The following is a 920,720-nucleotide window of genomic DNA, read 5'->3' on the forward strand; positions in this document are numbered from 1 at the left end:
CATCCGGAGGTGGGGACCGTGACGCTCGGACTGCAGACGTTCGCGGTGCGTTCGGCGCCCGGTCAGGAGTTGGTCGTGTACCAGGCCGAGCCCGGTTCGCCGAGTGCGGATGCGGTCAAGATGCTCGGCAGTCTCGCGGCGAGCCGCACAATCTGAACTATATGTGCGCACGTGCGCACATGTAATGCATACTGTGTGGGTGTCCGTCTTCATCCGGCTGTACACCGCCCAGGTCATCGCACTGATCGGGACCGGGCTGCTGACCGTCGCGCTCGGCCTGCTCGCCTACGACCTCGCCGGTGGCGCCGCCGGAGCCGTGCTCGGGACCGCACTCGCCATCAAGATGGTGGCCTATGTCGTTGTGGCCCCGGTGATGTCGGCACTCACCGTCCGCCTGCATCCGCGGACCGTGCTGGTCGGCGCCGATGCGGTGCGCGCCGCGATCGCGCTGTCGCTACCGTTGGTCGCCCACACTTGGCAGATATTCCTGCTGGTGTTCGTCCTGCAGGCCGCGTCGGCGACCTTCACCCCCGCATTCCAGGCGGTCATCCCGGCGGTCCTCGTCGATGAACGCGAATACACCCGCGGGCTGTCGCTGTCCCGGCTCGCCTATGACCTGGAGGCGATGCTCAGTCCGTTGCTGGCGGCCGCGTTGGTGACGGTGCTGTCCTACTCCGGACTGTTCGTCGCCACCGCCGGGGGATTCCTGGCGTCCGCGCTGCTGGTCGGACGCACGGCGGTGCCGGCTGTGGCGCATCGCGCCGAGCATGGACGCCTGCGTGACCGGATCTTTGCCGGTGCTCGGATCATGTTTTCCCGCAACGAACTACGCGCGTTGCTCGCGATGAACCTCGCGGTCGCCGCGGCCACCGCACTGGTCCTGGTGAACACCGTCGTCTACGTTCGCGGGCTGCAGGGCGGCGGTGACGCCGACGTCGCGGTGACCCTGGCCGTCTACGGCGCGGGGTCCATGGCAGTCGCCCTTTCGACGCCCCGCCTGCTGACCGTCATGGCGGACCGCACCCTGATGGTGATGGGCGCGGTGGGCGCTGCCGCCGGTCTGGTCGTGACCGCCGTGGTGCTGAGCGTGACGATTCCCGGGCCGCCGGTGCTCATGGTGCTGTGGGCGACGTTGGGAGCGTGCACCGCCATGGTCACCACCCCGGCCGGTCGTCTGCTGGCGCGTACCGGGCCGGACCGCCCCGCGGTCTTCACCGCGCAGTTCTCACTCTCGCACGGGGGGTTCCTGCTGACGTATCCGATCGCCGGCTGGGTGGGTGCCGGCGTGGGTCACGGACTGGCCGCCACCATGCTGGCTATTCTCGCAACAGGCGCGGCCGCATCGGCGGTCCGCATCATCGTCTGTGGGAGGGGGCAGCTCGGCGATGGACACGATCCCCAGAATTCCGATCGACGCACCCAGTCTGGTTCACGAGGGCGCCCCGGACCGTGATCGTCTCGACGCCGCCAGCGACACCTTCCGAATGCTGGCCGACCCGACCCGGCTGCACCTGCTCTGGATGTTGACCCAGGGCGAGGCCGATGTCAGCGCGCTGGCCGAGGCCACCGGTGGGTCGCGCACCTCGATCAGCCAACACCTGGCCAAGCTGCGGTTCGCCCGACTGGTCGACACCCGCAAGGATGGCCGCCGCGTCTATTACCGATTACGCGACGGCCACCTGGGCCGGCTGGTGCGCGAGGGTCTCAACCATGCCGATCACCAGGTGACCGGAGAGCCGCCGCACGCCTGAGCCACCATCGGCGCTCTTCGATCAGTCCGGCGGTTCGACCGGTTGGTCGGGAACATCGGGGGTCGGGTCCCCCCGCTCGGCCCGCTCGGCCGCCTGGTTCTTGGAGGACTCGTCCTCCGGCCCGTTCTCATCATCGACGTATACGCCCTTGCCAGTCGGCATCATGTCCCTCCTCTCGGGCCCGGCTACCCGATGCGCGATCGCGTGAAACGGGCCGCGGGTACCCGGACGGCGGGTAACAATTCGGTCACAGTGCAGATCACGATCAGTTAAGGGTTTGCCGCGCTGGTTAAGAAACAGACCGCGATCCTGAATGGATCGAGCCGGACTGCGAGGCACATCACGTGCGGTGGGTGTAACGCCGGCGCTCACGGGGTAGTTCGGTGTGAGCACCGGCCTGGGTGACCAACAGGGCACGCGTACCGTGGTTTTCGGGTCTGGGAAGACATCCGGCGCGTCTAGGGTCATGCGCGCGAAAGTCCGATTCTCGAAGGACACAACACATCATGAAGAACACCATCACGATCATTCGGCGGACATCCACGGGTGCGTTGCTGGGTGCCGCCGCCGCGGCACTCATCGCGGCACCGACGGCATCGGCGGCACCGAACTGCAATCCCGACGCGGTGGCCGGCACCGTCAGTTCGGTCACGGGTGCGGCAAGTGCCTATCTGAACAGCCATCCCGGTGCCAACCAGGTGGTCCAGGCTGCGCGCACCCAACCGCGCGATGTCGCCGCGGCGAACATCCGCGCCTATTTCACCGCCAACTCGCAGGAGTACTACGAGCTCCGCGGCATCTTGGCGCCGATCGGCGATACCCAGCGCCAGTGCAACGTCTCGGTGCTCCCGGCCGACCTGGCGTCGGCCTACTCGGAGTTCATGGCCGGCTGATCGACAGCACCGAAATCGCCGCCCGTACGGTCCGTCCGTGCGGGCGGCGAGTTCGTGAAGACACTCTGTAACCAGTCCCGCTGGCGTCGATAGAAATCTTGGGCGACAGCGGTTTTGGGTGCGACACCGTCGAATCCGTGGAAGGCTCCGTCGACGGTGCGGACCTCGCACGCGACGTCCGCGGCGCGCAGGCGTCTCGCATAGGCGAGATCCTCGTCGTGGAACAGGTCGAGCGTGCCCACCCCGATCCAGGCCGGCGGCAGGCCGCTGAGGTCTTCTCGTCGTGCCGGCACGGCCACCTCGGGATCGGCGGTGCCGAGATAGGCCGACCACCCGAACCGATTGCTCTCGTGGGTCCACAACCGATGGCCGGGAGCATCGAGGTGCGCACCGACCGATCGGTCGTCCAGCATCGGGTACACCAGCAGTTGTCCGGCAGGGTGCACCTCACCGCGGTCCCTGGCCAGCAGGGCCAGCGCGGCAGCCATCCCGCCACCGGCGCTTGCGCCCCCAATCGCGATGCGCCCGGCATCGACGCCGGGCAGACCGGCCAGCCAGGTCAGCGCGGTGTAGCAGTCCTCGAGCCCGGCCGGGTAGGGGTGCTGTGGCGCCAGCCGATAGTCCACCGACGCGACCGTGGCGCCGAGGGCGTCGGCGAATCTGCGGCAGGAGGCGTCGTCCTGGGCGGCACTGCCGATCACGTAGCCGCCGCCGTGGATCCACAACAGCGCAGGGCTGGGCGCGGTCGACTGTCGCGGTCGATACAGCCGCACCCGAACCCCTGAGCTCAGCGTCAGTGGCAGCACACCGTCCGGCACCCGGCGTTCCATCAGCATGCTCATTCGCTGCAGCAGAACAAGATTCGCCTTGGTGACGAGTTTGCGCGGAATGAACCGGGCGATACGGGCGAGTTCGGGGTGGAAGGTGGTCCCGGGGGTGGTCACCTCAGCAGTATGGTCGACCCGCCGGATCGGCAAGGGTCACTTGAGCAATGGATCTCGCGGCAGGCCCAGAATCCGCTCGGCAATGGTATTGCGGGTGATCTCGGAGGTGCCGCCGGCGATGGTCATTGCGCGATTTCCCAGGTAGGCGTTGGTCAACCGTTCGTTGCCGCCGGTCACGGCCGACACCCCGGCCAGTGCCATGCCCAGTTCGGTGAGCCGCTGGGACTGCTCGGCCACCAACAGTTTGGTGACATTGCCTTCCGGCCCAGGCTCGGCGCCGGCGATGGCGCGGCTGACCCGCCGCATGTTGAGCATCGGCAGGGTCAAGGTTTCGGCGATGATCTTCCCGGCGTCGTGCAGGTGGCACACGGCGGTCTCGGTGGGAACGCTGTCGAGAAGGGCGACAAGGTCGGAGATGGTGAATCCGGTCGGAGCGCCCGAGCCCCCGCCGATCGAGACCCGCTCGTTGCCCAAGGTGGCGCGGGCGACCAGCCAGCCCTTGTTGACCTCGCCCACCACATCGGTGTCCGGTACGAACACATCATCGAGGAACACCTCGTTGAAGTGAGAGTCGCCGGTGAGACCGCGCAGCGGGTTGACCTGCACGCCCGGGGATCCCATATCGATCGCCATCATGGTCACCCCGGCGTGTTTGGCTGCGTCAGGGTCGGTCCGCACCGTCGCAAGTCCCCACTGGCAGTGCTGGGCAAGGCTTGTCCACACCTTCTGCCCGGTGACCCGCCACCCTCCGTCGACCTTCTTGGCCGAGGTGCGCACCGCAGCGGCATCCGAACCCGCGCCGGGTTCGGAGAAGAGTTGACACCACAGCACGTCCCCGCGGAGCACCGGCCCGACCCAGCGGGTGCGTTGGTCATCGGTACCGGCCTGGGCGATGGTCAGCGTCACCCAGCCGGTGATCCCCAGGTCCGGCAGATCGATATCGCGGAATTCCTGCTCGATCACCAGCTGTTCGAGCACATCGGCGGCTCGGCCCCAGGGCCGTGGCCAGTGCGGCACTAGGTATCCCGAATCGACGAGGAACGGGCGCCGCTGGTCCTCGGGTAGCGAGCGAACATGCGCGGCAGCCTGGGCTGCCGCGGCGCGATGCTGTTCGGCGGCCGCGGGAACGGGCACCGACACCGCGTCGGTCAGGCCGGTACGTGTCGCGTCGACGAGTTCGGCCAGCGGATCGTTGCCGTCGGCAAGCAGTGCCGACATCGTCCTGGCGCGCCGCAGGTACAGGTGCGCATCGTGTTCCCAGGTGAACCCGATGCCGCCGTGGATCTGAATATTGTTGTGCGCATTGAAAACCTGGGTGTGGATGGCATGGACCGCCGCGACGGCGGCGGGCAGCGCGGCCTCGTCGAGATCATCGCACCGGGCGGCGGTCCAGGTGGCGGCGGTGGTCTGCTCGGCGGCGACGAGCATGTCGGCGGCGTGATGTTTGACGGCCTGGAACGTGCCGATGGTCCGCCCGAACTGCTCGCGCACCTTCGCGTATTCCACCGCCATGCGCAGGGTCGCCCAGCTGACTCCGACGGCCTCGGCGGCGGCCAGGATCCGCAGCACCGTGCGGGCGCGCCGGGACGCCCCGCGTAACACATGGTCGGCGGGGATGCTCGCGCCACGCATGGCCACCGCGCCGATGGAGCGGGTCGGGTCCAGGGTCGGCAGCGGCGTGACCGTGACTCCGTCGGCACGTGCGTCCACCACCAGCAGGTCCTCACCGGCGGAGAGCACCAGCACATCGGCATCCGGGGCGCCCAGGACCGCGGGCCACTCGGCGGTGGCGGTCATGTCGGTCTGCATGTTGACCCGGATGTTCAAGCCGAGTGCCGCGACGGTGCTCCCATCGGCCAGCCCGGGAAGCAGGCGCGCGCGGACCGAGTCCGGCGCGCAGCGGTCGATCACGGTCGCCGCGGCGACGGTGGGCAGGAACGGGCCCGGCATGAGCTCCCCGCCGGCGACCTCGACGACCACCGCCAACTCGGCGAGCCCGTAGCCGGAACCGCCGAACTCCTCGGCGACGGCCAAACCGTTCCAGCCGAGTTCGGCGCCGGCCCGCCACAGTTCTGCGGGAAAGCTCCCGGGATCGGCGAGCGCGACGCGTGCACTTGCACGGCTGTCGACCCTGCGCAGCTGACCGATGGCCGCGGCCGCCAGATCGTGGTGTTCTTCGGTGATGGCCAGCGCCGACGTGCTCATGACTCTGTGAAGTTACCGGTGCAGCTGAGGCACACGAGAGTGATACAGGTCACATTAATGGCACAGGTAGACAGATCCCCCGAAATGTCTGCTTAAGACCGACCCTTCGCGGGTACGCTCGCGCCATGACGGCTCAACCGGCGGAAAAAAGCCCCGGACCTTCTCTTATGCGCCGCGCCCGGTGGTTGATGAACGCCAACCACGCCGACCGCATGCTCGCGCTCTCGGTCGCATCGGCCTCGTTGCCCATCGTCGGCAAGCAGCTCGAACCCCTCGGGGGCCTGGCCGCAATGGGTGTGTGGGGCTTTCGGCAGTTCCCCGAGCTGTTGGCGGCCTCGGCCAAGTCGTGGTTCAGTCCCGGCAACGCCCCCGTCCGCAGGGCCGAGCGCGAACAGACGGTCGACGTGGCCAAGGAAGGGCTTCGCGGTGTCGTCAACCCGGCGGACCTCGCCGGCCAGTGGCCCGCTCCGGAATCCGCGCCGCCCTTGTGGAACACCATGGCCTATCGGCGCGATGTCTTCCGCACCTCGGTGCGCTACGGCGACCACCCGCTGCAGCTACTCGACGTGTGGCGTCCCGCAGAACTCCCACGCGAGCCCGCCCCGGTGCTGCTGTTCATTCCCGGCGGTGCCTGGGTGCACGGCAGCCGAGTCCTGCAGGGCTACGCGATGATGTCCCATCTGGCCCAACAGGGCTGGGTGTGCCTGTCCATCGACTACCGGGTGGCGCCGCATCACCGTTGGCCGCGCCACCTGACCGATGTCAAGGCCGCGATCGCGTGGGCGCGGGCCAATGTCGACAAGTTCGGTGGGGACCGCAATTTCGTCGCGCTGGCCGGTTGTTCGGCAGGCGGCCATCTGGCTGCACTGGCCGGGCTCACTCCCAACGACCCGGCCATGCAGTCCGAACTGGACGACGAGGCCGACACCTCGGTCGACGCTGTCGTCGGAATCTACGGGCGCTACGACTGGGAGGACCGTTCCACCGAGGAGCGTGACCGCTTCGTGGACTTCCTCGAGCGCGTCGTCGTCGGTCGGAAGATCTCGCGGCACCCTGATCTCTTCCGCGCCGCCTCGCCGATCGCCCGGGTGCACCGCGACGCGCCGCCGTTCTTGGTGATCCATGGTTCCGCGGACACCGTGATCCCGGTGGAGCAGGCACGCAGCTTCGTCGACCGGTTGAAGGCGACCTCCGATGCGCCGGTCAGTTACGTCGAGTTCCCCGGAGCCGGACACGGTTTCGACATGACCGACGGGGCCCGTACCGGCGCGATGGCCAAGGCCATCGGACTGTTCCTCGATCAGATCCACCGAAACTCGACGGCACGTCAGGCCAAGGCGGTTATATAGACTCCTCCACCCAGGGAGGGATTTAGCCGTGAAGAGGCTCAGCGGTTGGGATGCGTTCCTGCTGTATTCGGAAGCGCCCAACGTGCACATGCACACCTTGAAAGTCGCCGTCATCGACCTGCACGGACTCGGCGACCGCACATTCGGCGTCGAAGATTTCCGGAATGTGTTGCACGGCAGGCTCTACAAGCTGGAACCGTTCCGATACCAGCTGGTGGACATCCCGTTCAAGTTCCATCACCCCATGTGGCGGGAGAACTGCGATGTCGACCTGGAGTACCACATCCGACCGTGGCGGGTCGCCGCGCCGGGCGGGCGCCGCGAACTCGACGAGGCGATCGGCGAGATCGCCAGCACCCCGCTCGACCGCTCCCGCCCACTCTGGGAGATGTACTTCGTCGAGGGTCTTGCCGACGACCGGATAGCGGTGGTCGGCAAGATCCATCACGCGCTGGCCGACGGCGTGGCATCGGCCAACCTGTTGGCCCGTGGAATGGATCTGCAGGACGGACCGCAGCGCGACCGCGACTCCTACGCCACCGATCCGGCGCCGTCGACGGGCGAACTCGTCAGAACGGCGTTCCTGGACCATATGCGCCATATCGCCCGGGTGCCGGGTCTGGTGAAGTACACCGCCGAGGGCATCGGTCGCGTTCGGCGCAGCAGCCGCAAACTCGGCCCGGAACTCACCCGCCCGTTCACCCCGCCGCCGAGCTTCATGAACCATGTGCTGACCCCCGAGCGCCGGTTCGCCACTGCCAGCCTGTCCCTTGCCGACGTCAAGTCGACCGGAAAACATCTGGGCGCCACCATCAATGACATGGTCCTGGCGTTGGCATCGGGAGCATTGCGCAAACTGCAACTGCAGTACGACGGTAAGGCCGACCACCCCTTGCTCGCGTCGGTGCCGATGAGCTTCGACTTCTCCCCGGACCGCATCTCCGGTAACCGGTTCACCGGGGTGCTGATGGCGCTCCCCGTGGACCTCGATAACCCGCTGGACCGGGTGCGTCGCGCCAGCGAGACGGCCTCGCTGGCCAAGGAGAGCAATCAGTTGATCGGCCCGGAGTTGGTGGCCCGCTGGGCTTCCTACATGCCCCCGGCCGGGGTGGAGGCACTGTTTCGCCGGTTGTCCAACGTCGACGGCCAGAACAAGATCCTGAATCTGAACATCTCGAACGTCCCGGGCCCCCGCCAGCTCGGGCGAGTCGGTGGCGCGACGGTCTCGGAGATCTATTCGGTGGGTCCGCTCACCGCGGCCAGCGGCCTGAACATCACGGTGTGGAGCTATGTGGACCAGCTCAACATCTCGGTGCTGTCCGATACCGCGACCGTCCGGGACCCACACGAGGTCACCGATGCGATGGTGCAGGAGCTGCGGGACATCCGGATCGCGGCCGGTCTCTCCGGAGAGATCACCGTCGACTCGTGAGGTCGGTTCTTCGCGATACTGCTGACACCCCGGTGATGGGTCACAATGACCACATGCGATGGCTGAGGGGACCGGCGCGGATGGCCCTTGCTCGGATTGCCCTGGCGCTGCTGGGCGTGTCGGTGGTCCTGGCAGGTTGCTCGTACGGGCCCTCGACGAGGCCGGCGAAGCCGTCGGATGGTGCGGTGGGCCTGCCGAGCGCAACGGAAGGCTCCGGCGCGGTGTCGATCCTGCCCGGCACGGCCGCGCTCGGTCAGCCACTGATCGCCAAGGGTGCCACGATCACACCGCGCGCGGACAATCTGACGGTGGTCCGGACCGCAGGGGAAGAGGTCGAGCTCGGTATCGATGTGTCGTTCACCGGCGTCACGACCCCGATCGACGCGACCGGCGCCGACGGCGGATTCCGCCTGCACCTCAGTGGCGGGGAGCAGGTCGCGACATCGCGCCCGCTGGAGAGCAAGACCGTGCCGTTGGCGTCTCGGGTGCGCGCCGACGCCAACGGCTGGGTGTTCTTCCTCCTCAAACCCGGAATGCGACCGACACAGCTGCAATTGACCGCCGCCGCGGCGGGCTTCGGGATGCCGCCGGCCCCGATCGCGGTGTGGGCCATGCCTGCCACCTTGCCTGCGCCGTCGTCCGCGATGTCCCCACCTGCCGAGCCACCACCGGACCCCGGCGCGCCGCCGGCGCCGATACCGCCCGGTGATGACGGGGTGCCGCCGCTCCCGCCCGCGCCGCGCGGGCCTGCGCTTCCCCCGCCACCGCAGCTGCCGCCGCCGCCCAGGCTGCCGCCGCCACCGGCGCTGCCCGCCCCGCGGCTGCCGCCGCCTCCGGCATTGCCAGCCCCGCAGCTACCGCCGCTGCCCGCCGGTGTCTGCGGTAACACACCGTTGTGCTGAGCGGTTGATCGCCGAGAATCTCAGCCGCGCAACCAGTTCAGGAAGCGCTCAACCGCCGCGGCGGTGTTGTGGCCGTGTGCCGATCCGAAGAAGTCGAAAGCGTGCTGGGCGTGCGGGATCTCGGCGTAGATGACCGGGGACTTCGACACTGCCCGCAGCGCGGCGACGAAATCGCGGCCCTCCTGCACCGGGATGACCGAATCGTCTGCGCCGTGCAGCACGAAGAACGGCGGCGCGTCCGCGTGCACCAGACTGATCGGGGAGGCGTCGAGGTACACCTGCCGGTTCGTGGTGAACGGTAGTTTGACGATGAACTTCTGCAGGATCGCCACGAATTCGGCTCGGCCGGAACCCGTGTCGGTGAACCAATCGTAACGTCCGTAGATCGGAACCGCGGCCGCCACCGACGTGTCGACATGCTCGAACCCGGGCTGCCATTTCGGATCGTTGGGTGTCAGCGCCGCCAGTGCGGTCAGGTGTCCGCCTGCCGAGCCGCCGGTGATGTACACCGATTCGGGATCACCGCCGTACTCGGCGATGTTCTCCCTGACCCAGGCGATGGCACGCTTGACGTCGACGATGTGATCCGGCCAGGTGTGCTTCGGGCTGATCCGGTAGCCGATGGACACACAGATCCAGCCGTGTTCGGCGAGCCTGCTGAGCATCGGGTAGGCCTGCGGCCTGCGCATCCCGATCATCCATGCCCCACCCGGAACCTGCAGCAGCACCGGCGCTTTGCCGTCGCGTGGCAGGTCCGGACGCATCCAGACATCGGCGAGGTTGGGACCGTGGGGGCCGTACCGCGCTGTCTCGTGCACGTAGCGGCGGCGCGTCCATCCGGTGCCGAAGACCCCGCGGGGTTTGCGTTCGGGTTCCTCGGCCTCCGGATAGTCCGGACCCAGCGCCGCGCGAAGCGGGTCTTCGAAGTACTTCTTGGAGGTGTCCTCGCGGCGTTGCACCACGACGAGCAGACCCCAGGTGAGTGCCTTGAGCACCAGCGAGACACGGCCGTTGCGGGTTCGATAGTGGCCGAGCAATGTTCGTCGCAGCACATCGAGCAGTGAGCCGGTCAGGAACAGCGGCGCGTTCTCCGACGTCGGCCAGCCGAAGGCGAATGTCGGCAAGGTGCTGTAGCCCTTACGCCCGAGTGGGCGTACCGCATTGGCGGCATTGACCAACTCGGCCAGCGCGGCCAACGCAGGACGGGGTTTACGCACGGTCATGCGGTTCTATTACCCACCGAGGCGGTCTTGCAAAGCGCGACGGTCGATCTTTCCGGTGCTGTTGCGCGGCAGCTCGTCGAGGATCGTGATGTCGCGAGGGACCTTGTAATTGGCCAGGTTCTCCCGCACATGCGCCTTGAGCGCGTCGACGGTGACCGTGCCCTGTAGCACCACGAATGCCGACAGGCGCTGACCGAACTGTTCGTCATCGACCCCCAACACAGCGGCCTCGGCGACATCGTCGTGGGTGACCAGCGTCTTCTCCACCTCGATGGGATAGACATTCTCCCCGCCGGAAACGATCATCTCGTCATCTCGGCCGACGACGAACAGCCGGCCGGCCGCATCCAGATAACCGACGTCCCCGGAGTTCATGAAACCATCGTGGAAGTCTTTGTTCTTACCGTTGGTGTAACCGTCGAACTGAGTGGAGTTTCGGACGTAGATCGTTCCCACTTCGCCGGCCGGCAGCGGGTGCAGATCGGGATCCAGAATGCGAATCTCGGTGCCCTCGGCCGGTTTTCCGGCGGTGTCCGGTGCCGCGCGCAGATCGGCCGGGGTCGCCGTGGCGATCATGCCTGCTTCGGTGGCGTTGTAGTTGTTGTAGATCACGTCACCGAACTGGTCCATGAATTTGATGACCACATCGGGCCGCATCCGGGATCCGGACGCGGCCGCGAACCGCAGGGTGCGTCCGCTGTAGCGGTTGCGGACCTCGTCGGGCAGTTCCACGATCCGGTCGAACATCACCGGTACCACGCACAGGCCGGTGGCGCGGTGGGTGTCGACGAGCGCCAGGGTTGCCTCCGGATCGAACTTTCGCCTGGTGATGATCGTGCACGCCATCGATGCGGCGAAGGCCAGCTGGGAGAAACCCCAGGCGTGGAACATCGGAGCGACCACGACCACGGGCTCCTCGGCCCGCCACGGCGTGCGGTCCAGGATCGCCTTGAGCACCTCCGGGCCACCGCCGGAATGCCTTGCCCCCTTAGGGGTTCCGGTGGTTCCCGAGGTCAACAGGATGACCTTGGACTTCTCCTTGGCGCGCTGCGGCTCCCGACCTGCGTACTCGGTGATCAACTTCTCGACGGTGAACAAAGCCGTCGCACTGTCGGTCCAGGCGACCACCCGCGTGGTCTGCGGGGAATCTTCCAGCGCCCGTTCGACCGTCGAGCTGAACTCCTCGTCGTAGATGACCGCACTGGGCCGGCCCGCGGTCTCGCGTTGCCAGACCTCGGCCAGAGCGGGGCCGGCGAATGCGGTGTTGAGCAACAGCACGTCGGCGCCGAGTCGGTTGGCCGCGATCAAGGATTCGACGAAGCCCCGGTGATTGCGCGCCATGATGCCGATCACCTGTGGCTCGCCCGACGGCAGGTCCTGCAGCCCCGCCGCCAGCGCATCGGCACGCTGGTCGATCTCGCGCCAGGTCAGCGCGCCGAGCTCGTCGATCAATCCGACCCGGTCGCCGCAGCGTTGCGCCGCGCTCGCGAAACCCGATGTGATTCCCATGTTCTCGCGTGCCATGGCCGCCGCGATACGCAGGTACTTGTCGGGGCGCAGGGGAGCGATGACACCGGCCCGGACCATGGTGTCGACCAGACCGACCGTCGCGGTGACCCGGTCGACGACAGGGCGGGCGAGGCGCCCGGGGACGTCCTGCAGGCCCATCAGCCGATCACCGGAAGCCGTCGCTCGGCGGCCAACTCGTCCAGAGCGCCCTGCATGACATGGCGCACGTGGGCGTCGACCTCGTCGATATCGGGGTTCTCCCCGAACTGTTCCTCGATGCGGACCGGCGGCAACACCTGCATCGTGATCTTGGCGGGCAACGGGACGTTCAACGGAACCACCGCGGACAGGCCGAACGGGAACCCGAAGGACACCGGGACGATCTTGGTACGCGCCAGTCGGGCGATCGGTCCGAGCCGTTTGGCCAGCCAGGTGCCCCGCGAGAGGTAGAGCTGGGTCTCCTGCCCACCGATGCCGACCATCGGCACGATCGGCACCCCGGCGTTGATGGCGGCGCGGACGTAGCCCTGGCGGCCGTCGAAGTCGATCTTGTTGGCCTCCAGGGTGGGGCGGTAGACATCGAAGTCACCGCCGGGGAAGACCACCACCACACCACCCGAGCGCAGCGCCTCGTCGGCGTTCTCGTGGCTGGCCAGGATGAAACCGGTCTTCTTGAAGAAGTCGCCGGTGGGGCCGATCATCAGCATGGCGTGGCTCAGCGTGTAGACCGGCCTGCCGTACCCGTGGCGCTCGTAGAAGTCGGCCGCGAAGATCGGTACGTCCATCGGGAACAGCCCGCCGGAGTGGTTACACACCACCAGCGCACCCCCCTCGGGGAAGTGCTCCAGTCCGCGGACCTCGGAGCGGTGATAGGCCTTCAGGAACGGCCGCAACAGCCCCATCACCCGCTCGGTGAGTCCGGGGTCGAACTTGGTGATCTCGGTCGGTTCGATATCGGTCGAGCCCATGGCCATGCCTCCGGCGGTCGAAATAGAACGTGTTCTAATTTTGCACGGAATTCCGTCCGGGGTCAAAGGCATCATGGAGCCATGACCGTCGATGTGGCCGCCTACTTCGCCCGGGTCGGGTACTCCGGCGATGGCGCGCCCACCCTGGATACGCTGCAGATTCTGCACGCCGCGCACAACCGGAGCATCCCGTTCGAGAATCTCGATCCGGTGCTGGGCACACCCGTGGTGGACCTCGGTGCCGACGCGCTGTTCGCCAAATTGGTCCACCGCCGCCGCGGCGGATACTGCTACGAGCAGAACGGACTGTTCGGCTACGTCCTCGAGGCGCTCGGATTCGGGGTGGCGCGGCTGACCGGCCGCGTGGTGTGGATGCAGGAACCGGGCGCTGCGCTGCCGGCCGAAACGCACAACGTGCTCGCCGTGAGCGTCCCCGGGCGCGATGGTCGCTACCTGTGTGACGTGGGGTTCGGCGGCCAGACGTTGTCGTCGCCTATCCGGTTGGAGGCCGGACCCGTGCAGCAGACCCGGCATGAGCCCTACCGCCTGGTCGCCATCGGTCCTGATGCCATGCGGCTGGAGGCCCTGGTGCGCGAGAAGTGGCAGGCACTGTACGTCTTCACCACCGAGCCGCGACCGCGCATCGATCTGGAGGTCGGCAGCTGGTACGTCTCGACCTACCCGAAGTCGGTGTTCGTGGCCGGGTTGTCGGCAGCTCTGGTGACCGACGACGCGCGCTGGAACCTACGCGGCAGACAGCTCGCCGTGCACGGCAAGGGCGGCACCGAACGCATCGAACTCGCCGGGGCTGCCGAGGTCGTCGATCAGCTGGTGCACCGGTTCGGGCTGGATCTCACCGGCCTCGGCGATGTGGCGGCCGGCATCAGTCGCGTGCTGGGGAACTGACGAACACATCCCATGGGTCGGCGGCATCCAGCGCCCAGCGGCCCAGCCGGCGCGCATGGGACGCGGTGCTGCCGAACTCATCGGCCCAGCTACGCGCCCGCATGGTGACCGACCACAGCGGATGCTCGATGGTGACCCCGATGGCGCCGTGCAGTTGGTGAGCGATCGTCGTCACCGGAGTGGTGGCACGGCCGACGGCTACCTTCGCCACCGTCACCGCGTAGTCGGCACGGGGATCGGCGAAACCGTACTCGGTGACCGCGGCGGTCGCCAGATCTGTTGCCGCCCTGGCCTGTTCGATTTCACCGGCCATCGATGCCAGCGAGTGCTGGACGGCCTGGAACTTGCTCAACGCCCGACCGAACTGCACCCGGTCGGAGGTGTGTGTCACCGTAAGCGCCAACGCCGCGTCCAGCGCTCCGACGATCTGCACACAGCGGGCCCAGGCGCCGCGGCGCATCAACTCCTCAAGCGCCGAGTCATCGAGGCGGGCCTGCCCGGGCGCCGCGTAGCGCAGCGTGCCGCGTGGTTCGCCGCCCAGGTTGTGCCCGGTGGTGAGTTCGGGATCGTCGATCCACCCGATGTGCAGCCCGTCGTCGGTGCGCGCGACGAGCAGGATCGCCGCATCCTCGGGCCACGGCACATCGCGTGCGACGCCGTCGGTGCCGATGGCGATCGTCAGGGGCCCATCCGGCGCATCGAGTCCCGCCTGCCCGGCCAGCCAACCCGCCAGCAGATCGGTCTCGGCGACGGGCACGGCCGCGGCATGGCGGGCCAGTCCGGCCAGCACCACGGCGGCCTCGGCGGGTCCGGCGTCCTGTTCGGTGGTCAGCCGGGCCAGCCCGGTCTCCTCCACATCGCGCCACAGGTCGGCGTCGAACGTCTCCGGTAACCGACGGTTGCCGAGCCGGGCCTGTGCCGCCTTGGCGCCGATATCGTCGACCAGTTGCTTGAGCTCATCCACTATCGAACCCCCAGTCCCCGGGCGATGACTCCGCGCAGCACCTCGTTGGTGCCGCCGCGCAGGGTGAACATGGGCGAATGCTGCCGGGCCGTGGCCAGCACCGTGCGCAGCCGCTCGGCCGCCGCGTCGTCGCTGACGTAGTCGATCAACTCGGCGCACAGCTCCACCGACTGCTGCTCGAACCGGGTACCCAGATCCTTGACCAGTGCCGCCCGCGTCGCCGCATCCTTACCGGCGGACAGCGCTCGGGCCACCGAGACCGACAATTGGCGCAGCGCCATCGCGCGGCCGAGCAGGTCGCCGACCTCGGCGGCGGTGCGATCGTCGACGGTCTGTTTGCCGAGCGACCGGATGACGTCGATGACGAGCGTCGCGGTGGACAGGATGCGTTCCGGCCCGCTGCGCTCGAAGCCCAGTTCGGCGGTCACCTGGTGCCATCCGTCGCCGATCTCGCCGAGCACGTCGGCATCGGCGACGCGCACCTCGTCGAAGGTGACCTCGTTGAAGTGATGGTGCCCGTCGAGGGTGACGATCGGGCTGATGGTCACGCCGGGGGAGTCCAGCGCGACGATGAACTGGCTGAACCCGGCGTGCCGGTGGTCGGGATCCAGCGCGCTGGTGCGGGCCAGCACGATCGCGAAATGTGCGCGGTGTCCGCCGCTGGTCCACACCTTGGTGCCGCTGATGGCCCAACCGCCGTCGACCCGGGTCGCCTTGGTGGCGGTCGCGGCCAGATCGGACCCCGCACCGTGTTCGCTCATCCCGATCGCCGAGTACAACGTGCCCGCGGCGATTCCGGGTAGCAGGCGGCGGCGCTGCTCCTCGGTGCCGTAGGTCAGCAGTGACGGTGCCACCTGCCGGTCGGCGAACCAGTGCGCGGCCACCGGGGCGCCGGCGCCGAGCAGTTCCTCGGTCACCACGTACCGGTGCAGGAAGCCCAGACCGTGCCCGCCGTACTCGGTCGGGATCGTCAACCCGACGAAGCCCGCGTCGGCCAGCCGCTCACTGAACGCGGCATCCCAACTCGTCAGCCAGGAGTCGATCTCGGGCTGCCAGCCGAACGTGTCTCTGTCGGCCACCAGGAACTGCCGGACCGTGGACCGCAACTCGGCCAGGTCCCCGTCGTTGGCGCACAGCGCATCGAATTCACTCACCGATCGCCAAGTCTAGAACCAGCAGGAAATGTCATGGTCGCCGCGGCTGCCGTGGCAATACGCTCCGTGTCGTGAATGCCCCTCGGCGTGACCGGTTACGCGAGCTGCTCGACGCGGTCATCGATGCGCAGAACACCGATGTTGCCGGCATGGCGCGCAGTAGTTTCGCCTCGGAGTTCCATTTCTCCCGCGAGGTCAGCCGGCTCACGGGTGAGCCACCTGCAGCGTTGCGCCGCCGGGTGATGCTCGAACGTGCGGCCTGGCGATTGCAGCGCGGTGCCGGTGTGGCGGCGGTCGCGGTGGCGGAGGGCTGGTCCTCACCGGAAGTGTTCTCCCGCGCCTTCCGGCGTGCGTTCGGGGTGCCGCCCTCGCAGGCCGAAGCCGTCGGGTTCCGGTTACCGGCGCCCAACGGGGTGCACTTCCACCCGCCGGAGTCGCTGTGGCTGGACTCGCCCGGCGATTCCGCCGCGCCCGACGTCTCGTTGCTGATGATCGCCCACGATATCGCCGATACGACCGAACTCCTCGGTATCGCTGCCGGTCTCGCCGAAGACCAATGGAGACAGCAGATTTCCCCTGGACAGGTGGTGTTGGACTGGGACGGACCGGAACCGAGCGTGGGAGCGGTGCTGGACGCGCTGGTGTGGAGCAAGGAGGTCTGGCTGGCCAGCATCGAGGGGCGCGATCTGCCGACGCGCGCTGGTCAGCGCAGCGCGCGGGCGCTGGCCGCCGATCACGACGATATCGCCGCCCGCTGGACGGCGATGGTGCGCGAGTACGGGGAACAGGGCAGGCTGGGCGATACCGTCATCGATGCGTTGTGCGATCCGCCAGAGTCGTTCCAGCTGTACGGCATCATCGCCCACGTCCTGACCTACTCCGCGCATCGCCGGGAGCTGGTGCGCGCCATGCTTTCCCGCCTCGGTGTCCAGGTGCACCGCGGTGACCCACTGGAATGGATGAGAGGTAACTGAGATGGCATGCGTGTACTTCACGGCGTCCAGCCTCGACGGGTTCGTCGTCGACGAGCGCGACAGCCTGGACTGGCTGCTGACCCGCGATTTCGATGCCACGGGCCCGTTCGGTTATGAGGCGTTCGCCGAGGGTGTCGGCGCGCTCGCGATGGGCTCGAGCACCTATGAGTGGATCGTCGAGAATCAGCCGGGCGACTGGCCCTATCGGCAGCCCAGCTGGGTGCTCACCAGCCGGGAAGGTGTCGTTGCGCCAGGACACCCGGTGCGTACGTTCGACGGCGATGTGGCTCAGCTGTATTCGGCGCTGACCGAGGCGGCCGCCGACAAGGATGTCTGGGTGATGGGCGGTGGCAGGACCGCCGCGCAGTTCGTGGCGGCGGGCCTGGTCGACGAATTGGTGGTCACCTACGCGCCGTGCAGCCTCGGTACCGGTGCGCACCTGTTACCGGTGCGCTCGGAGTGGGAGCTGGCCGAGGTCGACCGCAACGGTGAGTTCGTCTGCGCCCGCTGGCTCAGGCGGCCCGATCCGTCCGCGGTGGCCGGCTGAGCGGGTTGCGGCGGCGCATCGTGGGCCGCCGAACGCCGAGCTTCCCGGTGAATCGACGGCCGGCCACGTTGAGCTCGATCAGCAACATCGGTGCGCCTCCTTTCTGTCTGGTTCAGCTTAGGCAAAGTAACGCCGGTGCACGTCGTGGCTATTTCGCGTATCGGCAGGTGATCGGTGAACAACTGATGAACATCCGGTCACCGTCGAACCTGACGGTTGGGCGGGACTGCGCGCCGTCGCCGGTTTATCCTCACCCGATGGGGCACTACCTTTCCAACGTTCGCGACGTCGAGTTCAACCTCTTCGAGGCGCTCAATCTCGACAAGGTGCTGGCGACCGGCGAGTTCGGCGACCTCGACGGTGCATCCGTGCGGGAGATGCTGGCCGAGGCCGCACGGCTGTGCGAGGGCCCGATGGCCGAGGCGTTCGCCGAAACCGACCGTCAGCCACCGACTTTCGATCCAAAGACGCACACCGTGAGTTACCCGGAACCGTTCAAGGCTGCTCTGCGGGCCTGGCAGGACGGTGAGTGGTTCCGGGTCGGGTTGCATGAGGCCGTCGGCGGGATGCCCGCCCCGGCGGCCCTGACCTGGGCCATCGCCGAGTTCGCCCTGGGCGCCCAGCCCGCCGCCTACATCTGCCATTCCGGGCCGGTGCTGTCGGACATCGTCTACAGCCTGGGTAACGAGCAGCAGAAGCACTGGGCGACGCTGATGGCCGAGCGCAACTGGGGTGGCACCATGGTGTTGACCGAACCGGATGCCGGTTCCGATGTCGGCGCCGGCCGTACCAAGGCGACCCAGCAGCCCGATGGCAGTTGGCATCTGGACGGCGTCAAGCGGTTCATCACCAACGGCGACACCGGCGACATCTACGAGAACATCGTGCACGCGGTGCTGGCGCGGCCCGCGGGTGCAGGTCCTGGCACCAAGGGCCTTTCGCTGTTCTTCGTCCCGAAGTTCCTCTTCGATCCGCAGACCGGTGAGATCGGGGAGCGCAACGGGGTTTACGTGACCGGACTGGAACACAAGATGGGTCTCAAGGCCTCGGCGACCTGTGAGCTGACCTTCGGCCAGCACGGCCGTCCGGCCGTCGGATGGTTGGTCGGCGACGAGCACAGCGGAATCGCGCAGATGTTCAAGATCATCGAGTACGCGCGGATGATGGTCGGCACCAAGGCGATCGCGACCCTGTCGACCGGTTATCTCAATGCCCTGGAGTACGCCAAGACTCGTGTGCAGGGTGCCGATCTGACGCAGATGACCGACAAGACCGCACCGCGGGTGACGATCCTGCACCACCCCGACGTACGGCGATCTCTGTTGACGCAGAAGGCCTATGCCGAAGGTCTGCGGGCGCTGTATCTCTACACCGCGGCGCACCACGACCCCGTGGTCGCCGAGATCGTCTCCGGCGCCGATCCCGACATGGCGGCCCGGATCAACGACCTGCTGCTACCGATCGTCAAGGGTTTCGGTTCGGAGACGGCCTACCGCTACCTGACCGATTCGTTGCAGACCTTCGGCGGATCGGGCTATCTGCAGGACTATCCGATCGAGCAGTACATCAGGGACGCGAAGATCGACTCGCTGTACGAAGGCACCACGGCCATCCAGGCGCAGGACTTCTTCTTCCGCAAGATCGCCCGCGATCAGGGTGCGGCGCTGACCCATCTGCTGGGGCAGGTGCAGTCCTTCCTGGACCGCGAGGATGCCCGCCCGGAACTGGCCGAGGGACGGGCGGCGTTGGCGGCGGCGGTCGGCCACGCGCAGGCCATGGTGGGCGCGCTCATCGGGTATCTTGTTGCCTCCCAACAGGAGCCCCGCGAGCTTTACCGCGTGGGCTTGGGTTCGGTGCCGTTCCTGATGGCCATCGGTGACCTGCTGATCGGCTGGCTGCTGCTGGAGCACGCCGAAATCGCCGTCACCGCACTGGAGTCGGCGTCGGATAAGGACCGGGCGTTCTACCAGGGCAAGATCGGGGCCGCCGAGTTCTTCGCCAGGCACATCCTGCCGCGACTGAGTTCGGATCGCGCCGTCATCGAGGCGGTGCGGCTGGACACCATGGAGTTGCCCGAAGAGGCGTTCTAAAACCTGTGTTACCGAGGGTTGTCTGGGCCCGGATGACCTGACGCAGCGGGAGTGACGAATTGGCTGCTTACGCGACCGGATTGGCAGCCACTTCGTCACTCTCGAAGGGACTCGGGGGACGACGGGCCCGGGTGAGTGGATTCTCAATCCGGTGAACAGACGCAAACTCCCCTAAAACTGGGTGTTTTAGGGGAGTTTGCGTCTGTTCGCCGGAAGGGAGGTGCCCCTCAGCTCGCGAGGAGGCCGGTGACTACTCCGGGGTGTAGCCGAACGGCAGCAGCACGCTCTTGGATTCGCAGTAGCCCGCGATGCCCTCCGGTCCACATTCGCGACCGACACCGGAGTTCTTGTAGCCACCGAACGGGGCGCCCGCGTCGAAGGCGTACATGTTGATCCCGTAGGTGCCGGTGCGGATCTGCTTGGCGATCTCGATGGCCTTGGCGTAGTCGGTGGTGTACACCGATCCGGCCAGCCCGTACACCGAGTCGTTCGCGATGCGCACCGCGTCGGCCTCGTCGTCGAAGGGGATGACCACCAGGACGGGGCCGAAGATCTCCTCCTGGGCGATGGTCATCGAGTTGTCCACGTCGGCGAACACCGTCGGCTGGACGAACCAGCCGGTATCCAGACCCTCGGGGCGGCCTCCGCCGGTGACGATGCGAGCGCCCTCGTCGACACCCTTCTTGATGTAGCCCTCGACGCGCTCGCGCTGGCGCTCCGAGATGAGCGGGCCGATCATGGCGGCCGGGTCATCGGGGGTGCCGGCCGCCATCCCGGCGGCCGCGGCGGCGATCTTCTCGACGACCTCGTCGTAACGCGACCGCGGGGCGAGGATGCGGGTTTGGCCCACACAGGCCTGCCCGGAGTTCATCAGGCCGGAGAAGATCAGCATCGGCAGCGTCGAATCCAGGTCGGCGTCCTCCAGGATGATCGCCGCGGACTTGCCACCCAGCTCCAGCGTGCACGGCTTGAGCTTCTCGGCGGCGATCTTGCCGATCTCCTTGCCGACCGCGCTCGAGCCGGTGAAGGTGAACTTGTCCAGGGCCGGGTTGTCGGTGAGCGCGCGGCCGGTCTCGACACCGCCGGGCACCACCGACAGCACGCCCTCGGGCAGACCGGCCTCGGCGAACACCTCGGCCATCAGGTTGGTGGTCAGCGGGGTCTCGGCGGCGGGCTTGAGCACGATGGTGCAGCCGGCCAGCAGGGCGGGGCCCAGCTTGTTGGCGGCCAGGAAGAACGGCACATTCCAGGCGACGACGGCGCCGACGACACCGATGGGTTCCTTGAGCACCAGGGTCTGGCCGTAGAGCCCGTCGCGGATGTCCTGCCAGGCGAACTTGTCCGCTGCCGAGGCGTAGAACTGCAGGGTCGACATGGCGGCGCCGAACTGCATCATGTCGACGATGGTCTGCGGCTGGCCGGTCTCCAGCTTGAGCAGGTGCTTGAACTCCTCGGCGCGGGCCTCGATGAGCTCGACGGCCTTGGCGAGCACCGCCTCGCGCTCCTTGGGCGACATCCGCGGCCACGGGCCCTCGTCGAACGCCTTACGGGCTGCGGCGCACGCGGCGTCCACATCCGCCTTCGCGGCCAACGGAACCTGGCCGACCTTCTGTTCGGTGGCGGGGGAGAAGACCTCGATGACCTCGGCGGTCGACGGTTCGACCCACTGGCCACCGATGAACAGCTTGTCCCACGTTGTCTTGAACGCCGTCTGTGTCATACGCGTCACATTACCCAGAAAACACCGAAACGAGAACCTGTTGCAGTCAGGGCTGTAGCACCAGTACCAGATTGCTCACCGTGAACTCCCGAAACCCTGGTACCTCGGTCATCCACCACGCCCATCGTGGGTGGTAGCGGGGAAATGCGGCCACCAGGGCGCCGGTCGAGCGGCCCCAGCGCAACCCGTCGGCCGCCGAGACCGCGAACAACGACGAGCCGTAGTCGTTCTTCGGCCGGTGTCCGTGCCTGCGGGCGTACCGGTCGGCGGCGCGCGCTCCACCCAGATAGTGCGTCAGACCCATCTCGTGTCCGCCGAACGGCCCGAGCCACACCGTGTAGGACAGCACTGCCAACCCACCGGGCCTGGTGACACGCAGCATCTCGTTGCCCAACTGCCAGGGATGGCGCACGTGCTCGGCGACATTGGAGGACAGGCAGATGTCGACGCTGTCATCGGCGAAGGGCAAGGCGGTGCCCGACGCGCGGACGAAGGTGCCGGAACCACCCGGCGCTGCCGCTGGGCCCGCGTGCATCTCGCGGGGATCGGGTTCGACGCCGATGTAGGTCATCCCGGCGGCGCCGAACGCCGCGGCGAAATAGCCGGGTCCGCCGCCGACATCGAGCACGGTCCGGCCCGCGGCGGGTGCCCCGGTCGCAGCGGTCCACAGGTCGTCGACCATCTCGACGGTGTCGGTGGCGAGGGCGCCGTAGAACCGGGCCGGGTCGGACTGCTCGAACCGAAAAGCGCTCAGCAGACGGATCGATCGCCGCAGGGTCGCTCGGTGGGCGAAGTCACGGGTGGGCCGCACCCCGCCACCCTACGGTTTCATCCGCGGCTGATCAGCGCCCCGACCGTCGCTGTGGCTGCCGGGCCTCGGCCGCGCTCAGGAAGCGTTCACCCGGGTCAATTGCTCTCGTGCTTTCGAGAGGACCTCGGCGTCGTCGGCGCCGAGGTATGCGGTGACGACGGCCCGCTTCACCGCTTCGATCCGTAGCAGTGCAAACAACGGCAGGGTCGCCAGGTGGACGCCGTCCAGCAGTGGGTCGGTCAACGGCGGCCACCCGTGCAGCCGCCGGAACGGCTTGGGCAGCGCGACGTGGGCGATGGCGGCCGAGCCGACCAGTACCGTGTCGGCGATGGTCGCTCGGATGTCGTCCAGACCGTCCGGGCGCAGTAATGCCAGCGCGGTCCGCAGTTGCACCCGGCCGAACCCAGGACGCCAGGTGAACTTCTCCGACACCGACGCGTAGTACGCCGCAACCTCTTCGGCGGACCGCGGGATCGTCTCGGCGGGCACTCCCATCGCCACCGCCAGTTGCGCCATCTCGGCGAAGTAGCGATCCCGGTCGACGTCGGGCAATCGGGTCGGCAGCACACCGTCGACGAGGTCGAATCGCTCGTAGGCGATCAGCGCGGCATGACTGATGGTCACCGCGGCGAACAGCATGGTGTCGGCATCCGCCGCGGCGTATGGGGTGACGCCGTCGGCTCCCGTGCCCGACAACGGGCGGTGATAGTTGAACAGCCGCCGCGCACAGGAGTCGGCAGCGGCCTTGCTGCCGAACACGATCGGCAGCGGCACCGCCAGGGTGCGGCGCAGCCGGTCGTGGAAGGACCCGCCCTTGCGGGATCGGGAGTCACGCCCGCGTTGACGTTTCCGGTTCGTAGGGAACAGCGGATCGTGATCGAAGAGCACGTTCTGGAAATCGATGTGCGGTGCCTCGAGGAGGTTGGTGATCTGCGCGATCATCAGCGCCGCGGCCGGTGAGGTCAGTACCCGCCAGGTCACGGTCTCTGGTCCGTAATAGCCGGTTCCGTCCGGTTCCAGGGTGGCCACGGTGTGCCGCAATGCCTGCTGAATCATGGGTAGCACCCGCTTCCTATGAAGGGTCTATTTGCTGTTCAAGCGCCTCAATTAACTGGAAGCATATGATTCAAGTTAGGTATGGGCAAGCGTTTGCGCCGGTGTCCCGTGAGAAGATCGGCGCCGTGGCATCGGCGAAGGTCTGGCGGGGGCAGACGCTGCGGGATCGCTCCGCGGAGCGCCGCGCGGTCCTGCTCGACGTCGGCGGCAAGCTCCTCGGATCGGGTGGATCGGCCGCGGTCACCATGCGTGCGGTGTGCCGCGACGCACAGCTGAGTCCCCGGTATTTCTACGAGAGCTTCGCCAGCCGCGAGGACCTTGTGGTCGCGGTGTACAACCAGGTCGAAGAGCGACTGCTGGAGCACATCATGACCGGACGTACCGATCGCCCCAGCACGCTGCGCGAGCTGCTGCTGAGATGCGCCGACTTCTTCGAGGCGGATCCGCGGCGCGCCCGCATCCTGCTACGCGAACCTCTCGGTGACGACACTTTGCGCAAGCACAGCTTCAGCCGAACCCCGGCCTTCGTCACTGCGCTGATCCCCGTGCTGGGCCCCCAGCTCGACGAACTGCTGGCGGACGCGCCCGAGCGGATCCAGATCCTGTCGACGGCGCTGGGTGGCGCGCTGGTGGCGCTCTACCTGGACTGGGCCGACGGGCGACTGAACGTCAGTCGCGAGACCATCGCCGATGCCGCGGCCGACATCGTGACGGGGATGACCGGCCTCGGTGCGCGTTAGGCTGGCCGGGTTATGACTTCAGGCTCGGCAAACGCCCCCGTGCAGCGCGTCCTGCTGCTGTGCTGGCGCGATACCGGCCACCCGCAGGGCGGTGGTAGCGAGGCCTACCTGCAGCGCATCGGCAGCCAGCTTGCCGCCGCCGGTATCGAGGTCACCCTGCGCACCGCGCGCTACCCGGGGGCGGCGCGACGCGACGTGATCGACGGCGTCACCGTCAGTCGCGGCGGCGGCCCCTATTCGGTGTACGTATGGGCCGGGCTGTCGATGGTGGCGGCACGGATCGGCCTCGGACCGTTGCGCCGGACCCGTCCCGATGTGGTCGTCGACACTCAGAACGGTATTCCGTTCCTGGCCAGACTGGCCTATGGGAAACGCTCGGTGCTGTTGGTGCACCATTGCCACCGCGAGCAGTGGCCGGTGGCCGGTGAGCGGACCGGTCGATTCGGTTGGTTCGTCGAATCCCGGTTGTCGCCGCGGCTGCACCGACGCAATCAGTACGTGACGGTGTCGTTGCCCTCGGCGCGCGAACTCACCGAGCTCGGTGTCACACCGGATCGAATCGCGGTGGTGCGCAACGGGCTCGACGAGGCGCCCGCTGCCACCCTCAGCGCGCCCCGCTCGGTGACACCGCGGGTCGCGGTGCTGTCGCGGCTGGTGCCGCACAAGCAGATCGAGGATGCGCTCGACGCCGTCGCCGCGCTGCGCACCGACATCCCGGATCTGCACCTGGACATCGTCGGCGGTGGTTGGTGGAAGCAACGGTTGGTCGACCACGCCGCCGCGCTCGGCATCACCGACCACGTCACCTTCCACGGGCATATCGATGACGCGGCCAAACATGCTGTGGTGCAGCAGTGTTGGGTGCATCTGATGCCCTCGCGCAAAGAGGGCTGGGGGCTGGCGGTCATCGAGGCCGCTCAGCACGGGGTGCCGACCATCGGCTACCGCGCCTCGGGTGGGCTCACCGACTCGATCGTCGACGGGGTGACCGGTTTGTTGGTCGACGGGCCCGACGAATTGGCTGACGGCCTGCGCAGGCTGCTCTCCGACCGGGTGCTGCGCGAGGAACTCGGGGCCAAGGCGCGCATCCGCAGCGCGGAGTTCTCCTGGGCGCTCAGCGCCGATTCCATGCGCACGGTGCTCCAGGAGGTCGCCGGCGGCCGCCGCGTCAGCGGCGTCGTCTGAGCGCCGCGGTCACCCCGGCACCGAACAACGACGCCAACCACACCAGGTGCGCACCGATCAGCAGACCGCGCCCGTCGGCGGGTGACGTCGAGCCGCCCACGTCGTAGAGGGCCAGATCCGCATCGCGGTAGACCACCGGCAGGTCCAGCGGGGCGCCGCCCCCTTCGACGACCACCCACCCCACGCCCGCGGCGGCGAGCTCACGCTGCGGTGCCCCGTCGAGCACCAATTGGGTGACTGCCCGTCCGCGGGCCCCCTCGCCGGGGATGATCTGGCCGCCGATCAGCAGATCGCCACTGACCAGGACGTCGGCGGACACCCAGCGCGGCAGGGGATCCAACACCGGCGCGGAGCCCGCCCAGTCGAACTGCCGCATGCTGTCCGGGGGTAACACCGCCACCGGCCGGGGATCGGCATTGATCAGTGCGGCCACCGCGGGCCACGCCTGCGGATAGTGCACCGCGCGCAGCTGACCGCCGACGCCCCAGGCGAGATCCGGCAGCACCGCGATCAGGGCCACCCCGCACACCACGGCAATCGACCGGCCGAGCCGCGCCACACCCGCGGCCGCCAGCGCGTAGCCGGGTAACGCCAATGCCACCCACTTCTGGCCGTCGCGCAGCACGCCGAGGCCGGGCAGCTGACCGGACGCCCAGGCGAGCACCGCCTGTCCGGGGCCGGTGGCCAACGCCGCGGGCACCAGCACGGCCACCGCCGCCAGGACCAGCAGTGGGCGTGCGCGCGGCGCGGCGACCGCCGTCGGTGCGCCGACCGCGACCACAGCCACCAGGACCAATGTGGCGACGACCGCGAAAACCGTTGTCCGCGAATCGGGTACCGCCTGGGCGTTCCAGATGCCGGCCAGCCCGGCCAGGCTGCCGAGGGTGCCGAGCCCCGGCTCGGCGCGGGCGGCGAACGCGTCCACCCCGGCCCCCGCCGTCGAGCTCAACGACGCCGAGACCACCGTGGCCACCAGCCACGGCAGGGCGGTCACCACGGTCGCGGCCAGCGCCGCGGCGGCCGTGCCCCAGCGGCGGGCACACACCAGGGCCGTCACCGCGGCCAGCAGCACCCCGGTGGGGGTCAGCCCGGCGAGCGCGATCCAGAACACTAGTGCCCAGCGTCGGTGTGCCAGCGCGGCGGAAGCCACCCAGGGCAGGCAGCCATATCCGACCAGCAGGCTCCAGTGGCCCTGCAGGAGACGCTCGGCGACATAGGGGTTCCAGATCGCCAGGGTGGCCGCCACGAGCCTGCCGCCGAACGCGATATCGGGCAGAAGCTGGGCAACCAGGCGCGCCGATCCCCAACCGGCCAGCGTCAACCCGAGGACAAGCAGCGCCTTGACCACGATTCCGCCGTCCAGGACATGCGAGGCCAACGCGATCGCGAAATCCTGCGGCAGGGCGCGCGGCGCGGCATCGGTGAGGCCGAGGGCGGCATCGGTCAGATATGACCGCGGTGTCGAGACGGCATCACGCAGCAGCAGGTACCCGGGACCCAACAGCGGGCCGGTGACAACCAGACTCAGCGCCAGCGAGTAGACCGGCGGAACCCACCGGTGGTGACGGGCCGAGCGGGATGCGGTGTCCGAAATGTCCTCAGTTTCCGCGTCAGACAGGTCGGTCCGGCGGCAGGTCGGTAGGCCGTCGGGTCGGGATCTTCTCGGTCTGCGCTTCGGCCGCGGGCATGGGTCCGGACTCGTCATCGCGGCGGCCGAAGAACCCGCGATCCGAGCCGTCCAGGCCCGGGTCGATCAGGGCCGACTCGGCGCGCAGCGCGAACGATCCCAACAACGCCCCGCCCACCAGAGTCACCAAGCCGAGGGCGGTGAAGGTGATCGGCAGGATCCTGGTCCACAACGCCAGGTGATCGGCCTCGTCGCGGGCGGCCGCGACCTGTGACTCGACGGTCTTCTCGGTGGAGGTCACGTCGAATTCGGCGAAGGTCACCTCGGGCCGCAGCGCATCGCGCGAGTAGTAGTGGAAGCCGTGATCTTCGGCGCGGACGATCGTGCCGGTGATCGGGTCGACCCAGAAGGTCCGCTTGGCCGCGTAGTAGCGGTTCATCGTGATCGGGTCTTCGGGATTCTCGGCCTCGACACCCCACAGGGACGCCCGCGCGGTCACCTCGGAGTCCTCGTCGTTGTCGTAGAGCGAGGAGTACTTGAGCGGGTCGGCGAGCTTGCCGTCGGCGTCATAACCGATGTTCTGGGTGAACCGGTAGGTGGTCAGCCCGTTGACATCTTCTTCGCCGTCGTAGTTCGCGTCGAAAGCCTTCTGTGCGATCGGATCGAAGTAGGGATAGGTCTTCTTCTCGGTGCCGAACGGGAAGCGATAGGACAATCCCTCGTGCGGCAGCGCGATGTTGGTGGGCGGCGCATCATCTTCGATGGTGCGCGGCTTCTGCACCGCACCGCCCGGGTTGGTGTCGCTGGACACCGCTTCAGCGGTGACGCGATCCAGCGTCACGGTGTCGACCATCGCCAGCAGCAGTCCCTTGTCCTGCTGCTGATCGGTGCGGCGCAGCGAGCTACCGACCTGCAGGGTCACGACATCGGCGTTGGCAGGCGCCTCGACCGACAGCTGCTGCTGCAGCGCGACCGGCACGTCCTGGTTGATCACGAAACGTTCCGGTGAGGACAGCGACGCCGGATCCAGCGCCGTGGCTGTGCCCTCGCTGACGAGGTCGGCGTCCAGATTCAGCGGAATCTTGGCGATCTTGCCGTGGGTGTAGGTGGACAGCAGCAATGCCGCTATGAGCAGGGCAGCGCCCAGCCCAAGAAGTCCACATGCGGCAAAGCGCAGGGCCACTGCTCGGTTCAACCCAAGCTCCCTTCGGTCACGGACGACCCTAACAGCACAGGGTAAGTGCGATGTTCATGACGACCTTCACGGATGCCGATCGCCGGTGCCGATCGCCGGTGCCGATCACCGGTGCCATTGTGAGGTCGGCGCCCGGTGGCGGCACACTGACATCATGACTGCCCAGCGATCGACGGCGATCGACGGCGATCGCGCACCGGCGGGCCGGCCGTCGACCTCCGGTGGCACCCGCAGCTTCCTGCCCGCCGTCGAGGGCATGCGGGCCTGCGCGGCCATCGGCGTCGTCATCACCCATGTCGCGTTCCAGACCGGGCACAGCGGCGGGGTGTCGGGCCGACTGCTCGGCCGCTTCGATCTGGCCGTCGCCGTGTTCTTCGCGCTATCGGGTTTCCTGCTGTGGCGCGGGCACGCCGCCGCGGCCCGGGGGCTGCGCCACCGTCCCCCGACGGGGCACTACCTGCGCTCTCGGTTGGTGCGCATCATGCCGGGCTATCTGGTGGCCGTCATCGTCATCCTCACCCTGATGCCGGACACCAACGCCAACCTGACGGTCTGGCTGGCGAATCTGACGCTCACCCAGATCTACGTTCCGCTGACACTGACGTCGGGGTTGACCCAGATGTGGAGCCTGGCGGTGGAGGTGAGCTTCTACCTGGCCCTGCCGTTCCTGGCGATGCTGGCCCGACGGCTCCCGGTGTCGGCGCGCATCCCGACGGTGCTCGGCGTCGCCGCCGCGAGCCTCGCGTGGGGGCTGATCCCGTTCGATCCGCCCTACGGTGTCAATCCCCTGAACTGGCCGCCGGCGTTCTTCTCCTGGTTCGCGGCGGGGATCGTGCTGGCCGAACTCTCGGTGAGCCCGGTGGGGTGGCTGCATCGATTGGCCCGCAGGCCGTTGGTGATGGCGGGTATCGCCGCGGTGGCATTCGTCGTGGCCGCCTCCCCGCTGGCCGGTCCCGAGGGCCTCACGCCGGGCACCGTTGGCCAGTTCGTCGTCAAGATCAGCATGGGTGCGATCGTGGCCGGCGCGCTGCTGGCCCCGTTGGTACTCGATACGCCCGACACCGAGCACCGGATTCTGGGCAGCGCGGTGATGGTGACGCTGGGCCGGTGGTCCTACGGCCTGTTCGTCTGGCATCTGGCCGCATTGGCGATGGTCTTCCCGATCATGGGTTATTTCCCGTTCAACGGGCACATGCCGGTGGTGCTGGTGCTGACGTTGATCTTCGGATTCGCCATCGCGGCGGTCAGCTATGCGCTGGTGGAGTCACCGTGCCGGGAGGCGCTGTGGCGGTGGGAGAACCGCCATCATCGCGCTGCCCCCTTGGACAGCGCGGTGTCCGACGCAGGCGGTCAGTAGCCGCCGCCGTGGTCGAAGATCCGGCGCGGATTGTCCACCAGCATGGTCTGCAGCTGATCGTCGGTGACACCGCGCTGCTTGAGCGCCGGGATCACGTCATTGTGGATGTGCAGGTAGTGCCAGTTCGGTAGCAGCGCGGACACGGTGTCCTCGGGCAGTGCGTCGAAGTAGCACGACGCGTCGTGCGACAGCACCATCTTCTCGGCGTGCCCGCGTTCGCACATCTGCGCCACGGTGTCGACGCGCTGTTCGAACGGCAGGATCGAGTCCACCCCGAACCGGTCCATGCCCAGGTAGGAGCCGTCGGCGATGAGCTCCTCGAGATAGGCCAGGTCGGTGGTGTCCCCGGAGTGCCCGATGATCACCCGGCTCAGGTCCACGCCCTCCTCGGCGAAGATGCGCTGCTGTTCCAGGCCGCGCCGGGTACCGGCATGAGTATGTGTCGAGATCGGGACACCGGTCTCGCGGTGAGCCGCGGCAACGGCCCGTAACACCCGTTCCACGCCGGGAGTCACGCCCGGCTCGTCGGTGGCGCATTTGAGGATTGCCGCCTTCACCCCGGTATCGGCGATTCCGGTGGTGATATCGCCGACGAACATCTCGGTCATGATCTCGGGGCCGTCGAGCATGGTGCCCGGTCCCTGGAAGTGGAAACGGAACGGCACGTCGTTGTAGGTGTAGAGACCGGTCGCGACGACGATGTTGATCTCGGTGGCGGCGGCGATGCGGGCGATCCTGGGGATATAGCGTCCCAGCCCGATAACGGTCAGGTCGACGACGGTGTCCACACCGCGCGCCTTGAGTTCGTTGAGTCTGGCGATCGCATCCTGCTCGCGTCGCGCCTCGTCGCCCCAGGCCTGCGGGTAGTTCTCGGCGATCTCGGTGGTCATGATGAACACGTGCTCGTGCATGAGCGTCACGCCGAGCCGGGAGGTTTCGACGGGCCCGCGTGCGGTATTCAGCTTGGACACCTCGCCGATGCTAGGAGGCCGGCGCGATGCCCGGGCCCGATCACGCGTATCGACATCTACCCGGTACCAGGGGTACCGTTTTGCCGATGGAGCTGTTGGACACCGATACCCCGGACAGTGCTCAGATCGCTCTGCACGCGCGCGCGGTGCAGTTCGATCTCAGCGATGTGCCCGCGCAGTGCGTCTATGGCGATCCCTACGCCAGTCACCTCTACAACGGGCTGAGCCTGCTGCTACCCGCCGGCGAGGAATGGTTCATCGAGCTGCTCAAGGAGGCGCTGCCGCGGATCCACGACGAGAAGCTGCGCGAGGATGTCATCGGATTCATGGGCCAGGAGGCGATGCACGCCACCGCCCACTCCGGCATCTATGAATACCTGGAGCGCCACGGTATCGACCCGACTCCGGTGATCGATCGTGCCAACTGGGTGTTCGGCAGCCTGCTGGGGCCGCGTTCGGTCAAGGGTGCCAAGGCGCACAACTACATGGTCGAGCGGCTGGCCGTGATGGCCGCCCTCGAGCACATCTTCTCCTTCCTCGGCGATTGGGTGCTCAACGCCAAGCGCCTCAATGCCGACACCGCCGACCCGACGATCGTCGACCTGTTGCGCTGGCACGGCGCCGAGGAAGTGGAGCACCGCATGGTGTCCCATGACGTGCTGCGCTACTTCGATCACAACTACGCCCGCCGGGCGTGGGCGCAGGTGGTGGCCGGGCCGATGCTGCTGTACTTGTTGTGGCAGGCCACCCGCTACCTGATGCGTGTCGACCCGAACCTGAAGATGTCGGCGCGTAAGCGCAGGGCGATCTGGCGCGGATTGATCCGATCCGGACGCCGCGGTGTCGCACCGTCGGTCATGCACACCACCTGGCGTGGGCTGCAGTACTTCTCGCCGCGGTACCACCCCGGCGATGTCGGCGACACCGCGCAGGCGGTTGCCTATCTGGCTTCCTCGCCCGCCGCGCGCGCCGCAGTCAAGTGAAGCGGGCCGCTCCGCCGCTTGGTTCACCGATCGATGACAGGGCGACCAATTTCGTGGTCACCCTGCTCGACCGTTTCTGGCTGAACCGAGTCGTCAAGGCTGATTATGCCGATGAGCGGGCAGATCGGACCCCGCACGATCCGATGACGCTGCAACTGCGCGGGCGGGAGATCGTCGCCCATGACAAAGACGTTGTGGCGCTGACTTTTTCCGCGCCGGACGGTGGCGATCTGCCGGGCTGGCAGCCAGGCAGTCACCTCGACCTCCATCTGCCGTCGGGACGCCGCAGGCAATACTCGCTGTGCGGGGACCCGCAGGATCGGGACCGTTACCGTATCGCCGTGCGCAAGATCCCCCACGGTGGTGGGGGATCTCTGGAGATGCACGATCTGCGCGTCGGCGACACGGTCACGGTCCGCGGACCACGCAACGGTTTCCCGTTCATTCCCTATGAGCGGGCGCTCTATATCGCGGGTGGTATCGGCATCACGCCGATCCTGCCGATGGTGCGTGCGGCCCAACGACTGGGCACCGACTGGCATTTCGTCTACTGCGGGCGTAGCGCCGACACCATCCCGTTCCTCGACGAGATATGGCAGTGGGATCCGGAGCGGGTGACGGTCCGCCTGGACGAGGAACACGGGATACCTACGCCTGCGGACCTGCTCGGGCGCGCCGCGCCCGGCGGGGCGGTCTACGTCTGCGGCCCGCCGCCCATGATCGAGACGGTCCGCGGCGATTTCGATCGATCCCCGGCCTCGGCACTGCATTTCGAACGTTTCAGCGCGCCACCGGTCACCGATGGCACCGCGTTCGAGATAGAGATTTCCAGCACCGGTGAGGTCGCCACCGTTGCCGCCGACGAGTCGCTGCTCGACGCGCTCGTGCGGGTACGGCCCGATGTCGCGTACTCCTGCAAGCAGGGGTTCTGCGGGACCTGCCGGGTAGGCGTGCTGTCGGGAACACCTGAGCACCGCGATGTCCGGCTCACCGCCGCCGAGCGGGCGAATTCGATGTTGGCCTGCGTATCTCGTTCGGCGAGCGGGCGTCTGGTCCTCGATCTCTGAGAAGGTCTGCTCACATGGCGCTGGTGAAGGTCTTGACCACCGTCTCCAGCTCGGCCCGCAGCTCCTCGTCGGTGAGCTCGGCGATCCTGGGATCGGTTGTGCAGCAGTAGATGCCGGCCGTCAGTAGTGTCATCGCGACCAGCTGGGTACGGTTGGTGGAGGCACCCGTCAGTAGCTTGGTGAAGCCGTCGACACACTGCCTCATCGATTCATGGGTCACCATCAGCTCGCGCATCGCGGGATCGCCGTAGAGAACATTGGCCACCTGTCGGTGTCGGATGGCCAGGTCGATCAGACCGCTCATCGCGACATCGCGACGCGCCTCGTCGGTGGGCAGGGCGTCGGCGATACGCCGCACGTGCTCGATATCGTCGAGGATCGGCTGGGCAACCGCCAGCACGATGTCGTCCTTGGATTGGAACTGGTAGTACACCGAGGCCTTGGTGACCCCCAGTCGCGAGGCGATCATCTGGATCGACGTGCCGCGAACACCGTGCTGGACGAACAGCTCCAAGGCCGCATCCACCACGCGTTCCCGCGCGAAGCCCCGGGCGGCGACGGGCTTTGCCATGGGTGAGCACCTCCTTGTCTGCAGGTTACCGGCCACCCATGGTGCGACGGCGATCACAGCGAATCCACCGCATCATGTGGGTCACACATAAGCTTCCACTGGTTGATTGAACTCATACGAATGGTTAAGTTCAGTCAGTCAATCGTGTGGCTCAGATCTGCCAAATCGAAGGGTTGGGGCATGAAGGTGCTGGCGCGCAACTGGTTGCCGATGGTGATTGTCGCGGTCCTCTGTGTCGGTGCAGTGGCCGTCTGGCAGATCAGGGGGATCTTCGGTGCCGACCCGGTGATCGTGGTCCCGCAGAACTTCGCCGGCGATGCCGAACGTTTCAACAAGAAGGTCGTGCGTATGGAGGTCTTCGGTAGTCCCGGCGCCGTGGTGGACATCAGTTACCTGGACCTTGATGCGGTACCGCAACAGGCCAAGGGCGTTCCTTTGCCGTGGACGATGATCCTGTCCACGACCGACCCGTCGACGGCGACCACCCTGGTTGCCCAGGGCGATGCGAACTCGCTGGGCTGCCGCGTTTTCGTGGACGACGAGTTGATGGCCGAGCGGGTCGTCGACGGCTACAACGCCCAGACCTACTGCATCGTGAAATCCGCATGAGCGGCAAGCACGCGGACCCCATAACCGAAGAGATTCCGGTTGCCGTGCCCGTCTACCGCTCCGAACATTTCGGCAGGATCGCGAACATCCTGCGCAAGCTGTCGGTGCCGATCATGATCGCCTGGCTGGGACTGGCGATCTTCCTCAATGTCTCCACTCCCCAGCTGGAGAAGGTCGGTGAGCTGCGGTCGGTCTCGATGAGCCCGAAGGGTGCGCCGGCGGCCATCGCCACCCAGCGAGTCGGCGAGGTGTTCGAGGAGTACAAGTCAGACAGTTCGGTCATGGTGGTCCTGGAGGGGCAGGAAAAGCTGGAGGCGCCGGCGCGGGACTACTACGCCGAGCTGGTGAAGCGGTTGCGGGCCGATACCGAGCACGTGGAACACATCCAGGACCTGTGGAGTGATCCGCTGACCGCCACCGGCGCCCAGAGCGGTGACGGCAAGGCCGCCTATGTGCAGGTCTATCTGTCCGGGAACCAGGGCGAGGCCAAATCGAACGAGTCGGTGGCCGCGGTGCGGCAGATCATCGCCGACACCCCGGCCCCCGACGGTGTCACGGCATATGTGACGGGTGGATCGGCGCTGGCGTCCGATCAGCAGGAGGCCGGACACAACAGCATGCGGACCATCGAGGCACTCACGATGGCCGTCATCTTCACCTTCCTGATCATCTACTTCCGGTCGATCATCACCACGGCACTGATTATGACGATGCTGCTGCTCGGTCTGGCCACGGTGCGCGGTGTCATCGCATTCCTGGGTTATCACCACATCATCGGACTCTCCACCTTCGCGACATCTCTGGTGGTCACCCTCGCCATCGCCATCGCGGTGGACTACGCCATCTTCCTGATCGGCCGATATCAGGAGGAACGTGGTAAAGGCGCCGATCGAGAAGTCGCCTACTACAAGATGTTCGGTGGCACCGCCCATGTGGTGGTCGGGTCGGGGCTGACGATCGCGGGTGCGACATTCTGCCTGAGTTTCACGCGGCTGCCGTACTTCCAGACCCTCGGTATCCCGCTGGCCATCGGCATGCTGGTGCTGATCGGCTATGCCATGACGTTCGGTCCGGCCTTGGTGACCATCGGTAGCCGCTTCGGATTGCTCGATCCGAAACGCGTTGTGCGGGCCTCGCGTTGGCGCAAGGTCGGCACGGCGGTGGTGCGCTGGCCCGGACCGATCCTGGTGGCAAGTCTCGCGGTGTCCCTGATCGGCTTGGTCGCCATCCCCAGCTATCAGACCAGCTACAACGATCGCCTCTACATGCCGGCGGACCTTCCCTCCAATCAGGGCTACGCCGCCGCCGAACGGCATTTCTCCCCCACCCGACTCAATCCCGAGGTGCTGATGATCGAGACCGACAAGGACCTGCGTAATCCCGCGGACTTTCTGGTCATCGACAAGGTGGCCAAGAACATCTTCCGGGTGCCGGGTATCGGTCGGGTGCAAACGATCACCCGTCCGGACGGGCTACCCATCGAGCACACCACCATTCCCTATGCCATGTCGCAGCAGAGCGCGCTGAACAAGCTCAACGAGCAGTTCCAGGGCGACCGCACGGCCGACATGCTCAAGCAGGCCGACGATATGCAGAAGAACATCGACAACTTGGAGAAGATGCAGTCGATCACCGTCGAGATGGCAAGTACGACCAACGACATGGTCGCCAAGATGAAGGTTATGGCGATCTCGATCAGCGAAGTACGCGACAAGATGGCCGAATTCGACGATTTCTTCCGGCCGATGCGCAATTACTTCTACTGGGAACCGCACTGCTACAACATCCCGATCTGCTCGGCGATGCGGTCGATCTTCGACGCGCTCGACGGTATCGACACGATGACCGACGGCATCCAGGGAATGATCCCGGATATGGAGCGCTTGAACGCGCTCATGCCGCAGATGACGGCGCTCATGCCCGCGATGATCGACACCATGAAGTCGGTCAAGCAGATGATGCTGACCACGTACCAAACGCAGAACGGCATGCAGCAGCAGATGATCGAGATGCAGAAGGACTCCAGGGCAATGGGGGAAGCCTTCGACACCGCCAAGAACGACGACTCGTTCTACCTACCGCCCGAGGCCTTCGAGAACGCAGACTTCAAGCGGGGCATCGAGCAGTTCATCTCACCGAATGGCAACGCCGTGCGGTTCATCATCGCCCATGAGGGCGACCCCATGTCGGCCGACGGCATCAAGAAGATTGATGCGATCAAGGAAGCCGCCAAGGAAGCGCTGAAGGGCACGCCGCTGGAGGGTGCGCGCATTTACCTCGGTGGTACGGCGTCGACCTTCAAGGACATGGCCGACGGCACGAGATACGACCTGATGATCGCCGGCATCGCCGCACTGGGGTTGATCTTCCTGATCATGCTGATCATCACCAGGGCGATCGTGGCCGCGGCGGTGATCGTGTTCGCGGTCGGTATGTCGCTGTGCGCCTCGTTCGGTATATCGGTGCTGATCTGGCAGCACCTGATCGGGCTTGAGCTGCACTGGATGGTGCTGCCGATGGCCATGATCATCCTGTTGGCCGTGGGCGCCGACTACAACCTGCTGGTCATCTCGCGGCTCAAAGAAGAGGTCGGGGCCGGGGTCAAGACCGGGATCATCCGCACCTTGGGAGGTAGCGGATCGACGGTCACCGCGGCCGCGGCGCTGTTCGCCCTCACCATGATGGCGATGGCAGTCAGTGACCTGAGGGTGATCGGTCAGGTGGGCACCACCATCGGGCTCGGTCTGTTCTTCGACACCGTGGTGGTCCGATCGTTCATGACGCCGTCGATCGCCAACCTGCTCGGCCGATGGTTCTGGTGGCCACAACGCATCCGGGTGCGACCGGTGCCGGCCCCGTGGCCCAATCCGCCACGGCTGCAAACCGATCCAGCGACAGGGGTGACGTCGTGAAGTGGCCGTCGTTGATCGTCGGTGTCCTCGCGGCAGCGGTGGCACTCGCCCCGCCGGCATCGGCGGATCGCGATATCGATTTCGCGCGAGAGCTGCACACCTATGGCATCTACGGTCAGCGCGACCACAACGCCTGGCTGGCCAAGATCGCCTGTAAACGATTGGATCGAGGAGTCGATGACAATGCTCATGAAGCAGCCGCATTCGTCCACACCAATCTCGACGGCGACTCCTCGACGGAGCAATCCTGGCAGTTCCTGGCCGCGGGACTACGAACGTACTGCCCACACCAGCTCGGCCAGCTCGATGCTGCCTCGCGACCCTGAGCGCTCATGGCCGGCGCGAGCGTTGCGTGCAATCGGGATGGTCCTGGCCATCGTCGTTCTGCTCGCGGCCTTCGCCGTCGCGGTCGCGGCACTCACCCGCGCCGACGCCACCGAGGACTACCCGATACCGCGACGCATGCTGCACACGACGTGCACCGCTGAGCAGATCCTGGCCGCCGCAAGGGATGTCGAACCGGTCTACTACGAGCGGTACATGATCGACTACAACAACAAATCGCCAGAGGTGCAGCGGGCGGTGCGTGACCGCATCCACTGGTTCTACTCCATGGATTACGCGGGGCGGCGGGCCTATTCGGAGGACACCGCGACCAACGCGTTCTACGAACAGCTGTCCTGGAACTGGCCCAACTGGGCGAAGATCTTCTTCAACAACAAGGGTGTAGCGGCGCATACCACCGACATCTGCGCGAACTACGCACCCGACGACCCCTCGGTATGGGTGTGGTGATCATCCCGGCCCAGATCGCCGTGAACCCGGTGATTCGGCAAGGCAGTGGGGCCCCCGGAAACGGCCCCGCCAACCTCTTCCGAAGCCCAGCGCCCGGAAATGCGACTTCGCGGCCATGACCTCGCAGTTCTCGCAACGATTCCGCACTGTGCGGCCTCAGCTGGGTGCGAGACAACGGGCCCGGCTCATTGCCTGGATATCGACCGTCACCACAGGAGCGGGATACGCGACCTTCGAACGATTCGCCCGTGGCTTGTTCGATACCGGCAGCGGAGATCTCGGTGATTTCCGAGGTGACCAGATTCCCGGTGAGGTGTATGCGCGACATACCTACTCCAGGGTCCGGGACGAAATCAACGTCGCCCTGCGTCGCTGCGGCCATGGTGACCTCACTGCGGTTGTCGAGGACTGCGCGCGCAGGCACCTCGATGATGCCGTCGCTCCTGCTGTCTGGGGATTCGCGTTCGAAAGAAGCTCACGCGCAGAGGTTTGCGCAGATATCTGCGACGGCCTGGATCGCGAAGGGCTAGCCCTCGCTGCGCGATTGAGCGCCCTGCTCGACGCTCAGCACTAGAAGGACCCCTGGCAGAGGACACGACGTCGGCCAGGTGGGCAGATCCGTCAAGGCGATCAGGCGATTCAGATCGCTGCACCGGTGCAGTCGATAATGCACGTACGGGTGCGGACCGAGCCGAGCATCCTCGGTGGTGCGCTCATTCTCGCAGGGGCCCCCGGTTGAACGTCACGGTGGATGCGGCCAACGCCGCCACCGAGATCAGCGCCAGTAGCTGTACACCGGCGGAGTGGCCGACGTACCCGTCCACCGAGCGCCACGGATTGCGCGACAACACCGCCCCCGCCGCGATCAGCCCACCGGCGGTGAATCCGATGGTCACCTTCTCGGCCAGTCCGGGCCGCCGGGCAAGAAGGTAGCGAAGCCCGATGGCGGCGCCGACCACGACCGCGCCGGCGACACCACTGATCAGCGTGCCCGCCGCGACCGCGGCGGCCACCAGGATCGCCGGTCGGGGCTGCCAGGTCGAAACGGGCTGGGCGCCAACCGATCGCCGGCTCGGCAAGAGGGCCAGCATCGCCAATATCGGTAGCAGGGCCAACCCGCCGAACAGCCCGATCCGGTAGGTGAGGTTCGACGGGAAGGTCAGGTTAACCGTGCCCTGCGCGCCCGCTGGGACGATAAAGCCCTGCTGCCATCCGTTGACGGTGATCGCACGCAGCGAAGTTCCGTCCTCGGTGTGGGCGACCCAGCCGGCATTTCGACTCTCGGGGATCACGATGACCCGGTCGCGGTCCGCGGGCCGCACACGCACCTCGCGATGATCTGCGGTCCAGATGCCGACATCGGCCGGAACCACCTGCGCGGGACGTACTTCGGCGGCACGTGGGGTGCTCAGTGCGATGCCGTCCACCACGAACGTCTCACCGGCGCTGATCACCACTTCCTGCTGCCCCTTGGGCAATGCGATGCCGCCGGTTCGGCACGGCGTGGCGGCTATCGGTTCGTTGTCCAGCAGCGCGCCGACGGTGGTGCGCACCGAGGTCTGCACGAACTGCCCTGCCGCACCGATGATCGGTCCGCGCCCACACGGAACTTCGATGGTTCGCTCACGATCGACCGGGCCGGCCGCGCCGATCGGTCGGCCCGCCGCATCGCGCACCTGTACCTCGGCCAGGCCTGGCGGCTTGAGCTGATCGAACCCCAGCGCGGTGCGGTCGATGACATCGCGCCAGCCCAGAATCGACAGCGTCACGGTGTCGGTCACCGTGGGTGTGAGGTCGATGGTTTGGGGTCCGTCGCCGGTCAGCCGGCGCAGCTGGGGTCCGGCACCGAGGTCGACCGCCACCAGGGTGGGGTGGGCAGGCACATCGGTGATACTCGGAGTGAGCGTCAAAGCCGCGACCTCGGTGCGACGGGGCAGCGACAGGGTCAGGGTCGCCGGTTTGCGTTGTGCGACACCGTTCTGCGGCGCGGTCCAGGACGTGCGCGGATCACCGTCGGTGGCGGCGTAGGCGGATCCCAGAACGTCGATCAGATCGGATTCCCCGGATGCCCGGACCGTTCCGGGGGAATGGATGAGATCTGCCAACCGCGGCCCCTGCCGGGCCCGGACCCACACCGTGGGGGTGGCTTCGGTGTCGGTCGGGATGGTCAGGGTGCGGCTGATGTTGACCGGCTCCTCGGGCGACAGACCCATGGTCGCGGCGCAGTGCACCGCCTCCGGGCCGTCCGCGCAGCCGGGCCTGCCCAGCAGTTCCGAGCCCAGATCCCATTGGGCCACCGCGGCCCCCGGGGGTGGACCGGGGACATCGAGGGTTCGCCGGAGCGGTATCTGGTGCGCGAAACCCGATGCGTCGTACTGGGTGACGCTCAGATCGGTGATGCCGAATTGGACACCCGGCGAGCCGTCGTCGGTGCCGACGGCGGTGATCCGTACCCAAGGTGTCTCACCGAACGGCAAGGCGGCGGCAAGCGGTTTACCCGGCTGATCGAAGCGCAGGGTGGTGCTGCCGTTGACGGTGGACACCTCGATGCGGCGGACCTGTGCGCCGACGGCCGTCGCACTGGGGGTGATGGTGATCGCGGCGTTGGTGACCGGATTGTCGAAATCGATCTGCATCCACTGGCCCACCGCACTCTGCAGAGAACTGGACACCCAGCTGGTCGAGGAGTCCGCATCGATCGCGGCGGCAGGGCCGGCGGCGGGCGAGACATCGGGCAGCGCAGTGGAATCCGCGGCGGAACTGGAGACGCTGAGCCGGCCACCCTCCCAGCGTGCATACAGCGGGTCGGTGCCGGCGGGGTAATCCATCACCCGGTTGAAGGTGTGCCGCAGGTCGCCGGCCGCACGCATCTCCGAGGAGTGGTGGTCCACCCGCCCGTAGTCGGTCTCGCGTGCCACCGGGGTATCGGTGACGGTGACCAGCGGGGTGGGCAAGCCCGCGCGTTGGGCATCGGCGGTCAGCAGCATCGGCCCGAGCGGCTGCTGGCCGGCCAATCGGCGACGTTCTGCGATGCGCAGCAGTGCTTCCGGGCCACCGTCGACGCGTGCGAGCGTGTCGGCGTCGGTCACGTACGGACCGGGGTGGGCGTCGTCGACGCGGTAGATCTCGACCGCCGGATAACGCGGGCGCAATCCGCTGTCGCTGACGAACCCGTCCAGGGTGCCGGGGCCGACGGGGTCACCGAATTCGGCGACCCTGGTCAGTCCGGGGGAGTTGTCCATCACCCGGTGTACGAGCAGCGGACGCGCCGAGCGCGAGGCCTCGGGGTCCAGGTCGTTGCGGACGACCACGAACGAGATGTTCTGCTGGGCAAGGATGTCGGCCAGGCCCGCGGACGGTCGGCCGGCCGCGAACAGGCGCTGTACCGAATCGAGGGCACGGATGGTCTCCGGTGGCGTGAGCGGGATGGAGTCGCGCACTCCCCACGGACTGTGGCCGAGCACCTGCAGCGGTTCGTCGTGGCTGTTGCCCCAGACCTGGGTGGCGAACGGAGCGCCCGGTGCGACCAGGACCCGGCCCCCGTCGGTGTTGTGCTCATCCAGCCATGCCGCGGTGTCGTGCCAGTGCGCCGGGATGGCCTCGAAGCTGCCCGGCGGTGTGAGCCTGCCGGTCCAGGCCAGCGAGGTCCCGGCCGCCAGCGCGGTCAGGATCACGATGCCCACCGCGACCCGTCGGTCACGCTCCGGATGGGCGAAGGCGTCGACCCAGGTGCGGCGGGACACGCTGCCCGGCAGCGGGATCCGGCCCAGCAGGTGCGCAAGGCCGAGGGCGATCGGCAACCGCAGCAGTGGTTCCAGCTTGTGCACATTGCGCAGCGGGGTGCCGTCGGCATCGAGGAACAGTTGCACTCCAGCGGCGATCGGTGACCCGAGCCCACCGGAATAGCCGACCGCCAGTGCGGTGACACCGACGAAGAGGATGAGGATCAACCGGCCGCGGGACGGCATACCGGCCATCGCCAGCCCGGCCAGCCCCGCCGCCGCGACCAACGTGGTGGCGAGCACCGCGACCGATCCGGTCACCAGCGGCGAACCGGCCGTCGCGGTGGGCGCGACGAACGGCGTCCAGCTGTCGGTGCCGCGCAGCATCTCGGTCAGCGACAGCCATCGCGTCGTCACCCCGGAGGATTCGATGTAGTCCAGGAAGGGTGGGCTGATCCGGCCAAGCAGCACCAGCGCGACCGCCCACCAGGTGACGGCGAGCGCGGTGCAGCCCAGCCACCACCCGGTGAACCGCCACCACTGGCGGTTGGGTTTGTGCGCGGCCCACCAGATGATGGCGGCCAGGCACCCGGTGAGCGTCGCCACGGCGTTGACAGCGCCCATCAGGGCGACGGCAGCCGCGGAGCGGGCCGCGAGCAATCGGATCCGCGGATCGCCGCGCAGCACGTAGATCACCGGTAGCAGCACCCAGGGAGCCAGCATCATCGGCAGCGTCTCGGAGGAGATCGCGCCCAGGGTCGTCAACACCCGGGGGGAGAGGGCGAAGGCGCCGGCGGCGACGACGCGTGCGGCGGTCGTGCCGATACCGAGCGCCTCCGCGACGCGCAGTAGGCCCCAGAAGCCGACCGTCAGCAGCAGTGCCCACCACAGGCGCTGGGTCACCCAGCCGGGGACGCCGAGGAGATCACCGGCCAGGAAGAACGCGCCGTGCGGGAACAGGTAGCCGTACGCCTGGTTCTGCGCCTGCCCGAACGGCAGTTCGCTGTTCCACAGATCGCCTGCCCGCGCCAGGAAGCGCAGCGGATTGGCGGTGAGATCGAGTTTGGTGTCGGGCGCGATCCGCCCGGGGGCCTGCAGGAAGGTCAGTACCAGGAAGAACGTGCCGACCAGCCATAGCCACCGCCGCGATAGTGCTGTGTCGGCGAGGGGCGCGCCCGGGCTAGGCCCGGTCGCCGTATTCAACGCGGTTGAGCACCGACGACGCCGGATCCCCGGACTGCACGGGGGGCTTGGTGTCCTGCTGGACCATCAGGGTCACACCGAAGATGGCGGCCGCGCCGAGGAGAAGGCCGACCACCAGGCTGGCAGCGGCGGGCACGACGAACCGATCCATGCGGCCAACCTAGCACGCCGGAACGAACGGGCGAGTGCTGCCCGAAGGGCGTTCCGGCCGCCCGGCCCCCGGGATCGGACCGCCCCGTTACTGTGGGGACCCATGTCGACGTCACGCACCCTGGGTGCCCTGACCGCACTGTCCGCGCTGCTGGTGGCCTGCGCGCCGGCCCCCACCGAGGACACCGCCACGGCTTCGGTCTCGCAGAGCACCGCTGCGACACCGACCAACGCCTCACTGGATCGGCCGCTGCCTGCCGCACCGGGCCCGCAGGTGTGTGGCGATATCGCCTCGCTGTCCACCCGCGACAAGCTGGCCCAGTTGTTGATGGTGGGCGTCAGCAACGCCGCCGATGCGCAGGCCGCCGTGACCGATCACAAGGTCGGCGGCATCATGATCGGCAGCTGGACCGACAAGTCCATGCTCGGTGCGCCGCTCGCCCAGATCGCGGCGTCGGCGAGGGCCCTGCCGCTGGGGGTCAGCGTCGACGAGGAGGGCGGCCGGGTCTCGCGGTTGTCCGCCCTGATCGGCAGCCAGCCCCCGGCCCGGGTGCTCGCCGAGACCAAGTCTCCCGACGAGGTGTACGGCATCGCGCTCGAACGCGGCCGGGCCATGCGCGGACTGGGTATCACCGTCGATTTCGCTCCCGTGGTCGATCTGACGCAGGAGAGCGCCGCCATCGGTGATCGGTCGTTCGGCGACGATCCCGAGACGGTGACCGCCTACGCCGGCGCCTACGCCCGCGGTCTGCGCGACGCCGGCGTCCTGCCGGTGCTCAAGCATTTCCCCGGGCACGGTCGCGCGGCCGGGGATTCCCACACCGGCGCGGTATCGACCCCGCCGCTGGCCGAACTGCAGACCAGCGATCTGGTTCCCTACCGCACCCTGGTCAACCAGCCGCCGGTGGCGGTGATGGTGGGCCACATGCAGGTGCCCGGACTGACCGGCAATGAGCAGGCCAGCCTGAGCCCGGCCGCCTATGGTCTGTTGCGCAACGAATTCGGTTTCGGTGGTGTGGTGTTCACCGACGATCTGTCGAGCATGGCGGCGATCAATCAGCAGTACGGAGTTGCCGAGGCGGTGCTGAAATCGCTGCAGGCGGGTGCGGATATCGCCCTGTGGATCACCACCGCCGAGGTTCCCGCGGTGCTGGACCGCCTCGAGCAGGCCGTCGCCTCGGGTGAGCTGCCGCAGGCGAAGGTCGACGATTCGTTGCGACGGGTGGCGGCGTCCAAGGGCCCCAATCCCAACTGCTAGGCCCATCCGGCCGTAATCTGTTCCGATGGCCGGAGGAACGAAGCGATTGCCTCGCGCGGTACGCGAGCAGCAGATGCTCGATGCCGCGGTGCAGATGTTCTCCATCAACGGCTATCACGAGACGTCGATGGATGCCATCGCGGCCGAGGCGCAGATTTCCAAGCCGATGCTCTACCTCTACTACGGGTCCAAGGAGGACCTGTTCGGGGCCTGCCTCGACCGCGAGCTGAACCGTTTCGTCGACGAGGTGCGCGGCAAGATCGACTTCACGCTGAGCCCAAAAGATATGTTGAATAACGCCGTTCGTGCGTTCCTCGGCTATATAGACGCCCACCGCGCGTCCTGGATCGTGCTGTACAGCCAGGCCACCAGCTCTCAGGCGTTCGCCCACACCGTTCGTGAGGGCCGCGAGCGCATCATCGATCTGGTCGGTCGGCTGCTGCAATCGGGCACGCGCAACCCGGAACCGGATGCCGATTTCAACATGATGGCGGTGGCACTGGTGGGCGCGGGCGAGGCGATCGCCGACCGGGTCAGCTCCGGGGATGCCGATGTGGCCGAGGCGACCGAGCTGATGATCAATCTGTTCTGGCGCGGCCTGAAGGGCAGACCGACCCCCGGCTGACGCCGAATCCGAAGACGATGGCGCGAATTCGATCCTGTCGCGTGATCGCCCTCAGATTCGGCGCCGTCCGTTCAGAGCGCGGCGACCGTCGCGGTCAGGTGCGGGTAGCCCTTCAAGAGGTGTCGCAAGGCCAGTTCCCAGCCGCTGTCGGTGCTCTCCACATACAACCCGGCTTTCGCGGGCAGCAGCACCGGCTTGCCGAACCGCACCGAGTACGTCACCGCATCGGGTAGCTGACCCTCGATGTTCGCCAGTACCGCAGCAGCACTGAACATCCCGTGCGCGATCGCGGTCGGGAAGCCGAACAGCTTGGCGCCCACGGTGCTGGTGTGGATCGGATTGTGGTCGCCGCCGATTGCCGCGTAGGAGCGGATCTGGGAGGCCGAGATGCTCAGCACCGCGTTGGGCGGCGGCAGCTTGGGCTGCTTGGGCGGTTCGGGGCGCGGCTCATCGGACAGACTGGTGCGCTGCTGGTGCAGGAATGTCGTGGTCTGCCGCCACGCCAGGTCGTAGCCCACCTTGATCTCGGTGATGATGTCGACCAGCAGACCCTTGCGGTGTTCGCGCAGATTTTCCGCGTGTACCCGGACGTCCAGGGTGTCGCTGACCGAGATCGGCCGGTACTGGGTGATGTGGTTCTCGGTGTGCACCGAACCCATTGCCGCGAACGGGAAATCGAAACCCGTGGCCAGCGACATCACGCTGGGGAAGGTGAGCGCGAACGGGTAGGTCAACGGCACCGTATCGCCGAAGCGCAACCCCGTCACCCCGGCGTAGGCAGCCACATTGGCCGGATCGATGCGCAACTCCGGTACGTGCACGGTGCGCTCGGGCAGACCGCCGGCGCGCGGGACGAACGGCAGGGCCCCGGCGACCGCGCGGGCCATGTTCAACAGACCGTTGGGCTGGGACATCGTCAGTACCTCCGGTTCTTCGCGCAAGCGCTCATCGGTGCTCCCCGGTTCTTCGCGCAAGCGCTCATCGGTGCTGCCCGGTTCTTCGCGCAAGCGCTCATCGGTGCTGCCCGGTTCTTCGCGCAAGCGCTCATCACGCTCCCAGCAGGGCCTGGCCGCAGACCCGGATCGTGTTGCCGGTCACGGCATTCGAGGCCGGGCTGGCGAAGTAGGCGATCGCTTCGGCGACATCCACCGGTTGGCCGCCCTGGAACAGCGAGTTCAGCCGCCGGCCGACCTCGCGGGTGGCCAGCGGGATCGCCTCGGTCATCTTGGTCTCGATGAACCCCGGGGCGACGGCGTTGATGGTGATGCCCTTGTCGGCCAGGCTGGGCGCCAGTGCGTCGACGATGCCGATCATGCCGGCCTTGGTTGCCGCGTAGTTGGTCTGGCCACGGTTGCCCGCGATACCGGCCATGGAGGACAGCCCGATGACCCGGCCGCCGTCGGCGAGCGCACCGGCGGCCACCAGGCCTTCGGTGAGGGTAAGCGGGGCAACGAGATTCACCGCGATCACCGAATCCCAGCGGGAATCGTCCATATTGGCCAGCAGCTTGTCGCGGGTGATGCCGGCGTTGTTCACCAGCACATCGAGCGTGCCCTCGTGATGTTCCTTGAGGTGGGCGACGATCTGGTCGACCGCGTCGGCGGCGGTGACATCGAGTGCCAGCGCTGTGCCGCCCACCTTCTCGGCAGTCTGCTTGAGTGCATCCTCGGCCGAGGGCACGTCGACGGCCACCACGGCGGCACCGTCACGGGCGAACACCTCCGCGATGGTCGCACCGATGCCGCGGGCGGCGCCGGTCACCACGGCGACCTTGCCGGCCAGGGGCTTGTCCCAGTCGGCGGGAGCGGTCGAGTCGGCGGCGCCCACCCGGAACACCTGGCCGTCCACATAGGCGGACTTGCCGGAGAGGATGAAGCGCAGGGTGGATTCCAGACCGCCGACACCGGGGGCGGCGTCGGCGGCCAGGTAGACCAGCGACACGGTGGCGCCGCGCTGCAGCTCCTTGCCAAGCGAGCGGGTGAACCCTTCCAGCGCGCGCTGCACGATGTGTTCGTGCGCACCGGCCGTCTCGGTCGGGGTGGTGCCGATCACGACGACTCGGCCGGAGGCGCCTAGGTTACGCAGCACCGGGGTGAAGAACTCGTAGAGCTCTTTGAGGTCTGAGGGCTCGCTGATGCCGGTCGCATCGAACACCAGGCCGCCGAACTTGTCGGCCCAGCGACCACCGATGTTGTTGGAGACCACGTCGTAGTCGTCGGCCAGCGCCGTGCGCAGGGGCTCGACGACGCGTCCCGACCCACCGATGAGCAGGGAGCCGTTCAGCGGCGGCTGCCCCGGACGGTAGCGACGCAGCTCTTCGGGCTGCGGGACGCCGAGTTGTTTGGCCAGGAACGATCCGGGCCCGGAATTGACCACTTGGGAGAACAGGTCGGATGCCATGAGGACTAACTTACTCCAGAGTAAGAACTGTGGGTAACATTGGGATATGGCTAACACGAATTCTCGCCGCGCCGCCGTCCTCGGCGGAAACCGGATCCCGTTCGTTCGTTCCGACGGCGCCTACGCAAACGCCTCCAACCAGGACATGTTCACCGCCGTCCTGGACGGGCTCGCCGACCGCTTCAACCTCAAGGGGGAGAAACTCGACGCCGTCATCGGTGGCGCCGTGCTCAAGCACAGCCGCGATTTCAACCTGATGCGCGAAAGCGTGCTCGGCAGCTCGCTGTCGCCCTACACACCGGCTTTCGACCTGCAGCAGGCGTGTGGCACGGGCCTGCAGTCCGCGATCGCGGCCGCCGACGGCATCGCCATGGGCCGCTACGAGGTCGCCGCGGCCGGTGGTGTGGACACCACCTCCGACGCGCCCATCGCCTTCGGTGACGACCTGCGCGGGGTGCTGCTGAGCCTGCGCCGCGCCAAGTCGACCGCCGATCGACTGAAGCTCGTCGGCAAACTGCCTGCCGCACTGGGCGTGGAGATCCCCACCAACGGCGAGCCGCGCACCGGGCTGTCGATGGGCGAGCACGCGGCCATCACGGCCAAGCAGATGGGCGTCAAGCGCGTCGACCAGGACGAGTTGGCGGCCGCCAGTCACCGGAACATGGCCGCGGCCTACGACCGCGGGTTCTTCGATGATCTGGTCACGCCGTTCCTCGGCGTCTACCGTGACAACAACCTGCGCCCCGATTCCTCGGCCGAGAAGCTGGCCAGGCTCAAGCCCGTCTTCGGGGTCCGCAACGGCGACGCCACCATGACGGCCGGAAACTCCACCCCGCTGACCGACGGTGCGTCGGTGGCGCTGCTGTCCTCCGATGAGTGGGCCGCTGCGCACGACATCCCGGTGCTGGCGTACTTCGTCGACGGGGAGACCGCCGCCGTGGATTACGTCAACGGCTCCGATGGGCTGCTGATGGCGCCGACCTACGCGGTGCCGCGACTGCTCGCCCGCAACGGGCTGACCCTGCAGGATTTCGACTTCTACGAGATCCACGAGGCGTTCGCGTCGGTGGTGCTGGCGACCCTTGCCGCCTGGGAGTCCGACGACTACTGCAAGAACCGGCTGGGCCTGGACAAGGCGTTGGGCAGCATCGACCGCGCCAAGCTCAACGTCAACGGTTCCTCGCTCGCGGCGGGGCACCCGTTTGCGGCGACCGGTGGGCGCATCGTCGCCCAGCTGGCCAAGCAGCTCAAGCAGAGGAAAGAAGAAAACGGGGGAGCGACCGGACAACCGGTCCGCGGCCTGATCTCGATCTGTGCCGCCGGCGGCCAGGGCGTGACGGCCATCCTGGAGGCCTGATCCCGCGCCCGACAAATCGGCGCGGAACCCGGATGACCTGGCCTCTTCCATCGTTTCGGTATCAGGGAAAAGTTTTTCGAAAAAAACTTTCCGATCGCTGTAACGCCCGCCGGAGCACTGTCGATACATGGGATAGCTCCGTGTTGCCGTCTGACCCCCCGACCCGACGGCAACACGGGGCTCTTTCATTTTTCCGGCGGTCAGGGATCCTTGGACGCCGTGATCGGGCCCGCCGCGGCCGGCGCGAACAGGCTCCCGGCCAGACTTCCGCGGGTGGTGCGCACCGCGACCAGCGCCCACGTGCACAGCAATCCCCCGTAGGCGAGCACCGCCGCCACCTCGAAGGCGGGCAGTCCGGTGTGGATGGCCAACTGGGTGGTGCCGGTGACGAAGGTGCCGACCGGGAAGGTCAGGCTCCACCAGGTCAGGGCGAACGGCATCCCGCGGCGCAGGGTGCGGAACGTCAGCGCGGTGGCCAGGGCGATCCACAGCACGCAGAAGCCCCATACCGGCACGCCGAACAGGATCGAGAAGATCCCGACCCCGGCCGCCAGGTCGGGCGCGACCGCCAGATGGGCATGGGTCGCCAGCAACCCGGCCACCGTGACCGATTGCCCCAGCGGACCCAGGACGATCCACAGCGTCGGGACCCGCGCAGTCCCCGATGTCCCGTAGAGCGCCAGCCTGCTCCAGATCATCGTGATGATGATCAGCGCCGCGATCAGGGACAGTCCGAACATGGCAAGACAGCCGAAGAACATGGTGGTCCGACCGGTGCCCGGCACCATGTGTGGCAACAGCATCGCGCCGCCCGCGGCCGAGACCATCGGCGGGACGACCGGCATCAGCCACCCCCCGAACGCGGCGTCCGGACCGACGTTGAGCTGGGTGAACATCAGATAGGGAATCGAGACCGCGGTGTAGAGCCCGCCGATCGTGCCGGCCGACCACAGCACCCAGTTGATGTCGACGGCCAGCCGTTCTCCGATGAGATCGGTGCCGACGAGCATGGTGGCGCTGCCGACCGTCATCAACGCCATCGGGGCCGCGCCGTAGAAATGCGCCATCTGTGGGTTGCGGACGTGTCCGCGGGCCACCGTGGGATGGCGGAACCACTGCACACTGACCGCGATGATCAGGGTTACCAGCAGCGTCGCGGCGACCACCCAGACGATCTCGGTGAACACCCGCAGACCCGGCACGTGTACCGGCAGCGTGGCGCCCGCGACCACCAGGATCCCGGTGCCCATCACCGAGGAGAACCAATTGGGGCCGAAGTTCCCCAACCGAGTCCCAGGTTCTGCGGTCGACCGACCGGGCATGATTGGCGTCATGGAGATCAGCATCCTCGGGTCGTTGTCCGGATCGAGCGGCACGTCCCTCATCGACGGTGTCGTGTCGGAATTCGCCCAACTGCGTGACGAAGGGTTTCGTCGCATCTGGATGACGCAGATGCCCTACGAGCCCGATCTGCTGACGGTGCTCGCAGTGGCGTTACGCGAGGTCGACACCATCGAAGTGGGCACCGGCGTGGTGCCGATCCAGAATCAGCACCCGATGCAGTTGGCGCAGCGGGCGCTGACGCTGAGCCTGATCTCCGGGGGACGGTTCATCCTGGGGCTGGGCATGACCCATGCCGCGGTCACCGAGGGCATGTGGGGGATTCCGTGGGATCGTCCGGTGCGCAGGCTCAACGAGTACCTCGACGGGCTGCTGCCGCTGCTCGCCGGTGAGCCGGCGGACGCCGCCGGCGAGATCTACACCACCCGGGGCGCGGTGCAGGTGCCCGCAGCACCGGCTCCGCCGGTGTACATCGCGGCCCTCGGCCCGCAGCTGCTGAAGATCGCCGGCCGCCGGACCGCGGGCACCGTCACCTGGATGACGGGCCCCAAGACACTGTCCGAACACGTCGGACCCGGATTGCGGGCAGCCGCAGCCGGGCGACCGGTTCGGGTGGTGGCCGCCCTTCCGGTCGCCGTCACCGACGATGTCGACGGCACCCGGGCCCAGGCGGCCGAGCAGTTCGCCATGTACGGCCACCTCCCGTCCTACCGCGCCATGCTCGATCGCGAGGGTTATGCCGGGCCCGCCGACGCCGCGCTCATCGGTGACGAGGCCACGGTCACCGCCAGGATCAACGAGCTCTCCGCCGCCGGCGTCGACGAGTACGTGGGTGTCGTCTTCGACCGATCACCGGAGGTCCGGGCCCGTACCCGGGCTCTGTTGCGCACCCTCGACAACACCTGAAATTCACTATGGTGTGATCTTGGTCACGGGGTACAGTCGGTCTCACGACGGGTTCGGGAGTGACTGATCCGAAAGAGCCGGGCAAGAGGTGGAACACCGGCCGCGCGAGATACCGCCAGGTATCAGTGGACGCCCTCAGGTTGATAAACCGAATGTCCTCCCGAACCCGCCCTCATGCGTTCAGCCGGTGGTGAACACGCGCACACGTCGACGTGCCGGTGGCCAGGATGCTGTTCATGGGCCAGGTCATCCCGTTCGATGCGAACCGCGCTGAGCCGGACCGCACGCCGGAGCCGTTGTGGCGCGAGGTGTTGGGCCGTCGCCTGCGAGATACCCGCCGCGCCAAGGGGGAGCGACTGGTGGAGGTCGCCGCGCGCGCCGGGGTGTCCCCGCAGTACCTCTCCGAGATGGAACGTGGCCGCAAGGAACCGTCGAGCGAGATGATCGCCGCGGTATGCGGGGCGCTCGGAGTCGGGTTGGGTCGACTGCTCGGTGGGATCTCGGCCGATCTCACCCGTGCCCAGGGGCGTCCCAGCGACGGCACCGTCCGGATGGCGGCTTAGGCGCGTTCCTGCAGAACCCGGTCGGCAAGCCCGTAGGCCACCGCCTCGTCGGCGTCGAACACCCGGTCGCGGTCGGTGTCGTGGCGTAGCTGCCCGGTGCTGCGGCCGGTGTGCCGGGCCAGGATCGACTCCAGCTGATTGCGGGTGCGCACCACCTCGTCGGCCTGCAGGATCAGGTCGGGGATGGTGCCCCGCCCCTGGGCGGCCGGTTGGTGCAGCACCACCCGGGAGTGCGGCAGCACCGAACGCCGTCCCGGGGCGCCGGCGGCCAGCAGCACCGCGCCGGTGGCGACGGCCTGGCCGATGCATGTCGTCGCCACCGGGGCCTTGATGAACCGCATGGTGTCGTAGACGGCGAGCATCGCCGACAGGTCCCCGCCCTCGGAGTTGATGTAGAGCGCGACCTCCTGCTCGGGGTTGTCGGCCTCCAGATGCAGCAGCTGCGCTATCAACGCGTTCGCGACGCCGGAATCGATGGCGGTGCCCAGATAGACGATGCGTTCGGTGAGCAGATGGCTGTAGACGTCCATGATGCGCTCACCACCGGCCGTGCGGGCGATGACGTTGGGGATGGTATAGGTGCTCATGGTCTACACCCCGATTCCGATGCGCTGCTTGCGGTTCGGTGCGATCTGAGCGAACTCGCCGACGATGTGGTCGACGAAACCGTATTCGCGGGCCTGCTCGGCGGTGAACCACCGGTCATGCAGCGAGTCGGTGAAGATGCGGTCGACAGGCTGACCGGTATCGGCGGCGATGAGCCCCAGCACGGTATCGCGGGTGTGCCGCAGATCGTCGGCCTGCACCTCGACCTCGACGGCCGACCCGGCGATCCCCGCCGAGCCCTGGTGCATCAGGATGCGGGCGTGCGGCAGTGCGAAGCGCTTACCGGCAGCGCCGGCCGAGAGCAGGAATTGCCCTGCGCTGCAGGCCAGTCCGAGGGCGAGGGTGGCGACGTCGGCGGGGATCAGCCGCATCACGTCGCGGATGGCCAGCATGGCGGGCACCGACCCGCCGGGGGAGTGGATCCACAGGGCGATGTCGTCGGCGGAGTCGGCGGCCAGCGTCAGCAGCTGTGCCACCAGCACGGCACCGTTGTCATCGTCGAGGCCGCCGTCGAGGACGAGCACCCGTTTGCGGTACAGGTCGTCGCGCAGTTGCCTGCCGAACAGGGGCGGATTCTGGTTCATGGTGGTGACTCTGCCTGCTGCGGAGTCCTTTTCGCAGCCCACGCTGCTGTGAGCAGAACGGCCGGCATGACTGCCCCGACAACGCAAAAGCCCCCGGCGAATCCGCCGGGGGCTCTTGGTCAGGTGAATCAGAAGGACGCTTCGTCCAGCTCCATGACTTCGTTGTCGAGTGCGTCGAGCACCGTGCGGGTGCTGGTCAGCAGCGGCAGGAAGTTCTTGGCGAAGAACGACGCGGCAGCGATCTTGCCCTCGTAGAAGGCCTTGTCCGCGCCGGTGGCGCCTTCGTCGAGCTTCTCGATCGCGACGGCGGCCTCACGCTGCAGCAGCCAGCCGATGATCAGATCGCCGACGCTCATCAGGAAGCGCACCGAGCCCAGGCCCACCTTGTAGATGGCGCTCTGGTCCTCCTGCGAGGCCATCAGGTAGCCGGTCAGGGTGGCGGCCATGCCCTGCACGTCCTCCAGCGCGGTGGCCAGCAGTGCACGCTCGGCCTTGAGGCGGCCGTTGCCGGTCTCGTTCTTGACGAAGGTGTCGATCTGGCCGGCGACGTAGGCCAGGGCCTGTCCCTTGTCGCGGACGATCTTGCGGAAGAAGAAGTCCTGCGCCTGGATGGCGGTGGTGCCTTCGTAGAGCGAGTCGATCTTGGCGTCGCGGATGTACTGCTCGATGGGGTAGTCCTGCAGGAAGCCCGAACCGCCCAGGGTCTGCAGTGACTCGGTCAGGTACCGGTAGGCGGTCTCCGAACCGAAGCCCTTGACCACCGGGAGCAGCAGGTCGTTGACGCGTACCGCCAGGTCGGGGTCGACATCGTGCAGTGCCTTGGCGACCTCGGCGTCCTGGAAGGTGGCGGTGTACATGTACAGCGCGCGCATGCCCTCGGCGTAGGCCTTCTGGGTCATCAGCGAACGACGCACGTCCGGGTGATGGGTGATGGTGACGCGCGGGGCGGTCTTGTCGGTCATCTGGGTCAGATCGGCACCCTGCACACGCTCCTTGGCGTACTCCAGAGCGTTCAGGTAGCCGGTCGACAGCGTGGCGATGGCCTTGGTGCCCACCATCATCCGAGCCTGCTCGATGACGTCGAACATCTGCGCGATGCCGTTGTGCACCTCACCGACGAGCCAGCCGACGGCCGGGACGCCGTGCTGGCCGAAGGTCAGCTCACAGGTGGCCGAGACCTTCAGGCCCATCTTGTGCTCGACGTTGGTGACGAAGACACCGTTGCGCTCGCCGAGCTCACCGGTCTCCTTGTCGAAGTGGAACTTGGGTACGAAGAACAGCGACAGACCCTTGGTGCCCGGTCCCGCGCCCTCGGGGCGGGCGAGCACCAGGTGCGCGATGTTGGGGAACAGGTCGTCGGCGTCGGCGGAGGTGATGAAGCGCTTCACGCCGTCGATGTGCCAGGAGCCGTCGGGCTGCTGGACGGCCTTGGTGCGGCCGGCGCCGACGTCCGAACCCGCGTCGGGCTCGGTCAGCACCATGGTGGCGCCCCAGTTGTTCTCCGCGGCGATGGCCGCCCACTTCTTCTGCTCTTCGGTGCCGTTGTGCGCGAAGATCTGCGCGAAGCCGGCGCCGCCGCCGTACATCCACACGGCCGGGTTGGCGCCGAGGATGTGCTCGTTGAGGGCCCACAGCAGAGCCTTGGGGGCGGGCATGCCGCCGAGCTCCTCATCGAGGGCGACCTTGTTCCAGCCGCCTTCGATGGTCGCGTTGACCGACTTCTTGAAGGACTCGGGGAGTTTCACCGTGTGGGTGGCGGGATCGAAGACCGGCGGGTTGCGGTCACCGTCGGCGAACGACTCGGCGATGGGACCCTCGGCCAGTCGGGCCATCTCGTTGATCATCTCGCGGGCGGTGTCGGCATCGAGCTCGGCGAACGAGCCCTCGCCGAGCGCCTTGTCGAGACCGAGCACATCGAACAAGGTAAAGACCTGGTCACGGACGTTGCTCTTGTAATGGCTCACGGTTTCTCCTCGGTGAGATCGAAGCTTGTCGGTTGGGTTCTCGTGCGGACTGCGCTAAGTTACCCACCAGTAACTGCCTGAAACTATACCGCTCGGTAACCGCATCTCAAAGGGGTGTCGAGCAAATTGTCGCCAGCGAACCAACCCGGTGGTTGATTGGGCGGGCTCCCGGCCGCCGAAACCGTTTCTGAGCTGCGATTTCAGGTCAAATGTGATGCTCGCCACGAAGGCGTCCAACAAACCTCTAAGGTGAGGCTCATGAGGCGTGTGGTGGTGTGGGGAACAGGGAACATGGGCTCGACGGCGATCCGCTCGGCGGTCGCCTTCCCTGGCCTCGAACTGGCCGGCGTAATCACCTCCAGCGCCGAGAAGGTCGGCCGTGATGCCGCCGAATTCGCCGGCCTGGCCGAGCCGACCGGTATCCGGGCCTGCACCGATGTCGCCGCCGCGCTCACCGACGCCGACGCGGTCGCCTACATGGCTTCCGGCGATATCCGGCCAGAGGAGGCGGTCGCCGATATCGAACGTTGCCTGCGCGCCGGGAAACACGTCGTCACACCATCGCTGTACTCGCTCTACGACCCGGCCTCGGCGCCGCAGGAATGGGTGCAGCGGCTGACCTGCGCCGCGGAGGAGGGTGGCGCCACCCTCCTGGTCAGCGGTGTCGATCCGGGATGGGGCAATGACGCGCTGGCGGTCACCGCGGCCAGCCTGTGTACGCGCATCGACACCATCACCTGCCAGGAGATCTTCGATTACTCGACATACAACCAGCCGGAGGCGGTGCGGCTGCGCTGTGGTTTCGGGGGCGCCATGGACGACACCCCGATGATGCTTCTGCCGAGCATCCCCACGATGGTGTGGGGCGGCAACGTCCGGCTGATCGGCCGCGGCCTGGGTATCGAGATCGACGAGATCACCGAGGAGGTCGAGCGGCTGCCGCTGGAGCAGACCGTCGAGACCGTCATGGGCCCGTTCGAGAAGGGCACCCAGGGGGCCTTCTTCCTCAAGGTGATCGGCTGGTCGCAGGGCAGGCAGCGCGTCATCATCGAGCACATCACCCGGATCCACCCCAGTTGCGCGCCGCAATGGCCACAGCCCGACGAGGGGGTGGGTGATCACCGTGTCATCGTGGATGGCGACCCGCAGCTCACCATCACCACCCGGGCCGACGTTCCCGGCGGAACCCGCGCAGACGGCGGCAACACCACCGCGGCCAACCGGCTGCTCGGCGCGTTGAACTGGCTGGCCGAACAGAAGCCGGGGATCTACGACGGACTCCAGGTGCCGCTGCGTTCGGCGCTGGCACCAGAGGCAGAGGCCGTGCGCTGGACCTGACCATGTGCTGTACGTCGGTTCAGCCAGAACGGGACAACCGATGCCGTGGCTGCACCGAGGTAGGTGAATCGGTCTCACCACCTACCTGGTTGCAGCCGGGACGGAGTGCCCGGTGCGCCGGCTGAAATCAGGTACGTCACGACGCGCAGCGAGGTCCAGGTCGGTTCACCCGAGCTGAACCCCGCTGCACGCGCACCTCAGCCGGCTTTGGCCTCGGATTCGGCAGGAGCCTCGGCATCGGGAAGCTGCGAGACCAGATGCTCGCCGAGCTCACCGATCGTCGGATAGTCGAACACCGCCGTCGGGCTGATGTCGAACTTGCCGCCGAACTGCCCGAACAACCGGTTGCGCAGCTCGACCGCCATGAGCGAGTCGGTGCCCAGATCCAGGAACCGGCTGGTCGCCGCCGGCGGCTGTGCCAGGCGCAGGAAGCCCTGCACCTCACGCTGTAGGAACTCGGTGACGAATCCCGCACGCGCGGCCACCGGTAGCTCCTGGAGCTGCCGGAGCAACTCGCTGTCGCCACCACCGGCCGAATCACCGCTGGGCAGAACCTGATCCAGCAACGGCGGACGGATACCGCCGAGCATCTTTGCGGTCCGCTGCCAGTTCGCCTTGAGCACCGTGGACTGCCCGACGCCGTGCCGGATCGCCTCACCGAGGGCGGCCAACGCGGCCGAGGGCTCCAGCGGCATCATGCCCTGCGCGCTCAAGTTGGCCACCGCGGCCTGTGAACTGGCCATCCCGCCATGGCCCCACGGGCCGAAGTTCACCGCGGTGGCCGGCAACCCGGCTGCCCGGCGCTGCGCGACGAGCCCGTCGAGCAGCGCATTGGCGGTCGCATAGTTCGACTGTGACGGTGAGCCGAGCACCGCCGAGGCCGAGGAGTACAGGATGAAGAAGTCCAGATCCTCGCCCGCGGTCAACCGGTGCAGGTGATGGGCGCCATACGCCTTGGGGCCCAGGGTCTTCCGGAACCGGTCCAGGTTCTGGTCCGGCAGCACAGCGTCATCGAGCACGCCGGCCAGATGAGCGACGCCGGCCAGCGGCGGCAGCTCCCGCCGGATGCGCTCCAGGACCCCCGCCACCTCGGCTTCGTCGCCGATATCGGCCGAGAAGACGTGCACCCGGCAGTGGTAGCGCTCGGTGATGGCATCGATCGCCTGCTGGGTCTCCGCGTCGGGGCTGCGGCGACTGGTCAGCACGATATCGCCTGCGCCGAGCTGTGCGAGATAGCCGGCCGTGTGCAGACCGAGCGCACCGAGGCCGCCGGTCACCAGGTAGGTCCGGTCACCCTGCGGCTGCAGCGGTTTGGGCATCTGGATGACGATCTTGCCGATATGACGCGCCTGCTGCATGCGGCGGAAGGCGGTCCTGGCCTCGGTCAGCGGGTAGACCTCGGCGGGCACCGGCGCCCACACGCCATCGGCCAGACCATCGGACACCTCGGACATCAGACGCTGGATGTGGTCGGGATCGCTCATCATCGTCACGTCCAACGCGATGATCTCGTAGTCGATATCCGGACGCACCGCGGCCATCTGGGCGGGGGTCCAGATATCGCGCTTGGCGATCTCGGCGAAACGCCCGCCCAATGCCGTCGCCCGGACCGTCGCCTCGATGAAGCCGTCGTTGGTCAGGCTGTTGAGCACCACATCCACACCGGCGCCATCGGTGTCGGCCAGGATCTGGTCGGCGAAATCGACGGTGCGCGAGTCGTACACGTACTCGACGCCCATGGCCCGCAGCTTCGCCCGCTTGTAGGTGCTCGCGGTGGCGAACACCGTCGCACCGTGCTGGCGAGCCATCTGTACCGCCGCCAGGCCCACACCACCGCTGGCGGCGTGGATGAGCACCTTGTCGCCCGGTTTGATCTGAGCCCAGTCGAAGGCCAGTCGCACCGTCAGCGCCGCCGCGGGAATGGTTGCGGCGTCGACCGAGCTGATGCCGTCGGGCACGGTCGCCAGTAGCTGCGCAGGCACGTTGAGCCGGCTGGCGAAGGCTCCCTGCATCGAGCCGAACACCCGTTGCCCGACCTCGAACTCGGTGACGTCCTCGCCCACCTCGGTGATCACGCCGCACAGGTCGCCGCCGATCGGCCCCGGATCTCCCGGGTACAGGCCGAGCACGTTGAGCACGTCACGGAAGTTCAGCCCGGCCGCCTCGATCCGGACCTGCACCTCGTGGGGCTCGGGTGCCGTCACGTCCTTCTCGGTCAGGCGCAGGTTGTCGATCGCGCCGCGTTCGGTCGGTGCCAGGACGAAGTCCTCCGACCGCGGCATCGGCAGGTAGCCGTTGCGCGCCCAGTGCAACAGCCGTGGCACCAGGAAGCGGCCCTGACGCACGGCCATCTCCGGCTCGGTGACCGGCGTGCCGAGCGCCGCGGGCAACCAGCTGTCCGCCGAGACGTCCCCGTCGATCATCCGGACCCGCAACATCGGCTGTTCGGCGATCAACGTGCGCCCGAATCCCCACAGCGCGGATTGCACCGGATCGACCGGCTCACCGGGTTCGGTGGCCACTGCGCCGTCGGTGAGGATCCACACACCGCCCGCCAGGGTGCTGTTCTGCTCGGCCAGCGCCGTCTGGGTGGCCGCGAGCAGCGCGCTCACCTCGGCCTCGAGCCGAACGGCCAGCTCTGCGGTCGTCTCGTCGGATTGCGCCGAAGTCCGGCTGCGCCAGACGATCCCGGCGACCGCGGAACCACGCTCGGCGGCCGCACCGAAGGCCTGCTGCCAGGCCTGCGGGTCCGTGGGTGTATCGATGGTGACCGCACCGGGCCGGTGGGCAGCGAGCTCGTCGAATCCGGCGATCAGCCAGGTCCCCGCGGTGTCTTCGGTGGCCGATTCCGGTGCCGCGCCCTCATGCCAGCCGAGGGTGTAGAGCAACCTGGTCGAGTCACCACCGAGGCCACGCAACAAGGCTTCACGCGGTGCCCGCTTGACGGTGAACTCGCGGATACCACCCAGGACGCGACCGTCGCGATCGACGAAATCCAGGTCGAAGACCAATGTTTCGCTGTTGAGCGGACCTTCATGCCAACGAGCCCGGCAGTAGAACCGGTTCGGCATCTTGGCCGCCAGCTGGACCTGCCCGTATCGCAGCGGCAGGAACAGATCGTGAATGCCCTGTTCGGCGGCCAGTACGGCCGGGAACGACGGGAACGCGACACCGGTGCACAGATCGAGCAACACGGGGTGGATCGGTTCGCTGCCGAGATGCTCGGCGAGCTCATCGCCGACGGACACATCGCCGATGGCTTCGCCATCACCCACCCACAGCGAGCGCAGCGAGCTGGACCACGTCGGGCCCCATGCCAGTTCGAGATCGTTGAAGATGTCGAACAATTCCTGCGGACGTGTCCTGTTCATGTGCTCGATGGCCTCGTCGGGCGCGGCCGTCGACTCGTCCGGCTGGTCGATGTCGACACCGGAGGTCAACGTGCCGTCGGCGTTGAGCGACCATTCGGCCTCGCGTACCCCGTACGGCCGGGAGTGCACCTGGAACTTCCAGCCGTCCTCGACCGTGCGCAGGGTCAGCTGCACCTCACGGGCCGCCTTGTCCGGCAGGATGATCGGCTCGTAGAAGTAGACATCGCTCACCCGCGCCGGCGCGCCGGCGGCCGCCAGGGCCATCGACGCGTAGGTGGCGCCGGGAACCACGACGGTCCCGTAGATGACGTGATGGGCCAACCACGGCTGGGTCTTCACCGAGAACACATTGCTGTAGACGGTGTCCCCGGACGCCAGATCCTTGGGGCTGCCGAGGATCCCCGAGGCGGCGGTGCCGCCGGAACTCAGGATCGCCGACGCCTTGGGCCAGTAGCGGCGCCGCTGGAACGGGTAGGTCGGCAGCTCGAGTCGGTGTGCCGGGCTGTGGAATCGGGCCGAGAAGTCCGGACGGTGGCCGCTGATGTAGGCGGTGGCCAGCGCGTCGGCGACCTGACGCTGCGCGTTGGCCCCCTTGCGCAGCGACACGATGGTCCGCGGCGTGGCCGCCGACTCGGGCCAGGACTGCAGGGCGGCCGCGGTCAGGATCGGCTGCGGCCCGATCTCCATGAGCACCGTGCAGCCCAACGCGGCCACCGTGCGCACACTCTCGGTGAACTGCACCGGCTGGCGGGAATGCCGGCGCCAGTACAGCGCGTCGATCGGGGTCTCGGCGCTGAGCACCGCGCCGGTGCGGTTGCACACCAACGGTCGAGACGGCACCGCATACTCGAATTGCGCTGCGAACGACTCGAACTCGTCGAGAACCGGGTCCAGCAACTCGGAGTGGAACGCGTGGCTGGTCTCCAGCCAGGTGCAGCGCGCGCCCTCCTGACTGCAATTGGTGACGATCTGCTCCAGATCCTCGCCCGGACCCGACAGCACCGTGTTGCGGCCGTTGTAGGCCCCGACCGACACCCGCGGGAAAGCTTCGGCGGCGCGTTCGACGTACTGCGGATCGGCGAACACCGCCACCATCCGGCCGCCTGCGGGCAGGCTGCCGAAAAGGCGCCCGCGCTCGGCGATCAGCCGGGCACCGTCTTCGAGGCTGAACACCCCTGCGACACAGGCCGCCGCGTACTGACCGACGCTGTGCCCGAGCACCACGTCCGGTTCGATACCCCAGGACTGCCACAGCCGGGCCAGCCCCATTTCGACGGCGAAGATCGCCGGCTGTGCGAACGAGGTGTGCTTGAGCGTCTCGGCCGCCTCGCGGCCCGATCCGAACAGCACCTCGAGAAGCGGCTGCGGCAGGATCCCGTCGACGGCCTGCGCGCAACTTCGCACGGTATCGGCAAAAACCGGTTCGGTGTCGAAGAGTTCGCGCGCCATGCCGGGGTACTGGCTGCCCTGGCCCGGGAAGAACCAGGCGGTCGTCGGGGGATCGGCGCACTCGCCGCGCACCACTCCCGGTCGCAGCCGGTTGGCCACCAGATCTTCCAGCAGCATCTTGGCCTCGGCAGTGGAGCTGGCCACCACCGCCGCGCGGTGCTCGAAGTGCGACCGTCCCGCGCCCGCGGTGAAGGCCACATCGGTGAGTTCGGCATCGGGGTTGGCGGCAAGCCAGCCCCCGTACCGCTGTGCCAACGCGGTCAATCCCGCCGCCGACCTGGCCGACAGCGGCAGAACGCACAGCGCCTCCCTGGCCGTGGCCTCGGGCTCGACAGCCTGTTCGGCGGGCAGCGCGGCAGGCGCCTCTTCGAGCAGGACGTGGGCGTTGGTGCCGGTGAAGCCGAACGAGCTGACCCCGGCGCGCCGCGGACGACCGTCGGTGTGCCACGGGGTCGCCTCGTCGACAACCTTGACAGGCAGGACGTCCCACGGGATGTGCGGAGACGGATTGCTGAAGTGCAAGGTCTTCGGCAGCATCTCGTGCTGCATCGAGAGCACGACCTTGATGAGTCCCGCGACGCCCGCCGCGGACTCCAGGTGCCCGATATTGGTCTTGGCGGTACCCATCAACAACGGCCGGTGCGCGTCACGGCCACGTCCGTACGCGGCCGCGGCCGCCTGCACCTCGATCGGGTCACCCAGCGGAGTGCCGGTGCCGTGCGCTTCAAGGTAGTCCACGTCACCGCCGCCGAGACCGGCGCGGTCCAGGGCGGACGCGATGAGACGTTGCTGGGCACCACCATTGGGGACCGTCAGACCGCTGGAGGCGCCGTCCTGGTTGACCGCGCTGCTGCGGATCACCGCGCAGATCCGGTCCCCGTCGCGCTGGGCATCGGAGAGCCGCTTGAGCACCAGCACACCGCAACCCTCACTGCGGACGTACCCGTCGGCGGCGGCGTCGAATGTCTTGCAGCGACCGTCCGGCGACAACATCCGGGCCTGCGATGCCGCCACGATGGAGGCCGGGCTGAGCAGGACATTCACCCCGCCGGCCAGGGCCAGATCACAGTCACCGGAATGCAGGGCCTGGGCGGCCTGGTGGACGGCGACCAGCGATGAACTGCAGGCGGTATCCACCGCCATGGCCGGGCCCTCCAGGCCCAGGGTGAAGGCGACGCGGCCGGCGATGGCGTTCAGCGCATTACCGGTGATGAAGTGGGCCTCAAGGTTTTCCACCGAATCGCCCGAGAGCAGGTGCGAGTACTCGTTGGCGCCGACGCCGACGAACACACCGCTTCGGCTGCCGCGCAGGGACGACGGGGCGTACCCGGCGCGTTCGAGTCCCTCCCAGGCGATTTCGAGCATCAGCCGCTGTTGTGGGTCGATCCACATCGCCTCGCGGGGGGAGATACCGAAGAACTCGGGGTCGAATGTGTCGACGCTGTCGAGGTATCCGCCGTTGCGGGTGTAGATCTTGCCGGGCGTCTGCTGATCGGGGTCGTAGAACTCGTCGACGTCGAACCGGTCCTCGGGGATTTCCCTGATCGCATCGACTCCGCCGGAGAGCAGTTCCCAGTATGCGTCGGGATCCGGTGCGCCCGGGAACCGGCAGGCGACCGCGATGACCGCGATCGGTTCGTCGGTGGCCGCCGACGCCAGCGAGACCGGCTGCGCCTCGGTGCGGGCATCCGACCGGTCTTTGAGCTTGAGCACGTCGCCGAGCAGGTAGTCGGCGACATCGGACAGGCGCGGGTAATCCATCGCCAGTGTCGCCGGAAGTTCCTGGCCCACTGCGCCTTCCAGTCGGCGCCGCAGTTCGACCGCCATGAGTGAGTCCATACCGAGGTCGAAGAACCCGGCCTCCTCACGGATATCGGCGGCATCGACCTGGGTCACCTCTGCGACCGCGTTGCGCAGGTACTCCAGCACGATCTTCTTGCGCTGTTGTACCGGTGCGGTGCTGAGCTGACCGACCAGCGGGGTGGCACCCGAGGAACGGGCCGGTGCGCTCACCGAGTCGGGCACCTCGCGGGCCACCTCGGCCAGCAGCGCACGCGAGCCGGTCTGCAGGTACACCGGAAGGAACTTCGACCAATCGACGCGGGCGAGCACGGATTGCACGCTCGCACCGACCAATACGTCGGCCAGGCCGGCCAGCGCATCGGCCGGAGGCAGAGTGCGTACCCCTCGGCGTTCCAGCTGTGCGCGCGCCTGCGGGTCGGCCATGCCGGCCGCCCACGGTCCGAAATTCACGCTGTAACCGGCGATACCCTGCTCGCGGAGCCGCCACGTCAGACCGTCGAGGAAGGCATTGGCCGCGCCGTACGCGCTCTGGCCATAGCTGCCCCACACCGAGGAGATCGAGGATGTGGAGACGAAGAAGTCCAGCGGCAGACCCTCGACGGCTTCGCTGAGATACCAGGCGCCCCAGACCTTGCCGCCGAACACCCGATCCAACTCGGCGGCCTCCAGGGTGGCCAGCGGTGTCGTGCTGTTCTCGCCGGCGGCGTGCACGATGCCCGCAAGTGCCGGCAACTCGGCTCGCACCGTCGCGATCAGGTGGGCGATGTCGTGCGGGTTGGCGACATCGGCGGTCATCACTCGCACGGCACACCCGTGCGTGGCGGTGATATCGGCGATGCGCTTCTGCGCGGCCTCGTTCGGGGCGCGCCGGCTGGTCAGTACCAGCTGCTTGGCGCCGTGCGCGGCAAGGTGCGCGGCGATCTCCAGACCGAGTGAGCCCAACCCGCCGGTGATCAGATAGGTTGCCTCGGAACGCAATTCCAGCGGCTTCGGGTTGGGCTGACCGGTGCGCCGGACCAGGCGCGGAACCCAGACCTGGCGACCGCGGAGAACGATCTGGTCCTCACCGCGGGGCAGGCCGGGAATCTGGCGGATCAGTTCCGCCCACTCCTGGGCATCTCCGCTCACATCGGCGAGCCCACCCCACACCTGGGGATACTCGAGGGCGACCGCGCGGCCGAAACCCCACAGCAGGGTCTGTTCGGGGGCCACCGCATCGCCTTCGGCGACCCGTTGTGCCTGCCGCGTCACGGTCCAGATGGGTGTGCGCACCCCGGCGGTGGCGGCCGCACGGAACAACCGCTGGGTTCCGTCGAGGACCCGGTGCTGCATCCGCAGCAGGGTCTGCATCGACGGGACGGTGTGGGAGTCCAAGGCGGCGACATGCAGGATGCGCACCTCGGGTTCGTCCTGTACCGCCGCGGCCAGATCGGTCACCAGGCGTTGCTCGTCGGCGTCGGAGACCGGGAGTGCCACCAGTCGGTGCCGGTGGCCCATGGCCGCCACGGCATCGACAAGCCCGGCGATGGCCGCCGTGTCGTCACCGATGAGCACCCAGGCGGCGTCCGGTGCCGCCGCGGAGCTTGCGCCACCCTGCTGCCAACGGATCTCGTAACGGGCATCGCTGATCGACTGCGCGTCACGCTGCCGATTGTGCTGTGCGGCAAGCTTGCTCAGGGCATCCATGGTTGCCTGACTGGCATCGGATCCATCGAGCAGCGCGGCCAGTTCGGCGATTCGACCGTCTTCGAGCAGGCGAACGGCCTCGGTGCGCGGGGCGTCGTCGGTCCAACCCGTCCGACCCTTGTCGGCCTGCTTGTCCTTGAACCAGTACTGGCGGTGCTGGAACGGATAGGTGGGCAGGTCGAGCTTGTGCGCCGGTCGGTGCACCACGGCATCGAAATTCGGTAGGTGCCCGGCGACGTAGGCCTGGGCCAATGCGTCGATGACCTGGCGATGATCGGCGCCGTTCTGGCGCATGGAGGCGATCGCCCGCGGCGTGTGGGTCGGATCCGGCCAGGCGCGCATGGCGGCGGCGGTCAGCACCGGCTGCGGGCCGACCTCCAGCAACACCGCGCATCCGAGTTCGGCCAATGTGGCCACGCTCTTGGCGAATTCGACCGGCTGCCGGGCGTGCCTACGCCAGTAGGCGCCGTCGAGCTTTGCGGTCCTGCCGAGCGCGGACCCTGTGCGATTGCACACCAGAATCCGCTGCGGCGCCTTGTATTCGAACTGATTGGCAAATGACTCGAAGGCGTCCAGCGCCGGGTCGAGCAGTGCGGAGTGGAACGCGTGGCTGGTGTCGAGCCAGTCGCAACGCACGCCGGCGTCGGCCAGCCCGGCGATCGCCTTCTCCAGATCTGTTGCGGGACCGGATAGTACGGTGTTCGCGCCGTTGTAGGCGGCAACCGACAGGCTCGGATACTGATCGACCAGGCGCTCGACCCTGTCGGGATCGGCGAAGATGGCTGCCATCCGACCACCGGCGGGCAGCTCACCGAACAGTCGGCCACGCTCGGCGAGCAGTCGGATGCCGTCCTCCATGCTGAAGACGCCGGCGACGCAGGCCGCCGAATACTGGCCGACACTGTGGCCGAGCACGATATCGGGTTGCAGGCCCCAGGATTCCCACAGCCGGGCCAGGCCCATCTCGACCGCGAAGATCGCGGGCTGGGCGTACTGGGTCAGCCGGATCGTCGCGTCACCCTCGGGGGCGTCGAAGATCAGGTCGAGCAACGGGATGTCGAGTGCATCCGCGCAGCGGGTCATGGTGTCGGCGAAGACCGGCTCGGTCTCGAAGAGCTGCCGTGCCATCCCGGCGTACTGACTGCCCTGTCCGGGGAACAACCACGCGGTCTTGGGCGCGTCGACGCAGTCACCGCGCACCAGACCCGGCGCGGGGCGGTCGTCGGCCAATGCACCGAGCAGTTCGCGGGCCGATTCCAATGAGTTGACCACCAGCGCGGCCCGGTGCTCGAGGTGGGCCCGGCCGGCGCCGGCGGTCAGGCAGACATCGGCCAGCGTGGCCTCGGGGTGCTCACCGAGCCAGTTGCGGTACTCCTCGGCGGCCTGGACCAACGCGGCAGGTGTGCGCGCGGACAGCGGCAGCACCATGAACCGCCGGTCGTCGCCGGCGGCGGTCCCGGCAGGCACGGTTGCGGGCGCTTCCTCGAGGATGACGTGGGCATTGGTGCCGGAGAAGCCGAACGAGCTGACCCCGGCCAGTCGCGGCCGGTCCGAGCGCTGCCAGGCGGTCGCCTCCTCGACGACGCGGACCGGGATGCGGTCCCACGGGATGTGCGGGGACGGGTGCTGGAAGTTCAGGTGCTTGGGCAACTCCTGGTTCTCCAGCGCCAAGACCACCTTGAGCACCCCGGCGATTCCGGCGGCGGCCTCCAGGTGGCCGATGTTGGTCTTGGCCGAGCCGATGAGCAGCGGCTGATCGCGGTCCTTGCCGAGGGCGGCCGCGGCGGCCTGGACCTCGATGGGATCGCCGAGGGACGTGCCGGTGCCGTGCGCCTCCAGGTAATCGATATCCCCGGGTGCCACGCCGGCGCGGTGCAGCGCCTCGGAGATGACGCGTTGCTGGGCGACGCCGTTGGGAACGGTCAGGCCACCCGAGGCGCCGTCCTGGTTGACCGCGCTGCCGCGGATCACGGCGCGGATCCGGTCGCCGTCGCGCACCGCGTCCTCAAGGCGCTTGATCACGATGACACCGCACCCCTCGCCGCGGACGTATCCGTCGGCAGCGGCGTCGAACGTCTTGCACTTGCCGTCGGGAGCGAGCATCCGGGACTGCGAGAACGTGATCATGGTGGCCGGGCTCAGCAGCACGTTCGCGCCACCGGCCAACGCCATGTCGCATTCGCCCAACTGCAGGGCCTGGCAGGCCTGGTGGATGGCCACCAGGGAAGAACTGCAGGCGGTGTCGACGGTGACGGCCGGGCCGTGCAGACCGAGCCGATAGCTGATCCGCCCGGCTCCGGCGGCGCCCGAGGTGCCGATGGCCAGGTACGCCTCGACCTCGGGATAGTTCAGCTCCGAGGAGGCCATGGCCAGGTAGTCGTGCGTGGACAGCCCGACGAACACGCCGGTCTTGGTGTTGGCCAATGCCGTTGGCGCGGTACCCGAATGCTCGACCGCGCGCCACGAGGTCTCCAGCAGCAGCCGGTGCTGCGGGTCCATCAGGCGTGCCTCACGGGCCGACACGCCGAAGAACGGTGCGTCGAACCCGGTCACGTCGTCGACGAACCCCGCGCGCCGGGTGACGACCTTGCCCGGCGCTCCTGGATCGGCGTCGAAGAACTCATCGATGTCCCAGCGGTCCGCCGGGATCGGGGAAACCGCGTCGCGGCCGCTGCGCAGGACGTCCCAATACGCGGATGCATCGGTCGCTCCGGGTAGGCGGGCGGCATAGCCGATGATCGCGAATCGGGTCGGCTCGGCGTGCTCGGTCTCGGCCATCAGGTGTACTCCCCGCTTCGGTCTGATGAACTGTGGATGATGAGATACGGGTGCCAGGATCCAGACCCCGTGCAGTGGCCTCGGTTGCCTGTGCAACGATCACTGCCGCTCATCTGCCGGCATTCACCGCCGGTACCTTACTCGGCGGTCAGTATTGCATGTACCGTGCTATCGCACGCGGTTTCATGACCGTCGTCGAGGGCCCCTGCCGGGCGGCCCCGCGTGCCGACAGCCGCTATCGTGAAGTCGCCTTCGGTTTTGCCCATCCGCTCACCGTCGACGCAAAGACATCCGGAGGGACCAGGTTGCACATCGGGAAGATCACGATCGGAACGATCGATGATTGGACGCCGGCCCCAGGTGTCGTGACGTCCTGGCATCCGACCAGCGCGGCGATGGCAAAGGCCCGCCAGGCTCCGGTCAGCTCGGTCCCTGTCAGCTATATGCAGGGACAGCACATCCGCGGCGTCTACGAGCAGGCCGCCAAGGGGTTGGACTACTCGCGGCAGATCATCGCCACCTGCGAGGTCCCCGGAGTCTGCGATATCGATGCGATGAACCACGCGCTGAACTCCTATCTGCGCAGGCATGACACCTATCGCAGCTGGTTCGCCTATGACGGGTCCGGCGATATCGTGCGGCATACCATCGTCGAACCGGCCGATATCGAGTTCGAGCCCATCGTCCACGGTGAGATCACCACCGAGGATGCCCGCAAACACATCGTGGACATCCCGTCGCCGCTGGAGTGGGGGTGCTTCTCGTTCGGGATCGTGCAGAGCGAGGACCATTTCGATTTCTACGCCAGCATCGACCACGTCCATGGTGACGCCGCCCTGATCGGTATCACCATGCTCGAGGCGCACGGCATGTACACCTCGCTGACCACCACCGGTCAGCCCATGCCGTTGCCGGAAGCCGGCCACTTCGACGACTTCTGCGTACAGGAACGCGAACGTACCGCCGCGCTTACCGTCGATTCGCCCGAAGTCCGGGCCTGGATCGAGTTCGCCGAGAACAACAACAACAGCATGCCGGAGTTCCCGCTGCCGCTGGGCGATCCCTCGGTGCCGACGGTGGCCGATATGGTCGGGGAGATGCTGCTCGATGCCGAGCAGACCGAGCGTTTCGACGCCGCCTGCGTCGCCGCCGGTGTCCGGTTCGTCGGCGGCCTGTACGCCTGTACCGCCATGGTCGAGCATGAGCTGACCGGCGCGGCAACGTATTACGGTCTGACACCGCGCGACACCCGACGGACCTCGGACAATTTCATGACGCAGGGCTGGTTCACCGGTCTCGTGCCGCTGACCGTGCCGATCGCCGCGACGACGTTCGCCGAGGCCGCCTGGTCGGCGCAGACGTCCTTCGACACCGGCCTCGAGCTGGCCCGCGTTCCGTATTACCGGGTGCTGGAACTGGCACCCTGGCTGGACAACCCGCGCCCGAACTTCCCGGTGTCGAACTTCCTGCACGGGGGTGCCGCGCCCTTGAACGCCGTTCTCGCGGCGGCCGAGATGGGTTACTCGAACAACATCGGCATCTATTCCGACGGCCGATTCTCCTATCAGTTGACGGTGTATGTGTTCCGCTACGGCGCGGGCACCGCGATGGCGGTCATGTTCCCGGACAACGAGGTCGCCCAGAAATCGGTCACCCGCTACATCGCGACGATGAAATCGGTGATCGAGCAGGTGGCCGAGACCGGGGACTGGGGTCGTTTTGGTTAAGCCGGTGTGCCGGTTCGGTGAGGGGCAGTAGTGGGGGACGTGTGCGTCGGTTAGCCGGTTTTGTGGTGCGGTGGCCGCTGGCCGTCATCGGTATCTGGGTGGCGCTCGCGGTGGCACTGCCACTTGCCGTCCCCAGTCTCAACGAGATGGCGCAGCGCAATCCGCTGTCCATGCTTCCGGGTGACGCGCCGTCGAATATCGCCGCCCGCCAGATGCAGGACGCATTCCAGGAGCCGGGCACCGACGATCTTCTGCTGGTCGTGCTGACCGACGAGGACGGTCTCGGTCCCGAGCACGAGGCGACGTATCGCAAGTTGGTCGACGCGCTGCGAGACGACCAGCAGAACGTCGTCATGCTGCAGGAATTCATCGGAACCCCCGCTCTGCGTTCGACTTTGACCAGCAAGGACGACAAGTCCTGGGTACTGCCGGTCGGTCTGGCCGGAGCGCTGGGTACCCCGCAGTCCTACCAGTCGTTCAAGCAGGTCTCCGACCTGATCGAGCAGACCACCGCGGGCGGCCCGCTGGAGGTTCACCTGGCGGGCCCGGCCGCGACCGTTGCGGACCTGACCGTCGCGGGCGAGAACGATCGCCTGCCCATCGAGATCGCCATTGCCGTGCTGGTGCTGCTGGTGCTGTTGATCGTCTACCGCAACCCGGTCACGATGCTGCTCCCGCTGGCGGGGATCGGCATGTCCCTGGTGATCGCCCAGGCCTCGGTGGCCGGGCTGTCCGAACTGACCGGGCTCGGGGTGTCCAACCAGGCGATGATCCTGCTCAGCGCCATCATCTTCGGCGCGGGAACCGACTACGCGGTCTTCCTGATAAGTCGATATCACGACTTCGTGCGCAAGGGCGAGGACTCCACCGACGCGGTCCGCGCCGCGCTCGGTTCGGTCGGCAAGGTCATCACGGCGTCGGCGGCCACCGTCGGCCTCACCTTCCTGGCGATCAGCTTCGCCGAGATGGGAATCTTCTCCACCGTCGGCGTGTCCTCGGCTGTCGGTGTCTTCGTGGCCTACCTGGCCGCGATGACGCTGCTTCCCGCGTTGCTGACACTCGTGGGCCCCCGGGGCTGGATCGCACCCCGCAAGGAGTTGACCGCGCGGCTGTGGCGTCGTTCGGGAACGCGCATCGTGCGGCGACCGTGGACTCATCTGGTGGGCAGCCTGCTGGTGTTGCTCCTGCTGGCCGGGCTGTCCGGTTTCGCCACCTTCAACTATGACGACCGCAAATCCGTGGCCGATTCGGAGCCGAGTTCGCTGGGCTACGCGGCGCTGGAGAAGCACTTCGACATCAACCAGTCGATCCCGTCCTATGTGCTGATCCACTCGGACAAGGACCTGCGCAGCCCGGCCGCGCTGGCCGATCTGGAGCAGCTCGCCGAGCGCATCACCCAACTGCCCGATATCCAGATGGTCACCGGTATCACCCGGCCGCTGGGATCGGTACCGCCGGAGTTCCGGGCCACCTATCAGGCCGGCATCGTCGGTACCCGGCTCGCCGATGGCGCCAAGATGATCAGCGACGGCTCCAAGGACCTCAACCGGCTCTCCAGTGGCGCGAACACCCTGGCGGGCAGCCTCGGCGATGTCCGCGGGCAGATCACCGATATCGCAGGCAGTCTCAAACAGATGGTCGACGCGTTCGCCGCGCTGCGCGGTCAGTACGGCGGCGACAAACTGGTCAAGAACGTCGATGTGGCGGCCAAGCTGGTGGCCAGCATCAACCGACTTGGCAACTCCATGGGCGTGAACCTGATGGCGACCAGGGACATGTTCGCCTGGGTGCCTCCGGTGTTGGCGGCCCTGCACGGCAACGTGGTCTGCGATCTGGATGTCTCGTGCAGCCAGACCCGCATCCACCTCTCCCGGCTGGCCGCGGCACGCAACGACGGCACGCTGGACGAGATCGAGGATCTGGCCGGCCAGTTGGAGTCGTTGCAGGACCGCCAGTCCCTCAACGCCGCACTGCAACAAGTCGGCACCGCGTTCACCCGGTTGACCAAGGCCATGCAGGCGATGGGCCTGGACAGCCCGGCCGGGGCCGAGGCGACGCTGGCGCAGCTGCAGCAGGGTGCCGAGCGTTCGGCCAGCGGCAGCCGGCAGGTTGCCGACGGCGTGGACCAGATCGTCGACCAGATCCAGCTGATGCGCTCCGGGCTGGACCAGGCCGCGGCCTTCCTGCTGACCATGGCCGAGAACGCCAACTCGCCGGCCATGTCGGGGTTCAACATCCCGCCCGAGGTCCTGCAGCTGGAGGATTTCAAGGCGGCCACCAAGGCCTATGTGTCGCCGGACGGTCATTCGGCGCGCTATCTGGTGTTCACCAAGCTCGACCCGTTCAGCCCGGCCGCGATGGATCAGGTCAAGGTCATCGAGGACGCCGCGCGCAGCGCGTTGCCGAACACCGAGCTGTCGGACGCCTCGGTGTCGATGGGCGGATACCCGGTGGCACTGGCCGACACCCGTGACTACTACCAGAACGACATCCGCTACATCGTGGTCGTCACCGTGATCGTCGTCCTGATCATCCTCATGCTGCTCCTGCGCGCGCTGATCGCACCGCTGTATCTGGTTGGTTCCGTGGTGATCTCGTACTTCGCCGCGCTGGGACTCGGCGTCCTGCTGTTCCAGGTGATCCTCGATTCTCAGCTGCACTGGTCGGTGCCGCCACTGGCGTTCGTGGTGTTGGTGGCCGTCGGAGCCGACTACAACCTGCTGCTGGTGTCCCGGATGCGGGACGAGGCCCCGGCGGGCAGATTCGGCATCATCCGCACCCTCAGCTCGACCGGTGGTGTCATCACCGCGGCCGGTCTGATCTTCGCCGCGTCGATGTGGGGCCTGCTGTTCTCCAGCATCGGTACTGTGGTGCAGGGCGGGTTCGTCATCGGCATCGGCATTCTGCTGGACACCTTCCTGGTCCGGACGGTCACCGTGCCTGCCATGGCCACGTTGGTCGGCCGGGCGAACTGGTGGCCATCTCGACTCACGGCACGAGGGAGCGGTAGCGCATGAGGAAACTTCTCGCGGCGGCCACCGCCCTCCTGACGATCGGGGCGACGGGTCCATCGGGCGCCGCGATCGCGACCGCCGAGCCACCCCCGCCGCCACCGGCCCCGAGCCCGGCGGTCCCCGGCCCGGCAGGCCCGGGCAACGCCCGCACCATCGAGGGTCGCGGCTACGCACTCGGCGGTGCCCACGTGCTCGGCATCCCCTACGACGAATACATCATGCGCACCGGCGCCGAGTGGTTCCCCGGTCTGAAACGTCAGATCGTCGACTACCCGGCCGGTCAGGTTCAGGGCCACACCCTGGAGCGCTTGTTTCCCGGCATCGGGCGTCTGGACGATCAGTTCCCCGGGCTGGGCATCGACGGTCCGAGTTACGGCGAGTCCATCGATGTCGGCGGACCCAACCTGGTCAACGCCATCCGCCAGGGCGGCCCGGGCATGGCGATCGGTCTGTCCGAGGGCGCCTCAGTCCTCGAGGACGTCAAGATCAGGCTGGCCAATGACCCGACCGCCCCGCCCCCGGACCAGCTGGCGTTCGCGACCTACGGCAACCCGGTCGGCAAGCACGCCTTCGGTGAGAGCTTCCTGAGCCAGAACTTCCCGGTGGGCAGCGTCGTGCCGTCGCTGGATTACCGGATGCCGCCCGAGGTGGAGAGCCAGTACGACACCCACCTGTTCGTCTCGGCCTACGACAGCATCGCCGACTGGCCGCAGCGCTCGGACAACTGGATCTCGGTGGCCAATGCCATCGTCGGTCTGGCCACCGGGCACACCGCCGTCGCCTTTACCAACCCGAAAATGGTTCCGCCGCAAAACATCCGTACCACGGTGAACTCGCGCGGAGCACGCACGACGACCTACATGATCCCCGAGGAGCACCTGCCGCTGGTGCTGCCGTTCAAGTATCTCGGCGTGGACCAGAAGACCCTGATCGAGTTGGACAAGGTTCTGCAGCCCTATGTCGATGCCGGTTACACCCGCAACGACAATCCGGCGACGGCGCCGATCACCGTCGACCCGGTGAACGGGTACGACCCGGCCGAGGTCACCGCGCCGGCCACCCAGGCCGCGTTCGGTGGCGGGGCCGATCCGGTATCGCAGTTGATGGCCGGGCTGCAGTACGTCCTGAACAACCAGCCGCCGCCCAAGCCCTAGTTCGTCAGCTACAGACCGGCCAGTCCGACCGCCAGCAGCACCAGGCCCACCACCGCGACCAGTGCCGCCACCGCGCGCCTGCCCTGCCAGCGCAACCAGTCGTTGAACCCGGCGAGCGTGGCCCGGGTGCGCTCGGGTGCCAGAATGTAAGCGATCAGCGGGATTTCGACCAGCGCGAAGGCCACGGTGTTGAACACCAGCAGGGCGGCCAGTTGGGTCCCGACGCTCACGTCGGCGGCACCGATGACGGCAAGGGCAGCCAGATAGTCCACCGAGGGCAGCGCGATGCCAAGCCCCGCCGCTCCGGCCACCCACAGCGAGCGCCCGTCCAGGGCCCGACGCACCCAGTCCGGCGGGGTGCGTGGCTTGCCCTTGGTGACGGCGATGATCGCGGCGACCAGCAGCGCGCCCACCCCGATGACGATCTGCACCTTGGGCAGCGTGAACCGGGCGGAGTCCGGCAGGTGGGCATCCAACACCAGCAGTACCACCGCGCCGACGACGAGGCCCATGGAGAAGCCGCCTGCCAAGAAGGCGGCCAACTGGAGTTGTGGGCGTGGCCGATTCAGCATCACCACCGACATGCCGACACGGAAGGGCTCCAGGCTGACCGCGACAGCCATGACCAGGAGGGTGATCCACATCGGGTGGCGCTACGCGTCCAACCGGACGAACTGCCCCTGTCGGTACAACTGGATACACGCCGAGCGGCGGATCTTGCCGCTGGTGGTGGTCGGGATCGAGCCCGGCTCGACCAACACGATATCGGCAACCTGGAGGCCGTGCGCGCGGGAAATCGCGGCGGTCACAGTGCTTTTCAGGTCATCGAGGCCGTGATCGCGATTCTTCAGCTCGACCACGGTGACCAGTTTCTCGGACTGTTCGTCGGCCACCGCGATCGCCGCCACCCGACCGCGGGTCAGGTCCGACACGGTGGCCTCGATATCGTCGGAGTAGTGGTTGCGGCCGCGCACGATGAGCATGTCCTTGATGCGACCGACGATGAACAGTTCTCCCTCGGAGATGAATCCGCGGTCCCCGGTGCGTAGCCAGTCCGACGCCGGCGCATCGGCCGGACCGTCGACAAGCGTTGCGCCGAAACCCGTTCCGGTCTGGTCGGGCTTGCGCCAATACCCGGCGGAGACGTTCGCGCCGTGCGTCCAGATCTCGCCGACGCTGCCGTCCGGGCACGGCGTGCCGGTCTCGGCGTCGACGATCAGTACCAGCGGGGAGGACTCCGGCAGGCCGTAGCGCAGCAGCGGTGTGCCGCCCGGTGCGCGGACCGCGTGACCCTGCGCCAGCTGATCGGTGTCGAATTCCACGGCCTCCGGCACCCGCCCACGGCTACCGCTGGCGACGAACACCGTCGCCTCGGCCAGACCGTAGGACGGCATCAGTGCTTCCGGCGGGAAACCCAACGGACCGAACCGATCGGTGAACCGCGCCACCGTCGGCGGGTGCACCCGCTCGGCACCGCAGATGATGCTGATGACACCGCCGAGGTTCAGGCCCTCGGTCTCGGCTTCGGTGCTGCGCCGGGCGGTGAGGTCCAGCGCGAAGTTGGGGCCGCCGGTCACCACGTGGGAATGCCGCGCCATGGCCTGCAGCCAACGGACCGGGCGGGTCAGGAAGGCGATAGGGCTCATCAGGTCGGCCTGGCAGCCGCCAAGGATGGGGGCCGCCACGCCCAGCATGAGGCCCATATCGTGATAGAAGGGCAGCCAGGACACCAGTGCGCAGCCCGGCGGGAACACGCCGTCGAACCGGGCCAGGTAATCGGGCATCAGCTGGTCGAAGTTCGCGACCAAATTGGCGTGGCTGATCATCACCCCGGCTGGGGCGCGAGTGGACCCCGAGGTGTACTGCAGATAGGCGATGTCCGGGCGATCGGGGATGTCCGCGGTCTCGATGGGTTCACGACCGTCGAGGTCCAGGGTGTCCACCGATACCACCGCGGTCATCGCGGCCCCGTCGTCGACGTACTGGGTCGCGATATCCGACAGCGCGGCCGTCGTCAGTACCACCGCCGGTTGGGTGTCGGTCACCACGGCACTGGTGCGCTCATCGTGAGAGCCGGGCACCGGCGCCGAGAGCGGGACGGCGATGAAGCCCGCCTGCATGGCGCCCAGGAACGCCACGATGTAGGGCAGGCCCTGCGGGGCGATGATCAGTGCGCGTTCGCCGGGGGCGCCGTGCTGGCTGATCTCCTCGGCCAGGTTGCGGGTGCGGCGGTAGAGCTGACCCCAGGTCAGCGTTTCGGGCACACCGTCGGGATCACGGTCGTAATCGGTGAAGGTGAAGGCAAGGCCGTCAGGTGTGTCACCAGCGCGGTCCCGCAGCACGGTCAGGATGGACGCGTTGGGCATGGGGGTCAGGCTACTCAAAGGTTGTGGTCAGCCTGAGCGTGACCATGGCACCGGGCGAGGATCGAGGCCAAGATGAGGGGGTGTCCTGTCTGCAGGCGGCGTATCCGGTCGCGTTCGGCCAGGCCGATCGAGGTCGTCGGTCACCCCGGCGGCACCGCGCGCGGTCACCCCGATCACGCCGCGACGCACCGTTACATGTGAAGATGGAAGTGTTATGAGTGACACTGAACTGAGCCCGGCCTCGCTGCGTGAGGCATTCGGGCATTTCCCGACCGGCGTCATCGCCATCGCCGCTGAGGTCGACGGCGTGCGGATCGGCCTGGCGGCCAGCACGTTCGTGCCGGTGTCGCTGGACCCGCCGCTGGTGTCGTTCTGCGTGCAGAACTCGTCGGAGACGTGGCCCAAGCTCAAGAATCTGCCGTCGCTGGGCATCAGCGTGCTCGGCGAGTCGCATGACGCGGCAGCGCGCACGTTGGCAGCCAAGACCGGCGACCGCTTTGCCGGCCTGGAGACCCAGTCGCGGGATACCGGCGCAGTGTTCGTGCACGGCACGAGCGTGTGGCTGGAGAGCACGATCACCCAGGAAGTGCCCGCCGGTGATCACACCATCGTCGTGCTACAGGTCAGCGATATCGTCGTCCACGATGTGCCGCCGATCGTGTTCCATCGCAGCACTTTCCGCAAGCTAGGCAATTAGGGCCTGGCGGCCAGCTGCTCGCGGTATCCGCTGACCCGCCGGTCCAGTTCGGCGGCATCACCGGAGCGGCCCTCCTTGCGGGCGAGCTGCGCGCGGACCGTGAGCTCGCGGATGGCGGTACGAATATCGTTGACGCTGATCGTTTCTCGATGTGACATGAGGCTGCCTTCTCATCGCTGATCGGACGGATGTGGTCTGCGTCACCAACCGTACGCCTCATGTCGAGCGCCGCCCAGGTCTCGCGCCGCGGTGATTCATCCACGGTGACTCTGCGCCCAGGGCGCGGGCTACTCGCACTTCTGCGCCATGAGCGCAGAGTCGGCGGCAGGCTAGCGTCTGAAGAGCTTGTTGCCCAGCCAGACGATCGGGTCGTACTTGCGGTCGGCCACACGCTCTTTCATCGGGATCAGCGCATTGTCGGTGATCTTGATGTGCTCGGGGCATACCTCGGTGCAGCACTTGGTGATGTTGCAGTAGCCCAGCCCGAACTCGTCCTGGGCCATCTCCTGACGGTCGACGGTATCCAGCGGATGCATGTCGAGTTCGGCGATGCGCATGTGGAACCGCGGACCGGCGAAGTTCTCCTTGTTCTCCTCGTGATCACGCACCACGTGGCAGACGTTCTGGCACAGGAAGCACTCGATGCACTTGCGGAACTCCTGGCTGCGGTTCACGTCCTCCTGCTGCATCCGGTACTCGCCGGGCTGCAGATCCTTCGGCGGGGTGAACGACGGGATCTGGCGCGCCTTCTCGTAGTTGAAGGACACGTCGGTGACCAGGTCGCGCATCACCGGGAAGGTTCGCAGCGGCGTGATGGTGACGGTCTCGTTCTCGTCGAAGGTCGACATGCGCGTCATGCACATCAGCCGCGGCCGGCCGTTGATCTCCGCCGAACACGACCCGCACTTGCCCGCCTTGCAGTTCCACCGCACCGCCAGGTCGCCGGCCTGGGTGGCCTGCAACCGGTGCACGATGTCGAGCACCACCTCGCCGTCGTTGACCTCGACGGTGTAGTCCTGCAGGTCACCGCCGGACTCGTCGCCCCGCCATACCCGTAGGTTCGCGTTGTAAGCAGCCATGATCAGCCCTTCCGGTCCGGATGTGCGGCCAGTTGGTCATCGGTGTAGTACTTCTCGAGTTCGGACAGTTCGAAGGTCGCCAGCAGGTCGGGCCGCATCACCGGTTGTTCCTCGGGGGTGACGACGACGTCAGGCACCACCGGGTCGCCGGGCTTGTCGCCCGCCCCGCCGACGGTCTTGCAGACCAGCAGCTTGTTGCGCCAGGTGCGGTCCATCTGCGGATGGTCGTCGCGGGTGTGTCCGCCGCGGCTCTCGGTGCGCTGTAGTGCGGCCTTGGCGACGCACTCGCTGACCAGCAGCATGTTGCGCAGGTCGATGGCCAGGTGCCAGCCCGGGTTGAAGACGCGCCCGCCCTCGACGACGACGTTGGCGTAGCGCTTCTTCAGCTCGTCGATCTTGCCCAGCGCCTCCTGGAGCTCACCCTCCTTGCGGATGATGCCGGCCAGGTCGTTCATCGACTCCTGCAGCTCGGCGTGCAGCGTGTAGGGGTTCTCCGGGTTCGCCTTGGGTTCGAAGGGTTCCAGCGCCAGCTCGGTGGCCCGGTTGAGTGCATCCTCGGACACCGTCGGACGGGTCTGCGCGGACAGTGCCCGCACATAGTCGGCAGCGCCGAGACCGGCGCGCCGCCCGAATACCAGGAGATCCGAGAGCGAGTTGCCGCCGAGCCGGTTGGAGCCATGCATACCGCCCGAGCACTCGCCGGCGGCGAACAGACCCGGCGTGGCGGCACCGCCGCTGTCCGGATCGACCTCGATACCGCCCATCACGTAGTGACAGGTCGGACCGACCTCCATCTCGTCCTTGGTGATGTCGACCTCGGCGAGCTCGATGAACTGGTGATACATCGACGGGAGTCGGCGCTTGATCTCCTCGGCCGGCATACGCGATGCGATGTCGAGGTACACCCCGCCGTGCGGGGTTCCGCGGCCCGCCTTGACCTCTTCGTTGATGGCGCGGGCCACCTCGTCGCGGGGGAGCAGATCAGGGGTGCGGCGCGCGGAGTCGTTGTCCTTGAGCCACTGGTCGGCTTCCTCTTCGGTCTCGGCGTACTGGCCCTTGAACACGTCGGGGATGTAGTCGAACATGAAGCGCTTGCCCTCGGAGTTCTTCAGCACTCCGCCGTCACCACGCACACCCTCGGTGACCAGGATGCCCTTCACCGACAGCGGCCAGACCATCCCGGTGGGGTGGAACTGGATGAACTCCATGTTGATCAGGCCGGATCCCGCTCGCAGCGCCAAAGCGTGACCGTCGCCGGTGTACTCCCAGGAGTTCGACGACACCTTGAAGCTCTTACCGATCCCGCCGGTGGCCAGCACGATCGCGGGCGCCTCGAACAGCACGAACTTGCCGGTCTCGCGGTAATAGCCGAAGGCCCCTGCCACGCGATCGCCGTCTTTGACGATCTCGGTGATCGAACACTCGTGGAACACCCGGATGCGCGCGTCGTAGTCGCCGAGTTCGCGCTTGTCCTCCTGCTGCAGGCTGACGATCTTCTGCTGCAGGGTACGGATGATCTCCAGGCCGGTGCGGTCGCCGACGTGCGCCAACCGCGGGTAGGTGTGGCCGCCGAAGTTACGCTGGCTGATCTTGCCGTCCTTGGTGCGGTCGAACAGTGCCCCATAGGTTTCCAGCTCCCAGACCCGGTCCGGGGCCTCCTGGGCGTGCAGTTCGGCCATCCGCCAGTTGTTCAGGAACTTGCCGCCGCGCATGGTGTCACCGAAGTGCACCTGCCAGGAATCCTTGGTGTTGACATTGCGCATGGCCGCGGCGCAACCGCCCTCGGCCATCACGGTGTGCGCCTTGCCGAACAGCGATTTCGTCACCACGGCTACGCGCAGGCCGCGCTCGCGGGCCTCGATCACCGCGCGTAGTCCAGCCCCGCCGGCACCGATCACGACGACGTCGTAGGTGTGCCGTTCCAGGTCACCCATTGAAAATCCTCACTAATCCGTAATTGAGTTGTCAGCCAACGAATCTCAGGTCGGGGAACCAGCCCGCGGCCAGAGACATGACATAGAAGTCGGTGAACATCAGGGTGCCAAGGGTGATCCACGCGTACAGCTTGTGCCGGGTGTTCAGCTTGCTGATCTGCGTCCACATCCAATACCTGACGGGGTGCTTGGAGAAATGCTTGAGCCGCCCGCCCGCGACATGCCGGCACGAGTGGCAGGACACCGTGTAGGTCCACAGCAGCAGCACGTTGACGACGAGTATCAGATTGCCCAGCCCGAAGCCGAATCCGCCGTCGGGCTTGTGGAAGGCGATGATCGCGTCGTAGGTGTTGATCACCGAGATCAGCACGGCCAGATAGAAGAAGTACCGGTGGGTGTTCTGGATGATCAGCGGGAATCGCGTCTCACCGGTGTACTTGGCGTGCGGTTCGGCGACGGCGCACGCGGTGGGGGACTGCCATACCGAACGGTAGTAGGCGCCACGGTAGTAGTAGCACGTCAGCCGGAACAACAGCAGGAACGGCAGGGACACCGCCGCGTAGGGCAACCACCAGACATCCGGAAGGAACTGGCCGAAGTGGCTGGCCTCGGGCACGCAGCCGGTACTGACGCACGGTGAGTAGAACGGGGTCAGGTACCCGTACTCGGCGACGTAGTAGTTGTTCTGCATGAACGCCCGCACCGTCGCGTAGATGACGAACGCGGCGAAACCGAGATCGGTGATCAGCGGAGACTTCCACCACGCATCGGTGCGTAGCGTGCGCTCCTTGATCCGCGCTCTGGTTGGTGAGAAGACGCCGGTACCTTGAGGATTCGAGGTCGGTGCGCTCACTGATTCCCTCTTCTTCTGTTGTGTCGGGGCTCTTCACCCCTGCGGTCTAGCGGCTGCCGCCGAGACCCTCGTCATCGACACCGCTCCAGAAGTCCCTGGAGTAGTCGTGATCGGGGATGGTGATCTTCTCGGCGGCGCGGGGGTGCGCTGGTGCTCCACGCATCTCCAGTTCCGCGGCATCGATGTCCAACCGGTCGATATCGTTGAGCATGCGTTCGGCGTCGTTGACGATGCGGCGCATCGCGGGGGCGTCGCCATATCGGGCGCGCAGCGATGTGACGCAGCGGCGAAGGTTGCCGATGAGTTCGTGCAGTTCGGCAAGCTCGGTCGTGGTGGACAAGGGTGACCTCCTTGGGCTGAAGGGTGTCAAGGATCACAGTACGCATTCGATGTTAGCCACAACACGCACTTGAGAGTGAGACAGATCACGTCTACATCGCAGAAAGGCTCGGAAATGTCGAACGACGACCTCAAGCAGAAGGCGGCTGCACTGCTGGCGCTGCACCGCCCCGGCGACCCCGCGATCTTGCCGACGGTATGGGACGCCTGGTCGGCAAAGACCGTGGTAGACGCGGGTTTCGCGGCGTTGACCGTGGGCAGCCACCCGGTCGCCAACTCCGTCGGCAAGCCCGACGGGGAGGGGATGAGTTACGACGATCTGGTCACCCGGGTCGCCCAGATCACCGGCGCGGTCGATGTCCCGATCTCGGTGGACATCGAATCCGGCTACGGCGAGTCGGCGGCACGGCTGATCGAGGGGCTGCTGTCGGCGGGCGCGGTCGGACTCAACATCGAGGACACCGTGCATTCCGAGGGTGGCCGCATCCGGTCCGATGACGACCATGCCGCGTTGGTCGGGGACCTGCGCAAGGCCGCCGACGCCGCCGGCGTACACGTCGTCATCAATGCGCGCACCGATCTGTTCCTGCGGCAGGTCGGTGACGAGGCCGACCGGTTCGACCGCGCGGTGCACAAGCTCAGGCTGGCCGCCGACGCGGGGGCGGACAGTCTGTATCCGGTGGGGCGTCACGATGACGACACCTATCGTCGCCTCGTCGAGGCGTTACCGCTGCCGGTCAACGCGATCGCGCTGCCGGGCCAGGACGACCCGGCGCGGTTCGGGCCACTGGGTGTGGGCAGGATCAGCTTCGGGCCGTTCCTGCAGGGCGCGCTGACGAGCCGCATCACCGAGCTCGTCAACCCCTGGAAGTAGGTCCTGCCCGACAGAGATGGAACACGGCGAGGCCCCGCGACATCTCGCGGGGCCTCGTTTCGTGCCGCCTACTTGGCGGTGATGGTGATGCGCTGGGGCTCGGTACCGGCGTACACGCCGGCCACCCGGACGGTCAGCACCCCCGCCTCGTAGGAGGCGGCGACGGCCTCGCCGGTGACCTGCGCGGGCACCTTGAACGACCTGCGGAACGCGCCGTAGCGGACCTCGGAAAGGGTGCGGCCCTCGGAATGCTCGTCGCGACGCTCTCCGTGGATCACCAGTTGTCCGCGGTCGAGTTCGACGTGCACGTCCTCGCTGACGGCCTCGGTGCTGAAGCCGGGCAGTTCGAGGCGGACGACGGCGTCGTCACCGTCGCGGACCACCTCGGCGGCGGGATGGAAGTCCGCCGAGACCGGTGCGGGGTTGCCGAAGAAATCACGCAGCCAGACGTCGACCGGCGACGCGGGGCGGGTGCGTACGGGGGTGCTGCTCATCGGGATCGTCTCCTGTTCCTTGTGCTGATGGTGTCGGTGACCAGCCCTGCGCCGGCCCTCTTACAAGAGAACTTGAGTCGGTGGCGCTTAAGTTCCAACTGGGCGTTCGCCGTCAGCGAAGCACTCACACGTTCCGCGCCGGACATGTGAGGAAGCCGTGACGGTCACTTCACACGAGGGCACATTGCGGCAATATCGGCTTTCTACCGTCTCCGGTATGAAGGCAGCCAAGCATGTGATCGTGGTCGGACACGGCATGGTCGGACACCGCTTCGTCGAGGCCCTGCGGGCCCGCGACACCGAGGGCGTCTGGCGGATCACGGTGCTCGCCGAGGAGGCCGACGCGGCCTATGACCGCGTCGGTCTGACCGGTTACACCGAGCACTGGGACCGCGCGCAGCTGGCGCTGCCCGGCAATGACTATGCCGGCGACAGCGCCGTGGCGCTGCGGCTTGGCTTGCCCGCCAAGGCCATCGACCGGGAAGCCAAGACGGTGACCACCGTCGACGGGCAGTGCCTGAGCTATGACGCGCTGGTGCTGGCCACCGGCTCGTACGCCTTCGTGCCGCCGGTGCCCGGGCATGACCTGCCACACTGTCACGTCTACCGAACCCTGGACGACCTGGATGCCATCCGCGCGGGTTCGCTCGCCGCGGCGAAGTCGAAGACACCTGTCGGGGTGGTCATCGGCGGCGGGCTGCTCGGGCTGGAGGCGGCCAATGCGTTGCGCGCCTTCGGTTTGCAGACCCACGTGCTGGAGATGTCGCCGCATCTGATGGCCGCGCAGCTCGATCCGGCCGGGGGCGCCCTGCTGAATCGGATGATCCGCAGCCTCGGTATCGAGGTGCACACCGGTGTCGGCACCGAGACCATCGCGCCGGCGCAGCGCAACAAGCCACTGCGCAAGTCCCAGGACGACGATGCCGTGCGCCTCACCCTCAACGACGGCACCAGCATCGACGCCGGCGTCGTCGTCTTCGCCGCCGGCGTGCGCCCCCGCGACGAACTGGCGCGCGCCGCCGGCCTGGACATCGCCCAGCGTGGCGGTGTGATGACCGACCGTGCTTGTGTGACAAGTGATCCCGATATCTACGCTATCGGCGAGGTCGCCGCCATCGATGGCCGCTGCTACGGTCTGGTCGGCCCGGGTTACACCAGCGCCGAGGTGGTCGCAGATCGGTTGTTGGGCGGCGCCGCCGAATTCGGCGAGGCCGACATGTCGACCAAGCTCAAGCTGCTCGGCGTGGACGTCGCCAGCTTCGGTGACGCGCAGGGCCGCACACCCAACAGCCTCGATGTCGTCGTCAACGATCCGGTGAAGCAGACCTACGCCAAGCTGGTGCTCTCCGATGACGCCAAAACCCTGCTGGGCGGGATCCTGGTCGGCGATGCCTCCTCCTATGGGGTGCTGCGCCCGATGGTGGCCAGTGAACTGCCCGGCGACCCGCTGTCGTTGATCGCACCTGCAGGCGACGGCGGTGCGGGTGCACTGGGAATCGGCGCGCTGCCGGATATCGCGCAGATCTGCTCCTGCAACAACGTCACCAAGGGCGATCTGAAGGAGGCCATCTGCGGTGGTTGCACCGATGTCGCCGGTCTGAAGAAGTGCACGTTGGCCGGCACGTCCTGTGGCTCCTGCGTGCCGCTGCTCAAACAGCTGTTGGAGGCCGAGGGCGTCGAGCAGTCCAAGGCTCTCTGTGAGCACTTCAGCCATTCCCGCGCCGAGATGTTCGAACTCATCCGGGCGACCGAGATCCGCACGTTCTCCGGATTGATCGAGAAGTACGGCACCGGAAAGGGCTGCGATATATGCAAGCCCACCGTCGCCTCGATTCTCGCGTCCACCAGCTCCGACCATGTGCTCGACGGCGAGCAGGCGTCACTACAGGACTCCAACGACCATTTCCTGGCGAACATCCAGAAGAACGGCAGCTACTCGGTGGTGCCGAGATCACCCGGTGGTGAGATCACCCCCGAGCAGCTGATCCTGATCGGCGAGATCGCCAGGGACTTCGACCTGTACACGAAGATCACCGGCGGCCAGCGCATCGACATGTTCGGTGCCCGGGTGGACCAGCTGCCCGAGATCTGGCGGCGTCTGGTCGAGGGTGGCATGGAGTCCGGGCACGCGTACGGTAAGTCGCTGCGCACCGTCAAGAGTTGTGTCGGCAGCACCTGGTGCCGCTACGGGCAACAGGATTCGGTCGATATGGCCGTCGAGATCGAGAAGCGCTACCGTGGTCTGCGCGCACCGCACAAGATCAAGATGGCGGTCTCCGGATGTGCCCGAGAATGCGCCGAGGCGCAGAGCAAGGACGTCGGCATCATCGCCACCGAGCAGGGCTGGAATCTGTATGTGTGTGGTAATGGCGGGATGTCGCCCCGGCACGCCCAGCTGCTCGCCGGCGATCTCGACGACGAGACGCTGATCCGCTACATCGACCGGTTCCTGATGTACTACATCCGCACCGCCGATCGGCTGCAGCGGACCGCACCGTGGCTGGAGGCGCTCGACGGCGGACTGGATCACGTCCGCGACGTCGTCTGCAACGACTCCCTCGGCCTGGCCGCCGAGTTCGAGGAGGCGATGGCCCGGCACGTGGCCGGCTACGCCTGCGAATGGAAGGGCGTCCTGGACGATCCGGAAAAGCTCTCGCGCTTCGTGTCCTTCGTCAACGCCCCCGAGGTGGCCGACCCGACCATCGAGTTCACCGAGTCCTCGGGACGCAAGGTGCCCGTCGCCATCGGTATGCCGAAGTTCACGCCGCAGGAGGACGCGAAATGACCATCACCGATGATCTCAAAGAAATTGCCGCCGAGAAGAATACGGACTGGACGACGGCATGCCCACTGAACCGGTTGCTGCCCAACAGGGGCGCGGGGGTCTTGCTGCCCGGCGGTGTGCAGGTAGCCCTGTTCCGCCTCGACGACGGATCGCTGCACGCAGTGGGCAACATCGACCCGTTCTCCGGCGCGGCGGTGATGTCGCGTGGCATCGTGGGGGACCGGGCCGGTCGGGCCTGCGTACAGACGCCGATCAAGAAGCAGGCCTTCGCCCTGGATGACGGCGTCTGCCTTGATGATCCGGCGGTATCGCTGCCGGTCTACCGGACCAGGGTCACGCCGGACGGTCTTGTGCAGATCGCTGCGTGACGGCGGCCGCCCACTGGGCGTCGCGGCCGGGGCCAGGATGGCGTACCACGTCACCGCGGCGCTGCAGCACGGTCAGGTTGCGATATACCGACTCGATGACGGCGGTTGAATTTCCCTGCCGCAGAACGTAATCGCGCAACTCCGCCGTCGTCATGGGTCGGTCTTCCTGCTGCAATGCGCTCACCAACTGCGCGCGCAAACGCTCACTCTGCCCCACCGAAGCCATTTGCACGATCTTAGCCGAGCAGGTGGGCCGGACCCGAATCGGCTGGTCAGGCCGCGGCCGACAACCGGACGGCGGCGGCGCGGCGGAAGCGGCTGGCGATCAGCCGGACCATCCCCGGGTGGATGCCCAGCGGGTCGGCAACCAGGTCGGCGCCCGAGTTGCGCAACCGGTCCTGGAACAGCCCGTCGGCCAGCAGATAGGATGCCACCGCGATCCGTCCCCCGCGGCCATGTGCGCGTGCCACCTGCACCGCTTCGGCCACCGTGGGCGCGCCGGTGGCGGCATAACCGAGTTCTACCCGGTCGCCGATCAGGGCGGACAGCATGGCCGCGGTCTGCCGCAGGTCGGACTGTGCGCTGCGATCCGATGTGCCCGCGGCGGCCATGACCACCGAATCACCGGGGCGCCAGCCGGATTCCTGCAGCCGGTCGGCAAGCACGCGTACCGTGCCATGGGACGGGCCCAGTGGCGGGGTCACCGTGACGGCCGGGTGCGTGCTGGCCGCGACGTGGGCAGGCACGTCGGCGCGGACATGGTAGCCACCGGCCAGGAAGGCCGGTACCACGACGGCGGGCCGGTCGGCGGGCAGCCGATCGAGTACCTCTGACGGTGTCGGCCCGAGCACATCGACGAACGCCACATGGACCTGGCGATCCAGCAGTTCCGAGACACCTTCGGCCAGTTGGCCGATCATGTCGACACCGCCGGGTTTACGGGTGCCGTGGGCCACCAGCACTGCGGAGACATCGCGATTCATGACACTCCCATCGGGTACTCGTCGACGGCCAGCCGGTATCCCCGCTTGACCACGGTCGACACGATGTTTTTGTCACCCAGCGCATTTCGTAGCCGCAGCACCGCGGTCTCGACGGCGTGGGTGTCGGTGCCGCTGCCCGGCAGGGCGTTGAGAAGGTCTTGCCGCGACACCACCGAGCCCGGCCGGTGAGCAAGAGCGCGGATGGTGGCCATCCCGGCCGGCGGCAGTTCCTTGACCACGTCGTCGACCAGCACGCAGGTGCCGCGGATCTCCAGCAGATGCCCGGCTACCCGCATCCGCCGCGACTGCAGTAGCGGCAACTCATCGGTGATGTGGCGGGCCAGGGCGCCCAGCCGCATGCGTTCCGGGGCAGAGGTGGGCACGCCGAGGCGGACCAGCGGGCGAGCGGTGATCGGGCCGACACACATCGCATGCACGTTGGTGCGCAACGCATCCAGTACAGCCGGCTCCACACCGAGGTCGGCCGCGCGCAACAGCAGGGCAGCCACCGCCGGGGCAGAAGTGAAGCTGACGGCATCGAAACGCTGCTCGGCGATGCCCAGCACCAGCTGATCGAAGGGACCGTTGCGCGGGGCGGGGTTCCATCGATAGACCCGGATCGGCACGACGTCCGCGCCGGCGGCGCGCAACTCGTCGAGGAACTCGGGGAACGGATCCCAATCGTCGTTGGTGCCGTGCAACTGCACGGCGACCCGCATGCCGACGATGCCGCCCTCCAACAGGTAGTGCAGCAGCTCGCGGGAGGACTCGGACTCCGGCGACCATTCCTCGGGCAGACCGGCGGCGCGCAGTGCCCCGGTGGCCTTCGGTCCCCGCGAGACGATACGAGCGTTGCCGAGCGCGGCGGTCAGGTCATGGGCCAGGCCCCAGCCGTCAGCTGCCGCGATCCAGCCGCGAAACCCGATCCCGGTGGTCGCGATCACGATATCGGGTGGGCTCGCGATCAGGGCCTGGGTGTTGGTCCGCAGCTCGTCGTCGTCGGGCAGCGGCACCATCGTGATGGCCGCGGCACTGGTCACGTCGGCACCGCGCCGAGTGAGCAGGGCGGCCAGCTCTTCGCTGCGTCGAGCCGAGGTCACCGCCACCCGGAACCCGGTGAGCGGCGCCCAGTCAGGTCCAGTCATGTCACCTGTGTATTCAGTCGGTGTTTCGGGGCTGTTACCCCGCGATTGCGCGCGGGTGTCGCCGCTGGCCGGGCTGTCGTGGCTGCGGGCGACATCGATGTGAGGTTATGAGCGCTTTGTTGCGTGGGCGCTGCTGGCGATAACCCGGCCGTGAACTTCCGCTCACCGCGGCAACCTCCCGGCGGTGAGGTCCTGACCAGGCATTACCAGACGTCGCCTGCGCGCCAATCACAGCTCAGCTCCGCGCTGGTGTCCAGTTCGACACCGACGGGAAGAACGTACACGCCGCCGTCGTCGTCCGGGGTGCGGGCGATACCGTTCGGTGTCAGCACCGAGGTGGGCCCCTGCCACTGCTGCCAGCCGCGCGGCAGATACAACTGCATCCCGGCCTCCGAGGCACCGAGCGCACCCAGCTGGTAGGCCCCGCGCAACACCTGTTCCAGCGCGTCCATGATCGCGGTGCCCAGGCCCTGCCTGCGCCAGTCCTCGCGGACCGCGACGGCCTCGACGTAGCCGCACCGCAGCGGCATATCGCGATAGAGCAGCCGGCGTTGGATGACGGCGCCGTGAGCGATGAGCGCGCCGCGGTGAAAGATCAGGGCGTGCATGCCGCCGAGCGCGTGCTCCCAGTCCGAATCGTCGAAGGTGCCCGCCGTGTCATCGGCGAAGGCGTCGACGACCATGCGGTGGGCGTCCGCGCGGGTTTCGGCGTCCAGGTCCGCGGTGTGGATCAGCCGCGCGGTGTGGACGTCGCGGACCGCGGTCGGTCCCGGTGTGTGACTGCGCACACAGCCGTTTCTACCATCAATTCTCGTGCGGGTGGCGCGGCCGCGACCAGTGCAGCCGGACCGTCTGGCCGGGGCGCACCTGGCCGAGCTTGTCGATGTCCTCATCGGTGACCACGCCGATCACCGGGTAGCCACCGGTCACCGGATGGTCGGGACCGAGGATCACCGGAAAACCGTTGGGCGGTATCTGGATCGCCCCGCGGGTAGCGCCCTCACTGGGCAGCTGCCGTTCGGGCCGGCGGTGCGCCAGCGGCATTCCCACCAGCCGCATGCCGACCCGGTCGCTGCGGTTGGTCACCAGCCAATTGGTGCGCACCAGGATGTCGGGGTCGACGAACCAGTCGTCTCGCGGTCCCGGGACGACCTGGAGCTCCACGATCTCGGGCGCGATGGCGCCGACGGGAGCCTGGTCGAGCTCGGGAAAGTCGGGGCTGTGTTCCCCGACCGGCAGCACGTCACCGGCGCGCAGCGGTGCCGGGCCGATCGCCGACATCACGTCATAACTGCGTGAGCCGAGCACCGGGGCCACATCGATCCCACCGCGTACCGCCAGGTAGCTGCGCAGTCCGGAATGCGGTGCGCCCAGTGAGATCACCTCACCGTCGCGCGCGTAGTGGATGCTGTTGGTGCCGAAAGGCACTCCGTTGACGGCGGGGTCGGTGTCGGCGCCGGTGACGGCGATGGTGACATCCCCGCCGTGCACGCGGGCCGAGAATCCACCGAAGGTGACCTCGACGGTGGCGTGCTCGCCGGGGTTGGCGACCAGTCGGTTGGCCAGCGTGTGCGCCCGCCGGTCGGCGGCACCCGAGGTGGTCACCCCCATATGCGCCATCCCGGGCCTGCCCAGATCCTCGACGAGGGCCAGCGGGCCGGTGCGCAGTACTTCCAGCGTGACGCTCATGATTGTCGACTCCCTCCGCAAGCGTCGCTCATGCGATCTCCTCGCAGGCTCGGGGTTCGCATCGTGTTTGTCGATTCGCTCCGCAAGCGTCGCTCATGCGATCTCCCGGAACGCGACGGTCATCCCCGGCGTGAGCAGGGCGGGCCGGTCGCGGGTGACATCGAACAGAACTGCCGACGTGCGTCCGATCAGCTGCCACCCACCGGGGGACTCGCGGGGATAGACCCCGCTGAATTCGCCTGCCAGACCGACTGATCCGGCCGGAACGCGGGTCCGTGGCTCGGCGCGACGGGGCACCTGCAGCCGCGGGTCACCACCGATCAGGTAGGCGAATCCCGGTGCGAAGCCGCCGAATCCGACCTGCCACAGCGTGCCGGTGTGGGCGGTGACCACCTCCGCGGTGCTCAGGCCTGTCAGCTCGGCGACCTCGGCCAGGTCGGCGCCGTCATAGGTCACCTCGAGCACGACGTCGGGCTGGGCCGCCTTGCCGTATTCGTCGACGGATTGCTGCAGACGCAGGGACTTGAGCCGTTGCCGGGTGGGTGCCAGGTAGCGTGGGCCCGCCAGCTTCACCAGGATCGTCCGCGAGGCGGGCACGATATCGAGGACGCCGGGCAGGCCGGCGCTCGTCAGTGTGTCGGTCCAGGCCAATACCGCCGCGGTGCCATCGAACTCGAGCAGCAGCGCCTGATCCCCGTAATCGCGAACGGTGCCCAGCTCACCGGGCACGTGGACTTCCGTCGTCACTGTCATCTGCCGAAGCTACCGCCGGGTAACGTCGTTCTCGACGTGTCTGAGCGGTTTGCCAGAGGAGCCTTAGCAAAGGTTCATACGCCCGTTCACGCGGCCGGCTGATAGGTCGGCTCGCGGCGCTTGACCATCGCGATCACGCGGTAGGTGATGGGCAGCAGCACCACCTCCACGATGGTCTTGTAGAACCAGCCCTGGGCGGTGTAGATCAGGAAATCGCTGAACGTGTTGATACCGATGACGCTGGCCGCGATGGCGCAGAACACGACGGTGTCGCCGAGTTGCCCGACGAAGGTTGACCCGACCAGGCGTGCCCAGAGGTGCTTTTCCTTGGTCCGTTCCTTGATCAGTACCAGCGACCAGGCGTTCAGTGTCTGTCCGACGAGGAACCCCGCCATGCCGGCGATGATCAGCCCGGTGTAGGCGCTGACGATGTTCTCCAGGTGTTCCTGGTTCGGATAGAAATCGGCGGCGGGAAGGTAGACGGTCGCCCAGAAGGCGGCGGCGGCAAGGGCATTCATCGCGAAACCGGTGAGGATCGCGCGCCGTGCCGCCCTGAACCCATAGACCTCGGAGAGCACGTCGCCGATCACATAGGTCAGCGGGAAGACGATGAACCCGCCGTCGGTGATGATCGGGCCGAACTCCACGCCTTTGGTGGCGGTGACGTTGGAGATGATGACCAGGGCGGTGAAGACCGCGACGAAAATCGGATAGTAGGCCGAACCGACCTGCGCGTAGGACGGGCCGTGCTGGGTGTCGTTCGGACTGCTCACCCGGATATCTTGTCAGGCCAGCGCGGGTCTGAGCATGGCCGGCAGCTGGTCGGCGACCGCGGGCAGCGACAACGGCGAGCTGAAGGCGATGGCGGCGGCCAGGTCGCGGCCGGTGAAGACGTTGCGTACGCCCCGTTCGGCGATGATGGGGTCGGCCGTCAGCGCGGCGATCTCGGGGTCGTCGGCGCACCAGATGAGCACATCGGCCGCGCCGAGCACCTGTGCCATCCGATCGCGCGGCACGGTGGCGTCGGTGTCGGGCAGCGTGAATCCGAGCTGGGTCAGGAACTCGGTGCGCCAGCCCGGTGGTGTCGTCACCAGATCCCCGCCGTCGAGGCTGCCCTGCAGCAGTAGTGCGCGTTTGTCCTTGAACTGGGGATTCTCGGTACCCGCGGTCGTGAACCGGGTGTCGACATCGGTGATCAGCCGGGTCATCTCGTCGTGTTTGAACACCGCGGCGCCGATGGTTGTCGCCTGGTCCTTCCACGGTTCGAAGAAGGCCTGAGTCCCGGACTGGGCGATCGTCGGCGCGACGTCGGACAGCCGGTCATAGGTGTCGCGGTCCAGGCCGGCATTGGTGGCGATGATCAGATCGGGGTTCAGCGTCGCGATGGCGTCCACGTCGATACCGTTGTCGAGGTTGAGCACCGCCGGTTGGGCGGCGCCGAGCGCCGGGAGCGCCCATGGCCAGGTGGCGAACGGCTGCCCGCCGAACCATTCGGTCACCCCGACAGGGGTGACGCCGACGGCCATCAGGCAATCCTGACCGGTCAGCCCGGCGCTGACCACGCGGGTCGGTGGCGCGGGTACTCGGGTTTCGCCGAATGCGTGCCGGACGGTGACCGACCCGTCGTCGGCGACGGCGCCGGGCCGTTGCTCGGAGCTGCAGGCGGCGGCTGCGGCCGCCGATCCGGCGGCAAGCGCCAGCAGGAAACCTCGCCGGGACCAGGGTGTCGGCACGCCGTGAGCGTACTTCCCGGCGAGCGTGCGTGTCTGCACGATGACACGCCGACGCGGTGGAGAGTTCGCGCACTCTCGCGGCGATGACACCGCGAAGCTTCCCCGGCCGACCGACTACGGGGCGAGCCCGCGCAGCAGCACCGCCAGACCGAACTCGAAGGCATCCTCCGCGCGGTCCGGGCTCGATCCGGCTGCCAGCGCGGCCGCGAGTTGCGGGCCGACGTCGGGGCTGGACCCCCACGGCGCATCGGGCGCGGCGGCGTCCAGCGCAGAGCCGAGGACGAAAGAGTCGATGAGCGTGATGGCGCGCAGGGTGTCGGGAGCGCTGAACCCGGCAGCGGTGAGCGTCTGCGCCAGCGCGTTGTACATCGCGACGGCGTGCGTGCTGGCGACCGGGTAGGCGGTCAGTAGGGGGATCAGCCTCGGGTAGCGGGCGTAGCTGCGACGGTAGGAGCGCATGATGTCGGCGACGACGTCGATCCATGGCCCGTCGGTATCGGGAAGGGTCACTGCGCTCATGGCCTTTTCGCGGAGCAGTTCGATGATCTGCTCGCGTCCGGTGACGTGGTTGTACAACGAGGACGGGCTCACCTTGAGTGAGCGGGCCAGTTCGGGGATGGTGAAACCGCCGGTCCTCTCGACCAGGTCCATTGCGGCATCGGCGATCCGGCCGGTCGACAGAATCGCCACCCTGGGTCGTCCCACTGGTCGATTTCCCTCCGGCTCTTTACAACGGCTTCCCCGCATCCCACAATAAACGAAACTCATTCGTTTTAGGAGCGTCGACATGCTCGTTCTCACCGCCGAGCCCGCTGAACCGCTGTCCCGCACCGCCGAGTCGCGACGGCCGCCGGTGCGCGTCGCACTGGTGCAGCACCGGTGGCGCGCCGATGCCGCCGAGCTGATCGGGGTGCTCAACGACGGCATCGCCCGTGCCGCTGACGCCGGCGCGACCGCGGTGTTCCTGCCCGAGATCACCCTGTTGCGCTATCCCGCCGATACCCGGGCCGGTGCGAATCCCGGTGACTCTGCCGAGAACTTGCTGGACGGCCCGACCTTCTCGATGGCCGCCGAGGCGGCCCGGCGGCACGGGATCTTCGTGCACGCCTCGCTGTACGAAAAGGCGCCAGACGCCGACGGTCTCGGTTTCAACACCGCGATCCTGGTCTCGCCGGCGGGAGACTTGGTCGGGCGTACCCGCAAGATGCACATTCCGATCTCGGCGGGCTACTACGAGGACACCTACTTCCGTCAGGGACCGGCCGAGGACGCGTACCCGGTGTATGCGCCGGAGGGTCTCGGCGCGCGGGTGGGCCTGCCGACCTGCTGGGACGAATGGTTCCCCGAGGTGGCGCGGAGTTACGCGCTCGGCGGCGCCGAGATCGTCGTCTATCCGACCGCCATCGGATCCGAACCCGTGTTCCCCGCGTTCGACACCCAGCCGCTGTGGCGGCATGTGATCGTCGGGCACGGCATCAGCAACGGACTGTTCATGTTGGTGCCCAACCGGACCGGGAACGAGGGTGCCCTGTCGTTCTACGGGTCCTCGTTCATCTCCGACCCATATGGCCGGGTGCTGGTTTCGGCGCCCCGTGACGAGGAGGCGGTACTGATCGCCGATCTGGACCTCGACCAACGGCGTGACTGGCTGGAGCTCTTCCCGTTCCTGCTGACGCGCCGACCGGACAGCTATGGCGCGCTGACCGCGCCGGTGGATGTCGCGCACCCCTATGGCACGGGGCACGCAGCCACGGCGGTGGTCAAGTGAGCGATCGGCCGACCTACCTGATGCCTGCCGAGGGTGCGACGCAGGACCGGGTGTGGATGGCCTTCCCATCCGCCGGATACTCCCTGGGCGACACCGTCGAAGAACAGCACGAGGCACGGTCGACGTGGTCGGCCGTCGCACACGCCATCGCAGAGTTCGAACCGGTCACCATGTTGGTCGACCCCGACGAGGTCGATGTCGCGAAACGCTATCTGTCGCAGGACATCCAGACGGTGGAGGTACCACTCGACGATGCCTGGATGCGCGATATCGGGCCCACTTTCGTGCATACCGATGACGGTTCGGTCGCCGCGGTGGATTGGGTGTTCAACGGCTGGGGCGGCCAGGACTGGGCGCGCTGGGACCGCGACTGCAAGGTCGGTGCGGTGGTGGCCGAGCTGGCCGGGGTGCCATTGGTCTCCTCCCCGCTGGTGAACGAGGGCGGTGGCATCCATGTCGATGGATGCGGGACCGTACTGGTCACCGAGACCGTGCAACTCGACCCCGGCCGCAATCCTGATCTGACGAAGGCTGATGTCGAGAGCGAATTGTTGCGCACCATCGGGGCCACCGACGTGGTCTGGCTGCCGATGGGCCTCACCAGGGATTCGCAGCGCTTCGGTACGCGCGGGCATGTCGATATCGTCGCGACGTTCACCGAGCCCGGTCGCTTGCTCTTGCATACCCAGGGCGATGACGGCCACCCGGATTCCTTGGTATGTACCAAGATTCGGCATTCACTCGGCGAGCGCTTCGAGATCATCGAGATGCCTGCCCCGACGGTCCTCACCGATGACGAAGGTTTCGTCGACTACAGCTACATCAACCACCTCGTGGTCAACGGCGGTGTGATCGCCTGTGCGTTCGGTGATCCCCGCGACCGCGATGCCGCGGCCATTCTCGCCGAGCAGTACCCGGGCCGCCGGGTGGTGTCGGTGGACGCCCGGCCGCTGTTCGCCCGCGGCGGCGGAATCCATTGCATCACCCAGCAGCAGCCCTCCCCGCGCTGAGAACCCGGACGGCCTGGGGCACGTCGGGTGCCCCAGGCCGTTGGGCTGCGATTCAGACCAGGTTGATGGTCACCGGGATGTTGCCGCGGGTGGCCTTCGAGTAGGGGCATACCTCATGCGCGCCGTCGACGATCTGGCGTGCGGTCTCCGGGTCCACGCCCGGGATGCTGACGTTGAGACGCGCCTGCAGCGAGAATCCGCCGTCAACGCTCACCAGGTCCACCTCTGCGTCCACAGCGGTCTGTGCGGGCAGCTTCACCTTGTGTTGTCCGGCAACCAGTCCCATGGCGCTCAGATAGCAGGCCGACCAGCCGGCGGCGAACAGTTGCTCGGGGTTGGTGCCGGTGCCCTCGGTGCCCGGCGCGGTGAGTTGGATGTCCAGGTTGCCGTCAGAGCTGTAGGACTCGCCCTGGCGGCCGCCGGTGGTGTGGGTTGCGGCGGTGTAGACGACGGACATGGTCTTCTCCTTCGAGGGTTCGGCGGCCTGCGCTTTCGCTTCGGCTGATCGGTGCAACCCGACGGCGATTTAGTTCATTCCCGATTCAATCGTGCGCGCTAGAATTGGTCTATGAAGCCGCAGTTTCCCCAGCTCTCCGATTTCCTGTGTTTCGCCGTGTATTCGGCGAATCTCGCGTACGGAAAAGCGTACAAACCGCTCCTGGACAAAGCCGGTATCACCTACACCCAATACCTGGTGATAGTTGCCTTGTGGGAAGAGGATCACCAGACCGTCAGCGGTCTGGGTGAGAAGCTCTTCCTGGAGTCCAACACCCTGACCCCGATATTGAAGCGACTCGAGGGCGCCGGTTACCTCAGTCGGGAACGTTCGGCAGATGACGAGCGCCAAGTTCTGGTCAGTCTGACCGATGCCGGCCGCGCGCTGCGGGAGCAAGGTGTGGAGACGGATCTGATAGCCGCCACCGGGTTGGAGCCCGAGGAACTGCGCGCCATCCAGAAGGGCATGGTGAAGTTGCGAGACAATCTACGATCGCACGTCCGCGAAAACTGACGCTCGGGCATAATCTCGGGCGTGACCGACGTACTGATTGCGGGCGCCGGCCCGATCGGATTGACCGCCGCCATCGAGCTGGCCCGCCGCGGTGTGGCCGTGCGGATCATCGATCCGCTACTCGAACCGCCCCGGTACGCCAAAGCTGTTGGTGTGCAACCTCGGACCCTCGAAGTGTTCGAGCGAATGGGGATAGTGCGCCAGATCCTCGATGCGGGCGTACATTTTCGAGGGCAGATCGCCTACCTCAACGGTGAACGGGTCGGTGACATCGAGCTGACGCTTCCCGACGATGTGCCGTTCCGCTTCATCGGCATACCCCAGTACAACACGGAGCGGGTGTTGCGCCGGGAGCTCACGGCCCGCGGCGTGCGCATCGAACGCGGCGTCCGGTTGACCGGTTTCGAACAGGACTCCGACGGTGTGACCGCCATGCTCGACAACGCGACACCCGTTCGGGCGCAATATCTGATCGGTGCCGACGGAGCACACTCGATCGTCCGCAAGACGCTCGGCCTGAATTTCGAAGGCGCTGCCTTCGAAGAGCAATACATGCTCGCCGATGTCGAGGTGGACTGGACGCTACCGCCCGGCTACGCCGTGCGATCCATGCACAACTCCGAGGGCAAGGTCGACGACCTTCTGGTGTGCATTCCGCTGCCCGGGCGGGGGCGCTACCGGATGTCGATGCTGGTGCCGCCCGAGCTGTCCACCCAGGGTGGGGTGCAGCACGGCTTCGGTGAGGGCACGCCCGAGCTGCACCACATCCAGGCGGTGTTGGATCGGTTGTCGCCGGAGCCGACCACGGCTCGGAATATGCGGTGGTCCTCCGTATTTCGGATCAGTCACCGCATCGTGGACGCCTACGGCCGCGGCCGGGTCTTCGTCGCCGGCGACGCCGCGCACATTCACCCGCCCACCGGTGCGCAAGGAATGAACACCGGAATTCAGGACGCCTACAACCTGGCATGGAAGCTGGCGTTGGCCGTGACCCGCGATGCGGCGGACGGGCTTCTCGACAGCTACGACGCGGAGCGTCGTCCCATCGGTGAGGAGGTGGTCGGACGCACCGTGCGCAGCGCGCGGGAGGGGATCGGCGCCGACTCGACCGATCCCGACTTCGTCATCCGCCGGGAGGCGCAACTGCTGGTGAGCTACGCGGACAGTCCCATCGTGGCCGCCGGTGCCGGCGGCCGGGCACCCGATGCGCGTGGGCTGACCCGCGCGGCCGAAGCCGAGCCGGTGCGACTGTTCACCCTGTTGGCGGGCACCCGACACACTCTGCTGTTGTATGCCGACCCTGCAACGGGTTTCGAGGAGCTGGAGGCCGCAGCCGAGGCCGCCGACCGTGCTGCGCACGGGCTTCTCGATGTATACGTCGTCGCGCACCCCGATGCGGCTGTCGAGGCCACCGTGCTGCCGTTGGTGCGCGACGAAACCGGCGAGTTCGCCGCGGCTTACGGTGTCGACGGACCTGCAGCCGTCGTGGTGCGTCCCGACGGGCATCTGGGCTATACCGGCGCGGTGGAGGCCGACGCGCTCGTGGGCTACCTGAAGCGGACGTTCGTCTAGCGTCCGCGGCCGTCGATCGGAATCCGGACGGCCCGCCAACACGGGCTAGCCCGGGGTGTTCGACCTTGCGGACCCGGCGACGCCGCTTCGCCGGGTCCCGTCACACGCCCGTTTCACTGTGTAGTTGTCAAGGTACGCAGCAGTTTTGGTCGGATATGGCCTCAAGGCGGAGGTGTGTTCGGAGTGGAATCGCAGATGATGGGTGGCTACATACCGGACCCAACCTTTCGCAAAAGGCCAGCACAATGCCCTTCGGGCACGATGGTTCGGCCCTTCGGGCACGATGGTTCGCACAGACCTCGTCGGGGCTGTAGAACCTCTCGGTGACTGGGCCACCGACACGGGCTCACCGGATATCTCGTGGGAGCCACGTACGCTTCGAACTGATGTTCGACGGTACTCCTTGATGTCGAGGTGCGCAAGAAGAATCTGTCGGCGGTGGACGGCCGCGGATGACTCAGGGGATCAACTGCACCTTCAGATGGTCCTCCGACCGTGCCATCGCCACCGCATATCCGGCGGCGGCATCGTCCAACGCCAAAGTGGTGGTGAAGATGCCGTCGACGTCGAGCCGGCCGGCCTGCAACAGCGGGATGAGTGCGGGCCAGGTCTGTTGCACCGGGGCGGTGGTCAGCCGGATCGTGAGGCTGCGGATCAGGCAGGCCAGCGCGGGCAGCGGGTAGGGCTGCAGATCGTGTACGCCCACGATCGACACCGTACCCCCGGTGCGGACGCTGTCGATGGCATCGCTGATGGTGGCGTCCGTGCCGACGGCGTCGATCACGGCATCGGCGCCCAGTCCGCCGGTGGCCTCCCGAATAGATTGCACAGCAGGAGAATCCACGGGAACCGCACCCCATGCGGCCGCGCGGTCGCGACGCGTCTGCACCGGATCGACCGCGTACACGGTGGCTGCGCCGAGGGTCAGTGCGCTGCGCAGCGCGCACATGCCGACCGCGCCGAGGCCGATCACTGCGACGGTGCCGCCGACCGGGATATCGGCGCGTAAGGCTGCCGCCCATCCGGTGGCCAGGTTGTCCGTCAGCAGCAAGGCCTGCTCGGTGCTGAGCCCCTCGGGCATCTTGAGTAACTGGAAGTCGGCCGCGGGCACCGCGAGCAAATCCGACTGTGCGCCGCCGAGCCCGCCGGATCCGAAGATCTGGGGACCGAGCACGCAGCGGATGGGGTCGCGGGTGGCGCAACCCGAGCATTGGCCGCACCCCGCCACCGAGGAGACCAACACCCGGTCGCCCACGTTGAAACCGGCTACCTGCGAGCCGGTTTCGACGATCGTCCCGATCGCCTCGTGGCCGAGCGCCACGGGGTCGGCGAGCGGGTAGTGGCCTTCCAGGAAGTGCAGGTCTGACCCACAGATCGCGGCCGCCTCGACGGCGATGATGGCACCGTCGGCGCCGGGCAGGAGTGGGTCGGGACGGTTCTGGACGCTGACGGTGCCTCCGGCGTCGACCACCACTGAACGCATGCTCATTCCTCCCGGAAGTCCGACCAGACGGGTTCACGCACGGCAGCGTGATAGGTGCTCAGCCGCCAGGGGCTGACGGTGTGGATCTCACCGTCGTCGTTCTTGAAGTACGAGTGTGTGATCGACGGATGTGCCCAGACGGTCTTGCGGATCTCGTCCTGGGATCGCCGGTGCCATTCGGCGGTCGGCTCCGGAAGCGGTTCGATGGACCGGAGCTTCGCGGTGATCAGGTGCTCCAGGCAGTGGTTGATATAGCGCATCTGCAACTCGGAGTTCAGGATCAGACTGCCGCCGTGCGCCAGGTGGGCGCCAGGTCCGTAGGTCATGAAGAAGTTGGGGAAGCCCGGCACGGTGATACTGCGGTAGGCATGCGGCCTGGTGCCCCACACCTCGTGCAGGTCGAGGCCGTCGCGTCCGGTGACGGTGACCGGGAACAGGACATCGGTCGCGCGGAATCCGGTGGCGTAGACGATGATATCGGCGTCATGAGCGATGCCGTCGGCGGTGATCACGCCCGTCTCGGTGATGCGCTCGATGGGGGTGCGGATGAGCTCGACGTTGTCGCGTTTGAGGGTGCTCAGCCAGCTGCCGTTGTCCTGCAGTGTGCGCTTGCCGGTGGCGGGGTAGTCGGGCAGCACCTTGGCCAGCAGGTCGGGATCGTCGCCGACCTGTGTGGTGATCCAGTCGGTGAACATGATTCGCGCAATGGCATTGATCTCGCTGACCGCATTGGCCTGGTCGTCGTAGTCGGGGTCGACCAGCGCGGCGTCCAACCCCTTGTCCGCACCTGGCCACAGCAGCAGGAAGCGATACCAGCGGCCGTAAAACGGCAGGTGCTCCATGGCCCAGCGGACGCCATCGGCCACGGGCTCGTGGTACATGGGATTGGGGAACATCCACTGTGCGGTCCGCTGAAAGACGGTGAGATGTGTGACCTTGTCGGCGATCGCGGGGGCTATCTGAAACCCGCTGGCCCCGGCACCGATCAGGGCAACACGCTTTCCGGTGACATCGACGCTGTGGTCCCAGGCGGCGGAATGGAAGGACGGGCCGGCAAAGGTGTCGGCGCCAGGGAAGTCAGGGATCTTGGGGCGGTTGAGTTGTCCGACGGCGGTGATGACGGCGTTGCCGCTGAATCGCCGGCCGTCGCCGGTGGTGACGTTCCAGCGATCACCATCCCAACTCATCCCTGCGACCTCGGAGTCGAAACGGATGTGCGCGCCGAGTTCGTGGCGGTCCACCACATCGGCGAAGTACTGCCGCAGTTCCGGCTGCTCGGCGAAGAAGTGCTCCCAGTGATTGCTGGGTTCGAAGCTGTAACAGTAGAAGTGGTTGGCGACGTCGACGCGGGCGCCGGGATAGCTGTTCTCCCACCAGGTTCCACCCGGCCCGCTGTTCTTCTCCAGGATGGTGAACCCGATGCCGGCCTGCTTGAGCCGGATGCCGGCCAGGATGCCGGACTCACCGCAGCCGATGACGATGACGTGGAAGTCGTCGGTGTCCACGAGTGGGCGCGGTCGCCGCGGGTCGATCGCGTCGAGATCGAGCTCCTCGAGTACCAGTGGCAGGTTGTCCTCGCCGACGTGCTCGCAGGCGGCCCAATCGAGCATCTCTCGGATCAATTCCGGTGAAAGCGGTTCGGGGACCGGGCAACCGGCGTCGCGATAGGCGGTGATGACGGGGAGGGCCTCGGTGCGGGCACGGGCCTTGTCCTCCTCGGACATGAAACCCTGGACCTCGTTGAGGAAGAGTCCGGCCTGTTTGTAGTCGCGGATGAAACGCGGGTCGCCGGTGATGTGAACCAGTGACAGCAGCAGGGTCGGAATGCTGACCTGCTCCAATGCCGCGGCGATATCGGCGTCGGAGGTATCGAACGGTCGGCCGGCGTGGAAGCTACGCGTCACAGGTGGTTACGCTACGGCGGGTTGCGGAATGAGGCAAGGGTGTGGGTGCACGCCCGGTTGCTATACCTCCGCTACATCCAACGGGCAATCCACGATGGCCCGTTCGACGACTTCTCGTAGCGTCCCGGCGGCGGGGACGTCCAGCCAGTACTGAACGGCAGTGTGGATGGCGGCGATGACGGTCGCGGCAGCCAGCCGTGGAGCCAGATCGACGTGCGGGTCGGTCCCGGTCCGGTCACCGATCTCGGCGGCGATGACCCGCTCGACCTCGATATCGGACTTGCGTTCCTCGGCGAACAACGACGGCTCGGATCGGATGAGGCGAGACCGGGCCATCCAGGTGCGATCCGGCTCATCGGTGAACAGCGCGGCCGCGGCGGCGCGCAGTGCCTCGGAAAGTGGCTCGTCGGCAGGGCGAGCATGCAGTGTCGCGCGGAAGACATCAGCGCGGATCGCGGCGACGCCGACGATCGCGGCCTCCTTGCTGGGGAAGTAGTTGTTGAATGTCCGCGGTGAGACTCCGGCCGCGGACGCGATCTGGTCGATGCGAACCCCTGCGACACCGTGCTCGACCGCAAGGTCGAGAGCTATCGCGCTGAGACGGGCTCGCATCTCCCGTTTCTTGCGCTCGCGCAGTCCCTCGTGACGTGCACGGGATGCCGCATCGGTACCCACCACCTGCGTCCCCCTCTTCACCTGATCGGTCGAGAATAATAGTCGGCCAAGGTGCTCGCACCGTGCGACGATCGTCGCCCGAGCATTCGGGGGATCGGACTGGCCAGCAGGATGTTTCGAGCCGCGATGCCGAGCCTGCTCCGCGGGACCGTGATGTAGGTGAACAAGTGGGCCTGCTTGGCGGCCACCAGCGGCCGCTGGGCGTTCTCGTATCGGTGGAAGGCGTCCTGCGGTGAATCGTGGCGGCTCAGCTCACCGGCGAGGCGATAGGCGCCGGTGAGCGCGAGAAGTGCGCCGGCCCCCGACGCCGGTGATGCGCAGTACGCGGCATCGCCGACCAGTGCGGTACGTCCGGCCGACCACGACGGCATCGAAATCTGGTCCAGCGCATCGAAGTAGAAGTCTCCGGCGGCGTCGGCCGCATCGAGAAGCGCCGGAACGTGCCATCCCGAATCGGCGAAGGCAGCGCGGACGAGGCGGCGCTGAGCGTCGATATCACGATAGTCGTAGCTCAACGGTGCGCGGCTGTGGAAGGTGAAGGTCATCAGCCCTGGACCGGTATTGTCGCGGTACAGAGCCACCGATCTTCCGGGTTCGTTGTAGAAGGTCGTCCAAAAGGGCTCGCCCACAGTGGAATCGATGCTCGCCACGGCATAGTAATGCTGCTTGAACACGCGGAAGTCTTCCTCGGGACCGAAGGTGGCCCGTCGAATCTTCGAGTGGATTCCGTCGGCACCGACCACCGCGTCGAATCGCCGCCCAGGTGTGCGGGCGAAAGTGACGTCCACTCCGGCGTCGTCCTGGTTCAGCTCGGTGGCGGTATCGCCGAAGATGTATTCGACGTCGGATTCGGTGGCGGCGTAGAGCAGCTGCGCGAGGTCGCCGCGGGTGATCTCGATATCTTCGGAGCCGACCATGTTCTCGACCTCGGCGGTCGGGAAGCGGACGCGTTGCCGGTCGGATCGATCGACGAACCGCATTCCGCGGTTCACCATGGCGCGATCCCGCACGTCGGCGGTGAGGCCCATGCGATCGATCACGGTCAGCGCCTCGGAGCGAATGTCGACTCCGTTACCGCCACGTCGGAGTTCGGGTGACTGCTCGACGATGGTGACCTCGAAACCGGCACGGGTCAGCCAGAAGGCGGTGGCGGGACCGGCAATGCTGGCGCCGGCGATCAGGACGCGCGGTGTTGTCATGCCTCCATCCTGCCCAAATATTGCGGATCACGCAAAATTGCGCAAAACGCAAAACGCTACCGCCTCGTCAGGTGAGCGCCTCGACCAGGATGAACACGCCGACGGCGGCGATCGCCGCTCCGGATCCCACCCGGAGACTGCGTTGCGCGCGTGGATTGGTGATCCGCGTGAAAATGCGTGCCGCGACAAGGGCCAACGCGGTGAGGTAGAGAAATGCCACTGCCGCGTCGATGACGCCCAACGCCAGGATCGAGCCGACCGTGAGGTCGGGCGCGTACTGCGGGGCCAGCAGCAGAAAGAACAGTCCCACCTTGGGATTCAGTAGACACGAAACAAGTCCCTTGGTGAAGCTGGCCACTCCGATGCGCACCCGAGTGTCGGAGTCATCGACCAGCTCGCCGGTGTCGAACACCTCGCGAATGCCGAGATAGACCAGGTAGGCCCCGCCGACGAAGTGCAGCACATCGACCAGCCCCGGGTGGGCGCCCAGCAGGCGCGCCAACCCCACCGCGACGGCGCCGGCCCACAGCAGTGAACCCACCGCCGATCCCGCCGCGACGAACACGCCCTCGCGTGGCCGATTCAAGGCGAGTCGCAGTACCAGCAGGGAATCCGGGCCCGGTGAGATGGACAGCAAGAGACACAGCCCCGCGAAACTCAGCGCGGTCTCGATCGTCACGGGCTAGCTGCCCGGTACCGCACCCGGTGCTTCCGTGCGGGCGCGGACAACTCGTCGGATCACCGCGGAACCGCACTCGGTGTGCCGGGGCGCGAGGTCGACGATGCCACTCATGGTTGCCTCTCCATAGGAGTTCTCGGTGGCCACATGAGTATCACGCCGGTGCGCCGGGCCGCACCTGATTTCCGTTCGCCGGATCACTGGCGCGACGCCTCGGCTTCCGGCCGGCGGTGCGCACCGTTCACCAGGCCGTCGCCGACGGACTGCTGTGACACCTACCGGCCGGTCGCCGCGACAACGTCAGTCTCTGATCTCGTTGTCCTCATAAACGATTCGTCCGATCAGCTCGTATCGACGAGGATCGCGCAGCTTGAAGTAGGTGGCCAGCGCAGCACCGAACACGAACAGGCCGATGACGATCCACGGTGTCAACGTGAACAACAGCGTGCCGGAAGCGGTGCCTGCGGCGGTGTCCTTGTGCTGCCACAGCAGATACACCACATAGAGCATGCCGATGCCGCCGAGCCCCGGAGCGACCAACGTCTTGAACCAGTGCTTGGACACCGGATGGTTCTTGCGGATGTGGAAGTAACTGATCACCGAGAACGCACACAGCGATTGGACGATCAGGATGGCCATCGTGCCGAGGATCGCCAACAGGGTGTACATGTGCACGTACGGGTCCATGCCGGCGAACAGGAAGGACAGGATGATCACCAGGGTGATACCGCTCTGCACGAAGGACGCGATGTGGGGTGACCCGTGAGTGGGGTGGGTCGAACCGATGGTCTTCTGCAGACGAGACGACAGGCCCTCGCGTCCCAACGCGTACAGGTACCGCGATGCGCAGTTGTGGAAGGCCATACCGCAGGCAAATGACCCCGACACCAGGAGAACGTTGAAGACCATGATCGCCCATTCACCGTAGGTGCTGCGGACGGGCCCGAAGAAGATCTCCGAGGCGGTGTCGGCGTTCTGGGCGAGTTCGATCGCTCGGTCGGGCCCGGTTCCTGCGATTGCCATCCACGACACGAAGACGTAGAACGCGCCAACACCGAGCACGCTGATCATCGTGGCACGCGGGATGATCCGCTTGGGGTCGCGCGATTCCTCGCCGTACATGGCGGTCGATTCGAATCCGACCCACGACCAGAATGCGAAGAACAGGCCGAGTCCGGCACTCGCGCCGGCGATTCCGGCGGCAGGGCTGAACGCGCCGAGTGGATTGAGGGTCTCTGCCACCGCGAAGCCCTGTGGTCCACCACCACGGAAGAGCACCGCGACCGCACCCAGCGCCAGCATGACGATCTCGGTGACGAGGAAGACCCCGAGCACCTTCGCGGTGAGGTTCACGTCGAAGTAGGTCAGTATCGCGTTCGCCGTGAGCATGAGCAGTGCCGGAATGATCCAGTGCACGTGCACACCGAGCTGGGATAGCAGCATGTTCTGCGCGAAGAAAGAGAAGATGCCGATCAGCGATGCCTCGAACACCACGTAGGCCATCGTGATGAGCCCGCCGCTGGCCATCCCGACCACGCGGCCCAGGCCGTGGGAGATGTACCCATAGAACGCGCCGGTCGTGGTGATGTGTTTGGCCATCGTCGCGTAGCCGATGGCGAACAGGCCGAGGACGACGGTCGCGACGATGTAGCCGGCGGGCGCGTGTGAACCATTTCCGGAGCCCACTGCGATGGGCACGTTACCCACCATTGCGGTGATGGGCGCCGCCGTGGCGACGGCCATGAAGATCACGCCCACCGTGCCCACGGCATTGCGTTTGAGCCGCTGGACGTCGTGAACTGGTGTTTCTCCAGCAGGTAAAGAGTCTGTGGACATCTATAGCGCACCTTCCACGCTGAGGGTTAGGAGCTGGTGTGGCGCAGGCCACATGCAAGCCAGTCGATATTGGCACTACCAATTGAGCTTGGCAATACCCAGAACGAAACCATTGACTTAATTGGTCTACTCGTTTTAGGGTGGGCGGCGTCACAGCTATCCCGTGGCAGTAGAGGAGTCGCATGTACGACTACGGCACGTTCTCGTTCGAATCCAAGGAACAGGTCCTGGAGCAGGCGACGGCCTTCTGGAACCCCGACAAGACGCAGTTCTGGACGGATTCCGGCGTTGATCTGGTGATCGACCGCCGGGAGGGCTACTTCCTGTGGGACATGGGCGGTCGCCGTTTGATCGATATGCACCTCAACGGCGGAACCTATAATCTCGGCCATCGTAATCCCGAAGTGATGCAGGCCATTTCGGACGGTATGGCGCATTTCGACGTGGGAAACCACCACTTCCCGTCGGTCGCCAGGACTGCACTCGCCCAGCGCCTCGTGCAGACGGCACCGGCGTCGATCAAGAAGGTGGCCTTCGGGTCGGGCGGTGGTGAAGCGATCGATATCGCGCTCAAGAGCGCACGGCATGGCACCCAGCGGCGCAAGATCGTCTCGGTTATCAAGGCCTATCACGGGCATACCGGGCTGGCGGTGGCCACCGGCGACGATCGCTTCGCCAAACTGTTCCTCGCCGACCGGCCCGACGAGTTCCTCCAAGTGCCGTTCGGTGACATCGACGCGATCGAACGAGCCCTTGCCCCAGGTGATGTGGCGGCGGTGATCATGGAGACCATTCCCGCGACCTACGGCTTCCCGCTCCCCCCAGTGGGCTACCTCGAAGCGGTGAAGGCCGCCACCGAACGGTACGGAACGCTCTATATCGCCGACGAGGTGCAGACGGGGCTGATGCGTACCGGTGAACTGTGGGCGATCACCAAGCACGGTATCGAGCCAGACATCATCGTGACCGGGAAGGGGTTGTCCGGCGGAATGTATCCGATCACCGCGGCCCTGCTCGGGGAACGTGCCGCGCAATGGCTGGATCAGGATGGCTTCGGGCATATTTCGACCTTCGGCGGCGCCGAACTGGGCTGTGTGGCCGCCATCAAGACCCTGGAGATCTGTACCCGGCCCGAGGTGCGGTCGATGGTCCACTACATCTCGGATCTGTTCGATCACGGCCTGCGACGCATCCAGGCCGACCATCCCGACTGGCTCATCGGGATCCGCCAGAACGGCGTGGTCATCGGCTTGGAGTTCGACCATCCCGAGGGCGCCAAGTACGTCATGCGCGAGCTCTATGACAACGGCGTGTGGGCGATCTTCTCGACACTGGATCCCCGTGTGCTGCAGTTCAAACCGGGTCTACTGCTGTCCCGCGAACTGTGTGAGGACGTCCTGGACCGCCTCGATGTCGCGGTGGGCCGGGCCAAGACAGCTGCCACCGGAAGAAGGGCATCATGAATACCGCACAGTCCGGCCACCTGCTCGAACGTGCCCGCTGGGCAGCCGCGGCCTACGCCGGCTACGATGCGGCCACGGTTTCGGCGATCGTCAACGCGGTGGCCGAGGCCGGATACCGGGAAGCCGAACGACTCGCTGCGGATGCCGTCTCCGAGACCGGTATGGGCGTGGTCGCCGACAAGGTGATCAAGAACCGAGCCTGTTCGCGGGGCATCGTCGATCACTACCGCGGCCGGGACTTCGTCTCACCGCGCGTCGACAACGACCGCAAGATCGTCGAGTTGCCACGCCCGGCCGGTGTGGTGCTGGCACTGACGCCCACGACGAATCCGGTTGCCACCGTGTACTTCAAGACCATTCTGGCGTTGATGACCCGCAACGCCATCGTCATCGCCCCGCATCCGCGGGCCAAACGATGCTCGGCGGATGCCGCACTGATGCTGGCCGCGGCGGCGGAGGCCGCCGGAGCCCCCGACGGCATCATCCAGGTCATCGACGAACCGACCATCCCGTTGGCCGAGGCATTGATGGCCGACGAACGTGCCGATGTCATCGTGGCCACCGGTGGTTCGGCGGTGGTCCGCGCCGCGTACTCCTCCGGCAATCCTGCGCTCGGGGTAGGGCCCGGTAACGTCCCGGTGCTCGTCGATGCGAGCGCCGATATCGCCGCGGCGGCTCGACGGATCGTGGACAGCAAGGCCTTCGACAACTCGGTGCTGTGTACCAATGAGTCCGTCCTCATCGCCGAGGCGGGCATCGCGGACAAGCTCCAATCGGCATTGTCTAGGGCGGGTGCCTACGTCCTCGACGAGGATGGCGCACGTCGCCTGCGTGCCTACATGTTTCCCGGTGGACACCTCAACACCGACGTGGTCGGGCGCGACGCCGCATGGATCGCCGGCCAGGCCGGACTGCGGGTCACGCCGAAGACGCGGGTACTGGTTGCTCCGTTCGGCCAGGTGATCTCGGAGGAGGTGTTGGCCCACGAGAAGTTGTCCCCGGTACTCGGAATGACCACCGTCGCCGATGCGAATCGCGGTATCCGGGCGGCGCGTGCGGTGGTGCGGATCGCCGGTGCCGGCCATTCGGCTGCCATCCACAGCGAGAACCCCTCCGTGATAACCGAATTCGCCACGCAGGTACCGGTCCTGCGGGTGTCGGTCAACGTGGGCAACTCCACCGGGAGCTCGGGCTTGGAGACCAACCTGGCACCGTCGATGACCATCGGTACCGGTTTCGTGGGTCGCAGCTCCATCGGGGAGAACCTGCAACCGGACAATCTGGTCAACTGGACACGGATCGCCTACAACTCCGACGCGGCCGTCCGAATGGCCGAGTTCGGCGGTATCCAGCCGTGGCGTGCGCCGAGCGGCAGTGTTCCTGCCTACCCGCGAGCCTCCAACGATCGCGGTGATGGCGCCCCACCGGTGCAGGCAAGGCGCATGCCGCAGGCCCGTTCGTCCGATCCGAATCTCGATGTCCTGCGCGCCGAGCTGCGCGCACTGGTCGTCGAGGAACTCGCTCAACTGATCAAGAGGTGACCTTGTGGCCGAACTACGTTCCTTCATCTTCATCGACCGGCTCCAACCCCAGACGATGTCCTATCTCGGGACCTGGATCAAGGGTGCACTGCCCCGGGCTGATCAGGCTGCCCAGATCATCGAGGTCGCTCCCGGCCTCGACATCGAAGGTGTCACCGATGTCGCGCTCAAGCACGCCGAGGTCAAGGCCGGAATCCTGGTGGTGGAACGGCAGTTCGGCTACCTGGAGTTCCACGGTGAGACCGGTGCGGTGAAGGCCGCGGCAGATGCCGCGCTGGACTCCCTCGGCGGTGACGGTGGGGCGGCCGTGCGCCCGACGATCCTGGCATCCCGCATCATCTCCAGCATCGATCACCAGCACGCATTCCTGATCAATCGCAACAAGATCGGCTCCATGATGTTGGCCGGAGAGTCGCTGTTCGTCCTGGAGGTGCAACCGGCCTCCTATGCGATCCTGGCCACCAACGAGGCAGAGAAGGCTGCCGACATCAAGGTCGTCGATTTCCGGATGATCGGTGCCACCGGCCGGGTGTATCTGGCAGGCGCCGAAGCCGATGTCCGCCAGGCCGCCGACGCGGCCCGACAGGCCCTGGCGCAGCCATGAGTGTCGACCGTGATGAATTGCGCGCCATGGTCCGGGAGGTGGTGCGCGACGCCGTCGCAAGCCTGAAGACACCGGAACCGGGTCCGCCCGCACCGACCGCGGTGGCCCCCGCGCCACCGGCTTCGGTGGCCGAAGCGATGGGTGTGCAACCCACCGGCCCGCGTGCGTCCGACGGTAAGAACCGCACCGAGACGGTGCGGCTGTCCGACGATGCGGAACTCGACGGATTCGTGCGAAAGCTGCTGCGGTTGTTCGAGAATCCGAAGAACCGCGCGGACCTCAAGGCCGGCCGGCTCCGCTTCCGGCTCGCGTCGAAGACAACCGGTTCGGCATCGGCCGGCCCGGTGCACCGCGTGGACAGCGGAGCGGTCACCGAACGCTATCTGGCGGATCTGGCAGGCGGGACGCTGATCCTCGGCCGCCGCGCGGTGCTGACACCGCTGGCCAGGGAGAAGGCGCGCAGCCTGGGCATCACCATCACCAAGGAGCGGACATGATCACAGCAACTGTCACCGGCAATGTCTGGTCGACACGGCACGTGGCGGGCATTCCGCCGGGCGCCTTCCTGGAGGTGCAGATCGACGGCACGGAATCCCGGTTGGTCGCCTTCGACGTCCTGGGTACCGGCGTCGGAGAGCGTGTGCTCATCGCGCAGGGATCGGTGGCCTCTGGGTGGTTCACCGGCTCGCCACCACCGGTCGATGCGCTCATCATCGGTTCCATAGACGCAACACCCAACAAATAAGGAGAAGTCATGTCCAGCAATGCAATCGGCCTCATCGAAACCAAGGGATACGTCGCCGCACTGGCAGCTGCCGATGCGATGGTCAAGGCGGCCAACGTCACCATCACCGACCGCAAGGAGGTCGGTGACGGGCTGGTGGCGGTGATCGTGACCGGTGAGGTCGGAGCCGTCAAGGCAGCCACCGAGGCCGGTGCCGAAACCGCATCGCAGGTCGGTGAACTGGTGAGCGTCCACGTCATCCCGCGTCCGCACAATGAACTGGGCGCCCACTTCGCGGTGTCCAGCAAGTAGCCATGTCGGGCTCCATCCACACCCAGATACGGGTCTACCTCCTGGTCGAGGATCTGCAACGGCAGTTCGCGGCGTATCTCGGGACTCCGACCCGGGCGCGCGGTTATCCGCCGTACGCGGGTGAACACGCCCTCATCGTGGAGGTGTCGCCGGCGCTGGCGATCGAGCGGGTCATCGACCTGGCACTGCGGGAGGTGCCCGGTATTTCTCCGGGAATCCTCTACGTGGAGCGCCAATTCGGTGTCCTCGAGATCCACTCGGCCGACCTGGAAGAGGTACGCCGGGCAGGTGCGGCGATCCTGGCGGGTACCGGGAACAAGGCCGAGGATCAGTTGCGGCCACGGGTGCTCTATCACGACATCATCGCCGATATCACCGATCAGCACGCTGTCATCCTGAACCGCAATCGGCAGGCGTCGATGATCCTGCCGGGTGAGTCGTTGCTGGTGTATGAGATGACGCCGGCGTTGTTCGCCGCTGTCGCTGCGAACGAGGCCGAGCGAGCGGCACCGGGATTGACGATCGTCGATGTCCAGATGATCGGTGCGGCCGGGCGGCTGTATATCGGCGGCAGCGACGAAGACGTCACCGTCGCCAGGGACCGGATCACCGAGGTGTTGGCGGGTATCGAAGGTCGGGAGCACTGATGACGACGAACATGGAAAGGAGGCGATATTCGTGGCAGCGGTGATCACCGACGATGTTGATCTCGCCAGACGTGCGCTCGGCCATTACGAGGTCTCGGCGGATGCCGACCTGCGGCTGCTCAATCTCTCGGAGAACGCCACGTATCTGGTGACCGATCGTGGCGAACAGTCCATCCTGCGGGTACACCGACAGAATTATCATCGGGCCCACGAGATCGAATCGGAGCTCGACTGGCTCTCGGCGTTGAGCGCCGACAGCGATGTGACGGTTCCTCGCGTCCTGCCCGCCCTCGACGGTCGGCGGGTGGTCACGGTCGACGCGGCCGGCGCGGATCGGCACGTCGTCCGATTCGAGATGGTCGCCGGTGCCGAACCCGATGAAACAGCGTTGACCAGCAACGATTTTCAGTCGCTGGGCCGGATCACCGCCGCGCTGCACGATCATGCCCAACGTTGGCAACGGCCCGCAGGCTTCCAGCGCTTCTCCTGGGACTGGGAGCACAGTCTGGGCGACCGCGGCCGCTGGGGACGTTGGCAGGATGTCGCAGGCGTGGGGGAGGGCGAACTGCACCTCCTCGGCCGCGCGGAGAAGCTGCTGAAGGACAGGCTGCATGCCTACGGCACCGACCCGAATCGCTTCGGGCTGGTGCATGCCGACCTGCGGCTGGCGAACCTGTTGGTCGACCCGGCAACCGAACGGACCACGGTCATCGACTTCGACGACTGCGGATTCGGTTGGTATCTCTACGATTTTGGTACAGCGGTGTCCTTCATCGAGGACGACCCGGCCTTGCCCGAGTGGCAGGAATCCTGGGTAGCGGGCTACCGGAGCCGCCGTGAACTGGGGGCCGCAGACGAGAACATGCTGGCCTCGTTCGTGTTCTTGCGACGGCTGCTGCTCGTCGCGTGGATGGGCTCGCACAGCCATTCCAAGGAATCGGCGACCAAGGCCATCAGCTATGTCGAGGGTAGCTGCGGATTGGCCGAACGTTATCTCTCGTCCAGCGGGCACAATCTCTGACACACAGTGAGGACAACGATGTTTCATTCACTAGCAGGTCGCACCGCGATCGTGACCGGTGGTAGCAGAGGAATCGGCCGCGGGATCGCCGAGGTCTTCGCCATCGCCGGTGTCAACGTCATCATCACCGGGCGCAATCAGGAGGATCTGGATCGCGCGGTGGCGGCATCAGCCGGTGCTACCGGCGCGATCAGCGCGGTACGCGCCGATGTCGCGGATCCAGAGCAGGCGCAGCGGGTGGTCGATGCAGCCATCGAACGCCATGGTGGTCTCGACATCGTCTGTGCAAATGCCGGCATCTTCCCGTCCGGCCGGCTCGAAGAACTGACCCCCGACGATATCGACCAGGTGCTCGCGGTCAACTTCAAGGGCACGGTGTTCATGGTCCAGGCCGCGCTGGGCGCACTGACCGCCAGCGGGCATGGACGGGTCATCGTGACCTCGTCCATCACCGGTCCTGTCACGGGCTACCCGGGATGGTCGCACTACGGCGCCAGCAAGGCTGCCCAACTGGGATTTCTGCGCACTGCGGCAATCGAATTGGCGCCCCGGAAGATCACCATCAATGCGGTCCTTCCCGGGAACATCACCACCGAGGGGCTGGCGGACATGGGCGAAGATTACATCGACCAGATGACCTCGGCCGTGCCCATCGGCAGGTTGGGTTCGGTTGCCGATATCGGGAATGCGGCACTGTTCTTCGCCACCGATGAGGCGGGGTTCGTCACCGGGCAGTCGCTGGTCGTGGATGGCGGTCAGATCCTGCCGGAGTCGCACATGGCCATCGCGGAAATGACCGCGCCCGCCTCCGGTTAGAATTGGATGTACCAATCACACGGATGCAGGGGGAGCGGTGGCGAGTCACAGCGAGCAGTTGCGCCGCCGCATCGTCGCGGATGTGAACGCCGGGGACCCCGGAACCAAGCTGGGCAGCGAACGCGAGCTGGCTGAGCGGTATGGCACCAGCCGGACCAGTCTGCGGCAGGTGCTGGCCGCACTGGAGGAGGCCGGACTGGTGCACCGAGTCATCGGACGCGCCGGTGGGATATTCATCAGCCACGGCCAGGTCGAGCGCAACCTCTCCGACGTGGTGGGCGTGCCCGCCTTCCTGGCCAGCCAGGGCTATGTTGCCGGCTCGCGGGTGCTGTCGACCAAGATCGGCGTCGCCGACCAGACGACCCGGCAAGCGCTGCAGATCGGTCCCGGCGATTACGTCGTCGATATCACCAGGGTGCGGCTGGCGGACGGTTCGCCGATCTCGCTGGAACACGCCCAGTTGCCCGCGGACAGATTCCCGGGCCTGCTCGAACAGCAGCTCGGCGGCTCGCTCTACGAGCTCTTGGAGTCGCAATACGGTCTGGTCAACGGCCGGGCGGCCGAACGCATCGAGGCTGTCAACGCCACCGATGAGGAGGCGAGCCTGCTGGGCATCGAACCGCAGAGCGCGCTCCTGCTCATCACCCGCGTGACACATGACCAGCACGGCACCCCGTACGAGTTCTCGCGAGATCTGTTCCGTGGGGATCGGACCGCGCTGGCCGTGACCGCGCAGGGCAGGGGCCTGACGGGAGCCAAGTCAGGACCAGCCACCATCACGCTACAGAGCCAGACAGGCTGATCTCTCGATCTCACAAGCATTGCACGTCAACGGTTCTGTCCGAATGGTTGCTCGCTCTGGGGCGGAGGCGCAGCGCCGTCGCCTTCGGCTTGTCGGCTGCGCACCAGCTTCAACAGCATTCGGCGTAGTTCGGGGCCGTCATCCCCGATCACGGCAACCAGTCCCGGGTCCTTCTTCTCCCGCTCCACCAGCGTGGTGTACACCCGCCGGCCCGCCGCGGTGCTCGTGACCGTCTTGCGTCGCTCGTCTCGCGGATCGACCTGTCGGCTGACATAGCCGAGACGTTCCAGCCGTTCGACGGTGCGACTGGCCGTCTGGTCGGTGACCCGGCAGGCGTGTGCGATCTCGCGTTGGGTCGCGGGTCCGGTCGCGACCACGTGCAGCACGACCAATCCGGCACTGGACAGGTCATACTCGCCGAGGATGTGCTCCCAGGACTGTTCGACGAGCCGTGCCGCCATCGACAAGAGTCGACCGGTCGGCCAGCCGTCCAAGTCGTCCATCGAGATCTTCCTTCGTCGGCACTTGATATTATTCAGCAGGCTGAACAATATGGTGGGTGTCCGAGACATTGTGTCAGCACCGCAATGGCGCCGAGAAGCGAGCAGAAATGGACGCAGATGACTTCTGATATCTCTACCGAAGGTCGGTCCCGACACCTACGGGCACTGATCGTCTCGCTGGTTTCGGTGGCTCTTGTCGCGGCGTTGGGAGGACTGGCGTCGGCAGACGCGGCAAGCGATTACGGCAATCTCGCCCAGCCGGACTGGGCTCCGCCGCCGAACCTCTTCGGCCCGGTGTGGACCGTGCTGTACGTGTTGATGGGAGTCGCGGCCTGGCTGGTCTGGCGGGAGACTCCGCGGTGGACCAGCCCTGCAATCATCATCTATGCCGTCCAGCTCGTCCTGAATCTGCTGTGGTCACCGCTGTTCTTCGGCCTCGGTTGGCGCGGCGTGGCGCTCGTCGACATCCTGCTTCTCGACGTGGCCGTCGCAGCAACCATCGCCTTGTTCTGGAAGGTCAACCGGATTGCTGCGGTGATGCTGGTCCCCTACCTCGGATGGGTGCTGTTCGCGACGGCGCTGAACTACTCGATATGGTCGCTCAACAGCTGAGACCTCAGCGCAGTCGGCGCATCTCGATCGGCAATCCGTCCGCGGGCGTCGGGCCGGTACCCCACGTCATCCGGGGCTGGTATCCCTTGGGTACCGTCCATACGAATCGCCGAAGCATCTGGTGCATAACCGCTTTGACGTTCATATCGGCGAACTGCTGACCCAGACACTTGTGGACGCCGCCGCCGAACGGTGCGAACGCGTATCGGCTGACGGCAGCGAAATCGGCACCACCGGTGAAGCGATCGGGATCGAAATGGTCCGGGTCCGGCCACCAGTCGGCCAACCGCATCGACGCGTAGACATTGATCGCCACCTGGGCCTTGCGCGGGATGAAATGACCGGCCACCTCGGTGTCCTTCACGGCTTGGCGGAAGAGTGTGCCCGCCGGAGCGTACATGCGCAGGATCTCCTTGAACGCGGCATCCAACAGTGGATGGTCGCCATCCAGACGGTCCAGACCGAGTTCGTCGTCGCGGGTGTGCCAGGCCTCCTCTCGGAGCCGGTGCTGCCAGTCGGGGTTGCGTGCCAACTCGTAGACCAGCATCGAAATCGCGATCGCACTGGTGTCATGGGCGGCCATCAGCAGGAAGATCATGTGGTTGACGATGTCCTGGTCGCTGAAGCGATCACCTTCGGCACTGCGACTGTGGCACAGCATCGAGAACAGATCGGCGCCGTCGCCGGCCCGTCGTGCCGACACCTGGGCGGCGAAGTAGCGCTCCAGGCGTGCACGGGCGCGTAGCCCCCGCGCCCACGTCCCGCCGGGGACGTCTGCACGGATCAACGCCTGTCCGCCACACACCGTGTCATGGAAGTCCTGGGAAAGCCGCTCGGATTCCGCGCCGAGTCGGGCGCCGACGAATACCTCGGCGGCCTGGTCCAGCAGCAGTTTCTTGACTCCCTGGTAGAACGGGAAGCGCTCGGTGGCCGGCCAGCCGTCGACGGTGCGGGCGATCCCCGGCCACATCAAGCTCAGATAGCCGTCGAGCGCGGACCTGGTGAACGCCTGCTGCATGATCCTGCGGTGGTCTCGGTGCTCCTCGAAATCGAGCAGCATGATCCCGCGGTGGAAAAATGGTCCGATCACCGGTGCCCACCCACGGGTACTGGAGAATGCCTTGTCCCCGTTGACCCACACCGTTTCCAACGCGTCGGGGCCCATCAGCTGCACGATCCGAAAACCGACGCCGCCGGCCCAGGACACCGGGCCGTAGTGATCGTAGCGTCGCCGGGCGAACTCCAGCGGTTCGACGATCGAGCTGAGGACATGCCCGATGACGGGAAATCCGTAGTTGCCCATCACGGGTTTCAGATGGGAGTCACCGGGTGGTCGGGCCAGCGCGTGATCGTGGCTCGGGTATCGAGATGTCACCGTGGCGGCCGCAACCTGCAGATGGAGCTTGGCGGCCGCGACGGTATCGCCGGGAAGGATGGCTCTCACTGGCCGATCCTGTCCAGATAGCGGCGCCGGGCATCGGGGTCGTACTCCCCGGGCGGCCGCCGGAAGGTGGCCAGTCGCTTCATCATCTGCAGCACCGGCTCCGGCGCGGCCTCTTCGATGGTGCCCATGGGGGCCAGCCAGCGCGGTACGGTGATCTCGCGGCGGGGACGTTGTGCGCTGTCGGCGATGGCGACGGCGATGTCCTCGGGTTCGCGCGTGGGCAGCAAGTCCAGGGACACGCCCGCGGTCAGCTCGGTGTGCACGGCTGTGGGCATCACTGTGCTCAGTGTGACTGCAGTCGAGGCGATTTCGGCGCGGATCGCTCGCGAGAACGCCGCCACGCCGTATTTGGTGGCGCAGTAGACCGACATGCCCGGGGTCGTCACCTTGGCAGCCATCGATGCCACATTGACGATATGCCCGTGGTTGCGCGCCAGCATGCCCGGCAGGAAGGTGTGCACACCGTTGATCGGTCCGAGCAGATTCACGGCCACCTCACGGTGGTAGAGGCCCAGGCGGGTGTCGGTGAAGGCGCCCATGTACTGGATGCCTGCATTGTTCACCAGCATCACCGGCGGACCGTCGGCTGCGACAACGGTGTCGTGGAATGCGATCACGCTGGCAGGATCGGTCACGTCCAGATGAACTGCGGTGGAGCCGATTTCGGCGGACGTCTTATGCGCCTCATCGATGTCGAGATCACCGATCCAGACCTTGGCTCCCCGGCTGATGAGCTCGACCGCGGTGGCTCTGCCGATGCCGCGGGCGCCGCCGGTGATACAACAGACTGCACCATCGAGTGTGATCATGCCCGGACTGCCTTCTCATCGCTGAACTCGCGCAGGCCGAAGTATGCGATCAGCCGGATCTCGCCGCTGGGCAGGGTCAGTAGGGCGCGGCCGAGGTACAGCCCCGGCGTCAACTCGACCACCTCGTCACGGGTGCGCTTGATGGGGAACGTGCGCACGCTGGGGTTGCGGTACTCGGGCACGCCGTAGTCGAGGGCCCGCACCTTGATGAACGGTGCGATAGCGGCCGTGTCTATCTGGTGATCGAACTCGAATCCGATGGTCTCGTCGCCGCGTCGGCGCAGTCCGGTGTACAGCGGCGCGACGGCGCGCAGCGAGAACCGGCCCAGTGGGGACAACCGATTGAAGCCAGTGCCCGTTGCCATATCGAAGGTCTTTCCGCGCCAGGTCGGGTCGATCTTCATCAGCGGATTGGCCAAATAGGTTTCCGGGATGCCGAACAGTTTGCCGATGATCAGGCCCTCCATCGGGCCATCCGGCCCCTCTGGAGCGTGCCCGTTGGAGAACAGTTCCGCCAGCTGATCGAACCGCCCGTCGTTGCCGAGGTCACGAAGGTAATCCCAGCCCAGTCGGCGGGCCAGGACGGGCGTGGTCTGCGCGGTCAGACGCAGGTCATCGAGGACCGACGAGCTCGTCGGTACGGCTTGGTTCGGCTGCCTCGGGGTGATGGGGGACGCGGTCACGTGCTCTCCTCAAATCCGGCACGAATTCGTGCCACTTATATTCTGGCACCAGACCGTGCCAGAATGTGGAGGTGGTGTCAACGGTCGGCTCGCGGCAGAGCGCTGCCGGGTGCGACGATCTCCTCGTGCCCGATATCCCGCAGCGCAGTTATGCCGGGCAGACCGCCGATGCCAGGCGTAAGCACCGCCGCTCACGGCTGATCGAGGCCGCCGTCGATGCCATGGCCGAGAACGGCTGGCGTGCCATCACGGTGGACAAACTCTGCGCCGGCGCCGGACTCAACAAGCGCTACTTCTACGAAAACTTCTCCGATCTGGACGACGTGGCCACGGCAGCAGTCGACGACATCGCCGCCCAGGTGCGTGATGCCACCCTGGCGGCCGTGGCGATCGTTCTGACCGAATCGCTGGAGACGCAGGCCCACGCTGCCGTGAATGCGGTCGTGCGGACTCTGACGGCGGACCCGCGGCGTGCGCGCGTACTGCTGGGATCGGTGGCGAGTTCCCCTGCGGTGCAACAGCACCGAGGCAGCGTTCTGGCCGGTCTAACCGCGGTCCTGGTCGGCCATGCCCGCACTGTGCACAGCGTCGAATTGGAGTCCGACCCGTTGGCCCGTGTCGCTCCGGCCTTCATCATCGGTGGCACGGCGGACGCGATCCTGGCCTTTGTCGAGGGGAGCGCCGAAGTGAGCATCGACGACCTGATCGACAGCTTGGCCACCCTCTGGCTGATCACCGGTAATGGCGCTGCGGAGGTCGCCCGTGCCCGTCTCGATCAGCTCTGAGCCTGCCAGGCTCGGGCCGCGACGAGCTCGGGTACCAATGTCTCGGTGAGCAGGCGGACATCGTCGACCCCATCGCCCGGGTAGCGCACGCAGGTGGTCGCGGTGGGTACCTCACCGCCCACCGCAACCACGGTGGTCTGGCGCGGACCCGTCCACTCGGCCAGCTGGGCCTCCCATGCCGACCCGGCGAAGACCAGCATCCGCATATCGGTGTTCTTGGTGCGGTACACGTCGACATGGCTCCAATCGCCGGTCTCACAGCCGATGGCCGACCGCCGCGGACCCTCGCGGAACATCAGTGCACCCTGCTGGGCGGACGAGAGTCGGTGCGCCGGTGCGCAGAGATGTGTCTCGACCGGACCCAACAGGCACTCGGAAACTGTGGGAAGCCAGTCTGATTCACTGGTCAGCAGGTGGTCGCTGGCCTGGGCTGCCATCTCCACCGTGGCCGTCAGCTCATCGATGGGTGTTCCCGTCAGCTGGCACTCGAGCGCCAGCAGCAACACCACCGTGTGCTGGAAGCTTCGGCAGGCCACCCCGCCGAGCTCGGGCTCGGCCAGGAGTTCGACAGTGGCCGAGCAGCGTTCGGTGATGGCCGATCCGGCGGTGTTGGTCAGCGCCACCGTCGTGGCGGTGGAATCCAGGCGGTCGAGTGCGTCCAGTGTCTCCACCGACCCGCCCGACGCGGAGGTCGCAACGACCAGGGTGCCCGGCCCCCAGTTCGGCAGCAGCTGGGATGATGCGATGTCGGAGACTGCGCATACGCCACGCGCACGCAATCGTGCCGCGGCGACACCGGCTGCGTACGCGGAGGACCCCATGCCGAGGAAGACGACACGCGATATGTCCTCCGTGATCACCGACGCCCACGGATTCCGCTGTGCCAGAGCCATGGCCAGTTTGGACAACACCTCCGGCTTGCGGGTGAGGTCGGCGGCGAAGGCATCAGGATTCATCGGCTCATCTCGTGCAGTAGGGCGGGTAGGGCGGCATCGGGAACATACATCCAGCGGGGCAGATGGCGACCGGCGTAGACGATCTCACGCAGCACCTGCTGTAACCGCAGGGCGATGAGTGCACCGTCGACATGCAGTTCGGCGTGCCCGTTGTCGGCGAGCCTGCTCAGGTAGGCGTCGTAGAGCGCAGTGCGTGCCGTCAGGTCCACTGGTCGCAACTGCTCGGGTGTGAATTCACCGCGGCGGGCCGCGACGATGCCGACATGTGCCAAAGACTGGATGATCCCGGCCAGGTCGACCGCCGCCGGTGCGGGTAGCACACGCTCGGCCGGGGGGAGAACGGGATTGCCGTCGAAGTCGTTGATCAGCAACGTGTTCGACGAACTGAGGATCTGGCCCACATGTAGATCCCCGTGGGCGTCCAATATCGGTACACCGGCGAGAGCGGCCAGGTCCTGCAGAGTTGTCGCGATGGCGTCGGCGTGTCGGGTGAGAAGGTCGGCCAGCTGGGGATCGGCCAGACGGCGCGCGGCATCGAAGGTCGTGAACGCATTGTCACGCCAACGGCGGGCATCGGTGTCGGTCGCGATGGTGACTGTCGCGGCCAACGCGCAGTGCAGGTCGGCGATCACTTCCCCCAGTGCCGCACAGGTGCGCATCACGGCGGCGTGATCACCGGTTCGCACCGCGTCCAGAAACAGGTCGACGGCCCACGTCCAGCCATCGACCGCACCGGGCAGGTATCCGGTGACCGTTGCCACAAGGGTTTCCGGGCCGTCATCGGGCGCCCAGGTGAGGACCGCCCACGGCGTGGGCATCGCGGTGAAACCCGAAGCGATCAGTTGGGTCAGCCGTCCGGCCGCCGGGTGTGGCCCGCGCTCCAGGTGCGTGGCCCACTTCACCACCGCGGTATCGCCCACGATCACGGACTCGTTGGTCTGGTCGACCCCGACCGCTCGCTCGCCATTCGGCACCCGGCCGTTGGCCCACGACACCACTTCGAAACGGCCGGCCGAGATGCGACCGGCGGTGCCCACGATCAGCTCGAGCAGGGCTTCTGCCGCACCGTCACCGGGGCCGGCGCGACGGATCCCGTTGTCGCGGAACACCGGAACAGCTGAGAGCTCACCGTCGGCGCTGATGATCGCGAGCGCATGCCGATCCCCCAGGGGCAGCACATCGAGCGGGGTGGCGAGCGGATCGTCCGTATCCGGGAACACGGTCAGCTGCGGTGTTCGAGGCCGACACGTTCGATGACATCGGCCGCCACTCGCAGTCCGTCACGCTCGCGGATCTTCTCTCCGATCTGTGAGACCCGTTCGCGTAGATCGTGATCGGCCAGGATGCGGTCCAGGGCGTCGATCAGGTCGCCGTCGGCGAAGTGATAGGTGTCCAGTCGTACCCCGAGGTTCAGCTCGTCGATACGCTGCGCGTTCTCGTACTGATCCCAGAACAAGGGCAGGACGATCAGCGGCTTGCCGAAATGCAGTGACTCGGTGGTGGTGTTGTTCCCGCCGTGCGATATCACCGCATCGACCAGCGGGATGATCCTGGTCTGCGGCAACATCTGCTCACCGACCATGTTGTCGGCCAGCCGGATCTGGTCGGCTTGGGGGCCCTTGCTGACGATGAAGCGATGCGGCGTACGGCCCAACACATCGACCAGTCGTTGCATCAAGGCGACGTCGGCGGCACCCAGCGAGCCGAGCGACAGGTAGACCAGCGCGCTGCCCTCCGGGCGTTGCGCCATGCTCGGCGGAAGTTCGTAGGCGTCGTCGGTCTCTCGAATGCTGGAGTCGACGCGCGTCCAGGAGTCGTCGAGCGCGCGACGATCCACATAATCGGCCTCGGCGGGATAGATGTAGATGGTGGCGGCATTGTCGCGAGGCATGAACTCCAGCTCGGGGAGCTTCGCGGCACCCTGGTCGCGCACCCAGGCATCGAAATCCGCCCACATCGGGCGCAGGACACGGTCGAATTCTGCGCGATAGCTCTCCCATTCCGACGGGTCGTCACTGGGGAGTCCGGAAAACGGCGGCGGCACATCGGGTCCTGGCACCTCCAATGGACTACAGGAGATGAATCGGACGAAGGGCTTGCCGGCGGTGGCCAGCGCGGGGAACAGGATGACATTGTCTTCGACGATCACGTCGGGCTGATGGGTCGCGACGATCTCGCGCAGCCGCGCCTCGCTGTATTTCGCGCCGTCGATCAGCGCCTGGAACGTCGGTGCGATGAAGGACTCGATCTGTTCGATGGTCGGCTTGGCGAACTCGGGTGCGGTGCCGGCGATGAAATCGGTCCAGAACTGTCCGGCGTCGGCGTCGGCGTCCTGGGCACTCGGCTCGGCGAGGTCGACCAATTCTTCGACGAAACCGTACTTTTCGATCTTTCCTGCCCAGGACGACTCGGCGGCGAAGATGATGCGGTGGCCACGCTCCTGCAGCTTCGCTGCGACACCGATGCACTGGTTGGTGGGCCCGTAGGCGGACTCCGGCCAGAACATGATGGTCAGGGCTGTGCTCATCGTTTCTTCCTTTCGCCATGTTCTGTGCGGGGGAGGGGATGGCCGGTCGTCACCCGTGCGTAGTCGAGGATGAGCTCGGTTGAAGCGTCGGCATCCAGGCTGGGATGGCGTGCCACCATTCGATAGCCGTAGGCGTCCTCGAGTGCGACGATGTTGCGGGCGATGGTCAGCGACGGGGAGGTCAGGGTGAAGGTGCCCTGTGCCGCACCGGATTCGAGGATGACCTGGTACATGGCGACCTGGCGATCGAACAACGCCGTGAGCAGCACCCCGTAGGTGGGGTAACGGCCGGCCGCGCCACCGAGTTCGCACAAGAGTTTGACCGCCGGGTCGTCTGAATCCACCGGGAGACCGGATTCGATGGTGACGACCAATCGACGGTCTGGTTCGGCAATACCTTCGATGGCCCGCAGCCGGTCGTCGTAGAAGCGCTCCATCCCGGCGCGGTTGGCCTCGACGAGCAGGGTCTGTACGTCGGGAAAGTGATAGAGGACCGCGCCCGAGGTCAATCCGGCCTCGGCGGCCACCTGGTTGAGCTGCACATCGGCGCCATGTTTCATCACGGCGCGCTGCGCCGCGTTGAGCAACTTCGCGCGTCGTTCTGTACGGCTGACCGGCACGCCCCATTCCCCTCAGTCGGTGTGGACATCACTGTGCCAGATAACCGCCAGCGGTGGGATATAAATTTGAACAGTTACTCAGTTTTTACATCCCAAGACCCGCCTACGTGCGATGTTATGAATAGATGGCATTGAAGTTCAGTGCAAGTATGTTCCCGATGGTTCACCAGAGATACCGGAGCGCATCATGAGACCCGCCGACGAGTTGCGCGATGCCGTGCCGCGGCCCGTCTGGTGGGACGGAATGCAAACGGGACCGCGCAGTGAACCGCTGACCGGTCGGCAGCGTGCCGACCTGGTGATCGTCGGTGGGGGATACACCGGACTCTGGTCGGCCATCGAGGCGTTGACCGAGCACCCCGATCGTCGTGTCGTCCTGCTCGAACAGGACTGGATCGGTGCGGGGGCCTCCGGCCGTAACGGCGGCTTCGTCTCCGAATCCCTGACCCACGGCATCGCCCACGGTGAGGCGATGTGGCCCGATGAACTCGACGAGCTGCAGCGCCTCGGCCGCCAGAACGTCGAGCAGATCGCGGAGTTGCTCCAGCGGCATGATGTCGACGCCGATCTGCGCAGGGTCGGTAAGACCACGCTGGCCAGGACGGCTCACGACGCCGGTGCACTTCGGGCTGCGGTCGCGACGTACACCCGGCGCGGTGAGGACGTGCGCTTCCTCGACCGCGACGAGGTGCGCGCCGATATCCACTCGCCGGCCTTCGTCGGGGGCTTGAGGATCTCGGGCGGCGGGCTCGTCGACCCGATGGCCTTGACCCATGGACTGCGCTCGATCGCGGAGAAGCTCGGTGTCGCCGTCTTCGAGCGATCCGCGGCGACCGGCATCGAACGTTCGGGCGCCGGGCTGACCGTGCATTGCACCCACGGACGTGTCGACACCGCGCAGGTCTTGCTTGCCTCCAACGCCTATCCGCCGCTGCTGCGGCGGTTGCGCGCCTGGGTTCTTCCTGTCTACGACTATGTGCTGGCCACGGCACCACTGACCACAGAGCAGTTGGAATCGATCGGCTGGGCGCAGAACCAGGGGCTCACCGATGCGGGGAATCAGTTCCATTACTTCCGCCGGACCCGCGACGACCGCATCGTGTGGGGCGGCTACGACGCGATCTATCACTTCGGAAATGCCGTGCACAGCCGGCTCGAACAGCGAGATGCCTCACATCGTCTTCTGGCGCAGCACTTCCGACAGACATTCCCGCAACTGGGTTCGCTCCCGTTCACCCACAGGTGGGGCGGGGTGATCGACACCACGAGCCGGTTCACCCCGATCTTCGGGACCGCATACGACGGCAGGCTGGCCTACGCGGTCGGCTTCACCGGCCTGGGCGTGGCCTCGACGCGATTCGGTGCCCGGGTCGCTCTCGATCTGTTGGCGGGCCGCTTGACCGAACGGACCAGGCTGAAGGCGGTTACCGGCACCGCGGTGCCTTTTCCGCCCGAGCCACTGCGCTGGACTGCCGTGCAGCTCACCCGCGCCGCGCTGGCACGCGAGGACGAAACCGGCACGCGTGGAGTGCTTCTGCGCACCCTCGACCGGTTCGGTGTCGGCTTCAACAGCTGAGGAGAGAGAGCCATGACCACAGGACTTTTTCATCGAGGACGCCGGGCGGCCGGATCTGGGCACCAGCGCATGCTCATCGATCCCGCCAGCGGTAAGCCCACCTCGACCGTCACCGAAGCCACGGTGGCCGAAGCGGTCGCCGCGGTGACGGCGGCGACTGAGGCGTTCGGCGACTGGTCGCAACGTACCGCCGCCGAACGTGCGCGCGTGCTGTTGAAATGGGCCGATCTGATCGATGCGCACTCCGACGAGTTGACCGCGATCGAGGTGGCCGAAACGGGGAAGCCGGAAGCGGTCTTTCGCGATGGCGAACTGCCTTTTGCGACGGACAATCTGCGTTTCTTCGCCGGGGCGGGTCGGTCACTTGACGAGACGGGCGCCGGTGTTCTCAGCGCCGGTTACACGTCGATGATCGTGCGCCGACCCGTGGGGCCGGTGGTGGGCATAGCCCCGTGGAACTTCCCGATGATCATGGGGCTGTGGAAGATCGGCCCCGCGCTTGCCGCCGGGAACACCATCGTGATCAAACCGGCGCCGACGACACCGACGAGCACGCTCTACATTGCCGAACTCGCCGTCACGGCCGGTATTCCGCCCGGCGTGCTGGAGGTGGTGACCGGTGGTGACGATATCGGGCAGGCATTGGTGGCCGATGAACGGGTTCAACTGATCTCGATCACCGGATCCACTCGCGCCGGTCGACAGGTGATGTCGTCTGCCGCAGTCCGCGGTGCGCGCGTCCACCTTGAGCTCGGCGGAAAGGCTCCCTGCTTGGTGTTCGAGGACGCGGATCTGGATGCGGCGGCGCACGGTATCGCCATGGGGGCGACCTACAACTCCGGCCAGGATTGCACGGCCGCCACGCGTGTGTACGCCCACACATCGGTCTTCGATGACCTCATGGATCGCCTCGTGCGTGTCTTCGGTGAGATCCGGGTCGGCGACCCACGTGATCCACGCACCGATATCGGACCCTTGGTCAGTGTCGAACATCGTTCCGGTGTACACAATTTCGTGGAACGTGCCGTCACCTCCGGCGCCACGGTCCGGGTGGGCGGTGTCATTCCGGAGGGGAACGGCGCCTACTATCCGCCGACGTTGATCACCGGGGTGCAGCAGTCTGCGGAGATCGTGCAGAACGAGGTGTTCGGTCCGGTGCTGGTCGGGCTGCCGTTCGTCAACGAGGCGGACGCGATTCGGTTGGCCAACGACTGTCGGTACGGTCTGGCCTCGTCGGTGTGGACGACCGATGTGGCGCGGGCGTTGCGGGTCGCACATGCCATCGAGGCCGGTGTCACCTGGGTCAACGATCACCTCCCGATCGCTTCGGAGGCGCCGCACGGCGGCGTAAAGGCCAGCGGTTTCGGCAAGGATATGAGCCAGGCGGCGGTCGCCGAGTACACGGTGGCCAGGCACATCATGGTCAAGCACGCGCCGCGTGCTGCGCACGACTCGTTCCGACCGTCATGAAAAGCACTGTGCTGCAGGAGTGAGAGCGGTAGATGACAGCTCCGGAGTGGTCCTCACGGACGGTCCGGAGCATAGTCGTGTGCGTTGAAGTATCCGAAAAATGTTGATGTGTAAGAATTTTGTTCTATCTGATGCGCTGACGAGCGTGTGGGTCTAGCGTGTGAACCGCACCGGACACCCGTGAGAATTACTCCGGAACAGCGTGATACGCGAAGAAGGCCCTCATTCGGGGCCGCACCTGATCGACACGGCCGACATGGATGTCGGGTACTCGTTTCTGAAAACAATGGAGGATCGCATGGCGACCAGGAATGATCCCGTTGCGCTGCATTCGGTAGACGAAGTGCTGCCTCGGAAGATGCGCTGGTTCGATGGCTTCGCGATGGCCATGACGATGCCTGCGGCGCTCGTGGCGACTTTGGGCGCGTCGATAGCCGGCCTGGGCGGCTGGGGTGCGGCGGTGTTGTGGGCGATCTCGATGGTGATTTCGATGGCAGTGAACTGGATCTACATCGAACTGGCGGCGATGTTCCCCGATGCGTCCGGCGGTATCTCGGGATATGCCGCGGAGGCATGGAAAAGGCGGGTGCCGTGGTTCGCCCCGCTGGCGGGTGTCGGCTATTGGCTGCCGTGGGGGTCGAATCTGGCCACCTACGGCTCCTTCACCGGCCTGCTCGTGCAATCGCAGTGGTTCCCGGATCAACTGTGGTCGATGGACTTCGGGCCGCTGCATCTGAATTTCCCGATCGCCGTCGGGCTGATCGTCATTTTCGTCCTGTACGGGATCAATATCATCGGAGTTCGGGTCACGATGGCCTTCGTCTATGTGACCGCCGCCATCCTGATGGTGCCGCTGGCGGTGTTCGTCATACTGCCGCTCTTCAGCGCCGACTGGGCCCCCATGGACCTGACCTGGAACCTGCACGGATGGGCGGGCCTACACACGGCGATCGTCTGGTTGTACGTGATGGCTTGGACGACATTGGGCATCGAGGTCTGTGCAACGTTCGCCTCGGAATACCGCGACCCGGTCCGCGACACCGCGCGCGCGATTCGCGCCTCCGCGTTGTTCTGCCTCGGGGTGTTCTTTCTCGTCCCGCTCACGCTCGGTGGATTCGCCGGAGAGCAGGCGATCAGCGAGAACCCCTCGACATTCTTCGTCGCCAGCTTCTCGCAACTGACCGGCGCCGGTGCGGACGTGATGGTGTTGTGCCTCATCGCATCCCTGGTGTTGGTGATGTTGACCTCGGTCGCCGACGCCTCCCGGGTGCTGTTCAACATGGGCAAGGAGGGCATCACCGTCCGGGCGGTGGGCAAGCTCAACAGCCGGGGTGTACCGGTGCGGGCTCTGAATGTGATGCTGGTGCTCAACATCGTTCTGTTGGTGGTGCTTCAGCAACCCTTGGCCATCATCGTGACCGGCAACCTGGGCTATATCCTGGCCCACGTGCTGGCGTTGGCCGGCTTCGCGCTGCTGCGTAAGGACCGCCCCGACGCCGTCCGTCCCATCCGGTTACCGCGCGTGTTCGTGCCGCTGTCGGTAGGTCTTTCCGCTCTGCTCGCGGTGCTGCTGGTCGTGGGTGCCACGGGGTTCTCCATCACCGGTTACGGGGGCGTGTTGGAGTTGGGTATCGCATTGTCGATCCTGGCCGCCGGCGTGGTGCTGTGGTGGTTCGTCCAGCGTCAGGATTCCGCGGACGCGCGCGCCGATCAGGGCAGTGCGTAATCCATCGGCGGACCGTTGAGGTTCATCGCCTCGCGATGGACCACTGTGGTGGCGATCTTTTGCTCGCCGCGTGCAACACCCACGATGGACACCTCGTCGTCGACCGCGAAGGCCGCGGAGGTGCCTCCCAGCTGACTGCCACGTGCGGTGACCCCATGGGTCTGATCGTCGACGAGGAAGGTGCGTGCCACGCCGTCTGGCCCCATCGCGGTCAAGGATGTCGGCGACACCGCGATCAACCGACCCTCTTGGATGATCGGCTGGACGGCGTGGGCGACGGGACTGGGAGCGGATTCGGGCGCGGTCGGCGGCTGCGCGCCCACCGCGTGCATGATCAGCGCGGTGGCCACCGCGGCGAACGCAACGGCGAACGAGATCGTCATGCTGATGGTCGTGCTGCGGGGCGTCCGCCGCGCGTGCTTTCCCTGTCGCATGTCTGTTGACCTCCTCCGGCTGAACGCGGGTTACCCGGAGCGGGGTGGCGCGTAAACGCGTCGCTGCGCTGACGGCGCAACGGTGGTCATCGGCCGGGCTGCGCCTGGTCGCCGATGCCGATGGTGATCCGCGGCGAGGCCGCCGGGTCGAGCCACTGCAGCAGCGCCCGCATATCGTCACGGTCGACGGCGATACAGCCCCAGGTGGGCTCACCGTCGGTCACGTGCAGAAAAATGCCGGCCGAGCGGCCGGGAATGCGGGCGGGATTGTGGTCGATCAGTACGGCGTAGTCGTATATCGAGCCCGAGGAGCCCAGGTTCTCCGCATCCTCGGATGGCATGGCCGATGAGCGCACGAGGGTGTTGTAGGTGGGGGAGTCGACGTCCTCGTCCCACCAGTCCTGGTCATCGACCCGGGTGTAGGGCAACGCCGTCCCCGGATCGGGTTCGCGCCCGAACGCCATCCCGAGCGGGAAGGTACCCAGCGGGGTGCGGAACACATCGTCCTGCGGCTCGCCCACGCCCAGTTCGCCGAGATCGGCCGGAATCGGTCCGATCACCTGCTGCCAGTCGTGGCCGACCATCTCGTAGGCGGTGAGCGTCCCGACCGAGGAGTCGGCGCTGGGCGCCTGCACCGTGATCAGCTGCGATTGGGTCGGTTGCGCCGATGCCGGTGGGGTGGCCATCATGCCGAGCAGCATGACCGCGCTGCAGGATGCCATTCGCCGGAGTCCCTTGCCCATACCGTGATGTCCTCTCATGGATGCTTCGACCCCATTGTGCGTGTCCGGCCGGATAGCTTGACCCTCATGCCGACTCAGCGAGATCGATTCGCCACCTCGGGGACCGAATAATCGATTTCCCGACCGATGCCTGCGCGCCTACCCTGGAAGGCCGCACCACGTCGCGCGTGCGGAAATCCAGGGAGTTTGAATTGAGTACCGGGCCGATCGTGCGTACCGAGGCGCTGCCGAAAGCCCCACCGAGTGCGGCGGTGATCATCGCGTTGCTGGTGTTCTCCGCATTCGTCATGATCCTCAACGAGACGATCATGAGCGTCGCGTTGCCGGTGTTGATCGTCGACCTGGACATCGCGGCACGCACCGCGCAATGGCTGACCAGTGGCTTCCTGCTGACCATGGCGGTGGTCATCCCCATGTCCGGGTCGCTGCTGCAACGCTTCTCGGTGCGCACGATCTTCACCTGCGCGATGTCACTGTTCAGCGGGGGCACGTTGATCGCGGCCCTGGCGCCGGGTTTTCCGGCCCTGCTTGCCGGTCGTATCGTCCAGGCCTGCGGCACCGCCGTGATGGTGCCGCTGTTGATGACGACGGTCATGAAACTGATCCCTGCCGAGCGCCGCGGGCAGACGATGGGCACCATCTCGATCGTGATCGCGGTCGCCCCGGCGGTCGGGCCGACACTGTCCGGCATCATCCTCGGATCGCTGAACTGGCGGTGGACGTTCTGGATCGTGCTCCCCATCGCCCTGCTGGCGTTCGCGGCGGGTCTGACCTGGTTACGCGTCGCCGATGATCGTGAACAGCACACCCCGATCGACGCCATATCGGTACCGCTGTCGGCTATCGCGTTCGCAGGCTTGGTCTTCGGACTCTCCGAACTCGGCGGCCACGGCGGCCACGGTGGCCAGGGCGTGCCCGCGTGGATTCCGTTGGTGGTGGGAACGGTCGCCATGCTCGCCTTCGGCGCGCGCCAGCTGCAGTTGCAACGCGTGCAGCGTGCATTCCTGGACCTGACACCTTTCACGTACCGGCGGTTCGCGGTATCGGTGGGTCTGGTGGTCATCGGCTTCATGGGCCTGTTCGGCGCCATCATCATGATCCCGCTGTACGTCCAGGATGTGTTGGGCCGCAGTGCCCTGATCGCAGGGCTGACCAGCCTGCCCGGCGGTTTGTTGATGGGGATGGCGGGTCCGCTGGTCGGGCGGGTGTACGACCGCCATGGGGCGCGCAGGCTGGTGGTACCGGGCTCGATCATGTTGTTCCTGGCACTGTGTGGCTTCGCCCTGATGTCGGCCGCCACTCCGATCTGGGTACTCGTTGTGTTGCAGACGATCATGATGGTCGGTCTCGCCATGATGTTCACACCGTTGATGACGGATGCGCTCGGCGTGCTACCGGACCGGCTCTACTCGCATGGCAGCGCCATCATGACCACCCTGCAGCAGGTCGCGGGCGCTGCCGGTACCGCCCTGTTCGTGACGGTCATGGCCAAGGCGTCCACCGCGGGTGGCGCCCCGGACATGGCGGGGGTACATGCGGCGTTCGTGGCGGCGGCCATCATCGGTGCGGTCGCGGTGGTGGGAGCCTTCTTCACCGCTGCGCAACCGAGCCCGGCCGGCGGTACACCGGTGCACTGACGTACCGGCGGCCGCTTACGCAGTGACCCGGCTCATGATGATCTCGGCGACCGTTCCGACGACGGCGCGGGTCTGGGGGCCGTCGTCGGCCTCGTATCGGTCGTCGTCGGCAAGGTAGCGCGCGCCGGCGATCGACCCGTGATCGGCAGTCACCTCGATCACCTCGGCGGGCCAGCCGATTACCCGCAGTTCCGCCGCGAATTCGATGGAGGCAGACGCCGGCACCACGTCATCGGCATCTCCGGTCAGCAGGGTGAACGGCGTCGGTGTCGCGCCCGCCGGTGCGCCGGACTGCACCACGCCGCCCGAGATCGGGTCATCGGCCCAGAACGCGCCACCGAGGCATACGGTGTGCGCCACAGCGATATCGAGTTCCGGGGCCCGCAACGTGAGGCCGGCGGCGGCGACACCGCCCAGCGACCAGCCGATCGCTGTCAGGGCGCTTCCCGCTGCCTGTTGCGCAGCGAACCGCGCCGATGCGAGCAGATCGGACCGTCCCGCATCGGGGGCGTGGGAATCCCAGTCGGGGGCGATGACGGTCAGACCGCGCTGGGCGAGAACCTCGGCCAGCGGTCGGACGGCCCTACGAGAATCGGTCTGGGTGCCATGCCAGAACAACGCGGTGGTCCCGCCCGCGGGCCCGTACATGTCAGCCGACCTGCCCGGGGCATATTCCACGGTGCGCATCGGCCGGCTCACGAGTGTGCGGTCGGGCTCTGGGCGGACTCCCATTTGGATTCCAGCTCACGACGAACGGGTGTGCCGGCGGCCACTTCGAGCTGGAAGGTCTCGCCGTCGTCGGCCTCGAACGTCACCAGGTAGCCGTCTTCACGATCTTCCTTGTGGACCACCTTGTACTCGCCGGCGCGATCCTGCAGGGCGACGATGTCGCCGGGTGCCGCGTCGTCGATGATGCCGTCGGTGGGTGTGTTGGTCATTGTGCAGCGGTAGCCGGAAATGCGTGTCGCCAAACGCGCGCAGCTCAGCTGGCGTCTTGCTGATGCGACACCTCCACATTAAGGTTTCGGCCAACCGAAATTTTTGAGTGGGGTGAGCGAAATGGTGCTGGTTCGGTCGTGGGCCACCCGCTGCGTGGCGGGCGCGATCGTCGTGCTCGTTGCTGCGGGCTGCGAGGTCGGCACGGACTCCCGGTCAGGGGATCGGCCGACCGTGCTCACCACCTTCACGGTGCTGGCCGATATCGCTGCCAATGTGGCCGGCGAGCACCTCACGGTCGAGTCGATCACCAAACCCGGCGCGGAGATCCACGGCTATGAACCGACGCCCGGTGACATCAAGAAGGCGGCGAGGGCCGATCTGATCCTGGACAACGGCCTGAATCTGGAGGCGTGGTTCGCCAAGTTCGTCGACGGTCTCGACGTCCCGCATGTGGTGGTCAGCGACGGGGTGGCGCCGGTCGACATCGCCGATGACGCGTATGCGGGAATGCCGAATCCGCATGCGTGGATGTCGCCGCTGAACGTCCAGACGTACGCCGACAACATGGCGGAAGCCTTCGCCGCACTCGATCCCGCGCACGCCGAGGACTACCGGGCCAACGCTGCCGCCTACCGCGGGCAACTCCAGCAGGTGCATGACGAACTGGTCACCGAACTCGAGTCACTGCCCGCCGGGGAGCGCGCGCTGGTGACATGCGAGGGTGCCTTCTCCTATCTGGCCCGCGACGCCGGCCTCACGGAGAAGTACATCTGGGCGGTCAACGCCGAACAGCAGGCCACTCCGCAACAGATCGCCTCGGCCATCGACTTCGTCAGGACCAACAATGTGCCCGCGGTGTTCTGCGAGTCGACGGTGTCCGACGCCGCCATGCAGCGGGTCGTGGAGGCCACCGGTACGGCCTTCGGCGGCGTGCTCTACGTCGACTCACTCTCGGCGGCCGACGGACCGGTCCCCACCTATCTCGATCTGATCCGGCACGATGCCGACACCATCGCGAATGCGCTTACCGCCAAACGGGTCTCGTGATGGCCGCTGCGCTTGAGGTGGATTCGATCACGGTGCGTTACGGCACCGTCCTGGCCCTCAGGGATGCGACGGTGACCATCGAACCGGGGCGCGTATGCGGTCTGGTCGGGATGAACGGATCGGGTAAGTCCACGCTGTTCAAGGCGATCATGGGCTTGGCGCGTCCGGACAGCGGCGCGGTCCGGATCTTCGGGCGGGATCCGGCGCGCGCCCGCAAGACGGGCACGGTCGGTTACATGCCGCAGAGCGAGGCCATCGACTGGGCCTTCCCGCTATCGGTTCACGATGTCGTCATGACCGGTCGGTACGGGCGGATGGGGCCGACAAGGCGAGCGCGCGCCGCCGACAAACGGGCGGTCGAACAGGCATTGGAACGCGTCGAACTCGGCGAGTATCGCCATCGCCAGATCGGGCAGCTCTCCGGCGGCCAACGCAAACGGGCCTTCCTGGCGCGGTGTATTGCGCAGGAGGCCGAATTGCTCTTGCTCGACGAACCTTTCGCGGGCGTGGATACCCGCAGCGAAGCGACCATCAGCGCCCTGCTGCGCGGCCTGGCCGACGGCGGCGTGACCATCCTGGTGTCCACCCACGATCTGCGGGCACTGCCCGATCTCGCCGACGAGGCCGTGCTGCTGATGAACACCGTGCTCCTGCATGATCGTCCCGACGTGGTGCTGCAGCCACAGAATCTGGCACGTGCCTTCGGGCTCGGCGCGAACGATGCGGATGACCGATGAGCATCCTGGACTTTCTCGCCGAGCCGCTGCAGCTGGAGTTCATGGTGCGTGCCATCGCGACGACGCTGATCGCCTCGGTCGTCTGCGCCACCCTCTCGTGCTGGCTGGTGTTGATCGGCTGGTCGCTGATGGGGGACGCCGTCTCACACGCGGTATTGCCAGGGGTGGTGCTCGCCTACATCGTCGGAGCCCCATTCGCCCTCGGCGCCATAGTCTTCGGGTTCGCCGCGGTGGCACTCATCGGTGTGGTCCGAGATACCAGTCGCACCAAGGAAGATGCCGCCATCGGGGTGGTGTTCACGACGCTGTTCGCGTTGGGATTGGTCCTCATCTCGATCACCCCGAGCCAGATCGACTTGAACCACATCATCTTCGGCAACCTGCTGGGGGTTTCCCGTTCCGATCTCCTGCAGGTCGCGGTACTGGGCGCGATCGTGCTCGCAGTGCTGGTGATCAAGCGCCGCGACTTCACGCTGTACGCCTTCGACCCGAGTCACGCCCACGCGGTCGGGATCAGCCCGAGGGTGCTCAGCGCGGCGCTATTGGGGTTGCTGGCGTTGACGTCGGTCGTTGCACTGCAGGCGGTCGGTGTCGTGTTGGTGGTGGCCCTGCTCATCACTCCGGGTGCGACCGCGTACTTGTTGACCGATCGTTTCGGTCGGATGTTGGTCATCGCGCCGGCCGTCGCCTCCGTCAGTGCGCTGGTCGGGCTGTACGCCAGTTATTACCTCGACACGGCCTCTGGGCCCATGGTGGTGCTCGTCAACGGCGTCGCCTTCGCCATGGCCTACCTGTTCGGACCTCGGCACGGTCTGCTGGCGACCCGGTTACGTACCGCCGCCAGCTGATTCGGGTCGCGCCGGCGGGCCGGGCACACCCAGCGCCAACACCGCGACATCGTCATCGACCCCGGACCCCAGTTCGGCCAGCAGAGCGCGGATGGCGTCGACGATCCCGGTGGGACGGGTGGGTGAGTGCGTGGCGGCGAAACGGAGCAGGGCCTTACCGTCGTCGTCGAAGCGTTCGGGCCCGGGTCCGACGCGTGCGTCCGGCAGCCCGTCGGTGTAGAGGACCAGGGTGTCCCCCGGCCCGAGATGCATTCTCACGCCGAGAAAGTGCGGATTCTCGATCAATCCGACAGCCTGGCCACCGACGGTGTCGACGTAGTACGCCTGTCCGTCCGCGCCCAGTAGCAGCGGAGGCGGGTGGCCGGCACTGGCGAGCTCGACATCGAAGCCGGACCCACGCCGAGTCAGGTTTCCGTAGACCACCGTGCACATCCGGTGCGCGGCCACCTCGAGCCGCTGCCGGAGCACGCTGTTGAGGTTCTGCAGAACGTGCAGGGGATCCGCGTCGAACACCGCAGCCGAACGCAGCACATACCGGGTCAATCCGGTGATGACGGCGGCGTCGACGCCCTTGCCGGACACGTCGCCGAGGAAGAACCCCCAGGTGTCGGTGGACAGCGGAAACAGGTCGTAGAAATCGCCACCGACGTCTTCGTCGGCCGCGGCATGGAAGTGGTCGGCGGCGTCGAGCCCCGGAGGTGGCGACAACAGCGGTGGGCGTAACGAGCGGCGAAGGGTGTCGGCGAACGAACGCGCCCGTTCACGTTCCGCTTCGGCGCGGCGCCGTTGCTCCAGCAGCTCGCGCTCGTAGGCGCGTCGGTCGCCGGCGTCGACGGCGGTGACGCGCCACAGCTCGGGATTGGCGCCGGAGGCGGGTTTGACGTTCGCGGTCAGGAACATCGGCAGCCGGGAGTCGTCGGCCGCGCGCAGATCGACCGTCACCCCGTCCAGGGCTCCCGTCATCCGCAGCATCGGAACGAAGTGCGTTTCGTAGTGGATCCGGCCACCCACCGTGAGCAGTTCGGCGAAGAACCGATCGCGGAGCGATTCCCGCGGATAACCCAACCAGGCGGCGAAGGTGGCATTGGCCGCGACGATGCGGCCCTCCGACGTCAGCAGCACATGTCCGGATGGCGAATCGTCCCAGAAGTCCGCGCGGTCCGGCTCGGTCATGTCCGGATGGCGAAGTCCGCTATGGCGGCCGCGGTGGCCTCGGGAGCGCTCACATGCGGGCAGTGACCGATCGCGTCGAGGGTGACCAGCGTGCTGTCCGGCACGTGCCGATGCACGTACTCACCCACCTCGCGCGGCGCGATGACATCCTGCGAGCACTCGATCACCAGCGTCGGCACCGGGATCTTCGCCAGGTCGGAGCGATTGTCGGAGAGGAAGGTCGCCCGCGCGAACACCCGGGCCCGGTCCGGGTCCGTTCGGCAGAAGGCCGCCTCCAGTTGGTGGTGCAGATCCGGGCGGTCGGGGTTGCCCATGATGACCGGTGCCATCGAATGGGACCAGCCCAGGTAGTTCGCGTCCATCGATTCCAGCAGTTCGTCGATGTCATCGGGGGAGAAGCCGCCCCGATAGTCGCCGTCGTCGATATAGCGCGGAGACGGTGTCACCATGACGAGCCTGGCGAAGCGATCGGGCCGATCGATGATCGCCAGCGCCCCGATCATGGCCGCCACCGAATGTCCGACGAAGATCACCTCGGTCAGGTCGAGTTCCTCGACGATGTCGAGCACATCGTCGGCGTAGCCGGACAACTGCGCGTACCGGTCGGCATCCCAGGCCGCGGGGTCAGAGGCTCCGGCACCGACGTGATCGAACAGGACTATCCGAAACCGCGAACGCAAACTGTCCACGACCGGTCGCCACAGGTTCTGGTCACATCCGAACCCGTGCGAGAGCAGCAGTACCGGTGCATCGGCACGGCCGAGCTCGGTGATGTTGTTCCGCACGCGCGCCCCCATGATCGCTCAGCATAGGACGCGCCCGGAATCAGCCGGTCACCTGTTGGAATACCGTCACCGACCGCGCGCCGACCTTGCGCGCCGCACCGGCGGATACCGCCTCCTCGGCAACGTCGGTCATGACCGTGGTGTCCACCACCGGCACCCAGGCCTGCCCGAACTCGGACGGCGGAAGCGTGAACTCGATCGGCTCGTGATGTCCGTTGAAGCACACCACGAACGAATCATCGGTCACCCGCTGGCCACGAACATCCAGGTCGGGTATGCCGTTCCCGTTGAGGAAGATCGCGATGGACTTGCCGAAGCCGGTGTCCCAGTCCTCGTCGCTCATCTCCGACCCGTCGGGACGGAACCAGGAGATGTCCGGAACCGACTCGGATCCGCGCCGACGGACCGGACGCCCGTTGAAGAACCTCCGGCGGCGGAACACCGGGTGTTCCGCGCGTAGCTGCGCCAGTTTCGCGGTGAAGTCCAGGAGGCCCTGATCGGCATCGGACCAGTTCACCCACGTGATCTCGTTGTCCTGGCAATACCCGTTGTTGTTGCCACCCTGGGTGCGGCCGAGTTCGTCGCCGTGGCAGATCATCGGCACCCCCTGTGACAGCAGCAGGGTGGTCAGGAAGTTGCGTTCCTGCTGTGCGCGCAGCGCCAGGATCTCGGGGTCATCGGTGGGGCCTTCGACTCCGCAGTTCCAGGACCTGTTGTGGCTCTCGCCATCGTTGTTGTCCTCGCCGTTGGCCTCGTTGTGCTTGTCGTTGTAGGACACCAGGTCGCGCAGCGTGAATCCGTCGTGGGCGATCACGAAGTTGATCGACGCGACCGGTCGGCGCGCGGTGTGCTCGTACAGATCCGCCGAGCCGGTGAGTCGGGACGCGAACTCGCCGAGACTGCCCGCCTCACCGCGCCAGAAGTCGCGCACCGTGTCGCGGTACTTGCCGTTCCATTCCGTCCACTGCGGGGGGAAGTTGCCCACCTGGTAACCGCCCGGTCCCACATCCCAGGGCTCGGCGATCAGTTTGACCTGGCTGACCGTGGGATCCTGCTGAACCAACTCGAAGAAGGTCGACAGCTTGTCCACGTCGTAGAACTCACGGGCCAGCGTCGAGGCCAGGTCGAACCGGAACCCGTCGATGTGCATCTCGGTCACCCAGTAACGCAGCGAGTCCATGATCAACTGCAGGGAGTGCGGATGGCCGACATTGAGGCTGTTTCCGGTGCCGGTGTAGTCCATGTAGTAGCGCTTGTCATCGTCGACGAGCCGGTAATAGGCGCAGTTGTCGATACCGCGCATCGACAGGGTCGGGCCCATGTGGTTGCCCTCGGCGGTGTGGTTGTAGACCACGTCGAGGATCACCTCGATACCGGCCTCGTGCAGAGTGCGCACCATCGCCTTGAACTCCTGCACCTGACCACCGGGGGTCGAGCTTGAGGAGTACTTGGCGTCGGGGGCGAAGAAGCCGATCGTGTTGTAACCCCAGTAGTTGGACAGGCCCTTGTCGATCAGCGTGGAGTCATTGGCGAAATGGTGCACTGGCATCAGCTCGATCGCGGTCACACCGAGCGACTGCAGGTGGGCGATGATCGCCGGATGCCCGATCGCGGCGTAGGTGCCACGAATGGCGTCGGGGATGTCCGGATGTGTCTGGGTCAATCCTTTGACGTGGGCTTCGTAGATGAAGCTGTCGGCGTACTCGCGCTGCGGTGGGCGGTCCACGCCCCAGTCGAAGTACGGGTTGATGACCACCGACTTGGGCATGCTGGCGGCCGAGTCCTCGTCGTTGCGGCTGTCGGGTTCACCGAAGTTGTACCCGAACAGCGACTGGTCCCACTGGAAGGTGCCGTCGATGGCCTTGGCGTAGGGGTCGAGCAGCAGCTTGTTCGGGTTGCAGCGGTGTCCGTTGTCCGGGTCGTGCGGTCCGTGTACCCGATAGCCGTAGCGCTGACCAGGCTCGATGGTCGGTAGAAAACCGTGCCAGATGAACCCGTCGACCTCGGGCAGCCGGTAGCGGGTCTCGTTCCCGTCGGCGTCGAACAGGCAGAGCTCGACCTTCTCGGCCACCTCGCTGAACAGGGCGAAGTTGGTCCCGGAGCCGTCGTATGACGCCCCGAGCGGATAGGCCTTCCCGGGCCACACCTCCTGTGTCGGCGTGGACGGTGTCGGATCGAGCGTTTCCGGCATGTGGTTCCTTCTCTGTCGAACTCTGTCGGACACATCTCGCTGCTCGGCTTCGCTGACGAGCGTGCGCATGGCTCCGGAGCAGGGAGTACCCGTTGACGGCCGTGTCTATTCTGCGAGTTCCGTCACGACCGGTGCCGAGCCATTCGCGCGTGGCCGCGTCGTGACACAACCCTGCACCATCTCCACCGGTCTCGCCACCCGCCGTCATACCGGGCGGGGCTCCTGACGGCGCCACGTGGTACCGAAGGTGCTGTGCAGAAACAGGATTGATGGCGCCCGCGGCACGTCGCTGATTACCCTGACACAATGCTGACCGAATTGGTCTCCCTTCCGGGTGGCACCTACCGAATGGGGTCGACGGCTTTCTACCCCGAGGAGGCCCCGGTCCACACCGTGACCGTCGAGCCGTTCCAGATCGAACGCCATCCGGTGACCAATGCGCAGTTCGCCGAATTCGTCTCCGACACCGGGTATCTCACGGTTGCCGAACGGCCATTGGATCCGGCCGACTTCCCGGGCGTCCCGGCGGCCGACCTGGTGCCCGGTGCCCTCGTCTTCCGGTCGACGCCCGGACCGGTGAACCTCGCGGATTGGCGGCAGTGGTGGGTCTGGGAACCCGGGGCGTGCTGGCGGCGGCCGTTCGGCGGTGACTCGTCCCACGATGACCGCCCGGACCACCCCGTGGTGCAGGTTGCCTACCCCGATGCTTTCGCCTACGCCACCTGGGCGGGCCGACGGCTACCCAGCGAAGCTCAGTGGGAGTATGCGGCGCGGGCCGGGTCCACCACCGCCTATGCCTGGGGTGAGCAGGTACGCCCGGAGGGTCGGCTGATGGCCAACACCTGGCAGGGGCAATTCCCGTATCGCAACGACGGTGCGCTGGGCTGGTCGGGAACCTCTCCGGTGGGCACATTCCCGCCCAATGATTTCGGCCTCGTCGACATGATCGGCAACGTTTGGGAGTGGACCACGACGCGTTTCGGCCGCCATCACCGCATCGACGGTGGCATCGACAACGGTTGCTGCCCGCCGCCACCGTCCGGTGACCCGGCTGTCAGTCATGCGCTCAAGGGTGGTTCGCACCTGTGCGCGCCGGAGTATTGCCACCGTTACCGCCCGGCCGCGCGTTCCGCTCAGTCCCAGGACAGTGCGACCACCCATATCGGTTTCCGCTGTATCGCCTGACAGGTCATCGGCGACGAATAGTTGTTCAGGACAGCGCCATCCATGTCCCGAGGCCGATCATGACCACCGCGATCACGATATCGAGTGCGCGCCAGGTCACCGGATTGGCGAAGAGTCCGGCCAGCTTACGGGCGCCAAGTCCCAGACTCGTGAACCACAGCGCGCTCGCGGCGACGGCACCCGCGCCGAAAAGCCAGCGCTGCTCGTGGTGCTCATTGGCCAGCGATCCGAGCAGCACGACGGTGTCGAGATAGACATGCGGGTTGAGCCACGTCAGTGCCGCCGCGGTGAGCAGCACCTCGACGAGCCGCGTCGGGGTCTGTTCGGTCGGCGCCAGCCCGGCAGGCCGCAGCGCCCGACGCGCGGCCAGCAGGCCGTAGCCGATGAGGAAGGCGGCACCGCTGAGTTTGACGACGGTGACGGCGGTGGGGTGTGCGGTGATGACCGCGCCGATGCCGGCGATCCCCGCGGCGATCAGGATCAGGTCCGAGACGGTGCACAGCGCGATGACCGGCACGACGTGCTCGCCGCGGATGCCCTGACGCAGTACGAACGCATTCTGCGCGCCGATGGCAGCGATGAGCGCCATGGTGGTCAGGAAGCCGATGAACAGCGGTGATGCCATGGTCTCGACGCTAAGCCTCGGCGGCTATCCAGTACAACTAATGATTCTTACTTCAGTTAAGAATTACTTATGCCGCGACGCCGTCGGCCCATCGTGCGTAGCGCGTTTACCCAACTCATAGAACGACTTTCGAGAGATGCCGCGCTCGGCGCAAAACGTCGACGCCCACCCGCGAGGCCGAAGTGTCACCACCAAGACCGCCCGAACCGTCACCGACGTCCCGAGGGATAACACTTGCGCAGAAACCATATCGGGCGTACTATCGAACATAAGTTCGAATGTAAAAGCATCCAGGGTCCGATCAGCACGGGGGACCTGCACCGCGACTGTTGTCGCCGAGGGGTTCGACGGTCCCGAGATGGACCGCCAGAGCCAATTGCCAAAGTCTTCGATGAACTTGCCTGCCCCATCAGAATCCTCGAAAGCCTGGGTATCGGCATGGACGCCACCTACCTCGATTCGTTTGTCGACGCTCTGATCGACGATCTTGTTCCGGTGCCACCGGAGGGTGATGTCGGGCCGGGCTTGGGTCGGTTGGTGGATTGTCCGCGCCCGGTGGTCGATGACGAGGCGTTGTGGGGTGTGTTGGCTGCGGCGGTGTCGGCCCGGAATCTGTTGGACTTTGTGATCGCCGCGGCGGTGGCGGCGGCCGAGCGGGCCGGTGTGCCGGAGAGGCGGCACCTACGCACCGGGGCTGATCTGCTCAAGTTGTTGGGCATGGCCCCGGGTGCGGCGGCCCGGGCGGTACGGGTGGGGCGCGCCGCATCGTCGTTGCCAGCGTTGACGATCGCGCAGCGGTTGGGTGGGATCGGTATCGAGTTCGCCGACGCCGTGGGCAAAGGTGTCGCGCACGTGGAGTCGCGAGCACCGTTGTCCGACGAGGATCGGGCGACGGTGGTGCGTGCGTTGATGGTGCAGACCTCCCCGGCGGAGGTGGCCGCCAAGGCCCGGGCGATCGCCATCGACCGTGTCGCGAGTCTTGCACCGGTCGAGCAGCGGGGGGTGCCGGTCGCCGAGGACACCGCGCTCAATGAGATGACGTTGGTGCAGAACGCTGAGGGCCGGTACGAGGCCACCCTGGATCTGGACGTGACGACCGGGGAAGAGCTGTGTGCGGCGTTGGATCCGTTGTGCCGACCGGTCCCGCTACCCGACGGATCCCCAGACCCCCGGTCCATTGATGCCCGGCGGGCGGAGGCGTTGGGGCAGGTGCTGCGCACCTACCTGTCGCAGGCGAGGCGTCCGATGTCCGGTGGGGTGCTCCCGCACGTCACCCTGATCCGACCGGTGGCCCCGGGGGCGAGTGGGGAGGTGGTGGATCGGTTGGGGTTCGGTGGACCGGTCTCCGCGGCGACCGCGGAGCTGATCGGCTGTGATGCGACGTTGACGTCGGTGATCGTCGACCACGCCGGGGTGCCGTTGGATGTCGGGCGCGCCCAGCGGTTGTTCACCCCCGCGATCCGTAAAGCGCTGGCCGTCCGTGACGGTGGGTGCGCCCATCCCGGGTGTGGGCGGCCGGTGTCGTGGTGCGATGCCCACCACATCCAACCCTGGAGTGCCGGGGGCACAACCAGTGTGGACAACGGGGTGCTGCTGTGCCGGCTGCACCACAGTCTCATCCATCACGGTGGCTGGCAGGTCTACCTCGGCCGCGACCGGCACCCCTGGTTCATCCCACCCCACACACCCGGTGAACGCGAGCCGGCACACCTGCGCTCCCACACCCGCCGCACCATGACCGACCTACCCACCGCCGCATAACCCCAACGCCCCAAAGCCCCGAGGCCCCAAAGCTGAAGCGCACCTTGACAACTACACAGCGAAACCCGGTCCGAGGTATCAGGATGTCTGCGCCGCCTCGTCGGCGGTGATGTTCAACACCGCCTCGTGGATGAGGGCGAGGACTGCATCGAGCACCGCGCTCGCGTGCTTGCCGCGTGCGTAGCTGCGCAGCACCACGCGGCGGGTCCCCAGGCCGGGCACGTCGACCGTCTCCACGCCGTCTTGCGGCATTCCGCGCAGCGCGAGCATCGGGATCAACGTCATGCCCTCGCCGGCGGCCACCAGCGCCAAAGCGGTCTGGGTGCCGAAGTAGCGATGCACGATGGGCTGATCCAGTCCGATGGAGCGGCTCAGCCGCGCGGCCGCCCTGGCCGTCGCCGACGATGGTTCGACGCCGACCCATGGCAGCGGAAGGCGGCCCAGCTCGGTGACATCGGTGGCCAGGGTGCCTGCCGGCACCGCCAGCTTCCACGGTTCGTCGAGCAGGGGTACCTCGACGATGCCGGCCGGCGGCCGCCGCGGGATATCCGCGGAATCCAGTTCGACTATGGCAGCGTCCAATTCGCCATCCTTGAGCGCGCGCATCAGCGGCTCCTGGTCTGCCTCGACGACCTCGAAACGGATGCCGGGCAATTGATGGCGCCACTCCGGCAGCATCGGCGCGATCACGACCGACAGGAAGCTCTGAAATCCGCCGAGGCGCATGGTGCCGTGGATCTCGGCTTCGCCACGCTCCAGTTGCAGCTGTGCCTCGGCCAGCGCGCGTTCGATCTGCTGGGCGGCCTCGGCCAGGATCTGGCCCTCGTGGGTGAGCGCCGAACCGTTGGTGGTGCGGGTGATCAGCACGCGGTCTGTCTCGCGTTCCAATCGGGTGATCTGCTGCGACACCGCCGACGGCGTCATCTGCAAGTCATCGGCCGCGGCGAGGACGCCGCCCTCGCGGGCCACCGCCAGTAGATAGCGCAGTCGGCGCGGATCGATATCCATTCACGAAAACTACACTGACAATACACATCTATTCAATTGTGTTTAATGCATCCGACGTTGATACTTCTGCTGGTTTTGGTTGGCACGAAGGCGGTTTTCGATGATTGCGGCAACCCTTGGTTGGGCCGGGGCGGCAGGTACGTTGTTCGCGTACCTGGCGGTCAGTCGTGGTTGGCTGGGCGGGAAGTCACGCCGCTACGCCGCGCTCAACATCACGGGTGGACTCATGGCGGGCGCCGCCGCGGGGATGTATGGCGCCTGGCCGAGTGCCGCGTCGAACCTCGTCTGGGCGTTGATCGGGGTCGCGTCCTTGTCGACCCATCTGCGGGAGGCGCGCCGACATCGGCTGGTGCTGGTCTCGACCATGCCGGCACCGCGCTACTCGCTTCGGCGGGTCATCGCCGCGCCGTCCGCGCCGGTCGCTCCGGTCGTTGCCGAGGTCCAACCCTGCGCCTGAGCGCACGGGATTACCGCGCGCTTTCCGATGCGCGAATCTCCCCGGGTCGCACAGTGACCTGCGCCATGATGGCGTGAGCGCGTTCGCCGGCTCCGGCTCCGGTGCCGTGCCCGTCACCTCGATGATTCGTTCCGGCGCGACGTTCGACATTGCCGGGGCCATCTCGATCATCGCGCTGTTGCCGTTGATGGTCGCGGCTCCTGGGGTTGGATGCATGAGCCGGCGGCAGCCATGCCGGGACTGAACCGCAGCGGCTAGTCTCGTCGGCGTGTCTGATGACCTCTGGGCCGCCGCGACCCGTCACGCGTTCCTCGACGCGGTGCGTGACGGAACCGTCGCCGCATCATCCTTCGACCGTTGGCTGTCCCAGGACGCGCTGTTCGTCGCCGACCTGCTGACCTTTCAGGCACGCCTGCTCGCCCGTGCTCCGCGTTCGGCACAGGGAGTGCTGGCCGGTGGGTGCGCGGCGTTGGTCGCCGAACTGGACTGGTTCGACGGTCATGCCGCCGACCGCGGGTTGGCCTCGGATCCCGAACCGTTACCGACCACGCTGGCCTACCGGGAGTTGTTACGGCGGCTGGACAACGAGCCGTTCGAGGCCGCCGCCACCGGCCTGTGGGTCATCGAGCGCGTCTACCTGCTGGGATGGACCTCCGCGAAATCCGCCGACTCGCCGTACTCCGAGTTCATCGATCACTGGACGGTTCCGGAATTCGCCGACTATGTCGACGGTCTGGCAGTGCTGGCGCAGCCACAGCACCACGCCGATCTGGTCGACGAGGTGCTCCGGCTGGAGGTCGACTTCTGGAACATGGCCTGGGCGGACCCGTCATGAATCTGTCGGCACAACTCTGGGCGGCCAATGCCGATATCGTCGCCGAGGTCCTGGACAATCCGTTCGTGCGGGGGATCGGTGACGGGTCGCTGGACAAGACCTGCTTCGCCGGTTATGTCGCCCAGGACGCGTTCTTCCTCGAATCCTTTGCGCGCGCCTACGCATTGGCATTGGTGCGCAGTCCCGACACGGAATCGCTGCTGACCTTCGCCGATCTCCTCGCCGGTGTCCGCGAGGAACTGCGCCTGCACGCCTCCTATGCCGCCCGGTGGGATATCGATATGGCGGCCGTACAACCGGCAGCGGCCACACTGGCCTACACAGAATTCCTGCTGGCGACCGCGGCCACCGGCGAAATCGGCGTCATCTGCGCGGCCATGACTCCTTGTATGCGGCTTTATGCCCACATCGGCTCGGCGCTGGATGCCGACTGTGCCGGGCCCTACGCGGAGTGGGTGCGTACCTACGCGGATCCCGAGTTCGATTCGGTGGCAGCGCTTTTGGAGCGGCTGCTCGATCAGCATGGAGAGGACGCCCCGGCGGTCCGGGAAGCCTATCGACGTGCGATGCGCTTGGAACTCCAGTTCTTCAGTGCCGCGTACGACGCCTGAATCCGCCGGGACCGGCGGCTACGCCTGCGAACCGTGGGCGATCGCGTCGACCACCGCTGCGCAGAACGCGGGCAGATCATCGGGTGACCGGCTGGTGATCAGGTTGCCGTCCACCACAACCTCCTCGTCGACGACGGTCGCACCCGCATTTCGCAGGTCGGTGCGCAGGCTGGGGTACGAGGTCAGGGTGCGGCCCTTGGCCACACCGGCCTCGACCAGAGTCCACGGACCGTGGCAGATGACCCCGACCGGTTTGCCCGATTCGACGAACGCCCGGACGAATGCGACGGCATCGTCGTCGGCGCGCAGCTTGTCGGCGTTGACCGTGCCACCAGGTATCACCAGTCCATCGAATTCCTCGGCGCGGGCGTCTTTGACCAGGCGGTCGACCTGGTGACTACCGGACGGTTCCAGATCGTGATCACGAGCGGAGATGTCGCCGTCCTGCAGCGAAAGCAGGGTCACGGTGGCGCCGGCCTTGTTCAGCGCGTCGCGGGGTTCGGTCAGCTCAACGCGCTCGACACCGTCGGTGGCGAGGATGGCAACGCTCTTCTCGGCGAGTACGGCATGTGGATCTGTCATCCGTCCCGGATTCCACGACCGCGACGCAGCCAAACACGCCGAGCTCTCAGAACTGCACGCCGCGGGTCAGCGCACCGTCGACCAGCAGATTGGTCCCGGTGATGAAGCCGGCGGCCCGACTGGACAGGAACACCACCGCGTTGGCCACCTCCGCAGGGGTGGCCATTCGCCCAGTCGGGTTCAGCGCAAGTGCGGTCGCGAACAGTTCCGGGTCGTTCTGCTCGATCGACGACCAGACCCCGTCGGGGAAGTAGGTGTTGCCAGGACTGACGGTGTTGGCCCGCACCCCTTTGCCTGCCAGCTGGTAGGCCAGGCCCTGTGTGTAGTGGATGATCGCGGCCTTCATGGTGCCGTAAGGCCCTGCCGCAAAATCGATCTCGCGCCCCGAGACGCTCGAGATGGTCACGATCGAGCCGTCGCCGCTTGCTTGCAGATGCGGCAGTGCGGCATCGACCAAACCAACCGTGCCCATCAGATCGACCTCGAAGCTGGTGCGCCAGTTCTCCGCCGACTCCGGGATGGCCAGGGCGCTGACATTGGCGACCACACCGTCCAAGCCGCCGAAGGCGTCGGCGGTCGCGTCCACCCAGGCTGCCAGGGCCGCGGTGGCGCCCACATCGACAGCGGTTCCGATGGCGCCACTGCCGAGTTCCTGCTGGGTCGCGGCGACAGCCTCGGAGGTGCGGGCACAGAAGGCCACCGTTGCCCCTTCGGCGAGGAGGCCCTCGACCACCGCCCGGCCGATACCGCGGGTACCGCCGGTGACCGCGAAACGCTTGCCCTTGAGTCCGAGATCCATCGGTCATGCTCCTCAGTAGGTGATGCTGCCCAGAGTCTTTGCCGCAGCACGAAGCTCGGAATGCACACCGCCGTATGCCGCGGCGGTGGGCAACAGCTTCTTCTCGATCTTGGTCACCGAACTGTAGTTCGTGTCGACGACGTTCGCGATCGGTGCCAGCGAGATCTGGGTCAGCAGCTGGTATGCGTCGAAGCGATCCAGCCCGTAGAGTTCGCCCAGCCAGGTGATCATCTCCACCTGCCCGGCCCGCCAGGCCTCCTCCAAGGGTCGGCCCGAGCCGATACACATCAGGTGGGTGTCGGTCTCCAGTCGCGGCCACGCGGGGCCGCCACCCTTGATCAGCTCGACGATGGCTGTGACGTTCATGGCACCCTCCACGGCGGTGCCGCAGGACTCGCCCTCGCCCTGGCGGTAGTGACCGTCTCCGAGGGAGAACAATGCGCCGGGCACATTGACCCGCAGGTAACAGGTTGCGCCCGCGGTCATCTCCGGGGTGTCCATGTTGCCGCCGAACACGTCGGGAACCAGCGAGGTGCGCACCTCACGGCGGGCAGGGGCCACCCCCACCGTCCCGAGCATCGGATTGGCCGGCAGCGCGACCTCGAAGTTGCTGCCGTGGGCCGAGAAGCCGACGGTTCCGGTTGCCGCGTCGTATTCATAGATCCAGGTGCGTTCGGGCAGCGGTTCCTGAAGTGTCGGATTGACCGGGACACCGGTCAATCCTCCGAAGAACGGGATCAGGGTGGATGCACCCCAGCCGCGGGCCGGAGTCAGATCCACCAGATGCACGGCCAGCGTGTCGCCCGGTTCGGCACCCTCGATCCAGAACGGTCCGGTCTGGGGGTTGAGGTCCTCGGTGTCCAGTGCGCTGCTGGCGATATCGTCGGCGCTGGTGATCCGGCCACCGTAAGCATCCTCGGTCCACAGCCGCAGTGCCGTCCCCGGCTTGATCCGCATGACCGGTTCGGCGCCACCGAAGGTGAAGGCGAACTGCTCGGGTGTCGGCACGAAAGTGATGTGGTCCATCCGGCCATCTTTGTCGCACTGCACCCGTGTGCGCCACCGATGCCCGAAAGACACTGCGGTGCAGCGCTAGTGAGCTGACCGACTTTTGGGCTGCTGCCTGCTTCCGATGCTGGTCCGCACCGCCGGGCCGTGAACGTCGAGCCAGCTGCGTTCGGCGGCTTCGATTGCGGGACGCAGTTCGTCGTGCAATGCGGTACCGCGCGCGCTGAGATACACCCGCACCTTGCGGCGGTCGAACTCGTCGACCTCGCGGTACACCAGCGAGCGGGACACCAGCTTGTCGACCACCCGGGTCTGGGTCGGTCCGGCGATCAGCGTGGCGGACTGCAGCTCGGCCATCGTCAATCCGTCACCGGTTGCCAGGGCGTCGACGACGAGCCAGTGATCCAGTCCGAGATCGGCGCCCTGCAGCTCGGCTTCCAGGTCGCTGCCCAGGCGCCGTGCCGCGCGGAGTACGACGAGGGCTGTCGAATGACCCGCACCCGGTGCCGCCGACGCGCTCGACATGACGAACATCCCCTCAAACCCTTGCCGATCGCGTGTGGAGAGCGCGATACTTTCAGTTGGAAACGATAGCAGTTGAACGCGCATAAGCACAGGTGAGGACGAGAAGATGACGGGTCCGCCCTCGACAGGTGGCGACCCCGAGCGTTGGCGGATAGCCATGGTCGTGCCGCTCCAGGGCCCGGGCGGGGTGTTCGGACCCGCCTGCGAGGCGGTGAGCCACCTCGTCGCACAGGACCTCAATGCCGCGGGCGGTGTCCTTGGCCGCGAGGTGCAGATCGAGGTGGTCGACGGGGGAGCGGCCCCCGGCGTGGTTGCCGACCGGATCGACGCGCTCATCGGGTCCGGCCGCATCGACGCGGTCAGCGGGTGGCACATCTCTTCGGTACGCAACGCGCTGGCGCCGGTGGTCGCCGGGCGGGTGCCCTATGCGTATCCGGCATTGTACGAAGGTGGTGAGCGGCGCCGCGACATCTACTGCTGCGGGGAGACTCCGGACGCGCAGATCGCTCCGGCGTTGCGATGGCTGCGCGACAACGTCGGTGCTCGCCGGTGGTTCATCGTCGGCGACGATTATGTCTGGCCGCGCTCGTCGATGGATTCGGTACGTCGCTACGCGCGAGAGCTCGGTCTGGATATCGTCGGCGGTCGGTTTGTCGATCTCGGCAGCGCCGATATGACCGAGGTCGTCCGCGCGGCGGTGGCATCCGGTTGTGATGCCGTTCTGATGCTGTTGGTCGGACACGATGCCATCGAATTCAACCGCACATGTGCCGAACTGGGCGCCGATGCATCGTTTTTGAGGTTCAGTCCGCTGATGGACGAGAGCATGCTGTTGGCCAGTGGTGAGGAAGGTACGCGGCGACTCTTCTCGGCAGCGTCCTACTTTCGCTCGATGGTCGGTGCAGGCCCGATGGAACTGCTGGGCCGCTATCTCGAATTGCATGGTGCTACTGCGCCTCCGCTGAGCGGAATCGCCGAAGCATGTTACGAGGGACCGCAGTTGTTGGCACGCCTGATTCATCGGGCCGGTAGGCTCACCGATATCGCCACCGCCGACGGCCTGTCTTATGAGAGCCCAAGGGGCACTGTGCAATTCCGACACGATGGAACCCTGCAGCCGGTCCATCTCGCCGCGGCCGACGGTTTCGACTTCGAGGTGCTCACCACGCTGTCGCGTCATTGAGCCGATCGCGGCCGCCCGGCCACCCTTGACACTGTGGCCGGGCTCACATACTTTCATTTGGAGATAATCCAGATGAAACCAATGGCGAGGTGTCGAGTGAACAATGTCGGATTGCTCTATGTCGGCGCGGTCCTCTTCGTCAACGGCCTGATGCTGCTCGGGCGGATACCGGCCCGCTCAGCGGCGGTGCTCAACCTGTTCGTGGGAGCGCTGCAGTGCGTCGTCCCCACCGTCATGCTCATCCAGAATGCCGGTGACCCGGCTGCTGTGCTGGCCGCGTCCGGCTTGTACCTGTTCGGCTTCACCTATCTCTACGTCGGCGTGGTCAACTTGGCCGGGCTCGAACCCGAAGGGCTGGGCTGGTTCTCGCTGTTCGTCTGCGGCGCGGCTGTCGTCTATTCGATCCTGTCGTTCACAGTGTCCGGTGACCCCGTATTCGGCGTGATCTGGCTGTCCTGGGCGGTGTTGTGGTTCCTGTTCTTCCTGGTGCTGGGCCTGCGTCGTGAGGAACTGACCCGCTTCACCGGCTGGGCGGTGACCCTGCTCAGCCTTCCCACCTGTGCCGTGCCCGCCTTCCTGGCGCTCACCGGCACCTACCAAACCTCGGGAGCGCTTGCCCTCGGATGGGCGATCGGGCTCGCAGCACTGCTCCTGATCGCCAAACTGCTCAGCCCCGGACCGCGTCAGATTCCCGTGGCCGCTGGTGCGGCATATCGCTGACAGCTACCTCGTGCCGAGCCTATCGATTCGTCAATCCAGTTGTTCGCACACCATTTTCACCAACCAGAAGGAGAAACAGCATGCGTCACGGTGACATCTCGTCCAGTCCGGATACCGTCGGTGTCGCGGTCGTCAACTACAAGATGCCCAGACTGCACACCAAGGAGCAGGTTCTGGACAACGCGCGCAAGATCGCCGACATGATCGTCGGGATGAAGTCCGGACTTCCCGGCATGGATCTCGTTGTCTTTCCCGAGTACTCGACTCAGGGCATCATGTATGACCCCGATGAGATGTACGCCACCGCCGCCACCGTTCCGGGTGACGAGACCGATATCTTTGCCGCCGCCTGCCGGAAGGCGAAGACCTGGGGCGTCTTCTCCATCACCGGTGAGCGGCACGAGGATCACCCGAACAAGCCTCCGTACAACACGCTGGTCCTGATCGACGACACCGGCGAGATCGTGCAGAAGTACCGAAAGATCCTTCCGTGGTGCCCGATCGAGGGCTGGTACCCGGGTGACACCACCTATGTGAGCCAGGGTCCGAAGGGTATGAAGATCTCGCTGATCATCTGTGATGATGGCAATTACCCCGAGATCTGGCGCGATTGCGCGATGAAGGGTGCCGAGCTCATCGTGCGTTGCCAGGGCTACATGTACCCGGCCAAGGACCAGCAGGTGATGATGGCCAAGGCGATGGCATGGGCGAACAACTGCTATGTGGCGGTCGCCAACGCCGCCGGATTCGACGGTGTCTACTCGTATTTCGGTCACTCGGCAGTGATCGGCTTCGACGGCCGCACCCTGGGCGAGACGGGTGAGGAGGAGTACGGCATCCAGTTCGCCCAGCTGTCCCTCTCGGCCATCCGCGATGCCCGACAGAACGATCAGTCGCAGAACCATCTGTTCAAACTGCTGCACCGCGGCTATTCGGGTGTGCATGCCGCCGGCGACGGTGACAAAGGTGTGGCCGATTGTCCGTTCGAGTTCTACAAGCTGTGGGTCACCGACGCGCAGAAGGCGCAGGAAGTTGTCGAGTCGATCACCCGTGACACTGTCGGCGTCGCGGATTGCCGGGTCGGCTCGCTGCCCGTCGAACAGACCGCCGAAGCCTAGGAGTTTTCACGTGCCGTTCCTCACGGACATGTACCACGAGCAGAATGCCGCGCAGGAGGACCGCGCCGATGAGGCCACATCGTCGCCGGATCCGTCGGTGGCGTTCGACCAGAGGCGTTTTCGTGAGCGGCTGGGTAGCAGAATTCTCGGTCAACCCGATGCGATCGACGCCGTCGCTCGTGCGGTGGCGATCGCCCACGCGGGTATCGCCGATCCCGGTCGGCCGCTGGCCAGCGTACTGCTGGTCGGCCCGACCGGGGTCGGCAAGACCGAGCTGGTCCGACAGGTCGCGGCGGAATTGCGTTCGGGACCCGACGACCTGTGTCGCATCGATATGGCGGCGCTGGCCCAAGAGCATTACGCCGCATCGTTCTCCGGCGCCCCGCCCGGCTACGCCGGCAGCAAGGAATCGTTCACCTTGTTCGACCGGAGCAAGATCGAAGGTGACCCGTACACACCGGGCATCGTGCTGCTCGACGAGATCGAGAAGGCCGATCCCACGGTGATCCGCGCCCTGTTGCACGTGCTCGACAGTGGTCATCTGCGGCTTGCGAACGGGCGGGAGACCATTTCCTTCCGTAACAGCTACATCTTCATCACGTCGAATCTCGGCTCCAGAGATGTCGCCGACGGCGTACGACGGCGCGCCCGACGATGGCTGGGTCGGAAGACCGTTGCACACGAGGAGTACTCGCGGAGCCTGGTCGTTTCCGCCGTCGAGGACTTCTTCGATCCGGAGTTCTTCAATCGCATCGACGAAACTGTCGTGCTCGACCCCTTCCGGCCGTCGACAGCGCGACAGGTGACGATGCGTGAGGTCGACCTGGTGTGCCGCCGGCTCGCGGCGGAGTCGGTACGTCTGGATGTGGACGGATCGGTGCTGGATGTGTTGCGCGGCAGTGGTTTCGACCCGGTGTACGGCGCGCGCGGGTTGCGCAGGACCATCCGCGAACAATTGGTCGCTCCGGTGGCCGAGGCCCTCATCGTCGCACGCCCGGCGGGCCGAGAACCCTTGTCGCTGAGGGCGTCAGTGGTCGACGGCCGTGTCGTGGTGGCGGTGTCGCGCCCGGCCTAACCTTCGCGCGGTATCAGCCGCCGGAACTGGGTGACGTGTTCGGGGGTCAACTCGTCGAGAGCGGTCACGCCGAGCAGTCGCATGGTCCGGGTGATCTGTTCGGACAGGATCTCGATCATCCGGTCGACACCGGCCTCTCCGCCCGCCATGAGCCCATACAGGTAGGCCCGGCCGACCAGCGTGAACCGGGCGCCGAGCGCGATCGCGGCGACGATGTCTGCGCCCGACATGATCCCGGTGTCCAGGATGATCTCGGTGTCAGCGCCGACGGCGGCGGCCACCTCGGGCAGGAGGTGAAAGGGGATCGGTGCTCGATCGAGTTGGCGTCCACCGTGATTGGACAGCACCATGCCGTCCACTCCGAGTTCGGTCACCGCCCGGGCGTCGGCAACGGTCTGGATTCCCTTGACGACGAGTTTTCCCGGCCATTGGGACTTGATCCACGCCAGGTCCTCGAACGTGACGGTGGGGTCGAACATGGTGTCCAACAGTTCGGCAACCGTGCCCGACCACCGGTCCAACGTGGCGAAAGCCAGCGGTTCGGTGGTGAGGAAATCGATCCACCATTGGGGTCGTGGGATCGCGTTCAGTACGGTCTTGGCCGTCAATGCCGGGGGAATGGACATTCCGTTGCGCTTGTCGCGCAACCGCGCTCCGGCGACCGGCACGTCGACTGTGACCAGCAGTGTGTCGTAACCGGCCGCGGCGGCCCGATCGACCAGCGCCATGGAACGGTCTCGGTCTTTCCACATGTACAGCTGGAACCAATTGCGCCCGTGCGGATTAGCTGCCTTGACGTCTTCGATGGACGCGGTGCCCATGGTGGACAGTGAGAAGGGGATGCCCGCGCGGCTCGCGGCCCGGGCTCCGGCGTACTCGCCTTCGGTCTGCATCATCCGGGTGAATCCGGTCGGCGCGATACCGAACGGCAGCTCGGAGCGACCGCCCAGGATGGTGCAGCTGGTGTCGACCTTGGATACATCGCGCAGGATAGCCGGGTGAAATTCGATGTCCTGAAAGGCCTGTCGGGCCCGGGCCAACGACAGCTCGGCCTCGGCGGAGCCGTCGGTGTAATCGAAGGCGGCCTTCGGCGTACGTCGTTTGGCGATGGCGCGCAGATCCTCGATGGTCAGCGCACCGGCGAGGCGGCGCGTGCGCGCATTGAACTCCGGCTTCTTGAACTGCATCAACGGAGCCAGGTCGGCGATCCTCGGGACGCGGCGTTGCATGTATCGACCTTTCTACCCGGCGCGGCCGGAGCGCTCTGGCGTAGCCTGCGCCAACACAACCTACCGCAACGGTCCGGGGTCGAGTTCGTCGTCATGTCCCAGGGACACACGCTGCAGGAAAACCCAATTGGGCCGGCAGCGTCACCGCGCCGATCAGCGGGACCCGGCGATCCCGGGTCCCGCCGATCGTGATGTCGCTATTCCAGCACGAAGACCGGAATCTGGCGGTCGGTCTTGGTCTGGTACTCAGCATAGGGCGGATATGCCTGCACGGCCAGTTCCCACCAGTGGGCCCGCTCGTCGCCTTCGACCTCGCGCGCGGTCAACTCGACCACCTTGTCACCGTCCTGCGCGGTGACCTGAGGGTGTGCCTTGACGTTGTGATACCAGGCGGGGTGTGCCGGGTCGCCACCCTTGGAGGCGATCATGGCGTACTTGCCGTTCTCCTCTACCCGCATCAGCGGCACGTAGCGCTTCTTGCCGGACTTCGCGCCGGTGGTGGTGAACAGCACGACCGGTCGGTCGAGTACCTCGACCCCTTCGGTGGTGCCCTGCTCGAGGATGCGTTTGGTCTGTTCGCGGACCCAGTCGGTGGGGCTCAGTTCGGGATTGTCGGCCATGGGCTCTAGAACACCACATCGCGGCGTATTGTTTCCGGTTTCGACGACCGGCTCACCATCTGGGACGCTGGATATATGACCGATGTGTTCATCACCGCCGCCGAACTCGCGGACATGCTCGCTGCCGGCGAGCCGGTGACCGTGCTGGACGTGCGCTGGCAGCTCACGCAGCCCGACGGGCGTGCCGACCATCAGCGCGGGCACATCCCCGCAGCGGTGTATGTGTCCCTCGACGACGAGCTCAGCGATCATGCGGTGACCGGACGCGGTCGTCACCCGTTGCCGTCGGGGGCACAGCTGCAGGACGCCGCACGGCGCTGGGGCGTACGCCGCGGGGTGCCGGTCGTGGTGTACGACGACTGGAACCGAGCCGGATCGGCTCGCGCCTGGTGGGTCCTGCGGGCCGCCGGTGTCGAGGACGTGCGGATTCTCGATGGTGGACTGGGTGCGTGGACTGCCGCCGGGCACTCCCTGGAGACCGGGACTGTCGACCCCGAGCCTGGCGATGTCGTGGTCATCCACGAGGATCTGTACGCCGGCGCGATGCCGACCGTGACCGCCGACGAGGCCGCCGTCCATCCGAATCTGCTCGACGCCCGGGCGCCGGAGCGCTTCCGCGGCGAGGTCGAACCGGTCGACGCCGTGGCCGGCCATATTCCCGGCGCCCGCAACCTGCCCAGCACCGCTGTCCTCACCGAGGATGGCACCGTGCTCTCCGAGGACGAGCTCTCCGCACTGGGCTGGACGTTCGGTGGGAGCGAGCAGGTCGGTGTGTACTGCGGCTCGGGTGTCACCGCTGCGGTGCTGGTGGCGGCGCTGGCCGCCGCGGGAGTGGACGCCGCCCTGTTCCCGGGTTCGTGGTCGCAGTGGTCGGCCGACGATCGTCCCGTCGAGACCGGCTGAGCCGAGCGGCTAGTGGTGCGCGATCATCTTGACCGCGACCACGGCCGCGCCCGCCGTGGTCAGCAGCAGCACCGCCAGCAGTTGCTGCCACCAGAGCAGACCGGCCCGCCGTACCGCGAGGTAGGCGATCAAGGCCATTTCGGCGACCAGGAACCACATCGCGATCCACACCGCGGTGGCGGTATCCATCACCCCGAAGCCCGCAAGCGCCAGGATGAAGGCCGGCGCGGCGGCGGCCTGCATGATCTGACCCGAGGCCGCCAACATCGACCAGGCCGCGCGGCCGCGCGGTGCGGCTCCCTCGACGCTGAGCCGAGCCACGAACTCGGCCAGCAACGCCGCCGCCCACAAACCGCCCGCGGCCACCGCGACATCGAGCACCCGGTACCAGGCATTGGTATCGGCGTCGGTATAGCGGGCCAGGGCGGCCAACGTCGCCAGGCATGAGATCGCGCCGTACAACCGCTCCCGTAGTGCGGCGACGACGTGTTCGACGGGAGGCTCGGCCGTACTCATGACAGCCGCTCCGACAAGAACGCTGCGATCTCCCGTATCGACGCGTCCATGATCGAGCGGTCCCCCTGGGTGTTGAATGCGTGGTCGGTCGGGTAGCCGGTATGGACGACGTCGACGCCGGCCGCGCGTAACCGGTCGGCCACCTCGATCATCTCCGGGCCCAAGGTATCCAGGTCGCCGGTCTGGATGAGCGTCGGAGGCATCTTCGCCGGCAGCTCGTCGTCATAGTACGGCGAGGCGATCGGGTCGGCGTGACTCGCCGGATCCACGAAATACATTCTGGCGGAGAACTTCTGAAGTGTCGGAGAGATGATCGGGTTGGCCTTGGGAGACGTGCGGCCGGTGCGCGTGCAGTCGGCCACCGCGTAGGACAGCACCGCGGCCCGCAAGGCGATGCCCGCCTCGTGGGCGTACTGGGCAAGGTTCATGCTCAATTTGCCGCCGGCACTTGCGCCGCCGACGCTGATGCGGTCACCGTCCCAGCCCTGCTGGTCGGCATGGTCGACCACCCACTGCAGGACGTCGATGCATTCCTGCTCCGCCACCGGGAAGAGCACTTGTGGGGCCGTGTGGTAGTCGATTGCCAACACCGCGCAGCCGACATCGGAAGCCAGGAAACGGCAGATGTGGGCATCTTCAGCGGTGTTGCGCAGCACGAAACCACCGCCGTGGATGTCGATGTGCAGGGGCGGGGCGCCGGGCCCGGCCAGGGGCGCGGACGGATGCGGCCGATAGACGAAACAACGGACCGGCCCGTGCCGGGTCGGCACCGCGACGATATCGGGCGGGCCCACCGGCTGGGCGGGCTTGGGAATGCCCGGCGGACGAAAGACCAGCGGCGCGGTCTGTTGGGCCAGGTAGGCCAGGGCGTACTCCAGCGGCGCGATGCGTGGGTTCGCCATGGCTGTCACCGTAGCGGGTTTCGTGACGGCACGTTACGGACTCCGAATCGCATCGATCGGATGGCTCGACCCGGTGCACACCGTGATCCATGGTGGCGAGATCGGCAAGCAGATCATCCTCAACGCCTTCGACACGAACTGTGTCGCTCATATCACGGCAGGCACATGGCGGCTCCCGGAATCGCAGGCCACCCGGTACAAGGGATCTGGAGTACGGACCCGGCCTTTCGGCATTCCTGGCCTGTGATTTGTGGAGTCTCAGCCGTGACGATGGCGGCTGAGACTCCACAAATCGCAGACGTTGGAACCGGTCGGCTCGCCGCTGCGTCCAAGTCAGCATGCTCGCGGACATCTTGCGTCGCCACGACGGCGTCGTCACCCTCGCTCATGCGCTATCAGCAGGCTTGGGTCAGGACGCTGTCGACTACCGGGTGCGTACCGGTCAGTGGCGCCGGTGCGCGAAGGGGGTGTACTTCGCCGACGATCGTGAGTTCACCGACCGGGCTCGGATCCGCGTCGGCGTATGGGCCTACGGTGACCAGGCTGTCGGTAGCGGACTGACGGCGGCGTGGTGGCAGCGACTCACACAGTTCGCGCCGGACGTTGTCGAGGTCACCGTGCCGAGAGAACGCCGACTTCGCTTCCAGCCCGGCACCACACTGCGTCGCCGCGATCTCGATCCGCGGGAGATCGTCGAGGCCGACCACCTTCGGGTCACCGCTCTGCCGCTGACGGTTGTCGAAGCGGCCGTTCGACGGCGCGGTGGCGCCGCGTTGATGGACGCAGCCCTGCAACGCCACGTCGACCTGCGGGCGCTGTGGAGGGCGCACCTCCACAACAAGGGTCGCCACGGTGAACCGGCCGCGCGAATACTGTTGCGTGCCGCCGAGGACGGAACGCGTTCTGCTGCAGAGCGATTGCTCGGCAAGCTCCTGCGCTCGGCGGGTATCACCGGGTGGAAGGCCAACTATCCGGTCGCCGGCTACAAGGGTGATTATGTGTTCGTCGACCGCAAGCTGATCCTCGAAACCGATGGCTGGGCATTCCACAGTGCTGCTGACGATTTCAACAACGACCGGGTGCGCCAGAATGCGCTGATCCTCGCCGGCTATCTGGTTCTGCGATTCACCTGGCTGGACCTCACCGAATACCCCGATCGGGTCATCGCCCAGGTTCAACGTGCCCTCACGCGGTGATTTGTGGAGTCTCGGCCGCCATGGTCACGGCTGGGACTCCACAAATCGCCGCGCCGCCATGGTCATCGGCGCGGCGGTCTCACGTTGGCCGCCCACCGCAAACTGATCGTCAAGTAGTCCGGCGCACTAGAATCGGTGCATGGCCCGTAACTATGCGACCGCTGACACGGTCACCCGTGACGAGTTGCTCGCCTTCGTCCGGCCGCGCCACCAGATGGTGCTGACCACGTTCCGTTCTGACGGCTCGTTACAGACCTCGCCGGTCAGCGGTGGTGTCGACGAGCAGGGGCGGATCGTGATCGCGAGCTATCCGCAGCGGGCCAAATCGCGCAACATCAGCCGCGATCCGCGGGCCAGTGTGACGGTGTTGTCCGAGGAGTTCCACGGACCGTACGTCCAGATCGACGGCGATGCCGAGTGCATCGATCTGCCGGACGCTGTCGAGCCGTTGGTCGACTACTTCCGCGCCGTCGCCGGTGAGCATCCGGATTGGGACGAATACCGGCAGGCGATGGTGGACCAGGGCAAGTGCCTGCTGCGTATCACTCCTCGACGGTGGGGCCCGGTTGCCACCGGGGGCTTCCCGCCGCCGAGCTGATCGTTCACCTCCGGCCGGCCGGGTCGAAGCCGGAACTGGCGATCGCGGTCGACAATCCGATGCCGATCGGTCCGAGATGGTCGAACAGTGCCGTCGATCCGGTGGCGATACCGTCGGCGGCGCTGTGGGTCTGCACGGCCAGGCCGATGGACGGGCCGTCGGGTAACCGACTCAGCGTCAGGGTGTAGTCGGCGTTGATGAATGCCAGCCCGGCGGTGCTGAAGTTCGCCATCGAAGCGGTGATGTCGACCGCCATCGCCGCACGCACGAACGCCGTCATCGACTCGCCCTGCACCAGCTCCCGGAACTCGCGAACCCAGGCATAGCGCGGTCCGTCGTGCTGCCACGGGAAGTCGGCATCATCGGATGCCCCGTAGGCCCGGATGAACATCGGCATGTTCTCGGCGATGGCATCGGGTTCGTCCGGTATCGGCGGCAGTTCCACCGGTGCGGTCCAGAACCGGCCGGGCGGTTGAACGCTGCGCCGAAGGAACAGCGCGGATGCCCGGGCGACCACGTCGCCGCCCTGGGTCATGGTGGCGTCCATCGAACACATCCGCCGACCGGTCCGCAGCACCGAAGCGTTCGTACGCACCGGCTCGGTGGCCACCCGCCGCAGGATGTCGACCGTCAGCCGGGCCGGATGCAGATCGGGGTCGGCGACCTGCTGCTCGATGGCCCTGGCCAGCAGGCCGCCGATGACCTGTCCGCCCAGGGTGGGGCCCCAGCCACCGTGGGCGACCGGGTTGGGCGCGAACTCGTCCCCGTGGCGCGTCGTGAACGGTGTCGCCGCGGTGTCTGCCATCTCGGCATATTACAAAGATAGGCTGTGTTGTAATGACAAAAGCGGCATCTGGTCGATCCCGGCGCCGGACTCATCCATCGGCTTTCCGGCTGTGAACGCCCCCAACGAATGGTGTTGTGCGTCAAAGAAAGCTGGCCCAGTCCTCTAATCTTGACGGGTGAAACTGGACGGTCAGCAGTTGGCGGCCTTCGCCGCCGTACTCGACCTCGGCAGTTTCGATGCTGCCGCCGAGCGCCTGCACATCACCCCGTCGGCGGTGAGTCAACGGGTCAAAGCCCTTGAGCAGCGGGTGGGTCAGGTTCTGGTGGTCCGGGAGAAGCCCTGCCGCGCGACCCCCGCCGGAGTGCCGATCCTGCGCCTGGCTGCCCAGATCGCCACCCTGGAATCGGAGGCGCTGGCCGAAACCTCCATCGGATCCGCCGAACGCACTCGCATCGCGGTCGCTGTGAACGCCGACTCGATGGCCACCTGGTTCACCGCGGTGTTCGGGCTGCTGCCCGAGGTGCTCTTCGATGTGCGCATCGAAGACCAGGATCACTCGGCCCGGTTGCTTCGGGAGGGTGCGGTGATGGGCGCTGTCACCACCGAACGGGCCGCGGTGCCGGGCTGTCGGGTCCAGTCGCTGGGCGTCATGCGCTATGTCCCCGTCGCATCGGAGGATTATGTGGCGCGGTACCTACCGGAGGGATTCACGGCCGCCGCTGCCGCACAGATGCCCTCGTTGGCGTGGAATCGCGATGACGCTCTGCAGGACAAGCTGATTCGGAAGGCTTTCCGGCGCGATATCCACCGTGCCGTGCACTATGTGCCGACGGCCGAGGGGTTCGGCGCTGCCGTGCGCGCCGGCCTGGGCTGGGGGATGTATCCGGAGCAATCGGTGACCGAGGATTTCGTGCAGATATCGCCGGTCCATCTCGACGTGCCGCTGTTCTGGCAGTCTTGGAAGCTGGATAGCGCATTGGTCGCCTCGATCGGTCGCGCCGTGTCGACGGCGGCTCGCACCCTTCGCTGATCCGGCGCGGAAAAAGGTGACCTACGGCCCGGCGGGCCGTAGGTCACCTTATGGCTTCTCTACGGGTGTCAGCTGATGCCGACGATCTCCTGGGCGATGGCGCTGAGCCGCGTCTGGGCGGCCGAGACGACGCGCTGCCGATTCTTGTGGAACTCCTCGTAGGCGATGATCACTCGGATGTCGGCGGCATCGGAGAGCTCCTTCACCGCGGCCACGGCGTCGTTGACGTTGAGGTCGTCGTAGCCAGCGATCGGCAACTCGTCGGCCTCCAGTACACCGGCCTCGCCACGGATCGTATGCAGCGCATCGGCGACGTCCGCGGCGCCCTCTCGGCGGCTGACCTTCTCGGCGGCCGAGAGCGCGGCATCCCGCGAAGCCGAGAGGGTCTTGACGGCGATCTCTCCGGCCTGGCTGCCGCGACTGAGTGCCTCATCGATGGTGGGCCGAGTCGCCCGGGCGGTGGCGTACACGCGCTCGAAAGCCCGGGTGGCCACGATGCCCGGCAGGTTGGCCAACTTCACCGCAGCGCCGGCCACAGCCTGAATCGGTGTGCGCCGCAAAGCCGCTGGGCCGCCCAGGGCTTCCTCGGCCAAGACCGTGGTCAACCACAGCACGGTTGCACTGTGGGCCTCGATCAGCGAGTCGGCAAGATCCTGCACCTCGCGGTTGCCCGCAGCGACGGACAGCGACTTCACGTAGCGAGCGCGGTCCACGAGCTGATGTTCCAGTGCGAGATCGCCAAGCAGCGCCTCGGCGAAGGGCTCGGCCTGTTCGGTGAGCGCTTTCACAGCGGCAGCCGCGCGGCCCAGCAGTGGGCCGAGAACATCGGGTGACCCGCCCAGTTCGCGGATGGTCGCCTCGATCAGCGCGGCACGGGTCCGTGCGTTCTCGGCGTTGGCGGACAGTTCTTCGCGCACGGCTTCGGTGCGTGCCTGAGCCGTCCGGACCTCGGCGATCTGGATTTCGGTGCTGGTCAATTCAAGGATGGTGCGCAAATTGGTGATGAGCGCGGTCTTGTCAGTCATGCGTATCCCCCTGCACGTGATTCGAATGGATGTATCCGATCGGTCGATCGGACGGTGCGGGTGAGCACCCTCGGCTATCGGCTACCCGGCTACGCCGAAGTTGACACGGTGACACGCCGGGATGTGGTCCACGTCTCGATGGAGGTCTATTACGCTTGTCATAACAGCATGTGACAGCCATTTTATGACAAACGTTATAGGAGCGAATAGTGCGAAACGATGCGCCGACCTCGCGCGACCGGTTGGTCGCCGGAGCGGCCGATCTGCTTGCGCGTCACGGTTTGGGGACGATGACCGTGCGCGAACTGGCCCGTCATGCCGACGCCCCGCTCGGGTCGACGTATCACTACTTTCCTGGCGGAAAGCCCGAACTTGCCGCGGAAGCGGTGCGCTGGGCCGACCGCGAGGCCGGCGCTGTTCTGCGGCAAGGACTTGTCGACGGTCCGATCGCCGGGTTGCGGGAGTTCGTGCAGATGTGGCGTCGCACGCTGGTCGACAGCGACTTCGGCCGGGGTTGTGCAGTGGTGGCGGTTGCGGTGCACGAGAATCCCGGAGACGCGGCGCGGGATGCCGCGGTCTTCGCGTTCAGCAATTGGACGGCCGAACTCTCTGCCGCGTTGCGTCGGTGCGGTGTCAACCGCGGCGCCGCCGCCGATCTGGCGACATTGGTGGTTGCGGCGATCGAAGGCGCCGTGGCGATGTGCCGCGCCGAGCGCAGCGTGCAACCTCTCGAGGCGGTGGCCGCCCAGTTGGAGGGTCTGCTCAGATCCTGACGTGCAGGACCTCACCGAGCGGGCGCCGCGGTGTCGGCGGCGGCACGTCGTCGAGTTCTGAGGCCAACCCGATCCTGACGACGATCTGCGGATGAGCGCGGTTCACCAGCCCACCGACGATGTCGCGGGTGGCCGGGACCTCGGTGAGGTGGCTGAGCGTGCAGGAGGACAGACCGGCCATGGTGGCGTCGAGCAGTAACGACGAGAGCCTCTCACCGCATCGCAGCATGTCCAGCCGGGTGTCCTCCGGGGCGGAGATGACCACCAGCCCAGCCTGGTCTTCGGGGATGTGCCTGCGCCGCTCCGCGTGCTGCGTCACCGGAAAGTTGCGGCCGACGTCGACCCGGTCCGCCTCGGCGGCCGACACGAGTGAGCTGTGCGGAATGCCGTCGGTAACTTCAAAAGGAGATGTCCACCAGCCGATTTCGTGGTGATATGCGCTGTCGTAGAGGCGCAGTGCCTCGGTGAGTTGGGCGGCATCGGCTACGGTGGGCCGGTCCGCGGGATCGATCACATCCACGGCTGTCGCATCGGGGTCGTACGCGGTGTCGAGTAGCAGATCGTAGGTTGCCGGGTCGGCGGGCGCTGCCATGGGCAGACGATCGGTTCGGCGGGCCAGGATCGCATCCGCCTGACGGCGCTGGAATGCGGTGACGGTATCCGCCGGTGCCAGCGTGATGGTCGCCACGTGCAGGTGGTCGCCGGGATCGGGATAGCGATGAACGGTGGTCCGGAAGCCGGCGGCCGCAGCCGCGACGCGGAAATGATCAAGGGCAGCACCGCAACTGATCACCGCCTGACGGCCACCCGTATCGGTGGCGACCAACCGGTCGGTGTCGACGAACAGCTGTACCCCGTCGGGGGTGATGACCCAGCGCCACGGCTGGCTGTTGTGATAGGAGGGTGCCCGGCACGCCAGCTGCACGGCATCTTCCACGACTCGAGCGTTGGCCGCTGTCTGTGATGTTACTGCCATGGTGATCAGTGTGCGGCGGGGGCGCCGGAGTCGGTAGGGCCGGAAGTCCCTTGCCGGATGCGGTGACTGCTCAAGATGTGAATCGGCCCCCGCCACAGACGTGGCGGGGGCCGATTCGTTGTCGGGATGGGGCCCTAGTGGGCCGGCTTGCGATGCCGACCGATCAGGGCGGTCAACCAGCGAACGTCGAGCAACATGTCGTTCCGCCTTTCTATGCGGTCTTGCGAAGGAGGGGGAGCAGGCGCCGCCGGGCGAGGGTGCCTTCGGCGAAGTGATGCAGCGCCTCCGGAACGGAGACCGTGATGGGGAATGCGTCGTCGATCATGTGCAGGACGTCGAGCACAGGTGCGCCGGCAATCAACGCCCATTCGACACCGGCCATATCGCATTCGTCATCGAGTGCGTAGAGCAGTGCAACACCGCGTGCGGACAGGAAGGTCACGTCGGTCAGGTCGAGAACGAACGGCTTCTCGGTCAGGACCAGTCGGCGCACCTGCTCGGTGAGGCTTTCGACGTTGTTGTCGTCGATCACGCCGGATACCGTCACCACCAGGGCTAGATGGCGGCACTGCGCCCGCAGTTCCGCACCGCCGCACTGGACGGCGGGGTTGCCATACCGGAATGCGATTGTCATGGACTGCCTCCCTTCGTGGATCTCTACTGACACCGAAGTTATCCGGCGACTTTAAGGTACTTGGGAGTAGTGATTGAGACTTTGCTAAGAAGATAGTCTGAGAGCAGGGTAAGGTTTCGCTGAGCAAATTGAAACCCATTGTGCTGCAACCAATTACCATGCAACGTTTCAAAAGTGCGAACCACGGGTAATGCGTACCGACCAGTAGCCGACCCGCGCGTTCAGTGCCGCCACTGCGATCCGCCGTAACCATCCCACGGCGAATAGTCGGCAATGAGTTCCTCTTGGACCGGTCGCTGCGCCTCCGGGATGTGCTGCAGATTGACCCGGACCCGGTACCAGATCGAGCTCGGTCCGCGCATTCCGTCTATCAGCACGTCGACGGGCTCGAGGAGATCCGCCGCCTCGGGATGACGCTGCCTCCACACATCCAAGGCCGCCATCGCCTCGTCGCGGGTCTTGGTTCTGGCCACCTCGATGAGCGGCATCGTCGAGGTCCGCCGGCCCGTGCCCTTGGGCGGCTTCTCGGCCGGGCCCAGCCGCTGAGCCAACTCCAGCAATCCGTCCAGGCCTCCGGGATGGTCGTTCATCGCCTCCCATGGATCACCGATCTCGGCGAAGCGCGCCGGCACCGTGGCCACCGTGAACGCCTCCGGGCGACAATCGGGCACCTCGTCCCAGTGCAACGGTGTCGAGACCCGCGCATCCGGGGTGGCTCGCACCGAGTAGGCCGAGGCCACGGTGCGGTCCTTGGCGTTCTGGTTGAAGTCGACGAACACGCGAGCGCCCCGTTCCTCCTTCCACCATCGCGCGGTGGCCAGGTCGGGCCTGCGGTTCTCGACTTCGCGGGCCAGTGCCTCGGCGGCCAGCCGCACCTGTTTGAACGGCCACTGCGGGTGAATGCGCGCATATATGTGGAAGCCACGCGATCCAGACGTCTTCGGCCAGGCTGTCAGGCCGTGGTCTTCGAGCACGGATCGGGCCACGGCGGCGACCTCGATGATCTGCGGCCACTGCACACCGGGCATCGGGTCGAGATCCACCCGCAGCTCGTCGGGATGCTCCAGGTCACCGGCACGCACCGGATGGGGATTGAGGTCGACACAGCCCAGGTTCACCGCCCAGATGAGACCGGCCGGTTCGGTGAACACCGCCTCCTTGGCCGACGTCCCGGATGCGTACTTCAGTTCGGCGACATCGATGAAGTCGGGCCGCTTCTCCGGGGCCCGCTTCTGGAAGATCGCCTCCACTGCGATGCCCTTGACGAATCGTTTGAGGATCATCGGTCGGTCGCGCACCCCGCGAAGGGCGCCGTCGGCAACGGCGATGTAGTAGTCGAACAGATCTGACTTGGTGAGTCCGAGATCGTCGAATACCACCTTGTCCGGATTGGTGACGGGCACCTGCCTGCCCGCGATCTCCACCTGCGCGCGAGCGGCCATCTCCTCATCGTAGGTTCGACCCCGCACAGCGACCGGCGTCACATAAGGTTGACAGATGTCGAACCTGAGCCCGCTGTCAAAGATCCAGGAATCGGTAGGCAAGTACATCGATCGGGGCGCCGCGGAGCTGCACTATGCCCGCAAGATGTTCCAGGCGGGTGCGCTCAAGCTGGAGCCGCCGCGCGATATCGCCGCCTTCGTCAACGATATGAAGCAGTGGGGCGAGATCGGGATGATCCCCGCCCTCAACGCCCGTCGTTACCCGAACCGCAATGCCGTGATCGACGACTTCGGGACCATGACGTTCAAGGAACTCGACGACGCGGTCAACGCCGTCGCCAACGCCTTGTTGGCCCGCGGTATCGGTGGTGGCGACGGTGTCGGCATTCTGGCCCGCAACCATCGGTGGTTCCTGGTATCGGTGTACGCCACGGCCAAGATCGGTGCCCGCATCATCCTGCTCAACAGCGAGTTCTCCGGCCCGCAGATCAAAGAGGTGTCCGAGCGCGAGGGCAGCCGAATCATCATCTACGACGATGAATACACCGCCGCGGTCGCGCAGGCCACGCCCGAACTCGGCAAGCTGCGCGCGCTCGGCGTCAACCCGGACAAGGATGAGCCCTCCGGCAGCACCGACGAGACGCTCGAAGAGCTCGTCACCAAGAACGGCGCCGCGCCGCCGCCCGCGGCCACCAAGAAGTCGTCGATCATCATTCTGACCAGCGGCACGACCGGTACCCCGAAGGGTGCGAACCGCAGCGCCCCGCCGTCGTTGGCGCCGATCGGAGGCGTGCTGTCTTCGGTGCCGTTCAAGTCGAACGAGGTCACCTCGTTGCCGGCGCCGATGTTCCACGCGCTGGGTTTCCTGCACTCGACGATCGCCATGATGCTGGGTACGACGCTGGTTCTGCGCCGTCGGTTCAAGCCGGCGACCGTGCTCGCCGATATCGAAAAGCACAAGGTCACCGCCATCGTCGTCGTCCCGGTGATGTTGTCCCGCATGCTCGATGAGCTCGAGAAGACCTCGCCCAAGCCGAATCTGTCGTCGTTGCGCATCGTGTTCGTATCCGGTTCGCAGCTCGGCGCCGAGCTGGCCACCAGGGCGATGAAGGATCTCGGGCCGGTCATCTACAACCTGTACGGTTCCACGGAGGTGGCGTTTGCGACCATCGCTGGGCCGCAGCACCTTTCGAAGAATCCGTCAACCGTCGGCCCGGTGGTGAAGGGTATGAAGGTCCGGATTCTCGACGACAACGGCAACGACGTGCCCAAGGGTGAGGTGGGGCGTATCTTCGTCGGCAACTTCTTCCCGTTCCAGGGCTACACCGGCGGCGGTGGCAAGCAGATCATCGACGGTCTGCTGTCCTCCGGCGATGTCGGATACTTCGACGACGATGATCTGCTCTACGTCAGCGGGCGCGATGACGAGATGATCGTCTCGGGCGGTGAGAACGTATTCCCGGCCGAGATCGAGGATCTGGTCAGTGGGCATCCCGAGGTGGTCGAGGCGACCGCACTCGGAGTGGAGGACAAGGAGTGGGGCCACCGGCTGCGCTGCTTCGTCGTGCGGGTCGAGGGTTCCACCGTCGACGAGGACACCATCAAGGCCTATGTGCGCGACAACCTCGCGCGCTACAAGGTCCCGCGGGAGGTGGTCTTCATCGAGGAGTTGCCGCGTAACCCCACCGGCAAGATCCTCAAGCGTGAACTGCGCGAGCTGGATATCGACTGACCTCACCTTCCCGGCGAGCGTGCGTGTCTGCTGCCCGACACGCCGCATACCGTCGCGAGTCGACGCACGCTCGCGGGGAGAGGAATACCTCGGGGCGCACGGTGGTCATACCTTCTCGTGAACATCGACCTCTCCGGTAAGACCGCACTCGTCACCGGCTCCACCCAGGGCATCGGCCTGGCCATCGCGCACGGGCTGGCAGACGCCGGAGCGCGCGTGATCATCAACGGCCGCACCCGGGCCCGCGTCGACGAGGCGGTCGCCGAAGTCGGCGGTGAGGCGGTCGGCTTCGCCGGTGATGTGGCCGACGCCGACGGGACCGCCGCGTTGGTGGCGGAATTCCCCGATGTGGACGTGCTGGTCAACAATCTCGGGATCTTCGAGGCCGTCCCGGCCCGGGAGGTGACCGACGAGCAGTGGCGCACCTACTTCGACGTCAACGTGCTCTCGGCCGTCCGACTGATACGCGCATACCTGCCGAACATGATCGAAAAGGGTTGGGGCCGCGCGCTTCAGATCGCCAGTGACTCGGCGATCGTGACACCGGCGGAGATGATCCACTACGGGGTGTCCAAGACCGCCCTGCTCGCGGTGACCCGCGGTTTCGCCAAGGACGCGGCGGGTACCGGTGTCACGGTGAACTCGGTGATCGCCGGGCCGACGCACACCGCTGGGGTGGAGGACTTCGTCTATCAGCTGGTGGACAAGGAGCTGCCCTGGGAGCAGGCGCAGCGTGAGTTCATGCGGCTGCACCGGCCGCAATCGCTGATCCAGCGGCTCATCGAGCCCGCGGAGATCGCCAACATGGTGGTGTATCTGTCCTCGCCGCTGGCCTCGGCGACCACCGGTGGTGCGCTCCGCGTCGACGGCGGCTACGTCGACGCGATCCTGCCCTAGCCGCCACCTGGTGAGCAGACGCATGTACCCCCAAAACCGGCTGGTTCCAGGGGTACACGCGTCTGCTCGCGGAGAAAAGGTGAAGATTACGGGTCGCGGGGCAGGCCCAGTAGACGCTCGGCGATGATGTTGAGCTGCACCTCGGTGGTACCGCCGTAGATCGTGGTGGCCCGGCTGAACAGCAGCCGCTCCGACCATTTACCCGGCTCCTGCTCCTTGTCGCCGATAGCGCCGTCGGTGCCGAACGAGGAGACACCGAACTCGGCATAACCCTGACCGGTCTTCATCGACAGCAGCTTGGAGATCGCGGCCGCGGGCATCGGATCGCCACCGGCGAGTGTCAACAGCGTCGAGCGCAGGTTGAGCACCTTGGCGGCGTACCCCTCGGCGATCAACTTGCCAGCATGGTTCTGCTCGATCTGGTCGAACTGGCCGTCGCGGACGAACTCGACGAACTGGTCCAGGCTGGCCAGGAACGGCGGCTCGGCACTGCCGATCGAGACACGCTCGTTGGTCAACGTGTTGCGGCTGACCTCCCAGCCGCGGTCGACCTCGCCGAGCACCATCGAATCCGGCACGAAGACATCGTCGATGAAGACGGTGTTGAACATCGCGTCACCGGTCAGCTCGCGCAGGGGCTTCACCTCGACCCCCGGCGACTTCATGTCGATCAGGAAGTAGGTGATGCCGTTATGTTTGGGCGCATCCGGGTTGGTCCGCGCCAGCAGCGCGCCCCACTGTGAGAACTGCGCGCCGGTGGTCCAGATCTTCTGACCGGTGATGCGCCAGCCGCCGTCGACCTTGGTGGCCTTGGTGGTCAGGCTGGCCAGATCCGATCCGGCGCCGGGCTCGGAGAACAGCTGGCACCAGATCATCTCGCCGCGGAAGGTCGGCGGCAGGAACTGCTGCTGTTGTTCGTCGGTCCCGTAGGCGACGATCGACGGGATGATCCAGGCCGCGATTCCCATCTGCGGACGAGCCACCCGACCGGTCGAGAACTCCTGGGCGATGATGATCTGCTCGATCGGCTGGGCGTTGCGGCCCCACGGCGCGGGCAGATGCGGTTGCACCCAGCCACCCTCGGCGATGGCGGTATTGCGCTCCTCGCGCGGAATCTCTTTGAGTGCGGCGACCTCTGCGCGGATCTCCTCGCGCAGCTTCTCGGTGTCGGGATCCAGATCGATGTCCAGCTTGCGCAGACCGCCGCCGGTTGCGGTGTCCACGACCTGCTGCGGGTAGTCGGCGGCGCGGCCGAAGCCGGCGGCCAGCACCAGTGCGCGGCGATAGTAGACGTTGGTGTCGTGCTCCCAGGTGAAACCGATACCGCCGTGGACCTGGATGCATTCCTGCGTGGTGTGCTGCACGGCCACCGGAGCGACCGTTCCGGCGACGGCGGCGGCGAACTCGTACTTGGAATCCTCGTTACCGCTGTGGAATTCGTCGATGGCGCGCGCGGCATCCCACACCGCGGCGGTGGCCCGCTCGGTCTCGGCGATCATGCCCGCGCACTTGTGCTTGATGGCCTGGAACTGCCCGATCGGGCGGCCGAACTGCTCGCGGATCTTGGCGTACTCGGTGGCGGTGTCGGTCGCCCAACGCGCCACGCCGACGCATTCGGCGGACAGCAGGGTCGAGATCAACGCCCTGGCGTGTGCGCGGGTCAGGTTCGACAGGACCCGGTCGCCGGCGACCTCGACGGCGTTGACCCGGACATGGGCCACTGGGCGCAGGGGGTCGAGGCTCTTGACCTCTTCGATCTCCAGCGCGTCGGCGTCCAGGACGACCCATTCCTCGCTGCTGTCGATCGAAACGGGCAGCACCAGAATCGCGGCCTGGGCGGCGGCGGGGACGGCCCGCACCTCGCCGCGGATGACCAGCTGCTCGCCTTGGCGGGTGGCGGTCAGGCCGGAGTCGATGGCGTAGGCGGCGATGGTGTCACCGGTAGCCAGACCGTTCAGCAGCGGGGACTCGGCGTCGTGGGCGGCGATGAGCGCACTGGCGATCGCGGACGGGACGAAGGGGCCGGGGACCGCCCCGTATCCGAACTCGGCGAGCGTGATGGCCAGTTCGAGGATGCCGAAGCCCTGGCCGTCGACCTTCTCGGACAGGTGAACTCCCTGCAGACCCTGTTCGGCGGCGGCCTTCCAGTACGGCGGCGGGTTGGAGATCGGCGTCTCCAGTGCCTCGTGCAGGACGTCGGACGGGGCCACCTTGGCCACCAGTGACCGGACCGAATCGGCCAGGTCGTTGTGTTCAGAGTTGATCGCGATGGGCACGCTTAACCTCCATGGGGGCAACTTCCCTATTAACCGGTCGGTTGGTAACCGAGGGTACCCGCGGGGTGACGGTTGTCACCGCCCGCCCCTAGTTCACCTGGTTCACCACGTTAGCGAGGGGGCGGCCGTCCCGGATCCGCCGGCAGTTGCTGAGCGCAAACTCCAGGTAGCGACGCATCGTGTCCGCGGTGTACCAGGTGACATGCGGGGTCAGCACCACGTTGTCGAGGTCGAGCAGGGGATTGTCGGCGTCGACGGGTTCGACCGAGAACACGTCGAGTCCGGCGGCAGCCAACCGTCCGTCGCGCAGTGCCTCGGCGAGCGCCTGTTCGTCGACGATCGGCCCGCGCGCTGTGTTGATCAGCACCGCATCGGGCTTCATCAGCGCCAGGGCCCGCCGGTCCAAGAGATGGTGGGTGGCCTCGGTGAGCGGCAGGTGCAACGAGACGATGTCGCTCTCGGCCAGCAGTTCCGTCAGCGGGCGCCAGCCGGGGTTCCCGTCGTCGCGGGTGCTGGTGTGCAGAACGCGGTCCGCGGGGGCGCCCATCGCGATGACGACGCGCTCGACCTGCTTGGCGATGTTGCCGTAGCCGACCAGCCCGACGGTGCAGCCGCCGACGTCGCGGACCGTCTCGCCGAGGCTGGGATCCGATGGCCAGCCCGTGCCGGCCCGGGTGGCACGGTCGAGGGCTGGTAGGCGGCGCAGTGCGGCGAGCATCAGTAGCACCGTGCCCTCGGCCACGGACGGCGCATTCGCGCCGGGCATGTTGGCGACCGCGATACCGCGGGCGGTCGCGGTCGTCACGTCGATGGTGTTCACCCCGGCGCCCAGCTTGTGCACCAGCCTGCAACGGCGTGCCAGCTCCAGGTCGGCGCCCGACAGTGGGCGCAGCACGTGCCAGATGACTTCGGCGTGCGGGAGCTCGCGATAGAAGGTCGTGTCGTCGTCCTCGGCGCACCACCGGATGTCCAGCCAATCTTGTTCCGGCGCAACCATATCGAGAACTCGCTGGCCGGGCGTGAAATGTGCGAGGACTCTCAACGCCACCGTGTCGCTATCCACTTGGAAATGGTATCGGCCTGCTCGCTGCGCGCGCCGGGGGTGGTGAAGTAGTGATCGGTGTCGATGGACACCAATCCCTTGTCGGTCGAGCCGAGGGCGTCATGGATTCTGCGCGCGTCGGACGGGAAGACGCCGGTGTCCTGGTGGGCGTTGATCACCAGTGCCGGGCAGTCGATCAGCGCCAGATGGGGTTCGGCGCGGGTCTGCGCATGCCGCAGGCTCCACATGCCGATCCAGTTGCGCAGCGTGCATGCCGCGGCGATCCCGCGTGCGGATCGGTTGGCCTTGACCGGTGGCCCGGCGTAACAGAGATTCGGCCGCCGGTTGGTCGGTTCCAGCGTCGGGTCGACCATGCGCGGATCGGCCCAGGTGCGCATGACGGTGAACGGCCGGTCCGAGAACCCGGCGTTCTGCACACGGTTCAGTTCGGCTTCCACCCAGTCCGTGATGGCCTCGTTACGGGCCACTTGGGCGGCGCGGTACCGGGTCACGAAGTCCGGCGAGTAGGGCGGGCCGTTGCGTTCATCGAACATGTCGAGCTCGGGATCGCTGGTGACGGCGTCGTTTTCGTCGATCACCGAGGCGTCCATCCAGGAAGTCAGCACCTCCGGACGGCCAGGATGCGCCGCACTTGCGACGTATCCGTCGGCCGCGGGCAGATCAGCCAGACCCGCGGCCGGACGCATGCCGTCCAGCGGAGTGACATGCTGGTGCCGCGCCTGGGCCTGGTATGCCGCCATCAAGGACCCACCACCGGAATTGCCGAGCAGCACCACGGTTTCGATGTTCTGGACCTCACGCAACCAGCGCACGCCGACCCCGATGTCGACCAGCGCATGATCGAGTAGGAAGCTGCTCTCGAAACCGCGGAAGCGGGTGTTCCAGCCCAGGAACCCGATACCGCGCGTGGCCAGATAATCCGCGAGATAGTGCTCGGAGAAGTCGATTTGATAGTGCGTGGCGATGACTGCGATCTGCGGCTTGCGGCCGACCCCACGGTGATACAGACCCTGACACGGGTGCCCGCCTGCGCCGGCCCGCCGAGCGGTGGGGGAGTCCATCGCGACGAACTCGCGGATCACCCCGGGTGTCGCGCCCTTGGTTGTCATGGCCGGGGTGTCCCCTCGTGATAGATGGTCCGGTGGAAGATGGCGGCGAGGGTGGTGATGCATTTGTCGTCATCGGCTGTCTGGGCGCCCGTGCCCGACAGTTGGGCGTAGCAGAACTGGTGGAGCATGGAGACCAGTGCCACTGCGATCAGTTGGGGGTCGTCACCGGCGCAGAACCCGCGCTGCTGTGCCTTCTCGACCATGTTCGTGATCAACGTGATGGGTAGTTCACAGATCTCGGACCAGTACTGCGCGAAATCATCGCTGACCATCGCCAGCTGGGACACGGCGATGATCTCGGCGAGGCGGTGCCGGTAGGTGTGCCAGTGCGCTGCCGCCGCGGCGTGGGCGCGGGCAGCATCGTCCAGGCCGGGTTCGGCCGCCGCGCGGGCACGCTCGCGCGCTTCGTCGCGGAAGCGGACGGCCCACTCTCGGACCATCGCCTCCTTGGAGTCGTAGTAGTTGTAGAACGACGCGGTCGACCGGCCGGCCTCTGCGGTGATATCGGCGATGGTGGTCGCCAGAATTCCCTTGCGTGCCACGACTGTTCGTGCGGCGGCGTCGATGGCTGCCTGTGTCTGGCGGCCACGCACGGTGGGCAGCTCGACCCGAGCGGTCACATCCCTACCTTCCCGATTCGTTGATCAGATCTGAATCTGATGTTAGATTCAGATCTGGATCTGCGCCAGACCTGGAGGTCGTGATGATCAAGCCCGACAATCCGAATTCCGAGTTCGCCCTCGGTGGCATCAACCATGTCGCCCTTGTCTGTTCGGACATGCAGCGCACCGTGGACTTCTACTCCGGTGTCCTCGGGATGCCGCTGATCAAATCGCTGGATCTGCCCGGCAGGATGGGGCAGCACTTCTTCTTCGATGCAGGCAATGGCGACTGCGTGGCGTTCTTCTGGTTCACCGATGCTCCCGACGGCGTCCCCGGTGTGTCCGCCCCCATCGCGCTCCCGGGGCTCGGTGAGATCACCAGCGCGGTGTCCACCATGAATCACCTGGCGTTCCATGTGCCCGCGGAAAAGTTCGACGACTACCGGGAGAAGCTCAAGGCCAAGGGTGTCCGGGTCGGACCGGTGCTCAATCATGACGACAGTGAGTGGCAGGCCTCCAAAACCCTGCACCCGGGTGTCTACGTCCGGTCGTTCTATTTTCAGGATCCCGATGGCATCACCCTGGAGTTTGCCTGTTGGATCAAGGAATTCACCGATACCGATGCGACGACGGTGCCGAAGACCGCGGCGGACCGCCGACCGCGAGCGGTCGTTTAGATACCGCCGCGAGCGGTCGTATAGATACCGCCGCGAGCGGTCGTTTAGATACCGCCGCGAGCGGTCGTGTGAGCCGTTCTAACTCTGGCGCGGGTCGGGGAAGCTGTTCAGCATCCCGGTGAGCAGATCGATCAGTTCGGCGCTCGTGAGGTCGATGGCCCCGCTGAGCCAGCCGCTGATCGTCTGGCTGACGCCGCCGACGACGAAATGGGCTATCGCGTCGACCTGCGCGGTCCCGGCTTTCGGGAGTACTTCCCCGGCGTGCTGGGCGGCCAGCACGGCGAAGAATCCGCCCAGTTCGGTGCGTTTGCGGATGAGTACCGCGTTCGATGAAGAGGTATCGAAGAGCAGTCTGCCGACGCGGGCATCCGCCCCGATGGTCTCGACAAGGTTGGTGATACCTGCCCGGTTCTGCTCGCTGGGTGGCGCGGCCGCCACCGCGGCCTGTGTGGTCGCCGCGATGGCGCCGATCACCGAGTCGAACACCGCGGCGACGAACTGATCCTTGTCGGTGAAGGCCTCGTAGAAGTGCCGGGTGGTGACTCCGGCCCGGCTGCAGATGGCACGCACCGTGAGTTCGTCGTCTCCGCTGCCGAGCAGGTCGAGACCGGCGTCGAGGAACCGTCGCCGACGCTCGGCCAACCGCTGCGGTGCCGCGACACCGCGGTACGGCCGAACCTGGGGCATGAACCCATATTGACACCTGTCGAAACTGCGCGGCAAGATGGGCGGCAATATCGGGAAACACTCGTTCTCACCTTTGGGGGCAATCAATGGCGATCGTCGAACGAGGCATCAGTGACACCTCGCGCCAGCCGTCTGCGCCGCGTCGGCGAGGCCGGGGGGCTTCGGTCGGCGACGGATTGATGGGCGTGGCACTGCTGGCGGGTCCGGCCAACGTGATCATGCAACTCGGGCGCCCGGGCGTTGCGTACGGCGTGATGGAGAGCAAGGTGGAGAGCGGGCGCATCGATCGCCATCCGATCAAGCGGGCGCGCACCACCTTCACCTACCTGGCGGTGGCAGGCCGCGGCACCGACGACCAGAAAGCGGCGTTCCGCCGGGCCGTCAACAAGGCGCATGCCCAGGTGCACTCGACCGAGGACAGTCCCGTCCGGTACAACGCCTTCGACAAGGATCTGCAGCTGTGGGTGGCCGCGTGTCTGTACAAGGGATCGGTCGACGTACGGCGGATCTTCATCGGTGAGGTCGACGACGAGACGGCCGACCAGCACTACCGCGATGGCATGGCCCTCGGCACGACCCTGCAGGTGACACCGGAGATGTGGCCCGCCGACAGAGCGGCGTTCGACGCGTACTGGGAGCAGCAGCTCGACCAGATCCACATCGACGACACCGCCCGCGAGTTCCTGTATCCGATTGCGGTCGCCCGGTTGCGCGGTCTGCGTTTGCCCGGCCCGCTGCAACGGCATGCCGAGAACCTGGCGGGCCTGATCACCACAGGATTCCTGCCGCAGCGGTTTCGTGACGAGATGCGATTGCCGTGGGACCCGCAGCGTCAGCGCCGGTTCGATCAACTGATGAGCGCGTTGCGCTTCTTCAACAACATCGCGCCGGGCCCCGTCCGGCAATTTCCCTTCAACGTCTTGCTCATGGACCTCGACCGGCGCATCCGCACGGGCCGACCGCTCGTCTGAGTAGACGCCGCCATAGTTTGCTGATCTCGTGATCGGGCCAGTGCGCGCGCTGAGGGCCTTCGCTGTCGTGCCACCCGGCGGTGACGTTCCACACCCGTGCCGCTCATGTCAGACGTCTCGACAGTTAGTTTATGCAATGCTAACTTCTGCGGAGTTAGCGTAGGCATACTTAAGGAGACGGCAGGGGGTGTGAGCCCCCCTGCGACCACCACATGGATACCGTCAGTACATCGATTGCGCCCATCGCCGGGGGAGCGCGCGTCGACCGCGACGTGGTGAGCAGGTTCGCGACCTGCTGCCGGTCGCTCGGGCTGTCGGTCAATGACCGTCGACGACCGGCAGATCTCACCGCGGCGCTTTCGGGTTTCACGGAGCTGACGCGCATCGCGGGCGACCAGTGCGACGCGTGGATCGGGCTGGCCGCCACCGGAGCAGGCGTCGGCGCCGACGCCTGCCGCATCATCGGCGAAATCTGGCGCACCATGGGCACCTTCGGTGTGCTTAGTCGCGAGATCGAGTTGGGCGCGGGCGACCTCGGTTTCGGCTATGACACCGGCCTGTACCTCCGGTTCCGGGCCGCCGACCGTGACGACATCACCCTCGCCTATGCCGCCGCACTGGCGGAGACGGGCGATCTCCCCGCCGCCGATCTGCTCGTCGAGGAACTGATCGGCCGGCGGCCTGCGTGGTTACAGGCGCGTTGGGTACGGGTCGCCCTCTATCACCGCAGCCGGCGCTGGTCGGATGTGGTGCGCGTGCTGACCCCCGTGGTGAACAACCCCCACCTCGACGAGCACTATGCCCACGCCGCCCGGGTGACCCTCGGCATCGCGCTGGCCCACCTGGGCATGTACGCGCCTGCCCTGTCGCATCTGGAGAATCCCGCCGGCCCTGTCTCGGTGGCCGCGGTCGACGGTGGCCTGGTCAAAGGGTTGTGCCTGCGCGCCGAAGGTGAGGACGACGAATCCGAGGATGTGCTCGCCGAGTTGTACGCGGCCAACCCCGAGCACAGCGGTGTCGAAGAAGCGTTGCTGGACAAATCTTTCGGGTTGACCACCACCACCGCAGCCCGAATCGAGGCCCGCGCCAATCCATGGGACCCGGACACCGAACCGGGCGAGGCCGACTTCGTCGATCCGGGGGCCAAGGAACGCAAGGCCCATCTGCTCGTCGAGGCAGAGGCCGAACTCGCCGACTTCATCGGGCTGGAAGAGGTCAAGTATCAGGTGGCCCGGCTGAAAAGCTCGGTGGCCATGTCGATCCGCCGCCAGGAACGCGGCCTGGCCGTCGCCCAGCGCGCCAACCACCTGGTGTTCGCCGGCCCACCGGGAACCGGCAAGACCACCATCGCTCGGGTGGTCGCGAAGATCTATTGCGGGCTGGGCCTTTTGAAGAAGGAAACTGTGCGCGAGGTGCACCGAGCCGACCTCATCGGTCAGCACATCGGCGAGACCGAGGCGAAGACCAACGCCATCATCGACAGCGCGCTCGACGGTGTGCTGTTCCTCGACGAGGCCTACGCACTGGTTTCCACCGGCGCCAAGAACGATTTCGGCCTGGTCGCCATCGACACCCTGCTGGCCCGGATGGAGAACGACCGCGATCGACTGGTCGTGATCGTCGCCGGCTACCGTGCCGACCTGGACCGCTTCCTGGACACCAACGAGGGTCTGCGGTCGCGCTTCACCCGCAGCATCGACTTCCCGTCCTACAACGCAGCCGAACTCGTCGAGATGGCAACCCGGATGGCCGAGAAGCGCGACAGCGTCTTCGAGCCGGCGGCCCACGACGAGATGGAGGCGCTGTTCACCCACCTCGCCGCCAGTTCCTCCCCGGACGCCACCGGTACCGCCCGGCGCAGCCTGGACATCGCCGGTAACGGCCGATTCGTCCGAAACCTTGTCGAGCGCTCCGAAGAGGAACGCGAGTACCGATTGGATCACTCCGATTCCGACGACTTCACCGATGAAGAACTGATGGCCATCACCGCCGAAGACGTCAGCCGCTCCGCCGGACCGCTACTGCGTGGCCTGGGCCTGGCATTGCCGCAGGCCGCCGGATGAGCGAGCAGGAGCGCCGCGAATTCGCCTCTCGCACACCGGTCAACGAAAACCCCGACCGCGTCGCCTACCGCCGCGGTTTCGTCACCCGCCACCAGGTGTCCGGATGGCGATTCATGATGCGCCGGATCGCCTCTGGTGTGGCACTGCACGACACCCGGATGCTGGTGGACCCGCTGCGCACCCAGAACCGTGCGGTGCTCGTGGGTGCGCTGGTCTCGGTCACCGTGGTCGCCGGCTGCTTCGTCTTCTCCCTCATCCGACCCGGTGGCGACGCCGGTAGCGCGACGATCCTGGCCGACCGGGACACCTCCGCGCTCTACGTACGCATCGGTGATGTCGTGCATCCCGCATTGAATCTGACTTCCGCCCGGCTGATCGCAGGGCAGGCCGACAACCCCACGACCGTCAAGAGCAGCGAGATCGACCGGTTTGCCCGCGGTAATCTCATCGGCATCCCCGGCGCCCCGGAGCGCATGGTGCAGAACCCCTCTCGCGACGCGAACTGGACCGTCTGCGACTCGGTCTCCGACAATGGGGCCGGTGTCACCCTGATCGCCGGTGTTCCAGACGAACAGGGCGAAAACGCCGCGGCGATGCCGGCCGGCCGCGCGGTGCTGGTGCGCAATGTCGGCGCCGTGAACGCGGGAACCTGGCTGCTGTGGGGCGGCAAGCGCAGCCCCATCGACCTCGGTAACCGCGCCGTGACCGCCGCCCTCGGGCTAGGCGCGACCATCCCGGAGCCACGTGTCATCGCCCCCGGCCTGTTCAACGCGATCCCTGAATCAGCACCACTGGTCGCGCCCGTACTGCCCGGCGCCGGGGCGCCGCCGCAGTTCGATCTGCCCGTCCCCGCGCCCGTCGGTGCGGTGGTCGCCGCATTCGACTCCGACAACACCCTGCGTCACTACGTCGTGCAGATCGACGGGCTGCAGCCCGTATCGCCGGTGCTGGCCTCCATCATGCGCAACACCGACTCCTTTGGCCTGCAGCAGCCACCGCGACTCGGCGCCGACGAGATCGCCCGATTGCCGGTGGCCGGTGGGATCGACACGGCCGCCTATCCGGGCGACGAACTGACCCTCGTCGACGCCGGACAGGCACCGGTCACCTGTGCGTATTGGTCCAAGCCCGCCGATGCCACCGCGGGCAGGCTGAGCCTGCTCTCCGGAGCCGCACTGCCGTTGCCACCGGGATTACACACCGTGGACCTGGTCGGTTCGGGGAGCGCGGCCACTGCCGAGCGCGTCGCGCTGACACCGGGCACCGGATACTTCGTCCAGTCCGTTGGATCCGATCCCGGTTCTCCGCCTGCCGGTTCGGCCTTCTGGGTCAGCGATACCGGTGTGCGTTACGGGGTGGACACCACCACCGACGCCAAGACCGTCGAGGCACTCGGCCTGAACCCACCCCCGCTGGCCATCCCGTGGTCGGTGCTCACCCAGTTCGCCCCGGGCCCGACACTGTCGCGGGCCGACGCGCTGGTCGCACACGACGCCGTGGGAGCCATGGCCGCCGATGGAGAAAACTGATGAGTCGCTTGATCTTCGAGGCGCGCCGCCGACTGCCCATCCCTGAGGTCCGCAAGGGCACCATCACCATCGAGGCGCCGCCGTCGTTGCCTCGTCTGGTGCCGCCATCGCTGTTGCGTCGGGTGCTGCCCTATCTCATCGTCATCCTGATCGTCGGCATGATCGTGGCGCTGTTCGCGACCGGGATGCGGATGATCTCACCGACCATGCTGTTCTTCCCGTTCGTCCTGCTACTGGCGGCGAGCGCGCTGTACCGCGGTTCGGACAACAAGCTGCGCACCGAGGAGGTCGACGCCGAGCGCGCCGACTATCTGCGCTATCTGTCGGTGGTGCGCGACAACGTCCGTGCCCAGGCCGCCGAGCAGCGCGCCGCGCTGGAGTGGTCGCATCCCGAACCGGGTTCGCTGTCCGCGATGCCCGGATCCCGACGCCAATGGGAGCGCGACCCGCACGACCCCGACTTCCTGGTGGTGCGTGCCGGTGTGGCCGATGTGCCGCTGAGTACTCCGCTGCGGGTCAAGGACACCGCCGACGAGATCGACCTGGAACCGGTGGCACATACCACCCTGCGCGGTTTGCTCGACGTGCACCGGACGGTGCGCAACGCCCCGGTCGGTATCGACCTGGCCAAGGTCTCGCGCATCACGGTCCTGGGAACACCCGAGGAGGTGCGCGATGCGATGCGCGCCTGGGTGGCGCAGGCGGTCACCTGGCACGACCCGGCGGTGCTGAGTGTCGCGTTGGCAACACCCGACCTTGAGGCCGCCGACTGGTCCTGGCTGAAATGGCTGCCCCACAACGATGTTCCCGGTCGTGTCGACGGTGTCGGACCCGCCCGCTACCTTGCGCCCAACGTCGATGCGCTGCGGGCGCTGCTGGCGCCCGCACTCGACGAGCGCGATGCCTTCGGTGGCGACCCGCTTGAGGCGGGAAAGCACCTCCTGGTGCTCATCGACGATGACGACGCCGACGCCGACGCAGTGGTGGGCCGGGCCGGTGTCGCGGGTGTGACCGTGATCGTGCGGTCGAACACCGAGCCGCATCGTGAGCAGTATTCGGATCCGGAACGCCCCATCCTGAAGGTGGCCAATGGGCGCATCGAGCGGTGGCAGACCGGCGGCTGGCAGCCGTATATCGATATCGCGGACGGCTTTTCGGCTGCACAGGCTTCCAACCTCGCCCGCCGGCTGGCCCGCTGGGACACCAACCCGGACCAGTCGCGCACCGCGGCCACCGGGGCATCGACGTTCACCACGCTCTTCGGGATCGACGATGCCTCGGCGCTCGATGTCGCGAGTCTGTGGGCGCCCCGGGACCGTGACGAGGAACTACGCGTACCCATCGGCGTGACCGCCACCGGCGAACCCCTGATCTTCGATCTCAAGGACGAGGCCGAGGGCGGTATGGGGCCGCACGGCCTGATGATCGGTATGACCGGCTCGGGCAAGTCGCAGACCCTGATGTCGATCTTGTTGTCGCTGCTGACCACCCATCCGGCAGACCGGCTGATCGTCATCTACGCCGACTTCAAGGGTGAGGCGGGAGCCGACATCTTCCGCAACTTCCCCCAGGTCGTTGCCGTCATCTCGAATATGGCCGAAAAGCGCTCACTGGCCGACCGTTTCGCGGACACCCTTCGTGGCGAAGTGGCTCGTCGGGAGCAGCTGCTCAAGGATGCCGGCCGCCGGGTCCAGAACAGTGCATTCAACTCTGTCACCGAATACGAGGGTGCGATCGCGGCCGGACACGATCTTCCGCCCATCCCGACGTTGTTCGTGGTGGCCGACGAGTTCACCCTGATGCTCGCCGACCATCCCGAGTACGCCGAATTGTTCGATTATGTGGCGCGCAAGGGGCGTTCCTTCCGCATCCATATCCTCTTCGCTTCGCAGACGCTGGACGTCGGCCGGATCAAGGACATCGACAAGAACACCTCCTACCGGATCGGTCTGAAGGTCGCGAGTCCGTCGATCAGCCGTCAGATCATCGGCTCCGAGGATGCCTACCGCATCGAATCCGGCCGCGAGCACAAAGGCGAAGGGTTCCTCGTGCCGGCGCCAGGGGCCAACCCCATCAAGTTCCGCAGCACCTATGTCGACGGCATCTACGATCCGCCGCGCAGCAGCCGCGCCGTGGTGGTGCACTCGGTGCCCGAACCGCAGCTGTTCACGGCGGGCTGGGTGGAACCTGCGCCCGATACCGTCATCGTCGACGCCGAGGCCGACGAAGTGCCCGCCCCGCGCAAGCTGATCGCCACGATCGGTGACCAGTTGGCCAACTACGGACCGAAGGCGCCGCAGCTGTGGCTGCCGCCCTTGGAGGAAACGATTCCGCTGGCGGGTCTGCTGGCCCGTACCGAGATCGCCGACGGGCAGTGGCGCTGGCCGCTCGGCGAGATCGACAAGCCGTTCGAGATGCGCCGCGATCCGCTGGTCTTCGACGCGGCGGGCGCCGCGGGTAACCTGCTGATCCACGGTGGCCCGCGGTCGGGCAAATCCACGGCCCTGCAGACATTCATGCTGTCGGCCGCCGCACTGCACGCACCCGGCGACGTCAGCTTCTACTGCCTGGATTACGGCGGCGGCCAGCTCGCCCCGATGGCCGAACTGGCGCATGTCGGCGCCGTTGCGACAGCGTTGCAGCCCGAACTGATCCGGCGAACCTTTGCCGAGCTCGAGCAGCTGCTGCGAGCGCGGCAGGAACGCGGCGCATCGACGCGAGCCGCAGGCCGGTACGGCGACGGCTACGGCGAAGTGTTCCTGGTGATCGACAATCTGTACGCCTTCAGCAGGGACAACACCGACACGTTCAATACCCGTAATCCGTTGCTGGCCAAGGTGACCGAACTGGCCAACGCGGGCCTTGCCTACGGCATCCACGTCGTGATCACCACGCCGAACTGGCTGGAGGTGCCGCTGGCCATGCGCGACGGCCTGGGGATGCGGCTTGAGCTCAAGCTCAGCGATGCGCACGACAGCAATGTCCGGGTCGCCGGTGCCTTGCGTCGGCCCGCCGAGAGTGTGCCCGCCGACCAGCCCGGTCGCGGCCTCACGATGGCCGCCGAACACTTCCTGTTCGCCGCACCGGAACTGGGCTGTATCACGGCACTCAACTCGCGCCACGACGGGCTTCATGCCCCGGCAGTCCGGCTGCTGCCGACACAGCTGCCCCCGTCGGCGCTCGGCGCGGCCTATCTGGGGTCCGAACAGGTGGTGATCGGCCAGCGCGAGGAGGATTTGCGTCCCGTCGCCATCGACTTCGCCAGGCACCCACTGATGATGGTGTTCGGCGACTCCCGCTCGGGCAAGACGACGCTGTTGCGCCACGTGATCCGCACCATCCGCGACAATTCCACCGAACAGGACATCGCGTTCACGGTCATCGACCGCCGGCTGCACCTGGTGGATGAGCCGTTGTTCCCGGACAACGAATACACCCCGAACATCGACCGGATAACCCCGGCCATGCTTGGCCTGTCGGCGTTGATCGAAAAGCGCCGTCCGCCGGCCGGGTTGAGTGCTCAGGAATTGCGCAACTGGACCTACCGCGCCAACGGCGGAGGACAGATCCACTACCTGATCATCGACGATGTCGACCAGGTGCCGGACGGTCCGGCGGTCAGCGGCCCATATGCCGGGCAGCGGCCCTGGAGCCCGCTGCTGGGCCTGCTTGCCGAGGCGGGCGATCTGGGGTTGCGCGTCATCGTCACCGCCAGGGCGAGCGGATCCGCGCACGCGGTGATGACGGCACCGCTGTTGCGCAGGCTCAACGATCTCCAAGCGACCACCGTCATGCTGTCCGGCAGCCCCTCCGACGGCGGCAAACTGCGCGGTGTGCGCTTCAGCAAGCTACCGGCCGGACGCGCCGTGCTGCTCGGTGACAGCGAAGTCGCGACGTATGTGCAACTGGTGAATCCGCTTGTACCCGAGCCGATCGCACCTGCCGGATCGAACGGAAAGGAATACAGCTGATGACGCTGCGTGTGGTTCCCGAAGGACTGACCGCCGCCGGCTCGGCGGTGGAATCGCTGACCGCGAGACTGGCTGCCGCCCACGCCGCGGCGGCGCCGCTGGTCAACGCGGTGCTCCCGCCTGCCGCCGACCCCGTGTCATTGCAGACCGCCGCGGGCCTGAGCGCACACGGTAACGCGCACAGCGCTGTCGCGGCGCTGGCCGTCGAAGAGCTGGGTCGCGCCGGCCTGGGCGTCGCTCAGTCGGGTGCGAGCTATGCCGGCGGTGACGCGCAGGCGGCGGCAAGCTATCTGATCGCCCGCGGCGGCTGACATGACAGCTCCCATCTGGATGGCCCTGCCCCCGGAGGTGCATTCGGCGCTGCTCAGCAGTGGCCCGGGCCCCGGGTCGCTGCTTGCCGCCGCGGGAGCCTGGCAGTCGCTGAGCGCCGAATATGCCGCAGCGGCAGCAGAACTGACCACAACCCTCGGGGCGGTGGCGGCCGGGTCCTGGGAAGGGCCGAGTTCGGAACAGTACATCGTCGCCCACCAGCCCTACCTGGCGTGGCTGGCACGGGCCAGCGTCACCAGCGCCGTTGCCGGCGCTCAGCATCAGACCGCCGCGGCGGCCTACACCACGGCGTTGGCCACCATGCCGACACTGGCCGAACTGGCCGCCAACCATGCCATGCGCGGCGTGTTGATCGCCACGAACTTCTTCGGCATCAACACGATCCCCATCGCGGTCAACGAGGCCGACTATGCACGGATGTGGATCCAGGCTGCCACCGTGATGGGCACCTATCAGGCGGTCTCCGCGGCGACGGTTGCCGCCACACCGAACCTGGAACCCGCACCGCCCCTGCTGGCCCCGGGTGTCGGCGAGGCCGGTGCGTTCACCGCGAGCGGCACCCAGCTGGCGGCGCAGGCCGACGCACTCAATTCCGCTTCGGCGCTCAATAATTCGAACATCATCGTGCAGTTCCTCGAGCAGTACATCAGGTCCCTGCCCGGCGGCGATCTGATCCTGGAGTTTTTTTCCGACCCGGTCGGCATCCTGCGCCAGATGTTCGTCGACTTCCTCACCAATCCGTCAGCGGCACTGGTCACCTGGGGGCCGATGTTGTTCGCGTTGGTCTACCAGGCCATCCTCCAGCCGGTCGGCTGGGGCACCTGGATCGGGGCGGCGCTGGCACCGTTCCTGCTACCGCTGCTGTCTCTCGGACTGGTAGCGCTGGCATTCCTGGCGCTGATCCCCAAGTTCACCGATCTACCGCCCCTGGTGCTCGACGACCCGGTCTCCCCTGGCGCACAACGGGAACCCGCTCTGCCACTGGCCAGCATCGCGCCGGCCGGCGCACCGGCCGGCGCGGCGCCCGCACCGGCCACCCCGACGAGCGCACCGGCCACCGCGCCGGCGGCGGCCCCCGCGGCAGCCGTTCCGGCGATGGCCTACGCCGTCTACGGCGGCCATCCAGGCGGCGGCTTCAGTCCGACCGTCCGCGACGGCACCCAGGCGAAGGCGCCCGCGTCTGGATCATCTGCCGCCGTGGCCTCGGCTGCTGCGTTGTCGGCCGCCGAGCGGCGAAAGCGGCGGCGCAAGAGGGGCGGGGAGATCAAGGACCGCGCATACGCCGACGAGTTCATGGACTACGAGGCCACCGAAGAGGATCCGCGACCACCGCGGCCGCGGCCCGAGCCGACAATCCGCGCGTCCGAGCGCGGGGCCGGCCCGATGGGCTTCACCGGAGCGGTCGGTGTCGAGCAGCCCAGGGCCGCCGGTCTGGCCGAACTGACCGAGGATTCCTTCGGCGGTGCGCCGACCAACCCGATGCTGCCGGGGTCCTGGAGCCCCGATGACTCGCCCACATCGGAAGGGGGACGGCCGCACTGAGAACCCGGTGGGTGACCCCCGAACACCACTTCTACTGATCCCGAATACCTGCGTCCGAAAGGAATATTCATGAGCATGCTCGATGCGCATATCCCGCAGCTGGTCGCCTCCGAGTCGGCGTTCGCCGCCAAGGCGGCCCTGATGCGAAGCACCATCACCCAGGCCGAGGGGGCCGCCCAGGCCTCGCAGGCCTTCCACATGGGTGAGTCGGCGGCGGCGTTCCAGGCCGCCCATGCCCGTTTCATCGAGGTGTCGGCGCGGGTGAACGCGCTGCTCGACATCGCCCAGGCCAACCTCGCGGACGCCGCAGGCACCTATGTCGCCCAGGATGCGGCCGCCGCGAGCACCTACACCGGCATCTGACACCGGCTGCCAAAGGAGAAATCACATGTCCCAGATCATGTACAACTACCCGGCCATGCTGGGTCTGTCGGCCGAGATGAACGGCTACGCAGGAGCGCTCAACACCGTCGGCGCAGACATCGCCGCCGAGCAGGCTGCCCTTTCCGGCGCTTGGCAGGGTGACACCGGGATGACCTACCAGGCGTGGCAGGCGCAGTGGAATGCGAGTCTGGCCGAACTGGTGCGCGCCTACCAGGCGATGGCCAGCACGCACGAGACGAACACCATCGCGATGAATGCCCGGGACCGGGCAGAAGGTGCCAAATGGGGATAGATGGCTGCTAATGCGGTCGAGCTGACCGTCGAGCAGGCCTGGTACATCGCGGAAACGACGGGCTGCGGGTCGTTTCCGTGGGTACTGGCGATCACGCCGCCCTACAGTGAGCCGTCGGCCGCAGAGCCGTTCGCGGTCGAACGGATCGACGAGCTGACCGAGCTCGGCGTGATGTCCGCCGGCCGGGTCGTCAACCCTGCTGTCGCACGGTGGATAAGGCAGACCTGCCAGGCCAGGCAGTGGTTGGAGATGCGCGTCGTGGCCCCGCACGGCGACATGCTGCGCGGCCTCGTCGGCAGGTCCGACAATGCCACCGTGGTGGCATTGCGCAGCGGTGGCCTGGTGACCTTCACCGCCATGGACATCCACGCCGCGCGCGACCTGGTGCCGGTCCTGGTGGCCGGACTCGCGGGCCAACGGCCGGCCGAGTTCGAGGACTTCACCGTGCCGGTCCGGGCCGGCGCTCGTGCCGACGAGAAACTGAGAGCCGGGGCAGATTTGACCGAGATCCTTGATTACCTGGGTATCTCGTCCTCAGCGCGGCAGGTGGTCGAGTCGGTGTTCACCGAGCGGCGCAGCTACGTCGAGATCGTCGCCGGCGAGCACCGCGACGGTCATCGGGTGAGCACCGAGGTCGGCGTCAGTGTGCTCGACTGCCCGGCCGGTCGCATCCTGGCCAGCCCGCAGCAGGCCTTCGACGGCGAGTGGGTGTCCACCTTCGCCCCGGGTAGCGACCGCGCCATCGCCGCGGCGATCGAGAACCTCATCGCCACCCTGCCCGGTGGCCCGTGGTTCACGCCGGCCACGCCCAACCGAGATTTCGACCAGAGAACGGAAAACCGATGCCCGACAACACTGTGATGCCGATCGTGCGGGTGGCTGTGCTGGCCGCCACGGGTGGTGGCTCCGATTCGGCGGGGCGACTGACCGAGCTGGCGCTGCCGGCGGGGTTGCCGCTGCGCGAGATCATCCCGGCGGTCCAGCGCACAGTGCTGCCCACCGACGACGCGGCCGACACTCCGCCGGCCCAACTGAGCCTGGCCCCCATCGGGGGTGCGCCGTTCAGCTTGGATGCCACACTGGACACCGTCGGTGTCGTCGACGGCGATCTGCTCGCGCTGCAGGAGATCCCGGCCGGACCGGCCGCACCGCGCATCGTCGAGGACATCGCCGATGCGGCCGTGATCTTCTCCGCCGCGCGGGAACTGCCCTGGGGCCACGGGCATATCCAGCGCGCCGCGGCGTTCGCCGCCATCGCATTGATCGTGTTCGGCGCCGCGCTGGCGACCTCCGTACGGCTGATCACCGGTCACTCCGCCGGATTGTTCGCCGTCGCCGGCCTGGCCGCCGCGACGGTGGTGGCCTCGTTCGCCGCGCGGGTGCGCCACCCGCACCTCGGCACCGCGCTGGCGTTGACGGCGCTGCTTCCGATCGCCGCGGCCTTCGGCCTTGCCGTACCGGGTGAACTCGGTGCGTCTCAGGTTCTGTTGGCCGCGGCAGGAGTCGCCGCCTGGTCGGTCATCAGCATCGTGGTGTTCGAACGCGGGATCGCCGCCTTCACCGCTGCAACCGTCCTGGGCGTCGGCGTAATGATCTTCGCGGCGCTCGCGACCATCTGGGATATGACCGATGTGCGGATCGGTACCGGGCTGATCGTCTTCGCGCTGCTGGTCACGGTGCAGGCGGCGCGGCTGTCGGCGCTGTGGGCCCGGCTGCCGGTGCCGGTCATCCCCGCCCCGGGTGACCCGACTCCGTCGGCTCAGCCCCTGCGCGTGCTGGAGGACCTCCCGCGCCGTGTCCGGGTGACCGATGCGCATCAGACGGGCTTTCTGGCCGCCGGCGTACTGCTCTCGGTGGCGGGCTCGTTGATCCTGGTCGGCGCGCAGTCCGTATCACCGTGGGCCTGGGTGCTGGTGATCGTCGCGGCGTTGGGTACCACGGTGCGCGCGCGGGTGTGGGACTCCGCGCCCTGCAAGGCATGGTTGTTGAGCCAGTCGTTCCTGCTGCCCGCCGGTCTGCTGGTGGTGTTCGCCTCGACCGACCGCTACACCGCGGCGTGGTGGGCATTGGGAGCACTGGTCGCGGTGGTGGGCTGCTGGATCATCGCCGCGCTGAACCCGCGGCTGGCGGCACCGGAGACCTATTCGCTGCCCGCACGCCGGCTGTTCGGTTTCGCCGCAGCGGCATTGGATGCCTCGGTGATCCCGGTGGCCGCATACCTACTGGGGTTGTTCGAATGGGTGCTGAACCGATGACTTGCGATTTCGGCGCGTTGACGTTCGGTGAGCGAACGTCAGCGCGCCGAAATCGCCGGGGGAGGGGTGTGACTTTCGCCGCTGCGGTCATGGTCGCCCTGGTGGCCAGCCCGGCGGCCGGCGCTGTGACGCCCCCGGAAGTGGACGCCGCCGTGGCACCCCCGCCGGGCACCGCGGGACCATTGCGCACCATGACCCAGCGCAGCGCGTGCTCGGTGACCGGGACGATCCCCGGCACCGATCCCGCCGCGGTGAGCCCCAACCAGCTGTCGCTGGACCTCGACGACGCGTGGCGGCACAGTCGCGGTGACGGCCAGACCGTGGCCGTGATCGACACCGGTGTGCAGCCAGGACCCCGGCTGCCCAATGTCGCTGCCGGCGGCGATTTCGTCGGCGCCACAGACGGACTGACCGACTGCGACGGACACGGAACCATGGCTGCCGGACTGATCGCCGGCCAGCCTGGTGACGACGGCTTCTCGGGGGTCGCCCCGGGTGCCCGGTTGCTGTCCATCCGGCAGACCTCCGGCAAGTACGCGCCGAACCAGCCCGGTGAGGATCCGGCAATCGCCGAGGCCAACAACGACATCGCGACGCTGGCGCGTGCGGTGGTGCGCGCCGCCGACCTGGGCGCCCAGGTCATCAACATCTCGTCGGTGGCCTGCGTGCCCGCGACCACCACCATCGACCAAAGCGAGCTCGGTGCAGCATTGCGTTACGCCGCAGTCGAAAAGGATGTCGTCATCATCGCCGCCGCCGGTAACACCGGCGGCGGTATCGCCGGCGGAACGGCCTGTACAGCCAACCCGCTGACCGACCCGAACCGTCCCGATGACCCGCGCAACTGGGCCGGCGTCACCTCGGTCTCGACGCCGTCGTGGTGGCAGCCCTATGTGCTGTCGGTCGGTGCGCTCGGCTCGGCGGGCGCACCCGCGGCGTTCAGCATGTCCGGTCCGTGGGTGGGCCTGGCCGCCCCGGGGGAGAACATCACCTCGATCAGCAACGGCCCCGACGGGGCTCTGGCCAACGGCCAGCCCGACGAGAAGGGCGAATTGACCCCGGTTTCTGGTACCAGTTATGCGGCTGCCTACGTCTCCGGCGTGGCCGCCCTGGTGCGCAGCAGGTTTCCCGAGCTCTCGGCCACCCAGGTGGTGCGCCGGTTGACCCTGACCGCCCGCGGAGCCGACCGCTCGCCATCATCGCTGGTGGGCGCGGGAACCGTCGACCCGGTTGCCGCCCTCACCTGGGATGTGCCGGGTCCCGGCAGTCCACCACGAACGACCAGAGATGTTGCGGCTCCGCCCGATCCGGTGACGCCCGATCACACCGGGCGCAATATCGCCTTCATCGGTGCGGGTCTGCTGGCATTGATCGCCACCGTGACGGCCGTGACCGCAACTCAACGACGGAAGGACACCGCCGCATGACGGTCCGACTCGCACTCGCGCTGCTGTTCATCGTGGCCGCAGTGCTGGCCTACCCCTACCGCGATGCCACCCAGCAGTGGGTTCTGGGTGTCTCTGTTGTCGTGGTGATTGCTCTCTTCGCCTGGTGGCGTGGGGAATTCGCGACGACCAAACTCGCCCGACGGTGGACGATCTGGCGAGGAAACCGCGGCGTTGCGCGCCGGCCCGCCCGTGCGACCGCCGCGACGGTGGTGCTGGGCATCGAGGATCCGCTGGATGACGAACTGCCGGTCGGGCTGATCGCCGGTTATGCCGATCGTTACGGACTGCGGCTGGACAAGGTGCGCATCACCAGCCGGGAGGCCGGCGGGCGTGTGCAGCATTGGATCAGCATGACCCTGGACGCCGAGGAGAACCTACCCGCACTGCAGGCACGTTCGGCGCAGATCCCCGTCACACAGACCACCGAGACCGTGGCCCGCCGCCTGGCAGACCATCTGCGGGAGGGCGGCTGGACGGTCACACCGGTGCAGCGCGCGCCGCGACCGGTGTCGGATTCGGCCAAGGAGACCTGGCGGGCCGTCACCGACGAGTCCGGTTTCCTGACCGCCTACCGGATTCCGGTCGATGCGTTGGCCGCCACGTTGGACCAGGTGCGGGCGTATCCTTGCGAGGAACGCTGGACGGCAGTCGAATTCGGCCCCGATTCGGTGACCGCGGTGGCTGCGCTGCGCTCGGCGGAACGGCCGACCGGAGTGCCCCCGATCGCGGCGCTCGCTGCGATCGGCGGACTCCAGCGGTCGACCCTGGATGCACTCGACCCCTTCTCTGCAGATCGGTTGCCCGGGCACCGTCGCGCCGGGACGATCGCCGATCAGGTGCGCTGGCCCTCGACGGTGTGACGCGGGAGGGTCAGAACATGTACGGCCGCAGGAATCGGGTCATCCGACGCAAGTAATCTGGCTGGCTGACGTGCAGCACGTGGTTGCCGGGGAACCAGTGGAATTTGCACCGGTCCCAGTGTCGCCAGAGCAGTTCGGCCTGCTGCGGCGGCGCCAGCTTGTCACCGAGTCCGGCGATGATAAGCCTGCGCTCCTTGGGGACCAGTGGCGCGTAGTTCAGCGGTGAATGGAACATCGTCGCGGCATCCGATCGCGACTTGTCCACGTTGCTCAGTCGATTTCCCAGGCGTACAAGCATATTCGCCGGGAACCAGTCGTCGAATGCGGCTTCGGGGGTGACGACCGGGACATTCGGGATGACCGCCTGGATGCGGTCGTCGACCGAGGCGATCAGTGCCGAGGTGTATCCGCCCAGCGACATGCCGGTCAGCGCGATTCGGTCGACACCGGTGTGCTCCAGATAGTCGATGACCGAACGGAAGTCGTGCACCGCCTGGGCCATCGCCTCGGCGAAACCGGGCATGCCATCGGCGAAATAGCCGTATCCGCTGTATGGCGAATCGGCTTCGGCGCGCATCCCGTGGAAGGGCAGCGTGTAGAGCAGTACGTCGTAGCCGGAGCGGAAGAACCACGGCAACGAGAAGAACAGGCCGTTGAACAGGTACGCCGACCCCATGAAGCCGTGAATCAGGCACAGGGTGGGCCGGGGACCGTCGCCGTGCACCCAGTGTTGCGCGTGCACGACATTGTTGCGTGAGTATCCCGCGCGCTGATCGCGAAGTGCCGGGTTGATCGCGCGGAAGCTGCTGTTGAAGCGGATGTTGTAGACCGAGCCGTGGGCGATCGACGATGCCAACAGGTTCGCCGGCCGTGAAGACACCCGAGGTGGTTCGGTCGGCGCGGGGAACGACAGCGTCGGATCATGCTCGGCCGCCAGGTCGATGTAGAACTGCAGCGCGGCATCCTCGTCGCGCACCGAGCCGGGACGCAGCGCCGCGCACGCCAGCTTGGGTAGCATCGCCGCCCCGACGATCGAGGCCACCGTGGTGCGCAACGCCAGGTCGGCAACCGCCGAGGCGTCCACCACCAGCCGCTGCCGGCTGGTCAGATCGACCCGCCTGGGCAGTCCACGGGCGGTCGCATCGGCGCCCGGGATATCGGGGACGGGGATCGGCGGATCGACCGGTTGCGCTTGGTTCACGGCTGCCTCTCTCGGGCTTTCGCGGGCCGACTGATGGTAGCCCGGTCGAACCGACGGTATCGGTCAGTCCGGATCGGGGGCGCCGAAGACCGCCGCGGCGTTGTGGTGGAACACCCCGCGGAGCCAGTCGTCGTCGATGCCGGGCAGATCACCGACGGCGCGCATCGCCGCGGCATAGGTGTAGGGGATGTTCGGGAAATCGCTTCCCCAGAGTATGCGGTGGCCCAGATCGCGTAACCGGGCATACTCGGTCGCCGGGAACGGCATGGTGCGCTCCATGAACGGCGTGAACGCCATGGTGGTGTCCAGGTACACGCCAGCATGTGCGGCCGCCATGTCCAGGAAATCGCTGTACTCGGGCCCACCCATGTGCGCCACGATGAGGCGTAGCCGCGGATGCCGGGCCAGTACCGCGCGGATCGGGTCCGGCCCGGTGTGGGTGCCGGGAGTGGGTCCCGAGCCACAGTGGGTGACCACCGGCGTACCGCTGTCTGCCAGCACCCCCCAGACATCGTCGAGCAGGGCATCGGTGGGGTCGTACCCGCCGACCTGGACGTGGGCCTTGAACACCCGCGCACCGCGTTCGATGGCCGCTGCCACGTACCGAGCGGCACCGGGCTCGGGAAAGAAGGTTGCGGTGGACAGACAGTCCGGGGTGTCGGCGGCAAAACGCGCTGCCCACTGGTTCAACCACTCGGCCATGTCCGGCTTGTGCGGATACACCAGCGAGGTGAAGGCGAGCACGCCGAAGGATCGCAGCGTGGCCAGACGCTCCCGCTCGTCGGCGCGGTAGGTGATGGGCCAGGGCCGTCCGGTCAACGGGCCGGCACTGTCGAAGTACTGCCAGACCTTGTCCATGACGTTCTTCGGCATGAAGTGGGTGTGTACGTCGATGATGCCGGGCAGGCCCAGTCCCTCGACGATCCGGCGCACCTCGGCTGTGTCGTCCATCGCCAGCCATCCTGTCAAAGGCGCCGACCGGGCAGACTCGGGGTATGTGGAATCCCGATACCTATCTGGCGTTCGCCGATCACCGCGGCCGCCCGTTCTTCGACCTGGTGAGCCGCGTGACCGCCGACGCGCCCCGTCGGGTGGTCGACCTCGGGTGCGGGCCGGGAAACCTGACCGAGACGCTGAGTCGGCGCTGGCCGGCGGCATCGGTGTCGGGTGTGGACTCGTCACCGGAGATGGTGGCCGCCGCCGGTGAACGGGGACTCGATGTCCGATTGGGCAGCATCGCGGACTGGTCACCCGAACCCGACACCGATGTCGTCGTCTCCAACGCCGCCTTGCAGTGGGTGCCCGAGCATCGGGAACTGCTGGTGAGCTGGGTGCAGCAGTTGGCGCCCGGGTCCTGGATCGCCTTCCAGGTTCCCGGTAACTTCTCCGCGCGGTCGCATGAGGCGGTGCGCGAGGTGGCACGCGATGCGGCATTCGCCGAGGCCTTGGGCGACATGCCGTTCCGCGAGGAAGACGTGGTGGGTACCCCGGCCGAGTACGCCGGCCTGCTGACCGACGCCGGGTGCACGGTGGATGCCTGGGAGACCACCTACCTGCACGAGTTACGTGGGCAGACACCGGTGTTGGACTGGATCACCGGTACCGCGCTGACGCAGGTGCGCGAACGGCTGTCCGCGCAGGATTGGCAGCGCTACCGGGAGGCCATCATCCCGCTGCTGGCGAAGGCATACCCGGCCCGCGCGGACGGTGTCACGTACTTCCCGTTCCGCCGGATCTTCGTGGTGGCCCAGTTGCGGTGATTTGTGGAGTCTCAGCCGTGATGGCCGCGGGTGAAACTCCACAAATCGCGATCAGTCGAGCAGTGCGATGACCCTGGCGACCAGGTCGTCGATATCGGCACCGGTGGTGTCGACCACCAGATCCGGGTTCTCCGGGGGCTCGTAGGGCGCGTCGATCCCGGTGAGCCCCTTCAGTTCGCCCGCCCGGGCCCTGGCATAGAGGCCCTTGGGATCGCGGCGCTCGCACTCGGCAACCGGGGTCGCGACGTGCACCTCCAGGAACGGCAGCTTGGCCGCATCGTTGAGGGTGCGGGCCAGTTCGCGGTCGGACCGCAGCGGTGAGACCAGGGAGGCCAGCGCCACCACACCGGCGTCGGCGAGCAACCGCGTCAGGTGCCCGACCCGGCGGATGTTCTCGGCCCGGTCACCGGCCGAGAAGCCCAGATCATCGGACAGGCCGTGGCGCAGATTGTCACCGTCGAGCAGGTAGGCCACCCGCCCCGATTCGACCAGTGCGCGCTCCACGGCGACGGCCAGCGTCGACTTGCCGGACGCGGGCAGGCCGGTGAACCAGATGGTGGCACCGCGCTGACCGGTTCTGCCCCAGCGGTATTCGCGATCCAGTGAGGACGGATGCCACTTGATGTCGGAGCGGTTGTGTCCGCTGGGCTTGACCTCGCGGGGCTCTGTGATGATGCCCGCACCGACGGTGTCATTGGACACCTCGTCGATGAGGATGAAGGCACCACTGTCCCGGTTGTCGGCATAGGCATCGGCCACCACCACCGAGCTGGTGCGCAACGTGATCGAGCCGATGTCGTTGAGGGCCAGCTCCACCGGGCCGTCCACCTCGTCGAGTGTCTCGGGATCGAGCTTGGTGTGCAGTTCCTGCACGGTCGCCCGCACGGTGCGGGTGCCCTGCTTGAGCGCCAGCCGGTCGCCGGCGCGCAGCGGCTCGTCGAGGAACCAGCACACCGTGGCATCCAGCTCACGCGCCAGTATCGGCAGCGACGCATTCTCGGCGGCGCTGACGAACACGTCACCGCGGCCGACGTCGATATCGTCGGCCAGCTCGATCGAGACCGACAGCGGCGCAACGGCTGTCGTCCTGTCATCATCGAGGGTGTCCAGCACCGTGACCGTGGAGCGGGTGCCTGCCGGCAGGCTGACCACCGGATCGCCGACCTTGAGGGTGCCGGCCGACAACCGTCCGGTGTACCGGCGGCGCTGTTGAGCGGTGGGTCGCGACACCCACTGCACCGGTAACCGCAGACTGGCCGGATCGGGCTGCGGCGCGGCCAACTCCACCGTCTCCAGATACTCCAACAGGGTGGGCCCGGTGAACCACGGCGTGTTGGCCGAACGGTGCACGACGTTGTCGCCGAGCTTGGCCGCGATGGGGATGACGGACAGGTCGGCACCACCGAGCCGGTCGGCGACCTGCTGTAGTTCGCGCTCCACCGCGCCGAATCGGCCCTCGTCGAAGTCGACCAGGTCGATTTTGTTCACTGCGGCGACAAAATTCTTGATGCCCAACAGCTTTGCGATACGGGCGTGCCTGCGGGTTTGCCGCAGCACGCCGGCGCGGGCGTCGACCAGCAGGATGGCCACGTGTGCGTTCGAGGCGCCGGTGAACATGTTGCGGGTGTAGCGCTCGTGGCCGGGAGTATCGGCCAGGATGTAGCTGCGGGTGTCGGTCGAGAAGAACCGGTAGGCGACATCGATGGTGATGCCCTGCTCGCGCTCGGCGCGCAGACCGTCGGACAGCGCGGCCAGATCGGCCACCCCGTCGGCGTCGGTCACGGCTTCGAGGTGGTCGAGCGGCAGGCTGTCGGTGTCATGCAGCAGCCTGCCGATCAGGGTGCTCTTACCGTCATCGACCGATCCGGCGGTGGTGATGCGCAGTAGCTGACGGGTCGTCATGTCAGAAGTACCCTTCCCGCTTACGGTCTTCCATCGCCGCGACCGAGGTCCGGTCGTCGGCGCGGGTCTCGCCCCGCTCGGACACGGTGGCCGCCGAGATCTCGGCGATGACCCGGTCGATGGTGGTGGCCTGCGACCGGACCGCACCGGTGATGGTCAGGTCACCGACGGTGCGGTAGCGCACCCGCTCCACCGCCGCGGACTCCCCGTCGACGGGTTTGGCGTACTCCGAGACCGCGAGCAGGATGCCGTCGCGCTCGAACACCTCGCGTTCGTGGGCGAAGTAGATCGACGGCAGCTCAAGGTTTTCCAGCTCGATATAACGCCAGATGTCGATCTCGGTCCAGTTCGACAGTGGGAACACCCGCACCTGCTCGCCCTTGCGAATGCGCCCGTTGTACAGCGACCACGGCTCGGGCCGTTGGGCTCGTGGATCCCACTGCCCGAACTCGTCGCGGAAGCTCAGGATGCGCTCCTTGGCGCGGGCCCGCTCCTCATCGCGGCGTGCGCCGCCGAATGCGGCATCGAACCCGCCGGCCTCCAGGGCATCGAGCAGCGTGCGGGTCTGCTGCCGATTGCGTGAGGCGCCGGGCCCCGGATCGGCGACGCGGCCGCTGTCGATGGTCTCCTGCACCGACGCCACGATCAGCTTGTGCCCGGCTCCGGTCGTACGCCGGTCGCGGAACTCGATGACCTCCTCGAAGTTGTGCCCGGTATCCACATGCAGCACCGGGAACGGCAAGGGCAGCGGGCGAAAAGCCTTTTCCGCCAACCGCAAGAGCACGATCGAGTCCTTACCCGCGGAGAACAACAGCACCGGGCGCTGCAACTCGGCGGCCACCTCGCGGATGATGTGCACGGCCTCGGCCTCCAACAACCGCAGCTCGTCGACGCGCTCGATGGCGCCCTCGGCAGAAGTCATGTCGGCAACCCTTCCCGGTGTGCGTCGGCGCGATATCGGTCCACCCACTCGTCCGAACGTTGGTCGGCCTGACGTTCCAGCACCGGCTCGGGTGCCAGCCGCGGATCGAGTCCCAGCCGTTGCAGGACATCGCCGACGACGGTGGTGAGGTTGCGCCAGAGGTAGGGATAGGACACATCGAGGGGTTCGATGCCCTCCTCGGCGAACCAGTTCCGCCAGCCCTCCTCTTGCGCGCGCAGCATGGTGATCACGTGCGCGATCGCCCCGGCGTGATACTCGGCACGGGCGTCGCGCACCGGATCGGGGCGTCCGCGCCAGACCCGGGTCTGCACCGCGCGCCAGAACGAGACGGCCTGGGACACCACATCCGGGCGGTAGACGTGTACCAGGACCGGATCACTGCCGACCACATCGCGGATGGCCGATAGCAGGCCGGTACCGGATCTATCGGGCAGTCCGGCCGCACGGTCGAGCAGCAACGGCGTCTGATTCCACATCAGCTTGCCACCCCAGATCCCGTTGGGGGTCCGGCCGACGGTCTGGATGTAGTCACGCCAGATCGCCGGCGGCGCAAGATCGGGCTTGCCCTCGTCGAGGGGATCGAGCAGGCGCAGGATCGACTCGTCCTCGACTCCGGCGAACCACTGCCGCGGCTGCGGTGATTGGCTGGTGGTCGGCAGGTATTGGAAGAACTCCTGCGGTTCACCGGCGACGCCCGTCGCGCGCAGCGATTCGACGAGCAGAGTGCTTCCGCTGCGCTGCGACGCGAGGACGAGATACGCCTTCGAGTGGGCCATGGGCGAGACTCTAATGGCAATTGTTCCGCCTCGTAGACCTGGTATTCAGGTCACCGCGAGTATAACTATTGCGTTGATTTGGACGTGTCTTCGATGCCCCGTTCGGTCGCTTTTGCCGACCTGCTCAGAGCAGGCCATTCCAGAATGGTCTTGTAGGTCTGGGTGTAGCGCTCCGAGATCCGCGTTCCGGCGAATTCGGACGGGATGACGTCGTTGGTCTGCTGTCGCCAATCGTTGAGCCGCAGCGCCAAGTCGCGTGCCACGGCCTCCATTTCCGCTGGAAGAGGGCCATCGAAGAGGTTACGTGACTCGCCGGGGTCGACCCGCAGGTCGTACAGCTCGCGCGCCGGCCGGGGACCGCTCACCTGCGGTCCGACGGCGGCGCCGGGTGCGCTGTCGGCGATATCCCACGGCAGGTCCAGAAGTGGTCGGGAGGCGTAATTCTCGATATAGGAGAATTCCTTCGTCCGAATTGCGCGAATCGGATCGAAAGAATCGTGATAAGTCTTTGTCGAATACACTTCATCACGCGGTGATTCCCCGGTCCCGACGAAAGCCTCCGCATGCGAGATGCCGTCCACCTCGTCGGGCACCTCGACGCCAAGCAGGTCCAGCAGCGTGGGCACCAGATCGACACCGCTGAACAGTTCGTCGTACGCCCGGGCAGGCACCGCGGACCCGGTCGGCGGCCGCACGATCATGGCGATGCCGGTACCTGCCTCGTACAGCGTCGACTTGGCCCGGGGCAGAGCAGGGCCGTGATCGGTCATGAACACCACCCAGGTGCTGCAGTCCAGACCGGTCTCGGCCAGCGTGTCCAGCAGTTCGCCGACGGCGGCGTCGGCGACGGTGATGGACCCGTAGAAGTCCGCGAGATCCTCTCGGACGGCCGGGGTGTCGGGCAGATAGTCGGGCAGGTCGACGGCAGCAGGGTCGGCCGGTGTGTAGCGGTCGTGTGGGTAGGGCCGGTGCGTCTCGAAGAAGCCTGCAGTCAGCAGGAAGGGTTCGGTCGGCCTGCGCCGCAGCCATCCGGTGGCCTGCTCGACGACGTATTCGCAGTAGGAATTGGAGACGTCGAACTCGTCGAAACCCAGCCGCGAGGGATATGACGTCTCGTGCTGCATACCGAACAACGCGGTGCGCCAACCGGATCGGGACAGGATGGCGGGCAGCGTCTGGACCCCGGCGCGGTACTCCCAGCCGTGGTGGGCCAGGCCGACCAATCCGTTGGTCTGCGGGTAGCGGCCGGTGAACAGGGAGCCACGCGAGGGCGAGCACAGTGGCGCGGTGGCGTGGGCGCGGGTGAGCAGGATGGACTCGGCGGCAAACCTGTCCAGTCGCGGGCTGTGTACGTCGGGGTGGCCGTACACCCCGAGATAACGGCCGAGATCATGCCAGTGCACGATCAACACGTTCTCGCGTCGCGCCTCGGTCACGCGCCACCTCCTGTTCGTCCCTTCGCAATATTCCACAGTGGCGGTCCCGCGCGCACAGCGGTTTTCGCGCAGGCCGATCGTCGCACTGTCGAAGGAGGGGCGAATGCGCTAGTGGCTACGCTATTTCCAGGCGAAGACCGGTTGCTCGAGCTGGTCTACCGCATCGGCGCGGCCTTCCATGCCCAACCACCGCAACTGCAGCAGGACCGCGCCGGTCGGGGCGTGGATCAGGTCGTGGCCCAACGGAATCTGCACCACCGGCCGAGGGCTCTCGGGGATGGTGACGAATCGCGGGGAGTCGGGACGCTGGAGTTGGTGCAGGCCCACCCGGTAGACGGCGACGACCTCGTCGGGGGAGGGAGCGAGGTCCAGTCTGCCGCCGCCCCACAGAACCACCGGGGTGATGACATATCCCGACCTGGTCGGGTAGTCGTCGAGCAGTCCGAGAACCGCATCGCCGCCGAGCTCGACGCCGACTTCCTCGTGCAGTTCGCGCAGTGCCGCATCGATCACCGACTCGCCCGGATCGAGCCGACCACCGGGCAGTGCCCATTGGGCGGCATGCGAATTGAGCCGCGACGCCCGCCGGCACAGCAGGAACGATGCCCCGCCGGACACATCGATCATGCGGCCGTCCAGGCTGTCCGGCATCGGCCGGCCGGCGATCCAGTCCTCGACGGGTGCCGGGTCGACGCGGTCCTCGCCGACGCGTGAGTCGACCAGGGTCACGGCAACGGCGGCGTGCCGCTTGGTCGGGTCGGTGACGGTACGACGGGTGTGGGCTGCGAGGTTGGCGCGGATCCGGTCGCGCAGCGCGGTGTCGTAGGGAACGGTCATGGCGTGACCCTACGGGTGGTAGGGCACCCCGACGGCACGGAAGACGAACTCCGGCGGCACGTCGTAGGCCAGCGACCGGCGCGGCAGCCGCGCCAGCAGGTCCTCTGGCAGCGGTTCCTTGTAGTGCAGCGACAGCGTCCCCGAACAGCGCGGGTCGACCGCGGCGATGTCGACATCGAGCACCAGTCCGGCCACCGAGAGATCGGCGGTGACGGTGCCGGATTGCACGGCGTCCCAGCGCTGGTCGATGGTGCGGCCGGCCAGCTTCGGCATGGTCGACAGGGTGGCCAGCACCCGCTGTTCGGTGATCACCAGGGAACCGGTGAAACTGGAGACGCTGCCTGCGGATCGTTTGCCGGGAACCTGGCCCGAGAACCGGCGGGTCACCGCGACGTACTCGGCGAGGTGGAGAATTCCTTCTGCCTCGACCTCGGCGCGCAGCTCACCGGGAAGTTTGCCGATCCTCAGCCACTTACGCAGAAGTACCGCCATGCAGCGAACCCTACGCCAACCGCCGAGATCGGGTCGTCGGTCACTTACCCTCGATGAGGTGACCAGTTCTCAGCACCGCCTGGCGGCCACTTCTCGACACCGCATAGCGGTCACGGCCGCGGCGATCGTGTTCCTGGTGTCGCTCGGCGGTGTCCTGGGCCACTGGGCCTGGATGACGGATGCGGACTGGACGGTGCTTGACCCGCTGTACCGGTACGGATCGGCTCATCCGGTGTGGGTGGACGGCTGGAATCTGCTCTGCAATGTGCTGCATCCAGCCGTGTTCCGGGTGCTCGCGCTGGTCTGGATCGGGTATGCGCTGCTGCGCGGCCAGTACCACGTCGCCCTCTTCCTCACCCTCACCGTCGAGGCGTCCGCTCTGCTGGTGCTGGTGCTGAAATTGGTGATCGACAGGCCGCGCCCGAACACCGCGCTCGTCGGCGAGATGTCCTCGTCGTTCCCGTCGGGGCACGCACTGGGTGTCGCTGCCGCGGTGACCGCGCTGCTCATGGCCGGCTGGCATCAGCTGCGGCGTTGGCGGACAACGGTTGTGGTGATCGGCGTGCTGAGCGTGGTCGCGGTCGGCGTCGGCAGGGTGGTGCTCAACGTGCACCACCCCTCCGATGTGTTGGCGGGCTGGGCGCTGGGATACCTGTGGACGTTGGCGTGGCTGCCGGTGCTCAGACGTTCCGAGGCAGCGGACGAAACACTGGCAGCGAGCGATAGCGATTCTTGAAGGTCGCCTCCTGGCAGACGATCTCGACCTCGCCGTCGTGGGCGATCCGGGTGGGCCCGTCGACTGCGGTGAAGCTGAACTCGGGCACCCGCAGTTCGTGATAGAGCGGGCTGTGTACCAGGCGGCCGGTCGCCAGCGCGGCAAGGATGCGCGGGGTGGCGAACCTGGGGCCGGTCTCCAGGATGCGGACATCGATCAGTCCGTCGTCCATCCGGACCCGGCGCGACGGGGCGAAGCCGGACGGTGAGTACAGCGAATTGCCAAGGAAGAACAATGATGTCTGCACGGTCTTGTCGTCGTAGCGGATGCGCACGCTGGCATCGCTGCGCAAGGTGCGGAACAGGGCGTACACGCCGGCCACGGGCTTTCCGATCCGCTTCTCCAGTTTTTCGCGGATTCGGACGAATTTCGGGTAGGCGCCGATGCTGGCGGTGTTGACGACGGTGTCGGTGTCGTTGAAGGCGATGGTGTCGACGTAGGCGGCCGACCCGGCGCGTAGCGCCTCGACGGTGGCGGCGACGGTATCGCACCCGATGTCCTTGGCGAAGTGATTGAACGTGCCGCCAGGGAAGACCGCCAGGGGCACCCCGGCCTGCAGTGCGATCCCGGCCGCGCAGGACACGGTGCCGTCACCGCCACCGACGGCAAGCACCTCCGCCCGCCCGGCGGCCTCGCGGAGCTTCTCGGTGATGTCCTCGTCGTCTCCGACCTCGACGATCTCGGCCTTGGGCAGCGACTGTCGGACCTCGTCGAGAATGCGCGCCCCGGTGCCGCTTCCAGAGTTCGGGTTCACGACAAGGATGACGCCATCGCCGTCGGGCCGCGCCTCGGTCTGGTAGCGGCGGGGATTGCCCGCCGTGATGGGCGGTTCCACGATCGTCGGCACGACGGCGGCACCGGCCAGCGCCACGGCGGTGCCGATACCGAAACCGGCAAGCACGTCACCGGGGTAGTGCGCACCGGTGGCGACCCGGGACAGTCCGACCAGGCCGGCCAGCACTCCAAGACCGACACCGAGCGACCGGTTCTCCAGTCCGACCCCGACGGCGAAGGCCGCCGCGCTGGCGGAATGGCCGGAGGGCAACGAGTTGGAGGTCGGCATCCGGCGCGAGCGGCGAAGCAGCGGCACCATCGAATGGTCGGGCCTGGGCCGTTTCCAGATGCGCTTGGCGCCCTGATTGGTGAGCAGGCTGGTGAACGCGAGCGTGAGCACCCCACGCGCGGCCCCGCGCCGCATCGACGGTGATCCCGTAGCCGTGAGCGCCGCGGCGATGGCGAACCAGAGCTTGGAATGATCGGCCGCCGAGGTCAGCCGCGGCATGACCTTGTCCAGGAACGGACTGTCGGACTCGGCGACGGCGTCGAAGATGCGGCGGTCGAGCGTTCCGAGTCCCATGGCCTTCAACCTATCCAACCGGATCGTGTCTGAAACTTGACTTGACCCGCGTGCGCGAGGCGCCGACGATTGACCGATGCGCCGACTGCTCGCCATGGCGTGTGCGCTCTGGTTGGCGTGCGCCGTCGCACCCGTTGCCCGTGCCGCCGACACGCCCTGGTTCGTCGACTCGGTCGGCTCGGCCACCCAGGTGATTTCTGTGGTGGGAGTGGGTCCCACCACCGCCAAGATGGATGTCTGGGAGCGGACCGCGGCGGGCTGGGAACCGATCGGCGTCGGCATCCCCGCCGATATCGGGTCCGCCGGAATGGCCGAGGACATCAGCGAGGGCTCGATGAAGACGCCGATGGGCATCTTCTCGCTGGACTTCACCTTCGGAACCGAGCCCAACCCCGGCGGTGGGCTGCCGCATGTGCAGGTCGGCCCCGATCACTGGTGGGATGGCGATGAGGACAGCCCCACCTACAACACCATGCAGGTGTGCAAGCGCGACGAGTGCCCGTTCGGCATCGAGGGCACCGCGACCGAGAATCTGCAGATACCTCAGTACGCCCATGCCGTGGTGATGGGCGTCAACAAGGCCAGGGTGCCCGGGGCGGGCAGTGCCTTCTTCCTGCACACCACCGGGGGTGGGCCGACCGCGGGCTGTATCGCCATCGACGACGACATGATGGTGAAGATCATGCGCTGGCTGCGGCCCGGCGCGCTGATCGCGGTGTCCAAGTAACTGGTGTCCAGTAACTCCGGTCTCAGATGTTGAGTGCGCGACCGGGTTTCAAGTTGAAGTTCAACCCCTCCAGCGACATCGTGGCGTCATAGGTGCGGTCGTAGGAGGTCGCACTGATCTTCCAGCCTTCGTCGGTGCGCCGGTAGCGGTCGTGGTAGAACGCGGCGCCGATGAGCATGAAGTTGAACTCCGGTGCGATGACGCGATCCTGCAGGTACCAGGTGGCCGACGCCTCGTCGGGACCGTCGAAGGTGATCTCGGGGTGGTCGACGCGGTGTTCGGTGTAGATCGTCGGCCCCAGTGAGGTGCGCATGAAGTCCACGAGGGCGTCGCGGTCGGTGAAGTGCAGTTCGTTGCCCAGCGACGGCCCGTAGTCACCTCTGACGTCCTCGACCAGTGTCTGGGCGAAATCGTCCCAGTGCTTGGAGTCCAGGGCGCGCAGGTAGCGGTACTTGACCTGCTTGATGTCGTGCATATCGCGTGCAATGTCTGCCATGCCCGACATCACAACACAGCCTTCGGTCGATGTCTGGAACTCCGGCCAGACCGGCGGTGTCCGGCCTGCCGCCGACCGGGCCGCCGGTTAGGGTGGGCCCAATGAGCGACCCGTTGGGGTTGTCGATCGGCACGACCAATCTGGTTGCTGCTCGGGTCGGCGACCAACCAGTGACACGGCGCGCGGTGCTGACCCTTCCCACCGACGGCGCGCCGGAGATCGGCGTGCCGTCCGGGCGTCCCGGCCAGGTGCTCTCCGGTTTCGTTGAACGGGTGGGCGATCCGGTGCCACTGGTGGCCGCCGACGGATCGTCCTACCTGGCCGACGATCTTCTGGTGGAGGCCCTGGAAGCGCTGGTCGGCCCGACCGGGTCCGGGCAGACGGTGATTGCGGTACCCGCGCACTGGACTCCGGCCACCATGCGGGTCCTGCGCGCGGCATTGCGCGCGAACCCGGTCCTTTCCCCTGGGGGAGCACCGCCACGGCTGGTATCCGATGCCGTCACCTCGTTGACCGCGCTGAACGCCAACCCGGGCCTGAACGCACGCGGGGCGGTGGTCCTCATCGACCTCGGCGGTGGTGGCACCAGCATCACGCTGGCCGACGCCGACGCCGGATTCGAGCCGATCGACGAGACGGTGCGGGTGGCCGACTTCTCCGGTGACCTCATCGACCAGGCGTTGTTGGGTCGTGTGCTCGCCGATGTCAACGACGCGGACCCGGCCGCGACGGCCGCGGTCGGGCAGCTCGGGGTGCTGCGTGAGCAGTGCCGGCAGGCCAAGGAACGGTTGTCGGGGGCGACCGCCACCGAGGTGCCCGTGGACCTTCCTGGTGTCCGCTCGGTGGTCCGGGTGACCAGGGCCGAATTGGAATCGCTGCTGGTCGAGCCCTTCGCCTTGGTGCTCTCCGAACTGGACAACCTGTTGCAGCGCAACAGAATCGGATGGTCGGATATCTCGGTGATCGCCACCGTCGGTGGCGGAGCCAGTATCCCGCTGGTCACCCAGAAACTGTCCGAGCACACCAGGACACCGGTGGTGAACACGCCGCAACCTGCACTCGATGCCGCCTCGGGGCGGTGCTGCGGGCGGCCTATGGCACCGATACCGGCGCGCAGACCGGGATGGCTCCGGCGGTCGGCGCAGATGCGCCGACCAGTCTGGCGCCGGCGGCGGCGATCACCCATGACCCGTCCGGATCGTCGACATTCCGTGCGCTGGCCTGGTCCGAGGACGGCGATGGCGGTAACGAGCCGGTGCCCTACACCGGCCCCGAGGACTATCCGAGTGTCAATCCCTATCTGGCCGACCCTTACCTCGTCGACGAGGCCACCCACGTGGTGTCGGAGCAGGAACCGTCGATGTACGCCGACGAGCCGCGGGGGTTGCCGCGGGTGCCCATGGCGGTCTTCGCCGCGGTGGGCCTCATCTCCCTCGTCGCGCTCGGAGGGGTGGCGATCGCCTTGACCGGAACCTCGGAGAGCCCGGCGCCCACCCCGTCGACCGCCCCGGTGACCGGTGTGTTGACACCGCCACCGGCCGAACCCGCCGCACCGGTGGAGCCGCCGCCCGTCACCGTGACCCAGGCGCCCGCGCCGCCGCCGGAGCCGGTGGCGCCGCGTCCCGAACCGGTCGCGCCGGTGGTCCCCACGACGACCGTCACCACGACGCCGCCGACCACGACGACCACCACGCCGACGACGACCACCACCACCACCACGACGACCACGACGACGACCACCACGACCACCACGACGACGCCGCCGACCACCACGACGACGGTCACCACCACGACTCCTCCGGTGACGACGACGACTGTTCCGCCGGTCACCACCACGCCCGCGGTGACCACCACCCAACCGGCGATGACCACCACATATCTGGAGATCCCTTTGCTGCCGCCGATACCGATCCAGGTGCCCAACCAGGGAGTTCCGGCGGGACCGTGACCCCCGGGTGGGCCCTCACCTGCACCGATAGTTTTTGCGAAGAGTTGAGCCGCCGCGACACGCCGGGTTATAGTCCCGGGGTCAAAGTCACGAATGTGTAACGGGAAGCAATCGCCACGGTCTCGGTGATTGCTGAACCAGTTCGTTAGGTGCGGTGAATGGCGCGACATGGAACGGCGAGCGGCCGCTATCGGTCGTCAGCGGCTCTTGCCGCGATCTTGGCCCCGGCGGCCATCGTGTTCTCGGTCGGCGCCGAGGCCCGCCCCCAGGTGCCCCAGGAGCCCGTGACGGTCGTCAGCGCCGCCGCACCGGTCGTGCCCGGTGTGGAGATCGTCACCGCGCCCGCCGACTTCGCCTGGAACTCGTCGACGGTCTCGGCCGCGGCGCCCGCGACGCCGACCGCACAGCTGGTCGCCGCATCCCGCTGGCGTCCCGACAACCGCCCGCTGCTGCTGCCTCCCGGGGTAGCCCCCGAACACGGACTGCAGGTCAAGACCATCCTGGCTGCTCGCGCAATCAGCGTTGTCTTCCCCGAGATCCGCAGCATCGGCGGCGTCCGCCCCGACGCACTGCGCTGGCACCCCAACGGACTGGCCCTGGACGTGATGATCCCGAATCCGGGCAGCGCGCAGGGAATCGCACTCGGCAACCAGATCGTGGCCTACGTGATGAAGAACGCCGCCCGCTTCGGCATGCAGGACGCCATCTGGCGCGGCACCTACTACACCCCGACCGGGGCATCCGGGTCGGGCGGTTACGGCCACTACGACCACGTGCACGTCACCACGACCGGCGGCGGTTACCCGACCGGCGACGAGGTCTACTACCGCTAGTTCGGTCCGCGGGCCGGTCAGCCGGCAGGCGGATAGGGCAGATTGCTGCTGGTCTGCGGATCCACCTGGACCGGTCGCCCCACGTAGGGAAATGCCCGCTGCGGGCACGCCGCCCGGTCGCAGATGCGGCAGCCGGCGCCGATCGGCACGGTGGCCTCGGCGTCGGCGAGATCGATACCCACCGAATAGACCAGCTTGTCGGCATGGGCCAGATCGCATCCCAACCCGATCGCGAAACTCCTCGGAGTTCCCAGATACCGGCTGGGTGGGGACACCGATGTCTTCGCCAGCCAGAAGTAGCTGCGGCCGTCGGGCATCTGCGCCACCTGGGTGAGGAATTCCCCGGGCCTGGAGAAGGCATGGTGAACCACCCACAGAGGGCAGTTGCCGCCGACCCGGGAGAAGTGGAAGGCGGTGGCGGACTGCCGTTTGGAGATGTTGCCCGCACTGTCGGTGCGGACGAAGATGAACGGGACCCCGCGGGCGTCGGGACGCTGCAGAGTCGACAACCGGTGACAGATGGTCTCGAAACCGACATCGAAATTGCGTGCGAGCTGGTCGATGTCATAGCGCAACGACTCGGCAGCCGACAAGAAGATCCGGTAGGGCAATAGCAGGGCGCCTGCGAAATAGTTCGCCAACCCGATGCGCGCGACATCGCGCGCCTCGGCACTGAGCTGGTCGTCGGTGGTCACGATCGAGGAGATCAGATCCGAGTGCAGTTGCAGCGCCAGCTGGGTGGCCAACTGGAAGGCGCGCTGTCCTGGGAGCAGCCAACGTGCCAGTAGAAGTGTCCGGGTGTCCGGTTCGTAGCGTCGTTTGACGTTGGGCCCGAGGCGATCTCCGCTATCGACGACGACCGATATGGCGAACTCGTCGAACAGTAGCTCGGCCAGTTGCCCGTCCATGCCTCCGATGCGCAGACCGCGCCGGACGAAGAGATCCTCGGCGGCACGGTCGAGCGCGTCGATGTAATTGCGTCGGTCGTAGAAGAAGTCGCGAACCTCCTCGAAGGGCATCGGCTGTTGGGTACCGCCGTGAAGCTCGGAATTGGCGCGAGCGTGCACGGTTTCGAGTTCGGCCACCGCATCGTGCAGTCGCCGGTGCAGGTTGACCACGGTCTGCCCGACCTCGGGCATGCGTGCGACCAACTCCTCGATCTGGGTCGTCGTCGAGGACCCCTCGGCCAGGATCTCGCGGAGGTCGGATACCAGCCGAGCATCGGAATCGGGCGCGAAGTAGTGCGTCGGGAGATCGAAGCGATCCGAGAGCGCGAGCAGTACGGGGACGGTGATGGGGCGCTGGTCGTTTTCCAGCTGGTTCACATAACTCGTGGACAGCCCCAGGGCGCGCGCCAGCGCGACCTGAGTCAGGCCCTTCTCGTCCCTGAGCCGCCGTAGCCGGGCTCCCGCGAATGTCCTCGCCACCACGGCAAACCCTAGCGCACCGGCCTTACACAACATTCGCAAAGTGCGTCGACAATGGACGCAAAATTACGCATTTACAGGTTCTTTCGCATGTCATCGCCGTTTGCGTAGCGTGCGGATCATGCAGAGACATGACGTCCGTACCCGACGCAGCGCCGAGAATTTCCCTCGCACCGAGCACCTCGCGTGGAAGATCGCCGAGGTCGCCGCCGACCCGGTCGCGGTCGAGCCGGCCACCGAGGAAATGGTGATCAACCGCATCATCGACAACGCGTCGGTCTCGGCGGCGTCGGTGACCCGCCGCCCGGTGACGGTCGCCCGCGCACAGGCGCTGGCGCATCCCACGCGCCAGGGTGCCGCCGTTTTCGGCGTCGAGGGCAGCTACTCGGCGGAGTGGGCCGCCTATGCCAACGGCGTCGCGGTGCGCGAACTCGACTTCCACGACACGTTCCTGGCCGCCGAATACTCCCATCCCGGGGACAACATCCCAGCGTTGGTCTCCGTCGGCCAACAGCTCGGGGTGCGCGGTGCCGACCTGATCCGCGGATTGGCCACCGCCTACGAGATCCAGGTCGATCTGGTCAAGGGTATCTGTCTGCACGAGAACAAGATCGACCATGTCGCGCACCTCGGTCCGTCGGCCGCCGCCGGTCTGGGCACCATGCTGCGCCTGGACACCGAGACCATCTACAACGCCGTCGGGCAGGCGCTGCATCTGACCACCGCGACCCGCCAGTCACGCAAGGGCCTCATCTCCAGCTGGAAGGCGTACGCCCCGGCCTGGGCCGGCAAGGTGGCCATCGAGGCGGTGGACCGAGCGATGCGCGGCGAGGGATCCCCGGCCCCGATCTGGGAGGGTGAGGACGGCGTCATCGCCTGGATGCTGGGTGGACCCGAGCGCACCTACACCGTGCCGCTGCCGGACCGGGGTGAGCCGAAGCGGGCCATCCTGGACACCTACACCAAGGAGCACTCGGCCGAATACCAGAGCCAAGCGCCCATCGACCTTGCCCGCCGAATGCGCGAACGGGTGGGGGATCTCGAGCAGATCGCGTCGATCGTGCTGCGTACCAGCAACCACACGCACGTAGTGATCGGCACCGGCTCCAACGATCCGCAGAAGTTCGATCCAGACGCGTCCCGGGAGACGCTGGACCACTCGGTCATGTACATCTTCGCCGTCGCGCTGCAGGACGGTACCTGGCACCATGAGCACTCCTACGCGCCGGAGCGCGCGCACCGTCCCGACACCATCGAGCTGTGGCGCAAGATCTCCACGGTCGAAGATCCGGAATGGACGCGTCGCTACCACAGCACCGACCCGGCCGAGAAGGCATTCGGCGCCAAGGCCGTGATCACCCTCAAGAGTGGTGAGACCATCGTCGACGAGCTCGCCGTCGCCGATGCACATCCGCTGGGCGCCCGCCCCTTCGCTCGGGAACAGTACGTTCACAAGTTCGGCGTGCTGGCCGAGCGAGTGGTGGAACCGGAAGAGCAGCAACGCTTTCTGCAGGTCGTCGACGGCGTTGCCGGTATCAAGTCGGGTGGTCTGGGTGCGCTGAACATCCGGGTCGACCAACGGGTGCTGGACAAGGCGCCGACGATTCCCTCGGGCATCTTCCGATGAGCCTGATGGGTGCGTCGATCTCGGCCGCGGAGAAGCGATCGCGCTTTCGCACCGCACTGAACTCAGGCCGGCTACAACGGTTTCCGGGCGCATTCTCTCCGCTGGTCGCGAAGCTGGTCGCCGAGATCGGGTTCGACGGTGTCTACGTGTCCGGTGCGGTGCTCTCGGCCGACCTCGGACTGCCCGATATCGGCCTCACGACGCTGACCGAGGTGACCGGTCGGGGTGCGCAGATCGCCGCGGCGACGGACCTGCCCACGCTGATCGACGCCGATACCGGGTTCGGTGAGCCCATGAGCGCTGCGCGCACGGTCACCCTGCTCGAGGACGCCGGCCTGGCCGGCCTGCACCTCGAAGACCAGGTCAATCCCAAGCGTTGCGGCCACCTCGACGGCAAGGCCGTGGTCGAGACGTCCGAGATGGTCAAGCGGTTGCGGGCGGCGGTCGCTGCGCGGCGCGATCCCAACTTTGTGATCTGTGCCCGCACCGATGCCGCCGGCATCGAAGGAATCGGTGCCGCGATCGACCGGGCCAAGGCCTACGCCGATGCCGGGGCCGACCTGATCTTCACCGAGGCGCTGCACAATCCGGCCGACTTCGAGCACTTCCGGGACGCCGTCGACACGCCGCTACTGGCGAACATGACCGAGTTCGGCAAGTCCGAACTGTTGACCGCCAGCCAGCTCGCCGACATCGGCTACAACGTTGTCATATATCCGGTCACAACACTGCGGTTGGCCATGCATGCCGTAGAAACCGGACTGCGTGAGATCAATTCGGCGGGAACACAATCCGGCCTGCTGGCTCAGATGCAACACCGAAGCCGGCTCTACGAGCTGTTGCATTACGCCGAATACAACGAATTCGACTCCGACATCTACAACTTCGCACTTCAGGGGGTGGCACCGTGAGCGCTGTCGAAGACAGTCCGCGCATCTTCAAGGGGCTGGCCGGCGTCGTCGTGGACACGACGGCGATCTCCAAGGTTGTCCCGGAGACCAATTCGCTGACCTATCGCGGTTACGCGGTGCAGGATCTGGCTGCCATGTGTTCCTTCGAAGAGGTCGCCTACCTGCTGTGGCACGGCGAGCTGCCAGGAGACCAGGAGCTGGCTCTGTTCACTCAGCGTGAGCGTGCTGCCCGACGGATGGACCGCAGTATGCAGTCCTTGCTCTCCAAGCTGCCCGACACCTGCCACCCGATGGACGTCGTGCGCACGTTGATCAGTTACATGGGCGCCCAGGACCCCGATGAGGATGACAGCAGTCCGAGGGCCAACTACGACAAGTCGCTGCGCATGCTGGCCGTGCTGCCGACGATCGTGGCCGCGGACATGCGTCGGCGTCGCGGTCTCGACCCGATCGCCCCGCACAGTCACATGAGCTACTCACAGAATTTCTTGCACATGTGCTTCGGGGACGTCCCGGAAATGGCCATCGTGGACGCCTTCGAAGCATCGATGGTGCTCTACGCCGAACACAGCTTCAACGCCTCCACGTTCGCGAGCAGGGTCGTCACCTCCACGCAGTCTGATATCTACAGCGCGGTGACCGCGGCCATCGGTGCGCTGAAGGGTCCGCTGCACGGCGGCGCCAATGAGGCCGTGATGCACGACATGCTGGAGATCGGCTCTGCCGACAACGCATCGGCATGGTTGCACGGCAAGCTGTCCCGCAAGGACAAGGTGATGGGTTTCGGCCACCGGGTCTACAAGAACGGTGACTCACGCGTGCCGACCATGAAGGAGTCGCTGATCCGGGTCGCCGCCGTCCGGGACGGGCAGAAATGGTTGGACATCTACAACGTGCTGGAGGCCGATATGGCCGCCGCCACCGGTATCAAGCCGAACCTGGACTTCCCGACCGGGCCGGCGTACCACCTGATGGGTTTCGACATCGGTTGTTTCACACCGATTTTCGTGATGAGTCGGATCACCGGATGGACGGCCCATATCATGGAGCAAACCGCGTCAAACGCTCTCATTCGGCCGTTGAGTGAGTACGTCGGGACCGCCCAGCGACCGTTGGAACGTCGCCGGTGATATCGAAGGTACTGGTCGCGAATCGCGGCGAGATCGCCATCCGCGCGTTCCGTGCAGCAACCGAGATGAACATCGCCACCGTTGCGGTGTACCCGTTCGAGGATCGCAATTCGTTGCATCGGCTGAAGGCTGATGAGTCGTATCAGATCGGGGATGAGGGGCATCCGGTCCGGGCGTATCTGTCGGTGCCGGAGATCATCCGGGTGGCCCAGCATGCCGGTGCGGATGCGGTGTATCCGGGGTATGGGTTCATGTCGGAGAACCCGGAGTTGGCGCGGGCGTGTGTGGAGGCCGGGATCACGTTCGTGGGCCCGTCGGCCGAGGTGTTGGAGTTGACGGGCAATAAGGCGCGGGCGATCGCGGCGGCGCGGGAGGCCGGTCTGCCCGTGTTGGCGTCCTCGGAGCCTTCGGATTCGGTGGAGGATCTGTTGGCTGCAGCGGCCTCGATGACGTTTCCGCTGTTCGTCAAGGCGGTCTCCGGTGGTGGTGGTCGCGGGATGCGCCGCGTCGAGGAGTCGTCGGGGTTGCGTGAGGCGATCGAGGCGGCGTCGCGGGAGGCGGAGTCGGCGTTCGGGGACGGTCGGGTCTATCTGGAGCAGGCGGTGATCAACCCGCGCCATATCGAGGTGCAGATCCTCGCCGATGGTGATGGCAATGTGATCCATCTGTTCGAGCGGGACTGCAGTTTGCAGCGTCGCCATCAGAAGGTCATCGAGTTGGCCCCGGCCCCGAATCTGGATCCGGCGGTGCGGGAGAAGATCTGTGCCGATGCGGTGGCATTGGCACGGCACATCGATTACTTCTGTGCGGGGACCATCGAGTTTCTGCTCGACGAGCGCGGTCATCATGTGTTCATCGAGTGCAATCCGCGGATTCAGGTGGAGCACACGGTGACCGAGGAGATCACCGATGTGGATTTGGTGTCCTCGCAGTTGCGGATCGCTGCGGGGGAGACCCTGGCCGATCTGGGGTTGAGTCAGGACAAGATTCTGGATGCGGGTGCGCGCGGCTTCTCGTTGCAGTGCCGCATCACCACTGAGGATCCGGCCAACGGGTTTCGTCCCGATACCGGGCGTATCACGGCCTACCGCTCTCCGGGTGGTGCGGGTATCCGGTTGGATGGTGGCACGCACACCGGTGCGGAGATCAGCGCGCATTTCGATTCGATGTTGGTGAAGTTGACCTGTCGCGGTCGGGATTTCGGTATGGCCGCCGCGCGGGCGCGTCGTGCGTTGGCGGAGTTCCGGATCCGCGGTGTGACCACCAACATCCCGTTCCTGCTCGCGGTGATCGATGATCCGGATTTCCGGGCGGGCCGGGTGACGACATCGTTCATCGATGAGCGCCCGCAGCTGTTGACCTCGCACACCCCGGCCGATCGTGGCACCAAGATCCTGAACTATCTGGCCGATGTGACGGTGAACAAGCCCAACGGGGCGCGCCCGTCACCGGTGTATGCCGCCGACAAGCTGCCCCCGTGCGACCTGTCGGTGGCCCCGCCTGCGGGGTCCAAGCAGAAGTTGGTGGAGCTCGGGCCGCAGGGATTTGCGCAGTGGCTCAAGGATTCCCCGGCCCTCGGGGTGACCGATACGACGTTCCGCGATGCGCATCAGTCGTTGTTGGCGACCCGGGTGCGCTCCAACGGGTTGTTGTTGGTGGCGCCGTATGTGGCCCGGTTGACCCCGCAGTTGTTGTCGGTGGAGTGTTGGGGTGGCGCGACTTATGATGTGGCGCTGCGCTTTCTGAAGGAAGACCCGTGGGAGCGCCTTGCCGCGTTGCGGGAGGCGATGCCCAACATCTGTTTGCAGATGCTGCTGCGCGGGCGTAACACCGTGGGCTACACCCCGTATCCGGAGCTGGTCACCGAGGCCTTTGTCGATGAGGCGACCGCGACCGGTGTCGATATTTTCCGGATTTTCGATGCGTTGAACAATGTGGACTCGATGCGCCCGGCCATCGATGCGGTGCGCGCGACCGGGTCGGCGGTGGCCGAGGTGGCGATGTCCTACACCGGGGACCTCAGCAACCCTGCCGAGGACCTCTACACCCTGGATTACTACTTGCGCTTGGCCGAGCAGATCGTGGCGGCCGGGGCGCATGTGTTGGCGATCAAGGACATGGCCGGGTTGTTGCGCCCGCAGGCCGCCACGAAGCTCGTGGGTGCGCTGACCGAGCGGTTCGATCTGCCGGTGCATGTGCACACCCATGACACTCCCGGTGGGCAGTTGGCGACCTATCTGGCGGCCTGGACCGCGGGCGCTTCGGCGGTGGATGGGGCCTCGGCGCCGTTGGCGGGCACCACGAGCCAGCCCGCACTGTCGGCGATCGTGGCCGCCACCGCGCATACCGACCGCGATACCGGTCTGGACCTCACGGCGGTGTGTGATCTGGAGCCGTACTGGGAGGCGTTGCGCAAGGTCTACAGCCCGTTTGAGGCCGGTCTGCCGGCGCCGACGGGGCGGGTGTACACCCATGAGATCCCCGGTGGGCAGCTGAGCAATCTGCGGACCCAGGCCGTGGCGTTGGGGTTGGGGGATCGGTTCGAGGAGATCGAGGACGCCTACGCCGGGGCGGATCGGGTGTTGGGCCGGTTGGTCAAGGTGACTCCGTCGAGCAAGGTGGTGGGGGATCTGGCGTTGGCGTTGGTGGGTGCCGGTGCTGATGCCGATGAGTTCGCCGCCGATCCGGATCGCTATGACATTCCCGACAGTGTGATCGGGTTCCTGCGTGGTGAGTTGGGTGATCCGGCCGGTGGTTGGCCGGAACCGTGGCGCAGCAAGGCATTACAGGGCCGCGCCGACGCCAAACCCGAAACCCCGCTCTCTGCAGAGGATGAGGCGGCGCTGTCGGTCGGTGGGCGTTCCCGTCAGGAGACGTTGAATCGGTTGCTGTTCCCCGGTCCCACCAAGGAGTTTCAGGCCCACCGCGACCAGTACGGCGACACCTCGATGCTCTCGGCCAACCAGTTCTTCTACGGGTTGCGCCAGGGCGAGGAACACCGTGTGCAACTCGAACCGGGGGTGGAACTGCTGATCGGCCTGGAGGCTGTCTCCGAGGCCGACGAGCGTGGGATGCGTACCGTGCTGGCCATCCTCAACGGGCAGCTGCGCCCCACCCTGGTCCGGGACCGCAGCATCGCCAGCGAGGTCGCCGCGGCCGAAAAGGCCGACAAGACCAACCCCGACCACATCGCCGCCCCGTTCGCCGGGGTCGTCACCATCGGCGTGGACGCCGGTGACACCGTGCAGGCCGGACAGACCATCGCCACCATCGAAGCCATGAAGATGGAAGCTGCCATCACCGCACCCAAGGCCGGCACCGTGACCCGCATCGCCGTCACCGGCACCGCCCAAGTCGAGGGCGGCGACCTCCTGGTCGTGATCTCGTGACCGGCCCAGTGGCCGGAACGCCGAGCCCTGGCGATGTAGGCTGACCGATGCAACTGGTTTGCTGTGAATCTCTATCACGGCATCGAGCCCCGCATGCTGACTCAGGTGCGGTGCGAGAGGGAACCCGGTGAGAATCCGGGACTGTCCCGCAGCGGTATGTAGGAACGAACGCCGTAACAGGCACTGGTGTCACACACCGGGAAGCCACGGCCACTAGGTGCATCGAGCGGATGCGAGCCTGCGAGTCCGAAGACCTGCCAGCTGCGCCGGGCGCGCCGCGCCCGGCGGCGCATCGCCTCGCGGAATGGGCGGATGTCCGAACAGCGACTGCTGCTGCGTCGGTCGTCTTCCTCAGGCGATGAGCTTCCCGTCGCATCGAAGGACGACCGTCGTGCCGTTGAACACCATCGCTCTGGAGTTGGTGCCACCGAATCTGGATCGTGGGCCCGACCACGTCCGAGATGAAGCTCACAAGATTGTGGCCCTGGCCGCAAATTCGGGGATTTCCGGGCGAATCGGTCACATCATGATCCCCGGGATGATCGAAGAGGACGGTGATCGCCCCGTCGAGATGCAGCCGAAGATGGACGTGCTCGACTACTGGACGGATCTGCGCACCGGTCTCGACGGCGTTCGGGCACTCTGTACCCAGGTGACTGCTTTCCATGACGAGGCAACGGCGTGGCTCCGGCCGATGCGCTGGCGAAGTTCGACGAGCTCGTCACACACCGCGGGGCCATACTGATCCCGACCCGCGAGGCGGAGCAGGACAGATTCGACGTCAAATGCGCCAAGGGCGCAACATTCGGCATGACGCAGCTGCTGTACTCCGACGCGATCACCGGATTCCTGCGTGATTTCGCCCGAACCAGCCCGCATCGACCGGAGATCCTGTTGTCGTTCGGATTCGTGCCGAAGATAGAGGATCGGGTCGGCCTGATCGACTGGTTGATCCGCGATGCAGGTAACGAGACCGTCGCGCGGGAGCAGGCTTTCGTCCGAGAACTGGCCACCAGTGACCCGGATACGAAACGACGGCTCCTCGTGGATCTGTACGAGAAGGTCATCGACGGTGTTGCCGACCTGGGATTTCCGCTGAGCGTGCACTTTGAGGCCCCCTACGGTATCAGCGGTCCGGCGTTCGACACGTTCGCCGAGATGCTGGCGTACTGGTCGCCGTGACGAGCGCACGTGACCGCGACACGCCGATGCGGGTCATGGGCATCCTCAACGCGACACCCGACTCCTTCTGGGCGCAAAGCAGATTCGATACGGCCGATCCGGCGGTGGAGGCCGGTCTGATGATGTTCGACGACGGAGCCTGGGCGGTGGACGTCGGCGGAGAATCCACTCGGCCCGGAGCCGTTCCGGTATCGGTGGACGAAGAGATCGACCGGGTGGTGCCGATCGTCGCCGAACTCGCACATTGCGGTGTGGTGTCTGTCGATACCCGTAATCGTGAGGTCGCGGAGGAAGCGGTCCGGGCCGGAGCCCGCATCATCAACGACGTGTCCGGCAAGCTGTACGACCTCGCCGGGAGACTGAGTGTCGGATATGTGAGCATGCACGCGCATACGGTTCCGGTTCTGGCAGAAGGCTACCCGGAGTATGGCGACGTGAATGCCGAGGCGCGAGCCTTTGTCCAGGGAACGGCTGAATCGGCGTTCACAGCCGGTGCCCGGCCGGTGTGGGTGGATCCGGGAATCGGGTTCGGCAAGTCTGTTGCCGACAACCTCGAATTGCTGCGCCGACTACCTGATCTGTGCGGCGGGCCATTTCCCGTCGTACTGGGGGTGAGCCGCAAGTCTTTTCTCGGTGCGCTGACCGGCCGCGGTGCGGATGGTCGGTTGGCGGCCTCGCTTGCTGTGTTGGGCGCCGCGTGGACAGCCGGAGTTGACACCGTGCGGGTCCACGACGTCCCAGAGACGCTCGACACCATCGCGGTGCTCGAGGCACTTGCTGGAACAGCCCGAGCGCCTACAGTGCCCCTGAGTGCTCAATGAGACCGTGCCCCGGAGCCCGTAAGGACTCCGGGGCACGACTGTCGTCACCGTTCTGCGCGCACCACCTTGGCGGCCTCGACCATGTTGCGGAGCGACTCGCTGATCTCGTCGGTCCTGCGGGTCTTCAAACCGCAGTCCGGGTTTACCCAAAGGCGTTCCACAGGAACCGCTTCCAGCGCCTCACGTAGCGCCACGATTATCTCCTGCTTGGTCGGCACCCGCGGGGAATGAATATCGTAGACACCCGGTCCCACTCCATTGCTGAAGCCCACCGCGTTGAGATCGGTGAGCACCTCCATATGCGATCGTGCGGCCTCGATGGACGTGACGTCGGCGTCGAGGTCGGCGATGGCGCCGATCACTTCCCCGAACTCCGAGTAGCACAGATGGGTGTGCACCTGGGTGTCGTCGCGCACACCCGCAGTGGCCAACCTGAAGGCCTCCACCGACCACGCCAGGTAATCCTGTTTCTCCTTGGAGCGCAATGGGAGCAGTTCCCGCAGCGCAGGCTCGTCGACCTGGATGATGGCGATACCGGCTTTCTCCAGGTCCACCGTCTCGTCCCGGATGGCGAGTGCGACCTGTGCAGCCGTGTCGGCCAGCGGTTGGTCATCACGGACGAATGACCACGCCAGGATGGTCACCGGACCGGTCAGCATTCCCTTGACCGGTTTGGCGGTGAGCGACTGTGCGTAGGCCGCCCACGCGACGGTCATCGGCCACGGACGCGCCACGTCACCGTAGAGAATCGGGGGACGGACACACCGGGACCCGTAGGACTGCACCCAGCCGTTCTGGGTGGCGAAGAACCCGTCCAACTGCTCGGCGAAGTACTGCACCATGTCGTTGCGCTCGGGCTCACCGTGCACCAGCACGTCGATTCCGAGTTCTTCCTGCAACGCGATGACGGCTGCGACCTCGTCTTTCATCTTCTGCTCATACTGAGTCTCGTCGATCCTGCCGGCGCGGAGATCGGCGCGTGCCACCCGAATCTCGGTGGTTTGCGGATATGAACCGATTGTCGTGGTCGGCAGCGTGGGGAGGTTAAGCCGTTTCTGCTGCGCGGTGCGCCGATCGGCGGCGATGCCCCGTCCGGACGCTCCTGCCGCCCGGATGGCGTCGAGCCTGGAGCGGATATCGGTGTTGTTCAACCGAAGGTCGACCTTGCGGGAAGCCGCTGCGGCGTTCGATGTTTCGATCTCCGAGGCGATGGCTTCCCGGCCCTGCGCGAGCCCCTTGGCCAAGGTCACCACTTCGGCGACCTTCTCGGCGCCGAATGCCAACCAACTACGCAATGCCTCATCGAGGTCGGTCTCGGGCTCCAACGCGTACGGGACGTGCAGGGTCGAGCAGGATGTCGACACGACGACGTGGCCGGCCGGACCCACGAGGGTGGCGAGCGTGGTCAGCGCGCTCTCCAGGTCGGTGCGCCAGATGTTGCGTCCGTCGACAATGCCGGCGACGACGGTCTTTCCGGCCAGTTCCGGCACGGCAGAAACGGCGTCCACCGAGCCGTACACCGCGTCGATTCCGATGGCCTCGACAGAGGTGCGGGCCAGGGCAGGCAGCGTGTCGGTCAACTGGCCGAAGTATGTCGCGACGAAGATGGCCGGGCGGTGGGTGAGCGCACCGAGCCGGGTGTACGTGGTCTCTGCCAGTGCACCGACGTCGTCGATGTTGTCGGTGACCAGGATCGGCTCGTCGATCTGAACCCAACCGACCCCGCGTTCGGCAAGGAGCTCCAGCAGTTGGGCGTAGACGCCGACCAATTCGTCGAGCCGCTCGATCGGCGCGCCGGCACCGTCGACGGCCTTGCTCAGCGCCAGATAGGTGATGGGACCCACGACCACCGGTCGCAGCGGGACATCGACCGCCGCCGCCTCATCGAGTTCGGCCAGCAGTTTGCCGGGATTCAGCGAGAAAGTGGTATCCGGGCCGATTTCGGGGACGATGTAGTGATAGTTGGTGTCGAACCACTTGGTCATCTCCAAGGGGGCTACGTCGACGCCGTCATAGGTCCCGCCGCGGGCAGCGGCGAAGTAGCGGTCCAGGTCGTCGTGGACGCCCGCAACACGCGGGGGCAGGGTGCCCAGTAACACCGACTGGTCCAGCATGTGGTCGTAGTACGAGAACGTGTTGACCGGTATCGAGTCGACGCCGGCGTCGGCGAGCTGGCGCACCGTGTCACCCCGCAGGGTGGCTGCCACAGCTTCGAGTTCGGCGCGGTCGATCTTCTTGGACCAGTACTTCTCAACCGCGCGCTTCAGCTCGCGGTTAGGGCCGACACGCGGCGACCCCAGTATGGTGGCGGTGAACGTGGGGGCAGATTGTGTTGTCACACAGAGTCCTTCAACAACGATGGGGAGCCCACCGCCCACAGGAACGTGCAACCGAAGAGGCCGCCGCAGGTATGCCGAGGCCGCTATCGGCCATACGCCCAGTCCACGAGGCGATGCGCCGTCGGGCGCGGCGCGCCCGACACAACTGGCAGGTCTTCGGACTCACAGGCACATACCCAAAGGTATTCCTACTGGCCGTCGCTTCCCGGTGCTGCGCACCAGTGCCGTTGACGGCGGTCGTTCCTGCATACCGCTGCGGGACAGTCCCGGATTCTCACCGGGTTCCCTCTCACCACGGGTAGATACCGATCCCGTGGCTCGATGCCGGCAGTGCTGAGTTCACACCGCAGGCAGACCAGTTGTAGATGGGACTCTACCCGGATCCGCGGGTTGGTAGCCGCTCAGCTGGTAAGACGCTGCAACTGCGGCCTGCGGCATCCGCATGTCGCGGCCCCGGTCGTCGCTGAGATCGCAGTCAGCGAGCCATGAGGTTGGCGCGGCTTTGCGCGAAATCCGCCACGGCTGGTTATGGTCGGCTGTGGCTGAATTCGATCGACGCAGTGCGATGTTGATGCTCGGACTCGGTGCGGCGGCCGCCGCACTCCCCACCGCGACCGCTCACGGCGAGCCGTTGCCCGGTGATCTAGGGCCCGGGCCGGGGGCTCCGACGCCCGAAGCGGCGGCGCCGCCCATCCTGTGGCAGGACGAATTCAATGGTCCTGCCGGGTCACCGCCGAATCCGGCGTCGTGGTTCATCGTGCCGCAGCGTGAGACCATCCGGAACCCGGTCGAATGGGACAAGCCGTTCAACATGGGCCGCTATGTCACCGACCAGGAACACGTCTTTCAGGACGGTAACGGCAACCTGGTCATCCGCGCCACCGAGGGCCCGGGCGCCAATATCCAGGAGAAGTTCGCCAGCGCCAAGATCATCGGTAACTGGCGCGGCGGAGTGGGGACGACGTGGGAGGCGCGCGTCAAACTGAACTGCCTGACCAACGGCGCGTGGCCGGCCTTCTGGCTGCTCAACGACAATCCGGTGCGCGGCGGCGAGGTCGACCTGTTCGAGTGGTACGGCAATCAGGATTGGCCCTCGGGAACCACCGTTCACGCGAGTCTGGACGGCACCCAGTTCCAGACGTTCAAACACCCCATCGACAGCAACTGGCATACCTGGCGGATGACCTGGAAGCCCGAGGGGATGTACTTCTGGCGCGACTACGAGCCGGGCATGGAACCGTTCTGGACGGTGCGCGCGGACTCGCTCAGAGAATGGCCGTTCAATGATCCGGGCTTCACGATGGCTCCGGTGTTCAACATCGCCATCGGCGGCTCCGGCGGCCGCGAGCCCGCCGGCGGCAACTATCCGGCCGAGATGCTGGTCGATTGGATCCGCGTCTTCTAGAACCGCTTCACGCGGACGAGGGGGTCCGGGTGTCCGTGTTGTCTGCCGATTCCGCAGGTCGTTCGCTGTTCACCGTCGGATTTGACGCCTCGTCCGGAGTTGCCTCGCGCTCGCTGGTCTCGACATCACTCGCTGCCTCCTCGGCTGCTTCCTCTTCGGCCTCCGGGTCGACCCCGAACGGGCTGTCGGCACCGGTTTCGGGCTCGAACGTCTGAGGCGACGCCACACCGGGTTCGTCGGGCTCGACCGTCTCGAGGACGACGTTCCCCGATTCGGACGCCGGCTCCTCGATGTCGAGCTCGTCGGACCTCGGTGCGTCACTGTGATCAGCGACGGGTTCGACCTGTTCGGCGATGGCGGTGACCGACACCATCCGGGTTTCGCTGCGCGGGGATGCTGCGGGGGACGAACCGACCTCGGGTACCGGCGGCGCCGGTTCGTCGATACCCAAACAGCTCTCGACCCGGTCTACGACCCACGTGACGGCGTTACCGATGGCCTCGGCAATACCGCGCACGACCCTGGACGTCAGGTCGACCACTCCACCGATGACGTCGACCGCCACCCGGGCAACGGTTTTCACCACCCAGACGGTGGCGTCGATGATGGCGTCTGCCACCGCCAGACCGATATCGACCAGGCCGCTGATCGCCCGGCCCGAGGTCTCCACGATCCAGTTGACCGTGTTCCTGATGGCCTCGATGATCGGGTAGCCGGGGTCCAGACTGTCCAGGAAGTCGCGGATGACCTGCACAGCGGGCTTCTCGCTCCAGTCGGTGTACCAGATGCCGAAATTGTCTTGGTCGCTGGAACTTCCGCTGTTCAGGTCACGCGTGGAGTAGATGAAGATCGGTCCGGTACCGTTCTCGCGCTGCCAGCTTCGGAGGAAGTCTTCAAGGAACTCCGCCTGCTTGTCGGGCGAGTTGTACAGCCAAGGAGCGGAGGGATTGAGCGGGGTTGTCGGTAGGCCGTACTCACTGGCCCAGACCTTCAGGGCGCCGTCTCCGTATTGCTCCATGAGCGCGCGGATATCGCGCAGTTGCAGAATGGGTGAATCCGATTGGGTTGCACCCTCGGAGAAGGGGATGTCGTAGTGGTACGGGTGGAATGAGAACGCATCGAAGAAGCCGTGCGCGCCGTTGTCGTACATCCCCTGGAGAAAGTCGATGGGATTCATGGTGAAGTTGTTGCCGAGCGTGCGTCCGGATCCCAAAACCCCTGCAACCACGGTGATGTCATCATCGGGATCCAGTGGGTCATCATGTGCCTTGATGGCGGTGTAGGCGGCCTTGACCAGTTCGGTGTAACCCGCGGGGTCAACCGGATTGAGGAAGAAACGGCCGTTGGGTTCGTTCCACACCTCCAGCGCCGAGATCTTGCCGGCGTACCTCTCGGCGACGGCCCCGGCGAACGCGGCGAAAGCGCTGGACCGCGGCATACCGGACAGGGGGAGTGTGTCGGGATCGGCCTTGGCCCAGTTCGGGGTTTCGTGAAGCACCCCGAGCACCCCCATTCCGCGGCGGTGAGCCTCATTGATGACGTAGTCGGTATCGCCCCAGTAGAAGTTGCCATCTTCGGTCAGTTGGGTGCTGATCCAGGAGATCCCGATGCGGACGTTCTGAACCCCGAGGGACTGCATCATGTCGAGTTGTTTGTCGATGAGGGCGTGGTCGCCGAGCCGCACCAGGTTGGAGTCGGCTAGCCCGATGGTGGTGGGCATCTGGTCGATGGCGGCAACGAGATCGACAGACGCACCCGCCACACGCGACGCTGGGGCTCTGGGGTCAGCGCCGGTGCAGATGGTGGCCAGCACCACAGCCGAGGCAATGGTGACTGTGGTGCGTTGGCGAAGGGTCCGCAGACATGCCCTGTTCATGACGACTCCCCGCAAGCCGAAATCTGGTTGGCAGTTGCTCAGCCAGTTCTGACATTAGCTCCATACAGGTGCGAAAAATCGGCTTTGACATGGGAAGTTTAGGAATTTTGATGGTGCAGATAAGCCGGCCGGGGTGACGAGTGCGCCACCCCGGCCGGTATTGCCGTGCTTACTCGGTCGACCCGGCGTCCGAGCCCGTGGACCCGTTGACACTGGATCCGGACGAACCGGTGGTGGAACCGTCTGTTGTGGAGCTTGAGTCGGTAGCGGTCGAATCCGTTCCCGAACCCGACGAACGGGTGGTCGAGTCGTTCGTCGCCGTCTCTTGCCCGCCGGGGGTGTCGGTCGTGTCGGCGGTGTCCGGTTCAGACGTGGTCGTCCGTGAGGTGGTCGTCCGCGACGAGGTGCCCTCGGGTTCGGGCTGAGTCGCCTCGAGGACCGCCGCCCGCGACGAATCGGCGCTCTCCAGGGCGGGATCGGTTGCGCTGGTGGGCGCGTCGACCTCGTCATCGTCCGGTGCGGTGGCGGTGCGCAAGGCCGTGGTGGGTGCGGTTGTACCGGCGATGGACTGTGTCGTCGTGCCGGTGCTGTTCGGCTGGCCCCAGGTTGCTGCCCAGTTGGCCGCCGCTTCGGCCAGTGCTGCCTGCCAATTCGACATCGCCTCGGCCACCGGATCCGCCGGCGCCGGCTCCTCGACCACCGGAGCCTCCGGGGCCACCGGAGCGTCCGGCAATTCCTCCGGCGTCGGCAATTCATCCACCGGGATGCCATCTTCTGGAACAGGGCCGTTCTCGGCGATCCAGGCCTGGACCACGGTGGCGGCCTGCTTGGGTGTGTAGTCGTCGCGGAACAGGCCCCAGGTGTCCTCGACTTCGGTCGATCCGGAGTCCCTGTCGACCAGGGAATAGATGAATTGTGGTCCTACGCCGTCGAGTTCGGACCAGGTTGACATGAAATCGTCGATGAACTCGGCCTGCTGGGCCTCGGAGACATAGGAGGTCGGCAGACCGTATTCACTTGTCCACACCGTCTTGTCGCCGTCACCGTATTTCGCCATGAGGTCCTGCATGGCCTGCAACTGTCCGACCGCAGATATCTCGTTGCCGAAGCCGTCGCCGAACTTCCAATCGTAGTTGTACGGGTGATATGACAGCGCGTCGAAGTAGCCCGCCGCACCGGATTCGTACATCGTCGCTACGAAGTCCACGGGGTTGATGTTGATCCCACCCCAGCTGAGTCCGGCGGTGACCACTCCGCCGACGACGGTGCCGCTGGGGTCGACCTCCTTGACCGCGGTGTAACCGGCCTTCAACAGTTCGGTGTAGGCGGCCGGATCGGGGCGGGGACTCCAGAACACGAAACTCTGTGGCTCGTTCCAGATTTCGTATGCGGAAATGCGCGCGGTTTCGGGATCACCTGCGCCGGCGCCGTATCGTTCGGCCAGCGCGCCCATGAAGTCACCGAAGTCCTCCGGATCGCGCGGAGCCCCGTAGGCCGAGTCCTGGACATCCGATGCCCAGGTCGGGGTGCTCGTGACGGCACCCATCACCGCGATACCACGTTCGTATGCGGCGTCGACGACCTTGTCCACCTCGCTCCAGTTGTAGACCCCTGGTGCGGGCTCAACGGCCCGCCACGGCACGAAGATCCGAATTTGGGTGACGCCGAGGGACTCCATGGTGTCCAGTGCGACCTCCACCTCGGCCGGCGTCATGAAGTAGAGCTCGGATTCGGCGATGCCGACGGCGTTGGGAGAGGTATCGATGGCCGCGGCGAGCGCCACCTGGGCTGACACCTGCCGGACGTCCTGCGTCGGTGGGGGCGGCGCTGCGGTCTGGACCGACGCCCCGACCAGGATTACCGTAAACAATGGCGCTGCTACTGAGCAAAGTGGATTTGCTGCTCGCTGCCAGGGCCCCCACATGATGCCTTCTCCTTGCTCCAGATACCTGGTCTCATATGTTTGTGATGCGGATCACTCCGCCTGATATTGGAGAAGTACCCGTGCCATTTTGCGTCTAATCAAGGAAACCCGGAAAAGATGAAGAAGAAGTCCGCCTTCGGGACAGTTTCATGGACTTCAAGTGCACTTATATGCCCGTGAAGGCTTGCTCCGTGAATGGCGTGTAGCCAAAGTGGTGGCGGAGAGCGGCGGTCGAATTCCGCAGAAAAGTACCGATAGTGAAATTATCAAGATTGCAAATTGCGATGGGTGAACAATTGTTCCGAGAGTGCGATACCGCACGGAACCATATTTGCCAGAATTGCCGCCGCGGGCCGAAATGCCCAGTTGACCGGACGTGGGAGTGCTGCGGAGCTTCGCGGCCTGGCGATTCGGACAGTTGGCGAGTGGGGCTACCTATAAACCCAGCTGAGCGCGCACCGCGGTGACGCCCTCGAGCCGGATGTCGTCGCGCCGCTGGGCGCTCCACTGCGCGCTGTCCATGGCGAAGGACAGCATGGTGTCGGGGCTGTCGCGGCGCAGCGCCAGCTCGGCGCCGGTATAGGTGTAGGGCAGCGAGCGGGTCACGCCGAGCGATGCGGGGTTGTCATGCCATGCGCGGGTCGTCGCCCGTGCGCCGCCGAGGCCGGCGAACAGCAGGTGCAGCGCAGCGTGTCGCATCTCCAGGCCGAGTCCGCGACCTTGGAATTCGATGCCGAGCCAGGATCCCGTGCTGGCGGCCCGCAGGGTGGGGAAATGGGTGGCGGACAACGAGCACATCCCCACCAATCGACCGTCTCGATCCGACGCGGCCAGCACGATGTCCCAGTTGTCGGCGCAGGTGTCCGCTCGGCAACGCCAGTAGTACCGCATCGCGTTGCGCTGCAACAGGTTTCTCGGCGCGTCCGTCCATGGTTCGGAAAATGGCATGGTGCTCGGATCGTGGATGCCGCCGGCGGCCAGTTCGGCGAGCTCGAATCCGAGATCGTCGGTGACGTAGGCCAACGTGAGCTGCGGTGTCCGCACACGAAGGTCGAACAGTGGCCAGATCGCACTCATGAGTACATGTCATCGCGCGGTGGGGGCGCAGCGCAAGCTGATATCGAGGTGGGGGCAAGGGCACCGATGTTGGTCCTTGCGACGAAATGGGTATCCGCCGGGCGAGGCGCTGAAGAATGCGGCGTTTGACCTGGGACGGCAGAGGGCATCTCAGCCCGGCAGTGTTGACCCGTTGACCCGCGAGAGGCAAAGATGACTACCGCTTACCCGTTTGACGGCGACTCCCGACTGGTGACCATGGTGACCGACGGCGTCTACGCGCCGCAGGAGGATTCACGGTTACTGGTGGAAACCATGGACAAGAGCGGGCTCGCCCTGGGAAGCAGAGTGGCCGACCTATGTACCGGTAGCGGCGTCGCGGCTATCAATGCCGCGGCGCAGGGCGCCTCGAGCGTCTCGGCATTCGATATCTGCCCACGGGCGGTGCGCTGCGCTCGCGCAAATGCCGAGATCGTCGGTACGTCGGTCGACGTTCACCTGGGATCCTGGGCGCGCGCAGCAGAGTTCGGCCCGTACGACTTGGTGGTCTGCAATCCCCCCTATGTTCCCCACGACCCGTCGCTGAACGCGCTGCCCGCATCGGTCGGCCCCGCACGTGCCTGGGATGCCGGCGGCGACGGTCGGATGGTGCTGGATCCGCTGTGCGCTGCCGTACCCGACCTGTTGGCCGACGGTGGCAGCGTCCTGATCGTGCAGTCCGAGTTCGCGGAACCGCGACGTACATTGGAGGCCCTCTCGGCCGCGGGACTCGACGCCGATGTCGTGGCATGGGAATGGATTCCGTTCGGCCCGGTCCTGAGCGCCCGTGCCCAGTGGCTGGAAGATACGGGACGGTTGCAACCGGGTCGGCGTGAAGAGGAACTACTGGTGATCAGGGCCGACAAGCCATGAGTGACAAAGAGTTTCGCACCGTGCGGGCGGTGCGCGGCGGTCCGGTCCTGGTTCAAGGGCCGGTGTCGGTGGAACTCGCCGATGGCACGACCATCGAATCGGACCGATTCATGGTCGCGATATGTGCCTGTGGGCGAAGCAAGGACTATCCGCTGTGTGACACCAGCCACCGGCGACGCTGCCGCACGTCAGGGGCGAAAAAGGTGAAGGCAACGGAATCGCCTGCCGACAACAACTGACTGATAGATGAAGCGGGCCGGATTCATATCCGGCCCGCTTCTTTGGTAGTGCAGACCCTACTCAGTCGAGCGGGCGTCGCAGCGAGCTCTGGTTCTGGTCCCAGGATCGCAACATGTGATCGGCCAGTTTGTCCTCGACGAGGGCGTGGGCGCGGATTCCAAAAACGACATCGCGATCGAGATGGGGCTCGCGGGCCAGCAGGTCGCCCACCACATCGGTGCGCACGACCTGCTCGTGCACGGCATCGGCTTCGACGTGCTCGGCGTAGAACTCGACGCATTCCTGTGGGGCTGCCAATCTCTGCAGCGCATCGACCAGGCGGCGGGACCCGGGAGGCGAGGTGATCTCGGTGGAGGCGAAGTGCCCGACCGCCGCTCCCCGGTGCCGACGGTGCAAACCGAACAGTGACATGAGGTTCACGGCAGCGAGCGCCTCGGCCGGAACGATATCGATGTAGCCAAGGTACTCGGAATCCAGCTCCGCAGCGTCCATGAGATCTGCAAACAGCTGCTGATGAAGTCGAGTGCCGTTCCCCGCGCCGAACTCGTCGAATTCGACGGCGACGAACGCCGCCTTGGCCTGCCCGATGAGCCGCGGGATGGCCCAGGCGTGCGGATCGCCCTCCTTCAAGTGGTAGATCGAGCGGTGCACGAAGTACTCGCGCATCTGATCCCAGGTGCCCTTGTCTCGCAAATGGTACGAAAGCCCCTCGCCATCAACGGGTTCGACAGAGAGCGCATTCATTTCCGCAAGCGCGGTATCGTCTGGCCCGATGGGGCCGACCTCGCGCTGCACCTCGGCCAGAAACATGCTCTCCAATCGACCGCGCAAATGCAGCAGGCCGGCATCCCACTCCCAGCCGGGATCGACGCCGTCGAACCCCCGGTAGTGCAACTCGTAGCAGACGTACAACGCCAGGTGGAGATCGAGACCATAAGGGTCGGCATCTGCCAGCGAGGCCTCGACCCGTGACAGGTGGTTGACCGGCGCGCGCTCGTTGAGCAGTTCGATGACCGCCAGCGACAGCGGCCCCCGGGGCAGAGGAAGGAGAGGTTCGATACGGGGAGTTGCGAGGGTCACGCGAGGTGAATACCCCTTGTGACGTCGCATTCAATCGTCCAGTTGACGAATATCGACCTCGACCAGGAAGCTTTCCAGCACGCCGGCGGCGTCTCCGATGGCACCGTTCGCCATCACCTCATAGCCGTGCGTGCTGAGCGTCGGTAGACATAGCAGTGCTGCCCGCGGGCACAACCCGGAGGCCTTGCTGTGCGACGCGTCTGATTCGAACGCTCCGAGAACCGCGGGTTGCGGTGCGACTCCCGATCGCGCTGCGGCATCCATCAAACGATCCGCGGTGGGTCGGTCGTACACCGTCAAGGCGTCGCTGTAAGCGACGATCGGTCCGCCGTGCACTGAGGTCCCATATTCCTGCTCGGTGGGACCCACCTCGACGGCGATGGTCACCCCCTCGGGCAGCGTGCGAGCCGCGTACATCCCCCCGTTCGCGCCGACCTCTTCACCTGTGGTGAACACCAGGTAGACATCGGCGGGTAGCTCGATTTCACGAGCGCGCAGTCGCTGCGCCGTCTCCAACAGAACGGCGATCGCAGCACGATCGTCCAGGAAGTAGCTGCCGACGTAGCCGCCGAAGTACACCAGTTCGCGCTTGCTGCGGTGTACGCAGACACGGGTGCCGGCAGTGACTCCTGCCTCGGCGAGTTCGTCGGTGCTGCGGCCGGTGAACGCATACACGTGCGACCAGTCGAGCGCTTTGTCACCCTGATCGGGCTTGGTCTCCCAGATACGGTGACTCTCCTTCGTGGTGTGCTCGGAACCGAGCGTCAGTACCGCTGTCAGGGCCTCGTGTCGGCCCAGCACGGCGACCGGACCCAGTCCGAAGTTCCCGGGATACATGGTGCCCAGCGGCGACAGCCGCAGGGTTCCGTCCGGCTCCACCCGTTTGACGATCATCGACAACTCGTCCATGTGCGCCATCAGACGGACAGCCGGAGCATCGTGATCACCACTTCGGAGCAAGGCAATCACGTTTCCCGCGCCATCTACCCACACATCATCGGCAAAAGGAGCTACCTCGCGCCGACAGATCTCGCGCACCGCATCTTCCTGGCCCACCGGTCCGTAGGCTTCGACCAGTTCCTGCAACAGATCAGTCATGGCCCACACATCGGTGACGCATCGGGGACATCATCAGCCTCCAGGCCACTCGCCGGTCCACCGCTCGAACGCCCGGGCTCCCTGGCGGTCGATGATGGTCTTGACCACGGAGAAGATCGCGCCCTGCAGTGCGGCCGCCGCGATGATCTCCCGAAGCGGGTAGCTGCGTTCCAGCGGTGCCGGTGGGTCGTCGTGTGCTCCAGGTGAGGCGTGTTTCCAGACCTGTTTGAAGATGGCACCGGCGACCAGGCCGCCGATGAGTGAACTGGCCATTCCGACCGGGCGGTACATCATGCGCGCGGTCACGGACGGCTTGTTGTCCGGCATGGGATCTCCTCGGCTCGGCGGCGGCGACGCCAGATGACGACGCCCAGCAGCACAATGGTGGTAGCGAAGATGGTGGCGGCGATCGGGATGACGGCCTTGACCGAGCCGTCGGGTTCAGTGACGGCATCGGTGACGCGTTCCTTGACATCGAACTTCGCCCCTAGGGCCGCCACGGTGTCCGCAACCTGCTCTCTGGTCCGCTCGATGTCGTGTTCGATGGCCTCGATATCGGACTCCGCGCGGGGTTCGGGGCTGTGGTCGGGTCGGCTCATGTCAGCGCCCCCGTACCGCATCGACGTCAGCGCTGACGCTGCTGACCACCTCGTCAGCCGCCACCGGTGCCTGGGCCAGTTGCTTCTTGCCGATCATCGCGGCGATCGCGGCAGCCACGAACAACACCGCGGCCACGATCACCGCCGCCGCCCATACCGGTAGTACCAGCGCCAACGCCGAGACAGCCCCGGCGGTGAGGGCAAGCCAACCGCTGACAGCCAGCAGGCCGGCCGTACTGAACAGGCCCGCGCCGATGCCGGCCTTGGTGGCTCCGCGACGGAATTCCCATTGCGCCAACCGAAGCTCGTCGCGCACCAGACGAGATAGCTGCTCGGACAATTGGGTGATCAATTCCGGAACGGATGCCTGGTGGGTCGGCGGGGTGTCGACGTTCGTCATCACTGGTCCGATCTCTCAAGGGAAATGTGGACGAAGCAGGCATTACCTGGTGTGCGGGACCCTAAACAACGCGTCTGGTTTCACCGGGCTGCGGCCGGGTATCCGCACCCGCCCTCCTCAAGAAAATCGGGACGGTGGCCGTAGAGGCCTGCCCGGTAGCCGTGTCAATGTGTCAGGAGCGTGATGATCAAAGTCGCGTCCGTGCCCGCGTCGCACGTGTACGTGCGCCATCTTTCTCAGCCGGGGGGCTTGGATACCGTTGCGCGCCTGAAGGATCCGGTACCCGATGACCGGCGCAAGGTCCCCGGTGGGTGGTGGCCGCCGGTGATCCTACAACCTGGCTGGATCGAAGCCAATCATGACCGCTTCGACGTGTTTCACGTGCACTTCGGCTTCGATACGATCCCTGCACGCGAACTCGTCGAGGTCGTCGAACAGCTGCGTAGACACCGTAAGCCGCTCGTATACACGGTGCACGACCTGCGCAACCCGCATCACAGCGACCTCTCGCCGCATCGCGAGCAACAGGACGTTCTGGCGACGGCGGCAGATTGGCTGCTCACCTTGACCCCCGGCGCCGCCGATACGGTGGAGCGCAGGTGGGGTCGGTCCGCGCAGGTGCTCCCGCACCCACATGTGTTGTCCAGCAACCGTATCCAGCGACCGCGGTCACAGCGCCCGGAGTTCAGGGTCGGCATGCACGTGAAGAGCCTGCGCGCCAACATGGATCCGCTCGCGATTCTGGATACGCTGGTGGAGACGGTCGCCGAGTTGCCCGGCGGGGTCGTCCAGATCAACGCGCACGACGAGATCTTCGATCCCGACAGTTACTGGTACGCACCCGAGGTGGGGCAGTCGCTGCTGGATTACCGCCGATATGGCCACGTGCGGGTGGTAGTGCATCCCTATTACAGCGACGCCGAGTTGTGGGACTATCTGGAGTCTCTCGATGTATCGGTCCTGCCATACCGATTCGGTACCCACTCGGGTTGGTTGGAAGCGTGTCATGACCTGGGAACGCAGGTGGTGGCGCCCAGCTGTGGTTTCTACGGACAACAGCGTGCCTGCCAGGTCTTCGAGTTCTCTGAGGATCGATTCGATGCCGACTCACTGCACCAGGCGGTGACGCATGCGTATCGGGACTGGGTGAGCGATCCCGGCCACCGTCGGGTGACGTGGGCCGAGCGCCGCCGTGAACGCGTCGACATCGCCGATGCACACGCACGGGTGTATCAGGAGGTGCTTACGTGACGGTATCGCGACGTATCGCACTGATCGCCTCGAATCGCCACCCCATTCGGCAGCCGTTCGCCGGCGGTCTGGAAACCCACGTATGGCATCTGGCGCGTGCGCTGGTGCAGCGCGGCCATCACGTGTCGCTTTTCGCGGGTACCGGTTCCGACACCGGTCTGGCCTGTGAATCGTTGCGGGTGCACGAAATGACCCTCTCCTCCGCTGCGCAGGCCGATGTGTCCATGCCGGCCGCATCTTTCATGGCAGATCACCATGCCTACCTGTCACTCATGCTCGATCTCGCCCGCGGCGACTCCGAGCAGTACGACATCGTGCACAACCACAGCCTGCATCACCTTCCGGTGGCGATGGCACCGATGCTGTCCATCCCGATGTTGACCACCGTCCACACCCCACCCACCCCGTGGCTGGAATCTGCATTGGCCGCAAGCAAGGGCGAAGGAAGCCGCATCGCCGCGGTGAGTCGGCACACCGCCGCCGCATGGCGACACGTGTCCGAGGACATCCGTGTCGTCCCGAACGGGGTGGACACCACGGCGTGGCGGTTGGGAACCGGGGGGCACGAGCTTGTCTGGTTCGGCAGGATCACTCCTGAAAAGGGAACCCACCTCGCCATCGCGGCAGCACGGAAGGCCGCCCGGCCATTGCTGATCGCCGGCCCCATCTCGGATCCCCGCTACTACGAACGTGCCGTGGAGCCCGAGCTCGACGGCCGGATCCGGCACGTCGGGCATCTGGCCAACGCCGAGCTCGTGGCACTGGTCGGGGCGGCTGCGGCGGTGCTGGTGACCCCGATGTGGGCCGAACCCTACGGACTGGTGGTGGCCGAGTCGATGTCCTGTGGCACACCGGTCGTCGCGTTCGACCGTGGTGGTATCGGTGAAATGCTCGATCCGCGAGCAGGCCGGCTGGTGCCTCCCGGTGACGTCGCCGCGATGGCAGCTGCCATCCCGGATGCAGTCGACCTGCCACGTGAACAGGTGCGGTCCCACGCCGTGCGGTGCTGTTCGGAAGATGCGATGGTGCGGACCTACCTGTCGCTGTACACAGACATGCTCACCACGACGGGGGATGCGGACGATGATCGGCTATTACGTGCACCATCAGGGCTACGGACACCTGGCGCGGGCGATGAGTATCACCGAGCGGATGACTCGACCGGTCACGGTACTCACCAGCCGAGAGGTGCCGCGGGACAACCCGTTCACGAATGTGATCGCGCTTCCGCGTGATGACAGCGATGCCACGGTGCACGAGCCCACCGCGCACGGTGCGCTGCATTGGGCCCCCCACCTCGACACCGGCTACAACGCCAGGATGAACGCCATCGCCGAGTGGGTACGCGATGCCCGACCGGAAGCCCTGGTGGTCGACGTCTCGGTGGAGGTGGCGACCTTCGCGCGCCTGCTGGGGATACCGGTGGTGGTGATCGCGCTACCCGGTAACCGCACCGACGCCCCACACGTCCTGGTGCACACCCTCGCCGACCGGATCATCGCGGCGTGGCCTCGTGAGCTCCGAATTCCCGAATGGCTTCGGCCCCACGACCACAAGACCGTCTATGTCGGCGGTATCAGCCGATTCGACGGTCGCCGGGCTCCCGCCCGTACCGCTCCGGGAAACGTCGTGGTGCTTTCCGGCACCGGCGGCGCTGACTCAGCGCAGATCACGGGAGCCGAATCCGCCGACTGGACGTGGCTGGGCGGGCAGCACGGGGAGTGGATATCCGACCCGTGGCCGCACCTGGCCGGGGCAGATCTCATCATCACCCATGCCGGGCAGAACAGCATCGCCGATACGGCCGCGGCGGGTCGTCCGGCGATCGTGATTCCCCAGCGGCGCCCATTCGATGAACAACACTCCACCGCAACGGTATTGGATAGGCATGGTCTGGCGACCATCGCGTTCCAGTGGCCGACTCCCGAGGGTTGGGGCGAGCTGATCCGGCGCGCGCACGGGATCGGCGGCGAGCAGTGGCAACGCTGGCGTGTACACGGGGCAGCTGGTCGCGCGGCCGCCGCGATCGAGGAGACGGCGCGGGCATGCCGGGGCGTGGTGTCGGCATGAGAACCGCGGTCATCACCACCGTCCACGGGCGGGGCGCGCATCTGCAACGCCAACGAGACGGGTTGGCGGCCGGTTCGGTACGGCCCGATCTGCACGTCGTGGTCGCGATGGATGATCCCGACATGCACTCCTGGCTCGAAGGCGAGACGCTGGCCACCGCCGTGGTCGAGTGCGCCGTCGGAGCTGGCGGCCTTCCGCTGGCACGAGCCAGGAACCTCGGCGCAGCAGCAGCTTTGGCCGACGGGGCGCAGCTGCTCATCTTCCTGGACGTCGACTGCATACCCGCCACCACGATGGTGCAGCGCTACCGTGACGTGGGCAAAACACCGTCACACCGCGACGCGTTGCTGTGCGGTCCGGTCGCCTACCTTCCGTCCCCGGGGCCGGCCGGCTACCCGGAGACCGGTCTGGACCGATTGGCCAACCCGCATCCAGCGCGGCCCGCGCCGCAGGCGGATACCGTGCTATCCGGCAGCGATCACCGGCTGTTCTGGTCACTGTCCTTTGCCGTCACCGCACCCACCTGGGGCGTCATCGGCGGATTCTGTGAGGACTACTGCGGCTATGGCGGTGAAGACACCGATTTCGCCCAGACCGCTGCCGCACTCGATGTGCCGTTACGGTGGATCGGGGGCGCCGAGGCGTTCCATCAGTATCACCCCGTCAGCGATCCACCCGTCGAGCATGTGCGCGATATCGTCCGCAACGCCCGAATCTTCCAGCGGCGGTGGGGCTGGCTACCGATGGGCGGCTGGTTGGACCAGTTCGAGTCGCGAGGTCTGATCACACGGGACGCTGCCGGCCGTCCGTCGCTCACCGGCGACGAGTCCTGTTTGGTGCGGTCGACGGCGGGCACCCCGGCGACATGAAGGCTTCAGAGCTGACGACCGCGCCGTTCCGCGCGGGTGCCGCGCTGCGGGACGCCCGGCTGTTTCATCCGAGCGGTGCGCTGGTGCAGGGACGGGTCACGAGGACCGCCGAACCCGGGAAAGGCCTGCCCATTGGCGACGGCCAGGTGATCGGGCGGATGTCCAAGGGCATCGGGACACCGGCCGGATTGCCGGATTTCGCGGGTCTGGCTTTCCGGTCGCACTCGGACGGGAAGCCATGGGATGTGCTGATGGTGTCATCGGCGACCAGGGTGGTGCTGATACCGGCGACATCGTGGTCGACAGCGACCTTCTCCACGCTGATGCCCTTCGGATATCGGGACAAGATCTATTGGCTGCGTGCAGAGCTGGTGTCGCCCAACGACTTTGCCGGACTGGATGTCGCAGAGATCCGCCGCCGACTGCCCGAGCAGTCGCTGGTGATCAGCATCGAACAGGCCGAGGGCTCGGGAAAATTCGGTCCGCTGGCGATACTGGAGTTCGATCGCGACCTCGACGATGCCTGGCCGGAGGGCGTCGCTTTCGATCCCACACTCGATCACGCCGACGGAGTGACATTGCTTCCCGAATGGCTCACGGCGTTACGCCGCCGCGCCTATCGTGGCAGTCGTCAGGGCCGAGACGCTGAGTAGCGGGCCGGACTCTCGGCGGGTTGCCGGACCGGCTCCAAGCGCACCGCCACACCGTTGAGCACCGACATACCCGCCAAAGCCTCCAGATCTTCGGGCCGGTTGGAGGTCAGTTCGTTGACGTTCACGCCGGGATGGGCGTTCGCCAGCCGCCAGCCGCCGCCATGATGTCCCCATCCCTGCGGGATGGCGATGGTGCCCGGCCCGAGATCATCGGTGACCAGGACCTCCAGTTCGACGGCACCGGTTGCCGAAACGACGCGTACCCGACCGCCGTCGACAAGACCGGCCGCCGCCGCATCGGAGGGATTGACCCTCGCGCGCTGGGTGCGGTTACCTTTCATCAGGATCGGGCTGTTGTGCATCCAGCTGTTCTGGGATCGCAGTTCCCGTATCCCGATGGCCAGCAGCGGGAAGTCCACGGTGGTGCCGGGCGCCGTCCCGAGCCGAGCCACCTCGTTGACGATCTGGGGCGGTGCCAGATCGACCTTGCCGCCGGGGTGGGTGACCGCCTCGGCGAGCACACCGTGCGGTGCGTGCTCGGCCAACACGACACCATGCGGGTGTGCGCGCAACCGAGCCGGATTGAGGCCGCCGCGGCGCAGCCCGAACCTGTCACCGTAGGGGCCGACGCGCAGCAGCGTATGCATCATGCGTTGCGGGGTGATGCGCACACCGCGGCCTCGCAGCCACCGCAACACCGGGTTCAGTGGAGCGAGGGCGCCGGTGGCGAAGAGCGACAGCCCCATTCGTTCGGCCAGATCCTCGAAGACCTCCCATTCGGGGCGTGCCTGCCCGTATGCGGGCACCACCGGTTCGGCGGCCTGCAGGAATACTGTGGGACAGCAGGCCGCGTACGCCATCGGGAGGTCGTCGCGCTCCAGAAACGTGGTGGCGGGCAGGATGTAGTCGGCGTGCCGGTTGGTCTCGTTGACATACAGGTCGAGGGACACCAGCAGATCCAATTCCCCCAGCGCGGACTCCAGGGCGGCGCTGTTGGGCACCGACAGCACGGGATTACCCGCGAGCACGAAAAGGGCTCGCAGTTGTCCTTTTCCGCCGGTGGTGATCTCATCGGCCATCAGCGCAGCCGGGAACGAGCCGAAGACATCCGGGAACCCGCCGATGCGCGACGTCTTGGTGTTGTAGCTGAACGCGCCGGACTTTTCCCCGAACTGCTCGACCGGGATCACCTGATGTGACATCAGGGCACCGCCGGGGCGATCCAGATTGCCTGTCGCGGTGTTCAGCGCGTCGATCAGAAAACTGACGAGGGTTCCGTGATGGCCGAGGCATGCACCGGTTCGCCCGTACGCCACCGCGGTGCGGGCGGTGGCGAAGTCGCGGGCCAGTGCGCGGACGGTCGCCGCCGGGATACCCGTGCGGACGGCGGTGTCCTCGGGCGGGAAGTCCGCACAGAGGGTGCGCAAGGTCTCTGCACCGATGGTGTGTGCCTTCAGCGCCGCGCTGTCTTGAAGATTCTCGGCGAACACCACGTGCAGCAGCGAGAGCATCAACCAGGCATCCGAATCGGGGCGGACCGCGACATGTTCGTAGACCGCCGCCGTCTCGGTGCGGCGCGGATCGACGACGATGACGCGCCCGCCGCGCTTGACGATGCCGGCGAGGTCATCCTTGACACGCGGCGCACGTAACGCGCTGCCATGGGAGACAAGCGGATTGGCACCCAGCATGAACAGGAAGTCGGTGCGCGGAAGGTCGGGGAACGGGATCTGGGTGGCGGCACCGTAGAGCAGCTTGCTGGCGACGTAGCGGCTGTTGATGTCCTGCGATCCCGCCGAGTACAGATGGCCGGCCCCGATCCGCTTCATGAACAGTCCCGACCACAGGCTGGCCGCGTACCCGAATGCGGAGGGGTTCCCGAGGTACTCGCCGACAGCGTCGCCACCGTGCTCGGCGAGCACCATGGACAACCGGGTGGCGATGTCATCGAGTGCCTCGTCCCAGCCGACGGTCGCGAAGCTGCCGTCGGGCCGGCGCCGAAGGGGGTGCAACACCCGGTCGGGATCGTTCTGGACGTCGCTGAACGCGATCCCCTTGGGGCAGGCGCGCCCCTGCGAGAGCGGGTGGTCCTTGTCGGGCCTGAGTGAGAGCAGACGGCCGTCCTCGACGGTGGCGATCAGACCGCACAGCGGTTCGCAGATGCGGCAATAGGTGATCTTCTTCTCGGCGGTCACGCTGTCCTCCTCGGTCGCGGACTTCCGCGAGGTGTGCTGGCCGTCACAGTAGGCGGCCGGTGAGGAGGCGAGCAAGCTTCAACGTGGATGTCAGAGATGTCAGAGCACTGTGCCGCTGATTCGCCAAACTCCGTCGTCCTTTTTGAAGACAATCTCGCTACTGATGTTGGTGGTGTGGTTGCGCTCAGATGAATGTCGCGGGTCGGCGAATGATGTGACCAGATAGCCGATGGCTGTCGTCTCGCCGACCGCTTCGACGGTGAACCTCTCGACAGCTGCGGGGCCGTGCGCTTCGGCAGCGACCCGTATCGGGGAGATGATGTCGTATGGCAGATCGGCTTTCATCGGGCCGACTGTCAAGCTCTCAAGGATTTTTCGGTCGTGGCCGTTGACTGCGGTTACGTAGTCCTCGACCACCTGTAGCAACGAACTATGCGCTCTGCGTTCAGCGCGCTCGGTCACAATGTCCGCGTACAGCCAGTATGTGCAAGCGCCGACAAGCGTAGCGATCAATGCTATGGCGACCAGATGCAAGACGTCCTCCCGTTCTTCGAGTCGTATTCGCCGGCAAACGGCGAGCCGACAGAGCAATTCATCTCAACAGGGAGGTCTGCGTATGGCGGTGAGGAGTTCGGGCGGTCGCCAGAACCGCGGACGGCCAAACGCCGTGTCGCCGACTGCGTGACTGAAGCTGGTTCACCGACTAAAAGCTGTCGATCCGGTCTGCGCGCGTCACCGATCGTCAGCACTCCACTTCCTATGGCGAGCGGTCCACGGAACACGCGCCTGCCGAGCCCCTCTGTGGCAGAACCGGCCAGCACTCGGACGTGAACCCGTCTTCCGAGGAGTTCCGTCTCGTGAACGCTCATTGTGCGCACCCACAGGGCATGCACCGGCCCGGACCTGTCGACGGTGGATGCGGCGCCGCCCATGTAGACGCCCCGAGTCCGTGAGCTCCGACGTCTTCGATCGCCAAGACCGATCCGTCCGGTGTCACCCGTGCGTCGCAGAGCAGTGTGTTCATGGTCGTGGCCCCCCGACCTCGTCGCCCCCATGCCTGGTTGGCACATGAATTGCCGTAGTCGACTGACCCACATTTACCTGATTAACACGTCACTCGCAATACGACGTGTGCCTCGCCACGGGCGCTTGACACGCCAGTCAGTTATATGTGAGCGTGACGCTGCGCACGTGTTGAGCTGGGCTGCGGGGGTACCGGGCCGTGTGTAGCAAACGGGGGGTTTGTTGCGTGGTGGCGATGGTTGGTGCCGGTGGTCGGTGCCGTCGCGGGGTGTGGGCGGGTGCGGTGTGCGCGGGTGTGGCGCTGTGGGGTGCGCCGCAGGTGGGTGCGGCGCCGCAGGTGATGCCGGATCGGTGGACGCAGTTTGTCACCGATGACGGGTGGGTGGTGGATGTGAACTCCACCCATGAGGTGATCGACCATATCGACAACTTGGCGGGGGCCTCGAATTCGTGGCAGGCGCGGGTGAGTTTGCGTGCCGAGGCCCGTATCAGCGGGACCGGTGGCACTCCGATTCAGGATGCGCAGTTGGAGGCCGGGTACTTCGTGGGGTGCCGTACTGATTCCTCGGCGGGGGTGGAGGTCGGTGGGGATCTGGGCGTGGACCTCAATCAGCAGGTCGGGGCCGGGGTGTATGGCGGTGGTTTCGGTGAGGGCCAGGGCGGTGCTGGTGGCGGCGGTGGTGGCGGTGGCGGTTTTGCCGGTGCGCAGGCCAACGCGTCGGTCGGGGCGACCGAACATATCGGCGGCTATATCCGGGTGTTGCTCAAACCCGGTGGGCATGTGCAGGTTCCGTTGGATCGGATCAGTCTGCGCAACATGGGCGCGGTGTCGAATCTTCGTGAGCAGAACATTGTCGCCGATGGGTGCGGTGGCCAGGTCAAGATCCAGTCCTACACCACCATTCGGGTGCGCACCGATAACGGCAATGACACCCAAACCCTCTACGGCGAGCCGAAGGACCTGTGATGAACGGGTGTGCACGCTCACTGTTGGTCGCGGTGAGCAACGTTTCGGTCGCAGTGGTCGTGATGGCCGGTGTGTGTGCCGCGCTGGCCGTGCCGGTGTCGGCGGCTGACCCGCCGCCGCCGGTGCAACCCGCAACGCCACGCCCGATGCCTGCCGATCCTGGGCGTATCAATCCGATTGGCGGGGCGCGGGTTTCCTCTACGACACCGCAGGGGGAGACCGCGGGGTTGGAGCCGGCGCTGGCCGCCCAAGCCGAGCGTGGTGAGGCGACCGTGCCGATGTGGGCCAAGGATGGCATCTTCGTCCCGACGCTGCACCCCAACCGGCACCTGGTGCTGCATCTACCCGGTGAGCTGGGGTTGGGGCCGGCGGCCTGGACCGGTGACGGTGGTGGGATCTATGGCAGCAATGACCTTGAGTTCCTCGTGCGCCCGGTCACCGGCGGCGGTGTTGATGTCACCATCACCCGCAAGACGGTGTTCGCGTCCTCGACGATTGCATTCGGGGTGAAACTGCCGGCGGGAACGCATCTGCGCCAAGGTGACAATGTCGTCTTGGTCGAAACCGATGCCAGCCCGGGACGGCCAGCCGCGGTGATCGGGACGTTCAGCGTGCCGGCGGCCCACGACCGTGATCAGAGACCGCTTCCCGTGACGCCGGCTCTGGGTCCGGGATTTGCGCTCGGACAGTCCGACCTGACCATCGATGTGGGACAGGCCAATATCTTTGCCTTCCCGGTACAGATCATGCTGTCCTACCGGGCCTCCGATATCGCCACCACCGGAGCGCCGAGACCGAACTGGGCCGGCATACCCCCGGCCGCCACAGATGCTGTGACGACGGGCGTGCCAGACACCGCCCCCGATGTGCTGCCACCGGCCGCATCGGGGGTGGCCTGCCCGGCCGGCATCAACGACTACCGCAGCCCAGACGGCAGGGTCGCCGACTTCGCCGCCGCGTGCGCGGCGTTGCAGCAATGCGCGGCCACCGCACCGGAGCAGACCTCGCTGACCGCCTGCCAAAACCGGCTACTGGGGCACATGTCGATCGCGTGCGTCAGTACCTTCGGCCAAACCGGACCCGACTACCAAGCCTGCACCCACACCGCCGAAACCGCCGTCACCGCAGCCAAAACCACCATGACCACCCCCACCCGAGACGGTGCCGGCTCGTGACAGGCACACCACACACACCGCCGCCCCACACGGCTGCGCGGCGAGCGTTGGCATACATCGCGATCGTGGCCGTGCTGGTTGCCGGGGCCTTGACGCACACGACAGACACCGGCGTGTCACACCCACGCGTTCTCGGCCTACCCGGTGCCACCGCTGAGCCCACCGGTCCTGGCGGGCCCACCGGCCCAGGCCCTGGCAACGGAACCGGCGGCGGAAGCCAGTTCCAACCCCCCGGCCTACCCCAAGGCGGACCCGGCTACAGCGGCGGCAACTACCCAGCCCCACCGCAAGGCAACGGCATCGACATCAACAACCCCTCCGCCGCACCCGAATACAGCCAAGCCCCCCAATACCCACAACAACAGAACGACCCGTCACGACAACCACCCGTGCACGGCACCCAACCGCCTGATTACGACGCACCACGGCAACAGGCGCCGTCGGCCACCGAGCAGGCGCCGCGGTCAGAGCAAACGGCACCGGAACAGGCTGACCAGCGACGAGGGCCACAGCAGCAGGCTGATCAGCGGTCGGCCGACCGGAACGCCGACAACGATTGCATACTGAACACCTCAGCGGTGACCAACGGGCAAGTGGTGTATTCAGCCAGTCCGGAACTGACTACGGCGGCAAGCCAAGCCGCCCAGTCCTGGGTTGACGCGGGCTCAGTTCCGATCGATGAGGCAGGCGCTTCGATACCGACGCCGACGGTGGTGATCGAGGTCTCCCGCGATCCCACGGTGGGCATCGCCGAATACACCTCTGGCAGCGATACCGCTCCTGCACGGATACGGGTCAACCCGGACAACCTGTCCGCGACCGAGTTGATGTCGGTGTTGGCCCACGAACTCGGCCACGCACTCGGTCTGGCGCACTCTGAGGATCCTGCGGCATTGATGAACCCCGGCGGGCAACCCCAAGGCGGCCCGCAAGCCTCCGATGTCGCGGCGCTGCAACAGGCCTGTACAAGTGGACCGAAGACCCCTGACGTGTCCGAACAACAGACTTGGGGAGCCTGTGGGCGCACCTCACCGGAAGACAAGACTGTGCGCATCTTCGCCCGCGCCCCCATCAATACCCCCGGCCACGCCATGGTCGAAGGCACCTCCACCCTGTACTGCGGCAATCTCAAAAGCGGATACCGCCACATCGCCGACGGCCACGACTTCGACTGGGGTCAGATTGACGGCCGATACAATTGGCGTGACAACGCTGATCACAGCATCGAGGTGGCCTTGCAGCACCCGATGACCGTCTGCTATGCAGAGTCCAACGGAACGTTCGTCATCGGCTACCTGCTCTTCGAGAAGAACATCCTCAAAGGCGGACAATTGACCGGGAAGACGCTGTGGGCGACCGTCGTCATTGACGGCGGCGGCGGCAAGATCATCACCGCTTACCCCTCGTCGACCCCGAGGGGGTGCGCATAGACGTGCTCACCAACCAAGTTAAGGCGCTACGCACCATCATTCTCACCCTGATCATGATCGGAGTGGCCCTCGTGGCAACCAACTGCTCAGGCAACAACAGGTCCGGCCATGCTGACCATCCCGCCGCTGACGTAGTCCGTCTGCCGACCTGCGCCCAGATCGGCGAAGCACTTCACGATATGGTCGCCCATTTAGATCCGGTCGACCTCGTCCTGACACCGGAGGATATCGAAAACGGCACCTCGTGTAGGTGGGATGACAAGCCCTCTGGCACGCATATTTCGATCGGTGTGAAGCACCTTGAGACCGACCTTCAGGAGATCTACGACCAGAAGGGAATCTGGGATCCGTCCACCGCCATGATGCCGGCGTACTCGCTGGCCAAGCCGGACGGCCCGGAACGTCCGAATGCTGTCTTCGTCATCTATGACGGAAGTGCTCAGCGGTACGAACCAGGTTGTGAGGTGAACTTGACCTATTTCACTCCAACGTTCAAGGTTCAATTCGTCGGCGTGGGATACGTGGTGGATCAGGCCAAGGAGTCAACGCTGCGGGTGGCCGGTTTGATGCAGTGAAGGGGCGGACCTGATCGGTGAGCTCTGGCAATCGACCGGCTTGGTGGCGATCGAGCCCACATCTGACTGGCGAAGGAAACGATCCCTTGCCTGGGTCAACGAACCGTGCTGTCGTGTCCTTCGAGACGTTTGATGATCCTTCGATCCCGTGGGGCGCGTTGTTCGTGCGCGCGTTCGATGCTCGATCCGCCGCGATCCATATCAATGTCGCCTTGCTCACCGGTGACCGCCGCGGCGATGCCGCACTGATCGCCCATGAAATGGGACACGCACTCGGACTGCCGGATACCGCGGCCGGCGGCAGTCCTCACCATCGTCACCCCGGTTGTTGGCGCGGCGGTAGTGCTCACCGAGTTGAACTACGGCACCTACGGAAGCGGTGTGCAACTCAGCGCCACCTTGGTATTCATGCTGGTGCTGCTCGGAGGGGACTGCCCCGGGTTCAGTTGACTCGCGGGGTGTGAATTTCAGGCCGCGGTTGCGACTGATGTGTCGAGCAGTTCAAACTCTATCGGGGTGAGTCTGCCGAGTGCGCGTTGGCGCCGGCGGCGGTGGTAGGTCCGCTCGATCCACGTGACGATGAACAGGCGTAGCTCGGCCCGGGTGGGCCATCGTTTTCGGTCCAGCACATTGCGTTGCAGCAGGGCGAAGCACGACTCTACGGCTGCGTTGTCTCGGCAGGTGCCGACGTGGCACATCGATCCGTGCAATCCGTTGTGAGACAGTGCGTGTACGAACTCTCGCGATCGAAATTGTATGGATTCAACTGGTCGTCGCAACACCGCGATGATGGAGGTGGGTTGATGGGCAGACCAGCTGGGTGGATGAAGGAGTTGACAGGGCGATCGCCGATGAAGTCACCGGGGGCGCCGTCGCACCCTAGCCAGGAGGGTGTGGCGGCGTTGCGACGGCTCGGTTCTCGGCAGAAATGATCAGCGGGAACGCAGTGCCACCCGCGTCTGTGTCTGCTCCGCCCCGCACTCCTTCTTGAGCCGACGCAGCAGCAGGTCCAGCGCGCCGGTGTCCGGGACGTATGCCCGCAGCAGATAGTCGTAGGGGCCGGTCATGTGGATGGCGTCGACGACCTGGCGAACCTGGGCGATCCGTGTGGTGAACGTGTCGTTGTCGGTCTCGGCGTCGAGGCGGACATCGATGAAAACTTCCAGGCCACCGCGAGGACCGGGCACGTTCTGGCCGGCGAGGATGGTGTAACCGAGAATGATCCCCTCGGTTTCCAGCCGTCGCACTCGGGCCGCCGCAGCGTTCGTGCTGAGTCCGATCAGGCGGCCGAGCTCACTGAACGAGCAACGAGCATTCTCCCGCAAGATCCCGAGAATTTGCTCGTCCAGATGGTCCACGCCTGCAATATTAGCCGTCCAGCCGCGACTTTATCGGTATGCGCATGGGGGAACGCGCACACTCGGCGGGTGCTGAATGACATTGTGACCATGGCCGTTGCCGGGGTGGTGGCTGGGCTCGGCGTGGCGATGCCGCTGGGCGCGGTCGCGGCGCTTTTGTTGCGTGAGGGACTGGTCAACGGGTTCCGCACCGCCGCCGCCGGGGCCGCGGGTGTGGCGACGGTGGATCTGGTCTACTGCATCGTCGCGGTGCTGACCTGCGCGACCTTCGCTCGGTCGGTCGATGATCACCGCGGCGTCTTCCTGCTCGCATCGGGGGTATTGATCGTCGCGATCGGCGTGCGGCAGCTGTGGCAGGGCATGAGACAGCCGCCGCGAGTCGCACCTGAGGTCGAACGGGCCTCGGCGCCGGCGGCGTTCGCCCGGTTCGTCGGGCTCACCGCGATCAACCCGATCACTTTGGTGTACTTCATCGCACTCTCCGGTGCTGTGACCCACTCCGATGGCTCGTGGATCGGGCCGGTGATCTTCGTGGCCGCGGTCGGCGGTGCCTCGCTTACCTGGCAGCTCCTTCTGGCCTGGGTGGGCTCGGCGTTCGGTGGGGCGTTGAGCCTGCGCGCTACTCGCGCCATCGGCATCATCGCTTCGTTGCTCATCGTCGCCCTGGGCACCGGTGTGGCGATCAATGGCGCTGCCGCACTCGGATAGTCGCCGGCCGGCCCGTCAGCCCACACGGGCGAGCAGCGCCCGGTGATCGGCGCCAGGGATCTCGTGTGCCGTAACGTCCGCGGCGCCGAGGCCGCGCAGCAGGATGTGGTCGATACCGACCACCGGCGGATAAGTCTTGTCCGTCGGGTACGTGGGTAGCCAACCGACGCCCGCGAGCTGCCCAGCGTCGCGGTAACCGCCGGTGAGCAGGTTGCGGAAGCGCACATGGTCGTAGGTGGCGTTGTAATCACCGAGCGCGACGACGGGCCGTCCCTCGGGCACGCCCTGCAAAACAGCTCCGATGCGGCTCAACTCGGAGTCCCAGGTGCCGGCGTCCAACGGGGGCATGGGGTGCAGTGCGAAGAGCTGCACGTCGCCCCGGCCGGGGACGGTGGCGACGGCGGTCAGCGCGGTCATGACGAAACCGGGGACGACGCCCGTGTTCTTGAGCGGGTGGCGGCTGTAGAGCGCGGTGCCGTTGGCCAATGCCGCCGGTCGCGCCAGTGCGTGTGGAAGGTCGGTGGCGATCGTCGACGCGGAAATCCGTTGTGCCGCCTCGTCGGTGACCTCGAAAACGGCGAGGACGTCGACATGGTTGTCGCGCACCAGCTTCGCGAGTGCATCGACGTCGCCCGCCCCGATCTGGATGTTCGCGGTGAGCACCGCGAGGTCTGGCACCGAGGGTGCGGGCTCGCCGCGCCACAGCGGCGCCTGCACCCAGATTCCCGCCACTGTCAGCGCTGCCGCGAGCGCCAGGCGCGGCAGGGCGCGAACGTACAGAAGGCACAGCACCGCGATCGCGATGCAGGCCACCCACAGTACCGGCGACACCGCGGCGGCGGCCACGGTCATCCGGTCGGCGCCGGGCCAGAAGTGCAGCATCAGCGCGAGGAACGCGCCCAGCAGCGCCGCGGTGCCGACGATGCTTGCCGCCTTCCGGAACAACCTCATGTGGACATCCTGCGCGCTACGCCGCTACTCATCCCAGCAGAACCGGTGGATTCCGGTCACACCGTGTCGGGCAGCTCGGTGCCGGTGGCCAACCGGGCGTAGTCACGCATGAGCCGCAGTGCCGACGGTCGGTCCAAGTGGGGATCGCGCGCCACGATCCGGTAACCGAAGTAGTCCTCCATCGCCATCAGCGTCATGCCGATATCGCGGGCAGGGGAGCTCAACACGAATGCCCCGGCCCGCGCGCCGGCGGTCAGCAGGTCGGCGTAGAGCCCGACCTGTCGGTGATAGATCGCCTGGACATCGCTGCGTTGATCCAGCTCGAAGCCTGCGGCAAGGACCGCCCGCCAGATGGCTCGCCACTCGGCGTCTTCGGGGCCGGTGGGCAATCCGGCGGCGATGGTGAGTGCCAGTCGGGTGCGCGGATCGTCGGTGCGGGTTCCGATCTCCAACCGTTGCTCGTAGAAGCGGACGTCGGAGCGCAGGGCGAGTTCGGACAGCAGTTCCGGCATGTCCTTGAAGTAGTAGCGCAGGGCGTTGGTGGTCAGGCCCAGTTCAGCGGCCACATCGGCCAGTCGCAGGGAGGCCAGATCGTGGCGCTCGATGACGGCGATCGCCGCGTCGAGGATCTCGGTGCGCCGCTCCTGCTGGCGGTTGGGTCGTGCCATCGACGCGCTGCTCCCCTCGAAAGTAGTTCGGACCCTATTTTGCCGTTCCTGTTGCGCAGCGCACACGACGGGCGCATAGTTCTTTTCCAATATGGAAAAGAACTCGTGAACGAGGCGGGAAGAATGCGTGCCAGAGATCTCGGCGTGATCATCGGGGGACACCCCACCGGAGCGCACAACGCGATCACCGACGTCCCCGGGGTGCGGGTCGGCCAGACCACCCTGCGGGGCGATGGGATCAACACCGGTGTCACCGTCGTCGTTCCACACGACGACATCTGGACAGAGCCGGTTTTCGCCGGTTCGCACGTCCTCAACGGCAGCGGTGAGCTGACCGGTCTGGAGTGGATCCGCGAATCCGGGGAACTGACCACCGCGATCGGCCTGACCAACACCCATAGCGTCGGGGTGGTCCGCGATGCGCTCGTGGCCGAGCAGGTCCGCGTCCGTGGTGACGGTGCGTACTGGTCTCTTCCGGTTGTCGGTGAGACCTACGACGGATTCCTCAACGACATCAACGGATTCCACGTCCGGCCCGAGCATGTGCGGGCCGCCCTGGAATCCGCTTCCGATGGGCCGGTCGCCGAGGGCAACTCCGGCGGCGGCACGGGCATGATCTGCCACCAGTTCAAGGGCGGAACCGGCACCGCATCACGGGTCCAGGGCTATACCGTCGGGGTGCTGGTGCAGGCCAATCACGGTCGGCGAGAGCGCCTTCGGATCAATGGCGTACCGATCACCCAACCCGATGTGCCGCTGCCGGCCATACCCCCCGGCTACGCACCCGGATCGGGATCGATCATCGTCATCGTGGCCACCGATGCACCGCTGTTGCCGCATCAGTGCCAGCGCCTCGCGCAGCGCGCGGCACTCGCGGTCGGCCGGCTCGGCGGCACCGGCGAACAGTACAGCGGCGACCTGATGCTCGCGTTCTCGACGGGCAATCGTGGCATCCCGCCCTACGGTGCCGTCGAGGGCGCACCGGAGGCGGCCCGCGAGATTCCTCTGCGGATGGTCGGCCCCCAGCTGATGGACCTGCTGTTCGACCTCACCATCGAGGCCACCGAGGAGGCCATCGTCAACGCCATGGTGGCCGCCGAGACAGTGACCGGCTACCGCGGTTACACCGTGCATGCCATCGACCACGATCAGCTCACCTCAGCCCTGCGGGAGAACTCATGACCACTGCCCAGAACGCGCGAACCCAGCGGCTGCCCGGACGTCTCGGACCCGTCGGCATCGTTTTCATGGTCGTCGCGGCAGCAGCACCGTTGACGGTGATCGGCGGCAACATGCCACTGGCGATGGGACTGGGCAACGGCGCCGGTGCGCCCGTCGGCTTTCTGATCGCGTCCCTGGTGCTGTTGGTCTTCAGCGTCGGCTTCGTGACCATGACCCCCCACGTACCCGAAGCCGGTGCGTTCTTCTCGTATGTGACAGTCGGTCTCGGTGAACGGATGGGTAAGGGCATCGCCGTGGTCGCGCTGATCGCCTACACCGCGATCCAGGTGGGCATCTATGGGTACATCGGTTGGGCCATCGGCGATACCGTCGCGTTCTACAACGGCCCGACCATTCCCTGGCCGGTGTATTCCTTCGCGATCCTGGCGATCGTGGCCGTGCTGGGCTACCGGCACATCGAGCTGAGCGCCAAGGTGCTCGGCGTGGCACTGGCACTGGAGATCGGCATCGTCGTCATCCTGGACCTCGCCATCGTCGCCGACCCAGGTCCGGCCGGCATCACGTTCGCCTCGTTCACGCCCGAGGTGTTCACCCAGGGTGTCATCGGCATCGCAATCTTGTTCGCGCTCACCGGTTTCATCGGATTCGAGGCCACGGCCGTGTTCCGTGACGAGGCACGTGATCCCGAGCGCACCATTCCACGGGCCACCTACGCCGCGGTGATCCTGATCGGCGCCTTCTACACCCTGACGGTATGGGCCTTCGTCGTCGCGATCGGGCCGGATCAGGTGGCCGCCACCGCGCAACAGACATTGGACGGCGAAGCCAACATGCTGCTGGACACCACCGATGGCGCGCTCGGCCGCATCGGCCGCGATATCGTCAACATCCTCCTGCTGACCAGCCTCTTCGCCTGCGTGCTGTCCTTCCACAATGTGATCGCCCGCTATCAGTTCGTCCTGTCGCGCAAGGGCCTGATGCCGGCCCGACTGGGCACGGTGCACGGCAGCCATGAGTCGCCCGCCTTCTCCTCGGTGGTCCAGACCGTGACCGCGGCAGTGATCGTTGCAGTGCTCGCCGTACTCGGAATCGACCCGCTGGTCGGTGTTTTCGGGTCCATGGCCGGCGTGGCCACGGTCGGAATGGTCCTGCTGATGCTGACCACCTCCGTGGCGGTGCTGGTGTTCTTCCTGCGGCACCGCGAGCTCGGCGGTGGCAAGTTATGGCAGACGCGACTCGCGCCGGTGCTGGCCGTACTCGGCCTGCTGGGCAGTCTGTGGCTGGTGTTGTCCAACTTCACCCTCGTCACCGGAGGCAGTGTCACCCTCAGCACGATCCTGGCCGCGGTGCCGTTCGCCGGGCTGATCCTGGGCGCCCTGTTCTGGAGGCCGGTACGCAACGGTGTTTAGCGGGCACCCTTCGGTGGGCAATAAACGAGGGTGCCCCGCCGAGACCTGAGCCCACACGTCTTCGTGGTGTTCGGCGCCACCGGAGACTTGGCCGCCAGGATGCTGTTTCCCGGGTTCTACCGATTGGCCGCAGCCGGCCGATTGCCCGACGACTATGTGGTTATCGGCTCGGGTCGCCACGCCCCCGAGGACTTCCGCGATACGGTCGCCGCCGCCCTGCGTGAGGCGATCGATGATCTCGACGACAACGTCGTCGCGGACCTCCTTGCGCGGTCGCGCTTCGTGGTCTCCGAGGCCGACGACGGAGCTGATTTGGCGGACGCGGTACGCCGGAGCCGGGAAGACGTTGGCCCCGACGCCCGGGTGCTGATCTATCTTTCCGTGCCGCCGGAGGCGATGGAACCGATGATCGACATGCTCGGTCTCGAAGGACTGGCCGAGGACGCCCGGGTGGTGGTGGAAAAGCCGTTCGGGACCGACCTTGAATCGTCACGCCAGCTCGACTCTGCCCTCAAGGAAATCTTCGCCGAGACGCAGATTTATCGGGTCGATCACTTCCTGGGTAAGGAGGCGGTGCAGAACATCCTGGCGCTGCGCTTCGGCAACGGATGCTTCGAACCGGCCTGGCGCGCAGGGACTCTGGAGTCCGTCCAGATCGATGTGCCCGAGACGCTCACCATCGAGGGGCGCGGCGGCTTCTACGAGTCGACGGGATGCTTCCGCGATATGGTCACCACGCATCTGTGCCAACTGCTCGGAGTCGTCGCGATGGAACCGCCCGCGCGTCTCGACGAAACCGGTCTGCGCGACGCGAAGGCCGCCGTCTTCGAAGCCATGCGACCGATGGACCCGCAGCGGGTGGTCTTCGGCCAGTACGATGGCTACCTTGACGAGGACGGCGTGGCTGACGACTCGCAGGTCGAAACATTCGTCGCCGCCGAGGTATTCGTCGACACCGAACGCTGGCGTGACGTCCCGTTCTATCTGCGCACCGGAAAAGCTCTTGGCGACAACCGGCGTACCGTCACCCTCACCTTCGCCGCATCGACCGATCTGTTCGGACCCCGACGCAACCGCCTCGTGCTCGAACTGACCGACGAACCGGCCATCGGCCTGCACCTGGCCGCCAAAAGGCCGGGGCCCGGGCTGGACGTGATGGCTGTCGACGCAGGCTTCGGTATGGGCCGCTCCGAGGGCGCAGAGGTGCCGATGGAGGCCTACGAGCGGTTGCTGTTCGACGTGATGCGCGGGGATCAGCTGTTGTTCACCCGCGCCGACGAGGTGGACCGACTCTGGCAGATATGCCAGCCGGTGTTGGACAGTCCGCCGGAAGTACGGCCCTATCCCACCGGATCGTGGGGACCCGACGCGGCCACGGCACTGACCGATTGGCACCTGTCGGATGACTGAGGCGCTCGCGATCTCTCAGCACGGATTGATCGGCGACCTGCGGACCTGTGCGCTGGTCGGCGCCGACGGCACCATCGATTGGTTCTGCGCACCGCGTTTCGACTCCGCCAGTGTGTTCGCCGCCATCCTCGATCAGGACAAGGGCGGCAGCTGGCAGCTCACCCCGTGCACCGACGTCACCCGCACCCAGCAGTTCTACTATCCGGACACCGCCGTGCTCATCACGCGTTTCCTCACCGATGGCGGTGTGGTCGAAGTCCACGACTTCATGCCGGTGCTCGCTCCCGACGAGGAGGCTCATCGCCAACGTCTGGTTCGCCGAATCAGCGGCGTCCGCGGCACCATGCGCCTGCAGATGCGACTGGACGCCCGCCCCGACTACGCCCGTCAGTCCTGCACGGCCGAATACACCGGGGACGGTGTGTTGATCACCGGCGACGGGGTGCGGCTCGGCCTGATCGCCTCCACCGATCTCGATGTCGATGATGGTCCCGAAAACAGCGTCGTGACAGCGGACTTCGAACTTGCATCGGGCGAGACCGCATTGTTCGTCCTGGAGATGCTGCAGGACGGAGACGATGTCACCGCCGACACGATGAGCCGGACCGACGCCCTCTTCGACGCCACCATCGCGTTCTGGCGCGACTGGATCTCCACCTCCAGCTACACCGGCCGCTGGCGGGAGATGGTGCACCGGTCGGCCATCACACTGAAGTTGCTGACCCACGAACCCACCGGTGCGATCGTGGCCGCCCCCACCATGAGCCTGCCTGCACCTGTTGGGGGAAGCCGCAATTGGGACTACCGGTACGTGTGGATCCGCGATGCCGGGTTCAGTCTGTACGCGTTGCTCCGGCTCGGATATGTCAACGAGGCAAGCGATTTCATCCGCTGGCTGTCCGAGCGGATGGGCCAGCGTGACGGTGATGACGACCGCCGGTTGGGCCCGCTGCGAGTCCTCTACGATATCGACGGCAAGCCGCCCGAGGAGCATGAGCTCGACCATTTGAGCGGCCACCGTCATTCCAAGCCGGTACGGGTCGGTAATGCCGCCGCACGCCAACTCCAGCTCGACATCTACGGCGAGATCATCGACTCGGTGTATCTGTTCAACAAGCACGGTCCGGGTATCAGCCATGATGCGTGGCACGACGTGATCGCGATCGTCGACTGGGTTGCCGAGAACTGGGATCGCACCGATGCGGGCATGTGGGAGATCCGCGACGAACCCCAGGCCTACACGACCTCACGGCTGATGTGCTGGGTGGCGATCGAAAGAGCGATCCGGATCGCCCGGGCACGGGGACTTCCCGGTGATCTGGTGGCCTGGTCCAAGGCTCGCGACGACATCTACGACCGCGTCATGACGAAATCGTGGAATCCCGATCTGCAGTCGTTCACCCGGGTAGAGGGCGGTGAGGATCTGGATGCCGGTCTGTTGCTGATGCCGATGGTGAAGTTCCTGTCGCCCGCGGATCCGCGGTTCCTGTCCACGCTCGCCGCGATAGAGAAACATCTGGTGACGGACAGTTTGGTCTTTCGCTACGAGCCTGGCACCGATGGGTTGGACGGCGAGGAAGGCACCTTCTCGATCTGCTCGTTCTGGTACGTCGAAGCGCTCACCCGGGCCGGACGACTGGCCGATGCCCAGTTGGCGCTGGAGAAGATGTTCACCTACGCCAATCACGTGGGGCTGTACGCCGAGCAGGTGAGCGCGACCGGTGACCAGGTCGGCAACTTCCCGCAGGCGTTCACCCATCTGGCGCTCATCAGCGCGGCGATCAATCTGGATCGCGCCCTGCCCTGACCGTCCGAGACGCTCCTCGGCGGACCCGGCGGGTTTGCCAAAACGGCGTCCCGCGTGCGCTTTGTGGCTACTGTCCCATGACATCGCATGTTGTCAGCGTCGGGCTGGAGCGCAGGGGGGTCGTCGATGGAGGCTGTCGAGCGGATGGATGTGGCCAGGACGCGGCGGTCGTGGCGGTATGGCGTAGCCGCGGTCACTCTGAGCGCGGGCCTTGTCGTTGCGCCGATACACGGTGTGGCCTGGGCGGAGGGATCCGAATCGACCGGCGGGACCGGATCGAACTCGGCTCCCGCCGACCCGACGTCCACCCGGCCCGACACCAGAAGCGAGGAGACCAAAAGCCCCGCCGATCGTGGGGGCGAGAAGGGGCTCGAGCCGGTCCGGTCGGGTCTGACCGATCATCGCGAAAGCGATGATGACGATTCGGGCGACCTCACGGACCACCAACCGGAGGCAATCGAGCCCGACGATGACAGCGCCGGTACCCCCGCACCGACCCCCGACGTCGACGTCCCGGCACCGGACGCCGGGGAAGTCATCACGCCCGGCATCACCCCCGATGATGAATCCGGGGAGCCGACCCAGCCCGAACCCGGCTCGGGCCAGCAGCCCGAGCCCACCCGCGATCCGCAACCACCCCTGACCGACTCGACGCCGCAAACCCTGGGGTCGCCCGGCTCACAGACCGAGCACTCCAGAGACGACCGGTTCGACGCCCGGCCCGCCCCGACATCAACTCGTGCCGAGGCCACCGGATCCGTCGGCCTCCTCACCGCTCCGGTGTCGCAACCCGAACTCGGGACCGTCACGTCGGCGGCGGCTCTGGTCGAGGTCCCCACACCCGCCCCGCCACAACCGCTGTCGCCGATCGCGGCGCTGATCGAACTGCCCGGCCGCATCGTCAATGCGGTCCTGCAGTTCCTCGATTTCACCGTGGCCGCGACCGGGCCGCGCAGTCCGTTCCACATCGCGCCGATCAACGATCTGTTGTTTGCCGCATTCCGGGAGCTGGAGCGGTGGGCGGGTCTGCACCAGACCCCGGCGGTACAGCCGGCGCTTCCCACCATGGTCTACACCGGCCCCACCGACCGCCCGACGCCGACGGTCGCGCAGTTCCTCAATGCCTCGACGGCCGCGTACGGCCTGGGCACCACACCCGGTGGCCTGGTCCCGTTGACCGTCAACGGTTTTCAACTGCAGTCGACCAACATCTTCTCCGGGATGTCCGGCAAGGCGTGGGTGACACCGCAGGGCCAGGTCATCATCGCCTATCAGGGCACCACCGGTGGCACCAACCTGCTGTTCAACCCGCTCATCACGATCGCCCAGATTGTCGCCGATCTCCAGGTCGTCCTCACCGATACGACGCCGTGGGCGTTCTACGATGCGTTGGACTTCGCACGCCGGGTCCAAGAGGAAGCTGCCCTGCAGGGCTATGCCCCCGACGACGTGTTCGTCACCGGGCACTCACTGGGCGGGTGGGAGGCGCAGTTCGTGGCGCAGCAGACCGGCCTGTCCGGTATCGGTTTCGAGGCTCCCGGAATGAACACGAGGGTCGACGGCAACGGTGCCACGTCGAACTTCGTCAATATCGCTCAGTACGGCAGTCCGGTGGCCTTCATGTCGACCGATCTGCCTGGGCTGCAACCGTTCCTCCCGCCGTTTGTGGCCGGCGGCGGCCTCAAACCGCACTACGGCCCGATCGTGATGATCGGTGACCGGGCGGCGATGAACCCGATCGTGAACTCCGCGGCCATGTGGGGCACCGGCCTGGTCGGCAGCGTCATCTTCGCGATCGACTTCTTCGCCAACTTCTTTCAGTACCACCTGATGGGTGTGCAGGCCTATCACCTTGATGTCGATCCCGACCCCGGCGTGGTCCCGTGGTTGGGCACGCGTCAGGGAACCGTGCACACCGGCTACGGCGAGCTGACCATTCAGGAGCTGCTGAAGGCCGCTTCCGATGACGGCATCCTGATCGCCCCCTGACTCCGGATCGACTCAGTCGGCGGTGCCGTCACCCGAATCGGCGGCCTCGTCACTCGGTGTCCGGTCGACCGGATCTTCCTTCTTGCCATCCGAATTGCCGGTGACGGCCCCGGTGTTGACCGCTGCGGGCTCATCGGCGATCGAGGGCACCTCCGGATCGGGAGTCGTGAGCTCCTGGCGGATGTCCACCTCGTCGGTCGAGTCGACGACCTCTCCGTCCTCACCCTCGCCCGCGGTGAGGTCGACCTCGACCTCGGGAGCGGAAGTCTGTGCGGGTGGGGCGGGTTCGGTGGTCTCCGCGATGTCGTCCGGTGTGGCCTGCGTCGTGATCGAGTCACCGTCAGCGCCGTCGCTGCTCACCTGCCGGCCCAGCATGCGTGCCGACTCCGTGTGCGGAGCCGCGGTGCCGAGGTCCGGCGGTGCGTCGGTGGTGCCCGTCGTGCTGGCGGCTGCGGGGCGATTGACGCCCAGGATCGACCCCACGAAGCCGACGACAGCCTGGACGACCTGGGTGATCAGGTTCGGGATGAAGGCCAGCGCCTGACTGACCGCCCGCACGATCTGCTCGATGAAGGCCTGCAGGGGGTTGACCACCGGACCGGTCGGCGGGTTGAACTCGGCGATGAGGTTCTTGAGCACGTCGGCGGCCAGCTTGGGGTCCCACGCGTAGGTCCACAGCCCGAGGTTGTCTTCCGGGACGGTGCTGTTGGGTTGGGTGTCGCGGGTCTGATAGATGAACACCGGGCCGGCGCCCTGGACGTTCTGCCAGGTGCGCAGCAGATCCTCGATGAACGCGGCCTGCTGTTGTTCGGTCAGCTGCGAGTTCTGGTAGCTCACGTTCGTCGGCTGGCCGTACTCGGTGATCCACACCTTCAGATTGCCGTCGCCGTTCTGGACCATCAGCGCGCGCATCTCACCGAGTTGTTCGATGGGGTAATCGAACTGGTCGATCTGGGTGGCGCCGTTGGAGAACGGCAGTGAGTACAGGTAGGGGTGATAGGAGATGGCGTCGAAGTAGCCATGCGCCCCGGCGTCGTACATGCCCTGAAGGAACTCGACGGGACTCATGGCCGCCCCGTCCGGGTAGGTCGGTCCGGGTACCACCGAACCGGCCACCACGATCGCCGACGGGTCGGCCGCCTTGATGGATTGGTAGCCCGCCTTGAGGAGCTCGGTGTAGGCGGCGGGATCGACCGGATCGAAGAAGATCCTCGCGGTCGGCTCGTTCCAGATCTCGTAGGTGGAGATGCGTCCCGCGTACTTCTCGGCGAGGACGCCTGCGAAGTCGCCGAACTTCTCCGGATCGGGGTGATTGACCAATTCGGACGATTCGGGCTCGGCCGAGGCCCAGGCCGGTGTGTACAGGATGGTGCCCAGAATGCCCATATCGCGCTCGGTGGCCTTGGCGACCAACAGGTCGAGTTTGTCCCAGTCGTAGACACCCTCTTGGGGTTCGATGGCAGCCCAGAAGACACCGAGCCTGATGCTCTTGACGCCAAGGCTCTCCATCGCGTCGAGTGTCCGATCGATCTGCGCCTCGTCCATGGCGTAGAAGTCGTAGCCTTCGGCGATCCCGATGGAACTCGGTGACTCCGCGATGGCGGCGATCGGCTGCACGGCCAAGCTTGCTGCCCGCGCCGTGAATGCGGTCGCCGGACCGCCGATGCCGCTGACCAGCGACAGGGTCACGCCGGTGCTCGCCGCCACGATGGCCAGGCGTTTCAGTGGATTACGGCGGGGTCGGCCCATGGCTGGTGTCCTCACAAGCGCTGTTGCACAGGAAACTCACAGTAGTGCACTGGGAGGAGGTCAGGCCGGGATTTCGGAGCACTCCAACGGGTTCTCGCAAATATTGACGCCCGTGCACTAACGGTGAGATGGTGCCGCCGCAAGAACATCTGTGCCGAGGTGCCGGTCACCCGTCGAAGTCGACTCCCACCGTGGAACTGGTGGGACGGGACTGGCAGGCGAGGATGCGACCGGCCCGTATCTGCTCGGTGTTGAGCGCGAAGTTCTGGTCCATGGTGACCGTGCCGGAGGTGAGCGATGCCGCGCAGGTCCCGCACGCACCGCCCATACAGGCATACGGGGCGGGGATCCGATTGCGCAGGGCGGCCTCCAGGAGCGTCTCACCGGCATTGAGCGAGACCGTCCGGGTGATGCCGCGCAGTCCGATCGTCAGTTCTGAGGCGACCGAGTCCGACGGTGTGCTCGGTACGGCGAGAGCGTGGAACAGTTCGAGATGAATCCGATCATCCGGCACTCCGGCGCCTGTCAGGTTGTCGCGTAGGTGTGTCACCAACTCCTGTGGCCCGCAGAGCAACCAGCGGTCCACCTTGTCCGCGTCCCTGCCGATGATGCGGCGCACCATCGGATAGTCGATGCGACCGGGAAGTGCCTCGGACGCCGGTTCGGCGGATCGAACGTGTTGCACGCGAAGCCGATCGCCGAAGCGGCACTGCAGATCCTCGAGTTCGGCGCGGAACATCGTCGATTCGGCGGTCCGGTTTCCGTAGATGAGCGTGCAGCGACTGTCGCGTTCGGTCTCCAGAATGCTCGTCAGGGCCGACAGCACCGGGGTGATCCCACTCCCCGCCGCGATCGCCACATAGTCGCTGTGGTTGTTCGGGTCCGGCGGAGGGCAGAAATCCCCTGTGGGAGGTCCCAGTTCGAGTGTGTCGCCGGCGCGCAGGTGTTCGGTGGCGAACGTCGAGAACACACCGTCGGGGATTCGCCGGACCGCGATGGCGAGTTCGCCGGAACCGGTGGAGGTGCATATCGAGTACGTGCGCCGAATGGCCCGCCCGTCCAGTCGGTGATGGACGGTGAGATGTTGGCCTGCGCGGAAACGGAATTGTTCGCGTAGGCCAACGGGAACATCGAAGCTGATCCGGACGCTGTCGGGCGTCAGCGGTTCGACGCTGCGCACGACGACGGTGTGCGTCTCTTCCGTGGAGCGTGGGCCGTACAGGGGAAGCAGACGAGACAGGCTGCCGTTCAATTCTTTCCAGGTCAGATACTGCTCGGCATCGAGCTCCTGCCCGAAGGCCGTGAGCAGGGCCGGGTTATGTTCCAGATAGGCCGCCTCGTTGCGTCGCCACGCCGCGACGTACCGGTGGAACGGGATCGACGGATACAGGTGATGGACCAGGTGGTAGTTCTGCGACAGCAGCAACGGAGTCAGGATCCACTCGGCACCGACGCGATTGCGGGTGGCCCGATAGCGATTCTGCCGGTGGGTGTCGGTCAGATCGTGGTGGGGAAGCCAGTCGAACCACCAGGCCAGCACGAACACCGCGATCCGTTCTGGGATGAGATAGACCAGTGCCAGCTGCCACAGGTGTCCGGAGAATCCGGCGACCGCGACCGCGGCGACCGAGAATGTCACCAAGGCGGCGGTTTCGATGATCTCCGAGCGCGGGCGGGTGTCGATGTTGCGCACCAGAAAGCGCAGATACGGCACGTCCATCAACGGGAAGCGCAGCGGGAGTTGCCAGCGTGGGCCCGCGGTGACGAAGTGGTCTGGATCGTTGTCACCGTCGTTGGTGTTGAGGTGGTGTTGGATGTGGATGAAGGCAAAAGATCTGAACGAGATCAGTGGTGAGACGAACAGCATGGCCGCGCGGCCGAAGGCCGCATTGACCCAGCGGTGGCGGCTGATCGAGTAGTGCGATGCGTCGTGCAGCACGGTGAACAAGACGAAGATCGCTGCGGCGCTGAGCATGATGGTCACGACGGCGGGCAGCCGCGATGTCAGGGCCGCCCAGGACGAGATGCCGAACACGCCGACCGCGGCCACGAAGATGGCGGCTATCGGCCAGGACAGCGTCGGGATCTGCTCGCTGGTGTCGGGCAACGGTTCCGGCGTGGTGGCGGGCGCACCGGAGTGTGGGGCGGGCCGCTGGATGATCGGCTGGTGGTTGGTGATGGACACGGCGTACGTCCTCTTCCGCGACGAGTGAATGTCTCGAAAGTAGGTCTGCCGGAGACCGCGGGACAATGACCCCGCCGCACCTATCCATGTGCTGTGCGCACATCGACGAACCGGTGTTCGGCGGTCAACCGGTCATTTTGCCCGCAGGATAGATGCGCCGAGCATGTCGCAGAGGTGCAGGGCGGCATGCACCTGGGTGCGCCGGGCGGCCACCGGCCCGCCGAGTCGATCCTCTGCACGGCGCACCCGTTGCAGCACCGTGTTGCGATGTACGCCGAGCGCCTCCGCGGCGGTCTTGAGGCTGCCCTGGGCGGTCAGGAAGGCCAGTAGCGCGCTGCGCTCGGCCTCGGTCTTGGCGTCGTCGTGGGCCAGCTCGCCGAGCTCGTCGTGCACGAAGTCGCGAGCTCCGTCGAGATCCTGGGTCATCAGGTCGACCAGGGCGATATCGCCGAAGTAGGTGACCGGTGCCGTCCGCTCGCCGAGCTCGGCGACCCGACGTGCGCGCAGGGCCTCTCGATGGGAGGTCCGGAAACCGGCGGGACCCGGATGAACGGCACCCACGGCGATATGGACGTCCGGGTCGACCGATGACGCCGGCACCCGCAGGCCCGTGGACGTATCGAGCGATCCGGCGGCCCAACCCCACAGACAGCGTGGACCGGCCGGGATGGCCAACGGGCGATCGGTACCCAACGACTTGGCCAAGCGTTGGGCCACCGCGGGCAGGTCGACACCGTTGTCCGCTGTCCAGCAGACGAATCCGAGCTGGCCGCCGGTAAGTCGATGCCCCAGTACGTTTTCGGCGTTTCGCAGGTCGACTCGTTCATCGGCGAGCAGGGCGCGCACCACGTCGCTGCGTTCGGCCCGGTCCCGGTTCTGTCGGCGGTCGAGTTCGGCGACATACTCCGTGGAGACCGAGGCCGAGATGCGATCGATGTACTGGAAGCCGAACCGTTCGACCTCGAGGAACAACCGCAACGATTCGGCGGGATCGGGCACATGGGCCGTGACCGCTTCGGCGAACCTGCCGGTGAAGAATTGGTGGCCCAGGCGATAGAAGCGCAGCATCACATCGAGGCTGTGCCCCCGCGATGCCATCGCTCGGGCGTGCTCGAGCGCGGTGACCGGAGCCTCGGCCGCGGTCGCATCGATACCGTGCCGGACCATCGAGAGCACGGCCTCGAGGTTCGACGAGCATGACCCGAGGGTCAGGCCGCGCAGTTCCGGATCGGCCGCTATCTCGGGAATGTGGCCCGCGAGGTAATCGAGCATGTCATCGGCCAGCACGGACACGTCGCCGAGCAGGCCGGCCGCCACGGCCTGGACCGTCGGCGAACCGTCGGCGGCAGATCGCGGGTCCACGTACCGGACCTTAGTGGTTGCGTGACGCGTCGTTCAGCGCACGCGCACCAAGGTGCGTCCTCGGTTGCCGCCGCCACGGATCCGCTCCAATGCCGCCGGTACCTCGTCGAGACCGACCTCGCCGGCAACCAGCTCCTCGAGCAGCGGCGGGCGCAGGTCGCGCCCGAGCCTGGCCCATACGTCACGCCGGCGAACTATCGGGCACTGCACCGAATCGACTCCCAGGAGCGCGATTCCGCGCAAGATGAAGGGGAAAACCGTGGTGGGCAACGCCATTCCGCCGGTATTGCCCGACGCGGCCACGGCAGCGCCGTATCGCAACGAGGCCAGCACTGCGGCCAGCGTCTCCCCGCCGACGCAGTCGACCGCGGCGGTCCACTTTTCCTTCTGCAATGGCCGTGCCGGGTCGCCGAGAGCCGAGCGGTCCACCACCTCGGCCGCGCCCAGCGTGCGCAGCCAGTCACCGGCATCGGTTTTGCCGGTCACCGCGGTGACCGAGAATCCGAGCGCGGCAAGGATGGACACGGCGACGCTGCCGACACCGCCAGTGGCTCCGGTGACCAGCACCGGTCCGTCGTCGGTGCTGGTCAAACCGCGTTCTTCCAAAGCGATCACGCTGAGGGCGGCGGTGAATCCGGCGGTGCCCACGATCATCGCCTCCCGCATGCTCACACCGTCGGGCAGTGGCACCACCCACTCGGCGGGAACCCGTGCGTACTCACTGAATCCACCGTGATGGGCGACGCCGAGGTCATAGCCGTGCACCAGCACCTCGGTGCCCGCGCCCAGTCCGGAGCTTCCCGGGTCGACGACCGTGCCCGCCAGATCGATGCCTGGCACCAGTGGGTCGATGCGGGCGACCTTGCCGTCCTTGCTGGCGGCCAACGCATCCTTGAAGTTGACACTCGACCACGACACCTCGATCAGGACATCGCCCGCGCCGAGATCCGATATCGGGATCGAGCGGACCTGCAGCACGGTCTCGGGTCCGGTCGAGTCGGCAACGAGGGCGTTCGCCTGGTCGGTCATCTGCTGCTCCTTCTGCACTGGGTGCGTTGCGTTCTTCACCGTCGTACACGCCAGTCACGAGGTGCTGGTCAGAGGGCCACGTTTCAGGAATGTTTCCTGCCAATGGTGCTCGCAACGAGAATATTTACGCCGTTCGCCGTGCGCGTTGTCAGATTTGGGTCCAAGATGGCTACCCGGGTCGCTCGAGAAGCGTAAACGTGGACGGATTCACCCGTGCCGCCGAACCTAGGGAGCCAGATGAGCAAGCTGCGCGATGCGCTGCGCAAGATGACGGTGCTGTCCTGTACGTCGGTGGTGGCCGTGTTCGGCGTCGCCGCGTGCGGGAGCGAGGGGTCCGACGCGTCGGGCGGGGGCGAGATCAACATCTCGATGACGTCGTTCCCGGACTACATCGACCCGCAACTGTCCTACACCTTGGAGGGGTGGGAGGTGCTCTACAACACCTACACCCCGCTGCTGACCTACAAGCACGCAAAAGGGGAGGAGGGCACCCAGGTCGTCCCGGGCCTGGCCACCGACATGCCCGAGATCTCCGATGACGGCAAGACCTACAAGCTGAAGCTGCGGTCGGGGATGAAGTACTCCGACGGCACCGATATCAAAGCATCGGACTTCACCTACGCCATCCAGCGGTTGTTCAAGGCCGACAGCGGCGGTTCGGTGTTCTACAGCGGGATCGTCGGCGCCCCGCAATACGCCGACGGCACGGCCGACGCCATCAGCGGCATCGTCACCGACGACGCGACCGGCGACATCACCATCACCCTCGATGCCGCCAACGGCACCTTCGAGAACGTGCTCGGTCTGCCTTTCGCCGCACCGGTGCCGCCGAGCACTCCACTCTCCGATGACGCCACGAACAGCCCGCCGCCGTCCAGCGGCCCATTCATGATCACCAAGGTCGAGGCGCCCCAGACGCTGACCATGGAACGTAACCCGAACTTCTCGACCGTCCGCGACGCCGGTGCCACCGAGGTTGCCGATGCCCAGGTCGACAAGATCATCGTGACCCAGAACAAGAGCAACACCGCGCAGGTCACCGGTGTCGAGCAGAACACCATCGACTTCATGGTCGACCCGCCCGATGCCGACCGCCTGCAGGAGGTGAAAACCCGTTTCGGCGAACGGTTCCGGCTGGAGGAGTCGATCAACACCTACTACTTCTGGATGAACAACCAGACCGCGCCGTTCAACGATGTGCGCGTGCGCCAGGCGGTCAACTACGCCATCGACCCCGAGGCGCTCAACCGCGTCTTCGGTGGGCGCCTGCACCCGACGCAGCAGATCCTGCCGCCGGGTATGCCGGGCTATGAGGAGTACAAGCTCTATCCCGGACCCGATATGGACAAGGCCAGAGCGCTTCTGGCCGAGGCGAACCCGGCCGACCGCGATATCACGGTGTGGACCAATGACGAGCCCGACCGTAAACGGATCGGCGAGTATTACCACGATGTGCTCAACCAGCTCGGCTTCAACGCGACGCTGAAGGTGCTCGCCGGTGATGTCTACTTCACCACGATCGGTAATCAGTCCACCCCCGATCTGGACACCGGTTTCGGCAACTGGTTCCAGGATTTCCCGCACCCGGACGACTTCTTCCGGCCGCTGCTCAACAGCGCGGCGATCCTGCCGACCAACGGCAACAACTTCTCCCGGGCGTCCTATCCCGAACTGGACGCGAAGATGGACGAACTGCTGACCAAGCAACTCACCGAGGGGGACACCGAGGCGCAGTACGCAGCGCTGGACAAGGCCTATATGGAACAGGCGGCCTGGGCGCCCTACGGTAACGAGCAGTTCACCACGTTCGTCTCCGACCGCATCGACTTCGACAAGACCTACCACCATCTCCTGTTCAATCAGGACTGGTCGGCCCTGGCGCTGAAGTAGGTATGACCACCCCGTCCGACTCGGTGGAGGCGCCGGGGGAACCCGTTGTTCCCCCCGGTGTTCCCGCGGAGCAGATCCGTGGGCGTAGTCCGTGGTATCTGGCCTGGCTCCGCCTGCGGCGCAACAGGATCAGTCTTGCCTTCGGAGCGTTGTTCGTGCTGATCGTGCTGTTCTGCCTGGCCGCCCCGCTGTGGGCCGATCACGTCGCCCAGACCGGGCCGAACGAGAACCACATCACCGACACCGTGCAGATCGACGGCCGCGATGTCGATGTGGTGTCCCCGGACGGCACGCCGGTCGGTCCCGGGTTGCACGGTAGATACCTGCTCGGCGCCGACCAGAACGGCCGCGATGTGATGGTGCGCCTCATGTACGGCGGGCGGACGTCGATCTTCATCGGTGTCGCCGCGGCGGCCATCACCACCGTCCTGGCCGTGCTGGTCGGGTTGCTGTGCGGCTACTACCGCGGATGGATCGACGCGACGCTGTCGCGGGTGATGGATGTGGTGTGGGCCTTTCCTGTGCTGCTGCTGGGCATCGCCCTGGGCACCGCACTGGCTCTGGGTGGATTGAAGATCGGCGCATTCCAGATCGCCGGGGACTCGTTGTGGATCCCGATCATGATCATCGGGCTGGTGTACGTGCCCTATATGGCACGTCCGATCCGCGGTGAGATCCTGGCACTGCGGGAGAAGGAGTTCGTCGAGGCGGCGGTGGCACAGGGTAAGGGCCCGGTGCGCATCATGGTCAGTGAACTGCTGCCCAATGTCGTGTCGACCATCATCGTGTTCTTCACCCTCAACATCGCCAACAACATGCTGCTGGAGTCGGCATTGTCGTTCCTGGGCGCGGGTGTGCGAGCGCCCAACGCCTCATGGGGCACGATGATCGCCGACGGGTACCAGACGATCTACACCGCCCCGCACCTGACCATCGTGCCGGGCTTGATGATCGTGTTGACGGTGTTGTCGCTCAACGTGTTCGGCGACGGGTTACGCGACGCCCTGGATCCACGGGCCATGATCCGGTTGGAGCACTGAGATGCTGCGATTTGTGGTGCGGCGGCTCGTCGGCATGGTCGGGGTGCTGTTCGCGATATCGGTGCTGGTGTTCCTGATCTTCAACGTGATTCCCAATTCCGACCCGGCGGCCCGCATTGCCGGGAAGAACGCCGATCCGGAACTGATCGCCAGGGTCAGTGCCGATCTGGGACTCGACCAGCCGCTCTACGTGCAGTACCTGACGATGATGAAGCAGATCTTCACCGGTCAGCTGACCTCCTACGCCAGCTCGCAGAATGTCGTCGAGCAGATATGGAAGGGTCTGCCTGCGACGCTGTCGCTGTGCATCGGCGCCGCGGTGCTGTGGATGGCGCTGGCGATCTGGTTCGGCTACCTCAGCGCCGTGCACGCCGGCAAGTTCACCGACCGTGCGCTGACCGTGCTCTCACTGGTCGGCATATCGATGCCGGTGTTCTGGCTGGCCGCAATCCTGTTGTACTACTTGAGCTTCAAGGCCGAGCTGTTCCCCACCAGTAGTTACGTTCCGCTGACCAAGGACCCACTGGACTGGGCGTATCACCTGATCTTGCCGTGGCTCACCCTTGCCGTGCTCTACGTCGGTTTCTACAGTCGGGTGCTGCGGTCCAACATGCTCGACGTGATGAACGAAGACCACGTGCGCACGGCGCGGGCGAAGGGCATCAGCGAACGGCAGATCCGCATCAAACATGTGCTGCGCAATTCGATGATCCCCATCGTCACGTTGTTCGGGCTGGATTTCGGTGTCGTCGTCGGCGGCGGGGCAATCCTGACCGAGACGGTGTTCAACCTCAACGGTGTCGGACTGTATGCCGGACAGGCGATCGGCACGCTGGACCTGCCGCCGCTGATCGGGGTCACGATGTTCGGCGCGTTCTTCATCGTGCTGTTCAACACCCTGGTCGACGTGGCCTACGCATTCCTTGATCCACGGATCCGGCTCGGAGAGGCGGCACCGGTATGAGTCCGATACTCGAAGTCGAGGACCTGCGGGTCAGCTTCGCCACTCAGGACGGTGTGGTGGGCGCGGTCGACGGGGTGTCCTTCGCCCTGGAGGCCGGTGAGGTGCTGGCCATCGTCGGGGAGTCCGGCTCCGGTAAGAGTGTCACCGCACAGACCCTGATCGGACTGACCCGTGCGCCGAACGCCACCATCGGTGGAGCGGTCCGGTTCGACGGGCGCGACCTGACCCAACTGGACGACCGTGAATTACAGGGCGTGCGAGGCGAACACATCGCCATGGTGTTCCAGGACCCGATGACATCGTTGAATCCGGTGTATCGGGTGGGGGACCAGATCACCGAGATGATCCGCGCGCACCGCGCGGTCTCCCGTGCCGAGGCGCGCGACCGGGCGGTCGAGCTGCTGCGCACCGTCGGCATCCCCAATCCCGAACGCCGCGTGAAGGATTACCCGCACGAGTTCTCCGGGGGGATGCGGCAGCGCGTCATGATCGCCATGGCGCTGTCGCTGGAGCCGGAGGTGTTGATCGCCGACGAACCGACGACGGCGTTGGACGTCACGATCCAGGCCCAGATCCTGCGCCTGCTAGCCCAATTGAACGCCGAACGTGGGCTGGCGGTGGTGCTGATCACCCATGATCTCGGCGTGGTGGCCGAGGTCGCGGACCGCGTGCTGGTGATGTACGCCGGACAGGTGGTCGAGGATGCCGGCGTCGACGACATCTTCTACGACCCCAGACATCCTTACACGTGGGGGCTCTTCGGTTCACTCACACCGCTTGACGCGCCGCAGCATTCGCGGTTACCGCATATCGGCGGCGCCCCGCCGTCATTGTTGGCACCGCCGTCGGGCTGCCGATTCGCCCCGCGCTGCCCGCACGTCTTCGATGCCTGCGTACAGCTGCCCGCACTCACCCTCGATGACGGCGCTGCCGGGCACCGGGACCGGTGCTGGCTGGACCCGGAACAGAAGACCGCCCTGCGGCTTGTCGACGGGCGCATCGGATTACGTAAGCCGGTGGCACTGTGAGTCCGGGCGAGCCGCTGCTGGAGGTCACCGATCTGGTCAAGCATTTCCCGATCAAGGCCGGCGCGATCATCGAGCGGGAGGTGGCGCGGGTGCGGGCCGTCGACGGGGTGAGCTTGACCCTGCGCGAAGGCGAGACCCTGGGCCTGGTCGGCGAATCCGGTTGTGGCAAGTCGACGCTGTGCCGGCTGATCCTGCAGCTGATGGCGCCCACCTCGGGATCGGTGCGCTTCCAAGGTCAGGAACTGGTCGGCCGGTCCCGCCGGGACCTGCGGCCGATCCGACGGGATATCCAGATGGTGTTCCAGGACCCGTATGCCTCACTCAACCCGCGCAAGCGGATCGGTCAGATCATCGGGGACCCCATCGAGTTGCACGGGTTGGCCAGCGGCGGCGAGGTGAAACGCCAGGTGCAGGACCTGCTGGACCGCGTGGGTTTGGCGCCCGAGCATTACAACCGGTTCCCGCACGAGTTCTCCGGCGGTCAGCGGCAACGCATCGGGATCGCCCGCGCGCTGGCCCTGCGGCCCAAGCTGATCATCGCCGACGAGCCGGTCTCCGCGCTCGATGTGTCGGTGCAGGCCCAGATCATCAACCTTTTCGAGGATCTGCAGGACGAGTTCGGTTTGTCGTATCTGTTCGTGGCGCATGATCTCGGCGTGGTGCGGCACGTATCGGACCGGGTTGCAGTGATGTACCTGGGCAAGATCGTCGAAACGGGCCCGGCGAACGAGCTTTACGACCATCCGTTCCATCCGTACTCGGGGGCGCTGCTGTCTGCGGTCCCGATCCCGGACCCTCGCCGCAACGCGGCGCGCGAGCGCCTGATCCTCGACGGTGATGTGCCCAGCCCGATCGATCCGCCGTCGGGATGCCGCTTCCGTACCCGGTGCAGGTGGGCGACCGACATCTGTGCCGACGAGGAACCTGCGTTGCTCGAGCGGGAGCCGGCGCACGCGGCGGCCTGTCACCATCCGCGCAATACCGAGGCTGCCGTCGGGTCCGCGCCGGCTCAATAGACTGAACGACATGTTCGATCGGCGGATCTTCAGCGACCCTCCGGTGCCACTGAGCGCGGCCCAGGAGCGGACGGCCAAGCATGCGGCGATGCGGGCGGCGCGGGAGGCCCGGCGCTCGTTGCGGACCGCGCGGGGGCAGTACCGGCGCTATCGGACGGTTGCCGGGGAGTGTTATCTGGACTGGCCGCGCTGGCATGCGGAGTACCTGCGGGAGTACCGCGGCGGGCCGATGGTGGACGAGGGTGGGACCAGCGTCAGCACACCGATGTACGGGGGAGGGCTGGGCGCACCCTGACGTACCAGGCACCCACTAAAGCAACAAAAAGTGGCTATAGTGGGTTGACTGCGGTTCGAAGGGTTTGGCAATGCGTATTTTGGTGAGCGGGGCCGGCGTGGCCGGTCTGAGCGCGGGGATAGATCTGGCGCGGGCCGGGCACGATGTCGAGGTGATCGAGCGGGCCGGTCATCTGCGCGTCAACGGCTCGCCGATCGACGTGCGCGGCGCTGCTCTCGACACTGCGCGCAGCATGGGCATTCTCGACGCCGTACATGCACACCGCATCACGATGACCGAGCAGACGGCGTTCCTCGACCGGTCCGGTGCGGTCGTCGCCCACCTGGTGCGCGACGAGATCGACGAGTCGCCCGAGGACGTCGAGATCCCTCGCGAGGATCTGATGAACATCCTGCGCGCGGCCCTGCCCACGACGGCGGACCTGCGATTCCGAGAATCGGTCACACGCGTGGACGACGATGGTGACCGGGTGTCGGTCGGCTTCGCCTCCGGTCGCAACGGCGTCTATGACCTCGTCGTCGGCGCCGACGGGGCGCACTCGGCGGTGCGCCGACTGGTATTCGGGCCGGAGCAAGATTTCACCGAGCATCTCGGCATGTACGTCGCGATTGCCGAGGCGCCCGAACAATCGACGCCGGGCAACCGCACCTCCGAGGTGCTCAACCTGCCCGGGCTGATGGCCGGCGTGGCCCGCTATCGAGACAAGGCCTTGGCACTGTTCGAGTTTCGCTCCGAGCCGCTCGACTACGACTATCACGACCTAGACGCACAGAAACGCATCCTGGCCGACGCCTTCGCCGGCGTCGACGACTGGAAGGTGCCGGAGCTGATCGATGCGGCGCAACGCGATCCCGAACTCTACTTCGACGCGCTCGCCCAGATAAAGATGCCGTCCTGGCACCGCGACCGGGTCGTGCTCATCGGTGACGCCGCGCATTGCGCGACGCCGATGGCCGGACGGGGCACCTCGCTGGCCCTGCTCGGGGCATGGACGCTGACCGAAGAGCTGCGCCGCGGCACCGATCTCGACGAGGTGTTCAGTAGCTACGAGCAGCGGATGCGTCCGGAAGTGTCGGCGGCACAGGAATTCGCCTCCGTCGGAGCCGATATCATTCTGCCCGCCACGTGGGAGGCCATCGAGGCGCGCAACACCCGGCTGCGCGCGGCCCAGCCGCTCTAGGGGGTCGAAGGTGGAAGACAATGCCGAACCGAGCCGGCGCCCGGGTGGCCGTTCGGCCCGGGTTCGCCGGCAGATCATCGAGGTTGTCGTCGAACTCATCGCCCGAGAGGGTGTCGGGGGCTTGAGCTACGAACAGATCGCCGAGCGCGCCGGGGTCAACAAGACGACCGTGTACCGCAACTGGCCGAATCGAGCGACGCTGATAGCCGATGCACTTGTCAGCTTCGGCGACGACGTGGCGCCCCTGCATGATTCGGGCGACCTGGACGCGGACCTGGTCGACTTCCTCGATGCCCTCGCCGTCGCCACCGAAAGCCCGCGCGGGCGCGCGATGCTGAGCATTGTGACCGTAGCCCGGGACAACCCCGAGCTGCGGGCCGTCGTGGACGAGGTTTTCGACCGTCGCGTGGTGATGGTGAAGGACCGGTTGCAGGCGTCGGTGGATCGCGGTGAACTACCCGCGACGGACCTCGCGCTGATCGCCGCGATACTTTCAGGGCCCGTGCAACTGTTCGCCAGCCGTGGCGCCCGCACATTCACCAGGGACGACGCCCGCCGGGTGACGGCAATCGTCCTTGCCGGCGTGCGTGCGACAGCTGGGTCACTCGACGATGCCGGCTAGGACCAGGACTCGTCCAGCTCGCCCAGCGAGGCGATCAGGGCGCTGTTGGCGCGGTAGTCGACGGGGCACGCGATGACGCTGACGGTGTCGGCTGCCAGCGCTTCGCGCAGTGTGGGCAGCAGCTGCTCTGCGGTGGAGATGCGATAGCCGCGAGCACCGAAACTTTCGGCGTACGAGACGAAGTCGGGATTGCCGAAGCGGGTGTCGACATTGTGGCCGATCTCAAGGTCCATCTTCCAACTGATCAGCCCGTAGGCATCGTCGACCCAGACGAGGATCACCATCGGAGTGCCGACGCGCAACGCGGTCTCGATCTCCTGGGAGTTCATCAGGAACGATCCGTCACCGGTCGCCACGAGGACCTTTGCCCCGGGGCGCGCGATCTTCGCGGCGATGGCGCCGGGCACGGACCACCCCATGGTCGACAGTCCGTTGGAGATCAGGCACGTGTTGGGTTCATAGGTCGGGTACAGCCGGGCCATCCACATCTTGAGGGCGCCGGTGTCGACCAACACGATGTCGTCCCGGTCGAGCGCTGCGCGCGTGTCGGCGACGATTCGTGCCGGGGTCAGCGGAAAGCTGTCGTCGGCGCGCCCGCGGTCGAGTTCGGCGGCGAGCAAGCCCCGGATGCGTTCGTCACCGGACGAGTCCGGGCGGTCAGTCCCCATGGCCGCAGCCAGCGCGTCGAGGCTGCGGGCGGTATCGGCATGCAAGCCGACGGCGACGTCGTAGTGGGCGTCGACCTCGGCCGGAAACCGGTGCACGTGAATGATCTTGGCGTCCCCGCGCGGATTGATCCGGACCGGGTCGAACTCCTGCAACTCGTAGCCCACGGCGACGATCACATCGGCCTGGTCGAATCCGAAGTTCACATAGTCGTGGCGCATGAATCCGACGGCCCCCAGCGCGAGGGGGTGGTCGTCGGGTACGACACCCTTGCCGTGGAACGTCGTGGCGACCGGTATGCCGAGCGACTCGGCGAACCGACGGACCGCGGCCGACGCGTCACTGCGCACCGCGCCGTGTCCGGCGAGCAGGACAGGATTGCGCGCAGCCCGCAGAATCTCGGCAGCGCGTGCGATCTGCGCGGCCGACGGATCATCCGGGCGCGGCACGTTGACACGCAGCGGAGAGGAATCGGCGGGGGCGTCCGCCTCCTCGACGTTCTCCGGAACGGCGAGGTACACCGCGCCGGGCCGCTCGGTCTGGGCCAGCTTGAACGCCTTGCGGACCATCTCGGGAACCGACTCGGGCGTCGCCACCAGCGCCGACCACTTGGTGACGGGCGCAAACATCGACACCAGGTCGACGCTCTGATGCGACTCCTTGTAGCTGCGCTGCATCCCCACCTGCGCCGAGAGAGCCAGCACCGGAGCCGAATTGGTGGTCGCGTCGGCCACGCCGAGCAGCAGATTGATCGCGCCGGGACCCAACGTCGCGGAGCACACCCCGGCCCTCCCCGTGAGCCGGCCGTACACCTCCGCCATGAAGGAGGCGCCCTGCTCATGACGGGTGAGCACGTACTCGATCGACGACCGGGACAACGCGTCGATCAGTCGGATGTTCTCCTCCCCGGGGATTCCGAACACGTGGGTGACGCCCTCGTTCTCCAAACACTCCACGATCAATTCCGCGGTACTGCGTCTGCTCTCCGGCATTCCTCCAGCCTGTCACAGAAGCGAGTCGAGTCGAGTTTCACAGCACCGGAAAGGCTTCCAGGGTGCTCCGAGCATGCGCGGTCGCGCGCCCCTGCCGATTCAACAGGCGGCCGAGTTGTTTGGCGGTGTGCAGGCAGATGGCACGGTCGACGACGGTCAATTCGTGCGCGCGTTCCTGCAGGGTGCGCTCGAGCGCGGGCAGGGCGTCCAGGGAACGCAACCAGACCATCAGCAGCAGATTGCGCGGGCCGGTCAGGCTGCAGCACAACCGGACCTGCGGTAGCGCCGAGAGGGATTGCACGGTGCTCTCCAGGTGCTTTGGCGGGGTGGCCGCCCACAGGACAGCCGATACCGGCCACCCGGAGACCGATTGCACAACCTCACACCGCAACCGCAGGATCCCACTGCTCAGCAGGCGATCGGTGCGTCGCCGCGCGGTCGGTTCGCTGATCTCCGTGCGTTCGGCGATCGCGGTGTACGACATCCGGCCGTCCTCGTGAAGCAGTTGGTAGATCCGCTGGTCCACCGGTTCCAGCCGGATGTTGTGGGCGCGGTCCTCCGAATCGGTTCCGGTGTCGAGCGCGCGTTGCTGGTCCGGGTCCAGGCTGCGCAGGCGCCAGCGGCCCGGCTCGACGTGGCCGGCGGTGCGGATTTCGGCGCGGAAGCTGCGAATCCCCGGCATCGGCTCGATCGTGTCGCGGATGTAGGCGGAGATCTCGACCGGCGAGCGTCGCGCCACGACGATGAGCAGTCCGCGGTACCCGGTCACGTGATGGATGTAGACCACCTCGGGCTGGCCCGCGAACGTGTCCTGCACCACGTCGAGTTGTCCGTGCGCGCATTCGATCTCGATATAGGCCAGGCAGAACGTGTTGTGTCGCGGCGGTCCGACCCCGCAGGTCACCCAGGCGTATCCCTCGGTCTGGAGACGTCGCCACCGGCGCGCCACCGTGGCGGCATCCAGATCCAGGGCGCGACCCAAGACCGTCCAGGATGCGCGCGGAGCCACCTGGAGTGCATTGAGCAGGGCCAGATCGGTTTCGTCGACGAAATCCTGCATGGCAACACCGTAGATGGAGTGATTCTGACGGATTCCTGCATGGGCGCGATCACCTCGCCGATCGGCCTTTTGCTGGGACCTATCACCACAGAGGGCCGCGACGCAGGGAGAGCCATGAACGGCAGTGAGAAAGACCGCAACGGGGGTGCCCATGTCGGGGCGGCGCCGTACAGCACCGATCCGCACCACGCTGAGCAGCCGACCACCGGGAGCCGACGTGACCGGATTCTCAACGTCGCCGCGGTGGCGGCGCTGCTCGTATCGATCGTCATCGGCGTCACCGTCGACGGTCCCACCATGTGGGGCCTGTTTCCGCTGGCCACCTACGCCGTTCTCGCACTCTGCGGAATGGACATCGTCATCTCGACGGTGGTGTCGGTGGCATCGGCGCTGCTGATCCTGCTCCCGACGCCGGCCGCGGCGGGGGAGATCCTCGGCGAGTCCCTCGGCGACCAGGTCACCATGATCGGACTGATCATCCTGCTCGGGGCCGGACTGGCAGAGGTGTTGCGCACCACTGGTGTGGCGAGCCGCATCGTGCAGTCGGTCATGCGCGTCGCCGGTGACAAGAGCCGTACCGCGGTGACTCTGGGCATGATGCTCTCGTGCCTGATCCTGGTGTCGGCACTGGGCACGCTGGCCGGCGCACTCGCCATCGCGGTACCGCTGCTGCTGCCGATCGCGGCGAAGCTGGGCTTCACCCGCTCGGCGCTGACGTCGACGATCTTCATCGGCGGCTGCGCGGGACTGGCACTGGCCCCGTTCGCCGGCTCGAACATCGCGGTGATGGACGCCGCCGGTGTCGGATACCTGCAATACGTGGCCTACGGCGCCGGGCCGCTGGCTGTGCTGTCCCTGATCGTCGGGTTGATCGTGGTGCCGTGGATGCAGCGCCGCACCGAAATCGAGGACGACTTCTACCGCGATGACGAGATCGGCACCGACGATCAGATCCAGCACCCGCACGCATCACGGGCCACGATCGTGTTCTCCGTCGGGCTGATCATCAGCGTGCTGTACGCGACCATCACCTCGGCGGGGACCAGCTTTCCGCTGCTCGCACTGCCGGTGCTGGCGATCATCACCGGGCTGGCCGGTGGCCTCTCGCCGGTCGAGGTCGCCGGTCGCGTCTACGCCGGTGCGGCGGCGCTGATGAACATCTTCCTGCTGTTCTGGTTACTCGCCGTGCTGTTCAACGCGATGAACCGCATCGACCCGTTCGGCGTGGTCCTGGCGACCTACGGCGGCGGACTCGAGCACCTCGGCGCATTTCCCTTCGCGCTGCTCATCGCTCTGCTGGGGTGGGTAGGCGTGCCCGGCGCGACCGCGCCGCAGGTCGTCCTGCTGGACAAGCTGTTCGGTGAACTCGCCGGTGCGCTCGGCGTCAGCGCCGGAACCTGGGTGGTGGTCCTGCTGTTCGCGTCAAAGGCCGACACCTACGGACCGTTCCCGAACGCCAACATGGTCGGCGTCATGGGTCTGGCCCGATCGCTGAGCCTGCGCAACATCCTGCTCACCGGCTGGGCGCTGCTCATCCCCGCGGTGTTCATGTACATCGCCATCATGTTCGTCGAAACCCGATAGGTGCCAACATGAATCACGACATCACATATGACATCGTCATCACCGGCGGACGAGTGATCGACGGCACCGGCCGCCCGGCCGAACGAGCGGATGTCGCCGTGACCGGTGACACCATCGCTGCCATCGGGCCGGGCCCGTATGCGGCGACCACCCGGATCGACGCCACCGATCGTGTCGTCGTGCCCGGTTTCATCGACCTGCACTCGCACGCCGATTTCACCGTCGCCGGCCACCCGGCCGCCGAAACCGCGATCGCCCAAGGCGTGACCACGCTGGTCACCGGCAACTGCGGCCAGTCGCCGTTTCCGGTCCGCGACCCGGAAGAGGCACGGCTGTCCACGGCGTTTCGCGACTTCCCGCTGAGTTGGGACTGGACCGATGCGGCCGGCTTCGGTGCGGCCGTCATGGCGGCCGGTCCCGCGGTGAACGTGGGCCTGCAGGTCGGGCACAACGCCCTACGTGTCGCCGTCATGGGCCAGCAGGATCGTGCCCCCGACGCCGCCGAACTCCGCGAAATGTGCTCGCTGATAGAGGAATCGGCGCAACACCCCGGCGTGGTCGGTTTCTCCACCGGGTTGATATACATCCCGGGTCTGTTCGCCGACTCCGAGGAACTCATCACCCTGGTCTCCGCGGCCGCCTCGTGCGATCTGCTGTACTCGACGCATATGCGCAGTGAGACATCCGAACTCGTCGAGGCGGTGCGAGAGGCGATCGACACCGCCGAGCGTGCGGGTGCGCGGCTGGAGATCTCCCACCTCAAGGCCATGGGCCCGGAGAACTGGGGGACGGTCGACGGCGCCCTCGAACTGATCGACGCCGCCCGCGCGCGCGGCGTGGATGTCACCGCCGACGTCTACCCCTACACCGCCTCCAGCACCGACCTGTTCTCCCGCGTGCCCAAGTGGGCCGTCGACGGTGGCCGCCCGGGCTTGCTGGCCCGGCTGGCCGACCCGGTGCAGCGCGCCCGGATCGCCGAGGAGCTGCGATCCCGGTTCGGACGCGATATCGACCCCGACGGCGTCGTCATCGCCGACCTGGCGCCCGGCGAGTTCGACCGCTACGTGGGATGGTCGATCGCGCAGATCGGGCGCGATCGCGGCGTGGACGCCGCCGAGGCGGCTCTGGATGCGCTTGCCGCGCATGGGGGTTCGGTGACCATCATCAACCACGCGATGAGTGAGGACGACGTCCGCGCCGTGCTGGCCCACCCGTGGGTGTCGGTGGCCAGCGACGGCTGGATGCTCGCCCCCGTCGGTCCGGGCAAGCCGCACCCGCGCAGCTTCGGCACCTTCCCGCGCGTGCTCGGCCGCTACGTGCGCGACCAGCCGGCCATGCCGCTGGAAGAGGCGATCCGCAAGATGACCACGCTGCCCGCCTCCCGCATCGGCATCACCGACCGCGGCTCGCTGACCTTCGGCGCGGCCGCCGACATCGTGGTGCTCGACCCCGATTCGGTCACGGACACTTCGACCTACGATGACCCGTGGCAGCTCGCCCGGGGTGTCTGCACGGTACTGGTCAACGGCACGCCCGCATTGCTCGACGGGGAGTTCACCAAGAATCACGCCGGCAGGCTGTTGGAGAAGCGAGGTCCGGAATGACGGGCACGGCAGCCGAGATCGTCGGCGAACTGGTCGACATCGTCGGTCGCGGACATGTTCTCACCGATCCTGAGACGATCGCCAGTTATCGAACCGACTGGACCGGGCGATTCCAGGGGCACACCGACGTCGTGGTGCGGCCGGCCAACACCGCGGAAGTGGCTGCCGTCCTTGGCGTCTGCCATGACCACGGCGTGCCGGTGGTGCCCCAGGGCGGTAACACCGGTCTGGTCGGTGGGTCGGTGCCGATGCGCGGTGAGCTGGTGTTGAGCACGCGGCGCCTCGACGAGATCGAGCATGTCGATCCTGTCGGCCGCACGCTGGCGGCGGGTGCCGGGGTGACCGTGGCGCGGGCACAGCAGGCGGCCCGCGAGCTCGGCCTCGATCTCGGTGTGGACCTCGCCTCGCGCGACTCGGCCACCCTCGGCGGCATCGTGGGCACCAACGCCGGCGGGGTGCGCGTCATCAAGAACGGCGCCACCCGCGCTCAGCTGCTCGGTATCGAGGCGGTCCGGTCAGACGGGTGCGTCGTGACCCGGTGGAAAGAGCTGACCAAGGACAACGTCGGCTATGACCTGCCCGGCCTGCTGGCCGGATCGGAGGGGACGCTCGCCGTCATCACCCGGGTCCTGATGCGTCTGGTGGTCCCCGTGCCGCAGACGGTGGTGGCGCTGGTGGCCCTGTCATCGGTGGACGCGGCGCTGGTGTTGTTGGACCGGGTGCAGCGCCACGGCCTGCGGCTGGAGGCCGCGGAGTTCATGACCGCAGCGGGAGTCGATCTGGTGTGCAGGCACACCGGACTCCGCGCGCCGTTCGGTGACGACGCGCCGATCTATCTGCTGCTGGAAGTTCCGGGTGCGGGCGAGGCGGAGAACGCGTTATCGGCGCTGTTCACCGAGGACGCCGACGCCGTCTTGGACGCCACGTTGGAGGCGGGACCCGCACGCAAGTTGTGGCAGTACCGGGAGCGGCACACCGAGTCGATCTCGGCGGAATCACGCACGCCGGCAGTCAAATTGGATGTATCCGTGCCGCTGCGATTCCTCGCGGACTTCTTCACCACGCTGGATTCCCGGCTGCGGGCCGAGCACCCCGACGTCCGCGCGATCTGCTTCGGGCATATCGCCGACGGCAATGTCCACGTCAACGTGCTCGACGTACCGGTCGAAAAGCAGCACGCCATCACCGATCTCGTGCTGCGGAAGGTGGCCGACTACCGGGGCAGTATCAGCGCCGAACACGGTATCGGGCATGCGAAGGCAGCGTGGATAGAGCTGGGGCGCAGCGCGAACGATATCGACACCATGAAGCGGATCCGAGCCGCCTTCGATCCGGCGGGAATATTGAACCCGCACGTCCTGCCGCGGTGACCGCCCACCCGGCCGCCGGACTGCGCGCCCCGAGCGTTGAGCATGGAGTAGCCGCGCGACGTGTTATGCATGGAATCGCAGGCATACGGAGTGCGGCAAGGCGTGGTCCCCAGGACGGGCGACGCCGTTATCGACGCCACGGAGCACTGCCGGGGGTGATGTGAGTAGATCGGCTTCGGTGACCGGGAAACCGAGCGGCTTGCCGAGATGCTGCGGACGAGAATCGACAGCCTGAAGTAGTTGCTCGCGCTTCTGTTGAACATCTGTGGAGCCGATGACGGGAATCGAACCCGCGTATTCAGCTTGGGAAGCTGATGTTCTACCATTGAACTACATCGGCAGTAGGTCTCTGACCTGCGCATACGCACTCGCTGACCTTGGGCGTGGCATGTCGATGTCACACTCAGTGTTGCAATGAGTTCGCAGCGGCGCTCAGGGCGTCGTCCTGCTGTGAGCATACAACCTCATGGTCAGGGCAGGATCATTGTGTCCGATGTAAGCGGCGATCACCGCGGTGGGAACCCCATCTAGGTGCATCAACGTCGCGGCGGTGTGTCGGGCACCGTGCAGTTTGAGGTGCCTCATCCCACACCGGGCCAGCGCATCGCGCCAGTAGCGAGACAACACGGCGGGGGAGTACGGGTCACCGATCTCGTTGGATACGACATAGGCGCCTGAGCGGTACGCAAGGCCCGCCTCGGTGCGTTCGTCGCGTTGACGATCACGCGCAGCTTGCAAGGCGACCACCAGGCGATCTGGGACCGGCAGCGTGCGCCGTGACATCGCTGATTTCGGGTCGTTCTCGACCGAGCGGCCACCGGCATCAGTCACGAGATGCGGCGGTCGCTCATCTTCAAGGCCGACACCGCGTTTCTGTCGCAGCCTGCGCCGGTATCGCCTGCGGAGTTCCCGCCTGCGGGACTGTTGGCCTATGCCACCGACGCCGGCCCACTGTCGGGGTGACCTCGACGCACTGATCGACGCGGTATCGCAGATGGAAGCACTGCCCGGTGGTGTGGCCACACACATCCTGGCGCATCCCGCCGCGTACGCGACTCTGCGTCAGATCAAGAAGGCGACCGGATCGAACGAAAGCCTCTTGGGCGCAGGCACGCAGCCGGGAGAGAAGTCGCTGTTGGGCATTCCGGTTTTGACCACGAACGCATTGCCGTCTGATGGTGTTCTGGTACTGGACAAGAATTACGTCGTGTCTGCGTATACGAACGTGGAACTCGCTCGGTCCGATGACTTCTACTTCAACTCGATCTCGGTGGCACTGCGGGCTTCGTTCCGCTTCGGTGCCGGGTTGCTCGAAGCTCAGGCTGCGCAGTATCTCGAAGTCGCATAACTCGCGCTGCATCATTCGCCGTGGTGCGCCGACCTCGAAGGCAACGTGTCCAACTCCTCGATGCGTTGCCTTCTTGGTGGACGCGATGACCTTGCAGGCATCACCGGCATCTCACAGTCGCACTGTGCGCCAACAGGTTTGATTGCCTACACGATGCGCGGTCTTGTAACATCGAGCATGAGTGATTCGATGATCGCGCGCGTGAACGACGCATTGAACTTCGACATGACCCGTGTCGATGAACTTGCGTACGTTGCGTGTGTGTCGCAACAACTTGAACAATTGTTTGATGAACTTTGCGAACTTGTTGATGGCAACGACGACGAAGTTCTTCGGCTCGCGCAACGTGCTGTGTCGCTGGCCTTTACGTTCATCGAAACCACCGACGCGTTGCCCGGGAACATCGAACAGTTCTCCGACTGACCACACCGACGTCGCTCGTGAGCGCGTGTGCGCGTGTGCCGTCGCTACCTGGGGGGATGAGGGGGGTGGGTGCCACAGCGCCTCGTAGAGGCTTTGACGCTCACACTGCGTACGGCTTCGCCAAAGTTGAAAAGGAAAGTTTCATCGACCGTCAAAACCGACCCTGTAATGGCGGTACTTCCTTTGGTTTCGCTGTGCCACAATCACGCCCGCTCGTGTGGCCATCTGCGCTGCGTGGGCGTCTGTACGTCCCCGTGAGCGTCTGCGCGTTACGTCGCATGTGGTGCGTCGTGCGTGTACGCGTTGGGCGTCAGAGTTCGAGCGCTGTTTGAATCGCCGAGAGATGGTTCACTAGGCAGCATGTCATACCCATTCCCTGGTAGCTTTAATGCCACACCTGATTTGCTGTATCACTACACAACGGTGTCCGGGCTAGAAGGCATTCTCGCCAGCTCCACGCTTTTCGCGACCCACATCGGCTATCTAAACGATGCTGAGGAAATGAAGCATGGTGTCAAGCAGATTGAACAACTTTTGGCACCGTCGTCGGATCTTGTTGCTGCAGTTGCGATGGAGAACCCTGGCAGCAGCCGCCAAGTCGTCGCGGGCATAAATCGTTTGCGCTCGGAGTTCACGTCGTCTCACCATCAATCATTGGTGAAACAACCCTATGTCACCTGCCTATCGGAGGTCGGTGACCAGCTGAGTCAATGGCGGGGGTACGGGGGCCGTGGTGGATACGCGATCCACTTCGACACGAAGCTTCTGCGGAAAACGGTGCGGCTCAAAGGGCTTGACGGTGCTCATCTTTTCGGTGAGTTCAATCTACTTCAGCAGATCGCTTACCATCCAGACGAGGCATCGGTTTACCTTGCGGGCATTCTCGACCGTTTCGCCGACGCAATAGGTGAGCAACTCGAAGAACCCGAGGGTTCTACGCGGGATGTGATTTCCTTGTCGTACGAGTTCTCGCTGATTGAGCTTCAGAATGCCATCGCGGTCATGAAGAACCCAGCCTTCGATGAGGAGCGGGAGTTTCGGATTGTCTCCCATCCTCCGGATGACACCTGGGACCCAGACAGCTGCTTCCATTCTGCCTCCGACATCGGGCTGATACCTCGTATCAGGCTGTCCTTCCACCCGGGGTGCATCACTGGCGTCACGGTCGGACCTGGGGAAAATATGGAACTGCGAAAGAAGTCGCTCGAGCATTACTTCGAGGTTCACTACGACAAGTATCCGAATGTTCAGGTCATGACGTCCGAAGTTCCATTCAGGCCGATCTAGACTTGTCTAGCAATGGCCACACCAGCCCTTGAGCTAGGTCGGCGACTTCTGATTGATGCTCGGTATGCGATTGAGAAGCTCAGAGACGTAGCCAAGCGCCTCATTGAGAGTCGGTACGTACCCGCTTGGGTGAGCGCACTCGTTGCGTTTGGACAGAAGCCCGTGTAGGGCCTTCAATTCGGACTTCTTTAGAAGCTTGACTTTGTTTGCGACCGCGACCAACTGATGTTCTGTGACGTTTTCTTTCAGATCGTCAACAGTTGTCCACTGCGACCAGTTGGGATACGCCGTGTGAACAGCGACCAGATTATCGGACGCCAACTTCTCGATGAGGAAATCCATAAACGCAGCCCAGGCCATTACTATCGCCGCCCTGTACAGCTTGGCCTCCATAGCGCGGATCGACTCGTTCAACAGCTCCGTCTGGTTCAGATTGAGAATCGTGATCTGCTTGCGCGTCTCCGTAAGAGTCACGATGCGAGATGGCGATGCCTCTTTTGTCGCAAGGAGGACGTGAGCTGCCTGCTCGAAGTTCGAGGCGCGACGCCGAAAATCCTCTACACCCAACGTCACTCGGGGTCCGGAAGCAGATGGGTCTTCATTGCTTTGAAGAATGCCTCAAAGGTCTGCTCGTCCGCGCCTTCGGGGAGCGTCAACTGGACATTGATGTTGACGGTCAGCCCATTCGACGTGGATGGGGTCCGACTGACCACCGCTCCGTTTGGAGGTGTTTCGACCTGCGGTACAGCGGGTGTTTCTCCTCCCTGAGCCGAGGGCGTGGATGCGCCGGATCCGCCATCCGCGGTGAAGTCCGCCTCGGCGACAAGAGCCTTGAAAGTCGCCAGCATCTTGTCTACGACAACCTTGCCAGACGACGTGGAGGTCTTGAATACGTGCTCGAGATCTTCGTTGGAGCGGGTGTGCGCATCCGGGTATACCGCGTAAAGAGATTGATAGCCTGTCTTTATCGCGCGGGCGAGCACTGCTTTGTGCTTGTTCCCTCGATACTCTTGCCAAGCTGGAGTGGGGACGCTGCTGGCATCTATCAACCCGATATAGCGCAGAACCCTCAACATCGACGTGTCATTGCCGCCGGCAAAACCCATGGTCTTCAACCAAGACGAGGTGGCTTTTGCTGGAATCCCGGTTTCTCGAATCTTCTTCAACAGAGGTGACAACCTACCCGGAACGGTGGTGTATGTAGGTTCGTCGTTTGCCACAGTGCCCCCAGTTTGCGCTAAATGAACTGTGAATGATAGCCCACGGGACAGTCAACCTAGCTATTAACACGCGCCGAATAGTCGCCAGAAAGCCCACGCACGGGGCTGACGGGTTGCGTCTGTTCGGGCGGATTAAGATTCGTCGTGCTTCGACTTCTTGGAAGCCTCGCGCTCATCGACCCATTTGGCGAACTTCGCCTTCATCGGCGCGACGTCCTTGGCGGCGAACGCGTAGCGCGATCCTGAGCCAACAGCCTCATGGTCCTTGGACGCGCGCAAGAACACGCGCAGCGTCTTCGGGTCGGTGCCGACCTTCTCGGCGACCTCGCGAGTGGTGAGCGTGACGGGGGTGGGTGTGGTCATGGTGTGCTCCTTGGTTAGTTGGGCTTACTAATGAACGCTAAGAGACCATGAGCGCGAGTCCAAAATAGGACCTTTCGTCGCGCGAGATTGTCACACTCGATATTGCAACCGACGTACGTAGACGTGTCTAAACGACTATGATCGACACTGAACGCAAGAGTGGTGAAAGATGCAGATAGGCAACATCTTTGAGTGTCCCTAGGTGAACGTCACCGGACGTGACCAGGCAACTTGGGAAGCTGATGTTCTGCCATTGAACTACATCGGCCTGTTTGATCAGGAAGGCTAGCACCCAGGCCACACCGATTCACGAGCTGGGGGATCCATGAAACGCCTCGCCGCCGCTTCGGCCGCCGCGCTAAGCCTGAGCATCGCCGTCGCACCGCTCGCCGCGGCCACTCCGCCCGACGGTGACATCGAGCGGACCGAGCTGGCCACCGGCACCGGCGACCAGCCGGTGCAGATCCAGATGACGGGCCCCACCACCCTCTACGTCCAGGAACTCCTGCTGCACCCACCGGCGAGCAGCGGCTGGCACACCCACCCGGGCGTCGAGCACACCGTCATCACCGGCGGGACCGTCACGCTGCAGACCGCCGACCAGTGCGCCCCCACCCCGTACCTCGCCGGCCAGGCCATCGTCATCCCGGCCGGCGTCCCACACGTCGTGCGCAACGACAGCCCGCACGATGCCAATGCGGTGGTCACCTACACGCTGCCGGCCGACCAACCCGTCCGCGAGGACGCGCCAGCCGTCTGCCCCTGACCCGCGGCGGTTAGGCTCACCGCGTGCTGCTCTCCGATCGCGATATCCGCGCCGAGATCGCCGCGGGCCGGCTGGCGCTGGACCCGCATGACGACGATCTGATCCAGCCCTCCAGCATCGACGTCCGCCTGGACAGTCTGTTCCGGGTGTTCAACAACACCCGCTACACCCACATCGACCCGGCGCTGCGCCAGGACGACCTGACCACGCTGGTGGAACCCAAGGAGGGCGAACCCTTCGTCCTGCACCCGGGCGAGTTCGTGCTCGGGGCCACTCTGGAGCGCTGCACCCTGCCCGATGACCTGGCCGGACGCCTGGAAGGAAAGTCCTCGCTGGGTCGCCTGGGCTTGCTGACGCATTCCACCGCCGGGTTCATCGATCCGGGCTTCACCGGGCACATCACCCTGGAGCTGTCCAATGTGGCGAACCTGCCCATCACGCTGTGGCCGGGTATGAAGATCGGCCAGCTGTGCCTGCTGCGGCTGACCAGCCCCGCCGAGCATCCGTACGGCAGCAGCAAGGCCGGATCCAAGTACCAGGGACAGCGCGGACCGACGCCGTCGCGCTCGTATCTGAACTTCCCTCAGCGCTGAACCCGCGTAGGGTTTGTTTCATGCGCTAGCTAATGCCGCCGGATGTAACGACGGTGCTGCTCGTGGCGATGAATAACTAGTTGCCGGTTTGTGTCGACGTTTCGGTTGCGACAAAACGAGCGATGTAGCAAACACTTTGGAGGGGTAAGTGGACATCGTACTTGGTGTGTCCCTGACACCAACGACAGTGCGGATGGTGCTGGTCGAAGGGGAGAAGGGCGACGGCGCGACCGTCGATCACGACGTTTTCGACGTCAGCGCCGCGGCGGGTTCAGCAACGCCCAGCGCGGCCGAGCAGGTCGTCGAGGCCGTGCTCGGCACGCAGGAGAGCGCCGAAGCCGGCGGGCATCACCTGAAATCAATCGGCGTCACCTGGACCGACCACACCGAGGCGGCCGTCCTGCGCGACGCATTGGCCGCGCGCGGACTCACCGACGTGATGCTGGTGTCCGAACTGCACGCCGCGGGTGCGCTGGCCCAGGCCGCCGGCCGCGCGGTCGGCTACGCCTCCACCGCGCTGCTGTTCCTCGACCGCGACACCGCCACGCTGTCGGTGGTCCGCGGTGACGACGGCTCGGTGGTCAAGGTGCTCAGCCGCAGCCTGCACAGCACCGACGCGATGGCCGTCCTCGGGGATATGGCCGCCGCGGTGGCCCGCCAGGACACCCCGCCCGAGGGCATGTTCGTGGTGGGCTCGGGCATCGATGTCGCCGCGGTCAAGGAACATCTGGCCGATCTGGTCGACATCCCGGTCAGCGCACCAGAGGAATCCGGATTCGCCCTGGCCCGCGGTGCCGCCCTGGCCTCCGCCGCCGCACCGATGTACGAGGCCTCGACGGTCGGGTTGGCCTACTCACTGGACCCCGACGGCCCGACCGCGGGTTCGGCGCTGCACACCGCCGACACTCAGCTGGCGGCCAGCGCGGTCCCCAGCTACGCCGAGATCCCCGATGACCTGTCCGGACTGGACGTCGAGCCGCCCGCCGACGAGGAACGCAAACCGTTCCTGCTGATCGGCAGCGCCATGGCGTCGATCTTCGTCGTCGGCGTGGTGGCCCTGGCCATCTCGCTGGCCGTGAGCATCCGCCCGACCGCCGACGAGCGTCCCGCACCCGCGCGGGCCGCGGTGGCGCCCAGCATGCAGGCCCCGGCGCCGGCACCAGAGGCGCTGCCGGTCCAGCCCGCCCCGCCGCCTGCGCCCGAGGTCGCCCAGACGATCAAGGCTCCGATCCCCGTGGTGCAGCAGGCGCCTGCGCCGCGCCAGGTCTATGTCGAAGCGCCCGCCCCGCAGGCTCCGGCCCCGGCACCCGCGCCGGCCGCCCCGCCGCCGGCCCCCGCTCCGGCCGCCCCGGCCCCGGCGCCCGCACCTGCGTTCATCCCGCCGGTGGTGCTGCCGCCGCCGGTGATCGTGCTGCCGCGCCCGCAGTGGCCGGTGTGGACACCGCCGTGGGAACAGCAGCCGCACCGTCCCGACTACTACGACGATGACGACTCCGGCTGGCCGGATTGGACACCGCCGCAGCAGACCCAACCGCAGCCCCAACCGACGCGTCCCCAGCCGCAACCGCAGCAGCCGCAGCCACCACAGTGGCCGCAGCTGCCGCAGTGGCCCGGCGGCGGAAACGGTGGCGCCCCCAGTGCCGGCCCGAGCGGCGCAGGCCCCGGCGCAGGCGGACCGCGTGGTGAATCCGGCTACGGCCGAGGTGATTCGGGTCGCGGTAGTTCAGGTCCCGGCGGCCAGTCCGGTCCGGGTGGTCCCGGCGGCCCGGCCGCACCGGGGAGCAACTGCTTCCTGATCTTCTGCAGCTGAGCCCGGTCAGTCGGTCACGGGCTGGACCTGGATCGGCGGAATGGCGTCCAGGCAATCCAGTGGTCCGGTCGACCCGGAGCGCACGAAGCGATCGATGATGTCGGCGACGCACCCGCTGGGCTCGCTGTCTGGGGTGTGTCCGACATTGGGCACGGTCACGAACGTCGAATGCGGGAACTGGCGGGCGGTCAGTAGACCGTTGGCATCAGGCGTGACGGCGTCCAGGTCACCGGACAACACCAGCACCGGCACGTCGGGCAGCGGGGTGTGGACCTGGTCGGGCCGCTTGTGCTGCGCCGCCGCCGGCCATTTGATGCAGATGTCGCCGCCGTCGTGCTGCGCCTCGGCGAAGCCCTGAGCACTGAACGAGCCGAGATCACCGGCCCCCCGGACCGCGCTCTCGAACTGCTTCTCCCGTTGCGTCTCATCGGATTTTGTGGACCACAGCGGTAGATAGTCGTTGCACGAGATGGCGATGTACAGATCGTCGCCCACCGGTGTGTAGCCAGGCACGCCGAGCTCGGCTATCAGGTCGCGCAGCGCCTCGTCGTCACCGTTGACGTAACTGTGCAGTGCCGCGGGCAATTCGCCGAGCGCCGTCGTCCCGTCCGGATCGGCACCCACCCCGCTGGTGGCCCCCTCGAAGACGAGGTTGCCGAACTCGCCCTCGGTCACCAGGGCGTCGTCGACGGTGATCGGTGACTCACGCAGCGCGGCGGTCACCATCCGCAGATCGGCCACCGCGACGTTGCCGTCGCAGGCCCCGCTGCGATCGCAGATCCGGTGCAACGCCAGGTCGACCGCTTCGGCATTGGGCCGCTGCAGCGGGTCGAAGTGCAGCGGATAGGCACCCGCCAGGACGATCGACTGCACGTGATCGGGATGGCGCTGGGCGTACACCGTCATCAGATAGGTGCCATAGGAGGCGCCGTAGGCGATCACCTTGTCGATGCCGAGATGATCGCGGACCGCATCGAAATCATCGGCGGTGGCCGCGGAGGTGTAGGCGCCGGCGCGGGGGCCGAGATGGTCGGCGCACTGGGCGACGGCGTCGCGCTGGTCGGACCGGGTGCCGATGGCGAAGGCGAAACCGTCGACCGCACAGTCCATCGGCGAGGATTCGCCGATCCCGCGCGGATCGATCAACAGCACGTCGTAGTCCTCGAGGACGCCCGGGGTCAGGGCGGCGACATCGGGACCCCACGCGATCACCGGGACGCCGGGGCCGCCGGGGTTGGGCATGATGGTGCCCGCCGGTTCGGGATTGTCACCGCTGTGGCGCACCAGGGCATAGCCGACGTCGATGGTGCCCAGTTCGGGCGCGTCGTCGAGCAGGGGGCGCTGGATGACCCCGCAGTCGGTGACATGGTGCAGGATGCTCGGGCACCAGTCCGGACTGCTCGACACCGCGGCGGTCGAGACCGGCGGGGAAGCTACCGGGATGGCCTGCCCACACCCCGCCACCATGACCGCAGCCCCCAGCGCGGCGATCCAGTGAATGGTGCGCCGCGACCGTTGTGGTGTCCTGGGCCGGGGTCCGTGGGATATGAGCGTTCCGCCTCCTGCGCGAGTGGTCGAACCGCCACGATAGCCGTCAGAGCTGTTGTTGGCCGGTGACGCCGTTGCGCAACATCCCGTCGAAGCCCTGCCAGAGCAACATGGACACCAACTCGACGACGCGCTCACGCGGTACGTCGCGGTTCTCATACCACCAGGTGGCGACCCCATCGCAGGCAGATTGGGTGGCCCGAGCCAGGATCCACGCCGAATCGTCGACTGTGATGCCGCGCACGGATGTGGTCTCCCCGGCGCCGAGTCGGATCAGATCGGCGATGGCGGCGGTCCCGCGGCCGATGATCTCCTCGACCACCTTGGCGGTCTCGGAGTCGGCGGGCGGGTCGCGGTGCAGGAATCGCCACATGAACGGATCGGCCTCGACGAACTCGAAATAGTTGGAGATGCTGGCGCGCACCATCTCCTCCGGGGTGGCGCCCTCGACGCGGCGCAGTGAGTGCTCCCGCAGCTGGGTGGCGTGCTCCTCGATGACGGCGAGATGTAGTTCGCGCTTGGACCCGAAGTGGTCATAGAGCACCGAGGGCACCACTCCGGCCAGGCTGGCGATGTCCTGCATCTTGGCCTCGGCGAAGCCGTGCTCGGCGAAGGTCTCGACGGCCGCGTCGAGGATGCGCGCACGTCGCTGTGCTGCTGGTATTCGGATCCTTGCCACACCGAATTGTAATTCGGTAGGCTGCGAACGAGGTACCGAACCGCGATTCGGTTAGGGGTGATGATGGCGACAATGCGTGAACGTATCCACTGGATGGCCATGCACGGATTCGTCCGTGGGATCTCGACTCGGTTTGCCCGCCGGGGCGACCCGCAGGGCCGGTTGATCGCCGATCCCGCGATCCGTGCCGACCCGGTCCCGTTCACCGAGGAACTGCGCGCGCAGGGACCGCTGGTCAAAGGGCGAGTGGTCTACCTGTCCGTCGACCACAAGGTCTGCAGCGACGTCCTGCGCTCGGAGGACTTCCGCGTCCTGGCGCTCGGGTCGAATCTGCCCGGGCCACTGCAATGGGTCATCGACCGCACCAAACCCGATGTGCTGCACCCACTCCAGCCGCCGTCGATGCTCTCGGTCGAGGCGCCGCAGCACACCCGCTACCGCAAGCTGGTGTCCTCGGTGTTCACCACCCGCGCCGTGGCGGCGCTGCGAGATCGGGTGCAGGACACCGCCAACCGGCTGCTTGACGACCTCGAGGCCGAGACCGGCACCGTCGACATCGTGGCGCGGTACTGCGGGCAACTGCCGGTCACCGTCATCGGTGACATCCTCGGCGTCCCCGAACACGACCGGTCCCGCGTCCTGGAGTTCGGCGAACACGGCGCCGCCAGCCTGGACATCGGCCTGACCTGGCCGCAGTACCAAGAGGTGAGCGCGGCCGTCCAGGGGTTCAACGATTGGCTGGTCGGGCATCTGCGGCAGTTGCGCCGCAACCCCGGTGACGATCTGATGAGCCAGATCATCACCGCCTCCGAGGCATCCGAGGACGGTCCGCTGACCGAACAGGAACTGGTGGCCACCGCCGGTCTGGTGCTCGCCGCCGGATTCGAGACCACCGTCAATCTGCTGGGCAACGGCATCAGACTGCTACTGCAACACCCGGAACACCTGCAGGCGCTCACCGAACGGCCCGAGCTGTGGCCGATTGCCGTCGAGGAGATCCTGCGCCTGGAATCCCCGGTGCAGCTCTCGGCGCGCATCGCCACCAAGGACCTGGACCTGGCGGGCACCCGCGTGCGCGCCGGGGAAGGGGTGCTGGTCTATATCGCCGGCGCCAACCGCGACCCGAACGTCTTCGACGACCCGCAACGATTCGATATCGAGCGGTCGAATGCCGGGAAGCACCTGTCGTTCTCCGGCGGCAGGCACTTCTGCCTGGGTGCCGCGCTGGCCAGGGCCGAGGGTGAGGTCGGGCTCCGGACGTTCTTCGAGCGCTTCCCCCACGCCGCGCTCGCCGGGGACGGAACGCGTCGCGAAACCCGGGTGCTGCGTGGCTGGGCCACCCTGCCAATCGCCCTCGGCGACACCCGCGCCGCGCTACCGTCGTAAGCATGGACTTCCGAGCCGCCCTGCTCGAACAAACCAGAGACTTCGGCGAACTGATCCGCGCTGCAGACCCGGCGACGCCGGTTGACACCTGTCCGGGGTGGACTGTCAACCAGCTGTTCCGCCATGTCGGTCGCGGAAACCGTTGGTGCACACAGATCATCACCGACCGCCGCACCGAGCCGCTGAATCCGCGCGAGGTTCGCGACGGTAAACCGCCCGAGGACATGGATGCGGCCATCGACTGGCTCAACCAGGGGGCGGTGGCACTGATCGACGCGGTGGAGCAGGCGGGTTCGAACATCAAGGTGTGGACCTTCGTCGGCCCGCACATCCCGGGTTGGTGGATCCGGCGTCGGGTGCACGAGCAGACCGTCCACCTCGCCGATGCCCATCTGGCGCTGGGCACCGAGTTCGACCTGCCCGCCGGGTTGGCCGCCGATGGCGTCAGCGAATGGCTCGACTTGGCGACCGCGGTGCACAAGCCGATTCCGCGCGGACAGTCGCTGCACCTGCACGCCACCGATGACGGCCTTGGCCCGACCGGGGAGTGGACCGTCGTGCACGACGAGGAGGGGCTGTCGTGGACGTACGCGCACGGCAAGAGCGACGTCGCCGTCCGCGGGCGGGCGGTCGACCTGCTGATGGCCATCACCCGCAGACGCACCGCGGCCGATGCCGGGCTGGAGATCCTGGGGGACGCGGGGGTATGGGACGCGTGGTTGGCCGGCTCGCCGCTCTAGAGTGCTCAGCATGAGCACCTCCGAGATCGCCACCGTCCTGGCATGGCATGACGCCCTCAACGCGCGTGACTACGACACGCTGGTGAAGCTCTCCAGCGACGATATCGAGATCGCGACCGCCGACCGCGCCGCCCAAGGGCACCAGGCGCTGCTGGACTGGGCCCAGGAGGGCGTCACCGCCGAGGTGGGCAAGCTCTACGTGCACGACGGGGTTGTCGTCGCCGAGCAGACCGTCAATGGAGCCCCTGCCGCCTCGGCGTTCCGGGTGGTGCACGATCACGTCACCTCGTTGTTCCTACACGAGAGTCTCGACGCGGCGCTGGCGGCTACCGGCCTCACCGAAAAAGACCTCGACGCCTAGATGCGGGGCATCATCCTGGCCGGGGGGACCGGGACGCGTCTACACCCGATCACCCGGGGCACCAGCAAGCAGCTGCTGCCCGTGTACGACAAACCGATGATCTACTACCCGCTGAGCACCCTGATGATGGCGGGAATTCGGGACATCCTGGTCATCACCACCGGCCACGACGCACCGGGCTTTCACCGGTTGCTCGGCGACGGCTCGCAGTGGGGTATCAACCTGACCTACGCCGTACAGGACACACCGGAGGGCCTCGCGCAGGCCTTCGTGATCGGCGCCGACCATATCGGCAGCGATTCGGTGGCATTGGTGTTGGGCGACAACATCTTCTACGGACCCGGGCTGGGAACGGGATTGCGCCGATTCCAGAATGTCAGCGGCGGAGCCATTTTTGCGTACTGGGTGGCCAACCCGTCGGCCTACGGGGTGGTCGAATTCGACGCCGACGGGCGGGCGGTATCGCTACAGGAGAAACCGGACAAGCCGAAATCGCATCACGCGGTTCCCGGTTTGTACTTCTACGACAACGATGTCGTCGAGATCGCCCGTGGACTGCGCAAGTCCGCGCGCGGCGAGTACGAGATCACCGATATCAACCAGACCTATCTGCGCCAGGGCCGGCTCTCGGTCGAGGTACTGGCCCGCGGCACCGCGTGGCTGGATACCGGGACCTTCGATTCCCTGCTGGACGCAAGCGATTTCGTGCGGACCATCGAACAACGCCAGGGGCTGAAGATCAGTGCTCCCGAAGAGGTGGCCTGGCGGGTGGGCTTCATCGACGACGAGCAGCTCGCCGCCCACGCCCAGACCCTGCTCAAGTCGGGTTACGGGAACTATCTTCTGGAGCTGCTGCAGCGTTAGGCGTCGCCAGCACCGCCGCGATGGCCGTCGTCAACGGAACCGAAAGGGCAAGGGCGATACCGCCGACGGCCGAGCGGGCGATCTCGATGGCCACGCTCTCCCCGGTCAGGACATCGCCGAGTGAGCGGTTGGCCACGCTGAACAACAGCAGCAGCGGGAGCGCGCTGCCCGCGTAGGCGAGCACCAGCGTGTAGACCGTGCTGGCGATGTGGTCGCGGCCGACCCGCATGGCGCCGAAGAACACCGCCCGCCGCGAATCGCTGTGCTGCGCCAGCTCGAAGGCCGTCGAGGCCTGCGTGACGGTGACGTCGTTGAGGACGCCGAGGGAACCGATGATGAAACCGGCCAGCAGCAGGCCGGTGATCGACACCCCACCGAGGAACGTCGCGACCGCGTTGTTCTCCTCCTCCGACAGCCCGGTGAGGTGAGTGAGTTCGATGGCGCCCCAGGACAGCGCCGTCGCCAACAGCAACGATGTCAACGTGCCCAGCAGCGCCGCGCTGGTGCGCAGACTCACCCCGTGTGCAAGGTAGAGAACGGCATAGAGGATCAGTGACGACGCCACCAGCGCCACCGGAATGGCATTCGCCCCGTCGCGCAGGGCGGGCAGCATGAACAGCACCAGCACCGCGAAGGCGACGGCGATACCGATCAGGGCGCGCAGACCGCGCCAGCCGGCGACGGCCACGACGACGATGGCGAAGGCCGCCGCCAGCGCGGTGAGCGTCCAGCTGCGCTCGTAGTCGTAGAACGAGTAGATGGTGGTGCCGCTCGGGTCGACGGCGCGGGTGACGCGGATATCGTCGCCGACGACGAGCTGCGGTTGTCCCGGCCCACCGCTGAACTCCAGCAGGGTGTAGGCGCCCTCGTTGGGGCCGGAACCGATCCGGATGAACGACTGGGTGCAATAGGTGTCACCGGTGCTGGGTGGCGGTGCGGAGGTGATGACCGCACCGACCGTGGGCCCACCGCAGGCTGCCTCCGAGACCGACACCACCCGGCCCGCCTCGGTGCTGACACCGCCGCCCGCGGAATTCTGGAACGGCAGCGGGATGTCCAGTTTCTCCTGACTGGGCCATAGCCAGCCCACCCCGATCAGGGTGGCGACGCCGATCGCGATCAGCAGACCGACCACGACCCGGGCGGCCAGCGGCCCCAACGGCGAGGGGCCGCTCAGCGAATGCGAGTGTGAATGGGAGTGGGCCACCCGCAACAGCGTAGGCGGTGTGCCTGCTACTGCCGGTAGCTGACCAGGAAGTTGCCGAGCCGGTCGATGGCGTTGGCCAGGTCGCGCGCCCATGGCAGCGTCACGATGCGCAGATGATCCGGTGTGGGCCAGTTGAATCCGGTGCCCTGGGTGACCAGGATCTTCTCCTGTAACAGCAGGTCGAGTACCAGTTGCTCGTCATCGTGGATGTCGTAGACCTCGGGATCCAGCCGCGGGAACGCGTACAGCGCACCCTGGGGCTTCACACAGGACACTCCGGGAATCGAATTCAGCTTCTCGACCGCGACATCGCGCTGCTCGAGCAGCCGGCCGCCGGGCAGCACCAGATCGTCGATGCTCTGATGGCCGCCCAGGGCAACCTGAATGGCGTGCTGGGCAGGCACATTGGGGCACAGCCGCATATTGGCCAACAGGTTGATGCCCTCGATGAAGCTGCTCGCGTGTTCCTTGGGGCCGGTGATCACCAGCCAGCCCGACCGGTAGCCGGCCACCCGGTAGGCCTTTGAGAGCCCATTGAAGGTGAGGCACAACAGATCCGGAGCCAGGGTGGCCAGGCTGATGTGCTCGGCGTCGTCGTAGAGGATCTTGTCGTAGATCTCGTCGGCCAGCAGCAGCAGCTGATGCTTGCGCGCGAGTTCGACCATCTGCTCGAGGATTTCGCGGCTGTACACCGCGCCGGTGGGATTGTTCGGGTTGATCACCACCAGCGCCTTGGTGCGCTCGGTGATCTTGGATTCCAGGTCGGCGATATCGGGATTCCAGCCCTGGGTCTCGTCACACAGGTAGTGCACCGGGGTGCCGCCGGCCAGCGCGGTCGAGGCGGTCCACAGCGGGTAATCCGGCGCCGGGATGAGCACCTGGTCACCGTTGTCGAGCAACGCCTGCAACGTCATCGTGATGAGTTCGGAGACACCGTTGCCCAGGAAGACGTCGTCGACGTCGAACTTGGGAAAACCGTCGACCAGTTCGTAGCGGGTGAACACCGCACGGCGGGCCGGGATGATGCCCTTGGAATCTGAATAGCCCTGCGCGGTGGGCAGGGCGGCGATGATGTCGCGCATGATCACATCGGGGGCCTCGAACCCGAACGGGGCGGGGTTGCCGATGTTGAGCTTGAGGATGCGGTGGCCCTCGGACTCCAACCGGGAGGCCTGCTCGTGTACCGGCCCGCGGATCTCGTACAGGACGTCCTGCAGCTTGGTCGACTGGGCGAACGTCCGCGGACGCGGCTGCGGGCTCTGATGCCACGTTCGGTCGGGAAGCTGATGGGTACTCACGAGAAATAGTGTCCCACGTGCTGACAACCGGATTTTCGTGCCGCATAACGGTTTGACTGTCACGACGGTAAATTCATGGCCGCTCGACGCCGTTTTTCGCCATTACGGTGCTATTTTCCGATCCATTATGACGTCGATGACACGTTCGCTGACCGCGGCAGCGGGAATTGCTGCCGCAGCTGCCCTGGCCCTGGCTGCGCCCGCCCAGGCCGCACCGCCATTGCTCAATGGCTCCTATTCGGGGGCGGAGGGCGACCCGGACAACGTCTGGGTGATGGCCAGCGCGTGCGATCCTTCCGGGTGCACCGGGACGGTATCGAGTAACCAGGGCTGGTCGACACCCATGACATTGGTCGGCGGCATCTGGAATTTCTCGGTCACCAAACCGGATGGATTCATCTGCCCGGACGGAAGTTATGCCCCGGCAATAGTCCGTATGACTGTCGATCCGGTGACGCTCGGGGGTGTGCTGTCGGCCGATTCGAACGGCGAATGCCCCGGCGGCATCATCAGCGCCACGCCATTCCAATTGAAGGCGCTCTAGCCAACGCCGAACGGCCAGTTATGACACGGCTTTGCGGTGAAAGCGTGTCACAACTGGCCGCTCGGCAGTAGGTGCGGGTTTCTAGCGCTTACCGGGCCGCCGGGCTCCCTTGGCGATGCCCAGACCCTTCACCGGGGGCTCGTCACCCACGACGCGGGCGTCCGCACCGGATCCGTTGGAGCTCGGCGCCGCCGGGGCGGCCTCGGCCTCGGCCGGTTCAGGGGCCACAGCGGTTTCAGGAACCTCAGCGGCTTCCGGAGCCTCGGCCGGCGCGGGTGCCGCGGGTGCGGCGGCGGGCTTGGGCGCGGCGGCCTTCTTCGCCCCGGGACGACGAGCGCCTGCGGCGATACCCAATCCGACGACGGGCGGCTCGGGCTTGGACTCCTCGATCGCGGTATCCGCATCGGCGGTGTCCTGCGTGGTGGCCGTCTCCACCGGGGCCGCCGGTGCCGCTGCCGGTGCGGCCTTCTTGGCCCCCGGGCGGCGGGCGCCGGTGGCGATCCCCAATCCCTTGACCTCGGGTTCGGGCTTGGCGGGCTCGGCCGGTGCCGTCTCCGCCGGGGCCGCGGCGGGTGCCGCTGCCGCGGCCTTCTTCGCGCCCGGACGCTTGGCGCCACCGGCGATGCCCAGTCCCTTGACCGGAGCGGCCGTCTCGGCGGCCGGTGCGGCGTCGGCCGCGGGTGCCGGTGCGGCCTTCTTGGCGCCGGGACGCTTGGCGGCACCGGCGATTCCGAGACCCTTGACCGGAGCGGCGGCGGCCGGAGCCGCGGCCTTCGCGGGAGCGGCCGTCTCCTCGACGGCCGCTTCCTCTTCGGCGGTCTCTTCGACCGCAGGCGCGGCGGCGGCCTCGGCTTCGGCCCGCTTCTCGGCGAGCTCGGCCGACCACTTGGCCGCAGTGCCCTTCTCGGGCAGCGTGTAGAGGCTGGTCTCCAGCGAGGCCAGCAGCAGCTGTGCCACGTCGAGCACCTCTGCCTTCTGGCGGTCGGTCGCGGTGGCCACCTCGTCGACGCCGTCGGTGATCATGACGCGGCAGAACGGGCAGCCGGTCGCGATGGCCGAGGCTCCGGTGTCCAGGGCCTCCTCGGTGCGCTCCTGGTTCACGCGCTTGCCGATGTGCTCTTCCATCCACATCCGGGCGCCGCCGGCACCACAGCACAGGCCGCGATCGGCGTGCCGGGGCATCTCGGTGAGCTTCGCGCCGGCCGCACCGACCAGCTCACGCGGCGCCTCGTACTCCTTGTTGTGGCGCCCGAGGAAGCAGGGGTCGTGGTAGGTGACGTCCTGGCCGACGGGGTTGATCGGGATGAGCCGCTTCTCGCGGACCAGGCGGTTGAGCAGCTGGGTGTGGTGCACGACCTGGTAGTCGGACCCGAGCTGCGGGTATTCGCGGTTGATCGTGTTGTAGCAGTGCGGGCAGGTCACCACGACCTTCCGCTTGGCGGTCTCGACCCCCTCGAACAGCTCGTTGATGGTCTCGACGTTCTGCGCGGCCAGCTGCTGGAACAGGAACTCGTTACCCGCGCGGCGGGCCGAGTCGCCGGTGCAGGTCTCACCGGTGCCCAGCACCAGGAACTTCACACCCGCGGTGGCCAGCAGTTCGGCGACGGCCTTGGTGGTCTTCTTGGCGCGGTCCTCGTAGGCACCGGCGCAGCCGACCCAGAACAGGTACTCGAAACCGTCGAAGGACTCCACGTCCTGGCCGTAGACCGGGACGTCGAAGTCGACCTCGTCGATCCAGTTGGTGCGGTCCTTGGCGTTCTGGCCCCAGGGGTTGCCCTTGTTCTCCAGGTTCTTGAACAGCACACCGAGTTCACCGGGGAACTCGGATTCGACCATCACCTGGTAGCGGCGCATGTCGACGATGTGGTCGATGTGCTCGATGTCCACCGGGCACTGCTCCACGCAGGCGCCGCAGTTGGTGCAGGACCACAGCACGTCGGGATCGATGACGCCGCCCTGTTCGGCGGTGCCGACCAGCGGGCGCAACGCCTGCTCGGGGCCGGAGCCCTCGATGCGCGCGAAGCCGTCCTCGGGCACACCGTGTCCGTGCAGGCTGTCGCCGAGCTCGGCGAAGTCGACCGAGCCCTCCTCGGGCATGGGCTTGCCCTCGATCAGGTAGGGCGCCTTGGCGAACATGTGGTCGCGCAGGTTCATGATGACGAGCTTGGGTGACAACGGCTTACCGGTGTTCCAGGCCGGGCACTGCGACTGGCAACGTCCGCACTCGGTACAGGTGGTGAAGTCGAGGTAGCCCTTCCAGGTGAAGTCCTCGATCTTGCCGCGGCCGAACACCGCGTCGTCGGCGGGATCGTCGAAGTCGATCTTCTCGCCCTTGTGCTCCATCGGCAGCAGCGGGCCGAGGCCGTCGGGCAGGCGCTTGAAGGTGACGTTGATGGGCGCCAGGCCGATGTGCAGGTGCTTGGAATGCAGCACGATCAGCAGGAACACCAGCATCACGCCGATGTGACCCATCAGCGCGATCGTCTCGATCCACATGTTCGCGGTCGGTCCGAGCGGGGCCAGCAGCCAGGCGACACCGTCGGAGAGGAACGCGCCGTTCTGGTAGGGGAAGCGTTCGTCGAGCACGTTCACGGCGGCGCCGCGGAACAGCGCGTAGGTCGCGATGACCAGGAAGATCATGAACAAGATCTCCCAGGCGCCACCGGTGTGCGAGCCGTAGAACCGAGATTCGCGACCGATCTTCTTGGGTTCGCGGGCGATGCGGATGATCGCGAACGTGACGATGCCCAGGAACACCATGAGGGCGAAGAAGTCCTGCAGGAAGCCCAGCACGGCCCAGCGGCCGACGAAGGGAATGTGGAACTCGGGGTCGAACAGGACGCCGTAGGCCTCCAGGTACACCGTGGCCAGGACGAAGAAGCCCCACATGGTGAAGAAGTGCGCGATGCCGGGGATGGACCACTTCAGGAGCTTCGACTGGGCGAAGACTTCCTTGTTCTGGTTCAGGAAGCGGCGGACGAGATCGTCCTTGCGGCCGCGTTCGTCGCCGAGCTTCTGGCCCGAGCTGATCAGCTTGGTGAGCCACAGGACGCGCTTTGCAGCAAACACCAACACGACGGCGGTCATCAGCAGTCCGAGGATCAATCTGCTGATTTCGAGAGTGTGCTGCACGGCGTGCCTCCCAGTGGTTTTCAGTTACTAGCCGGTAACTTGAGCGCGGTTACTCACGGGTAACTTAGGCTAGTTGCCTGCTCATAGTTACATCACCAAAGTTGGCGCCGCTAGCAAGGCTGTCCTAACTAGTCGGTTGGCTACCCTGAGCGACGCCTCGGGCGACCGCTCAGGCGGTTGTTCCGAGCAGCGCGCGCAGCATCGACAGCATCTCCGAACGCGACTCCGCGCCCAGCCGGCGACGGATGCGGGCGACGTGATGCTCGACGGTCTTGGCGGAGATGAACAACTGGCTGCCGATATCGCGGTAGGGCATTCCCAGCAGGAGGAGTTCGGCCACCTCGCGCTCGCGGTCGGACAGTGTCGACGGCGCTGTCGGCCGGGCCGGCGCGGGAGAGGGGGGCGTGGCCGGATCGGCGCCCGGCACCGGGCCGTCGGGTCTGTGGGCAAGATCACCGTCGGATCCGTCCGGGTCCGCCATGGTGATCTTGAGATCGCGGGCCAGTTGCAGCATCACGCCCGAGATGCGCGGATCCGGTGTCTGCAGTGCCGCCTGGCTGGCCAGTCGGGTCGCATCCCAGGTGAGTCCGAACTGCGCCAGGCCGTTGGCGGCCGCGGTGACCTCGTCGACATCGACCTGATTGGCCAACACCCGCAGCCAGGTACGGCCCGCCGCCGCGAGCGCGCGGGCGAAGGTGCTGTGCGGCGCCGCCGCCGTCAGCGCATGCCCGTGTGGTGCAACGGCGTCGGGGGAGTTGGACAGGATGCCGGCGTGCACGCCAGCCCAGTGCAACGGCACCGACCAGAGCACCGGATTGCCGAGCCGGTCGAGCAGGTCGAAGGCGGTGTCGATGTGGTGCTGCACCTGGTCGACCAGGCGCAACCGGGCCGCCGCCACCCACAGCTCCCCGAGCGGCAGCAGAGAGTAGAGGTCCAGCGAGTACTCCGAGAGCACCTCCATGGCGGCATACCAATGCTTCTGCACCCCGCCGCTGTCACCGCTGCGACGCGCGATGGCGGTGCGCAATGCCGCCGCCCACAGCGCATCGCGGCGATGCAACGTCACGCCGTCGGTCGCGGCAACCTCGGCGGTGGCCCCGGCCAGTCGGCCGTCGAGCATCCGCGACCATCCCCACAGCAGCCGGTGTCGGTGGGCGGTGAAGGGTTCGGGGTGTCCTCGGGTCGCCCTGCCGATGATGCTGCGGGCGCGGACCGCGTCGCCACCGTGCAGCGCGGCGAGGGTGACCAGAGCGGACGGGCTGTCGGGGATGACGACCGATATCGGATGGTCAGCGGTGACCGCCTGGCTCAACGTCGCGATCGCGGTCGGGAACGGCGCCGTCAGCGACACGAGCAGGCCCTCGGCCAGTCGGCGCGATGCCCGCGCGGTCGACGTGGGCGGCCCGGAGTCCGGCATCGCCAGGGCGGCGCGGGCCGCCGCCGCGTCGCCGGTACCGATCGCGACCACCGCGGCGGCGGATGCGATGACGGCGTCGGGGTAGGGGCCCAGCCAGGCGAACACGTCGCCGGCCCGTGCGGCACCACCGTCGTGGACGGCGACGCTGGCCGCGATCCGGACCGCGGCGGCGCGCTGGACCGGATCGGTCGCGGAGAGTAGCTCATCGGCCAGCCGTGCCGCGGCCGCGCAGTCCCCGGTGAGCGCGAGCGCGTCGGCCAGTTCGGCACTGAGCTCGGTCGAACCGGCATCGGCGGCCGCACGGTACAACCGGGCCGCCTGCGCCGGTTGGTCGCGGTGGCCGACGGCCAGGTCCGCCAACGCCGCGGCCAGTTGCGGATCGCGCAGCCCGTGCTCGGCCATGGCGAGAGCCAGATCGACTGTCAGCGTGGACATCTGGATCTGGGTGCGCAACAGTGACAGTTCGAGATCGTGATGGCGGGCGGCCCCGACGACCTCGGCGGCCGCCCGGTGCACGGTCCTGACGAAACCGCGATGCCTGCCTGCGGCCAGCAGCCCGCCGGCATGCGCCTCGTCCACGAGCTGTCGGGCCGGGTCGATATCCAGGCCCAGTGCCGCGGCGATGTCATCGGCCCCCAGGCCGGACGCCACCGAGCACAGCAACACGGTGTCCAGGACCGGTTGGGACATCTGGCGTAGCCGCTCCACCAGGGCGAAGCGGGCCGAATCGGCCGGCGGGCGCTGCGGTGCGGACACCGCGGCGTGCACCAGGAAGGGCAGGCCTGCCGTCGCGGTCTGCACCGCCGCGACGAACTCCGGGTCGGGGGAGCCACCGTTCTTCTCGGCCGCGGCGCGGTGGATCTCGGCCCCCGTCCACGGGCCGAGCTGGACTCCGGGTCCCTCTCTGGTGAGGGCAATGGTCAAGGCGCGCAGGGCATCCCGGTGCGCCGAGGGTTCGCAGGCCACCACGACGGTGCGGTCTGTGTCGGCCGCGAGCTCGGTCAACACGGCCAACTGGCCGTCGTCGAGAAGGTGCGCATCGTCGATGACCAGGGCCGCGAAAACGGCTTCCCCGGCCTGCGGGACCCGGCTCAGCACGGGAACCCCGGCGCTGCGCAGCGCGGTGCGCACCGTGCCGAGCAACGTCGTCTTGCCGGTACCGATCCCGCCGGTGACCAGCACCCGGACCGGATCGGCCGGTGCCTGCAGCAGCGCCGGGATCACGGTCGGGCTAGGCGGCGCCGTCTATGACGGGATCCACCGGCTCGGGCGCCGGTTCTGGCGCCGGTTCGGGGGCAGGGGCCGCCGTGGTGGTGACTGTGGCCTGGGTGGTGGTCACCGTGGGCTGGGTGGTCGTCGTCGTGGGCGGCGTCGTCGTGGTCGTGGTGGTGGTGGTGGTCGTCGTCGTTGTGGTGGTCGTGGTGGTTGTGGTGGTCGTGGACGACGTGGTGGACGGCGTGGTCGTCGTGGTGCTGCTGGGCGGGGGCGGCGGTGGCGGCGGGATCTCCGAGGTGGTGACGACGCCGTTCTCACCGGTGACGGTGACCGTCTGGGTGGTCTGCACCGGCTCGGTCGAGAAGCTTGTCGCGGTTTCGGTGACCGGGCCGCTGGGTCCACTGTTGCCGGTCAGGGTGACCGCCAGCCCGCCGACGGCCAGCAGCGCCGCGGCGGCCGCGGCGCCGAACAGCAGCGGCGGCCGCTTGTACCAGGGCAATGGCGCCGGTTCGGCGGGATAGTCGTCCTCACCGGTGGCGAATTCGAGCTGCGGGCGGGCATCGGTGGGGCTTGGGGTGTAACCGGTTTGGTAGTCCGGCCCCTGGTACGGCACGGGCTCGCCGGTGGGGGCGTCCTCGTCCTGCGACCAGGCCAACCCGCCCGACGGTCCCTCCTCGGCGGGGGGTGTCGCACCGGCCCAGCCCATCGTCGGCGCCATGCCGGTCGGTGCCGCATCCGGGGAGGCCACCGGAGCCAACCCGGTTGCGGCGCCGGCCTCCGACGCCAGGTCGGCCACCAGTGCCGCACCCGCGGCCACACCGGCGGCGGCCAGCGGCGCGGTGCTCACCGGCGCCTGCAAGCGTTCGGAAAGTCGCTGCGTGACAAGCGGAATGGCCGCACCGCCACCGACGGTCGCGACCGCCGAGATGTCGCCCGGTCCAATGTTGTTGTGCTGCAACAGCTCGTCGATGGCGCCCAGCAGGCCGTTCAACGGCTCTTCGATCAGTTGCTCGAGCTCGGACCGGGTGACCCGGACCTCGGAGCTGAATCCGGGGAGTTCGGCCGGGACCGCGGTCGCCGTTTCGGCGGACAGCCGTTCCTTGGCGCGGCGGCATTCGTCGCGCAGCCGGCCCAATGATCCGACGGCCGCCGTTCCGGCCGGGTCGGCCGCACCGGCATCGGCGATTCCGGTGATGACGTGGTTGAGCAGCGCCTGGTCGATCTGATCACCGGAGAATTCCGGGTAGCGCAGCGTCGCGCCTATCGGGGCGAGCTGGGCGCCCGCATCGGCGAGCGTCACGCTGGTGCCGCTGCCACCGAGATCGACGAGCGCGACCACACCGGAGGACGGTAGGTTACCTGCGGTGCGCAGACCGGCAAGTGCGGCAATGGAATCCGGCACCAGCGCGGCATTGGCCAGACCCGGTTTGCTGCGCAGCGCACCCTGCAGGGCGGCCACCACGTTGCCCGACCAGTGGGCCGGGACCGCGATGGTGATCGGATTGCCCCCGCCGACGGTGTGGGCCATCGCGTCGAGTGCCTCGGCGAGTACCTGCTCGCCACGGTGTGAGGAGCCGTCGGAAGCGACCAGCGGAACCGGGTCGCCGACCCGGTCGACGAACCCGCCGAGCACCAGGCCCTGGCCGCTCAGGTTCGGGTTCTCGCTCGGGACGCCCACCTCGGGGGCCCGGTCGGTGAACACGGTCAGCACGGACCGTCGGGTGACCGGCGCACGACCTGCGCGGGCCGCCACCAAATTGGTCGCCCCGACGGACAACCCCAGCGAGTCGCTCATGGAGCGGCCCCTCCCTCGTCTTTGCTCATCAGTCCTGCCACACCTTATCGGCTGGGATAGCGCCGACGCGGTAATCCCCCTAACGTGTCGAAACCCCTAACGGACGATCCCCTAACGGCCCGCGTCGGCGAGTGGGTTCAGCACCGATCTCGTGGCCTGCCGTCGTGGATAACATCGGTGCACGAGCGCCAGATGTAACGGACTTCAGGGACGGGGATTGATGAGTAACTCGCTGCTCGACTTCGTGATGGCGGTGGTACGCGACCCCGACGCCGCGGCCAGCTACGCCGCCGACCCGCACCAGGCGATCGCCGATGCCGGCCTGACCGACGTCACCATCGCCGATGTGAACCAGTTGATCCCGGTGGTCAGCGAGACCGTGGCTCCCGCCGCCGATGCCAATGTCTGGGCCACGGGTGCGGCCACCGCGGCGTTCGACGCCTTCGGTATCGACGACGCGGTCCCGGCAATGGTCGATGACCTGCACCATCTCGATATTCCCGCGGTGGTGGACACCGCCCCGGAGCTCCACGGTGTCGGTGGCGCCCTCGACGACGTGTTCACCAGTCAGGACATCCCGGTCGGTCCGGTGATCGTCGACGAGCCGGTCGCCGATCCGGCCTTCGAGCCCGTCGTGGCCGACTGGTCGCTGCCCGAGCAGCCCATCGACCCCGAGCACCACGACTTCCACACCTTCGACTGATCGATCTCCGGACGAGCCCGCCCACAGCCACTGTGGGCGGGCTTTTTCGTGTGCCGATATCCGCCCCGGGGGCATCCCCTAATCCCCTAATGGGGGTGGCCCCTAAACCCCTGTACGGGGTTCGGGCGGGAGGGGAATCAACCCCGTTTCAGCGGGGTCGGCGGATCCATAACGTTGTCTTCAGTTCGCCGGACCATCCAGCGACAGGAACCAAGCCTCCTGAGCCAAGATCGAGAAAGGCACCGAAATGACCACCATCATCGACTACATCCTCGACCTGTTCCGCAGCCCCGACGTGGCCGGCGCCTTCATCGCCGACCCGGAGCAGGCGCTGCGCGACGCCGGTCTGCCCAACGTCACCGCGGCCCAGCTGCACGCCGTCGCCGCCACGGCCGCCCCGGCCGGTGTCGCCCTCGGCGGCGGGGATCCCATCCTGGGCCTGCAGCGCGCGGTTGCCGACCACCACAGCCTGGCCAACTCGTTCGCCCCGATGTACGCCCCGCAGCGCACCTTCGCACCGGAGACCGACATCGCCAGCCACAACCGGACCAACGCCGAGTTCCTCAGCCCGGACCAGAGCTCCGGGGCCAACTCTCAGGTCGGTGGCTTCAACCTGGGCTTCGGTGACATCACCTTCGGCAACAAGACCGCCAACACCGCCACCGACGGCGGCGTCGTGGTCGACGGCAACAACGCGGGCACCGTCACCACCGGCAACGGCAACGTGGTCGGCGACGAGAATGTCACCGGCAAGGACATCGTGGTCGGCGACGACAACGTCACCGGTCACCACAACGTCGTCGGCGACGAGAACGTCACCGACAACTCCGAGGTCGACGTCAAGACCGGCAACCACTCGCCGGTCATCGTGGGCAGCGAGAACGAGGTGCACGACAACTCGCAGATCGCCGGTGACGACATCATCTCCGGCAACAAGAGCCCGGTGCTCAACGATGTCGACACCAGCGGCGGCCACGGCGGCGGCGCGGTGGCCGGCGGCGGACTCCTCGGTGGTGGCAGCGCCGGCGGTGGCGACGGTGGTCACGGCGGTGGCATCACCATCGTCGACAACTCCGGTGAGATCGACAACAGCGCCGACCACACCCTGGTCGACCACTCCGAGCACAACGCCGTCGACAACTCGGTCGACAACTCGGTCGGCATCCACACCAACATGGACACCCACGTCGAGACCAATATCGACGCCGGACTGTTCTAAGAAGATCCCTCCACCGAGAACTGGCGGGGACCGCTCCTGGTCCCCGCCAGTTCGCACGTTTACCGTGGACGCCCAGGAGAGGAACCCCGATGACGACGAACGCGCCGACGAGCTCAGATCCTCGCAAGACGAAGGTCATCATCGAGCTCATCGACCACACCACCAGAATCGCCGAGCTCTACGAGCGCACCGATCTGGTGGCGCGGTTACGGGTCGCCAAGGACAAGATCGCCGACCCGCACATCCGGGTGGTCATCGCCGGACAGCTCAAGCAGGGCAAGAGTCAGCTGCTGAACTCCCTGCTCAACCTGCCGGTCGCCCGCGTCGGCGACGATGAGAGCACGGTCGTGGCGACCGTCGTCTCCTACGCCGAGGAACCGTCGGCTCGACTGGTCCTGGCCGGGCCGGGCGGGCTGGAGTACGCGCCCATCGAGATGGCAGACCTCAAGAAGGACCTGCGCCGGTTGCCCGTCGCACTGGGCCGGGAGGTGCTGCGCGCGGAGGTGGGCGCACCCGCACCGATGCTCAAGAACGGCCTCACCTTCATCGATACCCCCGGCGTGGGCGGGCATGGGCAACCGCACCTTTCGGCGACGCTGGGTCTGTTGCCCGATGCCGACGCGGTGTTGATGGTCAGCGATACCAGCCAGGAGTTCACCGAACCGGAACTGACGTTCATCCGGCAGGCCGTCGAGATCTGTCCGGTGGCCGCCGTCATCGCCACCAAGACCGATCTGTACCCGTACTGGCGCGATATCGTCGGCGTCGACACCGCCCACCTTGGCCGTGCCGGAGTTCAGATCCCGGTGATCCCGGCCAGTTCGGTGCTGCGCGGGCATGCCATCAGCCTCAACGACAAGGAGCTCAACGCCGAGTCGAACTTCCCGGCCATCATCTCGTTCCTCTCCGAGAAGGTGATGTCGCGCGAGACCGACCGGATCCGAGACCATGTCGTCACCGAAATACGCGCCGCCGCAGAACATCTGCGACTCTCCATCGACACCGAGCTGGCCGCGTTGGATGACCCGGCCACCCGAGAGAAGCTCACCGCCGAGCTGGAACGTCGCAAGCAGGAAGCCCAGAACGCGCTCCAGCAGACCGCGTTGTGGCAGCAGCGGCTCAACGACGGTATCGCCGACCTGACCGCAGATATCGACCACGACCTACGAAACCGATTCCGCCACATCACCGCTCACACCGAGAAGGTGATCGACGGTTGTGACCCGACCCTGCACTGGGCCGAGGTCGGTGCCGAGTTGGAGGATGCCGTTGCCACGGCCGTCGGTGACAACTTCGTCTGGGCCTACCAGCGCGCCGACGCCCTGGCCGCCGAGGTGGCCAGGCTCTTCATGGAGGCCGGCCTGGACGCCGTCGAACTACCCCAGGTCAGTGCCCGCGATATGGGCGCCGGGTTCGGTGAGTTCAAATCGCTTGCCCGGCTGGAGGCCAAACCGATCAAGGCGGGCCACAAGGTGGTCACCGGTATGCGCGGCTCCTACGGCGGCATCCTCATGTTCGGCATGCTGACCTCGTTCGCCGGGCTCGGCATGTTCAACCCGTTGTCGCTTGGGGCGGGATTCCTGTTGGGGCGCAAGGCCTACAAGGAGGACATGGAGAACCGGATGCTGCGGGTGCGCAACGAAGCCAAGACCAATGTGCGCCGCTTCGTCGATGATGTCTCCTTCGTGGTGAACAAGGAGTCCCGGGACCGCTTGCGCGCCATCCAGCGTCAGCTGCGCGATCACTACCGCAGCATCGCCGACCAGACCAGTCGGTCACTCAACGAGTCGCTGCAGGCCGCGCTGTCCTCGGCCAAACTCGAGGAGGCCGAGCGCGAGACCAGGATCAAGGAACTGCGCCGTCAGCTCGACATCCTGCGTCAGGTGATCGAGAACACCGACAAGCTGGTGGGCGGGTAGTCACTAAGCTTGTCCAGGTCATGAGCACCAGCGATCACGTCCGCGCCATCCTGGCCGGCACCGTCAACGCCTATCGGGCCGATCCCGCCTACCGGAATCGGCCCGATGTGCATGCCGAACTGGATCGCATCGGCCGCCGGCTCAACCAGCCGATGCGGATCGCGCTGGCAGGCACCCTCAAGGCCGGTAAGTCGACACTGGTGAACGCACTGGTCGGGGAGGACATCGCCCCGACCGACGCCACCGAGGCCACCCGCATCGTGACCTCGTTCCGGCACGGACCCACTCCGAAGGTGACCGCCAACCATCGGGACGGCCGGACCTCGAACGTGCCGATCGCGCGGGCCACCGAGGACGGGCAGCGCGGTCTGACGTTCAGCTTCGCCGGGCTGGACCCGGCCGATATCGAGGATCTCGACGTCGCCTGGCCGGCCGCCGAACTGATCGACGCCACCATCATCGACACTCCCGGCACGTCCTCGCTGTCACGCGATGTCTCCGAGCGCACCCTGCGCCTGCTGGTGCCCCAGGACGGTGTGCCGCGTGTCGATGCGGTCGTGTTCCTGTTGCGCACCCTGAACGCCGCCGATATCGCGCTGCTCAAACAGATCGGTGAGCTCACCGGCGGTGAGACCGGCGCGCTGGGCGTCATCGGGGTCGCCTCGCGCGCCGACGAGATCGGCGCCGGACGTCTCGACGCCATGTTGTCCGCACGCGAGGTCGCGACGCGGTTCACCGCCGAGATGGACAAGACCGGCATCTGTCAGGCAGTGGTTCCGGTCTCCGGGCTGCTCGCGCTGACCGCGCGGACACTGCGCCAGAGCGAGTTCGTCGCACTGGAGAAGTTGGCGGCCGTGGAACCCGCCGATCTGACCAAGGCGATGCTCAGTGCCGACCGGTTCGTCCGCGAGGACGAGTCGTTGCCGGTGGACGCCGCGACCCGCGCGGCGCTGCTGGAACGGTTCGGCATGTTCGGCCTGCGCATCTCGATCGCGGTGCTGCGGGCCGGTATCAGCGATTCGGTGGCACTGGCCGACGAACTGCTGGAGCGTAGCGGTCTGATCGCGCTGCGCGATGTCATCGACCAGCAGTTCGCCCAGCGTTCGGATCTGCTCAAGGCGCACACCGCGCTGTTGTCGCTGCGGCGGTTCGTGCAGGTGAATCCGGTCTACGCGGCCCGACAGATCCTTGCCGACATCGACCCGCTGCTTGCCGACACACATGCCTTCGAGGAACTTCGACTGCTGAGCCAATTACGTTCGCGCCCAACGACCTTGACCGACGATGAGATGGCCTCGCTACGCAGGCTGATCGGGGCGGCGGGTACCGACGCGGCCAGCAGGCTCGGATTGGGGCCGTTGGCACCCGGCCTGGGATCCGACGACGGCCCGCGCGCGGCGTTCGCCGCCACCCAGCGCTGGCGCCGCCGCGCGGAGCACCCGCTCAATGACCCGTTCACCGCTCGGGCCTGCCGGGCCGCCGTCCGCAGCGCCGAGGCGCTGGTCGCGGAATTCCACGCGCTGGGCCGCTAGGGAGCGGGGACCGGGTACAGCGTCCTGGTCTCGTTCTGCCGGTTACGCCGGGTGGTGGTGGTTTCCTCGTCGTCGTCCTCGTCGTCGTTCTGCCGGGTGCGCTCGGTGCGGGTCCGCTCACGGGTGGTGGTCGTGGTCGTGGTCGTCTCGCTGGTTTCGGGTCCCAGGATGTCGCTGGTCTGCGGCGGCACGTAGCTGCTGGTAGTCGAGGCCGACCCGGTGGTGGTGGCCGACGAGGTAGCGCTGCCATCGGTGAAGGTCGGCGTCACATACTCCGGCGGGGGTGTCGGCGTGTTCACCTGGCGGACCAGCGTCAACGTCAGCCACACGACCAGGCCGATGGCGACCAGCGCCGCCACACTCGCGGCGAGCAGGGTGGGCGTTCGCTCATGCCATTTGGGATCGCCCGTCACGGCCACCGATCGTAGCCGTGTGTCAGTCCAGCTGCCCGATGACCTCGGCGGCGAAGAACTCCAGGTGATCCAGATCCGACATGTCCAGTACCTGCAGGTAGACCCGCTGAACGCCGGCCTTGGTGAAGGCGCCGAGCTTGTCGACGATCTCGGCCGGGGTGCCGACCACCGGCGAATTGCCCCGCATCTCGTCCAGCTCACGCCCGATCGCCCCGGCCCGCCGCGTCAGCACGGTCTCGTCGGCGCCGGCACACAGCACGAACGCCGCCGAATACACCAGTGACTCCGGGGCGCGTCCGGCGGCGGCCACCGCGGCCGCGACCCGGTCGAACTGGGCCGTCAGATCCTCCAGCGAGGCGAACGGGATATTGAACTCGTCGGCGAAGCGCGCAGTCAGCGCCGGGGTCCGCTTGGGGCCCGCGCCGCCGATGATGATCGGTACCCGCTGTTGTGCGGGTTTGGGCAGGGCGGGGGAGTCCTTGACCGTGTAGTGGGTGCCGGCGAAATCGTAGGTCTCACCGACCGGGGTGCCCCATAGTCCGGTCAGGATCTGCAACTGCTCGGCCAGCCTGTCGAAGCGCTCGCCCAGCGGCGGGAACGGGATGGCGTAGGCCTGGTGCTCGGCCTCGAACCACCCGGCGCCGATACCGAGTTCGACCCGACCGCCGCTCATCTCGTCGACCTGGGCCACCGCGATGGCCAGCGGACCCGGATGCCGGAAGGTGGCCGAGGTGACCATGGTGCCGAGCCGGATGGTGGAGGTTTCCCGCGCGATACCGGCCAGGGTGACCCAGGAGTCGGTGGGGCCGGGCAGCCCGTCACCTGCCATCGCCAGGTAGTGGTCGGACCGGAAGAACGCCGAATACCCCAGCTGTTCGGCGGCGCGGGCCACCGCGAGTTGGTCGGCGTAGCTCGCACCCTGCTGTGGTTCGACGAAGACCCGGAAATCGATGCTGGACATGGTTTCCACCCTAGCCCGCGGACATCGGTACGACGGCGATCGTGAAGTCGGCCCGCTCGAACAATCCGGGGGTGCAGGCCACCCCGGTGATCCGCTCGGCGAGTGCGAATGCGGCCGCACTGAGATTCAGTGCCGAGACATCCTGGTCGGGATCCAGTGTGAGCCCGATGGCCTTCAGGTGATGCAACGCCGCGTCGGGCTCGTCGCCGGCACGCTCGGCCGGGAACAGCAGATCCAGATCGGTCAGCAGCCGCCCGTCGTGCCACCACGCGAACTGATAGACCGCGTTGATGTTCTTGAAGTGCGCGACGACGGTCCGGCCCACGGTGAGTGGCCGGATGAGTTCGTGTGTGACGCCCAGATATCCGTTCACCTCGGCGATCACCGTCCAGCCGGTTTCGGTGGTGGTGACCCCGATGAGCGCCTCGGTGGGGTTGTAGAACTCGCCCGCGTGTTCGGCGGCGTGCGCCAGCAGCGCATCGATACCGGTTGCCCGATCGATGACGTGACCACCCAGATCGCCGATCACCTGCTCCGGGGTGGCGGCATCGAGCAGTGTCACGCAGTGCGCATCGGCCCAGTCCGGCCGAAACTCCTGCCACCACAGGTAATCCGCGATCGTGGCGCTCATGCCTAGAGCCCGCGGCGGCCGGCTTTCACGGCGGTGATGGTGTCGGCATCCCCGGTGAACTCCACCCGCACGGGTTCGCGACCGGCGGCGAACAGCAGCAATTCGCCGGGCTCGCCGGATACCGTCACCGGGGCGCCCTTGCCCGCGGTGGTCAGCACGACCCCGTCGGGGGTGGCCAGGGACACCTTCGCCGGGGACTTGGCCAGCGTCATCTTGGCGAACGAGCGGACCTGCTTTCGCAGTGCCGTCGTCGTGGACTCATCGAGAACCCTTGGCTCCCAGTTATTTCCCGCGCGCCGCACATCCTCGTGGTGGATGAACATCTCGGCGACGTTGACCAGCGGGTCGAGAAGTTTGAACGGCGAGTACAGCGGCGGTCCGTCGGCAACCTGACCGAGCAGGTCGTGCCAATCGGTGGAGGCGGTCAGCTGGTCCTGTACCCGGGCGGTGTAATCGGCCAACTGTGGGATCAGGATTCCCGGCGCGGCGTCGAGGCGGCGTTCCCGCACGACCAGATGGGCGGCGAGATCGCGGGTGGTCCAGCCCTCGCACAGGGTCGGCGCATCGGGGCCTGCGGCACGCATGGTGGTCACCAGCGCGGCGCGCTCGTTGCGGGCAATGCTCATAGCGGTAGGCCGTTCATCAGTACGTCTCCACACCCTCGATCCGGACGAACATCCCATGCCCGGTTCCGTCGTTGGTGAAACGGGTGCCGTCCTCGGTGGCGACGATCGTCCAGCCCAGCGCGGTGTAGGTGCGGTAGTCCAGTTGCACCGTCGGGATGTCGCCGAGATTTCCTGTCAACCACGTGACTTCACCGGCGGCGGTGATGTTGACCCCGTTGGCGGGGAAACCGTCGACCTCCGGGGAGTTCTCGAACTCGGCCTCGCAGCCGACCGCCCGATCGGAGATCTGGCAGCGCGTCTGGCCTGATTTCGTCTCGATGAAGACGTAGCCGTTCTGCGGGGCCAGGTTCTCGCCGCCCGGCGGCACGGTGACCGGCGGCGGGGCCGGGGCCGGGGTGATGGGCGACTGGGTGGGCGTGGTGGTGGTGCGGTCCGGGCGCGAGGTGGGGAAGTCCGGTTCGGTGCCGGTGGGTCCGGCACCTACCGGGCGGCCCTCGGTGGAGTCCGAACACCCGCCGATCAGCAGCGCCAGAGCGATGCCGCCGCTGCCGAACCACAGCGCTGTCCGTTTCGCCCCACCCGTCACACCTGCGAGGCTACCGTCGCGACGCGGTTACAGGTGCAGGGCGTGCCGGACGAGCTGGGGTAGCGCGCTCACCGCGGCCGGCTCGTTGCCGAAGTTCTCGATCAGGACCACCTGGAGTTCGCCGACGACGCCGCCGAGGATGGCGCCGACGGCGATCATCGTCGGCTCGTCGTCCTTGAACACCGGTCGCAGGATGGACTCGTACTCCTCGTTGGTGAGCTGGCCCATCTTCTCGATGATGGTGTTCTCCAGATCGAGGGTCTTCATGGCGTAGTCCTGCGCCTCCACCAGCGTGGTGGGCAGCCGCTCCAGCACCACCTGAACCAGGCTGTCCTTCAAGGCGTTGTAGCGCTGGGTGCCGACGGCGAGCTTGACCAGTGGAGTGGCCACTCCGGTCTGGGCGTCGATCGCCGCGCTGACCTCCTTGCCGACCAGGCTGAACAACTTGTCCGCGCCCGGTCCGCGCAAGACCCCGTCGAACAGGATCTCCGGGGAGAACAGATCATCGGCCAGGATCCTCGCGTAATCGCGGGTGACCTTGTCACGCTGGGCGTGCAGCAGTCCCTGGAAGGGGATGAAGCCCAGGTACTTCTTCGGCTCGATCGGCCGGAACAGCATGTTCAACGCGATGTAGTCGCTGATGAAGCCGACACCGAAACCGAACGCCGGCATGATCCACGGGTTCTGGAACAGTGCCCACGCGATCATCTGCACGACACCGATGACCAGACCGAAATAGATGCCGCTGCGCCGGACGAACGCCATCGCGTCATCGCCCATCCCGCGCATCAACTTGTTGAGCTTGTCCTTGTTGCGCACCAGTGTGGTGACGGCGAGGAACTGGATGTCGACGAAACGCGGTAGGTCGGCCCGCATCTCGTTGAGCAGTGACTCGACCACGCGGGGGGTCTCGTCCTGGATGCGCTTCTGGATGGCACGTCGGGCCGGATCGGGCAGGGCGTCCCACAGGCCCGGCCGGATCTGCTCGGCGACCTCGCGGGACACTTCGTCGATGGCCTCGGTGAGTGGTTCACGCAGTGCGTCGACCGCCTCCCTGGCGTCGACGCGTTCGAGCAGTTCCTCGGGTTTGAGCAGATTCTGGGTGAGTAGTTCGATGGTCTTCGAGCCGACCTTGCCTGCCCGGCGCGGGACGATGCCCTGCCATCCGAATGGGCCGAAGCCGCGGAACTCCATTGGCCGGTACAGCATTTCGACCGCGACGATCTTGGTGCTCCAGCCGACGAAGGCGGCCACGAACGGCATCGACAGATAGATGAACCAGTTGACCTCGAAGTCGGCGGTGATCTCCCGCCAGGACTGGATGGCGAGCAGGGTCTCGTTAGCCATCGGCGACGGCAGCCGCCCACAGGCCCATGCCGAGCGTGGAAAGGCTCAGGGAGAGCTTCTCCGTCCTCGCGATCAACGGACCCTTCGACGCACCCTTGACCGCCTTGAGCACCATCGGTTCGGCCATCAGCACCTCGTAGTCGGATTTCTTGGACGGGTCCTCCGGACCGGTCTCGACAAGACCAAGGGATAGCAGATGATCGACGTACTGCGGGACCATATGGGGAAGTGCGACATTCGCGGTACGTCCGATGAGGCACGCATTCTGCAGGACGACCTGGTTGCGGGACCGACTGTAGATGTTGACCAGCGGGGAGGAGGTCCCGTCCGACAGCGCACCGACGATGCGGGCCTCGTCGGCCACCAGCTGGTCCAGCAGGCGGTGGTAGAGCTCCTGCTGACTGCCCGCGGTGCTCTGGTCCAGGGCCCTGTCCAGCAGGCGACCCAGTTTGGTGTGCAGCGAGTCGTGGGATGAGGCCTCGGGTTGCGGCAGCGGCCGCGGGGTGGGCTCGACGGCGTCGAGGCGGTTCTTGACGTAGGTGACGACCTGCTCCTCACCCCACGCGGCCAGCTTGAGCCCCGTCTTGGCCGCGTCGACCGCACGATCGGTGAGCCCCAGCGGATCGAACCACTTCGGCACCACCGGCTGCTGTTTCGGGGTACGCACCGCGATCGCGATATCGCCGAGAGGCGTGGAGAAGCGGAACCCGCGCCGGTTGAAACCATTGCGTTTGACCGGCGTCTTGTCGGTGACCACGCCCTCGGAAGGCTGGGCCGGCTCGTCAGGCTCGGGAAGTTCGGGGATCTCCGGCGGCTCGGGTTCGCTGTCGATCACGTGTGCAGGCGGCACGTCGACCGGTACCCGGACCGGGTCGTGATGCGGAATCTGCTCTCTCACCTGTGATCGAACCCCCAATTGCGCGCAACGGATACCGCAGGTTACCGGCTGCGAAGATATCCGTGGGCAGGTGCCATCGCGAAACGGGATCGGTAGCCGCGGTGATGCGATGGGATGGCGGCCCGAACGTCAATCGGAGGCGATCTGGATGAGGCATGTCGACATCACGGTCGACGGCGGACCGGTGCGGGTGTACCTGGCCGGTGACGCGGGCCCGGCGCTGGTGCTGCTGCACGGAGCAATGCTCGACACCGGGCTGGGTGTCTGGCACGACGTCATCGCCGACCTGGCCCGCGACCATCGCGTGTACGTCGTCGACCTGCCGCGACATGGCGGCAGCCGACCGTGGCGCGGCACCCTCGACGACCGGTTCTACCGCCGGTTCATGGGTGAGCTGCTCGATGAGCTCGGGCTGGATCGGGTGGGGTTGATCGGTCTGTCGCTGGGCGGCGGGGTGGCCACCGGGTTCGCGCTCGAGCATCCCGACCGCCTCGATGCCCTGGTTGCGATCGGTCCGGGCGGGCTCGACGCCGTCCGCCCCTACCAATTCCTCACCTGGGTGGGCATCCGGACGCCGGGATTGCTGCGGGCGACCAGCTGGCTGCTGGCCAGGTTTCCCGGACTGGTCCGGTCGTCGCTGGCGGCCACCCTGACCGCGGGTGCGGATACCCCGGGCTTCGACCGCATCGTCGATTCCGCCGTCGAGGAGGCCCGGGCCAAGAACCGTCATGGCGAGCGTGCACTCGACGACTGGCAGGTCCAGGCCTACGGGCCGCGGACGATGCGGGTGTATCTGACTCCCGAGCTGCACCGCCTGGCCGTCCCGACGCTGTGGATTCGCGGCGCGAACGATCCATTGGTCGGCGCCGACGTGCTGGACGCGGCGCATGCCCGGACGCCGGATTCTCGACTGGTGACCATCGCCGCGGCGGGGCACATCGTCACCTACGACCAACCCGCCGAGTTCCTCCGCGTGTTGCGTGAGTTCCTCTCCGACTGTCGAGAGTGACGTTTCGGCTGGTCGGGACGCGTCCGCAACGACCTCTGCGTCACTTTCGGCGAGGTGGGCGGGTCCGGGAACAAATCGCGGCGACGGTGACGTTGACCAGTTCGACAACAACTTGAGTGAATCAGGCTCAACTTCTACTTGACAGGGCGAACCGGTCGGGTGCAGGCTTGAGTGAGGTTCACTCAGATCCTATTCAAGCCAAACAGGAGGCAATGAATTATGGCTCGTGCGGTCGGTATCGACCTCGGGACCACCAACTCCGTCGTCGCAGTGCTGGAGGGTGGCGACCCGGTCGTCGTCGCCAACTCAGAGGGCTCCCGGACCACCCCGTCGGTCGTCGCGTTCGCGCGCAACGGCGAGGTGCTGGTCGGTCAGCCCGCCAAGAACCAAGCGGTCACCAACGTCGACCGCACCATCCGCTCGGTGAAGCGGCACATGGGTAAGGACTGGACCGTCGAAATCGACGGCAAGGACTACACCCCGCAGGAGATCAGCGCGCGCACGCTGCAGAAGCTCAAGCGCGACGCCGAGGCCTACCTCGGTGAGGACATCACCGATGCCGTCATCACGGTGCCCGCGTACTTCAACGACGCCGAGCGGCAGGCCACCAAGGAAGCCGGCCAGATCGCCGGCCTCAACGTCCTGCGCATCGTCAACGAGCCCACCGCGGCCGCCCTGGCCTACGGTCTGGACAAGGGTCAGAAGGAACAGACCATCCTGGTCTTCGACCTCGGCGGCGGCACGTTCGACGTGTCCCTGCTGGAGATCGGTGACGGTGTCGTCGAGGTGCGCGCCACCTCCGGTGACAACCACCTCGGTGGCGACGACTGGGATGACCGGATCGTCGAATGGCTGGTCGACAAGTTCAAGAGCACCAGTGGCATCGACCTGACCAAGGACAAGATGGCCATGCAGCGGCTGCGGGAAGCCGCCGAGAAGGCCAAGATCGAGCTGAGCTCCGGACAGAGCACGTCGATCAACCTGCCCTACATCACCGTCGACGCCGACAAGAACCCGCTGTTCCTCGACGAGCAGCTCACCCGCGCCGAGTTCCAGCGCATCACCCAGGATCTGCTGGACCGCACCCGTGCGCCGTTCCAGCAGGTGATCAAGGATGCCGGCATCTCGGTCGGCGAGATCGACCATGTCGTGCTGGTGGGTGGTTCCACCCGGATGCCCGCGGTCACCGACCTGGTCAAGGAACTCACCGGCGGCAAGGAGCCCAACAAGGGTGTCAACCCCGACGAGGTTGTCGCCGCGGGTGCAGCCCTGCAGGCCGGCGTGCTCAAGGGTGAGGTGAAAGACGTTCTGCTGCTTGACGTCACCCCGCTGTCCCTCGGTATCGAAACCAAGGGTGGCGTGATGACCAAGCTGATCGAGCGCAACACCACCATCCCGACCAAGCGCAGCGAGACCTTCACCACGGCCGATGACAATCAGCCCTCGGTGCAGATCCAGGTGTTCCAGGGTGAGCGCGAGATCGCCTCGCACAACAAGCTGCTCGGCTCCTTCGAGCTGACCGGTATCCCGCCGGCCCCGCGCGGCGTGCCGCAGATCGAGGTCACCTTCGACATCGACGCCAACGGCATCGTGCACGTCACGGCCAAGGACAAGGGCACCGGCAAGGAGAACACGATCAAGATCCAGGAGGGCTCCGGCCTTTCCAAGGAGGAGATCGACCGGATGATCAAGGATGCCGAGGCGCACGCCGACGAGGACCGTCAGCGTCGCGAGGAGGCCGACGTCCGCAACCAGGCCGAGTCGCTGGTCTACCAGACGGAGAAGTTCGTCGCCGAGCAGCGCAGCGCCGAGGGCGGATCCAAGGTTCCCGAGGACACCCTGGCCAAGGTCGACTCCGCCATCGCGGAGGCCAAGACCGCACTCGCCGGTACCGATATCGCGGCCATCAAGGCCGCGATGGAGAAGCTGGGCACCGAAAGCCAGGCATTGGGTCAGGCCATCTACGAGGCCACCCAGGCCGAGCAGGGTGCCGGCGGCGATGCGGGTTCCCAGCAAGCCGATGACAACGTCGTGGACGCCGAGGTTGTCGAGGATGACCAGGAGCGCAAGTGAGCGGCGATGACGCCCGCGGAAGAGCATCGGGCGTAGCCGATTCGCACGAAGGGCCGGTGACCATCACCGACAAGCGGCGTATCGATCCGGACACCGGCGAAGTTCGCGAGCAGGAGCCGAACCCTCAGGGCAATCCTGAGGGCTCGGCGCCCGCCGAGCCCGGCGGTGCTCCCGGAGCCGCCGACGAGAAGGTCGCCGAACTGACCGCCGATCTGCAACGGGTGCAGGCCGAGTTCGCCAACTACCGCAAGCGGGCGTTGCGCGATCAGCAGGTCACCGCCGATCGGGCCAAGGCCGGCGTGATCACCCAGCTGCTGGGCATTCTCGACGATCTGGAACGCGCCCGCAGCCACGGTGACCTGGAATCCGGTCCGCTCAAGGCGGTTTCGGAGAAGCTGGTCACCACCTTGGAAGGACTCGGATTGAGCAGCTTCGGTGCCGAGGGTGATGCCTTCGACCCGTCGCTGCACGAAGCGGTCCAGCACGAGGGTGACGGGTCGGCCCCGGTGGTCGGCACCGTCATGCGTCGTGGGTACAAGGTCGGTGACGTGGTGGTACGCCACGCAATGGTCGGAGTGGTCGACACGGTCGAGAATGCTGACTCCGGCAATGCACAACCTGCACAATCAGAAGACTAGCCAGCGAAGGAGGTGACGGATGGCCCAACGTGAATGGGTCGAGAAGGACTTCTACAAGGAGCTCGGTGTCACCTCTGACGCCGGCAAGGACGAGATCAAGCGGGCCGCCCGCAAGATCCTGGCCGAGAACCACCCGGACCGTAATCCCGGTGACTCCGCCGCCGAGGAGCGCTACAAGGCCGCCTCCGAAGCCAAGGAAGTCCTGACCGACGACGCCAAGCGCAAAGAGTACGACGAGACCCGTCGGCTGTTCGCCAGCGGCGGTTTCGGCCGCCGACCCGGCAGTGCCGGTGGTGGCTTCGGCGGGTTCTCCGGGGACGGAGTGGAATTCAACCTGGGTGACCTGTTCGACCAGGCCGGTCAGGCCGGCGGTGCCAACATCGGTGATCTGTTCGGCGGGTTGTTCGGCCGGGGTGCTCAACAGCCCCGGCCGAGCCGCCCCCGGCGCGGTAACGATCTGGAGACCGAGACCGAGCTCTCGTTCCTGGAGGCCACCAAGGGCGTGGCGATGCCGCTGCGGCTCACCAGCCCGGCTCCGTGCACCAATTGCCATGGCAGCGGCGCGCGTCCGGGCACCAGCCCGAAGGTGTGCCCCGGCTGTAACGGTGCAGGGGTGGTCAACCGCAACCAGGGTGCGTTCGGCTTTTCCGAGCCGTGCACCGAGTGCCGTGGCAGCGGGTCGATCATCGAGCACCCGTGTGACGAGTGCAAGGGCACCGGGGTGACCACCAGGACCCGCACCATCAACGTCCGGATCCCACCGGGCGTCGAGGACGGGCAGCGAATCAGGCTGGCCGGTCAGGGTGAAGCGGGTCTGCGTGGCGCCCCGTCGGGTGATCTCTACGTCACCGTGCACGTCCGCGCCGACAAGGTGTTCGGTCGCGATGGTGACGACCTGACCGTCACCGTCCCGGTTGCCTTTCATGAATTGGCGTTGGGGACAACACTTTCGGTGCCCACCTTGGAGGGAAAGGTCGGGGTTCGGGTGCCAAAGGGCACCTCCGACGGCCGGATCCTGCGGGTGCGTGGACGCGGGGTGCCCAAACGCTCCGGCGGTCACGGCGACCTGCTGGTCACCGTGAAGGTCGCCGTGCCGCCCAATCTGGAGGGTGAGGCGGCCGAGGCGCTGGAGAACTACGCAAAGGCCGAGCGGGCCACCGGATTCGACCCAAGGGCGGGTTGGGCAGGAAACCTGTCATGAGCCGCCAAGAGGACGCCCGGACCTTCCTGATCTCGGTGGCCGCCGAACTGGCCGGTATGCACGCGCAGACCTTGCGCACCTATGACCGGCTCGGGCTGGTCAAACCGCAGCGCAGCTCCGGAGGAGGTCGCCGTTATTCACAGCACGACGTCGACCTGCTCCGTGAGGTGCAACGGCTCTCCCAGGACGAGGGCGTCAACCTGGCCGGTATCAAACGGATCATCGAACTGACCAATCAGGTCGAGGCGCTGCAGAGCCGGGTTGCCGAGCTGACCGCTGAGGTCGACCGGTTGCGCAAACCCAGCACCGCGTTGGTGCTGTGGCAGCCCCGCGGGAAGCGTCAGTCGAGCTGACCGGCAGCGGCACGCATGCGGGCATGCGTGCCGCTGTACGGATCAGATTGCGGCAGCAGCGATTTGTGAATCTTCGTGACCGCGCTGTAGTTCACGTCGACGACGTTGGCCAGCGGTGAAAGGCACAGCTGAGAACACAGCTGGTAGGCATCCATGGTGGAGAGGTCATACAGTTCGGTGAGCCAACGGACCATCTCCACCTGCGAGCAGCGCCAGGCATCTTCCAGTGGGCGGGCCGATCCGACGGTCAGCAGGGCGTCGTCGTGTTCCAGGCGCGGCCACGCGGGTGCGCCGCCCTTGATCAGTTCCACGAGCACCGTGACGTTCATCGCGCCCTCCAGCGCGGTGCCGCAGGTTTCCCCTTCGCCCTGCCGGTAGTGGCCGTCGCCCACCGAGAACAGCGCACCTTCCACATTCACCCCGAGGTATACCGTCGTGCCGGCGCGCAGCTCGGGTGTGTCCATGTTGCCGCCGAAGTAGTCCGGTACCAACGTGGTTCGTACCTCCCGCAGCGCGGGGGCCACCCCGACGGTGCCGAGCATCGGAGCCAGCGGGACGGTCAGGGTGAAATCGGTTTCGTGCGCGGCGAACACGGCGGTCGATCGCGCTCGATCGATCTGGTAGATCCAGGTCTTCTCGGGTAGCGCAGGCTGCAGGCCCGCGGTCCGGTCGGTGCCGGTGAGTGCCCCGAACAGCGGAATGGTGGTCGATGCCGCCCAATCACGCGCCGGCTCCAGTGTCACGATGTGCAACGCCAATGTGTCACCGGGTTCGGCTCCGGTGACGTAGAACGGCCCGGTCTGTGGATTGAGCTCTTTGGGGTTGAGCACCTCACTCGGTTTGTCCGAGCTCGACGTCACTCGGCCCGCGAAGGCATCCTCGGTCCACAGTTTCAGCACCGTCCCCGGCGCCACCTCCATGATCGGATCGGCGCCCCCGAACGTCCATACGTACTGATCGGGGGTCGGGGTGAACTCAACGATGGGCACGCAGGTACTCCTCTGGGGTGACGGTGCGCAGCGCGCGTGGCAACAGGCAGGCGAATGTGGATCCGATGACCAACCACAGCAGTGCCTGGTTGGTCAGCGACGCGAGCCGGAAGTCGGCGAGGACGTCGGCGGGGAAGCCGTGCGGTGTCTCGTCGAACGACGGCAGGACCGACGCGACAAGTGGCACCGCCACCAGATATCCGGCCGTGGCCGCCACTGCCGACGGCCAGCCCCCGATGCGTGTGCGCAGCGCGAGCCCCACCGTCAGCGCCGCACAGGCGATGGCGACAGATCCGGCGATCATGACAAGGTAGGCGGTGGTCCTGGCGCCCACGGTGGCGTCGTCGCCGACGCCGGGTGGGCTCGCCGGATAGGTGAGCAGCGGCACCGCCGAGACGACGCAGAACGCCCCCGCGGCACCAAGTGCCGCCACGGTGCGCGGATCGGCAGGCATGCGCCGGTTGCGCAGCATGTTCAGCAGCACAGCGAGTGCGACGGCGAACAGCGCGCCCATGATGACCGCGAACATCACCGAGCCGACGGCGGCACCGATATTCTCCTGGACTGCCCTGCTGAACACCTCGGGCTCGTGTTCGTGCGCCTCCGCGGCAGGCCCGTGCGTGTGCGTGTGAACGCCCTCCATACCGATCGCCACATCGATGAGCGGGGCGATCTTCACCCGGGTGAAGCCGAAGGTCGCGATGCCGGCGAGGGCGCCGGCGCCGAGTCCCAGCCCGATGAGTCTCTTTTCCATTGTCGGAACCCTCTCAGTGGCAGGGGAAGCCGAGCAGATGGCGGGCGTCGTGCAGGAACTCGTGCACATGGGTGTCCGACCCGAAGACCGAGACCGCGCCCTGGTCGTAGCCGAGGAAGTAGTACGCGATCAGCGCGAGGGCGACAGTGCCGGTCAACCACATTGCCGAGCCGACGGCGGCATCGTCGGTGGGGGTGACTGCAGCCGCCCGTGCGGTGTGTGAAGTGCTCATGAGGGTTTCTCTCCTGACTATTATTTCCACGGAACAAATATTCCGCTGGTGTGTGATGGTCGCCGTCGACCCGGCCTGGCGCAACCGCTGCGAGCGGGAAAACCAGCTCTTGAAACGCATATTTAACAACGGATCGGCCGTGGGTAAATGTCGTGTTACGGATGCCCGGACGGATTGCGACCAGCGATTCGGCCGCGAATACTTCCACATCGAAGTGTTGTGCAGAATAATCAATCGACAGGAGCACCTCGCAAAATGCATGGTCCACACGACGTCGGCGGACGGGACGGGCTCGGTCCCATCGATCCCGCATTCCTGGAGCCGGACATACCCGATTGGCGCTACCCCTTCGAAGGCCGGATGCACGCCGTCACCGCGATGGCGATCGCCAAGGGTGCCTTCAATCTCGACGAGCAGCGGCACGGCATCGAACTCATGGGATGGAGCGATTACACCGATTCGACCTACTACGCACACTGGTTGTTCTCGGTGGAAAAACTGCTCAACGACAAGGGATACATCTCCCACGAGGAGATCGACGCTCGGATGCAGCAACTCGGTGCCCCGTCGATGAACCCACATCCGGAGAAGCCGGAAATGTTGTCCCCGTTCGCCGAAAAGATGGTCGACGTGCTGTGGAAGGGCACGCCCCATGATCTGCCTGCGGATGCACCACCGGCCTACGAGGTCGGTGCGACGGTGACGGTGCGCAACATCCACGAGGTCACCCACAACCGGCTGCCGGGGTATCTCAATCGCGCCACCGGTGTCGTCGCCAAGCAGTACGGGGCCTACCACGACCCCGCGGCCAGCGCCCACCAACAGACCGACGTCCCCCACCAGCTCTACATGGTCCGGTTCACCTCGACCGAACTGTGGGGCGAGGCCGCCGCCGAGAAGTTCGACCTGTACGCCGACCTGTTCGAGGACTACCTCGAACCCGCCAACTGACGAAACATCCAGGAAGAGAACACACATGGACTGGCTTTCACTATCCGATGTCGAGGCGCGGGTGAACGCGCTGGAATAGCTCATGGTCGAGAAGGGACTTGCCGAGCACGAGGCCGTCGACGCCGTCGTGTCGTCCTTCGAGAACGATATGGGCCCGGTCAACGGTGCCAAGGTCGTCGCGCGCGCCTGGACCGACCCGGAGTACAAGGAGTGGCTGCTGCGTGATGCCACCGCCGCGATCGCCGATATGGGATTCACCGGTCTGCAGACCGAACACATGGTGGCGGTCGAGAACACCGCGGAAAAGCACAACATCGTGGTGTGCACGCTGTGCTCGTGCTACCCGTGGACGCTGCTGGGCATCCCGCCGGCGTGGTTCAAGTACCCCCAGTACCGCGCCCGCGTGGTCAAGGAGCCGCGCAGCGTACTGGCCGAGTTCGGGGTGACACTGTCCGACGATGTCGCCATCGACGTCTGGGACAGTAGCGCCGAGATCCGCTATCTCGTTGTCCCGCAGCGTCCGTCGGGTACCGAAGGGCTCTCGGTCGACGAACTGGTCGATCTGATCAGCCGTGACTCGATGGTGGGAACCGCACTGGTCTCCGCGGGGCAGGAGAGCTAGATGACCATCACCCAGGATGTCACCGATATCGTCGGATTCGACGACCAGGACGGCGCGACGGCGCTGCCTCGATCCAACGGCGAGCTGATCTTCGACGCACCATGGCAGGGCCGGCTGTTCGGGCTCGTCGTGCACCTCTGCAAGGCAGGGACCTTCGAGTGGGACGAGTTCAAGTCACATCTCATCGCGGTGATCGACGAATCCGGGCTCAGCGATGTCTGCGACCCGGCGGTCTACTACCGCCAGTTCGGGGAGGCGTTCTGCCGACTGGCCGCGCAGAAGGGCTTCTTCGACGCCCCGACCCTGGAGCGCCGCACCCTCGTCGAGGGGCAGCGGCTGGCGCACGCAGGCCATGAACACGATCACGACCACGACCATGAGCACGACCATGACCATGGGCACGCTCACTGATGGAGAACATGCGATGAGCAAGGCCACTGCGCTGTCCATCAGTGTCGGAATCTTCGGCGCCCTGTCGACCTGGCTGACCGCCGCCGTCTGGCCGCTACCCGTCTGGGTGTTGTTCCTGGCGTGGGCGTCGTTCTTCTTCGTCGGGTCCGGGATCGGTGGGCTGTTGAAGTCGGTGGCGTGCAACTGGACGGGCATCGCCATCGCGACGTGCACCCTGCTGGCGGTCAACGGAACCGAGAGTGCGGTACTGCTTGCCGTCGCCGTCGGGATCGGCAGTCTGGCAATGGTTCAGGTGTCGCGGCTGCCGTGGCTGTCGGCGACGCCGGCGATCGTCTTCGGTTTCGCGATGACCGTCGGCACCATTGCGGCGACCACGCATCCGATCACCACCTCCGGTGTCTCCAATCCGGCGCTGATCGCCGCGACGACGGCCCTGGTGGGCGCGGCCTTCGGCGTGGCGTCGGAATGGTTGGCCCAGATCGTGCTGCGGGCGTGGCCCGTGCCCGGCGAAGCCCCCGATATGGCGCAGCCGGCGTGAGTGTGCGGGTCGTGATGAGGCCGGATATCCTGCACGAACCCAATTATTCGAGATGGAAGAGATGAGCGGGGGAGCGGTGCCGACGACGACCGGTCCGGACAGCGTGTCGGAGGTCCTGTTCCGGGCCGGCCGGTGGTGGTCGGATGCGTTGGCGAGTGGACTGCTGGACGCCGATATCACCAGCATCGACGGGTGGCGTGTGCTCGGATCGCTGCGCGGCGGCGACGGATTCACGATGAGCGATATCGCACTTGCCCTGACGATTCCGCCCCCGTCCCTGACCAGGATCGTCGACAAGCTCGTCGACGGCGGGTTCGTGGTGCGTCGGGTCGATGCGATGGATCGCAGGCGGGTGCTGATCTACCTTTCGGCGCGGGGAAAGACCAAGGTGCGCAAGTTGGTTCGACAGGAGGGCCTGGTCAAATCCGCCCTGATCGACGAATTCGGCGAGGACACCGCGGTCCATCTGATCCGCACACTGGCGCGGGTCAGCGACCTGTCGATGCCCACCCCCCGCTGAACCGGATCGGGTCTGAGCTGTGCGGGCCGCAGGACAACTTTTCCTCGAGCCAACAGTTGCGCAACGCGGCGGTAACGACAGCGGTCGATGATCGAACCCGGATGGTGGCGGGACGGAGATGCGGTGATGTTCGACGAATCGGCACGGATCCGGCGCGACACCATCGACGTCGCGCTCGTGGTGCCGTTCAGCGGATCGGCCGGTATCTACGGTCCGTCGTGTGAAGCCTGTGCCGAACTCGCCATCGCCGATATCAACGCCGGACCGGGACTACTCGGCAGACAGGTGCGATTGATTCCCGTCGACGGAAGTCGCGCGCCGACAGTCGTCGCGGCCGAGATCGCCGCTTTGATCGATCTGGGCGCCGTCGATGCGGTGACCGGCTGGCACATCTCACCGGTGCGCAAGGCGATCGCCGAGATCACCGCCGGCCGGGTGCCGTATGTCTACGGGCCGCTGTATGAGGGTGGCGAGCGCACTCCCGGTCTCTTCCTGACCGGCGAAACCCCGTCCAGGCAGCTGCTGCCGGCGATGAACTGGATGAAATCGGAGTACGGCATCGATCGCTGGGTGGTGATCGGTAACGACTACGTCTGGCCACGGGAGACCGGGTCGACGGCGCGGGTTCACGCCAGGGCGTCCGGGCAACCGCTCCTGGCAGAGATGTATTTCCCGCTGGGTACCGACGATTTCGGGGCGGCAATCCGCCAGATCGAACAGACCGAGGCCACCGGGGTCCTGCTGCTGTTGGTCGGTGGCGACGGTGTCGCGTTCAACCGCCAGTTCGCGGCCGCGGGCCTGGGGCGGGCGGTACCCAGACTGAGCCCGCACGTCGAAGAGAACATGCTGCTGGCCAGCGGGCCCGAGAGCAACGAGGGCCTGTTCGCCGCGGCCGGATACTTCGAGGCGCTGAACACCACTGCCAGCATGGATTTCGCCCGCCACTATTACGGTCATTTCGGGGCCGCGGCGCCGGCCCTGAACAGCATCGGTGAATCCTGTTACGAGGCACTGACATTGTTCGTGACGCTGGTCTCGCGCGCCGGCTCACTGGGCATCGAGTCGATGACCATGGCGGCGACCGACCTGCGTTACTCCAGCCCGCGCGGCGAGGTGCGGATGCACGGCAACCAGATGTCCCAGGACATCTACATCGCCGAGGCGTTGGGGCTGGATTTCGAGGTGCGGGAGAGGATCTCGGCCGCTTGAACGGTGATGCTGAACTCGAACTCCGCGGGGTCGCCCTCGGCCACCCGGTAGTCGCCGCGGCGTAACGCGTCGGTCGGCGCCGCCATGGGCTCGATGGCGACCAGATCAGCACCCGGCGGCGCGAACAGCTGGGCCGCCGGATAGCCGCGACCGAAACGCACCTCGATGCACCGCCCTCCGCCGGCGATGGCGAACACCGCGCCCTCGGGCACCTCGTCGAAACCGTCGTCGAGCGCGCGGTCGGCCAGCGGCTCCGCAGACGCCGGCCATACCTGGTGCTCTCCGGTCGGCAGACCGGCATCGTCGACCGGCAGCCATCGCATGCCAGGAGTGCTCAACACCCAGTCGGCACGTGGCACGTCGGGGATCGTGAGATACGGGTGATAACCGAAGCACAGCGGTACCGCGACGCCGGGCTCCGGCGCCACCGTCGTCGCAATGGTCAGCGTCCGGTCTGCCAGCCGTACCCGCTGGGTCAGCACATGCGGAAACGGGAACGCCGCCAACAGCTCCGGGGTCGTGTACTCCAGGACCGCGAGCAGTTCGTCGGCCGAATGCTGTACCTGCCAGCCGGGGTGCGCGGCCAGGACCCCGTGCATCGGCGCGCCCTGCGGATCGGTCCGCACACCGGGCGCGCCGTCCAACCGCACCGTCGTGGTGCCGACCGCATAGTCCTTGCCGCTCAACCTGTTCGCCCACGGATACAGGATCGGGATGCCCATGGTCTTGCCGTCGGCGATGTAGGCATCCAGGCCGCGGCGCTGACCGAGGAACTCGGTGCCATCCTCGGCAAGCGAGGTGCCGATCATGCCCGCACCGGGGACGAAGGTCGCGCTCAGCGAGGACGACCGATCATGGAGCACCAGGGATTCGGGCATGGCCCGTCCTTTCACGAGAGCGGATCGTGCTGGATGCGCTCCGGTGGCGCACCCTTGGCGATCAGCGCGGCCTTCGTCGCGCTCACCATCTGTGGCCCGCCGCAGATCAGGATCTGCCGGTCGCCCCAGCCGCCGTAGCGTGTCACGACCTCGGGGAGCAATCCGGTCTGGCGCACGTGCAGGCCGCGCGGTGGTGTGTGATCCGGGTAGTCGGCGGCCCACGGCGGATCGGTGGAGAATTCGGACACCGGCGTCACCGACAACCACGGGTTTATCGACGCGATCTGCCACAGTGTCGGCAGATCGTAGAGGTCGCTGGGGTACCGGCCGCCGAAGAAGAGGTGCACGCGCGGGTTCTCCGCCTCCCGGCACAGATCCATGATCAGCGAACGCAACGGGGCCAACCCGGTGCTACCTGCCACCATCAACACGTCACCGGCGTCGCGGTCGACATGCAGGCCGCCGAGCGGGTGCGACAGGCGCCAGCGGTCGCCGACCGTCGTCTCACCGATGATCGCCGGGCTGACCATGCCGCCGATCACGGAGCGGATGTGGAACTCGACGGCCCCGCTGCCGTCATCGGGGATCGCCGGGCTCAGATAACGCCACCGCCGCGGCCACTGCGGAACCTGGACCGTGACGTACTGCCCGGGGTGATACGGCAGCCGCCGGTCCAGTTGCAGCCGGATCACCGAGACATCCCGGGTGGCGCGGATGTGCTCGACGACCGTCCCGTCGCAGAACGGTGGCCCCTGCTCGGCGTCGGCGGCGCCGCGCATCACCCCGATGACCAGATCCACGAAGTCGACGGTCGCCTCGGCGATCCGGCCGTCCCACACATAGGTCAGATGGCCGTGCAGGGTCGCCAACAGCGCTTCCCGCATGGTGTCGTAATGGGCGTGCGTCACACCGTATTTGCGATGATCGCGACCCAGTTGGGCCAGGAAGGCCACCGGTTCCTCGGCGCGCTGGGCGATCATCTCACCGAGTAGCCAACCCAGCGCCTGGCTGAACGCGCGGCGCTGGGGAGCCATGTCCGGCGGGAACAGGTCGCGCACGTTTGTGTCGATGGCGAACCAGCGGGTGTAGAAGCGGCCGATCAACGCGTCCGAATGGGGGCCGTTGGGGTCGACGGCGGCGCGCAGGGTCTGCAGCGCGTCACGGTCATCGAGTCCCACGTCCGCCGAGTTTAGGTGAGTCGCCACCAATACCGACGTACGGCAGGTTGCCGCGATACCGTGTGCACCATCGAGGAGACGACGGCGATTCTGGTGTTCCACCCCGGCGGTGACGGCCCGTTCGAGCGGTGGGCCGACACGGTGCTGGCATCCGCGTCGGACGCGCCCGGTCATATCGCGGCGTGGGTGTCGGTGGCCGAGGAGCCCTTCGAGCCGGCGGTCGCGATGAGCTTCAGCACCTGCGCCGCGGTCGACGACTGGTTGGACAGTGCGCAGTGTGCAGAGGTGATGCGTGCCGGTGCCGCGCTCGGCTGGCGGTCCGCCGCGCCGGCACTGCTGCTTGACGGGACGGGTGCACCGCCACCCGGAGTCAGTGCATTCCGTCATCAGCTCAGGGCGGGCCGGGTCGGCGAATTCCTGGAATCGCAAACCCTTCTCACCGCGGCGGCGAGCGGATTCAGCGGTTACGAGGGCACCTCATTGTTCGTGCAGGGAGGGTTCGTGCAGGGTGAGTTCGTGCAGGGTGCGGAGGAAGCGCTGTCCGTGCTGCGATTCCGGACCGACCGACAGCTGGCCGCGTGGACGTCATCGCGCCAACGGGAGAATGCCCTGCCCGTCCTGCGGTCGAGCCTGCGGGGTGAGTTCTCATCGGTGTCGGGTACCACCGCGTTCGGCACCACGGTGCGCACCGAGGGCGGCCGGGTGCTGATGACGCCGAACTGGAAGTCGGCCATGCTGGTGATGCTGGTTCTCTACCCGACGGTGATGCTGTTGTCGAGATTCCTCGGGCCGCAGCTGGATCGCTCGGGGGCGGACCCGTGGCTGGCGTTGTGGCTGAGTCAGGTGGCCAGCGTCGTCCTGATGCAGTGGTGGCTGATGCCCTGGGCGTCAAAACCGTTCCGGCGCTGGCTCGATCCGGTCGAGGGCTCGGGCTGGCGCAGCAACGTGGCCGGCGCCACGGCGATCGCGCTGGCCTACGTGGTGACGCTGTGGCTGTTCGGGACGGTCCGGTGGCTGCAGTACTGGGACTACACCAACTGACCAAGCCAATCGATTACGCCAACCGGCTATCCCAACCCGTGAATACCCTTGTACAGCACCATGATGCCGATCACGACCAGAATGGCGGCGACCAGCGTGGCGTGCTGGTGCTCCATCCACATCCGCAGCCGACGCAGTGGTCCGGCCAGTCGCTCACCGCTGATCGTGTAGGCCACGATCGGCACGATGACGGTGCTCGCGGCGACCACCACGAAGTAGGGAACCGCAAGCCAGGCGTGCTCGATACCGACGCCGGCGCTGCCGATGGCCAGCCCGGCGGCGATGCAGATGAACAGCACCTTCGGGTTCACCACCGCCAATACCGCCGCGGTCGCTGCCGCGCGGGCCGGGGTCAGGCCGCTGAGCTTGCGCATCCAGGCCGGCGAGTGCTCTGACTTGTGCCGGGTGGCGAACCGGTAACCGCCGAACACGATCAGCGCGGCGCCCACCACCAGCCGCAACCAGGACGCCCAGCCCGGGGGTTCGTCGAACGATCCGACCAGGCCCGAGGCAGCCACGAAAACCGAGGTGAGCACCCCGAGGCCGACCAGCCAGCCGGCCAGGTACGCCAGCCCGGTGGGGCGCGGCCGGGCGCTGTCCAGGGCGAGCACCGCCGGGATGATGGACAACGGGGACAGCGCGATCACCATTGCCAGCGGGGCGAGCTCGGCAAGTAGCGATCCCCAACCTGTGGTCATGCAGCAGAAGGTAGCAAGGTGCCGGTCAGTATTCGCACCACTTCCACCGGCCGCCCTCCCTGGCGAAGGCGATCTCGTCGGCATTCACACCGTGATTTTCGATCACCGCTCGCGCAGTCGAACCGTCGATCTCCAGCTCCAGGATCGTCAGATCCAGTGTGCCCTCGGAACGCGCGTCCTCGAGGTGCTGGTCGGTGAACACGTCCTGGGCCAGCAGATCCGAGCACATCAACTGCCGCAGACCATCGTGATCCCTGGTGTTCCAGGCTGATTCGAACTTCTCGACGAGTTCGGCGACCTGGTCCTGCGGCGACCAGGCTCAGGGCCACGCAGATGAGGACCACCGGCCGTGTCATGGTCGTTGCGAGGACCCTTCGACATCGTTGTGCCCGAGGGTGTCGACGAAGCGGGGGCCGACGCGGGCGAGCTCGTCGCGATAGCCGGTGACCCACGCCCCGAAGGGCCGGTGAGCCAGGTATTCGTTGCGGAACCGGTCGTCCTCGGAGACCTCGGTGGCACAGAAGGCCGGAATGGTCAGGTCGACCACCGGTGCGTTCCGCTCGACCTCGGCCAGCAGCAGCGGGGCGTTGAGGCCGAGGAACCGGTCGATCACCCAGCCGTCCTCGCCGAGCCAGGCCGAGTAGCGGACCTTGGCGATGACATGCTCGGCGCGCGCGACGATCTGCCCGGCGACCATCGGGTCCAGATTGCGTTCGGCCTCGTATCGGGTGCCACCGGCGGCGGGGCCCTTGGCGGTCATGGTGCCGATGGCGTCGTCGCCGAGCGCGTCGATCAGCTCGGCCGGGGTGGCGTCGAGGTTTTCCGGTGCGGAACCCTGCAGACGGATGCGCACCGCGTACCCGTCGGCGGCGAACAGGTAGGCCTGCACGATCAGGGCGGGTCGGGGATCGAGGGCGGCGACGGCGGGCAGCTCTTCGACATAGAACTTGCGCTCGAACTCGAAGTCCCCGAATTCCTGGGATTCGGACATGAACCGACGTTAGTCCCTAGCGGCCACTCCGGCCGGGCGCGGAGACTGTGTGTCACCGACGTCAAAAAAAGATAGACTTGAGCGGAACAGACTCAACCTTGACTGCGTTGCACTACACGACAAGCATTTTTACCAAGCTGCACAACCTAGAAAGGTAGGTGTCGTGGACTCGTTCAATCCGACCACGAAGACCCAGGCGGCACTGACCTCGGCCTTGCAGGCGGCGACCACCGCAGGCAACCCGCAGATCACTCCCGCCCATCTGTTGATGGCGTTGCTCACCCAGAACGACGGCATCGCTGCACCACTGCTGGAGGCGGTCGGAGTAGAGCCCGCGACCATCCGGGCCGAGGCCGAGCGCATGCTCGGGCGGCTTCCCAGCGTCTCGGGCTCCACCTCGCAACCCCAGCTGAGCCCGGATGCGATCGCGGCGATCACCACCGCCCAGCACCTGGCCACCGAGATGGATGACGAGTACGTCTCCACCGAGCACCTGCTGTACGGGCTTGCCAGCGGCGACTCCGATACCGCCAAGCTGCTCACCGGTGCGGGCGCGTCCCCGCAGGCATTGCGTGACGCCTTCGTGAAGGTGCGCGGCAGCGCCCGGGTCACCAACCCGGATCCCGAGGGCACCTATCAGGCGCTGGAGAAGTACTCCACCGACCTGACCGCGCGGGCGCGCGAAGGCAAACTCGACCCGGTCATCGGGCGCGACAACGAGATTCGTCGTGTCGTGCAGGTGCTGAGCCGCCGGACCAAGAACAACCCGGTACTCATCGGTGAGCCCGGTGTCGGCAAGACCGCCATCGTCGAGGGCCTGGCCCAGCGCATCATCGCAGGCGATGTGCCGGAGTCCTTGCGGGACAAGACCGTCGTCTCACTGGACATGGGGTCCATGGTGGCCGGCGCCAAGTATCGCGGTGAGTTCGAGGAGCGGCTCAAGGCCGTCCTGGATGACATCAAGAACTCCGCCGGACAGGTCATCACCTTCATCGACGAGTTGCACACCATCGTCGGCGCCGGTGCCACCGGCGAATCCGCGATGGACGCGGGCAACATGATCAAGCCGATGCTGGCGCGCGGTGAACTGCGTCTGGTCGGCGCGACCACGCTCGACGAGTACCGCAAGTACATCGAGAAGGACGCCGCCCTGGAGCGCCGTTTCCAGCAGGTGCTGGTCGGGGAACCCTCGGTGGAGGACACCGTCGGCATCCTGCGCGGCCTCAAGGATCGCTACGAGGTGCACCACGGTGTGCGCATCACCGACTCGGCGCTGGTCGCCGCCGCCACCCTCTCCGACCGGTACATCACCAGCCGCTTCCTGCCGGACAAGGCCATCGACCTGGTCGACGAGGCCGGGTCCCGGTTGCGGATGGAGATCGATTCCCGGCCCGTCGAGATCGACGAGGTCGAGCGATTGGTCCGGCGCCTGGAGATCGAAGAGATGGCGCTGGCCAAGGAGGAGGACGACGCATCCAAGGACCGGCTGGAGAAGTTGCGGGCCGAGCTCGCCGACAAGAAGGAACAGCTTTCCGAACTGACCACGAGGTGGCAGAACGAGAAGGGCGCCATCGACGTCGTGCGCGAACTCAAGGAGCAGCTCGAATCGCTGCGTGGCGAGGCCGACCGGGCCGAGCGTGACGGTGATCTGGCCAAGGCCTCCGAGCTGCGCTACGGCCGTATCCCCGAGGTGGAGAAGAAGCTCGACGCCGCACTGCCGGTCGCCGAGGCCCGCGAGAACGTGATGCTCAAGGAGGAGGTCGGGCCCGACGATATCGCCGAGGTGGTGGAGGCCTGGACCGGTATCCCCGCCGGGCGCATGCTCGAAGGCGAGACCGCCAAGCTGCTGCGCATGGAGGAGGAGCTGGGCAAGCGCGTCATCGGGCAACGTTCGGCGGTCCAGGCCGTCAGCGATGCGGTGCGCCGCAGTCGTGCCGGAGTGGCCGACCCGAACCGGCCGACCGGCTCGTTCATGTTCCTCGGCCCGACCGGTGTCGGTAAGACCGAGCTGGCCAAGGCGCTGGCGGAGTTCCTCTTCGACGATGAGCGCGCCATGGTCCGCATCGACATGAGCGAGTACGGCGAAAAGCACTCCGTCGCGCGACTGGTCGGTGCGCCTCCGGGCTACATCGGCTACGACCAGGGCGGCCAGCTCACCGAGGCGGTGCGCAGGCGTCCGTACACGGTGGTGCTGTTCGACGAGATCGAGAAGGCTCACCCGGACGTGTTCGACGTGCTGCTGCAGGTGCTCGACGAGGGTCGGCTGACCGATGGTCAGGGCCGCACGGTCGACTTCCGCAACACCATCCTCATCCTGACGTCCAACCTGGGCGCTGGTGGCAGCGAGGAGCAGGTGATGGCGGCGGTGCGCTCGGCCTTCAAGCCCGAGTTCATCAACAGGCTCGACGATGTGCTCATCTTCGATGCGCTGAACCCGGCGGAGCTGGTCTCCATCGTCGACATCCAGCTGGCCCAGTTGCAGAAGCGGCTGGCTCAGCGGCGTCTGGTGCTGGAGGTCTCACTGCCTGCCAAGCAATGGCTGGCCGAGCGCGGTTTCGATGCGCTCTACGGCGCCCGCCCGCTGCGCAGGCTGGTGCAGCAGGCCATCGGCGACCAGCTGGCCAGGATGTTGCTGGCCGGCGACGTGCACGACGGCGACGTCGTCCCCGTCAACGTCAACGCGGCAGGTGACGGTCTGGTCCTGGGCTGACGCCCGACGAACCACTCCGTTGCTGCGCTCGCCCGGGACCGATCGGCCGGCCGACTGGCCACTTATCGCACGGTTTCGCAAAGATTCCGTGCGATAAGTGGCCGCTCGGCGCTGTGGAGACAGTGCGGAGACAGGGTGGAGACAGATTGTGACCACTTCGAGTTCTGGCGAATCCGGGTCCAGCAAGTACGCTGAAGGCGATGGTTCCTCTCTGGTTCACGCTGTCCGCACTCTGCTTCGTGAGTGCGGCAGTCCTGTTGTACGTGGATTTCGGCCGTCGGCGAGGTCTAGGCCGACGCCGTAAGTCGTGGGCGAAGTCGCACGGGTTCGACTACGAACACGAATCCGCCGACATCCTCGACCGCTGGAAGCGCGGCGTGATGTCCACCGTCGGTGACAGCGCCCACGCCCGCAATGTGGTGCTCGGCCAGATCCGCGGCGAGGCGGTCTTCATCTTCGATATCGACGATGTGGCCACCGTGATCGCCCTGCACCGCAAGGTGGGCACCAATGTGGTGGTCGACCTGCGGCTCAAGGACATCAAGGAGCCCCGCGAGAGCGATATCTGGCTGCTCGGCGCGATCGGCCCGCGGATGGTGTACTCGACCAACCTGGATGCGGCCCGGCGGGCCTGCGACCGCCGGATGGTGACCTTCGCGCACACCGCACCGGACTGCGCCGAGATCATGTGGAACGAGCAGAACTGGACGTTGGTGGCCATGCCGGTCACCAGCACCCGCGCCCAGTGGGACGAGGGCCTGCGCACGGTGCGCCAGTTCAACGACCTGCTGCGGGTGCTCCCGCCCGTGCAGCAGTCCGGCACCAACGGCGCCCGCGCCGGACAGCCCGCGCTGGCCCGCCGGAGCGGCTCCCCGAGCCGGCCGCTGGCGGCCCGGCCCGCTGCGCTGCAGAGCCCGGCCGAATTGCCAGCCGGTCGCGGCGATCAGCCGCCGAGCCGCAGCGATGTGAGCCGCTACACCCAGCAACGCCCGCCGGTGCACCAGCCCCGCCAGGCGCCGCACTTCCAGCGGTAGATGCAGGTTCTCATCACCGGCCCGACCTCGGGCATCGGTGCCGGATTCGCCCGCCGCTATGCCGCGGACGGCCATGACCTGATCCTGGTCGCCCGCAATGCCGACAGACTGAGGGCGCTGGCCACCGAACTGGGTGATCGGCACGGTGTCTCCGTCGAGGTGCTCCGCGCCGACCTCGCCGACCGGGCCGGCCGCGATGCCGTCTGCGCACGGCTGCGCGACGGCGTGCAGGTGCTGATCAACAACGCCGGGTTCGGCACCTCCGGTGAGTTCTGGACCGCGGACTACGCGCAGCTCCAGTCCCAGCTCGACGTCAACGTCACCGCTGTCATGGCGCTCACCCACGCCGCGCTGCCCGCCATGCTGGCCGCCGGCACCGGCACCGTCATCAACGTCGCCAGCGTCGCCGGCCTGATGCCGGGTCGTGGATCGACCTACTCGGCCTCCAAGGCATGGGTGATCGCCTTCTCCGAGGGGTTGGCCAACGGCCTCGGCGGCACCGGGGTCGGCGTCCACGCCCTGTGCCCCGGATTCGTGCGCACCGAATTCCACGAGCGGGCCGGTATCGACATGGCCGGAACCCCGTCCTGGTTCTGGCTGGAGGTCGACGATGTCGTCGAGGACACCCTCGCCGGCGTTGCCGACCACGAGGTCGTCATCGTGCCGGGCCTGCAGTACAAGGCGCTGACCACCGGCAGCCGACTGCTCCCGCGAACCCTGTTGCGCGCCTTGACGAAACGAGTCGGCAAGGGCCGTGATCGCACGTGATCCGCACCGCCATCGCGCTGCTGGCGGCCGTCATGCTGGTGGCCGGATGTGCAGCCGGTGATGACCACCAGGGGCCCTTCGGTGCCCAGCAGGCCATCCTCGGCGAGGCCCAGTCGCTGCTCGGCTGGAACATCTCGGTGGCCAATCTGCGCTTCGAGGGCAACCAGGTGCTCGTGGACGTCGACGCAGCCGTCGCCGACGAGAACGCCGACCATGTGGCCGCGGACAGTCTGCGCTTCGGTCTCTACGGCGCGCTGTCGCATCCGCTGGAGGCCACCGCCGTCGGCAGCTGCGACTCGGTCACCGACCTGAACCTGCAACCGGTCACCGCCGCCGATCCCGCCAGGCTCAGCGGCACCGTCTGTCTCGGGCCGCTGCGCGATCAGAGTCAGGTCCGCGGCATCTACGTCTATTCGCCCAAGGACCGGATGCCGAAGACCACCGTCGCCTACCCGGCCGCCTTCCCGCTGGGCCTGGCACCCACACCGGACAACGACACCGGCTTGGTCATCACCTCCACCAGCGTCGACGGATTCGCCGCCGACGGGTCGCAGCTGCGGCCCGAGGCGATCGGTGATCCCGACGCGTTCACCGGTAACGGCTACATGTTGCTCGGTCTGTCGATCGACGGTCTGGCGCAGCGGTATCGGGAGGATTCGCAGAACCGCGGCGGGCCGCTGATGGTGCTCACCGGTCCGACACTGCCGGGCAAGGGCCTCTCGTATGCCTGCTCGGCGTACGGGTCCTCGCTGCTGGTGTTGCCCGACGAGACCCGCGATGCCGTCGCGATCCGGGCCTCACTGTGCACCCAGGGCGAGATCAACGCCGCGCTGCTGTACCCGACCGTCTCGGTGGTCGGTACCCACGCCGCGTTGTGGACCACCCCCGATGACTGAGTCGCCAGGACCCACTGAGTGGGGCGAGAGTCCGGGCGTCGGACCGTGGCAAGGGCCCCTGCCCACCGGAGCGGACGCCGCCCGATACGACCCTGAGCTGCTACGCGCCGGTGACACCCGCAATGTCGTCGACGCATACCGGTACTGGACCCGTGAGGCGATCATCGCCGATATCGACCGGCGCAGGCACCCGTTGCACATCGCGATCGAGAACTTCGGCAGCGACGCCAATATCGGCACCGTGGTGCGCACCGCCAATGCGTTCGCCGTGGACACCGTGCACATCGTCGGGCGGCGCCGTTGGAACCGTCGCGGCGCCATGGTCACCGACCGCTATCAGCGGCTGCGCCACCACGAGGACACCCCCGCCCTGTTGGCCTTCGCCGCCGAAGCCGGGCTGACCGTCGTCGCCGTCGACAACGTGCCCGGCTCGCGCCCGCTGGAGACTGCGGTCCTGCCACGCGACTGCCTGCTGGTGTTCGGTCAGGAAGGCCCGGGGATCACCCCGGAGGCGTCCGCCGGCGCGGCGTTCACGGTGTCCATCGCGCAGTTCGGCTCGACCCGCAGCATCAATGCCGGCGTGGCGGCCGGTATCGCGATGCACGCCTGGGTCCGCACACATGCCGACATAACCGCGGCCTGGTAGGGCAAAATCGTGCCCATGGTCGAGGTATGGGCAAATCGCGCCGCCAGTTCAGAGGCCGCCATCACCGCGCGGCACCTGCGGCGGCTGTGGGGGTTGCCCGGAACCCAACTCGGGGTCACCGCGTGGCCGGCGGCGCGCAAACAGTCGCTCTTCGGCACCTGGCACTACTGGTGGCAGGCGCATCTGCTCGACTGCCTGGTCGACGCCCAGCTGCGTGATCCCCAGCCGCAGCGCCTGACCAGGATCAAGCGTCAGATCCGCGGTCACCACCTTCGTAACAACCTGCGCTGGACCAACAGCTATTACGACGATATGGCCTGGCTCGCCCTGGCCCTGGAACGCTCCGGGAGACTGCTGGGTGTCGGCCGCCCCAAGGCGCTGCGCACCTTCACCGAGCAGTTCCTCAACGCCTGGGTTCCCGAGGACGGCGGCGGAATTCCCTGGCGCAAACAGGATCAGTTCTTCAACGCCCCGGCCAACGGTCCGGCCGGCATCTTCCTGGCCCGGTCCGAGGAGCGGCTGCGTCGCGCGCAGCAGATGGCCGATTGGATCGAGGACACCCTGATCGATCCCGAGACCAAGCTGGTCTTCGACGGCATCAAGGCCGGGTCACTGGTGCGCGCCCAGTACACCTACTGCCAGGGCGTCGTGCTCGGCCTCGAGGTCGAATTGGCCAACCGCACCGGCGACCCCGAGCACGCCGAACGGGTGCACCGGTTGGTCGCCGCCGTCGAACAGCACATGACGAGCGACGGCGTCATCCGCGGTGCCGGCGGTGGTGACGGGGGATTGTTCAACGCCATCACCGCCCGCTATCTGGCCTTGGTGGCCACGGACCTGCCCGGCAGCACTCCCGCCGACGAGCAGGCCCGCGCCACCGCGCGCACGATCGTCCTGACCTCCGCGCAGTCGGCGTGGGACTACCGCCAGACCGTCGACGGGATGCCGCTGTTCGGCCCGTTCTGGGATCGTAACGCCGAGGTGCCGCAGGCGGCGACCAAGACCGCACAGTCGGTGGACGGTGCGGTCAACGCCTCCGAGACGCCCGAACGCGATCTTTCGGTGCAGTTGTCGGGCTGGATGCTGATGGAGGTCGCCCACACCCTGGATGCCGGTATCGCGTGATCCGGCGCAACCCGACCGCCGCGCGCAGCGGCGAGAACACTGCTGCCGGTCTGCTGTTGTTGTTCACCCTGTTGGCCATCCTGTGGTCGAATTCGCCTTGGGCGCACAGCTATACGGATTTCTGGGACACCCACGTCGGGTTGACCTTCGGCAGCATGCACGCCGAGATGAGCGTCAAACACCTCGTCAACGACGCGTTGATGACGTTCTTCTTCTTCCTGGTCGGCCTCGAGGTCAAGAGTCAGTTCGTCATCGGTGAACTGACCGACCGGTCCCGGGCGGCGGTACCGGTGCTGGCCGCGCTGGCCGGCCTGATCGTGCCGGCGCTGGTGTTCCTGTTGTTCAATCCCAGCGGCGACGAGGCGCGGGCCTGGGGTGTTGTCATCTCGACCGACACCGCCTTCCTGGTCGGCGCGCTGGCCATCATCGGGCCCAAGCATCCGTCCCGGCTGCGGACGTTCCTGCTGACCCTGGCCGTCGTCGACGATGTCGGTGCGCTGCTGGCGATCGCGTTGTTCTACTCCGATCAGATCCGGATCTGGCCGTTGCTGCTGTCGGTGGTGCTGATCGCGCTGCTGGCCATGGTGCGGTTGCTGCCTGCCGCACGCGGCCCGGCCTATTTCGTGCTGGGTCTGGGATTGTGGCTAGCCCTGTTGCAGGGCGGCGTGCACCCGACGCTGGCCGGTGTCGCGGTGGCCCTGTTGATCCCGGTCTTCACCCCCGAACGCGACCGGGTGGAGGAGGCCGTCGAGATGATCGGCGTCTTCCGGCAGTCCCCGAACTCCGAGTACGCACGGGAGGCGGCACGACGGCTGCGTGATTCGATCTCCATCAACGAGCGACTGCAGACCGCGTTCACGCCGTACGTGTCCTACCTGATCCTGCCGGTGTTCGCGCTGGCCAACGCCGGCGTGCAGTTCAACATGCAGACCATCGAACTGGCCGTCCGCTCACCGCTGACATGGGGCATCATCGCCGGCCTTGTGGTCGGCAAGTTCGTCGGTATCACCGCGGCGACGGCCATCGTGCGGGCCAGCGGTCTCGGTCAACTGGCGCCGGGGCTGACCCTGCGCCGGGTGGCCGGCGGCGCGGCGCTGTCCGGGATCGGCTTCACCATCTCCCTGTTCATCGTCGACATCGCGATCAGCGATCCGGTCAGCCAGGATCTGGCCCGCGTCGGTGTGCTGGTGGCCTCGGTGGTGGCGTTCGCCCTCGGCTGGTTGCTGTTCGCCATCACCGACCGGCTCAGCCCTCCGGTTGCCGTCGGCGCCACCTTGCTGCGCCCCGTCGACATCGAGCGCGACCACATCGCCGGAAACCCGCACGCGTCGCTCACCCTGGTCGAGTACGCCGACTTCGAATGCCCGTTCTGCAGCCGGGCGACCGGCTCGATCGACGAGGTGCGGGCTCATTTCGGGGACCGGTTGCGCTATGTGTGGCGGCATCTGCCGCTGGAACGGGTGCACCCGCATTCGGTGGATGCCGCCCGAGCCAGTGAGGCCGCGGCGTTGCAGGGGCGGTTCTTCGAGATGGGTGCCCGCATGTTCGAGATGCAGGACCACCTGGAATGGCAGCACATCTACCGCTACGCCGACGGGGTCGGCTGCGATATCGCGAAGTTCGACGAGGATGTGCAGTCGGCCAGGGTGATGCACCGGGTGACCGATGACATCGAGGATGCCGAACTGATGGATCTGGGCGGGACGCCGACGTTCTTCGTCAATGGCGTTCGGCACACCGGGCCGTACGACGCCGCCAGCCTGATCCGCGCGCTGGAGGGTTAACGGCTGCGCCCGCGCGCCGAACCGAAGGCCACCAGCGCCGCTGCCAGGGCGGTGAGCACCAGCCCGGCCACCGTGACGGCCTGCCGGAACTGGCCGGTCTGCACCGTGGTCCAGTTCCCGGTGGCCAGCGAGCCGGTGAACAGCGCCGCCAGGATGGTGCCGGTGACGACGATCCCGATCGCCGAGGTCACCTGTGCGGCGGTATCGGTCAGCGCGGTGCCGAGGGAGGTCCGGTCCTCCGGCAGCCCGCGCAGCACGTTGAGCGCGGCGACCACCCCGACCACCCGCATGCCCGCGGCCACCAGGGCCAGCGACAGGGCAACCCACGGATAGCCGGACCGGCCGAGCAATCCGAACACGGCCAGGCCGACCACCACGGTGCAGGCGCTGAGCCAGGCGGCACGTTCGGGTCCGACGCGGCGGACGAACGGATCGACGAAGGCGCTGCCCGCGATCAACACGAGGACCTGCGGCAGCATGGCGAGCGCGGCCAGCGCCGGTGCCCATCCCCAGTCGAGCTGCAACTGCAGCGTCACCAGATAACCGAGGCCCGCAACCGCCAGCCCGGCGGCTGCCTTGAAGGCCAACCCGCTCGAAACCAACGGGCGTGCAATGATTTCCAGAGATATCAGCGGGAAGCGTGTGTGCCGCTCGCGCATGACGAACAAGGCGAGGCCGGTGACGGCCGCCGCGGTGGTCGCCCACGGCAGCCATGATCCGAGACCGCCGTCGACGAAGAGCGTGGGCGTCAGCAGCGCCAGCACGATCGTCGTGGTCCCCAACGCCGCACCGGGGAGGTCCAGCGGGTCGCGGTGCAGATCGGCCGCGCGGTCGGCCGCCACGCCGCGACCCACCCCGATGATCGCCAGCACGGCGATCGGGACGTTCACCAGCAGGAGCAGCTGCCACGGAGCGACATGGATGACCAGTCCGCCGACGGTCGGTCCGATGGCCAGACCGACCAGGCCGACGGTGGAGATGAGGGTGATGGCGCGCAGTCGCAGGGTGTCCTCGTCGAAGAGTCGGAACGCCAGCGCCATCGAACCGGGCGTGGTCATCGCCGCGGCGACGCCGGTGAGCACTCGGACCGCGATGAGTTGTTCGGCGGTGGTGACGAAGGCGGTGGCCAGGCTGGCCGCGGCGAGCAGGGTGAGGCCGATGAGCATCAGCCGCCGTCGACCGAACCGGTCGGCGAGCGCGCCGAAGACCAGCATCAGCCCGCCGAAAACGACGGCGTAGGCGCCGACGACCCACTGCAGGGCGGTTGTCGAGGCGTGCAGATCGCGGCCGATGGTGGGTAGGGCGATGGTGAGCACCGAGTTGTCGAGCATCTCGAAGAGGAACACCGCGCTGAGCCCCGTCAGGGCCATCCATGCCTGGGTCAGTGACCGGGGAGGGAGAATGCGGGGGGCAACGGACATACGCACTAAGTTAAGTCACTAAACTTAGTGAGTCAACAGATGGGATGGTCATGCCGAGAACTGCGGAGCGCGGGGGGCCGTTGACCCGCCGCAAGATCTCCGACGTCGCCACGATGCTGTTCCTGGAGCGCGGGTTCGACACCGTCACCGTCGCCGATGTGGCGCGTCAGGCCGGTGTGTCCAGCGTGACGGTGTTCAAGCACTTCCCCCGCAAGGAGGACCTGCTCTTCGACCGCGTGGAGGATGCGGTCGCGATCCTGCGCGCGGCGGTGCGCGACCGGGGTGCCGGCGTCGACCCGCTGACATCGCTGCGCGACGCGTCCTTCCGATTGGTCGACGAGCGCCACGCGCTGTCCGGGGTGAAAGCGGGATCGATCCCGTTCTATCGGACGGTGGCCGCCTCACCCGCGCTGATCGCGCGGGCCAGGGAGATCGCCGCGGAACTGGAGCAGACCCTGGCCGCCGATCTGGAGGTGGACGCGGAGTTCGACGGGGACCCGACGCTGTTCGCCGCCCTGTTCATCGCCGGCTACACGACGGTGCTGACCGGGACCGCGCGCCGTGTCATCGCCGCGGACGCACCGGATCCGGTGGTCGAGGATCACCGGGCGCGATTGACGGCGCTCTTCGACGCCCTGCGTAGCGGGCTCTAGCCCTGCTCGGCCAGCGGTCCCTCGCCGGCGTCCTTGACTGCCTTGCGCCGCTTGTACCACTCGATGGCGATGGGCAGCACCGAGAGGATGACGATGCCGATGACGATCGGCTCCAGCAGCTTCTGGATGATCTCGAAGCGGCCGAGCCAGAAGCCCAGCAGCGTCAGGCCGCAGCCCCAGACGATGGCGCCGATGGCGTTGTACAGCGTGAACACCGCGTAGTTCATCTTGGCCGCGCCGGCGGTGATGGGCGCCAGGGTGCGCACGATCGGCACGAACCGGGCGATCACGATGGCGAAGGGCCCGCGCTGCTCGAAGAACACATGCGCCTCGTCGAGGTACTTCTGCTTGAGGAATCGCGCGTTCGGCTTGAACATCGCCGTGCCGACATTGCGGCCGATCCAGTAACCGAGCTGCGCGCCGAGGATCGCCGCGACCGGGATGAAGACCAGTAGCTGCCACAGCTGGAAGTTGACGTCGGCGACGTTGCCCTCGGCCGAGGCGGTCTGGATGCCCGCGGCCAGCATGCCCGCCACGAACAGCAACGAGTCACCCGGCAGGATCGGGAACAGCACCCCGGATTCGACGAAGACGACCACCAGCAGCCCGATCAAGGCCCAGGTGCCGAAGTAGCTCAGCAGGTTGATCGGGTCCATGAAATCCGGCATGAGCGCCAGGGTGGTGGTCATGGGGTTCGAAGATACCGGCTCGACCTTAGGGACAGGCCACGGCGATCCGGTAGCTGGAATCGACGATGCGCGCCGGATCGGCGGAATCGGTACCGCTGCCCGACCCGGTGACGATCCAGGTGGCGTCGTTGCGCAGCACGGTCGGAGCCCGTCCGGCCGTTGCGGGTACCGCGACGCCGAAGGCGTAGGCCAGGGCGACACCGCCGACGTCGCCGATGGTCACCGACCGCACTGTTGGAGCATCCCGACCGGCCTCGTCGTCGGGCTCGTCGTCGGGCTCGTCGATGATGACGGTGACCCCCAGCGATGATTCCCCGATGCTGATGGTGAGCGGGCCGGCATCGTCATCGCACTGCACCGGGCCGGTGGGGCCCGGGGCGCCGTTGACGACGACCTGCGCGGTGCCGGCAGGCACCGAGTCGATCTGAACCGGTGGTGGGGGAGGGGCCGATGCCGCGGTGGGGACGGTCTCGGGCCGGGCCGGCTGCCCGCACCCGGAGAGGGTGCCCGCGATCGCGGTGGCCAGAATGACGAACAGGGTCGGTACCGGCATCGCGCGCATTTCTACCCGAGAGTAACCGGTGTACCCGGCATCCGCCCTGCCGCCGTCGGGGGCCTCTTGAGATACTGCCTGGGACAGCGCACGCGACCCAGGAGGAAGTCCATGCCCATCGCCACGCCCGAGGTCTACGCCGAGATGCTCGGCCGTGCCAAGGAGCACTCGTTCGCCTTCCCGGCGATCAACTGCACCTCCTCGGAGACCATCAATGCCGCTATCAAGGGATTCGCCGACGCGGGTAGCGACGGCATCATCCAGTTCTCGACCGGCGGTGCCGAATTCGGTTCCGGCCTCGGGGTCAAGGACATGGTTGTCGGCGCCACCGCGCTGGCCGAGTTCGCCCACGTCGTCGCCGCCAAGTACGACATCACCGTCGCACTGCACACCGACCACTGCCCCAAGGACAAGCTGGACAGCTTCGTCCGGCCGCTGCTGGCCATCTCCGCCGAGCGCGTCAAGAACGGCCAGAACCCGCTGTTCCAGTCGCACATGTGGGACGGCTCTGCGGTGCCGATCGACGAGAACCTGCAGATCGCGCAGGAACTGCTGAAGCTGTCGACCGAGGCCAAGATCATCCTCGAGATCGAAATCGGTGTCGTCGGCGGTGAAGAGGACGGCGTCGAGGCCGAGATCAACGAGAAGCTCTACACCTCTTCCGAGGATTTCGAGAAGACCATCGACGCCCTCGGCGCCGGCGAGAACGGCAAGTACCTGCTGGCGGCCACCTTCGGCAACGTGCACGGGGTGTACAAGCCGGGCAACGTGAAGCTCAAGCCGGAGATCCTGGCGCAGGGCCAGCAGGTCGCCGCGGCCAAGCTCGGCCTCGCCGACAGCGCCCAGCCGTTCGACTTCGTCTTCCACGGCGGCTCGGGCTCGCTGAAGTCCGAGATCGAGGACTCATTGCGCTACGGCGTGGTGAAGATGAACGTCGACACCGACACCCAGTACGCGTTCAGCCGTCCCATCGCCGGGCACTTCTTCACCAACTACGACGGTGTGCTCAAGATCGACGGCGAGGTCGGCAACAAGAAGGTCTACGACCCGCGCAGCTACCTGAAGAAGGGCGAGGCCGGGATGACCGAGCGCGTCATCGAGGCCTGCAACGACCTGCACAGCGCAGGCCGGTCGGTCTCCGCCGGTTAGGTCACGACAGCCAGGACCGGAAAACAAGAATCGGCGCGTTCCCCAGCCGGGGGGACGCGCCGATTTTTCTTCTGCTCAGCCGTTCTGGCAGATCTTCCACTGGTCGTCGCGGAACTGGAGATCGAAGCTGCGGGTGGACCGGGTCTGCGGGGCATTGGCCATGAAGGTGGTCACGTTGGCCTCGGCATGATCGTCGACCACGACCACCTCGTCGATGCTGGCCACCACGGGGTACTGCTTGGCCGCCGCGACCCGGCGATGGGTGTCGGTCCAGGCCTTGTCGTCATAACGGACATAACTGTCGCGGGTGGCCCCGCAGGTCAACCCCCGCAGCGCGGCCAGATCGCCCTTCTGGATCGCGACATCGAAGTTCTCGATCGTCGAGCGAACCCGATCCTCCTGGGAGGCTGCGCCGTCACTGCCCCTGGTGAGCAGCACGGTGCCGAGGATCGCGACCGCGGCCACGGCGGCGATCACCAGCACCACCGCGATGACCCAGCCCCAGCTGCGCCTGCGCGTGGACGCCTTGGGTGCATCCTCGCGAGGCGGAATCACCTGAGGGGCAGCCACTTTGGAGGTGTCGATCATCTCCGTCGGCGCACCCGCGGCGAAGATCTCGGTCGGCGGCTCGGGCACCGACTGGATGATCTGGGTGGAGCCGTCGAATCCCGACGGCGCGGTGAACCGGCGTTCCGAGGAATCCTCGGCCTCCGATGCGTCCGCGGTGGGCTCGGTGTTCGGGTCCCCGGGTTCTGTTGGGTTCGACATCCCTGCTGCGGTCCTCCCTCGCGAACGCTCTCCGCAAGCCTAGTCACTGGCGGCATATCCCCGCACGGCACAATAGGCCCATGACGCGTATGGGTGACCTGCTGGGGCCGGATCCGGTGCTGCTGCCGGGTGATACGGAGGCCGAAGAGGAACTGGCGGCGGGCGAGGAGCCCGCCATCGTGGCTGCGGCGCACCCGAGTGCGTCGGTGGCCTGGGCCGCGCTGGCCGAGGCGGCGCTGGCCGACGAACAGCCCGTGACCGCGTACGCCTACGCACGGACCGGTTATCACCGCGGGCTCGATCAGCTGCGCCGCAACGGCTGGAAGGGTTTCGGCCCGGTGCCCTACGCGCACGAGCCCAACCGCGGTTTCCTGCGCTGTGTGGCATCGCTGGCGAAGGCGGCCCAGACCATCGGGGAGACCCCGGAGTACGCCCGGTGCCTGGACCTGCTCGACGACTGTGACCCGGGCGCCCGCGCGGCGCTGGGCCTGGCCTGACGGCCCCTTCTCAACAGCCGTGGGCCCTGCAATCGTCATCACCGGTGGGCTCCACCTGGACGGTGGCGTGCTCCAGGCCGTGGGCGGCCAGGACCGCCCGGGCATCGACCAGTACCCGCGAGGAGTCCGCGCTGCTGGTCAGGTGCGCGGTGGCCATGTCCTTGCCCGGAACGAGCGTCCAGACGTGCAGATCGTGCACGCCGGTGACGCCGTCGACCGACTCGAGATCGCTGCGCAGTTCCTCGACGTCGATGTGCGCCGGTGACGATTCGCTGAGGATTCGCAGCGCGGCCCTGGCCAGTGCGACGGCGCGCGGCAGCACCCACAGCGCGACAAGGACGGCGACGACGACGTCGGCGTAGGGCCAGGAGGTGGTGACGGTGACGATGCCCGCGATCAGCACGCCGATGCTGCCGACGGTATCGGCGACGACCTCCATGTAGGCGCCCTTGACGGCGAGGCTGTGCTCGGCGTCCGAGCGCAGCAGCAGCACCACCGCGATATTGGCCAGCAGTCCCGCCAGGGCGACCACGATCATCGGCACGCCGGGGACATCGGGCGCATCGCCGAGGCGCTCGAAGGCCTCGTAGAGGATGAATGCGGCGACACCGAACAGCAGTGCTGCGTTGGCCACGGCGGTGAACACCTCGGCGCGATGCCAGCCGTAGGTGCGCGCCGCCGAGGTCGATCCGCGGCGGGCCAGGAGCACCGCGGTCAGTCCCATGAACATGGCGACCAGGTCGGTGAGCATATGGCCGGCGTCGGCCAGCAGGGCGATGGAGTTGATGCTCAGCGCGGTGACGAGTTCGACGACGAAGAACGTGGCCAGGACGGCCGCGCCGATCATCATGCGGCCTACCCGCGTATCGCTTCCACCATGGCTGTGGTCATGTCCGGCACCCATGCCGCCGAATATATGCGGAAGTATGCATATGTTGCAAGAGTGTCTAGAGCCAGGCGGACCAGAATCGGGTGAGGCCCCCGCCCAGGGAGACCAGCGGGCCGGGGACGCCGGAGAGCTCGACGAACCAGAACACCGCACCGAAGAAGAGCTGGTTGAGCTGCGGCACCAGCAGCACGATCAGCAGGATGACGAAACCCCATTGCTTGACCGGATCCAGGGCGCGCTGGGTGTCGGTGCTCAGATGGGGTTCCAGGGCGTTGTAACCGTCCAGGCCGGGGATCGGCAGCAGGTTCAGCAGCACGGCGGTGACCTGAAGGAAGCCCAGGAATGCGAGGCCGGCCCAGAACACCGCGTGGGCCGGGTCGTAGAACAGGCGCGTCGCGCCGAGCAGCAGGATGGCCAGCACCAGGTTGGCCAGCGGGCCGGCCAGGCTGACCTGCGTGCGTTGGCGCGCCGTCATCCAGGAGGTGTGCAGATAGACCGCACCACCCGGTAGCCCGATCCCGCCGATGGCGATGAACAACATCGGAAGGCCCAGCGAAAGAAGCGGATTGGCGTACTTGAGTGGGTTGAGCGTCAGGTAACCACGGACCTCGACGTTGTGGTCGCCGAACCGCCATGCGGTGTAGGCGTGACCGAACTCGTGCAGACACAGCGACACCAACCAGCCGGCGATCACCAGCACGAAGACCGAGACGTAGGAGAGCGTCTGTACGCGGTCGGCGCACAACCACGCGCCCACCCCGCCCGCCGCGGTCAGCCCGACGATGGCCAGGAAGATCGGGCTGGGGCGCACCGACTGACGCAGAGGTCTGATGTTCACGTCCCGACGCTACCTAGTGCACGGCCAGCCAGCCCTGTGTGTGCCGGTAGAAGGTCGACCGCTTGACCGCGCGGGTGCTCGACTCGCCGTCGCGGACCACCAACGCACCCGGCGTTCCCAGCTGCGCGGCGCGTCCGGTCACCCAGCGGCCCGGCCGCATGCGCCGCGACAGCACGGTGGCGCGCAGACCGGGTTGGTCGGGGATCGGCTCCACCCGGACCCCGGTGACCTCGCCGTCGAACAGCACCGTGTCGTCGACCACCGCCTCACCGACCAATGCCGAATTCGCACCTAACCAGACGGCCGAACCCACGATCACCGACCCCGTTTCGTCCCTGATCAGCGGCACCCGCGTGGCCCGACCGGACAACGCCCGACCCGCGCTCCACGGCCTGCGTACGTGCGCGACCTCGATATCGAGGCGGTCCGCCCGCAGCAGACGCTTGAGCACCGAGGCCAGATCGGCATCAGCGCCGACCACGATGACGCGCCGGAAATCGGTCACCTCCTCGGGTGAAATGCCCGGTAGTCCGCGCAGCGAACGGGGTGTCCGGCGACCGCCGAACAACAAAACGCCCACGTCATTTGTGGCCAACGCAACTCCTACGGCTCCGCTCGGATAGGGTGGGTCACCGGCTGCATCACTTTAAGCGGGAGAAATGCCATGCCGGCAATCGTGCTCATCGGCGCCCAGTGGGGCGATGAGGGCAAAGGTAAAGCCACCGACCTGCTCGGTGGACGTGTGCAATGGGTAGTTCGCTACCAGGGGGGTAACAACGCGGGTCACACCGTGGTGTTGCCGACCGGTGAGAACTTCGCGCTGCACCTCATCCCCTCGGGAATCCTCACCCCGGGTGTCACCAACGTCATCGGTAACGGTGTCGTGGTGGACCCGGGTGTGCTGCTCACCGAGCTCTCGGGTCTGGAGGAGCGCGGGGTCGACACGTCCCGGCTGCTGATCTCCGCCGACGCGCACCTGCTCATGCCGTATCACGTCGCCATCGACAAGGTGACCGAGCGGTACATGGGCAGCAAGAAGATCGGCACCACCGGTCGCGGCATCGGGCCCTGTTACCAGGACAAGGTCGCGCGCCTGGGCATCCGGGCAGCCGATGTGCTCGATGCTGCGCTGCTCGAGCAGAAGATCGAGGCGGCGCTGGACTTCAAGAACCAGGTGCTGGTGAAGATCTACAACCGCAAGGCACTCGAGCCTGCCGAGGTTCTGGAGAACCTGCTGTCCCAGGCCGAGGGTTTCAAGCACCGCATCGCCGATGCCCGGTTGCTGCTGAACCAGGCGCTCGAGGACGGTCAGACGGTGCTGCTGGAGGGCTCGCAGGGCACCCTGCTCGACGTCGACCACGGCACGTATCCGTTCGTCACCTCGTCGAACCCGACCGCAGGCGGTGCGTCGGTGGGCTCGGGTATCGGGCCGACGCGCATCACCACGGTGCTGGGCATCCTGAAGGCCTACACCACCCGGGTGGGCTCGGGCCCGTTCCCGACCGAGCTGTTCGACGAGCACGGGGCGTACCTGGCCAAGACCGGCGGCGAGGTGGGCGTGACGACCGGCCGGGCCCGGCGCTGCGGCTGGTTCGACGCCGTGATCGCCCGGTACGCCACCCGCGTCAACGGCATCACCGATTACTTCCTGACCAAGCTCGACGTGTTGTCCAGCCTGGAAACGGTGCCGGTATGCGTCGGTTACACCGTCGACGGCAAGCGCACCGACGAGATGCCGATGACCCAGGCCGATATCCACAAGGCCGTGCCGATCTACGAAGAGCTGCCCGGTTGGTGGGAGGACATCTCCGGTGCGCGGGAATTCGACGATCTGCCGAAGAACGCCCGCGATTACGTGCTGCGGCTCGAAGAGCTTGCCGGAGCGCAGGTCTCATGCATCGGCGTGGGCCCTGGGCGGGACCAGACGATTGTGCGCAGGGACATCCTGGCGTGACCGACTTCGGGCTGGATCCGCGCCGCGCCGACCCCGAGTACGACCGGCACGGCGGGTTTCCGGTCTTCGAACTCGCAGATCCCGGACCGGGGTTCGCCCGGTTCCTGACGGCGATGCGTCACGCGCAGGACCTCGCGGTATCGGCGAACCCCGATAGTGCGACCTGGGATGCCGCAGCTGATCAGGCCGAACAACTGGTGGCTCTGCTGGAACCGTATCGGGCCGCCGAGGGGGTCGGGCCCGCGAGTCGGGTGCCGTCCTTGCCCGGGGCAGGCAGCTTGTTGATGCCGCCTTGGCAGATCACCAAGTTCGATGCCGACGGGGTGGAACTGACGGTGCAGTTCAGCCGATATCACGTCGGCGGAAACGGCGCCGTGCACGGTGGGGTGCTGCCGCTGCTGTTCGACTCGGTGTTCGGCATGGTGATCCACGCGGCGGGTCGACCCGTCAGCCGGACCGCTTTTCTGCATGTCGACTACCGAGCGGTGACACCCATCGACACGCCGCTCACGGCGCGGGGGTGGGTGCGTGAATCCGAGGGGCGCAAGGCGTTTGTGAATGCCGAGCTGGTCGACGGTGGCGGGAAGCTGTTGGCCGAGAGCAACGGTTTGATGATCAGATTGCTGCCCGGTCAGCCCTGATCGTGTGACCATGTCCGTGTGACGAACAGGCTGACGACCCCGCGGGCTGCCGCGGCGGCCGGGGTGGTTTTCGCGGTGTTGTTCGGGACCGCATTGGTCCTGATCAGACTGGCGCTGCCCGAGGGCGCCGAGTCGGGTACGCAGTGGTTGGTCGAGGGCAGTACGAACCTGGGCGTCGCCGCGAAGATCATGCCGTTCGCGGGGATCGCGTTCCTGTGGTTCATGGCGGTGGTCCGCGACGGACTGGGCGGTTACGAGGACAGGTTCTTCTCGACGGTGTTCATCGGCAGTGGCCTGTTGTTCTTGGCGATGATGTTCGTTGCCGCTGGGGTCGGTGCCGGGCTGGAACGCAGTGGTGCGGCTTTGGATCCAGATGTTGCGGAATTCGGGCAGATGGTGCTGCTGACGGTGTCCAAGACCTACGGACTCCGGATGGCAGCGGTGTTCATGATGTCGCTGGCGATGATCTGGCGGAAGACCGGCCTGATGCCACGATGGCTGGTGACCCTGACCTACGTTGCCGCACTGGGACTTCTGATCGCAAGTGATCTCAGCATGTGGTTGACGATCGCCTTTCCGGCATGGGTTCTGGTGGTCAGCGTTCTGCTGCTGGTGCGGGCCGGGGTGATCGACCTGCACCGCGAATCCCGGGCGGGCTCACGCGCTTAGAAGTCCGGTTGTCCGCGGGCGTGTGCGAGGGCGAGTTCTTCTGCGTTGCGGGTGCGTTCGGCGTTGATGCGGTAGTCGCGGTCGTGTTGTCGGGTGCGTTGGCGTCGTGGGATGTCGGGTTCGCCGTCGCCGAGACTGGGCTCGCCGATGAGGGTGATGTGCCGCGCTCGTGGGATGTCGACGTCAGATGTTCTGTGCGGGAACAGAATCGGCCCCAGTGGCATCGTTGTGTACCGGTGTCCGGTGGGTGAGGTCCATGTGGTGGTGCCGTCGGGGTGGGCTTTGGGGGTCCAGCCGGTTTTCATGGTTTTGAGTAGGTGGTGTTCGCGGCAGAGCGGTCGCAGGTTGCCCGGGTGGGTGGCCCCGGCGGGCCAGGGGGTGAGGTGGTCGAGGTCGCAGCGTTGGGCGGGTTTCCCGCACCCGGGGAAGCAGCAGGTCATCGATGTCATGCGGACGTAGGCGGCCAGTTTCGCCGAGGGGCGGTAGCGGGGTTCGGAGCCCAGGTTGGTTGTGCTGCTCAGGGGTCGGACCCTCGCGCCGGTGGCGATGAGCTCGGCGAGCAGGTGGGCGGGGATGATCGCCCCGTCCAGGGTGATCCCGGCACCCGGGCCTGGTCGAGCGCTGGCGGCCGGGGCCGTGGGTGTCGACGGTGGCTGTGGTTCAGCCCCAAACTGGGTGGGTGCGGGTTCCTCTGGCGCTGCTGGTCCCTGCGTGCCGCTGTCATCAGGCGTGGGCCCGGTATCCGGCTTCGCCCCGTGCCCGGTGTCGGGTTGCTGTCCGGTGAGTACGTAGATGCTGACCGCACCCGCCCGGGGGTCTTTTCCCGATCCGGTGCAGTCTTGGTTCCCGCAGAGGCAGGTGAGTTGGTCGGCGCCGGCCAGGACCGCCGCGAGGGCGTCGGCGCGGCGTTCGGCGACGGTGCGCGGATCGCCCTCGCAGACACTGTGGGCGAGGGTGGTGAGGCGGGTGTCGCTGATCGCGGCGTCGGTGGTGCGCATGCGTCCCCAGAACGACACGACCCCGTCGGGGTCGTCACGGTCACCGAAGTCGATATGGCGGTCTTTGGCGGCGGCCTTGGATCGGATGACCGCGATCGGGTCGAAGGTGTGCACCCAGAAGTCGACCGCGGTGATCAGCGCGCTCTCTGACAATGCGCCGTATTGGTGGGCGGTGCCGGCGATCCCGGCGTCGATCAACGCCAGCGCCTCCTCATCACAGACCAGCTGGGTGCGCCAAGTGATCGCGTTGATCACCTTGGCCGAGATCAACCCTCGCGTGAACACCTCCGCGGTGCGGGGTAGCCGGTCACGTAGGGCCATCGCGATGCGCATCTGGGCGCTGGCGGCGCGCGGGCAGAGGGTGCAGGCGGCGCTGATCTCGGCTTTGGCCAGTGCCCATCCGTCGATCAACTTCAACGCCGACGATGGGTCTTCGTCCTCGCAGTGCCGTGCGGTGACCTCGGCGATCGCGGCCAGCCGCCGGGCCGCCGCGGCCGCCTCGGCGTGGGTGGCATCGGTGACCTCGGCGATGAGCGCCTCTTCGCTCATCCCCGACAAACCCGACTGTTCGAACATATGTGCTATTTTACTCGCGACCCCGACAAGTCGTTTCGAGCATCAAAACCCCAGTTCAGGGGTCTTACAAGGTCGCTGCGACCTCGGCCGTCAGCAGGAAGAGCCCGGCGACCGTCTGGTCGTCGCGGAAGGTGATGCGCGCGACATAGTCGCCGGCCTCGAACTCAAGCGGCGTGTTCGTCGTGGTGAAGTCACCAGCGCGCATCGTGTCGACATCGCCGTGGCCCTCGTAGGCCCCGGCCAACCCGACGATGTGAACCCACGCTTCGGCGAGCCCGGCGTCGGTGAGCCGATCGCGCATGGTCTCGTCGAAGCGTGCGCTGACCTCGGCCCACCGGGCGTTCGCGAGATCATCGATGACGGCCAGTGCCAGCTCCGCGGCCTGTGAAAGTGGGGTCGTGGACATCGCTTCTCCTGTGCGTGGATCGATCGGTTTGCCGAACCTTTGGAACGCGGCCTGGCGGGTGATGCCGAGTACATCGCCGACCTGCTGCCAGGTGTGGCCGGCGGCGCGGGCCTGATGCACGGCCGCGGCCAGCAGGCTCTCGGCGTCCTCCTTGACCTCGCGCGCGACACCGACCGTCGCAAGAGGATCTTGGTCGGCGCTGAGAATCGGAGCAGCGACCAGCTGTCCGAGTCTGCGATGCAGCAATTGGGCGGCGGCGAACGGCGAATCGGTCACTTGTCAATGATTTATTGACAAGTGCTCACCTGTCAAGAGAATCTTTACGCCTCACTCGATGGCGGTGATCGCGCCCGCCGGGCACAACTGCGCGGCCCGGCGGGCGCGCGTTTCCTCATCGGCGGGGACATCGGCGGCGAGCACCACGACGATGCCGTCGTCGTCCTGATCGAACAGGGCGTCGGCGGTCATCACGCAATTGCCCGCACCTATGCAGCACTCCCGGTCGGCCTCGATGCGCATCGTCGTCACCACCGCACCGACAGCGACCGCAGGCCGTAGATGAAATGGAACGACCGGTAGTCGATATCGTCGGCGGATTCGGCCACGGCCAGTCCGGGGAAGCGGCGGAACAGCGCGGGGAAGGCGATGCGCATCTCCATCCGCGCCAGCGGGGCGCCCAGGCAGTGGTGGATCCCGTGTCCGAAGGCCAGATGCCCCGCGGCGCCGCGGTGGATGTCCATTTCGTCGGGGGAATCGACGAAGGCGGGATCGCGATTGCCCGCGGGCAGCGAGGCGAACACCAGCATGCCCGCCGGTATCGTCGCCCCCGCGACCTCCACCTCGGCGGTGGTGAATCGCGGAATCGCGTGGTGCACCACCGAAAGCCAGCGCAGCAACTCTTCGATCGCCGGGCCGATCGCATCCGGGTCGTCCCGCACCATGGCCAACTGCTCCGGCGCGCGCAGCAGCGCCAATGTGCCCAACCCCAACATGTTCGATGTCGTCTCGTGCCCGGCCAGCAGCAAAAGCCCCGCGATGCCTACCAATTCGTCGTCGGTGAGTTCGGCACCGTGCTCGCGGATCAGCATCCCGAGGATGTCCTCACCCGGCGTGCGACGCGCCCGGCTCACCAAGCTGTGCATGTACTCGCGGCTTTGGCGCTGAAGTTCCATCCGCTCGGCTATCGGCAACGCCAGGTCGAGCTGACGCGCCGAGCGTTGCTCGAAGTCGGGCCGGTCCTCGACGGGGACGCCGAGCAGCTCGCAGATCACCAAAGATGGCACCGGCAAGGCGAATTGGGATATCAGATCGGTAGGAGGGCCGGCAGCCGCCATGGCGTCCAGGCGATCGTCGACGATTTCGGCGATCCTGGGCTCAAGCCGTTTCATCCGCCGGATGGTGAACTCGGGAGTCAGCATGCGGCGCAACCGCTGATGCTCGGGCGGATCGAGCCCGAGCAGATTCCCGGCGCGGGCGCGGGCCAGCTCCTCGTCGGACATCGGCGGCGCGCCGGGAAGGGCGAACCCTGGCGGTCGGGAATTGGAGAAGTGTTCGTGATCTGCAAGGACCGCCTTGACGTCCTCGTAGCGGGTGACCAGATAGACCGGATTACCCAACGCGCTGACCACCGACTGAACACCCGCACCATCACGGATCTCGCCGAGTTCGGGCACCGGATCGAAACCGTTGCGCCGCATGTGGACCGGTGGCAGCATTTGGCTGGCTGTCATGTCCACACGCTACGCGCCGAGAACAAAATCCGAGATCAGGGCGTTGACGAGCGTCGGATTCTCCAATGCCGCCAGATGGGCGACACCGTCGAGGACCACGCTCGACGCCGCTGGGATCGCTGCGGCCATCGCCAGCGTCTCGGCCACCGGGAACGTCGCGTCCTCCGCTCCGGCGACCACCAGCACAGGTGTGCGCACGCGACCCAGCAACTCCCGCTGGTCCGGTCGATCCGGCACCACGCTGGCCACCGCCCACGAATTCCCGACGAAATGTGCCTGATTGGCGCCCACCGCGTCCAGGACGTCGACCACACACTGTGCGCAGTCCTCGAATGTGAACGGTGCGGCGAGTTTTTCGCTCGCACCGTGACCCGGTGGGTCGATCAGGACGACCTTGAAATGGTCGCGGAACGCCGCCGCCTGCCCCGACCACATGTCGCCGGTCATCAGCAGACTCGGCCAGAACACCATGGTGTCGCCGGCCCCGTCGACCTGGATCCGCAGCCGCCCCAACCGCGTCGCGACGGTTCGTGATTCCACGGCTCACACGTTAGCGTTGCGGACGCAGCGCCGGCCACCAGATGCGCGGACCGATCAGGGTGAACAGTGCCGGGATGATCACGGTGCGCACCACGAAGGTGTCGAGCACGATGCCCAACCCGACGATGATGCCGATCTGGGTGAGCACGATCAGCGGTAACACGCCGAGCACGCAGAACACCGCGGCCAACACGATTCCGGCACTGGTGATCACCGCACCCGTCGCCGAGACGGCACGCACGATGCCCTGCCGGTTGCCGTACTGCGGGGTCTCTTCCTTGGCGCGCGTCACCAGGAAGATCGTGTAATCCACGCCGAGGGCGACCAGGAAGAGGAAGGCGAACAGCGGAGTTCCGTTGTCCAGCGCGGGGAAACCGAACAGGTGCACACTTGCCCACCCGCCGAGGCCAAGGGCGGCCAGCGCGCTCAGCACGGTGACCGAGACCAGGATCAGCGGTGCCAGCAATGAGCGCAACAGCACGAACAGCACCGCCAGCACCACTGCGAGGATTGCGGGGATGACCACCATCCGGTCGTGGCGGGCCGCGGCGGCCGCGTCCCTGGCCTTGGCGTCGGAACCGCCGACGAGGGCGTCCGGACTGACCGCGTGCACCGAATTGCGCAGGGCGTCAACAGTATCGAAGGCGGCATCGGAGGCGGGCTCGGCCTGCAGGACCGCCGACCACTGGGTCAGGCCGGTATCCGATCCGCCGGTCGGTCGAGCCGACACCACCCCGGGTGTCTGCCCGATCGCCTGGCTGACCGCGGCGGCATCCGAACTCGGGGCGATCACCACCGTCGGGTCGGTCAGACCGCTCGGGAAGTGCTGCGACAGTGTCTCGAAGCCGGCCACCGACTCGGCCTGCACGCGGAACTGTTCGGTCTGGGTCAGCCCGACGGGGGTGCCGACCAGGCCCAGGCACAGCGCCGCCAGCGCGGCCAGGGCGCCGCCGGAGACCCAACCGGGTCGCTGCGCAACCCAGGAGGCGATCCGGTGCCAGGCGCCGTTGTCGGTGAGCGCCTTGGCGCCCACCTGTGGGATGAACGGCCAGAACAGCTTTCGGCCGAACAGGCCCAGGAAGGGCGGTAGTACCAGTAGGACGAAGATGGCGGCGACCACCAGGCCGGCGGCGGCCTGCACGCCGAGGCTGCGGTTGCTCGGGGCGGTCGCGAAGGCCAGCGTCAGCAGTGCCAGCACGACCGTGGCGTTGCTGGCCAGGATGGCCGGGGCGGCAGCCCGCACCGCTACCCGCAGTGCCTCGCGATGGTCCGCGCGTGCGCCCAGTTCCTCGCGGTAGCGCGAGATGAGCAGCAGCGCATAGTTCGTGCCCGCGCCGAAGACCAGCACGCTGGTGATACCGCCGGTCGAACCGTCCGGACTCAGGCCCAGGCCTGCGGCCACCGCGGTCCCGACCACCGAGCCGACCCGGTCGGCGAAGGCGATCACCAGAAGTGGTACCAGCCACAGGATGGGGGAGCGATAGGTGATGATCAGCAGCACGGCCACCACGGCGGCCGTCGCCGCGAGCAGGGTGAAATTGGCCCCGGCAAAGGAATTCGCGATATCGGCGCCGAAGGCGGGGCCGCCGGTCACCTCGGCCTGCAGGCCGTCGGGCAGGCGTTGTGACGTCGAGGTGCGCAGCTCCTGCACGGCATCGTCGAGGGCGAACCCGGAAAGGTCGGCGGGCAGCGGCGCCACCGACAATGCCGCCTTGCCGTCCTCGGAAACCCGTGCGCCCGGCCCGGCCGCGGCGATATCGGCCGCGCCGAGCGGTGTGCCGTCGGTGCGGCTGAACACGATGATCGCCGGAGCCTGATCGCCCCCGGGGAACTGGGCGCGCAGGGCGTCGACGCGCGCCGACTCCGCACTGGCCGGCACGGCCACCGGAGACTGCGATGCGGAATCTCCGCCGCTGAGCAGCGCCATTCCGGCACCCGAGGCCAGGATCACGAGCAGGGCAACAAGCCAGGAAAGTCGACCGGACATGACATCAAATATTTCAGATACTTAACTAATAATCAACCCTTGCCGATATGATCGCGGGGTGACACGTGAGGACCTGGAGCGGTTGATCGCCGGTGACGTCCGTGCCCTTACTGCCGAATCCGACCAGATCGGTCATGAGTTCGCGCGCCGGCATGACGTGAGCGCCAACGACTTCCGGGCGCTGCTGCACGTGATGGTGGCCGACGCCGCGGGGGAGCCGCTGACGGCCGGCGAGCTGCGCAAGCTGACCGGAACCTCGGCAGCCGCGGTCACCTACCTGGTGGAGCGGATGATCGCCTCCGGTCATCTTCGTCGGGAAGCTCACCCCAAGGACAGGCGCAAGGTCATCCTGCGCTACGACGATCACGGGATGGCCGTCGCGACCGACTTCTTTACCCCGCTGGCGAAGATCAACTCCGCGGCGCTGGCGGATCTGCCCGACAGCGATCTGGAGGCGGCGCACCGGGTGTTCACGGCGCTGGTCGGTGCCATGCACAGGTTCCGGACGGTCAACGACGGTTGAGGGTGGCCTCCTCGAGGTCGAGGCCGCGCAGCACGTCGCGCAGGACCTCGTCGTCGATGTTGCCCGCGTCGCGTTCGGCGATGAACACCGCTCGTTCGGCGGCCAGCATCTCCAACCGCAGGCCGCGGAACGCCGAGGCCGGGCTCTGCCCGATCTCCTCCTCGCTGCGCCCCAACCGCTCCCACGCCGCGTTGCGCCGCGCGGTGTTCCACCGGCGCAGCACATCGGCCGCGCTGTCCTGGATCGAGTTGCCCTCGGCGCGCTGCTGCTCGAGCAGCTCGTCGAGGCGGTCGGCCGCCGCGCGGGCCGCCTTGTCCTGGGCTGCGGCCTGCGCCAAGGCATCCGAACGCGCATCGTCACCCTCGACACCGAACCGTCGGATCACCCACGGCAGCGTGAGACCGTGCAGCAACAAGGTGCCGACCACCACCGCGAAGGTCAGGAACACCAGCTGATCGCGGCCGGGGAAGGCGTCCCCCGACAACGTCGTCATCGGCACACCGAAGGCGGCGGCCAACGACACGACCCCGCGCATCCCGGCCCACGCCACCACGAACGTCTCGCCGACCGATGGCCGAGGCGAGCGCAGGTAGGCGAAGACATACACCCACACCAGACGGACCGCGATGGTCGTGCCGAGCACGGCGAGCGCCGACATGGCGATCCTGGCCGGTGAGAATCCCGCCAGCTGGTCCACCACGCTGGGCAGCTGCAGCCCGATCAGCAGGAAGGCAAACGACTCCAGGATGAACTGCAGCGCTCGCCACACCGCGTCGTCCTGCAGCCGGGTGGCGTACCCGGCGTGGGTGGTGGTGCGCCCGCCGAGCAGCACGGCGGCGGTGACGACGGCCAGCACGCCGGAGGTGTGCGCCTCCTCGGCCACCAGATAGACGACGAACGGCGCCAGCAGGCCGATGGCGCTTTCGACGACGGGATCGTCCAGGCGCGCGCGCACGAACGTGATGGCCGAACCGGCGAGGGCTCCGACCACCACACCGCCGGCCGCGGCCAGCACGAAGGTGCCCAGTCCCGACGCCCACCCCGTCGATGCACCGACCGCCGCCGCCAACGCGACCTTGTACGCCGTCAGTGCCGTCGCGTCGTTGAGCAGGCTCTCGCCGCCGATCAGCGTCATCACCCGCCGTGGCAGTCCCAGCCGACGGCCCACCGCGCTCGCCGACACCGCATCCGGCGGGGCCACGATCGCCCCCAGCGTCAATGCCGCGGCCATGGTCAGCTCCGGGACCACCCGGAACGCCACCAGCCCCACCACCAGCGTGGTGACCAGCGGGAGGCCGACCGCCAGCGAGCCGATCGCGCCCGCGTTCCTGCGCATGTTGAGATAGCTGCTCTCCAGGCCTGCCGACCACAGCAGCGGCGGCAGGATCACGAACAGCACCAGATCGGGATCGAGCTCCACACCGTCGAAGCCCGGGATGTACGAGGCGGCCAGACCCGCCACGACCAGCGCCAACGGCGCCGACACGTCGAGGCGGCGGCTCACGGCGGCCAGCAACACGGCGGCCACCGATACCGCCAGCACCGTCACTCCCACCGCATCCACCTATCCTCGGTCACCATGCTCAAGCGTTCACGACGGCAGTCGCCGACTCCGCTGTGTGAGCATCTCCAGGCGATACCCCACAGCGCTGAACCGGCCCCAGTTACTCCCGGCAGGTGCCAGGAATGCGCCGAGCACGGCGAGAACACGTGGGCCCACCTGCGGATGTGCCTGTCCTGCGGTCACATCGGTTGCTGTGATTCCAGCCCGCACCAACATGCCACCGCGCATTTCCGCGAGACCGGCCACCCGGTGATGCGCAGTATCGAACCGGGGGAGTCGTGGCGATGGTGCTATGTCGACATCCGGCTCGGCTGAAAAATCTGGCAGGCTGGTCTGGCGATGACAAGGCACGCCGAAGACGCTGACCCCCACGCCGACCCGAGGGCGCCCGTGGTACTGCTGCGCGAACCCGGTGCGACCGGCCGCGAGCAGGCACTGTCCTTCGAGCGGCTGGGCGCCGTGGTCACCACGAATCCGGCCGACGACGCCGATTTCGTGGTCACACCCGAGCTGGAGCTGGACCGCGAGGGGTTGCGCAGGCTGGCCGCCGACGAGCTGGGGCTGCCGACCGCGCCGTTCTGGTTCGCCGGAACGGCCGCGGAGCTGACCGCGATCGCCGAGCACGCGGGCTTCCCACTGGCGGTCACCCCGGTCGCAGACGAGGCGGACACGGGGCGATCGGTGTTGTTGCGGCCCGAGGATGTCGGTCCGGCCTGGGACCGTGCCGTCGCCGCCGGACACCAGCGGGTGATGGCCGAAACGGTCGTCGAGATCGACGACCAGGTCACCCTGCTGACCGTGCGCACCGCCAGCGCCGCCGGTCCGGTGGTGCATTTCTGCGAACCGATCGGACACCGGGTCGCCGACGACGGCACCGTGTCGGCCTGGCAGCCGCACCGGCTGGCCCCGGCCGCGCTGGACGCCGCCAAATCGATCGGTGCGCGCATCGTGAACTCGCTGGACGGTCGCGGTGCCTACGCGGTGGAACTGCTGGTGCGCGGTGACGAGGTGTACTTCGCCGATGTGCGGCCGCGCCCCGTCGACGCCACCCTGCTGACCTTGCGCACGCACCGATTGTCGGTCTTCGACCTGCATGCGCGCGCGGTGCTCGGACTTCCGGTCGACACCATCATGGTCTCCCCGGGTGCCGCTGTGGTGGGCCGGGCAGGCGACGCTGTGCTCGACGTGGCCGCCGACAAGGCCACGGCGCTGGCGGTGCTGGCGCAGGCCCACGAGGTGGCCGAAAGCGATGTCTGGCTTTTCGGTGACGGGCTCGGCGCGGCATTCGCCACCGCCCAGGACGTCACCATCGCGCGTGACCGTGCGCAACGCACCGCGGTGTCGCTGCGTAGACTCTGGCAGTCGTGAGCGGCGACGAAGCAGACCGGGACAGGCCGACGGCGACGCCCTTCCTGCTGGCCCTCGTCATCATCGTGGTTGTGATCACCGCGATTCTTGTCATCAACCGCGGCGAGGGCGACGGTGATCCCCAACAGATCGGGCGCGTGGTGGTCGCCCAGAACGACGCCCTGCAGCGGCAGGACTATCAGGCGTTCAAGGCACACACGTGTGCGGCCAAGCAGGGCACCGAAAAAGAGGTTCTCGACCGGCAGCGGGATTCGGTGGCCAAGCACGGTGATCGCTATGTCGACGGGGCGGGAAACATCGCCGTCGTCGGCGATACCGCCACCGCCACCGTCAAGTACCACTTCGGCACCGCCGACGAAACGGACACCCAGGTCAGCGCGGACATGATGTTCACGCGCGAGGACGGTCAGTGGAAGGTCTGTTCGCAGGGTCCGGCCTAGCCGTTACGGTAGTGCTGTGTCCACATCCGAGAGCCCGGGTTACGCCGGTGACATCACGCCCGAGCAGGCATGGGAGCTGCTGTCCGACAATCCCGAAGCCGTCCTGGTCGACTGTCGCACCGAGGCGGAGTGGCGGTTCGTCGGCGTTCCCGACCTCGCCCCGTTGCGGCGCGAGGTGGTGTTCGTGGAGTGGAACAGGACCGACGGCTCGCGCAACGACGCCTTCATCGACGATCTCGGTAGGTCAGGTATCGCCCCGGGGGCCCGGCCGGTGGTGTTCCTGTGCCGCTCGGGTAACCGATCCATCGGCTCCGCTCAGGCCGCGACGGCCGCGGGTATCGGGCCGTCCTACAACGTGCTCGACGGTTTCGAGGGCAACCTCGACGAGAACGGTCATCGCGGCGGTACCGGATGGAAAGCCGTCGGCCTTCCCTGGAAGCAGAGCTGAGAGCAGCCATGAGTGACGTTCCCTCCGTGCGTATCCCCGCACCACTGCCCGACGGAGTCAGCCAGGCCACCATCGGCGTGCGCGGCGGCCTGCTGCGCTCGGGCTTCGAGGAGACCTCCGAGGCCCTGTACCTGACCTCGGGCTACGTCTACGAATCCGCCGCCGACGCCGAGCGCGCGTTCACCGGTGAGATCGACCGGTATGTGTACTCGCGCTACGGCAACCCGACCATCTCGATGTTCGAGGAACGGTTGCGCCTCATCGAGGGCGCCCCGGCGGCGTTCGCCACCGCCACCGGCATGGCGGCGGTGTTCACCGCGCTGGGTGCACTGCTGGGTGCCGGTGACCGGCTGGTCGCCGCGCGCAGCCTGTTCGGCTCGTGTTTCGTGGTGTGCAACGAGATCCTGCCGCGCTGGGGGGTGGAGACCGTCTTCGTCGACGGTGACGACCTGTCCCAATGGGAGGAAGCGCTCAGCGTGCCGACCCAGGCCGTGTTCTTCGAAACCCCGTCGAATCCGATGCAGTCGCTGGTCGACATCGCCGCGGTCGCCGAGCTGGCGCACGCTGCGGGTGCAAAGGTGGTGCTGGACAACGTGTTCGCCACCCCGTTGCTGCAACAAGGGATCCCGCTGGGGGCCGATGTGGTGGTGTATTCCGGTACCAAACACATCGACGGCCAGGGTCGCGTCCTCGGTGGTGCCATCCTTGGCGACAAGGAGTACATCGACGGCCCGGTGCAGAAGCTGATGCGCCACACCGGCCCGGCGATCAGCGCCTTCAACGCCTGGACGCTGCTCAAGGGTCTTGAGACGTTGGCGGTCCGGGTCGACTACGCGAACCGCTCCGCACAGCGGGTTGCCGAGTTCCTGGAACAGCAGTCCGGCGTGAACTGGGTGAAATACCCTTTCCTACCGTCACATCCGCAGTACGAGCTGGCGCAGCGCCAGATGCGTGGCGGCGGAACGGTGGTCACCTTCGAGGTGGACGGCGGCAAGGATGCGGCCTTCACGCTGTTGGACAGGCTGCGCGTCATCGACATCTCCAACAACCTCGGCGACGCGAAATCGTTGATCACCCACCCGGCCACCACAACCCACCGGGCGATGGGGCCGGAGGGGCGGGCGGCCATCGGTCTCGGTGACGGCGTGGTGCGCGTCTCGGTGGGCCTGGAGGGCACCGAGGACCTGATCGCCGATCTGGACCAGGCGCTGAGCTGATCGGGATAGGCGATGTCCAAGGGATCGGATGCGAAGAAGGCGCGTCGCAAGAAGCGCAAGACGACCGCTGACACACGGTGGGTTCCCGACGCGGTGATCGAGCAGCTCTCGGCCATCCAGGATGCGGTGGTTGCCGACCTGGCGGAGTTCGACGAGCGAATCACCGAGCGCGGCTGGATCTTCGACGAGGAAGAATCCGATGACGACTACGCCATCTGGTTCTTCGAGCCGTCCGGCGCGGTGGTCGAGGACGGCATCCCGGTCACCTCGTTGTGGCTGGATGCCGCCGAGGACGGTGCACTTGTCCACGTGACCTTCGTCGGAACCACCGACAAGCACAGCTTCACCCACGAGGAGCTGTTCGACCGACTCGAGGCCATCGAGTCCTACCGGAACGGTGACCCGATCCCGGAGTGAGTGACGTGACGTTGCGGCAGCTCCGCTACTTCGCCGTGCTGGGTGAAGAGCTGAACTACCGCCGTGCCGCCGAACGCCTGTTCATCACCCAGCCCGCGCTGTCCACCGCGATCAAACAACTCGAGCACCAGTTCGGCGTGGTGCTCTTCCACCGCAACACCCGCGAGGTCACGCTGACCGACCTGGGCGCGGCATGGCTGCCCCAGGTGCACCAGGCCCTGTCGGGGGTGGAAGCCGTCGTCGACAACCTGCTACTGCTCTCGGGCACCCGGCGCGGTGTGCTGCGCGTCGGCTACCTGATCGGCACCGGAGCCGACCTGTTGTTCCGATTGGTCCGCCACTTCGAGTCCGCCTATCCCGAAGTGACCGTCGAACCGATCGAGTTCGATTTCGCCGATCCCACGGCGGGTCTTGCCGACGGGAGCACCGAGGTCGCGATCATCCGCCCGCCGGTCGACCTGCCCGACCATCGCGTGCTCATCCTGGATTCCGAGTCGTGGGTCGCGTGTCTGCCGCGCGACCACCGGCTCGCCGACCGCACCGAGGTCGGGATCGCCGAGCTGCTCGACGATCCCATCGTGTGCGCCCCGCTCACGGCCGGAACGTGGCGGGACTACTGGCTGGCGATGGACGTCCGGGGCAATCGGCCACCGACCATCGCCGCGGTGGCGGCGACCTACGAGGCGGAGACGACGGCGATCGCGCGCGGGCTGGGGATCAGCTTCACCACCTCGTCGGTGGCGCGCTTCTATGAACGCCCGGGGATCGTCTATGTGCCGATCTCCGACCGCCCGCTCAGTCATACCGCCCTGGCGTGGAATCCCGCGACCCTCACACCGCAGGCAGATGCACTGGTCAGGCTGGTCGAAGCGCGCTGGGGAGTCGGCGGCGCCGATACCTCTGCCCAGCACTGATAAACCCTGCTTATAAGCAGATCAAAACATCAAACTTCCGATGTCCACAGGATGACGGTTGTCTGACCTGGAGGAGTTCGTCCCCACGTCTTGACCTGGAGTGACCATGACCGACGCAATAGCTCCACCCACTCATTCAGATACCCCCGCCGCGCCCGGCTCCGGCAACACGGTCGCCGCGCCCGGCTCCGAAGACGCCAAGCTGGCCGAGCTCGGCTACACGCAGAAGCTCGACCGCTCGGTCGGCACCCTGGCCTCGTTCGCCATCGGCTTCGCCACCATCAGCGCCACCACCGCGGTGTTCACCGGATTCGGTGCGGGCTACTTCACCGCAGGCGCGCCGTTCGTGTGGACGCTGCTACTGGCCGGTGCGGTGTTCGCGCTGTGGACCTTCATCGCCGCCGACCTGACCGCCAAGCTGCCGCTGGCCGGCTACTCCTACCAGTGGATCAGCCGGATCAACGGGCCGAATCTCGCCTGGTTCACCGGCTTCATCGCGCTGATGGGCTGGGTCTGCGGCATGACCGGCGTCGGGTTCATCCTGTCCGGCTACCTCGGCGGGCTGCTCGGCTGGAGCATGACGCAGACCACCCAGATCCTGCTGGCCATCGCCGTGGTGTTCCTCTGCGTGCTCATCAACATCTACGGTGTCCGCTTCGCCACCATGGTCAACAACATCGGGGTCAGTCTCGAACTCGTCATCACCGTGGGCGCCACCGCCCTGATCGCCGTCATCGCCTTCTCCACACCGGAGAACCACCAGCCCATCTCCACCCTGTTCACCGGTGGCGAAGCCGGAGACAAGGACTCCTACATGCTGGCCTGGCTGGCCGCCGCGCTCGGACCGTTCTTCGGTCTGATCGGCGTCGAGTCCGGTGCCGACGTCGCCGAGGAGACCAAGAACGCGCGGCGGGTGGTCCCCAAGACGATGTTCTATGCCTTGATCACCTCGATCGTCATCGAGTTCCTGATGTACGTCGTGTACGTGCTGGCCATCAAGGATCCCGCTGCGGTGGAGGCGAATTCGGCCGCACCGATCGAGGAGATCATCACCCAGCAAGCCGGGCCCCTCGTCACCAAGATCGTCGTCGCCATCGCGCTGACCAACATCCTGGCCTGCCTGCTGGCCAACATCCTGGTGGCCACCCGGCTGACCTATTCGATGGCCCGGGACAACATGCTGCCGTTCTCGCACATCTGGCGCCACGTCTCGCCGAAGAGCAAGGCCCCCACCTATGCCGTCATCGGGTTGGGTTGTCTGTCAACGGTTCTGCTGCTCTCGGCGCTGGTCAACGAGAAGGCCTTCAACTACATCATCGGCATCGCCTCGCTGCTCTTCTTCTTCGTCTACATCCTGCAGACCATCGGCCTGCTCGTCGGCTACAAGCGCGGCACGATTCCCGCGGCCGAGCCCGGCACCTTCGATCTGGGCCGGTTTCGGTTGCCGCTGTACGTCACCGCTCTGGTGGTGTTCCTCGGTGTCGCCGTCACCCTGCTCTTCCTGCCCCAGTTCACCACCAACAAGTGGGTCTTCATGGGCATCGTCGTGATCGCCGCCATCTGGTGGGCCACCGGATTGAAGTCACGGCTGCGCCGTGGCGACGCCGGTGCCGATTACGCCAAGACCCACAACCTCTAGAAAGGACCGCATCATCATGAGCACAGGAACCTCCAACCTCGTGGCCGTCGAACCGGGAGCCATCCGGGAGGACACCCCGCCGGGATCGGTGATCCAGTACAGCGATTACGAGCTGGACCACAGCAGCCCGTTCGCCGGCGGCGTCGCCTGGATCGAAGGAGAGTTCCTGCCCGCGGAGGATGCCAAGATCTCGATCTTCGACACCGGCTTCGGGCATTCCGATCTGACCTACACCGTCGCGCATGTGTGGCACGGCAACATCTTCCGGCTGGGGGACCACCTGGACCGGTTGCTCGACGGGGCCCGAAAGCTGCGCCTGGATGCCGGTTACACCAAGGACGAGCTGGCCGACATCACCAAACAGTGCGTCGCGATGTCGCAGCTGCGGGAGTCCTTCGTCAACCTCACCGTCACCCGGGGCTACGGAAAGCGAAGGGGCGAGAAGGATCTGTCGAAGCTGACCCACCAGGTGTACATCTACGCCATCCCGTATCTGTGGGCGTTCCCACCAGCCGAGCAGATCTTCGGCACCACCGCCATCGTGCCGCGCCATGTCCGCCGGGCCGGTCGCAACACGGTGGATCCGACCATCAAGAACTATCAGTGGGGCGATCTGACCGCGGCCAGCTTCGAGGCCAAGGACCGCGGGGCACGCACCGCCATCCTGCTCGACTCGGACAACTGTGTGGCCGAGGGACCGGGCTTCAACGTCTGCATCGTCAAGGATGGCAAGCTGGCCTCCCCGTCGCGAAATGCGTTGCCGGGCATCACCCGCAAGACGGTCTTCGAACTCGCCGACCAGATGGGCATCGAGGCCACCCTGCGGGACGTCACCAGCCACGAACTCTACGACGCCGACGAACTGATGGCCGTCACCACCGCCGGTGGTGTCACCCCGATCAATTCCCTCGACGGCGAAGCGATCGGTAACGGTGAGCCCGGTGAGATGACGGTCGCGATCCGGGACCGCTTCTGGGCGCTGATGGACGAGCCCGGCCCGCTGATCGAGGCGATCGAGTACTGAAGATCGGGCCGGGGGCCGTCCGCGCTGCTACTTGCCGTCGGATTCGATGACGCCCTGGGCGGCCCTGGCCCGATCCTCATAAGCCTGCCGCTTGGCCCGGTCGAACTCCAGGAACACGTTGTCCAGACCGAGTGCCTTGTTCATCGCGCGCCGGCCCTTGGGTGGCAGCATCTGCGCGGCCTGCGCGGTGAAGCGCAGCGGCGGCGGCACCGAGACGTGGGTCTTGGGCTTGTCGAGCGTCTTGACGATCGCGGCCGCGATCTCCTCGGGCTCGACGGGCTTGATCGCGCCGCCGGACTTGGTGCCCGAGATCAGGTCGGTGTTGGTGAACGGCGGCATGATCACCGAGACGTTGACACCGTGCGGCGCCATCTCATCGGCCAGCGCGGTGGTCAGGCCCACGACCGCGTACTTGGCGCCCACGTAGACCACCTGGCCGGGCAGCGGAATGAGACCCGACAGCGACGCGATGTTGATGATGTGCCCGCTGCGTCGGCGCACCATGTCCGGCAGCGCCAGCTGGCAGCCGGTCAGCACCCCGTAGACGTTGACCTCCAGTGAGGACCGCACCGACTGCTCGGTCTCCTCGAGGAACGGGCCGACGGGCATGACGCCGGCGTTGTTGATCAGCACGTCGATATGGCCGCCACCGTCGGTGCGGGCCTTGTCCAGGAAGGTCTCGAACGATTCGCGGTCGGTGACGTCGAGCGGGTAGCCGGACACCTGGCCGAGCTTGGTGAGCTCCACGACGGCCGATTCCTGCAGTGCGACGTCCCGGTCTCCGATGACGACGCGTGCACCGCGCGCCAGCAAAGCCTTGGCGGTGGCATAACCGATACCGCGAGCGGCACCGGTGATCGCGATGGTCTTGCCCCTGATGTTGTCCATGGCGGCGAACTTTACACGTGTCAAGTTTTTGGCGGAAGAGGGGTTCGCCAGCCGATATTTACGATCAGGACGAGCCGATGGCCGCTCCGGAATGCGCGGAGTCGCGACGCGTTGGACATTCGAGTGATGGCAGGAGCAATGGTGAAGACTCTGCGTTTCGTCCCGGTGCATCAGACAGACCCCCTTGCCGAACCGCTACTGGCCGAACTCGCCGTCGAATACTCCCGGCGCTACGGCGGCACCGAGGCCGGTGTGGCCCGCTGGTTGCGGGCGCACCCGGCCGAGGAGTTCGCCGCGCCGCACGGTGCGCTGCTGATCGGGCTGGACGACGGTGTCCCGGTCACCGGCGGGGCGTTCCAGCGCTTCGATGCCGACACCGCCGAACTCAAACGGATCTGGACCGCTCGTGAACACCGCAAGCGCGGCTACGCCAAGGCCCTGCTGGTCGAACTGGAGACGTTGATCGCCCAGCGCGGGTATCGGCGGATCTATCTGACCACCGGCGACCGCCAACCGGAGGCCGAAGCGCTCTACGAATCCAGTGGCTACACCCGTCTGAGCGAGCCGCTACCGAAACAGGGCGAGAGCTATCCGATCGCGTTCGAGAAGGTCCTGGGGTGACCGCCGCGCTGTCGGTGCTCGACCTGGCCCCTATCTCGGCGGGGGACACCGCCGCGGGTGCGCTGCGCAAGACGGTCGATCTGGCCCAGCACGCCGAGCGGTGGGGATATCGCCGGTACTGGGTGGCCGAGCATCACTATGCGGCGGTGGCCAGCGCCTCGCCCGCGGTGCTGATCGGGCAGCTCGCCGCCGCCACCACGACCATCCGGGTCGGCGCGGCCGCGGTGCAGGTGGGGCACACCACCGCGATCGCGGTGGTGGAGAGCTTCGCGACGTTGGACGCCTTCCATCCGGGCCGCATCGACCTGGGTGTCGGACGGTCCGGCCAGCGCCGCGCCGAGGCCATCCGGCAGACGCCGCGAGCTCAACGGCCGCCCCGGGAGCGCCATGAGGTGGACGGCGTCGTCGTACCGGCACCGTTCGACCTGTCGATCCAGCTACGCAATCCGCGGCTCAAGGGATTGATGGGGACGCTGCAGCAACCCGAGGCCGTCACCCCGGATTTCGGCGATCAGGTGGCCGATATCCTGGCGCTGCTGAACGGCACGTATCAGGTCGACGGCTTCGCCGCGCACGCCAGCCCGGGTGAGGGCACCGCGCTGCGGCCGTGGATCTTCGGCACCAGCAGGGGGCAGAGTGCGCGGGTGGCTGGCAGTCTCGGGCTGCCGTTCGTGGCCGCCTATCACATCGTCCCGGCCACCGCGCTGGAGGCAGTCGAGGCCTACCGCAACGCTTTTCGGCCATCGCAGGTACTCGCCGAACCCTATGTGGTGGTCTCGGCCGACGTGCTGGCCGCCGACGACAGTGCCCGCGCCCACCGCCTGGCCAGAGGCTTCGACCACTGGGTGTACTCGATCCGGGCCGGCGGCGGCGCGATCCCGTACCCCGACCCGGACACCGTGGGCCCGTTGACCGATGACCAGCTGGCCGTGGTGGCGGACCGTCTGGACACCCGCTTCGTCGGATCCGCCGACGAGGTCGCCGAGCGGCTTACCGCGCTGGCGCGGGTCACCGGTGCCGACGAGCTCGTCATCACCTCGGTGGCGTTCGACCACGCCGACCGATTGCGTTCCCATGAGTTGATCGCGACGGCCTGGGGGGAGCTGATTTCGTAAGCTGATGCGGTGTCACTGCTCATCGTCGCACTGCTGATGGTGGTGGGCGCTGTCCTGGTGCTGCTGCTGGGGCTGGGCGTGCGCACCCTTGTCGGTCGCCGGGCCGACGTGGCCGACAGCGCCGAACTCGACGAGAAGATCCTGATGCCGACCATCGTGGTGGCCTGCGGTCTGGTCGTCACCGCGGCCTTCGTGGTCGGCTATGACCTGATCGTATGACCTGATCGTGTGAGACCTGATCGTGTGAGACCTCACGGTTCGGGTGACGGTGTGCACAGCACAGCCAGCGCGTCATTGGTCGCCTGGACGCCGTCGGTGCCGATCAGCGCGGTCAGCCGGGTCCGCAGACGCTCCTGATCGGCTGCGGGCAGCCGCAACACACTGGAGTAGGTGGTGACCATCTCCACCCACTCGGCGCAGGAGTAGTGCGGATGTTCCAGGTACCGGCGACGCTCGTGGCTCAGCCCGGCCGCCGCCAGCAAGGGGTCGAGACCGGCGCCCTCGATATCCGCCGACGGTCTGTTCGGTTGGTCCACCAGACCGGCGTAGGCGCCGGCGAGGGTCTCGGGGGACGGTGCGACGGCCACGATCCGATTCCACACCAGCGCCAGCCTGCCGCCGGGGGCGAGCAGCCCGCGCACCTTGGCCAAGGCGTCGACGGGCTCCACCCAGTGAAAGGACTGGGCGAACACCACCAGGTCGAAAGCCCGGTCCCGCGGATCCCAGTCGGCAAAGGTCGCCTGCTCCACGGACAGACCCTTGGCGGCGGCCACCTCGGCCATCTGCGGATCGGGTTCGACCGCCAGCACGTCGGCGCCTGCCGCGCGTAACTGCGCGCCGGCGATACCGGTTCCGGCGCCCACATCGAGCACGCGGATCCCCTGGTGCACAACGAGATCGGCGATCAGTTCGGCGGGGTAGCGGGGCCGGTGGCGGTCGTAACGGGCGGCCGCCGAACCGAAGGATTCGGCTCGCTGTCGATCGGCGTGCAGCGGGGTGTCGCTCATCGGGCCGCCATCTCGGCCGCCTTGCGGATCGAGCCGCGCCACAGCGGGCCGTGCCCCGGCACCAGCACCTCGGTGTCCAGCAGGCCGAGCGCGGCCAGGCTGCGCAGGCAACCGTCCTGGTCGTGGTTGAAGATCGTCGGCAGCAGCTGCGGGCCGTGCCTGCTACTCAACGGGTGCCCGGTGATCAACGCATCGCCCGCGACCAACACACCGTCCACGACATAGGAACAGTGCCCGCCGGTGTGCCCCGGCGACGGGACCGCCATCGGGGTGCCCGGTAGCGACGCCGCGATGTCCTCGTCGAGGGCCAGCGCGGACGGGATGCCCTCATGGGTCAGCCCGCCCTTGCGGGCCAGCGCCAGCGTCCATGCCAGATAACGCGGCTGCCATGCCCGGGTCAGCACATCGACCGGGGATACCTGCTCCAGGTACTGCCGCTGTGCGTGACCCACCTCGGCAGCATGCGTATACACCGGTGTGCCATGGGTTTTCGCGAACCAGATGGCCGAACCCAGATGATCGACGTGGGCATGGGTGAGCAGGATGGCCCGGACATCCTCTGGGCCGAAGCCGAGCCCGCGCAGCGAATCCAGGACCTCGTCACGATGCCCCGGGTAGCCCGCGTCGATCAGCAACACCCCGGATTCGTCGGTCACCACCGTCCAATTGACGAGGTCGGTCTGGGCGAGGTGAACGCGTTCGGTGACGGCCGTCAGAACCGGTGCCATGGTGTGAGTGTAGAAACTTATATATGGCTGAACTGAAACTGGGCTACAAGGCGTCGGCGGAGCAGTTCGCGCCTCGTGAACTCGTCGAACTCGCCGTCGCGGCCGAAGAGCACGGTATGGACAGTGCCACCGTCAGCGACCACTTCCAGCCGTGGCGGCACGAGGGCGGCCACGCGCCGTTCTCGCTGGCCTGGATGACCGCCGTCGGCGAACGCACCCAGCGCCTGCAGCTGGGTACCTCGGTGCTGACCCCGACGTTCCGCTACAACCCCGCCGTCATCGCCCAGGCTTTCGCCACCATGGGCTGTCTTTACCCGGGACGCATCTTCCTCGGTGTCGGCACCGGTGAGGCACTCAACGAGATCGCCACCGGCTACGAGGGCGAATGGCCCGAGTTCAAGGAGCGCTACGCGCGGCTGCGCGAATCGGTGCGCCTCATGCGCGAGCTGTGGCTCGGCGATCGCGTCGACTTCGAGGGTGAGTACTACAAGACCAAGGGCGCCTCGATCTACGACGTGCCCGAAGGCGGTATCCCGATCTACATCGCCGCGGGCGGACCCCAGGTCGCCAAGTACGCCGGCCGCGCCGGGGACGGTTTCATCTGCACCTCCGGCAAGGGTGAGGAGCTCTACAAGGAGAAGCTGATCCCGGCCATGCGCGAGGGCGCGGAGGCCGCGGGCAAGAACGCGCAAGACGTCGACCGGATGATCGAGATCAAGATCTCCTACGACACCGATCCGGAACTCGCGCTGGAGAACACCCGGTTCTGGGCCCCGCTGTCGCTGACCGCCGAGCAGAAGCACTCCATCGACGACCCGATCGAGATGGAGAAGGCCGCCGATGCGCTGCCCATCGAGCAGGTGGCCAAGCGCTGGATCGTGGCGTCGGACCCCGACGAGGCCGTCGAGAAGGTGGCCGACTACGTCAAGTGGGGGCTGAACCACCTGGTGTTCCACGCCCCGGGCCACGACCAGCGCCGCTTCCTGGAGCTGTTCAAGCGGGATCTGGAACCGCGGCTGCGCAAGCTAGCGTGAGCCCGGTGCTGCTGGTCGCGGTCAGTCGCACCCGGTCGGCGCGGAACAGGTCGTAGGCGTACTCGAAGGGCACGCCCGAGGTGGCCCTGGTCACCCGGGTGATGGCCAACAGTGGTTTGCGACTGCCGATGTCGAGGCACTGCGCCTCGCGGGGGCTGGCGCTGACGACCTCGATGGTCTCGGTGGTGCTGGCCGGTGCCAAGCCATAACGGTTCCGGAACAGCTCGTAGAGCGAGCCGCCCAAGGGTTGCTCCAGCAGATCCACGGCGTGCGCGGCGACGAAACAGGACTGGTCCACCGACAGCGGCACCCCGTCGGCGTAGCGCAGTCTGCGGATGACGACGACCGGCTCGCCGTCCGGGATCTCCAGCGCGACGGACTCGGCCGCGGTCGCCGGTCTGGTGTCGGTCGCCAGCACCTTGGTATGGCTGCTGTGCCCGCCGCTGTGCAGCAGCGCGGGCAGACCGGCCTGTTCGGCCGCGTGGCGTTGGACGATATCGGCACGCACGAAGGTCCCGCCGGCGCGGCCGGTGCGCCGTTCCAGGACACCGGCCTGGCTCAGCGGCAGCAGTGCGCTGCGCAGCGTCGCGCGGGACACGTCGAAACGCGCGGCCATCTCACGCTCGGTGCCCAGCCGCGAACCGGGGCGCAGCGCGCCACTGGACAGCATGGACAGAATCCGGCGGCGCACATCCTCGGCGACCGCTCCCCCCACGGTTTCCTCCACGATCAGGTGACGATCGCGTCCAGCGATTCGGGTAGCACCTGCCCCCCGTCGACGGCGATGGCCTGCCCGGTGATGTAGGCCGCCTCCCTGGTGGCCAGGAACGCGGCGAGATGTCCGATGTCCTCCGGGGTACCGAGCGCGCCGGCCGGGATGGATCGCGCCATGCTCGCCAGATACTCCTCGCCGTTGTCGAGCAGCCCCTCGGTGAGGATGTTGCCGGGCAGTATCGCGTTGACGGTGATCCCCTTGGGCGCCAATTCGATTGCGGCGGTGCGCATGAAGCCCAGCTGGGCGGCCTTGGTGGCGCCGTAGTGTGACCAGCCCGGGTAACCGGTGATGGGTCCGGTGATCGAGGAGGTGAGGATGATCCGGCCCGCTCCCGAGGCGGTCAGCGCATCCAGACAGGCCTGCACGGCGTAGAACGTGCCGTGGACGTTGACCGCCATGATCTCGGTGAGCTGGTCTTCGGTCATGGTGGCCAGTGGGGCGTCCGGGAAGATTCCGGCGTTGGCGCACAACACATCCAGGCCACCGAACGCATCGGTCGCGGCTGCGGCCATCTCGGTACACGATTGCCGGTCGCTGACATCGACACGCACGCCGAGCACCTTGCCCGCGCCAAGTCCGTCCAACGCGGCGACGGCCTCGTCCAAGCCGGCCGCCGTGCGCGCTCCGATCGCCACATTGGCTCCGGCCTTGGCGAACACCGACGCGATTCCGCGGCCTATGCCCTTACTGCCGCCGGTGACCAACACCGAGCGGGACTGCAGGTCGAACATTTCTCTCCTCACCGTAACCAGCTGTGGTCGTTGAGATAGCGCTCGGCGAGCCGGGCGGTACCGAGTGCATAGCCGGGGCCGATCGCGATCGCGGCGTCGGCATCGGCGTGCGAGGCGATCCAGGCGGTGAGCTGGATGCGTCGCAGCATCACGAATGTCGGGATGAGTGCCAGGTGTTCGTCGGCGAGCGTCCGCACCTTCGTGTAACCGCCCAGCCATTCGGTGATGATGCGTTCGGCTTCCGGGGTGTCCTCGATCCAGGAGACCACCGCGCCGAGGTCGGCAAGGTTCCAACCCCAGCCGGCATCGTCGAAATCGATGACGGTGATACCCGCCGATGGCGCGGCCGGGTCGACCATCAGGTTGGACAACCGCAGGTCGGCGTGGATCAGTCCGAATCTGTCTGCGCCGGTGCCATATCCGGCAAGTCTTTCGGTGATCTGGTGGGCCGCTCGCTGAATGCCTGCCCGGTCCGGCTCGGACAGGCCCGGCGCCGCGCGCCAGTCGCCCCAGCGTGCACCGGGGCCGAGGATATCGTCGAGGTCCCAGCGGAAACGGGTGAAATCGGGCGGGGGAGCCCAGTTCAGCACATGCTCGTGCATGATCGCGGTCAGCTCGCCGAGCTGGGCGAAGCCGACCGCATGGGGGACCTCCTCGGCGGTGCATCCCGAGATCAGCGATACGGCGTCGACATGCAGCTCCCGCCCGCCGACCGAGGCGGTGACGACATCCTCGCCGGCGGTCGAGCACACCAGCTCCGGGGTCTGCACCGCGGTGTCGCGGCGCAGCGCGGCCATCCAGGCCAGCTCGGAGCGGATGCCCTGCACGGAGTGATAGCCGGGCCGGTGCACGCGCAGCACGATCGGGTCGTCGTCGCACACCAGGTAGGTCGCGTTCTCGGACAGGCTCAGCAGGCGCAGCACGGTGTCGGGGGCGCGGCCATAGGCGGGTAGCGCCGCCCGGGCGAAGTGCTCATGGTCGGCAGGCAATCCCGGCATGGCGACCAGTGTGGCCCAATGGTCGGGTCCAAGCAGACCAAATCGGTGTTTTTAACGCAGTCGTTGCACCATTCCCAGTTTCGAAACCTTGTCGAAACACAGCTGGTTGACAGCTGAATCTCTCAGTTGACCAAGCGATCTGGGGAGGGTAACAATTGCCCGCGTCGTTCTTGTCGAAGGCATCGGTGCCGACGACCCTTCAAAGACCAGACCAAATATCGGTCTGGGAAATGCCCTCAGATTGGGATCCAATGAGTGAGACTATCCAGCGACTCAAACCGAATGCGGTCGGCTTGGTCGGTGTGCTGTTCATGGCGGTCGCCACGGCGGCCCCCATCACCGCCATGGTCGGCAACGTGCCGATTGCCGTCGGCTTCGGCAACGGCGCCTACGCGCCCGCCGGCTATTTCGTCGCCACCATCGTCTTGACCCTGTTCGCGATCGGCTATGCCGCGATGAGTAAACACATCACCGCCACCGGCGCGTTCTACGGCTACATCTCCCACGGCCTCGGGCGCATCGTCGGGCTCGGCGCGGGCTTCTTGACCGCGCTGGCCTACATGGTCTTCGAGGCGTCGCTGATCGGTATCTTCAGCTTCTTCGGCACCGACCTGTTCTCGTCCCTGTTCGGGGTGGACGTGCCCTGGCTGGTGTTCGCGCTGGTGATGCTCGCGATCAACGCGTTGCTCACCTACTTCGACATCAACCTGGCGGCCAAGGTGCTCGGCGTCTTTCTGGTGACCGAGATCGTGATGCTGGCCGCGATGGCGCTGTCGGTGCTGTTCACCGGCGGCGGACCGCAGGGATGGTCATGGGGATCACTGAACCCGCTCAACGGGTTTCAGAGTCTGTCCGGTGTCGTCGAGGGTGCTGACGGATCCACCATGGCCGTCGTCGGATCCGCCGGTGTGGGGCTGTTCTTCGCGTTCTGGTCCTGGGTCGGTTTCGAGTCCAGCGCCATGTACGGCGAGGAGTCGCGCAACCCCAAGAAGATCATCCCGATTGCGGTCGTGAGCTCGGTGATCGGCATCGGCGCCTTCTATGTCATCGTGTCCTGGCTGGCGATCGTCGGCACCGGGCCGGAGAATGCCATTGCGCTGGCGCAAGATTCGGCCACCGCGGGCGATATCTTCTTCAACCCGGTGCATGACAACCTGGGCCAGTGGGCGGTCGACCTGTTCAAGATCCTGCTGATGACCGGGTCGTTCGCCTGCGGCATGGCATTCCACAACTGTGCCGCCCGCTACCTGTACGCCCTCGGCCGTGAGGACGTCATCCCCGGGATGCGCAAGACGCTCGGCGCCACCCACCGCGTCCACGGCTCACCGCATATCGCCGGCTTCGTGCAGACCGGTTTCGCGTTCCTGGTCGTTCTCTTCTTCGAGTTCACCCATCGCGATCCCTACACCGGTCTGTACGGTCTGATGGCCCTGCTGGGTACCACGGCCATCATGATCGTCCAGGCGTTGGCGGCCTTCTCGGTGATCTCGTACTTCCATGTGCACAAGCGGCATCCGGAGACGGCCAACTGGTTCACCACCTTCCTGGCGCCACTGCTCGGCGGCCTCGGGATGGTGTACGTGGTCTACCTGCTGGCCAAGAACGCGTCGTTCGCGGCGGGAGCCGCGGCCACCGACTGGATCTTCGCCGCCATCCCCTGGGTGGTCGGTATCGTGGGCATCGGTGGGGTGTTGCTGGCGCTCTTCCTCAAGTACAAGGATCCACAACGCTATGCCGAACTGGGCCGTACGGTGCTGGAAGAAGCCCACGAACGCTGACGGGAATCATGTCTTTCTCCAACATCATGGACTCGAACAGCTATCGGGGCGGTCACCTCGGTGACCCCCTGATAGCTGCCCGCGACCGCGTGCTCGGGCCCGCCTACCGGTTGTTCTACGACAACCCGGTGCACCTGGTCCGGGGTCAGGGCACCCGACTCTATGACGCCGACGGCAACTGCTATCTGGATGCCTACAACAACGTGGCCAGTGTCGGGCATTGCCATCCGCACGTGATCGATTCGGTGACAAGGCAATTGGGCACGCTGAACACCCACACACGCTACCTTCACGAAGGTATCGTCGACTATTCGCAGCGGCTGTTGGCGACATTTCCCGACGCGGGATCGGCGGATTCCTATCAGGTCATGTACGCCTGCACCGGATCCGAGGTCAACGATCTGGCCCTGCGGGTCGCCGCCGCCCACACCGGCGCCCGCGGGGTCATCGTCACCACCGAGGCCTATCACGGCAACACCGAGGCGGTGACCGCCATCTCGCCGTCGCTCGGTGGTATCGCTTCGCTGGGCGCCCATGTGCGTGCCGTCGATCCGGATCTCACCGGCGTGGCCGAGGCCATCGCCGACCTGCAGGCATCCGGGTACGGGCTGAGTGCGCTGATCGTCGACACCATCTTCTCCTCCGACGGGATCTACCCGGATCGCAGCGTCCTGCGACCCGCGGTCGAGGCGGTGCACGCCGCCGGGGGCGTCCTGATCGCCGACGAGGTGCAGCCCGGATTCGGCCGCACAGGTGACGGTATGTGGGGATTCGATCGGCACGATGTCGTGCCGGATCTGGTCACCATGGGCAAACCGATGGCCAACGGCATGCCGGTGGCCGCGATGGTGGCCCGCAGCGCGGTGCTCGCACCCTTCGCCGAGAGCGTGCCGTACTTCAACACATTCGGCGGCAACCCGGTGTCCATGGCGGCCGCGGCGGCGGTGCTCGACATCATCGAGGACGAGAAGCTGATCGCCAACGCCGCCACGGTCGGCGAGGCCATGTGCTCGGCTGCCGCGGGGCTGGCTGACCCGCGGATCACCGCGGTGCGCGGTGCCGGGCTGTATGTGGGAGTGGAGCTGGTGGACCGCGAGACCGCACGCCGGGTGGTCAACGGTATGCGCGAGCGGCGCGTACTGATCTCGGTCTGTGGGGCGGGTGGGAACGTCCTCAAGATCAGGCCGCCGATGGTGTTCTCGCTTGCCGACGTGGACTGGCTCATTGCCGAACTCGAGCAGGTACTGGCAAGCTTGGCGGAGTGACCGCGCCCGCTGCTTCGGCCATCTATATCGCCTCTCCCGAGGGCGACACCGGAAAATCGACGATCGCGCTGGGAATCCTGCACCGACTGGCGGCCACGGTCGCGCGTGTCGCGGTGTTCCGCCCCATCACCCGCCAGGGTGACCGCGACTACATCCTCGAGTTGCTGCTGGCGCACACCACGGCCGGGCTGAGCTATGAAGAGTGTGTCGGCGTCGGTTATCAGCAGGTGCACGAGGACCCGGATGCGGCGATCGCCGATATCGTCGAGCGCTTCCACGCCGTCGCCGAGCGGGCCGATGCGGTGGTGATCGTCGGAAGCGACTACACCGATGTGGCGACGCCGAGCGAACTGAGCATGAATGCGCGTATCGCGGTGAATCTCGGTGCGTCGGTGGTGCTCGCGGTCAAGGCGCAGGATCGGACGCCCGCCGAGGTTGCCCAGGCGGTCGAGTTGTGTCTCGGTGAGCTGGCGGCCCAACACGCCCATACCGCGGCCGTGGTGGCCAACCGGTGCGATCCGGCGCAACTGGTCGCCGTCGCCGAGGCGCTCAACGCGCTGGAACCCAAGAGCTACGTGCTGCCGGAGGAACCGCTGTTGGTCGCACCGTCGGTGGCCGAACTGTGTGCGGCCGTGCACGGCAGCCTCACCGGAGGCGACGAGGAGCTGTTGGGGCGCGAGGCGATGGGCGTCCTGGTCGCGGGGATGACGGCCGAGCACGTATTGGAGCGGTTACGCGAGGGGATGGCGGTGATCACCCCCGGCGACCGCTCGGACGTGGTGATGGCTGTGATGGGAGCGCATGCGGCGGCGGGCTTTCCGTCGCTGGCATGTGTGGTGCTCAACGGCGGTCTTGCGCTGCATCCCGAGGTGGCCCGACTGGTGGACGGTCTCGGCTCACGACTGCCCATCATCAGCACCGATCTGGGCACCTACGACACCGCGCGTGCGGTGGCCTACACCCGCGGTCGTGTCACGGTCACAACCCAGCGAAAGATCGATACCGCGCTGACGCTGATGGAAGAACACGTCGACACCGCCGATCTGATTGCGCGGCTGTCGATCCCGATTCCCAGCGTGGTGACACCGCAGATGTTCACCTACCAGCTGATCGACCGGGCCCGGGCCGACACCAGGCGCATCGTGCTGCCCGAAGGGGACGACGACCGGATCCTGCGCGCCGCGGGCCGGCTACTTGCCCACCGGGTGGCCGAGCTGACCATCCTCGGTGACGAGGCGGCGGTGCGGGCCCGGGCGGCCGAGCTGGGAGTGGACATCGCGGCGGCCACCGTGCTCGACCCCAAGACCAGCGAGCTGTGCGACCAATTCGCCGAGCAGTATGCCCAGATGCGCAAGCACAAGGGCGTTACGGTGGATCAGGCCCGCGAAACCATCCATGACGTCTCGTATTTCGGCACCATGCTGGTGCACAACGATATTGTCGACGGGATGGTCTCCGGTGCGCGGCACACCACCGCGCACACCGTGCGACCGGCATTCGAGATCATCAAGACCTTGCCAGGGGTGTCGACGGTGTCCAGCATCTTCCTGATGTGTCTTGAGGATCGGGTGCTCGCCTACGGTGACTGTGCCATCGTGCCGGATCCGACTGCCGAAGAGCTGGCCGATATCGCCGTCTCATCGGCCCGCACGGCGGCACAGTTCGGCATCGACCCGCGGGTGGCCATGTTGTCATACTCGACCGGGACCTCGGGTACCGGCGCCGACGTCGACAAGGTCCGTGCGGCAACCGAACTGGTGCGCGGGCGGGAGCCCGAGCTGCTGGTCGAGGGACCGATCCAGTACGACGCCGCGGTGGACCCGGCCACCGCGGCAACCAAGATGCCCGATTCGGCGGTGGCCGGCCGGGCCACCGTGCTGATCTTCCCGGATCTCAACACCGGTAACAACACCTACAAGGCCGTGCAACGCAGCGCCGGTGCCATCGCGATAGGTCCGGTCCTGCAAGGGCTCAACAAGCCGGTCAACGACCTGTCCCGTGGTGCGCTGGTCGAAGATATCGTCAACACCGTGGCGATCACCGCGATCCAGGCGGCGAACCGATGACCGCGCGTTCGGTACTCGTCCTCAACAGCGGGTCATCATCGGTGAAATATGAACTGGTGGAGCCCGACTCAGGTTTCTCGCTGGCACACGGAATAGTCGAGCGGGTGGTCGATTACGGCGAGGCGCTCAAGCAGGTGTTCGCCGAACTGCCGGACCTGGACGGGCTGGTCGCCGTCGGACATCGAGTGGTGCACGGCGGGAACAGGCTGTACCGGCCGACCCTGCTCGACGATGACACCATCGCCATCATCGAAGAGCTGGCACCGCTTGCGCCGCTGCACAATCCGCCGGCGTTACTCGGTATCGCCGAGGCACGCAAGGCGTTACCCGATCTTCCTCATATCGCCGTGTTCGACACCGCGTTCTTCCACGATCTGCCCGCCGCCGCGGCCGAGTACGCCATCGATCGTGATATCGCCGAGCGCTGGCACATCCGTCGCTACGGATTTCACGGGACATCGCATCGCTATGTCAGCGAGCAGGCGGCCGTATTCCTGGATCGGCCGGTCGGTGACCTGAATCAGATTGTCCTGCATCTAGGTAACGGAGCCTCGGCATCGGCTGTCCGGGGTGGCCGAGCCGTGGACACCTCCATGGGCCTCACTCCGATGGAGGGTCTGGTGATGGGAACCCGCTCGGGCGATATCGACCCGGGCATCATGTTCTATCTGTGGCGGACGGCGCAGATGAGCGTCGAGGACATCGAGACGATGCTCAACCGTCGCGCGGGCGTGTACGGGCTCGGCGGTGAGACCGACTTCCGGGAACTGCACAAGCGCATCGACGGCGGGGACAAGCAGGCGCGGTTGGCCTATGAGGTCTACATCCACCGGTTGCGCAAGTACATCGGCGGTTATCTCGCGGTGCTCGGTAGCACCGATGTCATCACCTTCACCGCCGGGGTGGGGGAGAACGACGCCGCGGTGCGCCGTGACGCGCTGGCCGGGTTGAACGGGCTGGGGATCGAACTGGACGAGGATCTCAACACCGCGAAAAGCCATGATGCGCGCCGTATCTCGGCCGAGGGTTCACCGGTCCAGGTGCTGGTCATCCCGACAAACGAGGAGCTTGCGATCGCGCGATCGTGTCTGTCGGTTCTGTGAACGGCAGGGCCGACATCATCAGAAGGTACTCAGTCAGAAGGTACTCATCGGACGCACGCTGTTGGCCAGGTCGACCAGGGCGTAGCGATGCTCCTGGGTGGGGGCGACGCGGGCGAGCTGCCGCAGTGCTGCCTCCACCCCGAGCTGCAGACCGTGCTGGGTGAACGGGAACCCCAGGATGTGGTTGGTGCTCGCGGAGTTGTCGGCCAGCCAGTCCATGGCAGTGCCGAGCACCAGCGCGCGGATTTGCAACACCCTGGGTTCGCTGTCCGGTAGGGCCTCCACCCGCCGTGCGGCACTGCGGATCTGCTGCTCGGTGACCTCGCTGGTGGAGCGGCCGGAAAGCAACGTCACCGAACTGGTCAACCGGGCGGTGGTGAAATGCCGGGAGGTCGGTGGCACCTGGTCGAGCGTGCGCACCGCGTCATCGCGCTCCCCGGCGGCGGACTGGGCGCGGGCCAACCCGAATCCGGCGGAGATCACGCCGTTGTCGGTGCGCCAGACGGTCTGGTAGAACCGGCGTTCGTCGGAGCTACCTGCCAGCTCAGCGGTGGCCGCCAGCGCCAGCTTCGGTGCCAGCTCGCCGGGCAGGGTGTCCAGGACCTCGGTGAAATGTTTTGTGGCGGTGTCGTAGTCGGCTGTCAGCATGGCCGCGACGCCACGGAACCAGGACAGCCGCCACCGCCAGCCGACGCGCTCGGTCAGGTCGTCGAGTTTGCGGGTGGCCTTGGCGACATCGCCGAGATCGAGCAGGGCGCGGGCCTCCATCAGCGGTAGCTCCACCGAATCCGAGAGGTCCACCCCTTCGGAGTCCAGCGCGCCGTGGCGGGCCGCGCGCAGTGAATCAAGGGTCTGCACGGGCTCACTGAGCACGGTCGCGGACAGGATGGGGGCGCCGACATCGGCGGGATCGACGAGCGGGACCTGCAGCGCCTTGACGATCTCGGCGGCGGTCAGCTTCTCCGAGTGCACCTGCCCGTCGAGGTAGACGTCGGTGTGGGCGACCAGCAGATCCACCCCGAATGTCGAGCGTGGCGGGCTGAACACCGTGGACAGGCCGGGGCGGGGCGCCCCGGTGTCCTGGGCCACCACCTCGCGCAGCACGCCCATGAGCTGACCGGACATCTCCTCGGCGCTGGCGAACCGGCGCCGCGGATCCGGATCGATGGCGCGGCGCAGCAGCCGGCCGAACGAGTCGTACTTGGCCAGGACCGGATCGTCCTCGGGAAGGCCGTCGACATAACGGCCCCTGCGGGTGCGCAGGTTCAGGGTGAGCGCGGCCAGCGTGCGACCGACCGTGTAGATGTCGGTCTGCACTGTCGGTCCGGTGCGGACGATCTCGGGGGCCTGGTAACCGGGTGTGCCGTAGAGGTATCCGAACGAGTTGATCCGCGATACCGCGCCGAGGTCGATCAGCTTGAGCTGCTCCTCGGTGACCATGATGTTCTCCGGCTTGAGGTCGTTGTAGACCAATCCCAGGGAATGCAGGTATCCCAGTGCGGGCAGGATCTCCAGCATGTAGGCGATGGCCTGGGCCACCGGCAATTTGACGCCCTTGGCCTGTTTGAGCGAGGTGCCCCCGACATACTCCATCACGATGTAGCCGACCGGCTCACCGTGCTTGTCGTCGTGCTCGACGAAGTTGAAGATCTTGACGATGGCCGGGTGCGTCACCTCGGCAAGGAACTGACGCTCGGCCATCGCGGTGGCCTGTGCCTCGGCGTCCCCGGAATGCACGAGACCCTTGAGCACCACCGGGCGTTCGTTGACGTTGGTGTCGAAGGCGAGGTACACCCAGCCCAGGCCGCCGTGGGCGATACAGCCCTTGATCTGGTACTGCCCGACCACCATGTCGCCGGGACTCAGCTGTGGCAGAAACGAATACGGGCTTCCGCAATGCGGGCAGGTGCCCTCGGAGCGGCCGGGGCCCTCACGGGTGGCCCGGCCGACGCGTTTACCGCAGTTCCAGCAGAACCGTTTGGATTCGGCGACCACCGGATTGCTCATCAGGGCCGTCAACGGGTCGCGTTCGTAGACCCGCGGCACCTCCACCAGTCCGCCGCCCAGCTTGCGGATCGGTGAGCGCGGTCTGGTGAGCACACCCAGCGTGGTCGCCGACGGCTCGGTGGCGGCAGTGGTGGCGCGGTCGGTGTCGTCGAAATCCGGCCGGTAGACGGCCTGGGTGGCCATCGGCCGCACGGTGGCCACCGACTCGTCGTCCAGATCGTCGAGGTCGGCCAGGCTGGCCGGCTGGGTTCCCGGGTCTTCGCTCATCAGCCGATGTCGTCCATCAGTTGTAGTACCTCGCCACCGGCGGGGCGGGCGTGGGGCCGAGCACCGTCAACCACTTGCGGTAGAGCGTGTTCCAGGTGCCGTCGCGGCGGATGCGCTCCAGGGTGCCGTTGACGAACCGGACCAACCCCTCGTTGTTCTTGTTGATCCCGATGCCGTAGGGCTCGGAGTTCATGCTCGGCCCGACGATGTGCAGATACGGGTCCTGGCTGACCAGGCCCGCCAGGATGGAGTCGTCGGTGCTGACCGCGTCGACCTGACGCTGCTGCAGCGCGACCAGGCAATCGGCCCAGGTGATCACGTCGACCAGGTCGACCGGTGGCTGGATCTGCTGGACCCGTATGCGCGAGGTGGTGCCCTTCACGGCGCACACCCGCTTACCGGACAGATCGGCGGCCTGCCGGATGCGCGAATCGCGGGTGGCCAGGATGCGCTGGTTCGCCGAGAGGTATTCGGTGGAGAACGCCACCCGCTCCCTGCGCTCGCAGGTCATGCTCATCGTCTTCACCACGATGTCGACCTGGTTGTTCTCCAGCGCCTCGATGCGGTCGGCCGAGGACAGGATGCGGTATTCCATCTGCGAAGGCGTGCCGAAGATGTCGCGGGCCACCTCGCCGGCGATGTCGACGTCGAACCCGGTGATCTCGCCGGTGATCGGGTCACGGAACGAGAAGAGATTGCTGCCGATGTCCAGCCCGACGATCAGCCTGCCGCGGTTGCGGATGTTCTCGACGGCCTCGTCGGCCTCGGCGCGGTCGGCGAAAGGCCGCAGGCTCGCGGTGCGGTCGCAGTCGTCGTTGTCGGGCAGCTCGGGCACCGGCTCCGGTGGGGCTGTCTCCATCCCGGCCGGCGTCGGCGGAGCCAGCGTCAGCTCGGGGATGGGATCGATCTGGGGGTTCTGCTGGCACCCCGCCAACAGTGCCGCGGTGACGAGGACACCGGCCAGCCGGGCGATCACCGGTACTCACTCAGCCTCGGCCACAACCCGAGGGTCACCGCGAACGCGGCGATGACCGACAGGGCGGCCGCGCCGACGGTGGTGCCCGAGAGCACCCGGCGGGCATTGACGATATCGGTGCGCAGTTGGCTGCGGCTCTGCTCGATGGAGCGCGACAGCGCTTCGTCGAGGGTGCTGAAGGCCGGGCTGGAATCATCCTCACCGGTCCCGAGCGCCACCTGCGTGGCGGCCTGGTAGTTACCCACCGAGATGTAGGCGTTGATCCGGTCGTTGGAGGCCCGCCACTTGCGAAGTAGGTCGTCGGCGTCGGCGAGGTCGGCCTTGTCGATGTCGTTGTCCGCGGCCAGGTAGGCCTTGAGCTGTTCCTGGATGGTCTCGATGCGCTGGTAGTACGACTGCTTGCGGACGTCCTCGTCACCGCGGCGGACCAGGGCAAGGGTTTCGTCGGCACGGGCCTGCTGGGCGGTGATGGCCATCGTGGTGACGGTCTTCAGCGACTGCGCCGCAGTGTTTTTGGCGCTGCGGCTGTCCGCCGTCGAGATGACCAGAGCGGTACCCACCCAGACCACCATAATCAAGACCGCCAAACCGCCGGCCACGAAACCCATGTTGATCCGGCGCCGGGTCCGCTTGCTGAGCCAACGGTTGGCGAACAACCCGAACAGGATGGTGGCGAGCACCACCAGGATGACCGGGGCGGGAATGCGCGTCGACGCGGTCGTCTCGGTGTCCACCCGGGCCGAGGTCGCCTCGTAGAGTCGCTGGGCTTGCGGCAGGATCTCCGACTGCATAAGTGCCGAGGCCTCGGACAGGTATGACGAGCCGACCGGATTGCCTGCCCGGTTGTTGGTCCGGGCCGTCTCGACCAGACCGGTGTAGACCGCCAGTTCGGCGTTGACCCTGCCGAGCAGTTCGACCATCGGCTCGGTGGTCAGACCCGCCGACGCGCGGGTCACCGCGACGGAGGCGTCGGTGATCGCCTGTTCGTAGCGCTCCCGCACATCCTGCGGTTCGGCACCGGCGATGAAGGCGGTCGCCGCGGCGGCGTCGGCGACCGAGAGCTTGGTGTAGAGCTGTCCGGCGGCGAAGGCCAGCGGCTCGCTGTGGTCGAGCACCGTGGTCAGGGCTTCCTGGCGGTCGGTGATCGTCGTCGAGGTGGCGAAGGCGCACGCCATCACCAACGCCGACAGCACGATGCCGATGGTCAGGATGCGCCCCGGCGTGGTCCACAGGAACCACCAGCGGGGGTGTACGGGGCGCGTCGGCGAACGTGATGCCAGCGGCTCGGTCGACGGGTGTGCCAACTCCACGGTCACGTGTCCGCCAACCTCCTCGGTATTTCTAAGAAGTCTAAGAGACATTGGTGTGACGTGTGGGAATTCGCGTACCCCTATTCTGAACACGTGCGCGGTGACGGTGACGGTTGGGTGTTGTCGGACGGCGGTGCGCACTTCTGGGGCCGACACGGCGCCGCGGGCCTGCTGCTGCGCGCACCGGATGTCGACGGCGGATTCGCGGTCCTGCTCCAGCATCGTGCGCCGTGGAGCCATCAGGGCGGGACCTGGGGGTTACCCGGCGGCGCGCGCGACAGCCACGAGACGGTCGAGGAGGCCGCGGTGCGCGAGGCTGCCGAGGAGGCCGGTCTGCATGCGGGGCAATTGACCGTTCGGGTCACCGTGGTCACCCACGAGGTTCCCGGTTGGAGCTACACCACCGTGATCGCCGACGCGGCGGAGCAGCTGCCGACGATCGCCAATCGTGAGAGTGCCGAGCTGCGCTGGGTGGCCGAGGCGCAGGTCGCCGCGCTCCCGCTGCATCCCGGCTTCGCGGCCAGTTGGGAGCGGTTGCGCGAGGTCACCGCCGAACTGCCGCTCAAGCCCTGAGCGCGGCCTTGAGTGCCGTCTTGAGTGTCAAGGCCGCGGCCTGGGGATCCTCGGCCTCGGTGATCGCCCGCACCACCACGATCCGTGTGGCACCGGCGTCGAGCACCTGCGGCAGCCGTTCGATGTCGATGCCGCCGATGGCGAACCACGGTATGGCCGGCTCGATATCACCGGCCAGCGCGGCAGTGTGGCGCACCAGTTCGAGACCGGGCGCGGGACGGCCGGGTTTGGTCGGGGTCGGCCAGCACGGACCGACACAGAAGTAGTCGATGAGTTCGGCGTCCGCATCGACGAGAGCGCGCGCCACCTGGTCGGTGTCGTGGGTGGACCGGCCGATCAGCGCGCCCGGCGCGATCTCACGGGCCACCGCCAGCGGCAGGTCGTCCTGGCCGAGGTGCAGGACGTCGCTGCCCGCCGCGCGGGCGATATCGGCGCGATCGTTGACCGCCAGCAGCGCGCCGTGGCGGCGGGCCGCGTCGGCGAGCACCGCCAGGGCGTCGAGCTCCTGGCGAGCCTCCAACCCCTTGTCCCGCAGCTGGATGATGTCCACCCCGCCGGCCAGCGCCGCGTCGGCGAACTCGGCGAGATCACCGCGTTCGGTGCGGGCGTCGGTGCACAGGTACAGCGAGGCGGAATCGAGTCGGGACACCCGAGTATCCTTTCAGCAGACACGGGAGTCCCGGGAGCGGGGACTGAGAGTGGGCGCGCACCGGCCTTGACCGTCGAACCTGATCCGGGTCATGCCGGCGAAGGGAGAGGGAGAATGGGCAGTACGTCGAGGGTCGACTCGGTCGGCTCGTTGGGCATCGTGGGCGGTGGCGTCATCGGGCTTGCGGTCGCGCGCCGGGCCGCAGCCGACGGCTGGGATGTGCGGGTGCACCGCACCGAGCAGCGCGGCGCCTCCTGGGTGGCCGGCGGCATGCTCGCCCCGCACAGCGAGGGCTGGCCCGGTGAGGAGGCTCAGCTCGCGATAGGTCTGGAATCGCTGAAGCTGTGGCACAGCGGGTTCCTGGCCGGTCTGCCCGGCGATATCGTCACCGCGCGCCGGTCTTTGGTGGTGGCCGTGGACCGCGCCGATGTCGCCGATCTGCGGACGGTGGCGGACTGGCTGTCCGCCCAAGGGCATCCGGTGACGCCGACGACCACCGCCCGCGATGTCGAACCCCTGCTGGCGCAAGGTATCCGGCACGGGTTCATCGCCGAGACCGAACTGGCGGTGGACAATCGGGCCCTGGTGGCCGCGCTGGAGACGGCCTGCGTCGAGGCCGGTGTGCGCTGGGCCCCGCCGGTCGCCGATCTCGCCGAGGTCGACGCCGATGTCCGGGTGATCGCCAACGGTATCGACGCGCCGACTCTGTGGCCGGGCCTTGCGGTCCGCCCGGTCAAGGGGGAGGTGCTGCGACTGCGTTGGCGTAAGGGTTGTATGCCGTTGCCGCAGAATGTGATTCGCGCCCGAGTGCACGGCAGGCAGGTGTATCTGGTGCCGCGCGGTGACGGTGTGGTGGTGGGTGCGACCCAGTACGAACACGGTCGCGACACCACCGTGGTGGTGACCGGAGTGCGTGATCTGCTCGACGACGCGTGCGCGGTGCTGCCTGCCCTCGGCGAGTACGAGCTCGCCGAATGCGCGGCAGGTTTGCGTCCCATGACCCCGGACGGCCTGCCGTTGGTGGGTAGGCTCGACGAGCGGACGCTGGTGGCCACCGGCCACGGGCGCAACGGATTTCTGCTGGCACCGTGGACTGCCGAGCAGATCGCCAGGGAACTCGCGGTATTCGGAGGGGCACAATGATTCTGCTGGTCAACGGGGAGGATGCCGACGTTCCCGACGGCACTACCGTCGAGGGGCTGATGAGCCGTCTGGGTTTCCCGGACAAGGGCATCGCCGTGGCGGTCGACTGGGAGGTGCTGCCGCGCTCGTCATGGCACACCGTGCTGGCCGACGGCGCCAGGGTGGAGGTCGTGACGGCGGTGCAGGGTGGCTGACGCGGCACCGGTGGGCAGGAGCGCAGCGACCGGGGGATCGGCGTTGTGTATTGCCGGCCGCGAGTTCGGCTCGCGGCTGATCATGGGCACCGGCGGCGCGGCGAACCTGGCGGTGCTGGAGGAGGCGTTGATCGCCTCGGGAACCGAATTGACCACGGTGGCGATGCGCCGGGTGGACGCCGAGACCGGTACCGGAGTGCTGGACCTGCTCAACCGGCTCGGCATCGCGACGCTGCCCAACACCGCGGGCTGTCGCGGCGCCGCGGAGGCGGTGTTGACCGCGCAGCTCGCCCGCGAGGCCCTCGGCACCGACTGGGTCAAGTTGGAGGTCATCGCCGACGAACGCACGCTGCTGCCCGATGCCATCGAATTGGTCAGGGCCGCCGAGCAACTGGTCGACGACGGTTTCATCGTGCTGCCCTACACCAACGACGACCCGGTGCTGGCCCGCAGGCTGGAGGACACCGGCTGCGCGGCGGTCATGCCGTTGGGCTCGCCGATCGGCACCGGACTCGGCATCTCCAACCCGCACCACATCGAGATGATCGTCGACGCGGCGAAGGTGCCGGTGATCCTGGACGCCGGAATCGGCACGGCCAGCGATGCCGCGCTGGCGATGGAACTGGGCTGTGACGCCGTGCTGCTGGCGACCGCGGTGACCAGGGCGGCCGACCCCGCCACCATGGCGTCGGCGATGGCCTCGGCCGTCACCGCCGGGTATCTGGCCAGGCAGGCCGGCCGGATCCCGAAGCGGTTCTGGGCCCAGGCATCCAGTCCGGCGCTGTGATCGAACTGGTCGGACTGACCAAGACCTACGGTCGCAGCCGGGCGGTCGACGGGCTGAGCTGCACCATCAAACCGGGTGTGGTGACCGGCTTCCTCGGCCCGAACGGCGCAGGCAAGTCCACCACCATGCGGATGATCGTCGGGCTGGACCGGCCGACGGCGGGCACCGTCACCATCGGCGGACGCCGTTACCGGGACCTGAAACATCCGCTGCGCACCGTCGGTGCCCTGCTGGATGCGCGTCAGGTCTACCCGAACCGCTCGGCGCGCGCCCACCTGAGCTGGCTGGCGGCGACCAACCGGATCCAGCAGGCGCGGGTCGACGAGGTGCTCGAGCAGGTCGGTCTGACCGCGGCCGCCGGCAAGCCCGCCGGGTCGTTCTCCCTCGGCATGCTGCAACGGCTCGGGATCGCTGCGGCCCTGCTCGGCGACCCGCAGGTGCTGTTGTTCGACGAGCCGGTCAACGGCCTGGACCCGGAGGGAATCCGGTGGATCAGGACGTTGATGCGTGACTTGGCCGCCGAGGGGCGCACGGTGCTGGTGTCGAGCCACCTGCTGGCCGAGATGGCCAACACCGCCGACGAGCTGGTGGTGATCGGCCGCGGCCGGTTGATCACCGCCACCACGATGGCCGATTTCCTGCGCAGGGACGCAGCGGTGCGGGTGCGCAGCCCGCAGCTGGACCGGCTGGCCGCGCTGCTGCCCGAGGCCCGCCGCGAGGGCGATGCGCTGCTGGTGCCGGGCAGCACCGAGCAGATCGGTGAGCTGGCCGCCGAACACGGGATCGTGCTGCACGAACTGAGCGCCCGGCAAACCTCACTCGAGGAGGCCTATCTCGGCCTGACCGATGATGCGGTGCAGTATCGCGGTGGGGGCGACTCGTGATCGGCGCGCTCGAGGCGGAGGCCCGCAAACTGGCCACCACCCGGTCGGCGCTGTGGTTGACGCTCGCCGTGGCGGTACTGGCCCTCGGTCTGGCCGTGATGACAGAGGATCCGTTGCTCGGGGTCGCCAACTTCGGGGTGCCGGTGTTGATGATCCTGGCTGCGCTGACCGTCACCGGCGAGTACCGCACGGCCATGATCCGAACCACCTTCCTGGCCACCCCGCGCCGCACCCGCGTGCTCGCCGCCAAAGCCCTTGTCACCGGTGGATTCTCCGCCGCGGTGGCCGCCGCCATGACGACCGGGTCGATCCTGATCGCGGGGTCGGGCGCGTGGCGCTCGGTGGGCGCGCTCGCGGTGTATGCCGCCGCCGGCGCCGTCCTGGCGGTCGGGGTGGGGGCACTGTTGCGACACACCGCCGCCGCGGTCGCGGTGTTGCTGTTGGTGCCCTTCGTGGTCGAGCCCATGCTCAGCGTCAGCACCGACATCGGGGACACCGTGGGGCCGCTGCTGCCCTTCGTCAACGCCGCCGCGTTCACCGGCGCATCGATATTCGGCTTTCTGCACAGTTTTTCGATGTGGTGGGGTCCGCAGGGTTCGGCGCTGTACTTCGGCGGTGTCGCCCTGGGGATCTTCGCTGCGGCCGTCGTCGTGGTCGAGCGCCGGGACCCCTGAGCTACCGTGGGGTCCATGCAGCGCAGATCACGGTCCCTGGGGGCCCTGTTGGCCCTGACCGCCCTCGTCGCCGGTTGCGGATCGCCGGGTGCGCCCGAGCCGTCGCCGACCGCCGATGCCGACGCCGCCGGCTACGCCGACGAGATCAGCAAGCGTGTGCAGACCGATGCCATGATGGCGCATCTGACCCGGCTGCAGGAGATCGCCGATCAGCACGAGGGTAACCGCGCGCTGGGAACCCCCGGCTACCAGGCCAGCCTCGATTATGTGGTCAACGCGCTGCGCGACAAGGGTTTCGAGGTGCAAACCCCGGAGTTCGAGGTGCGCATCCCGTTCGCCGAGGACCCCACCGTCGAGGTGGCCGGCACCCCGGTCGCGGCCCTGCCGATGAGCTTCACCATCGGCACGCCTGCCGACGGGGTGCGCGGGCCCGTGGTCGCCGCACCCGTCGACGACACCCCCGGTTGCGCCGACGCCGACTACGAGGGGCTGCCCGTGCAGGGCGCGGTGGTGCTCGTCGACCGCGGCTCGTGCCCGTTCAGCGACAAGCAGGCCGTCGCCGCGAAACGGGGAGCGCTGGCCCTGCTGGTGGCCGATAACGAGGACCGTCCCGTCGAGGACTTCGGCGGCACGCTGGGCAGTGGAACCGACGTCAAGATCCCGGTGCTCGGCATCACCAAGAGCGAGGGCGCGCGACTGCGGGCGAATCCGGGCCAGGCGTCGATCCGGCTGACGGCCGGGGTGAACGTCAAGCGCAGCAACAACATCATCGCCCAGACCAGCACCGGCGCAACGGACAACGTCGTGATGCTCGGAGCACATCTGGACAGCGTGCCCGAGGGGCCCGGTATCAACGACAACGGATCCGGGGTGGCCGCGGTGCTGGAGACCGCCCTGCAGATGGGCAGTGCCCCCGAGATCCGCAACGCGGTGCGCTTCGGCTTCTGGGGCGCCGAGGAGGTCGGGCTGGTCGGCTCCGACCGCTATGTCTCCTCCCTGGATGCAGAGGGGCTCAAAGATATTGCGCTGTACCTGAATTTCGACATGCTCGGCTCCCCGAATCCGGGATACTTCACCTATGACGGTAACCAGTCGGCGCCACCGGCCGCCGACGGCAGCGTGCCCCGGGTCCCGGAGGGATCGGCGGGTATCGAACGGATGCTGGTCGGCTATCTCGACGGTGCGGGCAAACCGGCTCAGGACACCAGCTTCGACGGCCGTTCCGACTACGATGCGTTCACCCGGGCCGGAATCCCCTCGGGGGGGCTGTTTTCCGGAGCGGAAGAGAACATGACGGCCGAGCAGGCCGAGCTCTGGGGTGGCCGGGCCGCCGAGCCGTTCGACCCGAACTACCACAAGGACACCGACACCCTGGACAAGATCGACACCACGTCCCTGGAGATCCAGGGTCGCGGCGTCGCATACGCCGCCGCGTTGTACGCCCAGGACATCGGCGGACGCAATGGCGTTCCGGTGCGCGAGGATCGGACCCGTCACGTGCTCGCCGAATCATGAGGCGCCTGTGTGCCGCGGCGGCCACCGCGCTGCTACTGACATCGTGTGGCAGCGCACCCGAGCCCGCCCCGCTGCGGGCCGACGAGCTCGCCGCCGAGGTCAGCGCCGATGCCATCTTCGCGCACCTGGAGCGGCTCGCCGCCATCGCCGATGACAATGCCAACAGCCGGGCCGTCGGCACCGCGGGCTACGACGCCACCGTCGAGTACATCTCGGAGGTGCTGCGGGATAGCGGGTTCGAGATCAGCACGCCGGAGTTCGAGTGGCTGAAGATGGGTGATCCCGGCAACCCGACCCTGGAGGTGGCCGGTCGCAGCTACCCCGTGACACAGGCCTCGCCGCTGGCGTCCACCCCGCGCGAAGGGCTGAGCGGGCTGTCGCTGCGTCCGCGCACCGGCGACGGATGCGAGCGCGCCGACTACGGCAACGTCCGCGGCGCGCTGGCGATAGTCGACGACACCGGATGTTCGGTGGTCGCCAAACAGAACGCCGCGGCGGCCAATGGGGCGGTCGGTCTGCTGGTGGTCAGCGCCGGCGGTACCAAGGGACTGTTCGAACCGGGCTATTACCAGAAGCTGACCATGCCCGTCGCCGTCATCGATCGCACCACCGACGCGGCCCTGCGCCGGACCAACGACCCGGTGCGCCTGATGCTCGACGGCCAGGCCAGCGTGGCCAGATCCAAGAGCGTCATCGCCCAGACCTCCACCGGTGACACCGGCAATGTCGTGCTGGCCGGTGCGCATCTGGACAGTGCGCCGCGCAGCCCGGGCATCAACGACAACGGCAGCGGGGTGGCGGCGTTGCTCGCCATCGCCGATGCGATGGGATCGGCGCCGCGGATCGACAATGCGGTGCGGTTCACCTTCTGGGGGTCCCAGCGGCTGGGCGCCGCGGGCAAGTACCTGGCGGGTCTGGATGACGGCGGCCGCGACGATATCGCCGCGTACCTGGATGCCACCATGATCGGCTCCCCGAACCCGGGGTACTTCACGCTCGACGGTGATCAGTCGGGGCAGGCAAATCCGGCGATCCCCGCCGAGACCGTCCCGGAGGGCTCGGCCGGTATCGAACGCACCCTGGCCGGTTACCTCAACCAGGCCGGTGTGCGCCCGGCCGATATGCCGTTGGACACCGCCGGTGATTACGCGGCGTTCCTCACCGCCGGAGTGCCCATCGGCGGCCTGACCACCGGTGCCAACCAACAGAAGACACCGGTGCAGGCCCGGCTGTGGGGCGGTCGCGCCGGGGCGCCGTTCGACCCGAACGCCGGCGGACCGCGGGACGGGATGGACAACGTCGACCACCGGGCGCTGTCGATCACCGGCCCGGCGATGGCCTTCACCATCGCCACCTACGCCCGCTCCATCGAGGGTGTCAACGGCGTACCGCCCCGAGACCGCCGAAATCGGTAGCCATCGGGCACCATGATCGGGTGGACAACCCCGGCGTGCTCGAACGCCTCGCCCGCCACGCCATGGCGGCACCCAGGCGCGTCCTGGCGATCGCCGCGCTGTGTGCGGTGGCCGCGGCGATCCTCGGGGTGCCGGTCACCCAGGAGCTGAGCGCAGGCGGATTCACCGATCCTGACGCCGAGTCCTCGCACGCGGCCGAGCTGCTGACCGACAAGTTCGGTCAGGGCGACATGCAGTTGCTGATCATCGTCTCCGATCCCGCAGGTGCGATGAGCCCGGCCGCCCGCCGGGTGGGCACCGAGATAGCCACGGCGCTGGGCGAATCCGAGCATGTGGCTCAGGTGAGTTCGGCATGGAGTGCCCCGGCGGCAGCCTCGGCGGCATTGCTCAGCAGGGACGGCACCGCCGGGCTCATCGTCGCCGGTATCACCGGCGGTGAACAGCACGCCCAGGACCACGCCAAGGACCTCACCGACCGTCTGGTCCACGATCGCGACGGCGTGCGGGTGCAGGCGGGCGGTGTGGCCATGGTCAACACCCAGATCACCGAACAGTCCCAGCACGACCTGCTGGTCATGGAATCCATCGCCATCCCGTTCAGCTTCCTGGTGCTGGTGTGGGTGTTCGGCGGACTTTTGGTCGCGGCGGTGCCCGTGATGGTCGGCGTGCTGGCCATCCTCGGTTCGCTTGCGGTGCTGCGGCTGATCACGTTTGCCACCGATGTGTCGGTGTTCGCACTGAACCTGTGTATGGCGATGGGGCTGGCCCTGGCCATCGACTACACGCTGCTGATGGTCAGTCGCTACCGCGACGAACTGGCCGAGGGCGCCACCGCCGAGGCCGCCCTGGTGCGCACGATGGTGACGGCCGGTCGCACGGTCGTGTTCTCGGCGACGACGGTGGCACTGCCGATGTCGACGCTGGTGTTGTTCCCGATGTACTTCCTGAAATCGTTCGCCTATGCCGGGGTGGCGACCGTGGTGTTCGCGGCCATCGCCGCACTGGTGCTCACCCCGGCCGCGCTGGTGCTGCTCGGCGATCGTGTCAAGGGTCGCCGGTCGGGCCCACCGAAGCCGGTTGAGCAGCAATTCTGGTACAGATCAACGAAATTCGTGTTGCGTCGGGCGCTGCCGATCGGCCTGGCCGTGGTGGCGCTGCTGGTCCTGCTCGGACTGCCCTTCACCGGCGTGAAATGGGGTTTTCCCGATGATCGCGTGTTGCCGCCGTCGGCATCGGCGCATCAGGTCGGGGACCGGTTGCGGGCGGACTTCGCCGACAACTCCGCCACCGAGATCAGCATCGTCGTCCCCGAGTCCGACGGGCTGACACCCGAGCAGTGGGACCGTTACCTCACCGAGGTGGCCGGCGCACCGGACGTCCTGGCCGTGGCCGCGCCGGTGCACCGTGCGGGCAGTGCGTTCATCCGGGTGTCCAGTTCGGCCGACCTGTTCTCCGACGGTTCGGCGGCACAGCTGGACCGGCTGCACGCGATCGCCGGACCCGGCGACCGGCCGGTGCTATTGGGCGGGGTGGCCCAGACCGACCGCGACAGCGTGGCCGCCATCGGAGCGACACTGCCGCTGGTACTCGGGCTGATCGCCGTGATCACGTTCTGTCTGCTGTTCCTGCTGACCGGCAGCGTGGTCTTGCCCGCCAAGGCCCTGGTGCTCAACATCCTGTCGCTGACAGCCGCGTTCGGCGCCATGGTGTGGATCTTCCAGGACGGGCATCTCGGCGCCTTCGGCACCACGGCCACCGGCACATTGGTCGCCAACATCCCGGTATTGCTCTTCTGTATCGCGTTCGGCCTGTCGATGGATTACGAGGTCTTCCTGCTCGCGCGGATCCGCGAGTACTGGTTGGCCTCCGGCCGCACCTCCGCCGATGTCGGTGAGAGCGTGGCGCTCGGCCTGGCGCGCACGGGTCGGGTGGTCACCGCCGCGGCGCTGGTGATGTCGATATCGTTCGCAGCGCTCATCGCGGCGAACGTGTCGTTCATGCGGATGTTCGGTCTCGGTCTGACGTTGGCGGTGCTGATGGACGCCACCCTGGTCCGGATGGTCCTGGTGCCCGCCTTCATGCAGTTGATGGGCCGATGGAACTGGTGGGCACCCGCACCGCTGGCACGACTGCACGATCGGATCGGGCTGCACCACTGAGAAAGGGCGGCCCACCTGGGAGTCCCCCGCATGAGTGATATGTCAACTATTCTCGCGGAAATGGTAAGTCTCAGCACCATTGCCGGCGTTCACGGGGTCCTGCCGCCGCATCGCTATACCCAGGACGAGATCACCGAGGCCATCCTGGGACTGCCCGGCTACGAGGGCGCCCACGATGCCGTGCGCAAGCTACACAAGAGCGCGCGGGTGCACAGCAGGTATCTGGTCCGCCCACTGGAGGAGTACGTCCGGCTCACCGATTTCGGTGAGACCAACGATCTGTTCATCGAGCACGCCACCGAACTCGGTACCGCCGCGCTGCGCGGCGCGCTCGACGAGGCGGGACTGCGGCCCGAAGACGTCGACATGATCATCACCACCACGGTCACCGGTGCGGCGGTGCCCTCGCTGGACGCCCGCATCGCGGGCCGGCTCGGACTGCGTCCCGATGTGCGCAGGGTGCCGATCTTCGGGCTCGGCTGCGTGGCCGGCGCGGCGGGTATCGCCCGGCTGCACGATTACCTGCGCGGTGCGCCGGACCAGGTGGCGGTGCTGGTGTCGGTGGAATTGTGTTCGCTGACCCGCAAACACCATCCGACGATGCCGACCGTCGTGGCCGGGGCGCTGTTCGGCGACGGCGCGTCGGCCGTGGTCGCGGTCGGAGCCCGACGCGCCGAGACCATGGACCCGGCCGGCCCGGATGTGCTGGACTCGCGCAGCCACCTGTATCCCGACTCGCTGGATACGATGGGCTGGAGAATCGGCAGCGGCGGTTTCGAGATCGTCCTCAGTGCCGAGGTGCCCGCGTTCGTGGGCCGCTATCTCGGTGCCGATATGACCGATTTCCTTGGCGCACATGGTCTCACCGTGTCCGATATCGACACCTGGGTGAGCCACCCGGGCGGCCCGAAGGTCATCGAGGCCATCATCGACACCCTGGCGTTGCCATCGGATGCCCTGGATCTGACCTGGCAGTCACTGGCCGAGGTGGGCAACATGTCCTCATCCTCGGTCCTGCACGTGCTGCGCGATACCATCCGCACCCGCCCGACGCCGGGCAGCCCCGGAGTGCTGATGGCGATGGGGCCCGGGTTCTGCTCCGAGCTCGTGCTGCTGAGGTGGCGCTGACATGCGCGGGTTCATCGTCCTGATCGTGCTCGTCGCGGTGGAGCGGGTCGCCGAGCTGGTGGTGTCCAACCGGAATCTGACATGGTCCAAGGCCAATGGCGGCAAGGAGTTCGGTGCCGAGCACTACCCGGTGATGGTGGCGCTGCACACCGGACTGCTGGCCGGCGCGCTGGCCGAGGCACGGGTGCGCAAGCGGTGGGTGTGGCCGGCCTTCTGGGTCGTCGTCGGTGCCCAGCTGCTGCGCTGGTGGTGCATCACGACCCTCGGCAAGCAGTGGAACACCCGGGTGGTCGTGGTGTCGGGCGCCCCTCGGGTGACCGGTGGGCCCTACCGCCTCATGCCGCATCCGAATTACGTGGCGGTCGTCCTGGAAGGCGCCGCACTGCCGTTGGCGGGCGGGGCCTGGATCACCGCCGCGATGTTCTCGATCGCCAACGCACTGCTGCTGCGCACCCGGATCAGGGTCGAAGATGAAGCGCTGCAGAGCCTGACATGATCGATCTGCTGGTCGCCGGCGGCGGGCCGGCGGGGCTGGCCACCGCGCTGTACGCCGCGCGGGCCGGGTTGGAGGCCGTCGTCGTCGAGCAGCGAACCGGTCCGATCGACAAGGCGTGCGGCGAGGGGCTGATGCCACACTCCCTGGCCCGCCTGCGCCAACTCGGTATCGACCCCGACGGATACGATTTTCATGGGATCCGCTACCTCGATGGCAGGTATACCGCGGCGGCCCGGTTCGCCAACGGAGCGGGCCGCGGGGTACGCCGCACCGTGCTGCACACCGCGCTGGCCGAGGCCGCCACCGCCGCCGGTGTGCGGATCGTGCAGTCCGAGGTCGGTGAGCTCACCCAGGGGCCGGACTCGGTGTGTGCGGCCGGATTTCGGGCGCGCTACCTGGCGGCCGCCGACGGTCTGCACTCACCGATCCGGCGGGCGCTGGGCCTCTCGGCGGGGGAGTCCGGCCGGCGCCGATGGGGAATCCGCCGACACATCGCGGTGGCCCCGTGGTCGGATTGCGTCGAGGTGTACTGGGGTCGGGGGCCCGAGGCCGGGGAAGCGTACGTCACCCCGGTGTCCGATGACTGTGTCGGCGTGGCGATCCTGAAGTCCACCAGGGGCGGGTTCGATGCGCACCTGGACCGGTTTCCGGCGCTGATGGAACGCCTGGACGGTCTGCCGCACGGGCCGGACCGCGCCGCAGGCCCACTGCGCCAACGGGTACGGGGGCGCACCGCCGGCCGCGTCCTGCTGGTCGGTGACGCGGCCGGATATGTCGACGCGCTGACCGGCGAGGGGATGGGCCTGGCCTTCGGTGCGGCCGAACTGCTGGTCGACTGCGTCGTCGGTGACCGCGCGGGTGAGTACGACCGCCGGTGGCGGCACCTGACCCGGCGCTACCGGATGCTGACAGCGGCGCTGTTGTACGGCACCGGAATCCGGCCCGTGCGGGCAGCCATCACCCCGGCGTCGGCCGCACTGCCCTCGGTGTTCGCCGCCGCGGTCAACGCGCTCGGCGACTAGCACCCAGCAGCGTCATGCCGTGGTAGACCACGAGTGCGGCGATGGACCCCAGTGCGATACCGGTGAACGTCAACGAGCCTGCCTGCCAGGTGAAGTCGGCGATGCCGATGATCAGCGGGATGGCGGCCGTCATCTGGTTGACCGGTTTGGCGAAGTCGACGTGGTTGGTCAGCCAGATCCGGATTCCCAGCACCCCGACCAGGCCGTAGAGCACGATCGTCGCGCCACCGAGCACACCGGGCGGGATGGCCGAGATCGTCGCACCCACCTTCGGGCACAGGGCCAGCACGATGGCCACCACGGCGGCCACCCAGTAGGCGGCGGTCGAGTAGATGCGCGTCGCGGCCATCACGCCGATGTTCTCGGCGTACGTCGTGGTCGCCGAGCCGCCGCCGGCGCCGGCCAGCACGGTGGCCACACCGTCGGCGGCCAGCGCCCGGCCCATCAGCGGATCGAGATCCCTGCCGGTCATCTGGCTCACCGATTTCACATGCCCGATGTTCTCGGCGACCAGGGCGATCACGGCAGGCAGGAACATCGGCAGGACCTCGAGGCGCAAGGTCGGCGTCTGGAACTCCGGCAGGCCGAACCACGCCGCCTGCGCGATCCCGGAGGTGTCCACCTGACCCAGTACCAGCGCCAGCACGTACCCAAGGACGACGGCAAGGAAGATGGCCAACCGGCCGATCAGGCCCTTGAAGAAGGCCAGCGCACCGACCAGCAACACCAGCGTGACCATCCCGACCACGGGACCCTGCTCGAAGTTGTTCTTGGCCGCCGGCGCGAGGTTGAACCCGATGAGCGCCACCACCGCCCCGGTGACCACCGGCGGCAGAACGAGGTCCAGCCAGTGCGTGCCGACCAGGTGGACCACCGCGCCGATGATGATCAGCAGCACACCCACCGCGATCAGCCCACCGAGTGCGCTGCCGGTGCCCTGCGCGGTGACGGCGGCGGTGACCGGGGCGATCACCGCGAAGCTGGACCCCAGGTAGCTCGGCAGCCGGTTGCCCGTGATGAGCAGGAAGGCGATGGTGCCGATACCGGAGAACAGCAGCGTGGTCGCCGGCGGGAAACCGGTCAGCACCGGCACCAGGAACGTCGCACCGAACATCGCCACCACGTGCTGTGCGCCGATCCCGAGGGTGCGCGGCCAGCTCAATCGTTCGTCGGGGGCGACGATATCGGCATCGGGGCCCACGGGCTTCCAACGCGGCGTCACAGACAGCTTTGCCATCAGGACAAGGTAGCCGGGCCCGGTTGCTATTGCAGCAGACGGATGAGCTTCCTGGACAGTGCGGTGTAGGGCGGATAGACCAGCCGGGGATCGGGACGAGTGGACTTGGCCAGCACCGCGCGCCGGTGCGACAGCGCCTCGAAACCCCACCACCCGTGATAGGCGCCCATGCCGCTGGGTCCGATCCCGCCGAACGGCAACTGCGGCACCAGACAATGCATGATCGCGTGATTGACCACCGCGCCGCCGGATTCGGTTTGATCGATCACGTCCTCGGCCAGCTCCGGCGTCTCGGTGAACACATAGAGGGCCAGCGGCCGTGGCCGATGCCGGACGAAGCCGATGGCCTCGGAGATCGAGTCGACCGTGATGATCGGCAGGATGGGCCCGAAGATCTCGTCGGACATCACCGCATCACTGGGCCCCGGATCGAGGATCACGGTCGGTTCGATGCGCAGGGACGCCTCATCGGAGCCGCCGCCGGTGACGACCTGACCACTGGTGTCCGCGATCAGTGCCGTCAACCGATCGAACTGGCGTCGGTTGACGATGGGCAGGTCGGGTGTGGTGCTGAATTCGGCGATCGTGGCGCACAGCATGGTGACCAGCTCCGCGGCGACGGACCGCTCGACGAGGATGTAGTCCGGCGCGATGCAGGTCTGCCCCGAGTTCACCAGTTTGGTGTGCGCCAACCGACGGGCCGTCACCGCGAGGTCGGCGTCGGCGGCCACGATGGCAGGGCTCTTGCCGCCCAGCTCCAGGGTGACCGGTGTCAGGGTGGGTGCGGCACCGGCCATGATCTTCCGCCCGACCTCGGTGCCGCCGGTGAACAGGACATGATCGAAGCCCTGTGCCAGCAGGTCCTGGGTCACCTGGGCGTCGCCCTCGACGACGGTGATCGCCTCGGTGTCCAGATAGCGCGGCACCAGCCGCGCGATCAGCGCGGAGGTGGCCGGGGCGAGTTCCGATGGCTTGATCACCACGGTGTTGCCCGCCGCCACCGCCGATACCACCGGAGCCATCGCCAGGTAGAACGGGTAGTTCCAGGGACCGATCACCAGGACCGCACCCTTGGGGTCGTACTGCACCCAGGCGCGAGCCGGTTGCTGGCTGACCGGAACCGATACCCGACGCCGGCGCATCCACCTGCGAATTCTCTTGCGCGCGAAAGCCGCTTCGGCCTTGGTGGGTTGCACATCACCCATCCAGGCCTCCATGGCCGGGCGGCCGAGGTCGGCGAGCAGGGCGGCCGCGATGGCCTGCTCCTGCTCGTCGCACATGCGCTCGATGGCGCGCAATTGCTCGATGCGCCATTCGGCGGGGCGGGTGCGCCCGGTGTCGAAGACGGTGCGCGCGTGCGGGGTTCGAATCTGTGCGCCCATGGTCATGCCCTAGCGCATTTCCGGTGCGGGGATGACGCCGGCGGCCACGGCCGCCATGCCCCCACCGTCGACGGCCAGTGTCTGACCGTTGACCCAGCCGGCATCGGCCGAGATCAGATAGCCGACCGCACCGGCGATGTCCTCGGGGGTGGCATGCCTGCCGAGCAGCGCCTTGGCGCCGTCGAGGGTGTCCTTGCCCATCGTCTCCTCGAAATCGGCGAGGATCGGGGTCTGCACCGGGCCCGGCAGGACGGCATTGATGCGCAGCCCGCGTTGTGCGAATTCCAGGGCCTTGGCCATCGTGTAGACGGTGGCGACCTCCTTGGAGAAGTTGTAGGCGTTGCCTGCCTGCGGGTTCTCGGCGAACCAGCGCGCGCCCTCGGTGTATCCGTCGGTGGCCAGCAACGCCTGGATGGCGGGCATCCTTGCCGGCCAGCCGAATCCGGCGATCGAGGACACCACGACCAAGGACCCACCATCGCGCAGCCGGTCGATCAGGGACTCGGTGAGGTGGCGCACCGCCAGCACGTTCACCGCGATCACCGTGGCCGCGGGAGCGGTGCCGGGGACGCCGGCGACGTTGATCAGCGCGTCGAACTCGCCGTCGAGCTGGGCCACCGCGGTGTCGATGCTCTGCAGGTCCGCCAGATCGACCGCGATATGGTGCTTGACCGCCGCCGACGGGGTGTTGCGGTCCAGGCTGATCACCTCCGCGCCCGCGGCGACAAGACGTTCGGCGACGGCGTGCCCGATGCCGGATGCGGCGCCGGTGACGATGTAGCGCTTGTGGGATGTGGCGGTCATGCCTGGCTCCTCGTGGTGTCGGTGTAGCGGGCTTTGAGCTTGCCCTTGACCAGTTTTCCGGTGGGTGTGCGTGGTAGCGCATCGACGAAGTCGACGGTGCGGGGTGCCTTGTAGTGGGCGACGCGGTCACGCACGTAGTCGATGAGATCGGCGGCGAGGTCATCGCTCGCGGTGAACCCTGGCCGGAGCGCGACGACGGCCTTGACCTGTTCGCCCATCTCCGGATCGGGAACACCGATCACCGCGACGTCGAACACGGCGGGGTGCATGGTCAACACGTTCTCGGTCTCCTGGGGATAGATGTTCACCCCGCCGGAGATGATCATGAACGATTTGCGATCGGTCAGGAACAGATAGCCGTCCTCGTCGACGTAGCCGAGATCGCCTACGGTGGTCCAGTTTTCGTGCTGGGGATGCTGGGCCTCGCGGGTCTTGGCCGCATCGTTGTGGTAGACGAAGGGCATGGCATCGCGTTCGAAGTAGACGGTGCCGACCTCGCCCGCCGACAGTTCGGCCCCCTGCTCGTCGCAGATGTGGATGGTGCCGAGCACCGCGCGTCCCACCGATCCGCGCTTGGTGCGCCACTGCGCGGAGTTCATCATCGTCATCCCGTGCGCCTCGGTGGCGCTGTAGTACTCCACCAGGATCGGGCCCCACCAGTCGAGCATGGCGTCCTTGACCTCCGGCGGGCAGGGGGCACCGGCGTGGACGACGGTGCGCAGCGAGGACAGGTCATACCGCGACCGGATCTCGTTCGGCAGCTGGAGCAATCTGACGAACATCGTCGGGACCATCTGCGTCATGGTCACCCGATGGGTTTCGATGGCCGCCAGGATCTTCTCCGCGTCGAACTTCTCCATCAGGATCACGGTCGCGCCGAGCGCCTGCATGCCTGCGCAGTACTTCAGTGGTGCGGCGTGATAGATCGGTGCGGGGGAAAGATAGACGGCGTCCGGTCCGATGTCGAAGACGTTCTGCAGCACCGCCAGGACCGGGTCGCCCGGCTCGTCGACCTGGATGGGCAGCAGGTGCGGTTTGATGCCCTTCGGGCGGCCGGTGGTTCCCGACGAATACAGCATGTCCGCACCGCGCGGTTGATCGGTCAGCGGTGGGACTTTCGCGTCCAGCAGTTCGCGGTAGGGCCGGTAGCCGTCGATTTCGGCGCCGAAGCCGTAGCGCGCCACGTCGCCCGGTATCTCGGCGAGCACCTGGCGACCGAGTTCGGCCAGTGCGCCCGAGACGAAGAATGCCTTCGCTCCGCTGTCGGTGACGATGTATCCGGCCTCGGGCGCGGTCAGGTGGTGGTTGACCGCCGTCGCATACAGACCCGAACGCAGCGCGGCCCAGTAGATGACGAACACCTCGGCGGTGTTGTCGGCCAGGATGGCGATGACATCGCCGCGGCGCAGGCCGGCGGCATGCAGCGCGGCGGCGATCTGGGCCGAGCGGGAGTCCAGTTCGCCGTAGGTCAGGGTATCGCCGCCGCCGGCCATGATGACCGCCGGGCGGTGCGGATCAGTGGCGGCGTGAGTTCCGGGAAACACATATCTCCTTGAGGTACAACGTGTCGAGAGTCGATGTGCGGGTGGGTCACCAACGCCTGGCGATCTCCTGCTGGCGGGTCAGGAAGGAGGTGTCGATGATGTGACCACCGATGATCCTGTTGTGTGCGTGGCAAAGCTGATGCGCGGCAAAGGATGTCTGCATGGCATTGACGCGCCCCTGGTTGTCCTGGGCGGTGTTCACCGACTCCTTGGCCAACTTCAGCGCGAACATCGGTTGGTCGGCGATCCGTCGGGCCAGGGTGAGGGTGAATTCACTCAGCTCATCGTTGGGGACGACATGGTTGACCATGCCGAGTCGGTGGGCGTCGGCGGCGGTGACGGCATCGGAGGTGAACAGCATCTCCTTGGCCTTACGTACTCCGAGTTCCCATGGGTGGTTGAAGAATTCCGCTCCCGCGATGCCCATGGCGACCGTGTTGTCGGCGAAGATGGCGTCCTCGGCGGCGATGACGATATCGCACGGCCACACCAGCATCAGGCCGCCGGCGATCACCTTGCCCTGGACCTCGGCGATGGTCGGCTTCGGGATGTTGCGCCACCGTTCGGAAAAGCCGAGATAGATCTCTTTCTCCCGTGCCATGTAGCCCTCGGCGCCATCACATCCGAATCCGCACCAGGTGCCCACCGTGGTGCGTCCGTCCATCGCGCCGTCGAGATCCTCGCGCATATCGTGGCCGGACGAGAAGTGCGGGCCGTCGGCCGCCAGGATGATCACCTTGACCGCATCATCGCGAGCGGCCTGGTCGAATGCATCGTTGAGCGCGTAGAGCAGGTCGGTGTCTTTGGCGTTACGGGTGTCCGGGCGGGCCAGGACGATCCGGGCGATCCGTGGGTCGGGGTTCTCGTAGCGAATACCGACTGTAGACAAGCTGTTTCCCATCAGAAGTGACACGGCATGCTGGCCACGCCGTGGATGAAGTTGCCGCCGAGGAATAGCGGTTCGCCGGCCTGGATGTCGGGCAGGGTGCTCAGCAGTTGCCGGAACAGAGCTCGCAGCTGTGCTCTGGCCAGATTGGCGCCGAGGCAATAGTGTGCGCCGCCGCCGCCGAATGCGATGTGGTGGTTGGGCCGGCGGTTCAGGTCGAAGACATGCGGGTCATCGAAGACCGTCTCGTCGCGATTGCCCGAGGAGTACATCATCACGACCTTGTCGCCGGCGGTGATGAGTTGGCCCGCCAGTTCGTAGTCACGCGAGGCCGTTCGGCTGAATGTCATCACCGGTGTCGACCAGCGAACGAACTCTTCGATCGCGGTGTCGATCCGACCGTCGAAATCTTCGGTGAGCCAGGCGCGCTGGGCGGGAAACTCGGTGAGAGCGCGCATGGTCAGGCTCGTGGTCTGTCGGGTCGTGTCGTTGCCGGCGACGGACATCAGGATCATGAAGGCGCCGATCTCGGCATCGGTCAGCCGCTCACCGTTGACCTCGGCCTCGACGAGGTTGGTCATGATGTCGTCTTGGGGAGACCGCCGCCGATCCTGAGCCATTTCCACGGCGATGGCATGCAGGAACATCTGATTGCCCACCATGACCTCGAGCGGATTCCGATCGCCGAGGAACGTCGGATCCGTGACCGAGACCATCGCATCGGCCGCGTCGCGGACGGCATCGCGCTGTGAGTCCGGCACGCCCATCATGTCCGAGATCGTCACCAGCGGTAGCTTGACCGCGCAGTTGCGCACGAAATCGCAACCACTGCCCGCCTCGGCGAGTTCACCCACGATGCGCACCGAGTTGGCCTCGATGCTGTCGATGAGTCTGTTCACCGCGCGCGGGGTGAACGCGGCCCGCACGAGACCACGGATCTTGGCATGCTTCTCGCCGTCCATGCCAAGGAAAGACAAACTGGCTTCGATGATGTCCTCGGGCACCGGTTCCATGTGGACACCCCTGCTGGAGATGAAGACCTCGCTGTTGCGGCTCACCTCGACGATGTCGGCGTGGCGGACGACCGCCCAGTAACCCGGCTCCGGCGGCAGCGGCATGAGGCTCGCCTCGATCGGGCGCTGCCAGGACACGGGACGCCGGCGGCGTAGTTCGGCGAAGGTGGTCTCGCGCTCCGGGGCGGTCTGCGACCAGAACTCGCGTGCCGAGACGTCGAGATCGTCGAAGGCCGGTTTACCCGGCGCGGTGGGGATGGGGGTCGGCATGGCATTCCTCGCTGTGGACGCTGTCGCGGCGGCCGTCGTGGTGACCGACGCCACATTCGCTGATGCCCAGGACGGTAGGCGTGCACGCAACAATCTGTCAAGACGCCTTGTCTAAGACATACTGTCTCGCAGTTGAATTATGGTGCTACGCTGCGATGATGGGGGCCGCAGAGCGTGTTCGGCAGGAACGGCGAGACGAGTTCCGTCGACGACTCCTCGAGGCGACCGAGGAGTTGCTGCGCGGCGGCGCGTCGTTCACCGAACTCGGCGTCGAACGTCTCGCGGTGGCCGCGGGGAGCTCGCGGCCGACGTTCTACGTGTACTTCAAGGGCAAGACCGAGTTGCTCGCGGAGTTCGCCGAGGACGTGCTCGCCGACGTGGCCGGTGCTCTCGGTCGACTGTGGTCAGGCGATGTCGAACAGATCGGCCCGATGCACATGTTGGATGCGGTGCGCGGGGTCATCGATGCCTTCCGCAGGCACCAACTGGTGCTCGCGGCGGTCGCGGAGGTGGCCGGCTACACCGCGGAACTCGATGCGGCGTTTCGTGAACAGATCGAGCGCAATGCCGAGTACTCGCGCGAATTCCTCGAACGTGAACAGGCTGCGGGTCGCGTGCGCGATATCGACGCGAATGTGACCGCGCGGACGGTCACCTGGATGGTCGAGAGGTGTTGTGCGCAGATGCTGCGCGAGCCCGGCGGGGTCGGAGACGATGACCTCGCGGTGACGTTGACCGAGATGATTTGGGCGGCAATCTATTTGGAGGACGCCGGAGTTCGGCATAGTTGATGCTCGCCGATCACACTGTGCGGCGGCGGACCAGGTACAGGGCGGCGCCGAGCGCGATCACCGCGGACCCGGTGAGCACCGAACCGGTGGGCAGGGTGCACGCGAGCACCGCACAGCCGGCCAGCCCGATCGCCGGGATCAGTCGCCGCGCCGGCCGCAACGTCCAGGCACTGGCATTGGCGATGGCGTAGTACACCAGCACCGCGAACGACGAGAATCCGATCGCCCCGCGGAGATCGACAAACGCCGCCAGGATCGCGACGACGATCCCGACCGCGACCTCGGCGCGGTGCGGTCCGCCGAACCGCGGATGCACCGCGGACAGCCCGCTCGGCAGATGCCGGTCCCGCGCCATCGCCAGTGTGGTCCGGGAAACGCCGAGGATCAGCGCCAGCAGCGATCCGAGCGCGGCCACCGCGGCTCCGACGCGGACCACCGTAGCCAGCTCGGGATGCCCGGCCACCGATACGGCATGGGCCAATGGTGCTGTCGCAGTGGCCAGTCCGGTGCTGCCGAGCACCGAGAGCACGGCGACGGCGACCACCGCGTACACCAGCAGCGCGATGCCCAACGCGATGGGTATGGCGCGGGGAATGGTGCGGGCCGGGTCTCGGACCTCCTCACCGAGGGTGGCGATGCGGGCATAACCGGCGAACGCGAAGAACAGCAACCCGGCGGCCTGCAGAACACCCCATGGGCCGGTATCGGTGCCGATCGACAGATTGGCGGGCGTTCCGGCGCCGCTCAGTACGACCACCACGACGGCCAGCACCGCGAGCACCACCGCGACGATCACCCGGGTGAGCAACGCCGACTTCTGCACGCCCGCATAGTTGACCGCAGTGAGGGCGACCACGGCGGCGACCGCCACCGCGTGCGCGTGTGGCGGCCACGCGTACACGCCGACCGTCAGGGCCATGGCGGCACACGAGGCGGTCTTCCCGACGATGAAACACCAGCCCGCGGTGTGACCCCAGAACGCGCCGAGGCGTTCTCGGCCGTAGACATAGCTGCCGCCGGACTGGGGATAGATCGCCGCCAGACGTGCCGTGGACGTCGCGTTGCAGTAGGCCACCACCGCGGCGATGGCCAGCCCGATCAGCAGCCCGGAGCCGGCGGCTGCCGCGGCGGGCCCGAGCGCGACGAAGATGCCGGCCCCGACCATCGAGCCAAGGCCGATGACGACGGCGTCGAACGTCCCGAGCCGGCGCTGTAACACCTACTTGTTGCGGACGGCGTTGACGCCCAGGTAGCCGACGTAGCCCAGCGCGCCGAGCAGCGCCAGCTTGCGTGTCTTGGGCACCAGCAGTCCCACACCGAGGGCGGTCTCGATGGTGCCGTTGGTCTTGATGTGGCGCGCGGTGTCGTTCGGGAAGGCAGGCTTGGTGATCGACTCGAACAGCTGCGGGGCGACGAAGTGGGCCAGACCGGCGCCGACCAGTGACACCCCTGCGAGCGTGACGCCCGGCGAACTCTTCTTCTCGGTCAACGGATTTCCTCTCGGCGGTTGGTTGATTGCGGTGTCAGTCGATCGCATAGTCGCTCAGGGGGAACTCGGAGGCTTCCCTGATGGCGGTGTCGGTGGTGGTGGGCCGCAACAGCGTGGGCTCACCGGCGGGGTTGTAGTAGTAGGACCGGGCGCCGGCGCAGTTGCCGAGGGTGAACAGCGAATTGCCCAGCAGATCGGTCATCCGGTCCAGGTAGCGGCTGTTCGCCTCCTCGGTGACCTCGAAGGTGCGTGCGCCGCGGCGCTGCACCTCGGAGAACAACCGGTCCATCAACCGCATCTGGTACTCCATGGTGTTGAAGAAGTTCAGCCCGAGGAAGGCGTACGGGCTGGCCAGACTCAGGTAGTTCGGGAAGTACGGCATGGACACGCCCTGGTAGGCCTGGAAACGCGTTTCGCGCCACCACTTCCCGAGATTGCGGCCCTCGCGACCGATGACCTCGATGGCCGGGAAGTTGGCCTCCCACAGGTCGAACCCGGTGGCCAGTACCAGGGTGTCGACCTCGTTCTTGGTGCCATCCTTGGCGACGATGCCGTCGGTCTGGATGTGATCGATCCCGACATCCTGCAGGTGGACGTTGTCCCTGGTGAACGCGCGGTAGTAGCCGTTGCTGAATGTCGGTCGCTTGCAGCCGAAGTCGTAGTCCGGAGTGAGCCGCCTGCGCAGATCCTTGTCCCTGATGGTCAGGAAGCGGTGCAGCTTGGACAGGTCGGCGGCCGAGATGTTGCCGCGTCCGCGGAAGGTCTTGTAGTAGACGACGCCGATGGTCACCATCCACTCGTAGATCGAGTCGGTGAGCCAGCGCAGCGCCCGCTGGGTGGCCGGGATACGGGCGAACAGCTTCTTGGTCCGCGGGCCGAAACGCATATCGATCTTGGGCACCACCCAGATGGGGGTGCGTTGATACACCGTGAGGTCGGTCGCGGTTTTCGCCAGCTCCGGGATCAGCTGCACTGCCGTGGCACCGGTGCCGATGATCGCGATGCGCCGTCCGGCGGGGTCGAAATCGTCATCCCATTCCGCGGTGTGGATGACCTTGCCCGCGAAGCTGTCGATGCCCGGGATGTCGGGCAGCTTGGGCTGGGACAGGAAGCCGGTCGCGGTGATGAGATACCGGGTCGTCAGCGTCTCGGTCGTGTTGTCCTGGGAAGTGATGCTCACCTGCCACGCCTTGGCCTCGTCATCCCAGCGGGCACCGTGGACCACGGTGTTGAACCGGATGTGGCGTCGGATGTCGTACTTGTCGGCCACATCGTCGGCGTACTTCTTGATCTCCGGACCGGTCGAGAACAACCGCGACCAGTTCGGGTTCGGCTCGAAGTAGTAGGAGTAGGTGGTGGTCGGGACATCGACGGCCAACCCGGGGTAGTGGTTCACATACCAGGTACCACCGAGATCGTCCTCCCGGTCGAGCAGGACGATGTTGTCGATCCCCAACCGTTTGAGCTGGATGGCGGCACCTATGCCGGCAAAACCGGCGCCCACGATGACGGCGTCAAACATGGTTGAAACGGTACCTCGCTACTGCTGCAGCGATCCGGTGCGTGGGACGTCGGTGGTGGCGATGCAGGTCACGGCGCGATCGCCGCGCTTCCAGGAGTCCTCGGTGGGGTAGAGCACGAACATGCCCACCTCGGGGTCCTCCATCGCGTCGGGGGAGAACTCCTGCAGGGCGGGTGCACAGCGATCCTGGTAGTCGATGATCGCGGACTGGCCGGGGAAGCTGCCGCCGGGCACGTCGATGACGAAGTACACCTCGCCCTTGTGCGGTTCGGTGCAGCTGACCGTCTTGACCGAGGCCACCAGGCTGGCGTCCGACGGGATCTCCGAGAGGCAGTCGCCCAGCCCGATATCGGCGGCGTTGACGGAGTTCGGGTCGAAGAGATCGGCGAACTCACTGTCGGCGATCTTGTCCTTGTTGGCCGCCACCAGCGCGAACACGGCGATCAGTCCGACAATCCACAGTGCCGAGAGGATGAGGCCCGCAATCGCCATCCCGCGGCCGCCTTGGCCCTTCTTGGCCTTGTTCAAGCCGACGATGCCGGCGACGACGCTGATCAGCACGCCACCGATCACGCCGAAGATCAGCGAGACGACGGCCCACCAGTTGGTGCCCGGCGCCTGCTGCGGCGGGTAGGGCTGGCCGTACTGGTCGGTATAGGGCAGCGGTGGAGGGGGCGGTGGGTACTGGCCGCCCGGTGGAGGCGGGGGATACTGGCCGCCGGGCGCAGGCGGCGGATACTGGCCACCGGGCGGGGGTGGGGGGTATCCCTGGGGCTGCTCCGGCGGCTGCGTCATGAGAGAAAGATAGCCGCGGCGGCGACCGCGAGCGCGGGCACGTCCAAAGTCTTGGAACGAAGATCATGGCGGGTGCCGGTGACCTCGACGATTCGGGTCGGCCCGGCCACCAGATCCGCGGCCGCGCGCAGCTCCTCGATGGTGCCGAACGGGTCCGCGGTGCCGTGGGTGAACACCGTCGGCACGGTGATACCGGGCAGGTGCTCGGTCCGGGACCGTTCGGGCTTGCCCGGTGGATGCAGCGGGTAGGAGGTCAGCGCCAGCACATCGGGCCGCTCGCTGCGGTTCGCGGTGACCATGGATGTCATCCGGCCGCCGTAGGAGTGCCCGCCGGCGATGACCGGCCCGTCGGTCTGGGTGCGCGCCCAGGCGATGGCCTCGGCGATACCGTCCTGATCGCTCGCCGCGGAGTTCGACGGTGGGCCCTTCGGTCTGCGGCGCCGGTAGGGCAGGTTGTAGCGGATGGCCAGATAGCCCCGTCGTGCCCATTCGTCGCACAGGCCGACCAGCAGCGCAGCGTCCCTGTTTCCGCCGGCTCCGTGGGTCAGCAGCACGATGCCCGCGGCGGCTGTCGCCGGTTCGTGGGCGATCCCTTCGATACCGGCGAGGCTCACAATTGCTGCAGCCGGAACAGCGGATTCACCGGGCCGTGGCCGTAACCCAAGGGGTACGCCGCGCGGATGCATTCGGTGATCCACGACTTGCCGAAGGCGACCGCGTCGGGGACCGAGAAGCCATGTGCCAGAGCGGATGCGGTGGCCGCGGCCAGCGTGTCGCCGGCGCCGTGGTCGTGTCCGGTGTCGACGCGAGGTTCGCTGAACTCGTGGAACTCGGTGCCGTCGAACAGCAGGTCGGGGCTGAGTTCGGAGGATCGCAGGTGCCCACCCTTGACCAGGGCCCACTGCGGGCCGAGATCGTGCAGGGCGCGGGCGGCGTCACGCTGGCTGGCCTCGTCGACGACATCGATACCGGTGATCAGGCGGACCTCGTCGAGGTTCGGGGTGACCAGGGTGGCCAGCGGGAACAGTTCGGTACGCACCGAGTTCAGTGCCGACGGATGCAGCAGCGGGTCGCCGTGCATGGAGGCGCACACCGGGTCGACGACCAGGGGCACGGCGCCGGCCAGTCCCTCGGCCCGCCAGGTCTCGGCGACCACACCGATGATCTCGGCGGAGGCCAGCATGCCGGTCTTGGCGGCCTGGATGCCGATATCGGAGGCCACCGCGCTGATCTGACCGGCGATGATGTCCAGTGGGATCTCGTGAAAGCCCTTGACACCCACCGAGTTCTGCACGGTCACCGCGGTCATGGCCACCGTGCCGTGGATGCCGAGCATCGCGAAGGTGCGCATATCGGCCTGGATGCCCGCCCCGCCGCCGGAATCGGACCCGGCGATCGTCATCACCCGCAGCGGGGTTGCCCCTGGACGGGGCAGCGGTAGGAAGTTCATGGCACCAAGGGTAGATAGACCTGATTTCCACGTTCGGCGAACTCCACCGATTTATCCGCCATGGCGTCGCGAATGTCCTGCGTGATCCGCATGGAACAGAACTTCGGACCACACATCGAGCAGAAATGCGCGGTCTTGGCCGGTTCGGCGGGCAATGTCTCGTCGTGGAACTCGCGCGCGGTGTCGGGATCCAGTGACAGCGCGAACTGATCGGCCCAGCGGAACTCGAACCGGGCGGCGCTCAGGGCGTCGTCGCGCTGCTGGGCGCGGGGATGGCCCTTGGCGAGGTCGGCGGCGTGCGCGGCGATCCGGTAGGCGATCACCCCGTCCTTGACGTCCTTGCGGTTGGGCAGCCCCAGGTGTTCCTTGGGGGTGACATAACAGAGCATGGCGGTGCCGGCCTGGGCGATGATGGCCGCGCCGATGGCGCTGGTGATGTGGTCGTAGGCCGGGGCGATATCGGTGGCCAGCGGGCCGAGGGTGTAGAACGGCGCCTCGTCGCAGAGTTCCTCTTCCAGGCGCACGTTCTCCACGATCTTGTGCATGGGCACGTGTCCGGGACCTTCGATCATCACCTGCACCCCAAGGGATTTTGCGATCTTGGTGAGCTCGCCAAGCGTTTCCAGTTCGGCGAACTGGGCGGCGTCGTTGGCATCGGCGATCGAACCGGGGCGCAGGCCGTCACCGAGGGAGAAGGTGACGTCATAGCGCTGCAGGATCTCGCAGAGCTCCTCGAAGTGGGTGTACAGGAACGATTCCTGGTGATGGGCGAGCATCCAGGCGGCCATGATGGAGCCCCCGCGGCTGACGATCCCGGTGACCCGTTCGGCGGTCAGCGGAATGTAGCGCAGCAGCACCCCGGCGTGCACCGTCATATAGTCGACTCCTTGCTCGCACTGTTCGATCACGGTGTCGCGGTAGCACTCCCAGGTCATCTTGGTGGGATCACCGTTGACCTTCTCCAGTGCCTGGTACATCGGGACCGTCCCGACCGGGACGGGGGAGTTGCGCAGGATCCACTCCCGGGTCAGGTGGATGTCCTTGCCGGTAGAGAGGTCCATGATGGTGTCCGCGCCCCAGCGGGTGGCCCAGACCATCTTGTCGACCTCTTCGGCGATGGAGCTGGTGACCGCCGAATTGCCGATATTGGCATTGACTTTCACCCCGAATGCCTTGCCGATGATCATCGGTTCGCTCTCGGGATGGTTGTGGTTGGCCGGGATGACCGCGCGGCCGCGGGCGACCTCGTCGCGCACCAGCTCCGGTGACACCGCCTCGCGTTCGGCGATGAACGCCATCTCCGCGGTGATCTCACCGTTGCGGGCGCGCTGCAATTGAGTGCCACGGTCGCGGATGACGTTGGCGCGCTTGGGCAGTCCGCGCTGCAGGTCGATGACGGCGTTGTGATCGGTGTACGGCCCCGAGGTGTCGTACAGGTCGAAGTGCTCGCCGGTGCTCAGATGCACCCGGCGCGACGGCACCCCATTGGGTGAGTAGACCTTGGAGCTGCCGGCGATGGGGCCGGTGGTGACATCGGAGGTACGGGGGTCGACAACAGCGCTCATTACACATCTCCCTACGCCGGCATTATCCGGTCAGGTTCGTACGGTCGACGGCCCTAGCCGTCCTCTCAGCGCGCTGGTGCGTGCTCCCGTGTGGACCCGTTCACGGTAGCGCATGCTCGTCCGATTGCCGAGCGATCATTTGTATAGCTAATATATGTTTTTGCCGATCGTAGGGATTTGAGTGCCGATGACCCTTGAGCTGGACAAGATCCATGAGCACCCCCGCTACAAGTGGGTCGTGCTGTCGAACACGACGTTGGGCATCCTGCTGGCGTCGATCAACGCCTCCATCGTGTTGATCTCGTTGCCGGCGATCTTCCGCGGTATCGGGCTGAACCCGCTGGACCCGGGCAACATCAGCTACCTGCTGTGGATGCTGATGGGTTATCTGGTGGTCACCGCCGTGCTGGTGGTGCCGTTCGGCCGCCTCGGCGACATGTTCGGCAGGGTGCGGATCTACAACCTTGGCTTCGTCGTCTTCACCGTGGCGGCGGTGGCACTGTCTTTCGACCCGTTCCAGCTCGATGGCGGGGCGATCTGGCTGATCGGGTGGCGGGTGATCCAGGGCATCGGCGGCGCGATGCTGATGGCCTCGTCCTCGGCGATCCTCACCGACGCGTTCCCGGCCAATCAGCGCGGCATGGCGCTCGGGGTGAACATGGTGGCCGCCGTCGCGGGCTCGTTCCTGGGACTGCTGATCGGCGGGGTGCTGTCGGAATGGCATTGGCAGGCCATCTTCTGGGTGGGCGTGCCGATCGGTGTGCTCGGGACCGTGTGGAGCCTGCGCTCCCTGGTCGAGCTGGGGGTGCGCACACCGGGCCGGCTGGATTGGGCGGGGACGCTGACGTTCGGTGTCGGCCTGACCGTGTTGCTGATCGGCATCACCTACGGCATTCAGCCGCATGGTGATTCGAGCACAGGCTGGACCAATCCGTGGGTGCTCGGATCGATCATCAGCGGACTGGCGGTACTGGTGGTGTTCTGTCTGATCGAGTTGCGGGTGGACCAGCCGATGGTCGATATCCGGTTGTTCCGGTCGGCCGCCTTCGGGATGGGGAACCTGGCCGGGCTGATGTCCTCGGTGGGGCGCGGCGGTCTGCAGTTCATGCTGATCATCTGGTTGCAGGGCATCTGGCTTCCGTTGCACGGCTACAGTTTCGAGTCGACACCGCTGTGGGCCGGTATCTATCTGCTGCCGGTCACCATCGGCTTCCTGATCGCGGCCCCGCTGGCCGGGTCGCTGGCCGACCGGTTCGGCGCGCGGCCACTGACGGTGGGCGGCATGCTGCTGATGGCGGTGTCCTTCGTTGCGCTGTTGCTGATTCCGGTGAACTTCGACTACTGGGTGTTCGCGGTGCTGGTGTTCCTCAACGGACTGGGCGGTGGCATCTTCACCGCTCCCAACACCGCGGCCATCATGTCCAGCGTGCCCGCGTCGCAGCGTGGTGCCGCCTCGGGTGTGCGCGCCACCTTCTTCAACGCAGGGTCGTCACTGTCGATCGGAATCTTCTTCTCGCTGATGATCGTCGGGCTGGCCAATGCGCTGCCCTCGGCGATGAGCAGCGGGCTGCAGGCCCAAGGGGTGTCGGCTTCGGTGGCCCAGCAGGTGGCCAACATGCCGCCGGTCGGCAGCCTCTTCGCCGCCTTCCTGGGCTACAACCCGATCGACGAATTGCTCGGGCCCTCCGGTGCGCTGTCGGATCCCGGCGTCAACGCCGAGGTGCTGACGGGTAAGACCTTCTTCCCCGAACTGATCACCGGCCCCTTCCATGCCGGGCTGACGGTGGTGTTCCTGGCCGCCGCGGCGATGATGCTGATCGGGGCGGTGGCCTCGATGTTCAGCGCGGGCCGCTACAGCGCGGATGTCCGCGGTGACGCTGATTCATCGGCTCGGTGACCAGTCACCCACCGCGATACGGGCAGACAGTTCGAAGAGGCCGATGGCGCACCGGTGCAGATGCTCGCCGATCTCGCGCGGTGCTCGGCCGGACAGCGCGCGTACCCAGGTTCCCTCCAGTACCACGGCCATCTTGAAGCCGGCCAGCGCTGTGTACCAATCGATCTCGTCGATGCTTCTGCTGCTGGTGGCCGCGTAGGCCTCGATGACCTGGCGCCGTGACGGTAGCCCACCCGCCGCCGCCAGCCGTTCCCCGGTGGCGACCGGCGCCGGGTCCTCTGGCCAGCAGGCAAGCAGCCAGCCCAGGTCCAGCAGCGGGTCGCCCACGGTGCACATCTCCCAGTCCACGATCGCGGCGACCTCGGGGCGGTGGGCGTCGAGCAGCACGTTGTTGAGGTGGAAATCGCCGTGCATGATGCCCGGTCGAGGGTCGGCGGGCTGGTTGGTCCGCAGCCACTGCACGGTCCGCCCGACATCGGGCAGGTCGCCGGCGTCGGTATCGCCGTGGTCGTATCCGGCCAGCACGCCGACCCACTGGTCCACCTGGCGGTCGAGGAAGCTGCCGGGTTTGGCGAATGCAGCCATCGGGGTGCCGGTCGGATCGAGCTCGCCCAGTGTGGCCAGCGCGCGTGCCACCGCCAGGCCGGATTCATGCCGGGTCGCCGCGTCCGCGCTGTAGTGCTCGCTGATGCCGTCGCCGGGGTTGAAGCCGTCGACCTCTTCCATCAGGTAGAAGACCATGTCCATGACGGTGAGGTCGTCGCAGCATGCGACCAGCCGGGGATGCGGAACTCGCGAGCCCGCCAGCGATGTCAGCGCCGAGACCTCGCGCAGCATCGTGCGGTTGCTCGACGGTCGGGGGTGCACCGGCGGGCAGCGCAGGACCAGCCTGCGGCCGTCCACCTCGAGCGCGATCACCCTGTTCTGGGTCCCGCCGGTCAGCGTGCGGGCAGCGGTGATCGAGTCGCCGATGCCGCGCTCGCTTAGCCAGGTTTGCACCGGGGCGAGGTCGATTTCCAGATTCACTGTGGTGGTGTGCCTTTCGTGCTGTCGACCCGAAGGGTTCGCAGTCGGCGCGTCTCCGCGGATACCGGGGCCAGCAGCTGCCCGGCCGCGACGTCGATCAGGTGGCTCAGGAACAACGCGTGTTCGGTGCGATCGGTACGGGCCCGCAGGGCGAGTTCGACGACGACGAACCGGGTGGTGAGGAAGCGGCGGTGCAGCAGTACGGCTTCGGGTTCCAACAGCGGTTCGAGCAGCGTGCGCCAACGCTGCATGCTGCTGGTGGGGGAACCCACACCGAGTGGTTCGACCGAGGGGTCCGGTCTGGTCAGCAGATCCGACATGGTTCGCAGAAAGCCGGCACCGGCGATGCCCTGATCCAGCTTGGCGCCCAGCGGCCGGACGAGTGCGGCGGCCAGCAGGGCGACGTCGCCGGTTCCGCCGGCCTCATACGCGTCCAGCAGTGCGTGTCGACGGCTCTCGATCTCGGGATTGTGCTTGTCCAGCAACGCCTTGACCAGACCGTCGCGATCCCCGAACCAGTACTGGCCGGCGACGACGTTCTTCGATCCCGCTTCGCGGCTGATCTCCCGCATCGGCACGGCGTCGACACCGCGTTCGGCGAACAGCCGTTCCGCGGCCTCCAGCAACCGCTCGCGGGTCTCCTTGTTCGGGGCGCTCATCCCAGTCCGCTGGCCATGCCGCCATCGACCTTGAGGATGGCGCCGGTGGTGAACGAGGCGTCCGAACCGGCCAGGTAGGCGACGGCGCCGACGATCTCCTCGGGTCGGCCGATGCGTCCGAGTGGTACCGACTGCTCGATCCGGTGCACGGTGTCATCGTTCCAGGCGGCGGTGACGTCGGTGTCGAACGGACCGGCCATCACGGCGTTGACCCGCACGGTGGGGCCGAATGCGCGGGCCAACCCGCCGGTGACGGTGTTCAGCGCTGCCTTGGCGGCCGCATACGGCAGGTCATACGGCTCGGGGTGCACCGCCGCGATGCTGGTGATGTTGATGATGGACCCGCCATCACCCCGGCGCATCAGGTCGCCGGCGCGCACCGCCAGCCGGAACGGGCCGCCGAAGTTGACCCCGACCACCTTGGTGAACAGTTCCTCACTGAGCTCGGGCAGTGACGGATAGTGCGGGGACATCCCGGCATTGTTGACCAGGACGTCGATTCGGCCGAATCGCTGCTCGACGAAATCGATCAGCGCGTCGCACTGGGCCCAGGACGCGACGTGGCAGCCGAAGCCGACGGCGTCCACCCCGTGCGCATCGCGTAGTTCGCGGGCGAGCGCGTCGCAGGCATCGGCCTTGCGGCTGGAGACCACCACGTGATCGCCCGCGGCGGCGAAATGGCGACACATCGCCTTGCCAAGGCCGCGGCTTCCTCCGGTCACCACGACAACTCGTCCGGCCATCTGGCGGGCACCTCCCTCGAAGCGATACAGTCGCATCGAAGTTTAATGCAACTGTATTGGAGTGTAGCTGATGTGGGACTTCTCGACGGAGCCGGAGTTTCAGGCGAAACTCGACTGGGCGGATGCCTTTGTGCGGTCGGAGGTGGAGCCGCTCGACCATGTGCTCGGCGACCCGTATGACAAGAGCGACGCGCGGGCGATGCGGCTGATCGCACCGTTGAAGGAACAGGTTCGCGCCCAACGGCTCTGGGCTTGCCACCTGACCCCCGAACACGGCGGACAGGGCTACGGCCAGGTCAAGCTGGCGTTGCTCAACGAGATCCTGGGGCGCTCGCGCTGGGCGCCATCGGTCTTCGGTTGCCAGGCGCCGGATTCGGGCAACGCCGAGATCCTGGCCAAGTACGGCACCGCCGAGCAGAAGGCCCGCTATCTGCAGCCCCTGCTCGACGGGGAGATCTCGTCCTGCTACTCGATGACCGAACCGCTGGCCGGCGCCGATCCGACCCTGTTCACCACCCGCGCGGTTCTCGACGGCGACCACTGGGTGATCAACGGTGAGAAGTGGTTCTCCTCCAACGCGCGGTACGCCAGCTTCCTGTTGGTGATGGCGGTGACCGATGACGGCCCCGACCGGCACCGGACGATGTCGATGTTCATCGTGCCCGCCGACACCCCCGGGGTGGAGATCATCCGTGACGCCGGGGTCGGTACCGAGGGCGCGGACCATTCCAGCCACGCCTACCTGCGGTATCGCGATGTACGGGTGCCCGCCGATCACCTGCTCGGCGCGCGGGGTGCCGCCTTCGAGATCGCCCAGACACGGTTGGGCGGCGGGCGCATCCACCACGGCATGCGGACGATCGCGCAGGTCCGCAAGGCGTTCGATCTGATGCTGGAGCGTGCCGCGTCGCGCACCACTCGACATGGTCGGCTGGCCGACCTGCAGGCCACCCAGGAGAAGATCGCCGACAGCTGGATCGACATCGAACAGTTCAGGCTGTTGCTGCTGCGGACCGCGTGGTTGATCGACAAGCACGACGACTACCGGGCCGTCCGCAAGGACATCGCCGCGGTGAAGGTCGCCATGCCGCGGGTTTTCCACGATGTGGTGCAACGGGCCATGCAGTTGCACGGCGCACTCGGGATCTCCAACGAGATGCCGTTCTCGGCCATGATGGTCGAAGCGCAGGTGATGGCGGTGGCCGACGGGCCGACCGAGGTGCACAAGTGGACCCTGGCCAAGAGCCTGTTGCGCGATGTGGTCCCGGGGGAGCCGAAATTCGGCTCGGGTCATCTGCCGACCCTGCGCGATGCCGCACGCGAGCACCTCGCCGCGCGGCTCGAGTCGGCGGCGGCCGACCTCTGATGCGCGCGGCGGTGATGTCCGGGGTGGGAGCCCCGCGCCTTGTCGATATCGCGGTTCCCGAACCGTGGCCCGGTGAGGTGCGGGTGGCGGTGCGTGCCTGCGGGGTCTGCGGTTCGGACCTGCACCTGATCGACGGCGATATTCCGGTGCCCGAGATCCCGCTGATCCTCGGCCACGAGGCGTCCGGCGTCATCGACAAGCTGGGGCCAGAGGTGTCCGCCCCGGTGGCACCCGGGGACCGTGTACTGGTCAACCCCATCGTGGTCTGCGGGACATGCCGGGCCTGCCGCGCGGGCCGGACCAACCAGTGCCCCGACAACATCGTGCTCGGGGTGGCGCGCGCGGGCGCCGCGGCCGACTACGTGGTGGTACCGGCGGGCAACGTCCACCGGATACCGGAATCGATCGACTTCGCCACCGCGGCGATCATGGCCGATGCGGTGGCCGGTCCGTTCCATGCCATCCGCACCGCCGGGGTGCGCGCGGGTGACACGGTGGCGGTGTTCGGACTCGGCGGACTCGGCATCCACGCGGTCATGATCCTCAAGCAGGTGGTGGGTGCAAGGGTGGTCGGCGTCGATACCTACGACGCTGCCCTGCAGCGGGCTGCCGGGTTCGGGGTGGATATCGTCATCGATGCCCGGGCGGGCCTGCCGAGCCGGCAGATTCACGCCGAAACCGGCGGGGTCGACGCCAGTTTCGAGTTCGTCGGCCGGGCCGATACGGTCGAACAGGCGGTCCGCAGCCTACGGCCGGGCGGGCTGTGTTCGGTGATGGGAATCGGAACCGACAAGCTCGGCGGCAGCATGTCGGTCTCGACGTTCGTCGCCAACGAATGGACGCTGCGCGGATCCTACGGTTATGTACCCGCCGACCTCGATGACCTGATCGAGCTGGTGGGCAGCGGAACGCTGCGCATCGGCGGGACCATCAGTCATCGCATGCCCCTGCACGAGTACCAGGAGGGGCTGGCCACCCTGCGCGATCGCAGCCGTAACCCGATCCGGGTGGTGATCGACATCGACGACAGGCCGTGAAGCGGGGCCACCACCCCCGCGGTCGAACCTGGTGCGGCGCAATCCGCGCCTACACTCGGGCCGATGACCACCATCCAGCGCCGCGCCTTCAACGATGCGATCACCAAGTTCTGGAGCTTCGCCGCGCCGGCCTATGACACGGCCTGTCTGCAGCGGTTCGTCTACAAGCCCGCCCAGGACGAGGTCATCGAGCAGCTGCGGCAGCGGGGAGCGACCCAGATCGCCGATATCGCGTGCGGCACCGGCATCCTGGCCGACCGCATCCAGCGCGAACTGCGCCCCGACGAGGTCTATGGACTGGACGTGTCCGAGGGCATGCTGGCCCAGGCCCGCAAACGCTCCGACCGCATCCGCTGGAAGACCGCACCCGCCGAGCAACTGCCCTTCGAGGACGGATTCCTCGACGCCGTCGTCACCACCTCGGCCTTCCACTTCTTCGACCAGCCCGCCGCCCTGCGCGAATTCCACCGAGTGCTACGCGCCGGCGGCATGGTGGCCGTCACCACCATGAGCCCGCGGCAGTCCTTCCCGGGGCTGCATGCACTGTCGGCCGGTCTCGGTGCACCGGCGCACGCGCCGACCCCGGAGGCGATGCGCACCCTGTTCACCGACGCCGGATTACAGGTCGCCGATCAGCACCGCGTACGGCGGCCGACATGGACGCCGATCTCGGATCTGATCACCGTGGGCCTGAAGCCTTCGTGAGCCACTTCTGGCCGGCCTTCGCCGCCCGGTGCAGGGCGCCGTACTCACCGAGATAGGCGGCCACGGCACCCACCACCGGCAGCATCCCTACATATCGGAACACCGCCCGCGGGTGCGGACGCTTACCCAGTTCGCCGCCGATGGCGTTGAGAATGCCCGCCAGATGCCACACCTTGGCCAACACATTGTCCGGCCATGGCTCGTCGGTATCGGGGATGGGTGGGTGCGGGATCTCGCGGCCGCACAACACCGAGGCCAGCATGCGCACCGTGTCCCGCCGGTCGGTCACCCCGTACTCGCGAGCCACCGCACACAGGATCAGCGTCTGCGAGGCAAACCCGAGCAGATCCTGGATCGGCAGCCGGCTGGCCAACGCCCCCAGCGCTCCCGGCCACGCGACGGCGACGGTGTCCAGCGCGCCGACCCGCCAGATCCACCAGCCGATGCGCTCATCACGACTCTTCTGCTGCCAGGACTCCGTACCTGGCAGGCCCAGAAACTCCAGGTGTCGACGCACTCCGAGTGGGTCGAACCCGGCGAGCACATCGAGGATCAGGTCCGACAGCGTCGCCGCCCGCGCAAGGACATCGGCGACATCGTTGTCGGAAAGCTCGACCTTGGGTAGTAGATCCATCACGTCAACTCCACGAGTACGGGCGCATGATCACTGGGTGCCTTGCCTTTTCGTTCCTCACGAACGATCTCGGCGTGTGTCACCCGCTGCGCGACGTCGGGTGAACCGAGAATGAAGTCGATCCGCATGCCCTGACGCTTCGGGAAGCGTAGCTGCGTGTAATCCCAGTATGTGTACACGCCCGGACCGGGAGTGAAGGGCCGCACCACGTCGGAGTAGCCGGCATCCAGGATCGCCTGGAACGCCGCGCGTTCGGGTGCCGAGACATGGGTGGAACCCTCGAACACCGCCGGATCCCAGACATCCTCGTCGGTGGGTGCGATATTCCAGTCGCCGACCAGCGCCACCGGGCCGGTCCAGGACGTCGCGGCATCACGAAGCGCGGCAAGCCATTCCAACTTGTACGGATAGTGCGGGTCGGCCAGCGTGCGGCCATTGGGAACATACAGACTCCACACCCGCACCCCGCCGCAGGTGGCCCCGATGGCGCGTGCCTCGGCGACGTCCTGCCAGGAGGGTGCACCGTCGAACCCGATCTGCACGTCCTCCAGGCCGACGCGGGAGGCGATCGCCACCCCGTTCCACTGGCTGAGTCCCACATGCGCGATCTCGTATCCCAGCGCGGCGAACGGCATCGTCGGGAACTGGGAGTCCTTGCACTTGGTCTCCTGCATGGCGAGCACGTCGACATCGGCACGCGCCAGCCAATCGGTGACCCGGTCTACCCGCGTGCGGATCGAGTTGACGTTCCAGGTGGCGATGCGCATCAGACGGGCTCCGGGACCTTGAGTTCGCGCTTGAGCGCGGTGAAATCGGAAATTGTCTTGGTGGTGACATGCGCGACCGGCCGGGCATTGCGGCCGCTGGCCTCGGTCTTGGACACCATCACCACACCGTCGATATAGGGCTGGATGGTGGTGGCGTTCTGCACGGTGGCCACGATGACGAGCTGGAAACCGAACTTGCGGAACGCCTGCAGCGCCTGCTGGGCGAACTGGGGATCGGACTTGGAGAACGCCTCGTCGAGCATCAACTGGGCGAACACCGGCTTGTTGTCACCGCTGTCGGGATTGGCGAGGTTGAAGCTCAGCGCTCCGGCGAGGCAGAACGCCATCAACTTCTCCTGCTCACCACCGGAGTTGTCGCCCGCGTTGCTGTGCGTGCGGATCAACTCCTGGGTGCGCACATCCCACTCGGCGCAGTCGAAGGTGAATCGGTTACGCACGTCGAGCGCATCGCGGGTCCACACCCGGTCCTCGGGGGTGTTGCCCGCCAACCGATTGCGCAACCGCAGGATATCGGCGTACTGCTCGAGGATCGCCTTCTTGTCGCCGAGGCCGACCTCGGCGATGCGCCGCGAGATGGCCTTGACGATCTCGGTCAGCTCGGTCACCGCGGTCAGACTGCGGGGTGTGGCCCGCAGCGTCAGCCGGGTACCGCGGTTGAACTCCACCGCACCCAGACCGGTGTTCACCCGCTCGATCTGCTCGGCGATGCGGCGGGTCTCCTGCTCGGCGATCCGGTGCAACGTCAGGATCGCATCGGGGGCCTGCTCGGTGATCAGCCGCATCATCCGCTCGTAGGCATCGGGGAGTTCGCGCTCGTCGATGTGGCGGCACACCGCGACATAGTCGTGCACCCGCTCGTCGAGATCATCGGAATCGTTGGGTATCGCATCGGGGAACGACGAGTCGTAGGTGGCTATGATGCGGGCCAGCTCATCGTGAGAACGCCTGCGGCTCTCGGTGAGCCGATCCCTCTCCCGCCGGATCGCGTTGAACAGGGCCTCCCGGTAGGGCTCGGGGTTGAGCAGCTCCAGGCTCACCGGGATCTGCGCCGCGTAGCGGTTGAGCAGCTCGGTGGCCTGCTCGGACACCGTCGCCGGATCGAGGCGGTCCTGCAGGTCCAGTAGCCGGGTGCGACGCGAATCGAGATCGTCGCGGCGGGTCTGGATGGCACCTCGCCGGGTCATCAGAACCTGGATATCGTTCCAGCACTCCTCGGCTCGCGTGCTCAGCGCCTCGACATCGGGATTGTCGGCAAGCAGCAACTCGTACTGTTCGCGCAACCGGTCGGCGTGCCCGTCGGCGGTCTCGGTGTCGATATGGCTCCACTGGGGGAACTGTTCACAGATGGCCTTGCAGGCCGCGGCCTGATCACGCCAGTGTTGCCGGCCCGCGGCGATCTCGTCGGCGGCCGTGCGCGCCGCGGCGAACACCTCTTCGGCCTCGGCCAGTTCGGCGGTCAGAGCGTCCAGCTTGGCGGTGATGTCACCCTGGTAGATGTACTCCGAAGGTTTCAGCGGGCGGCGGTCGTCCTTGATGGCCAACCGGTCGGAGTCCTTGTACAGACCGGTGTCGGTGACCGCGCGGCGGAACCTGGCGAACAGATCCGGGCTGTCCACGCAGATGTGATCACCGGCGGCGGCCAACACATCCAGCGCCTCGGCGGCACACGGGTGGGTGGGGTTCACCACGAACAGCTTGCCCGCCAGCGTTCGCGAGGAGCCGGAGGCGGATCGCGCAGACTCCGTATTCGGCTCGGGACGCCGATCGGGGGCATTGACCCGAACCTGGTGCAGCGCCAGCCTGCCCCGCATGTTGTTCTCGTTGACGAAGCGCAACACCTTGGCATAGTGCTGATCGGGAACCAGCAGGCGCAGTCCGACCGAGCGCAGCACCTTCTCGACAGCGGCGCGCCAGCGGTTCTCCTCGGGCCGCAGGTCCATCAGTTCGGCGACATAGGGCAGCGCCGACGGGTCGATACCCAGTGTGGTGCAGATGTGTTCGCGCATCGCGACGGCGAACTCGGGAAGCGCCGACCCGACGTGTTCGACGCGTTTGAGTTCCTTGGCCGCGTGATCGCGGGCCATCCGGGCGGCCTTCTGGGCGTACTCGGCATCGGTGGAGGACTCCCGTCCGCGGTCGAGCTGGACAGCCAGACCGGCGGCCTGCTTGGACAGCTCCTCACGCAGATTCCAGAACTCGTCGGCGGTCTCGGGCACCTCGACACCGTGCGCGCGGACCATCTCCGCGTAGGCGGCGTACCGGCGGGTGACCTCCTCGGCCTGCGCCTCGGCGGCCGCGACCTGGGACTGCAGCGGACCGATGCTGGCGCTGGCCCCGCTGATCTGCGCGTTGAGGGCGTCGCCCTCGGCCTTGGCGAGATTGAGCTGGCGGGTGATATCGCCGTACTCGTTCTCCAGCTGGTCGATGGTGCCGTCCAGCGATTCGATCTGGGCCGGGCACTGCTGTAGGCGCTGGTGATCGGTGTGCGCGCGCACCATCGGCATGTCGACCAGATCGATGATGCCCAGGTCCGAGGATTCGGAGGCATAGCGCAGTTGGATCGCCTCGATATCACCGAGCACCTTGCGCTTGCGCTGGGCAACCGCCAGCAGCTCGCGCGCCTCGACCAGCGGGTCGATCTGCTTGAGTGCCTCGGGAAGTCGGCTCAGGCTGTCCGGTTCGTCGAGCATGAAATCGCGGACGAACTGTTCCAAGCCGCCAACGCTCTTGAGTGACTTGGCCTTGCCAAGCAGCTGCTGGGCCGCCTCGGAGGCCCGGATGCCGATGGCGGCGTAGAGCTGGGCCAAGTACTGCGATTCGACCTTGGTGGAGAACCGCCAACCGTACGATGCCCCGTCGCTTCGCTCGCCCCGGGAGTCGGTGAACACCTTGCTGTCGAAACGTCCCGCCGCCCACCGGTTGCAGACACCCTCGATGTCCAGATCGCCGTCGCCGAGCACGAACCGGCTCGACGAATCCGAACGAGACTCCCCGGTAAGCCATTTGAGTACCAGGCCGGTGATGGTGCGCCCGGTGTTGGAGGTGTAGGTGACCGCGACGGCCGACCAGGTGGTGCCGTCACCGCGCAGATACATCACCTGGCTGGTGCCACCGTCGCTGCGCTGCCCCCACGCGCCGCGGACGTACTTGTCCACGGTGCGTCGCCCGGCGCTGGAGCCCGCGGCGGTGTTATCGCCCGAGGCGTTGAAGTTGCGCCGGTTGAACGGCAGGAATCCGAGTGAGATCGCATCCAGCAGAGAGGATTTACCGCTGCCCGAGGATCCGGCGATCAACGAGCCGCCGGCGTTGATGGGGATGGAGTGGTAGCCGTCGAAGACGCCCCAGTTGATCACCTGCAGGCGGGACAGATGGAACTGCTCGCTCATTCGGCACCGCCTTTCAACAACTGCTCGAACTGCTGCTGCAGTTCGGTGATCACCGAGGCCGTCATGATCGCGGTGATGACGGGGCTGACGGTGTAGGAATCCTCGTCATCGCGGGTGCGGCGCAGGATGTCCAGTCCCGCCAGCCGGGCGATCGCGGCGTCGATGCGCGCGGTGAACGTGACGGTGTCGCGGTCGGTGTCGTTGAGTACCCCGGCGAACAGGCCGTGAACCTCGTCACGGGTGATCAGAAAGCTGACATCGCCGCCGGCGCGCATCATCTGCGCCAGATGCAGCGCCAGGATGGAGTCGTAGGTGCCCAGCGGTTCCCGGCGCAGAAGCTTTGCGCCCCTGGTCGGTTCGTAGCGGGCCTGTTCGATGTAGGCGATGTCGACCTGCGCCGAGATCTGCAGTTGCAGATCCAGTTCAGAGAGCCGCACGGCCAGATCGTTGCGGTACTCCAGGATCCAGCTGTAGATGTCCGGATCGGCCTCGCCGCTGACGTAGCGCCGGGTCAGCAGATGCTGCAGCGCCCAGCAGGCGCGGTCGGGCAACGCGCTGACATCACCGTCGAACCGTGGCTTGCGTGTGCCGGTACTGCGGCCGGAGCGGTCGACCTCGGGCAGGGAGGCGAAATCGACTTCCGGGGTGGAGGTCGTGGCGTCGGTCATGAAGCAACCTCGGTGACGGGTTCGGTGAACATCAGGTGCGGGACCTCCATCTCGCGGTCATGCCCGTCCAGCGAGTGGAAGCGCACGGTCACCGACTCGGTGACCGCGGGGGCCGGTTGTTTGAGCGCCCAGGACCACAGCACGATGACATGACCCAGGTAGGGCGCGTCGAGCATCGCGCACGCGTCCGGAAGGGATACCGGCAGAGCGGAATTGAGCATTTCGGTCAGTGCGGGTGCGTCCACCTGGGTGGTGAGCGAGGAGAACGTGGTCAGATCGACCTCACCCTGGGCGATCTCGGCCGGTTTGGGCGAGGACAGGTCGTTGATGCGGAAGCTCAGTGCGCCGACCGAACTGATGGCGTGCCGGGCCAGCGGCACCTCGATGTCCAGGCGGGAGTCGGTCAGCGACTCCTTGAGCAGCGTGCGCGCGGCGCCGATGGCCTCGTTGAGCTGGCGGGCCACGCCGCGGCTCTGCTCAAGGGTGCCGAAGGCGGTGAACCGCTTGACCCGCTGGGCGCAGCGCTGCTGGATGCGTTCCACCTCGTCGATCTGGTGGCCGACGAGTTCGAAGAAGTTGGCCATCACCTTGCGCAGGGCCGGGTCGAGCTCGGGCAGTTGCGATGCCACGGTGGCGATATCGGCCTCGAACTCGGCGCGCTGCTGCGGATCGTTGATCATGTGCAGGAACGCCCGGTGCGAGTCGCGGCCCGCGGAGTCCCAGGCGGCCTGATAGTCGGCGTACATCTGACGCTGCCGGTCGCGGTATTCCAGGTTGGTGTCGATCGGGTCGTCGAGTGCGGCGGTGGCCTGCTCGATCATGTTGCCGTACAGGCCGATATCGGTGATCAATCGTTCCATCTGCATGGCGATGGCGCGAGCCTCGTCGTACATGGCGACGGTATCGGGCTCCGGGCGGGTTCCCGCATCGAGTTCGTCGAGCTCGGCGTGCAAGGCGGCGATCTCGGCCTCGATACCGGCCCGGATCCGATCGGGATCATCCCCGGCGCGGGTGGCGACCTGCTTGAGCCGGGCGGCGATCCCGTGGATGGACCCACCGGTGGCGATGGTGTCGTTGCGGCGCACGCCGCGCACGAAGTCCAGCGCCCGGCGGGCGTCCTGGGTCAAATAGCAGACGTTGCGCTCGACACCCGCGTGTTGGCTGGCGACCCGGTGCAGCCAGCCCTGGCTGGCCCACGATTTGATCAGGGCGAGGCCGGACTGTTCGCCCGCCTCGTGCAGGGTCTCCAGATCGCGCTCGAGGCGGACGACGAGGTCGGTTTCGCCGACCAGCCCGTCGAAGAGGTGGCGTTCCATCAGCGTGGCGTAGACCGCGAGATTCGACGTGGCCAGCAGGCGCAGCGCGCGGGACGCCTGCACCTCGCGATTGGCATCGAGTAACTCACGCATGGAGCACGAGGCTATCTGCGCGCACGTAGCGATGCCGGTGGTGGAGTGCGAACCCCAGGGACTCATACAGCGCCTGCGCGGGCGCGTTGTCCTCGAGCACCTGCACATATGCCCGGGTCGCGCCCTGTTCGGCGCCCCAGGCCGACAGGGCGGCGAAGACCCCGCGGGCCAAGCCCTGCCTGCGGGCGGATTCCGCGACACGCACGCACGACACGCCGAGCCAGCGGCTGCCGTCCGGTGCGGTGGTCACCGCACCCCGCCCGACGGCGTCACCGACGCTCGCGAAGGTCACCGTTCCGTCGATCACTGCGGTGAGGATTTCCGGCGGCACGTCGCGTTCGTAGATCCGCAGCCACTGTTCGTCGGGAGCCGCTGCCAACGCGACGCCGGGCAGGGGCGGCGCGGGGGACAGATCGTGGACGAGCACGCGGGTCGGCTTCACACCCGGGGTCTTGATCGGCAGCAGCCGTTCGGGCAGCGCCAGCCACGGTGGCAGGGCTCGCCCGGCATACCAGGAGACGATCTGCGACAGCGTTTCTGTCGATGACGAGAACAGCAGTGGGACAGCCGAGTTGGCCCGGCTGGTGTGACCGGATCCGGCCCGCAACAACCAGCCGTCCTGCCAGTGCTGCTCGGTGCCGGGCCAGGCCAGCGCCGCGGCGTGCTCCAGCGCGCGGATCTCGGAGTTGCGCACCGGACGGTGGGACAGCTCACGCACCGAGACCACGTCGGCGGGATCGATCTCGACGTCGTCACCGGATTTCGGACGGACGATCACGGTGGGGGTGAGTGCCTGCAGATGACCGACCACATCGGTCAGGCCCTCGGAGGTTCGGTAACGCAGGGAGACCCTGCTGCCGCGGGATGCCGCGAAAGGCACGGTTAGTGGCCGAAGGGGTCGGGATCCTCGCCGGGCAACCAGCTCAATCCCGGAACCCCCCACTTGTTGGACTTCACCATCCGCTTCGCCGCCCGGGCATGCCTGCCGATCAGACGGTCGAGATAGGTGAATCCGTCCAGGTGTCCCGTCTCGTGCTGGAGCATCCTGGCGAACAGCCCGGTTCCCTCCAGGGTGATCTCGGTGCCGTCGGCGTCCAGACCGGTGACCCGCGACCAGGACGCCCGCCCGGTGGGGAAGGACTCGCCGGGCACCGAAAGGCAACCCTCGTCGTCATCGTCGGGATCGGGCATGGTCTCGGGGACCTCGGAGGTCTCCAGCACCGGATTGATCACGACGCCGCGCCGGCGGGTGGTCTTACCGCGATCATCGGCACAGTCATAGACGAACACGCGTTCGGTGCGCCCGATCTGGTTGGCCGCCAGGCCAACCCCGTTGGCGGCGTCCATCGTGTCGAACATGTCGGCGATGAGCGCCGCCAGCTCGGCAGGTAGGGTCCCGTCGGCGCCAACGGGCACCGGCGTGGTCGGAGTGTGCAGGACGGGATCTCCCACGATGCGGATCGGTACGACAGCCACGATTGGCAAGCTTAAGTCAGCCGACTCGCGGGTAACGATCACGCCTCAAACTCCGGCGCCGTGATTGAATGAGCGCCGAACAACACCAATGTCATTTGCGAGTGAATCGGAAGGGTCCAAACAGCGATATGGATGGCGCCATCGCGCGGACCGGCCAATCCGGAGACGACTCCGAACCTGCGGACGGGCTGACCCGCCGCGAACACGACATTCTGGCGTTCGAACGCCAGTGGTGGAAGTACGCAGGGTCCAAAGAAGACGCCATCAAGGAGCTCTTCTCGATGTCGGCGACCCGGTACTACCAGGTACTCAACGCGCTCGTCGACCGGCCCGAGGCCTTGGCCGCAGACCCGATGCTGGTCAAGCGGCTGCGCCGGGTCCGCGCGAGCCGGCAGAAGGCCAAGGCCGCCCGGCGGCTCGGTTTCGACATCACGTGAGCCGTTAGGCTGGCCCCGATGAACCAGCGAGACTCTTCCGGGCTGCCCCTGCGCGCCATGGTGATGGTGCTGCTCTTCCTGGGTGTCGCGTTCCTGCTGATCGCATTTCAGTACATGGGATCCGATGACGACGACGCCTCGGACGAATCGGTCGCCATCAGCGCCACGACGACCAGCAGCCCCACCTCCAGTGCCGAACCGACGCCTGCGGCCCGCGATGCCGAGGTGCGCGTCTTCAACACCTCCGAGGTCGCCGGCGCGGCCGAGGGAGCGGCCGACCGGCTGCGCAAGGATGGCTGGAACGTCACCGAGACGGGCAACCTCGTGTTGGAGGGTCTGCCTGCGACGACGGTGTTCTTCGGCGGCGAGCCGGGGGAGCGCGAAGCCGCCGAGGAGGTCGGCCGTCTGCTGCAGGCGCCGGTCGAACCGCGGCGCCCCGAACTCACCGAACAACCGCCGGGCGTCATCGTGGCGGTCACCGGCTAGGCTCTCGGACATGCCGATCTCAGCTCCGATCCGTCTTCTTGCCGCCGCCGCTCTGACCGTGCCGATCGCCGCCGCCTGCGCACCGTACGAGCCGGAGGCCACCTCGCCGGGAACCACACCGCCGGTGTGGACCGGATCGCCGTCGCCGAGCGCGCCCGCCGCGGGCGGACACGGCGAGGGTGAGGCACACGGATCGGCGGCCGGTGCCGAGACGCTGACCGCGGAGCTGAAGACCGCCGATGGCACCGACGTGGCAAAGGCCACGATCGACTTCACCGGTGGATTCGCCACCGTGACCGTCGAGACCACCGCCGCCGGCGAGCTGACCCCCGGCTTCCACGGCCTGCACATCCATCAGGTCGGATCCTGTGAGGGTGACTTCACCAGCGCCGGTGGGCACTTCCAGGCCGACGGCCACTCCGGGCATCCCTCCAGCGGCGATCTGAGCTCGCTGCAGGTACGCAGCGACGGTTCGGCCAAGCTGGTCACCACCACCGATGCATTCACCGCAGAGGAACTGCTGGCCGGCACCAAGACCGCCATCGTGATCCACGAGAAGGCCGACAACTTCGGCAACATCCCGCCCGAGAAGTACCAGCAGATCAATGGAACTCCCGGCCCCGACCAGCAGACGCTGGCCACCGGTGACGCGGGCGGTCGAGTGGCCTGCGGTGTCTTCGCCGCGGAGTAAGAACCGCATCGACTTCGCCGGGTCACCCCGGCCGACCGTCGGTGTCGAGTGGGAGTTCGCGCTCGTCGATCCCGTGACCCGCGACCTGTCCAACGAGGCAGCCGCGGTGATCGCCGAGATCGGCGAGACCCCGCACGTGCACAAGGAATTGCTGCGCAACACCGTCGAGGTCGTCACCGGCATCTGTGAGACCGTGCCGGAGGCGATGACCGATCTGCACGACACCCTGGTCCCGGTGCGGCGTATCGCCCGCCAACGCGGGATGGAGTTGTTCTGCGCCGGAACGCACCCGTTCGCCGAATGGGAAATGCAGCAGCTCACCGAGGGGCCGCGGTACGCCGAGCTGATCAAGCGCACCCAGTGGTGGGGTCGACAGATGCTCATCTGGGGCGTGCATGTGCACGTCGGGATCTCCTCCGGGCACAAGGTCATGCCCATCATCACCTCACTGCTCAACCACTACCCGCACCTGCTGGCCCTGTCGGCCTCCTCGCCGTACTGGGACGGTGAGGACACCGGTTATGCCAGCAACCGGGCGATGATGTTCCAGCAGTTGCCGACCGCGGGTCTGCCGTTCCACTTCCAGAAGTGGTCGCACTTCGAACGGTTCGTCCACGACCAGAAGAAGACCGGCATCATCGATCACATGAACGAGATCCGTTGGGACATCCGGCCGTCCCCGCATCTCGGCACCATCGAGGTGCGCATCTTCGACGGGGTGTCCAACCTGGCCGAACTCGGCGCACTCGTGGCACTGACCCACTGCCTGATCGTGGACCTGGACCGCCGGCTGGATGCCGGTGACCAGTTGCCCACCATGCCGCCCTGGCATGTTCAGGAGAACAAGTGGCGCGCAGCGCGTTACGGGCTGGATGCGGTGATCATCCTGGACGCCGACAGCAACGAGCGACTGGTCACCGAGGACCTCGACGACCTGCTGAACCGACTGGAGCCGGTGGCCGACTCGCTGGGCTGCGCCGATGATCTGCGGCGCGTCGAACGGATCTACCGCGACGGCGCCTCATATCAGCGCCAGCGCCGGGTGGCCGAGGAACACGACGGTGACCTGCGCGCTGTGGTCGATTCGTTGATTGGTGAGTTGGAACTGTGAACACCGCGCCGCCGACAGCCATGTTCCCGCTGGAGGCGGCGATGCTGCCGGGTGAGGAACTTCCCTTGCGGATCTTCGAACCGCGCTATTCGGCAATGATCTCGGATTGCTTGGCCGGCTCCGGCGAGTTCGGGGTGGTGCTCATCCAGGCCGGCCGCGAAGTCGGCGGCGGCGACGTGCGCAGTGACGTGGGAGCACTGGCGCGCATCGCCGAGCACACCGATCTGGGCGCCGGGAAGTACCGCCTGCGCGCCGTTCTCGGGGAGCGTATCCGGGTGGCGCAGTGGCTCGATGATGACCCGTATCCCCGCGCGCGCACCGAGGCATGGCCCGACGAGGACGGCCCGATGGTCACCGGCGGGGACATCTCCGATGTCGAAGACACCGTGATGGCCCTGTTCGAGCGGATCGCCGCCGCCCGCGATGCGGTGCTGCCGCCGCGTGAGGTGCTGCTCGGTGGGCCGGAGCCCGGGCAGAGCCCAGGAGATCGGTTGTACGCGTTGGCCGCCCGGATACCGATCGGTCAGGCCGACCGGTACGCCGTGCTGGCCGCCCCACACGCGTCCGCGCGGCTGGCGGCGCTTCGCGAAGCCGTCGAGACGGTGGCGGCACTGGTGGCGTTCCAGCTGTCGGAGTGACTACTCGGGACTGAAGTCCTGGAGACGCAGTCGCTCCAGGGCGGTTCCGTCTTCGAGTTCGTGACGGTCTTCTGGGTGCAGCCAGTAGTGGCGGATCATCCAGTAGAGCGTGGCACCGTGTGGGACGTATCCGTCGAGATGGTGGATCACCAATCGGTCGTCGGATCCCTTGCTGCGCAACACCGCGGGATGGTGGGCTCTGACTCTCGGTGCGATATCGACAATGTCCTCGATGCGGTCCCACGGCACTGCTCGGGTGCGACGTACATCGGCGTACTCCACCCGATCGGCCGAGAGCCGGAGAAATGTCTTATGTCCCCGCGATGCCACCGCGACCGTGCCGTAGAGCGAGAGCAGCAGCACATTGGACATCGCGAAGAATGCCTTGAACTCCTTGCCCTCCGGGACGATCGAGATCGTCTTGCCCGCCAGATACCCGGTCACCGATACGGCGGAGCAGATCGCCAACGCCAGAAAAGCCACAAAGAGCAACGCCATCGCCACCGGGTGTGAACGAAAGGTCGTCCCGGCGGCGGATGCCTCGGCACGAAGGGTTTCCGATCCGAGTTTGCCCACCGCGATAGAGGCGAGAAAAGCGGTGATCCCCGCTGCGAACATGCCCGCCACCGTGGCGGACGTCCAATCGGAAGCGGCTATCGCATCGACGGTTTCGAAGACGCAGTACACCGAGATCACCGCAGCGAACAACACCGCGAACGGGATCAATACCGGCCGGGATTTCCAATTGGTCGGATCGGGCAGTTGCTGATGCGCCAATTCGGGTGACTACTCCGGGTCGGGCAACGGGTTGTGCTTCAACTCGTCGGCAACCAGGCTCTCCTGCACATTCTGTTCCCGGTAGGCGAGCTGGCCGACCCGATTGGCGACCACGGGCGCGGTGAAGAGTGTGAACAGCCCCGCCAGGATGATCATGCCGACATCGGGATGTCCCCGCAGCTGCACCGCCGCACCGGCCAGCACCAGCAGCAGACCGAGCACCTGTGGCTTGCTCGCGGCATGCATGCGGGTCAACGTGTCCGGGAAGCGCACCACCCCGATTGCGGCGGTCAACGCCAGCCCAGACCCGCTGAGGATGAGAACCGCGGTGATGACATCGGCGATGGTCATGAAGCTCTCCGCTCATCCGGATCGCGGTCGGGCACGCGGAATCGGGCCACACTCACCGAACCGACAAAACTGATCAGTGCCAACGCCGTCAGACTGTAGGTGACGGTACTGTCCAGACTGAACGCCGCCCAGGTGCCGATGCCGCACATCGACACCGCCACAAAGGCATCCAATGCCACCAGCCGGTCCAGCGTGGTGGGTCCGGCGAGCAACCGGTAGACGGTGATGGCGGCGGCCGCCGAGAGCATGACCGCCGCAGCGATCCATACGATGTGCATCAACCGTCCTCCTTCGACGCGGAAGGTTGCCAGTCCGTGTCCCGCTCGAACGCCGCCACCATGAGTCGCTGCAGGGTCTCGGCCTGCCGGTAGAAGGCCGCGACAGCCTTCTCCGACCCGACATCCAGGACATGCAGGTAGACCATCCGGCGCTTCTGATCGATCTCCAGGACCACCGAACCGGGGATCAGGGTGAGGATGCCTGCGGCGAGGGCGAGCACCAGATCGGACTTGACGGCAAGGTGGACGCGCAATACCGCGGTCGCCGGTGGTGGTCCCGGTCGGATGGCCAGCCAGGCCACCTGGAACGAGGACACCACCAATTTGACGATGACATAAAGGATCAGGCGTACCAAGGACAGTGGCCGGACCCGCCCCTCGACGGGCACCCGCGGCAGCGGCAGCAGCAGGGTGATCACCAGGGCGACCGCCAAGCCACCCAGGATGTTCGCGGCGGAGAACGTGCCCCACAGCAGCACCCACACCAGCGTCAGCCAGCACAGCGTCCAGATACGTAAGGTGACCTTTCTCATTGCAACACCGCCGAGATGTATTGCTCGCGATCGAGTATCTGTTCGCCGGCTCGCTCGCTGTAGGCATAGATCGGTCCGGCGAACACCGTGAGCGCCAACCCCACCGCGATCAGTGCTCCGGTGGGCAACAGCATTCCCAGCGGCATCCTGCCGACATCGTTGCGATCGGCGAAGGCAATATCGTCGTCATCGTCGATCAAGGCCGCGGGCACCGTGTTGGACAGCTCACCGTCCGGCGCGTCGGCGCGGGCCCGCCAGAACGCCTTGGTCCACACCCGTGTCACCGCGTAGAGCGTCAGCAGGCTGGTGGCCACACTGCCGCCGACCAGGACCCAGGCCAGCGTCGTGCCGGACTGGGCGCCGGCCTCCAGTAGCGCCACTTTCCCGATGAACCCGGAAAACGGCGGAATACCACCTAGATTCAGGGCCGGGACCACGAAGATGAACGCCAGCAGGGGGCTGGCCGCCGCCAATCCGCCGAGGCGCTGCAGCGTCGACGCGCCGGCCTGGCGTTCGATCAGACCGACGACCAGGAACAGGGTGGTCTGCACGACGATGTGGTGCGCGACGTAGTAGACGGCGCCCGACATGCCGAGGGCGTTGCCGAGGGCGACCCCGAAGATCATGTACCCGATATGGCTGACCAGGGTGAACGACAACAACCGCTTGATGTCGTTCTGTGCGATCGCGCCGAGGATGCCGACCACCATGGTCAACAGCGCCGCGACGAGCAGGACATCGTCGAGACCGCCGTCGGGGAACAGCAGGGAATGCGCCCGGATGATGGCGTAGACACCGACTTTGGTCAGCAAGCCGGCGAACACCGCCGTGACCGGCGCGGGCGCGGTCGGGTACGAGTCGGGCAACCAGGCCGACAGCGGGAACACCGCCGCCTTGATGCCGAACGCGACCAGCAGCACCGCGAACAACGCCGTGCGGGTACCGGCGGGCACATCGGTCAGCCGGACCGCGACCTCGGCCATGTTCAGGGTGCCGGTCGCCGCGTACACCAGCGCGATGCCGGTCAGGAAGATCAGCGAGGACACCATCGACACCATCACGTAGGCGATACCGGCACGCACGCGTTCGGCGCTGCCGCCGATGGTCAGCAGCACGAAGCTGGCTGCCAGCAGCACCTCGAAACCGACGAACAGGTTGAAAAGGTCACCGGCCAGGAAGGCCGTGCACACACCCGCGGACAGGATCAGGTAGGTGGGCTGGAAGATCGAAACCGGTTGGCGTTCATCACCGTCGCTGATGCCCTGCCCGATGGCGTAGAACACGACCGCCAGCAGGACGATCGAGGACACCACGAGCATCAGCACCGAGAGACGGTCGGCCACCAGCGTGATGCCCAACGGGCCCATGCCCGGTTCGCTCTGGCCCCACCCGCCGACCTGGACGGCGACGGTGCCGTCACGGTCGACCAGATAGAGCAGCAGGGCGCACACCGCCACGACGGTCGACAGCGCGGTCAGCGAAATCAGTTGCTGAATACGGGGGCTGCGGCCGGCGACCATGGCGATGGCCGCGGCGATGGTGGGAATCAGCACCGGCAGGGGGGTGAGGATCTGCGCGAGGGCCATCAGCGGGATCCCTCCGCGCCCGGCAGGGCGTCGAGTTCGTCGGGTGCGTCGGTATCGCGCGAGGGCACCACATCCGGGATGTCACGGTCCACGACATCCTCGTCGGCGCGTTCGGCGACCCTGGTGTCCTCGGGATCGTTGCTGACCTCTTCGACGGTGGTCAGCTGATACGAGCGGTAGGCGAGGGCCAACACGAAGGCCGCGACACCCATGGCGATCACGATGGCCGTCAGGATCATGCCCTGGGCCAGCGGATCGGCATCGGTCTGCGCGCCGTTGCTGGTGCGCCCGTACACCGGCGGATTGCCCGACGGGCCACCGACATTGAGGATCAGCAGGTTGACGGCATTGCCGATCAGCAGCAGCCCCAACAGCATCCGGGTCAGGGTGCGTTCCAGGAGCAGGTAGACACCGGTGCTGGTGAGCCCGCCGATCAGGATCAGAGGAACGAGGTAGGTGGTCATTTCTGCACCCTTTCCGCATCGACCCGGGCGCCGAGGCTGCGCAGGATGTCCAGAACCAGACCCACCACGATCAGATAGACACCGATGTCGAAGAACAACGCGGTGACGAGCTTGATGTCCCCGAGCACCGGTATGTCCAGATAGAGCACCGCCGAGGAGAGCACCGGGGCGCCGAGCGCCAGTGAGGTGATCGCCGTGCCCGCCGACATCAGCAGCCCGGCGCCGAGGATCTTGCCGGCATCCAGCGGCAGCGTCTCGCCGAGTTCGTAACGGCCACCGGCCAGATAGCGCAGCACCAGGGCCAGCCCGGCGGTCAGGCCGCCGGCGAAGCCACCGCCGGGAGTGTTGTGTCCGGCGAAGAACAGATACACCGAGAGCACCATGATGAGCGGGAAGATGATCCGGGTGGCGACCTCCAGGACCAGCGACCGATGCCGCGGGTCGCGCAGCTCGCTGCCCCGCAGCCAGGTGACATCACCGGCCGCCGGACTGTAGGCGGTCACCAACCCGATGTCGGGCTGGCCCGCGACGCTGGGTTTGGCCTGCGAAACGCGGGGGGCCGCACCGAAGCGCCTGTTGCGGAACACCATCGAGGCCACCCCGGTCGCCGCGACGACCAGTACGGAGATCTCGCCCATGGTGTCCCAGGCGCGGATGTCGACGAGCAACACGTTGACCGTGTTGGCGCCGTGCCCGCGGTAGTAGGCGGCGTCGGGCAGTAGCGCCGCGATGGGTCGCGTATCGCGCGCGGCCATGGCGAACACCGCCAGCGTCGTCACCGCCGCGCCGACCGCCGCCGACAACACCGCTCGTGGCGCGCGGCTGCGGGTGACGTTGGACCGATCGGCCTCGGCGGGCAGCGTGCGCAGCACCAGCACGAAGATCACCAGCAGCAGCGTCTCGACCAGGAACTGCGTCAGCGCCAGATCGGGCGCGCCGTGCAGGGCGAAGATGGCACCGCAGCCGTAACCGGTGACGCCGACCAGCAGCACCGCGGCCAACCGGTTGCGCATCACCGTCGCGCCCAGCGCGGCCGCCAGGATGACCGCGCCGATCACCACCTGCAGAGGGGAATCCCACAGCGCCATCTCGGGCCGGTTGCGGGCACCCAGGGCCAACATGACCAGCGGCAACACCACCAGGGTGCACAGGATGACGGACTGGGTGGCCGGCAACGAACCGCGCTGGGTCTGCGCGGTCACCCGCACCGCGAGCAGGTCGAGCCCGCGCATCACGTCGTCATAGATGCGGTCGGCGTTGCCCAGCGGGGTGAAACCGGTGCGCGCGCGAGGCAGTCGCCGGCGGCCGAAGAACACCGCCGCGCCGGTCACCAAGATGAACACCGACAACAACAGGGGAACACCGAACCCGTGCCACAGCGCCAGGTAGTAGTCCGAACCGCCGGGGATGGTCTTGGCGTAATCGTCGAGCACCGCGTCGATACCCGAGGGCCACAAGCCGAACACCAGGCCTGCGGCGGCAAGGACCGCCGGCGGCAACAGGAACGTCACCGGCGGCCGGTGCATCTCGGTGACCCGGACGCTGGGTTCGGCGGTGCCCTTGTCGGCGAACGCGCCCCACAGGAAGCGCAGCGTGTACATGGTGGTGAACACCGAACCGAACACGATGCCGGCGAGCACGAACGGTGCGGCGCCGCCGAGAACCTCGCTGTGCAGCACCGTCTCCAGATCCGCCTCTTTGGCGATGAAGCCGAAGAACGGCGGTAACGCGGCCATGCTCGCGCTGGCTCCGGTCGCGATGATCAGCAAGGGGCGATGTGCCCGCCCCAGCCCGGCGAGTTTGCGGATATCGCGGGTACCGGTGGCATGGTCGATGATGCCGACCACCATGAACAGCGCCGCCTTGAACATCGCGTGCGCGCAGAGCATGGCCAGCCCGGCCAGCATCATGTCCGGACCGCCGGTGCCGACCATGACGGTGATCAGACCGAGCTGGCTGACGGTGCCGAAGGCCAGGATGAGCTTGAGGTCGTATTCGCGGATGGCGCGCCAGCCGGCCAACAGCATGGTCAGCAGTCCGAGCCCGACCACCATCGGCCGCCAGAAGGCGGTGTCGGCGAAACCGGGGGTGAGCCGGGCAACCAGGTAGACACCGGCCTTGACCATGGCCGCGGCGTGCAGATAAGCGCTCACCGGTGTCGGCGCCGCCATGGCGCCGGGCAACCAGAAGTGCAACGGCAAGATCGCCGACTTCGACAGCGCGCCGACGAGGATAAGCGCGATGCCGACGCTGGCGGCAAGGCCGGTCGGCGGGGCGGCGATCAGTTCGGAGAGCAGATAGGTCCCCGACATCTCACCGAGGACGACGATGCCGACCAGCATGGCCAGGCCACCGAATGTCGTCACCAACAGCGCCTGGGTGGCGGCGCGCCGGCTGGTGGCGCGTTCGGCATAGTGCCCGACCAGCAGGAAGGACAACACCGTCGTGGTTTCCCAGAAGATGTAGAGCAGCAGCATGTTGTCGCTGACCACCAGGCCGAACATCGCGCCGGAGAAGGCGACGAGCTCGGCGGCGAAACTGGGCAGCCGTTTCTCGATGCGGCCCTCGTGATGGTGGAAGTACTCCGCGCAGTAGAAGAGGACGAGCGCACCGATGGACAGCACCAGCACGCTCATGATCGCGGCCAGCGAGTCGAACCGCAGCGTGATGTCCATCGACAGCAGCGGCAGCCACGGGATGTGCACGGTCGGCACGTGCTCGGCGGTGGGCCAGTTCAGGCCGACCCAGATGAGCGACAGCAGTGGAACCAACGCCAGCGGGTAGAACGCGAGGCGCCCCCAGCGGGCCACCAGAAGGGGCGCCACCGCGGTGGCGATGACGTGGGCGAGCAAAACGACGAGCATGGCACTCCGATCGGGTTGGGTCGGGGTGTCAGTGACCGATGAGCACCCGAAGAGGGCGCAGCGGCGAGTATGACCGTTGGTACGAACTCATTCTACGTGCACGGTTTTGAGTTCATCGAACCCAGCCTGAACGGTCAGTGGCCGTCTGCGAAAGCCCGTAGAGAATCGACCTGTTCCGGATCGAGCGACGGCCGCACGTTCTCGCGGGCGGCAGCCACGTCGGCTGCGGTGACGTCGGCGGCGTCGATCGATCGCCGCATCGCGGTCAGTGCGGCCTCGCGCAACAGGGCGACGCAATCGGCCGCGCTGTAGCCGTCGAGATCGTCGGCCAGGGTGTCCAGGTCGACCTCGGGGGACAGCGGTATGGACTTGCCCGCGGTCTTGAGGATATCGCGGCGCGCGTCGGCGTCGGGCGGCTCGACGAACACCAGGCGCTCGAGCCGGCCCGGTCGCAACAGCGCCGGGTCGATCAGGTCCGGTCGGTTTGTGGCACCGAGCACGACGACATCACGTAACGGCTCGATACCGTCCAGCTCGGTCAACAGCGCGGCCACCACCCGGTCGGTCACCCCGGAATCGTGGCTCTGCCCGCGCCGCGGCGCCAGCGCGTCGATCTCGTCGAGGAACACCAGCGACGGTGCCGAATCGCGGGCCCGGCGGAACAGTTCGCGCACCGCCTTCTCCGATGATCCGACCCACTTGTCCATCAGCTCGGCACCCTTGACCGCATGCACGGACAACCGGCCCGAGCTGGCCAGCGCGCGCACCACGAAGGTCTTACCGCACCCGGGCGGGCCGAAGAGCAGGACACCGCGCGGGGGCTCGACGCCGAGCCGGGCGAAGGTGTCCGGATGCTGCAGTGGCCACAGCACCGCCTCGGTGAGCGCCTGCTTGGTGGCGACCATATCGCCGACGTCCTCGAGGGTGACCGACCCGACCACCACCTCCTCGGTGGCCGACCGCGACAGTGGGCGGATCACCGAGAGTGCCCCGGAGATATCGTCCTGGGCCAGTGCGGGCGGCGAGTTGTCGGTGCTGGCCCGCGCGGCGGCTCGCAGCGCCGCCTCCCGGATCAACGCGGCAAGATCGGCCACCACGAAGCCCGGGGTGCGCTCGGCGATGGTGTCCAGATCGAGATCGGCGGCGGGTACCCCGCGCAGCAACACCTCCAACAGGGCCTTGCGGGTCGCGGTGTCGGGCAGGCTCAGCCCGAGTTCGCGATCGCAGAGATCCGGGGCGCGCAGCCGTGCGTCGACGTTGTCCGGGACCGCGGAAGTGGCGATGAAGGCAACACCCTTGGTGGCCACCGCCTTCCGCAATTCGGTGAGGATCAGCGTCGCGACCGGTTCCGGTGCGGTCGGTAACAGGGCGTCGATATCGGTGATCAGCAGCACGCCGCCGGACTGCACGGAGGCCACGGCCGCGGTGACGCTGGCAAGCCGGTCGTCGGCGGCCAGGGCGCCGACCTCCGGACCGTCGAGTTCGACGAGTGCGCGTTCGGCGCACACCGAGCGCACCAGGGTGGCCTTGCCGACTCCGGCCGGTCCGGATACCAGAACACCGAGATGGGCTGTGGCACCGAGCTTTTCGAGCAGTTCGGGTTGGTCGAGGGCGAGCTTGAGCCACTCGGCGAGCTTGCCGGCCTGGGTGTGGGCACCCTTGAGGTCATCGCGCGGGACGGCGGGTTCGGCGGGTGTCTGGCTGGGCTGCGGTGCGACCGACAGGGTGCCATCGCCCCAGCTGACGTTCGAATTGGGTTGCACGCTCACCGTTCCCGCGGGGTCGACACCGGTGACGGTCAGCAGTTCGGAGGTCCAGGTGATACCGACCGAGGTGGTCAACGCGGTCGTCGCGGCCGAGGTCGAGGTGCCCGGACCAAGGTCGCGGGGCAGCAGCGACACCGTATCGCCGACGGTCAGCACTTTGCCGAGCAGCGCCATCCGCAACGTCGCGGAGCTCACCGACTGGGTGGCCAGCCGGGAACCGGTCAGGGTCACCGCGCGGGCACCGTGCACCGTCACCGGGGCCACCACGACGCCGGTGTCCTCGCGCAACCCCGCATTGGACAACGTCACATCGTCGAGCAATGCGACCCCGGCCGGGGTGCCCGCCGGGGCGATCCCCACGACGGCGGCGGTGCTGCGCGACCCCAACAGCGAGACCGCGTCCCATTCGCGGATCCCGAGCGCGGCAATGGCCTCCGGGTGCAGGCGCACCACACCGCGGCGGCTGTCGGAGGCCGACGTGTTCAGCCGGGCGGTGAGCGTCAAGCTCATGGGCGGCCCGGCGGCTTGCGCAGGCCCAGCCGCGACATCGACCGCCGGTGCGGTTGTGCCCGCCGGATCTCGCGGCGCTGGGCCCGGCGCTCCCTGGGCATCGCGTCCCAGGCCTCCGGACGGGCGGCCACCCAGCGCTGGCTGCGCACGGTGAACGGAATGATCAGCACGTAGCCGATGATGATCAGCAGCACCAGCACGTAGGGGAAGAGCAGCAGGGCGGCGGCGGCCGCGGCGATCGCGATGAGCAGGATCGGGGCGGCGTTCGGAGGCATCGACATCGACTTGAGCGCCAGCGTCGGCACCCGGCTGACCAACAGCGCGGCGTTCGCGGCGAACCACAGACAGACGAACCACGGTGCGGTCCACCATCCGTCGCCGAACTGCAGCATGGCCGCCAACGGCCCGATCACACCGACCGCGCCACACGGCGCGGGCATCCCGGTGAAGTACTGCCGGGTGTAGGCGGGCTTGGAGGTGTCGTCGAGCAGCGCGTTGAAGCGCGCCAGCCGCAGCACGATGCAGACCGCGTAGAGCAGCGCGAAGATCCAGCCCACGGGCGAGGTCGGCAACAACGTCACATAGACGACCAGCGCGGGCGCGACACCGAAGTTCACCGCATCGGCCAGCGAGTCGATCTCGGCACCCATCCGCGACTGGGCATCCAGCGCGCGGGCGATACCGCCGTCGATACCGTCGAGGACCGCGGCCGCGCCGATGAGCGCCAGCGCGATATGCGGTTGGCCGTCGAGCGCGAATTTGATGGACGTCAGGCCGCAGCAGATCGCCAGCACGGTCGTCGCGCTTGGCAGGATCTTCATCGCCGCCGGCCGCTGCTTGGTGGGCATCAGGGCAGCTCGGCCAGGATCGTCTCGCCGCCGATGGCGCGCTGTCCGGCCTCGACCAGGATCCGTGAGCCCCGCGGGAAGTACGTGTCCAGCCGGGAGCCGAACCGGATCAGTCCGTAGGTCTCACCCAGTTCCAGGGTGTCGCCGGTCTTGGCGGTGCACACGATCCGGCGGGCCACGAGGCCGGCGATCTGCACGGCGACGATGTCGACATCCTCGGGGGTGCGGATCCACAGGCTGTTGCGTTCGTTGTCCGCGCTCGCTTCGTCCTTGTCGGCCGACAGGAACTTGCCGGGCCGATGGACAACGCCCATCACCCGCCCGGCGATCGGCGCCCGCTGCACATGGGCGTCGAAGATGGACAGGAAGATGCTGATCCGGGCCATCGGGGTGTCCCCGAGACCGAGTTCGGCAGGCGGGACGGCGGTGTCCAGCAACGTCACCAGACCGTCGGCGGGTGCCACGACGGCACCCGGCCTGCTCGGCGGCACCCGCGGCGGGTGCCGGAAGAACAGTGCACAGAAGCCGGCCAGTCCGAGCCCGGTGTTGCGCAGCCAGCGGCGGTTCTTGCCGGCGGCCGCCACGCCGAGACCCCCGGCGATGAACGGGAGGCCGGCCGGATGCAGCGGCGGGACGGTGGAACGGACCAATTCGACGAAGCGTTGGGCTTCTGAGCTGTGGTCATCGGGTGAACGCGCAGGTCTGGCCATGTTGGCTCCCGATTCTACGTTGATTTTCGGGTGGGTCAGCAGCCGGACAGGTCCCACACGTCCAACTGCGTGCCCGCGGCCAGCTGATCGACATCGGCCGGGATATCGAGCAGACAGTTGGCCGAGGCCAGCCATCGCAGGTGATGTGAGGCCGGCGGTCCGTAGCTGGTGACGGTGGTCCCGGCCAGGACGCCGCGACGGAACTGCCGCTTGCCGCGCGGTGAAGTCAACCCCTCGGTGAGGGTGGCGCGTACGCGTGGCCGGTCGGGGAACAGCCCCATGGCCGCACGCAGCGGTGGACGCACGAACACCTCGAAGGACACCAGGGCGCTGACCGGGTTACCGGGCAGCGTGACGATCGGGACATCTCCGACCCGCCCGCAGCCCTGGGGCATCCCGGGTTGCATCGCCACCTTGGTGAACTCGACCTGCCCGCCGAGGGCGTCCTTGACCACCTCGTACGCGCCGGCGCTCACGCCACCGGTGGTGATGATCAGATCGGCATCGGCATCGGCGGCGTGCTCGTCGAGGGCGGCGCGGAAGGCAGCCGGGTCGTCGCGCACCATCGGCGCGGTGATCGCCTCGGCGCCCGCCTCGCGGACCGCGGCCGAGAGCATGACGGCATTTGACTCGTAGATCTGCCCGGGTTCCAGCGCGGCGCCGGGGGCAACCAGTTCCGAACCGGTCGACATCACCAGCACGCGCAGCCGCGGCAGGGTGCTCACCCGGTCCAGCCCAAGTGCGGCCACCAACCCCAGCGCCGCCGGGGTCAGCAGCTGGCCGGTGCGCAACACCGCGGTCCCCGCCGCGACATCCTCCCCGGCGCGGCGGATGTGCTGTCCCGCGACGGTGGCCCGCCGGATCGCGACCTGCGTCGCGGTGGTGGTGAAATCGGCGTCGGTGCCCTCCACCGGCACCACGGTGGTCGCACCGGCCGGCAGCGGGGCGCCGGTCATGATCCGCTGGGCGGTGCCGGGTAGCAACGGGCGGGTATCGGTGCGGCCGGCCGGGATGTCGTCGACGACGGGAAGGGTCACCGGTGTCGCGTCCCCGGCGGTGGCGATGTCGGTGTCGAGCACCGCGAAACCGTCCATCGCCGAGTTGTCGAATCCGGGCAGCGAGATCGCGGCCACCACGTCCTCGGCCAACACCAGACCCAACGCCGCCGCGGTGGGGACCGCGACCGCCGCCCGGGGCCGGATCAGCTCACCGACGATGTGCTGATGCTCCTCGACCGACCGCATCAGAGGTCGATGCGCACGTCGGTCAGCTCCTCGGATACCTGCCACAGTCGTCGGGCCACCGCCGCGTCGTGGGACTGCTCGCTGGAGGTCACCAGCTGCGGGTGCCCCACCAGCCCGAACGAGGCGATCGGGAAGGCGGGACCGTAGTACTGGCCACCGCGCACCGCGGGGTCGGTGGCCGCGCGCAGCGTCGCCAGCGCACCCACCAGCGGCGAGTTGGTGACCAGGCCGGTGAGCGCGCCGACGCCGGGCAACGAGCTGCCCGGGGTGTGCCGCATCAGTTCGGTGTTGGAGATGCCGGGGTGCGCGGCGACCGAGAGGGTCGTCTTGCCGGCCAGCCGCCGGTTGAGTTCGTAGCTGAACATCAGGTTGGCCAGTTTGGACTGGCCGTAGGCCGCCACCCTGTTGTAGGGGCGGTGCTCCCACTGCAGGTCGTCGAAGTCGATCTCGGCCTGGATCCGGTGGGCGATGCTGGCTACCGCGACGATGCGTGAGTTGTCCGTGGCCAGAACGTTTTCCAGCAGCAGTCCGGTGAGGGCGAAGTGCCCGAGGTGGTTGGTGCCGAACTGCAACTCGAACCCGTCGGCGGTGGTCTGCTTGGGCGGGTACATCACCCCGGCGTTGTTGATCAGCAGATCGATGCGCGGATGGTCGGTCTTGATGCGCTCGGCGGCAGTGCGGACCGACTGCAGCGAGCCCAGATCCAACTCGAGCACCTGCAGATCGGCCTTCGGGGCGGCCGCCCGGATCTTCGCGGCGGCCTGGTCGCCCTTGGCGGTGTCGCGCACGGCGATGACGACGCGCGCGCCGCGGCCGGCCAGCACCCTGGCGGTCTCGTAGCCGAGCCCGGTGTTGGCGCCCGTCACGATCGCCGTGCGGCCGGACTGGTCGGGAACGTTCGATTCGGTCCATTTCTGGCTCATGACCTAGAACATACGTTTCCGAGCGTCCGGCCTCGAGCGCGGCGACTTACTTGCGCAGGTTGCGGTAGGCCTGGCCGATGCGGTCGACGACCTCGGGGTGCCAGATGACCTCGCGGTAGGCCAAGGTCTCGTAGGTCAGCGCGGCGATGGGGTCCATCGCCGGTGCGCGCAATGCCATTTCCTTGTTGTTCATCGCCGACGCGGTGGTGGTGGCGGCGATGGAGCGGGCCAATGCGGTCGCCGCCTCGACCGCCTGTCCGGCGGGCACCATGCGGTCCAGTAGTCCGATGCGCAGCGCCTCGGCGGCATCGATGCGGTCGCCGGAGAACGTCAGCAGCTTGGCCTGGCTGAGGCCGACGATCTTCCACAGCGGTGAGAAGTACGGGGTCAGCCCCATCTTGATCTGGGGGTAGCCCATGATCACGTCGTCGGAGCCGATCCGGATATCGGCGAAGACGGCGATATCGCAGCCGCCGCCAAGGGCGGGACCCGCGACGGCGGCGATCGTCGGCTTGGCGTAGTCGAGCAGGGTGCCATAGGCGCGCATACAGGCGTCGGAGTACTTGACCCGCGTTTCCCCGGTGAAGCCGGACTGCAGTTGCAGGTCCAGTCCCGCGCAGAAGACCTTGTCGCCGCCGGTGATGACCACGCAGGCCACCTCGTCATCGGTGCGCCAGTCGTCGAGGCAGTCGCTCATGTCGGCCATCAGCTCGAGGCTGAGCGCGTTGCGCCGGTCGACGCGGTCGAAGGTGATGGTGCCGACACCGTCGGTGATATCGGTCTTGATCTGGGTGTAGTCGCTCATCGGGATTGGTCCTTTCAGGGGTTCAGAGGCCGAGATCGCGGCCGATGATCTCTTTCATGATTTCGGTGGTGCCGCCGTAGATGGTCTGGATGCGTGCGTCGGCAAAGGCCCTGCTGACCGGGTACTCGCGCATGTAGCCGTAACCGCCGTGCAGTTGTAGGCAACGGTCGGCGACGCGAACCTGCAGCTCGGTGGTCCACCATTTCGCCTTGGCGGCCCGCGCGGCGCTGAGTTGGTTCTCGGCGTGCAGGCTGACGCAATGGTCGACATAGACGCGGGCGATGTCGATCTCGGTGGCCAGTTCGGCCAGCAGGAACCTGCTGTTCTGAAAGGCGCCGATCGTGCGGCCGAATGCCGTTCGCTCGCTGACATATTCGAGAGTACGTGCCAGTACTCCTTCCGCCGAGGCGACGGCGGTGATCGCCAGGGACAGGCGTTCCTGCGGCAGGTTGTGCATCAATTGGTAGAACCCGGAGCCCTCGTCACCGAGCAGGTTGGCCGCGGGCACCCGCACATCGCTGAAGCTGAGTTCACTGGTGTCCTGACCGTGCAGGCCCAGCTTGGCCAGATTGCGCCCCTTGGTGAATCCGGGTGTGCCGTCTTCGACGACGAACAGGGACAGTCCCTTGTGCCTGTCGTCGCTGGTGCGTGCGGCGACGATCACGAGATCGCAGTTCTGGCCGTTGGAGATGAAGGTCTTGGCGCCGTTGATGACGTAGTGCGCACCGTCGCGCACCGCACGGGTGCGGATGCCGGACAGGTCACTGCCCGCGCCGGGTTCGGTCATCGCGATGGCGCCGATCAGTGATCCGTCGGTGAGCCCGGGCAGCCAGCGCTGTTTCTGTTCCTCGTTGGTCAGCTCGGTGAAATAGGGCCCCAGAACGTCGTTTTGCAGGGCGATGCCCAGGCCCGCCGAGGCGTAGCCGGACCGGCCGAACTCCTCGTCGAGGACCGCGTTGAACCGGAAGTCCGGCACCCCCGCACCCCCGAACCTCTCGGGGGTGGCGAACATCAGCAGGCCCTGTGCGCCGGCGGCGGTGAACAGCGACCGGTCGACCTTCTTCTCCTCTTCCCAGCGTTCGAAGTTCGGGGCGACGACGGTGTCGATGAAACCGCGCACGGTGGCACGGAACTGCTCGTGGTCCGCGGCGAACACGGTGCGCGGGGCGGTATCGGAAACGGTCTTCACGAAGGATTCCTCAACAGAGTCGGGCCTGGCTGGCGGTGGCGAGATCCGGGATCTGGTGCAGGGCGTACTTCTGCACCTTTCCCGATGCGGTGGTCGGAATCTGCTGCACGACATGCCATTCGACAGGGAACTTGGCCTTGGCCAGGTGTGCGGAGTCGAGGTGGCGCAGATAGCTCGACGGGCCCGGCCACGGGACGCCGTCGGCGAGCACGATCCACGCCCCGACCGCCTCGCCGAGGCGTGGATCGGGCACGGCGGTGACCGCGGCGGCCACTATGTCGGGGTGGGTGAGCAGCGCCTGCTCGATATCCTGGGTGGAGAACTTCTCCCCGCCGCGATTGACGATGTCCTTGCTGCGCCCGGTCATTCGCAACCAACCGTCGTCGAGAACGCCGACGTCGCCGGGATAGAACCAGCCGTCCGCGTCGAACTGGGCGGCGTTGAGGCCGGGGTCGGTGTATCCGGAGAACAACTGGGGCCCTCGGATCCGGAGCTCGCCGGCGCGGCCGTCGGCGAGTGGCCGGCGGTCGTCGTCGACGGCCTGGATCTGCATGCCGGGCAGAACCCGCCCGTCCCATTCGCGGCGTCGTTGCGCAGGATCGAAACGTTCACTGCCGGTGCATATTCCTGCGGTCTCGGTCATCCCGTAGTGCCGGGTGGCGAAGATGCCGACACGCTCGGCGTCGTCGATGAGGCCGGGCGGGATGGCGCTGCCCGCGCACATGTAATGCCCCAGTCGGTGTCCCGGGGCGGTGCCGCCGGCGTACTGCGACACCAGATCCTGCAGGAAGACGGTGGCGCCCATCATCGTGGTGACGCGTTCGGCATCGATGACCCGGACGGCCTCCTCGGGTTGCCAACTGGGCAGGATGACCGCCCGCGCACCGAGGTAGGCGGGCAGGAGCAGACCCGCGACGAATCCGCTCAGGTGTGACAGGGGGGTGCCGACGGCCAGCACGGTGGTCTCGTCGAGGGCGGCGCTGGAGACCATGTTGCGTATCTGGGCCAACAGCGCACGGGAATCCAGGACGGCACCCTTGGGTGCCGATGTGGTCCCCGAGGTGTAGAGGATGACGGCGGCGTCGTCCGGGTCGGCGGGTTCGGGCAGGTCCGGCCCGGCAGTACCGTGCGGATCGGCGTCGGGTAACGGGCGCCACACGCCACTCGGCGGGCCCACCGAGTAGCGAATGGCGGGATGGTGGCCCAGATCGCTTAGTATGCCGTCGATCTCGTGTTGTGGTCTGCGCGAGCCGAGGCTGCCCGCAGCGGCGATCACCGCGGGCCGGGTGTCGGCGATGATCTGTCGGGTTTCGTGTGTGCGGTAGATCGGTATGACGGGAACGTCGATGGCGCCGATCCGGAATGCCGCGACCTGGAGGACGAGCGCCTCCAGGCAGTTGGGCAACTGCACCAGGATCCGGTCGCCACGGGTCACACCGTGGCGGTGCATGTCGGCGGCCACCGCTGTGACCCGGGACTCGAATTCGGCGTAGCTGACTCGGCGTTCGTCGAAACGGAACAGCTCTCGATCGGGGAACCGGGCGGCCCGGGCGGGGATCAGATCGCCCACCCGGCTGTCGGTCCACGCGGTCATGAGTTGACCATACATGTTGTTCGACTTTTTCCTAAAAAACTCGAACAATGTGTACGATATTTCCATGACTGCATACCGATACCTGTTGACCAGCATCGAAGATGGGGTCGGCATCATCCAGCTGAATCACCCCGAGAAACGCAATGCTCTCGGTTGGGAACTGCACGAGGAACTGATCGACGTGCTGGCCGCTTGGGCCTATGACGACCGGGTTGCCACGGTGCTGTTGATCGGCAACGAGGACTACTTCTGCGCGGGCTGGGCGCTGGACGTGCTGCAGGGCACCGAGGGCGAGGAGCGTAATCGGTTCACCGACCTGGCATTACGCTTCATGACCGACCTCTACGACTTCCGCAAGCCGACCGTGGCGGCCGTTGCCGGTGTCGCACCCGGCTACGGCATGGACGTGGCCAACATGTGTGACATCACCATCGCCTCGGAGAACGCAGCCTTCGGCTCAACCCAGGTGAAATACGCGATGAACGGCTTCTATCACGGCATGCTGCGCAAGATGAACTCGCAACGGGCCCGGCGGATGTTCTTCACCGGAGATCCGATCGACGCGCAGGAGGCGCTGCGGGTGGGCCTTGTCGACGAGGTGGTGCCCGTCGGGGCCCTCCGGGAGGCCGCGCTCACCCTGGCCAAGCAGATCGCCGAGTCCGGCGCCGAGCTGACCACCGTGCTCAAGGAGGTCGCGCTGCGGGCGCAGAACATGGACCACATCGGTGCCACGGCCTATGAGCTGCGCGTCACCCAGGACCTGCTGCAACGCGGCCTGTTCGAACGGCGTATCGACGAGGGGCTCAAACGGCTGAAGGCCGGTCGCAGCCGTGCCACCGAGCGGTTCGAGCGGAGCGCCCGATGAGCGCGCCCGCGCAGACCCCGGAATTCCTACGCGATTTCGGGACTCGGTGGGATCATGCCTGGAACTCCCATGACACCGCGCAGGTGATGGCGCTGCTGCACCCCGAGATCGTCTGGGATGACACGGTGTTCTGGCACGAGGTCCTGCACGGTACCGAGGCCGTCACCACCTATGTCGACACCATCTGGAAGATCATGCCGGATGTGCAGTTCCGGGAGGTGCAGTTCTTCACCGCTCCCGACGACGGCCGCGCACTGTTCCTGTTCGAGCAGAGTGGTTCGGCGCCAGCACGATTCGGCGACGGACAGTTCCGTACCCATGGCTGCGACATCTTCCTGGAGTTCCGTGACGGACTGCTCTCGAGCTACCTCGCCCAATACGAGATCACCGAGATGATGCGGCAGTACGGCGCCCTACCGCCGCGCGGTAGGGCGATCGGCGGCAGCTACCTGCTCTCACTGCTGGCCGCCGATCCCGGCGCGCGCTGACCCGACAGCGCGTCCCGGGTGCGCGCCCCCACCTCGTCGGGATGCAGGGGTGCCGGATGTGCGGCGAGGTCCCGCAGCGCCGAATCCAGCTCTGTGCGACTCCACGGGCTGCGGTGGTAACGCCGGTGGATACGGTCGGGGTGGCTCCACACCGAGAGTTCGGAACCGTCGAAGCCCAGGATCTGGCCGGTGATGGTGGATGCCGACGGACCGGCGAGCGCGACGACGATGCGCGCCACATCCGCCGGTGCGCCGAAGACGTCCTGTAGTGGTCCGCCCGGCCCGCCGGCCAGATCCAGCACCGGCCGCGTCATGTCGGTCAGTGCCACCGGGTAGAGCGCATTGACCCGAATATCGTAGCGGCGCAACTCCACCGACAGTGCCCGGGTGAGCGCGTTCACCCCGCCCTTGGCCGCGGCGTAATTGCTCTGTCCGACAAGTCCGAACAGCGCGCTGCCCGAGGTGATGTTGAGGATCGCGCCGCCGGTCCCGCGCATCTGCTGTGCCGCGGCTCGGCACATCAGCCAGGTACCGCGCAGGTGGACGGCGATCACCTCGTCGAACTCGGCCACCGTCATCTTCAGCAGGCTGCGATCACGGGTGATCCCGGCGTTGTTCACCACCAGGTTCACCGGCCCGAAACGGCTGTGGCACCGCTCGACGAGTTCGGCGGCCGTGTGCTCGTCGGCAACCGAGCCCACGACATGATCGAGACCGCCCGTGACCTCGGGAGCCAACGCGTCGATCGCCGTGCGGCAGGCGTCCTCGGAGCGGCCGTTGATCACCACGTTGGCGCCGGCCGCGCCGAGTGCGGCGGCGATGGCCAGCCCCATTCCGCGGGTCGACCCGGTGACGATCGCGTTCATCCCGTCGGTCACTGCGGGTCCGGAGCGTAGAGGGCGTGCCAGATGATGGCGGCCAGGGCCGCCACATGGCGACGGGTCTGGGCGGGTCCTGCGGGCCTGATCTGTTGGTAGAGACCGCGTTCGACCATCCACACCAACCAGGCGGCGGTGCTCTCGGGGTCGATGTCGGCGCGGGCGCCACCCGCGTCCTGGGCGCGGCGGATGTGTTTGGCCAGCTCCACATGCCCGACGGTGAGCAGCCCGTGGAATTCCTCCCGGACGCCGGGATCGTAGACCGATGCTTCGGCCAGCGCGGCAAGGAGTTTGGCGCGCCGCCGGTATGTCTTCACCAGGTCGGTGAAAATTTCTACCAGGGCTGCCTCGGTCACCGCGCCGTCGAGGTCCATCCACCGGCGGGCGGACTGAACCACCTCACCGACGACACCCTGGCCGACGACGCGCAGCAGATGACCCAGATCGTCGAAGTAGCTGTAGAAGGTCGACCGCGATATCTGTGCCCTGGCGATGACCTGCTCGACGGATATCTCGGAGAAGCGGTCCGACTCGGAGAGCAGATCCTCGGCGGCGGTGACGATGCGGCGCACCGACGCGGCGCGCTGCAGTTCTCGCTTGGACGGGCCGCCGGTGCTGGCCTCGGCTGCTGGCATCAGATCACTGTATCCAGGATCGTCGGGTGGTCAGGACAGGTCCCGGTGCAGATCACCGTGCAGTCGGACCAACGCAATGAACTGTCCCAGAGACCAATCCATGGTCTGCACGTCGAGGTGTTGGTGGCCGACCACGATCGACAAGCCCATCGCGGCCAGCCGCGATGCCGTATCCGGATCGGCGACCATGGCATTCACGGTGTCGAAGATCATCTGCCTGCGCATCGAATCGACCTCGTCGCGCACCCGGGCGGCACGCTGTTCGGTGTTGCTCCAGGCCCGCAGCGCCACCTCGGCCTGATGGGGCACCGACAGTGCCAGGCCCCGTAGCTGGTCCAGGCGCGCCGCCGGATCCTCGGTGGCGGTGACCTTGCCGAGCAGCCGTTCGGTCAGCTCGATCTCCCAGTAGGTCAGGAACTGGTCGACGAAGTCGTTCCAGTCGCGAAACCAGTTGTAGAAGGAGCCGGTGGTCATGCCCAGTGACCGGCACAGCGTCGTGACCCGTAGCGCCCCGAAGCCGTCGGCGGCCATCAGATCGAGCGCGCCGCGAAAGTAGTCGTCCCGATTGACGCTGGCCATCGATCTGTTTCCCGTCTGCCGCAGCTGCGATCGGCGCCCATGGCCTCAGCCGGTGATCATGGTAGCGGCGTCGGGTGCCTCGCCACGCCGGTCTGTGCTCCGTCGGCGGCTCACCGTGCCGATTCCGGGGTGAAGCGCACCTGCTGGCGCTTGATGCCGTTGATGAAATTGCTTGTCAGGTAATCGGGTTCGCCGATGGCCTCGATATCGGGCAGACGGCGAAACAACTCGCTGAAGATGGCCTTGAGTTGCAGTTTGGCCACGTGACTACCCAGGCAGTAGTGCGGTCCGCGACCGCCGAAACCGATGTGCGGATTGGGTTTGCGACTCAGATCGAAGCGCTCGGGATCGGCGAAGGCCCGTTCGTCCCGGTTGCCGGAGTTGTAGAACAGCACCACCTTGTCCCCGGCGTCGATGGTGACACCGTTGAGGTCGAAGGACTGCAGCGCGGTGCGCCGGAATGTCATGACCGGACTGGCCCAGCGGATGAGTTCTTCAACCGCGAGGTCGATGCGCCCGTCGAAGTCGGCCAGCAGATACTCGCGCTGATCCCGGAATTCGGTCAGGGCGCGGATGGTGTGTGTGGTGGTCTGCTTGGTCGTGTCGTTGCCGGCGACGCAGAGCAGGACGAAGAAGGACCGGATCTCCTCGTCGGTGAGTTGGACACCGTCCACCTCGGCCTGGACCAGTGCGGAGACGAGGTCGTCGCGCGGCTGTGACCGGCGGGCGTCGATGAGCTCCTGGCAACGGGCGTGCAGCGTGCTGATACCGGTGAACATGGTGGTGAGCGGATCGGTGGCTGAGGTGCTTTCGTCATCCCATGCGGTCAGCGGGGTGGCCGCATCGGTGACTTCCTGGCGCTGCTCCTCGGGGATGCCGATCATCTCCGAGACGGTCCACATGGGCAGGCGCGCCGATACCGTCTCGACGAACTCCACCTCGCCCCGCTCGGCGATGTCATCGACGATCTGGCGGGCCTGATGGAAGATCTGGTCGGCGATCAGGTTGATCCGCCGCGGGGTGAACACCGAGCTGACGATGCGCCGTACCTTCCCGTGCCGCGGCTCATCCATGGACAGGATCGACGATGCCGCCTCCAGGACCTCGGTGGGCATGTCTTCGAAGGTGACCCCGCCGGTGGCCGAGGAGAACACCTGCGCGGTGCGACTGACGGTGACGATGTCCTCGTGGCGGGTGATCGCCCAGTAGCCCGGCGGGGAGGCCTGGCCAAGCAGATCCATCATCGGGCTGCGGATGGGGCGCTGCCAGCTCACCGGTCGGTCCCGGCGCAGCCGGGCGAACAGTGCGTCGCGTTCGGCGCTGGGGCCGTCCCACACCCAGGGCTGCGACAGATCGATGGCGTCGTGCTCGCGCTCGGTGGATGTCAGGGTCATCGCCGGCTCCTCGGTCGCTGGTCGGAACGTCCTGTGCATGACGTGGCTCACATTAACATAAATTAAATTATGTTCAATGGATGCAAGCGGGGGACTGGCCCCGCAGTTACCGACTGGCGCATAAACAGCATTACGATCTGGTGTGGGATCCCGGTGGCCGCCGCGGACCGCGCGCCTTAGTCTCGCTGCATGGCTACCGGCGGAGTGCTGTTCGACATCGATGGTGTGCTCGTCACCTCGTGGCAGCCGATAGCCGGCGCCCGGGAAACCCTGCACGCGTTGGCGGCCAATCAGATCGCCCGTGCGTACCTGACCAACACCACCACCCGGACCCGGGTGCAGATCGCCGATCTGCTGACCGAGGCCGGAATGGACGTCACCCCCGACGAGGTGATCACCGCGGCGGTGCTGACCGCCGACTTCGTCAGGGACCGTTATCCCGGTGCCCGCTGCTTCCTGGTCAACAGCGGAGACATCGCCGACGATATGCCCGGTATCGACCTGCAGGCCTCGGTGGACACCCACGGCGGACCGATGCCCGACACCCCCGACGTGGTGCTGCTCGGTGGCGCGGGTCCGGAATACGACCACGTCACCCTGTCGTGGGTCTACGACTGGATGGCGCAGGGGGTTCCCGTCGTGGCCATGCACCGCAGCATGTCGTGGACCACGGCCGAGGGCCTGCGCATCGACACCGGCATGTACCTGGCAGGCATGGAGGAGGGCTCGGGCCGCAAGGCCACCGCCGTCGGAAAGCCCGCGCCGGAGGGCTTTTTGGCATCCGCCGCACGCCTGGGTGTCGAGCCCGACGAGATGTACATCGTCGGTGACGACCTCAACAACGATGTGCTTGCCGGCCAGGTCGTCGGGATGACCGGTGTGCTGGTGCGCACCGGAAAGTTCCGGCAGCAGACACTGGACCGTTGGGCCGCAGACGAATTCGCCATGCAACCCAATCACGTCATCGACTCGGTCGCCGATCTGCCGGAGCTGCTCGGTCTCTAGCGCTGCGAGGACGAGCGCAGGCTGCGCACCGCATCGATGCGCGCCTTGATCTGCTCACCGGTGGCCGCCGCCAGCACCGGACCGCCGCAGAGCTGACGCAACTCGTTGTGGATCTGCCCGTGGGTCTTGCCCGTGCGGTGATGGGCGATGGACACCAGGGCGTTGAGTTCGCGGCGCAGTTCCTGCAACTGGCCGTGCGTGGTGCGCGGAGGAGGGGGACTGCCGGCAGCGGCGGCCGCCGCGCTGCGCTTCTGGAGTTGCTCATCCTGCCGCTTGCTGAGCAGATCGCGCATCTGACTGGCGTCGAGCAGGCCGGGGATGCCGAGATAATCGGCCTCCTCCTCGCTGCCCGCGGCCGCGGCGGTGCCGAAGGTGGAACCGTCGAAGATCACCTGATCGAGTTCGGCGTCGGCGCCGAGTGACTCGAAACCACGGTCCTGATCGGACTTCTCGTCCTTGGTCTTGTTGGCGTCGGCGATCAGCTCGTCGTCGAGACCGTCGGATTCGCGGTGCGGCTTGCCAAGCACGTGGTTGCGCTGCGCTTCCATCTCGCTGGCCAGCTGCAGCAGGTTGGGCACCGAGGGCAGGAAGATGCTCGCCGTCTCACCGGGGCGCCTGCTGCGCACGAAGCGGCCGATCGCCTGGGCGAAGAACAGCGGCGTCGAGGCACTGGTGGCGTACACGCCGACGGCCAGCCTCGGCACGTCGACACCCTCGGACACCATCCGCACCGCCACCATCCAGGGTGTGGACGCCTCGGAGAACTGCGAGATCCTGCTCGACGCCGTCGGGTCGTCGGAGAGCACCACCGTCGGCTCCTGCCCGGTGATGGTGGTCAGCAGTTTGGCGTAGGCGCGGGCGGTGGTCTGATCGGAGGCGATGATCATGCCGCCGGCGTCGGGCACGTGCTCGCGCTTCTGCATCAGCCGCTTGTGGGCGGCCGCGATCACCGCGGGCATCCACTGGCCCTCCGGGTTGAGCGCGGTGCGCCACGCACGGGCGGTCTGCTCGGCGGTCAGCGGTTCCCCGAGCCGGGCGGCGTGCTCCTCACCGGCGCTGTCCCGCCAGCGGGCCTCCCCGGAGTAGGCCATGAACACCACCGGTCGCACGACATTGTCGGCCAGCGCGTCGGCGTAGCCGTAGACGTGGTCGGCCTTGGAGCGCTGGAAGCCCGCGGCGTCGGTCTCGTAGGTGACGAAAGGGATGGGGCTGTCATCGGAGCGGAACGGGGTTCCGGTCAGGGCCAGCCGGCGCGTCGCGTCGTCATAGGCCTCCCGGATGGCGTCGCCCCAAGACTTGGCATCGCCGCCGTGGTGGATCTCGTCGAAGATGACCAGCGTCTTGTAGTTCTCGGTGCGCACCCGGTGCCGGGTCGGGTGACTGGCCACCTGGGCGTAGGTGACCACGATGCCGTGATAGTCGCTGGAGGTGTGCGAGGCGGAGTTGCTGAACTTGGGATCGAGCGCCAACCCGAACCGGGATGCGGACTGCGCCCACTGGGTCTTGAGATGCTCGGTGGGGACGACCACCACGACCTGGGTCACGGTGCCGTCGGCCAGCAACTCCGAGGCGATCCGCAGAGCGAACGTGGTCTTACCGGCGCCAGGGGTTGCGACAGCAAGGAAGTCCCGCGGCTTGGCCGCCAGGTACTTCACCAATGCCCGACGCTGCCAGCTCCGCAAATCCTGGGTGCTGGGCGCTCCACTAGCCGACACCCGAGACTCCTATCTGGTCGAAGGGCAGTCTAGGGCAAGGGGTTCCGGGTGCGCATATCCGCTGCGCGAGTCCCGCTTCCGGCGGCGTGTCAGACGAAGAAGTTGTCGTTGTCGATGAACCACTGGGTGCGTTCGTCGTCGGTCAACTCGCCGAGGCGGGTCAGGTTCTCGAAGTAGTGCTCGCGTGGCGCGCCCGGAGCAAACAGCATCAACATCGCCGCCGGTGCGTCGGCGGTGTTGCGGAAGCCATGGACCCCGCCCGGCGGGACGTACAGGAAGTCGTTGGGCCCGGCCGTCGACCAGTCGGCACCGTCGTAGATCTCCACGTCACCGGAGAGCACATAGAACGCCTCGCTCATGGCGCGGTGGAAGTGCGGTCCCGGTCCGCCGGCCCGCGGGCTGAGCTCGATGCGGTAGAGCCCGTAGTCGCCGCCGGTCTGCTGTTGGTTCGCCAGGTAGTGGTAGCGCACCAGGCCGAGCGAATCGTGGTCGGCCGGAGCGTCAGCGCGGCGCACCCAGGCGCTGACCTCCGGCTCGTCCGCGGTGTGGCGCGGCGGGGGATAGGGCGGTACGACCAGGGACACGCCCCTCACGCTAGACCGCGAAGCCGACCCCGGTGAGTTCTTCGGACACCGTCCACAGGCGCTGCTGCAGGGCGACGTCATAGGACCGGTCGCTGGAGGCGACGACGACCGGCGCGCCGCGCCATTGCGCCAGGTTCGCCGGCCCGTAGTACTGACCGCCCAGCACGCCGGGGTCGGTGGCGGCGCGCAATGTCGGCAGGGCTCCGTCGGCGGCCGGTTGCGCGGCGACCTTGGTGAGCAGTTCGGTGGCCGGTCGGGCCAGCGAGGGCAGGTGGCGGGCCAGCTCGGTGCTCGACGTGCCCGGATGGGCGGCGACGGCGATGGTGGCGCCGCGCGGTGCGAGCCGACGCTGGAGTTCGTAGGTGAACATCAGGTTGGCGAGCTTGGACTGGGCGTAGGCGCCGATCCGGCTGTAGGAACGTTCCCACTGCAGATCGTCGAAGTGGATGGCGCCGCCCATCTTGTGGCCGTTGCTGCTGACGGTGACGATGCGCGAGCCCGGCGTGTCGAGCAGCGTGTCCAGCAACAGGCCGGTCAGCGCGAAGTGACCGAGATGGTTGGTGCCGAATTGCAGTTCGAAGCCGTCGGCGGTCGTGCTCTTCGGCGGGGTCATCACGCCCGCGTTGTTGATCAGCAGGTCGATGCGCTCATGGGCCGCGCGCAGTTCGGCGGCGGCCGCGCGCACCGACTCCAGTGAGCCCAGATCGAGCTCCTGGACGCTGACGTCACCGGTGAGCTGCGCGGCGGCGCGCTTGCCCTTGTCGGTATCGCGAACCGCGAGGACGACGTGCGCGCCGTGCGCGGCCAGTGCCCTGGCGGTCTCGAACCCGAGTCCGGTGTTGGCGCCGGTGATGACGGCCGTGCGGCCGCTCTGGTCGGGAATATGGTGGGTGGTCCAGCGGGTCATGGGAAGCTCCTGGGGGCGGGCGGGTTTCGGTCATATACGGAACGTGCGCCCCGCTTATCTGGTTCCCGGGAGGTGGTGACGATTCATGCGAGCCGATGCCGCCCGTAACCGCGCCCGAATCCTGCAGGTCGCCTATGAAACCTTCGCCGCCGACGGACTCGGGGTCCCCATCGACGAGATCGCCCGTCGCGCCGGCGTCGGGGCGGGCACCGTATACCGACATTTTCCCGCCAAGGAGGATCTGTTCCGTGCGGTGATCGCCGACCGGATCCGGACGCTGGTCGACCAGGGCCGGGAGTTGGCCGCGGCCGACCCCGGTGGCGGGCTGTACACGTTCCTGAAGTCGATGGTGCTGCACTGGGGCGCGGCCGACCGCGGCCTCGTGGATGCGCTCGCCGGGATGGGCATCGACGCGAATGCGGCGATGCCCGAGGCCGAAGGCGACTTCCTGGCGATGCTGGCCGATCTGGTCGACGCCGGCCAGCGGGCCGGCACCGTCCGTCCCGACGTCACGGTGCCCGAGGTCAAGGCGCTGATGGTCGGCTGCCAGGCCGCCCAGGCCTACAACCCCGAGGCGGCCGGGCATGTCACCGACATCGTGTTCGACGGGCTCCGCCCGCATTTGCCGTCACGCCGATCGCAACCGTAGGAACCGCGGGCCGGCCGCGGCAACATGGCCAGTCATGGTCACCCAGATCGCGGCAATCCCGCATGCCCGGCACGCGTTGCCGTGGTGGCGACGCCCTGGGGTCCTGCGCTCGATAGCGCCGGTCGCACTGCTGGTGCTCTGGCAGCTGGCCAGCCAGAGTGGGTTGCTCTCGGCCAAGATCCTGCCCGCGCCGTCGGCGGTGTTCGAGGCCGGCGTCTCGGTCATCGAGTCCGGAGCGCTCGTCGACGCCCTGCTGGTGTCCGGCCAACGGGCGCTGTTCGGCTTCGTCCTCGGGGCGACGGCCGGAATCGGGTTCGGAATCCTGGCAGGCCTGTCGAAGATCGGTGAGTACGCCGTCGACCCGCCGCTGCAGATGCTGCGCACCATCCCGCTGTTCGGTCTGATCCCGCTGTTCATCATCTGGTTCGGGATCGGCGAGGAACCCAAGGTCTATCTGATCGCGCTCGGTGTCGCGTTCCCGCTGTATCTGAACACCTTCGCCGCCATCCGCCAGCTCGATCCCAAGCTCGTCGAATTGGGCGAGGTGCTCGGGCTGAGCCGCGGGGAACGGTTGCGCCACCTGGTGATCCCCGGTGCCCTGCCGCAGATCCTGGTCGGCATGCGGCAGAGCCTCGGCATCGCCTGGCTGTCGTTGATCGTGGCCGAACAGGTCAATGCCAGTGCCGGACTGGGCTACATCATCAACAACGCCCGAGAATTCCTGCGCACCGACATCGTGATCTTCGGCCTGCTCGTCTACGGGCTGCTGGGTCTGGTGACCGACGCGATCGTGCGCCGGTTGGAGAGCTGGGCGCTGCGCTGGCGGCCGGGTGGGTCGCGATGAGCGCTTGCGCGAAGAGAAGAGAGCACCGATGAGCGCCGTCGTACGTGGGCTGACCAAGCGGTTCGACGGGCGCGCGGTACTCGACGGTATCGACCTGAGCGTGGGACGCGGGGAGATCGTCGCCCTGGTGGGACGCAGCGGATCCGGTAAATCGACCCTGCTGCGGGTGCTGGCCGGGCTGTCTGACGACCACGACGGGCAGGTCGACGTCCACGGCACCCCGACGGTGGTGTTCCAGGAACCGCGGCTGGTGCCGTGGCTGTCGGTGACCCGCAATGTCGCGCTCGGTGACCCGCAGCGCCGCCGCAAACGCGCGGCCGAGGAGAACGCGCGTCGGGTGCTCGGTGAGGTCGGCCTGGCCCATCGCGTCGATGCCTGGCCGTTGACGCTGTCCGGTGGTGAGGCCCAGCGGGCCGCGCTGGCCAGGGCCCTGGTCGCCGAGCCCACCCTGCTGCTGCTCGACGAACCGTTCGGTGCGCTGGATGCGCTGACCCGGCTGGCGATGCACGACCTGTTGCTCGGGTTGTTCGCCGAGCACGGTTTCGGGGTGCTGCTGGTCACCCACGATGTGGCCGAGGCCGTGACGTTGGCCGACCGCGTCCTGATCCTGGACGAGGGCCGTATCGCCCACACGGTCGACATCGACCTGCCGCGGCCGCGCAGCCATGCCTCCCCGGAGGGCGCCGTCCGCACGGCCCGACTGCTGGAACTGCTGGGCGTCGACGTCCTGCAACGACAACACTGAGGAATATCTGGTGAAGATCGCATCGCTGCTGGTGGCTCTGATGATGGCGCTGACGGCCTGCTCGGGCGGCTCGGAGAAGGCCGCGCCGGCGGGGCCCGTCGACCTGTCGACGGTGACGCTGAAGGTCGGTGACCAGCGCGCGATCTCGATCGAGGTGCTGATGAAGGCCTCCGGCCAGCTCGCCGAGCTCCCCTACAAGGTCGAGTTCTCCACCTTCACCGCGGGCCCGCCGTTGGTGGAGGCGGCCAGCGCGGGTGGTATCCATCTGGCCCAGGTGGGCAACACCCCCGGCGTGTTCGGCGCGGCGGCAGGCGCGGACATCAAGTTCGTCGGTGCGCTGCAGGCCACCGGTAAGGGAGACGCCATCCTGGTGGCCGAACGGTCGCCGGTGGCCGGGGTGGCCGACCTCAAGGGCAAGAAGGTCGCGGTCACCAAGGGCAGTTCGGCCAACGCCAACCTGCTGCTGCACCTGAAGAAGGCCGGCCTGGGACTCTCCGATATCGAGCCGGTGTACGTGGCACCCGCCGACGGTTATGCCGCGCTGACCCGCGGTGAGGTCGACGCGTGGGCGGTCTGGGATCCCTACACCGCGATCGCCGAGCAGGAGATCGGAGCGCGGATCATCGCGGCAGCCGACACCGCGGGCAACGGTTACAACTTCTGGGTCGCCTCGACGAGTGCGCTGGACGACGCCGGAGTTAGTGCGGCGATCACCGACTTCCTGGATCGCTATGCGGTGGCCACGAAGTGGTCCGAGGACAATCTCGACAGGTGGTCGGCCGACTACGCGAAGCTGACCGACATCAGCCCGCAGGCCTCCGCGATCACCTGGACCCGGTCTCTCAAGCGGCCGGTCCCGCTCTCCGCCGACGTCGTGGCCTCCGAGCAGCAGATCGCCGACGCGTTCACCGAGGCCAAGGAGTTCCCCGGCGCGGTCGACATCGCTGATTTCGTCGACGACCGGTTCCAGGGTGACGGTGGGCAGTGACCTTGCACTCGCCATGCCCGAGTGCTAAAAATGATGTTGGCACTCTCGATCTGTGAGTGCCAGGTCGGGATGGTGAGGCGGGGAGCACACCCACGCCGTCCGTCGCGGGCACTGAGCCCGACCACAGCTTTGGATGGAGCGACCCGACAAGCGATCGCTCTGACTGTGCATCGAACACACTCGGAGGAATCACTTCGCAATGGCCAAGACAATTGCGTATGACGAAGAGGCCCGCCGTGGCCTCGAGCGTGGGCTGAACGCCCTCGCCGACGCCGTAAAGGTGACGCTGGGCCCCAAGGGCCGCAACGTCGTCCTGGAGAAGAAGTGGGGCGCCCCCACGATCACCAACGATGGTGTGTCCATCGCCAAGGAGATCGAGCTGGAGGACCCGTACGAGAAGATCGGCGCCGAGCTGGTCAAAGAGGTCGCCAAGAAGACCGATGACGTCGCGGGTGACGGCACCACCACCGCCACCGTTCTCGCCCAGGCCCTGGTTCGCGAAGGTCTGCGCAACGTCGCGGCCGGCGCCAACCCCCTCGGCCTGAAGCGCGGAATCGAGAAGGCCGTCGCGGCGGTCACCGAGCGCCTGCTCTCGACCGCCAAAGAGGTCGAGACCAAGGAGCAGATCGCTGCCACCGCGGGTATCTCCGCCGGTGACCAGTCGATCGGTGACCTGATCGCCGAGGCGCTGGACAAGGTCGGCAACGAGGGTGTCATCACCGTCGAGGAGTCGAACACCTTCGGCCTGCAGCTGGAGCTCACCGAGGGTATGCGCTTCGACAAGGGCTACATCTCGGGTTACTTCGTGACCGACGCCGAGCGTCAGGAAGCCGTCCTGGAGGATCCCTACATCCTGCTGGTCAGCTCGAAGGTCTCGACCGTCAAGGACCTGCTGCCGCTGCTGGAGAAGGTCATCCAGTCCGGCAAGCCGTTGCTGATCATCGCCGAGGACGTCGAGGGCGAAGCCCTCTCGACCCTGGTGGTCAACAAGATCCGTGGCACCTTCAAGTCCGTCGCCGTCAAGGCCCCGGGCTTCGGTGACCGCCGCAAGGCGATCCTGCAGGACATCGCGATCCTGACCGGTGGCCAGGTCATCAGCGAAGAGGTCGGCCTCTCGCTGGAGACCGCTGACCTCGCCCTGCTGGGCCAGGCCCGCAAGATCGTCGTCACCAAGGACGAGACCACCGTCGTCGAGGGTGCCGGTGATTCCGACGCCATCGCCGGTCGGGTGGCCCAGATCCGTGCCGAGATCGAGAACAGCGACTCCGATTACGACCGCGAGAAGCTGCAGGAGCGCCTGGCCAAGCTGGCCGGTGGCGTTGCCGTCATCAAGGCCGGCGCTGCCACCGAGGTGGAGCTCAAGGAGCGCAAGCACCGCATCGAGGACGCCGTCCGCAACGCGAAGGCTGCCGTCGAAGAGGGCATCGTCGCCGGTGGTGGCGTGGCCCTGCTGCAGTCGTCCCCGGCGCTGGATGAGCTCAAGCTCGAGGGTGACGAGGCGACCGGTGCCAACATCGTGCGTGTCGCGCTGTCGGCTCCGCTCAAGCAGATCGCCTTCAACGGTGGTCTGGAGCCCGGTGTCGTCGCCGAGAAGGTGTCGAACCTGCCCGACGGTCACGGCCTGAACGCCGCGACCAACGTGTACGAGGACCTGCTGGCCGCCGGCGTTGCCGACCCGGTCAAGGTCACCCGCTCGGCGCTGCAGAACGCGGCGTCCATCGCGGCGCTGTTCCTCACCACCGAGGCCGTCGTCGCCGACAAGCCGGAAAAGGCGTCCGCACCCGCGGGCGACCCGACCGGTGGCATGGGCGGTATGGACTTCTAAGTCCTGTTTTTCGGAAAGCCCGGTCCCGTTCGCGGGGCCGGGCTTTTCCAATGTTCGCCTGACAGTGCCGTCGTGCCTATATATCCACGACGGCGTTGTCAGCCGAACATTGCGTCGGGCCGCGATGCACTCGGCGGCGGATGACGGCCAGAATGTCTTCGACCACCACGTCCCAGCGATACACAACATCCTCATAGGTCAGTCGAATCACCAAGAACCCCAGGCTCGTTGCGACCCTGTCCCTGGTTCGGTCGTTCTGATACTTCGGGAGATGGTGCTCGCGGCTGTCCGCCTCGATGATGAGCCGACGTCCCAGCAGAAAGTCGACCCGCCCGACGCCGGGAATGTCCACCTGGGTCCGGAGCCGGATGCCGAGGGCACGCAGTCGCAATCGGATGATCGTCTCGGTGCCCGACTCACTGCTGGCATCACATCGTTCGGCGAGGTTCAGGCGCGCATAGGGGGAAGCCGCCACGATCGACCGCGCGTCGGCCATCTCGATCATCCGCTTGTTCAGCATCGAGTCCAACACGATGACGAGCTGCTCGGCGTCGAGGCAATTGGCCGCCGAGGCCACTGCGATGTCGACCGGGTCGACGGCCGCGACGATCGGTGGGTCGAGGCGGTATGGGTGGCAGGACCGCACGCCGGGGCGGCGCGCACGTTTGGAATAGCGCACGTGTAGCGCCGGATCGAGAATCCAGACTCGACCCAGGCGCAACGCCGAGGTGCAGCCGAGGACGCCGCCGGCCGATACGGCGCGAACCACCTGCGGATCCGCGGACGGGCTGGCGTACCAACCGCGTCGCAGCCGCATCCAGGTCGGCGGTTGCGCTACCCCCGCCGCACGCAATTGTGCCGCCGACAGCACCCCGCCGTTCGCCGCGAGGGCACGTTCGATTCCGGCCACACTCCGATCTCAGCTCACACGCAAGCCGCACGACAGCCCTCGCCGTCGCCCTGTGGATAACTCAGTGCTTGAGCGGGACGCAGTCGTGCAGGCCGCCGGGGTCGGTGCCGGCGCCCGGCTCGATCGCACTTCGGTGCAGCACAGCGCGAGTGGGGGTCAGACGCACACCGTCCTCGATGACCTGGGCGGTGCCGTCGACGATCAGCGAGTACCCGGTCGGCTCCCGGGGCGGCCACACCACGGTGACGGCCTCGTGCGATTGCGCATTGCGGCGGGTGGTGTTGCCCAGCGGCCCGATCGTGAAGACGCCGTCGGCGAGTACCGGGGTGACAGCAACCGTGTGTGCGCGGAAATCGTCGCCGACGGTGATCAGATAGCCGAACGGGAAATCGGCGAGGGTCTCGGCGAGCTTGTCCAGATCGACCTTCACGCTCATGCGGTCGGCGCCTTCTGCCGGCCGCGGACCAGTCGCCCTGGCCGCGCCGCCGTCGGCACACCGTGCTCGGCGATGACCTCCCCGGACACGATCGTGGCGACATAACCCTCGGCGGCCTGGTCGAGTCGGCGACCGCCGGCGGGCAGATCCGCCTTGACCGTCGGGCGGTGCAATCGCATGGCGGCGGTGTCGAGGATGTTCACATCGGCCTTGTAGCCGACCGCCAGCCTGCCCCGGTCGGCCATCCCGGCGATCCGCGCCGGTACCGCGGTCAACTCGCGGATGACCTGCGGCAACGGCAGCCGACCGGAGGGCCTGTCGCGCACCCAATGGGTCAGCATGTAGGTGGGAAAGCTTGCGTCGCAGATCATCCCGTAATGGGCGCCACCGTCGCCGAGGCCGAGCACGATGTCATCGCGCTGGATCAGTTCGGCCACCGTGTCCAGTGAATGGTCGCGGAAGTTGGCCAGCGTCACCAGCAGCATGGCGTGCCCGTCGTCGTCGAGCAGCCGGTCATAGGCTTCTTCGAGGGGATCGACACCGCGGGCCTTGGCCCGCGCGCCGATCGAATCCTGGGGTGAGGGTTCGTAATTGGGCGGATCGCCCAGTGGATACATGTAGTCCCAGGCCTGGGCGGCGAACATCAAGGGGTGTCCGTCCGAGGCCGGCGTGTCGGTGAGGATGCGTGCGCGCACGTCGGGTGTGCGCATCAGCGCGACCCGCTCGGCCAGCGGCAGGTCGGCGATCTCCCGGTAGGACGGGTACATCACGAACGGGTTGCCCGAGAGCTCGAGGCCGAGCACCAGGCCGATCGGCCGCGGGAAGATCTGCCCGGTCACCAAAGGTCCATCTGGGCCTGCCTGCGCATTGGCCTTCTCGACCATCCGCAGGGCATCGAGATGCAGCGGCGGGCCGGCGTTGCCGATCGCCAGGGTGAAGGTCACCGGCAGCCCGACCTCGGCGGCGACATCGAAGACGGCCTTCAACGCACCCTCGTAGTCCCCGGCCATCAGGTCGGGCACGAACTGCAGCAGCCCGCCACCGGCATCGTCGACGCCGCGGGCGATGGCCTCGATCTCGGCGTGCTGCGCCTCGTAACTCGGAATGGGTTGTCCGCCCGCGGTTTTGTGCAGCGTCAGCCGCGATGAGGCGAATCCGACGGCGCCGGCACGGACGGCTTCCTCGGCCAGCTTGCGCATCATGGCCAGATCCTCGGGGGTGGGAAGTTCACGGTCCACCCCGCGCTTGCCCATCACATAGACCCGCAACGGGGAGTGCGGCAGGAAGGCGGCCACATCGATATCCCGCTGTCGCGAATCCAGCGCGTCGAGGAACTCCGGGAAGGTCTCCCACGTCCAGGGCAGGCCGTCGACCATGACCACGCCGGGGATGTCCTCGACACCGGCCATGACGTCGACCAGCGTGTCGTGGTCCTCGGGTCGACACGGCGCGAACCCGACACCGCAGTTGCCCATCAGCGCGGTGGTGACACCGTGCGCCGAGGACGGTGTCATGCGGTCGCTCCAGATGGCCTGCCCGTCGTAATGGGTGTGCAGGTCGACGAATCCGGGCGTGACGTGCAATCCGGTGGCATCGATCTCGCGGTCACCGGGGGCGTCGACGGCACCGATCGCGCGGATGACGCCGTCGGCGATGGCGATGTCGCCGACATAGGGCTCACCGCCCAGCCCGTCGACGACGGTGCCGCCGCGGATGACCAGATCGAATGTCTTCGCGTCGCCCTCATATGTCATACCTCGAATGTACGGTCGCCTCGTGATAGATCACTTTGGAATCAACTGCGCGGATTGGGAGCGGTCGAAGGCCTTCTACGACAAGGTGCTCGGCGTGCTGGGGTTCACCCGGCAGATGGATTTCGATGTCGCGATCGGCTACGGCGTCGCGGGCAAGCCCGACTTCTGGATCTCGGATATGAACTCGGGGGAGGCGACGGGCCCGAACCGGGAGACACATATCGCGTTCCAGGCCGCCGGCACCGACGCGGTGCGCGCGTTCCACGACGCGGCACTGGAGGCCGGCGCGGAATCGCTGCACGCACCCCGGCTGTGGCCCGAGTATCACCCCGGTTACTTCGGGGCGTTCGTCCGTGATCCGGACGGCAACAATGTCGAGGCGGTGTTCCATGGTGCCGCTTAGGGCCGTGCTGCCCCGGGTACCTTCCCGCCATGTCTGATGCTGCGAGGGAACTGCTGCGCGATGCCTTCAACCGGCTCATCGAGCATGCCGACGAGGTGACCGACGGGCTGTCCGACGAGGTCTCGTCCTGGCAGCCGGTGCCCGGGGCCAACAGCATCGCGTGGCTGGTGTGGCACAGCGCCCGGGGCCAGGATCTTCAGGTGTGCGATATCGCAGGCACCGAGCAGATCTGGACCCGCGACGGGTGGCGGGAACGGTTCGCGCTGGACCTGCCCGGCAACGACATGGGGTACGGGCATACGCCGGATGAGGTGGCCAAGGTGCGCGCCCCGGCTGATCTGCTCGCCGGCTACTACCACGCCGTGCACAAGATGAGTCTGGAGTACATCGCGACCGTCGATGACACCGAACTGGCCCGCATCGTCGACGACGGGTGGGACCCGCCGGTGACGACGTCCGCGCGACTGGTCAGCATCGTCGACGACTGTGCTCAGCACCTCGGTCAGGCCAAGTACATCCGCGGCACGCTCCGGTCGGACTGACCCGAACTTGACAGGTGTCAACCCCGGTGCGAGATTCGTCACAGCCCGGGGCTAGCATGTGCCTATGACTGCAACAGCAGACCGTTCCGACGTGTCGACCATCCTGAATCCAGCAACCGGTGCGGTCGCAGGCCAGGTGCGCTGGACCAATCCTGCCGACGTACCCCAGATCGCCGCCGGCCTGCGCGAAGCCCAGCAGGGCTGGGAGGCGCGCGGCGCCAAGGGGCGGGCCAAGGTGCTGGCCCGCTACGCCGTATGGCTCGACGAGCACCGTGACGAAATCGAGCGACTGCTGATCGCCGAGACCGGTAAATCGACCACCGATGCCGTCCAGGAAGTGCTGTTGATCAGCATCATCCTGTCCTACTACATCAAGACGGTGGAGAAGGCGATGGCGCCCGATCCCCGTCCCGCGCCGCTGCCCTTCCTGTCGGTCAAGAAGATCGCCGTCCACTACCGGCCCCGGGCGGTCGTGGGCATCATCGCGCCGTGGAACTACCCGGTCGCCAATGCCCTGATGGACGCCGTTGGCGCGCTGGCCGCCGGGTGCGCGGTGCTGCTCAAGCCCTCCGAGCGCACGCCGCTGACCGCCGAGGTGCTGCTGCGCGGCTGGATCGACTGCGGCGCCCCCGAGGTATTGGCACTGGCCCAGGGCGCACGTGAGGTTGCCGAGGCGGTCATCGACTCCTCCGATTACATCCAGTTCACCGGATCGAGCGCCACCGGCGTCAAGGTGATGGAGCGGGCCGCCCGCCGGCTCACCCCGGTCAGCCTTGAACTCGGCGGCAAGGACCCGATGATCGTCCTCGATGACGCCGATATCCCGCTGGCGGCCAACGCCGCGGTGTGGGGGGCGATGTTCAATGCCGGGCAGACCTGCGTCTCGGTGGAGCGGGTGTATGTCATGGACTCGGTCTACGACCAGTTCGTCGCGGCCGTCGTCAAGGCGGTGGAGAACCTGAAGATGGGCGCGGGTGCGGGATTCGACTTCGGTGCCCTGATCGACGAGTCGCAGGTCGCCGTCACCGCGCGCCATGTCGACGACGCGCTGGCCAAGGGCGCCAAGGCGCTCACCGGCGGCAAACGCCCCGAGGGCAAGGGCAGCTTCTACCCGCCGACGGTGCTCGTCGACGTCGACCATTCGATGCTGTGTATGTCCGAGGAGACCTTCGGGCCGACGCTGCCGATCATGAAGGTGTCCTCGGTCGGCGAGGCGGTCCGGCTGGCCAACGACAGCCCCTACGGCCTGAGTGCCTCGGTGTTCTCCAAGGATGTCGAGCGGGCCAAGGATGTGGCCGTCCAGCTGGAGTGCGGTGCCGTCAACGTCAACGACGTGATCTCCAACCTGATGTTGCCGACCGCCCCGATGGGTGGCTGGAAGACCTCGGGTATCGGCGCGCGGTTCGGCGGTCTCGACGGGGTGCGCAAGTTCTGCCGTCAGGAGACGGTCGTCGTGCCGCGCACCGCGGCGGGGGCAGGTAGCAACTACTACAACCACACCGTCAAGGCGCTGGCTCGCGGCAACAAGCTGATGACCAAGTTCGCCCAGATCCGTCCGCGCCGCGAAGCCAAGTAATACCCCTGCTGTTCACCCGGGCGTCACCGTCACGTACGTCCGGGTGGATAGCTTCGGCCGGTGACTCTGGATGCCGCCGGCTACGCCGTCCGTGACGATGACGACGACGACCCCGAATTGGTGCTGCTGCCCAGCGGCGACGTGGTCGACACCTGGCGGGAGAACTATCCCTACGACGAGCGGATGAACCGCGCCGAGTACGAGGAGCAGAAGCGGCTGCTGCAGATCGAACTGCTCAAGCTGCAGAAGTGGAGCCAGGCCAACGGTCTGCGGCACGTCATCGTCTTCGAGGGCCGCGACGCCGCAGGCAAGGGCGGGACCATCAAGCGGTTCATGGAGCATCTCAATCCGCGCGGTGCCCGGGTGGTCGCCCTGGAGAAGCCCACCGAGAAGGAACGCACCCAGTGGTACTTCCAGCGCTACGTGCAGCATCTGCCCGCCGCCGGTGAGATCGTGCTCTTCGACCGGTCTTGGTACAACCGGGCCGGCGTCGAACGGGTGATGGGCTACTGCTCATCCAAGCAGCACGCAGAGTTCATCCGGCAGACCCCGCTGTTCGAGCAGATGCTGGTCAACGACGGCATCAGCCTGACCAAGCTGTGGTTCTCGGTGACCCAGAACGAGCAGCGGACCCGGTTCACCATCCGCCAGGTGGACCCGGTGCGGCAGTGGAAGCTCTCGCCGACCGATCTGGCATCGCTGGACAAATGGGGTGACTACACCGCGGCCAAGGAAGACATGTTCTCCTGGACGGACACCGAGACCGCACCGTGGACCGTGGTGAAAAGTAACGACAAGAAACGCGCGCGGATCAACGCGATGCGCCATGTCCTGAGTAAGTTCGACTACGACAACAAGGACTACGAGGTGGTCGGCAGGCCCGATCCGCTGATCGTGGGACGCGCGCTATCGGATTGATCATGAAAGGGGCGGCATGCGTTCTCTGCTGGCCGCTCTGCTCTGGCTGGTCACCACGGCCGGGCTTGCCGTCACGCTGCCGGCGCTGTGGGTCCAGCAGCACGTCGTCAGCGAGGACGGCTACGCCGACCTCGCGGCCTCGGCGGCCAAGGACAGCGCACTGCAGCAGCCGATGGCCGCGGAGCTGACCGACCGGATCACGGCAGCCACCGGAACCTCGGGCACCCAGGCGACCCTGATCGGCGCCGCCGCCAACGGCTACACCTCCAGCGACGTGTTCGGCGGACAGTTCGCCGCGATCAACCGGGTCGCACACCGCTGGCTGTTCACCAACGACGCGCAGGGCCGATGGGTGGTGGACCTGTCCCCGATGCTCGACGACGGTTCGATCCGCCAGACGCTGGCCGATTTCGGTGTACAGCCACCGCAGGATCTGCAGGTCGCGATCACCCAGGACGCCTCCGGCGGACTGCGTCCCGGACAGCTGCGCCCCGCCGCGGTGTGGGGGCCGTGGGCGAGCATCGCGGTGGCGGTGCTGACCGGGGTGTTCGCGTTACTCACGCTGGCCGCGTCACGTCGGCGCGGCAAGATGCTTGGGGCGCTGGGGGTTTCGGGCCTGCTGGTCGGTGCGGCCGGCTGGGCGGGTATCGAGATCGGCCGCCGTTACGTCGACGGCGCGCTGGACCGCACCACGGGCAACATCCGTGAGATCGCCGAGGTCATGGTCGAGCACGCCATCTCCAGCATGCACGTCTGGCTCAATCTCACGCTGACCATCAGCGGCGGCGTCGTGATCATCGGCGTCATCGTGTCCCTGCTCAGCGGGCTCGGGGGAGCCCGTCGGGAAGAAGTGCCGGTCAACCGGAAACGGTGACGCTCACCTGCGCCCGCGGGGCGGCACCCGCTTGCCCGGTCGTGGTTCGGCCAGACCGGCACCCACCTCCAGGTCGTAGAGCGCCGGTTCGATCAGATCGGCCATCTTGTGGATGTCCGCCGCCACCTCCGGGGTCGTGATGAACCCGAAATCGACCGAGTCGCAGTAACTGAAGCACGTGACGTTGAGCGCGACGTCGAACAGCAGCGGCCCCAGCGGCATCAGGCTCTCCACCTTCGCTCCCGCCAGATACAGCGGAAACGGCGGTCCCGGCACGTTGCTGATCACCACGTTCATCGGTGCGATCGAACTGCCGATCCCGCTGGCCGCATATGCCCGTGATGCCAGTGCCAGCAGACCGGGTGGCGTCGTCTCGGTGTAGCCCATGATCTGGTTGGCGGTCAGCGCCTTGGCCATCTCCTTGGCGCCCTGGGTGTAGGCGTAGATCTTCTTGATGCGTTCGGCCGGGTCGGCGATATCGCTGGCCAGGACGACGGTCATCGCCGACACCTGGTTGCCCACGGCGTTGTCGGCATCGGTGCGGGTGGACACCGGCACCTGGGATACCAGCGACTTGTCCGGTAGTTCGTCGCGCTCCTTGAGATAGTCGCGCATCGCCCCGGAAACCAGGGCGAGGACGACATCGTTGAGCTTGACCCCGTAGGCCTCCTTGACCTTCTTCACCCGCTCGAGGGGTACCCGGGCCCCGGCCACCCGTCGGTGCGGCGAGATCGGGGCGTTGAATCGGACTGTCGGAGAATCGAAATAGCGTGGCGGCTTGTTGTCGATGTTGCGCACCGCGATCTGTTGGCGCACCGTCTGTTCGACCAGACGGGCGATCCGGTATGGCGTCTTCACGCCGATGTTGATCAGATCGTTGATCAGCTGCAGTTCGGGTCGCGGCAGCCGCTTGCCGACCAGGGAACGGTCCACGTCGACGGCCGGCGGGCGGGGCTCGGGCGTGACGTCGAAGAGGATCTCGGTCAGACCGGCACCGGAGACGCCGTCGACGACGGAGTGGTGCATCTTGGTGATGATCGCGACACGTCCGTCGCGAAGACCCTCGATCCACCACAGTTCCCACAGCGGCTTGGACCGGTCGAGTTTGTAGGACATCAGTCGCCCGGCGAGCTCGTCGAATTCCTTACGGCCGCCGGGGGCGGGCACCGCGATCCGCCGGATGTGGAAATCGATATCCAGGTCGTCGTCCTCGACGAACCACGGCCGGTCCAATCCCATCGGGGATCCGGTGACGCGCCACCGAAGCTGCGGCAATTCTGGCAACCGGCTAGCGACCAGATCGCGGACCCTCTCGAAGGTGAAATCCGGTGCGTCCGTTGGATCGCACACCGCACAGGCGCCGATGTGCATGTGCCAACCGTTGGTTTCAGCGAACCAGAAGGCTGCATCGACGCTGGATAGTCGGCTCATGGGCATCAGCGTACGGAAGCGCTGCGCTCCGCGGATACGTTATGCGTCAGAGCGACGGGTGAGCGCCTCGGTGATCCCGAGCGCGATGAGGATGTCGGCGACGGTGACGACAAGCCCGGCCCAGTACATCCACTTGATCGTGGCATCGGGTTGGGCGGCGAAGTAGACGAACAGGAAGATCGGCCCGACGATGCCGCACACCAGCGTCATCGCCTGGATGACGAGGTAGCGCTTGAACACCGTGAGCCCGGACATCGGCGCCAGCCTAGCGTCGACGCCTTCGTAGCCTTTTGCGGGCTGCGTCGTGTTTGCCGTAGCCGGGGTTGCGCGATCCTCGCCGGTAGCCCCAGAGATAGCACCACAGCGGGATACCCGCACCCGCCAGCGAGGCGACCGCGGCGATGCGGAAGGGCAACCGGTGGCCGCGAGCGTACGGGAAACCGCGGGAGCCGTCATCGAGGCCGAGGAATACCGCGAAGCCCGCTCCGATCGCCACGAGCACGAATGACGCGGGCCGCCAACCGGTTGCGATCAATGCGAGGGCCGTCAAGCATGATCCCGTGGCCATCAACCACCAGGTGTAGGCCGCCGAGTGGCGACCGTCGTAGGTCTCGGATTCTTTGGGAGAGGAAAGATCTGGTTCCTCACCGTCGGTCGGGTCGGGGCGTGCGTGCCGTACCTCGGCGGAGTAGACGCGGCCACCGACCTTGATGAACGGCGTCTCGACGTAGGCGTAACCGATGGCGACCACGATGCCGAACATGGTGAAGCCGATGACGTGGTACCAGCCCATCGGGACCATCGAGAGGGCCACGCAGCTGACGCCGATGTAGGCACATGTCCAGTACACGGCGCGAGCCACGGATCGGCGTTTGACGCAGTCGGCGAAGATCGCAGCTGCTGCGGCGACAAACGCGCCGATCAGAGCGATCTCCGCCCAGTCGTCAACCGTCATAGTCGGTCAACGACCGATGGTCTGCCACAGATAGCGGTAGATCAGCGCCGAGCGGAACGCCGCCTGCGAGTTGTCCGCCGCGCCGCCATGGCCGCCCTCGATGTTCTCGTAGTAGCTCACCGGGTGCCCGGCTTCCTCCAGCGCCGCGGTCATCTTGCGGGCATGCCCCGGGTGCACGCGATCATCGCGGGTCGACGTGGTGATCAGGATCGGCGGGTACGTCCGATCGGCCGAGATGTTCTGGTAGGGCGAGTATTTGGAGATGAACTCCCAGTCTTCGGGATCATCGGGGTTGCCGTACTCGGCCATCCAGGAGGCGCCTGCCAACAACAGGTGGAAGCGTTTCATGTCCAGCAGCGGGACACTGCAGACCAGGGCGCCGAAACGATCCGGGTAACGGGTCAGCATGATGCCCATCAGCAATCCGCCGTTGCTGCCGCCCTGGGCGCCGAGGCGATCCACCGTGGTGATCCCGCGCGCGACCAGATCGCCGGCCACCGCCGCGAAGTCCTCGTCGACCAGGTGCCGGCCCTCGCGCATGGCCTGGGTATGCCAGCCCGGTCCGTACTCACCGCCGCCGCGGATGTTGGCCAGCACGTAGGTGCCGCCGCGGGCCAGCCACAACCGACCGAGCACGCCGTCGTATCCGGGCGTGCGCGACACCTCGAATCCGCCGTACCCGCCCAGCAGCGTCGGCCCCGTCACGCCGGGGCGGTCGACCACGAAATAGGGAATGGAGGTGCCATCGGCCGAGGTCGCGAAGTGTTGGCTGACCTGCAGTCCGGTGGTGTCGAAGAACCCGGGCGCCGCCTTGATCGGGCTGACCGGTCCGTCGGCGGTACCGTGCAGCAACTGCGATGGTGTCAGGAAACCGCTTGAGTCCAGGAAGATCTCGTCACCATCGGAGTCCGCGCCCGCGATGACGGTGTTGGTGTTGGGCGGCACACCGGCCAGGTCGACCGCGGTCCATGTCCCCGGTGTGACGATCTGCACGTGGCTGGCGACATCGGCCAGCGTGACCAGCACCAGCTTGTCGCGGGTCCACGAGTACTGGTGCAGGCTGGTCCGTTCGTCGGGCTCGAAGACGACCGTGAGATTCTTTGCGCCGGAGAGGAACTCGTCGTAGTCGGCGGCCAGTAGTGAGCCGGCCCGGTAGTTGTCCCAGTCGGTGCGCAGCTCGATGAGCAGCCAGTCGCGATGCACCGACAGCGAGGCGTCGGTCGGTGCGTCGATGCGCACCAGTTGCTCGCCGCGCAACTCGTAGATCTCATCGTTGAAAAAGTCGACCGCGCGGCTGATCAAGGTCCGCTGGTAGCCGGGTGTGCGGTCCACCGATGCCGCGACGATGACGTCGGTCCGCTCGCCCGCGAACACCTGGACCGCATCGGCCAGCGGGGTGCCGCGGAGCCACCGCTTGACCAGCCGGGCGTAGCCCGAGTCGGTCAACGAGTCTTCGCCGAAATCGGTGCCGACCAGCAGGGTGTCTTCGTCCTCCCAGCTGATCTGGGTCTTGGCCTCCGGCAGCTCGAAACCGCCGGGGACGAATGCACGTGTGCGCATGTCGAATTCGCGTACGACGACGGCGTCGGCCCCACCCCGGGAGAGGCTGATCAGGGCCAGGCTGTGGTCGGGTTCGATGACATCGGCGCCGGCCCACACCCAGTTGGTGTCGTCGGCGCGGGCCAGTTCATCCACGTCGATGACGACGTCCCAGTCCGGCTGCTCGGTGCGATAACTCTCCAGCGTCGTACGCCGCCACAACCCGCGCGGATTGGTCTCGTCGCGCCAGAAGTTGTAGAGATACTCGCCGCGCCGGCGGACATAGGGGATGCGGGCATCGGTGTCGAGGACCTCAAGGGCCTCGGCGCGCATCGCCTCGAACTCGTCACCACTCAGCTGTGCCAGCGTGGGTTCGTTGTGGCTGCGAACCCAGTCCAGGGCGGCGTCGCCGGTGACGTCTTCGAGCCAGAGGTACGGGTCGGCGGGGGAGTCGGCAGAAGTCACACAGACATTCATACCCTGCGCGTAGCCTTGGAATATGACCAGCCGAGCCCTCATCACCGCGCCGGCCGCCGATCTGCTGGCCACCCTGCAGAACCAGCACGGGGCATTGATGTTTCACCAGTCCGGCGGCTGCTGTGACGGTTCGTCGCCGATGTGTTACCCCGAGGGCGATTTCATCGTCGGCGATCGCGACATCCTGCTGGCCGTGCTCGATGTCGGGGCCGGGGTGCCGGTCTGGATCTCGGGTCCACAGTTCGACGTCTGGAAGCACACCCAGTTGATCATCGACGTGGTCCCAGGGCGCGGCAGCGGGTTCAGTCTGGAGTCCCCGGAAGGTAAGCGCTTTCTGAGCCGTGGGCGGGTGTTCACCGACTCCGAACTCGACGAGCTCGCCGCGCACCCGCCGATCACCGGTGCCCGCTACGAAGCGGGCGCACGCCCGGACGACCGGGAGACCCGGATCGTGGCCGAAGCGGCCGAGGCCTGCCCGGTGCCCGCGGCTCCGCGCTGAACCGTCAGGGCGACCCGATCAGAGCGTGTTGACGCCCGTCAGCTGGCGAGCTTGCGCAAGGTGAACTGAACGACATCGGTCTGCCGTTTGCGGAATGTCTCGGCGCAGCCGGTGAGGTACTTCATGTAGCGGTCGTAGACCTCTTCGGACTGGATCTCGATGGCCTGCTCGCGGTGGGCGGCGAGGGCCTGCGCCCAACGGTCCAGCGTCAGCGCATAGTGCGGCTGCAGCGACTGCCGCCGGGTGAGCGCGAAGCCACCGGCCGCCGAGACCTCCTCGACCATCTCGACCGACGGCAGACGACCTCCGGGAAATATCTCGGTGATGATGAATTTCACGAACCGCGCGAGTTCGAAGGTGACGGGGATGCCCTCTTCTTTCGCTTTCGCCGGGTTGAACGCGCAGATGGTGTGCAGCAGCATGATGCCGTCGTCGGGCAGGGCGTCATGGGTCATCCGGAAGAAATCCTGGTAGCGGTCGAAACCGAAGTGCTCGAACGCGCCGATCGAGACGATGCGGTCGACCGGCTCGCTGAACTGCTCCCAGCCCTGCAGCAAGACGCGCCGCTCGCGGGTGGAGTCCATGGCATCGAAGCTGCGTTGGACGTGTTCGGCCTGGTTTTTGGACAGCGTCAGGCCGATGACGCTGACGTCGTATTTCTCGACGGCGCGGCGCATGGTGGCGCCCCAGCCGCAGCCGATATCGAGCAGTGTCATCCCCGGCTGGAGGCCCAATTTGCCGAGCGCGAGGTCGATCTTGGCGAGCTGGGCCTCTTCCAGGGTCATGTCATCGCGCTCGAAGTACGCGCAGCTGTAGGTCTGCGTGGGGTCGAGGAACAACCGGAAAAACTCGTCGGACAGGTCGTAATGGGCCTGGACGTCGGCGAAGTGCGGGGTCAGATCCTTGGGCATGAGCTGCTGCCTTCCTGGCCGCGCGAACGGCGGTGGCGTATGGGGTGGGCGGGCCGTCGGCTCAGCCCTTCGCACCCTTTTCGAGGGTGAACTGGACGACGTCGATCTGGCCGTTGCGGAACAGATCGGCGCAGCCGGTCAGGTATTTCATGTACCGGTCGTAGACCTCTTGGGACTGGATCGCGATGGCCTCCTCGCGGCGCGGCTCCAGCGCTTCGGCCCAGTGATCCAGGGTGATGGCGTAGTGCTGCTGCAGGGAATGCTCGCGGGTCAGGGTGAAGCCGGTGTCGGTGGCGTACTGCTGCACCATCTCGCTGGTGGGCAGCCGACCACCCGGGAAAATCTCCTCGGAGATGAACTTCGCGAAACGGACCCCATCCATCGTCAACGGGATGCCCTTCTCCTGCACGGCCTCGCGGCTGAAGTTGCAGATGCTGTGCAGCATCATCACACCATCGGCCGGCAGTGCGTCGTAGGTCATCCGGAAAAAGTCCTGGTAGCGGTCGAAACCGAAGTGCTCGAACGCGCCGATCGAGACGATGCGGTCGACCGGCTCGCTGAACTGCTCCCAGCCCTGCAACATCACGCGCCGCTCACGGGTGGAGTCCATGGCATCGAAGCTGCGTTGCACGTGTTCGGCCTGGTTTTTGGACAGCGTCAGGCCGATGACGTTGACGTCGTATTTCTCGACTGCGCGGCGCAGCGTGGCGCCCCAACCACAACCGATATCGAGCAGAGTCATGCCCGGCCGGAGGCCGAGTTTGCCGAGGGAGAGGTCGATCTTCGCGTACTGGGCCTCTTCCAGAGTCATGTCATCGCGCTCGAAGTACGCGCAGCTGTAGGTCTGCGTGGGGTCGAGGAACAACCGGAAAAAGTCGTCTGACAGGTCGTAATGTGCCTGGACGTCCTCAAAATGGGGGGTCATGTTCTTGGCCATGGGATCCAACTTCCTGGTCGAAGAGCGGCACATCTCAAGGTATTCGGTACAGCCCGAGACCCGGATGGGTTTTTGCTCGACTGAACGTACCCATCTTGCCTGGCAACCAATCGCGGTCGCCATTCGACCCGATGGGCAACGGCGATAAGCTGGTCCTCGTGACCCATTATGACGTCGTCGTACTCGGAGCCGGCCCGGGCGGATACGTGGCTGCCATCCGCGCCGCCCAGCTCGGTCTCAACACCGCGATCATCGAACCCAAGTACTGGGGTGGTGTCTGTCTGAACGTCGGGTGCATCCCGTCGAAGGCGCTGCTGCGCAACGCCGAGCTGGCTCACATCTTCACCAAGGAGGCCAAGACCTTCGGCATCAGCGGGGAGGCGAGCTTCGATTTCGGAGCCGCCTTCGATCGCAGCCGTAAGGTCGCCGACGGCCGCGTGGCCGGTGTGCACTTCCTGATGAAGAAGAACAAGATCACCGAGATCCACGGCTACGGCAAGTTCACCGATGCCAACAGCATCACCGTCGACCTCAACGAAGGCGGTACCGAACAGGTCACCTTCGACAACGCCATCATCGCCACCGGCTCGTCGGTGCGCCTGGTGCCGGGCACCTCGTTGTCCGAGAACGTCGTCACCTATGAGAAGCAGATCATGACCCGTGAGCTGCCCTCCTCGATCATCATCGCCGGCGCCGGTGCCATCGGCATGGAGTTCGCCTACGTGATGAAGAACTATGGCGTCGACGTCACCATCGTCGAGTTCCTGCCGCGCGCGCTGCCCAACGAGGACGCCGAGGTCTCCAAGGAGATCGAGAAGCAGTACAAGAAGCTGGGCGTGAAGATCCTGACCGGCACCAAGGTCGAGTCCATCACCGATTCTGGCGACGAGGTCACCGTCACCGTCAGCAAGGACGGCAAGACCGAGGACCTCAAGGCCGACAAGGTGCTCCAGGCCATCGGGTTCGCCCCCAACATCGAGGGCTACGGACTGGAGAACACCGGGGTCGCGCTCACCGAGCGCAAGGCCATCGACATCGACGACCACATGCGCACCAGCGTCCCGCACATCTATGCGATCGGCGATGTCACCAGCAAGCTGCAGCTCGCCCACGTCGCCGAGGCCCAGGGCGTGGTGGCCGCCGAGACCATCGGCGGCGCCGAGACGCTGACCCTGGGTGACTACCGGATGATGCCGCGTGCCACCTTCTGCCAGCCGCAGGTGGCCAGCTTCGGGCTGACCGAAGAGCAGGCAAAGGCCGAGGGATATGACATCAAGGTGGCGAAGTTCCCCTTCACCGCCAACGGCAAGGCGCACGGCCTCGCCGATCCGACCGGCTTCGTCAAGCTGATCGCCGATACCAAGTACGGCGAGCTGATCGGTGGGCACCTCATCGGACCCGATGTGTCCGAACTGCTGCCCGAGCTGACGCTGGCCCAGAAGTGGGACCTGACCGTCAACGAGCTGACCCGCAACGTGCACACCCACCCGACGCTGTCGGAGGCACTGCAGGAAGCCATCCACGGCCTGGCCGGCCACATGATCAACTTCTGACGGGGAGCGCGTGCCGACCAGGGCAGTGATCGTCTCCGCCATCGGCGGCTTGGTGCTCGGCCACATCCTGTGGCTGGTGGCCATCTCGCTGGCGATCAACACCAGCGATGTCCCGTTCTGGGTGCTCGTCGTGTCCGGTGTGATCACCGTGCTGTCGGGTGTCATCGCCGCCCTGGGCTGGCGGGCCCACCAACGCAAGGACCGGGTCGCCACGGCGTTCCTGTGGTCGGTTCCCGTCGCGCCGATGTTGCTGACGCTGACAGTTCTGGCCGTCACGTACTTGTAGACGTTTGCTTTCGGTAAGAATGACCCCGTGGGGGATGGCGCACGGGGTGACCTACTTCTTCAATGGTGGCGTCAGCGTGACGACTACGAGTGGCGCACCGAGTTCCTGCGTAGCCGTGGGATGCTTCCCGTTCTGCGCTACCTGATCGCAGGCATCGGCGCGGTCCTGGGCGTGCTCGGTGCGATCAACGTGTTCTTACCTCCGGTCAACGACACGACACTGATCCGGGCCGGTTGGGCGGTGGTGTCTATCGGCTCGCTGGCATGGTCGGCGCGCTGGGCGCTGCGGCCCTGGCCCAGCGAACGCGTCTCGGCGCTGCTGGTCGCCTATGTGGACGTCATCATGACGCTGTCGGCATTGTTGTTCGGCGATCCCAACCTGGCGATGTCGGGTATCCCGATCCTGCTGTGTGCGGGTGGCTACGTCGTCTTCTTCCACGGACCGAAGCTGCATGTCGCCCACATTCTCTGGTGCGTGGTGTCGGTGCTGGGCATCGCGGTGTGGATGGTGCTGAGCTCCGACGGTTACGGCCTGCAGGTCGCCGTGTCACGTTCGGTGATCGCGCTGGCGGTCACGGTGTGCATCCTGCCCGCGCTGCAGTTCGGGTTCTGGCTGTTGCAGAGCAGCTCCATCCAGTCCGTGACCGACCCCTTGACCGAACTGACCAACCGGCGCGGCCTCGATGCCGCGGTGCGCCGCCTCAACGACTCGGCGCCACCCGATACCGATCTGTGCGCCCTGCTGATCGACGTCGACGGTTTCAAGGCGGTCAACGACGACCTCGGGCATGGCGTCGGCGACCAGGTGTTGATCCGCACGGCCCGCCGGATTCGGGCCAGCGTCTGCCCGCACGCGGTGGTGGTGCGCTGGGGTGGGGAAGAGTTCTTGGTGGTGGACCGCATCATGGCCGACCAGGCGCCCTGGGTCGCCGAACGGATCCGGGCCTCGGTGGCCGTCCCCGACGAGCCGCGGGTGACCGTCAGCATCGGGGTGGCCGTGTGCACCGAGCCGGTCTCCGGGCTCGACGGTGTCATCCCGGCCGCGGACCGGGCGATGTACGAGGCCAAGGCGCTCGGCGGTGACTGTGTGGTGATGGCCGAGAAAGCCCACTAGTCGGGGAAGTCCAGGGGGATGCGCAGCGTCTCCATGGTCGCGGCCAGCGCGTCGTACTGGCCGGCCAGCGTGCAGAACTCGATGATCTGCGCGCGGTCGTAGATCTTCGACAGCGCGCTCCAGGTCTCGGGGGACATCGACCGGGTGACGACGAACTCGTCGGTGGCGGCGATGAGCACCCGCTGGTGCGGGGTCAGGCCGTCGGCGTCGGGGCCCTCGAAGATCGCGGCCTGCACGTCGGCCTTGAGGCCGCGGCTGCGCGCCAGCCGCCGGTGTTGCTGCAGTTCGTACTCGCAATTGCGCAGGTGCCCGACCCGCAGGATCACCAGCTCGGCATCCTTGCGATCCAGCTTGCCCGCATAGAGCAGATACCCGGAGAACGGCAGCCAGGCCAGGAACAACAACCGATGCTGGCCGAGCACGTTGAACAGGTGGAATTTGGGGGCCCTGATGCCGCGTGCGCCGATCTTGGCGATCGCCCAGTTCAACGGGCCGAGCTCACGGAATCCGCCGGGCGGGATACGGGCAGGTGCGGTATCGGCGCTCACGCACCCGAGTCTAGGTAGTGCGCACCAGATACGGGGACACCGTGCTGCGGTGCTCGTCGAGGTCGAGCGCCTTACCGAGGGCGGGGAAGGCGCGCTGGGTGCAGTTGTCGCGTTCGCAGACCCGGCAGCCGGCGCCGATCGGGGTGGCCGTGACCCGATCGCCCGCCAGGTCCAGACCCTCGGAGTAGACCAGCCGGTGGGCGTGGCGCAGCTCGCAACCCAGGCCTATCGCGAACGTCTTCCCGGGCTGGCCGTAACGGGCTGCACGGCGTTCGACGGTGCGCGCCACCCACATGTAGTTGCGGCCGTCGGGCATCTGGGCGATCTGGACCAGGATCTTGCCCGGGTTGGCGAAGGTCTCGTAGACGTTCCACAGCGGACAGGTGCCGCCGCTGGACGAGAAGTGGAAACCGGTGGCCGACTGTCGCTTGGACATGTTGCCCGCCCGGTCGACGCGCACGAATGACAGTGGGACGCCGCGCATATCGGGCCGCTGCAAGGTCGAGAGCCGGTGCGCGACGGTCTCATAGGACACCGCGTAGTGCGCCGAGAGGCGCTCGACGTCGTAGCGGAAGTTGCCGGCGATCTCGTGAAACTGTCTGTACGGCAGCACGATTGCCGCGGAGAAATAGTTCGCCAGGCCCAGCCTTGCCAGGGTGCGCGACTCGTCGCTGGTGAAATGTCCGTCTTCGACCAGCTTGTCGATCAGATCGCCGAATTCCAGGTAACCCAGCTCGGCGGCCAGCTTGAAGACGAACTGTCCGCTGGAGAGGTGGTCGCCGACCTGCAGGGTGCGGGTCTGCGGGTCGTAGCGGTGCAACACGTTGTCGCCGAGATCGGTGCGCCGCACGATGCGTACCCCGTGCACGCGGGTCAGCCGGTCGGAGAGTTCGCGGGTCAGCTCGGCCCGGTGCATGCGCATCCGGATGGTCAGATCTTCTGCGGCGGTGTCGAGTTCGTGCAGGTAATTCTGCCGTTGGTAGAAGTAGTCGCGGACTTCCTCGTGTGGCATGGTGATCGCGCCGGAGCCGGATTCCGACGTACTGAACCGGCCCTCGGTGGCGGCGGCCAGCTGGGTGGTGGTGAGCCGGTACCGCTGGTGCAGGTTGACCATCGCCCGCGCGATGGCCGGGTGGGCGCTGACCACATCGGCGAGTTCACCGGCGTCGATGTCGATGTCCACATCGCGGTCCAGGGTGACCTCGCGAAGCTCGGCGACCAGCCGGGTGTCGTCCTGGGAGGCGAAGAACCCGGCATCCACGCCGAACACCTCGGTGATGCGTAGGAGCACCGACACCGTCAGCGGCCGGACGTCGTGCTCGATCTGGTTGAGGTAGCTGGGGGAGATGTCGAGCATCTGGGCCAACGCGGCCTGGCTGAAGCCCCGTTCCCGGCGCAGCTGACGGATCCGCGATCCGACGAAGGTCTTTGCCACCCGTCCAGGGTAATGAGACGTGCAAAGGTTGGCTTTGCATTCTTCGCAGGCCATATTGGAGGAATGACCGGCTTGGCCAAGACCATGATGCCCGTGCCCGATCCGCACCCCGATGTGTTCGACACCCAGTGGCCGCTGCGGGTCGCCGACGTGGACCGGACCGGTCGCCTGAAGTTCGATGCCGCCACCCGGCACATCCAGGACATCGGTTCCGATCAGCTGCGGGAGATGGGCTACGAGGAGACCCACCCGCTGTGGATCGTGCGGCGCACCATGATCGACCTGATCAGGCCGATCGAGTTCAAGGACATGCTGCGGTTACGGCGCTGGTGTTCGGGCACGTCGAATCGGTGGTGCGAGATGCGGGTCCGCATAGACGGAAAGCGCGGCCGCGGACTCATGGAATCGGAGGCGTTCTGGATCAACATCAACGCCGAGACGCAGGGACCGGCGCGGATCTCCGATGACTTCCTGTCCGGTCTGCGCCGGACCACCGATGTCGACCGGCTCCGGTGGAAGGCTTACCTGCAGGCCGGTGCCCGTGCGGACGCCGAGGAGATCCGGCCGTATCCGGTTCGCGTCAGCGATATCGACATCTTCGACCACATGAACAACTCGGTGTACTGGAGCGTCGTCGAAGACTTCCTCGGCACCCGGCCGGAGCTGCTGGAAAGGCCGCTGCGGGTGACCATCGAGCACGATCTGCCGGTGGCGCTCGGCGACGACCTGGAGATCATCCGGCACACCTACCCCGCGGGTTCGACGGATCGATTTGGTCCGGATCTTGCCGACCGGACTGTTACAACGCTCACATATGCCGTCGGCGACGAGACCAAAGCGGTCGCGGCGATCTTCAATCGGTGACTCCCACCTTTTAACAGTACGGGCGTACTGACCAGCGCAAACCTCCTACCCGTCGGTAGGTTCTGAACCGGTAAAGCGGGACCACCGATTCGCAAAATTAGCAAAATGGCCGAGCGCATTGGACGAAGTTGGCAAGCGAAACGGGTGGACCTGGGCATATGGCGTGAGGCATGCTCGAAGCATCAGCTCAGTGGAAATCGCTGCAGCGTTAACAAATCGAGTTGCCGAAATCGATAGGAGCAACCATGTCCACCGTTGGCACGCCGAAGAGCCCGGAACAGATCCAGCACGATTGGGACCACAACCCCCGCTGGAAGGGCATCACCCGCACCTACACCCCCAAGGACGTCGTCGCGCTGCAGGGCACGGTCGTCGAAGAGGCGACGCTGGCCCGCCGTGGCGCCGAGGTGCTGTGGGAGCAGCTCCACGACATGGACTTCGTCAACTCGCTCGGTGCACTGACCGGCAACATGGCCGTGCAGCAGGTGCGTGCCGGCCTGAAGGCCATCTACCTGTCCGGGTGGCAGGTCGCCGGTGACGCGAACCTCTCCGGTCACACCTACCCCGACCAGAGCCTCTACCCGGCGAACTCGGTGCCGCAGGTCATCCGCCGCATCAACAACGCGCTGCTGCGTGCCGACGAGATCGCCAAGGTCGAGGGTGACACCTCGGTCGAGAACTGGCTGGCCCCGATCGTCGCCGACGGCGAAGCCGGCTTCGGCGGTGCGCTGAACGTCTACGAGCTGCAGAAGGCCATGATCGCCGCCGGTGTCGCCGGTTCGCACTGGGAGGACCAGCTGGCCTCGGAGAAGAAGTGCGGCCACCTCGGTGGCAAGGTGCTCATCCCGACCCAGCAGCACATCCGCACCCTGACCTCGGCCCGCCTCGCGGCGGACGTGGCCGACGTGCCGACCGTGGTCATCGCCCGTACCGATGCCGAGGCCGCCACCCTGATCACCTCCGATGTGGACGAGCGCGACCAGCCGTTCATCACCGGCGAGCGCACCGCCGAGGGCTTCTACCGCGTGAAGAACGGCCTGGAGCCCTGCATCGCCCGCGCCAAGGCCTACGCGCCGTACTCCGATCTGATCTGGATGGAGACCGGCACCCCGGACCTGGAGCTGGCCAAGAAGTTCGCCGAGGGTGTCAAGAGCGAGTTCCCGGACCAGATGCTGGCCTACAACTGCTCGCCGTCGTTCAACTGGAAGCAGCACCTCGACGACGACACGATCGCCAAGTTCCAGCGCGAGCTGGGCGCGATGGGCTTCAAGTTCCAGTTCATCACCCTCGCCGGCTTCCACGCCCTGAACTACTCGATGTTCGATCTGGCCTACGGCTACGCCCGCAACCAGATGAGCGCCTACGTCGAGCTGCAGGAGCGCGAGTTCGCCGCCGAAGAGCGCGGCTACACCGCGACGAAGCACCAGCGCGAGGTCGGCGCCGGCTACTTCGACCGGATCGCCACCACCGTGGACCCGACCAGCTCGACCACCGCGCTGGCGGGTTCGACCGAAGAGGGCCAGTTCCACTGAGCTTGCGAAGTGGAACCGACAACCTGAGCCACTAAGGCTTCGTCATCACGGGTTGATAGCGTCAGGCCCCGTCCGTGCATCGCGGGCGGGGCCTGACGGCTGTCCGGAGTCAAGGAGAATCAGTTGAGCATCGAACGCGTGGGTGTCATCGGCGCCGGACAGATGGGCGCCGGGATCGCCGAGGTGTGTGCGAAGGCCGGAGCCCAGGTCCTGGTCTTCGAGCCCAACGACGATCTGATCACCGCCGGGCGCGCGCGGCTCACCGCGTCGCTGGACCGGGCCGCGGCCAAGGGCAAGCTCAGCGAGGCCGATCGCGACGCGGCCATCGCGAGGTTGGCGTTCACCACCAGCCTGGCCGATATGGCCGACCGCCAGCTGACCATCGAGGCGATCGTCGAGGACGAGAACGTCAAGGCGAAGGTCTTCGCCGAGCTCGATCGGGTCATCACCGACCCCGAGGCCGTGCTGGCGTCGAACACCTCCAGCATTCCGATCATGAAGATCGCTGCGGCGACCCAGAATCCGCAGCGGGTGCTGGGCCTGCACTTCTTCAACCCGGTGCCGGTGCTGCCGCTGGTCGAGTTGATCTCGACGCTGGTCACCGACGAGGCCGCCGCGGCGCGGGTCGAGGGCTTCGCCGCCAACGTGCTGGGCAAGCAGGTGGTGCGGTGTTCGGATCGATCCGGATTCGTCGTCAATGCGCTGCTGGTGCCCTTCCTGCTGTCGGCGGTCCGCATGGTCGAGGCCGGCTTCGCCACCATCGAGGATGTCGATACCGCTGTCGTCGGCGGGCTGTCGCACCCGATGGGCCCGCTGCGGTTGTCCGACCTGGTCGGACTCGACACCCTGAAGCTGATCGCGGACAAGATGTTCGAGGAGTTCAAGGAGCCGCTGTACGCCCCGCCGCCGTTGCTGCTGCGCATGGTCGAGGCCGGTCACCTGGGCAAGAAGTCGGGTAAGGGTTTCTACAGTTACTGAGCTTGGCTAATTATCCGGCCGGGCCGTATGGGGTAAAGTCGTCCAATGCGATGCGGGGGCTGCTGAACCGTGAGCGCCTGCCAACGTCATTTCTGATCAACACCAGGGGTTGTTTTCGTATGTCGAAGGTTGAGTCCGGTCTGGAGCCGTATTACGAGGAGTCGCAGTCCATCTACGACATCTCCAACGACTTCTTCGCGCTGTTCCTCGGACCCACGATGGGCTATACCTGCGGCTATTACGAGCGCGAGGATATGACCCTCGACGAGTCGCAGAACGCCAAGTTCGACCTGGCGCTGGGCAAATTGGCGCTGGAGCCGGGGATGACCCTGCTCGACATCGGCTGCGGCTGGGGCGGCGCGCTGGAACGAGCGCTCATCAACTATGACGTCAACGTCATCGGCATCACGCTGAGCAAGGCGCAGTCCGAGTACGCCCGTGCGCGGCTGGCCAAGGTCGAGACCACGCGCAATGTCGAGATCCGGCTGCAGGGCTGGGAAGAGTTCAACGAGCCCGTCGATCGCATCGTCTCCATCGGCGCGTTCGAAGCCTTCAAGGCCGAGCGCTATCCGCTGTTCTTCCAACGTGCCTACGACATCCTGCCCGCTGATGGCCGGATGCTGCTGCACACGATCCTGGCCCACACCCAGGAGTTCTTCCGCACCAACGGCATCAAGGTCACGCTCAGCGATCTGAAGTTCATGAAGTTCATCGGCGAGGAGATCTTCCCAGGCGGCCAGCTGCCCGCCGTCGAGGACATCGAGAAGCTGGCCGCCGATACCGGCTTCGATCTGCAGCGCATCCACCTGCTGCAGCCGCACTACGCCCGCACGCTGGACATGTGGGCGGCCAACCTGGAGGCGGCCAAGGACGAGGCGATCGCCATGCAGGGCCAGGAGGTCTACGACCGGTACATGAAGTACCTGGTTGGGTGCGCCGACTTCTTCCGCCGCGGTATCACCAACATCGGGCAGTTCACCCTCGTCAAGTAGGCGCCTTCGGCGTCGAGACTACGGTTTCTGGCGCCGAACCGGCTCCTAGGCGCCACAAATCGTAGTGTCGGCGCGATATCCGGCGAGTTCGAGTGCTCGACGGGCCCGGCCGACGATTGCCGCCTGCCGGTATCGGAGTTGAACCGCGCTCACCCGAACGATCGCCCAGCCCTGGGCGGCCAGGAAATCTAGCCTCTCGATGTCTGCGGCGTAGGCCTGCGGGTCAGACCAGTGATGTTCACCGTCGTACTCGACCCCGACCCGCCACTGCGGCCAGCCCATGTCGACGCGGCGGCGGCCGACCGGAATCTGGGTCGTGGGCCGGGGTAGGCCCGACCGGATGAGAAGCAGTCGCAGGCGGGTTTCCTGTGGTGACTCGGCTCCCGCGTCCACCAGATCCAGAACCTTGCGTAGGCCGCGGATACCGCGTGCTCCCGGGTAGCGCTCCGCGATGGACGCGACGTGATGAGTGGGTACGCCGGTGGCGTTCAGTAGTGCGTCGATACGGATGACGCCGGTATCCAACGGAAGGGCGCGACCGATGTCGTAGCAGGTTCTGGCCACCGTGGTGCAGTCCATCGCGCCGATCACGGTCACCTCGTCGTGGGCGAGGGCTCCGCTGTGCACTCGGATTCCGGCTGGGGACGCATAGCGGACGCGCGCCAACTCGGCCGGCGCGTCGTCGGGCAGCCACCTACTGCCCAGCATCGCGGCCGCGGAGTATCCCGCCAGCGTGGCAGATCGACCGGACCAGAGCCAGGCCGCCTGGGCTCGGATGCGCGCCGTCATGGCGAGATCCTTTGACGCATAGACGTTCTGGTGCACCTTGCGGTACTTGGTCTGCAGTGAATGCCGAGTCACCAGGCCTGCGGTCAAGGCCTCGCTGGCCAAGAAGATGTCCCCCACACAAGTCTTGGACGCAGTGCGGGGTAGTTCGGTTCCCTTTCGCCGAAACTACGGGAATTGGCGTCCAGTCGGCCGGTCGGCGCCACAACCCGTAGTCTCGGCGAGAAGGTCAGGCCTCGGCCAGCCGCTTCTTCTCGGCCTCGACGTCGAACTCGGCGGGCGGCCAGCTCAGGTCCAGGCTCTTGAGCGCCTCGATCAGCAGCTCCAGGACCGCCAGCCGGCTGTACCACTTCCGGTTGCACGGCACGATGTGCCACGGGGCGTAGTCGGTGGACGTCTTGTCCAGCATCGCCTGGTATGCCTCTTGATACAGCGGCCATTTGAGCCGCTCGTCGACATCGGCAGGGTTGTACTTCCAGTATTTGTCCGGTCGCTCGAGCCGGTCGGTCAGCCGCTGCTTCTGCTCGTCGAGCGAGACGAACATCGCCACCTTGACGATGGTGGTGCCGGTGTCGACGAGTTCGCGCTCGAAGGCGTTGATCTCGTCGTAGCGCGCACCCCAGACGTCCGGCGGCACCAGATTGTGCACCCGCACGATCAGGACGTCCTCGTAATGTGACCGGTCGAAGACGCCGATGTGCCCGGCCGACGGCAACGCCTTGTTGATCCGCCACAGGTAATGGTGCGAGAGCTCCTCCGGTGTCGGCTTGCCGAAGCTGGTGTACTGGATGCCTTGTGGATTGCCCGCTCCCACAACGTGTTTGACGATGCCGCCCTTGCCTGCGGTGTCCATTCCCTGCAATACCAGCAGCACCGACCGATGGTCACCGCTGCGGCTGTTGGCGTAGAGCATCTCCTGCAGGCCGGCGAATCGCTCACCGCGCTCGGCGGCCAGGGCCGGGGCGTCGGACTTGGACCCGGTGAACCCCGGGGTGGCCTCGGCATTGATCTCGGAGACCTTGTCCCCGGGGCGGAATTTCAGATGGGTGTGGGGTTCGTGGCTCCACAGCTTCGACAGTTCGGAGGCGTTGTCCTGGCTCACAACGTCTCAGTCAAGCAGGTGTGGCGGCAGCGCGGGGGAGGGATGGGTCTGGGCGTTGAACTTCTCCAGCGAACCCCCGACCTCGACGATGCCGCGCAGCGCGCTCCAGGACAGCATCGTGAGGTAGTCGATCAGCTGGTCGGCGGTCATCCGCTGGTTGGACATCCAGGAGTGGGTGGCCAGCTGCACCCCACCGACGATGTGGAACGCCCACGGCTCGACCCCGCCGGTATCCATTCCGGCCGCCTGCATCCTGCGGCGCAGCATCACCGCCAGCATCCTGGCGATGATCTGCTCGGAATCGTTGATCGCCTTGGTGCGCGCCGACGAGTTGTTGGACATGACGAATCGGTAGGGCTCGGGCTCGGAGGCCACCGTGTCGACATAGACCCGGGTGATCTCCCGGACCAGTTCGTAACCGTCCAGATCGGTCGACAGTGCCGCGGTCATGTTGGGAATCAGGGTGGTCTGGGCGAAGCGCATCATCACCGCGGTCGTCAGATCGTTCTTATCGACGAAGTAGCGGTAGAGAACTGTCTTGGAGACACCGATCTCGGCGGCGATCTCGTCCATGCTCACATTGGCGCCACGGCGGCGGATGGCCTCCAGCGTGCCGTCGACGAGCTCATTGCGCCGTTCGACTTTGTGCTGATGCCAGCGTCGTTTGCGGCCATCTGTCTTCATCGCCGCGGAGCCCTGCTGTGCCACCGTCGAGAGTTCCATTCCGTTCACTAGGTCGCCTTGATACTACGGTGGAGGAGCCGGCTGCGCGTTGGCGGATGATGGGGGAGTGGTGCAGAGAAGTTTTGCTGAGTCGCTGGCCGGTGCCGATTCGGTGGCCGACGAACAGCGCAGGCTGGCGTTGCGCCGGATGAAGGTCGTGGCGACGGGTTTTCTCGTCGGTGCCACCGTGGTGTTCCTGGCGTGCACGTGGCTGCAGTCGCGCGGTGACGCGGCGCCGTGGGTGGGTTACGTGCGGGCCGCGGCAGAGGCGGGCATGGTCGGCGCGTTGGCCGACTGGTTCGCGGTGACCGCGCTGTTCAAGCACCCCCTGGGCATCCCGATTCCGCACACCGCGATCATCAAACGCAAGAAGGACCAACTCGGCGAGGGGCTCGGCGCCTTCGTCCGGGAGAACTTCATGTCCCCCGACGTGATCGCCACCAAGTTGCGGGACGCCGATGTCGCCTCCCGCACCGGCAAGTGGCTGGCCGACGAGCGCAATGCCGAGCGGGTTGCCGCCGAGGTCGCGACGGTGCTGCGGGTGCTGGTGGAGATGCTGCGTGACGAGGATGTCCAGCAGGTCCTGGACCGGATGATCGTCAAGCGCATCGCCGAGCCCCAGTGGGGGCCGCCGATCGGGCGAGTGCTGACCAGCCTGCTCGACGAGGGGCGGCAGGAGGCGCTGCTGCAGCTGCTGGCCGACCGTGCCTTCCAGTGGTCGCTGAACTCCGGTGAGGTGATCGAGCGGGTGATCGAGCGGGACTCCCCGACCTGGTCGCCGCGCTGGGTGGACAATCTGGTCGGCGATCGCATCCATCGCGAGTTGATGGATTTCACCGACAAGGTGCGCCGTGACCCCAATCATGAGTTGCGCCGCTCGGCCACCAAGTTCCTCTTCGAGTTCGCCGGCGACCTGCAGAACGACGCCGCCACCATCCAGCGGGCCGAGAACGTCAAGGAACAGATCATGGCCCGCGACGAGGTCGCGCGCGCCGCCGAGACGGCGTGGACGACGGCCAAGCGCATCCTGCTCGAGTCGGTGGAGGATCCGTCCTCGGCGTTGCGCGGCCGGGTGGCCGACACGGTGGTGCGGATCGGGGAGTCGCTGCGCGATGACGCCGACCTGCGGACCAAGGTCGATGCCTGGATCGTGCGGGGTGCCCAGCACCTGGTTTCGCAATATGGGACGGAGATCACAGCGATCATCACCGAGACCATCGAGCGCTGGGATGCCGACGAGGCGAGTCGCCGAATCGAGCTCCATGTGGGCCGTGACCTGCAGTTCATCCGTATCAACGGCACCGTCGTCGGGTCGTTGGCCGGGCTGGCCATCTACACCGCCGCCCAGTTGCTCTTCTGAGACTGCTAGCAGACTGCTTGCAATAGTTAGCACCTCGTGCCACCGTGGAATCTGTCAGCCAAAAGCTACGGATGAAGGAGGCACCATGACGCAGGACGACAACCTCGCCGGCGTTGTGGCACACGCTGCGCAGGACATCGGCAGCTACATCAGGACTCAACGCGAGGCGGCGCAGGTATCGGTGCGCCAGCTCGCCGAGAAGGCCGGGGTCAGCAATCCCTACCTCAGTCAGATCGAGCGGGGACTGCGTAAACCGTCGGCTGATGTGCTCAACCAGATCGCCAAGGCACTCCGTGTCTCCGCCGAGGTGCTCTACATCCAGGCCGGGATGCTCGAACCCAGCGAGGGCAACAAAGTGCGCGATGCCATCGTGACCGATACCGCCATCACCGAGCGGCAGAAGCAGGTGCTGCTCGACATCTACACATCGTTCTGTCAGCAGAACGAAGCGGAAGCCGAGGCCGTGCAGAGGGCCGACGCCGAGGCCGAGATCGACCATCCCGACACCGAAGACGCCGCACCGGCGCAACCGTCCACTGTCTGAAAGGAATCGTCATGACCGAGAAGAATCAGCCCACCATCGAAGATCTCAAGGCCCCGCTGCTGGCCGCGGTCGGCGCCGCCGACCTGGCACTGGCCAAGGTCAACGAGATCGTCGAGACCCTGCGCGACCGCGCCGGTGACGCCCGCTCCGACGCCGAGACCCGCGTCGAGGAAGGCCGCGCCCGGCTCAACAAGCTCCAGGAAGAGCTGCCTTCGCAGTTCGACGAGCTGCGCGACAAGCTGACCTCCGAGGAGCTGCGTAAGCTCGCCGACAAGTACGCCGACGAGGCGCAGAGCCAGTACAACAAGCTGGTCGAGCGCGGTGAGGCCGCCCTGGAGCGCCTGCGCAACCAGCCGGCGCTGGAAGAGGCCGCCTCGCGCGTCGAAGAGGTCACCGACCAGGCCGTCGAGCTGACCCAGGATGCGCTGGGCACCGTCGCCAGCCAGACCCGCGCGGTCGGTGAGCGCGCCGCCAAGCTGGTCGGCGTCGAGCTGCCCAAGCGTGCCGAGGCCGCCGAGACCCCCGAGCCCGCCAAGGCCGCCCCGGCCAAGAAGGCTCCGGCGAAGAAGGCCACCCCCGCCGCCGCCAAGAAGGCCGCCGCTCCGGCCGCCAAGAAGGCTCCGGCCAAGAAGGTCACCCAGAAGTAGGTTCGCCAACAAGGTGGCACCCGCATAGGCTGCAAGTGTGATGCTTGCAAACCTGGCGGGTGCCATTCTTTTTGCCCTGGGCATTGTCGTGGCCCTGGTGGGCCTCTACGCGTTCATCCACGCCGCGATGCAGCGCCCGGACGCCTATACCGCCGCGGGCAAGCTCACCAAGCCGGTGTGGCTGCTGATCCTCGGGGCCGGAGTGCTGTTGAGCCTGCTGATCAGCGGTGGGTTCGGTGCCGCGATCGGTGCCTGCGCCGCAGGCGTGTATCTGGTCGACGTGCGGCCCAGACTGCTGGAGATCCAGGGAAAGTCGCGCTGAACCGATGCGTCACCGCGAAATCGCAGCCGTCGTCCTCTGCTCGGCGGGGCTGCTGCTGTCCGGCCCGGCGGCCATCTCGACCGCCGAGACCGAACCGGCCTATATCGACCACACCGAATGGGTGCAGTGGGGCGACCTGAAGAGCCTGCGTGTGTATCCCACGGCCCTCGGCCGCTCGCAGGCCGCGATTCCCGGCACCCAGCCCCAGCAGAACCAGGCCTGGTCGCAGGTGCTGACGCTGGCCCCGGAGGCGGACATCCCGGGTATGCAGTCCCAGTTCAACTGCCACTGGCAGTTCGCCGAGTTCGTCGAGCCCGGTAAGACGAGCTGGAATCTGGAGCCATGGCGGCCCGTCGTCACCGACGCCGAACTCGTTGCCGCCGGCTGTAATCCCGGCGGCACCGAGGAACCGTTCTAGCTACGGCAACCCGGCGAAACACGGGTCGCCGCCCGCGCCGCTGCGCCCCGGGGGCATGACACCGTTGCGGGTGGAGAACTTCGCGATCACGCCGGTATCGGTGACCTCGACGCTGTCGGCGTGGATGCCCATCGGGTAGTTCTCGGTCATCTGCTTGAGGAAGGCGTCCAGCGCAGGCTGCACGCTCTCGCGCGGGAGCACGAAGCCCAGGCCGGTCAACCGCTCCACGGTCAGCGTCAGCTCCTGGTTACGCACCACGGGCTTGGCGACGATGCTGCCCAGCGTGCCCTGCAGTTCCACGGTCCCGTCGGCGGGGTTGGTGGTCACGCCGTTGACGAAGCTGCCGACCAGCGGCACGGCGTTCTGGATGGTGCGCTTGATGCCATCGGCCGACCAGGTGATGGTGGCGTCCAGCGCGCCCACGGTGCCCGGTGACTCGGGGTTTCCGGTGACCCGGACGTCGTTGATGACGATCTCGGCCTTCATCCCCTCGGCCTCACGGATGCGGTTGCCCGCCGTGGTCGCGGTGATGTTGTTGTAGTTCTTGGCGAAGTGCTGCAGCAGGAACGGCCGGGGGCCGAACGACACGTCGACGTTGTCCTGCACGACGCAGGAGGTGACCCGCGAGACGGTGTCATCGGCGATCTTGCGCGCGATCAGCTCGGCGCCGACGACACCGGCCAGCGCCAGGGCGGCCACGATCACCACCACCAGCACGATCGACAGCGGGTCCCGGAAAAGCTTCGTGAACTTGTTCGAGCTCGACGGCGCGGACGGTGGCGGGCTCGAGGGGGGAGTCGGTGTCGGCGTCGATGTCGGGGTCGGGGTCGGGGTCGATGTGGACGTCGACGCCGCCGGTTCGGCGGGCGCTGCTGCCGGCGCTTCGTACGGCGGCGGGTTCACCCCGTCGGTGGGGCGGGCCCAGGGATCGGTCACGCAGTCGATTGTGCCTTAGCGAATCGGACGCGGTTAACCAGCACCGCGATGGTGTCCCGGGCCTTCGCGGCGGCGGTGAGGTCGATATCGGTCACCACCAGCTGCGGATCGGCCTCGGCGGCGGCGAGGATCTCGCCGGTCGCCGAGGCGACCAGGCTGCCCCCGACACCGGTCGGGCCGAGCGCGGCGATCTCGTCACCGGGGTAGGCCTGCCCGACGGCCGCCACGATGCCGGTGGTGTCGATGGCCCTGGCCCGGGCCAGCAAGGTCCACTGGTCGAGCTTGCCCGGACCGGTGCCCCACGACGCGTGCACCGTGATGAGCTGCGCGCCGCGATCGGTGAGCTCGAGGTAGAGCTCGGGAAAGCGGATGTCGTAGCAGAGCGTCAGCCCGACACCCACGCCGTCGACGTCGATGACGGTGGGTTGTGAGCCGGGGGCGACGGTCGCGGATTCGAGGAAGCCGAACGCGTCGTAGAGGTGGATCTTGTCGTAGTGCGCGTCGACTCCCGCACCGACGGCCAGCAGGGTGTTGGCGACCCGGCCGGCGGGCACCTCGTCGGCCGGGCGGAACATGCCGGCCACGACGGTGATGCCGGTGCGCGCGGCGATCCGGCGCACCCCGTCGGCCCAGCGGCCGTCCAGCGGTTCGGCCACCGGCCCCAGCGGCACCCCGAACCGGCACATGGTCGCCTCCGGGAACAACACCAACCGGGCACCGGCATCGGCGGCCTCGGTGGCGTACCGGTCGACCAGCTCGAGGTTGGCCGCCGGATCGGTGCCGGACCGGATCTGAGCCAGGGCAATCCGCATGGACTCGAGGCTAGCCGTGCCCGGCGACGGTCGCCCACGGCACCGAGAGCACCCCGTCGCGCAGTCGCCGCCGCGGCGGGTCCACGGCGAAACCCTCGGCGCGCAGCTGTGCGAGCATCGCCCGCCAGCGCACCCGCGGGCCGAACACCCCGTGCCCGGCCGCGCCGGCCCAGGCCCGGTCGGCGGCCGCCAGCAGGGTGTGGACGGGTTGCCCGTCGATATTGCGGTGGATGAGGATCTTGGGCAGTCGCTCGGCCAGATCCGACGGCCTGTCGATATCGAAGGGATCGCACGCCAGGGTCAGGCTGATCGGCCCGTCGGCGTCCAAGAGCACCCAGCAGCAACGCCTCCCGAGCTCGTCGCACGTGCCGTCGACCAGCAGACCGCCAGGAGCCAGCCGCCGGCACAGCTGCGCCCAGGCCGGCTCGACCTCCTCGACCGGATATTGGCGCAACACGTTGAACGCGCGCACCAGGATCGGACGCAACCCGGCGAGTTCGAACCCTCCGAGACCGAATTGCACTGCGGCCGTGGCTGATTGCTGGGCGATGCGCACCCGCTCCGGGTGGATCTCCAGGCCCGTCACCCGTACGTCGGCGCGCACCGTCTGCAATCGCCCGGCCAATTCCAGCGTCGTGACGGGCAGCGCACCGTAGCCGAGGTCCACCACCAGCGGATCGGCGGCGGCGTGCAGGGCGGCCCGCACCCGCGGCGAATGCACGAGCCAGCGGTCGCTGCGGCGCAGCCGGTTGTACCCCGTGGTGCCACGGGTCGGTTTGCCCTGTGGCGAGCCGACGGGCTTGTTCAGCTGCGGTCCCTGACCCACGTCTCGGTGAACTCCTGCTCCAGACGGACCATCTCGGCCAGTTGGCCACCGATGAAGCCCTCGATCTTGCCGCCCACCAACGGGATGCGCACCTCGGTCACGACATGCACGTCCAGCTGGGCACCGTCGGCGCTGTCACGCAACGCGGCCTTCCCGGTGACCCGCACCGGTGCACCCGGCACCGTACCGGTGATGATGCCCGAGGTCCGTCCGTCGACGATCGGTTCCCATGATTCGGTGCGCACCAGTGTCAGGTCGCCGGAATGGAGTTGGCTGACGAAGCCGGGCAACCGGTGAAACCGCACGGTCTGGGTGGTGCCGATGTTCACGCCGCCGTCCGGGCGGGTGGCCAGCTCGTCGAGGTTGACCGCGTCGCAGCCGGACTTCTCCAGCCGCTCGAGCCAGTACGTCCGGTCGGTGAAGGCCACGAACAACTGCGCGACGCTGCATCCGTACGCGGCCGCCATGTCATGGTTACGCGGCATAGCCGGCACGCTACCGTTAGCGTCCGTGGTCAGTCCGACTTTCGCCGGTGCGGCGGTTGCCGAGAACGTCGCGGTCGCCCCGTGGACGACATTGCGCGTCGGTCCGGTGGCACGGCGTCTGATCACCTGCGATACCACCGAACAGCTGATCGCCACCCTTTCGGCGCTACCGGTTTCCGAGGACGTGCTGGTGCTGGGCGGCGGATCCAATGTGGTCCTGGCCGACGATCGCACCGGACTGACGGTGGTCCGGATCGCCACCACCGGCATCTCGGTGGACGGTGCGGTGCTGCGGGCCGAGGCCGGCGCGTTGTGGGATGACGTCGTGGTGGCCGCCCTCGCACACGGTCTCGGCGGCCTGGAGTGCCTGTCGGGTATCCCCGGATCCGCCGGCGCAACCCCCGTCCAGAACGTGGGCGCCTATGGCGCCGAGGTGGCCGACACCATCTCCCGGGTGCGGATCCTGGACCGCCGGACGGGGCTGACCGAATGGGTGGGTCCGCACCGGCTGGAGTTCGGTTACCGGCACAGCGTGCTGAAGCACCAGTCGGCCGTCATCGTCGCCGAAGTCGAGTTCACCCTCAACGCCGACGGTCTGTCCGCGCCGATGCGCTACGGCGAGCTGGCCGCCCGCCTCGGCGCCGAGCCGGGGCAGCGGGTCGAGCCGGACCGGGTGCGCGCGGCGGTGCTGCAGCTGCGGGCAGCCAAGGGCATGGTGCTCGATGAGGACGACCATGACACCTGGAGCGTCGGATCGTTCTTCACCAATCCGGTCGTCACCGAGCAGGCCTACGAGCGGCTGCGGGACGCCGTCGACCGGCCTGTTCCGCACTATCCGGCCCCAGACGGGGTCAAACTGGCCGCCGGCTGGCTCGTCGAGCAGGCCGGTTTCGGCAAGGGATATCCCGGCGACGACGGGCTCGCGCGGTTGTCCACCAAGCATGCGCTGGCCCTGACCAACCGCGGCGGCGCCGGCACCGCCGACGTCCTGGCCCTGGCCAGGGCCGTTCGGGATGGTGTCCGCGCACGTTTCGGGATCGAGCTCACACCCGAGCCCGTACTGGTCGGCTGCGTGCTCTAGGTACTCTTGGTCCACGTGAGACCACCCGCCGAGTCCGAGAACGCGCCGCTGAGCCGGCGTCGTGCGCTCGCATTGATGGGCCTGGGCGGTGCCGGACTGCTGGCGGCCTGTGCCGGTAAGCCCGCCGGAACTCCCCAGGCCGAGGAATCCGCCGCCGCCAAGGCGCCGACCTTCACGCTGACCCCGGACGACGCGGCCACCGACATCACCCCGACCTCGCCCGCCGGGGTGGTCGTCAGCGATGGCTGGTTCCAGAAGATCGCCCTGACCAATGCCAACGGCAAGGTGGTCGCCGGCAAACTCAACCGCGACCGCACCGAGTTCACCGTCTCCGAACCACTGGGCTACGGGGCCGAATACACCTGGTCCGGGTCGGTGGTCGGCCAGGACGGCCGGGCGGTTCCCGTCACCGGCGGCTTCCGCACGGTGAACCCACAGACCACCGTCAACGGCCAGTTCCAGTTGTCCGACGGTCAGACCGTCGGCGTCGCGGCGCCCATCATCCTGCAGTTCGACGCGGCGATCGCCGACGAGCACCGCGCGGACGTGGAGAAGGCGCTCAAGGTCACCACCACCCCGGCGGTGGAGGGCAGTTGGGCCTGGCTACCGGATGAGGCAGGCGGTTCGCGGGTGCACTGGCGGACCAAGGACTACTACCCGACCGGCACCACCGTGCATGTGGACGCCGACCTCTACGGGGTGAAGTTCGGGCCGCAGGCCTACGGTGCGGCCGACTCGACGCTGGACTTCACGATCGGGCGTCGCCAGGTGGTCAAGGCCGAGGCCTCCAGCCACCGCATCCAGGTGCTCGACGGTGCGGGCGCGGTCATCATGGACTTCCCGTGCAGCTACGGCGAAGGCGACCTGGACCGCAACGTCACGCGCAGCGGTATCCATGTGGTCACCGAGAAGTACGAGGACTTCTACATGACCAACCCGGCCGCGGGTTACGCCAACGTGCGGGAGCGCTTCGCGGTGCGCATCTCCAACAACGGCGAGTTCATCCACGCCAACCCGGCCAGCTCGGGCGCCCAGGGCAACAGCAACGTCACCAACGGGTGCATCAACCTCTCGCTGACCGATGCCGAGCAGTACTTCCAGACCGCGCTGTACGGCGACCCGGTCGAGGTGACCGGCACCCGCATCGACCTGTCCTACGCCGATGGCGACATCTGGGATTGGGCGGTGCCGTGGAGCGAGTGGCAGGCCATGTCCGCGCTGAGCAACGACAGCCCGCCCGCGGGCATCCCGGTGACCGCTCCGGTCACCCCGAGCGGTGCGCCGACACCGTCGGGAACCCCGACCTCGTCCCCGACCTCGACATCGACTTCGACATCGACGGTGGCGCCGACGACGGCGGGCCGTTAGGTCCGGCGGTTGATCCGGGATCCGGTCGCGCCGGTCACCTGATCGCGCGGGCGCACCACGATCAGGTCCAGGTCGACGTGCGACGGTCGGCTGGCGACGAACCCGATGACCTCGGCGATGTCCTCGGCGACCAACGGGGTCACCCCGGCGTAGACCTTCTCGGCGCGGCCCTCGTCACCGTCGAAGCGGTTCAGTGAGAAGTCGGTCTTGACCATTCCCGGCGCAACTTCGGTGAGCCGCACCGGTTTTCCGAACAGCTCGCTGCGCAGCGTGCGGTGCAGCACGCCCTGGGCGTGCTTGGCCGAGGTGTAGCCCGAACCGTTGTCGTAGGTCTCCAGGGCGGCGATCGAGGTGACCGTGATGATGAGCCCGTCACCGGAGTCGATCAGCTTTCCCAGCAGGGCCTTGGTGACCTGGAGGGTGCCCAGCACGTTGGACTCCCACATCCAGCGCCAGTGCTCGATATTGGCCTCGGCCACCGACTCCAGGCCGCGGGCGCCACCGGCGTTGTTGACGAGCACGTCGACGCGGTCCAGTCGCTCGGCCAGCGACGCGACCGCGGCCGGGTCGGTGACGTCCGCCACAATGGCGGTGCCGTCGATCTCGGCGGCCAGCGCCTGGATGGGGGCCTCGCGGCGGGCCACGCAGACCACGTGAAAGCCAAGGGAGGCAAGGGTTTTGGCGGTCGCTTCACCGATGCCGGCACTGGCACCGGTGACCACTGCGACGCGACGCGTGTCGGTTGAGGTCGTCATGGTGACAACACTAGGCGGCGGTATCCACCCGTCGCGCGGGAGGCGATCCCCGTGTTACCTTGACGCCGTGATCTCGATCAGCCAGGCGAGCCGTCTCGCCGTGCGGAGTGCGTGTTGTTGTTGCGCACCCGCCGCGCCTTGCTGACCTGAGGACCTCGTTCGTCCCGCTGAGTCGCCGGTGTGGCAGAAGCCCACCCCTTCCACGACCCAGCCCAGAGGACACCCATCGTGAGCACCGCCACCGTTGTTCGTCAGACCCCCGCCGCACACGCCAAGCGCGCCCTGTTGGCCCGCCATCACATCGTCGCGCCGTCACTCAAGGTCGCCGAGGTGGCCGCGGCATCGGTCTTCGGCGCCGCCCGGCAGCGCGGACCGATCGCCCGTGACGCGATCGCCCGGGTCACCGGCCTGAGCATCGCCACGGTGAACCGCCAGGTCACCGCCCTGCTCGACGCCGGTGTGCTGCGTGAGCGGGCCGACCTCGCGGTGTCCGGGGCGATCGGCCGTCCCCGGATCCCGGTCGAGGTGAACCACGAGCCGTTCCTGACCCTCGGCCTGCACATCGGCGCCAAGACCACCAGCATCGTCGCCACCGATCTGCTCGGCCGCACCCTCGATGTCGTCGAGACGCCGACCCCGCGCGGCAGCCAGAGCGCGGCGCTGGCCGCACTGGCCGGCAGCGCGAGCCGCTACCTGAGCCGCTGGCATCGGCGCCGCCCGCTGTGGGTCGGTGTGGCCAGTGGCGGCGTGGTGGACAGCACCTCGGGGTATCTCGACCACCCGCGGTTGGGCTGGGCCGAGGCGCCGGTCGGGCCGGTGCTTGCCGAGACGCTCGGGCTACCGGTATCGGTCGCCTCGCACGTGGACGCCATGGCCGGTGCTGAACTGCTGCTCGCCGTGCGCCGCCCGAACACGCAGTCCGGAACCAGTCTCTACGTGTATGCCAGGGAGACCGTGGGTTACGCGCTGTCCATCGGCGGGCGGGTGCACTCGCCGGCCAGTGGGCCGGGCACCATCGCGGCGTTGCCGGTCAGCTCCGAATTGCTCGGCGGCTCAGGGAAACTGGAGTCGACCGTCAGCGACGAGGCGGTCCTCAACGCGGCCAGGGCCCAGCGCATCATCCCGGCCGAGGGCCCCGCCTCGACGATGGTGACGGTGCTGCGGGCTGCGCGCGGCGGCCACGAGGGAGCCCGCGCCCTGCTGGCCGAACGGGCCCGCGTGCTCGGCGAGGCGGTGGCCCTGCTGCGCGACATGCTCAACCCCGACGACCTCGTCGTCGGCGGCCAGGCCTTCACCGAATATCCCGAGGGGATGGAACTGGTGGAGCGGGCATTCGCGGATCGCTCGGTGCTGGGTGCGCGCGATATCCGCGTGACGGCGTTCGGCAACCGGGTGCAGGAGGCCGGTGCCGGTGTGGTCTCCCTCGGCGGCCTCTACGCCGACCCGATCGCCGCGATGCGCCGGGCGCAGCAGCGCCGCAGTGCGGCCGCGGTGCTCGGCGCGTCCTGATCCCGCAGGTTCCGCCGGTTCGCCGCAGGTGTAGACATGAGCTTGTGCGTGTCGTACCCGAGCCGTCCGGACTGACGGAGGCCCGCCGCGTCGCGGTCCTGTCGGTACACACCTCACCGCTGTCGCAACCCGGTACCGGCGATGCCGGCGGAATGAACGTCTACGTCTTGCAGACGGCGCTCGAACTGGCCCGCCGGGGCGTCGAGGTGGAGATCTTCACCCGCGCCACGTCCTCATCGGATGAGCCGGTGGTGCAGGTGGCGCCCGGGGTTCTGGTGCGCAACGTGGTGGCCGGCCCGTTCGAGGGACTGGACAAGAACGATCTGCCCACCCAGCTGTGCGCCTTCACCGCGGGGGTGCTGCGCGCCGAGGCCACCCACGAGCCCGGCTATTACGACATCGTCCATTCGCACTACTGGCTGTCCGGTCAGGTGGGCTGGCTGGCATCCGACCGCTGGGCGGTGCCGCTGGTGCACACCGCCCACACGCTGGCCGCGGTCAAGAACGCCGCTCTCGCCGACGGCGACACCCCCGAACCGGTATTGCGTTCGGTCGGCGAACAACAGGTGGTCGACGAGGCAGATCGGCTGATCGTCAATACCGAAATCGAGGCGCGCCAACTGGTTTCGCTGCACCATGCCGACCCGACCAGTATCGACGTGGTGCATCCCGGCGTCGACCTGGCGGTGTTCACGCCCGGCTCGCGGCGCCAGGCCCGCGCGGCACTCGGGCTGGCCGAGGGCGACAAGGTGGTCGCGTTCGTCGGTCGCATCCAGCCGTTGAAGGCGCCGGACGTGTTGCTGCGGGCGGCGGCCAGGGTCGCCGACCTGCGGGTGCTGATCGCCGGCGGTCCGTCCGGGTCCGGAATGGACACCCCGAACGGGCTTGTTCGACTGGCCGCCGAGTTGGGTATCACCGATCGCGTGACATTCCTCCCACCCCAATCACGTGACGAATTGGTCGGTATCTATCGCGCTGCCGACATGGTCGCGGTGCCGAGCTACAACGAATCCTTCGGACTGGTCGCCGTCGAGGCCCAGGCCTGCGGCACCCCGGTGGTGGCCGCCGCCGTCGGCGGTCTGCCGGTGGCGGTGCGCGACGGTGTGACCGGTGCACTGGTCGACGGCCACGACGCCGGGGACTGGGCGGCGGCGTTGCGGTCGGTGCTGGCCGGCGATCCTGATCGCCTCAGCGCGGCCGCCGTCGCGCACGCGGCGACCTTCTCCTGGGCACACACCGTCGACGGGCTGATGGACAGCTACGGCCGCGCCATCACCGACTACCGGTCCCGGCATCCCCGATCGGCGCCGACCCGGCGGACCGGCCGTCGTTTCGCGCTGCGCCGGGGGGTGCGGGCATGAGCATGAGCATGAGTGTCACCGCGAAGTCGCGCGTGAGTGAGGATCGCAGCGAGGTACGAGCGAGGACCGGAGCGAGGGCGGGACGAGCATGAGTGTCACCGACATCATCGAACAGACGCTGGCCGCCAACGATCTGGAATACACCCAGCACAAAGGCGTCAAGGGCGGTCTGCCCGGCCTCGTGGTGGCCCTGCCGGGGGAGCGCAGGCTCAAGACCAACACCATCCTGAGCGTCGGCGAGCACTCGGTACGGGTTGAGGCCTTCGTCTGCCGCCGTCCCGACGAGAACTTCGAGTCCGTCTACAAGTTCCTGCTCAAGCGCAACCGCAGGCTCTACGGGGTGGCCTACACGCTGGACAATCTCGGCGACATCTACCTGGTGGGCTGGATGGCCAACAGTTCGGTGACCGCCGACGAGATCGACCGCGTCCTCGGACAGGTGCTCGAAGCCGTCGACAGTGATTTCAACACCCTGCTGGAGTTGGGCTTCCGCTCGTCCATCCAGAAGGAATGGGAGTGGCGGGTGGCCCGCGGCGAATCCCTGAAGAACCTCGAAGCTTTCGAGCACCTCATCGAGGACTGAACGGTCATGGCAAGATTCCAGTCATGCCGACCTTGATCCTGCTGCGCCACGGCGAGAGCGACTGGAACCAGAAGAACCTGTTCACCGGCTGGGTCGATGTCGACCTCACCGACAAGGGCCGGGCCGAGGCGGTGCGCGCCGGCTTGCTGCTCGCCGAACAGGGCGTGCTGCCCGATGTGCTCTACACCTCGCTGCTGCGCCGCGCCATCACCACCGCCAACCTGGCGTTGGACGCGGCCGACCGGCACTGGATCCCGGTGCACCGGGACTGGCGGCTCAACGAGCGGCACTACGGCGCGCTGCAGGGCCTGGACAAGGCCGCCACCAAGGAGAAGTACGGCGAAGAGCAGTTCATGGCGTGGCGGCGCAGCTATGACACCCCGCCGCCGCCGATCGAGAAGGGCAGCGAGTTCAGCCAGGACGCCGACCCGCGGTACGCCGACATCCCGGGCGGGGCCCCGCTGACCGAATGCCTCGCCGATGTCGTCGAGCGTTTCGTCCCGTACTTCGAGCAGGCGATCGTGCCCGACCTCAAGGCAGGCAAGACGGTGCTGATCGCGGCACACGGCAACTCGCTGCGTGCCCTCGTGAAGTATCTGGACGGAATGTCCGACGCCGATGTCGTGGGCCTGAACATCCCGACCGGTATCCCGCTGCTCTACGAGCTGGACGAAAACCTCAAGCCCACCGTGGCCGGCGGGAAGTACCTGGATCCCGAGGCCGCCGCCGCCGGGGCCGCGGCCGTCGCGGCGCAGGGCGCCAAGTAGCGCGCACCAGGTGAGCGTCAGGTAAACGGCCGCCGAATACTGGTCTTTCTGCGTGTGACTTGTCCCGGTTCGGCCGCTTGCTGCTGGGATGTCGTTCACCTGATGCGTACGATTTTCGCGTGAGTGTCGGTTCCGCGCTGCTGTTGGCGGCAGCGCTGGCTGTGCTCGCGCTCGGAATCGGCGTCGCCGCCGGCATGGTGGCGATGCGCAGGATCACCGCCCGCCGGACCGAGCGCGACATCGAAGAAGGCGGCGGGATCACCGTCTCCCAAATGCTCAGCCATATCGCCGCGATGTCCCCGATGGGGATCGTCGTCGTCGACACCTTCCGCGATGTCGTCTACATGAACGACCAGGCCATCGAACTCGGCCTGGTGCGCGATCGGTTGCTCGACGACCGCGCCTGGCAGGCGGTGCAGCGCTGTCTGGCCACCGGTGCCGATGTCGATATCGACCTGTCCCCGCGCAAACGCCAGAAGTCCGGCCGTTCGGGGCTTGCCGTCCGCGGACACGTGCGGTTGCTGGTGGAGGGCGCACACCAGTTCGCGGTGGTGTTCGTCGGGGATCAGTCCGAACAGGCCCGCATGGAGGCCACCCGCCGAGATTTCGTCGCCAATGTCAGCCACGAGCTCAAGACCCCCGTCGGGGCCATGGGTGTGCTCGCCGAGGCCATGCTGGCCTCCACCGAGGATCCCGACACCGTGCGCCGGTTCGCCGAGAAGATGATCATCGAATCGGTGCGGCTGGCCGACATGATCGGTGAGCTGATCGAACTGTCCCGGTTGCAGGGGGCCGAACCGCTGCCGGATCTGGAGAGCGTCGACGTCGACGGTGTGGTCGCCGAGGCGGTCTCGCGCTACAAGGTGGCCGCCGACAGCGCGCACATCGCCATCACCACCGATGCGCCGACGGGTTTCCGGGTGCTCGGCGACGAGCGGCTGCTGGTCACCGCGATCGCCAACCTGGTGTCCAACGCCATCGCGTACTCCCCGGACGGATCGGACGTGTCGATCAGTCGGCGTCGCCGCGGCGACGAGATCGAGATCGCGGTGACCGACCGCGGAATCGGTATCGCCCGCGCCGACCAGGAGCGGGTTTTCGAGCGGTTCTTCCGGGTCGACAAGGCGCGCTCACGCGCCACCGGCGGCACCGGTCTGGGATTGGCGATCGTCAAGCATGTGGCGGCCAATCACAACGGATCGATTCGGTTGTGGAGTCAGCCGGGCACCGGTTCGACGTTCACCCTGTCGATTCCGGCGATACCTGAGGGCCATTCGGCCGATGATGAAGAAGAATGAGGAAGGCTGCACTCTGATGACCAGTGTCCTGATCGTGGAAGACTCCCAGGGAGCCCTCGTGGCGAAAGGCACGGCACTCTGATGACCAGTGTCCTGATCGTGGAAGATGAAGAGTCCCTTGCTGATCCGCTGGCATTCTTGTTGCGCAAGGAGGGTTTCGAGACCACCGTCGTTTCCGACGGCCCCTCGGCGCTGGCCGAGTTCGAGCGCGCGGGCGCCGATATCGTCCTGCTGGACCTCATGCTGCCAGGAATGAGCGGCACCGATGTCTGTAAGCAGCTGCGGTCGCGGTCCAGCGTGCCGGTCATCATGGTGACCGCGCGGGACAGCGAGATCGACAAGGTCGTCGGCCTGGAACTCGGCGCCGACGACTATGTCACCAAGCCCTACTCGGCCCGTGAATTGATCGCCCGCATCCGCGCGGTGCTGCGTCGTGGCGCGGACAACGACGACGCCGGCATCGCCGACGGCGTGCTGGAGGCCGGCCCGGTGCGGATGGACGTCGAGCGCCATGTCGTCAGCGTCAACGGCGAGCAGATCACGTTGCCGCTCAAGGAGTTCGACCTGCTCGAGTACCTGATGCGCAACAGCGGACGGGTGCTCACCCGCGGCCAGCTCATCGACCGGGTCTGGGGCGCCGATTATGTCGGCGACACCAAGACCTTGGACGTGCATGTCAAGCGGCTTCGCTCGAAGATCGAGTCCGACCCCGCCAGCCCGGTGCACCTGGTGACCGTCCGCGGCCTCGGCTACAAGCTGGAGGGCTGAGACCCGCTGCGACCCGCTGCGACCCGTCCTACTCGGCGGCGCGGGTCGCCGGGTGCACCGCGATCAGCCCGAGCTGTCCTCGGCGCCGGCACATCGCGGCCAGCTCGGCGTAGGCCTTCTCGCCGAGCAGTTCGGTCAGTTCGGGTGCGTAGGACTGCCAGACCGGCTTGGCACCGACATGCGCCGCCGGATCCCCTGTGCAGTACCAGTGCAGGTCGGCACCGCCCTCGCCCCAACCCCGCCGGTCGTATTCGGTGATGACGGTCTTGAGGATTTCCGAACCGTCCGGCCGAGTCACCCAGTCCTGGGTGCGACGGATCGGTAACTGCCAGCAGACCTCGGGTTTCATCGTCAGCGGCTCGACACCCAGTTTGAGCGCCTTGGAGTGCAGGGCGCAGCCGATCCCACCGGCGAAGCCTGGCCGGTTGAGGAATATGCAGGCCCCCTTGTACTTTCGCGTCCGCTGGTTGGGTTTGCCGTCGTACTCGTCGTCTTCCAGATAACCCTTGCGGCCCAGCCCCTTGCTGCGGAACTGCCAGTCCTCGTCGGTCAACTTCGTGACGGCATCGTCGAGCATGGCGCGGTCGTCGTCATCGGAGAGGAAGGCGCCGTGCGAGCAGCAGCCGTCGTCGGGGCGGCCTGCCACCGTGCCCTGGCAGGCGGGCGTGCCGAAAACGCATGTCCAGCGCGACAACAACCACGTCATGTCCGCGCTGATCACATGGTTGGAGTCCTCGGGGTCGTAGAACTCGACCCACTCGCGCGCGAAGTCGAGGTCGACTTCGCCACCCACTCCTCCGAGTTGCCTACCGCCGACGGGTGACGTCTTCACAGTTGTCAACGGTAAACCCACTAACCTTGGTCGCGTGCGATTGGGCGTGCTGGATGTGGGCAGCAATACGGTTCATCTGTTGGTCGTCGACGCCCGCCGTGGTGGACACCCGACACCGATGAGTTCCACCAAGGCCGCGCTGCGGTTGGCCGAGGCGATCGATTCGACCGGCAAGCTGACCCGCAAGGGTGCGGACAAGCTCGTCAGCACGGTCGACGAGTTCGCCAAGATCGCCACCAGTTCGGGATGTTCGGAGTTGATGGCCTTCGCCACCTCGGCGGTGCGTGACGCCACCAACTCCGAGGCGGTGCTCGCCAGGGTGCAGTCCGAGGCCGGGGTGTCGCTGCGCGTGCTCAGCGGTGTCGACGAGTCGCGACTGACGTTCCTGGCGGTGCGCAGGTGGTACGGCTGGAGTGCCGGGCGCATCATCAACATCGATATCGGCGGGGGCTCGCTGGAGCTGTCCAGCGGGGTCGACGAGGAGCCCGATGTGGCGCTGTCGCTGCCGCTGGGCGCGGGGCGGATGACCAGGGAGTGGCTGGCCGAGGATCCACCGGGCCGCCGGCGGGTGGCGATGCTGCGCGACTGGCTGTCCACCGAGCTCTCCGAGGCGGGTTCGGTGATCCAGTCGGCGGGCACACCGGACCTGGCGGTCGCCACATCCAAGACGTTCCGGTCGTTGGCGCGGCTCACCGGCGCGGCGCCGTCGGGGGCGGGGCCACGGGTCAAGCGGACGCTGACGGCGAGCGGTCTGCGCCAGCTGATCGCTTTCATCTCTAGGATGACAACGGCCGACCGAGCCGAGTTGGAGGGGGTGAGTGCCGAACGGGCGCCACAGATCGTGGCGGGGGCGCTGGTAGCCGAGGCGAGTATGAAGGCCTTGGGTGTCGAAACGGTGGAGATCTGTCCCTGGGCGTTGCGGGAGGGACTGATCCTGCGCAAACTCGACAGTGAAGCCGACGGAACCGCCCTGGTCGAGACCATCCCAGCCACTCCCGAGGGCAAAAGACGATGACTGATACCAACAGCAACGCAGACAACACGGCGACGCGACCCATTTCCGTCGCCGAGCTGCTCGCCAAGAACGGGTCGATCGGCGCACCCGCGCCCGGTGGGCGTCGCCGTCGCCGTCGTGGCAACGCCGACGCGGTGACCGTCGCCGAGCTGACCGGGGAGATCCCGATCGTCTCGATGACCGACGAGCCCCCGGCCCCGGCCCCCGAACCGCCTGTCGACGAGCCTGTCCTCGACGAGCCGGAAGCCGAGGCGCCCACGGCCGAGGAGACCGCCGTCGACGCGCCCGTCCTCGACGAGCCGGAAGCCGAACCCCTCGCAGAATCCGACGCCGAAGCCGAAGCCGACCCCGAAGCCGAACCAGAACCGGATGCCGACGAGACCGCCGCGGTCGACGTGGCGGCCACCGATTACGACGCGCACCTGCAGCAGCGCGAGGCCGAACCGGAGCCGGTGGCCTTCCAGCCCCGCCGCCGTGCGCACGGCTTCTCCCGGCGTACCGCCGAAGCCGAGTCCACCGACACGGCGGCCGCGGAGGCGATGAGCCCGGACCCGCTGCTCGACGAGGACGTCGACGGCACCGACCATGCCGACGGCGCGGCCGACCGGCCGTCCTATCTGAAGTCACCCTCGGACACCCTGTTCGGCGGCGATTCCGTGGCCGACGAGGCGACCCGGCGTGCCCGGACTCCCGGCCCGGAGGACATCAACCTGAAAAGCGGCGACCTGGATCGCAGCGATCTCGACGACACCGAGCTGCTGTTGATCGGCGACGCCGGCGAACAACACGAGGGCTCCGCCTTCATGCGCGGTCTGTGGGTCGTCGTGCAGAGCGTGCTGGCCGTCGCGCTCGGTGCCGGGTTGTTCATCGCCTTCGACCAGCTGTGGAAGTGGAACAACATCGTCGCGCTGGCCCTGTCGGTGCTCGTGATCCTCGGCCTGGTCGTGGGGGTTCGGGTGGTCCGCAAGACCGAGGACATCGCCAGCACGTTGATCGCCGTCGCGGTGGGTGCCATGGTCACCCTCGGCCCGCTGGCTTTGCTGCAATCCACCTGATGACGAGCTAGTGCGTCCCGCGATCAAGGTCGGGTTGTCGACGGCCTCGGTGTACCCGCTGCGCACGGAGGCGGCGTTCGAGCACGCCGCCCGGCTTGGTTACGACGGCGTAGAGCTGATGGTGTGGGCCGAGGCGGTCAGCCAGGACATCGACGCCATCGAGGCCATGTCGCAGCGCTATGGCATCCCGGTGCTCTCGGTGCACGCGCCGTGCCTGCTGATCTCCCAGCGGGTCTGGGGCGCCAACCCGATCGCCAAGCTGGAGCGCAGCGTGCGCGCCGCCGAACAGCTCGGTGCCCAGACCGTCGTGGTGCACCCGCCGTTTCGCTGGCAGCGCCGGTACGCCGAGGGTTTCAGCGCGCAGGTCGCGGCCTTGGAGGCCGGCAGCGACGTGCTGGTCGCCGTGGAGAACATGTTCCCGTTCCGCGCCGACCGGTTCTGGGGCACCGGCAAACCGTCGATCGAGCGGATGCGCCGGCGCGGCGGCGACCCCGGACCGGCGATCTCGGCGTTCGCACCGTCCTATGACCCGCTCGACGGTGGTCACGCGCACTACACGCTGGATCTCTCGCACAGCGCCACCGCGGGCACCGATGCGCTGGAGTTGGCGCGCCGGATGGGGGACGGCCTGGTGCACCTGCACCTCTGCGACGGCAGTGGGGCATCCACCGACGAACACCTCGTCCCGGGCCGCGGTAATCAGCCCGCCGCGCAGATCTGCAGGCAGCTGGCGACGTCGGATTTCACCGGGCACGTCATCCTGGAGGTCACCACCTCCGGGGCGCGCAACGCCGCCGAACGGGATGCACTGTTGACCGAGTCCCTCCGATTCGCAAGGGAGCACCTGCTGCGATGAGTGTGTTGTTCAGCGATGCCATGCGGCTGGAAACCGCGGGCGACGGCGTCTACACCGGGGCGCTCAACGAGCACTGGACGATCGGGCCGAAGGTGCACGGCGGGGCGATGCTGGCGCTGTGCGCCAATGCCGCGCGCACCGAGATCGGTGTCCCGGGGGTCGAGCCGATCGTGGTGTCGGGAAACTTCCTGTGGGCACCGGACCCGGGACCCCTGCAGGTGTTCACCGACGTGCGCAAGCGTGGTCGCCGGATCAGCCTGGTCGACGTCGAACTGCGCCAGGGGGAGCGCGTCGCCGTGCGCGCGGCCATCACGCTCGGCGTGCCGGAGGACGACACGGACCCGCTGCTGTCGACGAACCCGGTGGTGCCGCTGATGACTCCGGAGCCGCCGCCCGGGCTGGAGCCGATCGGGCCCGGACATCCGATGGCCGATGTGGTGCACCTGGCCCACGGCTGCGATATCCGGCCGTCGCTGACCACCATGGCGCCGCGTTCCGACGGTGGCCCACCGGTGATCGAGTACTGGGTGCGGCCGCGCGGTGCCGCCCCGGACGTCCTGTTCGCCCTGCTGTGCGGTGATGTGTCGGCTCCGGTGACCTTCGGCGTCAACCGGCTGGGTTGGGCGCCCACCGTCCAGCTGACGGCCTTCCTGCGGGCCGTCCCGGTCGACGGCTGGTTGCGGGTGCTGTGTACGACGACCCAGATCGGGCAGGAGTGGTTCGACGAGGACCATGTCGTGGTCGACGCGAGCGGCCGGATCATCGTGCAGAGCCGTCAGCTCGCGTTGGTGCCCGCGTCCTGAGCGAACTCATGTCACGGTCCGTGACATGCTTTCCCGGTGGCGAGAATTGCGATCATCGGCGGAGGAAGTATCGGCGAGGCCCTGCTCTCGGGGTTGTTGAGGGCGGGCCGTCAGGTCAAGGATCTGGTGGTTGCCGAGAAGCATCCCGATCGGGCCCGGCAGTTGTCGGAAACGCATCAGGTGTTGGTGACCTCGGTGGCCGACGCCGTCGAGAATGCGTCCTACGTGATCGTGGCGGTCAAGCCCGGTGATGTCTCCGCGGTGACCGCGGAGATCGCCGAGGCGGTCGCCAAGGCCGACAACGACAGCGACGAGACGGTCTTCGTCAGCGTCGCCGCGGGCGTCAGCACGATCTTCTTCGAGAACAAGCTGCCCGCGGGCTCTCCGGTGGTGCGGGTGATGCCGAATGCGCCGATGGTGGTCGGCGGTGGGGTCAGCGCGGTGGCGGCAGGCAGGTTCGCCACCCCGGAGCAGCTCAAGGAGGTCGCCGCGATCTTCGACACCGTCGGCGATGTCCTGACCGTGACCGAGACGCAGATGGACGCCGTCACCGCGGTGTCGGGTTCGGGCCCGGCGTACTTCTTCCTGATGGTGGAGGCGCTCGTCGACGCGGGTGTGGCGGCCGGGTTGTCACGCGAGGTGTCCACCGATCTCGTGGTGCACACGATGGCGGGGTCGGCGGCCATGCTGCTGGATCGCCGGGATTCGGCACCGAATGGCGTAATGGACACCTCTGCGACCGCGCTGCGGGCTATCGTGACCTCACCGGGTGGTACCACCGCGGCTGGTCTGCGAGAACTCGAGCGCGGTGGCCTGCGCAGTGCCGTGGCAGATGCCGTGCAAGCGGCCAAAACACGCTCTGAGCAGCTAGGAATTACATCAGAGTAGTTCACCAATTTCGGACTGATTAGCCCACACCCGTCGCAATAACCCCAGTGGCCACGCTATTCTCCTCGTGTATGCACGCGTGCGTGCCAGCGGTGGGGAAGCCGCTGGCCCGGCCGTGCCTTATGGATTGGGTTGCGATGACGTCAATGAACGGGCCATCGGCGCGGGATTCCGCTGGCGACGGCCAGCCGAAGGCTCAATTTCTCACCGTCGCAGAGGTCGCCAGCTTGATGCGGGTCAGCAAGATGACCGTGTACCGCCTGGTGCACAACGGTGAATTGCCTGCGGTACGGGTGGGTCGCTCGTTCCGCGTACACGCCAAGGCGGTGCACGACCTCTTGGAGACCTCGTACTTCGACGCCGGCTGATTAGTTCCGGGCCGGGGCGCCCGGGTAAGGTGACCCGGTCAGTTCACACATCGGTAGGTAGCGGAGTTCATGGGTTCAGTAATCAAGAAGCGGCGTAAGCGCATGTCGAAGAAGAAGCACCGTAAGCTGCTTCGTCGAACCCGGGTCCAGCGCAGAAAACTCGGTAAGTAGCTTTCGGCTTCGGCCGCTAGGCTGGCCCGATGGATGAGCTTGGTTCCGAACCGAAAGTCGTCCTGGTCACCGGGGCCTGTCGTTTTCTCGGCGGGTACCTGACTGCACGCCTGGCGCAGAACCCCGCGATCGACCATGTCATCGCGGTGGATGCGATAGCACCGAGCAAGGATCTGTTGCGGCGGATGGGGCGCGCCGAATTCGTGCGCGCCGACATCCGCAACCCCTTCATCGCCAAGGTCATCCGCAACGGCAACGTCGACACCGTCGTCCATGCCGCGGCTGCCTCCTACGCGCCGCGCGCAGGTGGACGTGCCACCCTCAAAGAGCTCAACGTGATGGGTGCCATCCAGTTGTTCGCGGCTGCGCAGAAGGCGCCGTCGGTGCGCCGTGTCGTGCTCAAGTCCACCTCCGAGGTGTACGGGTCCAGTTCGCGCGATCCGGTCCGGTTCACCGAGGACGGCAGTGCGCGCCGTCCGCCGACCGACGGTTTCGCACGCGACAGCATCGACATCGAGGGCTATGCCCGTGGGCTGGCCCGTCGGCGCCCGGATATCGCGGTGACGATCCTGCGGTTGGCCAACATGATCGGCCCGGCGATGGACACCGCGCTCTCGCGCTTCCTGGCAGGCCCGGTCGTGCCCACGGTGCTCGGCCGTGATGCCCGGCTGCAGCTGCTGCACGAACAGGATGCGCTCGGGGCGCTGGAGCGGGCCACCGTCGCGGGCAGGCCCGGCACCTTCAACATCGGCGCCGACGGCATCATCATGATGAGTCAGGCGATCCGCCGTTCCGGCCGGGTCGCGCTGCCGGTACCGCGTTCGGCGCTGGCCGTCGTCGACTCGCTGCGCCGCGCCACCCGCTACACCGAGCTCGACCGTGAGCAGTTGAACTATGTGAGCTTCGGCCGGGTGATGGATACCGCCAGGATGCGAAACGACTTAGGCTATATCCCGAAGTGGACCACCGCGGAGGCATTCGACGATTACGTGCGGGGACGTGGTCTGACACCGATCATCGACCCGAACTGGGTACGCTCTGTGGAAGGCCGTGCGGTGGCGCTGGCGCAACGCTGCGGCGGCTTGGGGACGACGTGACGTCGGGTTGGGGAGAGGTTGTCCGGTGGCGGGTGAATCAAAAGCGAAAGTGATTCCGCTGCGCGCGAATTCGGGTCGTTCGACCGCTGCGCGCCGCGCCGCTCAGCGTGCCGACGGTGCACGCAGGCATCCCTCCCTGCTGACCGACTCCGACGAACGCGCCTCCGCCGAGGAGATCGCCGCCGTCGTCCGCGAGATCGACGAGCATCGCAACAACGGCGCTGCCGCCGCCCCCGAGGACGTCCCCAACGAGCTGTCGAAGGCCATCTCCGCGATCGCCGATTTCGCCACCCGCCGGATGACCGGCGACTACACCGTCGATGAGTTCGGGTTCGATCCGCACCTCAACGACAACATCGTATTACCGCTGCTGCGTGGACTTTTCAGGAATTGGTTCCGCGTCGAGGTCAGCGGTATCGAGAATCTGCCGCTGGACGGGGCGGCGCTGGTGGTGGCCAATCACGCCGGCGTGCTGCCCTTCGACGGACTGATGGCGTCGGTGGCCGTGCACGATCACCATCCGCGCCAGCGGGCGTTGCGGTTGCTGGCGGCCGATCTGGTCTTCGACATGCCCATGGTGGGTCAGGCGGCCCGCAAGGCCGGCCACACGGTGGCATGCAGTTCCGATGCGCACCGGTTGCTCGCGGCCGGTGAACTCACCGCGGTGTTCCCCGAGGGGTTCAAGGGACTGGGTAAACCCTTCAAGGACCGCTACAAGCTGCAGCGGTTCGGCCGCGGCGGTTTCGTCTCGGCCGCGCTGCGCGCGCAGGTGCCCATCGTCCCGTGCTCGATCGTCGGGTCCGAGGAGATCTACCCCAAGATCGGTGACATCACGTTGCTGGCGCGGCTGCTTGGGCTGCCCTACTTCCCGGTCACGCCGCTGTTCCCGCTGGCCGGTCCGCTGGGATTGGTGCCATTGCCGTCGAAGTGGCACATCAAGTTCGGCGAGCCGATCTCCACCGACGGTTACGACGAGGGTGCGGCGGATGACCCGATGATCACCTTCGAGCTGACCGACCACGTCCGCGAGACCATCCAGCACACGCTGTATCAGCTGCTGGCGAATCGCCGGAACACCTTCCTGGGCTGAGTGGTTTTCTCTAGATAGGCGCGAGATCGACGTTTCTGCGGGCGCGGACGTCGTCAGAGCGCAAAAACGTCGATCTCACGAAATCGATGGAGCCGTTTAGGCAGCCGCTGCGTCTGATCCAGCATGCGCATCCCATTCGTCGGCGCCGACGCCGTCGCTTCCGGTGAGTTGACGCCGTTCGCGTTGCGACGCCGGTATCGGCCGATTTACCGGGGGATCTATGTCCCCGCTGAGCATGAGGTGTCGCTGCGTGATCGCATCGTCGGAATCGGATTGGCAGCACCCCACGCAGTCATCGCCGGCGTAGCCGCATCGGCACTCTACGGCGCGAAGTGGGTCGACGCCGATGAGCCCATCGAGGTGGTCATGGGTGGGCGCCGTAGCCAGCAGGGGTTGATCGTGCGCAACGACACCCTGCAGCCGGATGAGATCGCAACGATCTCGGGAGTCCGGGTCACCACACCGGCACGGACCGCCTTCGACTTGGCGAGGTATCACCCGCGCGATCGGGCAGTGGCTCGCCTGGATGCGCTTGCCCGGGCGCGACGGTTTTCGGTCGAGCAGGTCGCGACGATCGCAGAGCGGCATCCGCGGGCGCGGGGGGTGACGCGGCTGCGGACGACTCTGCCGTTCGTCGACGGCGGAGCGGAGTCCCCGAAGGAGTCATGGTTGCGATTGCTCTTCATCGATGCCGGACTGCCCAGACCCACAACCCAGTTTGTGGTGTACGACGAGGAAGGCCGCTATGTCCGGCGAATCGACATGTGCTGGACGGAGTTCAAGGTCGGCGCCGAGTACGACGGACAGCAGCATCTGACGAGCCGGTACGACTATGTGAACGATGTGAAGATCGGGCGGGTGCTGCGCCGGTTGGACTGGCGTATCCAGCACGTCATCAAGGAGGACCGGCCGGCCGAGATCATCTCCGAGGCCCGGACAGTTCTCCTGTCGCGGGGATGGCGCCCGTGAGATCGACGTAGTTGTGGTCGCAGGTCTCCTGAGACCACAAAAATGTCGATCTCAACTCACGACTAGCTGTTCTGGTTGGCGACCATTCGCGCGATCGAGGCATCGCGCGCGGCGGCGATCTGCGCGGTGACCTCGTCGGCCTCGCCCTCGTGCTCGGCCTCACCGAGGATCGTGATGACGCTGGTGAGCACCGGGTTGCCGTCGTCATCGGTGACCTCGGCGCGGACCTCGGTGAGGATGGCGCCGTGCGATTCGATGACCGAATCGAGGTACGAGTCGAACCACAGCTTGTCGCCGACCTTGATCGGGCGGTGGAACACCAGCTTCTGATCGCGGTGCAGCACCCGCTCCAGGTTCACCGGCACATCGAACTGGTTGAAGATCTCCAGCTGCACCCGGCGCCCGGCCACCGCGATGAACGTCAACGACGCCACGAGGCTGTCATGACCGTTCTCGGCGGCACCTTCCTCGCTGTGGTGGGCGGGGTGCTCATCCTTGACCGCGGTGGCGAACTCGCGGATCTTCTCGCGGCCGACCTCGAAATAGTCGGGGTACCGGTAGTGGGTTCCCACGATCTCTTCGGCAATGCCCATGGCAGGTCAGCCTACCGTGCGGCGGCTCAGCGACCGGCGTCGCGGCGAGAGGCCACCGCCGCCAGGGCCCCGCCGACCGCACCGAGGGCCAGCGCCGAGGGCACCCCGATGCGAGCCGCCTTGCGTGCGGTGCGGAAGTCCCGGATCTCCCAGCCACGTTCGCGGGCCACATCGCGCAGCGCCGCGTCGGGATTGATCGCGACGGCGGTGCCGACCAGCGACAGCATCGGCACGTCGTTGAAACTGTCCGAATAGGCGGTGCATCGACGCAGGTTGAGGCCCTCGCGGATGGCCAGCGACCGGACCGCATGGGCCTTGCCCGCGCCATGCAGGATGTCCCCGACGAGCCGGCCGGTGAACACACCGTCGACCGATTCGGCGATAGTGCCCAGCGCTCCGGTCAGGCCGAGGCGGCGGGCGATCGTGTCGGCGAGCTCATAGGGCGTCGCGGTCACCAACCACACCTGCTGACCGGCATCGAGGTGCATCTGGGCCAGCGCACGGGTGCCCGGCCAGATCCGGTCGGCGATGATCTCGTCGTAGATCTGTTCACCGAGCTCGACCAGTTCGGCGGTGGAGCGGCCCTCGATGAACGCCAGTGCCTTCTGCTTGCCCTCGGCGACGTCGTCGCTGTTCTCCTTGCCGGTGAACTGGAACTTGGCCTGCGCGTAGATGATCCCGGCGATATCGCGGTAGGTGAAGTACTTGCGCGTGGCCAGCCCGCGGGCGAAGTGCACCAGTGATGATCCGTGCACCAGGGTGTTGTCGACGTCGAAGAACGCCGCCGCGGTCAGGTCCGGCGGTGGCGGCGGAGGCGTGTCGGACACCGTTCAACACTAAGTCACCGGGGGCCGATACTGGTTGCGTGGACCATCAGGTGTTGTTGCTCACACGTGCCGGATGCAGCCTGTGCGCGACGGCGGCCGCGACGCTGGACGCGCTGGCCGCCGAACTGGGCATGCGCTGGGAGTCGGTGGATGTCGACATCGCCGCCGAGGGGGGTCAGCCCGCGTTGCGCGCCGAGTACGGCGATCGGCTGCCGGTCGTGCTCCTCGACGGTGTCGAACACAGCTACTGGGAGGTCGACGAAGCGCAGTTACGAAAAGATCTCAGCTAATTTGGTCGCTGCGCTGGTAAAGGCTACTTTGGACCGTGGCCTAGGGCGAGCGACGGGAAGAATCTGGGTGATGATGCCGTGAGCGTACTGCTATTCGGAGTGTCGCACCGCAGTGCGCCGGTTTCCGTTCTGGAGCAGCTCAGTACCGACGAGGCCGACCAGGCCAAGATCGTCGACCAGCTCCTGCAGTCGTCGTTGGTGACCGAGGCCATGGTGCTCTCCACCTGCAACCGGGTGGAGATCTATGCGGTCGTCGACGCCTTCCACGGTGGCCTGTCCGTCATCGGCCAGGTGCTCTCCGAATGCTCCGGTATGGGCCTGAACGACCTCACCAAATATGCCTACGTGCGCTATGCCGAGGCCGCCGTCGAGCATCTCTTCTCGGTGACCAGCGGGATGGATTCCCTGGTGATCGGTGAGCAGCAGGTGCTCGGCCAGGTGCGCCGCGCCTACGCCGCCGCCGAGGCCAACCACAGCGTCGGCCGCACCCTGCACGAACTTGCCCAGCGCGCCCTGTCGGTCGGTAAGCGGGTGCACAGCGAGACCGGCATCGACTCGGCGGGCGCCTCGGTGGTGTCGGTGTCACTGGAGATGGCCGAACGGCGCATCGGTGGCCTTGCCGGGCGCCGGGCCGTGGTCGTCGGCGCGGGCGCGATGGGTGCGCTGGCCGCCAAACACCTGGTCCGCGCCGGTGTCGAACGTGTCGACGTCGTCAACCGTTCGCTGCCACGTGCCCGCAGGCTGTCCCAGAACATCACCGATCTCGGTGTGGCGTCGCACCCGTATCTGCTCGACGATGTCGCCGCGGTGCTGGCCACCGCCGATGTCGTGGTCAGCAGCACCGGTGCGGTCCGCCCGGTCATGACGCTCGCCGACGTGCACCATGCGCTGGCCGCCCGTGACGACGATGACCGCCCGCTGGTGATGTGCGATCTCGGCATGCCGCGCGATATCGATATCGCGGTCAACGGGCTGCCCGGCGTCCACGTCATCGACATGGAGCGCATCCAGCGCGAACCACGGGCCCGCGCGGCGACCTCGGATGCCGAGGCCGCACGCACCATCGTCGCCAACGAGGTCGCCAATTATCTGGCCGGCCAGCGGATGGCCGAGGTCACCCCGACGGTCACCGCGCTGCGCCAGCGCGCCGCCGACGTCGTCGAGGCCGAACTGCTGCGCCTGGACAACCGACTGCCGGGGCTGGATTCCACGCATCGTGACGAGGTCGCCCGCACTGTCCGCAGGGTCGTCGACAAGCTTCTGCACGCGCCGACCGTGCGGGTCAAGCAGCTCGCCGGGGCGCCCGGTGGGGACAGCTACGCCGAGGCGCTGCGCGAGTTGTTCGAACTCGACCCGCAGGCCGTCGACGCCGTAGCCGGCGGCGAATTGCCGTTGCTCGCATCAGATACCGATACTCAGTGATCCGAATCGGCACCAGGGGCAGCCTGCTGGCCACCACCCAGGCCGGCTTCGTCCGCGACGCGTTGATCGCCAACGGGCACGAGGCCGAACTGGTCATCATCTCCACCGAGGGCGACCGCAATCAGGGCCCGATCGCCGATATCGGCGTCGGGGTGTTCACTGCGGCGCTGCGCGAGGCGCTGGCCGACGGCGAGGTGGACGCCTGCGTGCACTCCTACAAGGATCTCCCGACCGCCCGCGACGAACGGTTCACCATCGCCGCCGTCCCGCCCCGTGAGGACTCCCGGGACGCGCTGGTGGCGCGTGACGGACTGGTGCTCGGCGAGCTCCCGGCGGGCTCGGTGATCGGTACCTCGAGCCCGCGGCGGGCCGCGCAGCTTAAAGCACTGGGTCTCGGTTTGGAAATCCGCCCCCTACGAGGCAACCTAGACACCAGGTTGAACAGGGTAAGCAGCGGTGATCTCGACGGCGTCGTCGTCGCCCGAGCGGGCCTCGCCCGCATCGGACGGCTGGACGTTGTCACCGAGGCTCTGGAACCGGTGCAGATGTTGCCGGCACCGGCTCAGGGGGCGCTCGCGGTCGAATGCCGTGCGGCAGATTCCGACCTCGTCGCGACATTGGCGGAGTTGGAAGACGCCGACACGCGCGCCGCGGTCATCGCTGAACGTGTCCTGCTCGCCGAACTGGAGGCGGGTTGCTCCGCACCGGTGGGTGCCATCGCTGAGGTGGTCGAGTCCATCGATGAGGACGGCCGCGTCTTCGAAGAGCTGTCGCTGCGCGCATGCGTGGCGGCGCTGGACGGATCCGACGTGATCCGTGCGTCCGGTATCGGGACTCCCGAGCGGGCACGAGAGCTTGGGCTCTCGGTGGCCGCGGAGCTGTTCGAACTGGGCGCACGCGAAGTGTTGGCAGACGCTGGGAGTGACAGATGACTGGGCACGCAGGTAATCGGGGCCGCAAGATTCGGCCCGGCCGCATCACATTCGTGGGCTCCGGCCCAGGTGATCCGGGCCTGCTGACGACGCGTGCGCGGATCGTGCTCGCCAATGCCGCGACCGTGTTCACCGATCCCGATGTGCCCGAGTCGGTGCTGGCGCTGGTCGGTTCCGAATTGCCGCCGACCTCAGGCCCCGAGCCCGCCGCCACCGAGACACCCGACGGTGAGACCGTCGCGGCCGTGGTGCCCGGTGGTCCCGATGTGCGACCGGCCCTCGGCGATCCGGCCGAGGTGGCCAAGACCCTGGCCGCCGAGGCGCGTAACGGTCTCGACGTCGTGCGGCTGGTCGCCGGGGACCCGTTGTCGGTGGACGCCGTGATCGCCGAGGTCAATGCGCTGGCACGGACCCAGCTGAACTTCGAGATCGTGCCGGGCCTGCCGGATACCACCGCGGTGCCGACCTACGCCGGTCTGCCGCTCGGCTCGTCGCACACCGTCGCCGACGTGCGTGACCCGAACGTCGACTGGGCCGCGCTGGCCGCCGCCCCCGGACCGCTGATCCTGCACGCGACCGCCGGTCACCTGGCCGATGCCGCCCGCACGCTGGTCGAGTACGGCCTCGCCGAGAACACCCCGGCCGTCATCACCGCGCACGGCACCACCTGCCAGCAGCATTCGGTGGAGACCACGCTGGTCGGCCTCGGCGACAAGGCCATCCTGAACGCGGCCGAGCCGTCCGGTGGCACGCCGGGTCCGCTGTCGGGTCCGCTGGTCGTCACGATCGGCAAGACGGTCGCCAACCGCGCGAAGCTGAACTGGTGGGAGAGCCGGGCGCTCTACGGCTGGACCGTGCTGGTGCCGCGCACCAAGGACCAGGCCGGTGAGATGAGCGACCGGCTGGTCACCCACGGCGCACTGCCGGTCGAGGTGCCCACCATCGCCGTCGAGCCGCCGCGTAGCCCGGCCCAGATGGAAAGGGCCGTCAAGGGTTTGGTGGACGGTCGGTTCCAGTGGGTGGTGTTCACCTCCACCAACGCCGTGCGTGCCGTGTGGGAGAAGTTCAACGAGTTCGGCCTGGACGCCCGCGCGTTCTCGGGTGTGAAGATCGCCTGTGTCGGCCAGGCCACCGCCGATCGGGTGCGTGCCTTCGGTATCAACCCCGAGCTGGTGCCCGCCGGTGAGCAGTCCTCGCTGGGCCTGCTCGACGAGTTCCCGCCGTATGACGAGATCTTCGACCCGGTGAACCGGGTGCTGCTGCCGCGCGCCGACATCGCCACCGAGACGTTGGCCGAGGGTCTGCGCGAACGCGGTTGGGAGATCGAGGATGTCACGGCCTACCGGACCGTGCGTGCGGCCCCGCCGCCGGCGCACACCCGCGAGATGATCAAGACCGGCGGGTTCGACGCGGTCTGCTTCACCTCAAGCTCGACGGTCCGCAACCTGGTGGGTATCGCCGGTAAGCCGCACGCGCGCACCATCGTTGCCTGTATCGGTCCCAAGACCGCCGAGACGGCAATCGAATTCGGCCTGCGCGTCGATGTGCAGCCGGAGACGGCCGCGGTCGGTCCGCTGGTCGAGGCACTCGCCGAGCACGCCGCCCGGCTGCGCGCCGAGGGGGCGCTGCCTCCGCCGCGCAAGAAGAGCCGCCGCCGGTAAATGGGTTTCCCCAGACATCGTCCCCGTCGGCTGCGTTCCACGCCGGCCATGCGCAGGCTGGTCGCACAGACGACGCTGGAACCCCGGCACCTGGTGTTGCCGATGTTCGTCGCGGACGGGTTGACCGAGCCGCGGCCGATCACCTCGATGCCGGGAGTCGTTCAGCACAGCCGGGATTCATTGCGCCGAGCGGCTGCCGATGCGGTGGCCGCCGGAGTTGGCGGACTGATGCTCTTCGGTGTTCCGCAGGCGCAGGACAAGGATGCCTGCGGCAGCGTCGGGCTCGATCCCGACGGTGTGCTCAACGCCGCGTTGCGTGACCTGACCGCCGACCTCGGTGATGCCACCGTGCTGATGGCCGATACGTGTCTCGACGAGTTCACCGATCACGGTCATTGCGGTGTGCTCGACGCGCACGGGCGCGTCGACAACGATGCAACCAACGAGCAGTATGTGAAACTCGCTGTCGCCCAGGCGCATTCCGGCGCACATGTGGTCGGCCCCAGCGGCATGATGGACGGCCAGGTCGCCGCGATCCGTGACGGCTTGGACGAGGCGGGGCATGAGGATGTCGCGATCCTCGCGTATGCGGCGAAGTTCGCCTCGGCGTTCTACGGCCCCTTCCGGGAGGCGGTGGATTCCAGCCTGTCGGGCGATCGGCGCACCTACCAACAGGATCCGGGTAATGCGCGCGAGGCCGTGCACGAGATCACGTTGGACATCGACGAGGGTGCCGACATGGTGATGGTCAAGCCCGCCATGAGCTACCTCGATGTGGTGGCCGCGGCCGCGGAGATCTCGCCGGTGCCCGTCGCGGCCTATCAGATCTCGGGGGAGTACTCGATGATCAGTGCCGCCGCGGCCAACGGCTGGATCGATCTGCGGGCGTCGGCATTGGAATCGCTGACCAGCATCCGCCGGGCGGGCGCCGATATCGTGCTCACCTACTGGGCGGCTGAGGCTGCCGGCTGGTTGAAGTGACCGAGCCTGCCCCTACCGATAACGTCCGCCCGGAAGACGTGGACACCGGCGTCTGGCTGTGGGCGGCCGCGCTGATCCTGATGGTGCTGGGCTATCTGATCGATCTGTTCACCGCGCCGATAGAAGTGGCCTGGTACATCTACGCGGCCTCGGTGCTGTTCGTCGTCGTGGTCGCCGCGGTGGTCGCCGCCTTCACCTGGCTGCTGCGCTTCGGCTACCGATGGCCCCGCACGCTGTTGACCGCGGGCGGGCTGACCGCGGTGGTCTACACGGTGACCAGTCTGTTCACCGTCGACCGCAGTGCCGCCATCGCCGCCTTCGGGTACGCAGCCTGCACCATCCTGGGGTCGGTGCTGATTCTGGGTGGGGTGGTGTTGCTGCACCGCAAGGACGCTCACGAATACCTCACCCGCTAGGCTGCCGGGATCATGACCGCACCCTCGTCACCCGCACGTCCCGGCATCGTCAACATCGCGTTCTGGTCGGTTCTGGTGGGCTCGGTGTTGTTGCTGTCGGGTGGGTTGCTGGGCCTGAGCGTGGCGGTCAGTGCCGATGACGCGGTGTTCGGCAAGGACGTGTCTCCGGAGACGGTGCAGAATCTGCGGATCCTGCTGGGCGGGCTCAGCGTGTTGTGGGCCGTGGTCGGGATGGCGCTGAGCTTTCTGGCCGGGCGCGCTCGCAACGGCGATCTGCGGTTCCGCCGGTCGGTGGTGGTGATGGCCGTGGCGGTCGTGGTGATGGTGTTCCTGTTGACGCTGCTGGCTCCGTTCACCATCACGCTGCCCACGTTGTTCGGGGTGGTCCCGGTGGCCATCGGCGCCACCCTGTTCATGCGGCCGGCGGCCACGGACTGGTTTCTGGACATGCGATGACCGAGGACGAACCGATCGACCAGGATCTGACCGAGGCTCGTGCCGAGCAGGTGCTCTTCCACGAGCCCGGCGGCACCTGGTGGTGGCTGTTGGCCGGCCCGATCGCGGGGCTGGCGATGGCCTTGATCCAGGTGTCCGGTGGTGCCGGATGGGGGCTGGGTGTTCCCGCGGTCTTCTGCATCCTGATCAGTGGTTTCCTGGCGATCCAGATCAAGGCAGCCCGTATCCACACCTCGGTGGAGCTGACCCCGACGACGTTGCGCCAGGGCACCGAGCGGATACCGATCGCCGATATCGTTCAGATCTATCCGGAGCTCAAGCGTGGTGAGAGCGAGAAGTGGCAGACCTACCGCGCGTTCGGTGAGCTCAGTGGGATTCCGCGCGGTCGAACCGGTATCGGTATCAAGTTGACCGATAAGCGGACGGGGCAGGCGTGGGCGCGTAAACACCGCACCCTGCGCACCGCCCTGGTCGGACTGGTCGAGGAGCAGATGCCGTGAGGCGCACCGCGATGATCCAGCTGGGTGCTGCGGTGTGTGCCCTGGTCGGTTGTGTACTGAGCTGGTTGGCATCGCGCTCGGACGCGGAGTTGCCGCCGGTTCTGGAGGGTGAGCCGACGGTGGCCACGGTCATCTACTACCCGCCGCTGATCCTGCTGGCGTTGCTGCTCGCCACGGTCGCCGGTGTGCTGACGGTGCTGGGCATCGTCAGATTGCGGGCGTCGCGCACCTAGAAGTCCGGTTGTCCGCGGGCGTGTGCGAGGGCGAGTTCTTCTGCGTTGCGGGTGCGTTCGGTGTTGATGCGGTAGTCGCGGTCGTGTTGTCGGGTGCGTTGGCGCCGCGGGATGTCGGGGGAGTGATTGCTCTCTTCGATGAGGGTGATGTGGCGTGTTCGTGGGATCTCGACGTCAGTTGTGGTGTGCCCGAACAGAACCGGCCCGAGCGGCATCGTCGTGTAGGTCTGTCCGGACGGTGAGGTCCATTCGGTGGTGCCGTCGGGGTGGGCTTCCGGTGCCCAGCCGGTTTTCATGGTTTTGAGTAGGTGGTGTTCGCGGCAGAGCGGGCGCAGGTTGCCCGGGTGGGTCGCCCCCGCCGGCCACGCGACGACATGGTCGAGGTCGCAGCGCTGGGCGGGTTTCCCGCACCCCGGGAAGCAGCACGTCATCGATGTCATGCGGACGTAGGCGGCCAGTTTCGCCGACGGGCGGTAGCGGGGTTCGGAGCCCAGGTTGGTTGCGCTGCTCAGGGGCCGGACCCTCGCGCCGCCGGCGATGAGGTCCGCGAGCAGGTGGGCGGGGATGATCGCCCCGTCAAGGGTGATCCCGGCACCCACGCCGGGCCGAGTGCTGGCGGCCGGTGCGGTAGGTGCGGCGGGCGTCGAGGGAGGCTTTGGTTCGGCCTCTGGCGGCGTGGCCGTATCGGATTCCTGGCGTTCCTTCACCTCATCGGCATCGGGCGTGGCCGGTGCCGGACCCGGCTCGGGCGTGGGCCCGGCATCGGGCTTCGCCCCGTGCCAGGTGTCGGGTTGCTGTCCGGTGAGTACGTAGATGGTGACCGCCCCCGCCCGGGGATCCTTGCCCGATCCGGTGCAGTCTTGGTTCCCGCACAGGCAGGTGAGTTGGTCGGCGCCGGCCAGGACGGCGGCTAGGGCGTCGGCGCGGCGTTCGGCCTTGGTCCGCGGATCACCGTCGCAGACACTGTGGGCGAGGGTGTTGAGGCGGGTGTCGCTGATCGCGGCGTCGGTGGTGCGCATGCGTCCCCAGAACGAGACCACCCCGTCGGGGTCGTCACGGTCACCGAAGTCGATGTAGCGGTCTTTGGCCGCGGCCTTGGACCGGATGACCGCGACCGGGTCGAAGGTGTGCACCCAGAAGTCGACAGCCCGAATCAACGCGTTCTCCGACAGCGCGCCGTATTGGTGGGCGGTGCCGGCGATCCCGGCGTCGATCAACGCCAGCGCCTCCTCATCACAGACCAGCTGGGTGCGCCAGCAGATCGCAGCGATGACCTTCGCCGAGATCAACCCGCGAGCGAACACCTCGGCGGTGCGGGGTAGCCGATCACGCAGGGCCATCGCAATACGCATCTGGGCGCTGGCCGCCCGGGGGCTGAGGGTGCAGGCGGCACTGATCTCGGCTTTGGCCAGTGCCCATCCGTCGATCAGCTTCAACGCCGACGAGTCGTCTTCGTCCTCGCAGTGTCGTGCGGTGACCTCGGCGATCGCGGCCAACCGCCGGGCCGCCGCGGCCGCCTCGGCACGGGTGGCATCGGTGACCTCGGCGATGAGCGCCTCATCGCTCAACCCCGACAACCCCGACCGTTCGAACATATGAGCGATTCTACCCGCGGACACCGACACGACAAGGCCGATCGATGCGCCTGTGGATAACTCTGCAAGGCCTGCTCAAGACGCGGAAGCAGCGGTGGTTGGCATTGCATCTGCGGTCTTGCTGATGAGTCGTTGCCTCACGGCGGATGCGCGCGACTGCCGTGGGTCGATCGCGAGCTTGCCTGCCGAAACCAGTCGAAATATGACCCATGCCACATCGCATTGGAACAAAGTGCAAAATCTGTAACACTGTTTCGCATGACGGAACTGGCCGAGAACACGCCCGAGGCTCTGGACGACGCGCTGCCCCTTGGCCCCGACTCCCTGGTGTGGAAATACTTCGGGGACAACCGGATGTATCTCATCGGCCCCCGGCCCGCTGTCCTGCAGAACATGCTCGCCGAACTCGGTCAGGGCGTGCTGGATCACTCCACCTTCTTCTCCGATACCGCCGAACGGCTCAAGCGGACCATCCCGCCGATCTTCAAAACCGTCTACGGCTCCGAGGACAACAATGCGGGCACCCAGGTGCGCGACTTCCACACCGATATCAAGGGCGCGATGCCCGGCCCCGACGGTCAGCCGGTCGGCCGCTACCACGCCCTGGACCCCGAGACCTATTACTGGGCGCACGCCACCTTCGTCGAGCAGATCTACTATTTCGCGGACACCTTCGTGAAGCGCCTCACCGATGCCGAGCGCGAACAGATCTGGCTGGAATCCAAGACCTGGTACCGCCGCTACGGTGTCAGCGACCGCCCGATGCCGGCCACCTACGCCGAGTTCGTGCAGTACTGGGACCGGATGATGAATGAGGTTGCGGTACCGCACAAATCGGCCAAGTACGGCGTCGGCTACGTCACCAAGGGGTTCCCGTGCCCGAAGGGTGTCAACCCCACGGCGTGGAAGATCATCGCCAAGATCTTCGATCCCGTCGCGGCGTTCCTGACCACCGGCGGCCTCCCGCCGCGGGCACGCGATCTGCTGGGGCTGCCGTGGACGGAACGTCAGGAGCGCAATTACCAGCGGTTCGCCGCCTTCTGGCGCTCGCGGCCGGTCAACTGGATCTGGGACCGGCTGCCGATGTCGGTGCGCTACAGCAAGTTCGCCCAAGCCGGCTATGCCCGCGGCTGACGCCGGGACGGCGATCCTCGACGCGGCGCTGGTCGAGTTGGAACGCCACGGCTTCCGCAAGGTCGCCCTGGACGACGTCGCGCGCCGGGCCGGGGTCAGCCGCACCACCATCTATCGCCGCTTCGCCAACCGTGACGAGCTCGTCGGCGCGGTCATCGAGCGCGAGAACGTGGCACTGTTCGCCGATATCGCCGCCGAGCTGAAAAGTACCAAGCCGCAGGCAAATTACTATGTCGAGGCGTTCACGCTGTCCATCATGCGGTTTCGCCGCCACCGGGTGCTCAATCAGATGATCGTCGACGACCCCGCGCTCGCCCAGGAACTGCTGCATCGGCACTACGGTGCGGCGGTGGAGCGGATGGCCGCCGCGCTGAGGGTCATCTTCCCCGAGGGTTTCGAGGAACGGATCGGCGCACCCGCGGTCAACGATCTGGCCGACACCATCCTGCGCTACGCGGCGATGGTGCTGTTGCTGCCGAGCGTGCAACCGCTGCAGACCGCCGACGAGGTGCGTGCCTTCGCCACCAGGCATTTCCTGCCCAGCCTGCCCGCCGCGCTGCGAGCAGTGTCGGCGTGAGTGTTTCGTAGCTCACAGAAGCGGGCAGCCGGGGGTGATGACACAAGCACCGGATCCCCAGAAGACGGATCACCCGGAAGCCGACCCGGAAAACAAGGACATCTTCGGCGATTACGACGAACCCCGCCCCACTGCGGTCCTGCCCGGCAGCAAGGGCACCGTCACCGGAACCGCCGTCAACGACTGGCTGGACGACGACGGAAATCCGATCTACGGCAAGGATGAGGCACCTACAGTGACGGAGTGACTCTCTCCGAGACTGCGCCCTCGTTCGTGAGCATGGCCCACTCGATCGTGTGGGCCTCGGTGGCCACCGTCGACGCCGACGGCAAACCGCGCAGCCGGGTGCTGCATCCGTTGTGGGAGTGGGACGGTACCGACCTGTTGGGGTGGGTCGCCACGGTTCCGTCGCCAGTGAAGAAAAGCCATCTCGCGGTGCATCCCTATGTCTCGGTGAACTATTGGTCGCCCAACCAGGACACCTGCAGCGCCGATTGCCTGGTCGAGTGGTATCTCGACGACGAGACACGCACCGCGGTCTGGGACAAGTTCGTGCACGCCCCGCAACCGCTCGGCTACAACCCGACGATCATCCCCGGTTGGGATTCGCCGACGTCACCGAGCTTCGCGGTGCTGCGCCTCACGCCGTACCGGTTGCGCGTTCAGCCCGGCAGCATGATGACGCGCGGAGAGGGGTCGGTGCTCAGCTGGAGCGCGTGAGCAGCACTGCCGACTTGACCGGCAGAGTCCGCAGCAGCCGCTGCCATGGCCGACGGGTGACGGCGGCGGCCTCGTCCGTCGACACCACACGCGGATCGCGGACCTCAAGGTTGCGGCCGCCGATGATCACGGTGCCCGTTCCGGCAGCCTGCAGGTTGCGGATCCAATCGGTGTCGACGCCGTAGGGCAGCAGGATCGCCACCCCGTCGGTGGTGGGGAAGGCCGTCACCGGGGTGCGGTACCGCCGCCCCGACCGCCGGCCGACATGGTCGACCGCGGACCAGAGCGGCAGGTGCCCGGCCAACGGCCGCACGACGGGGTTGACGAAACGTCGGTTGAACTCGGCACGTCGGCGCGCGAATCGCATGCGTGGATCATATGGCCCGCCCACCTGGGAAAAGGGCCGAAAGATAATGTGCCGGCCGCAGCCCACTACACCCTGTAGTTGACGGGTTTGCTCGGACTGGGAGACTGGAAGCCATGAGCAGCACCGTGTCGTCCGTATCGGCGTCGGCTGCGTTGTTCGCCGATGCCTCCTCGGTGATCCCCGGCGGGGTGAATTCACCGGTGCGCGCATTCAGTGCCGTCGGCGGCACGCCCCGCTTCATCACCAGCGCCGGCGGCTACTGGCTGACCGACGCCGACGGCAATCGATATGTCGACCTCGTGTGTTCGTGGGGGCCGATGATCCTCGGCCACGCTCGGCCCGAGGTCGTCGAGGCCGTTCAGCGGGTTGCCGCCGACGGATTGTCCTTCGGCGCGCCCACCCCCGCCGAGACCGAACTGGCCCGCGAGATCATCGACCGGGTCGGCCCGGTCGAGCGGATCCGCTTCGTCAACTCCGGCACCGAGGCGACGATGAGTGCCATCCGGCTGGCCCGCGGTTTCACCGGCAGGCCCAAGATCGTCAAGTTCTCCGGTTGCTACCACGGCCACAGCGATGCGCTGCTCGCCGATGCCGGGTCCGGGGTCGCCACGTTGGGATTGCCGTCCTCACCGGGGGTCACCGGTGCGGCCGCCGCCGACACCATCGTGCTGCCCTACAACGATGTCGCCGCCGTCGAAGAGGTCTTCGTCGCCCACGGCGAACAGATCGCCTGCGTCATCACCGAAGCCAGCCCGGGCAACATGGGCACCGTCGCACCGCTGCCCGGCTACAACGCGGCACTGCGCAGGATCACCGCCGAGCACGAGGCCCTGCTGATCTCCGACGAGGTGATGACCGGCTTCCGGGTCAGCCGCGCCGGCTGGTACGGCCTGGATCCGGTGGACGCCGACCTCTTCACCTTCGGCAAGGTCATGAGCGGCGGGCTGCCCGCGGCCGCGTTCGGTGGCCGCGCCGAGGTCATGGAGCGCCTCGCGCCGCTCGGTCCGGTCTATCAGGCAGGCACGCTTTCGGGAAACCCGGTCGCCATGGCCGCCGGACTGGCCACGCTGCGCGCCGCCGACGACACCGTCTACCAGACCCTTGACGCCCACGCCGACCGGCTACACGCGCTGCTCGCCACCGCGCTGACCGAAGCCTCGGTGGCACATCATGTTTCGCGGGCGGGCAACTTCCTCACCGTATTCTTCGGTGCGGAGCAGCCGACGAACTTCGCCACCGCCAAGGCCACCGAGACCTGGCGCTACCCGGCCTTCTTCCACGCCCTGCTCGATGCCGGCATCTACCCGCCGTGCAGCGCCTTCGAAACCTGGTTCGTCTCGACGGCTTTGGACGACACCGCCTTCGAGAAGATCGCCGAGGCGCTGCCGCACGCCGCCCGCGCCGCCGCCGAGGCCAAGCAATGACCGCAGTCCGGACCACCGTGCACGTGATGCGCCACGGTGAGGTGCACAACCCGGAAAAGGTGCTCTACGGCCGGCTGCCCGGGTACAACCTGTCCGAGCGCGGCAGGCAGCAGGCCCAGGCGGCCGCGGATTGGCTTGCCGCACATGACGTCACCTATGTGGTGGCCTCGCCGCTGGAGCGTGCGCAGCAGACCGCGGCGCCGATCGCGGCCTCGCACGGGCTGGACATCGACACCGACCACGATCTGATCGAATCCTGGAACGATTTCGAGGGAAAGCGGGTGGCTCCTGGCGACGGCGCGCTGCGCGACCCGCGTAATTGGCCGCGGCTACGCAATCCCCGCAAGCCGTCCTGGGGTGAGCCGTACGACCAGATCGCCCCGCGGATGACCGCGGCGCTGCACCGGGCACGCGCGAAAGCCGAAGGCCACGAGGCGGTGTGCGTCAGCCACCAACTGCCGGTGGAGACGCTGCGCCGAGCCATGACCGGACGTTCGCTGGCGCATCTGCCGTTACCGCACAGCCGGCTGTGCAATCTGTCGTCCATCACCTCGTTCACCTTTGACGACGACCGTCTCATCAGGTGGAGTTACACGGAGCCCTGGGGAATCTAGTGAAGTGGTTGGCGGCGCTGGCGGTGTTGATGGTGGTGCTCACCGGTTGCGCGACCGGTGACGACGCCGTCGCCCAGGGTGGCACCTTCGAATTCGTCGCCCCGGGCGGCAAGACCGACATCTTCTACGATCCGCCCGAATCACGGGGCACCCCAGGCAAACTGGCCGGACCGGATCTGATGGATCCGGACAAGACGCTCTCGCTGGCGGATTTCGCGGGCAAGGTCGTCGTGATCAACATCTGGGGACAGTGGTGCGGCCCGTGCCGCTCGGAGATGCCGCACCTGCAGCAGGTGTACGACGCCACCCGGGACCGGGGTGTGCAATTCCTCGGGATCGATGTGCGTGACAACAACCGCACCGCCGCAGTCGATTTCGTCACCGACCGCAATATCACCTTCCCGTCGATATATGACCCGTCGATGCGCACCATGATCGCCTTCGGCGGTAAGTATCCGACCACCGTCATACCCTCGACGCTGGTATTGGACCGTCAGCATCGGGTCGCCGCGGTGTTCCTGCGCGAGCTGCTGGATACCGATCTGCAGCCGGTCGTCGAGCGGTTGGCTGCAGAGAATTGACCGATCTGATCACCGGCGGCCCGCTGCTGCTGGCAGTCGGGCTGAGCCTGCTGGCCGGTCTGGTCTCCTTCGCCTCGCCGTGCGTGGTGCCCCTGGTGCCCGGCTATCTGTCCTATCTCGCCGCCATCTCCGGTGGCCCGGGCCGGTGGCGGGTGGCCGGTGCGGCCGGACTGTTCGTCGCGGGTTTCACGGCGGTCTTCCTGCTCGGCAGCGTCGCGGTGCTGGGAATGACGACTGCGCTGATCACCAATCAGGAACTGCTGCAACGCATCGGCGGCGTCGTCACGATAGCGATGGGTCTGGTGTTCATCGGGTTCGTCCCGGCACTGCAGCGCGATACCCGATTCGCGCCCCGTCAGCTCTCGACCCTGGGTGGGGCACCGCTGTTGGGCGCCGTGTTCGCCCTCGGCTGGACGCCGTGCCTGGGGCCGACGCTGACCGCGGTGATCGCGGTGTCCTCGGCCACCGAGGGATCCGCGGTGGCCCGCGGTATAACCCTGGTGATCGCGTACTGCCTCGGACTCGGACTTCCGTTCGTCCTGCTGGCTTTCGGGTCGGCGCGGGCGGTGCGCGGGATGGGCTGGCTGCGCGAGCACACCCGCGGTATCCAGATCTTCGGTGGTGTGCTCATGATCGGCGTCGGGATCGCGCTGGTCACCGGACTGTGGGGTGATTTCGTGGCCTGGGTGCGCGACGCGTTCGTCAGCGATGTGAGGTTGCCGATATGAGAGTCCTCCAGCCCCTCTGGGCGCTGTTCCGCAACACCTGGCGGACCCTGACCTCGATGGGCACCGCGCTGGTGCTGCTGTTCCTGTTGGCACTGGGCGCCATCCCCGGCGCGCTGTTGCCGCAGCGCAGCCTCAATGCGGGCAAGGTCGACGAGTATCTGGCCGATCATCCGACGCTGGGGCCGTGGCTGGACCGGGTGCAGGCCTTCGACGTCTTCTCCAGCTTCTGGTTCACCTCGATCTACGTCCTGCTGTTCGTCTCGCTGGTCGGCTGTCTGACCCCGCGGATGCTGGAGCACGTGCGCAGTCTGCGGGCGGTGCCGGTGCCGGCCCCGCGCAACCTGAGCCGGCTGCCCAAACACCACGAAGCCGATATCGACGGGGACGCTGGCCAGGTGGCCGCGCAAATCGACGAGCGGTTGAAGGGATGGCGACGCACCACCCGCCGGGACGGCGAGGTCACAGAGATTTCGGCGGAGAAGGGTTATCTGCGCGAGTTCGGAAACATCGTCTTCCACTTCTCGCTGCTGGGCCTGCTGGTCGCCATCGCCGCGGGCAAGCTGTTCGGCTACGAGGGCAACGTCATCGTCATCGCCAACGGTGGGCCCGGGTTCTGCTCGGCATCGCCCGCGGCGTTCGACTCGTTCCGGGCGGGAAACACCGTCGACGGCACCTCGCTGTACCCGATCTGCGTCAAGGTCAACGACTTCGACGCCGACTACCTGCCCAGCGGGCAAGCGGTCAGCTTCGCCGCCAACATCGAGTACCAGGCCGGCGAGGACCTGCAGAACGATGTGTGGAACGACTACCGCCTCGAGGTCAACCATCCGCTGCGCATCGCCGGGGACCGCATCTATCTGCAGGGTCACGGGTACGCACCGACCTTCACCGTCACGTTCCCGGACGGGCAGACCCGCACCAACACCGTGCAGTTCCGGCCCGACGATCCGCTGACACTGTTGTCCTCCGGTGTGGTGCGCGTCGACCCGCCGGCGGGCACCTACCCCGACCCCGACGAGCGTCGTAAACACCAGATCGCCATCCAGGGCCTGTTCGCGCCCACGGAGTTCCTGCACGGCACCCTGTTGTCCTCTAGCTTCCCGGCGCTGAACAAGCCCGCGGTGGCCGTCGACATCTACCGCGGTGATGCCGGGTTGGACACCGGACGGCCCCAGTCCATCTTCGATCTGGACCCCCGCCTGATCGGCCAGGGGCGACTGAACAAGGAAGCCCGGGTCAACCTCACCGTCGGGCAGGAGACCCGGTTGGACGACGGCACCACCGTCCGCTTCGACGGCGCGGTGCCGTTCATCAACATGCAGGTGTCCCACGATCCCGCCCAGGTGTGGGTGTTGGTGTTCGCGCTGACCATGATGGGCGGGCTGCTGGTGTCGCTGGTGGTGCGGCGACGCCGCGTCTGGGTTCGAATTACCCCCGCTGCGGCGGGTACCGTGAGCGTCGAGCTGGGTGGACTTGCCCGCACCGACAACTCCGGGTGGGGCGACGAATTCGAGAAGCTGACCGACCGGCTGCTCGCAGTAAAGGAATGAACACGTGAACAGCACCGACATCGACCTCGGCCTGGCCCGCTATTCGGACTGGGCGTTCACCTCGTCGGTGGTGGTGCTGACGCTCGCACTGGTGCTGCTTGCCGTCGAACTCGCCTACTCCCGCAGCCGCAAGGTCGAGGCGCGGGAGCTGGTGGGTGCCGCCGGCGGGCCCGCCATCCACGTCGACGCGACCAGTGACACCCCGGGCCGCGTCGTCGAGGCGCCGGTCCGTTCGGCCGACGAACGCATCGGCCGTGCCGGGGTGGCTCTCAGCTACGCGGGCATCGCCCTGCTGGCAACCTGCATCGTGCTGCGAGGCCTGTCCACGGCGCGCGTGCCGTGGGGCAACATGTACGAGTTCATCAACCTGACCTGCTTCTCCGGCCTGGTTGCCGCCGCGGTGGTGCTGCGCAAGCCGCAATACCGGGTGCTGTGGGTTTTCGTGCTGCCGCCCACCCTGATCCTGCTGACGGTGTCGGGAAAGTGGCTCTACACCCACGCCGCGCCGGTGATGCCCGCACTGCAGTCCTACTGGCTGCCCATCCACGTCTCGGTGGTGAGCCTCGGATCCGGGGTGTTCCTGGTGGCCGGCGTCGCGAGCCTGTTGTTCCTGCTCAAGATGTCGCCGCTGGCCGAGAAGGACAACGGGCTCGGCCGGGTCATCGAGAAGCTGCCCGATGCCCAGCTGCTCGACCGCATCGCCTACCGCACCACCATCTTCGCGTTCCCGGTCTTCGGGTTCGGCGTCATCTTCGGCGCCATCTGGGCCGAGGAGGCGTGGGGCAGGTACTGGGGCTGGGACCCCAAGGAGACGGTGTCGTTCATCGCCTGGGTGGTCTACGCCGCGTATCTGCACGCCCGCTCGACCGCGGGCTGGCGGGACAAGAAGGCGGCCTGGATCAACGTCGTCGGCTTCGTGGCGATGGTGTTCAACCTGTTCTTCATCAATCTGGTGACGGTCGGCCTGCACTCGTATGCGGGGGTGGGCTGACCGGTGTCCTTCGGCGGCGAACAGCAGCACGCGAGCTTCCGTGAGCAGCAGCGCTTTGTCGATCCGGCGCGCGAGGTACCGCCGGAGTGGACGGCGCCGACGCCCCCTCGCGGCTTCCCCGCGCTGACGCAGGACCTACCCCCGCAGACGAGCCCGGTGCCGTTGCCCGCGCCGTATCTGGACCTATCCACCGTCGCGCTGCTCGGCCAACCACAGCAGGCGCCGACCAGCGGCTGGCGGCGCTGGGTGTATCTGGCCTCGTTCAAGCTCATCAATCCCGGCGAGAGCCCCAAGGTCACCAATCAGCTGGCGCTACGTGAGCAGGCCGCCCGACCCCTGCGCGGCTGCTACCGCATCGCGGTGCTCTCGCAGAAGGGCGGAGTCGGCAAGACCACCGTGACGGCCACGCTCGGCGCCACCTTCGCCTCGACCCGCGGTGACCGTGTCATCGCAGTGGACGCCAATCCCGATCGCGGCACGCTCAGCCAGAAGGTGCCGCTGGAAACCCCGGCGACCGTGCGGCACCTGCTGCGCGACGCCGAGGGGATCGCCAGCTACAGCGATATCCGGCGATACACCTCGCAGGGCGCCAGTCGGCTGGAAGTGCTTGCCTCCGAATCGGATCCGGCTGTCTCGGAGGCCTTCAGTCAGCAGGATTACACCCGGACCGTCGATCTGCTCGAGCGGTACTACAGCCTGGTGCTCACCGACTGCGGCACCGGCATGCTGCATTCGGCGATGGCCGCGGTGCTGTCGAAAGCCGATGTGCTGATCGTGGTCAGCTCCGGGTCGGTGGACGGTGCGCGGTCGGCGTCGGCAACCCTGGACTGGTTGGACGCGCACGGCCATCAGGATCTGGTGCGCGGTGCCGTGGCGGTGGTCAACGGCGTGCGTCCGCGGTCGGGCAAGGTGGATCTGGAGAAGGTCGTCGATCATTTCGCCCGGCGTTGCCGTGCGGTGCAGCAGCTGCCCTTCGACCCGCATCTCGAGGAGGGCGCGGAGATCTCGTTGGAGAGGCTGAAGCCGCAGACGCGTGAGGCGTTGTTGCGGCTGGCCGCGGTGGTGGCCGCCGGGTTCCCCGGCAGTTAGGCCCCGCCGGGTTCCCCGGCAATTGAGTCCCGCCGGGTTCCCCGGCAATTAGGCCCCGCCGGGTTCCCCTAGCTGCGTGGGTTGTCGCCGGGATTGATCCGGCGCAGGAAGTCGGGGTCGTCATCGGGCCCGATCACACGGGGGCGCGGGCGGTTTGCCGACGCGCGCAACAGACGCCATGTCACAAGGGCTAGCCCGGTCACTACCAGGACCAGGAGTAAGTACTGCAACGAAAACCTCCTTACTCCGAATATACGCGCCCGCTGGGTAGGCTCGGGCCGTGTCTGATTCTCGGCCGGGTACCCGGATGCTGCGTGACGTCGGAGCCTATCTTGCGGCGCGGTTGGCCTTGGCGGCCGTGCTGACCGCGGTGATCCTGGGCGCGGGACATCTGATCGGGTTGCGTGAGTTCCCCGTTGTCGTGGCGGTGCTGTTCGCCATCGTGCTGGCGCTGCCGTTGGGTATCTGGGTGTTCGCGCCGCTGCGCCGCCGGGCCACGCTGAGCATCGCCGTATTCGACGAACAGCGGCGCCGCGACAAGGAGACCCTGCAGGCCCGGTTGCGCGGTGAGGACGCCTGACTTGACCGTGCCGTAGCGGCCGGGTGTTGCATGGCCGTCGTGACGACGATCCTTGGCGACTCCGATTACGCGCGTGCCGAACAGATGCTGGCTCCGTACCGGGCGCGGCGGGTGCCTGGAAGCAAGCTCGTGCCGCAGTGGCTGCCTGCGGGAGCGCGCTTCTGGTATCAGGTGGGCTACCGCTACGTGGTGGTCGACCCGAGTCGCCGAACCCGTACCGAGGCCTTCGATCACGATGGGTTGGCAGCAGCCCTGTCGGTGGCCGCCGGGCAGCCCGTCACCGCAGCCGACCTGCCCCTCGCTGGGGTGGAGATCGGCGCCGATGACGCGGTGGTGTTCGGTGCCTTCGGCACGCGCTGGCGGTGGGCCGACGGTCGGCTGGCACCATCCACCACGGCGGCACCGGTGCCAGGCGAGGTGCCGTCACCGGATGGCCGCTGGATCGCGTTTCGCCGCGACGGCAACATCTGGGTTCGGGACGCCGACGGTGCGGAGCTCGCGCTGACCGACGACGCCGAGCCCGATTTCGACTACGGCGGGTTGCCGGGGACGACCGGGATGGGCTCGTTGTTCCGGTTGCTCGGTCTGCCCACCCCGGCGGTGCTGCACTGGTCCCCGGACTCGACACGGATTCTGGTGCACCGCATCGATCAACGTGAGGTGCCGGAGTTGGTGCTCGTCGAGTCGAGCCCACCCGACGGCGGCCGGCCGGTCGAGCACCGCACCAAATACAGCATGCCCGGCGAGGAAACCGTGGCGACGATGATGTGGAATGTGCTCGACGTGCGTGACCGCAGCATCGTGCGGCAGCAGGGTGAGGCCGAGCCGATCATGCACAACACCGCGCTGGTCTACGCGTGGTGGAGCGGTGAACGTGGCGTCTACTACCTGCACCACTCCCGTGATGCCCGCACCCTCGAACTGCGTCGGCTGGACCCGGCGACCGGCGCGATCACCACGCTGATCAGCGAGACGGGCCGGACCCGGGTCGATCCGACCGTCCTGCTGGGCGACCCGCACATGGTGCGCATCCTGAGCACCGGCGAGGTGTTGTGGTGGTCCCAACGCGACGGCTGGGGTCACCTGTACCGGTATTCGGCGGACGGCACCGAATGCTCCCGGATCACGCAGGGACAGTGGCTCGTTCGTTCGGTGCTCTGGGTCGACGAGGACACCCGGCAGGTGTGGTTCGTCGCGGGCGGGCTGGTTGACGACGATCCATACGTTCGGCAGATCTGTCGGATCGATGTGGACGGTGAGGGTTTCACCCGGCTGACCGACGATTCCCTCGACCACGACGCGGTGGCACCGGCCGAGGGTGGTTATCTGGTGGACCGGGCGTCCGGACCGAGCAAGCCGCCGCGATCGGTGGTGCTCGACGGTGACGGTCGCGAACTGGTCGTCCTGGAAGAACCCGGCACCGCGGCGCTGGCGGCGCTCGGCTGGCACCCGCCGGAGCGGTTCCGCGCCATCGCCGCCGACGGTGAAACGCCGATCTATGGTCTGTTGTGGCGGCCGCATGACTTCGACCCGCAACGGCGGTACCCCATCATCGAACACACGTATCCGGGGCCGCAGAACTATCGCGCCGAACCGGTTTTCGATGCCATGCACCACGGTGAACCGGAGGCCTATGCCGCACTCGGATTCGCGGTAGTCGCCATCGACGGCCGGGGAACTGCGGCCCGCAGCAAGGCCTTTCACGACCACTCCTACGGTGATCTCGGCAATGCCGGCGCCCTTGACGATCACGTGGCCGCCATCCGGCAGCTCGGTCACCGGTATCGCTGGCTGGACACCGGCCGGGTCGGCATCACCGGCCAGTCCGCAGGTGCCTTCGCCGCGGCTCGCGCGCTGCTGATGTACCCCGACTTCTATCGGGTGGCCGTGGCGACCTCGGGGAACCACGACAACGGTGTCAACCTGGCGATGTGGGCCGAGCACTATCACGGTGACGTCAGCACCGAAGGCAAGCGGGCGATCTCGAATGCGAGCCTGGCCGAGAACCTGCAGGGCAAGTTGCTGCTGATCCACGGTGAACTGGACGATAACGCGCATCCGTACATGACCATGCGACTGGCCGACGCATTGATCAAGGCGGACAAGGATTTCGACCTGATCATGATCCCGGGTGCCGAGCATGCGCTGATCGGCAGGCAGCACTACTTCCTGCGGCGCACCTGGGATTACTTCGTGCGGCACCTGCACGGTAGTGAGCCGCCCACTTACCGGCTCGCGCCGCTACCGCTGCCCACGCTCGGACTCTAAAACCCGCACGATCTGCTCGGCGCGGCGCAGCACATCGAGCTGGGCGGGGTTGTACAGGTCAGCCATCGCGTCACCGATGGTCTTCTCGACGAAGCGCGCACCCCGCGGTGCGTCGGCCTGGGCCTGCCGCAACGCGGGATGGTCCTGGCGGACCTGCCAGATATGGGGAGCCAACCGCTGCGCGAGATCGGCGCGGGTGGTCTCGTCGGCGTTGGCGGGCAGCGAGTCGAATGCGGTGGCGGCCGGATCCTCGCGGGTGTCACCGATCAGGTCGGCATAGGCCTGGCGTCCGCGCGGACCGAGCACCCGGCTCAGCACGACCACCAGTTTGCGATCGGCATCGGTCATGGCGGCCGCCGCCGTCGGCGCGGCGAACTCGGTCGGCAGGTCGGTCGGCGCGGAGTGCGCCAGGATCTCGGCCAGCTCCTCGCGAGCCCGTTGCAGACGCGCGATGGTGGCGGCCAACTCGTCGTCGAGTTCCCGTAAGGCCTGTTCGGGATGTTCGTCGGTATCGCCGAGCGCCGCGATCTGGGGCAGCGAGAAACCCAGGTCCACCAGCCGCTTGATGCGTACCAGCCGCACCAGGTGCGCGACGCCGTACTGCTTGTAGCCGTTGGGGCGGCGCTCCGGCTCGGGCAGCAGGCCGACCTGGTGGTAATGGCGCACCGCCCGCAGGCTGGTGCCGGCCAGGTCGGCGATTTCCCGGGTGCTCCACGCCACGGCTCCATCTTGGCCCATCCGGCCGACTTGACTGTGCCGTTACGTCCGAGTGTGCGATATGCCCATGACCGAACCATGCGCGTCCGAACAACCATGCGCGTCCGAACAACCATGCGCGTCCGAAGAGCGGGAACCGACCATCCTCGAGCGGGTCGGCGGTGTCTCCGGGCTGGTCCTTGCCGCCGTGCCCACGTTCGCCTACGTCATCGTCGACGCCGTCGCGGGCCTGACCGCCGCGGTCGTGATCGCGCTGGTGGTGTCGCTCGGGCTGGTCGCGATGCGACGGTTGCGCAACGAGCCGATCCAGCCCGCGGTGTCCGGGCTGATCGGAGTCGGACTCGCGGCCGGGATCGCCTATGTCACCGGTTCGGCGGACAACTATTTCCTGCCAGGTATCTGGATCAGCCTGCTCTGCGCTATCGCGTGCACCGTCTCGGTGCTGGTGCGGCGGCCGGTGGTCGGGGTGATCTGGAATCTGTTGCGCAGCAGCGGGCCCGATCCGAACTGGCGAACCGACACGACAGCGGTGCGGGCATTCGATATCGCCACCCTGGCTCTCGTGGCGTTGTTCGGTGCGAGATTCGTTGTGCAGCAATGGCTGTACGACGGCGGCCAGACGGGGTGGCTGGCGGTGGCGCGGATAGGGATGGGCTATCCGTTGCTCGGCATCGCGCTACTGGTGGTGTTCTGGGCAGTGCGGCGGGCCAATGCGAAGGAAGCGCGAGAGTGACGTTTCTGTCGTCTGCAGCGTCGTGAGAGCGCAGAAACGTCTCTCTCGCCGCCGTTACGCGAGCGCCAGCGCAGCCGACACGGCCACCGACCACACCAGCATCGTCAACCCGGTGAACTGCAGCACCGGGATCAGCGCCGCGCCGCCGAGCTTGTTGCGCACCGGGGCCGCCGCCCGGAGGGCCAGCGGCACCCCTAGGAATCCGACCGCCGCCCACGGGGTGGCCAACATCAGCACCAGGGTCAGCGCGAACGTGAGCGCGACGAGGCCGCAGAACAGCAGGCGGGTGCGGGCATCGCCGAGGCGCACCGCCAGGGTGATCTTCCCGGACCCCGTGTCGGTGGGGATGTCTCGTAGGTTGTTGGCCACCAACACCGCCGAGGACAGCGACCCGACGCCGACGGCCAGCACGATGCCCACCCAGTCGATCCGCAGCGCCTGGGTGTACTGGGTGCCCAGCACCGCGACCAGACCGAAGAAGACGAAGACGGCGACCTCACCGAGTCCGCGGTAGCCGTACGGCGTGGAACCGCCGGTGTAAAGCCAGGCGCCCGCGATACAGGCGGCACCGACGGCGATCAGCCAGGGCTGGCTGACGATGGCCAGCGCCAGTCCCGCCAGCGCGCCGATCGCCAAACTGATGATCGCGGCGGTCAGCACCGCGCGCGGGGTGGCGACGCGGGAGCCGACCAGCCGCATCGGCCCACTGCGCACGTCATCGGTGCCGCGGATGCCGTCGGAGTAATCATTGGCGTAGTTCACCCCGATGATGAGGGCCACGGAAACCACCAGTGCCAACAGCGCCTTCCACCACACCGCGGAGCCCAGCCAGGCCGCCGCACCGGTCCCGGCGATCACGGGCGCGATCGCATTGGGGAGCGTGCGGGGGCGGGCGCCGGACACCCATTGCGCGAAGCTAGCCACGCGGGTCATCGTTGCACGGCCGGCGACCAGGGGCCTGAACAGGGGTGACGCGGCGCACCTTGTCACATCGTGTGGTGCGCATGAAACTGATCACATGACCGACCGTCTCAGCAAGACCGAAATCACCAAGGATGCGTTGCAGGAAGGCGTGGAGTCAGTGGCCTCCACGGTGGGTGAGGTCGCGTCGATCATCACCACCGCCGTCAAGGACGTGGCGGGCGCCATCGGTGGCCTGGCCACCGACGCCTTCGCGATCCGCGATGCCGCCCGCCGGGCCGCCGAGCGCGCCGAGCTGGACGGTGAGCCGCACGAGTGATCGGCGTCATCGGCGGTAGCGGCTTCTACACCTTCTTCGGCGCCGACGCGCGCACCATCGATCTGGACACCCCGTTCGGTCAACCCAGTTCGCCCATCACGGTGGGGGAGGTGGCCGGCCACGAGGTGGCGTTCCTGCCCCGGCACGGTCGCAAGCACGAATTCTCGCCGCATACCGTGCCGTATCAGGCCAACATGTGGGCGTTGCGTGCGCTCGGCGTTCGCCGCATCTTCGCCCCGTGTGCGGTCGGCAGCCTGACACCCGCGCTCGGCCCGGGCGCCATGGTGGTCCCCGACCAGCTGGTCGACCGCACCAACGGCCGCGGCGACACCTACTTCGACTCCGGCGGTATCCACGTCGGGTTCGCCGACCCGTACTGCCCGACATTGCGGGCGGTGGCCGCGGATCTCCCGAACGTGGTCGACGGCGGCACCATGGTCGTGGTGCAGGGGCCGCGCTTTTCCACCCGCGCCGAGAGCCGGTGGTACGCAGGACAGGGCTTCACCCTGATCAACATGACCGGCTATCCCGAGGCCGTGCTCGCTCGGGAACTCGAAATGTGTTATGCGTCAATAGCATTGGTCACAGATTTGGATGCCGGTGTCGAAACCGGCGGCGGAGTGCGCGCGGTCGATGTGTTCGCCGAGTTCGAGCGCAACATCGGCGGGTTCAAACAGCTCGTGCACGAGGCGATCGCCGGTGTGGCACCCGAACGCACCTGCACGCACTGTCTGGCGCACGAAGGTGTGACGTTGCCGTTCGACCTGCCATGAGGGTGTTGCTCACCGGCGCGGCCGGTTTCATCGGCAGCCGGGTCCGGGCGCGGCTGACCGAGGCGGGCCATGATGTCGTCGCCGTCGACACCATGTTGGGTGCCGCCCACCGCGACGGTGCCACACCGCCGCCGGGCTGCCGCCGGCTCGACATCCGGGATGCCGACGCGGTGGCCTCCGTCCTGTCCGGCATCGATGTGGTGTGCCATCAGGCCGCCGTGGTGGGTGCCGGTGTCGACGCCGCCGATGCGCCGTCCTACGGGAGCCACAACGACTACGGCACCACCGTGCTGTTGGCGCAGATGTACGCCGCGGGATGCTCGCGGCTGGTACTGGCATCCTCGATGGTGGTCTACGGCCAGGGCGGGTACGACTGCCCCGAACACGGCCCGGTCGAGCCGCTGGCGCGCACGCACGAGGATCTGGACCGCGGCATCTTCGACCATCGCTGCCCGATCGGCGGTGAACCGCTGCGCTGGCGGTTGGTCGAGGAGGATGCACCGCTGAAACCGCGGAGCCTGTACGCGGCGAGCAAGACCGCCCAGGAGCACTATGCGCTGGCGTTCAACGATTCCGTCGGGGGATCGGTGGTCGCGCTGCGCTATCACAACGTGTACGGCCCAGGGATGCCGCGGGACACCCCGTACTCCGGCGTGGCAGCGATCTTCAGGTCGCAGCTGGAGGCGGGTGGTGTGCCACAGGTGTTCGAGGACGGCGGGCAGATGCGCGACTTCGTTCACGTCGACGATGTGGCCGCGGCCAATCTCGCCGCGGTGGAGGCCGAGTTGGATGGATTTCACCCCGTCAACGTGTGTTCGGGCAGGCCCGTGTCGATCCTGGACGTCGCGGCCCGGCTCAGCGCTGCGCGCGACGCCGCGGCACCGCAGGTCACCGGGCAATACCGGCACGGCGACGTGCGGCATATCGTCGCCGATCCGGCGCGCGCGCGAGCGCTGCTCGGTTTCCACGCGGCAGTGGATCCCGATGCCGGGCTCGCCGAATTTGCCTTTGCGCCACTTCGGGATTAACGCGAGCCCGCGACCGGCGACCCTGGTGCGACGGCGACCGCGCGCCTAACGTCGGGGTATGACCGATGCCGGCGACTCTCTGGTGACCGTGGTGCTGCCCTGCTTGAACGAAGCGCAGTCGTTGCCGGGAGTGTTGGCGGCCACACCTAATGGGTATACGGCGTTGGTGGTCGACAACAACAGCACCGATGGCACTGCGGAGGTCGCCCGGGCACACGGCGCGATGGTGGTGACCGAGCAGCGCCCGGGATATGGGTCGGCCGTGCATGCCGGCGTGCTGGCGGCCACCACCCCGATCGTCGCGGTCCTCGACGGTGACGGTTCGCTCGATCCGCGGGAATTGCCCGCGCTGGTCGCCGAACTCGACCGTGGCGCGGATCTGGCGATCGGCCGTCGCCGCGCAGCACCCGGTCTCCGGTGGCCCTGGCACGCGCGGCTCGGTACCGCCGCGGTGTGCTGGCGGCTGCGGCACCGCTACGGGCTGCCGGTGCACGATATCGCGCCGATGCGGGTCGCCCGCCGCGATGCCCTGCTCGGCCTCGGGGTCACCGATCGGCGCTCGGGCTATCCCCTTGAGCTGCTGGTCCGCGCCGCGCAGGCGGATTGGCAGGTGGTCGAACGTGATGTCGGCTACGGCCCGCGCACCGGCGGAAAGTCCAAGGTAAGTGGGTCGGTTCGAGGCAGTGCCGTTGCCGCACTTGACTTCTGGCGGGCGATGTGAGTCCGCCCGCCACCGTTCTGGTGGTGGCCAAGGCTCCTGTTCCCGGTTTGGCCAAGACGCGATTGGCCGCGGACGTGGGCGCGCAGGCGGCCGCCGACATCGCCGCGGCCGCCTTGCTGGACACCCTCGACGCGGTGGCTGCGTTACCGGGACGACGCCGTGTGGTCGCGATGACCGGCGACCTCGCGCGGGCCAGTCGCCGCGACGAGATCAGGCGCAGGTTGCTCGATTTCACCGTGATCGACCAGCGCGGAGGCGATTTCGCCGAGCGGCTGGTGCACGCCCATCACGATGCGGCGGCGCCCGGTTCGCCGATCGTGCAGATCGGGATGGACACCCCGCAGGTCAGTGCCGACCTGCTCGCCGAGTGCGTCACCGCCCTGCAATCCTCCGATGCCGTGCTCGGGATGGCCGAGGACGGCGGCTGGTGGGCGCTGGGCGTGCGCGACGCAGGCATGGCGCGTTGCCTGCGCGATGTTCCGATGTCGCAACCGGATACGGGCGCGTTGACGCTGGCTGCGCTGCACGCCGAGGGGCTCGAGGTGACGCTGGCCACCCAGCTGTCCGATGTCGACACGATCGCCGATATCGACCGGGTGCGGGCCGTGTGCGCCGCGGGCGGACGATTCGCCGAGGCGACCCGGATGGCGGGAGTCTGAAGATGCACGGACAGCTCTACGACGAGGCGTTGGACGGCCGGCGATGTTGGATCCGCGACGAAGACGGTGAACTCACCCAACTGCCGGTGCAGCATTGGATGGTGGGTGGGCAGACCGATCAGGTCTTCGATCAGGCCATCGTGGGATTGTGTTCCGGCCCCACCATCGATCTCGGCTGCGGGCCGGGCCGTCTGCTCGTCGGACTCATGCAGCGCGGCCTGCCCGCCCTCGGTGTCGACAAGTCCTCTACAGCGGTCGAATTGGCGCGCAGCAGTGGAGTCACCGCGTTGTGCCGGGACATGTTCGGCCCGTTACCGGGCGTGGGCCGTTGGCACACCGCCCTGCTCGCCGACGGCAACATCGGCCTCGGCGGTGATCCGTGGCGAGTGTTGCGCCGTGCCGGGGAGATGCTGCGGGCCCGCGGCGAGTGTCTCGTCGAATTCGATCCGACGACCTCCGGGGTCACCTCCCGCTGGGTGCGACTGGAATCGGCATTCGATATCGGTCCGTGGTTCAAATGGGCATCGGTGGGTCTGGATTGTGCGGCGCGCATCGGTGCCGATGTCGGGTTCACCTTGCGCACCGTGCATCCCATCGGTGATCGGGTGATCGCGAGGCTGGTGACGAGGTGACCGGCGGGCGCGATGTCGCCGTGACCGCACGGGTCGGCATCGCGTTGGGGATCGTGGTGGCGGTGTGTTTCGTGACGGGCCTGCTCAGCCACGCCATCGCACATCCGCAACCGTGGTTCGGCTGGCCTGCGGCCCCGGTGTGGCTGTACCGGTTCACCCAGGGACTGCATGTCGCCTGCGGTATCGCGGCGATCCCGCTGGTGGTGGTCAAGCTGTGGTCGGTGTGGCCCAAGCTGTTCGAGCGCAGTAGGAGCCGCGGGAGACTGGGCGTACCGGTCCGGCTGCTGGAGCGTGGATCCATCCTGGTGCTCGTGGCGGCCATCCTGTTCGAGCTGAGCACAGGGCTGCTGAACATCGCACAGTGGTACATCTTCGGGTTCTACTTCCCGCCGGCACATTATGCGATGGCCTATGTGGCTGCCGGTGCGGTGCTGGTGCACCTGGCGGTGAAGCTGCCCGTCATCCGCCGGGTACTCGGGGAATCCGTCGACCAGTACGGGCAGACCGGGCACGCACGCACCGGACCGAGCCGGCGGACCGTACTGCGCGGCACCTGGTTGGCCGTGGCGGTCGCCACTGTCGCGACGGTCGGTCAGACCGTCCCGCTGCTGCGGCGGGTTTCGGTGCTCGCGCCGCGTTCCGGTGAAGGGCCACAAGGAGTTCCGGTCAATCGAACCGCGCTGGCAGCCGGTGTGGTCACGACCGCCCGGGCCTCGGACTACCGATTGACCGTGGTCGACGGCTCCCGGGCCAGGGACTTCACCCTCGACGAGTTGCGGGCCATGCCCCAGACGACCCAGCACCTGCCCATCGCCTGTGTGGAGGGATGGAGCGCCGGCGCGCAGTGGAGCGGTGTGGTGTTGGCCGAACTGTTGGCCGCCGTTGGTGCGGACGCCGATTCCGATGTTCGGATGGTGTCGCTGGAGCCTCCGGGACCGTACTCGCGGACCGTGCTGCCGGCACGGCACGTGCGAGACGCCCGGACGCTCGTTGCGCTCCAGATCAACGGTGAGACGCTGAACCTCGACCACGGTTACCCGTGCCGGCTGATCGCGGCGAGCAGGCCGGGAGTGCTGCAGACCAAATGGTTGTCACGCATCGAGGTCCTGCGATGACGCTCATCCGCGTCACCCTCGTCCTGACCGGTGTCGTCGTGGCGGGATACGGGGTCGTGCTGTTGTCCGACAACCCGCCCGCAGTCATCTCCCGCATCCTCATCTGGGCGGTGGTGGGTGTGGCCATCCATGACCTGGTGTTCGCACCGCTGTGTGTGGCGGCGGGCTGGGTCGGGCGCCGGGTGATCCCGAAGGCATGGCAGTCACCGGTCGCGGTGGCGGGGCTGTGCAGTGTGGTGCTGATGGTTTTGGCGATCCCGGTGTACGACCGCCCTGGTCTACGGCCGGACAATCCGAGCGTGCTCGATCGCAACTATCCGCTGGGGCTGTGGGCGGCCCTTGCGGTGGTGTGGTTGTGCGTTCCGGCATCTCACCTGTTGCGGCGGCTACCAGTTCGTGAAGATCAGGTGATTGATCGCCAGCGCGCCGATGATGTTGAGCCCCAACCACCACCGGTGTGAGCGGACCGGGAGCAGTGCGGCGGCCGCGGTCAACCACACCGTGAACGGCAGCCAGATGCGTTCGGTCTCGGCCTTGCTCAGCATGCTCAGATCGGCCAGCACGATGGACAGCAACGCGCCGGTCAGCAGCACGTGCACCCCAGATCGGCTGCGCAGTGCCTTGATGTCGAGGACCCGACCGAGGCCCGCCACGCTGCCGAGTCCGATGGCGCAGATCGTCGACGCGAAGTTCGCCCAGCCCCAGTACTGGAACGGGCGGTCGTTGGCGATGCCCTGCCAGTACCGCTCCTGGACCAGGAGATAACCGTCGAACCACCAGAAACCGGTGGCATAGAACGCCGCGACCACCACCAGCGCGGTGAACACGGCCACCCCAAGGGTGCGCAGCGCCGCCCGCGCGCTGCGCGCGGTGATCAGCACCGCGACCGCAGGCACTGCCATCAGCCCCAGTCCGTAGTTCAGGAAGATGCCCCAGCCCAGCAGCAGTCCCGCCGCGGCCGCCGTCGGCACCGGCCGCCGCGTCGTGCCGTGCACCGCCAGCGCCAGCAGCGCGATACCCCAGGCCGCGACCCCGGCGAAGTACCCGTCGGCCGATACCGCGATCCAGATCGCCGTCGGCGCCACCGCCACGAACGGTGCGGCCCGGCGGGCCACCGATTCGTCGGCGACGGCGCGCAGGGCGATCAGGATGGCCGCCGCGGTGCTCGATCCGGCCAGCAGACAGAGCATTCCGGCCCAGGCCCCGCCACCCAGCCCGATGCGGTCCAACCAGACGAAGGTCAGTAGTGCGCCGGGCGGGTGGCCGGAGACATGGGTTATCCACGAATCCGGTTGATAATCAAGGATTCTGGCGGAGAAGGTGCGCAGCGCCTCGGGAATGTCGGTGATGCTCGGCACCTGGCGCAGATATTCGTGGCGTGCGGTCAGCCGGCCTGCGAAGCCGCGCTCCCAGCCGTCGATCATGGCCAGCGAGAACGCCCACAGCGCCGAGGTGCCCCACGCCGCGGCCACCAGCGCCCGCCAGGGCAGGCGCGCGGCCACCGTCGGGCCCCACAGCACCGCGGCCGCACCGATCAGCACGGCGCCGATGGATCCCCACCCGACGTGCGGATCCCACCATCCGAAGATCGGGGCGGTCTGCGCGAAATCGCGGATCCGCTCGGGTGTGCTGTTGATCAGCGGTGTGATGGTGTCGAGATCCAGGTGCGGGACCACGAAGGCCGCGACCAGCACGATCACTCCGATGGTCAACGCCACGAGTTCGCGTCGGCCGATGCGCATGGCTCCACACTATGGGCGCTCGCGGTGGTACCCGGTGCCGAACAAACTTGACACGTGTCCATAATGGGCGGATGGCACCCACATCCACGTCGGACTTCTGCGCCGCCTATGGCATCGACTTTCCGCTGTTCGCCTTCAGCCACTGCCGCGATGTCGTCGCGGCGGTCAGCAATGCCGGCGGGTTCGGCGTCCTGGGCGGTGCCGCGTACTCACCGGAGCGGCTGGACCAGGAACTCACCTGGATCGACGAGCACGTCAACGGCAAGCCCTACGGCATCGACATCATCGTGCCCGCCAAGTTCGAGGGCAAAGGCGAGACGTTGTCCAGCGACGATCTGGCCTCGCGCATCCCGCAGAGCTACCGCGAGTTCGTCAACAAGCTGCTCGCCGACCACGGCATCGAACCCGACCCTCGGGTGCGCACCGGCAAGCCCGTGCTGTCCGGCGGTAACGGTGCCGAGCTCCTCGAGGTGGCGATGAGCCATCCGATCAAGATGATGGCCAACGCGCTCGGGGTGCCGCCGGATTACATGATCGAGGCCGGCCGTGAGCGCGGGATTCCGGTCGCCGCGCTCGTCGGCGCCAAAGAGCATGCCGTCAAGCAGGCCGCCGCCGGTGTGGACCTGATCGTGGCGCAGGGCACCGAGGCGGGTGGGCACTGCGGTGAGGTGAGCACGCTGGTGGTCGTGCCCGAGGTGCTCGACGCGTTGGCCGAGATCGGCAGTTCGACCCCGGTCCTGGCCGCGGGCGGCATCGTCACCGGCAGGCAGATGGCCGCGGCCGTCGCGCTGGGGGCCGTCGGCGCGTGGACCGGCTCGGTATGGCTGACCACCGAGGAAGCCGAGACCGAACCCCACACCGTCACCAAGATGCTGGCCGCCAGCTCGCGCGACACCGTGCGCTCGGCCGGTCGCACCGGTAAGCCCTCGCGGCAGCTGCGCTCGGACTGGACCGATGCCTGGGCGCCCAACCCGGGTGGGCAGCAGCCGCTGCCGCTGCCGTTGCAGAACATGCTCTCCGAGCCGGTGCTGCGGCGCATCGATGCCATGGCCGATCAGGGGCACGAGGGTGCGCGGGCGCTGTCGACGTATTTCGTCGGCCAGGGAGTGGGCCTGATGACCAAGGTCAAGCCCGCCCGCGATGTGGTGTTGGAGTTCATCGAGGATTATCTGGCCGCCACCGAACGGCTCAGCGGCTCGCTACCCGACTGACGGCGACGACGGGCGATAATCGAGGCGTGCCGCCAACCGAGATCGTCCTGCTGGTGGTCGTCGCACTGCTCGGCGCGGCGCTGATCACCTTCCTGGTGCTGTTCCTGGTGACCCGCCGTCAACTCGGCAGGGCACGCGCACAGCTGGCCGAACTGCTGGCCGAGCAGGAGGGGCGGCGCCGTCGCAGGCGGCGCGGGGTGGCGCCGATGGCCATCAAGACGGTGTTCCAGACGGCGGACATGATCATCACCAAGGGGTTGGGCGCCACCGTGCGCAACTCGATCGAGGATCTGGCCGGATGGGCGAGGGTGGAGCGGCCGGATCTGGCCCGCCTCACCGCGGATGGCCGGGTCGTCATCGTCTTCTCCGATATCGAGGGCTCCACCGAGGCCAACGCGGCGATGGGGGACAGGGCGTGGGTCCGGCTGCTCGGTAAGCACAACAAGCTGGTCGAATCGCGGGTCGCCAAGCACGGCGGGCACGTCGTGAAGAATCAGGGCGACGGTTTCATGATCGCCTTCGCCGACCCGGAGAACGCCGTGCGGTGTGCCGCCGACATCCAGGAGGCGCTGGCCGACGCGTCGCGCTGGGAGTCCATCCGAGTGCGCATCGGTGTGCACATGGGCACCTCGGTACGGCGCGGCGACGATCTGTTCGGACTCGATGTGGCGATGGCGGCCCGGGTCGCCGGTCAGGCCGACGGCGGCGAGATCCTGGTCAGCGAACCGGTGGCCGCCGCGGTCGGCGATCTGGACGATATCGCGCTCGGGTCACCGCGGGAGACCGAACTCAAGGGGCTGCGCGGGACGCACTCGCTGTATCCGCTGCTTCCGCTTGCCGAGTTGCCGGCTTCGCCGCTTTGACGAGCTTGGCGGTCCATTCGGCACCCAGTTTGACCAGGCCCGACTCCGGATACTGGACGTGAGCGTCCCAGTCCCTGCCCAGTGAGCAGACCGGATCCGCCGGGGCGCACAGATCGGCCGTGCGGGCGCCGAAGATCGTGCTCATGCGGGTCAGCGGATTGCCGATCCGCGCCGACGGGTTGCCGAACACCACGATCGAGGTGATGTGCGGGACTGCGGCCGCGGGCAGCGGCGCGGTGTAGCCGAGTCCGGCGATCGGGGCGGTCGCGACAACGTCGACCACGGCGGCGCCCTGGGAGTAGCCGCCCAGCACGATCTTGGTGTCCGGGCATTGCGCGACGATGGTCTGGACCCGCTTGCTCATATCGTTGGCGCCCACTGCCGCCTTCATGAAGTCCCAGCTGGCGGGGTATTTCACGGCGTATGTGGTGATGGTTTTGCCCTTGAGCATGGGGCGCAGCGAGTCGACGAACGCCTTGCCGACCTTGCCGATACCGGCCGGTTCGTCGGTACCGCGGGCGAACACCACCTCGACGTCGGAACACTCGGGGGCGGCCGCTGCGGTGGCGGCGGTGGCCGGACTGAGGAGCAACGTGAGCGCCAGTCCGGCGGTGGCGAGCATGGTCGGGAGTCGCGCGGCCATTTCTCTCCTCGGGGTGGCGCCGGCCCTCTACCGGCACATCATGAGTTCCCATTATTCACAAAAATCACTCTATTAACATCCGTGACAGTTTTTTGTGGGCACCGACACGCGCGGCGGCGGTGGTTCGGGACACACCTCTGAAGCGCAGATCTGGCGCAGATCAGTGCAGTGCGGGATCTCAGTGCAGTGCGGGATCGGCCAGCGGTGCCTCGCCGCTGGCCTGGAAGATCACCTTGCGCGCGATCTCGACGGCGTTGTCGGCGAACCGCTCGTAGAACCGACCGAGTAATGCGACATCGGAGGCGGACTGCACACCGTGTGGCCAGCTATCTGTCAAGACGGTGGTGAGCAGTTCACGGTGCAGGTCGTTCATCACGGCGTCGTCGCGCAGCAGGCGCTCGGCCTCGGCGGCGTCATCGCCGAGCACGGCCCGGCGGGCGGTTTCGGCCAGCGTGACGGCCTGCCCGCCCATCTCGGCGAACAGGTCGCGCGCCGTTTCCGGGGCGGGACCGGTCTTGGCGATGTTCGCCGCCAGCGCACCCATCCGGTCGGCGTTCGCGGCGATGGAGAATGCCGACATCACCACCCGCAGGTCGTGCGCCACCGGCGCGTGCAGGGCGAGCAGGGCGAACGCACTCCTGTCGATACGCCTGTTCAGCTGATCGAGCCGGTGCAAGGTGGCACGTACCCGGGGTGCGGCGTCGACATCTGCGTGCACAACGGCGGCTGTGGCATCGACCGCGGTGACGGCGGCCAGCGCACACATCTCACCCAGATCGGCTGTCAGCCGATCGATCTGTGCGATGAATGCGGTCCGCATGATCGTCCGGGGTACCCACGATGATGAGCTGCCAAACTGATCCGATGTCGGTCTTGCGTGTGGCGGCCCCGATCGGGCTGGCATTCCTGCCGTTGGGAGCGGCGCTTGGATTCCTGGTGGTACACGCCGGCCTGGCGTGGTGGTGGGCCCCGGTCTTCGCTGCGGTGATCTATGCCGGATCGTTGGAGTTCCTGATGGTGGGACTGGCCGCCACCGCGGCCCCGGTGGCCGTGGTGGCGTTGACGACGCTGATCGTCAACTCGAGGCACGTGTTCTATGCGCTGTCCTTCCCGCTGCACCGGGTGCGCGGTCTCCCTGGCAAGGCGTACAGCACCTACGTGCTCTCCGATGAGGCGTTCGCCGTCGCGGTCAGCCCGGCGGCCGCCACCTGGACCTCCCGGCAGATCCTGGGCATGCAGTGCGGTCTGCACCTCACCTGGACCCTGTCGGCGGGCCTCGGTGGCCTGCTCGGGTCGGCGCTGCCGATCGATCGGCTCAGCGGGCTCGAGTTCGCGCTGACCGCGCTGTTCATCGTCCTGGCCATCGAGGCGTACCGGCAACACCCGGACCGCGGCACCGCGCTGGCCGCGATTGTCTGTGCGGTCGGCGCCTGGCTGGTGGCGCCGCAACAGATGCTGCTGTGGGCGTTCGCCGCATTCACCGTGCTGCTGGTGGCGCGAATGAGGATGACCCGTGCCTGACGCCGCGTATATCGCGCTGCTGGTCGGGGTGGCCGCCGCGCTCACCTGGGCGCTGCGGGCGCTGCCGTTCGCCGCCCTGGCACCCATGCGCCACAGCGCCGTCGTGCGGTATCTGAGCCTGCACATGCCGCTGGGTGTGATGATGATGCTGGCCATCTACACCGTGCGCGACGCCCCGGAAGCCGCTGGGCGTCAACAACTCTGGCTGCTGATCGCGATCCTTGTGACGGTGGGTCTGCAGCTGTGGCGGCGGCACGCGCTGCTGTCCATCTTCGCAGGCACCGTTATTTATGTGGCGCTGATGTCGCTGTCCTGACAGAGTGTGGCGCCGTGAGCGTCCTGTTCTGTGGCATCGATTTGGCCCGGCGCATCGAACATGCCGAGGCCGCACTGATCAGCGCCGCGGTGGCCGAGGCCATGCGGCGCGGCACCGACGGTTTCGTGATACCGGTGGCAGGCGGGGTCGCCGCCTACGGTGAACCGGACGCACCCTTCAACAAGGTGGCCGGCCTGGGTTTCGCGGGGGTGCCCGCAGGCGCCGAGCTGGGCGCGGTCGAACAGGCCAACAGCGAGCGCGGCGCGCCCACGGTGGTCGAACTGAGCAACCTGGCCGATCCGGAGATCCTGGCGTTGCTCGCCGGTCGCGGTTACCGCGTGCTGGCATTCGAGGATGTGCTGGGCCGGGCCCCCCGATGGTGTCACACAGGCGATTCCGCACGGGATGGAGATCCGGCCGGCGCTCGCGGAGGAGATCGACGCCTGGGTGGACGTGATGGCCGACGGGTTCGCTCATCCCGATGGTGCGGGGGTGCCCGGCCCGGAGGAGTTCGGCCGTGACGTGATCGAGCGTGCGCAAAGGGATTTCACCACCGCGGGTGTCGCCGCCTATGTCGCGGTGCGCGACGGGCGGGTCGTTGGGGGTGGCAGCCTGCGCATCACCGCTGGGGTGGCGCAACTGACCGGAGCCGCGACCGCACCGGCGTACCGGCGCCGTGGAATCCAGACCGCGTTGCTGGCGGTCCGGCTGCGCGATGCCGCCGCCGCGGGTGCCGATATCGCGGTGGTCACCACCTCGCCGGGCTCGACATCTCAGCAGAACGTGCAGCGCAGCGGTTTTCACCTGCTCTACACCAGGGCCATCCTGGTGCGCGCGCCCGATCAGTAGAGCTGCTTGCGGTAGTTCTCCTCGCTGTAATAGGCCTCCAGCTCGGCAAGTGACTGTTCGGCCTTGAAGGACTTGGCCAGTTGCGCGGTGCTGGGCACCGACTCCGGGTTCCAGGTCTCGGGCTTCCAGGCATCCGAACGCAGAAACGCCTTCGCGCAGTGGAAGAACACCTCCTCGACCGCGATCTCCAGGGCCAGGATCGGTCGCTTTCCCTGCACCGCAAGCGCATCGAAATAGTCGGCGTCGGAGATGATTCGGCCCGTGCCGTTGACCCGGACGGTGTCACCGCGGCCGGGGATCACGAACAGCGTGCCCACGTGCGGGTTCTGCAGGACGTTGAGATAGCCGTCGACCCGTTTGTTGCCGGGGCGCTCGGGAATGGCGATCGTCGAGTCGTCGATGATGTGCACGAATCCGGGCGGATCACCCTTGGGCGAGACATCGACGCGGCCGTCGGCATCGGTGGTCGCCACGAAGCACAGCGGCGAGTTCTGCAGCCAGACCCGGTGCACATCGGCCAGCGCGCCCGACACCTTGTCGGCCACCGCCTGGTGTGGATGTCCGACGATCGCTCGGAGTTGCTCGACGGTGGTCACCTCAGTTGCGCTCACCCGCTCCATCATGCCCGCCGAAACGTTCGATCAGGGCGCGCCGATCGAGCTTGCCGATACCGCGCCGGGGCAGGGCGTCGACGATGTGCAGCTCGCGCGGCGCGGCCGTCGGGGGCAGCGTCCTCCCGACGTGGGTGCGTACCGCATCGATGCCCGGTGTGCCCTGGCCCGGTGCCAGCACGATCGCAGCGACGACGCGCTGGCCGAGCCGCTCGTCGGGCACCCCGAAGACCGCGCACTCGGCGACGGCGGGGTGGGTGGCCAGCGCATTCTCCACCAGCTGCGGCAGCACGGTGAGGCCGCCGGTGCTCACCGCATCGTCTATGCGGCCCAGGATGCTCAGCGTCCCGGCTTCGTCGAGGGCACCGATATCGTCGGTGCGGAACCAGCCCGGCTCGGCGAACGGATCGGGTGTCACCGGATTGCGGTATCCCGAGGCCACCACCGGTCCGCCGAGTACGACCCGGCCGTCGTCGAGCCGGATCCGCACACCGTCCAGCGGCAGCCCGTCGTAGACGCAGCCGCCGGCGGTCTCGCTCATGCCGTAGGTGCGCACGACCGGTATCCCGGCGACGGCGGCACGTTCGCGTATCCCGGCAGGCAGCGGGCCGCCGCCGATCAGCACGGCATCGAGTTCGGCCAGTGCCGCGGTGGCAGCCGGATCGGCCAGTGCCTTGTCCAGCTGGTTGGCCACCAGCGAGGTGTATCGGCGTCCCTGACCCATCCGGGGCACCGCGGCGACCAGGTCGGCCGGGGTGAAGCTCGCGGGCAGGGCCACGACACCGCCGCCCGCGACGATGCTGCGGACCAGCACCTGCAGCCCCGCCACGTGATAGGCGGGCAGGGCGAGCAACCAATTTCCGGCGCCGCCGAGCCGGTCATGGGTGGCGGTCGCCCCGGCGATCAGCGCGGCTGCCGAGAGCTGGGCACCCTTGGGCGTGCCGGTGGTACCCGATGTCGACACCACGACCGAAATATCGTCGGCGATGGGCTCTCCCGCGCGCAGCGCGGAGGTCAGCAGGTCACGTTGGCGGGCATCGTCTGCCGGCACCGGCAGTCGCGCCGCGGCCCCGTGCAGCGCGGCCTCCAGCTCCGGCAGGATCGTCGTCGCCGCGGCACCGGTGCCGACGGGCAGCGGGGTCAGGACGGCGATGGCGGGTCCTCGGGCTCGGGCGGGCGCGGATCGTCGAGCGGCCAGCCCTGCCTGGCCAACCGGCGTCGCACCCGTTCGATGTCCTCGGCGCGGGGCAGTTCGTCGGTGATCTCGGTGATCATCACCTTGAGGTCGATGTGATCGACGGGCGCACCGTCGAGGTCGGCGCGGTTCATCAGATCCCGGGCGACGGCCTCGGCTTCCTCGTTGGTCAGCCGGCGGGTCAGCAGCGCCATCAACGGGACACGGTCGGGCCCCGGTACCCCTTCCGGGTAGCCGGCGGTCAGCCAGGCGGCGATGCGCGCCAGGAAACCGTTCACGCATCCGAAGCCTGCCAGATGGCAGCGGAATCCGCTGCGTCGGCCCGTGAGTCGGAACGGGACGCGGCGTCCAGATGAACGTTTGGTGAACAGGGTCACCGAAACAGCTGAAATCCCAGCTCAGCGGTGATGGGCAAGTTGCCCGTAATTACGCGAAATGCTGAGGGATGTCTCAGGATTAAGGCCATGAGCGCAGAGCTGATCATCCTGGTGCTATTGATTGCCACGGCACTGGCATTCGACTTCACCAACGGCTTTCACGACACCGGTAATGCCATGGCCACCTCCATCGCCACCGGCGCGCTCAAGCCCAAGACCGCGGTCCTGCTGGCCGGTGTGCTGAACCTGGTCGGCGCGTTCCTGTCGGTGGAGGTCGCGGTCACCGTCACCACCTCGGTGCTCAAGGTCCAGGACAGCAAGTCCGGCCAGCTGCTCCCCGGTATCGATGCCTCGACCGGTCTGACGATCATCTTCGCCGGCTTGATCGGCGGCATCCTGTGGAACTTGCTGACCTGGCTGTTCGGCATCCCCTCCAGCTCGTCGCACGCGCTCTTCGGCGGACTGATCGGTGCCGGCCTTGCCGCGCTCGGGCTGGCCGGGGTCAACTGGTCGGGCGTCACCCAGAAGGTGCTCATCCCGGCCGTCGCCGCCCCCGCGATCGCCTGCCTGGTCGCCGGCTGCGGCACCTGGCTGGTCTACCGACTCACCCGCAACGTCGCCGAGAAGCGGCGCAAGGACGGCTTCCGCTGGGGGCAGATCGCCACGGCCTCACTGGTCGCGCTCTCGCATGGCACCAACGACGCGCAGAAGACGATGGGCGTCATCGCGCTGGCGCTCATCACCACCGGCCATCTGACCGGGGACGTGAAGGAACAGGGTCTGCCGTTCTGGATCATCTTCAGCTGCGCGGTGGCCATCGGCCTGGGTACCTACCTCGGCGGCTGGCGGGTCATCCGCACGCTCGGCAAGGGCCTCGTCGAGATCGAGTCCCCGCAGGGTTTTGCCGCCGAGGCCTCCTCGGCCGCCATCATCTTGAGCTCGAGCGCGGCGGGGATGGCGCTGTCGACCACCCACGTCGCCACCGGTTCGATCCTGGGCAGCGGTGTCGGCAAGCCCGGCGCGGAGGTGCGGTGGGCGGTGGCCGGCCGGATGGCGGTGGCCTGGCTGATCACGCTGCCCGCTGCCGGCCTGGTCGGCGCGTTGTCCTACTGGTTGTCCCACGGGGTCAAGACGCTGACCGGTTCGGCACTGATGGGCGACGGGCTCATCTTCGCGATCCTGGTCGCGCTCTCGAGCTACATGTGGTGGCGCGCCCAGCAGCAGAAGGTCGACCACAGCAACGTCAACGCCGACTGGGACGACTCGACCAACTCGGTCATCCCGGCGGATGTGCGGGACGCCGCCGTCGCCAAGCCCACCGCATCGGTCTGAGCCGGTCCCGATAGTTCACTGACTCAAAGGATTTCACATGTCTTACCTGGAGAGCATCCTCAAGGTGCTCGGTGTCGGACTGGTGCTCGGTGCGGGTCTGCCCGCGGTCTTCGCGCTAGGTCTGGTGGCCTACTCGCGCGGTGCCGACGGTGCTGCCGGTGGCGATACGACAGCCGCGGCGCCGAACCCGGCGTTCAAGTTCCTCGGTATCGGACTGTTCGTCTTCGTCGGTTGGGTGATCCTCACCGCGGTGCTGTGGATCACCAGGGCGACGATCATCCATCACACCGGAATCGACCTGTTCCCGTTCCTGCCGAAGAAGTGAGACTGCGATGACGGAAAACAAGAACGTCCTCGACAACGTGCTGAACTGGCTGCACCAGGGTTATCCCGAGGGTGTCCCACCGACCGACTACTTCGCGCTGCTGGCGCTGCTCAAGCGCTCGCTGAGCGAAGACGAGGTCGTGGCGGCGGCCAAGTCGGTGCTGCGCTCCAGCGACGGGATCAGCCCGGTGACCGAGGCCGAGATCAGTGGAGCCATTCAGCTCGTCACCGACAAGGAACCGAATCCCGAAGAGATGCATCAGGTTGCCTCGCGGCTGGCCTCGGTGGGCTGGCCGCTGGCGCCGGCTCCGGCCCGCTGACAGACGCACGGAAGCCCCGCAGCAGTATCTCGCGGAGATGGGGCGCCGGGATGTCCCGCAATCTCGGGTCGGTCGTACAGAAGTAGAGTCCGGCGCAGGCCACTGACAGCGCGACTCGTTGTATGTCGGTGGGTTCGGTACCAGACAGCAGGGCCCGCATCCTGTCCGCGAGTATCTGTAGCTCGCCATGCCGGGTGACCAGTTCGTCGACGACCGGGTCACCCCGGAACAGGCATGTGGCGCGCCGTTGGTCGACGGCCACGTCGACCAGGCCGCGGATCGCGGTATCGCGACGGCTCTGCGGTGACGGTTGCGCCTCGGCGTCTTCGACGACCCCGGCGATGGCATCGAACAGCGGTGTCAGCAGGGCCAAGACGATATCGTCCTTCGACCGGAACTGGTAGTACACCGCGCCTTTGGCGACGCCGAGGCGATCGGCGATCATGCGCAGGGACGTGCCCTGAACGCCGTGCTCGGCGAACAATTCGACGGCGGCATCGATGACGCGCTCACGCGCGGTCCGAGTGACGTGTCCGCGCGCGGTGGTGCGTCCGCCGAGCATCTGGCCCCCTTCGAGGTATGCCGTTCGACTTGTTCTCATTCAAGCATGAGTCATTCCTCAATTAGCCGCTCGGCTTGCTTCAAGTTGGCCAACTGTATAACTTGTGTGAGTCCGATGGCCGAGGTGCGTCATCGGCCCATGTGTTGGTCGGCACTGCGGAAGGACGTCGGGAGAATGCAGCTGCTCAAACGGGTGTGGTTACCGCTGGTGGTCGTCGTGGTCGTCGGAATCGGTGGCTTTTCGGTGGACCGGATACGCGGAGTGTTCGCCTCCGACCCTCCACTAGTGACACCGGTGAACTTCGCCAACGACCCCGAGCCGTTCGATCCGAAAGTGGTGACCTATGAAATCTTCGGTCCGGAAGGTGCAGCGGTGGACGTGAACTACGTCGACCTCGCCGGTGAACCGCAACGGGTGGACGGCGCGGTCCTGCCGTGGTCGGTCACCCTGCAGACCACCGAGCCCTCAGCGGCGGCCAACATCGTGGCGCAGGGCAAGACGAGCTTCCTGGGTTGCCGCGTGCTCGTCGACGGTGAGCTCAAGGACGAGCGCACCGTCTCCGGTACCAATGTCCAGACCTTCTGCATCGTGAAGTCCGCATGAGCGGGGGATACGGCGGCGAGCCGCCTATAAGATACGGCGGCGACGCGCCCACCGGGCCCATCGTGGTGCAATCACCGCATCAGACAGCACATTTCGGCCGCGTCGCCCGGGTGTTCCGCAAGCTGGCGGTACCGTTCATCCTCGGCTGGATCGCCGTTGCCGTCTTCCTGAACGTCGCGGTACCGCAGCTGGAAGCGGTCGGCGAGATGCGTTCGGTGTCGATGAGCCCCAAGGAAGCGCCCGCGGTCATCGCCACCGAGCACATCGGAAAGGTGTTCCAGGAGTACGAATCCAACAGCTCGGTGATGATCGTGCTGGAGGGGCAGCAGCCGCTCGGTGCGGACACCCGGCGGTACTACTCGGAGCTGATCGCCAAGCTGGAGGCCGACACGTCCCATGTCGAGCATGTCCAGGATCTCTGGAGCGACCCGCTGACCGCGACCGGCGTGCAGAGCGGTGACGGTAAGGCCGTCTACGTCTCGGCGAACCTGGCCGGAAACCAGGGCGAGGCAAAGTCGTTGGAGTCCATCGAGGCCGTCAAGAACATCGTCGAGGGCATGCCGCCGCCCGACGGTGTGCAGGTGTTCGTCACCGGATCGGCGGCCATGACGGCCGAGCAGACCGAGGCCAGCCACGGCAGCATGCGCCTCATCGAGGCGCTGACCTTCTTGGTCATCATTGTCATGCTGCTCATCATCTTCCGCTCCGTCATGACGATGGTGCTGATGATCGTGATGGTCGCCGTGAGCCTGCTGACGGTGCGGGGCGCGGTCGCCGCGCTCGGGTACTACGAGATCATCGGGCTCTCGACGTTCGCCACCGGCCTGCTGGTCACATTGGCCATCGCGATCTCGGTCGACTACGCGATCTTCCTCATCGGCCGGTATCAGGAGGCGCGCAGCGCCGGTGAGGATCGCGAGCAGGCGTACTACACCATGTTCGGCGGCACCGCCCATGTGATCGTCGGCTCCGGTCTGACCATCGCCGGTGCCACGTTCTGTCTGAGCTTCACCCGACTGCCGTACTTCCAGACCCTCGGAGTGCCGCTGGCCGTCGGCATGCTGGTGTTGATCGTCACGGCCATGACCTTCGGTCCCGCGATGATCACCGTCGGCGGACGTTTCCTGGATCCCAAGCGCGCCACCCGTGTGCGGGGTTGGCGCAAGGTCGGTGCCGCCGTGGTCCGTTGGCCCGGACCGATCCTGATCACCACCATCGCGGTTTCGCTGATCGGCCTGCTGGCACTGCCCGGCTACAAGACCAGTTACAACGACCGTCTCTATCTGCCGGATGACATCAGCTCCAACGAGGGTTACGCCGCCGCCGAACGGCACTTCTCACCGGCCCGGTTGAACCCGGAGATCCTGATGATCGAAAGTGACCGGGATCTACGGAATCCCGCGGACTTCCTGGTGATCGAAAAGATCGCGAAGGCCATCTTCCAGGTCGACGGAATCGGGCGCGTGCAGACCATCACCCGGCCCGACGGCACGCCGATCGAGAACACCTCGATCCCGTACATGATCAGTCAGAACAGCACCCTGCAGCGGTTGAACGAGAAGTACAACCAAGATCGCACCGCCGATATGACCAATCAGGTTGCCGACATGGACCGGACCATCGCCAGCATGGACAAGATGCAGGCCATCACCGAGCAGATGGCCGACACCACATCCAAGATGGTGTCCTCGATGGACGTCATGGTCGGTGATCTCGAAGACATGCGGGACAGCATCGCCAACTTCGACGACTTCTTCCGGCCGATGCGCAACTATTTCTATTGGGAACCACACTGTTTCAACATCCCGATGTGCTGGTCCATCCGGTCGGTCTTCGACGTGCTCGACGGCATCGACGTGATGACCGCGAACATGAACGACATGATGCCGCAGATGCATCGGCTCAACGAACTGATGCCGCAGATGATCGCGATCATGCCCGAGATGAAGCAGACGATGGTCAACATGAAGGAAATGATGCTGACCATGCAGCAGACCCAGGCGGGTATGCAGGAGCAGCAGCGCATCATGAGCGAGACCTCGACCGAGATGGGCAAGGCATTCAACGACGCCATGAACGACGATTCGTTCTATCTGCCCGCCGAGGCGTTCGACAACCCGGATTTCGCAAAGGGTTTGGAGCAGTTCCTGTCCCCGGACGGGCACGCGGTGCGGTTCATGATCAATCATGAGGGCGACCCGATGTCGGCCGAGGGGATCGAGAAGATCGAACCGATCAAGACCGCGGCCAAGAATGCGATCAAGGGCACCCCGCTGGAAGGGTCGACGATCTATCTGGGTGGCACCGCGTCGACGTTCAAGGACATGGCCGACGGCACCCGCTATGACCTGCTGATCGCCGGTATCGCGGCCATCTGCCTGATCTTCCTGATCATGCTGCTGCTCACCAGGGCCATCGTGGCCGCGGCCGTCATCGTGGGGACCGTGGTGCTTTCCCTCGGTGCGTCTTTCGGCGTGTCGGTGCTGCTGTGGCAACACCTGCTCGGTATCGAGCTGCACTGGATGGTGTTGCCGATGGCGGTGATCATCCTGTTGGCCGTCGGCGCGGACTACAACCTGCTGGTGGTGTCGCGGCTCAAGGAGGAGATCCATGCCGGGTTGCACACCGGCATGATCCGGGCGATGGGAGGCAGCGGCTCGACGGTCACCGCGGCCGGAATGGTGTTCGCGTTCACGATGATGGTGATGGCGGTCAGCGATCTGACCATCATGGGCCAGGTGGGCACCACGATCGGTCTGGGCCTGTTGTTCGACACCCTGGTGATCCGGTCGTTCATGACACCCTCGATCGCCGCGCTGATGGGCAGGTGGTTCTGGTGGCCGCAGCAGGTGCGTCAGCGTCCCAAGCCGCAGGCGTGGCCACCCATTCAACGACGACCCCAGGATGTGTTGGTGTGATGAGGAATTCACGGATCGCCTCGATGTTGGCCGCCGGTGCCGTGGTGGCGGCGTTCGCCGCCGCGCCGGTCGCCCAGGCCGACCGCGACGAGGCCTTCGCCGATCAGTTGCACAGCTACGGCATCTACGGGCAGAAGGATTTCAACGCCTGGATCGCCAAGATCATGTGCAAGCGCCTGCATCGTGGCGTGGATGCCGACGTGTTCGCCTCGGCCGAGTTCGTGCATGACCAACTACAGACCGGGTCCAGCACCGAGCAGGCCTGGCAGTTCGTCGGTGCCGGTATCCCGGCCTACTGCCCCGAGCTGACGCACCTGTTGACGCAGGCCGGCCAGGCGGGGGTGTGAACAGCATGTCCCGCAACAGATGTGCGCTGGCCGGGCTCGCCGCAGCCGCCGTGGTGACGTTGGCTGCCGGGGTGGCTCCCGGGGTGGCGGCCGCCGACGCCACCGACGAATATCCGATCCCGAGCAGCATGCTCAAGACCACCTGCACGGTGGATCAGTACATGGCCGCGGTACGCGATACCGATCCGGTGTACTACGAGCGCTATATGACCGACTACAACAACAAATCCCCGGAAGTGCAACGGGCCGCCCGTGATCGGATCACCTGGTTCTTCTCGATGGACTATGCGGGACGGCGGCAATACTCCGAGGACACCGCCACCAACGCCTTCTACGAGCAGCTGGCCTGGAACTGGCCGAACTGGGCCAAGCTGTTCTTCAACAACAAGGGCGTCGTCGCGCACGGGACCGCGGTGTGTGCCGGCTACCCGCCGGCCGATCCCGGCGTCTGGATCTGGTGAGGGCGACTCGTCAGTCGAAATACGCAGGGTCCCGCAGCAACTGCTGGGTGGCGGCCAGCAGCGTGCGGTGCAGATCCTCATCGCTGACATCCTCGAGCGCCTTGTCGGTGACCGCGGCGTAGACCCCGTTGGTGACCATCGAGATGACCACCCGCCCCGCGGGTCCGTGCCCACCGCCCAACAACAGATTGGTGAAGCGCTCCACGAGATCACTGAGGTCCTCGCGGGCCTCGACCATGCTCTCCAGCACCGGATCACCCGCCAGCACCGCGGCCAGCCGACGGTTGCGCACGCTGAACTCGATGAAACCGCTGATCGCGATCTCGCGGCGGGTACGCGGATCGGCAACGGCCTCGGCGATGGTCACCACCCGGGCCATATCGTCGAACATCGGTTGCGCCGCGGCGGCGACGATCTCTTCCTTGGAGTGGAACTGGTAGTACACCGAGGCCTTACCGACTCCGATGCTGTCGGCGATCATCTGCAGGGTGGTGCCGCTGACACCGTGTTCGCCGAACAACGTCAGCGCGGCCTCCAGCACCCGGGTGCGTGCCGTGCCGCGTCCCAACACCGATTTGGCCACCGTCAGCTCCGGGTATCCCTGCGCAGCGGGTGGTCGTCGGGGACCTGGACGAAGATCAGCGTCACACCGTCGGGGTCGGTGACGTGCATCTCGTGTAGTCCCCACGGCTCCCTGACCGCGGCCCGGGTGATCTCTACGCCGCGGCCGGCCAATTCGTCCTGGGTGGCGTACACATCGCGCACCTGCAGCCACAGGCTTCCGCCCGCCGACGGCCCACCGTGGCCGGCCAGTTCGATCAACGATTGGCCGGCATAGAACACGGTGCCGCCGGTGTACTCGCGCGCGACGGCCAGACCGATGCGATCACGGTAGAACTGCACCGATCGCCGGTAGTCGGCCGGCCGCATCAGCATCCGGCTGGCCAGGATCTCCATACCCATGTGTCTATCACGCGATCCTCCGTTCCGGCGGCAGCGACGGCCCTCCTCAGGCACCCCGGTCGGCGGCCCGCAACCCGATGGTGAACGCGGCCTGGTCCTCGAAGTCCAGCGGGTTGCGCCCGGTGATCTGACGGATCCGGGACAACCGGTGCCGCACGGTGTTGGTGTGCAGGAACAGCTCGCGCGCGGTGTCGATCAGCGAGCCGTTCGCGGCCAGGAACACCCGTAGAGTGCGGATGTGTTGGGTGCCACGATCGCGATCGAGTGCCAACAGCGGGTCGATCAACTGTGTCTTGAACGGGGTGAGCCGACTGGGCGGCAGTCCCTCCAGCAGGCTGGTGAAGGTGCTCAGCTGGTCGGGACCGATGCTGCCGCCGCGCTGCCTGGCCAGATCCAGCGCGACCCGGGCCTGGCTGATCGACGTGCCCAGTTCGCTCAGGGGTGCCGCCGTCGCGTGTCCGGAGGGCATGGCCAGCTCGGAGGCAGTCTCGATCGGCTTGTGGGTCCCCGTGCTGAGCACCAGACACACCTCGGGGGCGTCGGCGACCAGGGCGTCGGGGAAGGCCATCGACAGCAACGCTCCCGCACCGGCGGGCCAGGCCGAGCAGTCGATGTCCTGGGCCGCCAGTCCCGGCCAGTCCAACAGTTGGTGGAGTGCGTCGGGGAGCAGCATGCGTCGTTCGACCAGTGAGAGCAGCTGGCCGATGCGTTCACGGGAGAGCGCAGCCTCGATATCGCGCTCGCCCTGTGAGGCGGCCAGGAACCGGGCGATGACCTCCAGTACCGCCGCCTCGGGAGGATCGCCGCGGCCGACCCACACCAGCGTGCCCATCCCGTCGACCGCCGCGGCCACCGCGCCGGATTCGATCGGGGCTCCCGGGGGCTCCAGCAGGAAGTAGCAGCCCAGCACGTGCCCGGCCCGGTCCAGCAGCTCGCGACTGGACTCACGGCGGCGCTGTGAGGAAAGCAGTTCGGGCACAAGCGCGTTGGTGGCCCGGGCGGTGGCGACCGCACCGCCGAACCGGAAATCGGCGATGTAGCGGCTGACCGTCGCGAACGGTACCTCCGGCGGTGCGACCAACAGTGGCAACCCGTGGTCGCGGCACGCGTCCATCAGGGCCTGTGGCGCCCCATCATGCACATCGCCGATCCCGAAACAGATGCCCGCCGCCCCCGCGGCGTGCACCGACGCGACGAAGGCCGCACTGTCGGCGGGGGCCTGCAGGCTGATGCCGACCGTGCAGACCAACTCGCCACCACGCAGATACCGCGACGGGTCGCGCAGTTCGGTGGTGTGCGACCAGGTGATCGGGCGGTCTTTCGCGGCCGGCCCGGTGTCGATGCGGTGCAGCCCGAGTCCCGAGCGTTCCAGCAGGTCGGCGAACGTCGGCGCACGCGACTCGTCGTCGGGACCGGACCCTGCCATCGGTCGATCGTAACGTCGTCGTCATCTGCGCACCCGGTTTTGTTGTGCGATCCTCCAATGGCCGGCCGCGCCGGTGGTGGGTTTGCAGCGTCTTCACCGCCAACGATGGCGGCGGTGTGCCCGGGCGCGTGATAGTTCGTTGATGACCGAGCCACAGGTTCTGCGCCGCGAGTTCTCCCTCTGGTCGGCGTTCGCGTTCGCCTTCGCATTCATCTCGCCGATCGTCGCGCTGTACGGGATCTTCGGGTTGGCGTTGTCGGCGGCCGGTCCGAGCTTCTGGTGGGGCTTCGGACTGGTGTTCACAGGCCAGTTCCTGGTCGCGCTGGTATTCGCGATGCTGGTGTCGCGCTGGCCCTTGGAGGGGTCGATCTACCAGTGGTCGCGCCGACTGCTGGGCACCACCTACGGCTGGTTCGCGGGCTGGGCCTATATGTGGACGCTGGTCATCGCGATGGCCACCGTGGCCCTTGGTGCGGCCGGCTTCACCGCCAACATCTTCGGTGTCGAGGAGCCCTCGGGAACGACGCTGGCGCTCATCGCGCTGGCCATCCTGCTGGCCGGCACCGCGGTCAATCTGGCCGGTCGGCAGGCGCTGAAGATCTTCATGGTCGGCAGCATCATTGCCGAGGTCATCGGCTCGGTGGTGCTGGGAACCTGGCTGCTGCTGTTCCATCGGCAGAACTCGCTGTCGGTGCTGTTCTCCGGTGGTGGCCCCGAGGTGGACACCCGGACCTGGCTCAGCGGGCCGTTCCTGCTGGCGGTGGCCTTCATCGGGTGGTCGTTCGTCGGTTTCGAGAGTGCCGGGTCGATCGCCGAGGAGGTGCATGAACCGCGCCGCTACCTGCCCAAGGCCGTGTTGTTCTCGCTGGTCTTCATCGCGCTGGTCGTCGGCTATTCCAGCCTCGCGATCATCCTGGCCATCCCCGACCTCGACGCCGTCGCCGCGGGTGCGGTCGGCGATCCGGTATACGAAACCCTCACCGTCGCACTCGGTCACGGCATCGCGCGTCCGGTCGAGGTGATGTTCGTCATCGGCTTCCTGGCCAGCTTCCTTGCGCTGCAGACCTCGGCATCGCGGGTCATCTGGGCCTATGCGCGCGACGGCGCGCTGCCGGCCTCTGCCGTGCTGTCCCAGCTGCGCGGTCCGGCCCGCATACCGGTGGTGGCGATCGGGGTCACCACCGTGGTCGGCGCCGCACTGTTCGGCCTCAGCATCGTCGCCGGGGATATCTACTCGCTGATGGTCAACTTCACCGCAGGCGGCTTCTATCTGGCATTCCTGTTCCCGCTCATCGGGTTCCTGGTCGTGCTGGTTCGTCGGGCGTGGACGCCGGCCAACTTCTCGCTGGGCCGGGCCACCCTGCCCGTCGCCGCGGTGGCCGTCGTGTGGACCGTGCTGCAGTTCGTCAACATCGCCTGGCCGCGAGCGGCTTTCGAGCAGCGCTACCTGGACTGGTCGGTGTGGATCGGTATCGCGGTGTTGCTGGTGCTCGGCACCGCGATCCTGGCAGGAGTGCGCTCGCGTATCGTCGAAGCCTCGGTGATCGACGAAGTGGAATCCCGTGACGAATTGGCAGACGTCCGTGAGTGACGCGAGCCCGGTGGCCGTCGTCACCGGCGCCGCCAGCGGTATCGGTGCGGCCGCGGCCGAGGCGCTGCGCCTGCGCGGGTACCGGATCGGTGCGCTGGACCTGTCGGCCGGTGCGGACGCCGATCATGCCGTGGCCGTGGATGTTTCCGATCACGGTGCAGTGTCAGCGGCCGTTGCCGAGATCCGCTCCGCCCTTGGCCCGGTCACCGCGCTGGTGACCTCGGCCGGCTACTACGAGATGGCGCTCATCGACCAGATCGACGCCGCGTCCTGGCGGCGCATGCTGCGGGTGCACCTCGGCGGCTTGTTCAACGCGACGCGTGCGTGCCTGCCCGACATGCTGGCGGCCGGATCGGGCGCGGTGGTCGCGGTGGCCAGTGAACTCGCCGTCGGCGGTGGTGACCAGGAGAGCCATTACGTCGCGGCCAAGGGGGCGATCATCGGTCTGGTCCGCAGCCTGGCCGCCGAGGTCGCCGGAGCCGGGGTGCGGGTCAACGCCGTCGCGCCGGGGCCCACCGACACCCCGCTGCTGGATGCCGATTCCCCATGGCGGGCAACGGATTATCTGGACACTCTGCCGCTGCGCCGGCTTGCCACCCCTGCCGAGGTGGCCCGCTGTGTCGAATACCTGGTCTGCGACGCGACGTTCAGCGTCGGCGATGTGGTCAACGTCAACTCCGGAGCGGTGATATGAGCAGGGTCGCGCTGGTCACCGGTGCGGCGCAGGGGATGGGTGCGGCGCACGCCCGTCGGCTGGCCGGAGCCGGAATGACGATCGCCGTCAACGATATTCGCCCCAGCGTTGAGCTGGAAGCGCTGGCCGAGGAGATCGGCGGATTCGCTGTTGCCGGTGACGTTTCCGATCCGGGGGAGTGCCTGCGCATCGCCGACGCGGTGGCCGAGCGCACCGGCCGCCTCGATGTGTTGGTCGCCAACCACGCCTACATGACGATGGCCCCGCTGCTCGTGCACGACGAGCAGGACTGGTGGCGCATCGTCGACACCAATCTCGGTGGCACCTACCACCTGATACAGGCCGTGCTGCCGCACATGCGGGCCAGGGCGCAGGGGCGCATCGTGGTGATCGCCAGCGAATGGGGTGTCACCGGATGGCCGGAGGCCACCGCCTACGCGGCCGCGAAATCCGGACTGATCGCGTTGGTCAAGGGACTCGGCCGCGAACTGGCGCCGGAGGGGATCATCGTCAACGCCGTTGCGCCGGGTGTCACCGATACCCCGCAACTTCAGGTCGATGCCGATGCCGCGGGAATCGACCTGGCGGACATGCACGCCCGGTATGCGACGGGAATTCCGTTGGGCCGTATCGGTCGACCCGATGAGATCTCGGCGGCGGTGGAACTGCTCGCCGACTTCGAGGTGGCGGCCGTCGTCGGGCAGGTCATCTCGTGCAACGGCGGATCGACCAGGAGCAGAGCATGACGGAAAGGGAGCTGGTGGACGGCCAGGACAGATACGTGCGGTCGGCGTCGGGCAATGTCGGGCAGGTGAACGCGCAGCAGGTCCCGCGGTACGCCGGGCTGGCGACCTTCGCCCGCCTGCCGCAGCGCCATGAGGTGTCGCGCTACGACATCGCCGTCGTCGGGGTGCCGTTCGACAGTGGGGTGACCTACCGGCCCGGAGCGCGGTTCGGTCCCGCCGCCATCCGCGAGGCATCCAGGTTGCTCAAGCCCTACAACCCGGCATTGGATATCAGCCCGTTCGCCCAGGCACAGGTCGTCGACGCCGGGGATATCGCGGCCAATCCGTTCGATATCGATGCCGCGGTCGACGAGGTGCGCGAGGGTATCGCCGCCTTGCTGACCAACCCGCGGCAGCGCGTGCTGACCTTCGGCGGCGACCACACCATCGCGCTGCCCGCGCTGCAGGCCGTCAACCGTGTGCACGGTCCGGTTGCCCTGGTGCACTTCGACGCCCACCTGGACACCTGGGATACCTACTTCGGCGCGCCGTGCACGCACGGCACGCCGTTTCGCCGGGCTGCCGAGCAGGGACTGCTGGTCAAGGGGCACTCCGCGCACGTCGGGATCCGCGGATCGCTCTATGACAGAGCCGATCTGCTCGATGACGAGTCGCTGGGCTTCACCATCGTGCACTGCCGCGATATCGATCGGATCGGAATCGACGGTGTCATCGAACGGATCCGGGAGCGGGTGGGTGAGCATCCGGTCTACGTGTCGATCGATATCGATGTTCTCGACCCGGCGTTCGCGCCGGGGACCGGTACCCCGGAGATCGGCGGGATGACCAGCCGGGAATTGGTGGCCATCCTGCGGGCGATGCGCGGTCTGCAGATCGTCGGCGCCGATGTCGTCGAGGTGGCACCGGCCTATGACAGCGCCGATGTGACGGCGGTGGCCGCGGCCAATATCGGGTATGAGCTGATCACCCTGATGGCCGAAGATGTCTGAGTTCGGTCCGGGCGAGCGTAGCGACGGGAAATTGCCCTGGGGCGAGCGCAGCGACGGGAAAATGCCCTGGGGCGAGCGCAGCGACGGGAAATTGCCCTGGCCTGCAGGGAAAGTGGCGGCCGCCGCGTTCACCTTCGATGTGGATGCCGAATCTGCGGTGCTGTGGGGCGACGAAACGGTTGCCGCCCGGATGAGTGTGATGAGCCATCAGGCCTACGGACCGCTGGTCGGCATCCCGCGCATCCTGGATCTGCTGGACCACCATCAGATCCGGTCGACGTTCTTCGTGCCGGGCCATACCGCGCATCGTTATCCCGAGGCGGTGCGGTCGATCGTGGCGGCGGGGCACGAGATCGCCCACCACGGGTATCTGCACGAGCAGCCGACGGCGCTGACGTTGGAGGAGGAGATCGAGGCGCTCGACCGCGGATTGGAGGCGCTGGCCGAGGTGGCCGGGGTGCGTCCGAGCGGGTACCGAGCACCGATGTGGGATTTGTCCTGGCGGACACCGGAACTGCTCGTTGAGCGCGGCTTCCTGTACGACTCGTCGTTGATGGATGCCGACCATCCCTACGAGCTTGCGGTGGGGCCGCGGTCGCTGGTCGAGATCCCGATCCAGTGGGCGCTCGACGATTGGGAGCAGTACTGCTATCTGCCGGACATCTATAGCGGAACCATCGAGAGTCCGCGCAAGGCCCGCGAACTGTGGCAGCTGGAGTTCGATGCGCTGCGGAGCGCCGGCGCGTGCTGGGTGTTGACCAATCACCCGTTCCTGAGCGGGAGGGCTTCCCGCGCAGCCGAACTCGGTGACCTGATGCGCTATGTCGTTGGGCGCACCGACGTGTGGACGGCGAGTCTGGGTGAGATCGCCGAGCACGTACGCACGCTCGGGTTGACGCCGCGCACCATCACCCGCCCCTGAGCTCAGCCGCGCGATCTGCCGCTGGCAATCAGGAAGCTGACCGTCGGGCCCGATCCAGGGTCGCTGGTGTTCCGAGTTCTGCGCGATTGTCCGGTGTGTCGACGTAGGCGGACAGGAAAGAAAGCAAGGCGCTCGGTTCGACGCTGAACTTGCGACAGTCGATCTCGATCATCGGAACAGGAGGTAGGCGGTCGATCTTCCACAGGCGGCTGGTGTAGCGGCGCTGCCATGAAGTGTTCGTGTACCCGATCAGCATGATGATCGGGTGGCCGTTGTTCGCGGGCTTCATACCTGCGATATCTGGCCAGCTCAATTGATTCTCGAAGCTCCAACCGCGCTGCGTGACGCCATGCTCACTCAGCAGCAGACCGCCGCGGGTGATGCGTCCGAAACCGGCTGCCAGTGGGAACGACACGAGATACAAACCGATCGCGCCGAACAGTGTCCCGGTGATCGCGCTCGCGGGCTGGTCGCCGTTGATCACCGTATCGATCATGGCCGACAGGAAAAGCGCCGCGCTGCAAGTCATCAAGGCCACAAGCAGGCGGAACTGTGCTCCCGAGTGACGAATCTCGGTGCAACAGCGATCGCCGTCGATGTCCACCATGTGAGTGTCTTTCGACAGATCGCCGTTCTTCGTGCGCATTGTCGCTCCGAGTGCCGCGACGAGGATCATGATCAGTCCGAAGAGCAGGCCGTAGCGCATCGCTGTGGTGTTCCCGGCCGATCCCGACAGCACACCGAATCCGATCGCCACTACCGCGATCACGACAACGACGGTGCGGGAGAGAATTTCTAGCGGTCGATTCCGGGCATTCGCCCATCCGTCGGTTACCTCTGAGGAACTAGAAGATGGCATGACTCTGCTTTCTTGTCCGGCAACGCCCCTGAGCTCAGCCGCGCGGATACAGCAGCTCCAGCTCGCCCAGATGGGCCGCGACGGTCAGCAGTGGCAGCGCCGCCGATACGGCGAGTTCGTCGCGGGAGTTCTCGGCGCGCAGCGCCAACACGAAATCATCGCTGATCGGCGGCCCCGACAGGCCCTGCTCACACACCGCAGCGGCGTGCTCTTCCAGCAGTTCCCGCGCTCGCGGGTACACCCCGAGCGGCGGTGGCACGACATCGGCGATCAACTCCGCGGCCGCACGCAGCCGGACCACCCGGTTGGCCGCACGGACCGTGGGAGCGCGCCGGTCGGCATGCCCGCCGTTCTCCGAAAGATACTGTCGCAGCGTGTCATCGAGTATCCGACTGGCCTCAAGAGCGCGGCGGCTGAGCGTGAAGACACGGTTGTCGGCCGTCTCGGAGGCGCCGCGGATGACCCGCAGGACACCGGCTTTGAGCAACTCGGCACCGGCGGCGTGGGCCCGACTGACGGCCTTGCTGACCTGGGTGGACGCGCCGCGGGGCCACAGCAGCACCGATACGGCGACACCCACGAGCGCCCCGACCACGACATCCTCGACCCGGATCAGTCCGACGGCCCACCCCGACGGCTGGATCAGGTTGAAGATGATCAGCACCATCATGGTGAACGCGGCCTGCCCGGCGACGAACGAGGCGATCTCGGGGACGAAGGCCGAACCGAAGGCCACCACCGGCAACAACATCCACATGACGACGGGATCGACGCCGACCAGTTCGATGACCGCCACGCCGATGGCGAAACCCAGTGCGGTCCCCGCCACGGCGCGCAGCACGCGGGTACCTGTGGTCAACGCGCTGCTGCGCAGCACCGACAACGCGCCGAGCACCACCCAGAACCCGTGCTCGACCGGGAACACGTGGGTGACCGCGACGGCCAAGGCCAGACCCAGGCCGGTGCGCACGCTGTTGCGCACGACGAGCGCGCGTCCGGCGAGGAATCCCTTGGTGATCTGCGCGACGGCGGTGGTCTCGGGCATCACCCAGTCCGCCGCGCCGGTGCGGGGCAGGCCACGGCCCAGCACGCGCGCCCAGACCGGCCGGGCGTCGGCCAGCGCGGCGTTGCGGATGATGCGTCCGGTGACCCCGACCGTCGCCGAGAACGTTCGGCGGCCCAACAGGCTGCGCCCGACCTCGACGGCGGTCTCGTCATCGGGTATCGCCAGGATCTGCTCGATGTCCTCGCGGTAGCGGCCCTGCGCGACCTCGCGCAGCCCATCGAGGGCGGTGCTGAGTTCGACGCCCCGGGTCGCGCGCAGTCGAGGGTCCGAGATCTGCAGGACCGCCGCGCAGTCGCGCAGCACCGCGACGATGGCCGGCCGCATATCGCCGAGTGCCGCGCCGGTGCGATCGGTGATCTGATCGGCCAGCCACCCGAGGTCGTCGACGACGCGGACCAGGGCCCGGCTGCCCGCCGTCAACGCAACCGGCCGGAAGTCGGCGTTGACGAAGTTCGCCCACAGGGCGTTCATAGCGCGGGTGACATCCCTGGTCGACCCCGCCCCCTCCAGACAGTCGGTGAGTGCGCGGCACACTCCCGCCGCGTGCCGGCGCAGGTCGTCGTGATGCCGCGGCGGGAACAGGAACAACGCGGCGGGCACACACACGGCCAGCGCGACCAGCCAGCCGGTCAGGCGTTCATCGATGGGTCCCGGCGGGGTGCAGGCGGGAAGCACGAAGGTCAGCAGGGTGGCGCGCTGCCCAGCGGCGACGGTCTCGCTGAGTACCCCGCTGAACATCACGGTGACACCGAGCACGAACATCAGCCCGACGCTGAGCCACGGGTAGGGCGCGACGAGCGTGCCCACGGTGATCAGCACCGCGCCGTTGAATCCGAGGCCTGCATAGGCCAGTGCGCGGGCCTCCCGGTTGCCCGGGAAGTCGGAGACGATCAGCAGAGCCACGGACCCGAAGATGGCGAACATCGGGGCCTGGCTGTCGCCGGCGACCAGGAAACTGGCGGCCGCGGCGATGGGCACGACGATCGCGGCCCTGGCGGCTCGGCGCAGCGCGTCATACTCGGGGTCGCGCTGCTGTAGCCAGTCCAGGATCCGCATCGGTGACGAGTGTCTACGACGAATCGGTGACGCCGCGCTTCATGAAGACGCCGAGCAGACCCGGCGCCACGCTGTCGATCGCCTTGGCGGTCACCGCCATGCGCGGGGCGATGCGCACCGGCCGGGTCTTCGCCGCGGTGACCATCCAATCGGCGGCCTCCTCGGCTGACAGTCCGGGCATGGCCACGAACTCCTTGGTCGGCTCGATCATCGGCGTCTTCACCAGCGGGTAGTACAGCGTCGTCGAGTGCACGCCCTTGCCCGACCATTCGGTTTCGGCCACCCGGCTGATCGCCGTCAGCGCCGCCTTGGAGGCCTGGTACGCCCCGAACAGCGGGGAGGATTCGTTCATCACACCCCAGGTCGAGACGTTGATGACGTGGCCGTCGCCGCGGGCGATCATGCCGGGCACCAGGGCACGCATCAGCCGCAGCGGGGCGTAGTAGTTGAGCGTCATGGTGCGCTCGAGATCGTGCCAGCGGTCCAGTGACTCGATCAGCGGGCGGCGGATGGACCGGCCGGCGTTGTTGATCAGGATGTCGATGCCGCCGTGGCTTTCGAGGGCTTTGGCGGCGAGCGCGTCGACGGCGTCCAGATCCGACAGGTCGGCGGTGATCGCCTCGGCGATGCCACCGTTGTCACGGATCTTCGCGGTGACGGTCTCGAGCAGTTCGGCGCGGCGGGCCACCACGATGACGCTGGCACCCAGCTTGGCCAGCTTGAGCGCCGACGCCTCGCCGATCCCTGACGACGCTCCGGTGATCAGGATGCGCTTGCCGCGCAGTTCGACCTCGGGGCCGCGGCCCAGGTACTCGGTCAGTGGGGGCCGCATGCTGGTCAACAGCACCGCGTCCGAGATCCGGCGCAGGGGGTTCTTGCTCACCGCGACAGTCTAGATTTCGGCGCGCAAACGCTCGCTCACCGAGCGTCAGCGCGCCGAAATCGCAGAGAGAATGGTCGCGATGACACGGTCGGGGAACTCCGAGAGGTCGAGCCAGGTGAAGCGCAGCACCTGCCAGCCGTGCACGATCAGGTAGTTCTGCCGACGCCGATCGTTGGTGAACGCGTCCGGGTCACTGTGAAAGGCCCAACCGTCGACCTCGATCGCGATCATCCGTTCGGCAAAGGCGACATCGACGAAGTACGGCCCTACCGGGAAATTGGCCCGCCAGCCGGTGATGTCCGCCTGCCGCAGCAGCTTGATCAGCAATCGTTCCGCGGCGGATCGAGAACCGTCCGCCGCGGCCAGGAGCAGGCGCCGCGCTGCCGGTGCACCGTAGCGACCCTTGTTGCGCGACTGCGCACGCCACAGATCGCGCAGCTCGGAGTCGCCCTGCAAGGCACGGTCCATGATGCGGGCACCACCGCCCCGGCGCACCGCCGCCTCCACGATCGTGAGCGGGCGCGCCGTCAGGGGAAGGCCACGGTGCTCCGCGACATCGGCCGGGTCGAGGTCGCGGCGACGAACGCGGCTGCCTGGGTGGGTGCGCCCATGGCTGCTACGCGGCACGGTGACCTCGGCGACCGCCGGCGGGTACTGGGTGAATCCGTACCACCATGCGGCGGCCAAGCCACTGGCGACCGCGTCATCGCCGTAACCCCAGACCGCGGCACGAATGCGGGCGGCATCGGTGAACGGACGGTCGTCGACGAAGTACACCCCCTGTGAACACCGCCGCCAGATCCCGGAACCGATGCGCCTGCGCACGGCCTGCGGGCTGAGCCCGCACCGGCCGGCCTGGGCGAGGGTGATGACACCGTCGTGGTCGCGCAGATAGTCCTCGAGCACACGACTTCGGACGCACGCGCGCTGCGTCCGGTTCCATCCCCGACGATTTCGGCGCGCAAACGCTCGCTCACCGAGCGTCAGCGCGCCGAAATCGTCAGAGGTATCAGAAGTAGCGGGGGAAGCCGCTCCAGTCGGGATCGCGCTTTTCCAGGAAGGCATCCCGGCCCTCCACGGCCTCATCGGTCATATAGGCCAACCGGGTTGCCTCACCGGCGAATACCTGCTGGCCGACCAGCCCGTCGTCGATGAGGTTGAAACCGAACTTCAACATCCGGACCGCCTGCGGGGACTTGCCGTTGATCTCGGCCGCCCACTGCAGGCCGGTGCTCTCCAACTCGTCGTGGTCGACGACCTCGTTCACCGCACCCATCTGATACATCGTTTCGGCGTCGTAGGCGCGGCCGAGGAAGAAGATCTCGCGGGCGAACTTCTGCCCGGTCTGGCGCGCCAGGTAGGCGCTGCCGAACCCGCCGTCGAAGCTGCCCACGTCGGCGTCGGTCTGCTTGAAGCGGGCATGCTGGCGGCTGGCCAGCGTCAGATCGCAGGTGACGTGCAGGCTGTGCCCGCCGCCGGCGGCCCAGCCGTTGACCAGGCAGATGACGACCTTGGGCATGAACCGGATGAGGCGCTGCACCTCCAGGATGTGCAACCGGCCTGCCCGTGCCGGATCGACCGTCTCGGCAGTCTCGCCGTCGGCGTACTGGTATCCGCTGCGGCCGCGGATGCGCTGGTCACCTCCGGAGCAGAACGCCCAGCCGCCGTCCTTGGGTGACGGGCCGTTGCCGGTCAGCAGGATCACCCCGACATCGGGAGACATCCGGGCGTGGTCGAGCACGCGGTAGAGCTCGTCGACGGTGTGCGGACGGAACGCGTTTCGCACCTCCGGACGGTCGAAGGCCACCCGCACCGTCGGTTGCGGTTTTCCGTCGACAACGTGCCGGTGATAGGTGATATCGGTCAGCTCGAAGCCGGCGACCGGCTGCCACAGCGCAGGGTCGAAAGTCATTCCCCGACTGTATTCACGGTGTTTCGCCGAAGACAGTGCGGGGTACAAAGCGCGGCGACGAAGTGAATCGGGGCGTGATTCGGCGCCAGGACAAGGAGGACACGATGAGGCGTACAGCAGCGGCATTGATGGCGGCTGGTGCGGCGACCGCGATGTTGGTCGGCTGTTCACCATCGGTCACCGGTGGGGACACCGCGTGCAAGGACTTCACCGGTGCCGATGAGAAGACCCAGAACGAGGCCGTCACCAAGATGCTCAAGGACGAGAAGGGATCCGACCCGCAGCAGGTCGAGATCAGCGGCACCCGGCTGGCCGTGCAGACCTGGTGCCAGACGCTGGGCACCCCGGATTCCAAGATCAAGGAGGCTCCGCACCTGTAGCGGAGCCGGGTGGGCTGATCACCCCCCAGTCGGAATCGGCGGCCCCGTTTGCGGGGCCGCCGTTCTGCTGTTCGGCGCCTCAAGGTACGGGAACGCCACGCCGGCGGTAGCGTGCCGACCATGAAGTCGACCGGTGACCGCCTGGGTCGTGGCGCCCGCATTCTGGTGGTCCTGGTCGTCATCGCGATCGTGATGGTGTGCAGCGTCGGTGGATTCCTGGCCAGCCGATCCCACACCCAGCAGGCCTCGATCCCCTTCGGCACCGAGGACGCCGACAGCCCCGACGTCGTGCTGATGTCGATGTACATCACCCGCGTCGACGTTCACGACCAGTCGATGACGGTGGAACTCGATGTCAACGACGATCCCGTCGGCGGCGTCAGCGCCGGGCTCACCGAGGACATCACCGTCGAGACCAACTCACGCCGCTCCAGCGTCGTGAAGTTCAACGAGGGCGACCGGTTCCACACCGTGATCCAGGAGTTCGCCCTCGGTGGCAGCAGCACCGACTTCCCGTTCGACACCTACCAGTCCTTCCCGGCCATCCAGGTTCTTGGCGCCGACGGCGCACCGCTGCCGCTCGAGGTGACGGTGTCCAACGGTGATGCGTTCTTCGCGGTGACGCCGACCCTGTCGCCCGACCAGGGCTGGCTGTCGCTGACCCTGAAGGCCGAACGCAGCGTGCCCACCATGGTTTTCGGCGTGTTCATCATGGTGCTGATGCTGGGATTGGCGGCCTCTGCCGCGGTACTGGCGTCCTACGTGGTGCGCACCCGCCGGGGCGTGGAGTACGGCGCGTATTCGGTGATGGCGGCCTTGCTGTTCGCGATGGTGCCGCTGCGCAACGCCATACCCGGCGATCCGCCGATCGGTTCGTTGATCGACTTCTCCGCATTCTTCATCGCCGAGGCGGTGATCGCGGTCTCGCTCATCACCAGCGTCGTCGTGGGGTACCGCAACCAGTTGTCCGTCGACGCGCGCTAGCCCCTAGAGCGGGAGGCCGTGCGATCGCAGCGCGATGCGCAACCCGTCGGGACGCTGAGCAGTGGGCAGCGGGTCCACCAGGGCGAAGGCGCAACCCACGGCGCGTGCGCCGCCGTCGGCTTCCTCGCTGTCGCCGACCATCAGGGTCTCCTCGGCATCCACGCCGAGGCGCGCCAGCGCGGTCGAAAAGATCGCCGGATCGGGTTTGACGGCACCGACCTCGAATGACAGCACATACTCGTCGGCCCCGGTGCCTGCGGCGGCCAGCGCGGGCCGCAGGTCGAAGGCGATATTCGACACGACGGCCGTCTTGATCCCGTTGCCGCGCAGACCGTTCAGCACCGCCGCGGTGTCGGGGTAGGGCGTCCAGGAGGCCGGGTCGACGAGCTTCGGATACAGGGCCGCCGCATCCTCGCCGGCGAGACCGGACTCGCGCAGGACGTGCAGGTACGCCTCGCGGTGCAGATGCGGCTCCAGGTCCCGGTTGGCCCAATTGTGTTGCTGCTGCGCGTTCATGGGCACCGTACTTCCGGTCGGTGCGGTCACGCGACGCATCAACTCGGCCTGCACGTGACCCTGCACCGCCTGTTCGTCGACGGTGATGCCGTCGAACCAGTCGTCCTGTTCCTCGAGGCGGAACAGGGTGCCGGAGAAATCGAAGAGTACAGCGCGGATCATGGGCCGTCCTTTTCTCAGAAGTGGTCGGGGATGGCGGGCGCCACCGGCCAGCCGAAACCGACGGCCGCGCGGTGCACCGCCCCGGCGGTCAGTTCCTCGACCAGACCCGCCGCGGCGAGTCGGGCGAGGCTGATCCCACCGAGGTACACCGCGCCGAGGTCGCGCACGCTGAGAGCGATATCTGCAGGCGCATCGGTCTTTTCGCACTGGGCGCCGTCGACGTCGCCGCGCAGTCGGTACCGACCGCTGTTCCACGGGCAGAACTCGTCGCGCACGTCCAGAACTGTATCCACCGGTGCGGCGTACCGGCGCAGTGCGAGTGCCCGCCCGACGTCGACGAGCCGCACGAAGATGCCGTCGGCGACCTCGCAGCGCAGCGCTCGGCTGTCGGCCACCAGCGCGCGCAGCGGTTCGTCGACCGCGGCGTCCTTGACGATGACGCGTCGAACCAGGTCGATCTCCAGTAGGAATCGCCAGACCCTGGCATAGGCGCGCGGATTGGTGGCGCGGACCTCCTCGACGTGCACCTCTCCGGTGGGGCCGGTGGCATCCCACGACGACTTCGTCCGGTACCGGGCGAATCCGCTCGGTATGCCGTCGGATTCACGGTGCAGAGCGAATCTGATGCTGCCGCTGTTCTTGCGGCGCTCGTCATTGTCGAAGACCTGGTAGTCCCACCACGGACGCGGCCGGTCCATCCGCCCCGGTAAATCGGCCACCGCCCGGTCGTAGATCGCGGGTCCGACGTCGAGCAGTGTGTCGACGTCGATCTGCGACACGGTGCCTGCTCCGAGATCGACGTCGGGGCGGAAACCGAGATCACGCACCGGGCCGGACAGCGTGGCGTTCTGGCACGCCAACCCGTACCCGAATCGGCCATAGATCGTCGTCTCGGAGGCGAACAGCATCGCCACCGCCTCGGTGCCGCGGTCGCGGATGGTGTCCAGCTGGTGACGCATCATCCGGGTCAGCAGCCCGCGGCGGCGATGGTCGGAGGCGACGCTGACACCGGTCACCGCGGCCACATCGGTGCGTTCACCGCCGGGCAGCACGACGTTCTTGCGGTAGTCCCCGGCGGTGGACACCCATCGGGTTCCGTCGGTGAACCCGAACATCCGATCCAGATCGGTGAAGGGACGCGCCAACCTGATGTCGTCGGGCTGGGGGTCCTCCAGGAAGGCCCAGGCCATCGCGGTGTTGAAGTCCTGGTAGTCGGTCTCGTCGCGCAGGGCGCGCAGGGTCAGCTCGGGCACATACCCATGTCTACCGTGACAGGGCGATCGGGCGCGCGTCATTTTCTCGCCCGCACGGCCGGCTAGATCGGCACGACCACCTCGTTGCGGCGTCGGAAGGGCAGCGTCCAGGGCGGATCGTAGAACCACGCGACGGGCTCACCGGCCGGCTCGATGCCGTTCGAGGCGAGCGTGTCGAGCAGGTCGGCGGTCTGCTGGGCGACCGCCGCCGGGCTGCGGTCCCCGGTGAAGCGGATGACCGCGACAGTTTCCGGTGCCACGGACACCAGGTCGACATCGGCGTCATCGGGCTCGGGCAGGGTTTCCAGCGTCCACTCCGACGGCATGAAGAACCGGATGGTCCAACCCTGCTCCGCGTTGCCCTGCTGGCTCACCGGAGCCGTCATGGCGATCTCCTGGGATCCGCCCTGCTGGCTCACCGGGGCGGTCATCGCGATCTCGGTGCGGCGTTGATTTCCGCCGAAGATGTAGGACGCCAGCTTGCGGAACCCGGCGTTCAGAGCGCGTTCGCGGTCGCCGGTGACGGTGGTCTGTGCCGCGATACGCCGGCCGTACCGCCTGATCTCGACGTTGCCGGTGAGCGCGCGGCTGATGTAGTGCGGTTCCTCCACGGTCCGCACACCGACCACCGACGGCACCGACTCAACGATCTGACCTGCGAGTTTGACGAGATTCACGGCCACGCTCCTTCCTGATGAAGGTATTCGCGGCCGATCGAGGCACGGATGGGTTTTCCGCGATCAGCTTTCGCCGAACTCGTCGGACTCGGCCCGGAAGAAGAACATGCTCACCACGAAGCTGGTCAGCGAGAGCAGGCCGACACCGAAGGTCAGCCCGATGCGTTCCAGGCCGAAGGCGCCGATGGTCAGGGCGAAACCGATGATCCCGATCATCGACAGGAAGAGCGCCCCGGTGCTCAGTGCTTCGGAGGTGGCGGGGCGGGAGGCGACTGCGATGCGGTCGTCCATCGTCGGGGTTCCTATCTCGGGATGCCTACGTTGTCAGCGCATCTGTACCCCGCAGCGCCCCGCCCCAACCCTCGACGGGAGAACTCAGCCGACCGAGCGGCCTGCACCCTCCCAGAACTGCGCGCGCACCGCCTTCTTGTCCGGCTTGCCCAGCGCGGTCACCGGCACCGAATCCACCACGACCACCTGCTTGGGCACATGCACCGAACCCTTGCGCTCCTTCACCGACGCCTGGATCTCGGCGATCATGACGTCCACCGCGGGCTCGTCGGACGCGGCGTCGGGACGCAGCACCACCACCGCGGTCACCGCCTCACCCCACTTCTCGTCCGGCGTGCCGATCACGCACACCTGGGCCACCGAAGGATGTTCGGCCACAACGTCTTCGACCTCGCGGGGGAACACGTTGAAGCCGCCGGTGACGATCATGTCCTTGGTGCGGTCGACGATGAAGTAGAAGCCGTCTTCGTCCTCGCGGGCCAGGTCGCCGGTGTGCATCCAGCCGTTCTTGAAGGTGTCGGCGGTGGCCTCCGGGAGATTCCAGTAGCCACCCGACAGCAGCGGGCCCGCCACGCAGATCTCGCCGACCTCACCCTGGGGCACCGGTGTGCCGTCCTCGCCGAGCAAGGCCACCTTGGCGAACAGTGTGGGCCGCCCGCACGAGGTCAGGCGCTTCTCGTCGTGATCCTTCTTGGCCAGGTAGGTGATCACCATCGGCGCCTCGGACTGGCCGTAGTACTGGGCGAAGATCGGTCCGAACCGCCGGATCGCCTCGGCCAGGCGCACCGGGTTCATCGCCGAGGCGCCGTAGTAGACGGTCTCCAGCGACGACAGGTCGCGGGTGTGGCTGTCGGGGTGGTCCATCAGGGCGTAGATCATCGACGGCACCAGCATCGTCGCGGTGATCTTCTGTTCCTCGATCACCCGAAGCACCTCGGCCGGATCGAATTTGGTCAGCACGATCAGCTCGCCGCCCTTGACGATCACGGGGGTGAAGAACGCGGCGCCGGCATGCGAGAGCGGAGTGCACATCAGGAACCGCGGATTCTCCGGCCACTCCCATTCGGCCAGCTGCACGGTGGTCATAGTGGTGATCGACTGCGTCGTACCCATCACGCCCTTGGGCTTGCCGGTGGTGCCGCCGGTGTAGGTGAGACCGCCGATGTGATCGGCAGGCAGGTCGGCGGCGACCAGCGGTGTGGGGTCGTACTTGGCGGCCTCGGCGCTCAGGTCGACGGCCTGCACGCCGGCTTCGGTCAGCTCGGCGGGGACGGGCCCGATGGTCAGGACCTGCTGCAGCGACGGGACCTTCTGCATCAGACCGATCGCTCGTTCGACGAACATCGGCTGCGGGTCGATGATCAGCGAGGTGACCTCGGCATCGGAGAGCACGTAGGCGTGGTCGTCCAGCGAACCGAGAGGGTGTAGTGCCGTGCGGCGGTAGCCCTGGGTCTGGCCCGCGCCGATGATCATCAGCACCTCGGGACGGTTGAGGGAGAGCAGGCCGACCGCCGCTCCTGTCCCGGCCCCGAGCGCCTCGAAGGCCTGAATGTACTGGCTGATGCGGTCGGCGAGCTCGCCGCCGGTCAGCGTCGTGTCACCGAGGAACAGCACCGGCCGGTCCTTGTGGCGCTTCAGCGCGCCGACGGTGAGGTGGCCGGAGTGCAGGAAATGGCGCAGCTGGGAGTCGCTCATGACATCAGATTAGAACGTGTTACAGATTTAGTTTCAAGGTCCGGTGTTCACTGGAGGGGTGAGCCAGAACCCCGAGCTGCGGCGCGCGATCCTGTCGTTGGCCCGGGAGCGGGGGCCGGACAAGACCATCTGCCCGTCGGATGCCGCGCGTGCCGTCGGCGGTGAGCGGTGGCGCGACCTGATGGAGCCGGCCAGGGATATCGCCCGCGACCTGGCGCGCGACGGTGTGGTCGAGATCAGCCAGCGCGGCACGGTCCTCGACCCGGACGCCGGCTGGCGCGGACCGATCCGGATCAGGGCCATCGGCCGACCAGGGGCGGCCGAGTCGCTCGTTTCACCCGGAGACGGCCCGGTCGGGCTCTAACCTTGGCCCATGTCAGGCCTCGATACGCCGGCCGATCTGGTCATCACCGGCACCATCCTCACCGTCGACGATGCCCGCCCGCAGGCGCGCAACCTGGCCGTCGTCGGGGGTCGGATCGCCGCCATCGACCTCGCCGAGGACGAATTGCAGACCTGGATCGGGCCCGATACCGCCGTGCTGTCGGTCGGCGACGGGTGCGTGCTGCCCGGTTTCATCGAGGCGCACGGCCATCCGTTGATGGAGGCGGTGGCGTTGTCCGAGCGGATGGTCGACATCCGGCCGGTGACGCTGCCCACCGCCGAGGAGGTGGTGGCCGCCGTACATGCCGAGGTCGCCCGCCGCGGCGCCGATGGCGCATACCTGAACGGTTGGGATGCCTTGTTGCAGAAGGGTTTGCCGGATCCGACGCTGCAGTGGCTGGACAGTGTTGCCGGCACCCCGCTGGTGATCATGCACAACTCGGGCCACAAGGCGTTCTTCAACAGCGCGGCGGCCCGCATGGTCGGGATCACCAGGGACACACCCGATCCCAAGGGGGCCCGGTACGGCCGCGACGCCGACGGCGAGCTCGACGGCACCGCCGAGGAGTCCGCCGCGGTGTTCCCGCTGATCGGCGGGGCCATCGCGGTGGCCGACTACCCGGCGATGCTGCTGGCCGAGTGCGACCGGTTGAACCGAGCGGGCCTGACCACGTGTTCGGAGATGGCCTTCGACCCGATGTTCCGGCCCGTGCTGGCGGCGATGCACGACCAGCTGACGGTCCGGTTGCGCACCTATGAGATGTCGACGGCCGATCTGCACACCGATGCCCAGCCGTTCGACGGTGACGATCTGGTACGTCAGGTCGGTATCAAGATCTGGGTGGACGGCTCACCGTGGATCGGCAACATCGATCTGAGCTTTCCGTATCTGGACACCGAGGCCACCCGCACCATCGGTGTCGTCCCCGGCTCGTGCGGGCACGCGAACTACACCCGCGAGCAGCTGGCCGAGATCGTCGGGACGTTCTATCCGCAGGGCTGGCAGATGGCTTGTCATGTGCAGGGTGACAACGGGGTCGACACCATCCTGGATGTCTACGAAGAGGCCCTGCGCGCGCATCCGCGCGACGATCACCGCCTGCGCTTGGAACATGTCGGCGCCATCACCGACGCGCAACTGGCGCGCGCGCATGCCCTGGGGGTGACCTGCAGCCTGTTCGTCGACCAGCTGCACTACTGGGGTGATGTCATCGTCGACGGGCTCTTCGGTCCCGAGCACGGCGAGCGGTGGATGCCATGCGGTTCAGCGGTGGCCACCGGTATGCGCATCTCCCTGCACAACGACCCGCCCGTCACCCCCGAGGAGCCGCTGCGCAATATCAGCGTTGCCGTGACACGCACGGCCCCGAGCGGACGGGTGCTCGGCCCGCAGGAGCGCCTGACCGTCGAACAGGCCATCCGCGCCCAGACCCTCGATGCGGCCTATCAGCTGTTCGACGATGAGCGGATCGGCTCCATCGAGGTCGGCAAGTACGCCGATCTCGTTGTGCTGTCGGCAGATCCACGCACGGTCGACCCGGAGGCGGTGGCCGGTCTGGAGGTCAGGGCCACCTATCTGGCGGGTAGGCAGGTTCACCCCAAGCCCGCGTGAGCACGCACCCGCCCGGTCCGAGAGTCCGGCGCTAGCATGAGTGCCCTGCTTTCACCTGGGAGGATCGCGATCACGCCATCGTTTGAGTGCCCGCCGCTGGATGACCTGCTCTACGGCCTGCACGTCGTCTCGCTACCGATGCGGGTCCGGTTCCGCGGCATCACCGTCCGTGAGGTAGCCCTGATCGAAGGGCCGGCCGGCTGGGGTGAGTTCGGCGCCTTCACCGAGTACGAGCCGTCCGAGGCCGTGCATTGGCTGTCCTCGGCCGTCGAGGCCGCCTACCGACCCGCACCCGTCCCGCATCGTGACCGCATTCCCGTCAATGCCACCGTGCCCGCGGTGCCCCCGGAGCAGGTGCCCGAGGTGCTGGCGCGATTCCCCGGTGCCCGGACGGCCAAGGTGAAGGTCGCCGAACCCGGACAGTGCCTGGCCGATGATGTCGCCAGGGTCGAGGCGGTGCGGGCGCTGGTGCCCACCGTGCGCGTCGACGCCAACGGCGGATGGAGTGTGGCCGAGGCGGTGGCCGCGGCAGCCGCACTCGGCGAGCTCGAGTACCTCGAGCAACCGTGCGCCACGGTCGAGGAGCTGGCCGAGGTGCGCCGCCAGATCGACACCCCGGTCGCGGCCGATGAGTCGATCCGTAAGGTCGTCGACCCGTTCCGGGTCGTGGCGCTGGGGGCGGCCGATATCGCAGTGGTCAAGGTGGCGCCGCTGGGTGGTGTGCAGCGGCTGCTGGTGATCGCCGCGCGCATCGGCATCCCGGTGGTGGTGTCCAGTGCTCTGGACAGCGCGGTGGGCATGTCCCGCGGGCTGCTGGCCGCCGGGTGCCTTCCGGAGCTGCCGTATGCGTGCGGGCTGGGAACCGGGGGGTTGTTCGTCGAGGACATCGTGGATCCGGTGGCACCGGTCGACGGCTGTCTCGCGGTCGGTCCCGTGGTCCCGGACCGCGCGAGGTTGGCCGCGCTGGCGGCACCGCCGGAGCGACGGCAGTGGTGGATCGAGCGGGTGCGGCGCTGTCACGCGCTGCTGTGACCGGCCGCCGCTGTGACCAACCGAGATACTCCTGAGGAAGTGGTACCACCGGCAGTACTGCACGCGACGGTAGTACCGCCGGCAGTACCACTTCTGCAGACCCGTCATCGGGTCAGAACCCTCGGGAATCGTTGCGGCCGAACAGCTTCCGCACCACCCACTGGTTCAGCGACATTCGTTGTTCGGTCGCCTCGACGGCGAGCAGGGCGTGCAGCTCCGGTGAGATGCGCAGCACGAACCGCCCGCTGTCTCCCGGTGTTGTCGCAGCCCGGGGAACTCCAGACAGGTCCCGACATAGGACCCCGCGGCGGGCGACCACATCGCCCGGTAGGTGAATTCGGTCATGCCGGCAGCATGGTCCCGGCATCCGACATGTCCTGATCTGTGGGATGCGCGGCGTAGACGACACGGGGTCGAGCCGGTGACGATGAGGGCGTGACGCGATCGGTGGTGATCCTCGGGTTCGACGGTGTGCAGGCATTGGACATCGCCGGCCCGTTCGACGTGTTCACCGGAGCCAACCTGCAGCTGGTCGCGATGGGTCGGCCGGACCGCTACGACGTGCGGTTGGTATCAGTGGACGGGTCGCCCGTCCGCACCATGACGGGCCTGGAATTCGGCGCGGCGGCCCTGCCCGCGACCACCGCCATCGATACGTTGATCGTGCCTGGCGGATTCGGCACCGAGACGGTACGCAAGGACGCCGCGACGGTGCAGTGGATCCGCGCCGTGGCCGAGACCGCACGCCGGGTCGTCACGGTGTGCTCGGGTGCCTTCCTCGCGGCCGAGGCGGGCCTGCTCGACGGATGCCGGGCCACCACCCACTGGGCGGCCGCCGGCCACCTGGCCGACCAGTACCCCGGCGTGACCGTCGACCCCGAACCCATCTTCGTCAGGAGCTCGGAGCAGGTGTGGACCGCCGCCGGTGTCACCGCGGGCATCGACCTGGCCCTGCATCTGGTCGAGGACGATCTCGGCACCGATATCGCGCAGACGGTGGCCCGCTGGCTGGTGCTCTATCTGCGCCGCCCCGGCGGGCAGACCCAGTTCGCGGCACCGGTGTGGGCGCCCCGGGCCAAGCGCCAACCGATCCGCGAGGTGCAGGAGTTCATCGAGGCCGAACCCGGCGCCGTGCTGAGCATCGGCGAGCTCGCGCGGCGCGCCGCCATGAGCCCGCGGCACTTCACCAGGGTGTTCACCGAGGAGGTGGGGGAGGCGCCGGGCAGCTATGTCGAACGGATCCGCACCGAGGCCGCCCGCCGGCAACTCGAGGAGACCGATGACACCGTCACGGTCATCGCCGGCCGGTGCGGCTTCGGCAGCGCCGAAACCCTGCGCCGCAATTTCGTTCGACGCCTTGGCATTTCACCCGACCAATACCGCAAGTCATTCGCCTAGGAGGCAAACATGCAGATCGCCATCGTGCTGTACCCCGGTTTCACCGCCCTGGACTTCATCGGTCCGTACGAGATCCTGCGCTGGCTGCCCGATGCCGAGGTGCGCTTCGTCTGGCACGAACCGGGACCCGTCGTCGCCGATTCCGGGGTCCTCGTCATCGGTGCGACCCATTCGTTCGACGAGACACCCAGCCCGGACATCGTGCTCGTCCCCGGCGGATTCACCACGATGGAGCACGCCCGCGACGAGCGGGTCCTGGACTGGTTGCGCCGCACCCACCAGAGCACCACCTGGACCTCCTCGGTGTGCTCGGGCTCGGTGCTGCTGGCCGCCGCCGGCCTGCTGGACGGCAAACGGGCCACCTCGCACTGGGCCGCCGTGCAGTCGTTGCGCGCATTCGGCGTGACACCGGTGGGCGATGAGCGCATCGTCCGGTCCGATGAGCGCATCGTGACGTGTGCCGGAGTGTCGGCCGGCATCGACCTCGGATTGTGGCTGGCCGGGCAGATCGGCGGAGAAGCCAAGGCCAAGGCCATCCAGCTGTCCATGGAGTACGACCCGCAGCCGCCGTTCGACTCCGGGCACATGTCCAAGGCCTCTGCTGCCACCAAGGCCGCGGCCACCGCACTGATGACTCGCGAACTTGCCAGCCCACCTGCGCTGAAGGCGACCGTGGGCCTGCTCTGGGATCACGCCATCAGGAGAGCTCGCAGCCGCAAGTAGGCTCGAGCAAATGAATCTGGCATATGTCGACAAGGGCGGCACCGGCGAACCGGTGCTCTTCATCGCTGGCCGGGGCGGGGCCGGACGCACCTGGCACCTACATCAGGTCCCGGCGTTCCAGCGGGCCGGCTATCGCGTCATCACCTTCGATAATCGCGGCGTCGGCGCCACCGAGAACGCCAGCGGCTTCACCACCGAACAGGTGGTCGCCGACACCGCCAACCTCATCACCAAGGTCGTCGGCGGCCCCGTGCGGGTCGTCGGCGTCTCGATGGGTTCGTTCATCGCCCAGGAGCTGATGGTCGCGCGCCCCGAACTGGTCAGCCAGGCGGTGCTGATGGCCACCCGCGGCCGCCACGACAAGGCGCGCGAGTTCTTCAACAAGGCCGAGCGCGACTTCCACGGGGCCGGGATCACCCTGCCGCCCAGCTACGACGCGAAGATCCGGCTGATGGAGAACTTCTCGCCCAAGACCCTCAACGACGACCGGGCGGTCCTGGACTGGGCCGAGATGTTCACCATGTGGCCCACCAAGTACACCCCGGGGCTGAAGAGCCAGCTGGCCATCGCGCCCGAGGGCAACCGGCTGCCTGCCTACCAGCACATCAAGGTGCCGGTGCTGGTGATCGGTTTCGGCGATGACGTGCTGATGGCCCCCCACCTGAGCCGCGAGGTCGCCGACGCCATCCCCGGCGGGCGGTACCTGGAGATCCCCGATGCCGGGCACCTCGGGTTCATCGAGCGTCCGGAGACCGTCAACGAGGCGATCCTGGAATTCTTCGCCGAAGCCAAGACTTAGGCTGTTCGAGTGAATGCCTCGACGATCCAGGCCCGCATCGTCGTCGACGAATTGATCCGCGGCGGCGTCCGCGATGTGGTGCTGTGCCCCGGATCACGCAATGCCCCGCTGGCGTTCGCGCTGCACGATGCCGACCGGGCCGGCCGGATCCGGCTGCATGTGCGCATCGACGAACGCACCGCGGGGTTCCTGGCGATCGGGCTGGCGATCTCGGGACAGGCACCGGTGCCCATCGCGATGACCTCGGGCACCGCGGTGGCCAATCTCGGTCCGGCGGTGGTCGAGGCCAACTATGCCCGCGTGCCGCTGATCGTGCTGAGCGCCAACCGGCCCTATGAACTGCTCGGGACCGGTGCCAACCAGACGATGGAGCAACTCGGTTACTTCGGGTCCCAGGTGCGCTCCAGCATCAGCCTCGGGCTCGCCGAGGGACCGGGCGGAGATTCCGGCGACATGGCCGCGCTGAACGCCCAGTGGCGCTCGGCGACCTGTCGAGTGCTGGTGGCGGCCAAGGGTTCTCGTAGCGCCAACGCCGGACCGGTGCACTTCGACATCCCGCTGCGTGAACCGCTGGTGCCCGACCTCGACGATGCCACGCCGACGCCCGAGGGCAGGCCCGACGGCCGCTCCTGGACGCACACCCCGCCGGTCACCTTCGACCAGCCGCTGGACATCGATCTGAGTGCGGACACCGTGGTGATCGCCGGACACGGCGCCGGGGTGCACCCGAACCTGGCGGGGCTGCCCACCGTGGCCGAACCGACGGCACCCGCGGCGGCCAACCCGCTGCACCCGTTGGCGCTGCCACTGCTGCGGCCCGCCCAGGTCATCATGCTGGGCAGGCCCACCCTGCACCGCACCGTGTCGACGCTGTTGGCCGATCCGGCGGTGCCGGTGTTCGCGCTGACCACCGGCCCGCGCTGGCCCGATGTCTCGGGTAATTCGCAGGCCACCGGTACCCGCGCGGTCACCACCGGCACACCGGACCCACAGTGGTTGCAGCGCGCCGGCGACCTGCACCGTCGCACACTGGAAGCGGTGCGCGCCCAACTGGCACAGCATCCGCACACCACCGGGCTGCACGTCGCGGCCGCGGTGACCGCAGGCCTGCACGACGGTGACCAGCTGGTGCTCGGCGCTTCCAACCCGGTCCGCGATATCGCGCTCGCCGGGTTCAACCAGCCCGGGGTCAAGGTGCGCTCCAACCGGGGTGTTGCCGGGATCGACGGCACCATCTCCACGGCCATCGGCGCGGCGCTGGCGCACGAGCGCAGCGGTGGCGGAACCACCCCGTTGAAGACCGTGGCGCTGGTGGGCGACCTGACGTTCGTCCACGACAGCTCCGGGCTGCTGATCGGCCCGACCGAACCGGTCCCGCGCAACCTGACCATCGTGGTCTCCAACGACAACGGCGGCGGCATCTTCGAACTGCTCGAGCAGGGTGATCCGCGGTTCTCCGATGTCTCCTCCCGCGTGTTCGGGACCCCGCACGATGTCGACATCGCGGCGCTGTGCCAGGCCTATCACGTGCCCAACCGGCAGGTCGACGTCGATTCGCTGACCGAGGTGCTGGCCGAACCGGTCGAGGGCATGCGGGTGTTGGAGGTCAAGGCGGACCGGACCTCGCTGCGCGCGCTGCATGCCTCCATCCGGGCGGCCCTGCAGTGAGGTTCCGGGCGGCGCTCGCCGAGTTGTGGCGCCGGATGCCGCGAATGTTCGGCGACGGCACCGAAACTCGCCGGCAGCGCGTCATCCGCCGGGTCCGGGTCGGCATCGTCATCGCGGCCTGTGTGGTGACGTTCCAGTCGGTGCTGCTGGTCCTGGGGGCCTGGGAGAACGACCGGCGCATCGAGAGCGATATAGGGGTGGCCGCCGCCGAGGTGCTCGACGCGGGGCCGCGCCGCTCGACCATCGAATTCGTCACCCCGGACCGCGTCACCTATCGGCCCGAACTGGGCGTGCTGTATCCCTCCGAGCTGGAACCCGGGATGCGGATCTACGTCGAATACGACCGCAGCGACCCCGATCTGGTGCGCGTGCAGGACCGTAACGCCGCGCTGGCCATCATCCCGGCCGCCTCGATCGCGGTACTGGGCTGGTTGATCGCCGGGGCCGCGTTGTTGGTCGTCGCCGTCGTCGCGCGCCGGGTGGAGGACGACGAGCCCGTCGGCGAACAGGCCGGGGGTCAGGCTGAGGACATCAGTTTGTCGAGCCAGTCCGCGTCGTAGATGTCGACCGTCTCGTCGGTGTTCAGGTTGTACACCGTCGGGGTGCCGGTATACATCGGGTCGACCAGATACAGCAGGTCGTAGTTCGCGGCATCCATCTCGACGGCATCCACGGCGGTCTCGCCGCGGGCGATGCGCCCCACCACATCTTCGGGTAGTCCCGCGGCATCGGCCTTTTGGGCGATCTCGTCATCGTCGGGGCCGCGACCGGAGGGGTCCTGGTCTGCCCACAACGCCTCGACGAATGCCTGGAATGCCACCGCGGGGGAGTTCCGCTGCGAAGCCGCCACGAACAGCGCATTGCTGACCCGGGCCGAGTAGCCGAAATCGGCTGTGTCCAGAAAGGTCATCGGACGGTAGGTGACGGCGAGCTGGCCGAGGCCGATGTAGTGGGCCAACCCGTCACCGACATCGCGCTGCAGGTCCGCGCAGTGCGAGCATTGCGGCTCGGCGAAGATCTCGATCTGAACCGGGGCGTCGGCGAATCCGGCGGTCAATCCGTACCCGTCCTCGCTCACCTGGGTCAGTGGCGCATCGGGGTCGGCCTCGGCGCTGCCCTGGATCTGCTTGGTGCAGCCCACACCGGCGAGCAGCGTCAATCCGGTGAGCACGGCCATCATTCGACGCACGCCGACCACCGTACCGCTGTCGCGGTGTTCGCACGCCGGACGCCCGGACGCAACCGTGTGGTCAACCGATGCTGCGACAGTCAGGTCGTGCGCGTTGCGATCGTTGCCGAATCCTTCCTCCCGAATGTCAACGGCGTCACCAACTCGGTGCTTCGGGTGATCGAGCATCTGCGCCGCACCGGACACGAGGTGCTGGTCATCGCGCCGGACTCGCCGCGCGGACAGCCGCCGGCGGACCGGGTTCACGATGGTGTGCGGGTACATCGGGTGCCCTCGCACATGTTCCCCAAGGTCACCTCGCTCCCGCTGGGTGTTCCGCGGCCGCGGATGGTCGGTGTGCTGCGCGGCTTCGATCCCGATGTCGTCCACCTGGCCTCTCCTGCGTTGCTCGGCTGGGGTGGCGTGCACGCGGCCCGCCATCTCGGTGTGCCCACGGTCGCGGTGTTCCAGACCGATGTCGCCGGTTTCGCCGAGAGCTATGGGGTCGGCGTGTTGTCGAGGGCATCCTGGGCGTGGACCCGCCGGCTGCACAGCAAGGCCGACCGGACCCTGGCCCCGTCCACCTCGGCGATGGAAAACCTTGCCGCCCATGGTGTCCCGCGGTTGCACAAGTGGGGACGCGGGGTGGACATCGGCGGTTTCGTGCCGTCGGCGCGTGATGACGCACTGCGTCGGCGTTGGTCGCCCGCTGGTAAGCCGGTGGTCGGTTTCGTCGGCAGATTGGCCCCGGAGAAACATGTCGAGCGGCTGGCGGTGCTGGCCGCCCGCGACAACCTGCAGGTGGTGGTCGTCGGCGACGGCGTGGACCGGGCGAAGCTCGAATCGCTGATGCCGACGGCGGTGTTCACCGGTGAGTTGCGGGGAGCCGCCTTGGGCGCCGCCTACGCCAGCATGGACGTGTTCGTCCACCCGGGCGAGCACGAGACGTTCTGCCAGGCGGTCCAGGAGGCCATGGCATCCGGGTTGCCGGTGGTGGCGCCGAACGCCGGTGGCCCGCGTGATCTGGTCGTGCCGATGCACACCGGGCTGCTGCTCGACGTCGACGATTTCGCGACGCGGCTCACCGATGCGGTCGACCATCTGATCGCCGAGCGGCCCCGCTACTCGGCCGCGGCCCGACGCAGCGTGCTGGCCCGCACCTGGCCCGCGGTCTGCGATGAGCTGCTCGGACATTACGAAGAGGTCATCGGGACCCGGCGCAGCCGCGCGGCCTGAGCCTGGCGAATCAGCCCTGCGCTTCGACCGAGACCGGTTGCCACTTTCGCCAGGTGGCCAAGCGCTGGGCGTAGTCGGCCTCGGCCAGTTGCAACGGCAACTCACCGAGGAACACCCGCAGCGGCGGCTGCTCGGCGTCGACGATCTTGAGCACGGCGGTGGCCGAGGCCTGCGGGTCGCCCGACTTCGCGGTGCGCTTGGCGCGGGCGTCGGCAGCCTGCTGGTGGGCCTCGGCGTAGTCCGGCAGCGGGGTGGCCCGTTTGGCCGAGGAGCCGGCCCAATCGGTGTCGAACCCGCCCGGTTCGATCAGCGTGACGTGGATGCCGAAGCCGGCCACCTCCTGGGCCAGCGACTGCGAGAAGCCCTCCAGCGCCCACTTGGACGCGTGATAGATGCCGACGTTCTGGAATGCCGTGATCCCGCCGATCGAGGACACCTGCAGGATGTGCCCGCTGCGCTGGGCCCGCAGGAACGGCAGCGCGGCCTGGGTGACCCACAGCGCACCGAACAGGTTCGTCTCGATCTGGTCGCGCACCTCGGCTTCGGACAGCTCCTCGATGAAGCCGAACTGCCCGTACCCGGCGTTGTTGACGATGATGTCTAACCGGCCGAAATGCTCGTGGGCACGCTGGACCGCGGCGAAATCGGCGGCCCGGTCGGTCACGTCGAGTTGCAGCGGCAGCAGCGCGTCGCCGTAACGGGATACCAGGTCGTCGAGGGTGGCGGTATCGCGCGCCGTTGCGGCGACCCTGTCCCCGCGTTCGAGGGCGGCGATCGTCCACTCCCGGCCGAAGCCGCGGGATGCGCCGGTGATGAACCAGATCTTCTCAGCCAATGTGCTGCCTTTCTCGGGGAGTGTTCTTCCCGCCAGCAGACGCGTGTACCCCCAGTACGGGCCGAAAACGGGGGAACAGCTGTCTGCTCACGCAAGGTTCAACGTCATCAGACGCGGCCCATTCCGGGAACCCCGAGACTCACAGGTAGTTTTGATCTGGTGAGCAGGGCGTCGTTGGAGAAGAATCCGCATGAGGTGGCGTCGATGTTCGACGCCGTGGCCCGCCGCTACGACATCACCAACACGGTGATGTCGCTGGGTCAGGACCGGTTCTGGCGGCGTCAGACCCGCGCGGCGCTGGGGATCGGGCCGGGGGACAAGGTGCTCGACCTGGCCGCCGGGACGGCGGTGTCGACGGTCGAGCTGGCGAGCTCGGGTGCGTGGTGTGTGGCCGCGGACTTCTCGGTCGGCATGCTGTCGGCCGGGGCATCGCGTCCGGTGCCCAAGGTGGGTGCCGACGCCACCCGACTGCCGTTCGCCGATGATTCCTTCGACGCGGTGACCATCAGCTTCGGTCTGCGCAACGTCGTCGACCATGTGGCCGGACTGCGCGAGATGGCGCGGGTGACCCGCCCGGGCGGCCGGCTGGTGGTGTGCGAGTTCTCCACGCCCACCAACGCGCTGTTCTCCACGGTGTACAAGGAATATCTGATGCGGGCGCTGCCGGGGATGGCCACGGCGGTGTCGAGCAATCCCGAGGCCTACGTCTACTTGGCCGAGTCGATCCGCGCCTGGCCGACGCAGGCCGAACTGGCTGCCCGCATCCGCGAGGCCGGCTGGGATTCGGTGCGCTGGCGCAACCTCACCGGAGGGATCGTCGCGCTGCACGCCGCCGTCAAGCCGTGAGCCGCACGCCGTGAGCACCCCCGTCCTTGCGATCGCCGGTTTCCTCGGTGCCGGAAAGACCACCCTGCTCAACCATCTGCTGCGTAACAGCCGTGGGGTGCGAATCGGCGCGCTGGTCAACGACTTCGGCGCGGTCAACATCGACGCGATGCTGGTCGCCGGTCAGGTCGACGCGATGGCCTCGCTGTCCAACGGCTGCATCTGTTGTGCGGTGGACGCGTCGGAGGCCGCCGAGATGCTCGGCAAGCTGGCGGCCGTGCGGCCCGCGCTGGACCTGATCGTGGTCGAGGCCAGCGGTGTCGCGGAGCCGCAGGTGCTGGCGCGCACCATCGCCACCGCCGAGGACGAACGCTTCCACTACGCCGGGTTGGTGCTGGTGGTCGACGCCGTCCAGCCCGCCGATCTGGGCCATGGTGTCGCGGTGGCGGATCTGGTGGTGCTCAACAAGATCAGCGAGGCTCCCGGCGATGACGTCGCCGCCAGGATCCGCGAGCTCAACCCGCGGGTTCCGGTGTTGCCCACCGACTTCGCGCGCATCGATCCCGAGCTGTTGATCGATCCGCCGACGACGCGGAAACCGCAGGCGCAGTTGTCCTTCGACGAACTCCTGCACGATCACGACGACCACCACGATCACCACCACCCCGAGTACCAGAGCCTGCAGTTCAGCACCGGTGACACGGTCAACCCGCGACACTTCCTGCAGTTTCTCCAAGGCCGCCCGCAGGGGCTGTACCGGGCAAAGGGTTTCGTCGATTTCGGGTCGAACGGCCGGTTCCTGGTGCAGCTGGTAGGCAGCTCGCTGCGGTTGCACAGGTCGCGCGGCCGGGGCACCGAGTTGGTGTTGATCGGCACCGGGATGGACGTCACTGCACTCCACGCGGGCCTGGCCGACTGCACGCGTGAGCCTGCCGATGAGAACGCGATGCTGGGGCTGGGCAAGTACATGGTGTGAACACCGCGGGACTACGGGTTTTCCGGGACGCCCACGACCTGCGGCGGTGCCAGCCTGGGTGCGTGAACACGTCGAATATGAGAATCACCGTCGTCGGTGCCACCGGTCTGATCGGACGCCGGCTCGTGCCGATGCTGCGTGGCCGCGGCCACGATGTCGTCGCCGCGTCCAGGACGACGGGTGTGGACCTGCTCACCGGTGACGGTATCGCCGAGGCCCTGGCAGGCGCCGATGTGGTGGTCGACGTCATCAACGCACCGACGCCCGAGGACTCGGCGCAGCAGTTCTTCGAGCAGACCTCGTCGAACCTGGCCGCCGCCGTCGGCACGTCCTCGGCCCGGCACTATGTCGTCCTGTCGATCGTCGGCGCCGATGTCATGGCCCGCGACGCCGGGTATCTGCGCGGCAAGCTTGCCCAGGAACATGCCGCCGAGGGCTCGGGGGTGCCGTGGACGGTGCTGCGGGCGACGCAGTTCCACGAATTGGCCGAGCCCATAACCGAATCGATGATCCGCGATGGTGAGGTGCGCGCGCCGATCGCCGCGATCCAGACAGTCGATTCCGCCGAGGTGACCGCTGCCCTTGCCGGGATCGCCACCGGCACACCGGCCAACGGGGTGCGTGAGGTCGGCGGGCCGCAGAAGATGTCGTTCGGGGAAATGGCCCGCGTGGTGCTGCGTCGGCAGGGACGCGAGCTGCCGGTCGTCGATGACCCGGCGGCCACCTATCACGGCATTCCCGTCGACCAGACCACGTTGGTCACCGGTGCCGGGGCCGACCTGTGTGCCACGCGGTTGGCCGACTGGCTCGCGCGGCACTGACACCTCAGCCCAGCAGCGGGGTGCGGCCCTCGGTCATCTCGGTGAGCGCGCTCTGCATGGCCGACTCGACCCGGGCCGCATACTCCGCAGGCTCCTCACCGGATTCTGCCGGCATGACGGGCAAGACGCGGGTCTGCAGCTTGGTGGGCAACGGCAGATAGGGCAGCAGCCCGACGACACCGATGTTGAGTCCCCACGGCAACGAGACGCTGATCGGCGCGGACTTCAGACGCAACAGCTTGTCGAGGCGGGTGGCCCGGGCCAGGCGCTCGCCGCTGGAGATGACGAACAGTGACTCGCCCGCGCCTGCGGTCACGATCGGGACGATGGGCACCCCGTTGTCGATGGCAAGGCGGGCGAAACCGGTGCGCCCGCCGAACATGATCCGATTGCGGTCCTCCCAGGATTTGGCGGAGTCGATATCGCCGCCGGGGTACACCGCGACATGCTCGCCGCGGGCGAAGGCTTCCTGCGCGGATTCGACGCTGGCGGGCCGGGCACCGATGGGTTCGATGAAACGGCCGACGCCGAGGGTCCAGGCGAGCTGATGGGTCAGGATGGTCACATCGCGATCGAGGTGCAGCTGCTCCAGTGCGGCACTGGTCGCGAAGACGTTGAGGTCGAAGATCCCGCCGAAGCCGTGGTTGGCGACGAACAGCACCGGTTCGTCGAAACTGTGCTCGGCGGTGTCGATTTCCAGCCGGTTGTACTTGCGGACGAACTCGATGCCCAGCTTGCGGAACGCCGCCATGGTGGTGCGCAACAGCTCCGGTGCGGCGTCGGAGACGCTGCCCTCGATGGCGTCGAGCAAGGCGTCGGTGAGGTCGTCGGAATCGGTCCGGTTCGGTGTGTCCGACGTGGACATGGCGGTCTGCTCCCTCGGATGGCTGATCGGGTCTGTCGATGCTGCCGTATCGAATTGGTGATGTCCGTCGATTCGGTCGTTCCTGTGCTATCCCCGTCGGCCCGGTGCGCTGTAGGCCACCACCACGACCTCGGCGCCGACGTCGCCGATCTGGCGCAGCTTGTGCGAGACCGAGGCGTCGAAGTACGCGCAGTCCCCGGTCTGCAGCGCTACCACCGTCCCGTCGAGATTCAGCTCGACGGCGCCGGCGTGCACGAAGACGAACTCCTGGCCGGGGTGGCAGGGATGGGGATGCGCGCTGAACTGGCGGCCGGGGCGGACGACGAAAGGTGACATGGCCTTGCCCAGCATCCCGGCGGCCACCGCGTGGTGGCGTTCTGCGCCGCGGTCGGCCGCCCGTTCGACGGTCAGTGACGACACCTCGGGATCATCGGAGAACAGTTGTGCCACATCGACGTCGAGTGCGCGGGAGATCTTCAGGGCGGCGGCGATGGACGGCACGCTCTGGCCGCGTTCGACCTTGGACAGATAGCTCTTGGTCAAACCGGTCGCCGCGGACACCTCGTCCAGCGTCATGCCCCGCTGCTGGCGCACGGCACGTAACAAGCCACTCACGAAACTGAGATTACCGCATTGACGATATGACACAAAGTGTCCTATAGTCCTCAATGTGTCATCACGAGAGGAGATCACCCCATGACGAGCACCCTGCAGGACTCAAAGTCAGATCTGATGCGCCGTGCGCTCGACGGCCTCGGTCGAAACATCGCCGATACCGGACTGAGCGCCCGCGAGAAGGTCGCTCTGACCTGCCGCGCATTGTTCGACGCCGGTCACGACTCCGGGCTGGCCGGTCAGATCACCGCCCGCGCCGACGCGCCCGGCACCTACTACACCCAACGGCTGGGCCTGGGCTTCGACGAGATCACCGCGGGTAACCTGCTACTGGTCGACGAGGACCTCAACGTTCTCGACGGTGACGGAATGGCCAACCCGGCCAACCGTTTCCACTCCTGGATCTATCGGGCCCGCCCCGACGTCGGGTGCATCGTGCACACCCACCCGTTCCATGTCGCGGCGCTGTCGATGCTCGAAGTGCCGCTGGTGGTGTCGCAGATGGACATCGCGCCGCTCTACGACGACTGCGCATTCCTGCCGGACTGGCCGGGCGTGCCGGTCGGCAACGAGGAGGGCGAGATCATCTCTGCCGCACTGGGGGACAAGAAGGCCATCCTGCTGGCCCACCACGGGCACGTCGTCGCGGCTGCCAGCATCGAAGAGGCCTGCTCGCTGGCCATGCTCATCGAACGCGGCGCCAAGCTGCAACTGGCCGCCATGGCCGCGGGAACCATTGCCGCACTGCCCGATCGGCTGGCGCGCGAAGCCCACGACTGGACCCTGACCCCCAAGCGCAGCCTGGCCAACTTCGCCTACTACGCGCGCCGCGCGCTGGCCAACCACCCCGATACCCTCACCGCCTGAAAGGTCGCACCATGACGAACATCCACGGAATCATCGCCTACCCCGTCACCCCGTTCACCGCCGACGGATCCGGTGTCGACGCCGCCGCGCTCACCGCGCTCGTCGATCAACTGGTCGGCACCGGCGCTCATGCCATCGCGCCGACCGGCAGCACCGGGGAATCCGCCTACCTGACCGAGGACGAGTTCGACACCGTCATCGACGTCACCGTGGGTGCTGTCGCCGGTCGTGTCCCGGTCGTCGTCGGCGCCTCGGACCTGACCACGGCCAACACCGTCCGTCGCGCGCGCCACGCGCAAGCTGCCGGCGCCGATGCGCTGATGATCCTGCCGGTGTCCTACTGGAAGCTCACCGAACGCGAGATCATCGCCCACTACGCCGCCGTCGCGGCCGCCGTCGACCTGCCGATCATGGTCTACAACAACCCTGCGACCAGCGGCATCGACATGAGCCCCGAGCTGCTGGTGCGAATGTTCGACGAGATCGACAACGTCACGATGGTCAAGGAGTCCACCGGTGACCTGATGCGGATGCGACGCATCAAGGAGCTCTCCGGTGGCGAACTGCCCTTCTACAACGGCAGCAACCCGCTGGTGCTCGACGCCCTCACCGAGGGGGCCGCGGGGTGGTGCACCGCGGCGCCCAACCTCCGGCCGCAGCCCTGCCTGGACCTCTACGAGGCGGTGCGCGCCGGTGATGTCGATCGCGCCCGACGGATCTATGACGATCTCGCGCCGCTGCTGCGGTTCATCGTCGCCGGGGGTCTGCCCACCACGGTGAAGGCCGGCCTCGAGCTGCTCGGCAGCAATGTCGGCGATCCACGGGCGCCGCTGCTGCCGCTGGACGCGTCCGGACGCGCTGAGCTGCGGGCGATGCTCGCCGGGGTGTGATCCACCGACGGTGACGCGGGTCGCTAGTCTGCGCGCATGTTCAAAGTCAACGAGTACTTCGACGGAGCCGTCGCCTCGATCGCCTTCAGCCCCGCCGATGGGCCGGCAACCGTCGGCGTGATGGCGGTCGGGGAGTACGAGTTCGGGACCTCCCAGTTGGAGATCATGCATGTGATCAGCGGGGCCCTGACGGTCCGGTTGCCCGACGCAGACAAGTGGGAAACCTTCTCGGCGGGAACACAATTCACCGTGCCCGCGGACAGCAAGTTCGGGGTGCGGGTCGAGGTCGAGACCGCCTACCTCTGCCAGTACCGCTGAGGCGTACCCCTCCCGATGTGAATCGCGCTTCTGCCGGCCGTTCGGCCCGACTGGTGGATTTACGCTGATGACATATCGAAAATGCTCCGATGATGTGAACCCTCATTAGTCACAACCTCGCATTTTCGATATATGCGTTACCGTGGGTACATGTCAACAGTCGGCCGCCCGGTGCCGGCTGGTAGGCGTGCTCCCGACCGCAGGGCGCAGATCGTCAAGGCCTCCGCGGACGCGTTCAGCGCGCTCGGATACCACGCGGTCAGCATGGAGGACATCGCATCGCGGGTCGGCATCTCCGCGGCCGCGTTGTACCGGCACTCGCCGGGCAAGTACGAGCTGTTCCGCGAGGCGGTGGTCGCGTTGGGCCAGCAGCTGGTGGACGGTACCGAGATCATCGATCCGGATGCCGATCCTGCGATCCAACTCGACGACCTGGTGGGCGCCCTGGTCGACATCGTCATCGCCAACCGTAGCTCCGGAGGCCTGTACCGCTGGGAGGGCCGGTATCTCAACGATGACGACCAGGCCGTCCTGAACGGGCAGATCGAGCTGGTCAACCGCCGCCTGCAACAACCGTTGAGGCAGCTGCGCCCGCAGCTCACCTCGCGGGAACGCTGGACGCTGTCCTCGGCGGCCATCAGCGTGATCGGCAGCATCACCGACCACCGTGCCGCGCTGCCGATCGGCGAGTTGCGCACCCTGATGGCGGGCCTGGCATCGGCGGTGCTGTGGGCAGAGCTGCCCGCCCCAGCCGAATCCGGCGAGCCGGTCCGGCCGTTGCGCAGCGGTGCCGCCGTCGGCGGCAAGTACGAGATCCTGTTGCACGAATCGCTGCTGCTGTTCCACCGCAAGGGTTTTCGGGAAACCAGTGTGGAGGACATCGCCGCGGCCGCGGGCATGCAACCCTCGGGCATCTATCGGTTCTTCCCGAGTAAGGGGGACATCCTGGCCGCGTCCTATCGGCGCAGCGCAGACAGGGTGTCCGGGGATATCTCCAGTGTCCTTGCCGTGCAACCGGATCCGGAACGAGCGCTGGCCGAACTGGTGTACCGCTACGTCGACCGTTCCTTCGGTGATCCCGAATTGGCCTATGTGTATTACACCGAGCGCACCAACGTTCCCGAGGCCGACCGCATGGTGCTGCGCAACATCCAACGCGCCACCGTCGACGAGTGGGCGCGCCTGCTGTCCGAGGTCCGAACCGAGTTCAGCCACGCCCAAGCGCGTTTCGCCGTGCACGCCGCGTTCGGCCTGGTGGTCGACCTGGGCCGGCTGGTACACCATGAGGACACCGCGCATTCGCGGGCCGGTGTCCGGCTGCTGATGGAACTGACGCTGCTGGGCCGACCGTCGCGGTCGCTCAGCTGAACGGTGCGCGCTGGTCGAACCGCCGCGACGCCAGCCCCGCCGAGCGCCACGCCCGCGCGATCCAGTCCGTGTCCTCCTCGGTCACCAGATTGCCCATCATCCGCACCGCGACCTTCATCAGGAAATGCGAACGCATGGCCACCGGTCCGGCGGCGGGCAGGAATTTCGGCAACGTCAACAGCAGCGCCAGCCGGCGCGCGGCGGAGAACCCGCGGGCGTAGTGCTCGGTGAGTACCGCCGGCCAGGCCGCGCCGAGGTCGCCGGAACCCAGCAGTTCGGCGGCCAGCCGTCCGGTCTCCAGGCCGTAGTCGATGCCTTCGCCGTTGAGCGGGTTCACGCATGCCGCGGCGTCACCGATCAACATCCAGTTCGGCCCGGCCACCCCGCTGACCGCACCCCCCATCGGCAGCAGGGCCGACAGGCCGGCCCGGGGTTCGCCCTCGAAACCCCACTCGTCGCGGCGCAGACCGGCGTAATAGGCCAGCAGCGGCCGCAGTGCGGCATCGGCGGGACGCTTGGCCGTCGCCAGGGCGCCGACGCCGATGTTCACCTCGCCGTTGCCCAGCGGGAAGATCCAGCCGTACCCGGGCAGCACCTCACCCTGCGGGGACCGCAGCTCCAGATGCGAGGTGATCCAGGGCTCATCCGAGCGCGGGGTGGCGAGGTACGCGCGAATGGCGGTGCCGTACACCGTCTCGCGATGCCATTCCCGGCCCAGCGCGCGGCCCAGTGTGGACCGGGCGCCGTCGGCGACGATCAATTCGCCCACCCGGATCTCCGAGCCGTCGTCGAGCAACAGCTCCGATACCCGCCCGGACGGATCGTGACGGACGTCAACGGCTTTGACGCCGAGCATCATCTTGGCGCCCTCGTCGGCGGCCACCATCCTGATCCGGTCGTCCAATTCGGTGCGCGGCACCGCGCTACTGGTCGCCGGGAACGACGGCCCGGGCCAGCGCACCTCGACGTCGGCACCGAAGCCCGACATCCGCAGGCCGTGGTGGGCGATCCGGCCGCTCAACCATTCGCCGAGGCCCAGTTGACGCAGCTCGGCGATGGCGCGCGGGGTCAGTCCGTCCCCGCAGGCCTTGTCGCGGGGGAACTGCGCCGAGTCGATCACCAGGACGTCGCGACCGGCCCGGGCCGCCCAGGCGGCGGCCGCCGAGCCCGCGGGCCCGGCGCCTACAACAACCACATCTGCTGGACTCGGCACCCTCCCAGTATGTTGGAACAATGAGGACACCGGCGAGCGTGGTGGCGGGCGTGGATTTCGGGGACCCCGATTTCGCGACGCGGGTGCGTGACGGCGTGGAACGCGTCGAGGATCTGATGTCTACAGAGCTGGGCAAGGCCGACGTGCTGATGGCCGAGGCGGTCCAGCATCTCTTCCGGGCCGGCGGCAAGCGCTTCCGCCCGCTGTTCACCGTGCTCGCGGGCTCGCTGGGGCCGCGGCCGGAGGATCCCGAGGTCACCATCGCCGGGGCCGTCATCGAGCTGGTGCACCTGGCGACGCTCTATCACGACGACGTGATGGACGAGGCCCAGGTGCGCCGCGGCGCCGACAGTGCCAACGCCCGCTGGGGCAACAACATCGCCATCCTGGCCGGTGACTACCTGTTCGCCACCGCCTCCCGGCTGGTATCCCGACTCGGCCCGGACGCCGTGCGGGTGATCGCCGATACCTTCGCCCAGCTGGTCACCGGCCAGATGCGGGAGACCCGCGGCGCCGCCGAGGGCACCGACGAGATCGAGCACTACCTCAAGGTGGTCTACGAGAAGACCGCCTGCCTGATCGAGGCGTCGGGCCGGTTCGGGGCGACGTTCTCCGGCGCCGACACCGAGCAGATCGAGCGGCTGTCGCGACTCGGCGGCATCGTCGGCACGGTTTTCCAGATCTCCGACGACATCATCGACATCGACAGTGACCCGGATGAATCCGGCAAGCTGCCCGGCACAGACCTGCGTGAGGGTGTGCACACCCTGCCGGTGCTCTACGCCCTTCGTGAAGACGGCGCCGACGCCGACCGGCTGCGGGTGCTGCTGGCCGCGCCGCTGACCGACGATGCCGAGGTCGCCGAGGCCCTGACCCTGCTGCGGCGCTCCCCGGGCATGGGCAAGGCCAAGGAGAAGGTGCGCGAGTTCGCCGGGCGGGCCCGCGACGAGCTGACCAACCTGCCCGCCGGACCCGGCCGCGACGCCCTGGCCACGCTGGTCGACTACACCGTCAACCGGCACGGCTGAGTCACCGGAACCTGAAGCGGTCGTCGGCCGTTGAATCAGCGAAGACTCTCGGAGGAGAAAAGCTGATGACCTGGCATCCCCATGCCAATCGATTGAAGACGTTCGTGCTGCTGGTCGGCATGTCCGCGCTGATCGTCTTCATCGGTGCCCTGTTCCAGAACCAGTCGATCCTCATGCTGGCGGTGCTCTTCGCCGTCGGCATGAACGCCTACGTCTACTTCAACAGCGACAAGATGGCGCTGCGGGCCATGCACGCCCAGCCCGTCAACGAGATGCAGGCCCCGGCGATGTACCGGATCGTGCGGGAGCTCGCGACCGTTGCGCGCCAGCCGATGCCGCGGCTCTACATCAGCGATACCGCAGCGCCCAACGCATTCGCCACCGGTCGCAACCCGCGCAATGCCGCGGTGTGCTGCACCACCGGCATCCTCGGCATCCTCGATGAGCGGGAACTGCGCGCGGTGCTCGGCCATGAGCTGTCCCACGTCTACAACCGCGACATCCTGATCTCGTGTGTGGCGGGAGCGATGGCATCGGTCATCACCGCGCTGGCCAATATCGCGGTGTTCGCCTCGATGTTCGGCGGTAACCGCGAGGGCGGCGCGAATCCCTTTGCGATGCTGCTGGTTTCGATGCTCGGCCCGATCGCCGCGACGGTCGTCAAGCTCGCGGTATCGCGGTCGCGGGAGTATCAGGCCGACCAGTCCGGCGCCGAGTTGACCGGTGATCCGCTGGCCTTGGCCAGCGCCCTGCGCAAGATCGCCTACGGCGTGCAGGCCGCACCGCTGCCGCCCGAGCCGCAACTGGCCGATCAGGCGCACCTGATGATCGCCAACCCGTTCCGGGCGGGGGAGAAGATCGGCAAGCTGTTCTCCACCCACCCGCCGATCGAGGACCGCATCCGTCGGCTGGAGCAGATGGCCGGCCGCTGAGGCCTTGCGATTTCGGTGAGGATACGTGCGGTCTGCGCACGCTATCTCACCGAAATCGCAGCGCGGGTGACCGAGATGACCCGATCCGGATACTCGACCAGGTCCAGCCAGGTGAACCTGATCACTGTCCATCCGTTCAGGACGAGGTAGTTCTGCCGACGACGGTCTTTGACGAACTTGTCCGGGTCGCTGTGAAAAGCCCAGCCGTCCACCTCGACGGCCACCATGAGACCTGGAAAAGCGACGTCAACCTTGTACGGGCCGACCGGATGGTTGGCCACCCATCCGGTGATGCGGTGCTCCACGAGCAGAGTGATCATCAGCCGTTCGGCCTCGGATTGAGCGCCGCTTTCCGCCGCGCGCAGTAGTCGTCGTGCGGCGGGTGACCCATATCGACCCTTGTTCCGCATGTGTGTCTGCCAAAGCTCGGGCAGGTTGGCGCTCGCCTGCAACGCCGAGTCCATGATCTTCGGCCCGCCGGAGCGGCGGGTGGCTGCTTCGACGGCCGTCAACGCCAGCGTGGTGACGCGAAGACCGCGCAGGCCGACGACGTCGCGAGAATCGAGATCACGACGTCGGGGGCGGCAACCTGGTCTGGCGCGGCCGTATCCGTTGCGCGCCAACGTCACTTCCACGATCTTGGGCGGGAAGCGGGTGAGCCCGTGCCACCATGCGGCGGCCAGTCCGCTGGCGCATGCGGCGGGCCCATAGGACCAGACCGCGGCCCGGATACGTGCTGCATCGTCGAATGGACGGTCGTCTGCGAAGTACACCCCCGGCGCACATCGGCGCCACGATCCCGCGCGCACCCGCCGCCGCACCGCGTCCGGGCTCAGGCCCAACGAGCGCGCCTGTGCCAGCGTGATGACGCCGTCATTGCAGCGCAGGTGGTCGTTCAGCATGCTTGATTCGACGCAGCGTCGCCGTGTCCGGTTCCACTCTTTGCGATTTCGGTGAGGATCCGTGCGGTGAGCGCCTGAGTCCTCACCGAAATCGCACGAGGGGATAGGGTGTGGCGCATGCGTACCCGAGGTGTGCTGTGTGCCGTGGCAGCCATGGCTGCGCTGGGTGCCCCCGCCATCGCGGGAGCCGAACCCCCTCCGCCGCCGCCCCCGCCGCCGGCGCCCGATATCGGCGGCTACGCGTTCGTGAAGCCCTCGGAGTACTCGGTCAACGACGGCAGCATGTATGCCTTCACCGCCGGCGAAGGCATCACCTGCGTCATGAGCCGCGCCAATGGCAGCTACGGCTGCAGCGGAACACCCTTCCCTGGTGCCCCGGGCGGCGCCAACGTCGTCACCGGCGCACAGATCGGCGCCCCGGGATTCGCGGTCGCGGCCAACCCGGTCTATGTCGGCGACAAGCCGGCGCTGCCGCTGCCCGCGAACTCGCGCATCAGCTTCCAGCACGTCACCTGTGGCACCGATGGGGCGATGGTCACCTGCCAGAACTCGTTCGACCAGTCCGGGTTCGTGATCAGCCCGGGCGGCAGCTGGATCGTCAACCCGACCAACCCGTTGCTGGACCGGCCCGAGGGGCGCAACCCCTACTTCAACTGAGCCGGCTCCTACCTGGTTTCAGCCATCTCGGTGCGAGACGTGGGCCGGTTTCGTCTCAGAACCCGGCGCCGTGCACCTCGTGGCCCGGGTTCTCCACCATCAGCCCGCGGTAGGCGTCCTCGACCGTGTGCCCGTGATTGATGACACCGTCGACCTCGCGGGCGATCGGCATGCTCAGGCCGTACTTCTCGGCGAACTCCATGATGACCGAGGCGGCCTTGACGCCCTCGGCGACCTGATTCATCGACGCGATGATCTCCTCGACGGTCTTCCCCGACCCCAGCTGCTCACCCACATGCCGATTGCGGCTGCGGAGCGAGGTGCACGTGACGATCAGATCGCCCATGCCGGCCAACCCGCCGAAGGTGTCCCGGTGCCCGCCCATCGCGACGCCCAGCTTGGACATCTCGGAGACCGCGCGGGCCATCACCATGGCGCGGGTGTTCTCGCCGATGCCCAGCGAGTAGCCCATGCCGACGGCGATGGCGTAGACGTTCTTGAGCGCGCCCGCCATCTCGACGCCGACGACATCGTCGGTCGTGTAGGTGCGGAAGCGCCGGGTCCGGAACAACCCGGCCAGGTTCGCGGCCAGGTGCTGATCGGGCATGGCCAGCACGGCCGCAGCGGCATAACCCTCGGCGACCTCGCGGGCGATATTGGGCCCGGCCAGGATTCCCGCCGGATGCCCGGGCAGCACCTCATCGACGATCTGGCTCATCCGCATGTTGGTGCCCTGCTCAAGGCCTTTCACCAGTGACACCACCGGCACCCACGGGCGCAGCTCGCGCGCCAGCTCGATGAGCACCCCGCGGAAGCCGTGCGAGGGCACGCCCATCACGATGACGTCGGCGCGCTGGGCGGCCTCGGAGAAGTCGGTGGTCGCCTGCAGTCCGTCCGGGAGCACGCACTCGTCGCCCAGGTACCGCGAGTTGCGGTGGTTCTCGTTGATGTCCTTGGCTGTCTCCTCGGAGCGCACCCATTGCAGGGTGGGTCCGCGCCGAGCGCAGATGGAGGCGACGGTGGTTCCCCAGGAGCCGCCGCCGAGGACGACGACGTTCGGTTCGCGTTGTGCAGGTGCCATCCGGTCAGGGTATTGCCGCGACGGTGCCGGTGAGCCCGACTTGCCCAACTCCCGGGGGCCGAAGCGCTACCGGTAGTTGACGAACTGCAGCGCCACCGGAAGGTCGGCCCCGCGCAACAGCGCCTGCACGGCCTGCAGATCGTCCCGCTTCTTCGAGCTGACCCGGATCTCTTCGCCCTGGATCTGGGCCTTGACGCCCTTGGGGCCCTCGTCGCGGATCAGCTTGGTGATCTTCTTGGCGTTCTCGCTGTCGATGCCCTGCTTGATGCTGCCGATGACCTTGTAGGTCTTTCCCGAGGGCTGCGGGTCGCCCGCATCGAAGGCCTTCATCGAGATGTCGCGGCGGACCAGCTTCTCCTTGAACACGTCGACCGCGGCTTTCACGCGCTCCTCGGTGGAGGAGGTCAAGATGATGCCCTCCTCGCCCTGCCACTCGATGGTGGTGTCCGTGCCGCGGAAGTCGAACCGGGTGGCCAACTCCTTGGCCGCTTGGTTGAGCGCGTTGTCGACCTCCTGGCGATCAGCCTTGCTGACGACGTCGAAGCTTGAATCCGCCATTGGACCCTCCTCATGGTGCCGTTTTCGTCTTCGGTACATCCTCGTTGTAGTCTGCTACTCGCACCAAATCCGGCAGGTTGCCCGAGCGGCCAATGGGAGCGGACTGTAAATCCGTCGGCTAACGCCTACACAGGTTCGAATCCTGTACCTGCCACACTGATCAGGCCCCCTCTCCAAGGGGGCCTGACGTGTTTGTGGGGGACGCCGTCCGTCGATCGGCTGAATCTCTGGACTGCTGTCAAAACGGACTGCCTGCCTCAGCAACTGCACAGCTGTCGCACCGCCGGCGGTGACGCAGTTCGGCGGGTAACGCATAGGGAGACCCGGTGGCGTGGCGCGCCGAGTCGCTGGCGGCGTCGCGACCGCGCGTGATCCTGGGCCGACGGGGCCGACGGGGCCGACGGCGTGTTGCCGACAACTGCCCGCCGCCCGCGGTCGAGCTACCACTCGTTGCGCCGACGTCCGCGAAGCCCGAAGCCCCGGTGGCGAACGCGAACACGCGATTTCAGCAAATTCTGTGCCGCGAGCACCGGCTGCGTGGATGTGCGCTGTGGCCCTAATATCCGCCGTAGGGGATCGGTGTCACCGCGAAAGGCGCACCTGAAGGTGCGGTTTCAGCAACGGGTGATGTGCCGACGGGGGATCTGCTGTGAAGGAGCCTGGGGTGAACAAGCGCCACCGAGTCAGTCGTGTCGCCGTCGCGGTACCCGCGGTGGCCGTCCTGCTTGCCGGAGGAGTCGTCGACCACGCCGTGCCGGCCGACCCCGCGCCACTCGTGGTCCAGCAGCACCGCACCCTCTCCGCCGATGCCGTCGAGCTGGCCGCGCTTGCGCTGTTCGCGGTGCCCGGCGCCGGTGTGCAGTTCCCGGCCGGCGCCCTGGACACCCAGGACGGCGGCGTCTGGCGCCGCATCCCGGACGTCACCGTCCTCAACGACCCGGTCCGCTATCCCGGCAGCGTCACCGCGGCATCCGTCGACGCCGGGGCAACCTGGCTCACCGAGCTGCTGGCTGCCCGTGACCCCGCCACCACCGTCAGCGCCATCAACACCGGATCGTTCGGTGGCCGCGTCGCCGCCGAGGCGCTGAACCGGCTGGCCGCCACCGGTTACGACATGTCGAGCGTGTTCGGTGTCTTCTACGGCGACTCCAACACCCCGGGCACCGGCATCTTCGCCCGCTACGGCCCCGAGGAGCCCACCTTCGGGTCCGATGTGTTGGGTGGCGCCATCGCCTTGCCCGACGGAACCTATCTGCGCGTCAACCGCGAATACGACCCCATCGCGTACTTCCCCCGGTACCTGTTCAACCCGATGAGCTGGATCCAGCTGGCCGCCGGGTTCCTCTTCGAGCACTCCCGGCTGCAGGATTTCGATTTCGAGGATCCCGAGAACGTGGTCACCGTCGACGGAAACGTCGTCACGGTGCGGGTACACAGCCCGGTAATGCCGCTGCTGATGCCGCTCAAGCTGCTCGGTGTGCCGACCCAGTTCATCGATGCGCTGCAGGCGATCCTGCAGCCGATGGTGGAGAGCACCGGCATGTACGAGACCGGCCGAATCCAGTTCCTGCCCACACCGCAGCAGGCGTTCACCCACCTGCAGAACATCGCCGCCGGATTCGCGCGGGCGGGCCAGATCCTTGCCGGCACGGCGCCGGCGCCGGAACCACCGAGTGTGCCGCCGGTGGTCACCGCGCCGGACACGACCACGGAGATCATCGACGCGATGGAGGAGCGGGACGCCGAACTCAACGGCACCACTGAGAAACCCGAACAGCGGTCGCTGAGCGTGGAGTCCGAGGACGACGAATCCGATTCCGGGGAAAACACATTCGAGCAGGCAGAGTTCACCGATTCCCTCGATGACCCGGATACCTCGCCGACTCCCGATCCCGGGCCCGAGGTCGCCGAACCCGATCCGGGTCCCGAGCCGTCCGATACGTCCGATACGGCTGCGCCGACCTCCCGGGACGACGACGGCGCCGATCCCGATTAGCCACCAACACGATTGAGGCCCCCTCGCCGGAGGGGGCCTCAATGGTCTCGGGATCAGCCGACCTGCGCGGCCGTCTGCACCATGGTTGCCGAGGGGGCTGCGGCGCCGAGGCGTCCGACCACGAAATCGGCTGCCTGGTTTGCCATTCCGTTGCTCTTGTAGGAGCTGTGTGCGGCGCGGTCCCATCCGCCGGGGAAGCAGACCGGATCGCCGGCGGCGCACAGCTGAAGGCTCTTGCCGGCGTACAGGTCGCCGATGGCGATCGGGGGAGCGCTGTGATCGGCCAGGCTCAGGAACCAGTTGTCGGGGGTGCCGAACAGCACGACCGCGGACACATGCGAGGCGACACCGGCGGGCATCGGCCCGGCCAGTCCGGCGGGCAGGGCGTATCCGGCGGGGACGCTGGTGCTGGTGCTGTAGCCCGCGACCGCGGCGCCCTGCGAGTACCCGCCCAGCACGATCTTGGTGTCGGGGCAGTCGGCGGCGATCTGCTGAATGTGGTTGGTGGCGTCGGCGATACCGTCGACGGCCCGACCGAAGTCCAGCGATGCCGGGTAGTTGACGCCGTACACGCTGACCGACTGGCCGGGCAGCCGCGCGTTCAACGCGTCGACGAACGCCTGACCGGTCGCGCCGACACCGGGGGCCTCGAAGGTGCCTCGTGCGAACACCACCGCGACATCCGCGCAAGAGTCGGCGGCGGCCTTCGCGGTGGCGGCGGGACCGGCGAACAGCGCCGCCACGACGGCGAAGACGGCCAGGGCCGCGAACAGCGCCGAGCGTGCGGCCCGCGCCGCCCAGGTGTGTGGCGATGTGCTCATGAGTTTCCCCGTTCTGGAATCCGCTGTGCCATCGCTGCGAGTAGTGGTGGCAGTTACCTGCTACAAGCCCCGAACGGCGGGCAGGATTCCACGGCTGTCAAGTGATCCATCTCACCTGAGCGCGCGGAATCAGCGCGCCGGCCGCCGGGGTTGCATGCTGGGCGAAATGGCGACTTCGCCGCCCCGGCCTCTGCGCCGGAGTACGGTCGAGGTGGACCTCCGTTCACACGGGCATGAAGGCGAGCAAGCGCCAAGGGGCGTTGCGGTTCACTCCGAAGTTTCACCACGAGATTCACCACGCCTCGCGAAGAGAGTCCGCCGTGCACCCCACATTTTCCGCACCCCTCCGACGCGTCAGCGGTGTCTGACGATGGCGAACCATCGGTTGAAGGGCAGCCGGCTCGGGACCATCAGCTACGAGACCGACCGCAACATCCCGCCACAGCCGCGACAGATCGCCCGCTACCGCACCGCGGACGGCGCCGAATTCGACGTACCCTTCGCCGACGGCGCTGAGGCGCCCGGCCGCTGGCAGTGCCGCAACGGCATGGAGGGCAGCCTGCTCAACGGGGTAGCCGAGGAACCGAAGAAGGGCAAGCATGTTCGCACGCCGTGGGACATGCTGCGCGAGCGTCGAACCATCGAGGAACTCGACGAGCTGTTGACCGAGCGGTTGGCGATCATCGGTGCGCGCCGGCGCGGCGGTGACGGCGCGCGGACGCGCACGCGTCCCGCCGACCGTGACTGATCCGCACGCTCACCACCAGCCGGTCGCCGCGGCCAACTGCCGGCCGAGTTCGTCGGCCATGGTGCGGACGTAGGTCGCCGCGAGGTGATGCGCGTCGTGGTAGATCAGCACATTGCCCTCCGCGGCCCGGCAGATGTCCGGTCGGCACACCACATCGGAGAGGTCCAGCACCTGCAGCAGTGGGTAGTCCTGGGCATGATCCAGCGTCGGATTGCGGTCGGCCAGCGCCTCGGTGCGCGGCACCCCGCAGGTGTCGGCGTCCTCACCGGAGGCCAGGCAGTCGACGGGGGAGAAGAACCGACCGTCGCGCAGCATCCACGGGGTGTCCCGGATACCCAGCATGCCGATACCGTTGTCGGACAGCTCATCCCACACACCCAGGTAGTAGTCCGGCACGTAGTCGCCGTCCCCGTCGAGGATCGGCCGGGTGGTGGTGAAGAACACGTAATCGGGCCGCTCCGCCACGATCTGGGCAAGCGCATTGTCCGACCAGGTGCGGCATGACGGGTACGGCGTGAACGGCCCGGCGATGATCGGGACCTCGGCCGTGGTCAGCGGGCACCCCATCTTCAGATAGGTGGTCACCTTGAAACCGTGCTGGCGGCCCAGTGTGTGCAGCGCGGTCAGCCAATGCTCGGAATGCGAGCCGCCGGCCAGCGCGATGGTGCGGGTGGCTTTCGGGTCACCGTAGACACAACTGACCACCTGTTCGCCGCCGAAGTCGGCAAGGCACTGGTCGAGAGTCGATGGCGGAACGTCATCGGGAGCTTCCAGCCCGGTCGGGCGCATCGGCAGCTTGGCCACCGGCCGACCGTCGCCGAGGGCCAGCGCGCCCGGGTAGTCGCGCAGCGGGAGCGTTGCGAGCTCGGTGCCGCTGTCCCGGATCTGTTCGACGTGCTCACGCCAGCCCACCGCGGCGGCGGCGAGGGCAACCACCAGGACCGCGGTGGTGGCACCGGCGAGCACTGTCCGCCAGGCGCTCGTCCCGGCCCGCACCGACAGCCAGGTCAGCCAGGAGGCCAGCGCCGCAGCACCCAGGATCGCGGCCGCCTCACCGATGCCGACGGTGTCGTCGTTGGTGTGGGCCAACCAGAAGATCAGCATCGGCCAGTGCCACAGGTACATGGCGTAGGCGCAGGTGATGACGCCGACCGATGACGGGCCCGACGGTCCGCTGATGACCACGAGCACCGTCGCCGACACCGGCACCAGCGCCCACGGTCCGGGGTAGTCGACGACGCCGTCGACCAGCACCCCGGAGACGATGATCGCGACGACACCGATCGCCACAGCCGCCCGTCGCAGCCACGACGGCCAGGTCCACCGCCCGGCGACTGCCGCGGCGAGTACCCCGGCGAGCGGCTCCCAGGCGCGGGTCAGCGTGCTGTAGTAGGCGACGGTCTGGTCACTGGAGGTCTGCACCACCGCCCACGTCAGGGACGCGGCGGCGGCCAACGCGATGACACCGAGCAGCGCTCCGCGCCTGCGGACCAACCAGGCCGCCGCGACCAGCGCCAGCATCACCTGGCCCGCCACCGACAATGCCCACAGGTGCTGCAGCGGGGTGACGGTCTGGCCGGCCTGGAAGTAGTCGCCCGCGGTCGTGGCCAGCAGCCAGTTCTGATAGAAGCCCAGGCTGGGCAGCGTCTGCTCGGCGAAGGACTCCCAGCGGGTCTGCGGCTGCACCAGCACCGTCAGCACGGCCGAGACGGAAAGCATCAGCACCAGCGCGGGGACCAGCCGGCGGGTCCAGCGCCACGCCTCGGCCCACACCGATCCCTGGCATCCGAGGATGCGTGAGCCGAAGAAGTAGCCGACCAGCACCAGCAGGACGTCCACGCCGCCGGACACCCGCCCCAGCCACAGGTGGCCGATGACGACCAGGGTCACCGCGATGACCGTCAACGCGTCGAGGTCGTGGCGGACATGCCGGCCGACGGGCGCAACGGGAACGGGGGTGGGCTGTGTGGTCTGCAAGGCGCCCCGAGCATAACGGGGCCGCGGCGGGGCGTTGGCTACGCAGGGTCGGCGATGGACACCCGGTCGCCGCCGTCGTGTTTGGCGCGGTACATGGCGGTATCGGCGTTCTCCAGCAGCCGCTCGAAGCACTCCATGCTCTGCACCGGCCCGCATGCCGCACCGATGCTGACCGTCACCCCGGGCGGGCCCACCTCGCCGATCGCCGCCCGCAGCAGCGATCCCACCTCGGCTGCCCGATCGGCCGCCATGGTGTCGACGGCGACGAATTCCTCGCCACCGGTGCGGGCGGCCAGCGCCGGCTCGCCGAGCACCCGACGCAGCTGCGCTGCGGTCTGGACCAGGATGTCGTCGCCGACGGCGTGGCCGTGCCGGTCGTTGACGTTCTTGAACTTGTCGATGTCGATGACGAACACACACAGGTTGGTCAGCGGTTCGCCGGTGCTGATCAGTCGGGACATGTGGGCGCGCAGTCCGCGCCGATTGGCCAGCGTGGTCAGCGGGTCGAACAGTGATTCCACCGAGCTGTTCCGGATCAGCCAGAACGCGAACTGCGCGAACGGCAGGATGAACACCGTGACCAGCAGGGCCACCGCGGTCTTGCCCACGGTCAGGGGCACCGCCTCGGGATAGTCCGAGACCGCCAGCCGGGTGGCCAGCGCGGCGATCGCCACGACCACGATCACCAGATGCGCGACCATGGCGCGGGCGCCGTGGAAGAACAGGATGTAGATGCCGGTCACCGCGAACACCGGCGTCGCGGTCAAACCGGCGAGCGGGTCGCGGTGGGCGAAACCGGCCACCGCGATCGCGGTATCGATGAGCAGGAACAGTGCGATCGACATCCGCGGGGTCGGCCACGGGCCGAACAGCCAGTAGAACGGCCAGGCCACCGCGAAGACGGTGATCCCGGTGACCAGAACCCGAATCGGTCCGGCCGGCTCGGCGAGATCGGTGGCCAGCAGCGCGAACATCGCCACCGCCATGAGCGCCCCGACCGAGGCGATGACCATTCGCAGCGATGTCAGGAAGCCGCGTGCCCGCAGAAAGTTCAGCAGGAAGTGGTGGTCGACGTCGTCGTTCCACCACAGCCGGAACTGATCGGTGTAGTGCGGCGCACCGGCGAGGCGCCAGACCGTGGAACGACGCCGCAAGTCAGCGACGGTTGAGCACCCAGATATGGGTGGATAAGGCGGTGGCGAAGGTGCACCACAGCGGATAGAGGCCCAGCGGTGCGGCCTTGGCGCCCCGCACGGCCACGGCGCGGCGGGTCAGGTCGGCGCTGCTGACGGCCAGCGCCCCGGCGGCGATGGCCGATGCGCCGAGCTTGCGCCGGTTGAAGAACAGCCAGGACCAGCCGCCGTTGAGGATCAGGTTCAGCACCAGGGCCCGGATGTAACCGCGGCGCACCTCCGGCGGTGCTTCGTCGAGCGTCTGGGACGAGACGACGGCGATATCGGTGTAGAGCGAGGTCCACGCGACCGGGAACGCCGCTCCGGGCGGCTGGTAGGGCGGCTTCTTGAGCTTGGCGTACCAGTCGGATTCGACGGCCGGTTTGCTGGCCAGGCTGCCGACCACCGCCGTGGCGGCGACGGCGAGTGCGGTCGGTGCGAGGGTGCGAATCTGCAAGGGATGCTCCAGGCTCATGGGGGACGTGGGTGTCCCTGTCCAGTATCCACCCGCCGAGAGGGTGAAACTCTCAGATCATGTCCCTGCGGGTCAGCCAGCGCATCACCGGCCAGCCCACGAACACCGGCAGCCAGCAGGTCAGCACCCGGTAGAGCAGGACCGCGGGCACCGCGACGGCGGCCGGGACACCGAAGGCGGCCAGCCCACCGATCAGGGCGGCTTCCACCGCGCCGACACCGCCGGGGGTGGGGGCGGCGGAGGCGAGCGTGCCGCCGATCATCGTCACGACGGTGACCGTGACGAACGAGGTGTCACCCCCGAAGGCCTCGATGCTGGCCCACAGCGCCAGCGCCGACCCCAGCGTGGTGCCCGCGGCGCCCAGCACGATCAGGGCGAGGCGTTTGGGTTCCTTGGACAGCTCCCAGAGATCGGTCTTGACCTCCTGCACCTTGGGCGCCAGCGACGAGGCCAGCCACCCCCGCAGCTTGGGCACCGACAGGAAGACCCCCACCAGCCCGAGAGCGACACCGGCGACCAGATAGAGAACGGTCGCGCTCGGCACGAAATGCGACAGGTTCGCCGACGCCCCGGCGATGGTGGTGAACAGGACCAGCAGCACCACGTGCACCAGCACCTGCACGCTCTGCTGCAGCGCGACCGCCGCGGTGGCGCGCATGGTGGACAGTCCGCCCTTCTGCAGCACCCGGGTGCTCAGTGCCAGACCGCCGACACCGGCGGGCGTCGTGGTGGCGGCGAAGGTGTTGGCCACCTGCATGATCGCCAGGTGGCGGTAGGACACCAGCCCGTCGGCGCATGCCCACAACGCGCCGGCCGCGCCCAGATAGCGCAGCGCCGACACTCCGAGCCCGACCAACGCCCACGACCAGTTCGCGTTGCCGAGCTCGTCGAAGAACGCCGGCACGGTGCTGATGAAGGGGTAGGCCACGTAGACCAGAGCGACCAGCAGCACCAGCTGGATGAGCTGGATGCGGGTGAACCGGGTGATGGTCTCGGTGCGGATCTTGTCGGCCCCGGTCTGGTGCTGGACCTGCGCGCGCGCGGCCTCGATGATGGCCTTGGGGTCGTCCACGGAATCCCGGATGCGGGCGGGCACGGCGGTCTTGGTGAGCCGTCGCGATGCGGTCAGCACGGTGTCGCGGCCGAGGGTGTCGATGGCCGCGGCGACCGCGGATTCCGGTCCGTACATCGCCGAGGTGGTCACCAGCAGCTGGGCGATATCGGATTGCAGCTGCGCGTCGGTGGCGCCGTACTCGGCGTTGACGAACCCGCCGAACTGCACCTGTCCGTCGTGCACGGTGATCTCGCCGCAGCACAGGTCGCCGTGCGAGATCTGGTTGTCGTGGAGCACCCGCAGCGCTTCCCATACGGCGGTCACGGGCGCGGCGTCGGCGCTCAGCGGGACACCGCGCGCGGGTTTGCGGGCATACAGCGTCCAGCCGCGGTCGAGCGCGCTGACCGATACCGAGGAGATGTTGGACCGACCCAGGGTGTCGATCGCGATGGCCATCAGCGCGCGGTGTTCGATGGTGCGCCGCATCGAGGCGTGCAGCGGGGCGGTTTCGTCGCTGCGCAGCCGGAACTTTCGCCACAGCTGGCTCAACGCGCCGCCGCTGCGCTGGTTGGGTCCGTACAGCTCGACCACGGCGGTGCTGTCGGGACCGGTGGCCGCCAGCACCAGCGCGCCCTCGCTGGGCGCCCGGATGACGGCCAGGGCGGAGACGACGAAACCGCGGCGGGCCAGCGCGCGCACCGCGCCGTCGAGCGGGACCTCCAACGCGGGAGTACCCACCACCCAGACCACCAGGGCGCCGACGAACCAGCCGACGGCCAGCCCGAGCAGGGTGCGGGCGGGCACGACGGCGCTGACGAACAGGTGGATCGGCACGAAGGCCAGCAGCAAGGCCCACCAGTATCGGCGCAGCCGGCGGGACAGCCATGGCCCCGACACCGTCAGCACCGCGGCCAGCAATGCGACCCAGCGCGGATCGTCGAGGAACTGCGAGAGCTGGGTGTCGAGCCGGTCCCCGAGGTCGAAATGCCACTGCGGCGCCGCGATTCCGCGGCCGGTGATCGACAGTGCCAGCACCGCGATCAGGCCGGCGGCACCGTAGGCGGCCAACAGCCGCCAGTGCCTGCCGATGATCAGCTGAACCAGGATGACGAACGGCAGCGCCAGGATGGCCACCCCGTACGCCAGATAGACCAGGTTGGATTGGGTGGGGGTCAGCACGCCGATGATCTCGGAGATCGACCGTTCCAGGGCCACCCAGTCGTTACGGGTGATCAGTGAGCTGGTGATGACGACGGCAAGGAACACCGCCGACAGCACCACCCGCAGGATCTCGTTGGTGCGCCGGGTCAGCGGTTGCAGCAAGCTGCCGGTGACGCTGATGTCCCGACCGTCGACTCGCACGGGGACAAACGTAACCGGGGCGGGCGGATCGGTGCGCGAGGCGGGACACACCGCGTTGTGAGAGAATTCCGGTCATTCGCGGCCGGCGTGGTTTTTCCGCCTGGCGCACAGCACCGGGAAAGAGACTGTGGGGGCCTCTATGCGTGGCGAGAAAATCTGCGAGCCGCTGATCGGCGCGGTGGCCGCGCTGGTGAGCGGGCTGGCGCTGGCCGGTTCGACGACCTGGCCGCCGACCGCGGTGATCGCGGCGGCGCTGATGTTCGGCGCCGTGTTCTGGGCCGTGGTGTGGGCTGTGACACAGGGCGCGGCCACGGCTTTCGGGGCCCGGATGGCCGTCGCTGTCGCGGCGGGTCTGCTGCTCGGTGAGCTCGCTGCGGTGGCGGTGTTCGGCGGGCAGATCGACCAGGTGCTGACCGCGCGGGATTCCCCGGCGGCCGCCACGGCAACGGCGGCACTGCAGCAGGCGCGTGCCGAGCGGACCGGTCTGGACGAGGCCGTCGCGCAGGCCAACCGCAATCGCGACGAGGCGCTCATCGTGGCGCGCTGCGAGGTCAATCCGTCCGCGGCCTGCCCGCAGATCCGCATCACCGGGGTGCCGGGTAGCGGTCCGGAAGCACGCACCGCCGATGCGTTCCTCGACGACGCCCAGCGCCGCCTCGACGCCGCGGTCGCCGACCGGGACGGCCGCGCGCCGGTGTTGGACGATGAGGTGCGCATCAGGGAGCAGGCGCTGGCGCAGGCGCGTCAGGACACCCTGACCGGTGGGCTCGGCGTGCGCTGGCAGGCGATGAACACCTATGTCCTCGACCATCCGGGTTCGGTGATCCTGCGGCTGCTGGTGGTCGCCTTCTTCGTGCTGCTGACGGTGTTGCCGCTGTGGCTGAAGCGGTGGCGTGGCACGACGGCGGTCGAGGCCGATACGGCGGCCGACACGGCGATCGCGGTCAATCGGGCGCAGGTGCGCGCCCAGGTCGATCAGATGTGGGCCGAGCAGGAGCTCAACAGCGCGCGGATGGCGATCGCGGCGCAGAACGAGATCGACGCCGAGCGGCAGCGCCGCCGGGTGGCTCAGGCGTGCGCGGCAGGGCCCGAGGTGCCCGAGGTGCCCGAGGTGCCCGAAGTGGTGGTGGCCGAGCGGGTGGCCCGAGCCGAGCTGCCCGCGGTGCAGAAGACCAGCGAGCTCGAGCCGCAGCGCGGGATGCCCGTCATCGGTGAGGTCACCAACGCCGCGGCGCGGCTGATCATGCCGTTCGTCCCGCCGATCGTGGCCGGGGCCGTCGACAACGTTTCCAGGAACGTCGCGCGGACGGTGGGCAAGCCCCTGCGCCAGGTGTTCACCGAGACCGAGGAGTTCCACTTCACGCTGCGGCGCACGCATCGGGTGACCGTCGAGTCGGACGCCGATCCCGAGGGTGCCGAGCAGCTCGGGCAGGTCACCTCGAACCGGGAGTGGGTGGATGCGACCGGGCCGCACATCGAGTCGCGGCGCACCGTGCTGCTCGACGAATCCGATGCGCCCGCGGAGCTGACCTCGGATGCGGGTCCGCGGCAACTGCCGCCCGGATAACGTCTCGTCATGACATTCTCGTCATGACATTTTTGCCACCTGTGATGTAACTTCGATCGACATCACGAGGCCCGCAGGCCTGCGCCGGGAGGAAAACAGGTGGACTCGACGCCGTTCGGCCACTATCAGCTGCGGGGGCTGATCGGCCGGGGCGGCATGGGCGAGGTGTACCGGGCCTACGACACCAAGACCGATCGCGTGGTGGCGTTGAAGGTGCTGCCGCCGCAGATGGCCCAGGACAAGGTGTTCCAGCAACGCTTCCGCCGCGAATCGCAGGCCGCCGCCGGGGTCAACGATCCGCATGTGGTGCCGATCCACGGTTTCGGTGAGATCGACGGCCGGCTGTACCTGGACATGCGCCTCATCGAGGGACGCACGCTCGGAGAACTGTTGTCCGAGACCGGCAAGCCGTTGGATCCGACGTTCGCGGTGAAGGTGGTCGAACAGATCGCCTCGGCGCTGGATGCCGCCCACCAGCAGGGCCTGATCCACCGCGATATCAAGCCGTCGAACATCCTGTTGACCAAGTCGAATTTCGCCTATCTCATCGACTTCGGTCTGGCCCGCACCGCGGGGGAGACCGGTATGACGACGGCGGGCAGCACGTTGGGCACGCTGGCCTATATGGCGCCCGAACGGTTCGACGGCGGGTATGCCGACGCCCGCGCGGACACCTACGCGCTGACCTGTGTGCTCTACGAATGTCTCACCGGTGCCAGGCCCTACCCGGCCGACAGCCTGGAGCAGCAGATCGCCGGGCACATGGTGTCACCGACGCCGAAACCCTCGGAAACGAATCCGCGGCTGGCCCCGTTCGACGAGGTGATCGCCACGGGCATGGCCAAGAAACCGGAGAAGCGGTATCAGACCGGTGCGGAGCTGGCGGCCGCGGCGACGCGTGCGCTGCGGGCTCCGGTGCGTATCACCGGATCCGGTCGGCACACGGCCCGGCGGCGGGCACCGCAGTCGCGCCGGACTCCGCGCCGGGCGCTGGTGCTGGCCGGGGTGTTGGTGCTCGTCGGTGCCGGTGTGGTCGGGGTGTGGAAGTGGCAGGAAACCCGTGACGCCGGGCAGTGGCCCGAGGGCGCGGTGCCCGCGATCGCCGCCGCGGTGCCCGCCGACGTGCGGGCCGCGGGCACACTCGTCATCGGTGTGAATGTGCCATACGCGCCAAACGAATTCACCAATTCCGACGGTGAGATCGTCGGGTTCGACGTGGATCTGATGGATGCGGTGGCGCGGACGATGGGCCTGGGCACCGAGTACCGCGAGAGCGAGTTCGACGACATCATCCCCGCGGTGCAGGCCGGCACGGTCGACGTCGGGATGTCATCGGTGACCGACACGGTGGCCCGGCAGAAGCTGGTCGATTTCGTCACCTATTTCCAGGCGGGCACGTTGTGGGCGCAGCGGGCGGGATCGTCGGTGGATCCGACCGCGGCATGCGGTTTACGGGTGGGTGTGGCCCACAGCGTGATTCAGGAGACGGCCGAGATCCCGGCCAAGAGCGACGAATGTGTGGCCGCTGGGCTGGCCCCGATCGAGAAGGTGGTCTTCGGCAGGCAGGACGATGTGACCGCGGCGTTGATCGCCGGCGATATCGATGCGATGAGCGCGGATTCGCCGGTCGCGGGTTTCGCCATCAAACTCAGCGGCGGCGCCCTGGTGCCTGCCGGGGAGGTGTTCGACTCCGCGCCCTACGGATGGCCGGTGGCCAAGGGATCGGAGCTGGCCCGGCCGTTGCTGCAGGCCGTCAACCATCTGATCGGCACCGGTGAGTACCGGACCATCGCCACCATGTGGGGTGTGGAGCGCGGCATGATCACCGAGCCGGTGATCAACGGCGCCGCGCGGTAGCGCTCAGTCGGTGGACCGCAGCCGCACCATCCGGGTGGTCGAGCTCTCGTCGAGCTCCACGACATCGGTGCGCGACCGCAGGAAATCGCTGAACGACCGAAAACCCAGCGACTTTTCGCTGAACGACGGGTCCATTCGCTTCATCTGCGCCTTGACCGCCGAGTTGTGCAGCCAGTCGACATCGTCTTTTTCGGTGCCGATGTGCAGGGCCCGGACCAACAGCGCCGTCGCCACCGTCTGGGGGTCGGGCTCGCCGGACTTCTTGGTGCGCCGGGCGGCGCTCTTGGGCTGGTCGGATGGCTCGAACACGGGCACCCCGGGCAGCGCGTCGTAGACGACGAACTCGTCGCAGGCCGAGGCCAGCGCCTTGCTCGACGACCCGGCCACACCGATGCCGACGACGTAGCGGCCCAGGCGCTTACAGCGCTGGGCCAGTGCGATGTAGTCCGAGTCGCCGGCGACGATGACGACATGGGTCAGGTCGGGCAGCCGGAACATGTCCTCCACGGCGTCGACGGCCAGCCGGATATCGGCGCCGTTCTTGCCGTAGGCCGCTGCCGGGAACAACTGGACGAGGTCGACTGCGCGGCCGACGAGTTGCTCTCGGTAGCCGGCATTGACCTCGGCCGACCAGTCGGCGTACGCACGGGTGAGGACCAGCGTGCCGAACGATGACGCGAAGTCCAGGACGGCCCCGACGTCGACGGTGGCGCGCTCCAGTGCCTCGGGCTGTAATCCCTTGGACTTGTCGCGCTGGAACGAGTTCCGCCCGTTCACCTGGTCGTAGCGGGAGATGACGATGTTGTCGAAGTCGAGATAGACCGCGACGCGGGTCGGTGCTGTTTCGGTCATGCAGACCAGTGTGGCCCACGGGGCTTCCGCGTGGCGCGGATGGTCCCCGGGAAGGGATAGGCTGGCAAGCGCACCACAGTGGTCCGGGGGCTTCCCGCCGCATAAGGACGGACCAGGGATTTCGGTGGCCATACGCGATATCGCGGACTACGCAAACCTCACTGATGCAGACGTCGACGCCATCGGTGCTGAGCTCGACGGCATTCGGCGCGAGGTGGAACAAAGCCTCGGTGCCGATGACGCCGCCTATATCCGCCATGTCATCGCCTTCCAGCGGACACTCGACCTCGGGGCGCGGTTGCTGCTTGCGGCGACGACGTCCAGAGCGGGCTGGTTGGTCGGCACCGCGGCATTGGCGTACGCGAAGTCCGTGGAGAACATGGAGATCGGGCACAACGTGTCCCATGGCCAGTGGGACTGGATGAACGACCCGGAGATCCACTCCAACACCTGGGAGTGGGACATGGTCGCATCATCTGCGCAGTGGCGGTACTCGCACAACTATCGCCACCACGTGTTCAGCAATGTGCTCGGTGTCGACGACGATCTCGGTTTCGGGGTCCTGCGGGTGTCGAGCGACCAGCCATGGAAGCCCGAGCATGTTCTGCAGCCGTTGCGAAACGTGTTGTTGGCGTTGATTTTCGAGTGGGGTATCGCGCGTCATGGTTACCACTCCGAGCGTGAGCGCAGCGACAGCAAGGAGGCGCAGCGGTCCGTCGGGCAGGTCATGTTCGCCAAGATCCGGCGTCAGGTTGCCAAGGATTACCTGCTCTGGCCCGTGCTGAGCGGTCGGCGTTGGCGCCGCATCCTGGCCGCCAACGCGAGTGCGAACCTGCTGCGCAATCTGTGGACCTATGTGGTCATCTTCTGTGGGCACTTCCCCGACGGGGTTCAGCAATTCGAACCTGCGGTGCTGGAAAACGAAACGCGGGCGCACTGGTATTTGCGCCAGATGCTTGGCGCCGCGAACTTCAGGGCGGGGCGGGTATTGGCGTTCTCCAGCGGGAACCTGTGCTATCAGATCGAACATCATCTGTTCCCTGACCTCCCCAGCAATCGGTATGCCGAGATCTCGGGGATGGTGCGGGGGCTGTGCGCGCGGTACGGGATCGCCTACACCACCGGCTCGCTGCCGCGGCAGTACCTGCAGACGCTGCGGACCAACTTCCGGCTGGCCCTTCCCGGCGGGCTGGCACTTCCCCACGAGTAGGTGTGTCCGCCGATCGGGGGAACCGTGCGGTCATCGGGTCGTGAAGAACCCGCATACGCGAATCGGCTAAACCCTTAGCCCGTCTTACTAGGCCAGCTGAGCGATGGTGCTACGACGAGCTAACGATTTTTCGCTCCCGCATCGTGTCCGCACCTGCCAGTTTCGGTGTGCGCGTACGGATCAGCTACCCCCGAATCGATACCCGAATGACTGTGATTCAACACACCGGGTGGGCTACATTGTGATCGCAGTCATAAGAAAGAGGTCGACATGAGTGGTGTTCTCCTGGCAGTCATCATGGTTCTGCTCGGTGCCGGCGCTGTCGGCGCTGTCGTGGTCGCCGCCCTCCTTGGCTACGGCACCGCGGCACTGGCCATCGGCATCATCTCCAGCGCAGCCTTCGCCGCGCGGACCGTCTGAGACCGCCTACCGGCGCAACCGCAGCCCCAGGCCCGTCGCCCGGATGGCCTGGCGGGAGATCGCTGCGCGCACCTCGGCTTCCGAGCCCACCACCCGCACCCGGTGCCGGGCCCGGGTGATCGCGGTGTAGAACAACTCCCTGGTCAACAGTCGGGAGTCCTCGGCGGGCAGCAGTACCGTCACCTCGTCGGCCTGGCTGCCCTGGGCCTTGTGAATCGTCATGGCGTACATGGTCTCCGCCTCGGACAGCCGGCCCGGCGCGAACGTCTGGCCACCGACGGCCACCCGCAGCCCGTCGGGCGAGGCCACCGTCACCCCGGTGTCGCCGTTGTAGAGCTTGAGCCCATAGTCGTTGGCGGTCACCAGGATCGGTCGCCCGGCGTACCACGTCGACCACAATGGATCACCGGTCGCCTCGGTCAACCAGCGTTGCACCTGGCGGTTCCAATGGGTCACCCCCACCGGCCCGTGCCGGTGCGCGCACAGCAGCCGATGCTCTTCCAGAGTGGCCTGGGCGGTGTCGATATCTCCCAGGACACACGCCTCGCGGAGCCGAAGCGCCTGCGCCGACAGCACATCCCGCAGCCCATCGGCCGATACCGACCACTCGATATGGTCTCCGCCGGCGGTCAGCACGTCCAGCGCGGCATCGGCGTCCCCGGTGCGCACCGCGTCGGCAAGCGTCCCGATCTGCGCCCCGAACCGGTGTGAGGTGCGCAGCGCCGCCACTCGGTCGGTGCCCAACCCGTCGACCAGATCGGCCAACACCGCGCCGGCCTCCACCGAGGCCAGCTGATCGGGATCGCCGACGAGCAGCAGCCGGGTCTGGGGCCGCACCGCCTCCAGCAGCCGGGCCATCATGGTCAGCGACACCATCGACGTCTCGTCGACCACGATCACGTCGTGCGGCAACCGGTTTCCGCGGTGATGGCGAAACCGGGACGAGGTGTCGGGCCGGGCGCCCAGCAGCCGGTGCAGAGTGGTCGCCGTCAGTCCCTGCAGGCGGGCGCGATCCTGCGGGGCGAGGTGCCCGATCTGTTCGGCGACCGCCTCCTGCAACCGGGCTGCCGCCTTGCCGGTCGGCGCGGCCAACGCGATCCGCGGGGCAGGCCGACCGGCCAACGCTGCCTGTTCGGCCAGCAGCGCCAGCAGCCGGGCCACCGTGGTGGTCTTGCCGGTGCCCGGACCACCGGTCAGGACCGTCAGCCCCTGGGTCAGCGCCCGCTGGGCCGCGGCGCGCTGTTCGGCCCACTCGTCGGGAAACAGCCGCAACACATCCGGGAGCTCACCGGTCGGTCGGGTGGACACCAGCGCCAACACGTCGGCGCAGACCTGTTCCTCCTCCAGCCAGTACCTATCGAGGTAGAGCAGGTCACCGAGCAACCGCAGCACGGGCGGGTCGGCGGACAGGGGGCTGGCCGCGACGGCGGACAACCACTCCTCGGCCACCAGGCCGGCTTCCGGGGCGGCGGCTCGCAGGTCCACGCACACCGAGCCGCCGCGCAGCGCACGCACCGCCAGTCGCACCGCCAGCAGCACCTCGGCCGAGGTCTCCCCGGCCAGGGCGGTCAGCCGTTGCGCCACATGGATATCCGCGGCGTCGAAGTCGATGGTCACGGTCCTCTCAACACCTCGGCGATGGCGACGACGAGCGCCGCGGGCGGTTTCCAGCTGAACACACCGGCCGGGTTGCCGTCGGTCACCGGGGTGTGCGGTCCGCACATGCCGCGCACGAACAGATACAGCACGCCGCCCAGGTGGGTATCGGGGTCGTAACCCGGTAGCCGCCAGGACAGGTAGCGGTGCAGCACAACGCTGTACAGCAGGGCCTGCAGCGGATAGTCCGAATGCAGCATCGCCTCGGCAAGCCGCTCGGGCCCGTAGTCGGCCGCGGTCAACGGCTCGTCGCCCACGCCGAGCCAGTTCGTCTTGTAATCCACCACCAGATACCGCCCGTCGACACGCAGCACCGCGTCGATGGAGCCGGAGAGATACCCGTGCAACGGCTGGGCACCCAGCGATCCCGAGGACAGCCGGTCGACGTAGCGGCGCATCGGATCCTCCGCGGGCAGATGCGTGGCCAGCAGCGCGGCCAGGTCGGTCAACCGCGCGAACCCGCCGACGGTGCCGTCGCCGCCGGCCAGCGGAATCTCGAAGTCCAACTCGCGCAGCCGATCCGCCAAACCGATCTGGCGCAGCGTGACACCGGGGGCCAGCGGACCCAGGTCGGTGTCGTGCAGCGGGACCAGCGCCGCCGCCAGTTCGGCAGCGGGCACCGTCACCGGCCACTGCGGGCTGTGGTGTTCGATATGGCCGAGCAGCTCGGCCGTCAGATCGCCCGCGTGCGGGTCGGCGGTCTCCAGGACGGCGTGCACCAGCGATCCGAATGCCGCGCCGACGGGCAGCTGCGCCATCGGGGACGCGACGTCCTCGCCGGTGGCCGGCGCCACCAGAGCGATATCGGCCACCTCGTCGTCGAGTTCGGCGATCTCGGGCTCGCTGGATACCGGCGCCTCCTCGGCCGCGCGCAGCAGACCCGAATACGACGTACGTCGCCACGACAGGTCGATGGGGCGGTGGAAACGTCGGATGCCCAGATCGCCCGGTGCGTCAGCGAGGTCGGGAGCCGGGACGGATTCGATCACCGAATCCTCCAACACGGGCCCACCCGCATCGGCCCATTCCTGCAACCTGTCCCTGGCATCGGCATCGGAGAGCCGGTCCGGCGAGCACACGGCAGGCACCTGCGCCTGCCCGGGCCGGCGTCCGCGCAGCAGCCGGGACAGGCCGCCGTTGCGTTCATCCCATGACGGTGCCCACCAGGCCACCACCTGGGAGCAGGCGCGCGTCATCGCCACATAGGTCAGCCGGCTGTCGTTGGCTGCGGCCTCTGCCTTGCCAGCGCGCAGGACGTCGGGACCGGCCTCGCCGACATGCAGGCACCGGACGTCCCCGTCGTGGTAGAGCACCGGGTTCGGTTCGGGTGCATAGCGATTGAAGGCGAACGGCAGATAGACCACCGGGTATTGCAACCCCTTGGACACCCATACCGTCATGATCTGCACCGCCGCGGCATCACTGTCCAGGCGCCGGTTGCGTTCGGTGGCCCCGCCGTCCTCACCGGTCTGGGTGCGCAACCAATCCCGCAGCGCGGGCAGGCCGTAACCCTGCCGGTGCGCGGTCTCCTGCAGCAGCTGCGTCACATGCGCCAGGTCGGTCATCAACCGCTCGCCACCCTGCCAGGACAACACCTGCGTGCCCATCCCGGCCAGCTGGGCCGCCTCGAACACCGCGGCGACCCCGCGCTCACGGGCATGCCCGGCCCAGCTGCGCAACTCCTCGGCCACCCGGTCGGTCAGCGCATCGCCGCCGGCGGCAAGGGTTTCGGCGGTCTCGCGGAAGAACAGCGTCGCCGCCGCGGCCCGCACCAACCCGGAGCGGTGCGGTTGGTCGAACGCCTCGAGCAGGCACAGCCAATCGTGTGCGGCGCGGGAGGCGAACACGTTCGAGTCCCCGGTGTAGACCGCCGGGATCCCGGCCTTGGCCAGCGCCGCGTCACAGGCCCTGGCGTCCCGATGGGTTTCGACGATCACCGCGATATCGCGCGCCTGCAGCCGCCGCCCGTCGAAGGTGGCTCCGCTGTTCAACAACGCACCGATATCGGCGGCCAGATCGTCACCGATATGGGTGCGTAACCGGTCCATCGAGATGGTGCGGGTACCGCTCCCGGTGCGTGAGACCACCCGCAACCGGAACGGGTCGTTGCGCGGGGCGCCGGCCAACCGGGTGCCCCGGTGGTGGGCCTCGACATCGTGCACGACGATCTCGGGACCGCCGAGCTGGGCGCCGCCGAGCACCACCTGCAGCCGCTCGACCAGATCGGCATCGCTGCGCCAGTTGGTGCCGAGGGTCTGCTTGTCGCCCGCGGTCTGCGCGGCACGCAGGTAGGTGTCGATATCGCCGCCGCGGAAACCGTAGATGGCCTGCTTCGGGTCGCCGATGAGCACCAGGGTGGACTGCCCCGCGAAGGCCCGCTCCAGGACCTGCCACTGCACCGGGTCGGTGTCCTGGAACTCGTCGACCATCACCACCGGCCAGCGCTGCGGCATCTGCACCCTGGCCGCGGAATCCGGGTCGTCCAGTGCATCGGCCAACCGGGTCAGCAGATCGTCATAACCCAGAATTCCGTTGCGGCGCTTACGGATCTCCAACTCGGCCAGCACGTCCCTGGCGAACGCCAGCGCGACGGCGGTGCCGGAATCGGGGTCGGGATCGGACGGCCGCAGTTCCGCGGCGGGGTTGCGGACCACCTGTTTGGCCAGTTGCCGGGCGTCGCGATAGGTCAGCGCGGGGTGGTCACCGTCCTGGCCGAACCGGGCCAGGTAGTGATCGTCGACGATCTCGGATACCAGCTCGTCGAGGTTCTCCACCAGCGTCAGACCGCTGTCGCTGTCACCGGCCACGCCGAGCGATTTCAGCACGATGCTGCAGAACTGGTGGGTGGTCGCGATGGTCGCCGCGTCGAAACCGGCGAGGGCGTCACGCAGTCGCTGATGCCTGCCGTGGTGATCGTCGGCGATCAGATGGCGCAGCAGATCATTGGTGGCCAGCCCCGGATCCTCGAACGCCGCGATGGCCTCGACGATCTGGCCGCGCACCCGTTCGCGCAGTTCCTGGCTGGCGGCGCGGCCGAAGGTGATCAGCAGCATCTGGTCCAACCCGGCCCGATCCTCGGCGACCATCCTGGTGACCAGACCGGCGAGGGCGAACGTCTTGCCGGTACCCGCACTGGCCTCCAGCACCGTGGTGCTGCCCGGCGCAGGCAGCGGCCCGGTCAGGTCGAAGGTCTTCACCGGGCCGCCTCCTCGGCGTCCAGCAGTGGTAGCCACAGCCGGGATGCGTACTCGGGCAACCCGTCGAGATCCTCGAGCGCCGCGTCGCGGCCCCAGACCCGTTCGATGGCCGGGTCGTCGCGCTCGTTGCGCCACCGGTAGGAGGCGGGCTGGTGCGGATCATCGCCGACGTGGCGGGCCGCGGCCCAGGCATGGCTGGTCTTGATGGGCAGTGGGAGCGGACGACGCCGGCCCTCGTCGTACATGGACACCAGATCGCGCAGCAGATTCGTGGCGTCCTGCGGTGCGCCCAAACCGGTGACCCGGGGCTGCACGCCGCGCGGTGGGCGGCCGATACAGACCGCCGACCAGTGCGCCCCGCGCGCAGCGGTCAAGGCCAGCAAAGGAATCCAGGCCGCCAGCAGGTGTTGCCCGCCGAGCTTGGAATAGGTGACGCTGACCAGGCGCTCGCCGAAGACCAGCGGTACCGTGCCGGTGAGGCGTCGGCCCGCGCCCAGGTCGATGTCGACGTCGAAGGCCTGACCGTCGGCGCCGCGGTAGCGCAGCGCCTCGGCGGCCAGCAACGCGGCCTGATCGCGTAGTGCGATGGCGCGCCGCCACCCGAGCTTGCCCGGCGGCAGTGTGCCGCGGCGCCATTCGGCCTGCTGGGCATCCTGGGGTGTCATACCGCGCATGATGTCGCCGAGCATGCGGTCACCGACCGTCCACTCCGCAAGGGCGTCGATCTCGACGGGCATGACATCGGAGACGCCGTCGACATCCCAGGGCAGGGTGTAGTCCAGCGCGCGGAAGAAGCCCTTCACCGGATTCTTGAAGAAGCCGATCAGATCGGCCAGCGGCACGTCGCCGGCGAGCTTGTCGGGCAGTGGACCGGACACGAAACTCGGCTGTGCGCTGCGCCGGCCCGCCATCGCCTCGGCGGTGTCGAGCACCGTCCGATCGAAGCTGAACGGCCGGTCCGGGATCAGGCGGCCCGGGCGGACGTTCTCGATATCGAAGGGTTGCAAGGGGTGACGGGTCACTGCGGTGTCGGGGTGCTCGGCCGATTCGGCTGTGCTGCGCACGGCATCGAGCAGTTCGGCGATCGGAACGGCGGGCGGGCGGGGCTGCCCGGTGTATTCGTTGGCGCCGGTGTAGGTGATCACCAGCGTCTCGGTGGCCGCGCCTATCGCGTCCAGCAGGAGCTGTCGATCTTCGGAGCGGGTGTCGCGTTCACCGGTGTGCGGGTCGCGGGCCAGGATGTCGTCACCGTCGACGACGCCCCGGCGGGGGAACACGCCGTCGTCGAGTCCGACCAGGCACACCACCCGGTGCGGAACCGAACGCATCGGCACCATGGTGCACACCGTGAGCGTGCCGGTCCGGAAATTTGCGCGGGTGGGGCGGCCGGCCAGGTTGCGGTCCAGGAGGGCGCGAATATCGCTGAGCCGCAACGCAACCGTTGAACCTGCCGCGTTCCCCGCGATACCGGCGAACTCGCGGTGTACCTGGGCCGCCGGCCAGTCCTCCTCGGTGAGGGCCAGGGATTCGATCGCCTCGGTGAGGGTCTGCAGCCAGTCGCCCAACGGCCGGCTGCCCGTCATGGCGCGTACCGCATCGGTGAGCCGTTCGACGAAGTCGGCGAATCGCCCGGCGAGCTCGACCCGGTTGCTGCTGACATCGTCCAACGGCAGTGTGGTGCCCAGCCAGGCGTGCGAGTCATCCGACATCGCGACACCGGCCAGAATGCGATCCAGCCCGAATCGCCATGTGTTGTGCAGGTATTCGACCCCGTAGGGGCGACGGTGGTCCTGGTCGAAACCCCATCGGATGTTCGCCTCCCGCACCCAGGCGGTGATGGTGTCCAGATCGTCATCGGTGAAACCGAAGCGCATCCGCACCGGTGCCGCACCGGCGAGGTTCAGCACCTCGCTGGCCTGGGCGCGTCCACCGGCGAGCGTGAGAAGTTGACCGGCCACGCTCAGTAGCGGGTTGGTCTGCACCAGCGCGCGGTCGGCCAGGCGGACGCGCAACCGGTGGGCCGGATGCGCGTCGTGCACCACGTCACCGAGGCCGAATCCGGCGGTGATCAGCGGGGCGTAGGTCTCGATGTCCGGGCACATCACCAGGATGTCGCGTGGTTCCAGGGTGGGGTCGTCGGCGAGCAGACCCAGCAGGACCTCGCGCAGGACGTCGACCTGGCGGGCCGCGCCGTGGCAGGCGTGGAGCTGCACGGAGCGGTCGGTGCGCAGGTGACGCCGGCCCGCCGGGCGCACCGCGTCGGCGGCGATATCGGACTGCAGCCAGCCCAGCATGGTGTCGGGATAGCTTGTCGCGGGCAGGTATTCGTCAGTATCAGGGACGGGCAGGCCGCGTTGCAGCTCGCGCAGGTCACGGCCGAGGGTTGCCAGCAGCGGATGTCCGACGGTGCGATGGTCGGTGTCTTCGCGGCGCGGGATGCTGCCGCGCCGGCCGGCCAATGCCCGCCACAGCGGGTCGCTGGGATGGGGCAGCCACAGATGCAGGTCGTGCTGTGCCGAGACGGCCTGCAGCAACTCGATCTCGGTGGCCGGGATGCGGGTGTGGCCGAACAGTGACAGCCGGGGCGGCAGCGCGCTCGGCGCGGTGCGCAACTTCTCGACCGCGTCGCGGTGTGCGATATGCGGCGGGGCGGCGTCGACGCGCGCGATCAGCCGTTCCCACAGCGGGCGCTGCCAGGCCAGATCGGCGGGCATGTCATCCCAGTCGATCAGCAGGCCGGGGCGTTGGCGTGCGTAGGAGGAGAACAACCCCGCCAGTCGACGCGCGACCGCGTAGCGGCGGCCCTGTCGCAACTCGCGTTCCTCGCCGTCGGCGAAATGGCCGAGGTGGTTGGCCAGCGTCGTGCACCAGGGCTCGTCCAGGCTGTCGTCGATCACCGCCAGCAGCGGCCACACCATGGCGTCGGGGGCCCATGGATCGCCTGTGTCGATACCGGTCAGCTCGGCCAGCAGGGAGCGCGGGTTGCGGAACTCGATGCCCGCGCACACCCCGAGCCGATTGGCCAGCCGCTGACCGAGCCAGCGTTCGACACCTTTGGCGGGTACGAGCACCAGTTCGGTGGCGAATGGGTCGGCCATCGGCTCGGCGAGCATCGATGCCAGGCCATCGGCGAGCACATCGGTGCGCTCGGCACGGTGCAGGTGCAAGGCCATCGCCGCTCAGCGTAACGGGCTGGGCACAAAGCAAGACATGACAGGTGAAGGTCGGGAAAACACCCGCGCGGTCGGTCTAGGCTGCCGGGGACGACGACGCGTGCCACGGCACGACGACAGAGGGAGTTGGCGTTGATCAGGACACTTGCAGTCAGCGGAGCTGCGGTCCTTGCGCTGTCGGTGGCGGGCGCCCCGACCGCGTCGGCTGCGACGGCATGGACGATGCCCAATTTGCGGGGGCTGAGCCTGGCCGATGCACAGGCGCTGTACGACACGACGGTCAAGGATGCCGGCGGTCCGGAGCTGGAGGTCATCAACGCCTACGTGGAGAGCTGGACCATCCGGGCTCCGAGCATGTGGGATGTCTGCAAGCAGCAGCCGGCGGCGGGCAAGAGCCTCAGCGCCAAGACATGGACCGCGATCGCGGTCAACAAGCGCGGCGACTGCTAGCTCGTCGACTTCTTGTACTCCTCGGCCAGCCCGTCGATACCAGCCTGAATCGCATCGATCGCGATCTGGCGGGCCTTGAGCTTGCTGGCCAGGTGGGCCTTCAGGTTCAGGGTGGCGGCGTATTCGGCGCCGATCTCCTGGGCGCGCGTCAGCACGGTGTCATGCTCGACGATCTCGTCCGCCCAACCGGCGTCGATCGCCGCGTCGCCGGCGAACACGGCGGCCACCGATACCGCGCGCGAATAGGCCGGCGGGGTCAGCCGCATCCGCATGATCTCCAGGGCGGCCTGGGGGATGACCATGCCGATGGCCACCTCGTTGGCCTGGAAGCGCGACTTCACCGATCCGACCCGGTGGTCACCGGTCAGCATCAAAAACGATCCCATGGCGATCGCGGGCCCGGTCGAGGCCATCACCACCGGGGCCGGGAAGGTCAGCACCCGCAGCGCCAGTTCGAATCCGCCGCGCAGCATGCCGTACCCGGCGTCGGCATCGCCGGAGGCGAAGACGCTGAGTTCGAAACCGGCGCTGAACACCCGCCCGTTACCCGCCAGCACCACGGCCTTGACGGTTCCGGCGGCGACATCGGCGGCCGCCTGATCGAACGCGGTGTTGATGGCGGCCTGCATCGCCGGTGAGAGCGCATTGACCTTGCCGTCGTCCAGGGTGATGGTGGCGACGGCTTCGTGCACGGCATAGGTGGCGGTCATAGGTCCGGATGTTACGGAGCGTGCTCGCGAATTCCGATGGCGGGGCTGGAGTGATGCCGTCCGGTGGGCTGCTGCTGTGCGGTCTGGCCCCCGTTGTTCGATGAGCCGCCGTTGTGGGGTGAAGCGTTGTTCCATGGGAAGTCGAGTTGGGTGGTGTCGTCGCTCTGCCGGGTGCGCCAGCGGTCTTGGGTTTCGCGCACCGCCTGGTTCATCCGCTCGATCTCCGCCCGGTACACCTCGGGCCGGGTCTCCTTGGACGCGTAGTGGAAGTAGGTGAGCACGCTGCGCAGCAGCTCCAGCTTCTGCTTCTCCCGCTTGGCCAGGTCGTGGGTGGTCAGCAGTTCGAGGCGCTGCACCGGTTGCAGTGTCGCCCAGTCCAGGACGACGGCGGATTCGAAGTTGCGGGTGTCGGCCCGGTATCGGACGGTGCCTTCGAACCGGGAGCCGATCTGCTCGCCGAACTCCGCGCGGCTGATCGCCGAGTCCCACACCGTTCGCCACTCTTGCCCGGGCGCCAACACGGGGAGTTCGCTGGGCAGCGTCAATTCGGCGATCTCGGGCAACCGGTCGGGATAGCCGTCCTCGTAACGCCCGACGGTCAGCGGGGTGGCGAACTCGAGTCGGATGTCCTGCGCCGCGGTCTGCCCGAAGTTACGCACCACCAGCTCGATGACATGCCAGTCGGTCGGGTGGGGTTCGATGAATACGGACACGTGCGGCCGTATTTCATCGCTTCTGAGCTGGCGGTTTCGCTTCAATGTGCGGGCGGTGAAGATCAGCGCCGCGAGCGCGAGGGTCAACCCTGCCCACGCCGCGATCGCCAACCATCCCGTCGAGCCGAGGCCGGACAGGTCGGCCCACCGATCTTCGAACCAGTCCACCGTGACCTCGTGTCATCGAAAGCGAATAGAGAACTTCGCTGATGATCGCACACGATGTGGTGCACGGCGTTGCTAGGACGTGTTCTAGGAGGCAGTTGCCAGCGCCATCGCCGGTGTCGGTGCTGTGCGTTCGGCGGCCAGCAGGCGCTCGCCACGGTCGAGCCAGTCGAGGTCGTGCCATTGGACCCGAGCGGGCAGGCGCCGCCAGTACCGCGGGTGGTTGTGCAGGTGCATCTGCACGCTGGCATGCACCGCCGCGGCCTCGGGAAGCGTGCGCAGCGCCAGCGTCAGCGCCGAACTCTCGGCCTCGGCGTGCACCGACGGGGCGGTGTCCAGTCGCAGACCGGCCCGTGCGGCGCCGTCGAGCATCCACTCCAGGGTCAGGGCGCCGCCGACGATGTCCCGGTGGGTTCCGCGAAACCACACCTCGTCCACGCCGTCGACGCGTTGCAGTGACGTGCCACCGTCGATGGCAAGGGCGTGGCGGCCCTCGACGACGGCCACGGGCCCGCCCGCCCCACGGATGGGTGCGCTGTCCCACAACCCGAGGAAGCGCACCGGCACCGCGATATCGTCGTGCTCGGCCAGCCCGGCGACCACCTCGGTGACTCGGCGCCATTCCTGTGCCGACCGTTCGGTGCGGGGCAGGGCGTAGGTCGACAGCATGTAATCGCGCAGCTCGCCGTCGAGCACGCCGATGGCGCCCAGCAGCCGGGCCAGGGCCTGTGCGCATGCCGCGCCGCTGCCGGCCCCGAAGACGTACACCGGGTCGCCCGGATGCCAGTGCTCGGTGAGGAAGTCGTAGGCCGCCGCCACCGCCTGGCGGGCCTGCTCGGCGCGTCGGCTGGTGTGCCGGTGCCAGCTGATCTGGTCGGCGGGGTCGACGCGGCGGAACAGCGCCGCGGCGTTGGTTTCCCCCGCTTGGTCGAAGCACAGCACGATATTCGTCACGGCAACCCCCCGGTATGCACTTGAATCGAATCCTGGCGAATCATTCTGCCAAGCTCGCTCGTCGCAACCTAGGCGGAATCTCGCCCATGACGATAGCTTTGTCGACGAATTTCGGTGTCTAAACCGCCATGTGCGACGGAATTCGTCGGAAGTCGGCCGGAAAACGCACGGCCGGCAGTCGGCCGAGCTATTTCGGTCAGTTCAGCGCAATCCGTCCGCCGGCGCTGCCGAGGTCACCGGAGACCTGGATGAACTCCGGGTTGCTGTCGGCGGGGATGTCGTAGGCGACGGTCACCTGCACCGGCTCGCCCGGATACAGCACCGCCGAAATCCCGTTGAGGTAGAAGGTCGCCTCGGTATCGGGCGAGTACGGCTGCCCGCCCGCGGTCAATACCTGCTGGTCGGACAGGAACGTGGCGGGGGACTGGCCGTTGTTGAGGAACGTCAGCTTGACCAGGACGAACTTTCCGGTTGCCGTCTTGGTGAGGAATTCGTTGTCGACCGCAGACACCGTCGGGACGGTATCGACGCCGTTCTGGGTGATCGTCACGTCACCGTCGACGACCGATCCTTCGGCCGGGGCGGCCGCGTCACCGGCGTCGGCGGAATCCGTCGTGGGAACGGCGGGCGCAGTGGCCCCATCGGTCTCCACGGTCCCATCCGTACCAGTGGCGGCGGGGGATCCGGAGCCCGGATCGGCGAACGCGAAGGCCCAGACGAGCACGCCGACCAACACGATCAGCAACGCCGCAACGCCCAGCAGGTAGCCCTTGAGCGGGCTCTTCGGCGCGGGTTTGGCCTCGATGGCCCCGACATCCCCGAACGCGACGGGTTCGGCAGGCGGTGGAAGGGTCGGCACCACCGCGGTGGTCTGGTCGAAGGCGGGGGTCGTGGGCGTCACGGTCGGAATGGTGAGGTCCGGCTGTGGCCAGTCGTCGGCGGGCTGCTCGCTCGGCTCGGGTGCCTCGGCCGGCGCGTCGACGGCCGGTTCGGGTTCGGGTTCTGTTTCGTATTCCGAGGCTACCGGCTGGTCCTGCTCATCCTGGTCGTGCGCATATCCGTCCGCAGACTCGGCCTCGGGAGCGATCTCGGGCTCTGGCTCCGGTTGCGGGTCGGCGGCGATGACGGGTGGCTCACCCTTGCCGGCGTCCTCCCAGGACGGCATCGCCATCACGTCTTCGGGCCACGGCGGCAACTCTGCGGGCCAGGCCGACGTCTCTTCGGTGAACTCGGGTCCCTCGGGGCGCTGGGCGGTCCACTCCGTGCCGTCCCAATAACGTTGACCTCCGGAACCGTCGGGATCCGGGTACCAGCCGGCCGCGGTCGGCGGTGTCGTCATGCGGGGTTTCCTCCCTAACGCGCGCCCGAGAGCGCTGTGACCTCGCACAATAGTCCAGCCAGCAAACGGTCGCGAAATTATCGCCGGTCAGCGGATGAGGTCAGCCGCCCATCAGCATGCGCCACTGGTCCAGATTGCTGGCGCGGTAGACGTAGTTGGAGCGCTTCACGTCCGACAGCGGGGCGCTCGGCTCGGCGGAATACCAGTGGCCGGGGAACACGGTCGGATCGCCGGACAGCTTCGACAGTTTCTGCAGGCTTGCGAACATATCGTCGACGTTGCCGCCTGGGAAGTCGGTGCGCCCGCAGCCCTCCAGGAACAGGGTGTCGCCGGCGACCAGTCGGCCGTCGAGCAGGAAACACTGGCTGCCCGGGGTGTGTCCGGGGGTGTGCAGCAATTCGATGTCGATACTGCCCACGCTGACCTTGTCGCCGTGCTGGTGGCCGGTCAGCTCGCTCACCGCGATGCCGGTGACATTGGAAACCCATTCGGCCTCAAGGGCGTTGACGTGTACCGGGACGCTGACCCGCTCAAGCAGCTCGGCGACGCCGGCCAGTGTGAAGCCCATCATGGTGCCGCCGACGTGGTCGGGGTGGTGATGGCTGACCAGCACGCCGGACAGCCGCATGCCGTCGGCCTCCAGGGCGTCGACCAGCTCGCCCGCCGAGTACGCCGGGTCTACCAGGACGGCGTCGCCGGTCTCGCGGTCACCGATCAGGTAGGCGAAGTTGCGCATCTGTTGGGCGATCGGGTCGCCGGCCGCGAAGTCGCGACCCGACAGCAGCTGGCGGAAGTACAGGCGATCAGCGTCGGAAGCCATGCGCAACACCTTATGGGTAGGCGCGTGGACGCCCGAAACTGCAGGTCTAAAAACCGCACGTCAGCGCGTGTTTAAAGCCACTGCCCCGTTATCTGGTATTTCAGATGCAGGATTTGTAGCGTCAGCGCCATGCAACTCACCCGGTTCACCGACCTGGGTCTGCGCACGATGATGCTGCTGGCCGCGGGGGACGCCGCCGAACGCCGCATCACCACCCGCTCGATCGCCACCGGCGCCGACGCCTCCGAACATCACGTCGCCAAGGCCGTCGCCCGGCTTGTCGACCTCGGCATGGTCAACGCCAAACGCGGTCGCGTGGGCGGGCTTTCGCTCACCGAGGACGGGCGCACGGTGTCACTGGGCTGGCTGGTGCGCCGCCTGGAAGGCGACGCCGAGGTGATCGACTGCGCCGGGGACCGGCCGTGCCCGCTGATCGCCGGCTGCCGACTGCGCCGGGTGCTGGCCGAGGCCAAAGAGGCCTTCTACCGAGAGCTGGACAACCACACCCTCGGCGACCTGACCGGCAGCGGCTTGCTGCCGGTAGTGACACTCCCGTTGGAAATCGCAGGAAGGAACACCCCATGACCGTCGTCGTTGCCCCCGAGGAACTGCAGCCCGCGCACGCCGAGATGATCAAGGCCACGCTGCCACTGGTGGGCGCCCATATCGACGCCATCACCAGCTCCTTCTACAAGAGGCTCTTCGCCGCACACCCGGCGCTGCTGCGCAATCTGTTCAACCGGGGTAATCAGGCCCAGGGTGCACAGCAGCGGGCGCTGGCCGCGTCGATCGCGACGTTTGCGACACACCTGGTCGATCCGAACCTGCCGCATCCCGCCGAGCTGCTCTCGCGGATCGGGCACAAGCACGCGTCGCTGGGCGTGACGGCCGACCAGTACCCGATCGTGCACGAGCACCTGTTCGCCGCGATCGTGGAGGTGCTGGGCGCCGAGACCGTCACCGCCGAGGTGGCCGAGGCCTGGGACCGCGTCTACTGGATCATGGCGAACACCCTGATCGACATGGAGCGCGGCCTGTACGAGCAGGCCGGGGTGCCCGCCGGTGACGTCTACCGGCGCGCCCAGGTGACCGCCCGGGTCGACGACCCCTCGGGTGCGGTGCTGGTCAGCGTCGCCTCCGATCTGGATTTCGGCGCCGGACAATATGTTTCGGTCGGTGTGACACTGCCCGACGGGGCTCGCCAGCTGCGTCAGTACAGCCTGGTGAACAAGCCGGGCGACGGGCAGTTGACCTTCGCGGTCAAGCCCGCAGGTGAGGTGTCGGAGTGGATCCGCGACAACCTGCGCGTCGGCGATCTGCTGGATGTGACGGTGCCCTTCGGCGACCTGCCCGCGCCCACACCCGGTGTGCCGCTTGTGCTCATCTCCGCCGGGATCGGCATCACCCCGATGATCGGCATCCTGGAGGCGCTGCCCGCCGATACCCACGTGCAGGTGTTGCACGCCGATCGCAGTGAGCAGACCCACCCGCTGCGGGAACGCCAGCGCGAGCTGGTCGACGCACTGCCCAACGCCACCCTGCAGCTCTGGTACGAGGACCTGATGTCGCTGGACGGCGTGCAGCTGCCCGAGGACGCCGAGGTCTACCTGTGCGGTAACGACGGGTTCGTCCGCGCGGTGCGTGATCAGCTGCTGGCCCGCGGGGTCACCCGGGTGCACAGCGAGCTGTTCAGCCCGAACGACTGGCTGCTGTCGTAGTTCGTCTGGATTGGGCCGAGATTCACATCATGGTCGTTCTGACATGCGACCGCGTCCCTGATGTGAATCTCGGCCACGGTGTCGGTGTCGAGTGTGAGCATCGGGCCATGAAGGTGTTCATCGGCAGCGAGGCATTGGCTGCGGGCCGCGTGACTCGCAACGACCTGCGGCGTCACTTCACCCGGCTGGCTCCGGACGTCTACGGTCCGAGTGACCCGACGCTGACGGATCGGTCGATCGCCGCACATCTGTGGTCGCGCCGCAAGGGGATTGTTACCGGAGTCGCAGCCTCGGCATTGCATCGCGCATTCTGGGTCGGTGACGACGTTCCGATCGAGTTGCTCGGGCGCAGCACCCGGCCTCCCGCGGGCGTGATCGTCTACCGGGACGCCTACGCCCCGGAGGAGGTGACGACGATCAGCGGTATTGCGGTTGCCACGGCTGCTCGGACAATCTTCGATCTCGGCAGGCATCTGCCGCGGGACGAGGCCGTGCAACGGATCGATGCGCTGCTCTGGGGCACACGTTTCGACGTAAAGGATGTCCTGCCGTTGATCGAGCGCTATCCGGCAGCGCGCAACATCCGACGGTTGCAGGTTGCCCTGTCGCTGGCCGACACCGGTGCGGAGTCACCACGCGAAACGTGGCTCCGATTGGCGTTGACCGATGCCGGCATGGCCCCTACCGGGACGCAGATCCCGGTGTTCGATGAGGCAGGCGCTCTGGTGACCAAGGTCGATATGGGGTGGGAGGACATGAAGGTCGGTATTCAATACGACGGTCGCCACCATCAGACCGACCGGTTGACCTACGTCAGGGATCAGATGGTGAATCGCGCGCTTGCCCGGTTGGAGTGGAACGTCCTTCGGGTCATCGCCGAGGATCCGCTGCCGGTCACCCTGGCGCGAGTGGAGGCAATGCTGTCACGCCGTGGCGGGCGGGCAGCGTGAGATTCACATGAGGGACGGCAGATCACCCAGGTCTGTCCCTGGTGTGAATCTTGGCCCGGACGGCCCGGGCGGACCCTCGTGAACAGCAGAAAACCGGCCTCAGACCAGCCGTTTTGGTAGCGGGAACGGCGAGAATGTACCCTCTTTAAGGCCCTACGGCCAGAGGTAGTGCAAGGCCCCCTTAGCTCAGTCGGCAGAGCGTTTCCATGGTAAGGAAAAGGTCAACGGTTCGATTCCGTTAGGGGGCTCGGTGGACGCGCCTGGCGGAGCTCCGCCTGCGTCGATCGGGGCGGTGTAGCTCAGCTGGTTAGAGCGCACGACTCATAATCGTGAGGTCGGGAGATCGAGCCTCCCCACCGCTACAGGCAGAACAACGAGAGGCAAGAGACGTGGCGTCGAGTACCGACGTACGGCCGAAGATCACTTTGGCCTGCGAGGTGTGCAAGCACCGTAACTACATCACCAAGAAGAACCGTCGGAACGACCCCGATCGGCTGGAGATCAAGAAGTTCTGCCCGAACTGCGGTCACCACCAGCCGCACAAAGAGTCCCGCTGACCGTTCGTCGTGGCTCTGTCGACCGATCTCGTCGGGATGCATTATCGCTATCCCGATGCATATGAGGTCGGGCGCGAAAAGGTGCGCGAGTACGCCGTAGCGGTCAAGAACGACGCCGCGTACTTCCAGGACGAAGCTGTCGCCGCCGAGCTGGGCCACTCGGCCCTGCCGGCGCCGCTGACCTTCATCAGCACCTTCGGGTACACCGCCCAGATCGCGTTCTTCGAGCACGCCAACATCGGTATCCACGACGCCCAGATCGTTCAGGTGGACCAGGCGTTCACATTTGTCCGGCCGATCCGCGTAGGAGACCGGCTGCACTGCGATGTGTACGTCGATTCGGTGCGTCAGGCGCACGGCACCGACATCATCGTCACCAAGAACATCATCACCAACGACAAGGGTGAGGTTGTCCAGGAGGCCTTGACGACCCTTGCCGGGCGTTCGGGCGACGGAGAAGAGGGCTTTTCAGATGGCACTGCGTGAATTCAGTTCGGTCAGCGTGGGAGACACCCTTCCGGAGAAGGTGATTCCGCTGACCCGTCAGGACCTGGTCAACTACGCCGGCGTATCCGGCGACCTGAACCCGATCCACTGGGACGACGAGATCGCCAAGCAGGTCGGTCTGGACACCGCCATCGCCCACGGCATGCTGACCATGGGCCTCGGCGGCGGCTACGTCACCGAATGGGTGGGCGACCCGGCCGCGGTCACCGAGTACAACGTCCGGTTCACCGCGGTGGTCCCCGTCCCCAATGACGGTGTCGGCGCCGAGCTGGTGTTCAACGGCCGGGTGAAGTCGGTGGATGCCGACACCAAGTCCGTGACGATCGCGCTGTCCGCGACGACCGGCGGCAAGAAGATCTTCGGCCGCGCCATCGCCATCGCGAAGCTGGCCTGACCATGGCTCTCAAAGCGGACATCCGGGGGATCGTCTACAAATACCCCGAGGTCTTCATCGTCGGTCGCGAGCAGGTCAAGATGTTCGCCAAGGCCGTTAAGTCGGAGCATCCGGCATCGCTGCACGAAGAGGCGGCCGCCGAGCTGGGCCACGACCGGCTGGTCGCGGGTCCGACGTTCGTCTCGATCCTGGCCAACCTGGTGCAGCAGGACTTCTTCCGCAATGTCGACGTCGGCATGGAGACCATGCAGATCATCCAGGTCGACCAGCGGTTCGTGTACCACCAGCCGATCCGGGTGGGTGATCACCTGAACGCCGAGCTGGAGATCATGTCCGTGGAGAATCGGTTCAATGCCGATATCGTCGTGACACGAAATATCCTTCGCGACGAGAACGGCGTCGTGGTCATGGAGGCGTACACCACGCTGATGGGGCACGAGGGCGACAACTCGGTGTCGGTGCGCTACGACCGCGAGTCCGGCCAGGTGCTGCGGACCGCGGCCGGGTAGGGCACGGCTGAGATGGGATTGGTAGAGGGGATTAGTAAGTAGTACTTGGACCGATGTACACTCGGTCCTCGGGGTTTTCCCACTACAGCGCGCTGTCCGTCGGTTCGTCAATCGGCCGATCGGAGAGCGCGCAACTGTGTGAGGCCCTGAACAGAGGGGCGTAGCTCAATTGGCAGAGCAGCGGTCTCCAAAACCGCAGGTTGCAGGTTCAAGTCCTGTCGCCCCTGCTCAACTGAATACTCGACAAGTGTGGACACTTAGAAGGTGACCACACGTAACCAGACGAAAGGCATGCGGTGAGCGACGACAAGCCGGCACTGGGGCCTTCGGCAGACGAGGCGCCCGAGGGCGGCGAGACGGCCGGCCAGCCCGCCGCAGCAGCCCGACCGCTGCGCCCGACCGGAAAGCGGACCCGTCGTGCGGCCGTCGACGTCATCGATGACGATGCCGATACCACTGCCGACACGGAGACCGTCGACGCGAGTGACGCAGGCACCGACTCGGACGAGAAGGCAGCCAAGCGCACCAAGGCGCCCAAGGCTGTGAAGAAAGAAGGCTCGCGGGTCAACCCGTTCGTCTTCGTCTGGAACTACCTGAAGCAGGTCATCACCGAACTGCGGAAGGTCATCTGGCCGAACCGTAAACAGATGGTCACCTACACGACAGTGGTCCTGGTGTTCCTGGCGTTCATGGTGACGCTGATCGGATTGGCTGATCTCGGGCTCGTGCGGCTCGTGGGAATCATCTTCGGCTGACCCGGAAGTTTGAGAGAGGACTGACAAGCGTGACTAGCTTCGACGGCGACGAAAATTTCGACGCCGACACCCCCGAGGGTGAAGCCATCGTCGACGTGATCGATGAAGCGGCAGCTGCCGAGGAGATCACCGAGACCGAGGCTCCCGCGGCCGAGGCTGCTGCCGAGGACGAGGATCCGGCGACCGCCCTGAAGAAGGATCTGCGGACGCGTCCCGGCAACTGGTACGTCATCCACTCGTACGCCGGTTACGAGAACAAGGTGAAGGCCAACCTCGAGACCCGCGTGCAGAACCTCGACGTCGGTGACTACATCTTCCAGGTCGAGGTGCCCACCGAAGAGGTCACCGAGATCAAGAACGGCCAGCGCAAGCAGGTCAACCGCAAGGTGCTGCCCGGCTACATCCTGGTCCGGATGGACCTGACCGACGAGTCGTGGAGCGCGGTGCGTAACACCCCCGGTGTCACCGGCTTCGTGGGTGCGACGTCCAAGCCGTCGCCGCTGACGCTCGATGACGTGGTGAAGTTCCTGCTGCCGCCTGCCGCGGCCAAGAAGCCGGCCTCCACCAAGGCCGCTGCCGCCGCATCGAGCGAGGCGACGCTGGAGCGTCCGGAGATTCTGGTCGACTTCGAGGTCGGCGAGTCGGTGACCGTGATGGACGGCCCGTTTGCGACGCTGCCGGCCTCGATCAGCGAGGTCAACGCCGAGCAGCAGAAGCTCAAGGTGCTGGTGTCGATCTTCGGCCGCGAGACGCCGGTCGAGCTGACGTTCACCCAGGTCGCCAAGATTTAGTTTTCGGGCCCGGATATCGGCTGGGCCCAAGAGAGAAGGAAAAACCAGAGCATGGCCCCGAAGAAGAAGGTTTCCGGGCTGATCAAGCTCCAGATCCAGGCCGGGCAGGCCAACCCTGCTCCGCCGGTGGGTCCGGCGCTCGGTCAGCACGGCGTCAACATCATGGAGTTCTGCAAGGCGTACAACGCCGCGACCGAGTCGCAGCGCGGGAACGTCATCCCCGTGGAGATCACCGTCTACGAGGACCGCACCTTCACGTTCGCCCTGAAGACCCCGCCCGCCGCCAAGCTGCTGCTCAAGGCTGCAGGCGTGCAGAAGGGCTCCGGCACCCCGCACACCACCAAGGTCGCCAAGGTGACCTGGGATCAGGTGCGCGAGATCGCCGAGACCAAGAAGGAAGACCTCAACGCCAACGACATCGACGCCGCGGCGAAGATCATCGCAGGCACCGCCCGCTCCATGGGCATCACCGTCGAGTAATTAGCACCAAGCATTTCGTGGGAGGGCCCGCTTCGGCCCGGCAACCACACCCTCTGAACTGGAGACACCAATGAGCAAGAGCAGTAAGGCCTATCGCGAGGCCGCCGAAAAGGTGGACCGCGACAATCTCTACACCCCGTTGCAGGCGGCCCGCCTGGCCAAGGACACGTCGTCGAAGAAGCAGGACGCGACCGTCGAGGTGGCCATCCGGCTGGGCGTCGATCCGCGTAAGGCAGACCAGATGGTGCGCGGCACCGTCAACCTGCCGCACGGGACCGGTAAGACCGCGCGCGTCGCGGTGTTCGCCGTGGGTGAGAAGGCCGAGCAGGCTACCGCTGCCGGCGCCGATATCGTCGGCAGCGATGACCTGATCGAGAAGATCCAGGGCGGTTTCCTGGACTTCGATGCGGCCATCGCGACCCCTGACCAGATGGCCAAGGTCGGGCGTATCGCCCGCGTGCTGGGCCCCCGTGGCCTGATGCCGAACCCGAAGACGGGCACCGTGACCGCGGATGTGGCCAAGGCTGTCACCGATATCAAGGGTGGCAAGATCAACTTCCGCGTCGACAAGCAGGCCAACCTGCACTTCGTGATCGGCAAGGCGTCGTTCGACGCCGAGAAGCTGGCCGAGAACTACGGCGCAGCCCTCGACGAGGTGCTGCGTGCCAAGCCGTCGTCGTCGAAGGGTCGCTACCTGAAGAAGGTCACCGTCTCGACCACGACCGGCCCCGGCATCCCGGTGGATCCCGCGGTCACCCGCAACTTCACCGCGGACGAGCAGGCCTGAGCCCGCTTCCCACAGTTGAGCCTGATGCCCCCGCACTTCGGTGCGGGGGCATCTTGCTGCGCGTCGACGACGGTGTGACCAAGCATCGGTGCTGCAGCGCATAGGATCGGCCCGGTGACTGGCGGAATCTGTCGGTGCGGGCATGAGCGGGCCGCGCACGAGCACTATCGTTCGGGCGCCGAGTGCGCGTTGTGCGCGCCGGGGGAGTGCACCGGCTTCCGGCGTCCCGGGGTGCTGGGGGCGTTGCGGGGGCTGTTCGGCAGGTAGCCCGCTCAGGGTGTGGGCGGATCAAGCGGGACGGCCACGGTGGCCAGTAGCGCTCGGTGATCGGACCCGGGTACGTCGACGGTGTGGATGGACGTCGGCGTCGAATTGCGGGTCAGCACATGGTCGATCGTGATCAGGGGTGGGATGCGCGGGTGCGGTGAGTACGTCGGGCCGAAGCCGGCGCCTGTCTGGCGCACCGCTTCCTGGTATCCGACGTCGAGCAGATCGCGGAACTGCCGCATGTCCACAGTGCTGTTGAAGTCGCCGGCGATGATGACCGCGGCCGGACCCGCAGCCTCGGCGTAAGCGGCGAATTCGGACTTGGCTGCGGTGATCTTGCGGTCCCAGTCGGCGAAGGTGTTCTCGTCGCCGGCGATGGGGGACATCAGGTGGACGCTGGAAAGGATGGGGTCGTGCTGAACTCCCGGGATGGCCAAGCGGACTGTGGTGGAGTTGCTTCCGTGCTCGGAAGTGGGCACAACGGTGATCGGATACCGACTCCACAGCCCGATGCCGTCTGCTCGCGGACGCGGCAAGAGTGACGAGTATGGAAAGGCTCGGCGGAGGCCTGCTCGGTCGAATCTCTCGACGGCTTCCACCGTCAACTCGGACACCGTGATGACATCGGCACTTGTTTCGGCCAGTTGGACGAAGAACGTCGGATCGGCCTGTCCGTAGCGCAGGTTCGACGACAGCACGCGGACGCTCAGAGCTTGGTCGCTATCGACGCCGTGTCCGCCGAAGTACCACGGAACCTGCACTGCGAGGGTGATCGCCAGGATGGCTGCCGCTGCGAGAGCGAGAAGTGCTCGGCGGCACAGCAGCAGCGCAGACACTGCAGCCAGGACTCCCAGCGGCACATAGGGGAGGCTGACGACGGTAAGGAGTGCCGGCAGGTTCGACAGCGGCAGCCCGCGTATGAGTACTGCGATTACGGCGTAGCCGAGCATCAGTATGGCGAAAGACGTGGTCAGCGATACCGGTCGAGACCATGCCGGGCCACGTCGGCGGTCTCTGGCGCGCAGAGCCATTAAGCGCGGCAAAGTTCTAGTATCGGCGGCAGCGCCGCAGCGATCTGGTCACCGATCGCGGCGAATACCTCCGGACTCTGACCAATCGGGTCGGCGATATCCACGTTGTCACTGGCGTCCAGGTATGGCCGAAAATTAGCGAGATCTGCAAGAGTGCGTGCATTTTGCTCGGTGATCAACCGTGCGGCCTCGATCAGGGTGAAGGTACGTTTCAGCTTTTGCGGAGCAACTTCGAGAACCGCCGCCCGGTGTGTGCTCGTCATAGCGAGGATGAGGTCGGCCCCTGTGGCAGTTTTCTCGGTGAGTTGTCTGGCAGCAAATTCTGAAGGATCTCCACCAAGCCTCACAAGTACCGACTCCGCCTCGGGATGAATGGGTTGTCCCAAAGCGGCCCGAGTTCCCGCGCTCGAAGCGGAGAACGTGTCGATGCCGATCTCATGGGCGTATGCGGTCGCCAAGCGTTCTGCGGTGGGCGAACGGCAGATGTTTCCGGTGCAAACGAAGAGTACGTGCAGGACGGCGCTCCTTATCCTGTCGATTTGTCGAGGCGTCTATCCCTGCCGGGTGTAAGCCGGATCGTATCTAGTATCCGGCCCGTCACGCGGGGCTGGTGCTCAGGTGGCGCAACGCGTACTCAAATTATCGCCGTGGCAAATTTTCGGCGATCAAAGGTTGAGGCGAAGGTGTAGTGCTCTCCCAAGTGCGAACCGGACGTCCGGGCGTCGTTATGGCAAGGGTCAAGCGCGTCGCGTGTCGATGCAAAACCGAGGGGCCACCGTGCCCGGCTCCTCCATTGACGACGACATCGCAAGAAAAGTTTGCTGAAACAGCGTAGGTGCGGGCGCTGGCACTGCCGACGTGACCCTTCGGCTTCACCGCTAGAGCCTGCAAGGAGCTCCGGGCCATACGTAAAACTCGCCCTACGTATCTGGTTCAGCAAACATTTCAAATCACGAAAACCGTCGCATTCGGACGTGTGCCCTCCAGCCTGGTCTTACCGCCATCCATATGGGCGCATTGCTAAAAAAATCGCTCTTACCTGCAGCAATAGCCGAGACGGCCGATCTCTCTGGCGAATAGTCGAGAAGATGCGTCAAGAGGCTTCCGAGGCTGCCGTTTAGGAACTAACATGCTGATCAACGCCTATCGGGCGATGTATCGCAGGAAAAATGAACGACTTGCTCTATGGTGCGATACTCTCGGTCGGCCGCAGTTAATCGGCAAATTGATGACAGGCAGTGACAAGGGGTGTGCGACAGCATGGGCGATGAGGCAGTCACGCTGTTCGGACCATGCGGTGCACGGTTTTCGCGAAAGCGGCCGACGTCAGGCTGGCTCCCGGGCCGTTTGCCCATTAACGTTTTCGTAAATTTGTCCCAAGTCTCGATAGGTGGCGTAGGTCGATGACCGTTGTCGATCCCGCGGCAGACCCCATACCCCGCATGGCGGACACCAAGAAGTCTTCGCGTGCTACGCCGAGTTCATACGCGGAACCGACGGTGACCAGCGTGCACGGTGTCGCAGGTCTCCTCGTCGGCGATACCTTTCAGCGCTCCGTTGACGTGCTGCCGCCCGCTGGCTTGGTCTCCAGGGTCGCTGGACCATCGGGGGTCGGCTACCTGGGCCGTGTGCGAGCGTGGATGGTCGTACCGGTCGTTGACTTCCTGATGTTGATCGCACCGATGATGTGGCGGCCGCCGCAGCCACTGACGATTCTCGCCATGGCGGTGTTGGGAACGCTGCTGCTTACCGGTGGCGCTCGTTATGTCGCGCCGCTGCATCTCAGCGTGATGGATGAGTTGCCGTCAATCGTCACCCGGCTGCTTGCCACGTCGGCGGCGATAGCGGCGGTGGTTCTCCACCTGCATGCCAAGCCGCAAGTGCTGATATTCCTCGAGACTGCTTGTCAAGCCATTGCACTCGTCATCGTCGGACGCTTGATCACGACCCGCTTGGTCGGATTCGGTCGGAAAATCGGCATCGCGCGACATCCGACCGTCCTCATAGGAGGCGGCCAGACTGCGACCGAAATCGCAAAGACTCTCGCTGATCACCGTGAGTACGGCTTAGTGCCTATTGGATTTGTTGACGACAGTCGCGGCTGCGTAGCCGCCGAGGTGCTGCCGCAGCTTGGCCGACTAGCGGACTTGGACATGGCGATGATCACCAGCGGCGCTGACACGATCCTCGTCGCCGACGGCGACTTCGACGAGCGTGCACTTATTGACGCAGTTCGTACTGAAGTTGGCCTCACGGCCGAGCTGCTCGTAGTGCCGAGACTTCACCATTTCCACACCCTGACCGGCACGGCTGACCATATCGGCTCCATCCCCATAATGAGAATCCGTAACCCCAATCTTCGAGGCCCTGCGCGAATCATTAAGAGATTGTTCGACATTGTCTCCGCTGGAGCCGCTCTACTGATCCTGTCTCCCGTTCTGGCAGTGGCCGCCCTGGCGGTCCGGGTAGAAGGCGGCCCAGGCGTCATCTTTCGGCAAACCCGTGTCGGCCGCGACGGCCGCACCTTTGAACTTTTGAAATTTCGATCGATGAGGCCGGCGAACGAAGCTGAATCGGCCACACAATGGAATGTCTCAGCAGATAGTCGAGTTGGCCCGGTCGGAAAGTTCCTGCGCTCGACGTCCATTGACGAGTTGCCGCAGCTGTGGAACATCCTTCGCGGCGATATGACAATCGTCGGACCTCGGCCAGAACGTCCCCATTTCGTTGAACAGTTCTCCACACAGTTCGACCGTTACGCACATCGGCACCGAGTTCAAGTCGGGTTGACGGGTTTTGCGCAAGTCAGTGGTCTAAAGGGAGATACGTCCATAGCCGACAGATGCCGCTACGACAACTTCTACATCGAGAACTGGTCGTTGTGGCTCGATATCAAGATCATACTTCGAACATTTCGCGCTGTCGTCTTGTACCGCGAGAGGTGAGGACAGGCAATGACGATCTCGGAAGTACCCCGCAGAGACAGGCGACAAACAGGTGCAGAAGTCTCCATCCCTCTTCCTCCGGCGCCGAGTGTACTTCGGCCGGTAGCGAAGTCGAGTTGGACGGCTGGCGTCGAGTCCCTCGTACCTACTGAGACTTGCGATCGCGTAGCTGCGATACTGCAGCGCGCGACCTCGATCGGCGCAGCGCGAGACGCTCTCAATATGGCTGGCTGGCACGCCACTATCGCGGGCAATCGAATAACAGTGGACGACCACATATCTGCTCAGTACTTGTCCGGCTCCTTCAATCTCGTTGGTGAGCGCACTGCTGAATGGGCGATCTATGGACGGACCGATGGATCAGTGCAATGTGTCAGCGCAACGAATTACCAACTCTAATGGGGGGACTTGTGGGAACCGAATTTGAAACAACAGCCGACAGTCGACCTAGAACGCGAAATGCTCTGGGTGGCAGATCTATAGCGGTAGTGGGTCTGGGCTATGTCGGAGTTCCCACCGCGCTGTCCTTCACCGATGCCGGCGCCAAGGTCGTCGGATTCGATGTCAACGAAGCGCGGCTGAGCGCCATCAAGGATGTTCGAATCGATTTGCTTGAGCGTGATAAGAAACGACTGGCGCCTGCACTCAACGACCATGTGCTGCGGTTGACAACCGAACCTTCGGCGATTGCCGAGACCGAGTTCGTGGTCGTCTGTGTTCCAACGCCGATCGATAACCATCTGACGCCTGATCTCACCGCTTTGGCCGCCGCGTGCGCGACAGTTGTCGAGCACGCGCGACTTCACCAGGTGATCGTGTTGACCTCGACCACGTATGCGGGCTGCACAAAGGATCTTCTGATCAAGCCGTTGCAGCGCAGGGGATTTGTCGTGGGCGAGGACATCTTTGTGGCCTTCAGCCCGGAACGGATAGATCCGGGCGTCGTCGCGCATGCACCCGAGAACACGCCGCGCGTGCTGGGAGGCTATTCCGCTGCATGTAGCGAGCGTGCCGCGGCGTATTTGGCGCACACGGCCGGATCGCTACACGTTGTCTCATCGCCCGAGGTCGCGGAGATGGCCAAGCTGCTGGAGAACACCTTTCGTGCCGTGAATGTTGCCCTCGCGAACGAGATAGCCGATGCCTCACAAGAACTCAGTATCGATGTCATGGAAGTGATCCGGGCAGCCGCGACCAAGCCGTATGGATTTATGCCGTTCTATCCGGGGCCTGGCGTCGGAGGGCATTGCATACCGTGCGATCCGCACTATCTGCTCTGGCAGCTCCGCGGCCGGAGAATGCAATCACCGTTAGTTGAGGCTGCGATGGGTGCGATCGCGGGTCGTCCACGTGTCATCGCGGAGCACGCTCGACGGATACTTGGCGAAAGCGGCAAGAAGCTTAAAGGATCCAAAGCGCTCGTTCTGGGGGTCAGCTACAAGCCTGCGCTCGGTGATGTCCGCGAGTCCCCTGCTCTGGAGATCATGCAGATGTTGGCCGAAGACGGTCTGACAGTGTGCTACTCCGACCCTTACGTCGAGGCGATCAATCTGCCGGCCAGTGGCAGCCTCTTTCACCTGCCGGACCCGGCTGCTCAAGATTGGGACCTGGTGATCGTCCATACCGCCCATCCGAACGTTGACTACTCGTGGTTGGAAGGTCATCCTGCCGTTCTGGATACGACCTATCGGCTGCAGGTATCCGGCGTACATGTGCCCTGAGAAGCGAATTCTGACACGGATTGGCGACTGAAGCTCGTCTGCTCAGCGTGGGTGTGCTCTCGACTCTGATGCGCTATTGATCAGTTGCTGCCAGTCCGTCGCAATGTTCTGAACCGCTTGTTGGCGCCGAAGATGTGCACTTGCATGCTCTTCCGGGGTGATCGGACGTTGAGACAGCCTGACGATTGCATCCGCGAAGCATTTTGGTTCTGGTGCGGTGAGGACGCCTGGTACCAATGCCGGAACGACTTCGGGCATAACGCTCTGATTGACCGCTACGACGGGTTTGCCGAACTGAGCGGCTTCGAACAGTACCAACCCGTAGGTCTCACCTAGTGACGGATGAACCATAATCTCCGCGCGAGAGAAATACTCTGCTGGGTCTTCGACATAACCGCTGAACCACACGCGGTCTGTAATTCCGAGCTCTCGGACCAGACCCTCTAGTTCGTGGCGCTGTGCTCCATCGCCCACAATATCCAGTGTGTAACTGGACGGTAGTAATGAAAGCGCGCGAATCGCGAGACCGAGATTTTTGTTCTTCGTGAGAGAACCAACCGCCAACAGTCTGCCGGATATGACGTGCTGAGTGTCCTGCCGATTCAGATTACGAACAATATTCGGTATGACCGCTATAGGCTCACTGAAACCGTAGGCAATCAGATCGCGCCGGAGTGATTCGCTCACCGCGACGGTTGCATGTGCACGCGCATACAGGGTCCGAGCGATAAACCGGAGAACTCGGAGATTCCGACTGGATTTAGCCTGTTCATCACCAAACGAATGCTCCCAAATCAGAGCGCCACGGCACGCATTTCGCGATAGGGCAAGTAACAGGGGAATGGCGGTCCACGCGCCGCTAAGAATTACGACACTATTGACGTCGGCGCGATGACGGAACGCTCGCCAGAGGGTGACCAAGCGTTTCCAACCTGTCACCGTCGAGCCCCATTGCTCGTCGATTATTGATGTGAGCCCCTGACTATCAGGTGGTGCCTCGTTCGCAAGGGCGACGACACGCACATCATAAGTCGACCTCAGTGATTCAATCAGCGACAGAGTGGCTGATTCAAGCCCGGTGAGCGGATATAGGCTTGACACAATAACGGTGACCGAAATCCGACTCTGTGGAGTGTTGCAACCATGAACCACTATCGTCGAGGTCCTCTCAGGGTAGTCAGGTTGACTGTCTGAAATATACCTTGAAACTGTGAACGATTTTGCGCCCGCGGATTTCTGCGTCGAGAATTTTCTGGCTCCCGCGCTGATTCGGCCACGCCATGGTAATAGCCGGTTACCGAGAAAGCGCTCGGCGGTACCGACGAGCTAGCCGCGCAGATTACGTGAAATTCGAGCGAGCAGCATCATCACACGTAGCACTAGGCCGCACAACACTGCCACCTGCACTCCTTCTGCACCGCCCTGCAGGGCGCCGTAGATGGCAGTCGGTAGTAGCGCGACGAAACTGACAAGAGTCGCGGAGGACACTATATTGACGCGGTTGAACGAAGTTATTACCGCATATGCCAACACCGAGTTGAACAGGTCAACTGCAATGATGCATGCGGTTAGAAAGCCCATTGACGTGGATATGTCAATTTGCCGATCGCTCAACCAGTTGGCAAGGGTGGGACTACACACGATAAGCGTCATCCCGATCGCGACAGCTAAGCCAGCGGTGACCGCTAGAGCAGTACGACTTCTACTCGGTAGAGCGCTATCTGCTGCGCGCGGTACCCAGCCCTGAAAGACAACAACGATTGGATTGAGTCCCGCACTGACGAGTTGTCGAATTTTATCGACCAGTGCATACGTCGCCTGCGCCCAAGGGGCTGCGACGGCGATAATCACAAATGGCGCCGTGAGAAAGAGCTGCGATATAACCATAGATACAATGCCATGGCGTCGCGAGGCCAGGATCTCTCGTAGTGGCTTTTTGGGAGGGGCCGAACGAGCTTCCGAACTGGTTGAATGACGCACCCACAATGAAACGAAAATCAATCCGATAACCATGCCGGCCGAGGTTGATGCCAGACCGATCAACGCTCCGTATCCAGCATGCATGAGGGCGATACCGAAGGCAGTACTCAGCACCCTCGGCACGATCTCAAGCCACAGCCAGGTATACGGCCTCGCCAATCCCGCGAAGTACCAGTTGCTGGTGAGCGACACGAGGGTCGCCGACAACGCGCCAGCAGCGGCGAAGGGCGCATGCTGAGGAGATAGCCCTACCGCAACAGCAGCTGCCAGTACGCCTGCGGGCGCCAACAAGCTGAGCTTTACCCGAACTGAGTCGGCATATTCTCTGCGCCTGGTGCCTGTTCCACCACGAGCGATGATCGATGGACCCGAGACGTTCCAGCCGTAACCCACCACCAGGCAGGCGACGGCTCCGACGGCCTGTCCTAACGCTATGGCTCCCCACGCCGCGACACCGTCGGCGCCAACCATGGCGGGGACTGAGGCCACAGATACCACCGCCAACAGAACCGTCGACAGGCCGAAGCCGGCAAGGCGGCTTGCGCCATTCCCTGCGGCGCGAAATCTGGAATTCACGCTCGATGTTCCGGCTGACCGTCTTGTGCTAATTCGCCGGCAGGTGAGCGACGCTCATGGTCGTTGGAATAAAGCAATGGTGAATCATCATGAACTACCCGTCCCTCGGACGCACACCTTGTCTGCTTCGGCATCCATGAAGTGCCCGCTCTGGGTTGTGAAGTCTCTTCTGGAACGTTTCGACCTGCAGTACCAACACATACAGATACAAGTGCGAAGAATAGCCACGTTCCGGCATCGATGGTAAGTGGATTCCAGATCGCCTCAATTATCCCGCAGACTGCGAACACGAGTGGCACCACTGCACCACGTGCGGTCGATCGATAATTCTCGATCGCAGACGCTGTCACGCGAAACATAACGACAGCGAATAGCGCCAAACCGATCAGCCCGCCGGAAAAGTAGATGAGTAGGTATTCACTATGGGGAAAGCGGTCGAACGTTTTGCCGAAGTAACCGGCGTGTGTTAGTGCGTCCCACCAGTCAATACCGCGACCACTCGCGGCGTACCCAGACACTGCTTCGCGGCCCAGTATCCAGATCCGACCCCTGTTGCTGAAATCCGACAGCTGAGCGCGAAAGACCAGCGCCATTCCTATTGCAATCGGTAATACCGATACTGACAAAGCGACCAGGGTGATGGACAGCGGCGATGCTCGGTAACTTCTTTTCGGCATTGACAGAAAGCGATTGAAGGCCATCAAAGCTACGCCGGCGCCGAGTGCTAAGGACGAAGTCCGGGACATGGTCGCATAGAGTATTGCGAACAGGAAAACCATGGTGACCATGGATTTCTTGGATATACTGCATGTGGCCAAAAGCAGGGCGCCTGAAATCGCGGCCATCAGTCCGAGCAGGTTGCCTGATTCGAAAGGTCCTTGAAGAATTGCATCGAAATCGGTGCATTTGAACTTGCCACACGGGATGAAAGCGCCCGGAGTGAGCGGCACGGTTACGACAACGAACGTAGTTGTGGTGAGTGCAGCTGAGAAGAACTGGGCAGCCGTTATCGGTCGGTATCGTTGGGTTATTACGAACGCAGCCAGAGCGATGCCAGACACGATACGAGATAGTGCCGAGTAAGCTGTCTCGTCGTCGGCCATCCAGATATTCACGCAAAAGAGCCACGCCCAGAATGCCAGTATTAGACCCGCAGGGGTTCCGTTCATTATTGGTGCGGATGAACGTCGTTCGGGATGGGGCCTCTTAGAACCTGAAAGCTCTGAGAGTAGGAGGCTGGCGACGAATCCGGCGAGCGTAGCGGCTTGCAGGAGTTCACGACTGCCAATTAGAGTCGTGGCACTAAATGTACCGCCGGTTACTATTATTTGGGCAGAAAATGCCTGTGCTCGCGCCCCGGGACTCCAGGCCTCGGCGATCAGTTGTCTGGACGCAAAAACGCTCGCAATCGCCAACACCGTCAGGGCGATCCATACCAGTGTCACCAGACCGCCCGCCACGACTTAGAAGACTAACAGGCGCCCGTGGCTTTGCTATCGCATATCCGCGTGTGCTGGGGTATCTGATTTAGCCAGCGGCAGGCGACAACTCGAAAATGTAGAAGTCAGCGAAGCTAGTGTGATCTGGATCGTCTGCTGAGTAAGGGTAGGCGTTGGGTATTCGCTGAATGAGTCGGAAGCGAGGTTCGTTGGCGTCGATCCACCTGGTGAACTCTCTGTGGCGGACGTGCGGCGTCTGGTGAGGTTGGGACTCGTTGCTGGCGTAGATGATCACCCAGCGCGACGATGCCGCGAATAGCTGCTTCATATAGTCGTTGAACACCTCGTCTTCAACGAGGTGATAGATGACATCCAACGACAGCACAAGATCTGCCTGCAGATCACCGGGTACCTCGGCCGTATGAAGAAAGCGAATCGCGGTGTTACCTGCAAACCGGCGACGGGTCGTCTCGATGGCGGTTGTCGATACATCTATCCCGGTGTAGTCAGGGTAGTCCGCCAGCTCGAGCTGGGCGCCGTCGCCAGATCCGAACTCGATGACACTCCGGATGTTGTTCTCCTTGACGAACGTATTCAGGACCTGTGCCTTGAACTCGGCAAGACGATCGTAGGATCCAGCGCCCGATGTCCCCCCTTGGCGGTAGCGGTCCTCCCAGTAGTTTGCCGACGAGGTGAAGGACTTTCCACCCCTGAGCGCGGAAGTCGCTCTGCGCGCGAGTTGTTGCAACCGTGGTGCTTTGGCCAGGATCGCTGGAATTTTCAACCGTGTTCCCATCTGTGTGGCCTTATCGCCCAATACATTCAACCGCGATCCCGACTCTCGCGCAGTTGAATGCGTGGCCGTACTCGATGGTGCCCGATGGTTTCGCCGTAGTCCACGCGTGCCTGGCGAGGTCGGAACTCGTCAGGGCAGGGTGGAATTCATCTGGTTGGTCTCTGCGCACTCAACGCCTGTTTGATTCCGCCCTCTAGCTCCCTGGTTAGAGTCGACATGTAGGTAGCCGTGACGTGATCGGTGTCTCGGTAGACGATGACGTTCCCGATGACCGATGGGCATCGATCGCCTTTACAGAAGAACTTTCGTAAATCGACAACCGTGACGTTCGGTCCTGCTGCGTCCATGAGTGGGTCGGGGTTCTTGAATCCCACGCTGGTGGGGTTGCCACAGTTGACGATGTTGCTGCCGACTCGACTAACGCAAGAGATGGCGTCCTCGGTGTTAGCAGGGTTGTCGCTCACCACGACCAGGCGGGAACCCGCTGCGATCACCGGTTCCCACGCGTTGGCGAAGACCTGGCGGTCACCTCCGTAGATCCGATATGCCGTCGTCACAACAACGTCGTATCGCTCGGCGATCAGCTTGTCTTGAATTTCAGCAACGTCGCACTCGTCGTCGTAGGCGGGAAGCCGCCACTGGCAGCGAAATCCGATGTAGGTGGTCAGGTTCCATTTGTTCTGACCCAACGAGGGGAGTAGTCCGGGCAGTAGCGCGGCTGCGTGAGAGTCGCCGACGACGGCGATGCGGACCGCGCCGGCGCCCTCATAGCCGTAGGTGCAGCTACGCATCTGCGGATCGTCTTCTTCTTGGTAACACTCGAATGCCCCACCGTTATCGTCCGCGAAATGATCGATAGACGGACGCACCGGTTCGTTCGGGTCGAAGATGGGGCAACCGGGCGTGACCATCGCAGCAGAGCCCAGGCACGGGTAGTCGACAGGTTCGGTCGTGGTGGCCGCGCTGTAGCGTGAGTGCGTGTTTGCCAGTATCTCGGCTTGCTGGTCGGCGCGCCACATCCCGGCGATCGACAATGCCACCGCGGCGGCGGTGAGCGCGCCGATACCAGCGTAGAACCTCGGGCTGTTGTACCAAGGAACGTCTCGATCTCCGGGGGTAAGCCAGTCTGATTGCCGGATCGGGTTCTCGTAGAAGTGGTAGGTGAGGGCGGTAAGGCCGAGCGGCAGTACTACCGCCAGCACATAGAACGCGGTGTCTCGTGGAATCACGGCGAGTAGCAGCATGATGACCGGCCAGTGCCATAAGTACAGGGTGTAGCTGGTGTCGCCGAACCAGCGCGCAACTGGGTTGGTGAGCAGCGGGACTGCCCGAACTTCGACGCCGTGGAATGACGCGACTACGAGCGCGGTGGACAGCACGGGTAGCGCAACCCACGGCGCAGGGAACAGGGATGTTTCATTGATCAGGAATAGCGACGCTGCCACGCCCGCAAGTCCGAGATATGCCAGGGCAGGCCGGTATTGGTCGGGTATGCGCGCCAGCCACACTCCTGCGATGGCGAGGAGCGCGCCGATGCCGAGCTCCCATATTCGGGTAAAGGTAGAGAAGTAGGCGCTGTTGGGGTCGGTCAGCGTTTGGTACATGGCCCATGCGGCGGATAAGACGGCGATGGCCAGCATCGATCCGAACAGTCCCCACTGGCGGGTAGCTGCGCGTCCCCGTGTCATGGCCCGGCGGGTGGCGGCGAATATGGCGAACAGCAGGATCGGCCAGATGAAGTAGAACTGTTCCTCGATTGACAGCGACCAATAGTGTTGTAGTGGTGAGGGGGGTTGGGTCTGCTGGAAGTAGTCGGCCCCAACGGCTTGGAAGCGCCAGTTGGACGCAAAGATCGCCGCGTAGAGGCCGTCTATGAGGGTCGCGCGTGCGCGTGTCGCGGGGAACAGGAAGAAGCCCGCGGTCACGGTGATCGTAATGACGAGTAAGGCGGACGGCAGGATGCGTTTCGCGCGCCGAGCATAGAAGTTTTGGAACGACAGGGTGCGGGTTTCTGTGCGTTCTCGTATCAGAATTCCAGTGATGAAGAATCCGGATAGGACGAAGAAGATGTCGACACCGACGAACCCGCCGCTGGGCCAGTCGAAGAGATGGTTGGCGAAGACGACAAGGACGGCGACAGCACGCATCCCCTGAAGGTCAGGCCGGTGATGCAAATGTCCCTTGCGTAGAGGAACTGCTGTGCGGCGACTTGTCAATTGCCCACCCCCGGTGATCGGCAGTTTCGATCGTAGGGGCTGCGTCGGGGCAGAGCAGGGAAAATGGGTGAGTTCTAATTCGTCTTCCCGGCGTCGTGGCACGGGATGAAACGACTCAATACTTGGTGTCGACGTAGGGCCCGAAGCAGCGGATCTCGACCAGCTGCCTCCGGCCAAGCCGACCCTTACCGACACATCGAGATAGGGGTAGAACTCACCCGAACAATGGGTTGGCTTAGACAGCATCGGTGAGCTGTGCAGGGAGTAATCTGTGCCGGTAGCGAGTTACGTGGCCCGTCGAGATTGATCTCGGTGTTTTGCCGCACCTGATAAGCGAGTGAGGGGGCCGTTGTTGCCCGAGGATGTAGGCACAGATATTGGCCGTCCCTGTGCGCCATCAGTTTCGGTCGTCGTACCGACCGTCGGACGGCCGGAGCTTCTGCGAGCGCTGGCAAGTGTCCGGCAACAGACATCCGGTGCGCGGGTTGAGTTGATTGTGGTTCACGATGGCGGGCCGAATGAGGATCTTCCGCGTGGAGTGGACGATCTTGCGGATCGAGTTCTGCGAACAAAGGGTCGCGCTGGTGGTTCGCACGCACGAAACATGGGTATTGCGGCGGCTGAGATGGATTTCGTCGCGCTTCTCGATGACGACGACGAGTGGTTACCAACCAAACTCGACGCACAGTTCGCAGTTCTCGACACTCGAGATCCCAGCCGCACCGTGGTTTCGGGACGCCAACTGTTCGTGGACTCGCGGACCGGTAGCGTCTCCAGACCCAGCCCGGACAGGCTCATCGGGGAGGCCGAGTCTGTGGAGCATTACCTGTTTCGCCGGCGTCCCCCGAGCGGTGGGCGCCCCACGATGACCACGCCGACCTTGCTGTTGTCGACCGAGTTGGCGAAAGCGACTGAGTGGGATGAATCCCTACGCAGACACCAGGATTGGGACTGGTTGGTGCGGCTCGGTCGCCAGCCTGGGATTTCGTTTGTGCAGGCGCCCGATGCCGTTGTCCGCATAAATCTCGGTTCTGCCGGATCCATATCAGCGAGCACTGACTGGCGGAGTTCCTTGGCCTGGGCTGACCGTGCACTTAAAGTAGATCGACACATCTACGCTGATTTCATTGCGGCGCAAACACTCCGCTACGCACTTGCAGGTCGTTCACGCAGCGGGGTCCGTGCCGCGCTGGCGGCGCTTCGACGTTCGGGGTGTTTGCCAGCGCCTGGGCCGGCGGCCATTGGGATCGCCGGCCTAATGCCGCGGCGTCTGATTGATCGAGTCACATCGTCGACCGGCGGTGTCCGTTGATGCTCACGCCTGTCGGGATAGGTGTGTAACGCCATCGGTGAGCGCAGGGGTGCACCGCTCTCGCCTTTTCTACGGCTTTCGCCGCTGATGCGCATTGGTATGTGCGCTTTCGGCAGTTTCCGGCTCATCGCTGGTCGAGGAAGCGACTGTGTCGACTATGGCAGATCTTGACGATCGTTCAGCTTCGGATTGCCCGTAATAGGTGTAGCTGTACGACGCGTCCCCGCGTTCGGGTGCCATCGTGAGCACTGTCCCTAACGTACGTGCGCCCACGTGCTCAAGGTTGGACAATGCGTGCGCCAGTTGATCCCGCTTTGCTTGCCCGAATCGGGCCATGATGAGTACTCCGTCGGACTCAGCCGCCAGTATCGCTGCGTCTGTAACGGCAAGGAGCGGCGAAGAATCGATGATCACGTAATCGAATTCTCCGCGCATCTCGGCCAACAACTTTTTGGCGGCCATCGATCCAAGCAGCTCACTGGGATTGGGCGGAATGGTTCCACAGGTGAGGGCGGTCAAGCCGGGGAAGCGAGTCTTCTGCAGAACGTCAGACAGGTCCGCTTTTCCGCTCAGAACGGTGCTGAGGCCTGCTTGGCCAACCAGATTCAGATACTTATCAAGCTTGGGGCGGCGCATATCGCCATCGACAATCAGTACATTGTGTTCGGCCTCGGCAAGCGCCAACGCGATGTTGATCGATGACGTCGACTTTCCTTCTCCGGGCATCGAGCTCGTCACGACGATGACGCGAGGAGGATTGTCGACAGCTAGAAACTGCAGATTGGTTCGAAGCTTTCGAAACGCCTCAGCAATTGCAGAGTTGTCCTGGCCGAAGGAGATTGGCGGATCCTTCCGGCGTTCCTTGTCGCTGGGAATGATGCCGACCATGCCCACGCCGGTCACCTGTTCAAGCGCTTCTTTATCCTTCACCGTGTTGTCGAGGAGTCCACGGAGGATTGCAAGGCCAACTCCGGCGACGAGTCCGAATGCGAGCGCCAAGAGCAGGTTGTTGAGTAGGTTTGGCGAAATTGGCTTGTCTGGAATCGATGCCCGCTGCTCAACTACAACACGAGCGTCGGGTCGAGACCCATCCTCTGGCGTCTCCAGCTCTCTCACCATGGTCACGAACTCGTCGGACAGAACATTTGCGATGTCACGCGCCTGGACTGGCGATGGATCTTGAACCTTGACATCGATGAGTACCGTCTCTGGTTTCGCGGTGGCTTTGATTCTTTCGCGAAGGGATGACGCGCTCACTCCGAGATTCAGCTTGTCGATTGTTCGCTGGGCCAAAGTCTCGCCCATCAGCAGCTCCGCGTATGAAAGAACCCGCTCCTGCGAAAGTCGATTACCTTGGTAAGTGTCGGCAACGCTGTCTCCACCGGAAGCTGAGACAAAAAGCCTTGTGGATGCCTGGTATTGGGGAGTGGTGAGCAATGTGAAGGCGAGAGCTCCCAGCACTGCCGCCGCCACCGTCACAGCCATCGTGATCCATCGGGCTCGCAGTAGTTTGACGAAATCTTGCAGAGTCACGATTGCCCCTTTACTGCGGAATGCCCAGCCGCGAATACGCTACCCCGCGTCACTGATCGTCCAGTAGTGCCTCGCCGTTTCGAATACCCATGGGTCACCGGCCACACTCTGGCACCGAGATTTTGGGTGCAACCTCGTCGACCAGTGGCTGAACAGGCACGCGGGCTGCATCAGGCGCCGTCGGTTCGGAAAGGCGGAAGCTCAATTCTCCGCTCTGACCAGGCGGGATCACCACTTGAACCTCAAAGGTGGGATGGCCACGTTCTGATCCAGTGAATACCTGGACGCGTTCGCCGTTCGAGAGAGCACTTTCCAACGTTGCTCCGCTCGTTGCAAGCAGTTTGACCGATGTCAGCATCGAACCGCTCGGCAATTGGATCGGCAAGCTCGGGTCGAGCCCGCCCGTCCCGGCGACATAACTGGGGAGCGGAGTAGAGGGTGCGTCATTTTGCAGTCGCACGCTGACCGTCGATTTCCGGCTTTCTCCGCTGCATCCGTCAGCCACGTACTCGATCTCGCGTTTTAGGTAGTAGTCCATCTTGTTGCCGCCGAGGTTGTTCAGAACTACGGCGGCGTAGGGTGCGTCGTCATCCGGAACGATATGTGCCAAAGGCGTCTGCTCCAGCAATTCCTGTTCGGCGGGCACTGCGCTCCATACCGCGATGCGACTCTGGCTTACGGATTTACCGAGCGCCTCCAGTAGCGCCTTGGGCGATCCGGTGGACCCTGTCACCTTCTTGACTACTTCGCTGGCGATGTCCTGCAGATAGCGCTTTCGCGCCGCCTGATCGGTGGGAAAGCGAGCGTAGGCGGTCGATTCGGTCAGCTCGACGACGTTGTCTTTGGTCACCTGCTCGCCGTCGGGCATGGTCACCGGGCCCACCGCGCCGAGGATGTAGCTGAGGGCGAATGGATCGAGGGCTATGACACCGTCGACATTCATGCCGGTCTGTTGGGCCCACATGGACTTCCAGATCTGCGCCGCATACGGGAAGTGCGGACTCAAGTTGCTATTACGGAAGTCGCCGAATGGGTTGGCGTAGCCGTAGTTTTGGTTGAACTCAGCTCCCAGGTCGATAGGCGTGAAGGGCTTGTCCAACTCGGTATTGGCGCCGAGCGTATCGACGGTCGCCACGCCGTTGTCGAATCGCAGGACTCCGAAACCGCCCAGCAGGCCCCCGGTGCCGCGCGCCTCCGCGTTGGTCTGGAACGCCATGAAGTAAGAACGCGGACCGTCGACGCCCATCATCGGCGGGACCAGCTGCGAGGCCACCGCCGTATTCTCCAGCAGCCCGGTGATCTGAGCCGTCTGCTCCTGCAGCTGTGTACGCGCGTCAGAGAGTGTCGACACGTATCGAGGATCCGAGATTGCCTGCGCCTCGCTGTTCAGCCGGGTCGCGGCCTCAGCCAAGGAGGTCAGATTTGGCTCCTCCGAGCGCAGCAACGCGACGTCGACCCGGCTGCCATCCACCAGCCGATCGGGCGACAACGCCGTGCCGGCTTGCGCCGCGGGCTTGAGAACGTCGTTGGCCAGGCCGAGGACCACATCGGAAATCTGCTGGCCGGTGCGGAAGGGGCTGCCCACCCACGGGATGGCCGAGGTGACCGTCCAGGGTAGTGAGTGCGTCGCGTCGCTCGCCACCTGCGCGTGATGCTGGGCGTGATCGACAAATCGGGATGCCGCCTCGGAATCACCCTGCTGCAGAGCATCTTTGGCCTGCTGGGCGTTGCTGCGCGCTTGCTCCAGGGCGGCCTTGGCGTCCAGCCCGCTCTTGGCGAGCCATCCCAGAAAAGCAACCACGATGGCCACGGCCACCAGTCCGCCGATAAAGAGGGCTCGGCGGTGTCGTTTCAGCCGGGAGCGCGCGTCTTCAAGCCTTCCGCGGTGTTCTTTCCCTGACAATTCATTGTCGTCATCATCGACGGAATCAACGTTGGGCACTCAGCGCGCTTTCTACACAGATCGGCGCGGACCCACTGAGTGGATCCGCGCCGATGAGATCAGCTTCTGGGCAGAGCTCAAAATCAGGCGCAACCACGCCCGACGGAGAAGGTCGTGGTGCCATACGGGCCCACCCGCAGCGATGCGCCGAAGACACAGGCCTCCAGGTTGAGGTTCTGGGTGAACCAGCCGTACAGCGGCTTCAAGAATCCGGGCACCAGGCTCAGCGGCTGGAAGGTGAGGACCGGCGAGCTCGGCGGGGGAGTCGGGTTGGCGGTGCCGAACCACCAGAGGTTGTTCTGGAAGATGCCGCGGATGGCCTGCTCGGGGGTGGGCAGCGCATTCGCTTGGGCTTGACTGACGATAAGCGCGGCAGCGCCTTCGCATGAGTCGCCCGTCACCGTCACGCACTCGTCACCGCCGCCAAGCTGCCCGCCAAGGGCGCCGGCGGCGCTGAACGGGGCCTGCGACGGGCCGGCATGGGCAACGGTAACCGGCGTGAGCGTTGCTGCGGCGGCCAGTGCGCCAGCCGCCAGGCCCATGCTCACCTTGCGCGAAACTGCGGACATTTCTCCCCCTTGGATGGGCCTTTGAGTTGCGCAAAGCATGTCAGACTGGGAACGTCCTGTCAACACGTTTTCGCAGGTTGTATGGCTGCATCGCCGTATCTGGCAACTGTTTGTGGGCTCCGCGTGCGCGCAATCGATTGCCGTCAAAAATTGACCACGCAACTGTCGCAAACGGCTGTTGTGAGCCTTTAGTCGCGTTCAAGCCACGCCCCTTTGAAAGTTTGCTGACAGAGTGCGAGCTCGAGGCGGTCTTCGAGTTAGCTGTGATTGCAGCCACACGTCGTGTTGTGGCGCCGCGTGGGCCGGTTTGTCGAGTATGGGGACTCCTAGTGCCGTGGCAGCCATCGGCTCGGAATCTGGCTCCGCGGTAGCCGTTATTGCACCTTGCCGTCGAGTGGTGGTGGGGTCATCCGGATATTGACGTTGCTGTTCATTTACCGTCGGGGCGTGTCGCATGGCTGCCAAGGTGTCCCGGCGTTCGCGCGGGGGCCGAATTGGCAACGGCCGACCGTGCGATCAGGCCCTGCGTGACCACGCCGATGACGCCGCGTGACCGGGCCGAGGCCTCAGTCCACGACCACGGTCGCGGCCACCGCGCGATGGTCTGAACCCGCCACCGCAACGGCTCGGATCGCCGTCACGGTCGCCTTGCGGGTCAGCACATGATCGAGCCCCAACATCGGTGGGATACCCCGGCGGCGTAGATGGTTGGGGTAGGTACGTATCCGCCCGGCACCGGCCTGCGCGGCACCGCTGCGGTAACCGCCCCTGCCCAACAGGCGGCGGAACTCCACGACATCGGGGGTCGCATTGAGATCGCCGCCCGCGATCACCGGTCCCGTCGCCGGCAGCTCGCGCAGCGTCGGGCCGAGCCGCACGATATCGGCGCGCCAGGACGGGAACGCCGACCGCGGTGGCGGCATGTGGGTGGAGATGAACGTCGGCTCGGAATCGGTGCCCGGCAGGCGCACCCGTGCCCACAACAATCCCCGGGTGAAGGTCCCGTCGGCGCCGGACGCCGTGATCGGGTAGCGGCTCCATATCCCGACCCCGGCCGCGCGATCCTTCGGTCGCTGTTCGCAGTGCGGAAAGTCCTGTGCCAGTGCGCTTGACAGCGCCTCGGCCAGCTTCGGGGTCAGCTCCTGGACGGCGATCACATCGGCATGTTCACGGGCCAGCCGGGCCACGGCGTCCGCCTCGGCCTTGCCGAGCAACAGATTCGCCGAGACGAACCGCACCGGCACACCGCCCTCGGGACGAGGGCTGCGTCCCCGCAGTGGGAGCAGAAAGGCGATGGCCGCCGCGGTCGCGACGGCGGCCACGGCCGCCGGCACCCAGTGCCGGCCGAGTGCGAACATGACGGCCGCCGCCGGCGCGCCGAGCATCAGATACGGCGATAATGCCGCCGTCGCGAGCAGTAGCCGACCTGCGGCAGGCACCGACCGTGCCACCGCGGCGACCGCCGCGCACGCCAGCAACAGCGAGCCGACTATCAGCGTCATCTGGTGAAGGGCTACTGGCGGATATCGTCGCGGCGGGGCCGGGGACTACGGCTTGACGTAGGTGACCAGGCTGACGTCGAGCGCCTCGTCGACGTAGTAGTACTGGCAGCCGGTGAGGTAGCGCATGTAGTCGTTGTAGTGCTGCTCGCCGGCCGCGGCGATGGCTTGGTCCTTGTTGTGCTCCAGGCGCGCGGCCCAGATGCCCAGGGTCTTGATGTAGTGATTGCGCAGTGACAGCACCTCGGGCACGGTGAAGCCGGCCTTCTCGCCGTGCTCCACCAGCATCTTTGTGCTCGGGATCCGGCCACCGGGGAAGATCACCTCGGCCATGAACTTGGCGAACCGGGCCAGCTCGAAGGTGAGCTTCTTGCCGCGCGCGCGCAGATCGTCGGGGTGGTACCCGCAGCTGCTCTGGATCGTCATGCGGCCACCCGAGGGCAGAATGTCGAAGCTGTTCTTGAAGAACTCGTCGAAGCGCTCGAAACCGAAGTGTTCGATGGCCTCGATCGACACGATGGCGTCGACGGGAGAGTGGAACTGCTCCCAGCCTTCCAGCCGGACATCGAAGGTGCGCTCGGACTCGACGGCGCCGAGCAGCTGGTTGCAGTACGCCTGCTGGTTCTTGCTCAGCGTCAGACCGATGACGTTGACGTCGTACTTCTCCATGGCGCGCTGCAGTGTGAGTCCCCAGCCGCAGCCGACTTCCAACAACGTCTGGCCAGGCTGGAGGTTCAGCCGGTCCAGGTGCTGGTCCACGTTGGCGATCTGGGCCTCGGACAGCGTGACGCTGGGGCCGGTGAAGTAGGCACTGCTGTACTTACGCGTCGGGTCCTGGAAGACGCCGAAGAAATCGTCGGACAGATCGTAATGAGCCTGGATTTCCTCGAAATGCGGCCGCATGTCCGTGGTGCCGCTCGACTTGTCAGACATAGAGGTGGCCTGCCCTTCTCGGTGGGTTCCGACTACGCCGTCCACCACATCACGGGTGCCCACTTGTGTGGGCACCCTACTCGCCGGGGATGCGGTCCTTCGGGACCCCCGCAGCGTGTCTCAACAAAACGGATATGGATCACCATCGCGCCGTTGCTCATGGCGATCCTGCTTTCCCCGACTCTATCGTCCGTGACACCCCATCCCGTGCGGATGGGGGATATGTGTCCGGTGTTGCGCCGTGCGGACGTCATTGCGGAAAAGGGTTGCCGCATCCCGATTTCGCGCCTGAAACGCAGGTGAAGAGCAAATTGGCCACACCGTCAGTGGCTTTGCTGAAATGGCGCACGGTTGGCGCGACAAGTCGATTGACCTGCTCTGCCACGTTTCGCTATTCAGGAGTCGCGGTGCCCGGTGGGGCGCGGGGCACGTTTGCCCAGTGTGCGTTTGATCTTGATTTTCAACAGCTTTGGCCGTGCGCACGCTTTGCGCACGTCTCACTTGACCATCGTGAATTGGTTGACGTCGATGTAGCCGGTCCGAAAACCGTTCGCGCAGCCGGTGAGGTACTTCATGTAGCGCTGGTAGACCTCTTCGGACTGGATCTCGACCGCTTGATCATGGTGCGCCTCGAGTGCCTCCGCCCACAGGTCGAGCGTGCGTGCATAGTGCGGCTGCAGCGACTGGCGTCTGGTCACCGTGAAGCCGGCGGGCAGCGCATGCTCCTCGACCTTCTCGATCGAGGGCAGCCGTCCGCCGGGGAAGATCTCGGTGAGGATGAACTTCACGAACCGGGCGATCTCGAAGGTCAGCGGGATACCTTCGTCGATCATCTGCTGAAAGGGCTTGCCGCAGATGGTGTGTAGCAGCATGACGCCATCGTCGGGCAGCACGTTGTAGGCCATCTCGAAGAAGGCGTCATACCGTTCGAAGCCGAAGTGCTCGAACGCACCGATCGACACGATGCGGTCGACTGGCTCGTCGAACTCTTCCCAGCCCTTGAGGTACACCCGCTTGTCCCTGGTGGAAGCCGATTTGTCGAACTCGGCCTCCACATGGGCTTTCTGGTTCTCGCTGAGCGTCAACCCGATGACGTTGACGTCGTAGCGCTCCAGTGCGCGCGTCATGGTCGCGCCCCAGCCGCAGCCGACGTCGAGCAGCGTCATGCCGGGCTCGAGTCCCAACTTGCCCAACGACAAATCGATCTTGGCCAATTGGGCCTCGTGCAACGTCATATCGTCGCGCTCGAAGTAGGCGCAGCTGTATGTCCTGGTCGGATCCAGGAACAGCGCGAAAAAATCGTCAGACAGGTCGTAATGCGCCTGTACATCCGAGAAATGCGGTTCGAGCTTCTTGCGTCCGGTCAATTTTGTATCCCCACAACGACCTGCCAAGTCCCCCCGGATCATCATCGACCCGGCCCTTGCGGCGACTCTACGCGTTGTAGATGATAAGGCCGAGCTTATGCGGAAAAGTTTGCTTTGAGTGTGCCGACGATGTCGTCCCAGAGCGGTTCGGGCAGTTCGTGGCCCATCCCGTCGAAAAGCACCAGCCTTGCTCCGGGAATTGCCCGCGCGATGGCCCGGCCACCGGACGGTCGCATCAATTTGTCTGCCTTGCCGTGGATGACCACCGTCGGTGCGGTGATCTGTCGGTCATAGGCAAGCAGGCTGCCGCTGCCCATGATCGCCGCGAACTGCCTGCCGATCCCGGCCGGGTAGTAGGAACGTTCGTAGCTTTCGGCGGCCTCGGCCCGTAGCTGTTCGTCGGATTTGGGATACCCGGGGCTGCCGATGATCTTCGAGACGCGAACGGTATTGGCGATCACGCCCTCGCGGCTGGTGTCGTCGGGCTTGGACAGCAGTGTCAGCAGTTGGCGCGGGCCCGGCGGCGGCAGGAACGCCTGGTTGTTGCTGGAGAAGATGACAGCCAGCGAGCGGGTACGCCTGGCATGCCGGGCGGCGAACACCTGGGCGATCATGCCGCCCATGGATGCCCCGACGATATTGGCGCGCTCGATGCCGAGTTGATCCAGCAGCGCGGCCGCATCATCGGCCATGTCCTCGAGGGTGTAGCCGGCCGGGCTCTTCATGCCCGCCAGTGAACGGGCCATCCGCGGGACCAGGGGCGCACCGCTGCGGGCGTGCGGCAGCTTCGACGAGAGCCCGACATCGCGGTTGTCGAACCGGATGACGCGCAGCCCCTCATCCACCAACTTCTGGCAGAACTCTTTGCGCCACAACACCATCTGTGCGCCGAGGCCCATGATCAGCAACACCGCGGGATGGTCCGGGTCTCCCATGTCGTCGTAGACGATGTCCAGCTCGCCCGCGCGCGCGACACCCGTACGGATCTGCATACCTGCCCTCCAGTTCGCCCGCGCGCGCAATGCGGCGAGCGTCGATGCCGTTTCGGCGGTGGAATTTCGGTGCTAGCTGTCCAGCTCGTCGGAATGCTCGCGGCTGACCTCGACCATGAAGTTGGCGAAGTAACCGGTCAGCTGCGGGTCGCTCATCATCTGCCAGCGCGGCGCCAGCAGTTTCATGTAGCGCTCGACGTAGAGAAACTGCTTGCCGATCAGCACCAGCTCGCGCGGCAGCTTCACGTCATAGGCGTCGGCCAGCGTGGACAGCTGCTTGCCGATCTCGGCGTAGCTCAGATCGCCCAGCGAGGACATGGTCAGCGGGGTGGCGAACTTTTCCAGATCCTTGGCCGCCTGGGCCTCGGGTTTGACGGTGCCGACCGCGCCCATCAACACGACGATCTTTCCCGCCGCGGCATGGTCCTTCTTGACCAGCAGCGCGTAGACCAGCTCGCGCAGCAGCCACCGGGTCCGCGGATCGATGCGGCCCATGATGCCGAAGTCGAAGAACACGATCTTGCCGGCATCGTCGACGTAGAGGTTGCCGGCGTGCAGGTCGCCGTGGAACAGGCCGTGGCGCAAACCACCCTCGAACACGCTGAACAACAGCGCCTTGACCAGCTGTTCGCCGTCGAAGCCCTGCTTGCGGATGGCCGCGACATCATCGATGCGGGTGCCCTGGATGCGCTCCATGGTGAGCACTCGCTCACTGGTCAGATCCCAATAGACCTGCGCGACGCGGATGTTCTCACCCAGCGGGGAGGCGTGCATATGGGCCACCCAGGCGTCCATCGACTGGGCCTCCAGCCGGAAGTCGAGCTCCTCGGCCAGATTATCGGCGAAGTCGGCGACCACGTCTTGCGCCGACAACCGCTGACCGAGCTTGGCGAACTCCACCAGCCGGGCGCCGCGCTTGAGGATCTGCAGATCGGCGGCGACCCGACGCCGGATTCCCGGGCGCTGGATCTTGACCACGACCTCCTCGCCGCTGTGCAACGTCGCATAGTGCACCTGGGCTATCGAGGCCGACGCGAACGGCTTCTCGTCGAAGGACTTGAACAGGTTCTGCGGCTCGTCGCCCAGTTCTTCCTTGAACAGTTTGTGCACCGCCGCCGAATCGGCGGGCGGGACCCGGTCCAGCAGGCCGCGGAACTCCCGGCTGAGGTGCTCGCCGAAGGCGCCCGGGCTGGAGGCGATGATCTGACCGAACTTGACATAGGTGGGGCCAAGGTCGGCGAATGTCTGCGGAATCTGCGTGATGACCTTTTGTTGCAAAGACCCCTTACGCAGCAGGCTGCGGGCGACACGGGCACCGGTGCGGGTGACCTGCCAGCCCGTCGCGCCGACGCGGGCGGCCTCCACCGGCAACGGCACCCGGTCCAGCCGGGCTCCTTCTCGGTGTTGGGTACTCATCTCTGCAGTGTCTCAAAACCGGCGGTAGCGGTGAAAACACGGGTGGTCCACGTCACACGAAGGCACGCTCCACCTGGTCACGGCTGAGCTCGGGATCGCTGCCGGGCACATAACGGGGCTCGGTGTGCGCCACGGTGGTGCCACCGGCCACCCGTCGCTGGGCCTGGCGGAACTCGGGGGCGGCGCCGGCCGCGGTGTGCAGACCGTTGATCACCGACCAGACGATGGCGCGCCGCCCCGCCCGCTCGATGGGGTTGGGATCGGTGTGCCCGATGAGCTGTTTGGCCCACCGCGGCATGGTGTCGCGGATGGCCCAGTCGACCGCGCTCTGCGGCATCGGCAGATTGGGTCCGGTGGCCATCGCCGCCCCGTGGGTGAGTGCCAGTCGGGGGAGGTAGGAGTGCAGGCATTCCAGCGTCTCGGCCTTCGTGGTGGGCAGGTCGCTGCCGCCCAGTGCGTGCCCGACCCTGGTGAACTCGCCGTAGTAGCGGTCGAGCTTCTTGCCCCGCAACGGATTCGGATGATAGAGCTCGTGGGCGGTGGCCAACCCCCACGCCACGGTGGCGTAGTTCCAGCGCAACCACTCGGGATCGTCGGCGTCGTAGGTGGCGCCGTCGGGCCGGGTGCCCTTGATGGTGTGGTGCATGGCACGCACGGTCCGCGAGACGCGTTCGGCGGTCTCGGTGTTGCCGTAGGCGGTGCCGATGAAGAAGGCGATCGAGTGGCCGAGCCGGATCGCGGCGCCCTTGGGGTCGATGACAGGGACGGCGGTGCCGTCGGCCTCGCGCTTGACCAGCCGTGAATGGTGCATCCCCATCCAGTAGATGGACGGGTCGAGCCGTTCCAGATATGCCGCGCACTGAAGGCCGAAGATCAGTGCCTCGGTATGGGAGTGCACGTGCCAGACGGCGCTGCCGGGACCGAACCAGCCCGGATCGCCCTCGGGGCCGGCGAACTCCAGGCCCTTGAAGAAGTGCCTGCGAAAGGTCTTGTCGTACCGGCCCTGCAGGCCTTGCTCCAGCACCTGGTGCGGCATGTCCACGGGTGAGCCCCTTTCTGGTCACGGCTGTAGCCAGAATACATTTTGGATACGGGCGTGACCAGATTTAGTCTGGACGGATGACTCGGTGGGCGGGCGTCGCACTGACCGACCGGCGCGCGGAACGTCGCGCGCTGTTGATCGACGCCGCCTACGCGCTGTTCGGGACGGGCGGCGAGGCCGCGCTGACGGTGCGCTCGGTATGCCGGGAAAGCGCGCTGAACACCCGCTACTTCTACGAGAGCTTCGCCGATATCGGGGAGCTGCTGGGCGCGGTGTTCGACAAGGTCGCCGGGGAGCTCGGCGCGGTGGTCGACGTCGAGATGGCGGCGGCGGGCGGCTCGCTGAGTGCCCGCACCCGGGCGGGTGTCGCGGCGGTACTCGGCTTCAGCTCCGCCGATCCGCGCCGCGGCCGCGTGCTGTTCACCGACGCCCGCGCCAACCCGGTGCTCACCGCCCGGCGCGCCGCCCTGCAGGATCAGCTCCTCGACGCGGTCCTCGCCGAGGGGGCGCGGCTGCACCCGGGTTCGGATCCCGTCGCCACCCGCGTCGGCGCGGCCATGTACACCGGCGCGATGGCCGAGCTCGCCCAGCAGTGGCTCTCCGGCACGCTCGGCGAGGATCTGGACGTCGTCGTCGACGCCGCGGTCCGGTTCTTCTGAGCCCTCGCCGTGCCGAGAGTGACGCAATGGTTGCTCCGGGGTGGACATCCGCGACCATTGCGTCACTCTCGTGCCGGTATGGATCCGTCCGAGTCGCCGCTGCGTCCAAGCAGGTGTGCGCATTCCATTCGACGGGGGCGCCGCGATGGCGAGCGGCGCGCTGACCCGCGGGCAACTTCGGCACCGCTATCGACCACTACTGCGCGGCGTCCACATCCCGCGCAGTCATCTCCCGACACTGCGCGAGCGCATCGACGCCGCGCTGCTCGCCGTCCCGGACGGTGTGATCGGCGGGGCCGCGGCCGCCGCCCTGCACGGTGCGCGATGGGTCTCCGACACCGAGCCGGTCGAGGTGTTCGCCCAGTGTCGGCACCAAGTTGGCCTGGTGATCCGCAAGGACCTCCTGCCCGCCGCCGAGATCGCGACCGTCGGCGGCATCCCGGTCACGACGCGTGAGCGCACCGCTTTCGACCTCGCACGCCGGTTTCGGCGCAGTACCGCGATCGGCCGGCTGGATGCCCTCATGCGGGATGCCCCCTACCGGATCGAGGACGTCCTGGCGTTGGCCCAGTCGCATCCCGGCGTCCGAGGCCTCGTGCAACTCCGCGAGATCCTGCCGTACGTCGACGGTGGTGCCGAATCGCCGCGGGAGAGCTGGCTCCGGCTGCTCTTCATCGATGCCGGACTGCCAAGGCCGAGAACGCAATTCGTTGTGCGCACCATCGAAGGGCGCTACATCAGGCGGCTCGACATGGTCTGGGAGGACTACCGGGTGGGCGCCGAGTACGACGGTGAGCAGCATCTGAGTGACCGCACGGTCTATGCCCGCGACGTGTGGGTGGGCCGCGAACTGCAGCGCGCGGGGTGGCGCCTCATCCGCGTCATCAAGGAGGATCGCCCGAGCGACATCGTCGGCCACGCCAGGGCGGCCCTGGAGTCACGCGGTTGGTCCGGCGCCGCGGGGCGAAAGTAACGTTGTGGTCGCTTTGGAAGGCGCGGGAACGACCATCACGTCACTCTCGGCAGATGACTAAGACGCCCAAACTCTCAATCAGGGAAAACTCAGTACTTCTGAATCTCGACGCAGGTGGCTAGCGTCGACGATATGGCCGATGTCGTGATCTGCAGCCCGTTGCGCACCCCGGTCGGGAGGATGGCGGGTGCCCTGTCCGCGCTCACCGCCGCCGAACTGGCGACGCACACGCTGCGCGCGCTGATCGAGCGCACCGGCCTGACCGCGATCGACGACGTCGTCCTCGGCAACGGTTACGCCAACGGGGAGGCGCCGGCGTTGGGTCGCATCGCCGCGCTCGACGCCGGGCTGGGCATCGACGTGCCCGGGCTGCAGATCGACCGGCGCTGCGGATCCGGCTTGCAGGCGGTGCTGTATGCGGCGGGCCAGGTGGCCACCGGTGCGGCGAGCGTGGTCGTGGCGGGCGGGGCGGAGTCCATGTCCAACGTCGAGCACTACGCGGTGGGCCTGCGCACCGGTGTCCGGCAAGGCGCAATTGCCCTGCAGGACAGGCTCGACAGGGCTCGCGAGACCGCAGGCGGCAGATCGCACCCGATAGCCGGCGGCATGATCGAGACGGCCGAGAACCTGCGCCGCGAGTACGACATCACCCGGCAGGCGCAGGACGAACTGGCGCTGCGGTCCCATCAGCGCGCCATCGCCGCCCACGACGCGGGCCGCTTCGCCGATGAGCTGATCCCGGTTACGGTGCCCGGCCGCCGGGGCAAACCCAACGTGATCGTCGACCGCGACGAACATCCGCGGGCCGATATCGATCTCGACGCGCTCGCGGCGCTGCGGGCCGTGCGCACCGAACTGGATCCCGATTCGACGGTCACGGCGGCCAACGCGTCGGGCCAGAACGACGGCGCCGCCATGTGCGTGGTCACCACCACCGCTGACGCCGAACGACTCGGCCTCGCCCCGCTGCTTCGGCTGCGGTCCTGGGCGGTGACGGGGTGCCGCCCCGAGGCCATGGGCATCGGCCCGGTCGGCGCCACCGCGGCCGCGCTGGAACGCGCCGGTACGACCCTCGACGATATCGACCTCATCGAACTCAACGAGGCGTTCGCCGCGCAGGTACTCGCGGTGCTGGCGAAATGGAAGATCGACGCCACCGATGATCGGTTGAACCCCAACGGATCCGGTATCTCGCTCGGGCATCCCGTCGGCGCGACCGGTGCCCGCATCCTGGCGACCGCGGCGTACGAAGCGCGCCGTCGCGGTGCGCGATACGTGCTGGAAACCATGTGCATCGGCGGCGGACAGGGTCTGGCCGCGGTCTTCGAGGCCATCCGATGACCGCCGTCGAGGTCGACGTGGTCGTCTCTGGGCAACCCGACGGCCCGGTCGTCGTGCTGTCCAACTCGCTGGGTTCCACGCACCGCATGTGGGATCCGCAACTGGCACAGCTGGAAGAGCGGTTCCGGGTGGTGCGCTATGACACCCGCGGCCACGGGGCGTCCCCGGTGCCGGCCGGTCCCTACACCATCGACGATCTGGCCGACGACCTGATCGCGCTGCTGGACCGGCTCGGCGTCGAGAAGGCCGCACTGGTCGGGTTGTCGCTGGGTGGGATGACGGCCATGCGGGTCGCCGCCCGTAACCCGGACCGGGTCGACCGGATGGCGCTGCTGTGCACGGGCGCCGAACTGGCGCCGGCCACCGCTGGTTCACCCCGGTCTACCTGTCGGCCAATCCGCAGATCCGAGACGGCTACGTCCACATGGTCGCCGAGACACCGGCCGAAGGGTACGCGGGCTGCTGCGAGGCCATCGCGAGCCTCGATCTACGGCAACAACTTTCGAGTATCACAGCACCGACACTGGCGATCGCGGGCGCGGATGATCCGGCCACTCCGCCCGCCAAACTGGAAGAGATCGTCGCGGCGATCCCCGGTGCGACGCTGCTGCTCGTGCCTGATGCCGCCCACCTCGCCAATGCCGAACAACCAGGAGCGGTCACCGACGCCCTCCTCGACCACCTGGAGCAACGATGACCCTGAACAAGGTGATACCCAGTGCGGCCGCGGCGGTCGCCGATATCCCCGACGGCGCCGGCCTCGCGGTCGGCGGGTTCGGCCTGGCCGGAATCCCGTGGTTCCTGATCGACGCGCTGCTGGAACAGGGCGCCACCGACCTGACCGTCGTGAGCAACAACTGCGGTGTCGACGGCGGCGGACTCGGCCTGCTGTTGGAAGCGCACCGGATCACCAGGGTCATCGCCTCCTATGTCGGTGAGAACAAGGAGTTCGCCCGGCAGTACCTGGCCGGTGAACTGACCGTCGAGCTGACCCCGCAGGGCACCCTGGCCGAACGGATGCGCGCCGGTGGCAGCGGAATCGGCGCCTTCTTCACCCCGACCGGTGTGGGGACGTTGGTGGCCGACGGTGGGCTGCCGTGGCGCTATCACCCCGACGGCAGTGTCGCGATCGCCTCACCGCCCAAGGAGGTCCGCACCTTCGGCGGTAAGCAGATGCTGCTCGAAGAGTCCATCGTCACCGACTATGCGTTGGTGCGCGCGGCCGTGGCGGACAAGGCGGGCAACTGCGTATTCCACGCGGCAGCGCGCAATTTCAACCCTCCGGCCGCCATGGCGGGGCGGATCACGGTGGTCGAAGCCGAACGCGTCGTCGAGGTCGGCGAGCTCCATCCCGACGAGGTACACCTGCCGGGGATCTTCGTGCAGCGCGTCGTCGAACTGACACCGGAGCAGGCCGCCCACAAGAGCATCGAGAAGCGCACGACCCGCGCCCGGCCGAACGCAGAGGAGATCGCGCGATGAGCTGGACCCGCGACCGGATGGCCGCCCGCGCCGCCCTCGAGCTGCGTGACGGCGACTACGTCAACCTCGGGATCGGGCTGCCGACGCTGATACCCGACCACCTGCCCGCGGGTTCGGATGTCACCCTGCACGCCGAGAACGGCATCCTGGGCGTTGGACCGTTCCCCTATGACGACGAGGTCGACCCAGACCTGGTGAATGCCGGCAAGCAGACCGTCTCGGTGGTCGCCGGTGCCTCGTTCTTCGACTCGTCGACCAGTTTCGCCATGATCCGCGGCGGGCATGTCGACGTGGCGGTGCTCGGCGGCATGCAGGTGGCGGCCAACGGTGACCTGGCCAACTGGATGGTCCCCGGATCGATGGTCAAGGGCATGGGCGGGGCGATGGATCTGGTCAGCGGCGCCGAACGGGTCATCGTCCTGATGGACCATGTCACCAAAGCCGGTGCGGCCAAACTCGTTTCGGCCTGTGACCTTCCGCTCACCGGTAAGGCCGTGGTGAGCCGGGTGATCACCGAACTCGGGGTGTTCGACGTGACGGGCACCGGATTCGCCGTCGTGGAACTCGCCGACGGTGTCAGCATCGATGATGTGGTGGCCAGGACCGGGGCGCCGGTGCTGTTGCGAGGAGTGTCAATCACCTCCCATTGAGAGGTCTAGCATCTCGATATGGAGTTGCGTCACCTCCGGTACTTCCGGGCGGTCGCCGAGGAGCTGCACTTCGGCCGGGCTGCCGAACGGCTGCACATGGCCCAACCGCCGCTGTCTCAACAGATTCGGGCCCTCGAACGTGAGCTCGGGGTGCAACTGTTCATCCGCAGCACCCGCCGGGTGGAACTGACCGCGGCCGGCCGGGCCTATCTGCGTCGCGTGATCGCGCTGCTCGACGGTGTCGACGACGCCGGTCGGCAGGTCCGCCGCATCGAACAGGGGACCGAGGGCCAGCTGACCATCGGATGTGTCGGTTCGGCGACGTATTCGCTGCTGCCGCAGTTCGTCCGAACATTGCGCGCCGAACTGCCGCTGGTCGACGTGAACGTCCGCGGCGAGATGCTGGCGCCGGCCCAACTGTCCGCGCTGGCGGCGCAGGAGATCGATATCGCCCTGGTGCGGCCACCGGTGGATCTGCCCGGTATGCGGGCCACCGTGCTGCGCCGGGACCGGTTGCTCGTCGCGCTACCGCTGGGTCACCCGCTGGCCGAGCGCGACACGCTCACCATCGCCGACCTGCGGGATGAGGAGTTCATCGCCCACGTCGGACAGGGCCGTTCGGTGATGGGTGAGGTGATCACCGGGCTGTCCTCGGCCGCCGGCTACCGCCCCCGAATACGCCAGGAGGTCGCCGAAACCTCGACGCTGGTGACCCTGGTCGCCGCGGGACTGGGCGTCGCGCTCGTGCCCGCGCCAACGGCGGCCCTGGACCTCGGCGGTATCACCTATCGGCCGATCGAACCCGCCGACCTCGGTGTCGATCTCATGGTCGCCCATGCCGCCGACGCCACACCGCTGGTCGACCGCGCGGTCGGGGTGTTGCGTGGCATCGCGGCTGGTCCGGCACTGCGCGAGAGTGACGCTGTGGTCGCTGACGGACGTTCCGGTACGACCACAGCGTCACTCTCGGCACACTAAGAGACCGCTTCCTTGCCCCACGGGGTCAGCCACGGCGTCGGCTCCCAACCCTCAAGCCCGGCCAGCAGCTCGTAGAGCGTGGCACCGTCGATGCTCTCCCGGATGATGTCGCCCTGACCGGCGTGCCGGGCCAGCTCCTCGATCATGTGGAAGATCACCCAGCGCACCGACCATGCCGCGACATCCTTGGGGAACCACGGCACCTCCTGCGGAACCGGCACCGCCGCAGCCAAATCCGCGCTCTCGATGAGTCGGATGGTCTCGGCGTTCTGCTCGTCGAAGGCCGACAGGATCCCGGCAAGGGTCTCGTCCGCGCGCATCACGAATTCGTCGGCGTACTCGGCCTGCAACTCCGCCATCGGGCGATCGTCGGCCGCGGGCGGCTGCGGAGCCGCCGCCACTCGCAGCATCCAACTCCGCTGACAACTGGTGACGTGCTTGATCAGTCCGCCGATCGACAACGCGCTGACACTGGGTGCGGATCGCGCCTGCTCGTCGGTCAGACCGAAGGCGATCGCCCGGAAGGCGTATTGCTGGGCGGCGACGTACTCCTTGAGTGCGGCGCGCTCGTCGGCGACGGGAGGGGGCATGGCAGGCATCTCAGTTCTCCTTCTTGGTGTGGGTGAAAAGATCTCGTAGCAGACAGATTTCGGCACCGTGGTGGATCAGCTCACGGTTGATGTGCAGCACCAGCGCGGCCATCGGGTACTCCGCGTACGGCCCCTCGGCGGGACCGCAGGGGCGCTGCAACTCCGCATCGGACAGGGCCCGCACCCCGGCCGTCCACCGCGCCTTCTCCTCGTCGAGCTGGACAAGGGCAGCCGCCGCATCGGTGGCGTACGGCCAGGTCTGGTAGTCGGCGGGTGGGCCACCGAAATGAGAATGACTCCGCATGGCCAGCACGCCGATGATCACATGAGCCATCCGCCACGCGATCGTCGTGAACGGAGCCGGCTCGGGCTGCGGATACGCGAAATCCACCCGGCCGTCGGGATGGACCGTCCAGCAGTCCGGTACCGGTGCCCAGAGGTACTCCTCGTCGGTGAGGCCGGTCAGCCTCGGTCGCAGCTGGTTATCCCAGTGGAAGTCCAGCTGATCGGCCAACAGTTCGGTGTTCATGGCTCAAAGGCTCTCACCCGTATAGGACAGTTTCGGTCCTATGAATGGGGCAGCATGGGGGGCATGAGTACCGCCCGCGTCCTGCAGCTGCTCGGCCTGCTGCAGTCACGTCGCGTCTGGACCTCCGAGGAGCTGGCCGAACGCCTCGAGGTCACCACCCGCAGTGTGCGCCGAGATGTCGAGCGGCTGCGCGAACTCGGCTACCCGGTGCACGCCAGCAAGGGCCACGGCGGGGGCTACCAACTGGGTGCAGGGGCCGCGATGCCGCCGCTGCTGCTGGACCCCGACGAGGCCGTCGCGATGGCCGTCTGCCTGCGGTTGGCCGCCGGCGGGAGCGTGGCCGGTGTGGGGGAGTCCGCGTTGCGTGCGCTTTCCAAGCTCGACCAGGTCATGCCGTCGCGGCTGCGCTCGCAGGTCGCCGCGGTACACGAAAGCACGGTCACCCTGACCCCGACGCGCAGCGACGCCCCCGTCGACCCCGAGGTGCTGATGACGCTGGCCCGGGCCTGCCGCGACCACGAACACGTCGGCTGCGGGTACACCGATATCCGCGGCGCCACCTCACAACGCCGTCTCGAGCCCTACCAACTGGTGACCACCGGACGGCGTTGGTACCTGCTGGCCTTCGACAGGGACAAGCGGGAGTGGCGCAGCCTGCGCCTGGACCGGATGGACACCGTTCGGGCGATGGGCAGCACCTTCACCGCGCGTCCGTCCCCCGACGCCGCCCAGTACGTCCAACGCGCCATCACCAGCTCGCCCTACCGCTATATCGCCAGGGTGCGCTACCACGCGTCGCGTGATGTTGTGGCACAGACCTTCTCGTCGGCCTCGGTGCACATCGAACCCGACGGTGACCAGGCCTGCATCCTGACCACCGGCGCCGACGATCCGCGGGTGATGGCGCTCTATCTGGCCATGCCCGGATGCGAGTTCGAGGTGCTCGAACCACCGGAAGTCGCCGACGCCGTGCGGACCGCGGCCGAACTGCTGCAGCGGGCGGGTACCCGAACGTAGGGTGCGGAGCATGCGAGTGACAGCTGCGGAATCGACGGAGTTGTTCGTCGGGCCGCCGGCTGCCCCGCTGCAACTCGTCCGCGCCCACCACACCGCCTGTACGGTCCCCACACCGGTGCGGGTGAGCGGCTACGGCATCCACGGCGAGGCCGTGGCCCAGCCGGGGGATACCTATGTCGAGATCCCGGTCTACGTCGACGACCCCACCCCCGGGCAGCGTCACAACGCCCGGATCGGTGACACCGCCTTCGAGTTCGTGGTCGCCGAACCGGGCTGGACCATGCACATGATCAGCCACTTCCACTACGACCCGGTGTGGTGGAACACCCAGGCGGCCTACACCAGTCTGTGGACCGAGGATCCGCCCGGCGCGTGCCGCCAGACCAACGGCTTCGACCTCGTCACCGCCCACCTCGAGATGGCCCGTCGGGTGCCCGAATACAAGTTCGTGCTGGCCGAGGTGGACTACCTCAAACCGTTCTGGGACACCCACCCCGAGGAACGCACCGATCTGCGCCGACTCATCGACGAAGGCCGCATCGAGATCATGGGTGGCACGTACAACGAACCGAACACCAACCTCACCAGCCCCGAGACCGCGATCCGGAACTTCGTGGCCGGCATCGGTTTCCAACGCCACGTGCTCGGTGGTGATCCGGCGACCGCCTGGCAGCTCGACGTGTTCGGCCACGATCCGCAGTTTCCCGGAATGGCCGCCGACGCCGGACTGACATCGAGTTCATGGGCGCGGGGACCGCACCATCAGTGGGGGCCGATGGCCGATCACGGTGATCCCGAGCGCATGCAGTTCGCCAGCGAGTTCGAGTGGACCGCGCCGTCGGGGCGCGGGTTGCTGACCCATTACATGCCCGCGCACTATGCCGCGGGCTGGTGGATGGACTCCGCGCCGACGCTGGCCGACGCCGAAGCCGAAACCTACCGGCTGTTCACCGAACTGAAGAAGGTGGCGCTGACCCGCAACGTGCTCCTTCCCGTCGGCACCGACTACACACCGCCGAACAAGTGGGTCACCGAGATCCACCGGGACTGGAACGCCCGCTACACCTGGCCTCGGTTCGTCTGCGCGCTGCCGCGCGAGTTCTTCGCCGCGGTGCGGGAAGAACTCGACCTGACCGGGCGTCGGGCGTCGGTGCAGACCAGGGATATGAATCCCATCTACACCGGCAAGGACGTCTCCTATATCGACACCAAACAGGCCAACCGCGCCGCCGAGAACGCCGTGCTGGAGGCCGAGCGCTTCGCGGTGTTCGCCGGGGTGCTCGGCGGGGTCCGGTATCCGCAGGCCGCATTGGCCAAGGCCTGGGTGCAGCTGGCATACGGTGCCCACCACGACGCCATCACCGGGTCCGAATCCGACCAGGTGTACCTGGACCTGCTCACCGGCTGGCGCGACGCCTGGGAGATCGGCCGCGGCACCCGCGACAATGCGCTACGGCTGCTCTCCGGGGCGGTGAACGTACCGGTGGTCGTGTGGAACCCGCTGGCGCACAACCGGACCGATATCGTCACCGCCGAGTTCGACCACGACTTCACCGGTGTGGTCCGCGATGTCGACGGCGCCGAGTTGCCGACCCTGATCGAGGACGGGCGGGTCAGCTGGCTGGCCGAGGGTGTCGGTTCGCTGGGCTGGCAGGGATATCGGCTCGACGGCGACGTTCGCGGGTCGCGCTGGGAACCGCACGACGGGGTCGCCATCGCCACCGCCCGCCATCGGGTGACCGTGGATCCCGACCGTGGCGGCGGGGTCAGCTCATTGATCACCGACGGTCGGGAATGGATCGCCTCCGGGTGCGTCGGCAACGAACTCGCCGTCTATGCCGAGTATTCCGCCCATCCGCAGGCCGGCGAGGGGCCCTGGCATCTACTGCCGCGCGGGCCGGTGACCACGTCGGCCGACCATCCCGCGGCGGTCCAGCTGTGGCGTTGTGCGCTCGGTGAACGGCTGGTCGTCACCGGGCATATCGGGGACGTGGTGACCTACACCCAGACCATCACCGTCTGGCACGGTGTCGAGCGCATCGAATACCGCACTGTGATAGACGAATTCACCGGCTCGGACGATCTGCTGCGGCTGCGCTGGCCGTGCCCGGTGCCCGGGGCCATGCCCGTCAGCGAGGTCGGCGACGCCGTGATCGGTCGCGGGTTCGGACTGTTCCACGACGGAGACGAAGCGGTGGACGCCGCCGTGCACCCGTCCACCCTGGACAACCCCGCCTACGGTTGGTTCGGGCTGTCGTCGACGCTGCGGGTCCGGGTCGGGGAGCACACCAGGGCGATCTCGGTGGCCGAGGTCGTGGTGCCCGACGACGATTTCGATGCCCGCGAGGTGATGGTGGCGCTGGTGCGCACGGGTGTCACCGCCACCTGCACCGTCGCCGGTCAGCCGCGCTATGGGAATCTGGCCGTGGATTCCAACCTGCCCGATGCCCGGCTGGCCATCGGTGGCCCCGACGAGAACGGCTTCACCGCAGCGGTGTTGGCTTCCGCACCGGAATACCGCCAGGAGTTCGACCGCCAGCTTTCGGCGACCGGTGCGGCCCGTGTCTGGGTTCCCGCGGTCGCCCCGCTGGGACAGGAATGGGTGCCCGGCGCCGACCTGCGCGGCGAGCGCACCTTGCCGGTCCTGGTCATCGCCGGCGGGCTCACCGCCCTGATCGACGATATCGCCGACGCCGAGATCGCGGTGTCGCAGCAGACGCCGGCCGGGATGGAGCCCTTCGAATCGGCGACGGTGGCGTTGCTCAACCGCGGTGTGCCCGGCTTCGCCGTCGAACCCGACGGTTCACTGCACACGTCCCTGATGCGGTCGTGCACGGGGTGGCCGTCGGGGACCTGGATCGACCCGCCGCGGCGCACCGCGCCGGACGGCTCCAACTTCGGCCTGCAGCACTGGACGCACACCTTCGACTATGCGCTGGTCGCCGGTTCCGGCGACTGGCGGGATCGTGGAATACCGCGCTGCAGCGCCGAATTCGGCCACCCGCTGATCGCGGTGGTGAATCGGCGGGCGGGAGCGGATCTGCTCCCCGCGCATGGCGCCCTGCTCGACGTGGACGCCGAGGGTGTCCAGCTCGGAGCGCTCAAGGCCGCCGGCAACCCGATGACGGCCGGTGCGCTCGCCGGCGTCGATGCGGGTTCGGTGGCCATGCGGCTGGTCGAGACGCACGGCAGGCAGACGCCGTTCGTCATCCGCTCGGGTATCTGCGCGGTGTCCGGGATGCGCCAGGCCGACCTGTTGGAAAACGAGGCCGGCCCGGCCGCCGATACGCTGCACGGCTACCAGATCGCCACCCTGCTGGCGCATCTGGACGCGGTGCAGATCCTGCACGCCGACAACGACGCCATCGGCCCCGAATCCGAAGCGGCGCAACCGGTCTACGCGCGATACTGGCTGCACAACCGGGGGCCCGCTCCGCTGGGCGGGTTGCCCGCGGTCGCGCACGTGCATCCCCGGCAGGCGCAGGTGCAGCCGGGTGCGCAGCTGCCGCTGCGGCTGACCGCCGCCAGCGATTGCACCGATGCCGCACTGCGCGGGCGGATCCGGCTGAGCTGCCCGCCGCAATGGTCCGCCGACCCCGACGAGGTGACCTTCGTGCTGCCGCCGGGGGAGTACCTCGACGCCGAGGTCGCCGTGGCGGTACCGGCCGCGGCGCCGCCGGGCCTGTACCCGGTGCGGGTGGAGCTGGCGCTCACCGGCGGACGCGGTCTGCCGGCCGCGTGGCGTCAGGTGGTCGAGGATGTCTGTCTGGTGCAGGTGGGCCAGACGGATCGGGCGGCCGAAGGGCAGGTTCTGCGGCTGGTCGACGGGCCCGCAGAGGTGCGGGTGCGACCGGGCGGCCAAGCTCGGCTGAGCGTCACCGTCGGCACCGACGCCCGCGCCGATCTCTCGGTGGAGGCCCATCTGATCAGCCCGTGGGGCACCTGGGAGTGGTTGGGGCCCGCGGTGATCGGCGCAGAACTGCCCGCCCAGGGCCGGGCCACGCTGGACTTCGACGTCAGCCCGCCGCCCTGGGTGGCACCGGGCCGATGGTGGGCACTGGTCCGGGTGGCCGCCGCGGGCACGCTGGTGTACTCGCCCGCCGTCACGGTGGTGGTGACGTGACCGCGGCGCTGGTGGGTGGTGTCCCGATCACCGTCGCGCAGGTCGACGAGCGCGAAAGGATGCTGCGGGAGGGCAATTGCGCTGCTGCGCTGCCCCGGCCGGGCACCGGTGAGGGCCGTCAGCTGCGACGCTGGCTGACCCAGCTGCTGGCCGCCGAACGTGTCGTCGAACTCGAGGCGGGCACCGCGGGCCATGTCCCGACGCAGGAGGAGATACTGCCCGATATGACCGCGCGCCTGGAGATCGGCAGCGTCGCCGCGGCCGTCCTGAGCACGCCCGCGGGCCGCGCCGCCTTCGCCGCCGTCACCGCCGGTGTGGACGTGACCGATATCGAGATCGCCGACTATCACCGGCGTAACCCGGGCCGGTTCGGGCCGCGCCGATCGGTGCCGCTGGCACTCGACGAGGCGTACCTGCTGATCGCCGAGCACCTGCGGTCGGCGGCGCAGCGGCGGGCGTTCCGGCAATGGCTCGACGCCCGTACCGCAGAACTGGTCCAGCTGGCACCCGGGTACGAACACCCCGGCGATCCGCGCCAGCCCGACAACACCCACCGACACTGATGACCGCCCTCGCGATCGACATCGGCGGCACCAAGATCGCGGCCGCACTGGTCGACGGCGGCACCCTGGTGCACCGGACCGAGGTACCCACACCGCAGACCTCGGCCGAGGACACTTGGCGCGCAACGGCGGAACTGATCACCGCGACCCTTGCTGCCGAGCCGTCCGGGGGCGTCGAGGCCATCGGCATCTCCTCGGCCGGACCGGTGGACCTCGGCGCCGGGACGATCAGCCCGGTCAACATCGCCGTGTGGCGGGACTTCCCGATCGTGGCCCGGGTGGCGCAGCAGACCGGGCTGCCCGTGCGTCTCGGCGGTGACGGGCTGTGCATGGCGCTCGGCGAGCACCGGTACGGCGCGGGACGCGGCGCACAGTTTCTGCTGGGCATGGTGGTCTCGACCGGTATCGGCGGCGGACTGGTGCTCGGCGGCGTGCCCTATGACGGCCGCACCGGCAACGCCGGACATGTCGGGCACACGGTGATCGAACTCGACGGGCAGCGCTGTCCGTGCGGGGGCCGCGGCTGCGTGGAGACGGTGGCTTCCGGCCCGGCGATGACCCGCTGGGCCCGCGCGCAGGGCTGGGCGGGCACCGATGCCAGACAGCTCGCCGCGGCCGTACACCACGATGACCCGATCGCCGTCGAGGCGTTCCGCCGGGGCGCGACGGCGGTGGCGGCGATGATCGCCTCCACCGCGGCGGTATGCGATCTGGACCTGGTGGTCATCGGTGGTGGGGTTGCCAAGGCCGGACCGGTGCTGTTCGACCCCATACGCACGGCATTGGCCGACTACGCCGGGCTGACCTTCCTGCGCGACCTTCGGGTGGTCCCCGCCGAGTTGGGCTCGGATGCCGGGCTGATCGGGGCCGCGTCCCTGGTTCGACAGAGCCGTGGTGCCGGCGGATTCACGACGGAATGATCAAGGCGTGCTTGGCTTCCCAGCCGAATGCAACGCGGGCTCCGCGGTCGCGCGGTTCCTCGCCGTCGTAGAGCAGTGCCGAGGTTCGCCCCAGCCGTTCGGATTCGATGACCACACTGCGACTGTTTCCCAAGAAGGTCGATTCTACGATGACGCCGGAGTCGACGAACTGGATCTCCGGACGTGGCGATGTGGAACCGGGATGCCACACCCATACCCGTTCCGGACGGACCGCCAGAGTGAGTGCTTCGACGTCCGGGCCGTATCCGCACCGCGCCGTGAAGTCGGCACCGCCGAGAATGTTGACGGTCGCGTTGTCACCCGTGCGTTCTGGAGATTGCACCGGCCACAGGTTGACCTCGCCGACGAAGTTGGCCACGAACGCGTCCCTGGGCCGGGTGTAGACCTCTTCGGGCGTACCGACCTGGCGGATCTCGCCGTGGTTCATCACCACGACGCGATCGGACATCGTGAACGCCTCTTCCTGGTCGTGCGTGACATAGAGCGTCGTGATGCCGGTTTCGCGTTGCACGCGCCGGATCTCGTGACCGAGCTGCTGGCGCAGCCGCCGGTCGAGCGCGCCGAGGGGTTCGTCGAGCAGGAGCACCTTGGGCACCGCGGAGATCGCCCGGCCGACGGCGACACGCTGCTGCTGACCGCCACTGAGTTGGTCGGGCCGCCGGTCGGCCAATGCGGTCAGCTCGACGAGCTCGAGCACCTCGGCGACACGAGCGGCAGCCTCTTTGGCCGGGGTCTTGCGCACGTTGTGCGGGAAGTGGATGTTCTCACGCGCCGTCAGATGCGGGAAGAGGGCGTAATTCTGGAAGACGAGACCGATTTCACGCTTCTGCGGAGGCACCCCGGTGATGTCACGGCCGGCAACGGTAAGCGTGCCCGATGTCGCCTCGACCAACCCGGCCAGGATGTGCAGCAGGGAGCTCTTACCCGATCCGCTGGGGCCGAGCAGCGTCACGAACTCCCCGGGCTGGATGTCCAGGGACACCCGGTCCAGGGCGGTGATCCCGCTGTACTCGTGGTGCAGGTCCCGAATTTCGATGAACGGCTTCGGGTCGACAGTGGTGGTCGTCGCGACGCGCGAAGTCTGCGGAGATGTCATGGCTGCCTCTTGTCGGAGCTGGGGGTGGACGTCGGCGTGCGCCCGCGGCGGGACCGAATTGTCTGAACGGTGAGGAAGAGGGCTCCCGACACCAGGACCAGAAGCATCAGCATGGCGCCTATCGCAGCGATCACCGGGCTGGAACCGCTCTTGAGGGATGCGTAGAAGTTGACCGGCAACGTCTTGTCGAAGCTTGTTTGGAACAGTGCGACGACGGCCTCGTCCCAGGAACTGATGAAGGCCAGCAGAGCGGCACCGGTGATCGCCGGGACCACGGTAGGTATGACGACCTTGCGCAGGGCGTAGAAGCGGCTGGCGCCCATGGTCCACGCGGCCCGTTCCAGACTTGAGTCGACATTGTTGAGTGCGGCGGCCACCACCAGATAGGTGAAGGGAAGCGCGAGAATGGTTTCCACCATCACCAGACCCCACCACGACCCGAGGATGCCGATCTGGTTCTGCACGTCGAAGGTTCCGATGGCGAGCAGGATGACCGGCACGATGACCGGTAGATAGATGATGCTCACCACCAGGGACTGCAGATGCGGGCGGTGGTCGAGTGTGCGTACCCACCGCGCGATCAGGATCGCCAACACGATGCAGAGCACGGCGACGGCAAGTCCCACCGTCACGCTCTTGTGCAGCGCCGCTGTCCAGACCGGGTCGGTCAGGGCGAGGTGGTACCAGTCGAGGGTGAAACCACGCGGGGGAAAAACGATGGTCGCGTCAGTTCCCCATGACAACGGAAAGACGAAGGCGATCGGCGCGAACAGGAATGCGATCACCAGTACGCTGACCGTCCACAGGCCGAGCTTGGCCGGGCCGAAGGGCATTGCCTCGCCGCGTGATACCCCTTTGGACCCGGTGATCGCGATACCCGAACCGGCGGTCAGGCCGGTCATCCGGCCGGCCACTGCGAAGACGGCGAAGGTGGCGACCAACAGCACGACGCCGAACGCGCTGGCCGGACCCCATCGGTAGTTCTGTACCTGGGTGGCGATATAGGTGGAGATGGTGACGTCCTGCGGACCGCCGAGGATGGCCGGTGTCAGGAAGAATCCGGTGGCGATGATGAAGTTCAACAGCAGTGCACCGACGATCGAGCCCCGGATCAGCGGGAGATACACCGACCGGAAAGCCTGCCAACTGGAACAGCCCAGCGATTTCGCGGCCCGCGTCAGGTTGGGGTCGATACCGCTCATGGCGGCAAACAGCACCAGGATCATGTACGGCAGTAGGTAGTTCACCATGCCGATCACGGTTCCGGTGCTGTTGAACAACAAGGCCTGGCGGCCCACGCCGATGGCTTCCAGTGCCCCGTTGACCGGTCCGTTGGAGGAGAGCAGTTCCAGGAATGCGAACAGGCGCACCAGGATGGACACCCAGAACGGCAGCAGGACGAGCATGAACAGTGCCGTCGACATCGAGCGTTGCAGGCGTGACATCAGGTATGCCGTGGGGAACGCCAGGACGAAGGTGATGAGGGTGGATATGGACGCGGTGGACACCGTGTTCACCAGGACATCGCGCAAGAGCGGGTCGATGAGCAGGCTGCGATAGTTGTCCAGTGAGAAGCCTGACGGACGGTAGGACAGCGATCCGTCCGAACGCAGACTCCGCAGGGCGATGCTGAGCAGCGGCCAGAAGAAGAACAGGCCGTAGAGCGCCGCCAAGGCGACCGGTAGCGCCCACCTGGACGCGATCGGGCTGGTGCGAGATCGTTTCTGAGGCAGACGCTTTCGCCATGCAGGGGGATGTCCAGGCGGCTCGGGCTCGGCCCCCTGGGCGAGGTCTGTAGCGGTTCTCACATTCACCTCTTGACGTGGCCTGAATTAAAGATACAGTTCGATCGGATAAAACAAAACTGACTGATTAGGAGCAGCCATGTCAAGGGTCAGATTCGGGAAGGTGGCCGCGGCCATCACCGTGGCACTGTGCAGCGCCGCCGCCGTCGCATGTGGCAACTCCCAAGCCCCGGCGAACAACAGCGCCGACTTCGACTCGTCGGTGTTTCCCGAGTCGACGTTCAAGGGCCTTTCTGGCTCCCTGACCTGGTATGACTCCTCCGGCGGTCTGACTGCCGAGGCCAAGAACGAGACCGTGTGGAAGGACTTCACGGCGCTGACCGGACTACCGTCGCAGGCCGAGTACACCGACGGCACCTCGACCAAGTTCCGGGCGGCCGCCGAATCCGGCAATGTGCCATGGAATCTCATCGAGTTCGGTACCGGTGGCGAGTACTTCCAGGCCGCCGAGGCGGGTCTGCTCGAGGAGGTCGACACCGGTGTCGTGCCCGTCGACAAACTCGCCGCAGCGAGCGTCGACACGTTCGGCATCAAGGTCGAGGACAACGCATCCGTCCTGGTGTGGAACACCGGCGCCTTCGGCGACAAGAAGCCGACGTCCTCGGCCGACCTGTTCAACACCAAGGATTTTCCGGGTAAGCGGTGTCTGTACAAATACCCCGTCAGCGGCGGCACCCTGGAGGTCGCCCTCCTCGCCGATGGTGTGGCACCCGCCGATATGTATCCCTTGGATGTCGACCGGGCCCTGGCCAAACTCGGCACCATCAAGAACGACATCGTCTGGTGGGAATCCGGATCGACGGTGCTGCAGCTGCTCAACAACGGTGAGTGTGCGATGGGCATGGTGTGGACGGGCCGTGTCTACGACGCCATCGTCAAGCAGAAGCTGCCGTTGGAGTTCACCTGGGACGGTGCCCTGACCACCGCGGCGTACTTCGCCGTGCCGAAGGGTGCGCCCAACTCGAAGATCGGCCAAGCGGCGCTGGCCATGTGGATTCTCGATCGGGAGGGGCAGATCGGCTTCGTGGATCGCACCACCTACACCACCGCCATCAAGGACCTTGGGCCCGACGACTACGACCCGGCCGTGCAGCCCTATGTGGTCTCCGAGCAGAACGCCGCGCGCACAGTCGCCGAGGACGCGCAGTACTACGCCACCAATATCGACGCCGTGAGCGCCGCGCTGGCGACCTTCCAGGCCCAGTGATCCCGACCCACCGAGAAAGGGCGCAGTTTTCATGCACCGTGTCGTAGACCATCTAGAAGGTGACTATGACGTCGCCGTCCTCGGCGGAGGATTCGCCGGCGCAACCGCATCGCGCCGGTTGACCCGGGCCGGCCTGCGGGTCCTGATCATCGAGGCGCGCGACCGACTGTCGGGCCGAATGTGGTCTCAACAGCAGTACTTCGAGGGTCACACCGTGGAGTGGGGCGGAGCGTTCATGCTGGATCGCGCCACCTATCCGTTGACCTGGCAGGAGATCGACGACCACGGACTCGCCCTGGAATGGGGTTCGCTGGAGAAAACCACGTTGATCTGGCTCTCGGGCGGCTCCCGACGCACCGGTCCGCTCCCGGTCCCGATCGACGAACTGGCGTCCCTGGAGACGTTGATCGTGGCGATCTCCGGACTCGCCGCGCGCATCGATCCCAACCGGCCCATCGAGGAGCAGGACGTCTCCGAGCTCGACGTGCCATGGCCGCAGCTACTCGCCGACCTGCAGCTCGGGCCGCACACGCGAGAACTGTTCGAGGCGCATATCGTGACGCTGGCCGGCGATTCGTGGGATGTTCCCTCGGCATTGCCACTTCTGCATTCGATCGCCAAGAGCGGATCGGTGTCGGGGGCGACATTCTTCGCCGCTCCCTACGACACTCCGATGGCCCGTACCCTGGGCCCGCAACTGGCGGAGGGGACCGGCGCACTGTTCAACGCGGTGCTTGCCGGGTCCGACGCGGATGTCGTGCTGGGTGTGCGAGTGACCGACGTCGAGGACACCGGCACCGGGGTTCGGGTGCGGACCACAGCGGGTGACATCACCGTGCCTGCCGTCGTGAGCGCTTTGCCGATCGGCGTGTTGGCCGAAGTGCGGTTCACTCCGGAGCTGTCCGAAGAGCTGAAAACGCTGGCCGCCCAGGGTGTTGCCGCGCAAGCCGAGAAGGTGACGGCGTTCGTCAGCAACTGCCCGGATCCCTTTTACGCGCACGGGATTCCCCAGGAAGGCGGCTTTGCGACGGCGTCGACGACCTTCCATCACGGTGATCAGGCCATCGTGGTGGGCTTCACCTCTGCCGTCGGGGCCCTCGATGTCACCGATCCGGCCGCCGTGGAGAAGGCGCTGCAACACTATGTCCCTGGTATCACCGTTGATGCGCTCGCATGGCATGACTGGGCGGGGGACCCGTTCGCACGGGGGACGTGGAGTTACCTGCGGCCCGGCCAGACCGCCATCCGACCCAAGGCTCGCCAGGCTCGAGGACGGGTCACTTTTGCCGGTTCGGACTTCGACTCACGGCTGGGTGTCGAAGGCGCGTTGCACACCGGAGGGCTTGCTGCCGAAGAGGTCTTGGGCATACTGAATCGCTGAATCCGTCCGGTAGTCGATCGCGTGAGGGGAAGGTGGTGAAGCTCGATGGCGGTGCCGCAGACATCGGACATCCTGCGCGAGGTGATCTTTGCGCCGCTCGAACACGGCGGACGAGCGCAGGTGATCTTCGACCGCTTGCGCAACGCGGTGGCCCTCGACGTCTTCAAGGATGGTGAGCAGCTGCCGCCGGAAACCGATCTGGCCGCCCAGATGGGCATCTCGCCGGTCACGTTGCGGGATGCCATCCGGTTGATGCGTGAGGCCGGGCTGCTGGAAACCCGGCGCGGACGCACCGGCGGCAGCTTCGTCCGGCGTAACGGTTATGACTCTGTGGCACATGGCTATTCACAGCTGACCGACTTCTCGCTGGTCGATCTGCGAGATCTGTCCGACTGGCGGATCTCGGTGGTGGAGGCAGCTGCCTGGTTGGCGGCCGAACGTGCTTCCGATGACGAGGTGGCGGCCATGGCCCAGCTGGTTCAGGGGTTCACCGAGGCCGAGGATTCGCCGACGGCCCGCCGAGCAGAGGGGCGGTTCTACATCGCGGTGGCGGCCGCCTCTCAGTCTGTACGGCTGACCCGGGCGACCGTGGCCTGCGCCATCGACTACGGGCCGATGCTGTCGGTGGCCTATCAGGATGCAGCCCTGCGTACCAAGGCATCTGGTCACCACCATGCACTGCTGCGGGCCATCGCCGACGGACGATCGGTCGACGCCGCCCAGGCGGTTCGAGACGCCGGAAGCGGCGCCGCAACCGCCCTGGCGGGCAGGAAGATCGGCGCTAGTACAGGGAGTCGCGTATGACCCGGTATACCAAGGCCGAGGAGAAGAAGATCGGTGCGTTCGCCGAGAAGGTGGCGGCGCGCATCGATGCAGTGGTCACACGTCTGGTATCGGTGGTTGACCGCATGGACTCCGAGATGGACTCCGACGCCGATGACTTCGACTACTTCGTCGACGCGACCAAGCTCCTTCTCGGGCAACGCAGTGACGGCGACGCGCTCGCCGGTGCGGGATATGCCGCGGATTACCTAGGTTCGGGTCGTGCGCCGGCGATGGTGTGGTGGGTGTGGCGGGCCGGCGGGGTGATCGAGCGCGCACACAGTGCTGATCCGGAGTCCGAGAGTTTCTACGACTACACCGCATTGCGCTGGTTTCGCAGTCCGATGGACACCGGCGCGCCCGCGGTGTCGGGTCCGTTCATCGACACCTGGGGCTCTGATGACTACACCGTGACGGTGTCCCTACCGGTGCCGGGGGAGCAGGCGCCCCGCGGAGTGGTCGCCGCCGATGTCGACGTCAGTCGGTTGATCGAGTCCCTGGCCGCCGATCTGGCATCGATCTCGGGCTCGCTGGCGCTGGTGAACGAATCCGACCGGGTGCTGGTGTCCACGGTGCCCTCGTTGAGTACGGGCCTGCCGATAGTGCCGCGTGCCGCACGTGCCGATATCGAATCTGTGGTACGCAAACGCATCCCGGTACCGGGCTACGGCTGGTCAGTGGTGTTGCTGGCCTGACCCGAGGCCGTGCGTTGGTGCCCATTGTTGCGGTTCGGCTTTCTCTATCGTGTCTGAATCTATTGGCGCAGTGCGGTTTTGCGTGCGCTGGGCACTTGATATTAAAACGACTGAACTATATTATTTTGGTGTGTCGAGCGTCGGCACGCTGCGCGGTCGGTTGATCGAACCGCGATTGAACACTTCTCGGGAGGCGAAATGACCTCGACCCCAGCCGTAGTGGTGATCGGGGCTGGTGTCCTCGGATTGTCCACGGCGTTGGAGTTGCTGCAACACGGGGTCGATGATGTCGTCGTCGTCGACAGAACCCATCCGGGCGAGGGCTCCTCCGGCCGGTCGGTGGGCATGGTGGAGACGCAGTACTTTCGTGCCGACGACATCGAAGCGCGAGTGCACGGGAGGCGTTTCTACGACAAGCTGGCGGCCGAATGTGGGCTGCGCTTCGTGCCATGTGGCTATCTACGGCTCGGCTCGACGTCTGCCGATATGGCCGTCTTCTCCGAAAGCCTGGACACCCAACGAGGATTCGGCGTGACCGATGCCTCCGTGCTGACGGCCGACGACATCGCGCGCCGATGGCCGCAGCTGGTGGTCTCCGACCGTATCGGCGGACTCTACGGCGAATCGGACGGGTACATCGACGGCTACGAGTACTGCACCGTGGCGGCTCGCCTGATCGTCGAGAACGGTGGACGAATATCGGTCAACACCGAACTGTTGGGTGCAACAGTGGATTCCGCCGGTCGGTGGCAGATGGAGACCACCAAGGGAACACTGCAGGCCGATATTGTGGTGAATGCGGCCGGTCCGTGGGCGGCTCGCGTGGGGGAGCTGCTCAGCGCGCCGATCGCGCTGCACCCGCAGCTGCACGGGGCCATCACCGTCGATCTGCGCACGCCCATGGATCCGATGCTGCCGTTCGTGATGGACTACGTGCCGGACTCGGGCACCGACGGGGTCTATTTCCGTTCCGAACGTGTGGACCAGTTGATCGCCGGCCTGCACACCGACGAAGGCGTCCACGAACCCGTATCACCGGACGTGCCCTTGCGTCGCGTCGGCGATGGCGAGATCGAGCGGATCCTGACGTTGATGGCCGAGCGGCTGCATATCGTCGACGACCTCACGATCAGCGGCAGCTGGCAGGGCATCTATCCGATGAGCCCGGATCACCGCCCCGTCGTCGGGCGCCATCCCACCCAGCCGTCGGTGGTGTGTGCGTTGGGTGCCGGCGGGTCCGGGATCCAACTGGCGCCGGCCATCGGTCTTGTCGCGGCTGAAGCCGTCATCGACAAGGCGCCGACCTTCAGCTGGACCTCGACCTGGGCTCCCGATCGCGTGAACGTCGCTGCCCCCACCCAACCTGCCCTCTGAAAGGACCACGATGACCACCACCCTGAACTACGGCAGCACTTCCCTGGACCCCGAACTCGACCAGGCCTTCGAGAGTGCGTTGCACCACGCTCGGACCCAGGTGCCCGACGCGCTGGGTCACGTCATCGCCGGTGACACCGCACCTCACGGTGAGGTGTTCGAGCGGCGCGATCCCACCGACCCGTCCCGGGTGGTCGCACGTGCCCATGCGGCGACCCAGGACGTCATCGACCGCTCCGTCGATGCCGCCCGGGCGGCGGGTCGGCAGTGGCGATCGGTATCGGCGGCCGAGCGTGCCGGTGCGCTGCGCGCCGCCAAGTCCGGCTTCCTCGATCAGATGATCACCATCGCCGCAACCATCTCCGCCGAGACCGGAAAGTCGCGCATCGAAGCGCTCGCCGAGGCTCAGGAATCGGCGGATCTGATCGAACATTACTGCGCACAAATGGAACTCAACAACGGCTTCGTGACCCCGCTGCGGCCCACCGCCACCGATACGACCACCGATGTGCTGCGTCCCTATGGCGTCTTCGCGGTACTCGCACCGTTCAACTTCCCCGTCGCCCTCGCCGTCAACATGGCGGCCGCCGCCCTGGTGACCGGAAATACCGTCGCAATCAAGCCATCGGACAAGACACCGCGGTCCACGGCGCTGGCGGCGCAGATCCTCGCCGAAGCGCTCCCCGCGGGTGTACTGAACCTGATTCACGGTGGCGCACAGACCGGTCGGATGCTGGTGGAATCCCGGGTCGACGGTGTCGCCTTCACCGGATCGGCCGAGGTCGGGTGGAGCATCATTCGCGGTTTCGGTGCGGGTGCGTACGCCAAGCCGGTACTGGCCGAAATGGGTGGAAGCAACCCGGCGATCGTGATGGCCACCGCTGACCTCGATGACGCGGTGGAGGGCATCGTGCGGTCGGCGTACGGTTTCTCCGGTCAGAAGTGCAGTGCCACAAGGCGCGTCGTGGTCGAACGCGGCGTGCACGACGAGCTGGTGCGACGGTTGCAGGCGCGTGTCGAGCAGATCGTGGTCGGCGATCCGGCATCGGCCGCCGTCTTCATGGGTCCGGTGATCGACGAGAACATCGCCGCGCGGGTGGCTTCGGCGCTGCAGACTGCGCGCGCGGACGGTGCGACCGTTTTCTCGACCGCCATCCCCGACGGCGCCGGCCACTTCGTATCGCCGACGCTCGTGATGGGTCTACCGCGAGGGCATCGCCTCACCCGGGACGAACTGTTCGCGCCGGTGGTGACCGTGACGGCCGTCGACGGTATCGACGAGGCGCTCGCGGAGGCCAACGCCGTCGACTATGGATTGTCGGCCGGAATCTTCAGCAGTGTGGCGGAGGAGACCGATCGGTTCCTCGACGAGATCGAGGCCGGCGTCGTCTATGTGAACCGCCGCGAGGGCGCGACGACGGGTGCGTGGCCCGGTCTGCAGTCGTTCTGCGGGTGGAAGGCCAGCGGTTCGTCGGGCAAGGGCGGTCTCGGCCCTTGGTATCTGCCGGGCTTCATGCGCGAACAGAGCCGCACCGTCAGCGCCCGGCGATGACGTCCGCCGACGGGTTGTTCGCGCGAGCGGTCGATGTCATGCCCGGCGGCAACACACGCACGACGGTCTTCGTCGCGCCGCACCCACCCTATGCGCGGCGCGGTGAGGGACCGTACGTCATCGACTCGACCGGGCACCGCACGATCGACTGCAACAACAACTACACCGCCCTGATCCACGGCCATGCCGATCGGGAGATCCTCCAGGCCGCCACCGCCGCGGCAGCCCAGGGCACGGCGTTCGGGCTGCCGACCGGCTATGAGGTCGAGATGGCCGAAGTGCTGCGCGCACGAACCGGATTGCAACAGTGGAGGTTCTGTAACTCGGGTACCGAGGCGGTGATGATGATGGTGCGCGGGGCGCGCGCACACACCGGACGTGATCTCATCGTCCGCTTCGACGGGAGCTATCACGGCACCTACGACGGTGTCGTCTCCGCCCAGGCGGCAGGGGTGCCCGGTGGCGTCGCGCGCGATGTCCTGGTGTTGCCGCAGAACGATATCGACGCATTTGGCGATGCCATGGCCCGCTACGGGCACCGAGTTGCGGCGGTGCTGCTGGACCTGATGCCCAACCGGGCCGGCCTGACGCCGGTCTCCGGCGACTTCGTCGCGGCGGCACGGCGGCTGGCATCCGACTGCGGAGCACTGCTGACCATCGACGAGGTGATCACCTTCCGACTCGGGGTGGGAGGGCTGCACCACCAGTACGGAGTGACCCCGGACCTCGTCTCGCTGGGCAAGGTGATCGGTGGTGGATACCCGGTGGGCGCGGTGGGCGGCCGCGCAGAGGTGTTGAAGTCCTTCAGTCCGCTGGACGACGGATCGGTGGCCTGGGGAGGGACCTTCAGCGCGAACCCGGTCACGATGGCGGCCGGGATGGCCGCCCTCCGGCGTTTCGACGCATGCGAGGTGGCAGAACTCAACGCACGCGGAGACGAGCTCCGGCGCCGGCTGAGCGCAACAGGTCTTGCGGTCAACGGACGGGGGTCGCTGCTGCGCCTGCTCGTCGAGGACGTGCAGCGAACGTGGTGGCGGCTCTACGAGGCGGGTGTGCTGGCCGGGACCAACGGACTGCTGGCGCTCTCGACGGCGATGTCCGATGGGGACATCGAGCAGATCGAACAGGGCGTCGTCCGGGCCTGCGCCGGCCGATAGGTACGCCGCGTTTTGGTCGATCGGGGTGCGGCAGGCTATTCTTCTGCAGTTCCACCGAAGACCGTAGGTCACCGATGAGCGCTTGCGCGAAGCGGTTGAAGGTCCGGGATTTCCCGGCGGCCCACGCAGGAGGACGAGGTAGAAGCATTCTTGCGCGCCCCGACCTTTCTGTGTCGGGGCGTTTGTGATTTCTGGCCCCTCATGCGGTGGACGACCCAACCATCACGAGGAGGCAAGCATGGCCAAGGCTGAAAAGGCCACCGCGGTCGCCGACATCGCCGAGAAGTTCAAGGAGGCGACGGCCACCGTCGTCACCGAGTACCGCGGCCTGACGGTGTCCAATCTTGCCGAGCTGCGCAGGTCGCTGGGCGACGGAACCACCTACACGGTTGCCAAGAACACCTTGGTCAAGCGTGCGGCTGCCGAAGCCGGCATCGAGGGTCTGGACGATCTGTTCGCCGGCCCGACCGCCATCGCGTTCATCAGCGGTGAGCCCGTTGACGCCGCGAAGGCGATCAAGAAGTTCGCCAAGGACAACAAGGCACTGGTCGTCAAGGGCGGCTACATGGACGGAAAGGCTCTTTCCGTCGATGAGGTCAACCGGATCGCCGATCTGGAATCGCGCGAGGTCCTGCTGTCCAAGCTGGCCGGCGCGCTGAAGGCGAAGCAGTCCCAGGCCGCGGCGCTGTTCGTTGCGCCCGCGTCCCAGATCGCCCGTCTGGCCGCAGCTCTGCAAGAGAAGAAGGCCGGCTCGGAAAACACCGACGCCGCTTAAGCACACCACCACCCACAGAGATAAGGAATCACCATGGCAAAGCTGTCCACCGAAGAGTTGCTCGACGCGTTCAAGGAAATGACCCTGCTGGAGCTCTCTGAGTTCGTGAAGCAGTTCGAGGAGACCTTCGACGTCACCGCCGCCGCTCCGGTCGCCGTGGCCGCCGGCCCCGCCGCCGGTGCGCCCGCCGAGGCCGCCGAAGAGCAGAGCGAATTCGACGTCATCCTCGAGGGTGCCGGCGACAAGAAGATCGGCGTCATCAAGGTCGTCCGCGAGATCGTCTCCGGCCTGGGCCTGAAGGAAGCCAAGGATCTGGTCGACGGCGCGCCCAAGCCGCTGCTGGAGAAGGTCAGCAAGGAAGCCGCTGAGGACGCCAAGGCCAAGCTCGAGGCCGCCGGCGCCAGCGTCACCGTCAAGTAGTTCACTCGCACTGCGGGCCGGGTCGATCATTCGACCCGGCCCGCAGTCGTTTCTCCCGCCTGTAGGGCAACCGTTCGTCGTTGCTGGAAATGGGCGTACGTTACAGTGACTCAAGCCACAGGTGCCCCGGGCGAGTGGCAGTACCCGGGCTGCAATCGGAAGGAACATGTATGGGCGTCCAAATCGACGTGAACAACCTGAGCAAGTCGTTCGGGTCGTCGAAGATCTGGGAAGACGTCACGATGTCGATTCCCGCAGGTGAGGTCAGCGTGCTGCTGGGCCCCTCGGGTACCGGTAAGTCGGTGTTCCTGAAGTCGCTGATCGGCCTGCTGCGGCCTGAGCGCGGCTCGATCATCATCGATGGCACCAACATCCTGGAGTGCTCGGCCAAGGAGCTCTACGAGATCCGCACCCTGTTCGGTGTGCTGTTCCAGGACGGTGCGCTGTTCGGCTCGATGAACATCTACGACAACACGGCCTTCCCGCTGCGTGAGCACACGAAGAAGTCCGAGTCCGAGATTCGCAACATCGTGATGGAAAAGCTCGAGCTGGTCGGTATGCCCAATGACGGGCACAAGTTCCCCGGTGAGATCTCCGGTGGTATGCGCAAGCGTGCCGGCCTGGCCCGCGCGTTGGTGCTGGACCCGCAGATCATCCTGTGTGACGAGCCGGACTCCGGTCTGGACCCGGTCCGTACCGCGTATCTGTCGCAGTTGCTGATCGATATCAACGCCCAGATCGACGCGACCGTGCTGATCGTGACGCACAACATCAACATCGCTCGCACGGTGCCCGACAACATCGGCATGCTGTTCCGCAAGCAGCTGATCATGTTCGGCCCCCGCGAGGTGCTGCTGACCAGCGAAGAGCCGGTGGTCAAGCAGTTCCTCAACGGTCGGCGTATCGGGCCGATCGGTATGTCGGAGGAGAAGGACGAGGCCACCGCCGCGGCCGAGCAGGCCATGATGGAGGCCGGTCAGCACGACGGTGGCGTCGAGGAGATCGAGGGTGTGCCCCCGCAGCTGATGGCCACTCCCGGTATGCCCGAGCGTAAGGCTGTGGGTCGTCGTCAGGCCCGGGTACGCGAGATCCTGCACACCCTGCCGCCGGCCGCCCAGGAAGCCATCCGCGATGACCTGGAGGGCACCCACCAGTACGCCTCGCACGAGCCCGGCCATGTGGTGGCCCGCCCGCACAACCAGGAGGACGACGCCCCGACGCAGTCCATCCCGGTGAGCAACCCGGTGAGCAACCCGTAGAACCTGATCCGACAAGAAACCGCCCGGGCGCAGCCCGGGCGGTTTCTTGTTGGGCCGGATCGCAATGTTCCGCTGACAGCTCCGTCATGGATATATGGGCTCGACGCGGCTGTCAGCGGAACATTGCGCCGAGCAAATCTGAAAACTCCACAGCCGACACGGCCTTATCTCTTGACGGACGGCGGCAAACGGGCCAGTCTGTTGGGCAGCAATGTATGAGGCAAAGTGCAGGATCCAGTCGCCAGCCAGCGCCGGACGCACCCCATACATGCCGTGGTTGAGGAATGCGCCATGTTCCGCTATTGTTGGACGTTGCGCTGGCTGCATCCTGCCCACCCTTCTGTGCACCTGACATCGTGGACCTAGCCTGAGCCCTGCTCAGTGACCTAGTCGCGTGCCATGGCTCGAAGATTCGGGCTTGAGAGCCAGCCGAACCGATGCAGATATAGCTGGAAGGGTGCATCTTGGCAGTCTCGAGCCAGAGCAAGTCAGATTCCACTAATAGCTCCGTTCCGGGAGCGCCCAATCGTATTTCCTTCGCCAAGCTCCGCGAGCCTCTTGAGGTTCCGGGGCTGCTCGACGTTCAGACCGACTCGTTCGAGTGGCTGGTCGGTTCGGACAAGTGGCGCACCAAGGCAGTCGACCGCGGCGATGTGAACCCCGTTGGCGGTCTGGAAGAGGTCCTTGCCGAACTCTCCCCGATCGAGGACTTCTCCGGCTCCATGTCGCTGAGCTTCTCGGATCCGCGCTTCGACGAGGTCAAGGCCCCGGTCGACGAGTGCAAAGACAAGGACATGACGTACGCGGCCCCGCTGTTCGTCACGGCCGAGTTCATCAACAACAACACCGGCGAGATCAAGAGCCAGACGGTCTTCATGGGTGACTTCCCGATGATGACCGAGAAGGGCACCTTCATCATCAACGGCACCGAGCGTGTCGTGGTGAGCCAGCTGGTCCGTTCGCCGGGTGTGTACTTCGACTCGTCGATCGACAAGGCGACCGAGAAGGACCTGCACAGCGTCAAGGTCATCCCCGGCCGCGGCGCGTGGCTGGAGTTCGACGTCGACAAGCGCGACACCGTCGGTGTGCGCATCGACCGCAAGCGCCGCCAGCCCGTCACCGTGCTGCTCAAGGCGCTCGGCTGGACCAACGAGCAGATCACCGAGCGCTTCGGCTTCTCCGAGATCATGATGAGCACGCTGGAGAAGGACAACACCGCCGGTACCGACGAGGCGCTGCTGGACATCTACCGGAAGCTGCGCCCGGGCGAGCCCCCGACCAAGGAGTCGGCGCAGACCCTGCTGGAGAACCTGTTCTTCAAGGACAAGCGCTACGACCTGGCCCGCGTGGGCCGGTACAAGGTGAACAAGAAGCTCGGCCTCAACGCGGGCCAGCCGATCACCAACTCGACGCTGACCGAAGAGGACGTCGTCGCCACCATCGAGTACCTGGTGCGTCTGCACCAGGGCGACAAGGTGATGACCGCGCCCGGTGGTGTCGAGGTGCCCGTCGAGGTCGACGACATCGACCACTTCGGTAACCGTCGTCTGCGCACCGTCGGCGAGCTGATCCAGAACCAGATCCGGGTCGGCCTGTCGCGTATGGAGCGTGTCGTGCGCGAGCGCATGACCACCCAGGACGTCGAGGCGATCACCCCGCAGACCCTGATCAACATCCGTCCCGTCGTGGCGGCGATCAAGGAGTTCTTCGGGACCAGCCAGCTGTCGCAGTTCATGGACCAGAACAACCCGCTGTCGGGTCTGACCCACAAGCGCCGTCTGTCGGCGCTGGGCCCCGGCGGTCTGTCCCGTGAGCGTGCCGGCCTCGAGGTCCGCGACGTGCACTCCAGCCACTACGGCCGGATGTGCCCGATCGAGACCCCGGAAGGCCCGAACATCGGCCTGATCGGTTCGCTGTCGGTGTACGCCCGGGTCAACCCGTTCGGCTTCATCGAGACGCCGTACCGCAAGGTCACCGACGGTGTGGTCACCGACCAGATCGACTACCTGACCGCCGACGAGGAGGACCGCCACATCGTGGCGCAGGCCAACTCGCCGCTGGACGCCAACGGCCGCTTCGAGGAGGACCGCATCCTGGTCCGCCGTAAGGGCGGCGAGGTCGAGTTCGTCTCCGCCGAAGACGTGGATTACATGGACGTCTCGCCGCGCCAGATGGTGTCGGTCGCGACCGCGATGATCCCGTTCCTCGAGCACGACGATGCCAACCGTGCCCTGATGGGTGCCAACATGCAGCGCCAGGCCGTTCCGCTGGTCCGCAGCGAGGCCCCGCTGGTCGGTACCGGCATGGAATTGCGTGCCGCCATCGACGCCGGTGACGTTGTCGTCGCCGACAAGACCGGTGTCATCGAAGAGGTCTCGGCCGACTACATCACCGTGATGGCCGATGACGGCAGCCGCCAGACCTACCGGATGCGCAAGTTCGCCCGGTCCAACCACGGCACGTGCGCCAACCAGCGCCCGATCGTGGACACCGGACAGCGTGTCGAGGCCGGCCAGGTTCTGGCCGACGGTCCGTGCACCGAGAACGGTGAGATGGCGCTGGGCAAGAACCTGCTCGTCGCCGTCATGCCGTGGGAGGGTCACAACTACGAGGACGCGATCATCCTCTCCAGCCGTCTGGTTGAAGAAGACGTGCTCACCTCGATTCACATCGAAGAGCACGAGATCGATGCCCGCGACACCAAGCTGGGCGCCGAGGAGATCACCCGGGACATCCCGAACGTCTCCGATGAGGTGCTGGCCGATCTCGACGAGCGCGGCATCATCCGCATCGGCGCCGAGGTCCGCGACGGCGACATCCTGGTCGGCAAGGTCACCCCGAAGGGCGAGACCGAGCTGACCCCGGAAGAGCGCCTGCTGCGTGCCATCTTCGGTGAGAAGGCCCGTGAGGTCCGCGACACGTCGCTCAAGGTGCCCCACGGTGAGTCCGGCAAGGTCATCGGTATCCGCGTGTTCTCCCGCGAGGATGACGACGAGCTGCCCGCCGGTGTCAACGAGCTGGTCCGCGTCTACGTGGCCCAGAAGCGCAAGATCTCCGACGGCGACAAGCTCGCCGGACGCCACGGCAACAAGGGCGTCATCGGCAAGATCCTGCCGATCGAGGACATGCCGTTCATGCCCGATGGCACCCCGGTGGACATCATCCTGAACACCCACGGTGTGCCGCGTCGTATGAACATCGGCCAGATCCTGGAAACCCACCTCGGGTGGGTCGCCAAGGCCGGCTGGAACATCGAGGGTTCACCCGAATGGGCGGCGAAGCTGCCCGAGGGGATGCAGTCGGCTCCGGCCGACAGCATCGTGGCCACCCCGGTGTTCGACGGCGCGCAGGAGAAGGAACTCGAAGGCCTGCTCGGCTCGACGCTGCCCAACCGCGACGGTGACGTCATGGTCAACGCGCAGGGCAAGTCCGAGCTGTTCGACGGCCGCAGTGGCGAACCGTTCCCGTACCCGGTGACGGTCGGCTACATGTACATCCTGAAGCTGCACCACCTGGTCGACGACAAGATCCACGCCCGTTCGACCGGTCCGTACTCGATGATCACCCAGCAGCCGCTCGGTGGTAAGGCGCAGTTCGGTGGTCAGCGGTTCGGTGAGATGGAGTGCTGGGCCATGCAGGCCTACGGCGCGGCGTACACGCTGCAGGAGCTCTTGACCATCAAGTCCGACGACACGGTCGGTCGCGTCAAGGTGTACGAGGCAATCGTGAAGGGCGAGAACATCCCCGAGCCGGGCATCCCGGAGTCGTTCAAGGTGCTTCTCAAGGAGCTGCAGTCGCTCTGCCTGAACGTTGAGGTGCTGTCTTCGGACGGCGCGGCGATCGAGATGCGTGACGGAGACGACGAGGACCTGGAGCGCGCCGCTGCCAACCTCGGAATCAACCTGTCGCGCAACGAATCCGCCTCTGTCGAAGATCTGGCCTAATAAGTATTTCTAGTCCCGCAAGGGGAAAGGGAGTTACGTGCTAGACGTCAACTTCTTCGATGAACTCCGCATCGGTCTCGCGACCGCGGACGACATCCGCAACTGGTCCTTCGGCGAGGTCAAGAAGCCGGAGACCATCAACTACCGCACGCTCAAGCCCGAGAAGGACGGCCTGTTCTGCGAGAAGATCTTCGGACCTACTCGCGACTGGGAGTGCTACTGCGGCAAGTACAAGCGCGTGCGCTTCAAGGGCATCATCTGTGAGCGCTGCGGCGTCGAGGTGACCCGCGCCAAGGTGCGCCGTGAGCGGATGGGCCACATCGAGCTGGCCGCACCCGTCACGCACATCTGGTACTTCAAGGGCGTCCCGTCGCGCTTGGGCTACCTGCTGGACCTGGCCCCGAAGGATCTGGAAAAGATCATCTACTTCGCGGCCTACGTCATCGTCGCCGTCGACACCGAGATGCGGCACAACGAGCTCTCCACGCTCGAAGCCGAGATGGTCGTCGAGAAGAAGGCCGTCGAGGATCAGCGCGACGCCGACCTGGAGGCCCGGGCCCAGAAGCTCGAAGCCGACCTGGCCGAGCTGGAGAAGGAAGGCGCCAAGTCCGACGTGCGCCGCAAGGTCCGCGACGGTGGCGAGCGCGAGATGCGCCAGCTGCGCGATCGGGCCCAGCGTGAGCTGGACCGGCTCGACGAGATCTGGACCACCTTCACCAAGCTGGCCGTCAAGCAGCTCATCGTCGACGAGGTGCTCTACCGCGAGCTCGTCGACCGCTACGGCGAGTACTTCACCGGTGCCATGGGTGCCGAGTCGATCAAGAAGCTCATCGAGACCTTCGACATCGACGCCGAGGCCGAGTCGCTGCGCGACACCATCAAGAACGGCAAGGGCCAGAAGAAGCTGCGTGCGCTCAAGCGACTGAAGGTCGTCGCCGCGTTCCAGCAGTCCGGCAACTCGCCCATGGGCATGGTGCTCGACGCCGTTCCGGTGATCCCGCCGGAGCTGCGCCCGATGGTTCAGCTCGACGGTGGCCGCTTCGCGACCTCCGACCTCAACGATCTGTACCGCCGCGTCATCAACCGCAACAACCGGCTCAAGCGACTGATCGACCTCGGTGCGCCCGAGATCATCGTCAACAACGAGAAGCGCATGCTTCAGGAGTCGGTGGACGCGCTGTTCGACAACGGCCGTCGTGGCCGGCCCGTCACCGGGCCGGGCAACCGTCCGCTCAAGTCGCTGTCCGATCTGCTCAAGGGCAAGCAGGGCCGCTTCCGTCAGAACCTGCTCGGTAAGCGCGTCGACTACTCGGGCCGTTCGGTCATCGTCGTGGGTCCGCAGCTCAAGCTGCACCAGTGCGGTCTGCCCAAGCTGATGGCTCTCGAGCTGTTCAAGCCGTTCGTGATGAAGCGTCTGGTCGACCTGAACCACGCGCAGAACATCAAGAGCGCCAAGCGCATGGTGGAGCGTCAGCGTCCCCAGGTGTGGGATGTCCTCGAAGAGGTCATCGCCGAGCACCCGGTGCTGCTGAACCGTGCACCCACCCTGCACCGCCTCGGTATCCAGGCCTTCGAGCCGCAGCTGGTCGAGGGCAAGGCTATCCAGCTGCACCCGCTGGTGTGTGAGGCGTTCAACGCCGACTTCGACGGTGACCAGATGGCCGTGCACCTTCCGCTGTCGGCGGAGGCGCAGGCCGAGGCACGCATCCTGATGCTGTCCTCGAACAACATCCTGTCGCCCGCGTCGGGTCGTCCGCTGGCCATGCCGCGTCTGGACATGGTGACCGGTCTGTTCTTCCTGACCACCGAGATCGACGGTGACAAGGGCGAGTACACCCCGGCCGCCACGGACACCCCGGAGACCGGCGTCTACAGCAGCCCGGCCGAGGCCATCATGGCCATGGACCGCGGTGCGCTGAGCGTGCGCGCCAAGATCAAGGTGCGGCTGACCACCCTGCGTCCGCCGGCCGATATCGAGGCACAGCTGTTCCCCGAGGGCTGGAAGCACGGGGATGCCTGGACCGCGTCGACCACGCTGGGTCGGGTGCTGTTCAACGAGCTGCTGCCCAAGGGCTACCCGTTCGTGAACGCACAGATGTTCAAGAAGGCGCAGGCGTCGATCATCAACGATCTCGCCGAGCGCTACCCGATGATCGTCGTCGCGCAGACCGTCGACAAGCTCAAGGACGCCGGCTTCCACTGGGCGACCCGCTCGGGCGTGACGGTCTCGATGGCCGACGTGCTCGTGCCGCCGCAGAAGACCGAGATCCTGGAGCGCTACGAGAGCGAAGCCGACGCGATCGAGAAGCAGTACCAGCGCGGCAAGCTCAACCATGACGAGCGCAACGGCGAGCTGGTGAAGATCTGGCAGCAGGCCACCGAAGAGGTCGGTAAGGCGCTGGAGGAGTACTACCCCTCGGACAACCCGATCATCACGATCGTGAAGTCCGGCGCCACGGGCAACATCACCCAGACCCGCACGCTCGCGGGCATGAAGGGTCTGGTGACCAACCCGAAGGGTGAGTACATCCCGCGTCCGATCAAGTCCTCGTTCCGCGAGGGCCTGACCGTGCTGGAGTACTTCATCAACACCCACGGTGCCCGTAAGGGTCTGGCCGACACCGCGCTGCGTACCGCCGACTCGGGTTACCTGACCCGTCGTCTGGTGGACGTGAGCCAGGACGTCATCGTGCGCGAGACCGATTGCCAGACCGAGCGCGGCATCAACGTCACGCTGGCCGAGAAGGCAGAGGACGGCACGCTGGTCCGCGATCAGCACATCGAGACGTCGGCATACGCCCGGACGCTGGCCACCGACGCGGTGGACGCTGACGGCAACGTCGTCATCGAGCGTGGACATGACCTGGGCGACCCGGCCATCGACGCGCTGCTGGCCGCCGGCATCACCGAGGTGAAGGTCCGCTCCGTGCTGACCTGCACCACGGGCACCGGCGTCTGCGCCATGTGCTACGGCCGCTCGATGGCCACCGGCAAGCTCGTCGACATCGGCGAGGCCGTCGGTATCGTCGCCGCGCAGTCGATCGGTGAGCCCGGCACGCAGCTGACCATGCGTACCTTCCACCAGGGTGGTGTCACCGGTGGCGCCGACATCGTCGGTGGTCTGCCGCGTGTGCAGGAGCTGTTCGAGGCCCGCGTTCCGCGGAACAAGGCCCCGATCGCCGATGTCACCGGCCGGGTGCAGCTGGAGGAGACCGACAAGTTCTACAAGATCACCATCGTTCCCGACGATGGTGGCGAGGAAGTCGTCTACGACAAGCTGACCCGTCGCCAGCGCCTGAAGGTGTTCAAGCACGACGACGGTTCCGAGCGCCTGCTCTCCGATGGTGACCACGTCGAGGTCGGCCAGCAGCTCATGGAAGGTGCTGCCGATCCGCACGAGGTGCTGCGTGTGCAGGGCCCGCGCGAGGTGCAGATCCACCTGGTCCGCGAGGTCCAGGAGGTCTACCGCGCCCAGGGTGTGTCGATCCACGACAAGCACATCGAGGTCATCGTGCGGCAGATGCTGCGTCGCGTGACGATCATCGATTCCGGCGCAACGGAGTTCCTGCCCGGATCGCTGACCGAGCGCAGCGAATTCGAGTCGGAGAACCGTCGGGTCGTCGCCGAGGGCAACGAGCCCGCGGCCGGCCGTCCGGTGCTGATGGGTATCACGAAGGCATCGCTGGCCACCGATTCGTGGCTGTCGGCGGCGTCGTTCCAGGAGACCACTCGCGTGCTGACCGATGCGGCGATCAACTGCCGCAGCGACAAGCTGATGGGTCTGAAGGAGAACGTGATCATCGGTAAGTTGATCCCGGCCGGTACCGGTATCGCCCGTTACCGCGACATCCAGGTCAACCCGACCGAAGAGGCCCGCGCTGCGGCGTACACGATCCCGTCCTACGAGGATCAGTACTACAGCCCGGACTTCGGCCAGAGCACCGGCGCTGCCGTGCCGCTGGACGATTACGGTTACTCGGACTACCGGTAGTCGACGTCGAGGAAAAGCCCCCGCTTCGGCGGGGGCTTTTTCTATGGCCGCACGATGAGTTCCGGGGGCCGCCGGAGTCGACACACATGTGCCCCAATTACTCAGAGTCCACAACTTCATGCTGTCGCGCGATGGTTTCGGCGCGGGCCTCAACCAGTGCTTCGAGCGGCCGTTCGGCGATGCCGATCAGCCTGCGCTCTTTGCCTGGGTGGGTGCGACGGCCAGCTGGGTGGGCCGCCGTGAGCCGGGCGGTACCCGCGGCCTCGACGACTACTTCACCCGGGACTACTACAACAACATCGGCGCGGAGATCATGGGCCGCAACAAGTTCAGTCCCTACCGCGGCCCATGGGAGGACCACCCCGAGTGGCAGGGCTGGTGGGGTGCGGAGCCGCCGTTCCACACGCCGGTGTTCGTCATGACCCACCACGCGCGGCCGTCGCTGACGTTGGGGGAGACGACGTTTCATTTCGTCTCCGACAGCCCGGCGCGCGTCGCGGAGCAGGCCAAGGCAGCCGCCGGCGGCAAGGATGTCCGGCTCGGCGGGGGTGCGACGACGGTCCGGGAATTCCTTGACGCCGGCCTGGTCGACACGCTGCATGTGGCGGTCGCCGACGTGGAGATCGGTGCGGGGTCGCGGCTGTGGGAGTCGCCGGACGAACTCGATGACCGATTCCACCACGAGGTCGTGCCCAGCCCGAGTGGGGTCACCCATCACCTGTTCTGGCGGAGATGACGGCTGTGCGTCGCGTCGGTGCGCGCGCCTAGACTGGCCGCGTGCTCATCGGATCTCATGTGAACCCCGACGACCCGCTGGCCGCGGCTGCCGCAGAGAACGCCGACGTGGTGCAGTTCTTCCTCGGCAACCCGCAGAGCTGGAAGAAACCCAAGCCCCGCGAGGACGCCGGAACGCTCAAGGCCGCGGCCGTCCCGCTCTACGTGCACGCGCCGTACCTGATCAACGTGGCATCGGCGAACAACCGGGTGCGCATCCCGTCCCGCAAGATCTTGCAGGACACCTGCGACGCCGCCGCCGAGATCAACGCGACGGCGGTGATCGTGCACGGCGGGCACGCCGACGACAACGATATGGAAGCCGGGTTCGAGCGCTGGGCCAAGGCGCTGGACTACCTGGAGACCGACGTCCCGGTGTACCTGGAGAACACCGCGGGCGGCGACCACGCGATGGCGCGGCATTTCGACACCATCGGCCGGCTGTGGGAGCGCATCGGCGACAAGGGGATCGGGTTCTGCCTGGACACCTGCCACGCGTGGGCGGCCGGCGAGGCCCTCATCGACGCGGTCGACCGGATCAAGGCCATCACCGGGCGCATCGATCTGGTGCACTGCAACGACTCGCGGGACGCGGCGGGCTCCGGCGCCGACCGGCACGCCAACTTCGGCACCGGCCAGATCGATCCCGACCTGCTGGTGGCCGTCGTCAAGGCCGCCGGTGCCCCGGTGATCTGCGAGACGTCCGAGGACGGCCGCAAGGACGACATCGCCTTCCTGCGCGACAACATCTGACACCACACCGCAACCTCGAAGCAAACGGTAGGTGGCCAACAGGTGAACTAGGCTTCCGTAACGTGGCCACGATCGACGAGGAACAGTCGATCGTTTCGCCATCCGGAAGTCCCGACCGCCGAGCCCAGCGCCTGCGTTACCTGCGTTACGCCGCGATCGCGACCTGGGCGGGCGTCGTCGTCTATCGCACGGTGACCGACGGTTTCGCCTTCAACCGCGAGCTACTGCTGGTCTATATCGGCACCGGCCTGATGGCGGCCAGCATCGGCCAGGGGCGCGCGATGTTCTATGTCATCCGTGACTGGCTGCCGTTCGCATTGCTGCTGATCGCCTACGACCTGAGCCGCGGCGCGGCCGATCTGGTCGGCAGACCGACGCTGTGGCACTGGCAGGCCGATGCCGACCGATGGCTGTTCTTCGGGACCATGCCGACGGTGTGGCTGCAGGAGCGGCTCAAACTGCCCGAGCCGCCGCTGTGGGAAGTGCTGATCAGCTCGGTGTACATGTCCTTTTTCATCCTTCCGTATGTCATCGCCGGTGTGCTCTGGCTGCGCAACCGCGATGAGTGGAAGAGCTTCGTCAAACTGTTCGTGGGTCTGAACTTCGCCGGTCTGCTCATCTACGCGCTGGTGCCCGCGGCACCGCCGTGGGCGGCGGCGCGGTGCACCGCCGCCGATGTGGCCGGGGGGCCGTCGGGACCGCAGTGCATGTTCGGCACCGCGCGCGGCGTGCCCGACGGCGGCGTGCTCGGCGCGATGGGCACCAGCACGGAGGGTGCCAACGAGTGGATCGAGCGCATCGTCGCCAGGGGCTGGCGGGCGCTGGATCTGCATACCGCCACCGCTCTGCTCGACCAGGGCCAGGCCAGCGTCAATCTGGTCGCGGCCATCCCGTCGTTGCATGCCGGCATGTCCGCCGCTCTGGCCGCCTTCCTGTGGACGCGGCTGAGCAGGCGCTGGCGGCCGGTCCTGATCGCCTACCCGCTGGTGATGGCGTTCACGTTGGTCTACACCGCCGAGCACTATGTCATCGACGTCCTGCTCGGCTGGGGTCTGGCCGCGGTGGTGTTCTACGGCCTGTGGTTGCACGAATCGCGCCGAGCTGCGGCGATCACGGCCGGCTGACCGGACCTCAGATGCCGGCCGCGGCGATGACCATGTCGGCCAGCACGGCCAGATCGGCCTGCGCGCGCTCGTCGTCGGGGGCGCAGGCGTATTGCATCGTCAGGCCGTCGACGCCGGCCAAGATGAGGCGGGCCAGCTGGTCGTAGCCGACGGCGCTGTTCTCACCGGCGTTGGTGGCCGCACTCCGGCACCACTGCGCGATGGCGTCGGCGTAGCGCTGGTACTCCCACTGCGCCAGGTGCTCAAGGCCCGGCTGCCGCAGTGCGTAGTTGACCAGTTCGAACTGCATCAGCTGGGAGTCGACCTGCCCGACGACCAGCTCGGACCAGAAGACCGTCAGACCCTGCCGGACGGCATGGGCCAGACCCCGGTCGACGTCGACGCTGGCGGTCAGGACGGTCGAGATCTCCTCGATGACGTCCTCGATGACGGCCCGCAGCAGCAGTTCCTTGCTCGGGAACACGTATTGCAATGTGCCGAGCGGCACTTCGGCTTCGGCGGCGACGGCGCGCAGCGCGGTGGCCGCGACACCCTGACGCGACATGACGGCGCGGGCCGCGGCCACGAACTGCTTACTGCGGATGGACGCCTCGACGTAGGGCATGGCTAGGTGAGGTAGATCTTGCGCAGGGTCTCGGTGACCGTCCAGGTCGTCTGCGCGCCCGCCGCGAGGCGCCCGACGTCGCCGGCCCGCAGCTCCATGGTGGGGGAGCCGTCGGCGAAGTCGACGGTGGCCGCACCGCTGAGCACGACGAAGATCTCGTCGGCCTCGACATCGGTCATGGTGCCGACGGACATCTCCCAGACACCTATCTCCAGGCCGCCGAACCGGGTCAGTGTCGACGCCGCGGTGCTCGGATCGCCCGCGACCGACTGGCCGGTGGGCACCGGCTCGTGGTCGAGGGCGAGGTCGGCGGCGTGGACGACGGTGTTGGGTTGCACCGCACGAGTATGCACCTGTTACGTATCTTGTGCAGTTGTCGAAAAAATGTAACAGTGGTCCGATGGCCACCCATGTCGTCACCAATCAGGTTCCGCCGCTGCGCGACCACAACCCCGCCTCATCGCCGGTGCTGATGGAGGCGCTCGTCCGCGAGGGCGGCGGGTGGGGCGCCGATGAGATCACCGCGCTCGGCGCGCTCGGCGGATCGGACACGGCCCAACGCTGGGGCGAGCTCGCCGACCGGCACCGCCCCGTTCTGCACACCCACGACCGGTACGGATATCGCGTCGACGAGGTCGAATACGACCCGGCCTACCACGAGCTGATGAACGTCGCGGTGGGCCACGGTCTGCACGCCGCGCCGTGGGCCGACGACCGCGCGGGATCCCATGTGGTGCGCGCGGCCAAAACCTCGGTGTGGACACCCGAGCCCGGGCATATCTGTCCGATCTCGATGACCTACGCCGTCGTCCCCGCGCTGCGGTTCAACCCCGAGCTGGCCGCCATCTACGAACCCCTGCTGACCAGCCGCGTCTACGACCCCGAGCTCGCCGTGCCGACCACGAAAGCCGGTATCACCGCGGGCATGTCGATGACCGAGAAGCAGGGCGGCTCCGATGTCCGGGCGGGCACCACCGAGGCGACCCCGAACGGCGACGGCACCTACTCGCTCCGCGGACACAAGTGGTTCACCTCGGCCCCGATGAGCGATGTGTTCCTGGTGCTCGCCCAGACCGCGCAGGGCGTCAGTTGTTTCTTCCTGCCCCGCGTGCTGCCCGACGGCACTCGCAACCGGATGTTCCTGCAACGGCTGAAGGACAAGCTCGGCAACCATGCCAACGCCTCCAGTGAGGTCGAGTACGACGGCGCGACGGCCTGGCTGGTCGGCGAGGAGGGCCGTGGGGTCAAGACCATCATCGAGATGGTCAACCTGACCCGGCTGGATTGCACCCTGGGCAGCGCCACCAGCATGCGCGCCGGCCTGGCCCGCGCCGTGCACCATGCGCAGTACCGAAAGGCATTCGGCGCCTATCTGATCGACCAACCCCAGATGCGCAATGTGCTGGCCGATCTCGCCATCGAGGCCGAGGCCGCCACCATGTTGGCCATGCGGATGGCCGGTGCCACCGACGCCGCGGTGCGCGGTGACGAACGGGAGTCGCTGTTGCGGCGCATCGGGCTGGCCGCCGCGAAATATTGGGTATGTAAGCGCGCCACCCCGCACGCGGCCGAGGCCATGGAGTGCCTCGGCGGCAACGGCTACGTCGAGGACTCCGGCATGCCGCGGCTCTACCGGGAGGCCCCGCTGATGGGCATCTGGGAAGGCTCGGGAAATGTCAGCGCGCTGGATACGTTGCGCGCCATGGCAACCCGCCCCGTTTGTGTCGACGTGCTGTTCGAGGAACTGGCGCTGGCCTCAGACCCCCGCCTGGACGCCCATGTGGCAGGGCTGAAGAACGCCCTCGGCGATTTCACCGATATCGAGCACCGGGCCCGCAAGATCACCGAGGACATCGCGCTGGCCCTGCAGGGCGCGCTGCTGGTGCGTCACGGCCATCCGGCCGTCGCCGAGGCCTTCCTGACCAGCCGCCTCGGCGGACAATGGGGCGGGGCGTTCGGCACCCTGCCGACCGGATTGGATCTGGCACCGGTGATCGAGCGCGCGATGGTCAAGGGATGAGCGTCGACGCACTGTCCTCCATGCCCTTGAAAACGATGACCTACGAGGTGACCGATCGCATCGCCCGGATCACCTTCAACCGCCCCGACAAGGGAAATGCCATCGTCGCCGACACCCCGGTGGAGTTGGCGGCCTGCGTCGAGCGCGCCGACCTCGACCCGAACGTGCACGTGATCCTGGTTTCCGGTGCCGGCGAGGGGTTCTGCGCGGGATTCGACCTGGGCGCCTACGCCGACGGATCATCGTCGCCGGGCAACGACTACCGCGGCACGGTGCTGGACGGGAAGACCCAGGCCGTCAACCACCTACCCGACCGGCCCTGGGATCCGATGATCGACTATCAGATGATGAGCCGGTTCGTCCGTGGTTTCGCCAGCCTGATGCACTGCGACAAACCGACCGTCGTCAAGATCCACGGCTACTGCGTGGCCGGCGGCACCGATATCGCGTTGCATGCCGATCAGGTCATCGCGGCATCGGATGCCAAGATCGGCTACCCACCGATGCGGGTGTGGGGTGTCCCGGCGGCCGGACTGTGGGCGCACCGCCTCGGCGACCAGCGCGCGAAAAGGCTGTTGTTCACCGGGGATTGCATCACCGGGGCGCAGGCCGCCGAATGGGGCCTGGCCGTGGAGGCGCCCGCGCGCGAGGATCTCGACGAGCGGACCGAACGACTCGTCGCGCGCATCGCGGCCATGCCGGTCAACCAGCTCATCATGGCCAAGCTGGCCTGCAACACCGCACTACTACAGCAAGGTGTCGCCACCAGCAGGATGGTCAGCACCGTCTTCGACGGTATCGCCAGGCACACCCCGGAGGGGCATGCCTTCGTCGCCGACGCCGTCGAGCACGGATTCCGCGAGGCGGTCCGCCACCGTGACGAGCCGCGCGGCGACCACGGTCGCCGGGCCTCCGGAGTCTGATGCGGCTGACCGCGCGTTCGGTGGTGCTCAGCGTGCTGCTCGGCGCGCACCCGGCGTGGGCATCAGCGGCCGAGTTGATCACGCTGACCTCCGATTTCGGCATCCGTGAGTCGACGTTGCGGGTGGCACTGACCCGGATGGTCGGTGCCGGGGACCTGGTGCGCTCGGCCGACGGGTATCGGCTCTCGGACCGGCTGCTGGCCCGGCAGCGCCGGCAGGACGCGGCGATCGATCCGCAGGAACGCGACTGGGACGGGGTGTGGACGACGCTGGTGATCACCCGCGTCGGCGCCGATGCCCGCAGCCGGGCCGAACTGCGGAACACGCTGGCGCAGAATCGATTCGGGGAGCTGCGCGACGGTGTGTGGCTGCGGCCGGACAATCTGCAGGTGGCGGTGCCCGCCGATGTGCTGGCGCGCACGAGGGTGCTGCACAGCCGCGACGACGATCCCGCCGGGCTGGTGGCGCAACTGTGGGATCTGGATGGCTGGGCGGCCCACGGTGCCCGCCTGCTCGACGAGATCGAGAGCGCGGAGGACGTTCCCACGCGATTCGTCGCTGCGGCGGCGATCGTGCGCCAGCTGCTGACCGATCCGGTGCTGCCCGTCGAACTGTTGCCGGCGGGCTGGCCGGGGGAGCGGCTTCGCCGCGCCTACCGGACCTTCGCGGCCGAGTTGGTCGCGCGACGTGACGAGAAAGTGGAGGCGATATGAGCGCGCAGGCAGGTTCGGTACGGGTGGAGCGCAACGGACCGGTCACGACGGTGATCATGAACAGACCCGCCGCGCGCAATGCCGTCGACGGGCCGACCGCCGCCGAACTGTATGCGGCCTTCGAGGAGTTCGACGCCGATCCGGACGCCGCGGTGGCGGTGCTCTGTGGTGACAACGGAACATTTTGTGCCGGAGCCGATCTCAAGGCGATGGGCACCCCGCGCAGCAACCGGGTACGCCCCGACGGGCCAGGGCCGATGGGCCCGACGCGAATGGTGCTGTCCAAGCCGGTGATCGCGGCGGTCAGCGGATATGCCGTGGCGGGCGGTCTGGAACTGGCGCTGTGGTGTGACCTGCGGGTGGTCGAGGACGATGCCGTGTTCGGGGTGTTCTGCCGGCGGTGGGGGGTCCCGCTCATCGACGGCGGCACGGTGCGGTTGCCCCGACTGATCGGGCACAGTCGGGCGATGGACCTGATCCTGACCGGACGCGCGGTCGACGCCGACGAGGCACTGCAGATCGGGTTGGCCAACCGGGTGGTGCCTTCTGGTCAGGCGCGCACGGCGGCCGAGGAGTTGGCGGCTCAACTCGCCGCGCTGCCGCAGGGCTGCATGCGCGCCGACCGGCTCTCGGCGCTGCACCAGTGGGGCGAAACCGAAGACGAGGCAATGGCTTTCGAGTTCGACAGCCTGCAGAAGTCGTCGGCCGAACTGCTGGCCGGTGCGAAACGGTTCGCCGACGGCGCGGGCCGGCATGGCGCGCAGAGCTGAGTTGTCGATCTAGCCCTTGTCGATCTAACCCTTGTCGACCTTGTTGCCGCTGCCCAGATCCTCGATCTTGGGGTCCCCGGCGAGGTAGACGACGGTGTTGTCCAGACCCACCACGCTGATCTTGGTCTCCACGTTGTCCAGGGTGATCTTGTTGTCCGCACCGCCCACGTTGACGCTTGAGCACGTCCCCTTGACGGTCAGCACGTTGTTGGATCCACCGATGTTCAGCGCCTTGCCCTCGGCGCAGTCGATATCGGCGGTGGTGCCCACCGACCCGTAGTTGATGGTGTTGCCGATCTGGACCTGTGCACCCGAGGTGCCCGCCGTGACCGACGCTCGGCCCGATTCGTCGCCGGACCCGCAGGCGGTCAATCCCAGTGCGAGCAGAACCACCGCCGATATCCCGACGACCTGAGTGCGCATGCTTCCTCGATTCTCTTTCTGGTGTGCGGCTAGCCGAGCGGCACGTTGATGATCGGTCGCGGCGCTCCGGCTCCGGGCCCGTCGAAATGCCACCACTCACCGTCGTACACCGACAATCCGCCGGCGGCCATGGCCGCGCGCAGGACGGCCCGGTTCTGCTGTGCGGCCGGGCTCACCCCGTCGGCGGCATAGGCCAGCGCATCGGGGGTGAAGGAATCGAAATCGGTGCCCATATCGGTCAGGCCCGTCGCGCCGTAGGTTGTGACATCCACCGAGCGGCCGGATTCGTGGCTCTTGGAATAGTCGCCGGGGCGGGCCACCCATGCCGGATTCGAGACCACCTCGAACATCCGGACCTGCACGTCATGCGGTCGGTAGCAGTCCCAGAACACCAGCCGCAGGCCCTGCGCGCGCAGTTGCGCGGCGGCGACGGCCAACCCCTGTGCCAGCGACTCGTGCACCAGGCAGCGGGCCCCCGGCGGGTACAGCGGTGTGCCAACGAAGTTGTTCGCGGTGGCGTACCGCAGATCGATCAGGGCATCGGGTACCGCGGCGCGGACATCGATGAACCCGACGGCGCGGGCCGCCGCCGACACCGGGGGAGCCGGTTGCGCGCCGGCCACCGGCGAGAGATCGGGATTCACAGCGAGGCCACCTATTCCGCACAGCAGGGCGAACAGGGTGAGGAGTCGGCGCACGAGTCAGGCAGGCGCCCAGTTGATCCGGTTGGTCATCCCCAGCTCGCGGCCGCGGTCGATCAGTGCGGGGGCGCCGTTGTGGTAGATGACGGTCTGGTCGTACCCGTAGACGGTGATGTCGTTGACGACATTGTCGGCGACGACGATGTTCGACGAACCCTGCAGCGTCACCGCCCAGCAGCTGCCCTTGGCGTAGATGGTGTTGCCGGTGCCGTTGACCAGCAACGTGGCGTTGTTGCAGTCCAGCGTCTGGGTGATGCCCTGACCGGTGATGTGGGTGTCACCGTTCTTGGCCTCGGCCGCCGGGGCGCCGGCCAGCGCCATGGCTGCGGCAAGGACACCCGCGGTCGCGGACCGGCTTCGGACTGAGAGGCTCGCCATGGGTCAACAGCGTACGGTGCCGCGCCGCGGTCGTGGCAGGTCTGACGTAATCGCCGTCGGTTCGTGTGACCGAGCTGAATCCGGGCCCGGTGAACTAGAGTCATTCGTCAGCCTCGCTAAAGATGTAGCCGGGGATGGGTGGGACTTCGGAAGGGGTAGCGATGGCAACGCGGGCGACCAAACTGAGCCGCGACGCCATCGTCAGCGCCGCGCTGGCGTTCCTGGACCGTGAGGGCTGGGACGCGCTGACCATCAACGCGCTGGCAACCCAACTCGGTACCAAGGGCCCGTCGCTGTACAACCACGTGCAAAGCCTGGAGGACCTGCGTCGAACAGTGCGTATGCATGTGATTCAGGACATCATCGGCATGTTGCGCGCGGTCGGCGAGGGACGCACCCGCGATGACGCGGTGGTCACCATGGCCAGCGCCTACCGCAGTTACGCCCACCACCATCCTGGCCGCTATTCGGCGTTCACCAGGATGCCGCTCGGCGGTGACGATCCGGAGTACACCGCGGCGGCCAGGGAGGCCGCCGGACCGGTGCTCGCCGCGCTGGCGTCCTACGGACTGGCCGGCGATAACGCGTTCTATGCGGCCCTGGAGTTCTGGTCTGCCCTGCACGGTTTCGTCCTGCTGGAGATGACCGGGGTGATGGACGATATCGACACCGATGCGGTCTTCACCGACATGGTTCTGCGGCTGGCGGCAGGCATGCAACAGCGGGAGCCACAGCCGGGGCTCCGGTAGGCTCGAAGTTGGGTGCTGTGACGGGCGTAGCGTCTGACCTGCGATAAGGCCGTTACGCACGGGTTTGGTTCGGCGCGCCCACCCCTGGTATCGTGGGACCTCGTGCCTGGCGGTCAGGGGGCACATGTGTTCACTTCGTGGACCGTATCCCCTGCAGGTCGGGCGAATTCGTGTGTCTTCGTACGTCTGTCGGATGCATCGGGGCGAAAGCCGTGGTGCAGGCGCGTGCGACACGCCCGAACGCGGGGGACGCGATCGGGTGAAAACTGCAGTACAGAGACTTAGAAGTTCGAATAGCAACACAGAAAGCCGGTACATGCCAACCATCAACCAGCTGGTCCGCAAGGGTCGCCGCGACAAGGTCGCCAAGGTCAAGACCGCGGCCCTCAAGGGCAGTCCGCAGCGTCGCGGCGTGTGCACTCGCGTGTACACCACCACCCCGAAGAAGCCGAACTCGGCGCTTCGCAAGGTCGCTCGCGTACGCCTGACCAGCGCGGTCGAGGTCACGGCCTACATCCCCGGTGAGGGTCACAACCTGCAGGAGCACTCCATGGTGCTGGTGCGCGGCGGTCGTGTGAAGGACCTCCCGGGTGTGCGCTACAAGATCATCCGCGGCTCGCTGGACACCCAGGGTGTCAAGAACCGCAAGCAAGCACGCAGCCGTTACGGCGCCAAGAAGGAGAAGAGCTGATGCCGCGCAAGGGCCCCGCGCCGAAGCGTCCGTTGGTCAACGACCCCGTCTACGGGTCGCAGCTGGTCACCCAGCTGGTCAACAAGGTGCTGCTGGACGGTAAGAAGTCGCTCGCCGAGCGCATCGTCTACGGCGCTCTCGAGCAGGCTCGGGACAAGACCGGCACCGATCCCGTCGTCACCCTCAAGCGTGCGCTCGACAACGTCAAGCCCGCCCTCGAGGTGCGCAGCCGCCGTGTCGGTGGCGCCACCTACCAGGTGCCCGTCGAGGTTCGCCCGGACCGTTCCACCACGCTGGCGCTGCGCTGGCTGGTGAGCTTCTCCAAGGCTCGTCGCGAAAAGACCATGGTCGAGCGCCTCGCCAACGAGATCCTGGACGCGAGCAACGGCCTCGGCGCCGCGGTCAAGCGTCGCGAGGACACGCACAAGATGGCCGAAGCAAACCGGGCCTTCGCGCACTACCGCTGGTGATCTTGTCCCCGCGCAGCGCACTGCGCGGGTCAACACCGGATAGCAATCAAGCAAGCGAAAGAGTGGGAATTTAGCCGTGGCACAGGACGTGTTGACCGACCTCACGAAGGTCCGCAACATCGGCATCATGGCGCACATCGACGCCGGCAAGACGACGACGACCGAGCGCATCCTCTTCTACACCGGTGTCAACTACAAGATCGGCGAGACGCACGACGGTGCGTCGACCACCGACTGGATGGAGCAGGAGCAGGAGCGGGGTATCACCATCACCTCCGCGGCCGTCACATGCTTCTGGAACAACAACCAGATCAACATCATCGACACCCCGGGACACGTCGACTTCACCGTCGAGGTGGAGCGCTCGCTGCGCGTGCTCGACGGTGCCGTTGCCGTCTTCGACGGCAAAGAGGGTGTGGAGCCGCAGTCCGAGCAGGTGTGGCGCCAGGCCGACAAGTACGACGTTCCCCGCATCTGTTTCGTCAACAAGATGGACAAGCTGGGCGCGGACTTCTACTTCACCGTGCAGACCATCAAGGACCGCCTCGGCGCCAAGCCGCTGGTCATCCAGCTGCCGATCGGTGCCGAGAATGACTTCGAGGGCATCATCGACCTGGTCGAGATGAACGCCAAGGTGTGGCGTGGCGAGACCAAGATGGGCGAGAGCTACGAGACCGTCGAGATTCCCGCCGACCTGGCCGAGAAGGCCGAGCAGTACCGCAACGAACTGCTCGAGACCGTCGCCGAGACCGACGACGCGTTGATGGAGAAGTTCTTCGGTGGCGAGGAACTGACCATCGACGAGGTCAAGGGCGCGATCCGCAAGCTGACCGTCAATAGCGAGATCTACCCGGTGCTGTGTGGCAGCGCGTTCAAGAACAAGGGCGTGCAGCCCATGCTTGACGCCGTCATCGACTACCTGCCCTCGCCGCTGGACGTCGAATCCGTGCAGGGCCACGTGCCCAACAAGGAAGACGAGATCATCAGCCGCAAGCCGTCGGTTGACGAGCCGTTCTCCGCGCTGGCGTTCAAGATCGCGGTCCATCCGTTCTTCGGCAAGCTGACCTACGTCCGGGTGTACTCGGGCAAGGTCGAGTCCGGCGCCCAGGTGATCAACTCCACCAAGGGCAAGAAGGAACGGCTCGGCAAGCTCTTCCAGATGCACGCGAACAAGGAGAACCCGGTCGAACGGGCTTCCGCGGGCCACATCTACGCCGTGATCGGACTCAAGGACACCACCACCGGTGACACCCTGTGCGATCCGAACGACCAGGTCGTTCTGGAGTCGATGACGTTCCCGGATCCGGTCATCGAGGTCGCCATCGAGCCCAAGACCAAGAGCGACCAGGAGAAGCTGGGTACGGCCATCCAGAAGCTGGCCGAAGAGGATCCCACCTTCAAGGTGCACCTGGACCAGGACACCGGCCAGACCGTCATCGGCGGCATGGGCGAGCTGCACCTGGACATCCTGGTGGACCGCATGCGTCGCGAGTTCAAGGTCGAGGCCAACGTCGGCAAGCCGCAGGTGGCCTACCGCGAGACGATCAAGCGTCCGGTCCAGAACGTCGAGTACACCCACAAGAAGCAGACGGGTGGCTCGGGCCAGTTCGCCAAGGTCATCATCAGCCTGGAGCCCTTCGAGGGCGAGGACGGCGCGACCTACGAGTTCGAGAACAAGGTCACCGGTGGCCGCATCCCGCGCGAGTACATCCCATCGGTGGATGCCGGTGCGCAGGACGCCATGCAGTACGGCGTGCTCGCCGGTTACCCGCTGGTGAACGTGAAGGTCACGCTGCTCGACGGCGCGTACCACGACGTCGACTCGTCGGAAATGGCCTTCAAGGTGGCCGGTTCCCAGGCGCTGAAGAAGGCTGCCGGACAGGCTCAGCCGGTCATCCTGGAACCGATCATGGCCGTCGAGGTCACCACGCCCGAGGATTACATGGGCGACGTGATCGGCGATTTGAACTCCCGCCGTGGTCAGATCCAGGCCATGGAGGAGCGCAGCGGTGCGCGCGTCGTCAAGGCGCAGGTGCCGCTGTCGGAGATGTTCGGCTACGTCGGCGACCTCCGGTCGAAGACCCAGGGCCGGGCTAACTACTCCATGGTGTTCGACTCGTACGCTGAAGTTCCGGCGAACGTGTCGAAGGAGATCATCGCGAAGGCGACGGGCGAGTAATCTCTCCCGCCGGCTTGGCACGGCGTTTTCACAACTGAACACACACACAACTGCTTTGTAAGAGCACCAACAAGTCCAGGAGGACACAGAAGTGGCGAAGGCGAAGTTCGAGCGGACGAAGCCGCACGTCAACATCGGGACCATCGGTCACGTTGACCACGGCAAGACCACACTGACCGCAGCAATCACCAAGGTGCTGCACGACCAGTACCCCGATTTGAACGAGTCGCGCGCATTCGACCAGATCGACAATGCGCCCGAGGAGCGTCAGCGCGGTATCACGATCAACATCTCCCACGTGGAGTACCAGACCGAGAAGCGTCACTACGCGCACGTCGACGCCCCCGGTCACGCTGACTACATCAAGAACATGATCACCGGTGCCGCGCAGATGGACGGCGCCATCCTGGTGGTCGCCGCCACCGACGGCCCGATGCCCCAGACGCGCGAGCACGTGCTGCTCGCCCGCCAGGTCGGCGTGCCCTACATCCTGGTCGCGCTGAACAAGTCCGACATGGTCGACGACGAAGAGCTGCTCGAGCTCGTCGAGATGGAGGTCCGCGAACTGCTGGCCGCCCAGGACTTCGACGAGGAGGCCCCCGTGGTCCGCGTCTCGGCGCTCAAGGCGCTCGAGGGCGACGAGAAGTGGGTCAAGTCGGTCCAGGAGCTCATGGCTGCTGTCGACGAGTCGATCCCGGATCCGGTCCGCGAGACCGAGAAGCCGTTCCTCATGCCCGTCGAGGACGTCTTCACCATCACCGGTCGTGGCACCGTGGTGACCGGTCGCGTCGAGCGTGGCGTGATCAACGTCAACGAGGAAGTCGAGATCGTCGGCATCCGCCCGGAGACCACCAAGACCACCGTCACCGGTGTCGAGATGTTCCGCAAGCTGCTCGATCAGGGCCAGGCCGGTGACAACGTCGGTCTGCTGGTTCGTGGCATCAAGCGCGAGGACGTCGAGCGCGGCCAGGTTGTCGTCAAGCCCGGCACCACCACCCCGCACACCGAGTTCGAGGGCAGCGTCTACATCCTGTCCAAGGACGAGGGTGGCCGCCACACGCCGTTCTTCAACAACTACCGTCCGCAGTTCTACTTCCGTACCACGGACGTGACCGGCGTGGTGACCCTCGCCGAGGGCACCGAGATGGTGATGCCCGGTGACAACACCGACATCTCCGTCAAGCTGATCCAGCCGGTCGCCATGGACGAGGGCCTGCGGTTCGCCATCCGTGAGGGTGGACGCACCGTCGGCGCCGGCCGTGTCACCAAGATCATCAAGTAGTTCCAGCTAGTACAGAGCGGCGCTCACCCGAAAGGGTGAGCGCCGCTTTGCTTTTCGTGTTGTCTGGAAAGACGGTGGGGCGCGCCTAGAGGTCCTCGATGCTGAGGATCCCGTCCTGCACCGCGCGCGCGATGAGCGCCGCCTTGGTGGGTGCGGGCCGTCCGACCGCGGCGTACTTCGCCCGGGCGCGCTGCAGATGCGTTCGTACCGTGGACGGTTCGATGAACAGTCGCTTGGCGACGAACTCCTTGTTCTCGGTCTGGAACCAGGCGATCAGCACTTCGCGTTCGCGGGTGCTCAGGCCGGGTCGTCCCACGGTCCGGTCGTTGAACAGAGCCTTGGCCATCCGCGGCCCCACATAGGGGGAGTTGGCCCGTGCGGCGTAGATCGCGTCGAAGAGGTGCTGCTTGTCCTCACCCTTGGCCAGGAAGGTGCTGGCCCCGGCGTCGAGGCTGGTCAGGATGACTTCGTCGGTGGCCATATGCGAGTAGACGATCACCCGATGCCCGGCCTCGCAGACCTCGCGCAGCGTGTCGAACTCCGGCTGGAAACGGTCGTACTGCAGGTCGAACAGCACGACTTCGATGTCCTGACCACCCTCGGGGTAGTCGGTCAGGAATGTCTTCGGATGGGAGTATTCGGCGACAAGTTCGATCGGCGGATCCATTTCGGCAAACCATGCCCGCACCCCGGCGTGGATCACGTCATGGTCGTCGATCAACACCACTGACACGGCGTCTGTCATGCTCCCCGCCCCGCGACTTACCGTCTCCATCATGTATTTCACCCAAGAATCAGCGTTCCAGCAAGTGGTCCGCACCCCGTCCCCGTAGGAGGACTGTACTACTCGAGCGGGCTCTTTGTTGCCCAAGATGAAGTTATGGCTAACTGAATTGTCGCGTGGGTAGATATCCCGACGTCAGGCGATGTCGACGCGCACGTCGTCGGTGGCGACCGCATTGCGGTTACCGTCATGAAGCCGGTGGTGGACGCTGACCCAGATCGTGTCGTCGATCTCGGTGACCTCGACCCGCGGTGAGTCGGGGCCACCGGGACGCGATGTGACATCGGCGCCGGTGCTGTCGCAGATGATGCTCGCGACGATCTCATCGGGTGCCGCCACCAGCCCCACCCTGGCGTGCCGGGCGGCCGTCGCCAGCGTGGTCGCCACCGGTTCCAACAGCCGGCGGCGTTCCTCGGCGCCGAGCTCGGGTAGCTCGTGATCGGTGTTCAGCGATACCACCACCCCGCGCTGGTCGGCGGCTTCGATGGCGGGGCGCAGTTCGGAGACGAGCGGATTGCCGGTGGTGCGGGCCTGGTAGATGTAGAGCCGGAGCCGGCGTGACTCGATGCGCGCGCGCCACCGGATATCGGCGTCGATGGTGCCGGTGCTGAGCGTCTGCAGCAGCGGAAAGACGCCCTGGACCAGCTCCGAATTACGCCGGATGTGGTCCTCGTGCAGCGCTTCGGCGATGCGCCGCTGAGCATCCTGAGTCCAGCGTTCCCGGCTCTCCTGCACGGCGGTGGCGTGGGCGCGACGCATCCACGCCGGGAATGCCAGCACCAGCAGCTGCACGACGAAAACCCCGGCGGTGTGCAGGGCGAGGTTGAATGCCGCTGCCATGCCGGGATGCTGGACGTAGTTCAGGATTCCGGTGGTCAGCCAGAACAGCACCATCACCGATACCGAGATCTGCCACGGTCTGCGCAGCAGGTAGGGCAGGACGCACAGCGTGGTCGCCGACAGGGTCCACTGGATGGGGCTGCCGAGCTGATCGTCGGGCAGCAGCAGGGACTGGGCGCCGACCACCACCGCCATGGTGGCGATGGCGGGGATCGTCAGATCGGGCCCGCGGCCGAGCACCGTGGGTAGTGCGCCGAGGGCCACCAGGACCGCGATCGCGCCGAGGACGAGGTGCACACCCGGATCCGGGGTGTGCAATGCGGTGTTCGGGACGGCCACCGCGAGCTGTAGCACGGCGATCGCGACGATCGCGATGCCGAATCGGACCAGGATGCGTTCGGTCAGCTGATCGACATCCGCGGGTAGCGGGTGGTCGGCGGGTGTGCGCGTGCGATCCCAGGTGAGCGTGATGACGGTGCCGTCGCCGGGTGCCGAGCGCACCGAGGCATTACCCCCTGCGCGACGCATCCGGCCGACGATCGACTCGGCCACCCCATGGCCCAGGCTGGTGCGCATCGTGTCGAAACCGATGCCGTCATCGGTGACCGTGATACGCGACGGTGTGATGTCGATGGTGATTCGTGTTGCCCGCGCGTGCCGTTCGGCGTTGTTCAGTGACTCGCGCACCACTGCGACGACGGCATGAGCGGCTCTGCCCGCCAGCACCAGTCCGGGCACCCCGGTGATTTCCACCGGGGTGCTGACATGTCCTATCTCGGCCCGCAACGCCGCGACGATGTCCATCTCGGCATGCGGCGGAGTGCCCGGGTTGTCCTGCGCCAGCAGCGCCAGATCGCGTTGTGCCTGAGCGGCAATCCGGTCGGGGGATATCTTGGCGCCCTCGCCGACGAGGTGCAGGGTGGAGGCGGCGGTGTCGTGCACGAGCGCCATGTGCTCGAGTTCGTTGTCGCGCATCGCGGCGGTCAGGGCATCGCGCAGGGCCGCTTCGTTGTTGTCGCTACGCACCTGATCGACTCGGCGGGCAACGGAGCGCGCGGTCAGCACCAGTGCCGTGGTGGCCATCCACTGGATGGGCAGCACATAGTAGATCGTCGGAAGGTAGAGAACGCGGTCCCAGCCGATCACCTGCGCGCACCCTGCGGCGTAGGCCGCCGTGATGGCCAGTGCCGCAGGCAGACTCCATTTCGGCGGAGCGGCGAGGGCCGCGCAGATGACCCCGGTGCCGGCGATCACCTGCGGGACGGAGTTGGTGTAGAGCAACTGCGGGTCGAAGCCGAACACCGGGACGGTGGCCGAGACGGCCAGCACGTACCCGAAGTCGATGGACATGTGCAGCGGTGCCGTGGAGCGGGTCAGCAACCGGTAGATCGCCCACCACACCAGCAGGGCAAGCCCGATGACACCGACCGAGTTCTCCGGGGTGCCGGGCAACAGTAATGCGCTTCCGCAGGCGACCAGGGTGGCGCAGTTGAGCAGGATGACCGCGATTTCCTGTGCGCCGTTGACGACCTGCCGCTCGGACACGTCGGCCCCGAGGTCGTGGCCACTCCTGGGCACAGGCATGTTCTTACCAAACATTCGCGTCTAGGTCAGCCAGATGGCGGACATCGGCACATGTTAAGGGCATTCGCATGGCCTGTCCTGCGCAGCGGACATCGACGCGTGGCCGTCCCCGCTAGTCTGTGCCCGTCGAGGTGAGGAGCGCGCCATGGTGTGGCGTTATGTCAAGGCCCAAGCGTGGGTTCTGCTATGCGGTGGACTCGTGGGCCCGATCTTCCTGGCGGTCTACTTCGCCACCGGCCAGAGCGAGCTGATGAAGTGGATGTTCTGGGTGGGTCTGTTGATCACCGCGGTCGACGTGCTGGCCGCCCTCGGCCTGGCGGCCTACGGGGCCAACGCGCAGGCCCGCACCGAGGCGCTGGAAGCCGGCGGGGTACTGGCGCTGGCCACCATCACCGGTCTGACCGAGACGAACACCCGCATCAATGACCGACCGCTGGTGCGTCTGCAGTTGAACATCGCCGGGCCCGGCATCGCACCGTTCGCGGCCGAGGATCAGGTCATCGCCGGAGTGGAGCGGTTGCCGATGCTGACCGCACGGCGGCTGGTGGTGCTGGTCGATCCTGCGACGCGCAAGTTCCAGATCGACTGGAACAGGTCGGGTTTGATCAACGGTCTGATGCCGGCGACGTTCTCGGTCGCCGAGGACAACCGGACCTACGATCTGTCCGGTCAGGTGGAACCGCTGATGGAGATCCTGCAGATCCTCAAGGCCAACGGCATCGGGATGAACAGCATGGTGGATTTGCGTGACAACCCTGTCGCGCGTGCACAGGTGCAGGCCGTGGTGCGCCGTGCGGCCGGTCGGCGTGCGGCCGCACCCGAACCCCCCGCCGCGGCGGCGCAGGCGGCTACCTCGGTCAGTACCGCGCAGCGGTTGCAGGAGTTGGAGACGCTGCGGGCCACCGGTGCGATCACCGATCAGGAGTACACCGTCAAACGCCAGCAGATCATCGCCGAGCTGTAGCGCGCGGAAATATTAGAACACGTTCCATTTTGGCTGCTAGCCTTGGCCCTCGTGAGTTCGGCGTACGAGGAAGGACCGGTCATGGCGGCAGAGAAGGCACTCGAAGGCCGAGTGGCATATGTGACCGGGGCCGCGCGCGGTCAGGGCCGAGCGCACGCGGTGCGGCTGGCCAACGAGGGCGCCGACATCGTCGCCTCCGACATCTGTGCGCCGGCTTCTCCGACGGTCACCTACCCGGCCGCCACTCCCGAGGATCTCGCCGAGACGGTGCGCGCGGTCGAAGCCACCGGACGAAAGGTGCTCTCGCGCGCCGTCGACATCCGTGATCTGGAAGCCCAGCAACAGCTCGTCGCCGACACCATCGAACAGTTCGGCCGCCTCGATGTGGTGGTCGCCAACGCCGGAGTGTTGAGCTGGGGCCGGATCTGGGAGCTGACCCCCGAACAGTGGGACACCGTCGTCGACGTCAATCTCAACGGCACCTGGCGCACCATCCGCGCGACCGTGCCCGCCATGATCGAGGCGGGTAACGGCGGGTCGATCATCATCGTCAGCTCCTCGGCCGGTGTGAAAGCCACCCCCGGCAACGCCCACTACGCCGCCTCCAAGCACGGCCTCACGGCGTTGACCAACTCGCTGGCCCTTGAGGTCGGCGAATTCGGTATCCGGGTCAACTCGATCCACCCGTACTCGATCGACACACCGATGATCGAGCCGGAGGCGATGGGGGCGATGTTCGCCAAGCATCCCAGCTTCCTGCACAGTTTCGCCCCGATGCCGTATCACCGGGTCACCGACGGTAAGAGCGAAGGGTTGGCCGCCTTCATGGCGCCCGAAGAGGTGTCCAATGTGGTCGCATGGTTGGCCGGCGACGGTTCGGCGACCCTGTCGGGCAGTCAGATCGCCGTCGACCGTGGCGTCATGAAGTACTAGCCAGCACCTCGGCGAATCTGTCCAGCGCCCAATCGATCTCGTCGGCGGTGACCACCAGCGGGGGAGCCAGCCGCAAGGTGTGACCGTGCGTGTCCTTGACCAGGACACCCCGTTCGGCCAGCCGCCGGCTCACCTGCTTGCCGGTCCCCAGCGCCGGATCGATGTCCACCCCGGCCCACAGGCCCTTACCGCGGACCGCTCTCACCCCGGGGATCTCGGGCAACCTCGCATGCAGCCGTGCGCCGAGTTCGGTTGACCGGGATTGGTATTCGCCGGTGCGCAATATCGACACCACGGTGGAGCCGACCGCTGCCGCCAACGGGTTGCCGCCGAAGGTCGAACCATGCTCACCGGGGTGCAGCACGCCGAGGACATCTGAGTCGGCCACCACCGCCGACAGTGGAAGTACCCCGCCGCCGAGCGCCTTGCCGAGCAGGTACACGTCGGGCACCACATCCCAGTGTGCGCAGGCGAAGGTTCGCCCCGTCCTGGCCAGGCCCGACTGGATCTCGTCGGCGATCAGCAGCACGTTGTTCTGCGTGCACAGTTGCCGGACTCTGGGCAGGAAATCGTCGGGTGGCACGATGATGCCCGCCTCGCCCTGGATGGGCTCCACGAGGACCGCGACGGTGTTCTCGCAGATCGCGTCGGCCACCGCATCGGCGTCGCCGAACGGGACCGCACGGAAGCCCGGGGTGAAGGGTCCGAATCCGTCGCGCGCGGCCGGGTCGTCGGAGAAGCTGACGATCGTGGTGGTACGACCATGGAAATTGTTGTGCGCCACGATGATCTCGGCCCGACCCGGCGGAACGCCCTTGACATCGGTGCCCCATTTGCGGGCAACCTTGATGGCGCTCTCGACCGCTTCGGCACCGCTGTTCATCGGCAGCACCATGTCCTTGTCGCACAGTTGGGCCAGGGCCGCGCAGAACGGACCGAGCCGGTCGGAGTGGAAGGCCCGGCTCACCAGGGTGAGCATGTCGAGCTGGGCGTGCGCGGCGGCGATGATCAGCGGATGGCGGTGGCCGAAGTTCACTGCCGAGTACGCGGCCAGAAAGTCCAGGTAGCGGTTGCCCTCCACGTCGGTGATCCAGGCGCCCGTCGCCGAGGCGGCAACCACCGGTAGCGGTGCATAGTTGTGTGCCACGTGTCGACCGTCCAGCTCGATGGCCGCCGCGGTGGCGCGGTGGTCGGCGACCACGTTCACGAAAAGATCTCCAGCGTGCAGCATTTCACCGATCCGCCGCCCTTGAGCAGCTCGGAGAGCTCGATACCGACGGGGTGGAATCCCGCGTCCCGCAACTGCTCGGCGAATCCCGTCGCGGCCACCGGCAGCACCACATGACGACCGTCGGACACCGCGTTGAGGCCCAGCACGAACGCGTCGGCGGAACCGACGGTGAGAGCATCGGGAAAGCGGCTGCGCAGCAGGGCAAGTGCGCCATCGCTGAATGCCGGCGGGTAATAGGCGATCAGCGGGGAGGGTCCGTCGGTGAGCACCGTGAGTGCGGTGTCGAGATGGTAGAAGCGCGGGTCGATCAGTTCCAGGCTCAGCACCGGCAGTCCGGTGATCGCGGCGATCTCGTCGTGGGCTCGGCGGTCGGTGCGGAAGCCGTAACCCGCCAGCACCGTCGTACCGGCTACCAGTAGATCGCCCTGTCCCTCGTTGTGGTGGCGGGTCCGCCGCGGTTGCAGTCCGGCCGCGCTCATCCATGCGCAATGGGCGTCGGCCTCGGCCGCGCGCTCGGGATAGGTGAAATTGGCGACGATCGCGTGACCGTTGACCACCAGCCCGCCATTGGCGGCGTAGACCATGTCCGGCAGGCCGGGGACCGGGTCGACCAGTTCGACGGTGTGCCCGAGGTCGGTGAAGGTGCGCCGCAAGCCCTCCCACTGCGCGACGGCCCGGTCGACGTCGACTCCGATGGTGGGGTCCATCCACGGGTTGATGGCGTATTGCACCGCGAAGTGCGCGGGTGCGGTCATGACGAATCGGCGGGTGCGGGCTCGGCGGGTGGTTTCGGTGCTGAGGTCGGAAACCGTCATGATCATGACGATATTGACCTCGGCGGACGCAATCAATCGCCATGCATTGCGTCTAGTGTGCATATTGATTGCGCGTTATGGCGCAGAGCGCGTATTTGTTGCGGCGGGGAGGGGCTGTGGATGGACGAGGTCGATGAGCGCATCATCGCCGAGCTGACCGACCACGCGCGCGCGACATTCGCCGAGATCGGTGAGCGGGTGAATCTGTCCGCGCCTGCGGTCAAGCGCCGGGTTGACCGCATGCTCGACACGGGGGTGATCCGTGGTTTCACCGCCGTGGTCGATCGGCAGGCGCTGGGCTGGACCACCGAGGCCTATGTGCAGGTGTACTGCCACGGCACCATCGCGCCCGCGGAGTTGCGGCAGGCATGGGTGAACATCCCGGAGGTGGTGAGCGCGGCGACGGTCACCGGAACGGCGGACGCGATATTGCACGTGCTGGCGCGCGATATGCGACATCTGGAGGACGCGCTGGAACGGATCAGGGCCAGCGCCGATATCGAGCGCAGCGAGAGCATCGTGGTGTTGTCCAACCTCATCGAACGCGGCAGATCCTGACGGGGTAGGCGGACCACCCGGGCCGCTGGTGGTGTATGAAGTCCCACGTGGCAAATACTGGTGGAATCGTCATCGTCGGCGGCGGCCTGGCGGGTGCCCGCACCGCCGAACAGCTCCGTCGCGCCGAGTACGACGGCCCGATCACCATTGTCAGCAACGAGCAGCACCTGCCGTATGACCGGCCACCGCTGTCCAAAGAGGTGCTGCGCAATGCCGACCACGATGTCGTGCTCAAGCCGCAGGAGTTCTACGACGAGGCACGTATCACGCTGCGGCTGGGCAACGGTGTCACCGCTGTCGACACCGCGGCCAGGACGCTGACGCTGGCCGATGGCTCGACGCTCGGATACGACGAGCTCGTCATCGCGACCGGCCTTGAGCCCAAGCGGATTCCGTCATTTCCTGACCTCGAGGGCATCCGGGTGCTGCGTTCGCTCGGCGAGAGTGCCGAGTTGCGTGAGCATGCCGCGCGCGCCCGCAATGCGGTGATCATCGGCGCCGGGTTCATCGGCTGCGAGGTTGCGGCCAGCCTGCGCCAACTCGGCGTCGAGGTGGTGATCGTCGAGCCGCAGCCCACCCCGCTGGCCTCGGTGCTGGGCGAGACGATCGGCGCGTTGGTCACCCGGCTGCACGAGGCCGAGGGTGTGCAGGTGCGCTGCGGTGTCGGCGTCGATTCGGTGTCCGGTGATGGCAAGGTCGAGAAGGTGGTGCTCTCCGACGGCACGGAACTGGACGCCGACATCGTCGTCGTCGGTATCGGATCGCGCCCGGTCACCGGCTTCCTCGACGGCAGCGGTGTCGAGGTGGACAACGGTGTGGTGTGCGACTCGGCCGGCCGCACAGGAGTCGAACACGTGTGGGCCATCGGCGATGTGGCCTCCTGGCGAACCGAGGCGGGCCATCAGGAGCGCGTCGAGCACTGGAGCAACGTCGCCGAGCAGGCGCGCGTGCTGGTGCCCGCCCTGCTGGGCCGGGAGCCCGCGTCGGCGGCCGTCTCGGTTCCCTACTTCTGGAGCGATCAGTACGACGTCAAGATCCAGTGTCTCGGAGAGCCGGCCGCCGATGATGTCGTGCACCTGGTCAGTGACGACGGCCGTAAGTTCCTTGCCTACTACGAGCGCGATGGTGTGCTGACCGCGGTGGTCGGCGGCGGCATGCCCGGCAAGGTGATGAAGGCCCGCGGCAAGATCGCCGCGGGGGCTCCCATCGCCGACGTCCTCGACTGATCGCTCAGAACTCACCGAGGTAGAACACGCTGCCCTGGTCGTCGGTGCACAGCGCCGAGCGCCCGTAGGACTGCGTCGAGGGTTCTTCGAGGATCGTGCCACCGGCGGCGCGGACCCGCTGGGTCGCCGCGTCGATGTCCGTGACGGTCCACATCGGCACGGCCGCAGGTCGATCCTGGCCGCCCACCACGCCCGCCATCGGGTGTGTGCCCTGGATCTCCCAGCCGTCCGCAACGCGACCGGTGTCGAAGGGCCAGAACAGGAATCGGTTGTAGAACGCCCGGAATGCCGCGGAGTCCTGCGCGTGGTAGGTGATGTAGGAAAGGTCGCCGGGGGCTGCGCCGTTCAATTCCGGGCGCGGGGTGCCGGGCGCGGGGCGGTAGACCGCGAACGGCGCACCGGAAGGATCGGTCGCGTCGAGCGTCGGGCCGTACCCGGACTCGGCTTCGACTCCCACCGTCCCGCCGCCGGCGATGATCGCCTGACGCGCCACGGCCAGATCGTCGACGGCATAGCAGCAGCGCATCGTCGGGATTCCCGCGCTGCCGGACAGCGTGATTCGGGTGGCGGTGTTGGTCACCCGGTCTGCCGCGGCGTCGAACTCCCAACCGAGCACCCGACCGTAGAAGGTTGCGGCGCGCTCGGTGTCGGGGGTGCAGATCGACACGACGCCGACATCGCCGTGCTGGATGCCGACCGTGGCACCGGTGACCGGTCCGGTCAGCATCCACCGGTGTCCGGATGGGTCGATGATGGTCGCGGTGCGTGACCCGTGCGCCTCGTAGGGTTGCCGCTCGACGGTGGCACCGCGGCCGGCCGCACGCAGCACCGCCGCATCGGTGTCCGGCACCTGCAGCATCAGGCTCACCGAGACCGACTGTCGGGCGGGTGCTTTCAGGCCCATCTCGGGGAATTCGTCGGCCAGGTAGAGCAAGCCCGACCCGATGGTGAGTTCGGCGTGCCCGACTCGACCGTCGTCCATCAGGATCGGGTCGCCCAGCAGTGAGGCGCCCAGTGCGTCGATGTACCAGTCGATGGCAGTGCGCGCATCGCGGACCGACAGATAGGGCAGCGCTGCGGGGCGGGGCAGGGCGAGGGCCGATTCCAGGCGGGCGCGCAGCCGGGCCGCGAACGCCGGATCGGGAGCCACCGGAAGCTCGTCACCGCGCAGTGCGGTCAACGGATCTGGGTCGTCGATCATGGGGTGCCTCCTTCCGGGTAATGCGTTCGAAAAGCGCGGCGGGCGCGTACCAGCAGGGCTTCGGTCGCGTGCACCGTCCGCCCGAGCAGTTGTGCGCATTCGGGTACCGAGCAGTCATCGAGGTAACGCAATGCCAGCACGGTGCGGTGATGTTCGGGCAGTTGTGCCAGCACCGACTCGGCGACGATGCGGTCGAGTTCGATGTCCCAGTCGTCCACCGGGTCGGTGTCCGGCAGATCGGCGACCGGCACGGTGAATCTGTCGTGCCTGCGGCGGTAGTGGTCGGCCAGTTTGTGCCTGGCCACCCCCACCAGCCAGGGCATCGTGATCGGCGGCGGCGCTGACCGGCGGGCGGCGTCCATGGCCGCCAAGAACGTCTCCGACGTCAGATCTTCGGCGGTTGCGCGATCACCGCAGCGCCGGGTGAAGTATCCGTACACCACCGGCAGCGCCTCGTCATAGAGCTCCAGGAGCTCCCGGGGCGCGTCGCGGGGTTCGGTGTGGACGCTCACACCCATATCGTCGCCGCCGAGGCCTCAACTCCGACACCCCAATTTCAGGCGATTTGTGGAGTCTCGGCCGCCACCAGCGCGGGCGAGACTCCACAAATCACAGTTCGGTCAGACCGCGGCCCACCACATCGAAGGAGTCGCCGAGCAGCCGGGCCAGTGACACCGACTCGTCACCCAGCCACTGCTCATAGGCGGTCAGCGCGACACCCAGCAGGGTCCACGCGGCCGTCTGGGGAACCAGACCGTCGGCGTGCTCACCGCGGCGGCGGGCCACGTAGTCCGCCACCACGGCGCGCCATCCGGCATACATCGTCATCGAATGTGCCTGTAGGGCATCGGTTTTGAGGATCAGTCGCATCCGGCGACGATGGCGGTCCTTGTCGTCGAACTCGTTGAACGCCAGGAGTGCGGTGCGCAACGCCTCGCCGACGCCCGCGGTCGGGTCGGCGTCGTCGAGCAGTTGGCGCATGTGGTTGAGATAGGCGTCGAAATCTCCCCAAGGGATCGCATTCTTGGACGGGTAGTAGCGGAACAGGGTCCTACGGGCGATGCCGGCGGCCTTGGCGACATCGTCGACGCTGACCTCGTCGAAGCCATGGGTGGTGAACAACTCGAGGGCGACGTCGGTGATGTGGTCCTGATTGGTCGACGGGCGCCGGCCGACGCGAGACGCCACGTGAACCACCCCTTCCATTTGTGCACTGGATGCCATATTGTGTGCGACACAGGTCACACTCATCGAATACGGTGACCTGGTAACAGCCTAGAAAGGTATGACATGGACCAGAACCAGCAGGCCGAGAACAGCACCGAACTCGTCACCGAATCGCTCGTCGAAGAGGTCTCCATCGACGGTATGTGCGGGGTCTACTGATCGTGACCGCACCCACTGCTGATGCAGTGGCGTTCGATCCCGATCGCGGCTGGCGGCTGCACCACCAGGTGGCGGTGCGGCCGGAGCCGTTCGGGGCGCTGCTGTACCACTTCGGTACCCGCAAGCTGTCTTTCCTGAAGAACCGGACGATCGTCGCGGTGGTCAACTCGCTGCCCGAGCACCCCGACGTCCGATCCGCCTGTCGCGCCGCCGGTATCGACGACGCCGCCCAAGGCCCCTATCTACATGCGCTGAGCGTGTTGGTGAAGTCCAACATGCTCGTCGCCGAGGAGACTTCATGACCGCCGTCCTGCCCCCGGCGCTTGCTCCCGTCAAGGTCGCCGAGCCGACGAAGGTTCCCAAGCTCGTCGAGCAGTTCGAGCACGGCCTCGACGCGCCGATCTGCCTGACCTGGGAACTGACGTATGCGTGCAACCTGTCGTGTGTGCACTGCCTGTCCTCCTCCGGCAAGCGCGACCCGCGTGAGCTGTCGACCCAACAGTGCAAGGACATCATCGACGAGCTGGAACGCATGCAGGTGTTCTATGTGAACATCGGCGGCGGCGAACCGACTGTCCGATCGGACTTCTGGGAGCTCGTCGACTACGCGACCGAGCATCACGTCGGGGTCAAGTTCTCCACCAACGGTGTGCGCATCGATGAGTCGGTGGCCGCGAAGCTGGCCGCCAGCGATTACGTCGACGTGCAGATCTCGCTGGACGGCGCGACCGCCGAGGTCAACGACGAGGTCCGCGGACCCGGCTCGTTCGCGATGGCGATCCGTGCACTGGAGAACCTGCGCGAGGCGGGCTTCAAGGATGCCAAGATCTCGGTGGTGGTGACCCGCCACAATGTCGGCCAGCTCGACGAATTCAAGGCGCTGGCAGATACTTACGGCGCGACCCTGCGTATCACCCGGCTGCGTCCCTCCGGTCGAGGGGCCGACGTCTGGGATGAGCTGCACCCGACCGCGGCCCAGCAGGTCGAGCTCTACAACTGGCTGGTGGCCCACGGCGAGCGCGTGCTCACCGGTGACTCCTTCTTCCACCTGTCGGGTCTCGGGGAGCCGGGCGCGCTGGCCGGGCTCAACCTGTGCGGTGCCGGCCGAGTGGTCTGCCTGATCGACCCGGTGGGTGACGTGTATGCCTGCCCGTTCGCCATCCACGACAAGTTCCTGGCCGGAAATGTTTTGACCAGCAACGGTTTCAAAGACGTGTGGCAGAACTCGGTGCTGTTCAACGAACTGCGCGAGCCGCAGTCGGCCGGTGCCTGCGCCAGCTGTAATCATTACGACGCGTGCCGGGGTGGCTGCATGGCCGCCAAGTTCTTCACCGGTCTGCCGATGGACGGGCCCGATCCCGAATGCGTCCAAGGCTACGGCGAGCCCGCCCTGGCCGGCGAGCGCGACAAGCCCAAGTCCAGTGTCGACCACTCCCGCGCCGGCGGGAGGAAAGGTCCGATCCCGCTCAAACTCCTGACCGTCCCGCCCAAGAAGTTCTGTAACGAAAGTCCTGTGTAGAGATCATGGCCCGTGATACCTGGTTCGAGACCGTTGCCATCGCCCAACAGCGTGCGAAAAAGCGGCTGCCCCGCTCTGCCTACTCCTCGCTGATCTCGGCCAGCGAGAAGGGCATCTCGGTCTCCGACAATGTCGAGGCGTTCTCCGAATTGGGCTTCGCGCCCCACGTGATCGGTGCCACCGAGAAGCGGGAGATGTCCACCACCGTTATGGGACAGGACATTTCGATGCCTGTCGTCATCTCGCCGACCGGCGTACAGGCCGTCGACCCCGACGGAGAGGTGGCCGTCGCCCGTGCCGCCGCCGCCCGCGGCACCGCCATGGGACTGTCCTCGTTCGCCAGCAAGCCGATGGAGGAAGTCACCGCCGTCAACGACAAGATCTTCTTCCAGATCTACTGGCTGGGTAGCCGCGACGACATCCTGGCCCGGATGGAGCGCGCCCGCGCAGCCGGGGCCAAGGGCCTGATCCTCACCACGGACTGGAGCTTCAGCCACGGCCGGGACTGGGGTAGCCCCAAGATCCCCGAGCAGATGGATCTGAAGACCATGATCAAGATGAGCCCCGAGGTCATCACCAAACCCCGCTGGTTCTTCAGCTTTGCCAAGCACCTGCGTCCGCCGGACCTGCGGGTCCCCAACCAGGGGCGCCCCGGCGAGCCCGGCCCGACCTTCTTCGAGGCCTACGGCCAATGGATGGGCACCCCGCCGCCCACCTGGGAGGATGTCGCCTGGCTGCGTGAACAGTGGGGCGGTCCGTTCCTGCTCAAGGGCATGGTCCGTGTCGACGATGCCAAACGCGCTGTGGACGCCGGGGTTTCGGCGATCACGGTGTCCAACCACGGCGGCAACAACCTGGACAGCACCCCGGCCGCCATCCGCTGCCTGCCTGCCATCGCCGATGCGGTCGGCGACCAGGTCGAGGTCCTGCTCGACGGTGGTATCCGCCGCGGTAGCGATGTCGTCAAGGCCGTCGCGCTGGGTGCGCGCGCGGTGCTGATCGGGCGGGCCTATCTGTGGGGTCTGGCCGCCAACGGCCAGGCCGGTGTCGAGAACGTCCTGGACATCCTGTCCGGGGGGATCGACTCCGCGATGCGGGGCCTCGGCAAGTCGTCCATCCACGACCTCACCCGCGAGGATGTGCTGATCCCGGAGGGCTTCACCCGCACGCTGGGTGTCTGACGGTCGCGACCTGAGTGAGACGGGCGTGGCTGACGTTACGGACGTGACCGAATGTCCGCCGACCGGGCGACAGGGCGACCACGATTTCCGTCGCATGCGCCAACAATCGGTGCATCACAGGTGAACTGGGCCTACCATCGGCGGGTGGCTTTACCCGCCGATCTCGGTAGCGAGACGTCGACCGGACTCGTCGGTGGCACATCCGGCGGCAGGCCGGCGCTGATCATCCCGGTCGGGTCCCTCGAACAGCACGGACCGCACCTGCCGTTGGACACCGACACCCGCATCGCCGAGGCCGTCGGACGGGCGGTGGCGGCCCGGCTGGGCGACGGCTGGCTGCTGGCGCCCGCGCTGAACTATGGTGCCAGCGGTGAGCATGAGGGCTTCGCGGGCACCATCTCGATCGGCACCGACGCCCTGCGGCAGGTGTTGATCGAGTACGGCCGGTCGGCCGGGATCTGGGCAGGCCGGATGGTCTTCGTCAACGGCCACGGGGGGAATGTCGAGGCACTGACCGGGGCGGTCACCACGCTGCGCTACGAGGGTCGCGATGCCGGGTGGTGTTCCTGCGCGGTGCGCGGCGCCGATGCGCACGCCGGGCACACCGAAACCTCGATACTGCTGCATATTTCACCCGATGACGTGCGCAGGGACGCCGTGGTGCCCGGAAACAGCGCCCCATTGGCGGAATTGCTGCCTGCCATGCGGGCGGGTGGGATTGCCGCGGTGAGCGCGGTCGGCGTGCTGGGCGATGCCACCACCGCCACCGAAGCCGACGGTGCCCGATACGTTGCCGCTATGGTCGACGAGTGTGCCCGCAAACTGTCGGCCTGGGCACCGAACGGACGGGGGATGCTGACATGACGGGGCCGCGGCTGCCGGACGGATTCGTCGTCCAGGTCGACCGGCGGGTCAAGGTGCTCGGTGCCGGCTCGGCCTTGCTCGGTGGCTCCCCGACCCGGTTGCTGAGGCTGGCTCCGGCGGCCCAGACGATGCTCGACGATGGCCGCCTGGAAGTCCACGATGCGCTGTCGGCGCAGTTGGCGCGTGCATTGCTCGACGCCACCGTGGCCCATCCGCGCCCGGCGTCGGGCCCATCGCACCACGATGTCACCGTAGTGATCCCGGTGCGCAACAACATCTTCGGGGTCAGTCGACTGGTCAGGTCACTGCGCGATATGCAGATCGTGGTGGTCGACGACGGATCCACGGTGCCGATCTCGGAAGTCGACTTCGCCGGGGCGCACTGCCCGGTACGGGTCGTGCGCCATCAGCAGAGCCGGGGGCCCGCCGCCGCCCGTAACACCGGCCTGCGGGTCTGCGACACCGATTTCGTGGCCTTCCTGGACTCCGATGTGGTGCCGCGGCGCGGCTGGCTGGAGGCCCTGCTCGGCCACTTCTGCGACCCGGCCGTCGCCCTGGTGGCGCCGCGCATCGTGAGTCTGCGCGAACCGGAGAATCTGCTCGCCCGCTACGAGGCCGTGCGTTCCTCCCTCGATCTGGGCATGCGTGAGGCGCCCGTCGTCCCGCTGGGATCGGTGGCCTACGTGCCGAGCGCGGCGATCATCTGCCGTCGCTCGGCGTTGATCGACGTGGGCGGATTCGACGAGACGCTACGATCCGGCGAGGACGTCGACCTGTGCTGGCGGCTGGTGGAGGCCGGCGCGCGGCTGCGCTACGAGCCCATCGCGCTCGTCGGGCACGACCACCGGACACATTTGCGGGAATGGTTCGCGCGTAAGGCTTTCTACGGAGAGTCGGCCGCGCCGCTCTCGGTGCGGCACCCCGGCAAGACGGCGCCGATGGTGGTCTCACGCTGGGTGCTGTTGTTGTGGATGCTGGCGGCCACGGGATCACCCCTGGGATACTGTGCGGCCGCGGTGATCGCCGTGCTGTTCGGCCGCCGGGTGGCCACCTCACTGGAGACCGTCGAGACGGCTCCCCGCGATGTCGCCACCATGACGGTGCACGGCCTGTGGGGGGCGGCGCTGCAGGTCGCCTCGGCGATCTGTCGGCATTACTGGCCTGTCGCCCTCGTCGCGGGGGTGATGTTCCGGCGTTGCCGGCGGGTGGTGCTGACCGCGGCGGTTCTCGACGGCCTGGTCGACTGGGTGAGCCGGAACAACAGCATCCCCGAGGACACCCGGCGGGTCGGATTCCTGGGTTATCTGGTGCTCAAGCGTCTCGACGACATCGCCTACGGACTGGGGTTGTGGACAGGTGTGGTCCGCGAGCGGCATCTCGGTGCGCTCAAACCGCAGATCCGTACCTGAGCGGCCCGTGCGCGTCGTCGTCGTCGGAGCCGGTAGCGCCGGTTCTCTTCTGGCCGAGCGGCTTTCCCGCGACCCTGGTTGCGAGGTGACGCTCTTCGAGGCGGGGCCCCTCGCCGCCGGTGCGGAGCTGCGGGCAGCCCATCGACTACCGATCGAGCCGGCCAGTCCGGTCGCGGCCCGCTTCTCGGCCGTGTTGACCGATCATCCGGCCAGACCGGTGAGCCTGGTGCGGGGCGCGGTGGTGGGGGGATCGGGGGCCATCAACGGCGGTTACTTCTGCCGGGGCCGGTCGACCGATTTCGACGGGTGGGAGCTGCCGGGATGGTTCTGGGACGATGTCCTGCCGGATTTCCGCGCCATCGAGACCGATCATGACTTCACCGGGCCGCTGCACGGTGCCGATGGTCCGATCCCGGTTGTCCGTACGCGCCGATTCAGCGCCGGCACAGAGCGATTCGTCGAATCCGCGTTGGCTCACGGCTTCGGCTGGATCGATGACCTCAACGGTACGCATACCGGCGATGGGGTCGGGGCCGTCCCGCTCAACGTCGTCGACGGTCAGCGGTGCGGACCGGGTGCGATGGCGCTGTCGCCGGCGTTTAACCGTCCCAACCTCGATCTTCAGTCCGGCACCCGCGTGGTGGCGGTCCGGTTCACCGGGCATCGGGCGGTCGGGGTTGAGGTGCTCGGGCCCGATGGGGCGGCGGTGTGCGAAGCCGACCGGATCGTGCTGTGCGCGGGTGCCATCTCCACCGCACAACTGCTGATGCTCTCGGGGTGCGGACCTGCCGAGGCACTGTCGCGGGCGGGGGTGCGTGTGCGGGTGGACCTCCCGGTCGGGCAGAATTTCGCCGACCATCCGGAGTGGCTGCTGCCGACGCGGTGGCCCGCGACGTCCGGACGTACCCCCCTGGAGGCGTCGCTGTCGGTCGGGGATCTCGACATCAGGCTCTACACATCAGGTTTCGCCGAGATGGTCGGTGAACCGCCGTCGGATCCGCCGCATCTGGGCGTGGCGCTGATGCGCCCCCGGGCGCGCGGCAGGCTGACGTTGGTGTCGGCGGATCCGCTGGTCGCGCCCACGATCGAACACCACTACGACTCGGTGGCCACAGATGTCGCGGCCTTGCGGGACGGGGCAGAGCTGGCGCGCGATCTTGCCGGTCTCGGTGGTGTCGAAGCCAATTGGTCTACCACCCAACATCTTTGCGGTACCGCCCCGATGGGCTCGGTTCTCGACGCGCAGTGCCGGGTGCTCGGGGTCGACGGGCTGTGGGTCGCCGACGGTTCGGTGATGCCCACCATCACCTCACGAGGTCCGCACGCCAGCATCGCGATGATCGGCCACCGGGTCGCGCCGTTCGTCGTCGGTTAGCGGCGATGCTTGCCGGTACCGCGCAGGACGCGCAGGACTGCCAGCTGGCGGCCGTCACGCCCGGGGGCCCAGAATCCGAGGACCACCGCGCTGATTCCCACCACGAGCGCCATCACCAGTAGCGCCGAGCTCATCGATTCGACGAATGCCGACTCGGCCAACTCGGCTACCGCGGCGCCTCGTGGCCCGAGGGCGGCCGAGACCTCCAAGGCCTGGCCCAGAGATCCGGTCACCGCCTCGCGCACCGGTGGCGGGAGATCGGCGGGCAGCGCCGGGGCCAGTGCCTCGGTGTACTTCGCGGCGAGCAGTGATCCGGCCAAGGCGATGCCCAGCGCGGCGCCCACCTCGCGGGTGGTGTCGTTGACCGCCGATGCCACGCCCTGCTTGTCGTCGGACACGGTGCTCATGATGGCCGAAGTGGCCGGCGTGGTGAGTAATCCGATGCCGGCGCTCATCACCAGCATGGGCCATCCGATGGCGCCGTAACCGTCCCCGAGCGAAACACCGCTCATCAAGGCGAACCCGATGGCGACGAGGGCCGACCCGGTGAACACGACCGCCCGCAGACCGACTCGAGGCAGGTACCAGAACGCCGTGGTCGAGAGCAGCAACACCGGGCCGACCAGTGGTGTCAACGCCATGGCGGTCTTGATCGGGGTGTAACCGAGGATCAGTTGCATGTGCTGCACGATGATGAAGAAGTAGCCGAACATCGACAGGAAGAAGACCGTGATCGTGGCCGCTCCGGTGGCGAAGGCGGGGTCGGCGAACAGTCGGATGTCCAGAAGCGGTTGCTCGCAGCGCAATTCCCATATCGCGAAGGCCCCCACCAGTGCCACGCCGGCGGACAGGCACCCGATCACCAGGGCATCGGACCACCCCCGGGCGGGTACCTCGAGGATGGCGAACACCACCGCCGCGAGCCCGCTGCCGATCAACATCGCACCGGCCCAGTCCAGCGCGGTGGCCACGGACTCCTTGGATGTGGCGATCGTCAGGGCGAGGACGAACAACGCCGCGGCGGCGGCGCTGAAGGCCCAGAAGATCACCTGCCAGGGCCAGAAGTGCAGGATGGCGCCCGACCCGAGCATTCCGATGATCGCGCCGGAACCGGCCGCGCCGGCCCAGATGCCGACGGCCTTGTTGCGCTGGTCTTTCGGGTAGGCCGTGGTGATCAGCGACAGGGTCGCCGGCATGACCAGTGCGGCACCGGCTCCGGCGGCGCCGCGCGCGATGATGAGGTGTAGTGGATCCGACCAGATGGCCGGGGCGATCGAGGCGATCCCGAACACGGACAACCCCACCAGTAGGGCACCGCGGCGGCCGTAGCGGTCGCCGAGCGCGCCGGCGGGCAGCAACAGGCAGGCCAATACCAATGTGTAGCTGTCGACGATCCAGGTGAGCTGGGTTTGGGTGGCCGACGTCGACGTCGCCAGATCCGGTAACGCGGTGTTCAACCCGATCATCGACGAGATGACAAGGAGGACACCGAGACACGCTACGGTGAGGGTCCAGCGGCGCGCGGCGGCAGACGGCTGCGGCATCGAGCCGGTGGCGTGGTCGGCCTCGCTGAGCGTATCGACCATGGCCCCGCTTTCGACGAGTGCGTTATTTTTGGTACTGACCGTCTTGTTTCGAGACTAACAGTCTCGTAGGGATGGTGGGAGGGGGAATCGCGATGTCGACGGTGCACACCGACCCACGGCCGGCGCGCTCGCGGGCGCGGTTGTTGGACGCTGCGACCACATTGCTGCGTACCGGCGGGCCCAGCGCGGTCACCGTCGACGCCGTCATCCGTGCCTCCAATGTTGCGCGGGCCACCCTGTACCGGCACTTTCCCAGCGGAAACGACCTGTTGGCGGCCGCCTTTCATGCACTCATCCCGCCCGTGCCGCTGCCGCCGGAGGGCGGCACGCTGCGCGATCGGTTGATCGCCGCGCTCGACGGTTTCGCGACGTTGGTCGTCGAGGCGCCGATCAGCCTGGCGGCGACGTCATGGCTTGCCCTCGGAGGCGGGCTGGAGCCGTCGTGGTGGCCCAGGGGAGACCATGATGCGGAAAGCGATGAGGTGCGGACACTGCGGGAACGGGTGGCCGAGCAGTACGCGGCACCCTTCGACGCCATCTTCGCCAGCCCCGATGCGGTCGCCCAGATCGGCGATGTGGACCGCGCGCAGGCCGTGGCGCTGCTGCTGGGCCCGATCGTGCTCGGCAAGCTCAGCACGCTGGCCGATTTCGACTACCACCAGGTGGCCAGGGCCGCCGTCGACGGCTTCCTGGCCACCCATGGCGGGGGCGGAAAAGCTAGCGCAGCGAGTACCGGATCGGCAGGTGCTTGAGCCCGCCGACGAATGTCGTCGCCGACAACTCCGGAGTGCCGGCCAGTTCGATCGAGTCCAGGCGCGGGATGAGCTCGGTGAACAGACTGTTCATCTCCATCCGCGCCAGCGCGGCCCCCAGGCAGAAGTGCACCCCGTAGCCGAAGGACACGTGCTTGTTGTTCTCGCGCCCGACGTCGAAGCGGAACGGCTCGGCGAACACGTCCTCGTCCCGGTTGCCCGAAGCGTAAGCAAGATAGACGGATTCGCCCTCGGCGATGGGAACCCCGCGCACCTCGGTGTCGGCGGTGGCGGTGCGCATGAATTCCTTGACCGGTGTGGTCCAGCGGATCATCTCCTCGACCGCGGTGCCCATCAGATCTGGTTGGGTGCGCAGCCGGTCGAGTTGGTCGGGATTTTCGATCAGCGCCAGCAGGCCGCCCGAGATGGCGTCCTTGGTGGTGTCATGCCCGGCGCTGGCGACGATCACGTAGTAGGAGGCGGTGTCCACATCCGAGAGTGGTTCACCGTCGATGCGGCCGTTGGCGATGGCCGAGGCCAGGTCCTCGGTGGGATTGGCCCGCCGTGAGGCGGTCAGGGTGGAGAAGTAGGCGAAGAAGTCCATCAGCACGGCGAGTTGGTCCTCCAGGGATCCGCCTTCGCGCTTGTACTCGTCGTCGTCGCCGCCGAACATCTCCTGGGTCAACATGTGCATGCGCTCGTAGTCCTCTTCGGGCAGACCGAGCAGCGACATGATGACGTAGAGCGGGAACTGCACCGCGATCGCGGTGACGAAATCGCATTCGGGCCCGATATCGCGCATCCGGTCGACATAACGCTTGGCCAGCTCGTCGACGCGAACCTTGAGGTCGCGCATGGCCTTGGGGCGGAACCAGTCCGCGCCGATGGCGCGGACCTTGCGATGGTGTGGGTCATCCATGTGGATCAGGGTGCGCAGGCCCATGCCTGCCTCCAGCTGTTGCTTGGCCAGGTCGTCGGCGGCCGCGGTGGCCAGCAGTGGCCGCGGTTCACTGATGAACAGGTTGTTCTCCCGCTCGACGGCCATGATGTCGGCGTGCTTGGTGATGGCCCAGAACGGTCGATACAGCCGAGACTCCACCTTGACCACGGGTTCGTGGCGGCGCAGGTAGGCCATCGCCTCGTGCAGCCGTGCATCGTCGGCGTAGGCCTTCGGCTCGACGAAGACCTTTGCGTACTCACTGGCCCGGCCGTCTTTGGTCGGAGTGCTCATCACGGGGCTCCTTCGTGCTGTCTTGACGGCTGTCAAGTCGGAGTCTAGGTGGGCGCCGTCGGTGACACCGCCAGATTGTCCGAATCGTCGTCAGTAGGCTCGATCCGTGCTCCTGTCGTCGCGATCCGTCCACCGCGCGCTGGCCCTGCTGGTGGTCGTGATGCTCGCCGCGGGGTGTGGACCGGGCGGTGGCGGCGGGCGGGCATCGCTGCCGCCGGACCCGTCGGTGGTGCGGACCGCCGACGGCTTCGTCCGTGGGGTGGCCACCCTGGACAAGCGCAATTTCTCGGGAATCCCTTATGCGGCACCGCCGGTCGGTCCACTGCGTTGGCAGCCTCCGCAGCCGGTCGCCCCATGGGAGGGTGTCCGCGACGCGACCAAGGCCGGCCCGCGGTGCCTGCAGGGCGAGAGCGGCGATGTGGAGTTCGGCAAGCAGACCGATGAGGACTGCCTGACGCTCAACGTGTGGACGCCGGCACCCGAGAACACCCTTCGGCCGGTGATGGTGTGGATCCACGGTGGCTCCTTCATCAATGGCAACGGCGCCATGTATGACGCCCGCTGGCTCGTCGACCGTGGTGACATCGTGGTGGTCACCCTCAATTACCGGTTGGGTGCCTTGGGATTTCTCGCCCATCCGGCGCTGGGGGAGCCCGGCAGCGTCGGCAACTATGGACTGGCCGACCAGCAGGCGGCGCTGCGCTGGGTGCACGAGAACATCGCGGCGTTCGGGGGCGACCCGGAAAAGGTGACCATCGCCGGGGAGTCGGCGGGCGGGATGTCGGTGTGCGATCACCTGGTCGCGCCGGCGTCGCAGGGCTTGTTCCGGGCCGCGATCATCCAGAGCGGACCGTGCCAGGCGCAGGTGGGGCTACCCCAGGCCGAGAAGATCAGCAGCGACTTCGCCCGCGATATGGGGTGTGCCGATGCGGCCGCCGTCGCCGCCTGTCTACGCGGGCTGCCGGCCCATCAGGTGGATAAACCGGTGTGGTACGGCCGAATCGGCGAGGACACCCTCAGCGGACCGGTCTACGGCACCACGACCTTGCCCGAAGACCCGATGGTCGCGTTCCGGGAGGGGTGGGCGGCCGAGGTGCCGGTGCTGATCGGCACCAATCGCGACGAGTTCACCCTCTTCGCCGCCCTGCAGTACCTGCGCGGGGCCAGACAGTACGACGCCGGGGAGTATCCCGACCTGCTTGCCGACACCTTCGGCGCGGACGCCGCGGCGGTCGGTGCCCGGTATCCGCTGGACAGATACGGCGGCAGCGCGGCACTGGCGTACTCGGCGGCGGTCACCGATGGCGTCTTCGCCTGTGTCACCGAACGGATGGCCGGCCAACTGGCATCGAGTCGGTCGGTTTTCGGCTATCAGTTCGACGATCCCCGCCCGCCGACTCCAGAACCGATGCGTACGTTGCCGTTTCCGGTCGGCGCCAGCCACTCGCTGGAACTGCGCTATCTGTTCGACGTCGGTGGGGCGCCGCCGCTGAGCCCTGACCAGCAACAGCTGTCGAACCAGATGATCGACTACTGGACGGCATTCGTCCGTTCCGGTGCCCCCGATGTCGATGGCGCACCGGACTGGCCGGCGGTCAGCGGCTCGGCTTCCTGGATGTCCCTGCGGCCCGACGGGTCGCGGATGGTCACCAATTTCGGATCCGTTCACCAATGCGATTTCTGGGCAGGACTGTCGGACCGGTAGCGAAGTGGTCCGCCCGTGCGGTCAGGACGTCGAGCTGACCGGGGTCACCCAGGTCGTGATCTCGGCGTGCACCACCTCGGTGCCTGCGCGGTCGGTGATGCGCACCGGCACCACGATCTCGGAGCCGTCGGTGATGGCGGCGAAGTCCGGAGGATTGAATCGGGCCGTGGCGCGCAGCGATGTCGTCGCCTTGGCGAGGTACTGCACCGTCATCCCTTTCGGGATCCACCGATGGGTGGCCGGCACGCTCGCCTCCATGGCCATCCCCATCGCCACCTCGGCGGCATTGCACGAGGCGATCGCGTGCACGGTGTGCAGGTGGTTGTAGACGTAGAACCACTTCGGCACGTCGACCTCGGCCAGTCCCGGCTCCATCCGGCGGATGTGCGGGAGTACCGAGGCGAAGTAGGGGACCCTGACCATCGCCGCCGCGGAGAACAACCGGCTACCCAGCGGTTTGTCGGCCAACTGCTGCCACGCGCGGTAGGTGGGACTCGTCATGCTTCGCTACCTTACTCATCGGTAAGATTGGCCGATCGCGGTGCGTCGAGCGCCTCGGCTCGACGCCCGGCGGGGGAGTGGCCGACCTGGTCAAATGGAGATTTGTAGGACGCCGGGATCTGAGGCATACTGTTCGGGTTGCCTTGAGCCGGGTTCGCCCGGTTGGAGGCAACCGACCAGCGTCCATTGCGGATGCATCCGGTCCCACCTCGATCGCGACGAATACGACGCGAAAGAATGTGCGTAAGGGCGACACACCCGAGCGCGGGGGTCGGTGAACCAGAGACAGGTAAACAGCGGCGGCAACAGGCTGCGCGCGCCCCGGTCACGGAGCGCGCACACCGAGGCCAGACCAGAGACAAGGCCCAACCATGGGCCCGTTAGTAGTGAGGTAGGAGAAGCGTGGCGGGACAGAAGATCCGCATCAGGCTCAAGGCCTACGACCATGAGGCGATTGACGCCTCGGCGCGCAAGATCGTCGAGACGGTTACCCGTACGGGCGCCAGCGTGGTCGGCCCGGTGCCGCTGCCGACCGAGAAGAACGTGTACTGCGTCATTCGGTCTCCCCATAAGTACAAGGACTCGCGGGAGCATTTCGAGATGCGTACCCACAAGCGCCTTATCGACATCCTCGACCCCACGCCGAAGACGGTTGACGCCTTGATGCGCATCGATCTGCCGGCCAGTGTCGACGTCAATATCCAGTAGGAGATTCCAGAACTCATGGCACGAAAAGGAATTCTGGGCACCAAACTGGGCATGACGCAGGTGTTCGACGAGAACAACAAAGTCGTCCCGGTGACGGTCGTCAAGGCCGGCCCCAATGTGGTGACCCGCATCCGTACCACCGAGCGTGACGGCTACAGCGCCGTGCAGCTCGCCTACGGCGAGATCAGCCCGCGCAAGGTGAACAAGCCGGTCACCGGTCAGTTCGCCGCCGCCGGTGTGAACCCGCGCCGCCACCTCGCCGAGCTGCGTCTCGACAGCGAGGAAGCAGCGGCCGCCTATGAGGTCGGCCAGGAGCTGACCGCCGAGATCTTCGCCGACGGTGCTTACGTCGACGTGACCGGCACCAGCAAGGGCAAGGGCTTCGCAGGCACCATGAAGCGGCACGGCTTCGCCGGCCAGGGCGCCGCGCACGGTGCCCAGGCTGTGCACCGCCGTCCGGGCTCGATCGGTGGCTGCGCCACCCCGGGCCGCGTCTTCAAGGGCACCCGCATGTCGGGCCGTATGGGTAGTGACCGCGTCACCACCCAGAACCTGAAGGTGCACAAGGTCGATGCCGAGAACGGTGTGCTGCTGATCAAGGGTGCCGTCCCCGGACGCAATGGTGGACTCGTCGTGGTCCGTACCGCGATCAAACGAGGTGAGAAGTAATGGCTCTCAAGCTTGACGTTCACACTCCGGACGGCAAGACGGACGGTTCCGTGGAACTTCCCGCTGCCCTGTTCGATGTGGAACCCAACATCGCTCTGCTGCACCAGGTGGTGAATGCGCAGCTGGCCGCGAAGCGTCAGGGAACGCATTCGGCCAAGACCCGCGCCGAGGTCTCCGGTGGTGGCAAGAAGCCGTACCGCCAGAAGGGCACCGGCCGCGCCCGTCAGGGCTCGACCCGCGCACCGCAGTTCACCGGTGGTGGCATCGTGCACGGACCGAAGCCGCGTGACTACAGCCAGCGGACCCCCAAGAAGATGATCGCCGCCGCCACCCGCGGGGCGCTCTCGGACCGGGCTCGCAACGACCGTATCCACGCTGTCACCGAACTGGTGGCCGGTCAGACTCCGTCGACCAAGTCGGCGAAGTCGTTCCTGGCCAGCCTCACCACGAACAAGAACGTGCTGATCGTCATCGGTCGCAGTGATGAGGTCGGCGCCAAGAGCGTGCGGAACCTGCCGGGCGTGCATGTCATCGCGGCGGACCAGCTCAACGCGTACGACGTGCTGCACGCCGACGACGTGGTGTTCTCGGTCGAGGCCCTGAACGCCTACATCACCGCGCACACCAAGAAGGAAGAGGTGTCTGCCTGATGGCCACGATCACCGACCCCCGCGACATCATCCTCGCGCCGGTCATCTCCGAGAAGTCCTACGGGCTGATCGAGGACAACGTGTACACGTTCGTCGTGCACCCGGATTCGAACAAGACGCAGATCAAGATCGCCATCGAGAAGATCTTCTCCGTCAAGGTCGATTCGGTGAACACGTTGAACCGCAACGGCAAGCGCAAGCGGACCCGCAGTGGCTACGGCACGCGCAAGAGCACCAAGCGCGCGATCGTGACCCTGTCCGCGGGCAGCAAGCCGATCGACTTGTTCGGAGCGCCGGCCTAGCGGCAGGCAGAGAGACTCAGGAACTTAGAAATGGCAATTCGCAAGTACAAGCCGACGACCCCGGGTCGTCGCGGTTCGAGCGTCTCCGATTTCGCCGAGATCACTCGTTCGACTCCGGAGAAGTCGCTGGTCCGTCCGCTGCACAGCACGGGTGGGCGTAACGCGCACGGCCGCATCACCACTCGTCACAAGGGTGGCGGCCACAAGCGCGCCTACCGGCTGATCGACTTCCGTCGTCACGACAAAGACGGTGTCAATGCCAAGGTCGCGCACATCGAGTACGACCCCAACCGCACCGCGAACATCGCGCTGCTGCACTACTTGGACGGCGAGAAGCGCTACATCATCGCCCCCAAGGACCTGAAGCAGGGCGACGTCATCGAGCAGGGGCCGAACGCCGATATCAAGCCAGGCAACAACCTGCCGCTGCGCAACATCCCGGCCGGTACGGTCATCCACGCCGTGGAGCTGCGGCCCGGCGGCGGCGCCAAGCTGGCCCGCTCCGCCGGTGTCAGCATCCAGCTGCTCGGTAAGGAAGGCAGCTACGCATCGCTGCGTATGCCCTCCGGCGAGATCCGCCGCGTCGACGTCCGCTGCCGCGCCACCGTCGGCGAGGTCGGCAACGCCGAACAGGCCAACATCAACTGGGGCAAGGCCGGTCGTATGCGGTGGAAGGGCAAGCGCCCCACCGTCCGTGGTGTCGTCATGAACCCGGTCGACCACCCGCACGGCGGTGGTGAGGGTAAGACCTCCGGTGGCCGCCACCCGGTGAGCCCCTGGGGTAAACCCGAGGGCCGCACCCGCAAGCCCAACAAGGCGAGCGACAAGCTCATCGTCCGTCGCCGGCGCACCGGCAAGAAGCGCTAGGAGTAAATAGCGATGCCACGCAGCCTCAAGAAGGGCCCGTTCGTCGACGACCACCTTCTCAAGAAGGTCGACGTCCAGAACGAGAAGAACAGCAAGCAGGTCATCAAGACCTGGTCGCGCCGGTCCACCATCATCCCGGACTTCATCGGTCACACCTTCGCCGTCCACGACGGTCGCAAGCATGTGCCGGTGTTCGTCACCGAGTCGATGGTCGGGCACAAGCTGGGCGAGTTCGCCCCCACCCGCACGTTCAAGGGTCACATCAAGGATGACCGGAAGGCGAAGCGCCGGTAATGACTACTGCAATTGAGTATCCGTCCGCGAAGGCGGTGGCACGCTTCGTGCCGTTCTCGCCGACCAAGGCTCGCCGGGTCATCGACCTGGTCCGCGGCAAGTCCGTGGCCGAGGCGCTCGACATCCTGCGGTGGGCACCGCAGGACGCCAGCACCACGGTGGCCAAGGTGATCGCCAGCGCAGCTGCCAACGCGCAGAACAACGACGGCCTGGACCCGTCGACCCTCGTGGTCGCGACGATCTTCGCCGACGGCGGTCCGACCGCCAAGCGCATCCGTCCGCGCGCCCAGGGGCGTGCCTTCCGGATCCGCAAGCGCTCCAGCCACATCACCGTGATCGTGGAAAGCCGTCCGCCCAAGCAGAAGGGTGGCGCGTCGACATCGACCGCGCGTACCCGTCGTGCGCAGGGCAGTAAGGCTGCTGCTGCGAAGGCCACCGATTCGAAGGAGGGCTCGGAGTAGTGGGCCAGAAGATCAACCCGCACGGCTTCCGGCTCGGTATCACCACCGATTGGAAGTCCCGCTGGTACGCCGACAAGCAGTACGCGGACTACGTCAAGGAAGACGTCGCCATCCGCCGCCTGCTGGCCACCGGTCTTGAGCGCGCCGGCATCGCCGACGTGGAGATCGAACGCACCCGCGACCGCGTCCGCGTGGACATCCACACCGCGCGTCCGGGCATCGTGATCGGTCGCCGCGGCACCGAGGCCGACCGCATCCGCACCGACCTGGAGAAGCTGACCGGCAAGCAGGTCCAGCTCAACATCCTCGAGGTCAAGCAGCCCGAGGCCGTCGCCCAGCTGGTCGCTCAGGGTGTCGCCGAGCAGCTGTCCAACCGTGTGGCGTTCCGTCGCGCGATGCGCAAGGCCATCCAGTCGGCCATGCGGCAGCCCAACGTCAAGGGCATCCGGGTGCAGTGCTCGGGTCGCCTCGGCGGTGCTGAGATGAGCCGCTCGGAGTTCTACCGCGAGGGTCGAGTCCCGCTGCACACGCTGCGCGCCGATATCGACTACGGCCTCTATGAGGCGAAGACCACCTTCGGCCGGATCGGCGTGAAGGTCTGGATCTACAAGGGCGACATCGTCGGTGGTAAGCGTGAGCTGACCGCCGCGGCGCCGGCCGCTGACCGTCCGCGTCGTGATCGTCCGTCGGGCACCCGTCCGCGCCGCAGTGGCGCGTCGGGCACCACCGCGACGAGCACCGAGGCCGGCCGGGCCGCAAGCGATGACACGGCGGGCACCCCGGCAGCAGCCGAGGCGCCCGCAGAAACCACCCCAGAAAATTCAGGGAGCTGACATGCTTATCCCCCGCAGGGTCAAGCACCGCAAGCAGCATCACCCCAAGCAGCGCGGCACCGCCAGCGGCGGCACCTCGGTGAGCTTCGGTGACTACGGCATCCAGGCTCTGGAGCACGCCTACATCACCAACCGGCAGATCGAGTCCGCTCGTATCGCCATCAACCGGCACATCAAGCGTGGCGGCAAGGTCTGGATCAACATCTTCCCGGACCGCCCGCTGACCAAGAAGCCCGCCGAGACCCGCATGGGATCGGGTAAGGGTTCGCCGGAGTGGTGGGTCGCCAACGTCAAGCCGGGTCGCGTGCTCTTCGAGTTGAGCTACCCCGACGAGAAGATCGCCAGGGACGCGCTGACCCGCGCGATCCACAAGCTGCCGATCAAGGCACGCATCGTGACCCGAGAGGAGCAGTTCTGATGGCAGTAGGAGTTTCGCCGGGCGAACTGCGTGAGCTCACCGAGGAGGAGCTCACCACGCGCCTGCGTGAGTCGAAGGAAGAGCTGTTCAACCTGCGCTTCCAGATGGCCACCGGCCAGCTGACCAACAACCGTCGGCTGCGCGTGGTGCGCCAGGAGATTGCACGGGTCTACACCGTGCTGCGTGAACGTGAACTGGGTCTGGCTTCCGGACCTGTTGGTGAGGATTCGTAAGACATGGCAGACACTAAAGGCCCCAACCACACGCCGGCCACCGAGACGCCGCGTGGCCGTCGCAAGACCGCGATCGGCTACGTGGTGAGCGACAAGATGGAGAAGACCATCGTCGTCGAGCTCGAGTCGCGCAAGAGCCACCCGCTCTACGGCAAGATCATCCGGACCACGAGCAAGGTGAAGGCCCACGACGAGAACGGCGACGCCGGCATCGGTGACCGCGTCTCGCTGATGGAGACCCGCCCGCTCTCGGCGACCAAGCGCTGGCGCCTGGTCGAGGTCCTCGAGAAGGCCAAGTAACCTCGACGCCAACGCTTTTGGCATCCAGATCCCCGGTACCGCTATGCGGTGCCGGGGATCTTTGCGTTCGCGTGGTCGTTCGATATGCGGCGTGTCGGATGTGGTTTGCCGGAGGGGTGTTTATTGGGGTTTTCCCTTTGTGGGGGTCGGTAACTGCGCGTGGAAGCACTTTGCTACATCTGCACGTCGACGTCATGTTGTTGTGAGTTCAACGAAATCGGTGTCTGCCGTGGCCATCTGACCTAGCATCGCGCTCATGACGTGCAGTTTTGAGGTGGCCGATGGGTCGATGCGGCGGTGTCGCCGCAGCGACGAAAAGGCCATTATGCGCACGTCCTCGCCGGGCTGACCGGCTGTGGACACCGCGTCCGCGTCCGCGGAAGTTCCCGCGCCCGAACGCAAGCCGTTCCTGGAGCGCTACTACGATCTGCATCCGGCCTTGCGGGTGACGCTGCGCTGGGCGCTGATCCTCGTATTGTTCGTCCTGGCGTTCCACGACTCGATGATCAGCCTGGCGCGCACGTCAGCTGCGGGTGGTCTGGGCGGCTATATGTGGACGGTACCGGTCATCGCCACGCTGGTGGCCATCGCCGTCGCCCGCCGGCACCGCACCGAACTACCGATCCACGATCGCCAGACCGACATCATCACCGGTGGCATGGCACTTGTGCTGGCGGTCGTCATCGAGTCTCAACTGCTCGACCGTTATGCGCTGTACTTCCATCTGCTGCGCCTCGATGTCGTCGCGGGCTGGCTGTTCCTATCCGGTTCGTGCGTGGTGCTTTTCGGTCTGCGACCGGTCACCCGGTTCGCCTGGGTGTGGGCCATCCTGTTGATGGCGTTGCCGTTGCCGTACTACATCGTCGTGGTGCTGCTTGGCGGCGGTCCCTTCGCGGCAGGTGCGGCGAGCCTCCTCGTCGCAGCCACCGGCACCGGCGTCGCGGTGGGCCGGACCTGGCGGCGCGGCGTGATCGGGTCGTTGCGGGCCTGGGCGGTCGGCTTCACGGTGCTCATCACCATCAAGATGGCTTTCCCGGACGCGCCGCTGATGGTGTACCAGCAAGTACCCGCGGTGACCGCCATCTGCGTGGTGGGGTCCCTGATGTTCCTGCAGGCCCGCCGCGGTGCGCCGAAGAAGATCCTCGACCGCAAGGTCGAACCACTGGCCTCCCGGCAGGTCTGGGCGGGCGTCCCGTTGGTGGTGGTGACGGCGGTGGCACTGGCGCTGTGCCAGCTGCCCAGCGGGACCTCGACATCGCCGGTCAGCGTCGCTGCACCGGGCCGGCTGGAGCCGGGCCGGGGGATGGTGGCGCCCTACGGGTGGACGGTCACCGAACAGCAGGAGTTCCTAGATGTCGACCGGCTCTACGGGGACGGCGCGCGGCTGGTGCGCCAGTATCTCGTCGCAGATGCCGGTACGGCCCGCTGGGACGTGCGGTCTCGACCGCGAACCTTGGTGGTGGACAGCACAGTGACGCGACGCCCGTTCAGTCTCGACGTCTATCCGGGGCGGGTGCTGTACGGGTTGACCAGCGCGCGCATCAGCGAGCCGCGATACTTCGACCTCGGGCACGGGGTACAGGGCCGGCTGGTCTCGGTCGTCGACGATGACCTTCTGGTGACCTGGAACTCCATCCAATTCGCCTGGGGCGACAAAAATCTCGCGCAGCGCGTCGCGGTGTTCGCGGTGGATAATCACGATGCGGACGCGCCCTTCCCGACACCTTCGACCAGCGTGGCGTCCAATATGGGGACGCTGTTCACCCTGCTGTTCCGTGGTAACGGCGTCCTGGACCAGCGCACGCCCGTCTTCAAGGACGAGGACATGCTGCTGAGCTTCACGAGGTCGCTGGTGACGGCGCAATTCCCATGACCAGACCCGACGATTCTCGGGTGTCCGACAGATATCCACGCATGATGGGGAGTTCGATGAGTTCAACAGGGGCCGACGCCGCGGCCGGCCACGGTGTTCGTGGGATTCCGCGCCTTCTGGCGATGACCGCCGCCGTCCTGCTCGCCGGCGGGCTGGCCTTACCGGCGATCGCATCGGCCGAACCCGAGCCCGGACCCGATGCCCAGACATCGCTGGCGAACTCACCCTCGCTGAGCCTGCGCGTACTCGGTGGTGATCCCACCATCACCCTGTACGGCGCCGAAGGCATGCAGACGGTGTCGATCCCGGTGCAGGCCGGGCTGCTACCCACCGAACTGAACGTGACCGCGCGCCTACCGGTCAACGCGCTCGGCGGCACCATCGAGGTCGTCCAGGACGACCGCGTCGTCTCGCGGGTGCCGCTACCCGCCGATGACGGCCGGTTCGCCATCCCGCTGATCGGTGCCCGGGTCGTCGACAGCGCGGTGACCGTGCAACTACACAGTTTCCTCACCCTGCCGGAAGGCAATTGCGTCTTCGAGGCCGACAATCCGCTGCGCCTGGGCGACGCGGAAGTCCGGTATGCCGGCCAAGAGGTGGCGCCGGTCGCGGTGGCGGACTTCCTGCCACCGATACTGCGCAAACTGACGATCTTCGTTCCGCGCGAGCCGTCTTCGGCCGAATCCGATGCGGCGCTCAAACTTGCCACCGCCACCGTCGCCCGGTACGGCACCCAGCGCATCGAGGTCGAGCTCGTGGAGAACGACGGCGCCGCGGTGCCCGCGCCCCAGCCCCTTGAGCGTCAGATCATCGTGCGCGAGGGTGGCGAGGCGCGGCTCGCGCTGACCGGGACCAACGCGGTGCGCGCGCTGTCGGTCTCGGGTAGCGCCGGCGATCTGGCCAACCAGACCCGGTTGTTGTCCAGCGACCTGGCCCGGCTGGCCGTCCAGTCCGCCGCGGTCGTCGGCCCGCTCTCCGCCGCACCCGTCCTGCCCAGCGACCACACCACCATCCGAGGGCTCGGCCAGCCCGGCGTCAACGCCACCGCGTTGGTCAACCCCAAGGTGACCATCCCGCTGGACCAGACCCGGCTGGGCCGCGCGGTCCAGGATGTGCGGGTGCATCTGCAGGGCTCCTACACCCCGCTCCCGTCGGGTCTGGCCGGCCAGGTCGTCGTCAGTGTGCGCGGAGAGGTGCTCGACCGGTGGCCGACCGAGTCCGCCGGTGCGATCGATCGCTGGGTGAGCGTGCCCAACCGGCTGCTGGAGCGGTACACGAACCTGGACGTGGAGGTGAACGCCGCGGGCAACACCGGCCGGTGCGGTGAGTTCCAGCCCATCACGTTGACCATCGACGGTGAGAGCGCGGTGGAGAGTGCGCCCGCCGATCCGCCCACGCCGCTGGGATTCCAGTCGCTGCCACAGGCGCTGATGCCGCGCATCGAGATCGGTATCGGCGACGGATCCTCGGTGGAGTTCGCCGACCTGCGGCGGGCGGTGTCGATCCTGACCGGTCTGCAGCGGCTCAGCGGGTTGCCGTTCGACACCGCGGTGGTATCGACCGATGCCGCCATCGCGTCGGCGAACCCGGCGGTCGTGGTGAGCGCCGACGGGTGGGATGCCGCCAACGTGACCTTGCCCGTCGCCGTGAGTTCCGATGGTGTGATCACCGTCGAGAACGTCGACGGCACAGGGAAATCCACCACCCTTGCGCTCGACCCCCAGGTCGGGTTCGGTTCGCTGCAGGCTCTCTACAGCGGGGGACGGACGCTGCTGGTCGCCACATCATCGGATGCACCCGGAGAGCTGGATCGGCTGTTGCAGTGGCTGGATACCGACGTCATGCGCTGGTCCGGGGTGCGTGGCAATGCCCTGATCGCGGTGCCCGGCCGGGATGTCATCCAACTGACCACACCCGAGTCCGCACAGCCGGACGCTGCGGCGAGCGCCGATCACGGCTCGCGGTACCTGCTTGCGGGCGCGGCCGCGACGGCGGTGGTGGTGATCGGGGCGGCGTTGCTGTTGTTACGTGCGCGCCGATCCCGGGGCGCCGCGGACCCGTCGTGACGATGTGGCCACGGCCGGACGATCTCGGGACCCGGCCATGAGGGTACGGGAGCTCCTCGACGCGCAGACCGTGACCGAGGAGCAGCGCCAGTACGCGCTGGACACGGCGATCAACGGCCTGCGCGATGACGACCCGCGCGCATCGGCGTCCAAACCGTTGCTCGGTTGGCAGAAGCCGGTGCTCCTCACCCTGCTCGCCCTCGTTGTGGCACTGGCCATCTGGCAGCCGATGAAGACCACCATCGTGCTGATCGGATTGTGCACGGCCGCCTACCTGGTGACGCTGGGCGACCGGGTGCTGATCTTCCGACGGGGTTTGGCGTCACGCCCCATCGCGGTTCCCGACGATGTCGCCCGCGCCATCCCCGACAGCGAGCTGCCGCGCTACACCATCCTGGTGCCCGCCTACAACGAGCCGGAGGTGGTCGCCGACCTGATCGGGGCGATGGATGCGCTGGAGTACCCGCGGGACAAGTTGCAGGTGCTGCTGCTGTTGGAGGCCGACGATCAGGTGACCATCGATGCCGCCGAGGCATGCGGCGAATCGGAGATCATCACCATCCTTCTCGTTCCCCCGGCCGACCCGCGGACCAAGCCGAAGGCGTGCAATTACGGCCTGCATTTCGCCACCGGGGATATCGTCACCATCTTCGACGCCGAAGACCTGCCGGAACCGCTGCAGTTGCGCAGGGTCGTCGCGGCGTTCCGCGATCTGCCCGACGACGTGGCCTGCATACAGGCCAAGTTGGTCTATCACAACGGGCACCAGAATCTGCTCACCGCGTGGTTCACCGCCGAGTACGGTCTCTGGTTCGGTTATCTGCTGCCCGGCATGATGGTCAGCACCTCACCGATACCGTTGGGCGGCACCTCCAATCATCTGCGCCGCGACGTGCTGGTCGATATCGGGGCATGGGATCCCTTCAACGTCACTGAGGATGCCGATCTGGGATTGCGCATCGCGGCGCACGGGATGCGCACCGCGGTCATCGACTCCTACACGCTGGAGGAGGCCAACAGTGACCCGATCAACTGGATCCGGCAGCGGTCCCGTTGGTACAAGGGCTATCTGCAGACCTGGCTGGTGCACATCCGCAGACCGGTGCAGCTGTACCGCACGCTGGGACTGCGCGCCTTCATCCGGTTCACGCTGGTGCTCGCGGGCACACCGGTCATCGCGGTGCTCAACCTGTTGTTCTGGTTCATCACGGCGTTGTGGTTCCTCGGGCAGCCCGCGGTGGTCGGCAGTGTCTTCCCTCCGCTGATCTACTTTCCGGCGCTCGTCGCCATGATCATCGGCAACTTCACCGTGATGTACATGAACATGATCGCGCTGCGCGAGGACGATCGCGCCGACCTGCTGCACGCGGCGCTCACGGTGCCGATCTTCTGGGTGATGATGAGTATCGCCGCCGCCAAGGGCTGCTATCAGATGATCCGGCAACCGTCGTTCTGGGAGAAGACCTTCCACGGACTTGCCGAGAAGCCCGACGAGAAGACCGCCCACGAAAAGGTGGTCGGGTCGGCGTGACGAACCGTCGGCTGAAATTCGCCATCTTCGCCTTGACCGGGATCGTGTATCTCGGAGTCGGCTGGTGGCTGCAGATCCGGCACGGCTACATCATGGGCGACACGTTGTCCCGGGTGGCATCGACACAGGCGGTGTTGTTCAGCCGCGATCCGCACCTGGCGGCCATCGGGTTCATCTTCACCCCGGTGGCGGCGATGGTGCAGATCCCGGCCATGCTCTTCAGCGACGTCTGGACCGAGCTCGCCGAACACGCGTACTCCGGCACCCTGATGTCGAGCGTGTTCATGGCGGGAGCGGCGGTACAGGTCTTCAGCATGGGCGCCGATCGCAATCTGCCGCGGTGGTATTCGCTGACGATCACCGCGCTGTTCGCCCTCAACCCGATGATCGTGTTCTACGGATCCAACGGGATGAGCGAGGCGCCGTTCATCTTCTTCATGACCTGGGCGGTGCGCCGGCTCATCATGTGGATGGTCGACGACGACGTGCACCATCTGGTCACCGCGGGCGGTGTCGCGATGGGGTTGGCCTATCTGACGCGCTACGACGTGTTGGCATCGATCGGTGCGGCCGGCGTGATCGTCGGTGCCACGACCTATCTGCGGGCTCGGACGTCACCGCGGGTGCGGCGGGCCGTGCTGGACGCGTTGATCGTCAGCGGACCCGGCGTGGCGGCATTCCTGGGTTGGGCCGCGGCGGGCTGGTTGATCACCGGGGAAGCGTTCGCCCAATTCACCTCGCAGTACGGCAACACCGCGATCCTGGAACAGTCCGGCCAGACCGCGCCGAACTTCGCCGAGGGCCTCGGATTCGCCGCAGTATGCGTCATGCTGCTCGCCCCGACGCTGATTCCGCTGCTGCTGTGGGCGACGATGCAACGTTGGGGCACACCACGATGGACGATGCTGGTGGTGCCGCTGGGGATGTTCGGCGCGGTGTTGGGATTCCAAGCCTTCAGTTATGCGAACGGATCGACGTTCCCGTTCCTGCGCTTCTTCATCATCGCGATCCCGATGGCGGCGACGCTGGCCCTGCTCGGCGTGCCCGATGGCGCGCTCGTACCGCCGAAGCGACGTGGGCGCTACGCCCCGCACCCTGCGTCCATTGCGGTCACCCGCCGTCGGTCTCCGGCAGTGTATGTCGCGGTCGCCGCAACGCTGGCCGTCGGCATCCCGGTCACGGTCGTCGGGATGGGTCAAGCGGAGTACGCGCCGCAGGAATACGGTCTCGGGGCTGTGCTGAACCCCCAACCCGACGATGTCAGCGCGCACAAGGCCGTCGAGCGCCGCATCGCCCGAACCTTCCGCACCGAGCGGCGGATCGCCGAACACCTGGATTCCCTCGGCTTGCCCGACAGCTCGGTCATCACCGATACCGTCTACGGATTCGGCGTGCTGGCCGCCACCGACCGGCCCAAGGTTTTCGTCATCCCGTCCGACCCGGATTTCACCGAACTGCTCAACGATCCGTCCGGGCGCGGCATCAAGTATCTGTTGACGGTGCCACCGATCGGCCGAGGTGCCTCGGATGCGCTCAATCTGCGGTATCCGACGCTGTATGACACCGGTGCGGAAGTGGCCACACTGGAGCTGGAGATTCCCAATGACGGCGACGGGCAGCCCGATTGGCGGCTGTACCGGGTGAACGAACCGGCCTGAGACCGATTGCGGCGCGGTGCGTGCGGCGCGGGTGTACTCTCCGGTCGATGCCGATCCCCAGGAGGGCCGATGACCGCTGAATTCAAGGGCAAGATCGCACTCGACATTCGCGATTCGGAACCGGACTGGGGCCCCTACGCCGCGCCCACCGCACCGGAGGATGCGCCCAACGTCCTGTATCTGGTCTGGGACGATATCGGTATCGCGACGTGGGATTGTTTCGGCGGTCTTGTCGAGATGCCCGCCATGAGCCGGATCGCGGACAAGGGCGTGCGGTTGTCGCAGTTCCACACGACGGCATTGTGTTCGCCGACGCGCGCCGCACTTCTCACCGGTCGCAATGCGACCACGGTCGGCATGGCCACCATCGAGGAGTTCACCGACGGATTCCCCAATTGCAACGGCCGCATCCCCCGCGACACCGCGTTGTTGTCGGAGGTGCTGGCCGAACACGGTTACAACACCTACGCCGTCGGCAAATGGCATCTGACACCGTTGGAAGAATCCAACCTGGCCGCCACCAAACGGCATTGGCCGCTGGGGCGCGGTTTCGAACGCTTTTACGGGTTCATGGGCGGCGAGACCGACCAGTGGTATCCGGATCTGGTGTACGACAACCACCCGGTCACACCGCCGGCCACCCCGGAGCAGGGTTATCACCTGTCGAAGGATCTGGCGGACAAGACCATCGAGTTCATCAGGGACTCCAAGGCCATCGCCCCGGACAAGCCGTGGTTCACCTATCTGTGCCCCGGCGCGGGGCACGCACCGCACCATGTGTTCCAGGAGTGGGCGGACAGGTACGCGGGCACCTTCGACATGGGGTACGAGAAGTACCGGGATATCGTGCTGGCCAACCAGAAGCGGCTCGGCATCGTTCCGCCGGACACCGAGCTTTCGCCGATGAATCCCTACCTCGATGTCACCGGACCCGGGGGAGAGGCCTGGCCGGCGCAGGACACGGTGCGCCCGTGGGACAGCCTCGACGACGAGGAGAAGCGGTTGTTCTCCCGGATGGCCGAGGTGTTCGCCGGCTTCCTGTCCTATACGGATGCCCAGATCGGCCGCGTGCTGGACTATCTCGAAGAATCCGGTCAGCTGGACAACACCATCATCGTCGTCATCTCCGACAACGGGGCCAGCGGCGAGGGTGGGCCGAACGGATCGGTCAACGAGGTGAAGTTCTTCAACGGTTATATCGATACCGTGGCCGAAAGCCTGCGCTTCTACGATCAGCTGGGCGGGCCGCAGACCTACAACCATTACCCGATCGGTTGGGCGATGGCCTTCAACACGCCCTACAAGCTGTTCAAACGCTACGCCTCCCACGAAGGCGGTATCGCCGACAGCGCAATCATCTCCTGGCCCAAGGGAATCGACGCACACGGCGCGGTTCGCGATCAGTACATCAACGTCTGTGATGTCACCCCTACCGTCTACGACCTGCTCGGCATTCCCGAACCGTCCGAGGTCGGTGGTATCGCGCAGAAGCCGCTCGACGGTGTGAGTTTCAAGTCCGCTCTTGGTGATCCGGATGCTCTCACCGAGAAACGCACGCAGTTCTACGCGATGTTGGGTACCCGCGGTATCTGGCACGAGGGTTGGTTCGCCAACACCGTGCACGCGGCCTCGCCGGCGGGGTGGGGGCATTTCGACGATGACCGCTGGGAGTTGTTCCACATCGACTCCGATCGCAGCCAGTGCCGTGACCTGGCGGCCGAGAATCCGGAGAAGTTGGCCGAACTGCAGGAGCTGTGGTTCTCCGAGGCAGCGAAGTACAACGGACTGCCGCTGGGCGATCTGAACATCTTCGAGACGTTCGGGCGCTGGCGGCCGCTTCTCGTGGTGGGTCGCACCACGTTTGTCTACTACCCCGACAACGCCGAGGTCGGTCTCGGCGCGGCCGCAGAACTGCGCGGTCAGTCGTTCTCGGTGCTGGCCGAGGTCACCGTCGACACTGCCGACGCGCAAGGAGTGCTCTTCAAGCAGGGTGCCGGTCACGGCGGACATGTGCTCTTCGTCCAGAACGGCCATCTGGAGTACGTCTACAACTTCATGGGCGAGGACGAACAGCGGGTGACCGCGCAGACACCGATCCCGCTGGGCAGTCATGTGTTCGGAGTCCGATACGAGCGGACCGGCACGGTCGAGGGCAGCCACACCCCGGTGGGGCAGGTATCGCTCTACATCGATGACAGCATCGTCGGTCAGGCCGACGGTGTGCGCACCCACCCCGGCAGCTTCGGGCTGTCCGGGGGAGGGATCAAAGTCGGCAGCAATACCGGGCAGGCCGTATCCGGCGCCTACTCGGCACCGTTCGCCTTCACCGGCGGAACGATCGCCAAGGCGGTGGTCGACATTTCGGGTGCTCCCTATCTGGACGCCGAGCGCGAGCTCGCCCGCGCGTTCGCCAGGGACTAGCCGGTGCGCCGGTGCCGACCCTCGCGGTGCCCGACGGGTGGTCGATCCAAGGTGGGGCCGGCGCGCGCCAGAGTCGGCCTCGGTTCAGCGCACCAGCCGCCGGTGTCCGATCAGAGCGACCGCACCGGTCAGCGCTGCCGAGAGGGCGAACGGCGCGGCGATATGCCATCGCAACAGCAGTGCACCTGTCACGGCGCCCGCGAAGATGGTCGCGATTGCCGCGAATCGCCGATTCCACAGCACACCCCGGCCGCGGGTGGTCCACGTCTCACCGGCCAACGACGCCAGCGTCGAGGTCACCACGACAGTCGTCATATCGGCCACCGCGACGGTCCGGGCCACCATCGCCTGCGACCCCATCACCGCGGCCGTGGTGGCGGCCATGACTATCGGCAACACCGGGCCGCTGTGATCGTCCAGTCCGGCCAGCACACTCAGTGCCGCCAAGGTCACCGCTCCGACGGTCAACAGCACGGTGACCCGGTGTTGCCACCCCTTCCGGCCGGCCCTCAAGACCAACCCGGCCAGGAATGCCGCAGCGGTGAAGGCCCCGAGCGCGATGGCCGGGCCCAGGACCGGTAGGTCGTCGGCACCGGCCACACCCATACCGAGGATCACGATGTTGCCGGTCATGTTGCCGGTGAACACCCGATCCAACGCCAGAAAGCCGACGGCATCGACGATCCCGGTTACATACGTCAACACGATCGTCGCGACGAGTGCCAGTCGCGGGCGTGGGTCCGTGCCCACCATCAGAACAGCAGGACGGCCGCGACCGTGCAGAGCACGAGGCCGGACATGACGGGTACGAAGCATTTGCGGGCCAGCGTGAGCACCGGCACCCGGGCGAAGCCTGCCACAGCCACCAGCGACGACCACGCGACCAATGTGCCACCGCCGGACCAGATGTTGCCCATCTGGCCGATGGCGGCCAGCGTGGACGGGTCTATTCCGGCTGCTCCGCCGAGCGCGCCCGACAGCGATCCGGTGAGTGGTAGACCGCTGAAGCCCGACCCCTCGAGTCCGGCGATGACACCCACGAACAGCACGGTGAAGGCAACCAGGAAGGCATTGGGCGCGACATTGGCCAGCGCCGCGTTGATGAGGTCGAACAGCAGTGCCGGACCCTTTGCGTCGGTCGGCATTCCGAGAATCTGGGCCGAGAAGTCACCGTTGCCGATGAAGAAGAAGCCGGCGATGGGTAGCACGATGCCCATCGCCTTGAAGGCGAAGACAAGGCCGTCGACGATGTGCGTCGAGGAGCTTTCGAGAAAGGCGCGTTTGTCGTTGGCGATACAGGCGGCGAACAACAGCATCGCGGCGATGCCGCCGACGATGCCCGCGGCATCACCACCCTGCAGTGGTGGCACGATGGAGGTGAACTTGCCCAGCAACAAGTAGACGATGAACGCCAGGTAAGCCAGTGGGACCAGCAGGGCGAACGCCTTGGCTGACAGTGGCTTGGGGGTGTCGGCAGACTCCGTGGCGACCGGTTCGAGTACCACCGTCGCCGTGGGTGCGGCGGACCTGGTGCCGGTGAATACGGGGGTGCCGTCGGGTTGCGGGCGTCCCGCCGTGCCCCCGTCCGTGTCCTGCTCTGCGGGGCTCACCCCGAGCTTGTCGGCCTTGTTCTCCCAGGCCACCAGCAACTCCGGTGCGGGCCGGCGCCAGGTGCGGCGCTGGGTCAGGTAGGTGATGGCCAGTGCGACGAAACCCACGATGAGCGACAGGACCATCGCCTTGTCGGCGACGGTGTCGGTATCGGCGCCGGCGGCTGTGGCCGAAATGCCGGGCGCCACCTTGATGATGTAATCCGACGACAATGCCATGCCCTGGCCGGCGATCGCGATCACCATGCCGACCGACAACGGGCTCAAGCCGGCTCGGATCGCCACCGGGATGAGCACTGCCCCCACCAGCGGCACGGCAGGCGTCGGCCAGAAGAACAGCGAGATCACATAGGTGACGATCGCCAGTACAACGAAACTACTTGTGCCCGAACGCATCACCCGTCGAAATGGGGTGACCATCAGACGGTCGGCGCCCATCTCGCGCAGCGCCCCCAGCATGGCCGTGACGAAGGCGATGATCAAGAAGATGTTGAACAACTCGTGTGCGGCCACCAGGCTGGCGTTGAATATCGATGCCAACCCGGTCACGATGCTGCCCGAAAACACCCACGCGGTAAGCAAAGTCGCGACCACAGAGGGGACGAGGATGTTCTTGCGCAGTGCCATCGTGAGCAGGATGACGACGATGCCGGCGAGATAGATCCAGTGGGCTGCGCTGAGATGAATGTCCATCGCGGGTCTTTTCACTCACAACTGCTCGTGGGCTGTGCAGTTTGATGGGGGAATGCTCGGCGTGTTATGCGGCTGGGTCAACGAACAGAGTGCACACCGCTGTGCGTCCGCCGCTGTGCAACGTGTTCTGACCTTGTCATCCTGGTGTCGCGGTGTTTCGGCGACGTAAAAATCGGCGCCACACTTCGCGTCGCGGCGCTGGGCGGCGGCGCGGGTGGCCCAGACGCGCCGACGCGCGCACTGTGCACGATGTCCATTTCGGGAGGGCCGGACTGGGCATCGTGACCGCCGGAGGCGGCGCCGGCCGTCGTTCAGGAGTGAGACAGTGGAGGCGATGACTGATACCGATAGCCGCTCGGTCGCCCGACCGCCCGGCCCCGATGCCGGCGGTACACCGCTGGCATTGGCCGCGCTGTTGTCCGGGACCCTGGTCGGCACCGTGAGCAACAACGTCGTCAATGTGCCGATGGCCGCGATCCTGGCAGACTTCGATGCGCCGCTCGGCAGCGGTGTTTTCGTCGTGGTCGGGTTTCTGCTCACCTTCACCGCGACGATGCCACTGGTCGGCTGGATCGGGGACCGATTCGGCCGGCGTCGCGTGTACTGCGCGTCGATGGTCGGCACGGCGATATGCGCCGTCGGTGCCGCGACGGCCCCTTCCCTGGAGCTGCTGATCGTCTGGCGCTGTCTGGGTGGCGCGGCCGCCTCGGCCCTCGGCCCCGCCGTACTCGGATTGCTGACCTGGCTTTTCGCCGGTGAACGGCGCGGGAAGGCGGTCGGGCTGTGGGCGTCGGTCAACGGAATAGGACAAGCGATAGGCCCCACGATGGGCGGGTTCATCGCCGACGGCTGGGGGTGGCGGTGGGTTTTCGTCCCGCTGGTGCCGGTGGCCCTCGCCGGGCTCATCGGGACGCTGCTGCACATCCCGCGGCACCCGGGTACCAGGATGCACTTCGACACTATGGGTGCGCTGGCTCTCACATTCGGAGCCGGACTGCTGATCTTGGGTGTCGCGTTGATCCCGGCACGGGGGATTTCGGTGTTCGTCGGTGCGGCGGTGGGTACCGCCGTGCTGATCCTGGTGTTCTTCGCCTGGCACTGCCTGCGAGTACCAGAGCCATTCGTCGACGTGCGGTTGGTGGCCGAGGCGCGGTTCATGCGCAGCACCCTCGGCGCCTTCGCGTTCATGTTCAGTCTCGGCGCGACGCTGCTGGCAGTCCCGCTGTATGTGGTTGCCCGCGGCTATTCGGGTTCGGTGGCGGGGATGGTCCTGCTGGCGATCCCGGTCTCGATGGTCGTTCTGGGGCCGGTGGTCGGGCGCTACCTGGACCGGCTCGGGGCACGCCGGGTGTTGCGCACCGGACTGAGCTTGCTGATCGTCGGGCAGGTGCTGCTGGCCGCGGCGGTGGCCGCCGATCTGATCGAGAGACCCTATGGACTGCCGGGTTTCGCGGCGATCCTGGTGGTGATCGGTATCGGCACGGCGTTCGTGCAGACGCCGGCGGCCACCGGCGCGACGCGGTCACCGGCCGGCGCGCAGGGCACCGGACTCGGCCTGTTCAACCTGGTGCGGTTCGGCGGGTCGGCGATGGGTGCGGCCTGGGTCGCCATCGCCCTCGGGCTACCGACCGCAACCGGTTTCGCGCTGGCATTCGCGGTGGTGGCGGTGGTGGCGGTGCTCGGACTGCTGGGGTCTTTCGTGGGGGCCGACCCGGTCGAAGAGCGGTAGCTTCAGCGGAAGCTTGCCTCGCGGTCCACGGCGGCGTGCACCTCGGTCAACAGGTCCAGCCGGATGGCCAGCCACACGGTGAATTGATTGTCCGGTAGCCGGATGTCCAAGCCGATCGCTCGAGATACCCGGTCCAGTTTGGTCAGCATCGTGTTGCGGTGCACGTTGAGTGCTCTGGCGGTTGCGTTGACGTTGCCCCCGTTGGCGAGGTACCCGGTCACGAAATCCCGGAGATCCGGAGTGGCACGCAGCGGGCCGAGAATGTCGGTGACCAGCGCGCGGCTCTGCTCGGTCTCGGCGACGTCGGCGAGCACGGTGAAACTGCGCAGGTCCTGGTAGGAGACGGCGCCGGTCAGGTTGAGCCGGCGCGCGATGCCCAGGGCGATGCGCGCCTCGCGGTAACTGCCCGAGACCGCCTGGGCCCCCGGTGCCGGTCTGCTGTAGGACACCGCGACCGCGGCGCCCCGGCGGTTCTCCAACTCCTCGGACATCGCTCCGGCGTAATGTGCCATCTCCTGGCGGCGGGCATCGTCATCCGGCCCGCGCAATGTCCGCACGACCACCAGGACATCGCCGAGAACGGTCACATAGGAACGCACGGCCGGATCCGGTGCCACGTTGGCGGCGTAGCGGGCCAGCCGGACCATGCTTGCGGCCGGATTGTCGACGCCGTGCGGCACCACGCCCGGTGCGACGAAAACCCCGAAGTGTGAGTCGATGTCGATATCGTGGTACTCCGCGCGCGTGCGCATATCGTGCTCGCTGGAGAAGTGTCCGTGCACCAGGGCCTGGACGAAATCCCCACGGGCGCGTTCCTCGGCCTCGTCGATACTGTGCTGACGCAACATCTCCGAGCCGATGATGGCGGTCGCCTGCTCGGTGACGACGATGTGGCGCGCCACGTCGTGACGACCCGGTGCTGGATCGGCGACCAGGATGGCGACCCACCCCTCGAACGCCTTCCCGAGCCGGATCGCTGTGCTGATGGCGGTCCAGGAGGTGCCGGCGGGGTCGTCGAGGTGCTCGATCCGCGTGTCGTGATGTGCGGACAACCTTGCGGCGGTGGGAAGGTCGACGGTCAGTCTCGGTAGGAGCACCGTGTTGAGTGCGGTGGCCGTTTCGGCGCCGAGGCCGTTGACGGCCACGATCTGCCCGCGTGCGTCCAACGCGATCGCCGGGTTACGCGCCAGGTTGGACACTTCGCGAACCAGCATCTGCAGCCCGGCACCGCGATGGAAAAGCCCGGCCAAAGACGCGTGCACATGGGTCGCATAACGCATCACATGCACTTCTTGGCTGAGTGCGCGCTCGGCCAGTAGTCGGTTCAGGGCGGTGAACCCGACCGGGAAGGCCATCTCGACGACCACCAGCCCGACAGGCAGGTTCGCCGGAAAACCCGTCGGTATCGATCCGTCGACCAGCAGCGTGGTGGCGCCCCGTGCGGACAGCGCACCCAACGTGCCGGTATTGCCCAACAACGCCTCTGGGCGAGCGTAGACGGCGACGCCGTCGAGCGTTTCGTGTCCGGACAGAACTTCAGAAAGCGGTAGTACCCAGTGTAATTCGCGATCGAGATGATCATGGCCGGCCACGACGCGGGCGGCGGACATCAACGATTCGTCGAGCATGCCTGCGACCGTCATGCGATCACCCTGGGTGTGCGCTGGTGTCATATCCCTCACCTCGTGTGTGCGACGCGTCTGCCGGGCTGCGGCGGCGTGCACCGCCACGATCACATCGTCGGCCAGCGCAACCCTATGTGCAGTTTGTCCCGAATGTCGGGTGAATGCCGGACATAGTGACCAGCGCATTCGGTGGGCAACGTCGGTAGACATTGACCAGGCGCACAGCCAGCCACCGACGACCACAGGAGTCAGCCGATATGCATCAGGTTTACCGAATCACCCTCGACGACGCCCTGCCGCTGCTCGCCGCCGGCCGGGCCAAGGCCGAAGAGATCGGTGTCAAGCAGACGCTGTGCATCTGCGATGACGGCGGCAATGTGCTTGCACTGCATCGTCTTCCGGGTGCGAGGTTGACCGGTGTGGACATCTCGATCGCCAAGGCCTTCACCGCGGCCGGGCACGAACGGGCCACGCATCTGTTCAACGAGCCGCCGAACGGCCCCGCCCTGCCCGGTAACGAGGCCTTCGGCATCAGTCAGATGCTGCCGGGCAAGTTCGCCGTCTTCGTCGGCGGCTTTCCCTTGGTGTTCGAAGGTCAGATCGTGGGCGGCGTCGGAATCAGCGGTGGCAACGGAGCCCAGGACAAAGCGGTCGGTGGCGCCATCCTTGCCGAGTTCGAGGCGCTGACCGCGGCCGTCGGGTCGCGCTGAGAGTCCTGTGCAGCATGACTCATCACCGACTGCACCGGCGTTGATGTTGTCCATGTCGAAAGACTACGAGCCTGACTAATCTCACTGTTGCAGAGCATATTTCGCAGAAATATTGCGTGTGCAGCCCTGTTCGAACGCGAATCGCCGCACGCCGGTGGCCGTTCGCTCCGTACTCAGCCGAATCGAAAGGATCTCACCATGACCGAACTGTTGGATCGCGCCGCGTTCCGGACCGAACTGGAGAACGCCATCAAGGGGCGCGAGGCGAAGAACGCCTCGTTCTCCAAGGCCTGGGCCGATGGCCAGTTGAAGCGCCATCACTTTGCCCGCTGGGCCGAGAACCACTTCCACTATGTGGGGCCCTTCGCCGATTATCTGGCCAACATCTACTCCAACACTCCCGACGAGTTCACCGGCGCAAAGGATTTCACGCTGCAGAACATGTACGAGGAGGAACTGGCCGATATTCGGCACACCGACCTGCTGATCAAATTCGGCGAGGCATGCGGCACCACCAAGGAACGCATCGAAGACCCGAACAACATGAACGCGATCACGCGGGGTCTGCAGTCCTGGTGCTACGCGGTATCGGCGCGTGAGCACTTCGTGGTGGCCACCGCGGCGCTGGTGGTCGGTCTGGAGTCGCAGGTGCCCAGCATCTACACCAAGCAGATCGTGCCCCTGCGCGAGTTCTACAAGTTCACCGAGGACGAGATCGAGTTCTTCGATCTGCACATCACCTCCGACGTCGTGCACGGTGAGCGTGGTTACCAGATAGTGCTGGACCACGCCGACACCCCGCAGTTGCAGCAGCGTTGTCTCCAGATGGTGCGCTGGGGTGCCGAAATGCGCTTCTCGTACACCAAGGGTCTCTACGACACCTACGTCGCACCCGAACTGGAGCCGGCAGCGGTCTGACCGGTCTCGGCGCGGTCCGCCCCTTGCGCGGGCCGCGCCGAACCGACCGAAAGGGAAAGCACATGTGGACAGCTGTGGCCACCATGAAAGACCTCGGCAGGCGACGCAAGCTGCGGGTCGAGATCGACGGCTTGGCCGTCGCCTTGTTCCAGGCCGACGGTCGGGTGTATGCCTTCGCCGATCTCTGTGTGCACCAAGATCGTTCGCTGTTCAAAGGCACCCTGCTGCACGGCAAGGTGATCTGCCCCGGCCACCAGTGGCAGTTCGATCTGGAGACGGGCTACGAGGCCGACCAGGACCTCTGCCAACCCACCTACCCGGTGCGTGTCGACGACGACGGCACCGTCTACATCGACACGGTGCCCACCCGGCACGCCGAGGCGGGCACCGGAGAGGGAGCCAGGGCATGACACCGCGCACCATCGTCACCGTCGGCGCCGGCCAGACCGCCGCCGTCGCCGCGCGCAATCTGCGCCGACACGGCTTCGACGGCCGGATCCTGCTGATCGGTGACGAGCCGCATCCGCCGTATCAGCGACCGCCGCTGTCCAAGGATTATCTGAACGGTGCCGAGACCGCGGAATCACTGTGGATTCTGCCCGAAAAGTGGCGCGCCACAAATGATGTCGAAGTGCTCACCGACACCACCGTGGCACGTGTCGACCCGGCAACGCGCACCGTGGAATTCACCGGTCGCACCCCGATCGTCGCCGACGCTGTCCTGTTCGCCACCGGCGGCAGTCCGCGGCGACTCACGGTGCCGGGGCCGCGTCCGGACCTCGTGCACTATCTGCGCAGCCTCGACGACGCCACCCGACTGGCGCCGCACCTGCAGCCCGGTTGTCGGCTGGCCGTCATCGGTGCCGGTTTCATCGGACTGGAACTCGCCGCCACGGCCGCGACGGCCGGTGCCGCGGTGACGGTGCTGGAGACCGCGCCGATACCGTTGGCCACGTCGCTCGGTGCCGAGATGGGGATGCTGATCACAGCGCTGCACCGTGACAACGGTGTCGATCTCCGCACCTCGGCGTCGGTCACCGACCTGCGCACCACCGGCGACTCCGTCCTGATCGGCAGCGGCGCGGCGGCCGAGGAATTCGATATCGCGGTGATCGGCATCGGTATCACCCCCAACGTCGCCTCCGCGGCAGCCTCAGGCCTCGACGTCGATGACGGCATCGTCGTCGACGATGCGGGACGCACCGCGATACCCCACGTCTACGCTGCCGGTGATGTGGCGCGCCGCTACTCGGCGCGGGCGGGTCGCCATGTCCGGGTCGAACACTTCGACAATGCCAGTCGGCAGGGGGTGGCGGTGGCCGGCGCGATGCTGGGTCGCGATGCCGTCAACGACGACCCGCACTGGTTCTGGTCGGACCAGTTCGGCCGGAACATCCAGAGCTTGGGCACCATCCGCGGCACCCCGGTACTGCGCGGCGACCGGGACGGCCTGGACTTCACCGCCTTCTACTTCGACGGCCCTGTGCTGTGCGGTGCGCTCAGTATCGAACGGGGCGAGGACATCTCGGTGGCACGCGAACTGCTCGGCAGGCATGTCGAGCCCACGGAACTCGGTGACGAGGATGTCGACCTGTGGGACCTGGCCTACAACGACCAGGAAAACGAAGACAACGCGGAGGTGCCGGCATGATCGAGGGGTTGAACTTCATCGGCGGGACCTGGGTGCCCGCGCATTCCGGGGCAACGTTCACCCGGGCCAACCCGGCCGACCCGACCGATGTCATCGGTACATTCCCGGCATCGGGACCCCACGATGTCCAGCGGGCCGTCGACGGTCTGGTCAAAGCGGCGCCGGACTGGGCCGATACCGCCCCGGAACGCCGTGCTGCGATCCTGGAAGCCGCTGCCGCACAGTTGGAATCGCGCAGCGCCGAGCTGATTGCCGAACTGGTGCGCGAGGAGGGCAAGACCGTCGCCGAGGCCACCATGGAGGTCGGCCGAACCCCGTCGAATCTGCGGTTCTATGCCGCCGAGGCAACCCGCGCGAGCGGAGTCACCCTGCCCGCGGCCGGTGATGCCCTGGTGTACACACTGCGCGAACCGATCGGCATCGTCGGGGCCATCACCCCGTGGAACTTCCCGCTCAACATCCCTTCCCGCAAGCTCGGTCCGGCGCTGGCCGTCGGAGATCCGGTGCTGTTCAAGCCCTCCGAACTGACCCCGCTGATGGGGCAGCGACTGGTCGAAGCACTGTTGGCCGGAGGCCTGCCGCCGGGCGTGATCGCGTTGGTGCAAGGTGACGGCGTCGCCGGAGCCGCCGTCACCGCCGACCCACGAATCGCGGCGATCACGTTCACCGGGTCCACCGACGTCGGTCGAACCATCCACGCCCATATCGGTCCGCACCGTCGCGTGCAGTTGGAGATGGGCGGCAAGAACCCGGTGATCGTCGCGGCGGACGCCGATCCCGAATACGCGGCGGCACTGATCGCCAAAGGGGCCTTCGGACTGTCCGGCCAGGCGTGTACCGGTACCAGCAGGGTGATCGTCACCGACGCCAACCACGATGCGGTGGTCGATGCCCTGGTCGCGAGGGCCGAGGCGGTGAAGGTGGGTCCGGGCGCAGAACCCGGCATCGATATGGGTGCCCTGGCCAGCGCCGCCCAGTATGCGAAGTTCCGGTCCTACCTGCAGGCGGGCGTCGCGGATGGCGCCACCCTGCGCTGCGGTGGTGGATCCGTCACCCCCGGCGGCGCAGCGGGCGGGTATTTCGTCCGTCCCGCGGTCTTCACCGGGGCCACGCCCGGGATGCGCATCGTGGACGAGGAGGTGTTCGGACCGTTGGTGGCCGTGCAGCGCGCGGGCGACATGGACGAGGCGATGGAGCTGGCCAATGCCACCGAATTCGGGCTGTCGGCGGCCATCGTCACCAACGATCTGAGTGTGGCGCAGCGGTTCGCCCGCCGGTCGCGGACCGGTCTGGTGAAGATCAACCAGCCCACCACGGGGATGGCGATGAACGCGCCCTTCGGTGGCTACAAGGCCTCGTCGGCCGGCACCTTCAAGGAACAGGCCGGCGCATCGATGATGGAGTTCTACCTCAATGAGAAGACCGTCTACCTGAACCCCAGCACACCCTAGGACAGGAGTGTCATGACAGAACAGATGCAGGAAGCCACAACGGAATTCGTCCGGATTGCCCGATCGGGTCAGGTACCCGAAGGCATCGTCAGACGGTTCTACGCCGGAGAACACGAGTTCGCGGTGGCCAGGCTCAACGGCAAGGCCTATGCCACGTCCAACTACTGCACGCACCTGGACTGCCTGCTGTCTTCTGGCAAGCTTCGTGATGACGGTATCGGATGCTCCTGTCACGGAAGCGCATTCGACCTGGAGACCGGTGAACCGATCAGTCCGCCGGCAACCGAGCCGATCAAGACCTATCCCTGCCAGGAGCGCGACGGCGAGATCTTCGTCGGGGTGACGCCGGGTGATGCGCCCGCAGGCCCGACCCGCCGCGCGCGCCGGAGCGTCTGATGGCCGATGCGGCCCGCCCGCCTGCGCTGTCCGGAGCGGGCATGGTCAGCTCCAGCCATCCCGCGGTTAGCCTGGCCGGGGCACGGGTGCTGGCCGACGGGGGCAACGCCGTCGATGCGACGCTGGCGATGGCATCGATGTGCTGGCTGACCCTACCCGGACAATGCGGTATCGGTGGTGATGCGTTCGCCGTGGTTCGTGAACCCGACGGCCGGGTGTGGACGGTCAACGGGTCGGGATTCGGACCGGATGGGGGCACGCCGGATTTCTATGCTGAACAAGGCTTTTCGTCCATCCCGCTGGATGGCCCGCTGGCGGTCGCGGTGCCGGGTGCACCGGCGGCACTGGCGGTGTTACACCGCAACGGTGCCACGCGCGAGCTATCCGCGCTGTGGGCGCAAGCGGCGCGAATCGCCGAGAACGGCGTGCCGTGCTCGGCGCGCACCGCCGGTGATGTCGGTACCGCACTGACGGCCATCGGCGATGACGCGGGTCTGTCCGCGGTCTACACGAGCGGCGGAGGTGCGGCGCGTGTCGGGCATCGACTCGTTCAGCCGGACCTGGCCGCGACCATCCGCTTACTGGCCCACGACCCGGCTGGCTTCTATCGCGGTTCGTTCGGCGAACGCGCGGTCTCCGCGTTGCGGGCGGGCGGCGCGCCGTTCAGCGGTGACGAATGGGCCGCCGGTGCCGCACTGGATATCGAACCGGCGCTCACCGGCCGCTACGCCGGTGCCACGGTGCACCAGACGCCGCTTCCCACGCCCGGCTGGATGGTGCTGCACCAGGCGGCACTGTGTGACGGTGTGGTCGGGTTCCAGCGCTGGCTCAGCAGCGCGGCCATCGACCGGCTGGCCCGGGCCGCACGGCTGTCCTTTGCCGACCGGTTCGAGTTGTGCGGTAGCGACAACACCGGCGCCGCTTATGTGCTGGGGCAGGAACGGCTCGCGATGCAACGCCGCGACCTCGATGATCGCATCGAGGTTCGCGGTCCGATTTCGGTGGGTGCGGGCGATACCACCTCGACGGTGGCCGTGGACGCCGACGGCCGGGCCGTCAGTTTCATCCACTCCCTGGCCTTCACCTTCGGAGCGAAGTTCACGGTGCCGGGCACAGGTGTGGTCCTCAACAACCGTCTCGCCCGCGGTGGCTATCTCATACCGGGCCATCCCAACGAGGTCGCCCCACGCCGTAAACCCCTGCACACCCTCAACGCCTGGATCGTGACCGACGATCACGGTGGGCTGCTGCACGTCGGAAACACCCCGGGCGGGGATGGTCAGGTGCAGTGGAACATGCAGTTGCTCTCGCACATTCTCGATCACGGGCTCGATCCGGCCGAGGCGGTCGCGGCACCACGGTTCACCGTGTTCCCCGGCTCGGACGCCGACGTCCTCGGCGCAGCCGACGAACTGCGCATCGAGGATTCGGTGCCGGTCACTGTTCGGGAGGAACTCGCGCAATGGGGACACCGGGTCACCGTCCAACCCCGATGGGGCGCCGGCGGCAGCGCCCAACTGATCTCGCTGGATGACCGCGGCATCCTCAGCGGCGCGGCCGATCCCCGACAGGAAGGTGTGGCGCTCGGTGTCGACTGACCGCTGTGCGCCACCCCCACAGGGCGACTATGCGCCGGCGGTATTGCACGCCGGAATCGTGTACACCGCGGGAATGACGCCACGGCGCAATGGCGTGCTTGACGTGGTAGGTACGGTCGGTGCCGACGTCGACGTCGAAACCGCCTACCGGGCCGCCGGGTTGGCCGCGCGTAATGCGGCGGCCGCGGTGCGGTCGGTGCAGCCGGGCGGTACCGACGATATTCGCTGTCTGCAGATGACGGTGTACGTCGCGTGCACTGCCGACTTCACGAGGTTGACCGCGGTGGCCGATGGCGCCACGGCAGCACTCACCGAGGTTCTCGGTCCGGGAAACATTCCGGCCCGCAGTGCGATTGGAGTGGCATCGTTACCGTCGGGCGCTCCGGTTGAAGTGCAACTCGTCGCCGCGGTGGGCTAGCGGGTTGCTCATGATCGCACAACCGTGCGCGGTGCGCAGTGATATGAGTATTTTGCTGCATATCTGGACACTGTGCACGGCTGACCGGTTGTGCGGTGTGCCTTTTCGGGATTGCCGCAGGGGTCGGCGCTGGAGAGAATCAGGGTCTGCACGACGCCGGGGCGCGGCGGCGCAGCCGCACGACCCACCGCGGTGAAAACAGCACTGCTATGTGGCCCCGGCGGGTTCGACTGCTGTTGAAAGCTTTTCGGATCGCCACACCATGGCGCTCGGTTCCAGGAAGGTTCTCCAGGTGACTCTCGCCCACTACTGCTATCTGCTCGGACTCGTCGCACTCATCATCACCGTCATCGCGAAGAAGAATGTTGTGGCACCGGCACTGCTGGCCACCTTCTTCACCGCGACGGCCTTCGGGGGGAGTGTCACCACCGGACTGGCGGCGTTGTTCAACGCCGCCATCGTCGGCACCCGTGAGCTGTTACCGATCTTCCTGGTGATCGCTCTGGTCACCGCGATGCTGGGAGCGGTACGCCGCGCCGGTGCCGACGCGTTGATGATCGCACCCCTGCGCTCGCTGTTTCGCAACGGGCACACTGCCTACGTCGTGCTGGCGATCGTGACCTTTCTGCTGTCGCTGTCCTTCTGGCCGACCCCGGTCCTGCCGTTGATCGCGGCGATCCTGCTGCCCGCGGCGGTACGGGTGGGATTGCCGCCTTTCGGGGCGGCGTTGGCGATCGCGATCACCGGTCAGGGCATGGCGCTCAGCTCGGACCTCATCATGGGCGTGGCCCCCTCGTTGTCGGCCGACGGTGCCGATGTGTCAGCCGGATCGATCGCGATCCGCGCCACCATCATCGCGCTGATCGCCGGGGTGGTGGCCCTGACCGTCGCCTATTTCCGCGACGTCCGCACCAGGATGCTCACCCCCGCGGCCGCCGCGGCTGTGGTCCTTCCGGTCCAGGCGGCCGCCGAGGGCGGTGGATCCGACGATGCCGCAGGCGCCGCGACCGACCTGTCCACAGTCCGCGTCGCCACCGAAACATCGGATTCCCAGCGGGTTTCGGGGGCCGCGCGAGTCATCGCCGTGGCGATTCCGACACTGTTCGCAGCACTGCTGATGTTCATGCTGCTCGGCCGGTTCACCGACTGGTTGCCCAATATCGACGAAGGATTGGGCGCCCCGCTGGTCGGTGGCACGGCGGCGCTGGCATTGGTAGCGGTGTCCGTCATCTCGGTTCGGCGCGGGTGGCTGGCCGAGGTGGGCGACCACTTCACCGACGGCATCGCCTTCTCGTTCCGCACCATGGGAATGGTCATTCCGGTGGCCGGCTTCGTCTACATCGGGTTGTCGGACTACTCGGGGACCATCCTCGGCCTGCCCGAGGGCGTCGCGGCACCGGCATTTCTCCTCGACGCGGTGTCCAGAGTGCAACCGCTGATCCCGGCGATACCGGTCGTCGCGGCGTTTGCGATGTTGGTCATCGGTATGGTGATCGGCCTCGACGGCAGCGGTTGGCCTGGCCTACCGTTCACCGGATCGCTGGCCGCCTCACTGGGGGAGAGCTCGGGAGCCGATGTGGCGACCCTGGCCGCGATCGCGCAGAACGGGGCGAGTTGGACCGGTGGCGGAACGTTGGTGATCTGGTCCTCGCTGATCGTGGTGGCAGGCCTCACCGGAGTATCGGTGATCGATCTCGCCCGACGCCTGTTCGTACCGGTCGTGACCGGACTATTGGTGGCGACATCCGTTGCGGCAGTGGTGATGTTGTGACCGCGGCATTTTCCCGGACAGTGGGTTCCCCCGTTGTGGACACCGCGGAGAGGGTCCGATCCGGACGGCTCAGCGCCCGCGATGTGGTCGCCGAGGCGCTGTGCGCCATCGAGACCGCCGACCCCGAGCTCAATGCGTTCGTGCATGTGGATCGCGACGGCGCCATGACCAGGGCCACGGAGATCGACCGGATCGTGGCTGCCGGTCAGGATCCCGGTCCGCTCGCCGGCGTGCCGATGGGCGTGAAAGAGCTGCACGCGGTATCCGGCTGGCCCTACGCGATGGGGAGTCGGCTCTATCAAGGGCGGATCGCCGATCACACGAGCACGTTGGTGACCCGTGCGGTGGCCGCCGGCGCGGTCCCTGTCGGGGTGACCACCTCGCCGGAGTTCGGCCGGGCGTCGTTCACTGCCTCCCCGCTGCACGGGGTGACCCGCAACCCGTGGAATCCGCGGTTGACACCTGGCGGCTCCAGTGGCGGATCGGCGGCGGCCGTGGCAGCCGGGATGGTGCCTTTCGCCACCGGCACCGATGGAGCGGGGTCCTTACGTATTCCGGCTGCCTTTTGCGGGCTCGTCGGGTTCAAGGCGACCTACGGTGTGGTCCCGCGCGGGCCGCGACATCGCGGGGTCGCCGACAACGATCACTACGGGGTGCTGACCACCACGGTGCGCGATACCGCCCGGGTGCTCGACAGTGTGACCGGTCTCGATCCCGCCGACCGCGCGTCGGTTCCCGCTCCGCTGTTGGAAGCCGCATTGGACGAGGTCGACCTGCGTGGCCTGCGGGTGGCGTTCCTGCCCACGCTGGGCGGTGCGCCGTGCGATCCCGAGGTTGCGGCGGTGGCGGAGGTGGCCGCGCAGCGGTTTCTCGCGGCCACCGGTGCGGTGCGGGTGAGCGTCGAGGTCCCGATAGATCCAGACTGCGCCGCGGCATTTCGGGTGCTGTCGGCGCCGGATGTGTACGCCGCCGTCGTCGCGGCGGGCTCCGGTGCCCCCGGCGATGTCGAGGTCGACGCATCGGTGCGCCGCTATGTCGACGCCGCGCGGGAGCTGACCGTGTCGGCGCTGCTGCAGGCACACGAGACACGGGCCAGGCTGGTGGCGGCCACCGCCGCCGCGTTCGAGCAGATGGACCTGCTGCTGACACCGTCCACGCAGGTGCCCGCATTCGATGCCGAGGGACCGATGCCGACCGAGATCGACGGCCACGAGGTGGACCACTGGGGTGCGCTCGCGGTGACCTACCCTTTCAACCTGACCGGCCAACCGGCCATCTCGGTGCCCGCCGGATGGGCCGGCGGCGCGCCGTGCGGCCTGCAGATCGTGGGTGCCCGACACGCCGACGCCCTGGTGCTGGCCGCTGCCGGCGCCGCCGAGCGCAGCAACGTCCGCTGACCTGCGCTTCGGGTGAGGTTTCGGGTCACCGGCGCACGAAACCGCACCGAAGTCGGCGGGGCATCGGCGGCGATTTGGTGCAAAGCACGTGCTCACCTAGTATGTAGGGGTTGCCTCGGGCAGACCTCGGCTGGCTTGTGCAGTTTTGCTGTCAGCCCTGCGTGCCCTGAAGTGACAAAGACCGCGTACGTCCAGGTCGGTATCTGGCGTGCATACAAAACCAGGTCAGGAGATCGAGTGATTCAGCAGGAATCGCGGCTCAAGGTCGCCGACAACACGGGTGCCAAGGAAATCTTGTGCATCCGGGTGCTCGGTGGCTCGTCGCGGCGCTATGCGGGTATCGGCGACATCATCGTCGCGACCGTCAAGGACGCCATCCCCGGCGGCAACGTCAAGCGTGGCGACGTCGTCAAGGCAGTGGTGGTGCGCACCGTCAAGGAACGCCGCCGCGCCGACGGCAGCTACATCAAGTTCGACGAGAACGCCGCCGTCATCATCAAGAACGACAACGACCCGCGCGGTACCCGCATCTTCGGGCCCGTCGGTCGTGAGCTGCGCGAGAAGAAGTTCATGAAGATCGTTTCGCTGGCCCCGGAGGTTTTGTAATGAAGGTGCACAAGGGCGACACCGTGCTCGTCATCTCCGGTAAGGACAAGGGCGCCAAGGGCAAGGTCATCGAGGCCTACCCGACCCGCGAAAAGGTTCTGGTCGAAGGTGTGAACCGGATCAAGAAGCACACCGCGCAGTCCCAGAACGAGCGGGGCGCCTCCTCGGGCGGCATCGTCACCCAGGAAGCGCCGATCCACGTCTCCAACGTCATGGTCATCGACTCCGATGGCAACCCGACCCGCATCGGCTACCGCGTCGACGAGGAGTCCGGCAAGAAGGTCCGGGTCTCCAAGCGCAACGGCAAGGACATCTGAGAATGACCACAGTAGAAAACTCCGCCAAGGTTCAGCCCCGGCTGAAGCAGCGCTACCGCGAAGAGATCAAGGACGCGCTCAACAAAGAGTTCGATTACGCCAACGTGATGCAGATCCCGGGCGTGGTCAAGGTCGTCGTGAACATGGGTGTCGGTGACGCCGCCCGCGACGCCAAGCTGATCAACGGTGCGGTCAACGACCTCGCGCTGATCACCGGTCAGAAGCCGGAAATCCGCAAGGCGCGTAAGTCCATCGCCCAGTTCAAGCTGCGCGAGGGCATGCCCATCGGCGCCCGCGTCACGCTGCGCGGCGACCGGATGTGGGAGTTCCTGGACCGCCTGGTCTCGATCGCCCTCCCGCGTATCCGCGACTTCCGTGGCCTGAGCCCCAAGCAGTTCGACGGCAGCGGCAACTACACCTTCGGCCTTTCCGAGCAGTCGGTGTTCCACGAGATCGACGTGGACTCCATCGATCGCCCCCGTGGCATGGACATCACCGTCGTCACCTCGGCGACGAACGACGACGAAGGCCGTGCGCTGCTGCGCGCTCTGGGCTTCCCGTTCAAGGAGAACTGAGCAATGGCAAAGAAGGCTCTGGTCAACAAGGCCAACAAGAAGCCCAAGTTCGCAGTGCGCGCCTACACCCGGTGCAACCGGTGCGGTCGTCCCCACGCGGTGTTCCGCAAGTTCGGCCTGTGCCGTATCTGCTTGCGGGAGATGGCGCATGCGGGCGAACTGCCCGGTGTGCAGAAGTCCAGCTGGTAACCAGCATTCATTACTGATTAACACGGTAGGCCCTGACTGGGAACCGCCGCGAGGAAGGTGTACCGGCTGTCATGACGATGACCGATCCCATCGCAGACTTCTTGACGCGTCTGCGTAACGCCAATTCGGCGTATCACGACGAGGTGACTCTGCCCCACTCGAAGATCAAGGCCAACATCGCCGAGATCCTCAAGACCGAGGGCTACATCTCCGATTACCGCACCGAGGATGCTCGGGTCGGCAAGGCACTTGTGGTGCAGCTCAAGTACGGCCCCAGCCGTGAGCGCTCCATCGCAGGTCTGCGCCGGGTCAGCAAGCCCGGCCTGCGGGTCTATGCAAAATCCACCAATCTGCCCCGGGTACTCGGCGGCCTGGGCGTGGCGATCATCTCCACGTCCTCAGGTTTGCTCACCGACCGCCAGGCAGCTCGATCGGGCGTGGGCGGCGAAGTCCTCGCGTACGTCTGGTAGGGGGACGAAAACATGTCGCGTATTGGAAAGCAGCCGGTTCCGGTTCCTGCCGGAGTCGACGTCACCATCGACGGTCGGAACGTCTCGGTGAAGGGCCCCAAGGGCACCCTGACCCTGGACATCGCCGAGCCGATCGAGGTCTCGCGTAACGACGATGGCGCCATCGTGGTGGCCCGTCCGGACGACGAGCGGCGCAGCCGTTCGTTGCACGGGCTGTCCCGCACGCTGGTGGCCAATCTGGTCACCGGTGTGACCGAGGGCTACACCCGCAAGATGGAGATCTTCGGTGTCGGCTACCGCGTCGCGCTCAAGGGCTCGAACCTGGAGTTCGCGCTCGGCTACAGCCACCCGGTCCTCATCGAAGCGCCCGAGGGCATCACGTTCGCGGTCGAGACACCCACGAAGTTCTCGATCACGGGCATCGACAAGCAGAAGGTCGGCCAGATCGCCGCGGTGATCCGTCGTCTGCGTCGCCCCGACCCGTACAAGGGCAAGGGCGTGCGTTACGAGGGTGAGCAGATCCGCCGCAAGGTCGGAAAGACAGGTAAGTAACCCATGGCTACCACGAAGACTGAAGCTCCCACCCGGAAGCCGGTGGGGCAGAACATCTCCGAGACCCGTCGGAACGCCCGTATCCGCCGTCATGCGCGTCTGCGCAAGAAGGTCGAAGGCACCGCGGACACCCCGCGTCTCATGGTCAACCGGTCGGCACGTCACATCCACGTGCAGCTGATCGACGACCACGCCGGCGTCACCGTCGCGGCGGCCTCGTCCATCGAGCCCGATGTGCGTGCGGTCGACGGCGACAAGAAGGCACAGAGCGTGCGGGTCGGTCAGCTGATCGCCGAGCGCGCCAAGGCTGCCGGAGTCGAGACGGTCGTCTTCGACCGTGGCGGCTACACCTACGGTGGCCGGATCGCCGCGCTGGCCGATGCCGCGCGCGAAGGCGGGCTGAAATTCTGATGACTGACAACGAGAGGACTGCATGATGGCCGACCAGGCTGGCGCCGGTTCGGCGCAGGACAATCGCGGTGGCCGCGGCGATCGTGGCGGCCGAGGACGCGACGACCGCGGTGGCCGCGGTCGCGGCGACGACCGTGGCGAGAAGAGCAACTACATCGAGCGCGTCGTCACCATCAACCGCGTCTCCAAGGTGGTCAAGGGTGGTCGGCGCTTCAGCTTCACCGCTCTGGTCATCGTCGGTGACGGCAACGGCATGGTCGGCGTCGGCTACGGCAAGGCCAAGGAAGTTCCGGCCGCCATCGCCAAGGGCGTCGAAGAGGCTCGCAAGAACTTCTTCCGGGTTCCGCTGATCGGCGGCACCATCGTCCATCCGGTTCAGGGTGAGGCTGCAGCGGGTGTCGTCATGCTGCGTCCGGCCAGCCCCGGTACCGGTGTGATCGCCGGCGGTGCGGCGCGTGCGGTGCTGGAATGCGCCGGCGTGCACGACATCCTGGCCAAGTCGCTGGGCAGCGACAACGCGATCAACGTGGTGCACGCCACCGTTGCCGCGCTGAAGATGATCCAGCGTCCCGAAGAGGTGGCGGCCCGTCGCGGTCTGTCCATCGAGGACGTCGCCCCGGCCGGCATGCTCAAGGCCCGCCGCGAGGCCGAGGCCGTGGCTTCCGCCGCGGCCCGTGAAGGAAGCGCATAGTCATGGCAGAGCTCAAGATCACCCAGGTGCGCGGCACCATCGGTGCACGCTGGAATCAGCGCGAAAGCCTGCGGACCCTCGGCCTGCGGAAGATCCGCCAGTCCGTCGTCCGTGAGGACAACGCACAGACGCGCGGTCTGATCAAGACCGTGCATCACCTCGTCACGGTTGAGGAGGTCTAGGACGATGAGTGTTATCAAGCTTCACGACCTGAAGCCGGCCCCGGGCAGCAAGACCGCCAAGACTCGCGTCGGCCGCGGTGAAGGCTCCAAGGGCAAGACCGCCGGCCGCGGCACCAAGGGCACCAAGGCCCGTAAGAACGTCCCCGCGACGTTCGAGGGTGGCCAGATGCCGATCCACATGCGGCTGCCGAAGCTCAAGGGCTTCAAGAACCGCTTCCGGGTGGCCTACGAGGTCGTCAACGTCGGCGATATCGCCAAGGCGTTCCCGCAGGGGGGCACCATCGGTGTCGACGAGCTGGTCGCCAAGGGCCTGGTTCGCAAGAACACCCTGGTGAAGGTGCTCGGCGACGGCAAGCTGACCGTCAAGGTCGACGTCACCGCCAACAAGTTCAGCGGCAGCGCCCGCGAGGCCATCACCGCCGCAGGCGGTTCGGCCACCGAACTGTAAGACCACGCTCCACGTCAGAAGGCCCCTGCTTCGGCAGGGGCCTTTTGCGTTGTCGGCCGATATGGCGTGGGTTCAGTCAGGCTGCGGTGGGGCACTGGTCGGCTGAAGTCAGGTAGCCGGCGCCGTCGACGTTTCACAATCGGCGAACGGGCCGGCCCCGCGCCCGCCGGTAGGCTCGAAAGATGTTCGGACTGCTGACCAATCTGCCCGGCCTCCTGCCTGACGCGGAGGATGTCCGCGACCTCATCCGCAAGGTCGACACGGCCCGCCACAACGGCGTTCCGCGCGGCTGTGTGCTCGAACTGGATCTCCAGCTCGCCCCGCCGGAGACCGTCGGATTCGACCCGTTGATGCTCATCAACCTGGGCGGCAAACCCCTGACACTGCGCCAGGCCGTCGCGGCCATCCGCCGCGCCGCCGAGGACGACAGGGTGGCCGGGCTCATCGGCCGGATCCAACTGTCCGCCGCCCCGCCAGGACCGATCCAGGAGCTGCGCGATGCGATCCTGGCCTTCGCGGCGGCCAAACCCACCCTGGCCTGGGCCGAGACCTACCCCGGCACGCTGTCGTACTACCTGGCCTCGGCCTTCGGCGAGGTGTGGATGCAGCCGTCGGGCACAGTCGGTCTGATCGGCTTCGCCACCAACGCACTGTTCCTGCGCGACGCACTCGGCAAGGCGGGCGTCGAGGCGCAATTCGTCGCGCGCGGCGAATACAAGTCGGCAGCAAACCTTTTCACCCAGGACAGCTACACCGACGCGCACCGCGAGGCCGATGAAGCGCTGATCGGCAGTCTGCACACGCAGGTCACCACGGCGGTTGCCGACGCCCGTGGCCTGCAGGTCGCTGCGGTCGACGCGCTCGCCGACAGGGCGCCGCTGCTGCGGGCCGACGCCGTCACCGGCGGTCTGATCGACCGGATCGGCTTCCGGGACGAGGCCTACGCACGGATCAGCGAGTTGGCGGGGGCGGCAGCGACGGCGGACGGGCCGGACACCGCGCCGCGGCTGTACCTGTCCCGCTATGCGCGCGCCACCTCCGCCAAGCCGGGACCGTCGATGCCCGGGCGCAAGAAGCCCACCATCGCGGTGGTCACCTTGCACGGCCCGATCGTCAGCGGGCGCGGTGGACCGCAGGTGCTGCCGCTCGGCAACTCCAGTGCCGGCGGGGACACCATCGCCGCCGCCATCCGGGAAGCGGCTACCGATGACGAGGTGTCCGCGATCGTGTTGCGTGTCGACAGCCCCGGTGGCTCGGTGACCGGCTCGGAGACCATATGGCGCGAGGTCGTGCGGGCGCGGGAGGCGGGCAAACCGGTGGTGGCCTCGATGGGTTCGGTGGCGGCATCCGGTGGCTACTACGTCTCGATGGCGGCCGATGAGATCGTCGCGAACGCGGGCACCATCACCGGGTCGATCGGCGTGGTGACCGGCAAGCTCATCACGCGCGGGCTCAAGGACAAGCTGGGCGTCGGATCGGACTCGGTGCGCACCAACACCAATGCCGACGCATGGTCGGCCGACGCGGCGTTCACGCCAGCACAGTATGCGCAGGTGGAAGCCGAAGCAGACCTGTTCTACACGGACTTCGTCGAGCGGGTTGCCCAGGGCCGCAAGATGAGTGTCGATGCGGTCGACGCCGTGGCGCGAGGCCGGGTGTGGACCGGCGCCGACGCCAGAGAGCGGGGTCTGGTGGACACCCTCGGCGGATTGCACACCGCGATCGACCGGGCCAAGGCGCGTGCCGGGTTGGATGCCGACGAGCAGGTGCGGGTGCTCACCTATCCGGGCTCGTCTGTGCTGGATATGTTGCGGCCCAAGCCTTCTTCCCAGCCCGTCGCCGCGACGCTGCCCCAGGCGGTGGGGGCGGTGCTGGGCCGGTCGGTGGTGGGCGCCTTCGACCAGGCCGACCGGGGCCTGACCGGAGCGCATGCCCTGTGGTTGGGTGGCTACCGGTTCTGACCGGGGCCTACCGGCTGAAGACCTGAAGGGGATGGGTCTATCGTTATCGCGGCGGAACCGGTCGGGCGAAAGGCGGACTCCATGAGCAGTTCGCCGGTGACATTGGCGATCGTCAACGATTACGAGTTGATCGTCGCGGGTCTTGCCGCGTTGTTGCAGCCCTATGCCGACCGCGTGCGCATCGTCGAACTCGACTCCCGCACCGAGGTGCAGATCCCTGTCGACGTGATCATCTGGGACACTTTCGCCGCAGCGCAGGGCGACCGCACCGACGTCACCGATCTGGTGGGCAACAACCACATCGGCCGGGTGGTCGTCTATTCCTGGAACATCGACCAGCTGCTGATCGACCGCTCGCTGGCCGGCGGTGTGCACGGCTACCTGGCCAAATCCCTACCGGTGGAACGACTCGTCAGCTGCCTGGAACGCATCCACGCCGGGGAGACAATCGTCGAGCGCGGTGACGGCAGCATGTCCATGCCGATGGCGTGGCCGGGGCGGGACGTGGGTCTGTCCGCCAGGGAAGCCGAGGTGCTCGCGCTGATCACGCAGGGTCGCACCAACAACGAGATCGCCGAGCGGTGTTATCTGTCGATCAACACCGTGAAATCCATCGTCCGATCCACCTACCGCAAACTGGGCGTGACCCGACGGTCGCAGGCCGTCGCGTGGGGGATGACACATGATTTCCAGCCCGATGTGGTCCGGATCCACCCCTAGGGGTGTAGTCGGCAGGGCGGTCCGCCCGGTTCAATCGACTCAGTGCATCACCTTGTCGACGAAAAACTGAGAACGCGCCTGTCGGTCCCCACTGATGGGCCGCTCGACGTGTCCGCGGCGCTGGGGATCGCCACGGAGCTGTCCGGCCACCGCCCCGGTGACGGACGCACACTGGACTATCTGCGGGTGCTGGTGACCCTCGGCATGATCGATGCGTCATTGGCCCGCATCGTGGAACCGCATCTGGACGCCCGTGCGATCCTGCACCAGGCGGGTGTGCCCGCCGAGGAAGGTTCGACCTGGGGCGTATACGCCGCGGGCGGCCGTGGTTTCGGGCTCACCGCCCACCGTGGCGCGCGGGGGTGGGTGCTCAGCGGAACGAAAGCGTGGTGTTCGCTGGCCGGCCGGCTCTCGCACGCCGTGGTCACCGCGGAGGTCCCGGGCGCCGGCCAGCAGGCATTCGCTGTGCGCCTGGATCCACGGTACGTCGAAGTGCTTCCGACGCAATGGGTTTCTCGTGGTCTGGCGGCCATACCGAGTGGGCCGATCGCCGTCGACGACCTTCCTGCGACACCGCTCGGCGGTCCGGGATGGTATCTCGACCGGCCGGGGTTCGGTTGGGGTGGAATCGGTGTCGCGGCAGTATGGTTCGGCATCGCGCTCGGCGTGCGGGAGCGGGTGCACCGTCAGGTCGAGGAACACCACGCCTCGCCGATCGCGCTCTCCCAGCTGGGCAGCATCGACGAAGAGATGTTCGCCGCACAAGCCTGTCTACTGCACGCCGCGGCGGCCATCGACGATGCGACCGGCTCGGACCCGCTGCTGGCCCAGCGGGTCCGGGCGGTCGTGGCACGAACGTGTGAGAACACCGTGCGCGATGCCGGATACGTGCTCGGACCGGGCCCGCTGGTCGGTGAGGAGCCCTACGCCCGGCGCATCGCCGACCTGACCGTCTACCTGCGCCAGCACCACGGTCCACGCGATCTGGCCTATCTCGGTGAACTCGTGGTGGCCGAGGGTCAGGCCCGCCGTGGTTGAGGCCCGCCCGTTCACCCATCGGGAGGCAGGTACCGACGAGCCGACCTGGTTGCTGGCCGCCGGCTGGGACGATGTCGCGCGACTGGATCTCGGCGCGCTCATCCGCGGTTGTACCCGGGTTGTCGTGCTGGCACCGCATCCCGACGACGAGACGCTGGCGCTGGGGGCGACCGTGGCCGACCTGGGTGCCGAGAGCATCGAGGTCATCGTGGTTTTCGCGACCCACGGCGGTCGGGGTCCGGGGTCCACGCCCCGACGCATCGAGGCCGAGCACGCCATGGCCACGCTGGGCGCACACGTGCAGGCCGTGTGGTGGGATCTGCCCGACGGTGGTCTACCCGCCGCAGAACAGGAGCTGGTCCGTAGGCTGGCCGAGCTGGTCGATGCGCGCACGGTGCTGTTCGCCCCAGCCGAATGCGACGGGCACTCCGATCACGATGCTGCCGCCCGCGCGGCCGAGATGGTAGCCCGGGCCCGCTCGGCCACCCTGCTGAACTACCCGGTCTGGTTGTGGCATTGGGCCACACCGGAGGATCTCCAGTGGAATCGGGTGCGCACGCTGTCGCCCACACTCGCCGGCCTGCGGGCCAAGGAGTCGGCCATCGGCTGCTACACAAGCCAATTGGACGCATCCGAGGATGCGCCGATCGTCGGAGCCTCCGTGCTGCGCCGTGCCCATCGGGCATTCGAGACGGTGCTGCTGCCTGCAGACCCCGATCTCGCGCGTCGGGTGGCCGGTCACGTCATCGATCCCCGCGCCAGAGATGATGTGGCCGAGCCATTCGATGCCATGCTCACCGGGACCGAGGATCCCTGGCATCTGGATGATTTCGTCTATGAGAGACGCCGACTGGGCTTGGTGCTGGCCTGCCTTGGCAGAGAGCGCTACCAACGTGTGTTGGAGATCGGATGCGCGACGGGACAGCTGTCGGAGGAACTGATCGGGCGCGCCGACACCGTGGTGGCACTCGACGCCAGCGCGCGCGCCCTCCAGGTGGCCCGCCAGAAGACCGATGCCGTGCGCTGGATCTGCGGTGCAGTCCCGGCGGACCTTCCGAACGAACGCTTCGATGCGATCATCCTTTCCGAGGTCGGATACTTCCTCGACGGGCCCGAACTGGTTGCCACCCTGCGGGCCGCCCGGCGGCGGCTCACCGTCCGTGGTGAGATCGTGTTGGCACACTGGCGTGGACCCACCCGTGGTATCCCGCTCGACGGTCGGGCAGTGCACAAGCAGGCAGCCGCACTGATGGATCTTCCACTGCGCGCACGCTACGAGGACGTCGATCTGATCGTCGAAGTCTGGGGTGAACCGGTGTCGGTGTACCGGGAGTACCGCGGCGCATCATGACCGTCATCCGCCATGTCGAGGTGGTGATACCCGCCCGAAACGAGCAGCAACACATCACCGATTGCCTGCGCAGCATCGTGCGCGCCGGTGCGACCCTCGGTGCCGAGATTCCGGGTACCACGTGGTCGATCACGGTCGTGCTCGACTGTTGCACCGATGACACCGGACCGCTGGCCGCGCGATTCGGTGTTCAACTGTTGAGCATCGCCACCTGTGTGGTCGGTACGGCGCGGAGGGTGGGTACCGCGGCGGCGATCGACCGCGCCGTCGGGCGCGGGTGTGAGCTCGGCGCGATCTGGATCGCCTGCACCGATGCCGACACAGTGGTGCCCGAACACTGGCTGACGCGTCAGCTCACCATGGCCGCCGATGGCATCGACGCGGTCATCGGGACGGCCGTTCCGGCCGGCCTTGGGCCGGACATGTACCGCCGCTGGGTGCGTCGCCACGACCTGACCGAAGGACACCCGCATGTGCACGGCGCCAATCTCGGATTTCGCGCCGACACCTACCTGCGCGCAGGCGGATTCCCCGAATGCACGACCGGGGAGGACGTGAAACTGGTGCAGCGTATTCGTGCGATCACCCCGCGCTGGGTGGCGACCCATCACACCAGCGTGCGCACCTCGGGCCGCATCGACTCACGCGTCGAGGGTGGCTTCGCCTCATTCCTGGCTGAACTGGATGCCGAACTGGGGGAGGAGGTGATCTGATGCGCATCGCCGTCATCGGCCCGTCGCGCAACCCCGTCGTCGCACCCTATGCCGGTGGCCAGGAGCGCTTCACCGCGATCCTGGCCACCGGCCTGCGGGCTCGTGGTCACCGGGTCGAGCTGTGGGCCCGAGCAGGCACCGACCGACTGCTGGCCGACCGGCTTCATGTCATGCCCGACCGGCCGGACCTGTCGGCCGTGGCGTCGCAGGATCCGAACCTGCCGGAGCCCGGCTTTCTCGACGACCAGGTCGCCTATCTGGCCGTGATGCGAGATCTTCTGAGCAGGAACGATATCGACATCGTGCTGAATCAGAGTCTGCACCAGTTGCCGTTGGCCCTGGCACCCGCACTGCCGGTGCCGGTGGTCACCACCTTGCACACCCCGCCCTTTCCGTGGATGGAGATCGGCGCCTGGCTGGCCGGCCCGGACGCGCACATGGTGGCCGTCAGCGCGGCGCTGCGTGTCCAGGGGGAGACCCTGACACGGGTCGAGGTGATCCCCAATGGCGCTGATTCGCAGGCTTTTCCGGCCGGGCCCGGCGGCGACAGCCTGGCCTGGGCTGGCCGCCTCACCCCGGAGAAGGGTGCCGATATCGCCATCTCCGCGGCGCGGGCAGTAGACCTACCGTTGCGGCTGGCCGGGCCTGTCGCCGATCCCCGATGGTTTGCCGAGGTCATCCGGCCGATGCTCGGTGGCCAGATCGAATACCTTGGGCAACTCGACGATTCGGAACTGGCGCAGATGTACGGGGCCAGCCTGGCGACGCTGGTGACGCCATGTTGGGAGGAGCCGTTCTGCCTGGTGGCCGCCGAATCCCAGATGTGCGGGACGCCGGTGGCCGGGGTGCGTCGAGGTGGTCTGGCCGAGGTCGTCAGTGGTGCCGGTGGCGTGCTGGTCGACCCCGGTGTGGGGTTGGTCGATCGGCTTGCGGCAGCGATCACGTCGATGGGCGCACTCGACCGTCGCGTGGTGGCCGAGTCGGCGCGGGAACGTCTGGACTGCGCGCGCACCGTGGACAGCTACGAGCAGTTGCTCTGTGCAGCAATTGGATCCAACACAGTGGAGGTGTCAGCTATGCGTTACACACATGCATCGGTCGGAGGTCCGGATGGTTAGCGGATCCCACTGCGATATCGGGAAGCGGCAGGTCGGCACCGCCACGGTGGTGGCGGTGGTCGGGACCGTGGACTCGGTGACCGCTCCGCAGCTGGCGGCGGCCATCAGCGACGCCGCGGCCGCATCTCCGCACGCGGTGGTCGTCGACCTGGGCGGCGTGGATTTCCTCTCCTCGGCGGGGATGGGCGTGCTGATGGCCGCCCACGCCGATATCACCCCGGCAGCCCGCTTCGCCGTGGTCGCCGACGGACCGGCCACCAGCCGGCCACTCAGGCTCGTCGGTATCGCCGATGTCGTGGGCCTCTTCGCCACCCTGGATGAGGCACTCGGCGCGGTCAGCGTGGGCGATGTTTAGCGCCCCGAGGTGTCGGGCACAGGCCTAGGGACGCGGGGTGCCGGGCCCGTGCGTCCGACGAAGGGGTGATTTCACCAGTGGACACGTCCACCGACGCCACCGACCCGCAGCCCGCGGAGGTCCGACGCGCAGTGGCCGCCTCAGCCATCGGAAATGCCACCGAATGGTTCGATTACGGGATCTACGCCTTCGGCGTCACCTACATTTCCGTCGCGATCTTTCCCGGGGACACCCAGCAGGCCACCCTGTTGGCGCTGATGACCTTCGCGGTGTCCTTCCTGGTTCGCCCCCTCGGGGGTTTCGTCTGGGGTCCGCTGGGTGATCGGGTCGGGCGCAAACATGTTCTGGCGCTGACGATTCTGCTGATGGCCGGCGCCACCCTCGGTGTCGGCCTCGTACCGTCCTACGCTGCGATCGGGATGTGGGCCCCGGTGCTGTTGGTGTTCCTGCGGATGGTGCAGGGCTTCTCGACCGGGGGCGAGTACGGCGGGGCGGCGACCTTCATGGCCGAGTACGCGCCGTCACGGCGACGTGGGTACTTCGGCAGCTATCTCGAGTTCGGGACACTTGCCGGGTTCTCGCTGGGGGCGTCGCTGATGCTCGGTTGCTCGTTGGTGCTCAGCGAGGATCAGATGAGCTCATGGGGGTGGCGGCTGCCTTTCCTGGTCGCGGCACCGCTCGGCCTGATCGGGGTGTATCTGCGCTCGCGCCTTGACGAGACACCGGTGTTCAAACAGGCGGCCGAGTCGGACGATACGGTCGCAGACACCACGACTCAGTTCCGGGAACTGATCTCCGACTACTGGCGACCCATTGTGCGCCTCGGCGCGCTGGTGGTGGCGCTCAATGTCGTCAACTACACGCTGTTGACCTATATGCCAACGTATCTGGAAGGCACGATCGGTCTGTCGAAGGATGTGTCGCTGGTGGTTCCCATCATCGGGATGGTGTCGATGATGATCTTCCTACCGCTTGCCGGCATGCTCTCGGACCGATGGGGCCGCAAGCCACTGTGGTGGTTCTCGCTCGCCGGGTTGTTCGTGGCCGGGGTGCCGATGTTCATGTTGATGGGCACCGGTCCGGTCGGCGCGATCATCGGATTCGCAGTGCTCGGTCTGCTGTATGTGCCACAGCTGGCCACGATTTCGGCCACCTTCCCGGCGATGTTCCCGACCCAGGTGCGGTTTGCCGGCTTCGCCATCGCCTACAACGTGTCGACGTCGATCTTCGGCGGTACGGCGCCGGCCGTCAACGAGTGGCTCATCGGTGCGACCGGTACCAACCTCGTCCCGGCGTTCTACATGATGGCGGCGTGTGCGATCGGTGCGGTCGCCTTGGCTGGCATGCCCGAAACCGCGCGGTGCCCCATCGACGGCACCCAGACCCCCGGTACCGCTGCGGCGCCGGCGCCGCTGGACTACGAGGTCAGCTCAAACGCCCGCTGATGTAGACGATCTCACCCAGGACGTCGCCGGCACCGAGATCGGGCTTGGCGAGGCCGTAGCGGGTGAACAGGTCAGCTCTGGGCGATTGAGTCATCTGCCAGCCGCGCGCCCCCAGATAGTCTGCGGCAGAGGTACGTTCGCCCCTATAGACCAGGGACGGCATGTCCATCTCGAGGCCCAGCTTGCTGAATGTCGCGGCCGCGGCGCGCGCCTTCTCCGGGTCGAAATCTTTCATGCCGGGGACGAATTCGGTGGCCACGGTGCTTCCGGATGCGCTGAGCGCATGGATGTTGTCGAACAGCCGGTCCTGCGCCTCGGGGGGTAGATAGATCAACAGCCCCTCGGCGCACCATGCGGTGGGCTGGTCGGGATCGAGTCCGGCGGCCCGCATCGCGGTGGGCCAGTCGTCGCGCAGGTCCACCGGCACCGTGCGGCGCTCGGCGGTCGGTGCGGCACCGAGATCGGCCAGGGTGCGGGTCTTGAACTCGATCACCTCCGGTTGGTCTACCTCGTAGACGATGGTGCCATCGGCCCACGGGAGCCGGTAGGCGCGCGCATCCAGGCCCGCGGCGAGGATGACCGCCTGGCGGATACCGAGTTCGCCGGCCGCCACAAAGTAGTCGTCGAAAAACTTTGTCCGCACGGCCATCTCGTCGATGTTCGACCGGACCTGACTCGCGGACTCGGGAGCGATCTCGGCCAGGTCGATCGAGCCGTCGACCATCATGGTGAAGGCCGGGATCCCGACCGCACGCACCAGTGGTGCCGCGAACGGATCATCGATGAGGGGATTCTCGGCCGCACTCGCGATTGCCCGCCCGGCCGCCACCATGGTGGCGGTGGCACCCACGCTGGAGGCCAGGTCCCAGCTGTCGCCCTCGGTACGCACCATCGCCGACCTACTGCTTGATCGCGGTGATGTAGGACGGGTGCCCGAACTGCGCCTGCTCGTCGAGAACGGGCAGACCGTAGCGCTCCAGAAGGGCATTGGTGGTCATGGCGGAGGTCTGCCAGCCGAGCTCGACCAGATGGGCGTCGGCATCGGTGCGGTCACCGAGATAGACCAGTTCGCTGAAGTCCAGGTCGAAGCCGTGATCGGACCACTGGTCGCGGACGGCCCGCATGCGCTCGCGCGCCTGCTCCTGCTGTTCCTCGGAGATTCCCGGTACGGCCTCGGCGGCGAGTCGACTGCCCGGTGCGCTGTGTTCGGTGATGACTTCCAGGAGCCGGTCCTGCGCCTCGGGCGGCAGGTAACCGAACAGGCCCTCGGCGATCCATGCCGTCGGAGCCGACGGATCGAAGCCCGCCGAGCGCAACGCGGCGACCCAGTCGTCGCGCAGGTCGACGGCCACCGTGCGGCGGTCTGCGGTGGGCGTGGCCCCCAGGTCGGCCAGGGTGCGGGTCTTGAATTCGATGACCTCGGGTTGGTCGACCTCGAAGACCACGGTGCCTGCCGGCCAGTCCAGCCGATACGCGCGCGCATCCAGACCGGCGGCCAGGATCACCGCCTGCCGCGCGCCGGCACCGACCGCGTCGGCGTAGAAGTCGTCGAAGAACCGGGTGCGCGCCGCCATGCCGTTGGCGAAGCGGGCGATGTTCATCTGTGGGTCGTCGCCAAGCTCGGACTCGGTGATCTCACCGTCGACGAGTTTGGTGAAGAAGTCGACGCCGACGGCGCGTACCAGGGGAGCGGCGTACGGGTCGTCGATCACGGGTGCGGGTCCCGACGAGGCCATGGCGCGGGCGGCGGCCACCATCGTCGCGGTGGCGCCCACGCTGGAGGCCAGGTCCCAGGTGTCACCGTCGGTGCGTGCCATGGATCCTCCTCGAATGGCTTTGTCAAGCCAATTGATTAGATGACGTAAATATCTCCACCGACTGTACGCCGATCCACATACCGTGCCCAGCGCGCTGATCTCCCGCGGGCGGCGAGGTCACGGTTGCGCGACCGTTCTTGCGCAGGCCAGCTGAGCGTTCTGCGCGTCGGTGTTCATCTGCGAGGCGGCAGTGTTGAGCGCGTCGCCGCCGCGGTGCAAACCCATGTCCAGGAGGAGTTTCGTGGCATGCAGCGACCAGGCCTGCATCGGGTCGCCGATTTCTGGTGGGAGCCCGGGTGTGCGACCGGCCGTCAAGGCGGTGGCGGCGGCCTCGCGCAGTGCAGTGCGCCCGGTCGTATTCGAGTCGACGACATCGGGCTTGCTGTAGTCGACATGGTCGCCGGTGCCTGCGGTGGCGTAGGCGAAGTCCTCGTAATTGGTGGTGGCGTAGTTCAGCGCCGAGGTGAATTGTCGGCAGGCCTTGGATGTGGGATCGGCCGTAGGGTCCGCCGATGTCGGGCTTGCCTGGTCGGCATCGGGTGCCGGCGCATCAATCGGTGCCGAGGGGGCCGTGGGGGCGGGTTCGGCGGCCGCGACACTCACCATCGCCGGGACGGGTGTCGCCGGCGTGAGTGTCATGGAAAGGGCGATAAAAGCCCACGCGGCAGGTCTGCTCAGCACGGAAATTCTCCCGACATTGATGTGAGGCGCCGATGTGATGCGCCGATGTGATGCGCTGATGTGAATGCACCGACGTTAATGCGCCGAATGCAGTGACAATATAAGCAGTGCGCGCCGATCGGGCAAACGCTTGGATATTCATTCCCATTTCTGTGCGGCGCGATTTTTATCCTGTCGGAGTATCGCGTGTCAAGCAGCTGTGAGCGGGGTCATCTCGTGAACTCGTGTTCCGTATCGAAGCTGTGAAAATGCCTTTTGTACACAGATTTTCGACAGAAAACGAACAGCTGATGGCCATTTCTGCGGTGCGATCACGACTTGTACTGTTCACCGTCAATCTACCGATCCGACACGCGATGAAGAAAAGATCTCGGATCAGATTGCCGGTCTTTTTCAGACAAAAGTGAGGGAATTGCATGCATTACTTGGCGACAAATACACCGAAGAAATGGCAGCGTATTCCCGCGGTGGTGGCCGCCTGCATGGTCGCCGCTGTCACCGGGGCTGGGCCGGCTCTCGCAGACCCGTCGACCGACGCCGCGATCTCTCCCGTTGCGGCGAGTTCGGACGCCACGGACGCCCCGCCGCCCCCGCCGGCAGGCGCCATGCCCTCGGCTCCGCCCGGGGTTCTCACCACACCGGACGGGTGGGTACTCAATGTCGTCGGCAAGGACGAGTCGCTGGCGCCGGTGGCCCCGCTGACCGGAGCCCCCACCTCACGCGAGTACCTGGTGAACGGAACCTTCACCGGAGCGATCACCGGCTCGGGTGACACTGCGTTGGCGGGCGGCACCCTGGAGGCCGGTTACCAGATCGGTTGCGGCATCGCCCAGGACGATATCGAGTCCATCACCGGTGGCGGCATTTCGCCGTTCATCACCCCGCCGTTCGGTTTCAAGTCGGGCCTGCGACCCGAGTTCCTCTTTCCGATCGGTGTCACGGCCAACCTGAGCCAACAGATGAAGATCGACCTCAAACCGGGGACGGTCAACATCGTGCCGGTGGGCAAGAAGTCCTTCAAGGGCGAAAACCCTCGCGTCTCCATCACCGGTTTCCGGATCAAGATCGACGGGTGTGCCGGGCAGTCCTTCATCAGGTCCTACGCCACGCTCACCAGCTCGACCGACAACACCGATGACGTCATCACCTATCTCGGCGTGACCAAAGCCGTCTGACGGCAACTACTCGAACTTTCGACATGGAGGCTGTCTGATGAACCTGCACCGTTTCGCCGCGATCGCCGTGACGCTCGCGTTACCCCTGGCGATCACCCCCGTTGCGACGGCCGACCCGGCCGTCGATCCCGCGGCGCCGGGCGCCGATCCGCTGTCCGCGCCGGCGGTACCCGGGCCGGCACCCGATACCGGTGCCGTCGCCTCCGAGGTTCCCGGGATCGCACACACCCCGGACGGTCGGACACTGACAGTGTTGGCCAAGGAGGAAACCCAGCTGCCGGTGGCACCGCTGACCACATCGCTGTCGTCTCGTGAGTGGCTGGTCGGTGGCACCTTCACGGGCAGCGGCATGGGATCGGTCAAGGGAGGCACCTTGGAGGTCGGTTACCAGATCGGCTGCGGTATCGAGATGGACAAGGTCAAGCTCAACGGCTCGATCGGCGTCAGCGGCGGCAACATCGCAGTCGACAACGGCGGCCGATTCTCCGACTTCGGAGCGCTGAGCTTTCCCATCTCGGGTCAGATCGAGGTCGAACCCCGACCGGGCACCGTCACCAACGTGCAGGTGGACAAGAAGTCCTACAAGGGCAACGAAGTCCGCGTGACCGTGAAGGACGTGCACATCAAGGTGGACAACTGCGTGGGTGCGTCGTCGTTACGTTCCTATGCGGTATTGACCAGCTCAGGTACCGATGCCGACGATATCGTCGCCTACTACGGCGTCGCGAAGGTCTTCTGATGCGCGCCATCGTCCCGCTGGCCGCGGCTGCCGTGGCCGTCGCGGTCACCCTGTGCACCTCGGCCACCGCTTCCGCCGACCCGGGCGCGGGCGATCCGCCCGCCCCGCCGGTGCCACCGGCACCGGCCGATCCTGTGCCGGCGCCCCCGGGGCCGGCATCCGCACTCGGCCCGGCGCTGCAGGGGCCGGTGGCCGCACTCACCCAGAACACGCAGGAGCTGATGCTCGGTCAGTACGCGGTGCCCTCGGTACCTGGATCCGCCCCGGCCCTGGCGCCCGACGCCTCGGTGCTCGCCATAAGCCAGTTCCTGAACCCATTGAACTTCCAGGTCCAGGATCCCGGCCCGGACGCGGTGCCTACCTCGCCGTACCCTCTCGATCCGATGCAACCGGGTCCGTTCGACCGCGTGAACGAATTGCGCGCCACCCACGCGATGGTGCACGGGGCGCTGGGCCGGATGAACATCGCCGACCTCGGCCAGCCACTGCCCGGTACCGCCCCGCCGGCGGGGACGAACATCCCGCCGGGACCGGTTCAGTTTCTGCCCGATCCAGCCGTGGCCGAGGCTCCGCTGCCCTAGGGCGCTGCGCGCCGTCTGTCATGAGCCGTCGCGACCGCTGATCGCGCACCCGGGAACGCCGGGCGGGGCTGGATTTCGCGACCGCAGTCTCTGCCGGTCGATTCCCGGCGAACCGTCGATGCCGGCGTTGATCGGTACCGGGCAGACGGCGCACAGCTGTTACTCTCGTAGACTGTTTGACGCACGCCTGCGTAGGTTGTAAAACCGCAGCTAGGCGGCACGAGACTTTAACCAGACGCTGGTAACGACCCAGCCCCATCGGCACGCCGCGTAACGAAGCCGGCCTGCGCAGGAGGAAGAGTGCTTTCGGCTTTCATCTCGTCGCTGCGGACTGCCGACCTCCGAAAGAAGATTCTCTTCACTCTCGGTTTGGTCGTGCTGTACCGCGTCGGCGCGGCGGTCCCGTCGCCCGGCGTGAACTACCCGAACGTCCAGCAGTGCATCGAGCAGGTCTCCGGTGGTGACTCGGCGCAGATCTACTCGCTGATCAACCTGTTCTCCGGTGGCGCGCTGCTCCAGCTGTCGATCTTCGCGGTGGGCGTCATGCCCTACATCACCGCGAGCATCATCGTCCAGCTCCTGACGGTGGTCATCCCGCGTTTCGAACAGCTGCGCAAAGAGGGTCAATCCGGTCAGGCAAAGATGACCCAGTACACCCGCTATCTGTCGGTTGCGCTGGCAATTCTGCAGGCCACCAGCATCGTCGCGATGGCCGCCAACGGCGCCCTGCTGCAGGGCTGCTCGCTGGAGATCATCGACGACTCCTCGATCTGGGGCCTGGTCGTCATCGTCCTGGTCATGACCGCCGGCGCTTCGCTGGTCATGTGGATGGGCGAGCTGGTCACCGAGCGCGGCATCGGCAACGGCATGTCGCTGCTGATCTTCGCCGGTATCGCCGCCCGCATCCCGTCCGAGGGCAAGATGATCCTGGACGCCCGCGGTGGCCTGGTCTTCACCTTCGTCTGCATGGGTGCGCTGGCCATCCTGGTCGGTGTCGTGTTCGTCGAGCAGGGCCAGCGCCGCATCCCGGTCCAGTACGCCAAGCGCATGGTCGGCAGGCGCATGTACGGCGGAACGTCGACCTACCTGCCGCTGAAGGTCAACCAGGCCGGCGTCATCCCCGTCATCTTCGCGTCCTCGCTGATATACATACCGCAGCTGATCACACAGCTGATCGACAGCGGTCGCAGCAATCCGGGCACCGGCTGGTGGAGTTCGTTCGTCGCCAATCACCTGTCGAACCCGACCAGCATCACCCATATCGCCATCTACTTCGGGCTGATCGTCTTCTTCACCTACTTCTACGTCTCGATCACGTTCAATCCCGAGGAACGTGCCGACGAGATGAAGAAGTTCGGTGGCTTCATCCCGGGCATCCGCCCAGGAAAGCCGACCGCCGATTACCTGCGCTACGTGCTGAGCCGGATCACCCTGCCGGGGTCGATCTACCTGGGCGCCATCGCCGTTCTCCCGAACGTGTTCCTGCAGGCCGGTAGCGGTGGTGCCACCCTGCAGAACCTGCCGTTCGGTGGTGTCGCGGTGCTGATCATGATCGGCGTGGGCCTGGACACCGTGAAGCAGATCGAGAGCCAGCTGATGCAGCGCAACTACGAAGGATTCCTCAAGTGAGAATTGTTTTGCTCGGTCCCCCCGGCGCCGGAAAAGGAACCCAGGCGGAGAAGCTCGCGGCTCAGCTCGGCATCCCGCAGATCTCGACCGGCGACCTGTTCCGCCACAACATCAGCAATGGCACTCCCCTCGGCGTCGAGGCCAAGAAGTACCTCGATGCCGGAGACCTTGTCCCGGCCTCGTTGACCAACGCGCTGGTCGACGACCGTATCGACCATGACGACGCGGCCGGCGGGTTCATCCTCGACGGGTTCCCCCGTTCGGTCGAGCAGGCCGAGGCACTCAAGGAGATGCTGGCCAAGCGCGGTCTGAAACTGGACGCCGTGGTCGAGTTCCGGGTGCCGGAGGACGAGTTGGTGGAGCGTCTCAAGGGCCGTGGTCGCGCCGACGACACCGAGGAAGTCATCCGCAACCGCTTCAAGGTCTACCGCGACGAGACCGCACCGCTGCTGGACTACTACGCCGGTGAGCTGAAGACCGTCGACGCCGTCGGCAGCCTCGACGAGGTGTTCGCTCGGGCGCTGGCCGCCCTCGGCAAGTAACCGGCCGCCGGTGATCCACGTGCCCGGCCTGCGTCGCAAGGTCGTCCCGCAGCGCAGCCCAGCTGAACTGGACGCAATGGCCGCGGCCGGCGCGCTGGTCGCCGCGGCGCTGCGTGCCGTGCAGCAGGCCGCCGCGCCAGGAGTGTCCACCGGTGAGCTCGACCGGGTCGCCGAATCGGTGATCCGCGACGGCGGCGGTGTGCCGTCCTTTCTGGGGTATCACGGTTTCCCGGCCACCGTCTGCGCGTCGGTCAACGACCGCGTCGTGCACGGCATACCGTCGGACGCCGAGATCTTGGTCGACGGCGACCTGGTCTCCATCGACTGCGGGGCAATCCTCGACGACTGGCACGGAGATTCGGCCGTCACCTTCGGGGTGGGCACCCTGATCGAGGCCGACGAGAAGCTTTCCGCGGCCACCCGGTTCTCGATGGAGGCCGGCATCGCGGCGATGCTTCCGGGCAACCGCCTCACCGATGTCTCCCATGCCATCGAGAAGGGCACCCACGCCGCCGAGGCCCGCGATGACCGTCGCTACGGCATCGTGGCCGGCTACGGCGGACATGCGATCGGCCGCGAGATGCACATGGACCCGTTCCTGCCCAACGAGGGTTCGCCGGGGCGGGGCCCCTACCTGGAGATCGGTTCGGTGCTGGCGATCGAGCCGATGCTCACCCTGGGCACCACCAACACCAAGGTGCTCGACGACGACTGGACCGTCGTCACCACCGACGGCTCGCGGGCGGCGCACTGGGAGCACACCGTCGCCGTGACCGCCGACGGACCACGCATCCTCACGCTGTAGCGCTCGTTCCGGCCCGGATCCGTTCCGTTCGGTTTTGTCTCCTCAGACGGTAAGAAAAGGAATGCCCTCACACCCCGGTAAGCGCGACCCGATAGCTATGGCGCGCGACAACTGGGAGCGCGCCGGCTGGTCGGATGTCGCCGACGGCATGGTGGCGGTCACCTCGGTGATGCGGGCCCACCAGATCCTGTTGGCGCGTGTGGAGAACGCCCTGCGGCCCTACGATCTGAGCTTCTCCCGCTTCGAGCTGCTGCGCCTGCTGGCGTTCAGCAGGAACGGCGAACTGCCGATCACCAAGGCCTCCGACCGGCTCCAAGTGCACGTCACCAGCGTCACCCATGCCATCCGGCGGCTCGAGGCCGACGGGCTGGTGGAGCGGTTGCCGCACCCGACCGATGGCCGCACCACGTTGGTGCGACTGACCGATCTGGGGCGTTCGACGGTCGAGGACGCCACCGAGACGCTCAATTCCGAGGTGTTCGCCGATATCGGTATCCCCGACGAGGATTCGCGCTCGCTCGCCGCGGCGATCGAGGCCCTACGACGCCACAGCGGGGACTTCTAGCGGACCGCGAGACTACGGGTTCTGCTGTCCGGCCGGGGTTTTCCCGCCACAACCCGTCGTGTCGCCGGCGGGGATCGGGATGCTCGCGGTGACCGTGGTGCCGGCGCCCGGCCGCGAACGGATATGCAGGCGACCGCCGACGATCTCGGCGCGCTCGGCCATCGACAACAACCCGTAACCGCCCATCTCGTCGCCGCCGAGGGGATGCTCGAACGTGTCGAATCCGATTCCGTCATCGGTGATCTCGAGGCGGGCCTGCTCGCCGGTCACCGAGAATGTGAGTTTGGCGCTGGTGGCGCGGGCGTGTTTGACGACGTTCTGCAGGCACTCCTGGGCGATCCGGTACAACGCCAGCTCGATATGGTCGGGCAACCGTCGGTCGGCGAGCTCGACAGCCAGTTCGAGCTGGGGGATCGAGCGCGCCAGGCTGGCCAGTCCGCCGGCCAGACCGAGATCATCGAGCACCGGCGGGCGCAGCCCGCTGATCGCGGCGCGTGCCTCCTGCAGCGTCAGGTCGGCCAGTTCGCGGGCCTTGGCCAGTTGGCCGGCCGCGGTCACCGGATTGTCGGCCACCGCGCGCCCCGCGGCGTCGAGCCAGTAGGACAACGTCACCAGGCGCTGGGAGATGCCGTCGTGGATATCGCCGGCCAACCGCCGCCGTTCCAGTTCCTGAGCCTCGATGACCTGCTCGACGAAATTCTCGTGGGCGCGTTCGCGGGCCACCAGCTGGCGGTGCAGGCGGGCCTGGTGCAGCGCGCCGGCGATGAGCCGCCCGATGACCAGCAGCAGCTCGACATCGCGGTCGGTGAACTCACGGCGCTGCACGGTGTGCACATTGAGCACGCCGACCAGACCGCCGGGATCGGTCTGCATGGGCACCGAGACCATCGAGGTGAAGTCCGAACCGCGCAGCGACTCGAAGGGCAGATACCGCGGATCGGATTCCTTGTCGTGACCGATCACCACCGCCTGCCGGTTGCTGGCCACCCAACCGGAGATGCCGTGGCCGAGGGGCAGGCGGATCTTGCCGACCTCACTGTCGAACGGAGGGGTGGCGCCGGTCAGCGTCAGCGACCGTTCGGTGTCGTCGAGCACGTGCACGAAGCAGACGTCGGTGGCGGTGGCATCGGTGATCATCCGGGCGGCGGCGGCCGCCAACGGCTCCACACCGGGACCGCTGGAGGTCGCCTGGATCAGTTCGCGCAGCAGGGCCAGCTCGCGGTCGGCGGTCAGGATGGGGCTGGTCATCGATAGATGCCCTCCCGTAGCGCGGTGGCCACCGCGCCGGTGCGATCGCTGACGCCGAACTTGCGATAGATCGAACTCAGGTGGGTCTTGACCGTTTCCTCACCGATCACCAGCTTGGCGGCGATACCGCGGTTGGACAGCCCGCTGACCACATACGACAAGATCTCGCTCTCGCGCTGGGTGAGCCCCTGCCGGGCGCCCGGCCAGAACTCGTCGCGCTGCAGCCGGGCCGCGGTGTCGGCCGCGCGTGCCGCCATGCCGGGGTCGATGGCCGTCTCGCCACGGTGTGCCAGTTCGAGCTGGCGGACCAATTCGTCGCTGCTGATGCTCTTGAGCAGGTAGCCGGATGCGCCTACCCGCAGCGCCTGGAAAAGGTACTGCTCGTCCTCGTAGACCGACAGCATGACGATCTTGCGGTCGGGATCGCGCTCCCGCAGCGCCAGGCACAGATCCAAGCCGCTGGACCCCTGCATCCGGACATCGCACAGCACGATGTCCGGGTCCAGTTCGGCGACCACCGTGAGGGCCCGCTCGGCGCCGACGGCCTGCCCGACGACCTGCACACGATCCTCGAAGCTCACGAGCATGGCCTTGAGCCCCTCGATGACCATCTCGTGGTCGTCGACCAGCACAAGGCGCATCGGGCTGGACGGCGCCATGCGGACAACCTTAGGGCCGCCGGCGGGCCGGTAGACCCAACTTGGCCCACCCAATCCCCCTTCCGGGGGACGCGGAGCCGATGTGAGCTGGGCCACTCTTAGCCGATGACGACGCCGCTGGATAGTGCCGGACCCGCCGCCACCTACCTGTTCCGCCGCACCGACCCGTTGCGCGCGCTGGTGCTCGATCTCGATGCACTGGCCGACCTCCGGTTCGATGGCTACCGCGTCGTGTTCAACGCCGCGTTCGCCGCCCTCGGTCTTCCCGTGCAGTGGAGCGTGGAGCGCTACCGACAGCTCCTGGCGCTGCCCGAGGAACGGCTGCGGGTGGCCGCCGAACTGCGCAAACGATGTATCGGCACCGACTGCGATGTGCTGGTGCGAGTCCTTGTCGAGCAGGTGTGCGATACCAAGGAGGCCCTGCTGCAGCGGGTGATGCTCGACGCGGGGCTCAGCCCGCGGCCCGGACTCAACGACCTGGTGACCGATGCCTTCGTCGCACAGGTGCCGATCGCGGTCATCACCGACGGTCGGCGGCGCTGGGCGCAGCCGCTGGTGAGCCAGCTGGTGGGGGCCGGTCTGGTCGAGGCCGTGGTGACCGCCGACGATATCGGGGGGCCGCCGCGCGGGGATGCCCTGTTCCGGCAGGCGTTGGCCGAACTGGGGGTGGCGCCGCATGACGCCCTGGCCATCGTCGGGTCGGCCACCGGTCTGCGTGGCGCCGATGCCGCGGGCCTGGCCACCGTCCTCATCGACGGCGACGGCGACGGCGACGCCGACACCGCGGACGCGGCCCGGTGTGCCGCGGCCGCGGTGCGCCGCGATTACAGCGGGACCGACGGCGGGTTGCGGTTGGCCCAATGCCGCCGACTGCACTCGCAGTGGTGGGCCGAACACAGCGTTCCGGCGGCCTGACCGCGCGGACGCTGCGTATAGCCGGTGCCTGCCATCACAGCGGCACCCAAATCCCGAAGAACCAGAACCCCCACTGATTGAATCCCGGCTCCCAGACCGGAGTCACGGTCTGTCCCCAGTAGTCGAAGGGTGCCGGTGGCGGCGCCCACGGTGGCGGGGGCGGGTCGAATCCCCCCGGCAGCGCCTGCGGTGAGCAGTTTCGTCGTGTACCGCTTCGTCACGCCCATGTCGAACTCCCTCGACGATCAGGTTTCCCGACCTGGAGTCCACAGTCACCCTCGAACCTGCAAGCAGGCTGTGACTATCCCGCGCGTAACGCCTCGATGACGGCGCTGAAATCCAACCCGCTGTGCTCGGCGTTGAAATCCGCGTAGATCTGCGCGGCGTGCGTACCCAGCGGGGCCTTCGAGCCGGTCGATTCGACCGCGGCCATGGCCAGCCCGAGGTCCTTGTGCATCAGGGCGGTAGCGAAGCCCGGTTTGAAATCGTTGTTGGCCGGTGAGGTCGGAACCGGCCCGGGCACCGGGCAATTGGTGCTCACGGCCCAGCAGTTCCCGGTCGCGCCGGTGATCACGTCGAACAGCTTCTGTTTGTCCAGTTCCAGCTTCTCGGCCAGGACGAACGCCTCGCCGATGGCGATCTGCTGCACGGCGAGGACCATGTTGTTGCACACCTTGGCGGCCTGACCGGCGCCCGAGCCCCCACAGTGGATGATCTTGCCTGCCATGGGATCCAGCGCCGCGGTGGCTCTCTCGAATGCCTCATCGGTGCCGCCGACCATGAATGCCAGCGTGCCCGCCGCGGCACCCTTGATGCCGCCGGACACCGGGGCGTCGAGCTGGGCGAAGCCGGCATCGAGTGCCTGGCGGTGGATCTCGCGGGCGTCATCGACGGAAATGGTGGAGGTGTCGATGAACAGCGCGCCGGCCTTGGCCGCCGGCAGCACCTCGGCATACACGGACTTCACGATGGCGCCGTTGGGCAGCGAGGTGATGACGATATCGGCCTCGGCCACCGCAGCGGCGCCGGTGTCGAAAGTGGTGATGCCCTTGCCTGCCGCGGTGTCCCGCAGGTCGGCGACCGGGTCGTACCCGTGCACGGTGAAACCGCCCGACACCAGGTTGGCGGCCATCGGACCGCCCATGTTCCCGAGGCCGAGAAAAGCGATGATGCTCATCTACAGTCTTCCCCTTCTATCCGGCGGCCCGGGCCCGCGCGGCTTCCGCCCGGCCGATGACCACCCGCATGATTTCGTTGGTGCCCTCCAGGATTCGGTGCACCCGCAGGTCCCGGACGATCTTCTCCAGGCCGTACTCGTTGAGATAGCCGTAGCCGCCGTGCAACTGCAGCGCGGAATCGGCCACGTCGAAGCAGGAGTCGGTGACGTAGCGCTTTGCCATCGCACACAGTTCGACCTTGTCCGGTGCATTCGCGTCAAGTGCAGACGCCGCGCGCCACAACATGATCCGAGATGTCTCCAGAGCGGTGGCCATATCGGCCAGGGTGAACCGGATGGTGGGCTCGTCGATGAGTGCGCCACCGAAGGCCTCCCGGTCACGCAGATAGGCGGCCGCCTTCTGGTGTGCGGTCCGGGCACCGCCGAGCGAACAGGCGGCGATGTTGATGCGGCCGCCGTTGAGCCCGTTCATGGCGATACCGAACCCGGTGCCCTCGCCGTCGGGCCCGCCGAGCAGCGCATCGGCAGGCACCCGTACCTGCTCGAGGATGACCTGCGCGGTCGGCTGGGTGTTCCACCCCATCTTGGCTTCGTTCGGCCCGAAACTCAGCCCCGGGGTGCCCTTTTCGACCAGGAATGCCGAGATTCCCTTCGGCCCGTCCGCGCCGGTGCGGGCCATCACGAGGTAGACGTCGGAAACTCCTGCGCCGGAGATGAACTGCTTGACACCGTCGAGCACCCAGCCGTCGGAGTCGCGAACCGCCTTGGTGCGCAACGCCGAGGCATCCGAGCCGGCCCCGGGCTCGGTCAGGCAGTAGCTCGCGATGGTCTCCATGCTCGCCAGCCGCGGCACCCAGGTCTTGCGCTGTTCCAGGTTGCCATAGGTGTCGACCATCCACGCACACATGTTGTGGATGGAGATGAACGAGGCCAGCGCCGGATCGGCCGCGGCCAATTCCTCGAAGATCCGCACGGCATCGATGCGGCGCAACCCGCTGCCGCCGACATCTTCACCGCAGTAGATCGCGGCCATGCCCAGTTCGGCGGCCGCGCGCAGCACATCGGTGGGGAAGTGCTTGCTGTGGTCCCATTCCAAGGCGTGCGGCGCAAGGCGTTTGGCGGCGAACGCGGCTGCCGTCTCGGCGATCACCCGTTCGTCGTCGGTCAGCTCGAATATCGACATGTCGGTGCTATTGCATCGTGGGAATGGAGAACTCGGCGCCATCCTTGATGCCCGACGGCCAGCGCTCGGTGACGGTCTTGACCTTGGTGTAGAACTGGATCGAGGCGGGGCCGTGCTGGTTGAGATCGCCGAAGCCGGAACGCTTCCAGCCGCCGAAGGTGTGATAGGCCACCGGGACCGGGATCGGCACGTTGACGCCGACCATGCCTACCTGCACGCGGGAGACGAAGTCGCGGGCGGCGTCGCCGTCGCGGGTGAAGATCGCCACACCGTTGCCGTATTCGTGCTCTGTAGGGAGCCTCAACGCGTCCTCATAGTCCTTCGCGCGCACGATGCACAGCACCGGGCCGAAGATCTCGTCGGTGTAGATCGACATGTCGGTGGTGACATGGTCGAACAGGGTGGGGCCGATGAAGAATCCCTTGGATAGATCCTGACCATCGAAGCTCAGTTCGTCGGTGGCGCGCTCGCGGCCGTCGACCACCAGCTCGGCTCCGGCCTCCACACCCTGGCCGATATAGTCGCGCACCCGCTCCAGGGCGGCACCGGTGACCAGCGGCCCGTAATCTGCCTTGGGATCCAGGCTGTGCCCGACGCGCAGCTGATTGACACGCTCGACCAATCGATTTCGAAGCCGTTGCGCTGTCTCTTCGCCCACCGGGACCGCGACGCTGATCGCCATGCACCGCTCGCCTGCGCTGCCGTAGCCCGCACCGATCAACGCGTCGACGGCCTGGTCCAGATCGGCGTCGGGCATCACGATCATGTGGTTCTTGGCGCCGCCGAAGCACTGGCTGCGCTTGCCGTTGGCCGCGGCCGTCGAGTAGATGTACTGCGCGATATCCGAGGATCCGACGAAACCGACGGCCTGGATGTCGGGGTGGGTGAGGATGGCGTCGACGGCCTCCTTGTCGCCATGGACGACCTGGAAGACGCCTGCGGGCAGGCCCGCCTCGATGAACAATTCGGCCAGCCGCACCGGCACCGACGGATCACGCTCGGAGGGCTTGAGGATGAAGGCGTTACCGCAGGCCAGTGCGGGACCGGCCTTCCACAGCGGGATCATGGCCGGGAAGTTGAACGGCGTGATCCCGGCGACCACACCGAGCGGCTGACGGATCGAGTAGACATCGATACCACCGCCGGCGCCCTCGGTGAACTCACCCTTGAGCAGGTGCGGGATGCCGATCGCGAATTCGATGACCTCGACGCCGCGCTGGATGTCGCCCTTGGCGTCGGCCACGGTCTTGCCGTGCTCGATGGAGAGCAGCTCGGCCAGCTCGTCGACGTTGTCGTTGACCAGCGAGACGAACTTCATCATCACCCGCGCCCGCCGTTGCGGATTCCAGGCGGCCCATTCCTGCTGCGCGGTCACCGCCGAGGCAACCGCGGTGTCCACGTCGGCCTTGCCGGCCAACAGGACCTGGGCCTGTACTTCGCCGGTGCTGGGGTTGAGGACATCTGCGGTGCTGGTCGAGGCGAGATCGCTGCGCTTGCCGTCGATGAAGTGCTGAATTTTCGTGGTCATGAGGTCCGTCCGAAGTGTGCGTGCTCGATGTGATCCGAGATACTTGGATATCCTAGTAATGGGCCGGGCCGCACGCAAGGAGTCGGTGGTGAGAGCTCAGCCGATCCGGGCGCGCAGCTGTTCGACGTAGGCCCGGGTGTCCGCCCACGTCGGCAGCACACCCTCGGCGAGCGCCTCGGCCAGGGTCGGAGCGGCCGCATCCCGCTCGGAGAGGATCAGCCGATGCTGCAGGGGCCAGTCGATACCCACGGATGTCGGTGAGATGGTGCGCTCGCGATCCGGGGCATAGCCGGCCGAGCACAGATACATCACGGTCGAATCATCTTCCAGCGCAAGGAAGGCGTGACCGAGGCCCTCGGACAGGTAGACCGATCGCCGCTGCCGGTCGTCGAGCAGCACCCCGTCCCAGTGCCCGAAGGTGGGCGAGCCGACCCGGATGTCGACCACCACGTCGTAGACCGCGCCGCGCAGGCAGGTGACGTATTTGGCCTGGCTCGGCGGCACGTCGGCAAAGTGCACACCGCGCAACACCCCGGCCGCCGAGATCGAACAGTTGGCCTGGTGCAGCTCGAAAGGGTGACCGGTCATCGCCTCGAAGGACGCATCGGTGAACCACTCGAAGAAGGCCCCCCGGGCGTCGCTGTGCACCGTGGGAGTGATCTCCCACGCGCCGGGAACCGCCAGTTCCCGTGCGCTCACTGGCCGCGCTCCGCGTACCGTGCTTCGATCGTCGCTTTCAATGGCCCCCACCACTTTTCGTTGTGCCGATACCAGTCGATCGTCGCCCGCAGACCCGCCTCGAAATCGTTGTGCACCGGTGCCCACCCCAACTCCTCGCGCAGCACCGACGCATCGATGGCATAGCGCAGATCATGCCCCACCCGGTCGGTCACCTGGTCGAAATCGTCGGGATCGTGGCCCATCAGTGTCAGCAGCGTCCGCAGCACGCTGCGGTTGTCGCGTTCACCGTCGGCCCCGATCAGATAGGTCCGGCCCGGCGTGCCGTCGATGAGGATGCGCCACACCGCCGCATTGTGATCATCGACGTGGATCCAGTCGCGCACATTGGCGCCGGTGCCGTACAGCTTCGCGCGGCGGCCGGTCAGGATGTTGGTGATCTGGCGAGGGATGAACTTCTCGACGTGTTGGTATGGCCCATAGTTGTTGGAGCAGTTGGAGATTGTGGCAGGCACACCGTAGGAGCGAACCCAGGCTCGGACCAGGAGATCGGCGGCCGCCTTCGTCGAGGAGTACGGACTCGACGGGTTGTAGGGGGTGGACTCGGTGAATCGCGCGGGATCGTCGAGCGCCAGGTCGCCGTACACCTCATCGGTCGACACATGGTGCAGCCGGGTCCCGTGCCGGCGCACCGCCTCCAACAGCGTGAAGGTGCCCACGACGTTGGACTGCACGAACGGCGTCGGGTCGGCGAGGCCGTTGTCGACATGGGTCTCGGCGGCGAAGTGCACCACCGCATCGGCCACCGCGACGAGATCCGACACCAGATCGCTGTCGGCGATATCCCCTTCGACCAGCCGGATACGGTCGGCCACCGGCGCCAGCGACTCACGGCTGCCGGCGTAGGTCAGCGCATCCAAGACCGTCACCTCGGTCTCCGGTCGTTCCCGGAGGGTGAGGTGCACGAAGTTGGACCCGATGAATCCGGCACCACCGGTGACCAGCAACCGCATGGCCCAACCCTAGAGGTGCTCCGCCCAGACGCTCTAGGTGAGGCCCAGCGGGCCGGCCAACTCGGTCAACGTCGGCAGCAGCTCATCCCAACCGCCCAGCACTTGAATCGCCACATGATCGGCGCCGGCATCCAGATGCTGGTTCAGGCGCGCGGCGACATCGGCCGCGGCGCCGTGCGCGACGACGGCGTCGATCAACCGGTCACTTCCCGGCTTGGCGATATCGTCCTCGGTGAAGCCCAGACGGCGCCAGTTGTTCAGGTAGTTGCTCAGATCGAGATAGAAATCCACCGCGCCCCGACCGATCTCACGGGCATGCTCGACATCGGTGCTGAGGACGACCTTGTGTTCGGGCGCCAAGAACACGGTGTTACCGATCAGGTTGTGGGCCTGGCCGGTGTGCTGCGGGGTGGTCAGGTAGGGATGGGCACCCGCGCTGCGGGCGGCCGCCAGCTTGAGCACCTTGGGCCCTAGCGCGGCGATGACGCGCCGGCTGGTCGGCACATGCGCGGCGTCGAGCGCATCCAGGTACTCGACAAGCACGTCATAGGGCTTGCGGTATTCCTCGGTGTGCTCGGGATGGCCGATGCCGATACCCAGCAGAAAGCGACCGGGATACGCCTTCTCCACCCGGTGGTAGGCCTCGGCCACCTCGTCGGCGTCCGCCTGCCACACGTTGATGATGCCCGTCGCGACCTGCAGATTCTCGGTCGCCTCCAGCAGCGGCTCGACATAGTTCAAGTCACCCTTGGGCGACCCGCCGATCCACAGCGCGCCGTACCCCAGCTTCTCGATCTCGGCCGCCTGCTCGGGCTTCGGCACACCGAACGTCCACACGCCGTAGCGACCGAAGTCGGGTTTGAGGGTCACGGCGTCGGTCATGGAGATCTCCATCCTCGTCGGTATGTCATGGCCCGGTCGATCTCACCGCAGGCCCAGTGATCCGGCCAACTCGGTGAGCGCGGGTAACAGGTTGTCTGTACCCGTCAGCACCTGAACCGGAACATGATCGGCGCCGGCGGTCAGGTGTTCTTTGAGCCGGGCCGCGATGGCCTCGGTGGTGCCGTGGGCGACGACGGAGTCGACGAGGACGTCGCTGCCGGGCTTGGCCACGTCCGCGTCGGTGAACCCGAGCCGTTTCCAGTTGTTCAAGTAGTTAGCCAGATTGAGGTAGATCTCCAGTGCCTTCCGGCCTACCTCGCGGGCGTGTGCCGCATCGGTGGTCAGCACCACCTTGTGCTCGGGTGCCAGCAATGCGTCCGGCCCGATCAGGGCGCGCGCCTGGGCGGTGTGTTCGGGAGTCGTCAGATAGGGATGCGCGCCGGCGCTGCGGCGAGCAGCCAGTTTGAGCACCTGCGGACCGAGTGCGGCCACCACGACACTGTGCCGAGGCACGCCGTGACCGTCGAGTGCATCCAGATACTCGACGAGCGCGTCATAGGGCTTCTTGTACTCGGAGTGCGCCTCGGGATGACCGACGCCGATACCGAGCAGGAAGCGGCCGGGGTAGCGCTTTTCGATCCGGTGGAAGGATTCGGCCACCGGCGCGGCCGGTGCCGACCAGATGTTGACGATTCCGGTGGCCAGTTGCAGCGTGTCGGTCGCGCCGAGGATCGGATCGACCCAGTCCAGCTCGGCCGGTGGCGAGCCGCCCGCCCAGATCGCGCCGTAACCGAGCGATTCGATATCCCGGAGCTGTTGTTCGGGGAGCTGCCGCCATTGCTCGTAGTGACCGAACACGCCGAACTTGCCGAGAGCTGGTTTCGTCATGGTCCGCACAACCTCCGCTGGGGCGTTGCGCATTCCGCCAAGGCCACCAGCAGCTATTCGGTCCCTGCCGCCGAGAGCTCACCCGGGGTGGGGATGACCGGAGCCGGCGCCACCAACGGCAGACAGACCGCGAACCGGGTGTCGCCGGGCTTGGACTGCACCGAGATGTTGCCCCCGTGCTTCTCCACCACGATGCGCCAGGCCAGGTCCAGTCCGAGGCCGGTGCCCTCGCCGAAGGGTTTGGTGGTGAAGAACGGGGTGAAGATGCGATCGATGACATCTTCGGGGATGCCTGGGCCGTCATCACAGATCTCGACACGGATCATCTGTTCGTTCTCGCGGCTGGTACGGATGGTCAAGGTGCCGTGGCCGCCCATCGCCTGGATGGCGTTGTCGATGATGTTGGTCCACACCTGGTTCAGGTCACCGGGATAGCACTGCAGCTCGGGCAGCGTCTTGTCCAGATCCTTGACGATCGTGACCGGACGATCCTTGCCCGGTCCACCGATCTTGTCGCCGAACATCATCACGGTGCTGCGGATCAGCTCGTGCACATCGGCGCTGCCGTAGGAGCCGCGATCCATCTGCGAATACTGCTTGGCGCCGGCCAGCAGCGCCGAGATGCGCTTGCTGGCCTCGGCGATCTCGTTCATCCGCAATTCGTTGTCGATGGTGTACTTCAACCAGCCGATGGCGCCTTGCAGCGAGGCGGTGGAATCCAGATCGTCGACCAGCGCCGACACCCGCTCCAGCCAGTCGGTGTCCAGGCCCGCCTCGACAAACGTGGGAGCGTAATCCCAGGCGCCGGCGATACCGTGATCCTCGAGCCAGTCGCCGAGCTCGTCCTCGCGATCGGAGGCCTCCAGCGCGGTGAGCTCCAGATCCTTGTTCTTGGCGACCTGTTCGGCGACCTGATCCTGGATGTTGACCAGGGCGCGCAATGACTCGGGGCTGAACTTGGCCTCGGCCACCATGGCGAGCTTGTGTCGCATGTGACCGACGGTTTCACGCAGGTCGGACACCGCGCGCGCGGTGGCCGCCGCCGGGTTGTTCAGCTGGTGGGTCAACCCCGCGGTGATGGTCCCCAGTGCCAGCAGCTTCTCGCGCTGACCGATGATCTGGCTCTGCCGTCGGCCACCGACGAGCTGGCCCTCCATGAGGTGCACGGCCATCGGGAACTGCGCGCGCATGAACTCCGCGAACGCCCGCGCCTCCAGCACGAACACCCGCGACTCGGACACCAGCCGCACCGAGGCCTGGTAGAGCTGCTCTTCACCGGGGATGTACGCCGACCAGGCGCCGAAGTAGACGCCGCGCTGGGAGGTCCGATTGGTCTGGATGTCGACGCCGCCGGAGCGCTTCGACATGATCAGTTCACCATCGATCAGCACGTAGAAGCACGTCGCCTGCTCGCCCTCCTGCACGATCGGGCCGGCCGGGAACGTCTCGATGGAACCCGCCTGGCAGAGCGTGTCGAGCTGCTCGTCGGTCAGATGCTCGAACAGGAACAGCGTCCGCAGTTCGTCGCGCACACACGTCTCGCCCATATGTCTCAAGCCCCTCTATGCCTCAGCCAGGTACCGGTGCACGAACATCACCGCCATCGACCCTTCGCCGACGGCCGCCGCAACCCGCTTGGCGGATTCCGAACGCACATCTCCTGCAACAAACACACCGGGCACACTTGTTTCCAGGTGGTGCGGAGGACGGTCCAGGCTCCAGCCGCACACATCGCGCAGATCGGGGCCGGCCAGGATGAAACCGCGGTCGTCGCGGGCCACCACGCCGTCGAGCCAGTCGGTGCGCGGGGTGGCGCCGATGAAGCAGCACAGCCGGTTGGCCGGCACATCCTCGGTCTCACCGGACTTGCGGTCGGCCAGTGTGAGCCCGACAAGGTGGTCGTCTGCGGCGGTGGTGCCGACCACCTCGGTGCAGGTGCGGACCTCGATCTTGTCGTTGGCCTCGATCTGCTGGATCAGGTAGTAGGACATGGATGCCTCCAGCGAGGGGCCCCGCACCAGCATGGTGACCCTCTTGGCGGTCCTGGACATGAACATCGCCGCCTGCCCTGCCGAGTTGGCGCCGCCGACGATGTAGACCTCTTCCCCGGCGCATTCGGCGGCATCGGACACCGAGGCGCCGTAATAGACGCCGCGCCCGATCAAATTGGACTCCTCGGCCGCCGAACAGCCCGTCACCGTCAACTCCCGGTAGTCGACACCGGTGGCGAGGATGACCGCCCGGGCGCCGATGGTGCGCCGGCCCTCGCCGTCGGCGGAATCGTCGGAGAAGGTGATCATGCGCGCCGTCCCGATCTCACCGGCCTGCAGATGCAGGGCCTGGCGGGTGGTGATCACCTCGGCGCCGAAGCGCTCGGCCTGCCGGCGGGCCGTGGTCGTCAGATCGACTCCGGAGATGCCGTTCTCGAAGCCGAGATAGTTCTCGATCCGGGAACTGCGGCTGGCCTGACCACCCGTCATCGCGCGCTCGATCAGGACGGTGTTGAGACCCTCGGACGCGCCGTAGACCGCGGCGGCCAACCCGGCCGGCCCGCCGCCGATGACCGCCAGGTCGTACATCTCCAGGGACGGGTTGGTGGACAGGCCGAGCATGGTGGCCAGCTCGGTGTCGGTGGGTTCGACCATCGGCTTGCCGTCCTCGGTGATCACCACCGGCAGCTGTCTACCGTCCAGCCCGGCCGCCTCGAGCAATTGGCGGCCCTTGGGTTCCTCGGCGGTGAACGCCTTGAAGGGATAGCCGTTGCGGGCCAGGAACTGACGCACATCCCAGGACCGCGGATTCCACTGGTGGCCGATCACCTTGGTGTAAGGGATGGCGTGATCGCCTGCGGCGTGCCAGGACTCCAGCAGGCCGTCGATCACCGGGTAGAGCTTCTCCTGGGGCGGATCCCACGGCTTGAGCAGGTAATGGTCGAGATCGACGACGTTGATGGCGTCGATGGCGGCCGTCGTATCGGCGTACGCGGTGAGCAGGACCCGCCGCGCCATCGGATACAGGTCCATCGCGGCCTCGAGGAACTCGATACCGCTCATCTGCGGCATCCGGTAGTCGGCAACGAACACGGCGACGGTGTCGCCGCGCAGCTTCAGTTCGTGCAGCGTGTCCAGGGCATCGGGGCCGGACTCGGCGCGCACGATCCGGTATCGCTCGCCGTAGTGGCGACGCAGATCGCGTGCCACGGCGCGGGACACGGCCGGATCGTCGTCCACGGAGAGGATCACGGGCTTGCGGGGTTGGCGCTCGGCGTCAGGCATCACTGATGATTATGCGCTGAACGTCCACTTCTTATCCCAGCCTGATCGCTGACGGCGAACGTCGCGCACCATCGGCCTAGACTGCCGCGTGTGACGGCCCTCGAATACTCCGATTCCATCCATCTCGCCCTGGACGTGCACGCGACATACGACCTGGTCTCCGACATCACCCGGATGGGCCAGTGGAGTCCGGTGTGCAAGGAGTGCTGGTGGGACGACCCGGCGGCCGGCGCAGTGGCCGGCGCATGGTTCACCGGTCGGAACGTGCTGCCCGAGCGCACCTGGGAAACCCGCAGCCAGGTCGTCGCGGCCGTACCGGGTCAGGAGTTCGCCTGGGAGGTCAACAACGGGTGGGTCCGGTGGGGCTTCACCATGGAACCGGCCGGTGACGGCACGATGCTGACTCAGTACTGGCGGTTCCTGCCCAAGGGCATCGAAGGGTTCCGGGAGCGCTTCGGCGCCGATGCCGACGCGCAGATCGCGACGCGCTCGGAGCTGGCGCTCAGCGGGATCCCGCAGACCCTGGCGGCCATCAAGGCCGGCGTCGAGGCGTAGGCCCGGTTACCGGGGTCCGGTCATCACGACCGCGCCACGATCACCGGTGCGGTGGCCGATTCGGCGACCGCGCAACCGACCGAGCCGAGCAGCATGCCGGCGAATCCGCCCCGGCCATGGCTCCCGACGACCACCAGCTGCGCAGATTCTGCCTGCATGAGCAGCTGCTGCGCAGGGCGGTCGCGGACCACCACACGCCGGATGGGCACGTCGGGGTAGCGGTCCTGCCATCCGGCGAGGCGCTCGGAGAGTTCGGCCTCGGCCTGCGGCTGGAAAACCGTCCATTCATCGCCCGGGTAGGCGTACACCTGGAGATCGCTCCAGGTGTGTACGGCGATCAACTCCACGCCACGCCGAGACGCCTCGTCGAAGGCCACCGCGACGGCAACTTCTGACGCGGGCGACCCGTCTATACCGACGACGACGGGCGCCTGGGCGGACTGGGCCTGCGGGTCGGAGACCGGATGGATCACGGCGACGGGGCAATGCGCATGGCGGATCAAGGCGGAGCTCACCGAGCCGAGGACCGCCCGCCCGACGCGGCTGAGCCCCCTGCTGCCGACGACCAGCATCTGTGCGTCCTTGGACAGATCGGTGAGCGTCGACACCGCGTTGCCGTCGGTGACCTGCTCGCGCAACGTCAACGGCCCGCGGTCGGTCACCGCGCCTTCGGCGGCCTCGGTCGCGGCGTCGAGCGCTTCGCGGCCGTGCTGGGCGGCCAACCGCTCCAACTCATCGGCGACGGATACCTCATACCAAGTCAGTGCGCGCGCGTTCGACCTTATGTGGGCCAGCGTGAGCGGAACGTTGTGCATGACCGCTTCCACGGCGGCCCATTTCACGGCTCGCAGCGCGTCGGGTGAGTTGTCCACCCCGACGACGATCCCGCGGTGCGAATTCATCTACAGCTCCTCGAGTCGGCGATCCGACCCTTGGCGCGGACCTGAACCGACCGTAGATCCGCCCACCGTGCTGGTACAGGAGGCTTAGGTCCCTTTCCGCCAGGGACATACGTCCGTCGACGAACTGATCCGGGATCAGCTAGCGTTCGCCGATACGACGACCGGAGGAAGCGGAGGGCCATGGCCGCCACCAGTTGGGTCGACCGCGCCCTGCCGGGGCTGGCGGGCTTTCGCGGCTACCGCCGCTCCGCGTTGCGGGGCGACGTGCTGGGCGGCTTGACGGTGTCGGCCTACCTTGTGCCCCAGGCGCTGGCCTACGCAACTCTCGCCGGGCTGCCTCCGGCCGCCGGGCTGTGGACGGCGTTGCCGCCGTTGCTGATCTACGCATTGATGGGTTCATCGCGACAGTTGTCTGTCGGCCCTGAATCGACCACTGCGTTGATGACGGCCGCCGTCCTGACAGCGACCGTCGGGGTTGGCGATCCGGCCCGCTATGCGCAATACGCCGCGACTCTGGCACTGCTCGTCGGTGCCATCTGCCTGCTCGCGGGACTGTTCAGGCTCGGCTATCTCGCGAATCTGCTGTCGCGTCCGGTCCTGGTCGGGTATCTGGCCGGGATCGCCGCGATGATGGTGATAAGTCAGTTGGGCCGGCTCACCGCGGGATTGGTGACCGGTCTGTCGGTGCGCGATCAGTTGGTATCCTTCGACGCCTCACTGACTGGAGTGCATTGGCCCACGGTCGTTCTCAGTCTGACTGTGCTGGCGCTCATCCTGCTCTTGGATCGGTGGGCACCGCGGCTACCGGGACCACTGATCGGCTTACTGGCAGCGAGCGTGGCGGCTGCGGTTTTCGCGGATACCTTGCAGGGCATCGAACTCGTGGGCCCCGTCCCGTCGGGGATTCCGTTGCCGAGCTGGCCGATGGTCTCCGCCGAGTCGATACGTGATCTGATCATCCCCGCGGTGGGCATTGCGATGGTCGCTTTCTCGGACAATGTGTTGACCGCCAGAGCATTTGCGTCGCGGGCCGGTACGGATGACATCGAGCCTCAGGTCGAACTGCGAGCTCTGGGTGTCTGTAATCTGCTCGCCGCCGTCTTCCGCGGATTTCCGATAAGCTCCAGCGGCAGTCGCACGGCACTGGCGCACGCCGCTGGTGCGCGCACCCAGATGTACTCGCTGGTGGTGTTCGCCGTGACGGCTGTCGTACTCATGGTCGGGGGAGACGTCATGGCCGCCATCCCGACCGCGGCGCTGGGTGCGCTGGTGGTCTTCGCCGCGACCAAGCTGGTGGAACTCGGGGAGTTCCGGCGGCTGGCTGCTTTTCGCAGGAGTGAACTGCTCCTCGCACTGGCGACGACGGTAGCCGTGCTGGCGCTGGGAGTGCTCTACGGAGTGTTGGTCGCGATCGCCCTATCGGTTGCCGATCTGTTGCGTCGACTCGGACATGCGCACGACGGCGTGCAGGGATTCGTGCCAGGAGTTGCCGGGATGCACGATGTCGATGACTATCCCGACGCCACCTTGATACCGGGCTTGCTCGTGTATCGCTATGACGCACCGCTGTTCTTCGCCAATGCCGCGGACTTTCACCGGCGCGCACTTGCCGCCTTGGACGGCGCCCCGCGACCGGTGCATTGGTTCGTACTCAACGCCGAGTCCAACGTCGAGGTCGACGCCACCGCGCTCGACGCCCTTGACCACCTCCGCCGAGACTGCGCCCGTCGTGGTGTCGTCTTCGCGATGGCCAGGGTGAAGCAGGATCTCCGCGCTGCACTCGATGCCGGTGAGCTACTCGACAGCATCGGCGAAGACCATATCTTCATGACCCTGCCGACCGCTGTGGCGGCGTATCGACATGCGCATCCCGATGACGGGTCCGCTGCCTAGCGTCCGGGATTGAGGTACACCGCAAAGGATCCGGAAAGGTCGGTGACCTTCGGCACTTATCGCAGCCGGCGGATGCGTATACCAACGGTGGCATGAGCAATCAGGCAGATGCCGTTCCCTCACCCGCCGAGCTCGATCTCACCGTCACGGGCGCGCCTGCAGACGTCTCGGAGTACGTTCGTTCGAAGATCGGTGGGCTCACCCGATATCCGATCACTCGCGGGCGGGTCAGGCTCAAGCAGCGGGGTCACGCAGATCACGGCTGCGCCGTCACCGCTCAGGGCAACTTCGAGGTGCATGGCCGTGTGGTCCGAGCGCAGGTCGGGGCCGGATCGATGCGTGAAGCGATCGACAAGCTGGAGGCGCGCATGCGACGCCGGCTGGCGGATGTGTGTGCGCTGCGGGAGCCATCGCGCGGGCCTGCGGCTGCTCCGCCGTGGCGTCACGGAACGGATTCACCGACCCCGTTGCCGCGGATGTCCGATACGGCTCGTATCGTCCGGCGCAAGTCCTATGCCATGGCTCCTTGCAGTGTCGACGACGCGGTGATCGAAATGACGCTGCTCGACTACAGATTTCATCTGTTCAACGAGATCGGCAGTGGCACAGCGGCTGTGGTGTATCACGGTGGGCCGACCGGGCTGCGGCTCGCCCTCGTCACACCGGATGTCGCCGGCGAGTTGGCGGACTTCACTGAGTTGGTCACCATCAGTCCGCATCGGGTGCCGTGCCTGCGTGAGGACGCCGCGATACAGCGCTTGGATGTGTTGAAGCTGCCGTTCGTGTTCTTTATCGATGCGGCGCAGGGGCGGGCGAGCGTGCTGTACCGCCGCTTGGACGGTGACCTCGCGATGATCACGCCGGCCGGATGAGGACTTTCGCCTCGGTTCTCAGGGACCTAAGCCTCCCGAGAACGGTCATTCGGCGAGATTAGCGTCGGACTGTATCCGAAACCGGGCGGTCGACATCTCACGGGAGAGACCACTATGACATTCCTCTTCACCACGAACCTGGACGGCATTGTGGCGGCGGTCGATGGTTCATCGACCGCCGATCTCGCGGCGGCATGGGCGGCACACGAAGCGGTACTTCGGAACGTCACGCTGACATTGGTCTACGTGAAGCCATCCGACGAGGCGGGGCCATGGATCGACCTTCCGACCTCGGTCGAGTATCTGGCCGAACGGGACAGAATCGCCGAGGACATCGTCGAGCGAGCCAGCCGGCATGTCAGAGCTGTCGCATCGGAACTGCGAGATGGGCAGGTCAAGACGCTGGTTCGCGAAGGGCCCAAAATGACTGCGCTGATCGATATTTCCAAAGACGCCGATCTGATGGTCGTCGGGTGCCGTGGACGCGGAGGCATGGCACGCCTGCTGTTGGGTTCCACCAGCTCGGCACTGGTACATCACTCGCACAGCCCGGTAGCCGTGATTCACGGCGAAACCGGTGCTGCGAATGGGGACGGGCCGGTCGTGGTCGGTATCGACGCCATGCCGGCGTCGGAGCTGGCCATTGCCATCGCGTTCGACGAAGCTTCACGCCGTGGGGTTGACCTCGTCGCCGTGCACACGTGGACCAACAGCGGGGACTTCGGTTCAGATGTCACACGTGGTGGCCAGGTGGAGCAAGCGGAAGAGGAACTGGCACAACGGATCGCCGGCTGGGCGGAACGCTATCCCGACGTCACCGTTCACCGTGTGGTTGGTCAGGACAACCCTGTGCACGCGCTGATCGAACAGTCCAGCGGTGCGCAGTTGCTCGTCGTGGGAAGCCACGGACGTGGCGGGTTCGCAGGCATGCTGCTCGGCTCGGTGAGTTGGGCAGTGGTCCAGCTTGCCTCCGGTCCCGTCATCGTCGCCCGCCGCTCCTGAATGTGCCGGGCTCGTCGGTATCGATGAGTCGCACTCGGACGCCGACCATCGACGAGTCATCGGCACTCGCAATGAGAATCGAGTCTGAGGACGGATCACGTCCACCGGAGCCGACGCGGACTCGGCAACCGGGGTCCTGACCGAACCCAGCGCGTGCCCGACATCCCGCCGCCGGCGTTTCCTGGTGAATCCGACGCCACAGCGGTGCGGCGCCGGATCAGGAGTCTTTCGCTCCCAGAAAAGAGGACTTTGTGCCTCAGCCTCGGATCGTCGTGCTGTTTACAGTCGACCTATGACCGACGACAGCCAGTCGATGTCCATCCTGTCCGCACCGGAATGCTGGAGCCTGTTGGCCGCCCATGCGTTGGGTCGGCTTGTCACCAGCGTCGAGGGTCGACCGGCGATCTTCCCGGTGAACTTCGCGGTTCAGAACCGAACGGTGCTGTTTCGGACTGCGCAAGGCACGAAGTTGGTGAGTGCGGCGATCAACCACAACGTGTTGTTCGAGGCGGATGACCACGGAATCAGCGAGGGGTGGAGCGTCATCGTGTCGGGCACGGCGGCGTTGCTACGTGACCCCGAGGACATCGCCGAGGCGGAGCGGGTCGGGTTGGTGCCGTGGACCAGCTCGGACAAGGACAACTACGTCAGAATCCGGCCACACAACATCACGGGCAGGCGTTTTCGGTTCAGCGTGGCTGGAGAGTCGTCCCGACCTGCGCTAGATCCCGTGCTCGGCTGATCGATCCGAGGAGACGACGATGACGACCGTGCCGATGAGCGATCAGGAACGTTCGAGGCACGTTTTCCGTGATCGTCGCGACGCCGGCCGAATTCTGGCGGGACTGCTCGACGGCTACCGCGGCCGGTCAGGGCTGGTCGTCATCGGCCTTGCCAGGGGCGGCATTCCGGTGGCATGGGAGGTGGCGGCGGCACTGGGAGCGCCGTTGGATACCGTCATCGTGCGCAAACTCGGGGCACCCGGGCACCCCGAGTTCGCGATGGGGGCCTTGGCCAGCGGCGGACGTGTCGTCGTCAACGACGATGTTGTACGCGGGCTGCGGGTTTCGCCTCAGCTGCTGCGCGATGTCGCCGAGCGGGAGGGGCGCGAACTGGCCCGTCGTGAAGCTGCCTATCGAGGTGATCGCCCACCGCTGGAACTCGCCGGAAAGACGGTGATTCTGGTCGACGACGGGTTGGCCACCGGGTCGAGCATGCTGGCGGCGGTCTTGGCGCTGCGCGAACTGCAACCGGCCGAGATCGTGATCGCGGTGCCCGCCGCGCCGGAATCGACCTGTCGGGAGTTCGCCGGCATCGTCGATGACGTCGTATGTGCTTCGATGCCGACCCCCTTTCGCGCGGTGGGTGAATCCTTCTGGGATTTCACCCAGGTCACCGACGACGAGGTGCGAACCTTACTCGGCACGCCGACCTCCGGAATCGCCACCGCGCGAATCCGCCTGGCCGAAACGGCCGCCGAAGTCCTGGACAGGTCTGTCGTGGATGCCCCCGGCGGGGTACCGCCCGCGGACGCGCTCGAAGAGCTCGTCGGTGACGCACGCATCGTTCTGATCGGGGAGAGCTCGCATGGCACCCGTGAGTTCTACGAGGCTCGGGCCGAGATCACCAAGTGGTTGATTCGCGACAAGGGCTTCTGCGCCGTCGCCGCAGAAGCGGACTGGCCGGACGCCTACCGGGTGAACCGCTACGTTCATGGCCGGGGCGCCGATACCTCCGCCGAACAGGCGTTGAGCGGCTTCGAGCGATTTCCGAGCTGGATGTGGCGCAACACCGTCGTGCGGGACTTCGTCGGTTGGTTGCGGGCGCACAACGAGCAGATGAGGGGTGGTGGCGGTCGAGAAACCGGCTTCTACGGTCTGGACCTCTACAGTCTGCACCGCTCGATGCGGGAAGTGATCGGCTATCTCGACAATGTCGATCCCGATGCCGCGCAACGTGCTCGTGAACGGTATGCCTGTTTCGATCACACCTCCGCCGATGACGGACAGGCCTACGGTTTCGCGGCGGCATTCGGTGCGGGCCTGTCATGTGAGAGACAGGCTGTCGAGCAGCTGGTCGAACTTCAGCGCAATGCCATGAGCTACCTGAGCCGGGACGGATTGCCGGCCGAGGACGAGCATTTCTACGCCCAACAGAATGCCCAGACCGTGCGGGATGCCGAGGTGTACTACCGGGCGATGTTCGGTGGCCGGGTCACCTCCTGGAACCTGCGCGACCGGCACATGGCGCAGACGCTCGAGGCGTTGTCGGGACATCTGGACCGCCATGGTGATGGTGCGCCCGCTCGGATCGTCGTGTGGGCCCACAATTCTCATGTCGGCGATGCACGCGCGACAGAGGTCGGCGGCGATGGTCAGCTGACTCTCGGTCAGTTGGTCCGTGAGACCTATGGTGGTCACGCGCGGCTGATCGGTTTCAGCACGTATTCCGGCACCGTGACGGCCGCCGGCGAATGGGGCGGAACCGCCGAACGGAAGGTGGTCCGGCCGGCCCTCAAGGGCAGCCTCGAAGAGCTGTTCCATGAAGTCGATCGACCGGACTTCCTGGTCTCCCCGATGATCAGCCGAGCCGCGACCGAGCCGCTGGATGCCGTGCGCCTCGCCCGTGCGATCGGGGTCATCTATTTGCCCGCCACCGAGCGGCAGAGCCACTATTACCACGTCAGGCCGGGTGAACAGTTCGACGGGATCATCCATGTCGACCGGACGACGGCGGTCGAACCACTCGAGCCCACCAGCGTGTGGGTCGAGGGCGAGACGCCCGAAACGTATCCGACGGGTCTGTGACATCGCCGGCCATCGTCACCTTGACGATGAACCCCGCGGTCGACATCACGGTCGACGCCGAGGAAGTCCGACCCACCGAGAAGATCCGTTGTCGTGACGAAAGACGCGATGCCGGTGGCGGGGGTATCAATGTCGCCCGCTTCGCCGATGTCCTCGGCGTTCGAACCGCGGCCGTCTTCACCGCCGGTGGGCGGGTCGGAGAGCGGCTGATCGAACTCGTCGAGGAGACCGGTGTCCAAGCAGTCCCGATCGTCGTCTGCGGCGCCACCCGAGAAGATTTCACGGTCAACGACCTCACGTCGGGCAAGCAGTTTCGATTCGTCTTGCCGGGCCCCGCGCTCGGTGACGCCGATCAGAACCGCTGCCTGGATTCGTTGCGGACTGTCGCCGAATCAGCGCGCTTCGTGGTCGCCAGCGGGAGTTTGCCGCCCGGCGTCGCCCCCGACTTCTACCAGCGAGTGTCACATGTCTGCACCCGAGCGGGTGTGCCGCTGATTCTCGATACCTCCGGCGGCGGTCTGACACACGTGACGTCGGGTGTGTTCCTGCTCAAACCCAGTGTGCGCGAGCTCCGTGAGTGCAGTGGCCGTGACCTCACCACCACAGCGGAACAGGTTCGGTGCGCCCGCGAACTCATCGACCGTGGCGTCACACAGGTCGTGTTGGTGTCGCTGGGCGCGCGGGGCGCATTACTGGTCACGATCGACGGTTTCGCTCGGTTTCCGGCCGTGCCGGTGGGCGTGGTCAGTGGTGTGGGTGCGGGGGACGCGATGGTGGCCGGCGCGACTGTGGGCCTGGTACGCGGCTGGACGCTGAGCAGAGCGGTGCAGTACGGCGTTGCTGCTGCCGCGGCAAAACTGCAGAACCCAGGAACGTCAGCCTATTCGAGGGACCAGGTCGATTGCTGCTTTGCCTCGGTGCTGGCGAGCGGCGAATCCGGGGCGGATGATTTCAGTTGATGCATCGCCAGGAACCTCGAATGGTGACACCATGGAGGTGTGGTCGGGGGAAGACCGGATGTTGAGATGGGCATGCGACCGCTGCGGGAGACGCTATCCCACCTGAGGTTGCGCGAGCTTCTGGGGGAAGTTCAGGATCGGATGGAACAGATCGCGGAAACACGCGATCGGCTCGACGGTTTGCTGGATTCCATGCTCGTCGTGACATCGGGTCTGGAGCTCGATGACACGCTGCGAACGATCGTCCGCACCGCCATCGACCTGGTCGATGCGCGCTACGGTGCGCTCGGCGTCCGTGGTAGTGATCGGGAACTCGTCGAATTCATCTATCACGGCATCGACGAACCCAGCCGCGAGCAGATCGGGCATCTGCCCGAGGGGCGTGGTGTTCTCGGGGTTCTCATCGACGACCCCAAGCCGATCCGGCTGGACAGCATTTCTCAGCACCCTGATTCCGTCGGATTCCCGGCCCACCATCCGCCGATGCGGACATTTCTCGGCGTGCCGGTGCGGATCCGCGACGAGGTGTTCGGCAATCTCTACCTCACCGAAAAGGCCGGTGGTCAGCAGTTCACCGATGATGACGAGATCCTGGTGCAAGCACTGGCCGCCGCGGCAGGCATCGCCATCGAGAACGCGCGCCTGTACCAGCAATCGCAAACACGACGCGCATGGATCGAAGCCACCCGCGATATCGGAACGGCGATGCTCTCGGGTGTCGACCCGTCGACGGCGTTCCAGCTGATCGCCGACAAGTCGCATGTACTCAGCGGGGCGGTGTCGACCCTTGTTGCCATGCGCGCCGATCCCAACGCCCCCGTTGTCGTCGGCCAAGAGTTGGTGGTGGTCGCCAGCACAGGTGAAAAGCTGCCGCTGGTCGTTCTTTCCACCGCAGAAACCGCGGTTGCCGAGGTCGTCGCGACGCAGGAGGCACGTCGTGTCGACGGTCTCCTCCTCGGTGGGGATGGCGGTCTCACCGGACCCGCGCTCGTCCTTCCGATCCGCTCCCAGAACATCACGGCCGGGGTGCTGGTTGCGCTGCGGCCGCGTGCGGCGCCGCTGTTCACCGACGACGAACTCGACACGGTGGCCGCGTTCGTCGAGCAGGCAGCTCTGGCCTGGCGGTTGGCGACCAGCCAGAACCAGCTACGACAACTGGATGTCCTGACCGATCGGGACCGGATCGCACGCGACCTCCACGACCATGTCATCCAACGACTTTTTGCCGTCGGACTCGCGATCCAGGGAACCATCGGCCGCGTTCGGTCCGCTGAGATACAGAAGCGCCTTGCGGAATCCGTCGACGATTTGCAGGAGGTCATTCACGAGATCCGCACCGCGATCTTCGACCTCCATGGAAGTCACGCCGACGGCCGGACGTTTCGACAACGACTCGAGAGTGCGATCGCCGGATTCGCCGGCGCCGATCTGCATACCACCGTGCGGTATGCCGGCCCGCTCTCGTCGGTCGATCCAGCGCTGGCCGATCATGCGGAGGCGGTGGTCCGAGAGGCCGTCAGCAACGTGGTGCGCCACGCCGATGCCACCAGAGTGGATATCAGCGTCAGTGCTGCCGATGATCTGTGTATCGAGGTCCGTGACGACGGTCGCGGTATCCCGGACGATGTGACCAGCAGTGGGCTGACAAATCTGCGTCGGCGGGCCGACGAGACAGGCGGCAGCTTCTCGGTGCAATGTGTCGACACCGGAGGCACATTGCTGCGTTGGTATGCCCCGATGCTCTGAGCCGCAACGGTGTCGGGGCTCGGGCGACTCCGGGGCATCGCGTGATCGGAGATCTGGGTCTTTGGACTACCGAGCTCGGGACTTTGGTCGCTGTGGAACGGAAGTGTGACGCCATAGTGTCGGTTGCGGTGGTGACCCGCCAGAGAGGACCAATCATGGTGCAGACCAGAGATTCACAGGACACGGCAGCCGAGGCGGCCGACCTGATCGATGAGGTACGTGATTCTGCACGCGTCGGGCAGCACGCGGCAGCTGATGCCCTTCGCAAGTTCACCAGGGCCGTGGATGACGCAATACCGGAAGCGGTTCATCCGTTACGGGCGAAGATCATCGATGCCGCGATCGAGCTCGCCGAGAACCTGGCCAGTGCCCAGTATCAGTTCAACAAGAAGCTCATCCGGAGTGCTGATCGCGCCTTGAACACCTCGGATGGCGACCAGAAGTAGGCGACTGTGCCGACCCGTGAAAGGAGCTGTATATCGTCATGGCGCTGCTAGGTCTGTATCTGACCTATATCGGTTGGATGCCGTCGCCGCAGCACGACGTCAATCCATCCGAGCATGCCGAGGGTGAGATGCGCCATGCTGTTTGATCTTCGGAATCCATGACATCGAAGTCCGTTGCGAGCACGCAGTGTCGCCCGCCCACGGACTGCTGAGGTCGGGCGGGTGCGACAGTGATGACCGGACGGAATGGCCACGTGTGGAACACGATCGTTCTGCGGGCCGCGCGTGAGGGACTGTCCATAACCGCGGCGCACGCCTGTTCCAGTTGCGCGGAGACCTTGGGCGTCAGCGGGGCCAGCCTGCTGCTGACCGGTGGTCTGCGTAATTTGGAGCCAGTGTGTGTTACCGGCGGATGCACCGCCGAGCTGGAGGAGCGGCAGATCACCATCGGGCAGGGGCCTGCGTTCGAGGCGCTGCACTCCGGGCGACCGGTTCTTGTCGATGATCTCGCAGCGGCACGTGCAGCCGGACGTTGGCCGCTGTTCGGTGCGGAGGCCGACCGACTGGGGATCAGGGCGATCTACAGTCTCCCGCTGACGCTGGGAGCGCTGCAGGTGGGAGTCTTGGACCTGTTCCAGCGAACACCCTGTGTCCTCGACCATGAACAGCTGGTCGATGCACTGATCTTCGCGGACACGGCTCTGCTGCTGCTCATCGATTCTCGCAGTGGAATCGTGGCGCAACCCGGTGGCGATCGGACCGAGCCATCCGGACCTGAGCTCTGGCGCGCCGAGGTCCACCAAGCCACCGGCATGTTATCGGTCCAGCTCGGCATACCTGTGGTGGATGCGCTGGTAATGCTGCGGACCCACGCATACCATCGCGGAGAGCGAATGGCCGACGTGGCGCGGATGGTGGTGGAGCATCGTCTCCGACTGCGCCCAGCGGGGCCGGAGTCCCTGGGCGCGAGTGGGCAAGCAGCACAATCTGAAACGCGGGAGTGACAGCCTTTCTCGATCAGATCCCGCGCTCGCTCGGCGGTGGCCTCTGACGTGGTCAGACCTGTGCAACAAGATGATTCATACTGTGCGATTCGCCCATCCAGAATGGAGAAGGCTTGTGCCGGTTGGCGTTCTGGATCTCCGTCACTGGATGCTCGACAAGGACCCGTACAACTCGGCAGCGTAGACAGCAGCGTCAGTGCGGGGACCTGAGACCTTGGGTCGGGAAGCGGTGACTTTGGTCTCTACCTCACCATGAGCCGGATCGAAAACGATGGGAGGAGCCAACTTCGGCAGGAGCGAAGATGAGATCGAGGTACCGAACCGCGCCGACCCCGGGGCAATTGGACGGGCAATTGGACGATGTGGCGTGGCAGTTTCTGCGATCCGAATTCACCGACGAGATCTATGCGCACTGGCCGATCGACCGACGCCTTGATGCATTCCTGCTCCATCGCGGCTATCGGTGCTTGCATGATGACGGCAGCGCCTACGGCGCGTTACTGGAGCGCGTGATGGCGAATTTGCCGGTCGCCGCGCGAAGAGGTGTGCGCGGATCACCGCCGAACCGGCGACCATCGTGAGGTGTGGATCGAGACGGCGCGGGACAGGCCTGGCATTTTGCATCTGCTCCTTCCCTGGCGACCTGTACAGGAATCGCGTGTGCGCAGATGGATTCGATGCGGCGGGTGGGCTAGCGAAGAACGTCACCATCTGGTTGTGATGTCGTGCGAATCGCCGCTGGATCCGAAGAGAGCAAGGTGAAGTAATTCTCCTCCTCGGCAGCGAAGTGCAGCGTCAACAGTTCATCGAGGCCATAAAGGCAGGCGATCATGTCCTCGCGCTGCACCTCGCTGCCCCCGGTGCGCTCCCCAAGTGACACTTGGGCATGTAAGCGTCGTGCGAGGTGATTGATCTCGGCATGCATCCGGCTCATGGTCGCGGTCGCCTCCGTACTGCCCAACGGGGTCGCCAATGCCGGGTACAAGGTCCGGTCCTCGGCTCTCTCATGCGGCAAGATGATGTCTTGGACGAATGCGTCGGCATCGCGTACCAGTGGCAACGCCTCGGTGAACGTACTTTCCAGCAACCCGCGAGCGCCCGTGCGGAGGATGGCCAGACCACCACGCATATGCTCGTGATCGGCGGAGAAGCGACGAAGCAAAACCTCGGTCTCGGGTTCCAGTGCGGGGGAGCCCAGTCCGTGGACGCGCAACGCACGCAGCGCGTTCAGGATGACGGCGACGTCGATCAGCTCTTGCAGTAGCGCCCCGTAGACGGCCGGTAGTAGCCCGAGTGCGGCGACGATCATCGCCACCAGGGATAGCGCCATGCCGACGCCCGCACTCTGCAAGGCAATGGTGCGCGACCGGCGCGCGATCAGCATGGCATCGGCGAGACGGTCGATGCGCCCGGTCGCCAGGACGATGTCGGCCGCCTCCGAACTGGCGGTCGACGCGTACCCGCTGAGCGCAATCCCGACATCGGCCGCCGCCAGGGCCGGCGCGTCATTGACTCCGTCACCGATCATCGCGGTCACGGCCTTCTCGCGCTCTCGTCGAACACCGGCGACCTTGTCGGCCGGTGTTTGGTCGGCAGACAGGTGGTCGAGTCCGAGCAGCGCCGCGATGTGTTCGGCGGGGGCCAATCGGTCGCCGGTCAGCATGACCATCCGTGTGATACCCGCGGCGCGGAGACGACGTAGCGTGCGAGGAGCGTCTCTGCGAAGCGGATCGTTCAACAGGATCGCACCGATCAGCTCATCGTCGACAGAAACCCAGGCGATGATGGCGCCGTCGAGCCGAGCGTGCGCCAATGCGGAAACGGCCCAGTCCGGATGTCGTGGGGGCAGGGCCTGATTGCCTACCGTCACCCGTGCGCCGTCCACGGTTGCGACCGTGCCGGTGCCCGCTGTTTCCTTCACGTCCGAAGGCACACTCAGCTGTAGTCGCTGTCGTTGGGCGGTATCGACGATGGCGTGGGCCACCACATGCGGTGAGAACCTGTCGGCGGAGGCCGCGACGCGCAGCACTTCGTCGGCCGACCATCCGGCAGCGCTGCGGATCTCGGTGCTGACGGGGTGCCCGGTGGTGACCGTGCCGGTCTTGTCGAGGATCAGGGTCTTGGCCTTTCCGAGCTTCTCCAGCGCTCCGCCGCCGCGGACGATGACCCCGATACGCGCCGCGCGGGAGAGCCCCGACACGATAGCCACCGGCGCCGCCAGCAACAACGGACACGGGGTGGCCACAACCAGTACCGCGACCGCGCGCTCCGCGGAACCACCGGCCAGCCAAGCGATTCCGGCGATCAAGAGGGTGAGTGGGAGAAACCAGGCGGCGAATCGGTCGGCCAACCGAACGACCGGTGCGTTGTGGGCGGCTGCCTCCTGTGCCAGTCGCACGATCCCGGAGTATGCGCTGTCGGCGGCCGTTGCCGAGGCGGTCACTTCGAGGGCAGCACCTGCGTTGACGGAGCCACTGCGCACCGCATCGCCCGACTGCCGCTGTGCGTACACCGACTCCCCGGTGAGTACGGACTCGTCGAGTGTCGCTGTCGCCGAGGTGATCACGCCATCCACGGGCACGACCTCGCCGGGGCCGATCACCACCCGGTCGCCGGGCAGAAGTGCATCGACCGAGACGGTCTCAAGTCCGTCGATGCTGAATCGGCGCGCTTGGCGGGGTGATCGTTCGGTCAGGGCGCGTAGATCCCTGGTTGCACGCCGCTCGGCCGCCGACTCCAGCGTGCGACCCGTGGCGAGCATGACCGCGATCAGTGCTCCGGCAAGATGTTCACCGACGGCCAACGTGCCGACGAGCGCCAGCACCGCGATCAGATCGGTGCCCACCCGACGGTCCCGCAGAGCGGCCACCACCCACCACAGCGCGGGAATCAGCGCGACGAGAATGGCTGCAGTCCAGAAGCTCTCGGCCATCTCCGTGGTCCCGAATCGCCACGATATGATCCCGCTCAGCAAAGCGCTCGACGTCGCAACGAGGAGCACCGTGGGGAGCCGGCGGCCGACCCAGGTGCTGATGGTGGATGGCGGCGCCGTCACATCGAGACAACCTCGACCTGATCGTCCGCCGTCGCGCCGGCAGACTCGCACCGTCGCTTGATGGTCAGCAGCATCCGCCGTGTCAGCATGGAGAACGCCGGACCGAGCAACACCGTGGAAATCACCTCGCCCGGGTGTCGCAGCCCGACACGCGTCCGCACCAGGACACGGCAGCGGTCATCCCAGCGCGGTAGCAGGTGAATGGACCACACGACATCCCAAGGGACAGTGGGCGGCCGACCGTGTAGCACGATCGACTCGCCGGTGATCAGCTGCTGCACCGGCAGGACGATGCCATCGCGACGACCGAACAATCCCGACGCCACCAAGGTCACGCCGTCTCCGACGGCGAGCCCCACCGGAGGTGTGGTCGGCCCGCCCGCGCCGTCTCGGGCGTTGCCGAACCTCGCGCCGGTGGCGGGGTAGGTGTACATCCCGTCGTTGCTGGTGCCCATCCGGACCAGCCAGGGCCAGATCTGCTCCGGCGGTCGATCGATCCAGACAGCCTCGGTCGAGACCACAACGGGGTTGGCCAGCAACTCATCACCGGGAAGCGTGATTCCGCATTCGTCTTTGGTCGTCCCCCAGTTGCGCCAATACTGCCGCGCACCGTAGAGCAGGGCGGCCACTGCCAGAACCCTCGTCACCTTGATGGTCATGAGTGAAACATGCCGGATGCCGATGCTCTCGGATAGGGCCACTGGTCCTCATTTCGGTCCGCCGGATGCCGATGACGCTGCACGCGAACTGTTCACATCGTCGTGCCGTTCACATCGTCGTGCTGTTCACATCGTCGTGCCGACCGGTCAGGTACGCGCGATCAGGACCTCCGAGAGTGGTCTGCGCGGCGTCGGTGGCGGGATCTGCGCACTGCTGGCAGTGCTGCCCGTCCTGATCAGGACCTGCGGTAGCTCGCGACCGGTCAGGCGCTGGACGACCGCAAGACTGGCCGGGACTTCGGTCAGATGGGTCAATGTGCAGGTCGCCAGGCCGGCCATGGTGGCCGACAACAGTGCCGCCGAAAGCGCCTCGCCGCACTGGAGGACCGCCGACGGTGTGTCATCGTATGTCGACAACACGATGACCAGTGATTCATCGGTGCGCAGACCGGCACCGGAGGGCTGGTGGTGGGTGACCGGAAAGCGACGGCCGATGGCGACGCGTTCGTCCTCTGCCGCGGAGTTCAGCGAACTGTGTGGAATGCCGACTTCTGCATCGTGTGCTGATGTCCACCAGAACAGATCGGCGTGATAGGCCGAGTCGTACAGTCGCGCCGCCTCGCTCAGTGCAGCGGCCTTCTGGAGATCGGGATGGGCTTGTGGTCCCAGGACATCGATCAGGACCGAGTCTCCCACGGTGCGCCGCAGCGTCGGTTCGAAGGAATCCCAATCCTGCGGCGGGCCGTAGGGAAGACGGTCCGTTCGCCGACGACGGATCGCATCGGCGCGATGTCGGTGCCCCTCGGTCACGAAGCTCATCGGACTGAAGGCAATGGATGCCAGGTGCTTGTGGTCATTCGGATTCGGATAGCGAGTCACACCGGCGGTCCAGCCTGCAGCCGCGCACGCCACCCGGAAGTGGTCGAGGACGGCGCCGCAGCTCAGGACTGCCTGGCGACCCGACGCATCGGAGGCCACCAACTGTCGTGGGTCCAGATGCAGATCGAGCCCGTCCGGGGTGAGGACCCACTGCCACGGCTGGCTGTTGTGGAAGGACGGTGCCCGGCAGGCCAGCCGCAGCGACCGCTCCAGAAGTTGTCGCTCCATCGCGGTCCCGGGCATGCTCGATCCTCTCGTTGATGCCGGTGGTCTGGTCTGGTCTCGACGATGGCCCGGCCGGCACCGATGGGAAAGGGTCCTTTGTCCCTTTTGGCGGCGGTCCCTTTTTGCGGCGGTCCCTTCAGCGGCGTCGGTGGCCGCCTGCATCGACGGTGTGACTTTGGTCCCCGCTGTGCAGGGACCATCGGCGGCCGCCCGAGGACGCTCGGCAGCTTCCGGCGGAGGTGGTGATGCAGCACGATCGACCTCATGAGCGCTGTGTCCGACTGGCCATCCCGCATGACAGATTCGGAAACTCCCGCAGCCATCCATGAAACCCACACCGGTCTCGTCATCCTCTTCGGCGACCGCGCCTACAAACTCAAGAAGCCCGTGGTCACCGACTTCCTCGATTTCAGCACAGTTGACGCCCGAGAGTATGTCTGTCGACGTGAGCTCACCCTGAATCGACGAATCGCACCGTCGAGCTATCTCGGCATCGCTCACCTGGCCGGTTTGCCGGACCGGGCCGACGAACCGATCATCGTGATGCGTCGCCATCCCGCTGCCCGCTGCCTGGCCACCCTGATTGCCGAAAACGCCCCGGTGGAATCGGAACTGGATGCCATCGCCACACGCCTCGCAGAGTTTCATCGAACCGCCGACCGAGGTCATCGGGTCGACGCGTGCGCGACCGTGGACGCCGTCAGTGCTCGCTGGCGAGAGAATCTCGCCGAGCTGCGCGGATATACACCCGACGTGCTGCCGGCCACCGGGGTCGCCGAGTTGGAAGATCTGTTCGCCGAATTCGTCGCCACACGGCGAGATGTCTTCGCGCCCCGCATCGATGCACGGCGGATCGTCGACGGTCATGGCGATCTGCAGGCCGCCGACATCTACTGTCTGAAAGACGGTCCCGCCCTGCTGGACTGCCTGGAGTTCGACGACGACCTGCGTCATGTCGACGGGATCGACGACGCCGCTTTCCTGGCAATGGATCTGGAGTTCCTCGGCCGACGAGACCTCGGCGTGTACTTTCTCGATCGGTATCGCCGGCACGCCGGAGATGACGCTCCGCCGGAGCTCGTGCACTTCTACATCAGTTATCGCGCGACGGTACGCGCGAAGGTGGACTGTATCCGGGTGTCTCAGGGACATCTTGAGGCCGGACATGACGCCCGCAGACATCTGACGATCGCCCTGGAACATCTGCGCATGGCGGGTGTCCGATTGATCATCGTCGGGGGCGGACCTGGCACCGGAAAGACCACGCTGTCGCGCAGGTTGGCCGACGATATCGGCGCACAGGTGTTGTCGACCGACGACATCAGGCGTGAACTGCGCGAGCGTGGTCGGATAGGCGGCCGGCCGGGAACCCTGCAATCGGGCCTCTACACCCGCGAGAATGTCGATCGGGTCTATGACGAAGTCTTCCGCCGGACGCAGCAGCTACTCGCCGGTGGCCACACCGTCATTCTGGACGGAACATGGCGTGCTGCGCGGCATCGCGCCGCCGCGCGTGCGATCGCCGAAGATCTGACGGTTCCCGTTCTCGAATTCGTCTGTACGACAAGCCTGGACGAGGCCAGGTCGCGCATTGCCCGGCGTGGTCCGACGTCCTCGGATGCCACCACCGAGTTGGCCGAGCCGCTGACGCCGAATCTCGATGACTGGGTAGAGGCCCATCGCGTCGACACCAGTCGCCCGCTGCAGATGAGCGTCGCCGAAGCGCGAAAGATCTGTTGCACGGGCATCTGACCGGCAGCGGATCACCGACAGAAAGGGATATGCCGTGAAAGCTCTTGTCTATCAGGGGCCCGGACGCCGGTCATGGCAGGAGGTGCCTGATCCGCGTGTCCAGCATCCGGGTGACGTCATCGTCCGTGTCGATGCCGCCACCATATGCGGTACCGACCTGCACATTTTGAAAGGCGATGTGCCCGAGGTGACTCCGGGGCGAGTTCTGGGACACGAGGCAGTGGGAACTGTGGCCTCGGTAGGTTCGGCCGTCGAGACACTGACGGTTGGCGACCGTGTCCTGGTGTCCTGCATCAGTGCCTGCGGACGGTGTCGCTATTGCCGTGAATCGCGTTACGGACAGTGCCTGGGCGGCGGGGGCTGGATACTCGGACACCTCATCGACGGTGTGCAGGCCGAGTATGTGCGTGTGCCGTTCGCGGACAATTCGACACACAAGGTGCCCGAAGGTGTGAGCGACGACGCGATGGTCATGCTCGCCGATATCCTGCCGACCTCCTACGAGGTGGGTGTGCTCAACGCGGCGGTACGCCCCGGTGATGTGGTGGCGATCGTCGGCGCAGGTCCGATAGGGCTGGCGGCGGTTCTCACCGCCCGGCTGTACAGCCCGCGCACCATCGTGTGTATCGATACTGCAGACACCCGGTTGGCGGCAGCGCGCAAGTTCGGCGCCGATGTGCTGGTCAATCCGGGCTCTGAGTCGGCACACGAGGTGGTCGATCGACTGACCGGCGGCTTGGGAGCCGATTGCGTGATGGAAGCGGTCGGGACCCCGGCCACATTCGAGGAATCCGTCCGGCTGACGCGGGCAGGAGGCCATGTCGCCAACATCGGGGTACACGGTGCCCCCGCGACCCTGCACCTGGAGGACATCTGGATCAAGGATCTCACCATCACCACCGGTTTGGTCGACACGTGCGCGACTCCGACGCTGATCGATCTCGTGGCGGCAGATCGGCTGGACACCGCTGGGATGATCACACATCGCTTCGGCCTCGACGAGATCGAGACCGCCTATGACGTTTTCAGTAGGCCGGCCGAGACCGGGGCGCTCAAGGTGCTGCTGACGGTGCCGCGATGACCGGCGTGGCCACCGTGGTCGTGCGCAGCCTGGCCGATATCCGATTGACCGACGCCGACAGTGTGGGCGGTAAGGGCGCGAATCTCGGTGAACTCATCGCATCGGGTCTTCCCGTGCCGCCTGGTTTCACGCTGTCCTGCCGCGCATACCGCGATTCGATGAGGGCCGCGGGTGTCGATACCGACCTCGCCGATCTTCATCACCAAGCACTCGACCACGTGGCGGACACCGCCCGGCTCGACGAACTGTGCCAGCGGATGCGCCAGTTGGTGCAGGGCGCCGGAATGACCGACGATCTGCGCGGCGCGGCGGTGGCCGCCTATCGCACACTCGGTGTGGACCCGGCGGTGGCGGTGCGATCTTCGGCGGCCGGCGAGGACGGCAGCGACGCGTCGTTCGCGGGTATGAACCGGACCATCACCAACGTCATCGGCGAGGTTGAACTCGTTGGGGCCGTGGTGGCGTGTTGGGCGTCGTTGTTCACGCCGCGAGTGCTCACCTACCGGGCGAGTCGCGGATTCACCCGTGATCCCGCGATGGCCGTCGTGGTGCAACGGATGATCGCGGCCGACCGCGCGGGGGTCGCGTTCACCGCAGATCCCAGCACCGGCGACCGCGGTCACATCGTCATCGAAGCTGCGTTCGGACAGGGCGAGGTCGTGGTGTCGGGCAAGGTCCAGCCCGACACCTATGTCATCGAGAAGTCCTCCGGCAGCGTGGTCGACGTCAACATCGGCATCAAACCGATCAAGATCGTTCGCGGTGAAGACGGCCACGACGAACTGGTCGAATTGCCCCCGACCCAGAGCAATGCCCGGGTCTTGTCCGATGCTGATCTGGCCGCCCTCACCGAGCTGGCAGCCACGGTCGAACGCCACTACGGACAACCGCAGGACATCGAGTGGGCCATCGAAGAAAACACGCCCTGGCTGGTGCAGGCCAGGCCGATCACGACCCTGACGGACTTCGGACCCACCGCATCGCAAGCGGCCCGAGCCGACACCGTGGTGCTGCTGCGCGGGTTGTCCGCGGCGCCGGGCAATGCGACGGGTCGCGTCCGCATCCTGCGCAACCCGCAAGAAGGGCGTCAGTTGCGTGACGGTGAGGTACTGGTGGCGCCGATGACCAACCCCGATTGGCTGCCGACGATCCGTCGTGCCGGCGCGCTGGTGACCGAAAGTGGGGGTATGACCTGTCACGCCGCGATCGTGGCGCGGGAAATGTCGGTTCCGTGTGTCGTCGGTGCTCGCTCGGCCACCAGCGTTCTGCAGCCGGGCTCGCTGGTCGAGGTCGACGGTACCCACGGTCAGGTCCTCGCCGCCGGGCAACCGGCGCCGTCGCGGGTGACACTCGCGACAGTCCCCGCGGCGAGACCGCCGGCTCCGGTCACTGCGACGCGTATCTATGTGAACATGGCGCTGCCGCAGCATGCCGAGGCCATCGCTGCCACCGACGTCGACGGCGTGGGATTGCTGCGAGCCGAACTGATGCTCACCGATGCCCTGGGCGGACGCCACCCCCGCGCCCTCATCGACGGCGGTGAACAGCGGATGGTCATCGCCACGATGACCGATGCCATCGGCCGGATTGCGGCAGCGTTCGCCCCACGTCCGGTGATATACCGGGCCACCGATTTTCGGAGCAATGAATTCAGACACCTTGTCGGCGGGCAGGACGTCGAGCCGGTCGAACAGAACCCCATGATCGGTTATCGAGGTTGTTACCGATACATCAAGGATCCGGGGCTGTTCACCGTCGAACTGGCTGCCCTGGCGGAGGTGCGCGACCGATATCCCAACGTGCATCTCATGGTGCCGTTCGTGCGCACCCGGTGGGAGCTCGAACGGTGCCTCGAGCTGGTCGACGCCAGCCGGTTGGGTACCCAGCGCGGTCTGCAACGCTGGATCATGGCCGAGGTGCCCTCGGTCGTGTACTGGCTTCCCGAGTACATCGCGATGGGTGTCGACGCGGTCTCGATCGGCAGTAACGACCTCACCCAGTTGATGCTTGGCGTGGACCGCGATTCGGAGATCTGCGCGGAGGTGTTCGACGAATCCGATCCCGCCGTGCTGGATGCGATCGACAGCATCATCACCACGGCCCACCGCCTCGGCGTGCCATCCTCGCTGTGCGGCCAAGCGCCCTCGGTCAATCCGGCTTTCGCCGAAAGGCTTGTACGCAGCGGCATCTCCTCGATATCGGTGAGCCCTGACGCGGTGGCGGCCACCCGCCGCGTGGTGGCCGCCGCGGAACAACGCCTGCTACTGGAGTCCGTCAATCCACCGAAGCTCATTGCGAGAGGATCATCGCGAAATGTCTGACCGCACAGCGCCGATCGTGGTCGGTGTCGATGGCACCAGCGCCGCGCTACATGCCGTCCGCTGGGCGGGAGCACTTGCCGAAAAGTTGGCGGCACCGCTGCAGATCGTGCACGCCGGTCCGCATATCGGGCATCAGTTCAGCGACGCGGTGGGCGCTTTGGTGGCGACCGGTGCACATGCCGCGCGGGAAGCGTCCCCGCAGATCCTCGCGGCTGCCGAGGAGGCGGTCCGACAAGTTCATCCGCATGTCGACATCACCACCACTTCGCTCGACGAACCCGTCGAAGATGCGCTGAAGAAGCTCAGCAGACACGCGCGAATCATCGTCGTGGGCTGCGATGAGCTGACTCCCGGCGCGGCGTTGTTGGTCGGATCGCTCACGCTCAACCTGTGCGGCCATACCCGATGCCCGGTGGTGGCGTGGCGCGGAGAATCGTTGATACCGAACACCAAACCCATCGTCGTCGGCGTCGACGGATCCAGCGATACCGTGCTGGATCTGGCCTTCGAACTCGCGGCCGTGCTGCACGCTCCCGTGCAGGCCGTACACGCATGGTCGATGCGGGTATCGGCCGGTGATTCGGCACTCCCGTTCCTGATCGACTGGGCGGCGATCGAGTTGGAACAGGTCAAGACGCTGAATCGGACTGTCGAGCCCTACTGCCGCTCGCACCCCGATGTTGCCGTCGATGTTCTCGTCGACGCCGCCAGTCCGCGACGTGCCCTGCTCAGGCAACTGTCTGACGCGCAGATGGTGATCGTCGGAAGCCGGGGGCGGGGAGCACTTGCCGCAACCGTGCTCGGGTCGACGAGCCTGAACCTGCTGCATCATTCACCCGTGCCCGTCGTGGTATGTCCGGCTGCGTCGGATGCCGACTGACGCGTCAACCGCACTGTTGACATCCCAACAGGCCGGTTCCGCCACCGTTGACGAGGTGTTTGCAGCTGTCCACAGCTCATCGGCCGGCTTGACCACGGAGCAGGCGCTGGACCGCCTGAAATCCCATGGCCCGAACGCCGTCCGCACACACCGGGTCAGTGCTGTCGAGGTGCTCGCCAGCCAGCTACGTAGCGCAGTGTTGATCTTGCTGGCGGTGACCGCGGTACTGTCCTTCTTTCTGGGCGACCCGACGCAGGCCGTCATCATCGGAGTCATCCTGCTGGTCAGTATCGGACTGAGCTTCACCAACGAGTACCGGGCGGCACGTGCCACTGCGCAACTACATTCGCAGGTCAAGCATTTCGTGCTGGTGCGGCGCGATGGACAGTTCGTCCGTCACAACGTCACCGACCTGGTACCCGGTGATGTGATCCGGCTGGCACTGGGCGAGGTGGTACCAGCCGATGTTCGTCTGGTCAGCGTCAACGCGTTGGAATGCGATGAGAGCATCCTGTCCGGTGAGTCGGCACCGGCGCACAAATCGGCGGAGCGCATCGAATCGGCGGAAGGCCTGCCCGACTACACCGACCTGGCCTTCATGGGATCGATCGTCACCGCAGGCAGTGCCGCAGCGGTGGTGTATGCCACCGGCGGCCACACCCAGTTCGGCAGACTTGCCGCCGGTTTGGGCGATCGGCATCCCGAGACGGAGTTCCAGAAGGGTCTGCGGCAGTTCTCCTATCTGTTGTTGCGAGTTGCACTCATCCTCACCGCCTTCATCCTGGTCATCAACGTGATGCTGGGACGGCCGCTCATCGACTCGGCACTGTTCGCCCTGGCGATCGCGGTGGGCATCACCCCACAGTTGCTACCCGCCGTCGTCAGCACGAGCCTCGCGACCGGTTCACGACGACTGGCCACCTTGCGAGTTCTGGTCAAGCGACTGGTGTGTATCGAGGACCTAGGTGACATCGACACGCTGATCACCGATAAGACAGGCACACTGACCAACGGTCGGATCGATTTCGTCGATGCCCTCGATGCCGTTGGGCGACACAGTGACACGGTGATGCGCCGCGGGCTACTGGCCAGTGATGTGGACACCGCGGGCGGGCAGAGTGCCAACGCGCTGGACGGCGCGCTCGCGGAGGCGGCCGCCGGAGTGGTGTCGGTGGACGACGTGGTCAAGCGATCGGTCCGCCCGTTCGACCACGTGCGTTGTGCTTCGTCGGTGGTGGTCGACGACGTCGATGGACAACTGCTCATCGTCAAGGGTGCGCCCGAACAGGTGCTCTCTCGCTGCCGGACGGTGCAGGAGGCCGCCCGGCACCTTCTCGATGAGCTCTTCGCGCAGGGACGCCGTGTGGTGGCTGTCGCGTCGAAACCGGCGCCGGGGCGCAGCGGTATCACGGACGACGACGAAGATGGACTGACCTTGGATGGGTTTCTGTGCTTCGCCGACGAGCCCAAAGCCGCTGCTGCGCGATCATTACGAGATCTGCAGGAGCTGGGGATCGAGGTGAAGGTCGCCACGGGCGACAACCCTCGGGTGGCGGAGAAGGTGTGCGCCGAACTGGGCTTGCCGAGCAAGGGAACGATCACCGGTTCTCAACTCGACGCGCTGGACCGGGCCGATTACGCCAAAGCTGTCAGCGAACACACCGTCTTCGCCAGGATCTCACCGGAGCAGAAGGCCGCGCTCATCATCGAGACTCGCCGGGCCGGCCGGTCCGTCGGATTCCTCGGTGACGGAGTCAACGATGCCTTGGCACTGCACGCCGCAGATGTGGGCATCTCGGTCGATACCGCCACCGATGTCGCCAAGGACGCGGCGGATGTGGTGCTCATGGAGAAGGATCTCGGGGTTCTGGCCGCCGGGGTTGCCGAAGGACGGCGCATCTTCGCCAACACCATCAAATACGTCCTGATGGGAACGTCGAGCAACTTCGGCAACATGTTCAGTGCCGCCGCGGCATCCTCGGTCCTGCCGTTTCTGCCCATGCTGCCCAGCCAGATCCTGCTCAACAATCTGCTCTACGACACGTCGCAACTGGCCATTCCCTCAGATCGGGTCGACGGCGAGTTGTTGCGGGCCCCGTCGCACTGGAACATCGCCTTCGTCAGGCGATTCATGCTGACGTTCGGTCCGGTGAGCTCGCTGTTCGACTTCCTGACCTTCGGACTTCTGATCGGTGTGTTGCACGCCGCTCCAGAGGAATTCCGGACCGGATGGTTCGTCGAGTCCCTGGCGACCCAGACTTTGATCATCTTCGCCATCCGCACTCGTCGCATACCCTTCAGCCGCAGTCGGCCGGGAGCTTTACTCACCGCGGCCACGCTCGCGGTCGTCACCGTCGGTATCTGCCTCACCTATTGGCCGCCGGCCCGCCGAATCGGGCTGATCCCGCTACCTTGGCAGTACTTCGTCGCACTGGGCGGCCTGGCCGCGGTCTACCTCGTCGTCGTGGAGATCACCAAGTCGGTGTTCTACCGGGAATCTGTGGGAGTGGTGCCGCCGATGCGTGAGGGTGGCGCCGACCGACGGATCCACCGGCGCGCCGCACGGTTCAGCCATGCCGGAAGGCTCGGCGACACGCAGTATGCGGACGAGTCGAGGACCAAAGGCCATATCGAGCCGGCGGTCGACGCCCTAGCCTCGAAGGCAACCTCGGATTCGCAACGCGAAGGCAGATCATGACAGTCCCGGTATCGCCACCCGTCGTCGTCGGCATCGATGGTTCGAAGGTCGCTTTCCGCGCCGCATTCTGGGCAGCCGAAGAAGCCACGAGCGCAGACGTGCCACTGCGGTTGGTCACGGTGCTCGCCGGGGGTGCCGAGGACCCTTACAAGACCGTGACAAAGGCGTGCGCCGAGCTTTCCCGGATCAAGGCCGCCCTGCAGGACTACGAGCCTGCGCTGGAGGTCGAATGTGATGTGCTGGCGGGCGATCCGGGCGACGTGCTGGCCGAGGCTTCGCGATCGGCGCGGCTGTTGTGTGTGGGGTGGAAAGGCACACACAATTCGGGCCCCGGCAGAAGGGGGTCCACGGCATCGATGTTGGCGCGCACGGCGAAATCGTCGGTGGCCATCGTGCATCGGCGACACGCGCATCATCCGGTCGGCCCGCACCGCTGGGTGGTGGCGATCTGCGATGACCGGAGCGATTCGACACGTCTGCTGCAGACGGCCGGCGCGGAGGCCAGATCTCGTGCCGCCTCGATCCTTGCGTTGTCGCCGTGGCCTGCTGAATCCGAGCAGACCGCCGACATCCGGGCGGCGCTGGCGGCCACCGCCGATAATGGCACAGCGCAGGACATGGTGCGCTGTGTTCTGCCGCGGCCCGACGATATCGTCGATCTGCTGGCGCTGAGCGCCCAGATCGACCAACTCGTCATAGCCTGGCCCGATGACCCCGGTCTGATCAACCAGCTACTCAGTTCGCGGTCGACGGAACTCCTGCGCGAAACCGACTGCACCCTGTTGATCCTGCGGGATGCCGGGCACGCCCGAACCGCCGGCACCAGCGCTTTGCCCGATGTGTCCGATGGCGGCCGCTAGACCGCAATCACGCTCAGGCGCCTAGTGAATCGTCGTCATGGCGCGCCGTCCCGCCGGGCCGATGCCATCGTTGTCAGAGACTGACCCGGAGGGTGGCAGCGCCGGTGATGGAGCCTGCTGCCAGATCGGCGAGCGCACGGTCGGCATGCGCGAGCGGATAGCCAGGACCCGAGATGTCGAGCCGATGCCGGTTGGCGAATGCCAAGAACTCGATGGCATCGGCACGGGTGTTCGATGTCACCGAACGTAACTGGCGTTCTTGAAACAGGTGGCGTTGGTAATTGAGCGCGGGGATGTCGCTGAGGTGGATGCCGGCGACGGCCAATGTGCCTCCGCGGTCCAGTGCTTGCATTGCCGCCGGCACCAGGTCACCCGCCGGCGCGAACAGAATCGCCGCGTCCAACGCAACGGGAGGCCTATCGGCGGGTCCCTGAGCCGAGGCCGCGCCGAGCTCCAGGGCGAGTGTGCGGGCAGCCTCGCCGCGCGTCATCACATGGACCTCCGCACCTTCGGCGAGGGCAACCTGGGCGGTGATGTGTGCGCTGCCGCCGAAGCCGTAGATTCCCAGTCGACCGCCGGGAGACAGATCTGCGCGGCGCAGCGATCGGTAGCCGATGATCCCCGCGCACAGCAGCGGGGCGAGTTCCTCATCGCTGTACCCGTCGGGCAGTGCGTAGACGTAAGCCGCTGGCGCGGTGAGAAATTCCGCGTAGCCGCCGTCGGCGTCCCAACCCGTGTAACGACTCTCCGGGCAGAGGTTCTCGCGTCCGGCCGCGCAGAAGCGGCACCGCCCACAGGTGTGCCGAAGCCACGCGACACCGACGCTTGTGCCCGTCGGGAACCCGGTGACATCGGCCCCGCACGAAACGATTTCGCCGATCACCTCGTGTCCGGGCGTGACGTGTGGCCGGTGCACGGGAAGGTCGCCTTCGGCGACGTGCAGATCGGTGCGGCACACGCCGCAGGTACGAACGGCAATGAGAACTTCGTCGCTGGCCGGTTCCGGTATCGGCGCATCGACGAATTGCATCGGACCGGTGGCCACCGGTCCTGGTCTGCGCACTCGCCAGGCTTTCATTGTCGGTTCTGTCACTGCGAGACTCGCATCTGAGATTGCCGAGGGGGAACCGTCGAGCGACTTCGCGCCGAATTCACCCACTCACTCTGCGCCGCATACCGGCACTCGGATAGGGCCATAGGTCATTGGTTCGGTGCGACGTCCTGCGTACTCGAATCGGACCGTCAATGTGGACGTGCGACAAGCACCGGCACCGTGGCGGCGTGCACGACGGCGTTGCTGACCGAGCCGAGCAGGGTGCCCGCGACAGCTCCGTGACCATGACTGCCCACCACGATCAATTGGCAGGAGGCTGAGCGTTCGACCAACCGAACGGCGGGCTGGTCGGCAACCACCACGCGTTCCACCGGCACGGCGGGAAACCGGCGCTCCCACGTCGTCAGCATCTGGCGGATCTCCCGGTTCACTTCGGGACGAAGTGTCTCCCAATCGAATCCGGGCATCTCGAAGGCACCTGGCGACCACCAGGCATGCATTGCGACCAGACCGACCTCCCTCCGGGACGCCTCGTCGAAGGCCAGCGCGATGGCTGACTGAGAAGCGGGGGAGCCATCGAAACCGAGCAGCACCGGCGCATCGGCGGCGGGCACCGAGCCCTCGTCGTGCACCACGACCACCGGGCAGTGTGCGCGGTGCAGTAACCCCGAGCTGACGCTGCCGAGCACCCAGCGCGACAACGCCCCCTTCCCGCGTGAGCCGACGACGACCAGTCCGGCCGTTCGCGATGCTTCCGCCAACGCCGCGGTCGGGGTGGCCACGATGAAGTCCGTCTGCACCGTGACCGTGCCGTCGGTGATCTCCGCGACGCGGCCGGCGGCATCGGCGAGCAGCTCTTGCGCCAGCGTCGCGCACCAATCGAGATAGCCGGAGGGCATCGGCGCGACCGGCCACGCGGCGATCGGCAGCGTGTTCGCGTGCAGCAGCGACAGCGGCACCCCGCGGAGCTTGGCCTCGCGGGCGGCCCACTCCAGTGCGGGACGGCAATGCTGCGAATCGTCTATTCCGACAACGATCTTCTCGACGATCTTCTCGACTGCTACCGGTTCGGTCATCTCATTCCTTTCGGCCGCTCACATCATCGGGCTATCGGATCGCCTGGGGGCGATTCGATCAAGACGAGTGCCGGTCGACCGGGATGCGGTTGCCGCGCGGCCGCGGCCAGGTGCGCCACCGCCCGTGCGATGCCTGCCGTCAGATCGTCGACATCGGGGAAACTGTCGAAGTCGCCGATGATTCCGAACACCAGATCGTCACCGTAGCTGAGGATTGCCACCGCGGCGCGCAGGCGTAACGCGACCGGGGGAATGGGCACCATACCGATGACCTCCCGGCCCAGCACATGCAGATGTTCACGTGGCCCGGGGACATTCGTCGCCAGGGTGACGACGCCGCGCTGCGGCAGCGCGGTCAGGATGCGAATCGCCCGTGATGTGATGGCAAACGGCACCAGCGACAGGGCGGCCGCCGCGTAGCTGCCGGCTTGTCGCTGCCCGCTGGACTTGGCCTTCTCCAGGCGCCGATGGACGGTGTGTAGTTGCTGTAGCTGGTCTGATTGGTCCACCGGCAGATACGGCAACATCACCGAGACCCGGTTACCGACCGCATCGGTCCTGTTGCCGGACCGCACCGAAACGGGCACCAGTGTTCGCAAGGATCTTGGGTGCGGCACTTCGCCGCGACGCTTGAGGGCTGCCCGGAAGCTGTCGGTGACGGCGGACAGCGCTACGTCGTTGAGGGTGACATCGAACTGTCGGCACACCGCGCCGATATCGGCCAACGGCACACTGACGGCGCTGAAGCGACGCATCGTGGTCACCGGTCCGTTGAGGGTGTTCGGCGGGCCTGCGCGCAGCAGGCTGTCGACGATCTGAATCGTGCCGCCGATGGTCACCGTCGCCGCGCCGGATGCCGCCGACGCGGCGTCCCAGATGGTGCGTGCCCACCGAAACGGGTTCATGGTCATCGGCGCACCGGCGGAAGCGGTGTCCTCGACGGTCCGCGCTGCGCGGAGGGCGCCGACGTAGGTCCGGCCGTCCCCGTCGTCGCAGAGGCCGCTCAACATGTGCATGATCGCGATGCCGTCGGCGATGCAATGGTGCACCTTCATCAACAGCGCCCACCGACCTTCGGTGAGACCTTCGATGACCCAGCACTGCCACAGCGGACGATCCCGATCCAGTCTGGGCTCCATTGCTTCTGCGGTAAACGTGAACAGTGCGGCGTCGTCACCTGGGCTCGGTAACGCCGCGCGGCGGAGGTGATGCGCCAGGTCCAGGGCTGGGTCGTCGGCCCACTCCGGCGCCACCAGATCCAAGGCGTGTCTGCGCACCACTTGTCGCAGCCGGGGCATGGATCGGATTCGGTTGCCGAGGGTCTCGACCACCTCGGCTTGGTCGGGGACCGGTCCCGCCAGGATTGCCAGGGCACCCACGGCCATGCTGATGTGCGGGTCGGCATCCTCGGCGTCGAGAAATCCCGCATCGAAGGCGTTGAGGCGTTCCACGGGCATCACTATCGGCGTTGGCGGCGTCCGGCGGCAGAGTCCGAGGCCCTTTTCGTTGAGGACCTGTGACCTCTACCCGTCGCGCGCGCGTAATCCGACAATGGGATCACGCAATGGGATCACGTCGGACAGGGGCGCCTCATGGTGAACGTTTTTCTGGTCGACGACCATGAGTTGGTGCGCCGAGGTTTGATCGACCTCCTCAGCGATGATCCCGAGTTGGACGTGGTCGGCGAGGCGGGTTCGGTATCGGAGGCGATGGCGCGCATACCCGCGCTGCGACCCGATGTCGCGGTGCTGGACATCCGGCTGCCCGATGGCAACGGAATCGAGCTGTGCCGTGACCTGCTGTCCCGGCTACCGGGTTTACGCTGCCTGATGTTGACCTCTTTCACCACCGAGGCCGCGATGCTGGATGCCATCCTGGCCGGTGCCAGCGGCTACGTGGTGAAAGACATCCGCGGGATGGAGCTGGCCAAGGCGATCAAAGATGTGGGTGCGGGGCGATCCCTCTTGGACAATCGCGCTGCGGCGGCGCTCATGGCGCGGCTGCGAAACGATGCCGAGCACGCGGATCCGCTGTCGGGTCTGAGCGGGCAGGAACGGGAGCTGCTGGACCTGCTCGGCGACGGGCTGACCAACAAGCAGATCGCCGATCGCATGTTCCTGGCGGAGAAGACGGTGAAGAACTATGTCTCCCGACTGCTCACCAAGTTGGGGATGGAGCGCAGGACCCAGGCGGCGGCGTTCGTCGCCAAGCTGGAGCAGGCACGTCGGCCTGCCGACCTCTGACGGGGAGCCCCCGGAGTCGCACTCTGCGCGTGATTTTGGTACAGGCTGAACAGCGGGTATCGTGGACCAATGGTGCGGCCTGCGCACCGACTCTTTGCGTGCCTCGTCTGAGAACCATAACGATTTCGGGTCCGGCTCACGTCACGTAGTCGGTGAATCGGTCGTGCCGGGGCGTAGAGATACGAAATCGAAGACAAGGATCGCTAAGACAGTATGGCCAAGAAAGACGGTGCCATCGAGGTCGAGGGCCGCGTGGTCGAGCCTCTGCCCAATGCGATGTTCCGCATTGAGCTGGAGAACGGACACAAGGTTCTGGCCCACATCAGCGGCAAGATGCGGCAGCACTACATCCGCATCCTGCCCGAGGACCGCGTCGTGGTGGAGCTCTCTCCCTACGACCTGTCCCGGGGCCGCATTGTGTACCGGTACAAGTAACTGCCCACCATCCAGACCATCCGAGAGAACAGGATCGCGAAGCCGTGAAGGTGAACCCGAGCGTCAAGCCGATCTGCGACAAGTGCAGGGTGATCCGCCGGCATCGGCGAGTCATGGTGATCTGCTCCGACCCGCGCCACAAGCAGCGGCAGGGCTAGAGACCAGCACCACCCACAACTGAATGCAGACATCCCAGTACCACTGAGCAGATTGGCTGCTCACCACGTCCGGCACGGAGGCCGGACCCCGAACGGGGAACGGACTGGGAACAGACCTCCGCAACGAAAAGGAACACTGCCTGATGGCACGTCTCATGGGCGTTGATCTCCCGCGCGACAAGCGCATGGAGATCGCGCTGACCTATATCTACGGCGTTGGCCGTACCCGCTCCCAGGAGATCCTGGACGCCACCGGCATCAGCCGGGACCTGCGCACCAAGGACCTGACCGATGATCAGGTCTCGCAGCTGCGCGATTACATCGAAGGCAACCTCAAGGTCGAGGGTGACCTCCGTCGCGAGGTGCAGGCCGATATCCGTCGCAAGATCGAGATCGGCTGCTACCAGGGCCTGCGCCACCGTCGTGGCCTGCCCGTGCGCGGACAGCGCACCAAGACCAACGCGCGCACCCGCAAGGGCCCGAAGCGCACCATCGCCGGCAAGAAGAAGGCCAGGTAACCCCGGATGGCACAGGCTAAGAAGGGCGGCACCGCCGCCAAGAAGGGTCAGAAGACCCGCCGCAGGGAAAAGAAGAACGTCCCGCACGGCGCTGCTCACATCAAGAGCACCTTCAACAACACCATCGTCTCGATCACCGATCCCCAGGGCAACGTCATCGCCTGGGCCTCGTCGGGTCACGTCGGCTTCAAGGGTTCGCGCAAGTCGACCCCGTTCGCCGCGCAGCTGGCCGCCGAGAACGCTGCCCGCAAGGCGCAGGAGCACGGTGTCAAGAAGGTCGATGTCTTCGTGAAGGGCCCGGGTTCGGGCCGCGAGACCGCGATCCGCTCGCTTCAGGCCGCAGGCCTCGAGGTCGGCGCGATCTCCGATGTCACTCCGCAGCCGCACAACGGCTGCCGTCCGCCCAAGCGGCGCCGGGTCTAGGGAGGATCTAGAAAATGGCTCGTTATACCGGACCCGCGACCCGCAAGTCGCGTCGCCTCGGCGTCGATCTCGTCGGCGGCGATCAGTCGTTCGAAAAGCGCCCTTACCCGCCCGGCCAGCACGGTCGCGCGCGGATCAAGGAGAGCGAATACCGCACCCAGCTGCAGGAGAAGCAGAAGGCTCGCTTCACCTACGGCGTCATGGAGAAGCAGTTCCGCAAGTACTACGAAGAGGCCAACCGGCAGACCGGCAAGACCGGTGAGAACCTGCTCCAGATCCTGGAGAGCCGGCTGGACAACGTCGTGTACCGGGCCGGCCTGGCCCGCACCCGCCGGATGGCGCGTCAGCTCGTCAGCCACGGCCACTTCCTGGTCAACGGTGTGAAGGTGAACATCCCGAGCTACCGGGTGTCGCAGTACGACATCATCGACGTCAAGGACAAGTCGATCAACACGCTGCCGTTCGAGGCCGCACGTCAGGCCGCGGGCGAGCGCCCGATCCCGTCCTGGCTGCAGGTCGTGGGCGAGCGTCAGCGCATCCTGGTGCACCAGCTCCCCGAGCGGGCGCAGATCCAGGTGCCGCTCACCGAACAGCTCATCGTCGAGTTCTACTCGAAGTAATCAGGTAAACGTCCCAGGCCGCCGCCAACATCGAGGTGGCCTGGGACGCCCAGACGGCATCAAATAGCGGGTGCCGAGAAGGAGATGGAAAACAATGCTGATCTCACAGCGTCCCACCCTGTCCGAAGAGTCGTTGGCCGAGAACCGGTCCCGGTTCACCATCGAACCGCTGGAGCCCGGCTTCGGCTACACCCTCGGCAACTCGTTGCGGCGCACGCTGCTGTCGTCCATTCCCGGCGCAGCGGTCACCAGCATCCGCATCGACGGTGTGCTGCACGAGTTCACCACCGTTCCCGGTGTGAAGGAAGACGTCACCGACATCATCCTGAACCTCAAGGGCCTGGTCGTGTCCTCGGAAGAGGACGAGCCGGTCACCATGTACCTGCGCAAGCAGGGTCCGGGTGCGGTCACCGCCGGTGACATCGTGCCGCCCGCCGGTGTGACGGTGCACAACCCCGATCTGCACATCGCGGCGCTGAACGACAAGGGCAAGCTCGAGGTCGAGCTCGTCGTCGAGCGGGGCCGCGGCTACGTGCCTGCCGTGATGAACAAGGCCTCCGGTGCCGAGATCGGCCGCATCCCGGTCGACTCGATCTACTCGCCGGTGCTCAAGGTGACCTACAAGGTGGAGGCCACCCGCGTCGAGCAGCGCACCGACTTCGACAAGCTCATCCTCGATGTCGAGACCAAGAACTCGATCAGCCCGCGCGACGCCCTGGCGTCCGCCGGTAAGACCCTGGTCGAGCTGTTCGGTCTGGCCCGCGAGCTCAACGAAGCGGCCGAGGGCATCGAGATCGGCCCGTCGCCTGCCGAGGCCGATCACATCGCCAGCTTCGCGCTGCCGATCGACGACCTGGACCTGACCGTTCGCTCGTACAACTGCCTCAAGCGCGAGGGTGTGCACACCGTCGGTGAGCTCGTCTCGCGCACCGAGTCGGATCTGCTCGACATCCGTAACTTCGGGCAGAAGTCCATCGACGAGGTGAAGATCAAGCTGCATCAGCTCGGCCTGTCGCTCAAGGACTCGCCCGCCACCTTCGATCCGTCCGAGGTGGCCGGCTACGACGTGGCCACCGGCACCTGGACCGGCGATACCGGCTATGACCTGGACACCGACCAGGACTTCGCCGAGACCGAGCAGCTCTAAACCCCAAGGGCACATTCCCGCCCAATTCTCGAAAGAGAACCGTCCCGGCCCTACCTGATACGGGGGCCGGCCCCACAAGGAGATAGTCGCAATGCCCAAACCCACCAAGGGTCCCCGTCTCGGCGGGTCGTCCTCGCACCAGAAGGCGCTGCTGGCCAACCTGGCCACCGCGCTGTTCGAGCACGGCCGGATCAAGACCACCGAGCCGAAGGCCCGGGCGCTGCGTCCGTACGCCGAGAAGCTGATCACCCATGCCAAGAAGGGTGAGCTGCACAACCGGCGCGAGGTCATGAAGAAGATCCGCGACAAGGATGTGGTGCACACCCTGTTCGCCGAGATCGGTCCGTTCTTCGCTGACCGCAACGGTGGCTACACCCGCATCATCAAGATCGAGAACCGTAAGGGCGACAACGCCCCCATGGCGGTCATCGAGCTGGTGCGGGAGAAGACGGTGACCTCTGAGGCCAACCGTGCCCGCCGGGCCGACGCCTCGCAGAAGGCCGCCGCCGCCGAGGCTCCTGCCGAAGAGGTCGCCGAGGCCCCGGCCGAGGAAGCCGTGACCGAGGAGACCACCGAGGCTGCTGCCGAGGAGGCCACCGAGGCTCCCGCCGAGGACGCGAAGTCTGACGACAAGTAGTCACGCTGTGAACGAACCCGTCACCTCCACAGGTGGCGGGTTCGTTCGTCTGCGGCTCGATATCGCTTACGACGGCACCGATTTCGCGGGGTGGGCCGCCCAGGCAGGACAGCGGACCGTCGCCGGTGTCCTGGAGGAGGCGCTGTCCACGGTGTTCCGCACTCCGGTGGTACTGCGGGCCGCGGGCCGCACCGATGCCGGCGTGCATGCCACCGGTCAGGTGGCCCATGTGGACATCCCCGATGATGCGCTGGCACAGGCATTTCCGCGCAGTCCGCGCCCGGTCGGCGAACCGGAGTTCCTCCCGTTGACGCGGCGGCTCAGCCGTTTCGTGCCCGAGGAGGTCCGGGTGTTGCGCATCGAGCGGGCGCCGCAGGGATTCGACGCGCGGTTCTCGGCACTGCGCAGGCACTACGCGTATCGGTTGGGCACAGCGCCGTACGGGGTGCTGCCCCAACAGGCCCGGTTCGTCACACCGTGGCCGCGACCGCTGGATGTCGAGGCCATGGTGGCCGCGTCGCGACACCTGTTGGGGCTGCATGATTTCGCCGCCTTCTGTCGGTACCGCGAGGGCGCCACCACGATTCGGGATCTGCAGCGGCTGCACTGGGAGCGCACCGGCGAGATCGTCACCGCGCACGTCAGCGCCGACGCGTTCTGCTGGTCGATGGTGCGCTCGCTGGTCGGCGCGCTGCTGGCCGTCGGGGAGGGCAGGCGCGACCCGGATTGGTGTGCGGGACTGTTGGATTCGACGAAGCGCTCCAGCGACTTCCCCGTCGCCCCCGCCCGCGGACTGACCCTGGTCGGTGTCGACTACCCGCCCAATGACGAACTCGCCGCGCGGATCGAGATCACCCGGGATCTGCGCACGCTGTAGTTCGGGTTCGCCGAGACTGCGGGTTGTGGCGACAGATCGGCTGGACTGCACCAGAAAGCGTCGTCTCGGCGTAGAAAGTCAGATCCGTGGTGCGACGAAGTCGGCTGCCTGGGTGACCATTCCCGCCTTGATATAGGCCGGAGCCAGATGGTCGGCCCAGTAGTCCTGCCAGTTCTCCGGATCGGTCGGGTTGCATATCGGATCGTCACCGTGGCACAGCTCGATGGTGCGTTCCTTGTAGATCGGATTGAAGTTCGAGATGGGACCCACCCAGGCGATACCGTTGCCGAACAGCGCGACGGCGGCCACCTTTTGATCGAGGCCCGGCGGCAGCGGATTCTTGAAACCGAAGAAACCGAACGGCACGGCCAGCACCACATCGGTGACCGCGGCACCGAGTGAGTAGCCGCCGAGCACCAGTCGGGTGTCCGGGCAGGACGAGGCCATGTACTGGACCCGTGCGCTCATATCGTTCGCGCCGATGTCGATCTGGGTGTCGGCGGGGTACTTCACCGCATACAGGGCCACGTTCTTGCCTGTCTTGGAGCGCAACGACGCTACGAGCGCGTTGCCGATCTGACCCGCGCCTGGGGACTCCATGCGCCCGCGGGCGAAGATCAGTTCGGCATCCGGGCAATTGGCCGCCGAGGCGACGGGCAGCATCGGTGCGGTCAGCGTGGGGATGGCCACCGTGGCCAGCGCCAGCAACGCGGCAACGGTGAGCACGGTGAAGCGGCGGACCGGACCCCTCGGCGGCAAGATCACCGTGCCGATTGTAGCGGCGGTTTTTGACGCCGGTGTAGCCGAAGCAGGCCGATCAGCGCACGCGGGCGGCGGCGAAGTCTGCGGCCTGATCGATCAGGCCCGAACCGATGTAGGCGTCCTGCCAGTGGTTCGGCCAGACATTCTGCAGATCCTCGAAGCCCGTGGGCAGTGAGTCGCCGCAGACCGGATCGGTCGGGACACACACGTTGATGGTCCGGTCACGGTAGGGCGGACCTATCTCGTTTCCCACCATCCGGCGGGTGATGTTTGCGACCAGCACGACAGCCGCCACATGGCCGGACATCTCCGGCGGCAGCGGCCGGTCGAAACCCAACCCGGATTGCGTCGCCGACAGTGCCAGTGCAGCCGAGGCCGCGCCGAGTGAGTATCCACCGACGATCAACCTGGTGTTCGGGCATGCCCCGGCCATGTACTGGATCCGGTCGCTGATGTCATTGGCGCCCACCGGCACCTCGAAATCGGCGGGATAGTTCACGGCGTAGACGCCGACGGGTTGGGGTAGCCGTGCGTTCAGGGCGCCGACGAGCGCGTCACCGATGCGGCCGATGCCGGGTGCCTCACCGCGCCCGCGCGCGAAGATCAGCTCGACGGGAGCGCAGGGCTCGGCCGATGCGGTGGGCAACCGGTCGGCCGGGGACACCGCGACCGAGGCGACGAACCCTCCTGCGGCGGCCGCTGCGGCGGTCAGGACCGCCAGGAATCTGCGCGCGCGGTGCTTTGCTGGAAGCGTTCGGCTGGACACCAGACGAGTGTACGGTGCCCGCGTCAGAGCAGTCCCGCGACGAAGCCGGCCGCCTGATCGGCGGGGCCACCGTCGTAGGCGCGGTGGGCGGCCACGTCATCGCCGCTGGTGCAGATCGGGTCGCCGGGATTGCACAGGTCGATCGAGCGAGGCCCCCAGACCGGGCTGACCGTCAGTGGCAGGCCGACCTTCGCCGAGGGGTTGCCGAACACGGCCAGCGCCGCGACGTGCTCGGGGGTGTTCGGCGGCAGCGGGGCGGTGAATCCGATGGCTGGCACCGGCACCGCGGCGATGACGTCGATGACGGCCGCGCCCTGGGAGTAGCCGCCGAGTACGAGCCGGGTGCCGGGGCAGTTGTTGATCATCCACTGGATGTGACCACTGGCGTCGTTGGCGCCCGTGGCGGCGGCCAGGAAGTCGTAGTCGGCCGGATAGTTCACCGCGTAGGTGCCCACCGAACGGCCACCGACCTTGCCGCGCAGCGAGTTCACGAACGCGGCGCCGATCCGGCCGAGGCCGGGGTCCTCGTTGGTGCCGCGGGCGAAGACGACCTCGATATCGGGACAGGATTCCGCGCCGGCGGGTGCCGCCGGTGTCAGGAGCAGCGAACCGACGGCCGCGGTGGCGGCTACGAGCAGTGCCGAGCAGCGGCGAACAAGATCAATGCGCACGCCACATCGTAACGCGACGGTGCGCCGAGCAAGCCTGGACTCACACGCGGCCGGCGATGAAACCGGCTGCCTGCGGAATGAATCCGGAGGACTCGTATCGGGTGTGCGCAAACGGGTTGCGGCCGCCCGAGCAGATCGGGTCGCCGTCGGCGCACAGGTCGATACCGCGGCCACTGAACGGCGGACCCGCGGCACTGACGGGATAACCGAACTTGGCGCCCGCGTTGCCGAACGCGGCGACGGCGGCCACATTGCCCGCCAGGTTGGAGGCCAATGGGGGAGCAGAACCGATATCGCCGATGCGGTCGCCGACCGGCGGAAGGCCCACCAGCATGTTGACGATGGCGGCGCCCTGAGAGTAGCCGCCGAGCACGACGCGGGTGTTCGGGCAGGCGTCGGCAAGGTAGGCCACTCGCGCGCTGGCATCGAATGCGCCGTCGGCGGCGCGCAGGAAATCGTAGGTCGCCGGGTAGTTGACGCCGTAGGTGCTCAGCGTGCGGCCACCGAGTTGCGGGCGTAGAGCGTTCTCCAGAGCAAACCCGACCCGACCGATGCCCGGCGGCTCGCTGGTACCCCTGGCGAAGATCAGTTCGACATCCGAACATGCCGGTTCGGCCGAGGCGACCGGCGCCGGAGCCGCCAGCACGGCAAAGGAACAGGCCAACGCCGAGCCCATCGCAGCCCACCGGGCCGCCATCTTGCGCAACTTCACGAGCCCATCTTCACATCTGAGGGTCAGGTATGAGCAATCGGTCGTTCGGCGGGCGGTGGCACATCCGGCCAATTGGCCTGCGCCACCCGGTCGGACCGGTCACCGTGGCGGGCCAGGGCCAGGCCCATCAATACCACCGCACCTCCGATGGCTTGGGTCACCGAGACCGATTCGCCGAGTACGACCCAGGCGATGAGCACCGCGAACAGGACCTCGGAAAGCCCGACCAGTGATGCGAACCGGGGCTGCAATCGGGCGATGCCCATGATGCCCAGGGTGTACGCGATGGCCGTCGGGATGAGCGCGAGCGCGATCACCGGGACATACCAGGGCATGGTGAGGCCGGCGACGATGGTGTCCGCGGCGGTGAAGCGCAGCGGCATCACGCCGCTCGCACCGAGTCCGGCCACCGCGATGGCGCCGATGACGAGCCCGGCGGCGGCCAGGGTCACCGGGCTCAGGCCGGTGCCGTCGGAGCTGGCCTTCTCCGACATCATGAAATAGCAGGCGGCGCAGATCGCCGCGGCCAGGCCCCAGGCCACCCCGGTCGAGTTGATGTGCGCACCGGCGACGACGTCGAGCACCAGCACGATGCCGGCGACCGCCAGTGCCGCTCCGGCCAGTGTGAGCGCTGCGGGCCGTCGCCGTGTGGTGGCCCACAACCAGCCGACCACCAGGATCGGGGCGGTGTACTCCAGCAGCAGGGCCACACCGACCGAAAGGTGGGATACGGCGTTGTAGTAGCAGAGCTGCGCGCCCGCGATGGGGATCAGGCCGTAGGCGATGACCGTGGCGCGGTGCTGCAGGGCCTCGCGGACCCAGCCGGGCCGGTAATAGGACGCGAACGCGGCCATCGCCAGTGCGCCGCCGGCCAACCGGGCCGTCACGGCCGCGGTCGGAGTCCAACCGGCCTCCATCAGTGCCTTGGCGAGCGGGCCGGACATGCCGAAGGTGAAGGCCGAGGTGATCGCGAAGATCAGACCGACCCGAAACCTGGTCGTCGCGCGCGCGTCGATCATCGCCATGGAACACTCCGGATTGTAATGAGTAAAATGGAAGTTGCTCATGACACTAACGGCGACGGGAGTCACGCGTCAAATGATTTTTACTCATGACACGGAACTCACACTCCGGGCTGCCTGCGTGCTGATCAACAGTGACCGCGTCGACGGTGACGAGCTCGCCGATCTGGCCGGTTTGGAGAGCTATCTGGGCGAGTTCGGCTGGACCGGCCGCCGTGATCGCGACGACGAAGAGCTCGCCGCCGTGCACCGACTGCGCGAGCGGCTCGGCCGGCTCTGGGAGGGTGCCGACGACGAAGAGCGCACGGTGAATCAGGTCAACGCCCTGCTGGCCGACACCCACGCCTCACCCTGGCTGACCCGGCACGCCGAGATGCCGGAATGGCATCTACACCTGGCCTCCGTCCGGGATCCGCTGGCCAAGCGGATGGGTGCGGAGATGGCGATGGCGCTGGCCGACCTGATCCGCGGTGGTGAGCTGCGCCGGCTCAAGGTGTGCGCGGCGCCGGACTGCACGGCGGCACTGTTCGACATCTCTCGCAACCGGTCGAAGATCTTCTGCGACACCGGAAACTGCGGTAACCGTCAGCATGTTGCCGCTTATCGGGAACGGCGAGGCCGGGACGGGTAGCGTCGATCCGCATGCGCGCCCGGCGTGATCTGGACATCGTGCTCTACGGCGCGACGGGGTTCGTCGGTCGATACGTCGCGCGCGCACTCGCCGCGTACGGCGGTGTGCACATCGCCCTTGCCGGCAGGTCCGCCGACCGGATGACCGCGCTGCGCGATTCGCTGGGTCCCGGTGCTCGGGACTGGCCGGTGCTCGTCACCGGCCTCGATGAACCCGGCGCGCTGGCGAACCTGGCCGGCCGGACCCGGGTGCTGGTCAGCACCGTGGGGCCCTATGCGGCGGTCGGCATGCCACTGGTGGCCGCCTGCGCGCACGCCGGCACCGACTATCTGGACCTGGCCGGCGAGATCCCGTTCGTACGCTCCAGCATCCGCGACTACCACCGCATCGCGGCGTCGACCGGAGCACGCATCGTCCACTCTTGCGGATTCGATTCCATCCCTTCCGATCTCACCGTCCATGCCCTGCACCGCCGAGCCGTCGACGACGGTGCCGGTGAGCTGGGCCGCACGACCTTGGTGCTGCGCGCCTACTCCGGCGGATGCTCGGGCGGTTCGCTGCGCACGATGGTCGAACTGATGCGCGCGGCGCACACCGATCCGTCCCTGCGCGCGGTACTCGACGATCCCTACAGCCTGTCCCCGGACCGGGCCGGCGAACCCGATCTCGGTGCCCAGCCCGACGTTCCGGTGTTCAGTGGGTCCGAGATCGCCCCCGAGCTGGCCGGGCTGTGGACCGGGGGCTACCTGATGGCGTTGTACAACACCCGCTGTGTGCGACGGACCAACGCGCTGCTCGGCTGGCCGTACGGTCGTGGACTGCGCTACACCGAGACGCTGAGCTACGGATCCTCGCCGATGGCACCGTTTCTCGCGGCGATGAGCGGTCCGACCATCACAGCGGCCGCGCGCCTGGGCGGGGCCTATCTGGCGAGGGTGCCCTCGCCGGTGCTGGATCGGCTGTTGTCGGATTCGACCGCCGGCCACGATCACGGTGAACGCGGCCGCTACGTGGTCGAGACCTACACCAGAACCGCGGCGGGACACCGTTACGTGGCGACCATGGCGCAGCGTGGCGATCCCGGATACTCGGCGACGGCGACGCTGATCGCCACGGCGGCGATGGCGATGCTCACCGACTCCGACCGGCTGTCGGCGCTGCGCGGTGTGCTCACCCCGGTCGCGGCCATGGGCGCCCTGCTGCTGGAAAAGCTTCCCGCGCAGGGAGTCACGCTGACGGTGGCACCGCTGGGTCGTGGTCAGGGCAGGTAGAAACCACGGATTCGATAGAATCTGCTCCGGCCGAGCAGGGCATTCGCCGCCTGTAGCCCCGACATGACGGCGGCTTCGATACAGCCGGCGTTCATCCCGCAATCGGTCCAGTCGCCGGCCAACACCAGGTTGTCATAACCACTCTCGTCCGGACGCAGCCGGTACTTGTCCGAGCCCGGGACCGACTGCACATACCGGTCAGAGGGGTCGATGTTGACGCTGACGTGCTGGGTCCGTAACGCGGTAGGGCCGCGCAGACCTTCTGCACCACAGAGCATTTCCCATGCGAAGCCGTCCGCGTGGACCGCCCCCGGCAGGTACAGCGCGACGTGCCGGTCCAGATACTCGGCCGCGGTCGCCAGCACCCGCTCCCGAGACCGGCGTCGGTACTCCCGGCCCTCGACATCAGGCGGCCAGGGGGCGTCGAGCACCCCGCAGAAGTAGGCCACCGTCTTCGGATCGTCCTCGGCGGGCCAGTTCTCGGCCCACAGCGTCTGCGGCATCGACGCCCAGGTGTCGAACGGTGCGACGTAGCCGCTGGTGGTCACGCCCGGCCGGAACCAACCGAGACGCGATTCGTCGGGGGAGAGCCAGAGCTGAAAGGCCTGGGTGGCCACCGTCTTCACATGACGCGTCATATCCCGCCACTCGGGGCGGTCCGCGATCAGTTCGCCGCAGATGATCTCCACCATCCCCGCCGACGCCGCCAGCACCACGTGATCGAAGTCCGTTCCGCACCGCAGGATGCGCTGCCCGGCATCGCTCCGCTCGGCGAAATGCGATTCCAGATCACGCATCGGCCGGCCGGTGTCGACGATCTGGTCGCGCAGGGGCGCGGCGGGAAAAACCGGCAGCCCGCCGACCCGGATCAACGGATCGTAGGTTGTCTGCGGGTCGACGAGGTCGACCTGGCGTCCCATCGAGATGGACTCCACGCGAGTTCTGGTGGCGTCCAGATGCAACGCATCCACCCGATGGAAGAACTCGAATCGCACACCGCGGGCGCGCAACGCCTGATAGATGGGGGCGATCACCACATCACCCATGCCGGCGGACATCTTCCAGAAGAACGCGCCCTTGTACTGGAACAGCGCGATTCCGGTCAGCAGCACGGCCAGGCCTGCGGCGAACGACGGCCGGGTGCAGTCGCCGTCCTCGTATCCGAAGACCATGTCGTACAAGCCCCGCACCAGAGCGAAGTCCAGTACATCGGGGTGAGCACCGTGGCGGCGCAACCAATCGCGGTATTCCTCGTCGTTGATCGCCCGGAACCCGGCCGGGTCGGTCAGCAGGTCATCGGCGATCAGGCCGCGCGCGGTCGCCGTCACCAGCGACAACAGCAGCCAGAAGCGGCGGTGCCGCGGCCGGTGCTCATGGTCGAGCGCGTCGTGAAGTGCCTGCAGCGGTTCGTCGAAAGGCCTGCCGACCGGCTCGGATGCGGGTCGCGGGACCAGCCCGCTCAGCACATCGCGGACACTCTCGCCGATCAGGGTCGCGATGCGGATCAGGCGGGCCGCGCTGTCCGCATCGGTGTCCGGCTCGTCGTCGGCGTCGAGTGAGGCGGCGAAATCCGACAGCAGTTGCAGCACTCTGCGCAGGAACCCGACGACGGTCAGTTCCCGCCCGTCGGAGTCCGGTTCGCCGGGCACGTCGGTGTTTCGGGAGAATCGGCCAGGCCACACCGACCAGCTGCCTGCCCAGTGGTCGGCCATCCCCAGTTCGTCGGCCGGTGCCAGCGCTTGGTCCCAGGTCAGGATCGGACAGTCGGGATCGGCTGTCGCACGGTCGATCTCGGCATAGCATTCGCGCAGCAGCGCGAAGGCGTTCTCATAGGACCCCAGCCAGACGTGCAGGCCGTGCTCCTCGATGCGGTCATGCACCCCGCGGCTGGAGGCACCCTTACCGCCGAGCCGCCAACCGCGCTGATAGACGGTGATGGAGTCGAAACGGTCCTGCCAACCCGGCGAACTCAGTCGCCACGCCGCGCTCAGGCCCGCCATCCCGCCGCCGAGTATCGCGACCTTCCCCCGACTCGGCATCAGTGCAACAACGCGCGCGCCTCGGCGAGTGCGGGCCACTCCTGATCGGCGGGGAGCCGGGCGAGCACCTGCTCCAGATCGGCTCGGCAGCGATCCCCGTGGATCCGGAAGCGATCTGCGGCCACCGCCAGTTCCAGCACCACGGCACCCTGGGCGCGGGCCAACGCCAGTGCGTTCTCCAGGTCGGCGTCCCGCTCATCGGCCGATTCCTGGGTGTGGGCCCGCAGCCGCAGCAGATCGGCGTCGAAAAGATGCCACGAGGTCTCCGCCGACATCTGCAATGCCATGTCGAGCTGCCTGCGCGCGCCCTGGACATCGCCGGCACCGAGCAACGCGGCCGTCAGCCCGGCGTCATACCAGCACAGAAACGCCTTGAGCTCGTAGTCCCGCCAGACCTGCACCAGGGCCGCCAGCGTGGCCGTGCTCTCACGCAGCGCCGCCAGGTCGGGTTCCGGCCCCGCCAGCGCGGCCTTCGCGCCGGCGTTGGCCGCCGCGGTGGCCGAGATCATCACCCACTCGTCGAGGCCGTTCTCGGTGGCGATCTCGGCGATGCGCCCCGCGAGGTCGATCGCCTGCGCGCAATGCCCGGCATGGGTGCGCACCACGGCCTCCTGCACCCTGCCGTAACACTCGGTGAACGGGCCGTGCGGGAAGATCAATGCCTGACAACGCTTTTCCAGATCGGCGAACGATTCGACCGCCGATTCGAGATCGCCCTGCAGATAACGGGTCAGTCCGAGCAACGCATACATGCCGCCGACCGGGTCGTTGGGTGCATACCAATCCCCGTCGATCTGCGGTGATTCCATCTCCGCGATGGCCGCCGCGGCCGACTCCAGCCAACTGCGCGCGCTGTTCAGCTCGCCGCGGAACAGCGCCAGTGAACCCACCACCGCATCCATCACCGCCTGGTACCACTGCGGCATATCGGCGATATTGGTGCGCAACGCGTCCACCAACTGGGCGGACCTGCGCAGATCTCCGCGCGAGGCGAAGAAACTCCACAGGGCGCTGAACGTCGCGAACATCTCCACGCCCGGGTGGTTGTCGATGATCTGCAGGCAGCGCTCGAAGTCGGTGGCCGCATCCACGCTGGCGTGCCCGGCGGCGGCGAATCCGAGAAAGCCGCGCTCGAGCCGTATCGCTACCTCGCGGGCATCGCGTGCCTCGGTATCGGGCGGGAGCTTGGCGGTGCTGTCCAGTGCCCGGCTCAACAGCGATCTGGCCTCGTTGAGCGCGCCGCGTCGCCGGGCGTCGGCAGCCGCCTTCTCATAGCTGTCGGCGGCCTCGTCGAACTGCTCGCCCTGCTCGTAATGGTGTGCGACCAAGGGCCATTCGGGTGTGCCGTCGGCCGCCGAGCTGACCAGTGCGGTCCCGATCCGGTTGTGCAGCCGCTTGCGTGCGCTGGGCGGCAGCAACTCGGCAGCCACCTCACGCAGCAACTCGTGCCGGAAACGCCAGCCGCCGTTGCCGAACGGCTTCATCACCCGGTTGCGGGTCAGCTCATCGAGGATGTCCTCGATCGCCCGGCGGTCGAGTTCGACCACGGCGGCGAGCAGGGCCTGGTCGACCTGACTGCCGATCAGCGCGGCGGCCTCGATCACCTGCCATGAGCGCTCGTTGAGTCGTAACCGCGCCACCAGAGCCTCGTAGAGGGTGTCCGGCACCTTGCCGGTCTCCGTCGACTCGGCGGGCGCGGATTGCATCTTCGCCACGACTTCTTCGATGTAGAGCGGCATTCCGTCGCAACGATCCACCACCGCCCGGCGGGCGACGTCGTCGAGATCGGGATGTAGTGCGGTGATCAACAGATCGGAGTGGTGCTCCTCGAACGGGTTGAGCTCGAAGGTTCTGCAGTGGGCCAGCGCCGGGACCTCGCGACCGGTGACGACCACCATGAGTCGCCCGGGAGCCTCGCTCAGCACCGCCTGCAGGATCTCCACGGTGTCCCCGTCGTACCAGTGCACATCCTCGAACACCATCATCGCCGGCCCGTCACCGGTTGCCGCGATCAGATATCTGCGGACGGTGTCGGCGATCTGGTCGTAGAGCCGCCCCGCCGTCGCACTCGGCGGCTGGTGGTCGACACCCGGTGCGATGCCGAGCACGGGGGCCAGCAGGGGCACTGCCTGCTCCGGATCGAGACCGTGGCGGATGACCTCGGATCGCAGCTGCCGCAGGCCCTGGGCCGGATCGGAGTCGCGGGCGATACCGCTCGTCGCTTCCAGCAACCGGCGGATCGGGCGCAGACCGATATCGGTGTGGAAGGACGACCCGTAGATGCCGAGCACCACGGCTCCGGACTGGCGGGCCATCGCGATGGCCGCATCGGCCAGCCTGGTCTTGCCGATGCCACCCTCACCCTTGAAGACCACACCCGGCACCGTCAGGGTGCCGGCCTGCGCGGCGTCCCAGCAACGTCGCAGATAGGCCATCTCGTCGTCGCGCCCGATGAGCGGACCCGACAGCAACGGTGCCTCGGTGCGTTCGGCGAGCACCCGGAAGTGTTCGAGGGGCTTGTCGAAACCCTTCACCGACCTTGGCGGTAACGGCGCCAGCGTGAAGTCCTCGCGCAGCACCCGCCGCACCGCCTCGGAGATCGCCACCGTGCCCGGTTCGGCCAGGTCGCAGACCCGTGAGGCCAGGTTGGCGCCGACCCCGATGACCTCGTCGCGCACCGGATCGATCGTCACCACCCCGCGGTGGACACCCACCCTGACCTCGATGCCGAACCCGAACTTACGGCGCAACCGCCTGCTGAGGGCGGCCACCTCCGCGGCGATGTCCAGTCCGGCCGACACCGCGCGCTGCGCGTCGTTCTCGTGGGGTGTCGGATGTCCGAAGGTGATCAACAGCCCGTCGCCCTGGGCCGCGCCGATGTGGCCCTCATAGGTGGCGACGATGCGGTGCACCTCGTCGCGATAGCGGCGGATCACCGTGCTGTACATCTCGGGCTCCAGCCGGGTCGACAGACCCACGGAGTCCACCACGTCGACGAACAGCAGAGTCAACCGCTGCACAACGGAACCGTTGTCCGAGACCGCCATCAGTTCCTCGGCCTCGAGATTGTCGCGATCGACCGCAAGCACCTGGCGGGCCAGCGATCTCGCGCTGCCATGGTCTTGGCGATTGATGGCCTCGACGGCGCTGTCGAGCAATTCCTCGATCGTCGGACCGGCGGTGTACTCGTTCACAGGCCTACTTCGATGGTGACCGGTGGTCGGTCGGCACCGCGCCCGCCGGGCTCACGGTGCCGGAATCCGACCGTTGCGAGGTAATTGGCGCCGATGTAATCCGCATCAGTCAGTTTTATCCGGAACGTGGTCTCGCCCGCACACAGGGTGGCCGGCACGAACTCGATGGCCCGTTCCGGGATGGTTTCGCCCTCGCGACCGACGCGCCGGAACGGGCCTGCCACGGTGAGTACCCGCTCGTAGGGGGCTGCGGCGATGATGATCTCCTCCGACAGTGCGCTGAAGCGTTCGACCGGTCGGCGCCACCACGGACCGGCCAGACCCAGCGCGACGCCGTTGGCTACCGTCCGGATCTGCAGGTCGATCAGATCATGGATGATGGTGATCCACGGGTCGACTCCCCACACACCGCGTTCATCGGTGCGGGCGGCCTTCTCGACGATGGTGTTCAGCTGCCCCAGGTACCGATGTGCGGCGGTTGCCGCCTGGCCGACCGGTGATTGCTCGTCGGGCATCTACCGGCTCCGGTGGCGGGATCGGTACATGGCGTCCAGAAAGGTCAGCGGAGCGGCGGCCAGTCGGCTGCCGACCCGGCCGCCGAACTCGGTGACATCAGCGGCCGTGACGCCCCGGTCCCACCACTTGCCGGCGAGTTCGGCGTAGTCACCGGTGACGCCGATCATGGTGTCGGTCCAGATCTGCACGGCGGTGGGCACGGCGTGCCGCGGGCGGGCAGGAGGGGTGTCGTCGATGTCACCGGCCGCGCCATCGGTGTCCGGGTAGTCGAACGGTTCGGCGGTCGGATACGGCGGATCGGCCCTGCCGAGCAGAAAGTCCGACGATGCGGTGCCGTAGCCGCAGATACAGACCAGGCGCTGCTGGGCGAACGGACTGATGCCCTCGATGTGCACCACCTTGCGGGTGCGGATGCGGATCCCGCCGCTGTCCGGATCGCCGATGGCGGTCATGTTGATGTAGCCGTGGTCCACCCGCACCCGGCCGTCACCGGTGTCGAAGCGCGAGGTGTCCAGGTCGTAATCGAGGCGCGCCGTGGTGGGGCCGGCCGTCGGGTTGAATTTCAGCGGGGTGTTGAGTTCGAAACCCTCGACCAACGCCACCGTCTCCAGGACCCGGCGCCAACCGTCGGGGGCGTAGGCCGGGCCGTTGTGCGACATCCGGAGGAAGAATTCCGGGTAGTTCTCGTTCCAGTTGTACGGGTTGACTACCCGTTTGAGGTTGTTCAGCGATACCGAGTCCGAACTGAACTCGGTGTCGACCACAACCGAGTCGAAGCCTCGGTAGTTGACGACCCCTGATGCGCACAGTGGTGTCGTCGCGGTCTGTTCGCCGATGGCGCCCGCCTGCAGTGCCGCCGCGCGCAGGTCGTCGAACGCGTCGCGCGTGACGAACGATTCCGCAATCGTGCGGGCGAACTGATCGTCGTAGAACGCCCGCGCCATATCGCGGCACCGCCCGGGGCTCGACGAACCGGGGCCGGCCGCCGCCAGCGCCTCGATGGTGAGGTCGCGATGCTCGTCGGCGAACAGGGCCGGCAGCGGGTTGTCGGGTTGCAGCCGGTTCACCCTGGCGATCACGGCCAGCGCGAGCAGCAGCCGGGCCTTCTGCGGCTGGGGTAGCCGGATATCGGCGGCGGCCTCGGTGGAGAGCGCGGCCAGGGCCTGTTCGGTATCGGGTTGTCCGCCGGGATCGGTGGGATGCAGGAAGTGGTCGACCTCGTAGTACCAGTCGGGGTGGGCCGAGTAACCGGGCAGAAACTCGTCGACCGTCGCCCCGAAGTCGTTTCGATCGAAATCTCTTACCGCCGCCGAAATTCCGCCATACACCGCGAGCAGGTGTCGCACGCCTTGTCTGCTGGACGACATCACCCCTCCTGGCGGTGTTGGCGCAGTTAGCATACCGCTCAGGGGATCCGCTTGCGGGCGGGTTGACAGGAGGAGAACGTCGGTGGAAAACGGTACTGGCAACGGACTTCCCTGGGCGTCGGTGTTCGACTCGGCCGCCAACATGCGGGCGCTGACCGCAATTCAGGCCGAGGGTCTGCGCGCTGCGAGCAAACTCGTCGACCGTTTCATCACGGCGGCCTCAGACAGCGTGAACACCTTTGGCGGGACGGCGGGTTCGCGTTCGACGCTCTCGGAGGACCACCGCGCCGAGCTCTGGGGCGCCACCGATATCGAACCCTTGCTGGCTTCCTGGTGGACGTTGATCGACCAGTTCGGTCGCGGGTTCGCCTCCGCCGGGAACCGCGAGCCCAGCCGATCCTGCGACGGGTTGCCCACGCTGGACATCGCCGCCGGGTCGGCCACCGGCCGGGTCGCCATCGACGCAGCCCTCGGCGACACCGTCACCGCGGAGATCTGGCTCGACAATCGCGGCGTCGACGACGCCGGTGAGATCCGGCTGCGGATCGGTGCCCTGGAATCAGACGGGGGGAGCGTGGTACCGGGAGTCGATGTCGAGCTGCTTCCCGCCACGGTCGCGATGCCACCGCGCTCGGGTCGCGGGATCGTGCTGCGGATCCGCGCCGGCGTGCCGGCCGGGGTGTATCGCGGGATTTTGTTCACGCAGGGACACCCCGAGCTGTGGTTGCCGATCGAGCTCAGCGTGCAGGATCGACCGGCGTGACCGCCACGGCGGACCGGCCCGAACTCGTCGAGGATGTCGAGAACAGGCTGCGCCTGGTCGGCCGGGATGTCCGCCGCGCGATGCTCGACGCGATACCCGACGGGGAGCCGGTCCAGTGGCTCTACGCCCCGATGCGGGAGTATCCGATGCGGCCAAGCAAGGCCTTGCGTCCGGCGTTGTGTCTGTCCAGCGGGCGATCCTTCGGCGCGGATTCGTCGGCGCTTACGGGTATCGCCGTGGCGATCGAGTTGTTGCACAACGCCTTTCTCGTTCACGACGATATCGCCGACGGTAGCGAGATGCGCCGCGGCAGGCCCACGCTGACGACCACCTACGGCACGGCGGCGGCACTCAACGCCGGCGACGCCCTCGCCATCGTGGCCAGTCAGGTCCTGCGGCGGGCCACCCGGCAGCTGGACAGAAGCCTGGCCGAACAGGTGATGACAGAGTTCGACACGATGGCGCTGCGCACCCTGGAGGGCCAGGCCACCGAGCTCGGATGGCAGCTCGACAATATCGAAAACCTCACGCCGTCGGACTATCTCGACTTGATCATGCACAAGACCTGTTGGTACACCACCATCTACCCGTTGCGCGTCGGGGCGCTGGTCGGATCGAACGGCACCGCCGAGCTGGCACCGATGATCCGGTTCGGTTTCCACTTCGGGGCGGCATTTCAGATCCGCGATGACCTGCTGAACCTCATCGGTGAGGAAAAGACCTACGGCAAGGAGATTCTCGGCGATCTGTACGAGGGGAAGCGGACCCTGACGCTGGTGCACCTGATGGACGTGGCACGCGGAAAGGATCGTGCGGTACTGCGTCATTATCTGCGATGTGACCGGGCCGACCGGGACGAGGCCATGGTGCACAAGGTGCGCTCGATGATGGACGACTACGGCAGCATCGCCTTCACCCGTGAATACGCCGAGGGCATCCTGCTGGTGGCCGAAGAGTATTTCGAGCAGGCGTTCGCCGGTGCCCGCCCGGGCCCGGACCTGGATTTCCTGCGTGCGCTGGTTCCGTATGTGTGGGCACGCCGGCGCTAGAAACTCCCGCGTCCGGGTGGTCCGGAACTCCGTTAGGGTCGAACCGGGGGTCAGATGGCGCGGCGTTCGGTTTCACGGTTGGAGGTCAGCGGATACCGCTTCCTGACCCGCAGGATCGAATATGCGTTGGTCTGCCGGGATACCCGGATGCTCGACGATCCGCTTCGTATCCAGCGACTCTCGCTGGCCTCCGGGCTGGCCGTCGCCGCGATCGTGCTGGCGGTGTGCGCGGTGCTGGCGCTGCTGCGCCCGCACGGCCCGCTGGGCGATGACCCCATCGTGGTGGTCAGGGAGTCCGGGGCGATGTATGTCCGAGTCGGCGACACCGTGCATCCCACCCCCAACCTGGCGTCGGCCCGGTTGATCGCGGGCACCCCGGCCCAGCCCCGCATGGTCGGTGCCGCGATGCTCGACGATGCCGAACTCGGTCCCGCGATGGGAATAGTGGGGGCCCCGAACAGCATCGGGGTGGTGCTGGACTCCGTGATGACGGTCTGGACGCTCTGCGACGGCGCCCCCGAACGCGCCACCACCCTGATCGTCGGCGCCCCCATCGTGCCATCGGTTGCCCCGCCGATGCTGGTCACCGCCCGCGGATCGGCCCGCACCTACCTGCTGCACGACGGGCGCAAGCGTGCCGTCGACCTGCGCGATCGCTCCGTCATCGGTGCGATGAGATTGGAAGGCGTTGTCCCACTGAATGTGTCGCGAGTATTACTCGATATGCTGCCCGAGTCGACCGCCGCGCGAGCCACGGCTCCGGCGGCCGCGCCGGTGGGTGCGCAGTTCGGCGATGTGCTGTGCGCGCAATGGCGATGGACCGGGATCGGACAGTCACCCGAGACCACGACTTTCACCGCGACCGCCGTCCCCGCGGGGCCTTCATCGGTCGCTCTCGCCCAGGCCGACGGCCCGGGTCCGCATATCGACGCGGTGTCGATCCCGATGGGTCGCAGTGTCTATGCCCGTGCCGCCGGATCGGCCGGGGACGGGTCGACGACCGGACCGCGCTATTTGATCACCGGGACCGGGGCGGCGTTCGGTGTGCGTGATGAGGAATCGGCGGCCGCACTCGGGTTACCGCAGGCACCCGGAGCCGCGCCATGGCCGGTGCTCGCCGTGCTACCTCGCGGGCCCGAACTGGCCATCGACAGCGCCGTCCTGATGCGCGATGTCCTCACCCCGCCGTGACCTCACCGGTGGGATCGCCGCTACCGCAACGGTGAGCACAACGCACAGGGCCGCACCGATCACCGCGAATCGGTGGCCGGGAACGGACTGAGCCGGCTGGGGTGAGTCCACCGGGCGGGCGGTGCCCGCCGGCGCTTCCGCGATGCCGTCCAGCGCGGCGAGCACATCGACGACGCCGTTGCCCACCAGCGGATCCCAGCCCGCGCCCGGTCGCCGCGCGGTGCTCTCGATGCGGTGCATCACCTGTCTGGCGGTCAACTGCGGGGCCACCGACCGCAGCAGTGCGACCACCCCCGACACCACCGGGGTGGCGTAGCTGGTTCCAGAAATCGGCTGTGGTCCGCCGTATCCGGGCATCACGTCGACGGTCCCGTCGCCGGCCGGGCTCAACGACACCACCCCTTCGCCGGGGGCGGCGACATCCACCCACGGGCCGCCGAGGGTGAACCGCGACGGCCTGCCCTCGGCGTCGACCGAGCCGACGGTGAGCACCAGGTCGTCATACCAGCTCGGACTGACCACCACATCCACCCGATTCCAATCGGGTTCATGCCGGTGACCCGGATCCGGGGTGGGGTTCTGCTTCGGGCAGGTGCCGCGGCCGCCGACGTTGCCGGCCGCCGCGACCACCACCACATTGCGCACGTCGACCGCGTAGGCCAGGGCCGCACCGAGCGCCCGGTCGTCGAGGTCGGTTGCGGCGTCCAGGCATGCCACCGAGGCGATGTTGATGACCGTTGCACCCTGGTCGGCCGCGCTGCGCACCGCGGCCGCCAGTGAATCGACATCGCCGATACCCTCGGGTGCGGCACCATCGCTGTTGCGGAACGTCATCGACGACTGGCGGATCGCCAGGATCGCCGCCTCCGGTGCGATACCGGCGAAACCGGACACCGGGTCGTAGGTCGCGCCGACCAGTCCGGCCACGATGGTGCCGTGCCCGTCGCAATCCTGGGTGCCGTCCCCGGTCGATACGTAATCACCACCCGGCAGAAGGCGCGGCAGCAGACGATGCGGGTTCACGCCGGTGTCGATCACGGCGACCACCTGACCCGCCCCGCGAGTTCGTGCCCAGGCTGCCTGCAGATCGGGTCGCGCAGGACGCACCGGCGGCGGCGTGGCGGGAATCGCCACGCACGGTTGGGTCTGCTCGGTCGGGCTGCGGGGCGCGGCGGGTCCCGCAGCGGGAACGCGCGTCATGTCGATCGCAGGCGGTCTCACTGCGGCGGCCGGGGCGGCGACGACCACCGGGGCGATCACCACCATGAGCACCGCGGCCATCCTGCCCGCGCGCCTCACAGCAGGGTCGTCGATCGGACGAGATCGAATACGCCACCGACCCAGCAGGCCAGCGGTATGACCGCCGCCGATGCCACGCACTCGATCGTGTCGGCAACCCTGTTCAGCACCGGGTTGCCGGATGCGCGCCGGTCCCGGTGCCAGGCCGCCACCGCGAATGCGGCGACCATCGACCAGCCGGCGTGGGTCGGAACCGATATCGCCAACAGTATGAAACCAGCTGCCGCGCAGACCGATCCGGACCATCCCGCCGCGCGCCGGCAAAGCGGATCGGCGTACGACCGCACCCGCAGCGAGAGCACCGTCGCGATCGCCGCGACGAGCGCCGCCGTGGCCGGCCATGGTCGCTGTCCCAGTGCGGCGACCGCTACCAGGGATATCGCGGCTGCGGCGGCGGTGGCCGCGAAGCCGGCAACCAGGCCGGCCAGCCGGTCCCTGGTCTGGTCGGCATGCACGCCGGTAATCGGCCGGCCGGGCCGGATGCCGCCGATGAACAGGGCCAGTCGTCCCGCCACGGCCAGCCCGCCGAGCGCCACCACCGCCTGGGCGGCACCCTGGGCGGCCAGATCCTCCGACAACGTCATCGCGGCAGCGGTCACCACGGTGATGGAGCCGGCCCCCGTGGCGATGGCCGTGAACAACCGGGTCCCGCACGCGGTGATCCGCAGCAGCATCACCGATACCGATGCACAGACCGCGGACGCCAGCAACAGGTGACCGGGACCGGGCCGTCCCGGAGTGGCGAGAAATGCTGCCGTACCGGCGAACACAACACACAGCAGCATCGCCCAGCGCTGCTCGGTCCGCATCCCGACGAGCAGCGCGCCGACCGCGACCACGGCCGCGAGCCCCGCCGTGGCCGGTGGGTTCGCGCCGGTCACCCCGCAGAGTACGAGGATGGCCGCGGTGGCCATGCCCGCGATGGTCCAGCCGGCCGCCGATGGTGCCGGCGGCGGCCGATCCGCACCGGTCTCGGCCAGGGTTGCGCAGGCATCCCCGGGAACGGGTCCCGGCGCCGGGGACTGAGCGGGCGACAGCACGATGACATCCCCGTCATGAACCCCGTTGTCGTGCAGGCTCATCGACTCGTCGTAGCGGTCGCCGGTGACCCGGTCCAGACGCCAGGCGGCCTGCGGTGGGTCGGCACCGGTCGCCAACCCGACGATAGCGGGGATGAGCAGGCCGAGCCTGGCATGCCGTGGCAACGACAGGTCGACGGCATGCGGTGCGTGTGCGCACTGAATCGTCACCCGGCACAACGGATCATCCATGACAGCCCCCCGCATCTCACCGTAATCGGTACGCACATGTCCCCCGCGCACCAGAATTCGGCGGAACCGAACGCCACCACGCTGCGTCAGTGGTGACATGGAGTTCGTCAGGGACCACCGGGCACCGGCACCGCCGGTGCCCTCGGGTGCGGTTCGGGTGCACCCACCCCCGGAGGTGCCTGCCGTGCCGCAGGTCAATCCGCTGATGCGGCTGTTGCCGGTCGTCATGCTCGTGGCGGCAGGCGGCATGGTGGTCCTCTATCTGTCCGGTGACCGACTGCCCACCGCGCGCAGCCCCATGTATCTGGTGCTGCCGGTGATGATGCTCGTCTCCGTGCTGGCGACGGCAGCCCACGGTATGCGCGGCCGCACCACCGAAATCGATGCGGGACGTCGCGATTACCTGCGCTACCTGGATGGGGTGGGCCAGGATGCGGCCGACACCGCCGACGCCCAACGCGCCAACCTGCTCTGGACACACCCGGACCCCGGTGTGCTGTGGACCGTCGCCGGGTCCGCCCGGATGTGGGAGCGCCGTGCGACCGACCCGGATTTCTGCCTGGTCCGGGTCGGCATCGGCCCGGCGCTTCTGGCGACACCGCTGACCGTCGAGGACAGGTCGCCGGTCGGTGAGACCGACCCGGTCACCCAGGCCGCTCTGGACGCGCTGCTCACATCGCATGCGATCGTGCCGGGACTGCCGGTGGTCACCGAACTGTCCGGTCACCTCGGCATCGGCGGGGCCGCGGCGGCCGCCCGTGATCTGGTGCGGGCCATCGTGTGTCAACTCGCGGTGTGGCACAGTCCCGCCGATATCCGGATCGTCGCGCGGGCCGGGGCCGGCGACCGGTGCTGGGATTGGCTGAAATGGCTGCCGCACCACGCGTGCGCGTCGAGCGCGGCGCGCACCGTGCTGATCGTCGACGATGACCGACCGGTCCCGGCGGGAGCGGCCGATATCGTGTTGGAACTCGGCGGGCACGGCGACCGGCGGATCGAGGCAGGTCCGGGGTCCGACGCGGTGTCAGCCGAGCGGGCGCAGCTGTGCGCGCGCCGGGTGGCGCGGTGGCGACCGGACGCGGCGCGCTCCGGCGCGGCGGTGCCGGGCTGGGCAGAGCTGGTGGGAATGGATGGTCCGGCACCGCGCTCACCGGACTCTCGGGTCCGGTTGCGCGTACCGATCGGCACCGGCGACGGACCCGACAACCGCGGTATGCCGGTGTATCTGGACATCAAAGAGGCGGCCGAGGGTGGGATGGGGCCGCACGGTCTGTGTGTCGGCGCCACCGGGTCGGGCAAGTCGGAGTTCCTGCGAACCCTTGTGCTCGGTCTGGCCGCCACACACACCTCCGACGAATTGAACCTGGCGTTGATCGATTTCAAGGGTGGGGCGACGTTCCTCGGATTCGAGCGGTTGTCTCATGTCGCCGCGGTGATCACCAATCTCGCCGAGGAGGCGCATCTGGTCAGCCGGATGCATGCCGCGCTGACCGGAGAGATGCAGCGCCGCCAGCAGTTGCTGCGCGCGAGCGGTACCGGCAGCATCGCCGAGTACCGGCGTGCGCGCGAGGCCGGTCGGGAACTGACCGTGCTCCCGGTGCTGTTCCTCGTCATCGACGAGTTCTCCGAACTGCTCACCCGACATCCGGACTTCGCCGAGGTGTTCCTTGCCGTCGGCAGGCTCGGACGCTCGCTGGGTATGCATCTGCTGCTGGCCAGTCAGCGCCTCGATGAGGGCAGACTGCGCGGTCTTGAGACCCACCTTTCCTACCGGATATGCCTGAAGACGTTCTCCACCAGTGATTCTCGTGCTGTCATCGGAGTTCCCGACGCCTACGAGTTGTCTGCCGAGCCGGGGTCTGCCTACCTGAAGACCGTCGACGGCGAGCTCGTGAGACTGCGCACCACCTACGTCTCCGCGCCGTCGCGACAGATCGCCGAGGTGCCGGCCGGCGTCGCGTTGTTCACCTCGTCCCCGCCTGCGGCCGAACCGCCGGCCGCCCCGACCGGCTGCCGGCGGCAGATACCCACGATGCTCGAGACGATGCTCGATCAATTGGCCGGTCATGGACGCCCCGCACACCGCATCTGGTTGCCGCCGTTGTCCGCACCGCCGACGCTGACCGATCTGCTGGCAGAACACGACGGTTCGAGGCTGAGCGCGCCGATCGGGTTGGTGGACAACGCCTTCGACCAGCGTCGGGACCCGCTCACGGTCGATCTGACCGGCGCCGGTGGGCATGTGGCGGTGGTGGGGGCGACCCGGTCGGGCAAGTCCACCGCGTTGTGCACCCTGCTGCTCGCGCTTGCGATACGGCACGGCCCCGGCGACATCCAGTTCTACTGCCTGGATTTCGGCGGGGGCGCCCTGGCGGCGCTGCGCGGGCTCCCTCATATCGGGGTGCTGGCAGGGCGCGATCAGCCCGAGCTCGTCGGCCGCACCATCTCGACGGTCCAGACGCTGATCCGGCGGCGGGCGGCTCAGCCTGCGAGATCCGACGGCTACGGCGAGGTCTTCCTCGTCATCGACGGCTGGGCGGCGCTGCGCGAGGATGGGGGCGTCTTCCAGGACGCGGTCACCGATATCGCGGCACACGGTCTGGCGCACGGGGTACACGTCGTGATCTCGGCGGCACGGTGGGCCGAACTGCGGCCGGCGCTCAAAGACCAACTCGGCAGCCGGGTGGAGCTGCGCCTCGGCGAACCGGGGGAGTCCGAGATCCACCGGACGGCGGCCCGTCAACTGGCGGGCAGCCCGCCGGGAACCGCGCTGACCCGCGACGGAAACCTGGCCGCATTGGCCCTGCCACACCTGGACTCCGCCGATATCGCCGGCTCCGTACGGGCCGTCCTGGCCCGTCACCCCGGCCCCACTGCGCCGCCGGTGCGCTTGTTGCCGGCGCGACTGGACCGTGAACGGTTGCCCCGGTCGGTGCGCCCCCGGACACATGTCGTCATCGGTATCGGTGAGACCGAACTCGGCGCGGTGACGGTCGATTTCACCGACTCGGCGCATCTGATCGTGCTCGGCGACAGCGGTTGTGGAAAGACCGCGCTGCTGCGGACCCTGTGCGTGCAGTTGACGAAGGCCTGTGAGCCCGGTGCGATACAGCTCTACCTCGCCGACGCGCGGCGAACACTGCTCGGCGTCGTCGATGATGCGCACCTCGGCGGATACGCCATCTCTGCGTGCATCCTCGGTGAGCAGCTGCGGGGGCTGGTCGACATGCTGCGCGGGCGCCTGCCCGGGGCCTCGGTCTCCCAGCAGGAGCTGCGGGATCGGTCCTGGTGGTCGGGTCCGGAAATCTACCTCGTCGTCGACGATTACGAGCTGCTGACCGCAGGCACCGATCCGCTGAACCCACTGCTGGAATTCCTGCCCTACGCCAGGGATATCGGGCTGCACCTGGTCATCGCCCGTCGGGCCGGGGGAGCGGCACGCGCTCTCTACGATCCGGTGCCCGCGATGATGCGCGAGCTCGGCAGCGCCGGGTTGGTGATGAGCACGGCCACCGAGGAGGGCCCGTTGCTCGGCGCCATCCGCCCGGCGGTGTTGCCGCCGGGGCGTGCGACGCTGATGCTGCGCGGGCATGCCGTCGAGCGTGTCCAGATCGCCTGGACCGAGCCGCCGTGACGGTCCTGGTGGTCGGCCCGGCCACCGTGCACGGATCGGTGCCGCTTCGCGCCGATCTGGCCGCGGCGGCGTGCGCGGCGATCGATGATCGGTACACAGTTGTCGATGACGGGCCGGTGGATGTCGACGACCTGTGGCGCACCGTTCTGCAGGTCGATGCCGGTCGGTCGGGTCCAGTGCTTCTGGTCTGTCCGGGGTGGTGGCATCCGCGGCGCGTCGACCGTGTCCGCCGCGCCGTCGGCGGTGAACCCGTTGTCCGGCAACGTCACACCGTGCATCGCCGGGCGGCGGATGTGATCGTCGAGATCGCCGAGGAGTTCGTCCTCGTCCGCGTCGGCGACCGGGTGGTCGCCTCGATACCGAGGGTGGGTGACACCGTGGCCGAGCAGGTCACGGCGCAGATCACGGTGGGCACGACGGTTCTGCTCGACGCGCCGGTCGGGGTGTCCGGTGCCCGACGACTGGCCGAGGCCATCGCCGGCGATGTGCTGGCCGGTGGCCGCGATGCCGCGATCGTGGACGACCATGTGTTGGTCCGCGAGACCGCCGGCGCTGCTCGGCCGCGCCGGATCCGCATGTCGCCGATGCTGGCCGGCGTGGCGGCGATGGCGGTGTGTGCGACAGGGATGTTCTGGCAGGTCGATCGCCCATCGCCGGCGCAGGACGAGCTGGTGGTCGAGGGGCGGGTTGCCGTGCTGCTGCCCGCGGACTGGGAGCGCAGGCGCCTCATCGACGGGCCGGGTTCGCCACGGCTGCAGTCGATCTCGGCGGAGCACCCGGACGCGGCGATCCTGCTCACCCAGTCACCGGCCGGTCCGGACCCGGTCGCCGTGCTGGCGGCGGCGCTCGCGGTTCAACCCGCCGGGGTCTTCACCGACTTTCGGGAGCATGACCGGCGCGGCGAGCGCGATGTCGTCAGCTATACCGAGAATCGGCCGGGTCGGACCATCGAGTGGGTGGTGTTCGCCGACGGACCGGTGCGGATCGCGATCGGCTGTCAGCGCCCTCGGCAGATCCGCACTCACTGCGATCTGGCGGTGCGCTCGGCGCATGCGGTGCCTGCTGACGGAGATCCGAAAGAAAGTGGAACCGAATGACCGCCGGCTGCGTCCAAGACAGATAGAGAACGTCTGACACCGGACGGCACTTCCCGAGGAGGACACCCGAATGCCCGCTTTGACCACCGACCTGGACCTCATGCATGCGGTCTCAGGTCAGATCGACGCCCGCAACGACGAGATCCGGGCGATGCTCGGCTCGTTCATCGGACGGATGTGCAGTGTGCCGGCCTCGGTGTGGGGCGGCGCGGCGGCGGTGCGCTTCCGCGAGGTGGTGGATCGCTGGAACACCGAATCGATCGCGCTGCATGCCGCCCTGGGACGGATCGCCGAGACCATCCGCCTCAACGAACAGACCCTGCGGGAAGCCGCCGAGAGCCACTCACATCAGCTTGCCGCCGTCGCCAACCAACTGTGAAGGATTCGCCATGGACATGATGCTGACCTACAACTTCGACGAGATCGAGCACACCGTGCGGCGCGAGATCCACACCGTCTCGGCCCGGCTCAATGCCGCGCTGGAGGAGCTGCGGGCGCAGATCGCACCGCTGGAACACACCTGGACCGCCCAGGCGGCCGAGGCCTACCGGGCCGAGCAGGTGCGGTGGAACCAGTCCGCCGCCGGACTCAACGACATCCTGCTGCGGCTCGGCAACGCGGTCCGCGACGGCGCCGACGAGGTGTCGGCCACCGACCGGCGGGCCGCCGGCGCCTGGGGCTGATCGGGCCGGGAGGGCTGAGCGGGACACGATTGCGACGCCCGGAGTCGACGAACACCTCTGCACTGTGACGCGGTCCACTATCCTGGCTCCAGAGTGCGGTGCGTCCGGCGATCGGCGCACCGCGGGGAGTGTGAGCATGGTGGTAGCGAGGACGTCCGGCAGCCGAGTGCAGCCGGCGAAGGTGCGTGCCGTCCACGACCTTTTCGTCGCAGGTCAGGTCGATGCGGCCTACCTCGACTCGTCTCCGCTGCGCCGGATTGTCGCCGAGAGCTGGCAGCGCAGCCTGGCGACCGGGGTGGACCCGGACACCGGCGGGCGGGCGACCGAGGCGGCCAAGGCCCTCGATGAGCTGCGCAGATCCCATCCGCTGGCGCCGACCCTGCCGCTGATCCGGCGTCTGCTGGTCGAGGATGCCGTCGACGCCGGCGTCGTGGTGGCCATCACCGCCGCGGACGGCACGCTGCTGTGGGTCGAGGGTGACCGCCGGGCCATCCGCAAGGCCGAGGCGATGAACTTCGTGCCGGGAACCGACTGGAGCGAGCACGCCGCCGGGACGAATGCGCCGGGGACGGCCCTCGCTCTGGACCGCGAACTACAGATCTGCGGCACCGAGCACTTTTCCCGGATCGTCCATCCGTGGAGTTGTACTGCCGTACCGGTGCATGATCCGCGCAGCGGTGCGCTGCTCGGCGCGATCGACCTGACCGGCGATCTGTCGGTGGCCACGTCGCAGACACTGGCGTTGGTCCGGGCCACCGCGGTGGCCGTCGAGAACCAACTCGCACTGCTACGGCTCGCCGGTCCCGACGACGGCGCTCGCGAGGGGGCACTGCTCTCGGTACTCGGCGCCGACCGGCCGCGCTGGCAGGCGGGCACGGCCGGCCCGGTCGTGCTCACCGGTCGCCATGCCGACATCTTGGTGCTGCTGATCCGTCACCCGGAGGGGTTGAGCGCCGACCATCTGGCGATGCTGCTCGACGACAAGGATCTCGACGTCGTCACCATCCGCGCCGAGATGTCGCGGCTTCGCCGGGTCATCGGCGGTGACCACATCGCGTCGCGCCCGTACCGACTCGTCGGAACGGTGGCCAGTGACATGGGTGATGTGCTCGATGCCCTCGAGGCCGGGGATGTCGCGGGTGCCTTGTCCGCCTACGCCGGTTCGCTGTTGCCGCAGTCGGTGTCGCCGGCCATCGCGCGGTTGCGCACCGAATTGACCACCAGCCTGCGCGGTGCGGTGCTCGCCGAGTCCGCGCGCGGCAACCTGGCGCTGTTGCGGCATTGGCTGGGTCTTCCGGACGGTCGGGATGATCGCCGGGGCTGGCAGTTGCTCGCCGAGCACGGTGCCGTCGACCCCGTGGAACGGGCTCGCGCCCGGGCCCACCTGATCGGACTCGACGCCGAACTCGGCTGAACGAAACTGCGTTGCCAATTGCAACCGTCATGCAACGTTGCAACCCCTAGGTTGAGTGACGACCGACACACTCGAAAGTGTCCGAACGCAGGAGAATGCCATGACTGTTTACGCACGTCCGGGCGCAGAGGGCGCCCTGATGTCGTTCGACGCCCGCTATGAGAACTACATCGGCGGCCAGTGGGTGGCCCCGAACGCGGGCCGCTACTTCGAGAACCGCACTCCCGTCACCGGTGAGGTGTTCTGCGAGGTCGCTCGCTCCGACGAGTCCGATATCGAGAAGGCTCTCGACGCCGCGCACGCCGCCGCCCCGGCCTGGGGTAAGAGCACCGCCGCCGAGCGCGCGATCATCCTCAACAAGATCGCCGACCGGATCGAGGAGAACCTCGAAGCGATCGCGCTGGCCGAATCGTGGGACAACGGCAAGCCGATCCGCGAGACGCTCAACGCCGATATCCCGCTGGCCGTCGACCACTTCCGCTACTACGCCGGCGCCATCCGGGCGCAGGAGGGCTCCCTCTCGGAGATCGATCCCGAGACGGTGGCCTACCACTTCCACGAGCCGCTCGGGGTCGTCGGACAGATCATCCCCTGGAACTTCCCCATCCTGATGGCGGTCTGGAAGCTGGCACCCGCGTTGGCCGCAGGCAACGCCATCGTCCTCAAGCCGGCCGAGCAGACGCCGGTCTCGGTGCTCTATCTGATGTCGATCATCGGTGACCTGCTGCCCGCCGGTGTGCTCAACGTGGTCAACGGTTTCGGTGTCGAGGCGGGCAAGCCGCTGGCCTCGTCCAACCGGATCGCCAAGATCGCCTTCACCGGCGAGACCACCACCGGTCGGCTGATCATGCAGTACGCCAGCCAGAACCTGATCCCGGTCACCCTGGAACTCGGCGGCAAGAGCCCCAACATCTTCTTCAACGATGTGCTGGCCGCCAACGACGACTACCAGGACAAGGCGTTGGAGGGCTTCACGATGTTCGCCCTCAACCAGGGCGAGGTGTGCACCTGCCCGTCGCGCAGCCTGGTCCAGGCCGACATCTTCGACGAGTTCCTTGCGATGGCGGCGATCCGCACCAAGGCGGTCCGCCAGGGCGACCCGCTGGACACCGAGACGATGATCGGCGCGCAGGCCTCCAACGACCAGCTGGAGAAGATCCTGTCCTACATCGAAATCGGCAAGAGCGAAGGCGCACAGGTGATCACCGGCGGCGAGCGGGCCGACCTCGGCGGTGACCTCAACGGCGGCTACTACGTCGCCCCGACGATCTTCACCGGTCACAACAAGATGCGTATCTTCCAGGAGGAGATCTTCGGGCCGGTTGTCGCGGTGACCTCGTTCAAGGATTACGACGATGCCATCGATCTGGCCAACGACACCCTCTACGGCCTCGGTGCCGGCGTGTGGAGCCGCGACGGCAATACCGCTTATCGCGCCGGGCGCGATATCAAGGCGGGTCGGGTGTGGACCAACTGCTATCACCAGTACCCGGCGCACGCGGCGTTCGGCGGTTACAAGCAGTCCGGCATCGGACGCGAGAACCATCTGATGATGCTCGATCATTACCAGCAGACCAAGAACCTGCTGGTGTCTTACAGCAGCAAGGCGCAGGGTTTCTTCTAAACTGCACCCACGATCTCCGCGGGCGTGAGCTTGGGTTCGAAACTCCCCCCGATCTCCGGCTCAAGCTCACGTCCGCGGCTGCACCACCCTCAACTGCAAAAGAAACCATCTCGGCGTCAGGAGCAGCGTTGCCCAAATTCGTCGCGGCCATCGACCAAGGCACCACCAGTACCCGTGCGATGATCTTCGATCACGCCGGGGCAGAGGTGGGACGCCACCAACTCGAGCACGAACAAATCATGCCGCAGGCGGGCTGGGTCGAACACAACCCGGTGGAGATCTGGGAGCGCACCGCATCGGTGCTCACATCGGCGCTCAACAAAACCAATCTGCAAGCCGAAGATATTGCGGCACTGGGCATCACGAATCAACGTGAGACGACACTGGTGTGGAACCGTCATACCGGGCGTCCGTACTACAACGCGATCGTCTGGCAGGACACCCGAACCGACCGCATCGCCACCGCACTGGACCGCGACGGCCGGGGCGACGTGATCCGGCAGAAGGCAGGTCTGCCGCCGGCAACCTACTTCTCCGGCGGCAAGATCCAGTGGATCCTCGAAAACGTCGACGGGGTACGCGAGGCCGCCGAGAACGGTGATGCGATCTTCGGCAACAGCGACAGCTGGGTGGTGTGGAATCTGACCGGTGGTCCGCGTGGCGGCGTGCACGTCACCGATGTCACCAACGCCAGTCGCACCATGCTGATGAACCTGGAAACCCTGGACTGGGACGACGAACTGTTGTCGTTCTTCGGGATTCCGCGCCAGATGCTGCCGCAGATCCGGCCGTCGTCCTCGCCGGAGCCCTACGGGATGACGCTGGCCACCGGTCCGATTGGCGGCGAGGTGCCGGTCACCGGCATTCTCGGCGATCAGCAGGCGGCGATGGTGGGCCAGGTGTGCCTGAAGGCCGGTGAGGCCAAGAACACCTACGGCACGGGTAACTTCCTGCTGCTCAACACAGGTGAGAAGATCGTCCGCTCCGAGAACGGTCTGCTGACCACGGTGTGTTACCAGTTCGGTGACGCGAAACCGGTTTACGCATTGGAAGGTTCGATCGCGGTGACCGGTTCGGCCGTGCAGTGGTTGCGCGACCAACTGGGCATCATCAGCGGTGCGGCGCAGAGCGAATCGCTGGCGCGGCAGGTCCAGGACAACGGCGGGGTCTACTTCGTTCCGGCCTTCTCCGGGCTGTTCGCCCCGTACTGGCGCTCGGACGCGCGCGGAGCGGTGGTGGGTCTGAGCCGCTTCAACACCAACGCCCACCTGGCCAGGGCGACTCTGGAGGCGATCTGTTACCAGAGTCGTGATGTCATCGACGCGATGGAAGCCGATTCCGGTGTGCATCTCGACGTGTTGAAGGTCGACGGCGGGATCACCGCGAACTCGTTGTGCATGCAGATCCAGGCCGATGTCTTGGGTGTCGACGTGGTCAAGCCGGTGGTCGCGGAGACCACCGCGCTGGGTGCCGCGTATGCGGCCGGGCTGGCGGTCGGGTTCTGGGACAACCCCGACGACCTACGTGCGAACTGGCAGGAGGGCGAGCGCTGGAGCGCGCAGTGGTCCGAGCAGCAGCGTGACGACGGATACGCCGGCTGGCAGAAGGCCGTCAAGCGCACCCTCGATTGGGTCGACGTCTCCTAGCCGCCGACGACAGCCCCCAACGACGATAGTCAGGCGAAAACATTTCAGCCCTGCGGATCCGCGGATCCGCAGGGCTGAAATGTGTTGATCGGCTAGAGCGCGGCGACGCCGGCCTCGGCCACCGTGACGTCCTGTTCGACGCTACCTGCACTCACCCCGATCGCACCGACGACCACGTCATCGACGACCAGCGGGATACCGCCGCCGAAGATCACCAGACCGCCGCTGGTCTGCTCCAGACCGTAGAGCTCGGCCCCGGGCTGGGCCAGCGGCATCAGCGCACTGGTCGGAGCGTTCATCAGGATCGACGTCCGTGCCTTGCGGGTCGAGATGTCGATGCTCGCCTTGATGGCACCGTCCATCCTGGCGAATGCGATCAGATGCCCGCCGTCGTCGACGACGGCGATGTTCATCGGTTGGCCGATCTCGTCGGCTTTGGCGATGGCGGCCGCCAGGACCGCCTGTGCTTTCTGTAGAGGTAGCGAGGTCATCGAGAGCCTTTCGGAAACGGTTCGGCTGCAGGCAAATCGGGCAGCATCAGGCAGTGTTGATGGCACTGCCGATTCTAGGGTGCGGCAGCCGGTGGGGGATACGTTCGCCACCGGCCGATGACCGGTCCTAATCGAAAGTTCAGTATCGCGGACAGTAAATCGGTTGGTAGCTCGGGTGAATCATCACTTCCGCTGCTTTGGCGCTAATACTTTTCGTTGAATCGTCATCGCGATCGGGGCCCGTCAGGAGGATAGCTGTCAGTGTCCAATATCGACATCTTCATTTGGGAATTCCTCGGCACGGCTGTGCTGTGCCTCATCGGTAACGGTTCGGTTGCCGCCGTCGTCCTGAAGAACTCCTACTCGCATGGCGGCGGGGGAGACTGGCTGGTCATCGTATTGGGTTGGGGCTTCGGCGTGTTCACCGGCGCCAGTATCGCCAGCCCGGCAGGTGGACACATCAACCCGGCGGTGACCCTGGCAGTGGCGATATCCGGTGACGTGCCGTGGTCGAGTGTGCCGGTCTATTGGGCCGCGCAGCTCGCCGGCGGCTTCGTCGGCGCGGTACTGGGCTGGGCGGTTTTCAAGCTGCAGTACGACAACAACGACGACAACAGCGGCACCCGCGGAATCTTCTGCACATATCCGGCGGTGCGCAACATCCCGTGGAACATCGTCACCGAAGTCATCGCGACCTTCGTGCTGATCTTCTGGGTGCTGACCAATCCCGCGGATGTCAACAGCGGATTGGGTTATGCGGCGGTCACGTTCGTGGTCATGGCGATCGGTTTCGGGCTCGGCGGGCCGACCGGTTACGCGATCAATCCCGCCCGCGACCTCGGTCCACGGATCGCCTATGCCATCCTGCCGATCAAGGGCAAATCCGATGCCGGGTGGGATTACGCGTGGGTGCCGGTGGTCGCGCCGCTGATCGGCGCAGGACTTGCCGCGGGCCTCGCCCTGGCCATCGTCTGAGTGAAGTTGGAGCGAGGTACACACCATGGCAGTGCATCTGACCAGGATCTACACCAGAACCGGTGATGCCGGGACAACAGCGCTGGGGGACATGTCCCGGGTAGCGAAGGCCGATGTGCGGGTCGGCGCCTACGCCGACTGCGACGAGACCAACGCGGTGATCGGAATGGCCATCGCCGCAGGCGGTGTGGGTCCGGCCACGCGGGCGGTGCTGCAGCACATCCAGAACGACCTGTTCGATGTGGGCGCTGATCTGTGCACCCCGATCACGCCGGACCCGGAGTATCCCCCGTTGCGGGTCACCGACGAACAGGTGTCGCAGCTGGAATCGTGGTGCGACGAGTTCAACGCGGGCCTGGCCAAGCTGAGCAGTTTCATCCTGCCGGGCGGTAGCACGGCCTCGGCCCATCTGCATCACGCGCGCACGGTCGCTCGCCGCGCCGAACGCAGCGCCTGGATGTTGGCAGGAGAGGCAGAGATCAACGATGCGGCCCTGCGGTATCTGAACCGGCTGTCCGATCTGCTGTTCATCCTGGCCCGCGTGGAGAATCCCGGCGGCGACGTGCTCTGGCAGCCCGGCGGCGAGCGTGCCGCGTCGGTTCCGCGTGACGAGGAGAGATGACATGAGCGCACGACAGGCGATCGCGGAGTGGAACGGCGCATTGGTGACCGGTTCCGGCACGATCGAGCTGGCCAGCTCCGGGCAGGGGCAATTCCCCTACTCGCTGCCGGCCCGGGCCGCCGACGCCACCACGATGACCTCTCCCGAGGAATTGTTGGCTGCGGCATACGCGTCCTGTTATGCCATGCAGTTGACGGCGTTGCTCGATGCGGGCCCCGATGACCCGGTCGGCCTGCACGTCGAAGTGGTGGTGACCCAGGGCGGCCCGGAGGTCGACTTCGGCATCGCCGATGTGGCGCTGACGGTACGCGGCCGCGGTATCGGCCGCAGCGCAGAAGAATTCGTCGGGCTCGCACAGCAAGCAGCGCAGGTCTGCCCGGTCGGCCGCGCACTGGCCACGGTGCCCAAGACCGTGGACGCCGCCCTGCAGAGCTGAACCGCCAGAGCGGGTCAGGCGTGTGTCTGGGTAACCCGCTGCGCAGGCGCCCGACCGGGCACGAACCCGGCGACCGCACCGATGACCGTTGTCGCGGGCGGCTCGATACCTGCCGCGCGGGCCAGCCCGGCGATGGTGCTCAGCGTGCCGCGCACCTCGTGCTGGCTGGACAGGCTGCCGTCGGCGATGACCGCGGCCGGGGTGGCCGGGTCCATTCCCGCAGCGGTCAACGCCGCGGCGATGGATGCCAGGTTGGCCACCGCCATCATCAACACCAGGGTCGTATTGGCATGTGCCAGCGCGGCGTAGTCGACGGTGCACTCCGGATGTCCGGGGGGCACATGGCCGGACACCACGGTGAAACCTTGGGTGAGTCCGCGATGGGTGACCGGGATCAGGGCCGATGCCGGCGCGGCGATCGCCGAGCTGACACCGGGGATCACCTCGACGGGCACACCGGCCTGGACGCAATGGTCGAGCTCCTCGCCACCGCGGCCGAAGACGAACCCGTCACCACCCTTGAGGCGTACCACCACCTGGCCGTCGAGTGCCCGGGAGACCAGCAGCGCATTGATGTCCCATTGTTCGGTGCGCCGCCCGCCGGGGATCTTCGACACGTCGATGATGTCGGCATGCGGGGCAAGCCGCTTCAACGCACCGACGGGGGCGAGTCGATCGGTGACGACGGTATCGGCGGCGACGATGGCGTCCCGGCCGGCGACGGTGAGCAGGCTGGGATCGCCGGGGCCACCACCGACCAGGATCACCCGGCCCATGCCCGGCCGCCCGGTGCGCTGTCCGGTCGGGGCGTTGTCGACGACGCAGAGCACCGCAAGCTCGCGTGCCGTCTCGGCGATCCACCGATTGTGGTCGTCGTCATCGGTGCAGGCGAAAATCATTGCCGCCGAATCGATATCGCCGGGCTGGATGCTCCGGTACAGGACGGTGGCCAGGCCGCGCTCGGCGAGGTCGCTCAGATACGGCGTGGCGTGCGTGCCGATCACCGTGACCAACGCGCCCGCCTCGATCAGTTCGGCCACGGTGACGGCCGCGCGCGCGGTGGCTCCGACGACCGTCACGCGATGTCCGCGTAGCGCCAGTTCGACCGGCAGCGTGCACGGCACCCGCGTCGGGGGAGAGCTCGTGGTCATCGTGGGATTCCTCGGGTCGTGGTGGTCGGCCGGTGTCGCGTCGGGGATGCGCTCACCCGGTGGCGTCCGCACCGCGCAGGGCCGCCGCGATCAGCGCGGCGCGTTTGTGCACCCCGAACTTGTTCATGATGTTGTGCAGATGGAACTTGACCGTCGCCTCCGAGACGAACAACCGACCGGCGATGGTGCGATTGTCCAGGCCCTCGACCAGTTCGTTAAGGACATCCCGTTCGCGAGCGGTGAGCAGTCTGGTGTCGCCCGCCGTGCGGGACACCGGAGGGGAGCGCAACTCGGTGATCAGCGACTGCACGCTGAGCGCGTCCAGGGCGGGCTGCCCGCCGACGACCTTGGCGAAGGTGGCGCGCAGGTCGGCGGCCGGTGAGCGGCGGTCCACCAATGCGTCGGCGCCGGCACGCAGCAGCTCGACGGTGTTGATATCGGCGTGCTCACTGTCGGTCACCACGACCACCTTCACCGTGCTGTCCAGTTCGGTCAGCAAATCGGTCAACGTGCCCGTCGGCGGCATTCCCAGGACCAGCAGCTCTGGTTGCAGCAGCCGGATGCGTTCGGCGAGCTCGGGGCCGTGTCGAAGATCACCGACGAAGTGGATCTCTTCGATACAGGACATCACATGGGTCAAACCGTGCCGAACCAGTTCGTCGTCGATGACCAGTGTGGTCCGCAGTCGTTGATGATCGCTCAAAGCACCACGGACACTGTCTATTTCGTATGCGTTGCTGGTGCCACTACGGCGTCGTGGCGGTGGAATCGGGACGTATCGGTGGGGTGACAAACTCATGACTGACTCCGTCCTGCCATTGGCGGCCGAAGGATAGCGATGATGGCGTTGCAGCAACGTTGCACGGATCTGCCGGCCGCGCCCGCTCATGATCGCGCGGCGGGCAGGACGCAGTCTCCGCAGAGCCCGCCGCCCGGTGCCTGATAGAACAGGCAGCAACTGTTCCGGGTGAAGGTTCCCCGTCCGAAATCGCCGGTGTCACGCAGCGGCGCATGCCGGGTCAGCGCAGCGACCAGGTCCCTGCCCGTGGGTTCGAGGTCCGGGCGGGTCATCGCCAGGACGGTGACCGCGCCGTTGGCCGCCGATGTCAGATTGCCCAGCGCCACCCGCGTCGGCAGCCCGGTCACCGAGCGGAGCGTGTGGTGCAACGGGTCGAAGAGATCGGGTAGCAGCGCGCAGATCACCGCACCGGCAGCGGTCGGATCCTCGATGGCGCGCAGTTCGTCGACGGTGGTGCGGAAGTCCGGGTGGTGTGCGCTGACCCGGTAGAACACGTTGTCCGGCAGCAGGATCGGAATGCGTTGATGGCACAGTGCCGAACCGACCAGTGGGGACAGCAGCCGCGCGGCGACGCCCAGCTGGAACGACGACGCGGCCACCCGCACCGGGATCGACTCGACGTCGACCGCCATCGATGCCGCGATCGCCGCCCTGGTTGCCGCGACGAACCAGCGCGTCGTCTCCGGGGCGGCCAACTGCGTCAGTTCCGCTGCGTCGGGTTCATCCCGGGGCGTCAGTGCGAAGTACCCCCCGAGCCGCGGTAGCTCGGAAAGGGCGTCGACGACTGTGTGGCGACTGTCCATCAGGCACCGACCCTAGCCACAACCGGCGGTTGTTCGTGATCGCGTCCACACATTCCGGTGTCGACAACTGGCCGAACGGTCAGTGCAATGCCCTCCGGGTGGACGGTGCAACCCTCGTGCAACGTGACGGGCGACACAATGGGCGCCACGTGCCGGCGACACGTCACACATCCCGGCGGAGCGCCTCCCGCCCCGAACCTCTCGGAGAGTTCATGACGGAACCAAACCTGGACCCTGCGGTGGACTATCCGCTGAGCGTGCATCGCAGCGATCTGTTGTTCACCCCGACCGGAAAGCCGTTCGATGCGGTCACCATGGACGCGGTGATCGCCGGTGAGATCGAGGCCGCCGACCTACGCATCACCCCGGAAGCGCTGCGCCTGCAGGCGCAGATCGCCGAGAAGGCCGGGCGTACCCAGATCGGGGCGAACATGCGGCGGGCCGCCGAGATGACGGCCATCTCCGACGAGCGGGTCTTGCAGATCTACAACGCGCTGCGCCCCAACGCGTCGACGAAGGCAGAACTGGATGCCATCGCCGACGAACTGCTCGACACCTACAACGCCGAGCATCTCGCCACCTTGGTGCGTGAGGCCGCCGAAGTCTACGAACGCCGCGACATCTTGGCCGAAAGCGAATAGGAGCCACTGGACAATGACCGCTTCAGCAGTCCCGCACGATCCCGCCACCGGCAAGGACGGTGTCCGCCACTCGCACCGCACGATGTTGTTGGAGGACCGCCCGGTCAACCTCGACGGCTTCGTGGAGGAATGGCCCGAGGTCGGCATGGTCGCCATGGAAAGCGCCTTCGATCCGGAGCCCAGCGTCCGGGTCGAAGGCGGGGTCATCGTCGAAATGGACGGGGTGGCGCGAGCCGATTTCGACTTCATCGACCAGTTCATCGCCGACAAGGCGATCGACGTCGAGACCACCGAGGCATCGATGGCGCTCCCGGCGGCCGAGATCGCGATGATGTTGGTCAACCCCACCGTCACCCGTGCCGAGGTCATCGCGGTGACCAAGGGTCTGACACCGGCGAAGCTGCTGGCCGTGGCCAAGACGTTGAACATCGTCGAGATCATGATGGCGATGCAGAAGATGCGGGCCCGCCGGACGCCGGCCAACCAGGCCCACTGCACGAGCGCGCGGGACAATCCGGTGCAGGTGGTCTGCGAGGCGGCCGAGGCCTCCATTCGCGGATTCGCAGAGATGGAAACGACTTTGGGCGTGGTGCGCTACGCACCGCTGGTGGCCATGGCGCAGCAGATCGGCAGCCAGGTGGGCACCGGCGGACCACTGACCCAGTGCGCGCTGGAGGAGGCGACCGAACTGGATCTCGGTATGCGCGGGATCACCGCCTATGCCGAGACGATCTCGGTGTACGGCACCGAACCGGTCTTCGTCGACGGTGACGACACGCCGTACTCCAAGGCGTTCCTGGCCTCGGCCTACGCGTCGCGCGGGATCAAGATGCGCTTCACCTCGGGCACCGGATCCGAGGTCCAGATGGGCAATGCACAGGGTAAGTCCATGCTGTACCTGGAGATTCGTTGCATCCTGGTGACCAAGGGTGCCGGCGTACAGGGTCTGCAGAACGGATCGATCTCCTGTATCGGTGTGCCCGGCGCGGTGCCGGGTGGCATCCGTGCGGTGGCCGCCGAGAACCTGATCGCCTCGGCTGTGGACCTGGAATGTGCTTCGGGTAACGACCAGTCGTTCTCGCATTCGCCGATGCGCCGGACCGCGCGGCTGATGCCCCAGATGATGCCGGGGACGGATTTCGTCTGCTCGGGCTACTCGGCGGTCCCGAACTACGACAACATGTTCGCCGGATCGAACCTCGACAGCGACGACTTCGACGATTTCAACACCATCCAGCGTGACCTGCAGATCGACGGGGGTCTGCGCCACGTCAAGGAAGCCGACATCTTGGCCGTGCGCACCCGCGCGGCGAAGGCATTGCAGGCGGTGTTCGCCCATCTCGATCTGCCACCCATCAGCGATGCCGAGATCGATGCCGCGGTGTACGCCAACGGCAGTCGCGAGTGCATCCCGCGCGATGTGCTGGAGGATCTCAAGGGTGCCCAGCAGGTGATGGACCGCGGTATCACCGGCCTGGATCTGGTCAAGGCGCTCGAGGCCACCGGATTCTCCGATATCGCGCGGAATCTGTTCACCGTTCTGCGGCAGCGTATTTCCGGTGATCTGTTGCAGACATCGGCGATCATGACCCGTGACCTGCAACCGTTGTCGGCGGTCAACGATGCCAACGATTACAACGGCCCGGACACCGGCTACCGACCGTCGGGGGAGCGGTGGGAGGAAATGAAGCGACTGCGCCATGTGACCAGCGCTGCCAACCCGGAAATGGAGGTGGAGTGACCATGTCGACCACGATCGGCGAAGAACAGCGTTCACTGTCATTCGAAGAGGTCGGACCGGCGCAGCGCGGATCGCGCAGTGACGAAGTGGTGCTGGCTATCTCGCCGGCCTTCGCCGACTTCTTCAGCAAGACCATCGTCGAAACGCCGCACGCCGAGGTGATCCGGCAGATCCTGGCCGGTATCGAGGAGCAGGAGGTGACCGCGCGCTGCATCCGGGTCTGGCACAGCGCCGATCTGGCCGTGCTGGCGCACACCGCGGCCAAACTCTCCGGTTCGGGTATCGGAATCGGCATCCTCTCCCGCGGTACCGCGATGATCCACCAGCGCGATCTGCCCCGGTTGTCGAGTCTGGAGTTGTTCCCCCAGTGTCCGCTGCTCACGTTGGACACCTACCGCAGTATCGGTGCCAACGCCGCGCAGTACGCCAAGGGTGAATCCCCGGAGCCGGTTCCGACGCTCAACGATCAGATGGCCCGCCCGCGCTGGCAGGCCAAGGCGGCGCTGTTGCACCTCAAGGAGACCGAGCAGATCCGCAAGGGCAACAAGCCCGTCGAGGTGACACCGAAGTTCAGCGTCGCCGCTGCGGTCTGACCGCTGGCGCGTGCTCGCAGCAGAGAGGGCAGAGAGGTAGGTCTTGGTGAGTGTCACGGTGGTCGGGGTCGATATCGGTAACTCGACAACCGAGGGCAGCGTCGCCCGGATAGACGAGACCGGCTCGGTGGTCTATCTCGGCGGCGCGTTGACCCGCACCTCGGGGATCAAGGGCACCGTCCGCAACGCCGAGGGCGTGGTCAAGGCGGTCACCCGCGCCGTGCAGAACGCCGGGATCACGGTGGGCGAGCTGGATCTGATCCTGCTCAACGAGGCCACCCCGGTGATCAGCGGATTGGCGATGGAGACCATCACCGAGACCATCATCACCGAGTCGACGATGATCGGGCACGACCCGCGCACTCCCGGGGGCCGCGGGCTCGGTGTCGGCGTCATCGTCGATATCGGGTCGCTCGAGGAGGTGAACCCGGGTGATCCCGTGATCGTCCTGGTGCCCGGTGGCGCCGACTTCGAATGGACTGCCGCCACCATCAACAACGCCGTCGAGCGTGGTGTCGACGTGACCGGCGCGATCCTCGGCAACGATGACGCGGTCCTGGTCGCCAATCGGTTGGTCACCAAGATCCCGATCATCGACGAGGTATCCCGCGTGGACGCCGTCCCGGTCGGCATGCTCGCCGCCGTCGAGGTCGTCGCACCGGGACAATCCATCCGAACACTGTCCAATGCCTATGGATTGGCAACCATTTTCGAGCTCGACCCGGACCAGACCCGGGTGGTCTCCCCGGTGGCCAGAGCGCTGACCGGTAACCGGTCGGCGGTGGTGGTGCGCACCCCGTCCGGCGATGTGGAAGACCGCACGATCCCGGCGGGTTCGCTGGAGTTCATCGGGGCGTCCAAGCGGGGTCTCATCGACGTCTCGCGTGGCGCGGCCGAGATCATGGCAGAGGTGGAGCGTGTCAGCCCACTGCAGGACGTGCTCGGGGAGTCGGGCACCAACACCGGCGGCATGATCGCCAATGTCCGGCAGAGCATGGCTGATCTGTCCAAACACGCGCTGGCCGATGTGCGCATCAAGGATCTACTGGCGATCGACACCCTGGTTCCTCAGGAGGTGCGCGGCGGGGTGGCCGGTGAGGTGGCACTGGAGAATGCCGTCGCACTGGCGGCCATGGTGCGCACCAAGGAGAGCGGGATGCAGGCCGTCGCGGACGCGGTGGCCACGGCATTGCGCGACGCGGGTGCGACCCGCATCTCGGCGGTGGTTGGCGGGGTGGAGGCCGAGATGGCCGTGCTCGGTGCGCTGACCACACCGGGCACCGAGAAGCCACTGGTCGTCCTCGATATGGGTGGCGGGTCGACCGATGCCGCGGTGATCGAGCGCTCCGGTGATGTGCAGGCCGTCCACCTGGCCGGCGCCGGCGACCTGGTGACCAAGCTCATCGACGCCGAACTGGGCTTGGACAACCTGGAACTGGCCGAGGACATCAAGCGGTTGCCATTGGGCAAGGCGGAGAGCTTCTTTCACGTCCGGCTGGAGAACGGCACCGTCCAGTTCTTTGACAAGCCACTGCCGCCCAACGCGTTTGCGCGGGTGGTGACGCTCTCGGAGATGGGGATGAGCCCCATCCCCACCCGGCATTCGTTGGATCGAATCCGCACGGTGCGCCGGACCGCCAAGGAACGGGTCTTCGTCGTCAATGCCCTGCGTGCGTTGCGCGCGGTCGCGCCGCACGGTGATCTCCGCCAGATCGGCTTCGTGGTGCTGTTGGGCGGGTGCGCGCTGGATTTCGAGATTCCCGAGCTGATCGCCGATGCGGTCGCGCCGTACGGAATCGTCTGTGGGACCGGCAATGTGCGCGGTACCGAGGGTCCGCGAAATGCCGTGGCGTCCGGTCTGGTGGCCTCCTATGCCGCCCGGTCGCGTGAGCGCGGCAGGGCACCGGTCGATGCTTGAGGGAGGACAGCCCGAGAAACCCGCGATCCTGGTGCTGAGCGCGGGCGGCGCACTGGAGAGTGAGGTGCTGGCCGGCATCGAGGAAGAGGGCGTGCCCTATGTCGTCGAGCGGGTGGCACGGGACGGCGACAGCGATGCGCAACGGCTGGCGCGGCGCGCGGCGGCACGCTCGTCATTGGATGTCGGCGTGGGTATCGATGCCGACGGCCGGGTCGCGATCCTGCACGACAAGCTGCCCGATGGGGTCGAAGGTCTGTCCGGCGAGCGACCGGCATCCCCGCGCGCCGGTCGGGTCGCCGGGCACAACGCCGCGCGCATCGTGGTGGGTGTGCCCCTGATGGATGAGCCGATATGACCGATGTGCCCGCGCAGGCGGTCGACGTGTTGACGGCACTGGAGGAGTCGGTCAAGTCGCACAGTGCCTTTGTCAGCAGTTGTTGCGATGCGGACTGGATCGACGAGGACGGCCGGATCGCGGTGCGCTGGCTGCTGTCGGCGCTGCGTGAACACCGGCGCAGGTTGCGCCGCGCGATCCGCTTGTGGCGGACACTGTCCGTCGCCGATCCGGTGGATGGTGCGCTGGTGACGGCGACGAACGAGTTGTTGGACGAAAACCGGTTCTTCGCACCGCATATCGCGCGGTGGCGGTCGGCCGCGGTGGGTTCACTGGAGATCGACAGGGTCAGCTTCTGGCGCAGTATGGCCGCCTTGGCGGCGGCCAATCTGCACGAAGCCCAAATGAGTTGTCCGACGGACCCGATGCCGGACACCGCGCGGCAGTGGACCCCGGTATCCCGGCGAACTGCATAGATTCGGTGCGTTTTCGAGGCCATGTTGGGCTGGACAGCGCGCCGGTAACGGGCGATACTACTTAACCAAAGGTCGGGTAACCGACCTTTAGGCTGACTCGTACAAGGCAGTCGAACGCTTCCCGGTCAGCCGATGGCTGGCAGATGCGGAGACGCCCGTTCCGGCGCCCCCGATCACCGTCGATCGAGCGCAATTGCACTGTCAATTAAGGAGTTTTCAAGTGGCCGGTGTCGAAGAACACCTCGAGAGCGCAGATTATCTGCAAAAACGACAGCTCAAATCGGGCACCGCGGGTTGGGTGCTGCTGGCAGGGCTGGGCGTCAGCTATGTCATCTCCGGCGATTACTCGGGATGGAACTTCGGGTTGGAGCAGGGCGGCTTCGGGGGCCTGGCCATCGCCGCGGTGATCATCGCCGGCATGTACCTGGCGCTGGTCCTGGGGATGGCCGAACTGTCCTCGGCGCTGCCTGCGGCCGGCGGCGGCTACACCTTCGCCAGGCGGGCAATGGGGCCCTGGGGCGGTTTCGCCACCGGCACAGCCATTCTCATCGAGTACGCCATCGCTCCCGCGGCCATCGCCACCTTCATCGGTGCCTATGTCGAGTCGCTCGGCCTGTTCGGTATCACCGACGGCTGGTGGGTATATCTGGCCGCCTACGCCGTGTTCATCGGTATCCACCTGGCCGGTGTGGGCGAGGCGCTGAAGGTGATGTTCGTGATCACCGCGATCGCCCTGGTGGGTCTCATCGTCTTCGCGATCGCCGCTGTTCCGCATTTCGACATCGCCAACCTGACCAACATGGCGGTCGACGAGACCGCGGCCGGCGCGTCGAGCTGGCTGCCCAACGGCTACCTCGGAATCTGGGCGGCCTTCCCGTTCGCCATCTGGTTCTTCCTGGCCATCGAGGGCGTGCCGCTGGCGGCCGAGGAGACCGCCAATCCGGAGCGCAACGTCCCGCGCGGCATCATCGCCGGAATGGGTGTCCTGCTGGTCACCTGTGCGACGGTCCTGATCCTGACCACCGGCGCCGGTGGTGCCGATGCGATGTCCGGCTCGGGCAACCCGCTGGTCGAGGCGCTCGGCGACGGCACCGCGGCCAGGGTCGTCAACTACATCGGCCTTGCCGGTCTGATCGCCAGCTTCTTCTCGATCATCTACGCCTACTCGCGACAGCTGTTCGCGCTGTCTCGGGCCGGCTACCTGCCCAAGGCGTTGTCGGTCACCAACTCTCGCAAGACGCCGACCCTGGCCCTGATCGTTCCCGGACTGATCGGCTTCGGGCTGTCCCTGACCGGACAGGGTGCGACCCTGCTGAACATGGCCGTCTTCGGCGCCGCACTGAGCTATGTACTGATGATGATCAGCCACATCGTGCTGCGCCGCCGCGAGCCGGACATGCCGCGGCCCTACCGCACCCCCGGCGGCGTGGTGACCACCGGTTTCGCCCTGGTGATCGGTGTCTTCGCCGTCATCGCCACCTTCCTCGTCGATCCGGTCGCCGCCGGCATCTGCCTGGGTGTGTTCGCCGCGTTCATGCTGTATTTCGCGGTCTACAGCCGGCACAAGCTGGTGGCCAACTCGCCCGACGAAGAGTTCGCGATGCTCGCGAAGGCGGAGAGCGAACTCAAGTGATCTACCGGCAGCAGGTCTCGGGCGTGAACTACGCCTTCGACGGACTCGTGGAGCTGTTGGCCAAGGCGACGCCACTGCGCTCGGGCGACCAGCTCGCCGGGTGCGCCGCCGAACACGACGCCGAACGCGCGGCCGCCGCGTGGGTGTTGGCGGACCTGCCGCTGGAGACCTTCCTCAACACCGACGTCGTGCCGTATGAGACCGACGAGGTGACCCGGTTGATCATGGACAGCCATGACCGGCGGGCCTTCGCCCCGGTGTCGGGGCTGACGGTGGGCGGTCTGCGGGACTGGCTACTGGAGACGGCGTCGCAGGACGATGCCGCGGTGCGCATCGCGGCGATCTCTGCGGGGTTGACCCCGGAGATGGTCGCCGCGGTCAGCAAGATCATGCGCAACCAGGACCTGATCGCGGTGGCGGCCGCATGCACCGTGACCGCGGCGTTCCGCACCACCGTCGGCCTGCCCGGCACGCTGGCGACCCGGCTGCAGCCCAACCACCCGACCGACGACCCGCGCGGTATCGCCGCCGCGGTCCTCGACGGTCTGCTGTTGGGGTGCGGTGACGCGGTCATCGGGATCAACCCGGCCACCGATTCCCCGCAGGCCACCGCGGATCTGTTGGATCTGCTGGATTCGATCCGCACCCGCTACGACATCCCGGTGCAGTCGTGCGTGCTCTCGCACATCACGACGACCATCGGACTGATCGAGGCGGGTGCGCCGGTGGACCTGGTTTTCCAGTCCATCGCGGGTACCGAGGGCGCGAATTCCGCTTTCGGAGTCAATATTTCGTTGCTGCGCGAGGGACGTGAGGCGGCGCTGGGCCTGCAGCGCGGCACCGTCGGCAGCAACGTCATGTACCTGGAGACGGGGCAGGGGTCCGCGCTGAGTTCCCACACCCATCTCGGTGTCGGTGGCAAGCCGGTCGACCAGCAGACGCTGGAGACCCGCGCGTACGCCGTCGCGCGCGATCTGGATCCGCTGCTGGTGAACACCGTCGTCGGATTCATCGGACCGGAGTACCTCTATGACGGCAAGCAGATCATCCGCGCCGGGCTTGAGGATCACTTCTGCGGCAAGCTGATGGGCCTGCCCATGGGCGTCGACGTCTGCTACACCAATCACGCCGAGGCCGACCAGAACGATATGGACACCCTGCTGACGCTGTTGGCGGCGGCCCGGGCGGCGTTCGTGATCACCGTGCCCGGCGCCGATGATGTGATGCTCGGCTACCAGAGCTTGTCCTTCCATGACGTGCTGACCACCCGCCGGACCCTGGGACTGCGGCCCGCCCCGGAGTTCGAGACCTGGCTCAAACGCGTCGGGATGGTCGACGACACCGGCCGGCTGACCCCCTTCGACCTGACGCACTCACCGCTGCGTGCGCTGACCTCCGCACCATGAGGAGTGCCATGCGCGATAAGTCGAAAGATGTTGCTGTTCAAGAGTTCTGGGATGAGCTTCGCAAGACGACCCAGGCCAGGATCGGGCTGGGCCGGGCCGGCACCGCACTGCCCACCCGGCAGGTGCTGGAGCTGGCTGCCGCGCACGCCGCCGCGCGGGACGCGGTCCACATACCGCTGGACACCGCGGAACTCGCCGACGCCGTGCGCGCGGTGGGAATCGGGGAGCCTGCGGTGGTGACCAGCCGGGCCGGTTCCCGCGAGGAGTACCTGCGCCGGCCCGACCTCGGCCGGATGCCTGCCGAGTCCCTCCAGATCCCGGCCGCTCCCGCCGATATCGGTTTCGTGCTGGCCGACGGACTCTCACCGACGGCGCTGAGCCACCACGGTGCCAAACTGCTGGCCGCCTTGGTCTCGGCACTCGGCGACCGCTACTCCATGGCGCCGCCGGTGATCGCGACACAGGCCAGAGTCGCGCTCGGTGATCACATCGCCGCGGCCCAGGGCGTACGCACGCTGTTGGTGATCATCGGCGAGCGGCCCGGTCTGAGCGTGGCCGACAGCCTCGGCATCTACCTGACCCATCTGCCTCGGCCGGGGCGCACCGACGCCGACCGCAACTGCATATCCAATATCCATCCACCCGACGGGCTCGGCTACACCGAGGCGGCCCGGGTAGCCGCCGGCCTGGTCGGCGGAGCCGTGGCGCTCGGACGTTCCGGGGTGGATCTCAAGGACACCTCCCGCGCACTGGCCGCGGCCGACCCCGACGAACTGACCTGATCCCGTCCCCCACTCAGGAGATGACCGTGTTCCCCCATGTCCGCAGGATGGTCCTGCCCGTCGTCGCCGCCTCGGCGGTTGTGACCTTGGCGCTGTCGGGGTGTAGCTCCGACAGTGGCCAACGTGCTGACGGCCAACGTGCTGACGGCCAACGTGCCGACAGCACCGCACCCGAGAGCACGGGGGCGGCGAGCACCACCGGTGCGGCCTCGGCGCCGGACTGCCGGGTGCTGGCCGACGACCCCGGCTGGTACGGCGACAATCGTGCGCGTATCGACGCCATGATGGCGCAGATCGGACGCTGCGGTGCCGCCGGCGACATCGCCGAGGGCGCTCCGCTGGCGCTGTTCGACTGGGACAACACCGTCGTCAAGAACGACATCGGCGACGCCACCTTCTTCTGGATGGTCCGCAACGGCAAGCTGCGCGCGCCGAAGGGCGGGGACTGGTCCACCACGAGCCCCTATCTCACGCCCGCCGCCGCGGGAGCCTTGTCGCGGGCCTGCGGTGCCGCCGGTCCCGGGCAGCCGATGCCCACCGATACCGATACCCGCTGCGCCGACGAGTTGGTGTCGGTCTACAGCGAGGCCGAGACCACGGCCGAGGAGCCGGCGTTCGCCGGGTACAACGCCCGCCGGATCGAACCCGGTTATGCCTGGGCGGCGCAGATGCTCGCGGGCTGGCCGGAAAAGGAGCTCGAAGGGTTCGTCGAACAGGCCCGCCGGCAGAACCTGGATGCCGCCGAGGGCGCCGAGCAGAAGGTCGGGACCACCGAGCAGACCGGGTGGGTGCGCTACTACCCGCAGATGCGCGATCTGATCGGTGCGCTGCAGGCCAACGGCTTCGACGTCCGGATCATCTCGGCCTCGGCCGAACCGGTGGTCCGGGTGTGGGCCGCCGAGTTGGGTATCCCCGCCGACAAGGTGATGGGCGTCCGCACCGAACGCGACGGGGACGTGGCGACCTCGCGTCTGGTCCCGTGCGGCGGCGAGCTCTCCATCCCGTACATCGAAGGCAAGCGCTGCCGGGTCAACGAGCAGGTGTTCGGGGTGCGCGGACCCGCCGCCTATCAGCAGCAGCCCGAACCGCGCCGGGCCGCGTTCGGCGCCGGGGACTCCGATACCGATATCAGTTTCCTCGATGACGCGACCGCCCTGCGGCTGGCGATCAACCGGAACAAGGACGAGTTGATGTGTACGGCCTACGACAACGCCGACGGGCGCTGGATCATCAATCCGATGTTCATCGACCCCGCCGAGCAGGCCGAACCGTACTCTTGTGCGACCGAGGGCTATATCGAACCCGACGGCGGTACGGGCCCGTTGCGCCGCGCCGATGGCACCGTGGTGCCCGACCAGGCCGATTCCGTGCACTGACGGTGCCGTTCGCCCGCTGGGACGCGTTTTGACCTGGGCAGATGTCTGCCGGTAAGCTCCACCGTCGGCGTGTGCTGCCCTTCCGAGGGCATACGGGCCCCGGGTCAACGTCGGTCGCCGGGAGCCTCATCGCATGCGCCGGACCGGCACGTAACCCGAGAGAAGAGAAGGTAAGCACTGTGCCTACTTACACGCCGAAGGCGGGTGACACCACGCGTTCGTGGTACGTCATCGACGCCCAAGACGTGGTGCTCGGCCGGCTCGCCGTCGAAGCAGCAAAGCTGCTGCGCGGCAAGCACAAGCCGACATTCACGCCCAACGTCGACGGTGGCGATTTCGTCATCGTCATCAACGCCGAGAAGGTCTCCCTCAGTGGAGACAAGCTCACCAAGAAGTTCGCTTACCGCCACTCGGGTTACCCCGGTGGTCTGCGTCGGCGCACCATCGGCGAGCTGCTGGACAAGCACCCCACGCGCGTGGTCGAGAACGCCATCGTCGGGATGCTCCCGCACAACAAGCTGAGCCGTCAGGTGCAGAAGAAGCTGAAGGTGTACGCCGGCCCCGAGCATCCGCATGCCGCGCAGCAGCCGATTCCGTTCGAGATCAAGCAGGTGGCGCAGTGACCGAAGCCGAAGTGACCGAAGTTACCGAAGAGGTCGTCGAGACCCCGACCGGTGAGTACGTCGAAGAAACCGTCGTCGTCGAAGAAGGTGTCGAAGAGGCCGCCCCGCGCGAGCCCGTCTACATCGATCGCCCCATCCAGACCGTCGGCCGCCGCAAGGAGGCCGTGGTTCGCGTGCGCCTGGTTCCCGGCACCGGAAAGTTCAATCTGGACGGACGCTCGCTGGAGGCGTACTTCCCGAACAAGGTGCACCAGCAGCTGATCAAGGCTCCGCTGGTGACCGTTGACCGGGTGGACAGCTTCGACATCTACGCCCACCTCGATGGTGGCGGCCCGTCCGGCCAGGCCGGCGCGCTGCGGCTGGCTATCGCTCGTGCGCTGATCCTGGTGCAGCCCGAGGACCGCCCGGCACTGAAGAAGGCCGGGTTCCTGACCCGCGACCCGCGTGCCATCGAGCGCAAGAAGTACGGCCTGAAGAAGGCCCGCAAGGCGCCTCAGTACAGCAAGCGCTGATCTGTCGTCTTTCGGCCGCCGGGTGTGGAGCAATCCACACCCGGCGGTTTCTTTTTATCGTGACCTTCTTTGCTCTGTCACCGTCTGCGCTGGTCACGCGCCGCTACGGCCGATAGCCGGGGGCTCATACCGAGAGTGATCCAGGTCTCTTCCGGGTTTGATTCCTCGACGCGATGGTGAACCGTGGTGACCGAGGAGCGGGGGCGCGCTTGCGCGTCCGGGCAGATCCGATCTGCCGTCGGTACGAGTCAGTCAGCTCGTAGTGAGACCGAACCGCTCCCGCTGACTGAAAGGATGCTCGATGAAGAACACCATGATGACGCGTATGACCGCCGGCGCCGCGATGAGCGGAGCCCTGCTGTTGTTCGGTGGCGCCGCCGTTGCCGCCGCCCAGCCCGAGGACGGCAAGGTGGACCTGTCGATCGGTACCGCAGGCGTGCTGACCAACGTGCCGGTCACCACGGCCGCGCAGATCGCCTCGGACCTGTGCAAAACCGATCTCGGCGAAGTGACCGTGACCGCGGAGAGCGTGGACACCGCCGGTGCCCAGCAGAGCGCCTGCACCAACGCGACGGTGGGCCAGGTCGACTTCCGACAGAATGGCCAGCAGCCGGACGGGGCCACCACACCGGCCGCCCCGGCGCCGGCCACCGCCGAGGGCGCGTCGTACTCCGAGGAGCCGGTCCAGACCGACGAGCCCGTCGGTGACGAGGCCCCCGCGGGCTCGACCGACGAGGCCCCGGAGACCACCGTGACCCCGGTCCCGCAGCCGGAGCCGGCCGGCTGATCTGATCGCCGTATTTCAGCCCGATCAAGCCACTGCCCGCGTCCATCGGACGCGGGCAGTGGTGTTTCTCGGGGGATCGGTGGTAACTCCCGTGGGGCCGCCGGGCTGTCAGTTCGCTCTGGAGCCCTCGCGTATGAGAAATTTGACGTCATGGCTCGACTGTTCGGCACCGATGGCGTGCGTGGAGTCGCCAATCGTGACCTCACCGCGGAACTGGCGGTGGCGCTCGGTTCGGCGGCCGCACGGCGGCTCGGCTCGGTATCGACAACGGGCCGCCGGGTGGCGGTGGTGGGTCGGGATCCGCGGGCCAGCGGCGAGATGCTCGAGGCCGCGGTCATCGCGGGCCTGACCAGCGAGGGCGTCGACGCACTGCGTGTCGGCGTCCTGCCCACACCCGCGGTGGCTTATCTGACCAGTGCGTATGACGCCGACTTCGGCGTCATGATCTCCGCGTCGCACAACCCGATGCCCGATAACGGCATCAAGATCTTCGGGCCCGGTGGGCACAAGCTCGATGACGCCGCCGAGGACCGCATCGAGGAGCTGGTCAGTTCCGGTCCGGGGCAGCGTCCGGTCGGCGCCGATATCGGCCGCGTCGTGGGCGCCGAGGACGCGCTGGATCGCTACCTGCGCCACGTCGCCAAGGCCGTCACCACACCGCTGGACGGCATCAGGGTGGTAGTCGACTGCGCCAACGGCGCCGGTTACGCCGCCGCTCCGCTGGCCTATCGTGCCGCGGGCGCCGAGGTGATCGCCCTCAGCGCGGAGCCCGATGGCCTCAACATCAACGATGACTGCGGTTCCACACATATGGAGGCGCTCGCGGAGGCGGTCGTCGCGCACGGGGCGCACCTCGGTCTGGCGCACGACGGTGACGCCGACCGCTGCCTGGCCGTGGATGCCGATGGCCGCATCATCGACGGTGACGCGATCATGGTGATGCTGGCCCTTGCCATGCAGGAATCACAGGAACTTGCGTCCAACACGCTGGTCACGACGGTGATGAGCAATCTGGGCCTGCATGTCGCGATGCGTGCCGCCGGCATCGACGTGCGTACGACCGCCGTCGGTGACCGCTATGTCCTCGAAGAGCTGCGGTCCGGGGAGTTCTCGCTCGGCGGTGAACAGTCCGGGCATATCGTGCTGCCCAGCTTCGGCACCACCGGCGACGGGATCGTCACCGGGTTGCGGCTGATGTCCCGGATGGCTCAGACCCGCAGTACCTTGGCGGACCTGACCGCGCCCATGCAGACGATGCCGCAGGTGTTGATCAACGTCGCCGTGCACGACAAGGCGACCGTTGCGCAGGCCCCCGCCGTCCAGGAGGCCGTCGCCGAAGCCGAGGCCAAGCTCGGCGATACCGGCCGGATCCTGTTGCGGCCCTCCGGAACCGAGCAGGTGGTGCGGGTGATGGTGGAGGCTGCCGATGCCGATACCGCCCGCCAGCTGGCCGCGCAGGTGGCCGAATCGGTGAGCCGACACACCTAGCCGCGGATTGGATGGAACCGCAGCCGTGCCCGGTGCGTCCTATTCCGTATGGGATACATCGACTCGGCGCGGATGGATGTCACCGCGGTACTTAGTGCCGCGCAGCGCTACGACAGCGTCGCCGGCATCCTCGACGATGCCGTGGGCCGCGCACACACGGTGTTCGGTGCTGCCGGAGCGGGCCGCGAGTACGCCGACGGCGGTGCGCTGGTGCAACGCACCGTCGCCGAAGCCCTCGGTCAGCTTCGAGCGTGGGCGGCGGCGAATCGCGAGGTCGCATCGAGTCTGCGGATCTCGGCTGCCGATTACGCCGATATCGACGCCCGCGCCGCCCGACGGATCGGATGACACGGTGCTGGAGCAGGGGATGCCCGCCGTCGAGGTGCTGACCGAGTATGTGCGGGCGTGCCGCCGGCTCGGGCACGACACGCCCGACCCGGAGCTGCTGCACACCGCCTACACCGCAGAACAGTCGCTGGATCTCGGCGCGCTGGCCGCCGACTGCCGGACACTGTCGGCCGCCGCTGCCGCTGCGGAGGAGGCGCTGACCGAACAGGACGGCGCGCGCACCGTGGTGCTGGCGCAATGGCACGGTGTCGGTGGTGATGTCGCCGCCGATTTTCTGCGCAGGCATGCCGACGCGTCGGCCGTGGCGGTCGACAATCTGCGTTGCGCGGCAACAGCATTGCGGGACCTGGCCGATCGTCTGCGGCAGCTGGTCGAGGAGAAGGTCGGCACCACCACCGATATCGAGGCGCGTGGCGTGCGCGAGATGTGGCTGAGTGCGTCGCGCACGGTCACCACCGGCGCCGGTGATCTTTCGGCGGCCAGCGAGCTGGTGGATCAGCAGGTGGCGCCGTTTGTCGCCACCGATATCGCCGGTGACTGGGTCACGTCGATGCGTTCGACGGAGCGGTCCATCCGGGATGCGTATCGCGCGGCCGCGGACGCGGTGGGCCCGGCAGCCTCGTTCGCCGGCCCCGGCCGGCCGGTGCTGCCGGAGCCGATTGCGGCAGAAAGCGTGACGGCGCAACCGTTCTCGTATGCTCCGCCGGCGACGGTACCCGCCGGGTTCTCGGCCGAACAGATGGCGACACCCACGCCGTCTGCTGCCCCGGCAGCTGTGCCGTCGCCGGCGGCACAGCCCGTTTCGCCACCGGAAACGCCTGCCGCCGGGCCGCTGCCCGCGGGCGGCGGAGTGGGTGCCATGCCGTCACCGGCCGCGGGACTGTCCGGTCTGTCGGGTCTTGGCCAGCCGTTCGCGGACATGCTGGGTGGGCTGTTCGGATCGGGAGCTTCCGGCGTGTCGTCGGACCCTTACGGAGTGGACGATCCCTTCGACGTCAGGGGTGACGTGGCGGACGATGACGAGGCGCTCGACGAGGCGGACACCGACCCGCAGGATGAGGCCGAAGAAGAGGATGCCGAAGACGAGCAACCCGAAGATGAAGAGTCCGAAGAAGAAGCGTCCGATGATGAGGAGTCCGAGGAGCGCGGGCCCGGGGCCGTCACGGTCGAGGAGATGCCGCTGGGTGCCGCCGAGGCAGCGCCGGTTGCCACCCCGGTACCCGCAGCATTGCCCGAGCCACCTGTCGATCCCGCTCCGCCGGCTGCACCACCGCCCGCCACACCATGCGAGATCGCTGCCGATGCACTCCCTCAGGCGGGTCCGTGAGTTACCTACCGCTGTGCTCGCCGATGACCCCGCGAACAGACAGCTGTTCCCCCTAGAACCGTGATTCTAGGGGGAACATGAGTCTGCTCGCGGGGCGGAGAAGGTCAGCGCGGGGAAGCGGCGCCGCTGCGGCGTGGCCGGGCACGACGCGCTCCGGCATTCCCGGCAGGGGCGCCGGCGCCACCGGATCCACTGTGCCGTGCGGGCTTACGCCGACGGCTGGACTGTCCGGCAGGACGCGCGGCGGGTTGCTCGGGCACGTCCAGCACGATCGGTCCGCTGAACGTCCGCTCGCCGGGGGCGATCTCCTGCAGGACCGGATGCTCGGCACCGCGGAACTTGGTCACGGTGGCCTTCACGCCCGCCTTGCGGGTGAGCACCTTGACGTCGGAGACCTGGCTGTCCAGCATCAGCGTCACCACGGTGCCCTCGCTGCCTGCACGCGCGGTCCGGCCGGACCGGTGCAGGTAGGCCTTGTGCTCGACCGGCGGATCGGCATGCACCACCAGGTTCACGTCGTCGACGTGGATGCCGCGAGCGGCGATGTCGGTGGCTACCAGCACCGTCGCCGACCCGTCGGAGAAGGCGCCGAGGTTGCGGGTGCGCGCATTCTGGGACAGGTTGCCGTGCAACTCGACCGCCGGTACGCCGCGCGAATTGAGCTTGCGGGCAAGGCCTTTGGCTCCGTACTTGGTGCGGGCGAAGACGATGGTCCGACCGGGCGATGCGGCAAGGTCGGCCAGTACCTCGAAGCGGGCGTCATGCTCGACGTGCAGCACGTGGTGCACCATCGCCGAGACGGGGGACTGCTCGGAGTCCACGCTGTGCACGACCGGGTCATGCAGGTAACGCTGGACCAGCACGTCGATGCCGTTGTCCAGGGTGGCCGAGAACAGCAGGCGCTGGCCGTCGCGAGGCGTGCGGTCGAGCAGGCGCTTGACCGGCGGCAGGAAGCCGAGATCGGCCATGTGGTCGGCCTCGTCGAGCACCGTGATCTCCACGCCCGACATGTCGGCGTGGCCGGACTTCACGTGATCTTCGAGCCGTCCTGGGCAGGCGATGACGATATCGACACCGTCACGCAGCTTTTGGATCTGCGGCTGGGCGCCGACGCCACCGAAGATGGTCACCGACTTCAATCCGGTGGCCTTGGCCAGCGGTGCCAGCGAGGCGTCGATCTGGCTGACCAGTTCGCGGGTCGGGGCGAGGATCAGGGCGCGGAACCGGCCCGAACGGCGAGGCTGCGGCGCGGCGGCAAGTCGTCCGACCACGGGCAGCAGGAAGGCGTAGGTCTTACCCGATCCGGTCTTGCCGCGGCCGAGGACATCGCGGCCGGCCAGTGAGTCGGGCAGCGTCGCAGCCTGAATGGGGAAGGGGGACTCGATGCCGCTGGCAGCGAGTGTGGAAACAACGGCCTCGGGCAGCCCGAGGTCGGAAAAGGTGGGCACGTAAAAGCTCCAGATAGATAGAGTGCGGTCGTCCTGCCCGGCGCGGGTGATCCCGCGGCGCTCGGTGTGACGATCGGCCACGGCGTAGAAATCGCCTTGGCGAAGCGGCAAAAGGCAGAACAGACGATGCCGCTGGGCACCACCCTACCCAATGAGACACGCGTGCCCCAATTATGAGGCGTGCATCACCCTTCTCAGATGTCGCCGGTGAGGGTGACCAGCTCCTCGGTGAAGCGGTGTGCCTCGGCGCCGTCGACGGCGAGCGGATGCACCAGCATGGTGGTCACCCCGGCCTCCTTGTACGCGGCCAGGCGTTCCTTGACGTATCCGCGCGGACCGACCAGCGAGACGTTGCGCACCAGATCGTCGGGAACCGCAGCGATCGCCTCCTCCTTCTTGCCCGCCAGGAACAGGTCCTGGATGTGATCGGCGACCTCACCGAACCCGTAACGGGTGGCCAGTTTGTGATAGAAGTTCTGCCCCTTGGCGCCCATGCCGCCGATATACAGCGCCAGCTGCGGTTTCGCCCACGCCAACCGGTCCTCGACATCGTCGCCGATGGCCAGGCTGGCGCTGACCATGATGTCCAGCGGGCCGAGTGCGGGATCACGTTTGGCGTAGCCGGCCCGTAGCGAGTCGCCCCACACGTCGTCGGCTCTCTCCGGGTAGAAGAAGATCGGCTGCCAGCCGTTGGCGATCTCTGCTGTCAGCTCGACGTTCTTCGGTCCGAGTGCCGCGATGGTGATCGGGATATCCTCGCGCACTGGGTGATTGATCAGCCGCAGCGATTTGCCGAGCCCTGTGCCGCGGTCGGCGGGCAGCGGGATCTGGTAGTGCTTGCCGTCGTAGGCGACCTTCTCTCGGCGCCACACCTGCCTGCAGATATCGACAACCTCGCGGGTGCGCCCCATCGGCGCGTCGAACGGCAGGCCGTGAAAGCCCTCCATCACCTGCGGGCCGGAGGTGCCGATGCCGAGGCGAAAGCGACCGTCGGAGACGTAATCGAGTCCGGCGGCGGTCATGGCCAGCAGGGTCGGGGTGCGCACGTAGATGGGGACCACACCGGTGCCGAGTTCGATCGTCGAGGTCTTGGCCGCCAGATAGCCCAACTGGCTGATGGCATCGAACGAGTAGGCCTCGGCGACCAGCGCGATGTCGACGCCGACCTTCTCCAGTTGGACGACCTGCTCGGCGGCCTCTTTGAAGCCGCCTGCGTAACTGAGGAAGATGCCGGTGCGCATGGCTGCGTTTATATCACCAACCAGTTGGTTGGATGCCAGTCGGTTGGATGCTTGTCGGCCGGACGTTTCCGGCGTCAGCCTTTCAGCAGCGCGACGACCTTGTCTTCCAGCGTCGGCTGCTCGGCTTGGGGATCCAGCGCCACCGTCTTGGGCAGCGTCACCTCGGGATCGGCGAAGTCGCGGTAGGTCTTGTCCCCGGCCAGAACGAACAGCAGATAACCGGTCAGCAGCGCCCGTACCGCCTTCTGGGTGCCCTTGTCGGCGCCGGGCAGGCCCACCGCCTTGGCCAACCGCCTGCCCTCCACGAGGCCGCCGGACTCGCCCTTGCTGACGATCCGCAACGTCGACGACGTCCAGGCCTGCGCCAGCGCGTCCGCATTGGAACGGAGGGAACTCGAATCAGCCGAGGCCCGCAGGATCAGCCCCGGAAGCGCCAGCCCGGCAGCGGGTTGCTCGGACGTGGGGCTGCTGACCGCGGGAAACAGGGCCGCAGCGGTCTTGAGTCGCGATCCCATGCCTGCTGCGGCGAAGACGGCGGCAGAGCCGCCGAAACCATGCCCGACGACGCCGAGCTTGCTCGGGTGAACGCTGATCTTGCCGGGCCCCAACCGCACCCCGGCGATGATGTCCAGTGTGGTGCCCAGGTCGACGGCGAGGTTCAGCACCGACGGCGCGAAGGTCTTCTCGGTGTCGGGGGCCGCCGCGACGATGCCCCACGAGGCCAGGTGCTCCAACGTTCCCGCATAGCGGTCGCTACCGGTCAGCCAGTCGTGGCCGAAGGCGATGCCCGGCAGATTGAACCCCGATTCCGGGGTGTAGACGACGCCGGGCTGGCCGGCGAACGCGAGGTCCCCACGCAGCACACGGTGCGGTCCGCGCCGGGTCAGGGCTGCGAAGAGCTTCTTCGTCTTGGCCACGCATAGACCCTAGTCGACGCGCGTGCACGGGCGGAGGATCGGCACTGGACTACCCTGGGACGCTATGTGTGGAATCGTCGGCTACGTCGGACGGCGCCCTGCCTGCGAGATCGTCGTCGACGCGCTGCGCCGGATGGAGTACCGCGGATACGACTCGTCAGGTGTGGCCTTGCTCGACGGCTCAGGTGGTCTGACCGTGGAACGTAAGGCCGGCCGGCTGGCTAATCTGGAAGAAGCGCTCGGCCAGGCCGGTGGTGACGCGCTCGTCGGCAGTACCGGGATGGGGCATACCCGGTGGGCCACCCATGGGCGGCCGACCGATCGCAATGCCCACCCGCACCGTGACAGCAGCGGCAAGTTCGCCGTGGTGCACAACGGCATCATCGAGAATTTCGCCGGGCTGCGTGCCGAACTGGAAGCCGTCGGCGTCGAGTTCGCCAGCGATACCGATTCCGAGGTCGCGGTGCACCTGGTGGCCCAGGCCTTCCGCCACGGCGATACCGCCGGGGACTTCGTGGCGTCGGTGCTCGCGGTGCTGCGCCGCCTGGAGGGGCACTTCACCCTCGTGTTCGCCTTCGCCGACGAACCGGGGACCATCGTGGCGGCCCGCCGCTCGACCCCGCTGGTGGTCGGTGTCGGCGACGGCGAGATGTTCATCGGTTCCGATGTCGCCGCATTCATCGAGCACACCCGCGAGGCCGTCGAGCTCGGGCAGGACCAGGCCGTGGTGATCACCGCCGACGGCTACCGGGTCACCGACTTCGCCGGTGAGGATGCGCCTGCCCGGCGTTTTCATGTCGACTGGGACCTCAGCGCCGCCGAAAAGGGTGGTTACGAGTACTTCATGCTCAAGGAGATCGCCGAGCAGCCGACCGCGGTCGCCGAGACACTGCTCGGTCACTTCGAGGGTGGTCGCATCGTTCTCGACGAGCAGCGGCTCTCCGATCAGGAGTTGCGCGAGGTCGACAAGGTGTTCATCGTTGCCTGCGGCACGGCGTATCACTCCGGGTTGCTGGCCAAGTACGCCATCGAGCACTGGACGCGGCTTCCGGTCGAGGTGGAACTCGCCAGCGAATTCCGTTATCGCGACCCGGTTCTCGACCGCAGCACGCTGGTGATCGCCATATCGCAGTCCGGTGAGACCGCCGACACCCTTGAGGCGGTCCGGCATGCCAAGGAGCAGAAGGCCAAGGTGCTGGCCATCTGCAACACCAACGGCAGCCAGATTCCGCGCGAGGCCGATGCGGTGCTCTACACCCGGGCCGGACCGGAGGTCGGGGTGGCGTCCACCAAGACCTTCCTGGCGCAGGTGACGGCCAATTATCTTGTCGGCCTTGCCCTTGCGCAGGCTCGCGGCACCAAGTACGCCGACGAGGTCGCCCGCGAGTATCGCGACCTGGAGGCCATGGCCGCTCAGGTCGAACGGGTGCTGGGATGCATGGACCCGGTCACCGAGTTGGCCCACAAGTTCGCCAACTCCTCGGCGGTGCTGTTCCTGGGTCGCCATGTCGGCTATCCGGTGGCGCTGGAGGGTGCGCTCAAGCTCAAGGAACTCGCCTACATGCACGCCGAGGGTTTCGCCGCCGGTGAGCTCAAGCACGGGCCGATCGCGCTCATCGAGGACGGCCTGCCGGTCATCATCGTGATGCCGTCGCCGAAGAGCGCGGCAACACTGCACGCCAAGCTGCTCAGCAACATTCGGGAGATCCAGGCCCGCGGCGCGGTCACGATCGTCATCGCCGAGGAGGGTGATGACACGGTGGCCCCGTACGCCGATCACCTTGTCGAGATCCCGGCGGTATCGACGCTGTTCCAGCCGTTGTTGTCGACGATCCCGATGCAGGTGTTCGCCGCGGGTGTCGCGCAGGCGCGTGGTTATGACGTCGACAAGCCGCGCAACCTGGCCAAGTCGGTCACCGTCGAGTAGCGCTGTGGGAGTCGGGCATCACACGCGGTGACCGGTGAGTGCCCCGACGAGATCGCTGCGCGGACAAGCGAGTTCTGGGCAGGCGTCGACCGCTAGTTGCTGCGCGACCGTCGGCCCGTTCGGGTGGGCCGCCGGACGGTGGTGGTGTCGATGTCGATTCGGTGACCGTGCGAGTCGGTCGGGCGCAGTTCGGCCAGCGGGCGGCCGTTCTCGTCGACGAGGACTGACCGCGCTTCCTCGTCGGCGAAGGTATGTCGCTCGCCCCATTGGCGCATGGCCACGATGACGGTGAACAGGTCGCGGCCTACGTCGGTGAGCACATAGATCTGGCGGCGCCCCGATGCCGCGGTCTCTCGGGTGAGGATGCCGTGCTCGACGAGTCGGCGAAGCCTGTCCGTGAGGATGTTGCGCGCCACGCCGGTGCGATGCTGGAAGTCGGTGAAGGACCGTGCGTTGTCCATCGCATCGCGAATGATCAGCAGGCTCCACCGGTCTCCCACGAGGTCGAGCGTGCGCGCGACGGGACACGTGGGGTCGGTCCACGTCACGTCGTCGACGTGTACGACGGGCACCATCACGCCTCCCGATGAGTTGCGAATTGAAACTATTCTGCCATAGTTGGAATGGTTGCGAATTGCTACTGATTGGGGGCGGCGTGAGACTCGGGCGGAGGATCCTGCTCGCGATGGTCTGCGCCGTCGCTGTCGCGACGGTCTACGTCGCCCAGCCGATGCTCGTGCAGATCGGGCGAGAGTGGGGCGTGTCCGAATCTGGCCTGGGATGGATCGTGGCGGCAGGGCAGATCGGCTACCTGGTCGGCCTGGCCGTCCTGGTTCCGCTGGGTGACATGCTGGACCGGCGCGCGCTCATCGGCGGCCAACTCTTCCTCGCCGCGGTCGGGATGCTGGTTGCCGCGCTCGCACCCGGTCTGTGGGTCCTGCCCATCGGTCTGGCCGTGACCGGGTTCTTCGCCGTGATCGTGCAGACCACCGTCGCCTTCGCCGCCGACCTGTCGACTCCCGCGGAGCGGGGCCGCACACTCGGGATGGTCACGTCCGGTGTCGTCATCGGGATCCTGGGTGCGCGAATCCTTGCGGGGATTCTCGCCGACATGTGGGGATGGCGAAGCGTCTATGCCGCTCTCGTGCTGCTACTCGTCGTGCTCTCGATCACGGTGCTCGCACAGCTTCCGGCAGAGCACAGGTCTGGTGGCAGGTCCTACCGCGACGTCGTGGTGTCGCTCGGGAGCCTCTTCGGCGAACCGCTGTTCCTCTCGCGTGGGCTGATTGCGTTCTTCCTCTTCGCGTCATTCGGCACGCTCTGGAGCGGACTCGCCCTACCTCTCGCCGCCGAGCCCTGGCAGCTGAGCCCGGCTCAGATCGGCGTGTTCGGGATCGCCGGGCTTGCCGGTGCGCTGGGAGCGGCGCGGGCCGGCCGATGGGCAGACGCCGGTAGGGCCGACGTCGTGACCGGGGCAGCGCTGGCCCTGTTGGCGCTGTCCTGGATGGCATCTGGGCAGGCGAGCTGGTCGCTCTGGCTGGTGATCGTCGGCGTCATCGTCCTGGACTTCGCGGTCCAGGCCGCGCACGTCAGCAACCAAGCCCTTCTCACTGCTGCCTACCCGCACCAGACCAGCAGTGCCATCGGCGGTTACATGATCTTCTATTCACTGGGCTCCGCACTCGGCGCGACCGCCACCACCACGACGTACGCAGTCCGCGGATGGACAGGATCTACCGTGCTCGGTGCGAGCTTCGCGCTCTGCGGCCTGCTCGCCTGGGCACTCGGCCGGCGTACGGTGGCGGCGCCGCGTTGATCCGTTGCGGTGTGGTCAGCCGGCCCGGCGTGCACGTTCACTCGGCGGGACGCCGTACTGGCGGCGGAAGGCTCGATTGAACGTTCCCTGGTCGGTGAAGCCGCTCGCCCGGCGCGCGTGGCTGACCGATGAGCCTCGAGCGATCAGGCTGTCCGCGTGTTCCAGTCGGTGGCGCCGGATCTCGTTCGCGGGCGATCGGCCGTCCTCGGCAAGCAACTGCTGAACCGATCGCAGCGAGAGATGGAACTGCGCGGCCAACCGGGCCGCCGTGAAATCCGGGTCGTGGAAGTGCGTGCGGATGTACCCGAGCAGCCGGGCGCGCAGCTCGGAACGTGTCGGGGCGAGGTCGTGGTGATCTCGCGAAGGGGTTGTCGCTGCGATACGTTCGGTCGCGTCGACGAAGGTCAGCAGCCGAGTGCCGCTGGTGCCCAGAGGTTTTGCCGACCATGTCACAGGGATGGGCTGACCCGCACGGGTGATGAACCACTCGTGGGCGGTCACACTCGTCGGGCCGCAGCCGTCCAGGATCGGGCAGGCGTGCGACGGGTAGCGCGATCCGTCGGGATGCCATTCGTGCAGGGTGTCGTGGCTGGGCGCCCCGATGACGTCATCGACGGATCGGTACCCCAGCATGGTCAGCGCGGCCTGGTTCGCCAGGGCCACCGCGCCGTCCGGTCCGATGACCCACAGCGGGGTCGGGGCCACGTCGATGACCGCCGACAGCGTGCCGGCATCGAGGGAAGTCTCGTTCACCACATCCCACCTGGATTCCGATAGTGGCCTCGACAGTAGGTTGCCTGCGTTTCGGGTGTGTTTCGACGGGCGTTACGTTGCGGTTAAACGACATCCGTCATCGTGGTCCTTCGCAAAATGCCGGATTCTCTTCGCCTTCTGCCATGGGCAGCGGGGCGTGAACTCGGGTGATATGGACCCGAACATCATTGGAACCGACAACCGCATGTGAGGAGACCGCGCATGGCATACGACGTTGCCTCGCCCGTCATCACCGAGATCGAACAACGGCGTTCCGAAACCGGGATCAGCTGGCAGAGCATCGCCGACCACATCGACCGCCCGCTGGTGTGGACCGTAGCGGCACTGCTGGGCAGCCACCCGATGCCCGCCGAGCAGGCCCGCCAGGTCGGCGAGCTACTCGATCTCAGCGCCGAAACCGTTGCCGCGCTTGCGCGTCAGCCCTATCGGACCGCAGATCCCGCCCTGCTCACCGATCCGACCATCTACCGGTTCGTCGAGTTGGTCAACGTGTATGGACCGACGTTCAAGGCCCTCATCCACGAGGAGTTCGGGGACGGCATCATGAGCGCCATCAACTGCAATGTGTCCTTCGCGCGCCGGTCCGATCCCGACGGTGACCGAGTTGTCCTGACGATCGACGGCAAATTCCTGCCGTACCACTGGTAGGAGGAGACCGGACATGTCCTACGTCAAACCAGCCGAACTCGCGACCCGCATCATCGACGCGGGTGAGTCCAAGGTGTTCATGTCGACTCGCGACACCCTGATTCGTGCTTACATGGCGGGTGCCATCCTGGCGCTCGCGGCAGCTTTTGCTATCACCATCTCGACGAAGACGGGGGAGCCGCTACTCGGGGCGGTGCTGTTCCCGGTCGGCTTCTGCATGCTGCACCTGCTCGGATTCGATCTGTTGACAGCGGTATTCACCTTGGTGCCGCTGGCCTGGCTGGACAAGCGGCCGGGAGTGACGCTCGCGCCGATGCTGCGAAACTGGGGTCTGGTGTTCCTCGGAAACCTCCTCGGCGCACTGACGGTCGCGGTGTTCATGGCGGTGTACTTCACCTACGGGTTCAGCGTGGCGCCCGATGCCGTCGGGCAGGCGATCGGTGAGATCGGCGCCGGGCGTACGGTCGGTTACGCCGATCACGGCGCCGCGGGCATGCTGACGTTGTTCCTGCGCGGGGTGATGTGCAACTGGATGGTGTCGATGGGTGTGGTGGGTGCCATGATGTCGGATAGCCTGCCCGGCAAGGTGATCGCCATGTGGATGCCGATCATGGTGTTCTTCTACCTCGGTTTCGAGCACTCCATCGTCAACATGTTCCTGTTCCCGTCGGGGCTGATGCTTGGTGGTGAATTCACCATCGTGGATTATCTTGTGTGGAACGAGATCCCCACCGTGCTGGGCAATCTCGTCGGCGGACTGGCCTTCGTCGGATTGGTCATCTACGCCACGCATGGCAGGACCGGACCGCTGCGTCCGCGGCCGAACGAGCTCGTCTCGGTCGACAAGGCTGTGACCAAGGCCTGACCGGTTGGCCGAGGTGGCCGGCATCATCGGCCGCACGCTGATGGGTCGGACATGATTCTGTTGTCAGAGGTGCGGAGTAATCTCGGAGACATGATCGAACACCAGTTCGAAGGACCGGGAATGATGGTGGCTGACCACCTCGATGCCGCGCGCGATCAGCTGCGCACCGAACGGGTCGCCGTGGCGGCCAAGATTCTGGCGGCGGGCCGGTTCGCGCTGGCGCGGATGGCTGAGCTGGGCCACGCCTTCGAGGACATGATCATCGATGACTGGGAACTGGCTGCCGCCGAACTGGGCGCCGAGCTAGGGATCAGCCGGGGTCGGGCCTGCACGCTGATCACCCAGGGCCGCGACCTGATCGTTCGGCTCCCGACATTGGCCGACGTGTTCGCTCAGGGGGCGGTGGATCTGCGGGTGCTGCGGGTCATCCTCCATCGCGTCGCGTTGATCGTGAACCCCGACGTCATGTCGGTCATCGACACCCAGCTCGGCGAACAGGCCACCTCGTGGAACGCCCTGTCCGATGAACGGATCGGTGACTTGGTCGACTGGATGGTGGTCGATGTGGACCCCGAGGCGGTCCGTCGGGCCCGAGAGGCGCGGCGCGGCCGGCGTATCACGGTGGAGCCCTTCGGGGACGGCATGGTCGAGATCTACGGCCGCGTCGATGCCGCCAAGGGCGCGGTTTTCGATCAGGGGTTGGACGCGCTGGCCCGCACCACGTGCCCAGCGGACCCGCGCACCTTCCACGAGCGGCGCGCAGATTCGGTGGACGCCCTGACAGCGGGTGCGAGAAGCATCCCGTGCCTGTGCGGACGTCCGGAATGCCCAGCGGCCGACAATGAGGTCGCCCAGGGACGCTTCGTGATTCACCTGCTGGGCGAACGGGACTCAGTTATCGAAGCGCGCACCGGACATGCTGACGAACCCTCTGATGGCGAGCAGCGCACCGACACCACCCCCGTGGACCCGGTTGAAGCAATCCAGCCGGCGCGACCGACCCGGCCCGCGCTGATCCCCGGATACGGTGTGATCACAGGCGAAGCTCTGGTCGACCTGATCCCGCAGGCCACAATCCGGCCCGTCCCCGCGGCGACCGATCTGAGCACCGAGCGCGGCTATCACCCGTCGCGGGGGCTGACTGACTTCATCGGCTGCCGCGACCTGACGTGTCGCTGGCCGGGCTGCACCGTGGCGCTGGCGCGCTGCGATATCGACCACACCACACCCTGGCCCTACGGTCCGACACATCCGTCGAACACCAAGCTGTACTGCCGCATTCACCATCTGATCAAGACATTTCACTGCGGGCCCGGCGGCTGGACCGACCAGCAACATCTCGACGGCACCCTCACACTCACCGCCCCCAACGGCCGGACATACACCACGAAACCCGACGGAGCGTTGTTCTTCCCTCGGCTAGCGGTACCCACGGCAGAACTGGGTCCGATCACCGTGCCATCACCGTGCCCGGGCCGAGAACGGGCTGCCCCCAAACGATCCCGCACCCGCGCCCAGAACCGGGCCTACCGAATAGCCCACGAACGCGCGCTCAACCGCGCGGCCATCGATGCCGATCCGCCGCCCTTCTGACCGGCAGCGCCGGGGGAGTCACACCCGGATGACGTTGGGGCCCAGGGCCTCGTAGCGGTGCGCTTCGTGTGCCGACAGTTCGGTGCCCGTGATGATCGTCTGGAAATCGGCGATATCGGCGAATCGGCAGAAGTGCGATTCACCGAACTTGGAGTGCGCCGCCACCAACACGCGCCGGCTCGACACCTGGACCGCCGTCTTCTTCACCGCCGCCACTGCCGGATCCGGCGTGGTGATGCCGTGCTCGGTCGAGATCCCGTTGGTGCCCATATAGGCCACATCGATGACAAGCCCGCGTAACCGCTCCAGCGCCCATTCGTCGACACACGCCAGCGTTCGCCCGCGCATCCGCCCACCCAGCAGTAGCACCGTGACCGTCTCGCTGTGTGCCAGCGCCTCCGCCGCCAGCAGCGACGCCGTCACCACGGTGAGTTGTCGGTCGGCTAGCAGCTGTGCGATCAACCGCGGGGTGAACCCCTCATCGACATAGACGGTTTCGGCGCCGTGCAACTGTTCGACCGCCGCCCCCGCGATCCGATGCTTCTGCGCCAGATCGACCTGGCTGCGGAACTCGACACCGGATTCGAACGCCGCCGTCTCCAACGGCACGGCACCGCCGTGCACCCGCTTGAGCAGTCGCCGACCCGCGAGCACCTTCAGGTCGCGACGGATGGTCTCCGTCGCGACCTGAAGTTCTGCAGCCAAGGCCGGCACCTCGACCCGCCCACGACTACGGGCGAACTCGACGATCTGACGCTGGCGAGTGTCCGAATCCACGGTGGACATTCTCCACCGACAACTAGTCGCCGGCCGTCAGCACGGCACGGATCTCCTCGGCGCTGGTCGCGGCGCGCAGCCGGGCAACCTGGTCCTTGTCCAGGAACACGTGCGCGATCTTGGTCAGCAACGCCATGTGGTCGTTACCCGCCCCCGCGATGCCGACCACGAACTCCGCGGGCTTGCCGTTCCAATCGATCGGTTCGGCGTAGCGCACAAAGGAGATACCGGTCTTGCGGATCGCGGTCTTCGCGTCGTTGGTTCCGTGCGGAATGGCCAGGCCGTTGCCCATATAGGTCGACACCGACTTCTCCCGCTCGTGCATGGCGGTGACGTAGCCGGGCTCGACCGCGCCGGCGTCCACGAGCAGACCGCCGGCCTCGTCGATGGCCGCCGACGCCGTGCCGCCGGTACCGCTGAGCACGATCGAGGACAGTGGCAGCACATCGTCACCGGGCGAGTCCGATGCGGGCGCGGCAGCCTCCTCGACCGGGGCCGCCCCCGTGCCGCCGTTGGTCTTGCGCAACAACTCGACGATCTCGTCATAGGCGGGGGTGCTCATGAAGTCCTCCACCGAGACATGCACCGCCGAACCGGTTCGCTGCTTGGCCCGGTCGGTCAGGTCGCGGTGGGTGACGACCAGTCCGTAGCTGTCGGTGAGGTTCGCGATGGACTGGTTGGTCACCTTCACATCACCGAACCCCGCGGCGTTGACCTTCTTGCGCAACACCGAGGCACCCATCGCCGAGGAGCCCATCCCCGCGTCGCAGGCGAAGACGATGTTCTGGATACGCCCGCCACCGGTCAACATCCCGGACACGCTGGACTTCTTGCCCTTCATCGACTCCATGGACGCGGTGGCCGCGGTGAGATCGCCGTCGTCGGTGGCCTTGTCGGTCTTGAGCAGGAAGGCCGCCACGACGAAGGAGACCGCTGCAGCGCCGAGCACCGACAGGGTGACACCGAGGAAGCTCCCGCTGGCGGTCTGGGCGTAGATCGCGATGATCGAGCCGGGTGCGGCCGGGGCGCGCAGACCGGAACCGAACAGCACGTTGATGAACACACCGGTCATGCCGCCGAGGATGGTGGCGATGATCAGCTTGGGCTTCATCAGCACGTACGGGAAGTAGATCTCGTGAATGCCGCCGAAGAACTGGATGATCGCCGCACCGGGAGCCGATGCGCGGGCCGCGCCCTTGCCGAAGAACATGAACGCCAACAGCAATCCCAGCCCGGGGCCCGGATTGGCCTCGAGCAGGAACAGGATGGATTTACCGGTCTCCAGCGCCTGCGTGGTGCCCAGTGGCGTCAGCACGCCGTGATTGATGGCGTTGTTGAGGAACAGCACCTTGGCCGGTTCGATGAGAATCGAGGTCAGCGGCAGCAGGTTGTTGTTGACCAGGAAGTCCACGGCGCTGCCGGCGCCGCGGGTGAAACCGGAGACGATCGGGCCGATCCCGAAGAACCCGAAGATGGCCAGCAGCATGCCGAGGATGCCCGCGGAGAAGTTGTCCACCAGCATCTCGAAGCCGGGCCGGATCTTGCCTTCCCACAGCGCATCCAGCTTCTTCATGCACCAGCCGCCCAGCGGGCCCATGATCATCGCGCCCATGAACATCGGCACGTCCGCTCCGGCGACGACGCCCATGGTCGCGATGGCGCCGACCACCGCGCCGCGGTTGCCGTGCACCATCCGGCCGCCGGTGAACCCGATCAGCAACGGCAGCAGGTAGGTGATCATCGGGCCGACGATCCCCGCGCCGTCATAGCTGCCCCAGCCGCCGATCTTGGCGACCCAGCCGTCGGGATCCTGCAGGCTGGTGAAGAGAGCCTGCAGCCAGCCCTGCTCGATGAACAGCGCCGTGATCAGGCCCCAGGCGATGAACGCGCCGATATTGGGCATGACCATGTTGGACAGGGCGGTACCGAGTTTCTGCACGCGTACCCGCGCTCCGGTCCGCGGGGCGGGGGACCCATCCACTGGTGCGTTGGCGAGGGACATCCGATGACCTCCGGTTCACTGCAGTTCCGAACCGGACGCTTCGGTGACGCCGGTCACATGCATATCTAGTAATACGCATACCTGGGCAGCAATGCAAGAGATTCGGGCAAAAACGGGCGAACAAATCTGTGGTTTTATGACCGAATTGCGGTTAGGCTCCCAACCAAGACATCGCTGCGAAGGTCGACAACCGAAAGGACCGCGCATGTTAGCCCTGCGTTTCTATGCCCCCGAGGACGTTCGCCTGGAAGACGTGCCCGAGCCGGAATGCGGTCCCGACGAGGTGAAGCTGCGGGTGCGCAACTGCTCCACCTGCGGCACCGACGTCAAGATCTTCCACAACGGGCATCAGAACCTCACCCCGCCGCGCACCATCGGCCACGAGATCGCGGGCGAGATCGTCGAGGTCGGCGCTGATGTGAATGCGACCTACGGCAGCGACTGGGCGGTCGGCGACCGCGTCCAGGTGATCGCCGCGGTGCCGTGCGGGGAATGCCACGAGTGTCGCAAGGGCTGGATGGCCGTGTGCCAGAACCAGACGTCGATGGGCTACCAGTACGACGGTGGTTTCGCCGAATACATGATCGTGCCCCGACAGGTTCTCAAAGTCGATGGGCTGAACAAGATTCCGGACAATGTCGGATTCGACGAGGCCTCGGCGGCCGAACCCTTCGCCTGCGCCATCAATGCCCAGGAACTGCTCGGCATCGAAGAGGGTGACACCGTCGTGGTCTTCGGTGCGGGACCGATCGGATGCATGCACATCCGTATCGCGCGTGGCGTGCACAAGTGTGGGCCGATCTACCTCGTCGACGTCAACGACGCCCGACTCAAGATGTCCGCCGACGCGGTCAACCCGGACGGTGTCATCAACGCCGCCGAGGTCGACGTCGTCGAGAAGGTCATGGAGCTCACCGGCGGTCGCGGCGCCGATATCGTGATCACCGCGACGGCCGCCAACATCGCCCAGGAACAGGCCATCGCGATGGCCGCCCGCAACGGCCGGATCTCGTTCTTCGGTGGACTCCCCAAGACCGATCCGACCATCACCTGCGATTCGAATGTCGTGCACTACCGCCAGTTGCACATCCACGGCGCCAACGGTTCGGCTCCCGAGCACAACAAGCGCGCCCTGCAGTACATCTCCACCGGGCAGGTGCCGGTCAAGGATCTGATCACCCGGCACATCCCGCTGGAGAACGTGCTGGACGCCTTCGACATCGTCAAGAACGGCGAGGCCATCAAGGTCACGGTCGAACCGTCCTGACCGGTCGGCCGGGTCAGCCGCCCACCGCGATGATGTAACCGGCGATCCCCGCCACGCAGGCACCGCAGCACAGGACCAGGGTGCCGATCGCGAACGGCCAGGCCCTGCTCCGTCGCACCAATCTGACGATGGTGAACGCGGTGCCCGCCACCCACAACACACCGGCGGTGATGAACCCCGCGAACATCGCGCTGACCCCGGCGTCGATATGGCAGGTGGCAGGCGGGCAGTAGTCGGTGAACGCCATGAAGAAGATGCCGAAGAACGCCGCCACCGCGCCGCCGGCGACGGCCAGCAACAGGGCCGTGATCGAGATCGCGATATCGATGCCTGACACCGGAGGTTTCTGCGGCGGGTACCCGTACGGGTGGGTCATGACGCCCGATCGTATGGCCTGACCACGTGTGGTGACGGTGAACGCGTAACGTGTTGGCGCGCGGGCACGAGAGGGGACGGCTGCCGATGCGGAACTACTACAGCGCGGATGCGATCCGCGCCGCCGAGGCGCCGCTGCTCGCATCGCAGCCCGAGGGGACCCTGATGCGTCGGGCCGCGTACGGTCTGGCGGGCGTCGTCGCCGCAGAATTGCGCCGCCGTACCGGCGGCATCGCCGGACGCACGATCTGTGCCGTGGTCGGTTCCGGTGACAACGGCGGTGACGCGCTCTGGGCGGCGACCTTTCTGCGGCGTCGCGGTGTCCACGCGTCGGCGGTGCTGCTCGCGCCGGACCGCACGCACCGCCGGGCGCTCGCCGCGTTCCGCAAAACCGGTGGCCGAATCGGCGAAACCATCCCGTCGACAACAGATCTGGTCATCGACGGCGTGGTCGGGATATCCGGTCGCGGCGCGCTGCGTCCCGATGCCGCCGCGGTCTTCGCCGCCACCGACGCACCCGTCGTCGCCGTGGATCTGCCCAGCGGTATCGACGTGCACACCGGCGCAGTCGAGGGTGCGCACGTGACGGCCGCGGTCACCGTCACCTTCGGCGGCCTCAAACCCGTTCACGCACTGGCCGATTGCGGCCGGGTCGAACTCGTCGACATCGGTCTGGATCTACCGGGCTCGGACATAATCGGACTCGACGCCGCCGATATCGCGGACTGCTGGCCGGTCCCGGGCCCGCACGATGACAAATACAGCCAGGGCGTGACCGGCGTGATGGCCGGCTCGGCGACCTATCCGGGCGCGGCGATCCTGTGCACGGGAGCGGCCGTCGCGGCCACCTCCGGAATGGTGCGTTACGCGGGAACCGCGGTTGCAGAGGTGGTTTCGCACTGGCCCGAGGTCATTGCTACGTCCGATCGCGAGTCCGCGGGCCGGGTGCAGGCCTGGGTGGTGGGCCCGGGCCTGGGCACCGACGAAACGGCTGCCGAGGCGCTGCGCTGGGCGCTGCGGACCGACCTTCCGGTGCTCGTCGACGCCGACGCGCTCACCCTGCTGGCCGCCGCGCCCGAGCTGGTGGCAGACCGGCGCGCGCCCACGGTGCTCACCCCGCACGCCGGTGAGTTCGCCCGGCTGGCCGGTGCGCCGCCCGGCTCCGACCGGGTGGCGGCCACCCGCGGCCTCGCCGACCGTCTCGGTGCCACCGTCCTGCTCAAGGGCAATGTCACGGTGATCGCCGAACCCGGCTCGAAGACGGCCTACCTCAACCCCGCGGGGCAATCCTGGGCTGCCACGGCCGGTTCCGGTGACGTGCTGTCCGGCGTGATCGGCGCACTGCTGGCCGCGGGCGTGCCTGCCGGCCTCGCCGCGGCGGCCGGCGCGTTCGTGCATGCCCGCGCGGCCCGCGCCGCCGCCGAAGACCCCGGACCGGCGCCTGCGCCGACATCGGCCGCGCCGATTCTGGCCCATCTGCGTGCCGCGTTGGGCTCCGTCCTCTAGAAAGGAACACATGCCCAACGTCTCCCGTCATTCCTCGCTGAGCCCCGCCTACACCGGACGGCTGTCGACCAGCCCGATCCCGGCCTTGCGGTTGCCGGACGAGTCGATGGAGCCCGAGCAGACCTATCGCTTCATCCACGACGAGCTCATGCTCGACGGCAGTTCGCGGTTGAACCTCGCGACGTTCGTCACCACCTGGATGGACCCCGAGGCCGACCAGCTGATGTCGGAGACGTTCGACAAGAACATGATCGACAAGGACGAGTACCCGGTCACCGCGGCCATCGAGCAGCGTTGCGTGTGCATGGTTGCCGACCTGTTCCACGCAGAAGATCTGCGCGACGACGATCCGTCGACGGCGGTCGGGGTGTCGACGGTCGGCTCGAGCGAGGCGGTCATGCTGGCCGGCCTGGCGATGAAATGGCGGTGGCGGGCCAAGATCGGTGGCGACAAGGGCGACGGGTGGAAGGGCCGCACCCCGAACCTGGTGATGGGCTCCAACGTCCAGGTGGTGTGGGAGAAGTTCTGCCGCTACTTCGACGTCGAGGCCCGGTACCTGCCGATGGCCGACGGACGCTACGTGATCACCCCCGAGCAGGTGCTCGACGCCGTGGACGAGGACACCATCGGCGTGGTCGGCATCCTGGGCACCACCTACACCGGCGAGTTGGAGCCCATCGGCGAGATCTGCGCCGCCCTCGACCGCCTGGCCAAGGACAAGGGACTCGACATCCCGGTCCACGTAGACGCGGCCAGCGGCGGTTTCGTCGTCCCGTTCCTGCACCCGGACGTGGTGTGGGATTTCCGGTTGCCGCGCGTGGTGTCGATCAACGTCAGCGGCCACAAGTACGGGCTGACCTACCCGGGCATCGGCTTCGTGGTGTGGCGCAACAAGGAGTACCTGCCCGAGGAGCTGGTCTTCCGGGTCAACTACCTCGGCGGGGACATGCCGACGTTCACGCTGAACTTCTCCCGCCCGGGCAACCAGGTGGTCGGCCAGTACTACAACTTCCTGCGCCTGGGCAGGGAGGGCTATCTGCAGGTGATGCGCTGCCTGTCGGAGACCGCGCAATGGCTGGCCAGGGAACTCGTCGTGATGACGGTCGACCACAAGCAGTTGTTCGAGGTCATCACCGACGGATCGGCCATCCCGGTGGTCGCGTTCAAGCTGGCCACCGAGACCCCCTACACGGTGTTCGACATCTCGGCGATGTTGCGAAGCTACGGCTGGCAGCTACCGGCCTACACCATGCCCGACGATGCCACCGACGTCGCGGTCCTGCGGATCGTCGTGCGTGAGGGGTTCTCGGCGAACCTGGCCCGCGCACTGCGCGACGATCTGGTCGAGGTACTGGGCAAACTGTCCAAGGTCGGCATCGGCGGCTTCGCCGACGAGGAGCATTTCGCCCACTGATCCGAGGTTTGGGACAATCGGAGCAGTGATCACCACCGAGAACGTCCCGCGCGCGATCGTCGACCTCGACGCCATCGCCCATAACGTCACCGAACTGCGCGAACACGCCGGCTCGGCCGCTGTGATGGCTGTGGTCAAGGCGGACGGATACGGCCATGGCGCGGTCCGCGTCGCGCAGGCGGCGCTGGCCGCAGGCGCCGTCGAGCTGGGCGTGGCGACCGTCGCCGAAGCCGCCGCGCTGCGGGCGGGCGGCGTGGCCGCGCCGCTGCTGGCCTGGTTGCACGCGCCGGACACCGATTTCGGTCCCGCCGTGCGGACCGGGGTGCAGCTGGCGGTGTCCTCGGCCGCCGAGCTCTCCGGCGTGCTCGACGCGGTGCGGCGTACCGGTGACAGCGCCACGGTCACTGTGAAGGCAGACACCGGGCTCAGCCGCAACGGTGTGTCGCCCGCCGAGTTCGACGAGGTGCTGGCGGCGCTGGCCACCGCCCAGGCCGACGGTTCGGTACGGGTGCGTGGCCTGATGTCGCACCTGGCGCACGGGGACACCCCGGATCACCCGTTCAACGGTATCCAGGGCGACCGGCTGCGTGAGTTCGCGGCCCGGGCCCGGCGCCACGGTATCGCCTTCGAGCTGCTGCACCTGGCCAATTCGCCGGCCGCGCTGACCCGACCCGATCTGGCCTTCGACATGGTGCGCCCAGGAATAGCGGTGTATGGACAGACCCCGATCCCCGAGCGCGGCGCGATGGGGCTGCGACCGGCGATGACGGTGGCCTGCCCGGTGGCCAAGATCCGGGAACTGCGGGCAGGTGACGGCGTCTCCTACGGTCACACCTGGGTCGCCGACCGCGACACCACGGTGGCGCTGATCCCGGCCGGGTACGCCGACGGCGTTTTCCGCTCGTTGAGCAACCGGCTGGAGGTGGCGATCAACGGCCGTCGGTATCCCGCCGTGGGCCGGATCTGCATGGATCAGTTCGTGGTGGATCTGGGTCCCGACGGGGCCGGGGTGAACGTGGGGGACGCGGCGATCCTGTTCGGCCCGGGCGACCGTGGTGAGCCGACCGCGCAGGACTGGGCCGATCTGTTGGGCACCATCAACTACGAAGTGGTGACCAGTCCACGCGGGCGCATCGTGCGCAGCTACACCGGCGGACCGGAGGACACCCCGTGAGCGGGTTGGCGCGCTGGCTCGCCGGGGCGGCCGGGCTGACCGCGGTCGGATCGCTGGCCGGAGTGACCGTCGCGCGGTCGCTGACCCGCCGGGTCAGCGCCGACGATCCCTACGCGGGTGAGGATTTCACCCTGCTGTACGCCGATCGCAGCGTCGTGGTGACCACCACCGACGGGGTTCCGCTGGCGGTGCGCGAATGCGGACCGACCGATGCGCCGCTGACCGTGGTGTTCGCGCACGGCTTCTGTCTGCGCATGGGCGCCTTCCATTTTCAGCGCGACCGGCTGGCGCGGCAGTGGGGTGACCAGGTCCGGATGGTGTTCTACGACCAGCGCGGCCACGGTCTGTCCGGGGATGCCTCCCCGGACACCTTCACCGTGCCGCAGCTGGGGCAGGACCTGGAATCGGTACTGGCCGTGCTGGCGCCCAAGGGGCCGGTGGTGCTGGTCGGCCACTCGATGGGTGGCATGACGGTGCTCTCGCACGCCCGCCAATTCCCGGAGCGTTACCGCACGCGCATCGTCGGCGCGGCCCTCATCTCCTCTGCAGCAGAGGGTGTCTCGCGATCACCCCTGGGGGAGATCCTGCGCAATCCGGCCCTGGAGGCGGCCCGGTTCAGCGTGCGTTACGCGCCGGGGTTGCTGCATCGGGGGCGCGGGGTGGTGCGCTCGGTGATCGGACCTGTCCTGCGCGCGGCGTCCTATGGGCGCGAGGACATCAGCCCGTCGGTGGTGGCCTTCAGCGAGTCCATGATGCACGACACCCCGGTGCACACGCTGGTGGGTTTCCTGCACGCCCTTGAGGTACACGACGAAACCGAGGCCCTGCCGGTGCTGGCGAAGATTCCCACGCTGATCGCCTGTGGCGACCGGGATCTGCTGACACCGCTGGAGTATTCGCAGGAGATGGCGGCGCAATTGCCGAAGTCCGAGCTCGTCGTGGTCGAGGGCGCCGGGCATCTCGTGCAGTTGGAACAGCCCGACATCATCGACGATGCGCTGGTGCGGCTCGTTGAGCGGGCCGCCCCGTCGAAACTTGTGGCGCTGACCCGACGGCTGCGGGATCGGGCACGTCATGGCTGAGCGCACCGGTGGAACCGCGACACTTCCCACCGCCGAGGACACCGTGGCGCTGGGGGCAGAGCTTGGTGCGGACCTGCGGGCCGGTGACGTGGTGGTGCTTTCCGGGCCGCTCGGCGCCGGAAAGACGATGCTGACCAAGGGAATTGCCCGCGGCATGGACGTCGAGGGGCCGGTGACCTCACCCACCTACGTGTTGGCCCGGGTGCACCCGCCGCGACGTGCCGGTGCGCCCGCGCTGGTCCACGTCGACATCTACCGGCTGCTCGACCACGGCGGGGATCTGCTCGCCGAACTCGACTCGCTGGATCTGGACACCGATCTCGACGACGCCGTGGTCGTCGTCGAGTGGGGTGAGGGTCTGGCCGAACGACTCTCCGACCATCATCTCGACATCCGGCTCGACCGCGATGCCGACTCCGAGGAACGCACGGTGACCTGGCAGTGGAGCACATCATGAGTCCCCGTCATTTCGCCGGCCCGAAGGACACGACCCTCGTGCTGGCCATCGACACCGCGACCCCCGCGGTCACCGCGGGCGTCGTGCGGGTCGCCGACGACATCAGCACGCTGGCCGAGCGCACCATCGTCGACCACCGTGCACATGCCGAGCGGCTGACCCCGAATGTGGTTGCTGCGCTGGCCGACTGCGGTGTGTCGATGGCCGATCTGGGCGCGGTGGTGGTCGGATGTGGACCCGGCCCCTTCACCGGGCTGCGGGTCGGGATGGCGACCGCGGCGGCCTACGGACAGGCGTTGGGCATCCCGGTGTTCGGGGTGTGCACGCTGGACGCCATCGGCGGCGCGACCGACGGCGAGGTCCTCGTCGTCACCGATGCGCGCCGCCGCGAGGTGTACTGGGCGCGTTACCGCGACGGGGTACGCACCGGTGGACCGCAGGTCGGTCCTGCCGCGGACGTGGACACCGCCGGCGTACGCAGCGTGGCCGGATCACCCTCGCATGCCGGATTGTTCGGGCTGCCGGTGATCGCCCCGGAGATTCCCTCGGCCGCGGGACTGGCTGCCGCCGTTGCCGATTGGACCGTCGAGCCCGAACCGCTGATCCCGCTGTACCTGCGCCGACCGGACGCCAAGACGCTGGCCGAACGAGGACTGGCGTGACCGAACCGACCACGGTGAAGATCGACGCGCTGACCAAGGCGGACGCGGTGCGGTGTGCGGAACTGGAGGCACAGCTGTTCGCCGGTGACGATCCGTGGCCACCGGCGGCCTTCGTGCACGGGATCGCCGGGAAACACAACCATTACATCGCCGCCCGCGAGGACGGCAGACTGGTCGGCTACGCCGGGATCTCCCGGCTGGGCCGCGTCCCACCCTACGAATACGAGGTACACACCATCGGTGTCGACCCGGCCTGGCAGGGCCGCGGTATCGGCCGCGCCCTACTGGACGACCTGCTCGCCTTCGCCAAGAAGGGCGAGGTGTTCCTGGAGGTTCGCACCGACAACGAACCGGCCATCGCGCTCTACACCAGTGTGGGTTTCGTGACGGTCGGGGTGCGTAAGCGGTACTACAAGGTCAGCGGCGCCGATGCCTACACCATGAAACGGGACGCGACATGATCATCCTGGCCATCGAAAGCTCTTGCGACGAAACCGGAGTCGGCATCGCCCGGTTGCAGGACGGCACCGTCACGCTGTTGGCCGATGAGGTCGCCTCCAGCGTCGACGAGCACTCCCGGTACGGCGGGGTGGTCCCCGAGATCGCCTCCCGGGCACATCTGGAGGCGTTGGGGCCCACCATGAAACGCGCACTGGACGCCGCGGGTGTGCAGCGCCCGGATGTGGTGGCCGCGACCATCGGCCCCGGCCTGGCCGGCGCCCTGCTGGTGGGGGTGGCCGCGGCCAAGGCGTATGCCGCGGCATGGGAGGTGCCGTTCTACGCCGTCAACCACCTGGGCGGGCACCTGGCCGCCGACGTCTATGACCACGGGCCGCTGCCGGAGTGCGTCGGGTTGCTGGTGTCCGGCGGGCACACCGAACTGCTGCATGTGCGCTCGCTCGGGGAACCGATCGTCGAACTCGGCAGCACCGTGGACGATGCGGCGGGGGAGGCCTATGACAAGGTGGCCCGCCTGCTGGGGCTCGGTTATCCCGGCGGGAAGCCGCTCGACGACCTGGCCCGCACGGGCGAGCGGCGCGCCGTCGTGTTCCCGCGCGGAATGACCGGCCCGCGCGATGATCCCTACGCGTTCAGCTTCTCGGGTCTGAAGACCGCCGTGGCCCGACATCTCGAGAAGAACCCGGACGCCGCGCCCGCCGATGTGGCCGCCGGCTTCCAGGAGGCGGTCGCCGATGTGCTGACCGCCAAGGCGGTGCGCGCCGCGACCGACCTCGGCGTCTCGACATTGCTGATCGCAGGCGGGGTGGCGGCCAACTCCCGGGTGCGCGAGCTGGCCGAGGAGCGTTGTGCCGCAGCCGGCCTCACACTTCGGGTACCCCGACCCCGGTTGTGCACCGACAACGGCGCGATGATCGCCTCCTTCGCCGCGCACCTCATCGATGCCGGTGCGCCGCCGTCGGGACTCGACGCCGCCAGCAACCCAGGGCTGCCGGTGATCCAGGGGCAGGTGGCGTGAGCGAAGACCGAGCGCCGAGAGTGCATACAGATCGAGAAAACGGCCGGTGGGTCGATCTGAGCGCACCGTCGACGAATTCAGGCGGCGATGAGTAGAGACCAGATCACCGAACTGCTCTACCGCTACGCCGAACTCATCGACGCAGGTGATTTCGACGGCGTCGGCCACCTGCTCGGCCGCGGCAACTTCATGGGTGTCGCCGGCGCGGAGGCCATCGCCAAGCTGTTCGCGGTCACGACGCGCCGGTTCCCCGAACATGGCAACCGACCCCGCACCCGGCATCTGGTACTCAACCCGATCGTCGACATCGATGCCGATTCGGCAAGGGCGCGTTCGACCTTCGTCGTCGTGCAGCAGACCGATACCGTCGCGCTGCAGCCCATCGTCGTCGGCCGTTACGCCGATACCTTCGCCCGCGACGAGCAGGGCTGGTACTTCACCGAACGTAGGGTCGATGTCGAGATGGTCGGCGATGTCTCCGATCACCTGATGATCGATCCGCGGTCATTCGGGTAGCCGGGAACCGACGCGGGCCTCGTTGATCTGGTGCACGCGCACACTGACCTCCAACTGGAAACGGTCGGCCGGGTTCTTCAGTGACAAACCGGTGAGATCCTCGATCAACTTGATCCGATACAGCAGCGAATGCCGATTCAGGAACAACGCCCGCGCCGCGGCACTGGTGTTGATGGCCTCGTTGAGCAGGATCTCCAGTGTGTGGACGAGCTGGCCGCGGCGGGTCTTGTCGTAATCGATCAGTGGCTGCAGGGTTTTCAGGATGGTGGCCATGCTGCGCGGGTGTTGGCGCAGCACCTCGGCGAACTGCAGCGGTCCGATCGGCGCGTCGGGTACCGAGGCCGTGGCAACGGTCACCGAGTGACCGTGCCCGGGCGGGAGCAACACCCAGCTGATCAAGCCGTCCGGCAGACCACTTGCCTGCCATGCGGTTTCGACCAATGCCGAACCGGTCGAGGCCGGCAGTACTGCTGAGAAGTGACTCATCACCAGATCGTCGGTCACCGACGTCTTGGACGTGACCCCGGCGGCGCGCGCCGATCGGGCCAGCGTGTCGGCGAACGTATGCGCGTGCTCGGGCCAACGCGGGTCGTCATCCTCGCGCCTGCCGATGACCATCTGGATGGGCCGGTCGTCCGGGGCGGGTGTGACCAGGGGGAGGAGCTGGCGCTGGATGTCGGCGAAGGGCACCTCCCACGGCAGCATCACCAACGGGAAGTCGTGCTTGTCGGCCAGCGGGACCAGTATGGCCAGCAGCTCGCGGGTATCGACGTCCGGTGGCCCGCCGAGCGCCACCCCGGCGGCCGGCGAGGACATCAGGAAGGTGAGGAAATCGCGGACCCCGGGCTGGCGGATGTCGGTGCCGGTGGTCAGGACGAAGTCACCGGGCCGGACGAAGTCTTCGGCGGGCGCGTGCATGATGTCGACCCAGAGCACCTCGCGGATCAGACCGCGGTGCCCGCCGAGCACCGAGCCCTGATCCAGCGGCGGGATAGTCAACGCCGCCGCCACGGTCAGTGGCGCACCCGCAGACATGTCGCCCGTTTCCTCTCGAACTCGGCGGGCCGCTGATACCGCCGGATTTCGACGGTATCAGCGACCCGCGACGCGCTGAGGGGACTCCCTGCGATCAGGACTTCGGAATCGACAGGTCGTCGGGTGCCCGTCCGCTCAGCGCGGCGCCGATGCCGAGGAACACCACCGGTGCGATGCCGAAGATGATCGCCAGTGTCGTCGACCCGCCGACCACCAGGGTCAGGTTGGCCACGATCAGAGCCACCGCGGCGGCGAGTGCGATCGTCCCGACGACCGCCAGCACGATGATGTTCACCGGACCGCCGCGGCGCTTGAAGAACAGGCCCACCGAGATCGTCGTCAGCAGCCAGAGGATGGACAGGCCCCAGATGCCCAGGCCGCCGAGCGGACCGAAGATCTGCAGCACCGGGTCCAGGCCCAGCAGGACGAACACGCCCATGATCACCATGGACACCACGGTCACCAGGACCGAGGCATTGGCCGGTGACCCCAGCTTCGGGTGCACCTCACCGAGCTTGCGGGGCAGCACGTTGTCGCGGCCGAGCACGAAGGTGTACCGCGAGCAGATGTTGTGGAAGGCCAGCGCGCAGGCGAACACGCTGACGAACCAGAACAGTGTGGTCAAGTCCTTGCCGAGCATGCCGAGGTACTTCTCGGCGGTGTTGACCATGAAGTTGTCCGGGTCGTCCTTGGCCACCTGGATGGCGTCGTTGCCACCGTTGCCCTCGACCAATGCCCAGCTGGAGAACGCGTAGAAGCTGGCGACGATGCCGACGGCCCAGTAGGTGGCACGCGGCACCGTGCGGTCGGGGTCGCGGGCTTCGTCGCGGAACACGGCCGTGGCCTCGACACCGACGAAGCCCCACAGTGCGTAGAGCAGCGCGATGCCGAAGGCGCCGGAGATGCCCGACGGGGTGAACGAGTCACCGGTGATGCCCTTCTCGCCGCCCTGGATGACGATGACGAAGTCCAGCACCACCAGGATCGCGACCTCGGAGACCAGGAAGATGCCGAGCACCTTGGCGCTGAGTTCGATATCGCGGTAGCCGAGGAAGGCGATGATCAGCAGCACCAGGCCCGTGAGCACCCACCACGGCACCGCCGGTGCACCGATGATCTCCAGCAGACCGGCCAGGATGACGCCGTCGTAGGCGGCCACCGCCAGCAGGGTCGCCATGTACGCGGGCAGCGCGAGTACCGCCGCTCCGGTACCGGCGGCCTTGCCGAGGCCCTTCTGGATGTAGGCGTAGAACGCGCCGGTATCGGTGACGTACTTCGACATCGCCACGAAGCTCGCGGCGAACAGCAAAAAGATCACACCCGCGACAAGAAACGCCACCGGGATGCCGGTCGAGTCACCGAGCACCATCGCGATCGGGACGTTGCCGCCCACCGTCGACAACGGGGCCGCCGCCGCCACCACCATGAGCACGATGGCGGGCACACCCAGGTTGCCGCGCAGCCGACCGCGGCTGTCCGGTGGCGTTGCGCCGCCGGGTTTGTCGCCCGTATTGAGCACTTCGGACATGTAAGGAACCTCCTCTGCGCACGGAGCAGGCATTCGTCGGCTCCGAGTCCGGGGAAAGTGTGCGACCCGCACGGGGTGTCTGCCAGAGGTCTGCATCACTTTCCAACATCTTGTTGTAATCCAGTCACAGCGGCCGCGCCGGTCGTGTGTTCTTCTCACACAGGTTGTTGGAAGCTCTCCGCGTCCCGTTGTCCGTCCCGCACCGCTGGCCGATGCTGTATCCACCCCGCGACGAGAGAGGTCATCGTGAACAGCCCCGAACCGGAGCCGGACCACCGGCTCGGACGCATCCGTCTGCTCGATGAGCAGCGCGTGAACCTCGACGGCTTTGCCGAACCCGATCCCGCGCTGGGCATGATCTCGCATCTGTCGCCCAACGACCCGGAACCGTCCTGGGTTGTCGCCGACGACGGCACCGTGCTGGAGATGGACTCCACCCCGGCCGCCGATTTCGACGCCATCGACGAGTTCGTCGTGCGCTATGCCATCGATCACGCCCAGGCGCCGGTGTCGATGGCGATGTCGGAGGTCGAACTGGCGCGACTCATCGTCGATTCCAGCGTGCCGCGCGCCGACGTACTCACGGTGTGCTCGGGGCTGACGCCGGCCAAGATGGCCCGGGTGGTGGCCGGGCTGCATCCGGTCGAGATCCAGATGGCCATGATGAAGATGCGGGCCCGGCGCACCCCGGCCAACCAGGCGCATGTCACCAATCGGCTCGATGATCCGCTGCTGATCGCCGCGGACGCGGCGACCGCGGTGGTGTACGGCTTCCGGGAGCTCGAGGCCACCGTTCCCGTCCTCGACGATGCGCCCGCGGTGGCCGTCGGGCTGCTCATCGGCTCGCAGGTGCCCGCCCCCGGTGCGTTGACCCAATGCTCGGTCGAGGAGGCCCGCGAGCTGGAACTCGGTGTGCGCGGACTGGTCTCGTACGCCGAGACGGTCTCGGTCTACGGCACCGAGCAGGTGTTCACCGATGGTGACGACACCCCGTGGTCCAAGGCGTTCCTGACGTCGTCCTACGCCTCCCGCGGTATCAAGATGAGGTTGTCCAGCGGTGCCGGCTCGGAGGTGCTGATGGGGGCGGCCGAGGGCAAGTCGATGAACTATCTGGAGTCCCGCTGCGTGGCGCTGGCCAAGGGGATCGGCGCGCAGGGTGTGCAGAACGGCGGCGTGGACGGCGCGGCGATCACCGCCTCGGTGCCCGGCGGGGTCAAGGAGTTGCACGCCGAGAACCTGATGGTCATGCTGCGCGGGTTGGAATCGTGCAGCGGTAACGACTCGCTGATGAGCGAGTCGACCATGCGCCGGACCAGTCGCACGCTGCCGACGCTGTTGTCCGGATCGGATTTCATCTTTTCCGGGTTCGGCTCGATCGTGTCCTACGACAACATGTTCGGCCCGTCCAACTTCAACGCCGACGACCTCGACGACTACCTGGTGATGCAACGCGACTGGGGCGTGGACGGCGGCCTGCGGTCGTGCGACCCGACCACGCTGGAGGCCATGCGCCGCCAGGCCGCCGAGGCCACCCGGGCGGTGTTCGAGTATCTGGGACTTGCCGACTTCGACGATGAACACGTCGAAGCCGTTGTCGCCGCGGCAGGTTCGAAGAACCTCCCGCAGACCGACGGGGTGCAGGTGCTCAGCGCCGCCCGGATGATCGACCAGTCGGGTCTGACGGTGCTCGATATCGTCACCGCACTCGCCGAGACCGGATTCACCGAGTTGGCCGACCGGGTGCTCGGCATGGCAAAGGCCCGGGTCAACGGTGACTATCTGCAGACCGCGGCGATCTTCGACGAGCAGATGAATGTGCTTTCCGCACTGGAGGATCCGAACGATTACCGCGGCCCCGGCACGGGTTACCGGCCGACCCCGGAACGCCAGGCGCAGATCGACGCGGTGCGCCAGGCCCGGTCGGTGACCGACCTGGTGCGTGAGCAGGCGACCTTCGCCGAGCCCGACCGCCTGCGGATCCTCGGACCGGCGGACTTCGGCACCGATCCGCGCGAGGTGGTGGTCGGTGTGTCACCGGCGTTCGGCACCAAGCTGTTCTGCACGCTGTCCGGGATGACGATCTATGAGGCCCTCGACCAGATCCTGGCCGGGCTGGAGGAAGAGAAGTGCGTGCCGCGGGTGGTGCGCATCGCCGACAGCATCGACCTCGGGATGATCGGCAAGTCGGCGGCCGGTCTGTCCGGATCGGGTATCGGGGTGGGGCTACAGGCCAAGGGCACCACGCTGATCCACCGTCGCGATCTGCCGCCGCTGGCCAATCTGGAACTGCTCAGCGTGGCCCCGCTGATCTCACCGGAGATGTACCGGATCATCGGGATCAACGCGGGCAGGCACGCCAAGGGCGCGACACCGTCACCGATGCGCAACGCCTACACCGACGAGGCCATCACCGCGCGCTACCACACCAAGGTGGTGTCGATGGTCGCCATCGAGCGGGCCGAGAGCCTGGCCCTCGACGGCGGCGAACGTCGCCGCAACATCGACATGGAGTTCACCCGATGACCGCACTTTCGCACTCCGGGCGCAGCATCGACGATGTCACCGTCGAGGCCGCCTGCAACGGTGAACTGGTCCTCGACGACATCCGGATCAGCCGGGACACCCTGTTGCGCCAGGCCGAGAACGCCGAACGCAGCGGATCCCTGCAACTCGGGCTCAACCTGCGTCGGGCCGCGGAGATGACCGCGCTCACCGCCGAGGACATGTTGGCCTCCTATGAGGCGCTGCGCCCGGGGCGGTCGTCGTTCGAGGAACTCGAGGAGCTGGCGGCCCGGTTGGCCGCCCAGGATGCCCCGACGTGCGCCGCGCTGGTGCGCGAGGCCGCCGTCGTCTATCGGCGGCGCGGCCTGTTGCGATGACGGTGTGGGCCGGTGTCGACATCGGCAACGCCACCACCGAGGTGGTGCTGTGTCGTGATCGCGACGTGGTGGCCAGTGGGCGGACGCCGACCCGCGGCGGGAAGGGTTCCCCGCGGGCGATTCAGGGTGCGGCGCAACTGGTCCGGCGACTGGCCGACAAGCACGGGCTGACCGTCGAGCGGGCCGCGTTCGCGCCGACACCGCCGGTGCATTCGACCGTGGAACGGGTTCGACTGCAGGCCCGGCGCACGGGCCGGCTGGCCATCGTGTTGCGGTCGGCGGCCACCACCGCCGGTGACGCCGCGGGCGTGGGTGTGCCGGTCCCGGTCGACCGGCTGGCCTCGGTGGATCAGGGTGGATCTGTCATTGCCTGTGCCGCAGCAGAATTCGGTTATGCCGAGGTGGCCGCACTGGTGAATGAAGCGGTGACTGCGGGCTGCGATATCGCCGCGGTGCTGACCGCCAACGATGAGGCCGTACTGATATCCAACCGGCTGAACAGCGCGGTGCCGGTGGTCGATGATGTCGACGTCGCACGGGTGCTCGCATCGACCCTGGTCGCGGTCGAGGTGCGGGAGGGCATGTCCCCGCTGCAGCGACTCACCGACCCGTTCTGGCTGGCCGATGTCTTCGACCTCGGCGATGACGAGCGTGCCGATGCCCGCACCGTGGCCGACCAGCTTTTCGACAGCGTGTGCGCGGTGGTCACGCTGGATGCCCAGGCCGATACCGACGAGTCTTCCTCCGCGCCGGAGCTGCCCGACGGGCTGGTGCACATCGTGGCGCTGGCCGATATCGCCGCCAAGGCCAATGTCCGCCGCGGCGCGGTCGCCGTCGACAGCCTGGTGATGGCGACGATGGGTGGCGGCGACGTCTCGCCTGCCGATGCCGACGCTCTGGCCGCCGCGCTGGGGGTGCCGGTCACCCGGATCGACTCCGAGGCCGCCGCCGCGCGGGCGGGTGCGTTGACCACGCCGGGACTGCCTGCCGATGTGGTGGTCGTCGACGTCGGCGGCGGCACCGTCGACGTGGCGGCCGCCGGTGACCGGGTGGTGCTGCCGGGGGCCGGGCAATTGTTGACCGCGGCGACCGCCGCCGCGCTGGACATCTCCACCAGCGCGGCCGAGTACGCCAAGCGCGCCGAGGCGGTGACCGCGGTGACGATGCAGCTCGTCGAGGACGAGCACGGACGCCGCCGGTTCCTGGACACCCCGATCGACGGGCGCTCGACCGGATGGCTGTTGACGGCGGCGCCCAGCGGGTTGCTGCCATTCACCTCGGCGATGTCGGCCGCGGAGTGGCGCAGCTGGCGGTTGGCGGCCAAGCGGCTGGTCATCGGGGGAAATGTCACACGCGGTGTGCAGCACGTCGGGGCAGGTGTGACGGCGGTGCTGCTGGTCGGCGGCGGGGCCGGTGATGACGAGCTGGTCCGGGCGCTGGCCGAACGGCTCGGCCACGATGTCTCGGTGGGCCGCGGGAACGTCGCGGGTGAGCTGGGGCACCGATTCGCGGTGGCGTACGGGCTCGTCGTCCTCGCGACGGGCGGGACGGGATAGCGCCTGCACATCCCACCCTTGAGTGCTAGCACTCGCGTGTATAGAGTGCTAGGTGGCACGCGGCCACACCCGGCGCCGGCACCCGCGACGACGGTGCGAGGGCTCGGACGCATGCCGAACACCTAAAAATCATGGACCCGGAACATTCTCCGGTCTCCGATACCTAGTGGAGGGCTCCAATCGTGGCAGTCAACATCAAGCCACTCGAGGACAAGATCCTCGTTCAGGCCAACGAGGCCGAGACCACGACCGCTTCCGGTCTGGTCATCCCGGACACCGCCAAGGAAAAGCCGCAGGAAGGCACCGTCGTCGCAGTTGGCCCCGGCCGCTGGGATGAGGATGGCGAGAAGCGGATCCCCCTGGACGTTTCCGAGGGTGACACCGTCATCTACAGCAAGTACGGCGGCACCGAGATCAAGTACGGCGGCGAGGAGTACCTGATCCTCTCCGCGCGTGACGTGCTGGCTGTCGTCAACAAGTAAGCAGTTGTGTACCGCCCCGGAAGTCCCCGTCGATGGGTGACGTCCGGGGCGGTCCGCTTTGCCCCCGGCACATCAAAGGACATTTATGAGCAAGCAGATTGAATTCAACGAAACTGCGCGCCGCGCCCTGGAGGCCGGCGTGGACAAGCTCGCCGATGCCGTCCGCGTCACCCTCGGCCCGCGCGGCCGGCACGTGGTGCTCGCCAAGGCGTTCGGCGGACCGGTCGTGACCAACGACGGTGTCACCATCGCCCGCGAGATCGACCTGGAGGACCCGTTCGAGAACCTGGGTGCCCAGCTGGTCAAGTCGGTGGCCACCAAGACCAACGACGTCGCCGGTGACGGCACCACCACCGCGACCGTGCTCGCCCAGGCCATCATCAAGGCCGGCCTGCGCAACGTCGCCGCCGGTGCCAACCCCATCGCCCTCGGCGCCGGGATCAGCAAGGCCGCCGACGCGGTGTCCGAGGCCCTGCTGGCTGCGGCCAAGCCCGTCAGCGACAAGACCGCGATCGCCCAGGTCGCCACGGTGTCCTCGCGCGACGAGCTGGTCGGTGACCTGGTCGGCGAGGCCATGACGACCGTCGGTGCCGATGGTGTGGTCACCGTCGAGGAGTCCTCCACCCTGGAGACGCTGCTCGAGGTCACCGAGGGTGTCGGGTTCGACAAGGGCTTCATCTCGGCCTATTTCATCAACGACTTCGACGCCCAGGAAGCGGTGCTCGAGGACGCGCTGGTGCTGCTGCACCGCGACAAGATCAGCTCGCTGCCCGACCTGCTGCCGCTGCTGGAGAAGGTGGCCGAGGCCGGCAAGCCGCTGCTGATCATCGCCGAGGACGTCGAGGGGGAGGCGCTGTCGACGCTGGTCGTCAACTCCATCCGCAAGACCCTCAAGGCCGTCGCCGTGAAGGCGCCGTTCTTCGGTGACCGCCGCAAGGCGTTCCTGGAGGATCTGGCCGTCGTCACCTCCGCGCAGGTGGTCAACCCCGATGTGGGTCTGACGCTGCGCGAGGCGGGCCTGGACGTGCTGGGTTCGGCCCGTCGCGTCGTGGTGACCAAGGACAGCACCGTGATCGTCGACGGTGCGGGCACCCAGGACGCGATCGAGGGTCGCAAGGCCCAGCTGCGCAGCGAGATCGAGGCCACCGATTCGGACTGGGACCGCGAGAAGCTCGAAGAGCGCCTCGCCAAGCTGTCCGGTGGTGTCGCGGTCATCAAGGTCGGTGCGGCCACCGAGACCGACCTGAAGAAGCGCAAGGAAGCCGTCGAGGACGCCGTGTCGGCGGCCAAGGCTGCCGTCGAAGAGGGCATCGTCACCGGTGGTGGCAGCGCGCTGGTCCAGGCCGGTGCGGCGCTGGACAGCCTGCGCGGCTCGCTGACCGGCGATGAGCTGATCGGTGTCGAGGTGTTCGCCAAGGCGCTCTCGGCCCCGTTGTACTGGATCGCCACCAACGCCGGGCTCGACGGTTCGGTCGTGGTGAACAAGGTCAGTGAACTGCCCCTCGGGCAGGGCTTCAACGCCGCGACGCTGACCTACGGCGACCTGATGGCCGAGGGCATCGTCGACCCGGTCAAGGTGACCCGCTCCGCGGTGCTCAACGCGGCGTCGGTCGGCCGGATGGTGCTGACCACCGAAACCGCGGTCGTCGAGAAGCCGGCCGAGGAAGAGGATCACGCCGGCCACGGACATCACGGCCACGCGCACTAGGTTCTCCCGAGCAGTCCAAAACTGCCCCAAATCTTCGGATTTGGGGCAGTTTTGCGTCGGGCCTGCGATGGCCCCGTCGACTCTGCGTCCACGGCGCGTTTGTGCGAGTGGTCGGCGCCCAGGTCGCAGAGTCAACGCGCGAAAGGCGGATCGGCTACGGCAACGTCGGCGGGACTTGAGCCAGCTGTGCTGGGGGCACCTCCCGCTTGCGGGGGACTGCTCGCTGAGCGGTAAAACGGGCGGCGCTGTCAATCGTCAGCGATACCCCGCGGCGAGCCGGCATCCGGCGTGCACATCCCGCCACGCAATGGTGACCGGATCCGAAACGTCCAGAGCATGCCTGCTGCTGGCCAGCAGTTGGTCCATCGCCGCGCGGGCCCGCGCTATCGCCTGGGCGTACGGTGCGTGATGCGCCAATCCGCCCGTCGTGATCTGGATCTGTGAGGCATCCAGATCCGATGCCGTGCGGGCGATTTGCGCCGCGGCCTGGTCGGTGAGCTCTTCGCCACCGTGCGAGATTGCCAACCGGGCGCGTAGCGCGGCGACGTGCCTACGCCAGCCGCCCAGGGCGCTCCCGATGACCGCCGCCGCAGCAGCCGCCGCAGCGAGCACCCCATCCGCATCGGTGCGGTGTGGATGCACCTGTGCCTCGGTGAGATCGGCATCGGTGACATCCACATCGGCAAGTCCTGACCCATGCAGGCCGCCGTCATGCTCGCCGCCGTGCAGGCGCACCGCGGTCGCGGGTAACAGCACACGGCCCGCCTCGAAGCCCAGCAGAAACCAGTCCGCCTCCAGGGCGCCGACGACCGATGGCCACCGGCCACTGAGCCGGTAGCCGTTTACCAGTGCCGAGCCGCCGAACCCGACGGTGACCCGCGCATCCAGTCGTCCCGACCACACCCTGTCGAACTCGGTGGGTGGCAACGTCTGCGCACCCAGACCGTAGGCGGCGGCCACCCACCCGCGCGAGGCGTTCTCGGTGCCGAGTTCGGCGACGGTGCAGAGAAACTCGCCAGGTGTGAGTCCGCCGCCACCGTACTGGGCTGGCTGCATCAGGCGGTGTGCCATCGATTCGGCGACCTCAGCCGAATACGGCATATCCACCTCCAACGGCCGTGGTGACTGATATATCTCGATCGTTACACGCCGCAGTACTCACGAGGGAGAGAACGTCGCAGTCCGTGCTCGATTCGGTCCGTGGTCTGCTACCCGAGATCGCCGCGGCCGCTGCCGAAGTCGACCGATGCGGGAGGGTCGACGCCGAGGTGATCGGACGGCTGCATGATGTCGGTTACTTCGCGCTGTTGCAGCCGCCGGATTTCGGCGGCCTGGACGCCGAGCCGGATACCTATCTGACCGCGACGCTGGAACTGGCGTCGGCGTGTACGTCCACGGGATGGTTGGCCGGCTGGCTGGCGGTCAACAACTGGGGACTCTCGGTACGTGACGAGCGGGCGCTGCAGGAGATCTGGGGAGCGGATCCCCGGTCGCTGTTGTGCTCGTCGTACGCGCCGAACGGACGACTGGAGCGCGTGCCAGGAGGTTTCCGGCTCAGCGGCAGCTGGGGCCGTTGCACAGGGGCCCGCCACGCCTCCTGGCTGAGCGTCGCCGCGGTGACTGTCGGCGCCGACGGTGCGGCGCAGGATTTCATGGCCGTGCTCGTTCCCGCAAGCGACTATCGGGTCGAAAGGGCCTGGAATGGTCTGGGTTTGCGGGGAATCGGCGCCGACGACGTGATCGTCACAGATGCATTCGTGCCGGAGCACCGGGCGTTCAGCTGGCTCGGTCTGAGCTACACCGACGCGATGCCTGCTTTGCAGCGGTTACCTCAACCGACGCTGTACACCCTGGCCGGCTCCATTCCGTTACTCGGTGCCGCGCAACGTGTTCTCGACCTCCGGCCATCGGAAAGTCACCGTGCCGATATCGAACTGTCGATGATGCAGATCAGGCGCAATGTGCTCGAGCAGCTTGCGTGCATTCGCTCCGGGGGGTATCCGGATTCGGAATCCATGTTGCGTACCAGACGCGATCAGGTCATGGCATCCGACCGTGCGGTGAAGGCCGTCGCGGCGGCAGTTGGTGCCGGCGATGAGCCAGCACTGGAACGTATCTGGCGCGATGTCCTGACCGCCCGGATGCATGTGGCCAGCAATGTCGAGCAGGTGCTGGCGGTGGTGGGTCGGCACACCGTCGGTGTCGACGTCGACGATCTGATCTGGTGAGCCGCGAGTCTCACACCCAGGCGTCGGAGGCCAGGGTCCGTAGCACCCGGGAGAGCATGTCATCGGTGACGGTCTGGGCCTGCGCGTGTCCGGTGGCCGATGCGCCGAGCCCCAACGTGATCCCGTTGGCCGAGCGCGACAGGAACGGCGCGACGCGCTCCAGGCGTTGCGCGGGTACGGCACCGGTGAGCGAGAGCCCGGCGACTTCACCATCCGGGAGTGTGATCGGCGCAGCTACGCTCGACAACCCGGCCGCCAATTCCTGTTCGTCGTAGGCTATTCCGCGTCGGGCCCGGACCCGGGCGAGCTCCTGGTGCAACGTGGGCAGGTCGCCGATCGTCCAGGCGGTGCACTTGCGCAACGCGCCGGCCAGTGTCTTGTCGATGTCCTCGGCTGGCCGGCGCGCCAGCATGGCTTTGCCCAGGGCGCTGGCGTGGGCCGGTGTGCGTCCGGCAACCCGGGTCGGGACCGCAGTGCCGCCCGCACCGGTCACCTTGTCCACGTAGACGACATCGGCACCGGCCAACACCCCGAGGTGCACGACGAGGCCGGTATCGGCGTGCAGTCGCTCCAACACCGGCGAGGCCACGCCCCGCAACTGCGCATGGTCGACGACCCCGGAGGAGGGCAGCGCGGAGGCGGCCAGCGAATAGCCCGCGGGACCGCGTTGCAGAAGCCCGGCTTCGTGCAACTGGTTCAGGATGCGATGGGTGGAGGACCGCGGTAAACCGCTGCGTTCGGCCACCTGATCGGGTCGCAGTACGGCGCCCGCCCGGTCGAAGGCGTTCACGATCAGCGCCACCCTGGCCACCATCGAGGCGGGAGCGTCGGGCGCAGCGTCGGGCACTGCCTCACCCTAACCACCGCATCGGCCGGTGACACGAGAATTCCCTGCCGCGGTGACGGCAGGGAATCTCAGGCCGGTGTGTCAGTCCGAGCTGTCGCTGCCACCAACATCCGACCGGGCTCCGACGGTCGCCGATGTGTCGGCGTGTGTCGCTGTGCCGGTGGCGGTCTCACCGCCGGTGGCCGCGGGCGCGGTCACTTTGGGTGTCTCCGATTCGGCGGATTTCGCTGTGTCGGTGTCGTCGTCGAATCCGACGGTCTCCCGGATGTCCGTGTCCACCTCGTCGGTGATCGACGGTGCTGGTTCGTCAGCGATCACGGTTTCGGTGTCTGGTTCGGTGTCGACGATCGCGATGGGGCTCTGCGGCTCGGCCGGCGGTAGGTCGGCGTCCCCGGTCACGTCCCTGCGGGAGGTCTCCCTGACCGAGTCGTCGTCTGTCGTGGTTGCCGCCGACTCGTCGGCGGTGACGATCCGGCTCGCGACCCGCTCGGTGGCGTCGGTGACAGCCGGCGACGCGGACTGTGCGGGCGGGTTCGGCTGGGTGTTCTTGGCCCACTCGACTGTCAGCTTGTTGCCCACCGCGCCGGCGAACTTGATGATCGAGACCACGGTGTCGGAGAAGCTCGCGGCGATGGCGGCCAGCACCTTGGCCGGATTCAGGGTGGCGAAAGAGGTGAAGACCTTGGTCACCGCCGTACTGAGTTGGCGCTGCAACGTGCGGAACTGCAGGCTCACCTCGTCGGCGACAGAAGCGTCGGGTCCGAACTTCTGGCCGTTCCAGTTCACCAGCTTCCAACCCTCTTCCGGGCTGCCCTCGATGACAACGTAATTCGTGTTCCCCAGCGGCGAGTAGCGCAATAGGTCCAGCTTCTGCTCGAACGAGAGATTGGAGACGTTCATCATCGTCCAGAACATGATGGCCCCGCCGTGGGAGAACACCACGGCGTTGCGGTCGCCGTTGTCATAGATCTGCTGCAGGGAACCGTCCATCCGGGCGTCGAATTCATGGCCGTTGATCGAACCGGGGATGCGCAGATCGCGGTTGCCCTGCAGGGCCCAGGCCAGCGGGAAGCGGCCGTACCCGTTGGCGGCCTCGCTTTCCGGTGTCCCTTCGAACGCGCCGGCCTCGATCTCCTGGACACCGGGCAACACCCGGATCGGCAGGTGTAGATACTGCGACAGCGGAGTAGCGGTCAGTTGGGTCCGCTGCATGGTCGAGGCGTAGACGCCGTCGTAATTGTTGACGCCGAGCGTCCCGACGACTGCCCGTGCCTGATCCTCACCGTTCTGCGTCAGCGTCGGGCCGGGGGTCGACGTGTCGATCAGACCGGAGGCATTCCCGGCCGATTGGGCGTGTCGTACGAATGTCACCCGCATCAGTTCGGCCGCCGCGGGTATGGCGGCACCGACCAGCAGCGCCGACGAGATCAGCGCGATACCGAAAAGCCTGCCGAATCGGGCCAGACACCGCCGGGTGCCTGAGAGTGGGTCTGCCAACATCGAGTGCTTCTTCCTGCCGGGGGGCGTGGACAGCACACGGTGGCCCCGCCGGGCGCATCCCGACAAGCTGTGATCTCACTCACTGAGACCGGCGGATCGGCTACGGCAGCGTGGGCTGGATCGACACCAGCTGATACGGCGCGTCGCCCTCGCCGGAGGTGAACGACACCACCAAGGTGTCGGGCGGGAACCCGGTGGCCAAGTCGTTGAGCGTGCGGGGCAGGAATACCTTGGCCTTCGCATTGCCGTACCAGTTGGGGTCCGAGGGCGAGACGTCGAGCGGACGCACCTGATCGATGGTGCTGTCCCAGGTGCGCACGGCCTCGGGTGCCTCGACGAATCCGGTGGACTTCAGGTAGGCCTCGCCCGGACCGGTGAGGGTGATCGCGGGACCGCCCCCGACGGGTGCACCGGTGATCGTGCCGTCGACGGCGTCGGCGGTCACCGACGCGAGGCGGACGGTGCAGACGTGGTCGGATGCGGGGACGCAGAACTCCGGCAGCGGGAGCGCGTGCGCAGGGGCGGCGCCGGCCAGGGCCAGGGCTGCGAGGACGGGCAGGCTGCGAAGCATCACGAATCGTCTATCGGCGCATCCGCCGACGGAGTTACACCGGCACCCGTCGGATCGGGTCGTCGAGCGCACAGCCACCGAAATCCCGCCGGATTGGGAGCGGTTGACCTCAAGTATTGTTGAGGTTGCACACTGCTGGCATGTCAGTGCCCATTGCTCAGATTCGATTCGCCCGTCCCACCGACCGACTCGCCGAGGTCGAGCAGTTCTATGCCGAGCATCTCGGTCTGCCCGTGCTGTACCGGTTCGAGAATCACGCCGGCTACGACGGCGTCATGGTGGGTCTACCGGGCACCGATCAGCATCTGGAGTTCACCGCTCATGTCGATGTAAGCCCTTGTCCGGCACCGACAACGGACAATCTGCTGGTGCTGTACTTCCACTCCGAAGCGGAGATGTACGACATCGTGGAAAGGTTGGGGGCCAACGGCCACGAACCCGTGGAGCCGGAGAACCCGTTCTGGACGGGTGTGGGAGCACTGACCTTCGCCGACCCCGATGGGTGGCGGGTGGTCCTGGTGCCGCGGCCGGTCTTCTGAGCCGGCTCAGGCCGACCGGCGCATCCCGCGCTTGAGCAGAAGCTCCCGCTCGGATTCGGACAGACCGCCCCAGATGCCATAGGGCTCGCCGACGGCCAGCGCGTGGGTGCGGCACTGTGTGATCACCGGGCAGGTCCGGCACAGTTCCTTTGCCCGCATCTCACGCTGCGCACGGGCTCGGCCGCGTTCGCCATCGGGGTGG

At 66.9% G+C, this 920,720-nt stretch carries 889 protein-coding genes, 5 tRNA genes, 6 pseudogenes and 4 riboswitches (2 of these 904 only partly in view); of the genes and pseudogenes, 531 read left to right on the top strand and 369 right to left on the bottom strand.

The genetic code is table 11. The features are described 5' to 3' along the window. The 3 genes in view from FBY28_RS14810 to FBY28_RS14820 are tightly spaced (at most 43 nt apart) and all read left to right on the top strand, a layout consistent with a single transcriptional unit that may run on beyond the window. Nucleotides 1–156 carry the 3' end of a helix-turn-helix domain-containing protein gene (locus tag FBY28_RS14810; RefSeq protein ID WP_141867960.1) on the top strand. Its footprint begins 663 nt before the window's first position, so 156 of the gene's 819 nt are visible here — the last part of the coding sequence; the start codon falls outside the window, past its left edge; its stop codon occupies nt 154–156. A gap of 43 nt (nt 157–199) precedes the next feature. Continuing rightward, nucleotides 200–1,453, top strand: coding sequence for an MFS transporter (locus FBY28_RS14815; protein ID WP_286178078.1), 1,254 nt, complete (start codon nt 200–202; stop codon nt 1,451–1,453). Next, nucleotides 1,386–1,751 carry an ArsR/SmtB family transcription factor gene (locus tag FBY28_RS14820; RefSeq protein ID WP_141867964.1) on the top strand — a complete coding sequence of 122 codons (366 nt, stop codon included), beginning with the start codon at nt 1,386–1,388 and terminating at the stop codon, nt 1,749–1,751. The genes FBY28_RS14815 and FBY28_RS14820 overlap by 68 nt, the downstream gene beginning before the upstream one ends. 21 nt (nt 1,752–1,772) lie before the next feature. On the opposite strand, the gene FBY28_RS25780 is transcribed toward FBY28_RS14820, so the two are convergent. After that, nucleotides 1,773–1,913, bottom strand: coding sequence for a hypothetical protein (locus tag FBY28_RS25780; RefSeq protein WP_160145493.1), 141 nt, complete (start codon nt 1,911–1,913; stop codon nt 1,773–1,775). A 344-nt stretch (nt 1,914–2,257) separates the two neighbouring features. On the opposite strand from FBY28_RS25780, the gene FBY28_RS14825 reads away from it, so the two are divergent. After that, nucleotides 2,258–2,644 (top strand): heme-binding protein, encoded by a 387-nt coding sequence (locus tag FBY28_RS14825; RefSeq protein WP_141867966.1) that lies wholly within the window; start codon nt 2,258–2,260, stop codon nt 2,642–2,644. On the opposite strand, the gene FBY28_RS14830 is transcribed toward FBY28_RS14825, so the two are convergent. Beyond that, complete coding sequence (locus FBY28_RS14830; protein ID WP_141867967.1) at nt 2,620–3,588, bottom strand: alpha/beta hydrolase; 969 nt, start codon at nt 3,586–3,588, stop codon at nt 2,620–2,622. The genes FBY28_RS14825 and FBY28_RS14830 overlap by 25 nt on opposite strands. A 36-nt stretch (nt 3,589–3,624) precedes the next feature. After that, entirely contained in the window at nt 3,625–5,793 is a 2,169-nt protein-coding gene (locus tag FBY28_RS14835; protein WP_141867969.1) for an acyl-CoA dehydrogenase family protein, read from the bottom strand. A 188-nt stretch (nt 5,794–5,981) separates the two neighbouring features. Between FBY28_RS14835 and FBY28_RS14840 the strand changes: the two genes are divergently transcribed. From FBY28_RS14840 to FBY28_RS26065, 3 genes are read left to right on the top strand one after another with little or no spacing between them, the layout of a single operon-like run. Further along, complete coding sequence (locus tag FBY28_RS14840) at nt 5,982–7,142, top strand: alpha/beta hydrolase (RefSeq protein WP_286178081.1); 1,161 nt, start codon at nt 5,982–5,984, stop codon at nt 7,140–7,142. Between the two features lie 28 nt (nt 7,143–7,170). Further along, complete coding sequence (locus FBY28_RS14845) at nt 7,171–8,574, top strand: WS/DGAT/MGAT family O-acyltransferase (RefSeq protein WP_141867971.1); 1,404 nt, start codon at nt 7,171–7,173, stop codon at nt 8,572–8,574. 53 nt (nt 8,575–8,627) lie between these two features. After that, a complete protein-coding gene (locus tag FBY28_RS26065; protein ID WP_216847708.1) occupies nt 8,628–9,476 on the top strand; it encodes a hypothetical protein in 849 nt (282 codons plus the stop codon). Between the two features lie 20 nt (nt 9,477–9,496). On the opposite strand, the gene FBY28_RS14855 is transcribed toward FBY28_RS26065, so the two are convergent. From FBY28_RS14855 to FBY28_RS14865, 3 genes are read right to left on the bottom strand one after another with little or no spacing between them, the layout of a single operon-like run. Further along, nucleotides 9,497–10,699: an alpha/beta hydrolase gene (locus FBY28_RS14855; RefSeq protein WP_141867972.1), complete on the bottom strand. Its 1,203-nt coding sequence runs from the start codon at nt 10,697–10,699 to the stop codon at nt 9,497–9,499. A gap of 9 nt (nt 10,700–10,708) precedes the next feature. Continuing rightward, on the bottom strand, nt 10,709–12,367 hold the full coding sequence (fadD12, locus tag FBY28_RS14860) for an acyl-CoA ligase FadD12 (RefSeq protein WP_141867974.1): 1,659 nt from the start codon (nt 12,365–12,367) through the stop codon (nt 10,709–10,711). After that, nucleotides 12,367–13,182, bottom strand: a complete 816-nt coding sequence (locus FBY28_RS14865; protein WP_216847709.1) for a 1-acyl-sn-glycerol-3-phosphate acyltransferase — start codon at nt 13,180–13,182, stop codon at nt 12,367–12,369. The genes fadD12 and FBY28_RS14865 overlap by 1 nt, the downstream gene beginning before the upstream one ends. A gap of 75 nt (nt 13,183–13,257) precedes the next feature. Here FBY28_RS14865 and FBY28_RS14870 point away from each other — a divergent pair, with 75 nt between their 5' ends. After that, entirely contained in the window at nt 13,258–14,082 is an 825-nt protein-coding gene (locus FBY28_RS14870; protein ID WP_141867976.1) for an arylamine N-acetyltransferase family protein, read from the top strand. On the opposite strand, the gene FBY28_RS14875 is transcribed toward FBY28_RS14870, so the two are convergent. Beyond that, nucleotides 14,060–15,046 (bottom strand): acyl-CoA dehydrogenase family protein, encoded by a 987-nt coding sequence (locus FBY28_RS14875; RefSeq protein ID WP_174241635.1) that lies wholly within the window; start codon nt 15,044–15,046, stop codon nt 14,060–14,062. The genes FBY28_RS14870 and FBY28_RS14875 overlap by 23 nt on opposite strands. After that, nucleotides 15,046–16,200 (bottom strand): acyl-CoA dehydrogenase family protein, encoded by a 1,155-nt coding sequence (locus tag FBY28_RS14880; protein ID WP_141867978.1) that lies wholly within the window; start codon nt 16,198–16,200, stop codon nt 15,046–15,048. Before FBY28_RS14880 ends, FBY28_RS14875 begins: the two co-directional genes overlap by 1 nt. A gap of 71 nt (nt 16,201–16,271) precedes the next feature. Here FBY28_RS14880 and FBY28_RS14885 point away from each other — a divergent pair, with 71 nt between their 5' ends. The 3 genes from FBY28_RS14885 to FBY28_RS14895 all read left to right on the top strand — a co-directional run bounded on the left by FBY28_RS14885 (nt 16,272) and on the right by FBY28_RS14895 (nt 19,811). Continuing rightward, on the top strand, nt 16,272–17,174 hold the full coding sequence (locus tag FBY28_RS14885) for a helix-turn-helix domain-containing protein (protein ID WP_141867980.1): 903 nt from the start codon (nt 16,272–16,274) through the stop codon (nt 17,172–17,174). A gap of 1 nt (nt 17,175) precedes the next feature. Continuing rightward, a complete protein-coding gene (locus FBY28_RS14890; RefSeq protein ID WP_141867982.1) occupies nt 17,176–17,721 on the top strand; it encodes a dihydrofolate reductase family protein in 546 nt (181 codons plus the stop codon). A gap of 257 nt (nt 17,722–17,978) precedes the next feature. Continuing rightward, nucleotides 17,979–19,811 carry an acyl-CoA dehydrogenase gene (locus FBY28_RS14895; RefSeq protein WP_141867984.1) on the top strand — a complete coding sequence of 611 codons (1,833 nt, stop codon included), beginning with the start codon at nt 17,979–17,981 and terminating at the stop codon, nt 19,809–19,811. Between the two features lie 250 nt (nt 19,812–20,061). Here FBY28_RS14895 and FBY28_RS14900 read toward each other — a convergent pair whose 3' ends face one another. From FBY28_RS14900 to FBY28_RS14910, 3 genes are all read right to left on the bottom strand, one after another. Beyond that, entirely contained in the window at nt 20,062–21,531 is a 1,470-nt protein-coding gene (locus FBY28_RS14900; protein ID WP_141867986.1) for an aldehyde dehydrogenase, read from the bottom strand. Between the two features lie 46 nt (nt 21,532–21,577). Further along, nucleotides 21,578–22,342, bottom strand: a complete 765-nt coding sequence (locus FBY28_RS14905; RefSeq protein ID WP_141867988.1) for a class I SAM-dependent methyltransferase — start codon at nt 22,340–22,342, stop codon at nt 21,578–21,580. Between the two features lie 75 nt (nt 22,343–22,417). Continuing rightward, nucleotides 22,418–23,398 carry an oxygenase MpaB family protein gene (locus FBY28_RS14910; protein ID WP_141867990.1) on the bottom strand — a complete coding sequence of 327 codons (981 nt, stop codon included), beginning with the start codon at nt 23,396–23,398 and terminating at the stop codon, nt 22,418–22,420. A gap of 101 nt (nt 23,399–23,499) precedes the next feature. On the opposite strand from FBY28_RS14910, the gene FBY28_RS14915 reads away from it, so the two are divergent. Further along, the gene (locus FBY28_RS14915) at nt 23,500–24,138 is read left to right on the top strand and encodes a TetR/AcrR family transcriptional regulator (RefSeq protein WP_286178083.1); all 639 of its coding nucleotides are present in this window, start codon (nt 23,500–23,502) and stop codon (nt 24,136–24,138) included. A 12-nt stretch (nt 24,139–24,150) separates the two neighbouring features. Beyond that, entirely contained in the window at nt 24,151–25,323 is a 1,173-nt protein-coding gene (locus FBY28_RS14920) for a glycosyltransferase family 4 protein (RefSeq protein ID WP_141867992.1), read from the top strand. Here FBY28_RS14920 and FBY28_RS14925 read toward each other — a convergent pair. Together FBY28_RS14925 and pgfA are read right to left on the bottom strand one after the other, a co-directional pair. Then, nucleotides 25,307–26,824, bottom strand: a complete 1,518-nt coding sequence (locus FBY28_RS14925; RefSeq protein WP_216847711.1) for an MmpA family trehalose lipid delivery protein — start codon at nt 26,822–26,824, stop codon at nt 25,307–25,309. The two genes, FBY28_RS14920 and FBY28_RS14925, sit on opposite strands and share 17 nt — an antisense overlap. Nucleotides 26,825–26,933: 109 nt before the next feature. Continuing rightward, nucleotides 26,934–28,145 (bottom strand): cell envelope lipid trafficking protein PgfA, encoded by a 1,212-nt coding sequence (gene pgfA / locus FBY28_RS14930; RefSeq protein WP_141867994.1) that lies wholly within the window; start codon nt 28,143–28,145, stop codon nt 26,934–26,936. A gap of 154 nt (nt 28,146–28,299) precedes the next feature. On the opposite strand from pgfA, the gene FBY28_RS14935 reads away from it, so the two are divergent. Continuing rightward, on the top strand, nt 28,300–29,502 hold the full coding sequence (locus tag FBY28_RS14935) for an acyltransferase family protein (protein WP_216847712.1): 1,203 nt from the start codon (nt 28,300–28,302) through the stop codon (nt 29,500–29,502). Here the strand turns inward: FBY28_RS14935 and FBY28_RS14940 are convergent. Continuing rightward, nucleotides 29,496–30,473, bottom strand: a complete 978-nt coding sequence (locus tag FBY28_RS14940; RefSeq protein WP_141867996.1) for a phosphotriesterase family protein — start codon at nt 30,471–30,473, stop codon at nt 29,496–29,498. The genes FBY28_RS14935 and FBY28_RS14940 overlap by 7 nt on opposite strands. Before the next feature lie 86 nt (nt 30,474–30,559). Here FBY28_RS14940 and FBY28_RS14945 point away from each other — a divergent pair, with 86 nt between their 5' ends. Together FBY28_RS14945 and FBY28_RS14950 are read left to right on the top strand one after the other, a co-directional pair. Further along, nucleotides 30,560–31,456 (top strand): metal-dependent hydrolase, encoded by an 897-nt coding sequence (locus FBY28_RS14945; protein ID WP_141867998.1) that lies wholly within the window; start codon nt 30,560–30,562, stop codon nt 31,454–31,456. A 53-nt stretch (nt 31,457–31,509) separates the two neighbouring features. Then, nucleotides 31,510–32,523, top strand: a complete 1,014-nt coding sequence (locus FBY28_RS14950) for a PDR/VanB family oxidoreductase (RefSeq protein ID WP_286178088.1) — start codon at nt 31,510–31,512, stop codon at nt 32,521–32,523. A 10-nt stretch (nt 32,524–32,533) separates the two neighbouring features. Here FBY28_RS14950 and FBY28_RS14955 read toward each other — a convergent pair whose 3' ends face one another. Next, the gene (locus tag FBY28_RS14955; protein WP_141868003.1) at nt 32,534–33,094 is read right to left on the bottom strand and encodes a TetR/AcrR family transcriptional regulator; all 561 of its coding nucleotides are present in this window, start codon (nt 33,092–33,094) and stop codon (nt 32,534–32,536) included. A gap of 180 nt (nt 33,095–33,274) precedes the next feature. On the opposite strand from FBY28_RS14955, the gene FBY28_RS14960 reads away from it, so the two are divergent. From FBY28_RS14960 to FBY28_RS14975, 4 genes are read left to right on the top strand one after another with little or no spacing between them, the layout of a single operon-like run. Continuing rightward, nucleotides 33,275–33,703 (top strand): MmpS family transport accessory protein, encoded by a 429-nt coding sequence (locus tag FBY28_RS14960; protein WP_174241636.1) that lies wholly within the window; start codon nt 33,275–33,277, stop codon nt 33,701–33,703. Further along, nucleotides 33,700–36,615, top strand: a complete 2,916-nt coding sequence (locus FBY28_RS14965) for an MMPL/RND family transporter (RefSeq protein WP_141868005.1) — start codon at nt 33,700–33,702, stop codon at nt 36,613–36,615. The genes FBY28_RS14960 and FBY28_RS14965 overlap by 4 nt, the downstream gene beginning before the upstream one ends. Further along, entirely contained in the window at nt 36,612–36,941 is a 330-nt protein-coding gene (locus FBY28_RS14970; protein WP_141868006.1) for a DUF732 domain-containing protein, read from the top strand. Before FBY28_RS14965 ends, FBY28_RS14970 begins: the two co-directional genes overlap by 4 nt. A 22-nt stretch (nt 36,942–36,963) precedes the next feature. After that, nucleotides 36,964–37,410 carry a DUF5078 domain-containing protein gene (locus FBY28_RS14975; protein WP_286178091.1) on the top strand — a complete coding sequence of 149 codons (447 nt, stop codon included), beginning with the start codon at nt 36,964–36,966 and terminating at the stop codon, nt 37,408–37,410. 713 nt (nt 37,411–38,123) lie between these two features. On the opposite strand, the gene FBY28_RS14985 is transcribed toward FBY28_RS14975, so the two are convergent. Together FBY28_RS14985 and FBY28_RS14990 are read right to left on the bottom strand one after the other, a co-directional pair. Then, complete coding sequence (locus tag FBY28_RS14985) at nt 38,124–42,335, bottom strand: DUF3367 domain-containing protein (protein WP_216847713.1); 4,212 nt, start codon at nt 42,333–42,335, stop codon at nt 38,124–38,126. Further along, nucleotides 42,313–42,486, bottom strand: a complete 174-nt coding sequence (locus FBY28_RS14990; RefSeq protein WP_019511741.1) for a DUF2613 domain-containing protein — start codon at nt 42,484–42,486, stop codon at nt 42,313–42,315. Before FBY28_RS14990 ends, FBY28_RS14985 begins: the two co-directional genes overlap by 23 nt. A 102-nt stretch (nt 42,487–42,588) precedes the next feature. On the opposite strand from FBY28_RS14990, the gene FBY28_RS14995 reads away from it, so the two are divergent. Further along, the gene (locus FBY28_RS14995) at nt 42,589–43,743 is read left to right on the top strand and encodes a glycoside hydrolase family 3 N-terminal domain-containing protein (protein WP_141868012.1); all 1,155 of its coding nucleotides are present in this window, start codon (nt 42,589–42,591) and stop codon (nt 43,741–43,743) included. A 25-nt stretch (nt 43,744–43,768) separates the two neighbouring features. Continuing rightward, nucleotides 43,769–44,368 carry a TetR/AcrR family transcriptional regulator gene (locus tag FBY28_RS15000; protein WP_141868014.1) on the top strand — a complete coding sequence of 200 codons (600 nt, stop codon included), beginning with the start codon at nt 43,769–43,771 and terminating at the stop codon, nt 44,366–44,368. Nucleotides 44,369–44,439: 71 nt separating this feature from the next. Here FBY28_RS15000 and FBY28_RS15005 read toward each other — a convergent pair whose 3' ends face one another. Then, nucleotides 44,440–45,408, bottom strand: a complete 969-nt coding sequence (locus tag FBY28_RS15005; protein ID WP_286178092.1) for a MaoC/PaaZ C-terminal domain-containing protein — start codon at nt 45,406–45,408, stop codon at nt 44,440–44,442. Between the two features lie 7 nt (nt 45,409–45,415). After that, the gene (locus tag FBY28_RS15010) at nt 45,416–46,768 is read right to left on the bottom strand and encodes a 3-oxoacyl-ACP reductase (protein WP_141868016.1); all 1,353 of its coding nucleotides are present in this window, start codon (nt 46,766–46,768) and stop codon (nt 45,416–45,418) included. Nucleotides 46,769–46,814: 46 nt separating this feature from the next. Between FBY28_RS15010 and FBY28_RS15015 the strand changes: the two genes are divergently transcribed. Next, complete coding sequence (locus FBY28_RS15015) at nt 46,815–48,125, top strand: acetyl-CoA C-acetyltransferase (protein ID WP_141868018.1); 1,311 nt, start codon at nt 46,815–46,817, stop codon at nt 48,123–48,125. 200 nt (nt 48,126–48,325) lie between these two features. Here the strand turns inward: FBY28_RS15015 and FBY28_RS15020 are convergent, their stop codons facing one another. Beyond that, entirely contained in the window at nt 48,326–49,459 is a 1,134-nt protein-coding gene (locus FBY28_RS15020) for a TDT family transporter (protein ID WP_286178093.1), read from the bottom strand. Between FBY28_RS15020 and FBY28_RS15025 the strand changes: the two genes are divergently transcribed. Together FBY28_RS15025 and FBY28_RS15030 are read left to right on the top strand one after the other, a co-directional pair. After that, entirely contained in the window at nt 49,458–50,372 is a 915-nt protein-coding gene (locus tag FBY28_RS15025) for a TIGR03564 family F420-dependent LLM class oxidoreductase (RefSeq protein WP_141868020.1), read from the top strand. The two genes, FBY28_RS15020 and FBY28_RS15025, sit on opposite strands and share 2 nt — an antisense overlap. 236 nt (nt 50,373–50,608) lie before the next feature. Continuing rightward, nucleotides 50,609–50,935: a helix-turn-helix domain-containing protein gene (locus tag FBY28_RS15030; RefSeq protein ID WP_141868023.1), complete on the top strand. Its 327-nt coding sequence runs from the start codon at nt 50,609–50,611 to the stop codon at nt 50,933–50,935. On the opposite strand, the gene FBY28_RS15035 is transcribed toward FBY28_RS15030, so the two are convergent. From FBY28_RS15035 to FBY28_RS15045, 3 genes are all read right to left on the bottom strand, one after another. Continuing rightward, on the bottom strand, nt 50,932–51,522 hold the full coding sequence (locus FBY28_RS15035) for a ClpP family protease (protein ID WP_141868024.1): 591 nt from the start codon (nt 51,520–51,522) through the stop codon (nt 50,932–50,934). The two genes, FBY28_RS15030 and FBY28_RS15035, sit on opposite strands and share 4 nt — an antisense overlap. A gap of 3 nt (nt 51,523–51,525) precedes the next feature. Then, nucleotides 51,526–52,125 carry a ClpP family protease gene (locus FBY28_RS15040; protein ID WP_141868026.1) on the bottom strand — a complete coding sequence of 200 codons (600 nt, stop codon included), beginning with the start codon at nt 52,123–52,125 and terminating at the stop codon, nt 51,526–51,528. A 128-nt stretch (nt 52,126–52,253) separates the two neighbouring features. After that, the gene (locus FBY28_RS15045) at nt 52,254–54,089 is read right to left on the bottom strand and encodes an acyl-CoA dehydrogenase (RefSeq protein ID WP_141868028.1); all 1,836 of its coding nucleotides are present in this window, start codon (nt 54,087–54,089) and stop codon (nt 52,254–52,256) included. Between the two features lie 258 nt (nt 54,090–54,347). On the opposite strand from FBY28_RS15045, the gene FBY28_RS15050 reads away from it, so the two are divergent. Next, on the top strand, nt 54,348–55,427 hold the full coding sequence (locus FBY28_RS15050) for an NAD(P)H-dependent amine dehydrogenase family protein (protein WP_141868030.1): 1,080 nt from the start codon (nt 54,348–54,350) through the stop codon (nt 55,425–55,427). Nucleotides 55,428–55,624: 197 nt separating this feature from the next. On the opposite strand, the gene FBY28_RS15055 is transcribed toward FBY28_RS15050, so the two are convergent. Then, on the bottom strand, nt 55,625–66,514 hold the full coding sequence (locus FBY28_RS15055; protein ID WP_141868032.1) for a type I polyketide synthase: 10,890 nt from the start codon (nt 66,512–66,514) through the stop codon (nt 55,625–55,627). Between the two features lie 185 nt (nt 66,515–66,699). On the opposite strand from FBY28_RS15055, the gene FBY28_RS15060 reads away from it, so the two are divergent. From FBY28_RS15060 to pe, 3 genes are all read left to right on the top strand, one after another. Continuing rightward, a complete protein-coding gene (locus FBY28_RS15060) occupies nt 66,700–68,241 on the top strand; it encodes a condensation domain-containing protein (RefSeq protein ID WP_216847714.1) in 1,542 nt (513 codons plus the stop codon). A 65-nt stretch (nt 68,242–68,306) separates the two neighbouring features. Then, a complete protein-coding gene (locus FBY28_RS15065) occupies nt 68,307–71,258 on the top strand; it encodes an MMPL/RND family transporter (RefSeq protein ID WP_216847715.1) in 2,952 nt (983 codons plus the stop codon). After that, complete coding sequence (gene pe, locus FBY28_RS15070) at nt 71,255–72,409, top strand: acyltransferase PE (protein WP_141868034.1); 1,155 nt, start codon at nt 71,255–71,257, stop codon at nt 72,407–72,409. Before FBY28_RS15065 ends, pe begins: the two co-directional genes overlap by 4 nt. A gap of 8 nt (nt 72,410–72,417) precedes the next feature. Here the strand turns inward: pe and FBY28_RS15075 are convergent, their stop codons facing one another. Together FBY28_RS15075 and FBY28_RS15080 are read right to left on the bottom strand one after the other, a co-directional pair. Further along, entirely contained in the window at nt 72,418–73,032 is a 615-nt protein-coding gene (locus FBY28_RS15075; RefSeq protein WP_216847716.1) for a GAP family protein, read from the bottom strand. A 30-nt stretch (nt 73,033–73,062) separates the two neighbouring features. Beyond that, nucleotides 73,063–74,775, bottom strand: coding sequence for an AMP-binding protein (locus tag FBY28_RS15080; RefSeq protein ID WP_141868038.1), 1,713 nt, complete (start codon nt 74,773–74,775; stop codon nt 73,063–73,065). 214 nt (nt 74,776–74,989) lie between these two features. Between FBY28_RS15080 and FBY28_RS15085 the strand changes: the two genes are divergently transcribed. Further along, nucleotides 74,990–75,472, top strand: a complete 483-nt coding sequence (locus FBY28_RS15085) for a flavin reductase family protein (protein ID WP_141868040.1) — start codon at nt 74,990–74,992, stop codon at nt 75,470–75,472. Here FBY28_RS15085 and FBY28_RS25900 read toward each other — a convergent pair. The 5 genes from FBY28_RS25900 to FBY28_RS15105 all read right to left on the bottom strand — a co-directional run bounded on the left by FBY28_RS25900 (nt 75,469) and on the right by FBY28_RS15105 (nt 79,678). Beyond that, entirely contained in the window at nt 75,469–75,630 is a 162-nt protein-coding gene (locus tag FBY28_RS25900) for a hypothetical protein (protein ID WP_174241639.1), read from the bottom strand. The genes FBY28_RS15085 and FBY28_RS25900 overlap by 4 nt on opposite strands. A gap of 171 nt (nt 75,631–75,801) precedes the next feature. Beyond that, nucleotides 75,802–76,551 carry a succinate dehydrogenase/fumarate reductase iron-sulfur subunit gene (locus FBY28_RS15090; protein WP_019511720.1) on the bottom strand — a complete coding sequence of 250 codons (750 nt, stop codon included), beginning with the start codon at nt 76,549–76,551 and terminating at the stop codon, nt 75,802–75,804. Nucleotides 76,552–76,553: 2 nt separating this feature from the next. Beyond that, the gene (locus FBY28_RS15095; protein WP_141868042.1) at nt 76,554–78,485 is read right to left on the bottom strand and encodes a fumarate reductase/succinate dehydrogenase flavoprotein subunit; all 1,932 of its coding nucleotides are present in this window, start codon (nt 78,483–78,485) and stop codon (nt 76,554–76,556) included. Nucleotides 78,486–78,516: 31 nt separating this feature from the next. Continuing rightward, nucleotides 78,517–79,338 (bottom strand): succinate dehydrogenase subunit SdhC, encoded by an 822-nt coding sequence (gene sdhC, locus FBY28_RS15100; RefSeq protein ID WP_141868044.1) that lies wholly within the window; start codon nt 79,336–79,338, stop codon nt 78,517–78,519. A 46-nt stretch (nt 79,339–79,384) separates the two neighbouring features. Next, a complete protein-coding gene (locus FBY28_RS15105; protein WP_019511717.1) occupies nt 79,385–79,678 on the bottom strand; it encodes an Rv0250c family protein in 294 nt (97 codons plus the stop codon). Between the two features lie 114 nt (nt 79,679–79,792). Here FBY28_RS15105 and FBY28_RS15110 point away from each other — a divergent pair, with 114 nt between their 5' ends. Further along, nucleotides 79,793–80,551 (top strand): isocitrate lyase/PEP mutase family protein, encoded by a 759-nt coding sequence (locus FBY28_RS15110; protein ID WP_141868046.1) that lies wholly within the window; start codon nt 79,793–79,795, stop codon nt 80,549–80,551. Between the two features lie 68 nt (nt 80,552–80,619). Here FBY28_RS15110 and FBY28_RS15115 read toward each other — a convergent pair whose 3' ends face one another. Further along, nucleotides 80,620–81,045 (bottom strand): Hsp20/alpha crystallin family protein, encoded by a 426-nt coding sequence (locus tag FBY28_RS15115; protein ID WP_141868048.1) that lies wholly within the window; start codon nt 81,043–81,045, stop codon nt 80,620–80,622. Between the two features lie 217 nt (nt 81,046–81,262). Here FBY28_RS15115 and nirB point away from each other — a divergent pair, with 217 nt between their 5' ends. Next, complete coding sequence (gene nirB / locus FBY28_RS15120) at nt 81,263–83,830, top strand: nitrite reductase large subunit NirB (protein WP_141868050.1); 2,568 nt, start codon at nt 81,263–81,265, stop codon at nt 83,828–83,830. Continuing rightward, nucleotides 83,827–84,198 (top strand): nitrite reductase small subunit NirD, encoded by a 372-nt coding sequence (gene nirD, locus FBY28_RS15125; RefSeq protein WP_141868052.1) that lies wholly within the window; start codon nt 83,827–83,829, stop codon nt 84,196–84,198. The genes nirB and nirD overlap by 4 nt, the downstream gene beginning before the upstream one ends. Here the strand turns inward: nirD and FBY28_RS15130 are convergent. The 9 genes from FBY28_RS15130 to FBY28_RS15170 form a co-directional block, all read right to left on the bottom strand. Further along, the gene (locus tag FBY28_RS15130) at nt 84,164–84,424 is read right to left on the bottom strand and encodes a Fur family transcriptional regulator (RefSeq protein WP_141868054.1); all 261 of its coding nucleotides are present in this window, start codon (nt 84,422–84,424) and stop codon (nt 84,164–84,166) included. The genes nirD and FBY28_RS15130 overlap by 35 nt on opposite strands. A gap of 46 nt (nt 84,425–84,470) precedes the next feature. After that, nucleotides 84,471–85,181: a sirohydrochlorin chelatase gene (locus tag FBY28_RS15135; RefSeq protein WP_141868056.1), complete on the bottom strand. Its 711-nt coding sequence runs from the start codon at nt 85,179–85,181 to the stop codon at nt 84,471–84,473. Further along, nucleotides 85,178–86,326, bottom strand: coding sequence for a uroporphyrinogen-III synthase (locus tag FBY28_RS15140; protein ID WP_141868058.1), 1,149 nt, complete (start codon nt 86,324–86,326; stop codon nt 85,178–85,180). Before FBY28_RS15140 ends, FBY28_RS15135 begins: the two co-directional genes overlap by 4 nt. 203 nt (nt 86,327–86,529) lie before the next feature. Next, the gene (locus tag FBY28_RS15145) at nt 86,530–87,114 is read right to left on the bottom strand and encodes a GNAT family N-acetyltransferase (protein WP_141868060.1); all 585 of its coding nucleotides are present in this window, start codon (nt 87,112–87,114) and stop codon (nt 86,530–86,532) included. 16 nt (nt 87,115–87,130) lie between these two features. Beyond that, nucleotides 87,131–88,015 (bottom strand): 5-oxoprolinase/urea amidolyase family protein, encoded by an 885-nt coding sequence (locus tag FBY28_RS15150; protein WP_141868061.1) that lies wholly within the window; start codon nt 88,013–88,015, stop codon nt 87,131–87,133. A 93-nt stretch (nt 88,016–88,108) separates the two neighbouring features. Further along, nucleotides 88,109–88,768, bottom strand: a complete 660-nt coding sequence (locus FBY28_RS15155) for a 5-oxoprolinase subunit B family protein (RefSeq protein ID WP_141868063.1) — start codon at nt 88,766–88,768, stop codon at nt 88,109–88,111. An 86-nt stretch (nt 88,769–88,854) separates the two neighbouring features. Then, the gene (locus FBY28_RS15160) at nt 88,855–89,541 is read right to left on the bottom strand and encodes a queuosine precursor transporter (protein WP_141868065.1); all 687 of its coding nucleotides are present in this window, start codon (nt 89,539–89,541) and stop codon (nt 88,855–88,857) included. A 12-nt stretch (nt 89,542–89,553) separates the two neighbouring features. Continuing rightward, nucleotides 89,554–90,501 (bottom strand): ABC transporter substrate-binding protein, encoded by a 948-nt coding sequence (locus tag FBY28_RS15165; protein WP_174241640.1) that lies wholly within the window; start codon nt 90,499–90,501, stop codon nt 89,554–89,556. A 114-nt stretch (nt 90,502–90,615) separates the two neighbouring features. Beyond that, a complete protein-coding gene (locus tag FBY28_RS15170; RefSeq protein WP_216847717.1) occupies nt 90,616–91,191 on the bottom strand; it encodes a TetR/AcrR family transcriptional regulator C-terminal domain-containing protein in 576 nt (191 codons plus the stop codon). A 97-nt stretch (nt 91,192–91,288) separates the two neighbouring features. Between FBY28_RS15170 and FBY28_RS15175 the strand changes: the two genes are divergently transcribed. Both FBY28_RS15175 and FBY28_RS15180 read left to right on the top strand, forming a co-directional pair. Beyond that, nucleotides 91,289–92,269, top strand: a complete 981-nt coding sequence (locus FBY28_RS15175) for a nitrilase-related carbon-nitrogen hydrolase (protein WP_141868071.1) — start codon at nt 91,289–91,291, stop codon at nt 92,267–92,269. Between the two features lie 20 nt (nt 92,270–92,289). Continuing rightward, nucleotides 92,290–93,279: an agmatine deiminase family protein gene (locus FBY28_RS15180; RefSeq protein ID WP_141870238.1), complete on the top strand. Its 990-nt coding sequence runs from the start codon at nt 92,290–92,292 to the stop codon at nt 93,277–93,279. Nucleotides 93,280–93,331: 52 nt separating this feature from the next. Here the strand turns inward: FBY28_RS15180 and FBY28_RS15185 are convergent, their stop codons facing one another. Then, the gene (locus FBY28_RS15185) at nt 93,332–93,736 is read right to left on the bottom strand and encodes an organic hydroperoxide resistance protein (protein ID WP_141868074.1); all 405 of its coding nucleotides are present in this window, start codon (nt 93,734–93,736) and stop codon (nt 93,332–93,334) included. Nucleotides 93,737–93,847: 111 nt separating this feature from the next. On the opposite strand from FBY28_RS15185, the gene FBY28_RS15190 reads away from it, so the two are divergent. Both FBY28_RS15190 and FBY28_RS15195 read left to right on the top strand, forming a co-directional pair. Further along, nucleotides 93,848–94,288 (top strand): MarR family winged helix-turn-helix transcriptional regulator, encoded by a 441-nt coding sequence (locus tag FBY28_RS15190; RefSeq protein WP_141868077.1) that lies wholly within the window; start codon nt 93,848–93,850, stop codon nt 94,286–94,288. Nucleotides 94,289–94,309: 21 nt separating this feature from the next. After that, nucleotides 94,310–95,860 (top strand): FAD-dependent monooxygenase, encoded by a 1,551-nt coding sequence (locus FBY28_RS15195; RefSeq protein ID WP_141868079.1) that lies wholly within the window; start codon nt 94,310–94,312, stop codon nt 95,858–95,860. Nucleotides 95,861–96,317: 457 nt separating this feature from the next. Here the strand turns inward: FBY28_RS15195 and FBY28_RS15200 are convergent, their stop codons facing one another. The 6 genes from FBY28_RS15200 to FBY28_RS15225 form a co-directional block, all read right to left on the bottom strand. Next, nucleotides 96,318–97,343, bottom strand: coding sequence for an alcohol dehydrogenase catalytic domain-containing protein (locus FBY28_RS15200; protein WP_141868081.1), 1,026 nt, complete (start codon nt 97,341–97,343; stop codon nt 96,318–96,320). A gap of 2 nt (nt 97,344–97,345) precedes the next feature. Further along, nucleotides 97,346–99,247 (bottom strand): flavin-containing monooxygenase, encoded by a 1,902-nt coding sequence (locus FBY28_RS15205; RefSeq protein WP_141868083.1) that lies wholly within the window; start codon nt 99,245–99,247, stop codon nt 97,346–97,348. Nucleotides 99,248–99,307: 60 nt separating this feature from the next. Continuing rightward, on the bottom strand, nt 99,308–99,943 hold the full coding sequence (locus FBY28_RS15210) for an acyl-CoA-like ligand-binding transcription factor (protein WP_141868085.1): 636 nt from the start codon (nt 99,941–99,943) through the stop codon (nt 99,308–99,310). Beyond that, nucleotides 99,940–101,121: an FAD-dependent monooxygenase gene (locus FBY28_RS15215; protein WP_141868087.1), complete on the bottom strand. Its 1,182-nt coding sequence runs from the start codon at nt 101,119–101,121 to the stop codon at nt 99,940–99,942. The genes FBY28_RS15210 and FBY28_RS15215 overlap by 4 nt, the downstream gene beginning before the upstream one ends. Before the next feature lie 67 nt (nt 101,122–101,188). Continuing rightward, on the bottom strand, nt 101,189–101,800 hold the full coding sequence (locus FBY28_RS15220; RefSeq protein WP_141868089.1) for a LysE family translocator: 612 nt from the start codon (nt 101,798–101,800) through the stop codon (nt 101,189–101,191). A gap of 300 nt (nt 101,801–102,100) precedes the next feature. Beyond that, entirely contained in the window at nt 102,101–103,636 is a 1,536-nt protein-coding gene (locus tag FBY28_RS15225) for an APC family permease (protein WP_141868091.1), read from the bottom strand. A 182-nt stretch (nt 103,637–103,818) separates the two neighbouring features. Between FBY28_RS15225 and FBY28_RS15230 the strand changes: the two genes are divergently transcribed. Genes FBY28_RS15230 through FBY28_RS15275 form a run of 10 tightly spaced genes read left to right on the top strand, consistent with a single transcriptional unit; the run spans nt 103,819 to nt 111,566 of the window. Then, a complete protein-coding gene (locus FBY28_RS15230; RefSeq protein WP_141868093.1) occupies nt 103,819–105,099 on the top strand; it encodes a class-III pyridoxal-phosphate-dependent aminotransferase in 1,281 nt (426 codons plus the stop codon). Beyond that, nucleotides 105,096–106,640, top strand: coding sequence for an aldehyde dehydrogenase family protein (locus FBY28_RS15235; RefSeq protein ID WP_141868094.1), 1,545 nt, complete (start codon nt 105,096–105,098; stop codon nt 106,638–106,640). Before FBY28_RS15230 ends, FBY28_RS15235 begins: the two co-directional genes overlap by 4 nt. A gap of 4 nt (nt 106,641–106,644) precedes the next feature. Beyond that, complete coding sequence (locus tag FBY28_RS15240) at nt 106,645–107,244, top strand: BMC domain-containing protein (protein WP_141868096.1); 600 nt, start codon at nt 106,645–106,647, stop codon at nt 107,242–107,244. Beyond that, nucleotides 107,241–107,741, top strand: coding sequence for a hypothetical protein (locus tag FBY28_RS15245; RefSeq protein ID WP_141868098.1), 501 nt, complete (start codon nt 107,241–107,243; stop codon nt 107,739–107,741). Before FBY28_RS15240 ends, FBY28_RS15245 begins: the two co-directional genes overlap by 4 nt. Continuing rightward, entirely contained in the window at nt 107,738–107,989 is a 252-nt protein-coding gene (locus FBY28_RS15250) for a EutN/CcmL family microcompartment protein (protein ID WP_141868100.1), read from the top strand. The genes FBY28_RS15245 and FBY28_RS15250 overlap by 4 nt, the downstream gene beginning before the upstream one ends. A gap of 9 nt (nt 107,990–107,998) precedes the next feature. Further along, on the top strand, nt 107,999–108,280 hold the full coding sequence (locus FBY28_RS15255; protein WP_019511670.1) for a BMC domain-containing protein: 282 nt from the start codon (nt 107,999–108,001) through the stop codon (nt 108,278–108,280). 2 nt (nt 108,281–108,282) lie between these two features. Next, nucleotides 108,283–108,927 carry a microcompartment protein gene (locus FBY28_RS15260; protein ID WP_019511669.1) on the top strand — a complete coding sequence of 215 codons (645 nt, stop codon included), beginning with the start codon at nt 108,283–108,285 and terminating at the stop codon, nt 108,925–108,927. A 31-nt stretch (nt 108,928–108,958) separates the two neighbouring features. Continuing rightward, on the top strand, nt 108,959–109,948 hold the full coding sequence (locus FBY28_RS15265) for a phosphotransferase enzyme family protein (protein WP_141868103.1): 990 nt from the start codon (nt 108,959–108,961) through the stop codon (nt 109,946–109,948). An 18-nt stretch (nt 109,949–109,966) separates the two neighbouring features. Then, the gene (gene fabG / locus FBY28_RS15270) at nt 109,967–110,764 is read left to right on the top strand and encodes a 3-oxoacyl-ACP reductase FabG (protein ID WP_141868105.1); all 798 of its coding nucleotides are present in this window, start codon (nt 109,967–109,969) and stop codon (nt 110,762–110,764) included. Between the two features lie 37 nt (nt 110,765–110,801). Beyond that, nucleotides 110,802–111,566 carry a GntR family transcriptional regulator gene (locus tag FBY28_RS15275; RefSeq protein ID WP_141868107.1) on the top strand — a complete coding sequence of 255 codons (765 nt, stop codon included), beginning with the start codon at nt 110,802–110,804 and terminating at the stop codon, nt 111,564–111,566. A gap of 26 nt (nt 111,567–111,592) precedes the next feature. Here the strand turns inward: FBY28_RS15275 and FBY28_RS15280 are convergent, their stop codons facing one another. Further along, nucleotides 111,593–112,069, bottom strand: a complete 477-nt coding sequence (locus FBY28_RS15280) for a MarR family winged helix-turn-helix transcriptional regulator (RefSeq protein WP_141868108.1) — start codon at nt 112,067–112,069, stop codon at nt 111,593–111,595. A 117-nt stretch (nt 112,070–112,186) separates the two neighbouring features. On the opposite strand from FBY28_RS15280, the gene FBY28_RS15285 reads away from it, so the two are divergent. Continuing rightward, a complete protein-coding gene (locus FBY28_RS15285) occupies nt 112,187–112,681 on the top strand; it encodes a TspO/MBR family protein (RefSeq protein ID WP_174241641.1) in 495 nt (164 codons plus the stop codon). A gap of 4 nt (nt 112,682–112,685) precedes the next feature. On the opposite strand, the gene FBY28_RS15290 is transcribed toward FBY28_RS15285, so the two are convergent. From FBY28_RS15290 to FBY28_RS15300, 3 genes are read right to left on the bottom strand one after another with little or no spacing between them, the layout of a single operon-like run. After that, complete coding sequence (locus FBY28_RS15290) at nt 112,686–114,125, bottom strand: cytochrome P450 (RefSeq protein ID WP_216847718.1); 1,440 nt, start codon at nt 114,123–114,125, stop codon at nt 112,686–112,688. Next, nucleotides 114,122–114,934, bottom strand: coding sequence for an SDR family oxidoreductase (locus tag FBY28_RS15295; protein ID WP_141868110.1), 813 nt, complete (start codon nt 114,932–114,934; stop codon nt 114,122–114,124). The genes FBY28_RS15290 and FBY28_RS15295 overlap by 4 nt, the downstream gene beginning before the upstream one ends. Continuing rightward, nucleotides 114,931–115,617 (bottom strand): hypothetical protein, encoded by a 687-nt coding sequence (locus FBY28_RS15300; RefSeq protein WP_141868112.1) that lies wholly within the window; start codon nt 115,615–115,617, stop codon nt 114,931–114,933. Before FBY28_RS15300 ends, FBY28_RS15295 begins: the two co-directional genes overlap by 4 nt. Before the next feature lie 71 nt (nt 115,618–115,688). On the opposite strand from FBY28_RS15300, the gene FBY28_RS15305 reads away from it, so the two are divergent. Continuing rightward, nucleotides 115,689–116,402, top strand: coding sequence for a TetR/AcrR family transcriptional regulator (locus FBY28_RS15305; RefSeq protein WP_216847719.1), 714 nt, complete (start codon nt 115,689–115,691; stop codon nt 116,400–116,402). Here the strand turns inward: FBY28_RS15305 and FBY28_RS15310 are convergent. From FBY28_RS15310 to FBY28_RS15325, 4 genes are read right to left on the bottom strand one after another with little or no spacing between them, the layout of a single operon-like run. Then, nucleotides 116,393–117,358, bottom strand: a complete 966-nt coding sequence (locus FBY28_RS15310; RefSeq protein WP_141868114.1) for an SIS domain-containing protein — start codon at nt 117,356–117,358, stop codon at nt 116,393–116,395. The two genes, FBY28_RS15305 and FBY28_RS15310, sit on opposite strands and share 10 nt — an antisense overlap. Then, a complete protein-coding gene (locus FBY28_RS15315) occupies nt 117,355–118,578 on the bottom strand; it encodes a glucosamine kinase (protein WP_141868116.1) in 1,224 nt (407 codons plus the stop codon). The genes FBY28_RS15310 and FBY28_RS15315 overlap by 4 nt, the downstream gene beginning before the upstream one ends. Before the next feature lie 2 nt (nt 118,579–118,580). Next, on the bottom strand, nt 118,581–119,885 hold the full coding sequence (locus FBY28_RS15320; protein WP_141868118.1) for a glycosyltransferase: 1,305 nt from the start codon (nt 119,883–119,885) through the stop codon (nt 118,581–118,583). After that, the gene (locus tag FBY28_RS15325; RefSeq protein ID WP_141868120.1) at nt 119,882–120,505 is read right to left on the bottom strand and encodes a TetR/AcrR family transcriptional regulator; all 624 of its coding nucleotides are present in this window, start codon (nt 120,503–120,505) and stop codon (nt 119,882–119,884) included. The genes FBY28_RS15320 and FBY28_RS15325 overlap by 4 nt, the downstream gene beginning before the upstream one ends. 187 nt (nt 120,506–120,692) lie before the next feature. On the opposite strand from FBY28_RS15325, the gene FBY28_RS15330 reads away from it, so the two are divergent. The 3 genes from FBY28_RS15330 (at nt 120,693) to FBY28_RS15340 (ending at nt 125,277) form a co-directional block, all read left to right on the top strand. After that, nucleotides 120,693–122,081 (top strand): NAD(P)/FAD-dependent oxidoreductase, encoded by a 1,389-nt coding sequence (locus tag FBY28_RS15330; protein ID WP_141868122.1) that lies wholly within the window; start codon nt 120,693–120,695, stop codon nt 122,079–122,081. 12 nt (nt 122,082–122,093) lie between these two features. Next, on the top strand, nt 122,094–123,551 hold the full coding sequence (locus FBY28_RS15335; protein ID WP_216847720.1) for an aldehyde dehydrogenase family protein: 1,458 nt from the start codon (nt 122,094–122,096) through the stop codon (nt 123,549–123,551). Nucleotides 123,552–123,849: 298 nt separating this feature from the next. Beyond that, nucleotides 123,850–125,277 (top strand): APC family permease, encoded by a 1,428-nt coding sequence (locus tag FBY28_RS15340; RefSeq protein WP_286178104.1) that lies wholly within the window; start codon nt 123,850–123,852, stop codon nt 125,275–125,277. Here the strand turns inward: FBY28_RS15340 and FBY28_RS15345 are convergent. Together FBY28_RS15345 and FBY28_RS15350 are read right to left on the bottom strand one after the other, a co-directional pair. Next, complete coding sequence (locus FBY28_RS15345) at nt 125,262–125,660, bottom strand: hypothetical protein (protein WP_141868124.1); 399 nt, start codon at nt 125,658–125,660, stop codon at nt 125,262–125,264. The two genes, FBY28_RS15340 and FBY28_RS15345, sit on opposite strands and share 16 nt — an antisense overlap. 137 nt (nt 125,661–125,797) lie before the next feature. Next, nucleotides 125,798–126,433, bottom strand: coding sequence for a L,D-transpeptidase family protein (locus FBY28_RS15350; protein ID WP_216847721.1), 636 nt, complete (start codon nt 126,431–126,433; stop codon nt 125,798–125,800). A 212-nt stretch (nt 126,434–126,645) separates the two neighbouring features. Between FBY28_RS15350 and FBY28_RS15355 the strand changes: the two genes are divergently transcribed. Next, entirely contained in the window at nt 126,646–128,091 is a 1,446-nt protein-coding gene (locus tag FBY28_RS15355; RefSeq protein ID WP_286178105.1) for a DHA2 family efflux MFS transporter permease subunit, read from the top strand. 15 nt (nt 128,092–128,106) lie between these two features. Here the strand turns inward: FBY28_RS15355 and FBY28_RS15360 are convergent, their stop codons facing one another. Both FBY28_RS15360 and FBY28_RS15365 read right to left on the bottom strand, forming a co-directional pair. Further along, on the bottom strand, nt 128,107–128,778 hold the full coding sequence (locus FBY28_RS15360; protein WP_141868128.1) for an alpha/beta hydrolase family protein: 672 nt from the start codon (nt 128,776–128,778) through the stop codon (nt 128,107–128,109). A gap of 8 nt (nt 128,779–128,786) precedes the next feature. Then, nucleotides 128,787–129,029: a hypothetical protein gene (locus tag FBY28_RS15365; RefSeq protein ID WP_141868130.1), complete on the bottom strand. Its 243-nt coding sequence runs from the start codon at nt 129,027–129,029 to the stop codon at nt 128,787–128,789. A gap of 121 nt (nt 129,030–129,150) precedes the next feature. On the opposite strand from FBY28_RS15365, the gene FBY28_RS15370 reads away from it, so the two are divergent. Genes FBY28_RS15370 through FBY28_RS15380 form a run of 3 tightly spaced genes read left to right on the top strand, consistent with a single transcriptional unit; the run spans nt 129,151 to nt 131,662 of the window. Beyond that, a complete protein-coding gene (locus FBY28_RS15370; protein ID WP_141868132.1) occupies nt 129,151–130,077 on the top strand; it encodes a metal ABC transporter substrate-binding protein in 927 nt (308 codons plus the stop codon). Further along, the gene (locus FBY28_RS15375) at nt 130,077–130,814 is read left to right on the top strand and encodes a metal ABC transporter ATP-binding protein (protein WP_141868134.1); all 738 of its coding nucleotides are present in this window, start codon (nt 130,077–130,079) and stop codon (nt 130,812–130,814) included. The genes FBY28_RS15370 and FBY28_RS15375 overlap by 1 nt, the downstream gene beginning before the upstream one ends. Beyond that, complete coding sequence (locus FBY28_RS15380; protein WP_141868136.1) at nt 130,811–131,662, top strand: metal ABC transporter permease; 852 nt, start codon at nt 130,811–130,813, stop codon at nt 131,660–131,662. Before FBY28_RS15375 ends, FBY28_RS15380 begins: the two co-directional genes overlap by 4 nt. Here FBY28_RS15380 and FBY28_RS15385 read toward each other — a convergent pair. The 3 genes from FBY28_RS15385 to glgX are packed head-to-tail and all read right to left on the bottom strand — an operon-like array spanning nt 131,642 to nt 135,811. Continuing rightward, nucleotides 131,642–132,835, bottom strand: a complete 1,194-nt coding sequence (locus FBY28_RS15385) for a SpoIIE family protein phosphatase (RefSeq protein WP_141868138.1) — start codon at nt 132,833–132,835, stop codon at nt 131,642–131,644. The two genes, FBY28_RS15380 and FBY28_RS15385, sit on opposite strands and share 21 nt — an antisense overlap. Next, nucleotides 132,832–133,632 (bottom strand): alpha/beta fold hydrolase, encoded by an 801-nt coding sequence (locus FBY28_RS15390; RefSeq protein ID WP_141868140.1) that lies wholly within the window; start codon nt 133,630–133,632, stop codon nt 132,832–132,834. The genes FBY28_RS15385 and FBY28_RS15390 overlap by 4 nt, the downstream gene beginning before the upstream one ends. A 28-nt stretch (nt 133,633–133,660) precedes the next feature. Further along, nucleotides 133,661–135,811, bottom strand: a complete 2,151-nt coding sequence (gene glgX / locus FBY28_RS15395) for a glycogen debranching protein GlgX (RefSeq protein WP_141868142.1) — start codon at nt 135,809–135,811, stop codon at nt 133,661–133,663. A gap of 306 nt (nt 135,812–136,117) precedes the next feature. On the opposite strand from glgX, the gene FBY28_RS15400 reads away from it, so the two are divergent. Next, nucleotides 136,118–136,996 carry a formylglycine-generating enzyme family protein gene (locus tag FBY28_RS15400; protein ID WP_141868144.1) on the top strand — a complete coding sequence of 293 codons (879 nt, stop codon included), beginning with the start codon at nt 136,118–136,120 and terminating at the stop codon, nt 136,994–136,996. Between the two features lie 25 nt (nt 136,997–137,021). Here FBY28_RS15400 and lysE read toward each other — a convergent pair whose 3' ends face one another. After that, nucleotides 137,022–137,621, bottom strand: coding sequence for an L-lysine exporter (gene lysE / locus FBY28_RS15405; RefSeq protein WP_141868146.1), 600 nt, complete (start codon nt 137,619–137,621; stop codon nt 137,022–137,024). 438 nt (nt 137,622–138,059) lie between these two features. Between lysE and FBY28_RS15415 the strand changes: the two genes are divergently transcribed. Further along, nucleotides 138,060–139,382, top strand: coding sequence for an HNH endonuclease signature motif containing protein (locus tag FBY28_RS15415; protein WP_141868150.1), 1,323 nt, complete (start codon nt 138,060–138,062; stop codon nt 139,380–139,382). A 78-nt stretch (nt 139,383–139,460) separates the two neighbouring features. On the opposite strand, the gene FBY28_RS15420 is transcribed toward FBY28_RS15415, so the two are convergent. Then, nucleotides 139,461–140,390 (bottom strand): LysR family transcriptional regulator, encoded by a 930-nt coding sequence (locus FBY28_RS15420; protein ID WP_141868152.1) that lies wholly within the window; start codon nt 140,388–140,390, stop codon nt 139,461–139,463. A gap of 100 nt (nt 140,391–140,490) precedes the next feature. Between FBY28_RS15420 and FBY28_RS15425 the strand changes: the two genes are divergently transcribed. From FBY28_RS15425 to FBY28_RS15435, 4 genes are all read left to right on the top strand, one after another. Beyond that, nucleotides 140,491–140,847 carry a CBU_0592 family membrane protein gene (locus FBY28_RS15425; protein WP_141868155.1) on the top strand — a complete coding sequence of 119 codons (357 nt, stop codon included), beginning with the start codon at nt 140,491–140,493 and terminating at the stop codon, nt 140,845–140,847. A 73-nt stretch (nt 140,848–140,920) separates the two neighbouring features. Continuing rightward, nucleotides 140,921–141,091 carry a hypothetical protein gene (locus FBY28_RS25790; RefSeq protein ID WP_160145494.1) on the top strand — a complete coding sequence of 57 codons (171 nt, stop codon included), beginning with the start codon at nt 140,921–140,923 and terminating at the stop codon, nt 141,089–141,091. Between the two features lie 24 nt (nt 141,092–141,115). Further along, nucleotides 141,116–141,682: a TenA family protein gene (locus FBY28_RS15430; RefSeq protein WP_141868157.1), complete on the top strand. Its 567-nt coding sequence runs from the start codon at nt 141,116–141,118 to the stop codon at nt 141,680–141,682. Beyond that, nucleotides 141,679–142,293 (top strand): TenA family protein, encoded by a 615-nt coding sequence (locus FBY28_RS15435; RefSeq protein ID WP_141868159.1) that lies wholly within the window; start codon nt 141,679–141,681, stop codon nt 142,291–142,293. Before FBY28_RS15430 ends, FBY28_RS15435 begins: the two co-directional genes overlap by 4 nt. Before the next feature lie 18 nt (nt 142,294–142,311). On the opposite strand, the gene FBY28_RS15440 is transcribed toward FBY28_RS15435, so the two are convergent. From FBY28_RS15440 to FBY28_RS15455, 4 genes are all read right to left on the bottom strand, one after another. Next, entirely contained in the window at nt 142,312–142,875 is a 564-nt protein-coding gene (locus FBY28_RS15440; RefSeq protein ID WP_141868161.1) for a type 1 glutamine amidotransferase domain-containing protein, read from the bottom strand. Nucleotides 142,876–142,921: 46 nt separating this feature from the next. After that, nucleotides 142,922–143,674: an SDR family NAD(P)-dependent oxidoreductase gene (locus FBY28_RS15445; protein ID WP_141868163.1), complete on the bottom strand. Its 753-nt coding sequence runs from the start codon at nt 143,672–143,674 to the stop codon at nt 142,922–142,924. Between the two features lie 12 nt (nt 143,675–143,686). Next, nucleotides 143,687–144,700 carry an acetamidase/formamidase family protein gene (locus FBY28_RS15450; RefSeq protein ID WP_141868166.1) on the bottom strand — a complete coding sequence of 338 codons (1,014 nt, stop codon included), beginning with the start codon at nt 144,698–144,700 and terminating at the stop codon, nt 143,687–143,689. A 66-nt stretch (nt 144,701–144,766) separates the two neighbouring features. Further along, the gene (locus FBY28_RS15455) at nt 144,767–145,207 is read right to left on the bottom strand and encodes a MarR family winged helix-turn-helix transcriptional regulator (RefSeq protein WP_141868168.1); all 441 of its coding nucleotides are present in this window, start codon (nt 145,205–145,207) and stop codon (nt 144,767–144,769) included. Nucleotides 145,208–145,313: 106 nt separating this feature from the next. Here FBY28_RS15455 and FBY28_RS15460 point away from each other — a divergent pair, with 106 nt between their 5' ends. The 4 genes from FBY28_RS15460 to FBY28_RS15475 all read left to right on the top strand — a co-directional run bounded on the left by FBY28_RS15460 (nt 145,314) and on the right by FBY28_RS15475 (nt 149,303). Further along, nucleotides 145,314–146,390, top strand: a complete 1,077-nt coding sequence (locus FBY28_RS15460; RefSeq protein WP_141868170.1) for a substrate-binding domain-containing protein — start codon at nt 145,314–145,316, stop codon at nt 146,388–146,390. Between the two features lie 96 nt (nt 146,391–146,486). Then, nucleotides 146,487–147,110 (top strand): AmiS/UreI family transporter, encoded by a 624-nt coding sequence (locus FBY28_RS15465; RefSeq protein WP_141868172.1) that lies wholly within the window; start codon nt 146,487–146,489, stop codon nt 147,108–147,110. An 80-nt stretch (nt 147,111–147,190) separates the two neighbouring features. After that, nucleotides 147,191–148,228 carry an aliphatic amidase gene (locus FBY28_RS15470; protein ID WP_141868174.1) on the top strand — a complete coding sequence of 346 codons (1,038 nt, stop codon included), beginning with the start codon at nt 147,191–147,193 and terminating at the stop codon, nt 148,226–148,228. Between the two features lie 10 nt (nt 148,229–148,238). Further along, complete coding sequence (locus FBY28_RS15475) at nt 148,239–149,303, top strand: AAA family ATPase (RefSeq protein ID WP_141868176.1); 1,065 nt, start codon at nt 148,239–148,241, stop codon at nt 149,301–149,303. Here FBY28_RS15475 and FBY28_RS15480 read toward each other — a convergent pair. Beyond that, the gene (locus FBY28_RS15480) at nt 149,300–150,532 is read right to left on the bottom strand and encodes an alpha-hydroxy acid oxidase (protein WP_141868178.1); all 1,233 of its coding nucleotides are present in this window, start codon (nt 150,530–150,532) and stop codon (nt 149,300–149,302) included. The genes FBY28_RS15475 and FBY28_RS15480 overlap by 4 nt on opposite strands. Nucleotides 150,533–150,729: 197 nt before the next feature. Then, nucleotides 150,730–151,152 (bottom strand): nitroreductase family deazaflavin-dependent oxidoreductase, encoded by a 423-nt coding sequence (locus FBY28_RS15485; protein WP_141868181.1) that lies wholly within the window; start codon nt 151,150–151,152, stop codon nt 150,730–150,732. A gap of 75 nt (nt 151,153–151,227) precedes the next feature. Here FBY28_RS15485 and FBY28_RS15490 point away from each other — a divergent pair, with 75 nt between their 5' ends. After that, on the top strand, nt 151,228–152,055 hold the full coding sequence (locus FBY28_RS15490) for a sulfurtransferase (protein WP_141868182.1): 828 nt from the start codon (nt 151,228–151,230) through the stop codon (nt 152,053–152,055). A 9-nt stretch (nt 152,056–152,064) separates the two neighbouring features. Here FBY28_RS15490 and FBY28_RS15495 read toward each other — a convergent pair whose 3' ends face one another. Together FBY28_RS15495 and FBY28_RS15500 are read right to left on the bottom strand one after the other, a co-directional pair. Then, nucleotides 152,065–152,571 carry a hypothetical protein gene (locus FBY28_RS15495; protein ID WP_141868184.1) on the bottom strand — a complete coding sequence of 169 codons (507 nt, stop codon included), beginning with the start codon at nt 152,569–152,571 and terminating at the stop codon, nt 152,065–152,067. Further along, on the bottom strand, nt 152,568–153,473 hold the full coding sequence (locus FBY28_RS15500) for an alpha/beta hydrolase fold domain-containing protein (protein WP_141868186.1): 906 nt from the start codon (nt 153,471–153,473) through the stop codon (nt 152,568–152,570). Before FBY28_RS15500 ends, FBY28_RS15495 begins: the two co-directional genes overlap by 4 nt. Here FBY28_RS15500 and FBY28_RS25905 point away from each other — a divergent pair. From FBY28_RS25905 to FBY28_RS15510, 3 genes are all read left to right on the top strand, one after another. Next, nucleotides 153,472–153,720 (top strand): hypothetical protein, encoded by a 249-nt coding sequence (locus FBY28_RS25905; RefSeq protein WP_174241502.1) that lies wholly within the window; start codon nt 153,472–153,474, stop codon nt 153,718–153,720. The genes FBY28_RS15500 and FBY28_RS25905 overlap by 2 nt on opposite strands. 91 nt (nt 153,721–153,811) lie before the next feature. Continuing rightward, nucleotides 153,812–154,669 carry a DUF559 domain-containing protein gene (locus FBY28_RS15505; RefSeq protein ID WP_141868188.1) on the top strand — a complete coding sequence of 286 codons (858 nt, stop codon included), beginning with the start codon at nt 153,812–153,814 and terminating at the stop codon, nt 154,667–154,669. A 139-nt stretch (nt 154,670–154,808) separates the two neighbouring features. Continuing rightward, entirely contained in the window at nt 154,809–155,267 is a 459-nt protein-coding gene (locus FBY28_RS15510; protein ID WP_141868190.1) for a PPOX class F420-dependent oxidoreductase, read from the top strand. Nucleotides 155,268–155,271: 4 nt separating this feature from the next. On the opposite strand, the gene FBY28_RS15515 is transcribed toward FBY28_RS15510, so the two are convergent. Further along, entirely contained in the window at nt 155,272–156,072 is an 801-nt protein-coding gene (locus tag FBY28_RS15515; RefSeq protein WP_141868192.1) for a thioesterase family protein, read from the bottom strand. A gap of 157 nt (nt 156,073–156,229) precedes the next feature. Between FBY28_RS15515 and FBY28_RS15520 the strand changes: the two genes are divergently transcribed. Further along, entirely contained in the window at nt 156,230–157,084 is an 855-nt protein-coding gene (locus FBY28_RS15520; protein WP_141868194.1) for a LysR family transcriptional regulator ArgP, read from the top strand. Nucleotides 157,085–157,152: 68 nt separating this feature from the next. On the opposite strand, the gene FBY28_RS15525 is transcribed toward FBY28_RS15520, so the two are convergent. Beyond that, the gene (locus FBY28_RS15525; protein WP_141868196.1) at nt 157,153–158,109 is read right to left on the bottom strand and encodes a ferritin-like domain-containing protein; all 957 of its coding nucleotides are present in this window, start codon (nt 158,107–158,109) and stop codon (nt 157,153–157,155) included. 209 nt (nt 158,110–158,318) lie between these two features. Here FBY28_RS15525 and FBY28_RS15530 point away from each other — a divergent pair, with 209 nt between their 5' ends. Next, nucleotides 158,319–158,882, top strand: a complete 564-nt coding sequence (locus FBY28_RS15530; protein WP_141868198.1) for a TetR/AcrR family transcriptional regulator — start codon at nt 158,319–158,321, stop codon at nt 158,880–158,882. Here the strand turns inward: FBY28_RS15530 and FBY28_RS15535 are convergent. The 3 genes from FBY28_RS15535 to FBY28_RS15545 form a co-directional block, all read right to left on the bottom strand. Next, nucleotides 158,872–159,858, bottom strand: a complete 987-nt coding sequence (locus tag FBY28_RS15535; protein ID WP_174241642.1) for an Acg family FMN-binding oxidoreductase — start codon at nt 159,856–159,858, stop codon at nt 158,872–158,874. The two genes, FBY28_RS15530 and FBY28_RS15535, sit on opposite strands and share 11 nt — an antisense overlap. 211 nt (nt 159,859–160,069) lie before the next feature. Beyond that, a complete protein-coding gene (locus tag FBY28_RS15540) occupies nt 160,070–160,492 on the bottom strand; it encodes an STAS domain-containing protein (RefSeq protein ID WP_141868199.1) in 423 nt (140 codons plus the stop codon). 221 nt (nt 160,493–160,713) lie between these two features. Next, on the bottom strand, nt 160,714–161,934 hold the full coding sequence (locus FBY28_RS15545; protein WP_174241643.1) for a DNA polymerase domain-containing protein: 1,221 nt from the start codon (nt 161,932–161,934) through the stop codon (nt 160,714–160,716). Nucleotides 161,935–161,989: 55 nt separating this feature from the next. Here FBY28_RS15545 and fadD2 point away from each other — a divergent pair, with 55 nt between their 5' ends. After that, the gene (gene fadD2 / locus FBY28_RS15550) at nt 161,990–163,666 is read left to right on the top strand and encodes a long-chain-fatty-acid--CoA ligase FadD2 (protein WP_141868203.1); all 1,677 of its coding nucleotides are present in this window, start codon (nt 161,990–161,992) and stop codon (nt 163,664–163,666) included. Between the two features lie 117 nt (nt 163,667–163,783). Next, nucleotides 163,784–164,563, top strand: a complete 780-nt coding sequence (locus FBY28_RS15555; protein WP_141868205.1) for an SDR family NAD(P)-dependent oxidoreductase — start codon at nt 163,784–163,786, stop codon at nt 164,561–164,563. Between the two features lie 86 nt (nt 164,564–164,649). Here FBY28_RS15555 and FBY28_RS15560 read toward each other — a convergent pair whose 3' ends face one another. The 4 genes from FBY28_RS15560 to FBY28_RS15575 all read right to left on the bottom strand — a co-directional run bounded on the left by FBY28_RS15560 (nt 164,650) and on the right by FBY28_RS15575 (nt 169,631). Then, a complete protein-coding gene (locus FBY28_RS15560) occupies nt 164,650–166,839 on the bottom strand; it encodes an acyl-CoA dehydrogenase family protein (RefSeq protein WP_141868207.1) in 2,190 nt (729 codons plus the stop codon). Nucleotides 166,840–166,927: 88 nt separating this feature from the next. After that, nucleotides 166,928–167,902: a 2-hydroxyacid dehydrogenase gene (locus FBY28_RS15565; RefSeq protein WP_216847723.1), complete on the bottom strand. Its 975-nt coding sequence runs from the start codon at nt 167,900–167,902 to the stop codon at nt 166,928–166,930. After that, entirely contained in the window at nt 167,878–169,011 is a 1,134-nt protein-coding gene (locus tag FBY28_RS15570) for an alpha/beta hydrolase (protein ID WP_174241644.1), read from the bottom strand. The genes FBY28_RS15565 and FBY28_RS15570 overlap by 25 nt, the downstream gene beginning before the upstream one ends. Beyond that, nucleotides 169,008–169,631, bottom strand: coding sequence for a TetR/AcrR family transcriptional regulator (locus FBY28_RS15575; RefSeq protein WP_141868209.1), 624 nt, complete (start codon nt 169,629–169,631; stop codon nt 169,008–169,010). The genes FBY28_RS15570 and FBY28_RS15575 overlap by 4 nt, the downstream gene beginning before the upstream one ends. Nucleotides 169,632–169,714: 83 nt before the next feature. Here FBY28_RS15575 and FBY28_RS15580 point away from each other — a divergent pair, with 83 nt between their 5' ends. After that, on the top strand, nt 169,715–170,290 hold the full coding sequence (locus FBY28_RS15580; RefSeq protein ID WP_141868211.1) for a VOC family protein: 576 nt from the start codon (nt 169,715–169,717) through the stop codon (nt 170,288–170,290). Between the two features lie 78 nt (nt 170,291–170,368). Here the strand turns inward: FBY28_RS15580 and FBY28_RS15585 are convergent, their stop codons facing one another. Next, nucleotides 170,369–170,977 (bottom strand): TetR/AcrR family transcriptional regulator, encoded by a 609-nt coding sequence (locus tag FBY28_RS15585; RefSeq protein ID WP_141868213.1) that lies wholly within the window; start codon nt 170,975–170,977, stop codon nt 170,369–170,371. A gap of 185 nt (nt 170,978–171,162) precedes the next feature. On the opposite strand from FBY28_RS15585, the gene FBY28_RS15590 reads away from it, so the two are divergent. The 12 genes from FBY28_RS15590 to eccE all read left to right on the top strand — a co-directional run bounded on the left by FBY28_RS15590 (nt 171,163) and on the right by eccE (nt 186,622). Next, the gene (locus tag FBY28_RS15590) at nt 171,163–171,948 is read left to right on the top strand and encodes an oxygenase MpaB family protein (protein ID WP_216847724.1); all 786 of its coding nucleotides are present in this window, start codon (nt 171,163–171,165) and stop codon (nt 171,946–171,948) included. A 212-nt stretch (nt 171,949–172,160) separates the two neighbouring features. Then, on the top strand, nt 172,161–174,011 hold the full coding sequence (gene eccA / locus FBY28_RS15595; RefSeq protein ID WP_174241645.1) for a type VII secretion AAA-ATPase EccA: 1,851 nt from the start codon (nt 172,161–172,163) through the stop codon (nt 174,009–174,011). Then, entirely contained in the window at nt 174,008–175,540 is a 1,533-nt protein-coding gene (gene eccB / locus FBY28_RS15600) for a type VII secretion protein EccB (RefSeq protein ID WP_141868217.1), read from the top strand. Before eccA ends, eccB (FBY28_RS15600) begins: the two co-directional genes overlap by 4 nt. Beyond that, nucleotides 175,540–179,511, top strand: a complete 3,972-nt coding sequence (gene eccCa / locus FBY28_RS15605; RefSeq protein WP_141868219.1) for a type VII secretion protein EccCa — start codon at nt 175,540–175,542, stop codon at nt 179,509–179,511. The genes eccB (FBY28_RS15600) and eccCa overlap by 1 nt, the downstream gene beginning before the upstream one ends. Then, nucleotides 179,511–179,822 carry a PE family protein gene (locus FBY28_RS15610; RefSeq protein ID WP_141868221.1) on the top strand — a complete coding sequence of 104 codons (312 nt, stop codon included), beginning with the start codon at nt 179,511–179,513 and terminating at the stop codon, nt 179,820–179,822. The genes eccCa and FBY28_RS15610 overlap by 1 nt, the downstream gene beginning before the upstream one ends. Nucleotide 179,823: 1 nt before the next feature. Further along, nucleotides 179,824–181,383 carry a PPE family protein gene (locus FBY28_RS15615; RefSeq protein WP_174241646.1) on the top strand — a complete coding sequence of 520 codons (1,560 nt, stop codon included), beginning with the start codon at nt 179,824–179,826 and terminating at the stop codon, nt 181,381–181,383. Between the two features lie 69 nt (nt 181,384–181,452). Then, a complete protein-coding gene (locus FBY28_RS15620) occupies nt 181,453–181,746 on the top strand; it encodes a hypothetical protein (RefSeq protein WP_019511451.1) in 294 nt (97 codons plus the stop codon). Between the two features lie 25 nt (nt 181,747–181,771). After that, a complete protein-coding gene (locus FBY28_RS15625) occupies nt 181,772–182,059 on the top strand; it encodes a WXG100 family type VII secretion target (RefSeq protein WP_019511452.1) in 288 nt (95 codons plus the stop codon). Beyond that, complete coding sequence (locus FBY28_RS15630) at nt 182,060–182,920, top strand: ESX secretion-associated protein EspG (RefSeq protein WP_141868223.1); 861 nt, start codon at nt 182,060–182,062, stop codon at nt 182,918–182,920. After that, entirely contained in the window at nt 182,902–184,314 is a 1,413-nt protein-coding gene (eccD, locus tag FBY28_RS15635; RefSeq protein ID WP_141868225.1) for a type VII secretion integral membrane protein EccD, read from the top strand. Before FBY28_RS15630 ends, eccD (FBY28_RS15635) begins: the two co-directional genes overlap by 19 nt. Nucleotides 184,315–184,382: 68 nt before the next feature. Then, complete coding sequence (mycP, locus tag FBY28_RS15640) at nt 184,383–185,741, top strand: type VII secretion-associated serine protease mycosin (RefSeq protein ID WP_286178114.1); 1,359 nt, start codon at nt 184,383–184,385, stop codon at nt 185,739–185,741. Continuing rightward, nucleotides 185,738–186,622 (top strand): type VII secretion protein EccE, encoded by an 885-nt coding sequence (gene eccE, locus FBY28_RS15645; RefSeq protein WP_141868227.1) that lies wholly within the window; start codon nt 185,738–185,740, stop codon nt 186,620–186,622. Before mycP (FBY28_RS15640) ends, eccE begins: the two co-directional genes overlap by 4 nt. A 10-nt stretch (nt 186,623–186,632) precedes the next feature. Here eccE and FBY28_RS15650 read toward each other — a convergent pair whose 3' ends face one another. Together FBY28_RS15650 and FBY28_RS15655 are read right to left on the bottom strand one after the other, a co-directional pair. Beyond that, nucleotides 186,633–187,823, bottom strand: coding sequence for an alpha/beta hydrolase family protein (locus FBY28_RS15650; RefSeq protein WP_141868229.1), 1,191 nt, complete (start codon nt 187,821–187,823; stop codon nt 186,633–186,635). Between the two features lie 63 nt (nt 187,824–187,886). Beyond that, complete coding sequence (locus FBY28_RS15655; protein ID WP_141868231.1) at nt 187,887–188,774, bottom strand: amidohydrolase family protein; 888 nt, start codon at nt 188,772–188,774, stop codon at nt 187,887–187,889. A gap of 44 nt (nt 188,775–188,818) precedes the next feature. Here FBY28_RS15655 and FBY28_RS15660 point away from each other — a divergent pair, with 44 nt between their 5' ends. Continuing rightward, nucleotides 188,819–189,583, top strand: a complete 765-nt coding sequence (locus tag FBY28_RS15660; RefSeq protein WP_141868233.1) for a trans-aconitate 2-methyltransferase — start codon at nt 188,819–188,821, stop codon at nt 189,581–189,583. Nucleotides 189,584–189,634: 51 nt separating this feature from the next. On the opposite strand, the gene cysN is transcribed toward FBY28_RS15660, so the two are convergent. From cysN to FBY28_RS15690, 6 genes are all read right to left on the bottom strand, one after another. Beyond that, the gene (gene cysN / locus FBY28_RS15665) at nt 189,635–191,485 is read right to left on the bottom strand and encodes a sulfate adenylyltransferase subunit CysN (RefSeq protein WP_141868235.1); all 1,851 of its coding nucleotides are present in this window, start codon (nt 191,483–191,485) and stop codon (nt 189,635–189,637) included. 1 nt (nt 191,486) lies between these two features. Next, nucleotides 191,487–192,407, bottom strand: coding sequence for a sulfate adenylyltransferase subunit CysD (gene cysD / locus FBY28_RS15670; RefSeq protein ID WP_141868237.1), 921 nt, complete (start codon nt 192,405–192,407; stop codon nt 191,487–191,489). Continuing rightward, a complete protein-coding gene (gene stf0, locus FBY28_RS15675; RefSeq protein ID WP_030137406.1) occupies nt 192,404–193,204 on the bottom strand; it encodes a trehalose 2-sulfotransferase in 801 nt (266 codons plus the stop codon). Before stf0 ends, cysD begins: the two co-directional genes overlap by 4 nt. Before the next feature lie 65 nt (nt 193,205–193,269). Beyond that, nucleotides 193,270–194,640, bottom strand: a complete 1,371-nt coding sequence (locus FBY28_RS15680; protein ID WP_141868239.1) for a sulfatase family protein — start codon at nt 194,638–194,640, stop codon at nt 193,270–193,272. A 120-nt stretch (nt 194,641–194,760) separates the two neighbouring features. Beyond that, on the bottom strand, nt 194,761–195,477 hold the full coding sequence (locus FBY28_RS15685) for an NUDIX hydrolase (protein ID WP_141868241.1): 717 nt from the start codon (nt 195,475–195,477) through the stop codon (nt 194,761–194,763). 9 nt (nt 195,478–195,486) lie between these two features. Continuing rightward, nucleotides 195,487–195,969, bottom strand: coding sequence for a hypothetical protein (locus FBY28_RS15690; protein ID WP_030137409.1), 483 nt, complete (start codon nt 195,967–195,969; stop codon nt 195,487–195,489). A gap of 58 nt (nt 195,970–196,027) precedes the next feature. Here FBY28_RS15690 and FBY28_RS15695 point away from each other — a divergent pair, with 58 nt between their 5' ends. Beyond that, entirely contained in the window at nt 196,028–196,705 is a 678-nt protein-coding gene (locus tag FBY28_RS15695) for a phosphatase PAP2 family protein (protein WP_216847726.1), read from the top strand. On the opposite strand, the gene FBY28_RS15700 is transcribed toward FBY28_RS15695, so the two are convergent. Beyond that, nucleotides 196,650–198,101 (bottom strand): bifunctional phosphatase PAP2/diacylglycerol kinase family protein, encoded by a 1,452-nt coding sequence (locus FBY28_RS15700; protein WP_141868243.1) that lies wholly within the window; start codon nt 198,099–198,101, stop codon nt 196,650–196,652. The two genes, FBY28_RS15695 and FBY28_RS15700, sit on opposite strands and share 56 nt — an antisense overlap. A 76-nt stretch (nt 198,102–198,177) precedes the next feature. On the opposite strand from FBY28_RS15700, the gene FBY28_RS15705 reads away from it, so the two are divergent. Beyond that, nucleotides 198,178–198,828 carry a L,D-transpeptidase family protein gene (locus tag FBY28_RS15705; RefSeq protein WP_141868245.1) on the top strand — a complete coding sequence of 217 codons (651 nt, stop codon included), beginning with the start codon at nt 198,178–198,180 and terminating at the stop codon, nt 198,826–198,828. A 22-nt stretch (nt 198,829–198,850) separates the two neighbouring features. On the opposite strand, the gene FBY28_RS15710 is transcribed toward FBY28_RS15705, so the two are convergent. After that, the gene (locus tag FBY28_RS15710) at nt 198,851–199,324 is read right to left on the bottom strand and encodes a nuclear transport factor 2 family protein (protein ID WP_216847727.1); all 474 of its coding nucleotides are present in this window, start codon (nt 199,322–199,324) and stop codon (nt 198,851–198,853) included. Between the two features lie 419 nt (nt 199,325–199,743). On the opposite strand from FBY28_RS15710, the pseudogene FBY28_RS26415 reads away from it, so the two are divergent. From FBY28_RS26415 to FBY28_RS15720, 3 genes and pseudogenes are all read left to right on the top strand, one after another. Further along, a pseudogene (locus FBY28_RS26415) lies at nt 199,744–200,298 on the top strand (Hsp70 family protein); the annotation flags it as partial. 104 nt (nt 200,299–200,402) lie between these two features. After that, nucleotides 200,403–201,272, top strand: a complete 870-nt coding sequence (locus FBY28_RS26215; protein ID WP_286178120.1) for a hypothetical protein — start codon at nt 200,403–200,405, stop codon at nt 201,270–201,272. 158 nt (nt 201,273–201,430) lie between these two features. Beyond that, on the top strand, nt 201,431–202,105 hold the full coding sequence (locus FBY28_RS15720) for a VldE C-terminal domain-containing protein (RefSeq protein ID WP_141868249.1): 675 nt from the start codon (nt 201,431–201,433) through the stop codon (nt 202,103–202,105). Between the two features lie 17 nt (nt 202,106–202,122). Here FBY28_RS15720 and FBY28_RS15725 read toward each other — a convergent pair whose 3' ends face one another. Continuing rightward, nucleotides 202,123–203,532, bottom strand: a complete 1,410-nt coding sequence (locus FBY28_RS15725) for a short-chain fatty acyl-CoA regulator family protein (RefSeq protein WP_216847730.1) — start codon at nt 203,530–203,532, stop codon at nt 202,123–202,125. Nucleotides 203,533–203,653: 121 nt separating this feature from the next. On the opposite strand from FBY28_RS15725, the gene prpD reads away from it, so the two are divergent. The 6 genes and pseudogenes from prpD (at nt 203,654) to folP (ending at nt 212,592) form a co-directional block, all read left to right on the top strand. Further along, nucleotides 203,654–205,159 (top strand): 2-methylcitrate dehydratase PrpD, encoded by a 1,506-nt coding sequence (gene prpD, locus FBY28_RS15730; protein WP_216847731.1) that lies wholly within the window; start codon nt 203,654–203,656, stop codon nt 205,157–205,159. Nucleotides 205,160–205,161: 2 nt separating this feature from the next. Next, nucleotides 205,162–206,070 carry a methylisocitrate lyase gene (gene prpB, locus FBY28_RS15735; protein ID WP_216848105.1) on the top strand — a complete coding sequence of 303 codons (909 nt, stop codon included), beginning with the start codon at nt 205,162–205,164 and terminating at the stop codon, nt 206,068–206,070. Next, the gene (locus FBY28_RS15740) at nt 206,067–207,200 is read left to right on the top strand and encodes a bifunctional 2-methylcitrate synthase/citrate synthase (protein ID WP_141868257.1); all 1,134 of its coding nucleotides are present in this window, start codon (nt 206,067–206,069) and stop codon (nt 207,198–207,200) included. The genes prpB and FBY28_RS15740 overlap by 4 nt, the downstream gene beginning before the upstream one ends. Further along, nucleotides 207,197–210,589, top strand: coding sequence for a pyruvate carboxylase (locus FBY28_RS15745; RefSeq protein ID WP_141868258.1), 3,393 nt, complete (start codon nt 207,197–207,199; stop codon nt 210,587–210,589). Before FBY28_RS15740 ends, FBY28_RS15745 begins: the two co-directional genes overlap by 4 nt. 67 nt (nt 210,590–210,656) lie before the next feature. Beyond that, nucleotides 210,657–210,865, top strand: a riboswitch (cobalamin riboswitch). 82 nt (nt 210,866–210,947) lie between these two features. Then, nucleotides 210,948–211,771 (top strand): annotated as a pseudogene (locus FBY28_RS26220) (mycobacterial-type methylenetetrahydrofolate reductase). A gap of 35 nt (nt 211,772–211,806) precedes the next feature. After that, complete coding sequence (gene folP / locus FBY28_RS15755) at nt 211,807–212,592, top strand: dihydropteroate synthase (RefSeq protein ID WP_141870252.1); 786 nt, start codon at nt 211,807–211,809, stop codon at nt 212,590–212,592. A 44-nt stretch (nt 212,593–212,636) separates the two neighbouring features. Here the strand turns inward: folP and metE are convergent, their stop codons facing one another. After that, nucleotides 212,637–214,931, bottom strand: coding sequence for a 5-methyltetrahydropteroyltriglutamate--homocysteine S-methyltransferase (gene metE / locus FBY28_RS15760; protein WP_216847734.1), 2,295 nt, complete (start codon nt 214,929–214,931; stop codon nt 212,637–212,639). Between the two features lie 130 nt (nt 214,932–215,061). Continuing rightward, a riboswitch (cobalamin riboswitch) is annotated at nt 215,062–215,256 on the bottom strand. A 213-nt stretch (nt 215,257–215,469) separates the two neighbouring features. Between metE and FBY28_RS15765 the strand changes: the two genes are divergently transcribed. Further along, nucleotides 215,470–216,336, top strand: a complete 867-nt coding sequence (locus FBY28_RS15765; protein ID WP_216847735.1) for a glycoside hydrolase family 16 protein — start codon at nt 215,470–215,472, stop codon at nt 216,334–216,336. Between the two features lie 7 nt (nt 216,337–216,343). Here the strand turns inward: FBY28_RS15765 and FBY28_RS15770 are convergent, their stop codons facing one another. From FBY28_RS15770 to FBY28_RS15780, 3 genes are all read right to left on the bottom strand, one after another. Continuing rightward, nucleotides 216,344–218,212: a cellulase family glycosylhydrolase gene (locus FBY28_RS15770; protein ID WP_141868261.1), complete on the bottom strand. Its 1,869-nt coding sequence runs from the start codon at nt 218,210–218,212 to the stop codon at nt 216,344–216,346. A gap of 169 nt (nt 218,213–218,381) precedes the next feature. Continuing rightward, complete coding sequence (locus tag FBY28_RS15775; RefSeq protein WP_160145495.1) at nt 218,382–220,007, bottom strand: cellulase family glycosylhydrolase; 1,626 nt, start codon at nt 220,005–220,007, stop codon at nt 218,382–218,384. Between the two features lie 564 nt (nt 220,008–220,571). Beyond that, entirely contained in the window at nt 220,572–221,213 is a 642-nt protein-coding gene (locus tag FBY28_RS15780; RefSeq protein WP_216847736.1) for a GNAT family N-acetyltransferase, read from the bottom strand. 192 nt (nt 221,214–221,405) lie between these two features. On the opposite strand from FBY28_RS15780, the gene FBY28_RS15785 reads away from it, so the two are divergent. Further along, nucleotides 221,406–222,104, top strand: a complete 699-nt coding sequence (locus FBY28_RS15785; protein WP_141868265.1) for a HemK2/MTQ2 family protein methyltransferase — start codon at nt 221,406–221,408, stop codon at nt 222,102–222,104. Next, nucleotides 222,101–222,343 (top strand): CDGSH iron-sulfur domain-containing protein, encoded by a 243-nt coding sequence (locus FBY28_RS15790; protein ID WP_141868268.1) that lies wholly within the window; start codon nt 222,101–222,103, stop codon nt 222,341–222,343. The genes FBY28_RS15785 and FBY28_RS15790 overlap by 4 nt, the downstream gene beginning before the upstream one ends. Before the next feature lie 61 nt (nt 222,344–222,404). Here FBY28_RS15790 and FBY28_RS15795 read toward each other — a convergent pair whose 3' ends face one another. From FBY28_RS15795 to FBY28_RS15815, 5 genes are read right to left on the bottom strand one after another with little or no spacing between them, the layout of a single operon-like run. Then, nucleotides 222,405–223,454 (bottom strand): iron-containing redox enzyme family protein, encoded by a 1,050-nt coding sequence (locus FBY28_RS15795; protein ID WP_141868270.1) that lies wholly within the window; start codon nt 223,452–223,454, stop codon nt 222,405–222,407. Continuing rightward, nucleotides 223,455–224,522, bottom strand: a complete 1,068-nt coding sequence (locus tag FBY28_RS15800) for a M42 family metallopeptidase (RefSeq protein WP_141868272.1) — start codon at nt 224,520–224,522, stop codon at nt 223,455–223,457. It abuts the gene before it with no gap. 33 nt (nt 224,523–224,555) lie between these two features. Next, nucleotides 224,556–224,849 carry a DUF4235 domain-containing protein gene (locus tag FBY28_RS15805; RefSeq protein ID WP_141868274.1) on the bottom strand — a complete coding sequence of 98 codons (294 nt, stop codon included), beginning with the start codon at nt 224,847–224,849 and terminating at the stop codon, nt 224,556–224,558. Then, nucleotides 224,825–225,121: a DUF3618 domain-containing protein gene (locus FBY28_RS15810; RefSeq protein ID WP_160145496.1), complete on the bottom strand. Its 297-nt coding sequence runs from the start codon at nt 225,119–225,121 to the stop codon at nt 224,825–224,827. Before FBY28_RS15810 ends, FBY28_RS15805 begins: the two co-directional genes overlap by 25 nt. A 1-nt stretch (nt 225,122) precedes the next feature. Further along, complete coding sequence (locus FBY28_RS15815) at nt 225,123–225,521, bottom strand: phage holin family protein (RefSeq protein ID WP_141868278.1); 399 nt, start codon at nt 225,519–225,521, stop codon at nt 225,123–225,125. A gap of 201 nt (nt 225,522–225,722) precedes the next feature. Between FBY28_RS15815 and FBY28_RS15820 the strand changes: the two genes are divergently transcribed. Genes FBY28_RS15820 through FBY28_RS15840 form a run of 5 tightly spaced genes read left to right on the top strand, consistent with a single transcriptional unit; the run spans nt 225,723 to nt 230,364 of the window. Continuing rightward, nucleotides 225,723–226,772 (top strand): glycosyltransferase family protein, encoded by a 1,050-nt coding sequence (locus FBY28_RS15820; protein ID WP_286178126.1) that lies wholly within the window; start codon nt 225,723–225,725, stop codon nt 226,770–226,772. Continuing rightward, nucleotides 226,769–228,007, top strand: a complete 1,239-nt coding sequence (locus FBY28_RS15825) for a glycosyltransferase (RefSeq protein WP_174241648.1) — start codon at nt 226,769–226,771, stop codon at nt 228,005–228,007. Before FBY28_RS15820 ends, FBY28_RS15825 begins: the two co-directional genes overlap by 4 nt. Further along, entirely contained in the window at nt 227,925–228,842 is a 918-nt protein-coding gene (locus FBY28_RS15830; protein ID WP_141868282.1) for a glycosyltransferase, read from the top strand. Before FBY28_RS15825 ends, FBY28_RS15830 begins: the two co-directional genes overlap by 83 nt. After that, on the top strand, nt 228,839–229,711 hold the full coding sequence (locus FBY28_RS15835; protein WP_141868284.1) for a glycosyltransferase family 2 protein: 873 nt from the start codon (nt 228,839–228,841) through the stop codon (nt 229,709–229,711). The genes FBY28_RS15830 and FBY28_RS15835 overlap by 4 nt, the downstream gene beginning before the upstream one ends. Beyond that, nucleotides 229,708–230,364: a phosphodiesterase gene (locus tag FBY28_RS15840; protein ID WP_141868286.1), complete on the top strand. Its 657-nt coding sequence runs from the start codon at nt 229,708–229,710 to the stop codon at nt 230,362–230,364. The genes FBY28_RS15835 and FBY28_RS15840 overlap by 4 nt, the downstream gene beginning before the upstream one ends. Here the strand turns inward: FBY28_RS15840 and FBY28_RS15845 are convergent. Both FBY28_RS15845 and FBY28_RS15850 read right to left on the bottom strand, forming a co-directional pair. Beyond that, the gene (locus FBY28_RS15845) at nt 230,343–232,559 is read right to left on the bottom strand and encodes a molybdopterin-dependent oxidoreductase (RefSeq protein ID WP_141868288.1); all 2,217 of its coding nucleotides are present in this window, start codon (nt 232,557–232,559) and stop codon (nt 230,343–230,345) included. The genes FBY28_RS15840 and FBY28_RS15845 overlap by 22 nt on opposite strands. Nucleotides 232,560–232,658: 99 nt before the next feature. Next, entirely contained in the window at nt 232,659–233,093 is a 435-nt protein-coding gene (locus tag FBY28_RS15850) for a hypothetical protein (RefSeq protein WP_141868290.1), read from the bottom strand. Nucleotides 233,094–233,817: 724 nt separating this feature from the next. On the opposite strand from FBY28_RS15850, the gene FBY28_RS15855 reads away from it, so the two are divergent. From FBY28_RS15855 to FBY28_RS15875, 5 genes are all read left to right on the top strand, one after another. Then, entirely contained in the window at nt 233,818–234,549 is a 732-nt protein-coding gene (locus FBY28_RS15855; protein WP_141870257.1) for an MspA family porin, read from the top strand. A 32-nt stretch (nt 234,550–234,581) separates the two neighbouring features. Next, complete coding sequence (locus FBY28_RS15860) at nt 234,582–235,724, top strand: hypothetical protein (RefSeq protein ID WP_216847738.1); 1,143 nt, start codon at nt 234,582–234,584, stop codon at nt 235,722–235,724. A gap of 65 nt (nt 235,725–235,789) precedes the next feature. After that, nucleotides 235,790–237,154, top strand: coding sequence for a matrixin family metalloprotease (locus tag FBY28_RS15865; RefSeq protein ID WP_141868292.1), 1,365 nt, complete (start codon nt 235,790–235,792; stop codon nt 237,152–237,154). Nucleotides 237,155–237,156: 2 nt separating this feature from the next. Then, nucleotides 237,157–237,729, top strand: a complete 573-nt coding sequence (locus FBY28_RS15870; protein ID WP_141868294.1) for a hypothetical protein — start codon at nt 237,157–237,159, stop codon at nt 237,727–237,729. 255 nt (nt 237,730–237,984) lie between these two features. Then, complete coding sequence (locus tag FBY28_RS15875; RefSeq protein WP_141868296.1) at nt 237,985–238,179, top strand: hypothetical protein; 195 nt, start codon at nt 237,985–237,987, stop codon at nt 238,177–238,179. A gap of 17 nt (nt 238,180–238,196) precedes the next feature. On the opposite strand, the pseudogene FBY28_RS15880 reads toward FBY28_RS15875, so the two are convergent. After that, a pseudogene (locus FBY28_RS15880) lies at nt 238,197–238,508 on the bottom strand (integrase core domain-containing protein); the annotation flags it as partial. A gap of 153 nt (nt 238,509–238,661) precedes the next feature. After that, the gene (locus tag FBY28_RS15885; protein WP_141868298.1) at nt 238,662–239,087 is read right to left on the bottom strand and encodes an Lrp/AsnC family transcriptional regulator; all 426 of its coding nucleotides are present in this window, start codon (nt 239,085–239,087) and stop codon (nt 238,662–238,664) included. A 69-nt stretch (nt 239,088–239,156) separates the two neighbouring features. Between FBY28_RS15885 and FBY28_RS15890 the strand changes: the two genes are divergently transcribed. Then, nucleotides 239,157–239,795, top strand: a complete 639-nt coding sequence (locus tag FBY28_RS15890; RefSeq protein ID WP_160145497.1) for a LysE family translocator — start codon at nt 239,157–239,159, stop codon at nt 239,793–239,795. A gap of 15 nt (nt 239,796–239,810) precedes the next feature. Here the strand turns inward: FBY28_RS15890 and FBY28_RS15895 are convergent, their stop codons facing one another. Then, nucleotides 239,811–240,746, bottom strand: coding sequence for an endonuclease/exonuclease/phosphatase family protein (locus FBY28_RS15895; protein WP_141868302.1), 936 nt, complete (start codon nt 240,744–240,746; stop codon nt 239,811–239,813). A 56-nt stretch (nt 240,747–240,802) separates the two neighbouring features. Further along, nucleotides 240,803–241,414 carry a TetR/AcrR family transcriptional regulator gene (locus FBY28_RS15900; protein WP_141868304.1) on the bottom strand — a complete coding sequence of 204 codons (612 nt, stop codon included), beginning with the start codon at nt 241,412–241,414 and terminating at the stop codon, nt 240,803–240,805. A gap of 123 nt (nt 241,415–241,537) precedes the next feature. On the opposite strand from FBY28_RS15900, the gene FBY28_RS15905 reads away from it, so the two are divergent. The 5 genes from FBY28_RS15905 (at nt 241,538) to FBY28_RS15925 (ending at nt 249,211) form a co-directional block, all read left to right on the top strand. Then, nucleotides 241,538–242,596, top strand: a complete 1,059-nt coding sequence (locus tag FBY28_RS15905) for a DmpA family aminopeptidase (protein WP_174241649.1) — start codon at nt 241,538–241,540, stop codon at nt 242,594–242,596. Continuing rightward, nucleotides 242,593–244,005, top strand: coding sequence for an APC family permease (locus tag FBY28_RS15910; RefSeq protein ID WP_141868308.1), 1,413 nt, complete (start codon nt 242,593–242,595; stop codon nt 244,003–244,005). Before FBY28_RS15905 ends, FBY28_RS15910 begins: the two co-directional genes overlap by 4 nt. Nucleotides 244,006–244,035: 30 nt before the next feature. Then, nucleotides 244,036–245,415 (top strand): glucose-6-phosphate dehydrogenase, encoded by a 1,380-nt coding sequence (gene zwf, locus FBY28_RS15915; protein ID WP_141868310.1) that lies wholly within the window; start codon nt 244,036–244,038, stop codon nt 245,413–245,415. Next, nucleotides 245,408–247,222, top strand: a complete 1,815-nt coding sequence (locus FBY28_RS15920) for a glycoside hydrolase family 15 protein (protein WP_141868312.1) — start codon at nt 245,408–245,410, stop codon at nt 247,220–247,222. Before zwf ends, FBY28_RS15920 begins: the two co-directional genes overlap by 8 nt. Before the next feature lie 126 nt (nt 247,223–247,348). Continuing rightward, a complete protein-coding gene (locus FBY28_RS15925) occupies nt 247,349–249,211 on the top strand; it encodes a hypothetical protein (protein ID WP_216847739.1) in 1,863 nt (620 codons plus the stop codon). A 12-nt stretch (nt 249,212–249,223) separates the two neighbouring features. Here the strand turns inward: FBY28_RS15925 and FBY28_RS15930 are convergent, their stop codons facing one another. The 4 genes from FBY28_RS15930 to FBY28_RS15945 form a co-directional block, all read right to left on the bottom strand. Further along, nucleotides 249,224–250,960 carry a beta-galactosidase gene (locus FBY28_RS15930; protein WP_141868314.1) on the bottom strand — a complete coding sequence of 579 codons (1,737 nt, stop codon included), beginning with the start codon at nt 250,958–250,960 and terminating at the stop codon, nt 249,224–249,226. 166 nt (nt 250,961–251,126) lie between these two features. Beyond that, a complete protein-coding gene (locus tag FBY28_RS15935) occupies nt 251,127–253,145 on the bottom strand; it encodes a fatty acid desaturase (RefSeq protein WP_216847740.1) in 2,019 nt (672 codons plus the stop codon). Between the two features lie 132 nt (nt 253,146–253,277). Continuing rightward, nucleotides 253,278–254,507 carry a PucR family transcriptional regulator gene (locus tag FBY28_RS15940; protein ID WP_216847741.1) on the bottom strand — a complete coding sequence of 410 codons (1,230 nt, stop codon included), beginning with the start codon at nt 254,505–254,507 and terminating at the stop codon, nt 253,278–253,280. 33 nt (nt 254,508–254,540) lie between these two features. Next, nucleotides 254,541–255,536, bottom strand: a complete 996-nt coding sequence (locus FBY28_RS15945) for an acrylyl-CoA reductase family protein (RefSeq protein ID WP_141868316.1) — start codon at nt 255,534–255,536, stop codon at nt 254,541–254,543. A 237-nt stretch (nt 255,537–255,773) separates the two neighbouring features. On the opposite strand from FBY28_RS15945, the gene FBY28_RS15950 reads away from it, so the two are divergent. From FBY28_RS15950 to FBY28_RS15985, 8 genes are all read left to right on the top strand, one after another. Continuing rightward, nucleotides 255,774–257,426 (top strand): ABC transporter substrate-binding protein, encoded by a 1,653-nt coding sequence (locus FBY28_RS15950; protein WP_174241650.1) that lies wholly within the window; start codon nt 255,774–255,776, stop codon nt 257,424–257,426. Nucleotides 257,427–257,428: 2 nt separating this feature from the next. Then, a complete protein-coding gene (locus FBY28_RS15955; RefSeq protein ID WP_174241651.1) occupies nt 257,429–258,466 on the top strand; it encodes an ABC transporter permease in 1,038 nt (345 codons plus the stop codon). Between the two features lies 1 nt (nt 258,467). After that, nucleotides 258,468–259,430 (top strand): ABC transporter permease, encoded by a 963-nt coding sequence (locus FBY28_RS15960; protein ID WP_019513413.1) that lies wholly within the window; start codon nt 258,468–258,470, stop codon nt 259,428–259,430. Further along, nucleotides 259,427–260,458: an ABC transporter ATP-binding protein gene (locus FBY28_RS15965; protein WP_141868318.1), complete on the top strand. Its 1,032-nt coding sequence runs from the start codon at nt 259,427–259,429 to the stop codon at nt 260,456–260,458. Before FBY28_RS15960 ends, FBY28_RS15965 begins: the two co-directional genes overlap by 4 nt. Next, complete coding sequence (locus FBY28_RS15970) at nt 260,455–261,474, top strand: ABC transporter ATP-binding protein (protein WP_141868320.1); 1,020 nt, start codon at nt 260,455–260,457, stop codon at nt 261,472–261,474. The genes FBY28_RS15965 and FBY28_RS15970 overlap by 4 nt, the downstream gene beginning before the upstream one ends. Nucleotides 261,475–261,484: 10 nt before the next feature. Then, the gene (locus FBY28_RS15975) at nt 261,485–261,769 is read left to right on the top strand and encodes a hypothetical protein (protein WP_141868322.1); all 285 of its coding nucleotides are present in this window, start codon (nt 261,485–261,487) and stop codon (nt 261,767–261,769) included. 70 nt (nt 261,770–261,839) lie between these two features. Continuing rightward, a complete protein-coding gene (locus tag FBY28_RS15980) occupies nt 261,840–262,949 on the top strand; it encodes an FAD-dependent monooxygenase (protein WP_141868324.1) in 1,110 nt (369 codons plus the stop codon). Nucleotides 262,950–262,959: 10 nt separating this feature from the next. Further along, on the top strand, nt 262,960–263,571 hold the full coding sequence (locus FBY28_RS15985; RefSeq protein ID WP_141868325.1) for a TetR/AcrR family transcriptional regulator: 612 nt from the start codon (nt 262,960–262,962) through the stop codon (nt 263,569–263,571). Here FBY28_RS15985 and FBY28_RS15990 read toward each other — a convergent pair. Together FBY28_RS15990 and FBY28_RS15995 are read right to left on the bottom strand one after the other, a co-directional pair. Next, nucleotides 263,568–265,229 (bottom strand): acetolactate synthase large subunit, encoded by a 1,662-nt coding sequence (locus FBY28_RS15990; RefSeq protein WP_141868327.1) that lies wholly within the window; start codon nt 265,227–265,229, stop codon nt 263,568–263,570. The two genes, FBY28_RS15985 and FBY28_RS15990, sit on opposite strands and share 4 nt — an antisense overlap. A gap of 37 nt (nt 265,230–265,266) precedes the next feature. Further along, nucleotides 265,267–266,289, bottom strand: coding sequence for an Lrp/AsnC family transcriptional regulator (locus FBY28_RS15995; RefSeq protein WP_141868329.1), 1,023 nt, complete (start codon nt 266,287–266,289; stop codon nt 265,267–265,269). Between the two features lie 114 nt (nt 266,290–266,403). Here FBY28_RS15995 and FBY28_RS16000 point away from each other — a divergent pair, with 114 nt between their 5' ends. From FBY28_RS16000 to FBY28_RS16010, 3 genes are read left to right on the top strand one after another with little or no spacing between them, the layout of a single operon-like run. After that, on the top strand, nt 266,404–267,873 hold the full coding sequence (locus tag FBY28_RS16000; RefSeq protein ID WP_216847742.1) for a Na+/H+ antiporter NhaC family protein: 1,470 nt from the start codon (nt 266,404–266,406) through the stop codon (nt 267,871–267,873). Between the two features lie 8 nt (nt 267,874–267,881). Further along, the gene (locus FBY28_RS16005) at nt 267,882–269,477 is read left to right on the top strand and encodes an N-acyl-D-amino-acid deacylase family protein (RefSeq protein WP_141868332.1); all 1,596 of its coding nucleotides are present in this window, start codon (nt 267,882–267,884) and stop codon (nt 269,475–269,477) included. Continuing rightward, nucleotides 269,474–270,847 (top strand): FAD-binding oxidoreductase, encoded by a 1,374-nt coding sequence (locus FBY28_RS16010; RefSeq protein WP_141868334.1) that lies wholly within the window; start codon nt 269,474–269,476, stop codon nt 270,845–270,847. Before FBY28_RS16005 ends, FBY28_RS16010 begins: the two co-directional genes overlap by 4 nt. Nucleotides 270,848–271,113: 266 nt before the next feature. Here the strand turns inward: FBY28_RS16010 and FBY28_RS16015 are convergent. Further along, a tRNA-Gly gene (locus FBY28_RS16015) sits at nt 271,114–271,187 on the bottom strand. Nucleotides 271,188–271,279: 92 nt separating this feature from the next. Continuing rightward, on the bottom strand, nt 271,280–271,678 hold the full coding sequence (locus FBY28_RS16020; protein ID WP_216847743.1) for a tyrosine-type recombinase/integrase: 399 nt from the start codon (nt 271,676–271,678) through the stop codon (nt 271,280–271,282). Between the two features lie 3 nt (nt 271,679–271,681). On the opposite strand from FBY28_RS16020, the gene FBY28_RS26225 reads away from it, so the two are divergent. From FBY28_RS26225 to FBY28_RS16035, 4 genes are all read left to right on the top strand, one after another. Next, nucleotides 271,682–271,810: a hypothetical protein gene (locus FBY28_RS26225; RefSeq protein WP_286178131.1), complete on the top strand. Its 129-nt coding sequence runs from the start codon at nt 271,682–271,684 to the stop codon at nt 271,808–271,810. Continuing rightward, nucleotides 271,779–272,195, top strand: a complete 417-nt coding sequence (locus FBY28_RS16025; RefSeq protein WP_141868338.1) for a phage major capsid protein — start codon at nt 271,779–271,781, stop codon at nt 272,193–272,195. Before FBY28_RS26225 ends, FBY28_RS16025 begins: the two co-directional genes overlap by 32 nt. 45 nt (nt 272,196–272,240) lie before the next feature. Beyond that, nucleotides 272,241–272,618, top strand: a complete 378-nt coding sequence (locus FBY28_RS16030; protein WP_141868341.1) for a hypothetical protein — start codon at nt 272,241–272,243, stop codon at nt 272,616–272,618. Nucleotides 272,619–272,978: 360 nt separating this feature from the next. Beyond that, on the top strand, nt 272,979–273,905 hold the full coding sequence (locus FBY28_RS16035; RefSeq protein ID WP_141868344.1) for a DUF2971 domain-containing protein: 927 nt from the start codon (nt 272,979–272,981) through the stop codon (nt 273,903–273,905). A 33-nt stretch (nt 273,906–273,938) separates the two neighbouring features. On the opposite strand, the gene FBY28_RS16040 is transcribed toward FBY28_RS16035, so the two are convergent. From FBY28_RS16040 to FBY28_RS16050, 3 genes are all read right to left on the bottom strand, one after another. Next, nucleotides 273,939–274,478: a hypothetical protein gene (locus FBY28_RS16040; protein WP_141868346.1), complete on the bottom strand. Its 540-nt coding sequence runs from the start codon at nt 274,476–274,478 to the stop codon at nt 273,939–273,941. Then, the gene (locus FBY28_RS16045) at nt 274,475–275,125 is read right to left on the bottom strand and encodes a DUF5343 domain-containing protein (RefSeq protein WP_286178132.1); all 651 of its coding nucleotides are present in this window, start codon (nt 275,123–275,125) and stop codon (nt 274,475–274,477) included. Before FBY28_RS16045 ends, FBY28_RS16040 begins: the two co-directional genes overlap by 4 nt. Before the next feature lie 132 nt (nt 275,126–275,257). Continuing rightward, complete coding sequence (locus FBY28_RS16050) at nt 275,258–275,488, bottom strand: hypothetical protein (RefSeq protein ID WP_141868350.1); 231 nt, start codon at nt 275,486–275,488, stop codon at nt 275,258–275,260. A 325-nt stretch (nt 275,489–275,813) separates the two neighbouring features. Between FBY28_RS16050 and FBY28_RS16055 the strand changes: the two genes are divergently transcribed. The 3 genes from FBY28_RS16055 (at nt 275,814) to FBY28_RS25795 (ending at nt 278,657) form a co-directional block, all read left to right on the top strand. Further along, entirely contained in the window at nt 275,814–276,254 is a 441-nt protein-coding gene (locus FBY28_RS16055; RefSeq protein WP_141868352.1) for a cupin domain-containing protein, read from the top strand. A gap of 23 nt (nt 276,255–276,277) precedes the next feature. Next, nucleotides 276,278–276,847, top strand: a complete 570-nt coding sequence (gene dcd, locus FBY28_RS16060; protein ID WP_030136986.1) for a dCTP deaminase — start codon at nt 276,278–276,280, stop codon at nt 276,845–276,847. 148 nt (nt 276,848–276,995) lie between these two features. Continuing rightward, on the top strand, nt 276,996–278,657 hold the full coding sequence (locus FBY28_RS25795; RefSeq protein ID WP_174241652.1) for a DUF7159 family protein: 1,662 nt from the start codon (nt 276,996–276,998) through the stop codon (nt 278,655–278,657). 6 nt (nt 278,658–278,663) lie between these two features. Here FBY28_RS25795 and FBY28_RS16070 read toward each other — a convergent pair whose 3' ends face one another. Further along, nucleotides 278,664–280,124, bottom strand: coding sequence for an alpha/beta fold hydrolase (locus FBY28_RS16070; RefSeq protein WP_141868354.1), 1,461 nt, complete (start codon nt 280,122–280,124; stop codon nt 278,664–278,666). 127 nt (nt 280,125–280,251) lie between these two features. Then, nucleotides 280,252–280,884 (bottom strand): TetR/AcrR family transcriptional regulator, encoded by a 633-nt coding sequence (locus tag FBY28_RS16075; protein ID WP_141868356.1) that lies wholly within the window; start codon nt 280,882–280,884, stop codon nt 280,252–280,254. Between the two features lie 72 nt (nt 280,885–280,956). Between FBY28_RS16075 and FBY28_RS16080 the strand changes: the two genes are divergently transcribed. The 4 genes from FBY28_RS16080 to rfbA are packed head-to-tail and all read left to right on the top strand — an operon-like array spanning nt 280,957 to nt 284,235. Then, complete coding sequence (locus FBY28_RS16080; protein ID WP_174241653.1) at nt 280,957–282,270, top strand: cytochrome P450; 1,314 nt, start codon at nt 280,957–280,959, stop codon at nt 282,268–282,270. A 2-nt stretch (nt 282,271–282,272) separates the two neighbouring features. Beyond that, nucleotides 282,273–283,010 (top strand): maleylpyruvate isomerase family mycothiol-dependent enzyme, encoded by a 738-nt coding sequence (locus FBY28_RS16085; RefSeq protein ID WP_141868363.1) that lies wholly within the window; start codon nt 282,273–282,275, stop codon nt 283,008–283,010. 10 nt (nt 283,011–283,020) lie between these two features. After that, nucleotides 283,021–283,371, top strand: a complete 351-nt coding sequence (locus tag FBY28_RS16090; protein ID WP_141868364.1) for a nuclear transport factor 2-like protein — start codon at nt 283,021–283,023, stop codon at nt 283,369–283,371. Continuing rightward, the gene (rfbA, locus tag FBY28_RS16095; protein WP_141868367.1) at nt 283,372–284,235 is read left to right on the top strand and encodes a glucose-1-phosphate thymidylyltransferase RfbA; all 864 of its coding nucleotides are present in this window, start codon (nt 283,372–283,374) and stop codon (nt 284,233–284,235) included. Here rfbA and FBY28_RS16100 read toward each other — a convergent pair. Beyond that, nucleotides 284,189–285,442, bottom strand: a complete 1,254-nt coding sequence (locus FBY28_RS16100; RefSeq protein ID WP_141868369.1) for a YibE/F family protein — start codon at nt 285,440–285,442, stop codon at nt 284,189–284,191. The genes rfbA and FBY28_RS16100 overlap by 47 nt on opposite strands. 26 nt (nt 285,443–285,468) lie before the next feature. Then, nucleotides 285,469–286,740 (bottom strand): pyridoxal phosphate-dependent aminotransferase, encoded by a 1,272-nt coding sequence (locus tag FBY28_RS16105; RefSeq protein ID WP_216847744.1) that lies wholly within the window; start codon nt 286,738–286,740, stop codon nt 285,469–285,471. A 136-nt stretch (nt 286,741–286,876) separates the two neighbouring features. Between FBY28_RS16105 and FBY28_RS16110 the strand changes: the two genes are divergently transcribed. Continuing rightward, entirely contained in the window at nt 286,877–287,284 is a 408-nt protein-coding gene (locus FBY28_RS16110; RefSeq protein ID WP_216847745.1) for a hypothetical protein, read from the top strand. An 81-nt stretch (nt 287,285–287,365) separates the two neighbouring features. Here the strand turns inward: FBY28_RS16110 and FBY28_RS16115 are convergent, their stop codons facing one another. From FBY28_RS16115 to FBY28_RS16125, 3 genes are all read right to left on the bottom strand, one after another. Next, the gene (locus FBY28_RS16115; RefSeq protein ID WP_141868372.1) at nt 287,366–290,416 is read right to left on the bottom strand and encodes a (Fe-S)-binding protein; all 3,051 of its coding nucleotides are present in this window, start codon (nt 290,414–290,416) and stop codon (nt 287,366–287,368) included. A gap of 169 nt (nt 290,417–290,585) precedes the next feature. After that, the gene (iniR, locus tag FBY28_RS16120) at nt 290,586–293,057 is read right to left on the bottom strand and encodes an isoniazid response ATPase/transcriptional regulator IniR (RefSeq protein ID WP_141868374.1); all 2,472 of its coding nucleotides are present in this window, start codon (nt 293,055–293,057) and stop codon (nt 290,586–290,588) included. A 7-nt stretch (nt 293,058–293,064) separates the two neighbouring features. Next, nucleotides 293,065–294,843, bottom strand: coding sequence for an Hsp70 family protein (locus FBY28_RS16125; protein ID WP_141868376.1), 1,779 nt, complete (start codon nt 294,841–294,843; stop codon nt 293,065–293,067). A 220-nt stretch (nt 294,844–295,063) separates the two neighbouring features. Between FBY28_RS16125 and FBY28_RS16130 the strand changes: the two genes are divergently transcribed. The 4 genes from FBY28_RS16130 to FBY28_RS16145 all read left to right on the top strand — a co-directional run bounded on the left by FBY28_RS16130 (nt 295,064) and on the right by FBY28_RS16145 (nt 300,216). After that, nucleotides 295,064–295,546 (top strand): Rv0340 family IniB-related protein, encoded by a 483-nt coding sequence (locus FBY28_RS16130; RefSeq protein ID WP_141868378.1) that lies wholly within the window; start codon nt 295,064–295,066, stop codon nt 295,544–295,546. A gap of 247 nt (nt 295,547–295,793) precedes the next feature. Then, nucleotides 295,794–296,765: an IniB N-terminal domain-containing protein gene (locus tag FBY28_RS16135; RefSeq protein WP_141868380.1), complete on the top strand. Its 972-nt coding sequence runs from the start codon at nt 295,794–295,796 to the stop codon at nt 296,763–296,765. Nucleotides 296,766–296,854: 89 nt separating this feature from the next. After that, nucleotides 296,855–298,684: a dynamin family protein gene (locus FBY28_RS16140; RefSeq protein WP_141868382.1), complete on the top strand. Its 1,830-nt coding sequence runs from the start codon at nt 296,855–296,857 to the stop codon at nt 298,682–298,684. A gap of 20 nt (nt 298,685–298,704) precedes the next feature. Then, on the top strand, nt 298,705–300,216 hold the full coding sequence (locus FBY28_RS16145) for a dynamin family protein (protein WP_141868384.1): 1,512 nt from the start codon (nt 298,705–298,707) through the stop codon (nt 300,214–300,216). On the opposite strand, the gene FBY28_RS16150 is transcribed toward FBY28_RS16145, so the two are convergent. The 7 genes from FBY28_RS16150 to FBY28_RS16180 are packed head-to-tail and all read right to left on the bottom strand — an operon-like array spanning nt 300,213 to nt 305,678. Continuing rightward, on the bottom strand, nt 300,213–300,629 hold the full coding sequence (locus FBY28_RS16150; protein ID WP_216847746.1) for a hypothetical protein: 417 nt from the start codon (nt 300,627–300,629) through the stop codon (nt 300,213–300,215). The genes FBY28_RS16145 and FBY28_RS16150 overlap by 4 nt on opposite strands. A gap of 22 nt (nt 300,630–300,651) precedes the next feature. Beyond that, a complete protein-coding gene (locus FBY28_RS16155; protein WP_174241654.1) occupies nt 300,652–301,590 on the bottom strand; it encodes an LLM class F420-dependent oxidoreductase in 939 nt (312 codons plus the stop codon). A gap of 10 nt (nt 301,591–301,600) precedes the next feature. Next, the gene (locus FBY28_RS16160; protein WP_141868388.1) at nt 301,601–302,221 is read right to left on the bottom strand and encodes a DUF6461 domain-containing protein; all 621 of its coding nucleotides are present in this window, start codon (nt 302,219–302,221) and stop codon (nt 301,601–301,603) included. 2 nt (nt 302,222–302,223) lie between these two features. Beyond that, nucleotides 302,224–302,847, bottom strand: coding sequence for a TIGR03085 family metal-binding protein (locus FBY28_RS16165; protein ID WP_141868390.1), 624 nt, complete (start codon nt 302,845–302,847; stop codon nt 302,224–302,226). A 16-nt stretch (nt 302,848–302,863) separates the two neighbouring features. Continuing rightward, entirely contained in the window at nt 302,864–303,433 is a 570-nt protein-coding gene (locus FBY28_RS16170) for a hypothetical protein (RefSeq protein ID WP_019512846.1), read from the bottom strand. A gap of 27 nt (nt 303,434–303,460) precedes the next feature. Next, on the bottom strand, nt 303,461–304,780 hold the full coding sequence (locus FBY28_RS16175; RefSeq protein ID WP_141868392.1) for a DUF445 domain-containing protein: 1,320 nt from the start codon (nt 304,778–304,780) through the stop codon (nt 303,461–303,463). Continuing rightward, nucleotides 304,773–305,678 carry an Abi-alpha family protein gene (locus FBY28_RS16180; protein ID WP_216847747.1) on the bottom strand — a complete coding sequence of 302 codons (906 nt, stop codon included), beginning with the start codon at nt 305,676–305,678 and terminating at the stop codon, nt 304,773–304,775. Before FBY28_RS16180 ends, FBY28_RS16175 begins: the two co-directional genes overlap by 8 nt. A 148-nt stretch (nt 305,679–305,826) precedes the next feature. Between FBY28_RS16180 and FBY28_RS16185 the strand changes: the two genes are divergently transcribed. The 5 genes from FBY28_RS16185 to FBY28_RS16205 all read left to right on the top strand — a co-directional run bounded on the left by FBY28_RS16185 (nt 305,827) and on the right by FBY28_RS16205 (nt 310,952). Further along, nucleotides 305,827–306,687 carry an alpha/beta fold hydrolase gene (locus tag FBY28_RS16185; protein WP_216847748.1) on the top strand — a complete coding sequence of 287 codons (861 nt, stop codon included), beginning with the start codon at nt 305,827–305,829 and terminating at the stop codon, nt 306,685–306,687. A 219-nt stretch (nt 306,688–306,906) separates the two neighbouring features. Further along, the gene (dnaK, locus tag FBY28_RS16190) at nt 306,907–308,760 is read left to right on the top strand and encodes a molecular chaperone DnaK (protein WP_141868396.1); all 1,854 of its coding nucleotides are present in this window, start codon (nt 306,907–306,909) and stop codon (nt 308,758–308,760) included. After that, on the top strand, nt 308,757–309,398 hold the full coding sequence (grpE, locus tag FBY28_RS16195; protein WP_141868398.1) for a nucleotide exchange factor GrpE: 642 nt from the start codon (nt 308,757–308,759) through the stop codon (nt 309,396–309,398). The genes dnaK and grpE overlap by 4 nt, the downstream gene beginning before the upstream one ends. A gap of 19 nt (nt 309,399–309,417) precedes the next feature. Next, nucleotides 309,418–310,599, top strand: coding sequence for a molecular chaperone DnaJ (gene dnaJ / locus FBY28_RS16200; protein WP_141868400.1), 1,182 nt, complete (start codon nt 309,418–309,420; stop codon nt 310,597–310,599). Beyond that, nucleotides 310,596–310,952, top strand: a complete 357-nt coding sequence (locus FBY28_RS16205) for a heat shock protein transcriptional repressor HspR (protein WP_019512839.1) — start codon at nt 310,596–310,598, stop codon at nt 310,950–310,952. The genes dnaJ and FBY28_RS16205 overlap by 4 nt, the downstream gene beginning before the upstream one ends. Here FBY28_RS16205 and FBY28_RS16210 read toward each other — a convergent pair. From FBY28_RS16210 to FBY28_RS16220, 3 genes are read right to left on the bottom strand one after another with little or no spacing between them, the layout of a single operon-like run. Then, nucleotides 310,940–311,941, bottom strand: coding sequence for an acetamidase/formamidase family protein (locus FBY28_RS16210; protein ID WP_141868402.1), 1,002 nt, complete (start codon nt 311,939–311,941; stop codon nt 310,940–310,942). The two genes, FBY28_RS16205 and FBY28_RS16210, sit on opposite strands and share 13 nt — an antisense overlap. Further along, nucleotides 311,928–312,695, bottom strand: a complete 768-nt coding sequence (locus FBY28_RS16215) for a CbtA family protein (RefSeq protein ID WP_141868404.1) — start codon at nt 312,693–312,695, stop codon at nt 311,928–311,930. The genes FBY28_RS16210 and FBY28_RS16215 overlap by 14 nt, the downstream gene beginning before the upstream one ends. A gap of 13 nt (nt 312,696–312,708) precedes the next feature. Continuing rightward, nucleotides 312,709–312,927, bottom strand: a complete 219-nt coding sequence (locus tag FBY28_RS16220) for a CbtB domain-containing protein (RefSeq protein ID WP_174241655.1) — start codon at nt 312,925–312,927, stop codon at nt 312,709–312,711. Nucleotides 312,928–313,182: 255 nt separating this feature from the next. On the opposite strand from FBY28_RS16220, the gene nthB reads away from it, so the two are divergent. The 6 genes from nthB (at nt 313,183) to FBY28_RS16250 (ending at nt 317,178) form a co-directional block, all read left to right on the top strand. Further along, a complete protein-coding gene (gene nthB / locus FBY28_RS16225; protein WP_141868406.1) occupies nt 313,183–313,878 on the top strand; it encodes a nitrile hydratase subunit beta in 696 nt (231 codons plus the stop codon). An 82-nt stretch (nt 313,879–313,960) separates the two neighbouring features. After that, the gene (gene nthA / locus FBY28_RS16230) at nt 313,961–314,500 is read left to right on the top strand and encodes a nitrile hydratase subunit alpha (protein WP_216847750.1); all 540 of its coding nucleotides are present in this window, start codon (nt 313,961–313,963) and stop codon (nt 314,498–314,500) included. Continuing rightward, nucleotides 314,501–314,911 (top strand): nitrile hydratase accessory protein, encoded by a 411-nt coding sequence (locus tag FBY28_RS16235; protein ID WP_141868408.1) that lies wholly within the window; start codon nt 314,501–314,503, stop codon nt 314,909–314,911. A gap of 13 nt (nt 314,912–314,924) precedes the next feature. Continuing rightward, nucleotides 314,925–315,449 carry a DUF1097 domain-containing protein gene (locus tag FBY28_RS16240; protein ID WP_141868409.1) on the top strand — a complete coding sequence of 175 codons (525 nt, stop codon included), beginning with the start codon at nt 314,925–314,927 and terminating at the stop codon, nt 315,447–315,449. A gap of 61 nt (nt 315,450–315,510) precedes the next feature. Then, nucleotides 315,511–315,969 (top strand): MarR family winged helix-turn-helix transcriptional regulator, encoded by a 459-nt coding sequence (locus FBY28_RS16245; protein WP_216847751.1) that lies wholly within the window; start codon nt 315,511–315,513, stop codon nt 315,967–315,969. 87 nt (nt 315,970–316,056) lie between these two features. After that, nucleotides 316,057–317,178 carry a substrate-binding domain-containing protein gene (locus FBY28_RS16250; RefSeq protein ID WP_216847752.1) on the top strand — a complete coding sequence of 374 codons (1,122 nt, stop codon included), beginning with the start codon at nt 316,057–316,059 and terminating at the stop codon, nt 317,176–317,178. Here the strand turns inward: FBY28_RS16250 and FBY28_RS16255 are convergent. Together FBY28_RS16255 and FBY28_RS16260 are read right to left on the bottom strand one after the other, a co-directional pair. Then, nucleotides 317,118–318,056 (bottom strand): aldose 1-epimerase, encoded by a 939-nt coding sequence (locus FBY28_RS16255; protein ID WP_141868412.1) that lies wholly within the window; start codon nt 318,054–318,056, stop codon nt 317,118–317,120. The genes FBY28_RS16250 and FBY28_RS16255 overlap by 61 nt on opposite strands. Nucleotides 318,057–318,067: 11 nt before the next feature. After that, nucleotides 318,068–319,234, bottom strand: a complete 1,167-nt coding sequence (locus FBY28_RS16260) for an FAD-binding oxidoreductase (protein WP_141868414.1) — start codon at nt 319,232–319,234, stop codon at nt 318,068–318,070. 60 nt (nt 319,235–319,294) lie between these two features. On the opposite strand from FBY28_RS16260, the gene FBY28_RS16265 reads away from it, so the two are divergent. Continuing rightward, nucleotides 319,295–320,275: a putative antibiotic biosynthesis monooxygenase gene (locus tag FBY28_RS16265; RefSeq protein ID WP_141868416.1), complete on the top strand. Its 981-nt coding sequence runs from the start codon at nt 319,295–319,297 to the stop codon at nt 320,273–320,275. A gap of 26 nt (nt 320,276–320,301) precedes the next feature. Here the strand turns inward: FBY28_RS16265 and FBY28_RS16270 are convergent, their stop codons facing one another. The 3 genes from FBY28_RS16270 to FBY28_RS16280 form a co-directional block, all read right to left on the bottom strand. Next, nucleotides 320,302–320,973, bottom strand: a complete 672-nt coding sequence (locus tag FBY28_RS16270) for a GAP family protein (RefSeq protein ID WP_141868419.1) — start codon at nt 320,971–320,973, stop codon at nt 320,302–320,304. A gap of 25 nt (nt 320,974–320,998) precedes the next feature. Continuing rightward, entirely contained in the window at nt 320,999–321,202 is a 204-nt protein-coding gene (locus FBY28_RS16275; RefSeq protein WP_141868421.1) for a hypothetical protein, read from the bottom strand. A gap of 123 nt (nt 321,203–321,325) precedes the next feature. Beyond that, complete coding sequence (locus FBY28_RS16280) at nt 321,326–321,964, bottom strand: CYTH domain-containing protein (RefSeq protein WP_141868423.1); 639 nt, start codon at nt 321,962–321,964, stop codon at nt 321,326–321,328. A 163-nt stretch (nt 321,965–322,127) separates the two neighbouring features. Here FBY28_RS16280 and clpB point away from each other — a divergent pair, with 163 nt between their 5' ends. The 7 genes from clpB (at nt 322,128) to nhaA (ending at nt 330,927) form a co-directional block, all read left to right on the top strand. Beyond that, the gene (gene clpB, locus FBY28_RS16285) at nt 322,128–324,674 is read left to right on the top strand and encodes an ATP-dependent chaperone ClpB (protein ID WP_019512823.1); all 2,547 of its coding nucleotides are present in this window, start codon (nt 322,128–322,130) and stop codon (nt 324,672–324,674) included. 200 nt (nt 324,675–324,874) lie between these two features. Further along, entirely contained in the window at nt 324,875–325,708 is an 834-nt protein-coding gene (gene ttfA, locus FBY28_RS16290) for a trehalose monomycolate transport factor TtfA (RefSeq protein ID WP_141868425.1), read from the top strand. After that, complete coding sequence (locus FBY28_RS16295; protein WP_141868427.1) at nt 325,709–326,476, top strand: SDR family NAD(P)-dependent oxidoreductase; 768 nt, start codon at nt 325,709–325,711, stop codon at nt 326,474–326,476. It begins immediately after the preceding gene. Beyond that, nucleotides 326,473–327,372 (top strand): hypothetical protein, encoded by a 900-nt coding sequence (locus FBY28_RS16300; protein WP_216847753.1) that lies wholly within the window; start codon nt 326,473–326,475, stop codon nt 327,370–327,372. Before FBY28_RS16295 ends, FBY28_RS16300 begins: the two co-directional genes overlap by 4 nt. Then, nucleotides 327,365–328,018 (top strand): TrmH family RNA methyltransferase, encoded by a 654-nt coding sequence (locus FBY28_RS16305; RefSeq protein ID WP_019512819.1) that lies wholly within the window; start codon nt 327,365–327,367, stop codon nt 328,016–328,018. Before FBY28_RS16300 ends, FBY28_RS16305 begins: the two co-directional genes overlap by 8 nt. A 15-nt stretch (nt 328,019–328,033) precedes the next feature. Beyond that, nucleotides 328,034–329,143, top strand: coding sequence for a glycoside hydrolase family 76 protein (locus FBY28_RS16310; RefSeq protein WP_141868429.1), 1,110 nt, complete (start codon nt 328,034–328,036; stop codon nt 329,141–329,143). Then, nucleotides 329,140–330,927 (top strand): Na+/H+ antiporter NhaA, encoded by a 1,788-nt coding sequence (nhaA, locus tag FBY28_RS16315; RefSeq protein WP_141868430.1) that lies wholly within the window; start codon nt 329,140–329,142, stop codon nt 330,925–330,927. Before FBY28_RS16310 ends, nhaA begins: the two co-directional genes overlap by 4 nt. Here the strand turns inward: nhaA and FBY28_RS16320 are convergent. Beyond that, nucleotides 330,924–332,348 (bottom strand): MFS transporter, encoded by a 1,425-nt coding sequence (locus tag FBY28_RS16320; protein WP_353618528.1) that lies wholly within the window; start codon nt 332,346–332,348, stop codon nt 330,924–330,926. The genes nhaA and FBY28_RS16320 overlap by 4 nt on opposite strands. A gap of 50 nt (nt 332,349–332,398) precedes the next feature. Here FBY28_RS16320 and FBY28_RS16325 point away from each other — a divergent pair, with 50 nt between their 5' ends. Further along, nucleotides 332,399–333,001 carry a TetR/AcrR family transcriptional regulator gene (locus tag FBY28_RS16325; RefSeq protein ID WP_141868432.1) on the top strand — a complete coding sequence of 201 codons (603 nt, stop codon included), beginning with the start codon at nt 332,399–332,401 and terminating at the stop codon, nt 332,999–333,001. Here the strand turns inward: FBY28_RS16325 and FBY28_RS16330 are convergent. Both FBY28_RS16330 and FBY28_RS16335 read right to left on the bottom strand, forming a co-directional pair. Next, complete coding sequence (locus FBY28_RS16330) at nt 332,998–333,690, bottom strand: DedA family protein (RefSeq protein ID WP_019512814.1); 693 nt, start codon at nt 333,688–333,690, stop codon at nt 332,998–333,000. The genes FBY28_RS16325 and FBY28_RS16330 overlap by 4 nt on opposite strands. Nucleotides 333,691–333,715: 25 nt before the next feature. Continuing rightward, entirely contained in the window at nt 333,716–334,243 is a 528-nt protein-coding gene (locus FBY28_RS16335) for a lipoprotein LpqH (protein ID WP_160145500.1), read from the bottom strand. 111 nt (nt 334,244–334,354) lie between these two features. Between FBY28_RS16335 and fbaA the strand changes: the two genes are divergently transcribed. Next, the gene (gene fbaA / locus FBY28_RS16340; RefSeq protein ID WP_019512812.1) at nt 334,355–335,392 is read left to right on the top strand and encodes a class II fructose-bisphosphate aldolase; all 1,038 of its coding nucleotides are present in this window, start codon (nt 334,355–334,357) and stop codon (nt 335,390–335,392) included. Nucleotides 335,393–335,467: 75 nt separating this feature from the next. Here the strand turns inward: fbaA and FBY28_RS16345 are convergent, their stop codons facing one another. Further along, nucleotides 335,468–336,160 (bottom strand): Rv0361 family membrane protein, encoded by a 693-nt coding sequence (locus FBY28_RS16345; RefSeq protein ID WP_141868435.1) that lies wholly within the window; start codon nt 336,158–336,160, stop codon nt 335,468–335,470. Nucleotides 336,161–336,240: 80 nt separating this feature from the next. Between FBY28_RS16345 and FBY28_RS16350 the strand changes: the two genes are divergently transcribed. Further along, nucleotides 336,241–336,657 carry a DUF3151 domain-containing protein gene (locus tag FBY28_RS16350; protein WP_141868437.1) on the top strand — a complete coding sequence of 139 codons (417 nt, stop codon included), beginning with the start codon at nt 336,241–336,243 and terminating at the stop codon, nt 336,655–336,657. A 10-nt stretch (nt 336,658–336,667) separates the two neighbouring features. Here FBY28_RS16350 and FBY28_RS16355 read toward each other — a convergent pair whose 3' ends face one another. From FBY28_RS16355 to FBY28_RS16365, 3 genes are read right to left on the bottom strand one after another with little or no spacing between them, the layout of a single operon-like run. After that, nucleotides 336,668–337,561: a cation diffusion facilitator family transporter gene (locus FBY28_RS16355; protein WP_141868439.1), complete on the bottom strand. Its 894-nt coding sequence runs from the start codon at nt 337,559–337,561 to the stop codon at nt 336,668–336,670. Nucleotides 337,562–337,604: 43 nt separating this feature from the next. Beyond that, a complete protein-coding gene (locus FBY28_RS16360) occupies nt 337,605–338,384 on the bottom strand; it encodes a site-2 protease family protein (protein ID WP_141868441.1) in 780 nt (259 codons plus the stop codon). Nucleotides 338,385–338,397: 13 nt separating this feature from the next. After that, nucleotides 338,398–338,979 (bottom strand): peptidase M50, encoded by a 582-nt coding sequence (locus FBY28_RS16365; RefSeq protein WP_141868443.1) that lies wholly within the window; start codon nt 338,977–338,979, stop codon nt 338,398–338,400. A 69-nt stretch (nt 338,980–339,048) separates the two neighbouring features. On the opposite strand from FBY28_RS16365, the gene FBY28_RS16370 reads away from it, so the two are divergent. Genes FBY28_RS16370 through FBY28_RS16380 form a run of 3 tightly spaced genes read left to right on the top strand, consistent with a single transcriptional unit; the run spans nt 339,049 to nt 341,648 of the window. Further along, on the top strand, nt 339,049–340,338 hold the full coding sequence (locus tag FBY28_RS16370; RefSeq protein ID WP_141868445.1) for an adenylosuccinate synthase: 1,290 nt from the start codon (nt 339,049–339,051) through the stop codon (nt 340,336–340,338). Then, a complete protein-coding gene (locus FBY28_RS16375) occupies nt 340,335–340,979 on the top strand; it encodes a PaaI family thioesterase (protein ID WP_141868447.1) in 645 nt (214 codons plus the stop codon). Before FBY28_RS16370 ends, FBY28_RS16375 begins: the two co-directional genes overlap by 4 nt. Nucleotides 340,980–340,997: 18 nt before the next feature. Continuing rightward, complete coding sequence (locus FBY28_RS16380; protein WP_216847754.1) at nt 340,998–341,648, top strand: hypothetical protein; 651 nt, start codon at nt 340,998–341,000, stop codon at nt 341,646–341,648. Here FBY28_RS16380 and FBY28_RS16385 read toward each other — a convergent pair. The 6 genes from FBY28_RS16385 to FBY28_RS16410 all read right to left on the bottom strand — a co-directional run bounded on the left by FBY28_RS16385 (nt 341,645) and on the right by FBY28_RS16410 (nt 347,885). After that, a complete protein-coding gene (locus tag FBY28_RS16385) occupies nt 341,645–343,222 on the bottom strand; it encodes an HNH endonuclease signature motif containing protein (protein ID WP_141868449.1) in 1,578 nt (525 codons plus the stop codon). The genes FBY28_RS16380 and FBY28_RS16385 overlap by 4 nt on opposite strands. A gap of 64 nt (nt 343,223–343,286) precedes the next feature. Next, nucleotides 343,287–343,904 (bottom strand): DUF3887 domain-containing protein, encoded by a 618-nt coding sequence (locus FBY28_RS16390; protein WP_141868451.1) that lies wholly within the window; start codon nt 343,902–343,904, stop codon nt 343,287–343,289. 51 nt (nt 343,905–343,955) lie between these two features. Then, nucleotides 343,956–344,147 carry a ferredoxin gene (locus tag FBY28_RS16395; protein WP_141868453.1) on the bottom strand — a complete coding sequence of 64 codons (192 nt, stop codon included), beginning with the start codon at nt 344,145–344,147 and terminating at the stop codon, nt 343,956–343,958. Between the two features lie 5 nt (nt 344,148–344,152). Further along, a complete protein-coding gene (locus FBY28_RS16400; protein WP_141868455.1) occupies nt 344,153–345,358 on the bottom strand; it encodes a cytochrome P450 in 1,206 nt (401 codons plus the stop codon). A 9-nt stretch (nt 345,359–345,367) separates the two neighbouring features. Continuing rightward, nucleotides 345,368–345,898 (bottom strand): alpha/beta fold hydrolase, encoded by a 531-nt coding sequence (locus FBY28_RS16405; protein ID WP_174241656.1) that lies wholly within the window; start codon nt 345,896–345,898, stop codon nt 345,368–345,370. Between the two features lie 10 nt (nt 345,899–345,908). Then, nucleotides 345,909–347,885, bottom strand: a complete 1,977-nt coding sequence (locus FBY28_RS16410) for an MMPL family transporter (protein WP_141868457.1) — start codon at nt 347,883–347,885, stop codon at nt 345,909–345,911. A 58-nt stretch (nt 347,886–347,943) separates the two neighbouring features. On the opposite strand from FBY28_RS16410, the gene FBY28_RS16415 reads away from it, so the two are divergent. Next, the gene (locus FBY28_RS16415) at nt 347,944–348,408 is read left to right on the top strand and encodes a MarR family winged helix-turn-helix transcriptional regulator (RefSeq protein WP_141868459.1); all 465 of its coding nucleotides are present in this window, start codon (nt 347,944–347,946) and stop codon (nt 348,406–348,408) included. Here FBY28_RS16415 and FBY28_RS16420 read toward each other — a convergent pair. Further along, nucleotides 348,395–349,972, bottom strand: a complete 1,578-nt coding sequence (locus FBY28_RS16420) for a Na+/H+ antiporter (RefSeq protein ID WP_216847755.1) — start codon at nt 349,970–349,972, stop codon at nt 348,395–348,397. The genes FBY28_RS16415 and FBY28_RS16420 overlap by 14 nt on opposite strands. Before the next feature lie 15 nt (nt 349,973–349,987). On the opposite strand from FBY28_RS16420, the gene FBY28_RS16425 reads away from it, so the two are divergent. The 9 genes from FBY28_RS16425 to FBY28_RS16465 all read left to right on the top strand — a co-directional run bounded on the left by FBY28_RS16425 (nt 349,988) and on the right by FBY28_RS16465 (nt 357,439). Further along, nucleotides 349,988–350,287, top strand: a complete 300-nt coding sequence (locus tag FBY28_RS16425) for a UBP-type zinc finger domain-containing protein (protein WP_141868461.1) — start codon at nt 349,988–349,990, stop codon at nt 350,285–350,287. A 24-nt stretch (nt 350,288–350,311) separates the two neighbouring features. Continuing rightward, nucleotides 350,312–351,340 carry an ATP-grasp domain-containing protein gene (locus FBY28_RS16430; protein ID WP_216847756.1) on the top strand — a complete coding sequence of 343 codons (1,029 nt, stop codon included), beginning with the start codon at nt 350,312–350,314 and terminating at the stop codon, nt 351,338–351,340. After that, on the top strand, nt 351,337–351,780 hold the full coding sequence (locus FBY28_RS16435) for an Rv0361 family membrane protein (protein ID WP_141868463.1): 444 nt from the start codon (nt 351,337–351,339) through the stop codon (nt 351,778–351,780). Before FBY28_RS16430 ends, FBY28_RS16435 begins: the two co-directional genes overlap by 4 nt. Before the next feature lie 16 nt (nt 351,781–351,796). Continuing rightward, the gene (locus FBY28_RS16440) at nt 351,797–352,228 is read left to right on the top strand and encodes a rhodanese-like domain-containing protein (protein WP_019513314.1); all 432 of its coding nucleotides are present in this window, start codon (nt 351,797–351,799) and stop codon (nt 352,226–352,228) included. Nucleotides 352,229–352,236: 8 nt separating this feature from the next. Then, a complete protein-coding gene (locus FBY28_RS16445; protein WP_141868464.1) occupies nt 352,237–353,445 on the top strand; it encodes an O-succinylhomoserine sulfhydrylase in 1,209 nt (402 codons plus the stop codon). Nucleotides 353,446–353,457: 12 nt separating this feature from the next. Next, entirely contained in the window at nt 353,458–353,862 is a 405-nt protein-coding gene (locus FBY28_RS16450; RefSeq protein WP_141868466.1) for a hypothetical protein, read from the top strand. 5 nt (nt 353,863–353,867) lie between these two features. Continuing rightward, entirely contained in the window at nt 353,868–354,776 is a 909-nt protein-coding gene (locus FBY28_RS16455) for a LysR family transcriptional regulator (protein WP_141868467.1), read from the top strand. 106 nt (nt 354,777–354,882) lie between these two features. Next, on the top strand, nt 354,883–356,415 hold the full coding sequence (locus FBY28_RS16460; RefSeq protein WP_141868469.1) for an APC family permease: 1,533 nt from the start codon (nt 354,883–354,885) through the stop codon (nt 356,413–356,415). 16 nt (nt 356,416–356,431) lie between these two features. Continuing rightward, the gene (locus tag FBY28_RS16465; protein ID WP_141868471.1) at nt 356,432–357,439 is read left to right on the top strand and encodes an aminotransferase class IV; all 1,008 of its coding nucleotides are present in this window, start codon (nt 356,432–356,434) and stop codon (nt 357,437–357,439) included. 27 nt (nt 357,440–357,466) lie between these two features. On the opposite strand, the gene FBY28_RS16470 is transcribed toward FBY28_RS16465, so the two are convergent. Next, on the bottom strand, nt 357,467–358,327 hold the full coding sequence (locus tag FBY28_RS16470; protein ID WP_141868473.1) for an SDR family oxidoreductase: 861 nt from the start codon (nt 358,325–358,327) through the stop codon (nt 357,467–357,469). Between the two features lie 138 nt (nt 358,328–358,465). Here FBY28_RS16470 and FBY28_RS16475 point away from each other — a divergent pair, with 138 nt between their 5' ends. From FBY28_RS16475 to FBY28_RS16485, 3 genes are read left to right on the top strand one after another with little or no spacing between them, the layout of a single operon-like run. After that, on the top strand, nt 358,466–358,948 hold the full coding sequence (locus tag FBY28_RS16475; RefSeq protein WP_141870275.1) for a GNAT family N-acetyltransferase: 483 nt from the start codon (nt 358,466–358,468) through the stop codon (nt 358,946–358,948). Then, nucleotides 358,945–360,063, top strand: coding sequence for an LLM class flavin-dependent oxidoreductase (locus tag FBY28_RS16480; protein WP_141868475.1), 1,119 nt, complete (start codon nt 358,945–358,947; stop codon nt 360,061–360,063). The genes FBY28_RS16475 and FBY28_RS16480 overlap by 4 nt, the downstream gene beginning before the upstream one ends. A gap of 9 nt (nt 360,064–360,072) precedes the next feature. Beyond that, on the top strand, nt 360,073–360,282 hold the full coding sequence (locus FBY28_RS16485; protein WP_019513305.1) for a hypothetical protein: 210 nt from the start codon (nt 360,073–360,075) through the stop codon (nt 360,280–360,282). Between the two features lie 32 nt (nt 360,283–360,314). Here the strand turns inward: FBY28_RS16485 and FBY28_RS16490 are convergent, their stop codons facing one another. Continuing rightward, on the bottom strand, nt 360,315–361,070 hold the full coding sequence (locus tag FBY28_RS16490) for a class I SAM-dependent methyltransferase (RefSeq protein WP_141868477.1): 756 nt from the start codon (nt 361,068–361,070) through the stop codon (nt 360,315–360,317). After that, nucleotides 361,067–361,798 carry an MBL fold metallo-hydrolase gene (locus tag FBY28_RS16495; RefSeq protein WP_141868479.1) on the bottom strand — a complete coding sequence of 244 codons (732 nt, stop codon included), beginning with the start codon at nt 361,796–361,798 and terminating at the stop codon, nt 361,067–361,069. The genes FBY28_RS16490 and FBY28_RS16495 overlap by 4 nt, the downstream gene beginning before the upstream one ends. Before the next feature lie 23 nt (nt 361,799–361,821). Here FBY28_RS16495 and fgd point away from each other — a divergent pair, with 23 nt between their 5' ends. Further along, a complete protein-coding gene (gene fgd / locus FBY28_RS16500; protein WP_141868481.1) occupies nt 361,822–362,832 on the top strand; it encodes a glucose-6-phosphate dehydrogenase (coenzyme-F420) in 1,011 nt (336 codons plus the stop codon). Here fgd and FBY28_RS16505 read toward each other — a convergent pair. The 3 genes from FBY28_RS16505 to FBY28_RS16515 are packed head-to-tail and all read right to left on the bottom strand — an operon-like array spanning nt 362,792 to nt 365,336. Then, nucleotides 362,792–363,547, bottom strand: a complete 756-nt coding sequence (locus FBY28_RS16505; RefSeq protein ID WP_216847758.1) for a GntR family transcriptional regulator — start codon at nt 363,545–363,547, stop codon at nt 362,792–362,794. The genes fgd and FBY28_RS16505 overlap by 41 nt on opposite strands. 14 nt (nt 363,548–363,561) lie before the next feature. Then, nucleotides 363,562–364,338 (bottom strand): 3-oxoacyl-ACP reductase FabG, encoded by a 777-nt coding sequence (gene fabG, locus FBY28_RS16510; protein ID WP_141868485.1) that lies wholly within the window; start codon nt 364,336–364,338, stop codon nt 363,562–363,564. 8 nt (nt 364,339–364,346) lie between these two features. After that, on the bottom strand, nt 364,347–365,336 hold the full coding sequence (locus tag FBY28_RS16515) for a phosphotransferase enzyme family protein (protein WP_141868487.1): 990 nt from the start codon (nt 365,334–365,336) through the stop codon (nt 364,347–364,349). 251 nt (nt 365,337–365,587) lie between these two features. On the opposite strand from FBY28_RS16515, the gene FBY28_RS16520 reads away from it, so the two are divergent. The 4 genes from FBY28_RS16520 to FBY28_RS16535 are packed head-to-tail and all read left to right on the top strand — an operon-like array spanning nt 365,588 to nt 371,548. Beyond that, on the top strand, nt 365,588–367,114 hold the full coding sequence (locus FBY28_RS16520) for an APC family permease (protein WP_216847759.1): 1,527 nt from the start codon (nt 365,588–365,590) through the stop codon (nt 367,112–367,114). A gap of 8 nt (nt 367,115–367,122) precedes the next feature. Next, nucleotides 367,123–368,379: an aspartate aminotransferase family protein gene (locus tag FBY28_RS16525; RefSeq protein ID WP_141868490.1), complete on the top strand. Its 1,257-nt coding sequence runs from the start codon at nt 367,123–367,125 to the stop codon at nt 368,377–368,379. Continuing rightward, nucleotides 368,376–370,445, top strand: coding sequence for a phosphate acetyltransferase (gene pta, locus FBY28_RS16530; RefSeq protein WP_141868492.1), 2,070 nt, complete (start codon nt 368,376–368,378; stop codon nt 370,443–370,445). Before FBY28_RS16525 ends, pta begins: the two co-directional genes overlap by 4 nt. Next, complete coding sequence (locus FBY28_RS16535) at nt 370,442–371,548, top strand: acetate kinase (RefSeq protein ID WP_141868495.1); 1,107 nt, start codon at nt 370,442–370,444, stop codon at nt 371,546–371,548. The genes pta and FBY28_RS16535 overlap by 4 nt, the downstream gene beginning before the upstream one ends. Before the next feature lie 33 nt (nt 371,549–371,581). Here the strand turns inward: FBY28_RS16535 and FBY28_RS16540 are convergent, their stop codons facing one another. The 3 genes from FBY28_RS16540 to glnX are packed head-to-tail and all read right to left on the bottom strand — an operon-like array spanning nt 371,582 to nt 376,114. Then, nucleotides 371,582–373,822: a serine/threonine-protein kinase PknG gene (locus FBY28_RS16540; RefSeq protein ID WP_141868497.1), complete on the bottom strand. Its 2,241-nt coding sequence runs from the start codon at nt 373,820–373,822 to the stop codon at nt 371,582–371,584. A 16-nt stretch (nt 373,823–373,838) separates the two neighbouring features. After that, the gene (locus tag FBY28_RS16545; protein WP_286178147.1) at nt 373,839–374,798 is read right to left on the bottom strand and encodes a glutamate ABC transporter substrate-binding protein; all 960 of its coding nucleotides are present in this window, start codon (nt 374,796–374,798) and stop codon (nt 373,839–373,841) included. Then, the gene (glnX, locus tag FBY28_RS16550) at nt 374,795–376,114 is read right to left on the bottom strand and encodes a protein kinase G-activating protein GlnX (protein ID WP_141868499.1); all 1,320 of its coding nucleotides are present in this window, start codon (nt 376,112–376,114) and stop codon (nt 374,795–374,797) included. Before glnX ends, FBY28_RS16545 begins: the two co-directional genes overlap by 4 nt. A gap of 87 nt (nt 376,115–376,201) precedes the next feature. On the opposite strand from glnX, the gene FBY28_RS16555 reads away from it, so the two are divergent. Beyond that, a complete protein-coding gene (locus tag FBY28_RS16555; RefSeq protein ID WP_141868501.1) occupies nt 376,202–376,681 on the top strand; it encodes an NUDIX domain-containing protein in 480 nt (159 codons plus the stop codon). On the opposite strand, the gene thiE is transcribed toward FBY28_RS16555, so the two are convergent. Next, nucleotides 376,671–377,330, bottom strand: a complete 660-nt coding sequence (thiE, locus tag FBY28_RS16560) for a thiamine phosphate synthase (RefSeq protein ID WP_141868503.1) — start codon at nt 377,328–377,330, stop codon at nt 376,671–376,673. The two genes, FBY28_RS16555 and thiE, sit on opposite strands and share 11 nt — an antisense overlap. 11 nt (nt 377,331–377,341) lie before the next feature. Beyond that, a riboswitch (TPP riboswitch) is annotated at nt 377,342–377,453 on the top strand. Between thiE and thiO the strand changes: the two genes are divergently transcribed. The 11 genes from thiO to FBY28_RS16615 all read left to right on the top strand — a co-directional run bounded on the left by thiO (nt 377,445) and on the right by FBY28_RS16615 (nt 388,747). Continuing rightward, complete coding sequence (gene thiO, locus FBY28_RS16565) at nt 377,445–378,473, top strand: glycine oxidase ThiO (RefSeq protein WP_141868504.1); 1,029 nt, start codon at nt 377,445–377,447, stop codon at nt 378,471–378,473. It overlaps the preceding riboswitch by 9 nt. Then, entirely contained in the window at nt 378,470–378,667 is a 198-nt protein-coding gene (gene thiS / locus FBY28_RS16570; protein WP_019513287.1) for a sulfur carrier protein ThiS, read from the top strand. Before thiO ends, thiS begins: the two co-directional genes overlap by 4 nt. A 10-nt stretch (nt 378,668–378,677) precedes the next feature. Next, nucleotides 378,678–379,454 (top strand): thiazole synthase, encoded by a 777-nt coding sequence (locus tag FBY28_RS16575; protein ID WP_524912046.1) that lies wholly within the window; start codon nt 378,678–378,680, stop codon nt 379,452–379,454. Further along, nucleotides 379,451–380,338, top strand: a complete 888-nt coding sequence (locus FBY28_RS16580) for an ATP-binding cassette domain-containing protein (protein WP_141868506.1) — start codon at nt 379,451–379,453, stop codon at nt 380,336–380,338. Before FBY28_RS16575 ends, FBY28_RS16580 begins: the two co-directional genes overlap by 4 nt. Continuing rightward, a complete protein-coding gene (locus FBY28_RS16585) occupies nt 380,335–381,012 on the top strand; it encodes an ABC transporter permease (RefSeq protein ID WP_141868508.1) in 678 nt (225 codons plus the stop codon). The genes FBY28_RS16580 and FBY28_RS16585 overlap by 4 nt, the downstream gene beginning before the upstream one ends. 15 nt (nt 381,013–381,027) lie before the next feature. After that, a complete protein-coding gene (locus FBY28_RS16590) occupies nt 381,028–382,527 on the top strand; it encodes a M28 family metallopeptidase (protein ID WP_174241657.1) in 1,500 nt (499 codons plus the stop codon). Further along, nucleotides 382,524–383,942, top strand: a complete 1,419-nt coding sequence (locus FBY28_RS16595) for a M28 family peptidase (RefSeq protein ID WP_141868511.1) — start codon at nt 382,524–382,526, stop codon at nt 383,940–383,942. The genes FBY28_RS16590 and FBY28_RS16595 overlap by 4 nt, the downstream gene beginning before the upstream one ends. A gap of 20 nt (nt 383,943–383,962) precedes the next feature. Next, nucleotides 383,963–386,101: an MMPL family transporter gene (locus FBY28_RS16600; protein WP_216847760.1), complete on the top strand. Its 2,139-nt coding sequence runs from the start codon at nt 383,963–383,965 to the stop codon at nt 386,099–386,101. A gap of 60 nt (nt 386,102–386,161) precedes the next feature. Further along, nucleotides 386,162–387,229: a type III polyketide synthase gene (locus FBY28_RS16605; RefSeq protein WP_174241658.1), complete on the top strand. Its 1,068-nt coding sequence runs from the start codon at nt 386,162–386,164 to the stop codon at nt 387,227–387,229. A 1-nt stretch (nt 387,230) separates the two neighbouring features. Then, nucleotides 387,231–387,725 (top strand): isoprenylcysteine carboxyl methyltransferase family protein, encoded by a 495-nt coding sequence (locus FBY28_RS16610; RefSeq protein WP_141868513.1) that lies wholly within the window; start codon nt 387,231–387,233, stop codon nt 387,723–387,725. Next, the gene (locus FBY28_RS16615; RefSeq protein WP_141868515.1) at nt 387,722–388,747 is read left to right on the top strand and encodes an NAD(P)/FAD-dependent oxidoreductase; all 1,026 of its coding nucleotides are present in this window, start codon (nt 387,722–387,724) and stop codon (nt 388,745–388,747) included. Before FBY28_RS16610 ends, FBY28_RS16615 begins: the two co-directional genes overlap by 4 nt. On the opposite strand, the gene FBY28_RS16620 is transcribed toward FBY28_RS16615, so the two are convergent. From FBY28_RS16620 to FBY28_RS16645, 6 genes are read right to left on the bottom strand one after another with little or no spacing between them, the layout of a single operon-like run. Further along, nucleotides 388,728–389,984: a uracil-xanthine permease family protein gene (locus tag FBY28_RS16620; protein ID WP_141868517.1), complete on the bottom strand. Its 1,257-nt coding sequence runs from the start codon at nt 389,982–389,984 to the stop codon at nt 388,728–388,730. The genes FBY28_RS16615 and FBY28_RS16620 overlap by 20 nt on opposite strands. A gap of 26 nt (nt 389,985–390,010) precedes the next feature. Next, a complete protein-coding gene (locus FBY28_RS16625; protein WP_141868519.1) occupies nt 390,011–391,372 on the bottom strand; it encodes an aldehyde dehydrogenase family protein in 1,362 nt (453 codons plus the stop codon). A gap of 3 nt (nt 391,373–391,375) precedes the next feature. Beyond that, a complete protein-coding gene (locus FBY28_RS16630; RefSeq protein WP_141868521.1) occupies nt 391,376–392,170 on the bottom strand; it encodes a coniferyl-alcohol dehydrogenase in 795 nt (264 codons plus the stop codon). Next, on the bottom strand, nt 392,167–393,714 hold the full coding sequence (locus tag FBY28_RS16635) for an acyl-CoA synthetase (protein WP_141868523.1): 1,548 nt from the start codon (nt 393,712–393,714) through the stop codon (nt 392,167–392,169). Before FBY28_RS16635 ends, FBY28_RS16630 begins: the two co-directional genes overlap by 4 nt. 46 nt (nt 393,715–393,760) lie before the next feature. Beyond that, complete coding sequence (locus FBY28_RS16640; protein WP_216847761.1) at nt 393,761–394,603, bottom strand: enoyl-CoA hydratase; 843 nt, start codon at nt 394,601–394,603, stop codon at nt 393,761–393,763. A gap of 11 nt (nt 394,604–394,614) precedes the next feature. After that, complete coding sequence (locus FBY28_RS16645) at nt 394,615–395,883, bottom strand: cytochrome P450 (RefSeq protein WP_141868527.1); 1,269 nt, start codon at nt 395,881–395,883, stop codon at nt 394,615–394,617. 158 nt (nt 395,884–396,041) lie between these two features. On the opposite strand from FBY28_RS16645, the gene FBY28_RS16650 reads away from it, so the two are divergent. Beyond that, on the top strand, nt 396,042–396,674 hold the full coding sequence (locus FBY28_RS16650) for a TetR/AcrR family transcriptional regulator (protein ID WP_160145501.1): 633 nt from the start codon (nt 396,042–396,044) through the stop codon (nt 396,672–396,674). A 10-nt stretch (nt 396,675–396,684) separates the two neighbouring features. Here the strand turns inward: FBY28_RS16650 and FBY28_RS16655 are convergent, their stop codons facing one another. The 7 genes from FBY28_RS16655 to thiC form a co-directional block, all read right to left on the bottom strand. Beyond that, complete coding sequence (locus FBY28_RS16655; RefSeq protein WP_141868530.1) at nt 396,685–397,893, bottom strand: APC family permease; 1,209 nt, start codon at nt 397,891–397,893, stop codon at nt 396,685–396,687. Beyond that, nucleotides 397,894–398,163: a DoxX-related protein gene (locus FBY28_RS16660; protein WP_019513272.1), complete on the bottom strand. Its 270-nt coding sequence runs from the start codon at nt 398,161–398,163 to the stop codon at nt 397,894–397,896. 34 nt (nt 398,164–398,197) lie between these two features. Continuing rightward, nucleotides 398,198–399,685 carry a flavin-containing monooxygenase gene (locus tag FBY28_RS16665; protein WP_141868532.1) on the bottom strand — a complete coding sequence of 496 codons (1,488 nt, stop codon included), beginning with the start codon at nt 399,683–399,685 and terminating at the stop codon, nt 398,198–398,200. Between the two features lie 18 nt (nt 399,686–399,703). Further along, nucleotides 399,704–400,480 (bottom strand): DUF4190 domain-containing protein, encoded by a 777-nt coding sequence (locus FBY28_RS16670; protein WP_023985237.1) that lies wholly within the window; start codon nt 400,478–400,480, stop codon nt 399,704–399,706. Beyond that, complete coding sequence (locus FBY28_RS16675; protein WP_141868534.1) at nt 400,477–401,094, bottom strand: alpha/beta hydrolase family protein; 618 nt, start codon at nt 401,092–401,094, stop codon at nt 400,477–400,479. Before FBY28_RS16675 ends, FBY28_RS16670 begins: the two co-directional genes overlap by 4 nt. Further along, a complete protein-coding gene (gene thiD / locus FBY28_RS16680; RefSeq protein WP_141868536.1) occupies nt 401,091–401,930 on the bottom strand; it encodes a bifunctional hydroxymethylpyrimidine kinase/phosphomethylpyrimidine kinase in 840 nt (279 codons plus the stop codon). The genes FBY28_RS16675 and thiD overlap by 4 nt, the downstream gene beginning before the upstream one ends. Next, a complete protein-coding gene (thiC, locus tag FBY28_RS16685) occupies nt 401,927–403,495 on the bottom strand; it encodes a phosphomethylpyrimidine synthase ThiC (RefSeq protein ID WP_141868538.1) in 1,569 nt (522 codons plus the stop codon). The genes thiD and thiC overlap by 4 nt, the downstream gene beginning before the upstream one ends. Next, nucleotides 403,487–403,595: riboswitch (TPP riboswitch) on the bottom strand. It overlaps the preceding gene by 9 nt. Before the next feature lie 87 nt (nt 403,596–403,682). Between thiC and FBY28_RS16690 the strand changes: the two genes are divergently transcribed. Then, a complete protein-coding gene (locus FBY28_RS16690) occupies nt 403,683–405,392 on the top strand; it encodes an MFS transporter (RefSeq protein ID WP_141868540.1) in 1,710 nt (569 codons plus the stop codon). Here FBY28_RS16690 and FBY28_RS16695 read toward each other — a convergent pair. From FBY28_RS16695 to FBY28_RS16705, 3 genes are read right to left on the bottom strand one after another with little or no spacing between them, the layout of a single operon-like run. Then, entirely contained in the window at nt 405,378–406,418 is a 1,041-nt protein-coding gene (locus tag FBY28_RS16695) for a phosphotransferase family protein (RefSeq protein WP_141868542.1), read from the bottom strand. The genes FBY28_RS16690 and FBY28_RS16695 overlap by 15 nt on opposite strands. Next, entirely contained in the window at nt 406,415–407,077 is a 663-nt protein-coding gene (locus FBY28_RS16700) for a TetR family transcriptional regulator (RefSeq protein ID WP_141868544.1), read from the bottom strand. The genes FBY28_RS16695 and FBY28_RS16700 overlap by 4 nt, the downstream gene beginning before the upstream one ends. After that, nucleotides 407,074–407,820, bottom strand: coding sequence for an SDR family NAD(P)-dependent oxidoreductase (locus tag FBY28_RS16705; RefSeq protein WP_141868546.1), 747 nt, complete (start codon nt 407,818–407,820; stop codon nt 407,074–407,076). Before FBY28_RS16705 ends, FBY28_RS16700 begins: the two co-directional genes overlap by 4 nt. Nucleotides 407,821–407,890: 70 nt before the next feature. On the opposite strand from FBY28_RS16705, the gene FBY28_RS16710 reads away from it, so the two are divergent. The 3 genes from FBY28_RS16710 (at nt 407,891) to FBY28_RS16720 (ending at nt 410,928) form a co-directional block, all read left to right on the top strand. Then, the gene (locus FBY28_RS16710) at nt 407,891–409,186 is read left to right on the top strand and encodes an acyl-CoA dehydrogenase family protein (RefSeq protein ID WP_141868548.1); all 1,296 of its coding nucleotides are present in this window, start codon (nt 407,891–407,893) and stop codon (nt 409,184–409,186) included. After that, on the top strand, nt 409,186–410,223 hold the full coding sequence (locus tag FBY28_RS16715) for a zinc-dependent alcohol dehydrogenase (protein ID WP_141868550.1): 1,038 nt from the start codon (nt 409,186–409,188) through the stop codon (nt 410,221–410,223). Before FBY28_RS16710 ends, FBY28_RS16715 begins: the two co-directional genes overlap by 1 nt. A 63-nt stretch (nt 410,224–410,286) precedes the next feature. After that, entirely contained in the window at nt 410,287–410,928 is a 642-nt protein-coding gene (locus tag FBY28_RS16720) for a class I SAM-dependent methyltransferase (protein WP_141868552.1), read from the top strand. Here the strand turns inward: FBY28_RS16720 and FBY28_RS16725 are convergent. Genes FBY28_RS16725 through FBY28_RS16755 form a run of 7 tightly spaced genes read right to left on the bottom strand, consistent with a single transcriptional unit; the run spans nt 410,903 to nt 419,289 of the window. After that, nucleotides 410,903–411,562, bottom strand: coding sequence for a hypothetical protein (locus FBY28_RS16725; RefSeq protein ID WP_141868554.1), 660 nt, complete (start codon nt 411,560–411,562; stop codon nt 410,903–410,905). The two genes, FBY28_RS16720 and FBY28_RS16725, sit on opposite strands and share 26 nt — an antisense overlap. Next, on the bottom strand, nt 411,562–412,329 hold the full coding sequence (locus FBY28_RS16730; protein ID WP_141868556.1) for an exodeoxyribonuclease III: 768 nt from the start codon (nt 412,327–412,329) through the stop codon (nt 411,562–411,564). The genes FBY28_RS16725 and FBY28_RS16730 overlap by 1 nt, the downstream gene beginning before the upstream one ends. Further along, nucleotides 412,329–415,736 carry an ATP-binding protein gene (locus FBY28_RS16735; RefSeq protein ID WP_141868558.1) on the bottom strand — a complete coding sequence of 1,136 codons (3,408 nt, stop codon included), beginning with the start codon at nt 415,734–415,736 and terminating at the stop codon, nt 412,329–412,331. Before FBY28_RS16735 ends, FBY28_RS16730 begins: the two co-directional genes overlap by 1 nt. Then, the gene (locus FBY28_RS16740; RefSeq protein ID WP_030134183.1) at nt 415,733–416,404 is read right to left on the bottom strand and encodes a DUF4194 domain-containing protein; all 672 of its coding nucleotides are present in this window, start codon (nt 416,402–416,404) and stop codon (nt 415,733–415,735) included. Before FBY28_RS16740 ends, FBY28_RS16735 begins: the two co-directional genes overlap by 4 nt. Then, nucleotides 416,401–417,813, bottom strand: coding sequence for a DUF3375 domain-containing protein (locus FBY28_RS16745; protein ID WP_141868559.1), 1,413 nt, complete (start codon nt 417,811–417,813; stop codon nt 416,401–416,403). The genes FBY28_RS16740 and FBY28_RS16745 overlap by 4 nt, the downstream gene beginning before the upstream one ends. Then, a complete protein-coding gene (locus FBY28_RS16750) occupies nt 417,806–418,693 on the bottom strand; it encodes an N-acetylglutamate synthase, CG3035 family (protein ID WP_141868561.1) in 888 nt (295 codons plus the stop codon). The genes FBY28_RS16745 and FBY28_RS16750 overlap by 8 nt, the downstream gene beginning before the upstream one ends. Nucleotides 418,694–418,695: 2 nt before the next feature. Beyond that, nucleotides 418,696–419,289 carry a peptide deformylase gene (locus tag FBY28_RS16755; RefSeq protein ID WP_141868563.1) on the bottom strand — a complete coding sequence of 198 codons (594 nt, stop codon included), beginning with the start codon at nt 419,287–419,289 and terminating at the stop codon, nt 418,696–418,698. 128 nt (nt 419,290–419,417) lie between these two features. Here FBY28_RS16755 and napA point away from each other — a divergent pair, with 128 nt between their 5' ends. The 5 genes from napA to FBY28_RS16780 are packed head-to-tail and all read left to right on the top strand — an operon-like array spanning nt 419,418 to nt 422,652. Continuing rightward, nucleotides 419,418–419,726 carry a nucleoid-associated protein NapA gene (gene napA, locus FBY28_RS16760; RefSeq protein WP_019513723.1) on the top strand — a complete coding sequence of 103 codons (309 nt, stop codon included), beginning with the start codon at nt 419,418–419,420 and terminating at the stop codon, nt 419,724–419,726. Nucleotides 419,727–419,744: 18 nt separating this feature from the next. After that, on the top strand, nt 419,745–420,212 hold the full coding sequence (locus tag FBY28_RS16765; RefSeq protein WP_141868564.1) for a LytR C-terminal domain-containing protein: 468 nt from the start codon (nt 419,745–419,747) through the stop codon (nt 420,210–420,212). Between the two features lie 10 nt (nt 420,213–420,222). Next, nucleotides 420,223–420,903, top strand: coding sequence for a superoxide dismutase[Cu-Zn] (gene sodC, locus FBY28_RS16770; RefSeq protein ID WP_141868566.1), 681 nt, complete (start codon nt 420,223–420,225; stop codon nt 420,901–420,903). Further along, a complete protein-coding gene (locus FBY28_RS16775) occupies nt 420,884–422,014 on the top strand; it encodes a glutamate--cysteine ligase (RefSeq protein ID WP_141868568.1) in 1,131 nt (376 codons plus the stop codon). The genes sodC and FBY28_RS16775 overlap by 20 nt, the downstream gene beginning before the upstream one ends. Then, complete coding sequence (locus tag FBY28_RS16780) at nt 422,011–422,652, top strand: LON peptidase substrate-binding domain-containing protein (protein ID WP_216847763.1); 642 nt, start codon at nt 422,011–422,013, stop codon at nt 422,650–422,652. Before FBY28_RS16775 ends, FBY28_RS16780 begins: the two co-directional genes overlap by 4 nt. Here FBY28_RS16780 and FBY28_RS16785 read toward each other — a convergent pair whose 3' ends face one another. From FBY28_RS16785 to FBY28_RS16855, 15 genes are all read right to left on the bottom strand, one after another. Further along, nucleotides 422,653–423,429: a hypothetical protein gene (locus tag FBY28_RS16785; RefSeq protein WP_141868570.1), complete on the bottom strand. Its 777-nt coding sequence runs from the start codon at nt 423,427–423,429 to the stop codon at nt 422,653–422,655. 9 nt (nt 423,430–423,438) lie between these two features. After that, nucleotides 423,439–423,780, bottom strand: a complete 342-nt coding sequence (gene mnhG, locus FBY28_RS16790; protein WP_019513729.1) for a monovalent cation/H(+) antiporter subunit G — start codon at nt 423,778–423,780, stop codon at nt 423,439–423,441. Continuing rightward, nucleotides 423,777–424,058: a monovalent cation/H+ antiporter complex subunit F gene (locus FBY28_RS16795; RefSeq protein ID WP_019513730.1), complete on the bottom strand. Its 282-nt coding sequence runs from the start codon at nt 424,056–424,058 to the stop codon at nt 423,777–423,779. The genes mnhG and FBY28_RS16795 overlap by 4 nt, the downstream gene beginning before the upstream one ends. Next, nucleotides 424,058–424,591, bottom strand: a complete 534-nt coding sequence (locus tag FBY28_RS16800; protein ID WP_141868572.1) for a Na+/H+ antiporter subunit E — start codon at nt 424,589–424,591, stop codon at nt 424,058–424,060. Before FBY28_RS16800 ends, FBY28_RS16795 begins: the two co-directional genes overlap by 1 nt. Further along, the gene (locus tag FBY28_RS16805; RefSeq protein ID WP_141868574.1) at nt 424,588–426,177 is read right to left on the bottom strand and encodes a Na+/H+ antiporter subunit D; all 1,590 of its coding nucleotides are present in this window, start codon (nt 426,175–426,177) and stop codon (nt 424,588–424,590) included. Before FBY28_RS16805 ends, FBY28_RS16800 begins: the two co-directional genes overlap by 4 nt. Further along, nucleotides 426,177–426,641 (bottom strand): Na(+)/H(+) antiporter subunit C, encoded by a 465-nt coding sequence (locus FBY28_RS16810; protein ID WP_019513733.1) that lies wholly within the window; start codon nt 426,639–426,641, stop codon nt 426,177–426,179. The genes FBY28_RS16805 and FBY28_RS16810 overlap by 1 nt, the downstream gene beginning before the upstream one ends. Next, nucleotides 426,638–429,505 (bottom strand): Na+/H+ antiporter subunit A, encoded by a 2,868-nt coding sequence (locus FBY28_RS16815; RefSeq protein ID WP_141868576.1) that lies wholly within the window; start codon nt 429,503–429,505, stop codon nt 426,638–426,640. Before FBY28_RS16815 ends, FBY28_RS16810 begins: the two co-directional genes overlap by 4 nt. Before the next feature lie 134 nt (nt 429,506–429,639). Further along, complete coding sequence (locus FBY28_RS16820; RefSeq protein ID WP_141868578.1) at nt 429,640–431,781, bottom strand: AAA family ATPase; 2,142 nt, start codon at nt 431,779–431,781, stop codon at nt 429,640–429,642. Further along, nucleotides 431,778–432,629 (bottom strand): CDP-alcohol phosphatidyltransferase family protein, encoded by an 852-nt coding sequence (locus tag FBY28_RS16825; RefSeq protein ID WP_141868579.1) that lies wholly within the window; start codon nt 432,627–432,629, stop codon nt 431,778–431,780. Before FBY28_RS16825 ends, FBY28_RS16820 begins: the two co-directional genes overlap by 4 nt. Further along, nucleotides 432,629–433,339: a phosphatidylserine decarboxylase gene (locus tag FBY28_RS16830; RefSeq protein WP_141868580.1), complete on the bottom strand. Its 711-nt coding sequence runs from the start codon at nt 433,337–433,339 to the stop codon at nt 432,629–432,631. The genes FBY28_RS16825 and FBY28_RS16830 overlap by 1 nt, the downstream gene beginning before the upstream one ends. 35 nt (nt 433,340–433,374) lie before the next feature. Beyond that, nucleotides 433,375–434,583, bottom strand: a complete 1,209-nt coding sequence (gene moeA / locus FBY28_RS16835; protein WP_141868581.1) for a molybdopterin molybdotransferase MoeA — start codon at nt 434,581–434,583, stop codon at nt 433,375–433,377. Continuing rightward, nucleotides 434,583–435,506, bottom strand: a complete 924-nt coding sequence (locus tag FBY28_RS16840; protein ID WP_141868582.1) for an SDR family NAD(P)-dependent oxidoreductase — start codon at nt 435,504–435,506, stop codon at nt 434,583–434,585. The genes moeA and FBY28_RS16840 overlap by 1 nt, the downstream gene beginning before the upstream one ends. A 46-nt stretch (nt 435,507–435,552) precedes the next feature. After that, nucleotides 435,553–436,311, bottom strand: a complete 759-nt coding sequence (locus FBY28_RS16845) for an enoyl-CoA hydratase/isomerase family protein (RefSeq protein ID WP_141868583.1) — start codon at nt 436,309–436,311, stop codon at nt 435,553–435,555. A gap of 22 nt (nt 436,312–436,333) precedes the next feature. Beyond that, nucleotides 436,334–437,500: an acyl-CoA dehydrogenase family protein gene (locus FBY28_RS16850; RefSeq protein WP_141868584.1), complete on the bottom strand. Its 1,167-nt coding sequence runs from the start codon at nt 437,498–437,500 to the stop codon at nt 436,334–436,336. Between the two features lie 10 nt (nt 437,501–437,510). Next, nucleotides 437,511–439,094 (bottom strand): class I adenylate-forming enzyme family protein, encoded by a 1,584-nt coding sequence (locus FBY28_RS16855; RefSeq protein WP_286178159.1) that lies wholly within the window; start codon nt 439,092–439,094, stop codon nt 437,511–437,513. A 64-nt stretch (nt 439,095–439,158) separates the two neighbouring features. On the opposite strand from FBY28_RS16855, the gene FBY28_RS16860 reads away from it, so the two are divergent. Together FBY28_RS16860 and FBY28_RS16865 are read left to right on the top strand one after the other, a co-directional pair. Continuing rightward, nucleotides 439,159–439,959, top strand: coding sequence for an enoyl-CoA hydratase/isomerase family protein (locus FBY28_RS16860; protein ID WP_141868586.1), 801 nt, complete (start codon nt 439,159–439,161; stop codon nt 439,957–439,959). Beyond that, entirely contained in the window at nt 439,956–440,447 is a 492-nt protein-coding gene (locus FBY28_RS16865; RefSeq protein ID WP_141868587.1) for a nuclear transport factor 2 family protein, read from the top strand. Before FBY28_RS16860 ends, FBY28_RS16865 begins: the two co-directional genes overlap by 4 nt. Here the strand turns inward: FBY28_RS16865 and FBY28_RS16870 are convergent. From FBY28_RS16870 to FBY28_RS16885, 4 genes are all read right to left on the bottom strand, one after another. Next, on the bottom strand, nt 440,405–441,325 hold the full coding sequence (locus tag FBY28_RS16870) for an SDR family NAD(P)-dependent oxidoreductase (RefSeq protein ID WP_141868588.1): 921 nt from the start codon (nt 441,323–441,325) through the stop codon (nt 440,405–440,407). The genes FBY28_RS16865 and FBY28_RS16870 overlap by 43 nt on opposite strands. Further along, nucleotides 441,322–441,960, bottom strand: a complete 639-nt coding sequence (locus FBY28_RS16875; RefSeq protein ID WP_141868589.1) for a TetR/AcrR family transcriptional regulator — start codon at nt 441,958–441,960, stop codon at nt 441,322–441,324. The genes FBY28_RS16870 and FBY28_RS16875 overlap by 4 nt, the downstream gene beginning before the upstream one ends. Nucleotides 441,961–441,990: 30 nt before the next feature. Then, complete coding sequence (locus FBY28_RS16880; protein WP_141868590.1) at nt 441,991–442,539, bottom strand: TetR/AcrR family transcriptional regulator; 549 nt, start codon at nt 442,537–442,539, stop codon at nt 441,991–441,993. A 110-nt stretch (nt 442,540–442,649) separates the two neighbouring features. After that, nucleotides 442,650–443,933: a cytochrome P450 gene (locus FBY28_RS16885; protein ID WP_141868591.1), complete on the bottom strand. Its 1,284-nt coding sequence runs from the start codon at nt 443,931–443,933 to the stop codon at nt 442,650–442,652. 189 nt (nt 443,934–444,122) lie between these two features. Between FBY28_RS16885 and FBY28_RS16890 the strand changes: the two genes are divergently transcribed. Continuing rightward, nucleotides 444,123–444,938 (top strand): HAD-IIA family hydrolase, encoded by an 816-nt coding sequence (locus tag FBY28_RS16890; protein ID WP_141868592.1) that lies wholly within the window; start codon nt 444,123–444,125, stop codon nt 444,936–444,938. On the opposite strand, the gene FBY28_RS16895 is transcribed toward FBY28_RS16890, so the two are convergent. The 3 genes from FBY28_RS16895 to FBY28_RS16905 form a co-directional block, all read right to left on the bottom strand. Continuing rightward, nucleotides 444,935–446,653, bottom strand: a complete 1,719-nt coding sequence (locus FBY28_RS16895) for a DEAD/DEAH box helicase (RefSeq protein ID WP_141868593.1) — start codon at nt 446,651–446,653, stop codon at nt 444,935–444,937. The two genes, FBY28_RS16890 and FBY28_RS16895, sit on opposite strands and share 4 nt — an antisense overlap. Nucleotides 446,654–446,742: 89 nt before the next feature. After that, entirely contained in the window at nt 446,743–447,237 is a 495-nt protein-coding gene (locus tag FBY28_RS16900) for a cupin domain-containing protein (RefSeq protein WP_141868594.1), read from the bottom strand. A 10-nt stretch (nt 447,238–447,247) separates the two neighbouring features. Next, the gene (locus FBY28_RS16905) at nt 447,248–448,144 is read right to left on the bottom strand and encodes an SDR family NAD(P)-dependent oxidoreductase (RefSeq protein WP_141868595.1); all 897 of its coding nucleotides are present in this window, start codon (nt 448,142–448,144) and stop codon (nt 447,248–447,250) included. Between the two features lie 85 nt (nt 448,145–448,229). On the opposite strand from FBY28_RS16905, the gene FBY28_RS16910 reads away from it, so the two are divergent. The 5 genes from FBY28_RS16910 to groL (FBY28_RS16930) all read left to right on the top strand — a co-directional run bounded on the left by FBY28_RS16910 (nt 448,230) and on the right by groL (FBY28_RS16930) (nt 453,195). After that, nucleotides 448,230–448,793, top strand: coding sequence for a TetR/AcrR family transcriptional regulator (locus tag FBY28_RS16910; protein WP_141868596.1), 564 nt, complete (start codon nt 448,230–448,232; stop codon nt 448,791–448,793). A 34-nt stretch (nt 448,794–448,827) separates the two neighbouring features. Then, nucleotides 448,828–449,637 carry an ABC transporter permease gene (locus FBY28_RS16915; protein ID WP_141868597.1) on the top strand — a complete coding sequence of 270 codons (810 nt, stop codon included), beginning with the start codon at nt 448,828–448,830 and terminating at the stop codon, nt 449,635–449,637. A gap of 28 nt (nt 449,638–449,665) precedes the next feature. Then, a complete protein-coding gene (locus FBY28_RS16920; RefSeq protein ID WP_141868598.1) occupies nt 449,666–450,382 on the top strand; it encodes an ABC transporter ATP-binding protein in 717 nt (238 codons plus the stop codon). 10 nt (nt 450,383–450,392) lie between these two features. Then, complete coding sequence (locus tag FBY28_RS16925; RefSeq protein WP_141868599.1) at nt 450,393–451,370, top strand: ABC transporter substrate-binding protein; 978 nt, start codon at nt 450,393–450,395, stop codon at nt 451,368–451,370. Between the two features lie 199 nt (nt 451,371–451,569). Then, the gene (gene groL, locus FBY28_RS16930) at nt 451,570–453,195 is read left to right on the top strand and encodes a chaperonin GroEL (RefSeq protein ID WP_141868600.1); all 1,626 of its coding nucleotides are present in this window, start codon (nt 451,570–451,572) and stop codon (nt 453,193–453,195) included. Nucleotides 453,196–453,271: 76 nt separating this feature from the next. Here the strand turns inward: groL (FBY28_RS16930) and FBY28_RS16935 are convergent, their stop codons facing one another. From FBY28_RS16935 to FBY28_RS16945, 3 genes are all read right to left on the bottom strand, one after another. Then, nucleotides 453,272–454,105, bottom strand: coding sequence for an endonuclease domain-containing protein (locus FBY28_RS16935; protein ID WP_141868601.1), 834 nt, complete (start codon nt 454,103–454,105; stop codon nt 453,272–453,274). A gap of 61 nt (nt 454,106–454,166) precedes the next feature. Beyond that, nucleotides 454,167–454,541 (bottom strand): pyridoxamine 5'-phosphate oxidase family protein, encoded by a 375-nt coding sequence (locus FBY28_RS16940; RefSeq protein WP_141868602.1) that lies wholly within the window; start codon nt 454,539–454,541, stop codon nt 454,167–454,169. Then, nucleotides 454,538–456,295 carry an N-acyl-D-amino-acid deacylase family protein gene (locus FBY28_RS16945; RefSeq protein ID WP_141868603.1) on the bottom strand — a complete coding sequence of 586 codons (1,758 nt, stop codon included), beginning with the start codon at nt 456,293–456,295 and terminating at the stop codon, nt 454,538–454,540. The genes FBY28_RS16940 and FBY28_RS16945 overlap by 4 nt, the downstream gene beginning before the upstream one ends. A gap of 22 nt (nt 456,296–456,317) precedes the next feature. On the opposite strand from FBY28_RS16945, the gene FBY28_RS16950 reads away from it, so the two are divergent. The 5 genes from FBY28_RS16950 (at nt 456,318) to FBY28_RS16970 (ending at nt 460,608) form a co-directional block, all read left to right on the top strand. Continuing rightward, nucleotides 456,318–456,698, top strand: coding sequence for a VOC family protein (locus FBY28_RS16950; RefSeq protein WP_141868604.1), 381 nt, complete (start codon nt 456,318–456,320; stop codon nt 456,696–456,698). 29 nt (nt 456,699–456,727) lie between these two features. After that, nucleotides 456,728–457,240 carry a mycothiol transferase gene (locus tag FBY28_RS16955; protein WP_141868605.1) on the top strand — a complete coding sequence of 171 codons (513 nt, stop codon included), beginning with the start codon at nt 456,728–456,730 and terminating at the stop codon, nt 457,238–457,240. A gap of 64 nt (nt 457,241–457,304) precedes the next feature. Continuing rightward, nucleotides 457,305–458,816 carry an aldehyde dehydrogenase family protein gene (locus FBY28_RS16960; RefSeq protein WP_141868606.1) on the top strand — a complete coding sequence of 504 codons (1,512 nt, stop codon included), beginning with the start codon at nt 457,305–457,307 and terminating at the stop codon, nt 458,814–458,816. 60 nt (nt 458,817–458,876) lie between these two features. After that, nucleotides 458,877–459,734 carry a polyphosphate kinase 2 gene (ppk2, locus tag FBY28_RS16965; protein ID WP_141868607.1) on the top strand — a complete coding sequence of 286 codons (858 nt, stop codon included), beginning with the start codon at nt 458,877–458,879 and terminating at the stop codon, nt 459,732–459,734. Between the two features lie 16 nt (nt 459,735–459,750). After that, on the top strand, nt 459,751–460,608 hold the full coding sequence (locus tag FBY28_RS16970) for a hypothetical protein (protein WP_141868608.1): 858 nt from the start codon (nt 459,751–459,753) through the stop codon (nt 460,606–460,608). Between the two features lie 3 nt (nt 460,609–460,611). On the opposite strand, the gene FBY28_RS16975 is transcribed toward FBY28_RS16970, so the two are convergent. From FBY28_RS16975 to FBY28_RS16990, 4 genes are read right to left on the bottom strand one after another with little or no spacing between them, the layout of a single operon-like run. After that, nucleotides 460,612–462,039: a WS/DGAT/MGAT family O-acyltransferase gene (locus FBY28_RS16975; protein WP_141868609.1), complete on the bottom strand. Its 1,428-nt coding sequence runs from the start codon at nt 462,037–462,039 to the stop codon at nt 460,612–460,614. A 39-nt stretch (nt 462,040–462,078) separates the two neighbouring features. Continuing rightward, on the bottom strand, nt 462,079–462,294 hold the full coding sequence (locus FBY28_RS16980; RefSeq protein ID WP_141868610.1) for a hypothetical protein: 216 nt from the start codon (nt 462,292–462,294) through the stop codon (nt 462,079–462,081). A 10-nt stretch (nt 462,295–462,304) separates the two neighbouring features. Continuing rightward, nucleotides 462,305–462,994, bottom strand: coding sequence for a hypothetical protein (locus FBY28_RS16985; protein ID WP_141868611.1), 690 nt, complete (start codon nt 462,992–462,994; stop codon nt 462,305–462,307). Nucleotides 462,995–463,000: 6 nt separating this feature from the next. Next, on the bottom strand, nt 463,001–464,998 hold the full coding sequence (locus tag FBY28_RS16990) for a prolyl oligopeptidase family serine peptidase (RefSeq protein ID WP_353618529.1): 1,998 nt from the start codon (nt 464,996–464,998) through the stop codon (nt 463,001–463,003). A 34-nt stretch (nt 464,999–465,032) separates the two neighbouring features. Here FBY28_RS16990 and FBY28_RS16995 point away from each other — a divergent pair, with 34 nt between their 5' ends. Further along, nucleotides 465,033–465,509, top strand: a complete 477-nt coding sequence (locus FBY28_RS16995; protein ID WP_141868613.1) for a DUF779 domain-containing protein — start codon at nt 465,033–465,035, stop codon at nt 465,507–465,509. Nucleotides 465,510–465,547: 38 nt separating this feature from the next. Here the strand turns inward: FBY28_RS16995 and FBY28_RS17000 are convergent, their stop codons facing one another. After that, nucleotides 465,548–466,420 carry a cyclopropane mycolic acid synthase family methyltransferase gene (locus tag FBY28_RS17000; protein ID WP_141868614.1) on the bottom strand — a complete coding sequence of 291 codons (873 nt, stop codon included), beginning with the start codon at nt 466,418–466,420 and terminating at the stop codon, nt 465,548–465,550. Between the two features lie 61 nt (nt 466,421–466,481). Beyond that, a complete protein-coding gene (locus FBY28_RS17005; RefSeq protein ID WP_286178165.1) occupies nt 466,482–467,480 on the bottom strand; it encodes a cyclopropane mycolic acid synthase family methyltransferase in 999 nt (332 codons plus the stop codon). Between the two features lie 35 nt (nt 467,481–467,515). Between FBY28_RS17005 and lpdA the strand changes: the two genes are divergently transcribed. The 3 genes from lpdA to FBY28_RS17020 are packed head-to-tail and all read left to right on the top strand — an operon-like array spanning nt 467,516 to nt 470,309. Further along, nucleotides 467,516–468,910: a dihydrolipoyl dehydrogenase gene (gene lpdA, locus FBY28_RS17010; protein ID WP_141868615.1), complete on the top strand. Its 1,395-nt coding sequence runs from the start codon at nt 467,516–467,518 to the stop codon at nt 468,908–468,910. 10 nt (nt 468,911–468,920) lie between these two features. Continuing rightward, nucleotides 468,921–469,196, top strand: a complete 276-nt coding sequence (locus tag FBY28_RS17015) for a hypothetical protein (protein ID WP_216847765.1) — start codon at nt 468,921–468,923, stop codon at nt 469,194–469,196. Between the two features lie 27 nt (nt 469,197–469,223). Then, nucleotides 469,224–470,309, top strand: coding sequence for a GGDEF domain-containing protein (locus FBY28_RS17020; RefSeq protein WP_174241659.1), 1,086 nt, complete (start codon nt 469,224–469,226; stop codon nt 470,307–470,309). Here the strand turns inward: FBY28_RS17020 and FBY28_RS17025 are convergent. Beyond that, the gene (locus FBY28_RS17025; protein ID WP_019513776.1) at nt 470,306–470,857 is read right to left on the bottom strand and encodes a carboxymuconolactone decarboxylase family protein; all 552 of its coding nucleotides are present in this window, start codon (nt 470,855–470,857) and stop codon (nt 470,306–470,308) included. The genes FBY28_RS17020 and FBY28_RS17025 overlap by 4 nt on opposite strands. Nucleotides 470,858–470,867: 10 nt before the next feature. Beyond that, on the bottom strand, nt 470,868–472,292 hold the full coding sequence (gene ramB, locus FBY28_RS17030) for an acetate metabolism transcriptional regulator RamB (protein WP_141868616.1): 1,425 nt from the start codon (nt 472,290–472,292) through the stop codon (nt 470,868–470,870). Between the two features lie 63 nt (nt 472,293–472,355). On the opposite strand from ramB, the gene FBY28_RS17035 reads away from it, so the two are divergent. The 4 genes from FBY28_RS17035 to FBY28_RS17050 all read left to right on the top strand — a co-directional run bounded on the left by FBY28_RS17035 (nt 472,356) and on the right by FBY28_RS17050 (nt 476,658). Then, a complete protein-coding gene (locus tag FBY28_RS17035) occupies nt 472,356–473,156 on the top strand; it encodes an acyl-[acyl-carrier-protein] thioesterase (RefSeq protein WP_141868617.1) in 801 nt (266 codons plus the stop codon). Nucleotides 473,157–473,401: 245 nt separating this feature from the next. Beyond that, a complete protein-coding gene (gene aceA / locus FBY28_RS17040; protein WP_141868618.1) occupies nt 473,402–474,688 on the top strand; it encodes an isocitrate lyase in 1,287 nt (428 codons plus the stop codon). A gap of 123 nt (nt 474,689–474,811) precedes the next feature. After that, entirely contained in the window at nt 474,812–475,666 is an 855-nt protein-coding gene (locus tag FBY28_RS17045; protein WP_174241660.1) for a 3-hydroxybutyryl-CoA dehydrogenase, read from the top strand. Nucleotides 475,667–475,785: 119 nt separating this feature from the next. Further along, nucleotides 475,786–476,658: a cyclopropane mycolic acid synthase family methyltransferase gene (locus FBY28_RS17050; protein ID WP_141868619.1), complete on the top strand. Its 873-nt coding sequence runs from the start codon at nt 475,786–475,788 to the stop codon at nt 476,656–476,658. A gap of 45 nt (nt 476,659–476,703) precedes the next feature. On the opposite strand, the gene FBY28_RS17055 is transcribed toward FBY28_RS17050, so the two are convergent. From FBY28_RS17055 to FBY28_RS17065, 3 genes are all read right to left on the bottom strand, one after another. Continuing rightward, nucleotides 476,704–477,549: an endonuclease domain-containing protein gene (locus FBY28_RS17055; protein WP_216847766.1), complete on the bottom strand. Its 846-nt coding sequence runs from the start codon at nt 477,547–477,549 to the stop codon at nt 476,704–476,706. Between the two features lie 124 nt (nt 477,550–477,673). Then, nucleotides 477,674–478,546 carry a polyphosphate kinase 2 family protein gene (locus FBY28_RS17060; protein ID WP_141868621.1) on the bottom strand — a complete coding sequence of 291 codons (873 nt, stop codon included), beginning with the start codon at nt 478,544–478,546 and terminating at the stop codon, nt 477,674–477,676. A gap of 6 nt (nt 478,547–478,552) precedes the next feature. Then, a complete protein-coding gene (locus tag FBY28_RS17065) occupies nt 478,553–479,269 on the bottom strand; it encodes a TetR/AcrR family transcriptional regulator (protein WP_286178503.1) in 717 nt (238 codons plus the stop codon). Nucleotides 479,270–479,336: 67 nt separating this feature from the next. On the opposite strand from FBY28_RS17065, the gene FBY28_RS17070 reads away from it, so the two are divergent. The 5 genes from FBY28_RS17070 (at nt 479,337) to FBY28_RS17090 (ending at nt 482,560) form a co-directional block, all read left to right on the top strand. Then, complete coding sequence (locus tag FBY28_RS17070; protein ID WP_174241661.1) at nt 479,337–480,629, top strand: DUF445 domain-containing protein; 1,293 nt, start codon at nt 479,337–479,339, stop codon at nt 480,627–480,629. Between the two features lie 85 nt (nt 480,630–480,714). Further along, nucleotides 480,715–481,173: a helix-turn-helix domain-containing protein gene (locus FBY28_RS17075; protein WP_141868623.1), complete on the top strand. Its 459-nt coding sequence runs from the start codon at nt 480,715–480,717 to the stop codon at nt 481,171–481,173. A gap of 11 nt (nt 481,174–481,184) precedes the next feature. Further along, complete coding sequence (locus FBY28_RS17080) at nt 481,185–481,820, top strand: heparin-binding hemagglutinin (RefSeq protein ID WP_141868624.1); 636 nt, start codon at nt 481,185–481,187, stop codon at nt 481,818–481,820. A 40-nt stretch (nt 481,821–481,860) separates the two neighbouring features. After that, nucleotides 481,861–482,142: a DUF2516 family protein gene (locus tag FBY28_RS17085; protein WP_174241662.1), complete on the top strand. Its 282-nt coding sequence runs from the start codon at nt 481,861–481,863 to the stop codon at nt 482,140–482,142. A 4-nt stretch (nt 482,143–482,146) separates the two neighbouring features. Continuing rightward, entirely contained in the window at nt 482,147–482,560 is a 414-nt protein-coding gene (locus FBY28_RS17090) for a DUF2599 domain-containing protein (protein ID WP_141868626.1), read from the top strand. On the opposite strand, the gene FBY28_RS17095 is transcribed toward FBY28_RS17090, so the two are convergent. The 4 genes from FBY28_RS17095 to FBY28_RS17110 are packed head-to-tail and all read right to left on the bottom strand — an operon-like array spanning nt 482,561 to nt 485,619. Further along, nucleotides 482,561–483,496 (bottom strand): LmeA family phospholipid-binding protein, encoded by a 936-nt coding sequence (locus tag FBY28_RS17095; RefSeq protein ID WP_141868627.1) that lies wholly within the window; start codon nt 483,494–483,496, stop codon nt 482,561–482,563. It abuts the gene before it with no gap. Beyond that, a complete protein-coding gene (locus FBY28_RS17100) occupies nt 483,493–484,308 on the bottom strand; it encodes a carbon-nitrogen hydrolase family protein (RefSeq protein WP_141868628.1) in 816 nt (271 codons plus the stop codon). Before FBY28_RS17100 ends, FBY28_RS17095 begins: the two co-directional genes overlap by 4 nt. Nucleotides 484,309–484,318: 10 nt before the next feature. Beyond that, the gene (locus FBY28_RS17105; protein ID WP_174241663.1) at nt 484,319–485,134 is read right to left on the bottom strand and encodes a class I SAM-dependent methyltransferase; all 816 of its coding nucleotides are present in this window, start codon (nt 485,132–485,134) and stop codon (nt 484,319–484,321) included. Beyond that, nucleotides 485,113–485,619 carry a DUF2505 domain-containing protein gene (locus tag FBY28_RS17110; RefSeq protein WP_174241664.1) on the bottom strand — a complete coding sequence of 169 codons (507 nt, stop codon included), beginning with the start codon at nt 485,617–485,619 and terminating at the stop codon, nt 485,113–485,115. Before FBY28_RS17110 ends, FBY28_RS17105 begins: the two co-directional genes overlap by 22 nt. Before the next feature lie 25 nt (nt 485,620–485,644). Between FBY28_RS17110 and FBY28_RS17115 the strand changes: the two genes are divergently transcribed. Both FBY28_RS17115 and FBY28_RS17120 read left to right on the top strand, forming a co-directional pair. Further along, nucleotides 485,645–486,700: a UDP-N-acetylmuramate dehydrogenase gene (locus tag FBY28_RS17115; protein WP_141868629.1), complete on the top strand. Its 1,056-nt coding sequence runs from the start codon at nt 485,645–485,647 to the stop codon at nt 486,698–486,700. A gap of 15 nt (nt 486,701–486,715) precedes the next feature. After that, nucleotides 486,716–488,068: a L,D-transpeptidase gene (locus FBY28_RS17120; protein WP_286178169.1), complete on the top strand. Its 1,353-nt coding sequence runs from the start codon at nt 486,716–486,718 to the stop codon at nt 488,066–488,068. Here the strand turns inward: FBY28_RS17120 and FBY28_RS17125 are convergent. After that, entirely contained in the window at nt 488,065–488,823 is a 759-nt protein-coding gene (locus FBY28_RS17125; protein ID WP_141868630.1) for an SDR family oxidoreductase, read from the bottom strand. The genes FBY28_RS17120 and FBY28_RS17125 overlap by 4 nt on opposite strands. Nucleotides 488,824–489,051: 228 nt before the next feature. Here FBY28_RS17125 and FBY28_RS17130 point away from each other — a divergent pair, with 228 nt between their 5' ends. The 6 genes from FBY28_RS17130 (at nt 489,052) to regX (ending at nt 495,109) form a co-directional block, all read left to right on the top strand. Beyond that, the gene (locus FBY28_RS17130) at nt 489,052–490,332 is read left to right on the top strand and encodes an ROK family protein (RefSeq protein ID WP_141868631.1); all 1,281 of its coding nucleotides are present in this window, start codon (nt 489,052–489,054) and stop codon (nt 490,330–490,332) included. Between the two features lie 44 nt (nt 490,333–490,376). Beyond that, a complete protein-coding gene (gene mshA, locus FBY28_RS17135; RefSeq protein ID WP_174241665.1) occupies nt 490,377–491,693 on the top strand; it encodes a D-inositol-3-phosphate glycosyltransferase in 1,317 nt (438 codons plus the stop codon). A gap of 88 nt (nt 491,694–491,781) precedes the next feature. Then, entirely contained in the window at nt 491,782–492,276 is a 495-nt protein-coding gene (locus FBY28_RS17140) for a type III secretion system chaperone family protein (protein WP_141868632.1), read from the top strand. Nucleotides 492,277–492,299: 23 nt separating this feature from the next. Then, entirely contained in the window at nt 492,300–493,043 is a 744-nt protein-coding gene (locus FBY28_RS17145) for a phosphoglyceromutase (RefSeq protein ID WP_141868633.1), read from the top strand. 119 nt (nt 493,044–493,162) lie between these two features. Then, entirely contained in the window at nt 493,163–494,341 is a 1,179-nt protein-coding gene (locus tag FBY28_RS17150; RefSeq protein WP_141868634.1) for a sensor histidine kinase, read from the top strand. A gap of 81 nt (nt 494,342–494,422) precedes the next feature. Beyond that, nucleotides 494,423–495,109, top strand: coding sequence for a two-component sensory transduction protein RegX (regX, locus tag FBY28_RS17155; RefSeq protein WP_141868635.1), 687 nt, complete (start codon nt 494,423–494,425; stop codon nt 495,107–495,109). A 28-nt stretch (nt 495,110–495,137) separates the two neighbouring features. On the opposite strand, the gene FBY28_RS17160 is transcribed toward regX, so the two are convergent. Then, nucleotides 495,138–495,941, bottom strand: a complete 804-nt coding sequence (locus FBY28_RS17160; RefSeq protein WP_234713033.1) for a DUF3109 family protein — start codon at nt 495,939–495,941, stop codon at nt 495,138–495,140. 34 nt (nt 495,942–495,975) lie between these two features. Here FBY28_RS17160 and FBY28_RS17165 point away from each other — a divergent pair, with 34 nt between their 5' ends. The 10 genes from FBY28_RS17165 to FBY28_RS17210 all read left to right on the top strand — a co-directional run bounded on the left by FBY28_RS17165 (nt 495,976) and on the right by FBY28_RS17210 (nt 504,253). Further along, nucleotides 495,976–496,956 (top strand): Ppx/GppA family phosphatase, encoded by a 981-nt coding sequence (locus FBY28_RS17165; RefSeq protein ID WP_174241666.1) that lies wholly within the window; start codon nt 495,976–495,978, stop codon nt 496,954–496,956. Further along, on the top strand, nt 496,953–498,011 hold the full coding sequence (locus FBY28_RS17170) for an Rv0497 family membrane protein (RefSeq protein WP_141868636.1): 1,059 nt from the start codon (nt 496,953–496,955) through the stop codon (nt 498,009–498,011). The genes FBY28_RS17165 and FBY28_RS17170 overlap by 4 nt, the downstream gene beginning before the upstream one ends. A 10-nt stretch (nt 498,012–498,021) precedes the next feature. Further along, nucleotides 498,022–498,867: a sugar phosphate isomerase/epimerase family protein gene (locus tag FBY28_RS17175; protein ID WP_141868637.1), complete on the top strand. Its 846-nt coding sequence runs from the start codon at nt 498,022–498,024 to the stop codon at nt 498,865–498,867. Beyond that, the gene (locus FBY28_RS17180; protein WP_141868638.1) at nt 498,864–499,670 is read left to right on the top strand and encodes a thioesterase family protein; all 807 of its coding nucleotides are present in this window, start codon (nt 498,864–498,866) and stop codon (nt 499,668–499,670) included. Before FBY28_RS17175 ends, FBY28_RS17180 begins: the two co-directional genes overlap by 4 nt. A 36-nt stretch (nt 499,671–499,706) precedes the next feature. Next, the gene (proC, locus tag FBY28_RS17185; protein WP_141868639.1) at nt 499,707–500,558 is read left to right on the top strand and encodes a pyrroline-5-carboxylate reductase; all 852 of its coding nucleotides are present in this window, start codon (nt 499,707–499,709) and stop codon (nt 500,556–500,558) included. Between the two features lie 137 nt (nt 500,559–500,695). After that, nucleotides 500,696–500,926, top strand: coding sequence for a cell division/environmental response transcriptional regulator (locus FBY28_RS17190; protein ID WP_023985266.1), 231 nt, complete (start codon nt 500,696–500,698; stop codon nt 500,924–500,926). Nucleotides 500,927–500,995: 69 nt separating this feature from the next. Continuing rightward, nucleotides 500,996–501,097 (top strand): 30S ribosomal protein bS22, encoded by a 102-nt coding sequence (locus tag FBY28_RS17195; protein WP_003402602.1) that lies wholly within the window; start codon nt 500,996–500,998, stop codon nt 501,095–501,097. Between the two features lie 29 nt (nt 501,098–501,126). Next, nucleotides 501,127–502,194 carry an SDR family oxidoreductase gene (locus FBY28_RS17200; RefSeq protein ID WP_141868640.1) on the top strand — a complete coding sequence of 356 codons (1,068 nt, stop codon included), beginning with the start codon at nt 501,127–501,129 and terminating at the stop codon, nt 502,192–502,194. Between the two features lie 25 nt (nt 502,195–502,219). Then, nucleotides 502,220–503,284: a lysophospholipid acyltransferase family protein gene (locus FBY28_RS17205; protein WP_141868641.1), complete on the top strand. Its 1,065-nt coding sequence runs from the start codon at nt 502,220–502,222 to the stop codon at nt 503,282–503,284. A gap of 123 nt (nt 503,285–503,407) precedes the next feature. Next, entirely contained in the window at nt 503,408–504,253 is an 846-nt protein-coding gene (locus tag FBY28_RS17210) for a type IV toxin-antitoxin system AbiEi family antitoxin (protein WP_141868642.1), read from the top strand. 62 nt (nt 504,254–504,315) lie between these two features. Here the strand turns inward: FBY28_RS17210 and FBY28_RS17215 are convergent, their stop codons facing one another. Both FBY28_RS17215 and FBY28_RS17220 read right to left on the bottom strand, forming a co-directional pair. Continuing rightward, complete coding sequence (locus FBY28_RS17215) at nt 504,316–504,846, bottom strand: FAS1-like dehydratase domain-containing protein (RefSeq protein ID WP_141868643.1); 531 nt, start codon at nt 504,844–504,846, stop codon at nt 504,316–504,318. 26 nt (nt 504,847–504,872) lie between these two features. Beyond that, complete coding sequence (locus FBY28_RS17220; protein ID WP_141868644.1) at nt 504,873–505,673, bottom strand: HAD family hydrolase; 801 nt, start codon at nt 505,671–505,673, stop codon at nt 504,873–504,875. A gap of 38 nt (nt 505,674–505,711) precedes the next feature. On the opposite strand from FBY28_RS17220, the gene FBY28_RS17225 reads away from it, so the two are divergent. The 9 genes from FBY28_RS17225 to FBY28_RS17265 all read left to right on the top strand — a co-directional run bounded on the left by FBY28_RS17225 (nt 505,712) and on the right by FBY28_RS17265 (nt 512,564). Next, complete coding sequence (locus FBY28_RS17225) at nt 505,712–505,963, top strand: glutaredoxin family protein (RefSeq protein ID WP_141868645.1); 252 nt, start codon at nt 505,712–505,714, stop codon at nt 505,961–505,963. A 78-nt stretch (nt 505,964–506,041) separates the two neighbouring features. Further along, complete coding sequence (locus FBY28_RS17230) at nt 506,042–507,385, top strand: glutamyl-tRNA reductase (protein ID WP_141868646.1); 1,344 nt, start codon at nt 506,042–506,044, stop codon at nt 507,383–507,385. After that, entirely contained in the window at nt 507,382–508,317 is a 936-nt protein-coding gene (gene hemC, locus FBY28_RS17235; RefSeq protein WP_174241667.1) for a hydroxymethylbilane synthase, read from the top strand. Before FBY28_RS17230 ends, hemC begins: the two co-directional genes overlap by 4 nt. After that, nucleotides 508,314–509,978, top strand: a complete 1,665-nt coding sequence (locus FBY28_RS17240) for a bifunctional uroporphyrinogen-III C-methyltransferase/uroporphyrinogen-III synthase (RefSeq protein ID WP_141868648.1) — start codon at nt 508,314–508,316, stop codon at nt 509,976–509,978. Before hemC ends, FBY28_RS17240 begins: the two co-directional genes overlap by 4 nt. Beyond that, on the top strand, nt 509,979–510,959 hold the full coding sequence (gene hemB / locus FBY28_RS17245; protein ID WP_141868649.1) for a porphobilinogen synthase: 981 nt from the start codon (nt 509,979–509,981) through the stop codon (nt 510,957–510,959). It abuts the gene before it with no gap. 38 nt (nt 510,960–510,997) lie between these two features. Beyond that, the gene (locus FBY28_RS17250) at nt 510,998–511,375 is read left to right on the top strand and encodes a hypothetical protein (protein ID WP_216847769.1); all 378 of its coding nucleotides are present in this window, start codon (nt 510,998–511,000) and stop codon (nt 511,373–511,375) included. Between the two features lie 12 nt (nt 511,376–511,387). Continuing rightward, the gene (locus tag FBY28_RS17255; RefSeq protein ID WP_141868651.1) at nt 511,388–511,831 is read left to right on the top strand and encodes a hypothetical protein; all 444 of its coding nucleotides are present in this window, start codon (nt 511,388–511,390) and stop codon (nt 511,829–511,831) included. Next, on the top strand, nt 511,828–512,331 hold the full coding sequence (mce1N, locus tag FBY28_RS17260; protein ID WP_141868652.1) for a transport-regulating membrane protein Mce1N: 504 nt from the start codon (nt 511,828–511,830) through the stop codon (nt 512,329–512,331). Before FBY28_RS17255 ends, mce1N begins: the two co-directional genes overlap by 4 nt. Beyond that, complete coding sequence (locus FBY28_RS17265; protein ID WP_216847770.1) at nt 512,328–512,564, top strand: hypothetical protein; 237 nt, start codon at nt 512,328–512,330, stop codon at nt 512,562–512,564. Before mce1N ends, FBY28_RS17265 begins: the two co-directional genes overlap by 4 nt. On the opposite strand, the gene FBY28_RS17270 is transcribed toward FBY28_RS17265, so the two are convergent. Next, a complete protein-coding gene (locus FBY28_RS17270; RefSeq protein ID WP_141868653.1) occupies nt 512,561–514,159 on the bottom strand; it encodes an HNH endonuclease signature motif containing protein in 1,599 nt (532 codons plus the stop codon). The genes FBY28_RS17265 and FBY28_RS17270 overlap by 4 nt on opposite strands. Nucleotides 514,160–514,417: 258 nt before the next feature. Here FBY28_RS17270 and FBY28_RS17275 point away from each other — a divergent pair, with 258 nt between their 5' ends. Genes FBY28_RS17275 through FBY28_RS17290 form a run of 4 tightly spaced genes read left to right on the top strand, consistent with a single transcriptional unit; the run spans nt 514,418 to nt 516,590 of the window. Further along, a complete protein-coding gene (locus FBY28_RS17275; protein WP_141868654.1) occupies nt 514,418–515,293 on the top strand; it encodes an oxygenase MpaB family protein in 876 nt (291 codons plus the stop codon). Continuing rightward, a complete protein-coding gene (locus FBY28_RS17280) occupies nt 515,280–515,870 on the top strand; it encodes a TetR/AcrR family transcriptional regulator (protein ID WP_141868655.1) in 591 nt (196 codons plus the stop codon). The genes FBY28_RS17275 and FBY28_RS17280 overlap by 14 nt, the downstream gene beginning before the upstream one ends. A gap of 37 nt (nt 515,871–515,907) precedes the next feature. Beyond that, the gene (locus FBY28_RS17285) at nt 515,908–516,117 is read left to right on the top strand and encodes a hypothetical protein (protein WP_141868656.1); all 210 of its coding nucleotides are present in this window, start codon (nt 515,908–515,910) and stop codon (nt 516,115–516,117) included. Next, nucleotides 516,114–516,590: a pyridoxamine 5'-phosphate oxidase family protein gene (locus FBY28_RS17290; protein WP_216847771.1), complete on the top strand. Its 477-nt coding sequence runs from the start codon at nt 516,114–516,116 to the stop codon at nt 516,588–516,590. Before FBY28_RS17285 ends, FBY28_RS17290 begins: the two co-directional genes overlap by 4 nt. Here FBY28_RS17290 and FBY28_RS17295 read toward each other — a convergent pair. Continuing rightward, entirely contained in the window at nt 516,574–516,957 is a 384-nt protein-coding gene (locus FBY28_RS17295) for a nitroreductase family deazaflavin-dependent oxidoreductase (protein ID WP_141868657.1), read from the bottom strand. The two genes, FBY28_RS17290 and FBY28_RS17295, sit on opposite strands and share 17 nt — an antisense overlap. Before the next feature lie 113 nt (nt 516,958–517,070). Here FBY28_RS17295 and hemL point away from each other — a divergent pair, with 113 nt between their 5' ends. From hemL to FBY28_RS17340, 9 genes are all read left to right on the top strand, one after another. Beyond that, nucleotides 517,071–518,381 carry a glutamate-1-semialdehyde 2,1-aminomutase gene (gene hemL, locus FBY28_RS17300; RefSeq protein WP_174241668.1) on the top strand — a complete coding sequence of 437 codons (1,311 nt, stop codon included), beginning with the start codon at nt 517,071–517,073 and terminating at the stop codon, nt 518,379–518,381. Next, nucleotides 518,378–518,995: a histidine phosphatase family protein gene (locus tag FBY28_RS17305; RefSeq protein ID WP_141868658.1), complete on the top strand. Its 618-nt coding sequence runs from the start codon at nt 518,378–518,380 to the stop codon at nt 518,993–518,995. The genes hemL and FBY28_RS17305 overlap by 4 nt, the downstream gene beginning before the upstream one ends. After that, on the top strand, nt 518,995–519,576 hold the full coding sequence (locus FBY28_RS17310; RefSeq protein WP_216847772.1) for a TlpA disulfide reductase family protein: 582 nt from the start codon (nt 518,995–518,997) through the stop codon (nt 519,574–519,576). The genes FBY28_RS17305 and FBY28_RS17310 overlap by 1 nt, the downstream gene beginning before the upstream one ends. Next, nucleotides 519,573–520,304 carry a cytochrome c biogenesis CcdA family protein gene (locus FBY28_RS17315; RefSeq protein WP_141868659.1) on the top strand — a complete coding sequence of 244 codons (732 nt, stop codon included), beginning with the start codon at nt 519,573–519,575 and terminating at the stop codon, nt 520,302–520,304. The genes FBY28_RS17310 and FBY28_RS17315 overlap by 4 nt, the downstream gene beginning before the upstream one ends. Beyond that, complete coding sequence (resB, locus tag FBY28_RS17320; protein WP_141868660.1) at nt 520,301–521,854, top strand: cytochrome c biogenesis protein ResB; 1,554 nt, start codon at nt 520,301–520,303, stop codon at nt 521,852–521,854. Before FBY28_RS17315 ends, resB begins: the two co-directional genes overlap by 4 nt. A 4-nt stretch (nt 521,855–521,858) precedes the next feature. Beyond that, entirely contained in the window at nt 521,859–522,845 is a 987-nt protein-coding gene (gene ccsB / locus FBY28_RS17325; protein ID WP_141868661.1) for a c-type cytochrome biogenesis protein CcsB, read from the top strand. 3 nt (nt 522,846–522,848) lie between these two features. Next, nucleotides 522,849–523,934: a MinD/ParA family ATP-binding protein gene (locus tag FBY28_RS17330; RefSeq protein WP_141868662.1), complete on the top strand. Its 1,086-nt coding sequence runs from the start codon at nt 522,849–522,851 to the stop codon at nt 523,932–523,934. Between the two features lie 280 nt (nt 523,935–524,214). After that, nucleotides 524,215–524,514, top strand: coding sequence for a DUF4229 domain-containing protein (locus FBY28_RS17335; RefSeq protein WP_216847773.1), 300 nt, complete (start codon nt 524,215–524,217; stop codon nt 524,512–524,514). A gap of 39 nt (nt 524,515–524,553) precedes the next feature. Continuing rightward, entirely contained in the window at nt 524,554–526,782 is a 2,229-nt protein-coding gene (locus FBY28_RS17340; protein WP_141868663.1) for a S9 family peptidase, read from the top strand. On the opposite strand, the gene FBY28_RS17345 is transcribed toward FBY28_RS17340, so the two are convergent. Next, a complete protein-coding gene (locus FBY28_RS17345; RefSeq protein WP_141868664.1) occupies nt 526,756–527,502 on the bottom strand; it encodes a helix-turn-helix domain-containing protein in 747 nt (248 codons plus the stop codon). The genes FBY28_RS17340 and FBY28_RS17345 overlap by 27 nt on opposite strands. Before the next feature lie 64 nt (nt 527,503–527,566). On the opposite strand from FBY28_RS17345, the gene FBY28_RS17350 reads away from it, so the two are divergent. Further along, nucleotides 527,567–528,232: a DUF3159 domain-containing protein gene (locus tag FBY28_RS17350; RefSeq protein WP_216847774.1), complete on the top strand. Its 666-nt coding sequence runs from the start codon at nt 527,567–527,569 to the stop codon at nt 528,230–528,232. A gap of 54 nt (nt 528,233–528,286) precedes the next feature. Here FBY28_RS17350 and FBY28_RS17355 read toward each other — a convergent pair whose 3' ends face one another. Next, nucleotides 528,287–529,165, bottom strand: a complete 879-nt coding sequence (locus FBY28_RS17355) for a prenyltransferase (RefSeq protein ID WP_524912024.1) — start codon at nt 529,163–529,165, stop codon at nt 528,287–528,289. A gap of 85 nt (nt 529,166–529,250) precedes the next feature. Between FBY28_RS17355 and FBY28_RS17360 the strand changes: the two genes are divergently transcribed. From FBY28_RS17360 to FBY28_RS17395, 8 genes are read left to right on the top strand one after another with little or no spacing between them, the layout of a single operon-like run. Continuing rightward, nucleotides 529,251–529,472: a hypothetical protein gene (locus tag FBY28_RS17360; protein ID WP_141868666.1), complete on the top strand. Its 222-nt coding sequence runs from the start codon at nt 529,251–529,253 to the stop codon at nt 529,470–529,472. Next, nucleotides 529,469–530,245 carry an S-methyl-5'-thioadenosine phosphorylase gene (locus FBY28_RS17365; protein ID WP_141868667.1) on the top strand — a complete coding sequence of 259 codons (777 nt, stop codon included), beginning with the start codon at nt 529,469–529,471 and terminating at the stop codon, nt 530,243–530,245. The genes FBY28_RS17360 and FBY28_RS17365 overlap by 4 nt, the downstream gene beginning before the upstream one ends. Next, a complete protein-coding gene (locus FBY28_RS17370; RefSeq protein ID WP_141868668.1) occupies nt 530,242–531,273 on the top strand; it encodes an NAD-dependent epimerase/dehydratase family protein in 1,032 nt (343 codons plus the stop codon). Before FBY28_RS17365 ends, FBY28_RS17370 begins: the two co-directional genes overlap by 4 nt. Nucleotides 531,274–531,331: 58 nt before the next feature. Continuing rightward, a complete protein-coding gene (locus FBY28_RS17375; protein WP_141868669.1) occupies nt 531,332–531,994 on the top strand; it encodes a glycosyltransferase family 2 protein in 663 nt (220 codons plus the stop codon). After that, on the top strand, nt 531,991–532,653 hold the full coding sequence (locus tag FBY28_RS17380) for a TIGR04282 family arsenosugar biosynthesis glycosyltransferase (protein WP_141868670.1): 663 nt from the start codon (nt 531,991–531,993) through the stop codon (nt 532,651–532,653). The genes FBY28_RS17375 and FBY28_RS17380 overlap by 4 nt, the downstream gene beginning before the upstream one ends. A gap of 2 nt (nt 532,654–532,655) precedes the next feature. Then, the gene (locus FBY28_RS17385) at nt 532,656–533,285 is read left to right on the top strand and encodes a class I SAM-dependent methyltransferase (RefSeq protein ID WP_141868671.1); all 630 of its coding nucleotides are present in this window, start codon (nt 532,656–532,658) and stop codon (nt 533,283–533,285) included. After that, complete coding sequence (locus FBY28_RS17390; protein ID WP_141868672.1) at nt 533,282–534,400, top strand: molybdopterin-dependent oxidoreductase; 1,119 nt, start codon at nt 533,282–533,284, stop codon at nt 534,398–534,400. The genes FBY28_RS17385 and FBY28_RS17390 overlap by 4 nt, the downstream gene beginning before the upstream one ends. Then, a complete protein-coding gene (locus FBY28_RS17395; protein ID WP_141868673.1) occupies nt 534,397–534,861 on the top strand; it encodes a hypothetical protein in 465 nt (154 codons plus the stop codon). The genes FBY28_RS17390 and FBY28_RS17395 overlap by 4 nt, the downstream gene beginning before the upstream one ends. On the opposite strand, the gene FBY28_RS17400 is transcribed toward FBY28_RS17395, so the two are convergent. Next, nucleotides 534,787–536,142, bottom strand: a complete 1,356-nt coding sequence (locus tag FBY28_RS17400) for a hypothetical protein (protein WP_141868674.1) — start codon at nt 536,140–536,142, stop codon at nt 534,787–534,789. The two genes, FBY28_RS17395 and FBY28_RS17400, sit on opposite strands and share 75 nt — an antisense overlap. Before the next feature lie 71 nt (nt 536,143–536,213). Here FBY28_RS17400 and FBY28_RS17405 point away from each other — a divergent pair, with 71 nt between their 5' ends. Next, on the top strand, nt 536,214–537,353 hold the full coding sequence (locus FBY28_RS17405) for a nitronate monooxygenase (RefSeq protein ID WP_141868675.1): 1,140 nt from the start codon (nt 536,214–536,216) through the stop codon (nt 537,351–537,353). 26 nt (nt 537,354–537,379) lie between these two features. Then, the gene (locus FBY28_RS17410) at nt 537,380–538,216 is read left to right on the top strand and encodes an adenylate/guanylate cyclase domain-containing protein (protein WP_174241670.1); all 837 of its coding nucleotides are present in this window, start codon (nt 537,380–537,382) and stop codon (nt 538,214–538,216) included. Here the strand turns inward: FBY28_RS17410 and FBY28_RS17415 are convergent. Next, nucleotides 538,143–538,859 carry a cutinase family protein gene (locus FBY28_RS17415; RefSeq protein WP_141868676.1) on the bottom strand — a complete coding sequence of 239 codons (717 nt, stop codon included), beginning with the start codon at nt 538,857–538,859 and terminating at the stop codon, nt 538,143–538,145. The two genes, FBY28_RS17410 and FBY28_RS17415, sit on opposite strands and share 74 nt — an antisense overlap. Before the next feature lie 178 nt (nt 538,860–539,037). Further along, complete coding sequence (gene phoU, locus FBY28_RS17420) at nt 539,038–539,679, bottom strand: phosphate signaling complex protein PhoU (RefSeq protein ID WP_141868677.1); 642 nt, start codon at nt 539,677–539,679, stop codon at nt 539,038–539,040. A gap of 44 nt (nt 539,680–539,723) precedes the next feature. Between phoU and FBY28_RS17425 the strand changes: the two genes are divergently transcribed. The 4 genes from FBY28_RS17425 to FBY28_RS26085 are packed head-to-tail and all read left to right on the top strand — an operon-like array spanning nt 539,724 to nt 541,545. Next, the gene (locus FBY28_RS17425; RefSeq protein ID WP_141868678.1) at nt 539,724–540,380 is read left to right on the top strand and encodes an AzlC family ABC transporter permease; all 657 of its coding nucleotides are present in this window, start codon (nt 539,724–539,726) and stop codon (nt 540,378–540,380) included. Next, nucleotides 540,373–540,696 carry a branched-chain amino acid transport AzlD family protein gene (locus FBY28_RS17430; RefSeq protein ID WP_141868679.1) on the top strand — a complete coding sequence of 108 codons (324 nt, stop codon included), beginning with the start codon at nt 540,373–540,375 and terminating at the stop codon, nt 540,694–540,696. Before FBY28_RS17425 ends, FBY28_RS17430 begins: the two co-directional genes overlap by 8 nt. A 14-nt stretch (nt 540,697–540,710) precedes the next feature. After that, entirely contained in the window at nt 540,711–541,217 is a 507-nt protein-coding gene (locus tag FBY28_RS26080; RefSeq protein ID WP_216847775.1) for a hypothetical protein, read from the top strand. Next, complete coding sequence (locus tag FBY28_RS26085; protein WP_286178185.1) at nt 541,153–541,545, top strand: GNAT family N-acetyltransferase; 393 nt, start codon at nt 541,153–541,155, stop codon at nt 541,543–541,545. Before FBY28_RS26080 ends, FBY28_RS26085 begins: the two co-directional genes overlap by 65 nt. Here FBY28_RS26085 and FBY28_RS17440 read toward each other — a convergent pair. The 3 genes from FBY28_RS17440 to FBY28_RS17450 are packed head-to-tail and all read right to left on the bottom strand — an operon-like array spanning nt 541,539 to nt 543,629. Further along, the gene (locus FBY28_RS17440; protein WP_141870299.1) at nt 541,539–542,165 is read right to left on the bottom strand and encodes a pyridoxamine 5'-phosphate oxidase family protein; all 627 of its coding nucleotides are present in this window, start codon (nt 542,163–542,165) and stop codon (nt 541,539–541,541) included. The two genes, FBY28_RS26085 and FBY28_RS17440, sit on opposite strands and share 7 nt — an antisense overlap. Further along, a complete protein-coding gene (gene menE / locus FBY28_RS17445; protein WP_286178504.1) occupies nt 542,143–543,354 on the bottom strand; it encodes an o-succinylbenzoate--CoA ligase in 1,212 nt (403 codons plus the stop codon). Before menE ends, FBY28_RS17440 begins: the two co-directional genes overlap by 23 nt. Then, nucleotides 543,297–543,629: a DUF3349 domain-containing protein gene (locus FBY28_RS17450; RefSeq protein ID WP_141870300.1), complete on the bottom strand. Its 333-nt coding sequence runs from the start codon at nt 543,627–543,629 to the stop codon at nt 543,297–543,299. Before FBY28_RS17450 ends, menE begins: the two co-directional genes overlap by 58 nt. 186 nt (nt 543,630–543,815) lie before the next feature. On the opposite strand from FBY28_RS17450, the gene FBY28_RS17455 reads away from it, so the two are divergent. From FBY28_RS17455 to FBY28_RS17465, 3 genes are read left to right on the top strand one after another with little or no spacing between them, the layout of a single operon-like run. After that, entirely contained in the window at nt 543,816–545,060 is a 1,245-nt protein-coding gene (locus tag FBY28_RS17455; RefSeq protein WP_141868680.1) for an inorganic phosphate transporter, read from the top strand. A gap of 37 nt (nt 545,061–545,097) precedes the next feature. Then, nucleotides 545,098–545,385, top strand: coding sequence for a hypothetical protein (locus FBY28_RS17460; RefSeq protein ID WP_141868681.1), 288 nt, complete (start codon nt 545,098–545,100; stop codon nt 545,383–545,385). Nucleotides 545,386–545,392: 7 nt separating this feature from the next. Next, nucleotides 545,393–545,704, top strand: coding sequence for a DUF3349 domain-containing protein (locus tag FBY28_RS17465; RefSeq protein WP_019513862.1), 312 nt, complete (start codon nt 545,393–545,395; stop codon nt 545,702–545,704). Nucleotides 545,705–546,128: 424 nt separating this feature from the next. On the opposite strand, the pseudogene FBY28_RS26420 reads toward FBY28_RS17465, so the two are convergent. Then, nucleotides 546,129–546,305 (bottom strand): annotated as a pseudogene (locus FBY28_RS26420) (TetR family transcriptional regulator); the annotation flags it as partial. 135 nt (nt 546,306–546,440) lie between these two features. Here FBY28_RS26420 and FBY28_RS26425 point away from each other — a divergent pair. Genes FBY28_RS26425 through FBY28_RS17490 form a run of 4 tightly spaced genes read left to right on the top strand, consistent with a single transcriptional unit; the run spans nt 546,441 to nt 550,595 of the window. Further along, on the top strand, nt 546,441–546,869 hold the full coding sequence (locus tag FBY28_RS26425; protein WP_023985281.1) for an MmpS family transport accessory protein: 429 nt from the start codon (nt 546,441–546,443) through the stop codon (nt 546,867–546,869). Then, complete coding sequence (locus FBY28_RS17480; protein WP_216847778.1) at nt 546,866–549,787, top strand: MMPL/RND family transporter; 2,922 nt, start codon at nt 546,866–546,868, stop codon at nt 549,785–549,787. Before FBY28_RS26425 ends, FBY28_RS17480 begins: the two co-directional genes overlap by 4 nt. Then, nucleotides 549,787–550,134, top strand: a complete 348-nt coding sequence (locus FBY28_RS17485; protein WP_174241671.1) for a DUF732 domain-containing protein — start codon at nt 549,787–549,789, stop codon at nt 550,132–550,134. The genes FBY28_RS17480 and FBY28_RS17485 overlap by 1 nt, the downstream gene beginning before the upstream one ends. Nucleotides 550,135–550,139: 5 nt before the next feature. After that, nucleotides 550,140–550,595: a DUF5078 domain-containing protein gene (locus FBY28_RS17490; RefSeq protein WP_141868683.1), complete on the top strand. Its 456-nt coding sequence runs from the start codon at nt 550,140–550,142 to the stop codon at nt 550,593–550,595. A 10-nt stretch (nt 550,596–550,605) separates the two neighbouring features. Here FBY28_RS17490 and FBY28_RS17495 read toward each other — a convergent pair whose 3' ends face one another. From FBY28_RS17495 to FBY28_RS17505, 3 genes are read right to left on the bottom strand one after another with little or no spacing between them, the layout of a single operon-like run. After that, nucleotides 550,606–551,178, bottom strand: coding sequence for a TetR/AcrR family transcriptional regulator (locus FBY28_RS17495; RefSeq protein WP_023985284.1), 573 nt, complete (start codon nt 551,176–551,178; stop codon nt 550,606–550,608). Between the two features lie 2 nt (nt 551,179–551,180). Then, entirely contained in the window at nt 551,181–551,558 is a 378-nt protein-coding gene (locus tag FBY28_RS17500; RefSeq protein WP_286178193.1) for a VOC family protein, read from the bottom strand. Between the two features lie 46 nt (nt 551,559–551,604). Then, on the bottom strand, nt 551,605–552,984 hold the full coding sequence (locus FBY28_RS17505) for a PucR family transcriptional regulator (RefSeq protein WP_141868684.1): 1,380 nt from the start codon (nt 552,982–552,984) through the stop codon (nt 551,605–551,607). Nucleotides 552,985–553,126: 142 nt separating this feature from the next. On the opposite strand from FBY28_RS17505, the gene FBY28_RS17510 reads away from it, so the two are divergent. From FBY28_RS17510 to FBY28_RS17535, 5 genes are read left to right on the top strand one after another with little or no spacing between them, the layout of a single operon-like run. After that, nucleotides 553,127–554,575 carry an amino acid permease gene (locus FBY28_RS17510; protein WP_141868685.1) on the top strand — a complete coding sequence of 483 codons (1,449 nt, stop codon included), beginning with the start codon at nt 553,127–553,129 and terminating at the stop codon, nt 554,573–554,575. Continuing rightward, a complete protein-coding gene (locus FBY28_RS17515; RefSeq protein WP_141868686.1) occupies nt 554,568–555,269 on the top strand; it encodes an SDR family NAD(P)-dependent oxidoreductase in 702 nt (233 codons plus the stop codon). Before FBY28_RS17510 ends, FBY28_RS17515 begins: the two co-directional genes overlap by 8 nt. Continuing rightward, nucleotides 555,266–556,015, top strand: a complete 750-nt coding sequence (locus tag FBY28_RS17520) for an SDR family NAD(P)-dependent oxidoreductase (protein ID WP_141868687.1) — start codon at nt 555,266–555,268, stop codon at nt 556,013–556,015. The genes FBY28_RS17515 and FBY28_RS17520 overlap by 4 nt, the downstream gene beginning before the upstream one ends. Then, nucleotides 556,012–557,004 carry an agmatinase gene (speB, locus tag FBY28_RS17525; protein ID WP_174241672.1) on the top strand — a complete coding sequence of 331 codons (993 nt, stop codon included), beginning with the start codon at nt 556,012–556,014 and terminating at the stop codon, nt 557,002–557,004. Before FBY28_RS17520 ends, speB begins: the two co-directional genes overlap by 4 nt. Then, nucleotides 556,997–557,926: a polysaccharide deacetylase family protein gene (locus FBY28_RS17535; protein ID WP_286178194.1), complete on the top strand. Its 930-nt coding sequence runs from the start codon at nt 556,997–556,999 to the stop codon at nt 557,924–557,926. Before speB ends, FBY28_RS17535 begins: the two co-directional genes overlap by 8 nt. A 28-nt stretch (nt 557,927–557,954) precedes the next feature. Here the strand turns inward: FBY28_RS17535 and FBY28_RS17540 are convergent, their stop codons facing one another. From FBY28_RS17540 to FBY28_RS17560, 5 genes are all read right to left on the bottom strand, one after another. Continuing rightward, nucleotides 557,955–558,695 (bottom strand): hypothetical protein, encoded by a 741-nt coding sequence (locus FBY28_RS17540; protein WP_141868688.1) that lies wholly within the window; start codon nt 558,693–558,695, stop codon nt 557,955–557,957. Between the two features lie 124 nt (nt 558,696–558,819). Further along, complete coding sequence (locus FBY28_RS17545; protein WP_141868689.1) at nt 558,820–560,907, bottom strand: FUSC family protein; 2,088 nt, start codon at nt 560,905–560,907, stop codon at nt 558,820–558,822. A 13-nt stretch (nt 560,908–560,920) separates the two neighbouring features. Further along, nucleotides 560,921–561,790 carry an SDR family oxidoreductase gene (locus FBY28_RS17550; RefSeq protein WP_141868690.1) on the bottom strand — a complete coding sequence of 290 codons (870 nt, stop codon included), beginning with the start codon at nt 561,788–561,790 and terminating at the stop codon, nt 560,921–560,923. Between the two features lie 45 nt (nt 561,791–561,835). Continuing rightward, on the bottom strand, nt 561,836–562,696 hold the full coding sequence (locus tag FBY28_RS17555; RefSeq protein WP_141868691.1) for a PDDEXK-like endonuclease domain-containing protein: 861 nt from the start codon (nt 562,694–562,696) through the stop codon (nt 561,836–561,838). 103 nt (nt 562,697–562,799) lie between these two features. After that, a complete protein-coding gene (locus FBY28_RS17560; RefSeq protein ID WP_141868692.1) occupies nt 562,800–563,702 on the bottom strand; it encodes a 1,4-dihydroxy-2-naphthoyl-CoA synthase in 903 nt (300 codons plus the stop codon). Nucleotides 563,703–563,806: 104 nt separating this feature from the next. Between FBY28_RS17560 and FBY28_RS17565 the strand changes: the two genes are divergently transcribed. Continuing rightward, complete coding sequence (locus FBY28_RS17565) at nt 563,807–564,082, top strand: hypothetical protein (RefSeq protein ID WP_023985289.1); 276 nt, start codon at nt 563,807–563,809, stop codon at nt 564,080–564,082. A 120-nt stretch (nt 564,083–564,202) separates the two neighbouring features. Further along, nucleotides 564,203–565,066 (top strand): DUF8686 domain-containing protein, encoded by an 864-nt coding sequence (locus tag FBY28_RS17570; RefSeq protein ID WP_141868693.1) that lies wholly within the window; start codon nt 564,203–564,205, stop codon nt 565,064–565,066. A 3-nt stretch (nt 565,067–565,069) separates the two neighbouring features. Here FBY28_RS17570 and FBY28_RS17575 read toward each other — a convergent pair whose 3' ends face one another. The 5 genes from FBY28_RS17575 to fadD8 all read right to left on the bottom strand — a co-directional run bounded on the left by FBY28_RS17575 (nt 565,070) and on the right by fadD8 (nt 569,660). Then, nucleotides 565,070–565,744: an HAD family hydrolase gene (locus FBY28_RS17575; protein WP_141868694.1), complete on the bottom strand. Its 675-nt coding sequence runs from the start codon at nt 565,742–565,744 to the stop codon at nt 565,070–565,072. Nucleotides 565,745–565,758: 14 nt separating this feature from the next. Next, the gene (locus FBY28_RS17580; RefSeq protein WP_141868695.1) at nt 565,759–566,997 is read right to left on the bottom strand and encodes a GNAT family N-acetyltransferase; all 1,239 of its coding nucleotides are present in this window, start codon (nt 566,995–566,997) and stop codon (nt 565,759–565,761) included. A 62-nt stretch (nt 566,998–567,059) separates the two neighbouring features. Continuing rightward, nucleotides 567,060–567,674, bottom strand: coding sequence for an SOUL family heme-binding protein (locus tag FBY28_RS17585; protein ID WP_216847779.1), 615 nt, complete (start codon nt 567,672–567,674; stop codon nt 567,060–567,062). A gap of 63 nt (nt 567,675–567,737) precedes the next feature. Then, nucleotides 567,738–567,965 carry a hypothetical protein gene (locus FBY28_RS17590; RefSeq protein WP_141868697.1) on the bottom strand — a complete coding sequence of 76 codons (228 nt, stop codon included), beginning with the start codon at nt 567,963–567,965 and terminating at the stop codon, nt 567,738–567,740. Nucleotides 567,966–568,049: 84 nt separating this feature from the next. Continuing rightward, nucleotides 568,050–569,660, bottom strand: coding sequence for a fatty-acid--CoA ligase FadD8 (fadD8, locus tag FBY28_RS17595; protein WP_141868698.1), 1,611 nt, complete (start codon nt 569,658–569,660; stop codon nt 568,050–568,052). Between the two features lie 58 nt (nt 569,661–569,718). Here fadD8 and FBY28_RS17600 point away from each other — a divergent pair, with 58 nt between their 5' ends. From FBY28_RS17600 to FBY28_RS17610, 3 genes are read left to right on the top strand one after another with little or no spacing between them, the layout of a single operon-like run. After that, nucleotides 569,719–570,024, top strand: coding sequence for a DUF3253 domain-containing protein (locus FBY28_RS17600; protein ID WP_141868699.1), 306 nt, complete (start codon nt 569,719–569,721; stop codon nt 570,022–570,024). A 9-nt stretch (nt 570,025–570,033) separates the two neighbouring features. Further along, a complete protein-coding gene (locus FBY28_RS17605) occupies nt 570,034–571,656 on the top strand; it encodes an amidohydrolase (protein ID WP_141868700.1) in 1,623 nt (540 codons plus the stop codon). Nucleotides 571,657–571,692: 36 nt separating this feature from the next. Then, on the top strand, nt 571,693–572,688 hold the full coding sequence (locus FBY28_RS17610; RefSeq protein ID WP_141868701.1) for an o-succinylbenzoate synthase: 996 nt from the start codon (nt 571,693–571,695) through the stop codon (nt 572,686–572,688). A 112-nt stretch (nt 572,689–572,800) separates the two neighbouring features. Here the strand turns inward: FBY28_RS17610 and FBY28_RS26235 are convergent, their stop codons facing one another. Continuing rightward, nucleotides 572,801–572,923 carry a toxin-antitoxin system HicB family antitoxin gene (locus tag FBY28_RS26235; RefSeq protein WP_286178196.1) on the bottom strand — a complete coding sequence of 41 codons (123 nt, stop codon included), beginning with the start codon at nt 572,921–572,923 and terminating at the stop codon, nt 572,801–572,803. A 200-nt stretch (nt 572,924–573,123) separates the two neighbouring features. Here FBY28_RS26235 and FBY28_RS17620 point away from each other — a divergent pair, with 200 nt between their 5' ends. Genes FBY28_RS17620 through FBY28_RS17640 form a run of 5 tightly spaced genes read left to right on the top strand, consistent with a single transcriptional unit; the run spans nt 573,124 to nt 577,836 of the window. Then, the gene (locus FBY28_RS17620) at nt 573,124–574,086 is read left to right on the top strand and encodes a GlxA family transcriptional regulator (protein WP_141868702.1); all 963 of its coding nucleotides are present in this window, start codon (nt 573,124–573,126) and stop codon (nt 574,084–574,086) included. Nucleotides 574,087–574,095: 9 nt separating this feature from the next. Continuing rightward, a complete protein-coding gene (locus tag FBY28_RS17625; RefSeq protein ID WP_141868703.1) occupies nt 574,096–574,809 on the top strand; it encodes a DJ-1/PfpI family protein in 714 nt (237 codons plus the stop codon). A 10-nt stretch (nt 574,810–574,819) separates the two neighbouring features. Beyond that, nucleotides 574,820–575,608 (top strand): alpha/beta fold hydrolase, encoded by a 789-nt coding sequence (locus FBY28_RS17630; protein WP_141868704.1) that lies wholly within the window; start codon nt 574,820–574,822, stop codon nt 575,606–575,608. A 9-nt stretch (nt 575,609–575,617) separates the two neighbouring features. Next, nucleotides 575,618–577,276: a 2-succinyl-5-enolpyruvyl-6-hydroxy-3-cyclohexene-1-carboxylic-acid synthase gene (gene menD / locus FBY28_RS17635; protein WP_141868705.1), complete on the top strand. Its 1,659-nt coding sequence runs from the start codon at nt 575,618–575,620 to the stop codon at nt 577,274–577,276. Next, a complete protein-coding gene (locus FBY28_RS17640; RefSeq protein ID WP_141868706.1) occupies nt 577,273–577,836 on the top strand; it encodes a DUF3592 domain-containing protein in 564 nt (187 codons plus the stop codon). Before menD ends, FBY28_RS17640 begins: the two co-directional genes overlap by 4 nt. Here FBY28_RS17640 and FBY28_RS17645 read toward each other — a convergent pair. Beyond that, nucleotides 577,794–578,456 (bottom strand): DsbA family protein, encoded by a 663-nt coding sequence (locus FBY28_RS17645; protein WP_286178506.1) that lies wholly within the window; start codon nt 578,454–578,456, stop codon nt 577,794–577,796. The two genes, FBY28_RS17640 and FBY28_RS17645, sit on opposite strands and share 43 nt — an antisense overlap. A 96-nt stretch (nt 578,457–578,552) precedes the next feature. Between FBY28_RS17645 and FBY28_RS17650 the strand changes: the two genes are divergently transcribed. Continuing rightward, entirely contained in the window at nt 578,553–579,680 is a 1,128-nt protein-coding gene (locus FBY28_RS17650; RefSeq protein ID WP_141868707.1) for a glycosyltransferase family 4 protein, read from the top strand. A 10-nt stretch (nt 579,681–579,690) separates the two neighbouring features. Here FBY28_RS17650 and FBY28_RS17655 read toward each other — a convergent pair whose 3' ends face one another. Continuing rightward, a complete protein-coding gene (locus FBY28_RS17655; protein ID WP_141868708.1) occupies nt 579,691–580,515 on the bottom strand; it encodes an SDR family oxidoreductase in 825 nt (274 codons plus the stop codon). A gap of 159 nt (nt 580,516–580,674) precedes the next feature. Here FBY28_RS17655 and FBY28_RS17660 point away from each other — a divergent pair, with 159 nt between their 5' ends. The 3 genes from FBY28_RS17660 (at nt 580,675) to FBY28_RS17670 (ending at nt 583,137) form a co-directional block, all read left to right on the top strand. Beyond that, a complete protein-coding gene (locus FBY28_RS17660) occupies nt 580,675–581,361 on the top strand; it encodes a demethylmenaquinone methyltransferase (RefSeq protein ID WP_019513916.1) in 687 nt (228 codons plus the stop codon). Nucleotides 581,362–581,371: 10 nt separating this feature from the next. Further along, the gene (locus tag FBY28_RS17665; RefSeq protein ID WP_141868709.1) at nt 581,372–582,316 is read left to right on the top strand and encodes a CobW family GTP-binding protein; all 945 of its coding nucleotides are present in this window, start codon (nt 581,372–581,374) and stop codon (nt 582,314–582,316) included. 62 nt (nt 582,317–582,378) lie between these two features. Next, entirely contained in the window at nt 582,379–583,137 is a 759-nt protein-coding gene (locus tag FBY28_RS17670) for an SDR family oxidoreductase (RefSeq protein WP_216847782.1), read from the top strand. A 4-nt stretch (nt 583,138–583,141) separates the two neighbouring features. On the opposite strand, the gene FBY28_RS17675 is transcribed toward FBY28_RS17670, so the two are convergent. Together FBY28_RS17675 and FBY28_RS17680 are read right to left on the bottom strand one after the other, a co-directional pair. Then, a complete protein-coding gene (locus tag FBY28_RS17675) occupies nt 583,142–584,002 on the bottom strand; it encodes a lysophospholipid acyltransferase family protein (RefSeq protein ID WP_141868710.1) in 861 nt (286 codons plus the stop codon). A gap of 87 nt (nt 584,003–584,089) precedes the next feature. Then, complete coding sequence (locus tag FBY28_RS17680) at nt 584,090–584,617, bottom strand: helix-turn-helix domain-containing protein (RefSeq protein ID WP_141868711.1); 528 nt, start codon at nt 584,615–584,617, stop codon at nt 584,090–584,092. A gap of 81 nt (nt 584,618–584,698) precedes the next feature. Between FBY28_RS17680 and FBY28_RS17685 the strand changes: the two genes are divergently transcribed. The 4 genes from FBY28_RS17685 to FBY28_RS17700 all read left to right on the top strand — a co-directional run bounded on the left by FBY28_RS17685 (nt 584,699) and on the right by FBY28_RS17700 (nt 588,060). Continuing rightward, entirely contained in the window at nt 584,699–585,484 is a 786-nt protein-coding gene (locus FBY28_RS17685; RefSeq protein WP_141868712.1) for an aldolase, read from the top strand. Between the two features lie 11 nt (nt 585,485–585,495). After that, nucleotides 585,496–586,374 (top strand): dihydrodipicolinate synthase family protein, encoded by an 879-nt coding sequence (locus FBY28_RS17690; RefSeq protein WP_141868713.1) that lies wholly within the window; start codon nt 585,496–585,498, stop codon nt 586,372–586,374. A 36-nt stretch (nt 586,375–586,410) separates the two neighbouring features. Continuing rightward, nucleotides 586,411–586,692 (top strand): pyrimidine/purine nucleoside phosphorylase, encoded by a 282-nt coding sequence (gene ppnP, locus FBY28_RS17695; RefSeq protein ID WP_141868714.1) that lies wholly within the window; start codon nt 586,411–586,413, stop codon nt 586,690–586,692. 150 nt (nt 586,693–586,842) lie between these two features. Further along, nucleotides 586,843–588,060, top strand: a complete 1,218-nt coding sequence (locus FBY28_RS17700) for a TetR/AcrR family transcriptional regulator (RefSeq protein ID WP_141868715.1) — start codon at nt 586,843–586,845, stop codon at nt 588,058–588,060. Here FBY28_RS17700 and menJ read toward each other — a convergent pair. Beyond that, nucleotides 588,053–589,273, bottom strand: coding sequence for a menaquinone reductase MenJ (gene menJ, locus FBY28_RS17705; protein WP_141868716.1), 1,221 nt, complete (start codon nt 589,271–589,273; stop codon nt 588,053–588,055). The two genes, FBY28_RS17700 and menJ, sit on opposite strands and share 8 nt — an antisense overlap. A gap of 20 nt (nt 589,274–589,293) precedes the next feature. Here menJ and grcC1 point away from each other — a divergent pair, with 20 nt between their 5' ends. Continuing rightward, complete coding sequence (gene grcC1, locus FBY28_RS17710; protein WP_174241673.1) at nt 589,294–590,301, top strand: nonaprenyl/(2E,6E)-farnesyl/geranylgeranyl diphosphat synthase; 1,008 nt, start codon at nt 589,294–589,296, stop codon at nt 590,299–590,301. A gap of 65 nt (nt 590,302–590,366) precedes the next feature. Continuing rightward, on the top strand, nt 590,367–591,233 hold the full coding sequence (gene htpX, locus FBY28_RS17715) for a zinc metalloprotease HtpX (protein ID WP_030134355.1): 867 nt from the start codon (nt 590,367–590,369) through the stop codon (nt 591,231–591,233). Nucleotides 591,234–591,274: 41 nt separating this feature from the next. On the opposite strand, the gene FBY28_RS17720 is transcribed toward htpX, so the two are convergent. Beyond that, on the bottom strand, nt 591,275–592,135 hold the full coding sequence (locus tag FBY28_RS17720; protein WP_141868717.1) for a type IV toxin-antitoxin system AbiEi family antitoxin domain-containing protein: 861 nt from the start codon (nt 592,133–592,135) through the stop codon (nt 591,275–591,277). Between the two features lie 117 nt (nt 592,136–592,252). On the opposite strand from FBY28_RS17720, the gene FBY28_RS17725 reads away from it, so the two are divergent. Continuing rightward, entirely contained in the window at nt 592,253–592,792 is a 540-nt protein-coding gene (locus tag FBY28_RS17725) for a hypothetical protein (RefSeq protein WP_141868718.1), read from the top strand. Between the two features lie 55 nt (nt 592,793–592,847). Here the strand turns inward: FBY28_RS17725 and FBY28_RS17730 are convergent, their stop codons facing one another. After that, nucleotides 592,848–593,873, bottom strand: coding sequence for an NAD(P)H-dependent glycerol-3-phosphate dehydrogenase (locus FBY28_RS17730; protein ID WP_141868719.1), 1,026 nt, complete (start codon nt 593,871–593,873; stop codon nt 592,848–592,850). Nucleotides 593,874–593,939: 66 nt separating this feature from the next. Beyond that, entirely contained in the window at nt 593,940–594,431 is a 492-nt protein-coding gene (locus FBY28_RS17735; RefSeq protein ID WP_019513931.1) for a YajQ family cyclic di-GMP-binding protein, read from the bottom strand. A gap of 71 nt (nt 594,432–594,502) precedes the next feature. On the opposite strand from FBY28_RS17735, the gene FBY28_RS17740 reads away from it, so the two are divergent. Continuing rightward, nucleotides 594,503–594,585: transfer RNA gene (locus FBY28_RS17740), tRNA-Tyr, on the top strand. Nucleotides 594,586–595,095: 510 nt separating this feature from the next. After that, complete coding sequence (locus tag FBY28_RS17745; protein WP_141868720.1) at nt 595,096–596,427, top strand: PE-PPE domain-containing protein; 1,332 nt, start codon at nt 595,096–595,098, stop codon at nt 596,425–596,427. A gap of 53 nt (nt 596,428–596,480) precedes the next feature. Here FBY28_RS17745 and FBY28_RS17750 read toward each other — a convergent pair whose 3' ends face one another. Continuing rightward, nucleotides 596,481–597,248, bottom strand: coding sequence for a cutinase family protein (locus FBY28_RS17750; RefSeq protein WP_141868721.1), 768 nt, complete (start codon nt 597,246–597,248; stop codon nt 596,481–596,483). Nucleotides 597,249–597,618: 370 nt separating this feature from the next. Here FBY28_RS17750 and FBY28_RS17755 point away from each other — a divergent pair, with 370 nt between their 5' ends. Next, nucleotides 597,619–597,996 (top strand): RNA polymerase-binding protein RbpA, encoded by a 378-nt coding sequence (locus FBY28_RS17755; RefSeq protein WP_141868722.1) that lies wholly within the window; start codon nt 597,619–597,621, stop codon nt 597,994–597,996. Nucleotides 597,997–598,005: 9 nt separating this feature from the next. Here the strand turns inward: FBY28_RS17755 and FBY28_RS17760 are convergent, their stop codons facing one another. The 4 genes from FBY28_RS17760 to FBY28_RS17775 are packed head-to-tail and all read right to left on the bottom strand — an operon-like array spanning nt 598,006 to nt 604,036. Then, nucleotides 598,006–599,973 carry an acyltransferase family protein gene (locus FBY28_RS17760; RefSeq protein WP_141868723.1) on the bottom strand — a complete coding sequence of 656 codons (1,968 nt, stop codon included), beginning with the start codon at nt 599,971–599,973 and terminating at the stop codon, nt 598,006–598,008. Nucleotides 599,974–600,011: 38 nt separating this feature from the next. Then, nucleotides 600,012–601,127, bottom strand: coding sequence for a GGDEF domain-containing protein (locus FBY28_RS17765; protein ID WP_141868724.1), 1,116 nt, complete (start codon nt 601,125–601,127; stop codon nt 600,012–600,014). Between the two features lies 1 nt (nt 601,128). After that, entirely contained in the window at nt 601,129–601,620 is a 492-nt protein-coding gene (locus tag FBY28_RS17770; protein ID WP_216847783.1) for a TspO/MBR family protein, read from the bottom strand. A gap of 52 nt (nt 601,621–601,672) precedes the next feature. Then, nucleotides 601,673–604,036: a lysylphosphatidylglycerol synthase transmembrane domain-containing protein gene (locus FBY28_RS17775; RefSeq protein WP_141868725.1), complete on the bottom strand. Its 2,364-nt coding sequence runs from the start codon at nt 604,034–604,036 to the stop codon at nt 601,673–601,675. Nucleotides 604,037–604,175: 139 nt separating this feature from the next. On the opposite strand from FBY28_RS17775, the gene FBY28_RS17780 reads away from it, so the two are divergent. Both FBY28_RS17780 and stpK7 read left to right on the top strand, forming a co-directional pair. Further along, nucleotides 604,176–605,603 carry a DUF4407 domain-containing protein gene (locus tag FBY28_RS17780; protein ID WP_141868726.1) on the top strand — a complete coding sequence of 476 codons (1,428 nt, stop codon included), beginning with the start codon at nt 604,176–604,178 and terminating at the stop codon, nt 605,601–605,603. A gap of 99 nt (nt 605,604–605,702) precedes the next feature. Beyond that, nucleotides 605,703–607,460: a serine/threonine protein kinase StpK7 gene (gene stpK7, locus FBY28_RS17785; protein ID WP_141868727.1), complete on the top strand. Its 1,758-nt coding sequence runs from the start codon at nt 605,703–605,705 to the stop codon at nt 607,458–607,460. A gap of 3 nt (nt 607,461–607,463) precedes the next feature. On the opposite strand, the gene FBY28_RS17790 is transcribed toward stpK7, so the two are convergent. Next, nucleotides 607,464–608,312, bottom strand: a complete 849-nt coding sequence (locus FBY28_RS17790; protein WP_141868728.1) for an NYN domain-containing protein — start codon at nt 608,310–608,312, stop codon at nt 607,464–607,466. A gap of 124 nt (nt 608,313–608,436) precedes the next feature. On the opposite strand from FBY28_RS17790, the gene FBY28_RS17795 reads away from it, so the two are divergent. Both FBY28_RS17795 and FBY28_RS25910 read left to right on the top strand, forming a co-directional pair. Beyond that, entirely contained in the window at nt 608,437–609,522 is a 1,086-nt protein-coding gene (locus tag FBY28_RS17795; protein WP_141868729.1) for a fatty acid desaturase family protein, read from the top strand. A 270-nt stretch (nt 609,523–609,792) separates the two neighbouring features. After that, complete coding sequence (locus tag FBY28_RS25910; RefSeq protein WP_174241674.1) at nt 609,793–609,942, top strand: hypothetical protein; 150 nt, start codon at nt 609,793–609,795, stop codon at nt 609,940–609,942. A gap of 6 nt (nt 609,943–609,948) precedes the next feature. On the opposite strand, the gene recD is transcribed toward FBY28_RS25910, so the two are convergent. Genes recD through recC form a run of 3 tightly spaced genes read right to left on the bottom strand, consistent with a single transcriptional unit; the run spans nt 609,949 to nt 617,968 of the window. Continuing rightward, the gene (recD, locus tag FBY28_RS17800) at nt 609,949–611,559 is read right to left on the bottom strand and encodes an exodeoxyribonuclease V subunit alpha (protein WP_141868730.1); all 1,611 of its coding nucleotides are present in this window, start codon (nt 611,557–611,559) and stop codon (nt 609,949–609,951) included. Further along, on the bottom strand, nt 611,556–614,795 hold the full coding sequence (recB, locus tag FBY28_RS17805; RefSeq protein ID WP_141868731.1) for an exodeoxyribonuclease V subunit beta: 3,240 nt from the start codon (nt 614,793–614,795) through the stop codon (nt 611,556–611,558). Before recB ends, recD begins: the two co-directional genes overlap by 4 nt. Next, nucleotides 614,792–617,968 carry an exodeoxyribonuclease V subunit gamma gene (gene recC / locus FBY28_RS17810; RefSeq protein WP_141868732.1) on the bottom strand — a complete coding sequence of 1,059 codons (3,177 nt, stop codon included), beginning with the start codon at nt 617,966–617,968 and terminating at the stop codon, nt 614,792–614,794. The genes recB and recC overlap by 4 nt, the downstream gene beginning before the upstream one ends. A gap of 132 nt (nt 617,969–618,100) precedes the next feature. On the opposite strand from recC, the gene FBY28_RS17815 reads away from it, so the two are divergent. After that, nucleotides 618,101–618,418, top strand: a complete 318-nt coding sequence (locus tag FBY28_RS17815; RefSeq protein ID WP_141868733.1) for a PASTA domain-containing protein — start codon at nt 618,101–618,103, stop codon at nt 618,416–618,418. Here FBY28_RS17815 and FBY28_RS17820 read toward each other — a convergent pair. The 5 genes from FBY28_RS17820 to FBY28_RS17840 form a co-directional block, all read right to left on the bottom strand. Further along, nucleotides 618,415–619,128 carry a crotonase/enoyl-CoA hydratase family protein gene (locus FBY28_RS17820; RefSeq protein ID WP_141868734.1) on the bottom strand — a complete coding sequence of 238 codons (714 nt, stop codon included), beginning with the start codon at nt 619,126–619,128 and terminating at the stop codon, nt 618,415–618,417. The two genes, FBY28_RS17815 and FBY28_RS17820, sit on opposite strands and share 4 nt — an antisense overlap. Nucleotides 619,129–619,139: 11 nt before the next feature. After that, nucleotides 619,140–620,009, bottom strand: coding sequence for a DUF8453 domain-containing protein (locus tag FBY28_RS17825; protein ID WP_141868735.1), 870 nt, complete (start codon nt 620,007–620,009; stop codon nt 619,140–619,142). Between the two features lie 84 nt (nt 620,010–620,093). After that, nucleotides 620,094–620,960, bottom strand: coding sequence for a phospholipase effector Tle1 domain-containing protein (locus tag FBY28_RS17830; protein ID WP_141868736.1), 867 nt, complete (start codon nt 620,958–620,960; stop codon nt 620,094–620,096). Between the two features lie 196 nt (nt 620,961–621,156). Then, a complete protein-coding gene (locus FBY28_RS26240; RefSeq protein ID WP_286178213.1) occupies nt 621,157–622,299 on the bottom strand; it encodes a DUF4352 domain-containing protein in 1,143 nt (380 codons plus the stop codon). A 100-nt stretch (nt 622,300–622,399) separates the two neighbouring features. Then, nucleotides 622,400–623,119, bottom strand: a complete 720-nt coding sequence (locus tag FBY28_RS17840) for an MBL fold metallo-hydrolase (protein WP_141868737.1) — start codon at nt 623,117–623,119, stop codon at nt 622,400–622,402. Between the two features lie 129 nt (nt 623,120–623,248). Here FBY28_RS17840 and FBY28_RS17845 point away from each other — a divergent pair, with 129 nt between their 5' ends. The 15 genes from FBY28_RS17845 to FBY28_RS25800 all read left to right on the top strand — a co-directional run bounded on the left by FBY28_RS17845 (nt 623,249) and on the right by FBY28_RS25800 (nt 630,834). Next, a complete protein-coding gene (locus FBY28_RS17845; protein ID WP_141868738.1) occupies nt 623,249–623,704 on the top strand; it encodes an RrF2 family transcriptional regulator in 456 nt (151 codons plus the stop codon). After that, nucleotides 623,701–624,837, top strand: a complete 1,137-nt coding sequence (locus FBY28_RS17850; RefSeq protein ID WP_141868739.1) for a globin domain-containing protein — start codon at nt 623,701–623,703, stop codon at nt 624,835–624,837. The genes FBY28_RS17845 and FBY28_RS17850 overlap by 4 nt, the downstream gene beginning before the upstream one ends. Before the next feature lie 29 nt (nt 624,838–624,866). Then, nucleotides 624,867–625,787, top strand: a complete 921-nt coding sequence (locus FBY28_RS17855) for a hypothetical protein (protein ID WP_216847784.1) — start codon at nt 624,867–624,869, stop codon at nt 625,785–625,787. A 175-nt stretch (nt 625,788–625,962) separates the two neighbouring features. Continuing rightward, nucleotides 625,963–626,035: transfer RNA gene (locus tag FBY28_RS17860), tRNA-Thr, on the top strand. A 40-nt stretch (nt 626,036–626,075) separates the two neighbouring features. After that, nucleotides 626,076–626,149: transfer RNA gene (locus FBY28_RS17865), tRNA-Met, on the top strand. A gap of 27 nt (nt 626,150–626,176) precedes the next feature. Then, nucleotides 626,177–626,344, top strand: coding sequence for a 50S ribosomal protein L33 (rpmG, locus tag FBY28_RS17870; protein ID WP_023985310.1), 168 nt, complete (start codon nt 626,177–626,179; stop codon nt 626,342–626,344). A gap of 9 nt (nt 626,345–626,353) precedes the next feature. Continuing rightward, nucleotides 626,354–626,830, top strand: a complete 477-nt coding sequence (gene hadA, locus FBY28_RS17875) for a (3R)-hydroxyacyl-ACP dehydratase subunit HadA (protein WP_141868740.1) — start codon at nt 626,354–626,356, stop codon at nt 626,828–626,830. After that, nucleotides 626,817–627,245 carry a (3R)-hydroxyacyl-ACP dehydratase subunit HadB gene (gene hadB / locus FBY28_RS17880; protein WP_141868741.1) on the top strand — a complete coding sequence of 143 codons (429 nt, stop codon included), beginning with the start codon at nt 626,817–626,819 and terminating at the stop codon, nt 627,243–627,245. The genes hadA and hadB overlap by 14 nt, the downstream gene beginning before the upstream one ends. Before the next feature lie 2 nt (nt 627,246–627,247). Next, entirely contained in the window at nt 627,248–627,754 is a 507-nt protein-coding gene (hadC, locus tag FBY28_RS17885; protein ID WP_141868742.1) for a (3R)-hydroxyacyl-ACP dehydratase subunit HadC, read from the top strand. Nucleotides 627,755–627,908: 154 nt separating this feature from the next. Next, nucleotides 627,909–627,981, top strand: a tRNA-Trp gene (locus FBY28_RS17890). A 69-nt stretch (nt 627,982–628,050) separates the two neighbouring features. Further along, nucleotides 628,051–628,509 (top strand): preprotein translocase subunit SecE, encoded by a 459-nt coding sequence (gene secE, locus FBY28_RS17895; protein WP_141868743.1) that lies wholly within the window; start codon nt 628,051–628,053, stop codon nt 628,507–628,509. A gap of 29 nt (nt 628,510–628,538) precedes the next feature. Next, nucleotides 628,539–629,300, top strand: a complete 762-nt coding sequence (nusG, locus tag FBY28_RS17900) for a transcription termination/antitermination protein NusG (protein WP_019513970.1) — start codon at nt 628,539–628,541, stop codon at nt 629,298–629,300. A gap of 51 nt (nt 629,301–629,351) precedes the next feature. Further along, on the top strand, nt 629,352–629,780 hold the full coding sequence (gene rplK / locus FBY28_RS17905) for a 50S ribosomal protein L11 (protein WP_019513971.1): 429 nt from the start codon (nt 629,352–629,354) through the stop codon (nt 629,778–629,780). 70 nt (nt 629,781–629,850) lie between these two features. Next, a complete protein-coding gene (rplA, locus tag FBY28_RS17910) occupies nt 629,851–630,567 on the top strand; it encodes a 50S ribosomal protein L1 (RefSeq protein ID WP_019513972.1) in 717 nt (238 codons plus the stop codon). A 114-nt stretch (nt 630,568–630,681) separates the two neighbouring features. Further along, a complete protein-coding gene (locus FBY28_RS25800) occupies nt 630,682–630,834 on the top strand; it encodes a hypothetical protein (protein ID WP_160145502.1) in 153 nt (50 codons plus the stop codon). 5 nt (nt 630,835–630,839) lie between these two features. Here the strand turns inward: FBY28_RS25800 and FBY28_RS17915 are convergent, their stop codons facing one another. Next, a complete protein-coding gene (locus tag FBY28_RS17915; RefSeq protein ID WP_216847785.1) occupies nt 630,840–631,694 on the bottom strand; it encodes an endonuclease/exonuclease/phosphatase family protein in 855 nt (284 codons plus the stop codon). 170 nt (nt 631,695–631,864) lie between these two features. Beyond that, the gene (locus FBY28_RS17920; protein ID WP_216848136.1) at nt 631,865–632,404 is read right to left on the bottom strand and encodes an arsenate reductase/protein-tyrosine-phosphatase family protein; all 540 of its coding nucleotides are present in this window, start codon (nt 632,402–632,404) and stop codon (nt 631,865–631,867) included. Between the two features lie 864 nt (nt 632,405–633,268). Between FBY28_RS17920 and FBY28_RS17925 the strand changes: the two genes are divergently transcribed. Beyond that, a complete protein-coding gene (locus FBY28_RS17925; protein WP_216847786.1) occupies nt 633,269–634,810 on the top strand; it encodes a sugar transferase in 1,542 nt (513 codons plus the stop codon). A 488-nt stretch (nt 634,811–635,298) separates the two neighbouring features. Next, entirely contained in the window at nt 635,299–636,531 is a 1,233-nt protein-coding gene (locus FBY28_RS17930; protein WP_216847787.1) for a nucleotide sugar dehydrogenase, read from the top strand. A gap of 42 nt (nt 636,532–636,573) precedes the next feature. On the opposite strand, the gene FBY28_RS17935 is transcribed toward FBY28_RS17930, so the two are convergent. The 5 genes from FBY28_RS17935 to FBY28_RS17955 form a co-directional block, all read right to left on the bottom strand. Then, complete coding sequence (locus FBY28_RS17935) at nt 636,574–637,683, bottom strand: glycosyltransferase (RefSeq protein ID WP_353618530.1); 1,110 nt, start codon at nt 637,681–637,683, stop codon at nt 636,574–636,576. Nucleotides 637,684–637,857: 174 nt separating this feature from the next. Next, nucleotides 637,858–639,087 (bottom strand): hypothetical protein, encoded by a 1,230-nt coding sequence (locus FBY28_RS17940; RefSeq protein WP_141868746.1) that lies wholly within the window; start codon nt 639,085–639,087, stop codon nt 637,858–637,860. Then, nucleotides 639,084–640,547 carry an O-antigen ligase family protein gene (locus FBY28_RS17945; protein ID WP_141868747.1) on the bottom strand — a complete coding sequence of 488 codons (1,464 nt, stop codon included), beginning with the start codon at nt 640,545–640,547 and terminating at the stop codon, nt 639,084–639,086. Before FBY28_RS17945 ends, FBY28_RS17940 begins: the two co-directional genes overlap by 4 nt. Nucleotides 640,548–640,614: 67 nt before the next feature. After that, the gene (locus FBY28_RS17950) at nt 640,615–641,322 is read right to left on the bottom strand and encodes a class I SAM-dependent methyltransferase (RefSeq protein ID WP_141868748.1); all 708 of its coding nucleotides are present in this window, start codon (nt 641,320–641,322) and stop codon (nt 640,615–640,617) included. 146 nt (nt 641,323–641,468) lie between these two features. Beyond that, on the bottom strand, nt 641,469–643,469 hold the full coding sequence (locus tag FBY28_RS17955; RefSeq protein WP_141868749.1) for an acyltransferase family protein: 2,001 nt from the start codon (nt 643,467–643,469) through the stop codon (nt 641,469–641,471). Nucleotides 643,470–643,875: 406 nt separating this feature from the next. Here FBY28_RS17955 and FBY28_RS26430 point away from each other — a divergent pair, with 406 nt between their 5' ends. Next, nucleotides 643,876–644,850, top strand: coding sequence for a glycosyltransferase family 2 protein (locus FBY28_RS26430; protein ID WP_141868750.1), 975 nt, complete (start codon nt 643,876–643,878; stop codon nt 644,848–644,850). A 69-nt stretch (nt 644,851–644,919) separates the two neighbouring features. Here the strand turns inward: FBY28_RS26430 and FBY28_RS17965 are convergent, their stop codons facing one another. The 9 genes from FBY28_RS17965 to FBY28_RS18005 all read right to left on the bottom strand — a co-directional run bounded on the left by FBY28_RS17965 (nt 644,920) and on the right by FBY28_RS18005 (nt 656,137). Further along, nucleotides 644,920–646,383 carry a tyrosine-protein kinase domain-containing protein gene (locus FBY28_RS17965; RefSeq protein ID WP_141868751.1) on the bottom strand — a complete coding sequence of 488 codons (1,464 nt, stop codon included), beginning with the start codon at nt 646,381–646,383 and terminating at the stop codon, nt 644,920–644,922. Nucleotides 646,384–646,477: 94 nt separating this feature from the next. Then, on the bottom strand, nt 646,478–648,325 hold the full coding sequence (locus FBY28_RS17970) for a DUF4012 domain-containing protein (protein WP_216847788.1): 1,848 nt from the start codon (nt 648,323–648,325) through the stop codon (nt 646,478–646,480). A gap of 83 nt (nt 648,326–648,408) precedes the next feature. Then, nucleotides 648,409–648,894, bottom strand: coding sequence for a hypothetical protein (locus FBY28_RS17975; RefSeq protein ID WP_141868752.1), 486 nt, complete (start codon nt 648,892–648,894; stop codon nt 648,409–648,411). A 566-nt stretch (nt 648,895–649,460) separates the two neighbouring features. Beyond that, nucleotides 649,461–650,396, bottom strand: coding sequence for an endonuclease/exonuclease/phosphatase family protein (locus tag FBY28_RS17980; RefSeq protein ID WP_141868753.1), 936 nt, complete (start codon nt 650,394–650,396; stop codon nt 649,461–649,463). 45 nt (nt 650,397–650,441) lie between these two features. Further along, the gene (locus FBY28_RS17985) at nt 650,442–651,326 is read right to left on the bottom strand and encodes a cyclopropane mycolic acid synthase family methyltransferase (protein WP_141868754.1); all 885 of its coding nucleotides are present in this window, start codon (nt 651,324–651,326) and stop codon (nt 650,442–650,444) included. Between the two features lie 497 nt (nt 651,327–651,823). Continuing rightward, a complete protein-coding gene (locus FBY28_RS17990; RefSeq protein ID WP_174241675.1) occupies nt 651,824–652,693 on the bottom strand; it encodes a cyclopropane mycolic acid synthase family methyltransferase in 870 nt (289 codons plus the stop codon). 95 nt (nt 652,694–652,788) lie between these two features. Continuing rightward, entirely contained in the window at nt 652,789–653,685 is an 897-nt protein-coding gene (locus FBY28_RS17995; RefSeq protein ID WP_141868756.1) for an alpha/beta fold hydrolase, read from the bottom strand. Nucleotides 653,686–653,757: 72 nt separating this feature from the next. After that, complete coding sequence (locus FBY28_RS18000) at nt 653,758–655,101, bottom strand: ABC1 kinase family protein (RefSeq protein ID WP_141868757.1); 1,344 nt, start codon at nt 655,099–655,101, stop codon at nt 653,758–653,760. A 52-nt stretch (nt 655,102–655,153) separates the two neighbouring features. Next, complete coding sequence (locus FBY28_RS18005) at nt 655,154–656,137, bottom strand: oxygenase MpaB family protein (protein WP_286178507.1); 984 nt, start codon at nt 656,135–656,137, stop codon at nt 655,154–655,156. A gap of 83 nt (nt 656,138–656,220) precedes the next feature. On the opposite strand from FBY28_RS18005, the gene FBY28_RS18010 reads away from it, so the two are divergent. The 8 genes and pseudogenes from FBY28_RS18010 (at nt 656,221) to FBY28_RS18040 (ending at nt 662,226) form a co-directional block, all read left to right on the top strand. Further along, nucleotides 656,221–656,802: a TetR/AcrR family transcriptional regulator gene (locus FBY28_RS18010; protein WP_141868759.1), complete on the top strand. Its 582-nt coding sequence runs from the start codon at nt 656,221–656,223 to the stop codon at nt 656,800–656,802. Between the two features lie 115 nt (nt 656,803–656,917). Next, the gene (locus tag FBY28_RS18015; protein ID WP_216847789.1) at nt 656,918–657,775 is read left to right on the top strand and encodes a type IV toxin-antitoxin system AbiEi family antitoxin; all 858 of its coding nucleotides are present in this window, start codon (nt 656,918–656,920) and stop codon (nt 657,773–657,775) included. A 132-nt stretch (nt 657,776–657,907) separates the two neighbouring features. After that, nucleotides 657,908–659,116 (top strand): acetyl-CoA C-acetyltransferase, encoded by a 1,209-nt coding sequence (locus FBY28_RS18020; protein WP_141868760.1) that lies wholly within the window; start codon nt 657,908–657,910, stop codon nt 659,114–659,116. 86 nt (nt 659,117–659,202) lie between these two features. Beyond that, a pseudogene (locus tag FBY28_RS26435) lies at nt 659,203–659,634 on the top strand (alpha/beta fold hydrolase); the annotation flags it as partial. Next, nucleotides 659,541–659,813, top strand: coding sequence for an alpha/beta fold hydrolase (locus FBY28_RS26245; RefSeq protein WP_353618556.1), 273 nt, complete (start codon nt 659,541–659,543; stop codon nt 659,811–659,813). The pseudogene FBY28_RS26435 and the gene FBY28_RS26245, both read left to right, overlap by 94 nt. 2 nt (nt 659,814–659,815) lie before the next feature. Then, nucleotides 659,816–660,598: a CoA transferase subunit A gene (locus tag FBY28_RS18030; RefSeq protein ID WP_286178508.1), complete on the top strand. Its 783-nt coding sequence runs from the start codon at nt 659,816–659,818 to the stop codon at nt 660,596–660,598. Further along, nucleotides 660,595–661,248, top strand: coding sequence for a 3-oxoacid CoA-transferase subunit B (locus FBY28_RS18035; RefSeq protein WP_141868762.1), 654 nt, complete (start codon nt 660,595–660,597; stop codon nt 661,246–661,248). Before FBY28_RS18030 ends, FBY28_RS18035 begins: the two co-directional genes overlap by 4 nt. Before the next feature lie 18 nt (nt 661,249–661,266). Beyond that, entirely contained in the window at nt 661,267–662,226 is a 960-nt protein-coding gene (locus FBY28_RS18040) for a LysR substrate-binding domain-containing protein (RefSeq protein WP_141868763.1), read from the top strand. Here the strand turns inward: FBY28_RS18040 and FBY28_RS18045 are convergent. Then, a complete protein-coding gene (locus tag FBY28_RS18045) occupies nt 662,223–662,825 on the bottom strand; it encodes a DinB family protein (RefSeq protein ID WP_141868764.1) in 603 nt (200 codons plus the stop codon). The genes FBY28_RS18040 and FBY28_RS18045 overlap by 4 nt on opposite strands. Before the next feature lies 1 nt (nt 662,826). Next, complete coding sequence (locus FBY28_RS18050; protein WP_141868765.1) at nt 662,827–663,345, bottom strand: DinB family protein; 519 nt, start codon at nt 663,343–663,345, stop codon at nt 662,827–662,829. Between the two features lie 63 nt (nt 663,346–663,408). Here FBY28_RS18050 and FBY28_RS18055 point away from each other — a divergent pair, with 63 nt between their 5' ends. From FBY28_RS18055 to FBY28_RS18070, 4 genes are read left to right on the top strand one after another with little or no spacing between them, the layout of a single operon-like run. Then, the gene (locus FBY28_RS18055; protein WP_141868766.1) at nt 663,409–664,362 is read left to right on the top strand and encodes a helix-turn-helix transcriptional regulator; all 954 of its coding nucleotides are present in this window, start codon (nt 663,409–663,411) and stop codon (nt 664,360–664,362) included. A gap of 10 nt (nt 664,363–664,372) precedes the next feature. Continuing rightward, nucleotides 664,373–668,485, top strand: a complete 4,113-nt coding sequence (locus FBY28_RS18060; protein WP_141868767.1) for a glycoside hydrolase family 38 N-terminal domain-containing protein — start codon at nt 664,373–664,375, stop codon at nt 668,483–668,485. Next, nucleotides 668,482–669,048 (top strand): DUF7158 domain-containing protein, encoded by a 567-nt coding sequence (locus FBY28_RS18065; protein ID WP_141868768.1) that lies wholly within the window; start codon nt 668,482–668,484, stop codon nt 669,046–669,048. Before FBY28_RS18060 ends, FBY28_RS18065 begins: the two co-directional genes overlap by 4 nt. Further along, a complete protein-coding gene (locus FBY28_RS18070) occupies nt 669,048–669,968 on the top strand; it encodes an ROK family protein (protein ID WP_141868769.1) in 921 nt (306 codons plus the stop codon). Before FBY28_RS18065 ends, FBY28_RS18070 begins: the two co-directional genes overlap by 1 nt. Here the strand turns inward: FBY28_RS18070 and FBY28_RS18075 are convergent. Beyond that, nucleotides 669,955–671,085, bottom strand: coding sequence for an ABC transporter ATP-binding protein (locus FBY28_RS18075; protein ID WP_141868770.1), 1,131 nt, complete (start codon nt 671,083–671,085; stop codon nt 669,955–669,957). The genes FBY28_RS18070 and FBY28_RS18075 overlap by 14 nt on opposite strands. Continuing rightward, the gene (locus tag FBY28_RS18080) at nt 671,082–672,758 is read right to left on the bottom strand and encodes an ABC transporter permease subunit (protein WP_141868771.1); all 1,677 of its coding nucleotides are present in this window, start codon (nt 672,756–672,758) and stop codon (nt 671,082–671,084) included. The genes FBY28_RS18075 and FBY28_RS18080 overlap by 4 nt, the downstream gene beginning before the upstream one ends. A 211-nt stretch (nt 672,759–672,969) precedes the next feature. On the opposite strand from FBY28_RS18080, the gene FBY28_RS18085 reads away from it, so the two are divergent. The 15 genes from FBY28_RS18085 (at nt 672,970) to FBY28_RS18155 (ending at nt 694,118) form a co-directional block, all read left to right on the top strand. Further along, a complete protein-coding gene (locus FBY28_RS18085) occupies nt 672,970–674,097 on the top strand; it encodes an extracellular solute-binding protein (protein WP_141868772.1) in 1,128 nt (375 codons plus the stop codon). Between the two features lie 31 nt (nt 674,098–674,128). Further along, nucleotides 674,129–675,478, top strand: a complete 1,350-nt coding sequence (locus tag FBY28_RS18090) for a flavin monoamine oxidase family protein (protein WP_141868773.1) — start codon at nt 674,129–674,131, stop codon at nt 675,476–675,478. Nucleotides 675,479–675,523: 45 nt separating this feature from the next. After that, the gene (locus FBY28_RS18095) at nt 675,524–676,282 is read left to right on the top strand and encodes a FadR/GntR family transcriptional regulator (protein ID WP_141868774.1); all 759 of its coding nucleotides are present in this window, start codon (nt 675,524–675,526) and stop codon (nt 676,280–676,282) included. Continuing rightward, nucleotides 676,279–676,995: a cache domain-containing protein gene (locus tag FBY28_RS18100; protein ID WP_141868775.1), complete on the top strand. Its 717-nt coding sequence runs from the start codon at nt 676,279–676,281 to the stop codon at nt 676,993–676,995. The genes FBY28_RS18095 and FBY28_RS18100 overlap by 4 nt, the downstream gene beginning before the upstream one ends. A 198-nt stretch (nt 676,996–677,193) precedes the next feature. After that, the gene (locus tag FBY28_RS18105) at nt 677,194–678,369 is read left to right on the top strand and encodes an NAD(P)/FAD-dependent oxidoreductase (protein WP_141868776.1); all 1,176 of its coding nucleotides are present in this window, start codon (nt 677,194–677,196) and stop codon (nt 678,367–678,369) included. 10 nt (nt 678,370–678,379) lie between these two features. Further along, the gene (locus FBY28_RS18110; RefSeq protein WP_141868777.1) at nt 678,380–679,921 is read left to right on the top strand and encodes an aldehyde dehydrogenase family protein; all 1,542 of its coding nucleotides are present in this window, start codon (nt 678,380–678,382) and stop codon (nt 679,919–679,921) included. Further along, on the top strand, nt 679,918–681,078 hold the full coding sequence (locus FBY28_RS18115; RefSeq protein ID WP_141868778.1) for an aspartate aminotransferase family protein: 1,161 nt from the start codon (nt 679,918–679,920) through the stop codon (nt 681,076–681,078). Before FBY28_RS18110 ends, FBY28_RS18115 begins: the two co-directional genes overlap by 4 nt. 238 nt (nt 681,079–681,316) lie before the next feature. Further along, nucleotides 681,317–681,853, top strand: a complete 537-nt coding sequence (rplJ, locus tag FBY28_RS18120) for a 50S ribosomal protein L10 (protein ID WP_019514001.1) — start codon at nt 681,317–681,319, stop codon at nt 681,851–681,853. A gap of 33 nt (nt 681,854–681,886) precedes the next feature. Beyond that, entirely contained in the window at nt 681,887–682,273 is a 387-nt protein-coding gene (gene rplL / locus FBY28_RS18125; RefSeq protein WP_019514002.1) for a 50S ribosomal protein L7/L12, read from the top strand. Nucleotides 682,274–682,443: 170 nt separating this feature from the next. Further along, nucleotides 682,444–683,532 (top strand): ABC transporter ATP-binding protein, encoded by a 1,089-nt coding sequence (locus FBY28_RS18130; protein ID WP_141868779.1) that lies wholly within the window; start codon nt 682,444–682,446, stop codon nt 683,530–683,532. A 464-nt stretch (nt 683,533–683,996) separates the two neighbouring features. Then, nucleotides 683,997–687,476 (top strand): DNA-directed RNA polymerase subunit beta, encoded by a 3,480-nt coding sequence (gene rpoB, locus FBY28_RS18135; RefSeq protein WP_216847792.1) that lies wholly within the window; start codon nt 683,997–683,999, stop codon nt 687,474–687,476. A 37-nt stretch (nt 687,477–687,513) separates the two neighbouring features. Beyond that, on the top strand, nt 687,514–691,467 hold the full coding sequence (locus FBY28_RS18140) for a DNA-directed RNA polymerase subunit beta' (protein WP_141868781.1): 3,954 nt from the start codon (nt 687,514–687,516) through the stop codon (nt 691,465–691,467). Between the two features lie 118 nt (nt 691,468–691,585). Continuing rightward, nucleotides 691,586–692,203 carry a dihydrofolate reductase family protein gene (locus tag FBY28_RS18145; protein WP_216847793.1) on the top strand — a complete coding sequence of 206 codons (618 nt, stop codon included), beginning with the start codon at nt 691,586–691,588 and terminating at the stop codon, nt 692,201–692,203. 41 nt (nt 692,204–692,244) lie between these two features. Beyond that, nucleotides 692,245–692,994 (top strand): deoxyribonuclease IV, encoded by a 750-nt coding sequence (locus FBY28_RS18150; protein ID WP_141868783.1) that lies wholly within the window; start codon nt 692,245–692,247, stop codon nt 692,992–692,994. Nucleotides 692,995–693,056: 62 nt separating this feature from the next. Then, nucleotides 693,057–694,118 (top strand): phosphatase PAP2 family protein, encoded by a 1,062-nt coding sequence (locus tag FBY28_RS18155; protein WP_141868784.1) that lies wholly within the window; start codon nt 693,057–693,059, stop codon nt 694,116–694,118. Nucleotides 694,119–694,125: 7 nt separating this feature from the next. Here FBY28_RS18155 and FBY28_RS18160 read toward each other — a convergent pair whose 3' ends face one another. Together FBY28_RS18160 and FBY28_RS18165 are read right to left on the bottom strand one after the other, a co-directional pair. Continuing rightward, complete coding sequence (locus FBY28_RS18160; RefSeq protein WP_141868785.1) at nt 694,126–694,722, bottom strand: TetR/AcrR family transcriptional regulator; 597 nt, start codon at nt 694,720–694,722, stop codon at nt 694,126–694,128. Between the two features lie 2 nt (nt 694,723–694,724). Next, complete coding sequence (locus tag FBY28_RS18165) at nt 694,725–695,060, bottom strand: cupin domain-containing protein (RefSeq protein ID WP_216847794.1); 336 nt, start codon at nt 695,058–695,060, stop codon at nt 694,725–694,727. 62 nt (nt 695,061–695,122) lie between these two features. Between FBY28_RS18165 and FBY28_RS18170 the strand changes: the two genes are divergently transcribed. Genes FBY28_RS18170 through FBY28_RS18185 form a run of 4 tightly spaced genes read left to right on the top strand, consistent with a single transcriptional unit; the run spans nt 695,123 to nt 699,148 of the window. Further along, nucleotides 695,123–696,742 carry an acyl-CoA dehydrogenase family protein gene (locus tag FBY28_RS18170; protein ID WP_141868787.1) on the top strand — a complete coding sequence of 540 codons (1,620 nt, stop codon included), beginning with the start codon at nt 695,123–695,125 and terminating at the stop codon, nt 696,740–696,742. After that, nucleotides 696,739–697,665 (top strand): crotonase/enoyl-CoA hydratase family protein, encoded by a 927-nt coding sequence (locus FBY28_RS18175; RefSeq protein WP_141868788.1) that lies wholly within the window; start codon nt 696,739–696,741, stop codon nt 697,663–697,665. The genes FBY28_RS18170 and FBY28_RS18175 overlap by 4 nt, the downstream gene beginning before the upstream one ends. After that, nucleotides 697,665–698,378 (top strand): PaaX family transcriptional regulator C-terminal domain-containing protein, encoded by a 714-nt coding sequence (locus FBY28_RS18180; protein ID WP_141868789.1) that lies wholly within the window; start codon nt 697,665–697,667, stop codon nt 698,376–698,378. The genes FBY28_RS18175 and FBY28_RS18180 overlap by 1 nt, the downstream gene beginning before the upstream one ends. Then, on the top strand, nt 698,375–699,148 hold the full coding sequence (locus tag FBY28_RS18185) for a crotonase/enoyl-CoA hydratase family protein (RefSeq protein ID WP_141868790.1): 774 nt from the start codon (nt 698,375–698,377) through the stop codon (nt 699,146–699,148). The genes FBY28_RS18180 and FBY28_RS18185 overlap by 4 nt, the downstream gene beginning before the upstream one ends. A 24-nt stretch (nt 699,149–699,172) precedes the next feature. Here the strand turns inward: FBY28_RS18185 and FBY28_RS18190 are convergent, their stop codons facing one another. The 3 genes from FBY28_RS18190 to FBY28_RS18200 are packed head-to-tail and all read right to left on the bottom strand — an operon-like array spanning nt 699,173 to nt 700,650. Further along, complete coding sequence (locus FBY28_RS18190; protein ID WP_141868791.1) at nt 699,173–699,571, bottom strand: DUF3060 domain-containing protein; 399 nt, start codon at nt 699,569–699,571, stop codon at nt 699,173–699,175. A 29-nt stretch (nt 699,572–699,600) separates the two neighbouring features. Further along, nucleotides 699,601–700,215 (bottom strand): M15 family metallopeptidase, encoded by a 615-nt coding sequence (locus tag FBY28_RS18195; protein ID WP_216847796.1) that lies wholly within the window; start codon nt 700,213–700,215, stop codon nt 699,601–699,603. 57 nt (nt 700,216–700,272) lie between these two features. After that, nucleotides 700,273–700,650: a DUF3060 domain-containing protein gene (locus tag FBY28_RS18200; RefSeq protein ID WP_030134435.1), complete on the bottom strand. Its 378-nt coding sequence runs from the start codon at nt 700,648–700,650 to the stop codon at nt 700,273–700,275. Nucleotides 700,651–700,811: 161 nt separating this feature from the next. Here FBY28_RS18200 and FBY28_RS18205 point away from each other — a divergent pair, with 161 nt between their 5' ends. The 5 genes from FBY28_RS18205 to tuf all read left to right on the top strand — a co-directional run bounded on the left by FBY28_RS18205 (nt 700,812) and on the right by tuf (nt 706,021). Next, nucleotides 700,812–701,399 carry a TetR/AcrR family transcriptional regulator gene (locus FBY28_RS18205; RefSeq protein WP_030134436.1) on the top strand — a complete coding sequence of 196 codons (588 nt, stop codon included), beginning with the start codon at nt 700,812–700,814 and terminating at the stop codon, nt 701,397–701,399. A 316-nt stretch (nt 701,400–701,715) separates the two neighbouring features. Continuing rightward, nucleotides 701,716–702,090 carry a 30S ribosomal protein S12 gene (rpsL, locus tag FBY28_RS18210; RefSeq protein WP_019514018.1) on the top strand — a complete coding sequence of 125 codons (375 nt, stop codon included), beginning with the start codon at nt 701,716–701,718 and terminating at the stop codon, nt 702,088–702,090. Continuing rightward, nucleotides 702,090–702,560, top strand: a complete 471-nt coding sequence (rpsG, locus tag FBY28_RS18215) for a 30S ribosomal protein S7 (RefSeq protein ID WP_018601866.1) — start codon at nt 702,090–702,092, stop codon at nt 702,558–702,560. Before rpsL ends, rpsG begins: the two co-directional genes overlap by 1 nt. A 76-nt stretch (nt 702,561–702,636) precedes the next feature. After that, on the top strand, nt 702,637–704,739 hold the full coding sequence (fusA, locus tag FBY28_RS18220; protein WP_141868793.1) for an elongation factor G: 2,103 nt from the start codon (nt 702,637–702,639) through the stop codon (nt 704,737–704,739). Nucleotides 704,740–704,830: 91 nt separating this feature from the next. After that, nucleotides 704,831–706,021, top strand: a complete 1,191-nt coding sequence (gene tuf / locus FBY28_RS18225) for an elongation factor Tu (RefSeq protein WP_019514020.1) — start codon at nt 704,831–704,833, stop codon at nt 706,019–706,021. Nucleotides 706,022–706,106: 85 nt separating this feature from the next. Here tuf and FBY28_RS18230 read toward each other — a convergent pair whose 3' ends face one another. Then, nucleotides 706,107–706,766: a response regulator transcription factor gene (locus tag FBY28_RS18230; RefSeq protein WP_141868794.1), complete on the bottom strand. Its 660-nt coding sequence runs from the start codon at nt 706,764–706,766 to the stop codon at nt 706,107–706,109. Between the two features lie 174 nt (nt 706,767–706,940). After that, a complete protein-coding gene (locus FBY28_RS18235; protein WP_160145505.1) occupies nt 706,941–709,229 on the bottom strand; it encodes a sensor histidine kinase in 2,289 nt (762 codons plus the stop codon). Between the two features lie 145 nt (nt 709,230–709,374). Between FBY28_RS18235 and FBY28_RS18240 the strand changes: the two genes are divergently transcribed. Both FBY28_RS18240 and FBY28_RS18245 read left to right on the top strand, forming a co-directional pair. Then, complete coding sequence (locus tag FBY28_RS18240; protein WP_141868796.1) at nt 709,375–710,193, top strand: SHOCT domain-containing protein; 819 nt, start codon at nt 709,375–709,377, stop codon at nt 710,191–710,193. Between the two features lie 51 nt (nt 710,194–710,244). Next, complete coding sequence (locus tag FBY28_RS18245; protein WP_019514024.1) at nt 710,245–711,126, top strand: mycofactocin-coupled SDR family oxidoreductase; 882 nt, start codon at nt 710,245–710,247, stop codon at nt 711,124–711,126. Here the strand turns inward: FBY28_RS18245 and rocD are convergent. After that, the gene (gene rocD / locus FBY28_RS18250) at nt 711,113–712,357 is read right to left on the bottom strand and encodes an ornithine--oxo-acid transaminase (protein WP_216847797.1); all 1,245 of its coding nucleotides are present in this window, start codon (nt 712,355–712,357) and stop codon (nt 711,113–711,115) included. The two genes, FBY28_RS18245 and rocD, sit on opposite strands and share 14 nt — an antisense overlap. Beyond that, nucleotides 712,330–713,172, bottom strand: coding sequence for a dimethylargininase (ddaH, locus tag FBY28_RS18255; protein WP_141868798.1), 843 nt, complete (start codon nt 713,170–713,172; stop codon nt 712,330–712,332). The genes rocD and ddaH overlap by 28 nt, the downstream gene beginning before the upstream one ends. A gap of 120 nt (nt 713,173–713,292) precedes the next feature. Between ddaH and FBY28_RS18260 the strand changes: the two genes are divergently transcribed. Both FBY28_RS18260 and FBY28_RS18265 read left to right on the top strand, forming a co-directional pair. Then, nucleotides 713,293–713,730: an Rv2324 family transcriptional regulator gene (locus FBY28_RS18260; RefSeq protein ID WP_023985330.1), complete on the top strand. Its 438-nt coding sequence runs from the start codon at nt 713,293–713,295 to the stop codon at nt 713,728–713,730. A 47-nt stretch (nt 713,731–713,777) separates the two neighbouring features. Continuing rightward, on the top strand, nt 713,778–714,956 hold the full coding sequence (locus tag FBY28_RS18265; RefSeq protein ID WP_216847798.1) for an NAD(P)/FAD-dependent oxidoreductase: 1,179 nt from the start codon (nt 713,778–713,780) through the stop codon (nt 714,954–714,956). Nucleotides 714,957–714,960: 4 nt separating this feature from the next. Here the strand turns inward: FBY28_RS18265 and FBY28_RS18270 are convergent, their stop codons facing one another. The 3 genes from FBY28_RS18270 to mftR all read right to left on the bottom strand — a co-directional run bounded on the left by FBY28_RS18270 (nt 714,961) and on the right by mftR (nt 717,345). Further along, nucleotides 714,961–716,157: a VOC family protein gene (locus tag FBY28_RS18270; RefSeq protein ID WP_141868800.1), complete on the bottom strand. Its 1,197-nt coding sequence runs from the start codon at nt 716,155–716,157 to the stop codon at nt 714,961–714,963. Further along, nucleotides 716,154–716,669: an RNA polymerase sigma factor gene (locus FBY28_RS18275; protein ID WP_216847799.1), complete on the bottom strand. Its 516-nt coding sequence runs from the start codon at nt 716,667–716,669 to the stop codon at nt 716,154–716,156. The genes FBY28_RS18270 and FBY28_RS18275 overlap by 4 nt, the downstream gene beginning before the upstream one ends. A 97-nt stretch (nt 716,670–716,766) precedes the next feature. After that, nucleotides 716,767–717,345, bottom strand: coding sequence for a mycofactocin system transcriptional regulator MftR (mftR, locus tag FBY28_RS18280; RefSeq protein WP_286178228.1), 579 nt, complete (start codon nt 717,343–717,345; stop codon nt 716,767–716,769). Nucleotides 717,346–717,447: 102 nt separating this feature from the next. Here mftR and mftA point away from each other — a divergent pair, with 102 nt between their 5' ends. The 7 genes from mftA (at nt 717,448) to mftG (ending at nt 723,891) form a co-directional block, all read left to right on the top strand. Then, nucleotides 717,448–717,543, top strand: a complete 96-nt coding sequence (gene mftA / locus FBY28_RS18285; RefSeq protein ID WP_141868802.1) for a mycofactocin precursor MftA — start codon at nt 717,448–717,450, stop codon at nt 717,541–717,543. A 2-nt stretch (nt 717,544–717,545) separates the two neighbouring features. Beyond that, a complete protein-coding gene (mftB, locus tag FBY28_RS18290; RefSeq protein ID WP_141868803.1) occupies nt 717,546–717,845 on the top strand; it encodes a mycofactocin biosynthesis chaperone MftB in 300 nt (99 codons plus the stop codon). Then, nucleotides 717,842–719,062: a mycofactocin radical SAM maturase gene (gene mftC, locus FBY28_RS18295; protein ID WP_141868804.1), complete on the top strand. Its 1,221-nt coding sequence runs from the start codon at nt 717,842–717,844 to the stop codon at nt 719,060–719,062. Before mftB ends, mftC begins: the two co-directional genes overlap by 4 nt. Before the next feature lie 5 nt (nt 719,063–719,067). Then, entirely contained in the window at nt 719,068–720,243 is a 1,176-nt protein-coding gene (gene mftD, locus FBY28_RS18300; RefSeq protein ID WP_141868805.1) for a pre-mycofactocin synthase MftD, read from the top strand. A gap of 144 nt (nt 720,244–720,387) precedes the next feature. Beyond that, complete coding sequence (mftE, locus tag FBY28_RS18305) at nt 720,388–721,107, top strand: mycofactocin biosynthesis peptidyl-dipeptidase MftE (RefSeq protein ID WP_286178229.1); 720 nt, start codon at nt 720,388–720,390, stop codon at nt 721,105–721,107. Then, on the top strand, nt 721,104–722,516 hold the full coding sequence (gene mftF, locus FBY28_RS18310; RefSeq protein ID WP_141868807.1) for a mycofactocin biosynthesis glycosyltransferase MftF: 1,413 nt from the start codon (nt 721,104–721,106) through the stop codon (nt 722,514–722,516). The genes mftE and mftF overlap by 4 nt, the downstream gene beginning before the upstream one ends. A 7-nt stretch (nt 722,517–722,523) precedes the next feature. After that, nucleotides 722,524–723,891, top strand: a complete 1,368-nt coding sequence (gene mftG, locus FBY28_RS18315; RefSeq protein WP_141868808.1) for a mycofactocin dehydrogenase MftG — start codon at nt 722,524–722,526, stop codon at nt 723,889–723,891. On the opposite strand, the gene FBY28_RS18320 is transcribed toward mftG, so the two are convergent. Beyond that, entirely contained in the window at nt 723,888–725,477 is a 1,590-nt protein-coding gene (locus FBY28_RS18320; protein ID WP_141868809.1) for an MFS transporter, read from the bottom strand. The genes mftG and FBY28_RS18320 overlap by 4 nt on opposite strands. Before the next feature lie 71 nt (nt 725,478–725,548). On the opposite strand from FBY28_RS18320, the gene FBY28_RS18325 reads away from it, so the two are divergent. Continuing rightward, the gene (locus tag FBY28_RS18325) at nt 725,549–726,229 is read left to right on the top strand and encodes a TetR/AcrR family transcriptional regulator (protein ID WP_216847802.1); all 681 of its coding nucleotides are present in this window, start codon (nt 725,549–725,551) and stop codon (nt 726,227–726,229) included. On the opposite strand, the gene FBY28_RS18330 is transcribed toward FBY28_RS18325, so the two are convergent. After that, the gene (locus tag FBY28_RS18330; RefSeq protein WP_141868810.1) at nt 726,195–727,460 is read right to left on the bottom strand and encodes a cytochrome P450; all 1,266 of its coding nucleotides are present in this window, start codon (nt 727,458–727,460) and stop codon (nt 726,195–726,197) included. The genes FBY28_RS18325 and FBY28_RS18330 overlap by 35 nt on opposite strands. A gap of 106 nt (nt 727,461–727,566) precedes the next feature. Here FBY28_RS18330 and FBY28_RS18335 point away from each other — a divergent pair, with 106 nt between their 5' ends. Continuing rightward, nucleotides 727,567–729,165 (top strand): carboxylesterase/lipase family protein, encoded by a 1,599-nt coding sequence (locus tag FBY28_RS18335; protein WP_216847803.1) that lies wholly within the window; start codon nt 727,567–727,569, stop codon nt 729,163–729,165. Nucleotides 729,166–729,186: 21 nt separating this feature from the next. Here FBY28_RS18335 and FBY28_RS18340 read toward each other — a convergent pair whose 3' ends face one another. Further along, complete coding sequence (locus tag FBY28_RS18340) at nt 729,187–729,666, bottom strand: hotdog fold domain-containing protein (protein WP_141868811.1); 480 nt, start codon at nt 729,664–729,666, stop codon at nt 729,187–729,189. 402 nt (nt 729,667–730,068) lie between these two features. On the opposite strand from FBY28_RS18340, the gene rpsJ reads away from it, so the two are divergent. From rpsJ to FBY28_RS18420, 16 genes and pseudogenes are all read left to right on the top strand, one after another. Continuing rightward, nucleotides 730,069–730,374, top strand: a complete 306-nt coding sequence (rpsJ, locus tag FBY28_RS18345; protein WP_003883485.1) for a 30S ribosomal protein S10 — start codon at nt 730,069–730,071, stop codon at nt 730,372–730,374. A gap of 15 nt (nt 730,375–730,389) precedes the next feature. After that, nucleotides 730,390–731,043, top strand: coding sequence for a 50S ribosomal protein L3 (rplC, locus tag FBY28_RS18350; RefSeq protein ID WP_141868812.1), 654 nt, complete (start codon nt 730,390–730,392; stop codon nt 731,041–731,043). After that, nucleotides 731,043–731,693: a 50S ribosomal protein L4 gene (gene rplD / locus FBY28_RS18355; protein ID WP_141868813.1), complete on the top strand. Its 651-nt coding sequence runs from the start codon at nt 731,043–731,045 to the stop codon at nt 731,691–731,693. Before rplC ends, rplD begins: the two co-directional genes overlap by 1 nt. After that, the gene (gene rplW / locus FBY28_RS18360) at nt 731,693–731,995 is read left to right on the top strand and encodes a 50S ribosomal protein L23 (protein ID WP_141868814.1); all 303 of its coding nucleotides are present in this window, start codon (nt 731,693–731,695) and stop codon (nt 731,993–731,995) included. Before rplD ends, rplW begins: the two co-directional genes overlap by 1 nt. 30 nt (nt 731,996–732,025) lie before the next feature. After that, a complete protein-coding gene (gene rplB / locus FBY28_RS18365; RefSeq protein WP_019514047.1) occupies nt 732,026–732,862 on the top strand; it encodes a 50S ribosomal protein L2 in 837 nt (278 codons plus the stop codon). Nucleotides 732,863–732,874: 12 nt separating this feature from the next. Continuing rightward, nucleotides 732,875–733,156: a 30S ribosomal protein S19 gene (gene rpsS, locus FBY28_RS18370; protein WP_019514048.1), complete on the top strand. Its 282-nt coding sequence runs from the start codon at nt 732,875–732,877 to the stop codon at nt 733,154–733,156. Next, a pseudogene (gene rplV, locus FBY28_RS18375) lies at nt 733,156–733,515 on the top strand (50S ribosomal protein L22); the annotation flags it as partial. The gene rpsS and the pseudogene rplV, both read left to right, overlap by 1 nt. Before the next feature lie 101 nt (nt 733,516–733,616). Next, nucleotides 733,617–734,450 carry a 30S ribosomal protein S3 gene (rpsC, locus tag FBY28_RS18380; RefSeq protein ID WP_019514050.1) on the top strand — a complete coding sequence of 278 codons (834 nt, stop codon included), beginning with the start codon at nt 733,617–733,619 and terminating at the stop codon, nt 734,448–734,450. A 1-nt stretch (nt 734,451) separates the two neighbouring features. After that, entirely contained in the window at nt 734,452–734,868 is a 417-nt protein-coding gene (gene rplP / locus FBY28_RS18385) for a 50S ribosomal protein L16 (protein ID WP_019514051.1), read from the top strand. Beyond that, nucleotides 734,868–735,101: a 50S ribosomal protein L29 gene (gene rpmC, locus FBY28_RS18390; protein ID WP_023985334.1), complete on the top strand. Its 234-nt coding sequence runs from the start codon at nt 734,868–734,870 to the stop codon at nt 735,099–735,101. The genes rplP and rpmC overlap by 1 nt, the downstream gene beginning before the upstream one ends. Nucleotides 735,102–735,104: 3 nt before the next feature. Then, nucleotides 735,105–735,401 carry a 30S ribosomal protein S17 gene (gene rpsQ, locus FBY28_RS18395; protein ID WP_019514053.1) on the top strand — a complete coding sequence of 99 codons (297 nt, stop codon included), beginning with the start codon at nt 735,105–735,107 and terminating at the stop codon, nt 735,399–735,401. A 355-nt stretch (nt 735,402–735,756) separates the two neighbouring features. After that, nucleotides 735,757–737,274: a hypothetical protein gene (locus FBY28_RS18400; RefSeq protein ID WP_141868815.1), complete on the top strand. Its 1,518-nt coding sequence runs from the start codon at nt 735,757–735,759 to the stop codon at nt 737,272–737,274. A 56-nt stretch (nt 737,275–737,330) separates the two neighbouring features. Then, the gene (locus FBY28_RS18405) at nt 737,331–739,340 is read left to right on the top strand and encodes a hypothetical protein (RefSeq protein ID WP_216847804.1); all 2,010 of its coding nucleotides are present in this window, start codon (nt 737,331–737,333) and stop codon (nt 739,338–739,340) included. Nucleotides 739,341–739,377: 37 nt separating this feature from the next. Beyond that, nucleotides 739,378–740,871: a glycosyltransferase gene (locus FBY28_RS18410; protein WP_141868816.1), complete on the top strand. Its 1,494-nt coding sequence runs from the start codon at nt 739,378–739,380 to the stop codon at nt 740,869–740,871. After that, nucleotides 740,868–742,529, top strand: a complete 1,662-nt coding sequence (locus FBY28_RS18415; RefSeq protein ID WP_141868817.1) for a glycosyltransferase family protein — start codon at nt 740,868–740,870, stop codon at nt 742,527–742,529. Before FBY28_RS18410 ends, FBY28_RS18415 begins: the two co-directional genes overlap by 4 nt. 69 nt (nt 742,530–742,598) lie before the next feature. After that, entirely contained in the window at nt 742,599–744,950 is a 2,352-nt protein-coding gene (locus tag FBY28_RS18420; RefSeq protein WP_141868818.1) for an arylsulfatase, read from the top strand. A gap of 84 nt (nt 744,951–745,034) precedes the next feature. Here the strand turns inward: FBY28_RS18420 and FBY28_RS18425 are convergent, their stop codons facing one another. Further along, complete coding sequence (locus FBY28_RS18425; RefSeq protein ID WP_286178234.1) at nt 745,035–745,700, bottom strand: YoaK family protein; 666 nt, start codon at nt 745,698–745,700, stop codon at nt 745,035–745,037. A 2-nt stretch (nt 745,701–745,702) separates the two neighbouring features. Next, nucleotides 745,703–747,253, bottom strand: coding sequence for a hypothetical protein (locus tag FBY28_RS18430; RefSeq protein WP_141868820.1), 1,551 nt, complete (start codon nt 747,251–747,253; stop codon nt 745,703–745,705). A gap of 334 nt (nt 747,254–747,587) precedes the next feature. Between FBY28_RS18430 and FBY28_RS18435 the strand changes: the two genes are divergently transcribed. Continuing rightward, a complete protein-coding gene (locus FBY28_RS18435; protein ID WP_141868821.1) occupies nt 747,588–748,982 on the top strand; it encodes an MFS transporter in 1,395 nt (464 codons plus the stop codon). 2 nt (nt 748,983–748,984) lie between these two features. Here the strand turns inward: FBY28_RS18435 and FBY28_RS18440 are convergent, their stop codons facing one another. Further along, nucleotides 748,985–750,655, bottom strand: a complete 1,671-nt coding sequence (locus tag FBY28_RS18440) for a helix-turn-helix domain-containing protein (protein WP_216847805.1) — start codon at nt 750,653–750,655, stop codon at nt 748,985–748,987. Nucleotides 750,656–750,864: 209 nt separating this feature from the next. Between FBY28_RS18440 and FBY28_RS18445 the strand changes: the two genes are divergently transcribed. The 28 genes from FBY28_RS18445 (at nt 750,865) to FBY28_RS18580 (ending at nt 774,059) form a co-directional block, all read left to right on the top strand. Further along, on the top strand, nt 750,865–751,317 hold the full coding sequence (locus FBY28_RS18445; protein WP_019514065.1) for a GlcG/HbpS family heme-binding protein: 453 nt from the start codon (nt 750,865–750,867) through the stop codon (nt 751,315–751,317). Nucleotides 751,318–751,515: 198 nt separating this feature from the next. Next, nucleotides 751,516–752,235: an iron-containing redox enzyme family protein gene (locus FBY28_RS18450; protein WP_141868822.1), complete on the top strand. Its 720-nt coding sequence runs from the start codon at nt 751,516–751,518 to the stop codon at nt 752,233–752,235. A gap of 62 nt (nt 752,236–752,297) precedes the next feature. Next, nucleotides 752,298–752,645, top strand: a complete 348-nt coding sequence (locus FBY28_RS18455) for a Rieske (2Fe-2S) protein (RefSeq protein WP_141868823.1) — start codon at nt 752,298–752,300, stop codon at nt 752,643–752,645. Continuing rightward, nucleotides 752,642–753,886 carry an NAD(P)/FAD-dependent oxidoreductase gene (locus tag FBY28_RS18460; RefSeq protein WP_141868824.1) on the top strand — a complete coding sequence of 415 codons (1,245 nt, stop codon included), beginning with the start codon at nt 752,642–752,644 and terminating at the stop codon, nt 753,884–753,886. The genes FBY28_RS18455 and FBY28_RS18460 overlap by 4 nt, the downstream gene beginning before the upstream one ends. Next, nucleotides 753,883–755,337 (top strand): aldehyde dehydrogenase family protein, encoded by a 1,455-nt coding sequence (locus FBY28_RS18465; RefSeq protein WP_141868825.1) that lies wholly within the window; start codon nt 753,883–753,885, stop codon nt 755,335–755,337. The genes FBY28_RS18460 and FBY28_RS18465 overlap by 4 nt, the downstream gene beginning before the upstream one ends. A 12-nt stretch (nt 755,338–755,349) precedes the next feature. After that, the gene (locus FBY28_RS18470; protein ID WP_174241676.1) at nt 755,350–755,733 is read left to right on the top strand and encodes a Rieske (2Fe-2S) protein; all 384 of its coding nucleotides are present in this window, start codon (nt 755,350–755,352) and stop codon (nt 755,731–755,733) included. After that, nucleotides 755,733–757,331 (top strand): gamma-glutamyltransferase family protein, encoded by a 1,599-nt coding sequence (locus FBY28_RS18475; RefSeq protein ID WP_141868826.1) that lies wholly within the window; start codon nt 755,733–755,735, stop codon nt 757,329–757,331. Before FBY28_RS18470 ends, FBY28_RS18475 begins: the two co-directional genes overlap by 1 nt. After that, nucleotides 757,321–757,749, top strand: coding sequence for a RidA family protein (locus tag FBY28_RS18480; protein WP_216847806.1), 429 nt, complete (start codon nt 757,321–757,323; stop codon nt 757,747–757,749). Before FBY28_RS18475 ends, FBY28_RS18480 begins: the two co-directional genes overlap by 11 nt. Nucleotides 757,750–758,041: 292 nt before the next feature. Further along, a complete protein-coding gene (locus FBY28_RS18485; protein WP_216847807.1) occupies nt 758,042–759,520 on the top strand; it encodes a hypothetical protein in 1,479 nt (492 codons plus the stop codon). Between the two features lie 20 nt (nt 759,521–759,540). Further along, nucleotides 759,541–760,917, top strand: a complete 1,377-nt coding sequence (locus FBY28_RS18490; RefSeq protein ID WP_160145506.1) for an amidase — start codon at nt 759,541–759,543, stop codon at nt 760,915–760,917. Nucleotides 760,918–761,154: 237 nt separating this feature from the next. After that, a complete protein-coding gene (rplN, locus tag FBY28_RS18495) occupies nt 761,155–761,523 on the top strand; it encodes a 50S ribosomal protein L14 (RefSeq protein WP_018601827.1) in 369 nt (122 codons plus the stop codon). Beyond that, nucleotides 761,523–761,840 carry a 50S ribosomal protein L24 gene (gene rplX / locus FBY28_RS18500; protein ID WP_019511000.1) on the top strand — a complete coding sequence of 106 codons (318 nt, stop codon included), beginning with the start codon at nt 761,523–761,525 and terminating at the stop codon, nt 761,838–761,840. Before rplN ends, rplX begins: the two co-directional genes overlap by 1 nt. A gap of 2 nt (nt 761,841–761,842) precedes the next feature. After that, nucleotides 761,843–762,415 carry a 50S ribosomal protein L5 gene (rplE, locus tag FBY28_RS18505; RefSeq protein ID WP_019510999.1) on the top strand — a complete coding sequence of 191 codons (573 nt, stop codon included), beginning with the start codon at nt 761,843–761,845 and terminating at the stop codon, nt 762,413–762,415. 3 nt (nt 762,416–762,418) lie between these two features. After that, nucleotides 762,419–762,604: a type Z 30S ribosomal protein S14 gene (locus FBY28_RS18510; protein ID WP_019510998.1), complete on the top strand. Its 186-nt coding sequence runs from the start codon at nt 762,419–762,421 to the stop codon at nt 762,602–762,604. A gap of 71 nt (nt 762,605–762,675) precedes the next feature. Continuing rightward, on the top strand, nt 762,676–763,074 hold the full coding sequence (rpsH, locus tag FBY28_RS18515; protein ID WP_019510997.1) for a 30S ribosomal protein S8: 399 nt from the start codon (nt 762,676–762,678) through the stop codon (nt 763,072–763,074). 12 nt (nt 763,075–763,086) lie between these two features. Then, nucleotides 763,087–763,626 carry a 50S ribosomal protein L6 gene (gene rplF / locus FBY28_RS18520; RefSeq protein ID WP_019510996.1) on the top strand — a complete coding sequence of 180 codons (540 nt, stop codon included), beginning with the start codon at nt 763,087–763,089 and terminating at the stop codon, nt 763,624–763,626. Nucleotides 763,627–763,629: 3 nt separating this feature from the next. Further along, complete coding sequence (gene rplR / locus FBY28_RS18525) at nt 763,630–764,037, top strand: 50S ribosomal protein L18 (RefSeq protein WP_023985344.1); 408 nt, start codon at nt 763,630–763,632, stop codon at nt 764,035–764,037. A gap of 25 nt (nt 764,038–764,062) precedes the next feature. Beyond that, nucleotides 764,063–764,728 carry a 30S ribosomal protein S5 gene (gene rpsE / locus FBY28_RS18530; RefSeq protein WP_023985345.1) on the top strand — a complete coding sequence of 222 codons (666 nt, stop codon included), beginning with the start codon at nt 764,063–764,065 and terminating at the stop codon, nt 764,726–764,728. 2 nt (nt 764,729–764,730) lie between these two features. After that, complete coding sequence (gene rpmD / locus FBY28_RS18535; protein WP_141868829.1) at nt 764,731–764,910, top strand: 50S ribosomal protein L30; 180 nt, start codon at nt 764,731–764,733, stop codon at nt 764,908–764,910. A gap of 4 nt (nt 764,911–764,914) precedes the next feature. Further along, nucleotides 764,915–765,358 carry a 50S ribosomal protein L15 gene (gene rplO / locus FBY28_RS18540; RefSeq protein ID WP_019510992.1) on the top strand — a complete coding sequence of 148 codons (444 nt, stop codon included), beginning with the start codon at nt 764,915–764,917 and terminating at the stop codon, nt 765,356–765,358. A gap of 182 nt (nt 765,359–765,540) precedes the next feature. After that, entirely contained in the window at nt 765,541–767,319 is a 1,779-nt protein-coding gene (gene sppA / locus FBY28_RS18545) for a signal peptide peptidase SppA (RefSeq protein WP_141868830.1), read from the top strand. An 81-nt stretch (nt 767,320–767,400) separates the two neighbouring features. Next, a complete protein-coding gene (locus tag FBY28_RS18550) occupies nt 767,401–768,039 on the top strand; it encodes a helix-turn-helix transcriptional regulator (RefSeq protein ID WP_019510990.1) in 639 nt (212 codons plus the stop codon). 108 nt (nt 768,040–768,147) lie between these two features. Continuing rightward, complete coding sequence (locus FBY28_RS18555) at nt 768,148–769,077, top strand: acyl-CoA dehydrogenase family protein (RefSeq protein ID WP_141868831.1); 930 nt, start codon at nt 768,148–768,150, stop codon at nt 769,075–769,077. Continuing rightward, the gene (locus tag FBY28_RS18560; protein WP_141868832.1) at nt 769,070–770,428 is read left to right on the top strand and encodes a PIG-L family deacetylase; all 1,359 of its coding nucleotides are present in this window, start codon (nt 769,070–769,072) and stop codon (nt 770,426–770,428) included. The genes FBY28_RS18555 and FBY28_RS18560 overlap by 8 nt, the downstream gene beginning before the upstream one ends. Then, nucleotides 770,425–771,141, top strand: a complete 717-nt coding sequence (locus FBY28_RS18565; RefSeq protein ID WP_141868833.1) for a glycosyltransferase family 2 protein — start codon at nt 770,425–770,427, stop codon at nt 771,139–771,141. The genes FBY28_RS18560 and FBY28_RS18565 overlap by 4 nt, the downstream gene beginning before the upstream one ends. Continuing rightward, nucleotides 771,141–772,259, top strand: coding sequence for a glycosyltransferase (locus tag FBY28_RS18570; RefSeq protein WP_141868834.1), 1,119 nt, complete (start codon nt 771,141–771,143; stop codon nt 772,257–772,259). Before FBY28_RS18565 ends, FBY28_RS18570 begins: the two co-directional genes overlap by 1 nt. Beyond that, a complete protein-coding gene (locus FBY28_RS18575; protein WP_141868835.1) occupies nt 772,252–772,614 on the top strand; it encodes an STAS domain-containing protein in 363 nt (120 codons plus the stop codon). The genes FBY28_RS18570 and FBY28_RS18575 overlap by 8 nt, the downstream gene beginning before the upstream one ends. Nucleotides 772,615–772,691: 77 nt before the next feature. Then, a complete protein-coding gene (locus tag FBY28_RS18580) occupies nt 772,692–774,059 on the top strand; it encodes an MFS transporter (RefSeq protein ID WP_141868836.1) in 1,368 nt (455 codons plus the stop codon). Here FBY28_RS18580 and FBY28_RS18585 read toward each other — a convergent pair. The 3 genes from FBY28_RS18585 to FBY28_RS18595 all read right to left on the bottom strand — a co-directional run bounded on the left by FBY28_RS18585 (nt 774,040) and on the right by FBY28_RS18595 (nt 776,515). Then, nucleotides 774,040–774,951, bottom strand: coding sequence for an SAM-dependent methyltransferase (locus FBY28_RS18585; RefSeq protein ID WP_141868837.1), 912 nt, complete (start codon nt 774,949–774,951; stop codon nt 774,040–774,042). The two genes, FBY28_RS18580 and FBY28_RS18585, sit on opposite strands and share 20 nt — an antisense overlap. 7 nt (nt 774,952–774,958) lie before the next feature. Beyond that, the gene (locus FBY28_RS18590) at nt 774,959–775,876 is read right to left on the bottom strand and encodes a class I SAM-dependent methyltransferase (RefSeq protein ID WP_141868838.1); all 918 of its coding nucleotides are present in this window, start codon (nt 775,874–775,876) and stop codon (nt 774,959–774,961) included. A 117-nt stretch (nt 775,877–775,993) separates the two neighbouring features. Beyond that, nucleotides 775,994–776,515, bottom strand: coding sequence for an Rv2240c family protein (locus tag FBY28_RS18595; RefSeq protein WP_141868839.1), 522 nt, complete (start codon nt 776,513–776,515; stop codon nt 775,994–775,996). A 467-nt stretch (nt 776,516–776,982) separates the two neighbouring features. Between FBY28_RS18595 and FBY28_RS18600 the strand changes: the two genes are divergently transcribed. The 7 genes from FBY28_RS18600 to FBY28_RS18630 all read left to right on the top strand — a co-directional run bounded on the left by FBY28_RS18600 (nt 776,983) and on the right by FBY28_RS18630 (nt 782,593). Then, nucleotides 776,983–777,732, top strand: a complete 750-nt coding sequence (locus tag FBY28_RS18600; RefSeq protein ID WP_216847808.1) for an MspA family porin — start codon at nt 776,983–776,985, stop codon at nt 777,730–777,732. A gap of 37 nt (nt 777,733–777,769) precedes the next feature. Continuing rightward, nucleotides 777,770–778,471 carry an MspA family porin gene (locus tag FBY28_RS18605; RefSeq protein WP_141868840.1) on the top strand — a complete coding sequence of 234 codons (702 nt, stop codon included), beginning with the start codon at nt 777,770–777,772 and terminating at the stop codon, nt 778,469–778,471. After that, entirely contained in the window at nt 778,471–779,052 is a 582-nt protein-coding gene (locus FBY28_RS18610; protein WP_141868841.1) for a hypothetical protein, read from the top strand. Before FBY28_RS18605 ends, FBY28_RS18610 begins: the two co-directional genes overlap by 1 nt. A gap of 300 nt (nt 779,053–779,352) precedes the next feature. Continuing rightward, nucleotides 779,353–780,681, top strand: coding sequence for a preprotein translocase subunit SecY (gene secY, locus FBY28_RS18615; protein ID WP_141868842.1), 1,329 nt, complete (start codon nt 779,353–779,355; stop codon nt 780,679–780,681). After that, on the top strand, nt 780,678–781,223 hold the full coding sequence (locus FBY28_RS18620) for an adenylate kinase (RefSeq protein ID WP_030134492.1): 546 nt from the start codon (nt 780,678–780,680) through the stop codon (nt 781,221–781,223). The genes secY and FBY28_RS18620 overlap by 4 nt, the downstream gene beginning before the upstream one ends. Before the next feature lie 10 nt (nt 781,224–781,233). Beyond that, nucleotides 781,234–782,028 (top strand): type I methionyl aminopeptidase, encoded by a 795-nt coding sequence (map, locus tag FBY28_RS18625; protein ID WP_141868843.1) that lies wholly within the window; start codon nt 781,234–781,236, stop codon nt 782,026–782,028. A gap of 61 nt (nt 782,029–782,089) precedes the next feature. Next, nucleotides 782,090–782,593: a MarR family winged helix-turn-helix transcriptional regulator gene (locus tag FBY28_RS18630; protein ID WP_141868844.1), complete on the top strand. Its 504-nt coding sequence runs from the start codon at nt 782,090–782,092 to the stop codon at nt 782,591–782,593. A gap of 12 nt (nt 782,594–782,605) precedes the next feature. On the opposite strand, the gene FBY28_RS18635 is transcribed toward FBY28_RS18630, so the two are convergent. Both FBY28_RS18635 and FBY28_RS18640 read right to left on the bottom strand, forming a co-directional pair. Then, nucleotides 782,606–783,841: a GAF domain-containing sensor histidine kinase gene (locus tag FBY28_RS18635; protein ID WP_141868845.1), complete on the bottom strand. Its 1,236-nt coding sequence runs from the start codon at nt 783,839–783,841 to the stop codon at nt 782,606–782,608. After that, nucleotides 783,838–784,500, bottom strand: a complete 663-nt coding sequence (locus tag FBY28_RS18640) for a response regulator (RefSeq protein ID WP_141868846.1) — start codon at nt 784,498–784,500, stop codon at nt 783,838–783,840. Before FBY28_RS18640 ends, FBY28_RS18635 begins: the two co-directional genes overlap by 4 nt. Nucleotides 784,501–784,605: 105 nt before the next feature. Here FBY28_RS18640 and FBY28_RS18645 point away from each other — a divergent pair, with 105 nt between their 5' ends. Continuing rightward, a complete protein-coding gene (locus tag FBY28_RS18645; RefSeq protein ID WP_141868847.1) occupies nt 784,606–785,415 on the top strand; it encodes an HAD family hydrolase in 810 nt (269 codons plus the stop codon). A gap of 301 nt (nt 785,416–785,716) precedes the next feature. Here FBY28_RS18645 and mmsB read toward each other — a convergent pair whose 3' ends face one another. The 9 genes from mmsB to FBY28_RS18690 form a co-directional block, all read right to left on the bottom strand. Next, nucleotides 785,717–786,592, bottom strand: a complete 876-nt coding sequence (gene mmsB, locus FBY28_RS18650) for a 3-hydroxyisobutyrate dehydrogenase (RefSeq protein WP_141868848.1) — start codon at nt 786,590–786,592, stop codon at nt 785,717–785,719. 16 nt (nt 786,593–786,608) lie between these two features. Next, nucleotides 786,609–787,769 carry an acyl-CoA dehydrogenase family protein gene (locus FBY28_RS18655; RefSeq protein ID WP_174241858.1) on the bottom strand — a complete coding sequence of 387 codons (1,161 nt, stop codon included), beginning with the start codon at nt 787,767–787,769 and terminating at the stop codon, nt 786,609–786,611. Between the two features lie 13 nt (nt 787,770–787,782). After that, a complete protein-coding gene (locus tag FBY28_RS18660) occupies nt 787,783–789,303 on the bottom strand; it encodes a CoA-acylating methylmalonate-semialdehyde dehydrogenase (protein ID WP_141868850.1) in 1,521 nt (506 codons plus the stop codon). Between the two features lie 96 nt (nt 789,304–789,399). Then, entirely contained in the window at nt 789,400–790,002 is a 603-nt protein-coding gene (gene rfbC, locus FBY28_RS18665; RefSeq protein ID WP_141868851.1) for a dTDP-4-dehydrorhamnose 3,5-epimerase, read from the bottom strand. Continuing rightward, nucleotides 789,999–790,994, bottom strand: coding sequence for a dTDP-glucose 4,6-dehydratase (gene rfbB / locus FBY28_RS18670; protein WP_141868852.1), 996 nt, complete (start codon nt 790,992–790,994; stop codon nt 789,999–790,001). The genes rfbC and rfbB overlap by 4 nt, the downstream gene beginning before the upstream one ends. Nucleotides 790,995–791,027: 33 nt before the next feature. Next, nucleotides 791,028–791,876: an LLM class F420-dependent oxidoreductase gene (locus FBY28_RS18675; protein ID WP_141868853.1), complete on the bottom strand. Its 849-nt coding sequence runs from the start codon at nt 791,874–791,876 to the stop codon at nt 791,028–791,030. A gap of 42 nt (nt 791,877–791,918) precedes the next feature. Continuing rightward, entirely contained in the window at nt 791,919–792,764 is an 846-nt protein-coding gene (locus FBY28_RS18680; protein WP_141868854.1) for an LLM class F420-dependent oxidoreductase, read from the bottom strand. A gap of 53 nt (nt 792,765–792,817) precedes the next feature. Next, nucleotides 792,818–794,311 carry a sensor histidine kinase gene (locus FBY28_RS18685; protein ID WP_141868855.1) on the bottom strand — a complete coding sequence of 498 codons (1,494 nt, stop codon included), beginning with the start codon at nt 794,309–794,311 and terminating at the stop codon, nt 792,818–792,820. 15 nt (nt 794,312–794,326) lie between these two features. Then, complete coding sequence (locus FBY28_RS18690; protein ID WP_174241677.1) at nt 794,327–796,039, bottom strand: NAD(P)/FAD-dependent oxidoreductase; 1,713 nt, start codon at nt 796,037–796,039, stop codon at nt 794,327–794,329. 90 nt (nt 796,040–796,129) lie between these two features. On the opposite strand from FBY28_RS18690, the gene FBY28_RS18695 reads away from it, so the two are divergent. Continuing rightward, nucleotides 796,130–796,594: an SRPBCC family protein gene (locus tag FBY28_RS18695; RefSeq protein ID WP_141868856.1), complete on the top strand. Its 465-nt coding sequence runs from the start codon at nt 796,130–796,132 to the stop codon at nt 796,592–796,594. A gap of 23 nt (nt 796,595–796,617) precedes the next feature. Here the strand turns inward: FBY28_RS18695 and FBY28_RS18700 are convergent, their stop codons facing one another. Continuing rightward, entirely contained in the window at nt 796,618–797,496 is an 879-nt protein-coding gene (locus FBY28_RS18700; protein ID WP_141868857.1) for a universal stress protein, read from the bottom strand. Between the two features lie 180 nt (nt 797,497–797,676). On the opposite strand from FBY28_RS18700, the gene FBY28_RS18705 reads away from it, so the two are divergent. The 10 genes from FBY28_RS18705 (at nt 797,677) to FBY28_RS18750 (ending at nt 808,806) form a co-directional block, all read left to right on the top strand. Continuing rightward, a complete protein-coding gene (locus FBY28_RS18705; RefSeq protein WP_141868858.1) occupies nt 797,677–799,389 on the top strand; it encodes a SulP family inorganic anion transporter in 1,713 nt (570 codons plus the stop codon). 92 nt (nt 799,390–799,481) lie between these two features. Continuing rightward, nucleotides 799,482–800,261 (top strand): ribosome hibernation promotion factor, encoded by a 780-nt coding sequence (locus FBY28_RS18710; protein ID WP_141868859.1) that lies wholly within the window; start codon nt 799,482–799,484, stop codon nt 800,259–800,261. 114 nt (nt 800,262–800,375) lie between these two features. Beyond that, entirely contained in the window at nt 800,376–801,263 is an 888-nt protein-coding gene (locus FBY28_RS18715; protein WP_141868860.1) for a universal stress protein, read from the top strand. A gap of 292 nt (nt 801,264–801,555) precedes the next feature. Continuing rightward, nucleotides 801,556–802,005 carry a pyridoxamine 5'-phosphate oxidase family protein gene (locus tag FBY28_RS18720; protein WP_141868861.1) on the top strand — a complete coding sequence of 150 codons (450 nt, stop codon included), beginning with the start codon at nt 801,556–801,558 and terminating at the stop codon, nt 802,003–802,005. 19 nt (nt 802,006–802,024) lie between these two features. Beyond that, nucleotides 802,025–804,070 (top strand): erythromycin esterase family protein, encoded by a 2,046-nt coding sequence (locus FBY28_RS18725; protein ID WP_141868862.1) that lies wholly within the window; start codon nt 802,025–802,027, stop codon nt 804,068–804,070. Further along, nucleotides 804,067–805,029, top strand: coding sequence for a 1-phosphofructokinase family hexose kinase (locus FBY28_RS18730; protein ID WP_216847809.1), 963 nt, complete (start codon nt 804,067–804,069; stop codon nt 805,027–805,029). Before FBY28_RS18725 ends, FBY28_RS18730 begins: the two co-directional genes overlap by 4 nt. 141 nt (nt 805,030–805,170) lie before the next feature. Further along, nucleotides 805,171–806,775 carry a sensor histidine kinase gene (locus FBY28_RS18735; RefSeq protein ID WP_286178241.1) on the top strand — a complete coding sequence of 535 codons (1,605 nt, stop codon included), beginning with the start codon at nt 805,171–805,173 and terminating at the stop codon, nt 806,773–806,775. Nucleotides 806,776–806,930: 155 nt separating this feature from the next. Continuing rightward, on the top strand, nt 806,931–807,221 hold the full coding sequence (locus FBY28_RS18740; RefSeq protein ID WP_141868863.1) for a hypothetical protein: 291 nt from the start codon (nt 806,931–806,933) through the stop codon (nt 807,219–807,221). A 254-nt stretch (nt 807,222–807,475) separates the two neighbouring features. Further along, the gene (locus FBY28_RS18745) at nt 807,476–808,225 is read left to right on the top strand and encodes a GAF and ANTAR domain-containing protein (protein WP_160145507.1); all 750 of its coding nucleotides are present in this window, start codon (nt 807,476–807,478) and stop codon (nt 808,223–808,225) included. Between the two features lie 353 nt (nt 808,226–808,578). Beyond that, complete coding sequence (locus FBY28_RS18750) at nt 808,579–808,806, top strand: hypothetical protein (protein ID WP_216847811.1); 228 nt, start codon at nt 808,579–808,581, stop codon at nt 808,804–808,806. 110 nt (nt 808,807–808,916) lie between these two features. Here FBY28_RS18750 and FBY28_RS18755 read toward each other — a convergent pair whose 3' ends face one another. The 3 genes from FBY28_RS18755 to FBY28_RS18765 form a co-directional block, all read right to left on the bottom strand. Next, nucleotides 808,917–811,157, bottom strand: a complete 2,241-nt coding sequence (locus FBY28_RS18755; protein WP_141868866.1) for a heavy metal translocating P-type ATPase — start codon at nt 811,155–811,157, stop codon at nt 808,917–808,919. 119 nt (nt 811,158–811,276) lie between these two features. Then, nucleotides 811,277–811,939: an SRPBCC family protein gene (locus FBY28_RS18760; RefSeq protein ID WP_141868867.1), complete on the bottom strand. Its 663-nt coding sequence runs from the start codon at nt 811,937–811,939 to the stop codon at nt 811,277–811,279. A gap of 147 nt (nt 811,940–812,086) precedes the next feature. After that, on the bottom strand, nt 812,087–813,061 hold the full coding sequence (locus FBY28_RS18765; RefSeq protein ID WP_141868868.1) for an Acg family FMN-binding oxidoreductase: 975 nt from the start codon (nt 813,059–813,061) through the stop codon (nt 812,087–812,089). 246 nt (nt 813,062–813,307) lie between these two features. On the opposite strand from FBY28_RS18765, the gene FBY28_RS18770 reads away from it, so the two are divergent. Genes FBY28_RS18770 through FBY28_RS18795 form a run of 6 tightly spaced genes read left to right on the top strand, consistent with a single transcriptional unit; the run spans nt 813,308 to nt 822,635 of the window. Next, complete coding sequence (locus FBY28_RS18770; RefSeq protein ID WP_216847812.1) at nt 813,308–814,795, top strand: bifunctional aminoglycoside phosphotransferase/ATP-binding protein; 1,488 nt, start codon at nt 813,308–813,310, stop codon at nt 814,793–814,795. A gap of 34 nt (nt 814,796–814,829) precedes the next feature. Continuing rightward, a complete protein-coding gene (locus FBY28_RS18775) occupies nt 814,830–815,876 on the top strand; it encodes a zinc-dependent alcohol dehydrogenase family protein (protein ID WP_141868869.1) in 1,047 nt (348 codons plus the stop codon). Then, nucleotides 815,873–818,197, top strand: coding sequence for a phosphoenolpyruvate synthase (ppsA, locus tag FBY28_RS18780; protein WP_141868870.1), 2,325 nt, complete (start codon nt 815,873–815,875; stop codon nt 818,195–818,197). The genes FBY28_RS18775 and ppsA overlap by 4 nt, the downstream gene beginning before the upstream one ends. Beyond that, nucleotides 818,190–819,077, top strand: a complete 888-nt coding sequence (locus FBY28_RS18785) for a universal stress protein (protein ID WP_141868871.1) — start codon at nt 818,190–818,192, stop codon at nt 819,075–819,077. The genes ppsA and FBY28_RS18785 overlap by 8 nt, the downstream gene beginning before the upstream one ends. Continuing rightward, nucleotides 819,067–821,775 (top strand): magnesium-translocating P-type ATPase, encoded by a 2,709-nt coding sequence (mgtA, locus tag FBY28_RS18790; protein ID WP_141868872.1) that lies wholly within the window; start codon nt 819,067–819,069, stop codon nt 821,773–821,775. The genes FBY28_RS18785 and mgtA overlap by 11 nt, the downstream gene beginning before the upstream one ends. Next, complete coding sequence (locus FBY28_RS18795; RefSeq protein ID WP_141868873.1) at nt 821,772–822,635, top strand: universal stress protein; 864 nt, start codon at nt 821,772–821,774, stop codon at nt 822,633–822,635. Before mgtA ends, FBY28_RS18795 begins: the two co-directional genes overlap by 4 nt. A gap of 73 nt (nt 822,636–822,708) precedes the next feature. On the opposite strand, the gene FBY28_RS18800 is transcribed toward FBY28_RS18795, so the two are convergent. The 3 genes from FBY28_RS18800 to FBY28_RS18810 form a co-directional block, all read right to left on the bottom strand. After that, entirely contained in the window at nt 822,709–823,713 is a 1,005-nt protein-coding gene (locus FBY28_RS18800) for a zinc-binding alcohol dehydrogenase family protein (protein WP_141868874.1), read from the bottom strand. Between the two features lie 164 nt (nt 823,714–823,877). Next, nucleotides 823,878–824,765, bottom strand: a complete 888-nt coding sequence (locus tag FBY28_RS18805) for a universal stress protein (protein ID WP_141868875.1) — start codon at nt 824,763–824,765, stop codon at nt 823,878–823,880. A gap of 23 nt (nt 824,766–824,788) precedes the next feature. Beyond that, nucleotides 824,789–826,216, bottom strand: coding sequence for a wax ester/triacylglycerol synthase family O-acyltransferase (locus FBY28_RS18810; RefSeq protein WP_216847813.1), 1,428 nt, complete (start codon nt 826,214–826,216; stop codon nt 824,789–824,791). A 141-nt stretch (nt 826,217–826,357) separates the two neighbouring features. On the opposite strand from FBY28_RS18810, the gene FBY28_RS18815 reads away from it, so the two are divergent. The 9 genes from FBY28_RS18815 to truA all read left to right on the top strand — a co-directional run bounded on the left by FBY28_RS18815 (nt 826,358) and on the right by truA (nt 831,823). After that, nucleotides 826,358–827,008, top strand: a complete 651-nt coding sequence (locus tag FBY28_RS18815; RefSeq protein ID WP_141868877.1) for a response regulator transcription factor — start codon at nt 826,358–826,360, stop codon at nt 827,006–827,008. Nucleotides 827,009–827,221: 213 nt separating this feature from the next. Next, entirely contained in the window at nt 827,222–827,443 is a 222-nt protein-coding gene (infA, locus tag FBY28_RS18820) for a translation initiation factor IF-1 (RefSeq protein WP_003418601.1), read from the top strand. 44 nt (nt 827,444–827,487) lie between these two features. Next, nucleotides 827,488–827,601: a 50S ribosomal protein L36 gene (rpmJ, locus tag FBY28_RS18825; RefSeq protein WP_079925868.1), complete on the top strand. Its 114-nt coding sequence runs from the start codon at nt 827,488–827,490 to the stop codon at nt 827,599–827,601. Between the two features lie 143 nt (nt 827,602–827,744). Further along, nucleotides 827,745–828,119 (top strand): 30S ribosomal protein S13, encoded by a 375-nt coding sequence (rpsM, locus tag FBY28_RS18830; RefSeq protein WP_019512359.1) that lies wholly within the window; start codon nt 827,745–827,747, stop codon nt 828,117–828,119. Nucleotides 828,120–828,125: 6 nt separating this feature from the next. Then, a complete protein-coding gene (rpsK, locus tag FBY28_RS18835; RefSeq protein ID WP_019512358.1) occupies nt 828,126–828,542 on the top strand; it encodes a 30S ribosomal protein S11 in 417 nt (138 codons plus the stop codon). A gap of 14 nt (nt 828,543–828,556) precedes the next feature. Next, complete coding sequence (rpsD, locus tag FBY28_RS18840; RefSeq protein WP_141868878.1) at nt 828,557–829,162, top strand: 30S ribosomal protein S4; 606 nt, start codon at nt 828,557–828,559, stop codon at nt 829,160–829,162. Nucleotides 829,163–829,256: 94 nt separating this feature from the next. Continuing rightward, entirely contained in the window at nt 829,257–830,309 is a 1,053-nt protein-coding gene (locus tag FBY28_RS18845; protein ID WP_019512356.1) for a DNA-directed RNA polymerase subunit alpha, read from the top strand. Between the two features lie 91 nt (nt 830,310–830,400). Further along, entirely contained in the window at nt 830,401–830,946 is a 546-nt protein-coding gene (gene rplQ / locus FBY28_RS18850) for a 50S ribosomal protein L17 (RefSeq protein WP_141868879.1), read from the top strand. A 7-nt stretch (nt 830,947–830,953) separates the two neighbouring features. Continuing rightward, nucleotides 830,954–831,823, top strand: coding sequence for a tRNA pseudouridine(38-40) synthase TruA (gene truA, locus FBY28_RS18855; protein ID WP_141868880.1), 870 nt, complete (start codon nt 830,954–830,956; stop codon nt 831,821–831,823). A gap of 78 nt (nt 831,824–831,901) precedes the next feature. On the opposite strand, the gene FBY28_RS18860 is transcribed toward truA, so the two are convergent. Genes FBY28_RS18860 through FBY28_RS18880 form a run of 5 tightly spaced genes read right to left on the bottom strand, consistent with a single transcriptional unit; the run spans nt 831,902 to nt 835,759 of the window. Next, nucleotides 831,902–832,588 carry a cutinase family protein gene (locus FBY28_RS18860; protein ID WP_141868881.1) on the bottom strand — a complete coding sequence of 229 codons (687 nt, stop codon included), beginning with the start codon at nt 832,586–832,588 and terminating at the stop codon, nt 831,902–831,904. A 52-nt stretch (nt 832,589–832,640) separates the two neighbouring features. Beyond that, nucleotides 832,641–833,351 carry a cutinase family protein gene (locus tag FBY28_RS18865; protein WP_141868882.1) on the bottom strand — a complete coding sequence of 237 codons (711 nt, stop codon included), beginning with the start codon at nt 833,349–833,351 and terminating at the stop codon, nt 832,641–832,643. Nucleotides 833,352–833,374: 23 nt separating this feature from the next. Continuing rightward, the gene (locus FBY28_RS18870; RefSeq protein ID WP_141868883.1) at nt 833,375–834,022 is read right to left on the bottom strand and encodes a cutinase family protein; all 648 of its coding nucleotides are present in this window, start codon (nt 834,020–834,022) and stop codon (nt 833,375–833,377) included. A 40-nt stretch (nt 834,023–834,062) separates the two neighbouring features. Then, nucleotides 834,063–834,734, bottom strand: a complete 672-nt coding sequence (locus FBY28_RS18875; protein ID WP_216847814.1) for a cutinase family protein — start codon at nt 834,732–834,734, stop codon at nt 834,063–834,065. Nucleotides 834,735–834,757: 23 nt separating this feature from the next. After that, nucleotides 834,758–835,759 (bottom strand): EamA family transporter, encoded by a 1,002-nt coding sequence (locus tag FBY28_RS18880; RefSeq protein ID WP_141868884.1) that lies wholly within the window; start codon nt 835,757–835,759, stop codon nt 834,758–834,760. Between the two features lie 118 nt (nt 835,760–835,877). On the opposite strand from FBY28_RS18880, the gene FBY28_RS18885 reads away from it, so the two are divergent. Together FBY28_RS18885 and FBY28_RS18890 are read left to right on the top strand one after the other, a co-directional pair. Then, nucleotides 835,878–836,387, top strand: a complete 510-nt coding sequence (locus FBY28_RS18885) for a CGNR zinc finger domain-containing protein (protein WP_286178243.1) — start codon at nt 835,878–835,880, stop codon at nt 836,385–836,387. Nucleotides 836,388–836,398: 11 nt separating this feature from the next. After that, entirely contained in the window at nt 836,399–837,658 is a 1,260-nt protein-coding gene (locus tag FBY28_RS18890; RefSeq protein WP_141868886.1) for a saccharopine dehydrogenase family protein, read from the top strand. Here the strand turns inward: FBY28_RS18890 and FBY28_RS18895 are convergent. The 4 genes from FBY28_RS18895 to FBY28_RS18910 are packed head-to-tail and all read right to left on the bottom strand — an operon-like array spanning nt 837,646 to nt 844,774. Beyond that, complete coding sequence (locus FBY28_RS18895; protein ID WP_141868887.1) at nt 837,646–839,697, bottom strand: FAD-dependent oxidoreductase; 2,052 nt, start codon at nt 839,695–839,697, stop codon at nt 837,646–837,648. The genes FBY28_RS18890 and FBY28_RS18895 overlap by 13 nt on opposite strands. Continuing rightward, entirely contained in the window at nt 839,697–842,891 is a 3,195-nt protein-coding gene (locus FBY28_RS18900) for an ATP-binding protein (protein ID WP_141868888.1), read from the bottom strand. Before FBY28_RS18900 ends, FBY28_RS18895 begins: the two co-directional genes overlap by 1 nt. Continuing rightward, complete coding sequence (locus FBY28_RS18905; protein WP_141868889.1) at nt 842,888–843,406, bottom strand: hypothetical protein; 519 nt, start codon at nt 843,404–843,406, stop codon at nt 842,888–842,890. Before FBY28_RS18905 ends, FBY28_RS18900 begins: the two co-directional genes overlap by 4 nt. Continuing rightward, a complete protein-coding gene (locus tag FBY28_RS18910) occupies nt 843,407–844,774 on the bottom strand; it encodes a hypothetical protein (protein ID WP_141868890.1) in 1,368 nt (455 codons plus the stop codon). A gap of 82 nt (nt 844,775–844,856) precedes the next feature. On the opposite strand from FBY28_RS18910, the gene FBY28_RS18915 reads away from it, so the two are divergent. Genes FBY28_RS18915 through eccB (FBY28_RS18925) form a run of 3 tightly spaced genes read left to right on the top strand, consistent with a single transcriptional unit; the run spans nt 844,857 to nt 847,777 of the window. Then, nucleotides 844,857–845,537 carry a hypothetical protein gene (locus tag FBY28_RS18915; protein WP_141868891.1) on the top strand — a complete coding sequence of 227 codons (681 nt, stop codon included), beginning with the start codon at nt 844,857–844,859 and terminating at the stop codon, nt 845,535–845,537. Continuing rightward, nucleotides 845,534–846,586: a polyprenyl synthetase family protein gene (locus FBY28_RS18920; protein ID WP_141868892.1), complete on the top strand. Its 1,053-nt coding sequence runs from the start codon at nt 845,534–845,536 to the stop codon at nt 846,584–846,586. Before FBY28_RS18915 ends, FBY28_RS18920 begins: the two co-directional genes overlap by 4 nt. Before the next feature lie 54 nt (nt 846,587–846,640). After that, nucleotides 846,641–847,777, top strand: a complete 1,137-nt coding sequence (gene eccB / locus FBY28_RS18925; protein ID WP_141868893.1) for a type VII secretion protein EccB — start codon at nt 846,641–846,643, stop codon at nt 847,775–847,777. Here the strand turns inward: eccB (FBY28_RS18925) and mycP (FBY28_RS18930) are convergent. Together mycP (FBY28_RS18930) and eccD (FBY28_RS18935) are read right to left on the bottom strand one after the other, a co-directional pair. Beyond that, on the bottom strand, nt 847,709–849,058 hold the full coding sequence (gene mycP, locus FBY28_RS18930; RefSeq protein ID WP_174241679.1) for a type VII secretion-associated serine protease mycosin: 1,350 nt from the start codon (nt 849,056–849,058) through the stop codon (nt 847,709–847,711). The genes eccB (FBY28_RS18925) and mycP (FBY28_RS18930) overlap by 69 nt on opposite strands. Before the next feature lie 14 nt (nt 849,059–849,072). Next, the gene (gene eccD, locus FBY28_RS18935; protein ID WP_160145508.1) at nt 849,073–850,347 is read right to left on the bottom strand and encodes a type VII secretion integral membrane protein EccD; all 1,275 of its coding nucleotides are present in this window, start codon (nt 850,345–850,347) and stop codon (nt 849,073–849,075) included. A 97-nt stretch (nt 850,348–850,444) separates the two neighbouring features. On the opposite strand from eccD (FBY28_RS18935), the gene eccCb reads away from it, so the two are divergent. From eccCb to glpK, 7 genes are all read left to right on the top strand, one after another. Continuing rightward, complete coding sequence (gene eccCb, locus FBY28_RS18940) at nt 850,445–853,981, top strand: type VII secretion protein EccCb (RefSeq protein WP_141868896.1); 3,537 nt, start codon at nt 850,445–850,447, stop codon at nt 853,979–853,981. Continuing rightward, a complete protein-coding gene (locus tag FBY28_RS18945) occupies nt 853,978–855,078 on the top strand; it encodes a type VII secretion-associated protein (RefSeq protein WP_141868897.1) in 1,101 nt (366 codons plus the stop codon). Before eccCb ends, FBY28_RS18945 begins: the two co-directional genes overlap by 4 nt. Before the next feature lie 70 nt (nt 855,079–855,148). Next, a complete protein-coding gene (locus FBY28_RS18950) occupies nt 855,149–855,457 on the top strand; it encodes a WXG100 family type VII secretion target (protein WP_030134536.1) in 309 nt (102 codons plus the stop codon). Nucleotides 855,458–855,467: 10 nt separating this feature from the next. After that, nucleotides 855,468–855,761, top strand: coding sequence for a WXG100 family type VII secretion target (locus FBY28_RS18955; protein WP_019512334.1), 294 nt, complete (start codon nt 855,468–855,470; stop codon nt 855,759–855,761). Between the two features lie 136 nt (nt 855,762–855,897). After that, a complete protein-coding gene (locus tag FBY28_RS18960) occupies nt 855,898–857,175 on the top strand; it encodes a helix-turn-helix domain-containing protein (RefSeq protein WP_141868898.1) in 1,278 nt (425 codons plus the stop codon). 100 nt (nt 857,176–857,275) lie between these two features. Further along, nucleotides 857,276–858,799, top strand: coding sequence for an acetaldehyde dehydrogenase ExaC (gene exaC, locus FBY28_RS18965; RefSeq protein WP_141868899.1), 1,524 nt, complete (start codon nt 857,276–857,278; stop codon nt 858,797–858,799). A 128-nt stretch (nt 858,800–858,927) separates the two neighbouring features. Beyond that, on the top strand, nt 858,928–860,445 hold the full coding sequence (gene glpK / locus FBY28_RS18970) for a glycerol kinase GlpK (protein WP_141868900.1): 1,518 nt from the start codon (nt 858,928–858,930) through the stop codon (nt 860,443–860,445). Nucleotides 860,446–860,537: 92 nt separating this feature from the next. Here glpK and FBY28_RS18975 read toward each other — a convergent pair whose 3' ends face one another. Then, nucleotides 860,538–860,936, bottom strand: a complete 399-nt coding sequence (locus FBY28_RS18975) for a GlcG/HbpS family heme-binding protein (RefSeq protein ID WP_141868901.1) — start codon at nt 860,934–860,936, stop codon at nt 860,538–860,540. A gap of 261 nt (nt 860,937–861,197) precedes the next feature. Here FBY28_RS18975 and FBY28_RS18980 point away from each other — a divergent pair, with 261 nt between their 5' ends. Genes FBY28_RS18980 through FBY28_RS18990 form a run of 3 tightly spaced genes read left to right on the top strand, consistent with a single transcriptional unit; the run spans nt 861,198 to nt 862,969 of the window. Further along, nucleotides 861,198–861,911, top strand: a complete 714-nt coding sequence (locus tag FBY28_RS18980; protein WP_019512329.1) for an MIP/aquaporin family protein — start codon at nt 861,198–861,200, stop codon at nt 861,909–861,911. Nucleotides 861,912–861,936: 25 nt separating this feature from the next. Next, complete coding sequence (locus FBY28_RS18985; RefSeq protein WP_141868902.1) at nt 861,937–862,533, top strand: cob(I)yrinic acid a,c-diamide adenosyltransferase; 597 nt, start codon at nt 861,937–861,939, stop codon at nt 862,531–862,533. 1 nt (nt 862,534) lies between these two features. Further along, a complete protein-coding gene (locus tag FBY28_RS18990) occupies nt 862,535–862,969 on the top strand; it encodes an OsmC family peroxiredoxin (protein WP_141868903.1) in 435 nt (144 codons plus the stop codon). A 14-nt stretch (nt 862,970–862,983) separates the two neighbouring features. On the opposite strand, the gene cobA is transcribed toward FBY28_RS18990, so the two are convergent. From cobA to FBY28_RS19005, 3 genes are all read right to left on the bottom strand, one after another. Continuing rightward, nucleotides 862,984–864,120 carry a uroporphyrinogen-III C-methyltransferase gene (cobA, locus tag FBY28_RS18995; protein ID WP_141868904.1) on the bottom strand — a complete coding sequence of 379 codons (1,137 nt, stop codon included), beginning with the start codon at nt 864,118–864,120 and terminating at the stop codon, nt 862,984–862,986. 52 nt (nt 864,121–864,172) lie between these two features. After that, complete coding sequence (locus tag FBY28_RS19000) at nt 864,173–864,823, bottom strand: LuxR C-terminal-related transcriptional regulator (RefSeq protein WP_160145509.1); 651 nt, start codon at nt 864,821–864,823, stop codon at nt 864,173–864,175. A gap of 182 nt (nt 864,824–865,005) precedes the next feature. Next, nucleotides 865,006–865,722 carry a (2Fe-2S)-binding protein gene (locus FBY28_RS19005; RefSeq protein WP_141868906.1) on the bottom strand — a complete coding sequence of 239 codons (717 nt, stop codon included), beginning with the start codon at nt 865,720–865,722 and terminating at the stop codon, nt 865,006–865,008. 212 nt (nt 865,723–865,934) lie between these two features. On the opposite strand from FBY28_RS19005, the gene FBY28_RS19010 reads away from it, so the two are divergent. From FBY28_RS19010 to FBY28_RS19085, 16 genes are all read left to right on the top strand, one after another. Continuing rightward, nucleotides 865,935–866,363: a diol dehydratase small subunit gene (locus tag FBY28_RS19010; RefSeq protein WP_141868907.1), complete on the top strand. Its 429-nt coding sequence runs from the start codon at nt 865,935–865,937 to the stop codon at nt 866,361–866,363. Nucleotides 866,364–866,376: 13 nt separating this feature from the next. Further along, nucleotides 866,377–868,104, top strand: coding sequence for a propanediol/glycerol family dehydratase large subunit (locus FBY28_RS19015; protein ID WP_286178251.1), 1,728 nt, complete (start codon nt 866,377–866,379; stop codon nt 868,102–868,104). 2 nt (nt 868,105–868,106) lie between these two features. Then, the gene (locus FBY28_RS19020) at nt 868,107–868,697 is read left to right on the top strand and encodes a propanediol/glycerol family dehydratase medium subunit (RefSeq protein WP_141868908.1); all 591 of its coding nucleotides are present in this window, start codon (nt 868,107–868,109) and stop codon (nt 868,695–868,697) included. A 46-nt stretch (nt 868,698–868,743) separates the two neighbouring features. Further along, nucleotides 868,744–870,615: a diol dehydratase reactivase subunit alpha gene (locus tag FBY28_RS19025; protein ID WP_141868909.1), complete on the top strand. Its 1,872-nt coding sequence runs from the start codon at nt 868,744–868,746 to the stop codon at nt 870,613–870,615. Further along, nucleotides 870,608–870,970 carry a glycerol dehydratase reactivase beta/small subunit family protein gene (locus tag FBY28_RS19030; RefSeq protein ID WP_141868910.1) on the top strand — a complete coding sequence of 121 codons (363 nt, stop codon included), beginning with the start codon at nt 870,608–870,610 and terminating at the stop codon, nt 870,968–870,970. Before FBY28_RS19025 ends, FBY28_RS19030 begins: the two co-directional genes overlap by 8 nt. Continuing rightward, entirely contained in the window at nt 870,967–871,425 is a 459-nt protein-coding gene (locus FBY28_RS19035; RefSeq protein WP_141868911.1) for a hypothetical protein, read from the top strand. The genes FBY28_RS19030 and FBY28_RS19035 overlap by 4 nt, the downstream gene beginning before the upstream one ends. A gap of 220 nt (nt 871,426–871,645) precedes the next feature. Beyond that, nucleotides 871,646–873,058 carry an ethanolamine permease gene (gene eat, locus FBY28_RS19040; RefSeq protein WP_141868912.1) on the top strand — a complete coding sequence of 471 codons (1,413 nt, stop codon included), beginning with the start codon at nt 871,646–871,648 and terminating at the stop codon, nt 873,056–873,058. After that, nucleotides 873,055–874,464, top strand: coding sequence for an ethanolamine ammonia-lyase subunit EutB (locus tag FBY28_RS19045; RefSeq protein WP_141868913.1), 1,410 nt, complete (start codon nt 873,055–873,057; stop codon nt 874,462–874,464). Before eat ends, FBY28_RS19045 begins: the two co-directional genes overlap by 4 nt. Nucleotides 874,465–874,472: 8 nt before the next feature. Beyond that, entirely contained in the window at nt 874,473–875,246 is a 774-nt protein-coding gene (gene eutC, locus FBY28_RS19050) for an ethanolamine ammonia-lyase subunit EutC (protein ID WP_141868914.1), read from the top strand. 26 nt (nt 875,247–875,272) lie between these two features. Further along, nucleotides 875,273–876,622: a haloacid dehalogenase-like hydrolase gene (locus FBY28_RS19055; RefSeq protein ID WP_216847816.1), complete on the top strand. Its 1,350-nt coding sequence runs from the start codon at nt 875,273–875,275 to the stop codon at nt 876,620–876,622. 179 nt (nt 876,623–876,801) lie between these two features. Next, nucleotides 876,802–877,245 carry a 50S ribosomal protein L13 gene (rplM, locus tag FBY28_RS19060; protein ID WP_030134557.1) on the top strand — a complete coding sequence of 148 codons (444 nt, stop codon included), beginning with the start codon at nt 876,802–876,804 and terminating at the stop codon, nt 877,243–877,245. Then, nucleotides 877,242–877,757, top strand: coding sequence for a 30S ribosomal protein S9 (gene rpsI, locus FBY28_RS19065; RefSeq protein WP_019511337.1), 516 nt, complete (start codon nt 877,242–877,244; stop codon nt 877,755–877,757). The genes rplM and rpsI overlap by 4 nt, the downstream gene beginning before the upstream one ends. Before the next feature lie 301 nt (nt 877,758–878,058). Further along, a complete protein-coding gene (locus tag FBY28_RS19070; protein WP_141868916.1) occupies nt 878,059–878,544 on the top strand; it encodes a hypothetical protein in 486 nt (161 codons plus the stop codon). Nucleotides 878,545–878,694: 150 nt separating this feature from the next. Continuing rightward, nucleotides 878,695–880,032 carry a phosphoglucosamine mutase gene (glmM, locus tag FBY28_RS19075; RefSeq protein WP_141868917.1) on the top strand — a complete coding sequence of 446 codons (1,338 nt, stop codon included), beginning with the start codon at nt 878,695–878,697 and terminating at the stop codon, nt 880,030–880,032. A 48-nt stretch (nt 880,033–880,080) separates the two neighbouring features. Continuing rightward, the gene (locus FBY28_RS19080; protein ID WP_141868918.1) at nt 880,081–880,380 is read left to right on the top strand and encodes an ESX-1 secretion-associated protein; all 300 of its coding nucleotides are present in this window, start codon (nt 880,081–880,083) and stop codon (nt 880,378–880,380) included. A 19-nt stretch (nt 880,381–880,399) separates the two neighbouring features. Then, nucleotides 880,400–881,707, top strand: coding sequence for a hypothetical protein (locus tag FBY28_RS19085; RefSeq protein ID WP_141868919.1), 1,308 nt, complete (start codon nt 880,400–880,402; stop codon nt 881,705–881,707). A gap of 104 nt (nt 881,708–881,811) precedes the next feature. Here the strand turns inward: FBY28_RS19085 and FBY28_RS19090 are convergent, their stop codons facing one another. The 3 genes from FBY28_RS19090 to FBY28_RS19100 form a co-directional block, all read right to left on the bottom strand. Further along, entirely contained in the window at nt 881,812–883,236 is a 1,425-nt protein-coding gene (locus FBY28_RS19090) for a DEAD/DEAH box helicase (protein ID WP_286178256.1), read from the bottom strand. A 113-nt stretch (nt 883,237–883,349) separates the two neighbouring features. Beyond that, the gene (locus tag FBY28_RS19095) at nt 883,350–884,396 is read right to left on the bottom strand and encodes an LLM class F420-dependent oxidoreductase (RefSeq protein WP_141868920.1); all 1,047 of its coding nucleotides are present in this window, start codon (nt 884,394–884,396) and stop codon (nt 883,350–883,352) included. Nucleotides 884,397–884,470: 74 nt separating this feature from the next. Further along, nucleotides 884,471–885,313: a dienelactone hydrolase family protein gene (locus FBY28_RS19100; RefSeq protein ID WP_141868921.1), complete on the bottom strand. Its 843-nt coding sequence runs from the start codon at nt 885,311–885,313 to the stop codon at nt 884,471–884,473. Nucleotides 885,314–885,377: 64 nt separating this feature from the next. Between FBY28_RS19100 and glmS the strand changes: the two genes are divergently transcribed. Then, entirely contained in the window at nt 885,378–887,240 is a 1,863-nt protein-coding gene (gene glmS, locus FBY28_RS19105) for a glutamine--fructose-6-phosphate transaminase (isomerizing) (protein ID WP_141868922.1), read from the top strand. A gap of 92 nt (nt 887,241–887,332) precedes the next feature. Here glmS and FBY28_RS19110 read toward each other — a convergent pair whose 3' ends face one another. Beyond that, nucleotides 887,333–887,815: a winged helix-turn-helix transcriptional regulator gene (locus FBY28_RS19110; RefSeq protein ID WP_141868923.1), complete on the bottom strand. Its 483-nt coding sequence runs from the start codon at nt 887,813–887,815 to the stop codon at nt 887,333–887,335. Between the two features lie 80 nt (nt 887,816–887,895). Between FBY28_RS19110 and FBY28_RS19115 the strand changes: the two genes are divergently transcribed. Next, a complete protein-coding gene (locus tag FBY28_RS19115; RefSeq protein WP_216847817.1) occupies nt 887,896–889,056 on the top strand; it encodes an MFS transporter in 1,161 nt (386 codons plus the stop codon). 15 nt (nt 889,057–889,071) lie between these two features. On the opposite strand, the gene FBY28_RS19120 is transcribed toward FBY28_RS19115, so the two are convergent. After that, nucleotides 889,072–889,809, bottom strand: a complete 738-nt coding sequence (locus tag FBY28_RS19120; RefSeq protein ID WP_141868924.1) for a helix-turn-helix domain-containing protein — start codon at nt 889,807–889,809, stop codon at nt 889,072–889,074. Between the two features lie 222 nt (nt 889,810–890,031). Between FBY28_RS19120 and cynS the strand changes: the two genes are divergently transcribed. From cynS to FBY28_RS19135, 3 genes are all read left to right on the top strand, one after another. Next, entirely contained in the window at nt 890,032–890,478 is a 447-nt protein-coding gene (gene cynS / locus FBY28_RS19125) for a cyanase (protein WP_141868925.1), read from the top strand. Nucleotides 890,479–890,491: 13 nt separating this feature from the next. Further along, complete coding sequence (locus FBY28_RS19130; RefSeq protein WP_141868926.1) at nt 890,492–891,343, top strand: formate/nitrite transporter family protein; 852 nt, start codon at nt 890,492–890,494, stop codon at nt 891,341–891,343. Between the two features lie 90 nt (nt 891,344–891,433). Beyond that, nucleotides 891,434–892,936, top strand: coding sequence for an HNH endonuclease signature motif containing protein (locus FBY28_RS19135; protein WP_141868927.1), 1,503 nt, complete (start codon nt 891,434–891,436; stop codon nt 892,934–892,936). 18 nt (nt 892,937–892,954) lie between these two features. Here the strand turns inward: FBY28_RS19135 and FBY28_RS19140 are convergent, their stop codons facing one another. Together FBY28_RS19140 and FBY28_RS19145 are read right to left on the bottom strand one after the other, a co-directional pair. Further along, a complete protein-coding gene (locus FBY28_RS19140) occupies nt 892,955–893,713 on the bottom strand; it encodes a DeoR/GlpR family DNA-binding transcription regulator (RefSeq protein WP_141868928.1) in 759 nt (252 codons plus the stop codon). A gap of 22 nt (nt 893,714–893,735) precedes the next feature. Beyond that, on the bottom strand, nt 893,736–895,715 hold the full coding sequence (locus FBY28_RS19145) for a PTS mannitol transporter subunit IICBA (protein WP_141868929.1): 1,980 nt from the start codon (nt 895,713–895,715) through the stop codon (nt 893,736–893,738). A gap of 205 nt (nt 895,716–895,920) precedes the next feature. On the opposite strand from FBY28_RS19145, the gene FBY28_RS19150 reads away from it, so the two are divergent. Then, nucleotides 895,921–896,982, top strand: coding sequence for a zinc-dependent dehydrogenase (locus FBY28_RS19150; protein WP_141868930.1), 1,062 nt, complete (start codon nt 895,921–895,923; stop codon nt 896,980–896,982). A gap of 13 nt (nt 896,983–896,995) precedes the next feature. Here FBY28_RS19150 and FBY28_RS19155 read toward each other — a convergent pair whose 3' ends face one another. Then, a complete protein-coding gene (locus FBY28_RS19155) occupies nt 896,996–897,358 on the bottom strand; it encodes a hypothetical protein (protein WP_141868931.1) in 363 nt (120 codons plus the stop codon). An 86-nt stretch (nt 897,359–897,444) separates the two neighbouring features. Here FBY28_RS19155 and FBY28_RS19160 point away from each other — a divergent pair, with 86 nt between their 5' ends. From FBY28_RS19160 to FBY28_RS19200, 9 genes are all read left to right on the top strand, one after another. Then, nucleotides 897,445–898,863 (top strand): NAD(P)H-hydrate dehydratase, encoded by a 1,419-nt coding sequence (locus FBY28_RS19160; protein ID WP_141868932.1) that lies wholly within the window; start codon nt 897,445–897,447, stop codon nt 898,861–898,863. A 10-nt stretch (nt 898,864–898,873) separates the two neighbouring features. After that, nucleotides 898,874–900,277 (top strand): glutamate decarboxylase, encoded by a 1,404-nt coding sequence (gene gad, locus FBY28_RS26250; RefSeq protein ID WP_141868933.1) that lies wholly within the window; start codon nt 898,874–898,876, stop codon nt 900,275–900,277. A 25-nt stretch (nt 900,278–900,302) separates the two neighbouring features. Next, nucleotides 900,303–901,451 carry an alanine racemase gene (alr, locus tag FBY28_RS19170; protein ID WP_141868934.1) on the top strand — a complete coding sequence of 383 codons (1,149 nt, stop codon included), beginning with the start codon at nt 900,303–900,305 and terminating at the stop codon, nt 901,449–901,451. Further along, nucleotides 901,448–902,533 carry an alpha/beta fold hydrolase gene (locus tag FBY28_RS19175; RefSeq protein WP_141868935.1) on the top strand — a complete coding sequence of 362 codons (1,086 nt, stop codon included), beginning with the start codon at nt 901,448–901,450 and terminating at the stop codon, nt 902,531–902,533. The genes alr and FBY28_RS19175 overlap by 4 nt, the downstream gene beginning before the upstream one ends. Further along, nucleotides 902,526–902,990 carry a tRNA (adenosine(37)-N6)-threonylcarbamoyltransferase complex ATPase subunit type 1 TsaE gene (tsaE, locus tag FBY28_RS19180; RefSeq protein WP_141868936.1) on the top strand — a complete coding sequence of 155 codons (465 nt, stop codon included), beginning with the start codon at nt 902,526–902,528 and terminating at the stop codon, nt 902,988–902,990. The genes FBY28_RS19175 and tsaE overlap by 8 nt, the downstream gene beginning before the upstream one ends. Continuing rightward, complete coding sequence (gene tsaB / locus FBY28_RS19185) at nt 902,987–903,652, top strand: tRNA (adenosine(37)-N6)-threonylcarbamoyltransferase complex dimerization subunit type 1 TsaB (protein ID WP_141868937.1); 666 nt, start codon at nt 902,987–902,989, stop codon at nt 903,650–903,652. The genes tsaE and tsaB overlap by 4 nt, the downstream gene beginning before the upstream one ends. Next, nucleotides 903,649–904,113: a ribosomal protein S18-alanine N-acetyltransferase gene (gene rimI, locus FBY28_RS19190; RefSeq protein WP_141868938.1), complete on the top strand. Its 465-nt coding sequence runs from the start codon at nt 903,649–903,651 to the stop codon at nt 904,111–904,113. The genes tsaB and rimI overlap by 4 nt, the downstream gene beginning before the upstream one ends. Further along, nucleotides 904,110–905,129 (top strand): tRNA (adenosine(37)-N6)-threonylcarbamoyltransferase complex transferase subunit TsaD, encoded by a 1,020-nt coding sequence (gene tsaD / locus FBY28_RS19195; RefSeq protein WP_141868939.1) that lies wholly within the window; start codon nt 904,110–904,112, stop codon nt 905,127–905,129. The genes rimI and tsaD overlap by 4 nt, the downstream gene beginning before the upstream one ends. 87 nt (nt 905,130–905,216) lie before the next feature. Then, nucleotides 905,217–905,645: a nuclear transport factor 2 family protein gene (locus FBY28_RS19200; RefSeq protein WP_141868940.1), complete on the top strand. Its 429-nt coding sequence runs from the start codon at nt 905,217–905,219 to the stop codon at nt 905,643–905,645. On the opposite strand, the gene FBY28_RS19205 is transcribed toward FBY28_RS19200, so the two are convergent. Together FBY28_RS19205 and FBY28_RS19210 are read right to left on the bottom strand one after the other, a co-directional pair. Beyond that, nucleotides 905,634–906,680, bottom strand: coding sequence for a PucR family transcriptional regulator (locus FBY28_RS19205; protein ID WP_141868941.1), 1,047 nt, complete (start codon nt 906,678–906,680; stop codon nt 905,634–905,636). The two genes, FBY28_RS19200 and FBY28_RS19205, sit on opposite strands and share 12 nt — an antisense overlap. A 94-nt stretch (nt 906,681–906,774) precedes the next feature. Then, a complete protein-coding gene (locus tag FBY28_RS19210; RefSeq protein WP_019510210.1) occupies nt 906,775–908,208 on the bottom strand; it encodes an APC family permease in 1,434 nt (477 codons plus the stop codon). 246 nt (nt 908,209–908,454) lie between these two features. Here FBY28_RS19210 and FBY28_RS19215 point away from each other — a divergent pair, with 246 nt between their 5' ends. The 5 genes from FBY28_RS19215 (at nt 908,455) to groL (FBY28_RS19235) (ending at nt 914,833) form a co-directional block, all read left to right on the top strand. Continuing rightward, entirely contained in the window at nt 908,455–910,731 is a 2,277-nt protein-coding gene (locus tag FBY28_RS19215; RefSeq protein WP_141868942.1) for a propanediol/glycerol family dehydratase large subunit, read from the top strand. Next, nucleotides 910,728–911,087 (top strand): diol dehydratase small subunit, encoded by a 360-nt coding sequence (locus FBY28_RS19220; RefSeq protein ID WP_030134589.1) that lies wholly within the window; start codon nt 910,728–910,730, stop codon nt 911,085–911,087. Before FBY28_RS19215 ends, FBY28_RS19220 begins: the two co-directional genes overlap by 4 nt. After that, complete coding sequence (locus FBY28_RS19225) at nt 911,084–912,643, top strand: diol dehydratase reactivase ATPase-like domain-containing protein (protein WP_141868943.1); 1,560 nt, start codon at nt 911,084–911,086, stop codon at nt 912,641–912,643. Before FBY28_RS19220 ends, FBY28_RS19225 begins: the two co-directional genes overlap by 4 nt. 182 nt (nt 912,644–912,825) lie before the next feature. Continuing rightward, nucleotides 912,826–913,125, top strand: coding sequence for a co-chaperone GroES (gene groES / locus FBY28_RS19230; protein WP_019510206.1), 300 nt, complete (start codon nt 912,826–912,828; stop codon nt 913,123–913,125). 85 nt (nt 913,126–913,210) lie between these two features. Beyond that, complete coding sequence (gene groL / locus FBY28_RS19235; protein WP_141868944.1) at nt 913,211–914,833, top strand: chaperonin GroEL; 1,623 nt, start codon at nt 913,211–913,213, stop codon at nt 914,831–914,833. A 255-nt stretch (nt 914,834–915,088) separates the two neighbouring features. On the opposite strand, the gene FBY28_RS19240 is transcribed toward groL (FBY28_RS19235), so the two are convergent. Continuing rightward, nucleotides 915,089–915,934, bottom strand: coding sequence for an acyl-CoA dehydrogenase family protein (locus FBY28_RS19240; protein WP_141868945.1), 846 nt, complete (start codon nt 915,932–915,934; stop codon nt 915,089–915,091). Nucleotides 915,935–916,017: 83 nt separating this feature from the next. Between FBY28_RS19240 and FBY28_RS19245 the strand changes: the two genes are divergently transcribed. Further along, nucleotides 916,018–917,061 (top strand): acyl-CoA dehydrogenase family protein, encoded by a 1,044-nt coding sequence (locus FBY28_RS19245; protein ID WP_216847819.1) that lies wholly within the window; start codon nt 916,018–916,020, stop codon nt 917,059–917,061. A 10-nt stretch (nt 917,062–917,071) separates the two neighbouring features. On the opposite strand, the gene FBY28_RS19250 is transcribed toward FBY28_RS19245, so the two are convergent. From FBY28_RS19250 to FBY28_RS19260, 3 genes are all read right to left on the bottom strand, one after another. Continuing rightward, nucleotides 917,072–917,908, bottom strand: a complete 837-nt coding sequence (locus tag FBY28_RS19250) for an IclR family transcriptional regulator (RefSeq protein ID WP_216847820.1) — start codon at nt 917,906–917,908, stop codon at nt 917,072–917,074. 81 nt (nt 917,909–917,989) lie between these two features. Beyond that, on the bottom strand, nt 917,990–919,408 hold the full coding sequence (locus FBY28_RS19255) for a histidine phosphatase family protein (RefSeq protein WP_141868946.1): 1,419 nt from the start codon (nt 919,406–919,408) through the stop codon (nt 917,990–917,992). A gap of 100 nt (nt 919,409–919,508) precedes the next feature. Beyond that, entirely contained in the window at nt 919,509–919,979 is a 471-nt protein-coding gene (locus FBY28_RS19260) for a hypothetical protein (RefSeq protein ID WP_141868947.1), read from the bottom strand. Between the two features lie 140 nt (nt 919,980–920,119). Here FBY28_RS19260 and FBY28_RS19265 point away from each other — a divergent pair, with 140 nt between their 5' ends. Next, entirely contained in the window at nt 920,120–920,518 is a 399-nt protein-coding gene (locus FBY28_RS19265) for a VOC family protein (protein ID WP_141868948.1), read from the top strand. Between the two features lie 6 nt (nt 920,519–920,524). Here the strand turns inward: FBY28_RS19265 and FBY28_RS19270 are convergent, their stop codons facing one another. Next, nucleotides 920,525–920,720: the 3' portion of a WhiB family transcriptional regulator gene (locus FBY28_RS19270; RefSeq protein WP_019510201.1), read on the bottom strand. The gene runs 95 nt beyond the window's last position; 196 of the gene's 291 nt are visible here — the last part of the coding sequence; the start codon falls outside the window, past its right edge; the stop codon is at nt 920,525–920,527.

The sequence above is a fragment of the Arthrobacter sp. SLBN-53 genome (genome assembly GCF_006715585.1).
Lineage (GTDB): Bacteria > Actinomycetota > Actinomycetes > Mycobacteriales > Mycobacteriaceae > Mycobacterium > Mycobacterium neoaurum_A.

Bases quoted from the DNA above. Each gene is read 5' to 3' on its own strand.
- FBY28_RS14820 (WP_141867964.1), top strand. From the start codon at position 1,386: ATGGACACGATCCCCAGAATTCCGATCGACGCACCCAGTCTGGTTCAC.
- FBY28_RS25780 (WP_160145493.1), bottom strand. From the start codon at position 1,913: ATGCCGACTGGCAAGGGCGTATACGTCGATGATGAGAACGGGCCGGAG.
- FBY28_RS14825 (WP_141867966.1), top strand. From the start codon at position 2,258: ATGAAGAACACCATCACGATCATTCGGCGGACATCCACGGGTGCGTTG.
- FBY28_RS14835 (WP_141867969.1), bottom strand. From the start codon at position 5,793: ATGAGCACGTCGGCGCTGGCCATCACCGAAGAACACCACGATCTGGCG.
- FBY28_RS14840 (WP_286178081.1), top strand. From the start codon at position 5,982: ATGAACGCCAACCACGCCGACCGCATGCTCGCGCTCTCGGTCGCATCG.
- FBY28_RS26065 (WP_216847708.1), top strand. From the start codon at position 8,628: ATGCGATGGCTGAGGGGACCGGCGCGGATGGCCCTTGCTCGGATTGCC.
- FBY28_RS14855 (WP_141867972.1), bottom strand. From the start codon at position 10,699: ATGACCGTGCGTAAACCCCGTCCTGCGTTGGCCGCGCTGGCCGAGTTG.
- fadD12 (WP_141867974.1), bottom strand. From the start codon at position 12,367: ATGGGCCTGCAGGACGTCCCCGGGCGCCTCGCCCGCCCTGTCGTCGAC.
- FBY28_RS14865 (WP_216847709.1), bottom strand. From the start codon at position 13,182: ATGGCCATGGGCTCGACCGATATCGAACCGACCGAGATCACCAAGTTC.
- FBY28_RS14870 (WP_141867976.1), top strand. From the start codon at position 13,258: ATGACCGTCGATGTGGCCGCCTACTTCGCCCGGGTCGGGTACTCCGGC.
- FBY28_RS14890 (WP_141867982.1), top strand. From the start codon at position 17,176: ATGGCATGCGTGTACTTCACGGCGTCCAGCCTCGACGGGTTCGTCGTC.
- FBY28_RS14895 (WP_141867984.1), top strand. From the start codon at position 17,979: ATGGGGCACTACCTTTCCAACGTTCGCGACGTCGAGTTCAACCTCTTC.
- FBY28_RS14900 (WP_141867986.1), bottom strand. From the start codon at position 21,531: ATGACACAGACGGCGTTCAAGACAACGTGGGACAAGCTGTTCATCGGT.
- FBY28_RS14910 (WP_141867990.1), bottom strand. From the start codon at position 23,398: ATGATTCAGCAGGCATTGCGGCACACCGTGGCCACCCTGGAACCGGAC.
- FBY28_RS14920 (WP_141867992.1), top strand. From the start codon at position 24,151: ATGACTTCAGGCTCGGCAAACGCCCCCGTGCAGCGCGTCCTGCTGCTG.
- FBY28_RS14935 (WP_216847712.1), top strand. From the start codon at position 28,300: ATGACTGCCCAGCGATCGACGGCGATCGACGGCGATCGCGCACCGGCG.
- FBY28_RS14945 (WP_141867998.1), top strand. From the start codon at position 30,560: ATGGAGCTGTTGGACACCGATACCCCGGACAGTGCTCAGATCGCTCTG.
- FBY28_RS14955 (WP_141868003.1), bottom strand. From the start codon at position 33,094: ATGGCAAAGCCCGTCGCCGCCCGGGGCTTCGCGCGGGAACGCGTGGTG.
- FBY28_RS14960 (WP_174241636.1), top strand. From the start codon at position 33,275: ATGAAGGTGCTGGCGCGCAACTGGTTGCCGATGGTGATTGTCGCGGTC.
- FBY28_RS14965 (WP_141868005.1), top strand. From the start codon at position 33,700: ATGAGCGGCAAGCACGCGGACCCCATAACCGAAGAGATTCCGGTTGCC.
- FBY28_RS14990 (WP_019511741.1), bottom strand. From the start codon at position 42,486: ATGGATCGGTTCGTCGTGCCCGCCGCTGCCAGCCTGGTGGTCGGCCTT.
- FBY28_RS14995 (WP_141868012.1), top strand. From the start codon at position 42,589: ATGTCGACGTCACGCACCCTGGGTGCCCTGACCGCACTGTCCGCGCTG.
- FBY28_RS15000 (WP_141868014.1), top strand. From the start codon at position 43,769: ATGGCCGGAGGAACGAAGCGATTGCCTCGCGCGGTACGCGAGCAGCAG.
- FBY28_RS15010 (WP_141868016.1), bottom strand. From the start codon at position 46,768: ATGGCATCCGACCTGTTCTCCCAAGTGGTCAATTCCGGGCCCGGATCG.
- FBY28_RS15015 (WP_141868018.1), top strand. From the start codon at position 46,815: ATGGCTAACACGAATTCTCGCCGCGCCGCCGTCCTCGGCGGAAACCGG.
- FBY28_RS15025 (WP_141868020.1), top strand. From the start codon at position 49,458: ATGGAGATCAGCATCCTCGGGTCGTTGTCCGGATCGAGCGGCACGTCC.
- FBY28_RS15020 (WP_286178093.1), bottom strand. From the start codon at position 49,459: ATGACGCCAATCATGCCCGGTCGGTCGACCGCAGAACCTGGGACTCGG.
- FBY28_RS15030 (WP_141868023.1), top strand. From the start codon at position 50,609: ATGGGCCAGGTCATCCCGTTCGATGCGAACCGCGCTGAGCCGGACCGC.
- FBY28_RS15035 (WP_141868024.1), bottom strand. From the start codon at position 51,522: ATGAGCACCTATACCATCCCCAACGTCATCGCCCGCACGGCCGGTGGT.
- FBY28_RS15040 (WP_141868026.1), bottom strand. From the start codon at position 52,125: ATGAACCAGAATCCGCCCCTGTTCGGCAGGCAACTGCGCGACGACCTG.
- FBY28_RS15050 (WP_141868030.1), top strand. From the start codon at position 54,348: ATGAGGCGTGTGGTGGTGTGGGGAACAGGGAACATGGGCTCGACGGCG.
- FBY28_RS15055 (WP_141868032.1), bottom strand. From the start codon at position 66,514: ATGGCCGAGACCGAGCACGCCGAGCCGACCCGATTCGCGATCATCGGC.
- FBY28_RS15060 (WP_216847714.1), top strand. From the start codon at position 66,700: ATGACCGTCGTCGAGGGCCCCTGCCGGGCGGCCCCGCGTGCCGACAGC.
- pe (WP_141868034.1), top strand. From the start codon at position 71,255: ATGAGGAAACTTCTCGCGGCGGCCACCGCCCTCCTGACGATCGGGGCG.
- FBY28_RS15075 (WP_216847716.1), bottom strand. From the start codon at position 73,032: ATGGCTGTCGCGGTCAGCCTGGAGCCCTTCCGTGTCGGCATGTCGGTG.
- FBY28_RS15080 (WP_141868038.1), bottom strand. From the start codon at position 74,775: ATGCCCAACGCGTCCATCCTGACCGTGCTGCGGGACCGCGCTGGTGAC.
- FBY28_RS15085 (WP_141868040.1), top strand. From the start codon at position 74,990: ATGAGTGACACTGAACTGAGCCCGGCCTCGCTGCGTGAGGCATTCGGG.
- FBY28_RS25900 (WP_174241639.1), bottom strand. From the start codon at position 75,630: ATGTCACATCGAGAAACGATCAGCGTCAACGATATTCGTACCGCCATC.
- FBY28_RS15090 (WP_019511720.1), bottom strand. From the start codon at position 76,551: ATGGCTGCTTACAACGCGAACCTACGGGTATGGCGGGGCGACGAGTCC.
- FBY28_RS15095 (WP_141868042.1), bottom strand. From the start codon at position 78,485: ATGGGTGACCTGGAACGGCACACCTACGACGTCGTCGTGATCGGTGCC.
- FBY28_RS15110 (WP_141868046.1), top strand. From the start codon at position 79,793: ATGTCGAACGACGACCTCAAGCAGAAGGCGGCTGCACTGCTGGCGCTG.
- FBY28_RS15115 (WP_141868048.1), bottom strand. From the start codon at position 81,045: ATGAGCAGCACCCCCGTACGCACCCGCCCCGCGTCGCCGGTCGACGTC.
- nirB (WP_141868050.1), top strand. From the start codon at position 81,263: ATGAAGGCAGCCAAGCATGTGATCGTGGTCGGACACGGCATGGTCGGA.
- nirD (WP_141868052.1), top strand. From the start codon at position 83,827: ATGACCATCACCGATGATCTCAAAGAAATTGCCGCCGAGAAGAATACG.
- FBY28_RS15130 (WP_141868054.1), bottom strand. From the start codon at position 84,424: ATGGCTTCGGTGGGGCAGAGTGAGCGTTTGCGCGCGCAGTTGGTGAGC.
- FBY28_RS15135 (WP_141868056.1), bottom strand. From the start codon at position 85,181: ATGAATCGCGATGTCTCCGCAGTGCTGGTGGCCCACGGCACCCGTAAA.
- FBY28_RS15140 (WP_141868058.1), bottom strand. From the start codon at position 86,326: ATGACTGGACCTGACTGGGCGCCGCTCACCGGGTTCCGGGTGGCGGTG.
- FBY28_RS15150 (WP_141868061.1), bottom strand. From the start codon at position 88,015: ATGAGCGTCACGCTGGAAGTACTGCGCACCGGCCCGCTGGCCCTCGTC.
- FBY28_RS15155 (WP_141868063.1), bottom strand. From the start codon at position 88,768: ATGACAGTGACGACGGAAGTCCACGTGCCCGGTGAGCTGGGCACCGTT.
- FBY28_RS15175 (WP_141868071.1), top strand. From the start codon at position 91,289: ATGCTCGTTCTCACCGCCGAGCCCGCTGAACCGCTGTCCCGCACCGCC.
- FBY28_RS15180 (WP_141870238.1), top strand. From the start codon at position 92,290: ATGCCTGCCGAGGGTGCGACGCAGGACCGGGTGTGGATGGCCTTCCCA.
- FBY28_RS15185 (WP_141868074.1), bottom strand. From the start codon at position 93,736: ATGTCCGTCGTCTACACCGCCGCAACCCACACCACCGGCGGCCGCCAG.
- FBY28_RS15190 (WP_141868077.1), top strand. From the start codon at position 93,848: ATGAAGCCGCAGTTTCCCCAGCTCTCCGATTTCCTGTGTTTCGCCGTG.
- FBY28_RS15200 (WP_141868081.1), bottom strand. From the start codon at position 97,343: ATGCGTTCAGTGGTGGTCGACGCCGGAGGCACCGTCAGCGTCCAGAAC.
- FBY28_RS15215 (WP_141868087.1), bottom strand. From the start codon at position 101,121: ATGACAACACCGCGCGTCCTGATCGCCGGCGCCAGCATTGCCGGTCCC.
- FBY28_RS15225 (WP_141868091.1), bottom strand. From the start codon at position 103,636: ATGTCCACAGACTCTTTACCTGCTGGAGAAACACCAGTTCACGACGTC.
- FBY28_RS15230 (WP_141868093.1), top strand. From the start codon at position 103,819: ATGTACGACTACGGCACGTTCTCGTTCGAATCCAAGGAACAGGTCCTG.
- FBY28_RS15235 (WP_141868094.1), top strand. From the start codon at position 105,096: ATGAATACCGCACAGTCCGGCCACCTGCTCGAACGTGCCCGCTGGGCA.
- FBY28_RS15245 (WP_141868098.1), top strand. From the start codon at position 107,241: ATGAGTGTCGACCGTGATGAATTGCGCGCCATGGTCCGGGAGGTGGTG.
- FBY28_RS15250 (WP_141868100.1), top strand. From the start codon at position 107,738: ATGATCACAGCAACTGTCACCGGCAATGTCTGGTCGACACGGCACGTG.
- FBY28_RS15255 (WP_019511670.1), top strand. From the start codon at position 107,999: ATGTCCAGCAATGCAATCGGCCTCATCGAAACCAAGGGATACGTCGCC.
- FBY28_RS15260 (WP_019511669.1), top strand. From the start codon at position 108,283: ATGTCGGGCTCCATCCACACCCAGATACGGGTCTACCTCCTGGTCGAG.
- fabG (WP_141868105.1), top strand. From the start codon at position 109,967: ATGTTTCATTCACTAGCAGGTCGCACCGCGATCGTGACCGGTGGTAGC.
- FBY28_RS15280 (WP_141868108.1), bottom strand. From the start codon at position 112,069: ATGGACGACTTGGACGGCTGGCCGACCGGTCGACTCTTGTCGATGGCG.
- FBY28_RS15285 (WP_174241641.1), top strand. From the start codon at position 112,187: ATGACTTCTGATATCTCTACCGAAGGTCGGTCCCGACACCTACGGGCA.
- FBY28_RS15295 (WP_141868110.1), bottom strand. From the start codon at position 114,934: ATGATCACACTCGATGGTGCAGTCTGTTGTATCACCGGCGGCGCCCGC.
- FBY28_RS15310 (WP_141868114.1), bottom strand. From the start codon at position 117,358: ATGAATCCTGATGCCTTCGCCGCCGACCTCACCCGCAAGCCGGAGGTG.
- FBY28_RS15320 (WP_141868118.1), bottom strand. From the start codon at position 119,885: ATGAGCACAGCCCTGACCATCATGTTCTGGCCGGAGTCCGCCTACGGG.
- FBY28_RS15330 (WP_141868122.1), top strand. From the start codon at position 120,693: ATGAGACCCGCCGACGAGTTGCGCGATGCCGTGCCGCGGCCCGTCTGG.
- FBY28_RS15335 (WP_216847720.1), top strand. From the start codon at position 122,094: ATGACCACAGGACTTTTTCATCGAGGACGCCGGGCGGCCGGATCTGGG.
- FBY28_RS15340 (WP_286178104.1), top strand. From the start codon at position 123,850: ATGGCGACCAGGAATGATCCCGTTGCGCTGCATTCGGTAGACGAAGTG.
- FBY28_RS15345 (WP_141868124.1), bottom strand. From the start codon at position 125,660: ATGACGATCTCGTTCGCCGTTGCGTTCGCCGCGGTGGCCACCGCGCTG.
- FBY28_RS15350 (WP_216847721.1), bottom strand. From the start codon at position 126,433: ATGGCATCCTGCAGCGCGGTCATGCTGCTCGGCATGATGGCCACCCCA.
- FBY28_RS15360 (WP_141868128.1), bottom strand. From the start codon at position 128,778: ATGCGCACCGTGGAATATGCCCCGGGCAGGTCGGCTGACATGTACGGG.
- FBY28_RS15365 (WP_141868130.1), bottom strand. From the start codon at position 129,029: ATGACCAACACACCCACCGACGGCATCATCGACGACGCGGCACCCGGC.
- FBY28_RS15370 (WP_141868132.1), top strand. From the start codon at position 129,151: ATGGTGCTGGTTCGGTCGTGGGCCACCCGCTGCGTGGCGGGCGCGATC.
- FBY28_RS15375 (WP_141868134.1), top strand. From the start codon at position 130,077: ATGGCCGCTGCGCTTGAGGTGGATTCGATCACGGTGCGTTACGGCACC.
- FBY28_RS15380 (WP_141868136.1), top strand. From the start codon at position 130,811: ATGAGCATCCTGGACTTTCTCGCCGAGCCGCTGCAGCTGGAGTTCATG.
- FBY28_RS15385 (WP_141868138.1), bottom strand. From the start codon at position 132,835: ATGACCGAGCCGGACCGCGCGGACTTCTGGGACGATTCGCCATCCGGA.
- FBY28_RS15390 (WP_141868140.1), bottom strand. From the start codon at position 133,632: ATGGGGGCGCGCGTGCGGAACAACATCACCGAGCTCGGCCGTGCCGAT.
- glgX (WP_141868142.1), bottom strand. From the start codon at position 135,811: ATGCCGGAAACGCTCGATCCGACACCGTCCACGCCGACACAGGAGGTG.
- FBY28_RS15400 (WP_141868144.1), top strand. From the start codon at position 136,118: ATGCTGACCGAATTGGTCTCCCTTCCGGGTGGCACCTACCGAATGGGG.
- lysE (WP_141868146.1), bottom strand. From the start codon at position 137,621: ATGGCATCACCGCTGTTCATCGGCTTCCTGACCACCATGGCGCTCATC.
- FBY28_RS15415 (WP_141868150.1), top strand. From the start codon at position 138,060: ATGGACGCCACCTACCTCGATTCGTTTGTCGACGCTCTGATCGACGAT.
- FBY28_RS15420 (WP_141868152.1), bottom strand. From the start codon at position 140,390: ATGGATATCGATCCGCGCCGACTGCGCTATCTACTGGCGGTGGCCCGC.
- FBY28_RS15425 (WP_141868155.1), top strand. From the start codon at position 140,491: ATGATTGCGGCAACCCTTGGTTGGGCCGGGGCGGCAGGTACGTTGTTC.
- FBY28_RS15435 (WP_141868159.1), top strand. From the start codon at position 141,679: ATGAATCTGTCGGCACAACTCTGGGCGGCCAATGCCGATATCGTCGCC.
- FBY28_RS15440 (WP_141868161.1), bottom strand. From the start codon at position 142,875: ATGACAGATCCACATGCCGTACTCGCCGAGAAGAGCGTTGCCATCCTC.
- FBY28_RS15445 (WP_141868163.1), bottom strand. From the start codon at position 143,674: ATGGATCTCGGACTCAAGGGCAAGCGTTTCGCGGTCACCGGCGGTACC.
- FBY28_RS15450 (WP_141868166.1), bottom strand. From the start codon at position 144,700: ATGGACCACATCACTTTCGTGCCGACACCCGAGCAGTTCGCCTTCACC.
- FBY28_RS15455 (WP_141868168.1), bottom strand. From the start codon at position 145,207: ATGTCGAGCGCGTCGGCGGCACCGGGTGCGGGTCATTCGACAGCCCTC.
- FBY28_RS15460 (WP_141868170.1), top strand. From the start codon at position 145,314: ATGACGGGTCCGCCCTCGACAGGTGGCGACCCCGAGCGTTGGCGGATA.
- FBY28_RS15470 (WP_141868174.1), top strand. From the start codon at position 147,191: ATGCGTCACGGTGACATCTCGTCCAGTCCGGATACCGTCGGTGTCGCG.
- FBY28_RS15480 (WP_141868178.1), bottom strand. From the start codon at position 150,532: ATGCAACGCCGCGTCCCGAGGATCGCCGACCTGGCTCCGTTGATGCAG.
- FBY28_RS15485 (WP_141868181.1), bottom strand. From the start codon at position 151,152: ATGGCCGACAATCCCGAACTGAGCCCCACCGACTGGGTCCGCGAACAG.
- FBY28_RS15490 (WP_141868182.1), top strand. From the start codon at position 151,228: ATGACCGATGTGTTCATCACCGCCGCCGAACTCGCGGACATGCTCGCT.
- FBY28_RS15495 (WP_141868184.1), bottom strand. From the start codon at position 152,571: ATGAGTACGGCCGAGCCTCCCGTCGAACACGTCGTCGCCGCACTACGG.
- FBY28_RS25905 (WP_174241502.1), top strand. From the start codon at position 153,472: ATGGCTGTCACCGTAGCGGGTTTCGTGACGGCACGTTACGGACTCCGA.
- FBY28_RS15500 (WP_141868186.1), bottom strand. From the start codon at position 153,473: ATGGCGAACCCACGCATCGCGCCGCTGGAGTACGCCCTGGCCTACCTG.
- FBY28_RS15505 (WP_141868188.1), top strand. From the start codon at position 153,812: ATGCTCGCGGACATCTTGCGTCGCCACGACGGCGTCGTCACCCTCGCT.
- FBY28_RS15510 (WP_141868190.1), top strand. From the start codon at position 154,809: ATGGCCCGTAACTATGCGACCGCTGACACGGTCACCCGTGACGAGTTG.
- FBY28_RS15515 (WP_141868192.1), bottom strand. From the start codon at position 156,072: ATGGCAGACACCGCGGCGACACCGTTCACGACGCGCCACGGGGACGAG.
- FBY28_RS15525 (WP_141868196.1), bottom strand. From the start codon at position 158,109: ATGACTGACAAGACCGCGCTCATCACCAATTTGCGCACCATCCTTGAA.
- FBY28_RS15535 (WP_174241642.1), bottom strand. From the start codon at position 159,858: ATGGCAGTAACATCACAGACAGCGGCCAACGCTCGAGTCGTGGAAGAT.
- FBY28_RS15540 (WP_141868199.1), bottom strand. From the start codon at position 160,492: ATGACAATCGCATTCCGGTATGGCAACCCCGCCGTCCAGTGCGGCGGT.
- FBY28_RS15545 (WP_174241643.1), bottom strand. From the start codon at position 161,934: ATGGCCGCTCGCGCGCAGGTGGAGATCGCGGGCAGGCAGGTGCCCGTC.
- fadD2 (WP_141868203.1), top strand. From the start codon at position 161,990: ATGTCGAACCTGAGCCCGCTGTCAAAGATCCAGGAATCGGTAGGCAAG.
- FBY28_RS15570 (WP_174241644.1), bottom strand. From the start codon at position 169,011: ATGACAACCAAGGGCGCGACACCCGGGGTGATCCGCGAGTTCGTCGCG.
- FBY28_RS15580 (WP_141868211.1), top strand. From the start codon at position 169,715: ATGATCAAGCCCGACAATCCGAATTCCGAGTTCGCCCTCGGTGGCATC.
- FBY28_RS15585 (WP_141868213.1), bottom strand. From the start codon at position 170,977: ATGCCCCAGGTTCGGCCGTACCGCGGTGTCGCGGCACCGCAGCGGTTG.
- eccA (WP_174241645.1), top strand. From the start codon at position 172,161: ATGGATACCGTCAGTACATCGATTGCGCCCATCGCCGGGGGAGCGCGC.
- eccB (WP_141868217.1), top strand. From the start codon at position 174,008: ATGAGCGAGCAGGAGCGCCGCGAATTCGCCTCTCGCACACCGGTCAAC.
- eccCa (WP_141868219.1), top strand. From the start codon at position 175,540: ATGAGTCGCTTGATCTTCGAGGCGCGCCGCCGACTGCCCATCCCTGAG.
- FBY28_RS15610 (WP_141868221.1), top strand. From the start codon at position 179,511: ATGACGCTGCGTGTGGTTCCCGAAGGACTGACCGCCGCCGGCTCGGCG.
- FBY28_RS15615 (WP_174241646.1), top strand. From the start codon at position 179,824: ATGACAGCTCCCATCTGGATGGCCCTGCCCCCGGAGGTGCATTCGGCG.
- FBY28_RS15620 (WP_019511451.1), top strand. From the start codon at position 181,453: ATGAGCATGCTCGATGCGCATATCCCGCAGCTGGTCGCCTCCGAGTCG.
- FBY28_RS15625 (WP_019511452.1), top strand. From the start codon at position 181,772: ATGTCCCAGATCATGTACAACTACCCGGCCATGCTGGGTCTGTCGGCC.
- FBY28_RS15630 (WP_141868223.1), top strand. From the start codon at position 182,060: ATGGCTGCTAATGCGGTCGAGCTGACCGTCGAGCAGGCCTGGTACATC.
- eccD (WP_141868225.1), top strand. From the start codon at position 182,902: ATGCCCGACAACACTGTGATGCCGATCGTGCGGGTGGCTGTGCTGGCC.
- eccE (WP_141868227.1), top strand. From the start codon at position 185,738: ATGACGGTCCGACTCGCACTCGCGCTGCTGTTCATCGTGGCCGCAGTG.
- FBY28_RS15655 (WP_141868231.1), bottom strand. From the start codon at position 188,774: ATGGACGACACAGCCGAGGTGCGCCGGATCGTCGAGGGACTGGGCCTG.
- FBY28_RS15660 (WP_141868233.1), top strand. From the start codon at position 188,819: ATGTGGAATCCCGATACCTATCTGGCGTTCGCCGATCACCGCGGCCGC.
- cysN (WP_141868235.1), bottom strand. From the start codon at position 191,485: ATGACGACCCGTCAGCTACTGCGCATCACCACCGCCGGATCGGTCGAT.
- cysD (WP_141868237.1), bottom strand. From the start codon at position 192,407: ATGACTTCTGCCGAGGGCGCCATCGAGCGCGTCGACGAGCTGCGGTTG.
- stf0 (WP_030137406.1), bottom strand. From the start codon at position 193,204: ATGGCCCACTCGAAGGCGTATCTCGTCCTCGCGTCGCAGCGCAGCGGA.
- FBY28_RS15685 (WP_141868241.1), bottom strand. From the start codon at position 195,477: ATGACCGTTCCCTACGACACCGCGCTGCGCGACCGGATCCGCGCCAAC.
- FBY28_RS15690 (WP_030137409.1), bottom strand. From the start codon at position 195,969: ATGGCGGTACTTCTGCGTAAGTGGCTGAGGATCGGCAAACTTCCCGGT.
- FBY28_RS15700 (WP_141868243.1), bottom strand. From the start codon at position 198,101: ATGGGACTCGGAACGCTCGACCGCCGCATCTTCGACGCCGTCGCCGAG.
- FBY28_RS15705 (WP_141868245.1), top strand. From the start codon at position 198,178: ATGCGCCGACTGCTCGCCATGGCGTGTGCGCTCTGGTTGGCGTGCGCC.
- FBY28_RS15710 (WP_216847727.1), bottom strand. From the start codon at position 199,324: ATGGCAGACATTGCACGCGATATGCACGACATCAAGCAGGTCAAGTAC.
- FBY28_RS15720 (WP_141868249.1), top strand. From the start codon at position 201,431: ATGGCGCGACATGGAACGGCGAGCGGCCGCTATCGGTCGTCAGCGGCT.
- prpD (WP_216847731.1), top strand. From the start codon at position 203,654: ATGCAGAGACATGACGTCCGTACCCGACGCAGCGCCGAGAATTTCCCT.
- folP (WP_141870252.1), top strand. From the start codon at position 211,807: ATGGGCATCCTCAACGCGACACCCGACTCCTTCTGGGCGCAAAGCAGA.
- FBY28_RS15770 (WP_141868261.1), bottom strand. From the start codon at position 218,212: ATGAACAGGGCATGTCTGCGGACCCTTCGCCAACGCACCACAGTCACC.
- FBY28_RS15780 (WP_216847736.1), bottom strand. From the start codon at position 221,213: ATGAGTGCGATCTGGCCACTGTTCGACCTTCGTGTGCGGACACCGCAG.
- FBY28_RS15785 (WP_141868265.1), top strand. From the start codon at position 221,406: ATGACTACCGCTTACCCGTTTGACGGCGACTCCCGACTGGTGACCATG.
- FBY28_RS15790 (WP_141868268.1), top strand. From the start codon at position 222,101: ATGAGTGACAAAGAGTTTCGCACCGTGCGGGCGGTGCGCGGCGGTCCG.
- FBY28_RS15795 (WP_141868270.1), bottom strand. From the start codon at position 223,454: ATGCGACGTCACAAGGGGTATTCACCTCGCGTGACCCTCGCAACTCCC.
- FBY28_RS15800 (WP_141868272.1), bottom strand. From the start codon at position 224,522: ATGACTGATCTGTTGCAGGAACTGGTCGAAGCCTACGGACCGGTGGGC.
- FBY28_RS15805 (WP_141868274.1), bottom strand. From the start codon at position 224,849: ATGCCGGACAACAAGCCGTCCGTGACCGCGCGCATGATGTACCGCCCG.
- FBY28_RS15810 (WP_160145496.1), bottom strand. From the start codon at position 225,121: ATGAGCCGACCCGACCACAGCCCCGAACCCCGCGCGGAGTCCGATATC.
- FBY28_RS15815 (WP_141868278.1), bottom strand. From the start codon at position 225,521: ATGACGAACGTCGACACCCCGCCGACCCACCAGGCATCCGTTCCGGAA.
- FBY28_RS15830 (WP_141868282.1), top strand. From the start codon at position 227,925: ATGACTCGACCGGTCACGGTACTCACCAGCCGAGAGGTGCCGCGGGAC.
- FBY28_RS15835 (WP_141868284.1), top strand. From the start codon at position 228,839: ATGAGAACCGCGGTCATCACCACCGTCCACGGGCGGGGCGCGCATCTG.
- FBY28_RS15840 (WP_141868286.1), top strand. From the start codon at position 229,708: ATGAAGGCTTCAGAGCTGACGACCGCGCCGTTCCGCGCGGGTGCCGCG.
- FBY28_RS15855 (WP_141870257.1), top strand. From the start codon at position 233,818: ATGGTTGGTGCCGGTGGTCGGTGCCGTCGCGGGGTGTGGGCGGGTGCG.
- FBY28_RS15875 (WP_141868296.1), top strand. From the start codon at position 237,985: ATGAAATGGGACACGCACTCGGACTGCCGGATACCGCGGCCGGCGGCA.
- FBY28_RS15895 (WP_141868302.1), bottom strand. From the start codon at position 240,746: ATGAGGTTGTTCCGGAAGGCGGCAAGCATCGTCGGCACCGCGGCGCTG.
- FBY28_RS15900 (WP_141868304.1), bottom strand. From the start codon at position 241,414: ATGGCACGACCCAACCGCCAGCAGGAGCGGCGCACCGAGATCCTCGAC.
- FBY28_RS15905 (WP_174241649.1), top strand. From the start codon at position 241,538: ATGCGTGCCAGAGATCTCGGCGTGATCATCGGGGGACACCCCACCGGA.
- FBY28_RS15910 (WP_141868308.1), top strand. From the start codon at position 242,593: ATGACCACTGCCCAGAACGCGCGAACCCAGCGGCTGCCCGGACGTCTC.
- FBY28_RS15920 (WP_141868312.1), top strand. From the start codon at position 245,408: ATGACTGAGGCGCTCGCGATCTCTCAGCACGGATTGATCGGCGACCTG.
- FBY28_RS15925 (WP_216847739.1), top strand. From the start codon at position 247,349: ATGGAGGCTGTCGAGCGGATGGATGTGGCCAGGACGCGGCGGTCGTGG.
- FBY28_RS15930 (WP_141868314.1), bottom strand. From the start codon at position 250,960: ATGGGCCGACCCCGCCGTAATCCACTGAAACGCCTGGCCATCGTGGCG.
- FBY28_RS15945 (WP_141868316.1), bottom strand. From the start codon at position 255,536: ATGACCGACCAGGCGAACGCCCTCGTTGCCGACTCGACCGGACCCGAG.
- FBY28_RS15950 (WP_174241650.1), top strand. From the start codon at position 255,774: ATGAGCAAGCTGCGCGATGCGCTGCGCAAGATGACGGTGCTGTCCTGT.
- FBY28_RS15955 (WP_174241651.1), top strand. From the start codon at position 257,429: ATGACCACCCCGTCCGACTCGGTGGAGGCGCCGGGGGAACCCGTTGTT.
- FBY28_RS15960 (WP_019513413.1), top strand. From the start codon at position 258,468: ATGCTGCGATTTGTGGTGCGGCGGCTCGTCGGCATGGTCGGGGTGCTG.
- FBY28_RS15965 (WP_141868318.1), top strand. From the start codon at position 259,427: ATGAGTCCGATACTCGAAGTCGAGGACCTGCGGGTCAGCTTCGCCACT.
- FBY28_RS15975 (WP_141868322.1), top strand. From the start codon at position 261,485: ATGTTCGATCGGCGGATCTTCAGCGACCCTCCGGTGCCACTGAGCGCG.
- FBY28_RS15980 (WP_141868324.1), top strand. From the start codon at position 261,840: ATGCGTATTTTGGTGAGCGGGGCCGGCGTGGCCGGTCTGAGCGCGGGG.
- FBY28_RS15990 (WP_141868327.1), bottom strand. From the start codon at position 265,229: ATGCCGGAGAGCAGACGCAGTACCGCGGAATTGATCGTGGAGTGTTTG.
- FBY28_RS15995 (WP_141868329.1), bottom strand. From the start codon at position 266,289: ATGCAGGATTTCGTCGACGAAACCGATCTGGCCCTGCTCAATGCACTC.
- FBY28_RS16000 (WP_216847742.1), top strand. From the start codon at position 266,404: ATGAACGGCAGTGAGAAAGACCGCAACGGGGGTGCCCATGTCGGGGCG.
- FBY28_RS16005 (WP_141868332.1), top strand. From the start codon at position 267,882: ATGAATCACGACATCACATATGACATCGTCATCACCGGCGGACGAGTG.
- FBY28_RS16010 (WP_141868334.1), top strand. From the start codon at position 269,474: ATGACGGGCACGGCAGCCGAGATCGTCGGCGAACTGGTCGACATCGTC.
- FBY28_RS26225 (WP_286178131.1), top strand. From the start codon at position 271,682: ATGCGGCGGTCGCTCATCTTCAAGGCCGACACCGCGTTTCTGTCGCAG.
- FBY28_RS16025 (WP_141868338.1), top strand. From the start codon at position 271,779: ATGCCACCGACGCCGGCCCACTGTCGGGGTGACCTCGACGCACTGATC.
- FBY28_RS16035 (WP_141868344.1), top strand. From the start codon at position 272,979: ATGTCATACCCATTCCCTGGTAGCTTTAATGCCACACCTGATTTGCTG.
- FBY28_RS16050 (WP_141868350.1), bottom strand. From the start codon at position 275,488: ATGACCACACCCACCCCCGTCACGCTCACCACTCGCGAGGTCGCCGAG.
- FBY28_RS16055 (WP_141868352.1), top strand. From the start codon at position 275,814: ATGAAACGCCTCGCCGCCGCTTCGGCCGCCGCGCTAAGCCTGAGCATC.
- FBY28_RS16070 (WP_141868354.1), bottom strand. From the start codon at position 280,124: ATGGTGGCGGGGTGTGGGCAGGCCATCCCGGTAGCTTCCCCGCCGGTC.
- FBY28_RS16080 (WP_174241653.1), top strand. From the start codon at position 280,957: ATGCGTGAACGTATCCACTGGATGGCCATGCACGGATTCGTCCGTGGG.
- FBY28_RS16085 (WP_141868363.1), top strand. From the start codon at position 282,273: ATGGACTTCCGAGCCGCCCTGCTCGAACAAACCAGAGACTTCGGCGAA.
- FBY28_RS16090 (WP_141868364.1), top strand. From the start codon at position 283,021: ATGAGCACCTCCGAGATCGCCACCGTCCTGGCATGGCATGACGCCCTC.
- rfbA (WP_141868367.1), top strand. From the start codon at position 283,372: ATGCGGGGCATCATCCTGGCCGGGGGGACCGGGACGCGTCTACACCCG.
- FBY28_RS16110 (WP_216847745.1), top strand. From the start codon at position 286,877: ATGACACGTTCGCTGACCGCGGCAGCGGGAATTGCTGCCGCAGCTGCC.
- FBY28_RS16125 (WP_141868376.1), bottom strand. From the start codon at position 294,843: ATGAGCGACTCGCTGGGGTTGTCCGTCGGGGCGACCAATTTGGTGGCG.
- FBY28_RS16130 (WP_141868378.1), top strand. From the start codon at position 295,064: ATGAGTAACTCGCTGCTCGACTTCGTGATGGCGGTGGTACGCGACCCC.
- FBY28_RS16135 (WP_141868380.1), top strand. From the start codon at position 295,794: ATGACCACCATCATCGACTACATCCTCGACCTGTTCCGCAGCCCCGAC.
- FBY28_RS16140 (WP_141868382.1), top strand. From the start codon at position 296,855: ATGACGACGAACGCGCCGACGAGCTCAGATCCTCGCAAGACGAAGGTC.
- FBY28_RS16145 (WP_141868384.1), top strand. From the start codon at position 298,705: ATGAGCACCAGCGATCACGTCCGCGCCATCCTGGCCGGCACCGTCAAC.
- FBY28_RS16155 (WP_174241654.1), bottom strand. From the start codon at position 301,590: ATGTCCAGCATCGATTTCCGGGTCTTCGTCGAACCACAGCAGGGTGCG.
- FBY28_RS16160 (WP_141868388.1), bottom strand. From the start codon at position 302,221: ATGAGCGCCACGATCGCGGATTACCTGTGGTGGCAGGAGTTTCGGCCG.
- FBY28_RS16165 (WP_141868390.1), bottom strand. From the start codon at position 302,847: ATGAGCATTGCCCGCAACGAGCGCGCCGCGCTGGTGACCACCATGCGT.
- FBY28_RS16175 (WP_141868392.1), bottom strand. From the start codon at position 304,780: ATGGCTAACGAGACCCTGCTCGCCATCCAGTCCTGGCGGGAGATCACC.
- FBY28_RS16185 (WP_216847748.1), top strand. From the start codon at position 305,827: ATGAGGCATGTCGACATCACGGTCGACGGCGGACCGGTGCGGGTGTAC.
- dnaK (WP_141868396.1), top strand. From the start codon at position 306,907: ATGGCTCGTGCGGTCGGTATCGACCTCGGGACCACCAACTCCGTCGTC.
- dnaJ (WP_141868400.1), top strand. From the start codon at position 309,418: ATGGCCCAACGTGAATGGGTCGAGAAGGACTTCTACAAGGAGCTCGGT.
- FBY28_RS16205 (WP_019512839.1), top strand. From the start codon at position 310,596: ATGAGCCGCCAAGAGGACGCCCGGACCTTCCTGATCTCGGTGGCCGCC.
- FBY28_RS16215 (WP_141868404.1), bottom strand. From the start codon at position 312,695: ATGGAAAAGAGACTCATCGGGCTGGGACTCGGCGCCGGCGCCCTCGCC.
- FBY28_RS16220 (WP_174241655.1), bottom strand. From the start codon at position 312,927: ATGAGCACTTCACACACCGCACGGGCGGCTGCAGTCACCCCCACCGAC.
- nthB (WP_141868406.1), top strand. From the start codon at position 313,183: ATGCATGGTCCACACGACGTCGGCGGACGGGACGGGCTCGGTCCCATC.
- nthA (WP_216847750.1), top strand. From the start codon at position 313,961: ATGGTCGAGAAGGGACTTGCCGAGCACGAGGCCGTCGACGCCGTCGTG.
- FBY28_RS16235 (WP_141868408.1), top strand. From the start codon at position 314,501: ATGACCATCACCCAGGATGTCACCGATATCGTCGGATTCGACGACCAG.
- FBY28_RS16240 (WP_141868409.1), top strand. From the start codon at position 314,925: ATGAGCAAGGCCACTGCGCTGTCCATCAGTGTCGGAATCTTCGGCGCC.
- FBY28_RS16245 (WP_216847751.1), top strand. From the start codon at position 315,511: ATGAGCGGGGGAGCGGTGCCGACGACGACCGGTCCGGACAGCGTGTCG.
- FBY28_RS16250 (WP_216847752.1), top strand. From the start codon at position 316,057: ATGATCGAACCCGGATGGTGGCGGGACGGAGATGCGGTGATGTTCGAC.
- FBY28_RS16255 (WP_141868412.1), bottom strand. From the start codon at position 318,056: ATGCCCGAATCCCTGGTGCTCCATGATCGGTCGTCCTCGCTGAGCGCG.
- FBY28_RS16270 (WP_141868419.1), bottom strand. From the start codon at position 320,973: ATGACCACAGGTTGGGGATCGCTACTTGCCGAGCTCGCCCCGCTGGCA.
- FBY28_RS16275 (WP_141868421.1), bottom strand. From the start codon at position 321,202: ATGTGCTCGGATCTGCTGGCCCAGGACGTGTTCACCGACCAGCACCTC.
- FBY28_RS16280 (WP_141868423.1), bottom strand. From the start codon at position 321,964: ATGTCCGAATCCCAGGAATTCGGGGACTTCGAGTTCGAGCGCAAGTTC.
- ttfA (WP_141868425.1), top strand. From the start codon at position 324,875: ATGGTTCCTCTCTGGTTCACGCTGTCCGCACTCTGCTTCGTGAGTGCG.
- FBY28_RS16295 (WP_141868427.1), top strand. From the start codon at position 325,709: ATGCAGGTTCTCATCACCGGCCCGACCTCGGGCATCGGTGCCGGATTC.
- FBY28_RS16305 (WP_019512819.1), top strand. From the start codon at position 327,365: ATGACTGAGTCGCCAGGACCCACTGAGTGGGGCGAGAGTCCGGGCGTC.
- FBY28_RS16310 (WP_141868429.1), top strand. From the start codon at position 328,034: ATGGTCGAGGTATGGGCAAATCGCGCCGCCAGTTCAGAGGCCGCCATC.
- FBY28_RS16320 (WP_353618528.1), bottom strand. From the start codon at position 332,348: ATGTCCGTTGCCCCCCGCATTCTCCCTCCCCGGTCACTGACCCAGGCA.
- FBY28_RS16325 (WP_141868432.1), top strand. From the start codon at position 332,399: ATGCCGAGAACTGCGGAGCGCGGGGGGCCGTTGACCCGCCGCAAGATC.
- FBY28_RS16330 (WP_019512814.1), bottom strand. From the start codon at position 333,690: ATGACCACCACCCTGGCGCTCATGCCGGATTTCATGGACCCGATCAAC.
- FBY28_RS16335 (WP_160145500.1), bottom strand. From the start codon at position 334,243: ATGCCGGTACCGACCCTGTTCGTCATTCTGGCCACCGCGATCGCGGGC.
- fbaA (WP_019512812.1), top strand. From the start codon at position 334,355: ATGCCCATCGCCACGCCCGAGGTCTACGCCGAGATGCTCGGCCGTGCC.
- FBY28_RS16345 (WP_141868435.1), bottom strand. From the start codon at position 336,160: ATGTCGAACCCAACAGAACCCGGGGACCCGAACACCGAGCCCACCGCG.
- FBY28_RS16350 (WP_141868437.1), top strand. From the start codon at position 336,241: ATGACGCGTATGGGTGACCTGCTGGGGCCGGATCCGGTGCTGCTGCCG.
- FBY28_RS16355 (WP_141868439.1), bottom strand. From the start codon at position 337,561: ATGGGTGCCGGACATGACCACAGCCATGGTGGAAGCGATACGCGGGTA.
- FBY28_RS16370 (WP_141868445.1), top strand. From the start codon at position 339,049: ATGCCGGCAATCGTGCTCATCGGCGCCCAGTGGGGCGATGAGGGCAAA.
- FBY28_RS16385 (WP_141868449.1), bottom strand. From the start codon at position 343,222: ATGTTCGAACAGTCGGGTTTGTCGGGGATGAGCGAAGAGGCGCTCATC.
- FBY28_RS16395 (WP_141868453.1), bottom strand. From the start codon at position 344,147: ATGCGCATCGAGGCCGACCGGGAGTGCTGCATAGGTGCGGGCAATTGC.
- FBY28_RS16400 (WP_141868455.1), bottom strand. From the start codon at position 345,358: ATGACAGCCAGCCAAATGCTGCCACCGGTCCACATGCGGCGCAACGGT.
- FBY28_RS16410 (WP_141868457.1), bottom strand. From the start codon at position 347,885: ATGTCCGGTCGACTTTCCTGGCTTGTTGCCCTGCTCGTGATCCTGGCC.
- FBY28_RS16425 (WP_141868461.1), top strand. From the start codon at position 349,988: ATGCTCAAGCGTTCACGACGGCAGTCGCCGACTCCGCTGTGTGAGCAT.
- FBY28_RS16430 (WP_216847756.1), top strand. From the start codon at position 350,312: ATGACAAGGCACGCCGAAGACGCTGACCCCCACGCCGACCCGAGGGCG.
- FBY28_RS16445 (WP_141868464.1), top strand. From the start codon at position 352,237: ATGAGTGACGTTCCCTCCGTGCGTATCCCCGCACCACTGCCCGACGGA.
- FBY28_RS16450 (WP_141868466.1), top strand. From the start codon at position 353,458: ATGTCCAAGGGATCGGATGCGAAGAAGGCGCGTCGCAAGAAGCGCAAG.
- FBY28_RS16460 (WP_141868469.1), top strand. From the start codon at position 354,883: ATGACCGACGCAATAGCTCCACCCACTCATTCAGATACCCCCGCCGCG.
- FBY28_RS16465 (WP_141868471.1), top strand. From the start codon at position 356,432: ATGAGCACAGGAACCTCCAACCTCGTGGCCGTCGAACCGGGAGCCATC.
- FBY28_RS16470 (WP_141868473.1), bottom strand. From the start codon at position 358,327: ATGGACAACATCAGGGGCAAGACCATCGCGATCACCGGTGCCGCTCGC.
- FBY28_RS16475 (WP_141870275.1), top strand. From the start codon at position 358,466: ATGGTGAAGACTCTGCGTTTCGTCCCGGTGCATCAGACAGACCCCCTT.
- FBY28_RS16490 (WP_141868477.1), bottom strand. From the start codon at position 361,070: ATGAGCGACACCCCGCTGCACGCCGATCGACAGCGAGCCGAATCCTTC.
- FBY28_RS16495 (WP_141868479.1), bottom strand. From the start codon at position 361,798: ATGGCACCGGTTCTGACGGCCGTCACCGAACGCGTTCACCTCGCCCAG.
- fgd (WP_141868481.1), top strand. From the start codon at position 361,822: ATGGCTGAACTGAAACTGGGCTACAAGGCGTCGGCGGAGCAGTTCGCG.
- fabG (WP_141868485.1), bottom strand. From the start codon at position 364,338: ATGTTCGACCTGCAGTCCCGCTCGGTGTTGGTCACCGGCGGCAGTAAG.
- FBY28_RS16515 (WP_141868487.1), bottom strand. From the start codon at position 365,336: ATGCCGGGATTGCCTGCCGACCATGAGCACTTCGCCCGGGCGGCGCTA.
- FBY28_RS16520 (WP_216847759.1), top strand. From the start codon at position 365,588: ATGAGTGAGACTATCCAGCGACTCAAACCGAATGCGGTCGGCTTGGTC.
- FBY28_RS16525 (WP_141868490.1), top strand. From the start codon at position 367,123: ATGTCTTTCTCCAACATCATGGACTCGAACAGCTATCGGGGCGGTCAC.
- FBY28_RS16535 (WP_141868495.1), top strand. From the start codon at position 370,442: ATGACCGCGCGTTCGGTACTCGTCCTCAACAGCGGGTCATCATCGGTG.
- FBY28_RS16540 (WP_141868497.1), bottom strand. From the start codon at position 373,822: ATGAGCGAAGACCCGGGAACCCAGCCGGCCAGCCTGGCCGACCTCGAC.
- thiO (WP_141868504.1), top strand. From the start codon at position 377,445: ATGGGCAGTACGTCGAGGGTCGACTCGGTCGGCTCGTTGGGCATCGTG.
- thiS (WP_019513287.1), top strand. From the start codon at position 378,470: ATGATTCTGCTGGTCAACGGGGAGGATGCCGACGTTCCCGACGGCACT.
- FBY28_RS16590 (WP_174241657.1), top strand. From the start codon at position 381,028: ATGCAGCGCAGATCACGGTCCCTGGGGGCCCTGTTGGCCCTGACCGCC.
- FBY28_RS16595 (WP_141868511.1), top strand. From the start codon at position 382,524: ATGAGGCGCCTGTGTGCCGCGGCGGCCACCGCGCTGCTACTGACATCG.
- FBY28_RS16605 (WP_174241658.1), top strand. From the start codon at position 386,162: ATGGTAAGTCTCAGCACCATTGCCGGCGTTCACGGGGTCCTGCCGCCG.
- FBY28_RS16610 (WP_141868513.1), top strand. From the start codon at position 387,231: ATGCGCGGGTTCATCGTCCTGATCGTGCTCGTCGCGGTGGAGCGGGTC.
- FBY28_RS16615 (WP_141868515.1), top strand. From the start codon at position 387,722: ATGATCGATCTGCTGGTCGCCGGCGGCGGGCCGGCGGGGCTGGCCACC.
- FBY28_RS16620 (WP_141868517.1), bottom strand. From the start codon at position 389,984: ATGGCAAAGCTGTCTGTGACGCCGCGTTGGAAGCCCGTGGGCCCCGAT.
- FBY28_RS16625 (WP_141868519.1), bottom strand. From the start codon at position 391,372: ATGACCATGGGCGCACAGATTCGAACCCCGCACGCGCGCACCGTCTTC.
- FBY28_RS16630 (WP_141868521.1), bottom strand. From the start codon at position 392,170: ATGACCGCCACATCCCACAAGCGCTACATCGTCACCGGCGCCGCATCC.
- FBY28_RS16645 (WP_141868527.1), bottom strand. From the start codon at position 395,883: ATGCCGACCCCCATCCCCACCGCGCCGGGTAAACCGGCCTTCGACGAT.
- FBY28_RS16650 (WP_160145501.1), top strand. From the start codon at position 396,042: ATGGGGGCCGCAGAGCGTGTTCGGCAGGAACGGCGAGACGAGTTCCGT.
- FBY28_RS16665 (WP_141868532.1), bottom strand. From the start codon at position 399,685: ATGTTTGACGCCGTCATCGTGGGCGCCGGTTTTGCCGGCATAGGTGCC.
- FBY28_RS16670 (WP_023985237.1), bottom strand. From the start codon at position 400,480: ATGACGCAGCCGCCGGAGCAGCCCCAGGGATACCCCCCACCCCCGCCC.
- thiD (WP_141868536.1), bottom strand. From the start codon at position 401,930: ATGAACTTCCTACCGCTGCCCCGTCCAGGGGCAACCCCGCTGCGGGTG.
- thiC (WP_141868538.1), bottom strand. From the start codon at position 403,495: ATGAGCGCTGTTGTCGACCCCCGTACCTCCGATGTCACCACCGGCCCC.
- FBY28_RS16690 (WP_141868540.1), top strand. From the start codon at position 403,683: ATGACCCTTGAGCTGGACAAGATCCATGAGCACCCCCGCTACAAGTGG.
- FBY28_RS16700 (WP_141868544.1), bottom strand. From the start codon at position 407,077: ATGAGCGCCCCGAACAAGGAGACCCGCGAGCGGTTGCTGGAGGCCGCG.
- FBY28_RS16705 (WP_141868546.1), bottom strand. From the start codon at position 407,820: ATGGCCGGACGAGTTGTCGTGGTGACCGGAGGAAGCCGCGGCCTTGGC.
- FBY28_RS16710 (WP_141868548.1), top strand. From the start codon at position 407,891: ATGTGGGACTTCTCGACGGAGCCGGAGTTTCAGGCGAAACTCGACTGG.
- FBY28_RS16715 (WP_141868550.1), top strand. From the start codon at position 409,186: ATGCGCGCGGCGGTGATGTCCGGGGTGGGAGCCCCGCGCCTTGTCGAT.
- FBY28_RS16720 (WP_141868552.1), top strand. From the start codon at position 410,287: ATGACCACCATCCAGCGCCGCGCCTTCAACGATGCGATCACCAAGTTC.
- FBY28_RS16725 (WP_141868554.1), bottom strand. From the start codon at position 411,562: ATGGATCTACTACCCAAGGTCGAGCTTTCCGACAACGATGTCGCCGAT.
- FBY28_RS16730 (WP_141868556.1), bottom strand. From the start codon at position 412,329: ATGCGCATCGCCACCTGGAACGTCAACTCGATCCGCACGCGGGTAGAC.
- FBY28_RS16735 (WP_141868558.1), bottom strand. From the start codon at position 415,736: ATGAGCGAGCAGTTCCATCTGTCCCGCCTGCAGGTGATCAACTGGGGC.
- FBY28_RS16740 (WP_030134183.1), bottom strand. From the start codon at position 416,404: ATGACCGACGCCACGACCTCCACCCCGGAAGTCGATTTCGCCTCCCTG.
- FBY28_RS16745 (WP_141868559.1), bottom strand. From the start codon at position 417,813: ATGCGTGAGTTACTCGATGCCAATCGCGAGGTGCAGGCGTCCCGCGCG.
- napA (WP_019513723.1), top strand. From the start codon at position 419,418: ATGGATGGCGCCATCGCGCGGACCGGCCAATCCGGAGACGACTCCGAA.
- FBY28_RS16765 (WP_141868564.1), top strand. From the start codon at position 419,745: ATGAACCAGCGAGACTCTTCCGGGCTGCCCCTGCGCGCCATGGTGATG.
- sodC (WP_141868566.1), top strand. From the start codon at position 420,223: ATGCCGATCTCAGCTCCGATCCGTCTTCTTGCCGCCGCCGCTCTGACC.
- mnhG (WP_019513729.1), bottom strand. From the start codon at position 423,780: ATGACCATCGCCGATGTCATCACCGCGGTTCTCATCCTCAGCGGGTCT.
- FBY28_RS16795 (WP_019513730.1), bottom strand. From the start codon at position 424,058: ATGCACATCGTATGGATCGCTGCGGCGGTCATGCTCTCGGCGGCCGCC.
- FBY28_RS16800 (WP_141868572.1), bottom strand. From the start codon at position 424,591: ATGAGAAAGGTCACCTTACGTATCTGGACGCTGTGCTGGCTGACGCTG.
- FBY28_RS16805 (WP_141868574.1), bottom strand. From the start codon at position 426,177: ATGGCCCTCGCGCAGATCCTCACCCCCCTGCCGGTGCTGATTCCCACC.
- FBY28_RS16810 (WP_019513733.1), bottom strand. From the start codon at position 426,641: ATGACCACCTACCTCGTTCCTCTGATCCTGATCGGCGGGCTCACCAGC.
- FBY28_RS16815 (WP_141868576.1), bottom strand. From the start codon at position 429,505: ATGCTCGTCGTTTTGCTCGCCCACGTCATCGCCACCGCGGTGGCGCCC.
- FBY28_RS16820 (WP_141868578.1), bottom strand. From the start codon at position 431,781: ATGAGCTTGACGCTCACCGCCCGGCTGAACACGTCGGCCTCCGACAGC.
- FBY28_RS16825 (WP_141868579.1), bottom strand. From the start codon at position 432,629: ATGCCCACCAAGCAGCGGCCGGCGGCGATGAAGATCCTGCCAAGCGCG.
- FBY28_RS16830 (WP_141868580.1), bottom strand. From the start codon at position 433,339: ATGGCCAGACCTGCGCGTTCACCCGATGACCACAGCTCAGAAGCCCAA.
- moeA (WP_141868581.1), bottom strand. From the start codon at position 434,583: ATGCGGTCGGTCGAGGAGCATCAGCACATCGTCGGTGAGCTGATCCGG.
- FBY28_RS16840 (WP_141868582.1), bottom strand. From the start codon at position 435,506: ATGAGCCAGAAATGGACCGAATCGAACGTTCCCGACCAGTCCGGCCGC.
- FBY28_RS16845 (WP_141868583.1), bottom strand. From the start codon at position 436,311: ATGAGCGACTACACCCAGATCAAGACCGATATCACCGACGGTGTCGGC.
- FBY28_RS16855 (WP_286178159.1), bottom strand. From the start codon at position 439,094: ATGACCGCGTGGACCGACAGCCGGGTGGGCGATCTGATCCCCGCCCGG.
- FBY28_RS16860 (WP_141868586.1), top strand. From the start codon at position 439,159: ATGACTGCATACCGATACCTGTTGACCAGCATCGAAGATGGGGTCGGC.
- FBY28_RS16865 (WP_141868587.1), top strand. From the start codon at position 439,956: ATGAGCGCGCCCGCGCAGACCCCGGAATTCCTACGCGATTTCGGGACT.
- FBY28_RS16875 (WP_141868589.1), bottom strand. From the start codon at position 441,960: ATGCCAGCAGCCGAGGCCAGCACCGGCGGCCCGTCCAAGCGAGAACTG.
- FBY28_RS16880 (WP_141868590.1), bottom strand. From the start codon at position 442,539: ATGGCCAGCGTCAATCGGGACGACTACTTTCGCGGCGCGCTCGATCTG.
- FBY28_RS16885 (WP_141868591.1), bottom strand. From the start codon at position 443,933: ATGACCCTGACATCCACCGAGCGCGAGCACGACGCCATCGATCTGTCG.
- FBY28_RS16890 (WP_141868592.1), top strand. From the start codon at position 444,123: ATGGCTACCGGCGGAGTGCTGTTCGACATCGATGGTGTGCTCGTCACC.
- FBY28_RS16905 (WP_141868595.1), bottom strand. From the start codon at position 448,144: ATGACCCGCTGGACCACCCACCATATTCCCGACCAGAGCGGCCGCACG.
- FBY28_RS16910 (WP_141868596.1), top strand. From the start codon at position 448,230: ATGCGAGCCGATGCCGCCCGTAACCGCGCCCGAATCCTGCAGGTCGCC.
- FBY28_RS16915 (WP_141868597.1), top strand. From the start codon at position 448,828: ATGGTCACCCAGATCGCGGCAATCCCGCATGCCCGGCACGCGTTGCCG.
- FBY28_RS16920 (WP_141868598.1), top strand. From the start codon at position 449,666: ATGAGCGCCGTCGTACGTGGGCTGACCAAGCGGTTCGACGGGCGCGCG.
- groL (WP_141868600.1), top strand. From the start codon at position 451,570: ATGGCCAAGACAATTGCGTATGACGAAGAGGCCCGCCGTGGCCTCGAG.
- FBY28_RS16940 (WP_141868602.1), bottom strand. From the start codon at position 454,541: ATGAGCGTGAAGGTCGATCTGGACAAGCTCGCCGAGACCCTCGCCGAT.
- FBY28_RS16945 (WP_141868603.1), bottom strand. From the start codon at position 456,295: ATGACATATGAGGGCGACGCGAAGACATTCGATCTGGTCATCCGCGGC.
- FBY28_RS16955 (WP_141868605.1), top strand. From the start codon at position 456,728: ATGTCTGATGCTGCGAGGGAACTGCTGCGCGATGCCTTCAACCGGCTC.
- FBY28_RS16960 (WP_141868606.1), top strand. From the start codon at position 457,305: ATGACTGCAACAGCAGACCGTTCCGACGTGTCGACCATCCTGAATCCA.
- FBY28_RS16970 (WP_141868608.1), top strand. From the start codon at position 459,751: ATGCGTTCTCTGCTGGCCGCTCTGCTCTGGCTGGTCACCACGGCCGGG.
- FBY28_RS16975 (WP_141868609.1), bottom strand. From the start codon at position 462,039: ATGAGCCGACTATCCAGCGTCGATGCAGCCTTCTGGTTCGCTGAAACC.
- FBY28_RS16980 (WP_141868610.1), bottom strand. From the start codon at position 462,294: ATGTCCGGGCTCACGGTGTTCAAGCGCTACCTCGTCATCCAGGCGATG.
- FBY28_RS16985 (WP_141868611.1), bottom strand. From the start codon at position 462,994: ATGACGGTTGACGACTGGGCGGAGATCGCTCTGATCGGCGCGTTTGTC.
- FBY28_RS16995 (WP_141868613.1), top strand. From the start codon at position 465,033: ATGACCAGCCGAGCCCTCATCACCGCGCCGGCCGCCGATCTGCTGGCC.
- FBY28_RS17000 (WP_141868614.1), bottom strand. From the start codon at position 466,420: ATGCCCAAGGATCTGACCCCGCACTTCGCCGACGTCCAGGCCCATTAC.
- FBY28_RS17005 (WP_286178165.1), bottom strand. From the start codon at position 467,480: ATGGCGACCGCGATTGGTTGCCAGGCAAGATGGGTACGTTCAGTCGAG.
- FBY28_RS17035 (WP_141868617.1), top strand. From the start codon at position 472,356: ATGACCGGCTTGGCCAAGACCATGATGCCCGTGCCCGATCCGCACCCC.
- aceA (WP_141868618.1), top strand. From the start codon at position 473,402: ATGTCCACCGTTGGCACGCCGAAGAGCCCGGAACAGATCCAGCACGAT.
- FBY28_RS17050 (WP_141868619.1), top strand. From the start codon at position 475,786: ATGTCGAAGGTTGAGTCCGGTCTGGAGCCGTATTACGAGGAGTCGCAG.
- FBY28_RS17065 (WP_286178503.1), bottom strand. From the start codon at position 479,269: ATGGAACTCTCGACGGTGGCACAGCAGGGCTCCGCGGCGATGAAGACA.
- FBY28_RS17075 (WP_141868623.1), top strand. From the start codon at position 480,715: ATGACGCAGGACGACAACCTCGCCGGCGTTGTGGCACACGCTGCGCAG.
- FBY28_RS17080 (WP_141868624.1), top strand. From the start codon at position 481,185: ATGACCGAGAAGAATCAGCCCACCATCGAAGATCTCAAGGCCCCGCTG.
- FBY28_RS17085 (WP_174241662.1), top strand. From the start codon at position 481,861: ATGCTTGCAAACCTGGCGGGTGCCATTCTTTTTGCCCTGGGCATTGTC.
- FBY28_RS17090 (WP_141868626.1), top strand. From the start codon at position 482,147: ATGCGTCACCGCGAAATCGCAGCCGTCGTCCTCTGCTCGGCGGGGCTG.
- FBY28_RS17100 (WP_141868628.1), bottom strand. From the start codon at position 484,308: ATGCGGATTGCCCTGGCTCAGATCCGGTCCGGCACCGATCCGGCGGCC.
- FBY28_RS17110 (WP_174241664.1), bottom strand. From the start codon at position 485,619: ATGCCGCGTAACCATGACATGGCGGCCGCGTACGGATGCAGCGTCGCG.
- FBY28_RS17125 (WP_141868630.1), bottom strand. From the start codon at position 488,823: ATGACGACCTCAACCGACACGCGTCGCGTCGCAGTGGTCACCGGTGCC.
- FBY28_RS17140 (WP_141868632.1), top strand. From the start codon at position 491,782: ATGAGTGTCACCGACATCATCGAACAGACGCTGGCCGCCAACGATCTG.
- FBY28_RS17145 (WP_141868633.1), top strand. From the start codon at position 492,300: ATGCCGACCTTGATCCTGCTGCGCCACGGCGAGAGCGACTGGAACCAG.
- regX (WP_141868635.1), top strand. From the start codon at position 494,423: ATGACCAGTGTCCTGATCGTGGAAGATGAAGAGTCCCTTGCTGATCCG.
- FBY28_RS17170 (WP_141868636.1), top strand. From the start codon at position 496,953: ATGACTGATACCAACAGCAACGCAGACAACACGGCGACGCGACCCATT.
- FBY28_RS17180 (WP_141868638.1), top strand. From the start codon at position 498,864: ATGAGTGTGTTGTTCAGCGATGCCATGCGGCTGGAAACCGCGGGCGAC.
- FBY28_RS17190 (WP_023985266.1), top strand. From the start codon at position 500,696: ATGACGTCAATGAACGGGCCATCGGCGCGGGATTCCGCTGGCGACGGC.
- FBY28_RS17195 (WP_003402602.1), top strand. From the start codon at position 500,996: ATGGGTTCAGTAATCAAGAAGCGGCGTAAGCGCATGTCGAAGAAGAAG.
- FBY28_RS17200 (WP_141868640.1), top strand. From the start codon at position 501,127: ATGGATGAGCTTGGTTCCGAACCGAAAGTCGTCCTGGTCACCGGGGCC.
- FBY28_RS17210 (WP_141868642.1), top strand. From the start codon at position 503,408: ATGCGCATCCCATTCGTCGGCGCCGACGCCGTCGCTTCCGGTGAGTTG.
- FBY28_RS17215 (WP_141868643.1), bottom strand. From the start codon at position 504,846: ATGGGCATTGCCGAAGAGATCGTGGGAACCCACTACCGGTACCCCGAC.
- FBY28_RS17240 (WP_141868648.1), top strand. From the start codon at position 508,314: ATGACTGGGCACGCAGGTAATCGGGGCCGCAAGATTCGGCCCGGCCGC.
- hemB (WP_141868649.1), top strand. From the start codon at position 509,979: ATGGGTTTCCCCAGACATCGTCCCCGTCGGCTGCGTTCCACGCCGGCC.
- FBY28_RS17255 (WP_141868651.1), top strand. From the start codon at position 511,388: ATGACCGCACCCTCGTCACCCGCACGTCCCGGCATCGTCAACATCGCG.
- mce1N (WP_141868652.1), top strand. From the start codon at position 511,828: ATGACCGAGGACGAACCGATCGACCAGGATCTGACCGAGGCTCGTGCC.
- FBY28_RS17270 (WP_141868653.1), bottom strand. From the start codon at position 514,159: ATGTTCGAACGGTCGGGGTTGTCGGGGTTGAGCGATGAGGCGCTCATC.
- FBY28_RS17275 (WP_141868654.1), top strand. From the start codon at position 514,418: ATGACGGAACTGGCCGAGAACACGCCCGAGGCTCTGGACGACGCGCTG.
- FBY28_RS17280 (WP_141868655.1), top strand. From the start codon at position 515,280: ATGCCCGCGGCTGACGCCGGGACGGCGATCCTCGACGCGGCGCTGGTC.
- FBY28_RS17285 (WP_141868656.1), top strand. From the start codon at position 515,908: ATGACACAAGCACCGGATCCCCAGAAGACGGATCACCCGGAAGCCGAC.
- FBY28_RS17295 (WP_141868657.1), bottom strand. From the start codon at position 516,957: ATGCGATTCGCGCGCCGACGTGCCGAGTTCAACCGACGTTTCGTCAAC.
- hemL (WP_174241668.1), top strand. From the start codon at position 517,071: ATGAGCAGCACCGTGTCGTCCGTATCGGCGTCGGCTGCGTTGTTCGCC.
- FBY28_RS17305 (WP_141868658.1), top strand. From the start codon at position 518,378: ATGACCGCAGTCCGGACCACCGTGCACGTGATGCGCCACGGTGAGGTG.
- resB (WP_141868660.1), top strand. From the start codon at position 520,301: ATGAGAGTCCTCCAGCCCCTCTGGGCGCTGTTCCGCAACACCTGGCGG.
- FBY28_RS17350 (WP_216847774.1), top strand. From the start codon at position 527,567: ATGACCGAACCATGCGCGTCCGAACAACCATGCGCGTCCGAACAACCA.
- FBY28_RS17355 (WP_524912024.1), bottom strand. From the start codon at position 529,165: ATGACCCGCGTGGCTAGCTTCGCGCAATGGGTGTCCGGCGCCCGCCCC.
- FBY28_RS17360 (WP_141868666.1), top strand. From the start codon at position 529,251: ATGACCGACCGTCTCAGCAAGACCGAAATCACCAAGGATGCGTTGCAG.
- FBY28_RS17370 (WP_141868668.1), top strand. From the start codon at position 530,242: ATGAGGGTGTTGCTCACCGGCGCGGCCGGTTTCATCGGCAGCCGGGTC.
- FBY28_RS17375 (WP_141868669.1), top strand. From the start codon at position 531,332: ATGACCGATGCCGGCGACTCTCTGGTGACCGTGGTGCTGCCCTGCTTG.
- FBY28_RS17385 (WP_141868671.1), top strand. From the start codon at position 532,656: ATGCACGGACAGCTCTACGACGAGGCGTTGGACGGCCGGCGATGTTGG.
- FBY28_RS17395 (WP_141868673.1), top strand. From the start codon at position 534,397: ATGACGCTCATCCGCGTCACCCTCGTCCTGACCGGTGTCGTCGTGGCG.
- FBY28_RS17400 (WP_141868674.1), bottom strand. From the start codon at position 536,142: ATGCGCATCGGCCGACGCGAACTCGTGGCGTTGACCATCGGAGTGATC.
- FBY28_RS17405 (WP_141868675.1), top strand. From the start codon at position 536,214: ATGGCACCCACATCCACGTCGGACTTCTGCGCCGCCTATGGCATCGAC.
- FBY28_RS17415 (WP_141868676.1), bottom strand. From the start codon at position 538,859: ATGGCCGCGCGACTCCCGACCATGCTCGCCACCGCCGGACTGGCGCTC.
- phoU (WP_141868677.1), bottom strand. From the start codon at position 539,679: ATGCGGACCGCATTCATCGCACAGATCGATCGGCTGACAGCCGATCTG.
- FBY28_RS17425 (WP_141868678.1), top strand. From the start codon at position 539,724: ATGTCGGTCTTGCGTGTGGCGGCCCCGATCGGGCTGGCATTCCTGCCG.
- FBY28_RS26085 (WP_286178185.1), top strand. From the start codon at position 541,153: ATGGCCGACGGGTTCGCTCATCCCGATGGTGCGGGGGTGCCCGGCCCG.
- FBY28_RS17440 (WP_141870299.1), bottom strand. From the start codon at position 542,165: ATGGAGCGGGTGAGCGCAACTGAGGTGACCACCGTCGAGCAACTCCGA.
- FBY28_RS17455 (WP_141868680.1), top strand. From the start codon at position 543,816: ATGAGCGCAGAGCTGATCATCCTGGTGCTATTGATTGCCACGGCACTG.
- FBY28_RS17460 (WP_141868681.1), top strand. From the start codon at position 545,098: ATGTCTTACCTGGAGAGCATCCTCAAGGTGCTCGGTGTCGGACTGGTG.
- FBY28_RS17465 (WP_019513862.1), top strand. From the start codon at position 545,393: ATGACGGAAAACAAGAACGTCCTCGACAACGTGCTGAACTGGCTGCAC.
- FBY28_RS26425 (WP_023985281.1), top strand. From the start codon at position 546,441: ATGCAGCTGCTCAAACGGGTGTGGTTACCGCTGGTGGTCGTCGTGGTC.
- FBY28_RS17480 (WP_216847778.1), top strand. From the start codon at position 546,866: ATGAGCGGGGGATACGGCGGCGAGCCGCCTATAAGATACGGCGGCGAC.
- FBY28_RS17485 (WP_174241671.1), top strand. From the start codon at position 549,787: ATGAGGAATTCACGGATCGCCTCGATGTTGGCCGCCGGTGCCGTGGTG.
- FBY28_RS17490 (WP_141868683.1), top strand. From the start codon at position 550,140: ATGTCCCGCAACAGATGTGCGCTGGCCGGGCTCGCCGCAGCCGCCGTG.
- FBY28_RS17500 (WP_286178193.1), bottom strand. From the start codon at position 551,558: ATGGGTATGGAGATCCTGGCCAGCCGGATGCTGATGCGGCCGGCCGAC.
- FBY28_RS17505 (WP_141868684.1), bottom strand. From the start codon at position 552,984: ATGGCAGGGTCCGGTCCCGACGACGAGTCGCGTGCGCCGACGTTCGCC.
- FBY28_RS17510 (WP_141868685.1), top strand. From the start codon at position 553,127: ATGACCGAGCCACAGGTTCTGCGCCGCGAGTTCTCCCTCTGGTCGGCG.
- FBY28_RS17520 (WP_141868687.1), top strand. From the start codon at position 555,266: ATGAGCAGGGTCGCGCTGGTCACCGGTGCGGCGCAGGGGATGGGTGCG.
- speB (WP_174241672.1), top strand. From the start codon at position 556,012: ATGACGGAAAGGGAGCTGGTGGACGGCCAGGACAGATACGTGCGGTCG.
- FBY28_RS17535 (WP_286178194.1), top strand. From the start codon at position 556,997: ATGTCTGAGTTCGGTCCGGGCGAGCGTAGCGACGGGAAATTGCCCTGG.
- FBY28_RS17545 (WP_141868689.1), bottom strand. From the start codon at position 560,907: ATGCGGATCCTGGACTGGCTACAGCAGCGCGACCCCGAGTATGACGCG.
- FBY28_RS17560 (WP_141868692.1), bottom strand. From the start codon at position 563,702: ATGACTTTCGACCCTGCGCTGTGGCAGCCGGTCGCCGGCTTCGAGCTG.
- FBY28_RS17565 (WP_023985289.1), top strand. From the start codon at position 563,807: ATGAGGCGTACAGCAGCGGCATTGATGGCGGCTGGTGCGGCGACCGCG.
- FBY28_RS17570 (WP_141868693.1), top strand. From the start codon at position 564,203: ATGAAGTCGACCGGTGACCGCCTGGGTCGTGGCGCCCGCATTCTGGTG.
- FBY28_RS17575 (WP_141868694.1), bottom strand. From the start codon at position 565,744: ATGATCCGCGCTGTACTCTTCGATTTCTCCGGCACCCTGTTCCGCCTC.
- FBY28_RS17590 (WP_141868697.1), bottom strand. From the start codon at position 567,965: ATGGACGACCGCATCGCAGTCGCCTCCCGCCCCGCCACCTCCGAAGCA.
- fadD8 (WP_141868698.1), bottom strand. From the start codon at position 569,660: ATGAGCGACTCCCAGCTGCGCCATTTCCTGCACTCCGGCCACCTCACC.
- FBY28_RS17605 (WP_141868700.1), top strand. From the start codon at position 570,034: ATGTCAGGCCTCGATACGCCGGCCGATCTGGTCATCACCGGCACCATC.
- FBY28_RS17610 (WP_141868701.1), top strand. From the start codon at position 571,693: ATGAGTGCCCTGCTTTCACCTGGGAGGATCGCGATCACGCCATCGTTT.
- FBY28_RS17625 (WP_141868703.1), top strand. From the start codon at position 574,096: ATGCAGATCGCCATCGTGCTGTACCCCGGTTTCACCGCCCTGGACTTC.
- FBY28_RS17630 (WP_141868704.1), top strand. From the start codon at position 574,820: ATGAATCTGGCATATGTCGACAAGGGCGGCACCGGCGAACCGGTGCTC.
- FBY28_RS17645 (WP_286178506.1), bottom strand. From the start codon at position 578,456: ATGATGGCCGTGCTCACCGGATTGACGCTGCTCGCCGGTGTGGGCTGC.
- FBY28_RS17675 (WP_141868710.1), bottom strand. From the start codon at position 584,002: ATGTCCACGTCGGACACACCGAACCGGACCGATTCCGACGACCTCACC.
- FBY28_RS17685 (WP_141868712.1), top strand. From the start codon at position 584,699: ATGACGAGCACCCTGCAGGACTCAAAGTCAGATCTGATGCGCCGTGCG.
- FBY28_RS17690 (WP_141868713.1), top strand. From the start codon at position 585,496: ATGACGAACATCCACGGAATCATCGCCTACCCCGTCACCCCGTTCACC.
- ppnP (WP_141868714.1), top strand. From the start codon at position 586,411: ATGTTCAAAGTCAACGAGTACTTCGACGGAGCCGTCGCCTCGATCGCC.
- FBY28_RS17700 (WP_141868715.1), top strand. From the start codon at position 586,843: ATGTCAACAGTCGGCCGCCCGGTGCCGGCTGGTAGGCGTGCTCCCGAC.
- grcC1 (WP_174241673.1), top strand. From the start codon at position 589,294: ATGAGGACACCGGCGAGCGTGGTGGCGGGCGTGGATTTCGGGGACCCC.
- htpX (WP_030134355.1), top strand. From the start codon at position 590,367: ATGACCTGGCATCCCCATGCCAATCGATTGAAGACGTTCGTGCTGCTG.
- FBY28_RS17720 (WP_141868717.1), bottom strand. From the start codon at position 592,135: ATGCTGAACGACCACCTGCGCTGCAATGACGGCGTCATCACGCTGGCA.
- FBY28_RS17725 (WP_141868718.1), top strand. From the start codon at position 592,253: ATGCGTACCCGAGGTGTGCTGTGTGCCGTGGCAGCCATGGCTGCGCTG.
- FBY28_RS17730 (WP_141868719.1), bottom strand. From the start codon at position 593,873: ATGGCACCTGCACAACGCGAACCGAACGTCGTCGTCCTCGGCGGCGGC.
- FBY28_RS17735 (WP_019513931.1), bottom strand. From the start codon at position 594,431: ATGGCGGATTCAAGCTTCGACGTCGTCAGCAAGGCTGATCGCCAGGAG.
- FBY28_RS17750 (WP_141868721.1), bottom strand. From the start codon at position 597,248: ATGAGCACATCGCCACACACCTGGGCGGCGCGGGCCGCACGCTCGGCG.
- FBY28_RS17755 (WP_141868722.1), top strand. From the start codon at position 597,619: ATGGCGAACCATCGGTTGAAGGGCAGCCGGCTCGGGACCATCAGCTAC.
- FBY28_RS17770 (WP_216847783.1), bottom strand. From the start codon at position 601,620: ATGAGCCTGGAGCATCCCTTGCAGATTCGCACCCTCGCACCGACCGCA.
- FBY28_RS17780 (WP_141868726.1), top strand. From the start codon at position 604,176: ATGCGTGGCGAGAAAATCTGCGAGCCGCTGATCGGCGCGGTGGCCGCG.
- FBY28_RS17790 (WP_141868728.1), bottom strand. From the start codon at position 608,312: ATGACCGAAACAGCACCGACCCGCGTCGCGGTCTATCTCGACTTCGAC.
- FBY28_RS25910 (WP_174241674.1), top strand. From the start codon at position 609,793: ATGAGTGGTGTTCTCCTGGCAGTCATCATGGTTCTGCTCGGTGCCGGC.
- recC (WP_141868732.1), bottom strand. From the start codon at position 617,968: ATGGCCTTGCACCTGCACCGTGCCGAGCGCACCGATGTGCTCGCCGAT.
- FBY28_RS17820 (WP_141868734.1), bottom strand. From the start codon at position 619,128: ATGACCGCCACCTATGCCGTGCACGAAGCCGTCGCCACCATCACCCTG.
- FBY28_RS26240 (WP_286178213.1), bottom strand. From the start codon at position 622,299: ATGACGACACCGCCGACCGCGGCCGGCTGGTACCCGGATCCCGACGGT.
- FBY28_RS17840 (WP_141868737.1), bottom strand. From the start codon at position 623,119: ATGGCTTCCGACGCTGATCGCCTGTACTTCCGCCAGCTGCTGTCGGGT.
- FBY28_RS17845 (WP_141868738.1), top strand. From the start codon at position 623,249: ATGCAACTCACCCGGTTCACCGACCTGGGTCTGCGCACGATGATGCTG.
- FBY28_RS17850 (WP_141868739.1), top strand. From the start codon at position 623,701: ATGACCGTCGTCGTTGCCCCCGAGGAACTGCAGCCCGCGCACGCCGAG.
- FBY28_RS17855 (WP_216847784.1), top strand. From the start codon at position 624,867: ATGGTCGTTCTGACATGCGACCGCGTCCCTGATGTGAATCTCGGCCAC.
- hadB (WP_141868741.1), top strand. From the start codon at position 626,817: ATGGCACTGCGTGAATTCAGTTCGGTCAGCGTGGGAGACACCCTTCCG.
- hadC (WP_141868742.1), top strand. From the start codon at position 627,248: ATGGCTCTCAAAGCGGACATCCGGGGGATCGTCTACAAATACCCCGAG.
- rplK (WP_019513971.1), top strand. From the start codon at position 629,352: ATGGCCCCGAAGAAGAAGGTTTCCGGGCTGATCAAGCTCCAGATCCAG.
- rplA (WP_019513972.1), top strand. From the start codon at position 629,851: ATGAGCAAGAGCAGTAAGGCCTATCGCGAGGCCGCCGAAAAGGTGGAC.
- FBY28_RS17925 (WP_216847786.1), top strand. From the start codon at position 633,269: ATGACCGTTGTCGATCCCGCGGCAGACCCCATACCCCGCATGGCGGAC.
- FBY28_RS17950 (WP_141868748.1), bottom strand. From the start codon at position 641,322: ATGGGAACACGGTTGAAAATTCCAGCGATCCTGGCCAAAGCACCACGG.
- FBY28_RS17955 (WP_141868749.1), bottom strand. From the start codon at position 643,469: ATGCGTGCTGTCGCCGTCCTTGTCGTCTTCGCCAACCATCTCTTCGAC.
- FBY28_RS17975 (WP_141868752.1), bottom strand. From the start codon at position 648,894: ATGTCCGCAGTTTCGCGCAAGGTGAGCATGGGCCTGGCGGCTGGCGCA.
- FBY28_RS17980 (WP_141868753.1), bottom strand. From the start codon at position 650,396: ATGACGCTGATAGTCGGCTCGCTGTTGCTGGCGTGCGCGGCGGTCGCC.
- FBY28_RS17985 (WP_141868754.1), bottom strand. From the start codon at position 651,326: ATGTCTGACAAGTCGAGCGGCACCACGGACATGCGGCCGCATTTCGAG.
- FBY28_RS17995 (WP_141868756.1), bottom strand. From the start codon at position 653,685: ATGCAGATCCGTACGGGTGTCGCGCGCGCGGGCGAGCTGGACATCGTC.
- FBY28_RS18000 (WP_141868757.1), bottom strand. From the start codon at position 655,101: ATGAGTACCCAACACCGAGAAGGAGCCCGGCTGGACCGGGTGCCGTTG.
- FBY28_RS18005 (WP_286178507.1), bottom strand. From the start codon at position 656,137: ATGCCGCACCAGGTGCTGGAGCAAGGCCTGCAGGGCCGGTACGACAAG.
- FBY28_RS18010 (WP_141868759.1), top strand. From the start codon at position 656,221: ATGACTCGGTGGGCGGGCGTCGCACTGACCGACCGGCGCGCGGAACGT.
- FBY28_RS18020 (WP_141868760.1), top strand. From the start codon at position 657,908: ATGGCCGATGTCGTGATCTGCAGCCCGTTGCGCACCCCGGTCGGGAGG.
- FBY28_RS26245 (WP_353618556.1), top strand. From the start codon at position 659,541: ATGGTCGCCGAGACACCGGCCGAAGGGTACGCGGGCTGCTGCGAGGCC.
- FBY28_RS18035 (WP_141868762.1), top strand. From the start codon at position 660,595: ATGAGCTGGACCCGCGACCGGATGGCCGCCCGCGCCGCCCTCGAGCTG.
- FBY28_RS18040 (WP_141868763.1), top strand. From the start codon at position 661,267: ATGGAGTTGCGTCACCTCCGGTACTTCCGGGCGGTCGCCGAGGAGCTG.
- FBY28_RS18045 (WP_141868764.1), bottom strand. From the start codon at position 662,825: ATGCCTGCCATGCCCCCTCCCGTCGCCGACGAGCGCGCCGCACTCAAG.
- FBY28_RS18050 (WP_141868765.1), bottom strand. From the start codon at position 663,345: ATGAACACCGAACTGTTGGCCGATCAGCTGGACTTCCACTGGGATAAC.
- FBY28_RS18055 (WP_141868766.1), top strand. From the start codon at position 663,409: ATGAGTACCGCCCGCGTCCTGCAGCTGCTCGGCCTGCTGCAGTCACGT.
- FBY28_RS18060 (WP_141868767.1), top strand. From the start codon at position 664,373: ATGCGAGTGACAGCTGCGGAATCGACGGAGTTGTTCGTCGGGCCGCCG.
- FBY28_RS18070 (WP_141868769.1), top strand. From the start codon at position 669,048: ATGACCGCCCTCGCGATCGACATCGGCGGCACCAAGATCGCGGCCGCA.
- FBY28_RS18075 (WP_141868770.1), bottom strand. From the start codon at position 671,085: ATGACATCTCCGCAGACTTCGCGCGTCGCGACGACCACCACTGTCGAC.
- FBY28_RS18085 (WP_141868772.1), top strand. From the start codon at position 672,970: ATGTCAAGGGTCAGATTCGGGAAGGTGGCCGCGGCCATCACCGTGGCA.
- FBY28_RS18090 (WP_141868773.1), top strand. From the start codon at position 674,129: ATGCACCGTGTCGTAGACCATCTAGAAGGTGACTATGACGTCGCCGTC.
- FBY28_RS18095 (WP_141868774.1), top strand. From the start codon at position 675,524: ATGGCGGTGCCGCAGACATCGGACATCCTGCGCGAGGTGATCTTTGCG.
- FBY28_RS18100 (WP_141868775.1), top strand. From the start codon at position 676,279: ATGACCCGGTATACCAAGGCCGAGGAGAAGAAGATCGGTGCGTTCGCC.
- FBY28_RS18105 (WP_141868776.1), top strand. From the start codon at position 677,194: ATGACCTCGACCCCAGCCGTAGTGGTGATCGGGGCTGGTGTCCTCGGA.
- FBY28_RS18110 (WP_141868777.1), top strand. From the start codon at position 678,380: ATGACCACCACCCTGAACTACGGCAGCACTTCCCTGGACCCCGAACTC.
- FBY28_RS18115 (WP_141868778.1), top strand. From the start codon at position 679,918: ATGACGTCCGCCGACGGGTTGTTCGCGCGAGCGGTCGATGTCATGCCC.
- rplJ (WP_019514001.1), top strand. From the start codon at position 681,317: ATGGCCAAGGCTGAAAAGGCCACCGCGGTCGCCGACATCGCCGAGAAG.
- rplL (WP_019514002.1), top strand. From the start codon at position 681,887: ATGGCAAAGCTGTCCACCGAAGAGTTGCTCGACGCGTTCAAGGAAATG.
- FBY28_RS18130 (WP_141868779.1), top strand. From the start codon at position 682,444: ATGGGCGTCCAAATCGACGTGAACAACCTGAGCAAGTCGTTCGGGTCG.
- FBY28_RS18145 (WP_216847793.1), top strand. From the start codon at position 691,586: ATGCTGTCGCGCGATGGTTTCGGCGCGGGCCTCAACCAGTGCTTCGAG.
- FBY28_RS18160 (WP_141868785.1), bottom strand. From the start codon at position 694,722: ATGCCCTACGTCGAGGCGTCCATCCGCAGTAAGCAGTTCGTGGCCGCG.
- FBY28_RS18170 (WP_141868787.1), top strand. From the start codon at position 695,123: ATGGCCACCCATGTCGTCACCAATCAGGTTCCGCCGCTGCGCGACCAC.
- FBY28_RS18175 (WP_141868788.1), top strand. From the start codon at position 696,739: ATGAGCGTCGACGCACTGTCCTCCATGCCCTTGAAAACGATGACCTAC.
- FBY28_RS18180 (WP_141868789.1), top strand. From the start codon at position 697,665: ATGCGGCTGACCGCGCGTTCGGTGGTGCTCAGCGTGCTGCTCGGCGCG.
- FBY28_RS18185 (WP_141868790.1), top strand. From the start codon at position 698,375: ATGAGCGCGCAGGCAGGTTCGGTACGGGTGGAGCGCAACGGACCGGTC.
- FBY28_RS18190 (WP_141868791.1), bottom strand. From the start codon at position 699,571: ATGCGCACTCAGGTCGTCGGGATATCGGCGGTGGTTCTGCTCGCACTG.
- FBY28_RS18200 (WP_030134435.1), bottom strand. From the start codon at position 700,650: ATGGCGAGCCTCTCAGTCCGAAGCCGGTCCGCGACCGCGGGTGTCCTT.
- FBY28_RS18205 (WP_030134436.1), top strand. From the start codon at position 700,812: ATGGCAACGCGGGCGACCAAACTGAGCCGCGACGCCATCGTCAGCGCC.
- rpsL (WP_019514018.1), top strand. From the start codon at position 701,716: ATGCCAACCATCAACCAGCTGGTCCGCAAGGGTCGCCGCGACAAGGTC.
- rpsG (WP_018601866.1), top strand. From the start codon at position 702,090: ATGCCGCGCAAGGGCCCCGCGCCGAAGCGTCCGTTGGTCAACGACCCC.
- FBY28_RS18230 (WP_141868794.1), bottom strand. From the start codon at position 706,766: ATGACAGACGCCGTGTCAGTGGTGTTGATCGACGACCATGACGTGATC.
- FBY28_RS18235 (WP_160145505.1), bottom strand. From the start codon at position 709,229: ATGCCTGTGCCCAGGAGTGGCCACGACCTCGGGGCCGACGTGTCCGAG.
- FBY28_RS18240 (WP_141868796.1), top strand. From the start codon at position 709,375: ATGGTGTGGCGTTATGTCAAGGCCCAAGCGTGGGTTCTGCTATGCGGT.
- rocD (WP_216847797.1), bottom strand. From the start codon at position 712,357: ATGCTGCACGCTGGAGATCTTTTCGTGAACGTGGTCGCCGACCACCGC.
- ddaH (WP_141868798.1), bottom strand. From the start codon at position 713,172: ATGACGGTTTCCGACCTCAGCACCGAAACCACCCGCCGAGCCCGCACC.
- FBY28_RS18260 (WP_023985330.1), top strand. From the start codon at position 713,293: ATGGACGAGGTCGATGAGCGCATCATCGCCGAGCTGACCGACCACGCG.
- FBY28_RS18270 (WP_141868800.1), bottom strand. From the start codon at position 716,157: ATGATCGACGACCCAGATCCGTTGACCGCACTGCGCGGTGACGAGCTT.
- mftA (WP_141868802.1), top strand. From the start codon at position 717,448: ATGGACCAGAACCAGCAGGCCGAGAACAGCACCGAACTCGTCACCGAA.
- mftC (WP_141868804.1), top strand. From the start codon at position 717,842: ATGACCGCCGTCCTGCCCCCGGCGCTTGCTCCCGTCAAGGTCGCCGAG.
- mftD (WP_141868805.1), top strand. From the start codon at position 719,068: ATGGCCCGTGATACCTGGTTCGAGACCGTTGCCATCGCCCAACAGCGT.
- mftF (WP_141868807.1), top strand. From the start codon at position 721,104: ATGACGGGGCCGCGGCTGCCGGACGGATTCGTCGTCCAGGTCGACCGG.
- FBY28_RS18320 (WP_141868809.1), bottom strand. From the start codon at position 725,477: ATGGTCGATACGCTCAGCGAGGCCGACCACGCCACCGGCTCGATGCCG.
- FBY28_RS18325 (WP_216847802.1), top strand. From the start codon at position 725,549: ATGGTGGGAGGGGGAATCGCGATGTCGACGGTGCACACCGACCCACGG.
- FBY28_RS18330 (WP_141868810.1), bottom strand. From the start codon at position 727,460: ATGAGCACTCCGACCAAAGACGGCCGGGCCAGTGAGTACGCAAAGGTC.
- FBY28_RS18340 (WP_141868811.1), bottom strand. From the start codon at position 729,666: ATGACGAGTCCCACCTACCGCGCGTGGCAGCAGTTGGCCGACAAACCG.
- rplC (WP_141868812.1), top strand. From the start codon at position 730,390: ATGGCACGAAAAGGAATTCTGGGCACCAAACTGGGCATGACGCAGGTG.
- rplD (WP_141868813.1), top strand. From the start codon at position 731,043: ATGGCTCTCAAGCTTGACGTTCACACTCCGGACGGCAAGACGGACGGT.
- rplW (WP_141868814.1), top strand. From the start codon at position 731,693: ATGGCCACGATCACCGACCCCCGCGACATCATCCTCGCGCCGGTCATC.
- rplB (WP_019514047.1), top strand. From the start codon at position 732,026: ATGGCAATTCGCAAGTACAAGCCGACGACCCCGGGTCGTCGCGGTTCG.
- rpsS (WP_019514048.1), top strand. From the start codon at position 732,875: ATGCCACGCAGCCTCAAGAAGGGCCCGTTCGTCGACGACCACCTTCTC.
- rplP (WP_019514051.1), top strand. From the start codon at position 734,452: ATGCTTATCCCCCGCAGGGTCAAGCACCGCAAGCAGCATCACCCCAAG.
- rpmC (WP_023985334.1), top strand. From the start codon at position 734,868: ATGGCAGTAGGAGTTTCGCCGGGCGAACTGCGTGAGCTCACCGAGGAG.
- rpsQ (WP_019514053.1), top strand. From the start codon at position 735,105: ATGGCAGACACTAAAGGCCCCAACCACACGCCGGCCACCGAGACGCCG.
- FBY28_RS18405 (WP_216847804.1), top strand. From the start codon at position 737,331: ATGAGTTCAACAGGGGCCGACGCCGCGGCCGGCCACGGTGTTCGTGGG.
- FBY28_RS18410 (WP_141868816.1), top strand. From the start codon at position 739,378: ATGAGGGTACGGGAGCTCCTCGACGCGCAGACCGTGACCGAGGAGCAG.
- FBY28_RS18420 (WP_141868818.1), top strand. From the start codon at position 742,599: ATGACCGCTGAATTCAAGGGCAAGATCGCACTCGACATTCGCGATTCG.
- FBY28_RS18430 (WP_141868820.1), bottom strand. From the start codon at position 747,253: ATGGACATTCATCTCAGCGCAGCCCACTGGATCTATCTCGCCGGCATC.
- FBY28_RS18435 (WP_141868821.1), top strand. From the start codon at position 747,588: ATGACTGATACCGATAGCCGCTCGGTCGCCCGACCGCCCGGCCCCGAT.
- FBY28_RS18440 (WP_216847805.1), bottom strand. From the start codon at position 750,655: ATGACACCAGCGCACACCCAGGGTGATCGCATGACGGTCGCAGGCATG.
- FBY28_RS18445 (WP_019514065.1), top strand. From the start codon at position 750,865: ATGCATCAGGTTTACCGAATCACCCTCGACGACGCCCTGCCGCTGCTC.
- FBY28_RS18450 (WP_141868822.1), top strand. From the start codon at position 751,516: ATGACCGAACTGTTGGATCGCGCCGCGTTCCGGACCGAACTGGAGAAC.
- FBY28_RS18455 (WP_141868823.1), top strand. From the start codon at position 752,298: ATGTGGACAGCTGTGGCCACCATGAAAGACCTCGGCAGGCGACGCAAG.
- FBY28_RS18460 (WP_141868824.1), top strand. From the start codon at position 752,642: ATGACACCGCGCACCATCGTCACCGTCGGCGCCGGCCAGACCGCCGCC.
- FBY28_RS18465 (WP_141868825.1), top strand. From the start codon at position 753,883: ATGATCGAGGGGTTGAACTTCATCGGCGGGACCTGGGTGCCCGCGCAT.
- FBY28_RS18470 (WP_174241676.1), top strand. From the start codon at position 755,350: ATGACAGAACAGATGCAGGAAGCCACAACGGAATTCGTCCGGATTGCC.
- FBY28_RS18475 (WP_141868826.1), top strand. From the start codon at position 755,733: ATGGCCGATGCGGCCCGCCCGCCTGCGCTGTCCGGAGCGGGCATGGTC.
- rplX (WP_019511000.1), top strand. From the start codon at position 761,523: ATGAAGGTGCACAAGGGCGACACCGTGCTCGTCATCTCCGGTAAGGAC.
- rplE (WP_019510999.1), top strand. From the start codon at position 761,843: ATGACCACAGTAGAAAACTCCGCCAAGGTTCAGCCCCGGCTGAAGCAG.
- FBY28_RS18510 (WP_019510998.1), top strand. From the start codon at position 762,419: ATGGCAAAGAAGGCTCTGGTCAACAAGGCCAACAAGAAGCCCAAGTTC.
- rpsH (WP_019510997.1), top strand. From the start codon at position 762,676: ATGACGATGACCGATCCCATCGCAGACTTCTTGACGCGTCTGCGTAAC.
- rplF (WP_019510996.1), top strand. From the start codon at position 763,087: ATGTCGCGTATTGGAAAGCAGCCGGTTCCGGTTCCTGCCGGAGTCGAC.
- rplR (WP_023985344.1), top strand. From the start codon at position 763,630: ATGGCTACCACGAAGACTGAAGCTCCCACCCGGAAGCCGGTGGGGCAG.
- rpsE (WP_023985345.1), top strand. From the start codon at position 764,063: ATGGCCGACCAGGCTGGCGCCGGTTCGGCGCAGGACAATCGCGGTGGC.
- rpmD (WP_141868829.1), top strand. From the start codon at position 764,731: ATGGCAGAGCTCAAGATCACCCAGGTGCGCGGCACCATCGGTGCACGC.
- rplO (WP_019510992.1), top strand. From the start codon at position 764,915: ATGAGTGTTATCAAGCTTCACGACCTGAAGCCGGCCCCGGGCAGCAAG.
- sppA (WP_141868830.1), top strand. From the start codon at position 765,541: ATGTTCGGACTGCTGACCAATCTGCCCGGCCTCCTGCCTGACGCGGAG.
- FBY28_RS18550 (WP_019510990.1), top strand. From the start codon at position 767,401: ATGAGCAGTTCGCCGGTGACATTGGCGATCGTCAACGATTACGAGTTG.
- FBY28_RS18565 (WP_141868833.1), top strand. From the start codon at position 770,425: ATGACCGTCATCCGCCATGTCGAGGTGGTGATACCCGCCCGAAACGAG.
- FBY28_RS18570 (WP_141868834.1), top strand. From the start codon at position 771,141: ATGCGCATCGCCGTCATCGGCCCGTCGCGCAACCCCGTCGTCGCACCC.
- FBY28_RS18575 (WP_141868835.1), top strand. From the start codon at position 772,252: ATGGTTAGCGGATCCCACTGCGATATCGGGAAGCGGCAGGTCGGCACC.
- FBY28_RS18585 (WP_141868837.1), bottom strand. From the start codon at position 774,951: ATGGTGCGTACCGAGGGCGACAGCTGGGACCTGGCCTCCAGCGTGGGT.
- FBY28_RS18590 (WP_141868838.1), bottom strand. From the start codon at position 775,876: ATGGCACGCACCGACGGTGACACCTGGGACCTGGCCTCCAGCGTGGGC.
- FBY28_RS18595 (WP_141868839.1), bottom strand. From the start codon at position 776,515: ATGACACTCACGCCGGCGACACCCGTCCCGGCGATGGTGAGTGTCGCG.
- FBY28_RS18605 (WP_141868840.1), top strand. From the start codon at position 777,770: ATGAACCTGCACCGTTTCGCCGCGATCGCCGTGACGCTCGCGTTACCC.
- FBY28_RS18610 (WP_141868841.1), top strand. From the start codon at position 778,471: ATGCGCGCCATCGTCCCGCTGGCCGCGGCTGCCGTGGCCGTCGCGGTC.
- FBY28_RS18630 (WP_141868844.1), top strand. From the start codon at position 782,090: ATGCCCTCACACCCCGGTAAGCGCGACCCGATAGCTATGGCGCGCGAC.
- FBY28_RS18635 (WP_141868845.1), bottom strand. From the start codon at position 783,841: ATGACCAGCCCCATCCTGACCGCCGACCGCGAGCTGGCCCTGCTGCGC.
- FBY28_RS18640 (WP_141868846.1), bottom strand. From the start codon at position 784,500: ATGGCGCCGTCCAGCCCGATGCGCCTTGTGCTGGTCGACGACCACGAG.
- FBY28_RS18645 (WP_141868847.1), top strand. From the start codon at position 784,606: ATGACGACGCCGCTGGATAGTGCCGGACCCGCCGCCACCTACCTGTTC.
- mmsB (WP_141868848.1), bottom strand. From the start codon at position 786,592: ATGAGCATCATCGCTTTTCTCGGCCTCGGGAACATGGGCGGTCCGATG.
- FBY28_RS18660 (WP_141868850.1), bottom strand. From the start codon at position 789,303: ATGACCACGAAAATTCAGCACTTCATCGACGGCAAGCGCAGCGATCTC.
- rfbB (WP_141868852.1), bottom strand. From the start codon at position 790,994: ATGCGGTTGCTGGTCACCGGTGGTGCCGGATTCATCGGGTCCAACTTC.
- FBY28_RS18675 (WP_141868853.1), bottom strand. From the start codon at position 791,876: ATGACCGACGCCGTGACCCTCAAACCCGACTTCGGTCGCTACGGCGTG.
- FBY28_RS18680 (WP_141868854.1), bottom strand. From the start codon at position 792,764: ATGACGAAACCAGCTCTCGGCAAGTTCGGCGTGTTCGGTCACTACGAG.
- FBY28_RS18685 (WP_141868855.1), bottom strand. From the start codon at position 794,311: ATGGGCGAGACGTGTGTGCGCGACGAACTGCGGACGCTGTTCCTGTTC.
- FBY28_RS18690 (WP_174241677.1), bottom strand. From the start codon at position 796,039: ATGCCTGACGCCGAGCGCCAACCCCGCAAGCCCGTGATCCTCTCCGTG.
- FBY28_RS18700 (WP_141868857.1), bottom strand. From the start codon at position 797,496: ATGAATTCGCACCGCGGGATCGTCGTCGGGGTGGACAACTCACCCGAC.
- FBY28_RS18705 (WP_141868858.1), top strand. From the start codon at position 797,677: ATGGCCGCCACCAGTTGGGTCGACCGCGCCCTGCCGGGGCTGGCGGGC.
- FBY28_RS18710 (WP_141868859.1), top strand. From the start codon at position 799,482: ATGAGCAATCAGGCAGATGCCGTTCCCTCACCCGCCGAGCTCGATCTC.
- FBY28_RS18715 (WP_141868860.1), top strand. From the start codon at position 800,376: ATGACATTCCTCTTCACCACGAACCTGGACGGCATTGTGGCGGCGGTC.
- FBY28_RS18720 (WP_141868861.1), top strand. From the start codon at position 801,556: ATGACCGACGACAGCCAGTCGATGTCCATCCTGTCCGCACCGGAATGC.
- FBY28_RS18725 (WP_141868862.1), top strand. From the start codon at position 802,025: ATGACGACCGTGCCGATGAGCGATCAGGAACGTTCGAGGCACGTTTTC.
- FBY28_RS18735 (WP_286178241.1), top strand. From the start codon at position 805,171: ATGGAACAGATCGCGGAAACACGCGATCGGCTCGACGGTTTGCTGGAT.
- FBY28_RS18740 (WP_141868863.1), top strand. From the start codon at position 806,931: ATGGTGCAGACCAGAGATTCACAGGACACGGCAGCCGAGGCGGCCGAC.
- FBY28_RS18755 (WP_141868866.1), bottom strand. From the start codon at position 811,157: ATGGCCGAGAGCTTCTGGACTGCAGCCATTCTCGTCGCGCTGATTCCC.
- FBY28_RS18760 (WP_141868867.1), bottom strand. From the start codon at position 811,939: ATGACCATCAAGGTGACGAGGGTTCTGGCAGTGGCCGCCCTGCTCTAC.
- FBY28_RS18765 (WP_141868868.1), bottom strand. From the start codon at position 813,061: ATGCCCGGGACCGCGATGGAGCGACAACTTCTGGAGCGGTCGCTGCGG.
- FBY28_RS18770 (WP_216847812.1), top strand. From the start codon at position 813,308: ATGAGCGCTGTGTCCGACTGGCCATCCCGCATGACAGATTCGGAAACT.
- ppsA (WP_141868870.1), top strand. From the start codon at position 815,873: ATGACCGGCGTGGCCACCGTGGTCGTGCGCAGCCTGGCCGATATCCGA.
- FBY28_RS18785 (WP_141868871.1), top strand. From the start codon at position 818,190: ATGTCTGACCGCACAGCGCCGATCGTGGTCGGTGTCGATGGCACCAGC.
- mgtA (WP_141868872.1), top strand. From the start codon at position 819,067: ATGCCGACTGACGCGTCAACCGCACTGTTGACATCCCAACAGGCCGGT.
- FBY28_RS18795 (WP_141868873.1), top strand. From the start codon at position 821,772: ATGACAGTCCCGGTATCGCCACCCGTCGTCGTCGGCATCGATGGTTCG.
- FBY28_RS18800 (WP_141868874.1), bottom strand. From the start codon at position 823,713: ATGAAAGCCTGGCGAGTGCGCAGACCAGGACCGGTGGCCACCGGTCCG.
- FBY28_RS18805 (WP_141868875.1), bottom strand. From the start codon at position 824,765: ATGACCGAACCGGTAGCAGTCGAGAAGATCGTCGAGAAGATCGTTGTC.
- FBY28_RS18815 (WP_141868877.1), top strand. From the start codon at position 826,358: ATGGTGAACGTTTTTCTGGTCGACGACCATGAGTTGGTGCGCCGAGGT.
- infA (WP_003418601.1), top strand. From the start codon at position 827,222: ATGGCCAAGAAAGACGGTGCCATCGAGGTCGAGGGCCGCGTGGTCGAG.
- rpsM (WP_019512359.1), top strand. From the start codon at position 827,745: ATGGCACGTCTCATGGGCGTTGATCTCCCGCGCGACAAGCGCATGGAG.
- rpsK (WP_019512358.1), top strand. From the start codon at position 828,126: ATGGCACAGGCTAAGAAGGGCGGCACCGCCGCCAAGAAGGGTCAGAAG.
- rpsD (WP_141868878.1), top strand. From the start codon at position 828,557: ATGGCTCGTTATACCGGACCCGCGACCCGCAAGTCGCGTCGCCTCGGC.
- FBY28_RS18845 (WP_019512356.1), top strand. From the start codon at position 829,257: ATGCTGATCTCACAGCGTCCCACCCTGTCCGAAGAGTCGTTGGCCGAG.
- rplQ (WP_141868879.1), top strand. From the start codon at position 830,401: ATGCCCAAACCCACCAAGGGTCCCCGTCTCGGCGGGTCGTCCTCGCAC.
- FBY28_RS18880 (WP_141868884.1), bottom strand. From the start codon at position 835,759: ATGGCGATGATCGACGCGCGCGCGACGACCAGGTTTCGGGTCGGTCTG.
- FBY28_RS18890 (WP_141868886.1), top strand. From the start codon at position 836,399: ATGCGCGCCCGGCGTGATCTGGACATCGTGCTCTACGGCGCGACGGGG.
- FBY28_RS18895 (WP_141868887.1), bottom strand. From the start codon at position 839,697: ATGCCGAGTCGGGGGAAGGTCGCGATACTCGGCGGCGGGATGGCGGGC.
- FBY28_RS18905 (WP_141868889.1), bottom strand. From the start codon at position 843,406: ATGCCCGACGAGCAATCACCGGTCGGCCAGGCGGCAACCGCCGCACAT.
- FBY28_RS18910 (WP_141868890.1), bottom strand. From the start codon at position 844,774: ATGTCGTCCAGCAGACAAGGCGTGCGACACCTGCTCGCGGTGTATGGC.
- eccB (WP_141868893.1), top strand. From the start codon at position 846,641: ATGGCGCGGCGTTCGGTTTCACGGTTGGAGGTCAGCGGATACCGCTTC.
- mycP (WP_174241679.1), bottom strand. From the start codon at position 849,058: ATGGCCGCGGTGCTCATGGTGGTGATCGCCCCGGTGGTCGTCGCCGCC.
- eccD (WP_160145508.1), bottom strand. From the start codon at position 850,347: ATGGATGATCCGTTGTGCCGGGTGACGATTCAGTGCGCACACGCACCG.
- eccCb (WP_141868896.1), top strand. From the start codon at position 850,445: ATGGAGTTCGTCAGGGACCACCGGGCACCGGCACCGCCGGTGCCCTCG.
- FBY28_RS18950 (WP_030134536.1), top strand. From the start codon at position 855,149: ATGCCCGCTTTGACCACCGACCTGGACCTCATGCATGCGGTCTCAGGT.
- FBY28_RS18955 (WP_019512334.1), top strand. From the start codon at position 855,468: ATGGACATGATGCTGACCTACAACTTCGACGAGATCGAGCACACCGTG.
- FBY28_RS18960 (WP_141868898.1), top strand. From the start codon at position 855,898: ATGGTGGTAGCGAGGACGTCCGGCAGCCGAGTGCAGCCGGCGAAGGTG.
- exaC (WP_141868899.1), top strand. From the start codon at position 857,276: ATGACTGTTTACGCACGTCCGGGCGCAGAGGGCGCCCTGATGTCGTTC.
- FBY28_RS18975 (WP_141868901.1), bottom strand. From the start codon at position 860,936: ATGACCTCGCTACCTCTACAGAAAGCACAGGCGGTCCTGGCGGCCGCC.
- FBY28_RS18985 (WP_141868902.1), top strand. From the start codon at position 861,937: ATGGCAGTGCATCTGACCAGGATCTACACCAGAACCGGTGATGCCGGG.
- FBY28_RS18990 (WP_141868903.1), top strand. From the start codon at position 862,535: ATGAGCGCACGACAGGCGATCGCGGAGTGGAACGGCGCATTGGTGACC.
- cobA (WP_141868904.1), bottom strand. From the start codon at position 864,120: ATGACCACGAGCTCTCCCCCGACGCGGGTGCCGTGCACGCTGCCGGTC.
- FBY28_RS19005 (WP_141868906.1), bottom strand. From the start codon at position 865,722: ATGGACAGTCGCCACACAGTCGTCGACGCCCTTTCCGAGCTACCGCGG.
- FBY28_RS19010 (WP_141868907.1), top strand. From the start codon at position 865,935: ATGACGGAACCAAACCTGGACCCTGCGGTGGACTATCCGCTGAGCGTG.
- FBY28_RS19015 (WP_286178251.1), top strand. From the start codon at position 866,377: ATGACCGCTTCAGCAGTCCCGCACGATCCCGCCACCGGCAAGGACGGT.
- FBY28_RS19020 (WP_141868908.1), top strand. From the start codon at position 868,107: ATGTCGACCACGATCGGCGAAGAACAGCGTTCACTGTCATTCGAAGAG.
- FBY28_RS19030 (WP_141868910.1), top strand. From the start codon at position 870,608: ATGCTTGAGGGAGGACAGCCCGAGAAACCCGCGATCCTGGTGCTGAGC.
- FBY28_RS19035 (WP_141868911.1), top strand. From the start codon at position 870,967: ATGACCGATGTGCCCGCGCAGGCGGTCGACGTGTTGACGGCACTGGAG.
- eutC (WP_141868914.1), top strand. From the start codon at position 874,473: ATGCGCGATAAGTCGAAAGATGTTGCTGTTCAAGAGTTCTGGGATGAG.
- FBY28_RS19070 (WP_141868916.1), top strand. From the start codon at position 878,059: ATGAAGAACACCATGATGACGCGTATGACCGCCGGCGCCGCGATGAGC.
- glmM (WP_141868917.1), top strand. From the start codon at position 878,695: ATGGCTCGACTGTTCGGCACCGATGGCGTGCGTGGAGTCGCCAATCGT.
- FBY28_RS19080 (WP_141868918.1), top strand. From the start codon at position 880,081: ATGGGATACATCGACTCGGCGCGGATGGATGTCACCGCGGTACTTAGT.
- FBY28_RS19085 (WP_141868919.1), top strand. From the start codon at position 880,400: ATGCCCGCCGTCGAGGTGCTGACCGAGTATGTGCGGGCGTGCCGCCGG.
- FBY28_RS19095 (WP_141868920.1), bottom strand. From the start codon at position 884,396: ATGCGCACCGGCATCTTCCTCAGTTACGCAGGCGGCTTCAAAGAGGCC.
- glmS (WP_141868922.1), top strand. From the start codon at position 885,378: ATGTGTGGAATCGTCGGCTACGTCGGACGGCGCCCTGCCTGCGAGATC.
- FBY28_RS19110 (WP_141868923.1), bottom strand. From the start codon at position 887,815: ATGGTGCCCGTCGTACACGTCGACGACGTGACGTGGACCGACCCCACG.
- cynS (WP_141868925.1), top strand. From the start codon at position 890,032: ATGGCATACGACGTTGCCTCGCCCGTCATCACCGAGATCGAACAACGG.
- FBY28_RS19130 (WP_141868926.1), top strand. From the start codon at position 890,492: ATGTCCTACGTCAAACCAGCCGAACTCGCGACCCGCATCATCGACGCG.
- FBY28_RS19135 (WP_141868927.1), top strand. From the start codon at position 891,434: ATGATCGAACACCAGTTCGAAGGACCGGGAATGATGGTGGCTGACCAC.
- FBY28_RS19145 (WP_141868929.1), bottom strand. From the start codon at position 895,715: ATGTCCCTCGCCAACGCACCAGTGGATGGGTCCCCCGCCCCGCGGACC.
- FBY28_RS19150 (WP_141868930.1), top strand. From the start codon at position 895,921: ATGTTAGCCCTGCGTTTCTATGCCCCCGAGGACGTTCGCCTGGAAGAC.
- FBY28_RS19155 (WP_141868931.1), bottom strand. From the start codon at position 897,358: ATGACCCACCCGTACGGGTACCCGCCGCAGAAACCTCCGGTGTCAGGC.
- FBY28_RS19160 (WP_141868932.1), top strand. From the start codon at position 897,445: ATGCGGAACTACTACAGCGCGGATGCGATCCGCGCCGCCGAGGCGCCG.
- gad (WP_141868933.1), top strand. From the start codon at position 898,874: ATGCCCAACGTCTCCCGTCATTCCTCGCTGAGCCCCGCCTACACCGGA.
- tsaE (WP_141868936.1), top strand. From the start codon at position 902,526: ATGGCTGAGCGCACCGGTGGAACCGCGACACTTCCCACCGCCGAGGAC.
- tsaB (WP_141868937.1), top strand. From the start codon at position 902,987: ATGAGTCCCCGTCATTTCGCCGGCCCGAAGGACACGACCCTCGTGCTG.
- tsaD (WP_141868939.1), top strand. From the start codon at position 904,110: ATGATCATCCTGGCCATCGAAAGCTCTTGCGACGAAACCGGAGTCGGC.
- FBY28_RS19200 (WP_141868940.1), top strand. From the start codon at position 905,217: ATGAGTAGAGACCAGATCACCGAACTGCTCTACCGCTACGCCGAACTC.
- FBY28_RS19205 (WP_141868941.1), bottom strand. From the start codon at position 906,680: ATGTCTGCGGGTGCGCCACTGACCGTGGCGGCGGCGTTGACTATCCCG.
- FBY28_RS19210 (WP_019510210.1), bottom strand. From the start codon at position 908,208: ATGTCCGAAGTGCTCAATACGGGCGACAAACCCGGCGGCGCAACGCCA.
- FBY28_RS19220 (WP_030134589.1), top strand. From the start codon at position 910,728: ATGACCGCACTTTCGCACTCCGGGCGCAGCATCGACGATGTCACCGTC.
- FBY28_RS19225 (WP_141868943.1), top strand. From the start codon at position 911,084: ATGACGGTGTGGGCCGGTGTCGACATCGGCAACGCCACCACCGAGGTG.
- groL (WP_141868944.1), top strand. From the start codon at position 913,211: ATGAGCAAGCAGATTGAATTCAACGAAACTGCGCGCCGCGCCCTGGAG.
- FBY28_RS19240 (WP_141868945.1), bottom strand. From the start codon at position 915,934: ATGCCGTATTCGGCTGAGGTCGCCGAATCGATGGCACACCGCCTGATG.
- FBY28_RS19255 (WP_141868946.1), bottom strand. From the start codon at position 919,408: ATGTTGGCAGACCCACTCTCAGGCACCCGGCGGTGTCTGGCCCGATTC.
- FBY28_RS19260 (WP_141868947.1), bottom strand. From the start codon at position 919,979: ATGCTTCGCAGCCTGCCCGTCCTCGCAGCCCTGGCCCTGGCCGGCGCC.
- FBY28_RS19265 (WP_141868948.1), top strand. From the start codon at position 920,120: ATGTCAGTGCCCATTGCTCAGATTCGATTCGCCCGTCCCACCGACCGA.